Origin of the sequence: Rickettsia endosymbiont of Seladonia tumulorum (assembly GCF_964030815.1) — a bacterium.
Lineage (GTDB): Bacteria > Pseudomonadota > Alphaproteobacteria > Rickettsiales > Rickettsiaceae > Rickettsia.
In genome coordinates this window covers 630,343-1,484,098 of the sequence record NZ_OZ034963.1, presented here as the reverse complement: position 1 = coordinate 1,484,098, position 853,756 = coordinate 630,343, and the positions used below count along the sequence as shown (strand labels likewise).

Genomic DNA, 853,756 nt, shown 5'->3' with positions numbered 1-853,756 from the left:
ACTGTTACTAATAAAAATAATTATAATATATTCTTTATTTATTGTATATGTAAGTAGAATTATGTAGATTAAATGTTTTCTACATAGTTATCAACAAAATATATATTAAAAATATTCCTATAAAATAAGTAATTTTAATAATTATTCACATAAATTTGAGTTAAGTTTTTATAAGTGGATAACTAAGTGTAATAGCTCTTTATTACTTAGAAAAGGTGATATTTTCAAAGAAAAATGTTACTTATTCACAATTTTATCCACAAACTGTTTGTTTAAAGTGAACAATACAAGATTTACTTGATTTAATAAGGATTTTGGATATTTTTAAAAAATTTTTAATAAGAAAAATAATAAGTTATCAAAATTTTTATCCACATTAGTATGTGTAAAATATGACAAAGCTGATTATTCACCTAGTTTCAGACTCTTCTGTTCAAACTGCAAAGAGTGCAGCTCATTCTGCTCTTGCTCAATTTACTTCTTTAAAACCAAAATTGTATCATTGGCCAATGATTAGAAATTTAGAATTATTAAAAGAAGTACTGAGTAAGATAGAATCAAAGCATGGTATTGTCTTATACACGATTGCGGATCAAGAACTAAGGAAGACTCTGACAAAATTTTGTTATGAATTAAAAATTCCTTGTATTTCGGTAATAGGTAAAATTATCAAAGAAATGTCAGTTTTTTCAGGAATTGAGATAGAAAAAGAGCAAAATTATAATTATAAATTCAATAAAACTTATTTTGATACTCTTAATGCTATTGATTATGCTATAAGACATGATGATGGACAGCTGCTTAATGAGTTACAGTTTGCGGATATTGTGTTAATAGGTCCATCTAGAACTTCTAAGACCCCTACTTCGATATTTTTAGCATATAATGGGCTAAAGACGGCAAATATTCCTTATGTTTATAATTGCCCGTTCCCTGATTTTATAGAAAAAGATATAGATCAATTGGTAGTAGGGCTTGTAATTAATCCAAATAGATTAATAGAAATAAGAGAAACTAGGCTGAATTTGCTACAAATTAATGAAAATAGAAATTATACAGATTTTAATATAGTACAAAAAGAATGTTTAGAAGTTAAAAAAATTTGTGAACTAAGAAACTGGCCAGTAATAGATGTATCAACAAAATCAATAGAAGAAACAGCAGCTTTAATAATGCGGATATATTATAACAAAAAAATAAGTATAATAAATAAAAATTTTCATTATTTACAAGTATAATTTGGTAATTTATAATTTTACTTGTAAAAAATATAGAGGACATATGGCAAGCAATGTAACAGATAAATCTTTTGAAGAGGAAGTACTAAAATCAAATTTACCTGTATTAGTAGATTTTTGGGCTGAGTGGTGTGGTCCGTGCAGAATGTTAACCCCAATAATAGAGGAAATAAGTAAAGAGCTAGAGAATAAAGTAAAAGTACTTAAAATGAATATAGTAGATGATTCCGAAACACCTAGCAAACTTGGAATAAAAAGTATACCAACTTTGATTTTATTTAAAGATGGTGAACAATTAGATATAAAAGTAGGAATAAAGCAAAATAATCCAAAACAAGAAATTTTAGATTGGATAGAAAATAATATAAAATATTGATTTTATGTCTTTTAATCATTCTAAAGTATTTATAGAGATAAAAAACGCTTACGTTGAGGGCATAGATACCCATAAACGAGCACAAGGATTAAAGCATTTCTTTCTTAATAGAGGAACTTCTTTTTCTCCAAATATACCAATATTGAATAATATTAATTTTTCTTGCTATGAGGGAGAAAAAGTAGCCTTTATTGGTAGTAATGGCTCGGGAAAAAGTTCTCTTTTAAAAATGATTGCAGGAATTTATCCGCCAATAAAAGGAACAATAAGTGTTTGTGGTGATATTGCACCTATAATAGATATGAGTGCTGGGTTTGAGCAAGAACAAACAGGGCGTGATAACATCAAAATGTTGATGTTATATAATAATATGCTAGATAAATATAATAAAGAAGTAGAGCAGGAAATTATAGAATTTTCGGAATTAGGTAGCAAAATTGATTTACCTATAAAAAATTATAGTTCCGGAATGTTATCTCGAATTGCTTTTTCCATATCAATATTTCAACATCCACAAATACTATTACTTGATGAAATTTTTGCTGCAGGAGATAGTTATTTTATAAAAAAATCTTTAAATTTAATGAAAAATAAATTTAAAAATACACCTATTTCAATAATAGTAAGTCATCAAGAAGAACTTGTAAAAGATAATTGTAATAGATGTATTTTATTACGTGATGGTAGTATTGTTGCTGATGGTAAACCTTCAGAAATATTTAAAATTTACAATAGAGAAAAACATAAATGATAAAGTATTTTTTATCTAAAAAATATTGGGAAGCGGTAATATTATTAGTTAGAGCTTCTATAATTAAGCAAAACAAAGATTCATTTTTAGGATCTTTATGGAGTTTGATTCAACCATTTGTTAATATATTGGTAATTTCGTATTTTTTTGGCTTTTTATTGAATCAGCCAAGAGAGTTTTTGATAATGAATTTAGTTGGAGGAATTCCTTTATGGACTTTTCTAGTAACTAGCTTAACAACTTCTTCAAATTCTTTAGTAGTACGTGACCAAATAATAAAAAAAGTTAGAATTTCTAAGACTTTTTTCCCAGTTGCAGATAGTTTAGCACAGCTATACAATCTATTTTGCTCATTTTTGGCAATGTATGTTGCTTTTATTTTATTGTTTCCAGAAAAATTTTCATGGCAAATAATATTTATGCCAATATTAATTTTACCACTAATAATTTGTACAATTAGTGGATCTATTGCAATGGCTTTTCTAACGCCTTATATCCGCGATATTCCACAAATATTAAATGTTGTTTTAGGAGTCATTTATTGGAGTATACCTATAGTTTATCCATATTCATTAATCCCTGAAGCTCAAAGAGACTTCTTTGAACTTAACCCATTCTTTATAATTATAAGACCTGCACAATCATTAGTAATTAATGGGACATTACCGGACCCAATATCAATAGGTAAATCTATTATAGTAGCTTTTATTACTGTTTGTATAAGTTACTTAGTATATAAACGCTTTTCAAAAAGAGTTATTTATTACCTATGAAGCTTGGTTTTAATCTAGATTTTAAAAAATTAGATTTAACCGGTCTTAAAAAATTAGATCAAATATTTTTAGATTATCTCTTTAAAGCCAACAAATCGCTTTATGATAATATATTATTATTTAGATCTAATCCTTATTCTATTCTCTCTCAAGATTATTCCGAATTTTTATTAAATATATCTCCTTACTTAGATGATTTTCTAGCAGAATTATTTTGTATTTCAAACGAAGTTACAAGTTTGAGATTACAGCATAAAGATTTTGATATTATTTATGAGTGTAAAAGAAAATTTGTCCAGCGTTATGCCATCAAGAAATATTCACAAGAAAAAATAAAAGATATAGATTTTGAGGATATATATTTAAAATTAGCTGATTTAATAGGTAAAAATTTTACTTCTAGAGATTTCGCTAAACAAGTAATTATATGGCAACAAGCAGAAGAGAGTTTTGTAAAAGAATTAGATATAGCCGCACAATATGCTGCTTATAGGGTGTCATCTCGTGGCTTTATTGATGGTGTCATCCCGTGGCCCCGCCACGGGATCCAGAAAAAACAAATAGATTCCGCGATCAAGTCGCGGAATGACATCTTGTTTGATCTCCCACAAAAGCTAGACAAAGAAAACCTAATAGATGATAAAAAAATATCTAAATATCAAAAAAACGAAAGGTTAAATTTTGATTATACAGATTCCTTTTTAAATCTGGATGAAGCTTTAAACCACTCTCATTATTGTATTTATTGTCATAAACAGGATAAGGATAGTTGTTCTAGGGGAATAAATTTCATTCCTCAATCTCTTCATTGCGAGGAACGTAGCGACGAAGCAATCTCAGGAGTTCTTATGAGATTGCCACGCTCCTTTCAATCACTCGCAATGACAACCGGTTGCACCCTAAAACAAAAAATTTCCGAGATGAATTACGTTAAGGCTCAAGGCTTTAATTTAAGTGCTCTTGCGATTATTGTTATAGATAACCCAATGGTTGCGGCTACCGGTCATAGGATTTGTAATGATTGCTCAAAGGCTTGTATTTATCAAAAGCAAGATCCAGTAAATATACCGCTAATAGAGTCAAATATTTTAGAAGAAACGCTTAAGTTACCTTATGGCTTAGAGATATATCTACTTTTAACTCGTTGGAATCCGCTTAATATTTATAACCCGCTGCCAAAAGAATCTACTAACTATAATATTCTGGTTACAGGGCTTGGTCCAGCAGGTTTCAGTCTTAGTTATTATTTATTACGATCTGGTCATAATGTCACGGCTATTGATGGTTTAAAAATTACTCCTCTACCTTTTGATATTCATAAGCCAATAAAATTTTGGCATGAATATAAAAATAAATTATCTAAAAGAGTACCGAAAGGATTTGGCGGAGTAGCGGAGTATGGTATTACTGTTCGCTGGGATAAAAACAATCTTGATATATTAAGGCTAATATTAGAGCGAAATAATAAGTTTAAATATTATGATGGGGTGGCTTTAGATTTTAATATAACGAAAGAGCAAGCCTTTGATTTAGGTTTTGATCATATAGCTTTCTGTATTGGAGCTGGCAAGCCAAAAATTTTAGATATAGAGAATTTTGATGCTAAAGGTGTTAAAACAGCTTCGGACTTTTTAATGACTTTGCAAAGCGGTGGAGCGTTTTTAGAAAACTCTAATACTAATATGCTTATTAGAATGCCGATTGCGGTAATTGGTGGCGGTCTTACCTCCCTAGATGCAGCAATAGAAAGCTTATATTATTATAAAAAGCAGGTAGAGAGTTTTGTTAAAGATTACGAGTTTGCTGTTGCCAAATACGGCAAAGATTATACGGAAAAAGATTGGACTGAAGAAGATAAGGAAATAGCCGAGGAATTTATTGCTCATGCAAAATTATTTGAGAAAGCTAAGAATAATGAAGAGCTGAAAGAGGTTTTTAAGAAACTGGGCGGAGCTACTATTTATTATCGTGGGAAGCTGCAAGATTCGCCAGCATATAAATTAAATCATGAGGAGCTAATATATGCATTAGCATTAGGAGTTAATTTTGAAGAAAATATGCAGCCTTTGAGAATTAATAATGATAAATATGGGCATGTGGAGTCCGTGGAATTTGGGAATAGAGACCGTCATTGCGAGGAAATGCGTAGCATTGACGCGGCAATCTCGTTAAGTCAAACTCCTAAGATTGCCACGCAGCCAAAGGCTGCTCGCAATGACGTCAAAGCCAAAACCGTGATCATGGCAATTGGTATAGAAAACAATACCGAATTTGATGAAGATAAATATAGCTACTTTGGAGACTGCAATCCTAAATACTCAGGTAGTGTAGTTAAGGCACTTGCTAACAGCAAAGATGGCTATGAGGCTATTAATAAGAAGTTGGCAAATAATAACCCGAATTTTAAAGGTGATTATAAAAACTTTGTAAAACAGCTAGATGATTTGTTAATTAGCAAGGTTCACAAAATAAACATCTTAGGCGATAAAATTTTTGAGTTAGTAATTCACTCACCGCTTGCTGCTAGGAATTTTAAGCCAGGGCAGTTTTTCCGTTTACAAAATTATTCTAATGATATAACTAAATTAATAGAGCCTTTAGCCCTAAGCGTTGCGGATATTAATGTAGAAAGCGGTTTAATTAGTTTTATAATATATGATGTCGGTAAATCAACTAACTTATGTAAATTATTTTCTGAAGAGGAAAAAGTAGTTTTGATGGGACCAAGCGGGATGCCATTAGAGATACCAAATAATAAAAGAATAATAGTTATTGACACTGAACCGAATAATGTTTTAATTAAAACTCTAAAAGATAACAATAACGAAGTTATGTTTTTTACCTATCCTGAAATAAAAACACAAAAACTAACTTTAATAGATAGAGTAATAATTAATGCATCACCTGAAATAGCAGAAGAGTTAAAAAGTTTAAAAATATTCGGTGAAAGTGCAGAGATAATTGTTAGTGTTAATTCATCTATGCAATGCATGATGAAAGGAATTTGTGGTCAGTGTATACAAAAAGTTGAAGATGAAAGAAAATACATTTTTGCTTGTAGCTGCCAAAATCAAAAAGCAGAAATAGTTGATTTTGAAAGCTTAAAAATTCGTTTGCATCAGAATTCTTTGCAAGAGAAGATGAAGAAATTATAACTTGAATCTTCCTTTGGAAAAATTAAAACTGTTGGATTACGCTTGTGACAACTCCCCAGATATATGTACCATTTTCAATTTTGGTAGGTGGGAAATCTTTATTTTCAGGCATTAAGTAAGCTTCGTCGTTGATAAATTTTAAGCGTTTTACAGTAAATTCGTTATTAATAACAGCAATTACTATTTTATTATTAGTAGGGGGTAGAGATTTATCAACTATCAATAAATCATTTTCTCTAATACCGGTATCTATCATAGAATCACCGGTTACTTGAACAAAAAAAGTTGATTTAGGATGCTTAATTAAATGGCTATTCAAATCAAGGCTATTACTCATATATCCGTCAGCAGGCGACGGATAACCTGCCTGTACTTTTGTGTCAAATAACGGCAACTCACAAGCCTTTTCTACAGAACAAGAAAAAATTTCTTTAATTTGCATGTTAGAATATTCTATATAAATAAACTGAATTTTAACTTTTCTTTATAAGCAAGGCAAGCAAAAACTTTAGCAGTTATATTTTGCCATTGAATAGTTTTATTAAAAGTATTATTATTAGTACTAATTAAAGTAATTTAAAAGTATTATTATGAGTCATATAATTTGTTCTGATGTAGTTGCAAGTGTTTCTGAGCTCAAATCAAACCCTATGGGAACTGTACAAAGTGCTGGAGGAAAACCTCTTGCTATATTAAATCGTAATCAACCTGTTTTTTACTGTGTTCCTGCTGATTTATATGAAGTTATGATGGAAATGATTGATGATATTGAACTAGGCAAAATTATAGAGGAGCGTAAAAATGATAAAGAAATATCGGTAAATATTAATGACTTATGAATTAACCTTTTTAGAAACCGCTATAGTAAATTGACTTGAACACGGGACGTCGTTACTCGTCGCTCACCTATTATTATAGGCATCGCTCCTTGCGTCTAGTCCCGAATTCAATTGAATTCACTATAAAAAAAGAATGGAAAAAATTAGCTCCAGATATTCAAAAGCAATTTAAAACTAAATTACAAGAACGTCTTACAAATCCGCATATCCCTAAAAACAGGCTTAGTACTATGCCGAATTGTTATAAAATTAAACTTCGCACGGTGGGTTATAGACTAGTCTATAAAGTTATAGATACGAGGTTGGTAGTACAAGTTATAGCTATAGGACGACGTGATCAAAATACAGTTTATAAATTAGCACATAATCGTTTATCTTAAATAGAAATCTCTAGAGCAGATTATAATAAGTATTAATTGATTACCTTTAAATTTCTATTATTTAAACATTGTCTAAAAAATCTATTAATTGGTTCAGAATAAAATCTTGAAATCAAATATGAAATTAGCACAAATATGCTGATTATCTTTTATCTTATCTAATAAAACAACTATAGAAACCAAGGTAATTGTGCAGCAACCTGCTGCACAAATTCTAAATCTTTATACTCTTCAGCAAAACGCTTCATATACTTAAGATTTCTGCTACCAAATCCTTTAATTTATGTTATTCCCTCGAAAGTATATGGGTGTCATCCCGTGGCTTGACATCGAGCCTTAAGTTAACACCTTTTGCAGGATAAGAACCTGCAACAATGCCTAGCAATCCACAGGATGACGCTCATAAATCTGTTCTATCACGCCATCAAGACCCATTAAGAATGTGTAAACTTTTAGTTGGGGGAATTTTTCTTTGATTATCTTACGGGCTTTATTTAAAATTTCCGTATGTGCTTCGGTTTCTTTTTCTTTAGTGCTTAAACGTTCTTCAGCTATAAGCTTTTTATAAGTCCCACATTCACGATGATCAAGGAAAATAATTTGCTTGATGTTATGTAAGTCTTGTAGAATTTCTATAGTATCTTCTATAGTCTTTCCCCAATGGGTATATTTCTCATTAACAAGAGCAAGCGAGGCTCCAGGAAGTGATACCTTATCGAAATCATCCTCTAAACCTAATTGCTTCATTAACTTGTCTGTTTCATCTATCAATCTAAAATCTACGCAACTTATTAAAAGAGTTGAAGCTTCATTTAGCGTTTTTAAATGCTCTTTACTTACTTCTACTTTTATAATTTTTTTATCGGCAAGCATATTTAATGAACCTAAAAATTAAAAATATTTCTTACATGCTTTAAAGTAAGAATAACCAGTTATGATTGTTAAAAAAGCTGCAATCCATAAAATTATTTCTCCAACTAAATCAAGATAGATAATATTAGAACCTTTTGAGCCTAATACTAATATTGATAAAGCAAACATTTGTAAAAAGGTTTTAGTTTTTGCAAGTGTTGAGACAGGAACACTAACTTTAACTAATGCTAAAAATTCTCGAAGACCGCTAACTAAAAACTCTCTTGCCAATATCAATAAACAAGGAATTTCATCTACATCACTTTTCTTCAATAACATTATAATAACACAGCCGACTAATAATTTATCAGCAATAGGGTCGAGCATTTTACCAAAACTTGTAACCAAGTTATATTTTCTTGCAATATAACCATCAAAAAAATCCGTAATACTAGCTAGCACAAATAGTAAAGCTCCAAGTATGCGGGCAAGAGGGCTATTAACATAAAATGTTAGTATAATAACTGGAATTGCAGCTATTCGGGCAATCGTCAAATAGTTAGGTAAATTTTTATCAATTTTCATCAATTATATTATAAACACTCCATTTATTTATCTAGCTTATTAATATAATATTGCTGGATTATGGATAAAATATTGTTCCAAGACCAATATATTAAAAGACCTGCCGGAAAACTACTAAACATTACTAGGAAAACTAAAGGCATAAATTTCATTACTTGAGCTTGTACTGGATCAGCAGGCTCAGGACTCATTCTTTGTTGCAGGAACATAGTAATAGCCATTAAGATAGGCCATGCACCAACCATTAAGAACGAAGGTAGAGAAAACGGCAATAACCCAAATAAGTTAAAGATACTAGTAGGATCAGGAGCGGATAAGTCTTTAATCCAGCCATAAAATGGTGCTTGACGCATTTCAATAGTAACATAAAGCACTTTATAGATAGAGAAAAATACCGGTATTTGAACAATTATAGGCAAACAACCTGCTACGGGATTTACTTTTTCCTTTTTATATAAAGCCATAATTTCTTGATTTAAACGAGCTTTATCATCACCATATAAATTTTTTATCCTATTGATTTCAGGCTGTAAATTCTTCATTCTTTTCATTGAACGATAGGATTTATTAGCCAAAGTAAACATCAGTAACTTAATAATAACAGTAACTATTAAGATACTGATACCGAAATTACCAACATATTTATAAAAGAAGTTCATAGCATAGAAAACTGGCTTAGTAATTATATAAAACCAACCGAAATCTATAGCTCTATCAAATAATTTAATGTTATATTGTTTTTCGTATTTGTCTAGCAAATCTACTTTCTTTGCTCCTGCAAAAAGTCTTCCTTTAATAGAAAAATTCTCACCTGGCTTTACTATTTGTACAGGTGAAATAAAATCTACTTGATATCGCTCTACTTCTTGTTTAACTGCATAATTAAAGTTTGAACTATAATTACTTGATTTATCAGGAATTAAAGAAGTAAGCCAATATTTATCAGTAATTCCGATCCAATCAACTTTACTTGCGGAAAACTTCTCACTTTTTTTGTCCTTAATATCATCATATGAATATTCTTTTAGGTTTTCATCTATACACCCAATAGGACCTTGATGTAGTATATTTACGGCTTTTTCTACAGCAGTATATTTACGATTTATTAAGCCATAAGATTGCACAGGAAGTTCTTGATTGCTATTATTGACGATAGTTTGTTCTATAGTAAATAAATAATTTTCATCTACTGTAATAGCTACTAAAAATTTAACCCTATCCTCATTAACCCAAAATAAATTAACTGGTTTTTCAGGAGTTAATATTTCACTATCACTATTCCATATAGTTTCGTTATTAGGTAGCTTTACACTAGATAAGTTACTCACCCAACCTATTTCTGCAAAATACGCATCTTTAGTATCAGATGGTGAAAATAATACCACTTCAGGGCTATTTTCAGATAAATCTTGCTTATATTTTTTCAAAATTAAATCATCAAATCTAAGTCCTTTTAACGAAATAGAACCAGAAAGTGCATTCGAGTCTATTTTAATACGTGGTGCTTGACTTGCTTCTTGAACAATAACAGGTGTAGCCTCTAATTGTGCAGATTCTTTTTTCTTTAAATCTTTTGCTTTCTGCAACGCTATTTGTTGTTGCTGCTTTTGCTGCTGCGGTTTTACAATAAAATATTGCCAACCAAAAATTATACCTAAAGACAGTACAATGGCTGCTACAAGATTAACTATATTATTATTCATTAGTAAGTACTTAATTTTTTATATTTTAGAACTTTAAATTTTATAGGATTTAAATAAAATAATCAAGAACAATTGATGAGGATGTCATCCCGTGGCTTGGGAACTAGATCCAGCATAAAGTGAGAGAAATCGAGCTTTAATTTTTATTTGTATTTTTAATTACTGGATCCCGTGGACAAGCCACGGGATGACAAAATACCCTACAACTATACCGACATTTTGGAAGATTTTTAATTTAAATTCAGGCAATACGGAAATTATATGTTCAAAAATATCGGCTTGAACTTTTTCGTATCCTATTAAACTTGTTTCTTTAGGTAAGCCATTAACAGTTGGCTGAAGTTGTCTAACTAAAAAAGTAAACCCTTCAGTATAAATAGCAGGATTATTTTTTAGATATTCTTGAACATATAATTTAAATATTTTGATATTTGTTAGATCTTTTTCGTCTTTATCAAGAGTGATTTTATTGATTACATCTTTTGATAGATAAGGAGATTTTTTGAGATTTGTTAAAATAGTAGAATCACAAAAATTAATAGTTGCCATATTTATATTAAATTCTCTTTTTACTCTTCTTGCTCCTGCCTCATCGACTCCTTTATAATTTATAACGTTGGAGCTTAAAACACTAGAAGTAGGAATAGTTGAAATAGATTGATCAAAATTTCTAATTGTCACTACAGAAATAGTAATTTTTTCTACAGTCCCTTCGACTTCACCAATACGCACCCAGTCACCTATATTGATAATATCTTGACTGGTTAGTTGAAGACTTGCAATTAGCCCAAGCATAGTGTCTTTAAAATAGATACCAGCATAACAAATAACATTATTATTTCAGTACTTGATGTACGATATAAATCCATTAAATATTGCATATTTTACTTACCATATTATTATGTATGATTATAAATAAATTTTTATTATTCCTAAAAATTTTATTTTTATCAATAAATTTAACTAAAAAGAACAAAATAACTTTTTAACTATGACATTCCCGAATATTAATCCTATTATTTTCTCTATAGGACCGCTAGCCGTATCTTGGTACTCTCTTTCATATATAGTTGGAATTTTACTTGGCTGGTTTTATGCAAGTAAAATTATAGAAAAATTTCCTACAAAAATCACCAAGAAAAATTTAGAAGAGTTTGTTACTTACGTTATTATTGGGATAATAGTTGGAGGCAGACTCGGCTATATTCTATTATATAATCCTTATAAATATTTTTCAAATCCGATAGAGATTTTAAAAACATATGAGGGCGGAATGTCCTTTCACGGTGGTGCTATAGGAGTCATTATCACTGCTTATATATTTTGCAAACGACATAAACTTAATTTCTTAAGTCTTACCGATATTATTGCTCCAGTAGTCCCAATTGGTTTATTTTTCGGCAGAATTGCCAATTTTATTAATGGTGAGTTATATGGGCGTGTTACAAATTCATCTATTGGTGTAATTTTTCCAGATAGTGATTTAAACTTGCGTCATCCTAGTCAATTATACGAAGCTTTCTTTGAAGGGTTAGTGTTATTTTGTATTTTGGCTTATGCTGTATTTAAACGTAATACAATTAAAAAGCAAGGTTTAAACTCAGGTCTGTTTTTAATGTTTTATTCTCTTTTTAGAATAATTATTGAGATATTTAGAGAGCCGGATGTGCAAATCGGCTTTATTTTTGATAGTTTAACTATGGGGCAAATTTTATCGATGCCGCTGTTACTTTTAGGTAGTTATTTAATAATAAAGGCAGAATGTCGATCGATCACAAAATAAGGGAAATAATTGAGCAAAGTGGCTATATCACTTGTGATCGTCTTATGCAGGAAGTTTTACATGTAAGCCCAACTTCTTATTATAGGCAAACGAAATCCTTGGCAGAAGAAGGGGATTTTACTACCGCTCCTGAAGTTTCGCAGCTATTTGGCGAAATTATAGGCTTATGGTGTATAAAAGAATGGCAAAGAATTGGTAGTCCTAAAAATCTTAGCATAGTCGAGCTTGGTCCTGGCAGAGGGTTATTAATGCGGGACTTATTACGCACAGCAAAATTAGTTCCAGAATTTTATAACGCTTTATCGATCAACTTAATTGATATCAATGAAAATTTTATTGTTCAGCAAAAATCCAATCTACAAAACTTTGATTTACCGATTAATTGGTACGTATCTATAGAGGATATCCCCAAAAAACCCGCTCTAATAATAGCTAATGAGTTCTTTGATGCTATGCCGATAAAGCAATATATCAAAGTAAAAGAATCATGGTATGAAAGAATATTTGTAGTGCAGCCGGTAGATGGAAAAATCAAGTATGATAAAATAGCTGTTAGTAAACAATTACAAGAATATTTACAGAAGACACATTTAGATGCGAAAGACGGAGCAGTGTTTGAAGAGTCCTATAAATCTATAGAGATTATGAAATTTATATCCGAGCATATAAAAGAATTGGGCGGAAGCGGTCTTATAATAGATTACGGCTATGATATAAACCCGAATATTAGGACTAGATATCAATATAACTCAACCTTGCAAGCTATAAAAAATCATAAATATTGCCCAATAATTGAGAATTTAGGGGAGGCAGATTTATCAGCCCATGTAGATTTTTATGTACTCAAAACAGTAGCTCAAAATAGCAAGATAAATATAATAGATACAATCTTACAACATAATTTTTTAATAGAAAATGGGATTTTACTACGCAAGCAAACGCTGCAAAACAAACTTAATTCCGAGCAAGCAGAGCTAATAGAGAGACAAGTAAATAGGTTGATATCTCTGAAAGAAATGGGCGGGTTGTTTAAAGTATTGCAGGTGATGAAAACATTGCAGGTGATGAAAACGTCACCTACTGTGTCACCCCCGTAATCAAGCAGGCGTTGTTGCGTGGATCGAGAGTCGTCATTGCGAGCGAATGAAATGAGCGTGGCAATCCAGAAAAATAATAAAAAATGCTATAAATTAGCAATTTTTATACTTCCTTGCTTCGTCAATTACTTCGTAATTTCCTTAGCTCAGATGGAAAAACTGATCCACGCTGGCAATGCCGCCACGGGATGACAACCTACCCACCAATCCTTGCTGTACAAATCCTTTCAGTGATTTCTTTTAATTTTTCTATTCGCTCAATAAGATAAAGCAGCTGTTCTTTCGTGATCTTATAATTTTTATCATATCGTGCATCAACATAAGCTTTTTTTAACAACTCAAAACATTCTTTTTGTTCATGTGTTGCAATAGGAAAAACTTGTAATAACTCACTATCATAATTTTTTGCCATGCCACCTAATTCTTCTATATCGTGCAACTTAGGTTTATAATTAGAGAAAACTAATAAAATAGCACTGTATAAACTTTCGGTAGCTTGATGAAGCAAAAAAGCACTGATATTAAAAATTTCTTCTTCCAAAGCATTTTTAGAAGTTTTTAAAAAATATTTACCACTCTTAAACCACTCTTCAAAATAATCTTGAGCGATTTCTTTCATCTCACTCCAAGGTAAATCTTTAGCCTCGCTTAAAATATACTCACCACTGTCGTATAAAAGTATCCCTTCTTTTTTAAGATCGGTATAGAAATAACGTCCTTTTTCTAATTGTCTATTTATCTCTTCTATTGATTCTAAAATTATTGATATCCGTGAATCATAAGGGATAATTTGATCTTTTATTACACCTTTTCTTTTTAATCTTGTATATATTCTATCTTTTAGGTTTAAAGTAGCATGACCTTTATACTTACCTTTCTTTAAGATAATCAAAATATCCGTATCACTATGATAGCCGTTAGGTAGATCACGTACCCAATCGCCTCTAGCAAAAGAGCCGTACAGGATAATCATGGCGATTTTATCTTGGGCAAGCTCTAAAATCTGCTGCACTATAAAATCAAGCCTACCTCTAATATGCAAAGAGCGTTCAGGTAATACGGTTTTCATTTAAATCATGCCACTCTGGATTTTGAGATTCAATTAGATTTAACTTCCATTGTCTTTTATATTCTTTTAGTAATTTTTCACGACTAATTGCCGCTATAATATCATTATATTGTTCAAAATAAACTAATTTATTTGTGTTATATTTAGAAGAAAATCCTTTAACTATTTTATTTTTGTGCTCGTAAATACGTTTTATAATATTTGAGGTTATGCCAATATAAATGTACCATTACGCTGGCTTGCTAATATATATACATAATATTGTTTCATTATACTATTTAAATTAAAAGCTCGATTTATCTCGCTTTATGCTGGATCTAGTTAGCAAGCCACGGGATGACATCGATTTTATAGACTCAAGCCTACCTCTAATATGCAAAGAGCGTTCGGGTAATTCGGTCTTCATTTAATACCTATCTTTATCATCATACACCCCCCAGAGGTCTTTTTTAAGTACCCAACCAGTGTAATTTTTGCAGGTAATTTGGCAAAATTGTTCTTTGCATTTTTTTAAGCCACAGCGAACTTTAGGCATTAATTTTGCTATTACTCTACTCTCTATATTTGCATATTTAAGTAATTCGATCTCTTGATCAGCAATAATAATTACTGATCTTCTACCTGATAAGACGCTTGAATGTATCCAGCCACTTTCGCCATGAATATCACGTACTTGTCGCCACTGTTCATATTCGGCAATTATTTCTACTGGTTCACCTTTTTTAACAAAAACCCACTCTATTGCTGCTTTCGTAGTCGGACCGCTTCGTGCATTAACTTCATTAGATTTTATTGAAATAAATCTTGGAATGGGTAACTTTTTATTATCGGCATTAATTGTTGTTGATAGTATTATTGCAATTAAAGCAATGAGAATCTTAATCATTATACTCTACTTCCGATAAGCTATCCTCTTTCTTTGCTACTATATAATTACCAAGCCTAAATTGTACTTTTATTCTATTGATTTCTTGCTCGCTAATGCCTATGAATTTTAAAACAGTACCGCCAATTTGAAGGCCTGTTTCATAACTTTCAGGGATAATCGTGGTTGCTCCTAAATCATAGAACTCTCTGGAATTTTTAAGGCTTTTTAGCTTCACGATAACTTGCATATCAGGATAGTTAGCGGTAATTGTTTTAAGCGATTTCTTTATAGTTACTTGATTATTCATAGTAAGTATGATAGCAAGAGCCCTATCTGTACCAAGGGCTTTTAGAGTATCTGCCTGTGATACATCACCTTTAAAAACTGGAAAACCGTCTGTTAACCCTTCCTTAACTCTATCTTCGTCTAAATCTAATATTACATAGCTTGTTCCTTCAGCTTCTAAAACCCTTGCGACCATTTTACCGATATTACCAAGCCCCGCAATAATAATATGATTTGTTAAATCTCTTGTACCAAGCTCTATAATTTGCGTTGGGGTCTTGCCGAGACCTTTATCGACTTTTTCAGCAATTTTTCGTCCTAATGCTGCAAGTAGCGGTGTAAGTGCCATAGTAAAGGTAACAACAAGCAATAATATGTTAGCACTACTTTCTTCTAAAACACCACTTTCTTTACCTAAGCTAAATAATATGAAAGCAAATTCTCCGCCCTGCGATAATAAAAGCCCTGAATAAAAAGCAACACCTTTATTAAACCCAAATAAAATACAAAAAGCTGTTATTATTAAGGTTTTGATACCTATTAAAGCAATAGATAAAGTAAGGATATGAGATAGTTTTTCATACATTTCAAGTGTGTCGATATTCATACCGACAGTCATGAAGAATAGCCCTAAGAACAGACTCTTGAAAGGGTAAATACTTTCTTCAGCTTGTAGTCTAAATTCAGTTTCAGCAACTAATACTCCAGCAACAAAAGCTCCAAGTGCTAGCGATAAGCCGAAAGTTTCAGTAGCCCAAGCAGCAGAAAGCACTATTAACAAAGTCATTGAAATAGGTAGCTCATTAGCACTATTACTTTCGGAAGATATGAATGAAAATATTGGACGAAGTAAAACACGACCCGCAACAAATATAGTAAGTAAAGCAGCAATGGCTTTTAAAAACGCAATACCAAGTGCTGTCGCAAGAGAAGCCTGACTATTACCGCTAAGCAGTGGTACTATTACAAGCAATGGTACTACAGCCAAATCTTGAAGTAGCAGAATTGCTAAAGAAATTCTACCGATTTGTGTTGATTGGTTACGGTTTTCCTCAATGACCTGCATAACAAGGGCTGTAGATGAAAGTGCAAGTCCGCCTCCGGTAATAATAGCAGCACTACTATTGCCGTCTATAAGCACCATCGCACCGGCAATTACTATGGCGGTTGTTAGAACTTGTAAAGTACCAAGCCCAAAAACATACCGTCTCATAGCTTTTAATCGCTCGAAAGATAGCTCAAGCCCTATCGCAAATAATAGAAATACTACACCAAGTTCGCCAAGTAACTTAGTCTGGTCATATGTTACAATTTTTAAACCATGATCACCAATTGCAGCTCCAGCAATTAGATAGCCAAGTACCGGACTTAACTTAAATCGCTTAAGTATAGCCACGATAAAGACTGCAGTACCAAGTAAAATTATAACATTAATAAGTATGTGATCGTTCATTTAAAAATATTTATTTTTTCCAAATTTCTTCAAGTTTAAAATGTGTTCTTGCTTCAGGGTAAAAGATATTAACCAAAATAGTACCTGCATCTATTAGTACCCACTCTGATTTACCAAGCCCCTCTATATTAGTGCTTATACCGGCTTTATTTTTTAACTCTAATGCCACATATTCAGCTATTGCTCCAACATTCTTAGTTGACCTGCCGTTAGCAAATATAATATAATCAGTTATCTTATTTTTACCACTCAAGTCAATTACATCGATATCTTCTGCTTTCTTTTCATTTAGACATTCTAAAATAAATAATTTTAGTTCTTCGCTTTCTTTTTTCATGTTACTGTAATATATTATTTTAGTATTAATTATATTCGCAAGAATCATTATTATCAATAGAACTCTATAGATAATATAGTAATTAATAACGTATATATTATATAGGAATTAATAAAATAATGGCAATATCTGCAGAAGAATTAGAAAAAATACTTAAAAAATCTTTTCCAAATGGTGTAATTAAAATTACCGATTTAGTAGGTGATCAAGACCATTATGCATTAGAATTATCAGATATACAGTTTAAAGGACTTACTTTAATTAATCAACATAAACTAGTAAAAAATGCTCTATCTGAGGTATTAAATAAAAAACTCCATGCAATTACGATAAAAACCATTGCAATTTAATAATCAGTACTAAGAGGATTTTGTGGTGCTACTAGGGGGAATTGAACCCCCGACCTCTTCATTACCAATGAAGTGCTCTACCCCTGAGCTATAGTAGCTTAAGCTTTATAAATCTTTTTAGAAATGTTTATAGAGCTTAGAATTTTATTCCAAACTCTTTTTGTCACATATTTATTATTAAATCAAGAGAAATTTGGAATTTGTTATATTATTCCTCTACTATCCAAAGGCTTTACCACACATATCAACCTCTTTAAAAATATAGAATTCTTCAAAGTGAATAGCAGCATCTTCTGAATTTTTACTGTCCAAGATAGGCTTGTAAAAGAATAATGCTATCAATGCAAGAATGCAGCTTAAGATGATATAATAAACTGCAGAAGTAACTTGACCTGTTTTTTGTACTAGATACTCAAAAACAAGTGGAGTAGTGCCACCAAATATAGTTGTAGCGGTGTTATATGAAAGCGAGAGTGCAGTGTTACGTATTTCGGTAGGATAAAATTCTGCCTGCAAAGCTGGCTCAGGACCAATATAGCTAGCAGCAAGCACTGCGAGTATAAATTGTGAAATAATTACGCCGGTGAAATTACCTGTTTCAAAATTATTAAGTAAAAATGGAGTTGCTATAATAATCACTACAAGGTTAATTACAAAAATTTTCCTGCGACCTATAACATCGGATAAATAACCGCTAAGTAATGTTATAGCTATCATAATTACATAACATACGCTTGCTAGGCTGTTTACTTCATTTTCAATAAAGTTACGACTGATTTTTAAAAATGACACTAAATAAATTGCATGCAAATAGAATATTATCGAACCTGGAGCATTGATAAAAATCGAAATTAATATATCAAACCAATGCTTAGTAATAACTTTTTTTAGCGGCGAATTCTGTATCTTTTTCTGTTCTTTTAAATTTTTAAAATTTGGCGTTTCATGCGTATGGTTCTTAATATAAAAAGCTGCAAAAAGAATAAAGAAACCAAGTAAAAAAGGTATCCTCCAGCCGAAACTATCAAACTGTTCAGCGTTTAAGATATTCTTGACGATATAAGAAACAAAAGAACCAAGCAGTAAACCAGCACATATGCTAGACATTGAAATACTGCCAGTAAAACCTCGATGCTTTGGATAAGTATGCTCAATAACAAACGAGATAGAACCAGTTAAAGCTCCGCCCATTGACAGCCCTTGTAAGATTCTAACAACAATCATTGAAATAGTGGCAGTGATACCGATAGTATGGTAGGTCGGTAATATTCCAATTAATACAGTTGGGGCAGACATGCAGAATAAAGCACCAGTTAAGGCTGCTTTTCTGCCAAATTTGTCACCAATAACACCGAAAAATATGCCTCCAAGTGGTCTTGCCAAATACCCTATAGCAAAGACTAAAAAAGCCTGCAATAAAGAAGTATTAGCATCATCATTTGGGAAAAACTTAGTTCCGATTATCGGTGCAAAGTAACCGAATAGTACATAATCATACCATTCAAAAGTGTTGGCTATGCCGCTTGAAAATACTATTTTTTTTCGATTCATATTTTTTTGCTCATGGCTTTTTTTTCAGAATATATTATAAATAAAGTTGCTGGAATTATGATTACTGCCCCGTGCAATGTACTTTTGTCTGGAAACTCGTTAAATATGAAATATGCTGCTATTGCCGAAATCACAAGCTCTAAATATCTATAAGGAGCGGTAGCGGTAGCATCTACCATAGAAAAAGCTTTAAGTAGCAAAAATAATATTAAACTCCCGCTACTGCCTAAGATAAATAACAACGCTAATTCAAAAAGAGTTGGAGTAAGCCAGTAGTTAGCTGCAGCAGGTATCGATACCACAGCAGTTACTATTGCTGAGTAAAATAGCATACTAATCATTGACTCTTTTACCACAAATTTTTTGTTTATAATATCAAGCATAGCAAATGAAATAGCTGCTAAAACAAAATAGAGCATTTCGGGGTTAAAATCCTCGGCATGAGGTTTAAGCGTAATTACTAACCCAACGAATCCTACTATTGTCACTACCCATCTTTGCCAAATGATATTTTCATTAAGAAAAAATACGGCAAGTATTAAAGTAAATAGGGGGATAGAAAAACTTATAACAGTCGCAGTAGTAACAGGTGCAATACTTAAGCCGTAAGTCCACGAAGTCATACCAAAAAATAATAATAATCCCCTTAAAATATGAACAAAAGGACGACTTGTTTTTAAGGTATTTTTACCATAATAAGCAACGAAAGGTAATAAAACTATGCTACTGAAGAAAAAACGGAAAAAAGCTACTTCAAAACTGTGCAATCTAGTTCCTAAATATTTAGACATTACATCGTTAGCACTACTACTTACTAAACTAAGTAAGAACCAACCTATACCTATTGAATATGTTTTTAATGCATCATTCATTAATATACTCCAGTAATTTCTATAATTTTATTTAAATTTCTTGACTTTTGATATGAAAGAATCTTATCTTCTAAAAAATATAAATACATAACGATGAAAAGCTTATGTTATAATATAATAATGAATTTTAAGCAAGTAAAGGATTGTAACTATGATAAGAATGTCTAAAAGGTTAGGAGTAATTTTGTTTGTATCATGCATAAGCATTAATAGCTTTGCTAAAAGCATGGAAGCTGATGTAAATGCTGTACCGGAATATAATTATGATGATATTCCATATTATGAAAATGAAGGAAGTTTACTCGTTAAAATGCGTCTAAACGGAGTTTTTGCACATGCTAAGCAAAAAAACTTACCCGCTCCTACAGTTCCTCAGCCTCTTCCAATAGGTGAGTTTGTAAAAAATGGTTATGGTGGTGATATATCTACTACTATATTCTTCAACAATTATTTTGCTACTGAATTATCTTTAGGTTTTAATGTTTTACGTACTAAAAATTCAGTGCTTAGTAATGTATCCTATAACTATGGCGTTGGAGCAACACCTGGTAAAAGCAAGCCTCTTTACATGATCCCAGCAACAATTACAGGACAATTTCATATGGCACCTTTCGGTGGCATTAGACCTTATGTAGGGCTAGGTTATCATGGTTCATATATGATCACTCAATCTAGCGGTATTAAGATAAGAAACGGAAATGGTTTTGTAGGACAAATAGGTCTGGATTTCTATGCTAAAGATGACACAGTAATAAATTTAGACATAAAACAATATTATTTAAATCCTAAAATTGTATATAAGCCAAGTTTAGTAGGAAATAAAAATGTTACCTCTAGAACTAAGCTTAATCCTTTAGTAGTTTCTATAGGTATAGGATTTAGTTTTTAGTATAATCGTCATTGCGAGCGACTATAAGGAGCGTGGCAATCCAGAAAAAATAATAAAAAATGCTAATTTATAGCATTTTTTATACTTCCTTGCTTCGTCAATTACTTTGTAATTTCCTTAGCTCAGACGGAAAAACTGATCCACGCAGCAATGCCGCCACGGGATGACAGAGGATATAATTTACGCAAACATATAAATAAAACATATTAACCTATGTCCTTACAGATTATCCAATTATTATATCTCATAGCTGCTATTTGCTTTATTCTATCGCTCAAGTTTTTGTCATCACAGAAACAAGCACGTTTAGGCAGTACTATAGGTATTTTGGGGATGACAATAGCAGTCGGTGTTACTTTCTTTCTGCCTGATTTTGCCCATAAATTACCTATTATAGCTACTATATTAGTTGGGGGCATAATAGGCGGGGTAATTGCTCTTAAAATTTCTATGACGGCAATGCCGCAATTAGTTGCAGGCTTTCACTCTTTTGTTGGTCTTGCTGCGGTATTTGTATCTTATGCTACTGTACTTGCTCCTGAAAATTTTGCTATAGGTATTGCAGGAAGCTTGCCTATCAGTTCTTTGATAGAGATATCACTAGGTGTATCTATAGGTGCTTTAACTTTTAGCGGTTCAATTATTGCTTTTTTAAAGCTACAAGGCTTAATGAAAAGCAGCCCATTAAAATTTTATGGTCAGCAATATGTATGTTTAGTGACTACAATATTATTAGTCGCATTAATAGTGTTGTTTATTCGCTCAGAAAATATATTTCTATTTAACCTAATAATATTACTATCTTTGCTAATTGGGGTATTGCTTATAATACCGGTAGGCGGTGCTGATATGCCGGTGATAGTATCGATGTTAAATTCCTATTCAGGTTTTGCAGCTGCCGGTATAGGTTTTACCCTTAGTAATAGTTTGTTGATTATTACTGGAGCTTTAGTTGGTAGTAGCGGTGCTATACTTAGCTATATAATGTGTAAGGCAATGAATCGCTCCTTAATCAAAGTTATTTTTGGTGCATTTTTACCAGCTCCTAGTGGTGCTAGTAAAAATATAAATGATGATAAGGTAGCAAAAGCAAGCTGCCCTGAAGATGCAGCAAATTTATTGCGTAATGCATCATCTGTTATAATTGTTCCTGGTTATGGTATGGCAGTAGCTCAGTCTCAGCATATTATAAAAGAAATGGTCGATATATTAGAAGGGTTAGACATTAACGTACGTTTTGCTGTACATCCTGTAGCAGGTAGAATGCCAGGGCATATGAATGTGCTACTTGCTGAAGCTAATATTGATTATGAGAAAGTTTTAGAGCTTGAAGAGATTAATAGAGATTTTGCTACTACCGATATAGTTTTAGTTATTGGAGCAAACGACGTAACTAATCCAGCTGCTAAAAATGATCCAGATAGCCCGATTTATGGTATGCCTGTTTTAGATGTCGAAAAAGCTCGTAGCGTTTTGTTTATTAAACGTTCTATGGCTTCAGGATATGCTGGTATAGAAAATGAGTTATTTTATCACGACAATACCTTTATGTTATTTGGTGATGCTAAGAAAGTAGTTGAAGAAATTGTCAAGTTTCTAAATGAAGACTAGAATGTGTTACATAGATCGAAAAACGTCCTCGTGTCATCTAGTTGCTTGTCCACGAGATGACATAAATGAAGATTGACTTAAATAGCACAATTTGTTATAACCTTTCTTATTAAGCTAAAAAACAAATATCATGAATTCCCAAAAAATATTACCGCTACTTCCAAAAGCTACGGCTATGTGGTTAATTGAAAACACCTCATTAACTTTTAAGCAGATTGCTGATTTTTGTGGTATTCATGAACTTGAAATAAAAGGTATGGCAGATGGTGAAGTAGCACAATCTATTAAAGGGCTTGACCCGATTGCAAATGGTCAGCTAACTCTGGAGGAAATTGATCGTTGTAGCAAAGACCCTAAAAATGTCCTACAAATTTCTCATAGCCCTGCCTATGAATTAATGAAGAATCAGAAAAAACAGCGTGCTAAATATACACCAATTGCAAGACGCCAAGATAAACCTGATGCTATATACTGGTTACTACGTAATTATCCAGATATTCAAGATAATCAAGTAGTTAAGCTTATTGGTACTACTAAAACTACCATCGATGCTATTAGAACCCGCAGCCATTGGAATATGAAATCTATTCATCCACGTGACCCTGTATTACTTGGACTTTGTAGCCAAGTAGAACTAAATAAGGCAGTAGCGATGCTAGAATCCGCATCAAGCCAAAACAAAGAAACTAAAGACTCTTAAGACAAAAAACATCATTGTGAGAAGAAACTGAAAGTTCGACTAATTAATCTCAGGAATTCCACTTTATGAGATTGCCAAGTCGATTCTACGAATCTCCTCGGAATAAGGCATTGTCGCATGGATCGGCTAAAAAATACTAATATTATTAGTATTTTTTATTATTTTTTCTGGATTGCCACGCTCATTTCATTCGCGTAGCTCAGACGATTTGGTATCCACGCAACAATGCCTCGCAATGATGACTCTTGATCCACACGAGAAATGCCATCACACGACATCGAGCGTTTTTTCTAATCATCCACATCGGAAAATGCATCATTATCATTAAGCTCATCATCTAATTCTTGAGAAGATTGGTTATTTTCATCATTAGATTTGAAATTACCTAAATCTTTTTACTGTTTAAGGTTTTAACTGATTTTAAAGTCTCAACAGGGATAATAACTATTATGTTTTTATTTAATTCATCAAAATATTCTGTAGTTAAAGAATCTTTAAGCACTCCTGAATATTTATTGCTTTTGCTGCTTGCTATGAAATCCTCTAAAGATTTACTTTTATAATAATTTTCAGATGTAAAAATCATTGTTATAAAAAATATCACGGCTGAAATAGCAGCTCCTACTGCAAAACCGGCTAATAATCCCAAAAATCGATCAATGAAACCATTCCTCATAAATGAAATTATTGCTAGGAATTTATAGACGATAAAAATGCATAAGATTAAAGAAATAATATAGGATATAACCCCGCTACTTATTACTCTTACAACCTCATTATGTACGTATTTGCTTATTATTTGCGAAATATGTGGATATAAGAAATATGTTAACATTATCGAGGTAATAAAACCGAGTATTCTTGTCGAAAAACCTATTATCCCTTGGTATAATCCAAAAAACGAAAAAAGTGTGATAATAGAAAAAATAGTAATATCAAAAAATGTGATCATTATTGTTAACTTCTATTGAATAATTGAATTTAAATCTTATATACTTAATAAATAACTATTATAATACTAGTTTTATTATGAATGATAAGATCTTTTATAACCTATCCGGTAAAACACTAGTTTCAACACCTTATGTAATTACAAAAGGTATCTACCATAAATCCTTGATTTATATGTTATCACATACAGAAGAAGGTGCAATAGGATTAATGTTTAATCGTTTAGTAAATCATATAGATTTAAAATCATTTTTTAAAATAAAAAATGATGAAATAGTAAATCCTGTTATGGTGCCTATATATCTTGGCGGACCTGTAGAGCATGAAAAAGGATTCTTTTTACATTCCACAGATTATAATAAAAACTTATTATTAGATTTTCATAATGATTTAGCAGTAAGCTCTAATTTAGAAATTTCAGAAGATATAGCTTTCGGTAAAGGACCTAAAAACAGCTTATTAATTGTAGGATATACTGGGTGGAAAGCAGGGCAGCTTGAAAAAGAGCTAGAAGAAAATCTATGGCTAGTTATGGATTGTGATAAAGAATTTATTTTTGCTGATAATCCTGAAAATAAATGGCATAATGCATTAAAGCATTTAGGCATTGATGAGGCACATTTCTCTTCCCAAGTAGGAAGTGCTTAAGTCAGTGTTATTGCATGGATAACGAATCGTCATTGCGAGCAATTGAAAAATACTTTTCGATCCATATAACAAAAAAGTTACAGGATCACAGATCATAAGTATAACAACGCATTTTAGAATAAACATAAACAAAAAATGATTTCGATATTTAGCAAATTAAAGCAAGGTTTATCTAAGACCTCAGGTAAAATATCAGCAGGTATTAATAAGATATTTTATAAGAAAAAACTAGATGCAGAAACATTAGAGGAGCTGGAAGAGCTATTAATTTCAACTGACATGGGAAGTTTGGTAGCAGCTAAAATTATCGAAGATTTTAAATCGCTCAAATTCGATAAAGAAGTTGAAACTACCGAAATAAAAGAAACTCTAGCAAATCTTATTGAACAGCAATTATTAGAATCAGAAATTCCTTTCACTTTAAATGAAAATAAACTAAACGTGGTTTTAGTATGTGGTGTTAATGGTGCAGGTAAAACAACCACTATCGGTAAGCTTGCTGCAATGTATGGAATGCAGGGTAAAAAAGTAGCAGTTGCCGCATGTGATACGTTCAGAGCCGCCGCCGTAAATCAGTTAGATGGTTGGGTAACCAGAGCAAAAGCTTTGCTTATTACCGGCGAAGAGGCAGCAGATCCTGCAAGCGTTGCTTACAGAGCAGTAGAAGAGTCAATTAAGCAAAATATCGATATACTTTTTATTGACACAGCAGGCAGACTTCACAATAAAAAGAACTTGATGGATGAGCTTACTAAGATTGTGAAAGTTATCAAGAAAGTAGACGAGGACCTCCCTACTCATAGCGTTTTAGTGATAGATGCTATTACTGGACAAAATACCTATAACCAAGTGGAGCATTTTAACGAGGCTACTAATTTAACCGGTCTTATTGTAACCAAGCTTGACGGTAGTGCTAAAGCTGGCGTGATTGTCGGGATAGTGCAGAAATTTAATTTACCGATATATTTTATTGGTATAGGCGAACAGATAGAAGATTTGAAAATATTTAACCGACACGATTTTGCAAAAAGCTTAGTGGGGTTATGAGTTTAGGTGTCATCTAGTTGCTTGTCCACGGATCCAAAAAATAATAAAAGATACTAATTTTATTAGTGTTTTTAACTGGATCCCGCTACAAGCTCGCGGGATGACAACTGGAAAACTGATTCACGCAACAAAGCCGCCACGGGATGACAAAAGCTAATCCATGCAGACAATGCCTCCTCGCAATGACGAAAACCTTTACCTATCATTTTTAGGTAAGCCTAAGCAATAATGTTTAAGAAACTTTCCATCGCTACTAATTAAATATACAAAATTAGAGTGTTTTAGTTCATATTTACCGGTTTCTGTATCAAATGTTTTTGGCTCAAAAATACTTTGAATTCATTAGCAACCTGCGTAATATCATCTATTGTACCGGTTAAACCTATAAAATTATTATCTATATTTTCAAGATATTTTTTGAGTACTTCGCTTGTATCATTTATTGGATCTAGAGTAATAAATACTGTCTGCACTACGATATTTTCTTTTTGTAAAATCTTTATAATATCCTCTATCTTTTTCAATGCATTCTCATCATCTAACGAGTAAGTAACGCCAAAGTAAATTAGGCTTAGATGTCCTTTTAAATCTTTATCATTAAAAACTTTCCCTTTTTGATTCTTAAGAGCGAATTTGATGGCTTGAGAATTATTTTTATCGCTAACTTTCGTATTAATATAAATCTGAGATGGTTCAAACGAAGAGTAAAATAAATATAGATATATTATGCCAGTGATTACAGCTAAGGCTATGAAGATTTTTATTAGGTACATTTGGTTTTTATGTTTTTTCATACCCTGCCGAAATTAGTTAACGAAAATATATTATTAAAATTTATACATAATTAGAAATAACTACAATTATAAAGCTTATTAGTCTAGTAAATAAAGTAAAAATAATCATACATGCGTATAAATATTGCAATATTTGTTTAGTGTTATTTTTATCACATCAAATCTTTTTAGTTAAGATTTATTAATTAATTTATCTAAATTATTAAGCTAATCTAAAAGTTTAGATTTAATTAGAAAAAACAACTAAGTAATAGGTTAATTATGATCAATCATCCTAAACACCCTAAACATCCTAGATATATTGAGAGAAACAAATAAGCTCTACAAATAGCTCATCCCAAGAGTCTTTTAAAACTGTATTAAAAAGTGATGAGTTTTCATTCGTTGGTAAGCTAAATGATGCTATTAAAGACTTTTATCAAGATATAAAAAATAGTAAGATTTTAGATATAAATCAAATAAATAACATAGAAAATCTAAAAGCTTTTTTAAAATCTATTAAAGATGCTAAGATTCAAAATTTAAAGGATATTACAGATACATTAACAAACAATATTCATTGTATATCTTTTAAATCTTTAGATATGTCTAAGATCATACTTGATAGTATAAGTAACTTTAAAAAATTAGTAAGTTCGATTAGTGAGCAACAAGCTAAATCTCTTTGGACTTGTATTACAGCATTTAAATCTATTGATGAAAAAAGTTTTACTGAAGTAATATATAGTAAGCTACTACATAGCCAAATAGCACCTATGCAAGAACAGAGTGCTTATAATTCGTTAGGGGAGTTATTAATAGCAACGCATGGATCTATCGCTTTTCATAATAAACAAGATGAATTGTACAAAAATCAATTAGCTGAAATTTATTGTCAGCATGCACAAGTTGTAAGTATACCTTCTGCAATAGATTTATATAAAAAAGCTGCTGCACTAGATTCTGTTAAAGCAAATACAAAACTCGGTAACATATATTTACAGCAAAGAGAATATGCAAAAGCATTAGAATATTTAAGAAAAACTAAATGTATTGATGATGAGGAAAAAGCATTTAATGGATTAATCGATGATATGATGCATAACTCTCAGATAAATAATAGGAATTTAGCAGATGAGTATTTATTGCAGGCAGGATATTATAAAAAACACAGCAGAATAGATGATGCAACAAAAGCTTATCTTATTGCTATAGGTAAAATGGAAGGAATAGTTGAGCCTAAGGATTACTTAAAATTATCTGATATATATAGAAATCTAGCAAATACAGTTTTACCGAATAATAATAATAAAACAGAATATTTTATGCAAGCTACAGGATATAAGGAATTAGCAGAAAAATTTGATATTCCTCAAAATATAGAGCAAGATACATCTGTAGATTTCTCACGCCCTATTTACAATCCTAAGGATGTTTTACTAAGTGGTGACGATTCTGATTATTACTCAGACTCAGGTAATTAAAATATCTTAATATAATTTTTATAGACAAGTAAAAATGAGGTGATAGTATAAAATAAATATATTTAATTACAAATTAGATATGACTCAAGATTATCCAGCTGATGATACAAAAAAAATTGTTGAGCAAATAAAAGATGCTTTAATGGGTATTAGCGACTCGCTTGTACTTGAAAGCACAGAAGTAGAAGAGCTTTTTGAGGAGTTGAGCCAAAATGAAGATTTTGAATATGAGATAGAGCAGATACTTGCTATCTTAAATGAACAAACTATGGATTTAACTCAACTCCAATCACAAATTATTTTATTGATCCGCAAATATTTAGGTAAAACTAAAAATCTAAAGCTTAAAATGCTGAAGATGGATGAAAAACTTATCAGTAAAAATATTTCCGAAGTCAGTAACTATTTAATGCATCAACATTCCAAAATTGTTAGAGATGCTAATAAAAACCTTGCAAACCCGAAAGATAAATTACAAGGCTTAACTAAGCAGGCAAGAATAGACCTAAAGCGTTTGATCAAAAGTTTTGCTGTTTATCAGATTTATATGTTTATGAATCCGAAAAGGATAGCCGGTGAGACAAAATTAATGAACTTTGCCTATAATTTTATTAGAGGTGGAATGAAATTAGCCCAAAAATATGAGGGTGGAAAGCCAAGAGATATCAAATCATATTCCCCTAAACTTATTAAAAAGCTTGAAAGAGCTCGTGCCGGTTTTAAAAAAAGCGGCGGTATTTCAATTTAAATATTGTCTTCTTCTACAAAAGCCTTATAGTTTAATAAAATTAATTCAATTATTATGGAGAAAGCACTTTCAACTTAAATCATTCATGCGAACTTAATATTGAAAAATTAATAACTTGGATACATCTTGGTTGCGGCTCTGAAGAAAAACACCATGCTCAAGCTGTAGAAATTAATATAAAACTAATTTTCGCTACTCCTCCACTAGCTACTCAAACTGATAATATCGATGATACCATTTGCTATGCAGAAACTGTAAGACTGATACAAAAGATTTGTCAGGAGAATCGCTTTAATCTTATCGAATATTTAGCAGCCCGAATATATGATATTATTTATCATGATCTTATCAAAACTAAATCAGAAAAAGTTTTTTTAAAGGTAACTGTTACTAAATTAAAATCACCAGTTTCAGGAGTACATGGCGGGGTCTCTTTTTCTTACTCAGGGAAAAATAGTATATGATTTATATTTCTATAGGCAGTAATTCAGGCAACAGATTTTTAAATATTAGAAGAGCTCTAAATTTACTCAAAAGCTATGGTTTTGTACTACTTAGGCAATCTATTATTTTTGAGACGCAAGCTATTCTACCACCTAACGCAGATAGTAGTTGGGATAAGCCATATTTTAACATGGTGGTACAAGGTACTACTGCTTTATTGCCCAATGCATTGCTAACTGTGCTTAAAAAGATTGAACAGCAAATAGGCAGAAAAGACAATTATGATAAATGGTGTCCACGAGTTATTGATCTAGATATTTTACTTTGGGATAATTATTATATAGATTTACCAGATTTAAAAATACCTCATTCCCAATTATTAAATAGACCGTTTCTTATTCATCTTATTGCAAGCTTGAGCATAGAATGCCGTTATATTTGCCCTGATAATAACCTCTATAACGATAAAACTTTTGCAGAAATAGCCCATTTAATCGAAAATCAAGGGGTTATACGCTCACTTATTTTAAATCCTCAATTTGTTGGTATTTTAAATATTACTCCTGATTCTTTTTCTGATGGAGGTTTGAGTTTTCATAAGGAAGATGCCGTTAAGAATTTTGTACATTTAATGGATGCAGGATCTAGTATGATCGATCTTGGTGCTCAGTCAACACGTCCCTCTGCTTTTATGATTAGTGAGGATGAAGAATATACTAGGCTTGATAGTGTTCTTGAAGAGCTAAAAGGAGTTATAGAAAAAACAGAAGCCCTTATTAGTATCGATAGTTTTTCACCTGAAGTGATAAAACGAATTCTAAAAAAATATCCCGTTCATTGTATTAACTTAGTTAAAACTAATTTAGATAATGATACATTACGATTAATTGCAGATTATAATTGTAAAATTGTTATTATGCATTCGCTAACCGTTCCGCCACAAAAACAGCAATGTCTTGATTTTGATAAATCTCCGATTATTAGCTTAAATATATGGGCAGAGCAAGAAATAGTAAAATTAGAAAAATGTGGATTTGATAGAAAAGATATAATTTTTGATCCTGGTATAGGTTTTGGAAAGTCTGTTTACCAAAATTTACATATACTACAAAATATTCAAGAATTTAAAAAATTAGGATGTGAGATATTAGTTGGTCACTCAAGAAAATCTTATATTTCTGCTTTCTATAATTCTATCGCAAAAGAAAGAGATTTAGAAACAATAGCAATATCAAAATATTTAGCTGAAAATGTGGTCAACTATTTACGAGTGCATAATGTTGAAGATCATCAAAGATTTTTCGCAGCAAAGCAAATAGTTAAAACGTCAGTATAGGATAAAATTTTTTAAAGTCTTATCCTAAATTTAATTTGGAGGTTCTTATTATAAAAATTACCGGCATAATGGCATGCGATCCTACCGGAATAATAGGTCTGAAAGGTCAAATGCCTTGGTCTTACCCTAAAGAATTTGAGTATTTTTATCAAATAGTGAAAAATAATATTATAGTCATGGGGCATAAAACCTTTGACTCATTGCCTTCTAAAATCTTGCAAAACTGTATTTGTATTGTCTTTTCAAAAAATATACCTACTCAATTTTTCGATAATGGCGTGTTTTTTGTGAAATCTTTGGATGAGTTTTGGGAAGTGATAAAGCTTTTTAGCGATAAAAAAATTTTTATGGTTGGAGGTGCAGAAATAGCTACTTTTTTTCTAAAACAAAATCTTATCGATGAGTTTCTACTAACAAAGATAAATAAAGACTACGAAGGTGATACTTTTTTCCCTCTTGATCTTTTAGAGGGTTGGGATTCAATGATGATCGATAAAACAAACGATTATAAAATTTACAAATTTACTAAACATTAATAATAAAAGGAAGTAACGTGAAATTTTTAGAACAGCTCAATACAGATCTTAAACAATATAATCTTTTAAATCACCCATTTTATCAATTATGGAATATGGGAAAACTTAGTCATTCTACTTTACAAACTTATGCAAAAGAATATTATCATCATGTTGCAGCTTTTCCACGCTATATAAGTGCAATACATTCTAAATGTAGTGATATAGAAACTAGACAGATATTACTTGGTAATCTTATAGAAGAAGAACAAGGAGACGAAAATCATCCGGAATTATGGAAACGTTTTGCTGAAGGGTTAGGTTGTTCAAGAAGCAGTTTTACTTTAGAACCTGAACTAAACTCAACCAAAAAACTTGTTCAAGGTTATTTTAAATTAACAGAAAAATCTTTTGCTGAAGGTCTTGGTGCTCTTTATGCTTATGAGCGTCAAACTCCGGAAGTATCTGACTCCAAAATTCAAGGATTAAAAAAATTCTATGGAATTTCAGATTACAAAACATTACAATTTTTCACTGTTCATAGCGAAATTGATCAATGGCATACTCAAGAATGTGCAAACTTGATTGAGGATTTAGACGCAAAGGAACAAAAATTAACATATCAAGGAGCAATAGAAGGAGCAAAATTGCTATGGCAATTTCTTGATGGCATGAATATTGTATCTAAATAATTTAATTTTAAATGAAAAATATTTTCTTACATTCTTTAATAGTTGAGAATTATCGTAATTTCAAAAATCTCGAGCTAAAAACCGATAACATTCCAATAACTATTATTGGTGAAAATGGCAGTGGTAAAACTAATATCTTAGAAGCAATATCGCTTTTCTATCCAGGTAGAGGTTTAAGATCAGCAAGGCTTGCTGATATATGTAGAGAGTCAGAAGATCATTGCTCTGTTAGGGCTTTATTGCAAAGTAAGCTTGGGCTTGCAGAGTTTAGCACACAAATCAAACGCATATCCAATAGAAGAACAACCGAATATAATAATTCTAAGATCGCCAATAATGAGTTAAGTAAATTTACCAGTATGGTATGGCTTACTCCTCAAATGGAAGGGATTTTTACAAGTGGTACTAGTGATAGAAGAAAATTTTTTGACCGAATAGTTTATAATTTTGATCCAAAACATGCAGAATTAGTTAGTAAATATGAACATTATATGCAGGAGCGGAATAAAATTCTAGCTGAAGATATGTGGGATAATAATTGGCTTAAAACTATTGAAGAAAAAATGGCTGACACTTCAATCTACATTGCTAATAATCGTCTCAAAACTTTAGAGTTTATGCAGCAAGCAATTGATGAACTTGAAAACGAATTCCCAAAAGCTGAGTTATCAATTGATGGCATGGTAGAGCAGAAAATATTAAACGGCGAAGAAGATGTTGTTGGTTTTATTGCAGCAGAGCTTCATAAAACAAGAGATAAAGACAAATTACTTGGTCGCACCAGCTTTGGAGTCCATAAAAGTGATTTTTTGGTTAAGCATAAATATAAGAATATCTTGGCAAAATTTTGCTCTACTGGTGAGCAGAAAGCTATTTTAATTGCAATAATACTTGCCGAGATGAATTATGCTATAAAGTTAACTAAAACAGCTCCTATTTTGCTTTTAGATGAGGTATTTGTTCATTTAGATGATAGAAGACGAAACTATTTAACCGAATTTTTTATAAGCATCAATCTACAATTATGGGTCACAGCCACCGATTTAAAAGGAATAGAAGAGTTTGGAAATAAATCTCAGTTGATTAAATTATAGGCGTTGCCAGCATAGGTTAGTTTTACTCCTGTCACCCCGTGAATAAATCACAGGGTCTAGTTAAAAAATACTAATATTATTAGTATTTTTTATTGTTCTTCTGGATTCCGTGGTTAAGCAACTAGATGACTACCTTAGGGCGTTTTTCGATCCACGCTGGCAATGCCTACACGGGATGACCAAAGTGGAACTGATCTACCCAAGGAATGCCTCCTCGCAATGACGCAAAATACTGTTATGGAATTAGGACACTAATTGAAACTCAAATTTCAAGAGTTAAGCGATGTATCGGTTTATCTCTATTAACTAAAAAAATATCATCACAAAAACGTGAACAATTGTTATTACCATCGCTCAATACTTAATTTATACCGTTATTAACTTGACGGTGCCGAAATTAGGCTATATATGGAACAGAAAGGCAACAAATGCATATGAAATCACGAGAAGAGTTTCTAATCATGAGAAAAACATCTTGCTAAATACAGAATATAAGCAAAAATATGAAGAACAACAAAAGTTAAAAAATTTAACAGAAGCATACATTTAGATTTTAAATATCTGTAAGATTAAATCTTCGGGCTGTTGAAAAAGTCTACAATGATTTAAATATATTACAAAATATAAACTCTTAGTTTACGCTAAAATGCGTTTATTTAGTAAAATTTTAAGTTATTACATAGAAAGGATTAGGTATAAAGCACTTTTTCAACAGTCCGTCTTAACTTCTAAAGACCGATATTTTAGTTTTTTCTTAAGGACCATTAGATGAAAATAATTCTTATTATTCAAAATCCTACATTTAATTTATTTGAAAGTTTTTATAATGAAATTAAACAGGATAAATTCTTTGATGTACAATTTATACTTATCCCATGTGAAAATAAAAACTATGTATTCAATAATATCGAAGAGCTAGCTAATTATTTTGACGAAAGAAACATACCGTATGTAATGGGATATAACTCATGTTCAAAAGAGTATATAGATATTGAATCTTTTTCTCCTGATCTTGTTATATATCAAATTTTATACGATGACTATAGGCAATCCGAATTGTTTCATTCTACTCATGTTGCTCAGTACGCTCGCATTGCACATATTTCTTATGGTCTTAACATGATAAAACATACGGGTCTCTACAAGGGATTGTTAGAAAAAAATCCTTTTACAAAAGTAATGTGGAAAATTTTTGTAGAAAATCAATATATAGAAAAAGAAATCAATCAAAAAATGCCTGAAAAGGCAAAAGCTATAGGATACTTAAAATGTGAAAAATATTTACACAATTATGAAGATTTCCCAAAACGTTGGAGTCTTTCGAGAGAAAAATCTTTCAGAATAGTCTGGAAACCTAGATGGACAGGAACATCAGAGAGTTCTAATTTTTTAAAATATCTTGATTACTTTATTACTCTTGTTAAAACTGATAGTAATATTGACTTTGTATTTTATAGTCATCCATTGTTAGAATGGCAATTGGTCGAAAATACAAAAATTATGAAGCGTCATTCTTATAATATGCTTATTAAGGAATTATTGTGTTTAAAAAATTTTAGGATTGAAGATAGTGGAGATTTCTTAGATACTATAATGACTGCAGATTTGTACATAGGTGATTTTAGCTCTACTATGGCAGAGTTCTTTTTGACAGGAAGACCTATCATCTATACTCCTGTTAAAAGTTCTTTAAATGAAATTGGAAAAATGATGCAGCAAGGTATGTATACTGCGAATAATAAAGAAGAATTACATGGTTATATTATGAATATAAAAAATAAAAATGATCCTTTATCTTCCATTAGAAAGGATATTAAAAATATTGTAAGTTTGCCAGTTCAAAATAACCAATTTGCTCGCTATTTAGTAGATTATTTAAAAGGTAATCCTCCCCAAAAACAATCGATGGCACCGTCAAGTTAATAAAGGTATAAATTAAGTATTGAGCGAACGTAAGGGATGATATATAGAATAGCAGTAATAATTTATCTCTCAATTTTACCGTTGTACAAAGATTACTGGGTAATTATTCAGCTCCAAATTGTCATTTTACAGTGATGTTATTTTTGAGGGGTAGTCTTACTCCTATAACCCCGTGATTTATTCACGGGGTCCAGTTAAAAAATACTAATAAAATTAGTATTTTTTATTATTTTCTGGATACCGCAGGTACAAGCAACTAGATAACACCGAGTAGAGTAAATTATATAGCAACTTCAGCAAAACGTTATTAATTAATATCATGATGATCTTGCATATTGGTGTCTTCACCCATAGGTGGTACAAATTCAGCAACATCTGAAGTAGTTTGATTAGTTTCGCTTATTTCCAAACTTAGTGAGCTATTAAGTTCTCCTAATTGTTTAGTCAAGAATTCCAATTCTTTGTCAATATAATTACCCGAATCTGGTTTATTTAGTTTTAATAATACTCGCCGAGTAAAGTCTTGTATGAAACTTTCTCTTTTTGTTAATAAGTCATCTGTATTTATTTCACTAAACTGCCGTTCAATAATTTGACTATTAAACTGTGTAAATGCTTGTAAAAATATTTGTATATTTTGATGTTTAGCATTAGCCTCAGCATTATTAAAACATTCATTTGCCTCAATTTCTTGATGTAATTTAACTAATGAACAACCCTTATAAAAGTTATATAAGAAGATATTGTCAGCTTCCTTAGCATATTTTAAAGCTTCATCAAAAAAAGCTATAGATTCCTTATGATCATTTGTTTCTTCTGAATAATATAAAGCAAGACCTTTACAGTAATTAGCCTCGCCTGTTTTATTTAAATTGTCTAAAGCTTCTGCTTTTTCCCAATAAGCGTCTTGTAAACTGATCTTCTTTGGAGTTAAATATCCCTTGTCAGAAGTAATAAATTCGTCAAAATTTACAATAGCTTCTTCGTTTTTACCCATCCTTTTTAAAAGTTGTGCTTTATAATGATAAGTTTCAGTGACAATTCTATCGTTATCGCTCATATTTCTTTCATGAGTCATCAATTCATCATAAACTGCTATTGCTTTATCAAACTGTCCTGCTTCTTTTAAAATATTTGCTTTTTCCCAGTAAGCTACACATGAAAACTTATTATATTTTATGGCTTCATCAAGATTTTGCAAAGCTTCATCAATTGCTTTCAATTTTTCTAATAATAGAGCTTTATAACAATAAGCTTTTGCAAGAGATTTATTATAATAATCAAGTTGATTTTCAAACATCACTGTTGTACTTTCTGAAATTTGAAAATTATCTTTTTGTTTTATGGCTTTTATAGAATGCCATTGCTTTATCATATTGCTCTTCAATTTCAAAAACATTTCCTATAGCTAAAAATGGTTCAACATCAAAATTAAGATCAAAATGTGTTTTTCCACTCTCATACTTTACGTTTCCACATTCGAAAGCTTTCTTATAGGCAAACATTGCTGTTTGATAATCACCCTCATTAAATAATTTATGACCGGCTTGAAGATAGTGTTGTTCCTTAATTGCAACTTCTTTAAATCCTCGAGCATAAGGTGGCATATATTCATTTATTATGCTCAACATAGTTGCTACTACTTCACTATCATATGTATTTTCTAAACTTACTGATTCTTCCTTAATAATATTTGCTTCTTTTTCCTCTCTTAAATATTCTGCTCTTCTTTTTGCTTCTTGTGCTTCCATGATATTTTTTAATCTATCAACTTCTTCGTTAGTTAATTTCTTTTTCATAATTTTATCTAATTTTAATATATTGTGAGTGATAAAAATCTATTACTAACTATCGCAAGAAAAAGCAAGAAGTTTTTCTAATAATTCATCACTTCCCTATACAGAAATTCTTAAATATCTCGCCGAGGATTTCTTCAACATCAATAATGCCTGTAATAGCACCTATTCTACGCATAGTCATTCTGATATCTTCAGTTGCTAGAACTAAATCATTATCAAGGTTAAAATCTTTTAGATAGGCAAGAGCTTGCTTAAGGTGATGGCGATGGCGTTCATTTGTTATATAAGGCGTTTCAGTAAAACCTGCCATATTTTCAGCAATTTCTTCAATGTTTTTTAATATACTTGGTAAAGCTATATTGTTTTTAATTGAAACCTTTAAGCATCTATATTTATTTTCTATATTAAATATTCTATTTTCGGGAATAAGGTCAATTTTGTTTATTATTACAATAGTATTTTCATCAATCAAACCTGTTATATCTTCATTGACTGTAGAGTCTAAAGTCTCAGCATCGAACATCACAATTTTAATATCGGCTTTTTTTGCTGAATCTATTGCCCTCTTTATCCCCTCTTGTTCTATAACATCATTGCTTTCGCCTCTTATACCTGCTGTATCTTGCAAAATAATAGGGTATCCGCCTATATCCAAATGCCCCTCAATTATATCTCTAGTAGTACCTGCTATATTTGAGACAATTGCAATATCTCTTCGCATCAGGAAATTAAGTAGGCTAGACTTGCCAGCATTTGGTGGTCCTATAATTGCAAGCTTTAATCCACTTCGGAGCAACTCCCCTTTTCTGTTATCATTAAGATATTCGGATATTGTGTTTATAAGTGTTTTATGAGTATTTGTAACATCTTTTAATACACTTTCCGGTATATCTTCATCAGGAAAATCTATATATGCCTCAAGTAAAGATATAATCCGCAGCAATTGACTTCGCCAGCTATTATATAGCTCTTCAAGTGCTCCCCCTGCTTGCCTAATTGCCTGTTTATGTTGCATAATTGTTTCAGCATTAATTAAATCGGCAATGCCCTCTGCTGCAGTTAAATCGAATTTATTATTTAGAAAAGCTCTTTTAGTGAATTCCCCTGCTTCTGCCAAACGAACACTAGGTATATTCAGTAAAGCATTCGTAAGCATTATAGAGATGGCTTTACTACCGTGCGTATGAATTTCTACCACATCTTCGCCGGTAAAGCTATTAGGTGCTTTGAAATAAACAACCATAGCATTATCGATTAAGTCATTGCTTTCTGGGGAAGTAAGTTTTTGGTAATACATAAAGCGTGGTTTAAAATTAGATTTACCAGTTAGTAACTTTAAAACTTCTAAACTTTTAGCTCCAGAAACTCTAAAAACTGCTACCCCTGCTTTACCAAAGCTAGAGCTTTGTGCAAATATCGTTTCCATTTTTTTAATACTCCTAATATAAAACGATGTCACCTTAATAACTCTTCTACAAAGCTTTAAAGCAGAAGAGTATTGTTTATTAAATAATATATAATATAATAACAAATTAAATAAGCTATATTTACTTGAGAAAATCATGACGCCAAAAACACCTCTTTTAGATTCCGGTCGGTTAAACTGTCAAATACCAAACCATAAAGCTAAAATTTTAGAACTTAGCAAAAAACAGGAGTCAAATTCTTTATATGTCGAATTTATTGAAAAATTTTTAAGTTATATTCCTATTGATTATGATTTTGAGAATAAACAAAAACTATTTTTTGATTTTGCCGATGAAGCTTTTAACTTTTTTAAGTATAGAGAAAAAGGCGAGAGGAAAATATCAATAACAAATACTGTTATTGAAAACGATCCAGCAATAAATGTGTTAATATTGCTTGATAATAAACCGCATATTGTTGATTTTATCGTATGTCTTCTTAAGAATAAAGCACTGCAAACTAAATTTTTGCTGCATCCGGTAATAAAATGTACTCGTGATAGTAAAGGCAACCTAGAAAAAATACTAGAAAATTCAGCCGCAGAAAAAAAATCAGAATCTATATTACATTTAACAATCCTCGGAAATTTTGATGATAGTGCAGCTAATTTACTAACAAAAGCTATAAATGATAGGCTAGATGAGCTTGAGGAAAGCCATAATTCCTTGCCAAATATGCAGGCAAAGCTCCAAGATTTATCTAAAAATATAATCGATAATGAGAAACTGAATTCCGTAGAGGCTAAAGAATTTTTAAGTTGGTTACAAAATGATAATTTAATTTTATTAGGTACTATTGATTTTGAAGTAAATTCTACAAAATTAAGTAATAAGATTGGGACAACAAAAATATGGCAAGAAGTAAAAGATGAGATTGAAGACATTGTAAAATGTTCCGCTAGCCCATTATATCAAAACCAGCTAATAATACTTGGTAAAATAAATAGTGCCTCGTTTATTCATACAGATAATTTAATTGATTATATTTTAGTAAAGAAATTTGACTCTTTTGGTGAATATATTTCAGGAAGTATAATTTTTGGTATATATAACTCAAATATGTATTACCATTCAATAAGTAATATCCCAATTCTTAGGCAGAAATTTAACTTCGTAATAGGGAAAGCTGGTTTTGCATTGTCTGGTTATAATGCTGATAAGTTAAAAATTTTAATGGAGTCCTTACCTCGTGAAGCTTTAATTCAAATTGATCAAGGTGATTTATATTGCATGTGCTTACATATGCTTTCTAGTATGATGAGTAAGAAGCTTAAATTATTCATTCAATATGATTGGTCTAGTTCTTTTTTAAATATTATAATTTTCTTACCTAGAGAGCGTCTAACTTCTGAAATACATAACATGATAGATTGTTATTTAGCTGAGAAATTCGGCAGTAAAATCCTATCTAACTATATCACTGAAGTAGTAGGCAGCTTTTCTTATCTTTTTGTCACCCTTGAAGCACAAGATAAGCATAAAATAAATTTTGAAGCGGAAAAAATTCAGCAAGATTTAGATCGTATTTCTAGATGTTGGAGTGAAGATTTTTATTTGAAACTTTCTAAAAAATTTGGTGAATATCAAGCAGGAATTAATTTTAAATTATTTGATAATATTTTTCCTGCTGATTATAGGCAAAAATTTTCTCCTGAAATAGCTTTAACAGATATTGAATATTTAACTGAAGCAAGTAGGAATCAAAGACGCATGTTTAATTTGATTGCTACAGGTGAATCAGAATTTTATCTAAAAATATATAGTCCAGGAGTAAGTCTTGCTCTTTCTAATATATTACCACCAATAGAAAATTTAGGCTTTAGTGCAATCGACGAACAGAGCTTTGTAATTAAAGAAGTCGGTGAGATTAAAGAAAGCTGGATATATAATTTTATTTTAACTTCCGTAGTACCAGTAAAAGATAATATTCAAGAGCTAAAAATAAATGTTGAAGAAGCCTTAGACAAAATGGTTCTTGGCATGCTTGCTAATGACTCTTTAAGTAAATTAATAGTACTTGCCGGTTTTAACTGGAAGCAAGTTAAACTAGTCAAAGCTCTAACAAGATATTTACATCAAACAGGTTTTAGTTACGGCAAGGGTTATGTGCAATTGACACTTCTTAAACATCCTGAATATACGAAAAAATTAGTAAATCTATTTGATATAAAATTTAACCCTAAACATCTCGATCACGACTTCAAAGATATCAAAAAACAATTAAATGATTATTTATTAAAAGTTGAAGTAAGTAGTGAGGATAAAGTACTGCGTAGTATGCTTGGTATTCTTGAGGCTGTTACTAGAACAAATTACTATCAACCTAACAAACATTATTTTTCATTTAAGTTCGATTCCTCTAAAGTCCCCCATTTACCTCAACCGATCCCATTTGCTGAAATATTTGTTTATTCAAGAAGTTTTGAAGGAGTACATTTAAGAGGTGGTCCTGTATCACGTGGAGGACTTAGATGGTCAGATAGAGCAGAAGATTATAGATATGAAGTGCTTAGGCTTATGAAAGCACAAATGACTAAAAATTCTGTTATAGTACCTGTTGGTTCTAAGGGCGGTTTTTATCTTCACTTTACTGATGAGGGAATGAGTCGTGATGAATATATGGCAAAGGTCGTTGAGTGTTATAAGAATTTCCTTAGAGGTTTACTAGATATTACCGATAACATAGTTGATGGCAAGGTAGTACACCCTCAAGATATCATTATTTACGATAAGGAAGACCCATATTTAGTAGTTGCTGCCGATAAAGGAACAGCTTCATTTTCAGATTATGCTAATAGTGTTTCCAGAGAATATAATTATTGGCTTGATGACGCTTTTGCTTCAGGCGGTTCTGCCGGTTACGACCATAAGAAAATGGCTATTACCTCTAAAGGTGCTTGGATTTCAGTAACTAATCATTTCAAGACTTTAGGTATAGATGTACAGAAAGACCCTATCACTGTCACAGGGATAGGCGATATGTCTGGTGACGTGTTCGGTAATGGGATGCTTCGCTCGAAAGCTATTAAGCTAGTTGCTGCTTTTAACCATAAGCACATATTCATTGACCCAAGCCCTGATCCTTTAACAAGCTTTAATGAGCGTTTACGTCTATTTAATTTAAAAGGTTCTAACTGGTCTGATTATGATAGTAAGCTGATTTCTAAAGGCGGCGGGATATTTGAGCGTAGTAGCAAGTCGGTAAAATTATCACCGGAAATTAAAAAATTACTCGATGTAAATGATAGTGAAATATCACCTGAAGAGCTAATTAAAGCTATTTTAAAAGCTGAAGTTGATTTGCTATGGAATGGCGGTATAGGCACTTACATTAAAGCGAAAACAGAGAATCATTTAGAGATCGGCGATAAAGCGAACGATAATTTAAGATGTAATGGTGAAGAAATTAGAGCAAAGGTTGTTGCGGAAGGCGGAAATGTCGGTGTATCGCAACGAGGCAGAGTTGAGTATGCCAAAAAAGGTGGACGCATCAATACCGACTTTATTGATAATTCAGCAGGTGTTGATTGTTCTGACCATGAAGTAAATATTAAAGTTGCTTTTAGTAATTCTGTTGCTTCCGGTAAGGTTACTTTAGATGAGCGTAACAAGCTGTTAATTGATATGACAAAGCAAGTTGAAGAATTGGTTTTAGAGGATAATTATAAGCAAACCGAAGCAATAACGATTATGCAGTTATCGCCTACCTTAACAGTCAGTATATTCAGTCAGTTTATAGATATTTTAGAAGAAGAAAAAATATTAGTACGTGAGAATGAATTTTTACCAACTTCCGAAGAATTAAACAGAAGAGCCATAAACGGGGAAGTATTAACTCATCCTGAACTTTGCTTATTACTTTCATATAGTAAAAGATCGGCTTCTCATGAATTACGTAACTCAACCTTTTCTCATGATAAATATTTCGATTCTTATCTTGTAAATTATTTTCCTAAAATAATGCAAGAGAAGTTTCGTGAAGAAATTTTATCTCATCCTCTTAAGCATGAAATTATTAAAACTGTTGTAATAAATAAAATAGTTAATCAGCTTGGTGGACCACTTATTAGCATAACAAAACGTGAAACTGGTGCTCCTCTTTGCGACATAATAAGATCATATACTATTATTTGTGAAATTTTTGAACTTGATGATATATGGGAAAAGGTAAGCAATCTAGCTACTAATATCGATTATAACATTAAGATTGATATGTTTACTGAGATAACAAAATTAATGCGTCGTGGTATTTCTTGGGTTATCAAAAATTTAAAACATCCAATTAATATTAGTAAAACCATAGAAGAGTTTAAAAAACCTGCACAGAATCTAAGAGAAGTAGTAGGTAATTTACTAGCCGGAGAAGCAAAAATAAAGTTTGAAGAAAAGTTAAACTATTATGTAAGTAACGGAATAGACAAATCATTTGCTAAAGATATTCTTACCTTTGATAGTTTGATTTCGGTATTTGATATAATACATGTAACGAAACAAGTATCAGGTAATGATGAAGAAATGGCAAAAGCTTATTTTACAATCGGTAATATGTTTAGTTTAGACTGGTTACGTAAAACTTGTGATAGACAATTAAACGATTCATATTGGCGTCGTTTGGGTCTACAATCCTTAAAAGATGACTTATATGACAAACAACGTAGATTATTAATAAAAATTATTAATAAATCTCAAACAACTATTGATTTAGATTTATGGATTGATAATAATAAAAGTTTAATTAAGAATTTTCTTGATTTTATTAAAGAAATTAAATCTCAGGAAGTTATAGACTTAAATGTAATAATTTTAGTAAATAAAAAATTCGAAATATTTTTACAAAAACTTGAATAATTATGCCATCAATGCTTAAGCAGACCAGATTAGATTTGGGTAAAACCTTAAACCAAGTATCTCTAGATTTAAAAATTAGAAAAAAATATTTAATAGCTTTAGAAGAAGGGAAATTAGATGTTTTACCAGGGGAAGTATATGTAAAAGGTTACCTAAAATTATATTTAGATTACCTTAACATAATAGATCGTAATGCTGAGCAGTTAGAAACTAAAAAAAATAATGAACAAGAAAAATTATTAAGTAGAAATAAAAATAAAGCCTTAGTAAATTATAGATATAAGAAGCAGTTGATATTTATGTCTATTGTAATGTTATCTATTATTATAATAATTTATCCATTTATAGAGTTAGCTTAAAAAATGAATAATGAAATATTAATGAGCTTAATGCAACAAGTAGAGTATAGGCTTGATAATCTATTAAATGTGCTTGCAAATAATCAATATGAGATCCATAGATTACAAAATGAAAATAATCAACTAAGAAATGATTATGTAAGAATATTAGATCAGATTAACATTTATGTTAATGAACTTGAAGAAATAAAAAAATTACAAAAATAATTATGGCAATTGTTACGATAACATTAAATAATAAAAACTTTCAATTATATTGTAATAGTGGTGAAGAGGAAAAATTATTATTTTTAGCAAATAAATTAAATGAAAAAATAAGCGAAATCAAAGCAGTAAATCCTGCTGCATCATTTGATTTGTTGCTTGTTATAGCCCTACTTAATGCTCAATCCGAAATAACACATCTTGCTAATAAGATTGAGACCAATAGTCTTCAAAAAAATTCCCAAGACGAAGAAAAATTTGCAGAAACCGTATCCACTATAGCAGGTTATCTAGAAAACCTTGCACGCAAGATGGAAAAGTGATATATTAACGTTTGGCTGCTTGGTTCGTGAGCTTAATATTAGCCTAGGACTACCACTAACTTTAGGACATCGTCCCTGTCTAATACTCATTTAAGTTTAGATATATGAAGTCCACCTTTACATAAAGGTCTTTGAAGGATTTTAAGTAACGACTAAAGCGGTCATTTGTCATCCCGTGGCTTGACCACGGGATCCAGCATAAAGCGAGAAATCGAGCTTTTAATATTCGTATTCTTTTACTAGATCCCGTGAATAAATCACGGGATGACAGAAGTGAAGTTGCCATGGGATGACACCGAAAATAACATTACACCTCTAAAATGAAACAAAAAAAATCTGCTAATAAAGTGCTTGGTGCTTTTTTAGGTACCATCATTGAATATTACGACTATAGCCTATACGGATTTTCTGCTGCAATTATTGCTGAAAAATTCTTCTCCCCTGCTACGGATCAATTAACAAAACTTGTAAATGTTTTTGCTGTATATGCTGTTGCATATCTGTCAAAGCCTCTTGGAGCTTATATATTTGGGCGTATAGGTGATAAATATGGCAGAAAAAAAGCTCTTAGTTTCACGATTATTGGCATTATAATCCCTACCTTAATAATAGGGTTATTACCTGACTACTCTACCCTTGGAGTTTGGAGTACGATAATCCTTGTTTTATGCCGTTTTATGCAAGGCATATTTATTGCAGGTGAGTATGATGGTGCTGCAATTTACGTTATTGAACATTTAGGTCCAAAATACCAATTTACCGCTTCAGCTATCACTAGATGTACAGGAGTTATTGGATTATTATCGGGAATTGGGGTAACTAACTTCTTTAATGCACATATCTTTCCTGATTGGAGTTGGCGTATTCCATTTTTATTAAGCGTACCATTAGGGCTTGTAACTCTTTATTATCGTCAGAAATTCGATGAAACCCCTGAATTTAAAAAGGCTGGTAATAATAATTCTATTCAAAAATTTAATGTTTTGATCAGAAAACAATGGAAGAATATTTTGCCTCTCATATTTTTAGCAGGAGGTTTTGGGACAACATATCAAATTGCGATCATTTTCATGAAGCAATATTTACCGCTTGTGCTGCTTGCAACCGGCGTTATAATGAGTTCCTTTTCGGTATTAGTAGTATTATGCTTTGCTGTTTTTATGCCAATCGCCGGATTTATTGCCGATCGTATTCGTGTTAATATAGTATTAAAAACTGCCCTCATATCTACCATTATAGCAAGTATAATTTTTACGATAGCGGTAGAGTATCAAATGACTAATTTGGGGCTTTTTGCTAGCTTAATGCTAGCTGCTTCAGTTGCTCCGTTTAATGCTCTTGCTCATAGCGTGGTTATTAAATCTTTTGCAGTTAGAGAGCGTTATCGTGTCATAAGTTTTGGGCATACTATAGGCTCGATGCTAATGTCTGGTACTGCTAATTATGTATGTCTATTGGTAATAAAAAAATATAATTTTACCCTATTCCCTATTTTATATATTTGCATTTTCAGCGTACTAGCTTACTCTATGACTGGGTTATTTGATCGTAAAACAAAATGAAAAATCAATTAAGATTTCTTTTTAAACATCTCTAGCATTCTTTTTGTGACTATGAATCCGCCAAAGATATTGATAGATGCAAGCAGCGTTGCAAAAATCCCTAGCAAGCCAGAAAAACCAAAAGCACTACTACTTGCTGCTATCATAGAACTTAACACTATAATACCTGAAATAGCGTTAGTGATTGACATAAGTGGAGTGTGTAATGCTGGAGTTACTTTCCATACTACATAATAGCCTACAAAAGAAGCTAGTACAAAAACTGTTACAGCAAACACTAAAGGATCAATAGTAGAAGCTGCAACTTGCAAGCTGCCATCTATCACTAAATCTTTTAATTTATCTGATAGTTCTTGGGTATTTTGGGCAATTTCACTAGCTTGCTTAGCTATTATTGGTAATTGATTCATATTTTTTCTCTTAAAATGTTGTTTAACGTCGTGAGTTAAGCCTACTGTGTCATCCCGTGGAGGCATTGCCCACGTGGTCCAGTAAAATAATAAAAAATACAAATAAAAAAAGCTCGATTTATCTCGCTTTATGCTGGATCCCGTGGTCAAGCCACGGGATGACACAGATAAAGCCTATTTACCCAAACTTCTCGTTCACAATTTTGCCATCCTTAGTAACCAACATAGACTGCACTAACTCATCATCCATATTAAGTTTGCCGTCTTGGAGTGCATAATTTAAAAAATTATATAAATTCTTAGAATATAATTTTGAGCTATCAGTTGCAATTTTAGCAGCAAGGTTTGATAAGCCTATTATAGTAACGCCATGTTTAGTAATGATTTTATCGAGTTCCGAGCCTTCAACATTTCCACCCGTTGCGGTTGCTATATCAACAATAATCGATCCATGCTTCATTGATTTTAGCATTTTGTCTGTAACAAGCAAAGGTGCTTTTTTTCCAGGAATTTGTGCAGTAGTAATAACTATATCATAGTTTTTAATGATTTTTGCTAAAAACTCTTCTTGCTTGACTTTATAGCTTTCAGAGCTTTCCCCAGCATAACCTGATTTATCTTGTAGATCCTCTTGCAGTTTTGGCGAAACAAATTTAGCCCCTAAACTCTCTACTTGTTCCTTTGTTGCAGATCTTACATCGTATCCTGCAACGACGCTACCAAGTCTTTTTGCTGTTGCAATTGCTTGTAGCCCTGCAACACCGATACCAAGTATTAGAGTTTTACAAGGTGAAACAGTGCCTGCTGCTGTCATCATCATTGGAAAAGCTTTGGTATAATGATAGCTCGCTTCAATTACCGCTCTATATCCTACTAGGTTACTTTGTGAAGATAGAGCATCCATATTTTGAGCTTTGGTAATTCTTGGTACTAATTCCATTGCAAAGCTAGTAAGATTTTTTTTAGCTGCTGCTTTGATATATTCGTGATTCAAATAAGGCGATAGAAGCCCGATAATAACAGCCCCTTTTTTGGCAAATTCAAGCTCGCTATATTTATCGCTAACAGGCGATGGTTGAACCTTTAATATAATATCAGCATCAGAAATAATTTCGAGTGGTACAGCCGATATTTTAGCACCTACTGCTATATATTCTTTATCAAGAAAGCCAGCATAAACCCCTATATCTTTCTCGACAGTAACGGCAAAGCCTTTTTTAACCAAAAGGCTAGCTACTTCAGGCGTTATAGCAACTCGTGTTTCGTGCTTTACTTTTTCTCTTAAGGCAACAATTTTCATAAATACTATTTGTTTTAAGTATATAACTAAGGTATTTTAAACATAATTTACAATATAAAACAATGAAAATGAAAAAGATATTTTTTTTAATTATCGTTTATATTTTTACAAATTCGATTGCGGCATTTGGATCAGATGATAAAGCGGCTATTTTAGAGCTAAAAACATATTTGAGTACGATGAAATCGATTGCAGTAGATTTTACACAAGAAGATTCTAAAGGTAATATAACTCAAGGAAAATTATTGATCAGTAAGCCTTATAACTTCAGATGTAATTATTACCCTCCTTTCCCTATAATTATAGTAGGTACTAAAAATTTTGTATCAATGTATGATTATGATATGGAGCAAGTAAGCCGTATTGCTAGGGATGAAAATATATTTAATTTTTTACTTGAGGATAATGAAAATTTCGACAAAGATTTTGTAGTTGAATCATTTGTTAATGAAAAAGAGTTCTCAAGGATTAATATTTATCACAAAGTAACAGAACGACATAGTGAAATTACTTTAAATAAAGCTAATAAACAAATTGAGTTGCTTAAAATATTTGAGGATACTAATGTAGTAACCATTAAATTTGATAATATAGTCAAAGTACAAAAATTTGATGAAGATTTATTTAAGTTAAAAAATCCTGAAATATTTGGTCCACCTAATAGGTTAACAAAATCAGAAATAGAAAAAAAATATGTTGTTTCTTCTAGCTAAAAAGGTTATGTTAATTATGCTAGTAGTGGGCATCGTGCTTATTTAGTTGGTCAGGTCCGAGAGGAAGCAGCCAGAGTAGGATTCGCTGGGTCACTACTAGTAACAGTTTTCCGTCATTGCGAGAAAATTACGAAGTAATTGACGAAGCAATCTCGTAAAGCAGGAGTATAAAATTCCTGAGATTGCCACGCTCCTTGCAGTCGCTTGCAATGACGATAATTTCTAAAATTTAAATCGTGACCGATATAAATTCAAATAATCAATATATCCCTTTTGCTAGGAAATATCGTCCAAGTAGCTTTGCTGAGCTGCATGGGCAAGAGGTACTTGTAAAAGTCTTAAGTTATACTATCCTGAATAATCGCCTAGCTGGTGGGTATCTTTTAACAGGTATTAGGGGAGTCGGTAAAACTACATCCGCTCGTATTATTGCTAAAGCGGTAAACTGCTCTGCTTTAATTACTCAAGGTAATGATATTAAGACGTGTGAGCAATGTGTAAATTGCGTTAGTTTCAACAACCATAACCACTCTGACATAATTGAAATCGATGCGGCAAGTAAAACTAGCGTTGATGATATACGCAGAATTATAGAGTCAGCTGAGTATAAGCCGCTGCAAGGAAAGTATAAAATATTTATTATTGATGAAGTGCATATGCTTTCTAAAGGTGCTTTTAATGCACTTCTTAAGACTTTAGAGGAGCCGCCTCCACATGTGATATTTATTTTTGCAACAACCGAAGTGCAGAAAATCCCAGCAACGATTATTTCAAGATGCCAAAGATATGATTTAAAACGTCTTAGCTTTGAAGAAATTTTTAAGCTACTTGAGTATATAGTTAAAGAAGAAAGTCTAAAAACAGATATAGAAGCTTTAAGAGTAATAGCTTATAAATCAGATGGTTCTGCTCGTGATGCGGTATCTATTCTAGATCAGGCAGCTAGTTTATCCGCTAAATCTGATAGTATGATTACAAGACAAGCGATTAATCAGATGCTTGGGCTTGTCGACAATAATGTTATACTAGAATTTAGTGAGTATATAGTTAATAGAGATATCGCAAATAGTATTTCTCTAATAAATAAGCTTTATTCTTCTTCAGTTAATCTTGAAACATTTATAGAATCAGTATCAGAATTTATAGCTTATCTTAGTAAAGTAAAAATGTTGCCTAGCTATAGCATGCCGTTATATGAGTCATTTAATGATAGAATTAAAAATATTTTGAGTAAAATTAGTTTCCCGCATTTATCAATTTTATGGCAAATATATAGTAAAGGGGTAGCGGAAATCAAAATTTCCTATAATCAACTTATTGAAACTGAAATGTTGATTATAAAATCAATATATTCAGCCTCGTTACCATTGGATGATTCACCGAGTGATAATAGAGATTTAAAACAGCCATCTACTGAAGAAATAAAAAAAAAATTTGAAATTGTAGATTTTCTTAAGTATCTTTATGAAAATAATGAAATAGAAATATATTATTTCTTATTAAATAGCATAGAGCTTAAAAATTTTTATGATAATAAATTAGAAATTGTGAGTTCTGAGATAACAAGCAAAATAAAGAAACAAATAGAAAATTTATTGTTTGCTTTTAGTAATGAAAAAATCGAAATTATAATATTGAAAGAGCAGCAACAAACGACTCTAAAAAGTCAATTAACAGATAAAATTGAGTCAGGTGATGGTTTTAGTTTAATAAAAAAACACTTTCCTGATGCAAAAATTATGGATATTCTACTTAAAAATTAAAGGATAAAATTATGGTAAACTTTAATCAATTTTTAAAACAAGCTCAAACAATGCAGAAAAAAATGCAAGAAGCACAAGAGCAAATGGCAAATACTAGATATACTGGTAAAGCAGGAGGTGGGCTTGTAGAGATCATAGCAACCGGCAAAGGTGAAGTCGAAAAGGTTTCAATAGATGCATCCCTGCTAAAAGCAGAAGAAAAAGAGATGTTAGAAGATTTAATTAAAGTCGCCTTTAATGATGCAAAACAGAAATGTGATGCAGATTCACAAAATTCTATGTCAGGTGCTTTAAGCGGTATGAGTTTGCCACCAGGTTTTAAAATGCCTTTTTAATTTAAACTACTGGACGCCGTGGTCGAGCCACGGCATGACACCGAGGGCGTTTTCCGATCTATGCAACAATGCCGCCACGGTATGACACCGAACACGTTTTTCGAACTACGCAACAATGCCAAAGTAGTAGGCAAGAATAAAGCCTTTTGGAAAAACTTATCATGCTTTATTTTATCAGACATAATGCCATCTTGTAACTAATAGGAAAGCATTATATAAGATTTTCTATTATAAGTATATATCTAATAAAGAGTAGATAAGCGATTTATAAACTTAATAAATAATTATTGTAGTGTTTAATTAACGTCATATAGTTTTGTTGTTTAGCAATAACAGGATATGGAGCTATATAAATATTATTATTAGAAGATGAGATAGCTGTTGTAAGGTTGTTCACTATAGAGGGTATATCGTAATTATAAGCTACTAAACGCACAGAAGTAATATTATACTTTAAAATAAAATCTGAGGCTTTCTTAATATAATCGTCTTCCGACATTATTTTATTTGGAGCAAGTATCACTTGCTGTTCTAGAACGTTATTTTCTTTTAGTAGATTTTTTAGCTGATCGGAAGTTTCAATGCCGGTAATAAATAATATAGGTGCATATCCAGCTTTTAGTAAAGCAATTCCGGTTTCAATTTTGTGTCCTCCGCCAGCGAATACTATTATTGCATTAGCAGTATTACTACTTGGTTTATAAGAGTTTACCAGATATAAATAATAAACAAAACCGCTAGCCCAAATAGCAAATATTGTTAAAATTGTAAGGGCAATTTTTCGTATCATTTGAATATTTTAATAAATTCAGCTTGAAGAATTTTATCAAATTCAGTCATTTCAATATAAACTCCTAGTTGATTTAGAGATGTTACTAAAGAATTTTCAAGACCACAAGGAATAATTCCGTTGAACTTGCTTAAGTCTGTTGAAATATTTATGGCTATGCCATGATATGTAACCCATTTCCGTACTCTCACTCCTATCGCAGCAATTTTTGATGGAATATCATCATTTGTTTTTACCCAAATACCTACTTTATTTTTTATAATATATGCTTTTATTCCAAAAATATCTAGACTATTTATAATCCATTCTTCAAGCATTCTTACATATAGCTTTAAGTCTTTTGTACGATTCGGTAAGGCTAAATTAAGGATAGGGTAAATAACACGCTGTCCAGCTCCGTGAAAGGTAAACTTACCGCCACGACCAATATAAATAACAGGAATATTATTATGGTTTAATAATTCTTCCTGCTTATAATTAGTGCCGGCAGTATATACATCTAAATGCTCAACTAGATAGACTGCTTCCGGTGCTTCACCATCAATAACTTTGTTAACATAATCTTCCATTAACATTAAGCTATCTTGATAATCTATAGGAGTTGGTATAGTAATGAATTCCATTTTTAAGAAAGCTTTAATAACAGGTAATATTAATCAAATAACTATTTAAAGTACAGAACTATTTAATTAATAGGAGGCTTACCATAATGATTAGAACCAGAGGTACCCTTAATACATAATAACACTAACCATTGAAATATCGATATTAACCAAGAGAAAATAGATGTTGTTGTTGACATTTCCACTCCTCTTCGGATAGATCCATCTTGTATCATAAGATAAATTATTATAATCATACTGACACAATAAAAGAAAAAATAACTCCACCAACTTATATTGAAATCATGTAACCTTCTAACTATTACTGATATGCTAGGAAAGAAAGATACTAAGCCATAAATAGTTAATACTATAATAAAAATATTTGATAATGTAATTTTAATTAAAATCATGAGTAAGAACACTATAGAAAAATCAAAAATTAAAAAAGATAAATATTCTCTCCTATTAGCTCTGCCTTTAAATTGAAAGTATTTTTTTGTAAAACATCTAATAAATAAATGAAACATTAATATTACTCATTAAGTAAATTATTAACACCAACTAAACAACTGACATTATTCTACTCATAAACCATAACTTACCTGTTTTTTTGTCTCAAATTTTTCAATCCATAGGAGGCTTACCATAACGATTTGAGCCAGAAGTACCTTTTTTACATATAATGAATATAACTATAATAAGTACTATTATAGATAAAATTGAAACTATATTGTTTTTATCAGGTATCAGTCTCAATACAATAATGATTATAGTTAATAGTAAACCCCACCAACCACTTAAATTAATATCATGCATTCTTCTAACTGCTACTAATATGAAAGGGGAAAGAGAAGCTAATAAATAAGCACCTAAAAAAATTGCTGTAATTTTTAAGGCTGTAATTTTAATTAAAATCTTTAGTAGGAGTACCACCAAATGATTAAAAATTAAAAAAGATAAATATTCTTTTCTACTAGCTCTGCCTTTAAATTGAAAGTATTTTTTTGTAAAACATCTAATAAATAAATGAAACATTAATATTACTCATTAAGTAAGTTATTAACACCAACTAAACAACTGACATTATTCTACTCATAAAGCATAACTTACCTGTTTTTTTGTCTCAAATTTTTCAATCCATAGGAGGCTTACCATAACGATTTGAGCCAGATGTACCCTTAATAAATAAAAGCAACAGCCCTATAAGAGGGGAAAAAATAATACCCAGCAAAAACCAAAACCCTGATAAATTACAATCATGTAATCTTCGTACTGTCAAAGATGTATTTGCAAATAAGTATACAATTAGGACTATTCCAGCTATTAAAGTTAGAAAATCTGTTCTCCCATATTTTCTTTCAGCTAATAGTAAAGCTCCAACAATAATTATCTCAAAAAATATAAAAATAAAGTATTCTTTTATATTAGATCTACCTTTAAAATTAAATATTTTTTTAGTTATACTGTTAATAAAAATTTTTATCATTATTCCTCTAATAGATTATTAACGCCAATTAAACAATTGGCAAAATCCTCATCTCTCACACTAAAAATTATTTCTTCTGTCGTACAAACAAAAGCATAAGGCTTTTTCAAAGGATTAGCTATTTGTACTACAACATCTTTCATTATGGTACCCATATCTAATTCAGCTAAATCTACTGCTCTGCCTAATTTAGTATTGCATGTAATTCCACCCCATATAATATTTTTCAAGACATTAATGCCTCCTTTCTTACAATACTCTACAGTTTGATCATTGGTGAGCATTTCATTCGTAGTAATTCCATTATTTTTAGCTATATACAACATACCCTTCATAGTTTCTTTTAAAATTGCCTTAGAGACTTCTTTTGACTTAACAAGCGTAACTGCTATTGTCTGATTCACAGCCTTTAAAGCCTGAGCAATGTATCCATGACCGGCAGGAGTAATCTGATTACCAGAAACATCGAGAGCTTTTAAATGAGGATATCTTCCCCATTTAAGGGAGGTAGCTATGTACTCTGCACCATCATCACCGATAATATTGTTAGATAAATTCATAGTTACAATATATCTACCATTAGGAGCATCAAAATGGAAAGAATATAATATATTTTCTACCCCTGTAAAACTGATTTGATTTTTACTAAAATCTAATAAATCTAAATTCAACGCTTGATATTGTAACTTTTGAACTAATAAAAGTATATCACCATTTTGCAAATTGTTATTACTGAGATTTATTACTTTTTCAGGTACTAATCTTCCATGTTGAGGATTGTTAATTTTTTCCAATAGAGATTGGAACTGAGGTTTTGAAGTTAGCCTAGTATTTTTTGGAGAGTTATTTTCTGAAGCGTTAGTACTCACGGCGTATTTAGGTAAACTTGATATAAACGGGGCTGGTATTGAAGGAGTATAGTTAGAATTATTAGTTGTATGCCCTGCACTTGCCCAATTACTAGAACTTCTAATGCTTGGTGCTGGAGCTTTTATATTAAAATCCTTAGGAAGAGAGAAATCATAGCTATATGAAGAAGGAGGGCATATTACAATACAGGGAATACCATTAACAGGAGGACATGTAGTACCACATTTATATTTCATATATATTTTCCTTTTTATTTTTATAGTATATTAGTTGTGGTTATAACAACCACAGGTTATACTATTCAAACCAAAAAGCAATAGCAAGAAAAATAATGTAATTTTGGATGTATAGCTACTTTAAAAAAAGATTTTAATTTTGATATGATATGAGATTTGTTGGGTGGATCAGAGTAATCTTTTTTTCGTAAGCATAACCTTAGACAAATTTCTGATCCAGAATAAGACATATCTAAAACAATTAAAATACTAATTCTTCATATTTTATTGTTACAACTTCGTAGGATTTAACGCCGCCAGGGGTCATAACTTCCACAATATCACCTACTGATTTGCCAATTAAAGCTTTCGCTATAGGAGATGCAATAGAAACTCTTTTCTTAGTTATATCAGCTTCATATTCACCAACGATATGATACATAACTTCTTCTTCAGTTTCGTCATCTATTAACACGACAGTAGCACCAAATTTTATTCTATCACCTGACAATTTAGCAACATTTATAATTTCTGCTCTTGCTGTTATATCTTCCAGATGTTTAATACGAGCTTCTACGAATGCTTGTTTTTCACGTGCAGCTTCATATTCAGCATTTTCGGATAAATCGCCATGTGCTCGTGCTTCTGCTATATCTTCGCTAACTTTTTTACGCTCTACATGTTTTAAATGCTTAAGCTCATGTTCTAATTTTTCAAAGCCTTGGTCAGTGATAGGAAATTTTGCCATCATTTTGCCATCATATTGTTATTGTGTAAAATTGGTAATTTTAGTATGATATTATATCATCTTTATTATCTTTCGTATACCTAAAAATAAATTATTAACCTCATGAACATTGAAGATTTTGATTTTGAAAAAAAGCGTAAAGCTTTTCATTTATCTGCTATAATACTACCTTTAATATATATACTTATCTCAAGAACCTCTATTACTATACTATTATTTATAGTAACTGCTGCGACTTTGTATTTAGATATATCACGTCATAGTAGCATTAAAATTAGTGAGTTTGTAACTAAGTTTTTTACAAAAATTATGAGAGCAGATGAAAGTAATGGCTCTTTTGCCTTAAGTGGCTCTAGCTTTATGATGCTTGGTTTTTTCTTAACAGCTCTTCTTTTTCCTAAAAATTTGGCAATTTGTTCCTGGCTGATTTTAATTGTTTCTGACTGTCTAGCAGCTCTTGTTGGTACAAAAATAGGCAATAGTTTAAATAATGGTAAGTCTTTTGCAGGCTCTACAGCATTCTTGCTATCCGCAATTTTTATAAGTATATTAGTGTATTTTTACTTAGGATTTAATACTAGTTTTATTATTATTATTATAAGTTCTATAGCAACTACAGCAATTGAATTTTATTCAAAGGATTTGAAAGTTAATGATAATTTATCAATTCCGCTTACTTATTGTTTTTCTACAGCTATCCTTTCTTATATTATTTAAAACATGAAGCTTGCACCGGAATTTTATGAAGTTTTAAGAAATCGTATTAACATATCCGATGTAGTGCGTCAAAAGGTAGTTTTAACTAGAAAATCCGGTAATTATGTAGGTTTATGCCCTTTCCATCAAGAGAAAACCCCATCTTTTACAGTTAGTGATAGTAAAAGATTTTTTTATTGTTTTGGTTGTAAGGCATCAGGTGACGTTATAAAATTTACCTCCAATGTTAGCGGTTTATCTTATAGCGATTCTGCTATAAAATTAGCTACCGATTATGGTATAGAAATACCAAAATTAACCCAGAAGCAAAAAGAGTTTTATGAAGAATCAGACGAGATTTTAAATATTCTTGAACTTGCCAATAAGTTTTTTAAATCACAATTAACACCTGAAATATTAAACTATCTAAATGAAAGAAATATTACTAATGAGACAATAAAGGAATTTTCAATCGGTTTTGCACCTAGAGGTAACAAATTTGAGAAATTTTTTCATGATAAAAATATAACAAATGTGCAACTTGGAAAAGCAGGTCTTATAGGAAAAAGAGAAGATGGCGAAATATATAGCTTATTTTCAAATCGCATAACTATTCCTATCAGAAATATTTACAATAAAATAGTAGGCTTTGGGGGTAGAGTAATTGGGCAAGGTCTACCTAAATATTTGAATTCGCCGGAAACTGTAGTATTCCAAAAAAGCGAAACTCTTTATGGTGAGCATAAAGCCATAAGCAGTAGCTATAAAAAAAATTACTCGATTTTAGTAGAAGGTTATTTCGATGTTATTTCTCTGCATCAAGCAGGATTTAGTGAAGCAGTAGCAAGCCTTGGCACTAGTGTTACTGAAAATCATTTGCACAAATTATGGCGAGCAGGAGATGAAATTATATTATGTCTTGATGGAGATAATGCTGGAATAAAGGCAAGCGTTAGGACAATTAATTTAGCTTTGCCGCTTATTAATAGTGAAAAGAAAATTTCTTTTATTAGGCTACTTAGCGGGCTAGACCCTGATGATGCAGTAAATAAAAATGGTGCGGATTTTTTTACAAAGCTTATAGATACAAGGATAAGCTTATCGGAAATGATTTGGCAAATAGAATATGCTGGTAAAAATTTTAAAACAGCAGAAGATAAAGCTAATTTAGAAAAGAATTTAAAAGATTATTGCAGTAAAATATCTGATAGTAATTTAAGAGCTAGCTATTATAGGTTTTTTAAAGATCAAATATGGCAAAATTTAGTTACAAAACAGCAAAAGACTGTAGCTAAAAATGTAAACTTGCTGCCTCTTAGTAGCGGTTATTCAGAGCTTGAAATATTAGAGCATGCTTTTTGTGCTTTATTAATAAAATTCCCGCAAATATTACAAGAATTCGAAATTAAAGAATTTATATTAAATTTAAATTTTAGTAATAAACTACTTGAAGAATTCCGTAATTGGTACTTAAGTGAGATTATTGATAATGCTGTAGAGGCAGGTGAAATTGCCGCAATTGTGGAAAAAACTAGCTTTTTTGATATTTTTTTATTATTATCAGAAGCAGACAACTTATTCTTAGATATAGCATTTAATAAAGATAATGTTCGCTTAGATTTATTATGGCAATGGTTATACAAAAGATATTATCTATTAAATTTACAGCAAGAATATGCACATATTACAAAAGAATATGTTATAACTAACATTGATGATTATGAGAAAGTTTTGTTTTATAAAAAAGAAATCTTAAAGATTGCAAGTGAATTACAAGACTTAAATGAATCTTTTATTAATCATATTATTGATAATAGCAAATAACAAACTGTAGAAATCGTGATTTATGGCGGTTTCACAATAAAATATTATTATAACTTAATCAGCTTAATTCCATAGGTATTTAATGACAAATACAGATAATAATAATCTAAATAAAATAGATAGTTTACTAAAAAAAGCTAAATCTAAAAAAGGTTCGGTTACTTATAATGATATAAATAGAGCTCTTCCTGATGGGACATCTGTAGAAGAGATAGATAAAGTTATGTTTAGATTTTCCGAGGCGGAAGTAGATATTTTAGATACTAACGAGGATGACGCAATTAAGATTGATGACATGGAAATGGAAGAAGGTTTTAAAATATCCACCAATATTGATCATGAACCTGAAGATGAAACAGAGGAAGAAAATATAGGTACTACCGATGATCCGGTAAGGCTTTACCTGAAAGATATGGGAGGGATTGATCTACTTACTCGTGAAAACGAAGTTGAAATAGCAAAAAGAATTGAAGAAGGTCGCAAAACATTGATCGCTGCATTATGTAGAAGTCCTATTGCTATGGATAAGTTTAGAAAGTGGTATGCGGATTTAGTTAATGAGAATAATATGTTACTGCGTGATCTCATAGATCTAGAATCTAATATGATGCATGATGATGAGAATTCGGAAAGTGAAGACGATCATAATAGTGATCATGAAGAAGAAGAGCAGGATCACGATCACGATCATGAAGAAAATATCTTATCAATGTCTAAAGTAGAAACACAGATATTGCCTAATATTATAGAGCGGATGAAAAAAATCGCTTTTATTTGTGAGGAATTATTAATTGAAACTAAAAAATCTTTTGAAAAGTCTGCTGATCCAAAAATATTACAAAATAGTAAAAAATATAATGATAATTTAGAACTATTAATTAGCGAAGTTTCAGAAATACATTTTAATTCTAAAAGAACAGAAGAAATTTTATCTGAAATGTATGGGATAAATCGTGATTTAATAAATAAAGAAACAGCCTTCTTAAAGCTTGCTGAAAAATACGGAATAACTCGTCAGAACTTCTTAGATGAATATATAGGAGCCGTAATTAATGCAGCATGGAAAGAAAAAATGCTGAAAAATAAGAAAGCTGGTTGGAAAGAATTGCTCACTAAAGAATCGGATTATATAGATCAGATGATTGCTGAATTATCAGCGATAGAGATTAATACCGGTCTTCTAGTTAATGATTTTAAAAAGTTAGTAAATACTATCCAAAAAAGTGAGCGACAAACGTTGCAAGCGAAAAAAGATATGATAGAGGCGAATTTACGCTTAGTAATATCTATTGCTAAAAAATATGCTAATAGAGGCTTACAATTCTTAGACTTAATTCAAGAAGGTAACATAGGACTTATGAAAGCGGTTGATAAATTTGAATATCGCCGTGGTTATAAATTTTCTACTTATGCAACTTGGTGGATTAGACAAGCAATAACAAGAGCGATTGCCGATCAAGCAAGAACTATACGTATTCCTGTGCATATGATCGAAACAATTAATAAGATAATCAGAACTTCAAGACAAATGCTTAATGAGCTTGGTTATGAACCAACTCCAGCAGAAATAGCAGCAAGACTTTCTATGCCGATTGATAAGGTAAGAAAAGTTATGAAAATAGCTAAAGAGCCGATTAGCCTTGAAAATCCGGTAGGGGATGGTGATGATAATAGTTATTTAGGTGATTTTATTGAAGATAAAAACGCAGTAGCACCGATTGATGCGGCAATTCAATCAAATTTACGTGAAGTTACAACTAGAGTGCTTGCAACCCTTACGCCTCGTGAAGAAAGGGTGCTTAGAATGCGTTTTGGAATAGGTATGAATACTGATCATACGCTTGAAGAAGTAGGGCAGCAATTTAAAGTAACTAGAGAACGTATAAGACAAATTGAGTCAAAAGCCTTAAGAAAGTTACAACATCCTATCAGATCCAAAAAGCTTAATAGCTTTAGAAGCGGTGGAAAACGTGGTGATGGTAACCCTTCTGATTTGTTAGAGGCTTAAATCTAAACTGTTATCTAGTTGCTAGGTTGTTGTATAGCTTGGAAAATGTCCTGTATGTCATTCCCGCTTTCGTGGGGAGGCATTGTTGCGTAGATCATTTTCTCGTCATTGCGAGGAAAAACTGTAAGTTTTGACGAAGCAATCTCATCATTATTTCCTGAGATTGCCACGTCGCTTCGCTCCTCGCAATGACGACTCTCGATCCACGCGGGCAACGCCGCCGCGGGATGACAGAGGGGAAATTGATCCATGCGGGCAATACTTTGTGGGAATGACATAGAAGCCATGCAACGAGTAGATCTCACCACCGCATGATAATTGTAAAACTATGTATCGATATAAAATTAGTGTTGAATATCTAGGCGCGAATCTTGCGGGTTGGCAAAGACAATCGGGAGTAATGTCGGTACAGCAGATATTAGAAGAAGCGATCTATAAATTTTCTGGTGAGCAAGTAACATTATTCGGATCAGGTAGAACTGATGCTGGAGTTCATGCAATATGTCAAATAGCACACTTTGATCTCTCAAAATATTTTGAACCTTATAAAATTATCAGAGCCATTAATTATTTTACAAGACCATATATAGTAGGAGTGTGTAATTGTGAATTGGTAGACAATAATTTCCATGCACGTTTTTCCGCAATAGCACGTCATTATGTATATAGAATTCTTAATAGACCCTACCCATCAGTAATTGATTTTGATCGTGTTTGGTGGATTAGTGTGCCGTTAGATATTTCAGCTATGCAAAAAAGTAGCTTATATCTTTTAGGTAAACATAACTTTACTTCATTTAGAGCTAGCTCTTGTCAATCAAAATCTCCCATCAAAACCTTAACAAATCTTGATATTATAAAGGAAAATGAGGAAATAAAATTATATTTTTCTGCCCCCTCTTTTTTACATCACATGGTGCGTAATATAGTCGGTAGCCTAGTATTAGTCGGTAAAAATATTTGGCAAGCTGAACAAATGCAGCAAGTTTTAGAGGCAGCAGATAGAAAAGCTGCCGGTCCTACCGCCCCTGCTTGCGGTCTTTATTTCATAAAAGCAGATTATTAAATAGTTATTAATTTATTAATAATATATATTGACATGAACATTGAAACTATGTATAATGCCTTTACTAATAATTAATTAACTTATATTAAAGGAATTTTTATGAAAAATAAAGAACAAAATTTTACAAGTACAAGTATAGAGCCACTAATGATGATAGAAGATTTATTAGAAAGTATAGACATTTTTACGATGATAGAAGACACATTACCTGTAAAAAGTAGTAATAGTTTTTATAATACAGTTGTATATGGTTTTAATTATGCGTTAGAGGTAATAGCTCCTTTAGCAAAAAATATTTGCGAATATTTTGCTGGTACGAGTCAAAATATAGAAGATAATGTGCATGTTTCTGATATAGGCAATACACCTGAATTTTGGGACAGTTTCACCTCTTACTATATATAATTATCTACTCGTCATCCCGTAACCAAGTCTATAGTGCCAGATAGTTAGTTTTAAAAAAATGTTATATTTTATTCAGGTATAGGTGACCTTATATGTCGTTCCCGCAGAAGCAGGAATCTAGAAAAATAAACATAAAAGCAGCAAGCTTTTAAAATTAAAAGCTTAAGTATCTCGCTTTATGCTGGATTCCCGCTTCCGCAAGAATGACATAGAATAAAAACTGTCCGATAGTCCGGTATTATAGATTTGATCATGGGATCCAGAAATAATAAAAAATACAAACAACAAGGATTGCACCATTTTATGGCTGATGCATCCACCATACTACAAAAGGTTTCAACACCCCAAAATAGCTTTAACTACTTCAAACAAAAAAGTCAATCGGTTTCCTTTGTCATACCGTAGTGGTTTGCCTGCGTGGATCATTTCCCCTTGTTACCCCGTGGTCAAGCCACGGTATGACAACATGGACGTTTTTCGAGTCGTGCAACAAAGCCGATCTGTGGGATGCCAAGGAACAAACCATCTTCGTAATGACACCTAATAATACTCTTTACCAATCTCGATCTTCGGGCGACCGTTAGCTACTCGCCATTTATTAGTATCACGAAGCGATGGTGTGCAGCCGCAAAATTCTTGCTTATAAAAATGCTCCTCTTTAGCAATTTCATACATACGACTTGCTCCGCCGTCTTTACGCCAATTATAAGTCCAGTAAGTTATACCCTCATAATGTGATGCTGCTTTAACTCCCGATTCATTAATCTGGTTCATGTCTTTCCATCTGGAAATACCAAGCGAGCTACTAATGACTTTAAACCCATTTTCATGAGCGTATAAAGCCGTACGCTCAAAACGCATATCAAAGCACATAGAGCAGCGTTTGCCTCTTTCTGGCTCAAACTCTAAGCCTTTAGCACGTTTAAACCAGTTTTGCGGATCATAGTCAGCATCAATAAATTCGATATTATGCTTTTCGGCAAAACGTATATTTTCATTCTTACGCAATTCATATTCTTGCTTAGGATGAATATTAGGGTTATAAAAAAATAGCGTAAAATTAATACCGCTACTCATCATTTTTTCCATTAAAGGACCAACGCAAGGACCACAACAAGTATGTAATAATACTTTCTCTTCACCGCCAGGTACTTCAAAAACCTCACTCATATTAATTCACCAAATTCTTTTTATATGTCTCTTTATAAAATCTCAGGATTATAGAGGATACTAAAGCAAGTGCAATTAAATAATATGAGATTGCGTAATTGTCGCCGGTCATTTTCATTAATAACATTGCTACCATCGGAGCAGTACCGCCAAATATAGCAGCAGCAAGGTTATATGAAAGTGCAACACCGGTAAACCTTACGCTAGTTGGGAATATTTCTACTAGCACTGTCGGTATAGGTCCCATATAAACAGCAATAATTCCGGCAAATAATATTTGTGAGATGATTGCTAAAGCAAAATTCATTGATCCAAGGCAAATGAAAATAGGATAAACTAATAGAATTAGTAAAATAATACCGCATATTAGTACAGGACGACGCCCTACTCTATCTGAAATATAAGCCGATATTGGAAACACTACTATCATAACAACTAATATTACGCTACTTACAATAACGCTTTGTTGGTTAGTATATCCAAGAGTTTGCATAAAATTGCCGATAAAAACCGTCGAAGTATAAAAAGGTGCAGTTACAGTAATATAAAGTCCAAGTGCTACGATTAGCTCTTTTGGGTATTTTGTTAAGGTTTCCCGTAGAGGAAAACGTGCTAGCCTACCGCTCTCTTTAGCTTTCTTATATATAGGGCTTTCTGATAGATTCTTCCTAATATATAAACCTACCGAACTAATGAATAATCCAGCAATAAAAGGTATTCTCCATCCCCATTCAAATAACATATCAGCCGGCATAAAATACGAAAAACCAGCAGCGGTTATAAGCCCAAGTAGCATGCCCCCGCACATACTAACGAATGAGGCACTACCCGCAAGCCCTCTTTGCTCAAATGAAGCATGCTCAACTATATAAGAAATACAGCCGCTAAATTCACCGCCTAAGGAAAATCCTTGAATTAGTCTTATAATAGTTAGAATAATAGGTGCAGCAATCCCAATAGTTTTATATCCTGGGAGTAAACCTATTCCAGCAGTTGGCACTGCCATAGTTATAATGCCGACTACTAAAGCAATACGTCTACCGAATCTATCACCGATATTACCAAAAATGATACCTCCTAAAGGACGTACTATAAAACCTGCAGCAAATACTGCAAAAGTTAGAGTATCACGCATTTCAGAATCAGGGAAAAAATGCTGACCTATAATATAAGCAAATTGGGCATATAATGCATAATCATACCACTCTAAGGCATTGCCTACCATGCCTGATATTACTACTTTTTTCATTTAAAACTATTATATTAATATTAACAGGATAATAAGGTGAATATTTTATATTCTCAAGTAAAAATATATCTTAGATGAGTTTTAAAAAAGATTAAATAATAATTATGCTTTAAAGATGATTAAAAGTAGCTTTCAAATATTACTTGCATTAATAAATCTGATAATTATTATTTAGCTTTTATTTATTGGTTAATCTTAATGCAAAAATATATTATTTTATCAATAGTAGCCTCTTGCTTATTAATGAGCTGTAATTCAATTAATAATAAAAATTTGTCTCAAGGCAAAGAAGTTTTAACGTTATTCCCTTTAGAAAAATACGACCAAAACGTTTCTACTTGGTTAAATCCTAATGATCCTAATTATAATACTCCATTATTAGCTGTAGATACGCAGCAGAGACATTTTAAATTATTTTATGAGTATAAATATGGTAAATTATCTCCGTGGGATCAAAATTTTGTTAATTTAGTTCTGCATAAAACTTCTCCGGAAGATATAGTATCTATACAAGAAGAAATAGTGAGTAAATATAGCAATAGAGGTAAAAAAGCAGAAAATGATATAGGTTATGCTGAAAATTATCGTCCTTACTCACCTGCTTGGGCTGATCAAATTACTTATAATATGAATATAGCTCAATTCGCTAATTTAGATTATAACCCTAATAATAGAGCTATAGCTATTGATAATTTACATGCTAGAGCATTGCCAACAAATGATGTACATTTTTACAGCAATAAAATTGCTGGACAAGGATATCCTTTCGACAATCTTCAAGAAACTGCTATTTGGGCAGGAACACCTCTATATGTAGTTGGAACTACTATGGATAAAAATTGGTCTTTAGTAATAGCCCCTTCATCGTTTTTAACTTGGGTAGAAAGTAGGGGCATCGCTAAAGCATCAAGCAGGTTTATAGATAATTGGCAAAAAGCAGCTAAATTAAAGCTTGGTGCGATTACTCAAACAAATACAAATATTATAGATTTAAATGGCAGGTCTTTATTTACTGCTTATATAGGATCGGTATTTCCTATAGTAGATAGTAAAGATACCTCAAATAAAAAATTAATGATACCAGTAGTAGAAAATAATCGAGCTATTATTAAACATGTATCAGTACCTAATGAAAATGTTGAAGTTATGCCTTTAAGCTTTACTCAGCATAATATGGCAAACCTTATGAGTAGTTTAATAGGTAGACCTTATGGTTGGGGAAATATGTATTTTTATAATGATTGTTCTGCAGAATTAAAAAATCTTTTTACACCTTTTGGTATATGGCTACCTAGAAACTCAGGTGCTCAGGCAGAATTTATTAAGGAAAATTTTTATGCAGTTGATATGAGTGCTGCCACTCCGTTAGAAAGATTATCTTATCTAATTAAAAATGGAAAACCTTTTCTTACTATAATACATATTGAAGGACATGTATTTTTATATATAGGTAATTATCCCAACGTTCATAATAAAGAAAGTACCTTAATGGCTATGACCTATCAAAATATGTGGGGATTGCGTCCTAAAAACGAAAATAGTCGTATTGTGATTGGAGGCAGCTTGTTTTTGCCATTATTACTGGAGTATCCGGAAGTTCCTAAAGCTCAGTCGCTTGCTGATAAGAAACGTTTTGAAATATTATATTTAACTGATTAATTTATTTTATCTATGTTTTTCATGTCCTAGTTTCTTATCTAATTTGACGTTTAATTTAGTTGGTGTTGTTATTATGCTTTTTTGAATATTTTGTCTTTTTTCTTGAGATAATAAATTTTCATTATTATTGGATATTTTCGCTATAATCTGATTAATATTATTCTGCTCCAGTTTTATCGCTTTATCGTTATTTAAAATTAGTTCTCCAATTTTTTCACCAATTTTAGGGGCATATTTCACGGCAAAAATTGAAACAGGCAAAACTACAATAGAAAAAGCTGCTCCTGCTGTTGCAACGCTAATCGCTCCGACTAAAAGGGCACAAGCAGCACCGGCAATTTTCCCGGTAGTTTGTTTAAATAGATTACTTCTTCTTGTAAGTTCTGAAGATATTTCTAATACTTTACTAAATTCTTGTTGTATATAAACACTTATTTCGTTGGGAGTCTTATACTTATTTATGCCATATCTTAAAGACATACGGAATAATTTTACGTGCGATTGTGCATAATTAATTATTTCGTCGAAATTCTTTTCTTTTAAAAGAACTTTAAACACGTTTTTTATTTTTAATTTTTCTTCGCTACTTATTTTTTCAGCTCCAAAATACATTTCTACTAGATTTTCTGCTACGATATCCTGTGATTGTTCAGAAATATTTTGATTATTCTCATCTTCTGGAGTAATCAGAATTACAAATAATTTTAGAGCTAGAGAAAAACTATCATCATTAATAACACGTAGCCTTAAGTGATTTTTAAGCCTTGAAATACATACATTTATATATTTTTTAGCTTCAGGTTTTGAATTAAGTCTTACCGCATAATCTATAGCAAGCATATTTGCAAGAGTTGAGCAGGTAATTTCGGTAAGGTTATTAATAAAATTATTAATAATGTCTTTTTTAAATAAAGTAGTATCTATATTATTCATGTTGAAGATAATTCTCGTATATATAATATTAATTTGGCATAAATAAGGTTAGGAGGGTGAGCTACTGAAAGTTTGTAAATATTTTTAGGTGTTAATACTTCTTCATTTCGTACTCTTACAAATGATATAAGCGTGTTAGGCGGCATATAAGAATAGATTTCATGAAATATTTTTAGGAAAGTTATAAAATCCACAGCTGCATATTTTATATTTATACTATAATTATTTACACGAATATTTTCATTTTCGTTTGCCGGAATATTATTTTTAAAAAAGACTGAGTTTATTGATATATCTATAGGTTCTAGTAGATTATATTTATTGCTCAAACCTTTTATTTTAGGAATTAATTCTTGATAATTTAAGCAGGTTACTTTATTTGGTAAACTTAAATCGACATATTTCTTATAGGATTCTAAAATTTCTTCTTTAGAATTTTGCACGGAATAAAGCTTTAATACTTCTTCAGTTAAACTTTCTTGAGCTAATTGTTTATCAAGAATTGATTGTGCATATTCTTGCTGTAAACTTTTTATTACCCAAACAGTTAATGAAATAAAGAAAAAATATATAATAAATTGAAAGAATATAAGATTCTTTAAATACACAATATATTTTTGAAACATCTCTTTACCTTAAATAATTTAAGTTTTTTCGTCAATGATACTAACAAATAAAGGGATTTCTACTCTATTTGATATATCAATTATTTTATCCTTATATATAACGTAATCTATATACAAATGAGGTAATTTATTTTTTACGCTTGTCATATGATCATTAAGCATTTTGATTGACTCATCTACCGAGATACCTTGAGTATTATAATTAAGCAATAGTTTAATTAATAAGTGTCTTTTTGAAACCAGTAAAATATTATCTATATTTGTTAATTCCCATTTTATTTCTTTTACTTTAAAAGATGGATTAAGGGTAATAATAAGTTTTTCAAGTAGTTCAAATGGTAATGGTACTGGTGCTTCCAGTAATTTGTCTATTACGTATAAGTCAGCAAGGCTAGTAGTATTTTTAATATATGGATATTTATATTTTATATTATCATATTCTTGATTTGTGGCATAATATTTTTCATTAATAAAGTTAGTGTCTTTATAATTTATATCTGTACGATATTTCATAACACCAGCAGTAATTATTAGTATTGCAAGTAATGCAGCAGATAATTTAAATGTTAAGCTTCTTATAATAGTTAGCTTTTTTATTGATTTTAGATAACTATTAGAAGCAGGAAAATTTTTATGTTTGATAAGTAATTTACTGATATTTGTATCTATAAGTCGAGTATTCTCTAAATTTGGTTCGTTTAATATGTTATCAACTGGAACAAGGATTACACGATAATCTTCAAAGCTTATAGGCTCTAATAAAGATTTTAATTCTTCATCTACTATAAGAATAATGCAAACTTCTTTATTGAGATTATTGATATAGTTTTTAAATAATATAAAGCAGTCATTAATTTCCTGTTCTATAATACCTTGAACATAGCTAGCTGTCTTATCAAATTGATATTCAAAATTTCTAATGGTGATTATATTATTTTTATGTTTGATAATGAACTTTATACCGCTAGCTTGTGTTGCAAAAGCACAAATTTGAAAATAATTTGCAAATTTATTATTTTCTACATTTTGAACTATTTTATTGATAATAACTTGTAGTTCTAGCGTTAAAAAATACATTCCTTTAAAATTAAACAATCTATTTTCTATTACGCATGAAACTATATCGCTTAAAGGAGATGACATAATTAAAAGCGACCAAATCTCGCTTGGTTGAGAAGTAACCTCATAAACACAATGAGCTATAATATCTTCTTTTTCAAAATACCCTGCAATAAATTGTTCAATAGGATCTATCTTGACTATAGATTGCAATACTGGCAACTGATCATGACGCATCTTGCATTCAGTGTTATCAAGTAAAAAGTAAATATCGCTTTTGGAAAATTTATTAAAAAAATTCTTATATAAGCTTAAATCAATTTGCTCTTCTTCCTTATAAGGAATAAATAATTTATCTAATATTTTATCGCCAAGAAAAGCACTAAGAAAAATGCCTTTATTGCCTAATAAAACTACAATATTTTTTTTCAGTTTAAATAAGTCAAAAATATTTTTCATGAATATTTTTTATAAATTAAGTTTATTTTGATTATAATTCATTATATATAATTAATTTTTATACTTATCATAATATATATGTCTAAATTTACCACCGAAGAAATTAGAAGTAAATTCATATCTTACTTTAAAGCAAATAATCATACGCATGTAAGTAGCAGTCCGCTCATTCCTCATAACGATCCGAGCCTTATGTTTGTTAATTCTGGTATGGTACAGTTTAAAAATGTCTTTACTGGGCAAGAAAAAAGACCGTACGACAAAGCAGTAACCAGTCAAAAATCGCTACGGGCAGGCGGAAAACATAATGACCTTGAAAATGTTGGCTATACCGCAAGGCATCATACGTTTTTTGAGATGCTCGGTAATTTTTCTTTCGGTGATTATTTTAAAGAGCAGGCTATATATTATGCTTGGAATTTATTAACTAAAGAGTTTGAATTGCCTAAGGATAAGCTTTATGCAACAGTTTATCACACTGATGACGAAGCAGCTTCTTACTGGAAGAAAATAGCAGGGTTTTCGGATGACCGCATAATTAGAATTAAAACAAATAATAATTTTTGGTCAATGGGTGATCTAGGTCCATGCGGTCCGTGCTCAGAAATATTTTATGACCATGGTGAGCAAATATATGGTGGTTTACCTGGCACTAAAGATGAAGATGGTGACCGCTTTATCGAAATTTGGAATATGGTATTTATGCAATATGAACAGATTGATAAAGATACCAGAATAGATTTGCCGAAGAAGTCGATTGATACTGGAATGGGTCTTGAGCGTATGACAGCAGTGCTACAGCATGTTAATAATAATTATGATATAGATTTATTCCAAGAAATAATTAGTTTCACAGAGAATATATTAAAGGTGAAAGTAGAGGCAGAAGCAAAATTCTCATACCGTGTTATTGCTGATCACTTAAGAGCTTGTAGCTTTTTGATAGCTGATGGGGTAGTGCCGTCAAATGAGGGACGTGGTTACGTGCTACGCCGCATTATGAGAAGAGCTATGCGTCATGCTCATATACTCGGGTCAAAAGAGCCGCTAATGTATAAGTTACTGCCGAAACTTGTTGATTTAATGGGTAATACATACCCTGAGCTTAAACGAGCAGAAAGCTTTATAAGCAGTATATTGGAGCAGGAAGAAATTAGATTTAAAACTACTTTAGAGCGGGGTTTAAAATTACTTTCCGAAGAAACGGAAAACCTCAATGCAGGTGGTAGATTATCAGGTGAAGTAGCGTTTAAGTTATATGACACATATGGATTTCCTCTTGATTTAACCGAAGATATTTTAAAAAATCGTAATATTGCTGTTGATCATCAAGGATTCGAGCAGCAAATGCTTGAGCAAAAAGAGCGTGCTAGAAAATCTTGGCTTGGATCAGGTGAATCTAAAACCGATCAGCTATGGTTTGATATTAAAGCAAAATATGGCAGTACAGAGTTTTTAGGCTATAATCTTAACGAAGCTGATGGAAAAATAGTTGCTTTAATTAAAGATAATGCTTTAGTAAACGATATTAGCGAAATAGATACGCAATTTCTCTTAATAGCCAACCAAACGCCTTTTTATGGTGAGTCAGGTGGGCAGATGGGCGATATCGGAGTAATTAAAACCCAAAATTGTGAAATAGAAGTAGTCGATACTCTAAAATATCTAGGTTCTATCATAGTTCATAAATGTATATTGAAAAAAGGTAAGGTTACTACGAATGAAAATGCTAATTTTAGTATTGATGTTAAATATAGACAGAATTTAAGAATTCACCACTCGACAACGCATCTACTTCATGCGGTGTTGCATCAGGTACTTGGCAAGCATGTTACGCAAAAAGGATCACTCGTTGCTACTTCTTATTTGAGATTTGATATTAGCCACCCTAAAGCTTTAACTCCTGAAGAAATTATTTTAATTGAAGATAAGGTAAATGAGATTATTAGAGATAATCATGAAGTAGATACTACGCTTATGTCTACCGAAGATGCTGTAAAACAAGGAGCTATGGCATTATTTGGCGAGAAATACGATTCTGAAGTTAGAGTAGTTAAGATGGGCGAAACTTCGCTCGAGCTATGTGGCGGTACGCATGTTAGACATACCGGTGATATTGGTTGCTTTAAAATTACCAGCGAATCAGCTATTGCAGCAGGTATTCGTAGAATCGAAGCAGTTTGCGGTGAATTTGTAATTAAGCTAATTAGAGAAAAAGAGGGGTTACTTAAAAATATAGAAAATAGCCTAAAGACTAACAAAAATGAGCTTGTCAGTAAAGTTAACAATATTTTAGAACGTAATAAAGAGCTTGAAAAGGAGTTAGAAAAAACTTATTTAGCTAGTTTAGATTTAAGCGTCGAGCAGATTGAAAAACAAGCCGAAAAGATCAAGGAAATTAAGTTAATTTATCGTCATGTAGAAAATTTAGACAATAAAATTTTACGTCAAGCTGCTGAGAATTTAGCTAAAAAAGCAGAAGATTTAGTAGTGGTATATGTTGGAAATAATAGCTCTAAACTATCTATTACTGTTGCAATAAGTAAGGCTATAACAGATAGATTTAATGCAGGGTTCATTGCAAAAGAACTTTCGTTATTCTTAGGTGGTAGCGGTGGCGGCGGGCAGCCTTCCATTGCCCAAGCTGGTGGAAGTGATCTTGCCAAACTACCAAAAGTCAAAGACCAACTACAAAGCTTATTAGATATTTAATATAACTTTTAATTAAAAAGGCAATATTATTGTTGTACTATTAGTAGAAAATGTATATAGTGCGTTTATAGTTTTTTAACTTGAACTGGGGACAGTCAATTTTGCAAGTTTCGCCTGTGCTCACGTATTAAGTATACGTTCCGCAGTCTCACTTTTAAATTAACTATCCCGAGTCCAAGTTAATTCACTATATATTAATAGTCAGCAATTATAAGTGTCTAAAAAGCCTAAACACGACGAAATTATAAGAAGTGCGTTTGAAAACCCTTTAGTTTCTAAAGAGTTTTTTGAGATGCATTTACCTCCCCATATACAAAATTTGATTTCCTTTGAAAAGCTGAAAATGGAAAAAGACAGTTTTGTAGATAAAAGACTCAAAAAATCTATAGTAGATATTTTATTTTCTGCTAAGTTTGGAGATAGAAAAGGTTACTTATATCTGCTCTTAGAGCATCAAAGCTCGCCTAATCATAATATGGCTTTGAGGTTATTTCGGTATATGTTTAAAATTGCCGAATATCATAAAAAATCAACAAAAAGCAAAAAATTTCCTTTCATATATCCATTAATATTTTATAACGGTGTACAAAAATATAATGCTCCACGAAATCTATGGGAATTATTTGAGAATAGTGAACTTGTAAAATCTACATGGAGCGGTGATTATCAATTAATCAATGTACATGATATTCCGGACGAAAAATTGAAAGAAAAAGCATGGTCTGGGATTTTGCAATTTTTTATGAAGCATATTCATGAACGTGATTTATTAAAAAGGTGGGAAGAAGTAGCTGATCTTTTGCCTAAATTTGCTAAAATAGATATTGGTATTGAGCATATAGAACTAATTTTATGCTACACTTTGACCAGAATTAAACAAGATGATATAATAGAAGTAGAAAAACTACTTAAATCAAAATTAAATCCTAAAAAAAGAGAAAACGTTATGAAAAGTATAGCTCATCATTGGATGCAACAAGGTAGAGAAGAAGAAAAAGCTATTATGCTAAAGAAAATGCAAGAAGAAAAAGTTATGATGGCAAAGGAAATGATGAAAGAAGGGTTTTCTTTAGAGTCTGTTATAAAAATTACAAAATTGTCTAAAGAAGATTTAGAAAAATAAATATTATGAAAAGTATAGCACACCATTGGATGCAACAAGGCTAGTTAATGTTAAAATTTTTGTTAGTTTGAGTAAATAATGCATCTAGCGTGCCGTTTTTGACAATCTTTTTACATTGTTCATATAAATCAAAATCGTCATTTAATATATCGTCATAGTTTGTATATAAATAGTTAATAAACGCAATAGAATCTTTTAACGCTAACTGCACGGCTTTATTATCTTTATCGCAACTCTCTATAATTTCAGGGAGTAGAATATTTCTTGTCTTATCATAAATCATATTTCCTGCTTCTTGTACACAGGCTTGAAACTTTTGAACGAGGGAATTAGGTTGAGATATTTCTTTAGGATTTATTATTTCGTTTTTACGTGCGTGGGTTATAGTGATAGCTACTTTCTTAAAATAATCCTCTACATCCTGCATTCCGATTTTATGGCGAAGAATATCATTTATACTAATTATTTCATTCTTAAGCTTTCTATCTTGTCTTTTTTCTAACCAAACACAAATTATATCTTCTATTGTATCAGTTATAAAGTCTGCTATAGCTCCAACAAAAGGTAAATCTTTAATTACTGGATTGAAAAATTTTATTCCAAACAATATTATTCTTTCTCCTATAGTTTTTTTAATATTATTTTTAAAAAACTCAGTTTCTGCAATACCGCAAGCTTTTAAAATATTTTTTGTATTCCAAAAAAGTGCATTACAATAATTGTATAATTTAGGATTCTCTTCTTTTAATCTTTCAACTTCCCTATTAATTTCTGCTTTATTTATAATTCCGCCATCTTTTAATATATTCTCATGTGCATTTAATCGGATATTTACTTCAGTACCTAACAATTTAAAATTAGAGGTTTCTAACTCTACTTTCTCATTTTGGATTATTTCCATTATATCTTTAAACAAGTCTCTGCCCTCTTCATTTACTAGCTGCCATTCATTGAAGTTAAAATATTCAGCACTCTTAACAAAGCACTGAATAAATTTTTTGGATTCTATTTCTTTAAATATTTGTTTTATTGTTTCTTCATCAATTTCAGCGGGATAAATAGCTGCTACTTTCTCAAAATTATTATTATTAAACTTATATATTAGATGGTTTCCAAAAACGTTTCTTTTTTCTAATAATATTATGGCATTATCCTTAATATCTCTTACATAAGATAAAAGTGGTGCTTCGGTGGAAAGTTTTGCTTCTTCGTTTGTTATACTATTGACGTCCATAATATCACTCGCCGCTATCTTAAGTCCTAATCCTTTATTTAAAAATAACGGCTTATGCGTTTTATACTGCTCTGCTAACGGATCATCAGTTGCGGCAAGTAACATGGTAGCAAACTCCTCTAAGTTATCATTTTGAAATATTTCATAGCGTCTATCTTCAAAGATTATCTTGCCTGCTATTTTTTTGTGATCTTTATTAACTGCTACTGTAAAAGTAAAATGGTAGTTTTTTACACAGTTTAAAATAAACTGACTTTCTAGCTGATTTATAACCCCACTCTTTAATATAGTTTTACATATTTCCTTTAAAAATACTCGTGTTTCAGCTATATTCGGAAATTCCTTAAAACATCCATTAAACCACTCTATCACTTTAGGATTTTTTCTTTTTGCGTATTCCTGAGTGATATGGTCAGTTATTTTATGTAGGGTAGTTTTAAATACTGGATATGAATTTTTGTAAAGTTTTTGGTTTTCAGTTAAAATCGTTATTTTAAGTAATTCTGCAAAGTTTCTATAGCCTACTTTAATAAACGACATTTCGTTTGATATTTTAGCTAAACCCTGAGCAGCTATATGTTTGACATATCTATCATTTTTGGAATCACTTATTACTTCGCTTAAATCTGTAAATAATTTTTTTGTATGTTTTACTTTTTTAATCTCAATTAGAATTAAAATTGCTTCAGATTTAACATCAACATCAGGGTTATTACTTAGTTTTATTAATATTTTAGATGCTTCTTGTCCTATATTAGGATTTTCTTGCACCATCCAACCTAAACTTCTTAAAATTGTAAAATTAATATAATTGTTGAAATCGCTAATTTTATGGATTAGTAGCTTCAATAGTTCTAATCCATCTTGTGCTAAATTAGGATTTGCTTGTACTATCCAACCTAAGCTTGTTATAACTTCAGGTGTAACATTGTTTTTATGAACTACTTCTTCCAATAATATATCAAATATTTTCTGTGCCAAATTAGGTTTTATTTGTACTATGGAAGCTAAACTGCTAACAGCTTTAGACCTAACATATTTATTAGTGTAAGGATTTGTAATTAACTTTCTTAATATTGTAAATACTTTTTGTGCTAAAATTGGGGTCGTATTTACTAATCTTGCTAAACTTTCAACAACTGTAAATTGGATATAATCATTATAATTATTTAACAGTTTTTTTAGTGTATCAAATACCTTTGGCGTTATATCTGGTATTGTGTTCGTTAATTCAACTAAGCTCCAAGCGGCTGCAGATTTTACTCGAATTTCAGAATTTTCTAATAAATTTTTTAGCATATCAAATATTTTTGGTGTTATATCAGGTGTCGTATTTATTAATTCAGCTAAACTCCAAGCAGCTGCAGATTTTATTTCATTTCTATGATCGTTTATTAGTTCTTTTAATATATCAAATGTTTTGTGTACTAAATTAGGCATAGTATTTGCTAACTTAGCTAAACTCAAAGCTGCTCCGGATTTGATGTAAATATTAGAATCATTCAATAATTCTTTTAATATATTAAATGATTGTTGTTTATCTATTACACTTAATATTTTAGTTAAGGTTTTAGTAATATCATATATAATACCGTTATTAGGGCTATTAAATAAATTTCCTGACTCTAAGCTATGGGTATATTCAAATTTGTCATACTTACTAAAACTAGAATTATTGATTAAGAATTTGAAAGTTCTTATTGCTTCCTCTACTAAACTAGGTATCGCCTCTACTATTCGGGTTAAGTTTAAACCGGTTACAAAATCCTCATTGTAATTTCTAAGCAATTTTTGAAAGATTTTGATTATTTGTGGTTCTAGTTTAGGTATTGATTTTATTATTTCAATTAAACTCTCTAGAACTAAATAATTATCATTCAGTTTTTTAATATTTCCTCACTTAGATCAGGGACAATAATTATTATTTCAGCTAATATTATATTTACATATTCATTTAATGCCCATGTATTTAATGGTAGTATTTTGCTCAAGCTTTTTCGTATTACAGTCTCATCTATAGTCCCATCTAATATTTCTGCTAATTTCTGCAATACTAATTCCTGTAATTGTATATTTTCAATTACCAAAGAATTTATCAATCTTTCATAAACTTTAGTTTTGTTACCCCACTCAGTTCTATTTGATAGAGCCGCTATTATTTCTGCAGATGTTTTTAATTCTTGAAATGTAGCTTCTTTGCTTTGTAACTTCTCATTCACCACCTGAACAATCGATTCGGATAAATAACCGCTATCTATTATATGCTGTTCCCAGATTGTAATATCCTTTAATACAATATCATCTATTAAATTTTGGATTTGTTTTAAATATGGTATTCTATTGTTAAATTCGTCCTTGATTTTGCTTTGAGCTAATAAATGCATTAGTAATGCAATTTTCTTTTCAATCCCTAGCTCTAATATTCCGTTAACGTTGCAAGTTGCAGCTTCCCAAAATATTTCTATTAATTCTTTACTATCATCATTATTTGCTATTCCGGCTAAAAACTTTAAAGTCATTAGATATTTTGGTTCGTTTCTATGCTCACCTATAAAACTTGCTATTTTGCTTTTAGTATGATTATCTAATAACTGATTTTTTAGATAACGGGCGGCTAAAAATTCTTGAAAGGTTAAGTGAATAAATTGATAATTTTGTCCCTCTCTTCTTAATAATCCTTGTTCTATAACTTCGTCTATGTCTAATGTGTCTTTGTTGTTTTCTACTCGTTTATTTTCTACTAACTTCCCTGTTGTGCTAAGTGATTCATAAGCTATTTGTTCTAAAAAACTCATTATGTTTTTTAAATGATTATTAGCTTCTGTTTTACTCTTATATTTATGCTGGGTTTTTGCTAGATACCTATTATTAAGCCAGTCTATTATCCCGCCGTATAAACGACTTATATTAAAATCTTTATTACCATCTACCCGAAACTTATCCCTTACTTCTGGATCATTCCACATTAAACATATTAATGCCGTATTGATCGGTACTTCGCATATTTCTTTTATTTGATTGTTAACGGCTAAAAAACTTTTCAATTGCGTCCTAAGCTCTTGATCATGTTTAAAGCTTTTACTTACATATTTCTCTATCCCTTCGCTATCCCATCCCGTATTTTCTACCTTGCGTTCAAACTTATTGTTAATATTTTCTGTGATTGCATTAGGTCTAGAGCTCATTATTACGTTTTTATACTGAAATACTGCCTCCATAATATCTCGGTAATCACGATTATCTTGGGATAAAAATGCTACTTCATCGTAACCGTCAAGCAATAATAATACTCTATCTTTGTTGCTTATATTGATTATTTCGTGCGGTTCTATATTTTCTAAATTCAAGCAATAATGAATGAAACAGGCTAGTTTGTTTTGACGTAGCTCCTTAGCTTCGTATTCTCTACTCCAATTTTCATTTAACAATTCCTTTAACTTAATTCTAAAGACATAATCAAATTTATCATTCCATAAATTATCTTTGCCCCATTTATAAGATAGGTAGTGCATTAACGTAGTTTTGCCTATCCCTGCCCCACCTAGTAACAGCACTTTACCGACATCTGCTTGTATTCTGTTTATTGATTCGGCTATATTTTTTATTTCCGATTCACTTTTATTAGATATATTTCTATAAAGTAGATTCAGCTTATTTTCTTCCTCAATTAGTGGCTTAATTATATCATTAATTATTTCTTCTCTAACTCGATAATTCTTTTCAAGTAGCTCTCTTATCCTATTTTCTACATCTATAGCTTTAAAAATATCTTCTATTTCTACCGGTTTCTTTTCGCCGGTAACTTTATCATGTAATGCTGCTTTAGCTGAGTCATTATCTTCGCTAAGTAATATCTGTAATTTTATATAATACTCATCTAAAGATAGGGCTTTAATCTGCTCATCCTCTATTAGCTTCGGTAAAGTATCTTGGGAACTATATAGAGCTTTTAACACGTTAAAGACTTTGGTTTTTTCTTGCATATTTATTAAATCATTAAAAAAATCTTTAGAATTATATCAGATAAAAATGCAAGTTTAAATTGTAAAATCTTAAACTTATTCAAGTTTTATAAATTATTGAGATGTAATAGTTTAGTAATTCTAGTTTCTTAACCTACTTATGTTCGGTTTACAAAAACTATTGCATATTTTGGCTCTATAGTTTATTTTGATTAGCAAACTAATATGCTGAATTATTTATAAATAACGGATTATTACAAATGGCAACTACCATATTAAAAAATGAAGGGCTAGATTTTCATATTAAAATTTCAACTCCTTTAAGTGAAATAGATAATGATATTCAAAAAGAGCTGGTCGACTTAACAAAAAAGGTCAAAATAGCAGGTTTTAGAGCTGGTAAAGTACCTATTGCAATTGTTGAGAAAAAATATGGTGCTTCTGTCAGAAATGATATAATAGAAAAAAGAATTAATGATTCAGTAAATCATGTTATTAAGGAGCATAATTTAAATATTATCGGCAGACCAAAGATTGATGATTTACAAAACGAACCTAATAAGCCTTTAGAATTTACAATAAAAATGGAATTATTGCCTAAAATTGATATTCCAGATTTAAAGAAAATATCTATAAATCGTCCGAAATTAGAAGTAAGTCCTGATGATGTTGAAGAACAACTCAAAAAGCTTGCGGAAATGATGAAAAGTTATACCAAAGAAAGTAAAGCAAAAGCTAAAGATGGTGATCAAATTACCATGGATGCAGTTGGTTATGTTAAAGATGAAGCTTTTGAGGGTGGCAAACTTACAGATTTTAAAGTAGTTATTGGTAGCAATGCACTTATTCCTGGTTTTGAAAAGCAATTAATAGGTTCTAAAGCTGGTAGTGAAGTAGAAGTTAATGTAACTTTCCCTGAAAATTATCATGCTAAAGATTTAGCTGGTAAGGATGCTCGTTTTGTAGTCCAGGTTAAAGCTGTTCATACTGCAGAACCTACAGTCATTGATGATGAGTTTGCTAAAAAATTCCAAAGCAATAGCCTTGAAGAGCTACGCACTCACTTTACCAAAAAAATAGAAAATGAGTCGGAAGAAGCTATTTCTACTATTATGAAAATGAATTTATTTGATCAACTAGAAAAATTGTTAGATTTTGACGTGCCTGAATCTTTATTAGATCAAGAAAAAAATATCTTAAAGTCTGAAACTGACAAAAGCGAGCAAGATGATTCTGTATTCAAAGATAAATCACCAGAACAAGTAAAAGAATACTATGATAAATTAGCATTACGTCGTGTTAGAATTGGGTTAATGCTTGCAGAATATGCAAAAGATAAAAATTTACAAGTAGAGCCTGATGATCTTCGCAGAATTATTATGCAGCAAGCACGTAGCTTTCCTGGTCAAGAAAATATGTTGTTTGATTTTTATAAAAATAACCCTAGAGCTGTTGAGCAGCTTAAAGGACCTGCGTTAGAAGAAAAAGCGGTACAACATATTTTTGATAATGCAGTAAATCTCAAAGAGAAAAAATATAACAGAAAAGAATTAGAAAAATGGTTAGAAGGAATAATAATAGATTATGATAAAAGAATTCTTGATATTGACAGAGAAATATGTGAAGAATGGGGAGAATTAATAAGTATAGACGGTACTAATCCAATCGATACTTTAATAGCAGCACAAGCAAAACAACATAATATGATATTAGTTACTAGAAATACCAAGCATTATAATATGTTTAACATTAAAATATTCGATCCTTTTAATTGATCAAAATTTTCTTTCCCGATAACAATGCCTTATGAAAAAACTATCGTTTCAGCAAATTATACTAACCTTGCAGAATTATTGGCAGGATTATGGATGTGCGATTTTGCAACCTTACGATGCCCATGTTGGAGCTGGTACGTTTCACCCTGCAACAGTGCTTCGTTGTCTTGGTCCAAAGCCTTGGTCTGTCGCTTACGTACAGCCGTCAAGAAGACCTGGGGACAGCAGGTATGGCATGCATCCTAACAGAATGCAGCATTATTACCAGTTTCAAGTTATCTTAAAGCCCTCACCCGACAATATTCAGGAATTATACCTTAAAAGCTTAGAATGTTTAGGCATAGATTTAAAAGCTCATGATATTAGATTTGTCGAAGATGATTGGAAATCACCGACGCTAGGAGCGGCAGGGCTTGGATGGGAAGTATGGTGTGACGGTATGGAAGTGTCGCAGTTCACTTATATGCAGCAAATTGGCGGTATTGAATGTAAACCCGTTGCCGGTGAAATTACTTACGGTTTAGAGCGTCTTGCTTTATATATTCAAGGCATCGATGAGGTAAAAGAACTTGATTGGAATGGTCAAACAGGCGAAAAAGCTTTAAAGTATGGTGAAGTTGATTTTGAAGCTGAGTGGCAATTTTCAAAGTTTAATCTAGAGTTTGCCGATAGCGAAATGTTATTGCGTCATTTTAAAGATAGTGAAGAACAATGCGAGCGGCTAGTAGAAGCAAACTTGCCGTTACCTGCTTATGATTATTGTCTTAATGCAAGCCATTATTTTAACTTATTGAATTCACGTGGAATAATTAGCGTAACCGAGCGTGCTTCATATGTTTTAAGAGTGCGTCATTTAGCTAAAATTTGTTGTATGAAATGGTTGGAGATGAGCGGTGAGTGAATTATTATTAGAGCTATTTAGCGAAGAAATACCGGCTTTTATGCAAAAAGATGCAGAAGAGGGATATTTAAGCATTTTCACCAAAATTTTTGAAGAGAACGAAATATTTGCAAGGTTACAAGTATTTTCAGGACCTCGCAGGATAACGCTGTATGCTACACATTTGCCGAAAGTAATGTTACCAAAAGAAATAGAGATTAAAGGACCGAGTACAGAAGCACCGGAAGCTGCAATTAATGGCTTTTGTAAAGCTCATAATGTTAGCAAATTAGAGCTTTCAACTAAGTTAATTAATAATCAATTATATTATTTCTACATTAAAAAAGTAGCAGAAAGACAAATAAAAGAAATTTTACCTGAAATTATTGTAGAAGCTATTAATAAATATAGCTGGGCAAAATCTATGTTTTGGGGGAATTACAATATAAAATGGATTAGACCGCTACGAAATATTTTATGCATATTTGATGGCGAAATATTACCTCTGCAATTTGGGTATTTAGCCGCTAATAACATCACTTTTGGGCATCGCCTTACTGATAATAAAAAACTCGAAGTAACTGATTTTGAGGATTATAAAACTAAACTCACAGAAAATTATGTAATTTTAGAAAGATTAAAACGAGAAGAAATAATTAAAAACGGTTTATTAGAGCAAGCAAATACTCATAATTTAAACATAAAAGAAGATTTAAGATTAATTGAAGAAGTAGCAGGGCTTAGCGAATTTCCGGTAGTATTATGCGGAGCAATACCGCAAAAGTTTTTAGAGTTGCCCAAAGAAGTGCTAATTTCTTCAATGCGTACTCACCAGAAATATTTCTGTTTATTTGACAGATCAGAAAATTTTGCCCCATATTTCCTTTTCGTTAGTAACGGTAATTTTGCCAATAGCAAGCTAGTCGTACAAGGTAACGAGAAAGTATTATCGGCAAGGCTGTCCGATGCCTTATATTTCTACAAGCAAGATATAGCTAAAACTTTAGAAGCAAATTCAGAAAAGCTTGCAGCTGTAACATTTCACACAAAGCTTGGTAGTTTAAAGGAAAAAGTAGAGCGTATTACTAATATTTGTAAATATATCGATCCGAATAATAAATATTTAATTACCGCAGCTAAACTTTGTAAAAGTGATCTTGTTTCTGAAATGGTTGGAGAATTCCCCGAGCTGCAAGGTATTATGGGTTATTATTATGCAAAACATGAAAACCTAAATGAAGAAATAGCTGTAGCAATCAGAGATCATTATAAGCCGCAAGGTTTGAGTGATAGCGTACCGGTTGGTAATGTTGCTTTGCTTGCGATTGCGGATAAATTAGATAGTTTAGTAGGTTTAATGATAGCTGGTGAAGCCCCGACAGGTTCCGGTGATCCATATGCGTTAAGACGTCAGGTATTAGGCATAATAAGAATAATAATTGAGAATAAATTAGAGCTGAATTTAAATAGTTTAATTGATTTTTCTTTGAAATTATATTCATCTGATAAAGATAAGGATTTAATAATATCGTTTTTTGAGGAAAGAGCGAAATTTTATTTTAAAAATGAATATGATATTTCGCTAATTAATGCTGTTCTTGATTTAAATTTAGCAAATATAAAATTTAAGCTTGATGCGTTGAAAGAGTTTTTAGAAAAAGAAGACGGGAAGCAATTATTAAATGCTTATAAACGAGCAAGTAACATACTTGGAAGCCAAAATATTGATGGAGCTGTTGAGCCTAATCTATTTAGTACTCAACCTGAAAAGGAGTTATTTAAAGTAACTCAAAAGCTTTCACTACAAATTGTCGATAAGGATTATGATAAGGCATTAAATCTATTGCAGACTCTATTAACTCCGATTACTAGCTTTTTTGATAATGTACTTGTTAATGATAGTGACCAAAAAATTGCCAAAAATCGGTTGTTAATATTACAAGATGTTTGCAAATTATTTCATAAGATCGCTAAATTTAACCGCTTATGATAAAACAAGCAGTTCAATTTATAACCTCCGGTAAAGTCGTAGTTTTTCCGACCGAAACAGTATATGGAATAGGAGCGGATGCTACTAATCAAGAAGCATGTTTAAAAATCTTTCAATTTAAAAATCGTCCTGCTATCAACCCGCTTATTGTGCATGTCTCATCTATAGAGCAAGCAAAAGAAATAGGAGAGTTTAATTATATAGCCGGAAAAATAGCAGAAAAATTTTGGTCTGGTCCGTTATCTATAGTTGTTCCGTTAAAAGAAAATGCAAATATTGCAACGGCAGTTACGGCAGGACTTAAAACTATAGCAATTCGTATACCATCCCACCCATTAGCATTGGAACTTATTAAACAATCCGGAAAGTCAATAGCTGCTCCAAGTGCCAACCCTTCAAATTATATAAGCCCGACTAGGCTAGATCATGTTACAAAGCATTTTAATGATAATGAAGAAATTTTTATTCTAACAGACAAACATTATCAATCTAAATATGGATTAGAATCAACTATCGTCGATACTACAACTGATATACTTACTATTCTTAGAGAGGGGTTTATCACTGCTGAAGTGTTAGAAGCAGCACTTGATATTAAAATTGGTAAAGCATCAAAAAATATTAATATTAAAGCTCCAGGAATGCTTGAGAAACATTATTCCCCAATAGTGCCGATTAGATTAAATGCTACAAACTTAAATGATAAAGAAATTGGGTTAAATTTCGATGATAGCAATCTTAAAGGGGAATATTCATTAAACTTAAGCAGTAAAGGCGACCTTACAGAAGCAGCAGCCAATCTTTATGCATATTTGAGATTATTAGACGATTATGCTGCTGCTCATAATATAGAATATATAGCGGTTGCTCCCATACCTTCAATAAATATAGGTGTTGCTATCAACGATAGATTAAAACGTGCTGCAAATAACTAATTATTTCTTATCAGCATCTTTATTATCTTTTGCAGTATTATTATCTTTATTATCTTCGGTAGCCATGCTGGAGGAAGATAATCTTTGTTTATATTCTTGTTCTTTTGCTAAAAAATTTTGTGCTTCTTTAGAAAGCTTGTAATATAGTTCACGTTTCTTTTTATTAATGTTAACTATTTCTACCCTATATTTTTGTATTTCTTCACGTATTTCTGGTTTAATAGTGCCAGCATAGGCATAAAATTCATCTAGAATTTTTTGTGTTGTAATATCTGTTTTGGTATCTTTTTTTGAAGCATTAGATATAGTATCATCTGCAAAGCCTTTTGAGGTTAACAATAATATTGCAGAAATAGTAATAATTATGTTTCTTATCATATAAGCCTTATTAAAATTTTATCACATAAGTAGATCATGTTTAAATCTGATAGTCAATCAAAAGATATTTTTAAAATTTCATTTAATATTCAGTATAAGGATATAAATATATTTGAAGAATTTTTTACAGAAAAAGTAAGTGCCATTTCTGTTTATGAAGTAAAGTCAAAAACTTTAGAATCACAACCTAAAGATATTTGGTGCTTTGAAATTTATTGTGATAATCAAACAAATTTAGTTTCTTTAAAAAAAGAAGTACAGGAATTAGCAAAACTAAACAATATAGAAATCACTAGTGACATAATTAGTGAAGAGATAGAAGATAAAGATTGGGTAGCACTTTATCAAAACCAGTTAGCACCAATTCAAACAAATCGTTTCTTTATTTGCACAACATTACATCAAGATAAATGTCCCAAAGATAAAACACTTATATTAATTGAAGCTTCTAGAGCTTTTGGTACTGGTAATCATGAGACTACATTAGGATGTATAGAGGCTTTAGAATATCTTAAAGATATTAAAGCAAATAAAATTTTAGATATAGGTACTGGCAGTGGGATTCTTTCATTTATAGCTGAAAAATTATGGAATGAGGCAGAGATTTTAGCCTGTGATATTGATGATGCATCGGTAGAAATTGCAAAAGAAAATGCTAGCTTTAACAATTCTAATATAAAATTCTATCAAAATACCTCTGAAAATATTTTATAGGGTAACTATTATAATAGTAAGTTTGACTTAGTCATAAGTAATATTTTACCTTTAATTGAGTTATCTACCCAGATTAGCAATCTTATGAATAAAAATGGTTATTTAGTATTGTCAGGTTTTCTTGATAATCAATTGGAAGATGTTAGAGATGCTTATGAAAAAATAGGATTTGAGGTTAAAGAAATAATTTATAAAAATTCTTGGGTAATATTGATTGCAGCCTATTATAAATAATCATCATATTTGACTTTTCTAACATATTTTAGTATAATACTTATCTTTGAAACAAATAGAAAAATTTAATTTATGAGTACTACGAAAAGCGATAATTATATCTCGGAACTAAGAAAAGTAATTTGGCCTATTGAGAGGTATGAGAACAAAAAGTTTTTGCCAATGGCATTTATGATGTTTTGTATTTTACTAAATTACTCAACACTTCGTTCAATTAAAGACGGTTTTGTAGTAACTGATATAGGAGCTGAAGCAATAAGCTTCTTAAAAACTTATATAGTACTTCCTTCTGCGGTAATTGCTATGATAGTTTACGTTAAGCTATGTGATATTTTAAAGCAAGAAAACGTATTTTATGTAATTACTTCTTTTTTCCTAGCATATTTTGCATTATTTGCATTTGTTCTTTATCCTAACCCTGATTTAGTTCACCCTAATCCTGAAACTATAGAATCCTTAAGTTTAGCATATCCTAATTTTAAATGGTTTATAAGAATAGTTGGGAAATGGAGTTTTGCATCTTTCTATACTATGGCTGAGCTTTGGGGAACATTAATGCTAAGCTTACTATTTTGGCAATTTGCTAACCAAATTACTAAAACCGATGAAGCTAAGCGTTTTTATTCAATGTTTGGATTACTTGCTAATTTAGCATTACCTGTAACATCGCTAATTATTGGGTATTTTTTACATGAAAAAACTCAAATAGTAGCAGAGCATTTAAAGTTTACTCCATTATTTGTTATTATGATAATAAGTAGTTTGGCTGTAATACTTACATATAGATGGATGAATAAAAATGTTTTAACTGATCCTAAACTTTATGATCCAGCACTTGTAAAAGGGAAAAAGGCTAAAGCTAAGATGTCGTTAATAGAAAGCTTTAAAATGATATTTACTTCTAAATATGTAGGTTATATCGCATTATTACTTATTGCTTATGGTATTTCTGTAAATCTAGTTGAAGGTGTTTGGAAATCAAAGTTAAAAGAATTACACCCGACAAAAGAAGCTTATACTATGTATATGGGGCAGTTTCAAGCTTATCAAGGTTGGGTTGCTATAGCTTTTATGATTATAGGAAGTAATATTTTGAGGAAAGTATCTTGGTTAACTGCTGCGATGATTACGCCTTTAATGATGCTAATTACCGGTATTGCGTTTTTTGCGTTTATCTTTTTTGATAGTGTAATTGCTATGTATCTAACAGGTATTTTAGCATCAGGTCCTTTAGCACTTGCGGTTATGATCGGTACAATTCAAAATGTTTTAAGTAAAGGTGTAAAATATTCTCTATTTGATGCTACTAAAAATATGGCTTATATTCCACTTGATAAAGATTTACGAGTAAAAGGTCAAGCTGCTGTTGAAGTTATCGGTGGAAGATTTGGTAAATCAGGTGGTGCTATTATTCAATCTACATTTTTTATTATATTCCCGGCATTGGGGTTTGTTGAAGCAACCCCATATTTTGCTTCTATATTTTTTGTGATAGTAATATTATGGATATATGCCGTTAAGGGATTAAATAAAGAATATCAAGTTTTAGTAAATAATACTGAAAAATAGTATCAATATAAGAAAATAGGTTTTTAAGAGCTTATTTTCTTTGTAATTATAGGATTTATGATATGAGAAATACAAAATCTGAAATTAAAATTCCAAGAACACCATATGTCAAAAAATATAACAGTTGGCGAATAAGGATTTTGTATTCTATCATTATAGGTTATGCAACTTTTTATTTTTGTCGTCAAAATTTTAATATAGCAACGCCAGCTATTAGAGAATATTTTGATGTTACAAAAACTCAAATCGGTTGGATATTAACTGCTTCTTCCATAATGTATGGAGTTAGTAAATTTTGTAATGGATTTATCAGTGATAAGACTAATGCTCGGATATTTATGGTTCTGGGGCTTTTGTTCGTTGGTATTATCACTATTCTAATAGGCTTTTCAGATTCTTTATTCCTTATTGGTATTTTGTGGATAGCAAGTAATTGGTTTCAGTCAATGGGCTGGCCTCCTGCTACAAAAATGTTAACTCACTGGTTTGCTTCTAAAGAGCTAGGAACTAAATGGGCAATGGGAGCAACTTCTAACCAAATAGGTGGTGCTCTTGCTATGGTAAGCTGTGGTTACCTGATTGATAAGTTCGGTTGGAGAACTGCTTTTTTTGTACCTGGCGTGGTTGCTTGTGTAGTATCAATTTTTTTATATAATAGACTTCGCAATTCTCCCAAAGAAGTAGGTTTGTCTACAGTTGAAGAATATAAAAATTACCCTCCTGAATTAATAAGCGATTATGATAAACTGCCAACTGCCGAATTACTTAAAATAGTATTTTGCAATAAATTAATATGGTATGTTTGTTTAGCAAACATGTTTGTATATATAATACGTTTAGGGGTAATTTATTGGGCTCCTACATTTTTAAAAGATTTACGAGGTATAAGTCTCTTAAATGCTGGTTTACAAATAGGTTTATATGAAATGATAAGTATTCCAGGGGCGTTAATAGCAGGCTTTTTATCTGATAAATTATTTCAAGGAAGACGTGGTCCTGTAAGTACAATATGTATGCTAGCACTTAGTTTATTGCTAATCTTATTTTGGAAGCTTCCTATCCAAAGCGAGTTGCTAAGTATAGTAATTCTTTCTCTTGTTGGTTTTTTTGTCTCAGGTCCACAACTACTTGTAGGTATTGCCGCGGCTGATTTTAGTACTCGTCAAGCTGTTGGCACAGCTAATGGATTATCAGGGTTGTTTGGTTATTTAGGAGCAGCAATTGCAGGAGTCGGTGTTGGATGGATAAGTGATAATTATGGATGGGATGGGGTGTTTATATTTTTTAGTATTTCTGCTCTTTTAGGAAGTAGCTTATTCGCTTTAACATGGAATTTTTCAGCAAAGAAATAAATTTAATAATTATATAAATAGGTTAAAAATGACAATACAATATACTTTTTCAATGATTAAGCCTGATGCTATAAAAAGGAATAAAATAGGGCAAGTTAATACCTACTTAGAAAATGCGGGCTTAAAAATAGTAGCTCAGAAAATGACAACTTTAACTAAATATGAAGCAGAATGTTTTTATGATGAACATAGAGCAAGGCCATTTTTTGATAGTTTAGTTGAATATATTACTTCAGGTCCCGTAGTGCTTCAAGTTCTTAAAGGTATGGACGCTATAACTTTAAACCGTAAAGTTATGGGAGCAACTAATCCAGCAGAAGCTGAAGCTGGAACTATTAGAAAGGATATAGGTGAATCAATTGAAGCTAATAGTATTCACGGTTCTGATAGTGAAAATAGTGCAAAAAGAGAAATTAAGTTTTTCTTTAAAAAATCTGAAATTATAGAATAATTAATGCAAAAATATGACGTAATAGTGATAGGAGGTGGGCATGCTGGTGTTGAAGCTGCTGCTGCCTCTGCACGTCTTGGAGTTTCTACTCTATTAATTACGCCAAAACCCGAAAATTTGGGAGAAATGTCCTGTAATCCTGCAATTGGTGGAATTGCAAAAGGTACATTAGTTAAGGAAATTGATGCACTTGATGGATTAATGGGATATGTTATAGACCAAGCTGGTATACATTATAAAATGCTTAATGAAACTAGAGGACCAGCAGTTTGGGGGCCTAGGGCACAAGCCGATAGAAAGCTTTATAAAAAAGCAATGTATCAAATACTAACAAACTACCCAAATTTAGAAATACTATATGCAAAAGTAGAAGATATTGAAATTAAATCTTCAGAAATAAAAGCAGTCATCTTAAATAATGGTAGTAAAATACCGTGTCAAAAAATTATATTAACTACAGGTACATTTTTATCAGGGCTAATTCATATTGGATCAAAAAAAATCCCTGCTGGTAGAGTAGATGAAGAACCATCTTATGGATTATCAAATACCTTAAGAAGAATAGGTTTTAAACTCTCTCGATTAAAAACAGGAACCCCTCCAAGAATTGATGGGCGTACTATTGATTACAGTAAAGTAGAATCACAACCTGGAGATGAAGTGCCTAGACCTTTCTCAGAATTGACTGATAATGTAAATGTACCCCAAATAAATTGCTTTGTAACAAAAACTACTCCAGAAACGCATAATATTATCCGAGCAAATCTTGATAAATCCGCAATGTATTCTGGTCAAATAGAGGGAATAGGTCCACGTTATTGTCCTTCCATAGAAGATAAAATAGTTAGATTTAGTACAAAATCAGAGCATCGTATTTTTTTAGAGCCTGAAGGATTAGATGACCATACAATTTATCCAAACGGAATTTCTACTTCTTTACCTGAAGAAGTACAACATCGATTAATAAAAACTATCCCAGGCTTAGAGAATGCAATAATTTTACGTCCAGGTTATGCTATAGAGTATGATTACATTGATCCACGTGAAATAAGTAGTACACTGGAAACAAAAAAAATAACAGGTTTGTATTTTGCAGGTCAAATTAATGGTACTACAGGATATGAAGAAGCTGCAGGACAAGGTATAGTAGCAGGTATTAATGCCGCTTTAGCAGTAAAAAATCAACAGCCTTTTGTACTAACAAGAGCAAATAGTTATATTGGAGTAATGATAGATGATTTAACGTCGTTTGGAACGTTAGAGCCATATCGGATGTTTACTTCACGTTCAGAATATAGATTATCTATAAGAGCAGATAATGCTGATTTACGTTTGACAGAGATGGGAATAAGTATTGGTGTTATATCTGAAAAGCGTAAAGAAATATTTACAATAAAATGTAAAAATATAGAAAGTACAAAATCATTATTAAATACTTTATCTTTAACTACTAGTAAACTCGCTAAAATGGGGATACAAGTTGCACAGGATGGTACACATAAAACAGTGTTAGATTTATTTAAAATACCTAATTTTGATGTTGAACAAGCTATTAAAATTTTTCCTGTACTTAAAGATATAGATAATAATATTTTACAACTACTTTATATTGAAGCTAAATATGCTTCGTATTTAGCCAGGCAACATGCTGACATTAATTTATTCCAAAGCGAGGAAGCTTATCCAATTCCTAAAAATATTGACTATTTTACAATACCAAGTATATCATTAGAAATACAGGAAAAGCTTTCTTATCATAACCCTATTACTATTGCTGCGGCACGACAAATTTCCGGTGTTACTCCTGCTGCAATTACTGCTATTATAATTTATTTAAAAACTAAATATAATGATAGAAGTTCCACATGAAGTAATTGAAAAATTACAAATTTTTCAAGAATTAGTACAAAAGTGGAATAAAGCTATTAACCTTATATCAGAAAATAGTACGCAAAATTTTTGGAAACGTCATATATTAGATTCCTTGCAATTAATGCAGTATATTAACGATAAAGAAATACATTTAGTTGATATAGGAAGTGGAGCAGGTTTTCCAGGTATAATATTGTCTATCGCTGGAGTAGCAAAGACAAGTTTAATAGAAGCTGATTTACGTAAGTGCATCTTTTTAGAGAAAGCAGCAAAAATATCAAATAATAATATACAAATAATTAATCAAAGAATTGAAAAAACAGAAATAAGTTGTAATATATTAACCTGTAGAGCTTTTTCTAATTTAAATACAATATTTGATTGCACAAAAAATATCTCTGTGCAAAATAAATTTTTGCTTCCAAAAGGAAAAAGCTATTTATCTGAAATAAAAGAAGCTAGAAAAAAATGGTTATTTAAGTGTTTAATAAACCAAAGTATAACTTCAAAAGAAAGTAAAATTTTAGAAATTAGCGGCTTAACAAAAATAATATGACTGTAAAAGTAATTTCCGTAGTTAATCAAAAAGGAGGGGTAGCTAAAACTACTACCACTGTAAATTTAGCTACTGCTCTTGCAGCTATGGATAAAAAAGTTTTAGTAATAGATCTTGACCCTCAAGGTAATAGTAGTACTGGTTTTGGCGTTAGTCAACAACAACGAAAAAATACTATATATCAAGCATTAACAAATATAATCAAATTAAAAGATACAATAATCTCTACTAATATTCCAAATTTAGAAATAATAACCTCAAATACTAATTTATCTGCTGCTGAACTAGATTTAGTAAAATTAGAAGAACGAGAATATATTTTAATGAAGTTATTAGAAGAAATAAAAGTATTATATGATTATATAATTATTGACTGCCCACCTTCGTTAAATTTATTAACAATAAATGCTTTAGTTGCAGGCGATGAGGTATTAATTCCAATGCAATGTGATTTTTATTCTTTGGAAGGGTTAAGTCATTTGCTAAAGGCAGTTGAAATTGTAGAAAAAAGATTAAACCCTAAGATAAAGATTGCAGGTATATTATTTACAATGTATGATAGGCGTAATCGTTTAACTGAGCAAGTAGAAGAAGATGTAAGAAGTTGTTTAGGAGAATTAGTATTTAAAACTGTAATTCCTAGAAACATTAAATTATCTGAAGCTCCTTCATATGGAAAACCTGCTATTATATATGATTATAAATGTGCAGGAGCAGTGGCGTATATGGAACTTACAAAAGAAATTTTGGGAAGATATAATGAAAAATAAAGGGTTAGGTAGAGGCTTGTCTTCATTATTAGGTGAAGAGGTTATATCTACAGAAAAAGAAAGTTTAGAAATAGTACAAATTATAAATATTGATAGAATAAAACCAAATGAAAATCAGCCTAGAAAACATTTTGAATATGATAAAATAAAAGAATTATCAGATTCTATATTAAATAATGGTTTACTTCAGCCTATTATTATTGATAATAGTTTTCAAATTATAGCAGGTGAAAGACGCTGGCGTGCATGTAAATTAGCAAAGATTTCTGAGATACCGGTAATTATAAAAAATTTAGATGCTAAAGAGAGTATGGAAATAGCATTAATTGAGAATATACAAAGATCGGATTTAACAGTCATGGAAGAAGCTCGTGGCTTTAAATATTTAGTAGAAAATTTTAATTATACAGCAGAAAAATTAGCAGAAAGACTTGGTAAAAGCCGTAGTCATATAGCTAATTTACTAAGGCTCAATAATTTACCACAATCTATTCAAAATAAATTAGATGAAAATATACTTAGTATGGGACATGCTAGATGCTTAATAAATCATGAGCATGCAGAAGTAATAGCAAATTATGTTATAGACAATGATTTGAATGTGCGTCAAACAGAAGAGTTAGTAAGGCAATGGTCTCAAAATGAATATACGAAGTATCCTGATAATAATAGAATAGGAAAACAGCTTTTTAAAGAAAAAACAGAAGATAATGATTTACAAGCATTAGTAAAAATTTTGTCAGAAAAATTTAATATAAAAGTGACAATAGAAAATTATTCTTTAGGAGGAAAGTTAATATTCCATTATAAGGATTTAAAAGAATTAGATAAAATTTTGTTAGAGTTAAGTTAATACAAGGAAATAAATAATTTATGTCATCTCAATATATTTATGAAATAAATGGTTTAAGTAAAACTATAAACGGTAAGAAAATTTTAAAAGAAACAAATTTATCTTTTTTACCAAGTGCTAAAATTGGAATAATAGGACCAAATGGAGTAGGTAAATCTACTTTATTAAAAATTATGGCAGGTATAGATAAGGAATTTGATGGTAAAGCAATGGCAGCACTAAATATAAAAGTAGGCTATTTACCTCAAGAACCATATCTTAATCCAAATAAAAATGTATTTGATAATATTATGGAAGGCCTGCATGAGAAAAAAAAGCTTATCGATGAATTTAATGAAATAAGTAATAAGCTGGCTACTGAAATCACTGATGAAGAAATGAATCAACTTTTTGATAAGCAGGCAGAATTACAAGAAAAAATAGATAATTGTGATGCGTGGGATTTAGAGCGAGAAATAGAAATTGCAATGCTAGCATTGCGTTGCCCATCAAAAGAGGCAAATATTAATGAAATTTCTGGTGGAGAAAAAAGAAGAGTTGCTTTGTGTAAACTTCTTTTAGAAAAACCTGATATGTTATTACTTGATGAGCCGACAAATCATTTAGATGCAGAATCAGTTTCTTGGCTTGAGAACTATCTTAAAAAATATAAAGGTACTGTAATAGTTATTACACATGATCGCTATTTTTTAGATAATGTTACAGAATGGATATTAGAAATAGATAGAGGTCATTGTGTACCGTGGAAGTCTAATTATAGTTCGTGGTTGGAACAAAAACAAGAAAAATTGGCTCTAGAAAGTAAAGAAGAAGATGAGCGAAAAAAACAATTAAATCGTGAATTAGAATGGATTCGTCAAGCTCCAAAGGCTAGACAATCAAAAAGCAAAGCTCGTATTACAGCATATCAAGAGTTGTTAAACAAACAGCAGGAACAAAAAAGTGATCCTACTCAAATAATTGTACCTAATGGTCCACGTCTTGGTGATTTAGTTATTGAAGCAGAACATATAGCCAAAAAATACAATGATAAAACGCTCTTATCGGATTTTAGTTTTAAAGTTCCACGTGGAGCGATTGTAGGGATAATTGGACCAAATGGTGCAGGGAAAACTACATTATTTAATATTATTACAGGTAAAGTAAAACCTGATAAAGGCTCTATTAAAATTGGTTCAACAGTAAAATTAGGATATGTTGACCAATCGCGTGATCATTTAGATGGTAATAAAACTGTTTGGGAAGAAATTGCAGAAGGATTAGATGAATTACAGCTTGGTAGCAGAATAGTTAAAAGTAGAGCGTATTGTGCAGCTTTTAACTTTAGGGGAGGTGATCAGCAAAAAAAAGTTGGGCAACTTTCTGGAGGAGAGCGTAATAGGGTGCATTTAGCGAAGTTATTAAAAGAAGGAGCAAATGTTATATTATTAGATGAACCATCTAATGACTTAGATATTGATACGTTAAGAGCTCTTGAAGATGCAATTTTAGATTTTGCAGGTTGTGTATTAGTAATTAGTCATGACAGATGGTTTTTAGATAGGATAGCTACTCACATTATTGCATATGATATAAAAGGCAATGCCACTTGGTTTGAAGGAAATTATCAGGATTATCACGAGTATATGTTAAAAATAAATGGAGAAAATACTTTAAATCCAAAATATAAGCATAAAAAATTAATTTAAATATGTCACTAACACAAACATTAATAGTGTTATTTATAGGATTGTTTGTAATAAAACCTGATGATATTCCTATGCTTATCAATCAAATAAAAAAAATTAAATCTTATTTTAGTAATGTTGCTTCATCAGAAGTGGAACAATTAAATTTCTATATACAAAAAATTATTAGCATAGAGGGGTACTATGATGGTGACTATAATTTAGTTGCAATAAAAGAAAAGTATAATAAATTAATCAAATCAGTTATAAATAATGATTTAAATAATATCAATGAATAGTACATTTTTTGTTCATTTGATCTATTACTTAAAGCTACATTGCAAATAAGATAAAATTATTATATAATTCCTTAAAACAATACTAATGGTTATTTTATATTATGTTAGACATACTTCTTTTTGTACATATTACTATCGCAATATTATTAATTATAGTTATTCTAATGCAACGTAGTGGTTCAGATGGAATTAGCAGTATAAGCGGTGGGGGAAATATGGGAGTAATAAGTGCTAAGACAGCAAATAATTTTCTTACTAAAAGCACTGTAATACTTGCGTCATTATTTTTAATAAATGCAATAATACTTGCTAATCTTTCTTCTCAGAAGAAACCAGATTTAGTATCTAAAATCAATGAAATTGAAGAAAATCAAGTAGATAATAGTCTGCCTATAGCTAAATAAATTGTAATAAAAAATTATGCAAAAAATAATAAAGTTAAAAGATTTAAAAATAGGCAATGATCTACCTTTTACTCTGATTGCAGGACCTTGTCAAATTGAGGGGCTAGATCACGCTTTGTTTATGGCAGAAGAGCTTGTTAAATTAACTACTAAACTTAATATTCCATTTATATATAAGTCTTCTTTTGATAAAGCTAATAGAACTTCTATAAACGGTGCTAGAGGTCTTGGAATTGATAAAGGATTGGAAGTTTTAGCAGAAGTAAAAAGAGCATTTAACTGCCCTATAGTTACTGATGTTCATAGTGAAAATCAATGTGCTGAGGTAGCTAAAATAGTTGACATGTTACAAATCCCAGCGTTTTTGTGCAGACAAACAGATTTACTTCAGGCTGCAGCTGCAACCGGAAAAATAGTAAATGTTAAGAAAGGGCAGTTTCTAGCTCCTTGGGATATGAAAAATGTACACAAGAAGTTAGAATCATTTGGAGCAAAAGATATATTGTTAACTGAACGTGGTACATGTTTTGGTTATAATAATTTAGTATCAGATATGCGTGGTTTTGCAATAATGGCTGAGCTAAATACTCCTGTAATTTTTGATGCTACTCACTCCGTGCAGCAACCTGGTGGGCTTGGAGGAAGCACTGGAGGAGAGCGTAAATATGTAGAATTACTTGCAAAAGCTGCAGTTGCAGTAGGTGTTGCTGGTCTTTATATGGAAGTACATCAGGATCCGGATAATGCTCCAAGTGATGGTCCATGCATGATTAGGTTAGATAATTTAGAGCGTGTCCTTACAAAGCTCAAAAAATATGATGAAATTACTAAAGAAAAACAGTAATGATAACCTACAAAGAATTTGAGAATGTTGAGTTACGTTCAGGGACAATTACCAAAGTAGAAGAGTTTCCAAGAGCCAAAAAGCCGGCATTTAAAGTTTGGGCAGATTTTGGTGCAGAAATTGGAACTTTGCAAACATCCGCACAAATAACAAAACATTATACCTCTCAAGAATTAATAGGCAAATCCATAGTCGGCTGTGTAAATTTAGGAGAAAAGAATATAGCCGGCTTCTTGTCTCAGTTTTTATTAGTAGGATTTCCTGATTCTAATAATGATATATGTTTAGTTACAATTGAGCCTAAAGTACCTAACGGTCAAAAATTGTGTTGAAACCTAAAAATATTCTTAAATTAATCGGTTTCATTAGTATATTCTTATTTATTTTTGCTTTACAGTGGCAAAGTCCCAGGATAAATAATGAAATAGCGGAAAACATAGGAAACTGTTTATACAAAAGTAATTATAAAAATCTTGAGCTTAATTCTATAGAAAGAGATTTTAACATTTCCTATATCCCGAATGCTCCAAGAAATTGTTTAAACTCATCTTTCCCTATTATTCATATTAAGCTTAAGCAAGAGCATAATGCTTGGCTTCAGATTGTTCGCACTGATTCTTCAGATAAAAAATTACAAAAATTTATAGATACTAATGTAGAATTACATCCTTTTTATACTTTGGAGCAAGATTTCTACGATGCTCCTTTATGGTCTTATACAATTTTTTCTAAGCCTTTAACTTATTGGACTGCCCATACTTATGCAGTGAAAATAGATAATCAAAATAAAACTGTAAAAATTATTGGGGGAATTAAATGGGGATTTAGGTTAGCTTATTTTCCTATTAAACCTCAAATGATTCTACCCTCTAGCCTAGATACCAACGATTGGCAGATAGATATAGAAGTTTTTAAACAAGCGTTAGTTGGGTATAAAATAGATTAAATTCGTCTTATTTTTCAAGGACCGTTTAATGAAGAAATAAAGATAGGTACTATATATTTATAGGTATAATATGCAAGAGTTAGACCTAGAGCCGTACCAATAACTATAATACGAAATTTTGCAGGGCTAAAAATTAAAGCAACAATTCCAAGAACGATCGCTATTTTTACTATATCTGATGTCGTATAAGCTCTATTATTTATGGCATAAACATTAAAACTTATACTTAAAATCGTTAGTATAAATAATAAATTTTTAAACATATTATACCTCAATAGGACCGGTAGTTAAGCCATTTATGAACTGCTTTAAGTAAGGATTATTACTATTACGCATTTCATCTTTACTACCATACCACTTAATTTTTCCTTGATAAATCATAGCTATTTCTTTAGCTATTTTTTCGGCACTAATCATATCATGAGTTATAGTGATTGTAGTTGCCCCTAACTCCTCTTGGATTTTTATAATCAGCTCATTAATAACATTAGCCATTATAGGATCAAGCCCAGTTGTTGGCTCATCAAGAAATAAAATCGATGGAGTGCTACAAATTGCTCGTGCAAGTGCTACTCTTTTTTGCATACCTCCTGATAATTCTGATGGATATAGGTCAAGAATTCTAGGGGATAAACCTACTGAGTCAAGTTTTGCTCCTGCAAGATCGTTCTTCTCTTTTTTAGATAATTTGTTAGTATCAAAAGTAATATTATCACGTACATTTAAAGAATCAAAAAGAGCTCCGCCTTGGAATAAAAATCCGATATCTTTCATAATCTCAAATCTTTTTTTGCTTGAGATATTTTGAATTTCTGCACCATCAATAAAGATTTGACCTTGATCAGGTTTAATTAACCCTACTATATTTTTAATTAGGACTGACTTACCGCTACCTGAACCGCCTAAAATGACTAAAGAACTACCTTTTTTTACATCTAAATCTATTCCATCTAATACTTTATGACTATTGAAAGATTTATATAATGACCGAATTTTAATTTTTATTTCTTCTACACTCATATCTTTTTTATACTTTAAAAAATAATTCGGTTATTAAGTAGTTACTAATTAGGATTAAAATGGAAGAATTTACTACCGCAGAAGTAGTAGCTCGTCCAACACCTTTAGCTCCTTTACCTGAATAATAACCACTATAGCAGCTTATTATAGAAATAATAAAGCCGAAAACGCCAGCTTTAACAAGACCAGATATTACATCTATTGGCTCTAAATATTGAAAAGTGCTAGTCAAATAAGTGCTACTGTTAAAGTCAAGCTTATATACGCCAACTAAGTAACCTCCCATAACCCCGATTACATCGCCGATTAGAACTAGACAAGGCATAGTAATAATAGCTGCAATTACTCTTGGAAAAACGAGATATTTAATAGAATCAGTAGATAAGGTATATAAAGCATCTACTTGTTCTGTAACTCTCATAGTACCTATTTCCGCTGCAATTGATGCTCCTACTCTTCCTGCTACCATTAACCCCGCAAGCACTGGTCCGAGTTCCCTAGTTAAGGATAGCACCACTACAGTTGCGATAGAACTTTCAGCAGAAAAGCGAGAAAATCCTGTATAACTCTGTAATGCCAATACTGCCCCTGAGAAAAAGGTAGTCATGGCGACAACAGGTAAAGAATAAAAGCCGATAAATAATAATTGTTTGATAATTAAACTAAAATATAAAGGTGGTCTTATAATGCTAGTAATGGCAGCTAAGCTAAATATAGAAAATTTGCCGATACTTTGTGCTAGTCTTATGGTACGTTTACCAATAGAATTAGCTATATTTAATAACATCTGTATTATTCTTTTTATATTTTAAATTATTAAGGTTATTTTGCTGTCATCCTGTGGCATTGTCCGCATAGATCGAAAAGCACCCTAAGGTAGTCATGCCATGGACAAGCAACTAGATGACAATAAGGTTATAACATTATCAAGTATAAATTCTTTTATATCTATTACCAAGGCTAGTTAATATCTCATATCCTATAGTACCTATAATATCTGCTATTTTATCAGGAGTGCAATTATTTCCAATAATTTCTACTTCTTGTCCTAGAAAAATATCTGAAGGTGGTAGATCGGTAACATCAATATTGACTAAATCCATTGATATTCGTCCTATTATTGGGACGTTACGACTATTAATAAATACGGTACCTTGATTACTAAAATTACGACTAAACCCATCAGCATAGCCAAAAGGCAGAGTTGCAATTAAGCTATCACGCTTGGTTGTAAAAGTCATATTATAGCCGATACGACTCCCATATGTCAAATTTTGTAAGTGAATTATAGGTGCTTTTAAGGTTACAGGGTTTTGCATCGGATTCGGTTTGTTACTGCCTAAAGGATTTAAACCATATAAAGCAGCACCAGGTCTTACTAAATTAAAATGATAATCTTTCCCTAAAAATATACCGCCGGAGTTAGCAAGACTTGCTTTAGCATTTGGGAAATATTCCAAATAAGCTTTAAATTTGTTTAGTTGTTCTAAATTATAAGGGTTATCGCTATCCTCAGAAGCTGATAAGTGGCTTATGATATGTTCCACATTCAAACCCTTTAATAAATCACGATTATTAATTAGCTGTTCTATCTCATTATGGTTTAGCCCAAGGCGATTAATACCAGTATTAAAATGCAGGTAGCAAGATAGTAATTGATTTTTTAGACTACTAAATTTTTGCCAAATCTTGATTTGGTTTAAGTTATTTAAAACAGGCATTAAATTATATTCTATAAGTTCTAAAGCATCATGTTCAAATACGCCATTAAGAATAAGAATATTTACTTCGTTGCCTATAGCTTTACGCAAACTAATTCCCTCATTACTTGAGGCAACAAAAAAATATCGGCAATTTTCTTCTAGTAAGGTTTTAGAAATTTCTATTGCACCGAGTCCATAAGAGTTGGCTTTAACTGCCGCCCCGACCAGAGCATTTTCACAAATATTTTTTAATAAATGATAATTAGCTTTTATAGCTGACAAATTTATTTCAAGAGTGCATAAACTCATATTATATTTTTTAACTCTTTTACTAAGATAGGCAATATAGGTATTATATGAAATTTAGAAGATAAGTCATCTGTTTCTATAGTATCAGTAACAAAAATACGATCCAATAATGCGATATCATAATTTTTTGAAAGTACAGCATGCGTAATAAAAGCATTTACCGATAAAGCTCCATGCTGCTTTAAAAAATTAGCAGCTTTATAAATAGTTTCACCGCTATCTATAATATCATCAATTAATATACAATTTTTGCCCTCAACATTCCCTGTTATTTCTACCATATTGCAGCTATTATTAATATCTCTTTCTTTGGTTATATAGGCTAAATCTATGTTTAACAAGTTTCCAATGGTTTCTACCTTATTTGTGCTTCCTTTATCAGGGGCAACTATAATACAATTTTTATAATTTTGTAAAAATGGTAAATATAAGTTGATAGGTTTGACGTTAGAAATAGGGATGTTGAAAAGTTTTTCTATTTTATCAGAATGCAAATCGATGGTAATTAAGTGAGTTACTCCTAATTTTTCTAGAAAATTAGCTATTAATTGTGCTGGCATAGCAGCTTGATTTGATGCTTTATCCTGCCTTGCATAACCAAAATAAGGCATTACTAAAATTATTTTATTTGCTCCTGCTTTTTTTGCAGTATCTATAAGTAAAAATAGCTCAATTAAACGATCATTAACAGGTTTTGAAGTGGATTGTACTATGATGATATCTTCATTATGTAGCGGTTCTTGAATTTCTAATTTTATTTCTGAGTCACTAAAATAAGTGATTTTAGGTTCAATATATTTGATATTTAATGTTATAGCTAAACGAGTTGCAAGTAGCTTATTATTACTGCCGGCTATTATTTTCATACTAAGTTAGTTATATTATTAAATAATCCGCTATTCGGTTAGAAATATTGAATATAAAAGACGAAAAGCGGTTTCCACCTTTTATATTCAGATTTTAAATAAATAGCTAATATTATTATGAGATAGCTTCTATATGATAGCTAGGATCGGCATTACCTATTTCTAATACTCCGCCATTTTCGTAAACTTCACGCGTTAAATAATTATAATGCCCACTATTTACCGGTAGAACATATAATTCATTATGATAAGCAATTAGTGCAGGATAACTAGGATTATGACAAACTACAGGTTGGTTAGGTATAGCTAATTTTACTAATTTACCGCTTATATCATAGTTAACTTGAAGATAAGCAGTATCATCTGCACGTATTTTTTCACCATTAGGACAATTTAGCTCAAATTTTTCCCCTGGTAGTATGGTACTCGGAATAGTAAATGATTTATATTTTGTTACCTCAACAATTTTTTTACCATTAAATCTATATTTCAGCATAGTATTTATAGTATCTTCTTGTATTTCGCCATAATATTTATTTTGTTTATTAATAAGAGGTCTAATCTTATGGTCTTCAGTATTAACAGTATTACTAGTATTAGGTTTAATAATAACTTTGGTTTTATCTCCTGCATCTGTCACAACTTCTTCTGTTGTGCTAGTAGTTAATTTATAAGCACTTGTCAATAGCTCGCTAGCTGATCGACTCTTTTTAATTCCTTTTCCAATCCATTCTTTTACTTTTTCTCTTTTGGAAAATGTAGGGCTTTCTTGAGACTCAGTAAGTATAGGACCATATTCAGGAGCTTTTTCTATAATATTACCTTGGTTATCGGTATTTACAATTTCTACTTCTCCTTTATGTAATTTACGAGCATTTATTACCGTTTTACCTGCTATCTTTCCTCCTTCCACAGCCATTTTTCCACCTGCTATAGCAGCTTTTCCAGCGAATTTTGCTCCTTGATATGCTGCATAACATCCAATTACTATTAATGTCCCAAGTAGTTCTCCATCATTACTAGAAGAATTGCCGCCATTTCTTCTTTGTTTTTCATATTCTTGTTGTCTGTATGCTTCAGCATGAATAATTTTTCCTTGTTCCCACATTTCATCACTATTCATAAAATGCTCTCCTTTAAAATAATAAATTACTTGTAATTCAAGTAAAGCTATTTAATCATTTTACAATCAAAAGTCAAATATTATTTTTAGAAATTCTACTTTTGTTATATTTTATGGGAAAAATTTTGTAATTATTTGAAGATATTTATCAAGTATTTTCTGGTTTTCTTCAACAAATTTTAGTGAATTTTCTTGATAGTTTTTTAATTCTCTAGAATTATTAGGATCAAGCAAATATTCCAGCATATTTAATAACTCTTCACCGCTTTTAATTTGAATAGCTGCTTTACTTTGCAACACGCCTTTAGCAATATCAGTGTTTTTACTCATATCAGGACCAAAGATAATACAATTAGAGAAATGTGCCGCTTCTAAAATATTATGTCCGCCTTGTTTGAAAGAGCCGCCAATAAATGAAATTGATGCTATAGAGAAAAATAAACCCATTTCACCGAATCTATCAACTATATAAAGATCATCGGTTAAAATCGGTAAGTCATTTTGTGATTTGGCATTAGCTGATAAATCTTGTGCTATACAGTTATCAAGAATTGATTTAACTCGCTCGGGATGTCTTGGGATTAAGATAATATAACAATCTGTAACTTGTTTTTTTAAGTTTTTTATAATAGGTAAAATGATCTCCTCATCTTCCGGATGGGTGCTAGCAAATACGATAATTTGCTTATTTTTTAGATGTTCACTTAGCTTTACAAGCTCTTCTTGATTAACTGGAAGCTTTTCATTAGCAAATTTGATATTTCCTAAATTAGTTGTGTTTGATATTCTAAGCTCATTAAATTTCTGTAAATCACGCTCACTTTGCACAATAACTTCGCTAAAATTTTTAACAATGAGCTGAAAAAAGCCTTTTCTTTTCTTCCAAGATTTAAAGGATTTATCAGACATGCGGGCATTCACAAGCAATAATTTACACTGCTTTGCTGATTCATTAATAGTACCTGGCCATAATTCCGATTCTATGAAAATACCTAAATCAGGCTTCCAATTATTTAGAAAAATTTTGGTAAAAATAATATTATCTATCGGAAGCAATTGGTGAGTAGCTATTTTAGGTAATTTAGTGCTTAATATTTTAGCAGAAGATTGTGTCCAAGAAGTGACTAAAAAACGGACTTCAGGAAAATGTTTGCTTATATTATCAACTAAATTTAAAGCAATCATAGATTCGCCGACGCTAGCCGCATGAATCCAAATTAAAAATCCATTATCTTGCCTGTGTTTACCAATCGCAAAACGCTCCTTAACACGCTTTATGTCTTCTTTGCCTATTAATAAGCGAATGAAAATTATAACAAAATAAATAGGTAATAACAAAAAACTTAAAAAGTAATATAAACGCATCATTTTATTAAGTTCTCAGTTAAATTAACTAAATATTTTTCAAGATTCATATGATTTTGTACTTTATTGTCGGTCAGCTCTAAAGGTGACCCTATTATTACTTTAATCGTACCAAATGGCAAAGGGATTATCAACTTATCCCAGCTTTTTAATCTAAAACATCTAGAAGTAGTACTAACTACCGGAATTAATTTTTTATTGTATTTATAAGCAATTTCAGTAATTCCGCTATTTACTTTATATACAGGACCTTTAGGACCATCAGGCGTAATTATTACATTTGCACCTTGAGAAAGCTTTTCGATAATACTCCGTAATGCTCCAAGTGGATTTTTATTGCTAGAACCGACTATAACTTTGCAGCCAAATTTATCGACTAAATCATTTAAAATCTTACCGTCTAAATGGGGAGATATTAATGCGTAGATATCTGGCATTCCTTTAAACATAGCAGGACTTAATGCAAGCATATTATGCCAAAATGCAAAAATTACGCCTTGCTCATTTAAAAACTTTTCCTTATTGCCATTATCATAAAATATAAATTTTTGCTTTGAAGTAAAATAAACAAACCGCAAATACCAATATAGTAAAATAGTAATTAAACTAAGGACAAATTTATTACGTTTTAAAAATTTTTTAAAAGCTTTACGCATTAGTTTTTTTATTAGTTTAGTAGTTGTAACGTCATTGCGAGGAAAATTACAAAGTAATTTGACGAAGCAATCTCAGGAAGTTCGATAAGATTGCCGCGTCGATGTTACACATCTCCTCGCAATGACGCTATAGAATTACAAGCCTGCTCAATCCGCAAACAAGCCTCTTCCAGCTCTTCCATAGAAGTAGCATAGGAAATCCTGAAATATCCCTCTAAGCCAAAAGCAATACCAGGGACTACAGCGACTTTTGCTTCTTCAAGTAAATATTCACCGAAATCATTACTATTATTAATTACTTTTCCTGATTTAGTTTTAGCTCCAAAAATCTTATCACATTTAATAAATAAGTAAAAAGCCCCCTCAGGTTTATAGCATTCAAAATATTTCACTCTTTGTAAAATCGATAAAGCAAGATCACGTTTTTTCTCAAAATTTAAAGCATTTTGTGCAATATAGCCTTGCACGCCATTTAATGCCTCAACGGCTGCTGCTTGGCTTATTGAACACGGGTTTGAAGTACTTTGTGACTGAATAATAGTCATAGCTTTGATTAAAGCTTTCGAACCTGCACCATAACCTATACGCCAACCTGTCATAGAATATGCTTTTGATACGCCATTAACAGTAAATATCCGATCTTTTAAATCAGGTGCTATTTCTGCTAAAGTATAAAATTTAAAACCATCAAAAGTAATATGCTCATAAATATCATCAGACATGACGTTTACATGCGGATGCTTTCTTAGAATTTCAGCAATATTTTCTAACTCTGAATGGCTATAGCTTGCACCTGTTGGATTACTAGGCGAATTAATAATAAGCCATTTAGTTTTAGGTGTAATTAACTGCTCTAAAGCCTCACCGCTTAGTTTAAAGTTACTTTCAATACCACAATTTGCAAAAACCGGAGTACCTTCAGCAAGTAAAACCATATCTGGATAGGACACCCAATAAGGAGCAGGAATAATAACCTCATCGTCTTTATTTAAAGATGCCATAAATAAATTATATATAACTTGCTTGCCGCCGGTGCTAACTATTATTTCATCAAGATCATAATCTATATTATTTTCTCGTTTAAATTTAGCTTGTATTGCTTCTTTTAAAGCTGGTATCCCCTCAACGTTTGTATATTTAGTAAACCCATCTTTAATAGCTTTGATCGCCGCTTCTTTGATATTATCAGGCGTATCAAAATCAGGCTCACCTGCCCCAAGTGCAATAATATCAATGCCCGCTCTTTTAAGCTCAAGCGTTTTCCTAACAACTGCAAGAGTAGGGGACGGTTTTATAGCATTTAATCGCGTAGAAATAATTGACATAATATTAGTCCGTATTGATGAAAATGATAATATAGTAAGTTTTAAATTGTATACTCGTTTTATTTGAAAAATTGGCGGCGTTATCTTTTGCTGATAATCCTCACGTATGTTAAAAATACGCTGCGGTTATCAGCTTCAAGATCGATTCCTCTTTTCCCAATAAAACTTCGTCTACCCAACTCTTGATTTATTAGCAGCATATTCACAAGCTGATACTTGAAAAATTTTTACTTTTTATAATGAAATCTACAAGAGTATATTATAATTTCTATATCATCAATAGAGTATACTAATCTATGTTCATGAGTAATTCTTCGAGACCATAAATTAGTCATTGAGTATTTTAAAGGCTCTGGCTTACCTATACCACTAAATGGTGTTTCCTGAATATTTTTTACTAAGAGTTTAATCCGTTTATATTTTTTAATGTCATATTTTTTCCAATATTCTAAGTCCTTTGTTGCATTTAATGTCCATATAATTTTAGTCATCTAAATTAACTTCAACGAACTCCTTTCTTTTTGCTTGTTCAATGGATTCTTGCAGCCATTCAGCATTAGCTGGATTAGATAATAAATATAATGTTTCTTTTGTAGATTCATACTCTTCTTCTGTTATAATAATAAGATTTGTATGGTTTCTTCTTTTTACGAGATAAGGGATATGGTCACGTTCCACCGTATCAAAGACAGTGCTTAGATTCTTTCTAAATGAAGAACTACTAATTGATTTCATAAAATACCTATATTGTACATGTTTCATGTACACATTACTACAAATTTCACTGATTTACAAGTAAAACTAAGCATAAGAGTATTATTTTATTTTAAAATTTATAAAGATATGCTTTATTATATTAGATAATATTTAATTTAAAAATAGCTATGCTTAGTAAAATAAAGGATAAAATCAAACATTTTTGCTTAACGATAATAAATATACCAAATTTTATTAAAAACAAAATTCTAGAATTTAAAAAATATTTAAATGATTGTAAATATAAAATGAATCATTTAAGTGAAACCAATTATGAGCTTGGACTTGAACATTTATATAGAGGTAATTTAAACGATGCATTACTTAGATTTAAATTAGTCGATAACTTTTTTAGTCCTAATGATTCTAGAGTATATTACCAATTAGGTTGGACTTATTTTTTAAAAAATGACTATCCAAAAGCCATAAAATATTTAGAAAAATCAAATGAAAAATATAAAACAATTTTTGTAAATTTTTTGAAAAATTATAAAAATGCTACCGAAATACCTGTGGAAATTTGGGGAAAATACAGGGACTTAACTGCAAAAAATTATCCAAGTATTTTTAACAATGATAAAAATATTCATTTGCCTTATAGATTTGTGAATGAGAGCTTGAAGCAAATAACTGACCTGCCAGATGATTATTCTATCTTAGAGCTTGGTAGTAATATAGGACTTGTCGGATACGAATTAGAAAAGCGTTTTCCAGAAAGCTTTACTTTAACAGCTGTAGAAATTTCTAATTTAATGAATGATATTCAAGAAGAATATTATGCTAACCTTAAAATTTATGATCAGATATATAATGTTTCCATAAGTGAGTTTCTGAAACAAAATTCAAATAAATTTGATATTATTTTAAGCTTTTGTGGATTAACTTTTACTAGAGATCTTTCTACATATTTCAATGCAATATATTCATCGCTTAACAAAGATGGGTATTTTTCTTTTTGTTTACCTACTAATTCGGATACGCATTTTTCAATAAAACGTAAAGAATTTATTTTTAATTTAAATGAAATAAATAATATTTTACAAAAAAATAATTTCGTTATATTAACTTCTGAAGAAATAATACTAGCGGAAAATAATAAATACGGTATTATTATTTGTAAGAAAACTGAAAATAAATCATGAGAATACTAATTATACTTTCGATTATCCTATGTTCATTATTTGCAAAAGCTGATCTTGAATATGTAGATGATGACATATATAACTATAATGGTAGCAGTAATATTAATGGTTGCCGAGAAGTTTACGATCCATACGAAAAATTTAACCGTAAAATTTTTGCGTTTAACTCAGTATTAGATTATATATTCTTGCGTCCTTTAGCTGTTGGGTATAAAAACCTTACAAATGATTATATGAAAGCAAGGGTTAATAGTTTTGTTGGTAATATTGATATGCCACTTACTGCTGTAAATTATGGGCTTCAGCTAAATTATGATAAGACTATGAAAAGCGTATGGCGGTTTATTATTAACACTACGCTTGGCGTTGGTGGGTTATTTGATGTGGCTAGTAAAGTAGGGCTACCATCAGATCGTCAAACTTTTGGTAATACTCTTGCACATTATGGAGTAGGTCCAGGTCCTTATTTGGTGTTACCGATAATAGGTAGTACTAATGCAAGGGATATGACTGATCCAATATTTACTAATTATGCACTTAATCCTTTAATGTATTATACCCATAAAGATTTTGAATTAAGTGTTTTAGCAGTGAGTAAAATAAATGATAGATATAATGTATTATCATTTAGTGATTATGTTATGAAGAATTCGTTAGACCCTTATGCTACTATCAGATCGGCATTACACCAAGCTCGTGAAGCATCTGTTCAATATCCTAAAAACTTTAAATGCCCTAAACCTAAAAACGTAAATTCTAATTAAAAGAGGTTCTTATGCAAAAAATTATTACTAGCTTATTTTTATTGATTTTTACATTTTCTTCTTATGCAGACGATAATGCCCCCGCAGGTTTAAATGATTATGTTACTAACTTAGTAAATGAAGCTTCTACTACCTTAAATAATCCTAACCTATCCCAAGATGCAAAAGTTACCAAAGCACGTGAACTAATGCACAATAATCTAGATTTTGATTGGATGGCTAGGTATACATTAGGACGTAACGGGGTACAAACTTTATCTAAGGAACAAATCGCAAAGTTTACAGAAGTTTATTCTAAATATGTTACTAAAGCTTATACTGATCTAATAAAAGATTACAAAGGTGAAAAGCCTCAAGTAACAGGAGTGCGTGTTTTAAGCCCAAAAGATTCTATGGTTAGCATGAATATTAATAATAAAGGACAGGATATTAAAGTAGAATATTTAGTGCGTAAAATGGAAAATGGAAAATTCAAAGTTTCCGACGTTATTACAGAAGGTGTAAGTCTTATTGGTGCTCAACAACAAGATTTTACTTCGACTTTAAAAGACCAAGGTTTTGATGCTTTAGTGCAAAGCCTACAAAGCCGTTCATAAAAATTTGTCTATGCGTTCTTGCATAGATCAGTTTTTCCCTTGTCACCCCGTGGCGGCATTGTTGCGTAGATCGGAAAACGCCCTCGATGTCATGCCGTGGCTTGACCACGGCATCCAGAAAATAATAAAAAATACTAATTTTATTAGTATTTTTTACTATTTATAGAAATAATATTTGAAAATATAGCCTTTAAAAATTGGGGTGTTCTGCTTTCATTAATAGCTTTTTGGTGGTATTTGGTTATTATATAATTATCGTGTGGTTTTGAATAATTATCCTCATTAGTAATTTGGAAATTACTATTTTGTTTAATTAATTCTACTACTTCCTCAAAATAATTTTCAATATCAGAAGTAAAGATCAAGCTACCTTTATTTTTCAGCTTAGTCTGTAGAATCGTTAAGCGTTCTTTATTTAAAATACGTTTCTTTTTCTGCCTATTTTTTATCCAAGGATCAGGAAATAAAATATAAATTCCGTTTAAGCTATTATTTGGTAAATCATGTAATATAAAATCTAAATTATTGGGAAATAATAAGAAGTTTGTAATATTCTGCTCTTCTGCAAGTTTTAAAACATTCGCAACACCGTTTAGATATACCTCCACGCCGATAAAAAGCTTATCTGGATTCATCTTAGCTTGATTGATGAAATGCTCGCCCATGCCAAAGCCAATCTCGAGAAAAATTTGACGTTTTTCACTAATAAGCTTTTCTTTTGAAAATAAATATTTTGGCAGTTCGTTATCTAATAAATTTTGTTGTATTCCTGACAGGCTCTTCCCGATGCGTCTTGCATATGAGCGATTTAGCTGAATTAAAGATATTTCTATTACTCTATTATGAGATTGCAAATCTTGATGGATATTATCAATAACATAACCATGATCTAAAAAGATTTGGCTAACTTGATCTGCTTGTTTATATCCTATTTCTAATATAATTTTACCATTTTGCTTTAGAAATTTTTTAGCATTCTCTGCTATGATTTTATAGCTCAGCAAGCCCTCTTCTTCGGCAAATAAAGCAATAGATGGCTCATAATTTATTGTCTCAATTGCCATTTCAGGCTTTTCGTTTATAGATATATATGGCGGGTTGCTAACTATAAGATCAAATTTTTGTTTTCCAATATTCTCAAACCAATCGCTATGAATAATTTGCAAACGGTCCGTTACATCATGCTTTATGGCATTACTTTTTGTAACCTCTATCGCATCAGCACTTATATCAGTTGCGGTTATTTGACTATTCGGTAGTTCGAGTAATAAGCTGATAGAGATGCAACCGCTACCCGTACCGAGTTCGAGTATATGAAAATTGTCATTGCGAGAAGACGCTATAGGCGTCGACGAAGCAATCTCAGGAATTTTGCCTGAGATTGCCACGCTCATTTCATTCGCTCGCAATGACGGTTTGAATAAACCTATAACAGCATCCACCAAAATTTCCGTATCGTTTCTTGGAATTAATACGTGCTTATTAACGATAAACTCACGTGAGTAGAATTCTTTGTTCCCTAAAATATAGGCTATCGGCTCGTGCTTTAGTCTTCTTTCTAATGCTTTTTCGAAAGTTTCCATTTCTAGCTGGTTTAGTTGTTTTTCAGGATTAGCAAGCAGATATTCATATGATTTATTGATAGTATGCTGCAATAAAATTCGTGCTTCTAATTTTGGATTACTAACCCCAATTTGTTGTAATTTATAAGCTCCTTCGTTAAGAAACTCTTGTATAGAATATTGCATGGAAATTATTTTCTACCTAGATTTTTCATTTCTAAAATATCTTCTTCATTACCCAAAGGAGCTCGTTTTTTAAGTTCAATAAATTTGTGTAATGCATCAGTAGATATAACCACTTTCATATCCTCGGGCAAATCGCAAGAGAATTCCATAACTTCATTACTGGTTGGATGAGTAAAGCTTAAATACCAAGAGTGCAAAGCTTGGCGTTTGAAGTCTAGTAACTTTGCCTTTAGTTCAGGTGGAGCATGGTTAATTTTTCGGTCGTTATTGCCGTATGTTTGATCACCAACCACTGAATGCTTTAAATGGCTTAGCTGCACTCTAATCTGATGAGTTCTGCCGGTAGCAAGCTTACATTCTACCATACTAATGCTACCTCCATAAAATAGCTCTAGAGTTTTGTAGTAAGTTACGGCTTCTTTCCCACCATACTTCAATATCGTCATTTTTTGCCGATTGCTTCGACTGCGACCTATATTATTTTTAATCGTTCCCTCTAACGGATTAATTACTCCCCAAACTAAAGCCTTATATTTCCGTACGACCTGCCTTTGTTCAATCTGATTGGCAAGCAACATATGTGCTTTATTATTTTTAGCAACTACCATCAAGCCCGTCGTGTCCTTATCTAAACGATGCACTATTCCAGGTCTTTCTGATGAACCGATATCGGATAGGTTTTTTGTATGGTGGAGTAGGGCATTAACAAGCGTATCATCATGATGTCCTGCCCCTGGGTGGACAGTCATACCGGCAGCTTTGTTGATAACTATTAAATCTTCATCTTCATAAACTATATCAAGTTTTATGTCAGCTGCTTCTATTGTTAACTCTTCTGGTTCTTTGAAAGAGAATAATATAATATCATTCTCCTTGACCAAAATATCAGAATCGAGAATAATCACATTGTTAATTTGTACACAAGAACTTTTAATTGCTTTTTGAATCTGGTTGCGTGAGACATTTTCAAGAAGCTGAGATAAAGCTTTATCAAGCCTTAAGCCGCTTAGTTCAGTAGGTACAGAATATTCTAACATATTTAATTTATTTAATGAATAATACATTTAAATGGCTAAATGCAATTGGGGTTGAATATTATTGCTCAGAGCATCCGCCAAAATTAAAAGTAAGTGATAATATCAAACCGGTCGAAAAGCCACAAGCAAAACCTACGCCTCAAAAAGAAATCGGGTTTAATATGAACGATAAAACACATGATAATATAAGCCTTGCAAGATCACTTGCCGATAAAGCAAATAATATAGCAGAACTAAAAGAATATCTACTAAATTTTAATGGCTGTGAGCTGAAGAAGTTAGCGACTAATACTGTATTTGGTGATGGTAATCCGGCAGCTAAGATCATGTTAATAGGTGAAGCTCCTGGCAGTAATGAGGATTTAAAAGGTATACCATTTTGTGGTGAGAGCGGTAATTTACTTGATAACATGCTGCGTGCAATCGGGATTTCACGAAAAGATAATGCTTATATTACCAATACAGTGTTTTGGCGTCCTCCTGCTAATAGACAGCCGACTTTAGAGGAAGTAGATATTTGTAGACCTTTTGTTGAGAAACATATTGCTTTAGTTAACCCAAAACTCATTATTTTAGTTGGTAGCACTGCTGCAACTAGTCTACTTGGGAAAAATGCCGGTATTACTAAAATTAGACAAGAATATTATTTTTACACCAATAAATATCTAACCGCTCCTATCCAGACTACGGCAATTTTCCACCCCGCCTATTTACTCCGCCAACCTAGCCAAAAACGCACCTCTTGGTATGATTTGCTAAAGATCAAAGATTATCTTGAAAGTAAGAATTTGGTAACTGGTTAATTTTAGTTGCTTTATACTAATTGGTGTGTATATTCAACTTTTGATTATAGATGTGTCATCTAGTTGCTTGACCACGGGAGGCATTGCCCGCGTGGATGCCAAGTCGTCATTGCGAGGAGCGAAGCGACATGGCAATCTCAGGAAATAATGATGAGATTGCTTCGTCAAAACTTACAGTTTTTCCTCGCAATGACGAGAAAATGATCCACGCAGGCAATGCCACCACGGGGTGACAATAATAACAATAATAGTGTTAATATGACAAAAAACGATTTTATAAGTTATAAAGGTTATTTTGGGTCAGTGCATTTTAATGCTTCGGAAGAAATATTTTTTGGTAAAATAGAATTTATAAGAGATTTAGTAAGTTACGAAGCCTCAGATGCTAAAACTTTAATAAAATCATTTTATGAAGCCGTGGATAGTTATCTAGAAGATTGTAATATATTAGGTAAAGCTCCGGATAAACCTTTCAAAGGCAGTTTTAATGTTAGAATTGATCCTGAGTTACATAAAGAAGTAAGTTTATATGCTATGCAACATGGTGATAGTTTAAACGGAATAGTTAAAAAAGCTTTAAACGAATATATTAAGTGCCTAACTGCTTGCTTTATGACACTTCTAAGAAAAGTATAGATACGGTAATCTTAGGAAGTATTATAAGACTTCTGAGATTGCTTCGTCGCTATGCTCCTCGCAATGACGATCCTTAATACACACAACAAAGTAATGCTTGAATCCCATAAAGATAAAAATAATTTCTCATTTTCTTAAAGTAGGTTTATACTTCTAGTATACAAAAATATATTGAGGTATGGATATATGACCAGTGAAAACACTAATTCCGAATTTGCTGAATTAAAGATTAGAGATAAAATATTCAAATTACCCATACTGAAAGCAAGTATTGGGCAGGATGTAATTGATATTAGTAAAGTATATTCTGAAGCGGATTGCTTTACTTACGATCCGGGTTTTATGTCTACTGCTTCGTGTAGATCAACTATAACTTATATAGATGGTGATCAAGGGATTTTGCAGCATCGTGGTTATGATATAAAAGATTTAGCCGAAAAAAGCGATTTTTTAGAGGTGGCATATTTATTGATTTATGGGGAATTACCAAATAGTAAGCAGTATAATGATTTTACTAAAAAGGTTGCTCATCATGCGTTAGTTAATGAAAGATTACATTATTTATTCCAAACGTTTTGTAGCTCTTCGCATCCTATGGCTATTATGCTTGCGGCGGTTGGTTCTCTTTCGGCATTTTATCCTGATTTGCTGAATTTTTTTAAAGAAGCAGATTATGAACTTACAGCTATTAGAATGATAGCTAAAATACCAACTATTGTTGCAATGTCTTATAAATACTCTATAGGTCAGCCTTTTGTTTATCCCGATAATTCTTTAGATTTTACTGAAAATTTCTTGCATATGATGTTTGCCACACCTTGTGAAAAATATAAAGTAAATCCAGTAATAAAAAATGCCTTAAACAAGATATTTATTTTACATGCTGATCATGAGCAAAATGCTTCTACTTCAACAGTTAGAATTGCCGGCTCATCGGGAGCTAACCCTTTTGCTTGCGTCAGTACTGGTATTGCATCGCTTTGGGGACCTGCTCATGGCGGGGCTAATGAAGCAGTGATAAATATGCTGAAAGAAATAGGCAGTGTAGAGAATATACCCAAATATATAGCGAAGGCTAAAGATAAAAATGATAATTTTAGGCTAATGGGCTTTGGTCATCGTGTATATAAAAACTATGATCCGCGTGCTGCAGTGCTTAAAGAGACCTGCAAGGAGGTGTTAAAAGAATTAGGGCAGCTAGATAACAACCCATTACTACAAATAGCTATAGAGCTTGAAGCTATCGCTCTTAAAGATGAGTATTTTATTGAGAGAAAATTATATCCAAACGTTGATTTTTATTCGGGTATTATTTATAAAGCGATGGGTATACCCCCGCAGATGTTCACAGTGCTTTTTGCCACAGCAAGAACAGTAGGCTGGATGGCACAATGGAAAGAGATGCACGAAGACCCTGAGCAGAAAATCAGCAGACCAAGGCAGCTTTATACTGGTCAAGTTCATAGAGAATATAAGACTATTAAAGAGAGATAAATTTTGGTATAATGCGTTTTTAAACAGCGTATAGTCATTGCGAGCGAGCATCGCTTGCGTGGCAATCTTGTCCAACATCCTGAGATTGCTTCGTCGAATTACTTTGTAATTCTCCTCGCAATGACGTTGGAAACAAAAAAATAAGAGCATATGAATTTTATTGATGAAGTTAAGATATATATAAAAGGTGGGAATGGTGGCAATGGTTGCGTTAGTTTCCACCGTGAAAAATTTATTGACCGAGGTGGTCCTGATGGTGGTGACGGCGGACGTGGCGGTAGTATTATTTTTAGAAGCAATCACCATCTTAATACGCTAGTAAATTATAGATATAAGCAGCATTTTATTGCAGATAGTGGTGAAAATGGTAAAGGCTCAAATAAAAGCGGTAAATCGGGTAAATCTTTAACTCTTGATGTGCCGATCGGTACACAAATTTTTGCAGAAGATAGCGATATATTGCTGCATGATTTTACCGAAGATGATCAGACTTTTGAAATAATTAAAGGCGGAAATGGCGGTCTTGGTAATAGCCATTTCAAAACATCAGTCAATCAAGCACCAAGACATAGAACAGAGGGCGAAATTGCTGAAGAAATGTGGGTTCAGCTAAGCCTAAAGCTGCTTTCCGATGTTGGGCTTGTGGGTTTGCCTAATGCCGGTAAATCTACCTTTTTATCAGTAGTATCGGCAGCTAAACCTAAAATTGCCGATTATCCTTTCACTACTTTAGTGCCGAATCTTGGAGTAGTATATATTGATGATGAAGAGTTTGTTATAGCCGATATTCCAGGCTTAATAGAGGGAGCTAGTCAAGGTCATGGCTTGGGCGATAAATTCCTAAAGCATATTGAAAGATGTAACGTGCTGATTCATTTAATAGATGGCAGTAGCGAAGACGTTGTTGCTGATTATAATATAGTACGCACAGAACTTGAATCTTATTCAGATTATTTAAAAGATAAAACCCAAATTATTTGCCTTAATAAAATCGATGTTTTAACTGATGAGGAAATAAAAGAAAAAACAGCTCAGTTGCAAAAAATCACCGGTAAAGAAATTTTCCCTATCTCTACCTATACCAATACTGGTATCACAAAAATAATCAAACTAGCCCTTCAGACTATTAAGGATTAATTGTCATTGTGAGGAGACATTGCCCGCGTGGATCATTCTCCCCCTGTCATCCCGTGATTTATGAACTAGAGCCAGTTAAAAATACTAATAAAATTAGTATTTTTTATTATTTTCTGGATCTAGTTCCCAAGCCACGGGATGACAACAAACTTTCCTCGCAATGACATCCTTTTAATTCTTGTTGTAAATTTACTTATTTATGAAAATTTTTTAAGTAGTGTTAATATTTATTTATTCAACTTACAGATCAAAGATGATTTTATTTGTAATGAAATAAATATCATAGGTAAAATATTATGTGGTGGCTTAATAGTATAGTAGGAAGTCCTAAGCAAGAACATAAAACAGAAATAGAGAAAACAGTAAATAATATAGATGAATTTCCAGAATATTTTAATGATTTATTTAGCAAAGAAAAAAGTAAGGATGCTACAGCTCAGTCCAAGATAGAACATATTAATATTGGAAAAATATTAACCCCTAAATCAGAATCTTATAACCCTCCTGCATACAAAGAAGTTTTTGCTTATCTATTTAATAATTTCCGTAATAAGTTCAATGAAAAATTAGAAAAGCCAGCTGGTGCTATTGAAAAGTTTATTCCTGCTAAATCTTTTGAGTTTAGTTATAATTTTTCAAAAAAAGAAGATAGAGAATTTTTAGCAGATTGTTTAAGAAATGATATAACTATTGAAAAAATATTTTCTGGTATAATGATAAGATAAGGCATTTTTCTTTAGCAGATAATGAAAAAATAACTGCGTTTGGAATCAAAACTTTATTAAATATAAAAGAATATAATAAGGTATTACAAGAATTATTAGTTTATCTTCCAGGTCAATATGAAAATCTCATGGAGTTTCATTATACGGAAAATGCTGCAGATAAAATTGAAATAAAAACTAGTAGCGGCAAGGCGATAAATATTTTTGATAAAGAAGCCATAAATGCTTATTTAAAAAAATTACAAGAAAAAAATTTAGACTATACTATTGAAAATGAAAATTTACGAGTTAATACAACCCGTTCTGCGTTAGAAGAGCAAGTACGTAAGGATGCTGGGATACTTTTTAGGCTTATTACGGAAAGTTATAATGAAATTATCGGGAGAGGGAATTTAGATAAAGTATTGATGTTGTTTGGACTAGAAGAAGTTGGTAAAACAGTAATTGGGTGTCAATTAAGCGATTCTAAAACTGTAGAAAAATTTACAGTAACAGAATTAAATAAATTAAAACCTGTAGATTCTGAACATAATAAAAAGATAAGGCATAGCCAAATCATCGACAATAATCAAAATAACCCAGCTAATCAAAGCAGTCAAAATAATTTAGATAACCCAGCTAACCCAGATAATACAAATAAAGAAGATGATTATAAGCGTGTTAATAATTTTTTAAATAAAGATTTGGCAATAAATATTATGGAATGCTCTGGCATACATGGCGGGGTGATAAATCAAGTACAAGAAATTTTAGACTTATATTCTTATTGGCAAATAATTAAATTGGCAGCAAAAATTAAATTTGGAATAATTATCATAGATAACAGTTCGAAACCAATAATTACTGATACTATAAACGAATTTATCAAGTTTTTTAAAAATGAAACTAATGTATTAACTAAAGAAGTTCAAGAAAATCTCAATGATGCATTATTTTATATAGTAAATTTTGCAACTGATTGTGGAACAATAGAAAAAAAAGATAAGAAAGTTATAGAAATAAAAAAATATTTAGAAAACCTTATTAAGTACTCAAAAGATGCAGAGAAACTTGTAATATCCCAGTTAATTAAGTCTGTTCATTTATTCAAAAAAGCAACCTCTGAAGAACCATTTTCCGAATCACTGAATCTTAAGGATTTATTAGGAACAGATAAATGGTGGGGATTAAAAGAAGTATATATAAGTCCTATTTCGTATAAAAAAAGTGTAATAGAGTTACCAGAAGTTTTAGCTGAAATGATCAACTACAATATTGGGGTAGTAGGTAAAATTATCATAAAGTTTTTTAAAGCTAATAAAGAATTTATAGAGAATCCTATTTATTCGTTTTTCAGGCTTAATCTACAGCAAGAATTAGCTTCAGAAATGTTTTCCAAGCATTATGATTTGTTAAAAAGCTATCTACCAAAAACAATATTACCAGAAGCAATAAGCCCTATAGAAGTAGTTAATAAAAAAACTTTTTCAGCATTACAAGAAATAAAAGAATTGAAAGATGTTTATACTAACAACATTAATGAGCATTTTAAAATGATTTCTGCATTTCTGGAAATTATAAGGAAGTTTTATAATGTAAAAGGAACTACTAATGAAGAACAAAATCTTTTTCAAGAAAAATTAGGAAATTATGTATATTTTATAAAGCAGCAATTGGAAGCTCTATCATTCTGCAAAAAACTCTTCCCTCACTCCGCAATATTTGAACCACTTAAAAAAGTGGTTGATATTGCAGGAAAAATTTTAATTGAGGAAGATTTACTAAGTAAGGCTATCATAGATATAAAATTAGAACCTTATAAAGCTACTAATAGCACAGAAAATAATCAACAGCAATTTGATTATTATGAAGAAGTGCTAAGTTGGCTTAATGATTTTAGTGCAGGCAAATTTTCAAAAACAGAACAATATAGTGCTAATTTTACTGCTAATGAAATGAAAGCTAAATCGCATTATTTTTTAGGTATGTTATATGAAAATAATATTGGTCTTGCGGGCAGTATTAAGGTTGATGATAAATATTTAGGCATATCATATAAAAATAATAATTGGCTTGCTGCAAACGAGAAAAAGCTATATTCGCTTTTAGCAGTTAGAGAATATATCGAAGCTTTAAAAATAGAACTAAAAGAATATTGTGAAAATACAAAAGCTGAAAAAGATTATAGTTTTATGTATGGTTCTGGGGAGTGTAAAACTACTTTTTCTGTTATTTGTTCAAAGATAGGTAATTTACTTTTAAACTTAGGTAAATCTTACGATAGCACAAATCAAAGCGAGCACTCCATCCCTTTAATTTTGGAAGCCATAAAATATTTTATGATAAGCGTAAATGTGCGTTATATTGAAGAATGCGATAAAATTCTTACAGGAATTTTCAATAAACAACCAAGAGATATAAAAGATGATTTTCAAAAACAATTATGCAAATTTTTAGGAGAATATTTATTAAAATTAGGTTTATTCAGAAAAGCAGAGTATAAATTTCAAGAAGCCCAGGGGCTTACTAACGATAGTAAAGAGCAAATAGAACTAGAAGTAAAAATTAATGAAATTAGAGGAATGGGGTCAAATCTTTCTTTCCTGAAAGCTAAACGTGAGAAAGGTGAGTTCGAAGATCTTAGTATATTTAAAGAGAAAACCTTAGGAAAGTTATTTTTGGTAGGAACTAAGAAGTTGCTTAATAATACTACTAAGATACCTCAAGAAACGCAATATAAAGATCTGTATGATGAAATTGATCCACCACAACCACAAGCAGTGATTCAGCCAGAGCCACAACCGCAGCAGTCACAAGCACCAGAGCCATCAGCACCAAATCCACCAGGAAATGAGAATGTACCACCACTTAATCCAAACGAAGTTGTAGCTTTAGGAGATAATAACGAAATACAGAGTCACATAGCTTGAAAAACACCCTTTGTGTCATGCCGTGGGAACCTTGTTGCGTGGATCAGTTTTCCAGTTGTCATCTAGCTCACTTGTAGCGGAATCCAGTTAAAAATACTAATAAAATTAGTATTTTTTATTATTTTTTGGATGCCGTGGTCAAGCAACTAGATGACATTGAAAGTGCTTTTCGATCCACGCGGGCAATGTCCCCCGTGGCTTGGGAACTAGGTCCAGCTAAAAAATACTAATAATATATTTTAGCTATATTCTTTTACGTATAAATAAATATAACCCTATTGATAAAATAAAGAATATATTCAAGTAGCAAGCAGTAATAAAAGCTAAATTTTTTGAAGCAAAGTTTTGTAATGTAAAGTGAGCAGAAGTAGCTATTAATACTGATAAAGCAGCAAATAATATCGGCATGAAAGTTGTTTTTTTGCTGTAGGGATATTTTAAGAAAACTGCCAATGCTAAAAATGGTAATACAAAATTATATAAAGACCAGATGATTCGTTGGTGGGTTTCGGCAATTAATTTAATTTTTTTCATGGGATTTAAATCAACAGGAGGTTCAAGCAATTCTTCAATATAATATTCGTTTGCTTCCTTATTATGTGTTGTTCTTTGTGATATTAACGGATTATCATTTTGCAGCTTTATCATCAATGAATCAAAAGTTAGCTGCGTTATATTCCCATTTATGTCATATTCTTGCCTACTACCCTTACTAAGCTCAAAAATAGGATCATTCTCATACATATCAAGTATTCCGGAATTTGCAAATACTACAGATGGGTTATCAGCATTGCGGTTATCAAATATGATTACGCCTTTCATAACATTCCCTGCAGATTTTTTATCTATATAAACAGTAATATCTTTCGTTATTTTGTTAAAAGTTTTTTCCTCAATCATACTTGATATGTAGTTATTCTTTATAAAGCTTAAACGTGATTTTAAATTTATATGAGATAAAGGCATGACTGTAGAAGATATGTAGTAAGCAAGTAATGCGACTATCAATGCAACATATAAAGCAGGTAAGGCTAATTGTAGGTTACCTACTCCCGAAGTTTGTAATATAATTAATTGCCTCTCAATTTTTAGGTTATTATAAATATAAATTATTGTAATAACTGTTATGATGGGTAACAGAATAAATAGTAAGGTAGGCAGTACTAAAATTATTAAACTCAAGAAATCCATAACTTTTATACCTTTGTCAAATAAATATAAAAGCTTTAATACTTGAGTAATCCATACCAAGCTAGTCATTGAAAAAGTAATGACTATAAGCAGAGGTAGGATATTTTTTATAAAATATTTTCGATATAGTAACATATATACTTATTTTATTTGAAAATTGGTTGTGGTGTTATCCCCTGGTTTTTATGTCATTCCCGCATAGGCATAGTAGTGTCCGGAAAAAAATAAACGTTGTTATTATTAGGTTTTTTCGTCATTGCGAGGAAATTACGAAGTAATTGACGAAGCAATCCAGTAAAAAATGCTAACTTTATAACATTTTTTATTATTTTTTTCTGGATTGTCACGCTCCTTGCAGTCGCGTAGCTCAGACGATTTGGTATCCACGCAACAATACCTTGCGAGAAGCGTAGCGACGTAGCAATCTTATAAAGAAAAACTCCTGAGATTGCTTCGTCAAAACTTACAGTTTTTCCTCGCAATGACGAAGAATAAACCTGCCCACCCACTTTATTACATTATTTTTAAAAATTCGGTAAATTAGCTTACCAATTAATATTGTTATAAGCCCGGTGATAATACCATAAATTATATCGCTTGGATAGTGCATAGCAAGACTAATGCGAGATAGAGACACTAATATAATAACACAAATCATTAATATTTTAACTGGTAATTTTACATAATTCCAAATAAAATACGTTAATAAAACGCTAAGTGCTGCGTGACTACTTGGAAAACTCGATAAGCATCTTTCACTTGCAGTATTTAATATAGTGATAAAACTTCCCTCAGGTAGGCTACAATAAGGGCGTGGTAAATTAACAGTAAATTTAAGAGCAGTAAAGACCAAACCAAATACGCCATATACTATCCCGATTTCAACTAATTTATTATAATTATGCCAAAATTTATTTTGTCGCTCATTATCGTTTTTGATTTTCTTTAGTTGAATATAAAGATATATACAGTATAAAATATATATAATAGCAAAATTAGCGATATTAAAACAAAAAGAAAATATTCTTAAAAAATAGGCAAACAGCCCGATATTAGTAATTTTATTTAAGAATAAAAATATTTCTTGGTTTAAACCGCAAAAATTATAAAAAATTTCAAACATTATTTTATTAGTTTATGTTACAGGTGACAATACTGGGCTGCGGAGCATCTATAGGCGTACCGGTTATCGGATGCAGTTGCTCTGTATGTTTATCAGATTCAAAGTACAATAAAAGAACTAGATCAGCAATATATATCAACGATGAAAATAGTCAAATATTAGTTGATTTTGGCTTTGATATCAAAAATCAGTTAGTAAGAGAAAAGATAAATAAACTTGATTGTGCAGTATTAACGCATTATCATTCCGATCATGTTAACGGAATTGATGATTTACGAATATTTTCTTTTATGGAAAAAAAGGCATTAGAAATCTATACAGACGAGAATACAGCAGCAAATTTACATAAAAGTTTCGACTATTTATTTGGTTATAATTCATTTATGCAAGGTCCAGTTCTTGAAACTAAAAATATTGGTTTTTTTGATAAAATTAAGATTAACACAATTGAAATACAATTTTTTAGGCAAAATCATGGTCCTATCGATAGTTTAGGTTTATGGATAGGTGATTTTGTTTATTCGCCTGATGTTATTAATTTTCCGCCTGAGTCAGAGAAATTTTTGCAGAATATAAAAATATGGATTTTAGATTGTATGGATTATACTTCAAATAAAAACCATGCAGGGCTTGATAAAGTGTTAGAGTGGCGAGAGAAATATAAACCAGAGCAAATATTATTGACAAATATGCGTCATACTATAGATTATCACGAAATTATAAAAATACTTCCAGATAATGTTAAACCGCTTTATGACGGTTATAAGTTTAATATATGATTATTTTAGAAAAAGTTTGTAAGCGTTACGGCAAAAATTACGGCATTAAAAATATAGATTTAAGTTTTACTGCTAAAGAAACCACTGTAATAATTGGTCCGTCAGGAGGTGGTAAGACTACTTTACTACGTGTTTTAAATAATTTAGAAGAACCGACTAGTGGAACTTTGCTTGTAGACGGCAAAAAACTGCTGTCAAAAGATAGAAGAAAATTGCGGCTAAAGGTCGGGATGGTTTTTCAGAATTTTAACCTCTTTCCGCATTTAAGCGTAGGTGATAATCTGATTTATACACCGGTAAATGTTTTAAAAATTCCAAAAGATGAAGCTATATTAAAAGCAAAAGAACTACTTGAGAAATTTAGACTAAGTCAGAAATTTGACTCATATCCGGCAAATTTGTCCGGCGGGCAGAAGCAGCGTATTGCAATAGCAAGGGCTTTAATGATGAAGCCAGAAATTTTATTGTTCGATGAGCCAACATCGGCATTAGATCCTGAAAATATTAAGGATGTGATCGAGAATATTAATTTACTAAAAGAGCAAATGAGTATGGTGGTAGTAACCCATCACTTAAAATTTGCAAAACTGATAGCTGATCGTATTATTTTTATGGATCAAGGACAGATTTTAGCAAATCAGCCGGCACAAGAGTTTTTTAGCAAACCAGCTTCTCATAGGGCTAGGTTGTTTTTAGAGAATATCGGAGATTTTCTATAAAGAAGTGCATTTCTGCACCTCCTTATAGAAAAGAACAAATTAAAAAGTATCAAAAATAAAAGGCGGCTTCCACTTTTGATATTAATTGTTATACTTTCAATATGGACAGAAAATACATAAAACTTATATTTATAATTTGCAGTACTATATTTGTAACCGGCTTAGTATATAAATATATCAATCAGCACTATCCAAAGTTTTTCAAAGAGCCGCAAAATATCGGAAGTTTTTGTGCCTCATTACTAATATTATTTAGCATAATTTATAGCACTATAAGTCAAAATGAAATACGTAAATTTTGCTTGCAATTAGCAGCTTGGGCAGCAATTTTTTTAGTTATAATCATCGGCTATGCTTTTAGATTTGAACTAAATTATGCTTACCAAAGGGTAGCATCGGTGTTGATTCCATCATATAATTGGTCTACGGAAGCTGGCGAAATAATCATAGCTCGTAGCGGAGATGGACATTTTTATATTGATGCTGTTGTGAATAATGTTAAGATAAGCTTCATGATTGATACAGGGGCAAGTGATGTAGCTTTAACCAAAGAAGATGCTCAAAAATTAGGGTTTGATCTAACTCAGTTAAAATATACTAGAACCTATCTAACTGCTAATGGTGAGAATAAAGCCGCTCCTATAAAATTAGATAGTGTAATAATTAGGAAAAGAATTTAAGGATGTTAGTGGACATATCGGACTTGGTGATCTTGATGTTTCTCTTCTTGGTATGTCAGTACTTGAACGCTTTAAAGGTTTTAGAATTGATAAGGATCTACTAATTTTGAATTACTAGAATAAAGCTTATTTAAAGCCTATAATCCTCAAACTAATGGAATATGTGAACGATCCCACACCTTATAAGAATTACAAATTGATAGAGATAATTGACATTGAACATGAGAATATTAGTAACTGGAGCTAACGGTTTTATTGGATCATATATTACTGCTGCATTGTTAAAAAGTAATTATAAAGTAGTATGTGCCGTTAGAGATATTGAATCTACTAGAAAAAAATTCCCTACTGCAGAAATTATACATTGTGATTTTAATACAGATATTAGCTCCCAAGATTGGATAAATAAATTAGAGAAAATAGATATAGTAATTAATGTCTCAGGTGTGTTAACGTCTAGTCGTGCTAATAATATTGAAAATGTTCATATCAACGGTCCAAAAGCTCTATTTAAGGCGTGTACTCTTACTAACGTAAAAAGAATTATTCATATTTCAGCTCTTGGAATAGATGATGAAGAAAACACTGCTTATGCTTTAACTAAAAAAGCAATAGAAAGGTATTTACAAAAATTAGAAAATATAGATTGGGTAATTTTACAACCTTCTCTCATTTATGCGAGCGGTTGCTATGGCGGTACATCATTATTTAGGGTTTTAGCAGCATTACCGTATTTTATTCCTCTGATAGGTGACGGTTTACAACAATTTCAACCTATCCATATTGAAGATCTAGCGAAAGTAATCATTCATTGCGTAGAAAGAAAAGGAAAAATTTGTAGATTATTAAAAATAGTTGGACCTGATATAGTTACTATGAAAGACATCTTAATTGGATTTAGAAGATGGCTTGGAGTAGAACCTACAAGACTAATAAAAATTCCTTTAATATTCATTAAAATAGCCTCTAAATTAGGGGGTTTTTTCAAAATAGGACCTATTAATTCTACAGCGTATAATATGTTGCTTCAACCTAATATTGCTAATAAAAAAGATTTTATTGATTTTACTTCTATAATTCCTAGAAACTTGCAGCAAGGTCTTACAACAGAACCTTTAACCGTACAATCTATATGGCATGCTAGGCTTTATTTTCTAAAACCTATAATAAAAATTGCCTTAGGGTTATTTTGGATAATGACAGGAATTATTTCAAGTATTTTTGCTTATGATGCTAGCAAGCAAATTATAATATCACTGGGTTTTAATAAGCAAATAGCACCTTACATATTATATGGAAGCTGCTTTATGGATATTATTCTGGGAATTTTACTAATTATCAAGAATAAAATAAGCAGTATATGTAGTTTACAAATTTTACTAATATTATCTTATACTTCACTATTAACTTATCTTAAGCCAATATTATGGTTGGATCCTCTAGGTCCAATACTAAAAAATATTCCGATAATATTACTTACTTTAGTAATAATGGCTATAGAAAGAGATAAATAATGGCATATCTTTTTATAAAAACTATTCATATTATTAGCTCTACTATTTTATTTGGTACTGGCATTGGCACTGCTTTTTTTATGTGGTGGGCAAATAAAACTGGTGATTTGTACGCAAAAGCATATGCAGCTCGGACTACAGTTATTGCTGATTTTCTTTTTACTACTCCAACTGTGATAATTCAACCAGTTAGTGGCATAATATTAGTAAATATGCTTGGTCATAATTATTCGGAATTATGGCTTTTCTTAACTTATATAGGATATTTAATCGCCGGGATTTGTTGGCTTCCAGTTGTATGGATCCAAATTCAACTACGAAATATGGCAGTTGAGGCATTAAAACAGCAAGCTTCTTTACCAGAGAAATATTATAAATTATTTAAATTATGGTTTTACTTAGGATGGTCAGCATTTATTAGTTTGATTGTTATTTTCTTCTTAATGGTGTTTAAACCATTATAATAAAATTAACAATAAGCTTTATCAAAAGTATATTTATCCATTTTGTTATTTTAATCAAAAGCTTTAACATTATTCTTTTGATTCAGTTGAATCTGCTTTTTTTTCTTGCTCTTGTTCCTTTGAACTCTTCATTAAGTCCTTTGCCTTGCCTAATAATGATTCAGGATGGTCTAGTGCCTCTTTCGCTGTATCTAATATTTTTTGCGTTGTATTTATTAGATTTTTTGCCCCTTCTAATAATGATTCTTTCGAATTATTTTCTGATTCAGACATAATATTTCTCCTTTGTTAGTTTGTGTTATGATATTAACGAAATATTTTTTAAATTCTAGGTAGAAATATTAAATAGAGTTGGCAATTATAAAAAAATATTTAAATTGTGTTAAATAAGTGATGTATAATTTATACCTTGAATATAAATTATATAGCTAAACCTAGATAAAATGGTTATACCGTTAATCTGTCATTCCGTGGCTACGACCACGGAATCCAGTGCTTTTAAAGGCTTTTCTGGATCCCGTGATCAAGTCACGGGATGACATACATATCCTTTTTATTCCGCTTCGGCTATACATTCTTAAACTTCTCTATCATGCGAGTAACGGAGCGTTCTAATTCTACACCTAGTTGTGGATAATCAGAAAAACTAAACCACTTTAGTTCATGTGATTCATTGTTTTTTATAAAATTATCATTATCTATTGTTTTTAATAAAAAACGTATATCATAATGATAATGAGAGGGATCTTTAGGCGTTTGGGGGATATAATGAACGTCTATATCAAAAATATTATTACTTACTGCCTCAATCTCATTAATGCCTGATTCTTCTTGTGTTTCTCTAATTGCTTCAGCTAGTATATCATCACTCTCACAATGCCCACCAAGTTGAAGCCATTTATTAAGCTTTTTATGATGCATCAATAGAAACTTAGTTTGATCATGATTGAGTAGGAACGCAGAGGCAGTAAAATGCCCTGCAACGTCATTCAAAAAGCTTGATACAAGCGAATTTTTTGATATTCGCCTTTGCTCACGTACCTTTGTACGCTCCGCAGGCTCATCTTCAAATTCATCTTGTCTGAAGCTTTTTGAATTTAGCTGCATTTTTAAGTCACTTGTAACCAAATTTAAGTGCTTATCCAAAAACTCTAGCATTTTTTCTTTGGAAAGAATTTCTTCGGGGTGGATGCTGTTATAGTTTTGTAATAAAGATTTAAGATGATTTAGCACGTTTTAAACTGTTCTTAAGCGTAATCTTGACTTGCTTTAATGAGCGAGGATTTGCATCCGTTACTTCAATTTCAATATTTTCTGAAACATTTATTTTAGTACCCACCGCTGGAACATTCCCCATTTTTGTCAGCACTAAACCACCTATAGTATCAAACTCATCATCATCATCTTTTAGCTTTTCGCCGATTATCTCTTCAAGCACCTCTACTTCAACACGTGCATTTGAAATAATTGTTGAGTTATTGATGACCTTATAGTTATCATACTCTGATTTCTGATCATGCTCATCATCGATTCGCCCAACTAATGCTTCCATAACATCTTCAATCGTAACTAAGCCATCAGTACCGCCATACTCGTCAATAACTATAGCAATATGGGTTTTCTCACGACGCATTTTTGCAAGCAAATCTAATAGCTTCATAGAGGGAGCAGCGATTATATGCTTACGTATTAGCTTTTTTAAGCGAAAATTTTGTTTCGTAACTAATGCTTTAAATAGATCTTTGATGTGAATAAAACCAACTATATTATCCAAAGTACCATCATATATTAGAGTTCTGGTATGTGGAATTTTTACTTTAATAGATTCGTTTAATTCTTCTATATTTGTAGTAAGTTTTATTGCTGCAATATCAGAGCGTGGTACCATTATATCTTCAATGGTTTTGCCTTTTAATTTTAGCAAATTAGCTAAAATATTACGTTCATCTAAAGTCATTTTCTGACTATTAGTTTTTAAACGTTTTATAACGCTAAAGAAATCATCCGGTACTTTATTTGAAAATAAAGATTTTATCGGTGAGAATAATTTTCGTAAGTGAAAAATTGACTTATTATCGTGATTCTTTTTATTGTCATCTTCTTTTTTTGAAGATTTTAACATAAATTTTTTTATTTAGTTAATAAATAGGGCGAGGATATACCGAAATGTGCTAATATCTCGATTTCTAGATTTTCCATGATCTTTGTTTCTATGTCATTTTGATGATCGAACCCGATTAAGTGTAAAATACTATGTATTAAAAGATGAATAAAGTGATTCTCAAAAGTTTTTTGTTGCTCGTATGATTCATTATATATTACATCATAGCAAAATGCTATATCCCCTAAATTTTCAAGGATAATAGGCTGATTACTAGATACTACCTTGTTACCGCTAAAATGTAAATCTTGCCAATTTAATTCATTAGCAGGAAAAGAAAGAACGTTAGTTGCTTTTTCTATATTACGAAATTGCTTGTTTAAGGTCAATATTTCTTCGTTATTTGTCAGCAAAATCGATAGTTCGAATTGTTTTATTTCACTAAAATTTTCGAATTGCGATAAGGTTTTTTGAGTAATTTTTTTAATCAAAGCCTTATTTATTTGCTTATGCTCACGCCATTTGCTGTAGTTTTTTATAATCTCTACGTTTATCATTATTATATAATTTTTGTCGTCATTGCGAGGAAAATTACAAAGTAATTTGACGAAGCAATCTCAGGAACTTATACTGTTTTATGAGATTGCCACGTCAAGGCTTCGCCTTTCCTCGCAATGACGATGCCTATAATTTTCCTTTAACTTCTCAAAATCCTCGTCAGCATGGTATGAAGAGCGGGTTAGAGGGCTTGCTGAAACCATCAAAAATCCTTTTGTGCGTGCTACTCGCTCTAAATATTTAAACTCTTCAGGAGTAACATATTTTGCCACTTCTGCGTGATTCTTCGTAGGTTGCAAATACTGCCCAATAGTCAGGAAATCAACCTTTGCTTCCCTTAAATCATCCATAACTTGCACTACTTCGCTGATTTCTTCCCCAAGCCCTACCATCATACCGGATTTTGTAAAAACTTCCGGTGATAATTTCTTGATATTATGGAGTAAACTTAGAGAATTATAATATCTAGCTCCTGGTCTAATTGTCTTATATAAAGATGGGACAGTCTCAACATTATGGTTAAAAACATCAGGTTTTGCGTTCGCTATTATTTCAGCTGCTCCATCTTTTCTTAAAAAATCAGGGGTTAAAATCTCGATAGTAGTATTTGGTGAAGACTTACGAATTGCACTAATATACTCAGCAAAATGCGTAGCTCCGCCGTCCTCTAGATCGTCACGATCAACCGAAGTAATTACTACATGTTTAAGACCCAGCTTTTGTACTGCCTCCGCTAGTCTTTGCGGTTCATGCGGATCAAGTAAATCCGGTCTGCCAGTTTTAACGTTACAAAATCTGCAAGCTCTAGTACAAACCGAGCCGAGAATCATCACAGTTGCATGTTTCTTTGACCAGCATTCACCAATATTAGGGCAAGCAGCTTCCTCACATACAGTATTTAACTTGAGATTTTTTATTAAATCTTTTGTATTATAATATTCTGAAGAGTTAGGAGCTTTAACCTTAATCCAATCAGGTCTTTTAGACATCTTTCCAAATTCTACTTCTAGAGGTAATTTGGGCGTCAATCCGGTACTCGCATCCTCACGTACTTCTTTGTACGCTGCGGTGCTACGTTCCGTGTTTCCTGCAAATTCCTCTCTATAAGCGAATTTGGAAAGATGTCTATCTAAATTAGTCATAAAATGGAAATAATTTAATTAATTTTGTTACTTCGCTTAATACTTTCTGCTCGGCTTTGCTATTATCTTCGCTATTCTTTAAGCCATCTAAAATATCAGCTATTAAATGACCAACTAGCACAAAATCTTTTTCCTTAAATCCTCTAGTAGTGCAAGCTGGTGTGCCAAGTCTAATACCTGAAGTAATAAAAGGCGAAGTTTCATCAAAAGGAATAGCATTTTTATTGCAAGTAATACCTGCTCTATCTAAAGAATTAGCAGCAATTTTACCGGTAATGCCGTCTTTTCGTAGATCCACCAGCACAATATGATTATCAGTGCCACCTGTTAATATATCATATCCTCGTTCTTGCAAACTACCAGCTAAAGCCTTAGCATTACTTATAACTTGTTTTATATAGTGTTTATATTCCGGCTGCAAGCTTTCTAAAAATGCTACGGCTTTTGCTGCTATTATATGCATTAATGGACCACCTTGCAAACCCGGGAATAAAGCAGAATTTATTTTTTTGCCGATCTCTTCATCGTTAGACAAAATTAAGCCACCCCTTGGTCCTCTAAGTGTTTTGTGGGTAGTTGAGGTAACAATATGAGCGTGCGGAATAGGGCTTTCATGCTCACCTGCCGCAACTAACCCCGCAATATGAGCGATATCAGCCATAAGATATGCTCCTACTTTATCAGCTATTTCTCTGAATTTAGCAAAATCAAGATTGCGTGGGTAAGCTGAAAAACCAGCTATAAGCAATTTTGGCTTGTGTAGCTCTGCTAATCGCTGAACTTCATCATAATCAATTAAGTAAGTCTCTTTATCGACGCTATAAGAAACTGCATTAAACCACTTACCTGATATATTAGCAGTTGAGCCGTGTGTTAAATGTCCTCCGCTATCTAAAGACATACCAAGCACAGTATCACCAGGCTGCATTAAAGCAAGATATACAGCTTGATTTGCTTGCGAACCGGAATGAGGTTGCACGTTGGCATATTTACAGTTAAATAGCTTTTTTGCTCGCTCTATCGCCAAATTTTCGGCTTTATCTACTTCTTCACAGCCATTATAAAAACGCTTACCTGAATATCCTTCAGCATATTTATTAGTCAGCACTGAGCCTTGAGCTTCAAGCACCGCAGGGCTTACGAAATTCTCAGAGGCAATAAGCTCAATCACACTATTCTGACGAGCTTTCTCGTGCTTAATTATTTCGAAAATTTCTTTATCTATTTCTTGTAACTTGTTATTAAAAATGTTCATTATGCCTCATGTATTTTTTGGTTCTGTTGTTGAGATATATAGTCGTCATTGCGAGGAAAAATTGAAAATTTTGACGAAGCAATCTCATGCCAAAGTCCTGAGATTGCCACGCAGCCTACGGCTGCTCGCAATGACATCCATTTACAAAATTAACGGCAATCTCAATCCCTTTACCATCTATTGAATGGCTAAGTCTTGTTAATTTATGCCCGCTATGAGGTATATGATATTTGGATAAATAGTGCGAGGCGTTATACATTTCATTAACGCTTACTACCTCATCTAGCTCTCCATGAATCAAACATATAGGTGTGGTCTTATTATTAATCTCAGCAGGCGGAATTAATGCACCCGAAAAACCTACAGTACAATAAAACGGGTCTTTTTGAATGAGAGTTAAATATAACCCGATCATAGTACCTTGAGAAAATCCAATAATTATCGTATCTTTATTGGTTAAATTTAGCTCTTCTTGTTTTTGCTTTATGATATCTTCAAGCTTAGAAATATTTTTTACCAGAAGCTTAGATATAATATCAGAGTTACGATCTTGTAAACTAAACCATTGTCTGCCATATGGATCCATATCATAAGGCTCGATGCCATGCGGCGAAATAAAATGACAATCTGGTAAATCGTCTTTAATATATGGTACTAATCCTATTAAATCGTGACCGTCCGAACCGACACCATGTAGCAATACTACTAGCTTTTTTGCTGGTTGTTCTAAACTTGCTATTTCAGGATATTCAAAATTTTTGTTCATGATTCAAACCCGTCATACCGCGACTTGATCGCGGTATGACAATATTATTTCAGCATCTTCTCGAGTTCACCGCTATTATATAGTTCTGTTACGATGTCGCAGCCACCAACTAATTCGCCATTAACATATAATTGTGGGAATGTTGGCCAATCGCTAAAAATTTTTAAAGACTCACGCAATTCAGGGTCTGATAGAACATCAATATCACGAAATTCTGTTCCTAGCTTAGTCAAAATAGCAACTACTTTACCGGAAAACCCACACATAGGAGCTTCCTTAGTGCCTTTCATAAATAATACTACTTTATTATTTTTTATCTCATTTTCTATAAATTTAAAACTTTTATTTTCTAACATTAAAAACCTGATATGTTTAATTTTATTTGTAACATTATACACTATGCAAGCAGAAATAGTTAATAAAATCTTTGAAGTTTTTAGCAAGAATAATAAAAACCCAAAAACTGAGTTAGTTTATAAAAACGATTTTACCCTATTAGTAGCGGTAATATTATCAGCTCAAGCTACTGATGTGTCAGTGAATTTAGCGACTAAATCGCTGTTTGAAACTTATGATACACCAGAAAAAATTTTAGGGCTTGGTGAAGAGGGCTTAAAAAAATATATAAAATCTATTGGGCTATTTAATAGTAAAGCAAAAAATATCATCGCTTTATGTCAAATATTGATAAGCAATTATGATAGCAAAGTGCCAAATAATTTTGAAGAGTTAGTTAAACTGCCTGGTGTTGGAAGAAAAACTGCAAATGTTGTACTTAATTGTTTATTTGGCTTACCGACAATGGCAGTTGATACGCATGTATTTAGAGTAGCAAAAAGAATAGGGCTTGCTAAAGGTAACACTCCTGAAGCAGTTGAAAAGGAGCTACTGCAAATTATCGATGCAAAATGGCTAAGCCATGCTCATCACTGGCTAATTCTGCACGGCAGATATATTTGCAAGGCAAGAAAGCCCGACTGTGAAATCTGCCCTATCAAAAAATATTGTGAGTATTATAGATTAGCTGCTAAAATAATTTAGCAATTTGGGACATAGATAAAAACAGTTTATCAGGATTATCTAAAAATTCATTAAATCCATATTTTTTATAAAAGTTCCGTGCCTCTATATTTTTTGCTTCAACAATAACAGCAAAAGCTGCAATACCTGATTTGTAAGACTTATAAAGAGCATTCATTAAAAGTAACTTACCAATTTTGTTCTTTTGATATTTTAAATCAATAGCAAGTCTACCTATTAATATAGCAGGCAAATATGGGTAACAAGGTAACTTTTTTTTATAATCTTTTGATATTTCTTATACATCAATTCTGTTAGAAGATAGAGTATAATAACCTATTACTTCTTTTTGATCTTCTGTGCTACAAATATATACCGAAGTTAAATATCTTTTTAAATCTTGAGAAGCATATTTTCTTAAATAATCATTTAGTATATTTTCCCCACAATCAAAATTTTTATTAAAAGAAAATATTTTAAGTTCTGAAAGCAGTATCATTGTAGATTAGGTAATTTTAAGAATTCTTTTGCTGCTTTTTGTAATTCTTCACTTGGAGAAGAGTCGTTTATACAATTTTTAATTAAGTGTATTTTATCTTGTAATGTCAAATCGATTAATGTTTGCTGCTTAAAAGTTGCGTCTGCTTCTTTTTTAGCACTAGCAATGATAAAATTAGTTAAACTAGTACCTTGCATTTTTGCTGCTTTTGAAAATAAATTTTTTAACTCAGGGCTAATTCTAGCTTCTAATCGTGCTGAATGGTTGGTGTTACTATCACTAAATTCTTCTTTTATTTTAGCTTTCATAAATGACCTAAGAAACAATTTATACTTTTACAGTATACGGCAAATTGCCGTATTATTCAAGTGTATTTTAACTAAACCTATTATTCTTTGGGAAGCCCATAGGGGGTAGTTTACCGGTGCTACCTCGTTTACCTAAAAAGGCAATAATATTCTTCTCAAGTTTCACTTTCCCATTACTATTCCAGCTTAAGCCATCTGCCCTATTAAATATTTTAATATATAAAAGCTTTGCGTTTTTAAACTTTTGTAGCGTTACGCCTTGTCCTTTCTTCATTTCCGGTATTTCATCGATATTAAACACCAACAACTTGCGGCTTTCACCAATGCAAGCAACGCTATCGCCATTAACCGGTAAACAGGCTATACATGTATGACCATCTGGCACATTCATAATTTGTTTACCACTTTTTGTTTGAGCCATTACCTCGTTTGAATTAACCACAAAGCCTTTACCTATGCTGCTTGCAAGCAATAAAAGCTGATCTGGTTTATAGACTAAAATCTCAGTAATATCATTATTGCCTATATCTACAAGCAATTTTATAGACTCACCCGTGCCTTTGCCTTTAGAAATATTATCGGCAAGGAGGGTGAAAAATCTTCCTTCTGAGCTGATTATCAATATTTTATCGGTTGTGTAAGCCTCTAAAATAAACTTTTCTGCATCGCCCTCTTTATATTTAATACTAGATAAATCGTTATTATGACCTTTTAGCGAACGCACCCAGCCCATTTTCGAGCAGATAATAGTGATCGGTTCTTTAGTGATAAAAGCCGTTATGTCAACTACTTGATTCGTCAGCGTCACTTCTTCAAAACTAGTTCGCCTCGCTCCTATCGTAGTATTTAAGCCGAATTTAGCCTGCACAGCTTTTATTTCTTTTTTAACGACTTTCCATAGCTCTTTTGGATTATTTAAGATTTCTTCAAGTATTGCTTGTTGCTTTTGCAAATTACTATGTTCAGTTATAATTTCTTGCTCTTCAAGTTTACGAAGTGAACGTAGGCGAGTATTTAATATTGCCTCTACTTGAATTTCGGTTAGTTTAAAACGCTGCATCATTATCGCTTTCGGCTCATCCTCTTCACGGATAATTTTAATGATCTCATCAAGGTTCAGATAAGCTATTCGTAAACCCTCTAGGATTTCCAAACGATGCTTTATTTTGTTTAATAGATAAGTTGATCTACGAGTAATAATATTTTGTCTGTGGCTTAAAAACTCTTGCAGAACCTCTAAAATATTCATCACTTTCGGCACGTTATTACTACCGATGACATTCATATTTAGCTGGATACGGCTTTCAAGATTTGACAGCTTAAATAAGGACTCCATAACGATTTGCGGGTCACAGCTGCGATCTCTTGGCTCGATAACAAGCCTGATAATATCGGTTGACTCATCCCTGATATTGCTAACAAGCGGTATTTTTTTATCTTTTAGCAATATCGCAATTTGCTCTATAAGCTTTGACTTCTGAACTTGATAAGGTATTTCGGTTGCAACTATCTGATATACGCCATAATTTAGCTCTTCTTTTTCCCACCTAGCTCTTACCCTAAAGCTACCGCGTCCCGTCATATAGGCACTAGTGATAACATCGCTTTTATCGATAATTATACCGCCGGTTGGAAAATCAGGTCCTTTAATGAAATTCATCATGTCGCTAATTTCGGCTTTCGGATGATCGATTAAATGCACTAAAGCATCACAAAGCTCATGCAAATTATGCGGTGGAATATTAGTTGCCATACCGACCGCTATGCCCTCTGAGCCATTAGCAAGCAAGTTCGGAAAGCTTGCCGGCATTATAACTGGCTCTAAATCGGAATCGTCGTATGTTGGACGGAAATCTACCGTATCCTTGTCAATATCTTCCATAAGAAGCGTACATATTTCCGTCATACGTGATTCGGTGTAACGCATCGCAGCCGCATTATCGCCATCAATAGAGCCGAAATTACCTTGTCCGTCAATTAATGGATAGCGGAGGGAAAAATGTTGAGCAAGACGCACTAAAGTATCATATACTGCAACATCACCGTGTGGGTGATATTTACCGATTACGTCACCGACTACCCTTGCACATTTCTTATAGCCCGAATTCGGTTCAAGTCTTAGCTGCAACATTGCGTATAATAACCGACGATGTACAGGCTTTAACCCGTCACGTACGTCAGGAAGCGAGCGGGACATGATCGTTGACAGTGCATAAGCAAGATAACGCTCGGATAAAGCACTACCAAAGTCAATATTTTCTATTTTAGCTTCTTTCATAATTTATTTAATTTTTTTGTTGCATGACTCTTAAAATTTCATTGCGAGCGACTATAAGGAGCGTGGCAATCTCATAAGGGTTTCTGAAATTGCTTAGTCGCTATGCTCCTCGCAATGACAGGAGGAGTTCCCCAAAAATCTTCGTGCTTTATCCAATGTTTAGTTTCTTCCAATCTTTTATCTGCGAGTTTTGAAAAATACATATCTTCTTCAAGTGTAATTTCATCAAAATCTTCTTCCTCTGTTGTCATAAATTATTCTTACTAAATATTAAATAAAGAGTTGGGTAGACGAGTATACTACTTCAACACACAGCTTTGTTTATTCTGTGCCAGTTTCTTACAAACTGCTTTTGCTTGACTAAGGTTATCATAGTTACCAGCTAATATTAAATAGAAAAATTTTCCATCGTCACATTTAACTTTTTGAGTAGTGATAACAGCGTTTTTTAGGATTTTTGGAAATTTCTTTTTTATTCTCTCACCTTCATTTATTGCATCTGCTTCCGATTTTACTGAGCCAAGCTGCACTTTATAGCTATTTGAATTATTAGAACTTTTTATATTTTTATTGCTATCTGTACTTTCTTTATCACGTTTTATTATATTTAAACCTGTATCCTCTTTTTGTGAAGTATTATTTGGTTCTATTAAAGAAAGTAGATTTGATATGTCATCCGAAGAATCTATATCAAAAGGGTCATCATTTTGATTGCGTGAATTTATATTAACAGGCTTTTCAGGTTCAGGAAGAAGTTTTGCATTTTTAGGGTTGGTATTTTTAGAAATAAGGTTTTCGTATATAGTGCTATGCACCACAGACGGCATAATATCTTCTACTTTAGAGGGTTTTATTTTTGTAGGTAGTTCGTCTGCATAAATAGTAATTACCGGCTTGCTATCTTGATAATATTGATAAGCAAAATAAATAGCAGCAATACATATCAAAAACACCAAACATATTTTAGTAAAAATATTATTAATCATAATTAATTAGTAAATGATAAAGTAGGTACAGGTAGACGTCATTGCGAGCGACTGCAAGGAGCGTGGCAATCTCATAAAACCTCCTGAGATTGCTTCGTCTCTATGCTCCCCTCGCAATGACGATGGTATTACATCCTTTCCATCGGTTCTACGCCTATAACCTCAAGACCGCTAGCTATAATTTTCTGTATGGCTTTAGCAAGAGCAAGGCGTGCTGTTGTTAACTCTACATTATTTTCTATTATGAATCTATAATCGTTATTTTCCTTACCAAAGTTCCATAAAGCATGAAATTTTGAAGCTAGATTTATCAAATAAAATGCCACTCTATGTGGTTCAAAATATTTTGCTGCTGTTTCCAAAGTTTTTGTCCAGCTAGCTAAGAGCTTTATTATCTCAATCTCTTCTTCCGATGATAATAACGATAAATCATATGTGCCAGCTTCAAAGCTATTATAAGATTGCGGAATCGTTTCCATAGCTTTCGATAATATCGATAGCGTTCTAACATGTGCATATTGGATATAAAATATAGGATTTTCTTTAGATTGTTCTTTTACTTTTACTAGGTCAAAATCTAGCGTCTTATTATTTTCTCTTGTTAACATCATAAACCTTATAATGTCTTTGCCTACTTCATGATTTACGTCTTGCACGCTAGCGAAAGTTCCAAGACGTTTCGACATTTTAACCGGCACACCATTTTCAACAAAATTTACTAATTGGCAGATTTTAACATCAACTTTAACCTGCTCTTTGCCTAGAGCTTTAACAATCGCTTCAATTCTTTTGACATACCCGCTATGATCAGCACCAAGCACATAAATTAAGTGATTTGCTCCTCTATCTATTTTATCTTTTGCATATGCAAGATCGGAAGCGAAATATGTCCAACTTCCATCGGCTTTCCTTATAGGGCGATCTTGATCGTCACCGTATTTGGTAGACTTAAATAATTCTTGGGTTCTGTTTTCCCATTCTGCGTGGACTTTACCTTTGGGAGCAGGTACACTACCCTCATAAATTAACCCCATATCGGTTAGTAATTTAACAGTTTTTTCTATTTTACTATTATCGTGTAATGTCTGCTCGGAAAAAAATACATCGTGTTTAACGCCTAGCTCTTTTAAATCTTCTTTATTTAAATCTAGCATTTTTTGAATGGCAAAATTTTTAACTATTTTAAACCTTTTTGGCTCATCCATATTTAATAATTTATCACCGTATTCTTTAGCTAGGGCTTGCCCGACAGGAATTAGATATTCCCCTGGATATAACCCTTCAGTAATAGTAATTTTTTCGCCTAAAGCTTCCCTATAACGTAATATTACTGTGCTTACTAAATCATTTATTTGTGAACCGGCATCGTTAACATAATATTCTTTCGTAACAGGATATCCTACTTTTTTTAAGATATTTGCAAGCACATCTCCATATACTGCACCTCTTGCATGCCCTATATGCATTGGTCCGGTTGGATTAGCTGAAACATATTCGATATTGATATTTTTGTTTTTATCTATGTCAATTTCAAAAAATTTAGATTCGTTTTGTAAAATATCTTTAATTGCAGTGTGCCAGCTATCAGCTTTAATAGTAAAATTAATAAACCCGGGTCCGGCTATTTCTATACTTGCGATATATGGTAGTTCATTAAGAATTTCTTTGAATTTTAATGCAACTTCACGAGGAGGAACGTTTTCTTTGGCAGCAATAATCATTGCGATATTACTTGATAAATCGCCGTTAAAGCTATCTTTCGGAGTTTCAATACTAGCGTGATTTGCTATTTCAGAATTATTATATAACTGCGTACTTGCAGTAATTATATCGTGTTTTAGTTTGTTAAATATATTCATGATTAAGTTTTAAATATTATTAAAGTTCAGTGAACAAAGTTGGTTATACTCTTGAATAGCAAAGCGATCAGTCATACCGGCTATATAATCGGCAATAATTCTAGCTTTACTATTCAGATTGTTAGAATCTATTTGTATCTTCCAATTAACAGGCAGTAAATTAACATCTTCCATATAAACCTTAAATAAGCCTTGCACGATCTTAGTACATTTAAGGCTGATTGCAGTAATCCTATTACTTTTATAAACCCGCTCATGTAAAAACTTTTTAATCTCTTTAATACGCTCGTTAGTTTTTTCTGTAAAATCGACTATTTGATAATTTAGGTTACGTATTTCATCTATATGAGTAATTTTTTCTTTATTTATATTAGTCTTAGTTTGCCATAATAAATCGGTAATGAGTTCATGCATTAGCTTGCGTACTACTTCATAGATTAAGCAAGAGGAGCTTATATTTTTATATTTTGATTTAAGTTCAAAAACATGTTGGTCGATATATTTAAGCTCAGCAAGGTTATTAAAATCGATAATTTTAGCACCGATACTATCTTCCAAATCATGCGAAATATAGCTAATATCATCGGCGAGTGCTGCTATTTGAGCTTCAGCAGAAGCGTAAGTATTAAGCTCTAAATCATTTTGGCTATTATACTCTTCTATATACTCATTTACCTCGCCGCTTATAGGACCATTATGCTTTACTATCCCTTCTAAAACTTCCCAAGTAAGGTTTACTCCTCTATAAGCAGCATATCTTTTCTCAAGTAAAGTTAATATTTTCAGAGATTGAGCATTATGAGAAAAGCCGTTATGCTCTTTCATACACTCATTCAAAGCTCGCTCTCCCGCATGACCAAAAGGTGTATGACCAAGATCATGAGCAAGTGCTATGGTTTCGGTTAAATCACTTGAAAGATTTAAAGTGTTGGCAATCGAGCGAGCGACTGTTGAGACTTCTAAAGAATGAGTTAGCCTATTTCTATAATGATCGCCCTCATGGTTGATAAAAACCTGAGTTTTATACTGCAAACGCCTGAATGCGTTAGTATGGATAATACGATCACGATCACGCTCAAACTCGTTGCGGTAAGATGTCGGTATCTCTCTGTATAATCTTCCCCGACTTTTAAGCGGATCAGAAGCATATGAAGCTAGCATTGTTGTCCTTATCTCTATGTTATTTTATTGTGGTACTAGTGTTTCCTGCGTGGATCAGTTTTTCCGTCATTGCGAGGAAATTACGAAGTAATTGTACGTACGCAATCCAGTGAAAAATGCTAACTTATAGCATTTTTTATTATTTTCTCTGGATTGCCACGCTCATTTCATTCGCTCGCAATGACAACTCTCGATCCACGTTGGCAATGCCGCCACGGGATGACATCAAACATATTTCTTGAGCCATGCGGGCAAGACCAGTTCCTCGCAATGACGTTGAAGCTTAACCCACACAACAACGCTACCTTGAAAAAATATGAAATATTAGGTATATTATATAATTTATAAGATTTTTACAAGGTTATTTTAGTGACAATCACAATTACCGATAGAGCTTTTGAGCGGGTAAAGGAATTAATAGAGTTAGAAAAAGATAAGGATTTAGTGCTGCGAGTATCCGTTGATAGCGGTGGTTGCTCTGGGCTAATGTATAATTACGAACTAGTTTCCAAAGATACTATAGAAAAAGACGATTATGTTTTTACTAAACATAATGCTACTGTTATTATCGATCCTATTTCTCAAAAATTTATGTTAGATTGCACTCTTGATTTTATAGAAGAGCTAGGCAGTTCATATTTTAATGTTAGTAATCCGCAAGCTAAAGCAAAATGTGGCTGCAGCAATTCTTTTGCGGTGTAATGTTATCCAGTGGGTTGTTGTATAGATCAAGAATCGTCATTGCGAGGAGCGAAGCGACGTTGCAATCTTAGGAATTTTATACTACCTCATAAGATTGCCGCGTCGAAACTTGCAGTTTCTCCTCGCAATGACTTTTATTAGAACTTAAGTTTTGTACCAATCAGACCAACAGTACCTTTAGTTTTCTTGTTAGGAGCTTCAGGATAATATACTGGTTTACCTTTAGCTTGGAAATGTGAAATTTCTGCATATGGTAATAAACCTGGCATAATTTTATATTCTGTAGCTACAGTTATAGTATCCACAGTGTTCTTATATCTTGAAGATTTAAAATAGCTAAGGCTTGTTTTAATAGGACCTTGACCATAAGCGATAGCTCCGTTGTAATAATAAGTATTACGACCATTTTTATGGTATTCAGGAGTTGTTAAACTTTTTCCTAGATTGCCATAAGAAGCACCGCATGAGAAATTACCATATGTAAAAACTGCACCAAGATTATAAGCTTTTAAGTTAGATAGTTTATAAGGTTTTAATACAGTATATTCTTTACCTGTTCCTTTGGAACGAACAGCAAGGCGAGCAGGTTTACCATATTCACCGGTAACGGATAATTTTAAATCTGCATCTTCACCAAGTGCATGCTCATAAGTTAAACCACCAGATACTGAATCTGTAACATTTTGATTAATAGTAATAACTTCACTGTTTTCTACATTGTAACGCTTTATGCCAGTGTTAACTGTAGTAAGACCGGTAACTGAATTGTCAAATGCCACATTATTTATATTTTTATTACCACCTGTGTTAGCAGAATCAGGAGTATAAGATATACCGGCTTGAAAACCTTTCATTTTAGGGGTGTAGAAGCTAATCTTTCTAGCTGCCTCAGCTTTAACATTAAATTCATCAAAATTGTTAGAAAATGACTCTATATAAAAGCTAGGACTGGTATCAAAATCGGGTTTTAATTTTTCATATTGCATGTATTGACTACCAACGTTAATATATCTCCAATATCCACCTGTTCCAGCAGCTACTTGACCACCAGTAATACGAAGTTTATTACCTGCATCATAAGGAGAACCGAGTTCTACTTTACCGTAACTAGTTTCAATAAAGATGTGAGAACCATTATAAGATGTAGATGTTTTTGATCTTGTAGTAGGTTGTAATACTATTTTAACCCCACCTATTACATCATTTATAGTTTTAGTTATAGTAGCCGCAAATGCTGCCTCTGTATAAAACGCTGTTTTTTTCCTATTATCACTTAAATTTTCAAATTCACCTAAACGATTTTGATTCGAGAAACCACTTTCAAATAGATAAAAACCTTCTAATTTTATTTCAGAATCAGAACTAGAAATGACAGGAGTAGTACTTCCTGAGGCAAAACTGGTAGTAGATGCAAGACCAATAATACTTGCTAATAATAACTTTTTCACTTTAAAACCTCATATATTTGTGAAACTAATATGCTATAATTAAGGTTATTATGTTATAGCGGCTAAATTAATTTATGCTGAGTATAATATAATTTTTAAAACTTACAATAAATAAACATATTTTAATTTGTAATTATTTATTTATAGATGTATAATGTTGTATTATTACAACTTATGTTATTATAAGTGGTTCAAAGTTAAAGCAATTACAATTTTAAATAAACATAATTACTTTGTATTAAAAATAATTATCAGTTATATTTTATAGTTTAACTAAATAATAAATTTATTATGTCTATAATGTCGGATAAATGGATAAGGGAAGCTGTTATAAATCATAAAATGATTGAGCCTTTTGCAGAAAAGCAAGTAAGGGTTAAAGATTCAGAAAAAATTATTTCATATGGTTTATCTTCTTATGGTTATGATGCTAGAGTATCAAATGAGTTTAAAATATTTACAAATATAAACTCTACTATGGTTGATCCTAAAAATTTTGATAAATATAATTTAGTTGATAGAGAAGTAGATGTATGCATTATCCCACCCAATAGCTTTGCACTTGGAAGAACTGTGGAATATTTTAAAATACCACGTGACGTATTAGTTATTTGTGTTGGTAAATCTACTTATGCAAGGTGCGGTATAATAGTAAATGTTACGCCTCTAGAACCAGAATGGGAAGGGCATGTAACGCTAGAGTTTTCAAATACTACACCGCTGCCGGCTAAGATTTATGCAAATGAGGGGGCTTGTCAATTTTTATTTTTAAAAGGTGATCAAATTTGCGACTTATCTTATGCAGATCGTCAAGGAAAATATATGAAACAATTAGGTGTAACTTTGCCCTTAACATAATTGTTACTTTTTTTGTTGCAAGATACATGTAAATTATTTTATATAAAAGCATGTTAATTTTTACTTTAAGATAACATAAAGTATAATTTTTTATAATATATTTAATAACCATTTTTCTTAATAAAGGATTTTATGAGTACAATAAATACCGATGCAAACGAGGCAATGCCTCATATTTCTGTTAATGCACAATATATAAAAGATTTATCTCTTGAAAATCCTGATGCTCCATCTTCTTTGGCAGCTTTAGAACATAGACCTCAAATTGATTTGTCTCTTGATATAAATATCACTAATCTATCAGAAGAAAATTTTTATGAAGTCGAATTAAATATTGAAGCAGTAGCAAGAAATGAGAAATATAAATTATTTCAAGTAGAGCTAAAATATGCAGGTGTATTTAACTTAATTAATATTGCTCCTGAGCAACATCAAATTTTGCTATCAGTCCATTGTCCGGCAATGATATTTCCATTCGCTAGAAAAATTATAGCAAGTTGTACTCAAGATGCAGGATTTCAACCTTTAATGATTGATCCGATAGATTTTGGAGCTTTGTACCATAAGAAAATGTCTGAGCATCAGAACTAAGAACCTTTTAGTTATTAGGGAATCTTACCTTTTACTTAATTAATTGGCATGGTTTTTAAATCACAGATATACTTTAATAGTAAAAATTTTATCAATATAATTAAAAATTCTTTACTTACGTTGCTAATAAATGTATAAAGCACTAATAAAAAATTATAATTTAGTTAACAATAATTAACTGTAATTAAATTATAGCACGAACATAAAAATTGAATTTTAGGAGAAAATAAAATGAGAGTTTTATTAATTGAAGATGAACCAGAAATGGCTAATCTAATTGAGCTGACTTTAGCTTCAGAAGGAATAGTTTGCGATAAAGTTTCGGTTGGTTTAGAAGGTTTAAGATTAGGTAAACTTGGTAGGTATGATCTAATGATTTTAGATTTAATGTTACCTGATATTAATGGTTTCGAAATATTACTAAGATTGCGTGCAGCAAAAATAAAAACTCCTATCTTAATCTTATCTAGCTTAACTGATACAGATCAAAAGATTACTGGCTTTTCTTCAGGAGCTGATGACTACTTAACTAAACCATTTGTTAGAGAAGAGCTAATCGCTAGAATTAAAGCTATAGTTAGACGTTCTAAAGGGCATGCTGCATCAGTATTTAGATTTGATAAAGTCAGTGTAAATTTAGATACTAGAAGTGTTGAAATTGATGGTAAAAAAGTACATTTAACCAATAAAGAATATGCTATTTTAGAACTATTAATATTGCGTAGAGGAACAATTTTAACTAAAGAGATGTTCTTAAATCATTTATATAGTAGTCTTGATGAGCCTGAAATGAAGATCATCGATGTATTTATCTGTAAATTGCGTAAGAAATTAAGCGATGCTGCTGGTGGTAAAGACTATATAGATACCGTTTGGGGACGTGGTTATATGCTAAAAGAGTATGATGAGAATGGACATAAGGAAGCTTTAGCCCAAGGAGCATAGTGTCTTTTCATTTAGAAATAGGTGTTGTTATATGAATACTAAGTCGTCATTGCGAGCAGCTGTAGGCTGCGTGGCAATCTCATGAAGTAGTATAAAACTCCTGAGATTGCGGCATAAATGCTACGCATCTCCTCGCAATGACAAAAAAACTTTTCATTTACTTAATATATTATGACATTATCTAATTCCGCTCTTGGTAAAAAAAGTACTTATAAAGATACTTATGATCCAACCTTATTATTTAAAATCCCACGCATAGATAATCGTAAAGAATTAGGTCTAATTAATGATAAGCTTCCATTTTTTGGCATAGATATTTGGAATGCTTATGAGCTATCTTGGCTTGATAAAAAAGGTAAGCCTTGTGTTGCGATCTTTACTTTTTTTGTGCCAACAACTTCTTCTCATATTGTAGAATCTAAATCAGTAAAGTTATATCTTAATTCTTTTAATAATTTTGCTGTTGATTCCATCGATGAGTTAAAAAAAATTATTTTGCAGGATTTAAGTAATAATACACATGCTGAAGTAACAGGAGAAATATTTCCTATAAATACAAAAATAGAATTTGGTGAACCAAGCGGCATTAATATTGATGATTTAGATATAGAATGTAGTGATTATGGTCCACCTAATAATAGCTTGATTAAACATGAAGATGTTTTAGTAGAGGAAGAACTTAATTCTAATTTACTAAAATCAAACTGTTTAGTAACAGGGCAACCGGATTGGGGAACAATAATTATAAAATATAAAGGAAAAAAGTTAAAACACGATGCACTTCTAAAATATTTAATATCTTTTAGAAATTGTAATGAATTTGCCGAACAATGTGCAGAGCGTATTTTTACTGATATCAAAAATGCTATAAATCCTGAATTTCTTTCTATATATATAATATACACAAGACGAGGTGGAATTGATATTTGCCCATATCGTTCTACTGATTCAAACTATACTCTACCGAGTTCTAAAAGACTAATTAGGCAGTGATATAATAGTACCGGACAGTTTTTATTCTATGTCATTCCCGCTTCTGCGGGAAAGCATTGCCCGTATGGATCGAAAAGTGTCCTAAGGTAGTCATCCCGTGGCGGCATTGTTGCGTGGATACCAAATCGTCTGAGCTACGCGACTGCAAGGAGCGTGGCAATCCAGAAAAAAATAATAAAAAATGTTATAAAGTTAGCATTTTTCACTGGATTGCGTACGTACAATTACTTCGTAATTTCCTCGCAATGACGACTCTCAATCCATGCAACAAAGCCTACTGTGGCTTAGGAACTAGATCCAGAAAATAATAAAAAATACTAATTTTATTAGTATTTTTAACTGGCTCTAGTTCATAAATCACGGGATGACAATTGGGAAACCGATCTATGAGGGCAAGCCTTAAGCGGGAATGACATAGAATAATATACCAATGATACCGGGTAATTACTTCCAAATTCGCTTGTATCGACCTTTATGGAATGCTATACTTTATCCATTAAATTCTTAGCTATGTCAGTTTCTGAGAGATTATTATTTTTGGTTGAGTGAAAATATTCTGAAACAAGTTTAACGACTTCATCAGAAAATTCATCTTGTAATTCTTTACTTGCTAATAATTTTTGGCTTTCAATTAATTTAATAGTTTCAACTTTCTTATGCTCTAAAAATTCTTCAATTTCTTTAGTTTTTTCTTGAACTATTTTTTCTGTGATTTCGTTATTTTCTTTTGTCATTTGAAGTTGCAAAGCTTCTAAATTTTTTATTTGCTCTTCAGTTTGTTCAAATAATAATTTTGCATCATCTTTTAATTTTTCAGCTTTTAGAACTCTCTCTTGTACTTCTAAAACTTTCGTATCCAAAGATTTTAAAATTGCTTTTTTTGCTGGTCTATAAATTAAATACACAAAAATTATAAAACTAATAGCAAGCCAAAAGCTTTCATCTAGAAAATGCATTATTATTGTATTTTTATATTTTTTAGTAAATTTATATCTGCTTTAGTGCCAGTGATTTTTTCGATAATACTAGCAGCAAGTATTATAGTCGCATCTACTTTACTAGTTCTAAATTTTTCTGCAACTAATTTTATATCTTTAATATTTTGATTTATCAGCTTTCGTAGGTTTTGTTCTAAATTAGTTTTTTTAATCAAAAATTCTGCCTCTAAAGAATCTATTTTTTCTTTTTTTAACCTATCTATTTCAGTACTTATTCTTGTTATTTCTTCATTATAGTATTTATTTAACTTTTCGATTTCTAAAGCTAATTCATCGGCTTTTGCAATATTATCTTGAATATTGGATTGTCTATTATTTAAAACTCTTTCAATTTTAGGAACTATAAATTTGTAGACAAAAATATATAATAAGCTAAAAGTAACTATTAGCCAAAAAATTTGTGAATAATATGTATTAATATCAAATTGAGGCATATTATTTAAAAGCAAATTTTAGGAAAAGATAAGTAGCATTGCGATTACAAAAGAAAACAGCCCCATTGCTTCAGCAAGACCTGCACCAATAAGTGCCATTCTCTGAAGCTGTTCGGTAGCTGAAGGATTTCTAGCTATTGAATTAAGTAGTGAACTAAATATATTACTGACGCCTAAAGCTGCACCAAGCATTCCAATAGCCATACAACCAACACCGATGAACTTTAAAGAAACCATATCCATAAAAAAACTCAACTTTAATTAATTAAAAAACTCTAGTGTAAATTAACTGCATCATTAAGATATACACAAGATAAAATAGTAAAAATATAAGCCTGAAGAATTGCAACAAAGATTTCAAACCCAATTAATATAACCATAAGAGGTATTGGTAGAAATTTCAAGTAAATCATCAATGTTACAACAAAGCTAGCAATTACTTTTAATAAAATATGACCTGCCATCATATTTGCCGCAAGCCTTAAGGATAAACTAGCCGGTCTTGCTAGATATGTAAATAATTCAATTATGATCATTAGTGGGGCAAGCCATAGAGGCGTACCGTGGGGCAAGAAAAGTGATAAGAAACGCATACCGTGCTTTACAAAGCCAACTATAGTCACCATTAAAAATACTAGAATTGCTAAAGCGAAAGTAATAATGATATGGCTGGTAATAGTAAACCCGTAAGGTATCATGCCAAATAAATTACAAAATAAAATAAAAACAAATAGAGTGAAAATTACAGGAACAAACTTGCGTCCTTTACTGCCTACATTCTGATTTAGCATATCAGTTACAAGGTTATAGATTATTTCGCCACTTATTTGTAACCTTGATGGTACTAACCTAGGATTTGAAAAAGCCAAGTAAAAATAAGTTAAAGCTAAAACACTAGCAAGTAGCATATAGGCAGCTGAATTAGTAAAGCTAATATCGAAATCCATAACTTTAATTTCTATCAGCTTTTTTATATCAAATTGTACTAAAGGATTATGAAGCATTTTGTTATTTCTTACTGATTAGCCTTTGCCTGACTATATTAAATCCTGCTATAATTCCGATTATAGTAAATATAATAATAAATAAAGGTTTAGAATGAAAGAATTTATCAGTTAATAAACCAATAACAAACCCTACCATTGTTCCCGAAACTAAGTCTATAGCTATAGTAAACGGACTTATTTCCTGTTGCAAGTTAGAATTAGGAGTTTTATCAATTTTTAACTGATTAATTCTTGTCTTAATATCTTTTAATTTATCATTATCCACTATAAATCTATTTTATTTTTTGATTCTTCTATGGCTTTATCTATTGCTGCTGAAATACTGTTTATGCTATAATTCTCAGTTTGTACTCCGTTAACAAAGAAAGAAGGAGTTCCTATAAATTTTGGTGCTTTTGTTATAAAATTAGTATTAGCAATTAAGGTTTCAGTAATTTTATCATCGCTCAAACATTTTTTATATTCTTCTGGAGTAACGCCGCCAAGCTGACCTATATCAGTTAATAACTCTCTATATTTATTGCTAACTGACCATTTATCTTGCTGCTTTAACATAATATCATGAAACAGCATAAAGCTATTTATATCACCTTTGCAACGTGCTAAAATAGAAGCATCTAAATCTTGTTTAGTAGCAATAAATTCTCTAGTAACATATGCTATTTTATTAGTATCTATATATTTTTGCTTAAGTTCAGGAAAAATTGTAGAGTGATAATAAGCACAATGTGGGCAAGTAGGAGAGAAATATTCAACTACAACTATTTTAGAGTCTTTATTCCCAAGAACCATATCATTTTCATCTATCTTAAAAGTAACCTTAAAAGTTTTTACTTCAGGCTTTTGCTCTATTTGTTCTTGCACAGCCGGAGTTATTGTTTCGGTTGTTTGATTGTTGTTTTCATCTGAAGTTGAAACATGAGCTGGAGTTATGGATTCAGATGATTCTTGCTCTACTACTTTCTCTTCTGAGCAACCACTCAAAAGCAATAGAAATATTAACGTAATAAAACTATTTCGCATAATTTAACCCTTTATAATATTGATTTAACAATACAATAAGGTTTTATTTACTTTATTTCAATAGTAAATAAATTTGCTATATAAAATTATCTGCTTTATCATTTAAGCAAAATGTGTTATGCTAGACAGGATAATAGTCTAACATTGGATTCTTAAGCACTAAGAATTACTACGGAGGAATTAATAATGGTAAATATAGCACAATCCGAAGACAAAACAGAACAACAAAAATCTGAGTTTAAAATAGGACAAAGAATTGTTTATCCTGCACATGGAGTAGGTGAAATTACAAATATAGAGAACCATACTATCGCAGGTACTGAGATAAAGGTATATGTAATCTCTTTCCCTCAAGATAAAATGACTCTAAAAGTACCAGTTAGTAGAGCTACAGTTGTAGGACTTAGAGCAGTTGCGAGCAAAAAAGATCTAGATTTAATATATTCTACCCTTCAAGGCAAGCCAAAACAGGGTAATAGAATGTGGAGTAGAAGAGCTCAAGAATATGAAGGAAAGATTAATTCAGGTAATATTGTGGCAGTTGCTGAGGTATTACGTGACTTACATAAAAATGTCGATAATGACCGTTCTTATAGTGAAAGAACTCTTTATGAAGCAGCTCTAAATAGACTTGCAGGTGAACTTGCTATTCTTGAGAACATAGATTCATCTGAAGCTATTAACAAGTTAGTGGAAGTATTACGCGAAAAATTGGTGGCATAGTATACCTTTGATACTTCAAGATTTGGTAAGTCAAATTTTGGGATTCGTCTTTGCTCACGTATTAATATACGCCTAGCTTGACTCACCACTTATTTGACTACCAACTTTTGAAGTATCTGCGGTATATTCGATAAAATTGGCGTCGTCGTTTTATAAGTACTGCGGTACTCATGCCTTAAGTAACGGTTTCATTCCTCGTTTTATAAACGATAGTACCGGATAGTTATTTCGAATGACATAGTAGCCATATAATAACATTAATTTTTCCTCGCAATGACGAAAAAACAATCTGATCTCGATTTGTGTAAGAAAAGCTTTTCAAAGAGTAGCTATTTCAAACAATCATTATCTATTCTTGCAAATGTTAAATAATCAAGTCATATTAAATAGTGAAGAAGAAACAAAAAATTTTGCTAGAGCTTTTGCTGCAACCTTAAAGCCTAATAATATTGTGTTATTAAATGGTGATCTTGGAGTAGGTAAAACATTTTTTTGTCGTGAAATTATTAAACATTTCTGTAGTGAAAACACCTCAATTATAAGCCCAACCTTTAACTTATTACAAACATATAAAGCACCTCATTTTACTATCTATCATTATGATCTTTATCGCCTAAAATCACCTGAAGAAATTTATGAATTAGGGCTTGAAGAGGCATTAAGCGGTAATTTAACCTTAATAGAATGGTCTAAAATTATTAAACACCTCCTACCTATGCCTTTAATTGAAGTAAATCTAGAACTATTAGATGATAATAAACGTTTATGTAATATATACCTTTGATACTTCAAGATTTGATACATCAAATTTCGAGATCCGTAGTAGCCACGTACTTCTGTACACTGTGCAGGCTTACCGCTTATTTGACTTCTAGCTTTTGAAGTATTGCAGTATGATCATTTATACGGTATCAAATTTTATTTATTTCTTACAATTTATTCAGATGTAGGTGACCTTATATGTCATTCTTAGCAACGGTGCAGTAGTGTCCGGAAAAATTGGAGTATTATTAAAACCGTCATTGCGAGCGGTCGTAGACCGCGTGGCAATCCAGAAAAATAGTAAAAAATAACTAATTTTAGCATTTTTTACTGGATTGCTTCGTCAATTACTTCGTAATTTCCTCGCAATGACGACTCTCAATCCACGCAACAATGCCACGCGGGAATGACATAGAATAAAAACTGTCCGGTACTATTGGCTTGACCAAGGTATCTTATATTACGGACTGTGACTTAAGATCCCGCGATCAAGTCGTGGGATGACATTTTAAGGCTTCTGGCTCTAGTTCATAAATCACGGGATGACAGGGGAAAATGATCTATGCTGGCAATATTTTCTCGCAATGATGATTTTAATAATATTACAATTTTATCCGGACACTATCGTACTTCTGCGGGAATGTCATTGTAAGTATTTTTCGATTCGTACAACAAAAACAGGTGCTGCATGACAAAGGTAAGTATACTAGCCTTTCATTACAGCGGCTACTTCATCGGCGAAGTTTTTTTCTTCCTGCTCTATACCCTCACCAAGTTCATATCTGATAAATTTAGTAATTTGAATTTCTGCACCAAGTTCTTTAGAAGCATTTTTGATTACTTCAGCAACAGTTAGTTTATTATCAAATAAGAAATTTTGCTGTAATAGCACAACTTCAGCAAAGAATTTACGAATTCTGCCTTCTACCATTTTTTCGATAATATTGTCAGGCTTACCTTCTTCTTTTGACTTCTCAAAGAATACTTTTCTCTCACGTTCTACAAGGGCTTGATCTAAACCAGAATCATCTATACTTTGTGGATTATTTCCTGCCACGTGAACAGCGATTTGCTTAGCTAAAGCTTCTAGTTTTGCCGTATCTTTTGCACTTGATTGTAGACCTACCAATACAGAAATTTTACCTAAGTTTGGTGCAACTTCATTATGTACATAAGAGCCAATCGCTCCTTCAGATACTTTTAGTACTTCCATGCGGCGTAGTGTTAAGTTTTCACCTATTGTAGCAATATTTTCTACAACGTCTTCTTCTACTGATTTGCCGTTTGGCATTTTAGCTGCTTTTAGTTCTTCTACATCTTTAACATTTATTGCAAGGTTAGCAATATTTATAACTAGATCTTGGAACTGCTCATTTCTTGCGACAAAATCGGTTTCAGAATTTATTTCAACGACAACTCCAGTTAATCCATCAACTTTAGCAGCTGTTAAACCTTCAGCAGCAACGCGTCCGGCTTTCTTTGCAGCAGTAGCAAGACCTTTTTTACGCAAAAAGTCAACAGCTTCTTCAAGATTGCCTTTAGTCTCGATTAAGGCTTTTTTACAATCCATCATTCCAGCACCAGTTTTTTCTCTGAGCTCTCTAACGTCACTAGCACTTATATTTACTTCACTCATACTTTATCTATCTCCATTTAATTATGCATTTTAAAAAGATGTCTAATTTTTGTCTTCATCAGCATCACTTAATGCTTGCTCAAATTCTGTATTTGCTTCTTCATTGATATTTTTTGTTTTAGAGAACTTTTTAGCTTGTTTCAATTTAGAAACATTTTTAGGAGCTAAATTTTTATCGCCATGTTCTTGGATGCTGCCTAAATCGACTCCTGATGCTTTCATTGATTCTTCTAAACCTTGTAGTGCAGCATCAGCAAATAAACTACAATAAAACCTAATTGATCTTATTGCGTCATCATTACCTGGAATTGGATAATCTATATGATCAGGGTTAGAATTAGTATCTACAACAGCCACGATAGGTATATCAAGTCTTACAGCTTCGCTAATCGCAATATGTTCTTTATTAGTGTCGATAATTACTATTAAATCTGGCTTAGAATGTAGTTCTCTAATTCCAGCAAGTGATAGAAGTAATTTATCTTTCTTGCGGTTCATATCAAGTATTTCTTTCTTAGTATAACCGATGCAAGCTTCTTCATTTTCTAAAGTTTGTTCTAATTTATTTAATTTCTCTATAGAACCTGAAATAGTTTTCCAGTTAGTTAGCATTCCGCCAAGCCATCTATGATTTACATAGTATTGTCCGCATTTTTCAGCATATTCTGCTATAATATCGCTTGCTTGTATTTTTGTACTTACAAATAATACTTTGCCATCATTTTTTACAGTTTCATATATTGCATTTAAAGCAACATTCATTAAAGCTGCTGTTTGTCTTAAATCAATTATATGTACCTCATCACGCTCACCATATATATAAGGTGCCATTTTAGGATTCCAACGTGAAGTCTTATGACCAAAATGCACGCCGGCATCTAATAAATCTTTAACATTAACTGGTGGTATTTTTGACATTTATTTCTCCTGATTATTGTTAGTTTATACCTCCGTAAAATTATTTTGTCATCCCGCGTGCTTGTAGCGGGATCTTGTATCACAGGCTATGTCCTAAGATCCCGCTACAAGCACGCGGGATGACATGCATGAACTAACATTTATCTTACGTGTGAATTTGCTTAAAAATATAAGCCTACAAATTATATACTTATATTCCGTAATTTACAAGTCCTTATTCTTTCCTCCATATAGTAGTGCCGTTTGGCTTATCTTCTAAAATTATTTTTTCATTTAATAATTTGTTACGAATTTGATCAGCTAATCCCCAATTTTTTTGCTTTTTTGCTTCTAAGCGTTCATTAATAAGATTATTTATATAATTTTCGTCTACATTTTTATTAAACCATTCATGTGGTGTTTCGTTCATTAATCCAATAAAATTAGCACAAGCAATAAGATTAGAGGCATTAAATTGCTTTTCTTCTTCGGTATTAGCTGTAAAAATGGCTTTGGCATAGTCGTTAATTATTTTAATAGCAAGCGGACTATTCATATCGTCAAGCAAGCTTTGCATAAAGTCGTTAGGCAGAGTATCTATTTTTTGTATATTTATATTTTGAATAGCTCTATACCAATAATCTAGAGTTTTTTTAGCATCCTCTATAGCCTTGTCGTTATAATCAAGAGGACGTCTATAATGGGCGGTTAATAAAAATAATCTTACTATTTCGCCTTTAATTTGTTTATCCATTAAATCCCTGACAGTAATAAAATTACCAAGAGATTTACTCATTTTTTCGCCGTTAACTGTTAAAAAGCCATTGTGAACCCAGTATTTTGCATAAGTGGAGTTCGAAAAAGCACATTTACTTTGTGCAATCTCGTTAGTATGATGTGGAAATATTAAATCAGCACCGCCGCCATGAATATCAAAATTTTTGCCTAAATATTTATAGCTCATTGCTGAACATTCAATATGCCAGCCGGGACGTCCTAGTCCCCATGGGCTTTTGAAGTTCATACGTACATCTTCATCTGGTTTTGCTGGTTTCCATAAAACAAAATCCTGTGGATGCTTTTTAGTTTTGCTATTTTCTACCCGTACACTCTCAAACATATCTTCTAATTTTTGGTTAGATAGTTCTGTATAATTAGGAGCTAATAAAACATCAAAATAAACATGATCATCTGCAATATATGCATGCCCAGATTTAATTAGCTTTTCTATTATTTCGATCATTACATCAATATGCTGCGTAGCCTTTGGTTCTATAGTAGGTGGTAAACAAAATAGATATTTCATATTCGTATGAAATTCTTTTGTAACTTTGTCTGTTAACTCGTTAATGCTAATACCTAAGTTTGCTGCTCTCTCAATTATCTTATCATCTACATCGGTAATATTCCGTACATATTTTACAGATTTAGCCTCAAATATATCTACAAGTATGCGATAAAGTAAGTCATATACCACTACCGATCTACTATTGCCAATATGTGGGTTATCATAAACAGTCGGACCGCATACATACATTTTTACATTAGTCTGATCTTCAGGTTCAAATAGTTCTTTGTTTTGGGTGAGGGTGTTAAATAAGTATATTTGCATAAGGTTTGGTTTATTTACAAAAAGTTAGATTTCCTCATATTATGAGGCTTTTTAGCCATAGTATAATTAAAAAATCCAATAGTTAATAGAAATTAATAATTTCTATTGACTCTAATTAACAAAAATTATATATTGCCACTCGTTTAAGTTAATATTAATGAGATAAATCTAATGAGTTTGAGATATAAGCTAAAATCTACATTGTTAAAATACTCTTTCGTTGTTGCCATATCAATAAATTTATTGGCAATTAATTCAGGAATATTATTGCTTACTTTAAATAATAAAGCAGAAGCTGCACCACCGCCGCCGCCACCTCCACCACCGCCGCCGCCACCAAAAACACCACCTGTTGATCCTAAATCAGCAGCAAAAGATATTAATGCTGAATTAGGTGCAACATTTGATCCTTATGATACACTTAAAAAAAATAGGAAAAAAATAAAAAATAAAAAAGATAATTCTGATTTAGAAGCCTTTTTAAATTTGAATGTAATAACACAGATGTCTAAGCTATTTTCTATTGTTCTTACTCAACACACTGATAATGATGAATTACGTACAAGGTTTTTTAAAGATATTGTAAGGAATAATAAATTGTCTCCTACAGAAAAATTTAATTTGGCAAACCAAATTGCGGCTAATAATGGAATATATGAGAAAGATGATAAAGGTAACATTATAATTGATAATACAAACTTAAATAATAATATAATAGGTTCTACATCTTATATTTCTAATTTTAATCCAAATTATAGATATATAATTTTGTATAGTACGCCAACAGAGATTTTAGAAAAAGATCTCACCTCTGAAATTATCGATATTGCTAAAGGTTTTGAAAAAGATTCTAAAGGAAATTCTTATAGGAAGTTTGATGCAACAAAACTTAAGCAATTAGAACAAGAAAGAGTTTATAGTTTAATAAAATCAGAAGCTGAATCACTAATAAAATCAGCTTATGGTAATAATATAGATTATATTGACTATTATGATAATAATATAAGTAATAATAGTTATGAAAAATATTTTACAAAATATGAAAAAGACGTAATAACTAACGCTTTAGGTCATAAACGTGCCTATGAAGAAAAAAAAGAAGTATATAAAATTGAGGTAGATAAACTAGATAGATCGATCTTAAGTGAAGAAGAATATATTAAAAAGTGTGAAGAAATACTTGAAAAAATTGGAGAAAGTAGTTGGGCCACTTATCAAGTTTCTAAACCTGGTAGTAGCAGTAAAATAAGCTATGAAGAGTACGAAAAACTAGTGACAAATGAAGCAAAAAAACGAGCCGTAATCGCAAAATTTTTAATAGAAGATAATAATAAAATAAACGGAAAAAGACTAAAAATAGTAAAGGAAGATGGTTCTAAAGAATATGTAGATAATGCAGAATTTAATTTAATAATGGCTGAAAATAATTGGGATTTTACACCGGCAAATATACCACTTTCTCAAGTAATGAGGGCTGCAAGTAATTTATCTGAAAATGAAAGAATAAAAAAATTATTAGCTCGAATTGAATTTTTAGAAAATAATACTAATAACCTAGATATAATTAATGAGCTTGAAGATGCAAAAAGACAATTAGATGAATTAAAAAGTAAAAAAATTACTGGATTATTTGCTTTAAATAATAATGGTGAAAATGCATCAATATCTTTTGATCAAAATTTGATAGATATACTTAAAATTTTAAAAGAGGTCCCAGATTTTGTTAGTATAATAAGAGCACATCCCGATTTGTTTCCAACTATATTTAATGATCCTGATACTCTAGCATTTTTAGAGAAATGTTCACCAGAAGATTATGAGAATATAATAATAGAGTTAAGTTTATTAGATTCAAAATCTCAAGACCTAGAATCTTTAATTGTAAAAAAGCAAATATCTGAAGAAGTTACTTTGCATAATCAAGTAGCTTCTATTACTAATAAACCTATTCATATGGGTATTCATGGTAGATTGTTGTTGCCTACTGCTGCGATTACTGGCGGTGATGAAGAGGACGCAATAAATAGAGGAGTATGGATCAGTGGTTTATATGGAGTAAGCAATCAAAAAGCATGGAGAAGCATACCGAAATATCAAGGACACACTAGCGGTGTAACTATCGGTATGGACACAGAGCTTAGTAATAGCTCTGACGTAATAGGTATAGCTTATTCAAGAATTGAGTCGCATTTTAAATATAATAAGAAGTTTGCTAAGACCGCACTTAATGGGCATTTACTTAGTATTTATGGTTTAAAAGAATTACCGAAAAATTTTTCATTGCAAGCTATAGCATCTGTTGGTCATAATTATATTAAAAATAAAGCTACAACTGCTAATAATATTATTGGTAAATATCAAAATAATAACTTTAATTTTGAAGCATTATTAAATTATAAATATCGTACAAATTATAATTTATACTTAATACCAAATATTGGATTAAAATACGATTATTCAAGAAGTAGTGGTTATAAAGGAAATAATTTTGTACAAAAATTAATGATTCAAAAGAAGTCAAATCGACTATTAACAACTAGTTTAGGCGGTAAGATAGAATTTAAATCGATAAAGGTTTTAAATGATATAACGCTGGTGCCGAGCTTGTATGGGAGTATAGAAAATCATTTTTATAATAAAGATACAAAAGTTAATGCTAAGGCAATTTTAAATAATCAAATAATAGAAGAGAAGATTATTATATCAAAACAGCCTAAATTTGCTTATAATATTGGAGGTAATGTTCTTTTGACGAAGAAGAATATAAATGTAATATTTGAGTATAATCATTACACCCATAAAAAATATAAAAGCCATCAAGGGTTAGTGAAGTTAAAAGTTAATTTGTAGAACAAAATAGATAAAGAGATAAGGCTTTATTCTCTTTATCTATTTGAATTTAAGTAAGTAATATTAGTAATTACTTCTTGACAGTATACAAGTATTACTTTATATTTTTTATCTATTATATAAGTTAAAGTTTGATAGGTTAAGCTTATGTCTCGTAAATGTGAACTCACTGGAGTGGGTGTTTTATATGGCAATAATGTATCGCATTCACAGCGTAAAACTAGAAGGCGTTTTGAGCCTAATTTAAGATCGGTTAAGTTTATAAGTGATATAACAACCGCAGAATATAGATTATCAGTTAGTGCTAGATGTATAAGTTCAGTTGAAAAAGCTGGCGGTTTTGATGCGTATATGTTAAAAGCTAATAATGATGCTTTATCCACTACAGCTAAAGCTATTAAGAAAAAAATAATTCAGACTAAGGTGGCAAAATCATTATGAAAAATGGGATACATCCAGACTATAAAAAGTTTTTAATTAAAGTTGGAAGTGATGTTTTTGAAACAATGTCAACTCATCCTGCAGGTGAGATTTTAATGGATGTTGATTTTAGAAAACACCCAGCATGGAATAAAGATATTGGAAATGTAGTAAATCAGTCTAACAAAAGCGTTAGTGATTTTAATAAAAGATTTTCCGGTCTTTCTTTCGGTAGTCAAAAAAAGGAAGCTAGTTAATTTCTATAATCGGGTGTAGGCATTTCCGCATAGATCAAGAACGTTTCCAGTGTGTCATCACGTTGGCGGCTTTTTTGTGTGGATCGAGAGTCGTCATTGCGAGTGAATGAAATGAGCATGGCAATCCAGAAAATAATAAAAAATACTAATTTTATTAGTATTTTTAATTGGATCCCGTGAATAAATCACGGGATGACAGGGGGAGAATGATCCACGTAACACACATTACTATGGGGTAAAAACTTACTCTAATCATTTATGTCGCTAATCTTTGTTTATAATATTAATAAACAAAGTCATCAAATTTCTTTATTGCGGGGTGGAGCAGCTCGGTAGCTCGTCAGGCTCATAACCTGAAGGTCGTTGGTTCAAATCCAGCCCCCGCTACCATATATTTTATTTTAATTTTTTTATTGTTGCCTTGTAAATGAAGTTCTCGTGTGGATCGAGAGTCGTCATTGCGAGCGAACTTAAGTAGAGGGCGGCATCTCATGAAGTAATACAACATTCTTAAGATTGCTTCGTCGAAACTTACAGTTTCTTCTCGCAATGACGAAAAAACTGATCCACGAGGGTAATTTTGCTACAGGATGACACAGGACGTATAATATACAGGTTACAAAATTATGACTGATGAAAAAGTAATTAATAAAAAATTAGTAGGTGATAATAAGCTTTTTCGTCATCAAGCTAAATTTGTAGCTGGTGCTATGGATATAAAGCAACTTCCTAATTTTGCATTACCGCAAATTGCTTTTGTTGGTAAATCAAATGTCGGCAAATCAAGTCTAATAAATACTATATGTAATAACAAAAAACTTGCTAAAGTTTCTAATACCCCAGGGCGTACTAGGCAGATTAATTTCTTTAATCTTGTAGATAAACTTATAATAGTTGACCTACCAGGTTATGGTTTTGCAGAAGTTCCAAATCAAGTTAAAGATCAGTGGGAAATATTAATTAATCATTACTTACGCAAGAGTGATAATCTAAAATTAGTTAACTTATTGATAGATTCAAGAAGGGGAATTAAAGAGAACGATAAAAAAGTAGCGGAGTTATTACTTGCAAATAAGCGAGATTTCCAAATTATTTTTACAAAATCCGATAAAGTTACGGATCGTAAAAACCTTAACCTAGAAGCACAGAATTTTCTTGCAACTTTAAACTACTCATATAATCTTATTTATGTAAGTAGTAGGAGTAAAGAAGGTGCAAGAGAACTTAAAACTAGTTTGGCAAAATGCATCAAACTTGAAAAGTAAAGAAATAGATAATATTTCTGAATTAGGCGACATTACTATAATTAGGGATATAATCACATGTAGTAACGAGCTTAGAAATCAAGCGATAGTTCTAAAGTTACCAATCAATATTATTAACTATGTTTGCAAATAAAAATATAAATTTATATTAATAATTTTTAAGTTTATGTTTATTATTGAATAAAAAATATAAAAGAGGAAAAGTATATGGCAGGAACATTAGCAACCGATCTTTTATTCGTAGGGCTAACTAGACCACCCATGATATTTGGTGTGAGTATTAAATTTGCAGCATTAAATATGATCATGACTATGATAGTATTTATTTGGAATAACGGCATTATGATTTTATTCATCGCAGCAGGTCTACATTTAATAGCCTATATTATATGCTTTAAAGAGCCACGATTTATAGAGTTGTATATGAATAAAATGTCAAGGACTAGCCAATGTCCTAATAAATTTTATTATGGGGCAAATTCATACGGAATTTGAATTTGATATCATTCCTATTAGGGATTAGCCTATTGTGTGGATTATATGTCATTCCCGCTTAAGGCTTTGCCCGCGTGGATCGATTTTTCCCCTGTCATCCCGTGATTTATTCACGGGATCCAGTTAAAAATACTAATAAAATTAGTATTTTTTATTATTTTCTGGATACCGTGGACAAGCCACGGCATGACTACCTTAGGGTGCTTTTCGATCCAGGCGGGCAAAGCCTTAAGCGGGAATGACATTATAAGAACCAAAAATCAAAATAGTTAAGTTGAGTTACACAATGAAGTTATTTAGAACTAGAGCAGCTAATGAATTAAGAGCTAAACAAGATAGACCTACTTCGCATTTTATCCCTTATAAATGTCATTGGGATAGTAATACCATTTTAACTAAAGATAATTCGCTTCTACAAGTTATTAAAATAAATGGCTTTTCTTTTGAAACAGCCGATGATGAAGATTTAGATATTAAAAAGAATATAAGGAATGCCTTACTTAAAAACATGGCTTCAGGAAATATTGTTGTATATTTCCATACTATCAGAAGACGTAAAGCAGTAATATTTGACGATACTGAATTTACTTATGATCCTACTGTAAAAGTACCAAACGATTTTATTACGTATCTTGGAGCAGAATGGCGTAAAAAACACGCAGGTGCTAGATCGTTTTTTAATGAATTATATGTCAGTATTTTATACAAACCTGATACTGGTGGTGCAGCTATAGTTGAGTATTTTTTAAAGAAGCTTAGACAAAAATCTAATAAAAATGTTTGGGAAAATGACATGAAAGAGATGAAAGAAAATCTCCAAGAAATGTCAAACAGAATAGTTAATACATTTAGAAGTTATGGAGCTAGGATTCTTGGAGTTCGTAAAACTCCTACAGGTAATTATTGTGAAATGTTAGAATTTCTTTCATCTTTAGTTAATTGTGGCGACTCGCCAGGTCCAGTAGCATTGCCACGTAGTACTATAGATGAATATTTACCAACACATCGCTTGTTTTTTGATTCACGTACTATTGAGGCAAGAAGTTCGATTGGAACTAAATATGCTGGAATAATAAGTATTCTTGAATATGGATCTAATACTTCGGCAGGGATTTTTGATGGATTTTTGCAAATGCCTTTTGAGTTCGTAATGACTCAGAGTTTTATATTTGCTAACAGAACTGTAGCAATTGGTAAAATGCAATTACAGCAAAATAGAATGATACAAGCAGGTGATAAAGCTACTTCACAAATTGCTGAAATATCAACAGCACTTGATATGGCAACTAGTGGTGATATTGGCTTTGGAGAACATCATCTATCACTTTTATGTTCTGCAAATAGTATTAAAGCTTTAGAAGATATATTATCAATGGCATCTGTTGAGCTTTCTAACTCAGGAATTCAGCCTGTTAGAGAAAAAATTAATATGGAGCCTAGCTATTGGGGACAGTTGCCGGGAAATATGGAGTATATAGTTCGTACATCCACCATAAATACCCTTAATATGGCTAGTTTTGCCTCTCAACATAACTACCCTATTGGAAAGGTGAGAGATAACCATTGGGGCGAATATGTCACAGTGCTAGATACAACTTCAGGTACTCCGTTCTATTTTAATTTCCATGTAAGAGATGTTGGGCATACTTTAATCATAGGTCCGACTGGTGCCGGTAAAACTGTTCTTATGAATTTCTTATGTGCTGAAGCACAAAAATTCAAACCACGTATGTTCTTTTTTGATAAAGATCGTGGTGCTGAAATATTTATCAGAGCTTTAAACGGTGTTTATACAGTTATAGATCCAGGTTTAAAATGTAACTTTAACCCATTGCAGCTTGAAGATACTAGTGAAAATAGAACGTTTATTCTAGAGTGGTTAAGGGTGCTTGTAACTTCTAATGGTGAGAGTATAACAGCACAAGATAATAAAATATTATCGCAAGCAGTGAGTGGTAATTTTAGACTAGAAAAAAAAGATAGGCGGCTTAGTAATGTAGTAGCGTTTCTTGGAATCGATACACCAGATAGTCTAGCAAGTAGAATTGCGATGTGGGTTGGAAATGGTTCTCACGCTAAAGTATTTGATAATGAAGTAGATGATATTGATTTGCAAAAAGCTAGAGTGTTTGGCTTTGATATGACTGAATTACTTAAAGACCCAATAACCCTTGCTCCGGTATTGTTGTATATTTTCCATCGCATAAATATTTCTTTGGATGGGCAAAAAACTATGATAGTACTTGATGAGGCTTGGGCTTTAATAGATAATCCAGTATTTGCTCCTAAAATCAAAGATTGGTTAAAAGTGTTGAGAAAACTAAATGCTTTTGTTATATTTGCTACTCAAAGCGTAGAAGATGCAGCAAAAAGTAGAATTAGTAATACGTTAATTCAGCAGACGGCTACGCAAATTTTCCTACCTAACCTTAAAGCTACCGATATTTATCGTAGTGCTTTTATGTTAAGTCAGAGAGAATATATTTTGATTAAAACTACCGACCCTACGACGCGTTACTTTTTGGTAAAACAAGGAGTAGACGCAGTAGTTGCTAAAGTGAATTTAGACGGTATGAATAATATAATTAGTGTTTTATCGGGTAGAGTGGAAACTGTTATACTACTCGATCAAATTAGGGAAAAATACGGGAATGATCCGGAAAAATGGTTGCCTATATTCTATGAAGCAGTTAAGACATTGTAGATTTAATGGATTATGGTTACTGGTTGTTGTAAGCCTAAAAAATCGTCTGAGCTACGCGACTGCAAGGAGCGTGGTAATCCAAAAAAATAATAAAAAATGCTATAAGTTAGCATTTTTTACTGCATTGCTTCGTCAAAATTTTCAATTTTTCCTCGCAATGACGTTTATCACACACGAGGCAAGTAGCTAGTCATGAAATTATTTCCTCGTACTTTACTTAAAATTTTAGTAGTCAGTTTTATCCTCAATTTTGGGGTTACAAGCAAGTCATATGCCGATGATACCCTTGATACTATTGTTAATACACTACAGAATTTAACTTGTGAAACACAAGGAGTCGGTGACTTATTACGTACCGAATTTTCTCAAACTTGCATTGTCGCTCCCTTTTTTACTTTTGCTATAATGAATCTTGTATCTCCTGTTTTATACATGAATACATTCTTAAAGCTTAGAATAAATGACAATGAATTATTTGGTACAAAATTTCCGGGAGGGCAATGTACGCGTGAAAACAGAGCTGACCCTGACCCTAAAAAACTTGAATTAACTTTTGGTTTATGTAGTAATGCAAAACTTACAGTAGTTAGAGCAAAAGCAGTTGTAGAATCAGCACTTGCTATTGCTAAAGCTGTATTAACCGGTACTGATCCATGGGATGATATAAAGGAAGCTTGGAAAAATAAGAAAGAAGATTATTATAATATATATACCCAAAAGCCTGAAGATAGCGGTACAATGTGGGATATGGGGGTGCCGATTTTTTGGAAAGTTGTTCAAGATAATGATCGTATATGTGTCGGAACATATGGTTTTACAGGTATAGTACCGGTGGGATGTAAATATATAAAAGAGCCATTTCCAAAATCTATGTATAATAGCTTTATGGATGTAAACGATACAGATTTTATTGACGATCCTAATAATAAAGCTGTTGATCCTTTAGCATTGGTTTCTTGTAGTGCAGCAGGTGGGGGGTGCTATCAAAAAGCTTATAACGCTTCAAGAACTGCAGTAGTTATGACTTCTCCGCTCATAGAATGCATAAGACAAATGATTGCAAGGCTATTAATCAGTCAAGATGTATGTAGCTTTGATGATGTAAACTCAGTAGTTAATTCAGCTTCAAGGCAGACTAGTGCTTTATTCCAGTTTCAAGTAGGAATGTATAGAATAGTTACGGCTTTCTTAACTTTATATGTTATGCTTTTTGGTGCTAAAATACTTCTTGCAGGTCAAGTTCCTCCAAAAAATGAGTATATAAACTTTATATTAAAAATAATATTTGTAACTTATTTTTCAATAGGATTGAACATAACGCCAGGTAGTACTTCCCCTTATGACCGTATGGATGGGATGATTCAATGGGCATTTCCTTTCTTGCTTAATGGTATAAACGGATTAGCAAGTTGGGTTATGAATGCTGCACCATCTGGGTTATGCAAATTTAATGGTCCGGATATTTCATATGACAATAGTGTTGCATATATTGCCTTATGGGATGCTTTAGATTGTCGGGTAGCCCATTATTTGGGGCTAGATATGTTATCTACACTATTAGTTGAGAATACTTATAGAAGCCATAATTTTGCAAATTTTGACTTTTTTAGCTTTAGTGCTCCTCCATATATCTACCTACTAATACCCGCTATAATATCTGGTAATATGATGCTAGTATCTCTAGCTCTTGCCTATCCGTTGCTTGTGATCTCAGTGGCTGCCTTTATGGTTAATGCCACTGTTATGTGCATGGTATCTATAGTAATACTTGGTATTTTAGCACCTCTTTTCGTACCGATGTTTTTATTTGATTATACACGAAATTATTTTGATAGCTGGGTTAAGCTAATGATTTCGTTTTTACTTCAGCCTATGGTAGTAGTTACTTTTATGATTACTATGTTTGCGGTTTATGATTTTGGTTTTTACGGAAAATGCCAATATGAAAGTAAATTGATTCATAATAGTGTAGAGGGTGCCTTACAGAGACAAACTTTTAAAAGGGATGTTTTAGTATTTTTTGTTGATAATGATTGGACAAAATATAGTAAAGAAGATGCAGAAAGTTGTCAAAATAGCTTAGGCTATATGTTAAATAATCCGATTTCAACAGCTTTTAACTTTGCCAAAGACAGTGTAGAACAAATAGTTAGTAGTAAACCAAACCAGACTTGCGATCCAAAGGCAGCCGATGCAGATACTAAATGTAATCCAAAACCTGGAGATAGTAGTACAAGTAGTTTCCTCTCTAAATTCCAGTTTTTATCAGGAGTAATTTTAGGTCCGGGAATGTTCTTTGTTTCTCCTAAATTACTTTTTGAGAAGATTAAAGATATTTTACTTGCTCTAGTTACAGCCTGTTTTACCTTATATTTAATGTATAATTTTAGCAGCCAGCTAGCTAATTTTGCAGCAGATATGACGGAAGGGGTAGCTCTTAGCAGCGTTGCCATAAAACCGCAAGCGATATTTAAAGCCGCAATGGCAGGGCTTGCTGCTGCAGGTGCTGCAACCAAAGGTCTTGACCAATTCGCTACCAAAGGTGGTGGCGGTGGTGATTTACTCAGCACTAAAGGTGGAAGAGCCGGTGATTTAGTAAAAGGTAGCGGCGGTGGTGGTGGTAGTGAAGGAGGTGATTCTTTCACATCAGGTGGTCTTAGAGAACCGTCTAGTACGGCTGCAACTCCATCTTCTGCACTAAGTTCTGTTGGTAAAAGTGTAGGCGGCACAGCAACACCAAGTAGTGCTTCTGAAGAAATGCTTGATACTAGCTTTAGCAATAGAAAACCTATAGAAGCACCTGTGTCTCAACCAACGACAGTTTCAACGCAAATTGATACTGCTATTAAAACTGAGCCACCGAAAGTAAGTGCAGCAGAAGTTGTAAGAAGTACTGCAGAAGATAAGCTTGAAGATTTATCAAGTAAGCTTAATGTTACAAAAGAAATTAAAGAAGCTGTGCCTGAATCTCAGAAAGAAGAACAAAAAGAGCCAAGAGTAAAACATACTACTGAGGTGGAACCGGAACTTAATTTAGATGAAAACCTTGGAGTTACACGTACTATCAGAGGGTTTGATAAGGACAGAAAATTTACCGAACAAGAAAGTCACGAATTAAAGATAGGTGAGGCAGGATACGTAAAGCAAGAGATGAGAAATGCTCAAATTCGTGATAGAAGAGCAGCATTTGAGAAAGAAACGGAAGAATTATATCGTAGTGGGGGTGGTAGAGCAAAAGATAAAGCAACCGAGCGAAATGATGGAACGATTGAAAATAGAAGCAAGAAAATAGATAGCGGTTCCGATGAAAATCCATAATATTATAAAAATTATTATTGTCGTTTGTTTGGAAGGTTTTGCTTTAACTAGTTTTGCCGGCTTTGGAGATTCTTGTGCCTCGTTGCCAACTACTACAGATGGGTATTTAGAATCTGATACGGCATATGGTTACATAATTCGTAGTATTGATATGAAAGCACCCGGAGGGAATTGTGATGCAAACAAGCCGGGTATAACTTTTTGCTTTAAGAATAAAGATGGTAGTAGTGACCCTTGTACTATGTATACTTTAAATCAAGGTGATTCTAAAAAAATTAGCGATTTAAGCAAGGATAATAATCCTGATCTTGGTGCAAATCCTATATTAAAAAATATAGTCTTAACAGTGCAAACATGGCAAAATGATATATGTTTGCTTATGCCAACGTCAAGAGGACCAATGCCGGTGGCATGTAAAGCATTAAGTAATACTCCTGCTCCTCCCACTGTTGATCCTGGCTGTAATAATATAGGGCAAAGTTGCTATACTGGAGCAAATTATAGTCAATCATTAATTAACTTTTCCGGTCTTGCTGTCCAGTGTTTAAAAGAAACTCTTGATAAAATATTTTTTGTAGGAAATAGTTGCGGTTCACAAAGTCAAAGTTCTGAAATAACTAATCTTACTGCTTTCCCTACCTTTCAAGGATATTTAAAAAATGCTATTGGTGCTGCTCTGATTCTGTACGTAATGTTTTTTGCATTTAATATGGTGCTTAATAAAGAATATGGCAACCCAGATAAAATAGCCCTTTTTATAATAAAACTTTTATTTGTTACTTATTTTTCTATAGGGCTTGGTCCTCTGAATTTTAATAGCAGTCAGCCAACTCAAGAGAATGGTATGTTAAAATACGGGTTACCTCTCTTAACAGGAATAGCACCGGAATTTGCACAAATTATTTTTAATGCTGCGGGTTCAAAAGGATTATGCGTATTTGATACTTCAAAATACCAAAGTGGGTATCAATTTTATGCTTTATGGGATTCTATAGATTGCCGTATAGGTTATTATCTTGGTTTAGATTTGCTTTATAATATAGATAAAAATGGCATATTGAGCAGTTTTGCAAGAGGTGATGGTGGTAATAGTAGCGGCAGTATACCTATACCAAATCTCGGAACTCCTGATAAAAACAGTCCAAATGCTTTAACTTCAGTAGGGTCTTTAAGGTTTTTTACTGTTATGTTTGGTTTCTTTATGGCAGGAAACGTCATTATTCTTATAAGTGGTTTAGTATTTGCGGTAATATTCCTTTCTATACTTTTATATTTTATCACACATTATTTAGTTTGTATGATTACTATTTATGTGATGACATATGTTTCGCCAATATTTATTCCTATGATGTTATTTAATCGTACAAAGGGTTATTTCGATGGATGGTTGAAAGTATCATTGTCATGTGCATTACAACCAGCTGTAGTAGCAGGCTTTATAGCTTTATTAATTACCATGTATGATTCAGCGATATTTAAAAATTGTGAGTTCTTAAGGTATGATTACGAAAAAAATAATGTAAAATTTAGTACTTTTGAACTAAGGTTGCCAGCTAGTAGTGCAGAGGTGTGTCAAGAAAGCTTTGGATATAAAATGCTAAATTATTATGCTGGTAAAGGTTGGGAAGAACATTTAGTCATACTTTTCCCTATAAAATCAATTGCTAAAGATGTTGTGTCCATTCTTGCTGAGCTGTTGTGCGTTTTGGTATTTTCGGTAATTTTCTATTATTTCTCTAAATCGATAAGTCAATTTGCTGCTGATTTAACTAATGGTCCAAAAATGGATGCGGTAACAGCAAGCCCAACTAAAATTGTTGATTTAGTAAAACAAGGAGCAGCTTTTATTAAGGATGCCGCACAAGCAACGCAAGGTAAACCTCCGGGTGGTGGTGATATGCCAGGCGATGGAGGAAGTAAACGGTCAGAAGGACAAAAAGGTGATGATTCATTTATCTCAAGCGGAGGAAATAGCAGCGGAGATTCACTATCATCGAGTGGAGGTAAATAAGGTAATATGCAAAGTAGCTTAATAAAAATTTTAGGTGTGCTTGCTATAGTAGCAACCCTTGTTTGCTTCGTTTTTGCAGCCCTTGGAATGATAGGAGCAGTAAGCGTTGGTAATGGTTGTTATATGAGGTATGCTCCAGGTGGTAAAGGAGGGTCAGATTCTATAACTAGTACAATTACTCTTAACGCTAATGCTAATTATGTTAATACCTCTACAATGTTACCAGATGGTACTATGCAGCTTACTCCTGATCCTGCTCATTATGGTGAGTGGTTAAATACCCAAGTAGAAGTAAAAGATAAGCAAGCAGTATCATTACAAGTAGTTGGTCAGATTAGTTTATGTCTTGCTTATGTGCCGAAAGATAATTTGCAATTTACTGAAAGTACAAGACCAGGTAAGTCTAATTTAGACGATAATGGCAAGATGATTCCTATTCCTCGTGTTACAGATGTTAATAAACCGCCGCTTTCCTTGATAATGGATGCAAAAAATAATGAGTGGCGTAATATTACTGAAATGTATGCTAATGATAGAATATTAGTTTCGGTGACGCCTAATTATTCTCCTGGGGCAGGTGGGACAGTAGGGGTTACGGATGCTTTTAAAGGCACTAATGTTACGGCTGATTGCTCAGAAAATAAAACTACCTATAGCCCAATTTGTGGAAGATACTCTATTTACTCAGGACCATATGTAAATGCTTGTGAATTAAAGCAAAATTATTGGCAAGGTAATAAAAAGCAAAAATGTCCAAATGGTTGCGTTTGGGGAACGATAGATTGGTGTTACACGGCCCCCTCAGCTTGGTGTACTTATTATTATGTATGCGATTCCTTACCGGCTTGGATAAATAATTATGGAACAATGCCGGAACCTTATAAGGATGATGGCACTTTTACTTTTAGTTGGGCAAGTAATTCTGGGGGTATATTTATTGATTATGCTAATCTTCAATGTTCTAATAATGTTAATATTCCGCCAAACGGCAAATGTCCTGATAGTGTAGATGATCGTAGTCCTAAAGATAAAGATTATATAGGCGGAGCTGGGTGTACTTCAGGTGTATGTAATGGAGGGGAATTTCAATCACAACGAAGATTTTGGTATACGTCAGATGGTAATGGTGGTAAGGGTCCAACAGGCTTAATATGGCAAATAAGTAATACAAGTAACGTAGATTCAACCCTACCTTCCACCTTACAATTTGCTCAATTTGTAACAGCTTCAGATCAGCCTACCGAATATGGTAATGAATATAAAGTAATATATAATATACCATTTAATAGTAATACTGATAAAGGCTATTTACAGTATAGGCTCTGGTGTCCTACTTCTCAGGATGCAAGTAAAAATACTGGTGGTTATGTTATGAACATCAAACAAACTAAATGCTATAGAGAAAATGGCAATAGTTTAACTGATGTTTTTAATAATCGTGGTCAGGTACAATATTTAGTAGTACCAAGTGCAGAAAATCCAAATACTAGCGGTAAGAATTATTCGCCTGAAGCTGCTATAGTAGATAGTAAGGGTAAAGCTAATTTTAATGCAGCTGGTGAAGGGTATATATGGATGAGAGTTCTAAACGATCAGAATGATTATAAAGATAGTGAGGGTAGTTATAAAGTACATTTTTCAACTTCTCAGTCAGTAGGAAGCTTTACTATTAAAGTAATGAATCCTCTACTTCAGTTATTTAAAGGTAAAGTTAAAGGGGCTGCTGAGTCTATTTTCCGAAATATAGTATGTTATGGAGGGGATACGTCTTCTTGTACTAACTTTTTTAATTATATTAAAGCACTTCTAATTCTTTATGTTATGGTTTACGGGGCAATGTTTTTACTGGGCTTTGCAAAAATAAACCAAAAAGATTTAGTAGTTAGAATAGTAAAAATAGGTATTGTTAGTGGACTTATGAATGGCAATACGTTTGAGTTTTTTAATAATTATCTATTTGACACTATTGCTAACTTTTCCGATGAAATTATTTCTAATATGAGCGGATATAGCTTATTTACTTCCACTAATGCGGTTTCAAATCCTTTCATGTTTTTAGATGCCGTAATGAGTAGAATATTGTTTAGCCAAACATTTATGGCACAATTACTTGCATTATTATCTTTAGGTCTTAGCGGTATTATATATTTTATAATTGCTGTTATTGCAGTAATGATTGTAATTATAACGGCATTTAGAGCAGCTGCCGTTTATATTATGGCATTTATGGCAACTTGTATACTAATTGGTATAGCACCTATATTTATTAGCTTCTTATTATTTGATTTTACTAGGTATTTATTTGATAATTGGGTTAGATTCACAATTAGATATATGATTGAGCCGGTTGTTTTAATGGCTGGTATTATCGTGCTGACTCAATTATTTACGATATATTTAGATTTTGTTTTAGGTTATAGCGTTTGTTGGAAATGTGCACTACCTATAAAAATTCCATTTATCGGTACTATTTTACCGGTTGCATTACTTAATGTACCAATCTTTTGTATAAACTGGTTTGCACCTTGGGGCATGGATTATATGTCGGGTATGATGGGTGTGAATATGCAAAATATAGTTGCATTAGTTATTATAGCTTATGGTATGTATGGTTATGTTGAGTTTTCCGGTAATATGGTGGCAAGACTGACAAGTGCGGCTGGTCCTTCAGCTACTAGTATGGGTGGAGCAATGTCAGGTGCTGCAGAGCAGGGAGCATTGAGCCAAGTAGGTATGGATGAAAAAACAAGAAAAGGTATTACTGGTAGAGCAAAAGAACGATTAAAGCAACGTAATGAAACTTTAAAGCAAGCTGAGAAAACTAGAAAAAATGCACCAAAAGAAGAGCCGTCTAAAGCGGAAATACCAAAATAAAAAATTATGAAAATTATTAAAAGTTTAATTTTATTAGTTTTATTTATGGCGTCGCCTGCCAAAGGTGATGACTTTACTTGGATGTCAAGTGGGCTTAGCAGTCTTAAAAGCATTTTTGGTTGTTTAGAAGTACCTACATTTACAAGTTTCCAAGAGGGTAAAATAGGTATTAGTTTATCGACTGCTGGAGATTGGCAATCAACTGGTAGTGTAGTTGACAAAGGTAAGCTGCTTAAGATTAAATGGTCTACTGCAGGTCTTACCCCAGAGCCTCGAAAATATCTAGTATTATATAGAATTGACCCAAGGTTTAGTGTTCCGCAAGTCTTTATAAAAACTTATAATTACAAAAACTCACAGTTTGAAGTTGCAGGATTCCCAGGTTTTAGTACAGCAAATGATGGTGTTATACCTCCTGATAAAAACCTTGATGCATTATCATTTACTAAGATGAATAATTATGTTAACTACTTTAATTATGCTAATGGTAATCCAAAAATTCAGGTTAATGTTGGTGATATAGTAAATATTAGTCTAGCTGATAAAGATGATTTTTTTAATCCAAGTACATCAAAAACTCCAAGCACCTTAAATAATATACTAGCTAAAGAACTCGATAGTTCTGTATTTGCCGCTTCTGCTCTTTACACTGAAAGCAATCTTGGTAATTTTGAAAATAGGATAGTTTACTCAAGTGCAGAGCAAGTTTGTAATATTATAGATGCCCAAAGAGCAACTTTATGTACTGGTACAGGTTCGGCTACAAAATATACTAATGTTAGTAATGGTGCATTAGTTGGTAAGCCAATGGCTGTAACTACACTACAAAATTTTATGAGCATGATTAACTCTTGCCCTGCTAATTCTAATTTAAATGCTAACCCTTCTTGTTATTATGATCAAGGTAGAGGAATGGTTATTAAAATAGGTGGACAAGTTATTAAAAATCGTGATCAAAGTTTTGTTAATAATGATAATACACAGAATGGTTTTATGTATTATCAAGCAACTAGCGGTGGTGCTATGGATTTTAGTAGCGATTGGCAGCCTACCGGTATGTTTAATAATTCTTTTTCAATGAGTGATTGGAGTAGAAATTTTTCTAATTATACTGATTTTGCAACTTATATAACTAATGGTAATTGGGCAACTAATTTTTTATATTTTGGTCGTTATGCAATGATTGTTGAGATAGGTAACGGTACAAACACCATCAGCCCAGGTGATCAACAAAATATAACTTTAGAGTATTTAATAACAGCTGATGGTACATTACCTAGTTCATCTACTCCCGGCACTACAGTCGGTTATGATTTTTCAGGTGATGCACCACAAGATGGATATTTATGGTTAAGAGTAAAAAATCCTAATAGTAATATACAGGGAACAATTAGTGTAGATTATGCTAATTATACTGGTACAACTTGGTTTTCAAATATAGTTTATAATGGGGCAATTAAACCTATTACAGATCAATTTAGAACTTATAGCGAGGATTTTTATTTTAAGTTAGTTGCAAATTCTGCAATACAAAATATAGCTAAAACCGCATTAACGCTTTACGTTACTATATTTGGTTTAATGTTTGTTTTGGGGGCTTTGAAATTAACTGCTGTAGAAGTAGTAACTCGTATATTTAAAATAACTATAGTAGCTATTTTACTTAGACCTGAAAGCTGGAGTTTCTTTAATAACAATTTCTTTAGTGCATTTATTAATGGTATAGATTTCTTTGCAACGAATGTTGTAGGTGCTACAAGCTCTAAATCTAATATTTTTGGTTTTATTGATCCTATATTTGATAAATATACTAATGGTAGGATTTGGGGATTACTGTTTATTCAGCTATTGCAAATACATAATGGTTTAGCATTTATTGCTATTATAACCATTTACTCACTTATTACTTATTTTAGAGCAGTACTTGAAGTAATTATAGGTTATGTTATAGCCTTTATAGGCTTGACAGTTATGATTTCATTAGCACCATTTTTTATAATATTAATGTTGTTTGAAAAAACAAAAACTATGTTTGATAGTTGGATATCAATTCTATTTAGCTATGTAGTGCAGCCAACGATATTATTGGTTTTCTTTTTATTAATAGATCAAATTTTATCAGAACAGCTATTAAAAGTAATTGTTAGAGCTTGCTGGGATACGCTCATACCGATTAAAATAGGGCTTGATTTGTCAAACCTTGGTATTCCGTTAAATTTTTCTTTTACTTTACCGTTTTTACCAGGAATACCTTTTTTTGTTCCACAAGTTCCAGATATTACTAGTTCTAATATTTTAACAAATGACACTAATACATTTTTAGTATTGTTCACTACAGCTTTATTATTTTATTCATATTGTCTAATGTCATATGGTTTAGTAAGTTTTGTAACTATAGTTGTTGGTATGTTAACGCAGGTTACTCCTGCACGAATAGAAGGTAATTATCAAGCTCCTTCTAATCCTACAGAATCTATTATGAAAGATATAGGTTCAGTAGCAGCCCCAATTAAGAAAGCTGCCCTTGCTCCAGCACGGGTTTTTAAAGATAAGGTAATTGATCAGAATTATGAAGCTAGAAAGCCGCAAGGTGGTGGGGAGCATACAGGTAAGTTTTTTCAAAATCGTAATGATGCGAAACCTGAGCAGACGGAAAGGAACGATTAGTGTCATTGCAAGGAGCCGTAGGCGACGTGGCAATCTTATGAAATATTTAAGAATCCTAAGATTGCTTCGTCAAAACTTGTAGTTTCTCCTCGCAATGATGTTGAAATTTAAAATAATAAAATTTTTATGGATTCCGTGGACAAGCCACGGAATGACAAATCGATTTAAAATGAACAGAAATATTTTTATTACATTATTAATATCGTTATTAGCACTGTCGGGGTGTACTGGGGATACTTGTATCGATCCGGATGATTTCGGTTTTATAAAATTTAATATTTCTTCTAGATATGATCCATCTGAAGTTACTTCAAGACAAGAGGGGGACCAGGTAGCACCATGGCGGGATAGTGCTTATAAAGTAAATGGTTATCCTTTAACAATTATGGTAAGACCTTGGGATTATATGTCTGGGGACAAGAATACTTCAGGGATGTTATCAGCATGGTGTCCATGGTATGGGCAGCAGAATAATTTTACTACCTTAGCTGAGTTTTGTGTTAGACTGCGACCATGTCAATTTACTGACGGTAAGATGTGTCCAACTCCTACGCCAAGAGATGCACCTATTAATAATGCTCCTTGTATACTTACAAACGGGGTAGGGCTTTATTTTTTAATTGCTGATAAAGGTTCTAATCCTAATATGTCGCCAGATTCACAGCGTAGCCCGAAAGGCATAACGCAGCATTTAGGTGAACCAGTTACAAGCCAAGGTTATGAATTTTATAGTATTAGCAGTACTGGAAAGTTTTTACAAGCCGGTGGTATAAATTACCAATATGGTTGTACTAGCTTACCTTGCGATCAAGCTTCAAATTATGCTCAATCTCCTCTATATTTTAAAATTTTAGACAAATTTTATGATGATAATAGTGGACAATATAGGGTAGTAATAAAATCCGGAGTCAGCGATACAAGACCTGATCCCCTACAATTTTTAACAAATTTAATAAAGAATGAGTTATTTGGTACTAGCGATAAAGATCCTGGAATTGTAAGACAAACTTATCAGCAAATAATTGAAACACCTGGCTATAGATTAAGTGTTTCGGCTCTTTTAACTCTTTATATAATGTTTACTGGATTTTCCTTTTTAATAGGAAACATAAACATGACTCATGTTGAGCTGGTAGTTAGAATACTAAAAGTCAGTGTAGTTTCAATATTATTAAGTACAAGTAAAGCTTGGACATTTTTCCATGATTATTTATTTGTATTTTTTGTTGAAGGGCTAGCACAGATATTACAGATAGTACAAGATGCTTCAACAGGTCAAAGTTTACTAAATCTTCTTATTTCCCCGCAAACTTTATCTAAGCTATTTTCTTTATTATTTGTAGACCCACTTGGGTTTATTTATATCATATTATATTTAATAGCTCTGTATTTTATTTTCTTACTTATATTCAAAGCTACAATTATTTATCTTACGGCACTAATAACTATTGGTATGATTATAACAATGGCACCGATATTTATTTGTTTCATGTTATTTAATATAACTAGATCATTATTTGAAAATTGGTTAAGGCAATTAATATCATATGCTATACAACCTATAATTTTATTTGTCGGTATTGCTTTTATCGGAATGATTATTAAAACGGAAATACAATCGACATTAGGTTTTGCTGTCTGTAAGAAAGATTTTCCCGATTTAGGACCTATAAATCAAATTTTTGGTAGTTTTACAGAAGATTTAGATTCAAGTATTGGTAATTCGATATTTTATTGGTGGTTTCCGGTACCAATGAAAGGAGGAATTGAGAATTTCACTCAAGCAGATATATTAGTTCCTGAAGATTATACCAAAAATGATGGTACTAAGTGTTTGGCATATCAATGTATAGATAAACGTTATATTCAATTACCGTTTTTAGACTTAGTTAAAGATGCAAATAGAATTAGTAATTTTATAAATGGTAAATTCGTCCAGCTTGATGGCTTGTTATTGATATTTGTTTCTATTTATTTGCTTAGTAAATTTAATGATACTGCTATATCGACGGCTAGTTTTATTGCGGGTACTTCGGGTAATTTAACATCGATACAGGCTGTTAACCAGCAATCTTACGATTCTATCATGAAGCAGGTCAATAGACCGATAAATTATGCAACAGGAGTTATTAGTAAGCCGATAAACCGAATGCAAGAGCAAACGAATATGTTTTTTGCTGAAAAATATCAAGGGCTTATGATGGGTAGGCTTGAAAATAAAGCCCTCAGTTCTTCAGCTAACAAAGCGGTGCAAAATGAAGTTAAAAGAAATTATGGTATAGACTATAAAGACGTTAATATGCAAGCTGGAGCAGATTATAAAAACGGCATTTCTAAATTGCTAGATAATAAAGCGTTTTTACCGAAAGGTGGTGATTTGGATGTGAAAAAACTAGCAACTATGAATTTTGCACGGCTTCGAGATGAATTTGCCAAAAATAAATATGGTGCAAAAAATTATAGCTCTTTAACTAGTGAACAAAAACTAGAGCTTGATAAATTCATGAAATCCGATTTAGGTGAGAAAGGTAAATCAGCAAAAAGCTTACGTGAGCTTGCAAGTGATGCAAACTTTACTAGAGATTATCAAAGTGCTTATAAATATGCTCATAAAGAAATGTCAGGAAGAGGAGTTGGGCTATTTGGTAAAAATATAGGAGTGCTTAGAAACTGGCAAGAAATGGAAAATCGCGTAAAAACTAAACGTGAATTAAAAGAACAAAAACGTGTAGCTATAGGTGAGAAAATATATGCCGGCTATACAGGATTAAAAAGAGAAGCTCTTACTGCAATAGTTGGTAAAGATTTACGTGATAAATATGAGGGTAATCTAACTAGTGCCGAGTGGCATGACTTTGACTATAACGATCCACAGCTTAGAACTTATAGCGAAAGTCTAAAAGATAAAGAAAGAGCACGAGAAGTCAAAGAGCTTCAAATGCAGATTAATAAAGAAACGCTTGCTGTTCAAGAAGATATATTATCGCCTGAATATTTAGCAAGATTAAAAAGACCAAGTGATGTAGAATATTATCAGGAATTAGGTCAAAGAAGGCTTATTCATGAAGTGCGTGATAGATTATCTGAAGGAAGTGATCCAGTGATAATGGGTGATAGATTTATGCAAGAAAAAGCTACCGATGATCAAATGCGGACTATGATAGATAATGCTCATCAAAAACATGCAGAATTTATAGATCAAGATCGATATACTCGTCGTCAAGAGCATTACGATATTATGCATGAAAAAGCTCAAGAAAATATCGACAGAACTTATAAAGAGATTAAAGATCATTTCAAAAGAGAGGATATTAAGCTTGAGGAAATGCCAGCTTTAATAGCACAATATGAAAGAGAGAAACCAATAGAATCTTTTGATAGTAAGACAGAGCCTTCTCTAGATAAAAGGATTGAAGAAGCAGTTAGTAACTTTAATATCAACGCTAAAAATTATGAATATAGTGCATCGGTGCTTAATAATATAGAAGAAAGAAAACAGGCTATTACTGATGAAGTAAATGCTCAAATTGATCGAATTAATAAATATAGAGAAAATGCTAAAATGCCGAAATACCAGAAACCGGTAGAGAATTCAGGAAGAAAGCTCAGAAAATTAGAAGACCATTTGAGAAATATGAAGTAAAAAACCGTCACCCCGTGGCGGCATTGCCCGCGTGGATACTAAGTCGTCATTGCGAGCGAATGAAATGAGCGTGGCAATCCAGAAAAAATAATAAAAAATGCTATAAATTAGCATTTTTTTACTGGATTGCTTCGTCAATTACTTCGTAATTTCCTCGCAATGACGGCAAAACTGATCCACACGGGCAATACCATCACTGGCTGACACCGAAAGCGTTTTCGGTTCTTGTCATCCCATAGCTATTACCAATTTCTATGGTTTACCAAATATTGAAGTATCAAAGGTATAATTATATTTCTTCTAAGCTCCATCTAGCTTTAGGACAGAAATTTAAAGGCGTAAATAACCCATTATTATAACGCTCAAGCCCAGCATAAGCAATCATCGCAGCATTATCCGTACATAGCGTTGTGGGCGGATAAATAAGCTTATAGCCATGTATTTTGGTACGATTACTTAATATTTCTTGCAAATATTTATTAGCGGCTACTCCGCCGGCTATTACTATATTTCTATTAAAATCATTTGTTATTCGTTCATAAACTTTAATAGCTTCTAGTGTTTTGCTGCTTAAAATTTCCCCTATTGTAAACTGAAAGCTTGCTGCTATATCGTTAATTATAATATCGTTAATCTCTTGTAAGCTCATTATTAGAGTACGCACTGCCGTTTTAAGCCCTGAGAAAGACATATTACAATTACCGCTATTAATAATCGGTTTTGGGAGTTTATATTTATAAGGATCGCCCAGCTTTGCCCTTTTTTCGATTTTAGGACCACCTGGGAAAGGCAAGTCAAGCATCTTAGCCACTTTATCAAAAGCCTCACCTACTGCATCGTCTATAGTACTACCAAGAATTTTGTATTTTCCAAGCCCAAGTACTGCGACAAATTGACAATGCCCACCGGAAGCTAATAAAAGCAAATATGGATATGGGATATTATCGGTTAATCTTGCAGTTAATGCGTGTCCTTCTAAATGATTTACTGCAATAAAGGGCTTATTTAAAACGCTAGAAAGAGACTTTGCAAACATTGAGCCGACTATAACGCCGCCAATTAAACCAGGTCCTGAAGTTGCTGCTATTGCCGTAATTTCATCTAAGCTAGTATTGTTCTCAAGTAAAGCCTGCTTCATAGCTTTTTCGAGATTAGCTAAATGAGAACGTGCGGCTATTTCCGGCACTACTCCTTTATAGTCCGCATGTTCTGTATTTTGTGATATGACTATATTCGATAAGATTTCCCTATCTTCAGTTATTATAGAAACACTAGTATCATCACAACTTGATTCAATTCCTAAAATTTTTTTCATCTTGGCTTCACTCTTGTCATCCCGTGGACAAGCCACGGGATGACATCAAGATTTTTTACAATCTTCACAGTATAAAACTACGCAATAAAATCAAAATCTTTACCTAAGGCAATATACTCTCTAATACGGCTCATTAGGTTCTGAAAATATGTAAGATTATGCCAAGTCATTAGCATCGCTCCGAGTATTTCGCCTATTCTAACCAAATGATGCAAGTAGGCTTTGCTATAATTTTGACAAGCAGGGCAAAGGCAATCAGTTTCCAAAGGCTCGTTATCTTCAGCATATTTACTATTGCGGATATTTACCGTGCCATATTTTGTGAAAGCCTGACCATTACGACCTGACCTAGTCGGGATTACGCAGTCAAACATATCTACCCCTCTGCTGACTGCTCCAATAATATCAGCAGGCTTTCCTACCCCCATCAAATATCTAGGTTTATTTTGCGGTAGGAAATCAGGGGCATAATCCAGAACTTTAAACATAAGCTCTTGTCCCTCTCCAACTGCAAGACCGCCTATAGCATACCCTTCAAAATTAAGCTCTATTAAATCTTTAGCCGATTGCTTGCATAACTCTTCGTAAGTGCTACCTTGAATAATACCAAACTGTGCATAACCATCTCGTTTAACAAATGCTTCTCTTGATCTATATGCCCATCTAGTTGTGAGCTGCATAGAGGTTTTTGCTTCTTCAAACGTTGCAGGGTAAGGAGTACATTCATCAAAAGCCATAGTAATAGTACTGCCGAGTAAATGCTGTATTTCGGTAGAACGTTCAGGTGTCAGCAAATATTTATCACCATTAATATGCGAGTTAAAACTTACTCCCTCTTCCGTTATCTTACGCAACTTCGATAGAGACATTACTTGATAACCACCGGAATCGGTTAGTATTGGCTTATCCCAATTTATGAATTTATGCAAACCACCAAGGCGTGCGATACGCTCAGCACTTGGTTGTAGCATTAAGTGGTAGGTGTTACCGAGCAGAATATCAGCCCCTGTTTCGCCTACCGATTCAGGCAGCATTGCTTTAACAGTTCCTCTTGTTCCGACCGGCATAAAAGCAGGAGTACGAATATTGCCGTGAGCAGTAGTAATAATCCCGCTTCTTGCTTTTTTATGTTGATGATTGATATTAAAGGAAAATTTTGACACTAATAACTGCCTTTTTATTTAAAGTATTAAAGACAGCATTTTAGCATAATATAGATTACAGATAAAGATTTATTGCCTGCGTGGCTTGTTTTTCCCTTATTACAAGGAAAAATTAATGTTGTTGTATGGTCCAGTTCAACCCTTGTCATGCCATGACGGCATTGCCCTAGTGGATCATTTTTTCCGTCTGAGCTAAGGAAATTACAAAGTAATTGTACGTACACAATCCAGCTAAAAAATGCTAACTTATAGCATTTTTTATTATTTTTCCTGGATTGCCACATTCGCTTCGCTCATTCGCAATGACAGCTTGGCATTCACGCAACAACGCCATCACTGGATAGAATCGATTCATGCCACAACGCTTCCTCGCAATAAGCAATGCAGAGTAACAGGAAAATACTTATACGCAAATAGCGAGTGATCTAACAAGCTCAATTATTATTTTTCTAACATCTGGATTCTGTATTTTAGTAAACGCTCTAGTTAATGATAAAATTTCTCTCTCTAAAGTTCTAGTTAAGTCTTCTCTACTAAAAGGAATGTTATATTCATAATCTTCGTCTTCTTCAGCCACATTATTTAAAAGATGCTCATCTATTTCATTAGATAAATATTCAATTTCATTATCAAAAATATTATCGTCAGTATTTAACCTTTCTTCTTCAGAAATAGAAGCGTTGAAAAAATGCTTTAACGGCGTATTTAAAATTTTTGCTAAAACATATAATCTACTTACTGGTATAGTACTTATTCCCTCTTCATATTTTTTTATTTGAATAGCACTAATGTCTAAAGTTTCGCCGAGTTCTTTTTGACTAAGACCTATTGCAATACGACGTTGCTTTAAGCGTTCACTTGCGATTTTATCTATGTGTTTTATTGTATTCATAATTAATAATAGGCTTAATATTAAAAATTGGTTATTGCAAAGTATATTCAACTTTAAATATACATTATACACATAGCACGTATTTAATCAAGCAACTTTATTAAAATTTAATACAATTAAACTAATCCCTTGAGTTAATAAGCTTTTTATCTAATAAATAGTTAACTAAAAATATAAAAAATACGATTAGCAGAATAGTAATATTTCCGAATTTCGAAAAAATTGTGGGAGAATCTAGTTTTTTAGGAATTAAACCATCAATATAATTTGTTTCATTTAAATCTAATTTTTTTATTACCCTACCAAGAGGATCTATTATTGCAGAAATACCATTATTTGCTACTCTAACCATCGGTAAACCATTTTCTACAGCTCTACTTTTGCTAATATGAAAATGTTGATATGGTCCGCTAGATTTTCCATACCATGCATCATTTGTAACGTTAATTATTACACCAGCTGTTTCATTATTTGTTCGGACAAAATCAGGGAAAATAGATTCGTAGCAAATCAAAGGTTTTATTTTTAGGTCATATTTATCAAGATAGACAAGCCCGCCATTTCCTTCAGTATAATCAATAAAACCATGAGTTAGCTTTTTAAAAGGTAGTATTTTTTTAAATGGCATATATTCACCAAAAGGCACTAGATGAGATTTATGATATTCAAATAATTTATTGCCGTTCTTTTCAAGAGCATACATAGCAGTATAAAGTTCAAAATCCTCTCCCCGTTTTTTATTATCTGATATCCCACCTGTAATTAAAGTAGCATCTACCGAATTTAGTAGCCCTAACAACTCTGATTTAACCACAGGTATATCATAAGGTACTACTAAAGCTGCCTCCGACCAAATAACTAAGTCAATTGATTTAGGCTCGCTGACGATGTCACTCGTCGCTCTCCTATTACCTATAGGCTTCGCTCCTTGCTCCTTGTATCCAAGCCCAACTGAATTGACTATAGATTCTGAATTTTTCGATAAATTAATATGCAATATTAAATTATGCCAAAATTCTTCCTCATTCCATTTATCGGTTTGAGGGATTGATGGTTGCACTAAACGGACTTTTATATCAGTAAAATTTGTAGGATAATTATATAGCCTTACACTGCCATAAGTAATTATCACGGCTAGGGTTATGCTTGAAGTCAGTAATAAAACTTTTAGCTGATCAAATTGTTTAGTAAAAAACGGATAACAAGAAGTGGAAATATAGATTACTATAAAACTAAGCCCATATATTCCAATTATATTTAAAGGTTGGATTAAAATATCTGAGAATGAAAAAGCATAACCTATTAAATTCCAAGGAAGACCGGTAAATATCCACGATCTTACCCACTCAAATAACACCCAATATAAGCAAAATATAAAATGATAATATTTGTTATTTCTAACAAAAAAACTAAACACACAACTTGCAGATACGAAAAAAGCTAAAATTATAGGTAAGCCAAATAATGCGAAAGGAATAGCCCACCAGAAATCTGATATATAAACGCTAACACCGATGCTAATCCAATATATGCCACTTAAAAAATGCCCAAAACCGAATATATATCCAAGCTTTGCTGCCTCTTGCCAGTCTTTAGATTTTTGTACTAAATAACACAGATAAGATAAGGTTAATAATGCAGGTAATAGAAAAGTCGGAGCAAAAACCAAGCCGCTTAATAGACCTAATAATAAACAGCTAATCTTCGGTTTATACATTTTTTTATCAAAATTATTTTATTTACAAAATAATACATCATGCTATCATCCAGGCAAGTTATATTTAGCATTGCTGGTATGGATCATTTCCCCCTGTCACCCCGTGGCTTGACCACGGGGTCCAGCTAAAAAATACTAATAATATTAGTATTTTTTATTGTTTTTCTGGATCTAGTTCTCAAGCCACGGAATGACGGTGTGGGATTTTCAATCTACGCAAGCAATGCCATCTCATTTTATATTTATTTAGGAGCGTGTTTAATGACTACAGGATTATTACAGGGGAAAAGGGGTATAATTACCGGTATTGCAAATAATATGTCTATATCATGGGCGATAGCACAGCTCGCACGCAAACATGGTGCTGAACTTTGCTTTACTTATCAATCAGAAATCTTAGAAAAAAGAGTTAAACCTCTTGCTGAAGAAGTTGGTTGCAATTTTGTTAGCGAGCTTGATGTTACAAATCCAAAGTCAATTACTGATTTATTCGCTGAAGTAAAAGAAAAATGGGGAAGTTTTGACTTCTTACTGCACGGCATGGCTTTTTCCGATAGAAATGAACTTAAAGGACGTTATATAGATACTAGCCTTGGCAATTTCAATAATAGTTTGCATATATCATGCTACTCTTTAGTTGAGCTTGCAAGAGAAGCTGAAAAGTTGATGAATGATGGCGGTAGTATAGTAACATTAAGCTATTACGGTGCTGAGAAAGTTATACCAAATTATAACGTTATGGGCGTAGCTAAAGCGGCATTAGAGGCGAGTGTTAGATATTTAGCAAATGATATGGGTGAAAATAATATCCGTGTAAATGCTATTTCAGCAGGTCCTATTAAAACTCTTTCAGGTAGCGTTATTGGTGACTTTAATACTATGCTTAAATCTCATGCGGCAACTGCTCCGCTAAGACGCAATACTCTTCAGCGAGACGTGGCAGGAGCGGCGGTATATTTATTTAGCCAACTTGCATCCGGTGTTACAGGCGAAATTCATTATGTAGATTGCGGCTATAATGTTATGGGTAGCAATAAGATAGTGGGTTAGTTGCCACTCCATGGTGGCGTGGATTAAGAATTGTCATTGCGAGGATAAACTGTAAGTTTTGTACGTGTGCAATCTCAGGATGTTTGATGAGATTGCCACATCGTTTCGTTCCTCGCAATAACGTTTTTTGGCTCACATGGAATAAGAAAGAACTACTCTATAGCTTTTTCGATATTAACTATTATTGCAGGGGATTTATTAATTTCTTGTTTAAGAGTTTTTCGTATCGTAGATTTTATTTTTTCTTCTATCTGTTCCTTAGATAAAGCTTTTTTAGCTTGGCTCTGCTGAGTTTTAATAAGCTCTGCGATGTCATTTTTAATTATATTAATCAATTGCATATCTTCATTTGCGTCAAGTAAACCTGGCATAGATAATATGGGTTTTGCGGCAAGCAAGCCTTTTTGATCAATTACAATCGAGGCTATTACTATACCAGACTCACGCATACGTCTTCTAGCTTTAAAAATAGGTGATTCTACAGGGAGCAAATAGTTACCATCAACAGCTAAATAACCGCTTTCAACTTTTGCAATCACTTTAGCATTATTAGGTTCAAGTAGCACCACGCTACCATTCTCAACTTCCACTGCATTAGGTATGCCGTTTTTCTTAGCAAGTTTAACATGCTCATGAATATGTACTGGCTCACCATGTACAGGTATACAAATATTTGGTCTAATTAAAGAATACATTTTTTGTAGCTCATCAACAGAAGGGTGACCTGATACATGCACGAAATGATCACGTTCGGTAATAACTTCCACACCACTTTTAACAAATATATTAAATAGCCTAAATATTTTCTTTTCATTACCAGGAATAATTTTTGAAGAAAAAATCATAGTATCTTTAGGAGCAAGCTTTATTGACTGGTGAGAGTTAGAGGCTAGTTTTGCAGTAGCAGCTAGCGGCTCACCTTGACAACCAGTAGCAATTATTAATAGCTCTTCTCTTCTGAATCTACTAACATCACGTTCACTAATTAAAGGTGCAATATCTTTAAAATAACCGCTTTCTTCGGCTACAAGCTTAATGCGGTGCAAGCTTCTACCAGTTAGGGCTACTTTTCTACCTGCAAGTTGAGCAGCATGAATTATGGTATCAAGGCGGGCTAGATTAGAAGCAAAAGTTGAAACTACTACCATTTGCGGGCAGCCAGCTATAATATCTATTAAACTTTTTCTAACATCCCCCTCAGAACCGGAGCTTCCTTTATTAAAGACGTTGGTAGAATCACAAACTAACGCAAGTACTCCCTCGTCCCCGTAAGATTTTAAAAGCTCTTCATCGGCTTTTTTGCCTAGCACCGGATCGTTATCAAATTTCCAATCTCCTGTATGTAAAATATTACCGGCTTCCGTGCGGATCATAATTGCTTGCATCTCAGGTGCTGAGTGAGTTAATGGTACCATTTCCAGCGAAAAAGGAGATAAATCTATTTTACCTCCTGCTTTTACTTCATGAATTTTAATATTTTTAGCAAAATCATATTCGCTTAAACGAATTTTTAAAAAATTTGCTGTGAAAGTAGTAGTATAAATAGGACATTTGAGGCTATTCCATAGATATTGTACTCCGCCCAAATGATCTTCATGAGCATGAGTTATGATCATTCCGACTATATCTTTTTTATGTTTTTCAATGAAACTGCTATCTGCAATCATCATATCAACGCCTGGTAAATAATCATCAGCAAAACCGCTACCACAATCAATAATTAGCCATTTACCTTTATAATGATACAGATTAAAATTCATACCTATTTCGTTAGAACCACCAAGAGGTATAAATAGTAAATCATTTTTATGATTTTTGATATTGAATGACGACATATTAATTTCTATAATTATTATACTTATATATTTATCCTTATAACTTATTATTGCTTAAGCGTCTATCTTTAAAAAAGAAATTCACAATGAATATGAATAAAATAGCATTAGTTTATAACCAAAATTCTAAATCTTCAGATAATATAGAGGAAATAAAAAAACTTTATACTTATTGTGACGTAGAAGATGCGGACGTAATCATGGTAGCTGGAGGGGACGGGGAGTTATTGCATAATATACATCGTTATATGCATTTAAACATACCTTTTTATGGTGTTAATTTAGGCAGTCTCGGCTTTCTGATGAATCCTTTGGATATTAAAAATATACTAAAAAATATTCAAGAAAGTACTGCTTCTACTCTTAATCCTCTTTTAATGCAGGCTGAAGAAGTAGATGGTCAAATACATAAAGCTCTTGCGATTAATGAAGTATCAATATTTCGTAAAACTAATCAAGCAGCTAAATTTAAAATTGAAGTAAACGGCGTAGAGCGAATGAGTGAGCTAGTAGCAGATGGAGCTTTAGTTGCAACACCGGCAGGTAGTAGTGCCTATAATTTATCTGCTGGTGGTCATATTCTCCCTCTAGAGTCGAATATGCTATGCCTAACCCCTATATGTTCATTTAGACCGCGTAGATGGTATGGGGCATTATTGCCGTCTTCAGCTTCCATTAAATTTGAAATACTTAATACAAATAAAAGACCAGTAAACGCCACTGCTGATTTTCAAGAATTTAGTAATATAAAATCAGTTACTATTAAATCGACTAACGATAAATCTATCAAATTGCTCTTTAATAAGAATCATACTTTAGAAGATCGTATTATTAAAGAACAGTTCGGTGGATAGACTCGTTTTATTTGAAAAATTGGCTATCTGTATTAGACACCTAATAATTCTAACTCATGCTGAGTTGCTTCAGTATAGCTTATAGGCGGTTCTTCATTTGGTAAACCAGTATTATAACGTGTATTAAATACTTGAACAGCTTGAGCAGTGAATTTATCGAATATGCCAGTAGACTGTACTCCATAACCATATGCTTGTAAATTTCCTTGTAAAGCTTCAACCTCTGCTCCTGAGTCACCAGATGTTAATAATTTTTTACTTTTTTGTTCATCTGTAGTTTCAAAATATTTTCCAAAATCAGAATCTGCCAAATCTTTCCAAGGGAAAAATTTGCCTGGAGCTATATGATTATTAACCTCTCTATTTACAGTTATTTCACCCAAACCAACTAAATTTGCTTTTAGATCTATTTCTGGATATCTTTCTTGTATATCAGTAAGAAGATTTTTTAATTGAGAAATTTGTATAGTGGAAAATTCACTTTTTGCATCGTTAATAAGCATTATACCAATGCCAAAATCATTGACACTATCTGTTCCTTTCCAGCTACTTTTACCTGCAAAAAAAGTTTTATCAGTTAAATCATTATGATATTGATACTGTTTTCCATCTTGATCGATAATATAATGTACGCTTGTGCCGTTTTTTTGTAGTGCGTTAATAGTTTGCTCTAAATTATTGCAGACAGAATAAGTAATTACTACGGTTGTAGGTTTTACTCCTTCTGGTCGTGGAGCCATAAATTTACTTTTATTTGAATTGCTTATACCATTGTTATTTAGCATAATGTCCCTCATATTTTTTTAATAAAAGTCCAAACTTGAACTGTATAAATTATTAACATTCTTTAACTTTTCAGTCAAGTTACTTTAGAGCTTATTAAAAAATATTAATAAAATCTTTACAAAAAAATAAATTACTATATACTATGCGTTCAAAAAATTTTAATGTAAAAAAATATGGAAGGAAAAATAAATTCTTTTAGACTTATTCAAGAAAAAGATTTTTTATGTTTACCTAATCAAGATAATAAAGCTCAAATATTCAAAAGCAATTTGCAAAATAAATTTATAGAATTATATAAATGTATGTTAAAAGAAATTGATTTTAAAGATTATTTGAGAATAATCCAAAACTTAAATGCTCCAGAATTAGCTTTAGAATTTGCTAATTTAGCTATTACAAGAATAGCTAATAAAAAAAATAATCTTCTAAAATGTTTATTAGAAAATTACCCTTATGAAAAACTTAAAAACCATAAATTGTTTATAGATTATGAAATTAGTGAAGATGGTTCATATTTAGAACATAAATTTTCTAAATCAGTTATATTTTTTGAATATAAATCTTTTTCTAATTCTTCTTGCTTACAAGATAAAATTTTTAACAACTTTCTTGCTAAAAAAAGCAGTTTTTATTTAGCCGCTATAGAACAAAATATTCAATTAATGGAAGCAGTATCTGTAGATATATTCAAGACGGGACATATAGTTTTAAATTTATTAAATACTATAGATCAAGAGAAATATAAAACAGCGTTTCATTTTATTATAGAAATTGTACATTTTATAAAACCTGAATTTCAATTTGATATTATTAAACAATTAGCAGATACAATAGCAGAAGATTTTAATGTTCTAGCCACTCTTACTAACGTATTACTTGAGTTTGAAAAAGATGAAGAGATAATAACATTACTTGAACCTAAATTATTAACTATAAAAAATAATGTGATACCGGAAGAGGAGGGCATTATTTTTTGCCGTTTTAATTTATCATTAGCATATTTTAATGTAGGAAATTTGTCATTAGCTGAAAAACAACTTTTACATTTTTTAAAAACCGAACCTGACGATAAAGATGCTCTCTATAACTTATTTAATATTTATTTAACACAACAAAAATTAGACAAGGCTAAGGATTTAACAAAAAATTCCCCAAAAGATTTAAAAATTTTAATGGAGATGAGTTTAGATTTAGCTGAGATTAGTGCTATAAAACTAAATTCAATTAATCAGGATGAATTACCTGCGACAAGCAAAAGTCAATTTCGTTGTTTTGAATATATTGCTAAATTTAATAGCTATAATGATTCTGAAAGAGACTCAAATTATGAAAACTTGAAAGAAGAATTAATTGAGATTGATAAGGTTATTGATTACGCAGTATTATCGTTTACAACTGCTATTTATACCAAACAATATGAATTAGCAGCACAATTTGCCAAAAAAATACCTAAAAATATAATAACTCCATATATAGAAAAAACTAGGTTTTTATTAACTCCTGTCGAATATATAAGCGAAGTTCATATAGAAGAACTAAGAAGTAAGTTTGATTTATCACAAGAAGATGCTATAGATTTAGTGATTCAGGTCAGTAGCTGTTTAGTCGCAGATGAACAATATAAATTAGCCTTAGAAAAAATTGAAGAAATATTACTGCTTGAACCTCAAAACTATAGTGCTATAGAGATTGGTCTTAGTGCTGCTGAATTAATTAACAATCAAGAAAAAATCCAAGAATATAGTGTATTATTACATGAAAAATATGAAAAAGACTTCATTAATGATATACAAAATACTCATAAATATTATCGATCAATAAAAGAGCTTAATTTACGTCATGCTATTAATAATACAAATAGTAATGTTAGTAAGTGGCTAATTAAAGAAGGAGAGATTAATAAAAACGATGCTATTTCTTTAGGTAAATATAAAGGACTTGATTGTTATGGAAGAATTAGCACAGATATAAAATGCGATAGTACTCAATATAATGAATTTATCAATGCGTTAGAAAAAGGCATAATTTACAAACAGCAGGGAAATAATGGAGTTAAATTTCTCAAGGAAAATGCTGTTGAAATCAAAATTAATGGCGGTAATCGTTTATATACAAATATATTAAATACTAATCCCCAAGGTGAGTTATTAATAAATTTTGATCACTTTGGTAATCATAAAGATGTAATAAAGTTTGTTGGAGAGCATAATTTAGAATTTCATGAAGCTTTTGAACTTACTCAAAAGGTTGCCTTAGGTTGATAGCAGCAGATAAAGTTCCCTCGTCTAGATAATCAAGTTCACCACCGATAGGTATGCCGCTAGCGAGGCGAGAGATTTTTGCGGGATGGTCTTTTAGATATTCTGTAATAAAATAAGCAGTAGTTTGCCCCTCTAAAGTAGAGTTAGTTGCGATAATGACTTCTTTAATATTTTCCTTAAAGCATCTGTCAAGTAGTTCCGGTAACCTCAAGATACTAGGGTTCTGTCTGCTAGCTGCTGATAAATTATGACCAAGCACGTGATATAATCCTTTGAAATTACCACTACGCTCCATTGCCCATAATTCAGCAACAGTTTCAACTATTGCAATAACTGATTTATCTCGATATTCAGATGTGCAGATACCGCAAATATTTTCAGTATCCATATTACCACAGACCTGACATTTTACTATTTTCTTATCTATTTCTGTAAGATTATTGATAAGAGTTTTTAGCCTTACATCCTTGTCTTGCAGTAAATATAATACTATACGTCTTGCTGATCTGCTACCAAGTCCAGGAAGCTTAGAAAATAGGTAAATTAGCTGGTCTATCTCGTTATTATTATCGTTCATATTAAGCCTTTATTACGACAGTTCCAGCTATTTTATCATGTAATGCTTGTTTTTGAGAAGAGAAAAGTATAAAGAAAATACCGATCGGAAATGTCATATATCCAAGGAATCGTTTAATTAACTGTTTAAGGGTCGGACGGTTAAAGTCGTTTGCATCTACTATTTTCATACGCATAAATATTTTGCCAATGGTTGCTCCTTTATAATACCAAAAACCTATAAAATATGAACCTATCACTGTTAAATTAATTAGTAAAATTGAAACATTAAATAAAATGTATTTATTAAAATTTCCTGCTTTAAGATATTCATAAAATTCTTGACTCATAACAGATTTAAGCACCTCGCTTTGATTATGCAAGTCAATATTATAGCTCTGGAAATAATCACGGTAGAAAAAAACCATTAGATAAAAGAAACAAAATTGTAAAATTGGGATTGCTATGAAAGCAAATAACGATAAATCAAGTGCCGTAGAAAAAATACGTGCTATAAAATCTGGGTATATAATTTGTTTTTTCATTGCTGATTACTATTTTTTGATGTTTAATTATAAATAATTTAAAAACATTACAGTATTTATGGAACAATTTGAAGCATTTAGTTTATTATTTGTTGATAGTTTTGTCTCAAACTTATTCATCGGTTTTCAGCGTGAATTAATTTTTCATTCTATGAAAATGTTTGGTAACTATAGTTACCCTATAATGTTTATAGTAGCTACTTGTGCTTCTCTTGGTGGTAATATAGTTAATTATATTTTTGGTAAATGTGCTTTAAATATTTTCTACTCTTCTAAAAATGAACAAAATATCTTAAGGCATAAAAATTTAGCACAACTTTTTTATAAATATGAGATATTTATACTTCTTCTGATGGCGTTTCCTTTTTGGGGAAGCTTTATTTCCTTATTTTCTGGTTTTTTTAAAACAAAATTTTCAAAATTTTTGGGGCTTGGTTGTTTAGCAAAAGCCTGCTATTATATTGCAGAACTATATATATTATAAAATAGCCATGAAAAAATTAACTTCAGAAAATTCTCATAGACAGCAAAAAGTAGCAAGTATAATAAATGAAGCATTAATTGAGATTTTACATCGTGGTAAAATGCTTGATCCTAGACTTTACGATTGTCCTCTTACGATAACAAAAATTATAGTTACTGCCGATTTAAAAATAGCCAATTGCTATTTTCTACCTTTTAACACTAAACTAACGCCTCAAGAAATTACCGAAAGCCTAAATAATTCCAAAAATGCTATCAGAAATTTTGTAACAGGCAAGATAAATATGAAATACTCACCCGATATAAGATTTCATTACGATCACGGATTTGACAATGCCTTAAAGGTAGAGCAACTACTAAAGGATACTAATAATATATAATTGTTAAAAATGGGATATATTTTAGATAGGCACAGGTGCTAGGGGATAAACTCAATCATTGAAAACAATAATTATCCACTGCATTAAGTAAAAATACTTAGTGCAGCAGTCCCCTAGCATAAAGTATGCACTAAAGGCTTAATAAGCTGTTTTGCAATAATGGAGTTTAAACATCATTCACGTTTTACATACTATCAACAGTAATTAAAATAATCAAGTGCTTTTAGTTACTTTTTAGTATTTTTTTAAACTATAAGTATACCCATATTATTTCTTAATGTTTTTACATTTTTAGTATAAAAATCTATTAATTTTTATAAAAAATAAAGCCTTATTTCCATAAATAACTTTCAAAGATTGTTTTTTTGTATTAAAATGAAAAGATAATCTTTTAGAGTAAGTAGAATGTCTCCTCAAATAATCGAGCTATTAATTTTTGCTGGTATTGCTTTTTTTATTATTAATAAGCTAATTACGACGCTTGGTGCTACTTCGGATGATGATCCAGCAAAACAAAAATCTTATTTTGGTGAACCAGTTATTAAAGATGTAACAAACAGTTCTAATAAATCATATGAAGAAGAAAAAGATCTACCAACCGCACAAGATATTAAAACTTTTAAAAATTTGATAGTAGAACAGAATATAACGGCAGTTGTAGATGGTATGGAAACAGTGCATAAACGTCTTAATACATTTCAACCTATTAAATTTATAAACAACGCTAAAATCGCTTTCCAAATGATTATAGAAGCTGCTTATAAAAACCAAACAGAAGAACTTGCTGAATTAGTTGATAAAAGATTTTTAGAAGAATTTGAAAAAATATCTGCTTCTTATGGTAATTTTTTCGACTCAACGGCTTTAAACGCTAAATATTCTGAAATTTATACATTTGGCAACAACATATTTATTAAATTACTATTCCAAGGTAAAAACGTAGTTGACAAAATAGAGGAACTAAAAGAAGAATGGACATTTACCCGTAATGCTAATACCAAGGAAGTAGATTGGTTTTTAAGCAATATTGAAAAAGTGTAGTTTTTGCCGTCATTGCGAGGAGATGCAACGCATCGACGTGGCAATCTCAGGAGTCCTGCTTCATAAGATTGCCACGCTCATTTCATTCGCTCGCAATGACGATTTGGTATCCACGCAACATATAAATAACAATAATAAACTATTAGTAATGAACAAATTATTCTATATTATAGGCACTATACTAATAATAGGTGTCTTTTTTATGTTTCAAAATAAATCTACAATAATAGGTGATGATAACCAAATAATCCCTCGTAAAGTTCTGTTCGGTAATCCTGACAAGGCAAGAGTGTCATTAACCCATGACGGTAAATATATCTTATATATTGCACCAAAAGACGGCGTGCTAAATATTTGGTTAGCCCCAAGTGATGATATTAGTAAGGCAGAGGCAATAACGCATGATAAAGGTCGTGGTATATGGTCTTATGCTAAAGCTTATAACAATAAAAATATTTTATACACTCAAGATTTTAACGGCGATGAAAATGACCGAATTTATAGTTATAATATAGAAACAAAAGAGACAAAGTTACTTACTCCGGAAAAGGGAGTAAAGGCTGGGCTAGTTGGACTAAGCTACAAAAAGCCAAATGAAATATTAATAGATTCAAATGAGCGTAATCCTGAATATTTTGATATTTATAAATTAAATCTAGATACTTTAGAAAAAGAACTGATTTATCAAAATGATAAATTTACCAATTTTGTAACAGATGAAAATTTAAATTTAAGATTTGGTAGTTTATTAGATAAAGATGGTGCTGTTGAATATTACGAATTAAAAGACGGCAAGCCTCAGCTATTTACCAAAATATCAATGGAAGATTCGTTTAATACCGCTATACTTGGTTTTGATACTAGTGGTGAAACTTTATATATGCTAGAGGGGCGTGATCGTAATACTTCAGCCCTTAAAGCTATAAATTTAGCTACCAATAGTTCAGAAATATTAGCAGAAGATTCAAAAGCTGATATTGGTTTATTTGCTGTACATCCTACCAAACAAACACCGCAAGCAGTATCAATAAATTACGATATGGTATCATACAAAATATTAGATAAAGATATTGAAGATGATATCAAATATTTGCAAAATCTTGATCGTGGTGATTTGATTATTAATAGTCGAACACTTGATGATAAAACTTGGATCATAGCTTATAATAGTGATAATTCACCAGTGAAATATTATAAATATGATCGCACTAATAAAAAAGCTGAGTTTTTATTTACTAACCGTAAAGAATTAGAGCAATATAAACTTGCTAAAATGATACCGGTAATTATTAAGTCACGTGATGGTTTTGATTTGGTTAGTTATATTACTTTCCCAAATGATATGAAACTTGATGAAAATAATATTCCTGATAAAAAAGTTCCGCTAATAATTAATGTTCACGGTGGTCCATGGGCACGTGATAGTTGGGGGTACGATCCGGAGCATCAATGGCTTGCTAATCGTGGCTATGCAGTTTTAAGTATTAATTATCGTGGTTCTACTGGCTTTGGTAAAGATTTTCTTAATGCTGGAAATTTAGAATATGCCGGTAAAATGCATACTGATTTAATTGATGGTGTAAATTGGGCTATTAATAATAATATAGCAGAAGCTGATAAAATAGGGATTATGGGTGGAAGTTACGGCGGTTATACAACGCTAGTTGGTCTTACTATGACACCTGATGTGTTTGCTTGCGGAGTTGATGTTGTTGGTATGTCTAATTTATTAACTCATGTACAAACTAAAGCCCCATATTTGACTCCATTATTAAGTATATATAAAACACGTATAGGTCCTTGGGATACTGAAGAGGAAAAAGAGTTTTTAAGACAAAGATCACCGATTAATTTTGTTGATAATATCAAAAAGCCTTTATTCATAGCCCAAGGAGCTCATGATGTGAGAGTCGTGCAAGCAGAATCCGATCAAATCGTAAATGCTATGAAAGCAAAGCACATACCGGTAGTTTATGCACTCTATAAAGATGAAGGCCACGGCTTTGCAAAACCTAGTAATAGAATATCATATTACGCTCTTGCCGAACAATTTTTAGCTAAAATCTTAAAAGGACGTGCTGAAGAAATTGGCGATGATCTAAAAAATGCTAATTTAATTTTGAATGATCAAGAGAATCTAAACGGAGCGGAAGCAGAGAAGATAATAGGTAAGGCAGTTGGAGAGTAATACGGCTACGTCATTGCGAGGAAAAACTGTAAGTTTTGACGAAGCAATCTCAGGAGTTTTGCTTCACAAGATTGCCACGTCGCTTCGCTCCTCGCAATGACTCTCCCCAAGCCATGCAATGACCTTATAACATAAATAGAGTACCATTATGCTACTTACGAATACTGAAAATTCTTATGGGTTGATTGCTAAACTTTTCCACTGGATTATGAGTATTATGGTTATATTAATGCTTATTGCTGGTTTTTTAATGGATGATTACATAGAGCCGCCTTTAAAATGGCAAATATTTGGCTTACATGAAGCAACCGGAGTGCTAATTTTAACTCTAGTTATATTAAGGCTTTTATGGAGATTTTATAATACTACTGTCTTACTACCTGCTGATTTACCAAACTGGCAAAAGAAAGTTGCCACCATTAACATAAATCTCTTATATCTTTTAATGATATTAATGCCGATAAGCGGCTTTCTTATGACCATTTTGTCAAATCATCATATAGATTTTTACGGCTTGTTTACTATACAATCTTTTACCCAAGATTTACAATTCGCCAAAATCTGCAAAAAAATCCACCAAAAAGCAGCTTTATTATTTACTGCTCTGATTATTCTTCATATACTAGCTGCGTTTTATCATCATTTTATTAGAAAGGATAATGTACTTAAGAGGATGTGGAATAGTTAATTTAATCATAAATTTATTGACATATATACAAAACTATGTTTTATATAAGTAAGATTACATAACTTACTATATTAGTATTATGAGCAAAAGTGCTAGAGTAATAGTTTCTTCAAAAGGGCAAGTAGTTATACCTAAATATATAAGAAATAAGCTTGGTTTGCATTCAGGTTCTGAAGTAATTATTAATTACAAGAAAAACGAAACATTAGAATTGCTTCCTATAAAAAAGGATATTTTTAGTTTTTTTGGTAAAGGTAAACACAAAGCTAAAAATGGTCCAACTGACGTAGATGAAGCTATTAGTATTGCGGTTATCGAAAATGATAGGGATTGACACTAATATTTTAACTCGTACTTTCCTTGAAGATGATGAAGTACAGGCTAAGACTGCTCAAAATTTTCTGAAAAATCATGTTAATCATAAAATCTTTATTTCCTCATATGCAATACTTGAATTTGCATGGGTGTTAAAAGTAAAAAAGTTTACACGCCAAGAAATTTATGATGCAATTATAAATCTTATTGATAATTCTGGTTTTATTATCGGACATCAAGATATAATAATATCGGCAGCTGAAAAATATATAAAAGGTAAAGCAGATTTTGCTGATTATATGATTATTTCCGAAGGAGAGACAAATAGCGTTAATAACTTTGTTAGTTTTGATAAAGAGATAGTACAAGAAATTAAAAGTGCATCTTATCCTTAAGTAGAAATTTAAATTAATAACAATAATAAAATAAATTATTTATGAATATTCACGAATATCAAGCAAAAGAGATTTTAAGAAAATACGGTGTGCCTACTTCAACTGGGGTAGTGATTACGAAAACCGAAAGTATTAATGCAGCGATTGATGAGCTAAATACAAAGGTTTATGTAGTTAAGGCACAAATACATGCTGGTGGTAGAGGTAAAGCCGGCGGTGTTAAGGTTGTTAAGAGTAAAGAGGAAGCAAAAAAAGTTGCTCATGATATGTTCGGTATTAATTTAGTCACACACCAAACAGGACCACAAGGTCAGAAAGTAAATCGTCTTTATATTGAATCAGGTTGTGATATTTTAAAGGAATATTATTTTAGTGTCATATTTGATAGATCAGCTAGCTGCATTACCTTTATAGCTTCTACGGAAGGCGGTGTTGATATTGAAGAAGTTGCAGAAAAAACTCCTGAAAAAATCATCAAATTTTCAGTTGATCCAGCTACCGGCTTGCAAAATTTCCATGCTCAAGGAATAGCATATGAATTAGGTTTTAAAGACCATCAAGTAAAGCAAATGAAAGAAATAGTAAAAGCAACTTACAAAGCTTTTATTGAAACAGATGCAGCACAAATTGAGATTAATCCGTTAATTGTGAATAAAGAGGGCAATTTATTAGCGTTAGATGCAAAATTTACCTTTGATGATAATGGTCTATTTAAGCATCCTGAAATTATGGCACTGCGTGATCAAGATGAAGAAGATCCGCTAGAAACAAGAGCAGCTGATGCTGGTCTTAGCTATGTGAAAATGGATGGCAGTATCGGCTGTATGGTAAATGGTGCAGGGCTTGCTATGGCAACAATGGATATTATTAAGCTTTATGGTGCAACACCTGCAAACTTCTTGGACGTTGGCGGCGGAGCTGATCGTGAACGTGTGAAAGAGGCCTTAAAAATAATTTTATCTGATAAAGAAGTAAAAGGTATTTTAGTTAATATTTTCGGTGGTATCATGCGTTGCGATATTATAGCAGAAGGAATTATCGCAGCCGCAAAAGATATAGGTATAAAAGTGCCGCTAGTAGTCCGCTTAGCTGGTACAAATGTTGAAAAAGGTAAAGAGATTTTATCTAATTCAGGTTTAGAAATAATACCGGCTCATGATTTGGCTGATGCGGCTAGTAAGATAGTTGAGGCTATCAGGTAATAATGTCATCCCGTGGCTTGTCCACGGGATCCAGTAATAAAAAATACAAAAAGGTCAATTTTTGCGGTCATTGCGAGCGACTAAAAGGAACGTGGCAATCTCAGGAGTTATTTTCTGTTTCATAAGATTGCCACGTCGCTTCGCTCCTCGCAATGACGATTGTACAAAAACAAATTTAAAAATAATAAGTAGTTATCAAAGATGGCAATATTAGTTAATAAAAAAACCAAAGTAATCTGTCAGGGTTTTACGGGTTCACAAGGTACTTTCCACTCCGAGCAAGCAATAGCTTATGGTACTAAAATGGTCGGTGGGGTGACACCAGGTAAAGGCGGTAAAACTCACCTAGACTTACCGATATATAACACTGTGCATGAAGCAAAAGCCAAAACCGGCGCTAATGCTAGCGTTATTTATGTACCACCTCCCTTTGCAGCCGATTCAATATTAGAAGCAATTGATGCTGGAATTGAAATAGTCGTATGTATTACGGAAGGAATTCCGGTGCTTGATATGGTCAGAGTAAAACGTGCTTTAGTCGGTTCTAAAACAAGATTAATCGGTCCTAACTGCCCAGGCATTATAACACCTGATGAATGTAAAATAGGTATCATGCCAGGACATATTCATAGAAAAGGTTCTATAGGTATTGTTTCAAGATCAGGTACTTTAACTTATGAAGCAGTAGCACAAACAACAGCTGTAGGGCTTGGTCAATCTACATGTGTCGGTATTGGGGGCGATCCCGTTAATGGCACTAATTTTGTAGATTGCATTGATATGTTTTTACAAGATGACGAAACAAAAGCAATTATTATGATTGGTGAAATTGGTGGTGACGCAGAAGAAAATGCAGCTGATTTTATCAAGCATTCAAAAATCAAAAAACCTATAGTAAGCTTTATAGCAGGTATTACTGCCCCTCCAGGTAAAAGAATGGGACATGCTGGTGCTATTATTGCTGGCGGAAAAGGTAGTGCTGAAGATAAGCTCGAAGCTCTACAAAGTGCCGGCGTAACTATTACAAGATCACCTGCGGATATCGGCAAAACTATGCTGGATTTACTGAATGGTTAGGCGTTATCGTCAGCTCTTATGTCATTCCTAGCTGCGGCAGGAATCCAGTAACTTTAGTGTCGCCTCGTAGGGGTATTGTTGCGTGGATCGAAAAACGTCCTAAGGTAGTCATCCCGTGGCTTGACCACGGGATCCAGCATAAAGCGAGATAAATCGAGCTTTTTATTTGTATTTTTTCTGGATCTAGTTCCCAAGCCACGGTATGACACCGAGAGCGTTTTTCGATCCATGCAATAACTCCGCCACGGGATGACAGATATTAGCCCCCTCCAAATAAAAAAATAAAAATCATGAACAGGTTTAAAAATATTGCGGTATATGGAGGGGGGAGTTTCGGCACAAGCCTTGCAGCCATTGCAGCTAGGGTTTGCGAGGATGTTACCTTATTTTTGCGTAATGAAGAAATAGCAAAGGAAATAATAGATAAGAAAACTAACACGAAATATTTAGGTAATATCAAACTACTTTCTAATCTACAAGCTACCACTAATCTAGATAAAATTAAAGATTTTGAGCTAATTATTATTGCAGTGCCGTCTTACGCTTTTGATGAGGCAATAAAATTATTAAAAACTCATATCTCAAACGATAATATTCTTTTAATTACCACAAAAGGTTTTGCACGTAATCCTACTGAATTGTTTTCTGATAGGCTTAAAACTTTATTACCAAATAACCCTATAGCATTTTTATCTGGTCCGAATTTAGCAAAAGAGCTAGCAAAGGGGTTACTTGCTTCTGTAACTATTGCAAGCTTAGATATAGATTTGGCAAATAAAATATCTTATAATCTATCTTCAGAAGCTTTCATTACTAGTACTACTAATGACGTTATAACATTACAAGTAGCAGGAGCTTTAAAAAATATTTTTGCCATTAAAAGCGGGATTGATATGGCAAAAGAGCAGGGCGAAAATGCAAGAGCAACCCTAATCGTATCTGCCTTAAAAGAAATAGCGATATTGTCCAAAGCTTTAGGTGGCTTGAAAAATGATGTAAATATTTTGCTAGAAGCTGGTGTAGTTGGTGATTTAGTGCTAACTTGCTACTCGATGGACTCACGTAATACAAAATTTGGTTATGAGTTTGGCATAAGTAAAGACAAACAGAAATTTTTACAAGAATATACAGAGCTAGTAGAGGGAAGAGAGGCGATAAAGTTCGTTTTGGAGTTGATAGAGAGATATGGTTTGGATATGCCGATTGTCTCTTCTTTAAGTAATGTCATTAAGTAGGTTTTCTGTGTAAAGATTATTAGATTTCATGGCGGGATCACGGAGGACATTGTTGCGTGGATCATTCTCCCCCTGTCATCCCGTGATTTATTCACGGGATCCAGTTAAAAATACTAATAAAATTAGTATTTTTTATTATTTTCTGGATACCGAGGATATTGATATTTCTAGTTGTTTTTCTGGATCCCGTGGTCAAGCCACGGGATGACAGAGCAGGCTTCGCCCATCCTCACAATGACGAAAAGTTGCCACACGCACCATCCCCGCCGTATCCCAACATCTTATATCTACTGTGGCTTGAATACTACTTATAAATACCCCATTAAAAAACTTCTTCAATTTTCTCTTTATTAATTGGTCTATATATTATTTAATTAAATTAGTTACTAATTATTAAGGGTTTTGTATGAAGAAGCAACACATAATAAATAAGACGTTTTTAGACGCAATCTTAGCCAAAAAATTAGGTACTTCCTATACCCCTCCGAAAGAAATTAACGACCCTGATTTTGATGAAGCAGCCAAACATTTTATTAATTTGCTAGTTAGAGCGGATGGTTTCAAGCCTGTCAAAACAGCAGTAGTTCGTCCTATTGACAAAGAGTCATTACTTGGGGCAGTTAGAGCGGCACAATTTGGTGTAATAACGCCTGTTTTGATTGGACCGCAGCATAAAATTGAGGCAGTGGCAAAAGTTAATAATGTCGACCTTGCTAATTATCAGGTTATTAATGTTGAGCATAGTCACGATGCAGCAAAAAAAGCTGTAGAGCTTGCAAAGAAAAGAGAAGTTGCTGCCATTATGAAAGGATCGCTACATACTGACGAGCTTATGTCAGCGGTAGTTCATAAAGAAAACGGCTTACGTACCGAACGCCGAATAAGCCATGCTTTCTTAATGGCAGTGGCAACTTTCCCTAAACCTTTTATCATTACCGATGCTGCTATTAATATCCGCCCTACCTTAGAGGACAAGCGTGATATAGTGCAGAATGCTATAGATTTAATGCATATCCTAAAAGAAGATAAGCAGGTTAGAGTTGCAGTATTATCGGCTGTTGAGACTGTTACTTCCGCAATCCCCACTACTCTTGATGCAGCTAGCCTATCTAAGATGGCAGATCGTGGACAAATCACCAATGCTATAGTGGATGGTCCTCTTGCTTTTGACAATGCTATATCTTTATTTGCAGCAGAGGCGAAAGGTATTAGCTCATCTGTTTCAGGGAATGCTGATATATTAGTGGTGCCGGATCTTGAGTCGTGTAATATGCTTGCAAAGCAGCTTAAATATTTAGGTCAAGCAGTTATGGCTGGTATCGTACTTGGAGCTAAAGTGCCGATTATTTTAACCAGCAGATCCGACCCTATGGATATGCGTGTGATTTCTTGTGTACTTGCTTCGTTTATTTATAACCATTCTAAAGCTAAGTTGCATGTACAAATGAAAGGTAGTTAGCATGAAAGATGTTATTTTAATAGCTAATGCCGGTTCGTCTAGTCTAAAAATTTCCGTTTTTGAAACTAAAGATACGAAAATAAAAGATAAAATTTATAATATTTTTTTAGAAAAAAATGATACTAAAATAGTATTTCATATAAATAAGAAGCAGGAATCTATTACTGAAATTAATGGCGATGCTATTTCAGCGATGATTGAGCTTTTTGAAAGTTGGTGGAGAAATCAGAAAGATTTACATTTGATTGCTACCGGTCATAGAATTGTCCATGGAGGAAAAAATTTCAATAAACCCGTTCTTATTGATCATAAAATTAGTGAAGATTTAAAAGCGTTAATCCCTTTAAGCCCTTTGCATCAACCATATAATTTAAAAGTATTAGATTTATTCCTCCAAAAATACAAAGCAGTCCATCATATAGCTTGTTTTGATACATCATTTCACTTTACCAACCCACCAATCGCAAAAGCTTTCGGCTTACCAAAAAAATATTATGATAAAGGGGTTATTCGTTATGGTTTCCACGGCTTATCATATAAATATGTTAGCAGCCATTTTAAAGAAATGACCCAAAAAGATTTACCTGAAAAAACTATCATAGCTCATTTAGGAAGCGGTAGTAGTTTATGTGCAATCAAAAATGGTATAAGTCTAGCTAGTTCTATGGGTTTTAGCGTACTTGATGGAGTGATGATGGGAACTAGAACAGGTAGCCTTGATCCTGGAGTTGTGCTATATCTTTTGGATCATGAAAAAATGACCACCGCAGAAATAACCGATTTACTATATAAAAAATCTGGATTGCTCGGCATATCGGGCGAAAGTTCCGATATGCGTACTTTGCTTGCAAGTAATAATCCTGATGCTAAGTTTGCGGCTGCTCTAGAGGGGCTTGATTGCTTAATCTTTACTGCCGGTGTCGGTCAGAATTCCGCTATAATACGTGACATGATTAGCGATAAACTTTTATGGCTCGGTATTAAAATAGATGATGCAAAAAATCAAAAAAACGAGTATATAATAAGTACAGAAAACAGTAAGGTTAAAGTTTTCGCCTTACCTACAAATGAAGAATTGATCATCGCAGAAGAAGTAATGAGATTTTTATAGTACATTATATAAATTTTTTAACTTTTTTGTAATATATCATAACTATTAACTTTCTTTAAAATCTAAGATATGCAACTATAGGTATATTTCAACTTATATTTTTGGAGGAAGTTATGGTAGAAAAATTTGATGCAAAAAAAGCCGGAAAAATAATAAAAAATATTAAAAATGAAAAGGTAAATCCATTTTTTAATAAAACAACAGGTAGTAAAACATACACATCTTCAGAACAAAAATCTACAATACCAAATGCACTTAAGAACAAAGCAAAAAAAGGTTATGAACAAGCATTAAAAATAGAAGCAAAGGCAAAAGACGCTGGTGTTAAACTAGACAAAGATGCAATGAGACGCTTAAATAAAATAAAAGATCGATATACACAAGCTACCAAAAAAGATAATTTTAATAAGCATCAAAGCGATCAAGCTTATGCAAAAAATCAGCAAGCCCATAAGGATTTTGTTAGTGGAAAAACAGCAGCTGCTCAAAAGCAGAGAAGAGACGATTATCGTGGAAGATAAAGCATAATTCATTTGCATTTGTTAGCACTATAGACTAAACTAATTACCAATGTCTATATTACACTCTACTATCTTAACTGTTTTTCCTGAAATGTTTCCTGGTACTTTAGGGCATTCTTTGGCTGGGCAAGCTCTGCAAAAAAATATTTGGTCGTATGACGTTATCAATATCCATGATTTCGGTTTAACCAAGCATAAAAATGTTGATGATGAAGCTTATGGCGGCGGCGATGGGCTAATAATGCGTCCTGATGTGCTGGGTGATGCCATAGATCATGCCTTATCTTTAAATCCAGGAGCTAAAATTTATTACCCCTCACCTCGCGGTAAAGTCTTTACACAAGGCTTTGCTAAAAAGATGTTACAGGATACAAATATTATATTCTTGTGTGGACGTTACGAAGGGATTGACGAACGTGTAATTGAAGAGTATAATATAACCGAAATTAGTGTAGGCGACTACATTTTATCCGGCGGGGAAATACCCACTCTCACCATTCTTGATTGCTTAATTAGGCTACTGCCTGGGGTTTTAATGAACCAGAATACCCTTTCTTCTGAGTCTTTTGAGAAAGATGGAGAATTTGAGGGAGGGCTTGAATGCGGCTTATATACAAGACCTGAAGTTTGGCGTAACCGAAAAGTACCGAGTGTTTTATTATCCGGTAATCATAAATTGATTAATGAATGGAAAAAAGAACAGTCGCTTATGATTACAAAATTACGTCGTCCGGAATTATTAAAAGATTTAAGAGACAAGGAAAGGAGTTAACAAATGAATATTATTGATCGCTTTGAACAGGAAAACATTTCAAAGCTTATTGAAAATAAAAAAATTCCTGATTTTAAAGCTGGTGATACAGTTAAAGTTACCGTAAAAATAGTTGATAGATCAGTTGAGAAAGATGGTAAAGAAAAGCTGACTGAAAGATTCCAAGCTTATGAAGGTGTGGTTATTGCTAAAAGAAATCGTGGCATTACCTCTTCGTTTTTAGTGCGTAAAATTAGCCATGGTGAAGGTGTTGAGAGACGCTTCATGACTTATTCACCAGTAGTACATGCTATTGATGTAGTAAAATATGGTGTAGTTCGTCGTGCTAAACTTTACTATTTAAGAGAAAGAAGCGGTAAATCGGCAAGAATCAAAGAAAGACATATGCATATTGCTAAAAAGCCTAAAGCTAAAGTAGCTGAGGCTGTTTAATCTTAATAGTCATTCCTGCCTGAGGCTTTATTGATGACTTAGAGGTCATTCCCGTGAAGGCTTTGCCCGCGTGGATCATTTTCCCTTGTAATCCCGTGATTTATGAACTAGAGCTAGTTAAAAATACTAATAAAATTAGTATTTCTTATTATTTTCTGGATCTAGTTCCCAAGCAACTAGATGACACCGATCATGTTTTTCGATCTACGCAACAATGCTTTCCCGCGGAAGCGAGAATCCAGCATAAAGCGAGATACCTAAGCTTTTAATTTTAAAAACTTGCTGCTTTTATGTTTATTTTTCTGGATTCCCGCTTCTAGCTAAGAATGACATATAAGGTCACCTACCCCTGAATAAAATATAACATTTTTTTAATAACTGTCCGGTACTATTAACAACAACACGCCGTGGCTTGGGGTCTAGTTCCAGCTAAAAAATGCTAATTTATAGCATTTTTTATTATTTTTTCTGGATTGCCAAGCTCTCTTCAACCGCATAACCCATGATGTGTTTTTTTAAATTGTACGGTACTAATTATTAATCAAGAATTTTGCAATAAAATTGCTTGATTACCTTTGTCTGTTCTTTGATGTTTTTGTTCTATTATTAGGGGTGTTAGACGGTTGCAAATTGCCAAGTCTATTGATAGCTTGGCTATGCTGTTGTACTTTTTTTGCTCCGGCAGCTGCTATTGATCTAGTAACTTTAGCAGTTTCTAAGAAGATTTGTTGTGGAGTTTGTAACTGATCAATTTGACTATAATGATTTTTAAGAAATTCTTTTTTTACCTTTTCATCAACACCCTTTAAATCAACATATGATTTATATAATTCTTTCAATTGTGCTTTAGATTCTGCCATTTGCTTATCAGAGGATTTTTTAGAAAGCGATTTGATAGAATCGGTAAAAATATTACCTATCTTTTTAAGAGTATTAATAGCGGGTGTTGTTATTTTCTTTATTCCATCATAAATTTTACTTAAAGTATTAGCGATAATGTCTAATAATTTTGGTTCTTGTTCTTTAGATATATCAGGTGTATTTGCTATTATATCTCTCATATCGTATAGTTTAGTAGTAAAATCCATTAAAGGTATTTTTGCTTCCTTTTCATTTATTTGTTTAACTGCTTTACTAGCCATTTTAGCTTGCGTATCTAAACTATCAGCAATAATTGATTTAGTCTGACGAAAAGTTAAATTTTTTGGTTTATTTATTACAGGCTTCTTAGGTCTGTCTTCTTTTAATCTTTTCAGCCTATCACCCAATTCTTGATTAGGTCTATCATTAAGCTCTTTACTTTTCTTCTCTAATTTAATTTCAGATTCTATTTGCTCTATTAACTTCTCTGCTTCACTGCTAGGCTTTTTGGATGGCACGTAAGGCTTATCTTGCAACTTAGCAAGTCTTGCTTCTAATTCTTCCAATGATGGAATATTATCTCTATCTTGTAATTTTCTTAATCTTGATTCTAGATCTGATATATCAAATGAAGCCATAAATTACCTAATAAATTTTAATGTCTCTGACATACTAGCATATTATATATAATGTAGTCAATTCCTATACATATAAAATTATTAGTAGAACTCAATATAATTTTTGGTATTAAGGGTATATGTCAGATTTTAATGATGATCAATGTTGCTACCAGCTATTTTAACACTACTATCTTCGATTGGGTTATTAGTTTTACCTAATAACTCAAAATTACTCCCCTCTAGACTATCCGCTATTCTTGCTAGTTTGAAGAAATTATTATTTACAAAATTATCTGCTCTTGTAATAAGCTCGTTAAAAGTAAATTTTTCGTTTGTTAAAAATATTTCTAAAGCATATTTAGTCATAATATATTAGGTAGACGAAGCTCAATTTGGAAAAGAGCAAGGCGTCTTGAAGCTGATAACCGCAGCGTATTTAACATACGTGAGGATTATCAGCAAAAGACAACGACGCCAATTTTTCAAATTCAGCAAGTATACTTATCCAGCACGTCAGACATGATTTTGTGGGCGATGGGAGCAGCAGCTTTACTTCCGCCACCTCCATGATCGACAAAAACAGTAATGGAGTAGCGAGGGTTATGATAAGGAGCAAAGCCTATAAATAAAGCATGATTACGTCGCTCCCAAGCAATCGAATCACGGCTAAGATCATCGTTAGCATTTGCTTTTCCTTGCACTTGAGAAGTGCCTGTTTTACCGGCAAGTTGTCTATCTTCCCCGAGTATCCTATTATAATAAGCAGTACCACCCGCAACATTCACTGCATTATACAAGCTTTCCTGCACTATTTTAATATTTTCAGGGTTAATATCAATATTATGATATTCTAGATCATTTTTCGCTATTCTTGGTGTATATAATTTACCCGTACTTGCAATAGCTGTAATAAACCTTGCAAGCTGGATGGGGGTAACACCTAAATAACCTTGTCCGATTGCTAAATTAAAAGTATCACCTATTGACCAAGGAAGCTTTAGTTTTTTCTTTTTCCATTCCTTTGATGGTACGAAGCCTGAACTTTCAGGGGCTAAATCAATACCGGTTTTTGAGCCTAGTCCAAATTTTCTAGCAACCTCAAGAATTTTGTCAGGTCCTACTATCCTAGAGATCTCATACATGTAAGTATTACAGGAATGCTTAAGGGCAGATGACATATCAAGAGTGCCGTGACCAGTATGTTTCCAGCATCTAAAGCTATTAGTACCAAGTACAGAAGTACCGCTGCAAAAAAAAGTCTTGTTTGGCTTAATGCCCGCTTCTAATGCTGCAAGTATGGTAATTATTTTAAAAACAGAACCAGGCGGATAAGAATTCTGCACTACTTTATTGATTAGAGGCTTATAAGGATCGTTAGTTAGACTTTGCCAATAACTCTCGGATAATTTGCTAAAATTATTTGATTCAAACGCAGGTGAGGAAGTACAAATTAATACATTGCCGTTTTCAGTATCCATAACTATTGCAGAAGAGCCTTGTGGATTTAGGTATTCTTGTATTTTTTGTTGAAGATTTACATCGATATTTAAATGAATATCATTGCCTGATTTACTAGAAACGCCAGAAATCTCTCTTATTTGTTTACCATAAGCATTAACTTCAACTTTTTTATAACCGAACTCCCCTCGCAATTTATCATCATAATATTTTTCGATCCCAGATTTACCTATATTAAAATCACTTAAATTATATACGTTCAATCCTTGTTTTTCTTGTTCATTTATCTGCCCAAGATAACCGATTAGGTGAGAAGTCACATTTGAAAAAGGATAGGATCTTAAATATCCTATATCGATAAATATATTAGTTAATTTATGTTTCTGCTCTTCAATTAAAGATACTTGTTGCCAATCAAGTTGATCGAGTATCATCAAAGGCACGTGACGGCTAGATTTCTTAATTTTTTGCTGGATATAATTATATTTTTCTTCGGATAAGTTTAAAACTTTACTAACTATTTCTAGCTCATCTTTATAATTATTATTAACGCTTCGATCTATTAATAGCTGATAGCATGGCTTATTAGTGGCTAGAATATTATTTTCCAAATCGTAAATTCTACCTCTGCTGGGCGGTAGCACAACAAAATTAATACGGTTTTTATCTGATAACGTCTTATATTCCTCGCTTTTGATAAGTTGCAGATAAAACATCCGCATTCCAAGTAAAGATAAAAGCCCAAGTTTACTTGCTCCAATTATAAAAGCACGACGTGAGATTAGCTCATTATGTAATATTTTTTTGTTTAGCATGCTTTTTAAAATAACTTAGAGGAGAGTCAAATATAAGACGAATTAAATTATAAGAAAATATAGTTGTTAAATATTGAAATAAAATTGCTAAATATCCATCTATTTCTAACTTTTTCATTGTTACAAGTAAATATTTAAAGTTCAAGATAAATAAACAGTAAACACAAAATACGATGAAATTTACTAAATAATTTTTTACCGCAAAAAATTTTGAAGATAATTTCAAAATTATATAGGCTGATAAAAAAACTAAGGAATTTGTCCCAATAGGCATAGAATTTATTTGATCAAGCAGTAATCCTATCAAAAATATTCCGAGCATATTTAAGGAATATAAAGTCATAAAATAATAAATAAATATGATTTCTATTGCAGGAAAAATTCTGCTCTTAATACCAATTTTGTAAGCAAATTCAGGAAATAATATTATAAAAAAACATAATAACGCAAACAGCAATCTAAATACTATTTGTACAGTGTTGTTTATTATTTCTTGTTTTATTTTAAACATGTTAATAAATTTAATTTTGTAACTTCCAATCCGTTATTGCGAAATAGTATTGTTGCGTAGACCCAAAAACATCCTCGATGTCATCCTGCGTAAAGGTTACGTAAATCGTTGACAAGAATTTAAGAAAGCAAAAAGGAGTTTGTCCATCTAAAGATTGATGATTACGTATTTCATTATAATAAATTAAATACTAAAATAAGTCATCCTTTATTGTTTGCCAAAACCTTGCCATTTTTTCATTAGTTTAAGGTTTATATGATCTTGTATAACTGTGCGTCTAATAATATCCTCTCAAATGGATGGTTCTTAGGGAACGTAAATTCCGCTCCATTATCACTTAGTATTCTTGTAAATTCTATATTATAATTCTTTTTTATTACATTAAATATTTTCATATTTGCAAACATTATACTCAAGCTCTTTATATTTTCTACTACTTCTGGCATTGCCAGCGTGGATCATTCTCCCACCTGTCATCCCGTGGCTTGCTAACTAGATCCAGTAATATTTAATGTTATCTCATGATTTATTTATGGATGATCCAGAAAAACAACTAGAAATATCAATATACTCGGTATCCAGAAAATAATAAAAAATACTAATTTTATTAGTATTTTTAACTGGATCCCGTGGTCAAGCCAATAGTACCGGACAGTTTTATTATTATAAGGATATTAAATGTCTTCCAAATCGTCATTGCGAGGAGCGAAGCTTTGTTGCAATCTCAGGAAATAATGATGAGATTGCTTCGTCAAAACTTATAGTTTTTCCTCGCAATGACGGGGCTTTTTTAATAACTGTCCGGTACTATAGGACAAGCCACGGGATGACTACCTTAGGGCGTTTTTCGATCCACGCTGGCAATGCCGCCACGGCATGACAATTAATGTAAAAGCCACGGGAGGCTTTGTTGCCTGGATACTAAGTCGTCATTGCGAGCGAATGAATGAGCGTGGCAATCTAGAAAAGATAATAAAAATGCTATGCATTTTACTGGATTGCTTCGTCAAAACTTACAGTTTTTCCTCGCAATGACGTGAGTGTATAAAAAAAGAGCCTTTAGGAAACTAAAGACTCTCTTTTCTTGGATTTAGGGATTTAAAGATGTAAAAAATTACATATCAAATCTTAGACCAGCCATTAAGTTACTACCTCTATAGCGTGTTCCACCAAATCTTGCTGACTCACCATTCTTAGTAACAGCTTTAGTTTTTGTTTTACCGTAATCTCTCCAGCTATAAACTAGCTCAGCTTTTACGCCTTGAGCAACTTCAAATGAAGTACCTAAAGATAGTTGATAAGCAAAATTTGTTTTATTTTTAACATTTACTTTACCACTTTTAGTAGCAGCGATAGCAGGATCAGCGTATGCATATGAAATTTTTTCTTTCACCATTGCAGCACCAATACCAGCACCAGCAAAAACTTTAAACATATTTAAATCAACTACATCAACATAACCATTTAATAAGAAGCTTACAATATTAGGTCTGTGTTTTACTGAAACTCTATCACCCTTTTTATCATTTGCTGATTTTTTTAAATGATTACTTGTTACTAAACCAACTGTAAAATCAGTTCTTAGATTATCCATGATATAGTAACCTGCACCGATTTCGCCAGTAAAGCCAGTGTTAGACTTCATTTTTATTCCTGTAGGCTTATCTTTTTGGCTATCAAAAATCACAGCACCAGCATTTACTTTTAGATACCATAGATTTTCCATAGCTGATGCTGGCATTGATGAATTCATAGCTGAATCAGTCATAGGGGCATTCATCACAACTCCTTCGCAAGGATCAGTAGCAGCAAATATTGCAGCTGAAGATAAAATAGCTGTACTTGCAGCTGTTATTAAAAGTAATTTTTTCATATTATTAATATTCCTTAAATTATTTGTTAGTTATTAAAATTAAATTTTAGATAAGATTATTACCTAAATCTAATGAAAAATAGTTCCAAGTAATAGAAAAGTTATTTTAATTACTTGAAACTATTAAATATCGCTTATTATTTGATTATATATCAAATCTTAAACCTACAGTTAGGTTATGGCTTTGATAACGTGTTCCTTTAACTTGCACATTTTGTCCTGCTGGATTTTTTACAGTCCCGCCTTTTGCCTTACCATCACTTATCCAGCTATAAGCTAACTCTGCTTTAACTCCATCAGAAATTTGTGAAGAAGCACCTAAAGTTAGTTTGTAAGCAAGGTTAGTTGTGTTTTTGCTTGAATAAGAATTAGAAACAGTAACATTATTAATATTTTGAGAATATGAAACTTTTTCTTTCAGCATTGTAGCACCGATACCAGCACCAGCAAAAACATCAAACATCTCAAAATTAGATAGATCTACGTAACCATTAATAAGTAAACGTGTGATATTAGGCTTGTGGCTTGATGAACGATTAGTTCCATTGACATTGCCAGACTTCTTTAATTTACCACTGAATGTAGTACCTAAAGTTAAGTCAGCTCTGAAATTTTCTGCAATATAGTTACCAACACCAATATCACCAGTAAAAGCTGTATTAGATTTTAATTTAAGACCAGTTTGGCTATCCTTTTCTTTATTGAACATTGCCGCACCAGCATCTACTCTTAAATACCAGCTATCATTCCCGCAATCAGCGAATGAAAGGGCTGAAGATAAAACTGTTGCACTTGTAGCAGCTATTAAAAGTAATTTTTTCATTTTTAGTACCTCAATAATTTGAATTAATTAATAAAAAGCTATCTTTAGGGCTGGTATAACATACTATTATTAATAGTGCTACATTAATATATAAATTTAATAGATTAAAGCAAAAACTTTAGATAAGTTTGTGACAAAATAGACACAAATAGATAATTAGTCCTTTTATACACCAATATATTTATTAAATTTATCTTTTTCATCTTTGAATTTATCAGCATCTGGTAGTGCGGGCTTTTTCTTAGTAATGACTTGCCATTTCTCATGTTCTATAAAGTGTTTTGCTCGCTCTACCCATTCAATCAATTCTGGTGTTTCAGGTTTTATTGCATCTATTGGGCAGTCAGGCACGCATACCCCGCAATCTATACATTCATCCGGATTGATGACTAACATAAATTCACCCTCATAAAAACAATCTACCGGACATACTTCAACACAATCAGTATATTTACATTTCACGCATTCATCAGTTACAACGTAGGTCATTTTTTTATCGGTTTTTAATTTTGTTGATTAATATAGAGGTTCTTAAAAATAATATTAACAAAAAATATAATATAAAACTTACAAACATTATCATTAAAGGTTTTAGCATTGATGAGTGAATAGTTGGTGAGCCTAATCTTAAAACACTAGCTGGCTGGTGCAGGCTATACCAGAGATTTACCGAAAATTTTATTATTGGTATGTTAATAAGCCCAATAAGGGCAATAATAGAAGCAGGGTTCTGGGCTTTTCTTATATCTTCTGCACTATTAACTATTATAATGTAACTTAAATATAGTAGGAATAATATTAACATTGAAGTAAGCCGAGCATCCCATACCCACCATACTCCCCATATAGGCTTTCCCCATATGCTGCCTGTTACTAAGCTAATTAAGGTGAAAGTAGCCCCGATATAGCTAGCAGCTACCGCAAGCAAATATGACATAGTAGTTTTCCATACTAAATAGCTGAAGCTACAGGCTGCCATAAAGACATAAATAGCGAGTGCCATCCAAGAGGCAGGCACATGAACATACATAATACGTACGAATTCGCCTTGTTGATAGTCAGGCGGGGAAACTACTAGCCCTAAGTAAAGACCAATAGCCGATGTTAGAAAAGTCAATATTGCCAATATAGGAATTACTATTTTTGACAATTTATCAAAATAATGAGGGTTTAGTAATTTAAACATAATGCATTTCTGCTAAAAAGTAATTTATTTGGGTTAACTCCGCCCTTGCCACCCCGCCGTGCGGGTCAAAAGTCGTCATTGCGAGCGACTGTAAGGAGCGTGGCAATCTCGTAAAATAGCACAGGGCTTCATGAGATTGCCGCGTCGAAACTGTGTTTCTCCTCGCAATGACAGAAGACTGATCCACCCAATCAAGCAACTAGATGACACTAAGGCATTTATAGAATATAGCAGAGATTAAAAAAAAGAGGAGTAAAATTCTTAAATTGAAATCAGGAGCTTAATTCATTATTATATTATCATTTATCTTTAATTCTCATACAAAATGACCAAGAAAAATACTTTACTGCTTATAGACGGATACGGATTTGTTTTCAGAGCATATTATGCACAACAGCCTTTAACTTCCCCAAAAGGTGAGCCTGTAGGAGCTCTTTATGGCTTCACCTCAATGCTGCTAAAGCTACTTAACGACTTTAAGCCGAAACATGCAGCAGTAGTGTTTGACAGCGGCGGTAAAAATTTCCGTCATGAAATTTATCCTGAATATAAAGCTAATCGTCCACCACCGCCTGAGGATTTGATCGCACAATTGCCATTAGTGCGTGATGTTGCAAGAAATTTAAACTTCCCAATTTTAGAAAAAAATGGCTTTGAAGCTGATGATATTATAGCAACTTTTGCAGCTAAAACCGCTTCTATTGGAGAAGAAGTAGTGGTCATATCTTCCGATAAAGATCTATTGCAGTTAATGAATGACAATGTAAAAATATATGATCCGCTAAAAGCCAAATATATTACAGAAGATAATGTTGTTGAAAAATTCGGCGTTACTTCTGATAAGTTACGTGAGGTGATGGCTTTAATCGGTGATAAATCTGATAATATCCCTGGTGTGCCGTCAATAGGACCAAAAACCGCAAGCAGCCTTATTACCCAGTTTGGTACAGTTGAGAATATCTTTAATTCCCTAGAGCAAGTTTCAAGCATAAAACAACGTGAGACGCTACAAAACTCAAAGGAAGCTGCTCTAATTTCATGGCAGTTAATTGGGCTGGATTATAATGTTGACATGGATTTCAAGCTAGATGCTTTGGAATGGTCGCCACCTGATCATAATAAATTAACAGAGTTTCTACACGAATATGGCTTTAAATCTTTATATAAAAGAGCAGAGAATTTATTTGACATTAAAATTAGTGAACATAAAGAAGTAATAGAAGAAAAAGCCGTAGAGATAAAAGAAATCAGTAATAAAGCTGAGCTTGAAGCTTTCGCTGAAAAGGCTAAAAAAGCAGGGATATTTGGCATATATTTGTTGCAGAATAAAGGAGCTAATATTGCATTTATTTTATCCCTAAAAAATCAAGCTTATATTATTAAAATCTCAAATGGGACCAATGATCTTTTTTCTTACAATTCTAAGGCTGATAATGAATGGTTTACAGATATTATTTTTAATTTACTAACTGACCAGTCAATAAAGAAAATCACTTATTCACTAAAATCTCTGCTGAAATTTTATGCTAGTAGGGCAGAGCAAATTAAAGCAATTGAAGATTTAGAGCTAATGAATTATGCACTATCCGCAGGTCTGCCGCAAAAGAATTTATTTGAAGCGTTAGAAATAGAAGAGGCAGCAAAAATAGTAGCTAATTTTACCGATCTTTATCAGCAAACTATTTTAGAGCTTAAAAAAGATAACAAGGCTTTTAGAATTTATAAAGAAATCGATTTACCTGTTTGTTTTGTGATAGATAAAATGGAAAAAGCCGGCATAAAGGTGGATGCAAATTATTTGAATCAATTATCTAGTGAATTTGGAACAGAAATATTAAAGCTTGAGGAAGAAATTTTTGCTTTAAGTGGTACGAAGTTTAATATTGGTTCACCAAAACAATTAGGTGAAATTTTATTTGAAAAGATGCAATTACCATTCGGTAAAACTTCTGCTAAAGCAAATTCCTATTCAACAGGGGCTGATATACTCGAAAAGCTTAGCGAGCAAGGTTATCCTATCGCTGATTTATTGCTAAGATGGCGTCAGCTTACCAAGCTAAAAAATACTTATACTGATAGTCTGCCAAAGCAAATAGATAATATAACCCGCCGGATTCATACCACTTTTTTGCAAACTTCCACTACTACAGGACGGCTTAGCTCACAAGAGCCTAATTTGCAAAATGTACCTATTAGGTCGGGGGAGGGGAATAAAATCAGGCAAGCTTTTATTGCAGAGCAAGGCTATAAATTAATATCAGCGGATTACTCGCAAATAGAACTTAGAATATTAAGCCATATCGCAGATATAAAGGCTTTAAAACAAGCATTTATTAATAAAGATGATATACATACTCAAACTGCTTGTCAGATCTTCAATTTACAAAAAGAGGAGTTAACTAGCGAACATAGACGTAAAGCAAAAGCTATAAATTTTGGTATTATTTACGGGATAAGTGCGTTTGGGCTTGCAAAGCAGCTAAATGTTAGTAATAGTGAAGCTGCTGAATATATCAAAAAATATTTTGCTGAATATAAAGGCGTGCAGGAATATATGGAAGCGACTAAAAGCTTTGCTCAAGCAAATGGATATGTTACTGATTTCTTCGGACGTAAATGTTTTGTGCCGCTAATTAATGATAAAAGACTCAAGCAATTTGCCGAGCGTGCCGCTATTAATGCCCCAATTCAAGGGACTAATGCCGATATAATCAAAATAGCGATGACCCTACTTGATAGAGAAATAGAGAAGCGTAAACTTAAAACTAGATTAGTGTTGCAAATTCACGATGAGCTATTATTTGAAGCACCAATAGATGAAGTAGAAACGATAATGCCGATTATCAAACAAATTATGGAGAATTCTACCAATATGGATGTACCAATTATTACCGAAATTAGAGCTGGTAATAATTGGATGGAAATACATTAGATATAGTAATCCAGTTTTTCGTCATTGTGAGGAGAAACTGTAAGTTTTGTACGTGTGCAATCTCAGGATATTTGGTGAGATTGCCTCCGCCCTCTGCTTCGCATCTCCTCGCAATGACAAAAAGACTATCCATGTTTAATTTTAGCTTGTGCGGTGGCGATTCGTGCGATTGGAATACGATAAGGGGAGCAGGAAACATAATCTAAATTCATTCTGTGAAAAAATTCTATAGAAGCAGGGTGTCCAGCATGCTCGCCACAAGCACCCAGCTTTAAGCTAGGGTTGCTGCTTTTTCCTTGTTTTATAGCAATCTCAATTAATTCTCCTACTCCTTCTTCATCTAGCGTAGTAAATGGATCGGACTCGAAGATTCTTTCTTCTAAGTAATAAGGTAAGAAAGAGGCTATATCATCTCTGGAAATTCCATATGTAGTTTGGGTTAAATCATTAGTACCGAAGCTAAAATAATCAACTTCTTCAGCTATCTTTTTACTGTTAAGTGCTGCTCTTGGTAACTCAATCATAGTACCTAAACTAAAAGAAAATTTATGCTCATAACGCTCTTCTAGCTCATGAATCATTTCATAAATATCACCTTTAAGCTTCTTGATTTCATTAACATTACTAATTAAAGGAATCATTAATTCTAATTTACACTCAATATTTTCTTCTTTATGGAGCTCAAAAATAGCTGTAAAGATTGCTTCCACTTGCATCTGATAAATTTCTGGTGAGCAGATACCAAGTCTACAACCACGATGACCAAGCATAGGGTTTACCTCATGCATAGCGTGCAGACGTTGATTAATCATCGATAATGGCAAATTTAAACTACTTGCTAGATTTTTCTTATCTTCCTCAGTTGTAGGTAAAAACTCATGCAATGGTGGATCAAGTAATCTAATATTTACCGGTTTATCGCCCATCACTCTAAATAAAGCTTTAAAATCCTGTGTTTGAAGAGGTAGTAATTTCTGCACAGCAAGCTTTCTTCTATCTATATCAGGGGCAATAATCATTTCCCGTACTAGAGGAATTTTGTTTTTATCAAAGAACATATGTTCACTACGGCATAAACCAATGCCTTTAGCACCAAATTTTACTGATACTAAAGCATCACTTACTGTTTCGGCATTGGTGCGAATTTTTAGTTCACTTGTCTCATCTGCCCATTCTAAAATTAGTTTTGATTCTTCACTAAAAGTAGGTTGAATTAATGGCACTGCTCCTAAAAAAACTTTACCTGTACCGCCGTCAATTGTGATAATGTCGCCTTGTTTAAGTACCAGATCGCCAGCTGTTAATGTTTGTTTTTTCTCATCTATTACTAAATTATTAGTTCCACAAACGCATGGCTTGCCCATACCTCTTGCTACAACCGCAGCATGTGAAGTCATACCACCTCGTATTGTTAAAATACCTGAGGAAACATGCATGCCGTTAATGTCTTCAGGACTAGTATCGTGCCTTACTAAAATCACTTTATGGTGATGTGATAGTTTTTCAGCATCATAAGGTGAAAATACGATAATACCAGTTGCGGCACCTGGGGAGGCAGGTAATCCATCTGCAATAGATGTAAGACCTTTGCTATAATCTATACGAGTATGCAATAATTGGTTTAACGACTCAGGATCGATTCGCATTAAAGCTTGTTCTTTAGAGATCAGCTTTTCTTCCACCATTTGTACAGCAATTTTTATAGCAGCAATGGCAGTTCTTTTAGCTGTACGAGTTTGTAATATATAAAGCTTGCTGTTTTCTATAGTAAACTCTATATCTTGCATATCTAGATAATGCTTCTCTAAAGTTTCAGAAATTTTTGATAATTCATCAAAAACTTTCGGCATTGTTGCTTTCATGGAATTTGAGTCATCAGAAATAATAGGCAAAGGTGTTCTAGTGCCTGATACTATATCTTCCCCTTGAGCATTTATCAAAAATTCACCAAAAAGCTTTTTTTCACCTGTAGAGGGTGATCTAGTAAAAATAACTCCTGTTGCTGAAGTTTTGCTTAAATTACCAAAAACCATAGATTGTATATTGATAGCAGTGCCAAAGCTTTCGGAAATATTGTTGATTTTTCTATATATAACTGCTCTGTTACTCATCCAAGAATTAAGTACCGCTTTAATTGCCGATTCTAACTGTTCGTAAGGATCGATTATTAACTTTTCTGCATATTTTACATGTAATTTTTTAAAGTCTTCAATGATTTTTTCTAATAATTCTGGCGTAACATCGCTATCTCTATAAATATCGGCTTGAATCTTATGTCTTTCATAAATTTGTTCAAATAAATCACTTGGTATGGATAAAACAGTTGCTCCATACATTTCTAGAAATCTTTTATAGCTATCAAAGGCAAATCTTTTGTCCTTGCATACTTCTCCAAGAGCTGCACAAACTTCATCGTTCATTCCAAGGTTAAGTATGGTGTCCATCATACCAGGCATTGAAACAATAGAGCCTGATCTTACCGATAATAATAAAGGATTTTTGGTGCTTCCAAAAACTTTGCCGGTGGTGGCTTCAAGTTTTTCTACAGCTGTTCTTAGTTCATTTCTAAAATTTTTAGGAAAGCTATTATCATGAGTATAAAAATAGTTACAAAGTTCAGTAGTGATAGTAAAGCCGTCAGGTATAGGTAATTTTAAGTTAGACATTTCAGCAAGCCCAGCTCCTTTATTACCAAGTATATCTTTCATACTAGCGTTTCCATCGCTACCGTTACTACCAAAATAGTAAATTAATTTTTTCATATATATATAAAATTTGCTAATAATTATTGATGGTATTTGGAACTTAAACCCTATTTATACATTATGCTAATAATAGTGGCAACGTTAAATTATTGTTAATAGTAAATATTGACTAATTTGTGAAAATTTAGCATAATCTAAATAGGTCGTGTAGTTGCGTGATTTTTAAAAAATTACGAGGAAAGTCCGGACTCTATAGAGGTATGGTGCCGGGTAACGCCCGGCGGAGTAATATTACTTTAGGGAAAGTGCCGCAGAAAATAAACCGCCGTAATATATTCTATATTACGGTAAGGGTGAAAAGGTGTGGTAAGAGCACACCGGTAAGTTGGTAACAAGTTACGCATGGTAAACCCCACCAAGAGCAAAATCAAATAGGCGTTACAGAGCTTTTATAAGCTCCCGGGTATCTCTAACCGGTTTGTAATGCGGGTAGATTGCTTGAGGTAAACGATAACGTTTATCCTAGATAAATAACTACAACGAGCTATTTATAGTTCGTACAGAATCCGGCTTATAGACCTTATTCTGTCATCCTGTGGCTTGTCCACGGGATCCAGTTAAAAATTATGAAATAATTTTTTCGCTATATTAAAAGCTCAATTTATCTCGCTTTATGCTGGATCCCGTGGTCAAGCCACGGGATGACACTAAGAACATAAATATATATGTTAAACCCCTAATGAAAAAATTATATCATTATCCTATTTGTCCCATCTCAAGACAAGCTCGTGTCTTTTTAAAAGAATTAGATATACAATTTACTACAATTAAAGAAGATTATTGGCAGTTTAATAAAGAATTTCTGAAAATAAACCCTGCCGGAACATTGCCTGTTTTAGAGGAACAATATGGCTTATCTGTAGTTGGTATTTATCCTTTGGTAGAATATCTTCATAGCAAATATCCAAATTTTAATTTTTTAGATGAGGATGTAGATGTTTGTTGTGAAATCAGGCGATTATTCTTTTGGTTTAATGATAAATTTTATCGTGAAGTTACAAAAGTTATTATCGATGAAAAAGTTATAAGATCAATCGCTAAAATGAGTAGCCCGAGAACTGAATTTTTACGTGCTGCAAAAAATAACCTAAATTATCACCTAGAATATATGACTAGCTTACTTGAGAAAAGAAGTTATATAGTTTCAGACTCCCTAACTATTGCCGATATTGCAGCAGCTTGTCATTTATCCGTACTTGATTATTTTAGTGAAATTTATTGGGATAAATGGATTGTTATTAAACATTGGTATTCGCTAATTAAATCAAGACCCGCTTTTAGATTATTATTGCAAGATAGAATCCCAGGCTTTACTCCACCAAGCTATTATACAGATTTAGATTTCTAAAAGCTCATACCAGCTATAAATATACAGTATTATGGATAATAAGAAAAAACAAGAAAAGGAACTGAATGCAGAATCCATCAAAATATTAGAAGAATCAGTTAATGGCTTAAACATAAATGAATATTCTTCTTATCAAGAAATGTATAAAAAGCTTGATTTAGATTCTGTGGAAGAAAACTAAAATAATTATTTTCATTTGTTGACAACGAGCCTATATCATTATATTTAGTTACTTACTTAAAAATAAAATATGAGATAGCTTATGCAACTTAGTTCGATCTCTTTTCCATTATTAAAAAGGCAAACAATAGAAATAGCGTTAGGGATAGCATTGCTTGCGATTTGTTCGCAAATAATAATACCTATGAAGCCGATATTTATTTCATTGCAAACCGTTGCAGTTATGTTTATCGGGCTTACATATAATAAGACCACTGCCCCTTTAACGATATTATCTTATATAACTCTTGGAGTAGTAGGAATGCCTATATTTGGAGAATTTTCCAGTGGCTTACGAATATTATTCGGTCCTACCGCTGGATATCTAGCAGGCTTTATAATTGCTGTATACGTTATGGCAAGCTTAAAAGATAAAATTTTTATTAATAATAAGCTATTAAATCAAATTACCTTATGTTTGATCGGTAATATTATCATTATGAGTTTAGGCTGGATGTGGCTTGCTAAAATGATAGGAGCAAGCGGTGCATTTTACGGCGGTGTATTACCCTTTATAATACCTGGTATAATTAAATCAGCTTTATTAATTGGGCTTATTAACGTGGTAAAACCAAAAGTCAAATATACTAGTTGAACTTGAAAAATTAGCTATTATATGTCATTCCCGCTTAAGGCTTGCTTGCGTGGATCATTCTCTCCCTGTCATCCCGTGGCTTGTCTGGCGTTGCTGCATGGATACCAAATCGTCATTGCGAGGAGCGTAGCGACATGGCAATCCAGAAAAAATAACAAAAAATGCTAATTTATAGCATTTTTTAACTAGATTGCGTACGTACAATTACTTGGTAATTTCCTCGCAATGACGGAAAAACCAATCCATGCAATAATAAGATTTTTTAAATCTTTTTCTATCTTGAGCTTTTAAAGTCTTATATAACTCTATTATTCATAAAAAAATCAAAAAAATGTTCATGCCGCATTTTCCAGTACCAAAACCAAACTGGAAAAACCAAATTAAATATGACCTTGAAAATATAAATAGCCTTTTAAAAGCTTTAGGTAATCCTCATTTAAAGCTCCCTCCTGTAATACATATAGCAGGTACGAATGGTAAAGGCTCAAGCAGTGCTATGCTAAAAAGCATTTTTGCGACCGCCGGCTATAAAGTACATTGCTATACTTCCCCGCATTTATTAGAGTTTAACGAGCGAATTGTAGTAGCAGGTGAGAAAATCTCAGATAATGAATTATGGCAAGTTTGTGAACATGTAAGGGTAGTAAGTGAGAAATTTAATATTGAACCTAGTTTTTTTGAAGGAACGACAGCTGCCGCTTTTCTAGCATTTGCGAATAATAAAGCTGATATATTAATTTTAGAAACAGGACTCGGCGGTAGATTTGATGCAACAAATGTAATAGATCAGCCGTTAATTACGTTAATTACCCCCATTTCATATGATCATATGCATGTGCTAGGGTCAACCTTGCAGCTAATAGCTTTTGAAAAAGCTGGCATTATGAAGCAGGGCACGCCTTGTGTTATAAGCGTACAAGTTCCCGAAGTTCATGAAATATTATTTGCAAAAGCAGAAAATTTAGCAGCCCCCACCTTTTGTTATGAATATGATTTCGGTATACAAAAAACGGATAACGGATTTATTTACTCATCACGAAATTTTACACATGAATTTCCTACTCCCTCTTTAGTTGGTGATCATCAGTTGATCAATGCAGCCAGTGTTATTGCACTAATAAGTCTTATTAATAAACAATTTAATATTAATAATGAGGCTATTGCTAAGGGTCTACAAAATACTATTTGGTCTGCTAGAATCGAGAAAATTGATCCGCAAAAATATTCCAGATTAATAGGTGATAACGTACAAATTTGGGTGGATGGAGCTCATAATAATAGTGGAGCCCAAGCCTTAACAGCGTGGATTCGTGATAATTTAAAATCACCGATATATTTAATACTCGGTATGACTAAAAACCGCAATATAGAAGAGTTTTGTGCTTACTTCAAAGGTTTGATAACTAAAGGTTATGGTATTAAAGTTTTATCTGAAACATTAAGCTATAATGCTGAGATAATAGCCTTAGAGGCAAGCAAAACCGGTATTGATTTTGCTGCTAGTGAAAGTCTTGAAGAAGCAATTATGGACATAAAAAAAATAAATGGCGATAATAAAGCAAATATCATAATAACCGGATCGCTTTTCTTAGCGGCTGATTTTTATAAACTGCTATCTACTCATTGATCTATTATTTATACATAGCTGTACTTATCATTTTGGTATTTCTCTACACCAATCCATTAAATAAGACTTACAAAATCAGATTGACTTATTTGAAGTTTTGTTGATAAACAATTACCAAAATCCTATTTGGGTTTATTTCGCTCTATTATTTTTGGTACTTTATCCTACCTCAAATTAATTAAAATTTTCATCTATGATGAGAATGATTTTGCTCTAGATATAAAAGCCTTAAAAAGTAATGAAAATTATTTCTGGTCTTATAAAATCAATTATTTAAAAAAGCTGATCAATGTAGGAAAATAAAATGATTATTGCACATAGCATTAATTTATGTTACTATTAGCTCAAGGTCGTTAACTGCGTAGCGGGTAACGACCGCTATCAACGCTGGTTATTTAGGTAAAACTACTAATCCATACCCATCATAAATTCCCTTATCATTTTTTCTGAATTTTTGTTTAATAATTTGAAAATCTTCCTGAACCTTTTTACCGATTATATAACGCCCTATAGGCGATACTACTAAATCTGCCAATTGTAATCCTGCAATATTATTTTTTTTATTCTCTAACTTGAAGTCACAAATACGTTTTTTTAAATATTTTGCTTTAAAATGTCTTGTACCCTGTATTTTTAAATTTTCCCAAGCTATTTTTAATTGATTATCTAAAACAATATTACGACTTTCAGCAACTACTACGCCTTGATTCCCTTTTGATAATTCATAACCAAAACGTTCTAATAATATATTCAAGCTCAAAATATATGGATCAAGTGCAGCAAAGCCATAACTATCTAAATGCTTATTTTTATGAATTACACAAGCAACTACTTTATATTGCAGCCTATTCATTAAGTTATTCAATTCTTGATAAAAAAACTCTCTAAAATCTTTATCTTTGAGACATAAAAATTTGTTTTTATTACGGCATATTTCTGCAGTATGCAATATAATATCTGTAGTACCAAAAACTTTTTGCTTAAATTTATTCATTTCATATATTAATTCATTATCAGCATAATTTTTTTCTATAATTACACCTCCAAGTACAAAAATAGGATACGAAGGGTCAATCTTTGTAAGATTGTGATCACCTGACTCGTCAATAAATAATATATGCATTAATTACTACCTTATAAACCAAAAAAGTTATTACATGTTATTCGCCTATTAGCTATAAATTCTACTTTATTTTCATCCTTAAGTTTATATAAATTGTCTATATTTACAACTTGGCAGTAGTTTTGTAAAGCTAATTTTCATCTATGATTAGAATGATTTTGCTCTAGATATAAAAGTCTTAAAAAGTAATGAAAATTATTTCTGGTCTTATAAAATCAATTACTTTAAAAAGCTAATTAATGGGGAGTGATTAAGAAGTGGTGGCCATGGTCGGAATCGAACCAACGACACAAGGATTTTCAGTCCTTTGCTCTACCAACTGAGCTACATGGCCAAATATACTCGTTTTATTTGAAAAATTGGCTCTGCAAAGCTCTAGGAACTCACATGCTCACCTATTAAGTATAGGCTCCGCGTGTTCGCCCCTTGTTTTACATTCCAATTCTCCAAATCATTTGAGTATGTACTCGTTTTATCTAGAAAAGTAATCTAATCCTTATAATAGATTAATTGGCTTTTGTCTATTCTTAATTTACTAGTATTAGACAAAAATAAGAAATTATAGTATAATGCGTAATTATTTATATAGCATTTTCTATGATAAAAATTGGTAATATTGAACTTTCTTCAAACGTAATCCTTGCTCCGATGTCTGGTGTAACGGATTTAGAATTTAGAAGATTAGTGAAAAGATTCGGAGCAGGGCTTGTGGTGTCGGAAATGATTGCAAGCAGAGCAATGATTGTAGAATCTAGGCAATCACTGCAAAAATGTTCTATTATGCAAGACGATGCAACAAGTGCCTGCGTGCAGCTTGCCGGTTGTGAGCCGAACGTTATAGCTGAAGCTGCTAAGATGAACGAGGATATGGGAGCAAAGATTATTGATCTGAATTTTGGCTGTCCGGCGAAAAAAGTTGTAAACGGCTATTCAGGTTCGGCTTTGATGAGGGATGAGGGGCTTGCAGCTAAAATTTTTGAAGCAGCGGTTAAAGCAGTAAAAATTCCTGTAACTGTCAAAATGCGTATGGGCTGGGACGATCAGACAAAAAACGCTCCAACTCTAGCTAAAATTGCAGAAAGATCAGGAATTCAAATGGTGACAGTTCACGGTAGAACCAGATGCCAATTTTATTCAGGTAAAGCCGATTGGGAGTTTATCAAAAACGTTAAAGAGGCAGTAAAAATTCCGGTTATAGCTAACGGCGATATCACTAATTTTGCCAAAGCTAAAGAAGCATTAGAGAAATCCGGTGCGGACGGGGTTATGGTCGGTAGAGGGGCATATGGCAAACCTTGGCTTATTTCACAAATTGACCACTACCTTAAAACAGGCGAGGAAAAACCGGCACCATCTATAGAGAGTCAGCTAGATATAGTGCTTGAGCATTATCAGACTATCGTTGATTATTATGGCGAATCTGCAGGTGTACCTATCGCTCGTAAACATATGGGTTGGTATAGTAGCGGGCTGCCTAACTCGGCAGAATTTAGGGGAGCTGTTAATTTAATGAATGATCCAATAGCAGTAAAAGATAAGATTGTGGAGTTTTATACAAGCGTTATAAATAGAGAGTAATGAGAAAAGTTTTAAGTTTTATTTTTATAATATTGTTTTTTAATTCGAGCTATGCAAATGAAAGGATAGTTGACTATAAATCGGTCTTTTTGCCTGTAATCACTAGCGATAAAGAAACAAAAATTGCTATACGTTCGTACTTAACTAATTCTAAAAAATATTTTGTTTTAGTCGATCCAAATTCCTTTAAAACTGCTCTAATTCCGCAAGACCAAGTGGAGTTACCTAGAAATGAAGCAGAAAAACAAAATCTGCTAAAAAAATTAGGTAATACTCCTTATATCAAAGCTTTAAATAAATATACAAAGCCACCTTATGTGCAGCAAAATTATGGTGCTACTCATTCAATGTATGAGGTGAAAGGACAATTTCTTACAATTGATATGTGTCCTTCTTCTAAAAGCTTTGAGGAAGAATTTTTTAACAAACTTGTTGAGCTATCTGTTAAGTTAAATAAACCTATTCCAATTGCTATATGCGTTTCAGGTTTATGGATTAACAAACATGAGAAAGAATTTTTATGGTTAGTGCAGCAGCAAGAAAAAGGTCATTTACAAATTACTTGGGTTAATCATTCATTTAGCCACCCGTATTTCAAGGATAAACCTCTTGAGAATAATTTTCTTCTCTCTAATAAAGAAAATTTTGAAATAGAGGTTCTTGAAGCAGGGAAAGTATTAGTTGGCCATAATATTGCTCCGTCACCTTTCTTTCGTTTTCCCGGTTTAGTTTCAGATCAAACATTAATAGAAAAGCTAAAAGATTTTGGATTTATTCCGCTCGGAAGCGATGCTTGGCTTGCAAAAGGTGAAAAAGTTCAAGATGGTTCTTTTATCTTAGTGCATGGTAACAGCAACGAAAAAGCCGGAATAAAATTAATTATGCCAATGTTACCAGGTCTCAAATTATTACCTCTTGAAAAGGCATTTCTCTTGGCGAACTAAAAAGATTAGCGTTGTCCACATGGGTCAGAAAGCATGTTCGGTGTCATGCCGTGGCGGTATTGCCCGCGTGGATCGAAAAACGCCCACGGTGTCATCTAGTTGCTTGGGAACTAGATCCAGTTAAAAATATCAATAAATATTGATATTTTTAGTTGTTTTTTTGGATTTAATTCCCAAGCTACGGCAGGACTACCTTAGGGTATTTTTCATTCCACAAATAGCTATTAGTGGCTGTCTGCTACGTTTCCTAATGATACCATTTCATCTGAAGTATGAGTATCATGACCGGAGTTAGAAAAATTATTTAATCCATGATCTCCTGATGTATGCATAGGGGAATCAGAAGAAGTAATAATTGGAGACTTTGAATCATGTTGTAATGTATCTTGTAACGTATGTAAAATTTGTTGACTAATATTTGAACTTAATTCGTGTTGTTGATTTATAATTCCCTTTAATTCGTTTAATATTTGCAATATGTCTGGAGTATTTTTTAAAGTATTATTAAATTTCTCTAATAACTTAACAAGTAGATCGTAGTTTAATTCTGAATTCGTATTGTCTTCTATTTCTTCATATCTCTCTTCACTTTTTGATAATTCCTTAAGGCTTTGTATCAGTGTTGGTATGAATTTTTTTATTTGGTAAGTATTATTGCTTGTTTCTAATAATAGATTTTCTTCATCATGATTTATCTTATTTTTCCCTTTATACCAATCTATTCCACGCTTAATCCCATATCCTAGTAATCCCCCTAATACTATTCCTCCTGCTAAGGTAGTAATAATATAAGCAGCTGTATAGCCACCATCATTTGTATCATCGTTAGGAGTTCCTGCAGTTGTAGGAGGAGTTGTAGTGTCTGGAACGGAAACACCTAACATATGTAGAAACTTTTTTCCCGCTTCATATGCATCATTTGAAGTAATATTAAGATGATTTTTAATATCCCAACCCTTATCAATAGGTGACTCTGTAGTCGTTGTTGTTGTAGTTGTGGTGGTGGTAGGTATCAAGCTTATTAAATAATCTTTAAATTGTTGAAGTGCATTATTAGCTGTTTCAGGGCTACAATCTTCTAAACCTAAATAAGAAATAGTACCATTTGAAGATAATCTAGTATCCATTACCTCATAAAGTTCGTCTAAAACAGTAGCTGTATCATTTTGAGAAACAGTTGCAGCTTGATTTAAAATAACATGATTTTGACCATCTTCATTAATAAGACCCGCTATTTCATGTATTGCATTTCTATTACCACAATTCTTAAATACTGTTGTTAAACTTGCTCCTTCTTGCTTACTATCCTTATAAATCTGCGGTAAATCACATGATAAAATATTAGCGGAATAACCTTCTCTGAATTCTCCATCATCATTTGTTGTATAAACAGACAGAAATGTTTTGCTGGCTATTTGAGAAATTGCATATTTCATATTATTACCTAAATTACTGGTAATTTCGGTTAAACCTACAGGCATAACACATTTAAAAACTTTAGGTATATACATAATTTATTCTCCAATTTAAGTTAAAAACCATAAAATACGGTCCTTTACTAAAGGATATTAATATGTAAGTCAAGAAAAAGTTAAAATAATTTAATGCTAAAAACACTTGAAAGTAATTTTATTAGTTTTAATATTCTGCCAAATACAGTATGCTTATATATGATATAAGTTTTTTTGGTTGTTCGTACAAAAAGCTATTCTCTATATATTTTTTCTAGAGACTAATAATAAAACAGGAGAAAAATAACATGACTTATTGTGATAAATCTAATCAAACTTCCTATCCTTTTGTGCTACCTAATTTACCTTATGACAAAGAAAGTTTTAAACCACATTTTACTGCTGAAACTTTTGAGTACCATCATGGTAAACACCATAATGCTTACGTGCAGAATTTAAATAATTTGCTAAAAGATAAAGAAGAACTACAAAAAAAGAATTTAGAAGAAATTATAGACTGGTCATCGCAAAATCAAAATATTGCAATTTTTAATAATGCTGCACAGGTTTGGAATCATACATTTTTTTGGCATTCAATAAAGCCGAATGGTGGAGGAAAGCCAAGTGGTAAAATATTAAAGCAAATTAATGACGATTTTGGTAGTTTTGAAGAGTTTTGTGAACAGTTTAAAGCAGAAGCAACGGGGCAGTTCGGTAGTGGCTGGGCTTGGCTTGTATATCATAATAACAGATTACAGATTGTAAAAACTGCAAATGCTGGTACGCCTATAGCAAATGGTATGCAACCGCTTCTTGCATGTGATGTTTGGGAGCATGCTTATTATATTGATTATCGTAACAAACGTCCTGATTACGTTGACATTTTTATTAAGCATATGATCAATTGGGAATTTGTAGAAAATAATTTAACTAAATGAATATAAATTATGGCAGAAATAGAAAACTTTAAAAAAAATCGAAATTTTATTAAACCTATTGTTGATTTAAAGGAAGTTCAAGAAGAGCAAGTCAAATATATAGATGATCTAAAAGAAGTTCAAGAAACTCCAATTAGAAATATAGAAGATTCTAAAGAAGCTCTTATAGAATATGTAGCTTTTAGTGGTGGTGGGGCTAAAGGGGCTATATATTCAGGTGCTTATGCTGCACTAAAAAAAGCTGATCTTTTAGATAATGTAAAAGCTGTTGCAGGCTCATCAGCCGGTGCTATAACTGCAGCAATAGTGGCATTTGGTACACCAGCTGAGCGATTTGAAGAAATATCTAAAACTACTAATTTACAGGATTTACTAGGACAAAAAGGGTTTTCTGCTGGTGTTCTACAGTTAAATAAAGATGGTAAACCTTTATATAATTTGCTTGATAAAACTATAAAAGATAATGTAGGTGATTTTTTACAAAGACCAGATATTCTAAATGTCAAAGATGATAAAGATTTAGATGAGTTAAGAGAAAGACATAAAAGCGGTGGTAAAATATATTTTAGAGATTTAGCATTACTTCGAAAATATGATCCTGTTAACTATAAAGATTTAGTGGTTACGGCTGTTGAGAAAGATGCAGGTGTGCTAACTATTTTTAGCAGCCTTGATACGCCTGATGTTGAAGTTGCTTTAGCATGCCGTGCTTCTGCTTCTATCCCACTTGTTTTTGAACCAGTAGAAATTAATGGCAAAAAATATGTTGATGGTGGTTATTTGGATAACGTACCGACAAAATATTTTAAAGATAATGAGCCAGAATTTGATGTAAAAGAAATAACGAATGATACAGATGAGATTATATTAGCTAAAAAGCAAGGTAGAACTCTTTCTATGGCTTTTGGTGTTGGCATGGAAGCGGATGCAAATATTGCGATATATAGTGCTAGAGAATTTAAAAGTCCAGGTGAAATTGTAAAATTTTTAGCTGACGTATTATTTAAAATGATTGCAAAAATAGGTGGAAAATTTAAATATACCGACACTCTAAAAGAAACAAATGAGCAGCTACGTGAAAATGCTTTAAATACTGTTGTTTTAGATACCCAAGGAATTGATACTCTTGATTTTAAAGATGCCCAAAAATATGCTAACTATCTACATATTAAAGGATATTGCCAAACTATAGAATATACTAATAATCATGGGCTTGCTAAAGAAAAAGATAAAACGCTTGAACATCAGAAATTTCTATTAAATGTTTATGAAGTTTATGACAACAAGAATTTAAATAAAACCTTTGGAACCAAATTATTAGAAATGTTTATTCCGTCAAAGGAAAATAATGATTCCAAATGGCAACAAGGAGTCGTTGAAAACCATGATGATAAAGCAAAAATACTATTATCATTTTGTAATGTTAATGCTTTAACTAAAGAAAATTTACAACCACTTCTTACAGAATATGTAATAGCAGCTGCAACTAGCCGTAATGGTACATTAAAAGACAATACAAATTCAGTAAAAGCTTTATTCCATGTATTGAATGATCCGAGTACTTCTAATGAAGTAAAAGAAAGTTTTATAGAGGTGTTTTCTATAGATAAAAGTAAAGATACAAGATTTAATAAAACTAAAACTTATGATGAAAATATTGCTAAGTTCAAATTTACTAAAGATGATTTAGAATCGTTTATAACTAAAAATAAAAGCAATGCAATAAAGGTTCAAAATAAATATGCTCCACCTAAGCATAGGCAGCATGGGTAAACATATTGCTATTTATCTTTTTCTAAGATATTAATAGGGTCATCAAACTCTTTTAAATTTAAAGCTTTACTATCAAAGCTTATAGTAGAATCACATCCAGATATTTTATTAATTTTACCCAATAAAATATCTGAAAAGTCAGTGTTATATTTTTCATAATCATTGAGAGAGAGCCATAATATTTCAGCTTGCTCAAATGTAAATTCCGCAGTAGATAATATAATTCTTACTACTGAAATAATTTCTTTTTTAGAGTATTTATAGCCTCTTTCTAAAACCCAAATAAGTTCACAGATTACTATATTATTAATAAATATTGATCCTGTTTGATGCTCATATTGGGCTATGAATCTATTCACTATATTTGCCTGCTTTTCATCATCTTGCGTTAAATATCTAACTAAAATATTAGTATCAACTCCTATCATATCGACCTCTAATAATTTCATTCATTTCATCACAATTTATAGCTTTTTTAGGCTTAGGCAGAATACCTTTTAACTTGTGTACTGAATTATTAATTGGGACAAGAGCTATGTAATTATCTTGGATAATAAACTCAAGTTTAATACCTGAGGTTAAATTTAGCTGTTCTCTTATAAAATTGGGTATAGTTAACTGCCCCTTACTGGTAAGTGTAGAATAATAATTTTTCATAATTACCTTACTTTAAATATAAATTCTTACTTAACATAATAAAGTAAGGAAAAGAATTATTCAATTAAATTATTATTTATTTTGTTAATAAAAAAATTGTTTACTAACTTATTAATGTTATTTATAACTAATTAATATTAACATAATCTAAAGATTATTCATGGAATTACACCCACCTATCGATTCCAAATATGATTATAAAATCAATAATACAACCTCTAAAATTCTAAAAACATTCTTCTAATCTTAAAGCCATTAAAACCAGATAATGATCCAAGTGTTAATGTTGAAACTTTGGGTGCTGCACAGAATGACTCAGAGTTATTAAATTCTGACTAATTTATATTATGGAGTTTTTTGTTGTGTGGATCATTTACCCCTGTCATCCCGTGATTTATTCACGGGATCCAGTTAAAAATACTAATAAAATTAGTATTTTTTATTATTTTCTGGATACCGTGGACAAGCCACGGTATGACACCGAGGGCGTTTTTTTATCCACGCAACAATGCCACCACGGGATAACAATACAAAACTTTAAATAAGTCAATCTGATTTGTAAACTTTGTATGATAATTTGCAAAATGTCATTGCAAGAAAAATTAAATAAATCTAAAGATCAAAATAATTTATTTGTTATTAGTTAATATATATAGTATTATAGGTATATTAAGTATAATACGTAAAACTATATGAATATATCTGCAACTGAATTAAATAAGAATCCTGGAAAAATTATTGATCAAGCATTAAGAGAGCCAATAGTCATTAACAAACAAGGTAGACCTACTGTTGTTTTAGTAGATTATGAATATTTTACTAAACTTGAAGATGATTATTGGGGAAAGGCAGCAAAAAATATTACAGAACAACCGGAGTGGCTATCAGCAAAAGAATCAGAAAAATTTCTTAGAAGCTAATCCATGAGAGAAATAGTTTTAGAAAAAAGAGTAATAAAAACGTTAGAGCGTTACCCTGAAAAGCATCAGCGTCAAATAAAAAATAAAATTCTGTCTTTAATGGAAAATCCAATACCGAATGATAGTAAATTATTAGTAAGTTATCCTCATTTTCATAGATGCGATATCGGAGAATATAGAATAATTTACAGCTTTAATGAAAGTACGATTTACGTCATATTAGTTGGCAAACGTAATGACTCTGAAGTGTATAAGTTATTAAAAAATATTTTCTGAAAATAAAATCTTTATAAGTCTTACACTTTTTATTTATGGCGGTTAGCAAATCATATTTATTTGCTTCCACCATTTAAGTTATACTCTTCAATCACTCCCAATTAATCAATTTTTTAAAGTAATTGATTTTATATGACCAGAAATAATTTTCATTACTTTTTAAGGCTTTTATATCTAAAGCAAAATCATTTTCATCATAGATAAAAATTTTAATTAACTTGAGATATGATAAAGTACCGAGGATAATAGAGCGGAATAAACCTAAGAAAGATTTTAGCAATTATTTATCAATTATAAGTATAATTTTATTGCATGGCGATTTAAATAAACTACGAATTAAAGTATAATAAGCATAGGATTTATAAGGTTTTTTAGCTAGAATAAATTCTATCATTAAATCCCTATCTATCCCATCTGGATAGATTTCTCGCAATAATTCTTCGCTTTTAATAATAAAATCTAAATATGGCTCGATAAGGGTTATTCTTTTTTCTACACTATTATTCATGGCGGTTTAATCTCCTTTAAACTTAAATTATTCAAGTTGATCACCAAGAAACTAAATATCTCAATGGTGATCAGGGGATTGACAAACCGCTAACAAGAACAGCCATGATAACCTTTAAGCTTAAAATAATATTTAATTCTAAGCTCTGAACATGCGTTACCATCCCCCCGATCCTATGATTGAGGGTTACATCAATTAATGGTAGATGAAGCCACTTGTTAGTTAAGGGATGTCAAGCCCTGAAACAGCCCTAGCTGTTCCAAAAAGATTCTAAGCAAAACTTCAAATAAGTCAATCTGATTATTGATTAATCTTCAAAAATTATTATTTATTTTAAATTAAATATCTATTGTTTTTTTAAAACCCATCGTTATAATTCACTCATGTTTTTATTAACTTTAACTAAATTATAAAAATGAATATAAAAAGCTTTATATTAAGATTTTTTATTATCATATTTATTAGCATACATAATTTTACAGCATTGGGACAAAAAAGCCTACATTATGCTTTTATAACGACTCCTCTATTTGGCTATGTAAATCCTACCCTTGAAATTGTGCAAGCCTTAATTAAGTCAGGACATAAAGTTACTTACTTCAATGTTCCAGCTTATCAAAAACAAATAGAGAATTCAGGAGCAGTTTTTATACCATATCAAGGAACTGCGGCTTCAAATTTTGTAAAAGATGTAAGTTCTAAAACTATTGAATTGAATATATTATATACACAACTTGATAATATTCTTACAGAGGTAGAACCTGCCATCATAGAATTTTTTAATAAAAATGAAATTAATATAGTGATATATGATCAATTTGCGGTATGGGGGAAAGTTATAGCAGAAAAATATCATATTCCTGCTGTGTGTTCTAACCCCATGTTACTAGCTAAGCCTGAAGAATGGACAAAGTCACCTAATGTTATCCCTAGTGATAATAAAAATTTCCCATTTAATTATATGATAAGTAATCTTAGCTGTAGTAATGCTGATGAGATTATAGCTTATACTTCTTCTGAATTACAACCTGAATTTAGTAATCAAGAAAATATAATTTTTTTCGGTAAAAGATTTATTGATAAGCCTATAAGTGAAGCAGTGTTAAAAGATAACTCTTTAATTTATATCTCTTTAGGTACAGTAAATACTAATTTTGATTTATTTAATCAATTAATAGAATTTTTTAAAAATACATCTTATAAAGTTATAATTTCTGTAGGTAATAATGAAGAAATGTATAAAGAATTATCTTCAAAAAAATCTAGAAATATAGAGATTCATAAATTTGTTGATCAAACAAAAATTTTATCAGAGGCAGCTATATTTTTCACACATGTAGGTGCTAATAGTTTATATGAATCAATAAATGCTACTGTTCCAATAATAATGATTCCTCAAGCTGATGAACAAAATCTTAATGCTTGTAGAGCTAAGGAATTGCAATTAGGTTATATTCTGCAATCAGAAAATATTTCTAAGCAAGCAATACAAGATGCTTTTAATGATATGCGAAGTAACTGGAGTAAGTATAAAGAAAATATGCGTAAGTTAAGGGAAACTTTTGTAGATTCTGAGGATGCAAATGCATTAGCTTCAGATTTATCTCATTTGGTTACTATCGAAAATAGCGAAAGTCAGAGCGTTGCTAAATAGTTTTGGTCAATTTCTGCTTTGTTGCATGGCTTGGAAAATGCCCTATATGTCATTCCTGCTTAAGTCATTGCCTGCGTAGATCAAAAGCACCCTCGATGTTATCCCGTGGCTTGTTCATGGGATCCAGTCAATAAAAAGCATGAACATATTAAATTTCTCAAATTAAAAGCTCGATTACTCTTGCTTTTTTCTGGATTGCCACGCTCCTTTTAGTCCGCTCGCAATGACGATTTGGTATCCACGCAACAATGCCGCCACGGGATGACAATACAAAACTTCTTGCAAATGTTGTTGCATAATAAAGCTATCGCTTATATACTTTACGGGATAAATTAAATCCGTTAAAATTCTGCATGGTAAATAGTAATTTTTATAGAAATCTGGGACCAAGAAAGCTAACGGCAATTGCAGATTTCCTACAAGATTTTATAGAAGCTCCTAAAATTCATGAAGATGTAGCTATTCATGATATTAAAATTTTACAAGAAGCCTCTTCTAATGATATTAGCTTTTTGAGCAATATTAAATATTCTCAATTTTTAAAAAATACTAAAGCTGCAGCTTGTATCGTGCCAAAAGACTTTACTGGAGAAGTAAATCCCAATACTGTTTTATTGCGTGCTGAAAATTCATATTTTGCTTACGGCAAGCTAATAGATTTTTTCTATGCTCCGGTAAAATCGTATACTGCTAAAATAATGAAATCAGCTTATGTTGCAGAATCAGCAACTATAGGTAAAAATTGTTATATAGGTCATAATGCAGTTATTGAGGATAATGTTGTTATAGGCGATAATAGCATAATAGAAGCAGGCAGCTTTATAGGGACAGGAGTGGTTATTGGCAGAAATGCTAGAATCGAATCTAATGTATCAATAAATTATTCTGTTATAGGGGATGATGTTGTAATACTTTCAGGAGCAAAAATCGGACAAGACGGGTTCGGCTTTTCTACTGAAAAAGGTATGCATCATAAAATATTTCATACTGGAATTGTTAAAATCGGTAATAATGTTGAAATCGGTGCTAACACTACTATCGATAGGGGATCGCTGCAAGATACTATTATAGAAGATTTATGCCGTATAGATAATTTAGTGCAGATCGGGCATAGCGTCAAAATAGGTAAAGGCTCTATTATTGTAGCACAAGCAGGCATAGCTGGAAGTAGTGTAATCGGTAAATATTGTGCTCTTGGAGGGCAAGTGGGAGTCGCCGGACATTTAAATATAGGTGATGGAGCTCAGGTAGCAGCACAAGGCGGTGTAGCACAAAATATAGAAGCGGGTAAAATTGTTGGCGGTAGTCCAGCTGTACCTGTTATGGATTGGCATAGGCAATCTATTATTATGAAACAATTAATAAATAAGAGATCTAAATAAATGACTATCGATATTACCGAAATTATGGATTTGATACCTCATCGTTATCCGTTTTTATTAGTGGACAAAGTAGTTGAAATTGATCCTAATAAATCAATAACTGGCATTAAAAATGTTACTGTTAATGAGCCGCAATTTACAGGACATTTTCCGGCAAGACCTGTCATGCCTGGAGTTTTAATGGTTGAAGCTATGGCACAGCTTGCAGCTATATTAGTTGCTAAATCTCTCGGCTCTACTAAAAATAAAGAAGTATTTTTAATGGCTATCGAGAACTCAAAATTTCGCAAAGTTGTCCAGCCAGGGGATACAATGCATATTCATGCTACTATTGATCAGCAAAGAGCTAATGTATGGAAGTTTTCAAGTACGGTTAAAGTTGATGGTGAAATGGCAGCGGAGAGTAAATTTACCGCAATGATCAAAGATAAATCTTAAGGGTATACTCGATCAACTTGAAAAATTGGCTACGTCGCTTCTCATTTTTGATCCTCACGTTACTCGCGTGTACGCTGCGGTCAAAAATTCCGAGGCTTCTTGCTCTTTTCCAAGTTGATTCTCGTCTACCCCTTATATATTTGGAGTATAAATAGTGTCAAGTTCTAATACACAACCGGTAATCCATCCAACTAGTATAATTGCTGAAGGTGCAAAACTTGGTAAGAACGTAAAAGTTGGTCCATATTGTATTATTGGTCCAGAAGTAATACTGCATGATAATGTAGAACTAAAGTCTCACGTAGTTATTGAGGGGATTACTGAAATCGGGGAAAGTACAGTAATTTATCCGTTTGCGTCTATTGGTCAACCTCCGCAAATCTTAAAATATAATAATGAGCGGTCAAATACGATAATCGGTTCTAACAATATTATTAGAGAATATGTTACAGTGCAGGCAGGAAGCCAAGGCGGCGGAATGATTACAAGCATAGGAAATAACAATTTATTTATGGTTGGCGTTCATATCGGTCATGATTGCAAAATCGGTAATAATGTAGTGTTTGCTAATTATGTAAGCCTAGCTGGGCATATAGAAGTGGAAGACTATGTCATAATTGGCGGCTTATCTGCTGTTCATCAATATGCAAGAATCGGGAAATACGCAATGATTGGCGGTTTATCACCAGTTGGAGCTGATGTAATCCCTTTTGGTCTTGCAAGCGGCAAACGTGCAGTACTTGAGGGGCTAAACTTAATCGGCATGAATAGGAAAGGGTTTGATAAAGCAGAGTCTTTAAATGCTTTAAAAATAGTTCAGGAAATCTTTTTAGGTGAGGGTAATTTCGCTGATCGAATCAAGCAAGCTCAAGAGAAATATAAAAACAATTCTATAGTAATGCAAATTATCGATTTCCTTGAGCAGGGTAGTAACAGATCATTTTGTTCTTTTGAAAAAACAATGTCATTACGAGGAGAGCTACAAAGTAATTTGACGAAGCAACCCAATTAAAAAATCCTAAAATTAGCACTTTTTAAATATTTTTGTCATTACTATGCTCTTTAATATAGTAAGTCTATTAATACAAAAAAGCTTAACAAAAGAATTGTTAAGCCTTTTTTCTTTAAACAATAAAAATCTAGTCTTATTTATTATTCTAAATCAAGATTATTTTCTAATTCACCTATTATCTCTATAGATGTTTTAGAAAAGTTTATTAGATTATATGGATTATTAAAGTCTATTTTGCCTAAACTTAGCTCTAATGTACTTGCTCTTTCTGAAAAAATGATATTATTGTTTGGTTGATTTGTATTATGCGAATTAAGATAAAGGTTTGTAATAGTAGTATTTTGTTCAAGTGCATCGCTCAAATGAAGTATAGAAATATCTAAATTTCCAGATCCTGTTTCATTAAAGGTTTGATAGAATTTGATATAAACTTGCTGTTAAAGTCTTGATCAAAATCTAAAATATGCTCGATTTGATAACTAATTACCCCAGGATTTGTTTCGCTTTTTTGACTATCAATAATCTCTTTTTGACTTTTTATAGTGTCACTTAATTTTTGCTCAAGCTTTTTTTGATAATTTTCAACGATTTTATTTTTTTCTACTTCTGAGCTATTAAACCATTTAAGAGCAATTTCTTCCTCCTCATTTTCAGACTTACAATTTTTAATTCGGTCTATTTTATCAGTAATTTCTGAAATAGTTTCATCAATAAATTTAATATTAAGAAAATATATTTGATTTAAAAGTTCAGCGGTAGTTTTTTCTAAATTTACTGATTCCACTTTATTGGATAATTTCCATTTAATATATTCTCTGAAATTTGCCTTAAGGTCTATAAATTCATCTATATATTTTAGAATTAGAAATAGTTTTGGGTAATATATAGCTTTTTGAATTAATATTAAATTTAATATATTTAAAAACTTCTTTTTGTGTTTGGTAGTCAAATAAAAATTTTTGCTGTATAGATTCTGCAATAATTTGGATAACGCTATCTCTAAAATTAACTGCTTCTAATTCAATACTTATATCTGTCATCTTAAAAATCTTAATTTAAATTAACTTTTGTAGCGACAAAAATATATTAATAGTTAACTTATGTCAATAATGTTATAATTTAAATTATAGATATTATAAGGATGAATTAACAAAAATAAAGCTAGGGATTTAAAATAAGTAGTAGAATTTTAAATCCCTAAAGTATCTCTATATAACTCAAGCATAGCGTCCTGTTCAGCTAGCTTATCTTTATCAAGTTTTTTTAGCTTTAAAACAGTTTTCATCGCTTTAACATCAAATCCGTGTGAAGAAGCATCTTGAAAAATATCCTTAATTTCTTCAGATAGATCAGCTTTTTCTTGCTCTAACCGCTCTATTTTGCTTAAATATTGCTCTAATTGTTCTTTTACTACTACTTCAGACATAAAAAATTATTTAACCTTTTTAAATTTACTATATAATACAAATATCATTCTTATTCAATAAAATATTAATAATGCAAATTTATCCTTTGAGGCTTTTGCCTAATAAAATCGATTTTGATTTTATGAATTTTAAAAAAGTCAGTTACACTTTCTCAATTATTTTATCACTCATTAGCTTTATTTGGATTGGTATGTACAAATTTAATTTCGGTATTGATTTTGCCGGAGGTATAGTTATAGAAGTAAGGCTTGACCAAACGCCAGATTTACCAAAAATGCGTCAAGTTTTAGGTGAGCTTGGAATTGGTGAAGTAGTGCTGCAAAACTTTGGTAGTGAGCGTGACTTATCGATTAGATTTGGTAGTAGTAGCGAAGATAATTTAATGAAAAATATTGAGCTAATAAAGACAGCTTTACAAAATAATTTTCCTTATAATTTTGAATATCGTAAGGTGGATTTTGTTGGTCCGCAGGTCGGTAGGCAGCTAATTGAGGCAGGTACTATGGCAATGCTATTTTCGTTTGCGGCGATTATGGTTTATATTTGGGTGCGTTTTGAATGGTATTTTGGGCTTGGTATACTTATTGCTTTAGTGCATGATGTTATATTAGCACTTGGATTTATGAGTATAACAAAACTTGATTTTAACTTAAGCACCATTGCGGCAGTGTTAACTATCATAGGATATTCTGTTAATGATTCGGTAGTGATATATGATAGGATCAGGGAAAATTTACGTAAATATCATAAAAAAGGCATCACAGAAATCATAAATTTAAGTATTAATGAAACTCTATCTAGAACAATTTTAACAGTAGTGACTACTCTACTTGCTAATTTGGCACTTGTTCTTTTTGGTGGTGAAGCGATTCGTAGTTTTAGCGTACTTGTATTTTTTGGAATAATAGCAGGGACTTATTCGTCTATTTTTATTTCCGCTCCGATACTTACGATATTTGCCAATAGAAAATTTGAGAAAAAGTAAAAAAGCGTCATTGCGAGCGACTGTAAGGAGCGTGGCAATCTCATGAGATAGTACATGATTCCTAAGATTGCCGCGTCGCTCCGCTCCTCGCAATGACACAACAAGAGTAATTTATGCTGAAAAAAGAAGATAGAATTTTTACTAATTTACATGGTGAGCAAAGCCATGATTTGAAATCTAGCAAGAAGCGTGGTGATTGGGATAATACTAAAGCTTTGCTTAATAAAGGCAAAGAATGGATTATTGAAGAAGTTAAGAAATCGGGACTTAGAGGACGAGGAGGTGCAGGATTTTCTACCGGCACTAAATGGTCGTTTATGCCTAAAGAATCAAAAAAGCCATCTTATCTAGTAGTTAATGCTGATGAATCTGAACCCGGCACTTGCAAAGATCGAGATATATTAAGATATGAACCACATAAGTTAATAGAGGGGTGTTTGCTCGCCAGTTTTGCCATAGGAGCAAATAGCTGTTATATTTATATTAGAGGGGAGTTTTACAACGAAGCTTCCAATATTCAGCGTGCGTTAGATGAAGCATATAAAGATGGTTTGATAGGAAAAAATGCTTGCGGTTCAGGCTTTAATTGTGATATTTATTTGCATCGTGGAGCTGGAGCTTATATTTGCGGCGAAGAAACAGCCCTGTTTGAAAGCTTAGAAGGTAAAAAAGGTATGCCGAGGCTAAAGCCGCCTTTTCCGGCAGGCTTCGGATTATATGGCTGTCCAACCACTATAAATAATGTTGAATCTATTGCGGTAGTACCAACTATTTTAAGGCGAGGGGCTAGTTGGTTTGCATCGATCGGTAAGCCAAATAATACCGGTACTAAGATTTTTTGTATATCAGGTCATGTTAATAAGCCTTGTAATGTTGAAGAGGCAATGGGGATTCCTTTAAAAGAAATCATTGAGAAATATGCGGGCGGTGTTCGTGGTGGTTGGGATAACCTTAAAGCCATAATACCAGGTGGCTCTTCTGTTCCTCTGCTTCCTAAGTCTCTATGCGAAACTGCCGATATGGATTTTGATAGCTTAAAGGCAGCAGGTTCTAGTTTAGGTACTGGCGGGATTATTGTTATGGATAAATCAACTGATATTATTTATGCAATAGCACGTCTTAGTAAGTTCTATATGCACGAGTCTTGCGGTCAGTGTACGCCGTGCCGTGAGGGTACAAGCTGGATGTGGCGTGTTATGATGCGGCTCGTTAAAGGTGATGCCAAAAAATCCGAGATAGATCAGCTTCTTGAAGTTACAAAGGAAATAGAGGGGCATACTATTTGTGCTTTAGGTGATGCTGCCGCTTGGCCAATTCAGGGGCTTATACGTCATTTCAGAAGCGAGATTGAAGAAAGAATGCAATAGCCTTTATGTCATGTGTAGGGGCATAGGTGTTAACTTAAAGAGTATTATTGTTGCATGGGTCGAAAAACGCGTTCGGTGTCATCCCGTGGCTTGACCACGGGATCCAGAAAAAGAAGCCTAAATACAACAAGTTTTTAAAGCTAAAAGCTCGATTTTATCTCGCTTTATGCTGGATCCCGTGGTCAAGCCACGGGATGACACCGGTACTTAAGTTGATGCCCTAAGGATGACATACGAGCATTAATAACACAGCAAATAAATATAACTAAAAAAAACTTTATGCAAACAAATACTGAATCAAACAATAATAAAACAACTGCTCAAGAATGGAAATCTTTTATTTTAGTAGTAGTTGTTGCACTAATGATTAGAATATTAATAATAGAATCTTTTGTGGTTCCAACTGGGTCAATGAAAGCTACTATACTTGAAAATGATCGGATTTTTGGTACAAAATATAGTTATGGATATAGTAATTATTCTTTATCTTTTTTTGACTTTATTCATTTATTTAAGGGGCGAATATTTGCTCGCACGCCAGAGCGTGGCGATATCATAATTTTTCGTCCTCCTCACGAAATGAATACTAGATATATAAAGCGTTTGATAGGGCTTCCCGGGGATAAAGTGCAATTAATTGATGATGTAATATACATTAACGATGAAAAAATAGAGCGTATAGAGTCAGGAACTTATGTTAGTGAAGAGGGAAGAAAATATTTAAAATTTAAAGAAACATTGCCAAATGGCAAAACATATTTTTCTTATAAGCTTGCTCCTGTTTTAGGAATTATGTCTAACGATAAATATGGTAATACAGATGCTTTTTATGTACCGGAAGGGGAATATTTCTTTATAGGTGATAATAGAGATCAGTCAAATGATAGTAGGATTGATTTAGGTTTTGTGCCGTTTGAGAATTTTATTGCCAAAGCACAATTTATTTGGTTTTCAACAAAAATAACATGGTGGGATAGTGATATAGGGGTTGTTAATCTGATATTAAAGTTAAAGCCTTGGGTAGAGTCTATTAGGTTTAATAGGATATTTAGAAATCTATACAGCATAGAGGATTGATGGAGTCATTTAAGGAGTTAGAAAAATTACTAGATTATAGTTTTAAGAATAAGGCACTTTTAACAGAAGCCTTAAGTCATCCCTCTTTAAGACAGCATCATGAATATAAGGCTAATAAAGATTATGAGCGGTTGGAATTTCTAGGTGATGCAGTATTAAATTTAATTATCACAGAAATTTTATTTAATAATTTTAAAGAATATAACGAAGGAAACTTAGCTAAAATTAGATCATATTTAGTTTGTAAGGAAACAATTTGTGTAGTAGGAGCTAAGCTTGGTTTAAAAAATTATATTATTATGACTCATGGCGAAGAAATAGCCGGCGGGCGTGATAATCCTAATAATATTGAAAATGTTACGGAAGCTTTAATCGCAGCTATATATCTCGATAGTGATATTACTACAATTCATAATATTATAGGGAAATTATGGGCTGAATTTATAAAAGTCAAAGATTTAACAGATTATGACCCTAAAACCGCCTTACAAGAATGGGCACAAAGCAAAGATCATCATATCCCGATATATCGACTTATTAAAAGAGAGGGCGTAGCTCACTTATCAACCTTTACAGTATCAGTAAAAATAAACGGCTACGAGCAAACAGGTAAGGGACACTCTATAAAAGAAGCTGAAAAAAACGCCGCAAGAAGTTTATTGCATAGGCTTAAAAATGATTAAACAAAAAACAGTCTCAGTTTGTATTATCGGCAGACCAAATAGTGGCAAGTCCACTTTGCTAAATAGAATAATTGGCGAAAAGCTTTCGATAGTTACCCCCAAAGTTCAAACAACTAGGTCAATTATTACCGGCATTATTACCCTAAAAGATACGCAAGTGATCTTATATGATACGCCAGGGATATTTGAGCCGAAAGGGACTTTAGAAAAGGCAATGGTTAGATGTGCTTGGTCTAGCCTGCATAGTGCCGATATTGTCATGTTAATTATTGATAGCTTAAAGCCATTAGATAGCATAACGCATGATATTTTAAATAAGCTTTGCTCACTTAATATTGTCCCAGTAATTTTATTAAACAAAATAGATATTGAGTCAAAATATCTAAACGACATTAAAACTTTCTTAACAGAGCAATATCCTGACAGCTTACTTTTTCCTATTTCTGCTATATCGGGTGAGAATGTTAATAAGCTAATTGAATATATAACAAGTAAAGCAAAAATCGCTCCTTGGCTTTATGAAGAGGATGACATAACCGATTTGCCGATGCGTTTTATCGCCGCAGAAATTACGAGAGAACAGTTATTTTTAGGGTTGCAGCAAGAACTGCCTTATAAGCTAACTGTGCAAACCGAAAAATGGGAAGAGCTTGAAGATAAATCCGTAAAGATTAATCAGGTTATAGTAGTTTCAAGAGAAAGCTACAAAACTATAATACTCGGTAAAAATGGCTCAAAAATCAAAGAACTCGGAATGAAATCTCGCAAACAGATGGAACAGTTTTTTGGCTTCCCCGTGCATTTGTTTTTATTCGTCAAAGTGCGTGAGTTATGGGAAGATAATTCTGATTATTATCAACATATGAAAATATGAGGAATTCAAACGTCATTGCGAGGAGAGGCAATGCATCGACGCGGCAATCTCTGGAATCTTGTTTTTCTCATAAGAGTGCCACGCTCTTTTTAGTCGCGACGTTGTTACATGGCTCGAAAAACGCCCTCGGTGTCATACCGTGACTTGGGAACTAGATCCAGAAAAACAACTAAAAATATCAATGTTATTGATATTTTTAACTGGATCCCGTGAATAAATCACGGGATGACAGAGGAAAAATCGAGCCATGCAACAAAGCCTTTAGTCGCTCGCAATGACATTTTGAGAAAAATAATAATAAACTAAAAACAACAATGATAGTACTTGGGATTGATCCAGCACTTGGGAGTTTGGGATGGGCGGTGGTTGCAAAAGAGTCGGCAAAACTGAAATACTTAGCTAGCGGTACGATAAAAACAACTAGTAAAGATGAAATACATCATAGGCTTAGCTATATCAATAGTATATTAGAAAAAGTGATATTAGAATATAAGCCGAATATGGCAGCGATTGAAGAAACGTTTGTTAATACTAATAGCGTAACTTCGTTAAAGCTTGGCTATGCTAGAGGTGCTATAATGTCGCTGATTGGTAGATATGGTTTAGATATGCGAGAATTCAAACCTAACACGATAAAAAAAACTGTCACAGGATATGGTCATGCCGAAAAGGATCAGATTTTGCATATGATTAAGTTACTTCTGCCTGGCACTTCCCAAATTACTAACTCAGATGAAGCTGATGCTGTAGCAATCGCTTATACCTGTTTAGTTACGAAAAATTACTGAAATGAAGCCTATAATAATATTAGTCGCACCGCAAATGGGTGAGAATATCGGTGCTACCGCAAGAGCCATGAAGAATTTTGGCTTAGATGAGCTTAGAATAATAACCCCAAGAGATGGTTGGCCAAACGAACAAGCCCGCAATAATGCAGTTGGAGCAGTAAATATTATAGATGATGCAAAAATTTATAATAGCTTAGAGGAATGTATTAAAGACCTCGAATATTTATATGCGACTACTTGCATCAAGCGAGCGATGAATAAAGATTATGTATTTTCACAAAATTTGACTACCGATTATCCGAATTCTGCAAAAGTCGGGATAATGTTTGGGCGGGAAAATAATGGGCTTAGTAATGAAGAAATATCGCTTGCCAATAAGATTATCACTATTAATACTACAGAATTTAGCTCGCTAAACATCGCACAAGCAGTTATTATTGTATGTTATGAATTATTTCGTAATTCTGCATCAAGAGAAGATATTTATAATATTCAAAAACTTGCTACTAAAGAAGAAATAGATCATTTCCTAACAAATTTATTCGGAAAATTAGACAAAGCCGGATTCTTTAAAGCCCCTGACAAGAAACACTCCATGCAGCAAAATATTACCAATATATTTATGCGTATCAATAACCTTTCCACCCCTGAAGTCCAAACTTTACAAGGTATTATAAAGTCACTGAATCAATAATACTTAGCAACTTCTTAAATTCAGGAGTATAATTTTTGATATGTTCATAAATTTCATCGGCAAGCTTCTTATTATAGGTGTGTGAGGTCATATTACGATCAAGAAGCATGTGAATCCATAAATCTTCATCATTTATAATGCCCACTGCGTAAGCTTCTTTAATGACTTCTTTGGGATAATTAAGAACTATACCCATTTGAGCAAAATACTCTTTTAAAAATTTCCAAGCAAGTTCAAAAGTAAATTCAAATCTTTGAATTGTTGCGTCTATATAAGCACGATCTTCTGTGATTGGTTTTAAATAAATAGCTTCAAGTGCTATAAAAGCTTTACGAAAGTTTTCAAGTTTTGTTTTAAGTTTAATATTTATTTTTAACATATAAAATCTTTTTATTTCTTATTATATTTTCATAAAGCTCACGGCTTATTTTCGTGTTATCGAACCTGACACAATCTATTTTTAAAAGCGTATCAGCATCATTTATAATATCTACAACTTTTAACCATTCTTGATCTGTAATATTAGGGCAAATGATAGCAAGATCAATATCGGAACGCTCGTTGTTATCGCCTCTAGCACGAGAACCAAAAAGCCATATTTCTTCGATAAATGGTAAAGATTTTAGCTTTTTGATAAATATGTAGGATTGTATATCTTTATTCATTTAATTACCAGCTTTTATATTAAAGGTTTAATAATCTCAGCAACTCTTTCAGCTTCATCTAAAGGTGGATAGCTATACTCTTCTAATTTCGTTACAGACTCATCAAACATTTTTGCTATTTTCAGCTCAACCAGTTTTTTTACAAAAATTTTGTGCTTTGCAGAATTAAAATTTGAAGGGCAGAATATATAAAGAGGTTTGCCGCTTGAAGCTGCCTCGCTGCACATTGATATAGAATCGGCTGTAGAGATTATATATTTTGCTTTAGCGAGCATAGCGATATATGGGTTAAACCCTGTATCAGTAGTTGGATCATATATAATTGTTGAAATCGGCATGTTATTTTTAATAATTGATTTTACTGTGTCAGGTGTGCGTCTGCTAAAACTAATGAAAAAAGGAGTTTTTTGATTATCATATATTCTTTTTAACAATGAAGAAAAATGAATAGCTTCTTTTTCGGTAAAATTAAATTTTTTATTATTCCCGCCAATTATTATGGCAATAAATTCTTTAAGCTTAGGATAATGTTTTTGTAGTTCTGCCTCTGCTGTAGCAAATTTAGCAGTTACGTTATTGATAGCTCCGTTTATTGGGATGATGAAATCGTCATTGCGAGGAAATGCATAGCATTGACGAAGCAATCTAGTGAAAAAGTCCTGAGATTGCCACGCTCCTTGCAGTCGCTCGCAATGATCTTGATCATGATAAGGCAAGATCACCGCCTCAAACACTTCATAAGATAAATTAGGTTGCATTATTTGAATCAGTTTAATTTCTTTTTTTAACTTGTTTTTTAAATAAAATGCTAAAGCTGCCGTTCTTCTTCCAGCAGTAATAATTATGCTAGGCAAAGGTTTCGCCGTAATATCTTGTAATATCTCTTTTTTTATATGAATAGGATAATATTTAAGTAAAAAATTCGGCAACTTGGCTAAGCAATTATATTCAAGCCTAATGACTGTATATTCTTCTGCTAATTTTTCAGCAAGTGCAATTGCTTGGTGGTTATTTCCCGTTCTACTATCTGTAAACACCCAGATCATAAATATTCCTTTAAAGGTAATGTTAGTAAGTCGGTAAGCGGGAGTGATTTATCGCAAGCATAGGCTATTTTTGACATAACAGGAATTTGGGCTATTAAAGGTATGTTATATTTTTGTGATAAATGACTTCCACTATTACCATCAAATAAATCGCTCATATTCTCGATTATTCCGAGTATCAGTAAATTTAATTTTTGATATAAATCTATCGAGCGTACGACATCTATTTCCGACATTTTTTGCGGAGTAGTAACGATTACCACGCCGTTTAAATGATAATTCTCCAGCATACTTAAATGAATGTCCCCTGTCCCTGGTGGCATATCAATAATTAAATAATCAAGGCTATCCCATTTTGTCACTGATAATAATTGATAAATAGTTTTACTAGCCATAGGACCACGCCAAATAATTGCGGAATAATCTTTAACGAAGAAGCCTATAGATATTACTTCGATATTTTTTGCTCTTACCGGTATTATTCGCCCATTGACTGTTTGCGGCACTTCATTAATACCAAATATATGGGGAATTGAAGGTCCATAAATATCAGCATCAACTATGCCAACTCGGTAATTCTCTAAACTTAATTGCTGAGCAATAAGAGCTGAAATAGTAGATTTGCCGACTCCTCCTTTACCTGAAGCGACTAGGATAATCTTTTTAACATTCTCTACAAAATGTTTGGGTTTTTGAGGTTTTTTTTCCACTATTCTACTTTCAGTAAAAACAATAGTTATTTTACCTATGCCGACTATTTCATTAAGCTTTTTAATTGCTTCATTCTTTATTTCTTCTGCTTCTAATTTGTCAATGCCTGATATATCTATTGAAAAACCAACATTATTATGTTTAATTATAATATTTGATATAACTTGTTTTAAAAAAGTACCGTCTTTAAAAGCAATATTATGCAGTTTATCGATAATTTGGTTTTGGTGTAAATCAGCCATAATTAAATTTCCTTTTTAAGTCTGCTATAAGTTCGCAACTTGACGTTAAATACTATAATATATATAATCACTAAATCTTCAAATTTCAAAATTAATATAAAAAGCAAATGCTTAGTAAAAAATATATCCCAATTTTCAAAAAATCTCCGTGGAAAGATTTTGATAACGATAAAGATGATAACATATTCACAAGACCAAGAAAAAATCAATTTAATTTCAGTACAAAAACAATAATTTTAGTTGCTCTAGCATCTTTTGTTTTGTGGCTTGCCTCAGGTATTTATGAAGTAAAAGAGGGTGAAGAAGCGGCTGTAACAAGGTTTGGACGTTTTGTTCGTAAAGGTTACGCTGGTCTTAATTATCGTTTACCTGCTCCATTTGAAAAAGAAATAGTCGAGAAAGTTAAACAATCAAGACGAATTGAGATTGGATATCGTACAAATAATTCTGTGCGTAGTGGTGGTGATACCAAAAATATTGCCGGTGAAAGTATTATGTTAACTGGTGATGAGAATATTGTTGCTTTAAATTGTGACGTAATGTGGCATATTAGTAATCTTGAGGATTTTATGTTTAACGTACAAAAGCCTGAAGAAACAGTTAAGTCAACAGTAGAAAGTGCCGTTAGAGAAGTGATAGGGAACACGCCTATTTCTTGGGTATTATCTGATCAGAAGCAGGAAATTACTCATAAAATAGAAACATTAGCACAAAAAATTCTAGATAGTTATAACGTTGGAGTAATGATTGAAAAGGTGCAATTATTAAAAGCTGAGCCACCTGCTGAGGTAATAGATGCTTATAGAGATGTGCAAACTTCAAAAGCAGATAAAGAAAAAGAAATAAATCAAGCTCAAGCCTATAATAATAAAGTATTACCGGAAGCTAGAGGGGCAGCAGCTAGAATTATAGAAGAAGCAGAAGCCTATAGAGAGGAAATAATATCAAAGGCCGAAGGAGATAGCCAAAGATTTAGTGCAATTTATAACCAATATGCTGCAAATAAGCAAGTAACTAGAGACAGGCTATATTTAGAAGTAGCTGAAGAAGTATTAAGTGGTTCAAGTAAGACTATTATTAATAATGCTCTATTACCGCATATGTCTATTAAGTGATGATGTAGTGTCATCCAGTCATTGCGAGGAAATTACGAAGTAATTAACGAAGCAATCTCAGGAGTATCGCATTGTTTCATGAGATTGCCACGTCGATTCTACGAATCTCCTCGCAATGACGAAGCTAATTAAACAATAAAAAATGTTAAATTAAATGCAAAAGATTTACTATATAATTTTTACGGTTATTTTTGGGCTGATATTAATTTCTAGCTCACTATTTTCAGTTGATCAACGTCACTCTGCTGTAGTATTCCAATTTGGTGAAGCAGTAAGAACCATAGAAAAACCTGGACTACATATTAAAGTTCCGTTAATTCAAAATGTTGAATTTTTTGATAAGCGTCTTTTAGATGTTGAAGTTGAAGCAAAAGAGTTAACGGCTGCTGATGGTAAAAGAGTTATTGTTGATGCTTATGCTAAGTTTCAAATTAATAATCCTGTAATGTTTTATAAAACTGTTCATGATTATCAGGGAGTCAAAATTAGGCTGACTCGTAACCTTGAATCTTCAATGCGGAAAGTAATAGGTAAGATTTCACTAAGTAGTTTATTATCGCAAGAGCGTAGTAATGTAATGCTTAATATTTTAAATCAAGTAGACGGCGAAGCTAAAAGCTTCGGTATTGATGTGGTTGATGTTAGAATTCTAAGAGCTGACTTACCAAAGGAAAATAGTGCGGCTATTTATCGTCGTATGCAAACTGCTCGTGAAAAAGAAGCGACACAAATTAGGGCAGAAGGGCAAGAAGAAAGTGTTCGTATTCGCTCAAAAGCCGATAAGGAAAGTAAGATAATACTTGCTAAAGCTTACAAAGATGCCCAAATTATCAAAGGTGATGGTGACGAGAAAGCGGCTAAAATATATAATTCTGCTTATTCTGCCGATCCGGAATTTTACAAATTTTATAAGTCGCTTTTAGTATATAAAAATTCTTTAAAGAAAGAAGATACTAATTTTATCATTTCGCCCGATGCTGAAGTTTTAAAATATCTTAATTTAGCTAAGTAGTATATGAATCTGAAAATATTTTTTGTTATAATAATTTTAATATTTAATAACAATGTTTTAGCGAAAGAAAATAATAAATCTTCAAAAGCAATAGATTTGGAGGAGGAAAGTGAGTTTACTGAAATAAATTCCATACCTCTAAAAGTAAATAATGCATCACGTTATAGTTTTGCTGATATAGTTGAGCCTTTAATCCCTGCTGTTGTTAATATTTCTACTATAGAATATGTTAATAGTAAGGCAGAAGCTGCAGAAAAAGATCCTTTACAAGAAAAAAAACCTCTGGATTTCATTAATGATTTTCTAGAACGTCTTAACATACCTCTTAACCTTGAAGAAGTTGACCCTACTCCAAAAGCGATGCCGCTCGGTTCTGGCTTTATTATTGAACCTAATGGTTTGATAGTTACAAATTATCACGTGATTGCTAATGTTAGTAAAATTAATGTAAAATTAGCTGATAACACTGAATTACCAGCTAAACTAATAGGTAGTGATACTAAAACTGATTTAGCTCTTTTAAAAATAGATGTTGAGGAACCGCTGCCTTTCGTCGAATTTGGTGATTCAAATGATGCAAGAGTAGGGGACTGGGTTATTGCAATCGGTAATCCTTTCGGTAATCTTGGTGGTACTGTTACTGCGGGTATTATTTCTTCAAAAGGACGGGATATTGATATTGACACTAACAATATAGTCGATAATTTTATCCAAACAGATGCGGCAATTAATAACGGCAATTCTGGTGGTCCTATGTTTAATCTGGATCAAAAAGTAATTGGTGTAAATACGGCAATTTTTTCACCGCTTGGCACTAATATAGGTATTGGTTTTGCTATTCCTTCAAATACTGCAAAGCCTATAATTGAGCGTCTTAAAAAAGATGGTAAAATAAATAGAGGTCGTCTTGGTGTAACAATACAAGATTTGACCGAAGAAATATCAGAAGGATTAGGGCTAAAAGACACTAATGGTGTGTTGGTTGCTAAAATCCAAAAAGATGATCCAGGTGATAAAGCAGGCATCAAAACAGGTGATATAATATTAGAATTTGCAGGGCAGACAGTTAAAAATACTAAAAGATTACGTGTAATTGTTGCTGATATTCCTGTCGATCAAGAAGTGAAAGTAAAAGTATTAAGAGACGGAGAAACAATAGAACTACCAATAAAAATGACTTCAGATAATGAGGAAGTTAAACAAGAAGCTGTAGAAGAAAATATAGAAAAAGTTACCAAGAAAGAAGATAATGGCACGTCTATTGTAAAAAGTAATATCACTTTTAGTAACTTGACTGAGGAGTTAAAGCAAAAATTTGCTATATCTGATGATAAGGTAGGATTAGTTATTACGAATGTTGATGAAGAAGATAGTAGCTTTAGAGTTGGTGATTTAGTAAGTAATGTTAACCAAGAAAGCATAAGCGATATAAATAAACTAGAAGAATTATATGAAAATGCTAAAAAATTTGATTGAGAGAGGTGATAGTAGTATGTTCGTGCCATTATCGGTTACTAATTAAGTATCATGTCGTGGCGGTGTTATCTGCGTGGATACCAAATACGTTATTGCGAGCGACTGTAAGGAGCGTGGCAATCTTAGGAGATTTTTATGAGATTGCCACGTCGCTTTGCTCCTCGCAATGACAATAAAAACAACCAATACCATAATTTATGAGTGAAAAAATTGCAATTTTAAGTGCATATAGTTTTGTAAATATAGAAGAGCCGGAAAGCTTAATACCGAAACTATTATTTGTCGGTAAAAGAAAATATGTTAAAGGTACTATCTTATTATCGAAAGAGGGTTTTAATGGTTCTTTTTCAGGTTCATATGAAAGTGTAAATCTTGTACTTGAGGAATTAAAAAAACTAACTAATGCGAAAGACGTGAATGTTAAAATAAATTACAGTGAAATACATCCTTTTCAAAAGTTAAAAGTCAGGCTTAAAAAAGAAATCGTTGCGATGAATGTTGACAATTTAAATGTTAATCTGTTTAAAGGCGAGTATATAGAGACAAAAGATTGGGATGAATTCATTACGAAACAAGATGTTATAGTAGTGGATACACGTAACGACTATGAAGTGGAAGTCGGTACATTTAAATCGGCAATTAATCCTTATACTGAAACATTTAAACAATTTCCGGCATGGGCTGAGCAAAATGCTGAATTACTTAAAGGTAAGAAAATTGCAATGTTCTGTACCGGCGGCATACGTTGTGAGAAATCTACTAGCTTACTGAAAAGTATGGGACATGAAGAGGTATATCACTTAAAAGGTGGTATATTGCAATATCTAGAAGATACACAAAATAAGAATAATTTATGGCAAGGTGAGTGCTTTGTTTTTGATGATAGAAGAGCGGTGGCGGATGATCTAGCACCTGCTGAAGGGTACTGGCTCGAGAGAAAGTAATACTCGCTTTATTTGGAAAATTGGCTACGTTGTTTTTTGCTTTTAATCCTCACGTACTATATGTACGCTGCGGTTAAAAGCTTCAAAACGCCTTGCTCTTTTCCAAATAAAGCTTCGTCTTAAAAGTATAATACAAACCAATAATATAATATGACTAAGACCAAACAAGAAATTTATAATAAGCGTCCGATTTCGCCGCATTTAACTATATATAAGCCGCAAATAAGTTCTACCTTATCGATTTTGCATCGTATGACAGGGGTAGCTTTATTTTTTGCAGTTTCAATTTTGGCATGGTGGTTTATTCTCAGTAAATTTAATAGTAATTATATACAGCTAGCTAATTGTTGTTGCATTATAAAAATATGTTTGATCCTAACTAGCTTTGCTTGGTTTTATCATTTATGTAACGGCATCAGGCATTTATTTTGGGATATTGGATTAGGCTTTTCTATAAAAGCAGTTAATTTAACAGGCTGGAGCGTGGTTATTTGTTCTGTCTTATTTACGATATTGTTGTGGGTGTAGTAATATTATTTGTCATCTCATGGTTTGCTGGTGTTGTTGATGGGGCTTGTCATCCCGTGGCTTGTCCACGGGATCCAGCCTAAAGCGAGATAAATCGAGCTTTTAATTTTAAGAAGTTATTGCGTTTATATTTTTACTGGATCCCGTGGACAAGCCACGGGATGACACCGAGGGCGTTTTTTGGATCCCGCTACAAGCTCGCGGGATGACATACTTAATAACAAAAAAAATGTGTTTAGAGAAAATTAATGACATATGATTTTAGAGCAGAGATTGTAAAAGCAAAAAATACTGGTTCTGCTAAAAGTGGTTCACATCATTGGTTGCTACAAAGAATTACCGCTATTATATTAGTGTTGTGTTCTTTATGGTTACTATATTTTACGCTAGCCCATAAAAACAGTGATGTAAATATTATTATTTGGGAACTGAAAAGACCTATTAATTTAATACCTTTATTAATCGCAGTAATTACTTCTTTATATCATGCCATGCTTGGAATGCAGGTAGTAATAGAGGATTATATAAGCTGCAACAAGTTACGGAATACATTAATTATAGCAGTGAAGCTATTTAGTATTCTAACTATCATAGCTTTTATAGTAGCTGTGTTTTATAAAGGATAATTAATAAATGTGTCATGCCGTGGCTTGACCACGGCATCCAGAAAATAATAAAAAATACTAATATTATTAGTATTTTTAGCTGGACCCCGTGGACAAGCCACGGGGTGACAATAGTGGAAGAAACCCATACAAACATTTAAAAATAGAAAATTAACTTAATGACCAAATCGTATAATATAATTCATCATAAATTTGACGTAATAGTCGTAGGTGCAGGCGGGGCAGGTTTACGTGCTGCGTTCGGTATGGCTAAAGAGGGTCTTAATACGGCTTGTATATCAAAGCTTTTTCCTACTCGTAGCCATACTGTTGCAGCACAAGGCGGTATTAGTGCAGCTCTTGGTAATATGGGAGCGGATGATTGGCGTTGGCATATGTATGATACAGTTAAAGGTTCTGATTGGTTAGGTGATCAGGATGCAATCGAATATATGTGCAAGAATGCTCCGGATGCGATTTTAGAGCTTGAGCATTACGGCGTACCTTTTTCAAGAACCGAAGAGGGAAAAATTTATCAGCGTCCTTTTGGCGGTATGACTACCGAGTACGGCAAAGGCAAGGCAGCACAACGTACATGTGCAGCAGCAGATCGTACTGGACATGCTATACTTCATACTTTATATCAACAATCATTAAAGCATAAAGTACAGTTTTTTATCGAATATTTCGCTATTGATTTATTAATGGAAGATGGTGAATGTAGAGGGGTAGTTGCATGGAATTTAGATGATGGTAGTCTGCATTGTTTCAGAGCACATAATGTAGTACTTGCAACGGGCGGATATGGGCGTGCTTATTTTTCAGCAACTTCGGCTCATACTTGCACGGGTGACGGGGGTGGTATGGCGATTAGAGCAGGCTTGCCGCTGCAAGATATGGAGTTTGTCCAGTTCCATCCGACCGGAATATATTCAGCTGGTTGTCTTATAACAGAGGGAGCTAGAGGTGAGGGTGGTTATCTTGTTAACGCTAATGGTGAGCGTTTCATGGAACGTTATGCACCGGCTGCAAAGGATTTAGCCTCAAGGGATGTGGTTTCAAGAGCGATGACTATCGAAATCCGTGAGGGACGAGGAGTTGGAGAGCATAAAGATCATGTATTCCTGCATTTAAATCATTTATCACCTGAAATTTTACATAGTCGTTTACCTGGTATTTCTGAAACAGCTAAAATTTTTGCTGGTGTTGATGTAACCAAAGAGCCGATACCAGTACTTCCTACAGTGCATTATAATATGGGCGGAATACCTACTAATTATCATGGTCAGGTAATAATTAAAGACGGCAAAAACCATAATAGCGTAGTAAAAGGTCTTATGTCGATCGGTGAAGCTGCTTGTGTATCGGTGCATGGTGCTAATCGTCTAGGATCAAATTCTTTGCTTGATTTAGTAGTATTTGGCAGAAGTGCAGCACTAAAAGCAGCTGAGCTTATTAAGCCAGCAAGTCCGCATAAGCCTATATCAGAAGAATCACTTGAAAAAATTATTAGTAGATTTGATAAAATTCGTCATAGTAGTGGTAATATTTCGGTTGCAGATTTAAGGCTCAAAATGCAACGAACTATGCAAAGTCATGCTTCAGTATTTAGAACTCAAGAAGTGCTAGATGAGGGGGCAGAAATGATTAGCGAGATAAGAAGCGGTTATAAAGATATAAAAATTAATGATAAATCTTTAATTTGGAACAGCGATTTAGTTGAAGCCTTGGAGCTAGATAACTTACTTGATCAAGCTTTAGTAACTGTATATTCAGCAGCTGCAAGAAAAGAAAGCAGAGGAGCACATGCAAGAGAAGATTATCCCGATCGTAATGATAAAGATTGGATGCAGCACACTCTTAGCGGGGTTGATGAATCCGGCAAGGTGGTGCTTGATTACAAACCTGTTACTTTAACTACTTTGAGTGATGAAGTGAAAGCAATTCCACCGGCGAAAAGGGTGTATTAAAAAATTGTCATTGCGAGGAAAAACTGTAAGTTTTGACGAAGCAATCTCATGAAGTAGTATAAAATTCCTGAGATTGCCACGTCGCTCCGCTTCTCGCAATGACAATTTAGTATCTACACTGGCAAACTAATAACACAAAAAACATGCTTGAATATTTAATAAAATTTTCTCCAAAAATTCTTTTTATCGTAGAAGGGACTTTGGTTACTTTGAAATATAGCGTTATTGCTGTTATATTTGGTCTAGTTATAGGAATATTGCTAGCACTATGTAAGGTAAATAAAAATCGTGCGTTAAGACTTTTTGCAGATTTTTATACTTCTATTTTTAGAGGTACGCCTTTATTAATCCAATTAAGTATTATATATTTTGCCTCACCTTATATAGGTATTAAATTTACTGTATTTATGGCAGGTGCTATTTCTTTTTCTCTTAATTCAGGTGCTTATGTTTCGGAAGTAATAAGAGCAGGAATTAATGCAGTTGATAAAGGGCAGTTTGAGGCGGCAGAAGCTCTTGCTATCCCCAAATTTTTGATTATGAAAGATATAATTTTGCCACAAGCAATTAAAAATATTTTTCCATCGCTAACCAATGAGCTTATCAATTTAATCAAAGAGTCAGCCATTATTTCAATGTTTGGAGAAATGGACTTGATGAAAAGAGCACAAATTGTATCGCTTGAGACGTATAATTATTTTTTCCCCATGATTGTTGCCGCTTGTTGTTACTATATTTTAGTGATGCTAATAAGTTTTATAGCAAGAATAATAGAGAAAAAACTAATTGTTAGTTAAAACATACTTGCTTTTATGGAAAAAGTAATTATAATTTAAATTTAGTGTAATTTAATTTGACAGTGTAAATATATTATTTGCATTTGTAAAATCATTTAAAATTCAAAGGGCAAAAGTAGTTTTTGCCCTTTAATCATCGTATATGTAAGTTTTTTTGGAGTGTTTTTTTAATGCCAACATATAATCAATTAGTACGTTTTGGAAGAAAATCAAAAGTTCGTAAAACTAAATCTCCTGCGTTAGAGGCTAATCCTTTTAAAAGTGGAGTTTGTTTAGTAGTAAAAACTGTTACTCCTAAAAAGCCTAACTCAGCTCTTCGTAAAGTAGCAACTGTACGTTTAAGTAATAAAAGAACAGTAAATGTTTATATTCCTGGTGAAAAGCATAGTGTGAAAGAGCACGATAGAGTATTAGTAAGAGGCGGGCAGGTTCCTGATCTTCCAGGGGTAAAATATCACGTGGTACTCGGTGCTTATGATATTGCCGGAGTTAAAGGGCGTAAACAAGGTCGTTCACGTTATGGTGCTCCTCGTAAACAAGTTGTAGCTACAAAAAAATAATTATTAGTTAGAGAGAAAAAGTCAAATGTCACGTCGTCACGCCGCAGAAAAGCGAGTAATTTTACCTGATATGAAGTATAACAGTGTTTTACTTTCTAGGTTTATCAATAATATTATGAAAGAGGGAAAAAAAGCTCTCGCAGAAAAAATAGTTTATTCTGCTTTCGATAAAATTGAAAAGAAACATAAAGCTGATCCGTATCAGACTTTCAATAATGCTATGAATAATGTAAAGCCATATTTGGAAGTAACTTCTGTAAGAGTAGGTGGAGCTAATTATCAAGTTCCAACTCCGGTTGATGAAAGAAGAGGCTATGCTCTTGCATCTCGTTGGATTATTACAGCGGCAACAAAACGTTCTGAAAAAATGATGATTGATAAACTCGCTGAAGAATTATTTGAAGCTTCAAATAATAGAGGTGTTGCTATTAAGAAGAAAGAAGACACCCATAAAATGGCTGAAGCTAATAAAGCTTTCTCACACTTTAGCCCTAAAAAAACAAAGCAGGGTAACTAAATATGAGTAAAAAGCTTGAAAATATCCGTAATATCGGTATATGTGCTCATATTGATGCAGGTAAAACTACTACTACAGAACGTATTCTATATTATACAGGTAAATCCCATAAAATAGGTGAAGTTCATGAGGGCGGTGCTACCATGGACTGGATGGAGCAGGAGCAAGAACGTGGTATAACAATTACCTCGGCTGCTACTACTTGTAGATGGCAAGATAAACAAATTAATATTATTGATACTCCTGGACACGTTGACTTTACTATCGAAGTAGAGCGTTCTTTACGTGTTCTTGATGGTGCTGTTGCAGTATTTGACGGCGTTGCAGGTGTTGAACCTCAATCTGAAACAGTATGGAGACAAGCTGATAAATATAATGTTCCTAGAATGTGTTTTGTCAATAAAATGGACAGAATGGGAGCGGATTTTTATAGATGCGTTGACATGATCAAGGATCGTTTAGGAGCAAAACCTTTAGTTATTCAGCTTCCAATAGGTATTGAAGAAAATTTCAAAGGAGTTGTTGATCTTGTTAAAATGCAAGCAATAGTTTGGAAAGACGAGTCTTTAGGTGCTGAGTATTCTTATCAAGAAATTCCTGATGATCTGAAAGTAAAAGCAGAAGAATATCGTGCTAATTTGCTTGATATGGTTGTTGAACTAGACGATAAAATCATGGAAAAATATTTGTCTGGTGAAGAAGTAACTGAAGAAGAGATTAAAAAATTAATTAGAAAAGGTACTATTACGGCAGCTTTTTATCCAGTTTTATGTGGTAGTGCATTTAAAAATAAAGGCGTACAGCCTCTACTTGATGCTGTAGTAGATTATTTACCATCACCTATTGATATTGCTACAGTAAAGGGCGTTGAAGTTAGTACAGGTGAAGAAAAAGATTTCCCTATTTCTGTTTCTGAGCCATTTTCTGCCTTAGCATTTAAAATTATGAATGATCCGTTTGTTGGTTCATTAACTTTTATTAGAGTGTATTCAGGTAAGATTACTTCCGGGACAACTGTTATTAATACTGTAAAGAATAAAAGAGAGAAAATAGGTAGAATGCTATTAATGCATGCTAATAACCGTGAGGATGTAAAAGAAGCATCAGCAGGTGATATAGTAGCATTAGCAGGGCTTAAAGATACCACTACTGGTGATACATTATCAGATGAAGATAAAAAAGTAATTCTAGAAAGAATGGAATTCCCTGAGCCAGTTATTGAGCTTGCGGTAGAGCCTAAATCAAAGGTCGATCAAGAAAAAATGGGACTAGCTCTTTCTAGTTTAGCAGCTGAAGATCCTTCATTTAGAACTTCAACTGATCAAGAAACAGGGCAAACTGTTATTAAAGGAATGGGTGAGCTTCATTTAGAGATCATCATCGATCGTATGAGAAGAGAGTTTAAAGTTGAAGCAAATATTGGAGCTCCTCAAGTTGCATATCGTGAAACAATTACTAAAGCTTGCGAAATTGATTATACCCATAAAAAGCAATCAGGTGGTGCAGGTCAATTTGCACGTGTAAAAATTATTTTTGAACCTCTAAAAGATGTAAAAGATCTAAAAGAAGAAGATAAAAATAAGAGCTTTATTTTTGAAAGTAAAATTGTTGGTGGTGCTGTACCTAAAGAATATATTCCTGGTGTAGAAAAAGGATTAAATAACATTAGGGAAACAGGCGTAATTGCAGGTTATCCGATGATCGATTTTAAAGCTACATTAATTGATGGTGCTTTCCATGATGTAGATTCTAGTGTACTTGCGTTTGAAATTGCAGCAAAAGCAGCATTTAGAGAGGGGATGCCTAAAGGTAATCCTAAATTACTTGAACCTATTATGAAAGTTGAGGTGATTACACCAGATGAGTATATGGGTGATGTTATTGGTGATCTAAATAGTCGTAGAGGACAAGTTCAAGGTATGGAGCCAAGAGGTAATGCTCAAGTGATCAAGGCATATGTTCCTTTAGCTGAAATGTTTGGTTATGTTAATACGCTTAGATCTTTATCGCAAGGTAGAGCTCAGTATAGTATGGTATTTAATCATTATGATCAAGTGCCAACTCAAGTTGCAGATACTATTAAAGCTAAAAAATAATATTTATTATTAGCTTAAAATTAAAAATATTATATTTAAATAAAAAGGTTTCCAATAAATTTTGTTGATTTTTTATTTAAAATATGATAGGAGTGTAGCTCAATTGGTAGAGCGCCGGTCTCCAAAACCGGAGGTTGCGGGTTCGATGCCTGTCGCTCCTGCCATTACAAGTAATAGGGTTTTTACTATAAAATAACTTATAAATATGTTTAAAGAATATAAAATATACAAGTTTTTTGAACAAGTTAAACAAGAAGCTTATAAAGTAGTTTGGCCCACTAAAAAAGAGTTAACTGCTTCGACTTTAGTAGTCATATTAGCGGTTTTTGTTTTTAGCCTAATTTGTTTAGTGCTCGATTATGGTATACATAATATAATACAAATTTTACTTAACATCGGTAAATAAGTTATCAAGGAATAAATTGTGGCAGAACAAAATATAGATGATATATTGTCAAATTCTGAAAAAGATACAAAAAAGTGGTATGTTATACATACTGCATCAGGAGCAGAAAATCGTATAAAACGAGTGATGCTTGAGAGAATTAGCAAGCAAAAAATGTCAGATTTTTTTGATGATATATTAGTACCGGTTTTTGGTGTTTCCGAAGTTAAACGCGGTAAAAACGTCAAGGTAGAAAAAAAATTAATGCCTAGTTATATTCTAATAAAAATGAATATGACAGATAAATCTTGGCATTTAGTAAAAAATATACCAGGAGTAACAGGCTTTTTAGGTAGTAAAACTACTCCAAAAGCTCTTACGGAAAGCGAAATACAGAATATTAGATTAGAAACCGAAGCTAAAGAAGCAAAAGATGCGAAATTATACGAGGTCGGCGAAATAGTGACTGTTACAGAAGGACCTTTTGAAACCTTTACAGGTACTGTAGAAGAAGTAGACCAAGAAAAAGCTAGATTAAAAGTTTCAGTATCAATATTTGGCAAAGCAACTCCGATAGAGTTGAGCTTTACCCAAGTAAAGAAAAACGACTAATGTAAATAAATGAATAGAATTATTATTTGATTATCTTTAAAGATAAAAAAATTTAAGGCTATGATTAAGAGAGAAAAGAAGGATATTCGTAAATGGCACAAAAAAAAATAGAAGGTCATATTAACTTTTATGTAAAGGCTGGTGAAGCTACCCCTGCTCCTCCTATAGGGTCAACGCTTGGACAAAGAAAAGTTAATATCATGGAATTTTGTAAAGCTTTTAATGCTGTTACACAAGGTATTGAAAAAGGGACGCCTCTTCCAACTGTTATTACTATATATGCAGATAAGAGTTTTACTTTTATAGTTAAAACACCGCCGGCATCTCATCTTATAAAGAAATATGCTAAAGTCACCAAAGGATCTGGGGCTACTAAAAAGGAAGCTGTGGTAGGTAAAATCACTATGGATGATTGCCGTGAGATTGCAAAGTTAAAAATGCCTGATTTAAATACAAAAGATATTAAAGCTGCAACAAAGATTATTTGTGGTAGTGCAGCATCCATGGGAATTGAAGTTGTAGGGAATTAATTATTATGTCAAATAACAAAGATGTTGCTATAAAATCTAGCGGCGGTAAGAAAATAAGAGAAGCACGCGTTAAAGTAAGATCGGATAGTTTATATAATTTAACAACTGCGGTTGAGAGATTAAAATCCGCTTCTTATGTTAAATTTGATCCAACCTTAGAAATAGTTATGAAGCTTGGAATTGATCCAAGACATTCTGATCAAATGGTACGTGGTGTAGTGAATTTACCAGCAGGAACAGGTAAGACTGTAAGAGTTGCCGTTATTTGTAAAGAGGAAAGAGAAGAAGAAGCTAAAGCTGCTGGTGCAGATTTAGTAGGCTCAAGCAATATTATTGATGAAATTAAAGCTGGTAAGATCAATTTCGATGTATGTATAGCTACTCCCGATATGATGGCAGCTATAGGTTCAGTTGCAAGAATTTTAGGACCAAAAGGTTTAATGCCGAATCCTAAACTCGGGACTGTGACATTAGATATTAAGGGTGCTGTTAAGAATGCTAAAAGCGGTCAAGTAGAATATAGAGCAGAAAAAGCAGGTATAATTCACGCAGGTCTTGGAAAATTATCTTTTCCAGATCAAGATTTATTAAAAAATTTGAAAGCGTTTATTGATGCAGTAGTTAAAGCAAAACCTACTGGAGTGAAAGGAAGTTATTTAAAAGCAATATATTTATCTTCTACTATGGGTGCATCAGTACAAATAGATTTAGCTAGTATAGCATAATACATTTGAGTCTATATTTTTTAGCTATCTAACTTATTGATTTATGCAAAGTCTAATATATATTAAACTTATTTGTACTAAATTTTATAAATATAGCTTAAAGTAAAACTTCAAATATTAATCTAAATTTTTGTAAGTAGACTAATAAAGTATAAAAAAATAGCTATCTTAATAAATAATAAGTTATTAAGAAAAATATAGAAACATCTCAAGTGTTGTAACAAGGAGAATTAATAGAGTGTTAAGATCAGAAAAACCGGAAGTTGTAGAAGAAATAGCAAGTATTTATAAAGATTCACCATCTGTAATCGTTGCTCATTATCACGGATTAACTGTTAGTGAAGTCAATTCACTTAGGGAGTCTCTTAAGTCTAAGGATGCAGGTTTTAAAGTTGTAAAAAATACTTTAGCAAAAATAGCAGCAAATAAAGCAGGTCTTGATGATATCGTAAGCTTATTTTCGGGTCCTACCGCTATTGTTTATTCTAAAGAACCGGTTGAAATGGCAAAGTTAGTAGTTAATTTTGCTAAAAGCAATGAAAATCTTAAGATTGTTGGCGGTATAGTCGATAAACAAGTATTAAATGAACATTCAATAAAAGAACTTTCTAAGTTACCTTCATTAAATGAGCTTAGAAGTAAAATTGTTGGGTTATTACAAGCTCCGGCTACTAAGATTGCAGGCGTTTTACAAGCACCGTCTTCAAGCTTAGCCAGGGTAGTACAAGCAAATGCTAGTAAAAATTAATTCAGATAATAATATATAAAAGTAAAAAGGAAAAAATTATGGCAGATTTAGCTAAAATTGAAGAACAATTATCATCTTTAACATTAATGCAAGCAGCTGAGCTTGTAAAAATGTTAGAAGAAAAATGGGGTGTATCTGCAGCAGCACCTGTAGCTGTAGCAGCTGCCGCCGCTCCTGCTGCTGAAGCAGCTGCTGAAAAAACTAATTTTGAAGTAGTTTTAGCTGCTAGTGGTGATAAAAAAGTGGAAGTAATTAAAGTTGTAAAAGAAATTACAGGTCTTGGTTTAATTGAAGCTAAAAAATTAGTTGATGAAGCTCCAAAGCCAATTAAGAGTAATGTGAAAAAAGCAGAAGCAGAAGAAATTAAAAGCAAATTAGAAGCTGCTGGAGCAAAAGTAGAATTAAAGTAATTTTATTTTTATAATAAATTTTTTACGTTAATATAAAATTTAAAATTGCTTATTAGAATTTTTAAAAGCCTTATTTTAGTAGTTAAATTTAAATAAGGCTTTTAGCTATTTTGTTAATGAATTACTTTTTTATAAAGTGATTTGTTAGTAATTTCTAGTAGTTAACGCTAAGTTAAAAATTACCATTAAAAATTTTTATCAAAATTATCTTCATTTAACAAAAATTTTAGTTAATGTAGTTAAGTTATGAAACTGTAAAACCGTATTTACGTTAATAACTTAAACTCTAAGCATTAAAAATTAAAAGTTAATGATGCAGATTTAAGATAAGAATTTAATCTTAAATTCGACTAAAAAGATTAGGACTCTAGTAAGACTTGTCCTTAATTATAAGTGAAGATTTACCGTAAGTTATATTAAAAAGATTTACAGTATAAAAATGATAGCAAAAGCCACCTTAAGCTATTATTTTCCTTGTTTTTCCAGTATTAAGACAAGATTTTATAAAATCTTATCATAATGCTTGCGTTAATAAAGTTTAATAATAAGTCTATTTAAGTTTCTTTAACTATTAACTTCAATGTTGATAGTTAATTTTTTATCAGTCAGGAGATTATATGGTTTCATTAAGGGATAATATTGAAGTACAACCCTTGTCACATAATAAAAGAGTAAGAAAAAATTTTGGTCATATAAATTTAGTAGCAGATATACCGAATTTAATTGAGATTCAAAAAAATTCATATGAAAAAAATTTTCTACAGCTAGATACAAAAGATTCCGAAAGAAAAAATAAAGGCTTACAATCTATATTAAATTCAATTTTTCCTATCTCTGATCCTTCTAATATTGCTAACTTAGAATTCGTTAAACATGAATTTGATACTCCAAAATATGATGTAGAGGAATGCACTCAAAGAAGCTTAAGTTATGATTCTTCTCTTAAGGTAACCTTAAGGTTAAGTATTTGGGATATAGACGAAGATACTGGTAGCCGAGAGATTAAAGGTATCAAAGAACAACAAGTATATATGGGTAACATCCCATTAATGACTAAAAATGGTACTTTTATTATTAATGGTACAGAAAGGGTAGTTGTATCGCAAATGCATCGCTCACCTGGGGTGTTTTTCTATCATGATGAGGGCAAAGTTCACTCTTCTAGAAAACTTTTATATTCTGCACGTGTTATTCCATATAGAGGATCATGGCTTGATTTAGAGTTTGATACTAAAGATATTATTTATTTTAGAATAGATAGAAAAAGAAAACTTTATGCTACTACTTTGCTTAAAGCAATAGGCATGAGCACAGAGGAAATTATAAAATTTTATTATGATTCAGTAAATTATAAAGTGGTTAAAAATAAGGGATGGGCAGTTAAATTTATGCCTAGCCATATTACTGCACATAGATTAACAAGTGATTTAATAGATGCTGATACAGGAAATGTTTTACTTAAAGCAGGACAAAAAATTACTCCTCGTTTAGCTAAAAAATATGCTGGGGAAGGGCTTAATAATATTTTAGTATCTCATGAAGCTTTAATTGGTAAATATTTATCTGAGGATTTAAAAGATCCTGAAAGCGGTGAAGTATTAGCAAAAATCGGCGAAATGGTTACTGTTGAGTTACTTAGTGTAATTAGTGATCTGAAAATTAAAAATATTAGCGTACTAGTAATTAATCCTCAATCCGGTCCATATATAAGAAATACTTTATTTTCTGATAAAAACCAGGATCGTGAATCAGCATTATTTGATATTTTTAGAGTATTAAGACCTGGCGAACCTGCTAATATTGAAGCTGCTGAAAGTTTATTTTATAATTTATTCTTTGACCCTGAAAGATATGATCTTTCAGAAGTAGGTCGAATAAAAATGAATTCAAGGTTAGAACTAAATATCTCTGATGAAACTACTGTTTTAACTACAGATGATATAAAAAATATATTAAGAGTTTTAGTAGAGCTTAAAGATGGCAAAGGGATTATAGACGATATTGATCACTTAGGTAACAGAAGAGTTAGATCGGTTGGTGAATTGATAGAAAATCAATTCAGAATAGGTCTTGTCCGGATGGAAAAGTCAGTGGTTGAAAGAATGTCGGCAGGTGATATTGATACAGTAATGCCTCACGATTTAGTGAATTCTAAAATTTTGGTTTCAGTAATAAAGGAATTTTTCAGCACTTCGCAATTATCCCAATTTATGGATCAAACAAATCCATTGTCTGAAATAACTCATAAAAGAAGATTATCAGCATTAGGTCCTGGTGGTCTTAGTCGTGATAGAGCAGGTTTTGAAGTGCGTGACGTGCACCCAACTCACTATGGTCGTATTTGTCCTATTGAAACACCTGAAGGTCAAAATATCGGACTAATTAACTCTATGGCAACTTATGCTAGAATAAATAAGCATGGTTTCATAGAAAGCCCATATAGAAAAGTCAAAGACGGACATGTAACCGATGAAGTAGTATATCTTTCAGCTATTGAAGAAGGGAAGTATAAGATCGGTCAAGCAAATTCTAAGGTTGATAAAGATGGAGTATTGCAGGGCGAATTTATTAATTGCCGAGTTGAAGGTGGCAATTTTGTAATGGTAGAGCCACATGAAGTAGACTTCATTGATGTAACGCCTATGCAGGTTGTATCTGTTGCAGCTTCTCTTATACCGTTCTTAGAAAATGATGATGCTAACCGTGCTTTGATGGGATCAAACATGCAAAGGCAAGCGGTTCCTTTAATTAAAACCGATGCACCTTTTGTAGGTACAGGAGTTGAGGGAGTGGTAGCAAAAGATTCTGGAGCATCTGTACTTGCATTAAATGATGGTATAGTTGAACAAGTAGATTCAAATAGAATTGTAATTAGAGCTATTGGTCAAAAAACCGAAAGTGCCCCTTCAGTTGATATTTATAACTTATTAAAATTCCAAAAATCTAACCATAATACTTGTATCAATCAAAAGCCTTTAGTTAAGGTTGGTCATTATGTTAAGAAGAATGATATTATAGCTGATGGACCTAGTACCGATAATGGTGAAATTGCTTTAGGCAGAAATGTTTTAGTCGCTTTCTTGCCTTGGAATGGATACAATTTTGAAGATTCAATTCTAATATCAGAACGAATAGTAAAAGAAGATGTCTTTACTTCTGTTCATATTGAAGAGTTTGAAGTAATAGCAAGAGATACTCGCCTTGGTCCGGAAGAAATTACTCGTGATATACCGAACGTAAGCGAGGAAGCTCTGCGTCATTTAGATGAAGTCGGAATAATTTACGTAGGTGCAGAAGTAAAAGCAGGAGATATTTTAGTAGGGAAAGTAACGCCGAAAAGTGAATCACCTATTACTCCTGAGGAAAAATTACTGAGAGCTATTTTTGGAGAAAAAGCTTTTGATGTGAAAGATTCATCGCTGCATGTTCCTTCCGGGGTTAGCGGAACGGTAGTAGAAGTAAGAGTATTCTCTCGTCGAGGTGTTGAAAAAGATCAGCGTGCTATTGCTATTGAAAAACAACAAATTGAGAAATTAGCAAAAGACCGTGATGATGAATTAGAAATTATCGAGCATTTTGTATTTAGTTGGCTTGAGAAGCTTTTAGTAGGACAGATAAGTATTAATGGTCCTAAGACAGTAAAGACTGGGCAAACTATTACAAGCGAAATATTAAAAGGTTTATCTAAAGGACAACTTTGGCAGTTTACTGTTGAAGATGCAAATGTAATGAACGAAATAGAACAGCTAAAAGGTCATTATGATGGCAAAAAAGAAGCTCTTAATAAAAGGTTCGCTACTAAGGTAGAAAAATTACAAAGCGGAGATGATTTACCTCAAGGTGCTTTAAAAGTTGTAAAAGTATTTATTGCAACTAAGCATAAATTACAACCTGGTGATAAGATGGCAGGAAGACACGGAAATAAAGGTGTTATTTCACGTATTGTGCCAGAAGAGGATATGCCATTCTTAGAAGATGGGACGGTAGTTGATATTGTTCTCAATCCTTTAGGTCTTCCTTCTCGTATGAATATAGGGCAGGTGCTTGAAACTCATCTTGGTTGGGCATCAGTGAATCTAGCAAAAAAAATAGCAGGGTTAGTAGAAGAACATAAAACTAAACATGCAAGTATTGAGAAGATTAAGAAGTTTTTAATCGAGCTATATGGTGAGAATATTAATTATATACTTGAAAAATCTGACGAAGAAATTATTGCATTCTGTAATGAAGCTGCTAAGGGAGTATATTTTGCAACTCCAGTATTTGATGGTGCAAAGGTTGAAGACGTTAAGGATATGCTAAGGCTTGCAGGTCAAGATCTTTCAGGGCAAGTAAAGCTAATTGATGGTAGAACTGGTGAGTATTTTGATCGCCTAGTAACTGTAGGGCAGAAATATTTATTAAAGCTACATCACTTAGTAGATAATAAAATTCACTCTCGTTCTATAGGTCCTTATAGTTTAGTGACTCAGCAACCTCTTGGAGGAAAATCGTATTTTGGTGGTCAGCGTTTTGGGGAAATGGAATGCTGGGCATTACAAGCATATGGGGCTGCTTATACTTTACAAGAAATGTTAACTGTTAAATCAGATGACGTAAATGGTAGAATTAAGATTTATGACTCTATAGTGCGTGGTGAAAATAATTTTGAATCTGGTATTCCTGAATCATTTAACGTGATGATAAAAGAATTTAGATCTTTATGTCTTAATGTAAAACTTGAAGTGACATCTTAAGAATCATTAAATAAAACTATTAAAATTTTCTTTTAGGAGGAGTATATAATGCTGCTCTTGAAAGAAAAGAAGTATACTCACACAACGACTCTAATAAAGAAGTATAATGCAGATACTTCAAAATTTGGGAGCAAATAAGCGGTGAGGCGTAGAAAATTACGTGAGCACAAGCCCTCAAATCTTGAAGCATCAAAGGTATATAAGAGCAATTTTAAGGAAAAAGTATTTATGAGTGTAGTAAATTTTTACGGACAATTAAGTAATACTCAACAATTTGATCAGATAAGAATTAATATAGCAAGTCCAGAACAAGTACGTTCATGGTCTTTTGGTGAAGTAATAAAACCTGAAACTATTAATTATCGTACTTTTAAACCTGAAAAAGATGGTTTATTTTGTGCAAGAATTTTTGGTCCAGTAAAAGATTATGAATGTCTTTGCGGTAAGTATAAGCGAATGAAAAATCGTGGTATTACTTGTGAAAAGTGCGGTGTTGAGGTTACTGTTTCTAGAGTAAGACGTGAAAGAATGGGGCATATTGAACTTGCTGCTCCCGTTGCTCATATTTGGTTTCTAAAATCTCTTCCTTCAAGAATTAGTACGCTTCTTGATATGACGATGCGAGATATAGAAAAAATTCTATATTTTGAAAATTATGTTGTAGTTGATCCTGGATTATCTATTCTACAAAAAGGCGAGCTTTTAACTGAAGAAGAACTGCAAAAAGCAAAGGATAAATACGGGGAAGATGCGTTTACTGCGTCTATTGGTGCAGAAGTAGTACAACAAATGCTAAAAGAGCTTGATTTCCCAACATTAAAGCAAGAGCTATACGAAGAACTACAAAATACGACTTCAGAAGTAAAAAAGAAAAAGTTAGTAAAGCGTTTAAAATTAGTAGAAGACTTTTTAGAATCTAAAAATAAGCCAGAATGGATGATTATGAACGTATTGCCGGTCATGCCTCCTGAACTTAGACCGCTTGTTATGTTAGATGGCGGAAGATTTGCTACTTCAGATCTTAATGAACTTTATAGAAGAGTAATTAATAGAAATAATCGTTTAAAGAAGCTTATAGAGTCAAAAGCACCTTATATAATTGTTAGAAATGAAAAAAGAATGCTGCAAGAAGCAGTAGATGCGTTATTTGATAACGGACGCCGTGGTAGAGCAGCAAAAAATGCTAATAAGCGTCCGTTTAAGTCATTAAGCGATATGCTAAAAGGTAAGCAAGGTCGTTTCCGTCAAAACTTACTTGGTAAAAGGGTGGACTACTCAGGACGTTCAGTTATCGTAGTAGGACCTGAGCTTAAACTTCATCAGTGTGGTTTACCTAAAAAAATGGCTCTAGAATTGTTTAAGCCGTTCATTTATTCAAAACTTGAATTATATGGTATTGCTACAACTATTAAAGCAGCTAAAAGAATGGTTGAGGCTGAAAAGCCTGAAGTTTGGGATGTGCTTGAGGAAGTCATAAGAGAACACCCTGTATTACTTAACAGAGCTCCGACATTGCACCGTTTAGGTATTCAGGCATTTGAGCCGTTATTAATTGAAGGTAAAGCAATACAGCTTCACCCGCTTGTTTGTGCTGCTTTTAATGCGGACTTTGACGGGGACCAAATGGCTGTACATATTCCTTTATCGATTGAAGCCCAGCTTGAAGCTAGGGTATTTATGATGTCTACTAATAATATCTTAAGTCCTGCTAATGGACGTCCTATTATTGTACCAGATAAAGATATAGTACTCGGCTTATATTATTTAACGCTTGCTTTTGATCATGAGGTAGGTGAGGGTATGATGTTCTCAGACTTAACTGAAATGGAGCATGCTTTATATAACAAATTTATAACGATTCATACTAAGATAAAATATCGTCGTAATCAGTTAAATGCTGAGGGTAAAATAGTTCCTGTTATAGTTGATACTACTTATGGAAGATTAATGGTTGGTGAGTTGTTGCCTTCTAATCCTAATATAGAATATAAGTTTATTAATAAGCCTTTAACTAAAAAGGATATATCTCTAGTAATAGATTTAGTCTATCGTCACTGCGGTCAAAAAGCTACAGTAATTTTTGCTGATCAGTTGATGAAACTTGGTTTCAAATATGCTTGTTCTTCAGGCATTTCTTTTGGTATGGATGATATGGTTGTACCAAAATCTAAAATTGTTCATATCGATGAAACACAGCTTGAGATTAAGGAATTTGAGCAGCAATATTCAAATGGTTTAATTACTTACGGCGAAAAATATAACAAGGTAATTGATGCATGGTCAAGATGTACTGATAGAGTAGCTAATGACATGATGAAAGAAATTGCTAAGCCACCTGTTAGTGATGATTCAAATCAACAGAAGATAAACTCTATATATATGATGGCTATTTCAGGTGCTAGAGGGTCTTTCCAGCAGATTAAACAGCTTGGTGGTATGCGTGGACTTATGACTAAATCAAATGGTCAAATTATACCAACACCTATTATCGCTAACTTTAAGGAAGGATTAACAGTATTTGAATGCTTTAACTCTGCTAACGGAATGCGTAAAGGACAAATAGATACAGCTTTAAAAACCGCAAGCTCAGGTTACTTAACAAGAAAATTAGTGGATGTTGCACAAGATTGTATTATTACTGAAAAAGATTGTAACACCGATAAGGGTATTGAAGTAAAGAGTATTATAGAAGGTGGTGAAGTAATAGTGCCTTTAGCTGAAATGATTTTAGGTCGTACGGCAGCTATTAATATATATCATCCGGTGACTAATGATTTAATTCTCACCAAAGGTGAATTAATTAATGAGTCTAAATTAGAGCAAATCGAGTCTGCAGGTTTAGATAGAATTATGATTAAGTCAGTACTAACCTGTGAAAGTTCCACCGGTATATGTGCTATATGTTATGGTAGAGATCTTGCTACTGGTTCGTTAGTTTCCGAAGGGGAAGCTATAGGGGTGATCGCTGCTCAATCTATCGGTGAGCCAGGTACACAGCTTACAATGAGAACTTTCCATATCGGAGGAGCAGCAACGAAAGGAGCAGAAGTATCTTCTGTAGAAGCTTCATATGATGCAAAAGTAAAAATTCTTAGCCGTAACGTGGTTATTAATTCCGAAGAACGCAAAATTGTTATGAGCCATAACTGTGAGTTATTATTACTTGATAATAACGGCAATGAAAAAGCTCGTAGTAAAATCCCATATGGTGCAAGATTACTTGTTGATGAGGGCGATATGGTTACTAAGACGCAAAAGCTTGCAGAATGGGATCCATATACCATACCTATTATTACTGAAAAATCTGGTAAGGTATTATTCAAAGATATGGTTGAGGGGATTTCGGTTCGTGATGTAACTGATGAAGCAACTGGTATTCCAAGCAAAGTTATCATCGAATCAAAACAATATTCACGTGGAGCCGAACTAAGACCACGAATCCAGCTTCTTGACGCTAAGGGTGAAATTATCATGTTATCAAATGGTTTAGAAGCAAGATATTATTTACCAGTTGGAGCGGTTTTAAGTGTAGAAGATGGGGTACAAATATCAGTAGGTGATATAATTGCACGTATTCCTAAAGAGTCAACTACTACTAAGGATATTACTGGTGGTTTACCAAGAGTAGCTGAGCTTTTCGAAGCAAGACGTCCAAAAGATCATGCAGTGATTGCTGAGATAGATGGGAGAGTAGAGTTTGGTAAAGATTATAAATCTAAGAGACGTATTATTATACACCCAGTTGATGGTTCAATGGGTCTTGAGTATATGGTACCGAAAGGTAAGCATGTTGTGGTTAATGAGGGAGACTTTGTTAAGAAAGGTGACTTATTAATTGATGGTAATCCAGTACTTCAGGATATTTTAAAAGTGATGGGTGTAGAGCTTCTTGCAAGCTATATTGTTAAAGAGGTTCAAGCTGTTTATCGTCTACAAGGGGTAAAAATTGATGATAAGCACATAGAAGTAATTATTCGTCAGATGTTACAGAAAGTAGAAATAACAGACTCAGGCGGTACTACATTATTAGTAGGCGAGAAGATAGATCGACGTGAATTTGATGAAATAAATGAAAAAGCAATTAAGAATGGTTTAAGACCTGCTGATGCTCAGTTAATATTACAAGGTATTACTAAGTCTTCTCTGCAAACTAGATCATTTATATCTGCTGCATCATTCCAAGAAACTACTAGGGTTTTAACTGAAGCTGCTATTGCTGGTAAGGTTGATAAGCTACGAGGACTGAAAGAGAATGTTATAGTTGGGCGTTTAGTACCTGCAGGAACAGGTTTCTTTATGGATAAAATGCGTAAAGTAGCAGCAAAACTTGACGAAGAAAATGCTTAAGGTTAAAAAGCAATCTCATAGTGATATTCCTGAGATTGCTTCGTCAAAATTCAGCTATTAATTAAAAAAGATATAGAGTCTTGTTATACTGACTAAAGATAGTATTATCCGCTTTTTTCTCAACGGATAATACTAAAGTTATTAATTATTTCCCCTTTTCCACACCTGGTTTACAGAATAATTTTCCTAAACATAAAAATGAATATATCCCACAAAAACCAATAATTATATAAAGTAACTTAACAATAATTGGAAATGAACCGAATAAAAGTGTTACTAGGTTAAAATTGAATAATCCAATTAGCCCCCAATTTATAGCACCTATAGAAGATAGTAAATGTATAGTAGTGATAAGTGGATTACTAGAAGTATTTATTAGCATATTTTGCTCTCCATATTATTGATGTTTAAGTAAATCTAGACTTCAAAACAATTTACCATATAATTATAATTTCCTATTTTTAGATAGATGTCCATTTAAATTTTTATATTTGTAAAATTATTTTACAAGTTATTAATTTTTCTTAAATGTTTGGTATATTACAGGGATAACAAAAATTGTAAATATAGTACCAATGCTTAAGCCACCAACTATTACAAGACCAATAGAATTACGGGCAGCAGCTCCCGCACCTGTTGCAAAAATTAGTGGTATACTACCTACGACAGCAGCAAGTGTAGTCATTAAAATTGGTCGCAGGCGAAGAGTACAAGCTTCTATTATAGCATTTCTAATATTTGCTCCTTTTTCCCTTAGTTGGTTAGCAAATTCTACTATCATAATAGAGTTCTTAGTGATTAGCCCAATTAAAGTAATAAGCCCGATATTACTATACATATTAAGGCTGTTACCTGAAATCCAAAGAGTAAGCACCCCACCGGTTATTGAAAAAGGTACAGCAAGCAATATTAATAACGGATCAACAAAGCTTTCAAATTGTGCTGCAAGCACCAAATAAATGAATATGAGAGCAAAGCCAAATGTCATAAGCATATTACTATCTGCTTCTTTCATTTGTTTAATTTCTCCGATATATTCGAGTATAGTGTTACTCGAATCAAGTAAGTTAGCTGCTATTTTATTAATTTCGTTAATCGCATCTTCAATTTTGCTATCAGGGCTAAGGTCGGAAGAGATGGTAACAGATTTTGAGTTGTTATAATGGCTATATGATTTTACGGATATTTTTTCTGTGATATTAGCTATTGATTCAAGGGGCAACATATTATTATTCTTTGTCAGTATTAGAATTTTACTAAAATCACTAATGCTACTACGATCTTTTTGATTAAATTGCAGAATTACTTCATATAAATCGTTCCCCATTCTAAAATCACCTACTTGTTGACCTGCCAGCAAATATTGCACTGTTTTACCAATATTTGCCATATTCATTCCATATAAATAAGCTTTATCACGATTAATTTCGATAGCAATAGTTGGCATTGCTGATTGTAGGTTCCTATTAACGTTAGAAAAAATCAGGTTTGCTTTCATTATATCTATAAATTGCTGCGATATTTTATCTAGATCATCATACTCAAGATTTGTTTGAATAGTAAATTCGATAGGGCTACCTCCGCCACTACTGACCATTGAGCGAGGATCCATAGCAAAAACTTGCATACCTACTATCTCGGAGAACTGCTTATTCAGCATATTCTTAATTGTTTCTTGCGATCTAGAACGCTGCTTCCAATCTTTTAATGGTACGAAAGAAAAGACATTATCACTACCGCCTGCTCCTATTACCATTAAGTAACCTGCTATATCTTTGTAATTAGCAAGGATTTTCTCGGCTTCTATTACTATTTCGGTGGAATGCTCTAAGCTGGATCCTTCCGGTCCTTTAAAAGATAATTGTAAGAACCCATCATCTTCTTGAGGTATAAAGGTTTTTTGCACAAACTTAAAACTGATTATTAATACCACAAACGACGCAGCAATAATTAGGACAAATTTCTTTTTATTATCAAAAGTTAGGTTTAGGTAATGAATATATCTATCCTGTATTAATTGTAAAAGCTCATTAAATTTAACTAAAAATTTAAGAGTCGGAGCGTTATGCTTAGTAATCATACGGCTTGACATCATGGGTGTTAAGGTTAAGGCTACAAACCCCGAAAATAAAACGCAGAATGCTAAAGTCCATGCGAATTCTATGAATAATTTCCCAACAAACCCATCTATAAATCCAACAGGTAAAAATACAGCAGCAAGTGTAATAGTCATTGCAATAATTGCGAACCCTATTTCTTTAGATGCGAGCAATGCCGCCTCCATAGGTTTATGACCCATTTCATTGTATCTAAATATATTTTCAAGCATAACTATTGCATCATCTACCACAAGCCCGATTGCAAGGATCATGGCAAGTAGCGTAAAGATATTGATAGAAAACCCCATAGCATACATTACGCTGAAAGTACCTATTAACGATACAGGAATAGTAACAAATGGAATTAGGGTAATTTTAGCAGAGGCAATAAATAAATATGTTACTAAAATCACTAATATTAAAGCTTCAAAAATGGTTTGAAATACTGCATAAATTGAAGCTCTAACAGGTTTTGCTCCATCATACGCAATATTTAAGCTTATTCCTTTAGGAAGTGACTCTTTTACTTTTTCAATCTCTTTTGTAACATCATTTGATAAATCTATAACGTTAGCTTTAGATTCTTTGATAAGCCCAAGAGCAATAGAATTTTTCCCATTATACCTAAATAATACTTCACTATCTGGAGCAGTTAAATATACTTTAGCTATATCTTGTAGTTTGATTATACTATTATCTTGGACTTTTATTATAATATTGCCAAATTCTTCCGGTTTAGATAAAGAACCTTCAAGAGTTACTATAAAATTATTTACTCCCGTTTTAATGTTACCAGCAGGATAATCTTTATTCTGCTCTCTTATGGCAACCTCAATATCTAATAAAGAAATTTTATGTTGATATAATTTTTTAGGATCAGGCTCTATTCTCATTATATATTCATTGCCGCCATAAATTTGTGACTGTCCTACGCTTTCTAGTTTATCTAAAGGAGTTTGCAAATAATCTTCAACAATTTTTGTTAACTCTAAATCATTATATTGTTCACTTTCAACGCTTATAAAAAGACTTGGAAAGCTATCAGCATCAAGCTTTGCAACTGAAGGTGCTTTCATATCCTGTGGAAACATATAAGTTATATCTGATATTTTAGAGCGTACATCGTTTAATGCTACTTCAATATCTGTAGATAATAAGAAAGATAAAGTAATACTACTTTGCCCAGTACTACTTTGTGAGGTTATATAATCTAGATTTTTAACTGTTTTTAAAGCCTTTTCTATTCGGGTTGTGATTTCTTTTTCCATATATAAAGCATCAGCACCAGCATAAAAAGCATTGACGTTTATAATAGGAATTGAAATATCTGGCGTACCTCTAATTTGTAGCTTAGTGAAAAAAATTGTTCCAAGAACTAAAATAACTAAACTTAAAACAGTTGCAAATACCGGACGTTTTATGCAAATTTCAGATAATAACATTTGATTTGATGTTCTCTTTGATATATTTATTGTAAATTTTTACTTGAATTATTTAATTATATCCAGCTTTAAAAGCATAACTGATGTAAAATGGCTACATTTTTTTATCAATTATACAATTATATATATCTTTAAAATTTTATAAATAACGGATATTTGCAGTAAACTAAGAGTTTGTTATAATTAAATAACCTAGTTAAAAAATAAAAAAATATATTGATGTGCATTATTGCTAGTTGTATATATTGTACTACGACAGTAATGTATTAACCCATTAAATAGAGAGTTGATTTTTTATGAGTACACAACCTAAAAAAATGAATAAGACAGAATTTATTGCTTTTATGACTGAGCATGGTCACCACCATAAACATCAGGGGCATAAATCATTTACAAAAGCTGATGCAGAAAAGGCACTTAATTGGGTGCTTGAATCTATAATTTCTGCTACTAAACATCAACATAGTGTTAATATCACAGGTTTTGGTTCGTTTGGAATACAAAGCAGAAAATCAAGAGAAGGTCGTAATCCAAAAACAGGAGCAAAAATGACTATACCTGCTTATAAGCAACCTGTATTTAAAGCTGGAAGTAAACTTAAAGAAGCTTGTAATAATAAGTAACTTATATTTTTTCCCTATAGTACCGCAGTTAAGCCTGAGGTACAGTCGTGGGACTGTTAGCAGTCCTATAGCTTTAGTAGTATAATTATGCTTCAAGAATCATGGCATTAAAGGAAGCCTTAACTATATAGTTTATATGATAATTGAGCATCTAGAATTTAGTTTAAAACATAAAAAGCTACATAATAGCTGGCTTATTGAAGCAGAAAATATAGAGCAAGCTTTAAAAGATATAGAGAAATTTATATGTTCAAAGCTTTTAAAGAATAGTATTCCTCTTGAAAATAATCCAGATTATCATCTTATTGCTAGAGAAGTTTCTGCTACGTCTAATGCTAAGAATATCTCTATCGAGCAAATAAGAAAATTACAGGAGTTCTTAAGTAAAACCTCTGCAATTTCAGGCTGTAAGGTTGCCGTAATTTATTCGGCAGATCTTATGAATCTGAATGCTGCAAATTCATGTTTAAAGATTTTAGAAGACACCCCTAAAAATAGTTATATATTTCTAATTACTTCAAGAGCTTCAAGTATAATTTCTACCATCAGATCTAGATGTTTTAAAATTAGTACTAAATCGTCTGAAAGAATTTCTGAAGAAGAATTATATTATAAATTTATTCAGCCTATAGCAGATAATGAAAACTTAAATTCTAAATTAGAGTTTATTAAGCAATTTAATGCTAAAGATAGAGAGTTATGGTTAGATTTTACTGATAATATACTCTTATTAATGAATAGAATTCTAAAAAAATCTTCAAATATTGATGTTGAGTTTTCTGATTTAGAAAATAAAATATTTCATGCATTACCGAATCGTAACCTTTCTTATCTAATTCAAAAATTTGCTGACATAAAAAAGCTAATATATAATACAATCGATTATGATTTAGATTTAAAAGCTAGTTATATATTAGTGATGAGTGAGTTTTCTTAAGAAGATCATTCATCAAAGATGGAGTTACTAAGTACAGTGTTACCTATTACTTCTATATATTTAATATCATCTGTAGTAACTTCAATTGATACTTTAAAATTCCTAGTACAACTAATAATATCCGAGGTATTATTGTTAAGTAATTCACATATTAATAATACTGTATCTTGAACAGCTAGCTTTGCTATTTGATCGTTTATAGATTTAGGATTAGATTCGGGATTTATTATTTTTTTCAAATTTTTAATAAGTTTTCTTTACTTAGTTATTTGCAAGTTCTTTAGATTCTTGTTTTTTGGTAATTTCAGCAATTTAATATTTTTGTAAATTTTTATCTCATTTTAAGACATTTTTGCATAATATTGCTTTAATTTATAAGGTTTTTTAAAATATATATTTTTTAGCATAAAACTAATATGTTGTATAAAAGTCACAAATATTGTTGTTGCTAAAATGCAAAGAGAGAAATATATTAGACAAAGACTTTATTTAATTATTTATCTTTATGTTTAAAACTTTAACACAAAATTTAACGAAGATTTTTGATCGGCTAGTAAGCTCAGGGCTTTTAACTGAAGAGCAAATAGATGCTGCTTTAAGAGATATAAGAGTTGCTCTTTTAGAGTCGGATGTTGCTCTGCCTGTAATAAAAAATTTCGTAGCAGAAGTTAAACAAAAAGCCTTAGGACAGGAAGTTATCAAATCCGTTTCACCCGGGCAGATGATAATTAAAATTATTCATGAAGAGATGATAAATATTTTATCCTCTAGTGAAGATGAGATAAAACTAAATTTAAATGCAAAACCGCCGGTAAATCTTTTAATGGTAGGCTTGCAAGGTAGCGGTAAAACTACAGCAAGTGGTAAGCTAGCGTTGCGTCTTAAAAATCAGAATAAAAAAGTTTTATTAGTCTCTCTTGATACTTATAGACCGGCAGCACAAGAGCAGCTAGAAATACTTGCAAATTCGGTAAAAATTAATTCACTGCCGATTATTAAAGGTGAAAAGCCTCTTGATATAGTTAAAAGAGCAATGGCTGAAGCCAGATTATCGGCATATGATGTAGTTATTTATGATACTGCCGGAAGAACGCAAATTGATCAAGAAATGATGAATGAGGCGATAGCTATTAAGAAGCTAGTAGAGCCAACCGAAACGTTGTTAGTAATCGACAGCATGACAGGGCAAGATGCGGTAGTTACGGCTAGTAGCTTTAATGAGCAGCTAGAAATTTCAGGATTAATTTTGTCAAGAATTGATGGTGACTCTAAGGGTGGTGCGGTATTAAGCGTAAAATATATTACGCAAAGACCAATTAAGTTTTTAAGCAGTGGCGAGAAACTAACCGATTTAGAAGAGTTCGATGCTAAACGTATAGCGTCTAGAATACTTGATATGGGGGATATTATCTCTTTCGTTGAAAAAGCAGCAAGTATAGTAGATAGAGAACAAGCAGAAAAAACAGCAGCTAAATTAAAAAAAGGTAAGTTTGATTTAAATGATTACCTGCAACAAATGAAAAGTATAAAAAAGATGGGTGGTTTTGGTAGTATACTTAGTATGCTTCCTGGTAGCGGTAAGATTATGGATCAGATAGATCAATCGAAGTTAAACAGTAAAATAATCGAGCATCAAGAAGCAATCATTTTATCTATGACCCCAAAGGAAAGAAGAAATCCCGATATTATTAATGCTTCTCGCAGAAAACGTATAGCTTTGGGTGCTGGAACTACAGTACAGAAAGTAAATATTCTATTAAAACAATTCAAGCAAATAAGTGACATGATGAAAAAAGCAAGCAACATGAATCCTAAAAACTTGCTTCGCAGTGGACTTGGAAAGTTGTTTTCCTAAAAGCAAATCACCACTTTTAATTAAAAAAATAATATTATTATACTATTAGTAGAAATACATATAATTCCTTTTATATTAACAGTGTATCAATAATTAAGTGTCTACAAAGCCTAAGCACGACGAAATTATCCGAAGTGCGTTTGAGAATCCAATAGTTGCCAAAGAATTTTTTGAGATGCACTTATACTCGATGAACTTCAAAAATTGGCGTTGTCGTTCTATAAGATCTGCGGTACTCACGTATTAAGTAACTGCTTCCGTTCCTCGCCTTATAAACTCCTAGCTCTTTTTCAAATAAAACGAGTATACAGCTGATCTTTTGCCTAAATTCGCTAAAATTGATATCGGTATTGATCATATAGAACTAATTTTATACTACACTTTGACCAAGATTAAGCAAAGTGATATAATAGAAGTAGAAAAACTACTTAAATCAAAATTAAATCCTAAAAAAAGAGAAAACGTTATGAAAAGTATAGCTCACCACTGGATGCAACAAGGTAAAGAAGAAGCAAGAGAAGAAGCAAAAGCTATTATGGCAGAGAAAATGCAGGAAGAGAAGATTGCTATAGCTAGAAATTTAATTAAAGCAGGTCTAAAAATTGATTTAATTGCTACCTCAACTGGTTTAAATGAAGACGAAATCAAAAAACTTAAATAAGCCAATCGTCAAAATTAAATCCTAAAAAAAGAGAGAACATTATGGGAAGCATAACTCATCATTGGATACAACAAGGTAGAAAAGAAGAAAAAATTATTATGGCAAAAGAAATGATGAAAGAAAGACTTACCTTAGAGTCGGTTATAAAAATTACGAAATTATCTAAAGCAGAAATTGAGTAGTTAAAGTAAGTTATATTTATGAAAGAAGTTAAGGCGAATGATTTAAGCATATATATTCATTGGTCTTTTTGTTTGTCTAAATGTCCTTATTGTGATTTTAATTCCCATATAGCGAATAGTATAGATGATGATAATTGGCTTAAATCTTATGAGAAAGAAATAGAATATTTTAAAGATATTATTCAAAATAAATATATAAAATCTATTTTTTTCGGCGGAGGCACTCCTTCTTTGATGAATCCTAAAATTGTTGAGGGAATAATAAATAAAATTAGTGAACTCGCAAGAATAGATAAGCAAACTGAAATAACACTAGAGGCTAACCCAACTTCATTTGAGACAGAAAAATTTAAGGCGTTTAAAGCCGCCGGTATTAATCGTGTTTCGATTGGAGTACAATCTTTAAGAGAGGATGACTTAAAAAAGCTTGGCAGAACTCATGATTCATTGCAGGCTATTAAAACGATTGAATCCGCTAATAAAATTTTTTCTAGAGTTTCGTTTGATCTGATATATGCTCGTAGCGGTCAGGAATTAAAAGATTGGCAGCAAGAACTAAAGCAAGCAATGGAACTTGTTACGGGGCATATTTCTCTTTATCAGCTTACCATTGAAAAAGGTACACCGTTTTATAAGTTGTTTCATGATGGTAATTTGATCCTTCCAAGTTCTGATATAGCAGCTGAAATGTATGAGTGGACGAATGATTATCTAGAATCTCAAAATTATTTTAGATATGAAATATCTAATTATGCTAGAAAAGGACAAGAATGTGTGCATAATTTAACCTATTGGAATTATAATGATTATTTAGGTATAGGTCCTGGTGCTCACAGTAGAATAATTGAAAATCCTAGTTCAGTATCGGCAATTATGATGTGGCATAAGCCGGAAAAATGGTTAGAAGCAGTTAATAATAAAAATAATGGTATTCAAACTAATTCTAAGTTAACCAAGCAAGAGATAATTGAAGAAATTTTGATGATGGGATTACGCCTTAAAAATGGCATAAATATTTCTGCATTGGAGCAGAAAATAGATGCAAAATTAGAGAATATTTTAGATATTAGCAGCCTTAACCACTATCAAGAATTAGATTTAATTAGGTTAGATGAAAATATCTATCTAACCTATAAGGGTTTAATGCTGCATAGTTATATAGTTCCAAGGCTTTTACAAATCTGAAATAGAGAGTATACTCGTTTTATTTGAAAAATTGGCTATGTAGTCTTTGCAAATCCTCAGATGCTCACGTACTTATTGTATGCTCCGCTCCTCGTCTTACAGACTCCATGCTCTTTTCCAAATTGATACTATCGTCTATCCAACTCTTCATTTATTAGATGTATACCTTTAATACTTCAAGATTTAGCAAGCCAAATTTCGGGATTCGTCTTTGCTCACGTAGTCTATCTACGTTCCGCAGACTCACCGCTTATTTGACTTACCAACTTTTGAAGTATTTGCGGTATATACTAACTCTGTACTCTCCTTATTTTCTTAGTTAATCGTTAAGTTGCTTTTCTATCCATTTTTTATGTTTTTGTTCATCCTTAAAACCCTGTTCTAAAACCTTTTCTGCATCATGCCATTTATCAGCATGATTATTTAGCCTTTCATAAGCAGTGTTAGTATCTTCTTCATTTGAAAGCATAGCATGTAATATAGCTCTATCGCCAATCTGTGTAGCAAGTACTACTTTGCCTTTTGTTAGCCATTGTTTACTGCTAGGACCATTTACTTTTTCTTCTTTATGTTTTAATAACAGTTCATTTAATTCTTTTACATGTCTTTCGTGATCTTCCTTAAACCTTTGTAATTGTATTTTATAATTCTCATCGGTAATTCTATTAATGGTCATATGCTTCTATAGCATCATAATCAAGTTCAATCAGTTCCTTTATTGCATCTACAAAATTATTTTGGATTCCTACTAAAGTTGTCATTTTATCCTCCTTAATTATTTTATTGCAACTATAAGGTTACGCCTTAATATTTTTCAAGTCAAGGTTAAAAAACAACAGTTAAACAAAATTTTTATATGTAAATAAAAAATAGTTTTTATTTAATAATAATAACGATTTATAATTATTTATTTTTATAATATTTTTAGATATCAACTCCTTAACAATTCATTAATACTAACTTTAGCTCTCGTATTTTTATCAACCTGTTTTACGATAACAGCACAATAAAGTCCTGGTTTATCTGTTTCTTTATTAGGTAATACTCCTGGCACTACTACAGAGTAGGGAGGTACTCTACCATAGATAATCTCACCACTATCTCTATAAACTATTTTTGTAGAAGCTCCGATAAAGACACCCATACTAACTACCGCTCCTTCTTCTACTATAACCCCTTCAGCAATTTCCGATCTTGCCCCAATAAAACAATTATCTTCAATAATAACAGGCTTTGCTTGAAGTGGTTCAAGCACGCCACCGATTCCAGTACCGCCTGAAATATGGCAATTTTTACCGATTTGAGCACATGAACCAATAGTAGCCCATGTATCAATCATTGTTCCCTCATCTATATAAGCACCGATATTGATAAAAGACGGCATAATGACAACATTTTTAGCAATATATGTGCCGGTTCTAACAAACGATCCTGGGACTTTGCGTATGCCGGCTTCTTTAAACTTGTCAAGCTCAGCATCAAAAGGAAATTTAGGGGCAACTTTGTCATACCAACTATTATAATTATTATTATAAAGCTGTGATTCAGTCGTCATAAAATATAAAAGAATTGCTTTTTTTACCCATTCAGTAACTTGCCAACTATTTTCTTGTCTTTCACAAACACGAATAGTACCTTTATTTAGGCTTTCTATAACATCGTGCAGTATTTTTTTTAATGCTGAAAGTTTTACGGAGTCTTGTAATAGCTTGTCCTTTATTTGCCAAGCTTCTTCAATTTCTTTGATATATGGGAGCATAATTTTTAACTGTTATATTGCTAAAAATCATAAATAACTTTATCATGAAGTCAAATATAAAAAAATTTACTATGTATATTAGTTGTCCTAATTGTCAAACAAAATTTATTGTCTCAAATAATCAAATAGGTATTAACGGACGACGTGTTAAATGCTCTAAATGTAGGCATATCTGGTATCAAAAATTAGATTATAATACCAGTAAATTAAGTGATTTTGATGAAGATAAATTCGAAGCCGTTAAAACACCTGTTAAAAATGGATATGGTAATCAATTTTCTGCAAACGTACCAGTGATTTTGCCATATATTCCACCTAAGCGAAAATATAACGTCTTTCCATTCTTGTGGACTAGCTTTATAATTTTTTGTTTAGCTATATTACTGCTAGATAGCTTTAAATCCTTGAGCAAGTATGATCAGCTAAAAATAGAGGAAATTAAATTAGGAAGTTCGCATAATGCTGGTACTATAAAAATGTTTTATAAAATATCTAATAACTCTGATTATTTAATATCTAATCCTTTAATTAAAGTTAGGGCGATGGATCATAATAATAGAGTTCTGGATGAATATGTATCTATTACAAAGCTCAAAGCAAAAATCCCTCCAAAGCAAGATACGTATGTAGAAATGGAAATCAAAGGGCTTCCAGCTGCTGCAAAATATATCGATGTTACTGTGGGAAATAAGCTTGGGTTGTTATTAGAATAGATTTGTCATTGCGAGGAAAAATTGAAAATTTTGTACGCGTGCAATCCAGTAAAATGCATAGCATTTTTATTATTTTTTCTGGTTTCCCACCACAAAGGAATGACACCGAATGCTTTTAACTAAATTTACTTGAGCAAGGGCTGCTACGGCTGCTGTTTCAGCTCGTAAAATATTCTTCCTAAACTTATAGAATGTGCGTTCTTATACGACGCAAGCAAAGCAATCTCGTCATTAGTAAATCCGCCTTATGGTCCAATCACAATCGAAATATCAGTAATATCTTTGTTAGAAGATTTAAGCTTTAATATAGAATTTTCTTCTTTTTCATGCTCGTTTGCATATAACACAAAATTATTATTCTTTTTTAGATAATTTTGTATAGAAATAGCAGGCTCTATTACCGGAGGATTTAATCGCTCAGATTGTTCAGTTGCTTCAATAACGCATTTTGTCAAACGCTCAATATTTACTGATCTAAATTGACATCTTTCAGTAATTAGAGGAACAATTTTAGTTACACCAAGCTGCGTAGCCATATTTATTGCAAGCATTAACTTATCTTGTTTTATTATAGACATAGCAAGCGTTAATGAAGATTCAGCACAAGGTTTTCTCAAGCATTCTTGAATTGTAATAGCAAGGTTATTCCTATCTAATTTAGCAATCTGTGCAAGGAATTCTCCATCCGTGCAATTAAAAATTTGAAATTGATCATTTACCTTAAGACGTAATACAGTTTTAATATAATGAGTGTGATCACTTCCTAATTCTAACTTGATATTTTCAGCTAGATGGTTATTAATATAGATACGATTAAATTTCATAAATTGATATCATGGATAATAAAAAAGATAATATATTAGAAGAAGAAAATTTGCCAAAGGAAAAAGAAATGCCAAAGGAAATCGGTGGGGCTAAAGGTCTAGAGCCAACAAGATATGGTGATTGGCAGCATAAGGGTAAAGTAACAGATTTTTAGTTGGACTTAAGGTCAGTAAGCAACTAGGACATTGCTTGTGTGGGTTAATTTTTCCGTCATTGCGAGGAAATTACGAAGTAATTGACGAAGCAATCTCATGAGTCAAATATTGCTTTATGAGATTGCCACGCTCCTTACAGTCGCTCGCAATGACGATTTGGTATCCACGCAAGTAATGTCGCCATGGGGGAAGATTATCAGCAAAAGACAATGTCAAATAAAATGAGTATATATTAATCTCTTCTGTTGCCTAAAAATCTCATTAGATATAAGAAAAGATTTATGAAGTCTAGATATAATGTAAAAGCTGCCATAATAGAAAGCTTTTGTCCTGTTTCATCATTTCCTGCCATGTAATACATAGATTTAATTTTTTGAGTATCCCAAGCAATTAAACCCATAAATACAACTATTCCTATGAGAGAAGTAGCAAAAGAAAGACCTGAACTTTTTAGGAACATATTAACTAATGAAGCAATTATAAGACCTATAAGACCCATTGCACAAAATGAACCCATAGATGTTAAATCTCTACTTGTGCTATAGCCATATAGACTCATTGCTCCAAAAACAGAAGCACAAATAAAGAAAGTACGAGCTATTGACTCACCAGTATAGACAAGAGCTAAATATGCAAGAGACATACCTGTTAAAGCGGCATAAACCCAAAATAATATTTGTGCTGTTTGCAAGTTCATACGCCCAAATCCCATAAAGAAATATAAAGCGATGCCAAGAGGAGCAAACATTATAAGCGTTCCAAAACCTGTTTGAAACATTAAATTATATAAAGGTTCAACTGATATAGTTGTTACCGCAGCTATGCCGGTTAGTAATAATGCTAAAGCCATATAATTATATACTTTAAGCATATATTTTCTTAGACCTTCATCAAAAGTTTTGTTTTTAGATGATGAAGCTGTCAAAGTTTTTGTATAATCGATCATAAGAAACCTTAAGATTATGTTTATATAGTATAAATATAGTCCTTTAAATGGGCTTTTTCAAGTGATAATTAATTAAATTTTTATAAAAATCGAGCATAGAATATAAACCAGCTTGTTTATCTTGTAGCCAGATTGCCGCCCTTATTACCCCATCGGCAAAAGAATTCTTGTTAAGAGCTTCATGCTTCAAAGTGATAGTTTCATCATCGCCTAAGAAAAATATTTCATGAGTGCCGTGTACATTACCACCACGAAGCGAAGAAATACCAATTTCATTATTTCTTCTTGTTTTATTACCTCGGTTAAATGTTATATCTAGTTCTTTTTCAGCTGTAATCATTTCAGCAAGCATAATAGCAGTGCCTGAAGGAGCATCTTTTTTAGCACGATGATGAGCTTCTAAAATCTCGATATCGTAATCATCCAATATTTTTGTTGCTTCTTTTGCTAAATAACCGAGTAAATTAGCACCTATACTCATATTTGCAGAATATAAAATAGGTAAGGTTTTTGCTGCTTTTTCTAAAAGTTTAAACTGTGAGGAAGTAAGACCGGTAGTTCCAATTACTAATTTGGTATCATATTTTAAAGCACTATCAACCAATTTTTCTAATATTTCAGGAGTAGAGAAATCAATAACTATGTCAGAATTTTTACATAAATCATTTAGCTCATGTAAATCACGGGTGCTATTAAATTTTGCTGAAATTTTACAATTTTTAAAGTTATCTATTCTCTCTAAAATAGTTCTACCCATTTTACCGGTAGCACCGCTAAGACATATATTTATAATCATATTAATTTTATGTAAGATTTATGATGATATATTAAAGGTTTTGAGTCGTTTTTAATAGCAGTATTTATTACTTTACCAATAAATATAACATGATCACCGCCATCATAGGTGGCATGTTTTAGGCATTCTATATGACAAATAGCTCCATTTATTAAAGGACAAGAAGTAGCAGGTCCAAGTTCATAGGAAATTGCTGCAAGTTTATCGGTATGTGATTTTGCAAAATGTTCTGAAATATCAACTTGATTGTCTGCTAAAATACTAATGGCAAATTTACTACTGTTTTCAAAACCTTTTATGCTAAAAGAATTTTTATTGAGACAAAATAATATTAATGGAGGTTTTAAAGATACAGAGGTGAAAGAACTAGCAGTAAAGCCAAAAAACTTATTATTTAAATTAGTAGTTATGATTGTCACTCCGGCAGGGAAACAGCTCATAGCATCTTTAAATTGATTTTCTGTTACTGTCCCAGCCATTTCTTCATAATTTTATTGATAGTACCATCTTTTTTCAATGAATCTATTGCTTCATTAATTTCTTTAATTAACCCTGAATGTTTAGACAAGCCTAAAGCAAATTCCGAAGAAAATTCCTCTAAAGTATAACTTGCTAAATTTGGATTTGCTTCTTGTAACTTTTTATTTTGAAACTCTTCGGAAATAATAACATCTACGACTTTAGCTTTTAATTCTTCAACTAACATTAAACTATTTGCTAAGGAATGAACTTTAATATTCATTGTTTTAGAAAGCTCTTCAGCTTTTTTTTCTAATACACTACCTAATTGCACACCAATTATTTTGTTATCTAAATCACCAATACTTTGTACATTGTCCTCTAACCTGTATAATACAGCAAATTTTGCTGTAGCATAATTATCGGAAAAGCTGATATATTCCGCACGTTCTGGTGTTACTGAAAGTTCTGCAACTGCAATATCGATATTTTCGCTTACCAAAGCTGCAAGTAAGCCATTAAAGTCAAAGTTTTTTATAATGACTCTTTTATTTAAACGCTCGCCTATTGCGTTGATAATATCTATATCAATCCCAACAATTTCACCATTTTGAATAAATTCATAGGGTGGATTGTCTGCTGAAGTTCCAACGATTAAAGTTGCTTCTTGCTCTTTTTTTTCACAAGAAATTAATAATAAAGATAATAAAAGTACTTTAAGAAAATTCATAAAAAGTAATATTTTAATTTGAATGTTTTTTATCGTGTATCCTGTCATTGCGAGGAGCGTAGCGACGAAGCAATCTCAGAAAGTCTCATGAGATTGCCGCGCTCCTTTTAGTCGCTCGCAATGACGCTAACCAAGCTTATCCTTCAACAGCTCATTCACAAGCCCAGGGTTTGCCTTACCGCCGGTTTTTTTCATTACTTGACCAACGAAAAAGCCGAATAATTTATCCTTACCGCCTCTATATCCTTCAACCGAATCAGGGTTTTCGCTGATTACTTCGTCAATTACAGCATTTAGTACATTAGAGTCTGAAACTTGTACTAAGCCTTGTTCTTCTACAATTTTATCAGCTGCTTTACCGGTTTCAAACATAATTTCGAAAACAGTCTTAGCAATTTTACCGGATATGGTATTATCTTCTATCAATTTAATTAATTTTGCAAAATCGTTAGGCGTAATTTTACACTCGCTTATTTCGGTCGAAGCTTTATTAAGCTGTCCAAACAATTCATTAATTAACCAGTTAGCAAGCAGTTTAGGATCACATTTATTTGCTGCTTCTTCGAAATATTTAGCAGCCGACTCATCAGCTACGATTACTTCAGCATCATATTTGCTTAAACCGAATTTGGTTATATATTTATCTATTTTCTGATCCGGTAGCTCAGGCAAGCTTGCTTTTAATTCATTTATCAGCTCATCAGAAAGAATAACCGGCAATAAATCAGGATCAGGGAAATAGCGATAATCAGCTGCTTCTTCTTTCGAACGCATAGTTCTTGTCTCACCGCTATCAGCATTAAATAAACGTGTTTCCTGAATTACAGATTCACCATTTTCAATCAAATCTACTTGCCTTTTAGCTTCAAACTCTATAGCTCTGACAATATTACGTATTGAGTTGATATTCTTAATTTCGCATCTCGTCCCAAGCGGCTCTCCCTTGCGTCTTACCGACACATTAGCATCACAACGCATAGAACCTTTTTCCATATCCCCATCACAGCTACCAACATAACGAAGCAAGCTTCTGAGCTTCTTAACAAACTCTGCTGCTTCATCGGGTGAAGATATATCAGGTTCAGTTACGATTTCCATAAGTCCAATACCTGCACGGTTTAAATCTATAAAGCTATAATGCGGTGATTGATCATGCATAGACTTGCCAGCATCTTGCTCTAAATGCAGGCGATTAATACGGATAGTTTTCAGCTCACCAGTACTTGTTGGTATTTCCATAGTACCATCCTGCACTATCGGATAATAAAACTGAGAGATCTGGTAACCTTGCGGCAGATCAGCGTAAAAATAATTTTTACGGTCAAATACCGAATATTTATTTACCTTTGCCTTAAGTCCAAGACCTGTTTTAATCGCTTGATGAACACAATACTCATTAAGCACTGGTAGCATACCTGGCATTGCCGCATCAACGTAAGATACTTGTGAATTTGGGCTTGCTGCAAATGTTGTACCGCTGCCTGAAAAAAGCTTAGATTTTGAGGAAATTTGAGCATGAATTTCAAGCCCAATTACATATTCCCATTTTCCGCTACTACCTTCAATATATGCCATAATTAAAATCCTTTCGGCTCAAATTTAATATGTTTAACACCTGACTCTATAGCAGATGCTACTCTTAAAACATTATATTCGTCTAATTGCTTACCTATAACTTGCATACCAAGCGGTAGCCCTCTGTTTGATAAGCCTGCCGGTACTGAAACACAAGGCAGCCCTGCCAAACTTGCAGGAATGGTAAATAGATCATTTAAATACATAATAGTTGGATCATTTTGTTTTTCACCGATTCTAAATGCTTCTGTTGGAGCAGATGGCAGTAAAATAGCATCTACTTTTGCAAAAGCATTATTAAAATCATCAGCAACAAGCCTACGCACTTTTTGTGCTTTTAAATAATATGCATCCATAAAGCTAGAAGAAAGTACATATGTCCCGATCATGATACGGCGTTTTACTTCATCACCAAAACCGGACGATCTCGTTATTTCATACATCTCGTCTAGGCTCATATTTTCTTTCTCTACTCTAAGCCCGTATCTTACGCCGTCATATCTAGATAAGTTTGAAGAGGCTTCAGCAGGTGCTATAACATAATAAACAGCAACGCCATATTTAGCATGCGGCAGAGAAATATCGATTATTTCAGCACCGGCATTTTTAAGCAGCTCTATAGTAGAGTGCCACATCTTCATAATATCAGGTTCGATAATTCCGCCCTCTCCAAGACTTAGAGGTACGCCTATTTTCATGCCTTTTATAGAACTTCCGATAGCAGGTTGTAATTGCGGTACTTCTGCCTTAATAGAAGTAGAATCTCTTTCGTCAAAACCCATCATTGCTTCAAGCATAATAGTGCTATCTAAAACGCTTCTAGTAAATATACCAGCTTGATCAAGAGAGCTTGCAAACGATACCATACCATATCTTGAGCAGCGTCCATATGTAGGCTTGAACCCAACTAAACCGGTAAAGCTTGCTGGCTGACGCACCGAACCGCCTGTATCACTACCAAGAACAGCGGTAGCCATAAAGCCGCTTACTGCCGCAGCTGATCCGCCCGAGGAACCACCTGGAACTAAATCGGCATTATCGTCGTTTGCTTTCAATGGGCTAATTACATTACCAAAACAGCTAGTAATATTTGCTGATCCCATAGCGAACTCGTCCATATTAGTTTTGCCGAGCATCACGCCGCCTTTATTAAAAATATTCTGCGTAACACCTGACTCGTAATTAGGAATAAACTCTCTTAATATATTAGAACAAGCAGTGGTTCTAATCCCTTTTGTACAAAAAAGATCTTTAGCAGCGAAAGGTATTCCCTCAAGAGTTCTCGGCTGATTCTTGGCATAATTTTGATCAGCTGCTTCTGCTTGCTTTAAAGCTAAATCAAAAGTCTCTGTAACATAAGCATTTAGGTTTTTATGTTTTTCTATTTGCTTAATATGAGCATTAACTAATTCTTTGCTGGTAAATTCTTTATTTTTTAAGCCTTTTAGGCTATCTGCTACACTTAACTTATTTAATTCCGTCATATTATTCAACAACCTTTGGAGTAATAAAATATTTCACTTCTTTAGCAAGCTGCCGGCTAGCACCTTGAACATTATCAAATAATTCATTTGAATGGTCTTTGCTTGTAACTTCATCAGGTCGCATTCTTGCTTGCATATCACAAACAGAAGTTAAAGGCTTAACATCGGTGCAATCTATTTCATTTAGAATATCGATCATATCCATTATAGAGCTAAGCCTGCTAGAGAATTCCTCTACCTTATCTTCCTCAAATTTAAGCCTTGCAAGCTTTGCTATTTTTTTTACTTCTTCTTTTGTAATCATAATTTATTTTGTTTTCTTATATTTTAGTCTCTAATTCTCATTTAATAATTAGGGTAGGCGAAGATCAACTTCAAAAAGAGCAAGGAATCCACAAGTGCAAGGAACGGAACGTAGATAAACTACGTGAGTACCGCAGTACTTGTAGGATGACGTAGCCAATTTTTGAAGTTCATCGGACTACACAGTCATTATTTCTTGCTCTTTCTGCTTTATCGCCGAATCAACTTTGCTACTATATTCATCAGTTAGTTTTTGTACCTGTTCTGCTAAACTATGATGTTCATCTTTTGCTATAATATTATCTTTTTCCATTTTTTTAAGTTCTTCATTGCCGTCTCTTCTAATATTACGCAATGAAATTTTAGTATCTTCACCATATTTATGAGCAAGTTTTGCAAGTTCTTTACGTCTTTCTTCCGTTAAAGCTGGTATAGGTAGTCTAATTAATTGCCCATCTGATGATAGAGTTAAACCAAGATTTGCTACTGTAATTGCTTTTTCTACTGATGATACTATAGATTTATCCCAGACCTGCACGTTAATTGTTCGTGCATCTGGAGTTGTCAGAGAGGCAACTTGTGAGAGTGGCATTCTATCGCCATAAGCTTCTACAGTTACGCTATCAAGTAAATTAACTGAAGCTCTACCAGTACGAAGCCCTTTAAGCTCATGATCTAAAACTTTTAAAGCCTTATCCATTTTTTCTTGTAAATTTTTCTTAAGAGTTACTTTATCCATAATTTTTCATCCATATGTTATTATATAAGTTGTGGTATTATCGTCATTGCGAGGATATGCATAGTAGAGGGCGGAGGCAGTCTCGGGACGCTTGATAAGATTGCCGCGTCGCTTCGCTCCTCGCAATGACGTTTTCCAGTTAATTCTTACGAGCAATATACTACTCTTCGATTGTAGTATATTCCCCTTGATCTTGAACTACCTTAGCAATGTTACCTTTTTCTTTTATTGAAAATACCCTTATAGGTAGCTTATTTTCTCTTGCAACTGCTATAGCTGCTAAATCCATAACTTGCAGGTTGTTAGTTATAACATTTTTATAGTTAATAGTGAAATATTTTTTAGCATTCGGATTTTTTTTCGGATCAGAATCATATACCCCATCAACTTGCGTTGCTTTTAGCAAAACATCGCAATTCATTTCTATTGCACGTAGTACTGCTGCACTATCGGTTGTACAAAACGGATTACCAGTGCCACCGGCAAAAATTACTACTCGACCTTTTTCCATATGTCTTTTAGCTCTGCGACGAATATATGGCTCGCATACGCTCATCATTGGAATAGCCGATAGAACTCTTGTATAGATGTCTAGGCTTTCCATAACATTTTGCAGTGTTAAAGCATTAATAACAGTTGCGAGCATACCTATATAATCGGCTGATGCTCGATCCATACCAACTAATGCTGCATTAATCCCGCGATAAATATTTCCGCCGCCAACTACGATGGCAACTTCTACTCCTAAATCAATAAGTTCTTTAATGTCTCCAGCAATCTTTTTTATTGTGTCATATTCATGACCAAATTGCTTATCACCCATTAAAGCTTCACCTGAAACTTTCAACAAAACCCGTTTATATTTTAAATTTGATGTCATATCCTCAAAATTCTTTTAATTTTTTTAATCATTTTACCATTGTGTAAATCATCAATCGATGATTTATCGAGTGCATGCACTAATAACATATTATTATTTATATCTAATGTCACTGTACCAGGGGTTAAAGTAATTGAGTTACTATATATTATTTCACCGATATCTTTTAATCCTTCTGCATCAACCCATTCAAAAACTGGTTCTACAACTATATTTCTTTGCCAAATTATTTTAATAACTGAAAAAGCTGACTTGCATATTTCCCAAAATAACCAAGGAAAATATAATATAATTGAAATTTTAGTGGGCATTGGTGTTTCCTGATAGCTTGATATTTGAAGTGAAAGGAATTAGCAGCATTATAAGTATAAATAATAACGCTATCATATTAAATATATTATTTATTGCAATTACAAATGCATCCGTATTTATTTTATTAGCCAATAATAAATATGAGGCTTTTTCTGGATTAAATACTTTTCCGCTTAATAATGCGGTGTATGAATCTAATTGCTCCATTGCCATTATAGAAGTGGAGGGGATGTTTTCCGATAGATATTGCATAAAAATTTTAGTATCATTAGTTAGTATAGTACTAATTACTGCTAGTCCTACCGCTCCTCCAAGGTTACGAGTGAGGTTATAAAGACCGCTTGCATTCCCTACTTTTTCCCTTGGCATATTACCAAGAGCAATATTATTAGTTGGTATGAAGCAAAACATTAAAGAAAGCCCTCTGACAAATTGCGGTAATACAAATTCGGCAAATTTAGAATCAGGTGTTAGAAAGCTATTTAAATGACATCCAAGTGCAAAGCCTCCAAGCCCTATAATCAGCATTAGCCGTAAATCTACGCCCGCTCCTAGCATTCTTCCAGCTAGTGGTGCTGATAAAAATTGTGCTATTCCCGTTACCATCATAGTAGCACCGATCTGCAACGTATCATAACCTGCTATGGTAAATAAGAATAATGGTAATATATATACTGCTCCATATAATCCTATACCCATAACAAAAGAGTAGAGACAGCCAAACGTAAAATCTTTATAGAGAAATGTTTTTAAATCTAAAATCGGGTTTATAAAAGTTAATTCTCTGATTATTAGCAAAATAAATCCTAAAGCTACCGCAATACTTAAAAATAATATTAAATTATCCTCCAGCCAGCCTTTTTTATTACCTTCTTCTAAAACATATTGTAGTAAACCAAGAGTCAAGACCATAATTGCTATACCAAGGAAATCAAAATTTTTCAATAAGTTATAATTTGGTTTATCAAAATGCCCATATAAAAAAACTACGCTACATACAAAAATACCAGGTATAACATTCAACAAAAACATAAAATGCCATGATAAAATTTCTGTAATATATCCTCCAAGTGTTGGACCTAAAGTTGGTGCTACTGTTACAACAAGCCCAATTAATATAGTAATTTTAGGGCGTTGTGATGGTGGAAAAATTATAAAAACAGTACTAAAAACTGTTGGTATCATAGCACCGCCAAAAAATCCTTGTAACGCTCTAAAGATAATCATTGATTCAATATTCGTTGCAAGTGAGCATAATACGCTCATAATCGTAAAGCCAAGAGCTGCAACAAAGTAAGAAATTCTAGTGGAAAGTAATCTTGCTAAGAATCCCGTAATCGGAATTATGATAACTTCAGCTATTAAATAAGATGTTTGAACCCAAGAAAGCTCATCACTTGAAGCCGCAAGTCCTGCTGCTATTACGGATAGTGAGCTTGCAACAATTTGGATGTCAAGCACTGACATAAACATACCAACAACCATACCAAAAAAAGCAAATAATTGTTGCTTAGAAAGAGGAGGGGTAGCTTGAGAATTATCGTTTGACATAATTAAATAATATAGTTTAACTAAATTATATTATAAATTATCATTAACGCATAAGGAATTTTCAAAAATTTACTTTAAAAATTAAATTAACTAGTGACATGATAATATACTGCGGATACTTCAAAAGTATATATTGATTTAGATTTCTTTTGATTCTATTAATGGAACTTCTATCCATACACCATCATCAAAATCATCTTCATCATCCCACTCATCAGTAAAATTTCTATCTATAAGAAATGTATTAAATATTTCGGTTGTTTCATTTACTTGTCTAAAAATATTTTTTAAATTTACGTCTATATTTTTTCCAACCCCAAGAAAATTTTTTCTTATAAAATTCACAAAAATATTCTCCTTATTATCTATATTTAGGTGCCTTTAAAGTAAGAGCTTAAATTACTAAGGCATAAAAAAATAGTAAGTAATTAAGTTGAGATGAATTTTGATGTATAGATATTCTGTTTTTCTATATTCTCGTAACAAAATGCAATATATTGATACCTAGAGTATATTTAGGTATGATTATCTTCTTGCCTTTTTTAAAAGACATATGATATGTTCTAACAACATTATTTTAGTTAAAATAATGATACTAGCTTTTACTTATTAAATTTATAGCTAGTTTAAAACTTATCTAAATTGATTATAGTTTAGCAATAATGTTTCTCAATTACATACATGTAATTATAATAACCACTTTTAAAATAAAATATCAACTATAATATTTCTTTAGTTTTAATTTGTTATAAAAATACAACTATAATTTGAAACTCATGTCAGATACAGTATTGCAAAAGAATTTATATAAATTCATAAAGGAACGTAATATTCAAATTACAGAACTTGAGAGAAAGGCAGAGCTAAAGAAAAATAGTGTTTATAACATTATTAAAGGTATATCTAGAAAACCTTCCGCAGAGATTCTACAAACAATAGCTGATACTTTAGGTGTTTCAATTAAGGATTTATATAATCCTAATATTAAAGTTAATGATTACCTTGGTCAATATTATTATATCTTATTTCAAAAAATCTTGCCTGAGATAATAAAAACAATAAAAAAATTAAATCTAGTAGTTTCTGAAACAGAATTTTCTTAAACCTTAAATGAAGTATTTAATTACTACCGTCCTACACCTGATGAATCTATTGATAATAAAATTATTGAATGGATATTACATCAGCGTGTCCAAGAAAAATATTCAATATGATATTTAGTTTTTATTGTTTAAATATTTAGTGAAATCTAATATCTTCCCTGTATTTAAATTAGAGTTATTTAATGGAGGATACACTATTTCTATTAAGTGTGAGCCATCATGCGAGAAGATATTATATTTAAATTTATGTTCATTTAACGATTTAAATATCTTGTAACAATTTAAAATAAAAAGATCTGTATATTCTTCTATTATAATATCAGATAATTTAATCATTTTCTTTTCATCTAATGAAAAACAATCGTTAGTAATAGTAATTTTATCTTGGTTAAAATCTATCTTAATTATTTGAGGAATATTGCTTTGCCTATCTATAAATTTTACCAAATTAAATACCAAGCTAAATATTAATTGATAAAAAACTTCAAGAGAACAGTTAATTTCAATCTCTTTTATATTGTTAGTAGTTCTAATACCAATTTTAGCAAAATAAGGAGCGAAATATCCTTGTAATAGCTTGATTAAATTTTCAATATTAATTTTAGTAAGGGATAAATCAGTTAAGTTTATAGGAAAAAGTTGATTCTTAAATGGAAAATCATTTGGATTGTATGTATCTCCTAATTCTTGTTTTAAATATATTTCTGTTAATTTTTTTATAAAGAGCTTTCTTAATTCATGATCGGCTTTATTATTATTTATCAATGCTGTATTTATTTCAGTTTCTTCATATATTTCTTGATGTAAAATTCTAAAATTCTGTTGTATGGTATTGTATATTTTAAAATATATAGAGACTAATATTGAAAGAGTTAAAAATGAGCTGATACTATAAATTAACATATTTCTTCGTAATAAATATGCTCCATCTAAATAAAATTGTGAGTCTTTCTTAATACCCAATTTTAAATTTAAAATACCATTTGCTTCTACAAGTTTACTTTCAGTTAAATATTGATCTATATTTATTCTTTCGGAAAAGATATCATGATTATTTAAGCTTAATTTATAAATTATAAAAGGAGGAAATATTTTATTTATGATTTCTTTTAAGTTGTGTAAATTAAATATGTATTCTTCTTTTTTATTTCTTACTCTTATAGAATTGGCACTTACTGTAATTAAATTCACAGTAGTTTTAGATTTAGGAATAACTTCAAAACCTTTAAATAAGAAGAATTCTTTATTTGGTATGGAGCTATTAAGAGCATTTTCTAGATCTTGTGTAAGTAAGCTTGATATACTACTCGCATAAGCTTTGAGTAATTCCTTATATTCTTTTTTTTGATAATATATTAAACAATAATAAACTGAAATATTAAAAATAAGAAAAATCAAAAATGCTATAATACAAGAAACTATCTTAATAATAGTATGTTTCACTAAATACCTTTATCTATTTTAGAGTAGTGTTGTTGCGAGCGGCTAAAAAGAACGGGGCAATTTATAAAAAACGCTTGATATCATTAGCTCACTTGTTGTAGCGGTCTCTTTTAGGATTGTCCGCATGGATCATTTTCTTACCCTGTGGCTTGGGAACTAGGTCCAGCTGAAAAATACTAATATTATTAGTATTTTTATTATTTTTCTGGATGCCTTAGGTACAAGAAATTAGATGACTACCTTAGGGTGCTTTTCGATCCACACGGGCAATGCCCTCTATATTAGGATGCAGCTTATGGCACAAGATACCATAAATAGATAACATATTATAGTTGACTGGATTGTCACACTCATTTCGTTTGTCAAGCTCAGGAAAATTAGGTATCCATGCCACAATGTTGTTATGGTATGACGCAGTTGTTCTACTAATCCACACAATAGAGCCATAGTTAGAAATGAGAAATCTACCTTTTCAACAAAGCCGACTAAATCCTTTAATGATAAAGGAAAAACCGAAATCATATAATAATGCATCCATTTTAGGGAAAAATTTTATAGTTTTTCTATCAAAAGTCAATTTTTAAATATAAATTTGTATAAAAAAGTTTAATTACATGCTTTATTTTGCTACTATTATGATATTAATATAATAAAAACAAAACTTCGTCATCTACTTTTCATTTATTAGGATTATATTATTATTCTTGTGCAGGGATTGTTTCGTGGATCAAAAAACGCCCTAAGGTAGTCATCTAGTTGCTTGTACCTAAGGCATCCAGAAAAACAACTTTTAATATTAATAATTTTAGTATTTTAAGCTGGATTCTGCGATCAAGTCGCAGGATGACACAGGAAAAATTGATCTACGCAACAAAGCCATTTGTACAATTATCTAAATAGTCGGCATTACTAACTAAGTATACCTTTAATACTTCAAGATTTGGTAAATACTCAGATAGAACTTCAAAAATTGGTGACAATGTTCTATAAGTACGCAGGTAGCCACGTATTAAGTAACTGCTGCCGCTCCTCGTCTTATGAACCGATTACTCTTTTTGAAGCTGATCTTCGTATAAGCCAAATTTCGGGATTCGTCTGTGCTCACGTAGTTTATCTACTGCTTGTGCAGACTCACCGCTTGTTTGACTTACCAACTTTTGAAGTATTCGCGGTATATAGATATCGTCATAAGCTACACGACTGTAAGGAGCGTGGCAATCTAGGGAAAATAATAAAAATGCTATGCATTTTACTAGATTGCTTCGTCAAAACTTATAGTTTTTCCTCGCAATGACGATTCTATATTTAGTTAGTAATACCAAATAGTTTAATTATTTAAATTATGGCAATTGAGCTTTAGTATTTCTATACTTTTTGGATGCTGCTCTCCGAATTTTTTTATTTGATGATCACGAAAGTTTTTATAGAAAGATCTAAGAGGTACATGGCAGCTTGCTTTAGCAGCGTTTAAGTACATAATACTTATCTCGTCTACATTTTTCATATTTTCTCCATAGTTATTCCAATATATATTTTCTGCTGTGCTATAAGCTTCTACTGCTTCATCATTTTTATTAAGGCTAGCTAGTGCATTACCTTCAGCAACAAATGCTTTAGCCAAGCTTGTATCCGGTGATGTAATAATTTCCTTATTAGGTCTATTTGTATCGCTAATAAAAATTGTTTTAGCTTTTTCTGCATATTCTAGTGCTTCTTTAGCATTTCCAAGACCAAGTTTTGCTTTTGAAATTTGAGTAAAAACACGCCCAAATATTAGATGATTTTCTTTCTTAACTAACTTATTCATATCATATATTTGTTGTGCTTGAGAATAAGCTTCTTCATATTTACCAAGGTTATTTAATATATCTGCTTTAATAAGATATATATTGCTTAGAAATACATCTTGAGGATTTATTCCATTCTCTACAGCTGTATTTATAGTATTATTAATTTGTTCTAGTGCGTCATCATATTTACCTTGCATGGCGAACAATCTAGCTCTTGCAGAATATAAAGTTATAATATCGGCTTTATCAACCAACCCACCGTTAAACATATCCTCCATAATTTGAATATTATTTTTTGCTTCTTCAAGCTGACCGAGTTCAATATATGCCAGTGCCAAAGTATAATTTATATTACATCGGTAAGAATTATATCCTTGAATATCCTCATAAACTTTTTTAGCTCTTATATCATATTCAATTGATTTATGATGGTTTCCAAGATGCCTATAATATCCACCTATAAGACTTAAATATGAGGCATAATCGCATTTTTGATCATTATCCATTTTTGATAATTTAAAATTACCTTTACTATCATTTTCATTAAACCAATCTACTAATTTTTGAGCACTATATAAATCTAAAGAATTTATATATTGTGTTATCAAATTTATTTTTAGTCCTAAAATTACATTTATGGGTATATCATATTTTTCTGCATTTTTTGTGATTATATCTATGTTACCTAATACTGTTTTAGCGTTTCTAAAAATACGTGCCTTTACCACGCTTGAAGGTACAGAACTTATATAGTTAGTAACGACCTGGTCAATAGATTCTTTATTGTTAGTATATCCATTAATTTTTAGTATTTTCTCAGCTATGACATCATGCATTTCAAATGTGGGATTATCTTCATTTGGCTCAATATTAGTGATTAAAGCAAATTTGGAAATATTATAAATGTCGTCATCTAAATGATCCTTATCCGAAGTGATACAATTTAAAAATTCTTTTGAAAAACTTTGATTGTTAATTAAAGCTATTTCATTTAGTAATTTTCGAGCAGAAGGGCTTAACACTTTAATAGCAAGTCTAATATTTAGCTCAATTTTATCATTAGCTCCTTGTATTTGCTTCTTATATTCATTTAAACTTAAACCCTGTACCTGATTTAATATTTGTGATCCTTAAACCATAAGAATTGGATATCCTTTAAATTCTTGGGCTAAAAATTCTATCGATTCCGGGTTATTACTTTCTAAAATATTTTCTACAAGCATTTTAGATTCTTTTTCCTCAAAAGCAGTAATTTTTACGATATTTGGTAATAATTCACTGTCCTGTGAACAAAATATAATATTGCCATTATGTTCCCAATTAATAAAATCTGCTATTTTTTTATTCTCGCCTACTTTTAAATTATCAAACACTAATAACCATTTATCTTTACTAGCTAGATAAGTCATTAATTCCTTTCTTACCATACTAATATTATCTGAAATGATTGCAGAATTTGCTTGAGCATTAATAACTTTAGCAAGCTTCATTAACTGTCCATCAATATCTAAATTACAATCTATAAACCAAATAAGATCATAATCAGCCTTATTATCATAAGCGTACATCCTAGCAACCTGAGTTTTACCCATACCACTCACACCTAATATGCCCGATTGTTTATATTTGATTAAGTTACTTTTGATCTTTTTTATTTGTAATGTATGATCTATAAAATAGCTAACAGGTGTAACAAGATTAGATATTTGTTCTCTTGCGAATATATTCTTACTCATTAAGAGTATGATAGTCAGTAATATATATTTTTTCATAATCTTTGCTAATTCTAATTTTTAGATGTAAATATTTAGGGTTTTTTCGATCAAAAGTCAATAAAATTTTATTACGATACAAAATTAATGCTGCAACTTTTAATTTTCAACTAGATTATCTTGACTAAATCATAATAACATGCTCTTATTTCAAGTATAATCAAACTAAATAATAAAATTAATTTGATTTATTAAGAAAAATTTATTATACTATTAATTTTTATTAACATATTCATTGATCAAGATGGAAAATCCAACACAAAAATTTATATCTTTTTCAGAACATAAAGCTGATATAGAGCGTATAAAACAAGCAATAGAAGAAGGCTGGGCAATAGTAAAACTAGTGCCTAATAAGGGACGTTTCATTGGTCTTTTGGAAAAAATTTCACATGCAGAAGATGATGAAACCGTATATATCCCGCCGAGAAAAAAAATATTAGTTAATTAATATTTTTTCTATTGAAGTTTATATTATCATTTCCTTTTATTCTTTTCTTTTAAAAAGAGTATAAAATTGCTATTTTAAAAGAAAAGAACTACATAATGCCATCATTTGAACAAACAAAAATCTTACCTTATAAACCTCAGGAATTATTTAATTTAGTTTGGGATATAAAATCTTATCCTAAATTTCTACCTTGGTGTGTAGCTAGCAGAGTTATTTCAGAAAATAGTGAAGAAATCGTCGCAGATCTTGTGATTCAGTTAAAAGGTTTTTCAGAAAGTTATCGTTCTCATGTTACTAATAAAATAATAGATGATAAAGAATATTTCATTAATACCTTGGCTATTTCGGGTCCTTTTAAGTATTTAAACAGTACTTGACAATTTACTTCTCATCCTATAGGGACTGAGCTAAAATTTTTTATTGATTTCGAAATGAAGTCTAGAATGCTTGAGAAATTAGTTGGTAGCTATTTTATTAAAATAACCGAAAAAACGATTATAGCTTTTGAGGAAAGGGCGAGAGGAATTATTAAGTAAGGTAAAGAAACTTTAATTTTACCTTACTTAATTGATAGAAAACTTATAATACAGCTTCTATAGCATTTCCTGATAATTGCACGTCGGTACTATAAACATTATCATAAGCAAAAGTTACAGCTGCGGCTGCTCCATTTACTGCACATAAAGTACCTTCATAAACTGTAGATCCTGCGTCATATAATGCTTTTTTATGCACTCTACTACATTTTCAGAATTAGCAGCTACTGTAACTGCTACAGTACCTACCATACTAGCTGTAGGATGGAAAAATATTGTACTAGCAAGACTTTTTACTATTACCTTTGCAAATTCTGGTAAAGCAAACCCAAAGGCATATCCTGTCATTACTGATCCAGATATTTCTTTAAAAGTAATAAGACCTAAAAGAATTTGTGGTAAAGTTTTTACGGCGTAACTTGCTGCTTCAGCAGAATGCTGACTACAATTTATAGCTGATTCTTGAGTATTATCAAGGTGCGTTTTACTATTACTAGCAAAATAATTAAACATTTTAGAAAACATTAACTTTCTCCATTGTTAAGTTGAATTACCATATTTTATGGTTTCTAGAGCTTAAGTAAAAACTACCATAAAGCATAAGTAAATAAATGTCAACCATTTAGTTAAATATTATTAATAATTCATTTCTTATTTAGAGCAACTAGGTAAATTTCTGTTGATTCTTTGCGGCTGGATGATGGTTTAAAATGTTTGACAGTAGAGAATTCACGTTTCACTTTGTTTAAAAGCTCATTTTCAGCCCCACCACGAAAGATTTTAGCAATAAAATGACCGGAAGGGTTTAAGACTTTTAAAGCAAACTCAAAAGCTTGCTCGCATAAAAGCAGAGTTCTTATATGATCGGTAGCTTTGTGACCTATAGTATTTGATGCCATATCACTCAATACTATATCAGCCTTGCCTTTTAAAGCTTGTATAATCAATTCTTCAGTATCTTTTTCAAAGAAATCTTTTTGAAAAGACTCTACTCCAGGAATTGGTTCGATTTCAAGTAAATCGACTGAAATTATTTTATTTTTTAAATTACCATCCGTAGCTTTAATGAGCTTAGAAGCTACTTGACTCCATCCCCCTGGGGCTGCCCCTAAATCAACTACTTTCATATTTGGGGTGAAAATTTTAAATTTTTCATGAATCTCAAGGAGTTTATATGCAGCTCTTGATCTAAAGCCTTCAATACGTGCTTTTGCAACATAAGGATCATTTAACTGACGCCTTAGCCAGTTACTAGAAGAAACAGTGCGTTTTTTAGAAGTCTTAACTCTAACAAACTTATTTCTATAACCACTTAAATTATTTGTCATAAAATCTTTTATTTTCGTGTGCTATTTTATCTAATATAGAATTAACAAAGCCTATTTCGTGATCATTTAGCATATCATTTGCTATATCTGTGTATTCATTAATTATTACTTTAGTAGGTATATCTGGAAAAAATAATAATTCACATATACCACTGCGTAATAAAGCCTGTAGCAAAATAGGTATGTGATTTTGGTTTTTATCATTTACCAGATGATTACTTATAATTTCATCTATTTTATCAATATTTTCAAATACCAACTTTACCAACATTTTAAAATGGCTTATAGTTAGTGATATTTTTATGGGTGAATCAGTCATAGAAGTATCGTTGCGATAAAAAGAAAGTACATTTTCTATTATATCATCTATATTATCATTGTTCCGTAACATATGTTGATATATAGCTTGTATTGCTGCAATACGTGCAATCGACTTCTTATTGATTTTATTTGAACTCATAAAAAGAAATAAAGTTTTAAATTTAGTATACTATACTTTAAAACTACTTATTTGTATACTCGTTTAATTTGAAAAATTGGCTACATCGTTCTATAAATACTGCGGTACTCACGTATTTAAGTATACGCTCCGTGTCTCGCACTTATGGACTGATTACTTTTTTCAAATTAAACTTCGTCTACCTACATATTAATAATAAAAAAATTATGTTATCTATAGTCGGATTTATTATAACAATTAGTATCTTAGTGTTTATCCACGAGCTAGGGCATTATGCAGTTGCAAGATTCTTTAATGTAAAAATCGAAGAATTTTCGATAGGTTTCGGCAAAGAATTAATCGGTATTACAGACTCAAAAGGGGTTAGGTGGAAAATTTGTTTATTGCCGCTTGGGGGATATGTTAAGATTTATGGTTATGATCGAAACATTATGGATAAAGCACAAGAAATAAATGAAAAAGTAGCGTTTTATGCTAAATCCTGTTTTGAGCGTTTTTTAATAGTTGTAGCAGGACCTTTAATTAATTATTTACTTGCCATAATAATATTTGCTGGATTTTATTTTTGTCTTGGTAAAATAGAAGTTCAGCCTGTAATAGGGGAGGTAATAGCTGAATCACCAGCAGAAAAAGCTAATTTGCGAGAGGGTGATAGAATTGTTAAAGTTAATAATAAATTAGTTAAAGATTTTAGTGATGTACAAAAAGAAATACTAATTAATGGTTTAAATTCTTCTACTTTATTAATAGAGCGAAAAGGTGAAGAATTTACTGTTAGTATAATGCCTGAAGAAGTAGTTGTAGAAAGAGCTAGAAAAATACTGCGTATTGGTATTATGGCTAAAAATGAACCTGTTCATACTAAAATAGGGATATTATCAAGTTTATCGGAAGCAATATTTGATACTATAGATGTATCGGCGGTAACTTTAAAAGCAGCATCACAAATGATTGTAGGAAAGCGATCAGTAAGTGAAATAGGTGGACCGGTAGCTATTGCAAAAGAATCAGGAAGAACTTTAGAGCATAGTATAGAGATGTATTTACTATTTATAGCAATGCTTTCAGTAAATTTAGGACTACTTAATCTGTTACCTATACCGGTACTTGATGGTGGTCATTTATTATTCATATTATATGAAGCAGTTACAGGTAAATTACCGAATATTAAAGCTAGAAATATTTTATTACAAATAGGTATAATGATAATAATTTTCCTTACTGTAATTTCTTTTTCTAACGATATAAAAAATTTATTCTCTTAAGTGGGTAGATTTACTTGCTCTAGTTAATATTATTTACTATAGTGTACGTTTAACGCAAAAATTTTAAATAAATCTTATAAGAAGGTTTTAGGTGATAATCAGGTCAATTATTAAATTAGCAATTTTAACAGTAACAATTTTTTATTATAACATTTCCTTAGCAGATTCAGTTATTCGTAAAATAACTATAGAAGGTAATCATAGAATTGAACGCTCTACTATTGAGAGCTATTTAAAGCTAAAACCTGGTGAAAGCTATAATAGTTTAAAAGAAGACGAAGCAATAAAACGCTTATATGCTACTTCACTTTTTAGAAACATCAAAATGGATATGTCAAGCGATGGTAATTTAATTGTTAACGTTACTGAAACTCCATTTATAAGTAGCGTAGTATTTAGAGGTAACTCTAAAATAAAAGCTAATATGCTATCTAAAGAGATTTATACAATGGCAGGTGAGTCTTTAAGCCAAGCTAAAATTGAATTAGATGTAAAAAAAATATCAGAAATCTATAAACGTAGCGGTCGTTTTGCTACTATAGTAACACCTAAAATTGAAGATTTAGAAAATAACAGAGTTAAGGTTATTTTTGATATCGCAGAAGGACCAAAAACCGGTATTAAATATATTTATTTTAGTGGTAATGAAAATTATAGCGATTCAGAGCTTAAATCTATTGTTTTAACTAAAGAATCTCGTTGGTTTCGTTTCTTAGATAGTAATGATACTTATGAACCTGATCGTATTGAATATGATAAAGAATTATTAAAAGAATTCTATCAATCAGTTGGTTTTGCAGATTTTAGAGTAATTTCGGTATCAGCTGAGTTAAATAATACTAAAGAATATTTCGTTCTTACATATTCTCTTGAAGAGGGTGAAAAATATAATTTCGGTAATGTTACAATAGAAAACAAATTAACCAATATTGATATAACTCCTGTTAATAAAATTGTCAATATTAAGCAAGGTAGTGTTTTCAATATGAAAACAGTTGAAAATATTGCTGATAAAATTGGAGAATATTTTACAGCAGTAGGCTATCCAGCAGTGAATGTTTATCCTGATATTGTAAAAAACCCTGATCATACAATTAATATTAAATTTATTATAGAAAAAGCCGATAAGGTTTATATTAATAAAATTAATATTATTAATAATCTTAAAACTGAAGATCATGTTATAAGAAGAGAGTTTAAATCTGAAGAAGATGATATACTTAACCGTTCTTATATTGAAAAAGGAGAGCGTAATCTTAGAAACTTAGATTATTTTGAGAAGATAGGAATTACTTTTGCTCAAGCAAAAACCAAGGATAAATATGACTTAAATGTTGAGGTTGATGAAAAATCTACTTCTTCTGTCGGTTTTGATTTAGGGTATAACACCACAGGTGGGGTATTTGGACGCTTCTCTTTCTTAGAGCGTAACTTAGTAGGTACAGGTAAAATACTCAATGCTGGTGTGCAAGTAAGTAAAAATACTACTAGCTATTATGGTGGTATTACTGACCCACATTTCTTAGATCGTGATTTATCCCTAGGTGTAAGCGGATTTATAAATAAAAGTGGTCGTGGTCAGAGTGTACTTTCCAACACAGATCAAAATTATAGACAGCATTCTGTAGGTGGTAAAACTTCCTTAGGTTATGAAATTAAAGAAGATTTAAGCCACGAAATAGATTATTTAATTAAACGTGATACCTTGAGTGCTCCATCTCCATCAAGCTCAATATTTTTACAGGAGCAAATGGGTAAGTTTATTACTTCTGCTATTGGTCACACTATTGCTTATGATCAAAGAGATAGTAAAATTATTGCGAAGAATGGTTATTTAGTAAGTATTAGTCAAGAATATGCGGGTATTGGAGGTGATAATAAATATCTGAAACATGAAGTTGATGGTAAATATTATAAATATTTCATACAAAATAAGCTTACTTTAAAACTATCTGCTTCTGGAGGTGATATTGCAGCACTTGGTGGACGAGTTATTAGAATTTCAGATCGCTTTAATTTAGGTGATTATAGCTTAAGAGGTTTTGCTAGCGGTGGTGTTGGACCGCGTGAAAAAGTTACTAATGAAGGTTTAGGCGGTAAAAGATATTATACATTTTCTACTGAACTTAACTTCCCAACTCCAGTACCTGAAGAATTTAACCTCACTGGTTCGGTATTTATGGATTTAGGAAGCTTATGGGGAGTAGGCTTAGATAAAGTAAAATATCAAAGTCCAAATGGTATCTATAATGATAAGTCACTTAGGGCTTCAGTTGGTTTCGGATTTATTTGGGTAACACGCTTTGCACCAATTAGAATGGACTGGGGTTTTGCGGTTAAAAAGAAGAAATACGACGATACGCAGCATTTCCACTTAAGGTTTTCTACGCATCTTTAGTGGTATTGTAATCTAGTTTACTTCAGGCTTTATTGTATAGCTTGAAAAAAGTGTAAAATGTCATCCTAACGTAGTCGTTGTACTTGCGTGAAGTAGTTTTTCCTTGTCATCCCGTGGCGGCGTTGTTGCGTAGATCGGAAAAAGCCCTCGGTGTCATCTAGTTGCTTGACCACAGCATCCAGTTAAAAATATTAATAATATTGATATTTTTAGTTGTTTTTCTGTATCTAGTTCCCAAGCAACTAGATGACTACCTTAGGACGTTTTTCGATCCACGCAAGCAAATCCTCATGCGGGAATGACATCGAAGCAATCTAGTAAAATGCATAGCATTTTTATTATTTTTCCTGGATTGCCACGCTCCTTGTAGTTGCATAGCTTATGACGATATCTATACTTGGTTAGTAATACCAAAAAATTAAATTAATTTCCTAGTACTTCCACAATAATACTTTCAAAATAATTTTCTTATTTTAAATTCTTGCCGATGTAGCTCAGCTGGTAGAGCGGCGCATTCGTAATGCGTAGGTCTGGGGTTCAAATCCCCACATTGGCACCGTTAAACACAAGATGAATTATTAACAATCCTACATAATTAAACTCAATTGGATTTGGCAACATGCATTAATACAAACGCTTATAACTAATAGGCAAACTGGCGAACAACTAGCTACCTGCTCTCAATTCAGGATATACTGCTAATAAATGAAAAGTTGGGTAGACGAAGTTTTATTTGGAAAAGGGCATGGAGTCTGTAAGCCGAGGAGCGGAGCGTACAAAGGTACGTGAGCATCTGAGGGTTACAAAGACGACATAGCCAATTTTTCAAATAAAACGAGTATACTATAGTCGGTTCAATTTGATGATTTAATAGAACTAATTAATTCCATTATCTCATTCCTTTCAAAAAGGTTGCTTATGTTATTTAAGTTATTATCTATATTAATTTTATCAAAAGCTTTGTAATGCTCTTGCAAAAGTAAATTTTCTAAATAATTAGTAAGCGAATCGGCAAATTTTTGATTATTATAAGTTTTTTTTTGCTTTTTAAAATCTTCTAATGATACTAGGTTGTCCTTAGAATCATTCGCATGGATAATATTACTCTGATCGGATTGAGTAAAATAATTATAAATTCTTTGTATTTTATCAGTATATTGGTAATTAAGCATATAATCAATTTTACTATAAAGATACATTGATCTTAAAAACATTAGATTTTGATATTCTGGAATTTTAGGATAGAGATATTCACCTTTCCAATGAGTCCATAAATTAGATGAAAAAAAACCTAAAACATATCCTCCGGCATAACGTAAATTATCAAACTCTATATCATCTTCTTCAAATAAAGAAGACAAAGCTTTTGAAAATGAGTCAACCATCTCTTTTATTATAGTTTGAGTATCAATTTTAATAGAAATATTAGGATATTTCTTAGTTACTTCTTTTTGAAAAACTTTAAAAGTAGGAAGTGCTACTTTTTTAATTTTAAAAATTAAGGAAGAGTTATAGATTAATTTTGAATATTCTTCTTTTTTTCTTTGCATGATTGAATCTAATCTAAAATGTTATTATGGGACTGTGAAAAAAATAATTTAAAATCTAATTACTTACCCAATCGCCCTTATCGTTTTTATGATATTTCTTTTCCACAGCTGACCATGCTACTTTATGTGCAACGGTTTCTCTAGAATCGTTATCCCGTCTTTTTTCAGGAGATTTATATTGTTCAAATGCATGGTTAAAAGCTTCACGATAAATATCTTGAGCGTGCTTTGGAAGATGATTTTTGACTGAATCGGGTAGGTCGGTATTGTTTTTGTAAGGCATAAAAACCTCTGATATATAGTATTGTTTGGTGTCATTCTAGCGTGAGGTTTGCCCATGTGGATTAGTTTTTCCGTCTGAGCTAAGGAAATTACGAAGTAATTGACGAAGCAAGGAAGTAAAAAAATGCTAACTTATAGTATTTTTTATTATTTTCTCTGGATTGCCACACTCACTTCGTTCGTTCGCAATGACGTTTTTTGAGCCATGCAACAAGACCAGCATCAAGCGGGAATGGAATGACATATAAGATATCTTATAACATCAAAGGTTTTATTTCTAGAAAAAAGTTAAACTTAATTTTATGACCATAAACTTTTCATTTTGTTAAAAAAGCTGCCATCATTTTCTTTTTCATTTACGGATTCTTTTCTCAATTCTTCTAATAATTCTTTTTGTCTTTTTGATAAATTTTTAGGCACTTCAACATGCACATGTGCAAGCATATCGCCTCTAATAGTTGACCTTATTTTAGACATACCTTTGCCGCGTAATCTTAGCTGATCACCGTTTTGTGTTCCTGCTGGGATGGTTAGATTTACTTTGCCGCCTTCAATTACCGGCACCGCTACTTCTCCGCCAAGGGCAGCATTTACAAAACTAATAGGTAGTTTGCAATGTAAATTTGCTCCATCTACCTTATAAATATCATGAGGTTTTATTGCGATATCAACATATAAATCGCCATTATTGCCGCCTCTAATACCTGCTTCACCTTCGCCTGGATGTCTTATTCGAGTGTCATTTTCAACACCTGCGGGAATATTTACAGATAAATTTCGCTGCTTGTGGTAACGCCCCAAGCCGTGGCATTTTTTACAAGGGTTCTTGATAATTTGACCATTACCTTGACATTTATGACAAGTTTGTTCAATCATAAAAAAGCCTTGCTGAACTCTAGTTGCACCTACGCCGCCACAAGCATCGCAAGTAGTTGCAGTTTCCCCTTTTTCAGAGCCGCTACCATGACAAGTATCGCATTTTACTTCACTGGAAAAACTGATATTTTTCTCTACGCCATGAAATGCTTCTTCTAAATTAATAGTAAGATTATATTTTAAATCAGAGCCTCTAACCTTACTTGAAGTTGGCTTTCTTCTGCCACCACCGCCCATAAAGTCGCTAAAGAAATCACCAAATATATCGTTGATATCAGCACCGAAAGGATGACCGCCCTGACTGCCAGCTCCGCCTCTTGCTTGTTGATTTTGGAAAGCATCATGTCCAAATCGGTCATAAGCTGCTCTTTTCTGTTCGTCTTTTAAAACTTCATAAGCGGCATTGATTTCTTTAAATTTTTTCTCGGCGTTTGTATCACCAGCTGCGGCATTATCAGGGTGATATTGTTTGGCTAACTTGTGATAGGCTTTTTTAAGATCAGCACTGCTTGCTGTTTTGCTAACTCCAAGGATTTGATAATAATCTTGTGACATGAAATTATATTATATGGTTGTTTAGGGCTATGTATAACTAATAAAACGTCATTGCGAGGAAATTACAAAGTAATTGACGAAGCAATCTCAGGATGTTTAATGAGATTGCAACAAAGCTACGCTCCTCGCAATGACGTTCTACTTTACTTCTTCTCTACATCTTCAAAGTCTGCGTCTACTACTTTTTCGTTGCTAGCAGTATTTTCTTCAGAAGCACTACCAGCAGCACCAGCATCGCTTTGTGCTTTATACATCGCTTCGCCGATTTTCATACTAGCAGCGGTTAAGCTTTCGGTTTTTTCTTTAATTAATGCAGCATCTTCTGAATCTAAAACAGCTTTTAAAGCAGATAAAGCATCTTCTACCGCTCCTTTATCTTCAGACGATAATTTATCGCTATAATCTGTTAAGGTTTTTTCAGTAGAATAAATTAAGCTATCAGCAGCATTTTTTGCTTCAATAAGCTCTTTACGTTTTTTATCCTCATCGGCATTTTTCTCAGCATCTTTAACCATTTGCTCGATTTCCGCATCGCTAAGACCGCCGGAAGCCTGTATTGTTACTCTTTGCTCTTTACCGCTAGCTTTATCTTTAGCCGAAACATGGACTATGCCGTTTGCATCAATATCAAAAGTCACTTCTATTTGCGGCACGCCACGTGGAGCAGGAGGGATTCCTTCTAGATTAAACTGACCAAGCATTTTATTATCTTTTGCCATTTCACGCTCACCTTGGAATACCCTAATAGTTACTGCATGCTGATTATCATCGGCAGTAGAAAATACTTGGCTTTTCTTACTTGGGATTGTGGTGTTACGATCGATTAATCTTGTAAATACGCCGCCTAAAGTTTCAATACCAAGAGATAGAGGTGTAACGTCTAATAATAATATATCAGTTACTTCTTTGTTTAATACTCCGCCTTGGATCGCTGCACCAAGAGCTACAACCTCATCAGGATTCACGCCTTTATGTGGAGCACGCCCGAAGAATTTTTCCACCGCTTCTTGTACTTTCGGCATTCTAGTCATACCACCAACTAGCACTACTTCTTGAATATCGGCAGCTTTTAAGCCTGCATCCTTTAAAGCTTTGCGGCAAGGTTCTATGGTTTTCTCAATTAAATCATCGACTAATTTTTCAAGTTCTGCTCTAGTAAATTTAATATTTAAATGTTTTGGACCGCTACTATCAGCTGTGATATAAGGCAAATTAATATCAGTAGTTAATGCAGATGACAATTCTTTTTTAGCTTTCTCAGCTGCTTCTTTTAAACGCTGAAGTGCAAGTGGATCGTTACGTAAATCAATCCCACTTTCTTTTTTGAATGTATTTATTAAATGCTCTAATACTCTTGTATCAAAATCTTCACCACCAAGGAATGTATCGCCGTTAGTTGATTTTACTTCAAAAACACCATCACCAATTTCAAGGATTGAAACGTCGAATGTTCCACCACCAAGATCATAAACCGCAATAGTTTTGCTTGCTGATTTATCAAAACCATAAGCAAGAGCTGCCGCAGTTGGTTCGTTGATTATTCGAAGTACTTCAAGCCCAGCGATTTTACCAGCATCTTTTGTTGCTTGACGCTGTGCATCATTAAAATAAGCAGGCACAGTAATAACTGCTTGTGTTACTTTTTCACCTAAATAATTTTCAGCTGTTTCTTTCATTTTTTGTAAAATGAAAGCACTAATTTGGCTAGGTGAATGTTTTTTCCCTTCAACTTCAACCCATGCATCACCATTATCAGCTTTAACTATATTATATGGCACTATTTCTTGATCTTTTTTAACCATTGGATCGGTAAAATTTCTACCGATTAATCTTTTTACTGCATATACAGTATTACGTGGGTTAGTTACAGCCTGTCTTTTAGCGGACTGCCCAACTAACTTTTCACCATTTGCGAAAGCTATAATCGACGGCGTAGTTCTCTCACCTTCAGAGTTTTCTATTACTTTTGGCTCCTTACCTTCCATCACTGCAACGCAAGAGTTGGTAGTTCCAAGATCTATACCTATTACTTTTCCCATAAATCCTCTATTAATTTTTTATTTTGTTTATTGCTTTTTATTTGATATAGTGCTGATCTAATGATTTTACAAGAGGTGGGAATGAAAAAATTATTAATTTTACCAAAAATTTTATTTATCGTTAATCTATTTTTATTAAATAATATAGTTTTAGCGTCGTCGGAAATAAGTAGTACTATATTTGAAAAAGCTAAGAAAGCGATTGTAACGATTGATACTAGAATTGCTGTATCAGCTTATGAAGATACAAATAGCTGGACAGGAACCGGATTTATTAATGATAAGAAAAATGGTTATATAATTACTAACACTCACGTTATTGGGCTTAGTGCAATCGGTACTTATTTTGTTACCTTTTATAATGGTGAGCAAGCTGAGGCAAAATTAATATATTATGATATTTGGCAAGATTATGCCGTTTTAAAAGTGGTTAGTAACGATATACCGGAGTCGGCAATGGAAATACCATTTTCTAGCGAATCTCCGAAATTAAATCAGAAAGTTTTTGTAGTCGGTAACACCGAAGCACAAGGTTTTTCTTTCCATACAGGTTATTTATCTGATCTATATAATATTGATGGTATGATGCCGCAAGGTACTTATATAATTAATTTAAATATTACTGGTGGTGCTAGTGGCTCACCAGTGCTTAATGATAAAATTGAGGCTATAGGCGTATTATATGGTGGTGGTAAGACCCACTCTTTAGCGTTGCACGGCGATTATGTAATCCGCACTTTAGAAAGCTTAAAGAATAATAAAGAACCGATAAGACAGCATATGGGAATAATAAGCGATCTATATTCATTAAATAAAGCTGTTAGACATAATAATTTCCCTAAAGAAGAAATGGATAAATATATAAAGAAATTTCCCGATAGTAGAAATAGAGTTATAAGCGTTAAGACGGTTTTAGCCGGTTCGCCTGCTGAAAAAGTCTTGAAAGCCGGTGATATTATTTGGGCTATTAATGATAAAGAGCTAGGTGGTAATTTAGCGATGTTTGATAGAGAAATGGACAATTCTAAAAACGCCGTTACGAAACTTGTTATATTCCGTGATGGGAAAAAGCTTGAGCAAACAGTAAATCTATATAACGTCAATAATAATAAAATCAGTAGAATGGTAAATTTTGGCGGTGCTATATTTTTTGAAGTAGATGATTATTTTAGTAATAAATCAGGCATTCCACTTAAATCCCTAGCTATAGCTTCTGTTCAGTCCGGTAGTAGTTTTAGCTCTATACCAACATTTTTTACTAAAGACTATAAAAATGTTTACAGACTACAAATTTTTGAGATGAAAGATTTAAAGCTAAATAATCTTGATGATTTAATAAAGCTTATGCCGAATATTACTAAAGATAAATTTATAACTATAAGGTTTAAAAATTACCAACCATATTATGCTCATTTTGGTTACAATGAAATTATTTCGTCTCATGATGAAATGAGTGCAGACATAACTTTAGATTCCATAGACACTAAGCCGTATATACTTAAATATAATAATGTTTCTCATGAATGGAATACAGAAAATATAAAGCTTCAGTAACTAATTTAGTTGTGATAAATTAACAATCGTTAATCAATTAAATAATATCAAATTCAACTCTGGTTATTGTGTTGTTTCTTCTAAATTTATAAACTTTAAATTACTAAGAATTTAATTTTTATCAATTTAGGAGAAATGATGACTAAATATATAACTAACTTAAACATACCCCCCAATAGTAATATAAATGATATCTATAATTCAATTACTCCTAGAAAAGAAGAAGCAATTATAGAATCTTTAATTTTACAAGAAAAATTTCAGCCATTAGATTTACAATTTCTTAAAACAGCAAGTCTTCTTAAAAAAGAAAATTCTGAAAGTTCTAACATGCTAAAACACTATGTTACTAGTTATGATAAAGAAATCATTGAAAATATTTTTCGTTAAGCACATGATAATGGCGAAAAGGATTTAGTAGCAAAGATGTTGGAAATAGAACCTAAATTAGTAAGATTTTGCCAAAAACAAGAACTCGAATTAGTAGGAGATGACCAACCCCCGCAAGATCAAGTTTAAAAAAGCCTAAACCATTATAATTTATTATTTTAAGCTCTAATTATTATAATTTAGGAAAAAAAATGAAGAAGCAAAAAAAACAATTATCCGTACCTAGTTTAGATTTAAGTGTTACAAAAAAAAGCAAATCAGAAGATTTACCACCTCCACCTAATTCTGAAGAAGATAGAATAACTACACCTACTTCAGCACCAATTCTTTCAGATTGTAAAGAATTAGATTTAAAAGATTGTGAAAATTTAAATAAAAATGAATTAAAAAAATATTTTAAGTCTATCAATGAACATAATCAAAGTATTTTTTGTCAAGCAGTAGAACAAAATAAGAAAGAATTAGTAAAAGATATATTGGCAATAAATTCTGATTTAATAGACGTAAAAACTAAATTAGAGGGACATAATATTCTGCATAAAGCTCTTGCTGGTATAGTAGATGCAGAAATGGTAAAAATATTATTGGAAAATGAACCTTATTTAGTAGAAAGAATAGACAATCAAAGTCTAAATCCTTATATGTTCGGTGAAATATATGGTTTTGGCATAGAAGCTCAAAATGAACAAAATAGTAAAATTAAAAAAGTAATAAAACGTTATGAGAAAAAAGTTGCTAGCGGTAAAGTACCTATTAGAGAATCAAAATCATTATTTATTAAAGATACTAAAGAAACTCCAGATAGTTTAAAGTTTTTGCAATATTTATATGATAAAGGAAATGAAGAAAATTTAAAATTTTATATAGCTGTTAATTTAAAACAGAATAAAGATGTTTTTCATCAAGCAGTGATGTCAAATAAAAAAAAGTTAGTAAAAACAATATTAAATTATGATCCTGAATATATAGATTATACTAATTCGGAAGGTCATAATGTACTGCATATAGCACTTAAAAATAAAGCAAAAGCAGATGCAGAAATGATAGAAATATTACTGCAATGTAAACCTAAACTAATAACAGAAAAGAATAAGGAAAATTTGACTCCTCTTATGTTTGGAGAAAAATATGGCTTTAGTAAAGTGCTATCAAAGAAAGAAATTAGTAAAATAAAAGTAATACTGAATGACTATGGGAGAGATGCTATTAGTTATAATTCGTATTTGTCTGATTCGCCTAATGAAAAAATGGTAGATTGTGAGGACGAATTACTAGGGAATAATAAAATAGATGATTTAGGAGGGATTAATGGGACAGCAATATAACATAAATAATAGTGATGATGGGATAACAGTTGAAAATACGTTACAATTTTTTAAAGATAAACTGTATCTTTGTAAGCATTATATATGCTCTATGACCAAGAATAGTAGGGATAAATTAAAGTATAGTGAGAAATTAATATTAGATAAGGTATTAAGTTTAGCAATTAAAAATGAAGAGTATGTATTACTTGATGAAATGATAAAACTAGTACCTGATTTAGAAAATTATATGTATAAAAAAGGTTTTATGGATGATAATAATTATTATGTCCTGCCTATGGGAGTGGATAGCTGATATGTTGAAGTTCGGCTAAGGTAAATCGTGGTTGTTCGTATATCATTCCTGTGAGAACAGGAATGATATACGTAGATTTATAATTCGGTGACTGGCATTTCGCCTAAATTTTCAACTTGATAAAATTTTGTTTCATATCCGTCATGAGATTCAGTTCGTATTAAATTTTCTGGCTGCTTCATTGCCTCTTTTACTAACTTTACTCTCTCCGAAATAAAATCTATATTAGTTGCTGTTTGTAGAGGAAAATCTTGTATTACTTCTACTTTTTTACCTCCGCTAGCAGCAGTTATTTTAATTATTTCACTATTTGCTTCATATGCATAATTTTGAATTTCATCAAAATATATGAGCTTACCATCAGCGTCAAAGCCCATTAATTGTTGTGCTTTCAATAATTCTTGTTTTGCTGTTACTACTAACTTTGCTGTTTCTTTTGGTAATGACGGTAGCTCAAATTTATTTGTTGAATTTTTTGTTTCAAATAATTTTTCGTATTGAAATTTATAATTTACTAGCTTTATTTCATCATTTGGTTTAGTAAGATTTTTAATAGCCTTAAAAAGCCATTTTCCTGTTGTGTTAAAGGTTTTTACCATATTATTATGATCTTAAGTGCATATGTTTCTCTAAATTTATTTCGAGTCGGCAATATACAAATCTTGTTTAAGTATGTCAACATAAATTAATAAATCTTATATTAAATATTAATAAAAAGTAATTATCATAATTTCCTTTCACAAAAGCAAAATAAACTGATATTAATATAAAAAGATGTTAGGGGATTATTTGTTATCCTGGAGCAGAGTTGCCCGTGAATTGGGAATCGTCATTGTGAGGAGAGGCAATGCCGAGGGCAGAGGCAATCTCAGGAATATTATACTACCTCATGAGATTGCCACGCTCATTTCATTCGCTCGTAATGACACTTATAATCCAACCAGCATCTTATAATCAAAAAAAGTCTAAAAAATTATGCGTTATTTATTTATTGTTTTCCTACTCGTATTTGTAAATGGTTGTAATTTAAAACCTGTTTATAATACAGAATATAGTAATAGTGAGGTAGTTAAAAATTTAGAATCTATTGAGGTAGAGCCTATTAAAACAATAGAAGGGTCTGAATTTTATCACCGATTAACAAGTATCTTGCCACAAAAAACAAAAGCAAAATATATTCTTAAGGCAGAATTAGCAGGAGCTACTACGCCTGCTACCATAGAAAAAAACTCGAATGTTTTAAGGGAGTATATTAATCAGTTAGTCAAATATCAATTAGTTGATATAGAAAGCCAAAAAATATTAATCAAAGAAAAATTTTATCAATCAACATCATATAATTCTATTTTTACCCCTTATGCTTCAAGTGTTGAGAGAGATGAAACAGGAATAGACCTTGCCTATGCGGCAGCTGAAGAAATTCGCAGCAGACTAATTTTATACTTTACTCGAAATAATAATTTATGAAATTCTATTTTTTGCAAATTAATCGTTTATTTGAATTAATAGCCAGTGGTAAGGTTAAGGCTCTATTATTATATGGTCCTGATAAAGGTTATATAGATAAAATTTACCGTCACTTAGTGAAAAAGTTTAACATGCTGCAAACTTCTATAGAATATAGTGACCTTAATATTTCTTCTTTAGAGATATTACTTAATTCGCCTAATTTCTTCAATCAGAAAGAATTAATTAGAATTAAAGGTGTGGGAAATTCAATTGATAAGAATTTAAAAGTAATTCTAAATGATAATTATATTAATTTTCCTGTATTTATTGGTGAAGATATTACCTCAAGCAGCAGCTTTAGAAAATTTTTTGAAACTGAAGAATCACTAGCTTCGCTTGCTTGTTATCATGATGATGAAGCAAAAATTGAGAAGATAGTTTTAGAAAAATTAGCTAAATGTAATAAAATTATAGATAGGGAAGCACTCATTTATTTAAAAAATCATTTAAAAGGGGATCATGAGTTAGTTTCCAACGAGATAAATAAGTTGATATATTTTGTGCATGATAAACAAGAAGTTACCTTAAATGACATTAAAGAGGTGCTAAGTAGTGAGATCATAGCTAATGGTAGCGATTTAGCAATGTACTTTTCACAAAAAAATTACGTCAGTTTTTTAAAAGAACTAGATATATTAAAAAAGCAAAATATAAATGAAGTGCTGATGATTAGAGCCTTAATAAGGCATTATCTAAATTTATATATAGTGTTGTCGAAAGTAAAAAATGGGGAGCGTGTTGATTCTGCAATAAAATCGCTATCACCGCCTATTTTTTATCAGTATATTAATGATTTTACCAAAATAGCAAATAGCCTTAGTCTAGCTGAGTGCTTGAAGACTTTAAGAATATTGCAACAAGCGGAAGTGGATTATAAATTAAATCCTGCTGGGTTTGATCTTTTACAAAAAATCGTTGATGTCATCCCTGCTTTTAGCTACGAATGACATTAAAGGAATATATCATTATGCCAAGACCTGATTTTTCTGATCCTGATAAACAAATTCAAGAGATAATTAGAGTTAACCATGCTGGTGAGTATGGAGCAAAAAGGATTTATCAAGGACAGTTAAAGTATACTAAATCTCAAAATGACTATGTATTAATTAAAGAGATGCTAGAGCAAGAAGAAGTGCATCTAAATTATTTTGAGAAAAAATTATTAGAGAAGAAAGTAAGACCTACTGCCTTATTATCTTTTTGGCATCATTATGGATTTTTACTTGGGGCTGTATCTTCTAAAATTGGTACAAAAACAGCAATGTTAGTTACGGAGAGTGTAGAAGAAGTAATAGAGAAGCATTATGCACAGCAAATAAATTATTTGGAAAATAAAAACATTGAACCAGAATTATTAGATAATATTGTAAAATTTCGGTTAGATGAGATTGAACATAAAGACACGGCTATAATAAATGATAGCGAGCAAGCAATATTTGCGAAAGCAACAAGTAGTGTAGTAAAAGCGATTTGTAGAATTGCTATTAAACTAAGCAAAAAGATTTAATCCTCAATGCTATCATATCCAAGAAGTTCTGAATATATATTTTCTATGTCTTGGGTAGGCTGTTTATACAACTCTGCTTGTTCAAAATATTTCTTACTTTCTTCAATATTCCCAAGTTTTTTATAGCAATACCCAATCTTAGAGAGAGCTTCTTTCATATCGCAGCAATAGTTATCGCTACCAAAAAATTTAATTATTTCAATTTCTTGTAGAGTTAAGCCTAAAATTACGTTAGCATCTTCATCAGTATATGACTCTAAATTGCTTAAATCGTGTTTTTTACTTTTCATGTATTAGGAATTAAGAAAAAATAGGGTGCCAGGGGTTAAGCTCCGTTGTTACAATATAACAACCTCCATTATACTTCATGATTTTACTCACTTATAATAACAGACCCCTGGCATAAACTTGACTTATAAGTTTTTGACAGATTGGTCTTGCAACAATGGAGCTTAAACATCATTAGCGTTTCATATATTAGTTGAATAATATAAATAGTCAAGAGGTTTTAGTTGTTATATTGATAAAAAATGTAATTTTCAGTTAATAAGTACTATTTTTTATATTTTTTGGGTGATATTTTGTAGTAAAATTTGCTTTTAAATAAATAATAATTTATATTTACATGTGTAATCAGAAATAAAAAAATAAAAATGAATAACTCTCATCCTAATACTAAATCTCATTTATTTCATATAGTTGATCCAAGCCCTTGGCCTATTTTAACTTCATTTGCTTTACTTATTTTAGTTGCGGGTGGCGTTTCATTTATGCATAGCTATAAATTTAACCATTACATACTAGCTTTTGGAGTTATTTCAGTAGCTTATTGCTTATATTCTTGGTGGAGAGATGTAATAAAAGAGGGAATAATAGATCATAGTCATACCGAGCCTGTTAGACATGGTCTAAGAATTGGGATGGCTTTATTTATTTTAACTGAAATAATGTTTTTTGGAGTATTTTTTGCATCTTTCTTTAAATCAAGTTTATCACCTGTTGGTCTTTTAGATGGTGTATGGGTAATAAAACAAGGCGTATGGCCGCCACCTAACATTAAAGTTTTTGATCCATTTGATATTCCTTTTATTAATACTTTAATATTACTTTTATCTGGTACTACTGTTACTTGGGCTCATTATGCCTTAGAAGAACGTAATCAAAAAGATTGTGTAACGGCTCTTGGTCTTACTATAATTCTTGGAATATTCTTCACTTGTATGCAAGCATATGAATATTACCATGCTGCTTTTAAATTTACTGATGGTATATATCCGTCTAATTTTTATTTAGCAACTGGCTTTCATGGTGCACATGTAATTATAGGTACTATATTTTTAATAGTATGCTATTTCAGGGCGAGAAGAGGTGACTTTGCTATTAAAAATAATGGGCATTTAGGATTTGAATTTGCAGCATGGTATTGGCATTTTGTTGATGTAGTATGGTTATTTTTATTTACTTTTGTATATATATTTGGTAGTTAGTCATAGACTATAGACCATAATATGTGATTATAATGTTACTTAAAACAAGTATTTTTGCAATATTTTGGTATATTAATCTAAATTACATATATTTATAGGTTGATTTATATGTAAATAGAATATACATTAATCTTTAAATAACTAATCATAATTGAGGTAAAAAATATGAATTTGCGTAAATTAAATGAAGAATTAATTGATTACAACATGTCGCTACGTCTATTATTTATGGTACTTGGTTTAGCTATTATAACAATGTCCATGGATAGTTTAGCTACAGGTAGCGTTGGTGATCCAGTAGGTGCGGCATTATGTAATGTAATTTTAATATTTAGAGGTAATACAGCAAGAGGTATAGCTGTTGTTGGTATAATCGTGTTAGGTATTCAAACACTTAGAGGAAAACTACAATGGGAAGTAGCTTTAGTTATAGTTGCGGCAATTATAATATTATTTAAAGCTCCAGACATAGTATCTATGGTATCAGGTAGTACTGGTAATGCTAATTGTGGTACCACCAGCGTTACTTCGTAATTGTTAACATTTAAGTTCTAAAGATAAAGTACTCATAAGATTTGCTCTTATGGGTACTTTTTCTTTTTTTAAGATTTAAAAGCTCAAACATTATAAATTCTAGTTTCTATTAAAATAATAAAAACCCTTATCAAAAACACACAAAACCTAGCAAAAATATATAAGTTTACAAAATTTTAGAAATTGAATTCTTGAAATCCTTTAAACCTATATGTATATTTAGGTATTAACTGAATTTAAGTTCTTATGAAATTAGCAAAAATATTAAGTGCCCTTTTATGCCTAGGGCTAATTCTAAACGGATGTAAAAGCAAAAAAAGTAACGATGATTTAGTTACTCCTATTTCTACTCTTTATAATGAGGGTGTTACTCTGCTTGAGAAAAAGAAGTATAAAAATGCTGCTGAAGAATTTGGAAAAATATTTTATCAGCATCCGGGTAATGAATTTACGCCGCAAGCAGAGTTGATGCAGGCTTACTCATTATTCCTTGCTGCTCAATATGAAGAGGCAGTTGATGTACTCGATATTTTCATTAATCTACATCCTGCAAATGTTGATATTGCTTATGCATATTACCTTAAAGCTCTTTCATATTATATGCTAATTTCTGATGTGAATCATGATCAATCTAGAACTTTCTTGGCTAAAGATAGTTTTGAAGATCTAATTACAAAATTCCCAAATACTAAATATGCTATTGATTCCTCTTTAAAAATTGATTTAGTAAATGATCATTTAGCTGGTAAAGAGTTAACAATTGGTAGATTCTATTTAAAGAAAAAGAATCCAATGGCAGCAATTAATCGATTTGAAGAAGTAGTCGAAAATTATCAAACTACCTCTCATTGCGTAGAAGCTTTATATCGTTTGACAGAAAGCTATATGATGCTTGGATTACCGGATGAGGCAATGAAATATGCTTCGGTTCTTGGTCATAACTATCCAGATAGTAAATGGTATAGCTATGCTTATAAATTAATTAAAGGATACAATATTGGTAAATAAATAGTATGTATACGAAGATCAATTTCAAAAAGAGCAAGGAATCCACAAGACGAGGAACGGAGCGTATATTAATACGTGAGTACCGGAGTACTTGTAGGACGACGAAGCCAATTTTTGAAATTCATCGAGTAGACTATGTTTCATAGTCTTTCAGTTAGAAACTTTATCCTGATAGACGAGTTAGAAATCGAATTTATTAATGGTTTATGCGTTATTACCGGCGAAACCGGTGCCGGTAAGTCTATTTTACTTGATGCTATTTTATTTTGTTTAGGCTATAAAACTTCAAGTGCCGGTATAATAAAGCATGGAAAAGATTATGCAGCCGTTAATATAGTCTTTTCATTAAATGATGAAATAAAAAATTTCCTAACTCAAAATTTTATTGAATTAGAAGAATCACTGTTTATAAAATGCGTCCAAAAAGCAGAGGGACGCAAAAATTTCTTTATCAATAATCAAGTAGTTAATAAAGCTATTATGCAACAATTAGCTACTTATTTATTTGAACTTCACGGACAAAACAATAATATTTCCCTTTTAGAAATCAATACGCAGCGTGATATTTTAGATAATTTTGGAGATCTTTTAGAACTTCGTATGCAGCTTGCCAAGTGTTATCAAGCGTGGCAGAATATCCGTAATGAAATAGCCGAAATAGCACTTAAACAAAATTCTATAGAACAAGAAATTGATTATTTAAACTTCGTAACCGAAGAGCTGACTAAGCTTAATGTTCAAATAGGTGAAGAAGAGCAGCTAACAAATATACGAAAAGATTTGCAAAATAAAGATAAGGATTTGCAGCTAATCAAAGATATTCTAGAGCAGGTTAATAATCCTGAAATAAATAGCTCAATTAGTAAAGCGGAGAAACTATTAGCAAAGCAAAGTCAAAATGAAGAATTCGTAAATATTTCGACAAATCTTGAAGAAGCTTATAATAATTTGGAAGAGGCGAGACAAAATTTATCGAATCTTCTAGAAAATTTTAACAAGTTAGATTATAACCTTGAAGAAATAGAAGAAAGATTATTTGCAATAAAAGCGATTAGTCGGAAATATAATGTTTCTGCTGACACACTTAAGACATTTTTAGAGGAATCTTTAAATCAGCTAAATAGCTTGAAAGGGAAAATAGCAAATCAAGCAGAATTGCAAGTGCAAGAAGCAAAATTAAGTACAGAATATTATAAGCTTGGTAAGGATTTATCGGGCAAACGTCTTGCGGCAGCAAAGCGTTTAGAAGAGGTGCTGCACTATGAATTAAAGCAATTAAAAATGGAAAAAGCTACTTTTCATGTTAATATAGCAGAAAGAAAAGAAGCGGCAGCATATGGCATAGATGATATAGTTTTTAAAGCTTCCACCAACCCGGGGATGTCTCCAGAGGCAATTAATAAAATCGCTTCGGGCGGTGAATTATCAAGATTTATGCTTGCTTTAAAAACTTCCTTATTTAATAAAATGGTTAAACCTGCTATTATATTCGATGAAATAGATGTGGGAATTGGCGGTGAGGTTGCAGATAAAGTTGGTGAAAGGCTCAAAAAGCTTAGCTCAGCTACGCAAGTGATAGTTATAACGCACCAGCCTCAAGTAGCGGGAAAAGCAGATTTGCATATAAAAATTGAGAAAATGCAATTAGAAAAAGAAACAAAGGTAACAGTAAAAGCTTTAAATTTAGCCGAAAGACAGCAGGAACTTGCCCGCATGATTTCAGGCAAAACAATTACTGAGGCAAGCTTAAAGGCGGCTAAGGAACTACTGCGTTCATGACAAACGTCATTGCGAGGAGAATTACAAAGTAATTTGACGAAGCAATCTCAGGAGTTTTTTTATTGCTTCATTCGCTCGCAATGACAAAAAACAAGGAATATATGAACAATTACAAAAAACTAGAAAATGAACTTTCAACCATCTCAAATTTTGAAAATATCTTAAGCATATTATATTGGGATATAGCGGTAAATATGCCTATAGGATCAGGGGAAAGTAGGACAAACGAGATGGTATCTTTAACTTCGCTAGTTCATTCTCTGGTTAAATCCCCGTTGCTTAAAGAGTTAGTTAGCAGAGCAAAGGAAGAGGCAAAAAATCTTGATGAATGGCAGAATGCTAATATAAGAGAAATTGAGCGGAAGATATTAGATGCAAATTGTATCGATGAGGAGCTACAAAAGAGATTAGTAGCTGCAACTACTAAATCTGAACTTGTTTGGCGAAAAGTGAGAAAGACTAATGATTATAATTTATTTAAGCCTCATTTGCAGAAAGTTTTAGATTATACAAGAGAAGTTGCTAAAGTACGTGCAGGTGTATTTAATTGCAGTCCTTACGATGCATTAATTGATATGTATGATCCAAGTAGAACAAGCAGCGAGATTAAAAAAGTTTTTTCATATGTTAAAGAAAATCTTTCTGAGCTTATTGGTAAGGTTTTAGAAAAGCAGAAAAGTCAAAAAGAACTGGTAAAAAGTACTGAATTAAGCCCTGAAATACAAAAAAATATCGGCAAGCGTATAATGGAAATTATGCAGTTTGATGGGAGCAGAGGGCGGCTTGATGAATCTACTCATCCTTTTTGCGGTGGAACACCAAATGATATACGCTTAACTACCAGATATGATAAAGATAATTTCATAAGCGGCTTAATGGGGATTATTCACGAAACTGGACATGCTTTATATGAGCAGAACTTACCAGAAATGTACAAGGGGGGGCAGCCGGTCGGACGTGCTAAAGGCATGGCTTTTCACGAAAGTCAGTCTTTATTTATGGAGATGCAAGTAGGTAGGTCAAGAGAGTTTACGGAGTTTTTAGCAAAATTACTTCGTGATGAATTTAACCTTAAGTCGGAAGAATATTCGGCAGATAATTTATATAGGGCAATTACGAAAGTTGAGCCGGATTTTATCAGAGTTAACGCTGATGAGGTAACTTACCCAATGCATGTAATATTGCGTTTTGAAATAGAAGAATTGCTTATTAGCGGTGAATTAAATCTTGATGAATTGCCAAATTTTTGGGATAGTAAGATGCAGGAATATTTAGGAATAAAACCTAGAAGTTTTAGCGAAGGATGTTTGCAAGATATTCATTGGTCTAGCGGATGGTTCGGTTACTTTCCAGCTTACACAAACGGGGCAATTATTGCATCAATGGTAATGAAGAAAGTAAAAGAGATAAACAAAAACGTAAAAGATGATATTTTAAAAGGTGACTTTAGTAACTTAAATAATTATTTGAATAAAAATTTCAGAAGTTTCGGTTCACTAAAAAATTCGCCTGATTTGCTAAAAAGTGCTAGCGGTGAGGAGAATATAAATCCTGAAGTGTTTATTAAGTACTTGGAAGAGAAGTATTTGTAATAAATGAGGTGTCATGCCGTGGCGGCATTGTTGCGTGGATTAGTTTTTCCGTCATTGCGAGGAAATTACGAGGTAATTGACGAAGCAATCTAGTAAAAAAAATGCTAACTTATAGCATTTTTTATTATTTTTTCTGGATTGCCACGCTCATTTCATTCGCTCGCAATGACGACTTAGTATTCACGCAACGATGCCTATGTGGAAATGACATAGAACATCTACTCGCAATGACGTTAAAAAATTAAATTATCATAAAAATAATATGGAAGAAAATTTAAAAAAGACAGGTTTTTTATTCGGTGGGAACGCTGTTTTTATTGAAGAACTATATAAACAATATTTAGAAAATCCTGCTTCAGTTGATCAAACTTGGCAAGAGTTTTTTGTAGGCGTTAAGGATAGCAATCAGCTTCTTAATAAAAGTACTGCTAAAATAATTTTAAAAGCCGTTGCCGCAGAAGAGTCCAAAACTTCAGAAAATCCTACATCCACCCCAAATAATTTTAATGTCGGTGCGATGATAAAAAATTGTCGTAAATATGCCCATTATCTTGCAAAGCTAGACCCTCTAGGGCTTGAAGTTACTAAAACTAAAGAGGATTTAAAGCTTGGTATAGAGAATTTTGGTTTTACAAATGATCAGCTTGGTAAAGTAATAGAGCATAAATTTTTAGATAAAACGTATAGCTTAGGTGAGTTGGTTAATTTTCTTGATAAAACTTATGCAGGTTCTATTGGAACTGAATTTGAGCAGGTAGAAAATGAAGAGGAAAAAAATTGGTTATATTCTAAATTAGAATCAGGTGTTATTTCATTTTCCTCGGAAGAAAAGAAAAATATCCTAAATGACTTAGTGGAAGTAGAAGGATTTGAGCAATATCTACATACAAAATTCCCAGGGGCTAAGCGTTTCTCGGTAGAGGGCGGTGATGCTTCCATAGTTGCCATGAATAAAGCTATTGATTTATCTCTGCATCAAGGTGTGGAAGAGATCGTCATAGGAATGGCTCATCGTGGAAGATTAAACACGCTAACTAAAGTAGTCGGTAAACCTTATAGAGCGGTTATCGCAGGCTTTATAAGTGGTAGCGTATTCCCTGACGAGCTAAATGTTTCAGGTGACGTAAAATATCATTTAGGCTATTCATCGGACAGGGTCATAGGTGATAAGAAGATACATTTGTCGCTAGCTGATAACCCGTCACATTTAGAAGCTGTAAACCCAATAGTTGCAGGTAAAGTAAGAGCAAAACAGGACATACTTAAAGATCCTAAACGCAGTAAAGTCAAAGCTATTTTAGTCCATGGTGATGCTGCTTTTTGCGGTCAAGGAGTTGTGGTAGAAAGCTTATCTATGTCACCCCTAGCTGCTTATAATATTGGTGGAGTTCTACATTTCGTAATTAACAACCAACTAGGTTTTACAGCGAATGCTGCCGATACCAGAGCCAGCAGATATTCTACAGAATTTGCAAAAATAATAGCAGCACCGATTTTGCATGTTAATGGTGATGATATAGAAGCAGTCTTAAAAGCTACAAATATTGCGGTGGAATATAGGCAGAAATTCGGTAAAGATGTTATTGTGGAAATCATTTGCTACCGAAAATATGGGCATAATGAGGGTGATGAGCCGATGTATACACAAGGTAAAATGTATAACATCATCAAGAGTAAGCTAACGCCTGGAAATATTTATGCAAATGAGCTAGTGAAAAATGGCGTAATCGATAATAATTATTTTGCTAAATTAAAAGAACAGTTTAAAGCAAAACTGGATAAGGAATATGAGCAGGCTAAAAATTATAAGGCAGAGGCTCATTTCTTAGGTGGTTTATGGCAAGGTATTACCCGCACTCGCACACAAGCAGCAGTAACTGGGGTAGATAAAAAGACTTTGCAAAATCTAGGGATTAAGCTATGCGAAATGCCGAAAAATTTTGCTGTTAATCCAAAATTGGTTAAGTTATTTGATGCTAGAAAAGTTGCTTTAACAGCAGATCAGCCTATTGACTGGGCAACAGCTGAGCAGCTCGCTTTTGCAAGCCTGCTTACATCCGGTACTAATATAAGATTAACAGGGCAAGACTGCGGACGTGGTACTTTCTCACATCGTCATTCAGTGTTACATAGCCAAGTTGATGATACTACCTATATACCTTTAAATAACTTGTCCAAAGAGCAAGCAACATATGAAGTAGCAGATAGTAATTTATCCGAATATGCTGTGCTTGGTTTTGAATATGGTTATTCACTCGCAAACCCAAAAAATCTAGTTTTATGGGAAGCTCAATTTGGTGATTTTGCTAACGGAGCTCAGATTATTTTCGATCAATTCATTTCAAGCAGTGAAACAAAATGGCTTCGCATGAGCGGACTAGTAGTTTTACTACCGCATGGCTTTGAGGGTCAAGGACCGGAACATAGTTCAGCAAGGCTTGAGAGATTCCTGCAGCTAGCAGCAGAGGATAATATGTATATTACATATCCTACTACGCCTGCTTCAATTTTCCATCTGCTTCGTCGTCAAATAATTGATAATGTTAGAAAACCATTGATCGTGATGTCGCCGAAATCCTTGTTGCGTCATAAGAATGTGGTTTCTAAACTTGATGAATTAGGTGGTAATACTACTTTTTCGCCGGTTTTAGATGAAGTAAATAAACTGGAAGCAAGCAATGTTACTAAAGTAATTTTATGCAGTGGTAAGGTATATTATGATTTATTCGAAATGCGTGGCAGTAATAGTAATATAGCAATTATTAGGCTTGAACAATTATACCCATTTGAAAAAAAGGTTGTAGTAGAGCTGTTAAAAAAATATAATAAAGCAAGTGAATTTATTTGGTGTCAGGAAGAGCCAATGAATATGGGAGCTTGGAGATATATAACCTCTCACCTAAATAATGCTTTAAAAGAAGCAGGAATTAATAATGAATTCAAATATATAGGTAGAGAAGAATCAGCATCTCCAGCAGTTGGCTCATTACAAGCACATAATAAGCAACAAGAAGAAATACTAAAAAAAGCATTAAATTAAGAGATAGCTTTGAAATTTGGTGTCATTCCGTGGCGATTTTACCAGTGTGTATCAGTTTTACCGTCATTGCGAGGAAATTACGAAGTAATTGACGAAGCAATCTAGTAAAAAAGTCCTGAGATTGCCACGTTCCTTGCAGTCACTCGCAATGACGACATTGAAGCCACGCACCAAAGTCATAAACTATATAATAATTTAGGATAAAAATAAGGAAACAAATATGGGTGTTAAAATTATAGTGCCGTCTCTCGGTGAATCGGTAACAGAAGCTACTATTGCCAAATGGTATAAGAAAGAGGGCGACGCTGTTAAAACCGATGAATTATTATTGGAAATTGAAACTGAGAAAGTAACATTAGAAGTTAATTCCCCGTGCAATGGTACTATAGGTAAAATAATAAAAGCTGACGGAGCAAATGTTGCAGTTGGTGAAGAAATAGGCGATATAAATGAGGGGGAAGCTGTAGCAACAAATAGTAACGAAGCAGCAAAACCTCAAACAGCTTCCCAGCCTGTTCCAGAAAAAGTACCAGAAAAGCCAGCAGTTGCTAATAATACCCTTGCTCCATCTGTGCAGAAATTAGTTACTGAAAATAAGCTTGATCCAAATAATATAAAAGGAACAGGCAAAGATGGTAGAATTACCAAAGGCGATGTATTAGAGACTATGAACGCTCCTATTCCTGCCACTACTCCTACCACTTCTTCAGCTAAAACTAGTGAAGAAAGAGTAGAGCGTGTGCGTATGTCACGTTTGCGTAAAACCATTGCACAGCGTTTAAAAGACTCGCAAAATACAGCTGCTATTTTGACTACCTTTAATGAAATTGATATGTCAAAAGTGATAGCTCTGCGTGGTAAGTATAAAGATGAGTTTGAGAAAAAGCACGGCGTAAAGCTTGGCTTTATGTCATTCTTTGTTAGAGCAACTATCGAAGCGTTAAAGCTTATTCCGTCAGTAAATGCTGAGATAGATGGTGATGATTTAGTATATAAAAATTATTACGATATAGGTGTAGCAGTTGGAACAGAGCAAGGTCTTGTCGTACCGGTTGTTAGAGATGCTGACAAAATGGGATTTGCTGATATTGAAAAGACAATAGGGGGACTCGCTAAAAAAGCAAGAGATGGTAAGCTTTCTATGGCTGATTTATCAGGTGGCACATTCTCGATTTCTAATGGTGGTGTATATGGTTCGCTTTTATCTACTCCTATTATTAATCCGCCTCAATCTGGTATTTTAGGACTACATAAAACTGAGGAAAGAGTAGTGGCTATAGATGGTAAAATTGAAATACGTCCGATGATGTATATAGCTCTATCATACGATCACCGCATAATTGATGGAAAGGAAGCTGTTTCATTCTTAGTAAAAATTAAAGAGCTAATAGAAAGTCCTGAAAAGCTACTGCTAAACTTATAGTTTGCTTGGAGTTATAATTAATGATAAAATGTACTCGTCGTATTGAGTTCGATGCAGGGCATAGAATTATCGGTCATAAAAATAAATGTCAATATCTGCACGGTCATCGTTATGTTCTCGAGATAACTATAGCAGCAAAAAATACTGATGAACTTGGTATGGTAGTGGATTTTGGCTTGATTAAAGATTTAGCTAAAGGCTGGGTTGATAAAAATTTTGACCATAGCCTAATCTTGCATCAGGATGATAAAGAAATCAGGCAGAAAATTGAAAGTCACACAGGTCAGAAAGTATATTATTTAAAGAATAATCCGACGGCAGAAAATATTGCTCTGCATTTAAAAAATGAGATTTTCCCTAAGCTTTTTGAAAGTCAAAAATTCTTTGTTACTAGCATAAAACTATTCGAGACACCTAATTGCTTTGTTGAGGTCTAAGCATGCAGGATTATGCCTTGATCTTAACTACGACTAATGATTTACAAATTGCTGAAAAAATAGCCTTTCTATTATTAGAGCTAGATCTTGCTGCTTGCATACAAATTGATGATGTGAAAAGTTACTTTAAATGGGAAAAAAAAGTAAACTTTGAAAAAGAATACAGAATTATAATTAAAGCAAAATCTTCTAATTATAAAAAGATTGAAAATAAAATCCTTGAAGTTCATAATTATGAATTACCACAAATAATAAAAATAAATATTGACTGCGGTCTTCAAAAATACTTAGAATGGATTAATCAAAATAGCAAGTAAACCTATGGTTGAATAATTTAAATCGAAAAATAAAGTAAGTATACGTGGAGTAAAAAATGAAATTATGGCAAAAAGTTACCTTAGGTCTAATCTTCGGTATTATATTCGGTATTTACCTACCGCAATATGTTGATTATATTAAGCCAGTCGGTGACATATTTTTACGTTTGATAAAAATGATCATTGCACCACTAATTTTCTTTAGCTTGGTTTCAGGCATTACTAGTATGAATGATACTTCTGCACTTGGCAGGGTAGGCATGAAAGCGGTAGTAGCCTTTTTAGGAACTACTTTTTTTGCTACGGTTTTTGGTCTTGCTGTTGCTGCAATATTGAAACCTGGCGTAGGCATGCATATAGATTTTTCTCCTTCTGGCTCTGGCAAGGTTGAGAGAACATCCTTTAATATAATAGATTTCTTTGTAAATATAGTACCTGATAATGCTGTCGGTGCTTTTGCAAATGGTGATGTTTTGCAAGTAGTATTTTTTGCCGTCTTTGTTGGTATTACCTTAAATAAAATGAAAGCAGCAGCAGAACCTATTACTGATTTAGTACATTTAATGTCAAAATTAGTACTAAAAATGATATCTTTTGTTATTCAATTATCACCTTATGGTGCTTTTGCTTTAACAGCTTGGATTATAGGCACGCAAGGTATAGAAGTAATGATAAGCCTTTCAAAGCTTGTTATAGCAGTTGTTGTGGCAATGACATTTCAATATCTAGTATTCGGTTTGCTTATATATATATTTTGTCGTGTATCTCCTATACCTTTTTATAAGAAAAGCTTTGAGTATCAAATACTTGCTTTTTCTACCTCAAGTAGCAAAGCAACTCTTTCAACTACTATGCAAGTTTGTCGTGAGAAACTTGGGATCTCAGAGTCTAGTACCTCGTTTGTATTGCCGATAGGTGCTTCAATTAATATGGATGGGTTTGCTATAAATTTATCGCTTACTACTATCTTTTTTGCTCAAATGATGGGCGTAACGCTTGCTCCGCATGATTATTTAGTGATTATCTTAACCTCAACCCTTGGCTCAATTGGCGGTGCTGGTATTCCTGGAGCTTCGTTAATCATGCTGCCTATGGTGCTTTCATCTGTACATTTACCGATTGAGGGTGTAGCAATTATTGCCGGAATAGATAGAATTCTTGATATGTTACGCACTACCATTAATATAACAGGTGATGCAACAATTACTATGCTTGTTGATAATAGCGAAGGGACATTAGATAAAGAGGTTTACTTGTCATAAATTTAGCTCAATTCTAATGCTGCCTCTTCTAAAGTTTTTAGTTGATCACGAAGTTTTGCTGCTTGTTCAAATTCAAGATTGCTTGCAGCTTTAAGTATTTCTTTTCTTAGTTTATCAATATGAGCTTTTAGCTTAGCTGGATTTTCAAATAAATTATGCGTTTGTTTTTTATCAAGCTTACTATCTACTTTCTCAAGCTCTGCTAAAGCATGGATAGTACGGTTGATGGTTTTTGGAATTATGCCATATTTTTCGTTATGTTCTTGCTGAATTGTCCGTCTACGCATCGTTTCGCTAATAGCTTTGTCAATGGACTTAGTCATTTTATCGGCATAGAGAATAACTCTTCCCTCGCTATTTCTTGCAGCTCTACCAATTGTTTGTATCAGCGATACTTCCGAATGCAAAAACCCTTCTTTGTCAGCATCAAGTATGGCAACTAAACCGCATTCGGGAATGTCTAAACCCTCACGTAGCAAGTTAATTCCGACTAAAATATCAATTGTTCCTTGCCTTAAATCCCTTAATATTTCGATACGCTCTAATGTATGAACGTTAGAATGCAAATAAGAGGTTTTATATTTAAGTTCCTGTAAATAATTGGTTAAATCTTCTGCCATTTTTTTGGTAAGAGTTGTAACTAACACACGGAAACCTTTGGCAATCGTGCTTTGGATTTCGCCTACTAAATCCTCAACCTGATTAGTAGCAGGCTTAATAATACATTCTGGATCAAGCAGCCCAGTAGGTCTAATTATTAACTCTACAACTTCGCCGCCAGTTTCATTTAACTCAAAAGGTGATGGAGTTGCTGATACGAAAACAGTTTGCGGTCTAAAATTCTCCCATTCTTCAAATTTTAGTGGTCTGTTATCAAGAGCTGACGGTAGACGAAATCCATGCTCTACCAGCACTTCTTTCCTTGCTCTATCACCGTTATACATAGCTCTAATTTGCGGTACGGATACGTGGCTTTCATCAACAAATAATAACGCATCTTTTGGGAGATATTCAAATAAAGTGGGTGGTGGCTCTCCAGCTTTACGACCTGTGAAAAAGCGGGAGTAATTTTCTACACCTTTACAGCTGCCTGTTTCGGTTAGCATTTCAAGATCGTATTGAGTGCGTTGATTGATCCTTTGTGTTTCCAGTAATTTGTCTTGCGATTTTAAGAATGCAATACGTTTTTGCAATTCCTCTTCAATTTCCGATATTGCTTTATTTACTGTTTCTTTTGGCATTACGAAATGAGAATTACCATATATTATAGCTTTATCAAGTTTAGCAAGCTTTTCACCGGTTAGCGGATCGAATTCGTGAATATACTCAAGTTCGTTACCGAAAAATGACAAACGCCAAGCCTTATCGCTATAGTGTGATGGAAAAACATCAACATTATCCCCCTTAACCCGAAAGCAACCACGTTCAAAACCAATATCATTACGCTCATATTGTAAATTCACTAAATCATTAAGTAGCTTATCACGAGGGTAGCTTTTACCAGGCTCTAAATTGACTGTCATTTGATAGTATAAATCCGGCGAACCAAGACCATAAATGCAAGAAACAGAGGACACGACTATAACATCACGTCGCTCTAATAACGATCTTGTAGCTGAGTGCCTCATTAAGTCAATCTGCTCGTTAATTGAGGAGTCTTTTTCTATAAAAACATCGGTTTTCGGGATATAAGCTTCTGGTTGGTAATAATCATAATATGAGACAAAATATTCAACTGCATTTTTGGGAAAAATCGATTTCATTTCGGAATAAATTTGTGCAGCTAGTGTTTTATTATGTGCCATAATAAGCGTCGGTCGGTTGGTTCTTTCTATGATATTTGCCATAGTAAAGGTTTTACCTGAGCCTGTAATACCAAGTAACATCTGCGAACGCTTTTTGTTGTTTAAGCCTTTGATAATTTCATCAATTGCTTTTGGCTGATCACCCGCTGGTTTATAATCTGATATAATAGAAAAGTTACTCATCGCTTTTTTCTTGCTTTAATAATTATAGTTTAAGATAATATATTAAAATTAAATAAAAGAGTACAACATTATGAATAAAGCTATATTACACGCTATTATTATTTATACCCTTGCTGGTTGTCCCTATTGCATGAAAGCTAAAGCACTACTTGATAAAAAAGAAGTTGCTTATGAAGAAATCGAAGTTCAAAACTCTCAAGATCCAAACGTAGCAGAATTAAGAAAGAAGTTAAATAATCCTGATAGATTAACATTTCCGCAGATATTTATAGATAATATGCATATAGGTGGTTGTGATGATTTATATGATCTTGACAAAGAGGGAAGATTAGATAAGTTGCTAGAAGGACAGCCGAAGAAAGATTCAGCTGCTGCCGGTGCTTAAAACCTATCGTCATTGCGAGGAGAGGCGTAGCGTCGACTCTACTGCACCGATCATTTATGTCATTCCCGCGTAGGCGGGAATCCAGAAAAATAAACATAAAAGCAGCAAGTTTCTAAAGCTAAAAGCTCGCTTTGTCTCGCTTTATGCTGGATCCCCGCCTTTAGCTATGGATGACATTGTACTTGCTTTTTAAGCCATGCAACAAAGCCTGTAGGCGGGAATCCAGAAAAAAATAAAACTATAGCAATAAAAATGTATTGGGTATATATATTGTGTTCCGATCGCAATGGTACTTTATATATTGGTGTTACTAATAATATATTGCGTCGTGCTTATGAACATAAGCAAAAAGTGATTAAAAGATTTACATCAAAATATAATATTATAAAACTTGTTTATACAGAAGAATTTGCTGATATCAAAGAAGCTCTTGCTAGAGAAAAAGCTTTAAAAAAATGGAATCGTAGCTGGAAAATAAAATTGATAGAAAGTATTAATCCTAAATGGAACGATTTAGGCGAATGTATTTCTGGATTCCCGCCTACGCGGGAATGACATAAAAGTCATGAAACACTGCTGGACAAGCTCGCGAGATGACAAGAACAAAACTAATCCACGTAACAATACATCAAACAATGCCTAATCAAAATCAACATAAAAATTCATTCTATTCACTTCTGCCTTATTTATGGTCGAAAGAGTTTAACATACGCTTGCGGATTGTTACTTCGCTTATTTGTTTGTTGCTTGCTAAAGTAATAAATATTTTCGTACCAATAGTTTATAAATACGTAATAGATGGCTTGAATAAAAATCTAGCCATTTCGGTTATTATCGGCATGATTATGGTATATGGTGGGACTAAAATATTTGTTCAGATATTTAATGAGTTACGCAATATTATTTTCTCTAAAGTAGGGCATCAGGCAACTAGGCTTATTGCTCTTAATGTCTTTAAACATATGCATAATTTAAGCATGCGTTTTCATATTACACGAAAAACCGGCGGCTTAAGTAGGTCAATAGAGCGTGGCACTAAAGGCATAGAAGCGGTGCTGCGTTATTCACTATTTAATATTCTTCCGACAAGTGTAGAAATCATACTTGTAAGCGGGATATTATGGTATGTATATGGCATTTGGTTTTCTTTCACTATTTTAGTAACCATGTCAATTTACGTTCTGTACACTTTTCTAATTAGTACCTGGCGGATTTCGTTTGCACGAGAGATGAATCAAAGCGACAATACCGCAAATAATAGGGCAATCGATAGCCTGCTGAATTTTGAGACTGTTAAATATTTTAGTAATGAGGAATATGAAGCCTCTAAATTTAATGAGGCACTACAAATTTATGAAAAATCAGCAACGAAGACAACTAATAGCCTATCCATTTTAAATATAGGGCAGGATGTTATAATATCCCTTGGGCTTGTCGCTCTTATGATACTATCGGCGACTAAAATAAATCAAGGTAAAATGACTGTCGGCGATTTAATCATGGTTAATACTTATCTTTTCCAGCTATCAATCCCACTTTCAATACTTGGATTTGCTTATAGGGAAATTAAGAATGCCTTAGTTGGTATGGAAGATATGTTTAATCTTTTAGACATACCAGAAGAAGTAGAGGATGCTAAAGACGCTAAAGAGCTTACTATATTAAAAGGCGAAGTCGCTTTTAAAGAGGTGAATTTTGCTTATAATCAAGAACGTCCAATTTTACATAATATCAGCTTTACTATAGATAGTGGTAAGACGCTTGCGATAGTCGGGAGTAGCGGGGCCGGTAAGTCAACCATCTCACGTTTGCTTTTTAGGTTTTATGATATTAATAGTGGCAGTATTACTATAGACGGGCAGGACATAAGAAAGGTCACGCAAAGCTCGCTTCGCAAAGCTATTGGAATCGTGCCGCAAGATACTGTCTTGTTCAATGATACGATATATTACAATATCGCTTATGGTGATAATTCGGCTAGCTATGATGAGGTTATAGCTGCTTCAAAGAACGCCCATATTCATGAGTTTATTACTAGCCTGCCGGAGGGGTATGAAACCCAAGTAGGTGAGCGTGGTTTAAAGCTTTCAGGCGGCGAGAAACAACGCATTGCCATAGCAAGGACGTTACTCAAAAATCCATCTATATATGTGTTTGATGAAGCAACAAGCTCACTTGATACTAAAACTGAAAAGCTAATTCAGGCAAGTCTTAAAGAAATATCAGAGCATTATACCACCTTAATTATTGCTCATCGTTTATCAACAATAATCGACGCTGATGAGATTATTGTTTTAGATAATGGCTATATAGTCGAGCGTGGCAACCATAAAACCTTGCTGAAACAAAAAGGCTATTATGCAGAACTATGGTATAAACAGCAGGAAGAAGAGCTAAATAATAACTAATACTGTCATCCCGTGACTTGATCGCGGGATCCAGCTTAAAATACTAAAATTATTAGTATTAAAAGTTGTTTTTCTGGATACCGTGGACAAGCCACGGGATGACAGGAGAAAATGATCCACGCAGGCAAAGCCTCACGCAGGAATGACATAAAGGGTGCAACAACCTAGTTCCCAAGCCACAGTATGACAGAAGCAGAAATTACATTCAACCTATAAACTTATTGACTTTTTAATAGTCATATATAGAATCGTAACCGGAATAGTTAATGCTATTCTGGGACTTCAAAAATCCAAACTTAAGATGGACAGTATCAACCATAAAATGATACAAACCTCGGCTTCTATGGTCGGGGTGATAATAGTCATGTTCAAGGTTTAAGGTGTAAACCTTAAACCTAAAAGCTATTATGACTGATCTTAGGCAGTTTTTTGAACGCCCCGACCACCAAAATTATATAGTTTGGTGGTTTTAATTAATCGGGAGTCATCAAATGTCAAATCAAAACAGAAAATCTACTTATGAGATCGTATTAGACTTTACTGAAAAAGAAGTAAATAAGCTAAGAGACGAAATTGCATATTTATTAGAAAACCCCGCAACAGAAGAAGATATTGAAAGAATAGAACAACGTTTAGAGGAACTTGAAAAAATGCTTTATAGTGTTGTATAGTTATTGTTATGTCATCCTTGCTTAAGGTTTGTTTGTATAGGTCGAAAAGCATCCTCGGTGTCATTCCCGTGGCGGCTTTGTTGCGTGGATCGAGGGGCGTCATTGCGAGCGACTGTAAGGAGCGTGGCAATCCAGAAAAAATAATAAAAATGCTAAAAGTTAGCATTTTTCAACTGGATTGCTTCGTCAAAACTTACAGTTTTTCCTCGCAATGACGACTCTCGATCCATGTGGCAAATCTTACAAATCCTTACAATGACGTATTTTTATATAGGCTATCACCTTGTCCCTTAAAATTAAGTTATTCCTTATTACAATAATCAGCAGTATAATATTATACTTTGCTATTCCTCCTACTCCTCTGCTTGAAAAGGTGAGTTTCTCGCAAAGAGTATTTGATAGAAATGGCGAATTAATGCGTATCTCGCTTTCTAAAGATGATAAATATCGGATATTTACTCCGCTTGGTGAAGTACCGCAAAGCTTTATAGAAGCAGTTTTATTATATGAGGATAAGCATTTTTATAAACATTTCGGTATTAATCCCAGCTCTTTAATCAAAGCTTTTTACTCTACTTATCTAAAAAATAATCGTAAAATAGGCGGCTCTACTATAACAATGCAGGTAGCTCGTCTAAAATATGGGATAAATTCCTCTACTACTTTTTGGTAAAATTTATCAAATTATCAAAGCTATTCATATAGAATTACATTATTCAAAAGATGAGATTTTAACGGCTTATCTAAATTTAGTACCTTATGGTGGTAATATTGAAGGGATATCGGCGAGTAGCTATATTTATTTTAATCGTGACCTAAAAAGTTTAAACTTAATTGATATATTAAGTTTAGCTGTTATCCCGCAAAATCCGCTGAAACGAGGTGGTAATAATCTAAATATTTTAGAGATGCAAAAATATTTATTTACTAAATGGCTAGAAACTCATCCGCAAGATATTATTTATAAAGAATTGATAAATTTACCTATTAAGTTTAGTCAAAGTAAAAACCTACCTTTTATTGCACCACATTTTACTTTAGATATATTAGCAAATAATGATAGTCCAGTAATTTATACCACTATTGATAAAAGCCTACAGACTATTTTAGAAAAGCAGGTGCAGCTATATGTTAATGATCAGAAAAAATACGGCATAAATAATGCTGCTGTTATGCTTGTTGATTTTACCACAATGGAGGTGCTTGCAAGTGTTGGCTCTAGCAATTTTTTTAATAACGATATTTGCGGGCAGATTAATGGTGTTAAAAGCTCTCGGTCTCCTGGTTCTAGCTTAAAGCCTTTTGTATATGCACTTAGTTTTGATCAATCATTAATACACCCATTAACCTTGCTAAAAGATACTCCTACTTACTATGATAATTATAAACCAGAAAATTTTGATAGTAGATTTGCTGGTGGTTTAAGTGCTAGAGAGTCATTAATAAAAAGCCGTAATGTACCCGTTATATTCCTAGCATCTAAATTAAAGAATCCGAATTTTTATGAATTCTTACAACAAACTAAAATCAGTAACTTAAGAAAACCTGAAACTTATGGCTTGTCTATAGTACTTGGCACTGTAGAAGTTACGCTTGAAGAACTTATTACTCTTTATGCTATGCTGGCTAATTTGGGGGTTTACGAGCCAGTTAGGAAAGTGCTATCCGAGGCTACGTCATTGCGAGGAGAGGCAAAGCCTCGACGCGGCAATCTAGAACAAGTTAACTTAGAAAATAGATTGCCACGCTCCGAGCAAATGCTCGCAATGACTTTATCACCTGAAGCAAGTTACTTAACGCTTGATATTATCAAAGATACTACAAGACCGCTTAATTATAATACAAAAATAAATATACCGGTTTATTGGAAAACGGGAACTTCCAGCTCGTTTAGAGATGGGGTTAGTGTTGGAATATTTGGGAAATATGTACTTGCTGTTTGGGTTGGAGATTTTAAAGGTCAAACTCATGGATCATTTACTGGTAATGGTTCTGCTGCACCTTTATTTTTTAATATTATAGAATCAATAATTGATCCAAATAAAGACAAAGATTTAATAGTTGCCAAGATAAATGATTTAAATATTACTAAGGTAAAAGTTTGTGCTGATACGGGTGATCTTGATAATGATATGTGTCCGGTAAAAACCGAGACCTTATTTATTAAAGGTAAATCGCCGATAAAACAATCAGGCATTTATAGAAAAATGTTGATAGATTTAAAAACTGGTATGCCGGCTTGTAATTTTATCGAAGGACAGACAGAATATAAAATCGTAAATTTATGGCCAACTGATGTATTATCGGTTTACCAAAAAGCCGGTATACATATATTACCAAAGCCTGTGCCAGCGAATTATTGTAATAGTTTGATAAATTGGTATCATCAGAAACCTAAAATTACGCATCCGTTAAAAAATTCCATATACTCAATCAAAAATAGTGATAATATAATTTTAAACGCAATTGGTGATAATAAAACTAATAATATTTTCTGGTTTGTTAATAATGAACTAATAGCAGTTGCTAAGCCAAATGAAGCAGTAAAGTGGAAAGCAAAAATTGGCGAGTTTGTTATTAGAGCCATTAATGATAGTGGTCAAAGTGATAGCGTAAAAATTTATATCAAATATTAAATGGTAACTTCAATGTCAAAAACAATAGAAGTCATAATAGAAAGCGAAAGTGAGGATGAAGAAGAGTATTTTGAACCTTTATCAGATGATGTTCATAATTTTAATTTTTTAAAAGAACAAGCTTTAAAGCTTCTTCCTGAAGTTAATTATTTACTTAAAAAAGCAGGTAAAGAAAATGTTATAGTAATAGGACCGTCTGATAGTGGTAGGGTTGATGTTTTAAAAACTCTAGCTAATGAAAATTCTGAACAATTCAGTTCGCAATATGCATCAAACATAAATTTACCAAAAGGTTTAAAAGTTAATGATAAAGTACTTTGGGAATGTTCTAATAAAATAAAGACTAATACAACTGATAAAGAGTCTATTCTTCAAGCACTAGTTAATAGATTTTTCTTAAAAAATATATTGCAAAATTCAGATAAAGTAGGGTTTATTGTAGTAGCACCACAAAAAACAACAGTTAATGAAACTGTTGAGAACTTTATTGCAATTATAGACGATTTTATAGATATATTCCATGAAGCAAATCGTGAAAATTTAAAAGAAAATGTTACATTCGTAGTAACAAAATTTAATAAAAATACCCAAGAATCATTTGTACAATTATTAGAAAATCAAGAAGTTATATTAGAATATTTTCCGCAATTATTTGAAGATTTATATTATTTATATGCTTCTAACACACAAAATGAAGAGATAACTTTAAAATTAGAAAATATTAACAACAGTGAGAAAAAAATAAATATAAAGAAATTAAATTCACTTTTTACAATAGATCATGATAATGCAGCTCATTTACAATTAGTACAAAATTTATATGATAGTAGAGAGTCAAATATATCTAGAATATATGATGTTATTAGATTAATTTTTACGGAAAAAGGCTTTAATATATATACAACGCTTGATTGCTCAAAATTTTGTGATCCGTTTAAGTATAGTAATTTTATTCAACCATTTTCCAAAAAATTAAATTATCCAGCTTTGGAAACAAATCCATCTCATTTTCCAGGATTACAGCAATTATTTGAACTTGAAGAAGTTTTAAATCAACAAGATAATGATAAACTACCGACAGGGCTTAAAGTTTTAAGTATTTTAAAAAAATTTGTTAATGATAAAGCAATACATGATAAAATGGAGGATTATTATTATGTATTAGATCAGCAAATTAGAGAAGTACTATTTTTCAAAGAAGCATTAAATTCTAATAAATCTTATAAATTAGAAATCTGTAAGTCATTTATAAAAGATAATTATCTTTCTTCCATAAAAAATATTCAGCCTCAAGATAATAAACCTATAGAATATTATAGAGAAGCCATAAAATGGCTGAATAGATATAATGAACCTAAAGAAATTGAAAAAACTAAAGCTACATGTTACTTAAAAATCGCTAATCTTCTTAGTAAAGCAGAAAATTATGAGGAAGCATTGGTTAATTATCATTATGCTCTTAAATATAATGAGAATTGTAAAACAATATATAATGAAATGGCTGATATATTACATAAATTAGGAAAAAAACAAGCATCTGTTGAATTTTATAAACCCAATAACAAGTTTTTTCACATATTAAAAACCTTAGATAGTATTTCAAATGATGATATTGATAATGTAACTCCATATCGTCAAAAAGGAGATTATCTAATTTCTCAAAAACAAGATGAAGAGGCTGCATATCAATATATTTTAGCCCTGAGCGTAGAGTCTACGCCTTGTAAAAAACAGAATATGTTATTTAAGGTAGTAAGTGCCTTAGAGGGAACTTTAAGTGTCGAACCAAATCCTACATATATTTCTGTAGATATGAGAGAAAAATATATGCCAGAAGTAATAGGTAAGTATCCTGAAATAATATAGTATATACGCAGCTAGTATAAGCTTCAAGATCGATTCCTCTTTTCCAAATAAAACTTGTCTACCAATTCTTTATTTGTCAGAAGTATACCATAATTCAACGTGTTTTACTATAATACCAATTTAGAATAAGATTCTACAAAAAATCTTATTCTAAACAATGCGTTATATTTATTATATTTTGTTATTAGCTTCCTTAGATTCTGCTTCTTGTTGTAATTTATACTCTGCTGCTTTTTCTTCTACATAGCTGAAAAAGAAATAACAGAAAGTTAAAAAACTGGTTAAAATTATTGCAAAAGTTAATAATATTAGTTTAAGCTCTTTTTTTGAATTTTCAGACTTTAATCGTTTTTCTTCTTCTTCATCAAACTGATACTCAGACGTTAAAATTTGCTCTTCTTCTGTATTGTTCATATGCTAATCCTTTAGTAATTTAGTTTAAACGATCATGAAAAAGCTATAGCAAGAATTAAAATAAGTCAATAATTTTAATTTTCGGTTGTATTTTTACCTAAGAATATAGCTCTCTCAATTTGTCTACGTTTAACAAGACCTTTCAATTTTTTACCTTTAACATGAATCCATTTAAGGAATTCATCGGCAGCTTCTAGATACTTATTTTGGTTGAGTTTTTTAAGCAATGTAGAATTTTTAAATGCTGTGCTACCACAATTGAAGATGAAAGAAATTAATGCTACTTGTTGATTAATGTTTAAAGAACTGTGGCAGTATTTATATAAAACACAATTTACTTCTGCTATATCTGCATTAAGTAATTTTTCAGCATCTTCTAGGGTTATTTTATTATCTAAATATGACATTTCATGAGGTTTTATTACATGACCATAACCAATTGTTTTAAGTCCTGCTGGGCAATAATAAGGAGTTAGTTGTAGAGATTCAAATTGTTTAATTAAGACTTTAGCAAGTTGTAGGGCAAGCATTGAAGTAATATTTTTAATTAATCATCGATGATGATAATCAAAAAAATAGTGTTAACTAAGTTTTCTAACTTAAAAAGCTAAAACGTGGCACTTGATATCTATCTACAGCGACTGATTCGTTAAAAATTGTTTAGCGTTCGCTATAATGTTTATATATTCATATTCCTACTTGTATTTTGTTGTTTGATAAGTATAACTATACTATTAGTTGTATTCAATATATGAAATTATGATAACAAAAAATATACAATATTATGATAATAATGCACAGTCGTTTTATGATAAAACGATTAATCTAGATTTATCTGATAGCTATAAAGAGTTTATTAGTTATTTACCTGAGAAAGCTCATATTCTAGATGCAGGGTGCGGAGCAGGGCGTGATACAAAATATTTTCTAAGTCAAAATTATCAAGTAACTGCTTTTGATGGCTCAAGCGAAATGGTAAAATTAGCTTCAAAAGCAACTGGAATTGATATTCTGCATTTAAGTTTTCAGGATATGGATTTTGAAAATATATTTGATGGAGTTTTGGCTCAAGCCTCGTTACTCCATGTTCCTTATAGTGAAACAAAAGATATTTATAAAAAAATTCACCGTGCATTAAAACCAGATGGAATTTTTTATGCTTGTTATACTCATGGGGATGATTTAGTGCAAGCTGATGACCGAGATTTTTATAATATGAATGAAGATATAGTAAAGCCTTATTTTGATGGACTTTTTGATATAATTAAAATGTGGACAAGCGAAGACGGTAGAATCTCCGCAAGTAAAGATAAATTATGGTTCAATTTTATAGTGAGGAAAATATACCTTTAATATTTCTTATATTTTCCTTAACTTAAGTTTAACCATAACTTAAGAGCATTATCCAATTTAATCATCTCATTAGATGATAATTTTCCAATTTTTCTGTCAATTTTTTCAGACTTAATAGTAACGATTTTATCAATCATAATTTGAGATTCTGAAATAAGACCTGTTAGCTTTGAAGGTATTAATGAAAGGCGAAATAATGGAGCTTCTAACAAATATGTTGTTATAGGGCAGATTGTTATACTTGCATGAGTTTCATTAAATAAATCAGATTGAACAATAACTGCAAGTCTTGGCTTACCATAATCACCACTTAATACACAAATTATAATATCTCCCTTTTCCATTAAAAAGTCCAATTTGTTTGATCGCTATTTGTTTCCTATAAATCATTATCAGACTTTTCCATTTTACTAACTAACAAAGATTGCTGTTTAGCTTCTTCAGCTAGGCTTGAATTTTCTAATTGTTTAAGATACATAAGTATTGCTTCAGTAATTAACCAGTTTTTACCACGATGTAAATCATGAGCTGCTTTTTCTAGTTTTTTATTTAAACTTAATTCTAAACGTATACTGGTTGTAATACTTTTTGCCATGTTACTACTATTTTATAATATTAGCTTTATTGTAACACAATGTATTACAAATTGCATTATATTTTTCATATTATTCAATTTTCCTTAAAGCCATACTAAAATATACCCCGTCACCGAGATTTACGCTACGGAAATCAAAAGACTCAAAATCTATTGGGGGTAGGGGGTTTGAATGACTGCTTTTTATGTCTAATAAATTATTCTTTTCAGCATATTCTTTGAAAGTCATATTTGGAGGTAATTTTTTGCTAGTATCTTCAAAACTAAAATACCTAACTTCATAATTAACACTGTTAATAGTTACTTTCGAGCTGCAAATTTCAGGATGAGCAGAAGAAGAGGAGGTAGAATTTGCTATTTGCGGCATCACGTCTAACAGCTCTTTTAATTTTAAATTTCCTTCAGTGCCATACATTGCAGCTGATAAAATTAGAAGAATAAATAAACCCAGGAAATATTTTTTAAACATAATCTTATTTTTTTTAAATATATTAACTTATAAATGAAAGGAATATGTTTTGTCAAGAGTAGTAGAAATATATTCTACAATTAATGTTTACTATTTTGTAATATATCTTTTAACTTGCTATAAAAATCATTATTAATATATAGGCTTTCATGCCATTATAAAAATATCTAAATAGGTCTATGTTTTGCCTTAATAGTTCTAATCCCATCAATAATATATTAATATATAGAAATAAGTATCTTTTCAATTAAAAGTAGAATAATATAAAAATTTATGATATAAAGCTATTCTAGAAATAATTTTCTCTAGACTTTAAGTCGTATTTATGCGACAATATAATCACCTATTTTTTCTTATCATGCAAAAAACTAAACAAGTACAATTTTTTATCACAAAAAACGGTAAATCTTATATTAAAAATTAGTTAGAAAAGTTAGATATCAAAACATACAGTAGAGTTATTAATAGATTAGTTCGTTTAGAATATGGAATTTATGGTGATTATAAAAATATACAAGGAAAATTATATGAGCTAAGATTTTTCTTTGGCAGGGGTTATAGAATATATTTTACTGAAAAAAATAACGAAATTATACTTTTGTTAAATGCAGGTGATAAAGATACACAAAGTAAAGATATTAAAAAAGCCTTAGAAATAATGGAAGAGATTTATAAATAAAGGGTTTAGATGGAAAAATTTACAGATTATTTAAAAGAAAAATTACAAAATGAAGAAACATTGGTAGCTTATATTAATGAGGCTTTAGAGCAATATTCTCTAGACCATAATAAGGAGTTATTTCTTGTTACTTTAAAAGAAGCTATTATAGCAAAAGGAGGAGTCGCCAAAATATCTAGAGAGGCTCATATAAATAGGCAGCATTTATATAAAATGTTATCTAGTAAAGGAAACCCAAGTTTTGATAATGTTGGAACTTTATTGAGTGTTTTGGGATTACAATTGAAAGTAGAGGTCTGCACACTTTAAATGTAATATTCCCAAATATCTAAATTAGTAACTTTAACAAGCCTTAGAAAATAGATAGTAATATTTTTTTTATGCAACAAGCGGCATAAATTTAAGGGGAATATTGCCTTTTAGATTATATCTAATTTCTTTAATAATTTTTCTTCGTCTATTTCATTAAATTTTTTTGCCATTTTTACTAATTCTTGCTCGTTTGTTAAATTGGCATTTCTAACTAAATATTTTTTGATATTTTTATATTTTGCTGATTCTACTGAATTCCATGTCAAATTAAGAAAAATAAGAGTTGTATTTGCTTTTAAAGCTTTCTCAATCTCGCTTGCTCCTGTTTTATCTATATCGTTATTCCCAAGGTCAAGACCAATAAGAGTTTTATTAAGCTTAAGCAGTTTCGCAAGCTCTATAGCTCCGTCTGTACTTATATTATTACCAAACAAATCGAGCTGGATAATATTATTATCGCTTGCTAGCAATTTAGAGATTTCTTTAACATCTTTATCAGTTAATATTTTTTTCGAAAGATTAAGAATATCACCGCCTTTTTTTAAATTTATTGCTTCTTCTGTAAAATCTTTTTCTTCTAAAAACTTTATTAAATTATCCATATATTTTGAGTTATATTATTATATTTACATCTTTTTTGTTATTAATTTAAATTTTAAATTGCATCCGTTAAATTCCTATTCTTGAAGCTATTATAGCTATTTATATTGTATTTGCAATGATATTAATATAATTTTTTCTACTTTTGGTTTACAGTTGAATAGAATATCAAAAATTATAAATTATCTTATAAATAGTGAGATAAAACAGGAAACTAAAAAAGACTTACAAATAAAGAATTTAGGGGGAAGTTTACAAGTTAAAAGTGGAGATCTTCTATATACTTTAATATGTGGTACCCGCGGCCGGACTTGAACCGGCAAGAGCTTACGCTCCACGGATTTTAAGTCCGTTATGTCTACCATTCCATCACGCGGGCAATTAAAAATACAATACTGTATTTTGCTAAGTGGACAGATTAATGAAAAAAAGAAAAAAAAGCAAGCACTTTTATTTATTAATTACATAATAATAAAAGTCTAATGTAGGCAAATCAAATTCTGCCTATAATATATTAACTAAAATAGTGACAAAATAGTAATAATATGATATAATTAACCTTAGAAAGTAATACTTTCTTTTGCATGTTATTGACAAATGCCGCAAGGTAAGATAGTTTTGCATAGTGAATTTTTTATTAAGCATAATTTAAATTCCAATAAGCAATTTCTATCTAAAAAGGTTTTTATGACTACAAATATAGTAGGTAAAGTTAAATGGTTTAATCCGACGAAAAATTTTGGATTTATTGAACAGGAAAATGGCGGCAAAGATGTGTTTGTACACAGATCTGCCGTAGATGCAGCAGGTCTTGCAGGTCTTAACGAAGGACAAGATGTAATTTTTGATCTTGAAGACAAGAATGGTAAAATTTCTGCAGTTAACCTCAGAATTAAATAAATATATTTGTACCAAAAACAGCTATCCAAAGTTTTCAAATTTTGGATAGCCTCGTCACCTTTTACAACAAAATATTAGATATTTTGTTTTGTCTTATAATAACCTTATACATGTCTTAAGCATTGGAATGGTTTAATGCTTAAAAGTAAAAAAATATCATAATTATGGTAATATTAACAAATAATTTTAAAGCTAATTAAAATCTTTATTTGCTGTAAATTATAAGATTTTTTTGAAATAGGTTCGCTATTACTTCGAATCAATTAAGGCTATTTTGTTAATATGCTATAGATAATTTAATGGCTGCTATTAGTGTATTCTTATAATACAAAAATAGTAAAGTCATTATTTTTTGCTGTGAGTTATTTTTATACAATCAATAATGTGCATATTTTAACTTAAACTTTATTGGATTATATAATGAAAAATTTTAATTTACCTGAAGAATTAACTACTACGCTTGAAGCGATGAAGATAACAGAGCCAACCGAAATACAAAAGCAATCGATTCCGGTTGCTATTGCAGGTTCTGATATACTTGCTTCTAGCCAAACTGGTTCAGGCAAGACTTTAGCTTACTTGTTACCAGTAATTAATGCATTTATTAAAGATAAAACTACTACTTTAATATTAGTACCGACAAGAGAGCTTGCAACACAAATCTGTTCTACCTTAAATAAAGTAACTACATCTTTCAAAATAAATAATGCAGTTTTGATAGGTGGTGAACCTATGCCTAAGCAATTTACGCAATTAAAGAAAAATCCTAAAGTAATTATAGGAACTCCTGGGCGTATTATTGATCATTTAAATCGTGGAAGCTTAAAAATTGATCGTATAGGTATAACTGTGCTTGACGAAATGGATAGAATGCTAGACATGGGCATGAAAGAGCAGTTAGAAGAAATCAATAAATTCTTGCCCGAAAAAAGACAAGTTTTAATGTTTTCTGCTACTATGCCAAAACATATTATTTCTCTTTCACAAAAATATTTAAATAATCCTGTACGTATTACAGTTGGTGCTACTAATAAAGCAGCAGCAGAAATAAAACAAGAGTCAGTACATATTACAGATAAAGAAAAATTTACTGAATTAAATAAGCAGCTTGGTGATAGAGAGGGATCGGTAATTATTTTTGTAAAAACAAAACGTTCTGCTGATCAATTAGCTAAAATGTTAAGATATGAAAATCATAAAGCAGAAGCTATACATGGCGATTTAAGTCAGCGTCAACGTGATAGAGTAATTTTATCATTCCGTAAGTCAAACCATAGAATAATGGTAGCAACTGATGTGGCTGCTCGTGGGCTTGATATTCCGCATACTCAACACGTAATTAATTATGATTTACCGATGTGTCCGGAAGATTACCTGCACAGAATAGGTAGAACTGGTAGAGCTGGTGCTAAAGGTAATGCATTATCATTTATTTCACCTGATGATGTTGTTAGATGGCGTGCTATTGATCGTTTAATAAATCAAGGCGAATCTACTCCTAGAGAAAGCTTTAGAAGTAACAAAAATAATCGTAAAAGATCATTTGGTAATAATAGAAGAGGCGATAACTCTAATAAAAGATTCGGTGCTGGCAATAAAAGAAGTTCTGAGAGTAATAGTAATAATTACAGTCAAAAAAGAAGTAAAGTATCTTAAGAGGAAAGTATGTCATCCCGCGACTTGTTTGCGGGATCTTGCAGACCATGAGATGCTGTGATCAAGGAATGAGCATGACGTTTCCAATCAATGCAATGGCACATAATTATAGGAGGATAAATTCATAATTTCTAATTTTTCACGATTACAAAATATATATAGTATTTTATTTATATTATTTATTTCGCTCCCTGGTGGTTTAATTTATTTACTTACCGGTTCGACGCTTTCTTTTTGGCTTCGAGAATCCGGTTTTGATAAAATTACCATCGGTCTTTTTAGTCTGGTTAACTTCATTCACATATTTAAATTTCTATGGGGACCGCTACTTGAAAAAATAAGCTTTATACCCTCAAATAGTCGTGGATATAAATATTGTTTAATCTTTTCACTGCTTAGCTGTATTTGTTGCGTATATATTCTAACTGGCTTTAATCTCACTACTAATTTTATATCTTTCTCTTTGTGTTTGATAATTCTGGCATTTTTTTCCTCTATTTATGACATGCTTTTACAATCTTCCCAAATGCTACTTATTAATAATAAAAATTGGGGAATAAGTGAGGCAGCTTGCACTAGTGGGTTCAGAATCGGCATACTCATATCAGGTTCTGGTGCATTATATTTATCAACTATCATATCTTGGCAAGAAGTTTATCGTGTAATGGCGATTTTATGTGTACCATCATTATTACTAATTATTTTCTATCCGCTAAAGTTTAAAGAAAAAATAGCCGTTAATGATTTTGATAGATTTTGGCACGCTTTTTATGATTTTATCAAAAAACCTAAATGGCTAATAATTGTTGGCTTTATGCTTCTATATCGCTTGCAGGATAACTTTCTTTCGGTTATGCCAAATATGTTTTATCTTGATATCGGCTATACGAAAAAAGATTTAGCTCTTGGATATAAGGCTTTTGGTATGTGTGCTACTATAGCTGGAGGATTTATAGGTGGTTTTCTATCCGAAAATATGAATATGCTTATATCTTTAGAAGAGTATTAGTTTATCATGCTTTATCTAGTATAACTTTTTTATTGCTCTATTCTTATAGTCAAACTATTACAACTCTTTATATAGCAGTGTTTCTTCAGGAATTTACCAAAGGGTTAACTATGTCGCCGTTTTTTTCTTACCAATTAAGATGTTGTAGCTCTAAATATTGCATAACGCAGTTCGCCTTGATTACTTCTATTGCTTATATTAGCACTGTATTGTTTGGTAGTATTTCCGGTTACGCCGCTACTTATTTAGGTTGGGGATACTTTTTTGCTATTGCAGGCTTCTGCTTTATACCGGCATATATTCTAATCAGATATTTACCTAGAGTATAACTTTGTTAAAAATTCTTTTTTTGCTTTTCTACTAGGGTATAAAGTTTTAAGGAAAATAGTACCGTCATCTTCTTTTACATAAGGTACTACATATACTTGATCAGTTATTCTAACATAGAAAATTTTTTGTCCCTTATATTTAGCTTGATTATAATGTAATCTAATTCCTAACAGGTTACCGTCATTAAGTGACTGAATTATCTCGTCAAAGCCTATATTCCGCTCAAGTAATAATTTAGCATTTTTTTCATGATTATATCTAAATTTGGGCATAGTATTTTAGAGTTTAGTAGCGTCTGAGTGAATTAGCATGTTAAGATAAGTTTGATAAGGCAAGCCGTGCTTAGAAGCTTTGATTTTTATTGCTTCGATATCATGTTCTGCAACCCTAATAGTAATAGATCGCTTGTTATTAAGATGTGCCTTTGCAGCTTTTCGAAGCAAAGCTATTTCATTTTTATCATCAAATTTTTGATGCTTTTCAAAATTATCTTCAATATCTTGTTCGTAAGAATCTAATTTACTGCTCATATATTTACCCTACTTATATATATTATCATTTTATATTATGTAAATACTTTGTCAATACTTAAAATTTATTGCTCACATATTATATTGTAAAAATAGCCCTAGTAAGTTATAATAACAAGCAAATTTATTAAAGTAATTTTACTATGTTTATTCAAACTGAAGATACCCCAAATCCTGATGCGATAAAGTTTTTTCCTGGACAGGAAATAAGTACTCAGCCTATATTTTTTAGTGAGCGTGCTGAAGTAAAAGGAAAAAGCAAACTTGCAGAATCGCTATTTAATATCAATAATGTTAAATCAATATTTTTTGGTAGTGATTTTATAACTGTTACTAAAGAAGCTGAAAGTGATTGGCAAGTGATAAAGCCAGAAGTTTTAATGGTTATTATGGATCATTTCGTTGCGGGCTTTCCAGTATTTGAAGAAAGTGCTAAAGTAGATGATGTAAACCTTGAGGGGTTTTCAGACATAGAGAAGCAAATTATCGAGATTATTGAGACAAGAGTTCGTCCCTCTGTTGCACAAGATGGAGGTGATATAATTTATAAAGGTTTTGAAAATGGTGTAGTAAAGTTAGCATTACGTGGTGCATGTCTTGGCTGCCCTAGCTCTACTATTACCTTAAAAAACGGTATTGAATCGATGCTGAAACATTTCGTACCGGAAGTTATAGAAGTTGAAGCTGTTGAAGAGGAGTAAATTTAGTTTTATCTATTCTTCTTTTGCGTCATTAATTGTATCATCTTGACTCCAAATAACGTACTGTAACTTAACATCTTTTGGAGCATAAACTACGATAGGTAATTTGCTGTTATACCTTATAAATGCTTTATCACCCAAATATACATTTACAGGCTGCATAGTTGCTTTTACACACCCGGGCATCCCATTAATGTAGTAATAGGATGGTCACCAACTTGATCTATTACGTAATAATTATATCCCCATCCATCTAAAGTTTTTTCCTCTAGCTTACCGCCAAACCTCATATTATTACAATCTTTCATTGCCTCTTTTGTAGCTTGTAATTTTACTTTTAAATTTTCCTCATTAGACTTGTTAGGTAAATGAATTACATAACGTTTTTGATCGCTGAGAGGTTCAGGGTAGGGTACAATATCCTTTAGTGATCTATTATTATCGGCTAATAAATTAATGCTGAAAAAACATAATATAAAGAATAGTGCAATTTTATTTGTCATGGTTAGTACCTCAATCTATGATGTCAAAAGTATGCTGATAAATTTCATTAATTGGGAGACCTATAGCATTAATATCAAATTTAAGTGACGGTTCAACTTTACTGCTTGCATTATGAATTCTAAAATTAATACTGAAACCCCGATTAAACACTATAGTTTTAGAATAAATTCCTCCATTTTTAGTATTTATAGTATTAATACAACTAGGATAGTTAGTTTTTTTAGTGCTAAGGGTATTATTAAAATTATATGCTTGAATAATAGTTTTATTTGAGTTGTAAGATATTATTTTATAAAAATCATATCGTCCTATTAAATAAGATACTAAATCTTTACAAACATTTCTAGTTTTTTCTTCATTAATAGAGCAAAGCCTTATGATCTCATTAGACCAAGCGTTAAGTATAGGCCAATAATATTTGTCAACCTTATCAGGTAAATCTTCCCATAAAGCAGTCTTATTTGAAAAAGTTCTAATTTGCCTTAAATCTTCAAACAACGGCTTTATAATTTTCCAATATTCAGTACTACATCCATTATCATCAAGACCCCATCTTTTTACAAAGTCAATTGAACCAGAAAGTCTAGAATGCTTTAATGCTTGATGGTTTGTTTTACAAGATATTCCTATAGTAATATTTTTAGCTTTAATCAGAATATCTCTAACATCTCCTTTTGCTCCCGCTGAACCATTATTAAATTCAATTATTCCACCATATTCAATTGTTAAAGACTTTGTTTCTTTTTTATAATGTGATCAATAGATATTTGAGCTGCTTTGATAAACTCTAATTGTTTTTTAAAGCTAATGGAATTATAAGCTTTTTGAGCGACATTTGAAGCAGTATCATTTTTAATTGTAAATCCTGTTAATTTAGATATTTCAGATATAACTGCCCATTCAAAGGCTAATCCATTATTAGTTTGTATTGACATCAATTATATATAATTATTTAAAGTAAATAATTATATTACAAAGATAATACAAAAATACAACTCAAAGTTTAATCGTTTCTAATAGTAACTAAATCTTTTTTTATTGCTTTAGCTATATGATATGCAAGTTCAACCGGAACAGCATTGCCTATCATCTTATAACCATCTTTAATATTAGTATAAATAAATTTATAATCATCAGGGAATGTTTGGATTCTTGCACATTCACGTATGGTCAAACGACGATATTTATGTTCTTGTCCTTTAACAAATTCTCGTTTTTCTTGACCGGCAATTTTAATCATTTTTGGTGCTTGTGGATGAAAAGGAATATGTCTATAAGTAGCAAGAATTGTAAAAGATTGCTCGTCCCAATTTCTAATACGGTTTCTTGACATAAAAATAGGAGAGTAACCTAGTTCTAAAAATTCATGATTATCTATTGTATTAACCGCTCCAATTTCTAAATGAGCTAAATCACCTATAGCTTGATCTAACGTAATTTTAGTTTTTAGAGTTTCGGGAAATTGAAATTTTTTATTTAATGATTGATGATAACCAACAATAAAAACTCGTTCCCGATCTTGTGGTACTCCATAATCACTTGCTTTTAATAATTTCCAGCTTATTTCATACCCTTCTTTTTGGAACATTTCTATTATATTCATAAAAGATTTTATATTTCTTGAATGAATTATGCCGTGAACATTTTCTGCCACAAAGAATTTAGGTCTTGTATGACGGATGACTATAATTTGTTCATGAAATAACATGCCTCTGGGATCTTGTAATCCACGTTTTGCTCCTGCTTCTGACCATGATTGACAAGGTGGACCACCGATCACTCCTGTGATTTTATTAGGTATTTCTTGGTTTGGTACATTTAAAATAGAACGTTTGTCAAGTTGAGTATCAGGAAAATAGTTTTGATAAGACGGAGTAATAGTTTTATCATATTCATTTGCCCAAATAGTTTTAAAGCCAGCTTTTTTAAAGCCTATATCCATCCCACCCGCACCTGCAAATAATGAAATTAATGTAAAATTAGATGTACCTTTCATTCCAATTAGTTTTAGTTTTAATCCCTTTTCTTTCTTAGGAAAGCTGGTATATCGTGAATGTCAGATTCTTTAGTCTCTTCATCGGACATACCAACTACAACATTTTTTCGTTCCGGGATTTGATTATTATTCTGTGTTCGCAGAGATCCCCACATCCTTACAAAGAAAGATGATTTAGGAGTTTCTCCAACATCATTAGTAAGACTTACCCTTGGTTCCATATCATCGTTGGTTGGATTAGGATTTTGGTCTAGAGAGTCAGCAATTTCTGCTTCGTCGTTACTATAGCTGTTAAAATTAGGAATTTCTTCAATATGAACAGGTTGATCTCCTTGAGTAGATTGAGCTCTAAGTTTTGTATCCTCATCTTCTTCGGTAGATAAATCGGTAGCACTAGAATTAACAGGTTTATAAAGTGGTATTTTATCTGCATCAATGCCTGTTGCAACAACTGAAACTCTAATAATCCCTTTTAGCTCAGGATTAAATGTTGAACCAAAAATAATATTAGCATCTTTATTATTTACTTCTTCTCTAATTCTATTAGCAGCGTTATCGACTTCAAATAAAGTCATATCTGGTCCGCCTGTAATATTAATTAATACACCTCTAGCACCGCACATTGAACTATGATCAAGTAATGGATTAGAGATTGCAGATTCTGCTGCTTTAGTAGCTCTATCTTCACCACTAGCCTCGCCTGTACCCATCATAGCTTTGCCCATTTCACTCATAACAGCTTTAATATCAGCAAAGTCAAGGTTGATAAGACCTGGCATAATCATTAAATCCGTGACACCTCTGACCCCTGCGTGCAGTACATCATCTGCCATTTTAAAAGCATCAGCAAAAGTAGTTTGCTCGTTGGCAATACGAAATAAGTTTTGATTTGGTATCACGATTAAAGTATCAACAAATTGTTGTAAATCTATAATTCCTTTATCGGCAGTTTTCATACGATGCCCGCCCTCAAAATGAAAAGGCTTAGTTACTACTCCAACTGTTAAAATTCCAAGTTCCTTAGCAATTCGTGCAATAACTGGTGCAGAGCCAGTACCAGTACCGCCGCCCATACCTGCCGTAATAAACACCATGTTACTATTTTCTAGATAATTGCGAATTTCGTTTTCTGATTCTTGTGCAGCTGCTGCTCCAACTTCAGGGGCAGCTCCAGCACCAAGACCTCTAGTTGTGGAGACGCCCAGCTGTATTTTGTTTTCACAGCGAGAATATTCTAATGATTGTGCATCAGTATTAGCTACTACAAAATTAGCTCCTTGTAGGTTAGCACCAATCATATTATTTACTGCATTACTACCTGCACCCCCAACGCCAAAAACTGTAATACGCGGTTTTAATATTATATTTTCTGGTGCTTTTATGTTTATTAAAGCCATGATAATCGTTTATTTATATTATTATGATTTAAGTATAATAGAAGATTTAGAAATTTCCATAATCTTTTAAGAAAATTTATGAATGCTACCAGTCAAGATTAGTTTTTGCAGCAAGTTCTATCGCTTGTTCTATAGTAAAATCTTGACCTAAAGGAAAAACAGCATAAGGATTTTCTATATTTCCGTTAAATCCTAGTTCTCCTAAAACTAAAGCTGATGCATCACAAGAAAAATCACTAGCCTCACCTTTTACGCTATTCGCAGCATCGTTAAGGGCGAGATTTGTAGGCCATTGATACCATATTGTAGTATGTGGGTTATATAATTCTTTAAAACCTGAAACGCCATATTTTTCAATTTGCTTAGCTATTTTCAAGGCATTTTCGTCTTGTGCTTCAATTTTGGGCTTAAGTGTTTCGAGAGTATTGCTTGCTCTTTCAAGTGGATGCTTGTGATATTCATTAAATGTATCAACTACTTTATTGTGCAAATCACATATTGCTTCATAATCTTTCTTGACCTTATCATTTTCATCAAAACGCTTAATATTTATATCAATCCATCTATCAGGTCCGGTAACTACTATTTCATTCTTAAAATTTAATGTGATATTTTTTGTGTTATAAGCTATATCTGCTAATTTAGCGGAGATTTTTGGTAAATCCAGAAAGTTATATACACCATGGTACAATGTAACATGGCATTTATTATGTTTATGCTCAAGACCTTGCGGTCCTAGTTGTTTAGCAAGTTTTGTATTTATATCTGTAAATTTTTGTGCTACTTCAGAGCTTGGTAAGATAGCTATCGCATATTCAACATAAGGATCTGTCATTAATTAACTCCATATAACATTATATCTTTAATGTAATAGGTTTTATTTAGATTAGCAACTTTTGTTTGAAATGTTTAATGGTGGAACACCATTATGATGTTATTGTGTGGATCGAAAGTCGTCTTCAATTTAGCGTTGTTGTATGGCTTGAAAAATACCCACTATGTCATTCCAGAGTGAGTCTTGCTTGCGTGGATACCAAATCGTCTGAGCTACGCGACTGCAAGGAGCGTGACAATCCAGAAAAAATAATAAAAAATGTTATAAAGTTAGCATTTTTTTACTTCCTTGCTTCGTCAATTACTTCGTAATTTCCTCGCAATGACGACTCTCGATCCACGCAACAATGCCTGCCGTGGCTTGGGAACTAGGTCCAGAAAAATAACTAAAAATATCAATATTATTGATATTTTTAACTGGATCCCGTGAATAAATCACGGGATGACAGGGCTGTAATGCCGACTCTCGATCCATAAAAAAGATAACCATTATTGTAGTATATTCTGAGTTTTTTTAATTCATCTTCTACTTTCGTCTCTAAGTTCTTTTATAGTATATAGTGCTAGTGTTTTATCTTTATTAAATTCCATTATTTGTTCAACTATATCTTCTGTTTTTATTTTGGGTTTTTTAGTTATTGGTGAAAGTACAGCAACCGGTGTATTATGCTTACAAATAGTAATTTGTTCTCTTCCTTTTATATTTCTAGTAAATGAAAAGTTAATAGACGAAGTTTTATTTGAAAAAGAGCTAGGAGTCTGTAGACTGAGGAACGGAGTGTACAAAAGTACATGAGTACCGAAAGGGCTACAAAGACGACTCAGCCAATTTTTCAAATAAAACGAGTATACACGTTGTATTAGATTAGAAAAATGTGTTTTTGCTTCTAACAGATTAATTTGATTAGATAAATTTTGCTTCATATAAGTGATATTATAAATAGACTAGCTTATACTAGCCTATTTATGATACCTTGTAAAGAGAAATTAATGTTGTTTATACAATCTAAGATTGTCTAACCATTTTTTCAGGTACTACTATTTTGTTAAATTCTTCTTCCGATAAAAGATTAAGTTTTTTTGCGGCTTCTTTTAAAGTAATTTCGTGCTTATGAGCTTCTTTAGCAATTTTGGCGGCATTATCATAGCCAATATGCGGATTAAGAGCGGTGACAAGCATTAAAGATTTATCACGTAAATCGTTAATACGGGTTATATTAGGCTCTATCCCGTCCACACAGTGAGTGACAAAGCTATTTGCGGCATCCGATAGTAGCTCGATAGATTGCAAAATATTATATATTATTACTGGTTTAAAGACGTTAAGTTCAAGATGTCCGTTTGAGCCGGCAATAGTAACTGTAACATGATTTCCCATAACTTGAGTGCAAACCATTGTTAAAGCTTCGACTTGTGTAGGGTTTACCTTACCTGGCATAATTGAAGAACCAGGCTCATTTTCTGGTAAATGCAACTCACCAAGACCACATCTTGGACCTGATCCGAGCAATCTTATATCATTGGCTATTTTCATCAAACTAACGGCTATAGTATTAAGAGTGCCAGAAAATTCTACAAGTGCATCATGGCTAGCCAAGCTTTCAAATTTATTAGGTGCTGTTTTAAAAGGTTGTTTTGTAAATTCTGCTACTTTTTCAGCAAATTTTATATCGAATCCTTTACGTGAATTGATGCCTGTTCCAACTGCTGTTCCTCCTTGGGCAAGTAGATAAACTTTTTTTAATGCGTCTTCTATTCTTTCTAAAGCATATTCTATTTGTGTAATATATCCGGAAAATTCTTGCTTAAGTGTTAGAGGAGTTGCGTCTTGTAAATGGGTGCGTCCAATTTTTATAATGCTGTCCCAATCTTTCGATTTATCTTGTAAAGCTGTGAGTAAATTATTTAAAGCCGGTATTAGCTTTTCTTTAGTTGCAAGCACGGTTGCTATATGCATAGCCGTTGGGAATGAATCATTTGATGATTGTCCTTTATTGACATGATCATTAGGATGTACAGGAGATTTACCACCTTTCATGCCGGTTAACTCCTCATTTGCAATAGAGGCGATTACCTCATTCATATTCATATTTGTTTGCGTTCCAGAGCCTGTTTGCCAAACTACTAAAGGAAAATTATTGCTAAATTCACCATTCAAAATTCTGCTTGCAGCTTTATCTATACTTTCAGCTATTTTAGGTTCTAGATCACCAAATTCGAGGTTAACTTTTGCAGCACATTTTTTTAATATAGCAAGGGAGCGGATTAGAATTTCTGGCATTTTTTGTTTGCCTATTTTGAAATTTTCTAATGATCTTTGTGTTTGTGCTCCCCAATAAAATTTGTCTTCTATTTGAATTTCCCCAAAAGAGTCGCTTTCTGTTCTATAGTTTGTCATAAATCGTTAAATGTTATATAATTATTTATTTTATTCATAAAATGATCACTGATGGCATTTAAATCTAATTGCTCGGATAATTTAGCAAAACTATAGTATAATTTGTCTTTAATGGAAGCTTTTTTTAAATTTTTGGCAATAAAACCGATTGTGTTTTCTATCATGATTAAAACTATAAAATTTTTGCCAATTTTCGTCATGTGCTTGTTCGGGTGATTGAGGGTAATCTGTATGTAACGGTTTAGCAATTACTGCTTTGCCTTGATATACTTCAAATAGTGTATCACTAATTAATTTTTCATGTTTTAAATTATTAATTACTTTGTCGAGAAAATTACTTAGAACAATATTTGTAATTTCTCTTTCTTTATACTCATCTAAGAATATATTAAGTTGCTTTTCAAAGCTCTTAATAATTTGTTTGTTTTGTAATATATTTTGTGACATAACGCTACCGATTAGAACTAAATTAATAATAGTAACGTGATAGAATAAATCTTATCTAATACTGAAAAAATAAAGAACAATGATAACGCAAATAGTAGTTTACGTTATCATTTTAATAAACATATATTTAAGTAGACTAAATATTTATAAGGAAGTAAATAAAAAACAATATTTGATTTGTTAAAAATATTTCAACTTTGTTAATGATCCCATAGTGAGTGAAAAATTATAGAAGCGGCATTTGATACATTAAGGCTTTCTACTTTATCAGAAATAGGAATTTTGGCTAAATGATCACAATTTTCTTGAACCAATCTTCGCATGCCTTTATCTTCCGAGCCGAATATTAAAGCTATTTTATCTGAAATTAATTTATCGGTAAAATAATCATTGGCTTCCCCAGTTAGCCCTATAACCCAAAAACCATGTTTTTTTAGGTAATTTATACAAGAGTTTAGATTGGTTACTTTAATAATTTTTATTAATTCTAAAGTTCCACAAGCTGCTTTAGCTATAGTGCCATTTTCATTAGGTGAATTATCTAGTGGTAAGATTATAGCATCTATATTAAAAGCTGCTGCACTTCGAATAATTGCCCCAATATTTTGTGGATCAGTTATTTGATCAAGAATTGCAATCTTACATTTTGGATTTTTTATGTTGATATCTTCTATATTATAGGAAAAAATTGGCTTAACTTTAGCAGCTATTCCTTGATGGGTTTGGTTTTCTAACAATTTAGATAAAACATCATTATTAACAATTTTATAAGGCTTGGAGCTTATTAATTTTTTATTTGTATCAAAGATCATTTGAGTGCATAAAATATCCTCAATTTGACGTTTTGGATTGTTAAGAGCTGAAAATACAGGATGTTTGCCATAAATATAGTAGTAATTTTTAGAATCCAGCTTTTTATTTTGCATGTTATTGAAAACCTTTGGTAATTTGTTCTTGACAGAAACTACTATTTATTATAGAAAGTTACAACTAAATAAATGTGCAAGCTGCTATTTGTTTATTTGATGATTCGGCGAGAAGTTTTATTAAGTCCTAATACTAATTTATATTGTCTTTTAAAGTGAATTAGTCTATTTAATACAGTAAAGTTCTTTAGGAGGGGTGGTCGAGTGGTCAATGGCAGCAGACTGTAAATCTGCCCGCGTAAGCGTTCGAAGGTTCGAATCCTTCTCCCTCCACCACTTGAATGGTTCAGGGAAGCATATCATTTTTTAAACTTATCATTTTATATTATAAATTATATTTAAAAATAAAATATAATCGTGTATAATTGTAAGTCTGAATAAAATTGGTGTTAGTTGCGGGTGTAGCTCAATGGTAGAGTTCCAGCCTTCCAAGCTGGCTGTGTGGGTTCGATTCCCATCACCCGCTCCATTAAATATAGTGGTGACAAATAAATTTAGCAAAAAACGCACTTTAAATTAACTTGTATTAAACTTAAAAAATTGTAAGAGAGTAAAAATATGGCAAAAGCAAAGTTTGAAAGAACCAAACCGCATGTTAATATCGGTACTATCGGTCACGTGGATCATGGGAAAACTTCTTTGACAGCAGCAATAACAATGGTGCTTGGAAAAGATAATAAAGATATCAAAGTTAAAAAATATGATGAAATTGATGCCGCTCCTGAGGAAAAGGAAAGAGGTATAACAATATCAACTGCTCACGTAGAATATGAGACTAAGAGTAGGCACTATGCACACGTAGACTGCCCAGGACATGCTGACTATGTAAAGAACATGATCACAGGTGCTGCTCAAATGGACGGTGCTATACTAGTTGTTTCTGCTGCTGATGGTCCAATGCCACAAACTAGAGAACATATATTATTAGCAAAGCAAGTTGGCGTACCTAAAATGGTAGTGTTCTTAAACAAAGTTGATATGGTTGATGATCCTGATCTACTAGAATTAGTAGAAATGGAAGTAAGAGAATTATTATCAAAATATGATTTCCCTGGTGATGAGATACCAATAATTAGAGGTTCTGCTCTTCAAGCTTTAGAAGGAAAGCCTGAAGGTGAGAAAGCTATTCATGAATTAATGGATGCAGTAGATAGTTATATACCACAACCTACTAGAGAAACTGAAAAGCCTTTCTTAATGCCTATCGAGGATGTGTTCTCTATTTCAGGAAGAGGAACAGTTGTAACAGGTAGAATTGAAGCTGGTAAAGTTAAAGTGGGTGAAGCTGTTGAAATAGTTGGAATAAAAGCAACTCAAACTTCTACATGTACCGGTGTTGAAATGTTTAGAAAGCTTCTTGATAGTGGCAAGGCTGGGGATAATGTTGGTATATTATTACGTGGTATAGATAGAGAAGCTGTACAAAGAGGACAAGTTCTTGCAAAACCTGGTAGTATAACACCTCACGATGAATTTGAAGCTGAAGTATACGTGCTTAGTAAAGATGAAGGTGGACGTCATACTCCATTTACCAATAACTATCGTCCACAATTCTATTTTAGAACAACAGACGTTACAGGTACAATAGAATTACCGGCTGATAAACAAATGGTTATGCCTGGTGATAATGCTACTTTCAAAGTTAAGTTAATTTCTCCTATTGCTATGCAGCAAGGTTTAAAATTCTCGATTCGTGAAGGTGGTAGAACAGTAGGTGCTGGTGTAGTTTCTAAAGTAATTAATTAGTCTATTTATGTTTTAAGATGTAAAAACATCTTGCTGTTTATAATTAAGGTTTGTTAAATGAAAAATAAAATCAAAATTCGTTTAAAGTCATTTGATCATCGTAGTCTTGATCAGGCTACTAAAGAGATAGTTAGTGCTGTTAAAAGAACATTTGCTAATATTAGTGGTCCTATTCCTTTACCTAGAAAAATTCAAAGATTTACCGTAAATAGATCTCCCCACGTCCATATAAAATCAAGGGAGCAATACGAAATTAGAACACAAAAAAGATTATTGGTTATAGATGATCCAAATCCAGCAGTTGTTGACGCTTTAAGTAAAGTTGATTTAACAGCAGGTGTTGATGTAGTGATTGAATTAGAGAGTGGGGAGTAATGAGAACCGGAATAATTGCTCAAAAAGTTGGGATGACTAGTGTTTTTAATAATAATGGGAAGAGAGTTCCATTAACACTAGTGAAAGTTGATGATTGCCAAGTAGTAGGACATAAAATTGCTGAAAAACATGGTTATAATGCTTTAGTTATAGGAATAAAAGATAAAAAAATATCTAGAGTAACTAAGCCTATGAAGCAAGTTTTTGCTAATGCTAAAGTGTCTCCTAAAACTAAATTAAAAGAATTTAGAATCTCTGAAGATAACTTTATCGATATAGCAGCAAGTTTAGAAGTAGATCATTTTACGGTAGGACAATTTATAGATGTAACAGCTACTACTATAGGTAAAGGATTTGCTGGTAGTATGAAGAGACATAATTTTAGAGGGCTTGAAGCTTCTCACGGTGTTTCAATATCACATCGTTCACACGGTTCTACTGGTCAAAGACAAGATCCAGGAAAAGTCTTTAAAGGTAAAAAAATGGCTGGACATATGGGGTGTAGTCAAGTTACTATCCAAAATTTAAAAATATTTGCAATCGATAAAGAGCAAGGGCTTATTATGATTCAGGGAAGTATACCGGGACATAAAGGTTCATATATTTCAATAAAAGATGCAATAAAAAAGATTTCAATAACTGCATAAAAATAACTATTTGTATAAAAGATTTTATATAAGACTGTATAGGTTGAAAAAAAATGAAAACTAAAATGTTAAATCTTGCTAATGAAGAAGTTGGTGAGATTAGTTTAAACGAAGATATATTTGCTGTAGAGTTTATTAGGGATGATATAATAAAGCAAGTTGTTGATTGGCAACGAGCTAAAGCAATGTCTGGTACACATAAAACTAAAACTGTATCAGAAGTATCCGGTACTACAAAAAAACCTTTTAAGCAAAAAGGTACAGGGAATGCAAGACAAGGTTCTTTAAGATCTGTACAGATGCGTGGAGGTGGTGTAATTCATGGTCCTGTAGTACGTAGCCATGCAACTAAATTACCTAAAAAAGTACGAAAACTTGGTTTAATTCATGCTTTATCCGAAAAATTTTCTGAAGGAAAATTACTAGTCATAGATTCTTTAAAATTAGAAACGCCTAAAACCTCTAATCTTGTTAATATATTAAATAAGTTTCAAGGTAAAAGCTTCTTTGTAATAGATGGCAATGAAGTGGATGTTAATTTTTCTTTAGCAGCACAAAATATTTATAATACAGTAGTTGTTCCGCAAATAGGTGCAAATGTCTATGACATAATAAGACACGAATATGTATTGTTATCACAAGAAGCAGTGAATGTTTTAGAAGAGAGGTTAAAATGAGTTCTTATAAATATTACGATTTAATTAGAAGACCTGTTATTACAGAAAAAACTACGCTTCTTTCAGAACAAAATAAATACACTTTTTATGTAGATAAACTTGCTGAGAAGCTTGTCGTTAAAAAAGCCATAGAAGAAATATTTAAAGTAAAAGTAAAAAAAGTAAATATCTTAAATGTCAAAGGTAAGAAAAAGAGATTTAAGGGAGTTATCGGACGTCAAGTTGATAGAAAAAAAGCTGTGGTAACATTAGAAAAAGATCATAATATTGATTTTGCCGGAGGAATTAAATAAATGGCTTTAAAAAGTTTTAATCCAATTACCCCTTCTTTGAGAGAGTTAGTTCAAGTTGATAGAACTAGTTTATGGAAAGGTAGACCTTTTAAGGCTCTAACTAAAGGGATATCTAAAACAGGTGGAAGAAATAATCAGGGTAGAATCACTTCTTGGCAAAGAGGTGGAGGTCATAAAAGACTATATCGTGTTATTGACTTTAAAAGAAATAAATTAGATATTTCTGCTATAGTTGAAAGAATAGAATATGATCCTAACAGAACTGCTTTTATTGCTTTAATTAAATATGAAGATGGTGAGCATGCTTATATTCTAGCTCCACAAAAATTAGTAGTAGGAGATAAGATAATATCAAGCAAAGATGCAGATATAAAAATTGGTAATTGTTTGCCTTTAAGATATATCCCTATCGGTACTACTTTACATAATGTTGAAATGAAAGTTGGTAAAGGTAGTCAAATTGCAAGATCAGCAGGTACGTCGGTAGATTTAGTAGGTAAAGATTCAGGATATGCACAAATTAAATTAAAGTCAGGTGAATTTAGATTAGTACCTTTAGATTGTATGGCTACGATAGGTACAGTATCTAATCCTGATCAAAAAAATATTAACTTAGGTAAAGCTGGTAGAAATAGATGGCTTGGTTGGAGACCTCATGTAAGAGGTGTGGCAATGAACCCTGTAGATCACCCGCATGGTGGTGGTGAGGGTAAAACCTCTGGTGGGCGTCATCCAGTTACTCCTTGGGGATTCCCGACGAAAGGTAAAAAGACGCGTAAAAATAAGCGTACTTCTAAGTTTATTATAAAGAAAAGAAAATAAATTTTTAAATTAATTAGGTATTAATTATGGCACGTTCGGTGTGGAAAGGGCCTTTCGTAGATGGTTATTTAATAAAAAAAGTTCAAAAATTAATGGAATCTGGTAAGTCAGAAATGATTAAAACCTGGTCTAGAAGATCAACCATTTTGCCTATTTTTGTTGGTTTTACGTTTTCTGTTCACAATGGAAATAAATTTATTCCAGTTTCTGTAAATGAAGAAATGGTTGGTAGAAAACTAGGGGAATTCTCTCCTACTAGAACATTTCATGGGCATGGAGCAGATAAAAAAGTTAAAAGAAAATAAAATCATATGGTACAGGAAAACAAAAATTTTGCCACGGCAAAAGCTAAATCAATTAGAGTTAGTCCAAGGAAATTAAACTTAGTTGCAGCTTTCATTAGAAACATGAAAGTTTCTGAAGCATTAGTGCAATTAACTTTTTCGCCAAAAAGAATTTCAAAAGTTGTAAAAGCTTGTCTGCAATCTGCTGTAGCAAATGCTGAAAATAATCTAGGTTTAGATATAGATAGATTAGTTATAACTAACGCAACAGTAGGCAAGGCTTTAGTAATGAAAAGAGTTATGCCAAGAGCAAAAGGAAGAGCTACTAGAATAAATAAGTTTTTTAGTAATCTTTATATAACTGTTACAGAAAAAGAGGATAATTAAGATGGGGCAGAAAGTTTGTGCACATGGTTTTAGGGTTGGACCGACTTTAATTAAAGGTTGGGATTCTGTATTTTATGCAGAAAAGCAGTATAAAACTCTTTTTATACAAGATTTAAAGATTAGAGAATTAGTTAATAAAAGTTTTACTCAAGCTCAAGTTAGCAGAATTTTAATTGAACGCCCTTCTAACAAAAGTATTATTATCAATATTAATGCAAAAAAACCGAATATAATTATCGGTAAAAACGGTAGTGAAATTGATAAGCTAAAAAAAGCCATTGAAAAAATGACTTCTTTAAGTGAAGTTTATATAAATATTCATGAAGTTAGAAAGTTTAATATAGATGCAGCTATAGTAGCTCAGACAATAGCATCGCAGCTTGAAAAAAGAGTATCCTTTAGAAAAGCAATGAAGACAGCAATTCAAGCTTCATTTAAACAAGGTGGACAAGGCATAAGAGTTAGTTGCTCAGGACGTCTTGGTGGAGCTGAGATTGCTAGAACAGAATGGTATATAGAAGGGAGAATGCCATTGCATACTTTAAGAGCAGATATTGATTATTCGACTGCAGAAGCTATAACTACTTATGGGGTTATAGGAGTTAAAGTTTGGATTTACAAAGGCGAGTATACCGAAAATAAAAGATATAATTAATTTTTAAGTATTAAAATGTTAGCTCCAAAAAAACAAAAATTTAGAAAAGCTCATAAAGGTAGAGTTGTTTCAAAATCAAAAGCAGGTACAACACTTGCCTTTGGATCATTTGGTTTAAAATCTATAGATGGTTGGCGTGTTACTGCTAGACAAATAGAAGCAGGAAGAAAAGCGGCTACTAGATGTATGAAACGTCAAGGAAGATTATGGATACGAATCTTTCCTGATCTTCCGGTTTCTAAGAAGCCTGCTGAAGTAAGAATGGGTAAAGGTAAAGGAAATCCTGAATTTTTTGCAGTAAGGGTATCACCTGGAAGAATTATGTTTGAAATTGAAGGGGTTGAGGAAGATGTTGCAGTTAAAGCTTTAGAGCTTGCAAGTGCAAAATTACCTGTTAGAACAAGGATAGTGAGGCGTTATGAATGATTTAAAATCATTAAGAAGTGAATTAACAAGTAAAACAATTGAAGATCTTTTTAAGCATCTTAATCTTTTAAAAAAAGAACTATTTAATTTAAGATTTCAGCAAACTTTGGGTGAATTAAAAAATACTAGTAGGTTTTCATTAGTTAAAAAGTCTATAGCACGTATTAAAACTGAATTAACAAAAAGATCTAGTAGTGGAGAGTAATTAAAATGCCTAAAAGAGTCCTACAAGGAGTAGTTATAAGTTCAAAAGCTGATAAAACAGTTACAGTAAAAGTAGAAAGAAGATTTAAGCATCCTATTTATAAAAAATTTATAAAAGTATCTAAAAAATACGCAGCTCATGATCCAAATAACAAGTTTCAAGAAGGCGATAAAGTTAATATAATTGAAAGTCGTCCTATTTCAAAAACTAAAATATGGGTAGTAATAAATGAAGAGTAAAGGTTTTATCCTTTGACTTTATTGGGAAAATTGTTTATTTTGTCTTTCGTGAATAAAATTGGAAGTGATATATGATTCAAATGCAAAGCATTTTGGAAGTGGCAGATAATTCCGGTGCCAAAAAAGTTATGTGTATTAAAGTTCTAGGTGGCTCCCATCATATGGTAGCAAAGCTAGGCGATGTTATAGTTGTATCTATTAAGGAAGCTATACCTGGTGGTAAAGTAAAAAAAGGTGACGTTTATAAAGGCGTTATTGTCCGCACAAAAACAGGGGTTGTAAGAGCTGACGGTAGTACAATAAAGTTTGACAAAAACGCATTAGTGCTTTTAAACAAACAAGATGAGCCTATAGGTACTAGGGTTTTTGGTCCTGTGACAAGAGAACTTAGAGCAAAAAAATATGTTAGAATTATGTCGCTCGCAGAGGAAGTGTTATAAATGATAAAATTAAAAGTAAAAAAGGGTAATGAAGTTATTATTATTACTGGAAAATACAAAGGGAAAAAAGGAAAAATATTAAAGGTTTTTCCTGAGCAAAATAAAATAGTTGTTTCAGGAATAAATTTAGTTAAAAAACATACTAAACCTACCCAAGTAAGCGAAGGCGGCATAATAACTAAAGAATTACCTATAGATATTTCAAATGTTGCACATGTTGATCCTAAAACTGGTAATCCTACTAAGGTAGCTTTTAAATTTTTAGAAGATGGTTCTAAAGTTAGAATAGCAAAAAAATCCGGAGAAATTATTGGTAAGGAAGGCAAATAATGTTAAGATTTAAAGAACTATATCAAAAGGAAATTATTAGCAATTTGCAAAAGGAATTTTCTTATAAAAATAAACATGAAATTCCAGCTATTGAAAAAATTGTTATAAATATGGGTGTAGGGGAAGCAATAGCTGATTCAAAAGTGATTGATAAAGCAGTAAATGATTTAACTTTAATCTCTGGTCAAAAACCTTTTGTAACTTCAGCAAGAAAATCTATTGCAACATTTAAGTTACGTGATGGTATGAAAATAGGTTGCAAAGTTACTTTACGTAAAGATAGAATGTATGATTTCTTAGAAAGGTTAGTAATTGTTGCATTACCTCGTGTTAAAGAGTTTCGTGGTTTTTCTTACAAAAGTTTTGATGGTAAAGGTAATTTTACTTTTGGACTAAAAGAACAGATAGTTTTTCCTGAGATTAATTACGATAAAATTGACACTATAAGAGGAATGGATATTACAATCGTTACATCTGCTAAAACAGATAAAGAAGGTAAATCCTTGTTATCAGGATTCAATTTACCTTTTTATAATTAAGTTTAAGGTATATAATGGCAAAAGTAAGTTCTATAAAGAAGAATGAAAAAAGAAAAAAATTATCACAAAGCTTACATAATAAGCGTGAGAAATTAAAAAATAAAATTTACGATAAGAATATTTCATTAGAAGAGCGTTTTTCTTTGGTAATGTCATTAGCACAATTATCTAGAAATTCATCAGTCACTAGAATTAGAAATAGATGTGAGCTTACAGGTAGACCAAGAGGGGTTATAAGAAAATTTGGCATATCAAGAAATAAACTCAGAGAATTAAGTGGCAGAGGTTTAGTTCCAGGGATAATTAAGTCAAGTTGGTAAAAATAATAGGTGAATAAATATGTCAATGACAGATAATGTAGCAGATATGTTAACTAGAATTAGAAATGCTTATAAAAGCAAACTAATAAATGTTTCTTTTCCTAGTTCTAAAATTAAAACTTCAATTTTAGAAGTGCTACAAAAAGAAGGTTATATAAAAAATTATACAAGTACTCCAAAAGATAACATTAGCTATACTGAGGTAACCTTAAAATATTCTGCTAATGGTGATGCTTCTATATGCGAGATTCATAGAGTGTCAAAGCCAGGAAAAAGGGTGTATTCTGCAATTAAGGACTTAAAAGGATACTATAATAATATGGGAATATATATTCTATCTACTCCTTATGGTGTTATGTCTGATAGAGAAGCTCATATTAAAAATGTTGGCGGTGAAGTAATTTGTAAAGTATTTTAAGGTAAAAAAATGTCACGCGTTGGAAAGTTACCGATTATTATACCTGAAGGTGTAAAAGTCGGGTTAAATGATTTAGAAGTAAAAATATCAGGACCTAAAGGTGAGTTATCAAAAAGCTTTAAAGGTAGCATAGGAATTTCATTAGCAGAAAATAAGCTTTTAGTAAAGCCATTATCTTCAAGTAAAAGTGCACGTGCTATGTGGGGTACAGCTAGAAGCATAATATCAAATATGGTTACCGGAGTTAAAGAAGGCTTTAAGTTAAAGCTTGAAATTAATGGCGTAGGGTATAGGGCAATGATGAAAGGTAAGTATTTAAATCTAATGCTTGCTAAAAGTCATAATACAAAAATTGAAATACCTTCACATATTAAAGTTGAAGTACCTAAGCAGAATATAATTATTCTTGAGGGTACAGATAAAGAAAAATTAGGGCAATTTGCTTCAATTATTATAAAACAAAGACCACCTGAACCTTATAAAGGAAAAGGAATTAAATTTGAAGATCAATTTATACCACGCAAAGAAGGTAAGAAAAATTAATTTAAGAGTTAAATATGCGTAGTGCTAAGCTAAAATTTGAAAAGAGAAGAAGTAGAATAAGACATAAAATAGCTAAAACAGCTAATAGAGCTAGATTGTCAATATTTAAATCAGGTAGACATATTTATGCACAGATTATTGATGATACTAAATCAGTAACAATTGCTTCTGCTTCAACTTTAGACGAAAAGATTAAAAAAATAAAAAAATCTCATTGTAATGTTGAAAATGCTACAAAAATAGGTGAATTAATAGCTGAGAAAGCTGTATCTTGTGGTGTAGAAGAGGTAGTATTTGATAGAAGTGGATATAAGTATCATGGTGTTGTAAAAGCTCTTGCTGATGCTGCTAGAAAAAAAATAAGATTTTAGTTTAAGGTTTAAAATATGTCTAAAGTTAGAAAAAACGAAGAAGCTTTAAGTGAAGTTTTAGTTGATGTAAATAGAGTTACAAAAGTAGTAAAAGGTGGTAGAAGATTTGCTTTTTCTGCTTATGTAGTAGTCGGTGATAAAGCTGGAAGAGTTGGAGCAGGTCACGGTAAAGCAAAAGAAGTAAATGAAGCAAGAGAAAAAGCAAAACAAGCTGCTAAAAAGAAAATGATGAAAGTATCTTTATATCAAAATAGAACAATTCATCACGATGTTATAGGCAGAAGTGGAGCAGCTAAGGTGGTCTTAAGAAGAGCTAAAGCAGGTACAGGCGTTATAGCAGGGGGGTCTATGAGAGCAATTTTTGATTCTTTAGGTGTTCATGATATTGTTGCTAAGTCGATAGGCTCAACAAATGTTTATACAATGATAGCTGCAACGTTTGATGCATTAAAAAAACTTTCGTCCCCAAAATCTATTGCTGCAAGAAGAGATAAAAAAATGAATGAAATTTTTATAAAATCTTCTGATATCCAAGTTAATGAATAATATTTTAAGGTAAGATGTATACGCTATGAATAATAAAAATTTAATTAATGATGTAAAAGTTACTCAAGTTAAAAGCAGTATAGGTCGTAAATATGATCAAAAATTAACATTAATTGGGCTTGGTTTAAATAAAATTAATAAATCTGTTGTTCTTAAAAATACTGATTCAGTTCAAGGTATGCTCAAAAAAGTAGGGCATTTATTAAAAATAGAAAATGTGTAATTAGAGTTTTTCAATGAAATTAAATGAATTATATAATAATATAGGTGCTAAAAAAAATAAGAAAAGAGTAGCACGTGGTATTGGTAGTGGAAAAGGAAAAACTGCTGGAAGAGGTGTTAAAGGTCAAAAATCTAGAGCAGGTGTTGCAATAAAAGGCTTTGAAGGTGGTCAAACTCCAATGATTAAGAGGCTGCCTAAGAGGGGCTTTAATTGTATCTCATCTAAAAAATATAATATTATTAATATTTATAATATTGAAGCAGCAATAGCAGAAGAGCGTTTAAATGCTAATGATGTTATTAATAAGGAAAAATTAATAGAAATTGGTTTAATTAATAAAAGTAATAAAAAGTTAGTAAAATTGTTATCTATTTGCAGTGATGATTTCAATTATCCTTTATCGTTTAAATTAGATTCTTATTCTTCTAAAGCTAAAGAAATAGTTGAAAAAGCAGGCGGAAAATTATTATAATTTATGAACCAAAATTTCTCTAAAAAATCTAGCAATGATTTAATTAATCGTATTATTTTTACTATTTTTGTTCTTATAATATGCAGATTTGGTTCGTTTATACCTATTGCAGGTATAGATGCTATTGCTTTAGGTAGTATTGCTGAAAAAAATCAGTCAGGGATACTTGGTATGTTTAATATGCTGTCAGGTGGTTCACTAGGCAGAATGTCCATTTTTGCTTTAGCGATTATGCCATATATAACAGCATCAATAATTATCCAGCTAATGTCTGTAGCATATAAGCCTTTAGAAAATTTGAAAAAAGAAGGAGAAGCGGGTAAAAGGAAAATAAATCAATTATCTAGATATTTAACAGTCTTGCTTGCTTCACTTCAAGCTTATGGTGTTGCAGTAAGTTTAGAGTCAATTGTAACAAATACTGGACCTGTAGTAATTATACCAGGGCTTTTCTTTAAAATTACAACAGTAATTACTTTAGTGGTAGGTACGATGCTACTAATGTGGTTAGGTGAACAAATTACACAACGTGGTATAGGTAATGGTACATCTTTAATTATATTTATAGGTATAATTTCCGGTGTGCCTAGTGCTATTATTAGTATGTTTGAACTATCAAGAAAAGGTGCATTATCACCTTTAGTTGCAATTGCTGTTTGTGCAGGAGTAGTTGTATTAATATCTGTAATAATTTTCTTTGAGAAAGCACAAAGAAAATTATTGGTTCAGTATCCTAAAAGGCAAGTAGGAAATAAAATTTATGGTGGTGATTCAACATATATGCCACTTAAGTTAAATACTTCTGGGGTAATTCCTCCGATATTCGCTAGTTCAATTTTATTATTCCCGGCTACACTGGCTAATTTTTCAAGTAGTAATTCTGAAATAATGAATATGCTTACTTATTATTTGGGTCACGGGAAGCCTATATATATATTATTGTATGTAGCATTGATAATGTTTTTTAGCTTTTTTTATACCGCAATAGTATTTAATTCTGAAGAAACTGCTAATAATTTAAGAAAATACGGTGCTTATATTCCTGGTAAAAGACCAGGAAAAAATACATCTGAATATTTTGATTATATACTTACTAGGCTTACGGTTGTAGGTGGTATATATCTAAGTATAATATGTATAATACCTGAGTTATTAATGAATAAATATGTTATTTCTCTTTCTTTAGGTGGTACAAGTTTTTTAATTGTAGTAAATGTAGTACTTGATACGTTGACTCAAATTCAAACTTACTTATTTAGTAGTAAATATGAAAGTTTAATGAAAAAAGTAAAATTAAAAATGAGTTAGAAGTGATAATAATTTTTTTAGGTCCTCCCGGTGCTGGAAAAGGAACTCAAGGAAAAAAAATAGCTGAAAAAATTCATTTACCACATATAGCAATTGGCGATATATTTAGATCAATTATTAAAACATCAAGTAAGGATGCTGAAGTAATTAATAGTTATGTTGAGCAAGGAAAGCTTATCCCTGATGAAATAGTTAATCATATAATTAAAAATTTTTTATCATCTTCTGATTATAAAAAAGGTTATATATTAGATGGATATCCTCGTAATTTAGAACAAGCTAAGTTTTTTGAATCATTTGTTACAGAAAAAATAAAAGTAATATATTTAAATGTTTCAGATGAATTACTAATTAAAAGAATTTTAGGCAGATATAGTTGTAAAAATTGCGGAAAAATATATAATGATTATTTTTTAAAGCCTAAGATTGATAAAATATGTGATGTTTGTAAATCAAGCGTATTCGAATATAGAAAAGATGATAATGAAGAAGTAATAAAAGAAAGAATTAATATATTTAAGACTGAAACTTATCCATTAATACAGCATTATAAAAACAATGATGATTTTTATATGATTGATGGAAATAAAAATGAAGAGCAAATAGAAGATCATATAGAGAAAGTACTAAAAATAAATTGACTTTAGTAAAGATTTTTATATTATTTTCTAGTTACCAGTAAAATTTTGGAGAATATTTGTGGCAAGAATTGCGAGTGTTAACATTCCCGATAATAAACGTTTAGTAGTAAGCTTGACTTATATTTATGGTCTTGGGACTACTATGGCAAAAACAATTTGTAAAAAAGCAAAAATATTAGAAGATAAGAAAGTTAAAGATCTTACTGATCAAGAACTAATAAGCTTACGTAATATTATCGAAAATGAATATAAAGTTGAAGGTGATTTAAGAAGAGAAGTAACGCTTAATATTAAAAAGAAAAAAGATATTAGAAGTTATCAAGGGCTTAGACATATACGTAAGCTACCTGTAAGAGGTCAGAATACTCATTCTAATGCTAGAACTAGAAAAGGTAAAGCTGTTGCAATAGCCGGAAAGAAAAAAGCTGTAAAATAATAGTTAAAGTAGAGTATAAACATAATGAATCAGACGGTTAAAGCTAAAAAAAAGAAAAAAACTATCACACTAGGTGTGGTACATATTAGAGCATCGTTTAATAATACTATTGTAACATTTACTGATGTTCAGGGTAATGCAATATCTTCTGCATCAGCCGGAGCTAATGGGTTTAAGGGAGCAAAAAAAGCTACACCTTATGCAGCTCAGATAACAATTGATAAAGCAGCTGAAAAAGCAAAAGAATACGGTCTAAAAACTATTTCTATTAGAATTGGAGGACCTGGTGCTCAGCGTGAATCTGCAATGAGAGCTTTATTTGGGCAAAATTTTGTAGTTACATCAATTTTAGATGTATCATCAATTGCTCATAATGGAGTAAAAGCACCAAAAAGAAGAAGAGTATAAGAAGCATAGGTATTAAATGTTATCGTTAAGTAAAAACTGGAACGCTTTAATAAAAACAGATAAAGTATCTTATGAGAGCTTCCCTGAGACTAATAATAAATCTAAGATTATAGTTGAGCCTTTAGAAAGGGGATTTGGTTTGACTCTAGGTAATGCTATGAGAAGAGTTTTACTTTCTTCTCTACAAGGAGCAGCGGTTACCTCTATAAAAATTCCTGGAATAGAGCATGAATTTTCTTCTATACCAGGTGTAAAAGAGGATATATCAGAGATAATTTTGAATGTTAAAGGCATAGAAATCAAAATGCACGTTGCAGAAAAACGTGTTATAAGATTAAAAGCAACAGGACCTGGTGCTATAACGGCTGGTATGATTGAAGCCGGACATGACGTAGAAATATTAAATCCTGATCATGTAATTTGCAATTTAGCTAAGAATAAACAATTTGAAATGGAATTAACTTGCAAAGTTGGTAAGGGGTACACACTTAGTACAAACAATAATGAGGATAATAACTTACCGATTGGTGAAATAGCTATAGATGCTTTATTTAATCCTGTAAAAAGTGTTACTTATAAAGTAGAAAATACAAGGATAGGTCAGGTCACTGACTATGATAAGTTAATTATGTTTGTTGAAACTAATGGTGATATATTACCTGAAATGGCGGTAGGCTTAGCTGCTCGTATTTTGCAAGAACAGCTTCAATTATTTATTTCTTTTGAAGAACAAGAAGAAGATAAACAAGTTAAAACAGATGCATTACCATTTTCTCCTTATCTACTTAAACGAGTTGGTGAATTGGAATTATCAGTTAGATCAGCAAATTGTTTAAAAAATGATAATATAATTTATATAGGTGATTTGGTAAAAAGAACTGAAGCTGATATGCTAAGAACTCCAAATTTTGGTAGAAAGTCCCTAAATGAGATTAAGGAAATACTTGCAAAATTTGGTTTGAGATTTGGTATGGAGGTACCAGATTGGCCGCCAGAAAATATACATGAATTATCTAAACGTTACGAAGATTCTTATAATTAAGGACAATAGAGATGCGACATAAAATTAAAGGTAGAAAATTAAATGTAACAAGTAGCCATAGAAAAGCAATGCTTGCTAATATGGCAGTATCACTTGTTACTCATGAGCAAATAAAAACTACTTTGCCAAAAGCTAAAGAATTAAGACCTTATATCGAAGTTCTAGTTACTAAGGCTAAGGATAATAACTTAGCAGCAAGAAGAAATATTCTATCAAAAATAAAAGATAAAAAAGCAATCGAGAAGCTTATAGATGTTTTAGGTGTTAGATACAAAGATAGACCAGGTGGATATACTAGAATAGTAAAAGCCGGATTTCGCTATGGTGATTTAGCTCCAATCGCATATATTGAATTTGTAGATAGAGATATTAATGCTAAAGGAAATATACCTCAAGATAATAGCAAAGAAGATATTAAAAGTAATAAAGGGACTAAATAATGGCTAATCATTCTTCAGCAAAGAAAGCTGCAAGACAAACAGTAAAAAAAACCTTAGTTAATAAAAGAAGAGCTAGTGCAATAAAAACTTTTGTGAAAAAGGTTTTACATGAAATTAATCAAGGTAATAAAGAAGAAGCTAACTCAGCTTTAGTAATTGCACAATCTAAGATAATGCAAGGTGTGAAAAAAAATATAATTAAGTTAAATACTGCATCAAGAAAAATCAGTAAATTATCAAAAAAAATAAAAACTATGAACTAAATTTAAATCATAAAAATAATTATATTATTTTTTAATTTTAGTTTTTATTTAATAAATTTATTCTTCATTGTATTTTATCTAATTAACTTTAAGTTAATAATATAGGGCGATTAGCTCAGTTGGTAGAGCATCTCGTTTACACCGAGAGGGTCGGCAGTTCGAGTCTGTCATCGCCCACCATATTATAATCAGCTTTCTAACACATCCTTACCTTATATATATTTTTTATATGCTGGCTTTATGCTGGTTTTCCCTCAATAAAATGGAGGAACTATGAATAAAATAGTTGTTCCTTTTTCTTTATCAGAGTCTTCCAACGATACAATTTTTTACGATATAGTAGGGAATTTTATACCGCCTGAATGGAAAAGTTTTAAGTAAAACCGCAAGGCAAATTTTATCACTTGTGGTTTCACGAATGCCTACATAGAAGATAAAGCTGAAGAAATAAATAGTAATGGTATAAGTTTATCAAATTAATTACAGGAAACTTATTATTTCTTTGAAAAGATATTATATCTTTCTTAGCGTCGTGTGAGACAGTGTTTAGTAGAGCTTGAGAAAAGTGGCTATTAAAGTTGCTTTAATTAATATGACTGAACAATCTACTAAGTATCGTAATATTTTAAGTATTAAGCTTGTAAAAAATTTTGTACCCTACCCGAAAAAATTTCAATAATACCGGACAGTTATAAAAAAAATGTTATATTTTATTCAGGTGTAGGTGACCTTATATATCATTCTTAGCAACGGCGGGAATCTAGAAAATAAACATAAAAGCAGCAAGTTTTTAAAATTAAAAGCTTAGGTATCTCGCTTTATGCTGAGGATTCCCGCTTCTGCGGGAAGAATTTGTTGCGTGGATCGGTTTTTCCGTCTGAGCTAAGGAAATTACGAAGTAATTGTACGTACGCAATCCAGCTAAAAAATGCTAATTTATAGCATTTTTTATTGTTTTTCTTGGATTGCCGCACTCGCTTCGCTCATTCGCAATGACGATTTGGTATCCATGCAATAAAGCCTCCGCGGGAATAACATTAGAGTCATGCAACAACGCCGGCTTGTCCGTGGGATCTTGTGTCACAGACTGTATCCTAAGATCCCGCAATCGAGTTGCGGGATGACATAGAATAAAAACTGTCCGGTACTATTAAAAAATTTCACCTACACAATATAATAGATAATAATAAATCTAGATATGAAGAAGCTGATTTTGAAAATGATATTTTTAATAAAGAAAATTTAAGTAACGAAAATATCAACGATTTGGGTAACACGCTAATTTCTAAAAGTAAAAATGAAAGTTTAGAGCCAAAGGTAATAAATCATGCTAATTCTTCAGGTGTTATGAAGAAACAGAAGAATTTTACCCATTGATCGAGGAAGATGTCAAATGGCTAAAATCAAGGTCAGGTTGTGATTTTAACTTAAGATTTATGAATAAATTATTATTAAAACTTACTTATAACAAGCCTAATAATCGTTTAGCACAAAAGAAAAATTGTTAAATTATATGGCTAAAGCTTTAATAAATGAAAAACGTGACACTGTTACGGCTAATAGTGAAGATTTTAGCTTTGAATATGACCATAAAACAGAAAAAATAGAAATATATTTTAACAACGATAAATTAATTGTAAAACAAGAGCAAGAAGTAAGTGTTGAAAGTTACATTGAAACGGCACTAATTGGATTTGACGATATATGGCATAAAGTTAGGGAGTATTTAATATATTTTTGTGATAAAATGGTTGATATAGCTTGGTTTAGTAGGCTAGAATTAGTGACAAAGGACTAGATAAATAATAAAATTTTTCTTAAACCAAAAATGGCGTTTATAGGTAGTAGAATTACCGCCGACTATTTTTTCACTTAAGGAAAGTTTAACTATAGCTATAAATTGATTAAAGTTTGAAGTTTAATATAAATACAATTATTAGTTGCATCGCTAGTTTTTAATAAAAATTCTTTTTGTTAATTATTATTTTGTTAGTCATATTAAGGTATATAAGCTAGTTTATTTTTGCCACACAAAGTTTAAAAAATATTTATTATTGCAATTTCTCACTTTTAATTTTAAGTAGAAACTGTTATAAAAAATTCTTTAATAAATTTAAATGTAACTTTTATGGAAGATTTAAGCCGTTGGAAAGAAAAGTTTGAAAGCTGTGTTTATGCTAAAAAACTACTTGATAAACTCGAATATTTAAATACCAGAGTGAATAACCCTATAGATATCCTCGAAGTCAAAAAGGGTATTTATTATGCCCGAAAGTATCATGGCTTACAAATGCGTAAGTCAGGTGATCCTTATTATTCTCACCCAATCGAAGTGGCAATTATGCTTGCAGAGTTTACAGCAATGGAAGTACCTAAGCTTTACAATGCTGTAATGATACAAGCAGCACTACTTCATGATACTATTGAAGATACAGAACTTACGAAAGAAATGATTGCTGAAATCTTTGGGGAAGAAGTTGCACGACACGTTGAGGGCTTAACCAGAGTTAAACTTGATGGTAAAATTACAGCCGCAGAAAGCTTAAACTTATTAGTTAAACAAAAAAGATACGATACAGCATTAATAAAACTTTTTGATCGTATCCATAATCTACAAACTCTTGGAGCAAAATCACCTGAAAAAATTAAAAAAATTATAACAGAAAGTTTAAATGTATTTATAACAATTAGTATGCACTTAGAAATACCTACACTAGTACAGAAATTAATCCAACTATGCTATACACATTTATCAATACAAAACCAACAAAAAGAATTATTTATAGAGGATAATTCCCAGCTTCTTTTTCTACCTTTTCAAAATGAGATAAACCAATTGCAAAACCAGTTGCTACTAAAGCAAAAACAATAAATAGTCCCCAATAATTTAAAAACATAGTTAAATAAACAAGACCAAAGGACACTACTACATACATTATAGCTCTTGATAAAGCATATGTAAGAGTAGCTGAAGTAAAGCGTTTAAAAACTGGAAAATGTTTATAAAAAATTGGAGCCGCAGGCATACTATCTGAGACAAATAAAATAACTATGCTCTGTAGGATAAACAATTCGGTAGGGCTTGTCATATGACTTAAAAAATAAGGAATAGCTACTGTAAAGATTATGAATGCCCAAAATTTTACTTTTAAGATTTTTAATGGGTAAACCCAATAGCTTAAAAATGTTAATATTATAAAGCCACATAAATTTACTAATGAAATAAAGAAATTATGATTAATAACCTGTGCTGGGGTATAATTAAAAACACGCTCTAATACTTCACCACAATAAACATATATAAAGTAAAACATTACTGGTCAACAACATTCTATTAAAAAATATGCTAGAAAATTTTTGTTTAAAAGTTTAGCACTTATTATAGGATTATTTTTTATAATAGATAAATCTTGATTTGCAATTTCTAAGGTTTTTTTTAATTGACGTTTAGCGTCTGCAAATTCTGGAGTTTCTCGAAGACTCTTTCTAGCTGTTGTACCTACAAGTGCTATTGCCGCTCCTATCCAAAAAACGGCACGCCAACTAAAACCTTGAGAAGTTACTAATGATGCAACCCCAAGTGCCGTAGTTCCTCCTAATGTTGCAAATACTGATACTACTGCAACAGCTACGTATCTAATTGGCGGAGAAGATGAAATATATGATATCTCTTACTAATTCCTAAAAATAATCAAATCTAACTTTAGCTGTATAGTGGATGTTATTTGGGCAGGCTTTGTTGCGTGGATCAAAAAACGCCTTGGGTCATGCCGTGGCTTGGAAACTAGATCCAGAAAATAATAAAAAATACTAATTTTATTAGTATTTTTAACTGGATCCCGCTACAAGCTCGCGGGATGACAACTAGAAAATTGATCTACGCAGGCAAGCCTTACGGGCTTTGTTGTATGGCTCAATTTTCCCGTCATTGCGAGGAAAAACTGTAAGTTTTGACTAAGCAATCCAGTTTAAAAATGCTATAAATTAGCATTTTTTATTATTTTTTCTAGATTGCTGCACTCACTTCGTTCATTCGCAATGACGTTTCCCGAGTCATGCAACAAAGCTGAACAAACAACTAGATAACATGGAATCTACATAATCCCAGCTAGGTTAGGTATTTTATAAAAGTTCAACCAAAAATTGAAAAAGCATAATTATGCCAAGTCCATCAAAACAATCTCAACAACCACTAAAAGTTTTAAAAAAATATTTTAAAGATTACAAAGATTTAAAAATAAATACCATGCTAAGTCAAGCTATGGAAATACTTAAAGATAATATATATAGACTAGCTACTAGCCCAAATCCAGAAATTAATAATAATATATCTCCGGAACATTTAGAACATATAAAAGCTTTAAATCAATTAGCAATAATTGCTACCACTAGACCCTATAGTGCTGTACTCGAATATACTGATAAAGGTAATTCAAAAATATTAATTTCTCCATCTGATAAAATTGATGAAAAGAATTTCAAAGAATCTTATAAATTATTTTCGAATTATCATGAAGATCCTAATCCGACTAGTAAATATAATTTATATGAACATTTATATAAGACAAAGCATCCATATATAAATAAATTACTAAATGATTATAAAAGATTTTTCATTGCCAGTAATGAGGATGATGTAAAAATCAAAGAGGTTCAAGAACTAATAGATAAATTTGTGTTATCTCAAACCTTAGATGATACAGATATATTAGATAGATTCAAAAAATTTGTAATATGGTGTGATAACGATAGAAATATATTTACTCCTACTGAATATACAAAAAAATTAGTACAAAAATATGATGTTAATAAGGACATTAAAATATTACCAAGTACTAAGAACCTTCCGCATGTTGAAATGTATGGGATATCTTAGATAACAAAAACTATAAAAAATAAATCATCAGAAATATTAAAAATAAATATAGGTTTAGCACCTAATAATATGTATACACCTTCTACTTGTGCGGGGTGTACTGCAGAAATTGAAGCAATATATCATGATAAAGTGCAAGCTTTTGTTTATGCTACCAGCCCATATAATTTACCTGTAGAAAAGAAGTATAAATTATCCGATAACGTATTAAATAGTAAAAATCCTAAAGTATGGAAATCTATATTAGAGTCTAAATATCTAAATGAATTACAAGAACGGGTAGATTATTTTATAAAAGAATTAGCTCCATTACCGGAAGCTGAGGACTTATTAAATAAATTAAGTGATTTTAAAAAAGATATAGGCGAAGCAATTGAAGGGGCTATTGATGCCTATAATGAATTACACCCAAAAGATATAGACTCACTTACTGATTCTCTTGAAAAAATAACAACTAAGACAGTTGCAGCTTGTGGTAGCAAACAAAAACGTTCTGTTGACCCTTGTAAAAACGTTAAACCTCTATATCAACCCTTACCTGATAATGAACATATTATTAATCAGTATTTAGATTATGCTTTTATAGTAGCAACCAAGCAAGGTCGTAACTTAAAATATATGACAAATCTTAGTAAGCTGCTAGATGAAACAAAAGAAAACTATAGTAAGGTTGAGCAAAGAAAACTTGATTTATTATTAAGAAAAGCCTCTAATTTTAGAAAGAAATATATAGATGACAATAGTTTAAAAGCAATAAGTAAAAAGGATTTCCCTAAACAATTACCTGCATTATACAGTAATGGAGAGCATACTATATTATTGTTTAAAGAAAATAATCAATATAAATTATATAGCAAATCCATAAATTATAATGAAATATTTACGCTTAAGGCTGATCTAACATATCCGGAATTAAGTAGTTTTATTGAACAATTCTTTTCAGTTAATAGTATTAATCCTCACTATAATTGTTATGTATTAACAAAGCCTTTACCCGAAAATGCAATTAATCAATTAAAGCTAAAGCCCCATCAAATTAGCACAGATTATCAAGAGTTATTGAAAGGTAAAGTGCCAGGTATAAAAAACTTTTCAGAAAAAGAAATTTTAGATTTATCAGGCTATAATTTCCAAAATAAAGATATAAAAAAATTAACAAAGATAAATCTTAATAAAGTTAAAACACTTATCCTTGATAATAACAACATAGGAATAAATGGTCTTGAAGCAATATTATATTCAGGGAATTTTCCGAATTTAAAAGAATTAAGTATTCGTAATAATAAATTGGATATTAAAGATGCCTCATCATTAATCAATTTAAATAAATTACCTATCTTAGATATAAGCCAAAATAAATTTAGCTTACAAGCAATTGAACAATTTTCTTTATTAGAAAATTCCAAAATACAAATAGTAACAGGGAAAGACTATGATCAATTAAAATATCAAATAGGGCAGTATGGTGGGTATGATAAATATTTAGAAAGCGTACATATTCAAGAAATTATGCCTAATATGCATAGTAAGCAGTATGGAAAGGCTTTAGGAAATAAATTATTAAATGCAGCAGGTCATATACAATTAATAAACTCTCTGCATAGTATTAGCCAAACATGCGTCCAAGATGATGCAACTAAAGAATGTATGTTGGGTTTGGCGGGATTTAGCTACTCATTCTTATCGCAACCTATAGAAAATATAGCAATTAAATATACTGTTAAATCCCTAAACAATGCTGGTAATATTGCAAGTAAATTCAGCCGTTTCAAATCTATAAAACCGGAATTTATAATTAAAGTAGGAGCAGGAAAATATGCTGTAAAATTTGCAAAAGGTGCTGCTGGTGCTATAGCAGGAGTATTTGATATTGTAGATATAACCCTAGCATCAGTAAAATTAAACGAGTGTCTATCAACAATAGATAATAAATGTAGTGATAAAGAAATAAGAGACTCTATAGCTTCCATAACTTTTTCATCTATATCTTTTATAAGTGGTATAGTTTTTATTGCTAATCCTATCGCAGGTATTGTAGTCGGTACTGTATTAATGATTGGGCAGGGTATATATAACGGTGTTAGTAATATTATAGAATATGAAGAAAAGTACGACACAACTCATAATGAAAATTGGAGTATTTTTTGGCGTAGTTTTTTATCATATCCAATGCATAAGGATATAACAGAATTAGCTGCTCGTAAAGAATATATAGATAAATTGACAGAGCAAGCATTCGCAAATTTCCGAGCTTTATCCAATAATACTGATATCGTAGCTTATGGATTTGGGTTAGGTGAAATATTTTTAGAGACAGTTAAAGTTAAAAAAACTGTTACACCAGGACCGCTTGTTAAACCAAATCTTATAAGCAAAAATTATAGAGAGGTAGAAGTTGAAGAAACAAATACTAAGCTTTGTTCTTCTTCCTCCGTAATTGATATGAGTAAACCTCATAATAAAAAATATAGCTTATCGAGATTCTTACCTAAAAAGCTTCCACAAACTGATATTATTTGTTTACCAAAGAAAACAAACAATAATTATGAATATTCAGAAGAAAGTAATAATTCAGAAGATAGTAAATATTATTGTGAAAATGCTGTAGTAATTCAGTCGCAAGCAAATAGTTTTTCTAAAAACCCAAGCATTATTTATGATTTAGGATATATAAACTCAGGCTATATTATCGGTAGTAATAAGTGGAATAATATTTTTTATATTCATGAAAGTAATAGTGCATTAAGAGGTGGTGAAAATATTACTAATCATTTTGTTTTTTTAGGAAAAAATTTTACAGGTAGAATTAAATTTGCATATAACTCAACTAATATTATAGATACCTCGAAATTGTCAAATGAAGATATTAAAATTTCTTGGAATTCTACAGTACCGATATCCGGCTTGATGAATATAAGGTTTGCTAATGAAAAATCTACAATATGGGCAGAACAAATAGATGAAAAGATAAAAATAAATATATATGGAAGTAGAAATAATACTGATACTGTTATTTGTAATACTGAAGACGTAGCTTCAAAATCCAAACTTCAAAGTCCTATATTAGTTAATACAGGCGGTGCTAATAATCCATTTTATCCTGATAAAATAAAGAATTGTAATGATGTTGTAGTTTATCCAAATACTAACGTTTCAGGAGAGGTGGGAAAATATCTTTTTTATATTAAAACTAACGGATTTGGTAATTATAATACAAAATCAGAAATTGATGTAAAAGGAAATGTAACAGTTACGTTTCCTGATATCGTATTATTATAAAGATTGTCAGAAAATCTATTATTCTAAGGAAGATGATATCTTATATTTTGATATCAGTCCTTGGAGCAGTAATAAGGTTTTTACTTTAAAACTTAAAAATTATCAAAATAATAATTATATATTATTCGATAAATATGGTACTCATGTTGTTCCTAAATTATCTGATAATGAAATAGTTAATCGTTTTGAGTTAAATGCACGTTATCCAAATCAAGATGATAAGCGTATAGTGCAAGAATTACAAAATCTATCACAATACCAAAAATATTTAAAGAAAATTACTAGCTCTAAGGAAGGGTATAAAATTCTAACAGTAATGGAAATACCGTTTTTCTCTCCTGATATAGAAGATTATAACAAAATATTACAGCTTGATAGTGATAATAAGAAGAATATAATTTTAGGTTCTGACGGGAAAGATATTATAAGTTTAAACAAGCAGGTAATTTACGTTCAGGGTAATGAGAAAGGCGATATATATATAGCAGAATTTTTATTATGGTATTCTAAATTTTATATTAATAACAAAGCAACCGACCAAGAATTAGATGTGCTGTATATACCTTATAGTATAAGTAGTATGGAAATAGCTAATATAAGCAATAGTTTAAAATTAAAAATAACAAATCAAGAGAAAAATAGTATTAAGATTGTTGATGTTTTAGACTATTTTAAAGGAGCAGAATATCAGCATTTAATGTTATTAGATGAAGAATATAACGGATTTATTCCATTTAATACTCCAAAAACAGGGTTAATATTAGCCCCTTTCTATAGAGCAAGTAATACTAAAAACGTATTTTTAGTATCATCCGATACAAAATTAGCAGTTATTGAAGACACTAATTATGAAATATATCGTAAAGATTATGATTTAATATTTTTAACTACTAATAAAATTATCGATTTACAAGCAAGTATAGTGTTAAAAGATTTTTACTCTGACCATAAATCATGGAAAAATTTTAAGCTCTATAAATATAACAAAGCTATAGATTATAAAAACCTAAATAGTTCTGATATATTTACAGTATATAATTTTGATTTTACTCATGATGAGGAAATATTTCATAATATAGAAGATATATATACTGATTCGCATCCAACTCCAGAAGAGAATAAAAAAATTGGAATAGTGAGATTCTGGAATATTAACCCAAAAGATATAACAGTTGAGAGACAAAGTGAAGATATGGTTTTAAAACATGTAAATGGTTACGAACTTATTATATCAAAAGTATATTCCGACACTTATGCCTCACATATTGATATATTTGAATTTTGGGGATTAGAAGGGTTATTAGAACCAATAATTATTTATCATAATAGCGATTATTCGTTCCAATTTCAATTATTACAAGCTGGAATGATGTATGAGGCATATATAAATATAAATAAGCTTGGTAATAAAGCAAATTGTTTAGATATAAATGAATTAAAATATTTAATAGCATTAGAAAATATTAAAGATGTTTCTACTGCTAAAGCTTTAGGTTTTGCTTCGTTATTAGAGCAAATGCAATATTTACAAAATTATAATCTCATTCCAAATGATCTAATAAAATTAAAAGATTGTATTAATGATAAATTATTAAGCCAATATAAATTTATCTTACATGAAAGCTTATCGCTTAAACCTATCTCTAAAGAAAAAGTAGCAGAATATAGAGAAGTTATAGAACAAATTCCATTCAGCTCTACATCTGTAATGGAATTCATAGATAACCTAATTCAAGAAGTAGATAATACTATACCTCAAACTGCACACCATATAAGACACAATAATTACCATAAAACAGAATTTAATATAGATGAAGCTAGTTATCATGCAGAATTTTTAACCTCAGCTGCTAGTAGAAGTACCTCGTTTATTAATAATATAATAGGATCGATAAGAGAAGGGATAAATAGTATTGCCAATATTTACGAGTCCGAGCAACAGCCTCAAAATAATATTTTTGTTGGTGAAAAATATGTATCACTTAATGAGAACAATATAGCCTCTTTATCTAATTCTTTTATTATGCCAGAAGATAATGGTTGGAAGCAATATAATTTTTATCAAGGATGTCCTGATGTAGATAGCCCTTTTAAGCAGCATATAGTAAGCAATATTGATGGGCAAAATGAAGTAAATATGGTTATTCGTAGTCATAGCTTTGGTAAGTGTGCTAATGTTTATCATAATACGCATATTAAAGAATTACCTATTTGGGCTAGAGTTTGTAAAAAACCCAAAAATTTAGCGGAAATATTATCTTTGCCTTATGATAGCAATAAGCATATTAATGTATTAAATCAAAATGCTAGTACTGTAATACAAATAGGTAATAGTTGCGAAATAATAAAAAATACGTTTGGCTTTTTAGGTAACGATAACCCAAGCCTAAAAGTTATTATACCTATTACTGGTACAGTAGTTTATGTAGCTTCACTACTTCCGTCGGTTAACTTATATAATTTACCTATTCATTTAATTCCATCTATTATTTCTTCTATTAAAGATTATATGGAAGATAAGAGTAGTATGAATAGAGCTATTACTGCCGGTAAAGTAGCTATAGTAGGTTTAGCTGCTGTTAACCCCTTAACCCAGCTTGCTTTTTCTGCTTATACTATAGGTAGTGCCATATATTCTAAACTGCCTAAGGATTCCGGTACAAAGCTTACAATTGCTAGTGGTGGAGCAGTAGCTATAATAACTAGCGATATATCTTCCATAGTTGATGTAAGTAAGGAAATAGTAGATATAAATAAAGGGCTTAATAATTTACAATTTATTTCCACAACTTTAAATACTTGTAAAATGGTATTTCCATATCTTAAATCTTTGTATAATAAAATTACCAAAACTGATAATGTATCAGAAGATTTATGGGCTGATGGGCTTTGTAATTTAATCAAAAATATACAAAAGTTTCCGCTATCTTCACAAGATCAAAATTCTTTAAATGAAATATCAAAAAATCTTCCTACTGAATTGCCGGAAATAAAAACTACATGGACGGAATTATTAGAGATAAAGAGTAAATATGAAGAGCATCAATATGATAAACCAGAATTTTTAGGGGATTGTGGTATATATCAATAATATTTCTAATCGAATAGCGGATTATGTAATAATTCGCTATTCGCATTTAGGTTCTGTACACTTTTGTAATTGATTTTCTATTTTGAGGTATTTTTTAGCGAAAATTAATAAGATTTTTGATAGGATGTTATTCATATTTCAAAAAAATCTTAAATTTGCAGCAAAAAATAACCAAAATTAAATCTTTTTATAAAGGTGTACAGAGCCTAGTAAGGTTTACAATTTATTCAAGAAAATTATTTGTCTTGTGAACTAAGCTCTTTCATTTTTTTGCTTTCAGGTAATAAATAGTTTTCTGTTGAAATCACTTTCTTACCGGTTTTATTTTCCAAAGCAACTCTAGCGTTTTTAGCTATACCTCCACCTATCTTACTTGCAGCCTTATTTTCTTCCATCCCTGTTGCATTATTAGATTCGGCTATTTGACGGGTAGATAACTCAGCAAGAGCAGTAAAAATTAATTCTGCCTCATTCATGTGATCACGTAAATTTTGATTTTTTAAACTTTTTATATTCTTATGCTCTTTAACACTTATATCTGCCCACTCTTGATGAATAATATTAGTTAATATTGCAAATTCATTCTCTTTTGTTACCTCATGATTTTTCCAGTAATCAGTTAATTTGTTACGTGTTTCCTGACCCATCATACGTTGCTGAATCCACTTTTCACTACGACCATGTCGTTTCCAATTTTCCCTCGCTCTATCAACAGATTTTTCTGGATCAGAGATCTCTTGAATTCTTTCGTAACCTACTTTAGCAAGCCATCTTTTGAATGGTTCTGCTTTTGGCGAAGGAATAGATTGTATAATACGCAGTAATGATTCGGTATTTGCACAATCTGTTAGCCTCATTTTGCCATCAGGTGCTTTCAATTTCAACTCGTGACAAAATGTCACGACTTCGCTTTTTTCTTCAATTAGCCTCTGTTTAAGCTTACGCCAATATGCACCGGCATCAGCACTATCAGTTAATGCTCCCACTACATCAATTACAGAAAACCACCATTCGTTATTATGTAAAATTCTTCTAATATTTTTATCTTTAAAAGCTACTAACTTATTAAGTTCATCGTTATTATTCATTGCATTTCATATTAATTTTTTTGAATTATAAATATTCTAAATAAATTTTACAACTAATATTAAAAATAAAAATAGTAATAATAAAAAACAACTAATGGTTTTTAGTAAAATATAAGAAAAATAATAAAACTTAATTGTTAATTGACTTTTTTAAGGAGTTAAGTATAAATTGTAATTGAAATAGCTATAAGGCTATTTTGGGATTTAGCAATCTCTTGTAACGTGGTGGGTATCTACCATTAAATGATACTATCCTCGGCTTTATTACGGTCGGGGTGTCAATAGCTATGTCCAGGGTTTAAAGTGTATACTTTAAACCTAAAGGCTATTGTAAACTGTCGTTACGGTTTTGCTAACTCCCCGGCCACCAAAGGTTTATTCGTTGGTGGTTTATTAATCGGGAGTCCATCAAATGTCAAATCAAAATCAAAAAAACATTCGTAATATTACTTTAGAATTCATTGAAAAAGAAGTAAATATTCTAAAAGATGAAGTTGCGTATTTATTAGAAAATCCTACAGCAGAAAAAAATTTTGAAAAAATAGAACAACGTTTAGAGGAATTAGAGAGAATATTTTACAAAACTTTTTGATATTTTTTACTATAGTAAAAGAAGAGAGTAGCCATGAATAATAGCTTTAAGTTGCTTTAAAAATAGAATTTTGCTAATCTTGATAATAAAATTTGTTACTTAAGGTTATGATTACCACATATTTAAAAGAAAATAATGCTATAGTAAAAAAAGAAGAGTATATTGTTAATGAATCAACTTTATGGATTGATTTATTTAATATTACAAATGAAGAAAGAGAAGAGATAAAGAATTCATTAAATATAGATATATCAACATTAAAAGATATATCACAAATTGAAATTTCAGAAAGATTATATACGGAAAATGATGCGTTATATTTAACTATTACAGAACTTATTAATAAAGAGAAGAAATTTCCAGAAACACATTCTATAGTATTTATCTTACATAAATCTTATTTAATAACTGTTCGTTATGTAGAGTTAACCTCTTTCAATGATTGTATTAATAAATTTGCTAAACAGTTGAATTATAAATATACAGCAGAGCATATGTTTTTTATGTTACTTCGTAATATGGTAACAGGCTTATCAAATGTTGTGCAATCTGTTAGTATGGATATTGATGATTATGGGCGTTTAATACTTGATAATAATTTAAATGATTTACGAATAGATCATAAAAGAATACTAAAAAAAATAGGACAGAAAGGTGATTTACTTTCAAAAAGTCGTGAATGTTTGTTTTCCCTTACTATGGTTATTCAATATATCTTAAAATCTCCGCAAATAAGTCAAAATAAAGCGTCTAAAGATTTGTTAGATACTTTACTTCGTGATGTGGATTCAATAATTAACTTTTCACAATTTATATCTAGTGAGATTGCAAGAACTTTAGACGCAGCGTTAGGTATGATTGCTATTGAGCAGAATAATATGGTTAAGCTTTTCTCATTAGTGACTATATTTTTCTTGCCACCTACTTTAATAGCCAGTATTTACGGCATGAATTTCACTGTGATGCCTGAGCTTCAATCGCCTTACGGCTACCCTATAGCCTTGTTTTTAATGGTCATATCTATAGCCGTTACCTATAAATATTTTAAGAAGAAAAAGTGGTTATAAAAAATAATATTTGTGACCATTATAACGAGTATGTTGATTTGGTCATGACTATTATAATATGCTCGTTATAATAGTCAAACTAAACTCTCATATATTCGTTAAGTTAGTATGCCCATTTACTTGAGCGTTCATAACCAATCCAAAGCCCATCAACATTGATGCCATCATTGTACCGCCATAAGAAATAAATGGCAGTGGCACTCCTACTACAGGTACTAATCCCATGACCATAGCCATATTGATAAATACGTGACTAAATAGCGTGGCAGTTATACCTATGACCATTAATTTGCTAAAAACAGTGCGGCAATTGACGCCAATTAATAAGGAAAGAGTTATAAGTGAGAAATATAACACAAGTAAAAACATACCGCCTAAAAAGCCGAACTCTTCGGCAAAAGTGGCAAAAATAAAATCGGTTTGATGTTCAGGCAAGAAATCTAAATGACTTTGACTACCTTGATTTAATCCAAGCCCAAAAAAGCCCCCTGAGCCTATAGCGATTTTAGATTGTATAATATTATAGCTAGCTCCTAGCGGATCACGTTCCGGATCTAAAAAAACCATCACACGTTTTTTTTGGTAATCATACAACATATTCCAAGCGATAGGTAAGCTAACAAGGGCTGTAACTCCAAGTATTATAAAATATTTTATTCTAAAACCTACTGCAAAAAATATAATGCTAGAGACAATTAAAGTAATCATACCTGTACCAAGATCCGGTTCTCTAATTATTAAAAAAGCTGGAACTAATACTCCTATAATTGGTATAATTACTTTATGAAGTTTACTTAGATCATCCACTGTTAGTGAGTGAAAATATCGGGCTAACATCAATACTATGGCAATTTTTATCGGCTCGGAAGGTTGAAGCTTTACTATCCCAATATCTATCCATCTTTTTCCGCCCATTGCTGTTGAGCCAAAAAGCTCTACGGCAACTAATAAAGCGAGTACGCAAAAATAGAAAATATAAGATAATCTAAAGATAATCCGTAAATCAATTAAAGCAATGATTATAGCTATAGGCATGAATATACAAAAATTCACAATTTGTTTAAGTGCCCAAGGTTGCAGATTGCTATTTGCAGCAGAATAAAGAACAATAAACCCAATAGAACAAATTAGGCTAATGAGTAGGATTAAAGTAAGTGGTAATCTTTTTATTTGTTCAAAATAATTTTTATGCATCATTTCCTAGTATCAAAATATTATGTTCATACATAAAATAAGGTAAATTATAAAGTAATTATGTATATCATAAATAATAATTTTGTTATCAACTAGTCCAAGTTCAATTGATTCAGGGTATTTAGAATGTAAAGATCCTATAATTTTATCTTTAAAATTACAATTTTTTGTATTTAATTTATATAAGATAGAAAAACCTGCTTTATTTAAAATAAAAGGACTAGCATTATTAGATAATAATTCTTCTATAAAAAAGAAATTATTTTTACATATTGCATAATGTAAAGCAGTATTACCTTTATTATCTTGGATATTAACATCAATACCATATTCAAACAAAGTTTTTAAAATGCTATAATTGTTGCTTTTATAAAAAGAACCATTGATAGTGGTAAATTTAAGCTTATTTATTGTTTTAGCAAGATAATGTAGAACAGTAAAGCCAGTATTGTCTTGAATATTAACATTTACTTTTTCGATTTTAAGTATATAGCAAGTTATAAGAGGATTTAAATTTATTACTGCCCAATGTAATGCTGTTCTTCCAAATTCATCTTGCAAATTTGGGTTAATTATATTGGTTGTGTCATCTAATATTCTTATTATAGCTAAATTATTATTAGCTCTAGCAGATAGTAATAAATCTTTACTAAGTTTATCGTCAAACATGTTTAACCCTATATAGTGTCATGCCATGGTGGTGGTGTGGATCAGTTTTTCCGTCATTGCGAGGAAATTACGAAGTAATTGACGAAGCAATCCAGTTAAAAAATGCTAATTTATAGCATTTTTTATTATTTTTTCTGGATTGCCACGCTCATTTCATTCGCTCGCAATGATGACTCTCGATCTACGCGGGCAATGCCTCCGCGGGAATGACATAAATCCTACTAAACCCCTACATTAAACATCTTAAAAATAAATACTAACTCTTCAGCTGTTTCTTTAAGATAGTCGAAACGACCGGCAGAACCTTTATGCCCCGTATCCATATTTGTTTTTAACAATAAGGGGTTATTATCAGTTTTGTACTCACGTAATTTTGCTACCCATTTTGCCGGTTCCCAATACCCTACACGTGGGTCTGATATACCGCAAGTAACAAATAGAGCAGGGTAGCTTTGCGGTTTCACGTTATCATAAGGCGAATAGGATTTGATATAGTCAAAATATTCTTTTTCCTTTGGATTACCCCATTCATTATATTCTAAAAGAGTTAATGGCAGAGTCTCATCAAGCATGGTATTAAGGACATCGACAAATGGCACGTGTGCGACGGCTACTTTATAGAGTTCAGGTTTTTCATTAAGAACATAGCCGATTAACATACCGCCGGCACTACCACCCATTATTACTATATTATTCGCACTTGTATATTTTTCTTTAATTAAAGTTTCTGAGCAAACTATAAAATCTTCAAAAGTTCTTTTTTTATTTAAGAATTTAGCAGCCTTATACCAATCATGCCCAAGATCATCGCCACCTCTAATATAAGCAACTGCGTAAACAAAACCGCGATCGCTAAGTGTTACTGCCATATTTCTAAAGTTTACCGGCATTGCGATACCATAAGCTCCATAACCCATTAAATATAAAGGATTTGAGCCGTCTTTTTTGAATAGAGATTTTTTATAAAAGAGGGTGATGGGAATTTTAACGCCCTCATTATCTGCAAATATTCGTTCTACTTTATACTCATCAGGATTAAAGCCGGATGGTATTTGCTGCTCTTTCAATATCGTTAGCTTATCGCTATCAAAATCGTAATTGTAAGTGGTACTCGGTCTTGCAAGAGAAGAGTAGTTTAAGCGTATATCGTCTTCATCGAAATTAGTAGAATAGCCGTTTGTTTGGAAGCTTTCGTCGGGGAAAGCAACAATTTTCTCTAAAGAGTCGCTAAATCGTTTTATTTTGACAAGTGGTAAGCCATTATCACGATAATTTAAAATAAGATAATTTTCTGTTATATCAAAATCTTTCAAATATTTATCTTGCTCTTCCTTAATATAATCATTATGCCAATCATCATTTTGGAAGTTATCTACCGGAACTTTGACTATACGGAAGTTTTTAGCTTTATAATTAGTTTTGATATAAAAATAATCCCCATGATGAGCTACGTCATAAAATATATGACTCTCTAGAGGTCGTACTAATTTTGGCGTAAAACTCTCATCATGCATAGAAATAGCATAAATTTCATTTTCATTATGATCGCCTGAATTGATAAATAAATATTTGCGGCTACTAGATTTCTCACCGCTAACAAAGTGAGCGGAGTTCTTTACTTCAAATATAAGCTTGTCGTTTGTTGCGTCCTCGCCTAAACGATGAAACATTACTTTATCCCAGCGTTGATTTTCATTAATAGTAATATAGAAAAAGCCGTTTAATTTCTCATGCCAGATTATAGTAGGGGCTACTTCTTTGACTATATCAGCTAAATATTTTTGTTCTTTAAGATCATATATTTTGATGTCATATTTTTCGCTGCCGGTGAAATTAACACTATAAGCCATTAAATTTTGATCAGGTGACATTGCAACTTCACCAACATCAGTAAAGCCGGTATTTAAAAGATTAACATCTAATATTATTTCTTCACGGGCATCCATATTTTGATGTTTTCGGCAATATATTGGATAGTTTTTATTTGCTTCTACTCGATGGTAATAGTAATAATCATTTTTCTTAGTGTATGTGGATGTATCATCTAGCTTAATCCGTCCTTTTAATTCTTCAAAAATCTTTTCCTTATCATTTTGTAAATCGGCAAAAAAATGCTCAGTATATTCATTCTCAGCTTTTAAATGATCTAGAATTTTATTATCTTGTACATCTGACCATTTAGGATCACGTAGCCAATGGTAATAATCATTGTTATGGTTTTGTTTGTCAGCAATTGGTGGTTTCATATGTCAAATTTGTTTGTTATGGATTGGTTTTTTCGTCATTGCGAGAAGAAACTGTAAGTTTCGACGAAGCAATCTCGTTATTATTTCCTGAGATTGCCACGCTCCTTTGCAGTCGCTCGCAATGACGACTACAGTACTAAAATCAAGCTAATTAATATCAATACTATAATAAATATAGCAGTTTGACCATTATGCCAAGCAGATATTTTACTTAAAGTATCTTGCCAGAAAGCTTTAAAATTGAAATATTCATCTTCCTCTATTTCATCACTTTTTGCTTCTTTATATTTGGTGATACAGAAGTAAATAATTTTTTGTATATAGCGGTATAAATCAAGGTTAATATTTTTTGTTAAAATACGTGGTGATGAGCGGAGTAGCAAAGCTAAGAATAGTGCAATTAAGATAATTGATAAGCTATTACTTACACCAGAAATTTGAACAGGGTAAAATGTGCATATTACTAGAGTGATAAGGCAGGAAGAGAGGTATAGTAAATAAACTGGCGTCATTGCGAGGAAAAACTGTAAGTTTTGACGAAGCAATCTCAGGATAATAAAATGAGATTGCCACGCTCCTTGTAGTCGCTCGCAATGACGTGTTACCTCTTTATTACTCACTTGCAATAATGCTAATACCCCCTCAAAAACCAAGCCAAATAATATAGTGCAGGTTGCTATTTTAAAGAAAATCATAATGTAGTTTTCGTTTAAAGCATTTGCTAGTTCTAATTTTATATAAGAAGAATTAATAGGAAGTATAGAGCCATATATTAATATGGTAAGTACAAATCCAATTAATAAAATAGGATTATATTTAGTAGTTTTAAGGTCTCGATAATTTTTAATGTTGTTTGAATCTTCTATAATAGCAAAATATAAAGCAAATACCCCGTTATATAATATATGCATGAATATAAAAATCGGAATAAGATATAATATTCTAGGAGAGTTTATCCCTATGGCCGTTAAAATAAAACCAAGCTGTGAAACGGTGAGGTAACATATTAGCCTTCTGAGGTTTTTTTCTATTAAAGCAAATATTAAACCATAGATTATCATAGCTAGACCGAAAAACTTAAGTGTCTCAAGACCGCTAAATAATTTAAATATGGTGATTAATGCAATTTTAGTAGTGAAGCTAAGTAGGTAAATCATACCGCTACTTGAAGCTTTAGGATAACAATTAACTACCCACCCATTGAAGAAAATAATTGAGGCATTTATTAAGCAGCCTGCAAGTATTAATATTGCCGATAATTCAGAATTATATATTGCTGTTGTTAATGGAGTAAAAGCTACATTAGCTGTTTTATCAATTAACAAGCTCATGCCAACTAGAATTAATCCGCTGCTAAATAAATGGGTTAGGAAATATTGCCTAGTATGTTTTACACTACGACTTCCTATAAAAATAATTATGCAGGCAAAAATTGTCATAAATTCTAACGAAATTATCATAGAGATAAAATCGCCTGAAAATAAGCAAATGAGAGATGAAAGGCAATATAAACTACCAATTAAACTTTCAAGTTTTCTATTTTGAGAAATCGCATATAAATTTGCAATAGCGGTGATTAATAAAAATGCTACCGCTATTAATTGGTTTTGCGTGCTAAAGTCGAACACTAGCTCAAAATTAGCAAGAAAAAATGATAGTTTAGTGTTTTGAAACATTTTAATCTTTAAGTGCTGATGTCATTTTGTATGATTCCTATGTCATTCTTGTGTTAGGTTTGCGTACATAGATTAAAAAGCATCGTTGGTGTCATCCCGTGGCTTGTCCACGGGATCCAGTAAAAAATACAAATATAAAAGCTCGATTTATCTCGCTTTATTCTGGATCTAGTTCCCAAGCCACGGGATGACACTGATACTTAAGTTGGCACCTATATGCTTTTGCAACGATGACATAAAATTATTTTTTGATATTTTGTCTTGTACTTTTTCTTATTTCATTAACATCTTTTATATAATCATCAATATCATCGGCATCTAATATAGGTGCATGTTCAAAAAGCTCTTTCAAAGTTTTTTTAGGTTTATCAATTGGATGAGCAGGAGTAATCCTTGCCACAATATTATTACCTTTTTGAATATCAAAGCTTTCGCCTTTATAATAAACACGGTTAATAATATCGGAAAATGAACGTACAACTTCTGTTGCTCTAACAATCTGTGCCATATCTATATCCTAATAAAATTATCATACTTTATGTATTATACTATTTTATGTAATGTATGTAAATTATATTATGTCATCTAGTTGCTTGTCCACGGTAGTAAGTAAAAACAACTTTCGATACTAATAATTTTAGTACCTTAAGCTGGATCCCGCGATCAAGTCGCGGGATGACAGAGGAAAAATCGATCCACGCGGGCAATGCCCCCACGGGACGACAGTATGAGTATATTAATCACTAAAGCTTTGGTTGATATTTTTCCTAGCACTTCTTATATCTTTTAAGCGTTCATGGACTTTTTCGAAGACTTGTTTAGGAAGAATAGAAGTATTGATTTGTAAAAATTCGTCATCTTTTAGCTTGATAGAGAAAGAGGGTTCTTGAAATTCTGGTCCATCGATTTCTCTAGCAATCTTTATATAATAACCGATAATATGGCTGTTATAATAATCGCTTTTACTGATCATTTTTTTAGCTATCTTATTAATATTCATATCAGTTTTAGCAGTATAAGTAACAGTTAGTGCAATACCGAGCATTAGACGCTGTCTATGGCTAAAGGGAATATCTGAAGACAGAATAAATTCTGAAACGAAATTAGCTCTAAGTGTTTTATCGATATTTTTGTTATACTGAGCAAGCATTATAGCTAGCTCGACTGTTATTAGAGTAGTATCATCTGGATTAATGAGAAGATATTTTACAGCTTCAATATATTGATCGATTTTACATATATTTCTATCAAATTTTACTAATCTCTTAACTCGCTCATAAATAATATCTTTTTCTTTTTCATTATCCGGTAGTGAATCAAACCTCACCCCTTCTTTTAAGCCATAATTTGAGATGATAATTTTTTCTGGAGAAAATACTTTAATCATCGCCTTTATTACTAAAACAGCGTTATAATTAATCGCTTTTTGTTCATAATAGCTAAGCTTTAACTTATCGATTTGTGATAATTTTTCCAAATATAACTCAAATTCTACACGGCTTATTTCAAAGTTATGTAAATTTTTAAGAGGGTAATTAATAGACTCCATATATATTCGGCTCATTAAACGTAATGCACCACCGATTAAATATAGATTAGGATAATGCTCAAGACCAAATTCTTTTTCAATTAATTCAGTAATAAGCCCAAGATTATCAAAATTATTATTAGCAATAATCCGCGTGCCAAGCGGTAGCGATTTTAATTTACCAACTTTTTTATCTGCAATTTGTGCAAGCTCTAAACTGCCGCCACCAAGATCAGCTACAATACCTGAAGCATCGCTAATTCCTGAAATTAAACCGGCAGCGGTTAAATAAGCTTCACGTTCACCTGAGATAATCTCAACTTCAATATTGAATTTCTTTTCGATTATTGCTTTAAATTCTTCTGCTTTTGGGTGTCCCCTGAGTATAGCTGTTGCAACGCATCTGATATTAGTAACAGAAAGCTTAGTAAAAATATGAGTGAGATATTGTAGAGATAAATATGTTTGATGTTTTATATCTAAATTATCTAAATTGAGTAGATTGGTTAGGTAATTTTTGAATTTATAATTAAAAATTTCAGGAGCTCCAAGCTCATCGGTTTCATAAACTACAGCTCTTAAAGCATTTGAACCGATATCAATAATAGCTGAACGCATCTTCGTATATACTTCTTTTCTTTTAAGAGTAGAATTATACTCAAATCATTTGGGTATATATTACTCACTGTTTTCTGGAGCAACAGCAGCCTCTTCTGTCTTATTAGAAGTTTCGTTATTATTTGCTCGCGGATCAAAAGGTACTTGAGTAGGTACAAAAGTCGGCGGTAATAATCTACTGGTAAAAAACTTATCCTCAAAATATTTAATCTTACGAGATTTTATCGGAGGAAAAGACTCTATTAAAACAATCTGCTCGTTTCTTGGTAACTGTATTACTTCTTGAGGTAAAAGTAAAGCCCTTTGAACTTGAGAAACATTTTGTGTTCTAGTAGAAATATTAAGATCAAAAAATATAGGTTTGCTGAATGATCTTTGTTCTACAGTTTTATTACCTACTAATTGTGATATTAAATTTGCGGTTTCATAGTTATTAGCAGCAAAGGTAATACGATATGTTGAGTTAGATAAGAAAGAGTTCATACCCGCATCTTCATATGTTCCTTTTAGCTGCTGTGTATCTTGAATAATTAAGAATAAACGAACTCTATAACCCCTGAAATAAGCAATACCTGCTTTGAACGTATCCATCTTACCAAGTGTTGGGAACTCATCAAGTAAGAACATCACGCCATAAGGTTCTTCTTTTAAATCAGGCATTTTTCGGCTTAAAAACTCTGTAGCTTGCTGATAAAATACCTGCATTAATTTCTGCAAACGTTGTATATTATCAGGAGTAAGACCTACATATACAGTTGTTTTTATTTTCTTGAATTCTTGCACGTTAAAGTCAGAAGAAGCAGTAGCAGAGTCAATTAATGGGTTTGCCCATAACTCAAGTGATGAGTTCATGGTTGATATAACACCTGAACGCTCTTTATCGGCTTTTTGTAGGAAAGCTGCAATATTCATATATGCAACAGGGTGAATTATCCCGCCCAAAGTATCAAGCACGACCGCTAGATTATAGACTACGTCATCACTTCTCATGGTACGCACCACTTCACCAAAGGATTTGGTTTTAACAGGATCGGCTATTAAATATAAAGTTACGCCCAAGAATAAGCTTCGTGCTTCATTATTCCAGAAATCCTTTTCAGGCATAATAAGGTTTGAAATTTTTTGTACGTCATCAACCATTTGTCCAGGCTTAGTACTAACCCAGTCAATCGGATTATAGCAGTGAGTAATACCATCTGGGTTAGATGGTTCCCATACAAAGACTTTCTGACCTTGTTTCTCACGCCAACCGCTCGTTAAGCCATGGTTTTCAAGTTTTATGTCATGAACAACTACTGAATCAGACCAAAATAATAGGTTAGGTATAACAAAGCCCACACCTTTACCAGAACCGGTAGGAGCAAATAATAAGGCGTGCTGGAATCCATCAGCAACAAAATAACCACCACTATCAACTCCGATTAGCATACCTTTTTTAGCTCTAAGACCAGCCGATTCAACATCTGCAGGACTTGCCCATCTGGCATCACCATAGACTTTTTCGGGTTGCTCAAAAAATTGTAGCGATTTGATTCTCTCAAAGTTCTTAATGTAAAATATTATAACGACAAGAGCAGGACCAAGAAGTGAAGCAAGTAGCTTTAATTTTAAATAGTTATAATCAGAGATTTTTAATTGTCCCCAAACGCTAACAAGCCAATAAGCCCATTTATAAGCAATATTTATAGCAGTTACATCTACTCCAAGAGTCCCAATTTCATTGGTAAAGATTGCAACAAATGCACCACTTATCCATAAGGTACTAAAAATAACAACCGGATGAATTATAGCATGACCGAATATATTTCTAGTGACTTTGAGTATGTTATGCCATTCCATTTAGTAATCCTTGATTTTTATTTTTTATGTCATTGCGAGCGACTAAAAGGAGCGTGGCAATCTCAGGAGTATTGTACTGTTTTATGAGATTGCCGCGTCGATGCTATGCATCTCCTCGCAATGACGCTCTCACTACACCATTCCTTCGGCGTTTTTATTCTTTTTATAATATACTTCCGATACATATCTTTTACCGCCGCTGCCACGTTTTAATTGTACTACAATATCTACAACTGTTAAAATATATTTTTTTACTTCTTCAGGTGGCATACCAAGATCAGCTTGCATAACCATCAATTTTAGTTGTTCAATTGCCATAGCAGGACTATCAGCGTGAAGTGTAGATATAGAACCTGGGTGACCAGTATTAATAGCTCGCAAGAAACTAAAAGCTTCTTTACCTCGAAGCTCACCAACTATAATTCTATCAGGTCTTAAACGCAAACACGCTTCTATTAGATCTTGAGTAGTAACGTTTGCTCGTCCTTGTCCACCTTTAGAAGCAAGCAAATGAACTCTATTAGGGTGACTAGATAATACAACCTCACGAGCATCTTCTACTGTAATTAATCTTTCCAATTGAGGTATTTCAGTAAGTGCTGCATTAGTGAAAGTAGTTTTACCTGTTGAAGTACCGCCGCTAATTATAATATTTTTCTTTGAAATAACTGCGTGTTTAATGAATTCTTTTATCTTTTTTTCAGCTAAATATCCGTTTAGAATTATTTCATCTTGATCTACTAAACTTTCTGTTGCGGTTTCATCAAAAGCTCCCATTTTAGCGTATTCATCTAGAGTTAGATTCATACCGCTTGGCTTTCTTATAGAATAAATGATTTGCCCTATTTCACAAGCAGGTGGAAATACTATTTGAATACGATAACCATTTGGAAGTGTGGCTGAAAGTAAAGGTTTTTCTTCTGAAATCATTTGTTCAGTAGATTGAGCAACTAAACGTCCAAGCGAAAGTAAATGTTCCGCGTCAAGCTCTGGTAATTGTTTAGAATATATATCTCCTTTCTTCTCAACCCATGCTTCTCCAGGTTTATTAACCATAATCTCGTTAATACCATCTTCAGCAAATAATTCTTTAAACGGTAATAAAAAGGTTTCTAAGGCAGCGAATGCATCACTCATTTTACTACCTTTGATTTTGTTAAAACAGTAGCAGGGAATTTATAATCCTTATTAACGTATATCTTAATCGGAGTACCTTGATTAATCGTTGTAGTAGGTTTAAATTGCTGCTGAGTTATCATATTTTGTACAGTATTAGTAATATCTGTAAAAGCTTGCGTAGAAGCTTGTTGTGCCTGAGTTGGATTTGATGCTATAGAAGTACTAGTAAGCAAGCTTGAAGCAGCTGTATTAACCGCTTGTACTAATGTAGCTAGCCTCTGTTCAGGTGTATTTGCCGAAGAAGCATCTTGGGCAGTTGTACAGGCTTGTGTCATTGTAGTATAGGCAGTAGATGTTTTATCAGTAATAGCAGCTAAAACATTTGTACAAATTGTAACTATTCTTGTATTTAGATCCAAACTAGTATTTTGGGAAATTGTTTGAGCAGTATTTAATAACTGAGTAGCAATAGCACTATTAGTAGCAGCAGCTTGTGAGTTTATAGGCGGAGGTACTAATTTATCGAGAACCTTGGCAATTCCTATATTGAAAGCAGACTGTAATACTGAGTTAGCAAACTGCTCCTTATATTTATTATCTACTCTTCCTTGTACCCCTGGTCTTCCTAAATTATCAACTGCAGGCGAATCAAATGCTATAGTATAGCCATTAGTTAAGTCTATTCTATCCCATATTACAGAAACTCTGCCATAGCTATCTGCTGAAGTTGAAGTTGCATATTTACCAAATACTTTCGATCCTTTCGGTATTAATATTATTTTATCTTTCTCAGAATATACATCTCTACTAATAATAGCTCTTATTTCGCCACCAAGATCGCTATTTATAGCTGTTTCAAGTACTGCCTCAATTAATTTACCACGCCCTAAGATTAAAGACATGTCACCACGATCTTTAAATACTGCATCCGCAGCAACTTGTTCAGCTGTCTTCTTAGGTTCTACGCCGCTAACTAGCACAATAGATGATGTTCTTTTTGCTTGTTTACGCTTCTTTTCCTCATCACTTTCAACTAAAGGTCCGTTTGTTGAAGGTAACGAAATAGGCGGAGCTGGAAGTGTTTTTGACTTATCCGTTTCTACTGGGGTAGTTGGAGGTAAAACTGGTGGTACTTCCACTACCGGAGGGGTAGGTGGAGGTGGTGTCGGTGTCTCAAGCTTTGGTGGATCCGGTAATTTAGGTATTTCAGGTACGTTATCTGAATTATCTTCAACAGGTTTAACAATATTGCTAGGTATATTAGTGTTTTGAATTTCTTCTTTTTTAGGAGCAAAGAAAAGAGAATAAAAAATATATATAAGAATACCGCAAATTACAACTACGATAGCGATACTTTTATTAAAACTCACTGAAACTTTTGATAATTCTTTTTGAACTTCAGGTGTATCCGCTCCTGATAAAGAACTGTTATTGTTTTGCTCTTCGGCCATATTTAAATTATATTATAGTTTGTTGTTATTAAGTGGCAATCTCAGGAGTTTGCTTTATGAGATTGCCGCACTCCTTGCAGTCGCTCGCAATGACGTAAACTATACTAGTATCTTGCCATGTAATTATTGCTTGTTCTATTCTTAGAATAGTCAAATTTAATTACATATACTAACTCTTTCTCATGACCTTCCATTAACTCAACAGAAGAAATATCAAATTCATATGTTCTTTTGTTAGTTATGATAGTCATGTTAGTACGAATATATTTTTCAAGAGGTTTTATAAATAAACGATTACCAATAGGAGTTAGTTTCCACGCATAGGCGTCTCCAAGGATGATATTTTGAACTTCTTCATTTTTAGCAAATTCTATATGTGCTTGAAAACCGAAATGCAGTGTTAATAAATAAACTTCATTAGGATTATATATATATGTTTGTATCCTATTATCCCTAGTTATAGATAAATCATCCAAATAATTATTACTGATATTACTACATGGATCATTTTCTAAAAGTGGGCAGTCAGCATTAGCTATTAAGCCACTTAAATATATAAAAATTAAAAAACAAAATCTAACTATTATCATCGTCTACCCTATATCCGTTAACTTGAAATCCTACAGGATTTATATCAAGTTCTGAATCTGTTAATTGCATTGGTACGTAAGCATAACTTACTACTGCTATTTTATTATAAACTGTTTGATTTCCTGTTGCTTCATTTACGGAAAATCTAACTATATATTTGTCTGAGGCAATTTTTGACCATGACTTTACTACTAAATAAGTCGTATTATTTTCCTGATACTTTAAACTTGGATCGTTGTTTTTATCTCTTATATACCCAAGATGACCATAAAAAACATTACTCGTTGAAAGTAATCTTATAGTAGTGCGTGCCAAGGTAGTGAAATCAACAAAATTATATGTTTCTCTTGCATTTATATATTTTTTTATAAAATATCTTGTAAGAGATTCATCTGCAGTAAGCACTGGTGATGAAATAGGTTCTACTACTGATGCACGACCGGTAGTATCATCAAGCTGAATGACAAAAGGATCAATTTGTTTAGATTTTACCACAAAAGCTATTACTAAAGTAGATATTACCATAAAAATTGATAATATTATTAGTAATATTATTAATAAGTTACGTTGAACAATCAGCTTATCAGCACGTTCTTCATACCAATTTTGAGTTATCTTTAGCGGATTTGCTTGGTTTTGCTCGCTCTTTGCATCATTTTGTGCTTTATCACTTGATTTAAAGAAGCCGAATATATTATCTAACATACTTCTATTGTTATATTAAACGGTTACTAGCGAAATAAGTGTCATTGATATATTTATGCTATATCTATTATAGAATTAACCGGTCTTCTTACACAAGGATTCATACTTAACTCTGCTTCATCATTAATTTCAGCTGCAACACACGGGCTTTTAATTTCGTAAGGTGCTGAGGGTGTACATGATAATAATTGTGAAAGCATAATTAATAATACCCCAAACTTGAATAATTTTAACATCTTAAATATATAATAGTGGTTTATTTTATTACTTGTTTAAATTAGCTTAGTATATAATTGTTCACAAGCATTTTTTACAAAAATTTATTTTAAGTGTAAAAAAATATTAAAAAGATTGTAAACAGTGTTATATAACAATAATATTGATACAATATTATTACCATCAATAATTATTATTGTATAATTTAAATTTATAAATTATTTATTTTAATTTTAAAATTAAGTAGTATTTTGGTATTGTAGCAACAATATAAAGTTATTTTATAACTTAAATAATCTTAAATTAACAAATGATAATTATATTAAAATAATTATGCTAAGGTTATGGGGATAAAAATACTCATCAATTACTAAATAATTATGGATCCAGTACTTAGTGCCGTACAAGAATATGTTAAATCCGGCGAATATTTTAGTGATGCAAGAAAATGGTACAGCTTTAAATATGTAGTGCCGTTAAGTAGTAGGTCTCTTTTACTTTTAGCATGTGCAACATTTACGTTATTACTTACTATTATTTGTATAAATATTGATGTATTATTACCTATAAAAGAAAAAATAAGTTACTTGATAAAATCTGGTACCGAAAAACAAGCTACTATTACTAACACTAAAGAATCTGCATTGCGTGACCCTTATGGTTCTGTTGCTAATATTATGCTCAAAAATTACGTACTACAGCGAGAGGAATATAATTATGATTTATTAAAACAACAATTTGTTTTTATTAAAAATAGTTCTACAAGTATTGTTTATATGCAATTTGCTAATTTTATGAATATTGATAACCCGCTATCACCGGTTATGCGATATCAAAAATTATATAGGCGTTCAATTAATATAACATCAATTCAAAATATAAATAATAATGAAGTAGCTGTTACTTTTGAGTCATTAGCTAAAAATAGTGCAGGGGAAGTTTTAGAAAATATGTTATGGGAAGCAAAAATAGGTTATATAATGGATTCTATCGGTGCAAATCTTCCGCCTAATGCTCCATTTAATTTTACTGTTACCAGTTATAAGCTAAAATTATTAAAAGATAAAAACCAGAAATAATATGAAGCGATTAATAATATTTTTTACAATAATATTTTTTACATTAAATATATTTGCTATTAGAGAGTCAAGACCTTTGGGGCAAGATTCTCGTTTAAGAGTTATGGTTTATAACCCTGATGATGTTTTTAAATTTACAGGATATTACGGCTATCAAGCAAGTATAGAACTTGCAAGAGATGAAGAAATAGTGAGTATCTCTATGGGTGATACTACTTCTTGGCAAATAGTACCTGCAGGTCATAGGATTTTTATTAAACCGATGGAACAGGATGCCACTACTAATATGACTTTAATTACTAATAAACGAACATATTTCTTTGAACTATACGCTGCTGAGACTCTTGATATGCGTGATCCAGAAATGGTTTTTAACGTAAAATTTCTTTATCCAGATGATGACAATGATAATGCTGGTGGTCACATGCAAACTTATATTGCCTCTTCGGCAAGCCCTGATCTTAATCATCCAGAAAAATATAACTTTAACTATTATATTAGCGGTAGTGAAGAAATAGCTCCTATCAAAATTTTTGACGATGGCGAATTCACCTATCTACAATTTAGAGATAAAAATTCTGAAATTCCTGGTATTTTTGCTGTAGATGATTCAATGCGTGAGTCTTTAGTAAATTATCGTCTCGCTCCAGATAACCCTAATTTAGTTATTCTTGAACAAGTATTCCCAAAACTTGCTGTGCGTAAAGGTAAAAAGATTACTTGTATATTCAATGAATCTTTTAGAGCATACTGATACTCGATGAACTTGAAAAATTGGCTGCGTCGTCTTTGTAAGTCCTCGGCTGCTCACGTATTAAGTATACGCTCCGCACCTCGGCTTACAGTCTCCTTGCTCTTTTTCAAGTTGATCTTCGTATTATCCTTCACTTAACTATATACATATGTCCCATTTAATATATTTTTTTGCTTTAATATTACTGACTTCGGGTTTATTTATAATGCTTACAAGTCATAATTATATTCATAAAATTATAGGTCTTGGGGTTTTTCAAAGTTCAGTATTAGTTTTTTATTTAGCTTTGGGTAAAGTTAAAACAGGTATTGTACCTATTATGCAAGAAAGCGTCACTACCTACACCAGCCCGTTGCCTCATGTATTGATGCTAACAGCTATAGTAGTGGGTTTTGCAACACTTAGCGTAGCTCTAAGTTTCATATATCAAATTTATAAACACTTTGGTACAATATCAGAAAACGAAATTAGTTTTGATAAATAGATATATTTCTAGTATGTTATTTGTAACCACCTGTCATCCCGCGACTTGATCGCGGGATCCAGCTTAAAGTACTAAAATTATTAGTATCAAAAGTTGTTTTTACTTACTACCGTGGACAAGCCACAGGATGACACCGATTTGAATAAAAACCCATGATCCTAGCCAACCATTTCCCAATCTTACAGATTTTATTCCCATTTGCAGGGGCATTACTTGCGACAATATTTTTTCGTTTTATTTTATTAACTCGAATCATTACTATCTGCTGTGTTTTAACAAGTTTTATAATTAGTATTTACGGGTATTTTATTGTAAAAAATACTGAAATTTCTTATGTGATGGGAGGATGGGCTTCCTCTATCGGGATTGAGTATTATTTAAACTCTTTGAATCAAGCTATTATTATTTACCTTAATTCGGTTTTATTATTCTTTCTAATTTTTTGCTACAATATCACTAACCAAACTATCCTAAAATATATTAACATTAGTAGAAGAACTTTATTTTACGCCATATTACTGTTTGCTCATATGGGTTATTTAGGAATGGTTAGTACTAATGATTTCTTTAATTTATATGTATTTATAGAGATTTCAGCACTTAGTAGCTACGTTCTGATAGCTAGCGGTGGTAACCATAAATCCTTAATAGGTGCTCTTGATTATTTAATAATGGGTAGTATTGGGGCAACTTTAATTCTTATAGCCATAGGCTTTCTGCTAAGCATTACAGGTAGTTTAAATATGTTGGATGTAGCTGGATTTTTACAAAAATATTCTAATTCAAATATTGTAACTTTATCTATAGGATTTTTCTTAATAGGGGTTATTTTAAAAACTGCTTTTTTCCCTATGCATTTTTGGATGATGAGAGCTTATAGCAGCACCGCTTCAGTGATTCTAGTATATTTGGCAGAAATTTCGACTATAATAGGTGTATATATAATATATAAATTTACCTATCTCATTATAAATTATGAAACGATTAAACTAGCAATTAACAATTTTATAAGACCTATTGCTTTATTGACGCTTATTATAGTCCCGTATTTTGCTTATAAGTCTGAGAGTTTTAAGAAAATTATAGTATATTCGTGTATTACTCAAATAGGCTATGTATTTTTGTTATATGTTACCGATAGCGGTATGAAAATTTTGCCATGCTTATTGATTATAGATAGCATAAATAAAATAGCTCTTTTTCTAATTGCTGCTTATAAAGAAGCATATTCGAAAAAACCGAACCAAGTTTTAGTAATAATAGCTGTAATTTGTAGCAGCGGCTTGCCAATTAGCCCATTATTTTTTGTTAAGGTAAGTATTCTAGAATTATTTTTAAAGCAAAATCTATTATTAGATTTTATAATAATTTTACTAAGCTCGGTAGGATCATTATTCTATCACTATAAAATGGTGAAACTTTTATTTTTGCAAAAGCAAGAATCAACTTAAGAAAAGAAAAAGCTTTTGATGTTATTACTTGTATAAGCCGAGAGGTATCTTCGGTGTCATCCCGTGGTCAAGCCGCGGGAGACATTGTTGCGTGGATCGAAAGTCGTCTGAGCTACGCGAATGAAATGAGCGTGGCAATCTAGAAAAAATAATAAAAAATACTATAAATTAGCATTTTTTAGCTGGATTGCTTCGTCAATTACTTCGTAATTTCCTTAGCTTAGACGGAAAAACCGATCCACGCAGGCAATGCCGCCACGGGATGACACTGAGGATGCTTTTCGAGGTACGTAACAACGCCGAAAAAGCTAACTAGATGACACAATAAAATCCTGAGATTGCTGCGTCGTGGCTTTGCCACTCCTCGCAATGGTGTTGATAACTAATAAAAACATAATAACATGCTAGCACAATTTACCACTCCGAATCTTTTGATTCTATCAACTTTACTAGTTGGTATGCTGAATTTAACTAGTCCGTTTGTGACTAAAGAAGATAGTTTTACACGTAATTTTTTACTTATTGCTATCGGGATTTTTTTCTTTAGTAATATTCTAATTATTGATTGGATATTTTTAAAAGGCGTAAGAGCAGGGTTTAAGTTCCATATATTCGGTAATTATTTTATAGGTTTTCATCTCGAACCTTTAGGGCTGATCTTCTTAAGTTTGATTAGCTTTTTATGGATTTGCTCGCTGCTTTATACTCCGAAATATCTTGCTATTAATAATATAGAAAACTCTTCAAGGTTTTTATTCTTCTTTAATCTAACTATTCTTATCGGCGTTTTAATTGCCCTATCTAGCAATTTATTTACGATGTTTATTTGTTATGAGCTTTTAACAATTTCTACGGCTTTTTTAATAGGGCATACTAAAAATAACATAGTGCTTACGGGATTATATAAATATTTAAAAATTTTGATGATCACCGGAATTATGTTATTTTTGCCGGCTATTATAATCATTTATGCTAAAATCGGTAATGGGGATTTCGGAAGTAAAGGGCTAATGCTAGAGCATTTTTCTAAAAATCAGTCTATTCTTTTATTGCTAATGTTTATTTTCGGTATTGCAAAGACAGCGATTTTTCCAGTACATACATGGCTTCCCGCAGCAATGGTTGCACATTATCCTGTCAGTAGTTTACTGCATGCAGTGATAGTAGTAAAAACCGGCTTATTTTGTATTTATAAAATTTTAGTATATATATTTGGCTTATCATACTTACAAGAAATATTTGAAGCATTTAACTGGCTGATTTTTATTCCGATAGTCAGCATTTTTTATAGTACATTTAAAGCTTTTGGAACGGATAATATTAAGAAAATACTTGCTTATTCCACTATGAATCAATTAAGTATAGCATTGCTTAGTGCTTTTATGCTAACGCCTAAGTCCTTAGCCGTTGCAACTCTACATTTAGTATCGCATTCTTTTACAAAGATTTGTTTATTTTATAGTATGGGGAGTATTTATAGCCTAAAGAAAGCCAATCAAGTGCAGGATTTAGCAGGTACTTCAAAAGAATTCCCATTGATTTCTTTTATGATATTAATATCGTCATTATCACTAATCGGTATTCCGATATTAAGCGGCTTCATAAGTAAATTCTCAATTTTATTGGCAGCAGCCGAACAGAATCAGTTTATCGTGATGGCTGTTATAATAATTAGTAGTATATTCTCAAGCCTGTATCTTATCAAAATATTAGGATTTATTTACAAACCTTCTTCGACTGAAACCTCAAATATAGCAAAACAGCTTCCGCAGCTTATGCAAATAAGTATCATGATCTGCTGTGCTGCTGTGATATTCTTTTACTTCATCCAAATTCTAATCAAGAAGTTTTTAGGATATATTTAAATTTATACTTTTCTGTACAAAAGTGTTGCATCGCCGTAGCTAAAAAAACGCATTTGTTCTTTTATGGCGTATTTATATAGTTCGTGCATTTCTTTAAAGCCAGCAAAAGCACAAACTAGCATAAATAAAGTAGATTTTGGGAAATGAAAATTAGTAAGCAACATGTCGACTATTTGAAATTTAAATCCTGGAGTTATAAAGATATCGGTTTCAAACTCGCCAGAATTTAAATTGCCATTTATAGCAGAGCTTTCAAGAGTTCTAAGGCTTGTAGTGCCGACTGCTATAATACGTCTTTTTTCTTGTTTAGCCTTATTTATAATTGCAGCGGTTTCAGGAGTAATAGAGCAATATTCCGTATGCATTTTATGCTCGTTAATATTCTCGGTTTTAACTGGCATAAAAGTTCCTGCTCCGACATGTAGAGTTACAAACGCCACTTGCACCCCTTTTTCTTTAAGCTTATTTATTATATCGTTTGTGAAATGTAAGCCTGCCGTTGGTGCAGCAACCGAACCTTGAATATTGCTATAAACTGTTTGATAACGTTCATCGTCGAGTTTATTGTCATTGCGAGGCATCCTTTGGGACGCCGTGGCAATCTCAGGATTTTGTAACGAGATTGCCGTGTCAGGACTGTGTCTTTCCTCGCAATGACGTTGAGCTAGCGATTTTTGAAATGGTCTCTTAATATAAAGTGGTAATGGCATTTCGCCATATTTATCTAAAAACTCAAACACCGAAATATTAGCAAGTTCAAATTTAATTTTAATCTCACCCATTTCGAGCTTTTCGGTGATAATTATTTTATGATCATCAAAATAAAACTCATCGCCTATCTTTAGCTTACGTGCAGGTTTTGCAAAAGCTGACCAATAGTCGATTGATTTAAGTTTGCCTAGATCGTCGTTCGTCACTATATCCTTAAGTTTTTGATTTAAGTTTATGGTGATGTTTTTGTCTAAATTTAACTTGGCTTTGATCACTTTACTGTTATTAAAAACTAATAGATCCCCTTCTTTTAAATAATCAATAATATTGTAAAATTTGGTCTTGACATATTGCTGTGTAGAAGCAATTAATAAATTTGACTCATCACGTTTGCTTACTGGGTTTTGAGCGATTAGCTCTAAAGGTAAGTCAAAGTCAAAATCGGATAATTTCATGAGATTTGTATTAAAGATTTAGAAAAATTATCATTTATTTGTTAAGAAAGAACAGATTAAAGTAAATAAACTTTAGTGTGGTGGAGGCAAGTAGTACGATTTGCTAACCACCACGGATAAAAAACAGTATATAAATGAAGCTTTTTTTATGCAACAAAATTTACAAGCAGGATGAATTTAAGGGGACAAATTGTCCTTGTCCGTTTTTCAGCCAAACATACTATCTGCTCCAAGGACATTAGTATCATCATTTATATTTTGTTGTTCTATTAATTCCTCAAGCTCTTCTTTTATGCCCATAAATTTTGACGTTGTAAACTTATTATTTAAAAGCTTGTGTATATCAGTTATTATTTGGTCTCGGTCGATTGTCCTAATAAGGAGAGGAGTTTTTTGTATTATGTATTTTATAGTATCTTCTATTATAGATTTATCTTTTATGTTAGCATTATTAGCTATTTTATCATTTAACTTATCTACTAACTTTTGAAAATTACTATGTTCTTCCAATAAATTCTTATTTCTCTGTAAATATTTCTCAATTATAATTTGACTTTGTTGATCCATATTATTTTGTTCTAAATCTATACGCATAATAGTAGTACTTTCTTTTAAAGCTTCAATAATTGCGTTTATTCCTACAGTCCCTATATAATTCGCATTAAGGCAAAGATGCGTAAGAGTCTTAAGTTGTAAAACTTCGGCTAATACTGATATTTTTTGATTACCTAAATCACACCCGCTAAAATCAAGTTTCTTTAGTTGTGTACTTGCTTTTAGAGCTTCAGTAATAATTTTTATACTTTGGTCACTTATAGTGCTGCCCATAAAATCGATAGCGGTAATTGTCTTGATAACTTTTAATTTATCTGCAACCAATTTAGCAAAATCATCTGTTATTATTTGATAACAAAGACTGACAGAGGTAGGATCATGAAAAAATTTATTTACTGTTTCAGCAAGTTCGTTATTTTTTGAAAGTATTTGTTTTTGCTGTTCCTCATATTTCTTTTCTACCTCCTTTTCTGTATTTAAGTTCTGTGCTTTTTTCTCTGCTATAGTTTTATTTCTTTGTAAATATTCATTAATTGTTTCTAATATTGTCTTACTTATATTGTTTCCTGAAAGGTCAAGATGAGTTAGAGAGTCATTATCTTTAAGTGCTTCAGCGATAAACTTTGCCCCGCTATTGCTTATATTGTTATTTGAAAAATAAAGTTCAGTTAAAGAGTTATTACCTTTAAGTGCTTCAGCGATGAACTTTGCTCCAGTGTTGCCTATTTTGTTTCCTCCAAGGAACAGCATAGTTAAATGGTTATTAGCTTTAAGGGCAGCAGCTAATTCTTTTGCTCCAGAATCGTCTATTTGGTTCTTATGAAGATTAAGCATAGTACCATGATTTCTTAAGTTATCTGCTTTTTGCTTTAAATCCTCTTTTTTCTAGAAATTCTATTAACTTTTCATGTGAGGTTTTTGCTGCTGATACTTCTTGTGGAGTTTGAAACTGTCCTTTAAACATACTTATATCCTTATCAAATTCTATAATTTTTAATATTTTGTTAAAAATGAGCTATGGGAAGAATCTAGATAAAAAGATTTAAGAATGCAATAGAAATTTAACTAAAGATACAAATTAATAACTTAGAGTAACTAGGAAAATATAGGTATTAGTAAGGAATAAAGGGAAATAATAGAAAGTTTTAATAACTAGTAACAATTACCACTTACAATTATAACAGAATATTTAAGAATTTTTATTAAGATGTAAATATAGAAAGTATTTTAGGCAGAGCTAATAATAACCGTTTCTGTAGTTGCTTCGCTCAAAAACAATGACCGCTCCATTTGTCGACGTTTCACCAAGCCTTGCAGCTTCACACCGCCTTTAGCTTTTACCCACCTTAGCAGCTCATCGGCGGCGTTTGAGTATTCGCCTCGGTTAGGCGTTGTTGCGTGGATCAGTTTTTCTCGTCATTGCGAGGAAAAACTGTAAGTTTTGACGAAGCAATCTCAGGAGTTTTCCCTCATGAGATTGCCACGTCGCTACGCTCCTCGCAATGACGATTTGACATCCACGCAACAACGCCTACCGTGGTTTGGGAACTAGATCCAGAAAATAATAAAAAATACTAATTTATTAGTATTTTTAACTGACTCTAGTTCATAAATCAATAGTACCGGACAGTTATTAAAAAGACCCCGTTATTGCGAGGAAAAACTATAAGTTTTGACGAAGCAATCTCAGGAGTTTTTCCTCATGAGATTGCCACGTCGCTACGCTCCTCGCAATGATGACTTGGATCCATTTAACATACTTATAATAATAATAACTGTCCGGTATTATAGGTCAAGCCACGGGATGACATCGAGGGTGCTATTCGATCCATGCGGGCAATGCCTCCCGTGATTTATTCACGGGATTCAAAAAAACAACTTTTAATACTAATAATTTTAATATTTTTAACTGGATCCCGTGAATAAATCACGGGATGACAGGAGAAAATGATCCACGCGGGCAATGTCGTCAGCGGCACATTGTAATATTGATAGATTTAGTATTTGCTAACCTAACGCTAAAACATGAAAAGCTTGATTATAGCTTGTGTTCGCCGTTCGATGTGTTTGTTGAAATAATAAAAAATGATGAATGGTGGAGGCAAAGGGAATCGAACCCTTGACCCTCTGCGTGCAAAGCAGATGCTCTACCCCTGAGCTATGCCCCCAATATGTGACTTATTATATAAGTTACTGAAGTGGAATTGTTATATTTGTAAGTAATTAAATCAAACTAAGCTAAATTTTTGACTAAGTTCCAAGGTAGCACTTGCCCATTATTTCCTAATACCAAATCTCCAGAAGATTTAATTTCGGCAGCTAAAAAAGAAGAACCTTGTTGAGGAATATATTTTGATGGTATAATCTCTTCGCCTTTATAAAAATGTACTTTAGCTGATTCCCTAGCGGTTGGGTTGTTTTTAGAAGCAGTTTTTGCTTTAGACATAGCTTAATAATTTTTTAACTTAAATTAGATTTTGTAGAATATAATTTTTTTTTGCCGGATTGTCAATAGTTGCTTAACTTAAAAGATATATTATTTTGAAATTAGACTGCATCATTGCGAGGAAATTAAAAATTTTTTATTATTTTCTGGATCCCGTGGACAAGCCACGGGATGACATATAATTACTTTTTGGCTTCGTTATTTGCAGCTGGAGGTAACATAATTTTTAAATCAGCTTTAGCTTCTAAATCGCTAATATATTTTTTTAGTATTTCTGCTGCTAATACATTATCGATAGTCATTTTAGCTTCTTCTTTAGTTGGGATAGGTACAGGTTTTTTCTCAAGAACCTTAATGATATGCCAACCATAGTCAGTTTTCACTGGTGTTGAAACTTCGTTTACTTTTAAAGCAAAGGCTTTGTTTTCAAACTCAGGTACTAACTGCCCTGGTTGATTTAATAAAATGTAACCGATTACACCACCATTTGTAGCTGAAGCTTTATCAAGAGAAGATTCTCCTGCAAGTTTAGCAAAATCTGCACCTTTGTTTAATTTATTTTTTAAATCATTAGCTTCTTTTTCAGATTTAACTAAAATATGAGCAACTTTTATTTGTTCTTTACCTTTTAAGCTAGTTACATATTTATTATATTCCTCATCAAACATCTTATCAGTAAGATTAGATTTTACATAATTTTCTAATAATTCTTTTTGAGCTAATTGATTTTTTGCATTTTCAAGCTTTTCTTGGAATTCTTTAGAAGAGGTGATGTTTGACTTCTCAACTTCTTTCTTTAATAAAATATTATTAACATAAATTCGTATCAATTTATCTTGATCCTGTGGTGGAAAATCGTCAAAATTTTTGATAGTTTCACCTGAAGGAAGATTAAGTTGTGGTTTGAATTCTTTCATTATCTGTGATTCCCTTACTTCACCACCTGTGTAAGTAGCAACTACTCTGTCTGAGTTATCTGCAAAAGCTATACTAGAAAGTATACTAACGGATAAAAGTACAATTGATAGTTTTTTCATTATTTATGACTCATAATTTGTTAAATATAAGTTTAAATCCTATAAAAATAATAAATACCCGTCAACAGCTATTTTATAATATTTATTTATTAATAATTATTTACGGATTATTCTGCAACAGGGATGCTTGAAATAAATATATAACTAATTGATAATTTTATAAAATAGCCTATATTTATATGTACAAAAATATATTTAAGGATTTTGATGTTTTCTATATTGAAAAAAATTTTTGGTACGGCAAATGATCGTACGATAAAAAAACTATTTTCTGACATTGCAAAAATTAATTCACTTGAACCCGCAATTCAAAAATTATCAGATGAAGAATTAAAAAATAAAACTATAGAATTTAAGAAAAAACTTAAAAATGGTGCTACTTTAGATGATATAGCATATGAAGCATTTGCGGTAGTTAGAGAGGCTTCTAGAAGAGTATATGGAATGCGTCATTTTGATGTGCAGCTTATAGGTGGTTTGGTATTACATAGAGGAATGATTACCGAAATGCGTACAGGGGAGGGTAAGACCTTAGTTGCAACACTTCCAGCATATTTAAACGCTTTAGCTGAGAAAGGTGTACATGTCGTAACAGTTAATGATTATCTTGTTAGCCGTGATTCCGCTTCCATGGGCAAGATTTATAATTTTTTAGGTTTATCAGTTGGGTGTATTGTTGCTGGTATGCCAGATGAAGCTAAGCGAGAAGCTTATAATTCTGATATTACATATGCCACAAATAACGAGCTTGGCTTTGATTACCTAAGAGATAATATGAAATATAGCTTGCAGGAGCGAGTACTTCGTCCTTTTAACTTTGCTATTATCGATGAAGTAGATTCGATTTTAATAGATGAAGCAAGAACTCCATTGGTTATTTCTGGTCCAGTTAATGATAATTCAGAATTATATGGTAAAGTCGATAAGCTTGTACGCATGCTTAATGTAAGTGATTTTGAAAAAGATGAAAAATTAAAAACTATCAATTTAACGGAAAGCGGTATTAGTCATGTAGAATCGCTTTTAAGTCAAGCAAATATTATAAAGCCTGAGTCTGGTTTATATGACTTTGAAAATTTAAGCTTAGTGCATTACGTTAATCAAGCCCTTAGAGCTCACAACATGTTTACAATCGATGTAGATTATTTAGTACGTGATGGTAAAGTAATGATCATAGATGAGTTTACAGGACGTGTAATGGAAGGGCGTAGATATTCTGAAGGGCTACATCAAGCGTTAGAAGCAAAAGAAAACGTAAAAATCCAAAATGAAAACCAAACGCTTGCATCTATTACTTTCCAAAATTATTTCCGTAATTACCCTAAATTATCAGGCATGACTGGTACAGCTATGACCGAAGCACCAGAGCTAAAAGACATATATAATCTTGATGTAGTAGCAGTACCGACTCATAATAAAGTTACAAGACGTGATCTTGATGACGAAATTTATGGAAGCAAAAAAGAAAAATATGATGCTATTTTAAAGCTAATTAAAGATTGTCATGATCGTGGTCAGCCGGTGCTTGTCGGTACTGTAAGTATTGAAAAGTCGGAAGAAATTTCCAATGTTCTAAATAAAAACAAAATACCTCATAAAGTATTAAATGCTAAATTCCACGAGCAGGAAGCATTTATTATCGCCCAAGCAGGTAGATTTAAAGCAGTAACAATTGCAACTAATATGGCAGGACGAGGCACTGATATTATGCTTGGCGGTAATCCTGAAATGCTGATAGAGCAGATAGATAGAAAATCTTTAACTAATGCTGCTTATAAAGAAAAAGTAAATGAGATAAAAGCTCAAATAGCTGAAGAGAAAAAGCAAGTAATTGCAGCAGGTGGGTTATTTGTAATAGGTACAGAACGGCACGAAAGTCGTAGGATAGATAATCAGCTGCGTGGTAGATCGGGCAGACAAGGTGACCCAGGTAATACTAAATTTTTCCTATCACTTGATGATGATTTAATGCGTATTTTTGCCTCAGAACGTATTTCAGGAGTGCTTCGGACGCTTGGCTTAAAAGATGGTGAGGCGATACATCACCCAATGATTAGCCGATCACTTGAGAAAGCTCAGCAAAAAGTTGAGGGGCATAACTATGAAATACGTAAAAATTTATTACGCTTTGATGATGTAATGAATGATCAACGTAAAATAATATACGAACAAAGAACTGAAATTATTAAATCTAAAGATAGTTATGACTTCTTAAGTAGTACTACTGAGGAATTAGTTAAAAAAATAGTGCTAACTTTTATGCCAGCAGGCTCTTATAGAGAAGATTGGGATATAGAGAATTTAAGCGTAGAACTACACCGCACCTTTGCTATAAAGCTTGATCAAAATCTAATAAGCAAAAATGATGTAACAGAAGAAGAAGTTACAAAAATTGTTATTCAAACAGCGGATAGTATATATAAGTCTAAGGAGGAAGCTTATAGTCCTGACTTAATGCATAATGCTGTAAAATATATTTTATTAACTACTCTTGATCAAGTTTGGAAAGATCACTTGCATAGCTTAGATCACTTAAGACAAGGTATATCTCTTAGAGCTTATGCCCAAAAAGATCCTTTGAGCGAATATAAAAGAGAGGCATTTAACTTATTTGAGCATATGCTTAATAATTTAAAAGAACTCTTTATTCAAACAGTCTACCACTTCCATATTGACTTAAAGCATATTCAGAAAGAAGATATATCGCTTGAAAATAAAAAGCTGCAAAATAATATGCATGAAAGCCGTGAAGATCCGGCATTTAGTAAGTATAATGCAGGTAGTAACTTAGAAACTGATCTTAGACCTGTCATATCACGCATTAACCCAGAGGATAGAGACCCTAAAAATCCTACAAGCTGGGGCAAAGTATCTAGAAATGAGCTATGTCCTTGTGGCTCAGGTAAGAAATATAAATATTGCCACGGACTAAACGAGTAGGAAATTAAACACTTCTATCTAAGCAGGCTTTGCCTGTGTGAATCATTCTCCCTCCTGTCATCCCGTGATTTATTCACGGGATCCAGCTTTTAATACTAAAATTATTAGTATTGAAAGTTGTTTTTACTTTTTTCTATCTACACAAGCAAGCCTTAAGCGGGGATGATATAGAATAATAACTATCCGGTACTATTGAATAAATCACGGGATGACAGAGAAAAAATAAAAAATATTGATAGTGAAATAAAAATAGTATAAAGCATTAAGTAATACTTTATACTTTACTTATGAAATATGATTTTTTAGATAAAAAAAAGAAGAGATTAGATGCCTTACGTCCATTAAGTTCTGAATTAGCTAAAAATTTAGAAGAATGGTTTAGGGTAGAGTTAACCTATACAAGTAATGCTATTGAGGGGAATACTTTATCTCGCAAAGAGACTGCTATAATTATTGAAAATGGTTTAACTGTAGGAGGTAATGAATTTAATCTTAATTATGGAAGAATATCCTCCCGCAATTATAAGACCTCAAGAACGATTGCCATATATTACCTCTTTAGAAACTGCTCAACTCGGTGGTTCAAAAGAAAAATATCAGAAAATTATTTATAACGCAGTTAATCGTTCACTTGATATTTATTTAAAAGCGGTAACAGGGAAAGAGCCAACAGATATTAGAAAATCTGAAAAATTAATGAAGATCGGAGAATTAGCGAGTGCTATAGGAGAAAACGTTTCTACAATTCGTTTTTGGACTAAGGTAGGGTTGCTTGAAGTTGCTGATATTACTGCTTCAAATTATCAACTTTATTCTATGGAAGCATTTGAGCAAGGCAAGAAAATTCAAAAATTAAAAAAACAACGCTTAACTATAAATGAAATAAAAAATAAACTATAAAAATGTCAAATAAATTTAAATTGAGGGTTGACTAATTAATAATTTTATCTATAGTTTACTTATCTAATAGTATTTGAACTCTACTATTAATATAAACTAACTCCAAGTATACGCTTTATGCTGGGAATCTGCTATTATAATTATTTTTAAAATAAGAAGTATAGCGGAAGTCGTTATATTAATGGCTGAGCTTAATTCCCAGCACCTTATTCCTATTGTTTATTATACTTTTTATTTTAAATAACTTAGAGTTATTGTTATGAAGACAAAAGTACTCATAAATACTTCTACATCTCAGTATATATATGAGATACTTTTATAATAGAAAAAGACAATTTACAATATATTACTACTAGCTTTTATTAGCTCTTTGAATAAAACTAGGTCTATGCCATTATCATTGACATATTCAGGATGCCACTGTACGCCGATAAGAAATTTATGACTTGTTGATTCTATTGCTTCTATAATCCCGTCTTCTGCTTTTGCTGATATAATAAGATTATTACCAATTTGTTTAATGGCTTGATGGTGAGTTGAGTTAACCATTGTGTCCAGCTTATTATTTGCCATTCTAGCAAGCTTAGTATTCGGCTTTATACTAATTGAATGCGAGACTATATCTTTAGGATGAGGCTGGGTATGGTTTATGATAATAGGCTGTTTTGTCTCTTCGATATAATCCGGAATATGCTTAATAAGAGTGCCACCTAAAACAACATTTATTAGTTGCATTCCTCGGCATATTCCTAAAACAGGTATATTTTTTTCTAACGATTTCTTTAAAATCAATATTTCAAAATTATCACGCTCTTCATTAGAAATTACTACATCTTCAGCATATTCAGGTTCATAAAATTTAGGGTGTATATCTTCATCACCGCCAGGTAATATAACACCATCAATAAAATCCATGAGATGATCTATTGTTTCAGCTTGGTATGGCAGTAACATAGGGACGCCGCCGGCTTCGATTATTGCATCGGTATAATTCTTACGTAATGCATACCAAGGAAAGGCGGCATAAGTATATTTTTCACAATTTTGAGCTAAATCAGGAGTAATTCCTATTATTGGTTTTCTATTCATGTTTTTCATATAGAAATAATAAAATTAAGTTTCTGATCATGTAATTCAGCAGGAAAGTTATCTATAACTTGTTCTTTTAAACAAACACCAACAGTTAATATATCTTTATTATTATTTATGTATCGATCAAAATGTCCTTTACCATAACCAAGTCTGTAGCCATCTTTACTAAATGCCAGACCTGGGACAATTATCAATTCTGGTTCATAGAAATCATTATTTATCGGTTCTAAAGTTTTAAAACTCCCTAAAACTAATTCATCATTATAATTATAAGCACAATATTTTATTTCATTATTTATAATTTTAGGCAGAAAAAATTTTATTTCATGATGAATATTTAATAGTTCAAGCAGGTTTATTTCATATTTTAGTGGATAATATATTCCAACATGCTTTACTTTTAACTGTTTTAATAAATTACTGACTTGATTTAGTAAAGAAGTTTTTGTTAAATCAGAATTTATTTTATCTATATTTTTCGTTAAAAGCTCCTTGAAATGCAAACGTGATTCTTGTTTATTCATTATGACTTTACTACTTGTGTATCAAATACTAAATCATGAAGCATTTTTTCGTCTTCCCTAAATATCATCATAATAACGCTTATTATAAAAAGTATACCAGTTAAATTAATCACATAAAAAGCGACAAATCTAATAAATGCTTCACTACCTTTAAGAGTAGTTCCATCTTGATGAACTACTTTTAAATCTAGTAATTTTTTCCCAATAGAGGCTTGTATTTTTGAAGATTCTAGGTAAGAAAAGTAAAATCCTGAAATAATAAAAAATAAAGCAATTTCTATCATCGTGTCTTTTACAAATGCTATAGTCAATGATAGCAATATTCCAATTATAATTTTATCAATCAAGAAAGCAAATAATCTTCTGAGAATCATAAATTATTCCTCAATATGCGGTGGTGTTTCAAATGTATGAAATGGTGGAGGAGAGGTAAGTGTCCACTCTAGTGTATCAGCTCCATCACCCCAAGGGTTATTTGGGCAGTTTTTGCCGTATTTTAATGTATAGAAAACGATAAACACAAAATAAAGAGCAGCCGCCATAGAAATTCCTGCTCCTATCGATGAAACCATATTCCAGCCGGCAAAAGCTTCAGGGTAGTCTGGTATTCTTCTTGGCATACCTGCAAGTCCTAAGAAATGTTGCGGGAAGAAAGTTAAATTAACACCGACGAAAGTAATCCAGAAATGGATTTTGCCTAAGATCTCGGGATATTGCTTGCCTGATATTTTACCGAACCAGTAATAAAAGCCGGCAAATGCAGTGAATAAAGCACCGAGTGACATCGTATAATGGAAATGTGCCACAACATAATATGTATCGTGCAGAACTCTATCAAGTGCCGAGTTTGATAAGATTATGCCAGTTACGCCGCCGATCGTGAATAATATAATAAATCCTATAGAGAATAGCATAGGTGTTGGGAAAGTAAGTGAGCCACCCCACATAGTTGCGATCCAGCTAAATATTTTGATACCTGTTGGAATTGCGATAATCATTGTTCCGGCAGTAAAATATATAAGGGCGTTGTAAGAAAGCCCAACTGTAAACATATGGTGAGCCCATACAATAAACCCGACAAAGCCGATTATTACCATAGCTCCGACCATGCCTTGATAGCCAAATATTGGTTTACGTGAGAAAGTAGAGATAACTTGGCTTACAATACCAAAACCTGGAAGTATTACGATATATACTTCAGGGTGACCAAAAAACCAAAATAAGTGCTGAAATAATACTGGATCACCACCACCATCAGTTTTAAAGAAAGTAGTACCGAAATTACGATCGGTAAGTAGCATGGTAATAGCTCCACCGAGCACTGGCATAGCTAAAATTATCAAGAATGCAGTAACTAAAATAGACCAGACAAATAACGGCATTTTGAATAGTCCCATCCCGGGTGCTCTCATATTAAAGATAGTAACGATTAAGTTGATTGAGCCAAGTATTGATGAAAGCCCTGTTAAATGCAGACTGAAAATAGCCATATCAACCGCTGCTCCTGGATGTCCGCTTATACTACTTAAAGGAGGGTAGAGCGTCCAGCCTGTTCCTGGTCCGCCGTCAACAAACGCTGATCCCATAAGTAAAATGAAAGCCAGAACTAGCAGCCAGAAACTGATATTGTTGAGGCGTGGGAATGCCATATCGGGAGCACCTATTAGTAAAGGTACAAAGTAATTACCGAAACCACCGAACAAAGCCGGCATGATCATAAAGAACACCATAATCACCGCATGTGCAGTAATCAGTACATTATATAGCTGGAAATCATGATTTAAGAAAGTTCCGCCTGGCATTGCAAGTTCTAGCCTAAACAGCAGCGAAAACAACCCGCCGACAATTCCGGCAAATATGGCAAATATGATATACATAATGCCGATATCCTTGTGATTAGTAGAAAACAGCCACCTCTTCCAGCCGTGCGGAGTGTGGTGATCATCGTGGTTTAGATCGTTAGTAGTTATATCCATAATTGTTATTCTGTTTGTGTTAATATATTTTTTTAGTTACCATGATTCATTACCTAAGGCATCTTCGCTTTTTTAAATGTAATTATTTGTCATTCTGGTTTTGTTGCATGGCTTTGATGTCATTCCCGCGTAGATCGGTTTTTCCGTCTGAGCTAAGGAAATTACGAAGTAATTGACGAAGCAATCCAACTAAAAAATGCTAATTTATAGTATTTTTTATTATTTTTTCTGGATTGCCACGCTCATTTCATTCGTGTAGCTCAGACGACTTTCGATCCACACAACAATGCCACGCGGGAATGACATATAAAGTGTTTTTCGATCCATACAACAAAACCGGACAAGCCACGGTATGACATCAGGATAAAAACATAATTAATTAGCTGCCAATTTTGAATTCTCACCGTTTGCGGCAACTTTATTCTTACTCGCAACCCAATTATCGAAATCTTCTTTGCTTACTACCTCTATAGCAATCGGCATGAAGCCGTGATTGATTCCGCAAAGCTCGGAACACTGCCCGTAATATACACCTTTTTTGGCGACTCTTGTCCATGTTTCATTTACTCTTCCGGGTACGGCATCTATTTTAAAACCAAGAGACGGAACAGCAAAGCTATGTATTACGTCACCGGCTGTAATTAAAAATCTAACTGTAGCATTCTCGGGTATTACTATTCTATTATCAACATCTAATAATCTTTTTTGGTCAGGTTTTAGATTTTCATCTGAGATCATAACACTATCAAATTCTATATCATTATGATCAGGATATATATAATGCCAATACCATTGGTAGCCTACTACTTTAATAGTTAAATCCGCTTCCGGTATTTTTTCGGCATGACGCAATATTCTAAAAGATGGCACGGCAATAATAACTAAAATTATTATAGGTATTACAGTCCAAATTATTTCTATTAAAATGTTATGCGAAAATTTTGCCGGTACTGGATTATTTCTTGCGTTAAATTTAATACATACAAAAACTAATAATCCTGCAACAAACAAAACTATGGCAGTAGAGATATAAAGTAAGAAATCGTGGAATTTATGTAACTCCTCCATGATCGGGCTTGCAGGTGGCTGAAATCCAATTTGCCAAGGCAAAGGCTCAGAAGCAAAGCAAAAGCTACTAAATAAAACTAAGCCAATTAAAGTAATAACATTCTTCATAAAGTACATAATACAAGTTATTTTTATATTAATATAAATGGATATGTATTTTAATTAAAGCAAAAATCGATAAATAAAATAAATTTTATATGCTATTAATGATGTTTGAGGTGGAAAATGTACCTATATCAGGGTGTTGTATTAAATCTATAACTTCTATTACTTGAGCGTTTATTAATTTAGCTTGAGTTTGTTTATTCGTTAATTGAGGATCATATTTTGTTACAGCAATTACAGAGGGGCAAATATTTTGCACTAATAATGCGTAATCGTTAAAACCTTTTAACTCGGGTAACATAAGTACTTTATCAACAAATGTAAGGGAGCTTAAAATTTTTGCTCGTTGTAGTTGATTATGAATAGGTTTACGCTTTTTATATTTAATTATTGTTTCATCAGTTTCTAAAGCAACGATTAAATATTTACCTTGCTTTTTAGCTTCATGCAAAAACTCCAGGTGACCATAATGTAACACATCAAAGCAACCTCCTACCAAAACTATTTTGCTATTTGGTAAACATTTTTTATTTGAAGAAATATTCTCATAATATTCTATTTTTGATGGTTTAACATCTTGATTATTAAATGAACAAGAAGTGAAGTTTGTAAGAATTAATAAAAATAGGAATAATCTAAACATAATTTTAATTATTAAAAATTAAAGAAAATTAACTTTAATAACACAAAAAATATAAAATAAAAACAAAAAGTATTTTGAATAAAACGATTTAAAACTAAATTATTTTATAATTTTTTATTGTAATTTGTATTTATATAGTTCATATTAATAATAACGAAACCAAGATAACTTCTAAGTAATCAATGAAAAACGACACGCTATCTTACGATTTTGATGATGTATTATCAGTTCCTTATCTTAGTGCACGATTCAAAAAAGTTCTTACCTCTGTTTCCCTATTACTATTTATAGCATTAGTGATGTTTGTCTCTTTTGCTGTTAATAACTATGTAAATGATACGTTATCTATAACATTAGTACATCCTGAAGCTGAAGAAATTCAAGAAGCAATTTCATTTAAAGAAGTAACAGTTAAAAAAGGCGATACTATAAATTCTATTCTGAGCGGTCAAAATATCCCAAGAAATGATATAGAAAAAATATTAAGCTTAATAAAAGAAAATAAATTATTGCCATCGCTTAAAATAGGGCAGCAAATTACTTTTGAATATGAAACAAAAATTACCGAAAATGATAATGAGGATTTAACTTCTGAAACAGTATTTCTTAATAAGATTATTTTAGCTATAGATAAACTTAAGACTATTGAAATAATAAGAGAGAATGATAATTTTAAAATTGCAGAAATTATCGTGCCTTTAACAAAAACAGTGGCTAAGTCATCTGTAAATATCGAGTCAAACTTTATGTCTGCTCTTAAGAAGCTTGGTTTGTCAAACAATAATATAATAGAGCTGATTAATGCTTATGCTTATCAAATTGATTTTCAGCGTCAAATAAAAAGTGGTGATACTGCGACTGTTATAACAGAAAAATACGTGACGGAAGATGGTAAATTTTCCCATCACGGTAAGATTTTATATGTCTCGTTAAATCTTTCAGGAAAAGAATATAATATTTATCGCTATTCACATGATAATAATGTAAATAATCATGCATTTTTTTCTGAAGATGGTAAAAGTGTAAAAAGAAGTTTGCTTAGAACTCCTTTAAAAGTTATAAAAGTTTCTTCACAATATGGTATTAGGAAGCACCCTATACTTGGTTATACCAAAATGCATAAAGGGGTTGATTTTGCAGCACCGACTGGAACACCTATATATTCGGCGGGTAATGGTGTTATTACTGAAATAGGTTGGAAATCAGGTTATGGGAAATTTATCCAGATAAAACATAGCGGTACGTTATCTACTGCCTATGCTCACGCATCAAATTTTGCTAAAGGTTTAAAAGTAGGAAGCCTAGTAAAACAAGGCGATATTATAGCATATGTTGGAAGCACCGGTAGAGCTACAGGACCGCATTTACATTATGAAGTTAAAATTGATGGTAAACATGTTAATCCTATGTCCGTTAAAACAACACCAGGTGTAGAATTAAGCGGAAAAAAATTAGAAAAATTCAAGCAGTTTAAGAAAGAAGTTAAAACCTTGAATGTTAAGCTTGATAAAGATTTGCAGGCTAATAAAGTAGCTGAAGTTTCGGTGTAATGTGTTAGGCGTGTGTCATTTCATGGTAGTCGTCATTGCGAGGAGCATAGCGACGAAGCAATCTCAGGAGTTATATTCTATTTCATGAGATTGCCACGTCGATGCTATGCATCTCCTCGCAATGACGCCCCTCCTTTATTCCCTTATAAAAATCCCTAAATAATTATGATTCTATCATTTAAAAAACTATATCTAACATTTGCTCGTAGTAGCCGTATTATAATAACATTAGTGATTATTGATCAATTGACTAAATGGTGGTTTATCAATAATCTAAGATGGAAGCCTGGCTTAACCTTAAAGGTCACATCTTTTTTAAATATGGTTTATACTTGGAATTATGGTATTAGCTTCGGTTTAATGCGTGATTATTATCAATATAGTAATATCGTGTTTTTAATAACAAATACGATTATTGTTTGTTATTTATATTATTTAATGATGAGTTCCAAAACCATAGGAGGCTTTGCTGGTTATAGCTTTGTAATTGGTGGTGCTATCGGTAATTTAATTGATAGATCATTTCGAGGAGCAGTTTTTGATTTTATATATTTCCATTATCAAGATTATAGCTTTCCAGTATTTAATCTAGCTGACTGTTTTATTACACTTGGAGTAATTATCTTAGTAGAAGATTATTATAGTGCTAAAAAAAATATTGAAGAAAAAGCTAAAGAGAATTATGATAAAGCCCAAATTGAGGCTATGGCTGAAAAGATTCGTAATGCTCCACAAGGCGATAACGATAAAATATAATCTAAATAATCTATAAGGTATTAAAGTGAGAAAAGTTTTTTTATTATTTACTGTTTTATTAATTACTTCTGCATGTAATAAAAAATTAAAAGAAACTGTAGGAATATCAACAGCTGGTCCTAATGAGTATCAAGTTCAGCGTAGTAAGGCTTTAGAAGTACCGCCTCATTATTATTTACCTGTTCCAACTAACAATCAAGCAGTTTATAATAATGTTAATGATCAGGTCAACCTTAATGAGGGTGAGCAAGCATTAATGCAGGACATTAAATAGGTATACTCAATCGTCATTGCGAGGAGATGCATAAGCATCGACGCGGCAATCTCATAAAGTAGTACATATGATTCCTAAGATTGCCACGCAGTCTACGACTGCTCGCAATGACATTTTCTATACAATCCCTTAAAATTAACTCATGACTATCCATAAAAGACAAAATATAGGTGTTTTTGGGCTTGGTAAAACTGGTATTTCGGTTTACGAAGAGTTGCAAGACAAATGTAATATAATTGCCTATGATGATCTAGAAGCAAATAGGGATAAGTTTGAGGAATTATTCGGTAAAAATTATATTATTCCCATATCTGATATAAAATGGCAAAATTTAGATAAAATTGTATTAAGTCCTGGAATTCCTCTAACACACGAGATAGTCAAAATCGCAAAAAATTTTAATATCCCGATCACTTCCGACATAGATTTATTTTTCGAAAAATCTAAAGGTTTAAACCTCCTAGCTGTGACCGGTACAAACGGCAAAAGTACTACCACTGCTTTAATTAGTCATATCTTAAGTGATAATGGTTTAGATTATCCATTAGCTGGTAATATCGGTGTTCCGGTTTTGCAAGCTAAAGCAAGTAAGGATGGGTATGTGCTTGAGTTATCTTCCTTTCAGCTAGATTTAGTAAAAACTTTTGCTGCTAAAATAGCAGTGCTTCTTAATATTACTCCCGATCATTTAGATAGGCATGAAAATATGGAAGGTTATATTACAGCAAAATCTAAAATTTTTGATCGAATGGATAAAGATAGTTACGGGATAATTAATATTGATAATGATTATTGCCATGAAATTTTTACAAATCTACAACAAAAACATCATATTAAATTAATCCCTTTTTCAGTTACCAAAATTCTTGAAAAAGGTATATCAATAGTTAATGATATAATTACCGATAATTTCTTTGAGCATATTAGTTTTAAACTAATGTCTAATAAGAGTCTGCAAGGAATTCATAACAGCGAGAATATTGCAGCAAGCTATGCAGTTGCTAGAATAATAGGTCTTGAGCCTGTAAAAATTATCGAATCTATAAGTAGTTTTCAAGGACTGCCGCATAGGATGCAATATCTAGGTAGTATAGATGTTATAAATTTCTATAATGATAGTAAAGCAACGAATGCTATAGCTGCCGTGCAATCAATTAAAGCTCTTGATAATATTTATTGGCTTGCAGGTGGTATTGCTAAAGAGGGGGGTATTGAGGAAATAAAACCTTATTTTAGTAAAATCAAAAAAGCTTATTTTTATGGGCAAGCTAAAGAAATGTTTGCAAATACTGCCAAAGATGTAATAGATTTTGTTATATGTGATGATCTTAAACAGGCTTTTGAACTTGCTTATAAAGATGCTTGCAAGGATAACCAGAAAGAAAAGAATATTTTACTTGCACCTTGTTGCAGTTCATACGATCAGTTTAAGAACTTTGAGGAGCGTGGTGAGTTGTTTATTAGATTGTATAATACTCTTATTTGTGCCTATGACAAAAATGCCTTATTAAAAAAATTAATTAGTTAAGTATTAATTTGTTAATATAATTTAATATTAAAATTATGTAATATATTAATAAGCAAGTTAATAATTTTATTAGCTTGTGATCTTAAAAGAACTATTTAAAAATTAAAAAAGAGGTTTTTTATGTTAGGATTTATTACAGCATTTTTTACGATTGAGAGTAGTAATACAAAAAATGATAAATCAATAAAAGGGAAAATAAAAAACGATGAAGCAATAGTAGACACATTCTTAAACATGAGTCTAGAAAGTATAGAAAAGGCTTTCCCAAAGCCTTTCTCTTCTAGTACGCATGTAGAAAAAAAAGTAAATGTTGATGAAAATGATAACGGTATTTTTTCAACATTTTATAATACAGCAGTAAAATATGTATTGGATTTAGTAGCTCCAGTAGTACAATCGGTAGTACAATATGCTCGTGATTATATTGAAGGTGATTATAACAAATATACTCAAGATTGTAGTGTGCAAGGATGTTATAAACAAAATCATGACTCTGAAAACTATCTTGGTGAAAACTATTATGCTGAATTGACAGGAACTACAATAATTCTTATGCACAATAACTAAATTGTTCTACAAAAGCATTGTTTTATGCGGATACCTAATCGTCATTGCGAGGAGAGGTCTCGATTTGGTAATCTTATGAAAATGTCTTATAAGATTGCTGAATCGCTATGTTCTTGGCAATGACGTTTTATTATTTAACTGGATTACTCCGTAATTTTCTAGTAATGATGTTAAAACTGATCAATACAACAGCATAAATAGAAATTACATAACTACAATATGAATAACGAAATATCGAATAATTTTATAAAATTATGGTGGCGTAGTACCGATCGCCAAATAGTTATTTCTTTAGTTATTTTATTTGCTTTTAGCTTAATGCTTGTGACTACTTCAGGTTCAGCAGTAGCAAGTAGAATAGGGCTGGAAGAAAATTATTTTGCATCTAGGCAAGTATTTTATCTAACAGCTGCCTCAGCTTTTATATTGTTATTTTCACGCTTTAATAAGAAATGGTTAAAGCGTTTTGCCATATTGGGTTTTATAGCTAGTATAGTTTTATTAATTGCTGTTAAATTCTTTGGTTACGAAGTGAAAGGAGCAACTAGGTGGATTAATATTGCCGGCTTATCTATTCAGCCTTCAGAGTTTATTAAGCCATTTTTTGCAGTTGTTACGGGCTGGATATTATCGTTAAAATTTAATGATGATTTCCCAAGCTTTACAGTTTGCTCGATACTTTATTTTATTGTTGCTATTCTCTTAATCATTCAACCGGATTTTGGAATGCTTGTGATGATTACGGCAGTTTTTGGTATTCAGCTTTTTATTGCTGGTATGCCAATATTTTGGATTGTTCTAGCTGGTTTTTTAGGAATGATAGGAGTAACTGTTGCGTATTTTTGGTTGCCACACGTTACGCAAAGGATTAACTCATTTCTAGATCCTGATAGTAGTGAGAATTATCAAGTTAGCAAGTCACTGAAAGCTTTTGAACATGGTGGTTTATATGGTAAAGGACCGGGGGAGGGGGCAGTAAAACAGGTTCTACCTGATTCGCACACTGATTTTATTTTTGCCGTTGCTGGGGAAGAATTTGGAGCTATTATTTGCCTTATAGTTATAGGTGTATTTGCGTTTATAGTACTTAGAAGTCTTGCTAAGCTATTAAATGAGCAAGATAAATTCGTCCAATTTGCTGCTAGCGGTATTGTTGCACAATTAGGGCTTCAGGCAATAATTAATATAGGTGTAACTTTGCATTTACTGCCTACTAAGGGCATGACGCTGCCTTTTATTAGCTATGGCGGCTCTTCAACGCTTGCAATTGCTATAGCTACTGGTATGCTTCTTGGCTTTACTAAATACCGAACGCCGCTTGATTCGTACAAGATAAATAAAATAGAAATATGAAAAAGATAGTTTTAGTGGCAGGTGGAACAGGCGGTCATTTTTTTCCAGCAGTTGCTCTTGGGGAGGAGTTAATAAAAAGAAAATATGAAGTTCATTTTATTACGGATTTAAGGTGTGAGAAGTATATAAATCATGATACGGGATTAATTTTTCATGTTATAGATTTAAAACGACCAAAAAATATTTTATTATTCTTGCCGTTATTATCGCTTGCTATTTTTAAAGCTATTAAATTGTTATTTAGCCTTTCTCCCTCTGCTGTAGTAGGATTTGGTGGTTATCCGGTTGTTGCTTCAATGTTTGCAGCAATTTTTCTAAGAGTGCCGATTGTAATTCATGAGCAGAATTCTTATCTTGGAAAGGTTAATAAATTTTTTGCAAATTTTGCTAAGAAAATAGCAATTTCTTATAAAAATACTAAAAACTTGCCTGTAGTTGTAAAGAATAGAACAGTAGTTACTGGGGGGATAGTTAGAAAGAATATTAGAGGCTTGGATTCGGTGGTCAAGCGACGGAATGACAAAGACCGTACCTTTAAAATTTTTATCTTTGGCGGCAGTCAAGGAGCTAAATTATTTTCAGAGTTAATACCTGAAAGCATCAAAGCTTTAATGCAAAAGCAGCCAAATCTTAAACTGCATATAACTCAGCAAGCAGCACTTGAGGATCAAGTAAAAATAAAAAATATATACTCAAATTTAAATATTACTTACGAATTAGCTGAATTTTTTGATAATATGGCAAATCAGTATAAAAATGCTGATTTAGTAATTTCAAGAGCTGGAGCATCTACTATAGAAGAGCTAACTTATATAGGGTTGCCAGCAATTTTTATTCCGCTGCCAAGTGCTGCCGATAATCATCAATATCATAATGCAAAATTATTAGAAGATGAGAAATGTGGTTGGTGCATGAAGCAAGATGATATATCAAGCGAAAAATTAGCCGAAAAAATGTTTGAGTTAATAAGTAATCTGAAGATATTAGAAAATACCTCGAAAAATCTATTAAAAAGAAGAAAAGAGGGTCATAAGTTGCTAAGTAACCTAATAGAAGAGCTAATTTAAACAATATAAGCTCTTTATTCTTGCAAGTTTGATTATTATGTGGCATTAATCATAATAGACTTTTTCATATGGCTTGTTTTTAAAGATAATTTGTCAAGTTATATAAATAAATCTAATTGAAGTTTTGGAATAATATATGTTGAAAAAAATTATAATATTATTTTTAGGTGTTTTTGTGCTGTCAGGTTGTACTGATAGCTTTAGAGGTTACTTCCAAAAATCCGCAAATAATAGGTTAGTTGATAGTAAAGGTTTTAAAGGTGGTAAAAGAAAACCTTTATATAATAATAAATATATTAGTTTAGCTAAAAAGAATATAGTTGAAGATAATCTTGACGATCCAGAGGATGACGATGACGATTATGATAACCCTTTAAGAGGAGAGCAAATTGATCCCGTCAAAAGAAATCGTGAGATATACCTTAAAATGATTAGACGAGATATGGAAAAATATAAAGCTGAATCAGGTGAATCTTCAGACGATGATGATATGATTTTAAGTAAAGCTAATAAGAAAGTTAGAAAGGACAATACCGATAAAGAAAGAAAAATGCAAGAAGAGCTAGACCAGATAAAGGCAATGCTAAGAGAAACTAAGCGTGATATATCAAAATATACTTGCCCAAATGCAACAGCAAATCAAAATTATGTGCCTCCAGTTTCAAACTACGAACCTGTAGCACCAGTTAAAAATAATAAACCTTATAATAATAACTCTAAGGTAAAGCAAAAATTTATCCGTGAGGATGATGATTATAGTAGCAATGCTTGCTCTATTTAACTTTTCATCTCTGTCACCTCGTGGTGGCATTGCCTGCGTGGTTTCAATATCATTCCTGCGAAAGCAGGAATCCAGTATAAAGCGAGAAAAATCGAGCTTTTAATTTTAAAATTTGCTATATTTAGGCTTTTTAAGTACTGGATCCCGTGGACAAGCCACGGGATGACACTGTTGAAAAAGAAGTAAATAAGCTAAAAGACGAAATCGCACATTTATTAGAAAATCCCACAACAGAAGAAGATATTGAAAAAATAGAACAGCGTTTAGAGGAATTAGAGAGAATATTTTACGAAACTTGTTGATGGTTGTCGCATTGCGGTGTGGATCAATTTTCTCGTCATTGCGAGAAGAAACTGAAAGTTTCGACGAAGCAATCTCAGGAGTTCTTAGTACTGTTTCATGAGATTGCCACGCTCATTTCATTCGCTCGCAATGACGGAAAAGATCACTATTTCACAAATACCAAATCATTATTTAATGAATCCTTAGAGCTATATTTATAATCTAGATATGAAAATTCTTTAAGTAATTCAGGGGAGTCGATTAGATTATTTGCAATAAATTTCACCATATTTCCACGAGCTTTTTTAGCATTTATCCCAATAGTTGCTAACTTACCATTTCTATTTTCTTTAAAATGAATATTAATTATAGGATATTTTAACTTATCCTGATTTATTACAGATGAATATTCTTGCGATGCAAGATTAAGCAAATATTTATGTTTATGATGCTCAAGCCTCTGATTAATATAATTTGTAATCTCATCTTGCCAAAATTTGCTCAAATCATTTATCTCATTTAACTTTGTTGCCATTTCAAGCCTATAAGGTTTGATAACATCGAGCGGCTTTAAAGCTCCATATAACCCTGATATGATAAGCAAATGCGATTGTAAAAAATTTACTGCATCTTCGCTTAAATTTTCTGATTGTATATTATTAAAAACATCACCCGCATAAGCAAAAATAGCTGCTTTGCTGTCTTGCTTCTCAAAATTCTGAAATCTTTCTTTATTTAAATGTGCCAATTTCTCGCTTATACCCATAGTTTTAGATAGCTGAGCTTCAGAATAATTTTTAACTATAGCAAGTAGTTGATTTGTTATTTTGGGAAAAGTAGGGGAGGTTAGCTCCCCTTTAAAAGCTATCGGCTCAAAATTAAGAGTTTTAGCAGATGAAATAATAGTAAGCATTTAACGAACAGGAGGGTTTGGCACTGTTGAAACAGTACTAGCAATATTTCTATTAGTATCATTAACTGTTCTCATGATAGCATAGCTTGGATCACCATCAGCTTGCATTACTTCTTTTGACTTGGTGTTTTTTTGATTAGAACAGCTAGTTAAAGTCAAAGCAGCAAATAAAATTACTAAATATTTCATAATAAAATCCTTTTTATAAATTTCTCATTTAAGATAATGGCTTATGATAACTATGTCAAGCCACAACCAAGGACCAGCTATTGACAAAATATTAAAATGCTGCTAGTAATTACAATACAAAATAATATGTTAAATTATTTATGATATCTTTGAAAGTTATTAGTTTAATACAAAATTGGCGTTGGCGTAGATAATATTTTTACGTTATGGGTGTATTATGCCCACTGCTCAATTATTAAATTATAACTTATACAGGATATTAAAATGTCATTCCTTAATATTTTCTTAAGAGTCTTCTCTCTTTTATTTTCATTATTTTTCACTTTATCAGTTTATGCGACTCAAAAAAACATCGCTGTTATTGTCCCGCTTGAACATGCAGCAATGACTCAAATCGTAGCAGGAATTGAAGAATCGTTGAAAGCTATAGATGCAAAAATTACAGTAAAAAATGCCCATGCTGATTCTAATATTTTACTTGCTATCATAAAGCAGCTTAAAGATCAAGATATTGACGTAATAATTCCAATCGGTACATCTGCTTGTCAAACTGTAATTTCACATATCCCTAATAAACCGATTGTTTGTGCGGCAGCTAAGATTGATAATAAAAATCTTCCCTTGGTTACTGGTGTTAATGATGAAATAAAAATTACCAGTATCATTAGCAAGTTACCATTTTTACGGAACATTACCTTAATTTATAGCAGCAGCGAAAAAGTTATTTCAGAAGTAGAAGCAACAAAAAGCTATGCGAAGAAAAATAATATTTCGTTAAACTTTAAAATGGTACAAAACTTAAATGACTTATCGGTAGCTGTAAAGAATGCTCCCGAAAATACACAATGCTTTGTGATTTTAAAAGATCATTTAATAGTTAGCGGTATAAATATTTTAAAACAAGAAGCATTTAAACGAAATATTCCTATTATTGCCTCGGATGAAGGGTCGGTAATTAGCGGAGCAACCATCGCGGTAGGGGTGCAAGAAAAAGATATAGGCTTAAAAGCAGGTGAACAAGCAAAGCAGATTCTGCAAGGAACAGCACCTAAGAATATCCCTTTTCAAAATATGGATGAGCTAACTTTATTTGTTAATCTTAAATCCTTTATCAAACAAAAAATTCTTACCAAGGAAAATTTAGCTGCTCTTCCTTTTAACAGAAAAGAGTTGGAAGAGTAATATAATGAATCTTTTAGTTACTGCTCTTGAGCAATCTTTGATAATGTTGCCGCTTATTTTAGGAATGTATATCAGTTACAGGATTTTGAAAATTACCGATTTAACTGTAGATGGAACATATGTATTAGGTGCGGCAGTGTTTACTAAATTTCTTTCATTTGGACTATTTTCGGCATTAATACTTGTCGTAATAGCAGGGAGTGTTATTGGTGTTATAGTAAGCTTTATGCAGAAAAATAACCGTGTTAATAGCCTTATAGCGGGAATACTTGCCAGCTTTATGCTTTATTCGGTTAATTTGCAGATTATGCAATGTCCTAACATATCGACACTAGGTATGCCAAGCTTACTCAATATATTTAATGCTGAAAATTGGTTATTACCTTTGAGCATGTTGAATATTATTGTGATATTTGCAATAATAATTTTATTAAAAGGGCAACTAGGTCTAATGCTTAGAGCATTTGGGTTTAATAAAGATTTACTTGCTATTTTAGGAAAGCCTGCCGAATTCTATCGTACGCTTGGGCTTAGCATAAGTAACGCACTTGCTGCATTAACTGGTACTATATCAGCACAAGTAAATGGTTTTGCCGATATTAATATGGGTTTTGGGGTAGCACTTGTTGGTATCGGTGCAATAGTTATAGGGCGACATATCCTAATTCGCAATAACAGCTTTGATACTTTTAAAGAAATATTTTCCTGTTTTATAGGTATATTATTTTACTTTATCACTTTAAGTATTTTACTCCGCATCGGTATTGATCCTATAAACCTTAAGCTTATCTTAGGAATGGTGCTATTTATTTCTCTTCGTTCTGTGAAAAGAGAGGCTGTATGAAACCTTATTTATATGCCGAGAAAGTGCAGTTTAAAGTAAAAGAGCGTAATGAGCCGATAATATCGGAAACTACTTTAAATATTGCCTAAGAAGAGTTTGTTGTAGTGCTTGGAACTAACGGCAGCGGTAAATCTACTTTAACAAAAATTCTAGCAGGTTATTTAAAGCCGACTAGCGGGCAGGTGTTTTTAGATCAAGTACGAATTGATAAATTACCGCAATCGCAAAAAGCTAATATGTTAATAACTATAACCCAAAAAGCAGAAGATAGATTATTTTCGGAGTTAACTTTAGAAGAAAATATTACTTTATGGGAAAGCCGCTTTCCAGCAAATGAGCGTAAAACAGATGTGGAAGTATTAGAGCTTATCGGTTTATCGAAATCTAAGCGTTTTTTGTCACGTCTAACGCAGCCGCTTAGTAATTTTTCCGGTGGGGAGAAACAACTTATATTGCTCGCACTAGCTATTTCTCATCCACCTAAAATATTATTTTTAGATGAACATACTGCAAGCCTTGACCCTAAAGCTTCGCATGAGGTAATGAAAAAAACGGCAGAGATTATTGATGAACATAAAATAACTGCCGTAATGATCACACATAATTTGGAAGATGCTGTAAATTACGGAAAAAGACTTGTGGTTTTAGATAATGGTAAGGTAGCACAAGACTACCTAAAACCACCGGCTTTTTCTATGAAAGAATTGAAAAAGATGTTAGGGTAAAATATAACAACTATTCTCCTGTGTTTGGGTCTAGAAAATCTGGAGCATGCCTACCAAGAAGTTTTCTAAATGCTTCTTCAGGTTTTATTTCAACTAGGTCTATTTCTTTGTATTCAGTAAGAAGGGATGTTATGGTATTATAAAGACTTTTTTGTGCTTCTAATTCATTTTTTAAAGCTTCTCTTTCTATTGCAAGTTGTTTTTCTTTAGCTTCGACTTCTCTTAAGCTTTCGTTAGCTTTTCTTAATTCAATATCTGCTAAGGCAAGTTGTGTTGTAAGAACAGCATTTTCTGCCAATGAATAAATTAGAGCTGCATAATCATGTGCTTTTTGCTCATCTTGAGTTAATTGACTGGATGGGTTTTGATTCATAATAATTACTTTAAAAAATAATTCTAAATTTAAAATAGATCAAATCTAGTATTATTGCAATTAATATCAGTAAATACAGCTTCATAATGAAGACTCTTTAGGATAAAGCCAAACAATTAACAATCCGATTAAAAGACCGAGATTTAAAAGTAAATTGTATTCCGTCATGGAAATCCCTAAAAGCTTAATTGCCGGTTTGGTGCAGGAAGTTATTGGCTGTGAATAAAGCATCTGTCTAATATGCTCAATAGATAAGCCTTTTGGGAAGCGGATCATAGATGAACAAAGACTGCTTGGCTGAACTATTCCTCGCTCTACCATACTATGATAGGTTGATAATATGCATGAACTAAGTAGTGTTAAAAAAATAAATACTAAAGTGTATTTACTTAATTGCCTGATAATTAAAGCAGTTAGACAAATTTTTATTAATGTTAGATAAGGGAATCTTTCGTAAACGCATAAAGGGCAGGGGGCATAATGCAATATATACTCAGCAAAATAAGCTGTAGCAAGAGCTGTGACAGAAATCGCAATTAAGCCTATATGCAGCATTTTATAGCTGTCTTTTCTTATGTAGTTTATAATGGTATTAAATGGCATATTTTTATTTTATAGTTTTTGTATTGTCAAACAGTGCCATCCTGTGGAGGCATTGCACACTTGTCATCCCGTGGACAAGCCACGGGATGACACCGAGGACGTTTTTCGATCTACGCAACAATGCTACCCGGGAAGAACATAAGAGTTATTCAACAAACCATTGTTGGGAGCAACAATTAAATTTTACAATTAATTAAATATAGTATATTGTCACTGATAATTAATTACAAGTATAAGAAAAATAAATGTCGGAAATTTTGGAAAATGCAATCAAATCAAAAGCTTGGCCTTTTGAAGAAGCTAAAAAAATACTAGATAGCTTAAACGGCAAAACTCCTGAAAAAGGTTATGTACTGTTTGAAACAGGCTATGGTCCATCAGGACTACCGCATATTGGGACTTTTGGCGAGAATGCTCGTATGGTAATGGTACAGAAAGCATTTGAACAATTATCAGATATAAAGACTAAGCTGATCTGCTTTTCTGATGATATGGATGGCTTGCGTAAAGTACCAAGCAATATCCCAAATCCTGAAATGGTAGCCGGATATATGGATATGCCGTTAACCTCTATCCCTGATCCTTTCGGTGAATGTGAGAGCTATGGGCATTATATGAATGCAAAATTCTGCTCATTCCTTGATAAATTTGGCTTTAAGTATGAATTTTATAGCAGCACCGAGTGCTATAAAGCCGGTATGTTTGATGAAATGCTGATCAAAGTACTTGAGAAATATGACGAGATAATGGAGCTGATGCTACCGACTTTTAGAGAAGAGCGGAAAGCTACCTATTCACCTTTTATGCCCATTTGTCCGAAAACTGGCAAGGTACTGCAAGTACCTATACATAAATGGGATGCAAAACTTGGTACAATAACTTATAAAGATGAAAACGGGAATGATATAGAAGTACCTGTAACAAAAGGTCATTGTAAATTGCAGTGGAAGCCGGATTTCGGTATGCGTTGGGCAGCTTTAAAAGTTGATTATGAAATGTACGGGAAAGACCATTTAGCAAATGGTAGACTTTACTCTGAGATTTGCCGAATCTTAGGTGGAAAGCCGCCGGTACAATTATGTTATGAGCTGTTCTTAGACGAAAATGGTGAAAAAATATCGAAATCAAAAGGCAATAGTATTAGCGTTGATGATTGGCTTAAATATGCACCTGTTGAAAGTATGGCATTGTTTATGTACCAAAATCCTACTAGGGCTAAAAGGTTATTTTTCGATTTAATTCCTAAAAATGTTGATGAATATATTACCTTTAATCAAAAATATCATTTAGAAGAAGATAGATCAAAACGTTTTGCAAATCCGGTTTATCATATTCATCATGGAAATGTGCCTAAAATTGAGACTTTTGGTATTACTTACTCGCTGTTATTAAATCTAACTTCGGTGTGTAATCCATCCGATAAATCAGTACTTTGGGGTTTTATTAGCAGATATGAACCAAAAGCGACACCAAATAATAGTCCATATCTTGACCACTTAGCAGAATTTGCTATAAGATATTATAATGATTTTGTTAAAGCACATAAATCATATTTAGCTCCGTCTGAAAAGCATAAAGCTATTTTGCAAGATATTTTAGATATGTTAAAAAGCTTGCCTGAGCAGATAGAAGCGGAAAGTATTCAAAAAGGAATTTATGATATCGGCATGAAAGCAGGGTATGAAAATTTGCGTGATTATTTCAAAGATTTATACCAAATATTACTTGGGCAAAGCGATGGTCCAAGACTTGGTACTTTCATAAAGCTTTATGGTATAAATGAAACTATGAAGTTGATTGAGGAAAAGTTGTAAAGGGTAATTTTTGTCATACCGCGACTTGATCGCGGTATCTAAAAACTAACTTATAAAGATACCGCGATCAAGTCGCGGTATGACATCAAAAATGAATGAATAATATTTTTTGCAGTACGTTGCCGATTTTTTTAATTACCTTACTTGGTAGTATTATAAAAAATAAATGGCTAACTTCAGAAGAATTTTGGCGTGGTATTGAGAAATTATCCTATTTTGTATTGTTTCCTGCAATGCTTTTTAACTATATCTCTACAGCTGATTTAAGTGTTGCTTCAATAATCAAACTAGTAATCGCTCTTATTATTTCTACACTTCTTATTACGTTAGGTCTAATAATTTATCAAAGAAAATATAATATTGATAAAATAGAATTCACTTCTATTTTTCAAGGATCGATTCGCTATAATAGCTACATTTTTTTTGGAGCAGCGAGTCCCTTACTTGGTCCTAGTGGTCTTTCTATTGTTGCCGTTATTTCTTCTTATATGATTATCATCACCAATATTTTATCGGTAATGATTTTTGCATATTACGTTCCAGATAAATCTGTCACTACCACCATTAGAACAAGTTTAGTTTTAATGATCAAGCTAATCATACGCAACCCGCTTATTATTGTCAGCCTAGTAGGGTTTGTTTTTAATTATTCAAATCTTGAACTACATTTAGGTCTTAAAAAAACTTTAGATAGTTTATCTAATGCTGCTTTAGCAATTGGTATGTTAAATGTTGGGGCAGGGCTTAATTTTACTATTAGACAAGAGCTTTTACATAGCATAGTATTTACGAGCTTTGTTAAGTTAATCGCTTTTCCGTTAGTGAGTGTAGTAGTGCTATGGATGATGTCAATTAGCGGGATAGATAGATCGGTAGGTATATTATATAGCTCACTGCCATGTGCAAGCACTGCTTATGTTTTATCACGCCAGCTCGGCGGCAATCCTGATTCGATGGCATCGATTATAACATTTACAACTTTCTTCTCGGTAGTGACTATATCAATTATTATGTATTTAGTAGGGTAATTAGTAATTCAACGTCATTGCGAGGAGCGTAGCGACGAAGCAATCTCAGGAGTCCTTACGAGATTGCTTCGTCGAAACTGCGTTTCTCCTCGCAATGACGAAAAGCCAAAAAACACAATAACAAAACAGGAATATCTAAAAAATGGACGAAATGAACAAAATAAATTACACTGAAGCACTTGAGTATCACCAAAAAGATAAACCAGGTAAAATTGCTATTTCTGCGACTAAGCCGCTTGTTACGCAGCATGATTTATCGCTGGCTTATTCTCCTGGTGTTGCGGCTCCTTGTCTTGAGATTGCTAAAAGTACTGATGAAATGTATAAATACACCGCACGTGGGAATCTGGTTGCTGTGATTTCTAATGGTACTGCGGTGCTTGGTCTTGGTAATTTAGGAGCTGCTGCCTCAAAGCCAGTTATGGAGGGTAAAGCGGTACTTTTTAAAAATTTTGCCGATATTGATGCAATCGACTTAGAAGTTGATACTAATGATCCGGAAGAGTTTATTAATGCTGTAAAATATCTTGGTTATAGCTTTGGCGGAATTAATCTTGAAGATATTAAAGCTCCTGAGTGTTTTGTTATTGAAGAGAAGCTGAAATCTTTAATGGATATACCAGTATTTCATGATGATCAGCACGGAACGGCAATTATCACAGCAGCAGGGCTAATAAATGCTGCTTATATTACTAACCGTAAGCTAGAGAATTTAAAAATAGTAGTTAATGGTGCGGGTGCTGCCGCTATTGCTTGTATTGATCTATTGATTGCTCTTGGAGCGGATAAATCAAAAATTATTTTATGCGATACTAAAGGTGTTATCTATCAGGGTCGCATAGATGGTATGAATAAATGGAAAGAGACTTATGCAAATAGCACGCAGCTTAGAACTTTAGAAGAAGCATTAAAAGATGCGGATGTATTTATAGGATTATCCGTAAAAGGTGCAGTAACTAAAGAGATGGTTAGCAAAATGGCAAATAATCCAATTATTTTTGCTATGGCTAACCCTGATCCGGAAATTACGCCTGAAGAGATAAAGCAAGTTCGTAATGATGCGATTATAGCAACAGGTAGATCTGATTATAATAATCAGATTAACAATGTTATGGGTTTTCCTTATATTTTTAGGGGAGCATTAGACGTTAGAGCTAAAACCATTAATACAGAAATGAAAATAGCAGCAGCAAAAGCTATAGCAGAACTCGCTCGCAAGCCTGTGCCGGAGGAAGTATATAAGGCATATGCCGGACGTAAGATGATTTTCGGTAATGAATATATTATCCCTGTTCCATTTGATCCCCGTTTAATTACAGTAGTGCCGATAGCGGTAGCTAAAGCAGCAATAGATAGCGATGTTGCTAAAGTTTCTGATTTCAATCTCAATAAATATAAAAAAGAATTAGAAAGTAGACTAAACCCTACCTCTAACTATATGAATTTCTTATCTGAAAAAATCCATAATGCACCTCTAAAACGTATTATTTTTGCCGAAGGGGAAGAAGAAGAAGTAATTGTTGCGGCAATAATGATGCGGGATGAGAAATATGGGAATCCTATTTTAGTCGGTCGCATTGAGAGAATTGAAGCAAAATTAAAGCAATTAGGGCAGAATATTAGCTTAGATGGTATTACCATAATGAACGCTGCTTTAACTTATAAGCTTGAAATATATATTGATTATTTATATAAAAGGTTGCAACGCAAAGGTTATTTATACCGAGATTGTGCTAAGCTCGTTAAAACCGATAAGAATATTTTTGCTGCTTGTATGCTTGCTTGTGGAGATGGTGATGCACTTTTAACAGGGGTGACAAAAAGCTATGTTGATAGTTTAGAAGATATATTAAAAGTTATTTCACGAAAGCCTAATCGTAGAATCTTAGGTTATTCTATCATGATTGCAAAAGACAATAATATTATTATTTCTGATAATTGCATTACTGAATATCCAAATAGTCACGAGCTTGCAGAAATAGCAGCTCAGACAGCAGAAATAGCTAAAGATATGGGAATTGTCCCACGTGTTGCACTTCTTTCATTTTCAAGCTTTGGCAATTCTTCTAAGGAAAAAACAGCTCGTATTCGTGAAGCAGTAAATATATTAGATAATTTTAGTGAAGATAAAGCAAAGCTTAATGATATGGATGTAGATTTTGAATATGATGGCGAAATGTCGGTTAAAGTTGCTTTAGATTCTAACTTACGTAAATTATATAAGTTTTGTAGGTTGTCTGGTCCTGCTAACGTCCTTATTATGCCAGGTTTAAACTCTGCTGCTATCTCTACTGAATTATTGCAAGAGTTTTCTTCAAATAGTTTCATAGGTCCTATAACAAATGGTTTTGAAAAGCCTGTTCAAATCCTGCAAGCCACGCTATCAGCAAGTGAAATACTAAAAATAGCAACTTTTGCTTGTGTTGAGTCTATAAAATAGCTATATTAAAGATTAATAATAATTAACTTATGAGAGATAGTTATGGACCCCCTAATAAAAAGAGAAGTAATAAGTTCATTTAATGATAAACCTAAAGATGGAATCAGTAAGATTAAAGAATGGTGTGCTAGTAATAATAAAGATTTTGCAGAAGAGACAGCTAAGTTTTTTCGTGAGGAAAAAAATAATTTAGATTTAGTAGCTGTTGGGGATTATCTTGGAACAGATGGAGAAGATAATAAAAAAGTATTGGATAGTTTTGTTAAACAATTTGATTTTAAAGATAAAAATTATTTGAAAAGTTTAAGAGAGTTTTTAAAGGCTTTTAAATTACCAGGTGAGGCTCAAAAAATAGATAGATTGGTTGAAAGTTTTGCCTCTAAATATCATGAGCAAAATACTACTACTGACATAAATCATGCAGACGCAGCTTTTATATCAGCTTACGCTACTGTAGGTCTTAATACTAATCTTCATAATCCTAGCGTAAAAGATAAATGGACAATTGATCAGTTTAAGGATCAACTAAAAGGTTTAAATACAGAAAGTAAATTGCAAGGAATTAAGAGTGGTAAAAATTTTAGCAATGAGTTCTTAGAAAATATCTATAATGGAATAAAGGCAGAGCCTTTTGAAGCAAATTTTATAGAAACTGCTACTGGTTATGAAATAGCCGGTATAAGTTTACAAAATGATAAAACTTTTAAAAAACTAGATGATTTTTTAACAGCAAAAACAGATATAAACAAAGTTTTTTCTAATCTAGGAAATAATGTAACTGCCGAGCATAAACAACCAAAAACATGGCTTAATAAGTTTACAGGTTATGAGGGTAGTGTATCAGTTAAAGCAGGTAATGCAGAGGTAGAAATACAAGTTTATAAGCCAAATATTTTGTCAAAATGGTTTTTAGGAGAAAAAAGTAAGCTTATGATTCAGCCTAAAGGGGGATCAGAGCAATCTTTAAAATTAGCAGCTCAAATTGCAGCAAGTTTTGACACTAAAGTAACCTCTATTAAAGCAACATATGATTATCTAAAACAGGACTTAGAAAATTATTATAAAAACCCTGAACAAGAACTAAGAAAAGCAAATTCAGTGGTAGATCTTCATAATCAAATAAAAGAAACTACTGCAAAAGTACAACAAGTTGATCCAGAAATACCTGACACTAAAAGCATTCCTTTAGCCTCTGAAACAAATTTTCAAGATCTCAAAGAAGCAGAGATAGGCATTCAGCCAGCAAAAACTCAACCAATAGAAGAGCTAAATCAACCAGTAAAAAAGCCAAAATTTAATTCGTTTGCAGAAGAGTTAGCTTGGAAAAATGCACAAAAAAAGCAAGCTATTAATGCTCCAGTAACTAAAAACGAAGAACCTAAAGCACAAATAGATAATCACAAAAAATGTTTAGAGGAATTAAAGCAAAAACAGGAAGAGCTAGAAAATAAAAAGAAAGAGCTTGAAGAAAAAAAAGCTAATTCTAATATTACTAAAGAAGAAAAATGGAGAATTGTCGCTGAATTAGAAGGAGTTACTAAGCATCTTGAAAGCATAAAAAAAGAACATAATACTATAAATACTGCTGAAGAAAGAGAGAAACAATTTAATAAAAGCTCACAATCTTCGGCTTTAAAAGGTGAGCCTACTGCAGCTGATAAGCAGCAACAAGCTGCTATGGAATTAATCAGGCTTAGAAAAGAGCAAAGATTACAAGAAGAAGCTGCTAGTAAGGCTATAATCGCTAATAATCCAGCTACACAACCTATAAAACCTGGTGTTATACCGCCTCCACCACCACCACCTCCGGGGAAAGGTGTTCCTATTCCTCCGCCACCGCCACCTCCAATGCCGGGACAAGGCGTTCCTATTCCGCCACCTCCACCACCTCCAGGTGGGGTTGGTCCAAAACCATCTCCAATGTTTGCTATTCCACCGAAATTGCAAGAAACATTAAAAACTATACACACATCTCAAGATGGGAATAAGCAGCAAGGAAATAATAATTTTCAAGACGATCTAAGAAAAACTCTAGCAATGAGAAATAGCCCAACACGTTAGATATAAATGTTGTGCTAAAAATCTTAGGTTTTAAAACAACATTTTGATAGTTAGTGATAAAGGTGAAAGATTGTTATCCCGTGGCTTGTTCAATAGTACTGGACAGTTATTATTCTATGTCATTCCCGCGGAAGCGGGAATCCAGCATAAAGCGAGATAAATCGAGCTTTTATATTCTAAAAAATTGCTGTATTTAGATTTTTTTCTTGGATTCCCGCTTTCGCGGGAATGACATATAAGGTCACTTACACCTGAATAAAATATAACATTTTTTTTAAACTGTCCGGTACTATTGGACAAGCTCACGGGATGATACCGAAAGTATTTTTTGATTTACGCAATAAGGCTTTTATATTATTCCCACAAAGGCATTGCCTGCGTGGATCGAGAATCGTCATTGCGAGTGAATGAAATGAGCGTGGCAATCCAGAAAAAAATAATAAAAAATGTTATAAAGTTAGCATTTTTTTACTTCCTTGCTTCGTCAATTACTTCGTAATTTCCTTAGCTCAGACGGAAAAACCGATCTATGCAGGGGCAAGCCTTAAGCGGGAATGACATAGAATAAAAACTGTCTGGTACTATTGTTCTACTCTCATGCCTGTCACAAAATTCAGTGTATTATTTTTTTGAATTGTAAAAATCTAAAATTGCTTTGCTCAATTCATGATTTAATACTGAAAAGTCTGCCGTATTAAAGCCCTTTCTTGGAATAATTATCATCGCAAGCTTTTTGAGATTAGAATTATTACAAATAAGCCTAATAAGATGTTTTATACGTCTTTTAATTTTATTACGTACTACAGCTTTTTTATTTAGCTTTTTGCTAACTTTTATTCCTAGGAAGATATTATATTTTGATTCAAGAAAGATTTTTGGGATGTTCTTTGCTATCACCAAAATAAAATATTTTTCATAAAATTTTTTGCCAAGCTTATTTATAAGCTCAAATTCCTTTTGATTTTTTAAAGAGGTGATAAACAATTGAATAGGTCAGATTAGTATTTATGCGGATAGTTTTTTTCTGCCTTTAGCACGACGGTTTCTTAAAATTGCTCTTCCAGAGGGAGTAGCCATTCTAGCTCTAAAACCATGTCTTCTTTTTCTTACTAAATTACTAGGTTGAAATGTACGCTTCATAATATTTATACCAAACGAAAATTAATTATTTATAATGAAATAAATGTCATTGCGAGAAAAATTACAAGGTAATTTGACGAAGCAATCCAGTATTGTATATGGATTGCCACAGCAACGAAGTGGCTTCGCAATGACGTTGTCTATATTAAATATGTGCCTTTGCTTGTTCTACGATACTTGCAAATCCTTCATTGTTATTTACAGCAAGTTCTGCAAGGACTTTACGATCTATGTCGATTTGAGCTTTTTTAAGAGCCCCCATAAATTGAGAATATACTAAACCATGCTCTCTTACCGCTGCATTTATTCTTTGAATCCACAGACCTCTGAAATCACGCTTACGATTTCTGCGATCTCTGTAAGCATATTGTAGTCCTTTTTCTACTTTCTCAATAGCTACTCTAAAGCAAGTACTAGCTCTACCCCTATAACCTTTTGCAAGTTTGAGGATTTTTTTATGTCGATTTTTGGAAATTTTTCCTGATTTTGCACGTGTCATTTTTTAGCTCCTTAATTAATTTGTACCATATGGAAGAAAATATTTTTTGATGTTATATCCATCTTGATCACAAAGTATCGTAGTTCCACGTAAGTTACGAATTTGAGCTTTAGTACGACGACGCATAAAATGTTTTTTACCTGCTTGAGATGCAACCACTTTACCACTAGCAGTAAGTTTAAAACGCTTTTTTACAGCAGATTTTGTTTTTAATTTAGGCATGATTTTCCTTTAATTTGGTATTTATAAGACATTTACCGGTAATATTTAGGCATACCAAAGCCACGTTACCGATTGAAAGCTAAATAATAGTTTCTTTTATAATTTATTGCAAGACGTTTTTTGTAATTTATTACTATATGTTATTTATACTAAAATTAGTAACTTTAACTATATTGTTATTTATGCTATAATAGTAATCATTAACGTTTTTAATTGCAAAATAATGTTTGGGCAAAATCCTAAAAGAGGAATATTAAAAGGTGACGGGACGCAATTACAAGTGCAATCTATTTTTAAAACTATTCAAGGTGAGGGAATATTTGTAGGTGTTCCTGCCATATTCATCAGGTTTGGAGGATATAACCTTGCGTGCGATTTTTGTGATACAGAATTTGAAAATTTCGAAACAATCAAAATAGATGATATTTTATCTAAGGTTAGCCTACTTACTTTAAATTCTAAAAACAAGCAATCAGTTAAGTTAGTAGTGATAACGGGTGGTGAGCCGATGCGTCAACCTATAGAATTATTGTGCCAAAAATTATTAGAACAAGATTTTAAGGTGCAGATAGAAACTAACGGCACGTTATATAGTTCTTTGCCGGATAAAGTATCTATAATATGCTCGCCTAAAGCAGGTAAAAACGGCTATAGCAAAATCAGAGAAGATTTATTGCCTAAAATTAGTGCTGTAAAATTTATCATTGCTAAGAATATTTTAGAGTATAGCTTAATACCTGAAATAGGACAAACTGCTTACAATATACCGGTTTTTGTTCAGCCTATGGATCAAAATGATCAAAAACTTAACAAAGAAAATAACGAATTAGCGGTAAAATTAGCTTTAGAGAGTGGTGCTAGGTTGTCAGTACAAACTCATAAATTTATAGGCATAGAGTAATTACAAATATATCTTGAATTTTAGATTAATTAGTACTATTATAACCTTTTTATAAAGTTTAAAGTGTTGAAATAATGAGTGAAATATTAGAACTTGAAGCAAAGTCTCGCAATGAATTTGGTACGGGTGCAGCAAGAGCATTAAGAAGAGAGGGGCGTGTTCCTGCTATTATTTATGGTGCAAAGAAAACCCCAGTTAGTATTTCTTTAGAAGAAAAAGAAATAACAAAATATTATAGAAAGCCAGCTTTCATATCTCAGCTAATTAGTTTAAAAATCGATGGTAAGCAATATAAAGTGCTGCCGAAAGCTGTAGAATTACATCCTGTTACAGATATAGTACGTCACGTTGATTTTGTTTTTTTAGAAGATAAAACCCAAAAAATGGAAGTTCCTGTAGTATATGAAGGGAAAGAAAGAGCATTAGGCGTTAAAAGAGGCGGATATTTCAATATAGTAAAAAGAAGAGTTACTTTATTATGTGATGTTAATAATATTCCAAGAAACGTAACTATTGACGTTACTAATATGCCGATTGCTACTTCATTAAAATCTTCAAAAGTAAAACTACCAGAAGGTTGTAGCTTTACTACAAAGAAAGAATTTGTGCTTGCAACTATAATAGGACGTAGAGGAGCAAAAACTGAAGCTGAAAGCGAGCAACCAGCTGAAGCAGCGAAGTAAAATAATTTTTATTGCTAACTAAAAGCGTTGTTGTATGGCTCGGAAAATGCCTTGTATGTCATTCCCGCGGAGGCGGGAATCTAGAAAAAAGTCTGTCATACCGCGGCTTGACTGCGGTATCTCAGGACACATTCTATGGCACAAGATCCCGTGATCAAGTCACGGGATGACAATATAATTGACTGGATTCCCGCCGTTGCTGGGAATGACATTGGAGGAGTCATGCAATAAGACCGGCTCCAAGGTATCCAGTTAAAAATACTAATAAAATTAGTATTTTTTATTATTTTCTGGATCTAGTTCCCAAGCAACTAGATGACTACCTTAGGGTGCTTTTGAACCCACGCGGGGTAAGCCTTAAGCGGAAATGACCACATAGGAGTAAGATTCGCACAAGAACAAAATACGCACATCCTAATTCTATTTCAAATCATATATATCTTTAAAATTTTCCATATTAAACGAGTATAATATTATGATGCTTATTATTGGTCTTGGTAATCCAGGTAAAGAGTATGAGCATACAAGGCATAATATTGGCTTTATTGCTTTAGAAAATATAGCAAAACAATATGATGCATCATTTAGCGTAAAGAAAAAATTTCATTGCGAAATTGCTGAAAGTACTAATAGTGGGCAGAAGCTAATATTCATAAAACCTACTACTTACATGAATTTATCGGGTAAGTCGGTGATAGCAGTAAAAACATATTATAATATTCCTCTTGAAAAAATCTTTGTTATTCATGATGATATTGATTTAGAATTGGGTAAAATAAAGTTTAAAACTGGTGGTGGAAATGGTGGACATAACGGTTTAAAGTCCATTGATGGAATTATAGGAAATAATTATAACCGTATTAGAATTGGTGTTGGTAGACCGCAAAACAGTCAGGATGTAGCTGATTATGTGCTAAATAACTTTCCTAAATCTGAATATGTACTAGCAGAGCAGGCTATAGATAAAATAACCGATAACTTTAATTTAATATTAGAGAATAAACTAGAAGAGTTTAAGAGTAAAATGGTTTAAGTATTTTGATTGTCATTGCGAGGAGATGCGTAGCATCGATGCAGCAATCTCATGAAATAGTGTTCGGTGTCATCCCGTGGCAGCGTTGTTGCATGGATCGATTTTCCAGTTGTCATCCCGCGACTTGATCGCGGGATCCAGTTAAAAATACTAATAAAATTAGTATTTTTTATTATTTTCTGGATACCATGGACAAGCCATGGTATGACACCGAGGATGCTTTTCGATCCACGCAACAGTGCCGCCACGGGATGACAATGTGAAGTTAAAAATATCCAATTAGCTAAAAATGAATAAAAAGATAAATTATGACCCAAGATTTTGAAATTATATATGCCGAAGAAATGGATAAAGCCTATTCAGCTATAATTTGGGATGCTTTTAATAAAGATGCACGAGAGAAAAAAGGCTTAATAGGAGATTTACAATCCTTTTCATTTTCTTTGTTAGATCAAGATAAAAATTTTATTGCAGGGGTCGGTGGTGTGAGTTTGTGGGGTAGTTTGTACATTACTTCATTACTTGTGGATAAAAATCATAGAAATCAAAATTACGGAAGTTTATTGATAAAAAAAGCTGAAGAATTGGCACGTGAACGTGGTTGTACTTTTATTGTTTTATCGACTATGGATTTTCAGGCTAAACCATTTTATGAAAAATTAGGATATAAACTTGAATTCACAAGACATGGCTATGAAAAAGATTCAGTTTCATATCATTTAAGGAAAGATTTATAATATAAAAATATTTCTCTACTATTTGACCCGTTTAACGAACAGCTTCCGGTACTTATAGAAAAAATTAGCTATTCAATTAATGAGACTAATAATCAATTACTATCACCAAAATTAGTAAACCCGACTTGTTTAGCAAGTTCTATATGGCAAGATGTTTGGAGTGTTAGCGGTGCTACTCCCGAGAACTGTCTTTATACTTTTGTAGAGCTTTTTATATTTAAATATCTTAGTGATCTTGGTATTTTAAAATCTAGAAATAGCTTTTATTCTTTAATGGAAATGTACGCAACAGATACTCATGATGAAGTATTAATTTTCTATGTTGATAATATAAGAAAAAAAATAAAGGAATTATTTCCATATAATCCACTAGATAATACAACTATAATTAACGGTTCAATATTTGTAAGTAAAGATCAGAAAGCTGTTGCAGGTTATAGTACCGTGTTTTTCAAAGTACTTGATAAATTCAATAAATATGGTCGGCTTGAACATATTGATTACGATTTTAAAAGTAAATTATTTGAGAGCTTTTTAAAAGAAAGTATTAGCAAAAAAAACTGGGGTCAATTTTTTACTCCAATGAAAGTAGTTCGGGCAATAGAAATGATTACTCGTGATGAAATTAAAGAGGGAGCAGTTATATGCGATCCTGCTTGCGGCGTTGGAAAGTTTTTGTTAGAGCCTATAAAAGGTAAATTAGATCGTTTTTATCAAGTTGAAGATGACAAAATAATCTCTAGGATAACTATTCATGGTTTTGATAAAGGGTTTGATAAAGACGAGCAAAAAACAATTATACTTGCAAAAGCTAATATGCTAATTTATTTTAGTGAAATTATAAAAAATTATCCAAATCATACGAAGAAATTTGCAGAATTATTTAATTCTACATTTACTCTTAAGACAAATTCAATTTTAGGGACATTAAACGATCCTGTTGAAGATGTATATGATCTAATCCTTACAAACCCTCCATATGTTACTAGTGGTAGCAGCAACTTAAAGGAAGAAATACAAAAAGATAGTGCTTTAAAAAAATATTATAAGGTTAATGCTATAGGTGTTGAAGGGCTATTTATGGAATGGATAGTTAGAGCTTTAAAGCCGAATGGCAAAGCTTTTATTATTGTTCCCGACGGTATATTTAATCGTCAGAATGGTACAAACCTAAGAGCACTATTACGTCAAGAGTGTTTTATTGATGGAATAATATCGCTGCCGTTAAATACATTTTTTACCACAAACAAAAAGACATATATATTATGTATAACTAAAAAGACTAATAAATCAGATATTCAAAGTGATCCGGTTTTTACTTATTTGGTGAGCGAAATTGGTGAAAGTCATGATGTTTATCGTTTTGATATTGAGCAAAATGATCTTATAGAAGCTACTACACTCTATAATTTTTTTAAAGGTGATAAAAAAGCATTTAAAGCTATTAATACTGATATGCGGTGTAAAATAGTTCCAATAGAAAAATTTGAGCCAAATGTTCATTGGGCTATTGATAGATGGTGGAATAAAGAAGAGAAAATTGCATTAGGAATTGAAAAAGAAAATAAAACAGTAGATGTTTTGGAATTTAGTTTACTAATGTCAGATATGGCTAATACTTTTGAAAATTTTAGTAAGATTCTTAAAGAAATTGGAGAAAAAAAACTTTAAAGTAGACAAACAATTTTTAAAGTTCAAGTTAAATGAATTATTTCATATAAAGAGTGGAAATTCAAAGCTTACAAAAAGATATCTTGATAAAAACAAAGGAGAATATCCTGTTTACTCATCAAATACAAAAAAAGTTGGGATATTCGGTATGATAGATTCATTTGATTATGACACAGAGTGTATTCAAATCACCACAAACGGGGTTTATGCCGGAACAGTATTTTATCGCGAGAAACACAAATTTAATATTAATTCAGATGCAAGGTTATTGATAAGAAAAAATAATAATTTAGATTATCGTTATCTAACAATATTAGTAAAAAATATATTAGCGGAACAAAATTTTAATTGGGAAAATAAACCGACTATTGGCAAAATATCAGACCTTGAATTAGCTATACCTGTTGATGGTGGGGTATTTGATTTAGAGACTCAACAACATGTTGTTGAACAACATAATATTGTTGCTGAACTTGAAAAAAATAAAGGAATATGAACAAATTTTAAAAGAAATAAACGTAATACAAAATAACTTCAATATAGTCCAAAGTAAAGATGTTAAAATTGGAGATTTTTTTACAATACAAAAAGGTTTATCAAAATATACCAAGAGTTACGGACAATTATATAAGGGTGAATATCCTGTTTATTCTGCTTCAAATTTAGCACCGCTCACTTATATCAATAATTATGATTATAACGGAAAATATCTTACTTGGACAACGACCGGGTTTGCAGGGTATATCAAGATCATAGAAGGAAATTTTTCAATCAATGGAAATAGAGGAGTATTAATTTCAAAAAATAATAAAATAGATATCGATTTTGTTAAGTATAGCTTAGAACCTATTTTAAGAGATTTAGCTAAAGGTAGAAAAGGTGAAAGAGGAGAAGATGAATTTACTGAGGTTTCTACTTCAATCGTTGAAAACGCAATAATTTCGATTCCTATAACTTCAACCGGTGAATTTGATATTGAAAAACAACAAGAAATAGCAACAACATATAGAAAAGTTGAAGATACAAAAAAATTAATACAACAAGAACTAAAAAAAATACAAGAATACTCATTAATAATATAATTAACATCACAATAAAAAAGATTTATGACATTAAAATTAGGAATTGTGGGTTTGCCGAATGTCGGTAAGTCAACGTTATTTAATGCTTTAACGGCAAGCGTGGCAGCTGAAGCTGCTAATTATCCGTTTTGTACGATTGAGCCAAATAGTGCCGTTGTTTCAGTACCTGATGAGCGTTTACAAAAGCTTGCCGCACTTGTAGGAAGTAAAAAAATTATTCCATCTTATATCGAATTTGTCGATATTGCAGGTCTTGTTAAAGGTGCAAGCAAAGGGGAGGGGCTTGGTAATAAGTTCTTATCAAACATTAGAGAAGTAGACGCAATATTGCACGTATTACGTTGTTTTGAGGATGAAGACGTAACGCACGTACATAATAAAGTTGATCCGATTCATGACCTTGAAATAATTGAGATGGAGTTAATACTTGCCGATATAGAATCGGTGGAAAAGCGACTTGTTACAAGCGAAAAACGTTTGAAATCAGGTGATAAGACTTTAGCAGAGCAAATAGAGCTATTAAAAGAGGTTCATAAAGTATTAGCCGATGGTAAACCTGCAAGAGTGCTAAATAAAACTTTAGGAACTGATAATCTAAAGCAGTTACAGCTACTTACTTCTAAGCCTGTTCTATATGTATGTAATGTACTTGAAAAGGATGCAGCAAGTGGTAACGAGTTTACAAAATTAGTAGCAGAACAAGCAAAAAAAGAAGAAGCTAAAAGCGTTATTATTTCCTCAAAAATAGAAGCAGATATTGCTTTGCTTGAAGATGAGGAAGAGAAGAAAGAATTCCTAAATAGCATTGACCTTGAAGAAACAGGCTTAAGTCAAGTAATTAAAGAAGGGTATAATCTCTTAAATCTGAAAAGCTTTTTTACGATTGGTCCTAAAGAAGCACATAGCTGGACTTTTAAAGATGGTACGCTTGCCCCTGGTGCTGCAGGTATTATTCATACCGACTTTGAAAAAGGTTTTATTAGAGCGGAAGTAATAGGTTACGCAGATTATATAAATCTCGGTAGCGAAGCAAAAGCCAAAGAAGTGGGAAAAGTGCGACTAGAGGGTAAAGAATACAAAATGCAGGATGGGGATATAGTACATTTTAGGTTTAATGTATAAATACTTAAAGTATTATTTGCTCTACTTGAAAAATTGACGTTATCATCTTTGTAACTCGTTGGATGCTCACATATTAAGTAACTGCTGCCGCTCTTGGTCTTACAGACTCATAGCTTTTTTCCAATCTGAACTAATTAATTATTATATGGGATATGGTAAAAGAAGTATTAAGTAAGGAAAATATTAAATTTCATCAAATGTTTCCGTTAATAGACGATGATTATATTTGGCGTACTGAAGAAGAAGAGAAAGCATATCATACAAAGGTTAGAAAGAAATATAATGTTCGTTGTATTTCGGTTTTTGATCATTGGCTTACTGATGAAGAGTATGATGAACTAATAATATGGTATCAAAAGAAATTTAAATTTAAGGAAGATAAAGAAAAATATTATTATTATGAGCAATCATTTATAAAATTTTATTTATATCTATTCAATAACACAAAAGTTTATGCACGTTTTGATAGAATATTTGCATCATTTGATTCACAAGAAGAATATTTGTCTCATGTTCTGTTAAGCGTAAGAGAGCGATTATTTTTAAAAATTGTTTTACCTGAGTATCATGCTATTATTGACGGTGGTCATGATTTAACTGATATATTAAAAGTTAAGAAAAACTATCCTGAAGGGTTAGAAGCAATAAGCAAAATAGTAAAAGATCATAGACTTTTTATTTTAGATTAAATTAATAATTGAAAATTTATTTAAACTGATTTATTTTTAATTTTTTAGATTAGGTATTTTATGTTTACAAAGTTTTCACTCATATTAATTATAATGTTTTTTGGTATAGTTTCCTACGCTAATCCTAAACCTATAGGACTTGAATTAAATAAAACAACCTTAGAAGAGGTGAAAGAAAAATATAAAGTTATAAGGATGGAAGCTAATAAGTGGAATGGTACTAACTATTATATAGATACTAAAGATATTGATTTTAAAAATGTTTCAAGTGCTTTAATAATATGTAATGATAATAATATAGTGCAAGCTGTAATTTTAGTAATGGATAAAAACAATTTTAATGAATTGTTAGGTATGTTATCAGAAAAATATACATTGAAAGAAAAAAATATACCTTTTGTGGGTAATAAATCAGCAGTTTTTATTGATGGTAACTGTACTATTATTTTAGACTCTCCTCATCTTAATTTTAATATGGATTTAACTTATATAACTAATGAGTTTTATAGTAAATATCTAGATAAATTACAGCACGAAAAACAGCTTGAAAAAGAAAAAGAAAGATTTACTTTAAATAATATTGAAAATTTTTTACAAGTGTTTATTTTTCTTAAATTATTTAGCATATTAGAATATAATAGCACTTATGAAAATTATTGCGAAGATTCCAGCATGGATGCTTTTATGCTTATTCACGTTATCACCCATAACGGAAACAATCTATACTTCAGGGCTACCAAGTATCACTGAATATTTTAACACTGATGGTAGTACTACTCAAATCACATCTAGCCTATATTATTTAGGTTTTGCTCTTGGCATATTAACGCTTGGCAGATTATCCGATATTTATGGCAGAAGACCGGTTGTTTTATTTGGGCTTTGTATTTACGCTATATCTTCCATTATTAGCATTTTTGCACCTAACATAGAAACATTAATGTTAGCCCGTTTTGTGCAGGCTTTCGGCGTAAGTGTTGGTTCAGTTATCGGGCAGGCTATGGCTCGTGATTCTTATCAAGGTTCAGAATTATCATATGTTTATGCTAGCCTATCTCCATGGCTTTTATTTATCCCTTCTTTGGGTTCATCTATGGGGGGGTATATTATAGAATATTCAAGTTGGCATTACACTTTTGTATTCTTCAGTCTTACAGGTACAGTATTATTAATTTTATATTATAAAATTTTACCTGAAACGAATCCTTATATAAATTTTTCGCAAACTAGCAAATATTTTAAAGTTTTAAAAGTAGTTATCAGAGATAAAAGCTTATGGTTATATGCTTTTATTATTGGAGCATTTAACGGTATATATTATGGTTTTTATATAGAAGCTCCTTTTATTTTCATTGATAAAATGAAAGTTGCCCCATCATTTTACGGTAAATTGGCATTCTTGTTATCTTTTGCTGGTATTTTTGGCGGATTTTTAGGAGGATATTTAATAAAAAAACGTCATGTACATGATCAAAAAGTAATGATTTTAGGGCTTATTTTTAGTGTAATAGGCTGTAGCTTGCTCGTAATTGATGCTCTAATATTACAGGATAAAGAGGTAGATCAAAACATAGCGGTTATTATGATATTTGCACCTATGATGCTACATATGGTCGGGCATAATTTACTGATTCCTATGACTCTTCGTTATGCTTTAGAAGATTATGCTAAGGTAACAGGCACAGCAGGTTCTGTATTTGGTGCAATATATTATGTACTAATCGCAGCCGTAACTTTTTTAGTCTCTAAATTACACAGTGATACAATAGGTAATTTTGCTTTATTGTTCTTAGTTTTAAGTGTTAGCTCTGCTGCTGCGTTTTATTATATTTTAATTTTGTATAAGAAAAAATTGACATGAGCCGCTGTATGTCCTACAATAGCGGATGTAATAAATAAAAATAGGCAGTATTATGAATACCGTAGATATCAGATTACGCATTGCAGAAGACACAAAAATAGAAGCTGAGCAAATATTTAAGCAAATGGGTATTACTATGTCGGAAGCCATGAGAATATTCTTAAATCAATGTATAAATAGCGGCGGACTGCCTTTCAAACCGCATGTTAAGATTCCAAATAAGGAGACTTTGAAAGCTTTTGAAGACGGGGATAATAAAATTGGTTTAACTGTTTCAAAAAATACAAAAGAAATGTTTGATAAGTTAGGTATATAGATTGTGCTTGAACCGATATATACAAAGCCTTTTGAAAAAGATATAAGAATTATGAAAAAAAGAGGCAAAAACTTAGAAAAGTTAAAAAATATTATAGAGTTGTTATCCAATAAAGTTTCTTTACCAATAAAATATAAAGATCATAATTTAGTTGGCAATTTTATCGGTAGAAGAGAATGTCATATAGAGGCTGATTGGTTATTAATTTATAAAATTGATGAAGATTCTATTATTTTTTACCGGACAGGGACTCATTCTGATTTATTTTAAATACAAAGAAAACTAAAGAATAAGCTAGAAACTTATTCTTTAGTTTTATTATCTAGATAAAGCCTGTTTTTTAACGCTCTACCTTTGTTGAGATTGTTTAGCGTTTCGTTCTCTTCTAGTTAAAACTTTTTTACTTCTAGTACTAACATCGCTAGCCCATCCTGAATCAGTCCCGCTATCACTATTACTTCTTTCGCTATCGCTAGATGCTGTTGCTGATTTTATTTTATCTAGAGTAGCTTTCATAAGATCAGATATTTCTTTATTACCATCTTTATTTTCAGGTATGGTTTTGTTAAGCTTAGGTATAGGTTTACCATCTGCGTCATATTCAACTTTTTTAAGGTTAAATCCTCCCTGTATTTGTTTCATTAAATTTGTAGTATCTACTGCTGGGCGAGGCTGGTTAGTTTCTTTAGCCTTTTGAGGTGTTGATGTAGCGATATTATTACCAACGGGAGGAGGTGGTGGTGGCGGAACATTACCTGTAGGCATAGGTGGTGGAGGCGGTGGTGTAAAAGTTTTTTCTTCAGTTACAGGAGGTGTTGTAGATATAGCATTGTTAGGCAATACAACAGCAGTTGGTTTAGTTTCAGCAGATTGCAATTGAGCAGCACTCGCTTGTTCAGTTATATTATTCGTATCTTTTACGTTTATATGCTTTTGAAGATTTTCTCTTATATCCTCTAATCTTTTACTATCTGGTAATTTTGAAATTATATTTTCAATATCTTGCTTTTTATTACTAACTAGTTCAAAAAACTTATTATTAGCTTTATGTAATTTTTCTTCTATATTTATAATAGTTTTAGTATTGTTTTCTTTATTTTTTGCTAAAACTTGCTCACTATTATTGACAAAAATATTTTTGATTTTTTGCCAGAAATTATTTAATTTTTCAAGTTTAGTAAAAGGTACCTCCTCTCTAATTTCAGCAACTTGTTTTTGTATTTTTTTGAGTTCTTCAATATTAGAATTTTCAGTCAATAAATTTAGGAAATTTTGCTGGATGACTTTTAAATCGTTATGCTGATTTTCTAATTCTTCTGCATTAGGGAAATGCAAAGGTTTAGACATAGGTAATTGAGCAAATTTTTGTGGGTTAGCTGCATATTCATTATTGAATAAATTGCTAAGCCTTTCACGTTGATCTTTAGATAAGTCCTTTTTTGCTAAATTCTCAAAATTCTTTCTAAGTTCTTTTTGTAACTCTTGTTTTAAAGGACCGGACTTATCTGCTATAGATAATATAGTATTGTCTATACGCTTTAATAATTTATTGTTTTGTTCTATAGCGTCTTTAGCTAATTGTTCCTCACTTTTTACAAAAACATATTTTATATTAGAGACTGTATTTATAAGTTTTTTAAACCAAGAAAGAGATTTAATATGCTCTTTTTTTAGTTCTTTAACTTCTTTCTGTATTTCAATAAAGCCTTGTAACTTTTGATTATGTTCGCATAGCTCATTTAGGTTACTTAGTACTTTATCTAATGCTTCTTTTTCTTGATTTAAGTGATGATCAAGCTCAGTTATCTTTGCCATATAAACTCATTATAATTTAATGAGACATTATAATGAGTTTAAACCTTGAAATCAAATAAAAATTAATGTTTTTTAATACATTAGCGGCATAAGTATTAACGTAATTTAAGAGATGATAATCCAATAAGGACAAATATGAGAGAGATAATCCAGAATCTTATTACGACTTTTGATTCTGCCCAGCCGCTTTTTTCAAAATGATGATGCAATGGTGCCATTTTAAATATTCGCTTTCCTTTGGTAGCTTTAAAGTAATATACCTGCATAATCACCGATATTGTTTCAATAACAAATAATCCGCCAACAATGCCTAAAACTATTTCATGTTTAGTAATAACGCTGATAATTCCAAGTACACCGCCAAGGCTTAAGCTGCCAGTATCGCCCATAAAAACTTCAGCTGGTTGTGCGTTAAACCATAAAAATCCAAGACAGCTACCTACTATACTTGCACAAAAAATCGTTAATTCTCCAGTATTTGGTAGGTAAGTTAGTTGTAGATAATTTGAGTAAATTAAATTTCCGACTAGGTAGCTTATTAAAGCAAAAGAACCGGCAGTTAAGGCAATAGGAACTGTTGCGAGTCCATCAAGTCCATCAGTGAGGTTAACAGCATTAGAAGCACCGACTATAACGAATATGGCAAAGAATATATATAAATAACCAAGGTCCATACTTAAACTTTTAAAAAATGGCACGTTAAGCATATGACTAGGGCTATCAATTGTATATTCTAGTAAAATACATACTATTAAGCTAATGATACCTTGAAGTAAGAGTTTACTTTTTCCCTTTACGCCATAATGGTTATTTTTAGTTACTTTTGCATAATCATCAAGAAAACCGATAATACCGAAGCTAATAAAACCAAATAATGTAATCCAAATATATTTATTGGTTAAATCGGCAAGCAATAAGGTAGAAAAACAGCTGGATAATATAATCATAATACCGCCCATAGTAGGAGTGCCGGCTTTTGCTTGATGTGATTCAGGACCATCTAAACGTATCGGTTGACCATATTTTTGAAGAGCTTGTAAAAACTTTATTAGCCTTGGACCGATAAGAAAACTAAGACTAAGAGTAACTAGAACGGCAAGCCCGCTACGAAAAGTTATATAATGAAATAAGTTAGCTATATGTGAATTATGAATGTAAGGTAGTAAGAGGTTGTATAACATATTTTAGTTTAAATTTAAAAGTATAAGTTAGTTTAATTTACTTTAGTGTAATAATCAATAATCTTGTCAAGTTTTATTCCTCTAGAACCTTTTATCAAAATAAGCTCATCATTTTTGAATAAATCATTTGTAGATGTAATTAATTCATCAACGTTTTCAAAATATGCTTTAGTTATTTTTTCAGGTAATGAATCATAAATATATTTAGTATTTGCACCTACCAAAAAAATCTTAGAACAGCCTGAATCTAATATATAAGGTACTAGCTCTTTATGTAGTCTTTCTGAATTCTGCCCAAGCTCCAGCATCTCGCCTATTATAGCGGTTTTATTTGTGGCAGGCATTTGCTTTAAATATTCTAAGGCAGCCTTCATTGACGTAGGGCTTGCATTATAATAATCACAAATAATGCTGCTATTTCCTATGTTAATAATTTTGCCTCTGCCTTTTGTTAACCGAATATCACCTAAATAGCTAACAGCTTTATTTAAATCTTGATTAAGCAAAAATATAATCAATAATACACCAGCATAATTTTCAGCAAAGTGCTTAGGTATAAAGGGTATAGTAGTCTCTATAATCGCGTCATATATCTTATATTTTAAATGAACTTGCTCACCTAAAACCTCATATAAAATTAACTCAGCTGAGGATGATTTACCAAAATTGTGTATATTTTCTATAGATAATTTTTTTAATATAGATAAGATTTTATCATAACAATTAGTACCTGAATTAATAACGGCAATTTCATCTTTGTCAAAGCTCTCAAAAATTTCGCATTTAGCTTCAGCAATATCTTCAAGTGAGTTAAAAAACTCCAAATGTGCTTCTGAAATATTAGTGATCATAGCAATATTTGGTTTTAATATTTGAACTAGCTCCCGTATCTCACCTTTATGGTTCATACCGAGTTCAAAAATAGCAAATTCTGTATTATCCGGCATCGAAGCAAGATTGATAAGTAACCCTAAATGATTATTGAAATTACCTCGGCTGGCAAAAGTTAGTGCGTTGTGTTCTAATAAAGTCTTTAATGCTTCTTTAGTTGAAGTTTTACCAACACTACCGGTTATAGCAATAAATTTGGCGTTTGAATTTTTTCTTTTATACAAAGCCAGCTGCTCTAGGGCTTTTAGGCAATTGTCTACTAGGATAATCTTACTTGGGTCAGATATATCTACTTGCTTACTAACTATTACTGCGGATGCTCCTTGATTAATGGCATCCTGAACATAATCGTGACCATCTTTATTGCCTTGAAGTGCTATAAATAAATCACCTTTTTTAACATCTTTAGAGTTAAATTGTATTTCGTTAGCGATAATAGATTGCGATATTGATGCTCTTAAGGCATCGCTTAAAGTTTTAGAATTCCAAATCATGTGTTTTTGTTGTTGTGCGTGTTTATCGTCATTGCGATAAGGCATTGTTGCGTGGATCGGTTTTTCCGTCATTGCGAGGAAATTACGAAGTAATTGACGAAGCAATCCAGCTAAAAAATGCTAATTTATAGTATTTTTTATTATTTTTTCTGGATTGCCACGCTCATTTCATTCGCTCGCAATGACGACTCTTGATCCACGCAACAATGCCTTGCGAGGAGTATAGCGACGAAGCAATCTCAGGAGTCTTATCTGATTTATGAGATTGCCACGTCGATGCTATGCATCTCCTCGCAATGACATTAGTTTTCCTGCCACCTCGGCGTCATCAAACTCTATCTTCTCATCACCTATAATTTGATAATTTTCATGTCCTTTGCCGGCGATTAGTAAAATATTATCTTCTTTTAAATTATTTATCCCGTATTTAATAGCTTCTTTTCTGTCAGCTATTTCTATGTAGTTTGTTGTTGCTATCCCGCTAATAATTTCTTGTCTGATAGCTTTTGGGTCTTCATGGCGTGGGTTGTCATCGGTCACAATAACATTATCTGCTATTGAGGCTGCTATTTTTCCCATAATCTTTCTTTTGGTAGTATCACGATTACCGCCACAGCCAAAAATTACACTTAATTTACTACCTCGCACTTTAATATTTTTTAGCTCAGTTAAAGCTTTTTCAAGAGCATCGGGAGTGTGGGCATAATCAATGAATATATTAGCATCTTCTATTCGTTCCATTCGTCCTTTTACGGCTTTAACTTTAGTTAAAGCACTTATAACTTTACTAAAATCAAAACTGGTATAATAAACACTAAGTCCAGCTATTAATAAATTACTAGCCTGAAAGCTGCCTATTATAGTTGTATTAAAAGCATAATTTGACTCCTTATAATCAAAGAAAATAATTTGATTATATAAAGAATGAGTAAGTTCAGTAATTTTTATGTTATCTTTCTTAGAAACTTTTTTCCCAACGCATAAATATTTTATCTTATGCTTATCTAAATAGTCTTTAATAAACTCTATTTCTTCTATATCAGAATTTAATATTGCAATGCTATCTTCTGATAAATGATCGGTAAATAACTTTAATTTAGCAAGCAAATAATTTTCTTTTGTGTGATGATAGTCAAGGTGGTCTTGGCTGAAACTGGTGAAACATGCAATATTTACCTTTAAATCACCAAGCCTTTGTTGATCTAAGCCATGGCTTGAAGCTTCAAATGCTAAATAATCTATCCCATTTTCAGCTAGCTTATGAGCGATTTTTCGAAAGCTTAAATAGTCAGTTGTAGTTAGCCCGCCTATAGATTCATTAAAATTATCGATGCCAAAAACTTCTACGCCTATTGTGCCTATAGATGCTGCTTTTTGTCCAAGTAACGAATATATTTGAGCTATATATGATACTACCGAGCTTTTGCCGTTAGTACCAGTTACGGCTATCATAGTCTTAGGTTTTTTAGGATAGAAGAGTTCTATAGCTTCATATAAAGTTTCTTTAATGGCTTCTACAAAGATTACTTTATTTGTAGTATTTTTTTTATCATCAGTAATAACTAATGCTGCCCCTTTATCTAAAGCATCTGCAATAAAATCATTACCATTTTTAATGGTAAAAAAGGCATCATTTGCCTTAATAGTTTTAGAATTATTTGATAAACCTTTTACGTTATGCTTTTCAAATAAAAAATGAAGTTGTTTTAATGTTATATGTTCCATAAATAAATACTTTGAACTAAATTTTGGCTTCATTATATAACAACTAAAAAATATGTTGTACTTTTTTTGATTCATTTTTTTATAGTTAAAAAATATTAACTATAATGTATTAATCAATCGTGTTATCTCTTAATTTTTATTGACAATCACTTAACCTTAATTTATATAACCATACTTCATGATAATTAAGTTTGCAAAAATTAGCTTAATTATTATGAATTTAATTAATATAAAAAAAGAGTTAACGAATGAATTTTAAATGCCTTGTTCCTTTATTTTCCAAAACAATTTTAACAAAAATCAACGATTTAGTAGTAGGGACACATAGTTTAGCCAATGAAACTTTTTCATCATTTTATAATTCTGAGCATCAAGATGGGATAATTATGAAAACTACTAAATGCGTTATAGATTATACTTATAAATTTTTAAATAATCATCCTTCAGTTAAACCTTGTGAAAATCCTGCTACAATTGTAGGTATGATGGATGAAAATTTATTATTAGAGCCTAAAGAAATATTAAATGGCACAACAAATATTTTTGGTAAAGAATATAATATTGCCGATAACAGTGAATCATATAGTACGCTAACTTTAAATGATGTAGTTGAGTTTTTAGGGCTTGAAGATTGTTCAATTGAATCGGTAACAAACGCTCTGTAGCAATGGGCTATTTCTCAAATTCCTACCACCACAACTATTACTACTGAATTACCGACAACAACGGAAAATTTTTCAACCATGAGTTATTTTGATAATAATGAAAGTAATTGTCTAACTCCAGGAAACATTTTAATTGCTACCGGAATAGGAATAGCCGGTATAACAATAGGGGGAATGTTAGGATATTTTGTAGGGAAATACCAAAAGCAGAAAAATGTAATTAAGGATTATAAAAATATAAATTCTCAGCTTAAAGGTGAAAATTTAGAGTTACAACAAGATTATACTACTTTATTAGTAACCAAGGAACAAAATTATGCCGGTAATTGTGAGCCAACACTAATAACACCATATGCTGTAACAAACATAGTAGTGCAGAATGATGAAATACCATTAACAGGTATAAATCAAACTGGAACACCAGATTATGAAATTATGCCGTAAGTAAATAATAATAATATAGTTTTACTGCTTTTTCATTACTAATTTTATAAAAAAAGTAAAAATAAGATAGAAGGCAGTTTTTTGTCTTCTATCTTTCAAGTTATAGAAAACAGTTTAAACCTCCGATAAATTCCACAACAACTGATTCGCCTCAGCAATTATATTCTTACCTACTAATTTCTTGATAAATACTAATTTATTATCAGGTTTAATTTTTGCGTTAGCAGTATAGGTACTGACGAATTTTAGAATCTTATCAGCCATATCAGCGTTTTTATAAAATTTAATTACAAAACCGTTATCGCCTGAATCTAGATTTTCAATGTTCAACTTAAAGCATAATAATTTTATTTTAACAATATCAAGTAAATTATTAAATTCAGTTGGCAGGCTGCCAAATCTATCTATCATTTCGTCTTTAAATTTTTCTACTTCTAAATCATCGTTTAGATTACCTATTCTTCTATATAAACCAAGCTTTAGAACTGAATCCGATACATAATTATCAGGAATAAAGACCGATAAACCTAAATTAATAGTCGGGATGAAAGGCTGTTCACCGCTTATTGGCTCATCTTTAAAAATAGCTATCTGTTCTTCCAGCATTTCTTGGTAAAGCTCTGTTCCAACTTCTCTAATTTGTCCTGATTGCTCTTCACCGATTAAATTACCAAAACCTCGTAAATCCATATCATGACTTGCGATAGTAAAGCCTGAACCGAGAGCACAGCTATTCTGGATTATCTCTAAACGTCTTAAGCTATGTGGCGTCATTTTCTTATGACTTGGCAGCGTTAAGTAGGCATAACCTCGCATCTTACCTCGTCCAATTCTACCCCGTAACTGATATAATTGACTCAAGCCCAGCATATCGGCTTTATGGATAATCATAGTATTAGCGTCTTGTATGTCAATTCCTGACTCTATTATAGTTGTTGAGATTAATATATCGAATTTGCTGGCATAAAATTCGCTCATAATCTCATCAATTTTATTCGGTGACATTTTACCATGTGCTACTTTATAGCTTAATTCAGGGACTATTTGCTTTAACTGCTTTTCGATATCTTCTATATCATTAATTCTTGGAACGACAAAAAAGCTTTTACCGCCCCTAAAATGCTCACGCAGTAATGCATCCCTGATAATAACAGGATCAAACGGCATAACAGAGGTGCGGACTTCCAGCCTATTTAGCGGAGGTGTTGCGATAATGCTTAGCTCTTTTAAGCCGGTCATCGACATTTGTAAGGTGCGAGGTATTGGAGTCGCAGACATTGCAAGCACATGGGTAGAAGATTTTAGCGATTTAAGGAATTCCTTTTGGCCAACGCCGAAATGCTGTTCTTCATCTATAATTAATAGTTTAAGGTTACAAAATTTAGTAACTTTATGTAGTAAAGAATGCGTACCTATTATTATATTTATCTTACCGCTTTCAAGTTCCGATCTTACAATCTTTGCTTCTTTGGAGCTAACAACACTAGATAATTGCTTGATATTTAAGCCAAAATCTTTAAATCTTTCGGTAAATCTTGCAAAATGTTGGCTGCATAGAATAGTAGTTGGTACGACAACCGCCACTTGCGGTGAATTTTCGTTTAGGGATTTAGCAACCATAAAGGCAGCACGCATTGCTACTTCAGTTTTACCAAAGCCAACATCTCCGCATATTAGCCTATCCATTAGCATGCCATTGCTTAAATCTTCTCTAATATCATTTATTGCATTTAATTGATCTTCAGTTTCGGTAAAAGGAAATTTAGCACAAAATTTATCATATTCTTCAAGGTCAAATTCAATAGCAGCAGTGGTATTAAGTTTTCTCTTGGCAGCTATTTGCATTAAATGCAAGGCAATTTCCTTAATACGGTTTTTAAGCTTAGCTTTATTTTTTTGCCATGAGACGCTTCCGAGCTTATCAAGCTGGGCAACATCACTGCCATATTTCTTTATTACCTCAATATTTTCAACGGGTATATATAGCTTATCATTACCGGCATAGAGAATCTTTAAGAAATCATGAAGCTTGCCTTTAATTTCTAAAGCTTCAAGCTTTAAGAACTGCCCTATACCATGATCTTTATGGACTATTAGTTCTCCCTCGGCTAAATGATCAAGCTCAAGTAAAATATTTTTGAGTTTCTTATTAGTGTTTGTAGTGATAACTTTTTCTTCTAATAGCTCGCTAGCTGCAATAAATAAATATTCAGGAGTAGACAAGCTTTGATTTAAGGGTAATATGGCAATATTTATTGCACCAAGATTTGCTTCTTCCAAATACTCTACTTGATTATAATTATATTCATAATTTCCGATTATACTTTTAACTCTTTCAAAGCTACTTAAAACGCTTGAGCCTATAATAATTTTCTTACGAGAATTAGCTTTGATAACTTCAAACAGCTTATCAAAAACAGTTTTCTTTTCTACAAAGCTTGCAGCTGCTATATTTTCAACTATGCTAGCCTGTTCGGAATTTTCATAACTAATTAGGATATTATTTTCCTGCTCAAGTAATTCTATAGCTTCAAGAGAAGTAAAATATAGCTGGGAGGGTGAAAGAGTAGGGTAAAAGCTGTTAAATTTAAGCTTATTGGCATCTAGCCTTGCTTTGTAAAAATCATTATAGCTATGCTCAAATTCTAAAATAGCCTGCTTTGTTAGATTATCAAAGATAATGACCGGCTTATTAAGATAATCTATTAAACCGGAATAGTCATCATAAAATAAAGGTAGTAACTGCTCATAACCTGAGAACTTTCTTCCGCCGGTTATTGCTTCATAGGTATGGTTAACTCCAAAATTACGCAGGTAATTATCTTTAAAATTACTGATTGTTTCAGAATTTAAAACTATCTAATTTGCTGGACTAATAATTAGTTCATTACAAGATTTAGTTGAGATTTGGGTATCAATATCAAATTGTTTACTCGACATAATCCCAGCTAAAATTAATTCTATAGCCTTTAGATTCAGGTAATATTAAGTCAACAATCTCGCCTCTAACTGCAAATTCTCCAACATCAACAGTGCTTGCATTCCTCGTAAAGCTATTTTCTACCAAAAACTTACTTAACTCATTTGCACTCAGCTTCATTTTAGGAAATAATTTTAGATAATATTTAGCAAAGAATTCTCTAGGCGGTAATTTATTCAATAAATTCGTTGCTTGAGTAATGACTAATTTATTTCCTTTATTGGTCGTAAGTTTGGTTAATGTTTCGGCTCGCTTAGATAGTATATTGCAATTTGGTGACGTATGGTCATAAGGAATTGTATCATAGCTCGGAAAATAATATATATTTTCGCTCGGTAAAAAAATAAAGCCTGCTTGTATAATTGCAACGCCTCTTCTTCATTACTTGTAACTAAAATGAAATCTTGCTTAGAATTCTTTATAAAGCTATCAATTGTGAAGAAAGATTTAGCAGCTTGTGGAAATTTTTGTTGTAACATGTATGATGGGAAATTATATTTTTATTATTTTGCGTAATTGCTCCATTATTTCGGCATCTAAATTAGAAGGAACGGAAGATTTATTAGTAATCCAATTATAAAGATCATTGTCATTTTGATCAAGTATTAAAGTATAGCTTAAAAGTTTTTCTTCCGCCATGAAAGGTAGATAAAGACTAGCAAAATTGCCTAATATATAATCCATTTCTTTGCAGCCACGATTTTTACTACGATAAAAAAGTTTCTTTTGTAAAGAGTTTTTATTTAATTTATTCATGTTATAAAATCTTGCAAAATTTTTTTATGATAATATTATTAAAACTATCAGAGACTAAGAATATTTTAAAAATATTTAAGGTTTTACGAAAGCTATACTATCTTAATAAATTCATCTTCGCATGAATAAAATCCAATAGTTTAAACATTTTTATTATATATAACAGCAATATATAGGCAAAATATGTTAGTTCAAAATATCTGTTCTAAAGAAGCTTATAATATGCTGGTTTCAAATAATAATACTTTTCTTGTTGATGTTAGAACAGAAGAAGAATGGAAACATGTGGGTGTTCCGAGTTTGAGTAATAAAAATAATGTAATCTTTTTAAGCTGGCAGCTATCACCTTTTATGGAGCTGAATAGAGATTTTGAAGATAGATTTTTATCTATTATTGATGATAAAATGTCTAACATTATATTTTTTTTATGCAGATCAGGGCATAGATCATTAATGGCAGCAAATTTTATGGCTAATATAGGTTATAAAAATTGTTATAATATTATTGATGGTTTCGAAGGAAATCTTCAAAATAAAGGCTGGAAACAAAATAACTTACCGTGGCAGTTTTAAGTGAATACTAATCAAATAATTTTAACAAATCAAAATGATAATAGTGTAAATGTCTGGAGTAACGTAACCCAAGACCTTTATAACTATTACGGTGAGGCTTTATATAATAGCTGGTTTAGTAAGGTCAATTTTATAGAATCTTCACTAAATACTGTTATCCTTTGTGCTCCTACTAATTTTATTAGAGATTGGATAAAATCTAAATATTCTGTCGTTATATTGCAATTATTTCAGCATTATAATAATGCTATTAAAACAGTAGAAATAATTACTAAAGAATTGCCGGCATCTAATCAAGCAACTCTTGAGTTGCCTACTAAAACTTTTGCCGATATTGGTAGTAGCGAGCTTAATTCAGAAAATATTTTCTCAACACTTGATATACGTTTTACTTTCGATAATTTTGTTGTTGGTGCTCCAAATGAGCTTGCTTATGCTGCTGCAAGAGCAGTAGCTGAATCTTCAAGTGCAGTTTCCGAATCTAATCCTCTTTTCCTATATGGTGGGGTAGGGCTTGGTAAAACCCATTTAATGCATGCAATTGGTTGGTACATAAAACAGAATAATCCAAGCCGTAAGGTTATATACATGTCGGCAGAAAAATTTATGTACCAATTTGTTAAGGCTTTGCGTAACAAAGAAGTAATGTCTTTTAAAGAGAAATTTCGCTCAGTTGATGTATTAATGATTGATGATATTCAATTTATTTGTGGTAAAGATAGTACGCAGGAAGAGTTCTTCCATACGTTCAATACGCTGATTGATAATAACCGTCAGATGGTTATTTCTTGCGATAGGTCGCCTTCCGATTTAGATGATATTGAAGACCGAATTAAATCCCGTTTAGGGTGGGGTTTAGTGGCAGACGTTCATAGCACTACTTATGAGTTACGTCTTGGTATTTTAGAGTCTAAAATTGAGCAGATGAACGTTAAAGTTCCAAAAGATGTAATTGATTTTTTAGCTTCTAAGATTGTTTCAAATGTAAGAGAGCTTGAGGGAGCGTTAAATAAGGTTATTGCCTACTCTAACTTTACTGCAAAAGAAATAACACTCGAAAATACACAAAATATTTTAAGAGATTTGCTCCGTTCTAATGAAAGGATAATTACAGTTGAAGATATTCAGAAAAAAGTAGCTAATCGTTACAATATTAAATTATCTGATATGTCATCGCCAAGAAGAATGCGTGCTATTGCAAGACCGCGTCAGATAGCTATGTATTTAAGTAAAATCCTTACCCCTAAAAGTCTAGTCGATATAGGTAAAAAATTCGGTAAAAAAGACCACACAACAGTTATGCATGCCATCAAAAAAGTAGAAGAGCTACTAGAAAGTGACTTAGAATTACGCGAAGAAATTAACCTAATGATGAAAATCTTGCAGAATTAGCTTATGTGTCATTGCGAGGAGAGACAAAGTCTTGACGTGGCAATCTCATGAAGTAATATTAAGACTCTATTAAAGGCAAATATAATAATGCGGTGATTATATCAGAAGAAGAATATGAAGGGTTGCAAGAAACTCTAGCTATTTATTCTGTGCCTGGATTAGTTGAGAAAATTCTTAAAGCTAGTAAAGAACCGTTAGAAGACTGCATTACTCATGAAGAATTTTGGAAAAAATAAAATCTTTGCAAAACTTTCTGGGAAGTACGATATTAAAAGAACCATAGAGAATTATGGTTATGGGGAAGGGTGGGCGTATTTTTTAGAAATTAATCCTAACGAATTACTATATAAGGAAGAGCTGAGCTTTAATTATTATGGCTGTGATAATCAAATATTTGCAGTAAAAGAATATAAATATATTCTGGAAAATAATAATATCATCAAATATTTTACTACTCCAGAGAATAGCTTGTTTTATCAGTTAGATTTCATCAATAATATATACTCAAATGATTTGAAGAACTGGAATGTAAAACAAGGGATAAGCACACATAGCCCATGCTTAATAGGCAAGCATGTAAGTTCCCCGAAGTTTTGCAGAGCCAATTCTTCAGAGCAGAAGAGTATAAAGGCTGTAGGTAGACATTTATGCGGTAAAGACCACTATAATGCTACCTATATATTTCTAAATCCTGATTCCTTTATTCTTAATTACCAAGTCCTAGGACCAGAAAAAAATTATAATATTAATAGTAGTTTTACAAGGATATAGAGCTGCTATCTTCCCCCATTATCTTATAATATTCTTTTATTGCATCATCTAAACTTGAATCATAATTTTCTTCATTATGAGTTTTTAAAAGTTTGTTATTAATATTTTCAGTACTAACTAGTTTTCTTTTAATAGGAGGTATTGAAAATTTTAATTTATCTCCGGATTGAGAAAATATAGAATTAGAGTTATTTATTTTGGCTGTAATATCTTTTAATACTTCTTTATTTTTAAGTTCTTCTACTGTTTTTACATTTGTGATATATTCAGGTGCATCAATATTGTACCATTCTTTTATCTTCGCACATAAAATTTGTAAAATCTCAGGGATAATTTTCTTGATATCCTTTTTTAAATCTGCTTGGACTTTGACTAAAAAAGAGTCAAGCTTAGGTAATATTTTTTGGAATTCAAAAAATGTATTTTCTATCAAATCTTTAACTTTCTTTGAAAATATGGTTTTTTTTAATAGTGCTTCTTTAAATAATAGTAAATATTGTTCTGGTCGACTGCCAAAATGAGGAATTAAATTATGTAGATTTTCCTCTAATACTTTTATTAAATTAGCAGGATAATTTTTTAGCTTCCCTATAGAACCTAAGAATGCTTGTATTTCTTGTAGCTTTATTGAATCTATTTCTTTCTCTTGAAGAACTTTTTTTGTATATATTAGATTAAATATTTGAGTTACATTATATGTGTCATAATCCATAAAATAACTGTTTGGAAGTTCAAGAGGATAAGAATACGCTATACCTCTTGCTTGTGAGACTGCTGTATGAGTAGCCATAGGAAAAAAATCTGTTTTTAGATATTTGCTATCTTGTGCAACAAGCTCAAGGAATATAGGAGCAGTAAATAATGTTGCATTATTTCTTTGCATCTCAATTATAAATAATAAATGAGTTAGTTGTTCAGCAAAATTATTTAGTTTTTTAGGTAATTCTATTAAATTATCATGCTCTTTATTTTGAACAACTTCAAAAATACGTTTTATTATGTTTTTTTTGTATGGTTCATTATTTGATATTTCTTGAAAAATTTCTTTATAAGTTCCAAATCCAAACTTTTCTGTTTGTACACGTTACTTGTTTTATAATGCAATATATGAATATCTGTAAAAACTTCTAATTGAGAATTTGAAATTTTATAAACAGTAGATGAGTTATAATTGTTTGCTTCTTGTATTTTTATATATTTTAATGTGTTTTTAATATTCCTAGTATTGAGTTTTGAATAAGATAAAATTTCCCCTACATTATTGAAAGTTGAATTGATTTCTAATGGATTTTTAAATAATGGTTTTAAATTAATTGTAGAATTTTGCAATTCTTTAAGTAAAATTTCTCTCACATTAGCGATGGTAATTGTATCTTTTAAAATAAAAGTTTGTGGTAATTTTAAATTTCTATCAAATATAAAGTTAAATAAGTCAATATAATCATCATCTATTATAGGATTTTCTTTATTATAATTAATAAATAACTGATTTAGTTGCTTGTTAAAAACAGTTTTTATATCATCTAGTATTTTATTATATTTTTCAGTACTTAAACTTAATTTTGTAGCTTTAATGTTTTGATAAGTATTATTAATTATTGAGCTTTTAAATAATCTATCAGCTAAATTATGTAGTATTAGTCCTAGTTTAGTTTTAAATTCATCAGCATTATTTATATGCTTAAAATTTAATATATTACCTAATAAATAATTATGATAATCTACCTGCTTAATTTTAGTAACTACTTGATTTTCTCTTTCTTCTCCTGAACTTGAGCTATCTATATATATTTTTTTCATAAATACTAATTATTTTCTTCAATGTAATTTAAAGCTTTACATGATCCTAAGAAACTAACAGCAAAATCTTCATAATTATGTTGAATTGCTACTGGTTCTATAAATTTTAAATTAAGTTCCTGTCCATCAATTCCTGTAATACCTAAAACGCAATCAATTAGGGCAACAGCAGTAATAACATCTTTTTTTGCCATACATTCCAAAATTTTACCTTGGATATAATGAACAATATTTTGTTTTTGATCAGGTATAGTAAAAAACTCCAGCACCTTTTTTACACTAGGTTTTATTGAATTAACTTTCTTTCCTACCTCTCTAGGATCATACTCAATCATAATTTCTACCCTTAGTTTTTTAAATATCCATCAAGTATAGTTTACTAATAGTTGTAACTTTATTTAACAAGTTAAAATATACTAAGTATTCAAATAGCAATAAGTTGACAATTATTAACTTTTATTATATATTACTGCACAATTAAACTTTGGGGTTATTGTGATGGCAGAGATAATAGATGGCGTAAAAACTAATGATAATGGAATAGATCTCTTATTATTAGAAGGAGGAGGTGTAAAAGGGGATATAGAAGTAGTAATATTAAACAATATAGAGCAATTAACTGGTAAGCCCACATGTGAATTATTTCCCGTTAGAGGAGGTACTAGTGTTGGTGGACTTATTGCTATTTTGTCTGGAATACCTGATCCTAATGATTCTCATAAACCATTACTTACTATGCAAGAGGTTGTGGATTTATTTGAAAAAATGGCTCAAGATATTTTTCCGCAGGAATTAACTTTTAGGAAAGTATGGAGCTTAAACGGCTTATTAAGTTACAAATTTTCTCCAGAACCTTTAATAAAATTATTAAAAGAATATTGTAAGGATTACACTTTAAAAGATTTAATCGGAGATGTTATAGTTACAGGCTATGACCTTGATAATAAAGAAAATCCGCTTATTACTTTTTCTACAATAGATGCTAGGAAAAGTGACGATAATAATTATTTACTATCTGATATAATTCAAGGAATAACTGCTGCACCAGGATTTTTTCCTAGTAAATCATTAAGCAATGTAACTAACACTAAACATCATACGATTATTGATGGAGGAGTGTATGCTAATGATCCGGCTTTAATGACATGGAAATTATTGGAGGAAAATAATTATAAAATTGATAATGCTATGTATCTATCATTAAAAGAAGAATCAAATGATGAGTACCAAACTATTTGTTGTGGTGGAGGAATAATAGAGTTATTAAAAAACAATATAACAGGTAAAATTTTAGATGCAACGCAATTATCTGATGAAATGATCACACAAAAAATTTTTGGTGATAAACTAATAGAAATAGCTACCTATATTCCAGAAGAGCATTCTGGAATGAGTAATTCAAGCACTGAAAATCTTCAAGTACTTAAAGAGCTAGCAAACAAATCTATTCATGAAAGCTCTAATTTTAAGAATATAAATTATAATGAAAATTTTAAAGAAATTGTTGATAGGGTGGTCGTTAATTATAATAAAAATAACCCCGATAATAAAATTGTTGAGAATGATTATTATAAAGAATTATTTTCTAATGTTTTTGATAGGAATAATATTGTGGATGAGGGATTTGAAGAGGATAAGAATATAGAAGTTGTAAAAGCTAAACCCGAAAAACAAGTTTTAGATTTAGAAGATGAAGGTTTTGAAGATGATATAGAATATGAAAAAGCTGAACTATTAACAGGTGTAAAGAAATTTTTTGAGGAATTTAGTGAAAAAAATCCAGACCTAAAAGAAGATATAGAGCAGTTTTTACAAAAGGCTGAAAGCTATACATTAGAAGAAGTAAAAGAACGAGTTGTTAATTTTGAACAAGCAAGTTTAAAATGGCAAGAAGAGCAAGCTAAAGACGATATGTTAAGTAGTTGTGCTAAAGAAGCTTTAAAAGAAGATATTGAACTCGAAGGTGAAGAGCATACTGATGATGCCCTAGGTTATAATGAAATCATGGTGTAATATACTATCTTTATAGTACTAGACAGTTAAACATTGTTATTGTGAAAATGTTACGTAATAGCCAGCAAAGCAATCTAGTACCTTATATGTCATTCGAAGCAACGGCGGGAATCTAGGAAAAAAAGTCTAAATACAGCAATTTTTTAGAATATAAAAGCTTAGGTATCTCGCTTTATGCTGGATTCCCGCCGTTGCTACAGTAGTGTCCGGAGAAAAAATAAACGTTGTTATTATTAGGTTTTTTCGTCATTGCGAGAAGAATTACAAAGTAATAAGGGCGAAGCAAGGAAGTAAAAAAATGCTAAAATTAGTTATTTTTTACTATTTTTCTGGATTGCCACGCGGTCTACGACCGCTCGCAATGACGGTTTTAATAATACTCCAATTTTCTCCGGACACTACTGTGCCGTTGCTAAGAATGGCATAGAATAAATCACGGGATGACAGTGGAAACTGATCCACGCGGGCAATGCCACTATAGGATAACACGCAGAAGATATTTTTCGATCTATGCAACAACCCCACCTAAATGACAAAGATATAAAAACAATAGGTAGACAAAGTTTAATTTGAAAAAGAGCGAGGAATCCGCAAGACAAAGAACGGCGGTAGTTACTTAATATAGTTCGTACCGCAGTACTTGTAGTTTTTTTAAGTTAAACAAGCATGATATTAACGAGAATATAGCTCGACTACTAAATGAACTTCAGGAGTGAAAGGATATCTAACGTCGGAAATCGTTGGGACTCTTAGATATTTACCACTTAGTGAATCTACATCAAATGATACATAATCAGGTGTTGTTTGACCTTGCTTTGAAACTGATTCTTGAATGATGCCCATTTGTCTTGAAGCTTCTTTGATCTCTATAACATCACCTTCTTTAAGACGCATACTTGCTATATCAGCTTTCTTACCGTTTACTTTAATATGACCGTGTGATATTAATTGTCTAGAAGAGAAAATAGTTGGTGCAATATTCATTCTGTAAACTATAGAGTCAAGCCTACTTTCAAGTAATCCGATGAAGTTCTCACCAGTATTACCTTTCATTTTTTGAGCAAATCCAAAGATATTTCTAAATTGCTTTTCAGTGATACGACCGTAATGGCATTTTATTCTTTGTTTAGCTTTTAAATGTAACCCATAATCGGAGGTTTTAACCATGGTATTGCGTCCATGCTGACCTGGGCGATAATTTCGGGTATTAAATGCATCTTTACCATCACCCCATAAGCTAACACCAAGTCTTCTACTAGCTTTATATTTAGAACGTACGATTTTTGTCACTGAAAATATCCTTAACTTTTAAATTATAATTACAAAAAAATATATACATTTCTTACATTAAAGTCAATCGTTGATTTTTACCTTAAAACTTTTTATATTTAGTAAAAAAACTTTTATATGAATTCTTTAACAAAATCAATAAGTTTAGATAAAGTTAGTTATCCTCAAAGTACAGTTAAAGACTATATTTTACTAATGAAACCACGTGTAATGTCATTGGTTGTTTTTACTGGCTTTTCTGGAATGTGGCTTGCTCCTAATTCTCTGCATCCTTTCATTAGTGTAATTGCTTTAATCTGTATAGCGATAGGTGCAGGTAGTGCTGGAGCGATTAATATGTGGTATGATAGGGATATTGATGCCTTGATGAAACGTACACAAAAAAGACCGATAATAAGAGGTGCTATAGAAGCTGACGAAGCGTTATCATTCGGATTGATAATGGCATTCTTTTCAGTATTTTTTATGGCATTATGCGTAAATTTCCTATCAGCATTATTATTATTATTTACTATTTTTTATTATATTTGCATTTATACTATGTGGTTAAAGCGTAGTTCTATCCAAAATATTGTTATTGGTGGAGCTGCTGGAGCTCTCCCTCCTGTAATAGGTTATGCTTCTGTAAGTGGCAGCGTGTCTTTGGATTCTATTATATTGTTCCTAATTATCTTTATTTGGACGCCGCCTCATTCTTGGGCTTTGGCTTTATTTTGTAACGATGATTATAAAAACTGTAAAGTGCCTATGATGCCTGCGATAAAAGGAGCTTTATATACTAAGAAGCAAATTCTAATTTACAGCATACTTTTATTTTTGACTTCTCTTATGCCTTTTTTTATAGGTATGAGTAATATTATATATTTAGTAATTGCTGTGGTACTTGGTTTAGTGTTTTTATATTATTCTATATCATTATTTTATGATAATGCTGATAATAAGCAGGCAAAAAGATTTTTTGCTTATTCGATATTTTATTTGTTCCTCATATTTCTACTTTTAGATTTTTGTCATACATAGTTTTAAACTACCTTGACAAACCTAATCACAAAATAGTTACTTTTTATTAACAAGCCTATATAATGCCCTTTTAAAATCATTTTTTATAAGGACATTAATGGTTAATACAAGAAAATTTACAAATGAAGAACAAAAAATATTAGAAAATTTTGTAAAAAGTAATCAAGTCATAGAGTTGATCAATGATAAAATTTATGATACTGAAAAATGTAGGCAGTAGGTAAATGAAAATTCAAAAATTAATGATGCTCTAAGTAAATATCTAAATTTCAAAACAAAATATTCATTAGATTATAAAGATAAATTCTTGTGGCTATTATCCGATATAATAAATTGTCAGTCAGATGAAAAAGCTAGCCCATATCATAAACAAATTAATAATTCTGCAAATCTTAAAAATCTTTTGATATTATTAGGAATATGTGCAGAAATTAACGAGATTCAAAATATAATAAGTGACGATCTTATAAAAAATAATAAATACTTAGAAGAAATAGCAAAAATGTGCTTGGATCATTACTCTCTGGAGAAAAAGAACTTCATACCTTCAAATAGACTTAATTCAATCTTAAAAGAAATTAACAAATATAATAATAATTTCACAAGTAATTTATATAATGATTCAGAGATTGAAGAAGATATAGATGATCTAATATCTTACATTGAAGAGAAAAAAATACCTTACGATTTCATAGAATTAGAAGAAGAAAAATTTGAAAATAGAGGTATAAAACGAAAATACGAAGAAGATAAGATGAGAATAACAACGATAATGATGAGTATCCCACAAAAAAATTAGTTAAAGATGAAAAAATATGTTATCCTGCTACAATATTACCATTTAATTTAGAATGTATCGGTGAATCAATACCTAGTTCAGATTCTGAATAAAATCTAAGTTATTTAATATACTGCTATATTCTATTTTAGTTGTGTGAATTTTAATAATGTCCTTTACAACTTTCTATTATAATAATTTTAGTTTCTTTATTGAAAGAATAAACTAATCTATGCTCTTGATCTATTCTTCGAGACCAAAAACCACTTAACTCATACTTTAAAGGTTCAGGCTTTCCTATACCGGTACAAGGTGTTGACATAATACTATCTATTAAAAGATGTATTCGTTTAGTCATTTTTTTATTAGTGTACTTCCAAAATTCTAACTGTGTTAAAGCTTCATCAGACCAAACAACTTTCAAAATTTTTACCTTCTTGTTTCTGTTTTGCTTTTAAAAGTTGTTCTGTAATATCTTCAGCAGGTACACCGCTATCATAATTCATCCACCACTGATCTTCTGCATTTTCTATTTGTTCAAGATCTTCCTTATTAATCAATAAAATATAATCTTTAATATTATTAATTATATTAACTTTAAAAAATTCCTGTATTTTTTCTTTGGTCATAGTATGATTTATACTTTCTATAGCTTCAAGCCAAATAGAATGCCGGTGTGTTAAATTACGTAAATAGCTTGCCGTATGTTCGCCATATATAGAATATATTTTATAAATTAAGTTTTTTTGCTGTTGTGTGTAAATATCAAAGTCCATTTCACCGGGGGCGGCAATTGGACCATCTTGTAAATTACCGAACGGTATACGTAATTTTGGTACTACTGGTCCATGTTTCCATGCTTCAATCTCTTCTTCAAAAAAAGGTTTATTAAATAAAGAGAGATGAACACCTTGAGCAAAATATATTAGTTTTTGAAGCTTTAGCTGAGTTATAGTATCTCCTGCTTCTCTATCTACTAGAACTAAGAAATAATTAGCTACGTCAAAACAACTAATGGTTTTTTCTGTTTGTTTGTTATTCATAATTATAAATAATTATACTTATCTTTTAACTTTATAACATAAATGTATAATAAATACTACAAATCAAAACAGTTTCTTTAATCCTTTTTGCAGCAGTTTATTAACAGGATCGGTAGGTTGTTGGTTTTGCGGTTGCTCTGTATTATTCTGTTCATTACTACTATCTTCCTTTTTCTTTCTTAAACCTAAAGCATCTTTTATAATATTTTCAGGTTTCTTTTCACCACTTTTTAGGTCTTTAAGGACGCTGCTAAATACATTTTTTACTAAATATGTTTGAAGAGCTTCTATATCTAATTTATGTTGCGGATTATTTATAGAACCATAAAATTTGACCCCTAGAGGAGGAAAATTATTGATAGTGACGCTTGCCCCAACATCTAGCATATATTGCGGTAGGTTGATTTGACCATGAGCATTGGCTTTAGCCGGGCTAGCATCTAAATGACATTCAGTTAGTCGTACCATGCCACGCTCTATATTGCCGGTTGCTACTAAATTGGAAAAGGATGTAGTACCGCCACTAAAAGATCCATTAATAAGGCGTAGAACTCCTTCGGTATTTTTAGCATTATTTATCGCATCCACAATGCGGTTTAAATCAAATCCGCTAATTTTTCCATTACTACTATTTACGTTAAATTGTCCATTTAAATTATTAACATAAGTATAAACGCTATTACCAGTAGAATTAAGTTCGGTGGTAAAATTTAATCGTCCATCGATTATTTTTATTTTACCACTTTGTGGAGTTAAGCTTTTAACATAAGCATTTTTTAAATCAATTTTAATCGTTGCATTTTGATCTTTTCCTGAGCTTACATAACCGTTTGCGTTAAGATCGCCACCATAAATATTTGCACTAACTGAAGTAATATTTAGCTTACCTCCGGTAATAGCTAATTTTGCTTTAAAATTATTTATTACCAATGAATCATTGGTTAGTTTATCTATATTTGCTGATAGCTGTCCCTCGATTGTATTTAAAAAGCTTAAATCAATAGGACTATTTGACCAAGGAGTGCTACTTTTAGGAGCATTAGCAGACGCTTAACCTGTATTATTTGCAACAGGATTAGAAGTAGATGTAGGTGCAGGAGCAGGGCTGCCTGAGGTAATTTTTTCTAAGTTAATTAATGGGCTGTATATATTAAGGTTAAAATTAGTTTTTTGAGAAGCTAAATTAACATCGCCTTTAATTGCTATATTAGTATTAAAGGCTGATATTTTATCATTTATCTGTAATGTATCTTTAGTTTTTTGCACTTCCCCATTTAATTGTAATGTTCCAATACGATTTAGATTATTGACTCCAAGCAAAGCCATAAATGACTCAAAATTATTAATTTTTAAATTATGAATAGCAGATATGTCTTGCTTCAGATTTTTCAGGGTTACATCGCCTGATAAATTACTATTTCCAGCAATTAAATTGATATTATGTAAAATTAGGGCTTGTGAATTATAGACTACATTGGAAATAAGAGAAATTTTTTGGTTAATAATAGGAGGTAATTTATCAGTTTTTATTTTCAGAGCGTTAAGTAAAGGTTTTAGATTATCTGCTGCTATTTTAATATTACCATTGAAAATACTTGCCTTATCTAAATTAGAGCTAATATCACCAATGATATTACCCGGGTTTGCAATAATATTTGCCTTTAAACTACTATGTTCTATATCATAATTTGCGTTTGCCAGTAATTCTATATTAGTATAGTTAAGCCTTGCATCTTTTAAATTTAGATTTTTGCTATCTGCAATTATGGATGCTGTTAACTCATAATCATTTTGTAAATCACTTGGCAGCCCTAGAGTTTTAGTATTACCTTTAATATTTGCAAGACCTATGAAAGAATTATTTTCACTATCGAGCTTTCCCTCAATTTTAATTTTTTCGTCCGCAATATTGATATTTGCACTTAATGGTATTACTTTTCCAATTTCTTCAATATTACCATCTATATAAATTTTTTGCTCTAGAGCCTCTAATGCTAAAGTAAAATCTATTGGACCTTTAGTACTTTTAACGTGAGTATCTAAATTAATATTGTTAAATATTTTTTCATTACCATTATCTCTATATATAATTTTACCATCTGATATCTTGAAGTGATTGATAAGAATAGGAAGTTCTAACTCAGTTTTGGCATTAGAAGCTGTAGGTATAGGAGCATCTTGATTTATTTCAGTTTTATTTTTAGGCGTGGAAAACTCCCAATTTTTTTGTCCATTATTTAAAACTTCAAGATTTATAACGGGCTTTTGTAGCTCTACAGATGCTACTTCAATTGTTCCTCTAAAAAGTGGTAGAAGCTTAAGTGAGGCTTTAGCGTTTTCAACAGATACTAAATAAGGCTCTTTTGTTTTATCTATTAAAGATAATTTAACTTCCGGTAAGGATATTGCAGGATTTGGTAGTAAAGATAATTTTATATCGCCATTAATAGTTAAATCTCTATTTATCGTTTCTTTGACTTTACTTATTATTATCCCTTTATAATTGTTCAAAGGGATAAAGAAAGGAATAATAATTAACAATAATATTATACTGATAAATATAATAAGTGAGTATTTCAAAGTTTTATTCATATGATTTAACCTTTCTTAAAGCTATATTTAATTAATCGGTATTTCTTTTGCGTCCTGCTCTTTAACCTCTATGCGTGGCAAGGTAATAGTAAGTATACCGTTTTTTAGACTTGAAGAAATATTTTTTTGATCTACATCCTCATATAAAGATATTACATAATTAAAGTTCTTATTCATATAATTATTTGAATCATCAGCTTTATTTTCGTCTTCAATGTTTCCTTTAACGAATAATTTATTACCATTTACTTTAATTTTGATATGATCTTTATCAAAGCCAGGTACTTCCATAATAATAATATATTGTTTGTCTTTAGTAATAAATTTGCTCTTAATGCTACTCGATTCATAAAAAGGTAACTTATTTTTAAATAGGTTATCAATATTTGTAATCTGGTTATCTAGTAATTCTATTGCTTGATGTAAGGAAGTTGTATGATTAGAGTTATATGCTTGGTTTTGATTTGCTAATGTAGCATTACTAGATAAGATGACAGCTGCTATAGCTGGGATGTAAGCTTTAATTTTCATAATACTAACCTTGTATACTCGATGAACTTCAAAAATTGGCTACGTCGTTCTATAAGTACTGCGGTACTCACGTATTAAGTATACGCTCCGCTCCTCGTCTTATGAACTCCTTGCTCTTTTTGAAGTTGATCTTCGTCTACTAAATTTTTATTTATTAAAATTCAAGTCTTATATTTATATAGTTTGTTGAAAGTACGTTGACCAAAATAGAAGCTAATAATACCTGCAAAGATGGTTTGATCATCAATAGTCCATAATATATCTAAATATTGTACTAGTAGGGCAGAGCTTTTTAATGATTTATATTGAACGTATTTAACTATTCCATACATAGCAAAAAAACTATAAGCAAGCACCGGTCTTACCGAGCCGTTTAAGGCATCAACCCAACTAACTCCAGATTTATAAGTAGAATAAAGGGCATGCTGTTCTGCCATTTCTTGTGATATTGTAAGCTCGGTAAAAGTTTTAGATTGGTTAAGTTTGTTATTAGTAATTTGGCGATCTAAAATATCTATCTCATGCCTTTTGTCGTTTATATCTTTATAAATTTTCAAAATCTCAGGAATTATAGAACTAATAAAACCTGTTATCGCTGCAAGTAAAGTAATCATAAATATACCTTTGATATTTCAAGGTTTGGTAAGTCAAATTTCGGGATTCGTTGTGGCTTTGTTGCGTAGATCGGAAAACGTCCTCGGTGTCATCCCGTGGCTTGTCCACGGGATGACAGGGGGAAGTTGCCCACACAACAAATCCTTCGTTTGTGCACACGTAATTCCCATATGTTAAATTTAATATAGCAAGATATATATTTTGCACTAAGTGTTCATAATAATTAGTAAAATATTGTTAAATATAATAAACTTTAATTATTAACTTAAAGTAATAATATTATGCCTGATTCACCAAGCGAAATAACAAAAGGTTATGTTAACGAAGATGTATTAGAACGAATAGTTAAAGGAGAACCGACGAAAGAAGATGTGGCTACTTTAAGCAGTAGTTTTGAGAGTAATCCAAAAGAGAGAACAGAGTTTGTTAAGAATTTAGGAGATAATTTAACTCCTAATGCATTACATAAGTTAAACTCTATGGTAATGCAGCAAGCCGATAGATTATCACAAGAAACTGATCCGAATTTTCAATGCCGAATTGCTGAAACTAAAATTTTTCAAGAATTATTACAGTTAGAAGCAGAAAAAACGGGCATGAAAGCGGAATTTGATAAAGAGGGCAATTTCATACCTCCTAAATTATCTTCTGCTATTGAAGACCATTATGCTACTTTAGCAGATAAAGGAGGTTTCTATGATAAGCGTTCCGGTTTATCGTCAGATCCTAAAGAAACTAGGATAGCTAAATCAGTAGGTTTTATGCTTGATGCTCTACTTGCAAGAAATACTGAACATTACAAAAATTTACCTCCTCAAGAACAATATGGCTTAGAAGATAAGTTAAGAGATATAAGAGTAAATAAATTAAATGATAAAACTTCTGCCCCGCCTCAACATAAAACTGATAAAGAGATGGGAATTAATGAAACAAAACTTACTGATAAAGAAGCTCAAGAAAAAATCTCTAAAATCGGTAAACCATTTTCTAAATTTTTAACAAATAATATAGTTGATGCTACATTAAAAAATCTAGAAAGCGAAAATTTTAAACTAGACGAAGAACATAAAACCAAAATCACTGCGGCATTGTCTGAATCTTTAGAAAAGATTTCATTCTCAGAATTATCAACAAATAAAACGGAAATAATAAATAATCTAACTAAAGACTTAAAAGAAAAGCAGACTATGATTTCAAAAGCTGCTCATGCTTTGCCCGGCAAATCTTCTTATCATATTTCCACCGAAAATGTTAAAAAGATTGCTAATAATATTGGTGAAAAATATCAAGAAAATAAACCACCTGAAAGTGCTATCATCAAATCTACACCTCCTGTTACTTCTAAAAATGAAGAGCAGAGCAATAGTAAAAAGAAAAGTTTTATCAAAGAAAAAGTATCCCATATGAAAGATACTTTTGGTAAAGCAGTAATTGCAACAAAAAATATTAATCAACTTCGTACTACTTTGTCTAAATCTGTAAAGGTGAATAAAGATCAAGATAGAGGAAGATAGTTATGTCATTTCCGTCATTGCGAGGAAATTATGAAGTAATTGACGAAGCAATCCAGTAAAAAATGCTAACTTTATAACATTTTTTATTATTTTTTCTGGATTGCCACGCTTATTTTATTCGCGTAGCTCAGACGATTTGGTATCCACGCAAGCAAGTCTTGCGAGGAGCGTAGCTTTGTTGCAATCTCATGAAGTAAGATTCATGAGATTGCTTCGTCGGTTATTACATAACCTCCTCGCAATGACATTATCCACTATTTCAAATTAGACCAGATGCGGTTTTTGGCAATATAGAAGAATATAGTAAACGCTACTAAAAACATCATAACTTTAAGCCCCATAGATTTACGATGTTCCATTTCCGGTTCAGCTGCCCATTGTAAAAATACTGCAACATCGTGGCTCATTTGCTCAACACTTGCATTAGTGCCGTCCATATAAGTCACCTGCCCATCTATTAGAGGAGGGGGCATTGCTATCTGACCGCCTGGGAAATACGGATTATAGTGAGCACCATTCATTAGCTTGAATCCTGTAGGCGGTTCAGCATAACCGGTAAGTAGTGAATATACATAATTCGCTCCATCATGACGAGCTTTAATTATCAATGATAAATCGGGCGGATGAGCACCGTTATTAGCCGCTCTTGCTGCCTGCTCATTTGGATAAGGCGATACAAAACGATCAGATGGAAGAGCAGGGCGATCAAACATCTCACCATCATCATTCGGACCATCCTTTACTGTATAATTTTTAGCAATTTCTTTGATCTCTTCTTCAGAAAAGTCAATATCCCTAAGATTACGATAATATAGATTGCTTAAGCTGTGGCAAACGCTACATACTTCTTTATAAACCTGAAAACCTCTTTGTGCGGCTTCACGATCAACACTGCCACGCAAGCCCTCAAAGTGCCATTTCATTTTTTTTGGATGTAACGCTTCCTCATTGGCTAAGCTTAAAGCAGAAATTAATATTATAATGATAGAAGTGAGTAGTTTAGTTTTCATATGATTTTTTTGAATTGTCATTGCGAGGAGATGCATAGCATCGACGTGGCAATCTCAGGAATTTATTATTATTTAATAAGATTGTCATATTGAGGTTTTGTCTTTTCTCACAATAATATTTTTATTTATAGAATAATTTCATTATATAAATCATCCCAGTTTGTATTTATTTGTTCTATTAATTTAATCTTTTTATCTCTTGAACCAGCCTTAATTTGTTTTTCTTTATTTATTGCCGAATCCATAGTTTGATGAAGCTCATAAAATACTAATATTTTACAATTATATTTTTTACTAAAACCTTTAATATTTTCGTTTTTATGTTGGTATATTCTTTTTATAAGATTAGAGGTTACACCGGTATAAAGTATACCATTTTTTTTATTAGTAGTTATATATACAGCTGGTTGTTTCATAAATTTGTATAATACAAAATGTCGTGAGTTATGCCTCCTGAGATTGCCACGTCGATGCGTTACATCTCCTCGCAATGACGTTTTCCAATTTCCTGAGGTTGCCACGCTCCTTACAGTCGCTCGCAATGACAATTATCTGATCTCTTTCATAACTCTACAACTCCTCCGGTAGTGGTAGTGGTTTCTCATATTTACCAATCAATGGCAAAGCTACTAAAAAATGGAAGAAATAGTAGCATGCAGCGAATCTACTGATAGTAATATACGGCTCTTCTGCAGGTTGCCCGCCCAAATAACCAAGTAATAAGCAATCTGCCATAAATATCCAAAAAGCAATACGATATATTGGTCTATAGTTGGCACTTCTTACCTTTGAAGTATCTAGCCAAGGTAATAAAAACAGTACAAATATACTGCCGAACATTAATAGCACGCCACCGAGTTTAGACGGCACAGCACGTAAGATCGCATAAAATGGCAAGAAATACCATTCAGGAACAATATGAGCAGGGGTAACTAATGGATTTGCAGGTATATAATTATCTGGATGACCTAAATAATTTGGTTCATAAAAAATAAAATAAGCAAATATTATGAAATAAACCCCGAAACCAACAAAATCCTTAATCGTATAATAAGGATGAAATGGAATCGTATCTTTAGGACCTTTAACATCAATACCTTTCGGATTATTTGAGCCATGTTGATGCAATGCTACTAGATGTAGCATTACAAGAGCAACGATAACAAAAGGCAATAAATAATGCAGTGAAAAGAATCTGTTTAATGTTGGATTATCCACCGAAAAACCACCCCACAACCATGTAACTATAGACTTACCTACAAGCGGAATAGCTGAGAATAGATTAGTAATAACTGTTGCACCCCAATAGCTCATCTGTCCCCAAGGTAGTACATAACCCATAAAAGCAGTAGCCATCATGGTTAGGAAAATAATTATACCGATATGCCACAGTAGTTCTCTTGGTGCTTTATACGAGCCATAATATAGTCCTCTTGCTATATGTAAATATACGGCTGCAAAAAACATTGAGGCACCAACAGCATGAGTATAACGCAGTAACCAGCCATAATTAACGTTACGCATGATTTTTTCAACGCTATCAAAAGCATGATCAACATGCGGCGTATAATGCATAGCAAGTATTATACCGGTAATTATCTGAATTACTAACGCAATGCCGGCAATAGAGCCTAGATTCCACAAATAACTAAGGTTTTTTGGGGTTTGATAATGGCTAAAATGCTTTAGAAAAGAGAAGACCGGAAGACGGTAATCTATCCACTCTATAATAGCATTATTCTTTTCAGTTTTTGGGGTAATGTTGTCGCTCATAGGTAATTACCCGATTCTAATTTTTTTGTCGCTAATAAAAGTGTAGGGCGGTACTGCTAAATTTAAAGGAGCAGGACCTCTTCTTACTCTACCTGATGAATCATATTGTGAACCATGGCACGGGCAGAACCAGCCGCCATAATCGCCTTGATTTGCAAGTGGTACGCAACCTAAATGTGTACAGATACCAATTGTTACTAACCAATTAGCATGCCCAGCTTTTACACGGTTTTGATCTTCTTCAGGATCAATAAGCTCTGACATTTTTACAGCCCGTGCTTCAGCAATTTTATCTGGAGTACGATTAGTAATGAATACCGGTTTTCCTTGCCATTTAACTGTAACTGTTTGACCTACAGCAATATTTGATAAATCAACTTCAATTGATGATAAGGCAAGAACGTCGGCTGAAGGGTTTAAAGAATCAATAAGAGGCCAAAGTGTACAAGCAGCTCCAACCGCTGCAACGCTACTAGCCGTTAGGACCATAAAATCACGACGAGAGGTTTGTTTTGTATTGTTATTAGTATCTTCAGTATCTGACATATTTAGTTTGTATTCGTATTATTACTGTTGTCATAAGGATTTACTACCGGAGTAGTAGGTTCAGGGATAGTACCATCTCCTTCACCACCATCTTCAGGCTTTTTAATAAGCCTTTCTACACCTTGCTGTAATTCTTCTTCTCCTGTACCTTCTTTAACCTCATATTTTCCTGGATCACCTAAGCAATTCCAAAAGTTGACTAAGTGATCCCAGTCAGGACCAAGTTTTACAGTACAATTTTGAGCAATAGCTTTACTAGTGTCTAATATCTCAACTGTTGTTCTGCCAAAATAGTCTATAAAGCCGATTTTCTCAAGCCCTTTTACTACATAAAATAATACTATTAATGATGCAACAGCTATCATTATATACCATTTAGTAATAATGCCCCATAAGAAAACGCCCATAGGGTTAGCTGCAATTAACCTTCGTAAAGCTTGCCACATATTATTTTCTCAAAAAAATTTATTATCTTATCTTATACTATTCTGCTAGTAAAAATAAAGAAAATAATCATGTTATGCTGTAAATATTTCTGATTAAATATGAACTTAAGACAAATGAAATAGGTAAAATTACTAAATTAATACCTATCATAATGAAAATTAATTGTAAATTATTGTCTTGTAGTACTAACCCTGTCATTATAATGCTGGGAATTAGCAAAGGCATAATAAATATGCCGATAAAATTAGCATTAACCCTAAAATAGCTTTGCATGCTACCCGATAATACTACTAAACTGCTTGATAAAATTATTACAAGCCAGACGTTGAAAAAGAAAAATATTATTTCTAGCAAGGTTTGGCTGAAAAAAATATAAATAATAGGTAATGTTAAAATTATCCCTATCGTACTACTTATAAATATCGCAAAAAATTTAGCTAGCACTATTTTAGTTGGATTAACTATAGATAACATTAATTCTAAGCTTCCATCTTCTAAGTCAGACTTAAATATAATAGAAGAAAAACCAATCAATGAAATTAACAAACAAATTACCGAAAAGATTAAGCCGAATTTCTTAATATCTTCATGGCTGTTAATTAAAGTAGTGCTAATAATACAAAATAGAAAAAATATCATCAGATATTTAATCATATTATTAATACGATTCTGCACTATAAATTCACGTTTGATTAGTAAAAACAAGCTATTCACAATTGTTAAATGAGTTGTAAATTGAGTACATAATAGCAGAAACTGTTAAGCCTATGCCTATCTCTACAGCAAATATTCCTATATGTTGAGCAGTTAGACTATCGTTAACAAAGTTTGCTAGAGAATAATAGTTTAAGTAATTATCGTTAAAAAATAGCGATATCACACCAGTAAATCCGTATATCATAACACCTAAAGCAGCAATAATTATTAGAGTATTCAACGAAAAATATCGATTTAATTTTTGGTTACCATATACTAGATCATAAGCAATAAGAGAGGAGGCAAATATAACGCCAGCTTGGAAACCACCACCAGGTGATGCTTCTCCATTAAGCTGAATATATAAGCTATATAGGATTATATAAGGTACTATAAAAATAGAGATGTTTTTTGTTATTTTTGTCATCCCGTAGGCTTGCTGACATTGTTGTATGGTTTTGATGTCATTCCCGCGTAGATCGTTTACCCCTGTCACCCCGTGGCTTGTCCACGGGGTCCAGTTAAAAACTAGCAGCACAGAAATTCCGGCAATTAAAATTACACTAGTTTCACCTAAGGTATCGTACCCACGATAGCTAGCTAAAATGGCTGCTACAAAAGATGGTATTCCAATATCCTTACTAGTATTTTCTACATAATATTTAGTTAGGTGTGTGTGGAGCAAGGCATGTTCATCTCCATAATCTGGTAGTTCAAGCCCCATGTAAGTAAGAGTTACTACAAACAATAAACATATTAAGCTTGCCGAAATAATTCTAGTTCTTTGGATTATTTTTAAATTAGAGGGTAATTTTCGTAATAAATTTAGATATACGCAGGTTGATAGACACGCTCCAAGGGCTACTTCAGTCATTGCAACATCCGGTGCATCCATTAGTAAATAAGATACACCAATTAATAAGCTAAATGCTGAGCTATATATTACTGCTTCCAATAAATCTTTAGCAATAATGATTTTAATTGATATTATAACCAGTAAAAAAACAATAAAATTAAGTAAGTAATTACTGAGATCAAAATTTAAAAGCATAAATATTTTCTTATTTTTTCTTAGCTTCTTGTTTTTGTAAAAATGACCTTGAAAGTAGTGACCCTTTACCAAGAGCGTGAGTTGCTACCGGATTTAATAAGAAAATTAATATAGCAGCTAGAAGTAGCTTAAAACAACTAAAAAGATTTCCTGCAAGGCATGCAAAGCCTATTAAGCAAATCGGTACTCCAAAGCTTTCAATAACACTTGCAGCGTGCAATTTTGTATAAAAATCAGGGAAACGAAAAAAACCGATAATACCTGAAAATATAGCAAACAGCCCAATAATTACCAATAATATTCCGATGTAAGATAATATCATATTTTTATTTTAAATAGGAGAAAGCAGCATTGTTATGTGGATTGAAAAGCATATTATGTCATTCTTGTTTAAGGCTTGCTTGCGTGGATACCAAATCGTCATTGCGAATGAGCGAAGCGAGTGTGGCAATCTAGGAAATAATGATGAGATTGCTTCGTCATTGCGAGAAGAATTACAAAGTAATAAGGGCGAAGCAAGGAAGTAAAAAATGCTAAAATTAGTTATTTTTTACTATTTTTCTGGATTGCCACGCGGTCTACGACTGCTCGCAATGATGGTTTTAATAATACTCCAATTTTCTCCGGACACTACTACGCCTCCGCGGGAATGACATTGGAGCTATGCAACAACATCGGACAAGCCATGGTATGATCCCGAAGACGTTTTGCAACAAAGCCTTTGCGAAAATAACGTATTAGTCGTCATAACACAGTCAGAAAACTATTTCTCTCTGAATGCCTTAAATGCTGTATCGATTACAGGATCAAGGAGATATCTAAGCAATGTTCTAGTTCCAGTAACGATCTGTACTTCGGCTTGCATACCAGGATGTAATTCTAGATTTTTTATTTTGGCAATTCTGTTGAATTCATCCATGTCAATCTCTACTCTAGCAATATAGTAATTATCTTGCTGTCCGGGATGCTGTCTTTCATCTTGAACAATATCCGGTGATACACTGACCACTTTACCGGTAAATGTTGGAGTAGTACGTGATTTAAAAGCACTAAAGCGTATTTTTGCAACTAGTCCTTCATGCACTGAATCTATATTTTTTTGTGATACCTTTGCTTCTATAATTAGTGGATCGTTAGTAGGTGAAATCTCCATAATAGGTTGTCCGGTACCTATATAACCACCAATTGTATGATATTTTAGATTATTAATTATACCATCAACAGGTGATTTGATTACTATCCGATTAAGTGAATCAGTTAAAGAGTTATATTTTTCTTTAAGAGAAGCTGTTTGTACTTGTGCATCACGAAGCTCTGTTAAAGTCTTTTCAGTATATTTATTTTGTAGGTTTATAATGCTAATTTGAGATTCAGTAATAGCGTGGTGTGTTCCTGCTATTTCCGTGTCAGTCGTTGCAACGTCACTTTTTGCACTAGCAACTCTTGCTTCTTGTTCTAACAAATCCTTTTTTTGCACAAAGCCTTTATTTTGTAGAGTTCTTAAAGCCTTTAAACGTTCTTGGTAAACTTCGGCTGTTTTAGTTGCAGCTACTTTTCGTGCCTCCAAGCCTTCAATCTTCTTTTCAAGCTGAGAAATACGTTGCTGTAAAGCATCTTTTTCTGAATTATATACTTCTTTTTTTGATCTAAATAAATTTTCTTGAGTGTGTATTATCTTAGCGACTTCCGGTAAATTAATATCTTGCATTAAAAAATCAGAAAATTCGATTTGCTCTAGATTATCACGCTCAGCAATTAAACGATTTTCAGTAGCCAGAGCAGTACGATATTGACCTAAAGTGCTCTCATGCTCGCTTTTTATTCGTGTTTCTTCAAGCTCTATTAGCTTATCACCTGCTTTAACTTTATCACCTTGTTTCACATAAATAGCTTTGATTATTCCACCTTCATTGTGCTGGATTGTCTTCTTATTAGTGCTTGGCATTAATATTCCAACTGCTACAGCTCCACTATCAAGCGGTGCAACAGCCATCCAAACACCACCGATTAATACTAAGAAAATAATAACATAAATACCAAAAAGTATAGGTGATCTTGCAGCTTGTGCGACATTATTACGATCTTTATCAGTTTTTTTAGTAGTAAAATTAACAAATCTATCAAGTTTAAGCAGTAAAAATTCTATTACTTGTGAAGTCTTTTTTAATGTGCTATTTATTAAAGCTTTACGTTTAGAGCTTTGACCTTTAAGGCTTAGTGAATTTTCTCTCAAGGACAGTAATTGCTTTAACTGCTCCGGTGTAATTTGAGGTTTATTATTTTTTAAGTCCTGCATAATATTTAATCATTCATTATTATTTTTTGTCGTTGCGAGGAGCGTAGCAACATGGCAACCTCGTTAAGATAAACTCCTGAAATTGCGTACGTACAAAACTTACAGTTTTTCCTCGCAATGATGATTTTGCACTATGTTATTATTAATATGAATTGTGCCGCCCTTTAGAGTTTTAAAGTGGTTTTGAATTTCATCCGGCGTTCCGTGAACTGCAACAGCTCCATCCTGTAATATTAAGATTTTGTCAACAACTGATAATACAGAAGGTCTATGTGAAATTACAACGACTGATATTCCTTTTAGTTTTGCTTGTTTTAAAGCACTAGCAAGTGCTACTTCACCAGCTTCATCTAAATTAGCATTAGGTTCATCTAAAATTACCAGCTTTGGATCACCATAAAATGCTCTAGCAAGCCCAATACGTTGCCTTTGTCCTCCTGATAAATTAGAGCCGGCAGGACCTATATCTGAATCATAACCGTCAGGAAACCTTAATATCATTTCATGAGCACCAGCTAGTTTGGCTGCTTCAATAACTTTTTGTGGATTAGCATTGTCTTCCATTCTAGCAATATTTTGCTTGATGCTACCACTGAAAAGCTCTATTCCTTGAGGCAAATAACCGACATGTCTGCCAAAATCTTCTCTATTCCAACGATAAATTTCAGCCTCATCTAAACGTACCGAGCCTGAGGATTCTCGCCATACACCAACTATGATTTTAGCTAAAGTTGACTTTCCGGTTGCTGATGGTCCGATAATTGCTAAAATTTCACCTGGTTGTACCGCAAAACTAACACCTTTTAAAATATATTTTGGTGTGGGTGGTTGTGGCATATGTTTTGGAACAGGGTGGGCATAGTAAATATTTTCTACAGTTAAATGCCCCTCGACGTTTGGAATTGGCATTGCTTCGTCACGAGAAGCATAAGTATTAAATAGGTTGTTGATATTTTTGAATGATTTAGTAGCTCCACTCATGCTTTTCCATAACTCAATAGCGTTATCAAAAGGAGCAAGTGCTCTACCAACTATAATAGAGCTCATAATCATATTACCAGGTGTCATTGATGCCCCATGAGTTTCTACAACAAGATAAGCACCAACGCCAGTAACTGCCATTTGCATTATGTTACGGATAAACCTTGAAAAGTTAGAAATGACGCCATTACGATAGCTAGCGGTTGATTGTTTATCAAGTGCTGCTAAGTTAAATTTATGCCAATTTTTTGTAACATTTTTCATCATCCCCATTGCTTCGACTACTTCGGCATTTCTATTAGCAATATCGGCTTGCGTCATACCTTTAATCGAGAATTCTGTAGCTTCACCTAAGGTTTTGTTAGTAGCAGCTGCATTAAAGAAAGCTGTTGAAACAATGAGTATAGCACCGAAAATTGTAATAAAACCAATATATGGATGTATTGAGAAAATAACAGCAATATATATGATACTCCAAGGTGCATCAAATAAGGTATTAATTCCGGTACTTGTTAGGAATGTTTTAACGGATTGAAAATCACGTAATAGCTGGCTAGAACCCATATTTACACGTGTTGCTGCTGCTGAAATTGAGGAAGCAAAAATCACCGGTGCTACTGTTCTATCAAGCCATTCTCCCACTTTTATAAGAGTAAAAGAACGAGCAATTTGCAGTAAACCGTAAACAAAATAAATATAAGCAATTATTATCGATAAATATAACAATGTGTATAAATTACCACTACCAAGCACCCTATCTAAAACTTGTAGTGAATAAAGGGGGGTAATTAACATTAATAAATTAATTACAAAGGCAAACCAAAAAACTATCCAGAAAGCTGTTCGGCACTCTCCAAGTGCTATCATCAAAGGATTTTTTTTATTTAAGACAGTGTTTTTATTATCCATATTAATTATTTTATAAATAAGTTTTAATTAATTCTTCAGCAATTTGAACGCTATTTAAAGCAGCTCCTTTACGTAAATTATCGCATGTAATCCATAAATTTATGGCGTTCTCTTTACTTGCATCATCCCTAATGCGTGAGACATATACAGCGTCTTCGCCTACTACTTCAGTAGGTGAGATATATGCTAAATCTTTAGTTTGTGAAATCGTAACAACCCCGTCAGCATCTTCTAGTATTTCCTCAACTTCTTTAGCATCCACTTTACTACTAAATTCTATATTAACGGATATAGAATGACCAACAAATACAGGTACTCGTACAGAAGTTACGCTAACTTTAAGATGATCACCAATAATTTTCTGTAGCTCTAAAGCAATTTTTGACTCTTCGCTTGTATAACCATCTTTATTTAAATCACCTATGTGAGGAAATAAATTGAATGCAATTTGTTTTGGAAATATGTTGGGGCTTTTTTCTTCAAAGATATACTTAGATTTTGTTTGATCATAAAGTTCATCCATTCCTGCTTTACCTGCTCCGGATACTGATTGATAAGTAGATATTACAACTCTTTTTATACTTATTTCATTATCTAGCGGTTTAAGTACAACTGCAAGAGGAATCGCAATGCAGTTAGGATTCGATATAATATTTTTAGTGGCAAAGTCTTTAAGTGTTGATAAATTAGCCTCAGGTACAATTAAAGGTATATCTTCACTTAGTCTAAAAAAAGAAGATTTATCAATAACCACACAATTTTTAGCAATAGCATTTGGTATATACTTTTTTGATACTTCCGAACCTGCTGAAAAAAATGCAATATCTATTTCCTCAAAATCTAGATCGTCTAAGCTACTTATTTGTAATACTTGCTCGTCAAAGCTAACTTTTTTTCCAATAGAATTATTTGAAGCAATAGCATAAATTTTGTTAATAGGAAAATTGCGTTCTGCTAGAATATTTAAGGTTTCACGACTGACATTTCCGGTAGCACCGATAACAGCAATATTATATTTCTTGGTCATTTTTATTTAATTAATCCAATAAGTTTTTCACCACCAATAATATGAAAATGGAAATGAAAAATAGTTTGTCCGGACTTCTCGCCTTTATTGGTGATTAAGCGATATCCGTCTTTATCTAGTCCTGCTTTATTTGCTATATCAGAAACCTTAGCAAAAAAATGCTTTATTTCTTCTACTGAAGCTTTAGAAATAAAATCGGCGTAATCGATATATTCATTTTTAGGTATAACAATAATATGTACTGGTGCGACCGGTGCTATATCTTTAAATGCTAAAACCTGCTCGTCTTCATAAATTACTTCTGCCGGTAAATTTTTATTGATAATTTTTGCAAAAATATTTTCTTTATTGTACATAATTATTACGCTCTAAAAATTTTAATTCAGCTTCTACTTGCGAACCCGCAACTACTATATCTTTAAGCGTAAAATCATTTCTTTTTAAATGATTTTCTCTAATATCGGCAGCAAAAAAACCGAATATTAACATGACAATTAGCTTTAATGCAAGTGTTAACTCATATATATTAATTGCCATTGCTACTATATTAAGTGCTACAGCTATAATAACAGGTAACCACATTTTATGGTATAATGCCCAGAATACACTTAAAAGTGCTGCTGTCCATGAAAAACTTTCTTTAATGACAATAAAATTATTATTTTTTTGTGCAGGGTTAATGTATATTGCGTATATATTCATTATTTAAACCTTGAAAATTCAAAAAAAGATAATTAACTATAACTGGATTACTCAAGTAATAATTAACATTATTTAATTATTATAAATAATTGAATATATTACTTAATCAGCAAATTAATATCAATAAATTTTACATTATGTCAGATAATTTAGCCTTACATGGCACTACAATACTTTGTTTAAAAAAGAACGAAGAAATAATTATAGCAGCAGATGGACAAGTTTCACACGGCAATACAGTATTAAAATCTACTGCTCGAAAATTACGAACTATAGCTAATAATAAAATTATTGCAGGTTTTGCTGGTTCTACTGCTGACGGGCTCGCTTTATTTGAAAAGTTAGAAGTAAAAATAGAGCAACATAAGCATAATTTGCTTAGAAGTGCGGTTGAGCTTGCAAAAGATTGGCGTAGCAACAAATATTTACGTCGTTTAGAAGCAATGATGATTGTGGCTGATCGCAATCATATACTAATTTTAACTGGTAACGGTGATGTTGTTGAGCCAGAGAATAATGTTGCAGCAATAGGCTCAGGTGGTCTATTCGCCTTATCCGCAGCACGTGCTTTAATGTCTTACGATAATCCTCTAACTGCTGAAGAAATTGCTTTAAAATCTATGAATATAGCAGCAGATCTTTGTGTATTTTCTAATCATAATATTATAACGGAAAAAGTTGTATGAAATCTACTAAAACTACTAATATTAATAAAAAAGACCCTATGGGGCTTACACCTTCTCAAATAGTTAACGAGCTTAACAGATTTATCGTAGGTCAAGAAAAGGCTAAAAAAGCCGTTGCTATTGCCCTTAGAAATCGTGGTCGTCGTAAAAGAGTAGAGGGAAACTTACGTAACGAAATAGTACCAAAAAATATCTTAATGATAGGTTCAACGGGAGTCGGTAAAACTGAAATTGCAAGAAGGCTTGCTAAACTTACTAATTCTCCTTTTTATAAAATAGAAGCAACAAAGTTCACCGAGGTTGGCTATGTAGGGCGTGACGTAGAATCAATAATTCGTGATTTAGTAGAAATAGCTGTTAATACTCAAAAAACGATAGCTAAAACGGAAGTAGATATTAATGCACGTGAGAAAGCAATCGAGAGAGTATTAGATAGTTTAGTAGGTAAGACTTCAAGTAGTGAGACGAGAGAAAAGTTTCAAGAAAAAATCTTAAGTGGCGAGCTTGATGATACAGAAATTGAAATTAGTGTAGCTGATACAGCTCCTGTAGGCGGAGGTAGCTTTGAAATACCCGGCATGCCTGGGGCATCTATGGGAGTGCTTAATCTTGGTGATATGATAGGAAGAGCTTTTGGAACGACTAAAACTAAAACAAAAAAAATGTTAGTTAAAGAAGCGATGAGTATAATTTTATCAGAAGAGTCTGAAAAATTAATTGATCAAGAAAAAATAATCCAGCAGGCAATTAATTTAGTTGAAAATGATGGAATAGTCTTTATTGATGAAATTGATAAGATTGCCTCAGTAGCTAATTCTGGAGCAAAGAATTCAGAAATAAGTAGAGAGGGCGTGCAGAGGGATTTACTACCTTTGATTGAGGGGGCAACAGTTAATACAAAATATGGTCCTGTTAAAACAGATCATATATTATTTATTGCTTCAGGAGCTTTCCATATAGCAAAACCCTCAGATTTATTACCTGAATTGCAAGGAAGATTACCTATTAGAGTAGAGTTGAATTCATTAACTAAAGAGGATATGATAAAGATACTACTTGAGCCTGAAACTAGTTTAATAAAGCAATATTCGGCTTTAATAGGTACTGAGAAAGTAGAACTTGAATTTACGAATTCCGCTATAGAGAAAATTGCAGATTACGCTACTACAGTTAATCTAGAAATCGAAGATATAGGAGCAAGAAGATTGCATACTATACTTGAGAATTTACTTGAAGATATAAGCTTTAGAGCTAGTGAAATGCAAGGTGAAAAAATATCTATAGATGATAAATTTGTAGAAAATCAATTATCAAAAATACTAACTAATCTTGACTTAGCAAAGTTTGTTCTGTAGTATGCTTTTCCAACCAAAAGTATTACTATTAAAAAATGATAATTCATATAGCAAGTCTTACATTCAACGGGATTGATATCACTGATGTTGATGTGCAGGTACAAATATCGCCTGGTATACCTGCCTTTACCATAGTAGGACTTGCTGACAAAACTATTGCTGAGTCAAAAGAGCGAGTTAAAGCAGCTTTATCTTCTATAGGGCTTGCATTACCCACCAAAAAAATTTTGATAAATTTAGCTCCAGCAGATTTAGTAAAAGAGGGTAGTCATTTCGACCTTGCAATTGCTTGTGCAATACTTACTGCTATGAATATTTTGCCAGAAACTGAAATAGCAGAATATCTAATAATAGGTGAGTTATCTTTAGATGGGTCGATATTGCCGGTAAATGGTGCATTGCCTGTGGCAATTGGTGCTACTGCTAGGAATAAGGGGCTGATTTGCTCAAATAAAAACTCATCTGAAGTTGCTTGGTCAGGTAATGATAATATACTTGTAGCAGGTAATTTAATTGAGCTAGTAAATCATTTCAAAGGATCGCAAGTTCTAAGTCCTCCAGAAGCTATCGTCCAAGACGAGCCGGTAAATTACCCTGATTTTAAAGATGTAAGAGGACAAAATATAGCTAAAAGAGCTTTAGAAATTGCTGCATCAGGTGGTCATAATTTATTAATGTTTGGTCCTCCTGGAACAGGAAAATCAAGGCTTGCAAGCTGCTTGCCTGGGATACTGCCTAAAATGTCGGTGAAAGAGATTTTAGAATGTAGCATGGTAACAAGTATTGCTGGGAAGTTTTTGGATGGTAAGCTTACTAGGATAAGACCATTTAGAACCCCTCATCATTCATGTTCACTTGCTGCTATGGTTGGTGGTGGTGTTGGAAAAAAGGTAAGACCAGGGGAGATTACACTTGCTCATAACGGAGTATTATTTTTAGACGAACTGCCTGAATTTCCTCAGCATGTTATTGAATCTTTAAGGCAACCTATCGAAAATGGTGAGATACTAATTTCAAGATCAAATGCCCATATAAAATATCCAGCAAATTTTCAACTAATAGCAGCTATGAATCCTTGTAAATGTGGCTATTTGGGTGATTCTTACAAAGAATGTGTTAAAGCCCCAAAATGTGGTGATGATTATAAAATGAAAATTTCCGGTCCTATTATGGATAGATTTGATTTGCATATAGAAGTACCTAATATCAATATTTATAATTATGATTTAACAAATGAAAGTTCTGAAGAAAAATCAGAAGATATTGCTAAAAGGATAGAAAAGGTACGTATAATCCAAGAAAGAAGATATGAGGGTTATAATATTAAAACAAATAATAGATTGGATGGTCAATTGTTGATAGATTATGCAATGCCTGTAGATGAGGGTAAAGATTTACTAAATGAAGCTGCAAGTAAGTTTCGTTTATCGATGCGGGCTTACAACCGAATACTTAGGGTAGCACGTACTATAGCTGACCTTGAAGATGAAGATAAAGTTTTAAGAATGCATATTGCTGAAGCTTTAAGCTATCGTAAAATGGAGTATTGATAAATGCATAACTGGAATTTTATGCGGTTTATGGTATGATAATAAATAATATAGAAGGTAATAATTAATATGTCTGAAGTTAATCCTCGTGTAGATTTAGCATTTAAAAAAATCTTTGGAGTAGAAGAGAACAAGGATTTACTAATATCGCTTGTTAATTCGATAGTAGGCAAGGAAGATCAAATTGTAGAGGTGACACTGCTTAATCCGTATAATCCGAAAAATTTTAAAGCAGATAAACTTTCTGTACTTGATATTAAAGCACAAAGTGAAAGCGGTAAAATATTTAACGTTGAAATACAAGTAACGGATGAAGCGGATTATGATCAAAGAGCCTTATATTATTGGGCAAAAATGTATACGCAACAATTAAAAGAGGGAGATGATTACTCAAAGTTAAATAAAACGATAGATATTCATATTCTTAATTTTACAAGTATTACGGACACAGATAAATATCATAATATTTTTATGATATAGAATTACATACGATAGAGCTTAATAAGTTTGCCAAGGGTGCTAAAGAAGACATATCGGATATAGTAGAAAAAGTTAAAAATGCTTTAGATATGTGGCTAGCTTTTTTAACACGTCATGATTTGCTTAATAAGGACAACCTTCCTAAAGAGCTAGATAATAAAGATTTAAAAAAAGCGTTAACAGTACTTGAGATAATAAACTTTACTAAAGAAGAAAGAGAAGAATATGAAGACTGCTTAAAGTGGCTTAGAATTGAAACTAATACTCTTAAAAAAGCTGAGGCTAGGGGTGAGGCACGAGGTGAAGCTAGAAGAAATGTTGAGATAGCAAAGAACTTACTACTTGATGGTATAAATATAAATACAATAATGAGAACTACAGGGTTAATTATAGAGGAAATTGAAAAACTAAAAATAGAAATTGAGGACCTTAAGAAATAATTTAGAACTTTTAAACAAAATGAAAAAAATTTACTTCATAGCAGGTGAGGCATCAGGGGATTTTGCTGGTGGTCGAATAATTCGGAATCTGAAAAAAGATAAAAAATTAAAGATTATCGGAATAGGAGGACGAAATATGGAAGAAGCTGGCAATTTTGAAAGCTTGTTTCCGATATCTGAAATAAATTTGATGGGCTTTTTTGAAGTAATACCTCATATTTTTAGGATAAAAAAATTAATCAATAAAACAGTTGAAGATATAATAAATAATAAACCCGATATATTAATTACCATTGATTCGCCAGGGTTTACTTATCGCGTGGCAGCTAAGGTAAGAGAGCGTTTGCCAGAACTTAAGATGATTCATATTGTTGCACCATCAGTTTGGGCTTATAAAGAGGGCAGGGCAGCAAAATATGCAAAAATCTATAATTGCTTGTTTGCCTTATTGCCTTTTGAGCCACCATATTTTACTAAAGTTGGGCTTGATTGTAGGTATATAGGTCACCCAATAATGGAGCAGGAATTTTATAGTGATAAGGCAGCTTTAAGACAAGAGCTTGAAATAGATGAGGATACAAAAGTTTTATGCGTTACTCTTGGAAGTAGAAAAGGGGAAATCTTAAGGCATCTACCAATTTTTATCCCCGCTATTGAAAAAGTTTATGATGACCATAAAAACCTTATGGTGATATTTCCGCTTGCAAATCCTGATCATGAAAGAATAATAAAGCCTTTTTTAGAAAAGGTTAGGTTTAATTATATATTCTCATATGAAAGATTGAAAAGCTATGCTGTATCTGACTTAGCATTAGCCAAATCGGGTACTAATACTTTAGAGATAGCAGCGTCCGGTACTCCTATGATTGTAGCATACAAAGTTAATATTTTTAGTTTTATTATTATTAGGTTATTGATAAAAATCAAATATGTTACTTTGATTAATATAATAGGGAATAGAGAAATAATTCCGGAATTTATTCAATTTAATTGTGAAGCTAATCTTATTAGTGATAAATTAAAAGAATTATTGTTAAATCCTCAGGAAGTTGATAAGCAAATAACGGAAAGTCACAAGATTTTACAGGAGTTAGGTTTTAAATCAAATATATATCCGTCTTATTTAGCTACAAAAATTATTAGACAAGAATTCTTAAAATAAATTTGTTAAAAGAGAAAGGTTTTTGCTTGAACCGCTCCAAAGCATTTTTTGCGTCATGAAAAACATTAATACTAATATAACAATAAAATATATTTCTATACTTTTTTGCATAGTATTAATCTGTTTCATTAAAGCTTTTAAATCATGCGAAATTTTCTTTTGTTCTTCAATAGTGTCAGAACGCATTGTCATTAAGAAGCCTGAAATGCTTCCTAATTTATTATGCAAAGATTTTAGCTTATCGCTTTCGTTATTTTTTGGATCGTTGTCTTGATCTTGTGTCATACTATATAATGCCTATTATTAAGATCAGTATATATACCTTTTATACTTCAAGATTTGGTAAGCCAAATTTCGAGGTTCGCCTGTGCTTACGTACTTTTGTATTGCTTGTACAGGCTCACTACTTATTTGACTTCCATCTTTTTAAGTATCTACAGTATACCTTTGATATTTCAAAGGTTGGTAAGCTAAATTTGGGGGTTCATAATTTCTAAAATGGAGTGATATTTACTATATTCAATATAATCCAAATATTTCAGTGCTAAATTTTAAAACTCTTGATCTATTTTACAAGCAGTATATAATTATTAGCAAATATATGATCTTAACCAAACTTTAAGTTATTTCTACTACATGTTATTTTAAATGTCAAGAAAAAACCATATTTCATGGTAATATTATTATTTTCTAAGTTTTATAAAAAATGTTAAAAAATATACTAAAAATCAAGTTTTTTTTAGCCACATTATCTTTAATTATATTTATTACCATATTAAACTTCGGTGTATTTTATATTTTTGTACCGGGTAATTTAGCTCAAACTAAGACAATAATTATCGAACCTAAATTATCCATAAATCAAATAGTTACAAAACTTTATTCCAATAAAGTAATAAAATATCCAGAAGTTTTTAATATAATTGCTAAAATTTACTCTATAAAAAATCCTCTTAAAAGTGGTGAATATATTTTCACGCATAATATTTCGCCTCTGCAAACTTTAAGAGTTTTAGCAAGCGGCAAGTCTATAATACATAAAATAATAGTGCCTGAGGGTACTGTAGTTCAGGAAGTTGTAAAAAAAATTAACGAAGAAACACGTTTAGTAGGTGAGATAAAGGGAGTTATACCGGAAGGATTTCTAATGCCATCAACTTATTTTTTCTCATATGGTGATCAAAAAGAGCGAATAATCAATCAGATGAGAAATCTAATGTCTAATAACTTAGATAAAGTGATGATAGATCTCTCGCCTGATTCTCCATTAAAAACTAGACTTGATATATTAACGCTTGCTTCTATAGTAGAAAAAGAAGCGGGTTCTGATGCAGAGAAGCCTATTATTGCCGCAGTATTTCTTAATCGTTTAAAGAAGAATATGAAGCTGCAAGCTGATCCTACTAATATATATGCTTTAACGGAAGGGAAATTTAAGCTAGCAAGAGCTTTAACTAAAAAAGATTTATTGCAAGAATTGCCGAATAATACTTATTATATTAAAGGATTGCCGCCAGGACCAATTTCCTGTCCCTCATTAAAATCTCTAGAAGCAGTTGTAAAACCTGCTAAAACAGATGCATTATTTTTTGTAGTTGATGGAAAAGGTGGGCATAATTTTTCTAATAACCTTAATGATCATAATAGATTTGTTGAGATGTATAGAAAAAGCATGATTAAAGTACCCGTAATAGATCCAGAGAAAACCAAAGAAAATTATGAATGATAGTGAATTTAGTAAAATAGCTGAAACAGTAATTGCACATATAGCAGACAGGATTGAAGAACAAGATCAGGACATAGATGTAGACCTACAAAGCGATATATTAAGTATTGATACAACTAACGGTATATATGTAATAAATAAACAAAGTGCAGTCAAGGAAATTTGGTTATCATCCCCAATTAGCGGACCTTATCATTTTTTCTATGAACAAGAAAAATGGAGAAATAGAGCAGGGCTAGAGCTAATGAGTATTTTAACTGACGAGCTTGGAATTGATTTTTAAAAAGTTAGCTAGATTTACATAAACTTAAACCCTTGTCAATGACATCAGAATCTATATTTAGACAGTCAAGAATTGAATGAAAAACATAATCATGGCTAATTTCATTATTGGCATAATTTTTAATTGATGCTACTGATTCAGGATGCTTTTGCTCAAATTCTCTAGGATATCTTGCGGTGTAATTCCAGTGACTGCCGGATGTATGAACTACTATAAATTGTTTACTTGAATTTGAAATTATTTCTTGTACAAAGGGAAGCATTTTCCCATCATGATCATTTAAAGAAAATAAAGCAGAGCCCCCTGGTACTATAGTAAAATTAACATCATTATAGATAGTACCTAAGTCAAAATTTGCAAAATTTCTCATTAAAGTTTGCGTACCAATCCAAGTAGTATTAAATCCTATACTAGTCAAAACTGATAAAAAACTATTTTCAAGTTTATTATCTTCAATTTTACTTGCAGGATAACGTGAAAGTAATGAGGGTATAGAAATATAAGTTAAGTTTGATGCAGATTTAGCTTTAAAGGAAGTAAGATTTTCGATATTTTTCAATCGAGGTGTTGTATCACACATATAACCATTAATACCGAAATGATCAAATCTTGCTGACTCTCCTATGACTAAAACACCAATAATATCATTATCAGAATTATCTACGAAATTATACTGCTTACTGATATCTATTTGAGCATAATTTTTACCTCCTAGGCTTCCAGCAAAATTAAGATAAGTATTATGTAAATACTGAACAGGAAAGTAATTTTTTAATATTTTAAAAGATGGAGTAATGATATTATATAAAAAGATAAGTAAACACGCTGCGGATAATAATTTTGTGACAAAAGATTTAGTATCAGAAGTGGCAAAAGATTTGAGTGTGTAAAGACAAGTAAATAAGCTAAAAATCATCCATATTATTAATTTAATACTTGTAAGTTCATAAACTTCATTTAAATCTGTTGAGAAAAAACTACCAATTACTTGCTTAGTAGGAGTTATTTTAAAGAAATAAATATAATAGCTAGCTATTGCAGAAGTGATAAATAAAAAGCATGAACCAATTTTTAATGCTAATCTATGTACGCTAAGACCAAAAAATGCTATAAAAGAAAATATATAAACATAGCAGAAATCTTTTGATAGTTCTAATATTCCTCTAAAGATTGTTGCTTTATAATAATCAAATTTATAAATTAATATTGCACTATTGAATAATAAGCAGTAAATAAAGGCTAAAATTGCCGATAATTTAATTAATTTGATATCTAAATGTTTCTGAATATTTTTTAGCATATAATACAATAATTATGTAAATTTTGTACACACAACCTATCATGATCATAAATAATCTTCAAGAATTTTATCGGCTTTTATTACCGAATGCACCTCTTATCTCTATTGATTACGGCAGCAAAAAAATAGGTGTTGCTATATCTAATCAAGAACGTAATATAGCCATGCCGCTAAATATTATCACTGAAGCAAGTAAAAAAGCGATCATAGCTTCTTTACTTGAGAAAATTGAACAATATAAAGCTTGCGGTATTGTAATAGGCTTGCCGATTGATATGAGCGGAATGCAGACAGAGCAATCAGCTATAGTAATAAAATTTGCCGAAGAATTGACAAAATCTATAAATTTGCCTATATATCTACAAGACGAACGACTCACTACAAAAGCCGCAAACAATTTTCTAAAATCATTCGGTATTAAACGAAAAGAGCGTAATAATAATGATGACGCAGTAGCAGCTAGTATGATCTTAGAAACAGTCCTTAATTCTATTAACAAACTTTAGGTTCGAGTCCTCTAGGGCTTGCCCTAGAGGACTATTTGCTAACCTAGAAAATGTGAATTTATTTTTGGAACAATTAATATTACTGTATAAATAATTTTTATGGAAGATTTAAACTGCTGGAAAGAAAAATTTAAAATTTGTGAATATGCTAAAAAACTTCTTGATAAAATTGAGGATTTAAACGCCAAAGTAAAAAACCCTATAGATCTTGATGAAGTCAAAAAAGGTATTTATTACGCTCGTAAATATCATGGTTTGCAAATGCGTCAATCAGGTGACCCGTACTATTCCCATCCTATTGAAGTAACTATAATGCTTGCAGAGTTTGTAGCGTATGATGCTCCAAAGCTTTACAATGCTATTATGTTACAAGCAGCATTGCTTCATGATACTATTGAAGATACGGAACTTACTGAAGAAATGATTACCAAGATTTTTGGTACAGAAGTTGCAAGGCATGTAGAAGGTCTAACCAGAGTTAAACCTACTGGAAAAATAAGTGCCGAAGAAAGCCTTAATTTACTCATCAAACAAAAAAGATATGACACTGTACTTATAAAACTATTTGATCGTATTCATAACATACAAACCTTAGAATCTAAGTCCCCTGAAAAAGCCTATAAGATAATTAAAGAAACGCTAAAGAAATTTTTACTTTCTGCTATACATTTAGAATGTTATGAAATTGAAGAAAAGTTCAGTAATATATGTGATAAATTTCTAAATAATTATAAATTGTAATTTACAAATAACCAGCTTTCTTTTCCAATTTCTGAAAATGATTAAGACCAAACATACAAGTCACAAGTAATGGTACCATAACAATAAATAACCCATACTGACCAAAATATTTAGTTAGATATATAATCCCGAATGAAGTAATTACATACATTAAAGCTCTAGAAATAGCATATATCATGCTGCTATAGGTAAAGCGTTTAAAAACTGGAAAATGTCTAAAGAATATAGAAACCGCCGGAACAGTATCAAAAGAGCATGATATTATGCATATTTGAATTAAAAGAAGTTGTATAGGTGTAGTCACATTTCCTAAAAGATATGGGGAAGATAAAATAAATATAAATAATAATACTAATTTTACTCTAAGAATTTTTAAAGGATATATTTTATAACTTAAGAAACATATAAAAGATAAAGTAGCCAAATGAAACATTGAGATAATAAAATTATGATGGATCACCTGAGAAGCACTATATCCAAATGAGTTCTTTAATACTTCACCGCAAGTAATATATAATAGAAACATATAGGTCAGGCACAGCTCATTATAAAGAAATATATTGTTGTCTTTCTACTAGGTTTTTGATTAAAAATTTCATCATGTTTTAGTTCTTTTGTGTCTAAATTGATCTTTTCATATCTTCGTAAAAGTCTAGCACTTGCATCTACAAAGTCAGGTGTTTCTCTAAGCTTGGTTCTAGCATAACCACCTATGACTGCGATAGCTGCACCTATCCAAAAAGCAATACGCCAATTCAATCCATGTGTGGTAACTAAAGAAGCTACAGCAAGTGCTGCTGTAGTTCCAATTACTGACGCTACAGCAATAAAAGAAACTAAAGGATATTGAACAGGTGGCTTTGTAATTTCAGTTAAATACAGCTCTGCACCTACTATCTCGCCTACGGATGCCATACCTTGGACTGCACGGCAAACTGTGATTAGTACAGCAGCGAAATAACCTATTTGCTCGTAAGTAGGAGCATTAGCCATCACTACACATGATAAAGCCATTAAGGTAGTTGTCATAATAACAGTGGACTTTCTACCTAATTTATCACCAATTCTTCCGAAGATATATGCTCCTAATGGTCTAAATATAAAGGTAGAGCAAAAAGTAAAAGCAGATAGAAGAGAAGTAACACTAGGCTCATATTTAGGGAAAAATAGTTCATTTAATAATACTGCTAAATGAACATATAGCATTAAGTCAAAATATTCTAAAAAGGTGGCAGTAGATAAAATACCAGCAGCTTCTTTTTGCTCTCTGGTCAAAGTTGTTTGTTCTTTTGCGTAACCCAGCATAATTTTCCTACAAAATAAATTGTAAAAAAGGCTATACTGTTTTATATAAAAGTCAATAAAGAATTTTATTTAGTAGTTAAAAAAAGTTAAGTATGAGTTTAAAGTTCTTTTATTTAAATCAATATCTTCTATTTCACCACTTTTGCGGTTTTTAAGTTCGACAATATTATTTGCAGCTTTTTTAGGACCAATTATTATTTGGTAAGGTGAGCCGATAAGATCGTGCGTTGCAAATTTACTTCCGGCTCTTACGTCAGTGTCATCGTATAACACCTCAATATTTTGAGTAAGTAGCTCATTATAAACTCTTTCTGCAAGCTCTAAGCATTTGCTATCATGAATATTTAAGTTGATTAATGAAATTTTAAAAGGTGCAACAGCGGTAGGCCATATAATACCTTTTGCATCACTATTTGCTTCTATGATAGCTGCAACTAGCCTTGAAATACCTATGCCGTATGAACTCATTTCTATCGGTGTTAATTTGCCATGCTCATCATTAATAAGGGCATTCATGTTAACGGAGTATTTTGTGCCAATATAGAAAATATGCCCAACTTCTATACCTTTGCTACTAGTTATTTCTTTATCAGAAGATAATTTACTTGCATCGTGTTTCTCTTCAGCAGCTGCATACCAGCTTTTTATTTCTTCAATATCAATATCTATATTATCTTTCAGCGTCTTAAATCTTTTATCATAATAAATAGTACTTTCACCGGTTTCGGCAATAATATGAAACTCATGGCTTAATTTTCCGCCTATCGGACCATTATCGGCAATAACCGGAATAGCGAATACGCCTAAATCTCTGAAAGTATTAATATAAGCCTTATACATCTGATTGTAAGTCTTAACTGCACTTTCTTCATCAATATCAAAAGAATAAGCATCTTTCATGAGAAATTCTCGACCTCTCATAACACCAAAGCGTGGTCTAATTTCATCACGAAACTTCCATTGAATATGGTAAAGATTTTTTGGCAAATCTTTATATAATTTAATATTATTACGAAAAATATCCGTAACCATATCTTCGTTAGTTGGACCAAATAACAAAGTATTATCATGACGATCTTGAAACTTTAGCATCTCTTTGCCGTAATTGTCAAAGCGTCCGGATTCTACCCATAAATGAGCCGGTTGAATGCAAGGCATTAAGACTTCTAGACATCCTGCTTTATCCATATTTGAGCGTACAATATTCTCAATATTTTTAAGTACTTTTAAGCCGAGTGGTAACCAGCTATAAATACCTGCGGCTTGCTGCCTAATCATTCCACTTCTAAGCATTAGCTTATGAGAAGTTATTTGGGCTTCACTTGGGTCTTCTTTTAAAACAGGTAAGAAATATTTGGATAGTAACATATTATTTTTTCGAAGTAAGGTTTAAGAATTCATGACGATATTTTTGCTGTTCGGCGAATATTCCCGTATAATGCATAGTGTTCATGATGCTGTTATCTTGCATTACACCACGCATTGACATACAGCTATGTAAAGCTGATATTTTAACTGCAACGCCAAGTGGCTTTAAATTTTCCTGTACGCTTTCAGCTATTTGTACTGTCATTTTTTCTTGAATTTGTAATCTCTTAGCAAAAGCATTTACTATTCTAGCAAGCTTACTTATGCCAACAATACAATTATCTGGAATATAAGCTATATGTACTGTACCGCTAAAAGGTAACATATGATGTTCACAAAAAGAGGTAAATTTTATGCCCTCTAATGAGATAAAATCTTGAAAATTACCGGTATCACTAAATTTTGTTTCTAATATTTCCTCAATATTTTTGTCATATCCTGAAAATATTTCTTCATAACTTTTGATTACTCTATCGGGAGTTTTAAATAATCCTTCACGATTGGGATCCTCACCGATAAATCTTAGTAATGTTCTTACTGCTTCTTTTGCTTCTTCTTTTGTCGGTTTTTTAATCGTCATAATTTTGTTTATTTTTCAAAAAAATTGTTTTACCACAAATAAACACAAACATCAAGCCACCTACTATAGCAATAAGCCCGCCGCCGCCCATCATACCCATTAGTAGCTTAGCAGATAACGGCATTACAGTATTAGGATCTTTACGCATAACGCCATAACCACCGGCAAAAGCAAGCCCGAGTATATGCAGGATTTGCCCAAAAGTGAGTAGGTAGAGTGTAAAGTTCATAATATTGTCATTGCGAGGAGATTTAAAAAATCGACGAAGCAATCTCAGGATACTTGACAAGATTGCTTCGTCGCTACGCTCCTCGCAATGACGCTTAACACCCAAATAACAATACCCCATGCACGCAATACTTATTCCCACAATAGAGCCATGATAATGTGCAGGGATCACTACATTTATGCCTGATATATTCATGGCTATCAAACCACCAAGTAGGAATAGGGTAATGGAGCAGAGTAGGGTGGATTTGATGATATTGTCATTGCGAGGAAATTGCAAAGCAATTGACGAAGCAATCTCAGCAAACACCCTGAGATTGCCACGCTCCTTATAGTCGCTCGCAATGACGCTACAGTGACATAACGATTCAACTACTATACCACCTACACACAAAACAGGTGCTATTCCGCCTAAATATTTCATATGGTTGGTATAAAATTCTTTAAAGTTACCATCGATAATATCGTAAGAGATATGCCCCCAAATAATAAGAGTACTGAAAACAAAATTTAAATATAGCAAGAATAGATAGAATTTTTGGAATTTTGATTCTTTGCCTATTAGCTTTTCAAATAACATAATCCAAATAAACATTGCTATTTGAGTATAAATAAATTGCAATAAATGACCGCCGCTCCAAAAAAGCAACTCATAATAAAATTCTATTTCGATAGGAATAATTTGGATAACATTTTGTAAATCACTATAAGAACACCAGAAACAAACCCAACTCAAGATATACATTATTATAGTCGATAGAATAGTGAAGTTAACTAAATTACTCCAGTTTGCCCAATCAAATAAATATAGAATATTTATAGCGTATAATAGCAAAGTAATACCGAATAAGCTAAGACCTAAGACGAATATTATATTCTCAAGCATCGGTATATAATTATTCATGACCGGATTATGTCCAGCTATAGGGGAAATGGCTATAAGGATGGTAGCAAAAAAAGCGAGTTTTGGATAGAGGCGGAACGCGTCATTGCGAGCGACTAAAAGGAGCGTGGCAATCTCAGGATGTTTGACAAGATTGCCACGTCGCTTCGCTCCTCGCAATGACGTTTCACTACCCCAAACACTTGCTGTAATAGATAGTAGCCAAATTAATACCGATAAATCAACGTGAATAATTAATGCAGATTTGAAAATATGAGGATTGGGAAAAAAGCTAGCAAGTTGCGGCGTGCGAAGTACTACCAGAACAACCGAATATAAACCAGCAAACCCTAAAGATATTATACCAAGCTTAAGCCAAGCTAAGGTTAAATTATTGCTTTGTAAACTAGTATAATTGGAATTCATGATAGAATAATAATTAATTAAAATTTATTGCTTGTAAAAGATGAAAATTATATTTTAAAGTTATGAAATCAAAAAAGCATAGTTATGTTCAATTTCTTACAATCGAATTATGAGTTATTTTTAATATCAATCTATACATTTTTAATCATATTAACAATAAGACATTTTATTAAAAATAAATATCTAATAGTTTTGTGTCATTTGGTCACATTTTTAACATTTTTTGTTATGTCTATTGGCGGAGGAAGTGTAGAAAATGACGCATATAAGCGATATGAAGAATTTGTTTTGTTAGAACAGAATAAGCAATTAGAAAATGCTAAAAAAAATCCTGATCAATTTGATCCAATGTTTCAAATTGATCTTAGGCAATTCAAAGATCCAGATGAATTCAAAAAATATCTGCTAGAGATAGATGATTCTGTAGATAAAAGTGAGGCTATGATGTTAGGATGGATTTTCGCATTTCTATATGAAATTTCTAAAATTTGTGCTTTCTTACTTGTTTTAGTTTTCCGGAAAAACTGTATGAATAAATTTTTAAGCAGATATGTTAGGCGGAACGGTTAAATATTCTTCTTTCCACAACTCATTATAAAGGATAGGGTCGATATTACCGCCGGATATTAGCACAAGCAGCTTTTTAGGAGTTGTTTGTGTTTTTAACCAGTTTACCACTGAAGCCATATTTATACTACTTGATGGCTCGCATATTACTTTCAGCAAATGGGTAAGCCAAGCCGTCCAATAATATATTTCATATTCTTCAGCTAAATAAAAATGATCAAGTTTTTTTAAATACTCAAAAGTACGAGCCGAAACACTAAGAGTTTTAAGACCGTCTGCAATGGTACTAGGTGAATCCTTAAACCTAAATATATCATTATTCTTAACTGATAAATAAGCATCATTAGCCGATAGTGGTTCTGAACCTATCAATAAACTAGTTGGTGATATTAATTCTTTTGCAAGGTAGGAGCCTGAGATCAGTCCGCCACCACCGCAAGAGGCAAAAATAGCATCAGGGCTAAATCCAAGCTGTTGCAAAGCCTCATAACATAACGTACCAGCTCCCGCTATCGTAGAATCGCTATCGGATGGGTGCATATAGTAAAAGCCTTGCATTTCGTCTAGTTTTGCTTTTTCTTCCGCTTCTTGCCGAGTATCGGTATATATAACTTCCCCGCCATAATGAATTACTGCTTGCTGTTTTACACGAGAAGTATTTAACGGCAAATAAATTCTTGCTTTAATACCAAGTATCTTACCGGCATAAGCAAGTCCGATTCCATGATTACCTGTGCTATAACCAACTATTTTTTTAGGTAGTTTTTCTTGCTCTTTTAATTCTAATAAATGATTTAATACGCCTCTTACTTTAAATGCACCAGTTTTTTGCAGTGATTCAACCTTAAAAAAAACCTCATGTCCCAGCATCTCGTTTAAGCTTTCGGAATGAACCATAGGAGTTAAATGCAGATATTGTTTAATCCTGTTATGTGCAGTTGCTACATTTTTAGGATTTTGAAGTAATAAATTCATAAATAATAATTAATAATGGTAGCTTGAAATAGTCTTAATACTATATTATATAATTAATACCCGTCAAATTTCAAAGGTTTTAATTGATGAATAAAAAATCACTGCCATTAATGGCACTGCGAGATATAGTAGTATTTCCTGGTGTAATTGCTCCTGTATTTGTAGGTAGGCAAAAATCCCTGCATGCTCTCTCTAATACTACAATTTCTGAAGAAGATAATAGTAAGTACATTTTAGTAACATTGCAGAAAAAATTCGATCAAGAAAACCCAAATAAAAACGAGCTTTACGATGTTGGTATACTTGCTAAGGTTATTCAAATAGTAAAATTACCTAACACTACCGCAAAAATTTTAGTGGAGGCGATAGCAAGAGTAAAGATAAGTAATATTAAAGGTGATGAAGCATTCGAAGCAAATTACGAAATTATCCCTGATGAAGAAATATTCGATGCTAATAATATGCGGTCATTAGTTGATAATGCTGTGCAATTATTTGCTAAATATGCAGGTAGTGATAAAAAAATCAATGCAGAAATTATTGAAACTATAAATAAAGAAATAAGTGAGACTACTAATTTTATAAATATCATAAATATTTTAGCTTCACATCTGATTACTTCGCTTGAAGAAAAACAACGCTTACTTGAGGAAACAAGTCCTTTTAAGCGTATCAGTACAATTATTAACATCCTTACATCCAATATAGTTAATTCAGAAACCGAACAAGCTTTGCAACAAAGGGTGAAAAAGCAAATAGAGAAAACCCAGCGTGATTATTATTTGCACGAGCAGATGAAAGCAATTCAGAAAGAGCTTGATGAAGATAAATCAGATCTTGCTGAATTTGATAAAAAAATTAAAGCTGCAAAACTGTCAAAAGAAGCTAGAGAAAAAGCTGAAGCAGAACTTAAAAAACTCCGCACTATGAACCAGATGTCAGCAGAATCCGGAGTAACACGTAATTATCTTGAGACGTTACTTAGCCTGCCTTGGGGTAAATATGATAATAGTAAAATTGATATTAACCAAGCTGAAAAAATCCTAAATCGTGATCATTTTGGTCTAGAGAAAGTTAAAGAGCGAATAATAGAATATTTAGCAGTATTACAGCGTTCCAGTAAAATTAGAGGTCCTATATTATGCTTAATCAGTCCTCCTGGCGTTGGTAAAACATCTTTAATAAAATCTATTGCCGAGGGGATGGGTAGAAAATATACCAAATTTGCCTTAGGCGGTGTTCGAGATGAGGCTGAAATTAGAGGGCATAGAAAAACTTATCTTGGCTCAATGCCTGGTAAAATCCTTACTCAGCTTAAGAAAGTTAAGACAAGTAACCCTGTTATGTTACTTGATGAAATAGATAAAATGGGTTCGGACTTTAGAGGTGATCCTGCATCAGCATTGCTTGAGGTGTTAGATCCTGAACAAAATAGCCATTTTGTCGATCATTATCTAGAAGTGGAATATGATTTATCAAATGTAATATTTATTGCGACTGCTAACTCTTATAATTTACCTAGAGCTTTAATCGATAGAATGGAAATTATCAATATTTCCAGTTATGTAGAAGAAGAAAAAATTCAAATTGCTAAGAATTATTTAGTTCCTAAGCAGTTTAAGATGCATAAAATTAAAAAGGATGAGATTACTATCTCCGATGACGCTATTTTAGATTTAATTAGATATTATACTAAAGAGTCAGGTGTAAGGTCATTAGAGCGTGAAATAGGAGCATTAACCAGAAAAGCATTAAAGCAAATTCTAGCTGATAAAAAAGTTAAGCATATTTCTGTAGATAGCAATAATCTAGAAGAGTTTTTAGGTGCTAAAAAATATAATTTTGGTCTTGCTGAAAAAAATGATCAAATAGGTAGTACTACTGGGCTTGCTTATACGGAGGTAGATGGGGAGCTTTTAACTATTGAAGCGTTATCATTCCCGGGAAAAGGTGAAATCAAAACTACCGGAAAACTCGGTGATGTAATGAAAGAATCAGCAATGGCTGCATATAGCTGTTTTAGAAGTAGAGCGGCTGATTTCGGCTTAAAATATGAAGATTATAAAGATTTTGATGTTCATATCCACGTTCCTGCTGGTGCTATTCCAAAAGATGGTCCGTCTGCTGGTTGTGCTTTGTTTACCACCATTGTTTCGTTGATGACTAAAATACCGGTACGCCGCACTGTTGCTATGACCGGTGAGGTTACTTTACGAGGCAATGTTCTACCGATTGGCGGTCTTAAGGAAAAGCTGCTAGTAGCAAGTAGGGGAGGGATTAAGACAGTACTAATTCCGGAAGAAAATGTCAAAGATTTGAGAGACATACCACCGAATATAAAAAGTAGTCTAGAAATTATCCCTGTTTCAAATATTGATCAGGTACTAGAACATGCATTGACGAAGAAGCCTTAGAATACTAGTTATCACAGCGTTATTTCTGTCATCTAGCTCACTTGTAGTGGGATTCACTAGAACAACTGTCATTCCATTGCGGCTTTATTGCGTAGATCAGTTTTCCAGTTCTCATCCCGCGAGCTTGTAGCGGGATCCAGTTAAAAATACTAATAAAATTAGTATTTTTTATTATTTTTTGGATCTCGTGGTCAAGCCACGGGATGACAGAATGACTATCACAAATAATATCTATCATCAGCATAAATATCATATTTAATTAAAGTTACTTTAAGTTAAGAATTTATCATAAAAATTAAAGTCTATAATTTTTGTAAAAAATAATAAATTAAAACGCTTGACATATTTTTTTAGAGGAGTATCTTGTGGCTGTAGGTTGTTTATCAGCTTACGTTAACTTACTAATAGTGTTCAACATATTTTTAACATAAGGAGGTTATTATGACCATTCATAAAAACAATCATCACAGTAAAAATGAAGAAAAACACAATAATAATTTATCGCATGCAGCAGCAGTAATGCGTAGCAAGGATTCTTCTCCGGAAGAGCGAAGTAAGGCTGCTTCTACCATGGGTCATAAAGGAGGGGGGCATGGCAGTAGTCATGGTTCTCATAGTTCCCATAAAAACCATCGATAATTTATTATAAAATTAGTGTAGTTATGGTTTCTCCTTTAGTTTCTCTAAAGGAGAAACTTTTACCATATCATCTTTTAGAAAACAGACTTCCATGTATGGATCGATTTTTCCGTTAGTGTAAGAAAATTACGGAGTATCCTTGAAAGAAATAAATTATACCTCTATAATTAATATAATCATTAAATTCAAGGCTATATAATCGTGACTGATAATAATTCTTCTAATTTAGTACCGGTAAATATCGAAGATGAGATGAAAGTATCTTATCTTGACTATGCTATGAGCGTCATAGTAAGTAGGGCAATACCGGATGTTCGAGATGGCTTAAAGCCGGTACATCGCCGTATCATCTACTCAATGCATGAAGCTGGCAACCATGCAAACAGAGCTTACAGAAAATCCGCTAGAATAGTCGGTGACGTGATGGGTAAATACCATCCGCACGGGGATAGTGCTATTTACGATTCGTTAGTGCGTATGGCTCAAGATTTTTCGCTGCGTCTACCGCTTGTTGATGGGCAGGGTAATTTCGGCTCATTGGATGGTGACGCTGCGGCGGCAATGAGGTATACCGAATCACGTATGGCAAAAGTAGCCCATAAACTGATTGAGGATATTGATAAAGAAACTGTTAGCTTTAACCCAAACTATGATGGTTCTGAAGAAGAGCCTTCAGTGCTGCCTTCTATGTTCCCGAACTTACTAGTAAACGGAAGTGGTGGTATTGCGGTTGGTATGGCAACTAATATTCCGCCTCATAATCTTGGTGAAGTTATCGATGCTTGTTGTTTATATGTAGATAATAATGATATAGAAATTTTAGACCTTTTAGAAGTTGTTAAAGGTCCTGATTTCCCTACAAGCGGGATCATTCTAGGTGTTAATGGTATTAAATCAGCCTATTTAACAGGTAGGGGGAGCATCGCTATAAGAGGGCGAGCTGAGATTGAGAATTTAGGTAACGGACGTCAAGCAATTATTATTACCGAAATACCTTACATGGTAAATAAAGCAAGGCTTGTTGAAAAGATTGCCGAAATGGTTAAGGAAAAACGTATTGAGGGTATAAGCGATTTACGTGATGAGTCGAATAAAAACGGTATAAGAATTTATATTGAGCTGAAGAAAGATATTGTAGCTGAAGTAGTTTTAAACCAAATATATTCCTGTACGCAGCTTCAAACTAGCTTTGGCGTTATAATGCTTGCTCTAAAAGATGGCTTGCCTAAGGTAATGAATTTAAAAGAAGTAATAGCGGCTTTCGTTAGCTTTAGGGAAGTAGTTATCACTAACCGCACTATATATTTACTTAATAAAGCAAGAGATAAAGCTCATATTTTACTGGGGCTAACTATCGCTGTTAGCAATATCGACGAAATAATCCGTATTATAAAAGCTGCAAGCGATCCGAATGCTGCTAAGCAAGAATTAATGGCACGCAGTTGGGATGCGTTAAATATTCTGCCGCTTGTGAAGTTAGTTGATGATAAGGCAATGTTGAATGAAGAGGGTAAATGTAGCTTTACCGAAGCCCAAGCAAAGGCAATTTTAGAGATGAGATTGCAACGCTTAACCGCCATGGAAAAGAATAAGTTAGAGGAAGATTTAAAGAACCTTGCCACTGAGATTACTGAATATTTAAATATTTTAGGTTCACGTGAGAGGTTACTTGAAATTTTAAAAGAAGAGTTAATTAAGGTTAAAGAAGAGTTTGCAACTCCTCGTCTTACCTCGATTGAATTTGGTGAGTTTGACCAAGATATAGAAGATTTAATCCAGCGTGAAGAAATGGTAGTAACTGTAACGCTGGGCGGTTATATAAAGCGTGTGCCTCTAAGTAGTTATAGAGCTCAAAAACGAGGTGGTAAGGGTAGGTCAGGGCTTTCAATGCGTGATGAGGATATTACCACGCAAGTTTTTGTTGGTAGTACTCATACGCCAATGTTATTCTTCTCGAATATCGGGCAGGTTTATAGCTTAAAGCTATATAAGCTTCCTTTAAGTAATCCGCAAGGGAAAGGTAGACCTATGGTTAATATCTTGCCGCTTAAAGGTGATGAGCATATTACCAATATTATGCCGCTGCCTGAAAATCAAGATGAGTGGGATAATCTAAATATTATGTTTGCGACCGCTAAAGGTAATATTAGAAGAAGTGATTTATTAGATTTCAAAAAGATTCAGTCAAACGGTAAGATTGCAATTAGGCTTGATGAAGATGACAAGTTAATAGATGTAAAACCTTGTAAAGAGGATGAGCATATTTTACTAGCAACCAAATCGGGTAAAGCTCTAAGATTCCCTGTTGAGTCGTTGCGTGTGATTAAGAGCCGTACTTCCGACGGAGTGCGTGGTATGAGACTTGCCGAAGACGATTCAGTGATTTCTATGACTGTCTTGAGAGGTATCAAAGCTACACGTGAGGAGCGAGACGCTTATTTATCCGTATCATGGGAGAAGAGACTTGAGATCGCTAAAGGGGAAGAGTTTAATTCTGAAGAATTAGGCGTGGATTTGACTGCTGAATCTATTTTAGAAATGGCAAATTCCGAAGAGTTTATTTTAACAGTAACCGAAAACGGCTTTGGTAAAAGAAGCTCGGCTTATGGTTATAGGATTACTGACCGCGGTGGTAGCGGTATAATCAATATGGATATTAACGACAAAACCGGTTTAGTAGTTGGCGTTATGCCTGTTAAAATGGATGATGAGCTAATGCTTATCACCAATAGCGGTAAATTAATCCGTTGTAAACTCGAAACAGTACGTATTACAGGACGTAATACTAGTGGTGTCACTTTATTTAGGTTAGATGACGGGGAAAAAGTTGTATCTGCTTCTCTAATTGCTGAAAGCTCTGATGATAATGAAGAAGACGGCGAGTTTGAAGAGGAAGTGGTAGTAGAGGGGAGTGAATAAAACGTTATTGCCGTCATTGCGATTGACTAAAAGGAGCGTGGCAATCTCATGAAAGTGTCCAGAGATTGCTTCGTCGCTATGCTCCTCGCAAGGCATTGCCCGCGTGGATCAGTTTTTCCGTCATTGCGAGGAAATTACGAAGTAATTGACAAAGCAATCCAGTAAAAAATGCTAACTTATAGCATTTTTTATTATTTTTCTGGATTGCCACGCTCCTTGCAGTCGCGTAGCTCATGACGATTTGGTATCCACGTAACAATGCCTCTTCGCAATGACGATGTCTATACTTATTTAGTACTACCAATTTTAGGATACAACCTTAGCAATTTAAATTGTATTTTTTGCTTACGTTACTTCTATAAAATACTATAATATTCAATAACATACTCCTCCTATATTTTTTTATTTTATATAATATAAAAAATTTTTATTGACTTTTAGTAGAAAAAGTATAAACCTCTTCGTTACAAAAATCTATTTCCTAAATTTAATTTAAAATTTAAAACCTAAATTAAGGTTTTAATAGATTTCGTAGTGATTATGAGTATCATTTTTGGTTTATGTATTTCAATATTTTAAAATCCATATATAAAACGGAAAGAATTAATTTGTCTACAATTATTTCCGCTGGAGTTGGTTATATAGTTATTATATTAGTACTTTTTAATTATTATGACCAAAAAATAAAAGATGCAAAATTATTATTTTTAAATAACAATTATAATTTAATATTAGAAACTGGTTTAAATAAGTTTCAAACATTAGCTTTTAGATTAAATACTAATTTACAGTCTACTAATATCTCATCAAATAATAATTATATTAGAATTTGTAAAAATGAAAATTGTGTAAATTATAGTTTATATAAGCTGCAATCACTATTAGAGAGGTCTATACCTAATTTTAATAATGTGAAGATAGAACAAAATAATAATTTAATTTATTCAAATGCTATTTTTGAAAATTATGAAATGGATAAAATATATTATTTAAATCAAGATAATAAATTGATAATAAGAACCAGTATTAATAATGATTATTGGAATAAGATAATAAAAGATATTAAAAAACCTTTATGGTTTATGATCACTTTTTTATCGCTTACCTTTATCGCTGTATATTATATATATCAAGCTTTATCAAAAAAAATTGAGAAAGAATATAAGAATAAATATGAGACCGCTGTTAAAGAGTGCGAAAAGCTATGGATGACAAAATTATGGGATACAGAGTTTAAAAAAACTACAGATGTTGAAATTAATTATTTATTTAATCAAGAAGCAGCAAAAACAACATTATTAAATGAAAAAGATTCGCTAGATAAACAAGATAAAAAATTAAAAAGATCATATTTAGAAAAAGATTTATATTGTTCTATCGCTTTATATAACTCCTCTAATAAAGAGGAAATAGATGTAAGAAAGTTAATTAAAGTTTTTACTAATAGATTTGATAAAGAAGATGAAAACATTTCTTTTAGTATAACTTGTCTTGAAAAACAAATATACTTTTCTTCTACTGCAGCATTTTATCAAGTGATATATAGTATGATAAATTATCTTTTCTTTATTATTAAAAAGCAATTTTATAATAATAAACATCACATAAATTTATTCATAAGTAATGTTGCAGGTAAGGTATCATTTAGTTTTAGTTATAGTGGAGTACCGCTAGAAAAGGAAAAGGATTTATTCGCAGTATCAAGTGAATTTACGAAATCACATGCTAATCCATTTATCCTTAGCATAGAACAAATATTTAAGATACTAAAGTCAAACGGATTTAATTGTAAAGTAAGTTATGATAAGACAAATCTTATAGAAATAAATGAAAAAGCAATTAAAAAAAATAAAATAGCAAATGAAGATAATATCATTTATTTAGCTGGTTGGGATAAAGAAGAATCAGACTAAATATTTAAAATTACTTCGTTAACAGTCATATATAATTAGTAAAGAAATTAAGCTCTTTCTTGATTAGTTGATTAAAATTATTTGACATTAAATATAAGTTACATTGACAACCAAAATCAAGGAAAAGAAATGAAAAATTTATTACTATTATTCATAATATCCATCATTCCTTCAAATTTATTCGCTCAAGCCAAAGTAAATAATATAATTGCACCGGTCAGCTATTTTATAAATCATCTTGAGCAACTAAATCAGATAAAAACTAATCTAGGAAAATATAGACAAACGAGTATTGTAGGCATTAGCAGAATGGGCAAAACTCAGCTAGCTAGAATGTATACTTATGCAAATAAAGGTAATTATAATTTAATTTGGTTTATTGATTCCAATTTAAATATTAATGATGAACTTTTAAAGTTAGCAAAAGCTATTAACAAAGCTGAAGGGAAAATTTTAATCGCAGAAGAAGCAGCTAATGTAAAAAAAGAGTTGATGGAATATCTGGGGCAGAATGATAAATGGTTGTTAATATTTGATAATTTAAAAGTAGGTGAGAATAAAAAAATACAAGATTTTATTAATTGGGAACATAATGGCAATATCATATTTTGTTCACAAGATAGTGATAGAATGCCTTATATAGTAAAAGCTGTACCATTTGAAAAGCCCGAAACTATTAAGCTTGCAAATATTATTTTATTGGACAAAGATAATAATTTAGTAGAATTTCTAGTGCAAGAATTTAAAGGTTATCCAGTATTAATAGTACAAGGTGCTCAAATATTAAATAATGTACCGGGATTAGATAAAGAAGAATATAAAAATAAAATACAAAAATCTAATGATAAAATAAGTTTTAATCTATCGCTCGTAACAGAACAATTAAAACCATCTACAAGACAACTTCTAAATATAAATAGCATTACTCAATAACCAAAGTTTTTCTAAGGACTTACTTAGAATTATTACCGATAATAAAGATAATCGCAATGATGATATTTTCGAGCTATCAAAATTTGCTTTAATAACAAATATAGATGCTAGAGAAGATAATCCAGTTTTTGAGATGCATGATGTTATTGTTCAAAAAGTATTAGAAAAAAATAGTGCAAATAATAGTAAATATTTAGAAGATGTGGTTACTAAGTTTGTTGAGTCTGTGCCGAAAAGTGTAACAAAAGCATTTATGTATAGAAATGCTAAAACAGTACCAGAAAATATTGAAATAATATTAAAAAACGCAGAAAGCTATAATATAAATTTACATAAATTGACTGCAATAAAATTACAGCAATTAGTTCAATACGATAATTCTTATAATTTAATTGGTTCTAGTAAATTAGTTAATTGGTTTGAAGATAATGACGAGAAAGGGAAATATAGATTATGGTTAATGAATAATGAAGAAAAGCGAGTATATGCCGGTTATTTAAATATAACAGGATGGTATTACTTAAAATCTTATAATTATAAAAAAGCTGTAGAATATTTTACTAAGTCTAAAGAAATATATAAAGATATTAAGGGATATGAAGCGTATAAAGCGAATGTAACTTATGGGTTAGCACAAGTATATCTTACAATAGGAAATGTGCAGGAAGCTCAAGAAAATATACAAATTTTAAAACAGCAATTGGATAACAAAGTAATTGATAATGCTGATAAATCAATGCTATATATTGCTGAAACAAAATTATTTTTTATAGAAGGAAAATATAATGAAGCATTAAAGCAGATTAATAATTCTATAGAAAATAGTATGTCTAATGGATTGTCACCTAATGCTTTATTGCTTACTGGTAGATATATGATAAAAGCTGAAACATTAAATAGCCTTGGTAAATATCAAGAAGCTCTTAATCAAGTAGAGCAAATATATAATATGCAAAAAAATGTTCAAAAAGAAACTAATGAAATATTTGGCAAAATATATTCTCAAAAAGCAATAGCATTATTTGGTTTAGGTGAAAAAGATAAAGCTTTAGAATATGCAAATAAGGCATTAGAGATCTTTAAGAATAATGATAAAAATTTTATGAGTAGAAGAATGCCTGATGTATTCAACCCTGCAATAGCCATTACATGCACAATAAGAGGGGATATATTATTTGCGAGCGGTAAGCTTGAGGAAGCTTTAGATAGCTATATGGATGCACGAGGTATATATTTTAATGTTTATAGAAGAAATTATAAGAATGTAGCACAAGTAAGCGAAGTAAATCTTAAAGGAGCAAAGGTTGCGTGTAAAAGAAAAGACACGCTTAACTATAAATTTTTTGCTAAACCACAAATCATAGATTTTGGAGCGGAGCATCCTGATTCAATTGAAATGCTTGAATACTGTAAAACTTATGGTATGGGTTTAATTAGTAACAAAGCTTATATAGATAAATCTAAAAAATAATAAGTTACTATATTTGTAAGGTTTAATGTGTGAGCGTTTACGGTGTTATAATTTTAAGCATCATAAATTTAAAAAAACGTGAATGTTCACAAGCCAATAATTTGCTATTTTAAAGCAGGGCAATGGTCAGGTTGTTTATAGATAATTTCCTTTCTATCACATTGAGTTTGGCCAGGTTCACAGCGGCTTGGGTCTAGATATATAATTGCTTGATAAGTAACGCCATAATGTCTGTCATATCCTTCTTCTGGGATACAATCACTTTCATTATCTATTAAAGAAAATACTCCCTCTCCTATGAAGAAAGGTTCGTGCTGAAGTACATATTCACCGTACCATTGAAATTCAAAAGGTATTAAAAAAATAAGGGTTGCAAAATTATATCCTTTATTTTTAATAAAATTTTTCATTCTATTAATAGCATCGGAACTAAAAAACTGATGTGTAGTAACAAAAATATAATTCTCATCAATTTTATTGCCCCCAAAGAACTGTTTCATAAAAGTTAATGAATCGTGCCAAGTTAATTTAGTATCTATTGCTATACCTTGATTACGCTTACAGCTCATGGTAGGAAAATACATTTTATACTTCTTATCTGATTCTATTTTTTCCGAAGTTTTTTTTAAAGCCCAAGTTTTAATTGTATCACCATGAAATAAAACAGATTTATCAAATTTTTTAGTAAAGTAAGTATCTGAATCTATAGTTATATAATTTTTTGCTATCCCTAAAGTACCAAAACATAATTTACAAACTTGTTGTGTCCAATTGCCTTGAATTGTCACATCAGGCTCGCCACATTTTTCTAACACTTCATTTTCTGTCATAAAATTAGGCATTCGTTGTATAGTACCTTTATTTTTAAGATCAACAAAAGCGTTTTTGAATAAGTCAAGTTCATCCTTACCGACTACAACATAAAATGGTGTATTTTCAGCATCGACAAAATATTTTTCAAATGATTCATATAGATGTAAGCTTCTATTTAAATCTCTAGTAAAAGATTTATTTAGTACCGCAAAATCATATTGGTATTTATATTTTTCTTGTACAATATTATTAAAATTATAGTGCTTATAATATTTTTTTGTATAAAAAGCTAGAAAAATGACTAATGCTATAAAAAATATAGCACATATAAATTTTTTTTGTTTTTCATACATTTACTTTTTAAGTTTTTCATCTAACAATTGTAATATTTTAGTACGTAATTTATCTTTTACTACCGACCAATCCTTACTTGGATCTATCAACAGGTTTTTATTCCAAATGTCACAATATAATGAATCATCATTATCTACTTTTTTAATATAATCAACTAAATCATCTTCCGTATTAAAATCGCCTGCATAAATTATAGCATCCTTATTTATATCTTGTAATACCGCAGTTTTATCACCATAATATATTGGTATAGCACCGGCGAAATATGCTTGAAATAGCTTTTCAGTCATATACCCATTATGTGTTTGATTTTCATAAGCAATAACAAATTTACAATTAGATAACCACTCCATAGTTTCGCTAATTTCTAGATTTCTACCAATATTATTTAAATGTCTTCCACCACTAAGAACTTTTTTATTATAAGAAGAAGATAATTTATGAAATAAATGATCCCTTGCCTTAACTCCATCTAAAGGGTTATTAGTACGTGTATCATTTGTATATCCATTACTAACGAGAAAACAAGCAAAGTTCTTTTTATTAGGATTACAAGTTCCATTAGTTAGTCTCGTGTTGCTGTTTGCTACTAATTTATCAGCCCAAAGTCCACTTAAATAATAATATGGTAATCTAAAATACCTTGGATCATCTATATAATCAAATCCGAGAGTTAAATCATAATCTTTTAAATCTGGTAAAATTGCTTCTGCCGTATAATACATTTTTATAGCTTTTTCATTAGGCTTCATCGGAGCATTGCCATATACACCATCAATTATTAGGTCATATTTTTCACTACTTTTTTCAGCATTAACGACTATTACTTCATATTTTTCATTTAATATATCATAAATAGGGGATATAATTCCTGATCCTGGGTAGCTATTAAGTAATTTTACTTTTAATATGGGTTTATTAACAGTAGCGTTTTTTGCTCCGAAAGACTCCATACCAAATCCTATGGTCAGTAATAATATTATTGCTAACTTCTTCATTTTATATCCATTTATATTTAATTAATAAACTTTAACCAATCCTATTAAAAAACTCTTTAATTTTTTTTGTACATAATATAGCCTCTTCTTCAGTCAAATGAGGTCCTATTGGTAAACTAAGAATTTCTGAGCTAATTTTTTCAGTTAATTCAAAAGAACCAACTTTTAAATTCATATTTTGATAAGCAGGTTGTAAGTATATTGGGGTAGGGTAGTGAATTATAACTTGTACCCCCTGACTAACAAGATAATCTTTTAATTGATCTCGTTTTTTAGTCATTATAGGAAATATATGCCATACATTACCGTCATCATATTGAGGTAAAACTATATCATTAATATTTAATTCTTGTAAATAAATTTTAGCAATTCTTTGTCTTTTTTTATTCCATTCATTAAGATATCTTAATTTAATAGAAAGTATTCCTGCTTGCAAATCATCTAATCTACTGTTTTTGCCAATTATTTCATGACTATAGCGTACTTTACTTCCGTAATTACGTAGTAGTTTTAGTGTATCAGCAATTTTATCATCATTTGTTGATATACATCCACCATCACCAAAACAACCTAGATTTTTACCTGGATAAAAACTAAAACCATTGCAATCTCCGAATGATCCAGCTTTTTTTCCGCTAACTAAATCTATAGCTCCATGTGCTTGAGCAGCATCTTCTATAATTTTCAGATTATATTTTTTTGCTATAGCTAAAATTAGCTGCATATCACATACACGCCCATATAAATGAACCGGCATAATTGCACGTGTTTTACTTGTTATAGCATGCTCAATTTTTGAAGGGTCTAATAAATAAGTATCTTTGTAAACTTCAACTGGAACAGGTACTGCTCCAATTTCGGAAACAGCAAGCCATGAAGCTATAAAAGTATGGGCAGGCACTATTACCTCATCGCCAGCACCTATGCCTAGTGCCTTAAGGCTTAAAACTAATGCATCAAGACCGTTTGCTACGCCAATTACATGCTTTACTCCTAAGTAACTTGCAAATTCTTGTTCGAATTTTTCTAAACGATTTCCCAAAAGATATGAAGCATCGTTATTTACATCTTGCCATAATTTATCTGCTTCTTGTTTAATTTCAGTGTAAGCACTTTTTAAGTCTAAAAATTTGATTTCCATAATTTAAATTCTTCGTATGATCTAATATAATCGCTTTCTTGGTAGTTTTCTGAAGCACAGATAATTACTTGAGGATTATTTTTTATATTTGTTATTTCCCGCCATAAAGGTTTTAGAATGTATAAACCTTTATTCGGTGCATCAAGAGTAATGGTTGTTTTATACTCTCCATCATCTAAAACGAAATCTACCGAGCCATGAGTACAAAAAATAAATTGTTTTAAATTTTTATGTGCATGCCCGCCGCGATCTTTTTTTAAATTATAAAGCCAGTAAACACGATGTATAGGAAAATCTAAAATTTGTCCTAGCTCAACAAAGGATAAGCTCCCTCTATCGTCATCAAAACGTGGAATTTCAATTAATTTATAACTGTGATTCATAATAATTAATATACCATTCTACAGTTAATCTTAATGAATCCATAAAAGAAAATTTAGAAGACCAATTTAATTCTGAGCATAGTTTTGTATTATTGATAGCATACCTGAAATCGTGACTCGCTCTATCTGTTACATATGTTATTTGTTTTGCATAAGGTGTAGAATTAGGGTTAGGTCTTAATTCATCCAAAATATTACAAATTTTATTAGCAAGTTCTAAATTAGTTTGTTCGTTACGTGTACCTATATTGTAGTTTTCACCTACCACGCCTTTATGGAAAATAAGGTCTAAAGCAGAGCAATGATCCTCTACATACAACCAATCTCTAATATTTTTTCCATTACCATAAATTGGGATTGGCTCACTATTTAAGGCTTTTCTAATAATAGTAGGAATTAATTTTTCATTATGTTGCCTTGGTCCATAATTGTTTGAACAATTGCTAATTATTGTCGGTAAATTATATGAGTGAAAGTAACTTCTAACTAAAAAGTCACTAGAAGCTTTAGAAGCACTATAAGGGGAATTTGGAGCATAAGGAGAATTTTCAGAGAAATAACCTGTATCACCTAAGCTACCATATACTTCATCAGTAGAAATATGTAAAAATCTGGAGTTTATATTATCTTGTGATAACCAGTGATTTCTTGCAGATTCTAGTAAGTTGAAAGTACCTTGTATATTAGTTTCTATAAAAATTCTTGGATTAGCTAATGAATTATCTACATGCGATTCTGCTGCTAAATGAATTACATCGGATATATTATATTCTTTAAATAAATTTTCTATTAAGTCGATTTGGCAAATATTGCCATGAATAAATTTATAATTTTGTTTATTGCTAATATGATCAAGGCGTTTGATATCAGCAGCATAAGTTAAGGCGTCTAAGTTAATAATATAGTAATTATTATATTTATTTAAAAAATATTCTACTAAATGGCTACCAATAAATCCGGCACCTCCTGTAATTAAAATAACTTTATCCATTTTTATTTTCTCTGCATTTTTAAAGATTTTATTTTTGTGTATTTAAAATAGAAAAGCTAGGGTGAGAATAAATATTTTTTAAATATTTACAATAATCGGAATTAGGGCTAAGTTCAGCTAGTTTTAGCAACATTTCTGCATCTATATATTTACAATTATATGCTACCTCTTCTAAACAGGCAATTTTTAATCCTTGTCTTTTTTCGATAGTAGCAATAAAATTCGATGCCTCGAGTAAACTATCATATGTACCTGTATCTAACCAAGCTACGCCACGTCCAAATACTTCTATATTTAAGTTATTTTCCTCTAAATAAGCTTGAAGAACTGATGTAATTTCTAATTCCCCACGCTTTGAAGGTTTAACTGCTTTTGCTTTTTTAATTACTGAATTATCAAAAAAGTATAAACCGGTTATAGCATAATTTGATTTAGGGTTTTGAGGTTTTTCTTCAATACTTGATACTTTACAGCTAGGAAAAGAAATCTCAGCAATCCCATATCTTTCTGGATCTTTAACATAATAACCAAAAATTTTCGCTCCTTCTTGTAAAGATCTAGCATTTTGTAATATTGATACTAGTCCTTGACCATAAAAAATGTTATCCCCAAGAATTAAGCAAACATTAGAATCTCCTATAAAATCTTCACCTATTATAAAAGCATCCGCAAGACCTTTAGGAGTATCTTGTATAGCATACTGAATATTAATGCCTAAATGACTACCATCATTTAATAGATCTTGATATAAAGAAAGAAATACACTGTTAGTAATAATTAGGATTTCCTTGATTCCAGAAAGCATTAATACTGAAATAGGATAATAAATCATCGGTTTATCATAAACCGTTAAGAGCTGCTTTGATAAAGATTTTGTAGCAGGGTAAAGCCTAGTAGCAGAACCGCCTGCTAAAATTATACCTTTCATAAACTATTTAATAAGTTGTTGTGGATAAAATTATTAGTATCTTATACATTAAATATGTACTAACTACAAGCCTTAGTTTTGTATAGAATTTACATATTTGCTTAATAAATCTATATCAATACTATAATCTGAATGCATAGGTGATATGATTTGAGTATTGGTATGAGCTCCTATCAAAAATTTTAAATCCATTTCTAGGCTCATAGCTAAAGAATGAAATACTCGGAAATTCGCTTCTTGTACGTTACTACTTAAAATTAATATTTTACAATCTTTAGGAGCGAAAATTAAATTAACCATACCCGCACCCGTAGGACCGATAATAACTTGTGCCATTGAGAATAATTCAATTTGTGCCTGGGCTGATAAAAAATCTGGGTAAACAATTTCAAATCCTTGAGTAATCAAGAAATTTTCAATTTCTTCACTATTGAGTAATTTTCTATATGTAGCTCTTTTTCTTGATATATAAAGTTTACGAAATGCCTTTTTAGGGTTATTAAATTGTTTAGATATTACCTTTTTTACAAACTGTATTGCTTTGGGAGCAACCACTACTGCATTTGAATAATCAGGTGCATTAACATTATCTTTAATTAAGGATAATGGGGAGGGATAATATAACTTTTTTACTAAATATCCGTTTTTTTTTTCAAGCTTTATTAAATCTCTATTATCCAAATTGAACATTTTTAGGAGTTCTAATGATTGAGGATAATGATCTTCGTCAATTAATAATGGTATTTTTTTGTCTAATCCTTGAATTAAACTAAGCCTTGGTAAACATTCTACAATCCAATGATAGTAGTTTTTGGAATGATCTTTAACAAGATGAATACCGCTATCAATAACTTGGGGATTTTTTATTATTTCAAATGACAAGTTTTTTTCATTAATCTTATTTACAATACCTATAGATTTAATATGGTAAACATATTTTTTAAGATAGAAGTCGCTTTCTTCGCCATAAATAATATACTGATCATTATTATCAAGACCATCATATAAAGCTGTATTATTACTTAATATTAGATCTGTACCCCCGATTACAATTGCATTATTTATTTCTGCAAGATAAGTATCTGGTAATTTTATTGTGCAATTATATTTTTCTGATACATGAAAATCATTATTTATTACTTTAGGTTTAGTTAATTTTAATGTTTTGTTAGTATCAAAAAATTTTATTTTGTGAGATAATAATTTACATCCTTCAGAGACAGAATAATAATTAAAAATGTCTTTTAAAGGGCTTTTAAAAATTACATCCTGAGTTTCTTGAGTGTTTGTATTTAAATCATGAGATTTTTGAATACTTAGACCTGCATATTTAATTTTAAGGATGGTTCTCAAAGAAGCTAAATTTTCTCTAAATATTTGTTTTTTAGGGTTTAACCAAATTGCAATTGAAATTAAACATTTTGAAGCACAAAATATAGCGTAGCGTAACAAATATAAAATTTTATTAACAGCAGATAATATTCTAGGTTCAATTTTAACAGTTAAGGAAGCACTTTTTATGCCTAACCCATTTAAAATATTAGCTAGCTTATATTTTGTTGTGTCTAAATTGGCTAGAATCTTTTTTAAGATAATCATAAATTACAAGATTTAAAGTAATAATTTGTATATATCAAATAACTTAGAGAGTTAAAAGTAAAGCAAGGAACTAAAATATGAATTCCTTGAAGTTTTGTAGAACTAATTCTTTAAATTAATAATGAGTATACAGTCAAAATGAATTTGAGATTAGGCAAGAGGAGTAATACCTATAACTAATTAGCTTAGCAACAAAATTACATGTTCAAAATATATATCAACTAATTAGTTCCTAATAAAGCGTTTATTATATTATTTTCTTGCATAATTGTAAATATCAAAATATTTTTATTTGAAATTAAAATAATTATTTTTTCAAATCCCTATGCCCCAAATAAGCTTTATAAAACCCAAACAAATTATTGGCAATCACCTAATATTACGTGATGTAGAGGTAGAAGATAGTTCGTTTATTTTAAACCTAAGAACTGATACTACTAAATCTAAATATCTCTCTTCAACCTCTAACGATTTATTACAACAAATTGAATGGATTAAAAAATATAAGCAAGATAATTCCCAATTATATTTTTTAATCCAAGATCAAAATTTAGAGCAAGTTGGAACAGTACGACTTTATGATGCTCAAGAAGATTCATTTTGTTGGGGATCATGGATTTTAAAGGCTAATACACCAAGTGGCTACTCTATTGAGTCAGCTTTAATCATATATAGTTATGCACTTAGCCTAGGTTTTACTAAGGCTCACTTTGATGTAAGAAAAGAAAATGAATCTGTTTGGAGATTTCATGAAAGATTTGGAGCTATTAAAGTAGATGAAACAGACAAAGATTATTTTTTTACAATATCCTTTGAAGCAATAAAAAATTCTTTAGAAAGATATTCTAAATATTTACCAAAAAATATAAATATTATTTTATAAGCAGGGAATCTTTTGAAAAAATATTTGATAATATTTTTGCTTTTTCAACAGCTAAACTATGAGGAATAAAGGGTTTTTTAGGTTGGCGGATAGGGTGGGATTCGAACCCACGGTACGGTTGCCCGTACGCCAGTTTTCAAGACTAGTGCCTTAAACCGCTCGGCCACCTATCCAAGAAGATTCATAGCAAAAAATATAGCATAATTCAAGAAAAATCGTAAAAAATCTTTACTATGCTCGTTTAATTTAAAAAAATTGATGGCAAGGTCTTATTAAATCAGCATTGTTGTGTGGAGCGGTTTTTTCGTCATTGCGAGGAGATGCTAGCATCGACGCGGCAATCTCATAAAACAGTATAAAATTCCTGAGATTGCTTCGTCAATTACTCCGTAATTTCCTCGCAATGACGATTTGGTATCTCTCAAAATCTACTTCATATCACGAAGCCAAATTGTTCTTTTAACTCATTTACAGTTTCAGACGCTCTAATTCTTGCTTTCTCTGCACCTTGGTGAAGTATTTTGAGTAAATATTCCTGATCATTCATTAACTCTAAATATTTATCACGCATCGGTTGCAGATTTATAATAATAATTTCTGCTAAATCTTCTTTAAATTTTGCAAAGCCTTGATTCTCATAATTCTGAATTATATTCTCAAGTTTTTCTTCTGATAAGCTTGTATAGATGTCTAATAAATTACTAATCTCTGGTCTTGCTTCTTTATCATAACTAACAAAACTTAAATGATCTGTTTTGGCTTTTTTAATTTTTTGATGAATAAGATCATTATCATCTTTTAAATTAATACGAGAAAAATCTGAAGAATCGGATTTGCTCATTTTTTTACTGCCATCTCTAAGACTCATAATTCTTGTTCCTGAGCCACCAATTAAAACATCAGGTACTTTTAAAATTTCCTTATTAAACTTCCTATTAATTACGCCGGCGATATCTCTAGTTAGTTCCAAATGCTGCTTTTGGTCCTCACCAACAGGCACTATATCGGCCTTATATATCAGTATATCAGCAGCCATAAGTACCGGATAGGAAAAAAGCCCAAGGCATGCTTTTTCTTGGTCCTTTCCAGCCTTATCCTTAAACTGCGTCATGCGTTTTAACCAGCCGAGCGGTGTTACGCAATTCAGCAACCAAGCAAGTTCAGCATGTTCTTTTACCATACTCTGAGCAAAAATTGTGACTTTATTAGGGTCAAGGCCTGCTGCTAAATAAATCGCAAGTGTCTCTATAACCGATCTTTTAAGTTCACTAGGTGCTATATCAACAGTAATAGAATGCAGATCAGCCAAAAAGAAAAAACAATTATATTCTTCCTGCATTTTAACCCAGTTTCGAATCGAGCCTAAATAGTTACCAAGATGCAAAGAACCAGTAGCTTGCACACCTGAAAGAACAGTTTTTTTCATTTTATACCTTTATTATTGTATTCATTAACAAATATATGTATATATACCAAATTAATATTTAATTTTTACTATATGCTTTGGCGTTTAAGAATTTTATCATTTTACGGATTATTATCGTTATTTACTTTTATCTTTTTTCTTATATGTTACATACCCGTAACGTTTTTCAATGTCAACTATCAAATAAGATATAGGATCGCTGTTATCTTTTCTTATACTTTTGTGTGGCTTGCAAAAATTTGTTGTGGTTTGAAATATGAGGTAGAGGGGCTTGAGAAATTACCTAAAACCATTTCAATAGTTGTATCTAACCATCAATCCTTTTGGGATCAGATGTTTATGCAGCTTATTATCCCTAAACATTCGTGGGTATTAAAACGTGAGCTATTTAATATACCGCTACTTGGTTGGGGACTTCGTATGGTTAAGCCGATTGCAGTAAATCGTGGCACTAATAGTTCAGTTGCCCAAATTTTAAGAGAGGGTGAGGAAAAAATCAAGGAAGGTTTATGGTTAATAATATTTCCTGAATCAACAAAAGTTCCGCCTGATCGAACAGTAAAATTTAAGCCAAGTGCTGTAAAGCTTGCTTCTATTACTAAAGTGCCGATAGTAATGATGGCACATAATGCCGGCTTATTTTGGCCTAGAGGCTTTTGGTTTAAACAGCCTGGAACTATAAAGGTAAAAATTATTGGAGTAATAGAAAGGGAAGAGGTAGAACAGACCGAGGTGCGGATTCTTAATGATAAGATTGAAGAGATAATTAATAGTGAAAAGCAAAAATTATTAAATTAATACTTACTCGAATAGCAAATTACTAATGTAATTTGTTATTTGTATTAAATTAGTCTTGGATTAAGAAATAATTAGTATTATCATACAATTACCAACTATTCTTATGGAGGTATTATGAATAATACAACAGCATTAAAATTAATTGCAGTGATCGATAGTAAGCAAATGATGCTTTACGATGCTCAAGGAGTTAAAATTACTAATAATAAGCCTTTAAAGTTACCTTTAGATTTGGAAGAGCATCACCACCATAGAGAAAAAAGACAGAGTTTATACCAAAATAAATCTACGCCTGCTTCATTGTTTGAGCCTCATACTTCTTTAAAAGATATAGAACACAAAGAAGCAGCAAAAAGCGTTATAAAACATTTAGAAAAAGCAGTAGGTCAAGATCAGGCTAAATATAAAGAACTAATTATAGTTGCTGAACCGCAAATGCTTGGTTGCGTTCGTCATGAGCTTAAAAATGGTCTGAAAAAGATGATTACTAAGGAAATAGCGAAAGATTTAGTGCAGCATAATGCTGAGGCAGTCGAAAGGGCAGTATTCTCTTGATGAGTTGTTATTGCGAGGAAGCATTGCCTATGTAAATAAAAGAATGTTGTTATCCCGTGGTCAAGCCACGGGATGACAGAGTGATAAAGTTTCCGTTCGCAATGACGCAAAGTTTATTAACAAAAACAAATTAAATATTACAAATAATTATGTCGCGAATTTATTTTAACGGTCCTGAGGGGCGAATCGAAGGAATATATGTAAAAGCAGAAGCATATAATGCTCCTGTTGCATTGGTTCTTCATCCCCATCCTTTGCATGGCGGTGATATGAATAATACAGTAGTGTATAACGCCTATAAAGTTTTATCTGAGCATGGCTATACAGTTCTACGTATTAACTTCAGAGGAGTAGGGCATTCAGAGGGTAACTTTAATAATGGGGTGGGTGAGGTTATAGATGCCGGAACAGCACTTGATTGGTTACAGCAGAATAATCCAAACGCTCAGTCTAATTTAGTATTAGGGTTTTCATTCGGTGCATGGATAGCTATGCAACTTGTGATGAGACGCCCTGAAATAAATAACTTTATTGCTATTTCGCCTCCGGTAAATAAATATGATTTTTCATTCCTTTCGCCTTGCCCTATTCCAGGATTTGTACTACAAGGTGATAGTGATAGTATAGTTTCAGCTGAAGCAGTAAAAGATTTAGCAAGTAAGTTATCTAAACAACAAGCTCATATTAAGGTTGGATGTAAAATTATTAGCGGTGCTGACCATTTCTTCCGTTATAAAATGGAAGAATTCTCTAAAGCAATAGGGGATTATTTAAAAACATTAGATCATGATTATCCGCAAAGTAGCAATAATGTAAACGAAGAATCGAAGAGCCAGAAGAAGTTGTTTTTGTATTAAATGGATGTCATTGCGAGCCACTGAAAGTGGCGTGGCAATCTCATGAAGTAAAACTCCTAAGATTGCTTCGTTGGTTATTACATAACTTTCTCGCAATGACAGAAAAACCAAGCCATGCGACAGCAAGAGAACCCAATCAAGACATTAAACATTTATTATCATCCAAAGTTTGTTACAGTTACTGAATCCTGCTCTTCCTCCAATATCTCAAAAGATGATAACGTTAAATCAGGATATTCAAATTTACAAAAATGCCATTCTTCTTTGAACTGCTTATTACAATCCCTAACGATTTTTTTTTAATATCTTCCCCTATACATCTAAAATTAGAATAGTAAAATAAGGTATTAGAAGTAATAATAATAGCTAGATCTTCTAACTGTTTATCAAAATATTTAGTATTAGTGATAAGTTGCAAAGGGATATCATTACATATTTCATATTCAAGTTTTCGACCCAGCAAGATAATGTAATCACTAAAGACTAAATCCGGCAAAATACCATAAATAGTACCTTTAGAATAAAGTTGTGCAAGCGGCAAAATAGCTTTTTCTTCGCCAAGCAGCATAGCACAGGTTAGATTTTCAACTGCCGACTCAAATAATAAATTTATCGTTTTTTCAGCATAAGAATCCCAAATTGTCTCAAAAATAGATAATATCTCAACTTGTCGCAGACCTTTTTCAAGTAACTGATTTTTAGGCATTAAATAAAAAATTTCTTTATTATTTATTTCTACGATTTTCAAAATATATCCTATTTATTACATTATTAAACAAGTACATCCTTGTTTTCCTAATACTGGAGTTCCATCATCATCATTTTCGATATTTATTGTGTTTCGTGGTTCTTGTGTATTAACAAGTTGTTCATGATAATAATTATTGCCTCTTAATACTAAAGTTTTTTCTTCAACCTTTTTAGTAGTAGCAGAGTTATAATTTACTTCGCTTTGTGTTTTTGGTATATTAGTAGGTTTGTTGCTTGTTAATACTGAATTTGTTTCTTCATCTTTTTCAACTTTAATATTATAATCTATTGTACTTTTTGTTTTTTTTATATTATTAGTTTTTTTATTTTTGAAATCTTTTATATCGCTTTGAGTAGCTCGCCTTACTGTATTAGATGGTTGGTGTGTGGTACTAGGTAAAGGAGCTGAAATTGTGGGAATAATAGTTGATTCTGAACTATTAAATATGTCTTTTAAATCAGTATTGTTTAAATGTATATTAATGTCACATTCTGCATTGTGCTTCGTTGTATCATTAATACCTGCTCGGTATACATACTTGTTATTGGAAATAGAATTAGCACAAACTGTAACTAATTTTTGTAAGTAATCTGTTAAAATATCTTCTCCTTTATAATCGCTATTAGAGCATTTTTTAGATTCAAAATGCTTTCCTATCGCAAGTATAAAGTCTCCATAAATAATATTTTTTTCAACCAACCAGCCATTATAATAAAATTGAGCTAAGTACCAAGCGGCATTTTCTTGACCACAAACTAAAGCTTCTTTTAATTTTACATATATTTTGGATATAATATATTTATTATCTTGTGTTATTTTTAATGTACAATCTTTTGATTGAGTAAGAGGTAATTTTATATTTTCAGAATAATATTTTAATGCTTCTTGTAATATGTCTAAAGAAGTAGGAAAAAATTTTGGTTCAAATATATTTTTTAATTCAGAATTTTCTAAATTTCTTTTAAAATTAGATTCGGCATTTTTCCTTATTTCGTCAGTAATAATACTATTTGTGTCTAATTGATATTGATTTTTAGTATTTTTAATAGCTTTAGCACAATCTTTGGCTAAATCTTTCCTTTAAATCCATTATTTGCACATCTTATAGAACCAAGCTTTATTCCTATTGCAATAATAAAATTGCCTATCGTACAATCTTTTTCAAATAACCAACCATTATAATAGAATTGAGCTAGATACCAAGCTGCTTTTGCTTCGCCATAAACGAATATTTCTTTTAATCTTCTATATAGTTCAATTAGAACTGCTTCATTATTTTGTGTTATTTCTAAATCCTTTGATGTTCTAAGAGGTATTTCAATATATTCATCATAATCGCTTAATGCCTTTTTTATTATTTCGTAAAGATGAGGTAATTTTTCTTTCATCGTTTTCATTCCTTTTTTAAGATATAGTGCAAAGTACTGCACCATCTAGTAAGTCTAGATTTTCTCCCATTAATTTTGTTGATTTGTCATTAAATATTTGTTTTTTCACTACCCCAGAAGCAGTATCGTTATTTAATATAGTGAATGCACTTAATAGCTCTTGCTCTTTTTCTTCTTTTTCCAGTTCTATTTTTTAAAATACTTCCTCCCTACCATCAAAAACGCTTATATTAGTAATTAAGCGACCTTCAGGAGGTAAAGGATTATTAAAATCTCTTATAATGGTTTGTATATTAGCAAGAATTAAGTACTCAGGAACAGAAATTTTATCCCAGCTTTTGGATGCAATATTAATTATTCCTGTTTCTATAAAAGCTAGCTCTTTAAGATCAGAATCACTGACTATTCCAAAATTCTTTAAATATATGGAATTTGTCCTATTTATATGATCTGTATATTTTGTTATAGTACTCAGCATTTTTATTAAATTACTTGCATATTGATTGTCGATTCCTAAATAATTTTTATTATAAAATGCATTCAAATATGCACAAGCATCTTTACTTCCTAAAAGCATAGCTCCTTGAAAATATAGTATGGCTTTAAAATAAGTTTCTTTAGCTGCATTAAAATTCTTTTCTTTATCTGGAGTTAGATCTCTCTCTTGTGGAAATTCTATGTTTATAGCTTCTTGATAGAATTTTTTTCCTTCTTCGTATAGATAATCATGTGTCATATATACATTTTTATAAACTTTAGGAGGTTTCTTTTTTGTCATATTGAATACGATTTTATATACTAAAGAAATGATTGATAATTTCTAAAAGGTTTGGATAGCCGCTAAGATTAACTTCCTCGTTGTTGTTTTGTGTGTCATAAACTATCGTTATTGATATATCTTTTTCTGCATCGCAATAGATCTCATGTAATTTATTATTTTTATAAAAAGTAATAGTCGGCTTTATCTTTGGTTTATGATCATCAATTATAAAATCTAAAGTTTTTTTATCAGCACAATTTAAAACTGTACCTGTAATTTCTTTTATTGAATTAAAATACTGTTTCTCTGATATTGCTTCAAAAGATTTGAGGTAATAATTAATAATCTCATCATTTGTTTCAGGATTATCAACTAATTTTTTATTACTAAAATATTCTCGTGTTCTGCAAATAGCATCGTAGGAAATATTTATCTCGCTTTCGTTTGTCGTAGGTGGGTTAAATATTAAATTCATTTGCTCACATTCGGCAATTTCAAATTTCGGACCTAATAAAACTAAATCATCGCGGAATATTTTTTTTTCCAAATCATTATTCTGAGAGTCAGGGTATTTTGTAAATATAAAATCATATAATTGAATTAACTCATAAGCTGCATTATCACAACCTGTGAATAAAGCATATTTAAAATATTTTTCTGCATGCTCTGACATGGCTTTTAGTTTTTTAATATCATCAATACTAGGAGTTGGGCTAAAGTTCAGTTTTTTTATTTTACTAAATTGCTCATTAGCCTTATTCATAAATATTTGTGAAATAGGGTTAGGGTTATTGTTTTGAGGCATATGTTATTACTTTTTAATTTAAGGGCTTAAGCTTTTATTGTCATTGAGAGGAGGTATTACCAACGTGAATCATTCTCCCCCTGTCATCCCGCGACTTGATCGCGGGATCCAAATACTAATAAAATTAGCATTTTTTATTATTTTTTCTGGATTGCCACGCTCATTTCATTCGCTCGCAATGACGACTTAGTACCCACGCAGACAATGCCTTGCAAGGAACACATGAGATTGCTGCGTTGAAACTTGCAGTTTCTTCCCGCAATGACGGAAAAATAATTAACAATAATTAAATTTACAATTTAAATTTAGTAATATTTTTGCTAAAAGGAAAGTTCAGCAGTAGAAAAAGAGAGTATTTTTTTGGAAGGTAGTTGCAATATTATTCTACCTATGGAATCGATACCTTGAAAAGTGCCTGTAACAATGTCATTTTGATATTTAACACTAATATTTTCATGTAACTTATAAGCATGTTTCAGCCATGCTTCTCTAATAAATGAAAAGCCTTCTTGCTCCCAAATTTGATAATATTTTTCAAAATTTTCTATTAATATTTCAAGTAAAGCTTGAGGGGTGATAACGGGAAGTTCTTCAGCTACTAAGCTAGTAGTGGGCTGGTCGATATTTATTGGGTGATAAGTAATATTAATACCAACACCGATAATAAGATAATAAGCATCTTCTACTTTAACCGATTCAAGAAGTATACCGGATATTTTTTTACCCCCTACTAAAACATCATTTGGCCATTTTAATTGGATTTTTTTAAGAACTAGGGGCGTCATCCCGCGTGCTTGTATAGGAATCCCATTTATTTTCTGGATACCGTGGTCAAGCCACGGTATGACATGTACCACACTATCATAAGCCGCTAGGGCTGTAACGAAAGACAATTGCGGTAGTAATTCAAGCTCTTTATTTGGCTTAATTAGTAAACTAGCATGTAAATTGCCGGAAGTAGATTGCCAGTTTTTACCGCTTATGCCACGTCCTTCGGTTTGAGATTTAGCAAGTATGATATAATCTCTATCAGGTTTATTATTTTTAGCTATTCTAATGGCTTCAAGGTTTGTGCTATCTAATTCATCAAAAACAAATAGCTTATATCTACCTAAATTCATTTAAACCTAAGATGAAATAATGAAAGATCCGAAGAGTAAAAACCCTATTACTACAAAATTAATTAATAATAACCCGTAGGAAATAGGTATTTTTGTTGGATTAGGTTTTTCAGCAAAATACATCGTTTTAATTATTTTAAGATAGTAAAAAGCCGCAATGACGCTAGTAAAGATACCAAAATAAGCAAGCAAAAACTCTTCTTGGGTAATTGCTTGGTAAAAGAGGTAGTATTTTCCAAGAAAGCCAGCAAGCGGCGGGATACCTATCATAGAAAACATAATTATACAAATTGCAGCAGCTATAGCTTTATGGTTTCCTGCAATTCCTTGTATGCTTTCAAAATTGGCTTTGTCTGTTTGGTTTCCGAGTAACATAATCAGGCAAGTAAAGAACCCTATACTTGCGGCTGCATATATCAACATATAGAGCATAGCAGCTTTATTGCCATCTTCAGTACGCAGCAATACGCCGATTAATACATAACCGATATTTAGAATGGTACTATATGCCATTAATCTTTTTAAGGAAGTTTGACGAATAGCACCAAGAGCACCAAATATCATAGATAATAAAGCAATTATTTTTATCAGATTATAGCTAATAGGGTGATAGTTTTTGATAATTAAATTTTCGATATTTAATAAAATGGCAACAGCTCCAATTTTTGAAGCCGCTGTAAAATAAGTAACTGAAGCGATAGGTGATCCCTCATATACATCTGGTACCCAAAAATGCAAGGGGGCACTTGAAAGCTTAAAGAAAATACTGCTTAAAAATAATACTACACCAATTACTAAACCTAAATTTACCGAAGAGCTATCATTTAGCTTATAAAATATATCTGAAAATTGTAAGCTTCCGCCAAATCCATATATAAAAGAAATACCAAATAATGATAAGCAGCTAACTAAACTGCCTAATATAAAATATTTTAATGCTCCCTCTGATGATTTAATATCGCTCAATTTAAAACCAGCAAGTATATAAGAAGTTAGAGCAGTAAGCTCCATAGCACAGAAAAGTAATAAAAAATTCTGTGCTGAAATTGCCACAAAAATCCCAACTGTAGATAATAATATCAAAGTTATAAATTCAAATTTTAGTGGTTCACCGCTACGCACCGAATAATCTCGGTAAATTATCATAGATATTATAGTAAATATCAATATGATAGCCTTATAATTAGCAATATTTGCATTAGTAGTAAACATTACATAATCTAGGTATAATATACTTTCAGAGTAAGAATATTTTAAAATAACGAAAATTGTTAATATGGTAAGTAAAATAGTTATATTAGCAACAATTCTATTTTTACCTTGCAGCATTACGGCAAAGAATTGGCTTAAAAGTGCCGTTAAAGTTAAAGTTATTTCAGGAAGTAGCATATAAAATTAATATTGTTTATCGAAATATAAATATTAGTAAATAAATAATTTTTTATCAATAAACTTATATATAAATTAGACTTTAATACACTAAAAATTTGCAATTTTCTATAATAATACGCTATATTACTGCTGTTTATGTATAAAAGTTTAATAAAATAATGTATCTGTTATCATATATATTAGGAGGATTGAATACATTACTCCGCCAGTTACGTCTATCAATTAGCTCTATAGAGTTCTATAAAGATGTATATCAAAAATATCATGGTTATGGAATAAGATATTTATTTATCGTATCTTTTATTCCAGCAATAATTTATTGTATCTTTATATTAAATTATCTAATAACCTTGAAAGACAGCTTTAACGGAATAAAACAGACAAAAACGACAGATAATATTGAGTATATCATCAATCAATTACCGGAAATGCAATATGCTAATTCACGGATTCTTGTAAAAGATGAAGAACCTATTTATTTATATAATAAAAATAATGATAAAGTAGCTGTTATTGATACAAAAAATCAGGTTTCAATTAGAGAAAAAAGCAAGATACCTTTTGTAATTGAGGCAGATAAACTTACGATAAATTTTGCAATAGATAACACTAAAAAAAGCTTCCCTCGTACCATTAATTACTCAAGTTTATTCGATCAAAGTCAGATGACTTTAACTCCTGAAATAATAAAAAAATATTTTGCTGATAATTTAATGCATTTACCAAATTTATTTATTTATCTTGGTATGCCAGCTATTATATTATTTTGGTTTGTAACATTCTTTTTAGAAAGAAGTATTATAATATTATTAGTATGTGTTGCATTCAAATTATTATTCAATAAAGTCTCAGTACAAGATGCTACAAGATTAGTAATGTTTTCAAGCGGAGTGCCGATATTACTGCAGCCAGTTGTTCCTTTTGTACCGGTATTAGGTACAATATTACAAATACTTCAAATATTTACTACTTGTCTATTATTTATTGCTATTTGGCAAGTCAATAAAAATAGGAAGTTTTCGAGTTACTTGTAAAAACTCTTCTTCGTTAGAATAGTCTAAAGTTATTTTTTCTTTTATCTGATGTTTAAACCATGTGATTTGTCTTTTAGCATACCTGCGTGTTCGTGTTTGAGCTAAGTTTAAAGCCTCACCCAAAGTTAGTTTGTTTTCTAGATAAGCCAAAATTTCTTTTATGCCTACAGCTTTTAAATTTAGATAATCAGGATTGAATTGTTTTTTGATTAAAGCAATTTCGTCTATTGCACCATCTTTAAATATATTAGCTAAACGTTCATCACATATTTTATATAAAAATTTTCTCTCAGGGTTTAAGAAGATAATTTTAAAATTAAATTCAGATAAAATTTGTTCTTTTGGCAAAGTTTGGAAAGAGAAAATAGACTTGCCGGTTTGCAGTACTACTTCATAAGCTCTAATTAGCCTTTGAGTGTCTGATTGATTAATTTTAGATGAAGCTAGTGGATCAAGCTTTGTAAGCCTATTATGTAGCTCTATATTGCCTATTTCGTTATGTAGCTTTCTTACTTGTTGCCTTAAATCATCAGATATATCAGGAATATTATTATATCCAAAAACTAAGGAGTTAATATATAATCCCGTACCACCTATTAATATAGGAAGCTTACCGCTAGTAGTTACCTGATTTATTTTTTCGGCAGCAAGCTTTAAATATTTTACTACCGAAAAATCTTCAGTAATAGGCAAGAAGTTATATAAATGATAAGGAATTTCGCTTTTATAGCTTTCCGGAGGGGAGGCGGTAATAATTGGAATTTCTTTATAAACCTGCATTGAGTCAATATTTATTATTTCCCCGTCGCAAGCTTTGGCAAGTGCATGACCTAGATAAGATTTTCCACTAGCAGTAGGACCACATAAGATAATTATTTCTTTTTTTTGCACTTAAATATTAAGTCCGTACTTGCTTAATAATTGATTAATCATCGTTTTTAGCTCTTCTAATTTTTTAGCATTACTTGATTCAGCTCTTGCAATAATGGCAGATTCAGTATTAGAACTACGCAATAACCACCAACCATCTTCTGTGTTTACTCTTACTCCATCAATATCATTAAACTCTATTTTATCCTTTAGTAATTTTTCTTTGATTTCTTCAATAATTTGTAATTTTAATTCAGAAGAAACAAAAATTTTAACTTCCGGCGTGCTATAGCTTTTCGGTAGCTCATCTATTATTTCGTCTAAAGTTTTGCTTGATCTAGTCAGTAAATCCAAAAATCTTAATGCTGCATAGATTGCATCGTCAAAACCGAAATATTTATCAGCAAAGAATATATGCCCGCTCATCTCACCGGCTAGTAAAACCTTTGACTCAGCCATTTTACTTTTAATAAAGGGATGACCAGTTCGCCATATTATAGCTTGCCCACCATATGATTTGATTCTATCGGCTATAAGCTGGCTAGCTTTTACATCAAGTATTATAGTAGCATTTGGGTTTTCTTTTAAAATATCCTCGGCAAAAATACATAAAATTTGATCACCAAATAACATCTTACCGCTTGAGCTTACAATGCCTATTCTATCGCCATCGCCATCAAAAGCTATACCAAGGTCACAATTTTGTTCTTTAACTAGTTTAATTAATTCTTGTAAATTATCGACTTTAGTAGGATCAGGGTGATGACTTGGAAAATTTCCATCAATTTTACTATTGATGATAATGTTTTCATTATTTAAACGATTTTTTAACTCTTCAACAATATTTCCGGTTGCTCCGTTACCAGGATCCCAAGCTACTTTTAGGCTGGAATTTACTATTATTTTTTCTAGAATACGATTTAGGTATTTTGATTGTATGTCATTCCCGCCCTCACTGTTATTTCCGCCTTTCCTGTCATTCCCGCGAAAGCGGGAATCCATATTCATATTAAGCTGGATTCCTGCTTCCACAGGAATGACATTGAAGTCAGTATTTAAAATCTCTGTTAATAAATCCTGTATTTGAGAACCAAAAAAAGATTTGCCATGTTGTATTATTTTAAAGCCGTTATCATCACGAGGGTTATGTGAACCGGTAACCATAATACTACCAGCTGGGGTAAATTTTTTATCGGCAAAATATAGAACTGGACTTGGGACAACGCCAATATTTATAACCTCAGCTCCTCCATTAACCAATCCTATTTCTAGGAGTTTGTAAAGAGCAGGGGAGCTAAGGCGACCATCCATACCGACGCAGATCTTATTATTGCCATCCTTTATAGTCATCTTTGCAAAGCAAAAACCAACCTTATAAGCTACTTCTACTGTTAAATCGGTAAGGCTATTACCTCTTATGTCATAAGCCCTAAAAATGTCTTTGTTAATGTTCATGAAGACCTTATTATATTGTTTGGTGTTATCCTGTGGCTTGTACCCGTATTGTTGCGTGGCTCAATTTTACCCCTGCCATCCCGTGACTTGGGAACTAGATCCAGCATAAAGCGAGATAAATCGAGTTTTTTTTTATTTGTATATTTTACTGGATCCCGTGGACAAGCCACGGGATGACATTATAGCTTAAAGGCTAAAGCTTTCGCCCAGATAAACCTCTTTAACTTTCTTGCTATTTGCTATTTCTTTGCTACTTCCTTCCAATAACACTTTCCCCTCGAAAATAACATATGCTCGGTCAACTATATCTAAAGTATCACGCACGTTATGATCAGTAATTAGAATACCGATATTGAATTCACGCAAGTAAGTAATTAGATTTTTGATATCGGAAATAGCCAGCGGATCAATACCGGCAAGTGGTTCATCAAGCATGATAAATTTTGGCTCTATTGCAAGCGATCTTGCAATCTCAAGCCTGCGTCTTTCACCGCCTGATAAGCTAGCAGCCGATAGATCCTTTAAATGTATTATAGAAAATTTTTCTAGTAAATTATGAGTTTTTTGTTCAATTATTTCTTTATCATTTTCAGATATTTCAATTATAGCTTTAATATTATCTTCAACCGATAAGCCGCGAAAAATTGAAGGTTCTTGAAGAAGGTAACCAATACCTAGCCTTGCTCTTAAATAAATCGGCAAATTAGTTATATTAATATCATTTAATAATAACTGTCCGGAATCTGCTTTCATTAAGCCAATAATGATGTTAAAACAAGTTGTTTTACCAGCCCCGTTTGGACCAAATAGACCAACTATTTCGCCTTGTTTGACATTAAGAGATATATCACTTAATATGGTTCTCTTTTTATAGGATTTTGATATATTTTTAACTTGTAAGCTGTCCATTTAATTTATTTTCTTACTATTTTTATTAATAATATCCACATAATAAATAAGTTTATTAGTTTTTAAAATATTATTATTACGTTCTAATACGACATTACCAAGTAAAATAAGTTGTCTATTATCTAAAAAATATTTTCCTGAATCTGCTAATAATAACTCATTATTAATTTTTTTCTCAACACTCAATTTAGTTGGAACAACTATATAATCAATGGTTTGTTTATTATCTACTGTTTTATAAAAAATATATAATTCTTCAGTTCTAAGTATTGCATTATCAAAATAAACAACTACATTTCCAAGGTATTCTGCCTTTTGTTTAACTCTATTAATGATTAAAGTATCAGATGTGATATGTAAGTTTGAAATATCTTTATCATCAGCATATGTTGAGATACTAATAGTAAAGAATATTATAAGTTTAATAATCCGATAGATCAATAGTTGTGTAGACATTGCCTTTAAAAATTATAATATTATTGTCGTCTTGCGTGTTAAAACTATCTGAAGTAATAGTAGAGTTTTTATGAAATAATGTAGCAGGAGAATTGCTAATTATACTTTTATTTATTAAATCAATTCTTGCATCATTAGTGTCAAATATCATATCTTCAAAATAAAATTTTACATCATTTTTTAAATCTAATATATGCGACTCTTCGTTTAAAAACCCTTCTTTTGCATAAACAGTAACTGATTGGTTTTGATTTACGTTATATATGCCGTTTATTATATCTAATTTATACTTGTTATCCGAATCTTTTATAGCTTGCTCAGCTTTAACTAAATAGCTATTTAAATTTTTATCTACCCCCTCAAAAACTGAATCTTTTAATATAATATTATATTTTAAATCAAGATTTTTTTCTGGAGCTTTTTCTACAATATTAGTATTATTTTCTTCGGTAGGGTAGCTACTTTTAACTAATATATATCCTGCATATAAAATTCCAAGTGTAATTAGGAAATAAGTAAATTTCCAAAATTTTTTCCGTCTTTTATAAGAAGAGGGCATATACTAATTGACTCCTGCTCGCAATAAATCATGTATATGAGTAATGCCTATAATGATATTATTGTCAACAATGGGTAAATTAGTAATATTTTTAGCTTTCATTAAATCTAAAACTTCTTTTGCAAATATTTCAGATGAAATATATACAGGATTTTTAGTCATAATATCTGAGGCTGTTTTTAAATGAATTTGATCGTTAATATGACGACGTAAATCACCATCTGTTATAACCCCTACTAAATTCTTAGCTTTATCTATTACTAAGGTACAACCTAAGCGTTTTTTATTCATAACAATTATAGTTTCAGCAAAAGGTGTATCTTCATGCACTAAAGGTATTTGGTCACCGCTACGCATTAAATGTTTAATTTCTGTCAAATTAGCCCCTATGCTACCGCCTGGATGATATGACTTGAAATCATCCTTAGTAAAACCTTTTACTTCATGTATGACAGTCATTAATGCATCGCCAAGTGATAGCATTATTAAAGATGAAACTGTAGGAGCTCCAATTATTGAGGCTTCTGAATATTCAGGCACTATAAGTAAGAAATCACTATTTGCAGCTAAAGTAGAATTTTTATTCATTGTCATTACGGCAATTTTTACAGAAAAATCTTTGCAATATTTAATGATGTTAAATAATTCTTTAGTTTCACCGGAATTAGAAAGCATAATTACTAAATCATCTTTAGTAATCATCCCAAGATCCCCATGGCTTGCTTCCGCTGGATGTATATAAAAAGCTGGCATACCAGTTGAAGAAAAGCTTGCGGCTATTTTCTTTGCAATATAACCACTTTTACCTATACCAGTTAAAATTACTCTTCCTTTAAAAGATAGTAAAAACTCTACAATTCGGTTGAAATCTTCAGGGATATATTCAGATAGCTTTTTTAAAGCACTAGCTTCACTAGAAATTACTCTTTTAGCAATATTCTGGTAATTGTTTATAGGGTTCATTGCTTTTATAGTTGTTTTATAAAAATCGTCATTGCGAGGAAAAACTGTAAGTTTTGTACGTGTGCAATCTTAGGAGACAGATACTACTTCCTGAGATTGCCGCACTCTCTACGTTCGCTCGCAATGACGGTTATTATCAATTAAAATATTTACGTTCTGTAACTACTTCAGTCGTTTCAGCATTATTATCTTCGTTCCAAGCTCTTTTTTTACCATTTTCCCGTTTTTCAGGTTCTTGGTGTTCTTTAGGACTATTTTTTGGTTTTGGGCTTGCTGAAGATTTATCTTTCTCAGCATTTTTAATAGTTAGTTTTGCTTTACCTTTATTATCGAACCCGATAAGCTTAACTTTTACTATATCGCCTTGCTTTAAAATGCTGCTAACTGATTCGATTCTTTCTTCGGCAATTTCGCTAATATGAACAAAACCATCTTTATTGCCTAGATAATTAACAAAAGCACCAGAATCTAATATTTTCATCACTGTGCCGTTAAATACTTCACCTATTTCAGGTTCAATAGCAATAGCCTTAACTTTATCTAAAGCAACTTTTAGCTTATCCTTATCCGGAGCATAAATAGAAACTGTGCCATCATCGCTTATATCAATTTTAGCACCGCTAGTTTCGCAAATTTCCTTTATTACTTTACCACCAGGACCGATAATATCTCTGATCTTATCCTTATCAACTTTTAAAGTAGTAGTAGATGGAGCGTTTTTGCTCATCTCATTATTTGGTTTACTAATAACTTTATTCATTTGCTCAAGTATATGCAAACGTCCTGCTCGTGCTTGCTCTAAAGCTATTTTCATTATGTCAAAATTTACACCAGATATTTTAATATCCATTTGTAAAGCTGTGATACCTTCGCTAGTACCTGCAACTTTAAAGTCCATATCGCCAAAATAATCTTCATCGCCAAGAATATCAGATAATACCGCAAATTTTTCTTTTTCTTTAACAAGCCCCATAGCAATACCTGCTACTGGTGCTTTTATTGGAACACCAGCATACATTAAAGCAAGTGAGCTACCGCAAACTGTTGCCATTGAAGAAGAGCCATTAGATTCGGTAGTTTCTGCAACTACTCTAATAGAATAAGGGAACTGTGTTTTAGTAGGTAATACCGGATTAACAGCACGCCAAGCGAGTTTACCATGCCCAACTTCACGTCTTCCTGGAGCTTTCATCGGCATTGCTTCATTAACAGAGTAAGGTGGGAAGATATAATTAAGCATAAAGCGTTCTTTATATTCACCCTCAAGGCTATCAATTATTTGTTCATCTAAGCTAGTTCCAAATGTGCTACTTACCAAGCTCTGTGTTTCGCCTCTAGTAAATAAAGCTGAGCCGTGAGCACAAGGTAATAATCCAACTTCACAAGTAATTTGTCTTATATCTGTTGTAGTACGTCCATCTATACGTTTATTTTTTTGTAAAATATTACCACGTAATACATCTGATTCAACAGATTTTAAAGCTGATTCGATTTGGTAATTATTATATTTTTTACTTTCTATATCATCTGCAAAATGCTTAAGTACTTTTTCAGGTATTAGTTCTAAATTAGTACTACGTTCTTGTTTAGATTTAATCGCAAAAGTTTGCTCAATTTCTTTTGCAAATAATTTTTTAATTTCATTCTTTAATTCAGCAGGATATAAATCTTGCATTTCAAGCTTTGGTTTTTTAGCTTCAGCTGCAAGTTCTTTAATAATATTTACTACTGGCTGGAAACTATCAAAGCCAAATTTTACAGCAGCAAGCATTTGCTCTTCAGAAAGTAAATGTGCTTCTGACTCAACCATCATTACAGAGTCGTTTGTTCCTGCAACAACTAAATCAAGCTGGCTTGTCTTTAATAAGTCAAGTGTTGGGTTTAAAACGAATTCCCCGTTTATTAAGCCTACTTTACTTGCAGCAACTATTTCTAGATAAGGTGCAGGTGAAAGGCTAAGTGCAGCGGAAGCACCGATAATAGCAAGTATATCAACTGGTGTTTCAGGATCATATGAAAGAACAGTGCAGGTAACAAATGTTTCATTAACAAAAGCAGGGTGGAACAATGGTCTGATCGGTCTATCTATCAGACGTGATACTAAAACTTCCCGATCTGATGCTTTGCCCTCACGCTTAAAAAAGCCGCCTGGTATTTTACCAGCAGCATATGCCATTTCTCTGTAATTAATTGTTAGAGGAAAAAAGCCAATACCTTCTTTTGCTTTGGCAGCAGTTACTGCTGTACATAGTAGTACAGAATTACCCATTTTAACGGTAACTGCTCCATCAGCTTGGCGAGCTATCTTGCCGGTACTCAGTTCAAGAGTTTTTCCGCCCCATTCAACTGTTTTAATTATCTCATTAAACATCTATATATATCTCTTAATTTGTATTTTAGTGTTTTGCGTCATTGCGAGGAGAAACTGTAAGTTTCGACGCGGCAATCTTAAGAATCTTATGCTTTTTCATGAGATTGCCACGCTCATTTCATTCACTTAGCTCAGACGCTTTGGTATCCACGCATGGATGACATAAATTTACTTAATTTTTCTAATACCGAGCTTACTTATTAAATCTAAATACTCGCTTACATTTTTTTTCTTTATATAATTAAGTAATCTACGGCGGCGTCCGACTAAGATTAATAACCCTCTTCTTGAGGTATGATCTTTATGGTTAGATTTGAAATGCTCAGTTAAATTATTGATCCGCTCAGTTAAAATAGCACATTGTACTGCACTTGAGCCTGTATCATTATCATTTATAGCATAATTTTTAATTAATTCTTGTTTACGTTCTTGTGTAATCGACATCGATAATTTCTCCTTATTAGTCTATTGCGTTAAATTAAATACTCGTAAAGAATGGAAGCAATTCTTATTTAAGCTACCAATTGCAAGCAAAGCACCTTTATAGCGAACCCACATAAAATCTACGTTTTTATCATAATCAAATAGGCATTTTTGACCATATTTAATTTTTTGTGCTTGCTCGTCGTTAGCATCAAGAACCAGGATGTCGTCCAGTATTGCTTCTATCTTTATATTTTTTTCCTCAAGGGAAAGTTTGGTAATATCATTAGAAGAGTCAATTCGAATAGAATTTTCTTCTTTAAATATTCCAACTTGAGTACGGCGTAATTCTATCACAAATCCTAAACTTTGCAAGGACAATGCCAAATCTTCTGCTAAAGTCCTTATATAAGTACCTTTTGAGCATTCAGCGTAGTAAATAGCAGTAGCATTTTGTTCATCGTAATCAAGACATTTTAGATCATAAATTGTTATATTACGTGGTTTTAGTTCTACTTCTTTACCATCTCGTGCTAATTTATATGCTCGTACTCCATTAACTTTAAGAGCAGAAAAAGCAGGGGGGGTTTGTGTTATAGTACCAATAAATTTAGAGCATATGGCATAGGCACTTTCTTTCGATGGTATAAAATCTGTTGTGGCTATTACTTTGCCGGCATAGTCACCGCTATCGGTTTGCTTACCAAATTTTACGGTAAAAATATAGGTTTTTTTAGCGTCAATCAGCATTTGCACTAATTTTGTAGCTTCACCTATAGCAAGAGGCAGTACTCCTTCTGCCTCGACATCTAAAGTGCCGCTATGTCCTATCTTAACTTTACCAAGTACTTTTTTTATTATACTAACAAGTTTAGCCGAGCTTATTCCTTTAGGCTTATAAACATTTAACCAATAACTATTCATACATTATTTTTCTGAAATGAAGAATTATATACGAAGATCAACTTGGAAAAGAGTAATCGGTCTGTAAGCCGAGGACCGAAGCGTATCACTTAATACGTGAGGACCGGAGGACTTGCAAAGATAACGTAGCCAATTTTTCAAGTTCAACGAGTATATACTTGACGTGGGTTTAAAAAATCTATAATATATAATTCTAGCCAATTAGGTTAGACAGAAATCAATGACAATTAACCAAAATAATTCAAACCATACTTTTTCAAGTCATAATTTAGATAATTCCCCTCGTAAAATCAACAAGTTAATAAATAAATTTTCAGACTATATTTGGCCAATAAAACGCCAAGAGCTTTCTAAGTTTTTATTCATTACTTTGTTAATGTTTTGTATTTTATTTATTCAAAATTTAATCAGAGCATTAAAAGATAGTATAGTTACTACGATGATTGGAGCGGAAACAATTTCCTTTCTAAAGTTCTGGGGAGTTATGCCTTGTGCTTTTTTAATGACGGCTATTTATGTAAAGCTTGTTAATAGAATGAAAGCAGAAAATATATTTTATCTGATCATTTCAATATTTTTAGCATTTTTTGCCCTCTTTGCTTATGTTATTTTCCCAAATCACGAGATATTACATTTAAGTCCAACTACTGCTCAAAATTTAATTACAAGTCTGCCAAACTTAAAATGGTTTATTTTGCTTTTATCGAAATGGAGTTTTTCTCTATTTTATATAATAGCTGAATTATGGCCAAATGTAGCTTTTGCACTACTTTTTTGGCAATTTGTAAATAATATAACTACTGTTGAAGAATCGAAAAGATTTTATCCTTTATTTGGATTACTTAGCCAAACAGGGATTTATTTAGCAGGACAGTTTTTAGAAAATTTAAGTCATATTAATGAGTATGTAGCCGCAAAATTTTCACTACAGGCATCTTTTCATACTCTTTCCGTGCAGATTATATTAACTATAGTATTGATTCTAGGGATAGTAGGTATTAAAACTTTTTGGTTGCTAAATCACAAAGTGCTAGATAAAGAACATATGGCATTGTTGCGTTTTAAGGCAAAGAAAAAAACCATGACAATTGCCGAAAGCTTTCAGATGATCCTTTCTTCCAGACATATTAGATTAATTGCAACTTTACTTATTTGTTATGGTATTGCTATAAATTTAGTGGAAGGACCTTGGAAAGCAGCAGCTACTAAAATATACAAAACCCCGACTGAATATGTTGCATTTATCGGTAATTATTTAAGTTATACGGGAGCGTTTACTATTCTTTTTGTTGTACTTGGCTCAAATATAGTTAGAAAACTCGGTTGGTTTACGGCAGCTATTATTACTCCTATAATAGTTTTTACTACAGGTATATTATTTTTTACTGTTAATAATTTTGAAAACTCTGCTGGTTTGATAGTAGCAAGTATTATCTTAACTGATCCGGCTTTAATTGCTATAACTATCGGTGCTATTCAAAATGTACTCAGTAAATCAAGTAAATATACCTTATTTGATTCAACAAAAGAGATGGCTTATGTGCCGTTAGATAAAGAAATAAAGATAAAAGGAAAAGCTGCTGCTGATGTGCTTGGTACAAAACTTGGAAAATCAGGAAGTGCATTTTTACAATCTTTAGTTTTTATTATTTTACCTTCTGCAAGTTATCAATCTATTTCCGTATGTTTAATGTTTATATTTATAATCACTTGTTTAATATGGTTTTGGGCAGTAAAAGAATTAAACAAAGAATATAAAAAATCTGTTAAACTTTCTCAATAAAAAACAATTTTTTTCTTGCTATTACTAGCAAACTATTATTAGAATTAATGTAATTTAAAATATAGCCTGGAGGTTTTATGAGTAAAGATCCTAATGTAGAAGAAATTATAAAGGAGTTTGATCCAATAGCAAATAAAGAGTTCACTGAAGCAGAAAAGCAAGAACAAACAAGACAGGAGCAAGAGTTGTTTGAGTCTGAGGGAGATAGTATTTTTTTTAGTAGTACTGATACTACACCTGCTACTGCCACTTCAACATCTTCGCTTTCGGCTAGTGCTTTAGCAGGAGGTATATCAGGAGATGGCTTTATAGATCCAATAACTGAAGCTATTCGAAAAGAAATTCTGGAAAAGCAGCGTGATTTAATAAGAAATCAGTTACTAAAAGAAAATGCAGAAAATCCTGATCTGAAACCTAATTTTGAAAATGACGAAAAATTTAGAGATTTTTTAAGAACTTTGAATGAAGATCCAAATAAAAGAGAATTATACGATAAAGCTTTAGAAAATCCTGATCTTAAAAAGGGATTAGAAAATATAGAAATAGCAGGCTATAAGAATGTTCATGCATCACATAGTGCAGAAGTTTATCGTGAAAATAAAATTAAAGAAGAACAAGAAGAGTTATTAAGAAATTATCTTAATAATGATCCTGCTTACTCAGAAGAAGCAAAAGATAAAGAAAAATTCAGACAATTTCTAGCAAACCTTAATGCAGAGGAAAGACAAGGCTTATATGATAAAGCTTTATCTAACGAGCAGTTTAAAGGGCAATATGAAAACATTAGACAAGAATATGCCAATAAATATGTTGGTGGATTTAGGTCAATGCAATGGGAAAATCAAATAAGTGCAGGTGATCTTAGATCAACAGTAATTAAAAATGATGCTGGTGAAGAAATTTGTACGTTAGCCGAAAAAACTCATAAAACTGCCCCGATGACTGTCTATAAGCAGGATGGTACTCCAGTTACAGTTAATTCATATAGAACGATAGACTTTCCTACAGACCTTGAGGGCAAAAGTGGTACGATGCATTTATCGCTTGTTGCACAAAATAAAGAGGGTAAATCTAATAATGCACTCCGTTTTACTGCTCACTATGAAGCAGATCCGCATCCTGATGGTACTCCTAAACTCAAAGAAATAAGCTCACCGCAACCTATAAAATTTATGGGAAAAGATGAAAATGCAGTAGGTTATATAGAGCATGGTGGAGAAATTTATACGCTGCCTGTAACACGAAGCAAATATGAAGCCATGATGAAAGAGGTTGCAGTAAATAAAGGGCAGGGCGTTGATGTCTCACAAACTATAGACCAAGATATTTATAGAGTTCAAGGAGGTGAAAAATCTGTATCTTCACAACAAATAGATCCAGCAAATGAAAAGCCTATTGAAACTAAAAATACAGCGATACCTGAACCTCAATCGGGGATAGCTTCCAATCAAGTGCCTCCTATAACACCTTTTAGTTCAGGGCAAAAGCCTGGGGTTTCACAAATACCACAACCACAACAAGTTGAGATTTCGCAGCCACAACCACAATCACAAGATATAGTTGATGCAGCAACAGGCTTATCGCAAGCTATGCAGAATTTATTAAATCAGTTAAATAAAGATTTAAAAAATGAAAATGAGCCAGCTGGTTTAATCGGTGAGGTAGCAGAGAAAATCTTAGGAGAGAAAGAAGCAAGCGTCGACCAAAAACAAGCAGGAATTAATACTTTAGCTGAAAATGTATTAGGTAATAAAGAGCTTCCTGAAGAGGTAAGGATAGAGGGTTTAGGTAAAATATTAGACACAATAAATAATGATAATGTTTTATCAGAACCAGAAAAAGCAAAATTGCTTGGAGGAATAACATCTGTTGCTCTAGATCAAGATAGTTTAAGTCAAGCTGCTAAAAAACAAATAGTAGAAAAGATAACTGACTCTGCTTTAGAGCTTAATACCTCAGATGTAAGATTGCATGCTATTAATGGCATAACTGATGCTGTATTAGATAGTAACCTGAATAAAGACGAAAAAGGAGAGATATTTGAAGTAATAAGCAATGTAATAGAAGCTTCTAAGCATGATGCTCAAGAAAAAAGTCAATTAAAAAGTGATGTACTAGATAAAGCTAGAGAAGCAGGAATTCTAAGTCCAGAGCAGCAACAATTAATGCAGCAAAATTTAGATAAAATTAAAGAAAAGCAAGCAGCAGAAGAAACAATAAAGAAAGTACAGGGTATTTTATATGATCCTTTATCTGATGCTGTAAAAAAGACGGATGCAATAAAAACTATCACTACAGATGTTTTAGATGGTCCAGCTAAAGCGGAAATAAAAGGTGAAATAGTTGAAGGTATTACAAAAGAAGTTGCTCAAAGTCCTTTAAGTATTAAGGATAAAGTAGGTATTATTGAGGTTGTGGGTGAAGCTATAGCTAGTCATAAAGACATGTCTATACCAGAGAAAGCTACTATTGCTTCATTTGCAGAAGATGGAATTGTAAAAAGCACAGCTGAGCTGAAAGATAAAGAACTAATAACCAAGGGCTTGATAGATGGAATTCATAAGGGTATAGGAAATGAAAGTCCTGAAATAACTCAAGGTGTTGTTAAAAGCATTAAAGCTAATGCTGTACCTGAAGAAAGATCTGCTCTTGAAAATATAGCAAACGAAGCAATATTAGAAAGGGAAATGCAGAATTTAACTCAAGGGTTAAAAGGACAAAATCTAGAACAAGATAAACCAGAGAAAGATATAGTTAAAGCTGCAAGAGAAACAATGGAGGCTTTGGGAAATCTTAATAAAGCTGCTGAGCCTGGATTTGAAAAAGGACCTGTTGATGATACATCAAAACAACAAACAGAAAAACCTATAATATCTGAACAAGAAAAAGTTGTACAAGAAACTTCAAATATGTTAAGCGATGTATCTAATTTTGTAAGTAACAAAGTTGATAAACTACGTAATATTCTTTCTGCCAGTGGTAGTAACTTTAAAACTAATGAAGAAAAGAAAGCTGAATCAGAAAAGCAAGCTAAAGATTTAACTGAAAAGTTTAATGAAAAATCTTCTACTAAAGATCAGTTAGATTTCATACAGGCTAATTTAATTGATAATAAAGATTTATCTAAAGATGCTCGTTTAAAAGCTATAGATAATTTATTACAAGAACAGGTGGAAAAAAGAGGGGCAGCTGTTTCAGGACAATCTCAAGATAAAACAGAAGATGTAAGAACTTTATCAGGAAAGTCTGAATTAAAAACTGTAAGTAAAGATGAACCGGATATTGAAAGAGCTAAAATGGTTGTAGGAAAAGATAAAGTTAATATTAAGGATAATGTCCAAATTATGGCAAAATTGACGGATGCAAAAAATGCTATACAGTTAGAAAATCCTACAATATCCAATGTCAAAGCTCCTAATGGCACTAAAAAAGGACAATCATTTCCATGATGTAAATTTATTAACGTTTGTGTATGGGTTGCCTCTGTGAATTGATTTTTCCGTCATTGCGAGCGAATGAAATGAGCGTGGCAATCCAGAAAAGATAATAAAAAATGCTATAAATTAGCATTTTTTAGCTGGATTGCTTCGTCAATTACTTCGTAATTTCCTCGCAATGACATTATCATTCATCCCTCTTATAATTTAAAATGGCATAATCCTTAGTTATAGCGGGAAAGAAATCTTTGTTGAAAGGTAATAATTCGGTTGTTTTATCTAAAAATTCTACTTCTATTATATCACCAGCACCAAAATTGAGGATATTTTTAATTTTACCGATTTCAGTATGGTTACTGTCTAATACTGATAAATTATTTAAATCGGTTATATAAAACTCGTCTTCTTTTAGTTTTGGCAAACTTGAACGTAAACAAAATAATTTATAGCCTTTTAAATTTTCTGCTTCATTGCGAGTAGATATATCATTAAATTGGCAAATTAATTCACCTTTAGAATTTTGTTTAATTAGATTAATATTTACTTTCTCACCTGATTCGTTTACTAATTCCCTTTCAGTTATTTTTATAGCAGGATCGGTAAAAGATCTTAAAATTACATGTCCTTTAATCCCATGACATGATTTTATTACACCGACTAGAATTAAATTTTCTAAGGAATTCATTAATTTACCTTTAAATTTTGCTAGTTATATATAATAATATATTTAAATAATTTTTTATAGATATGATAAAAAAAATAATTGCTGGCATAATAATTTCTTGCTCCTTATTACTATTTCTTTTTTTTGGTGCATTGTCTCTAGTTAATTATAATTCTGTTGCGAGTAATTTCACTAATCGCTTAGGAATTGCCAATGAGAATATCGGAAAAATAAAAATAAATAAATTCCCAATACCTTATTTAGCCATTGAATCAATAAAGGAAGAGGGAAAAGTAGATTTAGAAGAAGTTAAAGTCTATTTCTCAGTCTGGTCACTTATAAAACTTAGCCCTCAAATTAGTAGGTTAGAAATATTAGACGCTAAGATCTATGCAGATTCTAAGATGCTCAATATTTATAATAATGAAGAGCTAATAGATAAGTTTTTTAAATATAAACTGCAAAATATAAATCTTAATATTACAAACCTCAATATTATTAATAAACAAGATTATTCCATTTTAAATTTTTCTAATTGTTCATTAAAAAAGGAAAATTTAGCATCTAATTATATATTTAAAACTACAAATAACGAGTTAGGCATAATTTCAGGCTCAATTAATAAGAGTGAGAATATAGTAAAGTTTAGCTTTGATATTGATAATAAAGATTATAATTTTAAATTGTCGCAAGTTTATAAGGATTCTAAACTTGATAGCGGTAATGGTGAATATAATATCAAAAACCTAGCGTTAGCAATGTATAACATACTACCGGATTTAAGCCATATTTTAAATAAGCTGAATCAAACAAGTGTAGTAAATGTTAAGTTTAACATTTTAAATTCAGAAGATGCAGTAGAGCTAAAAGATATAGTTGTAGAATCACCATTTATTACGGGGGGTGGTGCTATTAACATTGCTAAAAATGATAATACTACTGGTACTGTTAATTTAAATTTTTCTAAAATAGATTTAAATTCAATAGTTTCTTCAAATGCTCCGGTAACATTTAATACTGCTCCATCGAATATTAGATTTATTTTTGCTGATAAGTTGCTTAAAATCAATATTGTAATTGATGAAGTAATTTTAAGTAATAATAATACATTAGAGAAAGTAACGTTTACTTCTAGCTTATCAAAAGGTACTTTAAAAATAGATGAATGTTTAGGAAGTATTAAACCAGATGGTGAGTTCAAGCTTCTAGGTAATGTAACGCAGAATTCTATTAGAAGTATGTTTGATGGACAAATATATTTAAAGCATAACGATTTTAATTCGTTACTAAATATATTAGGATTTGCTGATATCACAGTTAAAGATGCTATACCATTTACTCTATCGTCTGAGTTAAAACTAACCTTAATAGATTTATTTTTTAAAGATTTATTGCTAAAAACAGATAATTTAAGTTTATCAGGGAATTTTTCTGGTAAATTTATTGCTCAAACACCTCATTTAAATGCTACACTTAGTATATCTTCGCTTGATTTAACAAAAAATAGTTATCCAGTAATTTCACCTTTTATCGAATTTGTGCAAGGCTTGACTAAGGATATGAAGAGCCTAGATTATCCAAGTAAATTTATCCCAATTAGAACAAATCCTTATACAATTAATTTAGATATTTTAGTAGATGGTGTTAAATATAATGATCAAATCTTTGATAAGATGAATCTACTTGCTAAAATTTCACCAGCTAGTGTAAAAATTAGTAATCTAGATTTAAAAACAAATAATAGCTACTTATCAACTAGCTGGAATTTGGATGCTTCTAGCGTATTACCATCTCTAACTGTCGAAATTAAAGATGGTAGTTTAAGTACTGATTTATTATCACCTGCAAAGTTACTTGATTTAAGAAATAAATTAGTAAATGATTATAGTTTAGATAAAGTTACGTTACAAATATATGGTAATTTATCTAGCTTGTCGCAAAATGATTTAGTACTAAAAAATGTTAAATTCTATGCAGTAAATAATAATAATTTACTACAATTCAATAATATTGAAGCAGAACTATTAGGTGGTAAATTGCAAGGTAGTGGTAATATTTTGTTAGATCCTTACTCTCTTAATTTTGTATATGCATTAAATACTATAGATTTAGATAAGGCTTCAGCACTCTTACCTAAAATATTTGCTGCTTCAGAAGGTGAAATAAGTATTAGCGGTAGTTTTTCCACTAACGGCAATACTCTGCAAAATCAACTATATAACCTTACTAGTAAATCACAATTTGCTATAAATGTTATCACGGTTAATAACTTTAATATTGATTCTTTCATACAGAAAATTAATAATTATGATTATAATGCATCGAATCTTGATAAAGATATAAATAGTGCTATAACGACAGGACAACAAAGAATTACGGGTATAAGTGGTAATATTGACTTACAAAAAGGCATTGCTCTTTTAAAAGATATAAATTTTGTCACGCAATATAGTACAGGGGCTGCATCTTTCGCAGTTAATATATATAATTTTGATATGGATTCATCTAATATTCTATCTTTTTATATTCCGTCTAGCCTTGTTAAATCTGATCCAAAAAATACTAGTTCTAATGCAGATAAAAGTATTTTAAGCAATCTTAGTTTGAAAATACAAGGAAATATGTTTGCTCCTAAAAAGACCTTTAATAGTAGTGAATTAAAAAAATTGCTAATACCTCAGCAAACAACTACAGAAGAAACTAATTTAGTTAACCATTAAAAATAAAAACACATGACTACCAATAAAAATTTAGACGAAAATATTAGTTTTGAAGAAGCTTTAAGCGAACTTGAAGAAATTGTAAAAAAAATAGATAACGGGCAAGAGACTTTAGAAGCGGCAGTTAATAGTTTTGAGCGTGGTATTTTGCTTAAAAATCACTGTGAAAAGAAACTTAAAGAAGCCCGTTTGAAGATTGAGAAAATTACTAAGCTTGCCGATTCTACAATAACCTTGGAGGAAGTGGAGGTCTAAATAAAGGATGATTTATTATGCATAATAGTTTTCTTATAAGGCTTGTCCGGTGTTGTTGCATGACTCCTATGTCATTCCCGCGAAAGTGCAGTAGTGTCCGGAGAAAATTGGAGTATTATTAAAACCGTCATTGCGAGCGGTCGTAGACCGCGTGGCAATCCAGAAAAATAGTAAAAAATAACTAATTTTAGCATTTTTTTACTTCCTTGCTTCGCCCTTATTACTTTGTAATTCTTCTCGCAATGACGAAAAAACCTAATAATAATAACGTTTATTTTTTCTCCGGACACTACTGTGCAAAAGCGGGAATCTAGGAAAAAAGTCTAAATACAGTAAATTTTTTAAAATAAAAGCTCGATTTATCTCGCTTTATGCTGGATTCCCGCTTTTGCGGGAATGACATTGTATAGCAGCTAATTATTTAAAATGATACAAACATAAATATTATTCTATGCCTGAACAGATAATTGATTTTATTTATAACATTCCTAATATTGTCTTATTTCTTATAATCAACATTATTTTAATGGGGTTTTGCAGTATATGCTTATATCTCTCTAAATATATCATCCCAACTAATTTCCAAAGAGAAGAATTAGGCAGCCTTGGAGGATTTTTATCAGGTGTAGTAGGAAGCATGTATGCAGTATCAACCGGTTTTGTATTAATATATCTGCTTGGTAATTTTAATAAAGCTCAAGAAGTAGTGGCAACCGAATCTACAATATTAATGAGGCTTGCAGATAGTGTTAGTTGGCTTCCCCACGAGATGAAGCCTGCAATTTATGCAGATATTAAAAATTATGCACAAGATGTAGTAGGGCGTGAATGGCAGTTAATGAGGGATGGTAAAAAAATCGGTCATGAAGCACTTAGTTTTCTGCAAGATATTACTAGTCGTCTTAAAGATTATAAAGTAAATGATCAGATGCAATTATTTATTAAAAAAGAAATAGTTAAAGAGATCAAAGAGCTTTATACCATCAGGTATAATAGGATTAAAATGTCTTATTTTTCCTTAAATGTTCAATATTGGGTAGTCGTATTTATTATGACTACTATTAACCTAATTTTTGTTTGTATGCTTGGGATTAGGGTCTACTTGCATAAAATTTCAGTCATGTTAGTTTGTATAACCTCCGGTTCTATGATTTTCTTATTATTTATATTAGATAAACCTTTCCGTGGTCCTTTCGCGGTTAATCAATATGATCTTAATAAGGCTATTACATATATTGAACGTTTGGAGTAAAGTGTTTTTTGTCGTCATTGCGAGGAGATGCGTAGCATCGCCGTGGCAATCTCGTTAAGCATCCTGAGATTGCGTACGTACAAAACTTGCAGTTTCTTCTTGCAATGACGTTTTCTAATTTTCAAAGCAAAGCACATGCATATATATAAAAACAATTTTCATAGAGGCTCGTTTAACATTTGGGATCTATGTATAATATTGATTATATGCGGGATTATATTTGCAATAGGTAAGGGGCTGCATGAAATGGATTCATCCATTGTGGCTATTGCAAAAAACGAAATATATTTAGATCCAATCCATTTATTAGAATATACGCTGCAAACTACATTACGAATGTTTATAGCGATTATTATTTCGCTGATAACTGCTATAATATACGGGACTATTGCCGCAAAATATAAAACAGCAGAAAATATTTTAATACCAATATTAGATATCTTTCAATCTGTACCGATATTAGGCTTTTTAACATTTACTGTTACATGGTTTGTATCAATATTTCCAAATAGTAGTTTAGGTATAGAATGTGCGGTAATATTTGCTACATTTACTAACCAAGTGCCTAATATAGCCTTTAGCTTTTACCAATCACTTAAAACTATCCCGAATGATTTAGTCGAAGCAAGTAATATATTTAAACTTTCACCGCTGAAAAAATTTTTAAAGCTTGAATTGCCTTTTGCCACACAAGGGCTAATTTGGAATAGCATGATGTCGATGTCTGGTGGTTGGTTTTTTCTCGTAGCATCAGAGACTGTAGTAATAGGCGGGAATACAATTAGTGTACCTGGTATTGGTTCGTATATAGCTAAAGCGATATATGAGAAAGATATAATTTCTATAATCTATTCTGTAATCACTATGTTTATAGTAATTATATTATATGATCAAATTATATTTCGTCCGTTAATTGTGTGGGCAGATAAATTTCGTTATGAGAATATAGTAAAAGCTTGTACACCTAAATCCATGGTTGTGGATTTATTTAAAAAGACAAATTTTATCACCATAATATATAGCAAAAATTATCTCTATTATATTCATACCATGTAATTTTTTTATTAATAATATAACCAAAATTATCTCAAATCTTTTATCTAAGCTCTATATTATTTTTATAAAACCAATACCAAATTTACTTATAGCTATCCTATGGTATGGGTGTTTAGCTTGTTTAGCAATATATGCTGCAAATAAATGCTATGGCTTTGCTAAAACAGCAATTAGTTTATCGGAGTTTTTATTAGTAATAAAATTAGGCTTTTTTACTCTACTAAGAGTAATTGCTATGGTCATTTTAGCTATTATTATATGGGTACCTATCGGTGTATTTATCGGATTAAATAGTAGCTATACCGCAAAAATGATGCCTGTAATACAGATTGCTTCAGCATTTCCTGCTAATTTTTTATTTCCTTTCGTGGTTATTTTTATTTCGCACTATAATCTCAATCCCAACATAGCTTTGAGTTTTCTTATGATACTTGGCACTCAATGGTATATTCTCTTTAATGTTATAGCTGGAACTTCGGCATTTCCTGCTGATTTAAAAGAATCAGCTAATATATTTCGTGTTAAAGGATGGCTATGGTGGAAAAATATTATATTACCTGGAATTTTCCCTCATATAGTTACTGGCGTTATAACAGCTTATGGAGGAGCTTGGAATGCAAGTATAGTAGCAGAAATAGTATCTTGGGGAAATGTGCGTATTTCTGCAATTGGTCTTGGTTCGTATATTACAAATGCTAGTGATTACAGCCGAGTAGCTATTGGGGTAGTGGTAATGTCTCTATATGTTATAGTTATAAGCCGTTTGGTATGGCGTCCGTTATATAATTTGTCGGTAAGTAAGAGTAAGTTAAGTTAGATGTTGTTTTATACCACGTCATTGCGAGGAGTGAAGCGACGTGGCAATCTCAGGATGCTTAATGAGATTGCTTCGTCGAAACTTTCAGTTTCTTCTCGCAATGACGATTTTGAAGTTACCTAATTAATAGAAATAATCCTATGACCAATAAAGAAATATTGATTTTAAAGGAAATAAATAAAAGTTTTATTGCTCCGTCAGGTAATGAAGTTAAAATTTTGGACAATATTAATTTTACTCTTTATGAAAAAGAAATTGTTGGGTTGCTTGGTAAATCTGGTTCAGGTAAATCTACTTTACTGCGGATATTATCGGCATTAGTACCCCCTACAAGTGAGGAAGTAATATTTAATAGCAAAAAAATTGAAGAACCAATAGAGGAAATTTCTATGGTATTTCAAAATTTTGCTCTTTTCCCGTGGCTTACAGTACTTGAAAATATTGAACTTGGCTTAAAAGCAAAAAATTTACCATCAGACGAAGTAAGAAAAAAAGCCATGAACGCTTTAAATATAATAGGGCTTAGCGGATATGAACATAATTACCCAAAAGAAATTTCAGGAGGTATGAAACAGCGTGTAGGGATTGCAAGATCGCTTGCAGTTGAACCTGAGATTTTACTTATGGATGAAGCGTTTTCTGCTTTGGATATTTTAACCGGTCAAGCATTAAAAACAGATTTATTAGATTTATGGTCAGAAAAAACTATATCATTAAAATCTATATTATTAGTAACGCATAATATAGAAGAAGCCATATTTTTATGTGATAGAGTTATGGTATTATCTTCAAATCCCGGTAAGATTATAGCAGAAATCCCTATTACTTTGCCGCATCCACGTGATCGTTTGAGTAAAGAATTCACTTGTCTTGTAAATAGAATTTACGATTTGATGAAGATTAATTTAAAATCTAACAGTGCTGATATTATGTCGATTCATGCTGCCGAGCCTTATAATATGGAACGAATGATGGAAATTTTGATATCTAAGCCATATAGCGGTCAGGCTAGCCTTGCTACCTTAGCTAAGTCGTTAAATATATCATCTGATAATTTCTTTAGCATTTTAGGAGCTTTGCAACTTTTTCAGTTTATTGAAATCCAAAATAGTGATGTACATATTACCGGAGCGGGTAGGGTGTTCCTTGATGGGGATGCAGAAGAAAGAAGAAAAATCTTTGGTAGACATTTGATTGAATATATTCCCGTAGCTGCTTCTATTAGGCGTATTTTACAAGAATCTAAAAGCCAAATGAAAAAGCAAACTCTTATTAGTCACTTAAGAAAGGAATATAAGAATGAAGAGCTTACAAATATATTAAATACTGTAATAGAGTGGGGACGTTACGGAAATCTATTTATTTACAATAACATAACGCAAATATTTAACTTAATATAGCTTCAACTGTTTCAGGATTTAAACTTAGTCTTTTATACGTATTTACTTAAGCTTATAACGTGTGGCTTTTCCTTGACCAATAGATTTTAAACGTTTTAAATCAACTAATTTTTTTATAATAGACTCAACTGTTCTTTCTGGAAAATTTAATGCACTTACAGCATCTTTTCGACTAAACTCTTTATTTTCTTTGTTAATCCAATTCCATAATAATAATTGTTTTTCCGATAATAAATACTCTATATTATCCTCTTTAATTATTTGTAAAGCTTTAGTGCTTTGTAATTTAACTACATTTAAGAAAAACTTTAACCAAGCTGTAATATCCTCTGCTTCCTTTTTCCAATGACTTTGTGTTTTATTAAGTGCCTTATAATAATCTACTTTATTTTCTTCAATAATACGCTCATGAGAGACGATTTGAGTAAATAAATAACCATGTTTTAAAAGTAATAAATTTGTTAATAATCTACTTGTCCGCCCATTACCATCTTGAAATGGATGAATTGCTAAATACTCAAAAATAAAATTAGCAATAAGTATGAGTGGATGTTTAGCTTTATCTTTAACAGCTAAATTATACCAATCTATTAGCTCTTGCATTTCTTTTTTAACTAAATATGGTGGTGTCGGTTCAAATATCACACCCACTATATTACCATCATGGTCTTTTGCTTCTACACGATTTGATGCAAATTTATAATTACCTTTATGACGTATATCTTTATCGCTATAAATTAACATATCATTATGTAGTTTTAATATAAATGACTTTGTAATATGTATTTCATCATAATTATTAAAAATCAATTCAAGGCATTGTAAGTATCCTGCTATTTCCTGCTCATCACGTGTTTTAAATTTTTGAACATCTAAATTTTTATAAAGATTTTCTACTTGATTATCGGTAAGTTTATTTCCTTCAATACGGTTAGAAGAACCTGTAGAGGTTATAATTACACAGCGAGTCAAACGCTCTATTGTTTGAGGCAAAAGTTGCTTAGTAATTTGCCAACTATTTTTTACGCCCTCGACTTCAGAAATTATTGCATATATTTCTTCAACTGTTTCAGGATTTAAACTTAGTCTTTTATGAATACGAAAATTTTGCAGGCTCATTTATAATCTCACATAGCTACTATGTGAGATTATGTGAGGAAGTCAATATTAATCTATAAATTTACTTTAATTTTTAAAGAACCTTGGTTAGCAATATATTTCTTTGCAAGAGATAGGTTATATCTAATACCTAGTTCTAACATATTATATCTAGTTGAAACACCACAACCTACATTATAAAGAATTTTTGCTGGTTTAAATCCAATTGTTGTAAGCAGCTCGTCATTTCCATCAAGATATGCGTTGATATTAGGTGATTTATGGTTAAAGTTATAATTTATAAAGCCATGTAACTCAGGTTTTAGTATTATATTTTCTACAAGGAAATTAGTTGTACCTTTTAATCCAATTATCCCCTCAAATTTATTATATGAATTTCTTCTAACTGATAAATTTTGGAAAGTAGTATTGTTTTCGTTATAGCTGCTATTTTTAAATGTAGCATAACGAATTCCAAGCATAGGAGTTAGAGTTGTAAGGTTAGAGTTAGGTATAATATAATTATAACCTCCAAGTAATTCACCACTATAAAAACTATTGGTAAATTGTCCTATAGCAGTTTGATTACCTGTAGAAGTAATACGTTTTTCCTTATTTTTTATTCTACTTGTACCATACGAACCTATAAACTCAGCAAATAAGTTATTTTGTAGCCAGTTATAAAGCCCGTAAACAGAGAATATATTACTTGTAGCTTTAGTTTTATCACCAGCTTTAGTATTCTTGTGGCGTAATTTACTCTCTGCTCTAGTATAAGCAGCACCAAGTACTATAGAATTATCGAACGCATAATCAATCCCTATTATACCACCGCCAGTGTTGGATTTATAACCACTTGCACCATTTTTAGATTTTTGCGTTGCGATGCCATAGAATGGTACACCCCAAACGCCAGTACCGATATTATCTTCATCACAAGCAGCAGTTGCGGCTTGAGTTCTATTAATAGTACGTCTTCTACCGCTAGTATTATTATTTTTAAGAGTTGAATTTGGTTCATTTAGTCCGCTTAATCCAGTTTCGTCTCCTAATTCTTCTAATCGTCCAAAAATTCCTTCTGAGGTTAAATTATCCATGTTTATAGCAACATCGGTTAATATATTTTGGAGTTCCATATTAGTAAATTCTCCGACTCCTTCACTAACTTCTGTAATATTTACTCTATGACCTAAACGATCTAACGTTTCAATCATGGTATTTGTAGGCATAGCTTCTAGATCTTTCTTTAATTGAGCAGCACTACTAGTAGTGTCAGAATCCTTAACATTATTAGCTAATTGTGTTGCTATACCGCTAGCTACAGGATTGGTTATAGGATTTATTACAGATGGATCAAAACCGCCAGAGCCATTACCTCCATCTCCACCGTTACCGCCATCACCTCCATCTCCGCCGTCACCACCGTCACCGCCATCTACATCATCTGCAACTAATGCAAATCCAGTACCATCACTAACCCAATTTTTCCATTTATTTCCTGTATCGCTAGAATTAATAGTTACGTCGCTGTTAGGATAAGGAGAGAAAGTTGCTCCCTCATTAAGAGTAACTATTTGATGCTTATCACCTTTTGTAATTTTAGTTGTATCTGATCTGGATACTACATTGATTATTATTTTATTTATGTTGGACATATCATAACTTGAATCCTGATCAACTAATATATGTCCACCTGTTTTTAATGTCGTATCAAAATATGTGATAATATTTAATGTGCCATTATGTGTAACATTTCCCGTATGTTTTAATTCATAATTTGCTAAATCTAAAATGGCATCTGTTACGTTTAGGTCACCCTCCAGCACTGAGTTAGCTGTTAAAATTAATTTTGCTTTATCAGCTATTAAAGTACCTGCTTGTATATTTTTCTCAAGTATAACAGATGTGTTAGGTGAAAATTCTAATCGTTGTACATTTTTAACTTCTTCTTTGAACCAAACATTTTGATCAAATTTTATAGTACCGCCATTATTAATTGGGGCATTTACTAAAACAGCGTCTTTGAATTCTGCAGACGAAGTAGAATCTGCAAAATTAAAATTACTTGCCGCAACATCGGTTAAATAAGTAAATAATTGAAGTGAACGAGGTAGCGGTGTACCATCTACTATGGCGTTAGGGAGGTTTAAAGTCTTAGGATTTGTATTATTAGTTCCACGATCAAAATTAACAGTTTTACCTGCATCAATATTAACATTGCCAGCATATAGATCACCTTTGATAGTATTATTACCACTAAACTGAACGCTTGCTAAACTTTTACCGCTGCTACCTAAATCATAACTACTAGCACCATCAATATTAAGTTTTACATTACCCTGTCCGTTATTAGCAGTAGTTACGCCTGAATAGAACTTATCAGTATTAATATTGACTAAGCCATTGCCTAGTAACTCTATTGATTTTAATTTATTAGTATCAGTACCTATTGCACCATTTGCTGTAAAGTCGGTTACTGCTATTGTATGAGTATTATTTCCTGCTGTAGTAACGTTTGTAACATTACTTGCTGCATTTAAAGTTAAAGTTGCTGGGTTGTTTGCATTAGAAAAGTTAATGTTTTGAGCATTTAAACCACCTGAAATTATAGCATCGCTATTTGCTACTTCTATAGTATTAAGAGAATTATTAGCCCCAATAGTAGATGTTATATTAATAGGTGCTGGGTTATTTAATTTTAAAGTACCGCTATTAGCATTATCGCTAGAAATATCAGTAGCAGTTAAATTATTCTTAACCTCTATAGTAGCACCATTTAATAGAATAACCTTGCCACTGTTAACAGTGTTGCCAAAACTTACACTACCTGCTTGCACTGTAATATTACCGACTACCGCACTTGAACCTATGCTGCCGCTAACACTACCACCATTTGTAAAGACTAGATTTACAGCCTGACCGCCGCTTGTGTTAATGCCTACAGTTAAATTAGTGCCTGCTGCAAAAGTTATATTATTATTTCCGTTACCTTGAATTTCACCGATAGAGTAATTACCGCCAGCAGTTAAAGATACATCACCTGCTCCAGCTTTTAGCATAGCTATATTAGTAATTAAATCGGTAACTTGTCCTGCACCTAGGAAAGTTAATGTACCATTCTGAATACCAGTGCTTGCTACAGTTCCATTAATATTTACCCCATCAGCAAGATTTATTGTGCCTGCATTACCTTGAAAATCTACCTTGCCGTTTATATTACCTGTTGCTGAATAAATTGTACCTTTTGTGAAATACACATCAGCATTTACTTCTCCTAATTCTATTGTATTAACACCAAGCGATATCTTCTCAACAAATATACCGACATTTAAATCTATAGTACCATTACCAGTGCTGATAAAATCTAATTCTTTTAACCTTTGACCATTAACGCCAAGTGTATAATTAGCATTACCACCATTATCAATTGTTAACTTATTATTTCCGGTTGTTAGTTGTACTTTACCAAACTGATCACCGCCTGGACTTAAAATTCCTGTTAAAGTGATGGTTCTATCAGTAGTATTTGAACTATTTTGAAGATTTAAAGCAGAATCTGGATTAGCAAATGTCATTTTCGCACTATTTAAAGCAAAATCTTTACTTTCTGCATCTAAGCCGTAAGTAGCTGCTCCATTTGCTCCTGCTTCACCTATAATTATATTTTGAATTAAAGCTGATGTTAGGCTTTGATCAGTAAGATTTGCTCCAGCTTTAATATTTAACTTATTGGCATTATGAACGTCTAAATTATCACTAATTGTAACGTTACCAATAATATTTAAAGCAGTAAGTGCATTACCATCTGTGCCAAGTGTTGCTCCATTTTGACCACTTACTGTTAATTTTGCAGTACTACCATCTAAAGAGACGGTACCACCGCCACCGGTAAATCCTGCTAAGCTAGCGGCAAATTTAGTAGTTTGTTCTACTGGAGCAGATATTACTAATTCTGAATTTGCATTGTTAAAGTTAATACTACTATTTGCTACACTTAGAAGAGTAACATTAGGATTATTTTCTTTAATAGTAAAAATTTGTGAGGCTAAATTGTTTCCTATATTAATTGTTTTAAGCGTACCTATATTGGTAGCCGTTAATGTAGTTAAAACATTTAATACGCCATTATTGCCATTTATAATAGCATCTAGGATATATTGACCATTACCGCTAAATTCTAAAATACCGCCATTTGTTTTAAAATCAAGATTAGGCGTTGTTAGATTTCCGCTAAGCTGAATTCTTCCACCATTTATAAAATTGATATTTTCAGCAAATACATTATTTTTCAGAACTACCTTTGATGTATTATCACCTTGTATATTTATAGTAGCTGGGCTATTTTCGGCATCAGTACCTATATTTTGAGCTACTCTACCATTATAGGTAAAATTTAAAGTACCAGCTACACTGCCAGTGCTTGTTACAATTCCCTCTATACTAAAGCCGTCACCTAAAGTAAATGTTCCACCTTTACCTTTGAAATCTACCCCACCTGTAAAATTCCCTGTAGATGTTAATTTCCTGCTCCATCATAAAATGCATTAACTGTTGTAGCCCCTGCTATTGTGGCATCTGCCCCAGCATTAACTGTTAAGGTTGTTGCATTTACATTACCGCCTATAGTATCAATGCCATTAAATACGATTTCAGCTAAACTATTACCTGTTACTCCACCTGTAATTGTTCCATCTTTTTCGAATATTAATTGACCATTTCCGGCATCTGCTTCATTTGTTATGCTGCCATCAAAATTAATCCTATCTAGTAACGTTAGTGCAGATGTATTATCTGTTAAGGTTATAATTTGTGAATATATACCACCGCCAAGGCTACTATCTCCTGCACCAACTTTTACTTGTGCAAGTGCTGCACCGTTTTCACCTATTCCATCTGTAACACTACTACCTGCTCCAAGTGTTAATACCCCTTTTCCATCATTACTTGTTTTTACTGAACCTGTTACTTTTACTCCGTTACCTAAAGTTAGAGCCGAATTTTGATCAGTTAATAATACAGGTGCAAATACATCAGCTAAGAAAGTAACAAGATTTGCTCCGATATTTACAAGCTTTAGGCTAGCTTTGTCAGTACCTATAGTGCCTGTAACATTACCACCATTTATTGTTAGCATTCCTTGGTTAGGGGCAGATGTTGTAACTGAATTGATTGTGCCATTTACAACTAAAATACCATTTGCACCAAATGCTATATTACTGTCTAATTGTAGATTTAAAGGCTGAGTAAATGTTACTTGACCTGTGCTATTCATACTTAAGAGTTTTGTAAACACATTATTATCAATTGTGATACTTCCAGGATTCCCGGGAGTTCCAATAGTACTAACTATGAATTCTTTCAGATGATGGTCATTATCTTGACCTATGGTAAATGGACCACCATTATTTGTTATTGTTAAATCCTGCCCAGCAGTACTTACTCTTACTATCCCGTAACCATCCTGAGTCGATGAAGGATTGAGATTATTATTTAAAGTAAATGTTCTAGCATCTGTATTACTGCTATTTACTAAAGCTAGCTGTGAATCCGCTCCTTCAAATATTATTTGTCTGTTATTTGCTAATAAATCTATATTACCACTTACAGCATTTACAGCATCAATTGTATAAGTGGTTTTATCTTTAATTCTTATTTCATCAATATTACCGGCATTAGGATCTTGAATTGTAAAGTCAGCATTAACGACTATTGTGCCGTTAGCAGCATTTGCTACAAGCCCTATTGTAGATGGTGCATTTATGATAATTGTACCACCATTTGCATTACCTGCGTTAAAGGTTACAGTTCCTGCTGTTAAACCAGTATTAACGTTAATTGTTCCTGATGGATTAGTGCTATTTGTATAGGTAATATTTGTGATACTACTGTTGATGCTGGTGTTAACAGTGTCACTTAAATTAAGATTTGTACCCGCACCACCGCTAAACTCTAATGTATTTAAGCCAGTTATTGCTCCGTTAATAGAGCCATTTCCTAAAGTAATTACTGTAGCATTATTACCATTAGTTATTGTTCCTGTAAGCTTGCTACCATCACCTAAAGTAAATGTTCCGTTATTATCATTATAATTTACATTACCTGTAAGCCCACCAGTAGCTGTTACACTGCTGTTTCCTGCATTATATCCTAAATCACCGGTCATAAGACCAGTAACAATTGCACTAGCTCCATCATTAGCGACAACAAAATTTGTAGAATTTACAGTGGAATCAAGTTTTATGTTTGCACCATTAAAATTAATAGTGGTAGCATTTGTAATAGCTCCTGTAATTTCGTTATTACCTGCAAGATTTATAATTGTTGACAGGACACCCTGCGAATCTATAGTCCCTGTTATCTTTTTTCCATCTGCTATGTTCAACACAAAATTATTAGTACCATTACTAACATTTTGAATTGCACCTGTAATATTATTATTTATAGCTATGGTAAAATTAGGATTTTGATCAACATCACGCTTAAACAGGATATTTGTTGCATTAATTGCTCCGTTTAGAACAATATTAGTACTAAATTCATTCCCGTTTATAATATTGAAATTTGCAATATGGTTAGTTCCACCTACAGTACCATCAATTATAGCAGCTGTTCCAGCGTTATCTCCATTATGGCTTATAGTAACTGAACCATATGCTCCTCCTACATCTAGATTGTCAAAATTTGCTGTTAAGGTCTGACCAGCATTAGAATATACAGAGAAATTACCACCATTTTTATTAAAATTTACACCACCGTTAATACCGCCTTGAGCAAATAAGGTAGCATCTGCATTATAGTTTAATGTTCCGGTAATTAAGCCAGCAACAACAACATTTGCTTTTGCATTTGCTAAATTAATGTTAGTTGCATTAACAATTCCGCCAAAATTTATATTACCACTGCCATTAATACTTACCAAACTTAAAGAGTTAGTCCCTCCGATATCTTTAGTAATAGTTACACCGGTTCCTATATTTAATTTACCATTACCAGCAGTTCCGGTATTGTCGATACTGCCTGAAAGATTTATACCATCATTAATTGTTATTGTAGAATTTTTACCAGCAAAATCTATAGAAGTAATTATTTGATTACCGCTACCAGCAATAGTTGCATTTACATTGTCAGCAGTGAATTTAACAGGTGCGAATACGTTAGATGAGAAAGTAACAGGATTCGTTCCGATATTTACTGCTAATAAAGAATTAGTCGCATCACCTATGGCACCTGCAACATTCCCACTATTTATTGTTAATGTTCCTTGGTTAGGGGCATTCGTTATAATCGCACCAGTTACGCCGTTTACGACGAGTGTCCCATTTGCTTTATAAATAACCTGACCATTTGTTCCTAAATTTAAAGGTTGGTTAAACGTTACTTGGTTAGTGTTATTTACAGTTAATAAGCTTGTAAATATTGCAGGATTAATTATGATATTACCACTGCCATCAACTATGAATTCTTTCAGACGATGTGTAGGATCTTGACCTATGGTAAACGCACCGTTATTGGCTATAGTTAACCCATTAGTTGTTGAGCTTACTCTTACTATGCCGTAAATATCTTGAGTAGTAGAAGGAATTAGATTAGCAAATAGCGTAAATTTATGATCAGCATTACCAGTATTTACTAGATCAAGCTCTGAGTTTTTTCCTAGAAAATTTATCTTCGCACCATTATTTAACAAATCTACATCACCGTTTTTAGCATCTATCGTGTAAATGGTGTTATCTGCTATATCAACTTCATTTATTGTTCCAAAGCTTGGATCATTAGCAATTAAATTAACATTTAGATCTAAAATTCCTTTATTTCCATTTTTAATTGATCCTAAAAAGTTGAGTTGTTCCAGCCGCTTGGTTTATTACTAATTTTCCGCCTTGACTACCAAATGTTATAATATTTTGAGGATTGTTAGTTGGAGTCATAATAAGAGTAGCAGCAGAACTATCGCTACCTATTGTTATATTTTTTACAATAACAATAGTATTTTCCATAGTTGTTGTTCCACTATTAATATTAAGAATAGCATTAGTACCATTTTTAAAATTTCTTAAGGTAGCATCACCATTTACGTTTAGAACGCCATTTTGGTTATTAAAATCAATATTAGTTAAAGAATTTTGAATGTTTAATGTACCTGACTGATTATATAATACATTGCTTGTTATTTGCCCTTGAGCGGTAATATTAGCACCAGCATTATTAATATTAAAACTAGTTGCATTAATTGTACCACCTAAAGTTACGTTTCCGTTAGCAGCTATATTTACTGCTAATAAAGAATTAGTCGCATCACCTATAGCACCTGTAATATTACCACTATTTATTGTTAATGTCCCTTGGTTAGGGGCATTCGTTATAATCGCACCAGTTACGCCGTTTACGACGAGTGTCCCATTTGCTTTATAAATAACCTGACCATTTGTTCCTAAATTTAAAGGTTGGTTAAACGTTACTTGGTTAGTGTTATTTACAGTTAATAAGCTTGTAAATACTGTAGGAGCGATTGTGATATTACCGCCACCATCAACTATAAAATTCTGCAAACGATGTGTAGCATCTTGACCTATGGTAAACGCACCGTTATTGGCTATAGTTAACCCATTAGTTGTTGAGCTTACTCTTACTACGCTGTAAATATCTTGAGTAGTAGAAGGAATTAGATTAGCAAATAGCATAAATTTATGATCAGCATTACCGGTATTTACTAGATCAAGCTCTGAGTTTTTTCCTAGGAAATTTATCTTCGCACCATTATTTAACAAATCTACATCACCGTTTTTAGCATCTATCGTGTAAATGGTGTTATCTGCTATATCAATTTCATTTACTGAACCAGCACTTGGATCATTAATTGTTAAATTAGCGTTTAACTGTATTGTCCCTTTTATACCATTTAATATTGATCCGTTAATAGTACTTGCTGCACCAATAATTAAAGTACCACCCGCTGCGTTATTATTGTTAAAAGTAAGACCACTAAGGGTTAATTTACCACTTGCATTGACAGTTCCAGAAGCAGCAGCATTTGCAAAAACCAGAGTATTTATTATAGCATCACCTTGTAAATTAAGTGTTTTGCCTGTACCACCATTACATTGTAATAAATTTAAATTATTAATAGTTCCGGTAATAGTACCACCTACAGCATTTAATGTACCTTTTATCCCACCGGTACTATTTATACTACCGGTAATTTTCATACCGTCAGCTAAAGTAAATGTCCCAGCTTGGTTTTTAAAATCTATATTACCTACTATACCTGCATTAACCGTAAAATTACCTCCTTGCGTATAATTTAGTGGACCAGTAACTAAACCTGTTGCAGTAACATTTGCTCCTGCGTTTGCTAAATTAATAGCATTTGCTTTAACAATCCCACCAAAATTTATGTTACCACTGCCGTTAATACTTACCAAACTTAAAGAGTTAGTCCCTCCGATATCTTTAGTAATAGTTACGCCATTTCCTAAATTTAATGTGCCGTTTGTGCTACCTGTACTGTCTATAGTAGTATTAATAGTTAAGTTATCATTAATCTGTAAAGTAGAATTTTTACCGGCAAAATCCATGGTGGTAAATGTTTGGTTACCAACACCGGTAATAGTAGCCGTTGCATTATCAGCGATAAATTTAAGAGGACCAAAATTAGGATTAAGACCTATCGTTGCATTAAGTGGACCTATTTGTGTATTCTGGCTCACTTCTACACCACCAAAAATAAGACCGCTAACTAGTGTATTTATTCCGCCAATTTGAGCATTCGCTTTATCTGCTGATATTTTAGGGGTTAATCCTGGTAAATTTGCTACTATTTGAATAGTAGCTCCATTAGTAAATAATCCTCCTATTAGACCTGCACCGCTACTTAAACTTACGTTATTTCCAGTAGTTAAAATTGATGTAGCTTCTACATTAAAGCTTGAAATCAGAGATCCATATAATGATGCTGTTGCTAAAAATCCTTTTAATATTTTAAACTTATTCTTCATATCTCAAATCTTACCCAATTAATTTTTTAATAAAACTCTTCATAGAATGTAATTAATACTAAAATGTAAAAATTTATTAAGAATTCTATATCTTAATTACTTAAATTTATTAACTTTTATTTACAAATATTAAATATTATTAATGAAATGAGGTTTTTTTACAACACAGATTTTAAGGTAATTTAAGATTTAAAATATCAGATAAGACAGTAATTTTTATTTGTAGTAAATTCAGATGGATCTAAGGATAGATTTAAGGGTAGAGAATATAATAATAAGGTTAGAAGTATGTAATAATATCTTGGGTTTGTAAGGATTGACTATTTTTTAAAAAAGATGCTTTAAATTATAATTTTTTAAGAAATTATCTATGATCATTTTATCCTTTTCATCTATTTTTGAAGTTTCAAATGTTATTTGATTATTAGGTAGTTTATTTAATTGTATTAGTAGGTTAACTAATTTATTTAATATTTCTGCAATATTTTTGGTATCAGCTAGATTATTTTCACTTTTATTTAAAGTAAGGGACTCTAGCTCATCTTCAAGCAAAAGAATAAGCTTAGTAGTGAAATTATATAAATTATTTAAAGTATCTGTAGTATCTTTGATCATAAACTATCCCCATCTTTTATTTTAGGAAGCCCAACAAATGCTCTTTTTTCGTTTAGAGTCATGAAATTAGCATTAGCAATTTTAGCCCAAAGATTTTCACGTTTTTCGGTTAAGGCGGATATACTATCAGAATCAAAATCAATGGTAATTTCTTCATTAAACAGATAAGAAAACCAATTACTTATATTATCAGCAATTTTATCAAGTAACGGAATTAAGGTTTCTTCCCATAAAGCAAGACGTGCTTCTTACATATTGCTATAGGTATTATCGCCGTTAATACCAAGTAATTGAGGCGGCACTCCAAATGCTAGGGCTATCTCTCTTGCGGCAGCATTCTTAGACTGAATAAAATCCATATCTTTTGGGTTGATACTCATTTCCTGCCAACCAAGCCCACCCTCAAGCAATAAAGGCTTACCGGCATTATTGTTACCGGTAAATTTTTCTGATAATTGTGCTTGTAATCTTTCAAATTGTTCATCGCTAAGGTAGCCATTACTATCTTTAACTATTAACGCTCCAGATGGTCTAGCACCATTTTGTAATAATGAATGATTCCAGTAAGAAGATTGTTGATGTAAATCAATAGGAAGTGAAGCGGCCTCTAAAGATGATAAGCCGTAATGGTAATTGGTAGGGTGATAATTTTTTAAATGCAAAACCCTGCTTATTTTAGAAATAGGATCTATTCTATATAATTTATTACCGCTTGCACTTTGATATTTATATGCAACCAAAATATTTTTGTCTAATACTGCTTCAGTTGCACTAGCCGGTAGTAAATAAATCTCTTTAGGTCTAAAGTCTGATGTCGATAAAATATAACTATTACCAAACAATAACATACTAGATATTAATTCACTGAAAAAATCAGCTCCAGCTTTTTCAGGATTTGGTCTTTTGAGTAAATTATTTAAGGGATGATTTGTGATTACTTCACCACTTTTACTTTTTAGTACTTTCCAAGGAACATGTCCAGCTGATTGAGCAATTAGGTTGACACATCTATAGACTATAACATTTTCACGATAAGCATCGATCCCCACTCTAACTTTCTTTATATTACCATAAGCAAGGTCATTTAGCTCAATAAAATGCTGGGATTTAGTAACATTACTACCCCAAAACTTTTTCCAATAATTTTTTACCATATATTCCCTATATCGGTTATTTGCAGAGAGTATATAATAGTTTGCTTAAGCAACTAATAGGGGATTAATAAAAAGGATGACTTGACATAAATTGTATTACAAATTATATTATATTAATGTAACTATAATTGTAATACTTAAAGCATATCATATGTCCGCACTTACTGTAAGATTACCCGATGACTTAGCAGAAGAAGTAACTAAGAGGGCTAGAAAACTTCATATTTCACGTAGTCAGTATATTAGAAAATCTATTGAAAACATGAATAAAAGCTTATATGAGCAAGAACGGCAAGAGAAGTTATTTGCAGCTAGTATGCGTACTCGCACAGAAAGTATAAAAATAAATTCTGAATTTTCTAATATTGAACATGACCCTGAAAATTAATCTCGGAGAAATTTGGCTTGCCGATTTGAATCCTAAAGTTGGTAGTGAGCCTGGCAAAACGAGACCTGTACTAATTATTCAAGATCAAGTATTATTAGATGCGAGTCATCCGTCTACTTTAATCATCCCCTTGACAACTAATTTGATAGATGATGCTTTTCCTTTACGAATCCGTATTAAAGCTCATAATAAATTAGAAAAAGATTCGGACCTGTTAATAGACCAAATACGTAGCATAGATAATAAACGTTTAATTTTAGGACCTCTAACTAGTTGTAATCCTACCACTATGCAAATAATTTATAAAGCAGTATTAGAAGTTATAGGAGTTAAAATATAAGAGTCTGTGGGGGAAAGCGCTTATTTGACTTCCAAATTTTAAAGTATTTGCGATACAGTGCCACGATATTTTTGAGAGAATCTAAAAGAGTATATATTATTACATTTTGAGGTTGTTTTTGAGGTAATTAATTCCCATCTTATTTCTTTAAAATAATTAATAATACAATAAACTTATTCCTCAAAATCTTCTAAACTAACGCCATGTTTTGTTTTATTCCATTTAAACGGACAGAAGATAATTTCAAAAACTGCTTTATATGAGGCTATAGTATGTAATATGAAATAGCCAGCCCACAAAACTAACGCTATTAAATCCTGAAACTTTATTTTTCCAAATTTTAAAGAATTTTTTAATATATAAATAACAGTTCCGTATAAATATAAGAGGGAAAAAATACTATTAACCAGCCATACATAATCAATTATAGGGTTTTTATTTATAATAATGGAAAATATTATAAAAGGTAAGCACCAGAAATTATAAGTTGATAGCCCAATGAAAATATAAATAGTTATCATTTGTAACAAAGTAAGTTTTTTATACTTATCTTTTTGTGCTATAAACACAAAAAATGTTTGCAAAAAACCTTTGATCCAACGTGATCTTTGATTTAACCAATTACCTAAACTATTTGGTGCTTCTTCTAAAGTATATGAGTCAAGAATGGCTACCTTATAATTTTGCGAGTAAATTCTTAACCCAATTTCAGCATCTTCGGTTACGTTATGAGCATCCCAGCCACCCAACCTACGTAATATATCTGCTTTAAAATGATTGCTCGTACCGCCAAGTGGGGTAGGGAGCTTGAGCAAACTTAACCCTTTTAAAATATATTCAAACCATAAGCTATATTCTAGATTAAACATTTTAGTTAAAACATTTTCGTTTTTATTATAAAAATTGAGCTTGGCTTGCAGACAAATAAAATCGGGTGCTAAACTCTTAAACATTGCTAAAGCCTTAAGTAGTTGATCTGGTTCAGGTTTATCTTCAGCATCGTAAACAACTACATATTCACCTCGTGAATATTCTAAAGCATAATTAAGGGCTTTTGGTTTAGTTTTGGGGAAGCTTTGGGGTACTAGTATCACGTGAAAATATGCAGGTAAATTATATAATGCCATTTCTTTAATCATTAAATAATCATCATCTTCGATAATTATTTTGACATCTAGTTTACTATCAGGGTAATTAATTAATGAAATATTTTTGATTATTGATCTTAATTTGCTTAACTCTTTATATAATGGCACTAAAATTGTATAAATCGGTAGCTCTTCTATACTGTTTCACGTCTGTTTTATTTCTAATGGCTTATAGTCTCTGGTTGCTTTTACAAATAAGAGCGATTTTAAAACATTTTGTACAAAGTAGCTTATATTATTAGTAATATGAAATAAAACCGGCAAATAAATTAATATTACTATAAACACAACAAAAAATATTATTACCTTATTTGCATAATTAATATTTTTAGCAGTAATTGTTCCAACTTTAAATTCAAGATCATATTTAGCTTTAATACTATTTAAGTGAGCAAAGTTCTGCTCTAATTACTTATAAAAATAATATTTCTTGATTAGGGCTATAGAAGAAAAGTTATTCTTTTCATCAAATAATAATTTTAAATTATTTATGGCAGTAATTTTATTTCCTGCTTTATCTTCATAAACAAAATATCCCTGCATTACATATTCTTGAGCATTAGAATAATTATAAATTTTAATAGAAGAAATATTATTTATTATTGGTAGTATCTTATTTTCATAAAGCATATCAATTATTAATTCATTGTCGATTACATCCTTTTTGATAATAGTATTTAAGTCAGCTAACTGCTTTCTATCTTTAATTAGTTGCAAAATTTTATCTTCATCTATACATCTAACCATGCTGAAAAGCTTATACCTGATATTTTATATTTTTTGTTTGAAAGGCTGCGATCCCAAAAATAACCTATTTGAGTTGTTAATGAACTTTTGTTTTCTTTTCCAAAGTTAATTATTTTTGCAACCCCTAATTGCTCATAAACAGAGTTATCATATATAGAGCCGTAATTTTTTCTAGTGTGATATTTTGTAAAACTTGTAAGCATTATTCCGTTGCTAAATTTAATGCCCTCACAAATAGAGAAATTATAATACATCTTCTTATAACCAGTATTATTTATAGAATGTCCAAAGCTAATTGCATTTTGGCTAAATATAGTAACGGAATGGATATTTTTAGACATTCCTGTTAATAAAGATATTTCTCCTAAAAAACTCTCTTTCTGCTTTTTATTACTAACCATCAGGATTTTAGGTTGAGCTGAAATAACAAAATCATGATCACCAAATAATTTAAACTTGTAATAAATAGCAGCTTCTAGGCTTGTATTTTTTTTATTTATAAATTTATCGTTTTTATGTAAGAAATTCATACCTATATTTTGGTTATCGGTTATGCCATACTCTATACAGATATTTGCAAACTGCTCATCCTGATAGGATAATAACTTCAGTATTTTCTGCTCTAATTTTTTTATTTGCCGTAGAATTTTTGCTTGAAGATTAGGTTGATTTTTTACTTCTTCAAGATGTTGCCTAAGATATATTATTCTATTGTTTATATGTAAAACAGTTTCCTCTCTTTGCTTTTTTTCTGTTTTTGAGATTTTATTAGTTTTATTTCCTCCTACAATATATCTATATCTACCTTGCTCTAACAGCCATGCGGAAGCATGTGCCGTGTTAATATCAAAAACAATTATAATAAATATGAGGCAGCAATATAGCCTTAATATCATAGCCGCTTAAATTTAAAAAATGCATTATAATAACAATTATAAGTTGAGTAAAGTGTTAAATGAAAAATTTAATAAAATTTTTTGATTGAAATATTATATAACTTATTGTAGTAATAATTTATATAAGACTAAATTAACTTAAAGAGGAAAATATGCGTGATCAAAAAATTGAAAGTACAAAACTTAATTCCGGCACAACAAATTATTTTGAAAGTAATTTTTCAGAAACGTTTAGTGGAATGATAACAATTGCATCTGATACAAAAGTTGTATTTAAAAGTCTAAATAAAGTCAATAAATTAGTATTAGGAGCACGCAGCAGTGCTGAAATAACTGATCTTAATAAAGTATTTAAAAATGATGAAGATATAGAAGTTGTATTATCAGGTGATGAGATTAGTTCAGATAATGAATCTATTTAAATATGATCGTAGAAGTTTAATATTTTAAAAATACGCTATCTGAGTAATAAAAACTTATTTTATAACTCAAAATATGCTATAATATGAGTTATAAAATAAATATTTATAGCTCATGATATGGAATTGGCAGCATAAAGATTGGTCTAATTTTAAATATGATCAGAAAAATATTTCTGATTTGGAAAAACGTTTTATCAATAATAGCGGTGTTCTTTTAGGGGCAACTAAACATCTTTCGAAATCAGATAAAGATAATTTAGTTGTTATGCTTGCAAGTGATGAAGCGTTAAATAGTTCTGAAATTGAGGGTGAATATTTAAATAGAGACAGCTTGCAATCCTCTATAAAGCGTTATTTTAATATAGCAAGGGATAATAGAAAAGCTTCGCCTGCGGAAAATGGTATCTCAGAATTGCTTGCCGATATGTATTATTCATATGATCAGCCTTTAAACCATGACTGTTTATTTCGTTGGCATGAAATGTTAATGAACGGTAGAAAAGATTTAGATGCTATAGGAAAATATCGCATCCACCTAGAGCCAATGCAGGTAGTTTCAGGCAAATATTATGAGCCAATAGTACATTTTGAAGCACCGCCATCTGATATTGTACCAAAAGAAATGGATAGATTTATAGAATGGTATAATAATATTACGGATTCTATTACTCCACTTACTAAAGCTGCTATTGCCCATCTTTATTTTGAGTCTATACATCCGTTTGAAGATGGTAATGGAAGAATAGGTAGAGTTATCACTATAAAAATGCTATGTCAAAATATAGGAAAACCAATATTAATAGCTTTGTCTCACGTAATAAATCAGGAAAAAAAGTTATATTATAATGATCTAGAAAATAACAATAAAAGTTTAGAAATTACTGACTGGATATTATACTTTGTTAAAACGATAATTAAAGCTCAGGATTATACTTTACTTAATATTGAGTTTTTAATAAATAAAACAAAATTTTATGATAAATTTAAGAATGCATTAAACACAAGACAGGAAAAAGTAATTAAAAGAATTTTTGAAGAGGGGGTAGAGGGCTTTAAAGGTGGTTTGAGTGCTAAAAATTATCTAAACATCACCAAAACCTCTAAAGCCACTGCTACAAGAGATCTACAAGAATTGGTAGAGATGCAGGCATTTATTAAAACCGGCGAACTTAAAGCTACAAGGTATTATATTAATTTAGAAAATTAGAGTAAGATTAACTTTATTGTGTGCCTAAATTAAGAAGAAGTATCTTCATCTATATATTATTCTTTATTTATATTATTCAAAAACTTTTCTTTTTAATCTTTACTAAGAAAAGATAATAAGTTATCCTTTCTTAAGGTATATCTCTTAAGAAAGGATAGAATATGAATAAACGCATAGGTAAATACATCATTCAAAAAGTATCAGGTGAGTCATATAAGGCTTATATACCACCTGAACCTCCTATAGATTTAGTAAAATTATATACTCACCTTGAAAAAGCTACCTTAGCACTTGCAGAGTTAAACATAACCTGTAAATCTATCCCTAATACTTCGTTATTTATTTATATGTATGTCCGCAAGGAAGCATTGCTCTCAAGCCAAATTGAAGGTACACAAAGCTCTTTTTCAGACTTAATGTTATTTGAGCATAATCAAAAACCTGAAATATCCATAGAAGATGTGGAAGAAGTATCTAATTATGTAAAAGCTATAATGTATGGTTTAGAAAGGTTAAAAGATGGTTTTCCTTTTTCCTTAAGATTATTGCGGGAAATCCATAATATATTACTTTCTGGAGGGCGTGGCTCTAAAAAATTGCCAGGAGAATTTAGGCGTTCTCAGAACTGGATTGGTGGCACAAGACCAGGCAATGCGTTATTTGTTCCTCCTCCTGTAAATTATTTAAATGATTGCCTGTCTCATTTTGAAAATTTTTTGCATGATAATAGCCTGCCGGTTCTTATTAAAGACGGTATTGCTCATGTTCAATTTGAAACAATTCATCCATTTTTAGATGGTAATGGACGTTTAGGACGATTACTAATTACATTGTTGCTTTGTCATAATGAAATACTTAATGCCCCAATTCTATATTTGAGCCTTTACTTAAAACAAAATCGTCATATTTATTATGAGCTACTTCAAGAAGTCAGGATCCATGGTAATTGGGAAACTTGGCTGGAGTTTTTTTTAGAAGGCATTCATAAATCTGCAATGCAGGCAATCCAAACAACCAATCTTATTAATCAATTATTTGAAGAAGATATTACCCAGATAGAAAAAGCAGGGCGAGCAAGATTTGTTTGTAAGCAAGTTTTAGAATATATGAAATTATTGCCGCAAGTAAATGTATCTATGCTTGCTAAGGGGCTAGATATAACTGCACCTACGGCAAGGCATGCTCTTGAATTAATGAGAAAACTTAATATTTTAGAAGAAATAAGCGGTAAAAAACGCGACAAAATATACGTGTATCGTAAATATTTAAATATTCTTGAAGAGGGTGCTGAGCCTTTTACTATTACCTCCTATTAATCTTATTTGTCACTATACCTAACATAAATATAAAACAGCTTACCATCGTTCCTATAAATACTCCCCTGAGGTTAAAATATTGTAGAGATAAGGAATAATGTTCCCAAAATAGAAAAGTTGCTGCTCCGCTTATTGATGATAAAACCATTATTTGTGTTGGTACTCTAATGCTAAAAAGCGTTGTTACTAGCGGTACTAATATTACAGGTCCCCAAAAGCCAGTAAAAAATACTACTAAATCTATTACGTTACTGAATTTTAAGGCAGCAATTATAGCAAGGCTTCCTGTTGCTACGTTAATAATTCGGGCAATTAATAATAGTTTTTGCTCATTTTTTACCTTTAGAATTGGGTTAATTATGTCTTTAACAATAGCTATGGAAGTAACGTTTAAGTCAGAGTCGGCAGTAGACATAACAGCAGCAAGCAGCCCGCTTATGACTAAGCCTTGAATTAAAGGCGGGATTATTTGATTGATCAGATAAGGTAATACTAAGCTTGATGGTTGCTCTGGATAAAGTTTATAAGCAATTAATCCGTTTAAAGTAACACAAATTAAAAAGAATAAATATATAACCGATTTTGTATATATTGCTTTAGTCGTTTGAGTAGGGTTTTTATTAATCAAAGCTCTTTGAATAAAGGTAGGGTATAGATTCATTACGCTAAAGCTTAAAGCAGCAGCGATTATATAAGAAAATAAGTTAGATGGATTAGTTTCAACAATCAAATCGCCTATAGGATTTATAGAACCAATTTTGTTTAGTCCTATAAAAGTGACAACAGGTATCGCAATTATCATAGCAAAAAATTGCAGTAAATTAGTAAAAACAATAGATTGCAGCCCACCTATTGTAGTGTATATAAGTACTATACTATAGCTTAAAATTACTCCCTCAATATAATTTATTTCTAAGATATATTGAAAAATATAACCGCTGACGCTTATTTGAGCTGCTAAAAATCCAACCGATACAATTACAGAGCTAACCCCGCCAATAAAGCGACCTAGATTGCCATAATATATACTCATTATATCGCCTATGCTTTCTGCCCCATGATGTTTTGCAATTAGTGGCACTACATAAATAGCGATTATGATATCTATCGGGATAGTAAGTATTAAAGCGTAAGCATAATATGCATGTCCTAAAAAAGTTTTTTCTGTAATACCAAAAGTAGTAGCTCCTCCTACAGAACTTGCAAATATAGTAGCTATTAATAGCAGTTTGCTATTCTGAACCTTACTCTCTACATTGGCATAATTTTTAAAGCTACTGTTTTTAGCTCGGTAATAAACACCTACGGCTAAAATTGATATCAGATATAAGAATATGATAATATTATCGATAGGTATTTTAAGCATTATAAGATTTCTGAATTAAAATGAATTATTAATATATCTTATTTATCACAACATAAGAATAAAAAACTCACTAACAATTATTAACTAATTAATAGATATTAATATTTTTTAGCTGGACCTAGTTCCCAAGCCACGGGGGTGACAGGGGGAAATGATCCCCGCAAGCAAGCCTTAAGCGGGGATGACATCGGAGCCATGCAACAAGACCAGTTTCTCCTCGCAATAACGTTTTATAGCATCAAAAAATTCAATGCGTAAAGATATCAACTTCATCCCAGCCGACTAAATCTAAATTGGCTCTGGTTGGTAGAAATTTAAAGATGTCTTGAGCAAGTTCAAATCTATTTTCTTTAACTAACATTGCTATTAAATGCTCTCTTAACTTATGCAAATAAAGCACATCTTTAGCAGCATATTCTTGTTGGTCAGAAGATAGATTATCAGCACCCCAATAAGAAGATTGTTGTTGTTTGGAAATATTTACTCCTAACAATTCTCTACATATATCCTTAAGCCCATGGCTTTCAGTATAAGTTCTAACTAGCTTTGAAGATATTTTAGTACAAAAGATATTCTCTAAATCAACTCCCAAATATTTTTTTATCGCTGCTAAATCAAACCTTGCGAAATGAAATATCTTGCAACGTTCTTTATCACTTAGTAAATTTTTTAGGTTAGGAGCATTATAGTTTTGATCTAGAAAATGCACAAGGTGAGCATCACCATTTCCGTTACTAAACTGCAATAGACAAAGTTTATCTCTATATAAATTTAATCCCATCGTTTCGGTATCTATTGCTAAATCACCTTCAAGTTCAAAATCATCTGGTAAATCGTTTTGGTAAAGCGTAATAGTCATAATATATTCTTCAGTTAAATTTTAATTTCTGTGATGAGCCTATGGTTTGCTATTGGTGTTAAAAACTTGTTCGCTTGGAGCTGCTATACCTAAAACTTTGCGTGCTTGTTCATCTAGCATATCCTTATCTAACGATTCGGTTCTAAGTAATTTAACATTATGTTCAAGCTCTACTCGTTCAGCTCGCAATAATTTCAATTCATCATAGGCTTTTTCAAGTTGTCTATTTACTTTTAAATATGCAATAACTCCTTTATTGCCGTAAATGCAGTGAAAAACAAAATATCCTAGCAGCAATGCTAGAAAAATATTTAAAATTATTTTTTTTGTATGATTATTTGAAAGTATTGAATTAAAAATACTCATAAATATAATCCATTTATAAAAAATAATATTGGGGCAGTTAAAATTATACTGTCAAATCTATCTAACACTCCCCCATGACCAGGTATAATATCGCCGCTATCCTTAATATTAAACTTTCGTTTAAAATATGAAATAAATAAATCACTTAGCTGAGCTATTAAAGCTAGCATACAACTAATTATAAACAGATAAATCCTATTTGAGAAATAGTAATTTTCAATGTAAAAACTTGGTATAAAACTAATTAAGGTTGCAACTAAACCTGCCGATAATATTCCTGTAATTAAGCCGCTCCAAGTTTTTTTAGGGCTGATTTTTGGAGCAAGTTTTGCACCGCCCAAGGTTTTGCCTCCAATCATCGCAAATGTATCTACCGACCAAATTATGCAAAAATAAAGCATAATAAGCCAGTTATTTATGGGATTGCTACTTAAGGATATTAACAAGCTTATGGGAATTGGGATAATAATTAACCCTATTATTAGATACATAATAGAGGAGTGGGTCATATCATACCATTCGCTAAGCATTCCTATAGCTACTAATATCATTAAAACATAGAATAAAGGTTTAAGCCATAATATGGCTACCACAAATGATGGTACTAATATTATACCAGACAGTATTCTTAAATATAAATTTGATTTTTGTTTATCTTTTGCCAAATGTTCTTTTCCTTTTTGAATAATCATCTATAGCGTTTATTATGTCTTCTTTATTAAAATCAGGCCAATATTTTTGAGAAAAATATAGTTCAGCATAAGCTGCTTGCCAAAGTAAGAAATTACTAATCCGAAAAACACCGCCAGGTCTTATTAATAAATCTACATCAGGCATTTCCGGATCATATAACGCATTTTGTATATCGCTCTCAAGAATTTCTGTTTTACCGCTTGGGATAATCTTAGTGCAAGCGTCTGTTATTTCTTGACGACTACCATAGCTAAAAGCTATACAAAGAGTTAATTTATTATTATCTTTCGTTAATTCTATAGCATTATTTATTTGTTTTTGCAATGAGTCGCTTAATAAATTAAGCCTACCTATTACTTTTATTTTAATGCCATTTCTATGTAAATTATCTAGCTCTTTTTTTAAATAAATGTTTAATAACTTCATTAAAAAAGATATTTCTGTAGTTGAGCGTTGCCAGTTTTCGGAAGAGAAAGTATATAGCGTAACATATGGTATTTTAAGGTTAATAAATTCCGGTAATAATTCATGTACTTTATCAGCTCCGGCTCTATGTCCTTCAGATTTAGGTAAGTCATGCGTAGCTGCCCAGCGTGCATTACCATCCATTATTATTGCTAAATGTTTTATGTTAGTCATTATTAAATATATATTTTTGGTTCTTTTTAACGTCATTGTGAGCCACTGAAAGTAGCGTGGCAATCTTATCAGAATGTCCTGAGATTGCATCAAAGCTCTGCTTTCACAAGGCATTATTGCGTAGATCGGTTTTTCCGTCTGAGCTAAGGAAATTACGAAGTAATTGACGAAGCAATCCAGCTAAAAAATGCTAATTTATAGTATTTTTTATTATTTTTTCTGGATTGCCACGCTCATTTCATTCGCGTAGCTCAGACGACTTTCGATCCACGCAGGCAATCCCTCCTCGCAATAACGACTATACCAATTTTTAGAGTTCTATCTTAGTATATACAGGAATTTCTACTCTAACCGACAACCCACCTAAATCCTTACTATCTTCTAGATAAAGAAATCCGTTATGATCCTTTACTATCTCACGAGTAATAGCAAGTCCGAGACCTACATTACTTGAATTATCTAACTGCCTTGCTTTATCCGATCTATAAAATGGCTTTAATACTAAAGGTTTTTCTGCATTATCTATGCCGCTGCCATTATCTTCAATGATTATTGATAAGTTAGATGAGTTAGCATTTAACGAAATTCTAACTTTAGTACCATATTTTATAGCGTTACTAATTAAATTAGACAAGGCTCTTTCAAAAGAATGTGGTTTAATTCGAAGTTTCACTCCATCTAATTTAGTAGGGTTTATAAACTTTATATCTATATGTGACCATTTATTTAAAAAAGATTTAATCCAGGATAAAATAAAAATTTCTTTAAATTGTTCTGCACTTTCGCCTCTTGCAAAATCTAGATAGGAGTTTATCATTTGCTGCATAGTTAATATATCTTGCTTTAGACCGTCAGTTTCTTCATTTTCATCCATTAATTCAAGTTGTAATTTCATGCGTGTTAGAGGAGTTCTTAAATCATGAGAAATCATAGCAAGCATGGTAGTTCTTTTGATAATTTGCTTTTCTATACGAGATTTCATTTTTAAAAAAGCAAGCCCTGCTTTTCTTATTTCTAAAGCACCTGTAGGCTTAAAATTCTTACTTTTTAAGATACCTCGACCGAATTCATCCATGCTATCTGCAAGAGCAACTATTGATTTAATTTGATTCTTAGAGAAAATAATAGAGATGGAAAGTAATATAATAGTTAAAAATATAATCCATAGAACAAAAATATATACTGTTGGGTTAAGTAAAAGTTTGGCTGGAAAAGAAATATTTAATACCTCGTTATTTAGCTCTAATAATACTTGAATTCTATTTTCCTTAGTTAAGTTAATTATATTTTTTTCATGAATTTTTGTATTTAAAATATTTTTAAATATAGTTAAGGGTTCGTTTAACTTAGGCTGTTTTGCTAATAGTTTCTTATTAGGCTCAAATTGATAAGATAAATTGAGATAATTTTCTGATAATTGTGTTATTTCTTTTGGATTATCTTTATGCTCTTTAATTAAAGATTCTATTTCATTGATAATAATGGTGCTAGTATAATATGAAACATTATACCAATGACGATCATAAAACAAAAATATAGCAACTAGCTGTCCTATCAGAATCGGCATAATTATGATAAGCATAAATCTTAGGAATAAAGTCCTAGGTAATAATTTAGATATAAAGTGCATATCCCTCATTACGCACGGTTTTTAAATATTTCGGTTCTTTAGGATTATCTTCTAGCTTATTTCTTATTCTGGTAATTTGTACGTCAATAGAACGTTCACTAAGACCTCCCATAATTTTTGAAAGCTCAAGGCGGCTAATAGAAGTGCCAAGACGTTCTATAAATATTTCAAGTAATTTTTGCTCAGTAGAGCTAAGCGGAATTATCTGATCATTTTTAGTAAATTCTTTAGTATTATAATTATAAAAATTATTGCCAAATTTGGTTATATTTTTTTCTTTTTTGGGATTGTTATAATTATTGATCAAGTTATTTATACGCAATAATAATTCTCGTGGTTCAAAGGGTTTAATAACATAATCTGATGCACCGGCTTCAAGACCTTTAACACGGTCATCAGCTTCCGATAAAGCAGTTAACATTACTATTGGTATATTATTGCCAGCGTCCCTAATGGTAGTAGCAAAATCAAGCCCTGTAATGCTTGGTAACATGACGTCTAAAATAATCAAATCGTAATTAGAAGTTTTTAACAAATCCTTTGCCTCTATAGCTGATACAGCCGTTGATACTAAAAACTCATTTTTATTTAAAAATTGCTTTAAAAGTGCTAATATTCTGGTATCATCATCAACAATTAGGATATGTGCCTTATATTCTTGCATATAAATATGATGTAATTTTTAAAAATTTTTCCGTCATTGCGAGGAGCATAGCGACGAAGCAATCTTAGGAGTTTGCTTTATGAGATTGCCACGCTCCTTGCAGTCGCTCGCAATGCATTTTTACTCTAGTACAAATAACAATTAATAACAATGACAAAAAATTTAGAAAATAATCTTTGGTATATTTGGATTAATGGTGAGTTAGTTCCTTATGAACTTGCTACAGTGCATGTTTTAACTCATAGTTTGCATTACTCAGGATCAGTATTTGAGGGTGAGCGGGCTTATAATGGGAAAGTTTTTAAACTTAAAGAACATACTGAAAGATTGGTTAAATCAGCAGAAGTTTTAGGATTGAAAGTACTTTATAGTGTAGAAGAAATTATAAAAGCTCATGAATTATTAATAGAGAAAAACAAGATTCAGGATGCATATATAAGACCACTTGTTTGGTGTGGGAGTGAGTCTTTAAATATTATTAACCCTAAATTGTCGACTAACGTTTTGATTGCGGCTGTTCCCTCTATGTCACGAGCATTTACCGCTGGAGTTAATTTGCATGTAAGCAGATGGCGTAAAGCTGCACCTAATATGATGCCAGTGCAATCTAAATCCGCTGCTCATTATAACATGGCAATAACAAGCAAGAAAGAGGCTAAAGACCTTGGCTATGATGATGCATTATTACTTGATTATGAGGGGTATATTGCGGAATGTACTACAACAAATATTTTCTTTGTTAAAGATAATGTGCTATATACTCCAGTTGCTGATAGATTTTTAGATGGTATAACAAGACAAACTATTATTGAAATTGCAAAAAATTTAGGGCTAGAAGTAAAAGAAGAGCGTCTAAGATTAGAACAGATAGAAGATTTTACCAGCTGTTTTGCTACAGGTACGGCAATTGAGGTGCAAAATATTAATTCTATAGATCTTGGTAATAAGAAAGTTACTTTTAATGATCATAAAATTGCGAATATTTTAAAAGAAGAGTATGGTAAAATTGTGAGGGGATAAAAAACATCATTGCAAGGAGCATCGCTTGTGTGGCAATCTTATGAGATAGTCCTCGGTGTCATCCCGTGGCTTGGGAACTAGATCCAGAAAAACAATAAAAAAATACTAACATAATGAATAATATATTTAAAGGTTTGATTACGGCAATAATAACGCCGTTTAAAAATAATAAACTAGATTTAGATGCCTTAGAAAAGATTTTAGAATATCAAATAAATGCTGAAGTGAATGCCGTAGTAATAGCAGGTTCAACAGGTGAGGGGAGTAGTTTAAGCTTTGAAGAGTATAAATTATTATTGCAGACAGCTAAGGATATTATAAATAAGCGTATTCCTATAATTAGCGGATGTTCTTCAAATGATACCGCTTATGCAATAGAGCTTGCGGCTGAATCTACAAAAATTGGAGTTGACGGCTTTATGATTAGCCCGCCGTCATATTTGAAGCCTACTCAAAGCGGGATCTATAAACATTTTGAAGCAATACATGAAGCTAGTAATTTACCGATTATGCTATATTCAGTTCCGGGTAGAACTGGGGTTGACTTTACCGATGAAGTGATATTTAAACTCGCTAAATTACCTCGTATTTTAGCTTTAAAAGATGCGGGGATAGATTTAGAAAGACCGCTTAGAATTAAAGCTATAGTTAAAAAAGAATTTAATCTATTATGCGGTAATGATGATTTAAGTCTTGCTTTTAATGCTCAAGGCGGAGTAGGGTGCGTATCCGTAGCTTCTAACGTTGCACCTAAATTATGCAAAGAGCTTCAAGAGAAATGGTATAACAATGATGTTAAAGGAGCTTTAGAGATTCATCAAAAATTATTACCTTTATATAAAGCATTATTTGTAGAATCAAACCCAATCCCAGTTAAGTATGCTATGCATTATTTAGGATTCTGCACAAACGAAATTCGTTTGCCTTTAACTGAAGCAACAAATACGACCAAAACACAAATTGAGGAAATTATAACATCCTTATCTATAAAAGTATGACGGAATATAAGAAAATTATTGCACAAAATAAAAAAGCTCTCTTTAATTACTTTATTGAGGAAAGACTAGAAGCAGGTATTGTATTAAAGGGTAGTGAAGTTCAATCATTGCGTCAAGGTAAAGCATCTATAGAAGAGAGTCATGCAGCTGATACGGGAAATGAGGTATTTTTGTATAATTGTCATATTGCAGAATATGAAAAAGCAAATAGGTTCAATCATTCTACTAGAAGACCACGTAAATTATTATTGCATAAGAAAGAAATAAATAAAATTATCGGTAAAACTAAAATAAAAGGTTATACTCTAGTTGCCTTGTCTATGTATTTTAATAAAAAGAACAAAATAAAAATTGAGCTTGGCATTGCTAAAGGTAAAAAATTACACGATAAAAGAGAATCGATTAAAGAAAAAGATTGGAAGAGAGATCAGAGTAGATTGATCAGACAGAAGTAAAGGTTAAGGTATGGTTGTCACCCCGTGATTTATTCACGGGGTCCAGAAAAAAATATGTAATATTTTTTATTGTTTTTCTGGATCCCGTGGCGGGGCCACGGGATGACACAGTAGGAGTTACATTTCCTCGCAATGACATACACAAGCCCGAAACAAAATAAAATTAATTTTAAAGGTTATTTATGCAGCATATTATTGGAAAGATATTAGTTATATTTGTAGTAATTATAGGAGTTTTATTTATTTTTAAAACTATAAAAACTTCTTCTACAAAACCTGTTTCCATAGAAGTTAAACAAAATGAAGAGCCAAAGCAATGTGAAGAAGAAAGAGTTAAGAAGATTATTGAAGAATATTTGCTTAATACTCCTGAAATAATAATACAATCAATAGAAAATCTACAAAAGCGTAAAGTACAAGAAAGTGAAACCAAAGTTAATAGCTATATTAAGGATAACAAATTAGATATCGAGAATAGCCAAAATTTTCCTATCATAGGTAATAAAGACGGTGATATAACTATAGTTGCTTTTTATGATTATTCTTGTTCCTACTGTAAAAAAGGTGATGTTTCTTTAAATGAGTTATTACAAAATGATCCAGAAGTGAAAATTTTGTTAAGACCATTACCTATCCTTGGTGATGCTTCTGATTATTTAGCAAAAATAGCTTTAGCGGTTTATAAAATTAACCCTAGTAAATTTAAAGCTGTTCATAGTGAATTAATGAAGATAAGAAATGTTTCTAAAGAAACTGTCGAAGAATTATTAGCTAAAAATGACTTAAATATTACGGAAGTTGAAGAAATAGCTGACAGCTCTGAGGTAAGAGATCTAATCGCTCAAAATATGCAAATAGCTAGAAATCTTAAAATTCAGGGTGTGCCTGCATATGTAATTAATGCTAGATTAATTCCAGGATCAGTAGATTTTCCTCAATTATTAAGCATAGTCAAAGAAATTAGAGATAATAAGGATTCCTAATTAAGCCTTGTGGGTCAAAGTCGTCATTGCGAGGAGATGCAAATATAATTTTCTCGCCATGACGGAAAAGCTGATCCACTTTTATTAATATTATAGTCAATTTTCAAATTAAACTTCGTCTACCAACTTTTCATTTATTAGCAGTATATACTTGACAATATGCTTTTAGATTGTTAATATCCTTTTACATATATTAAAGCTTTATAAAGCTAACAAATAAAATTAATTCTTCAAGCCACAAGAATAAATCTAAAAATCTAGTTTGATTCCAATTTAAAACAAACGTAATATTTCCTCTACATTTAAGGAATTAAATTTTTCATTCATGTCAACTATAATCTATTATAATAAAAATAATGAGTATAACTAATAAAGAATCCCCAGAACAACTAAATAACCCTGAATTTAATAATCATTATGCAGAAAACGGCAATATAATTAATTTAAAAGAATTAAAACGTAAATTGCCTGAAGAATTGCAAGCTCAAGCAGAAGAGCTAAAAATTGAAAATGTTAGTTCTTTGCGTAAACAAGAATTAGTTTTTGCAATTTTAAAGAAATCTGTAGAGCAGGGGGGTTCAATAGTAGGTGAGGGTGTACTTGAAGTTTTGCCTGACGGGTTTGGCTTTTTGCGTTCTCCGGAAGTAAATTATTTAGCAGGACCTGATGATATTTATATTTCTCCAAGCCAAATTCGTCGCTTTGGGCTTCGTACTGGTGATACTGTGGAAGGACGAATCAGAGCTCCGAAAGAAGGTGAGCGTTATTTTGCTCTACTTAAGGTAAATAAAGTGAATTTTGAAGATCCCTCTAAGGCTTATCACCGCGTCAATTTTGATAATCTCACTCCTTTATATCCTGATGAAAAATTAGGCTTAGAGCTTGAAGATAACAGCAAAGATTTTAGTACACGTGTTATCGAGCTAGTCGCTCCTATGGGTAAAGGACAGCGTGCTTTAATAGTTGCACCACCCCGTACTGGTAAAACCGTGTTACTACAAAATATCGCTCATGCTATTACTACCAATAACCCGGAAGTATTTTTAATTGTGTTGTTAATAGATGAGAGACCTGAAGAGGTAACAGATATGCAACGTTCCGTGCGAGGGGAGGTTGTTAGTTCTACTTTTGATGAACCGGCCAGTAGACACGTACAGCTTGCGGAAATGGTCATTGAAAAAGCAAAGCGTTTAGTAGAACATAAAAAAGACGTAGTAATTTTAGTTGATGCTATAACTCGTCTTGCTCGTGCTTATAATACTGTAGTGCCATCATCAGGTAAGGTATTAACTGGCGGTGTTGATGCTAACGCACTTCAGCGTCCAAAAAGATTTTTTGGTGCTGCAAGAAATATTGAGAATGGTGGTTCACTTACTATAATTGGTACAGCTCTAATTGAAACAGGCTCACGTATGGATGAGGTGATTTTTGAAGAGTTCAAAGGTACAGGTAACTCTGAAATAGTATTAGATCGTAAGATTGCCGATAAACGTATTTATCCGGCGATTGATATAACTAGATCAGGAACTAGAAAAGAAGATTTATTAGTTGATAAAATAGTGCTAAATAAAATGTGGGTTCTTCGCCGCATCATCGACCCAATGGGTAGCAGTGAAGCAATAGAATTCTTGCTTAAAAAGCTAGAACATACTAAAACTAATAGTGAGTTTTTTGAGATGATGAAAAGCCCAGCAGAACGTAAGTAAGTTGTGGGGTCATCCCGTGGTGGCATTGCCCGCATGGATCAAAAAACGTCCTAAGTGTCATCCCGTGGCTTGACCACGTGATCCAGAAAAATAACTAAAAATATCAATAATATTGATATTTTTAACTGGACCCCGTGAATAAATCACGGGGTGACACAGCAAGTTTTGCCTCTCCTCACAATGACGAAAAACTAAAAAATATATTGCAAAATGAATATAACACCTGATTATTTAATTGAAAGAAAACAAATAAAATCTCGTTTATTAGTTTGGAAGTTAATAGCAATTATTTTAATTGGTGTTTCATTCTTCTTAATTTGTAAAGATTTTGTTCCAACGGAAGTTTTAGCCAATAATAATGATGATTATATAGCTTCGGTATTAATTGACGACATAATACTTGAAGATGAGAAGCGTGATAAAAAGCTTAAGAAAATTGTTGATGATTCTCATATTAAAGCCTTAATAGTTAATGTAAATTCTCCAGGCGGTACAGTAGTAGGATCAGAAAAAATTTATAATATTCTACTTAAAATATCAGAAAAAAAGCCGGTAGTTATAGTTATGGGAACGATGGCAGCAAGTGGTGGTTATTTAATCTCTCTTGCTGGTGATTACATCATTAGCCATAATGGAACTATAACTGGTTCAATTGGGGTAATATTGCAGACTGCTGAGGTAACTGACCTTGCACAAAAACTTGGCATTACTTTTCTTAATTTTAAATCAGGTGAGCTTAAGGCTGCTCCAAACCCTACTGAAAAACTTACTGAAAATGTAAGGGTAGCGATTATGGAAAATATCGAAGACACTTACAATTTTTTTATTGAACTTGTTGCTGAAAGACGTAAAATTCCTATAGATGAAGTCAAAAAACTTGCTGATGGCAGAATATATTCAGGACGTCAGGCTGTAAAACTAAAGCTTGTAGATAATATAGGTAATGAGGATACAGCTTTAAAATGGTTGCAAGATGAGAAAAAAATCGATGCTAAATTAACGGTTAAGGACTATCAATTAAAACCAAAACCTAAATTAGTGGAAATGATGCTTGAAGATTTCGACAGTTTAGTACCTAGTTTTTTCAAAAATAGTTTTAATGGAATTAAGGCGATTTCTAATCATGGCTACTAAAATTGATTTGATAAATAAAATACATAAGCAGCTGGATTATCTTTCTAAAGAAGATGTTAGTGATTCTGTGAATTTAATCCTTAATTATTTAAGTAATTCTCTTAAAGAACAAAACCGTATCGAAATCAGAAATTTCGGTAACTTTTCTATCCGCACACGAAAATTCCCAGAAAGTGATAAATTTTATAATACAATTTATTACAGAATGCCTAAAAATTTCCTTAAAGACTAAAGTTATTACTTTACAAATTTTAATTTAACGTTAGTTTATGGCTAATTAAAATTAAGATATATACAAATTGTGAAGTGGTCTAAATATACTTTCTTAGAAAAACTTAAAATAATAAAAAGTAAAATAACGCATAATAATATTATATGCGTAGCTCTTCATACTTATGATTTAGAGCTTTTTGAAAAAATACTGATAACAGAAAAGGTTAAAGATATTAATATGCTGTTCCTTGCTCGTTACGGATTATGTAAAGGCGATAAATATTATACTTTTTTACAAAAACTATATAATTACTTAGACGAAAATAATGTTACTTTAGATAAACAAAAAAAAGAATCTTTAGACTACGTATTAAAATATATAGAAATGTTTGATCCTTTAAAATTCACTAAAAATGAACAATTACAACCTCGTTATAACGATGAAGACACGTTAGAGTATTATGAGAATGCTTCTAAAAATCTAGATAAAAATAATATAAACCATACTGATAAAATTGGAGAGTCTTCTGAACTAAACTATGCAGAGTTGGATTGGACAAGTTAAAACTTATTTTTCAAAATACTATCATTACAATAATGCAACTATCCTACATAATTTATAAAATTTAAGAAAATTTAATACTCGCTTGAGTTTGCTTTGAACTATCAACTGTCAAGGGGTAAATCTAAAATAATTATAAATATTTATGTTGAATAAACTCTTATTCTAGTGTCTACTTAAGAAAAAGTTTTATACTTAATTAGCTTCTACCAACCCCATTAGTACTTATAATGAGCACAGCAAAAAAAACTAAATTTCAAATAAATATCAATAATAATTATAACGATTTACTTACACCTTTTGGTAAGGCAATTTTGCGAGATCGATACCTTATGAAAGGCGAAGATTTTCAAGATTTATTTGCTCGTGTTTCTAGTTACTATGCTGAAAATAAAGAGCATGCTCAGAAGCTATATGAGTATATGAGCAAAATGTGGTTTATGCCTGCAACACCGATTTTAAGTAATGGTGGCACTGATAGGGGATTACCTATCTCTTGTTTCTTAAACGAGACCGATGATAGTTTAGATGATATAGTAAATTTATGGACGGAAAATGTTTGGCTTGCTTCACGCGGTGGCGGAATAGGAAGTTATTGGGGTAATGTTAGATCTATTAACGAAGCAATTCACAATAAGGGACATTCATCAGGCATTATACCTTTTATTAAGGTAATGGATTCTATGACCCTTGCTATTTCTCAAGGATCGATTAGACGAGGCTCATCAGCTGTATATCTACCTATTGATCATCCTGAAATCGAAGAATTTATTGACATAAGACGCCCGACAGGCGGGGACGTTAACCGAAAATCTCTTAATATTCATCACGGTATTGCCATAACTGATAAATTTATGCAAGCTGTTGAAAATAATACAGACTTCGAGCTTATTAGTCCTGCTACCAAAAAAGTTGTAACTAAAGTTAGAGCAAGAGATTTATGGGTTAAGCTGCTCACTACCAGAATAGAAACTGGTGAGCCTTATCTGTTATTTATTGATAGTGTTAATAAGTCAATACCTAAGCATCATAAAAAGTTAGGCTTGCATGTTAAGATGTCTAACCTTTGTAGTGAAATTACATTGCCAACCGGTATCGATCATTTAGGCAAATCAAGAACTGCCGTTTGTTGTCTTTCTTCTTTAAATTTAGAATATTATGAAGAATGGAAAGACGATAAAGAATTTATACCAACCATTATGTTATTTCTTGATAATGTTTTAGAAGATTTCATCAATAAAGCACCTGATACTATGGCAAGAGCTAAATACTCAGCTTTTCGTGAGCGAAGCGTTGGACTTGGCGTTATGGGATTCCACTCATTCTTACAAATGAAAAAAGTACCGATAGAATCGGTTATGGCAAAGGTTTGGAATAAAAAAATATTTGAATATGTATCTAAGGAAGTAGAAGAAGCATCTGTTAAAATTGGTAAAGAGAAAGGGGCTTGTCCTGATGCATTGGATGCAGAAAGCAATGAGCGTTTTAGTAACAAAACAGCAATAGCTCCTACTGCTTCAATTTCAGTAATAGCAGGAAATGCATCACCAGGGATAGAGCCATTTGCTGCTAATAGTTTCGTACAGAAAACCCTAACTGGTTCTTTTAATGTACGTAATAAGCATTTAGAAAGGTTATTAGAGGAAAAAGGATTTAATAATGATCAAGTTTGGTCTTCAATTAGTACTCACGAAGGATCAGTGCAGCATCTAACATTCTTAACTGAAGAAGAAAAGCAAGTCTTTAAAACAGCTTATGAAATTGATCAAAATTGGTTGATAGAGCTAGCAGCAGATCGTACTCCTTATATTACTCAAGCACAATCTTTAAATGTCTTTCTACCCGGTAATGTTAGCAAAAAATATCTAAATGATATTCATTTTAAAGCTTGGAAAAAAGGAGTGAAAAGTTTATATTATTGTAGATCAACATCAATTCAGCGGGCAGATAAAGTTTCGCACGATGTTTTAAAGGCAGATTTTAAAGATTTAGAAAAACAAAATGACGAGCTAGCTGAAGCTAATAAATACGAAGAATGCCTAGCTTGCCAGTAATATAATAGTACCGGACAGTTTTAAAAAATACCTCATTTTATTTAGGTATAGGTGACCTTATATGTCATTCCCGCGTAGATCGAAAAACGCCCTCGGTGTCATGCCGTGGCTTGACCACGGCATCCAGAAAATAATAAAAAATACTAATGTTATTAGTATTTTTTAGCTGGATCCCGTGAATAAATCACGGGATGACAGGGAAAAATGATCCACGCGGGGCAAGCCTTAAGCGGGAATGACATAAAGTAGAAACTGTTCTATACTATTCAATAATATACTAGGAGAACTTCGTATAGTTACTGTTAATATAAAAAAATAAATTAAAAAGAAAGCATATGTCATTACTTGATGCAAGTCCGATTTATAAGCCATTTTCATATCCGTGGGCATATGAAGCTTGGCACACTCAACAAAAAATTCATTGGTTGCCGGAAGAAGTACCGCTTGCTGATGATGTTAAAGATTGGAAATATAATTTAACCCCAGGTGAGAAGCATTTATTAACGCAAATATTTCGCTTTTTTACACAAGCTGATATTGAAGTAAATAATTGCTATATGAAGCATTATTCAAGAGTATTTAAGCCGACTGAAGTGTTAATGATGCTGTCTGCTTTTTCTAATATGGAAACAGTGCATATTGCAGCATACTCACATTTGCTTGATACTGTAGGAATGCCTGAAGTAGAATATTCTGCGTTTCTTAAATATAAGGAAATGAAAGATAAATATGATTATATGCAACAATTTGGGGTTGCTACTAACGAGGATATAGCAACTACGCTTGCAGTATTTGGAGCTTTTACAGAAGGATTACAGCTATTTGCATCTTTTGCTATTATGCTTAATTTTCCACGTTTTAATAAAATGAAAGGTATGGGGCAGATTATTGCTTGGTCAGTGCGTGATGAAACGCTGCATACTAATTCTATTATTACACTCTTTAAAACTTTCGTTAGAGAAAATCCTGAAGTCTGGACAGAAAATTTACGTAGTCGTATCTATAAAGCTTGTACAACTATTGTACATTTTGAAGATGCGTTTATTGCTCTTGCTTTTGAAGTAGGGGGAATTGAAGGGCTAACGGCTGATGAGGTAAGATTATATATTAGATATATCGCTGACAGACGTTTATTTCAGCTAGGGCTAAAAGATATTTATATGGTAAAAAATAACCCTCTGCCATGGCTTGATGAAATGCTAAACGGGGTTGAGCATACAAACTTCTTTGAAAATAGAGCAACCGAATATTCAAAAGCAGCAACTACCGGCTCATGGGAAGAAGTATTCGCTGATATGGATAGGAAGTCAGCTATATAATTAGGCATAGTCATTATTAATTTTAAAAAAATAGTTGTTTTTATTTTAGTTTTTAGGGATAAAAATTCTACTAAAAATTTACTGTACAAAAATTAATTAAATTTATTATAACTTTATTTTGTAGTATAAATCCATATTACTATTTTAGACAGTTTATTTTTGGTGCTGCTATATCCTGTTTTTTTGTACTGGTTATCGGTAAATCATCTTTTGAAATAATCATACCGGCTATTATTTATCCATTTCTCTATCCATATTCACGATTTGCATATGAGACAATAATAGATTTTATAAGGGGTAATAATGTAATAACAGGTGACAAGATTATTGAAAATGATAAGGTGATAATAGTAGTTAATAAGATCATCGTAAATGATTATAACACTAAAATGCTGGGCGATATAATATGGCTGTTTTTTAAAGTTATAGGTATGGTACTTTGTTTTCTTTTGTCTCCTTTCATGATACCTATAGGGTTGGTATTATTATATTTTCTACAAAGAAAAAGTACAGAAATAGAATAAGAAAGGGCTAATTTGTACGAATCGGTGGCATCCCTGCTTAAGGCTTGCGTGGATCAGTTCCACCACGGTCATCTCGTGGCTTGTCCAGCGTTGTTGCATTGCATGGCTCAGGAAAAGCTTTTAATTTTAAAATCTTGCTATTTTAAAACTTTTAATTACTGGATTCCCGCCTTCGCGGGAATAACATATTATGCTAGACATAAAAAGAAAACAAGACCATATCGAAATTAATCTTACAAAGAATGTTGAATCTGGCTTAAGTAGCGGATTTGAGTCAGTTCAATTTGTGCATAATGCCTTACCGGAAATCAATTATAGTAGTATAGATACAACTACTACTTTCTTAAATAAAATCTTACAAGCACCTATTCTAATTTCTAGCATGACAGGCGGAACACCTAGGGCAAGAGATATTAATTGTAGATTAGCTGCTGCTGCTCAAAAAGCAGGTATCGCTATGGGGCTTGGCTCTATGCGTACATTACTTACAGAACCAAGTACTTTAGATACATTTACAGTGCGAAATAATGCTCCTGATATAGTATTACTTGCTAATATTGGTGCGGTGCAACTCAATTATGGTGTAACACCAAAGCAATGCCAATATTTAGTAGATAGCGTTAAAGCTGATGCCTTAATTTTACATCTGAACGTGTTACAGGAATTAACTCAGCCGGAAGGTGATAAAAATTGGGAAAATCTTTTACCGAAAATAAAAGAAGTCGTAAATTATCTTTCTGTTCCTGTAATTATCAAGGAAGTAGGGTTTGGCTTATCTAAAAAAACAGCCAAGCAATTTATAGATATAGGAGTTAAGATTCTTGATGTTGCAGGAAGTGGTGGAACATCGTGGAGTCAGGTAGAAGCTTACCGTGCTACAAATTCATTACAAAATCGTATAGCTAATAGTTTTATCAATTGGGGAATTCCGACGCTAGATTCCCTTAAAATGGTGCGAGAAGCTTCAAAGGATATTTCGGTTATTGCAAGTGGCGGCTTAAAGTCAGGTATTGACGGGGCTAAAGCTATTCGCATGGGAGCGGATATTTTTGGTCTTGCTGGTCCATTTTTAAAAGCAGCTGATGTTTCAGAAAATCTAGTATCTGAAGAGATACAGCTAATAATAGAACAGCTCAAAATTACTATGATGTGTACAGGATCGCATAATTTGGAAGAGTTGAAAAAGGTTGAATTATTGTAATTGTCACCAACTATGTCATTCTTGCGTGAGGCTTGTCCCGTATGGATCATTTTTTCCCTGTCATCCCGCGACTTGATCGCGGGATCCAGCTTAAAATACTAAAATTATTAGTATTTTTTATTGTTTTTCTGGATGCCGTAGTCAAGCCGATAGTACCGGACAGTTTTTATTATATGTCATTCCTGCAAAAGCACAGTAGTGTCCGGAGAAAAAATAAACGTTGTTATTATTAGGTTTTTTCGTCATTGCGAGAAGAATTACAAAGTAATAAGGGCGAAGCAAGGAAGTAAAAAAATGCTAAAATTAGTTATTTTTTACTATTTTTCTGGATTGCCACGCGGTCTACGACCGCTCGCAATGACGGTTTTAATAATACTCCAATTTTCTCCGGACACTACTGTGCTTTTGCGGGAATGACATACAATGTCACCTACATCTGAATAAAATATAACATTTTTTTAATGATTGTCCGATACTATGGGTCAAGCAACTAGATGACACCGAGGCATTTTTCGATCCACGCAACAAAGCTTTTTCGGGAATGACATAGGAGTCATGCAACAAAGACTGCATCTTTCCCGTAATGATATTTCTACAACTCTAAATAAGATTTTAGTGCCAAAATTAATATCTCATCTTTTTTGGTATCTAAGTCTTTTGTTAATTCTTCATAAACTTGTTCGTCTGATAGGGTAGTGAATTTTTTAAAGAGCTTTACTATTTCTAGAGACGGCATAATTTGAAAAGCATCTTTCAATATTTTAATCTTTTTCTTATCATTCAGATTATTATTTGAATTCAAATAAAGTTCTAGCAAAGGGATATTTACAAAATTGGTGTTTATAGCTGACTCTAAATATTCTGCATCATTTGCCAGCAAATAGTAATCAGCAATTTTTAAATTGTCTGAAATAGGTATGGCTTTATGAAGTTTGGCAATTTTATTTGTGATAAAAGTAAATTTAGACCATAAAGCAAGTTGCCCGTAACAATAAGCTAAAGTAACTAAATTATCTGCATCATATTCATTTAAATTATAAGCTTTAATAGCATAATTCTCAGCTTCTTGATAAAGTCCTTTATCGTAATAAAGTCTGGCTAAATTTTTATTGCTATAAAAAGCAAATTCTTTTGATTTAGAAATATTTTGCAAATAAGCGATTTTCTTATCTACATCCTCTTCTGTTTCGGCTAAAATTAAGTTATGAAATTCTTTTAAATTTTCACAAGATGAATTCTTGCGGGCAATAGAGCCTGCTTTAGCTTTATTACCAGTAATATATTTTGCAAAAGCTAGAACTAATGAATATCTATCATTATTGATTTTACAATTACTAAAAACATTATGTATCTTAATTGGTAAATCTATAATTAATATCAAAAATCTTATTATGATAAAACCAAGTACTATTAATAGAATTAAGCTAATTAGACTAAAGAAAAAAGTAGTTTCAATATTATAATTATATAAACTAATGAAAACCTTTGAATCAAAGCTTTGCGTTAAGGTAAAGCCAAAATAAAGAAGAAAAAGAGCAGCACATATTAATAATAATCTAAACATCTTTATTTATAAACTCCTGCATAAATTTTTCTGAATAAAGAAAATTAATTAGATATTTTAATTTTTCTAGGATCAAGGATTTATCTTGTTCTTTTATAGTTATATTAGAAGGCTTTTTCTCGATTTTAACAAATTTTTCAAGCCATTTATGATTTAATGGGAAAATTACTTCTACTCTTTCAGATTTAGAAATAAGGTAATTATTATTATATTCTTCTAAGTTTGCTAAAATATTTTTTATTTCCTGAGGTAGCAGCAGAGATTTTAATACTGTTAATTCTTTACTATATTCCTGATCTTGCAAAAAATTATATGTTAGTAGATTTGCATTTAGCAGATAATTAATATAATCAGGTGAATATATTTTTTGCTGAGGCTTAGGTTTTTGTTCTAATGCAGCAGTAGGAGCTTCGGGAAATTTTAAGGAATCTATATAATTAAAAAATGTTTTAGTAGATAGCAAAGGTGCTTCTTCTTTTACTTCTGTAATATTTGTTTCAATCTCCTCTGGGGTATCAAGAGTTTGACTTAAGTTTTTATTTTCGCTTTTACATAATTTTAAAATATCGCTCCTATTGTTATAAAGTGTAAAGGAAGATAAAGTAAATATTACTATCGCTATGAGAAAGATGTTCCGGCTTTTAAATAAACTATTGAATTTTTGCATTTTCAAATAATAATTTGATTAAATCATTAGGATTTTGGTCATCACAATAAACCACATTTTTAAAAAAAGGTCTAACTATATTTGCAACTTTTGAACTTATAGCTATAACTAAACTATTTTGTAAATATTCTAATAAATTATTTTCATTCAATAATTTTAACAGAGTCTTAGCACTATTTTGAGAATAAACTAAAATAAAATCAACAGAATTTTTAAGTTCTTTTACAACAGATAACGGAAGCTCATTTAAATATTCTACATTATAAATAATATAACGTTTTATTTTATCAGGCAAATCTTTAGTGATTTCATTTGAAGATAGATATATAGCTTGTTCATACAAATCATCCGGAAAATGCTGCATCAAATCATCGACGTTTTTACCGGCATAGGCTATTTTAAAGCCTTTATTTATTAATATCTCTCTTGATTTATCACCCACCACCCAAATGTTATGATTTAATTCATATTCAGCAATAATTGTGGCGGCATATTTGCTAGTTATTATTATATTTGAGTAGTTTTTTAAAATATTAGCATCAAAATCTAAAGTTTTATACTTAATTATAGGGCAATTAATATAATGAAAATATTTACCTATTTCCTGGGTAGTTTCTAAATTAGCTTCTAAGCTTCTAGTTAATAAAACCGACTTCATATAATATTTGTATTCCTATATAAAGAGCTACTGCCCAAATTATAATAGCTGCTATTTTATTAACTATAGCTAAAATTGTGCTACTTTTATTCAGCTTTCTAATATTATAACCAGCAAAACCTAAAGAGAAAAACCATAACCAAGATACAAGCACGCAAGTTAAAGTAAATATAGTTTTTATAAGTCCCTGATATTTTAAGGCACTTGTACCTATTACTACTATTGTATCCATAATTGCATGTGGATTTAATATTGATACTGATATAGCAAATAGAATCTGTTTTTTAGCTGAAAGTGCGTTCGAGTTATTAGTAAGATCAAGAGGTGGCTGATTCCAAGTATTATATCCCATATATAATAAAAAAATAAATCCCAAGACAAATATAGCAAGTTTTAGGGTAGGGATTTCAAAAATTATTAAAGACAAACCAAAAACGGCAGAGCAGATAAGAATAGTATCGCATATAGAAGCTGATATTATACTAGGTAAAACTTTTTGAAATTTTTGATGTGTAGCTCCTTGATTGAATATAAAAATATTCTGCACTCCTAAAGGTACAATTAAGCCAAGTGCTAATAATATTGCATGAAAAAATGCATTTAATATTTCGCTCATTTTAAATTAACCAATTTATCCAAGATTTTATAGTAATTACTGTTTGTGGTAAATATAGAAGTGCTATTCCCCAAATTGTTATAGCTCCTACCTTATTAAGTATTTTTAAAATTATAGCCCCTTTACTTAGTTTTCTAATATTATAACCAATTATTGATAATAACAAAAACCATAGATAGATAGGTATAAGTATGTATATTACTTTAGTATTATAATCTCGATATTTATAAAGAACTGTATTTAGCATATCTAAAATAAAAGGATTGAATATTGATAATACTAATATATATATAGGTTCTAAAAATAGTTTTTGAATAGAAACCGATTCAGGGATGTTTGTTGAATTAAAGTATGATTGATGCCACGTATTATAGCCCATATATATGAAAAAAATAAATCCAACTACAAAAATAGGTATTGCTATAAACCATAGCATATAAATAAACAAGAACTCAGTATTAAAGATAATTATGTATATGATAATGCTATAAGTTATACAACCAGCGATCATACTAGGTAAAGCTTTTTTAAAGCTACAATATTTTGCACTTTGATTTAATATAAAAATACTTTGTATAATCGAAGATGAAAGTAAAATTATTACATGTGAGAAAATAGTTAAAATATCATTCATTGTTGTAATTTATTTTTTATTTTTAATAATACTAGTAAAGATGGAATAGTTATAATAGTAGTAAATAAAAAGAAATTTTGCCAGCCAAAATTTACTACTATATAACCTGAAATTATTGGAAAAATTGATCTAGAAATACCCATCATTGATGAAAAGAATGAATATTGTGTAGCACGAAACTTGCCTTGACATAATGATGAGATAAAAGCAATGTAAGCTGTCATCGTCATGCCGCCCGTAATACTTTCTGCTCCTATTGTAATAAATAATAGTGTGGGATTTTTTCCGTATATTTTAAGAATAATAAATAATATATGAGCTAAAGCATGAATAATACCAAATAGTAGTATGCTATCTAATATATTCTTTTTCTTCATAATAAAACCGCCGAGTAATCCACCAACGATAGCACCCATAACTCCCCAAAACTTCCCGACACTTGCTATTTCAAAAGCATCATAATTTAAATGAAGTAAAAACGGGTTGATCATGACATTAATAAAATTGTCGGGTAGTCTATATAATATTAGGAAGACTAATATGAGGATAATAAAAGAGATAGAGCCTATCGGTTTCAGAATATTCCTTATAAAAGCAAAAGTACTTTCATTATTATTATTCGTGGTTTGCTCTATATATTTATTTTGATTAAATCTGCAATATTTTACACCAACTATAAGTAAAATAAGATAAATAAATATTAAAATTGCAAAAATTTTATATATTTCGTTGAACGTTAAATATATAGATAAATATATAGCTCCTGAGTTTGCGAGGAGCATACCGAATCGGTAACCAAATATATATATTCCTGAGGCAAAACCAAGAGATTCCTTATTAACTATTTCTGTCCTAAAAGCACTTAATATAGTATCTTGCATAGAGCTAAAAAATGAAATAATCAATGAGATAGAGGCAAATAATAATAAATTATCAAAAGGATTTAAAAAGCTTAAAATATATACAAAAAATACTAGGGCTATGGAAGTTAAGCAAATCCAAGATAATCTATGACCAAAAATTTTGTCTAAATATTTAATCTTTAAACTATCGAAAATTGGGGCAAATAAAAAATTGATAGAATAGGGCAAAGTTATAAGTGATAGTAAACCTATCGTTTGCAAAGCTATATTCTCTTTAGCAAGCCAATAATTTAATGTATTACCGGTAATCATTATATTAAAGCCGCTAATAAGTCCAAATAACCAAATAATAGATAAACTGCGTGACATATTGTTTTAATTGTTATAAATAACGCCTAGAATTATAAATAATAAATGAAAATAGCTAAATAATCTAATATAATTATTGCGAGTTTTCTTATTAATTGATAAATTCTTTTAAACTAATTAGTTATAAATTTAAATGTTTAAAAAAAGGTCTAAAAAAAATATTTTTGCTACCATTAAAATTCCTCTATTGCTTCTTCTAATTTTAATAATGTTTATAGTTGTTATAGGATTTTTCACGAGTAATCATAAAATGCATTCAGAAAATTATTGTATTAGGGATATCTCTACCTATAGCTATCAAAAGCTTTATAGTATTGTGCGTGAAGATCTATTCAACTTTGACTCAGCACTTGAGCAGTTAAAAGATAAGCCGCTAAGCGTTAAAGATAAGGTAAAATTAGAAAAAATTTGTACTTTTAAAATAGAAGATGGAAAGGTACGTTTAGAAGTCGCAAAAGGTTATGATTGTTTGCTACAGCTATATTCGGGTGAGGATGCTACTTTAGTAGAGCAATATAAAGCAATTAAGAATGGTAGTTATGGTCTTGATACTTTATATACTAAAAATGCTGCGATTAATTTAGCAAAATTAATAATTTCAGGTTATGAAAAAGAAGTAAAAGAACATTTGAATATAAAAAATGATTCTGACTTAATAAAATATTTTAGCGGTTATACAAAAGATGAAATTCCTGCTCTAAAAAGTCTAATTTCTCTTAATATAGCTGAGCTTACAGCAAGATGTTTGTATAGGCTTAGCATGATTCACCTACTTGGTAGACCATCACTTAATGAGCAGGATATAAAGCTTGATTATAAGCTTGCCATAGAGGAAATACAAAATGTAATTAAGTTAACCGGTATTAAACAAGATAATACACTAGATATAGCATTAATTATTAATGATAAGTTTGTTCGGCACGCTGCAACAGTTATTGCTTCAAGTTTAATAAATAGTGATCTAGATAGTTTTTATAAGTTTCATATTGTGATGAATCCAAACGATTCGCTTACAGAAGAATCAATGGAAAAATTAGCTTCCATGAAACATATAAGGGACTATTCTATAGATTTTGTTCCTTTTCCTGAAAATGTATTAGACTTAAATTTAGCTAATAAAAAAATAGAATTTTCGGAGATGTGGCCTCCTTTAGTAATGTATAGGTTATATTTTGATCAAGTCTTTCCAAATTTAGAGTCTATATTATATCTGGATGCAGACATTATTGTGTTGCGTGATTTAAATTCTTTCAAAAAGCTAGATATGTCAAACTATATAGTTGCTGGTAGTATGGATACGGCTCTTACTTATTGTACTTTAAAAGTAGAAGAAGAATGTAATAGGAAAATAAATAATTTTTATAAAAATAGCGGTATAGTATTTTTAAATCTACAAAATATGCGTGAAAAGCAAGCAAAGAATATGGTTTTAGATGCAATGCATAATTCAAAATGTAGTTTTGCTTATCCTGATCAAGATTTATTAAATATTGCTTTTCATAATTACATATATCCATTATCTATGAGATGGAATTTTTATACCTATTTTATAGATAGAGATACTTATTTTTCATATTTCATTATGCATTATGCTGGTAAAAAGAAACCATGGAATAATGAGGAAATAAAATGGACAAAAGATATTTTAGAAAAGTATCAAGAAATTGAAAAATATTATTGGCGATATAGAGAGTTTAGTCCTTGGGGCAGTAAAGATTTTAATTGACTTTAATGAGTAAGAGATTTAAAAGTTTATATTCTATGAATATTTAAAAAGATTCATAGAATTTAATTTTTATGCAAGGTTACAATATAAATGTTGCCGCCCAAAACCTTTTTTGAGAAAGTTAAGGAAATAATTTGGCCAATAGAAAGAAAGGAATTAAAGCTTTTCATACCTATGGCATTAATGATGCTATGTATTCTTTTCAATTTCGGAGCATTGCGTTCTATAAAGGATAGCTTAGTAGTACCCTCTATGGGAGCAGAGATTATTAGCTTTTTAAAATTATGGCTAGTATTACCCTCATGCGTGATCTTTACAATACTTTACGTTAAGCTCAGTAATAAATTCAATTTCGAATATGTTTTTTACATTATAGTTGGTAGCTTTCTATTATTTTTCTTATTTTTTGCTTATATTATTTATCCGAATCAGGAAGCTTATCATCCTAATGATGAAATAATAAGTAGCTTGATAACATCTTACCCTAACTTCAAATGGTTTATTAAAATAGCCAGTAAATGGAGCTATGGGCTTATGTATATCTTTGCAGAGTTATGGAGTGCTGTAGTTATAAACTTAATGTTTTGGCAGTTTGCTAACCATATTTTTGATACTAATAAAGCAAAGAGATTTTATCCAGTCCTTGGGATGGTTGGTAATATGGGACTAATACTTGCAGGTAGTGTACTCGTGTTTTTCTCAGGTAATAAAATAATAGATCCGGAATTATTACCAAATTCTTTCGATGCATCAGTTAATTTAACCTCTCAAACAACAGAGATGCTACAACCTATTATGTCAATAATTGTTGCAGCGGGTGTTATCTCTATGCTGCTATTTAGAGTAATAAATAAATTTATTTTGACTGATTCTATAAATGTTTTAGATTCAAAGAAAGTTAAGGCTAAAACAAAAACCAAACTTTCAGTTTTGGAAAGTATTAAGCTAGTAATTAACTCAAAATATATAGGTCGTATTGCCTTATTAATAATCTGTTATGGGTTATTAATTAATATCGTAGAAGGACCTTGGAAAGCAAAAGTAAAAGAACTATATCCAAATACTATAGATTATGTTCATTTTATGGGTAGGTTTAATATCTTGATGGGCATATCATGCGTTACTTTCATGATAATAGGCAGCAACATCCTTAGAAGACTAGGTTGGTTTGTCTCTGCATTATTGACACCTATTATGCTATCTATAACCGGTTTAATGTTTTTTATTTTCATAATTTTTATCGAAGAAATAGGTTCATGTTTTGGTAATTTTAACCTTTTATATGCCGCAATAATTGTTGGAGCAATTCAAAATATCCTGAGTAAATCCTCTAAATACTCACTCTTTGATTCAACAAAAGAAATGGCATATATCCCGTTATCGCTTGAACTTAGAACTAAGGGTAAAGCTGCTGTAGAAGTAATAGGTACAAAATTTGGTAAATCACTCGGTGCATTTATTCAGTCCTTAATATTTATAATTATTCCTACTGCTACTTTTGACTCTATAATAATATATCTATTAATAATTTTTATAGTTATGATTAGCTTATGGATTTGGGATGTTGTAAAATTGAATAAGGAATATACTGAGTTGTGTAAGTGATGCATCACATCATTGCGAGGAGCGTAGTGACGAAGCAATCTTAGGAGACTTATACTGCTGCTTAATGAGATTGCCACGTCGAGGCTTCGCCTCTCCTCGCAATGACGAGACACACAATAATAATCATATGAAAAAAACTTTAAAAATAATATTTTTTGTATCTATTCTTGCTGTATTAACTTATAGCATATTGTGGTTTGCAATCCTATTTTCCTTATCAAATTCTATAAATCAAAAATATTCTGATACCTATCTTAATATCGATGATTCTCAGCAATATTTTGTTAAATTTTCTAAAGCTAAGCCTTATGGTTTTCCTTTTAAATTTGGTATTTCAATTATTAATTGGCAAGAAGAAAGTGTTAATAGAAAAATCGAATTTAACTCACCTATAAATATTGGTTATGATTTATTAAAGCAGCAAATATTTATAGATTTTTCAGGAGAGGCAGTTGGCAGATTTAAACCAATTGAGAGAGGCTTTGGAGTAAAATTTTATAATGATAATTGTATATTATCCGCAAAAATGCCTTTAAGTTTTAGATTATTTAAAATTATAAAAGAGAAGAAGGATTTTTTTGAAATAGTAAATTTTATAGAAGATGTTAAATTTACTTTAAATAAAGCAGAAATTTTTGATTTAGTAGATAATAAAAAGCTATATGAAGAGGGTCATACTCTATTTACTTTAATATTTGATAAGAGTAAGTATTATACAAGTAAACAGGATTTTCTTGATAATATACCACAAAAATTAGAAATTAATTATGACACTGAAATAATACAAAGTGATCTTGAAGATAGAATAATTCCGGCAGGGTTGTTATTATATAGATTAGCTTGGCATAATAACTTTAAATTTTCAGCTAATTTTTTAGTTACTGCGGGTAACCCAAATTTTAAGGACTTTGCCAAAGATTTAACAATTAAAATTACTAATGCACAAATAAATAGTAATAGTTTTGAAAATAACATTAATTTACTATATAAAGGTAAGTTGGATGGTTTAGGTAATAATAATGTTAATCTTTTGATAGATTCAAAATTTAAGCTAAAGCAAGACTCTATAACAAATTTCTTAAGTTTTATAAGAAAATATTATGACAGGCAAAACTATCTGCTGACAATTTCAGATAATGAGTCATATAAAAATTTAAACTCTAAACTAAGCTATATTTTAGATAATAGTCAGCAGTTTGATTTTAGTATCTTGGAAAACCGAGAATATGATTTTAAATTAAATGCTAGTTTATTTACTGAGTTAAATAAGTTAACTAGAGCTAAAATAAATGCTCTAAGTTTGTATTCAAATAGAACAGGATTTAATATAACAAACGAAACATTAGTAAATATATTTAAAGATTCTTATAGTAAGGGTGATATCATAGCTAATAATTATCCTAAAATAATGGAAGTGCTAAGCTCTTATATATACAAAAATCTTTCGGAAGAAAGTAAAGAAATCTATAAAAATGCTTTTATATCTTTTTTTAAAACTATTTCCGATCATCCAAATTCTTCTAACTTAATTGATGTTAGTTTTGAATATAATTTTGATTTATCAGATTTAAATAAAACTAAAATAGGTACTATAGATGATATAAATAAAATTCTACCTTTATATTATTTGTCTTTATACCAAGCAGCAGTAAAGGAAGTTAAAGCAGGTGATAATTTAAAAGAAAAAATCATGGAGCTAATACCGGATTTTAAAGAACATAAAAAAATACTAGAAAAATGTATGCTACCAGGGTTTCAAGATATTAATGAAACTATGTGGCAAGAGATTACAAAATAATGGATATTATAGTAAAAATACAGCAAGATTTAAAAGATGAAGTAACACAGTTAAATAACTTGATTATTAGCTGTTTAAAAAGTGATGAAGAGTTAATAGAGAAAGTCGGTAAATATTTACTGGAAGCAGGTGGCAAACGAATTCGTCCTCTATTAACTATCATAACTGCTAAAATGTTTGATTATAATGGTGATAGCCATATAAAGCTTGCTAGTGCCGTGGAATTTATTCATACAGCAACATTACTTCATGACGATGTAGTAGATGACAGTACACTCCGAAGATTTAAGCCAACTGCTAACGTTATTTGGGGAAGTAAAACAAGTATTTTAGTCGGTGATTTTCTTTTTAGCCAATCATTTAAGTTAATGGTAGCTTCCGGTTCTATTAAAGCCATGAATGTTTTAGCAAAAGCTTCAGCGATAATTTCAGAAGGTGAGGTAGTGCAGCTAGTTAAGCTAAACGAGCGTCGTCTTATAAATATAGAAGAATATCAGCAAATTGTTAAATCCAAAACAGCCGAATTATTTGGTGCTTCTTGCTCTGTTGGAGCTATCATAGCAAATCAGAGTGATGATATTTCTAAAGATATGGAAGAGTTTGGAAGATTACTTGGCACTATATTTCAGGTTATAGATGATCTGCTTGATTATCTCGGTAATGATAAGCAGGTAGGAAAAAATATCGGTGATGATTTTTTAGAGGGGAAAGTTACACTACCGCTAATTTTCTTATATGACAAATTAGAGAAAGATGACAAAGCCCATCTTAAAAATATGATAAAGTCAGATAATCGTACTAAGGAAGAATTTGTACAAATATGTGATTTGATGGTAAAGCATAAAATTAGTAAGGATATTATAAATCATCTGAATAGCTTGGAAAATGAAGCTATTAGCTTGCTTAACAAAATCCCCGTTCAAAATATTTATAAAGAATATTTATTTTCTATTATTAGGTTTATTTTGGACAGATCGTATTAGACTGTGTCATTGCGAGCGAACAAAGTGAGCGTGGCAATCTCATGAAATTTAGACTCCTGAGATTGCCACGTCGGCTTCGCCTCCTCGCAATGACACCTAACCCCCAACCCACAATAATATCTCTAGTAATTTTTAAAATTTCAATATAAGATAAAAAAGAAAATAAAAAAGGTGTTAATATGGAATATGCATTATTAATTTTTAGTATCATAGCTATTTTGGTTATAATCCAAATGGTTAAAGTTGTGCCTCAGCAACAAGCTTGGGTAGTAGAGAAATTAGGGAAGTTTGATAAGGTGCTGCAACCTGGATTGAATCTATTAATTCCAGTAATTCAAAGAGTAGCATATAAACATACGTTGAAAGAAGAAGCGATAGATGTTACTGCACAAACTGCTATTTCAAACGATAACGTAACATTATCTATTGATGGTGTTTTATATGTAAAAATCATTGATCCGATGGCAGCTTCTTACGGTGTTAATAATCCTTACTACGCTATAACTCAGCTTGCACAAACTACTATGCGTTCGGAAATTGGTAAATTACCGTTAGATAGAACTTTTGAAGAACGTGAAACTTTAAACGTTGCTATTGTTGCAGCCATTAACCAAGCAGCGATAAATTGGGGCATACAATGTATGCGTTATGAGATCAAGGATATCCAGCCACCGCAATCTATTCTGAAAGCTATGGAGTTGCAAGTAGCAGCGGAACGTCAAAAACGTGCACAAATTCTAGAGTCTGAGGGTAACAGACAAGCAAAGATTAACCATGCGGAAGGGGAAAAAGCACAGATCGTTTTAAATTCAGAAGCTTCATATACTGATCAAGTTAATAGAGCAAAAGGTGAATCGGAGGCGATTGGTTTAGTTGCAACAGCTACAGCTAAAAGTATTGAGACTATAGCATCAGCGATGCAGAAAACTGGTGGTAGTGAGGCGGTATCTCTTAAAATAGCCGAGCAGTATATTAATGCATTCGGTAATTTAGCTAAAGACACTAATACAGTAATTTTACCTGCAAATCTTTCAGAGCCAAGTAGTTTTATTACTCAAACTCTAGGTATATTTAACCAATTAAAAACTTCTTCAGAAAAGAAAGAAAGTAAATAAAATTTGTGAAGATTTATTGTTGTAATAATAATTAGTTTTATATATCATAATCAGGTTGTTAACTAAAAAGGTAAGAATATGCTAAAAAATGAGAATGTTTGTGAAGATATGAAAGTATTTGTTGGCAAACCTGCTCCAGATTTTACAGCTACAGCAATTATGCCTAATAATAATGTAGAAGGTGAATTTACTCTTAGCCGTTATGCTAAAGGACATAAAATTATATTGTTCTTTTACCCGTTAGATTTTACTTTTGTATGTCCATCGGAAATTATAGCATTTCATAATAAACTTGGTGAGTTTACTGAAAGAAATACTAAAGTAGTGTCAGTTAGTGTTGATTCACATTTTAGCCATTTAGCTTGGAAAAATACTCCTCATAGCAAAGGTGGGCTTGGACGAGTTCAATTCCCAATGGTTTCTGATCTTAAAAAAGAAATTTCTTCAATGTATAACGTGCTTAATGATGGTGGTATTTCACTACGTGGTACTTTTCTAATAGATGAAGATTTTGTAGTACGTCATATGTTAGTTAATGATTTGCCAATCGGTCGTGATATTAATTATACCTTGAAAGTAATAGATGCATTAGCTCATAATCAAAAACATGGTGAAGTTTGCCCAGCAGGTTGGCATAAAGGTGAGGAAGCTATTACTCCATCGCATGAGGGTATCGCACATTACTTAAGCTCACATGCAGAGAAATTATAGTATACTATATTAATTATCCCCGTCATTGCGAGGAGCGAAGCTTTGTTGCAATCTCATAAAACATCCTGAGATTGCCACGCTCCTTTTAGTCGCTCGCAATGACGTTCATCAAGTACTTTACCTAATGCTAAAAGAACTATTTTCTGCTCCTACTTCTAAAATATCTTATGATCTTGAAACAATTAATATTTTACGGCTTATTAGGAGTGAAAATGTAGGACCTAAAACTTTCTATAGCTTAATAAAGTTATTTGGTGATGCAGCAACTAGCATAGAAAATATTGGGGATTTTTCACTAAGGGGTGGAAAATCAAAGCCGATTAAGATTTTTAGTAAAAGTGATGCTGAGAAAGAATTAGAACTGCTTAAAAAAAATAATGCTAAACTTATCACATATAAATCTCTAGAATATTCACGATTATTATTTGAAATTTATGATCCCCCGCCGGTATTAAGCTATAAAGGTAATATAGATTTACTAAATCATCATAAATGTATTGCGATAGTTGGAGCTAGAAACGCCTCAGCAAATGGGAGAAGCTTTGCTCATAAAATTGCTGCCGAGTTAACAGAAGAGGGGTATGTAACTGTTTCAGGCTTAGCAAGAGGAATAGATAGCAGTGTGCATCAAGCAGCAACTTCTAAAACTATTGGAGTTATTGCTGGTGGTATTGATCATATATATCCACCAGAAAACAAAAAATTATTTGAAAATTTAGCAGAAGAGGGATTAATAATAGCTGAATTACCTGTAGGATCTACGCCACTTGGTAAGCATTTCCCGCAACGTAATAGAATAATATCTAGTCTTGCTCTTGCTACAGTAGTAATAGAAGCGAGCCTAAAATCTGGCTCTTTAATTACTGCAAGATTTGCTCTTGAACAAAACAGAGAAATTTTTGCCGTGCCAGGTTTTCCTTTAGATCCAAGATGTCAAGGTACAAATAAACTTATTAGACAAGGTGCATATTTAGTAGAATCGGTTAATGATATTGTAGCTAATTTGCCGCAATATGAAGAATTTATCAAGAAAGATGAAAGCTTATTTAAAGATTTTGCTGAGTTAGATGCTAATTTTAAACCACTAAATACAATGCAGATAAAAGAACCATCAGAAAAAGAGCGTGCTGCTGTTATAGAATTATTATCTGCGGTACCTATAGATTTTGATTATTTGCAAAAAATGACGGAATTACCGCTGCCTATTATATATACAATAATATTAGAATTAGAGCTTGCTGGTAAAGCAATGTGACACCCCAGCAATAAAATATCATTAATTTATACTGCTGATAAGTAAAAATAGTTGTTTTTATAATAAAATTATACAAATTAGATAAGTATATAATAAATAATAATAATTGATGAAATTAGTAATAGTAGAATCGCCAGCAAAGGCAAAAACAATAAATAAATATTTAGGTGATGAATTTAAAGTTATTGCCTCATTTGGTCATATTAGAGATCTTCCATCTAAAAAAGGTTCTGTAATACCTGATGAAAATTTTTCAATGAAATATGATATTTCAGAGAAAGCAGGTAAATATGTGGATGCAATAATTAAAGATGCAAAAAAAGCTGAGTCAGTATATCTTGCAACCGATCCAGATCGTGAGGGTGAATCCATCTCATGGCATATTGCAGAAGTAATTAAAGAAAAAAATAAAGTCAAATCCGATGATTTTTTTAAGCGAGTAGCGTTTAACGAAATTACCAAAAAAGCAATTACTCATGCTATAGAAAATCCAAGAAAACTTGACAATAATTTAGTAAATGCTCAGCAAGCACGAAGAGCTTTAGACTATTTAGTTGGCTTTACACTTTCACCTCTCTTATGGCGTAAGCTTCCTGGGTGTAAATCAGCGGGGCGTGTACAGTCTGTAGCACTTCGTTTAATATGTGAACGTGAAGATGAGATAGAGCGGTTTAAGTCGGAAGAATATTGGGATATTAGCCTTAAAATGCTAAATAGTAATAATGAGCTATTTACCGCTAAATTAACCCATATAAACGACCAAAAGCTAGAAAAGTTTTCGATTACTAATAATAAAGAAGCAAAAGATTTAACTGAAAAGCTTAAATCTCAAAATTTTCATGTCGATAAGATAGAAAAGAAACAGCAAAAACGTCAACCACAACCGCCTTTCATTACTTCATCCCTGCAACAAGAAGCTGCACGAAAATTAGGTTTTAGTGCTAAAAAGACCATGCAAATAGCTCAAAAATTGTATGAGGGTGTAGATATCGGTAAGGAAACTATCGGGCTTATTACTTATATGAGAACTGATGGCGTTACCTTATCAAACGATGCGGTAGATGAAATACGTAAATTAATAAATAAGGATTATGGCGATAAATATTTACCAAGCAGTCCTCGTATTTATAAATCGAAAGTAAAAAACGCTCAAGAAGCTCATGAAGCTATAAGACCGACAAATATTAACTATATCCCTAATGATTTAAAGGAAAAGCTAGAGAAAGATTATTATAAGCTTTATGAATTAATTTGGAAAAGGACTATAGCCTGCCAAATGGAAAATGTCATAATGGATTTAGTAAATGCAACTTTAGCTTCAGAAAATAAGGAATATTTGGCAAGAGCGAACGGATCAACTATAGCTTTTGATGGGTTTTATAAAGTCTATCGCGAAAGTATAGACGATGAGGCTGAAGAAGAAGATAAGATGCTGCCGCCTTTAAAAGAACAAGAGCATTTGAAAACTAAAGAGATTGTTCCAAATCAGCATTTCACCGAACCACCGCCACGATATTCAGAAGCTAGCTTAGTGAAAAAGCTTGAAGAGCTTGGAATTGGTCGTCCATCAACTTATGCTACTATTTTATCAGTTTTACAAGATCGTAAATATGTGACGTTAGAGAAAAAGCGTTTTATGCCTGAAGAGCTAGGGCGTTTGGTAACAGTGTTTTTAGTTGGTTTCTTCAAAAAATATGTTGAATATGATTTTACAGCAGGGCTTGAAAATGAGCTAGATGAAATAGCTGCTGGCAGACTTGAATGGAAATCTGCTTTAGGTAATTTTTGGAATGGCTTTAACCACAATATAGAATCTGTAAGTAAGCAAAACATTACAGAAATTATTAGCTATGTACAGCAAGCTCTTGATTATCATATATTTGGAGAAAATAAAGACTCTAAAGTTTGTCCCTCATGCAAAACTGGTGAGCTAAGCTTAAAGCTTGGTAAATTTGGGGCATTTTTAGCGTGCAGTAATTACCCTGAATGTAATTTTAGAAAATCTATTGTTAGTGGTAATGATAATAATGAAGCTGATGGGGAGGCTAAAGATATTGTTAATGAAAACAAAGTTTTAGGCAAGGATAAAGAGGGAGTAGAAATATATTTGAAAAAAGGACCTTATGGACCTTATGTCCAATATGGTGAGCAAGTTGATAGCAAAATAAAGCCAAAACGTTCACCTTTACCTGCTGGTTTAAATCAAAATGATATCACTCTTGATATGGCATTAAAGCTTTTGAGTTTACCGCTTAAAATCGGTAATCATAAAGAGAGTGGTGAAGAAGTTTTAGTCGGGTATGGTAAGTTTGGTCCATATATAAAATATATAGGTAAATTTATTTCGATACCTAAAAAATATGATTTCTTAAATTTAAGTTTAGATGATGCAATGAAGTTAATTGAAGAAAAACTAAGTGCAATTGCTGCTAAACAACCAAATCCTCTAAATATGGATGAGGTAACTAATCTTGTCGATAAAAAGATAAAAGTTAAAAAGACGAAAAAATAAGTAAAAATGACAAAAGTTATAACACGATTTGCTCCATCACCGACAGGTATGTTACATGTCGGTAATATAAGAGCAGCACTACTTAATTGGCTATATGCGAAGAAGCATGATGGACAGTTTATTTTAAGATTTGACGATACGGATCTAGAGCGTAGCAAACAAGAATATAAAGACGCTATTAGAGCAGACTTGAAGTTTTTAAACCTTAATTGGGATCAAACATTTAATCAATTAAGTCGTTTAAGTAGATATGATGAGATCAAAAAACTATTATTGGATAAAAAAAGATTATATGCCTGTTATGAAACGCCGGAAGAGCTTGAACTAAAGCGTAAATTTCAGCTTTCTAAAGGGTTGCCTCCTATTTATGATCGAGCAGCCCTAAATCTAACAGAAGATCAGATACAAAAATATATAGAACAAGGACGAAAGCCGCATTATAGATTTTTAGTAAATCATGAGCCGATTACTTGGCATGATATGATCAAAGGCGAAGTTAAGTATGAGGGCAAAGCTTTGAGTGACCCGATAGTAATAAGGGCAGATGGAAGCATGACTTATATGTTATGCTCAGTTATTGACGATGTTGATTATGAAATCACTCATATTATTAGAGGTGAAGATCATGTTAGTAATACTGCGATTCAAATTCAGATGTTTGAAGCTTTAGATAAGTCTCCACCAACTTTTGGACATCTAAGCTTAATTATTAATAAGGATGAAAAAATTTCAAAAAGAGTAGGGGGGTTTGAGATTGCAACCCTAAGAGAAGAAGTGGGATTAGAAGCGATGGCAATTGCTAGCTTCTTTAGTTTACTTGGATCATCAGCGCAAATTATCCCTCATAAAAAGATGGATGAGTTAGTAAAACATTTTGAGATAAGTAGTTTTTCTAAAAGCCCAACTATTTACCAGCCGGAAGATCTAGAAAGATTAAATCATAAATTATTAATAAGTCTAGAATTTAACGAGGTAAAAGATCGTCTTAAAGAAATAGATGCTGAATATATTGATGAAAATTTTTGGCTATCAGTAAGACCTAACTTAAAAAAATTATTTGATGCAAAAGATTGGTGGGAGATTTGTCATAAAACTCCAAACATAAAAGATTTGAATTTAGATAAAGAATATCTAAAACAAGCAGCAGAGTTATTACCTGAAGAAGAAATTACCATCGAGACGTGGGGGATATGGACTAAAAAACTCGCAGCAATAACAAATCGAAAAGGAAAAGAGTTGTTTTTACCATTGCGTCTTGCTTTAACTGGTAAGGAATCAGGACCGGAAATATCGAAGGTGCTACCTTTGATAAAAAGGGAAGAGATAGTTAGAAGGTTGACTAATTGTCATCCCATCACTCATTAATGTCACCCCGTGGCTTGACCACGGGGTCTTTTGTCACGGACTGTGTCCTAAGATCCCGCGATCAAGTCGCGGGATGACATTTAAAGTTTATTAATGGATACCATGGACAAGCCACGGGATGACAATTCACAAAACCTATTGTAACGATATACTATTTATGTTAGAAACGATGCGGAAATTAAAGTAAATTTAATTATGAAAATATTGATTTTAGGTGCAACCGGCATGCTTGGTAATAGCATGTTTAGGTTTTTGAGTACTGACAAAAATCTTGATGTTTATGCGACAAGTCGGAGCAACTCAGCTCGTTCTTATTTTTCTAAAGAGTTAGCAGATAAAATAATTCCAAATGTAGATGTTGAGAATAACGATTCGTTAGTTGAAGTATTAAATAAAGTAAAGCCTAATGTAGTAATAAATTGTATAGGGCTGGTAAAACAGCTTGCTGATGCAAATGATCCTTTAAAAGCACTACCCATTAATAGTTTACTGCCGCATAGGCTTGCAAGGTTATGTGAACTTATTAATGCACGTTTTATTCATATTAGCACTGATTGTGTATTTTCAGGAAAAAAAGGTAATTACAAAGAAAGTGATTTTCCGGATTGTTATGATTTATATGGTCGTTCTAAGTTTCTTGGTGAGGTGGATTATTCACATGCTATTACGCTTCGTACTTCAATTATAGGTCACGAACTTTCAGGAAATAGAAGCTTGACTAACTGGTTTTTAAGTTCAGAAAGGTCAGTAAAAGGGTTTAAAAAAGCTATATATTCAGGTTTTCCCACTGTAGAGCTTGCAAGAATAATAAAGGATTTTGTGCTACCTAATAAAGAACTGCATGGTCTTTATCATGTCGCATCAAAGCCAATTAATAAGTTAGAATTATTAAAGCTAATAGCAGAAATATATAATAAAAAAATCGATGTTATTCCATCAGATGAGTTAGTAATAGATCGCTCGCTAGACGCTATGCGTTTTAATGAGATAACAGGTTATAATCCTCCTGAGTGGAGGGAACTTGTGAAGCGTATGTGTGAATTTAAGTAAGCCGTCATTGCGAGGAGTGAAGCGACGAAGCAATCTCAGGAATTTTGCACTACTTCATGAGATTGCCACGCAGCCTTTGACTGCTCGCAATGACGATTCGGTATCTACGCATCTCCTCGCAATGACGTCTAATGACACCAAAATAAATTAATAAAATAGGTATTTATAGATAATGTTTGTGGATAAAACTTTGTTGATTACCGGAGGTACCGGTTCATTTGGTAATGCGGTGCTTTCTCGTTTTCTAAAAAGCGATATTATTAACGATATTAAAGAAATTAGAATTTTTAGTAGGGATGAAAAAAAGCAAGAAGATATGCGTATTGCTTTAAATAACCCAAAACTCAAATTCTATATCGGGGATGTGCGTAATTACAATAGCATTGATGACGCAATGAGAGGTGTAGATTACGTATTTCATGCTGCTGCTTTAAAGCAAGTTCCAACTTGTGAATTTTATCCGATGGAAGCAATAAATACGAATATTTTAGGTGCTGAAAATGTTTTAAGAGCCGCTACTAACAATAAAGTTGCAAAAGTTATAGTACTTAGCACTGATAAAGCCGTATATCCAATTAATGCAATGGGTTTATCTAAAGCGTTAATGGAAAAGCTAACAGTAGCAAAAGCACGTATGAATGTGAAAGATAAAACAGTGTTTTGTGTTACTAGATATGGTAATGTTATGGCATCAAGAGGGTCGGTAATTCCTTTATTTATTAATCAAATTAAGCAAAATAAGGATTTAACTATTACAGAGCCTTCAATGACGCGTTTTTTAATGTCGTTAGTTGATTCTGTAGATTTAGTTTTATATGCGTTTGAGCATGGTCGCCAAGGTGATATTTTTGTACAAAAATCTCCGGCTAGTACTATTGAAATACTCGCAAAAGGGTTACAAGCAATATTTAACAGTAAAAATAAAATACGTTTTATCGGCACACGTCATGGTGAAAAACATTATGAATCTTTAGTATCATCGGAAGAAATGGCGAAAGCCGAGGATTTAGGTAATTACTACCGCATTCCTATGGATGGACGTGATCTTAATTATGCAAAGTACTTTGTTGAGGGTGAAAAGAAAGTAGCACTTTTAGAGGATTATACCTCACATAATACAAAACGTTTAAATCTAGAAGAAGTCAAAGAGTTGTTACTAAATCTTGATTATATTCAAGAGGAGCTAAAAAATGCTTAAGGTAATGACTATTGTCGGTACTCGTCCTGAGCTTATTAAGCTGTGTTGTGTGATCTCTGAGTTTGATAAACATACCAAACATATTCTAGTTCATACCGGTCAAAATTATGCATACGAATTAAATCAGGTTTTTTTTGATGATATGGGAATCAGAAAACCAGATTATTTTTTAGAGGTTGCAGCAGATAATACAGCAAAATCTATAGGACTTGTTATTGAAAAAGTAGATGAAGTTCTTGAAAAAGAAAAACCTGATGCTGTGCTATTTTACGGTGATACTAATTCTTGTCTTTCTGCAATTGCTGCTAAACGTCGTAAGATTCCAATTTTTCATATGGAAGCAGGAAATCGCTGCTTTGACCAAAGAGTACCAGAAGAAATAAACCGCAAAATCATTGATCACATTAGCGATGTTAATATTACATTAACCGAGCATGCAAGACGTTATTTAATTGCTGAAGGGCTACCGGCTGAGCTTACCTTTAAATCAGGTTCACATATGCCAGAAGTACTTGACTGCTTCATGCCTAAAATATTAAAGTCAGATATTCTAGATAAATTATCACTCACACCAAAACAATATTTCTTAATTAGTTCGCATCGTGAAGAAAATGTAGATGTCAAAAATAATTTAAAAGAATTACTACATAGTCTACAAATGCTTATTAAAGAGTATAATTTCCCGATAATTTTTTCTACGCATCCGAGAACTAAAAAAAGACTTGAAGATTTAGAAGGGTTTAAAGAGCTTGGAGATAAAATAAGATTTTTACGGGCTTTTAGTTTTACTGATTATGTAAAATTACAAATGAATGCTTTTTGTATTTTATCCGATAGTGGTACTATCACTGAAGAGGCATCAATACTTAATCTGCCGGCTTTAAATATTAGAGAGGCTCACGAACGTCCTGAAGGAATGGATGTCGGCACGTTAATTATGTCCGGTTTTAAGGCTGAGCGGGTATTACAAGCGGTAAAGACTATTACTGAAGAACATGATAACAATAAACGTTCGCCAGCTATAGTGCCTGATTATAATGAAGCAGGGCTTGTATCTAAGAAGATATTACGTATAGTTTTAAGTTATGTAGATTATATTAACCGCACAGTATGGCATAAGTAAATTGTATTGTGAGAGTGGTGTCATCTAGTTGCTTGTACCTTAGGTATCCAGAAAATAAATAAAAATACTAATATCATTAGTATTTTTAACTGGACCCCGTGAACAAGTCACGGGGTGACAATAGTGCAAGTGATCCATGCAAGAATAACATAACATTCAAGTAAAATAATAGGTGTAGTAATGAATACTAAAAGATTTTCACAGCAACAAATGAAAAATTTTGCAGAAGAAAGCATAAAAAAAATAATAAATGCAGCAAAAGAAAAAGAGTATTTTTTATCGCCTTTTAAACATTTAGTAATTGATAATTTCTTATCCTTAGAACTCGCTAAAAGCTGTTTAGACGATTTTCCGAATCCTAAAGAAAAGCAATGGGATATAGCGAATGATAAAGATATAGAAATTAAACAAAGATCAACTTGGAAATCTGAATTTGATATACCAGATGGCATTGTTGATACAATACGTTTATTTAATTCATCGGATATGCTTTATGCACTTGCAGAGCTTTTTGAAATTCCGAAACTTATTCCTGATCCTTATTTTACTGGTGGTGGGCTTAATATAACAATGCCTGGTGGTTTGTTAGATGTGCATGTTGATGGAAATTATCATGATGCAACAGGTCTTAATCGTCGTATGAATGTTATTTTATATTTAAATCCTAACTGGCAAAAAGGGTGGGGTGGAGAATTTGGTATATATGATGAAAATGGTGATAAATGTGTAAAAAGAGTAGAGCCGCTTTTTAATCGTTTAGTTGCCTTTGATACTCATGATAAAAGTTATCATGGTCTTCCTGATCCATTAAATTTTCCTGAAGGTGAATATCGTAAATCTATTATACTAAAGCTCCACGTGATGAAGCTAATGATATTATAAAAGAGCCACATAGAGCTTTATGGAAAAAGCATGATTTTACTGATAAAGATAGAAATCTTACTAGAAAATATTATTAACTTTACAGCAAGTTTAAAATGAAGATATTACAAGTAAATGGTTATGAATCACCAGGAAGTCGTTTTCATGGTTTAGCTATTACACCTCTTTTAAAAGAATATGGCATAGATTCCAAACATCTGATTTGGAAAAGAGATACCAATAACCCTGAGGTGTTATCTTTTAGCAAAAAAGATCATATAATAAATAACTTTTTGTATGTAGCAGAAAATATTTTATCGTTGCAATCAATTTTATATCGTAATGCTTTACAAATGATAAAGATGCCTGAGTTTCAAGAAGCTGATCTTATACATCTTCATATTATTCATTCTCGGTTTTTTAGCATAAATCACCTACCTGAAATAACTAGGTTAAAACCAACAGTTTGGACTTTGCACGATCCTTGGGCAATGACAGGACGTTGCGTTTATCCAATGGGTTGCACTGGATGGGAAAAAAATTGTGGTGTTTGCCCTGACCTTAAAACCCCATTTCCAATGAGAGTAGATAATAGTAGATCTTTATTTGATAACAAACGAAAAATCTATGAAAAATCCAATTTTAATTTAATTGTAGCATCAAAATGGATGAAGAATATGGTTGATACTTCACCTTTATTTGATAAAGAAGTTAAGGTTCATCATTTACCTTTCGGTTTGGATTTAAAATTTTTCTCTCCTGATCATACTAAAAAAGCAAGAGAGTGTTTTAATATTAGCGATGATAAGATAGTGATTTGTTTCCGCTCGGAAGATACTCCTTTTAAGGGTTACCGCTATATTATGGATGCGTTAGAAAAGTTGGAAACTACAAAATCTATATGTCTATTAACAGTTGGTAGACATAATTTGTTAGAACGATTTAGAGGAAGATTTGAAATAATAGAACATGGCTGGACTAATGATGATGTTTTACTCCGAGATGTTGTAGCTGCTTCTGATATTTTCTTGATGCCCTCCGTTGCAGAAGCATTCGGCGTTATGGCAATAGAAGCAATGGCATGCGGTAAGCCAATAATAGTTTTTGATGAAACATCATTACCTGAGGTAACTTTTGCCCCTGACATTGGTATTTCTGTTCCAATGCGTGATAGTAACGCTTTATCAAATGCAATAAAACATTTAGTTGACAGTCGAGAAGAGCGTTTAGAACGAGGTAGTAAAGGAAGAAAGGCAGCTGAGTTACACTATAATCAAGATATGCATATAAAAAATTTAGTAGATATTTATAAGGAAGCTCTGAATAAATGAAGATTTTACTTTTAACTGATATACCTCCTTGTGATAATTATACTGCAGGGTTGGTATTAAAACCTTTAGTAAAATTTCTACCTTTAGATCAAATTGTTATATGTACAGTTTCACATTCGTCTTTAGAATTTAAAATACCAGAAGAATTAGATAAGATTCCTCATTTAAAATTATTCAAACCTAGCGAATCAGTTACAAGATTTAAAGGAAAGAAAATAAAAACTTTAATTTCTTATGGTATTGAGCTACTTCGTGCCTTAAAAGTAAAATATTTTTTACTTCCTAAGATTATTAATTTTGCCAAAAAACATAAAGTTGATACTATATGGATTATATTGCAAGGTCAAACTATAGTTAGGCTAGCACGTCCTTTAGCTAAAAAACTCTCAGTTCCTTTATATACGCAGGTATGGGATCATTTTGAATGGTGGTTACGCAGTCATTATATTGATAAATATACCAGCAAAAGACTCTTAGAAGAATTTGATGAAGTACTCAAATATAGTACTTGTTGTGCTACCGCCTCTTGGGGGATGTCTAAGGAGTATGAAGCTAAATATAATATACCAACTATACCGATAATTGCTAGTTTACCTAAAGAATTAGTTAAACCTCCTGCTACTGCTTCACATGAAGATAGAGATGTTTTTATAATTGCAATAGCAGGGCAGTTATATGCTCAAGATGCATGGATGAGTTTTATTAATGCGTTAAATGAGGCTAATTGGATAATAGGGGAAAAGCGTATTTTAGTCCGTATTATTGGACGTTCTGAAGTTTCTACACAAAAATCGGAAAATTTTGAATATTTAGGATGGCGTCCGCAAGAGGAAGCTATCACTTTATTATCAGATTCAGATCTTTTATATCTTCCATATTGGTTTTCAGAAGAATTTTATAAAGAATCATCTACTAGTTTTCCAGGAAAATTAGTTACATATTTTGCAGCCGGTAGACCAGTTTTTTGTCATGCTCCTGACTATTCCTCCCCAAGTAAATATATAGCAAACAATAATGCAGGGTATTTATGTAATTCATTAGATACGGCAAAAATATTAAATATTTTAGAAAAAGCTGTAACTGATACTAGTTCTTATAATATTTTTACTAAAAATGGATATAATTGCTTCTTACAAGATTTTACATTAGAGCGTATGAAAGAAAATTTTTTTAAATTTTTAAATATGAAAGGTAGTAAATGACGATGAAAATAGATAATAACCGTATTGTTTGGGTAGATTTAGTAAAAACTCTAGCTATTGTTATGGTGGTATTACTTCATTCTATAGCTCCATCATTCTATAAATATTCATCTATCCCTTTTTCTAAAAGTTTTATTTTATCTAATTTTATTGATTCTTTTTGTAGAGTAGCTGTTCCTTTATTTATATTAACTTCAGGTTTTTTAGCACTTAAAGGTAATATATCTATAGAAAAATTATGGTATAAAATCAAAAGATTATTAATTCCATTAATATTTTGGAGCACCTTATATAAATATTGGATTTCTTATAATACTAGCGAGACATTTAATATTTTTTCTGCGTTAAATAGTATCTTTCGTAAGCCTGCAATGTATCATTTAGGCTTTGTTTATTATATGCTTGGAGTTTATTTACTATTTCCAATTCTTGCTTTAATTGTTAACGAAATGCTTAAAAGTAAAAAATTTGCTTGTTATTTTCTAGTATTATGGTTTGCAATTAATTCTGTTAATTACTATTATTTATTTTCGATAATAAAGTGGATGGCAATTAATAATTTTTTTAGTTATTCTGGTTATGCAGTTTTAGGGGCGTATTTAATAAGGAAAAATATTGGGTTAAAGTTTTCTCGCTATTATTGGTTAATTTTATATTTGCTAGTAAGTAGTGTTACGTTTATTATAACTTGGATTTTAAATGTAAATTCTGTTAATCCTGATGAGAAAGCTTATTGGTATTTATCTCCGAACGTTGTTATAGCAGCTATAGGGATGTTTTTAGCATTGCAAAATATTAATATACCAGTAAAGTATAATATATTACTAAAATGTATTTCTGAGAATTGTTTTGTTATTTTCTTTGTGCATGTATGGATATTAGTTAAATTAGAAAGTAAAATGATAAGTTTCTCGAGCTTTAATCCAACAAACTATCCAATATTTGGTAGTATAGTTTTAGCAGTTATTACTTTTATAGCTAGTTTGCTAATTAGTATAGTAATTAGAAAAATTCCTCATTCTCAAAAATTAGTTGGATGAAAAATACATATTTCCCGTTAGTTTCCATTATTATTCCGGTATATAATGGGGCAAATTATATGCGTGAAGCAATAGATAGTGCTTTAGCTCAAACATATAAAAATATTGAAATTATAGTCGTTAATGATGGCTCAAAAGATAATGGGAAAACGGAAGAAATAGCATTATCATATGGTGATCAAATACGTTATTTTTCTAAAGAAAATGGTGGATGTGCTTCGGCTTTAAATGTCGGCATAAAAAATATAAAAGGTGAGTATTTTTCTTGGCTTAGTCATGATGATCTATATTATCCTAGTAAAATTGAACATCAAATTAATATATTAAATAAATTAGATAACAAAGATACCATAATTTATGGTGGTTATGAGCTAATTGATGAAAAATCCCGTTCTTTACGTTTTATAAAACCTGATGAGAAATATCCAAAAGAAAAATTAAATATATCATTATTTGCTCTTTTACGTGGATTAGCATATGGTTGTACTTTATTAATACCGACTATATATTTTCAAAAAATTGGGTTATTTGATGAGTCACTAAAACATACTCAGGATTATGATTTATTTTTTAAGATTTTTCGAATAGCAACAATTCATTTCGATTCTCAAATTCTTGTAAAATGTCGTCAACATCCAAATCAAAGTAGTCGTATCGTTCCTAACCAGTTAGAAGAATGTGAAGTGTTATGGACGGGTTTTTTAAAAGAATTAACAGAGCAAGAAATGCTGACCATGGGTGGTGGCTCAATAGCAGCGTTTCTATTCGATACTATAAATTTTTTAAAATACAGTACTCCCTATAAAAAATCAGAACAATTAGCTTTAGAGATGGTAAATAAATATTTAAATAATACAAAAGTTACCGTGATTATTCCTCTATATAATAGAATAAATTGGACTATAGAGGCTATAGAAAGTGTGCTTATTCAAACTCATAGAAATTTTGAAGTGCTAGTAATAGATGATGGATCAACTGATGATGTATCAAAATTGATTGAAACCTGTAAAAAAGATGAAAGAATACAATATTTTCGTAGAGAAAATAAAGGCGTTAGTTCAGCTCGTAATTTTGGAATTGAAAAAGCTACCGGAGAATATATTGCTTTTCTTGATTCGGATGATTTATTTATGCCGGATAAAATAGAAACTCAATTAAGGTATATGGCAGAAAATGATAAATCATTTTCTCATACTTCTTATCAAAAAGTAGATGAGCAACTAAAATATCTTTCTTCTGAGGATTCAGGTACTTTTTCTGGACAATGTTTTCCCCAGATTATTAATTACTGTCCAATAGCAGTGCCGACAGTTATGGCTAAAACTTCTGTATTTAGACAAAATTTATTTCCTGAAAATATTAGAAATGGTGAAGATTTTTGTGTATGGATTTCTATTGCAAGTAAGGATCTGATAGGTGGTATTAATAAAGAATTATCACAAGTAAGAATAACTAGTACTAATACTTTGTCAAATCCTAGAAAACATGCAGAAAGTTTAATAAACACAGCATCTTATATTATTAGTCATCCTTATTTAAATAAATATAGCTCCCTAACTGTTGGTTTATTATCAAAAGCTATAACCAAATTAAAATCATTAAAAGAAGATGATGTTACAAAGAGCGACTCTAGTGGTATAAAAAAAATACTATTAGGTTTTTCTAATATACCAAGTTTAATTAGGTTAGCCATTTATTCTATAAAATATAATGGAATGCATGCAACTATATCTAGAATAAGTATATGGCTTAAAAGAAGCAGATCTAAGTAATTTACTCATTAAGTATTTTTACTTTTGCACCATCGCTTATTTGAGGCATGCCCTCTGTAACGATTATATCGCTGTCTTTGATGTTATCGGAAATAATCTCGATTAAGCCATTGGTTCGTAAACCAGTTTTTACATATAGTTGTTTTGCTATATCACCATCTATTTTATAGACAAAATTACCTTGATTATTACGTTGTATAGATTTTTCTGGTACAGCTAAATTTTCATGCGGGTTGATTATCAACTTAACATCTACATAGCTATTATGTAAAATATTTGTATTATTTGGTAAGGCAATTTTAGCGGTTATAGTACCATTATTTGATAAATAGTGTGAGATAGCAAAAACCTCACTATGGATTTTGCCATTAACTATTGCTTTTGTGCCGGCAAAGACCTTGCCGCTTAAAGATTCTGGTAATTCAATAATAACACTTTGTGATTTATCAGCTCCTGTAATACTAAAAAGATAATCACCTATTTTTACTTCATCACCAACCATAGGTTTTATCACACCTATTTTACCATTAAAAGGAGCGGTAATTATCATGTCATTGTAGGTTTTAAGAGCTATTGTATAATTAAATTTAGCCTCTTCAAGCTCGCTTTTCGATTTTTTATGTTCTTGGCTACTTACATATTTCTTTGCAAATAAAGCCTCTTTTCTATTATACTCTTCCTGCTTTGTATTTAATAAAGCCTCGGCTTTTGATTTAGTAGTTTCCGCTACATCTCTATCTATAACTAGTAATATATCACCTTTTTTAACTATTTGTCCTTGCATAGCTGAAATTTTTTCAACAGTACCAGCAGCATTAGCATAATAATCACGGCTATTATTATTTTGGCATCGTCCTACAATATTGAAGACTTCATAAAGCTCAGCTGTTTCTGCTTTAGTAACTTTTACTCCTGTAATTTTTTCTTCTATTTTTTTACTTGCAATAGTAGAAAGCGAAAAAAATAGGACAAAAAGGATGATAAGTTTTGTAGGCATAATTAATATTATTTATTTAATTTTTTAAGTTCGTGATCCGTTAACCATTTATATTCTTTTTCTAGAATCTCAAATCTAATTTTTTCTAGTTGTTCGTTAAGATCAGGTTCAGGAACTATTGCAGAACCCATAAACTCAAATCCTTGGTAATTAATTTTTAGTTTACTACATGTCTTTTGTAATGATAATAAATTTTCTTCTATATCATCTATAAATATTATTGATTTCGGAGAATAATTTGTTTTTTGCAACACATATTCAAGCACAGCTCCCTTATCATATTCTGCGGTGTAAATTATCCCATCTTTTAAAATAGGATCACCATAACCGGCATTAAAATCTTTTATTACTACTTCGTCATTTAAAGGTGATAATTCTTGAAGATTCAATTTTAATGAAGTTAGTTCTCGTACTCTCCACTCTATCATATCTTCAATTACGCCAAATTTACTGGTAGGAAGCTTTGTAAGACCCATTGCTGGAATATTTTTTTCTTTAAGTAAAGCAAATATGGTTAAAATATCGTCATTCACAAACCTAGCTTTGCGGTCCTTTAGAACTACGCTCATTAATAATTCGCATTCTTTACGAGAGAGCCTTTTTTCAATGTCATTTACTAATATTTTGCGGTAATCATGCGTTAATCTAGATTCATCTGAATCCATCACTATTACTTCATCAACATCAAAAAGCACTAGATAAGTTCCATCTGCTTTTTCTATTGCTTTTATAACTTCTTTAAAATCGTGAATTTTATTTATTTTACTAAACATATTTATTATTTTCTTTATTTAATTTTTTGTAATTAGCATTATTGTATGTATTAGCTTTTCCGTCATTGCGAGTAAAAACTATAAGTTTTGTACGTTCGCAATCTCAGGAGTCCTGCTTTACGAGATTGTCACGCTCCTTATAGTCGCTCGCAATGACATGGATCAATTCCTCTAAAGAATTTGTCATAACCTTTAAGTCCTCTTCTCTAGATAGGTTATGTTTTGCATCTTTAACTAATTTCAGTATTATCTGTTTACTTGTTATTTTTTCTAACAGCTTAAGAGAAATATCATAAGGTACATCTTCATCTAACATGCCATGGATTAAATGTACCGGAATATTTATATCAATTTTGTTCTTTGTCAATAGTAAATGCTTTCTTGCATCTTCTATTAATTTATAGCTAATAGGATATCTATGTTCACAACTTCTACCTGATATTTCTAGCACACTTTCTTTTTGTATTCTAGATTGATCTGTTGGCGATAGATTGTGCCAAATATCTTCCGTAAAATCAGCCGCAGGGGCTAAACAGATAAGTCCTTTAACTTTATTTGGAAACTTTAAAGCTGCAAGAAGTGCAAGCCATCCTCCCATGCTTGAGCCGACTATTATGGCTTGATCATCAATTAATTCATCTAAAACTAGAGTTACTCCTTCTAACCAACTACTAATAGTTTGATCTGTAAATTGTCCTGTAGCATAACCGTGACCAAAATTATCAAAAATAGTAAAATTATAATTGTTTTTTTTACAATAATCTATTAAATAGAGAGCTTTAGATGAATGCATACCTGACATTAAGCCGTGTAAAAAAGTTACAGGTGGAATATTTGTATTAACAATTCTATAATTATTATAGACAACAAATTTGTCTTGTGTTCTAGTATAAAGCTTGTGCATTTTAAATAATTATTTAAACAGATGAAATTATAATGCCTTCATTAAATTCAAGTAAACGATACAATAAATATACTATTTTGCAAGTAGTTCCTGCTTTAGTTTCAGGAGGAGTTGAGAGAGGGACTATAGAAGTTGCAAAATATCTTAAAGTTCTTGGTCATACTCCGATTATAATTTCAGCTGGCGGTGCTTTAGTTAAAGAGTTAGATAATGAGGATATACTACATATTCAAATGAATAGTAGTAGTAAAAACCCTTTTGTAATTCTAAGTAATGCTAGGTTAATAGCTGAAATAATCAAAAAATATAAGGTTGATATAGTTCATACAAGGTCAAGAGCTCCGGCATGGAGTTCATATCTAGCAGCAAAATGGACGAATACTAAGTTTTTAACAACCTTTCATGGTATTTATAACGCTCCTAATGATTTAAAGAAATATTATAATAGTATAATGTTAAAGGGAGAGAAAGTTATTGCCGTATCCAATTTTGTGAAGCAGCATTTACTTAAAAATTATAATGTTGATGAAAGTAAAATAGTGGTAATTGAGCGTGGTGTAAATTGTGATTATTTCGATCCAGCAAATTTAACACCAGAAAGGCTTAAAAAATGTCGTGATAAATATGATGCTCCAGATAATGTACCAATAATATCAATGCCCTCGAGAATGACTAACTGGAAAGGGCATCTTGTTTTAGTAGAGGCATTAAGCAAATTAAAGCACAGAAACTTTTATTGTTTAATGGTCGGTGATTTATCAAGACATCCTAGTTTTACTAATAGAGTAAAAGAACTTATCGCAAATTTAAAACTTCAAAATAAAATTCAAATTTTTGGTAATGATTCTGATATCATAAATCTATATGGTATTTCTGACATTATTGTTTCTGCTTCGATTGAGCCTGAAGCCTTTGGGCGTACTATCATTGAAGGGCAGGCGATGGAAAAGCTTGTTATTGCCACTAATATTGGTGGAGCTACTGAAACAATAAATGATAATGTAACAGGTTTTCACGTAAAGCCGAATGATGCTGAAGATTTAGCTCAAAAAATTGATCATTGCTTATCTATTCTAAATACTGAAGAAGCTAAGAAAATTCAAACTGCCGCAAGACATACTGTAATTAATGACTTCTCTCTTGATTTAATGCTCCGAAAAAATCTTGAAGTTTATAAAGAAGTTTTAAAAAACTCCCATAATTCAAAAACGATGCCATAAATTTAAGATTTTCTAATAAAATCACTTATTCCTCGTTCTCTATAATTGATAAAGCAATTAATAATCTCTCTTTTTCTTCTATATTTTTATTTTACCCTTGCATTAAAGCGATTAGGCAGCTATTTTTATTTTATTGTTTTTTTAAACTTAAAGGAAATAATTTATGTCGACAAATGGGCAAGACAGTAACGCAAATAATAATGATACAATAGAGATACAAGAAACTGAAGTTGTACCTGTAGAGACTACGAATTCTTTACAATCGGGGTTAACAAGCTTAATACCGATGGTTTTAATTTTTGCTGTTTTTTATTTCTTACTATTACGTCCGCAAGAAAAACGTCGTAAAGAAAGAGAGAAGTTAGTAAGCGAAGTTAAAAAGGGTGAAGAAGTTCTAACAAATAGCGGTATTTACGGGATCGTTACTAAAGTTAGCGAAAGTGAACCTAATATTGAAGTTGAGATAGCAAAAGATGTACGTATTAAAGTTTTAAAAAGTGCTATTGTTGATATAACTAGCCGTTCTAAAGATGTAGCAGTTAAAAAGGAAGACAGTAAAAATAATAAAAAAGATAAGAAGGTAAGCGGTGCAAAATCTTCCTAAGTGGAAAATTTTCCTTTCAATTATATGTACGATTTTTGCAGTTATTTGTGCTTTACCGAATTTTACACAGGTAAAGTCCAAATATCTGCCTCATGATTCAGTAAATTTAGGGCTTGACCTTAGGGGTGGGGCCCATTTATTGCTTGATGTTGATTTCGATACTTATCTCAATGACACTATGGAAAATTTAGCCGATACTTTACGTAAAAGCTTCCGTGAAGATAAAATTGGTTATAAAAATCTATTGGTTAAGCAGAATAATATTCAGTTAGAGCTGAGATCACAGGAAGAATTAAAGCCATTAAAGAAAATAATTAGCAAAATTGATCCTGAGATTAATGTTGAAGCAAATGATAATAGAATAAAGCTTTCCTATAGCGAATCTAGATTAAGTGAGCTACTTAATAAAGTAGTCGATCAATCTATTGAGATTATCAGAATGCGAGTTGATAGTACCGGCACTAAAGAGCCTATACTACAAAAACAAGGTGATAGAAATATATTATTACAAGTTCCTGGTGAAGAAGATCCAACCTATTTAAAAAATATCTTAGGTAAAACTGCTAAGCTAACTTTTCACTTGGTTGATGAAAATGCCAATGTTGAAGAAGCAGTAAAAGGTCATGTGCCTATGGGTTCAATGCTTGTTCAAGGGGATAGAATGGGTTATTTAGTTGTAAAGAAAAAAGCTATTTTAGGTGGTGATTCATTAACAACTGCCGCAGCCTCTTTTGATCAGAATTCACAAGCAGTTGTATCATTTTCTTTTAATAGTTTGGGTAGTAAATTATTTGGTGAAGTTACTAAAAATAATGTTGGAAAGCATCTTGCTATAGTTTTAGATAATAAGCTACTTAGTGCTCCAACAATAAATCAACCAATTATGGGTGGTAGCGGTATAATCTCAGGTGATTTTACTGTTGAATCGGCAAATGAACTTGCGTTATTATTACGTGCCGGCTCACTGCCTGCACCGCTTAAGATTATTGAAGAAAGAAGTATAGGACCGAATCTTGGAGCTGATTCTATAGAATCGGGAAAAAAGGCAGGGATAATTGGTTTTGCAGCAGTTTGTATATTTATGGTCTGGTCTTATGGCTTGCTTGGTTTATTTGCAAATATAGCTTTAAGTCTTGCTATGCTATATGTTTTAGCATTATTGTCGCTTTTCCAAGCTACCTTAACTCTGCCAGGGATTGCTGGGATAATACTTACTATGGGTATGGCTGTTGACGCTAATGTATTGATTTACGAGCGAATAAAGGAAGAGCTAAATAAAGGAACTTCCAACCTTTATGCTATTAAAACCGGTTTTGAGTCAGCCTTTGCTACTATTTTGGATTCTAACCTTACTACTCTGATTGTTGCTTTTCTACTTTATATATTTGGAGTTGGAGCAATAAAAGGATTTGCTGTAGCATTAACAATCGGGATTATATCATCGATGTTTTCAGCAATTATTATTACTAAATTACTAATAGATATTTGGGTAAAATATTTTAAACCTAAAAAACTAGGTCTTGTATAAGATTTGGGGATATAAAAAATGCAATCAAATGTTATAAAAATTATTATTGGAGTTAGTCTATTAATAGGCGTTGGAGCATTATATTTATTATTATCTTTAAAGACTCCAGATAAGCCTCTTGCTGGTCAGGTAAATATTTATGAAGATAACGCAGAAATCGGTGGTGACTTTGAATTAATAGATCAAAATGGTGAAATATTTAGTAGTGATGAATTAAAAGGTAAATTAAGCCTTATATATTTCGGATTTACTAGCTGCCCTGATATATGCCCAACTTCTTTAAATAAAATAACAAAAGCGGTGGAAATTTTAAGCGAAAATAAGATAGATATAGTACCGGTTTTTATTACTATTGATCCAAGCCGCGATACTCCAGCAGTATTAAAGGAATATTTAAAACATTTTCATCCTAAATTTATTGGACTTACAGGTAATGAGAAGCAAATAAGAGAAGTAGCAGATAAGTTTAAGGTTTATTATGCTAAGGCTGCTAGTGAAAATGATAATGACCAAGATTACATGTTAGATCATTCTTCTTTTACTTATCTAATGGATAAAAATGGAAAATATCTAAAGCATTTTTATTTAGATTCTGCTCCTAGCGAAATTATGGAATTTTTAAAAAGTAACTGATGAATAATTATTTGTTAGTAGCATATATATTTACCTTTTTAAGTCTGGGAGTATTGTTAGTTAGTAGCTTTATAAGTTATAAGAAAGAGAAGAAAAATACTGATGCAAAAAGGAGCAAAAAATAGGTTAATAACTATCATTATTTGCTTTTGTTCAGCAGTAATCGGAGTTAGTATAATACTTTATAATTTAGAAAAAAGTATAGTATTTTTCGTGCCACCATCAAAAATTAATGAAGTAGAGCAGGGGAAAGAGCTAAGAGTCGGCGGGCTAGTTAAAGTAGATTCAATAAATAAAATTGCAGCTGATAAAATAAGTTTTGTTATCACAGACAATATTAAAGACTTAGAAATATTATATCAAGGAGTGCTGCCTGCCTTATTTCGTGAGAATCAGGGTATTATCGCTATCGGTAGATTATCGAATGGCAAGTTTATAGCAAGGGAGCTGCTAGCAAAGCATGATGAGAATTACCGACCTCCGAATACTGTCATTCCCGCAGAAGCGGGAATCTAGAAAAAAATCTGTCATACCGCGGCTTGACCGCGGTATCTCAGGACACATTCTATGGCACAAGATCCCGTGATCAAGTTACGGGATGACAATATAATTGACTGAATTCCCACTTTTGCGGGAATGATAAATGAGCTATTCAATAACATAAAACAATTATAACCAAAAAAATAAAACATGTTCATAGATAAAATTAAAGCAAAAGCAAATAACGACGAAATAAATGTAATCATTGAAATACCGATGAATAGCGGTCCGATTAAGTATGAATTCGATAAAGAATCAGGAGCGGTTTTTGTTGATCGTTTCATGCAAACCACAATGAGTTACCCATGTAATTACGGTTTTATTCCGCATACTCTTTCTAATGATGGTGATCCAGTAGATGTACTTGTTGTATCGCATCATCCAGTAGTGCCTGGCTCAGTAATTAAGTGTCGAGCTGTTGGGGTATTGATGATGGAAGATGAATCGGGTTTTGATGAGAAAATTATTGCAGTTCCAACCTCTAAGCTTGATATTACCTTTGATCATATCAAGGAATTAGATGATGTATGTGAGATGCTTAAGAAACGTATAGTTCATTTCTTCGAGCATTATAAAGATTTAGAAAAAGGTAAATGGGTTAAAGTTACCGGCTGGGAAAGTAAATCCAAAGCTGATAGCCTGATTAATGAGGGAGTAGAGAGAGCTAAGAATTAGTTTTATGTCATTCCTGCCAAGGTGCATGGGTGTCATCCCGCGGCAGCATTGCCCGCGTGGATCATTTTCCCCTGTCATCCCGTGATTTATTCACGGGATCCAGTTAAAAATACTAATAAAATTAGTATTTTTAATTATTTTCTGGATCTAGTTCCCAAGCCACGGTATGACACCGATCACGTTTCTCGCTTTATACTGGATTCCGTGGTCAAGCAACTGGATGACAGAGGAAAAATTGATTCACCCAGGCAACATCTTTTCGCAATGACGTGCTTATGAAAACAATAAAATTATAAACTAGTGACATTATTCAGATCAGGGATTGTAGTAGCATTCTTCACGTTAATTTCTCGCATATTTGGGCTTGTGCGTGAGCAATTTATTGCATCATTATTTGGCTCTACTCAAATGGGTGATAGCATTAATGTTGCCTTTAAATTACCAAATCTATTTAGAAGAATTTTTGCCGAGGGAGCATTATCAAACGTCTTTATCCCTATTTATAATGAAAAAATGCTGATTTCTAAGAAAGCAGCAGGTAGATTTTCTGGTGAGGTCTTTACGCTTTTACTACTCTCATTAATAGTTATAATAGTATTGATGCAAATATTTATGCCGCAATTAATGCTGTTTATAGCTCCTGGTTTTCACGGTAAAAAAGAGAAATTTGAGCTTACAGTATTCTTATGCCGAATTACTATACCTTACTTAATATTTGTATCACTTACAGCTTTATTAGGGGGGATTTTAAACTCGGTAAAACGCTTTGCTGCTTTTGCTTTTTCACCTGTTATCTTAAGCGTATGCGTAATAGTCTGTACATTAATGTTAGATAATTATACAGAGTCTACCATTTCAATCAGCTTATCTTTAATAATTGCCGGAATATTACAAGTCTCTTTTATGTTTGTTTGCGTTAAAAGAGCGGATTTAAGCTTTCCATTTATTTTTAAGCCAAATGATCCAGATGTAAAAAAGCTTTTAATTAATATGGGACCGGCGACCATTAGCTCAGGCGTACAGCAATTAAACCTTTTTATCTCTCAATCTATTGCTAGCTTTATTGAGGGAGCTATCTCCATACTATCTTATGCGGACCGAATTTATCAATTTCCTCTATCAATAATAGGTACTAGCTTTTCAACTATTTTATTGCCTGAATTATCAAAAATATATAAATCAAATGATATAGTAGCTGCCACGAAAGTGCAGAATAATGCAATTAGAATGGGGTTATTTTTATCGCTGCCTGCGACTTTTGGAATTATAATTTTATCGCATCCTATTATTAACGTGATTTACGAAAGAGGCGTTTTTACTTCTCTTGATACTACAAATACGGCTGAGGCTATTTCTGCGTTTGCTTTAGGGCTGCCTGCTTTTATTTTGGCAAAAATTCTAACCCCAATTTTTTATGCTAATAGTGACACTAAAACACCTCTGAAAATAACTCTATTTTCAATAATAATTAATACCAGCATGAATTTATTATTGATGGATTCTTTAAAGCATATCGGTATTGCAGTTGGTACTTCTATTGCAGCTTGGTATAATTTAGGTTTATTATATAGCTATACTAAAAAGCAGAATATGCTACATATAGAACAGGATATAAAATCTTTTTGTATTAAAGTTTTATTATGCTGCACAATTATGTCTATTATGATTGGCTCAATAAAACATTATTTCTTAGAATATTTTTATTCGGAATATTTGCTGATTAAAGTTTTTGCATTAGGAGGTACTATTACAATTGGCATTATAGTCTTTTTTAGTGTAGCTTATTTATTAAAAGTAGTTAAGCATGTTAGAAAGTAGTAAAAATAAATCAAATTATCAAGATTTGCTAAAAACTCTAGCAATCATAGCCATGATCATTGATCATATAGGTTTGTATCTATATCCTGACCTTATTATTTTGCGAATAATTGGTCGTACTGCTATGCCAGTTTTTTGCTTTTTTGCTGGCTATAATTTTCATGATAAGCCAAAATTGCGAATAATAATATGGGGTATTTTACTACAAATTTACACTACAATATTATTCAAGCAGTTTATCACCACAAATATTTTAATCTCTATTTATTTAGGGCAGTGCTATATTTATTGTTTTCGTAAGTCGCTAACTCGTTTCTTCTATAGCGGCTACTGCCATGTTATTATAATGATAATATTATGGTATATAAGTTGGGCTATCATTGATTATGGTACGATTGTAATTGCAATTATGATACTTGGATTTATTGCAAAACATGAACCCAAAAGCCTAAAACTTTGTTGTTTTGTAACAATTCTTATTACTTTAGTACATTCAGCTCTGTTCGTGCTTACTATTTCTTTTAGTGATCTTAATTTCTCAAATTTTGATTTAGTTTTAGATATTATATTATTAACAGCTACATATATATTAATGATCATAAGTAATTATTCAAAAAGAATATTTATAAATTTAAAATGGATCAGCAGAAATGTTATATATATATATTGTGTGCAAATTATTATTTTGCAGTTTATATTTGTCTATAGCTACACATATGGTTTTAAAAATTGGTAAATAAAAATTAACAATTTTGGTGGCATTTATTTTCTATTGATATTAGTATATTTGAGCAACTAATTAATATTAACAACGATGAATGTAATAGATCGTTTAATTTTAGATAATGAAAAATATAAAGAAAGATTTAAACAAAATAAGTTATTTAAAATTAAATTAGAAAGTGACGCACAAAAAAATAAATTTCTTGATTACTTCTAAATCTAGTCAAATGAATTTCAAAAAATGGTACTTGCAAGGGTAGTATTTTCAGAACATAAAAAATTTACAAAACTTGCTTGGGAACATTTACTTGATGAATTCGGTCACAATATAGAACTCTCAAAAGATAGAAAAAATAATACAGAAGTGGAAGATCCTATCTTTGAGGCACTTGGTTCTTGGTTTACTTTAAAAATGATGACACTTGGTGATAGTGAGCGAGCGGTGCTTGTGCATATGATAATAGAATCGTGTGCTACTATATTTTATGAGAAATTAGGCTCAATATTTTTAAGTTGTAAAAAAGCAGAAAAGCACTTTAAAACCCACCTGCACCTTGACCCCGAGCATGAACAAATGGGAGTAGATTTATTAAAACAGTTAAATGTTAATGATCTTTTACTGCTTAATATTCAGAAAAAAGGCTGGGACATGATTGAGGCTCTATTCACTAGACTTGCAGATATTGTAGATGGTTGACTGTTTTCCCGTCATTGCAAGGAGAAATTGTTGCGTGGATCATTTTCCCCTGTCATCTCGTGATTTATTCACGGGATCCAGCTAAAAAATACTAATGAAATTAGTATTTTTTATTATTTTCTGGATGCCGTGGTCAAGCCACGGCATGACACCGAGGCGTTTTCCGATCTACGCAACAATGCCTTGCGAGGAGCGAAGCTTTGCTACAATCTAATATTAAATTCTGAGATTGCCACGTCGATACTTCGTATCTCCTCGCAATGACAACTTGTTATCCATGCGACAAAACCGGTTTTTTCTCGCAATGACGTCATTCAACTTAAATACTCATCTTGCTAAATTCTGTTCTATCTATTTTAATCGCTTAGAATTATTAGTTTAAAAAAAATAAAATTGTTAAATAAAGAAATCAATATATAATACTAAAAAAATTTTAGGTAAAAAAATGAGTTTAAAATCCACTTTTCTTGATACGCCTCTTGGTTCGATGCTTGCTATTAGTGATGAAGAGAAACTTTATTTGCTTGATTTTGCTGAAAGTAAAGGCTTAGAGCGTAAAATTAAAATGCTTAAAGTTAAGACTAAATTGTCTGTTATTGATGGCAATACCAAACCTATTTCATCAGTTGAAAAAGAACTTAAGTCATATTTTGACGGCAATTTACAAAAATTTAATACATCTTTACGCCTTGTAGGAAGCGAGTTTCAGAAATTAGTATGGGAAAAGCTAATGAATGTGCCATATGGCGAAACAAGGAGCTACTTTACACAAGCTAAGGCAGTGGGTAAAGAAACTGCTTATAGAGCTGTTGCAAATGCTAACGGAGCAAATAGATTTGCTATAATTATTCCATGCCACCGCATTATTAATAATAATGGCGAGCTTGGCGGATATGGTTCAGGATTACATCACAAAAAATGGCTTATTGAACATGAAAGAAAATTTATAAGAAATTAGAAATATTTTACTTAATTCGGCGACTATTCCGGTAGAACGTTTAACAATCTTTTTTAAGACTAAAGAAGGGCAGTATGGTGAGCATGATAGATTTATAGGCGTGACTGTACCGACTTTACGTAAAATAGCTAAAACTTATTATAATTTAAGTAAGGATGATTTAGGTGGGCTTATTAAATCAAGATTTAATGAAGAAAGACTTTTAGCATTAGTTATCCTTATCAATCAATATCAAAAAGCTTCTGATAATGATAAGAAATTTTTTTATGAATTCTATATAGATAATATAAAATATGTTAATAATTGGAACTTGGTTGATGCTTCAGCTCATTATATTATCGGAGCTTATTTATGGGATAAAGATAAGGAATATCTTTTTAAATTAGCAAAATCTGAAAATCTTTGGGAAAGAAGAATAGCAATGGTTGCAACTTGGTATTTTATTCGCAAAAATGAACTCAATTTAACTTTTAAAATAGCACAATTATTACTGAACGATAAGCACGATTTAATTCATAAAGCGGTAGGGTGGATGCTACGTGAAGCAGGAAAAAAGGACGAAAAGCAGCTGATAGATTTTCTAAATCAACATATATCGCAAATGCCTAGAACTACATTGCGTTATGCGATTGAGAGATTTCCTAAAGAAACACGCAGGCATTATATTCTAAAAAACTAGATTTATATAAAATTTATGCTAGTATTTTATAAAACTATTAAAAGGTGTTAATTATGATAAAAACTTTATTGGCTGGTTTTATAGCTTTTGCTAGTATAACAAGCTATGCTAGCCCTAATACTCAGCCAGCCCAAAATACTAACCCTACAGATTCATCTGTTACTTTATCTACGTTAAATGCAGCAGGAGCTGTACAATTTGCACAACCTTGGGTAAGACCTACAACAAATGTTAATAATGTACTAAGCAATTCTGCTATGTATTTTACATTAGTAAATACTAGACCGGCTAGCTATAATATAGTTAATATATCTTCAGATCAAATAGGTAGAATAGAGATGCACCAAACAGTTACCGACAGTAATGGTGTTAGTCAAATGGTGAAAGTAGATTATCCATTTTTAATTTCTGGTAATCTTAACGTTGGCTTTGTACCTGGAGGTATGCATATAATGCTTTATGATATAAGGAAAGATCTAAAAGTTGGTGACACAGTTGATATAACTTTTTTCTTTGATGATAATAGTGTAAAAATTGTTACTGCTCAAGTGGCAAGTAATAACCCGTATCCTCAACAGTAAAAGAAAATTTTAATAGCCCGTCATTGCGAGTAGGCATTGCCCGCGTGGATCAGTTTCTCCTCATTGCGAGGAAAAACTGTAAGTTTTGACAAAGCAATCTCATCATTATTTCCTGAGATTGCCACGTCGCTTTGCTCCTCGCAATGACGACTCTCGATCTACGCAAGCAAGCCTTAAGCGAGAATGACATAGAATAATAACTTTTCGGTGCTATTCTATTTTATGCATATAGCTATTGCATAGTTGTATTAGCTCTTCTTTGTATCTTGGTTTTAGTAAATGTCTACTTTTTAGGTTTAGATTTTTAAAATCTTGTTCAGTTAAAGGTAGATATTTACACAACTTCATTAAGTCTTCATCTGAAATGAAATGTTTTCGTGGAATATTTATAGTTTGGGCTTTTTCTTCACGATAGGCTGCAAGCATTTGTATTTTAGTATTAAAATCTTTAATCTCAATTCTAAATTTTACTTTTTTCCAAGCATCTTCGGGTTTTACCTCATAGTTTTTAATATTAAATAAAAACTGAAGCATGGATTGATATTGATTTGTTAAATTATTATCCAAAATTATCTTATTTAGCTGTTTATATATTTTGTCCAAATATTCAACATCTAAAAATGCGTAATTCAGCATATCTTCAGTAATAGGGCGTTTTAACCAGTTAGATTTTTGATGTGTTTTATCAATATTGATTTTGAAAAGTTTATAACAAAGATCATCATAGCTTAGTTGACTACCAAAACCGCAAATATTTGCCGCAATTTGTACATCAAAAATATTAGAAGGTAGAGTTTTAAACAAATTATAGAAAATTTCAAAATCTTCACGAGGTGCATGAAATATTTTAATAATATTATTATCTATAAGTAGCTTGTTAAAGACATTTAAATCTAGGTTATTTATTGCATCAATTATTATGCTGCAACCCTCTGCTTTTACTTGGATTATACTAAGTTTAGCATAATAGGTATAACGACGTTCAAATTCTGTATCTATACTCAACCATTTTTTGGTGGATAATTCCCTACAAAACTCTTCTAATACTTTTTGACTATTAATAATTTGCATAAATGAAGCTATTTACAAAGCTCCAATAATTTTTAGAAAAAGATTGGTATGAGATAAAGATAATACTACTTCAAGACCAATTAATATAATAATAATCCACTCAAGTTTAGTAGAATGTTTATAATTAAGGTCATTTGAAAGGATATCGAGCAACTCATGAATCATATTGAGGCGATGATTCATTATATTTTGCCTTATTTCTATGTCTTGAAATTCTGCCGTCATAAGATATAGGGGTTCATAGCTAGGACGACGCCAAAAAAATTCAGGAGTATCGAATATATCACTATGTAAGCTGATTGAATAGCGTTCACTAAATAATATTCCTATTTGTTGTAATATCTCTTTTTTAGATAGAGAGACACTACCGGTTCTAGCTAATTCCTGTTGTATAGGAGTGGTTTGAGATATCAAATTACTTACAGATTGCTCAAGAACGCTAAGCTTAACAGATTGAGCAAGTGCATGAGAAATAGATAGCTTAACAAAAACCGATTTATCAGTTAAAATTATTTTGTTTTTTTCTTCGTCAATAAAAGTTTTTTCGTGTTCTTCATTATATTCAAAATAAATATAATCGGATACAGGTTCAGCAAGTCTATTTATCGTTACTAAATCAGTATCATTTAAAATTACTTTTTCCTGAATTTCGTCACCACCCCAAATAGTTACACAACCAAATGGAAAGAAAAATATATCTATATAATCAGAATCTTTATTTATTTCTTTCCGAATATATAAAACATCATCAAAATGTTGAGGTTCAAGCCCTATCTTTTTTAAATTAGTAACTAGATCACTCATCTTATATTCAGAAGAAACGCAGTAAGATGAACATCTCATAATTATTTAAGTTTAATTTACATAAATTTAAAGTATAGTAGTGTGGAGCATAGAAAGTCAATAATATTATAATTATGTACGAAATATTAAACAATAGAGAGGTTATTAAAATAGCGGGTTCGGATTCGTTAAAGTTCCTGCAAAACCTTACAACTAATGATATCAATAAGAGTAATTATTGTTATACTTATTTACTTAATAATCAAGGTAGATATTTATTTGATTTCTTTGTATATATACATAACCTTGAAGAAATTTATATTGATATTGATGAGAAAAGTAAAACTGCCTTAATAGATCACTTAAATTTTTATAAGTTCCGCTCTAAAATAGAAATAGTAGATTGTAAAGATGAGTATAAAATTGCTTATTTTCATCAAGAATTAAATATGGATTCGTTAGTCACAGCTCGTGATCCTCGATATAATTTATTAGGATTTCGTTCTATAATAAACAGAGCTATAAGTCATTCCAACAAAAGCGGGAATCTAAGTAAAAAATTATATTTAAATGATAAATATAATTTTGCCATAGTAGACGGAGTAGATGATTTGGCTTCAGGTGAGTCAATTCCAGTTATTTATGGTGCTGAAGAATTAAACGCTATTAGCTATGATAAAGGTTGTTATGTAGGTCAAGAAGTTATATCAAGAGCTAAATATCAAGGTGTTATAAGAAGAAAAATATACAAAATTATAGCTGAGGAAGATTTATCATTTTTAGTTAAAAATGAGGAAATAATTACGACTAAGGACAAAATTGGGATAATATGTTCCAGCTATCAAAATAAAGCTATAGCTTTAGTTAAAGAAGAGAAATATCTTGCTAGTAAGGAAGAAGATATTACTGTGAGGGGGATTAAGATAGGCTTGTCTCTTGCTCCTTGGTATGGTTAAGATTAAAAACGTCATTGCGAGGAGAGGCAACGCATCGACGAAGCAATCTCAGGAGTCCTGCTTCATAAGATTGCCACGCTCATTTCATTCGCTCGCAATGACATAATAATAAAAATCAAAATATATGAATAATAATTCTCCAAAAATATCAATAGTTTTGCCAGTTTATAACAGAGAGAAGTTATTGCCGAAAGCTATTGAGAGCTGTCTTAATCAAACATTTAAAGATTTTGAGCTTATTATAATCGATGATTGCTCTAAAGATAAAAGCTTTGAAATAGCAAAGGAATATGCAAAGCAGGATCAGCGTATTAAAGTAATAAGAAATGAGCCTAATAAAAAATTGCCAGCTAGTCTTAATATTGCTTTTAAAGAGGCTAAAGGGCAGTATTTTACTTGGACTTCCGATGATAATTTTCTGCACGAAGATGCTTTAGCAAGAATGAATAATGTTTTAGATAATTCACCGGATATAGGGCTTGTTTATACCGATTATACTTTAATTGATGAGCAGGGCAAAATAGGGGCAAGGCTCTATCAAGAATCTCCGGAATTTTTGCCTATTCGTGATTGTGTTGGAGCATGCTTTTTATACAGAGCAGATATAGCAAAGAGAGTAGGTGGATATAACGAAAACATGCATTTAGTTGATGATTATGAATATTGGCTTCGGTTTGGGCTTGTTACGAAATTTGCTCATATACCAGAGTCGTTATATTTTTATATGGTGCATAATCAGAGCCTAACAACTGAACGTAAAGCAGAAGCCCAAAAAGCTAAAAAAGCTTTAAAGGAATTATTTAAGGATAAATATATTATTCCCAATAAGATTAAGCCTATAGATGATTTATATAGCTGGTTTATTGAGGATAAAAATTTAAATTCTTATCTCAAATTATTAAAAATAATAATTTGTAATCCTATCATTACCCTTTCTTATATTCTAAAAAACCTTAAAAGAATTAGATAAATTTTTATTGATAAAAGGGTATTATTGGGTATTATGTTATTCACTGTCATCCCGTGGCTTGTCCGGCTTTATTGCATGGATCAGTTCCACCATTGTCATCCCGCGACTTGATCGCGGGATCCAGTTTAAAATACTAATAATATTAGTATTTTTATTTATTTTCTGGATGCCGTGGTCAAGCCACGGCATGACATCGAGCAGGCTTTTCAAGCCCTCCAACAAACTGGACTAAATAAGTATATTATATGCCAAATCAAGACTTCTTACATTCATTAAATGAGCAGCAACAAAAAGCAGTTCTTCATACCGAAGGACCGCTTCTTTTGCTTGCAGGGGCAGGAACTGGTAAGACGAAAGTACTAACCTCAAGAATTGCAAATATTATTCATCAAAATTTAGCATCCCCTCAAAATATTTTAGCTGTTACTTTTACGAATAAAGCAGCAAAAGAGATGCAGGAAAGAGTCCATAATTTGGTTAGCTCTTACGGTCTTAACATTGGTACTTTCCACTCAATGGCAGCAAGGATATTGCGTGATCAAATAGAGCATTTAAATCTTGGTTTAAATAGCAGATTCACTATTATTAATCAAGATGATCAACTAAGATTGATTAAGGATATAGTAAAGCTCAAAAATATTGATACTAAAAAATATGCTCCTAAATTAATACATATCGTAATCTCACGTTGGAAAGATCAAGGTTTATTGCCAAATAAGCTTTCAAGCTCTGATACTAATTTACCGCTGCAACGTGTAGCAAAACTTGTTTATGAAGAATATCAGCAAAATTTACTGATCTCTAACGTAGTGGATTTTGGGGATTTACTGCTTTATAATAATGAGCTTTTCATTAAAAACCCTGAGATATTAAAATATTATCAAGAAAAATATCGTTATATTTTAATTGATGAGTATCAAGATACTAATGTCGTGCAATATTTGTGGGCAAGAATGCTTGCGAGCTTAAGTAAAAATATCTGTTGTGTTGGTGATGATGATCAGTCTATTTATGGTTGGCGTGGTGCAGAAGTTGGTAATATATTACGTTTTGAAAAGGATTTTTTAAACGCCACAATTATTAAATTGGAACAGAATTATAGATCAACTCTGCCAATTCTTGCGGCTGCTTCAAATGTTATTAATAACAATAAAAATCGTCATGGCAAAACCTTATGGACTGATAAGGAAAGCGGCGAAAAGATCAAAATTATATCTTGCTGGAATGATAAAGAAGAAGCAAGATATATTGCCTCCGAAATAGCTAGGTTAGTGCGAGAGGGAAGGTATAGTGCAGGAAATATTGCTATATTAGTGCGAGCAGGGTTTCAAACTAGAAGATTTGAAGAAGCCTTTATAAATAGTGCTATGCCTTATAAAATTATCGGCGGTTTGCGGTTCTATGAACGTATGGAAATAAGAGACGTGCTTGCTTATATCCGTATTGCCTTAAACCAGAATGATAATTTAGCATTAGAGCGTATTATTAACGTACCGAAAAGAGCAATAGGAGCAGCTACTTTAAATAAAATTAAAACGTATGCTATAGAAAAAAATATCTCTAATTTCGCTGCTATTAAAGAAATGCTAGAAAATGGTGAGATAAAAACAAAATCCTATGAAACTTTAAAAGATTTAGTTACCAAAATTAGCAATTGGCATGAAAGATTTAGCTTTGATGCTCCAATAAATGTAACTAAAGCAATACTCGATGATTCCGGATATTTAGAAATGCTTCAGGAAGAGAAAACTGAAGAAGCTTTAGGCAGGATCGAGAATATCAACGAAATGCTAAGAGCTATTGCTGAGTTTAACGATATTCATGATTTTATTGAGCATTCTAGCTTAGTTATGGAAAATGAAGTTTTAGAAACCAATTATGGTGGTTCTGTAACAATAATGACACTACACGGTGCTAAGGGTCTTGAATTTGATGTAGTATTTTTGCCAGGTTGGGAAGAGGGGGTGTTTCCGTCTCAAAGATCTTTAGATGAAGAGGGTGAAAAAGGTTTGGAAGAAGAACGCCGCATTGCTTATGTTGGTATTACTAGAGCTAAAAAAGAGCTTTATATTACCCATGCTGAAAGCCGTAAAATATTCTACGAAATAGTCAGATCATACCCATCAAGGTTCTTAGCTGAAATCCCAGAGGAAATTATTATCCGCACATCTTCTATAAAAAAATATGATTCTTTTTACAAATTTTAACTATTTTTTTTTCTAGAATTTAAAATTAATTTGGCATTTTTTCTATTATGTTTATTATTATTTAAAATAAATTAAAAAAGGAATAATATGATAGAGAATTTAAAAGCTGATGATAGAGTTCAGGAAATGGAAGATATAATTGATATTCAAGAAAAGGATTTAAATATTGATGATCAAGCTCAGCAATTACCAAAGAAAGATATAGCTGATGAAAAAATTAATGAGATTGAAGAAGCAAAAAATTTAAAATTAGTACCTAAAGATCTTTCTTTTTTTGATCAACCGCTTCAATATGTACAAAATTTTGGTGGAGCGTTAGATTTAGGTTATGACCTTATAAGGTCCTATCTTAAAGAAGAGAGAATTCAAAATCTTGTTGATAGTATAAATGAAAATGCAAAACAAAATGCTGCAATAAAGCAAAATAGAGATAAAATTAAACTTTATGCTGCAAAAATTTAAGGTAATTTAAAAGGATTTAGGGTAAGTTTAGATTTAGAATCAATGAAACCTGTACTAAATGAATTTAATGATCAAGATATAAATACTTTAACAAATGCAATTAATGAATCATTAGTTGAAGTGAGTAATAATAAGATTCCCGCAGAGATATATACTGAAAAACTACTAGAAGCAGTTATAGAAAAATTACCTAATTCTTTATCACAACAAAAATTGTAACAATGTAAGGAATTTATTCATAGTGGGAAAAAAAATAAAAAAACATATACAGAATCGGAAATGGATAGAAAAGAAATTTCTAAAGCAGCAGAAGAAACTGACAGAAAGATTAGATAAAAATACTCAAGAAAGTAAAATGTTAGAGCCTATGGTTAGGCTTTTTGCTCCTTTATATGAGAGTACCAATGAAAAACTTATTGAAAAAACAGGAACAATTTTAAAGAATTTAGATTCTGCTTATCTAACTGACAATAGTCCTAGAATAGTCTCGGAGCTAAAAGAAATTAATGACAAAGGTACTTCTCTCTGGGAAAAGTTTAAATCAATTTTTACAGGTAAAGATTATTTAGAGGAAAGATTAGAACAATCAGTAAATAAATATGCAGCGTTAAGTGATGAATATGTAAAAAAAGAAATTGATAATAAAATCTTTTCAAATGCTTTAACAAACGAACAAATTGCTGCCGGCTTAACAAAATTAATGAATAAAACTGTTGAGCCGAAAGAAGTTAATAATCCTAATCTTAATTTAGTTGAAATAAGAAAAGCAAATCCTGAAATATTTGATAAATTATTATTTGCCAACCAATCTCAAACATCTTCAAAAGACAAACCTGCTATTCATCAAGAGAATCAGAAAGTAAGAACAAGAGGACCTGGTCTTTAATTAGCCTTCTTTCCAAGCTGTGAAGATTTCTAAAAATACCTTAAAATGGGATATGTATTAGAAATCTTCATAGAACCTATCTTAGTTATTTTACATCGTTAATTTTTTAAATATTTCTATCAAAAGATAAAAAAGTTGCAAATTATGGAATTTTGATATCTAATATATCAAATGTTTTAATAATAGGTAACATATGGCTATAAAGTTACAAGAAGCACAGCATGAGGTTAGGAGTAAAGATAAAAAAATGATTTAATACAATTATTAAGAAAAGACTTAAAAGAAACAAAAAACTATTTAGTACAAGGGTTAATTAACGAGGGATTTAAAAAAAAAGAAATTAATGTAAATGATCCTGATGTAAAAAAAACAATTCAAAATCTAATATATTCTGATCCTGATGACCCTAAAAATATATCTTCTGATCCTAGTAAAAAAAATGATGTTAAAAGTATTATTGCAACTATAAAAAATAACAACAAACAAATAGCAAAATGGGAAAAAGAAGGGTACAATCCTCAAGCTTTTAAAGAAATTAAGGAAGAAATGGAAAAGCTTCCTAAGCAGTTAGAAGCAGAATTATCAAGCCAAAAAAATGTAGATAATCTTGTAAATGAGCGTGTAAAAAACCGTATATTTATGTACGCTAATTTTGCTAAAGAAAACCAACCAATATTTAAAGATGAAAAAGACGCTCTTATAGGTAAAATAAATAAATATGTAGAAATATCGCAAGATACAGTTTCGGCTTTGCTAAAAAATGAAAAATTATTAGACCCATTAGTGCGGCAAATTGCTAAAAATGCTAGCGATTTTTTTGGTAAAGACGTTAAAAATGTATGCGTTTTAGATGAGAAAAAGTTGACTGATGAAAATATCCTTAAATTTACTTATGAAACTAATCATGCTATTAAGTCGTTTGAATCAGTACAAAAAGGGATTAATAACTTAGATGTTGCAAAAAATAAGCAGGTCACAGAAACATTATTATCTAAATTAGATACAGATTATATAACTAAATATAATAACACAATAATCAATGAGTTACAGGCAGTTAGTAATAAAGGCACTTCTTTTTTAGAAAAAATACAAGCAGTTTTTACAGGAAAAGATTATTTGAGAGAAAAATTAGAGAATGTCTTAGATACTCATATTAAGGCAAATAACAAGCATATAGATAATAAAATTACTACTCTTTCAAAAGGTTTAAAAAATAATGAATTTGTTACAGGTTTAAAGCATTTTATAGATGAAAATACAAAAAAAATATTAGACAACTCTAAACTTCGAAATGTAAATCTCAATGAAATACATAATAATAAAGCTGCTTTAGTAGAGCTTAGAAAAATTAACCCGTACAGATTTGATCAAACAGTGTTTGAAGACTCAAAACGGCTTGCTTTAAAGTCTAAACCTCACAATATCAAAATTGAATCACCTATAGCTACGCCTAATTTTTCTAATAAAAAAAGTCAAACAATAGTTAGATAAATATTATTATCGTGCTAAGCTTTTAGGCGTATTTGATCGTAATAATGCTGGTTGTGACTGTTTTATATTAGATTGTTCATTTTTTATATTCTGTCCTATTTTTTTTGCAGAATTAAATGCTATTTTATACTTTATTAGATCTATTACGTTATTAATAACTAATTTTAGTACTTCAAAAACTTTATTGTGATCTAAAGTCTTGTTTGTTTCTGATAATTTTCTTGCTGATTCTTCATTGTCTTTACTAAATATAGCTATAGAATTAGAGATAATAGTTTGAGTTGTAGATTTATGCTTGTGAAGTACAGTAATTAATTCTTGAATTGTAGGAAATATTTCTGATTTTATTAAAGGGCTAGATAAAATTTTAGCTACATTTAAATATTTATTTGTTTCTTCTTTATCTAATTGTTTTATTTGTTCTATATCAGATGCTGCAATTAATTTTTCTTTAAAATCACTAAATATAATAGGTTTTAATGCTTCATGTAATTTATTTGTATCAGTTTCATTTTCTAAGATTTTACCTATAAGTTTTGAAATAATAGGGGTAGCATCTTGTAATATATCTAAATTACTAACGTTTTTTAAAAAAGTTTGCTTTATCGTATTATTCGATTTTATATTTGTTGTTATAATTTCGGCTAAAAGATTGCCTATCTTATCATCTTGACTTAAAAATACTCCTAAATCTTTTAATATTGGAGTAACATTTATTTTATTAAATAATTGTTGAATATGATCTTTTGAGTTGGTCTTTAAAGTGAATTTTACAGCTAAATTAGCAATAGTCATAAAATTTTTAGGATCATCAAAGCATTTATCTAATATTTGATGAATAAGAGGAGTTAATGCTCGAGTAACTTTTTTGTCATTTTTAAGAGCAAAGTTCAAGGCATTGGGCAAAATTTTAGAAATTGTTGTTTTAATTACTTCTTTATTCTTTTCTAAAAATGCTACACTATCAGGATCTTCTATTAATTTTAGTAAAAAGCTTTGATTCTCTAACTTACTTTTCTCATCTTTATTTAAAAATATTTCTTCTATTTTTTTTATATCATTTACTAAACTAGGTATTGTTTTCAACGTTGAAATAGCTAATTTCGGATTTTTAAATATAAATTTAACACCTTTATACCCAGCTTTTAGTTTTTTATCTTCTGCTAAAGCTTTGAATATTTTATCTAGGTCATTATTTTTTTGTAAAGCTTTCTCTGATATTTTAAAGAGCTTTTGTTTTAACTTTTCATAATCATAAGTTTTGTCTTTCTTATTTTTACCTTTAGTCGTTTTATCTTCCGGAAGATTTATTATTGTTTCAGTAGGAATATTATCTTTAACTTTTTCCTTTTTGTTAATTTTAAATATATTCTTCAGCTTCTTTTTCATACATATTCTTCTATTAAAATTCTAAATCTAAAACCCTAATTAGAATAAATATCTAACGCTATAATATTTTCGTGTATCCTTACTACTGGTTGACTATTAACTAACATATTAAACTATTAAGATTTATTAACCATATTGTAATAAAGCTATAGTATATTGTCAATGTTTAAATAATCTTAATGCTTACAGCTACTTCCATGAACATGAGGAGGGTGCATTTTTATATATTTCAGCATTTTTTTAAACAAAGTGTCGCGTTTTAGTTTAGATAAGTGATCTAAAAAAACTTTGCCATTTAAATAATCTACTTCATGCTGAATTACTGTTGCTAAAAAATCTTGTGCTTCTAGCTCTTGTTTATTCCCTTGATAATCAAAGTAATTTATTTTTATTGCTTTTGATCTGGTAATAGGTGCTTCTATTCCTGGAAATGATAAAGATCTTTCCATAAATGTTTGTTTGTCACTTGAGAAATAAGTTATTTCCGGATTGATAAAAATAATAGGTGATGATTTGTTATTCTCATGTAAATCAACTACCGCTATACGCTTTAATATACCGACCATATTAGCACCAAGCCCTACCGCCCTTTCTATCTGCATAGTATTAAGCATTTTATCTACAATAATGCGAATATTATCATCAACGACTTCTATATGTTCTGCTTGCTTCTTAAAGATATCGTTTGGAGCGTAAACTATTTGATAGTAAGATTTTTCTTGGTTCATAATACTAATTTTTAATTATAATTGTTGATAATATATTTTGATTATAAGGTTCTTGCAAGTGATAAGAGCGTCTTTTGCTAGGGTATTTTGCTGGGTTTGCATAAGTATCCTCTGTAATCCTTTTAATATTTTTAACTCCTGTTTGCTTAAGCTGTAATTCTACAAATCCTGGTAAATCAAACATATAATGATTTTCTTTTTTTGAATTTATGAAGAATTGTTTGTTATTAATATCTTTATCTAAAAAAGCTTTATAATATTCTACATCAACTTCATATGATCCTTGAGCTATAGCAGGACCTATTAGTGCAGCCAAATTTTTTGCACCTTTTTCTATCATCTTATTAACTATGTTATGGATAATACCGTTTATAGCACCTTTCCATCCTGCATGTGCTGCTCCAATTATTTTACCATCACCGCTTGCAAGTAACACTGGTACACAATCTGCAGTTTGCACTGCTAGAACTAAATTTTTTCTAGTAGTAATACTGCCATCAGCTTCAGGTATGATAATAGAATTATTATCTGCATCAATAATATCTATACCGTGAACTTGATTTAAAATTAGAATATCTTCTGCTTTAAAATAATCAGTTATGGCTTTTTTGTTTCTTATTATTTCTATTTCATCTATAGAATTATTTTTTTTTACATATCTATGACTAGAATCCTTGAATGTTCCGTCAAAAATTTTATAATATACTAGTCCGTTTATTAGTGCTTCCATGCAAATATCCTATAATAATTTTATTAATACCTTATCTAATAACCTACAAAAAAAGAAACAGCTAGAAAAAATCATTTTCCAATTTCATAAAGATTATAATTTAATACCTATTATTGGGGTAGAGATAGAGTTTTACTTAAGCCCTAATATTGATATATCTAAATTTGAAATACTTGCAAGAAAATATTTAACGAAGTTTAAAATTTCTAAAATAAAAAAAGAAAAGGGTAATAATCAATTCGAAATAGATCTTCCTCCATCCTATGATTTAGTAAATTATGCAAAAATGATACTTAAAGTTAAAAATACTTTAACAAAAATAGCTGAATATTTAAATGGTCATACGGATTTTTCTCCTAAACCTTTTTTAAATGATTATGGAAATAGTATGCATTTCCATATAAGTTTTGATATAGAATCTGGCGATTATATAATTTTAGCAGCACAAGGTTTATGCCATTATATGCTAGATACTCTACTTGCTTTTATGCCTGGTAGTATTGATTATTTACGCCTTGACAAAGATTTTATGGCACCAACTCATGTATCTTATGGAGGAAATAACAGAAGTGTAGCTATTCGAACTCCAAATGTTGTTCCTAAACGTTTAGAACATCGCTTATCTTCTCCTGAAACTGATCCTTATATAGCAATTTTTACTATTTTAAAGTCTATATTATTATCTTTAAAATTTCCAAATTCAATTAAAAAAACAGAAAAGATTTACGGAAATGCTTTTGATCCGCAATATAATTTAACACCATTACCAACGTCAGCTCAGGAAAGTTTTAAGCTATTTAAGCCAGAGTTTTTTAGATAAAATTTTTTACCAAAGATGTATATAATTATCAATCTTCACGAAACCTAAATTAGAAGCTATAACTTTTTATATACTTATTTATTAGAGCTATAAATATTAGTAAGTTCTACGTAATTTCTTACATTATCTTGCATCTCTTCTAGCTCTTGATCTGTTAAATATCTAACGAATTTTGCAGGGCGACCCATCCATAATTCTTTAGATTTAATTATTTTTTTAGGAGGTACAAGGCTTCCTGCAGCAACAAAAGCATATTCTTCTATTACTGCATAGTCCATTATTGTGCTACTCATACCAATAAAGGCATTATTGCAGATAATACAAGCATGAATAAGCGATAAATGACCAATAGTTATGTTATTGCCTATTTCTATAGGACCATTAAACCTTGAAGTATGAATTACGCTGCCGTCTTGTACGTTAGTATTATCCCCTATCTTTATTGATTCAACATCTCCTCTTAAAACAGTATTAAACCAAATGCTTGATTTACTTCCAATTTTAACATCCCCTATTATAGAACTACTTGGAGCAATATAGGCTGTTTTATCAATGTTAGGTTTAATTCCTTTATAGGGGATAATAATCATTAATTATAATCTACCCAAGAAATATTACCATCTTTACGATAATACACTATATTTATACGATTATTATTAACGTTCTTGAATACTACTGCTGGTAAATTTTCTAAATCCATTTTCATTACTGCTTCTTTTACTGATAGCTTTAATATTTCTACAGGTTTTTCAGCAATAATTATTGGATAATTAGCATCATTTGTATCATTAGTATTTTCTTGATCTTGAGGACTAATAATATATTTAGTACCTTCAGAATCGATTTCAGATATTTTTACTTTACCTGTGTGATGATTTTTTAGTTTTGATTTATATTTTCTAAGCTGCTTTTCGAGTTTTGCCATAGCTTTGTCAAATGCTACATATATGTCATTGCAGCTCTCGTTACTCTTAACGATATTATGCTTACCTGAACCATATTTTGCTATAATATCGCATTTAAAATTTATTCCTTCTTTTGAATAATGTATATCTGCACTTATTATATCAGAAAAATATTTTGTTAGAACTTGGTTAACTCTTTCTTTTGAATATTCTTGTAAATTATTACCAATAGAAATATGTTGTCCTGAAACTGAAATAATCATAAATAACCTTATAGCTTAAAATTAGAACTATAACTATAACGTAAATATTAGTTATTAGTATGTATAGATGTTAACTAGTAACATCTATACAATTAATTTATATTTAGCGTAATTTCAAGCTTTTATTACAAAATAAATCTCCTTCATAGGTAACTGATTTATTTTGTTGTAGTCTAATTAAGCCTTTAGTGATTTTTCTTACTAAAGAGGGTTCTATCCCTGCTTCAAAACATATGGTAATAAAATCTTCATTATCTATAAAAATCCATTTTTTAGCTGCATCTTCTGCTTTTTTAGCTTCTTTTTTTGGGGAAGTATTAGTTGAATCAATTATTGCTTGCATAATAATAGCGAGCCTAAGTGCAATATCAGGTAAAGGATTATAAAATTTTAAGCGTTCAAAAGGGGTAGCTAATTTAATAACGGATGGTTTTGTCATATTATACTCTTAATTATTGATTAATAAAAATAAGATTCCTTAATATAAGCGAACCGGCTTATATGCTGCCCTTATTAAGAAAATCTTAAAAAAGTATAATAATTTTTAAGAGTTCAACTAAGGATGGAAAAAGAGATTACTGATGATTGTTTTAGATTTTATTATAATACTGACTCATATAGCTCAATTAGTTTAGATTTTCTGCCTGTCATGCAGAAAGTCGCGGGTTCGAGTCCCGTCATTCTTGCCTTATTTTAAGGGTTTTTAGTATTTTGTAAGTTATTTAAATATTTCATATGCTGTATATATGCTCCAAAAAAATGAAAATAAACTATTTTATCCTTGCACGATCGAAAGAATTGTTATATATAATTTGTTATCCCTTAAAGGGGGGTGTAGCTCAGTTGGTTAGAGCGTCTGCCTGTCACGCAGAAGGTCGCGGGTTCGAGTCCCGTCACTCTCGCCAACATCCTATAAGACTTTAAGTTTTTTCTAACTTCTTTATCTAAAACAGCTTAATATTAAGTTAAACAGTTACATATATTAAAATTATTTAAGTAATTTTAATCAAATTTATTTGCAGTTTGTAATATTATAGTGGATTATTATAATACAGGTTTTGATTAGTCATTGCGAGGAGTGGCAAAGCCGAGGGCGGAGGCAATCTTATTAAACATCCTGAGATTGCATCAAAGCTATGCTTCTCGCAATGACGTTTTTCAACAAGCCCTTTAAATACATAGCAAATTAATTATGATTAATATCTTTCTAATTATCATTTCTTTATTTATTTCTTTAATAACCTATCTATTTATCAGAAAAACGGATATTTTCACTAAGCTATTAATTCTAAACAGTTTAACTAGTGTGGTGAGTTTATTTATTTGCTGCTTGGGTTTTTATCTAGGCAATAGCTCATATTTAGATATAGCAATTATTTATTTTTTATTGAGCTTTATAGCAACAAATGGTTATTTAAAATATTTTGTATATGAATCAGATAAAAACAAAGCAGATTGATAAAGTTATTTTGGGATGTGGTTTGAGTGGTATGCTAACCGCTCTTGCTTTTGCCAAAAAAGGTATAGAAACTACTATATTTGAAAGTAAGGCTGTTAAAAGTCCTAGTTTTTTTAACGATATTAGAACAACAGCTTTGACGCCGGCTTCTAAGGATTTTTTATCTTCCATTGATATGTGGCAAGAGCTGGAAGAGTTTGTAAGCCACATGAAAGATGTTTATGTAGTTGATAATAAAGCTCCTGAGATATTGGAACTAAAAAATGATAGTTCTTTAGGGTATGTAGTTCAGAATAACGATTTTAAGAAAATATTATTATCAAAAGTAATTGGTAATCCACTGATAACATTAGTTGATAATAAAGAATATCAAAAAGTTATGAGTCATAACGAATACTCTATTATTAAGTTTAATAACGAAACCTACGTTAAATGTAATTTATTAATTGTATGTGATGGAGCAAATTCAAAGATTAGATCACATTATTTTGCGAATGAAATAGAAAAGCCATATCAAACAGCTTTAGTATTTAATATTAAGCATGAAAAACCACATGAGAATTGTGCTATGGAGCATTTTCTGCCCTTAGGACCTTTTGCATTATTGCCGATGAAAGATCAACATAGTTCTTCTGTAATATGGTCAACTTCTTCTGACCAAGCTGCTTTAATTATGCAGCTGCCTATTGAAGAGGTTAGATTCTTAACGCAAAGAAATGCTGGTAATTCACTTGGGAAAATCACTATTGATAGTGAAGTAAGAGGTTTTTCTCTCAAAGCTCGTATAGCAAATAGGTATTTTCATAATAAAATAATACTTATTGCCGATAGTGCTCATATTGTGCATCCATTAGCCGGTCAAGGACTTAATCAAGGTATAAAGGATATTGAATCCTTAATTATTATAGTAAGTAATAATTTACCGCTATCAGAATACCAAAAATCAAGACAAGCAGATAATTTTATCATGTATAAGCTAACTGATGAGCTTAATAATATTTTCTCAAATCATTCAAAAAGTTTAAGGCATTTAAGACAAATAGGGTTTAAAGTGATAAATAACTTTAAGCCTATTAAAAATCTGATTACTAGCTACGCAATCGGTAAAAGGTAAAATATACTCGATGAACTTGAAAAATTGGCTACGTCGTCTTATAAGATCTGTGGTGCTCACGTATTAAGTATACGCTCCGCTCCGAGGGCTTTAGACTCCTTGCTCTTTTCCAAGTTGATCTTCGTATACCCAACTTTTCATTTATTATATGTATATTTTTTATTGTTTCAATTCTTAATGTTAAGGATGTAAATTTATGAGTAAGGAGAGTTTAAAATCGTCGATTAATACGCTTGAAGAGGGAGTAAAAAGTGCAGAAGAAAGTAATAAACTTAAACCTTCTATAAATACGCCTGAAGGGGTTAATGTACAAAATCCTGAACCTGTACAAGAGCAGGAACAACCAGCACCCTCAAATCCCCAAGAAGAGAAAAAAACAAGAAAAATATTAAAGGATGATCCTAAACTTAAAGGCACAAGAATGGCACAAGCTGGAGCTGCAGCTACTGCACTTGCAGGAGCTACTGCTGAGGCAGGATATCATGTAACTGCCGGGGTGGTTAAAGGAGTAGGTAAAATTGCTGCACATGATATTGTCGGCGGTGTTGAGCATATAGTAGAAGGAGTAGCTAAAGGCGGGTCTAAAGTAGCAACAGCTGTTTCAAAAGCAGCTGATCCACTCGATAAAGCTCGAAAAGGTGGAAAAATTAAGGAAGAAGGACAGCATAGCCCTGGCTTATATGATAAAGCTCTTAATAAAATTAGAACTAGTGTGCCTGGTGGTAATACAATAGCAGATGGTTTAGATAAAACGTATAAGGTAATATCAAGCAAAGGTACTAAAAGAATTCTTAAAGTAGGCGGTGCTATTAGTTCAGTAGCATTAAATCCAACACCTATAGGTGTAGAGAATAAATAATCAAACATTAAAAGAATTTTTAGATACACCTAATATAGATAAGCTAAACCAGATACAGCTTGAAGCGGCATTTGCTACAAAGCAAAAAGAAGTAGGAGCAAGAGATGAGTTTAAAGAACCTCCTGAGAAAACTGGTTTTCAAAAAGTTAAATCGGCAGTAAAAGCTGGAGCTAGTTATTTTGTTGAAGCACAATTTGGGGAATAAAAGAAGCGTTTAGCAAAGAAAATAAACAAACTCAAGTTTCAGTAATTCCAAATGCCACTAATAAAGTACAAAAGCCCGAAATAAGTAAAGCACAAGAGCAAGCACAACAACAAGTTCATAATATGCAAGAGAACCTTACACATGGTAAAATTAGCGGCTATAGTAATAGTGTAACACCGCCACAACAAACACAAAATGCTTCTAAACATCATGAATCTTTTGTGGGGCGTTAATTGTTAGTAAAGGCTTATAATTATTTAATAAATTATATTTTACCGCAAAGATGCCTAAGCTGCTTAGAAATATTAAGTAGTAGTGGTGAGTTTTGTGGAGATTGTTGGCAGAAATTAGAATTTATAGCAAAACCTTATTGCAATATATGTGGTCAGAGATTTAGCGTAAAAATCTTAGATAATGCAGTTTGTGGACGTTGTTATAGCAAAAAGCCTAATTATAATCTCGCTCGCAGTCTATTTAAATTTAATGAATATAGCAAAAAAGTAGTTCATCAATTTAAATATCAAGATAAAACGATATTTGCTAAAACTTTCGCAAAGCTTTTATGTAATAGATATTTAGAAGATATAAAAGATGTTGATTTAATCATAGCTGTGCCGATGAATAGGTTTAAAAGGTTACTGCGGATGTATAACCCGCCTCATATTCTTGCAGAAGAAATAGCAAAAATTATGAACCTTACAGTAAAAGCCGATATATTGATTAAGTCAAAATGGACAAAAGCCCAAACTTTTTTATCAAAAAGGCAACGTAAAAACAACATAAGTGGTAGTATCAAATTTAACACAAAACATAATATTATAGGAAAAAAAATTTTATTAGTGGATGACGTAATTACTACGGGTGTTACTATAAATGAATGTAGTAAAATATTGCGAGCAGCAGAAGCAAAAGAGGTTAAAGTGGTGAGTGTGGCAATGACTTAGACACAATAATGTCATACCGCGACTTGATCGCGGTATCTTAGGACGCAATCTGTGACACGAGACCCCGCGATCAAGTCGCGGGGTGACAAAATTACTGGATCCCGTGGACAAGCCACGGGATGACACATTTAATAAAACCAATAGGAGTAGTTTATGCAAAATGAAATAAAAAAGGTTTGTGTTATAGGTTCGGGGGTGATGGGGTCAGGGATCGCTGCTTTGATTGCTAATTCATCTCATCAAGTTGTATTGCTTGATATTGCTGATAAAAATTCAGATGACCCAAATAAAATAGTAAAGAATGCTATAGAAAATTTGCATAAACAAAAACCGCCTCCTTTAACTTTTCCTGATAAAGCGGAATTAATTACTATCGGTAATTTAGAGCATAATTTAGATCTGATTAAGGAATGTGATTTAGTAATTGAAGTTATTGTTGAGAAATTAGAAATCAAACACCAATTATATAACAAAATTATTCCTTATCTTAAAAAAGATGCAATTATAGCCTCTAACACTTCTACTCTGCCGCTTAAGAGGCTAAAAGAAAACTTACCAGATGATATTAAATCTCGGTTTGTCATTACGCATTTCTTCAACCCGCCAAGATATATGGAGCTTCTTGAGCTAATCATCGATCCAATAGTAAAATCTGAAATAATAGACAGAGTTTTAGGCTTTTTAACGAAAACGCTCGGTAAGACTATAGTAAAATGTAACGACACGCCTGGTTTTATTGCCAATAGAGTAGGGTGCTTTTTACTTGAGTTAGTAGCTAGAAAAGCAATAGCTGAAAAGCTTGATTTTGTGATGATAGATAAGATTTTTACTTCATGTTTAGGGTTGCCAAGTACTGGAATTTTTGGGCTATATGACCTAATTGGTCATGATGTGATGAAGCTAATTTCTAGCTCGTTACTTGCCAGTCTGCCTAACAATGATGCCTATCATAAAATATATGTGAATACACCTTCGCTAGATAAGATGATAGAACAAAAATTAATAGGACGTAAAGGGGGAGGTGGTTTTTATCGCTTATCAGTAACAAATGGTAAAAAAACTAAGGAAGTTATAAATATAGATAATTTATCTTATAAGCCTGCCCAGAAAACGGATATTTCATTTAATAATCTTGATGAGCTGCTTGCTAGTAATTCGGTTTATGGCAAGTTTTTTAATGAGATTATTACAGAATTTTATCTTTATTTAGCAAGTTTAGTGCCATCTGTTACCGATAATATTTATGATATTGATGCGGCTATGAAACTTGGCTATAGCTGGAAATATGGACCATTCGAGTTGCTAACTTCACAAACTAAAAATAGCTGGGATTTAATAGTGAAAAATGCAAATTCAATTCCGCCATATTTAGCAAATAAAGAATATCAAAAAATCGATAAACAGAAATTTAATGCCCATAAAGATATCTTAAAAGAAAGTAAAATAGTTTTAGAAAATGATTCGGCAAAGCTGTTAGATTATAAAGAAAATCTAGTTTTTGTTATTACTACGAAAATGAATTGTCTAAATCATGATGTGTTCTATTTACTTCAAGAATCAGCAACAAAAGCATAAGAGCAGGGGAAGCATCTATATATCTACCCGCAAGGTAATAATTTCTCAGCTGGGGCAGATTTAAAGCTGCTGCTTTCTTATATTGAAGATGAAAATTTCCACGACTTAGAGAATTTACTGAAAGTAGGGCAGCAAACTATGCTGCATTTAAAATATTCTGCGGCTCACATTATTAGTGCTGCGAAAGGTGTAGCACTTGGCGGTGGGTGTGAAATATTACTGCATTCAAGCCATATTGTTGCAAATGCGGATTTAAATTCCGGGCTTGTGGAGTTTGGTGTTAGTTTAGTTCCAGGTTGGGGCGGAATTACTGAAATGTTTGTAAGAAGCAAAGGTGATAAAGCTAAATTAATTAGAAATATCAGAAATATTTTAGAACAAAATAAATCAAGTTCAGCGGATTATTTTAAAGCAGATTATAGTGTAGAAAATATTTCTATAAATATGAATAAGCATTATATTTTAGAAGAAGCACTGGCGTTAAAATTACCTAAGAAAATAGTGCCAGCTCCTCATAAGCTTACTTTGCCAAAAATAGACCTAGCGAAAGAAATAGATACATCAAAATATGATGATTTGCAAAATAAAGTGCTTACCAAGTTCCAGAATATTATAGATAAGCATAATGAAACAAATGAAGAAGAATTAATGGAATATGAACGAGAAATATTTTTAGAACTCGCTAAAGATTCTAAGACAATAGAGAAGCTGAAAGTGATTATTTAGAAATATTTTGTCATTGTGAGGAGGTTATTTTAATAACCGACGCAGCAATCTCATAAAGCAATATAAAACTCCTGAGATTGCTTCGTCAATTACTTCGTAATTTCCTCGCAATGATGAGTCCGATACTACAAAATATTTTACCTGCTCATACCTGTAGATTTTTGATTAGATGCTGATTTAATATTTTGTGCATGTGAAATTGTACGAGCAATACGAACGTTTGATGCAATTAATTTTATTATCGGTTCTTCTTTTTTAATATTTTGTCCTTCTTCAGTTTGGAAAAATTGTTTCTTGTAATCTTTATCTGGATATTTAAAAAATTCTTTTGGGGTTAAATATTTTAATTTCTTTTCTTCCTTATCAAACTTAATAAGGCTACGTCCATCTGTATAATCTTCTATTTTTTTTGTTGATTCACCTGGTCCCCAACGTAAAGAATCATAAATCGCTCCATCTGCTGTTGTTGCTCCACTGCCTAAAATACTTGCTGTTTCCCCAAGTTCTTTTATATTGTTTAACTTGCGTATTGATAATATCCTTGCCACAGTAGAATCAGTAAAAATTTTACCACGTATTTCACCGGAATTTAAATCATGTTCTAAATAGTAAGATGCATTACGCTCAAATTTATCAAGCTGATTTAGGTCAGCTCCTTTATCCTGCAATAATTTAATGGTTTCTACTATTTGCTGATTTTTAGGCGGTGAAACTAATCCTAGCTGCATTGTTAATACAGTTAATACTGTAAAACCATATTGATCTGTACCATTAGGATCAGCTCCCTCATTTAATAACTTTTGTACTAATTCATATTGTTCATGTTTTGCTGCTAAAGTTAATGAAGTATTTATATAACAATTTGTTCTAACTGAATTTTTAGTTGGGTCATTATATCTATAATTAATAAATTCTAAGAATTCTTCATTAGTAAGCTTTTCACGTGCATCCTCAATTAATAACTCAGCTATTTTATATTTTTTTGCTGCTATAGCGATAAGTAAACAATTATTGCCAGGAGGATCTTGAAAATCATGATTTATTGAGTTAAAGTCATCCGAATAAATTTCTTTATAACATTCTCCTTTTTTATCTTTTGACAAAACTTTTTTTATTTCTTCGATTCCTGATGGATCATTAGATGAGAGGCTAATTTGTTCTCTAAGCTTAGACATATGGGTGTTTTTTTTAATTAATCCTAACTGTCAAATTAGCGGATAAATAAATTTTGTCAATTTAAATGAAAGAATATTAACTAAGTAGTTATATTACATGGTTTTTATTTTCAGGGAATTCGGTATTTTCCGATAGCCAATCTCTATTATAAGTATTCTCATTACAAACTAGCATAATAAAGATACCATCGTTTTTTAGAACTCGTACAATTTCTTTAGCAATCTTTGTTAGCTCCTCTTTGCTTGCTACCTCCATCATAACCCAGCTAGAAAAAACTAAATTGAATGTATTATCTTCTGCCGGAATATTACCGCTTTTTATTAGATTATATGTTCCTACAGGGTCATTAGAGCTTGCTATTTTTATCATCTCTTCATTAATATCGACTCCGGTAACATCTAACCCTAAAGACTTCAAAAAAATAGTAGACTTACCTGCACCGCAACCATAATCTAATACTTTATTACCTGTAATATGATTTTTTATTATATTTGGAATATCACGAAATGCTAAATATCCTGTTCCGCTTAGGTCTAATTTAGAATAAGCTTGAGCATATAAAGTGGCTTGATGCCGATAATCTATAAGGGTCATAATAATATATTAATAAGTTTAACACATTATATCTTGTAGTTTATCATTATCAACTATTTCTATTGTTGGTTATGAATTTGGATACATCTTTTGTAATTAATAACTATCTAGAGTTAGTACCTAGTAATAATTGAGCCATTTCATGAGCCGTAAATTCTTGTTGTTTATGGCTTTCAAGTGTTTTTATAACTTTAAATTTATCAAATATTTTATCAGTATTATCAATATAACAATATTTAGTCCAACATCCATTTTCTATTATTTTGATTTTTGGCTCTATTTTTTGTATGGTCATACATAATGAATCTACTTCTTTATGTAAAAGTATAGCTATTTCTTCCTTTGATAGTTTATAATCGCTTATTTGCACTTTTTGCTCTGCTTCTTCAGGGTACATATTAATAATTGAAGTTGCAATCTGTGAATTAGTAAATTCTTTGTTTAAATTATCTCTAAGGAATTTGATAACTATAGATTTAAGGTCAAATTCTTTATGTATTGTAGATTCATAGTTAGCAATTTTATCAATATAATAATATTTAGGTTGGTACTCATCGGTTATTTTAATTTTCGGTTCTTTCTTTTGTAAAGCCGTACGAAAATTTGAATTAAATTCATTTTGTATAAGTTTAATAACAAATTTCTTTCTAATTGCTTTATCGGTAATACCAAGTAATATTTTATTTTTACTCATTTGCTCTTTTCGTATAATCTCTTCAGGATATGTGTTTCCAAGCCATGCTGCAATTTCATGACCGGTAAATTTTTTCCCTGGATTATCTCTAAGAAGTTTAACAATCGCATTTGTACGATTAAAATTAAGCATATTTGTAATTATGTTTATTTAAATAAAAGTTTATTTTGTTATTATAGTTTTTTGGTTATTTTAACTGATATATGCAAATTCTTATTTGATTTACTTTTTTTCTTTTTTGTTTTGTTAGCCTTGTTTTTTGAATTAGGTTTAAGAGGCTCAATAAACGCAGTTTTAAGGTTAAAAGAAAACATATTTAATAATTTTATTTAAATGGATTAAATTTTTTGTAAAATAATTAATACTCAATATACTTTTTAAAGTCAAGCAGAAAAAAATAAATATATTTTGTGTTAATTTAGAAAAAAGTAAAAAAGTAGAAGTATATGCAAAATCTTCTTCTTAAAAGCTATATACACTCCATAAATATCGGATATTTAAGTAGTATATTTCTAATATATCTAAATGTAAATTACTTCTTGGTAGCTATAGTTATATGCAAGCTTACTTTATAACCTTTAAAGCTTAGTTGTGGGGGTAATTGATATTTTTTTCTTAGAGAAATCAAGGAGGGTGAACTAACTTTTAAAACGTAATATTGTTTATTTCCTGTTTGCGTTTTTGCTAATTCTTCTATTTCAAAGGAGTGTATTACATTAATGTCTTGGTCATTTATGACTACTTCTTCATTAGGATAAATTATAGTAATATGAGTACCTATATCACATTGTTCACTGAAATAATCAGGTTTTTGCAAATCTTCATGCTCTGCAATTAAAGGATATAATTTATGAATAAAATCATTACTGGTTTTCAAATAAGTATAGTTTTTTTCTTGCAAAACTACCCCTTCATTTTTTAAAGTTTTAGCAACTTTTATCAATTCCGGATTATCTATCTTTTAAAAAATTAACTCATTTTTATGCATATTATAATTCTAATAAATGAAGAGTAAAAGGCATTGTTGGATAATTCTTATCTCATTCCCGCTTAAGGCTTGCTTGCGTGGATCGAGAGTCGTCATTGCGAGCGACTCTCGATCCACGCAAGCAAGCCTTAAGCAGGAATGACATACAAGGCATTTTCCAAGTTATCACTGATTACGCCAAGCCGATCAAGCAATAAGGTTTAAATATATCTCATCATTTAACTCTTTTGTAGAAGATAATTCTATGTTTAATGCAGCAAATATCTGCACTAAGGCGGTAGATAAGTCGTTGATCATTTCATCGGTATGTGCGGGAGTTGGGATAATTCGGAGGCGTTCGGTTCCTCTTGGTACTGTTGGAAAATTGATGTGTTGAACGTAAATACCATACTCATTAAGCAGCATATTAGAAGCTTTGGCAGCCTTAATAGGATCACCAATAATTATCGGCACTATATGGCTTTCATTTTTAAGATAAGGGATGTTAAAGCGGTCAAAAGAGCTTTTAAGCTTGCTAACCACCTGCTGATGTGTTTTTCGTTCTTGATTAGATTCTTTTAAATGCCTAATACTATGTGTTGCAGCGGTAGAAATTACCGGTGGCAGTGAGGTAGTAAAAATGAAGCCGGAAGCTGTTAATCTGATAGTATCAATTAGGCTATGGTTTGCGGTGATATAACCACCGATAGTACCGTATGCTTTGGCAAGCGTTCCTTGGATAATGTCGATTTCATCGCTACAATCAAGAAGCTCAGCAATACCAGCACCGGTTTTGCCATATAAACCTACTGTGTGGACTTCATCAATAAAGGTTAAAGCATTATATTTTTTAGCTAAATTGATTATATCTTTAACAGGAGAAAAGAAGCCGTCCATGGAATAAGCCGACTCAAAAACGATTATTTTCGGTCTATTAACATCAACTGATTGGAGCAGCTCTTCTAAATGCTTAACGTCTAAATGTCTGTATATGTGCTTTTCGGCTTTAGAACCGGTAATGCCGGCAATGATCGAGGCGTGATTTAGCTCATCGGAAAAAAAGACAAGATCAGGCATAATTTTAGCAAGTGTTGCAAGGGTTGTGTCATTTGCAACAAAGCCGGAAGTAAAGACTAAGGAGGCTTCTTTGTTATGCAAGCTTGCCAGCTCCTGCTCAAGCTCAAGAATAGCTACATTATTACCGCCGATATTTCTTGTTCCGCCTGAACCAACGCCATATTTTAGCAATGCATCTATGGAAGCTTGCACTACTTTTGGATGCTTGCTCATACCCAAATAGTCATTGATACACCACATGACTATTTGTTTATCATCGCACATAGCGAAAGGAAAATTATCGGCTTGCCTTTTTAAGGCTTTAAATTCCCGATATCTTCCTTCATTTTTAATTTTATCTATATGATCGCTAAATATAGTATCGTAATAAGACATTAAACCTATTATCTTATTTGAAAAATTTTTATGTATCCCGTCATTGCGAGCGACTAAAAGGAGCGTGGCAATCTCGTTTTATAATCCTGAGATTGCTTCGTCAAAATTTTCAATTTTTCCTCGCAATGACGTTAACCTATTCGCAACCATTCTACATTAAAACTAATTAAGTTAAAAGCTATAATATAGCTTTTTGTACAATATCATTAAGTCTTTTTGAGAAAGCCCCTGTATCTGCTACCGGTTCACCCTCTAAAATACAAGCTTGATCAAATATTAACTTAACTAGCTCCTCGTTATTTTTATTATTCGCTTTTAAGTCATTAAATATTTTTTCTATGATCTTATTTTTGGGATTCAGCTCTAGATTTTTAGCGGATGCAGCAGCTATTTGCTTCTGCTCGATCAAAAATCGCTCCATACGAATATCCATAGCAGCTTCACTAACAGCAAGACAAGCAGGGCTTGAAGTCAGTTTTTTAGATATCTTAACATCTTTAACTAAACTCCCTAAAATCTCTTTAAAGTAATCAGTTAATGATTTATATTCATCATCAGATTTTTTATCATCCTTATTTTTTTCTTCTGGTGATGAAGTAGCTTGATCTACATCAATATCGCTTCTTGTAGCTGACTTAATTGCATGTCCTTTATATTCGCTATTAACATTTACCCAAAAATCATCAACAGTATCGGTAAATAATAACACATCGATATTTTTACTTAATAACCCCTCTATTTGTGGGCTTGAAAGTAGTTTGTCAGGATTATCACCACTTAAATAATATATAGTATTCTGCCCATCTTTAAAGCCTTTTATATATTCATCAAGGCTAATCATTTTATTATGCAAGGCACTTCTAAATATACATACTTCTAATAACTTTTCATGATCTGTTGTAGCCTCACATAACCCTTCCTTTAAAGCTCCACCAAAATTAGCCCAAAAGTTATTATATTCATCCATAGCCTCTTCTTTCTTTTTCTTAAGTTCTCCTAGCACTCTTTTAGTAATAGCGTTTTTGATTTTCTCAAGTATGTTATTATGTTGCAACGATTCACGGCTTATATTCAGCGGTAAATCCTCTGAATCTACCACTCCTCGTAAAAACCTTAGATATGATGGGATTAAATCAATATTCTCATCAGAAATAAATACTCTTTTTATGTATAATTTTACTCGTCTTTTGCGATCAGGATGGAATAAATCATAAGTTTTGCTTGATGGGATAAATAGCAGATTTGTAAACTCTATAGCTCCTTCATTTTTATTATGCATAGTAACCCAAGGATCATCCACCACATAAGATAAGCTTTTATAGAATTCTTTATATTGCTCTTCGGTAATTTCTGATTTTGATCTTGTCCATAATGCTGATGCAGAATTTAGTTGTATTTCGTTATTATCCCCCTCATCAAAGAAATATATTGGCACAGCTATATGATCGGAATAGCTTTTAACTATATGTTTTAATCTAAAATGATCAAGGAAACTATCTTCTTCCTTTTTAATGTGTAGAGCGATTTCCGTTCCTCTGCTAAATTCTCTATCTGAGCTTGATACAATATATTCGCCTTCGCCTTCCGATTCCCAAACATATACTTTATCTTCGCCAGCTTTTCTTGAAGTTACAGTGACCTTATCAGCTACCATAAAGCTTGAGTAAAAACCAACGCCAAACTGACCAATTAGCATATTATCTTTTTTAGAATCACCTGAGAGATTCTTAAGGAAATTTGCCGTACCCGATCTTGCAATAGTGCCTAGATTCTCGATTAAATCCTCTTTATTCATACCGATTCCGTTATCACGGATGATAACCTGACCATTATTTTTATCGACTTTAACAGTAATTTTAAAGTTAGAGTCACCGGCTACTAATTCAGCTTCACTTTGGGATAGATAACGCAGCTTATCACAAGCATCAGAGGCATTAGAAATCAATTCCCGCATAAAAATCTCTTTATTACTATAAAGAGAGTGAATCATTAAATTTAAAATCTTACCGACTTCGGCATCAAATTTCTTTTTTTCTTGTTTCATTACTTAAATCCAATTTAAAATTCTTGTTTTAGTTTTGTTGTATTTAATGTCATCCCGCGACTTGATCGCGGGATCTTATGACTCAGTTTGTGATACAAGACCCCGTGATCAAGTCACGACGGGGTGACACCAATGTAACAAAACTTTATTCATTTAATATAGGATTTTAAAATCAAATTTAAATACTCTTCATCAATATTTTTTATTAAAATTGTCTTTAAGCTGTTAGTATGTCCTTTAGTAATTTCTAAATTACTCCGCAATAACTGCCATTCTTTTGCCAAAAAATTTATGATCTCTTCGTTAGCTTTGCCTTGTTGTGCATGTGCTTTTATAGATAATTTTAGATGGGGGATATCGTTAATTATAATAAATTCTTTGATAGCATTATTCTTAGCAGCTGCTTTAACTTTTATATTTAAATATGCTGTTTTTAATAAAGAATTATAGATAAAAAAGTTCATGGTAAATAACGTAACAGTTGAAAATTATAAAATTTAATTTATAATGCCTTGTGAAAATTCAACTAAATCTATTTATGAGTTCTACAAACAAATATCAAGCACTTATCACTCAGTTACAAAAAAACGATCCTAATTTTGTATATCTTGACCTTAAAGATATAGATTTAACAATATTGCAGCTAGAAGAAATAGCAAGTAAAATCCAAAATAATGATTTTATCGGTAATGTAAGCTGGGGAAAAATGCCTAATTCTTCCAGTGATTTTATACAGAAGATAGAAAATAAAATAATTTTAAACAATCAGAATTACAAGCAGCACCCTAGCGATTTTATTCATGGGTTACTTAGTTTGCATTCTTATATAGATTCTAAAACACAAGAAAAAGTAACTCTTGAAAAAGCAAAATATAATCAATATTTAGAAGATTGGAAGATATTTAAAATATTTAGCGAGTCTAAAATAGGCAGATATTACGCCGTAGCATATGTAAACGACAAGACCAAACAAATAGTATTTGCTCATCGAGGCATTACATTTGAGGGGTGGGATTTGCTAAAACCGGACTCACCGCTTAAGACCCATTTAAAAAGTATTTTAGGCGGGCAGATAGTAGCACAACAAGCAGCAGCATATCAGACTACGCAGGAAATCACCGAATATGCTAAAAAGCATGACTATAATCTATCTTTTACGGGTTATTCTTTAGGTGCATGGTTTGCAGAATTAAGCTTATATTTTGCTCATCAAGATTTTAACTATTACAAAGGAAAAGCTATAACGTTCGATAGTCCTGGCTCTGCAAAAGTTATAGGTAGTTTTAAACCTAATATAATTAGTCATAAAACTCATTTTGATATAAGAAATTTAGACATAACTACTTATCTATCTGCTCCGAATTTTGTAAATACTAGTAACTCTCATATTCATAAGGCATATAGATTATTTCCTGAAATTACGGCTACCGAGTATAGCAGTAAAATAATAAATACCTTGAATAAAGCCATCCCAATTAAAAATTATATTTCTTTACTATCATTAAGTAGCGACTTACTTACTTCAATGCTGGATGCCTTTGATCCCGAAACCGGTAGACCTATAAAATATGAACAGATAATAGATTGGCCTTGTATCAAATATGAACCTAAAGACAATACGTTAGGAGATAAGTTATTTTATTTTGTGCCTGTTAATAACACAATTAAAGATTTGGCAAGCGATCTAGCAGATAGAGGCATAACGGCAACGACATTAGGAAGTTTTCTTGAGGTAATTAATCAATTTGTCAGCGGTAATGTCGCAATTGAGCAAATTTTAGAAGTTTACAAGCATTTAGAAAACCCTGAACAACTAAAGGGAAAGAATCAATTTGAGCTTTCTTACCAAGGTCATTACCGCTCGCAGGAAGTAAATTTGTCTGAAGATGTAGCTAATATAAATGATAAAAGAAACGGTGATTGGTATTTATGCCAACTAGCAGAACTAAACCTTGAAGTAAAAGAGATACCAAACTTAGCTAGAAAGCAATTAAAGATTATAAAAGAACAATATGAGATAGAACATAAAAATGACAAAGATTATATATTTATAAAATCATCTAATATTAAGGTGGATGATTTAAGGGAGCAAATTTTAAGATTAGTTGAAGTGAGTCATGAGGCAAAAAAAATATTGAAAGATCGTAATGTTTATTCTGCCGGTTATATAGGGAGTGTAAACAGTAATTTACCTATTTTATCAATTCATAACCTTATTCATCGTGAAGAAGCATTTAAACAAATCGATAATGCTTTAAGTAAAAACTCATATGTAGCAATTAGTGCTTTTGCCGGAACGGGCAAAACTACTCTAGCTAAGGATTACGGTCGTAAACAAAGAGACGAAGCAAAGAAAATAGTACGCTTTATTAATGCTGATTCTGCCTATAAAATTAATGAAGCATATAGGCAACTTGCTAAAGAGCTTGCCATTTATATAACAGATAAAAAAGAGGGAGAGATAATAAGATTAGTCTGTAATAAAATTGCAAATTTAAATTCAAATACATTATTTATTTTTGATAATGTCGAAGCATATAAAGATATTGAACTTTATATTAACGGTATAATGAATATACCCAAAGATAAAGTACAAACCATAATTACTACTAAAAATAATAAGCTAAGTGATGATATAACAAATATTGAATTAAAACCTTTTAATATAAAAACAGCAATAACATATTTAGAAAATTCCTTAGGAAATAGGTTTAATAATGAAGACATTAACGATTTAATAGAAGAGTTAGGCAATAAAGATGAAGTATTGCCATATAGTTTGTCCAAAGCGGTAGCATATTTTAAAAAAAATAAATTACTTAAAGTAAAAGATTATCTTAATTTTCTACGTAATAATAAAGATGAACAACCTGAGACAATACTGCTATTAGAAATATTAGAAAAATCACCAGTAGCCTGGCAGATGTTACAATATTCAGCATATTTAGACCCTGACTTTATAAGTATAGATATTTTCAAAAAACTATTTCTAGTGAGTGAAGAAAAATTACAAGAACCTATAAAAAGATTAGAAGAATTATCGTTAATGAATCTAATACGCCAAGATGAACAAGCAGGTTTACAATTACATGGATTAGTACAGTTTGCAGTAAAAAGATATGCAGATAGACATAAAGAGCATGCAATAGATAAAAAAGAAGTTTTTGTAAGATTAATAGAAGTACTAGATAATTTATTTCCGTCAGTAACAAATGAACCAAGCAAAGATTGGGAAAATGCTAAATTAATTTATCCTCATGTAATAAAAATATTAAATATACATAAACTTAGCAAAGCAAGCTTATATAAAAAAGTGGGGTATTATAATGATCATATATTATGTAAATTTAAAGAATCATTAGAATATCACGAGGAAGCTTTAAAGAGATATAGGGTACTGTATTCAGGTAATCATCCTTATATTGTTATTTCTCTCAAAAATATTGGTATAGCTTATCAAAAATTAGGACAGTTTTCAAAAGCACTAGAATATTTGGAGGAAGCCTTGAAGATAAGGCAAGCATTATATCAAGCTGATCATCCCGATATTGCAAATTCTCTTAATAATGTGGGCTTAGTTTATAAGGATTTGGACAATATTTCTAAAGGGCTAGAATATTTTAAAAAAGCCTTAGAGATGAAACAAAAATTATATCAAATTGATCATCCTACAATTATTACCTCCCTTAATAATGTAAATACAGTTTATGATAAATTAAACCATATCTCTAAAGAACTAAGATATAAAGAAGAAGCGTTTAGGATGATAAAAATATTATACAAAGGAAATCATCATTATATTATTCTTTCTTTTATTGATATTGGAACAGTATATAGAAAATTGGGAGACATAAGCAAAGCAAAAGAACTTCATAAACAAGCTTATTTAATGTATGTACAAACTTTAGGCTTAAAACATTCCCATACTAAAAACTTAGAAAGTTATATTAAAATAATCGCACCGAAGTTTATCCGAAATAACGAGACTAGGGAGTTTATATTACAACGGGGGGATTTTGAGGAAATTACTTTAGAAGTTAAACAAAAAATACAAAAAAAAGTTTTAAATAAAATATATACTAATGCTGCTAAAGGTAAATGGAGTACAGGAAAATTTAGATTTTTAGGTATTTGGGGAGCAGCGAGTTATTTATGCGATAAATATTTAGCAAAGCAATTAAGGGATTTATCGAGTGCTAAAAATATAGAAACTGCTAAAATGCTGTGTTTTGAAGCGATTTGTTTAGGAGCTATTAATCATCCTAATAAAGATTTTATTTGTGCTGTGGAATTTACCAAAGCCTATCCTGAACTAACACAAAAAATAACAACCGAACATCCGGAATATTTCATTGATGGCTCAATATTACGAGCATGCATTAATGACGAAGCAATTTTAAACAAATTGCTTCAGCCTTTAAATTCTAATAGTTAAAAGCAATTTTTTAAGCAAATTTATGATATTCTAAACTACAACCAATTAGGAAATTTTTTACTTCATCATGATTACCATTATGATCAAAATTTAATAATAGCTCTTCTTCTTGATTTTCGTATACTTCATTAGTATATATACGCTCATCACCATCTATTTTAATCTCAAAAGCTTTTTTAAGGAATTTAACACCATTTTGAGCAATTTTTTTAAATATTAATCCTTTTTCTTCTAAGGTTTTTTTGAAAATATTAAATTTAGATGAGCCAACTTTAGATTCAAGCTTTTCTGAAATAATCCCATAACAATTTTTTCCTTTAAACTTACCGATAAATTTAGCTTTTTCAGTAGTAATTACTTCTTCATTTTCAAGTTTCCAATAACCTGAAGGCGTTTTAGTAATTTCTTCTTTCAAAAGAAGAAGATCATGTTTCTTTTTTGTTTGATAATATTCATGAATTTTTTTTGCATCAAATTGCTCAACAAATTGATCTATATTATCTATTTGCTCATCAATTGAAGAAAAATTTTCAATAATTTCTTCTTTTTTCTCTTCACTTAATTGTACTGCATGCTCTTTAGCTTGTTCTTTGTTCCCATCAAGTAAATTAGTAGTAAACTTAACTTCGTTATAAATTTCGTCACTAAGTTTACCTGTTTCTTTTAAAGTCTCAATTGTTTTAATGACACTCGGTTGATGCCCTTTTTCTGCTATTAGAGAATTACAAACTATATTAAAAATATTGTTTGCATCATCCGTATTAGTATATTTTTCTTCTATTGATAATATTGAATTCGGATCGAGTAATGCTTTAAGTCTTACTAGATTAGGAAATGTCTTAAAAAAACCTTTAGGCATTTCTTTTAATATTTCTAAAGCTAATTCATTTTGCTTTGGGTAAAGCACAAAAGAAAGTTTATTTAATTTTGTTGAAGTAATAAGTTTTTTTACTTCATCAGATATTTTTTTATGATTTTTATTTTTTTCAATATCTGAATAATTGTTATATTTACTTATATATTTGTAACATTTATAACTATCTAAAAAATTAGGTGGTAAAGTTTTTTTATTAATCGATTCCAGACTTTTTTTATTAATTGTGTAGGCATTTAAAGATAAGCTGTAATGATCCTGACTATTTTTATTTAAATTAGGAAATAATTTTTCTGCTTCCTCTATTTTATTAATAGCTCTATATATACACCATAAACTACACATTATATCTTCATTATTAGGTAGCCCTTTTAAAGCATTTAAAAACCATTCTTCTGCTTTTTTAAACTTTCCTAATTCTGCATAAGCATCTGCTAAATTATGCATGCACCGATATGCCTCAATTTCGGTTGAAGTAGAATGTAATAATTTGTATTTAAGTAATTTTACTGCTTCTTCATGAAGACCATTCTCAATTAGTATATTAGAAGTATAAAATAGGGATTGAAAACTTTCCTTTAAGTGTTCTTTTAAAATCTCAATTACTTTAAGTTGAAATTGTGGTTTTAATGCCTGAATTGCACTAGAAATTATTTGAAGAAGTTTTTGATATTTTTGCTGATCTTCTGCTAAAAATAAAGTTAATGTTTCATATGAGTCTTTTAGTAAATCTTTGGCAGTATTTGAAACATTATTAAGGCTATTATTTACTATACTTGCATACAAAGCCTCACTTATAGCTGTAATACTTATAAGTTTATCAACAGATTCGCTTGCTTTTTCTTCGATAATTCTACATTCAAACTTAGAGTTTAAGGCACTTATCGTATATTTTAGTTTTTTAGGATCTGCTGTTTTTTGTATTTTGTAATTACGAAATAATTTATGATTGCTATATTCTGAATAGTCAAATTTCCAGAATACTACTCCCATCATTTCTTGTATAAACTCTTCTTTTATATTTCTCTCTTCAGATTTTTTTAACGAAGCTACATGATTAACACAAAAAAGAATTATTTCACCTATATAATCTAAATTATCTAGATATTCTATAATTCTAGGATAATATTTTATTTTTTGCTGTAGCGAATTACTAAGTTCTTCCCTTTGAATTAAAGATATTTCCGAAACAATTTTATCTGTAGGAAAAAAAGTGATTTTATTACTCTTATCTTGCAAGTTATTATCATATACTTTCTTCATAAAATCCTAAATTATTAATCAATATTTAATTTTTTAAAAAGTATTATATTAATTATTTATTAAAAAGTAAAGAAATATTTATTTTAAGAAAGCTATTATAAGTTTGCTTTATTTTGAAAATTAATTTCCATAGGCGATAAATTACCAACTTTAAAATATATATTCATATCTTTTAATTTAGAAGCTACCGGAATAATATTAAAATTCTTCTCAAGTAAAATAAAATTTTCATTAGTTTGATGGGTAGAAATAAACTCTTGCGTCATAAACTCACCTCTGATCATTTCACTTATTTGATATGTATTAGTATCTAGCTTTTCCCATTGCTTAAACTTTATAATTTCTTGCCCAAAAGCTGCTAAATTCCAATCATTAATAACCAATTCTTCAAAATTTTTACAGTTAATAATGATAGAATCAGCAGTAAAATTAACTACACTACCAATAAAAGTTTGTTTTGTTAAATTTGCTATTTTAGCATAATTATTGCCATCAATTGAAACATAAAGAAATTCGTTAATATTACTTTGTAAGTAAACGGCTAAATATGGTTGATCATTGTTTTCTACTATATTAAAAGGTAGATCAAAAATAACACATTTCGTTTCTACATTTGAGGATTTTTCAAATCCTGATAAGATATTTGCAGCAGGTAAGTAATAGGAAGAAAAATTATCTATAACGCCTGTAATATAAGAGGTTAGGGCAGATAATTTCATATTTATTATTCTAATTTGGTATTTAGATTTTTTGTAATGAAGTATTAAGAAATCACCAGGTTTAAACTCATGAAAAATTGTTGGTACTAAAAACTTGATCACTTTACTTTCGATGGAAGCATTTTTTAAAATTAATCTGCCTATATTTTCTATTTCTGACAGTGATAAAATAATAGGAATTTTAACGTTAAGTTTAGGGCTATTTGAAATGGTCTCATTATTTACATAAGCATAGCAATCATCATAATTATTAAATCTATCAATAAAATTGATATTTAGTTTGTTGATGATATTTTCTTCAGGTATTTCTGTTTGCTTTATATAGCTGTTATCAGATAGTTTTATTAAAGCTTTTTCGTTTATATATTCTAATTTTCCGCTGCCTCGCTTTAAAAATTTTATTTTTTCACATTCATTCGCAATTATGTCAAAGAAATAGAATATTCTTAAGGAGTTAATAACATCTACAGCAGATAAAACCTTATTTAAAATAAAACCGTCTACTATTTCATCAATGGTAGAAATATCGATGCTTTGTATATCAATCCTGCATCTATTAGATAATTCAAGTATTATTTCAGCAAGGCTACAAGTGCCAAGTTTACCGTTAACCCAATGTCCCTTTTCCCATAAATGATTGTCGCTCCAAATATTACCATGTGGCCAAGCGGGGTAGGGGCGTGCATCCCATATCCATAAGAACATCTCTTCTATATATTCTTGTGTTTGCCAATATTCTATAAACCCTTTAATAGCTATGCGTTGTGCTAAAAAATCTGTGCCTGTTGAGGAGTATTTAGGAGCACCGCCATCCGTACATTTAGGATCAAAAAACACATTAGGTTGATTGGAAGCTTTATCTATCGATGGAAAACCAAATTCAGTGAACCAAATTTTTTTCATTTTTGGTTGCCACGCTGTTTTATTTCCATCAGGATTATAGTGATGATTTTCCCACCAATATGCTACATTCTTCCAAGCATAAGCAGCCGATAAAGCTTGTTTATTACCGCTGCCATCTAAGTAATAATCATACCCCTCACCGCTATGGCAACCTTTGATAATATCTTCTTTTGTAATTCTAGAGCTTAAAGAACTAGTTAAAGGGAAATAAGCATCTATCCCGACGAAGTCAATGTAAGAAGAGGCAAATAGCGGGTCTAGATTATACCATCCACCACTAGTATGATGATATTCCGACCAATCGGCTGCGTAAGTAACCTGTACCTTATTGCCTACTATTTCTTTTACTAAACGAGCAAGGTTGCATAGTTCATTAACTGCTGGAAAGTTATTTGCTGAGTCTCTTATAGAAGTGATGCCAATTAGTTCCGAGCCGATTATAAAGGCATCTGCATAATCTTTAACTAAACGTGCATAATGAAGAATAAAATTGTTATAACCATCAATTTTATGAAAAAAATTACTTACTGCCTCCGCAGAACCGCTAACATGCCCACGCCAAGGTTTACCGGGTAAATCCATAAAAAACATCGGATAAAACATAATTTTTAAATTACGTTTTTTTAGCTCTTTGAGGTAACGCACTAAGCTAGCCACTACCACCATAGTTAGGGCTTTCATATTCATCCTTAGATATAATTTTAGCATTTTCTCTATTATACCGACCAACTTGCCAAGTAGATGAGTATGAGGTTAAGGGGTCGTTAAATTCTATAGCAGGTTTTATACTACAATAGTTTATATCAAGATTATCGCCAAACCAAGAAACTACTGGTGCTACCCATTTTATATTAGGGCAGGTGGTTTGTAGTTGATTAAGGCTATATACGCTATCAGCAATGTTATAATGATTATGTGTATTAATAGCCTCATGATTCACAACACCACCAAAAAAGCTTTCTTGGGTTTTATACTGAATCTCTGTATCATAGACAAATTCCCCAGACCCTGGAATCATGCTTATACTACTAATTAAATTTTCGACTTTTGTATAATTATTTGGTAGATGAATATTAGGCTTTCTAGTTACTTCAAATGAGAAATTCGGAATAATATTGTCAAAATCTTCTAAAGGTAGTTCTTCAAATACTGCATAGCTAAGAGATCTAAAAGCAGGAGTTTTATTTTTACCTAAGCATTTTTCAATTAAAGGATCTGGTAATTGTTCTTCTGATCCTTTATATAATCTAAACTTATATTTATTTAATTTTATAATTTCATCATTTGCCCATACCCTTTTAATTTCAATGATCTCACCCTCACAAATACCAACGGCAAAAGAAAAGAAATAGCTATATTCCGTAGAAGTCATAGTAGATTTTACGTTATGAAAATAAGGAAAATATTCTTTATGACGGGTGCTATTTGCTATTTCTTTGACTTTATCCGCCCAAATTATTTTTCCGCTAACTTTTGTAGTGCCAAAAACCAAAGGGATAGGTTCACCATAATTTGCTGTAACATACTTAAAACTTTTTTTGAAGTTTTTAATATAATCATATTCTTCTGGTTCATGATTTAGTTGATCTAAATACTCACCAAGCATTTTACCAGCAAATCTTCCTATGCTTGAAAATATACCATCTCCAAATGCATTTCCGATAGCACCACCGAATGAGCTAAAAAAACTTCCAAACATATTTACCATATTATAGTTTAATATGGATTGATATTAGCATTACAATGTGCTAACACTAAGATATGCTTTTTAGTTTAGTGTCATCCCGTGGCGGCATTGCCTGCGTGGATCAGTTTTACCGTCATTGCGAGGAAATTACGAAGTAATTGACGAAGCAATCCAGTAAAAAATGCTAACTTATAGCATTTTTTACTATTTTTTCTGGATTGCCACGCTCCTTGCAGTCGCTCGCAATGACGATTTGGTATCCACACAGGCAAAGCCGCCACGGGGCGACAATGTATTATATTGGAGTATATTAATGTTTAAAAAATATATATTTATCTTATTACTACTTGTCACATCTATAGTTAAAGCAGAAAATATAGAAGTAAATAATTTAGATAAAATAAAACAAGATTTTGAAGAAAATTATAATAAAAATTATTTGCCGCAAGATTTACTAGTGGTAATAGACTTGGATAAGGTATTATTTAAGCCATTATTATCTTTAGGTGAGCAAATCGATAAAGATGTTTATGCTAAACTAGCACCTACTTTGCAAAAGATGAATAAAAACCCTAAAAATATTTATATCGATCAGTTAATTTTAACAAGTGATAAATATAAAAAGGAATTACTAGATTCTAATTTTCCGAATTTTGTAAGTGATATCAGCAATAAAAATATTCCTATAATAGCCGTAAATGGAGGTTTTACAGGTAATTTTAATAATATACCTAAATTTGAAATATGGATTGCTGATTATTTAAAAAAGAATTTTAACATCGATTTTTCAAATAGCTTCCCTAAAAATAATTATATTATTTTTAATAATTTAAAAAGTTTTTCCAATACTTATCCGGTATTTTATAAAGGCATATTGACCAGCAATAATATATCGGGTGCTGAACTAATGATTAATTTTTTTGTTCAAATGAATTTTATGCCTAAGGTACTTATAATGGTTAGCGGTAGTACAGAGCTATTAAGTTCAATGGAAGCACAGCTGGCTAATTATAGTTCTTCTATTTTATTTATTGGATATTATTATAATAATCAAGATACTAAGGATAATAATACAAATTATAATGTAATTATTAATGACTTGACTAATCAATTGAATAATATAAAAAGAAATAACCCACCTTTAAAAACTAATAATGCAAAAAGTAAAAACCCTTATGATCAAAGTAAATAAAATTTTACTCCATTTATTACTTTATTTAATTGTACCAACTTCAAGCTATGGTCAAATAATTCCTACTTATTCTGTAAATTCTGTAACAATGAAAGATTTGTTACCCAAAATAGACCAAGATAGCCTTGTTTTAATAAATATAGATAATACTATTATAACGCCCAAATCAAAATTTTTTCGCTATAACGATAATCCTTATGTAAATTTTACCAAAAACTTATATAGTCTTGCAGTAAATGATTCATCAGTAAATAATTCTATAGCACAATTAATGCAACAACGCCAAATGATGCTTGTAGAAAAAGGTTGGGTGGATTTTATTAATCAAATGAAAAAGCAAGGTGCAACAGTTTTAGGGCTTCAAGAAATAACTACCCCATGTAATTTGATTGAAAATTATGAAGGATGGTTGTATACCTTACTTTATGGATTAGGTATTAATTTTACTAGTAAAGTTAATGATAAAGATGTATTTAGATTTGATCCAACTGATGCAAACACACCTATTTTTTATTTAGGAATAATATTTACCGGAAATACTAATAAAGTAAAATCACTTATTGAATTTTTAAAAATTATACCAAAAGAGCCTAGCAAAATCATAGTATTTGCAAATAATAAACAAGATTTAAAAGATATGGATTCTTATTTAAGAAATGTTGATATAGAATATTATGGAATTGAATATTTGGGATGGCAACAATTACAAGGATCACCTGATCTAGAAGTCGCCAAATTGCAGCAATCAACTCTTCTAAATACAGGACAGTGGTTGGAGGATGATGTAGCTGCAAAAATGTTAAATAAATAGTATGAATAATAATTTAATAAATACTTTAAAAGATTTGATTATCGATACCGGTAAAATTGCTTTAGATATAAAAAAATCAGGAATATTAATTGATACTAAGTCAGATGGCTCGGTAGTTACCAATGCAGATAAAGAAATCAGTAAAATAATCTATCAAAATCTGCAAGACTTAACTCCAGAAATAAATATAGTGTGTGAAGAACAGCCACTGCCAATACTTAACAGTAACACTTTTTGGTTAATTGATCCAATTGATGGAACACGAAGTTATGTAAACGGCAAAAGCACCTATACTATAAATATAGGTCTAATTAAAAATGGTGTACCGACTATTGGCTTGATATATCAACCTGAGACAGATAAATTATATTATACTGATGAAAAAAATCAGTTAAAAATCGAACAACATTCCAAAGAAATTCCTATCATTCATAAACAAAAAGAACTAAACGCTGTCATAGGTTTTTATCATTCAAATAAAGCAACTAAAGAATTCTTAAGTAAATATTCCTTTAATAAAATAGACGCAATAGGTAGCTCAATTAAATTATGTTTAATTGCTGAGGGTAGTGTGGATATTTGTCCTAAATTCGGTCAAACTATGGAATGGGATATAGCAGCAGGTCATGCTTTAATTAAAGCTGGTGGTGGTAATATTCTAGATCTAGATGGCAAAGAAATTACCTATGGTAAAGAAAACTTTGCTAATCCTAATTTTCTTGCATGCAGCAAATATTGGCTGGAGAATGTTGTTCCTGGTAAGGCTTAGAAAAAGCATATCTTTATGTCATGCCTGCGTGGATCATTTTCCCCTGTCATCCCGTGATTTATGAACTAGAGCCAGAAAAACAATAAAAATACAAATATTTAAATGAAAACCGAATTACCTGAACGCTCTTTACATATTAGGGGCAGGCTAAATTTTATAAAATCGATGTCATGCCGTGGCTTGACCACGGCATCTAAAAAATAATAAAAAATACTAATTTTATTAGTATTTTTAACTGGATCCCGCGATCAAGTCGCGGGATGACAACTGGAAAACTGATTCACGCAACAATGCCGCCACGGGATGACACCGAGGGTGTTTTTCGATCTACTGCGAGCAAAGCTTTGCTGCAATCTCATGAAGTAAGTCTATAACTCCTGAGATTGCTTCGTCGGTTATTGCATAACCTTCTCGCAATGACGTGAGACAAAAGTCAAAAGTTTAATTAGCAAACTGCAATAACCTGACCTATTAAGTTAGCTTCTTCTTGCTGAATATGATAGTTGGCTAAATCCTTATAGCTATATCCTTGTTCAGTTAGTAATGTAAAAGACTCAGTAAGCGGATCTAAGATAACTTTTTCATGCTTAATAACTACATAATCATTACCTGTGCTTTTAATTTTATCTAGTTTAGGATCTGGTTTTAGCATTACTTGACCATTTACCTTTTTCCAATCTATTACTTCAAAAGTATTTTGATTGCTAGTTGCATCAGCAAAATTTACTAACCTATGATTACTAATAGCATGTACTACTTTGTTGATTCCTAAGTAATCTGCACATGTATTAGCTACTTCACCAACTTTAGTTGTAAGATAATCTGTCCATCCCAATATGCCAGCTGATTTAGCTGACTGCTCTATTGTAGTAGCAAGTTTAGGAAGGGCTACAATATTTATTTTAGTTGCTAACTGAGGATTAGCAGTGTTAATAAAATTATGCTTGACATTATAAACTTCGCAATGTTTTGCTAGCTCTTCTATCGAAGTTACTACTTCCCCTGAAAAATCTTTATTTTTTATGGCGTTTTCTACTACTTTTTTTGAACCAGGATTATCAAAAGTAACAGATTTTTCAAATTTTAATCCTCTAGAGTGAATTTCTATTCCAGTTAAATCTGAAACTATTGCTCCAAGAGAGTGACCACTAGTACTAAATTTGTAGTCTATTACATCTTCTTGTCCACCAGCTTGCTCTAAAATTTTAGTAACAAATGCCTTAACTGGTAACATTTTATTAGGAAGACGACCAAAAGTAATACGTGCATCGTCGATTAAATCGTATTTTTCTGTAATTATAGTACCGGAACTAGAAATATGAATTTCTTTGGTATTACGATTAATAAAAGCTACTGCTTTGTATCCATATTGGTTAGTATTTTTATCATCAACAGAAGTAGCTAATACCTCCCAACCTGAATTTGTGAGGTTTTTTTCTGTATCTTTATACTCCTCTGTTCCAAGTGTACGAGCTAAACTTACACCTTTATGTGCAAGAGCATCCGCAGACAAATCTACTATATGAAAACTACCTGTAAGAGATTCTGAATCCTTAATTAAGTTTGAAGATTTTAAATTATCGCTCATATTTTGTCTCAAATTAAATAATCTGTATTATAAGCATATTAACTAATGATGTCAACAATGTTTTTGCTAAATAATTAACTAAATGCTAATTTATTAATATTCTAGCTTTGACTTTAATGTCAAAAATCTATATGACGCTTATTAAATAATTAAATTTTTAATAAAATAAATAGTTTTTTATGAGTGATACTAAAGAGTAGTAATAAATTTAAATGATAGTAACGAAGATATATTAGCTTTCATAGGTGATACAGTATCAGATATGTCTGGTGGTACTAAAGCAATGTTTACATTATTAAAATCAATAGATAACTTTAATGATATATTCTCAGATCAAGAAGTTATTGTTGAAGATTTTTATCCTAGCACACATAGCAATGATATTTTCACAACAGCTTATAACATTATAGGATCTGTTTGTGATTATGTATGTAGTTATTTCTGGGGTAGTAAATAATTAGGTGTACTAAATGCCGTGATTAAGTCACGGCATAACTTTATCTATTTCGCAGTACCCGACAACTAAGATCACCTTCCGAGCATTCTAGTATATTTTTAAGTTCTTCAATGCGGACTTTGGTTTTACCTGCTAAACACATACTTAATATCATTGGAAATACAGTACCCTCGCGGACCTGAAAGCTTCCGAATTCACAATCGGCATCACGCAATTTAATCCATAAATTTTGGGATTTTTTTAATAAATTAGTTTCTTCTTCTGAAGTGTATTTTAATATTTCTCGATAAAGTTGATTTAATTCTTTATCAGCTTTTTTAAAATCTTCGTTAGCACAATAATTCATATCAAATTGTGTATATGCATTATCACAATCAATTTTAGAATCAGATGCATAAGTTAAATAATTAAAAAATATTAAATATAAAATGATTATTTTTCTCATGATTTTATTTCTATATTAAATTATACCATCTACAGGTTTTTCATTCTTTTAAATACCTCTAGTATGGTTTGCAGGTTTTACCTTAGGTTTTTCATTAGATTTATTTGTTAGTTTAGATTTCTGTTGTGCTTGCGTTCCAATTAGTTTTGCTTCGTTAGCTAGTTTTTCAAATTTCTCTTTTAAATTTTTGGTGTTACCTTGTTGAAGTTTTTGAGAATTGTTAGATGAGATACGCTTACTTTGTTCTTTAGAATCAATCTCTTTAGTTTTAGCTAAATTTTCAAATTTATTTATTAATTGCTTATGAGTTTCTTGCCTGCTTGCAGCATAATTATCATGTTCATTGGATGGTGCCGATACTGCATTTTTACGCTGATTACGTTCGGTTTGAGGGTCTTTAGATTGTGTATGCTGAGCATGTTTTTCTACAAACTCTCTGCGTCCTTCCGTCCAATATTTTTTTATTTTGCTAGGATTATTTCCTTCAAAATTTTGTATTCTATCTTTTACGCTAGTAGAAGCTGTAGGTATATTACGCTTATCTTTAGAAGATTGTATAGCATTAGCCTTTTCTTCAAATAATTTTACCTTATCTTGTACCGCACCTGTCTGCTTTAATTCAAATATGTAATCATCTACAGCCGTTTTTAATCGGTCTAAAACATTTCCTGAACCGTAAGATTTTTGAAAAGCAGCAGGCATTCCACTATCGTCCCATTCTAACTCGTTATCAAATACTATATCTGAACTCAAATTTTTATGGTTTGAGGGATATGTTCTTTCCTCATCACGTGGATCAGTTAATTTATAATAATTTTTATTTAATATACGAGGGTTGCGTATATTTTCTTTTCTATTATGTTCTTTGACTTCTTCAAATATATTTAAAGTTTTATAAATATTATCTATTTCTTCTTGTGTTAATTTCTCATTTTTTAATTCTTTCTGATGAATAGATTTTTGTAATGTTTCTATTGTCGTCAATTTATCTTGTGTAGTGCCGGAGTTCAAAATTTCGTTTTGTATATCCTTTAATACTTTATTTAAATTTTCTGTAGACATTTTAGCCTCTTCACCTATTAGTTAAATATTTAATTCATATAAGAAAGTAATATCATTTATATAAAACTATCAATAATTAATATTATACTAATTTTAATATTTATTATATATGTTGTATTTATATTATTCAATAAAAAAACATTTTTCTTAAAAGTAATGAAATATTCAGAAATATAGGCGAAAAGCAGCTAAAATTTAATTTTTTTATATTTTTTCCATAACAAATATTAAAAATATTTAACTAATTGTTTAAATTAAGAATTAGATTACTTCAACGCTTCAATCAACTTTTTAACTCCGTCTACTGACTTATCAAATAAAGCTTGCTCATCGGTAGTTAGTTGCAGCTCGATTACTTTTTCTACGCCATTTTTGCCTATAATAATTGGCACACCGGCATATAAATCTTTTACGCCATATTCACCTTGCAAGTAAGCAGCACAGGTTAGAATTTGTCGTTTATCTTGTAAATAAGATTCAAGCATTTCTACAGCAGAAGCAGCAGGGGCATAATAAGCTGATCCTGTTTTAAGTAGTGCCACGATTTCGCCACCGCCATTTCTAGTGCGATCAATTATTTTTTCGATACGCTCGTTGGTTGATAACCCCATCTTTACTAAGTCAGGTATAGGCACGCCTTTCACAGTAGAATATCTAGCAAGCGGTACCATAGCATCACCATGACCGCCAAGAACTATACTGCTAACGCTATTAGTTGACACTTTAAACTCCTCAGCAAGAAAAAGGTTAAATCTTGAGGAATCAAGTACGCCAGCCATACCAATGACTTTATTATGTGGCAAGCCGCTTTCTTTCAGCATCACGTAAACCATAACATCTAGCGGGTTGGTAATTACTATTACAAAAGCATTAGGAGCGTATTTTTTAACATTTTCTGCAACGCTTTTCATAATACCGGTATTGACGCTAATTAAATCATCTCTACTCATGCCAGGTTTTCTAGGCAAACCAGCAGTGATAATTATAGCATCAGAATCTTTTATATCTGCATAATTATTTGTACCTTTGATCTTGATATCAGAGCCTGCTAGAGTATTTGCTTGCATTATATCTAGAGCTTTGCCTTGTGGAATCCCTTCAGCCACATCAAATAATACTATATCACCTAAGTTTTTAAGACTGATTAAATGAGCAAGCGTTCCACCTATATTACCGCTTCCTATTAATGAGATTTTTGGATTTTTTTTCATTATGTCCTCATACGTTTGAATATACGTATCTAATATATTATAAATTATAAATATGTTCAAGAAAAAAGGTTTTTTAAAAGAAATACATTTTTACATAATGTCATTCCTGCGTAAGCATTGTTGTGTGGATCGAAAAGCATCCTAAGGTAGTCATACTGTAGCTTGGGAATTAGATCCAGAAAATAATAAAAAATACTAATTTTATTAGTATTTTTAACTGGAACCCGTGAATAAATCACGGGATGACATGGATTGGAGTTTTCTTTTAGCTGCTTCTAGATATAGGAAGATAATAGGAGTGATGTAGAGAGTTAGTAATTGTGAAGTAAGAAGCCCGCCAACTACTGCAAGTCCTAGTGATCTTCTTTCTGCTCCTGTGCTACCAATCCCAAGAGCTATCGGCATAGCACCCATTAATGCCGCTAAGGTTGTCATCATTATAGGTCTAAATCTTATAGTGCAAGCCTCTAAAATCGCATCTTTGGAACTTTTATTGCTAGTACGTTCAAGCTCTAAGGCAAAGTCGATAATCATAATAGCATTTTTCTTAACGATACCGATTAACATAATAAGCCCGACAAAGCCGTACATATCAATTAAATATTAGCAAGGTAAGTAATGCACCAAACACGGCAGTTGGCAGCCCTGAAAGAATCGTTACCGGATGCACGAAACTTTCATAAAGCATGCCGAGAATGATATAGATAACTATAACAGCAAGACCTAGTAATAGTCCAAGGTCAGAGAAAGAGGACTGAAACGCTTGTGCTGTTCCTTGAAAACTTCCCGTAATCGTTGCTGGCATTTGCAGCTCTCTTATCGCCTCATTAACTTTCGGAACGGCATCACTGATAGAATAACCATCTTGCAGATTAAACGATACTGTCACTGAAGGTAATTGACCAAAATGTGAAATACTTAAAGGACCAACACTATTAACAATTTTAGCAAGAGTAGTTAGAGGGACTAAAGTGTTATTTACAGAATTAATATTAACTAAGGATAACATTGATGAATCAGTTTAATATTTAGGATCTAACTCTAAAATAATATCATATTGGGCAGTAGGGGTATATAAAGTTGAAATCTGCTCAGCCCCATAAGCAGCATATAAAACATTTTGTATTTGCTCAACCGATATACCTAGCTTTGCTGCTTTATACCTATCAATCTGTACTAAAGTTTGCGGCTGTGACATTTGTAAATCCGAAGTTACGTCTAAAAATCCAGGCGTAGCTGCAAGTTTTGCCTGTAATTTTGGGGAAAAACCAAATAACTCATCCTGATCGAGTCCTTGCAGAGTATATTGATACTGACTTTTTGTTGCCTGCCTGCCAATAGTAATAGTTGGCACATTTTGGATATATACCTTTAAGCCAACTAAATGATTTAGTTTTGAGCGTAACTGGTCAATTACCTCGTCTGCACCTACTCGTTGGTTACGTGGTTTTAGGCTGATAAAAATTGTACCTTGATTAACTGATGAATTTCTGCCTGATACACCAACTGCCGAAAAAAACGACTCTATATTAGGGTTTTTAAGTAATACGTCACTTACTTGTTGTTGTTCTTTCACCATTGCATCAAAGGAAATAGTTTGAGCAGCTTCAGTAAATATTAAGATTTGTCCAGTATTGGAATCAGGCATAAAGCCTTTACGCACTAATCCAAAAAGATAGGCTGTTGCAATAATCACTAGCAAAAATACAAACATAGTAGTTTTAGAATACTCGGCTACTATCTCAAGGCTATTACTATATTTTTGTTTGATATATTCAAAAGCTTTTTCAGTAAGGGGAATTTTGTCATTGCGAGCAGCCATAGGCTGCGTGGCAATCTTGTTTTTTTGTCCTGAGATTGCTTTGTCGCTTTGCTCCTCGCAATGACGTTTTTTTTCCTCATCTTTCAAAAACACATTACATAACATTGGGGTAACAGTGATTGAAATAACCCCTGAAAGCAGGATAGCAGTGGTAATTACAACAGCGAGTTCGTGCAGTAATTTCCCTAAAATACCGCTCATAAATAATATTGGAATGAGTACCGCAGTTAATGACAAAGTCATTGAAACAATAGTAAATCCAATTTCCTTAGTTCCATTAATACAAGCTTGAATCTTATTTTCACCTGCCTCTATATGCATTGTGATATTCTCAAGCACTACTATTGCATCGTCTACCACAAACCCCATCGCAAGTGTTAGAGCCATCAAAGACATATTATCTATACTAAATCCGAAGAGATACATAAAAGCAAAAGTGCCAACTATAGAAGGGTAGGGCGATAGTTGGGATAATCACCGATCTAAAATTATGTAAGAAAAGAAATATTGCAAGTACCACTAATATTAAAGCTAAGATCATCGTAAAATTAGCATCATTTACCGATTCTCTGATAGAAATTGATCTATCAAACATGATATTTATATTAACTCCTTCAGGGATTTGTCTACGAAGTAAAGGCAATACTTCTTTTATGCCATCTACTATCTCAATAGTATTAGTATCGGGTTGTTTTTGAATAGCAAGAATTATCCCCGGCTTATCTCTATACCATGTTGCTATTTTGTTATTAGCAACGCTATCGATAGCTTTCCCAATATTTTTAAGAAAAAGCGGGCTGCCATTACGATAAGTTAGTATTAAATCATTATATTCTTTAGCATTTTGTAGCTGCCCGGGAGCTTGAATGCTTGAGTAAATATCCTTGCCGTATAAAGCTCCAGTTGGTAAATTAACGTTACTGCTACTGATTATATTAGATACCTGATCAAGCCCTATATTATTTGCTGCCATTTTAACAGGATCAACCTGCACACGTACCGCATATTGCTGTGAGCCATATACTTGTACTTGTGCAACGCCCGGTAACATCGATAAACGTTCAGCCATAATAGTTTCAGCGTAATAATCGACAGTATATAAGGGTAGAGTATCTGACGTTAGAGATATGTAGAATATTGGGGCATCAGCCGGATTTACTTTGCGATATGATGGGGGAGTTGGTAAGTCATTCGGTAATTGTTTAGCAGCAGATGATATAGCAGCTTGTACGTCCTGTGCTGCGGCATCTATATCCCTACTTAAATCAAACTGCAAAGTAATTTGAGTACTACCGGCACTATTAACCGAACTCATTGAATCAATATTGGATATTGTCGAGAACTGCTTTTCAAGCGGCAAGGCTACGGATGAAGCCATGGTAGTTGGGTCAGCACCGGGCAAGCTTACCGATACTTGAATTGTCGGGAAATCAATATCAGGTAGTACGCTTACTGGCAGTAATCTATAGCCAAATATTCCAAATAGCAAAATAGTTGCCATGAATAAAGTAGCAAGCACCGGACGTTTTATAAATATTTCTGAAATACCCAATTATTCCTCTTTTTTATAAAATTATACTAGAGTGTCATTGCGAGGAGCGAAGCGACGTGGCAATCTCATGAAGCATCCTGAGATTGCTTCGTCGAAACTTGCAGTTTCTCCTCGCAATGACGATAATGGAACACCTAATCGCTTTCTTTAATTACGACTTCCGTATTGTTATTTAATCTTAACTGTCCATTGGTGACTACTATCTCTCCCTCTTCTACACCACTTTTAATAACAACAAAATCATCATTAGAAAAAGCTATTTCTACATTTTTAATTACTGCTTTATTATTTTTATCAACAATAAATACATACGGTCCTTGATCATTGGTTTGTATTGCTTTAGATGGAACTACCAAAGCATCTTTTTCCGTATAGACACTTAAGGAAACACGGACAAATTGACCAGGGCATAATATTTCATCTTTATTGGGTAGGGTTGCTTTAAGTTTGATAGTACCGCTATTAGAGTCAATTGTATTGTCAATGAATACAATCTCTCCATCTGTGACTTCTTGACCATTTGAAGTTTTAACTATTAATGATAAATCAGAATTTTTTTGAGATTTATTGATTTTATTTAAATGCTCTTCCGGTACAGGAAAACTAACATAAATAGGCGAGATAGTGTTAATAGTTACTAAAGTAGTTAAGCCTGCTTGTGCTAGATTTCCTATATCTACATTACTTTCGCTAAGTTTGCCGTCAAAAGGTGCTACTATTTTTGAATATTCAATTTGTAAATTTGCATCAGCAATAACAGCCTTATCACGTTCAACAGCAGCTTTAAGCACGTTCATATTAGTAAGCATCTGTAAATATTGCTCTTCAGAAACAGCATTTTCTTTATATAAATTTCTATATCGTGCTTCTTCTTTAATAGCATTTTCAAGGTTATATGTATCACTTAATAAACTTGCTTCTGCTTGTTGTAATTGATTTTGAAATGGACGAGGATCAATTTCATATAATAAATCATCTGCTTTTACTTCCTGCCCATCATCAAAATTTACACTTAATATTTGTCCAGTAACTTGTAACTTAATATCTGCAGTTTGATAAGTTTCGGCATTACCCGCAAGCTCTATAATATATGGTGCATCTTTTCTAATAACTTTTGTTACTTCAACCGGTGCTGCGATATTGCTTAAGTTATTTTTTTTGTTCCGATGTATCACTAACCAAATTAATAATATTACAAGTAGTACTACTAATATCGTTAATACCAAATTCCGCATTATTATTTTAAGCATTGTTTTATTTGCCTCAATATCTACTTTATGTACTTGTAGACGAATTTTTATTTGGAAAAGAGCAAGGCACTTTGAAGCTTATAACCGCAGCGTATATATAATACGTGAGGATTATAAGCGAAAAGTAACGCCGCCAATTTTTCAAATAAAACGAGTCTACCACTCTCCACCCAACGCATGGAATACATTAACCATACTACTTAACTGTGAAAGCTTGATAGAAACTCCATCTATTTCGTTCTGTAACATATTCTGTTTAGCGGTAAGTACTGTTAAATAATCTATATTACCATGTTTATAACGCTGATTTGCCAATTTAAACACGGATGTTAAAGCTGTTTCATTTTGTCGCCAGATACGAAAATTATCACTCGCTGTTTGCTGAGCTGATAAAGCATCTATAACCTCTCCAAAGGCTGTACGCACAGTTGCTTTATACATAGCTATGTATTGTTGTTTAGTACTTTCCGCAATCTCTACATTAGCTTTAGTTTTACCGAAATCAAAGATAGGACCAGCTATAGTACCACCTATTTGCCAAGTCTCAGCTGAGCTACCAAATAGAGTATTTAACTTATTACTGCCAAAACCTAATAAACCTGTTAAAGAAATTTGTGGGAAATAAGAGGCTTTTACTGCTCTTAAATTGCTATCAGCCGCAAATAAATTCTGCTCTGCTGCCTTAATATCCGGTCTTTGCTCTAAAAGTTCTGACGGCAATATTGATGGTAATACGGGCGGGGTAGGGAAATAGTCTATAGGTTTATCACGATAAACTAAGCCGTTTACTATATTTTCAGGGGAACAACCTAGTAAAATCTTTAAAGCTGTTTCTTGCCCTTGTCTCTCTTGCACTAAGGGCGGAAGCGAAGAGTTGGTAAGAGCAAGCTCGGAAGCAGCTTCACTAACTGATATTAAATCGCCTACACCAAGATCGTATAGCTTTTGAGTAAGCTTATAGATTTCGGTTTGAGTTTCTATTAGTCGCTTGGTTAGATATATTTGTTTATCTAATGCCAGAATATTAAAATAGCTGATAGCAACATTACTTATAACGGTTAGCCGTACTGCTTCCTTGCTATATTCGCTTGCTAGTAAAGTTCTACGGGCTGACTCACTAGCATTAGCAGCTAGCCCCCATAAATCTATTTCGTAATTAAGTACGCTACCAAGCCCAAAATTATTAGAAATTTTTGGCTGATTTGGTTGTTTTAATTGTTTACTGGTTTTTGTGCGGTTTACGCTACCTTGTAAATTAATCTGTGGAAATCTATAAGAATTAACAAGGTTATATTGAGCTGTTGCTATCGCTATATTACTCATTGCAAGTTCAATATCAGAGTTATTAGCTAAAGATTCCTCAATTAAGTTATTAAGTACCAAATCGTTAAATTGTAACCACCATTTAGAAATCTGGTTATTTTGAGGTGTTAATGAATAATTATTCCAACTATTAGGTAATGGTAGGTTAGGGGGGTTATCATGTGTTGCTTTACAGCTGCATAGTAGTAGAAGTGATAGAATTATAATATTTTTGTAAAATGACGTAGCCAATTTTTGAAGTTTAACGAGTATATACATTAAAATAAATTAATATTACTTTAATTTTAATTATGATTCTTTAAACTATTATGTCAATATACTGCAATCTTTTTTCAACTAACTATTTTTAAAGCATGTAATAATGTTACTAACTTCTCTGAAATAACTTTAATATTATAGGTTTGAGTTAGTTTTAGATAAGCTTTTTGGGAAAGTTCTTTTGCTTTTTGTGGGTGGTCTATTAGATACGCAATTTTTTCGGCTAAATCTTCTGCTGATCCGGCTTTGCAAATTAGCCCGTCTTGCATATGTTTTAAGATTTCGCTAGGACCTTCGGTACCTGTACTAACTATAGGCAGACTATTTTCCATTGCCTCAAGTACTATGATGCCAAACGGTTCATGTAGCGATGGGAGGCAAAAAATATTAATTTGTTCAAAAAATTTATCTTTATCATTAACCCATCCTATAAATAATATTTTATTTTGTAAATTAAGTTTATTTACTAAAGCAGTTATGTTATCTTGTTCCTCTCCATTACCACCTATAACTGCTTGAATTTCATAATTTTTATCCTGTAAAATTTTGATACTATTGATAAAAACATCAACACCTTTTTTAGCTACGAACCTTGCTAATACGCCAATTACCACCGGTTTTTTATATGATTTATTAGGAGTAAATTTTTTGGTGATATTTATCATATTTGGCAGGATAAATATTTTAGATTCAGAAAATTTATTTTTTAATAAATGCTCTTTCATATGATGCGTTAGGGCAATAACAAAATCGCATTTAAGTAGTCCCTTTAGGCTATAGTTATGAGCAATTCCAATTAATCTAATATTAGATGTTTTAGCAAGTTTACTAAAATTTATTGCTCTATTGCCATGAGCTATAATAATATCAGGCTTAGTTTTATAGATTATATATTTAAGAATAAGAACTGAAATTAAATCAAAAGGTAATAAATTAGGGAGCTTAAAGCTTTTAGATATAAACGAATTTATTTTTGCTTTATAGGAGGTAATATTTATTACCTCAATATTCTGCATTTTAAGAGCTGTGTTATAGTCTAAAAAAGCTTGTTGTATACCGCCAAGGTCATGACTTAGCATAATATTAAGTATCTTCATTTTTACTTTAATTCCTCAATTTCTTCTTTGCTAAGTTTAGTATATTTTATAATTCTTTCTAAAGGCTCATTATTAGCTAGCATTTCTTTAGCAATATTTATAGCTTTACCATATCCCCCTCTAGCTTCAGCATCCATAATTTTCTGCTCTTCTACAGCTAAGTTATCCATTTTAGTTTTTACCATTTTCTCATAGGTGTTGAGATCTTCTTCAGACCAACTAGCTTGATCTAAAGCGTAAAAAGCTTTTTTCATGATAAGATCATGACCTATTAAATGCTCCATTTCTTCTAATGTACTTTGATGTGCATGTTTAAAGAAATATACCCATTTTTCTTGAAGATTCTCTAATTGGTCTAGTTCTTTATTAAACTTTTCTAGCTCTATAAAAATAAAGTAAAAGTCTTGTAAATCATTCTCATAAGTTTTAGTATCAAGTAGCCTATGGTTTGATCTCCAGTCCTCTTTATTTGGGAATAGGATAAAATCGGCAATGGCTAGGAATATGACGCCTTTTAGCTTGGCATATACTGCCATTTTTTTGTGATGTTCATCCTCTTTGATTATTTGCCTTGAATAGGCTTTTGCAGCATAAAGTTGGGCTCTTTTTTCAAAACCTGGATGTTTACTTATCTGCATCTCTACAATAAATTGCGTGCCGTTTTCATCTTTGCACAATACGTCAACAATAGATTGTCTATAAACTGCAATATCAGGGTCTTGATTGGTTTTTAAAAAAGTAACTTCTTTAATTTTTTCTTCCCCTGTATAACCTAAAATGTCATTTAAGAAATGGATAAGTATGTCCTTATTCTTTTCAGTGCCGAAAATTTTTAAAAAGGCATAATTATTTTTAGGATCTAAGAAACGTGAAAGTAGCATTTGAAATCTATTTTTATATATAATAACTTCATTATAGCAAATTCCAAGAAATTTGCTATAATACAATCTTAAATATTAGAATTACATTATGAGTAGTAAGATTAACTTTGTAAAAATGCATGGTCTTGGTAATGATTTCGTTATTATTAACAAGAAAGATTTAACTGGTACATACGATTTATCACAACTGGCAAAGAGTATGGCAGAACGTCATTTAGGTATTGGATGCGATCAATTTATTATCTACGAAGAGCAAAATGATTCTTATGAAATGATTATCTATAATATTGATGGTTCTAGTGCTAAATTATGCGGTAATGCTACAAGATGTTTAGCAAAATTGATCTATCTTGATACAGGTAAAAAAGATATTACTGTAGTAGTGGGTAATAAGAAATTACTGTGTAATATTATCGATGAAAATAATATTAGTGTTAATGTAGGCGGGGTTAGTTTTAATGAATCTTGGATGCCAAGTCGTGATAAGATTTGGGAGTTTGCTGAGCGTTATATGATTGATTTAAAGGAAACTATTTGTGTTGATGTCGGTAATCCGCATTTGGTTATTTTTAGTAAGCTAGAGCTGCAAGATCAAAAAATTGTCGGTGAGAAATTACAGGATAAAGATTTGTTTATAGACGGCGTTAACGTTAATTTTGCTGAGGTTAAAGATAATAAAATTTACTTGTCGGTTTGGGAGCGTGGAGCAGGGCTAACGCTTGCTTGTGGTAGTGGAGCTTGCGGTAGCTTTGCTGCTGGTTTAAAGCTCGGTTTTATTCACTCACCATGTGAGGTGGTATTTAAACATGGTAGCCTTATTATGAAAGAAGAAAATAGTAATATAATAATGCAAGGACCGGCTACGATGGTAGCTCAAGGGGTATATTATTGTGAGTAATCTAAAGCAAGAAATAGTAACATTTGGTTGCCGCCTTAATATTTATGAAAGTGAGATAATAAGAAAAAATCTTGCAGCTTCAGGGCTTGATAATGTTGCAGTATTTAATACTTGTGCAGTAACTAAATCTGCTGAGAAACAAGCACGAGGAGCTATTCGTGCAGCTAAAAAAAATAATCCTGATTTTAAAATTATCGTCACTGGTTGTAGTGCTCAAACTAATCCTAAAATGTATGGCGATATGCCGGAAGTTAACAAGGTTATAGGTAACGAAGAAAAGCTGCTGCCAAGTCACTACCAAATTAATGATGAAAAAATAGTCGTTAACGATATAATGTCAGTAAAAGAGACCGCAAACCATCTAATTAGTAGTTTTGATGGCAAATCTCGGGCTTTTATTCAAGTGCAAAATGGTTGCGATCATAATTGTACTTTTTGTATAATTCCCTATGGTAGAGGTAGAAGCAGGTCAACAGCGATCGGAGCTATAGCTGAGCAGGTGAAACATTTAGTATTAAATGGCTTTAAGGAAGTTGTTTTTACTGGTGTTGATGCTACAGCTTATGGTAGTGATTTACCAGGAAGCCCAACTTTTGCCCAGATGATTAAGCGTGTTTTGAATCTAGTGCCTGAGTTAAAAAGGCTGCGGCTATCTTCGATAGATGTAGCCGAAATAGATGACGAGCTTTTTGAGCTTTTAGCCTATAATGAAAGGATAATGCCCCATTTTCATATTAGTTTACAAGCAGGTGACGATATGATATTAAAGCGGATGAAAAGACGGCATAATAGAGCTGAAATAATCGAGTTTTGTAACAGGCTGCAAGCAATTAGACCTGAAGTATCTTTTGGAGCTGATATTATAGCAGGTTTCCCGACAGAAACGCCTGAAATGTTTGAAAATACTAGGAAGTTAATTGCGGAAGCTGAGCTGCAATATTTACATGTTTTCCCATATTCTGAGCGTGAGGGAACACCGGCGGCTCGTATGCCCCAAGTACCGAAAGCTATTAGAAAAGAAAGAGCTGAAATTCTAAGACAAGAAGGGCAGATACAATTAGCTGAGTTTTTCAAGAAGCATATAGGGCAGAAAGTAGAATTGTTGGTAGAGAATAATAACATCGCCCACACTGAGAATTTTATACCGGTAAAGCTAGACGAACCACTAGAAATAGGGCAGATATTTAAAGCAAAGCTGGTGGGTGTGGAAGATGGGTGTATGAAATGTATACTCGTTTAATTTGAAAAATTGGCTACGTCGTCCTATAAGTACTGCGGTGCTCACGTATTAAGTATACGCTCCGCTCCTTGTCTTATGGACTCCTTGCTCTTTTCCAAATTAAACTTCGTCTACTCGTGCAAAAAATTAAAAAGCAAGTAAGAAAATCATGGATAATATAGAAACAATATTAAGGCTGGCTAAAGAGAAGATTTTGTTAGTTCAAAGTCTAAAAATTTTACAAGAATATAAAGTAGAGTTTTTAGGTAAAAACGGCATAGTTACTAATGAGCTTAAAAAATTAGGTTCTTTAAGTGAGCAGGATCGTAAAGAATTTGGCTTAAAAATCAATAAGTTAAAAGAAGAAATACAGAATATAATAAAAGCCAAAGAAGAAATTCTGGAAGAAGAGGAATTAAACCTTAAGCTCTCTAGCGATAAAATTGATTTAAGCTTACCAGCAAGAAGATATAAGCAAGGTTCAATTCATCCAATAACTCAGTGTATGGAGGAATTAATCCAAGTATTTGCTAAGTTTGGTTTTTCGATAGAAAGCGGTCCGAATATTGATAATGATTTTCATAATTTTACTGCTCTTAATTTTGAGGATGACCATCCTGCAAGGCAAATGCATGATACTTTTTATTTAAAAGGTCAGGAAAATGATAAGCCTATGTTACTTCGTACTCATACCTCCACAGTGCAGATTAGGGCTATGAAAAACGGCAAACCGCCTTTTAGATTTATAGCACCAGGTAGGACTTATAGATCGGATTCTGACATGACTCATACGCCGATGTTTCACCAAATAGAGGGGCTTGTTATTGATAAAGATATTAATATGGGACATTTAAAATATGTCATCACGGAATTTATAAGATGCTTTTTTGAAAACTCGAGTATTGAACTACGTTTTAGACCAAGCTTTTTCCCATTTACTGAACCTTCAGCCGAAGTTGATATCCGGATGAGTAAAACCGATAAATGGCTTGAAGTTTTAGGATGCGGAATGGTTCACCCAAACGTACTTAAAAATGTCGGCATTGATAGTATCCAGTATCAAGGCTTTGCTTTTGGTCTTGGGGTAGAGCGTTTTGCGATGTTGAAATATAATATTAAAGATTTAAGACAATTTTTTGAAGGTGATGTGCGTTGGCTGAAACATTATAGCTTCTCAAGCTTTGATATACCAAATTTAGCAGGAGGGCTTACGAAATGAAATTTACCTTATCATGGTTAAAACAGTTTTTAGATACATCAGCTTCGGTTACTGAAATTGCCCAAAGCCTAACTGCTATTGGGCTTGAAGTAGAAGAAATAATTGACAAAGCGGCAGATCTACAAAAGTTTGAAGTAGCATATATAGTAAGCACTAAACCTCATCCATCAGCCGATAAATTAAAGATTTGTGAAGTTGAAACCAAGAACGGCAATTTGCAAATAGTTTGCGGTGCTAGCAACGCTAGAGCCGGTATTAAAGTAGTGCTAGCTAATATCGGTGTTGAAATTCCCAATGGCAAATTCAAGATTAAGGAATCTAACATTAGAGGGGAAAAAAGTTGCGGTATGCTTTGTTCTGAAGAGGAATTATTGCTTGCTTTTGAATCCGAGGGCATTATGGAGTTACCTAAAGATGCCGTAATCGGTAAGTCTTTTACTAAATGTTACGGCTTAGATGATCCGGTATTTGTTATTAATGTCACTCCTAATCGTGGGGATGCTTTGGGGGTTTACGGCATCGCAAGAGATTTGGCAGCTAAGGGAATAGGAACACTTAAAGAGTTAGAAATTCCCAAAGTGAAAAGTACATTTAGCTCTAAAATAAAGCTTAATATAAAAGATAAAGAAGCTTGCCCGTTATTTACGTTCAGAGAAATACGAAATTTAAAAAATAAACCAAGTCCTGACTGGCTTCAGAAATTGCTTAAAAATATTGGTGTAAAGCCTATATCAAGCATAGTTGATGTGACAAATTATATGTCCTATAGCTTCGGTCAGCCAATGCATGCTTATGATGCGGATAAGTTAAGGGGGGATGTTAGTGTAAGTCGTCATTGCGAGGAGCATAGCTTTGATGCAATCTCAGGACAACAAAACGAGATTGCCGCGGCTGCTTTGCAGCCTCGCAATGACGCATTCCACGCCCTGAACGATAAAAAATATCTACTTAATGAAAATGATCTAGTTGTAAAAGATGAAAATGGCGTGCAAGCTTTAGCTGGTATCATTGGCGGACTTAGTAGTAGCTGTGATAGTAATACAACTAATATCTTACTAGAAGCTGCTTGTTTTAATGCTAAGATGGTTGCAGCGAGCGGTAGGCGACTACAAATTGATACTGATTCCAGATGTCGCTTTGAGCGTAATATTGATAGAAACTTTACCGAAAAAGCTTTAAATATAGCAACTGATCTTATTTTATCAATATGTGATGGTGGTGAAGTATCAGAAATAGTAATATCTGGGGAAAAAGAACCAGCAAAGAAAACGTTGGATTTTCCAGTAGATTATCTAGAAAAAATCACCGGAATTAAATTAAATATCAATGAGATAGAGGTAATTTTAAATAAACTTGGATTTGTAACTGATGTCAAAAATGAAGTGATAAAAGTAACTCCTCCGTCTTGGCGTCATGATATAAATATTTTAGAAGATTTAGTAGAAGAAATAACCCGTGTTTATGGTTATGATAAGATAGAGAGCATAAAACTACCGGAATTAGAGCAGGATAATAGCCGCTTAAGAGATCATAAAAGGATATCTAGTTTTAAAAGGATACTTGCAAGCAAAGGTTATGATGAGGTAGTTACCAACTCGTTTATGAATAGCAAGGACGCTAAATTATTTACTGAGCTAAAAGATGAGCTATTTTTGCTGAATCCTATAAGCGTTGAGGATGATTATATGCGTCCTACTATCGTGCCGAATTTACTTGATATAGTTCGAAAAAATCTTGCACGTTCTATAAAAGATATGGCTTTTTTTGAAGTCGGTCCAAATTTCTTAGATTTGAATAACGAAGCGACTTATTTAACAGCAATTTTAACCGGTTCATATAATAATAAAAACCCTCATTCGATGGGGCGTAGCTATGATATTTTTGACCTTAAAAGTGATCTAGAAACTGTTTTTGATTATGCCGGTTTATCTATAGAGAAGTGTATTGTATCAAATCATGCTACACCTTTATATTATCATCCGACTAGATCGGTAAATTTAGCCTTGGGGAAAAATTTATTAGGTCACTTTGGGCAGATACATCCTAAAATATTAAAGCATTATGATATTAAAGAGGAAGTATTTGCGTTTGAATTAAATATAACGAATTTACCTATATCTAAAGCTAAATTCGGCAAGAGGGATGAATTTATAATATCCGATTATCAAGCTAATTTTAGAGATTATGCATTTGTTGTTGACGAAAATCAACCAGTTGGTGAAATAATGTCATACATAAATAATTTTAATAAAAAGCTTGTCAAATCAGTTATATTATTTGATATTTATAGCGGTGATAAATTACCTAAAGGTAAAAAATCTATTGCAATTAGAGTAGGGCTTCAAGCTGATGATCGCACTTTAAATGAAGATGATTTAAATTCATTCAGCAAAGATTTAATTGCCAATATTGAGCAGAAATTTCAAGGAACATTAAGAGTGTATACGTAGATAGAACTTCAAAAATTGGCTACGTCGTATTATAAGATCTGCGGTGCTCACGTATTATATATACGCTCCGCTCCTCGCTTTATATACTTCTTGCTCTTTTTGAAGTTGATCTTCGTCTACCAATTCTTTTATTTATTCGGAGTATAATAATATGTTAAAGGTAATAGTTGAGACAAAAACATTAGTTCAAGCACTCGGTTTTGCAAGTTCTGTTGTTGAAAAACGTAATGTAATATCCGAGCTTGCAAATATTAAACTATCGGCAAAGAACGGGCTGTTAGAGCTTAGCTCTACCAATATGGACTTATATTTAAGCCAAAAAATAGGAGTGCAGGTAGTAAGTGAGGGTGAGCTTACTGTCTCCACTAAAACTTTAAATGATATAGTTAGAAAGCTTCCTGATTCAGAGCTTACCTTAACTGATTTAGGTACTACAGGGCTTGAAATAACAGGAAAAAATTGTCGTTTTAATCTATTTACTCTGCCGGTAGAGTCTTTTCCTGTGATGGATAATATTAATCCGGAAGCTAGCTTTAAAATTTCTTGTGCTGATTTTGCTAAAATAATCGAATCAACGAAATTTTCGGTTTCTTTAGATGAGACTCGATATAATCTAAACGGCATTTATTTGCATGTAAAAGATAGCGAGTTTTATGCTGCAAGTACCGATGGGCATAGACTTTCTGTTTCATCTGTAGCGTTAGCTGAAAAAATAGAGGATTTTGGTGTTATATTACCGCAGAAGAGTGCTGAAGAGATTTTAAAGATAGTAAAAGATTCTAAAAATGCAAATGCAGATATAGAAATACTTTTAAGTAGTAACAAAATTAAGTTCATATGCAATGAAAATGTTATTATGCTATCAAAACTAATTGATGGTACTTTCCCTGATTACAGTAGCTTTATTCCAGAAAATAGCAGCTCAAAACTAGTAATTAACCGCAAAATATTTGCCGATACTATCGAGCGAATAGCAATAATAACAGTTGAAAAGTTCAGAGCTGTGAAACTATCACTATCTACCGAAGCTTTAGAGATCAGTGCAATAGGGGAAGCACGAGGAAATGCAAAAGAAGTTATTAATTCTTCAAAAGAGACAGAAAATCTTTATGAGTATAGTGGTGAAACTAATTTAGATATAGGCTTCAATCCGCAATATTTAGAAGACGTTCTAAAAGCTATAAAATCAGATTTAGTAGAGCTATATTTCTCAAGCGTTTCAGCTCCTGTACTCATTAAATTCCCTGAAAGCCCTAAGGATATATTTGTAGTTATGCCCGTCAAAGTATAGTGTAGTCGTTTAATTTGAAAAATTGGCTTCAGCTATTTTATAAAGCCCTATACAAGCGAATTTTGCAGGATTCGCCTTTGCTCACGTACTAAGATGTACGTTGTGCAGGCTCACCTTAAAATTCATCTTGTCTAGAACTTTTAAAATACGCTGATCATTTTCTTTTGCTGATAATCCTCACGTACTAGTATATACGCTGCGGTTATCAACTTCAAGACCGATTCCTCTTTTCTAAATTAAACTTCGTCTACCTTTTCCTTATCATCTAGTTGTTTTTCTGGATCTAGTTCCCAAGCCACGGGATGCTTTGCCTGCGTGGATCGAAAAACGTCCTCGGGGTCATCTAGTTGCTTGGGAACTAGATCCAGAAAATAATAAAAAATACTAATTTTATATTTTTTAGTGAACGCTTAGGCGATATTACTACCGATTCTAAAGGGGATGCTATTTTTACACTGAATCTTGAAAAATATTATAATGCTACTTTTAATTTGACACTTTCAGTAGATGGATTTGAGCCTGATTCAGGAAGAAGTGTAAATGCAAATAAATCCATCATAGTTTCACCGCTAGATTACATAATAGGCTTTAAAAGTGATAGTGATTTAAAATATATCAAAAGAGGAACTACTTCAAAAATAGAGTTCATTGCTATATCAAATAAAGCAGATAAAGTAGCAGTTCCTGATTTGAGTCTTACTTTAAAGAAAATTAATCATGTAAATAATTTAGTTGCTGATGGTGGGGGTAATTATTCCTATAAATCAGTTCCTATTGAGACGAATATATCTTCTGATAAAATCGATATTACAGCAGAAGACGGCTTTGTTTATAATATATCTACTAAAGAAGCAGGCGATTACGTTATTTATTTAACAGATAAAGATGGAACTATATTCGCTCAAAGCGAGTTTTCGGTAATAGGTGAGGGCAATGTTACGGCTAACCTAACTGAAAAGGCTAATTTAACAGTTAATCTTGATCAAGATTCTTATGAAGCTGGTGATACGATTCTTTTAAATATTATTACTCCTTATACAGGATATGGATTAATTACTATTGAAACTGATAAGATGCATAATTTTACTTGGTTTAAAACAGATGAAAATAACACTATTCAGGAAATCAAAATACCTAATGACTTTGAAGGCAAAGGATATGTAAACGTACAATTCGTTAGGGATCTAGACGCTAAAGAAATATTTATGTCGCCATTTAGTTATGCAGTAGTACCTTTCACCTCTGATGTACATAAACATAATCAAGAAATTGAACTAGCACTTCCTACAAAGATAAAATCAGGTGAGAAACTAACAATTAATTATAGTACTAAAAATCCTGGTAAAATTGTAATATTTGCCGTTGATGAAGGAATATTATCGTTTGCTGGTTATTAAACACCTGATCCACTTAATTATTTTATAGGTAATAGAGCCCTTGAGGTAACCACATCACAAATTATGGATTTAATATTGCCAGAAAGCTCATTTTTAATGAAAGCTATGGCAGCACCTCCAGGTGATTATGCTATGGATATTAGCAGAAACCTTAATCCATTTAAAAGAAAAGATCAGCCTCCCGTAGTATTCTGGTCAGGAATTTTAGATGCAGATCTTGATAAAAGAGAAATTAAATTTGATATTCCAAGCTACTTTAACGGCACTTTAAGAGTTATGGCAGTATCAGCAAGTCTTGAAGCTGCTGGAGCTTTCAAATCTGATGTTTTAGTACAATCAGATATTATTATTACTCCAAACTTACCTTTATTTGTAGCTCCAGATGATGAATTTACAGTACCGGTAACAATATTTAATAATTTAAAAGATTCAAGAAACGCTCAAGTTTTTGTAAATATTGAGACAAGCAATGGGCTTAAAATCCTAGAATATCCTAATGAAATACAGATTGATGAAAATAAAGAAGCTACTATTAATGTTAAATTAAAAGCAACAGATAAGCTTGGTTCGGCTGACTTCAAGGTTACAGCTTCTATAAATCACCTTAAACCTGATATTATCTCTTTGGCTGTAGTACATAGCTCTGAAATTACCACAACAACTAGCGTACGTCCGCCTATGCCTAACGTTACAACAGTTGATACTGGCTTTGCTGCTGGTAATAATATTACTTTAAAAATCGCAAGAGATTTATATCCGGAATTTGCTAAATTACAAATTTCTGCTTCTAAATCACCGCTTGCTATTATTTCTGGTTTTAGAGATTTCTTAAATAATTATCCTTATGGCTGCACTGAGCAATTAATAAGCCAAAATTTTGCTAATGTTTTATTATATGATCAGCAAAATCTAGTTACCATACTACAAACAGATCGTAAGAAAATGGATGAGTCATTATCTAAAGCTTTTCAAATGCTATCAGAACGTCAAAATTATGATGGTGGGTTTAAATATTGGAATAATGTTAGCGATAATTCTGATCCATTCATTTCTGTTTATGCTATGCATTTTTTAACCGAAGCAGCTAGTAAATATTTAGCCGTTCCTAGCGATACATTCAATCAAGGTATATATTATTTAGAGAATATGGCGAATAGGTCTATTAGTTCCTTAAATGAAGCCAGAGAAAAAGCCTATGCCGTTTATATTTTGACTAGAAATAATGTGATTACCACAAGCTATATCGCAAATATCTTAAAATATTTAGAAGAATATCAACAAGATAAATGGCATAGTGATTTAACTGCTGTTTATTTAGCTGCTAGCTATAAAATGCTACAAATGAATGAAGAAGCAAATAAATTATTAGATAAGTTTACGTTAGATAAATCTACAATATTAAAAACAGATTATCTATATTATAGTCCGCTAATAAAATATAGTGAGTATTTATATCTGATCTCTTTACATTTCCCTGAAAGACTAAAAAGCTTTGATCAGAAAGTTGTAGAGGATATAGCAAATTTTGCTAAAGATAATTATAATACTCTATCAGCAAGCTACGCAATTATGGCAAGTATTACTTATGCTGATAAAATAAATAACGCAGATGAAAATACTATTAAAGTAAATTATTCTAACCAAGAAGTTGTTTTAGAAAATAACAAAATAATGCAAGCTAGTTTCCTAATAAATGAAGCTAAAGAAGTTAATTTAACTTCAACAAATAATGGCTTTTTCTATCAGCTTTTAACTTCAGGGTATGATAAAGTTTTAAAAGAAAATAAAGAGATTGTAAAAGGTATAGAGATAACTAAAAAATATCTGGATGAGAATAATAAAGAGATAAATAAAGTAAAATTAGGTGATAATGTCACAGTAAAAATTACTATGCGTTCTAATAGTACTAATGCCTTAAATAATATGGTGATCCTTGATTTATTACCAGCAGGCTTTGAGCTTTTACCAGATAATAATATAAATATTTTAGAACTTGATAAACAGGCAATGATTTGGAGACCGATATATACAAATCGACGTGATGATAGAATAATGATTTTTGGCACTATTCCTAACCATGAAATGACTTATCAATATAAAATTAAAGCCATCAATAAAGGAATATTTACACTTCCTGCTATTTATAGTGAATCTATGTATGACCCTAAAACTTACTATAGAGGAGTTATAGGTAGTATTATTATAGAATAATTAAATTATTAATAATTGCTAATAATTATCATCTAAGGTTATTAAAAATAATTAACCCCCATCCTTGACTTTTTTCAATAATTACCATATTTTATGGTAATTATCATATTTAGTGATAACAATTGAATTAAAATAAGGAATTAAAAATGCTGGTTACATTTGAAAATATAGAACAAATTTATAAATTACTAACTACTACTGATTTAAGTACTTTAACAATAAGTACAGAAAACCTTAAAATTTTATTAGCATATAACCAGTTATTAGATGATACAGAATATAATGAAGAAAACCGAAAGCAACTAAAGAAATTACTACAAGATAATTTCAATGAAATAAACTCAAGTAAAGTAGCTGAAACAATAAATGACCACAGAGCCAAATTCACAGGTAATATAGATGAACACTTGCACGAAGCAAGGCTAGATTGCATTAATTATTTACTTCCTAAAATATATGAATTGTCTGAAGCCCCTGAGATAAAAGCAGCATTAAAGGATAGATCTCTACCTTTAGATAATATAGATGAAAAATTATATGAAGAAATACTACCACACATTAATGAGTTACTTCCTAAAATATGTAATTCGCATGAAATATCTCAAATAAAAAAATTATTTAATAAGGAACCTCTACTTTCAAAGGACATAGATCAAAGCTTATACGAGGAAATACTGCCATATACTAAGTTACTTTCTAAAATGTACAATGTAGATGAAGCAGTATTAGCTAAACGACTAGCAACTTATTTTTCAAATATAGAGGAAGTTAAAGGATATTTAGAAACAGTAAATTATACAAATTCTGACACTATATTATGGAGTTTTCAAGACGAGCAAAAGCCAGATTCTTCTAATAACACTAAACCTATTATTGCTTTAAGTTATAATGCAGAAGTAGGAGGGGATACAGCAGAGGAAGCCAAAGAACGTATAATGGAACAAGACGGGAATGTTATATATATAGATTATAGAAAGATTGTGCCATTAAACACTAAAACTTAATCTATAGAAAAGATTTTAGAAGCTGGAAAAGCAAAAGAAATGCTTCAGAACGTTGATGGTCTGATAATTCCTGGTAATGAAGCAGCAGTTTATCCTGAATTATTTGATAGTAAAGAAAATTTTGGTGAAACTGATAAAGAACGCTCAATAGCAGAAAGTATATTGATAGATGTTGCTATACAAAAAGGTATACCAATAACAGGAATATGCGGTGGGCATCAACTTATAAATGTATATTTTGGAGGTAAATTAGCTAATGTTGATGAGCTAGATTATTCAAAAGTTAGGATTGATAAAGATTTAGAATTAGCCCGTATTACTAAAAATTCATCTATTGTTGAAGATTTAGAATCAGCCCATCTACCACCTCAAAAATTTTGGGCTTCTCATAAACAAATAGTAAAAAAAATTGGTAATTTAAACTTTATAAATCCAGTTGCAATGATAGAAAATGAAATAGTGGCAACTGAATCAGAGTTTGGAGCCCCAATTAAAACTTTTCAGTTCCATCCAGAAATATTATCTGAACAAAGTGAAATAGAATTAGAACGAAATAAAAAAATATTTAAAATATTTGTTGAGACTTGTAATAATTACCGAAATAAAAAAATAAATTTAGGAGAAATAAAGCAAGACATAGAAATAATTACTGAACCCCAAGATGATAACCATGAAAATGAAATATCAGTTGAAAACCTTAAGGATTTTAGAAATTCTATCAAGGAAATTTCTTCTAAAATTTCTACTAATAAATATTCTACTTTCGAAGAAATAGAAACAAATAATAAACGATTACAGCAAATTATCATCAGTAAAAAAATTAATCGTGATTTAAATGAAAAGGAAATAGCATTAATTAATTTAGGTGTAACTGCTAAACAATTTATAGAGCAAGATGATGATTTAATCTCGACATTATGTAATAATTTCTATGGGCTAAAAAGCTTAATAAAATTAGGATTTACCTTAGAAGAAATATTTAATAAGGATATTGAAGAACAAACGTTCCTGGTTCAAAATGGCTACAATGTAAAAACCTTAATAGACTTAGGAATTTCTTTAGAAACATTATTTAGTAAGGATACTGAAGAACAAAAATTCCTGATTCAATATGCTTTTAATATAAAATACTTAACAGAATTAGGATTTACTTTAGAAGAAATATTTAGTAAGGATACTGAAGAGCAAAAGTTCCTAATTCAAAACGGATATAATGTAAAAACCTTAGTAGAATTAGGGATTTCTTTAGAAACACTATTTAGTAAGGATACTGAAGAGCAAAAGTTCCTAATTCAAAACGGATATAATGTAAAAACCTTAACAGAATTAGGATTTACTTTAGAAGAAATATTTAGTAAGGATACTGAAGAGCAAAAGTTCCTAATTCAAAACGGATATAATGTAAAAACCTTAGTAGAATTAGGGATTTCTTTAGAAACACTATTTAGTAAGGATACTGAAGAGCAAAAGTTCCTAATTCAAAACGGATATAATGTAAAAACCTTAGTAGAATTAGAGATTTCTTTAGAAACATTATTTAGTAAAGATATAGAAGAACAAAAGTTCTTTATTCAAAATGGCTATAATATAAAAACCTTAACAGAGTTAGGTATTTCTTTAGAAACATTATTTAGTAAAGATATAGAAGAACAAAAGTTCCTGATTCAATATGGCTATAATGTAAAAACCTTAGTAGAATTAGGAATTTCTTTAGAAACATTATTTAGTAAAGATATAGAAGAACAAAAGTTCTTTATTCAATATGGTAACAATATAAAACTCTTAACAGAGTTAGGAATTTCTCTAGAAACATTATTTAGTAAGGATACTGAAGAGCAAAAGTTCTTTATTCAAAATGGCTATAATATAAAAACCTTAACAGAGTTAGGAATTTCTTTGTATTCTTACCTTTTATAGGTATAACATTACCTAGCATACATACTCAATTTAAAATTATAGTTACCAAATATAATATGCCAATTATTTAAATAAGTTGCATAAAATCGTTTTTTTAAGTATACTTTTCTTCTTTTAATTTAAACTTTTTTTATGTCACAAAAATTAGGATTTTGGGCAGTTTTTGCATTAGTTACCGGTAGTCAAATCGGTACTAGTGTTTTTATACTTCCTTTGAGTTTAGCACCTTACGGTATATATAGCATATGGGGATGGGTGCTTTCGCTATTCGGTGCTATGAGCATCGCACTTGTATTTTCATATCTATGTGCAAAATTTCCTAAGACAGGCGGCCCGCATGTTTATATTCGTGAAAGCTTTGGCGAAAAAGCCGCCTTTTTTGTTGGCTGGACTTATTGGGTTATATCATTTATTAGCACTAGTATAGTTGTAATCTCTGCTATAGGTTATCTCACTCCTTTCTTCAAATCACAAGCAATATTAGATTTAATATTACAGATAATATTACTAGCTGCCATTATGATCTTGAATTTAAAAGGTCCTGAAGTGGCAGGTAAAGCAGAATTTTATTTAACATTATTAAAATTCGTACCTTTATTAATAGTGGGAGTATGTGCGTTATCACATTTTAACATAGATAATATAGCTATTGCTGAGGAAGTAGAGAATTTAAGCGTTCCAACCATTATGGGTAGGGTAGCACTGCTTACTTTCTGGGGATTTATTGGGGTAGAGTGTGCAACAACTACGGCAGGCTCAGTAAAAAATCCTTCTAAGACTATCCCGAGGGCTATAATGCTTGGAACTTTCTGCGTTGCCGTGCTATATCTTATTAATAGTATCGGTATAATGGGTTTAATTCCTGCCTCAGAGCTAATTGTTTCAAAAGCTCCTTATACTAATGCCGCAGCTTTATTATTTGGCGGTAAATGGTCTAGTGTGATTTCTGTTATTGCTTCTATTATTTGCATTGGCACGCTTAATGCCTGGGTACTAACTAGTGGGCAGATTGCTTTAGGGCTTGCCGAAGATGGTTTATTGCCAAAATTTTTTGCTAAGAAAAATAGTAATAATGCACCAGTGTGGGGAATCATTGTAAGTTGCCTTGGCATCGTGCCGTTATTAGTATTTACAGCGAATGATAATTTTGCTGAGCAGATTACCAAAATAATAGATTTCTCGGCAATAGCGTTTTTATTCGTTTATTTAATTTGTAGCTTAGCGTTTTTAAAAGTAATTCTTAGTTCAAAGAAAAATTTTTCTTATTATTATTTATTGATTGCCATAATATCAATCGTTTTTTGTGCTTGGGTTATTTATGAAACACCTATTAAAACATTAATCATAGCTAGTGCTTTTACTATAGCCGGCATTCCTTTATATTATTTATGGTATAAAGGTAGAAAATAGCTTTTTGGTGAGGGCAATGCCATGACTTGTCATATTGTCGTATGGCTTCGATATCATTCCCAGTAACGGCAGAATCCAGTTCTTTTATTGTCATACCGTGATTTACTCTATAGTACCGGACAGTTTTTATTTATGTCATTCCCGCTTTTAGCTAGGAATGACATAAATAAGTTAATATTTTAGAGTTTTTTTAATATATTACGTTACAGTAAAAATTCCTATTGACTTTTATATAAAAAGGTATTAAATTTTTTATAAAGAATTTTATGCTAGACTACGCAAAAGAACAAAGAAATTTAACAAGAGAACAAAAAGAAGACATAGGCTTACTATCTATCGGTACATTTCTAGAATATTTTGACCTAATGCTATATGTACATATGGCTGTACTTTTAAATGAATTATTTTATCCAAAAGCTGATGCACATGTTGCGGCTCTTTATACTGCTGCTGCTTTTTGCTCAACTTATTTACTAAGACCTGTTGGAGCTTTAATATTTGGATGGATAGGCGATAATATAGGAAGAAAAAGTACTGTGGTAATAACTACTGCTTTAATGTCTATTTCATGTGTTGCTATGGCTACTTTTCCTACTTATGCACAGATTGGTACAAGTGCTGCATGGGTAATAACAATATGCCGGATTATTCAAGGCATGTCTTCTATGGGGGAAGTAATAGGAGCGGAACTTATATATAACTGAGATAACAAAACCACCAATACAATATCCAGCCGTTGCAATAGTTACTATTTTTTCAAGCTTAGGAGGATTTATTGCTTTAGGTATTGCTGATCTAGCTATAAATGGGAGTTTTAACTGGCGTATAGCTTTTTGGATGGGAGCAGTTATAGCTATTATAGGAGCAATTGCTCGAACTCATCTACGCGAAACGCCAGAATTTGTTGATGCAAAACGTCAATTAAAAAAATCTCTTGAATTAGCATCGCATAAAATTGATATAAATACCGAAAAATTAGAAAATAATTTAGCATGGAAAGAAAAAGTTAAACAAAAAAATTCCTTAGCCCTTTTTCTGATACAATGTGCATGGTCTATATGTTTTTATATAATTTATTTTCATTGTGGAAATGTACTAAAAACTAATTTTAATTTTACTTCAGAAGAAGTTATTCATCAAAATTTTATTGTCTCAATATTTCAAGTTTTAGGTTTTGCATTATGGACTTATTTAAGTTGTTATGTATACCCTTTGACACTTCTAAAGTATAAAGTAGTAATATTTACTCTCATTGCTCTTATTCTTCCTTATTCCTTAAGTACTATAACGACTTCTTCTGGAGTATTAATAATGCAAATATTACTTGTAATGTTTTCTTTAACCTACTCTTCAGCCATGCCTATTTTTTATAAACATTTTCCTGTATTTAAACGTTTTACTTATGCAAGTTTTATATATGCTTTATCACGAGCTTTCATATATGCTATTACTTCATTTGGATTAATTTATCTTACAAAATATTTCGGGCACTTAGGAATAATTGTTGTAACTATTCCTGTAGTTATAGGGTTTATTTGGGGAGTTTTGCATTTTGAAAAATTAGAAAAAGAAACAGGTAATTATTCTATTAAAACACTCTATAATTTTGGTTTTCAGAAAGCACAATAGATAAATTTTGATAACATATATTGGTTAAATATTTTGTTATCTGAGGCATTTCTAGATACATGCTAAAAGATGTAAAACTTATTAAACTTTCTTCTATAATATTTTTAGCTTTCTCAGGTGATTTTGCACCTAAGGTTTGTAAGTTATGTATTCTATCAAATAATTTTATTAATACTGTATCATATCTTTTTTGTTTAACTAATATATTTAAACTTTCTTCTGCACTAATCTTGCCGTAAGGTTTAATACGAGTTTAAGCCCTCTACATGCTTTGCTACTTCTTGGTTAAAGATTTCAGCAATCATTTCTTCCGTAAGTTTTGTATCTTCAATAGTATCATGAAGTAGGGCTGCTTGTAGCATTACAGCAATGTAAAGCTTAGGTACTTCCATTGCTGTAAATTCTGCAAGCATAATCGCCACTTCAATCGGATGAGAATAATAAGGATCACCTGACTTACGCATTTGTAAGCCATGATACTTTCGGGCATAATAAATACCCTTTTTGACTTCGGAAATAGCAATAGGGTTATTTACTTTGGTATTTAGATATTCAAGTTTATCAAGTAGTTTTTTAGCATAAACACAGCTTTCAAACTTTTCTTTCCAACGGCTTAAATCTTCCATAAAAGTTATATCTTTAAATTAATTATTTTTATTTGCTTCTGCTTCTTGTTGTAATTTATACTCTGCCGCTTTTTCTTCCATATAGTTGAAAAAGAAATAACAGAAAATTATAAAACTAGTCAAAAGAATTGCGAAAGTTATTAATATTACTTTCAGTTCTTTTTTTGAATTTTCGGCTTTTAATCGTTTTTCTTCCTCTTCATCGAACTCAAACTCAGGCATTAAAGTTTGTTCTTCTTCGTTATTTTTCATATATTAACTCTTTTAAATTATTCTTATGTTTAATGGCGGAGCTTAAATATTAATTTAGTTTAATTAAAACAAGTTATAGAAATAATTAAACTAAGTCAACAATTTTAATTGTTAGTTGTAAAATAGCATAGGTAATAGTACCGATTAAACTACTTAAGGCTTTTTCAGCTTTAATTGAAAGCTCTGCCTTATCTGCCCCTCGCTTTTAAACCGAAGCTTTTGAGTATGTAGATTATTATTGTTTTTGTTAGGATTTTGTTGTTGTAGATATTGCTCATAAGCTCTAATACAACGAGCTAAATCATAACTACCATTAATAGTAAAATGTTAGATTTAAATAGCTGCTGAACCCGACTAGTAGTTAAACCTAGTGCTTTAGATATATCAGCTACTGTACAGTTAGTAAAATTCATTATTGCAATTAATAATTTAATATTTTACTAAATATTTGAAACAATATATATTGTATTATTTGCTGACATAATATTTTTATGAACCCATTTAAGTTAATTTATAAATTTTGTTCCTATCCTCAGATTAAATTTTGGTTACAGGTGCTTCATGCAGTAATAGGATTGTACCTCACATTATACGCTTTGGCTTTTGCTAGGTATGAATTTACTCTTTTTTCTATAGATAATAAAGTTGTAAATTTAGTAACACTTGCAGAAGGACAAAACGTAAATTTGTATTAGAAAGAATACCATCTTTTCAAAAGATAAAAGTTCCTACAGAACCTTATATTTAGTATTATCAAATCACTTATACCAGCTTATGACGATATCAATTTTGATCTTTGGAAAGAATTAAGTATTTTAGTCGCTTACTATAAAAATGATTTAAAAAGCCTTACCTTAAATGGTATAAACTTAAGTGGGATGGGTAAATTATATTATGATATAAGTTTTAAAAACTCTTACTTTGAAAAAGTAAGCTTCATTAAAGCAGTTTTAAATTTTAATGATTTTCAATATAGCAAATTTATTGACACAGAGTTTCGTGGTGCAGATCTTAGAGAAAGTAATTTATGTGGAGCAAAACTGTACCAAACCTCATATTTCGATACGGATTTTAGTTACACTAATTTAATAGGAGTAGATTTATCTAATATAATAGTATTACCTCATACAATTGAATCAGTTGTTCACTTAGAAAATGCTTATTATAATTCTCAAACCATTAAAATGACTTCTGAATTTGAAATTTTTAATTTTTTAGCTTTACATTTTCCTACTTGTATAGATTTTACAATTGAGGGTTTTCCACCTACAAAATTCCCTCAGGGTTTTGATCCTGAAATATATGGTATGATTGATATGTCTAAACCTAAAAACCTTCTAAAGCCATTCAATAAAAGGCAATAAAATATTTCGCTTTTTGCTCTTAATGGTCAACTCAAAATCCTTATGCTTATAAGCATTCTACGCTCTCAATGCTCAAAACGAAGCGAAATGGTTATAAAATTTCTATCGCTAGGAGGGTAAGTTACCCGCAGCCAAAAAGTCTAGGAAGTACCTTGAGTTATAATGGTATAGATGATAAGCTTTCTAAAAAGCTTTTAGACTTTATAAACATAACGACAAATGCGTATAAAATTTTTAAAGGTTCGACAATTCAATAGATTATATAATGCAAAATTTACTAAAACTGAAATATCAGGCAATTTACAAACAGAAAATATTTAAATTTATAATATTTTCAACGATTTTTAAAATCAACTCAACTACTAAAAGTTTTATAAACAACGAAAAAAGCATCTTTTATGAGAAATTATCTTTTCCTACAATAAATTCTATTATGCAGTAAAATTTACAAGCAGCATAGAAATTTAAAGGGTGGAGCAAGCTACTCGCCTTATATCACCGTTTCTTAAACTATTTGCTTGCTGCTTTAATCCTTGGATAGATGATAAGCTTTCTAAAAAGCTCTTAGACTTCATAAATATAACAACAAATGCGTATGAAACTTTTAAAGGTTTGAAAATGGACGAAAAAAGAGAATTTTTAAATTTTGTATTTTCACACCTAAGTTTGAGGGGCAGAAAACTTGATTATTCTCTGGCTTTTCCGTTCGATAAACTACAAGAAATAGCTAATTGTCCCACGTGGCGGGGCGTAGTGGACAATTTCAGAACCACGATAGACATAAAATTACTGATTATTCAAACGCTTACAGTCTATTACTAAAGCTCTGTAACCTGATATTGTAAATCCATATTTTTACCACAAAAAGCTAGAGAAAGTTTAATGATCTTTTTGACGTGAGAATGTTCTTTAACCTTTACATCATATTGCTTATCTATAATCTGTTTTAATCCCATTTGGACTACCTAGGCTAAATCTTCTGTATTTTTGGCAATCTTGTACTCAATAATGATGGCATTATCTTCCCTGCCAGCTTTAGGAATCATAATAATATCAGCTCTGCCACTACCTGACTCCTGTTCACTGGTTATGATGTAGCTAGAAGATAACATGTTAACAAGTCCTAGCATAAAACCACTATAAAATAACTCGGCTTTTTTATTTCCTGTTTGATGGAAACTGGTAGAATTTTGTAACAAATCTTGCAATCGTTCTTCAAATTCCTCTAAGCGGTAGGCAGGTAATAAACTAGCAAGAGGAAAATACAGAGAAGTATCAACTTGTAACTTATTACTAACCCATTGTAATAATCTGCTTTCATATATAAATTTTACTTCTTCATTAGGCACAGATAATTCGTAAATATTTTTTGCCGACTCTATAACAGTTGGATTTAAGTAACCGCTAAATAGCAATAGGCTGAATAATCCTGATCGTGAGTTAATATCATTGAAACTTATTTGTTTAGTAATCGAGGAAACAATAATTTTACCGCTAGCAAGTTGTTGCAAGTCTTCTTGCATTTCATCTGACAATAATGCCTTATCAACTAAACCAGTCCCACCACTATCTAACCAGTAATGATCAAGCTCGCCATTACGAGCAAGACATTGCATAATTGACCACGGATTATATATAACCTCGTCACCAAATGTATAACCATTATACCAATTCTTAATTTCTTCAGGATTGGTTTTAGTGGGGACAACAGTTAATAATGCATCAACTTCTGTTTGTGTAAAGCCATAAAATTTAGCAAATTTTTTATCAAGTAAAGTATATTCACTAACATTATTCAAATCAGAAAACAAATTAGCTTTAGCAACTCGTAATATGCCAGTTATTACTCCTTTTTCTACACAAGTATTACCTTTTAGGCTGCTGCCAAACATGCCACGAAATAATTCAAGAACTTGTTCAAACTCTTTTGATTTATCACTAAATTTAATATAGGCACTATTAATCGGTGTATCATACTCATCAATCAATATATAAACTTTTTGATTAAAATGTTTATATAATAGTTCGCTTAAAAAGCCTAGACTATCTTTAAGATATTCTTTATCAAATTTTCCTGTAAAATATCGGTTTAATTTTTCCTTTTGTACGTCATCCAGTAAATTTGTATCTTTTGCTATATAATGCTTTAAATAACGATGTTTTCCAAATAACTTAGTAACTTGATTCTTTATTCCGCTCTCAACGTCTTGGTAATTGCTACCCTTTACATCTTTAAAACTTATAGAAATAACTGGAAATTGACCTTGACGTTTCATGCTCCTTACTACATCCGCAATTTTTAAAGGCTGTAATTCTTTGTTTTCATCAAAGCCTAAATCTACTATACCGCCAGTAAAGAGTTTATGATTTACCCTCTTTTCTTGAGGTAAAGGCTTACCTCTCTCATCCACCTCTATTTCAAAGAACTTCTTGATCATATCCATGTTCAAGCTTTTACCCCAACGTCTTGGTCGAGTTATAAGTATTACGCTGCCACTATCTTCAATAATCTCTTTAACTAGTAAACTTTTATCAACAAAAATATCACTATTGAACAATAGACTTTTAAAATCATCGTCTCCGACTCTCATTTTAGGTATTACTATATTTTCAGATGTTAATTCGCTTTCTTTATTCATTATATTATTCCAAATAGTTTCATTCTATGAGATTTAGTTGGGCAGTAATTATTCTCCTTGCCAATAAAGATCAACACACTGCTAATATTTAAGGCTAGTATTAAAATGATGTTAAAATTTTATCTAGAATTTATAGACTGTGGATTATTATAAAGTGTAATTAACTGAAATACAATTTATATAACCCAATCACAACCAATCAATCCAACATCTTGTGCTTGCTCACGTTCTTGTCCTTGCATTTGATCCAAATCTTGGGTTTGATACGCAGTATAGGGTACTACTTCACTGTCTTTTTCATCTTTTAAATTCGTATATTCTTGTTTTGTCTTTGTCTGATCAAATTTTACCTTATCTAAGAACTCTTGAATTATTGCAATTTGTTGATTATGTAGCTCTTCATATAAACTTATCACAGACGGCAGGCTTTCTTGTACAATAAGTTCTTGATATGACTTAGGCTATTAAACTAATAGCTTCATTGATTATTCTGCCATTTAGATAAAATAATTGATTGCAAGATAATGACGATTCTCTATGATTTATTAATTCACTTGTTAAATTAGATATTCCTTCTGCTATTAAGATATAACCAACTTGTTTCATGATAAGAGATAAAAAAGGAAACTCTTCTGCAGTTTTAAGTAAAGATAAACCATTATATACTTGTTTCGTTATATTCTCAATAGTTTCGTCAGTTAGTTCTTGTACGGTATTCAACCCATATATATTACCTAAACCGATATGCTCTAATTCCGCTATTTCAACACTAGTAATCACTTCTTTGTTAGAGTCAATTTTCTGAAAATATTTAGATTCGGAGCTTCTACTCTTAATTATCAAGTCCCCTGTTGCACTGCTAAGCTTCTTGATAAGCTCATCTATATTGTCTTGCTGAATCTTTAAACATACTAATTTAGAGTATAAATGTTTTAATAACAAGTTCCTTTGTAGTAACTCTTCTTGATAAGATTTTTTATTTCCACTATGAGTAGTCTCCTCTTTTATTGCTTCTCTTGCCATTGGCACAATAGCTCCTTCTTGTTCAAGAAATAACATTTTAGCTAATTGCTCCATTTGTTCAACCTGATCTATTTGTTTTTGTTGATTATGACAATATTTTGTAAGCAACCATATTATATTATATGGTATCTTATCGCCTAAAGGGTCATCATATAATATGCTAATATGATCATTATCTTTTAATATATAGATTGTTATAATGTCATCTATATCCTCTGTGTTTTGATCATTATTGTTCTTGTTATAGTAGTGCATACAAATAGGTTTATTATTGATATCGTTTTGATATTTATTTAGAAGTTCTGCTAGCTCTATTATACCATGTATCTTATGAACAACTTCTTGATCATATTCTTTTGACTTAAGGTGGAAATAGTCTGTATCTGTAGCTCTATAGACTATTGAAGCTTTTAGGCTAGTGTGGTTTAACATATCTTGATTACTATCCTTAGAAGATTCAGGTAATAATATTAGATCAAAATCATTATTGATTTTAAAAAATTCTCTTAGATAATTAATTTCTTTCTCTAAAGGTTTTTTTGCCCTTTCAAGGCACTCTCTAGCGATATCTTTATAATTTGCAGGGTGTATTGATGATTCTGGCTCTTTAATAATGAATGTTCCTTGAGATATAGCAGTAAATATTGAGGTGAACTTTTTTATTAGATGCCAGCTACGTTCTATCTCCACTTCAAAGAGTATTATATCAGCACTAGGTAATATTTCTGTGCTACCGCTTAGAAAAATAGCCTGTTTTAATGCATCTTCAGCTTTAGATAATTTATTATTGCGTAAATTATTTTTCTGTACTAAATACTCGGCTTGTTTTATCCTATGATAAGGATTGTGAATGATTCTCTCTGCTTCTGCTATACTACCATTAGTTTCTATTCCATCTTGATAGACCTTTTGCCCCTTTATCAAGATTTTTGCTTCTTCTGTGAATTTTACAAATACTTGCTCTGCTATAGCTTTGAGAGAAGAATGTTGTTCTGACTTTAGCTTTTTTTCTTGAGTAATTGTTTCTAATTCAGGTAAATTGTTGGCTTTAAGCTCTTGTCGTTCCAACCAAAAAGCCCAATATTCTTTTAGGTCTTCTAGTACAAAATGAAATCCTTCAATATGTTTATTCTTTTCTCGTAACTCTTGATACAAATTAGAAAAACAATGAAATAATTTATCCTGAAGATCAAGTTCTACTACTTTATCTAAAATATTCTGCACTCTTAATTTTTCTACTTCATTTCTAAACTCTTTTACTTCATGAATCTTAATATCTTCCAGTGGTTTTGTTATACCTAAACTTCTAATCTCACTTTCTCTAATAATTAATTGTCCACTGCCGGTGCTACCTTGTCTAGCTGTTCGACCAAATGCTTGATCTTCTACTCTTTGGTTAGATGGCAGAAAAGTAATGCAAACATGTAATCCACCATATTGATTCAGCTCTTCGACTGTCTCTAAATCTGTTCCTCTACCAGCTATATTGGTCGCTATAATTACATCTCTAGAACTTACCCTATCCTTGGTAATTTTTGCGTCATCTTCATCAACATAAGTTTTAATTGTATTAATAGCATTTTTATCTAAGCTTTTAAATAATTCTAAGCTTTGTTTTATTATTTTAACATCTTGAATAGTTTCACAAATAACCAGCACTGCTCTACTTAGATTAATTTGTTCTAATATTCCAAGTATAATGCTATCAAGCCAATTACTATCTTATATATTTCAGATAACAAAGACTCCTCAGCATTTGAGCCTAAAGTACCTGTCATACCAAATATTTTACTACCATATTTCTTAATATCAACATTCGCTGACAACCATTCCTCTAAACTAGACCAATTTATTAATGATCTTAATTTATATAATTTATTATTGTGGTTTAATTCTTCGGTCAGTTTGTAACCAAAAAGCTGTCCTTGTCTTTGCAACTTTGTTATATTTTCTATCGGCATTAATCAGATAATCCTTAAGTTTTTTGCCAATATTATAGCTTTTTCTTATGGATTCTCTATATATTTTTATCTGCTAAGCATATTATATATTATCCTTCTAGACTTTTGACGGGGAGACTATCTATTCACGACCCCCGGCAGAAAATCAATCACTAGTGTATTTTTCTTTAAAAAATACACCTTGGAGGTGTAAAAATCACAGTCTTATGTTTTAAAAAATTGTATTAAATTACTTTAATAGTTAAATTTCTGCCGGGGTCGTGAATAGATACTAACATTTACTACCCGAATCATACAAATTCAATAGTTTGGTTTATTAGGTAATTTTAAATGTTTCCATTGTAAGCCTTGGATTATTATAGGTTCTGCCTATTTATTACTAAAATACTATTTTGTCTAATCTAACCGAATACCAATGTATCAAGGTAACTAACTGCTTTGAGCCAACACATTTATGTAAATCTCCAACCATATCAGAGTTATAAAGAGATCATTTCTAACCTCTTTATTATGATTAATGATGATCAATAGTATCGCTGGTAGCTCCCATTGTACTAACTGGAGCTTCTTCATAATGTACAATTTGAAGAGCAGTATCTATTGTTTTAATTTGGCTAACATCATACTTTATATCCTTTAGTGTTTGATATTTAGTATTGAGTAACTCACCAAGCTTTTGATGCATAGTTTTATCCTGATCCAAGTATTTTTTAGATTCTATTATAGCACCTGCAAGGACTCGACATTCATTGGCTTTTAATTTAGGATAATTTGGATGATCTTTAAATTCTTTATCAAACTTTTCATTATCTATTGCGTTAATAAGTGTAGATAACCTATCAAATTTGTCTCGTTCAATATATTCAGAAATTAGTAATTTTTCTGCTTCATAAAAAGCAATTTTCCTAGGAGCATCAACATTGGGATTCTCGTTTATTAAACTTTCTTCTACCCATTCTGTTACAGATTTCATATCGTCATCTTGAATTTTTGTAACTAAAAATTCAGTATACCCTGCTTGCAAAGTCCTGTGTGAAACATTTTTATACATATAACATTATCCTCTATTAAATTATTATAACTAAATCTCATTCTAGTAATTATATCACTTTTGTATTAGTTAGACATCATAAATTGCATCTATAGGTTTTGATACATCACCTAATAATACATCTTCAAAATACCTAGAACATTCATTTTGGACATTAATCATCCATGCATCATCCAATTGTATCATTCCCTCTGCTTCATACTTTACTTTTACTAACTCACAAAAAGCTTGTAGTATTGGAGTTCCTTTACATTGTGATTCATTAAATATACATTCAACTTTTAACGCATCAAACGGTAAAAGAGAAATAATAACATGATTAACAACCTTGTCTTTTAGTATCCCTTTAGTTTTTTCATTACTCATTTCCGAACGAAATACTGCATCATCATTATAACCTCTTGCACCATTAACCTCTAACTTTCGATATTGAATACCATCCTGAACAGAATATTCAGCTTGCCTCTGTCCACCAGCTGAAGTATAAACTTTTATTATGTCTGTATCATCATGTTGTTTGGGTGCTAATACTTTGTTTTCTAATGGTTTAAAATCAAACACAGAATATAGATGTTTTGCTACATGATATTGAAAAATATCTACTAAATTTTTTTCAATGTCAATATCTTCATTATATTTGTCTTTACACTTAAGATTTTGGTCATTTACCTTAAAATTATATTTCTCGTTATATTCTTTTTGATATTCTAAATCTTTTTTTTCTGTCTTACGTGATACTTCTGATAATTTATGATGCATTAATAAGTTTATAATCTTTAATACTTCTACTACCTTTCTTACTATGGAACCTTCATTATCAACAATTCTAATACATGAGTCATATTGTAATGTATTTCCCTGAGTTATCTCATTATGAGATATTACTTCATATTTCTGTTGTTCTAACTTTAATTTTGCAGCTTGTTTTGCATCCTCTGGAGTGTTATATACACGAATTTCCTCTTTCAAAGAATTTCCCTCTTCAGGAAAAGCAGCATATTTCTCCTGATTAAATAAAGTTAATATTATCCTTGCAATTCCTTCACAAACTATGGTTATAGTGTTAGCATTTTGTGAATCTAATATTCCTTCAGTGAGATATTTTATACCATAAGTAATATATTTTTCAAATTTAGTACTAAAATCTGCTTCAGCTTTATCTTTTTCAGCTTGCGAGAAATCATCACATTTCTTGAATTGTTCTATAAGTGCATCATTGTATATTAAGTGATATTCATTACTGGTAGTAGATAATTTAAATGCTTCAGATCCCTCATCTTGTAATGTACTATTAGAACTTAGTTTAGAATATTGAGCATTTGTTAAGCAGATACCTTTTTTATTTTTGAGTAGCGGTTTAGTAGCTTCTACTAAATTGGTTACATATGATTTATAACCATCATGCCCTTCTGATATATCAATTTTTGTTTTAATAGCTGCTGCTATAAAAGCATATGGTGTCACATGGCGCATTTGCTTTGTTGAACTTCCTAATACTTTTGGACGCCCCACTATTGTAGTTTGATTATCACATGGATTAGTAGGATCGTCATTAATTACAATATCTACTAATACATCTTGGCTCATATTTATTTTAAATAACTTTTCTATAAAGTTGCGAATATACCATTTTTGTTGTTTTATGACTGGAGTACTCGGTTCTACAATTCCACCCATAGAATCATCTATAATTTGCCGTACTTCTTGTATTTTGCTTGATATACTTTCTTTTAACTCATCACTGTCTATATTTTCATATTGATTATTTAATATATCAATTAATTCTTGATTATGTTGTGTATTTGTAGTTAAAAACTCTTTTTTGTCAATAAAAGCATCTGCTAGTACTTTACATTCAAATGTTCTTAATTTTTCATTAGCAGGACTATTTACTGCATCAAGTAACAGTTTTATTTTTTCTATATCATTTCTGATAATGTATTCAGTAAACACTGTCTTTTGTGCTTCAAAAAAAGCTGCTTTTATATCTTGAGTAATCCTTAGGCTTGGGGGTTGATTAAGCAAATTATTGCCAATCCAAGTTGTAATAACTTCTTTCTTATCTTCATCTAATGCATCAGATATAAACTTAATAAACCCTTCTACTGCTGCTGTAAATTTCATAATAAACCTAATCTATATTTATAATTTATTCTATGGCTATATGCATAGCACTTTTTATGAAAAATCTAAATTATCTTGCCTATAAGTATCACCTGATACACTTAAATTTTCATCTAACTTATCTATAAGTTCTATATTAAATTGACGTTCTAAGTCATTATACCATACTTGATCTAAAATATTCGGGGAGCTGTAATCAGCCTTTAGTAACTTACAAAAAGAGTTAAATATTTGCTTTATTGGTGATAACCCCTGTTGGTTAACATCCTCTTCAAGTGTAACATTAGAATTCAATGATGAGAAAGGAGCTAACATCAGAGAAATATGACTAATAACTTGTTGTGTTAATGGTTCTTTTGCTGGTATAGCGGTAGCTGATTTTTGAATGGAATATTGTTCACTTAATTGTTCGCTATTAGAAGTGTAAACTTTAACTATTCCTGTCCTATCACCCTTTTGTTTAGGTGCAAACATTTTTTCTGTTCCTAACGATCTAAAGTTAAATATTAGATATAAATGTTTTGCTGCATGACAATGAAAAATTTGATTACAATTATTTTCAGTAAGTGGATCCTCATAATCAGTGTAATTATCTAAACTATTATCCTTATATGTAAATGTGTTAATTTTAAAATTATACTTATTATACTTATTTAACAATAAGCTTATTTTATCTGACTCTATACTACTTACATTAAGTACAATACCCTTTATTAAGGAGTCTATTATATCTAATGCTTCTACTGTGTTTTGTACTATTTGTTCTTTAACATCTATAATTCTAATATGTGGTTCTTTCTTAGTACCTTGGTATTTAAATTTATTCCCTTCAATTCTATCAACAATTTCTTTATGAGATACAACTTCATAAGGTACTGTATCATCCAGTTTTGCTCCTTTCATGTGTTGGTATAGGCGTATCTCCTTAAATAACATATTATCCTTTGTAGAAAAATATACTTCTTCCTGTTGACTAAGTGTAGTTAATATAAACTTTGCTATAAGTTCACAAGTTGTTTCAAGAATGTAATAATCATCAAGTATCATTTTTTGAAAACCACTGAGTACATATTTAATATATCTCTGAAATTCAGTAGTATAATCTCTTTTTGATTCATCAACATTGTACTCTGACAAATTTATCTCATGACTCTCCAATTGCTCAATTAAGTCTTCATTAGTAATTAGATATTTTATTTTTTTCGTACTATCTCTCTTTGTAGTAATAACCTTGATATTAAAAAAGTCTTCTTGCCTATTTAGTTTTTGACTATCATATTGTTCTTGTGTCAGACATCTACCTTGTATTTGGTCTGATATGGCTAATATATACTTTATAAAATTGTCTACTGTATAATTTTTACCTATTGATACATCTAACACTTTAATTCCAAGAGCCTGTTTTAAAAACAACAATGGAGTTACATAATGCATTTGTTCAATCGAACTACCAATAATCTTGGAACGACATACTGTTACATGGTGATTACCATCCTTATCATTAATTACAATATCTGCAAATATTTCTTTACTTATTTCCACTCCAAATAGCTTACTTGAAAGTTCCTTAACATGAAATTTTTGCATCGCTTCTTCATTTGCATTAAAATATTCTCTTGTAGGAGCATACTGCTGATTTTGAATATTAGATGTGTAATATTCAGCATGTGAAAAATGCATGCCCTCGTGAAATATAATAGCCTCTTCTTTTGTCCCCCAAAGTTCAAGATTTGCTTGATACTGTCCTAATAGTTCCTTGTCTGGGGGATAAACTAAACTATATATTTTGCCATGATTATCTTTACGATAAAATGTAATTTTAATATTTGCTAAAGATGCCAGAATAGGAATTTCTTCAGTAAAGACATAATAATTATTACTACTAATAGCGCCTAAATAGTATTGATATAGATTTTCATTTTCACAAAATGAATTTACAATAGATTGTTGAGATTGAACATCTGTTCCAGCATTATCTCTCCTTTCTCTTGTTTGATCAGCTAACTCTTTAATTTGCTCTGATCTATTAGTTAGATATTCTGGGTTGTTTATGAAAGCAGTAAATATTGTCTTTAACTGATCTTTCAGTTTATTTGGCATTTTTGGATCTTGTAAAGAATTAAATTGACTCAAGAAATTATGCCATTCTTTCCTCATTGTATCAGCGTGCTTGGTTTCATAAGGATTAGGGCTATCTTTATCACCAAATACTGCATGGAAAAAACAATTACCGTCACCTTTTGTTTGATGCCACTTAACTTTTACCGCATTATGTACGTTTGACATGTAACCCCACTCCTATAATTTCAGATCAATCTTTAGTCTTACCTAGGAGTCTGTCGGAGAATAGAAATATTTTGCAGAAAATAAAAAAATTGACCGTACTCCCCTACGGCTTATTTTTCAAATTTGATCATTAATTAGGGTAAATTCGCTATTCTCCGAAAGACTCCTAGGTAACAGAATAAAATGTCAGCTACCTTCATTAATTGATATTATTATATAAATATAAAAATTCTTTAATGGTTTATTCTACTAATTCCTAAATCTTAATGCAACAACTTATTTTATATATTTTTAACCACAATACCATATATAGCTTTTCAGCTGTTAGTCTATAAGAATTTTCTTTGACATATTCAAATATTATAAGTTTTGATTTTTACATTTACGGACAGAGTGTTAAAACCCCTTGCTGTCATTATCTTCCATCCACCTATCACTCTACCCAACCTTCTGCCTAAGGCCTGCCAAGGAGAGATGTTGCTGTCTATATGAGGTTTAGCAAACAAAATAAGCTTGAAGTTTACGAATGAGGTTATAGCGGTTACAGCTCAAATTCCGATAGGCGCACTTGGGCAAACTAGGTAAACCTAGTTTGCCTGCGCTCAAAGATTCATTGGTGATTGCTATTACCCAAAAACTTACAGCTTATAGCGGTAATAGCAATGGCAATATATCACTGTAATAAATCAGAAGTACGAAGAAGCAAAGGACAAAATGCAGTTGCAGCAAGTAGCTATATTTCAAGAAGTAAATTGCAGTTTTTTACAACTGACCGTAAAACAGGAGAAAAACGTACTGTTACCTATAATTTTAGCAGCAAGAAAGGACTTGTTCATAGCGTAATTCTAGCCCCGGATGATGCTCCTAGTTGGGTATATGATAGACAAGAATTATGGAATAGAGCAGAAAGTAGTGAAACAAGAAAAAATGCTGAGACTGCTAGAAAGCTGACCATAGCCTTACCAAAAGAATTAACTCAACAACAGAATACTGAACTTACCGAACACTTTGCTTCTGAGTGCCTAGTTAGTCATGGCATGATAGCAGATATAAACATTCATTATGACAATCCAAATAATCCTCATGCCCACATTCAGATGACTACTGGAAAACTACTACATTTAGAAAATGGCGAAGTAATTTTTGGTGAAAAAGGACGTGATTGGGGAAGAAGAAATTTTTTATATTATTATCGAGAAAATGTAGCCTATTTCATCAATCAATATTTAGAAAAATATGGTCATTTAGCTAAGGTATCACATTTATCGCATAAAGCAAGAGGAATTGATTTAATACCGACTATCCATGAAGGAACAGCACATTATATACAAGACTCAAAATTAAGGTTAATAAATGAACAAATACTAAAAGAAAATGCTGCCAAGATTAGAGAAGATATAGAATTAGTTTTTCAGAAATTATCGATTAATAAGCCAGTTTTTACTAGAGAAGAAATTGCTATAGTAAGTTTTATAGGGAATATTTTGGTTTATTTGTTGGGATGAATTATAAAAAGTACTGCCAAATCAAAAATTAGATTAACGGTAAGTAACATTTAATTTAACTGATTTGGCTGTAGGTTACAGTGGTTATTTTTCCACTGTCTCTTATTTGCAGCTTCTTTGGTTTTTTAAGAAAAATATTTGATTTTACTTTCCAATTCGCTTTACTCCTCTTCTAATATGGAATAGGTGTGGTGTTGATAGCACTTAATATGTTTAAGTTTGTTGTTAAGTTAGTAAGTGCCATCTAGTTAACTAACAAGTACAGAGGTTAGAATAAAACGCAAATTTTACCAAAAAATCATTGATAGAGGAAAACCTCTATACTTTTGGGAGTTAGCTAGTTTATCATTTTTTAAAGCCATTGCCACCCATCTTACTTGCCCACCACAATAGGGACGAAGCTAGCAGCAATGTTAATAAGAACAGATTACCAAATATCACCTCGAGTCCAAATTTTACAATAACTTCAACTAATCCACCTTTACCTGCAGCAATTATATATTCATTAATTTCTCGCTGCTTTTTCCTCTCTAAAACATCCTCTACTAATTGAACGGTAAAATTATGGTCATACTTTAAACCTGATTCACCATATTTTTGCTCAAACTCTTCCTTGGTTAATTTGTTATTGTAAGTTTCGAAATATTTAGCAATATCCCGTAACTCAGGTTCAATAATATGTTTTGGGTTAAAAGCTCGCCATAGACTTGAACTATCTGCATAAGCTTGTCGGCAAGCTGCCCGCCAGACATCTAGTTTACTGCTGCCTAACAAATCCAAGACACTATTAGTTCTAAAACTCGGTATTAAGATAGAATAGTAAAGTGATTGATTATTTGCGTAGTAACGTGATTGGTCATTTGAGTATACTTCCTCATTTTGAAACTTTATTTCTTGAGGATAAGTTTTTTTGAATACTTTCTCTCTTAATAACTCCTTTTTTAATCTAGGACTTTGTTCTTTGGTATTAGGATACTCATTTAATGATTGATTCGATTCTTGAAATGGACGCATTACTATGTGTAATTTTTGCTGAGTACTTGCTGAATTCTGGATTGGAGAATATAACTCTAGCATTGATCCCATAGTGAGTTTTAATGATGGGCTTTTATTCTCATATGCCCCTAATTCAATTGTAAAGTATGAATCATTGCTAGATTGATTTATATTTAAAATAATAGTTATATTAGTACTTGTATTAGGACTTATCACTTTTGGTAGTAATATAGATTTACCAGTTTTGGCACTCGGTAGGTTACTACCCTCAGCTTTACAGGTACTAATTAATATTAATTGTGCTAATAAAATATTTAATAATGATATTATCCTTGAGTTCATATGTAATTTCCTCATTGATGAATTAAGATTTTATAAATAACCTGGGGAAGCTTTAGGCTTCTGTGATAGTATCTCTTATTTCATCAAGATTTTTAATCATTTTTTATAAGTAATTCTTAGTTAGTCCAGCAATGCTAAATTGAATTGAGATCAGAGGAATATGTTGGTAAATACAGAGAGTACATCCCTTTCTTTCAATACTTCCTTGATTTTAATAGCTAAATTAGGCACTGACTTAATAATAATTTTAGTCACTGTCTCTAGTTCAACACTGCTATAATAAATTTTACAAAAAAATCACTAATAGTGGAAAAAACCGCTGTACTTCTAGGATTAATGAGGATATGTGTGAAGATAACACTACGTGGGGTGGTGTTAAGCACCGAGGTTAGAAGCAACAATCATCAAATTTTTAAATCTAACCTCAGTGTCTATTTTTCAAACACAAAAAACAGGGGTCGATTGTATGACGAGCAATGTCAAAAATCAACAACAAAATGATTCAACAAATGAAAAAATAAATAATATCACTAATATTGCTGCACAAATACTTGGAGAAGTTTTGCAGAGCAATAATATAACTTATATAGAACTTATCGAAGTTCATATAGGTTTAGAAGGAATGGAAATACTTGGTAAAGTTTTAGAACATAATAAGCTTATAACCGCAATACGTCTTTGCAACAACGATATTGACCTTGAGGAACTAAGTCTGCTTATCAAACTGTTAGAGAATAATCATAGTTTGATTAATATAGATATTGAATATAACAATATTGGGGTTCAAGGACTAATTATACTAGATGAATTTCTAGAAAATAATAAAACCATAAAGCAAATAAGTCTTAGAGGCAATGATATTGGTGATGAGGGAGCGGATATACTGGCAGACCTTCTAACAAATAATGAAATTATAAAGCAAGTGGATATCTGTAGCAATAATATTAGTGATAAAGGAGCAATCATACTAGCAAGACTTCTAAAGAATAATAACACTATAAAGACAATATGTCTCAATAATAATATTATTAGTGATGTTGGGATTGTCCAGCTTGTTAAAGCTTTGGAAACTAACAGAACCATCAGCCAAATAAACCTCAGCTATAATAATATTACTGACAATGGAGCAATAGCACTGATAGGACTTCTAGAGTCTAATAATAAAATTACAAGCAAAATAATAATAGATTTCACAGATTTTGAGAATGCAAATATTAGTTATCAAGTAGAAGAGCTGTTAATTGAGACTCTAGAAAGTCACAACAAAAAACTGGAGGTATAATTTTAAAAATATTTATCTTTTTTTAAATAGTAAATATATTGATGTGGTTAAAAAGCTATCTATTACACCAAAAAAGATTATATTTTGCTTGCAACAATATCACGGTACTCAAATAAAAGCCTAAATGTTATAGAAAAGATTTCTTGTATATAGGTGAATTTGCAAAATTCTTTTTGCAATATCTGTGCCTATTGTATAATCTGCATTATAGATAGCTGCATTACAAATATATGAAAACTGTTTTACCTGAACGCTCCCTGATAATTCAAGAAAGACTTGATAATATTGTCAGAGAGATTCTGAATGTATCAAAGCACAAGATTGTGATGATTATTTTATTTGGCTCGTATGCAAGGGGCGATTGGGTACAAGATGAGTATAAAAAAGGTCACATTACCTACAGTTATCAAAGTGACCTTGATATTATGTTGGTGATGAAGAAAGGTAAATATGCCGGTCTTGCTGGCTTATCCATAGAAGATAAAATAGAAAAAAGGCTAGAAAGAAAATCATTAAGAAGTCCTTTTGAGTTATGGGTAACTTTGGTGCTAGAATCAATCAAGACGGTAAATAGTCAGTTAGAGAAGGGGCATTATTTCTTTTCTGATATAAAAAAAGAAGGAATTCTTTTATATGATAGTGGTGAGTTTCAGCTGGCGGAAGCTAAAAACTTACCATGGGAAGAAAGAAGACAAATAGCTAAAGAAGATTATAAATACTGGTTTGGAAAAGGCAAAAGTTTTTTTATTGATTGTAAATATCCATTAAAAAGGGAAGATTTTAGTAAAAGTGCTTTTGAGTTACACCAAGCTACCGAAAGTTTTTATAATGCTATCCTGTTAGTTTTTTCTGGCTATAAGCCAAAGTTACACGACATCAGAAAATTAGGTAGTATAGCCGGAAATTACAACGAAGAATTATGGCAAATATTTCCTCATTCCAGCATTGAACAAAGGCAATGTTTTAGATTACTTGAACAGGCTTATATTGAAGCTCGCTATAACAAAGATTATAAGATAACTAAAGAACAGCTACTTTACCTTATCGATAGAGTTAAAAAATTAAAAACAGTGACGGAAAAAATTTGCTTGGAAAGGATTAATAAAGAGGTAATTTAAGCTCCTTAATATAGACAAAGTAAGTCCATAAACGCAATGACCTATAAGTTTGAGGTATTGGAACGTGTAGTAGTGTTGTTATGAACTATTATAACAATTTTTGTGGTGTTGAATTACTAGTATATTAATTGCTGTATCTACTATTTGATAAATCACTCTATAATCACCAATTCTGAGGGAGCGGCAACCTTTGAGGCTATGTTTTAAAGGTTTACCAAATTTTATTGGATCAGATAATAACTTTTTTTCAATGGTTATCTTGATTAAAGATTTGACTGGTGTAGAAAGCTTAGGGATATCCTTGTGTATAACTTGATCTGAATAGAGAAGATTATACATTATTTCCAAGTGTCCGTATGACTAATCCATTCCCTAGTATTACCTATCCTTTCATCTGCTAATTTAGCTAATATTTTGTCCTCTTGGAGTTCTAGACTAGTTATAATAAGGTCTTTTGCTACTTTAGATAGGGATTCATTGTTGATTTTAGCAAGACCTGCAATTTCATCAAATATTTTCTCGTCTAAAGACACTAATAATCGTTTAGCTGCCATAAGATCACTACAACTTATTTGTTATGACTCAATTGTATCATATCTGATACAGAATATCAATAAGGTGATCGATGTAAACAGTGGCATTTGGTTAAGTTTTTAACTTATCTATTTTAAAGCAAACTCATAATAAATCAAAAAGACCCATATTTAGACTTAGAGCGTAATAATTCAAAAACTAGGTTCCCTATCATAATGATACTAAAAAGCCGTGTAATAGCCTTAAAATAATAAATAGGGGTATCTATGATAAACCACTTGATAAAGTTACTACTGCTACGAGTTAAAACAATTATTTTTACAATAACCAAAAATTATTAATGCTAAAGAAATGTTAAACTTGGCTCTAATACTGAGGTTACTTGGATAATTTAATGCAAACTCAACTTGACTCATCCAGTATTTAATCTATCTCTGAATGCATAATACTTTTATCAAAGGGAAAAATATGACAGACAAAGCAACAAAATCAATAATTTTAGTTCGTGTTTCAACAAGGGAGCAAGAAGAAGGGTATTCAATTGAAGCTCAAAAATATAGATTAGTAGAAAAGCCATAGAGAAACAATTGCTATAGTTGCTGATAAAGTAGATCGAGTACAAAGAAGAATCTCAGAAATTTCATTACTAGAAGAACCAATAAAAGCTGGTAAAATAGAATTACACTTTAGAACAGAAGGTTATGTAATAAACAAAGATTCTCAATCCCATGCAAGGCTAATGTGGGGGATGAACGTATTAATGGCACAATCTTACGTTGATAGTTTAAGTGATAACGTTAAAAGGAGTCTAGATCATAAATTACGTAAAGGACAATGGATAGGTCCAGCACCCCTTGGTTATCTAAATAGCAGAGACGCAAGTGGCAATAGTATAATAATTCTTGATCAGTCTAGAGCTTTTATTATCAAAAAACTATTTGAAGAATATGCGAGCGGGGTCTATACTCTTAGGTCTATGGTAAACATGGCTAAAGAATTAGGCTTAAGAAGTAAAAAGAATTGTCACCTAAATAAAACTGTTATACATCGTTTAATACAACAACCATTTTATTACGGTGAAATGAGAGTAAAAGGAGAGATGTGGTCACATGGTTATCAACCTATTATAACAAGAGAGATTTTTATGGCATGTAAAGATGTACGTTTAGGCTGGAAGAAGAAGCCATTCAAATATGGTGGGAAAGATTTTCTCTTTAGAGGATTAATCACCTGTGCTGTAACTGGCAAAATGGTAACATCTGAAATTCATAGTAAAACATATCCAAACGGTAAAGTGGATGAATGGACATATTTAGCTACTTGGGATCCACAGAACTTAGACAAGAAAATATATATAAGGGAAGATGAGGTTTTAAAGCAAATAGAAGAGGTTTTTAAAAGAATAGGTATAAGAGACCCGGAAATGCTAAAAGAGACCCTTGCATATCTAAGAAACACTAATGAGCTAAAAAAAGCTGAACATGACCAAGCAACAGCTTCATTAAAGAAAGAACATACCGAAAATGAAAATAGATTAAATTCATTAATAGATTTGCGACTCAATGGAGAACTTAGCACAGAAGAATTTCAAAGAAAAAAACAACAATTAAAAGATCGCCAATATGAAATTGATCGTTTACTGAAAACTTATGATGAAGCAGACGATAAATTTACTGATACCGCTACAACGCTAATAACTCTAGCATCTGAAGCCTATGAAACTTTTAAAGGTTCTGAAATGCCTCAAAAACGTAAAATGATAAATTTCGTATTTCAGAACCTCAAACTGAGGGGCAAAAAACTTGAGACCTCTCTACGTTTTCCGTTCGATATTTTTGAAAAAACGACAACTTGTACCGAATGGCGGAGAGAGAGGGATTCGAACCCTCGATACGGTATGACCCGTATAACGGTTTAGCAAACCGCCGCCTTCGGCCACTCGGCCATCTCTCCATTTATGCAGAACTATTTTATATCAGCTAATTAAAAGAATTTCCAGAGTTATTTTTTCATTTGTATATTTTTTTAAGCATAAAAGTCTTCTCCTAATAATTTACAGTATTTACTAGATTCAAAAGTAATTCCATCAGGATAACACCAATTAATGGGTATATTATCATTTTTAGCTAAACTATCTATTAATTTAATTCTATATCAATTTCTGTATCCAATAAAATTTTTAGATCCTCTTCATCATAAAATGTACTAGCAATATACAATGTACAATCATTTATCTTGCTATAGCCAATACAAAGAAATTGATTTATAAAATATAGTAATTTAACAAATTCATTTAGTTTAAAATTAAAAAGTAGTAAATTACGCCCTTTATCTATAAGAGTGTTTGACTCTGGAAGGCTATAATCTTTAAATAAAAAATAATGAGTTTCACATTCTTTAATTGGTGGCTGCAAAACTTTTTCTATGAGTATTAGATCTTTTCCATGAAAATCATCCTGTTTTATTTGATATTCAAATTTCGGTATACTAATGTTTAATATATCAGACTTTAAAAGATATAATTTTAATATCTCTTTTATGGCTTGTACTCTACTTAATTTTAGATCTGGCAAATCTAATATGTGAATATTTTTTAATAGGAAATTAACCTCTGCTGAATTCTTAAATAAAGATTTTGATAATTTTATTATATTTTCTTTATTCGGTTGCAGAGGATAATCTTCTATTAAAAAATTATATAAATTAGCAAAAAACCTAATTTGCAGTTTCATAAGCTTGTAGAAATAGTTTCATCTCTTCTACATTACTTATATTACTTAATTTAAATGGATAGTTGATTTTTCTAAGCATATTTGTTAGCACATTTCCTGCTCCTATTTCTACTATATGGGTGATATCTAGTGTGTTAAATAGCTCTAAAGTTTCACGCCATCTAACTCGTCCGCATATTTGTAAAACCAGATTTTGCTTGATTTCTAAGGGGTCTAACGTAGGTTTTGCGGTATAATTTTGAATTACTGGTATTAGAGGTTTATTAATTACTCTATTATCAAGAGCTATTCGCATTTTCTCCTCTGCCGGCTTCATTAAACTACAGTGAAACGGAGCACTAACTTTTAGCTTTATTGCTTTATAGCCTGCTTCTTTAATAAGGTTAATAGCATAATCGATAGCATCTGCTTTACCACTAATTACAATTTGTCCTTCGATATTATCATTTGCTATTTCACATAAACTTTCTTTTGCTATTGTCTCAAGCTCATCTATGGATATACCGATACAAGCAGCCATAGCACCAAAATTAGCAGGGCAGGCTTCTTGCATGGAGCTGCTGCGTATATGCAGTAATTTCGCTGCCGTCTCAATGCTAATACTTTCAGCAGCACATAGAGCAGAGTATTCACCTAAGGAATGACCGGCAACATAATCACAAAGCTGAACTATATTTTTATTAGTCTCGGCTTTTATGGTATTTATTATCGCCATAGATACAGCCATTAATGCTGGCTGTGCATTAGTAGTTAATGTTAATTCTTCCGAAGTAGAATTAAAAATTATATCAGTAAGTTTTCGTTTTAGTGCTTCATCGATTGTTTGGAACGTTTCTTTTGCGGATTTAAAATTATCGTAAAAATCCTTGCCCATGCCAATGGCTTGCGACCCTTGACCTGGAAAGATAAAGGCTGTTTTCATATATTATATTATTGTTAAGATTGAGTTTATTAATAAATGTTATGAATTTTTTCTGAAATAGTCAAATTATTTTAATATCTTAAGTAAACTTTTTCAATTATTGCGTTAAGCTAAAATTTTATATGATTATTAACTATTAGTAGAAAATATAGTTTGATTATTTTCAGCTTAATTATATAATAAATGCATCATAAGTAAATGGTATTGTTCAATGTCACCCCGTGGCGGTATTATTGCGTGGGTTATTTTCCCGTCATTGCGAGGAGCAAAGCTTTGCTGCAATCTTGTGAAACTTCCTGAGATTGCTTCGTCGGAACTTTCAGTTTCTTCTCGCAATGACAACTTTTATTATATACAACAAAACCTCAAATAAATAGGGAGTTAGGTATGAGGTTAAGTAAAGAATTTTTAGACTTTCTAATAAAGCTTCCTAAGGATCATAGAGAATTTAAAGATTATTTTGCAAAGGAAGAAAAAAATATTCAGCTTTTTAAAAATATTAGTGATAAAAATCAGCTAATTGAAGAACTTACATACTCAGGACATTACAGCCAAATAAAAGAAAGCATTCAAGAAATAGAAGCATATTTATTAGGGCAATATTATTAAATTTTTAATTAGTTTAATAAGATATTTAAGTGCAAAAGTAAATTAATACGTAGATCTATATGAAGTTACAATCAAAAATTCAATTTTTTCAAGCTGTCCTTAAAAAACCCGAACTAATTAAAAAATTTGGGAAACCTGCAAATAAAGAATATAATAAATATTTTGAGCCGATAAGGGTGGGAACAAATGCATTATTAGGATATTTATGCAACTTAATAAAAGAAGTTAGGGATATAGGTAATAGTAATGATTTATATATAACATACGGATGTATCGGGGTATAAAAGGAAATATCAGGTTCATATGAAATTACAAGAGAAATTTAAGTTATTAGAGCCTACAGCTTTCGGTCCATGGCTTGCTGCATTTAAAAAACTTTTTTTGTCGGAAGAATTAGCTCAAGATATAGAACAAATTCAACCGGATGAGCTAAAAGAATATAATACAAAGATTAGTGAGCTTAAAGATGAAAGAACGAAACTTAATTATGAGCTAATACCTACAAATGAAATAAGCAAAGAAATTGCTCAATTAGAAAAAAAAGCAAAAAATGTTCCCTGTAAAGCATTACTTATTCTATCAAACAAGGTGATAGAGGTTAATGATAATGTAGTAGCTACCGGCGGGGATGTACGAAGAGTGGATAAATATAAAGCAAATATTAATTTATCATTTAATGAAATTTGTAATAAGCAAATGGAAGATTTTTATAAGCTTGTTACACAACTCCCAGAAAATTGTAACGAATGGAATAATTATCTTCTGAAATTAGAAAAGGATAAAGGTTATAACCCAGCTGAGGCTGTCAAAAAGGTAGTTGATATAAATAGATTGGTTAAAAAGTTTGAGCAATCTTCAAATAAAGAATATCATAATAATTTCAAATTAGTAGAAGAAGGAACAAATAAATTATTAGATTATATTGATCATTTACCTTAAGAAGTGCCACTTACCGGTCAAGAAGAATCGCATATTATAGCACATATGTAATATTTAAATAGGGCTGTAAATTATGTCAGATTTTATAACTGATACGAAATTATACGAAATAGCGATTGCTAATAAACAGCATGTAGAAGATAGACGTGACGAGATAAATAATTACTATATTTCTTTATTTGCGGCTCTTGTTGCATCTATGCCATTTATTGAAAAAATCACTACGAACGTTGCCGAGTGCAATACTAATTATATTACAAAACTTTCACTCATTATTTTAGCATTAATAGGTTTAATACTTGCTATTACATGGGCATCAAATTTAAAACATACTGTATCTTATTTAAAGAGCCTTGATAAAATAATAATAGATTTGGAGCAGAAATACAATAAGCCGTTTATAACAAATATTGTAAGGGATTTAGAGCGTAGTAAAACCCTGCAAAGAGTCACTAAACATCAGTTAGTTATACCTTACACTTTTATATCAATTTTTTCTTTAATTATCATATATTCAGTAATTCAAATAATTTAGGTTGAAATTAAAATATATTTTAAATTAGATGATATAAGAGTTATTTCACGAAAAGAGTTAGCAAAAGATGAAGAGCTAAGATTTTTATTTAAAGATAAACTAGAGAAGCTTGCTACCGAATTTCTATCAGAAGCTAAAAAAGACATAGAAGCACTGCATGAAATATTATGCGATGAAGATGCAAATAGTAAAAAAGAACATAGATTATACGTATATATGCTATCTGACCAAGCCAAAAAGCAAGATACCCAAAATCTTATTTATGTAAAATCTCCTTATAAATTTAGTAAAAATGAGCTTGAAACATTAGATATCTATGTCCATCTTGCCCAATTACTTAATACTAACGCAGAGTAGAGTAGGGGGGTTACCTACCATACAAACATTGATATTTAACGCAAAATATGCTAAAGTAATATTATAAAATTTAGCCAAAATAGCGATAATTAATATGTATAAAGTTAATCCAAGAGTAGATTTAGCATTTAAAAAAATTTTTGGAGTAGAATAGAATAAGGATTTATTGATATCGCTTATTAATTCTATAGTTAGTGAAAAAGATCAAGTAAAAGACGTAACGCTTCTTAATCCATATAATCCAAAGAATTTTTTAAATGATAAACTTTCTGTTTTAGATATTAAAGCCAAAGGTGAAAGCGGCAAAATGTTTAATATCGAAATACAGATAACGGATGAAGCTGATTATGATAAGCGAGCTTTGTACTATTGGGCAAAATTATATGCAGGGCAATTAAAAGAAGGTTCTAGATATTCAGAATTAAACAAGACTATAGGAATTCATATACTTAATTTTAACGGTATTATAAATATTGATAAATATCATAATATATTTCAGTTAAAAGAAGACGAGAGTGGTATTAAATATTTTAAAGATATGGAGCTGCATACGATAGAACTTAATAAGTTTGCAGATAAAGTTAAAGCGGAATTATCCGACATAGTAAAGAAAGTAAAGAATGCATTAGATATATGGGTTGCATTTCTAACACGTAATGACCTGTTAAATAAAGATAAACTTCCAAAAGAACTAAATAGTAAAGAGCTAAAGAAAGCATTAAATGTGCTTGAAGTAATAAATTTAAGCGATGAAGAAAGAGAAGATACGAGAATCGCTTGAATTGGCTTAGAATTGAAGCTAGTACCGTTAAAAGAGCCGAGGAAAGAGGAAGAGAAGAAAGAAATATAGAAATAGCAAAAAGAATGTTAATTAAAAAAAGATCCGTAGAAGAAATTCATGAAATTACTGAATTATCTATAGAGGAAATAGGGAAACTAAAAGCAGAAATAAAGGCTTAAGTTACTCTAATTATATGATTACTTTTCATCAATTCTTTTCTTAACTATGTTATAATTCTTCATTAGATAATTAAATTCTGCACCATAAATAAATATCATATTAATAATATAGAAAAATATTAGTGTAACTATTATACTACCAAGAGATCCATACATTAAATTTAGCTGGTTATAATAAACTATATAAGTTGAAAGTAAGTAACCGCTTATTACCCATAATATTACTGTTAATAAAGCTCCTGGAAATACATCTATAAAGTTTAGTTTTACATTAGGTAGTATATAATATAAAGAGGAGGCTCCTAGAAATAGTAAAACTAAGATTAAAACATATCTTATAAAATTTAAAATATTTTTATATTGTTCTATAGTTTCTAATAATACTGGAATTTTTGTGAAAACTATTGGAATAAATACTAAAAGAAACATAGTGAAAGTAATTAAAATACTAATTACAAGGAATTGTAAAATACTAAGTAATCGTCTTCTTATATAAGGGGGAGGGGACTTAATCTCATATACACGATTTAGAATGGTTCTTAAGCATTCTACAAAGGAAGAAGCGGTCCAAACACTACCTACAACAGCAAGATTCATTAAACTCTGCGGCGGTACACTTAATAATTCTTTTATTCTTTTTTCGATCGATTCCGTTGCTCGCTCTGGCATACTTTCTAAAAAAATTTGTATAAAATTTTGCCCAAGTTCTGAAGCCCCTAAAAAGCTTGTTAGAGCTAGTAAAAATACTAAGAATGGAAAAATAGATAAAAGTACCATGAATGACATATATCCGGAATGTTCGACTCCATCATGCTCTATTGTTTTAAATAATGCAACATAAAGACAATTAAATATTTTTTTCATTAAAATCAATTTCCAAAATTAGTTAAAATGTTACTTGTATAAAAAAAGATTAGAAACATTAAATAAGAATATTTTTTATTTCAATAATATTAAAGTTTATAATTAATTATTATTTACTAAATAATTACAAAAAACTTAAAAAATGTTATTTTTTAGTTGTATATGATATTGAAATGTGTTATTATTTCCACTAATAATTGTATAAGTTTAATATTATATAATTATTAATAACTATAGTATAGTAGTTATTGAAATAATTATAAATATATAAAATAACCAAGGAGAAGAGAATGGCTAGAAAAAATGATATAATACAAAAAATCGATAGTTTTATAGGAAAGAAAATCTATTCCTTAAGGCTAGCAAAAGGATTATCTCGTCAACAACTTGCAGAAGTAATTGACGTTACCCATCAGCAATTACAAAAATACGAAAGAGCGATTAATAGAATTTCCGTAGGAAGACTCGTATTAATTGCCGAAGCATTAGATAGAAACATTGATTATTTCTTTGAAGGATTAGAAGAGGCAAATAAGCCACAACCTGTGCATACTCAACATCAACGTATGTGTATTGAAGTTTCAAGAAATTTCATGAAAATTCAAAGTACAGATGAGCAACAAGCTGTTAATAATCTAGTAAAATGTTTAGCTGGAAAAGATAAATTAAAAACATAAGGATAAGAGTTTTCAATCTTATCCTTTTTCCATCTTTCAAACCTTGCAAAAATAATAGGCGTTGGTTCAAAAATTTATTATGGTTATTTTCCATAATATAGATTATAGAACAATCTTATTAATTCTTTTGATTTATTTCTTTCTAAATATTTTTCAATTTTTTCAGAAACATAATCAATATATCCCTATCTATTAGCTCATTGTCCCTAAGATCAAGGTTAGTTATAGAATTATGTAAATAAGTAATTTAGAAATTAGTTGGCTGGGACGGGAGGATTCGAACCTCCGGATGACGATACCAAAAACCGTTGCCTTACCACTTGGCGACGTCCCAATGTATGAATTTGCTGTGTTGATGTCATTCCCGCATAGGCAAGAATCCAGAAAAATAATAAAAAATACTAGTACTAGTATTTTTACTGGATCCCGTGGACAAGCCACGGGATGACACCGATGTTTGATTATAGACTTTATACCAATAAATAGTAGAAACGTCAATTACAATAATAGCTATAAAAATAATAATAATGTTTTATATAAGATATCAAGATTTGCTCCCGTAATGATATTTTTAGGAAATTTGGCTTTAGCTAGAGCAATATGCCCTTTAAGCACCTGCGTATAACGCTTTTTCTGCTCATCAGTAGCAGTACCTATTGTAATTGTTCTTGTTATATCAGTAGTAGCACCCTTATATTGACCGCCTGAATCGATAAGCAATATCCCCTGCTCTTCAATCTTCTTAGCGGTTTTAGCATCAGCTCTATAATGAATGATTGCACTATTTTCCCTAAAGCCACAAATAGCCGGAAAACTATCTGAAACATAGCCCTCCTGCTTTGCTCTATATTCGGTAAGTTTTAGACCGAGAGTATATTCGTTTAATATTTTGTCATAGCTCACAGTCGTAGACTGCGTGGCAATCTCCTCATATTTTCCTGAGATTGCTTCGTCAACTATGAAAATCTATAGATACAACTTTTTAGGAGTGATTATCACTTTAGCAAACATTAGAGGCGTATAAGCAACATCGCTAGCCCGCATATTTAATAGCCAGCATATAGAAGAGCTATCTAGCGGTATCTATTTTTCTGGATTCCGTAACCTGTCATACCTAAACTTGGTGTAATATAGATGTCATTACTTGTATGATAATTATATCCTAAAGACACGCACATTTTTACCTCTTATAACACTTTCTGCATAAGATATAGTACCATCTACAAACCAATTATAATTTGGTATATTATATGAACCATATAATGAGAACATATTAGTTCTGGCTTTGTCTACATTACCTGCATTTTGATTTTGCGGCTTTATGCTTGTATAAGCGTTAGTATACGCTAAACCAAGAAGTAGATTATCGTTTATTAAGGTATCAACACCTATAGTATTACTATGCCCTTTTGTTTTATAACCACTAAAATATTCTGCTGTCTTATTACTTGTTTTATCTTTACTGTGACTAATTGATGCCCTAGCCCATACGCCATGTTGCCATGTATCACCAACAACATCATCATCACCTGCTGCTACTACTAAAGGTCCATTACTTAACCTGCTATGTATCGCACTCATTGCAGAATTATGGGTATCTGTTAATGCATGTCTTAAAGCTGCACGTATAATTTCGCTATTTCGCTCTTTTGGACGATCAGTTAACTTAGAAAAAGCTTCTTTTACTTGCTGCTCCTCAATTAATTCATCAAGACTATTTCCAAATTTTTCTGCATCACTACCTGGTAATGCTTTTCTTAATTGCTCGACAAATTTTTTATCTTTAGACGAATTAAAAACTTCCTCTTTATCTTTATCTTCATCTTCAAAATACTCTCTATTTTCTTGAGTGTAGTATTCTCTATCTTCTTGAATAACATCTTCTCTATTTCCTTTAGTAACGATACCTGCATGTTTGTTACGAAGCATTTGAGCATCTGTTATATTAGAAAGTAATGCTCTTGCTGATTCTAATGTCAATTCATCACCGTTCATTTCTGCTAAAACTACAAGATCTTCAGCAGTAAACGCTCCACAAGAAGTGCCATCACTTTGTTGATGTACTTGTAAATCACGTATTGGTATATCACCCAATTCAACTTTCATTAGTCCTATTATTTTTTCAAGTAATGTTTTAGGATCAGGATTATATCGATTACCTGCAGGATCGTTGTAATATAATGTAGCAGCCCCTGATTTATCTTTACGTATTATTGCCGCAGTCCAATGTCCAACAACATTACCTTTCTCATCTTTACTATTGCCATAAAAATTAGGTATTAAAACTTTTATATCTTGCACTGGAATACCTTGATTGGCAATCTTTTCAATATTGTCAATACAAGACTGAGCCATAAAATCTTTTGTAGGATCATCTTCAAGCTCCGAAATTGGCGGTACGATGTGTATACTTGGATTGTTGCCCACACGATTCTCTAACACTTTAAGAATATCATCCTCTTCATATAAATGGCTAAGATCAACTACCTTTGTAGGTAAAGCAGAAAATGACATGCTACTAGTTAGTAACATTAAAGCAAGAGTACAGCGATTTAGTTTATTAAACATATTAATCTCTCTAATAATTGATTTATTTTTAGTTATGCGTACTATACACTTTGTATTTGTGAACCTAGTTTGAAGGACGAAAACCTTGATTACTCTCTGGCTTTTTCATTTGATAAACTGCAAGAAATAGTAGACTGTAGGTACTGGCTCCCCGGGCCGGACTCGAACCAGCGACCGAACGGTTAACAGCCGTTTGCTCTACCACTGAGCTACCGAGGAACATTAGAAGCATCTGGAAAATTCAGATAATTCCTTATAACAAATCTTTTTGTTAACGTCTAGCCTTTTCTTTCAATAAAATAAAAAAAGTTATAAAAATACGGCTAGACATGTTTTAATTTAACCTAACTATGGCTTTGCTTTTACTTTTGCATAATTTTTTTAGCTTTAGAAGCATCTTTCTGATGAGCAGTTTTTGATTTTGAATCTTGCTTAGTTGTCTCTATCGCTTTTAGCTTTGTTGGTTTTAAAATCTCTTCTTTTAAATGCTTAATTGCTTTTAGATCTTCTTCATTTAAATCTAATAAATTTGGTTTTTCTTTAGCTTTAGCTTTTTCTTTAGTTGGTGCTTTAACCTTTTTTATCTCAACTTCTTTTGAAAAATCTATTAAATCTTTTTCGTTATTAATTTCTTCATTTAAGCTTTTTATAGTTTTTATTAAGTGTTTTTTTGCACTAGGTCTAATCCCTAGAGTTTCTAGAATTCTGTTTAAAGTAGAACTAACTTTGTCTCGTAATTTAAGTTTCTTTCCTCCTATTTTTCCTTCTTCACTTTTAAGAATTTTTTCAAAGTAATTAGGATGTTCTTTCATTAACGATTTTAATTCTTGCTCTTTTATTTCAAAATAAGGGTAATCGTATTTTTTGGAAATTACATTAGTTAACTTTATTTCAAGACCATATTCTTTCAAAGACTCCTGTCTTTTTAGCATCACATCTAATAAGCTATCTTTAACCTGCTGCGGGGTTATTTTTTCAGATTTATTAAATCGTCCTGGCATAGCCTGCTTAGCAAAACCTGCTATTGCTTCGTCGCTATAATATTTAGTTAATTCATCAAAACTTTCATTAATAGTTTTAGTTAAATTGATTTTGGAAGCCGCAATTAAACTATCACCAAGTTCAGGACTTCTTCTTAATTTAGACGGAAATTCTCTAAAGTGATTAGTAGGACCAAAGCCAGGTAAATGCCTCATTCTTGAATGAGAATAAATTTGATTTGTTAATTTATCAAAACTACCAGCAAAATCAATTCTTACTAATTTAGGTAAAATTTTTGGATTTTTCTCATCTCTAATAACCCCTATATTTCCGACATGTATATCAAAATCACCAATCAACAAACTTGTCGGCATGATATTTTCAAAATTTTGATATTTAACTTCTTTAAAAGCATTTTCTAAAGTTCTAAATAATTTATTCCGGGCTCCCATAAAAAGTGGTTTGCCCCCATCTTTTCTAAACCAAGAACTTGGTTTAGTTTCAGCAGACATATGTTTATCCATATCCACATACATATCACTACTGTAATTCTTAAAGAATTCAGATTTAACATATATTTGCGAATCACTATTTTTAGATTTGCTAAAACCATCTGGAGCAATTAAACTAACTTCAGCACCATTACCAGGGCTTATTGCTGCAAAAAATTTAGACCCTAAAAATTCAGCTATATTTTTTGATGATGAAGCTTCTTGTTTTATCATTGCAGTAATGTTACTATCCGCACTTTGATATACTCCACCGTACTCCCCTGCTTCATTAGCACCACCACTTTTAGGCTTTAAAAATTTCCAATCTTTAAAAGCTGATTTTTTATCTAAACTTAATTCAGGCTCTAAAGACTCAATTACATTTTTTAATACTGGTTTCTTGCTTGTAGCCATTTTTACCTCTCTAAAAATAATTTATTTCTTAAATATACCGCAGATACTTCAAAAGTTGGTAAGTCAAGTAAGCGGTGAGTCTGCGGAACGTAGATAAACTACGTGAGCAAAGACGAATCCCACAATTTGGCTTATACGAAGATCAACTTCAAAAAGAGTAATCGGTTCATAAGACGAGGAGCGGCAGCAGTTACTTAATACGTGGCTACCTGCGTACTTATAGAACATTGTCACCAATTTTTGAAGTTCTATCTGAGTATTTACCGAATCTTGAAGTATCAAAGGTATAGTTCAGCTGCTTCAAGAGCTGCATAAGTAAATATGCCGCTTGCCCCTGCTCTTTTAAAACTAATTAATGATTCTAATAAACCTTTTTCGAAATCTATAGCTCCGGCATTTGCTGCAAATTTTAACATGGCATATTCTGCAGTAATTTGATAAGCAAAGATTTTAGTATTAAAGTTATTAGCTGCTTCACGAATAACATCTAAAAACATCATACCGGGCTTAACCATGACCATATCAGCTCCCTCTGCTATATCATGTTCAATCTCAAGCATTGCTTCTTTAATATTTCGTATGTCCAATTGATAACTTGCCTTATCTAAATAAATTTTCTTAGTACTACCGACTGCATCACGATATAAACCGTAAAAACTTGAAGCATATTTTGCAGCATAAGCAAGTATCCCTACATTAACAAAACTTTCTTCATCAAGATATTCTCTTATAGCCATAATCCTACCGTCCATCATATCAGAAGGAGCAACAATATCAACACCAGCTTTTGCAAGAGTTAAAGCTTGGTTACATAACGCTTTTACCGATCTATCATTATCCACTTCGCCGTTATGTATTACGCCATCATGCCCGTGCGTAGTATAAGGATCAAGTGCAACATCACATATTATTCCAATATCAATACCAGCATTTTTAATACTTCTTATAGTACGGCACATTAAATTATCTAGATTATAAGCTTCGTCACCATTCTCGTTTTTTAAACTTTGATCAATACACGGAAATAGTGCTATAGCTTTGATACCAAGATCAGCTGCTTTTCTTGCCGTTTCTATCACCTGATCTATAGACAAGCGATATATATCTGGCAAAGTTTTAATTTCTTGCCGCTGATTATGCCCTTCTACAACAAATAAAGGTAATACCAAATCTTCTACTCTAAGAGTAGTTTCAGCAACTAAATCACGAAGCCAAGCAGCTTTTCTATTTCTTCTAAGTCTAATAAGTGGGTACATGGTATATCTCATCATTAAAATTAACTAATAGTATCTAAATAGTAAACATATTCAACAAAAAAATATATTTTATTGAGGTTTATTATGCATAAAGATACAAAACTACTAGATGAAATTAAGAATATTAAATCCAAATTAAAATCTGGAAAGCCTGCCGTTGCTCCAAAACCCACCCCAAAACAGATAAAAGCTTGGGAAGAAACTCATAAATCACATCTAAATTCAGATACTAAAAATTCTTCTATACCAGTTCCACCTCCTATGCCTGATTATGTATTATTACAAACGTCTAAAACCCCTTCTGTTTCTACGCTACCAAATATAAAATTTAATACTATTAACCAAGCAAAGTTTTTAAAAGCTATAGAGGATTATGATCTTGATAAAATTAAAGAATTAATTAGTTCGAATACTATAAAAATAGATAGTTTCGGCAAACGTGGAAAGCTTGGTAAAACTCCTTTACAATATGCTATTATAAATGATAAACCAGAGTTAGCAAAATTGCTAATTGATGCTGGAGCAAATATAAATGTTAAAACTCAAAATGGGAGAAACTTATTTGAATTAGCTATGTATAATTCAGCAAGCGATCAAACATTTGAGTTGCTGCTAAAAACAAATATAAATATTAATTCTATGGATTTACGTGCTTTATCACGTTTACATAATAAATTATTTTCAATCTTATTGAAACCCGAAAATGATATTAATACTACTATAGGAAAATTTAATAGAACATTATTACATCAGGCTGCTGAACGAAATAACATTAAAAAAGCACAAATATTAATTAACCACAATATTAATGTTGAAGCTCAAGATATAACTGGTGAAACTGCATTACATATGCTAAAAACATCAAAAATGGCAAAAATTTTATTAAAAGCCGGTTCAAATACAGAAGCTCAAAATAAACTAGGACGCACTCCTTTACATAATGCAATTCTTCAAGCTAATAAACGTCAAGTCAATATTAAAAATATCCATAATATAGTACTAAAATTGATAAAAAGTGGAGCTAATCCTAATGCTGTCGATTACTATGGTTTTACTCCTCTTGAATATGCTATTCGTATTAACGATTCTAAAATATTTAAATTGCTAATAAAAAATAATGCTAAATTTAAAAAAAATAGATATGAGCTATTCTGTCAAGCTTTAGAAAGCGGTAACCTTACTGCAACAAAATATTTATTTAAAAAAGAATTTTTAAATAATATAAATGATAAAAATGGACAAAATTATTTATATTATATTGCTACTGGAGGGAATAAAGAAGTACTAGAATATTTAGTAAAGAAAAATCATGATAATGGTAAAAAGATATTAACTCAATTTGTTGATAAACAACGCAATACCCCAATACATACAGCAGCTCAAAATGGTCAATTTGAAATAATAAAAAATTTTCAAAAGCTTGGTTTTGATATCAATGCTAGAAATGCAGATGGTGAAACAGTTTTACATATTTTAGCAAGAGCACAAAATGGGGAAATGATCAAAGAACTAATAAAGTTAGGAGCTGATATAAATATTAAGAATAAGATTGGTAAGACTGCATTAGATAAGGTAGAAGAAGATTTTAAGGGCATTAGCAAAAAAATAAGCAATAAACAGCTACAAGAATTGTTTGAAGAGTCAAATATAATAGCAAGAACCGGACGTATTGAAGACGAGACTAAATACTTATATCAATATCGTCAAGACGGATATTATAAAAATATTGAACGTGAAGGTAATAGAGGAAGAAGTGCCACCCTTCTCGTACCCGATGTAAATATATCTCTATTTTTTACAGGTATAGGTTTGTTATATAATGCAAATGATTCTACCATTAGGCATTTTATGCCGCATGATTTTTGGACCGATAATGCACGTAGAACAGAAGATTTTTTTAATATGAGGCTTGATAATAAAAAATTTGTTCAAACCCACTCAAAAGAAAAATTTCTAAAAACATATAAAAATTTTTTAAAAGATAATCCTCAAAAAGATTATAACGAAATAATAGCTAATTTATATCCTAAAGGACTTATCGGTATAGCTTTACAAAATGATGATCTTGAGCATAAATTATATGCTTTGGAAGCAAAATATTATGTTTCTGAAAAATATAATATGGATTTACCTATGACTATAGTAAAAAATAAGAAATTAATACCTTGGAATCCTACTATATCAGAAATTAAAGAATTATTAGCAAAAACAAATGTTGAGAACCATCCTAAATATGGTTTTACTTATAAAGGCGAAGAATTAATTTCCTTAAATAAAAATGAAGTAACATATAATGAAGTAAAAAAATTTTTTGATGATATAGATAGTAATAATACAGAAAATTATTTAATTTAGTTAATAATCGTTTACAAAATGATAATTTAAGTACTATTGATGACTTAAAAGATTTTATAATTCATAAAGAAGATATAAAAAATTTATTTGTTGAACTTGAAGAAAAAGATAAGGTAATTATTAATGAAAATTCTAAAAAGTTAAATAAACAAGAATTAGAAGATAAAGTACTAACAGCTTTATCAACTATGCAAAGCCTACGTTCTGAAAAAGACAATTTTCCTCAACTTGAAAATTACAAGTCTATAGAAGATATTTTATCGAAAGAATTAGCCGAAGAAAAAAGAATCCCTAGTATAATAAATAACCTTAAAGAATTATTACAAGCTGATATAATAGAAATGCTAAAACAAAATCAAAATTATAAAGAGTTTAAAGAAAAAGTAAATAATATTATAAATACAGACAGTAAAAAAGAACTTCCATTATTAAAACAAAAATTAAGAGATTTAGAAGAGTGGTGTGATAAAAATATAAATACTGATAAAACTCATATATTGAGAAATTTTGGCAAGGTAGTAAAACATGCAATACTAGCTATTTTAAATGCAGGTAATAAAAAAACCTTTGAGCGAGAAAAAAAGAAATGTTATAAAGCATACTCCTTCTGATTCCATTAGGTTTATACCGAATAAAAACCATATGTCTAGGGAACAAGATAAGAGTAAATAAAAATTATAAATTAATGAAATGAAACAAAAAATTTATAAATTAAAATCAAATACATTATCTCGTTTTTTAATTGGAATAGCATGTAGAAATCAAAATGATTCGATTGCTGGTCTATTTGTAAATACTGATCCATATGATTCGATAATGTGTCGTGAAACTGAATTTCAAGCAAAAAAAATTGAACTATTAATCAATCAAGGTTATGAAAATGAAATATTAAAAATAGCTAATGTTTATCAGCAAAAACAAAATCTATCAATATTTCAATCTGTTCAAGAAATAGTAAAATATATAAAAAGCTTGAAAGAAGATGAAGCCTCAAAATTTACAAGAATAAGTGGTCTAGATAAATTAAGTCCTAAAGGTTGGCATGAAGGAGAAAAGCATAATATAATGGCTAACATTCAAAGAGATTTTATTAAAAATGGAGGCAAAAGAGGCAAAGAATATGCAATTACAGCACTTGCATTATATAATTTAGAAATAGCAATAATTGAAAGTAGCAAGACTGATAGTTACTGGGGTGTAAAAGCAGAATATGTTAGTAAAATAGGAAAAGGAGCAAATGAATTAGGAACAATTCATACTATAATAGGCAAAGAATTAAAAGAAGCAGCTAAAGATATTAGTACAGGAAAATTTATATATAATGGAATAGAATTAGATTTAAAGCTAGTAGAAAAAAGACAAAAAGAAATTGAGAAAGCAAGATCAGATGAAAAACTAAATATAATGAATATTAAATATAACCATGATAAATTCAATACCATTGAAATTTTCCCAATAAAAAAGTATAGAAATAGAACTCAACAACAAACTCAATATTATAATACAAATTCCACTTCTTTAGCACCCAATTATACTTCTAAAAATAAAGCACATATACGATAACAATAGTCAAAAATTATTATATTAGATTATTTTAAACTTTGAGCATAAACCAATAGATTTAAACTTTTGCTATTTCTATTAGCTGATTTGTAAAAAAATAGTTAAATATTTTATAGTAAAAATATCGCACCACAAAAAGAAATTTTTATATTTTAATAAAATAGATTTGAAAACTATAAACTATTAGTAGTTATATTTTAATATGGTTAAATTTATTTAGGATATTTATTATGGGTATAATACAAGATATAACAAACATATTTAAAACAAAACCTAAAAAGGAGCAAGATAAAGCAGCTGTAGATAGACGAGAAAAACAAGATGCTCTACATAAGGCTTTTAGTGATATTCAACAACAGAGATTACATGGCATAATTTCCACACTTAAGGAACTATCAACGAATGAAGAAATAAAAGCTAATTTAAAGCAAACTAGACATCATAAAGAATTTGAAGAAAAAGTAACTGATATTATTGAAACTTACAACAGGAAATTAGATCATATAGATCCTAGTATAAAAGAATCTCAAAAATTAACTGTTTTGCCTATAGTAGAAGCAAAGCTAAAAGAACTAGATAAATGGTGTGAAGAACCTACAAAAACAGATAAAACTCTTATTTGGAAAAATATTGGTAATGTTATAAAGCACAGTTTAAAAGCTATCAAAAATATAGGTAATAAAGGATATACTGACGAAATTGAGAAAGTGCGTTATTATATGAAAGCAGTAAAAAATGCTAAACAAAATACCAAAGAAGCTAAAGAAGAAGTACGAGGTGCTACCAAACCTTTAACAGCTAAATCTACAACAAAAAAACTTCTAGAAAGTAAGCTCCAACCTAAAAAAACTAAGTCTAAAAGCAAAACTAAACAAAGAGGTTAGTAAAAACTTTTTGGGTCGATATCTATTTTTATATGACAAAAAGAAGGGATTTTAATCAGCTCTAACCAAAATTTTAAATATTTTTGCAGATTAAATTTTTTATCAGCAATAATAAGTATTCGAAAGCGATATTTACCAGCAAGTTTTGACATTAACGAGCTTGCTGGTCCTAAAATTTTCACCTGTGCTTCTGGAGCAATTCGTACCATGTTCTTAGCAACCTCTAAAATTTTATGCTCATTTGTGCCGGATAAAATTACTGATGCCATTTTTGAGAATGGCGGCATATCGGCAGCTTTCCGTACTTCCAATTCATTGACAAAAAAGTTATCTTCCCGCTCATCTTTAATATAACTAAAAATAATATTATCAGGATAATAGCTTTGTAAATATACCATACCTTTAGAATTTCCACGCCCTGCTCTACCCCCTACTTGATGAAGCAACTGAAAAGCCCTCTCACTTGATCTAAGATCAGCATGATTACTCCCAAGATCGGCATCGACTACTCCAACTAAAGTAAGATTTGGAAAATGATAACCTTTTGTTATCATTTGCGTTCCTATTAATATATCAATTTCTAGATTTTCCATTTGATGTAGAAGCTGAGCTATTTTTTCTGGATTTTTAACATGATCCTTACTTATCACAGCAATTTTACTATTTGGAAAAAGTGTTTTTGCCTCTTCCTCTATCCTTTCTATTCCAGGTCCGCAAATAGCTAGAGATTCATCTTCTAAGCATTCAGGGCAAGAGTTAAAAATCTTACTTTGATAACCACAATGATGACATTCAAGCTTTTTAGAGTTTTTATGCACTACCATCCAACTAGAGCAATATTTACAAGTAAATCTATGACCGCAAGATTTACATAGCATTAAAGGGGCATAGCCTCTTCTATTAAGGAATAAAAGCGTTTGCTCTTTATTTTCTAGATTATTCTTGATGGCTTTTATTAGAATATTAGACAAGTAACAATTTTTAGGTAGCTCTTCCTTTGTCATGTCAATCATTTCAATATTCGGTAAAACAGCGTTTTTATATCTACTACTTAAGTTAATTAAACTATATTTTCCTATATTGGCATTATACATTGTCTCAATAGAGGGCGTTGCCGAACATAAAACTATTTGTGCTTTATCAAACGTACTTCTAACTATAGCAGTATCTCTTGCATTATATAACACACCATCATCTTGCTTATAAGAATCGTCATGCTCTTCATCAATAACTATTAACCCAAGGTTTTTAAAAGGCAAAAACAAGCTACTCCTAGCCCCAATTACTATCTTAACTTTATCCTCTAATATACCTCTTAAAATCATTTTCTTTTGAGCTTTTGTAACGCTCGAATTCCATATTATAGGATCAAACCCAAAACGCTCCTTAAAACGATTAATAATTTGCGTGCTTAGTGCTATTTCTGGAAGCATCACAAGTGCTCGCTTACCTTTTGCTAAATATTCTGCTATTAGATGAAAATAAACTTCTGTTTTACCTGAACCAGTAACACCTTTAATAAGAATTGGTTTATTACTATTGTTTAACATTTGTAACGCCTGTTTTTGCTCTTCTGATAAATCAGGCAACGTAAAATTATTATTTATTTTCTGTTCTTTAACTTTAATTGGCTTTTCGGCTATATCTACTGGTAATACTAATTTAGCTATGCTACCAAGCTCAGCCATGTAGTAATTACTCATCCATTTAATTAAGTCTAAAACTTCTGAAGTTATAGTTAAATTTAGTGGTACTTTTTCTTTTATGGTTTTTAGCTTCTTTACTTCAGGAATATTAGCAAATTCCCATACTATGCCGGTTAATTCCTTATTTCTAAAAGGCACTATAACAAGATCACCTATATTTAATGATAAATCTTCAGGGATTAAGTAATCTAGAGGAAATAATTTTACTGCTGGTAATAATATCTTCGCTATTTGCATATATAATTTGTTTTATATAATTTTTTTTATTATATACTAAACTAATAAATTATAAAAACATCGATGAAAAAAATTATCATAGCAATTTCTGGAGCTTCAGGGGCAATATATGGTATTCGTTTACTTGAAGTATTAAAAGAACAGAATATCGAGACTCATCTAATTATTTCAGATGGAGCCGCTCTTACTATAAAAGCTGAAACTGAATATTCTATAGAAAAAGTAAAAGCTCTTGCAAATTATCATTATAGTAATAAAGCTATAGGAGCTGCTATTGCAAGCGGTTCGTTTAAAACTTCTGGCATGATAATAGCACCATGCAGTATGAGGACTTTGGCTAGCGTTGCTCATGCAATGGAAGATAATTTAATTACCAGAGCAGCAGGAGTAGTATTAAAGGATAAAAGAAAGCTCGTTTTAATGACTCGCGAAACACCTTTGCATACAGGACATATAAAGAATATGTTAAAAGTAGCAAATTATGGCGGAATTATAGCACCACCAATGCCAGCTTTTTATAGCAAACCTAAAGAAATAGATGATATAGTAAACCACTCTATCGCTAGAGTCTTAGACCTTTTCGATATCGAAACTAATCTGATTAAAAGATGGAGTGGGCTGTGAATAATAAAAAATCAATTTTGTTATTAAAATCTGCACTAAAAAAAGCTCGAAATACTATTAATAAATACTATTCTCAAGAAGAAAGTTTAGTAGATAAATTAATTACTGAACGCAGAAATGAAGCAAAAAATGAAGAATATAAAACATCTAGTTTGTAATAATATCATGCTTTCTATGTCATTCCCGCGTGTCATTGTTGCGTAAACCGAGAATCGTCTGAGCTAAGCGACTGCAAGGAGCATGGCAATCTAGAAAAAATAATAAAAAATGCTAATTTATAGCATTTTTTAACTGGATTGCTTCGTCAAAACTTACAGTTTTTCCTCGCAATGACGGAAAAATTGAGCTATGCAACAACGCCGCTTTTAGCTAAGATGACGTAGAATTCCTAATATAAAATAACAATTTCTTATAACAATTCAATTATTAAAAAAACAACAATGGCACGTAATAAAACAAACAACGATAAAAATATAGCTAACGATGAAGCAAATACTGTATTAGCAAGAGTTTTACCTTCAAATACTCAGGCAGAACAGATGCTTATTGGGGCAATTTTAACCAATAATGAATTGCTAAACTATGTATCAGAATTTTTACGCAGTGAGCATTTTTTTGAACTTATTCACCAAAAAATCTATAACGGAATTGAAGTAATTACCGAAAAAGGTTTAATCGCTACCCCTATAACATTACGTAGTATGCTAGCAAATGATGAGCTTTTTGCTGAAATGGAGGGAGCTGAATATTTAGCAAAATTAGTCACTATGTCAATGATGGTAATTAATCCTATTGACTATGGTAAAATAATATATGATTTAGCAATAAAACGTTATTTAATAAATATCGGTGAAGAAGTAGTAAACGACGCATATAATTCTTCTTTAGAGTTTGAAGCAAAAGAACAAATTGAACGAGCCGAATCTAAGCTTTATGATTTAGCTAGTGAAGGGATAAATGAAAAAAGCTTTACCAAAATTGCTATACCTATTTCAGAGTCGATTGCCAGCATAAATAGAGCAATGAAAAATAACGATCATGTGATAGGTATATCTACTGGCTTAATTGATTTAGATAGTAAACTGTTTGGTTTTCATAATTCTGATCTTGTAATTCTTGCAGGACGTCCTGCGATGGGTAAAACAGCCTTTGCTTTAAATTTAGCTTTAAATGCTTGCAATAATATGCTTATTAAAAATAAGCGTGATAATCAAGAAGTACAATCTGTGGGATTTTTCTCTCTAGAAATGTCCTCCGAGCAGCTTACAACACGTTTGCTTTCAATAAGTGCAGGAATTGACTCTACTACTCTTCGTACGGGAATGATTAATGAAGCAAATTATAATCGTCTTCGCAAAGAAGCCATAGCTTTATCAGAATTATCATTTTTTATTGACGATACTCCTGCCTTAACTATTTCAGCTATAAGAACACGTGCTAGAAGAATGAAACGCAAGCATAATTTAGGTATATTATTTGTCGATTATTTACAGTTAATTAGAGGTGTAAGTAAATCCGATAATAGGGTTAATGAAGTTTCAGAAATCACCCAAGGTTTAAAAGCCATAGCCAAAGAATTAAATATTCCTGTCATTGCATTATCTCAGCTATCAAGAGCCGTAGAGCTTCGGGAGGATAAAAGACCTATGCTATCCGATCTTAGAGAATCAGGAAGTATTGAACAAGATGCCGATATAGTTATGTTTATTTACCGAGAAGAATATTATCTAAGCAGAAAAGAGCCTGCAGCAAGCGACCCTAAACATGCTGAAAAATATGCTGAATGGCAAGATAATATGAGTAAAGCACATAATATTACCGATATTATAATTGCAAAACACCGTAGCGGTCCTGTTGGAAATGTTCAACTTTTCTATGACAGTCAATATTCTAAATTTGTTAATCTAGAAACAAAATATCCAGTGCATCCGAGATAATAGTTGTATAAAACTCAGGGTTATCTAGTGCTTGACCGAGCTATATATACTGCTAATAAATGAAGAGTTGGATAGACGAAGTTTTATTTGGAAAAGAGCAAGGCGGCTTGAAGCTGATAACCGCAGCGTATACTTAATACGTGAGGATTATCAGCAAAAGACAACGTAGCCAATTTTTCAAATAAAACGAGTATACTTATAAAATACCAATAATCGTATTAGTAAGTTCATATCCCATAATAAATATTCCGATAATTACTGATATAACAATTAAATATTTCTTTTTTAGTTCAGGATAATAAAAATTTTTTATTTTTGCTTTATATAATAAGTAAGCAGGCAATAAAATTGCAATTATTACCAATATCATACCGGCGAACCAAAAGCATTAGGAATTAGTATTGTTACAATATAAGCTGGTAATATAGTAGTAGAAGCAGCTATTATATCACGAATCATTGAATTACACTGTAGGTTTGAAAAACTTACTTTAAGAGAATCACATAGACCTACACCTACACCAATTACTGAGGTAGCTATAGCTAAAGTAGAAATTATCCACACTAGCAATTGTACGGACTGCCATTTTGCTATACTGCTTAATTCTTTAACTAACTCTCCTACTTCAACATTGCCTACAACCATCTGTTGATAAAATACCGGATTTTCATGATGTATTACAGTAAGAACGCTACATGTCCAAATTATATATACTATTGCTGGAATTAAAGTACCAAATAAGAATGCTAATTTTAATGTTCTAGCATTTTTATTACAGTAATTAGTTAAAGTATGAAAAATTACTTGGAAACCAAAAGAAGTAAAAACTACAGGCGTTATTTCACTCCATACTAATATTTCTTTATACCTTGATGAAAATAATGGTAAATTGTACCATTTAATCATAGCAATAAGTCCTATAATTAAAATTGCTATTACTATAAGTATGCTAATAAATAACAAACGATTTATATAATCTATTAACTTTAACGGTAGCAATAATACTAAAATAGATATAACAGCATACCATGCTCCTATATAAACTATACTTATATCTAAGGATAATAAGTTTTGTATTATTGACGAACCTCCATATATAAAAACTGCCAGTAAAGCGTATGAAAGAATCTTAAGATTTACCATACCGATAATTTCAGCAATACGTCCTGAAAAATATCTTCCAAGTCTTCCTAATGCTAAACCTTTACCGGCTTGAAGGTTAAGTTCTAAATTAATTAAGGAAGTATAATACATTAGAAACCAAATTATAAACATTAATATTATACTAGGTATTAAACCTATTTTTGCTAATACCATAGGCAGGGCTATCATACCGCTACCTATACAAGTACCTGCAATTAATAAAATTGAACCGATAAGTTTTTCCATATTTTTAATTAAGGCTTATAATTAAGAAGAATTATATATAGACTAGTTGAAATTTAGAAGCAATAATATTCGCAAGAATAATAATGAGAAAAATAAAAAATTTTCATGGATGGCTTTTATAGTACTAAAACAAGCGAAGACTGCATAACAATCTCATAATTCAATACAAAAATTCCTAAGATTGCCTCGTTAATTACTACGTAATTTTCTTGCAATGACGATTTTGAAGACTAACTACGCATGACTCATTTTTTTATCACTATTTTTGGCTTAGGTTTTGCTTTTACTTTATTGTTATAAGCAAGTGTGACTTTAGGCTTGGCAGATGCTACGTTAAAGTGCTGATCTAATAATCCGATCATTTTCTGATCACGAGATCCAGCACTTCTACCGCCTGTAACAACTGCGATTAATGATTTACCGTTTCTTGAGGCAGTAGTAACTAAATTATAACCAGATGGATTAGTAAAACCTGTTTTTAGACCTTCAGCTCCTCGATAGTTTTTAGTAATATTATTATGTCCATTTCTTGTATTACCGCGAAATACAAAACTTGTTTTGGAAAATAACGGATAATATTTAGGATAGTTTTTCTTAATTGCTAAAGCAAGCTTAGCCATATCTCTTGCGGTGGTTTGCTGCAACGGGTCATGCAAGCCTGAAGCATTCTTGAAATAAGTATTTTTCATCCCAAGTTGTTTAGCTTTGACATTCATTGCATGAGCAAAAGCTTTTTCTGAGCCTTTAAGGTTTTCAGCAGCAACCACAGCAGCATCATTAGCAGAAGTTATAATTAACCCATTAATAGCATCTCTGACTGTTATAGTTTCGCCTGCTTTTAAACCTAGCTTACAAGGAGGCATTTTTGCCGCTTTTTCTGATACGGTTAGCTTTTTATTTAATGATAGTTTACCTGTCTCAATTGACTCAAACATTAAATATAGCGTCATTAATTTAGTTAAAGAGGCGGGATACATCCGAACTTGTGAATTATGAGCATGCAAAACCTCACCATTTTTTTCATTAAGTACTAAACTAGTTTGAACGGGAATAGGAACTTTAGAAGAATTTTTTACAGCCTTTTTTGCTTCACTTACTTGGGTAAGTAAAGAAATGATAACAAAAATGTAAGGCAATAAAATTTTTCTAAACATCTTATATAGATAAAATATTATTAGAGTTTGGTCAAGATGAAATTATAACTTTACCGTCATTGCGAGGAGATGCGTAGCAGAGGGCGGAGGCAATCTTATGAAGCAGCATAGAACCCCTGAGATTGCCACGCTCATTTAATTCGCATAGCTTATGACGCCAAAACTTACTATATATTAACCTTTTTATTAAGATACATTAATATAAATAAAGCAGGCAAGGCTAAAATGATAGTGAAGATGAAAAAGCCATTCCAGCCTAGCATATTTACAAGTTTACCAGCATAAATAGTGACAGTATTGTTACATAAACTGCTCGCAGCGGTAAAAAGTGCATATTGCGTTGCTAAGTATTTTTTATTACATAAATAGCTTATATATCCGACCAAAGCAGTAGTACCCATAGCGGCAGCAAAATTTTCTATTTACTGCTATTTCTGATTTAGTATAACCAAGTTCTATATAAAAAGGCGATGCAATAGATAAAAGCATCGAATCACCAAGTTTAAAAAATATTACAGCAAACAAAATAGTTATAGCAAATTCTCTTTTAAAAAAATCTTTAAAAGGACTAATTACTGTATGAATCCAAGAAGCGATAGAAGTAAATTTTATCTTCTCTCTTACTAATTCTTTTTCCTTTACTGTTATTATAAAAATAGTAGAGACGGCAAATATTATACCTATAACAAAGAAAGTTAATTGCCAGTTATCGTTAGTTATTTCAGCAAAATATAAAGCCCAGCCACCTGTAATCAACATACCAATTCTATAACCGAATACCGCTGTTGCACTAGCTATGCCTTGGGTTTCTTCTTCAAACTTATCAATACGAAGAGCATCAACAGCAATATCAAATGTGCTTGATAAAAACCCTAAAGCTATGGTTAGAAAATATAAAGCAGTTAAAGAAGCAGCAGGGTTTTCTCTTCCCATAACTATCAATACTAAAGCCATCAAACTGCTACATAATATGAGCCAACCTTTTCTATGTCCCCATTTGCTTAAAAAAGGCACTTTAAAATTATCAATCAGAGGAGACCAAAATACTTTTAAGGAATAAGATAATTTCGCTATTCCAAAAGTAGTGATAACAGCAATATCCACACCTGACTCTTTTAACCAAACCGAAATAGTAGTAAAAATTACAGCCAGCGGCATCCCACTAACTATTCCTAAGATTAATATTTCGAATAAGCGGTAGTCTTTAAATATTCTGGTGATAAGCATGTTAGTTGTTTTTATTTATGGTTAGTACAGTAGTGTCATACCGCGGCTTGACCGCGGTATCTATTTATTATAAACTGTGTCCTGAGATCCCGCTACAAGCTCACGGAATAACATTAGAAACAGTTTCTTCCCTCAGCTCTTTATTATACAAAGCATAATATTCACCCTTATTATCAAGCAGCTGCTTGTGGTTTCCTTGTTCACAAACCGCACCGTTTTTCATCACAATTATATTATCAAGGTCAGTAATGCTACTTAAGCGATGGGTAATAATTAAAGTAGTTTTTCCTTTGCGTAATTTCTTTAGAGATTCTAGAATTTTCTGCTCAGAAGATTGATCTAAGCTGCTTGTTGCTTCATCCCAAATTAGAATAGGTGCATCTTTTAAGAAAGCTCTGGCAATCGATAAACGTTGACGCTGACCCCCTGAAAGAGTTGTCCCTTGCACACCTATTTGTGTATCATAACCATTTGGTAGCTGCATGATAAACTCATGTGCATCAGCATATTGTGCTGCCTTAATTATTTCTTCCTGTGTAGCATTAGGTTGACTATATGCTATATTCTCGGCAACGCTAGTATCAAATAAATGCGTATCTTGTGTAACTAAAGCAATTTGGCTGCGTAGAGAAGTAAGCTTAATATCTTTAATATCATGAGTATTAATTAAAATTCTTCCTTCTGTGGGATCATAAAAACGTGCTAATAAATTGCTGAGTGAAGTTTTACCACTACCAGAACGCCCAACAAACGTAATCATTTTATTAGGTTTTAACTTTAAATCTATATGTTTTATAGCTACCTTACTTTCAAAACTTAAAGCTAATTTCTCAAAAGTAATTTGTGCATCAGATAAATCGATTTCCTTAGAATTACTATGATCTTTAATTAAAGGTTCGGTATCTAAAACACTAAACACCCTTTTAGCTGCTGCAATCCCCTCTTGTAGGTTAATATTCAATGATACTAAACTTTTAAATGGTCTATAAGCTGCAGCAAAAGAAGCTAAAAAAGCAAATAATGCACCTGGAGTAGTCTTTCCATCAAGTACCAAACTACCTCCATACCATACCATACCACCAACTGCAAGACCGCTTAACCCCTCCATAATAGGTGAAACTAACGCATCTAATTTAGATGTTTTTTTATAATATTCTAAAATATTGTTAATAATCAATGCTGCTCTTTTACTTTCTATTTTTTCGCCGACAAAAGATTTAATAATTTTAATTGATTGAAAGGCTTCATCAAGTTTAGAGGTATAATGCCCAAGCTCCTCTTGTGATCGTGCAAATATTCTCCTTATCCTTCTACCCATCTTTTGTACCGGATAAACAGCAAGCGGAAAAACAAGGAAAACCACACAAGATAATAGCGGTTCTAAATTAAACATCGTTATTATTAAACATACTACAGTTAGAAAATGTTTAGCACATCCGACGAGTAAATTAGAAACAGCACCACGCATTAAAGAAATATCGTTAGTAAAGCGGGATATAAGACGCCCTGAAGATTGCTTTTGAATAAAAGAAATATCGGCAAATAACAAATGCTCATACATTTTTATCTGCAAATCGTTTAATACTCTCTGCCCGACAAATTTTATTAGATAATTCTGATAATATTCCGAAATTCCTTTGACAAAGAAAGTTACGATAAGCACTATCGGCATTATAACAAGCATTCTTCTATCATGCGTTAAAAAAATCTTATCAATAATAGGTCTAACCGCATGTACTATAATTGCCGTACAAATTGCTGCGACAGCCATACAAAATATTGCTACATATATCTTAGTTGCATAAGGTTTAATATGATTTTTTATCAACCTTTTAATTATATAAAAAGCTTGGTAGTCATTATCTAAATTATTGTTCATTGTCGTTAAAAATATTAAATTGGTAAGTAGAGCTAGTTGGCAGTGGAATTTTTAAATGCTCAAAAGCAGCAGCTGTTATCACCCTGCCCCGTGGTGTTCTTTGTAGTAAACCTATCTGTATTAGATAAGGCTCTATGGTTTCCTCAAGTGCATCACGCTGCTCGGAAAGAGCGGCGGCAATTGTCTTAATCCCGACAGGTCCACCATTATAATTATCTGCTATAAATTTGAGATAACGATAATCATTGCTATCAAGCCCAATAATATCAACCTCCAAGCGGTTTAAACCAAAATTAGCTATTTCTTTATCTATTTCTAACTGATTGTTAACCGCCGCGAAATCTCTTATACGGCGTAGCAACCTTAAGGCGATTCTTGGCGTTCCTCTACTTCTTCTTGCTATTTCTTCTGAACCTGAATCAGTCAAATCAATATCAAGCAATTTACTTGCTCTGTTTAAAACCTTTTTCAGCTCTTCGGTATTATAGAAATTCAAACGCATAGGAATACCAAACCTATCACGCAAGGGGTTACTAAGCAAACCAAGACGGGTAGTAGCACCTATAAGCGTAAATTGTGGTAGGTTTATTTTTACCGATCTTGCAGCAGGACCTTCTCCAATAATTATATCAAGCTCAAAATCTTCCATAGCCGGATATAAAACCTCTTCAACCGAAGTATTTAAACGATGAATCTCATCAATAAATAATACATCATTTTTTTCAAGGTTGGTGAGAATAGCAGCTAAATCTGCTGCTTTAAGTATGGCAGGACCGGAAGTAGATTTGAAATTACCACCTATCTCATTAGAAATAATCTTGGCAAGCGTAGTCTTACCAAGCCCAGGCGGACCGTAAAATAAAGTATGATCAAGATGCTCGCCACGTGATTTAGCTGCCCTAATAAATACAGAAAGGTTTTCCTTAATCTGTTGCTGTCCAACAAATTCTTGCAAATATGACGGTCTTAGCGGCAACTCTTGATCATTCTGATTTTTTTCAGGAGATAATATATTAGTCATATTTTAAATATATATAATGACTAATAATAGCGGAAAAATAGTTTTTTGCTATATCTTAATTTATAAATTTTAGCCTAAAACAGTCCATTCTTCTTCTGTCGACGAATCTTCAGCTAGAAATACCCAGTCTATACTTATTGGATGAATGAATACTATATCTGAAAATTTTAGATACGAGGCTATATGTCCTATTACCTCTACAGGAAAATAGCCTGTTCCTGAATTTTTTGCGACACCGATCATTTCAAAAAAATGTTCTTTAATACATTTATCTGCATTTTGGGTTATATTATCTAAATCACTATAGCTTATTCTTAATTCTTCTAAATAATCTTTAATATTTAGGTTATGATATAATTGTAAATATTTATAAGTTTTATTATCAGGCAAAATTTTTTTACTTGTATAAAAATCTTTTAATACAGGTATTATTTCCTTTGCTGCCTCTTTTGCTATTTCTTTTGATATTTCACTATTTTCTTCAATTGAACAATTAATAATATTTTTGCCACTCTTCATCGAGGCTAGCAATTTTGCTGTTGATTCTTCACTTGTTTTTCCACATAAAGTAAAACTTAAAGATATAATTTCATTATTTCTTTCTAAAAAAGAAGCTATAGCTTCTACTCCTACACCATCAAAATAAGTGTCCGACATATCTAAAGTATAAATAGGATAATTTTTGGAAATTTTTTCTTTTATTATTGGAAGTAGTTTTATTATCTCTTCTTGACCAAATAAAATATTTAATATAAGCGAATTAACATTACTAGTCTCAAGAAAACAAGTGATTTTGGGTATTAATGATAAATCGAAAAAAAAATTTATAAAATTTAAATGAGGAAGATATAAAACTTTTAAATTAGGTTTGCAACAAATAATATCTATAAAGGAAAAAAATTGTACGGGGGCTACTCTAGCATTACCTAAATTAATTTCTTGAAGAGAATTATTTACTTTAAAAGCTTCTAAAAGAATTCCAAACTTTTCGTAACCTATATAATCTACAAACTCACTATCTATGTTAATGCCGGTAATATGACACTGAGGATTCTTTAAAAATTCAGCCAGTAATTCCGGACATTTATTAATTGCAAATAAACCTATAAATACTAAATTTTTAATTTCAGCATCTTTTAAGATATTAAATAAACTAATTAAATTATCTTCTGAACCCCAAACACTATGTTGATAATTTAAATATAAAGTAGAAGAATCATAATCCAATGCTTCAAGAATTTCAGTAGCATTTATATTACTCAGAAAAATTTTTAGCTTTGACATATTATATATTAACTAATCAACTAAAAATTACTGTTATGATTCTTTAGTGCGGTTCTGATTAATTCATCGATAGAGATTTCAGGATTTTTGGTAATAATTTCTTGTACGGTATTTTGTGCTTCAAATCTTGAGAATCCCATATTTATTAAAGCTTTTATCACGTCACTACTTGCTACCGGCGTGATGCCCTTAATTCCAATAACAGCAGATGAGCTTGATATTTTTGCCACTTTATCGCTCAATTCACGTACTATACGTTCGGCTAGTTTAGCTCCCACTCCTGAGATTGCTTTAAAAATATTCTTGTCTTCATTATTAATAGCAATTTGTATATCAGTAGGCGTAAGGGCTGACAAAATAGACAAAGCCATCCTTGTGCCTATACCATTTACGGATTGCAGCAAGTTAAAAAAGCTTTGTTCTTCTAAACTCAAAAAACCATATAAATGAATGTGATCTTCTCTAACATGAGTCTCGATAAATAGTTTATAAGACTCTCCTTCTGAAAGTTTGCTTAAAGTTTTAGCGGAAGCAAAAACTCGATACCCCACCCCGTTTACATCAATTATGACGTAATCATCATAGCTTGAGTCGATTCTACCGCTTAATTTACCAATCATATTATTTTTTCTTACTATATATTAAAACTAACGTTGGTAAAGCGGTAATAATAGCAGCTAAAATATAATGAATAACAAGTGGTCTATCCACCATATGACACTGCCCATCATCTGGAATCGTCTGAGCCAAAACCATATAGGCAACTATTATTGTTACTGCTATATATAGAAAAGCAAAAAATAAGTATTTCATAAATTTTTTCATATTGATCCTTTATAAATAATATTACACCGAGTATACCTTAGATATTTTATCGACAAATTACATTATAATAGTATCATATGATACTATCATGGTATAGAAAGAAATATATTTTATGTCCAATTCAGCTTTTTTGATTGCGTTTTTTGTATCTATAATTCGTTACTACGATTATGCATTATTTGGCTTATCAGCTCACATTTTAGCACAAAATTTTTTACCTAGAAGTACGCATGAAATACAGCTACTTGGCTTTTTTGCACTACTTAGTGCGGCTGTTGTGATCCGTCCTTTAGGCTCTATAATTTTCGGCTTTATCGGTGATAGATACGGACGCACTAAATCCATCAAAATATCAATGTTTATCAGCAGCATTTCTACCTTGCTAATCGCTGTTACCCCTTCCTTTGATAAAATAGGTATTCTTGCTACAATTATGCTTACATTTTGTCGGATGATTTTCCTTGCAAGTTTAGCTGGCGAAGTTGACGGCATAAAAGTTTATGTGGCAGAAAAAACAAAAAATAACCGAAAAAATTTAGGGCTAGGAGTAGTTGCAAGCTGCACTCAAATAGGAGCATTACTTGCTGCTATGGCTTATTATTGTGCGACTAACCTTAATATTTATTATTTGTGGCGAATTAATTTCCTGATCGGTGCTATATTTGGATTATTTGCTATTTTAATGAGAGATTATTTCAAAGAAAGCAACGAATTTTTACATCATAAAAATAAACAATCTGATAATATTCCTATCTTTCAATCTCTAAAAAACTCTAAAAAGTCTTTTATTTTGGCACTACTAATAAATGGTACAATCGGCGGTATATACCATTTTTTAGTATATTTCTTGGGAGTATTTTTAGCAAAAATAGCTTTTATAAACCCTATAGAAACTGAGTTTATGAACATAAGCCTAATTATTACTTACGGGATAGCGGCTATTTTCGCAGGAATGCTTGCTGATAAAATAAATCCTTTAAAACAAATTATATTTGCCTTGCTACTTAGTCTTGTCACAGCTTTTACTATGCAAACTTTATTATATCAGCAAATATTTACTGTTATATGTCCTATTATACTAATTGGGCTTGCCGCATTTTACGCTGTTCCGCTACAAATTATCGTCCAGTCTTTATTTAAAACAGCTGTTAGAATGAGGCTTTATAGCTTATCTCACTCACTTGGTGGTATTATATTATCCTCAAGCACGCCTTTCTTCAGTATGCTACTATGGCAAAACTTTAAATCATTATGGGTAACATTTAGCTTCTTTACTTTCCTACTTATAATACTAACCGGTGCGGTGTTAGCTTTACGCAAAACTATTACACTCTAAAGGATTTGCCGCAACCGCAATCGTTTTTTCTAGAAAATTACTATAGTTATGGATGTGCTATAATTGTTAGAATGGTAATATTATCTTTTTTAGGTCCATAGTGCCAAAAAATCCTATAAGCCGCAGGAGTATTATTCTCAGCATAAGCTTCAAATATTTCTTCTCCGTTATCGCCTTTAGTAGATTTATATTTATGAGTATTTAAATGACGCGGATTTGTTTGTAAATATGCTAATGTTTTTCTTACTGCTTTTAAACGCTTTTCTAAACTTTTATTATTTTCAAGTTCTTCCAAATCTTTACTAGCCTGAATAGTAAAAAGAATTTTAAAGGTCATCATTTAAATATTTACTGAAGTCTTCTATATATTTTACTTGCCCCTTAGCTGACTCTTTAATCCCATTATTTAGCTGTTCTAAAGCTTTTTTATTATTAAATAGCCAACTTTCTTTTAAAGGGATTTCGGTATAGGGCTCTAAAATAATTTGTCCCTTTTTACTATTAATAATAACATGGAAGCTACTTACTCCTTTAGCGAGTTTACCAAGTGTTATCCTTCCTTTCGTATCAGGCTTTAATATACATGCTTGTGTCATATAAATTAATATTCTTTTTTATAACTTATATAATAATACATAGTGGGTAATTAATCAAGTGGGATTATACGCTAAAAGACTTACCGCAACCACAATTAGCTTTTTCGTTAGGATTGGTAAAAGTGAATTGGGATTTGAATTTAGTTTCTACATAATCCATTTCAGAGCCTAATATATACATCAATGCTTTTGGATCGATTAGGATTCGCACGCCTTTTTCTTCAACTACCTCATCAAATTGGTTTTTATTATCGGCATATTCAACATAATAAGTTTGACCAGCACAACCGCCTGACTTAACCCCTACTCTAATTCCATATGTAGGTTTATTACGTTTTTCTATCAGCAATTGCACTTGTTTTGCAGCCGAATCAGTTAATGAAATAACGTTTTTCTTCATGTTCTAGGAGTCTTTTTTATTTTCTTTTTTAAGCTTGTAATCAGCTATAGCTGCTTTTATAGCATCTTCAGCAAGAAGTGAACAATGAAGTTTTACCGGTGGCAATGATAATTCTTTTGCAATTTCAGTGTTTTTAATCTCTTCAGCATCGTCTATTGATCTACCTTTTACCCATTCTGTTACTAAAGAACTTGAGGCAATAGCTGAACCACAGCCAAATGTTTTAAATTTTGCATCCGTAATAATGCCGTTATCGTCAACCTCGATTTGTAACTTCATCACGTCACCGCATGCTGGAGCTCCGACTAAGCCCGTACCGACATTTTTTTTCTCTTTATCAAGCGATCCGACATTACGAGGATTCTCATAATGATCTATTACTTTTTTGCTATAAGCCATTGTTATTCTCTAAAATTTTGTTTTAATTGTTTCAACGTCATTGCGAGGAAAAACTACAAGTTTTGACGAAGCAATCTTAGGATATTTGACAAGATTGCCGCGTCGCTTCGCTCCTCGCAATGACGATTTTCAATGCACAGCCCATTTAATTTTCTTTAGATCAATCCCCTCTTGCATTATTTCCCAAAGCGGGCTTAAGTCCCGTAGCTTATTGATTTTTGAGCATATTAACTTTACTGCATAATCTATTTCCTGCTCAGTAGTGAATCTACCTATGCCAAATCTAATCGAAGTATGAGCAAGTTCCTCATCAACTCCCATAGAACGTAACACGTAAGATGGTTCAAGCGAGGCTGAAGTACAAGCCGAACCAGAAGAAACAGCTAAATCTTTAATAGCAAGGATAATTGATTCTCCCTCGACACCTGCAAAGCTTAAATTCAAGTTGCCTTTATATCTTTGATCTTTATCACCATTTAGGTAAACTTCCGAAATTTGACTATTTATAGCACCTAAAAACTTATCAAATAAGTGATTTACATGCTTAGTATCTTTTTCCATCTCATTATAAGCGATATTAGCAGCCGTGCCAAGCCCTACTATTAGTGGGGTTGGCAGCGTACCGGAACGCATACCACGCTCTTGACCACCACCATTTATTAGCGGAGTAATACGCACACGAGGTTTTTTTCTAACATACAAAGCACCTATGCCTTTTGGACCATAAATTTTATGCCCTGAGATACTTGCAAGGTCAATATTGCACTCATTAACATCAATTGGAACTTTACCAAACCCTTGAGCAATATCAGAATGAAAGAAAATACCTTTCTCACGACAAATTTTTCCAATTTCCTTTAAGGGCTGAATCACACCTATTTCGTTATTCACCGCCATAACTGATACAAGCATAGTCTGATCGGTTATAGCATTTTTTAAAACCTCTAAATCGATTATTCCGTTAGGTTTGATTGGTAAGTAGGTGACTTTTACCACTTCCTGCTCTAAATGCCTGCAAGCATCAAGGACGCATTTATGTTCACTAACTACTGTAATAATATGGTTCTTTTTATTGCCATAGAATTTTGCTATACCTTTTATAGCAAGGTTATTGGACTCAGTCGCACCGGATGTAAAGATTATTTCCTTAGCCTCAGCCCCTATTAGCTTTGCAATATTACCTCTTGCCTCTTCTACAGCGTTTTCAGCTTCCCAACCAAAAGAATGACTACGTGAATGAGGATTGCCAAATTTGGTAGTAAAATATGGCAACATCGCTTCCATCACACGTGGATCTAGCGGGGTCGTTGCCTGATAATCCATATATATCGGCAGGATTAAATTGTTTAATTGTGTGTTCATATAATTGTGAGTATTAAAAATTTGTTTTTTATTTTTGTGTCATACCGTGGCGGCATTGCCAGCGTGGATCGGTTTTTCTGTCATTGCGAGAAGAATTACATAGTAATTCGACGAAGCAATCCAGTTAAAAAATGCTAATTTATAGCATTTTTTATTATTTTTTCTGGATTGCCGCGCTCACTTCATTCGCTCGCAATGACGGTTTAATGACATCCATATATCTCTCTAAAAGCCATCATAAATGCCTTTATATCATAAATTGTATTATTATGCCCAAACGATACCCTAATAGATGATTTTACTTCTTCTTCATCTAGCCCCATATTAGTTAGCACATGCGATTTAGATATTTTACCTGATGAGCAAGCAGAGCCAGAACTAACACAAATATAACGCAAATCAAAACCGATCAGTTTTGTCTGAGCGTCTGTACCTGGCACAGTAAACAAGGTAGTATTAGGTAATCTCTTTGCGTTTTCGCTAATAATATTTACGCCTTGATACTTCTTTAGTTTTTTCTCTAAAACTTCTTGTAAGCTTTTGAGTTTTACATGGTTCTCTACGATATTTTCTTTCATTAATTCAGCTGCTAAGCCGAATCCTGCAATTGCTAAAACATTTTCAGTGCCTGAACGTACTGACTTTTCCTGTCCACCTCCTATAATTATTGGAGTAAGCGGAAAGCGAGAAGTAGAGATTAAAGCAGCACCACCTAGTCCACCTCCTATTTTATGCCCTGAAATTGTAGCAAAATCTAACCCTAACTCTTTGATATTTGTTGGTATTTTACCAAAACTTTGTACTAAATCGCTATGAAATTTTGTCTCATATTTTTTAGCCATTTCACTTATTTTAGCTATATCTTGTAGCACTCCGCTTTCATTATTAGCCATCATTACAGAAACTAACTTCTTAGAAGCCATACTTTGGGCTAATAGCTTCTCCAAATGTTCAAGATCAACTACCCCTTGCTTATCAACTCTAATAATTTTAATATTCGGAGCATGCTTTATATGGTTATAGATCGATAAATGTTCAATAGCAGAAATGAAAATATCACCATCATAAAAATTTTTCATTATTAAATTATTACTTTCAGTTCCTGAAGAAGTAAAAGTAATATCATATTCTCTAGATGATATTACTAAAGCTGCTGCTATTTGAGAGCGTGCTGTTTCTATAATATTCTTAGCAAACCTACCTGAGCTATGAGCAGATGAAGAATTAAGCTCCTTATCCATCAAGCTTATTACATATTCCTTAACCTTTGGTGCAATAGAAGTAGTAGAGTTATGATCTAAATATATCATATATTTAAATTCAGGTTTAAAGCATCTTTAACCGAAATATTTTCAAAATAATTTCTAATGTGCTTACCAAGCCCTTTCCATAATTTATGCGAATTACATTTTATTGTACTCGAGGCACAATTTTTTATCGACTTTTTATAACAGCCGGTCATTATGAAGTTCTCATTTACAGCATCCATAATATTAGAAATTTTTATTTCTTCTAATTTTCCTATTAAAATATATCCTCCGTTTGGTCCTCTAATAGCCTTAACTAAATTGGCTTTTTTAAGTTTAGAAAATATTTGCTCTAAATAATTAAGTGATATATTTTGTTTTAAAGAAATTTCATTCAAAGTTATAGGCTCATCACCTACATTTGAAGCCATCTCTAATATCGCCATTACGGCATACCTACCTTTTGTCGTTAGCATCATGGGATTATTTACCAATAAATATTGGCATTACAATAGAATGTCCTAGTAAATTAGTCAAGTATTATATAGATATTATTATCTTTGTTTTTCTTGCGTATTTTTATTATGTATAATAGGAGTATTGGAGGGAGGACTTAATTTATGACTAGTGCTTATAACTATTTGTTCAGTTAAATTTGAAGTCATATTCTTTGCTTCAGCTAAAGTATTTGAATGAAAATTATTTTTAAATTCAGCTTTTAAATTATCTTTTAATTCGTTATTGAAAATCTCTTTTGGGAGATAAATCCCACCAGTAGCAAGACCAGCCCACGTATATTTAGATTTAGCGTTTAAAGTATTTGCAATATTGTTTATCAGCTTTTCTTGATTTTTAGGTTTTGAAAAATGATCTACAATGTTTGGATTTTCTTTAATATGCTCAGAAATTACTTGTTTTAAGGTCTGATTAATCATATGAAAATCTTCTCCCCTATTATCCCCTTTATCAAATAGCTTTTGTGAAACTTGTTCACTTAGCATATTTGCTAATAGTCCTGCCTTTATATCTTGTTTATTTACTAAATTTTCATATAAAGAATTTAGAACTTGCAAAGGAGAATTTGTATAATCTGAAGCATGTTTGTATTGATTTGTTTTAGGGGTAGAAACATCGCCTACACTACTAATAGGTTTTGAACTTAATTTTTCTACAATATAATTCTCAAATTCCGGATTTTCTTTACATAATGTTTTTACTTCGTTGGCAAATTCTTTTTTATTAGGCAAGTTTTGCTTACTTTCTGATTTGGCTTGTAAAAATATTTTATCAACTGCTTGATCAATAAGAATATTTTTGTCTGTAATTTTATCTTCTACCGGTTGTGTTACACCACTAAACATATTTGTTACTGCTTGAGTTACATAGTCTAACCCTACCTTAACTCCTACTTTTGCGAATATTCCTTTATTATCATTTAAATATTGCTGAATTTCAGGACTATCTTTAGTTAAAGTAAATAGCTCTTTTGCAATTCCCGTATAGTCACCTTTAATAAAACTACCAAAAACTTTTTGTAATGACTCAGGCTTATCAAGCAATAAAGGCATCACTTTGCTAAGCTTTACAACATCTTCGGTTTGTAGACCATAATTTTCAAGCTGTTTTTTAATATCACCGCTACCTTTTGCATCTACTTCAACTATACCTTTGAATAAATTATCAAATAAGCCATCTTTACTTTGTTGCACTAACGTATCTTTTAACTTAAATGATGGATCATTAAGAGCTGAGATTAAACTATTTGTCACGCTCATATAATCGCCTTTATTTACATCTGACATAATATCATGTGCCATTTCAGGCTTTGACATCATTTCCCCGACTATATTAAGCATTTGCTTATCAAAATTATAGTCTTTGGTCATTTTTTGCAAATCAGGATTATTTTCAATAATGCCTAAAGCTGCATTTGGTAAAAATTCTTTATTATTGGCAAAAAAATCTCTTAATTCTTTATTGTCTTTAGTCATTTCTAAAGTTTTTTCAATAGCTATCATTACTCCTTGATTTGGATCATTAAGAGTATCAAACACTTCTTTCATTTTGGGGATTTGGTTTAGCAAACTAGGTAGAGTACTTAAAACTTCGGGGTCAATTCTATAACTCTCAAAATACTCTTTTAATTCAGGTTTAGCTTGCTGTTTAGCATCTGCTACAAAGCTATTTAGTACTGTCTGTTTTTCAGGACTTAGCTTATTAAATTCCTTTAAAGAAGTGAAGCTATCTATATTTTCAGCAACTTCTTGCTTTAAAGCAGGATTTTTATCAAAGATTTTTTGCACTTCTGCATAGCTTTGCTTACTTTCCGGTTTTTGTAATATATCATCAAAACTTTTGACATAATCGCTTGGTAATATTTCAGTTGCCCCGATTTTTATATAGCTTGTAATATCTTTTCCTTTTTCATTAAAAAACTTTTCGAAGTTTTTATCTTTAGTAAGCATATCTAAAGTGTTAGAAGTTACTTTGTTCCAATCAGGTTCTTCTTTCTTTACTTCAATTGCAACTTCTTTGAGCTGATGAAGCACATTATCATTTTTAAAACTTTCTTTTAATATATCCAAACCTTTCTGATCTAAGAAATTACCTTCTTGAAATTCTTTAAATCCAGCTTTAGCAAAGTATTTGCCCTATTTTAGGTAAATTACTGGCATTCTTTTTTAAAAACTCCCATATTGGTTTTTCCTCGAGAAGTGATTTTTGAAATTCCAGATCAAGATACGTATCAGAAGATCTTGCAAGTTTAACAAGGTTATAAGTATTTACAGGATTAGTTAAAGCAAATTTTGCTCCAAGTAAGATTGTTTTAAAACTTAACCCATTTGAAGAGGATAAATCTTTAATTGCACTATTAACTAACTTGTTAGCCTTAGAGGAAGATAAAGTTTTTTCTAAACTTTTCCGTAACTTATCGCTACGCTTGGATGTATCTGCTGTTGCCATATAAATAATTATTCTTTATTAAAATAAATTACTAATGTCTATTAAATATAGTCAATTGCACGCTAAAAACAATAGAAAAGTTTACATTTAAACTTTTGATCTTTATTATATGACATCTAAATTACAATTAATGCTAGAAATAAAATGATTATTATACCAATATTAAGTTTTCTTGGCTTTTCATGCTTTTTCTCAAAATATTTCAAAGTAAAATTAAACCATGCGATACCTATAACAATTAGCATATTAATCACGATTCTATATTGCTGTGCTATACTAAATCTGTTAATGGCTGCTACCTATTTACTTTACTTCATCGGTATATTATTAGTATACTCGTTTTATTTGAAAAATTGGCATAAATTTTCTTATGAATCTCTCTTTTTTACTTTATTGATCCTTGCTTTTTTTCTCTATACCAGAGAAGCATCACTGCACGCTTATGATGATTTTTCTCATTGGGGAATATTTACTAAAGAACTATTATATTCAGGAGTTTTTGAAAACCAAACTTCACTTACCTCTATTATTTCTACGCATGCACATTATCCAAGAGGTGCCGCTGTTTATCATTACTTTATGTTAATGCTTTCAGGTTATTCCGATGGAAATGTGCTATTTGCTCATTTCTTACTACATTTAATGTTCTTAGCTCCTTTAGCCTCCAATAAGAAAATTTTGCAAACCGGTTTACTATTTTCTGCTATACTTTGTGCGGTAGTATTATATACAACAGGGCTTCGCTCTATATATAATGATAGTACTATAGGGCTAATGTTCGGGGCTATTCTTGCTATTTATATCCTTGAAGAAGATAAGAAAAAAGCTTTAAAGCTCATTATACCTATCGCTATATTACTTCCTTTATTTAGAGAAATTGGAGCGTGGCTAGCAAGTTTCGCTTCTATAATTCTTATATTACACTATACAGTTTTTGATAAAAAACCTAAAACATCACATGATTATATTACCTATGTAATTTTATTAACTTTACCAATATTGTACAATCTTATCTTGATGGATTATTTTAGGAATACTCACGATTTCTTAGATAGAAAAGAGCATAGTTTTAGTAATTTAATATATATTGTAGAAAATTTTAATGAACAGCATAAATTATTATTACTAAATTATGGTAAGTTTCTTTTAAAATTTTTAGTAAAAGAAGGAAGTTTAGTTGTATATACTATTTGTTTTATTGCTTGGTATGGAATTCGTAAATATAAACCGAAACTGTTAGCAGAATATAAATTTTTTCTAATAGCTACATTTATTTGCGGTATAATTTTTGCTTTATGGCGACTATATCTATATTTCTTTACTTTTAGCTATGAAGAAGCAATTAGAGGAGCCTCGTTACTTCGATATCTTGGTTGTTACGTTCTAGGCATAGGTATGATTGCTGCTGCATATGTAAAAAGTAGTATTTTCTTAAATGAAAAACAGAGTAGAAAAGAATTATTTGTTCTTATATTATTATTATCTGTTTTTTCATTTTCAGTAGTAAAAAATATTCTAAGAATCAAGCACTTAAGTTTAGAACAAAAGAATTTCATAGAGCAAACAACAAATATTAAAAAATTGCTAGAACAAAGAAATGAAGTTACATTTAATTTTAGTAATAAAAAAGATAATCTACAATGTCATATATTGAATTATAATTTAGCACCATATTTAAATAAAAAACATTTATAAGAATGTTTACAAACTCCTAAAGGAGCGGTTATAGATATAGAAAGAGAAAATATATATATACCTTTTTTATAAATATCCTCTGTGTCATCTAGTTGCTTGTCTAGTCTTGTGACATGGCTCGGAAAACACCCTAAGGTAGTCATCTAGTTGCTTGTACCTAAGGCATCCAGAAAATAATAAAAAATACTAACTCATGAATGATATAAAATATAACCTAGCAGCTGCTTATAAAATAATGGCATATTTGTCGATGGATGACCATACCTATACCCATCTATCTGCAAGACCTAAAGATGCTGATTTTTATTATATTTACCCTTTCGGGCTTAGATTTGAAGAAGTAACAGAACATAATTTCCTAAAAGTTAGTTTAGATGGCAGAATTTTAGAGGGAGAGGAATATCAATATAATAAGACTGGCTACTTTATTCACGGAAGTATTTATCGAACACGTCCTGATATTTCAGCTATTTTTCATTATCACACTCCAGCAAGTATTGCAGTCTCTGCTTTAAAATGCGGATTACTGCCGATCAGCCAATGGGCGTTACATTTTTACAACAGAATTTCTTATCATGAATATAATTCTTTGATATTAGATGCCGATAAACAAAGCGATAGGCTAGTTGATGACCTCAAAAATTATGTGATGTTACTTCGTAACCATGGCGTTATTACTTGCGGGAGAACAATACATGAAGCTATGTTTTATGCTTATCATTTGGAACAAGCTTGCAAAACACAATGTTTACTAAATTCAGCTAATAAACAAGATCTTATAATACCATCCGAAGAAATATGTAAACAAACTGTAAAAGATTTATTATCATTTGAAGAAGATCTAGGCAAACGTGACTGGGATGCTTGGTTAAGAGTTATAAAAAAATAAATGTTGCAAATAATAGCATTGGTATGTTATAATTTACAACATGATAAATAGACATATAACATCATTTGTAAAACAATCTTTAAAAGATTTTTCTGCCGTTCTTATCATTGGAGCTAGGCAAGTTGGTAAGTCTACATTAGTAAAGCAATTGTGTGATGAGGGAATTTTTAAATCCTATATCACTTTAGATGATATTTCGCAATTAGAAGCAGCAACCGCAGACCCTCACGGATTTATAAAAAACGCAAGCTATCCTCTTGCTATTGATGAAATTCAAAGAGCTCCCGATCTTTTAAAAGCTATAAAAAAATCAATAGATGAAGATAAGAAACCAGGGCGTTTTCTTTTAACCGGATCAGCTAATATTTTTTCTTACCCCGGAATATCTGAAAGTCTAGCGGGACGCATTGATGTAATACATCTTGAGGGGTTAAGTTTAGGAGAAATTTTAAATCAAAATAATCCCTCTTCTTTTATATCAGATATTTTTTCCGGCAGCACTATCCATGAATTAAAGGATAAATGGACTGAAGAGCTAAAACATAAACCGGAAATAAATACTCAATTTCTCAATGAATATATTTTTTATGGTGGATTTCCAGAAATCGCACTAAAAAAGCAAAAAAGATTTCGTGAACGTTGGTTCTCTTCTTATCAATCAGCTTATATTGAACGAGATGTACGAAATATAAATAAATTTTTGGATGTCGTTTCTTTTGCTAAGCTTTTTCGTCTGATTGGTTTACAAAGCAGTAATTTATTAAATCAAAAGAATTTAGGTAACGAGATAGGATTAGACCAGAGAACAATATCAAGATATTTAGAGATTTTAGAAACAACTTTTCAGGTAAATCAGTTAACACCTTGGTTTAGTAATACCCGTAAAAGATTAATTAAAACTTCCAAGATTTATATGAATGATTCAGGTTATGCATCATATTTACATGGCATAACAACTCCTGATCTATTACCAAAAAGTCCTTATTACGGAGCAATATTTGAAACATGGTTATGGGCAGAATTAAGGAAGTTATTAACTTTAACTACGGGAATAGAACAAACGTTTTATCGCACACATTTAGGAAAAGAAGTTGATTTTCTTCTACATAAAGGTGATATATTTTGTGGTTTAGAGTGTAAAAGTACGGAAACTATTCAAAGTCAACATTTTGCAGGACTGAAAGATTTATCCGAAGCACTAACCTCGCGAATTATGCATGGCATTATACTTTATAACGGCAATGAAATAATTAGCTTTTCTGACAAATTCCTTGCCGTACCCTTAAGATATATAATTTGAATATGTAATAATTTGTAATATAATATAACTTGCACCATTCAGCATTGAATATTAATATTTTAAGTATATATTATTAGTATTTATAAATGCAGCAAGTTACATTATCAAAGCCCGTAAGCTGTTACGGAATAGGTGTTCACTCTGGGAAACGTACTCAGTTAACTATTGAGCCTGCTAAAGAAAATACAGGTATTATTTTCATAAGAACAGATATATCTTCAGAAAATAATTATATTGAAGCAAAATATTTTAACGTTTCTGACACTTTACTTTCTACTACTATAAGCAATAGCAATAAAATACAAGTCTCAACAATTGAACATATAATGGCTGCATTATGGGGATGCGGAATTGATAATGCTGTTATCAAAATAGATGGTCCTGAAGTTCCTATAATGGATGGCAGTAGCAAACCTTTTGTCTTTATGATTGAGTGTGCTGGGAAAAAGCTACAAAATGCTCCTAAAAAATATTTAAAAATTTTGAAAGAAGTAACAGCTACTCATAAAGATTGCGAGTTAACTTGTACACCTTCTGATCATATGAAAATAGATTTGACTATTGATTTTAATAGTAAAGCTATAGGAAGACAAAATTTAGTCTTTTCAAAGCAAGAATCTTTTAATAATAATATTGCTGATGCTCGTACTTTTGGCTTTACAAAAGATGGTGATTATTTACAGAGTAAGGGACTTGCTCTAGGTGTTTCATTCGAGAATACAATAGCTATAGATGATCAAGATAAAGTCTTAAATCCTGATGGATTACGTTATCAAGATGAATTTGTGCGTCATAAATTATTAGACCTATTTGGCGATTTATATACTTCTGGTAATAACATTATAAGCTCGATTAATGGCTATAAAACTAGTCATGCTCTTAATAACGAGTTATTACAACGAATATTTAGTGATAATACCTCACATAAATTTGTTACTGCTAGCGAGATATAGCAGATCTTCTTCTTTTATTCATAACATTTGCTAAGTTACTATATTCTTGAGCTTTATTAGGCTTCTCATAGAATGGATTCATTACTCTTCCAATATCTTTGGCATAACTTTCTTTTTCAATATTTAATGATACTTTATTTTTATTACAAAAATCATTAAACCCATTATTTCTTATTTCACCAATAAATGTATTTCTTATTTCATGAAATTTCTCTCTCTTATCATTATCTTTCATCTTCCAATAATTCTTATCAGTGATTAACTTCTTTAACACCGCTGTTTGCAGAATTTGTTCTTTAGTGTATTTTTCTAGTTGATCTAAATTTTTATAATCTGGCGTGTCGTGCTTTTTACATTCTTCATTTATGTTTAACTTAAATATTGTTTTTATTCCTTTTTTTTCTTTTTCACTAAGTCCACCAGTAATTAACGAAACAGAAGTCATTATGCCATAACCTGTCGCTTTTAAAATTCCAAGTACATTACCGCTTGCTCCTTGAATAATAGCAGTAGATATAGCAGCTATATTATTTGAAAATACTATACCAATACTTTTAAGATTTTTGCTACTTATTTTATATTTATCACTATTAAAATCTTTTTCTTTTTTAGGTGGTGTAAATAATTCACTTTTTAGACTATCTTTTAACCTAGGTTCTAACGATAATATATAATCTTGCTGGGCTTTAGCATTTCTATTTTGTACTAATAAATTATTTTCTTTATGAAGTTTACACAAATTTCGTATTTTAACAGTTTCATTTATAGCCTGAATTCCTACACCTACCGCAGTAATAGCAGCTACTGTTATAACTATAGGCGACACAGGTGTAAAAAGCCCTGAAACCGCAATTACTGCACCTGTTAACGAAATAGCATAATTTAAGGAATTACTAAGTAATATTTTACCGACTTTGCTTTGAGTAAATTTATCCCATTTATTTTTAAAGAACTCAATTATTTTAAATGTCTTCCCTAAAAATTTACCAACTTTGCTATTTTTAAATTTACCCCATACATTTCCAAAAAACTGAGCTATTTTAGATTTTTTTTCCAAAGGCTTTTCTAAAATTTTCTTTTCAGATTCTTGTTGATAAGTTTTATCAAAATTACTTTTTAGTTTTTCTATTTCCAAATCATCAAAAGAAAAATTTTTTTTAATATTTTTTTCTTTATTCATTGAATTAATCGACTCTATAGTTTAAATTATAAAAAATTAAAAGATTTCATTATCATATTATAACATTTTATATGAACGGAAAAGAAATAAATAAAATTGTTGCAGCTATATTGTTTGCAAGTTTAATTGCCATGATGGTTGGATTTATTGCAAATATATTATATAAACCGGTTTTAGAACCAAAACATCGAGGTTATAGTATTGCAGTGCAAGAAGTTTCAGAAGCACCTACCACGCAAGCACAAGCCCCAATCAACATACCGGAATTGATGAAAACAGCAAATGCTGATAATGGTCGTGAAATAGCTAAAAAATGTTTAATGTGCCACTCTCTTGATAAAGATGGTCCAAATAAGATAGGACCTCATTTATGGGATGTAGCAGGTCGTCCTAAAGCAAGCATAACGGATTATAAATATTCCCCTGCTCTATCAGCTCTTGGAGGTAGTTGGGATGATGATAGTTTATTTGCTTTCTTACATAAACCAAGTAGCTATGCTCCTGGTACTAAAATGTCTTTTGCCGGTATATCAAAACCGCAAGACATCGCAGATGTTATATTATTTTTAAAAACTTATGTTCATGATAAGTAATTTCTTTTCTTTCAAAAATAGTATTTCATACTCTTTTTGAAAGAATAATTAGAATAATGAGTATATAAGATGGAAAGCGGTTCCCATCTTATATACAAATAAATTTATTTTTTGTTTGTAATAAAATGCTCAATTTTCATTTTATTTTGGAGTATATCTCAGTGACTGAATTATGGTTAATAATCGGGGTAATTTGTATAATTGCAGAATTTTTTGCAATTCCAAATATTGGGTTCTTATTTTTTGGATTTGGAGCATTGTCAAACGCTCTTATAATTTATCATTATCCTCTAATTAACTTAACAAATCAAATAACACTTTTTGGTTTATTATCCCTTATATGGTTTTGTATATTATATTATCCTCTCAAAAAATATGTATATAGCAAAACTACTTCTAATGAAAACTATTCCGATATGATAGGTAAAGAAGCTGAAGTTTATAGCGATGTAATTTCAGAAGAAAACCTTGGGCAAGTAAAATGGTCTGGTGTCATTATGAATGCTTACCTTGTACCAAACGAGAAAGCTAAATCAGGAGATAAAGTATATATTACCAAGGTTAAAGGTAATATATTAATCTGCTCTAAACACAGACCTAAATAGTAATCTAATAAAAAACAATACTTAAGGATTGCCGCATAGATCGAGGATCGTCATTGCGAGGAAATACAAAGTAATTGACGAAACAATCCAGTAAAATGCATAGCATTTTTTATTATTTTTCTCGATGCCGTGGCTTGACCAATAGTACCGGACAGTTATTATTGATAGTGTTAGTAAGCAAAGAAATATTAAATATTCTCTCTTAGCCAATCGAAAACTTTGTTAATCCAGCTGCTATTTTCATCAAGTTTCATATGGGAAAATTCTTTTTGCTGTTTTAGAGCATGAATTTTTAGCATACCTATAACTGCCGAATAAGCAGCTGGATTATAATCTTCAGTAAAGCCATCAATAAGCTCTGGCTTACCTATTCTAGTTTGCTTCTCAAAAACTTTACTTGAAAGCTCCTTTAAACCTCTAAGCTGCGATCCGCCTCCAGTAATAACAGTGCGGTACACTGATATTTGTCCTTTTATTGCCTTATCATATTCAGATTTTACCATTAATAATATCTCTTCTGCTCTTGCTTTTATTACTTCAGCAAGTTTATAAACCGTTACTGCTCCTGCAGGGCTATGGTGAGCATCAACATTAAAATCCTCCATATTAATAATACTGTCTTTATCAAAAGAGGATAAAATTGCGTTACCATATAAAATTTTTAATTTTTCAGCCGTAGCAAGATCAGTACCGAAAACTTTTGCAATATCAGAGCTAATATGAAAACTACCTATATTTACGTGTCCTGTATATATCAATTTACCGGCAAAGAAAATACCAAAAGAAGTGGTTTTATCACCTATATCTATAATTAGTGAACCGAGGTTTTTTTCATCATTTGTAAGACAGCTGATTGCAGAAGCATAAATCGCTAGAGTAATATTGGTAACTTCAATATGGCATTTGGCAAAACACTGCACGATATTTGATAGCATATTTGACTCAGCTGCAATAACATGTAATTCACAACCAAGTTCTTTTCCATACATACCTACAGGGTTTTCAACCCTATTATTATCAAGAATAAACTCAAGAGGAAAGTAATGAATAATTTCTTGATCCTTAAATTTAAACTCCTGTAATGCTTTTTGTAAAAGCTTTTTTATATCTTGCTCGGTTATAGTTGCTGTACTAATTTTAATAGTATAATTTATATAATAAGATTTAGTAGCAGCTCCTGATAGCGATAATATAACTTTCTTGATATTTTTATTACAATCTTTTTCTAACGCATAAATTGCTGAAATAATACTACTTTCAGCATTTTTTAAGTCTGTTATAACCCCTGATTTTATGCCTTTAGAATGATGTAAATTTTGACTTGCTACCTTAATCTCACCTTTTTTACTAATATAGGCAGCAATGGCAGCAATTTTACTACTGCCAAAATCAAGTGCTACAAAATTCGATATTTTCTCTTTCATTTTTTATGTTTGTTGTAATTCCAAAAACGTCATTGCGAGGAGCATAGCGACGAAGCAATCTAGTTAAATGTCCTGAGCTTGCTTTCGCCCTCTGCTATGCATCTCCTCGCAATGACGAATCTAATTAATACTTCTCTATATAATATTTATTCTTGTCCCTCAAATCTAACTGTTTATAGTTTTGATTAAATAGTTTATTTGCTTTATTGAGTGCATCTATATATTTTAAGGCTTCTTCAAAATTCTTTGCCGGTAATTTAATATTTATTCCACCCTTAAGATTTAAATCCCACCTTCTATCCCCACATCTAATAGCAGATGAAGTTTTATTTATTAATGCCGGATATTTTTGTAGCTCATTTACTAGCTTGCTAGCATATATATTTGCCCCCTCTCCTACAACATGTAATAAATGAGGAAAAGGCTCTATGTTCTTACTGATTTCATAACCCTCTTCATCAATTAAGAAGAGTTGGTTATTGATCTGCCAAATGGCAATATGTTCTCTTTCAAACAGTTTTATATATATTGTGTTTGGTAATCTTCTTGAAACATATACTTCCTTAATCCATCTATTATTCTTTAAATTATTCCTAATTTCATCTAAATTAAGAGCAAAAATAGAACTACCTTTTTTAGCATTTAAAACTTTTAATATTGTAGGTTCATCAACATTTTGTTGTCCCTCAATTATTACATTCTCAAGTTTAAAGCCAAATTCTGTAGTTGTTTGATATATATTTGTTTTTAAATAGCTTTTTAACGAAGCAAAATATTTTGTGAAAGCAAACAAACATATAAAGATAATTAAAACGATTTTAAGTATTAATATTGTTTTCTTATAGATTAATCCTAACTTCCGACGCAATGAAATGTTATTGTTTTTTTTAGCGGTATTTTTTTTATTTGAGCTTGTTTTTTTTCTCATGATTCAAAGCTTGCCGTCTTTAAAATTTCTTCAATTAAATTAACAAAATCTATACCATGATAAGCAGCTATTTCAGGAACTATAGATAAAGGAGTCATACCAGGATGCGTATTTATTTCTAAAGCATATAACTTATTTGTTCTTTCTTCTAAAATAAATTCAGCTCTAGCTACCCCTTTGCAGTTCATTGTTTTAAAAATTTTTTCTGACTCTTTAAGTAGCTTATCATATATATCGGTAGGCAAAGGAGCAGGACATAGATGCTCGGCAAATCCTTCAGTATATTTAGTTTCATAATCATAGAAACGATTTTTTAATAGCTTAATTTCTAAAGCTCCCAAGGCTTTGCCATTTAATATTGCTACTTGTAATTCACGCCCTTTTATATATTTCTCTATTATTACCTCATCACCATAAGGAAAATCATAGTTAGCAAAGTTAAAATCATCTTCCTCAAATATTACCTCAACACCAATACTTGAGCCTTGTGTAAGCGGCTTAATCACGTATGGGCGTTTTATAGGATCAGTTTTAACATTATCACCTTTACTTATGACAATACTTTCTGCCATATTAATATTGTTAGTCAAAAACCAGCTTCTAGAATGTACTTTATCAAAAGCAAGGCTTGATGCTAAAACCCCGCTATGAGTATAAGGAATTCGCATAATATTAAGAAGTCCAGGCAGGCAACCATCTTCACCATATGTGCCATGCAGACAATTAAAAACAATATCAGGCTTTATTTCATGCAGCTTAACAGCAATATCAGCTCCCATATCTATAAAAGTAACTTTATAGCCTGCTTCTATTAAAGCTTTGCCTACCCCTTCAGCTGATATTAGCGACACTTCACGTTCAGCAGACATACCGCCCGCTACTAACGCTATATGCTTCTTGCCTCTATCGCTTAATATTTTGATTTCTGAGCTTTCAACCCAATGTGTTTGATATTTATGCATATTTTCATTTTTTGTTACTAGGTAAACGTCATTGCGAGGAGCATAGCGACGAAGCAATCTCGGAACATTCTTATAAGATTGCCACGCCACTTTCAGTGGCTCGCAATGACGAAGTTAGAATTTCCCAACTCTCTTTATCTCCCAATTTAATTTAATCCCACTATCTTCAAATACTTTCTGCTGGACGAAATTACCAAGATCTTCTAAGTCCTTAGCGGTAGCATTTCCATTATTTATCATAAAGTTACAGTGAAGTTCTGAGATAGAAGCATCGCCTATTCTATAGCCTCTAAGTCCTGCTTTGTCAATAAGTTGCCACGATTTAAATCCTTCCGGATTTGCAAAAGTACTGCCGCCAGTACGCTCCTTAATAGGCTGAGTAGATGATCTTGCAGCATTTATTTCATTCATCCGTGCTAATATTTCTTCACTATTGCCTTTGGTAATTTCAAAAACAGCTTTAAGAATAATTAAATCCTTTGGTAAATTATTACCACGATATTTAAAGTCTATTTCTTCATTTGTAAATGTTAGAAAGTTTCCTGCAAAGTCGATTGCTTCAATCCTAACTAAAATATCTTTAAACTCACAACCATAAGCTCCGGCATTCATCGCAACGCCGCCGCCAATAGTGCCAGGAATGCCGACTAAAAACTCAAAGCCGCTAATAGCATTTACCTGACAAAATTTAGCTAAACTAAAATTAAGGCAACTGCTGCCGACTATTAAATGACCATCATCCGTAAAATCGATATTGCTAAAATTTTGACCAAGCTTTATAACGACTCCCTCTATACCGCCATCTCGTATAATAATATTCGAACCAGCACCAAAAGTAGTTATGGGTAATTTTTGTTTATTTTGTACTAAGAAGCTTGCTAAATCTTCGTTATCTATAGGCTTAAAAAATATTTCAGCATTACCGCCTACTTTAAACCATGTTAAATGTTTTAAGTTATAATCTTTCCTATATTCACCTTTTACTATAGGGAGATTCATGACAAATTACCAAATTTTTGTGGTAATTCATTAGCAAAGTTTGAAATATTACCTGCTCCCATCATAACAATCATATCACCAGGGGATGCTTTATTCATTATAACTTCTACAGTGTCATCTAATTTTGCTAAGAAATTCGCTTGATTATGATATTTGAGCTTAATAATGTTATCAATTAAACTTTGCCCGCTAATACCCTCTATAGGGCTTTCACCTGCCGCATATACATCTGTAATATAAAGTAAATCCGCATCATTAAAGCAACGCATAAAATCCTCGAATAAATGCTGCATTCTCGAATATCTATGTGGCTGGAAAATAGCAATAACCTTACCATGTTGTTTATTAGCTATATTTTTGGCAGTAGATAATGTTGCCTTAATTTCTTCAGGGTGATGAGCATAGTCATCAATAACCGAAGCTTGATTATATTCAGCTACTTTAGTAAATCTTCTTTTTACTCCTTTAAAGCTATTAAAGCCGTTTTTAATAGCCTTAATACCGAAATCTAACTCCACCCCTACACTGATTGCGGCTAAACTATTTAAAATATTATGCCTTCCTGGGGTTGGAATAGTAATTTTCTCTATAATTGTAACACCACTTACATTTGGCAAACTAATTTTTACATCAAAGGTAGATGAAGTAATATCTGTACTAATATTAAATGCGATAATATGAGCATCATCGGAATCAATACCATAAGTGATAACTTTCCGCTCGGTAATATTATTTACTAACTCACATACTATTTTATGGTCAATACAACAAACAGCAAAACCATAAAAAGGTAAATTTGTGATAAAACTCCTAAAGGCATTAATTAGCGTATCAAAATCTTTGTAATAATCTAAATGTTCTGGATCAATATTAGTTATTATTGCAATGGTCGACGGAATACTTATAAAAGTTGCATCTGACTCATCAGCTTCAGCAATTAAATAATTACTTGAACCGAGATAGGCATTTGTGGATCTATTATTAATAATACCACCATTAATGACTGTAGGGTGTAAACCAGCTGCCTCAAATAAGCAAGCAACTAAAGAAGTGGTAGTAGTCTTACCATGTGAACCAGATACCGCTACCGAGCATTTTAACCTCATAAGTTCAGCAAGCATTTCTGCACGTCTGATAATTGGGATTTTACGCTCCAAAGCTTCTTTTACTTCCGGATTATTTCGATTAATTGCCGAAGAAACAACAACATATGAGACATTTGTAATATTTTGTGGTGTATGACCAACAAATATTTTAATGCCATATGCTTCTAAACGTTTGGTATTATAATTTTCTGATAAATCAGAACCTTGCACCTTATAACCAAGATTATGTAATATCTCAGCAATTCCGCTCATTCCAACGCCGCCAATGCCAATAAAATGTATAGTTTCTAAAGTTTGATTAGTTTTTTTTAATTCAAGTAACAGCATTTAAGTTAATTTTTAAAATTGAGTTGTGCATATATGGTTTTAGGGGTTTTGTCAAGTACTATAAAACGTCATTGCGAGAAGATGCATAGCATCGCCGAAGCAATCTCAGAATGTTAATACTAGATTGCCGCGTCGAAACTGCGTTTCTCCTCGCAATGACACTACTCCGCCCTATCAAATTTTGCTTCGGAGTAGTAATTGCCTTGCAAGCCGCCTACTTTTAGATCTATTAAAAACTTAGCTATTTCACCGTTTTCGACAAATTCAGCTACTGTTTCAATATTTAAATCTTCTGAGATTTTAATTAATCTTTCGACAAAATATCTACTTTGTACATCACTTGTAATACTAAGGACATATTTGCCATCAATTTTTATAATATCAATAGGCAAGCTTTGAAGTTGTTTAAAGGATGTAAAGCCTGAGCCGAAATCATCTAAAGCAAATTTACAACCAAATTTACGTAACTTATTGATAAATACGTTTATTTTATTATAATTCTCGTTAAAAGAAGTTTCAGTAATTTCGACAATTAAACGATCTCGAACATCATAAGTTTTTAATAAACTTTCTGCTATCTCCCATAAAGCTTCATCAGTCGTACCAATATTTGAAATATTAACAGATAGCATTAAATTAGGATTGTTTACAAGCTCGTGAATACTCATCTCTAAAACGATCTGATCAATTATAAAAATTAATCCTTTATTTTCAGCAATGGGAATTATAGGACCGACAGAAATATAAACACCATTCTCATCCGGTATTCGAAGTAGACATTCATAATAATGTACTTTCAAAGTCTTGCGATCAATTATAGGCTGATAAGCAAATCGCATAGTTTTTTTAGCTAAAGCTTGTCTAAGCAAATTGAGTTGTAAATTAGACTTTTTTATATTCTCTAAATCATGATCATCAGAGTTATATTCACGATAATAATAATTATTATTCTGTGAAAGTAACATATTTAGTGTTTTCTCAATCTCTTCTGCATTAGCACTTACTTTTGGGAACTCACTACTCGCAATACAACAATTTATATAGATTTCCGGTCGCTCCTCATTTATATAAAGCTGGGAAGATAAATATAATTTTCTAGCAAAACTTTTAATTAGATCAGAATCGGTAATATCTAGTACAAATAATATTATGTCTTTTTTTGTTTTTCTAAATTTTAGAGGAATATCAAGCTCCTTGCTTACATTTTCAATAATTTTTTCTAAATCCTGAATTATGAAATTCTTATTTGGTTCTATGAATGCAATTTCATCATAATTCAATAATTTACAAGCAAAACATACTCCCATCCCTATTTTATCCATTTCAGCTTGTAAAACTTTATATTCTGTGATTAATTCTGACATTGCCATTTTGATAATAAAATTATATATTCTAAGAATACTAAGGTATTTTTTCTATAAATAAAATAAAAATATGAGCAGAATAGACAGGATAACTAAAAGCTTAAGTGTCTTAAAACCACATTTTTGCGAAATAATAGACGAAAGTCATAAACATGCTAGTCATTATGATGGAATTCACAGCCATATTAAAATAAAAATTTCGGCAGAAATTTTACAAGGCAAAAGCCTAATTGCCAATCATCGCACTATTAATAACCTACTTGCCGATGAATTCCAAAATGGCTTGCATGCTCTATCACTTGAGGTATTTTAAATGAAAACAAATGATTTATTAAAAGTAGCGACAGGTGCTAGCAGCGTCTTACATAAAGCAATAAATAATATAAAAGATAAAAGTTGCGACGTGATTGAGGATAAAATACTTAAAGGTAATTATGTTACTAGGGAAGAATTTGAAAAATTACAAACCCTAGTAATAAAATTGAAGAAAGAAATAACGGATATGAAAAGATAATTATACTCCTAATAAATGAAAAGTTGGGTAGACGAAGTTTTATTTGAAAAAGAACATGTGGTCTGTAAGCCGAAGAGCGGAACGTATACTTAATGATAGTACCGGACAGTTTTTATTATGTGTCATTCCCGCGGAAGTGCAGTAGTGTCCGGAAAAAAATAAACGTTGTTATTATTAGGTTTTTTCGTCATTGCGAGAAGAATTACAAAGTAATTCGACGAAGCAAGGAAGTAAAAAAATGCTAAAATTAGTTATTTTTTACTATTTTTCTGGATTGCCACGCGGTCTACGACCGCTCGCAATGACGGTTTTAATAATACTCCAATTTTCTCCGGATACTACTGCACGGAAGCGGGAATCCAGCATAAAGCAAGATACCTAAGCTTTTAATTTTAAAAACTTGCTGCTTTTATATTTATTTTTCTGGATTCCCGCCTCTAGCTAAGAATGACATATAAGGTCACCTATACCTGAATAAAATATAACATTTTTTTAAAACTGTCCGGTACTATTCATAGCTAATTTTTGAAGTTCATCGAGTAGACATCTTTTGATCAGTTCTAATATATACAACTACTGACATACCTGGGATTAAATTAGCAACAGGGGCATCAAAATCAATTAAAACAGGTACACGCTGCACTATTTTAGTAAAATTACCGGTAGCGTTGTCAGGTGGGATTAAGGTAAATTTAGAACCGGTAGCAGGGGAAATATTACGAATTTTTCCATAAAATGTTTTTTTAGGAATAGCATCAAATTGGATTTTTACTTTCATGCCTGGCTGAAATTTCTTAATTTGTGTTTCCTTAAAATTAGCCTGAATATACATTGAATTATCTTGTACTATAGAGAATAAAGCTCTACCGGGCGTTATATAATTTCCTACTTCTAAACTACTATTACCAAATACACCAGATACCGCAGCAATAAGCTTAGTGTTCTGCAAGCTCCGTAAGATAATTTTTTTATTTGCTTCTAATTCTTTTAGCTTTTCTTGTTCTGCTGCTTTTTCAAGCCCAAGTAGCTGTAAGTTTTGCTTAGAGATATCTATATCTAGCTGTGCTTGTTTATAATCAGTTTTTGCTTTTTGATAAGCATTTTTAGAATCGTCCAACGCTTTAATACTGGCAAATTTTGCCTTATTTAACTCTTGTACTCTAGTAAAATCAGTTGAAACAATATTAAAACTTGTTGCGGCAAGTTTTAGTTTTTCGCCTGACTGTTCTAATTGGTTCTGCCCTATAGATATTTTTTGATCAATAATCTCTATATTTTTTTCTGAAGCTCCAATAGACGCCTCAAGTGCTGCAAGCTTGGCTTTATAGTCTCTATCATCGATTTCGCCGATTAAATCGCCTTTACTAACTTTTGTATTATTAGTCACTAATAGATTAGTTAAAACCCCATTAATTTCAGCACTAACATCTGAAATATCAGCATCAATATAAGCATTATCTGTTGATTCTGTATTTACCCAAACATAAATTTTATAACCTAAATAAGTTATTACTATAAGGGCTATAATGAGGATATATTTAGCAAATGGGTGATTTCTATATTTTTGAATATTTTGTTTTAATACATCAAGCATAATTAATTGTTATTAAATTTATGTTTTAAGAAATAACAAAACGGGATAGAAAGAATATATATAACTGCAATAAATGGCAGTGCATACCATGGATATATTATAAGATTTATGATAACAACAGCAAATAAAATCATTGCAAGCGATAAATATTCAGGCTTGATACTTAGATTTTTTGTTGAAATTGTAGGAAGTCTGCTAGCAAGGAGAAAAGCTATTATAGCTAAATATATATTAATTGTTATAGTATGAATACGAACATTTATATTTAATAATGTACCGATTTCAAAATCTATCATTACAGGAACTAAGGCAAGTAAAGCACCGCAAGGGGCAGGTACACCTGTAAAGAAATGCTCAGGTTTTTTATCTTGTTTTGGCTGATAAATACCAACATTAAACCTAGCAAGACGTAGAGCCATACATACTATGAATAGTAACATTACTGCTGAAGAAAATACTTTATACTCATATTGCTGGAAAGACCATAAATATATTAAATAAGCAGGTGCTATACCGAAATTAGCAAAATCACATAAAGAATCAAGTTCAGCACCAAAGGGGCTAGTAGCATTTAGCATCCTTGCAATTCTTCCATCAATGCCATCAATAATTGCTGCTACTATAATGCAATATACGGCAATTTCCCATTTACTATCTAATGCAAATTTCACTGAACTCATACCAGTTACTAAGCCAAGCAGAGTTACAAAGTTTGGTATTAATTTTATTATAGGTACAGGTTTAGATATTATAGTTTTACGAATTTTTAACAATGCAGATACTCAAGAAAATATGGTTTATGATATTATAACGTCATTGCGAGCGAGCGGAGCGAGTGCGGCAATCTCATAAAGTAGAATTCCTGAGATTGCCTTCGCCCTAGGCTTTGCCACTCCTCGCAATGACGGTTGCTTCTACTTTCTTTCAAACTGTAATTCAGCTGTCTTTTTGCGTCCAAAATCTGCAATAATAGTTTCGCCACCAATAGCAGTTTGTCCTTTACTTACTAATAAAGCAGTTTTTAGTGGTAGATATACATCAACTCTACTACCGAAACGAATTATACCATATCGCTCGCCTGCTTTAACTTCATTACTTTCCTCTAAATCACAAACTATACGTCTTGCTATTAATCCTGCAATTTGAACAAAAGCAATTTTTTGCCCTTGCTCTGTTTCCATTAATACAGATTGATGTTCGTTATAAACACTTGCTTTATCAAGAGAAGCATTAAAAAACTTTCCAGGGTTATAATGCAATGCTAAAATTTTACCATTTGCCGGAATTCTATTCACATGCACGTTAAAGATATTTAGGAAAATACTAACTCTAATCATTTCGACATCACCAAGCCCTAGCTCTGCCGGTGGTAAGGCTTCTTTGATTTCTTGAATTACCCCATCCGCAGGGCTTATTACCAAATCATTACCTATCGGTACGAAACGATCGGGATTCCGGAAAAAATAAATACACCAAGCAGTAGCAATAAATCCCATACAACCAAGCTTCTCGTTGAAAGAAGCAAGTAAGAAGCTTACTAATGCAAAACTAGCAATAAATATGTAACCTTCACGGTGAATAATTTTAAATAAGTCGTTATATTGTTTCATTTTAATCTCTATAGTTATTATTTTTTCTGAATTGCCACGCTCATTTCATTTGCGTAGCTCAGATGACTTGGTATCCACGCAAGCAATGCTGCCACGGGATGACATTGAGTACCCACAAGCTGATAATTTATGCTTGTTCTGCTTTATTATCTTCATCATCATTATCCTCTCTTTCTGTCTCATCTTCATCGTTACTTGTGGTTTGAGCTTCTTGAGCAGTACCAAGAGCATAAACACACAAATCTTCAAACGATACATTATTTTTTTTCGAAAGATCATATAGCTGTTTTACTGCATCCATAACAGCATCAGGAATAGTACCGCCTCTCTCATCTGATAACCATTTTGATTGGAACTGCAATGGGTGATGTCCATCTTGCGGTGTACCTATATAAATGGTAAATTTAGACTTTTGTCCTCCAAAATCGCAATCAATGTCAAACTTTTTCATAATACACTTACAGATACAATTAACATGCTTAATTATTATATCTTAATGCTAAAAATGCAAATTTAAAATAATGTTTTGCTTAAGATTTTTTTAATTCTCTAGTAATGTAACGATTTGAATATATAAATTTATCACTAGAATCTACAACTATACCACCTGCTTCTTTAATAAAAAGATCAAAAGAATAATATAGCGTAAAATTTAATAATGGTAAATATATTAAGTCAGCCTTACCTGATGCTAAAAGCATCGCTGCATAACAAGAAGAACCAAAAGTTCTACTGTTATTAATCTCTTGAAAATTATTGTTTTTTAAATCTTCAATAATTGTTAGACAATTTTCCAAATTATCATTATCAGAAACCCTTAACCTTAAACCTTTATGATTAGAGCCTAAATCATTTTTTTCTACCCAAGCCCCTCTACCCCTTTCAGCGTAATATACCTCATTAAGAACCGGAAAATATATAACAGTAGAAACAGGCGTTAGAACATCTTGATTTTGCTTCAAACAAGTTATTGATACAGCAAAAAAAGGAAGACTTCTAGCAAAATTATTTGGACTATCTATAGGATTGACTAAAAAAACAGTTTCATAATTATTGTTGGGATCAAATTGATCTTCAGGAAAAAATAAATATTTCGTATGTTTTTGTAATTCTTCACATAATAAAGTTTTTAATCTTAAATAAGATCGCTTACAAAACTCTTCATTTCTAATAGGATTTTTTTGAAGCATTTCAAGCTCTAAAAAATCTCTATGTACAAACTTAACTGCTTTACGCAGTGAATTAATTAACAAATTAGTTATAGGTTGCATTTAGTAATTATAATATTAGTATTTTTATTTATTTTTCTAGATACCGTGGTCAAGCCACGGTATGACAATGTTACTTAGACCTTTCAACATAGGTTAGATCCTCAGTCTTAACAACAATTTTTTCGCCTATCTCTAAATATTGAGGTACTTTTACCTTAACACCATTTGCAAGGATTGCTGGCTTGTACGAAGCGGTTGCGGTTGCTCCTTTTATTACTGGATCAGTTTCAATAATTTCTAATATAACTGTTGCAGGGAGTTCAATACTTAGAGGTTTTTCATTATAAAATTCGACTTTAACAATCATATTTTCAGTTAAAAAAGGTAATTTTTCATCTAAAATTTCTTTGTTTACACTTATTTGCTCAAAAGTCTGATTATCCATCAATACTATATTATTATCTTCAAAATATAAAAATTGACAGTCTTTTTGTTCAAGTTCAGCTTTTTCTAAATGATCTGAAGAACTAAATCTTTCGTTACGCTTTGTACCAGTTTTTAGATTTTTCATCTCAACTTGCACATAAGCACCGCCTTTTCCAGGCTGAGTATGCTCAGGTTGTTTGCTTACCACCCATAAATCGTTATTATAAACTAATATATTGCCTGTTCTAATTGAATTCGCTGAAATTTTCATATATTATTACACTTAAACTTACTTTAAAAAAATATAAATATACAAATTATTTCCTTTAAAAACAAGAATTTAATCTTATGAGTGCAAACATATTAATAGTAGACGATATAGAAACGAATATTAAATTACTAGAAGCAAAGCTTTTAAATGAGTATTATACTGTTTTTAAAGCGAGCAGCGGCAAAGAAGCATTAAACATTTTAAAAAAAGAAAAAGTAGATATAGTACTTCTTGATGTTATGATGCCTGAGATGGATGGATTTGAAGTATGTAAAAAAATTAAATCTGATCCTGAAACTACCCACATACCGGTAGTAATGGTAACTGCTCTTTCTGATGTTGATGATCGTGTTAAAGGGCTAGAGGCTGGTGCAGATGAGTTTTTGACAAAGCCAATTAATGATAATGCTCTTTTTATAAGAATTAAATCATTATCAAGAATGAAAAGCTTAATTGATGAGTTAAAAATTCGTAATAGTACTAATGCATTACTTGGTGGTATTAATGTTGAAATACATGATGATTTTGCAGATAAGAAAATATTGCTAATTAACGATGATGTAGTACAAGCTAAAAACATAAAACAAATGTTGCTTAAAATTACATCTAACGTAAAAGTAATAAGTAATTCTGAAGAGACAGATACTATAAATGAATATAAACCTGATCTTATAGTAATTAGTAGTACTCTTGAAAATGAAGATCCTTTAAGAGTAGGAGCTATTTTAAGAGGCAAACCGGAAATAAGTGGAGTAATATTAATTTTACAAATTTATGAAGATGAAAACGGAAACGAAAATCAAATGCAATTAGTTATGAAAGGATTTGAGCTTGGCATTAATGATTATTTTGTTTATCCTATTGATGAAAGTGAGCTAGCTGCAAGAATTAAAACCCAGCTAAGACGCAAACAATATCAAGATAATTTACGTAACGATTTAGAACAAAGCGTAAATTTAGCAGCTAAAGACGGATTAACAGGTTTATTTAATCGCCGTTATTTTGATGTACACATTAAGCAAATGGTCGAAAAGGCTAATAAAGAAGGCATGAAATTATATTTGCTTATGTGTGATATCGATAATTTTAAGCATGTAAATGATACTTATGGACATCAAGCAGGAGATAAAGTTTTAATAACCACTTCTCGTATTTTAAAAAATACCTTTAGAGTAACTGATTTAATAGCAAGATTTGGTGGCGAAGAATTTACTATACTTTTAAATGATATAAATATTGACCAAGCAATATATACAGCAGAGCAAGTTAGAGTTAAAATAGAAAGCATGAACTTTCAAATAGACGAGCAAGAAGAACCTTTAAAAAAGACTGTGTCTATAGGAGTTACAGAGTATAAAAAAGGTGAGTCAATTGAAGAATTTATTGAACGCTCGGACAAAGCTATGTATGAAGCTAAAACAACTGGTAAAAATAAAGTTGTAAAACTATAATTATGAATAAAACTTCTAAAAAACATCTAGCATTACCTTATAGACCAGGCGTTGGTATGATGATATTAAACGCCGATAATAAAATATTTGTTGGTAAGCGAATAGATACTAAAATCTCTGCATGGCAAATGCCGCAAGGTGGAATAGTACCTGGCGAAACCCCAAGTATTGCAGCTATGCGTGAAATGTTAGAAGAAATAGGAAGCAGCAAAGGATATATAATTGCCGAAAGTAAATGCTGGTATAGTTACGATGTACCAAGTTTTTTAATTCCTAAATTATGGGACGGTAATTTTCGCGGACAGAAACAACGCTGGTTTTTAATTAGATTCACCGGCACTAATGAAGATATTAATATAAACACTCTTAATCCAGAATTTGACGAATGGCGTTGGGCATCACTTGATGAATTACTATCAATTATTATTCCATTCAAACGTAAGCTTTATCAAGCAGTAGTTAAAGAATTTGAATCATTAATACAATAGACATTGCAAACAATTAAAAGCGTTGTTGCACAGCACGATTTTCCTCCCATCATCCCGTGGTTTATACGACATTGTTACGTGGATACCAAATCGTCATTGCGAGCGAATGAAATGAGCGTGGCAATGACGGAAAAATTGATCCACGCAACAACGCCAGTTTTTCCTTACAATGATCTTTCGAAATTATGGCTGGGTTAAAGTTACAGTAATAGTATCTTGATAATTACCAACATTAGCAAGAGGTTGAGCAGGCAGGCTTGCATATATAGTATAATTTCTAGTAACCGGTCCAAGGGCAAGCAAATAGCTATCTTGAATTGTTACTGTACTACTTGTTCCATTACCAAGTATTTGACTATGAGCAGCATCTTTATATAAATTATAGGTTAGCTTATTACTGCCGTTAAGCATATTTCTCGGATTATAAATATTTGCTGAACCGGTACTAAATTTTAAGGTATAGCTCACAATTAATGAAATTAAAGCACTACAAGTGACTGAAGCCGTAACTGAAGTAGTTTTGCTAGACGACGTACTAACATTACCAAATCCCACAGTTGGTACAGATACGCTACACGTTGCCATGGTTTGACCTGATAAAGCTAAACTAATTAAACACACTGCAACCAAATATCTTATTCGCATACTATCTCACCTAAATCAATTATCGGATCATTTAAATCTTTATTAACGGGTAAACTAAAATGGCAACATTTACTATTTTCTACATTTTCATTACAGATAGAACCATTTAATACTTCAAGATTTTTTATATCATTTATATAAACTTTTCCATTGTAACCAACAAATAATTGCTCATCTACTCCTTCAATAGTGACAGTGCTATCAAGAGGCATGAAATGTTTATTGCTATCAAATACTGTCATTTCCACACTTCTAACAATTTTAATACCAAAGTCTAATTTTACTGCCGATTTCGTTTTTGGTGCAATATTTAATGCAATATCGGAAAACTCTGCATTAAGAGGTAGTTTTTCATCATCTAATCTTATTTCAGATGGAATATAAGGGGTTACGTTTGGAATAAGTATTTTACCTTTATCATCTGTATAACCAACTAGTTGATTATTATTGTACACTCCAACATCTTTCATATCGCTTACCTTAACTAAGGCAATACCTCCGGTAATTGGTCTTGTCATATAATAATTCTTATCAATAGAGACCACGCTACCTTGAATATTGAACTGTTTAGTTGTTGATGCATCATTTTTATACAAATAGAGTCCATATCATTATGTTCACCATTACGATTAACTTGTACATTATAATTTGTAGATTTAGCTTTAATTTAAGTTAGCACTATACCCCCAGCCCATATTTGAGCTAATCGGTGATGAAAAGCCAAGCTGTTTGATATGGTAATTATTTTGATATGAATATTTAAATTAAAGGAAAGATAAGCAAAATTACCTGTATGCCTATTCTTTAAATCTGTACCTATAGTAAAGTTTAAGACGCCTCTTTTGGTAATATTTTTTTGGTAAGTTACTGATATAATATTTGATCTTTTATTTTTGAGTGTACCTTTTATAGCATAAGTTAAAAAATTTACGCTTATATTACCAATATCGCCATCACCGTAACTTGCTGAGATTTGATATCTTAAATTTGAATAAGTTTTATTAGGATAGTTATACACGTCTCTATAATTTTTATTATTCCAATCTAAATTACTATTAAAATCAAAATATTCTGATTCATAAGTATATCCGCAGTTAACTCTTTGAGAATGTCCAAAGTTTTTGATATTACTTGCTAATGAAATTCCAGCAACTCCATAATTACCAATTTTAAAATTACTGGTTGTACCAACAGTTCCATTATTTTTCAAAAATTCAAAATGTCCACCACTTGTTAAATAATCATTTATACCAAGCATATAATCAGTATTAAGAATTAAATATTTATAATCATTACTCTTAATAGTAAAATTTTGCCTTTGAAAACCTGTTTCATACGAAAAATCAGAAAGTCCAGGACGTAGTAAGCTCGGTGCTGCATAATAAGGAATGGTAATTGTTTCGATTTTACCAGTTATATCCTGCGTTTTAACTATTAAATCCCCCCTACCCGTAATAACCGGAATATTGCTTATATCAAAATCGCCCATTCTAGCTTTTGCATTATATAGGAATATTATTCGAAAATAATTCAACACTACTAGGAAGCTCTGATTTTCCCCTGAAATCAAGTAAAGGATAAATGATTAAATTTGGTCGCACAGAAAAATTAGTAGCATATTGAATTCCAGCAAATCTAGTTGAATTAGACCAAATAGCCGGTTTTGTAAAACTATCACCCACTCGCCAATTGGTCATTTTATTTTCATTTTCATATGTCCAATTAGTTTCTAAACGAGTGAACTTATTATAGTTTTTTTGAGCACTCCTTACTTTGGAAAAATTTGAATTAACGGCTTTGCTTTGAAATAAAAAGCTATAACTATATACGCCGTTTTCAGTGGCATAATCCAATTCCTCTACCCCTGCTAGATAATTACTATGATCATCTTGAGTAAGGGTAAGATTATAATTGAAATATGCTCCATTAATTAGCTTATTGTCAACTTCCTTAATAGGTATATCAGTAGCATTAAATGATTGACCTTGCATTTTTTCGGTAGGAAAAATAATATCTAAATCTAAATTTTCATGATTTAAACTATATTTAGTGCCTGTTAATAAATCTAAATTAACATATTGTATATCATGATAAGTCACTAAGCCTTGTTTTAGATATTCTTCCTGCACGTTAAAATGCTCAATATCTTCAAGGGGGATTAGATAATTCCCTTGTTTATTTTGCATAATTGTCGGGAATATATCCGTCTCTACATAATTTACTTTTAATGAAACAATTAATTCACTATCATCTGTAATTTCTGCATAGCTTAATGAATTAAATAATACCTATAAATAATGATATTATTTTATATAAAAAGCACATGGCTTTGATTTATTAAATTAAAAAATTTTTAGCTGGAAATTGTTATGGGTACGTTAAATTCGACAATAAAATCTACTGTTGAAGTGATAGTATTATCTATTTTTATTTTATGTGCTAATTCTTTTACAGAAATTCTATAAGCATTTTCTGCTGTGGAAACATTTTTTTTATCCTTTACAGCAATCGTGATTATCTGGATTTTACCACCCTGTACAGGGAACATTAAAGGTGTTGCTATCAAATCTTTTTTTTCTTTATATTCTTCTTTGCCGTTTTCATATTCTCTTTTTAATACTGTTAACTGAAAACTTCTTTCCATTAGATCATTATTTTGTAATTTTATGGTTGCTATTTTATCATTTTTATTAATATTTATTTTTACCGGCATAATAGTAAAATTAGCAGCAGAGGATAGATTTGAAAATAATACCAGTGAAAATATCACTAAATTAAAATATTTTTTTAACATATAACCTTATAATTATTAAGTTTAGATATTTATGGGATTGTTATGCTTGCTGCAATTTGATCGCTATAATTATCTACCGGTACAGTAGTCTGACCTGATGGTATACGACCATAAACAGTATAGGTTTGAGCAAGACCAGTACCTGCTCCTGGTGGTGAATCACTATTATTTGCGTTATTTCCCCAAATAACAGTTCTAGCAGAATCAGAATAGAGAAAATACTGAAGTAAATTACTAGCACTTGCAGCACCTTTCATCTTACGAGTACTAGTAGAGCTACTGTTTTGACCCGAATCTAATTTTACATGATAACCTGTGCCAGCAGTACAAGTTACGGTAATAACGGATGTTTTATCGCTATTATTTTGAGAGGTATAGGGATCAAAACTTAAATTAGTTGCTGCAATTGAGCAATAAGGCTGAACTGTTGCAGTAACTGAAAAATTTACAGAAGTAGCAAAAATTTTATTGCTGTTTAATATTAAAATACTAACAACAATAATATTACGTAGGACCTTAAGGTTATTCTTCATAAATATCCTGTATTAAATTAAAAATAATTAATTTCTATTATTAATCTTTTACAAATCTTAACGATTTTACAAGGATAGTTTAAAAAACAATTACATTTTAAATGATTTTTATGATATTTTTCTCACAGAGTTTTTAAAGGAATAAACTTGTTTTATTTTATATCTATTTTTATTATTAATTAAAAAAATAATATTATTGTTGTACTATTAGTAGAAAATGTATATAGTGCGTTTTATATTAGTCAAAATTAAACTCCAAAAAAAGAGAAAACGTTATGAAAAGTATAGCTCACCATTGGATGCAACAAGGTAGAGAAGAAGAAAAAGCTATTATGGCAAAGAAAATACAAAAAGAAAAAGTGATTATGGCAAAGAAGATGCTAAAAGAAGGTATATCATTAGATTCTGTTATAAAAATTACCAAATTATCTAAAGAAGATTTAGAAAAATAAATATTATGAAAAGTATAGCTTACCACTGGATGCAACAAGGAAAAGCAGAAGCAAGAGAAGAAGAAAAAGCTACTATGGTAAAAAAAATGCTAGAAAAGAATAAACCTTTGGGTGGAATAATATATTTTACAGGTTTAACCAAAGAAGAAGTTGAGAAGTTAATGTAAGATATAAGAAAAAGATTTAAAAGCCAAAATGATACAAGTAATTATGACTAGATAAAAATATAATTGACTATTACATCTGACCATTATTATATAAAGATAATTTTACTTTTTGTGCGATATAAAATGTCTACTAAAATAGCAATCAGTTACTTTAAATCTCATTGTCTTGAAATAATAGATAAATTACAAACCGATAAAGAATCTATTATAATTACTAAAAGAGATAAAGCTGTAGCTCAAATATTACCTATGGATAATAAAAAAATCTCATTATTTGGTATGCTAAAAAATAAAGCTGAGATAAAGGGTAATATATTAGAACCAATAGAAGAAAAATGGAACGTGGAACATGAATAATACTTTAGTATTAGATACACATGTTCTACTGTGGTCATTATTACAACCTAAAGAATTATCAGATGATATAAAACATAAGATTAATCTAGCTCAAGAAAATTCACAATTATTTTTAAGTTCTATTTCTTTATGGGAAATAGCCATGCTTAGTTTTAAAAAGCGTATTAATATCTATGAACCTATAAAAGATTTTCTGAACTCTATAACAGATATTAATGGATTAGCTATTAAAGATATTTCTTCAGAGATTGCAGCAGAAAGCATTTCCCTTATGGATGATTTTCATGGCGATCCAGCCGATAGAATTATTGTAGCAACAGCAAAATGTCTTGGGGCTACATTACTTACTAGAGATCAAAAAATTCTTACTTGGGCTAAGTTAGGGCATATTAAATCAATATCTATTTAAACATTGTAATTAATAACAATTGATTATTTCCCTAATATCCAATAAAATCCTGTTTTAAAATCAAATATAAAATAATAATGCACAATACTGATGTTTTAATAATAGGTGCAGGACCTAGTGGGTTATTTGCCATTTTTCAAGCAGGAATGTTAGGAATGAAGTGCCATTTAATCGATGCACAAGAGGTTATAGGTGGTCAGTGTATTACACTTTATCCTGAAAAGCCTATTTACGATATACCAGCCTACCCTAAAATTGCCGCAGCAGAGCTAATAAAACAACTGGAATTACAAGCAGCTCCGTTTAATCCGGTTTATCACTTAAACCAACAAGCGGTAGAATTAAAAAAAGAAGGTGAATTTTTTGAAGTAAAAACCTCAAAAGATATTGTTATTAAAAGCAAAGTAATCATTATTGCAGCTGGATCTGGCTCATTTGGTCCTAATAAGCCTCCTCTTGCAAATATTGAAGAATTTGAGAATGAATCAGTTTTTTACTTTATTAATAACCGCAGTAAGTTTACAGGTAAAAATATAGTTATAGCAGGTGGCGGTGATTCTGCTGTTGATTGGGCTATTTCTCTTTCTGAAATTGCTAATAAAATATATCTAGTTCACAGACGTGATAAATTTAGAGCAGCAAATGAGAGTTTAAGACAATTAAAAGATATAGCAGAAAGTGGAAAAATTGAGTTAGTTACCGGCTATCAACTAGATTCATTAGATGGAAATAATAGCAAACTTCAAACTGTTATAGTTAGAGACTTACAAAATAACACACGAAAGCTAGATGCTAATATATTATTACCGTTTTTTGGTTTAAAGCAGGAGTTAGGTAATTTAGTAAATTGGGGACTTGATATAAAACTTCATCATATTGAAGTTGATCCTGTACATTACCAAACTAATATTTCAGGTATATATGCTATTGGTGACGTTGCTCATTATAGCGGTAAGCTTAAACTAATTCTTACCGGTTTTGCTGAAGCAGCAAGCAGCCTTCATCACGCTTATGGTAAAGTATTTGATGGCAAAGCTTTACATTTTGAGTACTCAACCACCAAATTCGGAGAAGCAAATAAGAGTGAATAACGTAATTGACGGTAAAGCTTTAGCAAGTGAAATATTAAATGAGTTAAAGCATGAAATTCAAAAACTTAAAGACAAAACAGGAGAATCACCAAAACTAGCAATAGTCTTAGTTGGTGACAATCCTGCAAGTATTATTTATGTCAAAAATAAAATAAAACATGCCAATAAAATAGGTATTGATACGCTGTTATTAAATCTTCCTATTACTATAAAAACAGAAGATTTAATAGCAAAAATCAGTGAATTAAATCTTGATCAAAATGTTTCAGGAATCATAGTTCAGCTTCCTTTACCCGACTCTATAGATAAAAATAAAATCTTATCTGCTATCTCGCCTTCTAAAGATGTTGATGGTTTTCATCCTTTAAATGTTGGTTATTTACATAGCGGGATTGATAACGGATTTGTACCCTGCACTGCTCTTGGCTGCCTTGAAGTAATTAAGAAACATGAACCAAATTTAAGCGGTAAAAATGCCGTAATTGTTGGCCGCTCAAATATCGTTGGCAAACCTTTGAGTGCATTACTCTTAAAAGAGGATTGCAGTGTAACTATTTGCCACTCTAAATCACAGAATTTAAGTTCTATTACCTCCAAAGCCGATATTGTTGTTGCAGCTATCGGCTCACCTCTAAAATTAACTTCTGAATATTTTAAGCCAAATGCGATAGTAATTGACGTAGGAATTAATAGAATCGGCGGTAATAAAATTATTGGCGACGTCGATTTTGAAAATGTTAAATCTAAAGTCAAATATATTACCCCTGTCCCGGGCGGCATCGGACCTATGACTATTGCTTTTTTGCTCAAAAACACAGTGCAAGCATTTAAGATATGTATCTAAGTACATTTTTTATTCTATGTTGTTCCCGTGGCGGCATTGTTGCGTGGATCGAAAAACGCCCTCGGTGTCATCTAGTTGCTTGTACCTGCGGCATCCAGAAAATAATAAAAAATACTAATTTTATTAGTATTTTTTAGCTGGATCCCGTGGACAAGCCTATAGTACCGGACAATTATTAAAAAAATGTTATATTTTATTCAGATGTAGGTGACTTTGTATGTCATTCCCACGAAAGTGCAGTAGTGTCCGGAGAAAATTGGAGTATTATTAAAACCGTCATTGCGAGCGGTCGTAGACCGCGTGGCAATGACGAAAAAACCCAATAATAACAACGTTTATTTTTTTCCGGACACTACTGTGCCTACGCAGGAATGACATAGAATAATAACTGTCCGATACTATAGAATAAATCACGGGATGACAGGAGGGAATGATCCACGCAGCAATGCATACAAGACTTAAGAATCGTCATTGCGAGAAGAAACTTTAAGTTTCGGCGAAGCAATCTCAGGGGGCTTAACGAGATTGCTTTCGCCCTCTTCTACAAATCTCCTCGTAATGACGACTAAGCTTTATCTCATTCTAATATCCCTCAATGGTAACACCTAAAACTTTTGAATCATTATCTATCTTAAAATGTTCTATTTCTTTTAGAAATTTTTCTTCCAAGGTTGCAATATTATATTTGGTAATTTCATTAGCTGGAAGAAATTTTAAATATTTATTTACTGTTTCTATAAGTTCAGTTATTTCATTTATATCTTTTACAAGAGCTTGCAGGTTATTATTTGCATTTCTTGCATCATCAGTTATTTCCTCCGTATTGGCTGTTTTTTTAGTGACAATATTATTAAGTTTATTAATGTTAGTTGATATACCCCCTAACATTGTTTTTATTGAAGAGCTCTCCTTATTACTTATTTCACAATTTAGCTTATTTATTAATTCTTCAAATGTTGCAATTTTTGCTGATAATACTTGTTTACCAATAACCTCTTGTGCTTTTAATTGCTCTTTTAATTGATTATGTTCTATCTTCTGCTGCTCTATCACTCTTTTGACTTTTATCTCCACACCAAAAATATCTTTTTTGGTAAAATTATTTAAGAGTGGTTTTATAAGATTTTCTATTTCTCTTTTATCTTCGCTGCAACTAATAGAATTAGCAGCATCCCATATATTATCCGCAGCTTCTTTTATTTGCTCCTGATCTATAGCTATTTTCTTAATTTTATCATTTAATTTATCTTTAAGTTTTTGAAAACTTATTTCACATAATAAATTACATATATCTTTAAATTTTTTATTTTCAGCTAAACTTAATGCCGTATCACCCCTATTATTAACTTGATTGATAGCTTCATATGTCATTTTAAAAGCAAGCCTTTCACAAACTGTATATAACCCCTTATTAGCAACCGACATTAAAATTGTGTAGCCATTATCACTAGCTTTGTTAAATTCTTTGGGGTCTATTTCGTTAATATATCTAAGTGCTTTTTCTTCATTTTGTTCTTTTATTGCGTTTATAAAATTTTCATATGGTCCGTACCATAATTCTATCATTGTTTGAACAAGTGTTTTAACCATAACTATTTCTTTATTAAAAATTGGTAATAATTAAGGTTATAAAAATAAGTTTGAAAATGCAACAGAAATTTAATTAATGATTTACATTAATTACTTAAGAAAGCAGTTTTATATATTGTTTTCATGTTTTTGATAATTAAACTTTAGATTGGCGATATTATAATTTATTTTATCTTATTGCGTAACCTTTTTGTGTTTTATTTGCAATAATATTAATATAAGATTTTCTACTTAGAATTTAAGCTTAAATAAAGTATTAAAAATTTATAGATTTTTTTATGAAATTTGTTATAAGGATTTAAAACAAACTAGCTTATACATATGCTAAGGATAGAAAAAGCTGAAGATGCAGAAGTATTTATGGGTGCAATTGTAGCACTTAAGCCTAAAAGCTTTTATTATGGCAAAAACAGAGACAATATATTTAATAATGAATTTGTATTTGGACTATTGGGTGATAGATTTTTTCCTCATATAATGGGTGGTAAATATCTATGTTTATACTTATTTCAAATGGGCAAAACTACAAATGAAAATATTTATTTAAATTCAGATAAGCTAGAATTAAATGAAGCAGGTTACCTAGATATGAGATTTGCTAATTTAAAAGAAATAAAAACCTTGAGGCATTTAGTAGATTTTAATTATATAATATTAAATAGCTTTAATAAAACTTATACTATTTACATGTTAAATAACATTTTAACCTATGACCCTGATATTAACTTATTAGATATAAACTATAATAAAGATACTCTCGATATAACCTTAGACTGGCATAATTATAAAGAAAAAGAAAATACTAAAATATTAGGTTTTGTGGACATTTCTAATTGATTCTCATTGCAACTATAAATTAACTTCTATATTATTCCATAATATATTGATTGTTTTAAGCTCTTAAATTATTTATATGCGGATTAATTATTTGATAAGAGTATTGCTATGTATAAACAAATTTTAAAAAACATCGAAAATAAGATAGAAAGTAATAATATGACTCTTAAAACTTTAGAGGGGTTAAAAAAATATTTGGATTTGAAAACGCTAAGCGTGAGGGACTTAGCAACGTTCTTTTAGAGCTTTATAGTATTCACACAGGATTATTACATAAAGCTGATAATAAGTATGAACAAGATTCAGAAGCCCAACTAAAATTATCTGTTATAAACACTTTGATAGGGGATATTAATAATTTCCTTGATAATCACCCTGAATAATAAACTGTTACAATGTTTTAAGTACTTAGGTTCTTATATCTTTAAAGTGTGATAGGATGGAAATTATAAAGTTATATTAGGAATATAACGCTTAAATATCAGATTTATCCGGAATACATTCATGATTTTTAAAGTAGTTCGAAAATTGCAGAAAAAAGGAATTTAGTAAACCTAGTATTCTTTAACTTTTCTTTAAATACCAAAAAGCTTGATTTTAAGCTATGTTTGACGTTTGATGTGTTATAAAAAAATACCAAGAACTGGAGAATGGTGGGTTTGAGAAGACTTGAACTTCCGACCTCACGCTTATCAGGCGTGTGCTCTAACCAGCTGAGCTACAAACCCATAGTTAATTAATATTTTTGGTGTTTTGCTGTTTATCTTTTTACCTATTACTTATTAGGTTTTTCTCACAATTGTCACCAAATAGGGCTGAATTAACTATAGAATGCGAAGTTAGGATAAGAAATTATTTTAACTTCGGTAAAACGGTTAAATAATATGGTGAGCTCGCCGGGATTCGAACCCGGGACCCTTTGATTAAAAGTCAAATGCTCTACCAACTGAGCTACGAGCTCTTAAATATATTTATATACTCGCTTTATTTGAAAAATTGGCGACAATGTTCTATAAGTACTGCGGTACGAAACTATATTAAGTATACGCTTCGTTCCTCGTCTTATGAACTCCTTGCTCTTTTCCAAATAAAACTTCGTCTATATTACTTTTTAAATTTATACGTTAAAGTTTTATACTTAGTATAATAAATAATATTTAAAATTATGTTTTACTTTATCGCTGAAAAAGGCTAATCTGTCAACAATTATTTTCGGATTTAATTTAAATAAGGTAAATTCATGAAGCATCAAGACGTTGCTATAATCATCCCTTCCCGTCTTAGCTCAACTAGACTTACACGTAAACCTCTACAGCTAATCGGCACATCTACTCTAATCGAACGTGTATTTAAACAAGTAAATCAAACTAATCTTGAACATATTTATGTTGCGACTGATTCACAGGAGATAGCAAGCGTAATTGAAAAGCTCGGAGGGAAAGTTATATTTACCGATAGTAATATTCCAACTGGTACTGATCGTACTTATGAAGCTTTTAAGTTAATTCCAAATAATCAAAATATTAATTATATAGTTAATGTGCAAGGTGATATGCCTTTCATTGAACCGGAATCAATTTTAAAAGTAATAGAAGATTTAAAAAATAGCAAATATGATATTGTAACTCCTGTAGTAAAAGTAGAGAAAGATTCAGTAGAAGCTGCAAGTAATGTTACTGTAGCTATTGACTCTCAGGGAAAAGCCATATATTTTTCACGTAGTCTTATTCCAAATGGCGCGGAAGAATTTTTATATCACGTGGGGATGTACGGATTTCGTAAAAGTGCTTTGGAAAAATTTGTGGCTCTTGAACCAACATTTTTAGAGAAAACAGAACGCTTAGAGCAATTACGACTTCTTGAAAATGGCATGACAATCGGCACATGTTTAGTTAATAATGTCCCTATTTCGGTTGATACACCTGAAGATTTAAGTAAAGCAGTAAAATTTTATGAAAAGAATCAATTAGTTTAAAGAATGGTGCGTTTTATCTTTATTACAGGCGGAGTAGTTTCATCTTTAGGTAAAGGTCTAACTGCCGCCTCTCTTGCAATGCTTTTGCAAGCAAAAGGTTTTAAAGTTTGTTTACGGAAACTAGATCCTTATTTAAATGTCGACCCTGGAACAATGAATCCTCATCAACATGGTGAAGTATATGTTACCGATGACGGGGCTGAAACTGATCTTGATCTTGGGCATTATGAGCGTTTTACAGGGGTGCCTGCTTGTAAGTTTGATAATATCACAACAGGTGCTGTATACTCAAAACTACTTAAGGAGGAAAGATTAGGAAATTATACCGGTCTTACTGTACAGGTTATTCCACATGTTACAAATATAATAAAAGATTTTATACTTTCTAATACCAAAGGTTTTGATTTTGTACTTTGCGAAATAGGCGGTACAGTAGGTGATATTGAAGGGTTGCCTTTTTTTGAAGCTATAAGACAAATCGGAAATGAATTAAAAAGCAAACAATGTTTATTTATTCATCTAACTTTATTACCATATGTTAAAACTGCTCGTGAGCTAAAAACTAAACCTACTCAACATTCTGTAAAAGAACTCCGCACTATCGGTATTTCGCCGAATATTTTAGTGTGCCGAGCAGAACGCAAAATTGCTAAAAGCGAAATAGAAAAAATAGCTCTATTTTGTAATATAGACTCTGAGTATGTTATTCCGGCAATAGATCAGAAAAATATATATTTAGTACCTCTTGCTTACCATGATTATGGGCTTGACAATAAAGTATTAAAATTTTTTAATCTTACTATTGCACCTTCTAAATTAAATAGATGGCATGAGATAATTGAAAGATTAAAAGAATCTCATTCAAAAGTACGAATCGCTATTATAGCTAAATATCATAAATTAAAAGATGCTTATAAATCAGTAATCGAAGCTCTTGACCATGCTGGCATATATCATAAATATAAAGTTAATTTAGTATGGATAAATGCAGAAAATGTAACCAATGAAAATATTTCTAAAAAATTATTAGGTGTTGACGGAATATTAGTTCCAGGTGGATTTGGTGAGCGAGCAACAGAAGGAAAGATCTTAGCAGTAAATTATGCTCGAACTAATAATATACCTTTTTTTGGCATATGTCTTGGGATGCAGCTTGCTGCTATTGAAATAGCTTGTAATTTAGTAGGTCTTAAAGATGCTGTAACGGAAGAGTTTAAAACAGCTGGTACAAAAATTATTGAAAGAATAAGCAAAAATGATGAGGATTTTAATCCATCAGATATCACAATAGAAAATGTAAAAAAGACTATGCGTCTTGGTTCTTATACATGTAATTTAGTATCGGATAGTATTACTGCTAATGCATATGGAGAACTTAAAATAAGTGAACGACATCGTCATAGATACAAATTCAACAATGATTTTCAAGATATTTTTGAAAAAAATGGCGTAAAGTTTAGCGGATTTTCAGAAGATAAAAAGATTGTGGAAGCAATTGAATTACCAAAATTATTATGGTTTGTGGGAGTACAATTTCATCCGGAGTTTAAATCAAAACCTTTTGAAGCTCATCCTTTATTTATTGGATTTGTTGAAGCAGCGATTAAATATAACAATATACTATGACCTTATTTAAAAATCTTGACATAATTTTTATTATAGTCTAGGTTGCATTAGAGTTCTTTAACACTCTATAAAATAAGCTCATAGGTAAATTAATGAACGCCGTGAATTCTAACTTCACCTTTTGGAATAGAGCAAGAAATAGTAAATTTAGGCATATAGTTTGGCCGATTAGATCATATGAATTAACCAAATTCATACCTATGGCTTTATTAATGTTTTTTATTTTACTTAATCAGAACTTAGTTCGCAGTATTAAGGATAGTTTTGTTGTTACTTTAATTAGTACGGAGGTACTTAGTTTTATCAAGCTTTGGGGTGAAATGCCAATGGGTGTTTTATTCGTTATTCTCTATTTTAAACTCTGTAATATAATGACCACGGAACAGGTTTTTAGAATAATTACCGGTACTTTTTTGCTTTTTTTCGCTATTTTCGGTTTTGTTCTATTTCCATATAGAGAATTTTTTCATCCTGATCCTGAATTAGTCAAACATTACATAACATTACTTCCACATTTAAAATGGTTTATAATAATTTGGGGACAATGGAGCTTAGTATTATTTTATATAATGGGCGAGTTATGGCCTGTAATAGTTTTTACTCTCTTATATTGGCAGCTAGCAAATAAAATTACTAAGGTCGAAGAAGCACCTAGGTTTTACTCATTTTTTACTTTATTTGGACAAACCAATCTACTAATTTCCGGAACAATAATTATCTATTTTGCTAAAAGCGAACATTTCCTATTGCCATTATTTTCTCATTTAAGCGACACCAATGAAATTCTTTTAAAATCATTTGTTAGCGTTATTTTAGTCTCAGGATTAATTTGTTTAGCTCTGCATAAATTTATCGATAAAAAAATTGTAGAAGCCGATAAAAACATCAAATTTAAAAATCAAAGAACAGATATATTAAAATTAAGCTTAATTGAAAGTACAAAAATAATATTAACTTCTAAATATCTTGGTTTTATTTGTATTCTTTTAATCTCTTATTCGATGAGCATTAGCTTAATTGAAGGATTATGGATGTCCAAAGTAAAACAACTATATCCTGATACAAAAGATTTTATTTCATATCACGGTAAGGTATTTTTTTGGACAGGGGTACTTACTTTAGTTAGTGCATTTTTAGGAAGCAGTTTAATTAGATTATGCGGTTGGTTCTGGGGAGCAATTATTACACCTATTATGATGTTTGGAGCGGGCGTGATGTTTTTCTCCTTTACAGTGTTCGAAAATCACTTAAAAAATATTATAGATACGCTGGGTTATAGCTCACCGCTTATTGTAATAGTTTTTATTGGCGGTTTGTGGCATGTGCTTGCTAAATCAGTAAAATACTCACTTTTTGACGCTACTAAAGAAATGGTGTATATTCCGCTAGATAGCGAAATGAAAACCAAAGGTAAAGCTGCCGTTGATGTTATGGGAACTAAGATCGGTAAATCGATAGGTGCTATTATTCAATTCGTATCCTTTAGCATCTTCCCAAATGCTGTGCATAATGATATAGCAGGCTTATTAATGTTCAGTTTTATTATAGTATGTTTAATATGGCTATATGGCGTAAAAGTCTTAGCAGAATATTATAACAAGCTAGTAAAACGTTAAAAACATTTTCATTCTGTTGCATGGATTAAAAAGCACCATCAGTGTCATCCCGTGGCGGCATTACCTGCGTGGATCATTCTCCCCCCTGTCATCCCGTGAATAAATCACGGGATCCAGTTAAAAATACTAATAAAATTAGTATTCTTTTTATTTTCTGGATCTAGTTCCCAAGCAACTAGATGAATACCTTAGGGCGTTTTTCGATCCACGCAACAATACTTTCCCGCGGAAGCGGGAATCCAGGAAAAAAAGTCTAAATACAGCAATTTTTTAGAATATAAAAGCTCGATTTATGCTGGATTCCCGCCGTTGCTACAGTAGTGTCCGGAGAAAATTGGAGTATTATTAAAACCGTCATTGCGAGCGGTCGTAGACCGCGTGGCAATCCAGAAAAATAGTAAAAAATAACTAATTTTAGCATTTTTTTACTTCCTTGCTTCGTCGAATTACTTTGTAATTCTTCTCGCAATGACGAAAAAACCTAATAATAACAACGTTTATTTTTTTCCGGACACTACTGCACCTCCGCAGGAATGACATAGAATAAAAACTGTCCAATACTATTATAATACATACATGCAAAAAACATATTATAAATAATACGATGTCAAATTTTCATAAAGAAGGTTCTATAGTTTTTTGGAAATGGTACGGAAAAAAGCTCAAGGGTACAGTTCAAAAAGTTTATTATGATCCTATAATTAAAAAGATTAAGGATAAAGAAATTAAACGTAACGCTAGTGAGCAAAATCCAGCTTATTATATTAAAGGAGATAATGACAAACACGTCTTAAAATTACATTCTGAACTAATTAATATATAAATTTCATAATTATGAACAAAAAAATATCAAATCTTAATATGATTGATAATAAATAAATTAAAAATCATCGTAAACTGCCTAAACTTGCTTTAGCTGTCATTCTTAGCTTTTATTCATGCTATTATTAAACTTAATTCTTATTGACTTATATTATGGATGTTGGTACAGCATGTTTCAAAAAGGTCTAGACAAGATGAATTTAAAGGTGAGCCTGCACAGCGTAGATAAACTACGTGAGCACAGGCAAATCCTACAAAATTCGCTTGTATCGACCTTTATGGAATGTGCTGTACTTATAAAATAATTTTCTCAATAACTACAAAAGCTACACAAATGGGGTAATCATCAGAGAGGGAAAGATGGATATTAAAAGGAGGAAGTTTTTGAGTATAAACTGAATCTATCTTTACTATTGGCTTGCCTAATTCATCATTAAGCACCGTGACATCTTTAAAATTAATACCACGCCCTATACCAACACCGAAAGCTTTACTAATTGCTTCTTTAGCAGCAAAACGCTTTGCCAAAAAAGTAGCATGACTTTCTTTCTTTAGCAAAGCAAATTTTTTTAATTCTTCGGTATTTAAAATTCTTTTAGGAAAAATTTCTGGATATAATTTTATTATCTTTTCAATTCTAGGAATCTGTACTATATCCGTACCAACACCTATAATCATTTATTTATCTTCAAAGTCTTCACCGGTTTCTTCAGTAAAAATTTGATCGTCTAAATCAGAATAATCTTCTCCAATATAAACTTCTGGTAAATATTCAAATTTTTCTTCTAAATCTTCTGATTCGTCTTGTTTAACAATAGGCTCTATTCTACTTCTTGTACGTAGGCTATTAATAAAATCTTGTTCTAACTGAGCTACTGATACTTTTCCAGAAGCAATTCTGCGTAATGCGATAACCGGAGGTTTATCACGCTTTTCTTTCTTGCTTTGATTAGTTTCTACTTTATAGTTTAATAACTTAGCATATCTAGTTGCATAAATAACTAGCTGAAACCTATCAGTTATAACTTTACTACAATCTTCTGTTGTAATTCTTGCCATTATTCTCTCCGTTAAAATAATAAATTTTTTATGTTATTAAGTTCTTGTGTCATTTAGTTGCTTGTACCTGCGGCATCCAGTAATAAAAATACAATTTTTCAAGCCATGCAACAACCTAAGCATAAGTCACGGCATTACATTAACCTATAACAATAAATAATTTGTATTATACTCTTTTTATATCCGCACCGCAATTATTTAATTTCTTCTCTAAATTTTGAAATCCGCGATCTAAATGATATATACGGTGCAATACTGTTTCACTATCAGTACTTAGACCTGCTAGTATCAGCGATACCGAAGCTCTAAGGTCACTTGCCATAACTTCCGCACCTTTTAAGCTTTTAACGCCTTGTACTATTGCTTGATTACCCCGTACTGTTATATCCGCACCCATTCTACATAATTCAGGTACGTGCATAAAACGATTTTCAAAAATATTTTCAGTAATTATTGAAGAACCTTGGCTAATAGTCATAAGACTCATAAATTGTGCTTGTAAATCTGTAGCAAAGCCTGGATATGGATTAGTTTCTAAATTTACGGCATTTAACTTATCTGCATAAGTTACCTGCACTCCATTATCTATAGGCATAACTTTTATACCTGTTTCAATGAGTTTTAAAGCAATATTTTCTATGATATGATAATCAATGCCGTAAAGTTTTAAATCACCTTTAGTAATAGCTGCGGCAAACATATAAGTCCCTGCCTCTATACGATCAGGTAGAACTCTGTAACTTGCTTCACTTAAAGAATCTTTGCCGTTTATTCTTATTTTGCTTGTACCAATTCCGGAAATATCTGCACCCATCTTATTAAGACAGTTACATAAATCCACTATTTCAGGCTCTCTAGCACAGTTAAATAGCAATGTTTCACCATCTGCTAGAACAGCTGCAAGTACGGCATTGATAGTAGCTCCAACCGAAATTTTATCAAAAATGAAATGAGTACCTTTTAAACGCCCTGCCGTTGAAGCGTTAATATAACCATCTTCAATTGTAATTTCAGCTCCCATAGCCTTTAAAACTGCAATATGCAGATCTACTTGTCTAGCTCCAATGGCACAACCACCAGGTAGAGATACTTTTGCTTTACCATAACGGCTAAGCAGAGGACCAAGCACCCAAATAGATGCTCTCATCTTACGAACTATCTCGTAATCTGCCGTTAAGTTGTTGATATTTGCAGCATTAATTACTAATTCGAACTCATTTTCATGTTCTATTATTTCAATGCCTGCTCCATGACTTTTTAGTAATTCTTTCATAGTACTAACATCCGTTAATTTTGGAACATTAGTAATATGTAGTTTATCAGTCAGTATAGAAGCTGCCATAATAGGAAGCACAGCGTTTTTAGCACCGCTAATATTGATAATACCTTTGAGAGGTTTACCGCCGTGAATAATTAATTTTTGCATAAATATTTATAATGTCATTCCCGCGGAGGCAGGAGTCCAGTCAATTATATTGTCATCCCGTGACTTGATCACGGGATCTTGTGCCATAGAATGTGTCCTGAGATACTGCGGTCAAGCCGCGGTATGACAGACTTTTTTCTGGATTCCCGCCTCCGCGGGAATGACATAGTAAACCGCAAGAAAAATATACATATTCTTAACATGAAGAGTAAGTAGACGAAGTTTTATTTGGAAAAGAGCAAGGCGTCTTGAAGCTGATAACCGCAGCGTATACTTAATACGTGAGGATTATCAGCAAAAGACAACGTAGCCAACTTTTCAAATAAAACGAGTATACTATACGTCCAGGTTTACAACGTTCAATGCATTCGATTGTATGAACTGCCTACGAGGTTCGACTACATCACCCATTAGCGTGGAGAATATACCTTCAGCTTCATCGATTTCTGCAACTCTTACTTGCAATAAAGTTCTTATTTCAGGGTTAAGGGTAGTATCCCATAACTGATCTGAATTCATCTCACCGAGTCCTTTAAAGCGTTGAACGCTGATGCCTTTTTTTCCGCAATCTATAATAGTATTTAGCAATATGCTAGGAGTTAAAATATCAAATTCTTGGTTTTTTACTACTAGCTTTAATTGCTTATTAAATATATCAAAAATTGTTAGAGCAAGTTTTGATATATTTATAAATTCGAATGATTCTAACTGCTCTCTTAGCAAAATTTTACGCTCTTTTAAGCCTCTACTAAAACGGAAAAATTCTATTTTATTTTCATGTTTTAAAACTTCCCAATCTGTTTTATCGGGTGATTGCTCTAAACTATTTAATGCATTTAAAGCTTTTTTAAGTCTTGAATCACTTTCATCATTAAATATTTTATTGTTAAGTAGATCATTAATTGCCAAAATTTCAGTGATAGAGCGGTTAAATTTTTTGCTAGCATGATCAAGTAAGCTATTGAACTTTATGACTTTACTCATTAGTTCTTCTAGATTTTCGTTTGCCAGCTGCTCTTTATTATCTAAAGTTAAAGTAGCATCGCTAATTGCTGATTTTACTAAATAATCTTGCAGTGCTTGCTCATTTTTTAAGTAAAGCTCACTTGCTCCTTTCTTTACCTTATAAAGAGGTGGCTGTGCTATGTATAAATATCCCTTATTTATTAGCTCTGGCATATGGCGGTAAAAGAACGTAAGTAATAAAGTTCTAATATGTGACCCGTCAACGTCAGCATCAGTCATAATAATAACTTTATGATATCTTAGTTTTTCAAGAGAGAATTCTCGGTTATCAACACCTGTTCCAAGAGCTGTAATTAATGTACCAATTTGATCCGAGCCAAGCATTTTATCAAACCTTGCACGTTCAACGTTTAGGATTTTACCACGCAGAGGCAATATAGCTTGAATTTTGCTATCCCTACCCTGCTTTGCTGTACCACCCGCTGAGTCTCCCTCTACTATAAATAATTCAGAAACTGCCGGATCTTTGGCATGACAATCTGCAAGCTTACCTGGCAAGTTCGATACTTCTAATACTGATTTTCTTCTAGTTAATTCTCTTGCTTTTCTAGCAGCTTCACGAGCATTAGCTGCCTCCATAATTTTGTTTATAATGAGCTTTGCGTCGGCTGGATGTTCTTCAAACCACTCAAGAACTTTCGTATAAACAGCATTTTCAACAATCGGTCTTACTTCAGAACTTACCAGCTTATCTTTAGTTTGGGAGGAAAATTTAGGATCAGGCACTTTAACAGAAAGTACGCAGCATAACCCTTCCCTAGTATCTTCTCCACTAAAAGCATTTTTCGCTTTTTTATTAAGACCGGTATTTTCAAGATAAGCGGTAATAACACGTGTTATCCCTGATTTAAATGCACTAAGGTGAGTTCCGCCATCACGTTGTCTAATATTATTGGTAAAACACAATATATTCTCATGATAAGAATCATTCCAATGCATAGCAAGCTCAAGGCTTATACCAGATTCAGTATTATCTGCATTAACTACGATACATGAATGAACAGCGTGTTTTGCACGATCTAAATATTTTACGTAAGCTTCAATTCCGCCTGTATAATAAAATTCTACTTCTTTTACCTCTTCAAATCTATTATCTGTTAGTAAAATCTTTACTCCAGAATTTAGGAAAGCAAGCTCACGAAGACGATGTTCTATTATATTGAAATCGAATTCTATATTAGTAAAGGTTTCTACTGATGGGAAGAAAGTAACTTCTGTACCTTTTTTGTCTACATTTTCTTTAATAACTGCAAGCGGTGCTTCTGTTATCCCGTTATTAAATCTAATAAGATGCTCTGTATTATTACGCCAAATACGTAGCTCAAGCCAATCAGAAAGAGCATTTACGACCGACACACCAACACCGTGCAAACCACCAGAAACCTTATAAGAATTCTGATCAAACTTACCACCGGCATGTAGCTGCGTCATAATTACTTCAGCTGCCGATATACCTTCTTCCTCATGAATCTCAACAGGTATACCTCGCCCATTATCAGATACGGTTACCGAGCCGTTTTTATTTAAAACGACTCTTACTAAATCACAATAACCGGCTAATGCTTCATCGATAGCATTATCGACTACCTCATAAATCATATGATGTAAACCAGATCCGTCACCGACATCACCGATATACATTCCTGGTCTTTTTCTTACAGCTTCAAGACCCTTTAAAACCTTAATAGAATCAGCACCATATGATGATTCATTCAACTTTTCTTCAAATTCCGACATATTATATTATTAAGATAAATAAAAAGCTAGTAGACGAAGTTTTATTTGGAAAAGAGCAAGGCGGCTTGAAGCTGATAACCGCAGCGTATACTTAATACGTGAGGATTATCAGCAAAAGACAACGTAGCCAATTTTTCAAATAAAACGAGTATACTTTTATTTGTTGCTAGAGACAATAAAAATAACTATAACGGAACTTATCAGATTAGTAAATGTAAATATGATGAGATAACAATGGATAAATTAAAGTTAAAAAATATTTTTGATGTGATGGATGATTATGACGTATTTTTGTTTGATCTTTGGGGCGTAATAGTCGAAGGCGGTCACACCTACCCTAATGTTGTGCAGAATATTAATAAAATTATTGAGCAGAAAAAAGTATATTTTGTTACTAATGCTCCACGAAATATTTTCTCTCTACATCAGACACTCAAATCTTGGGGATTAAATGCTAAGCCAGAAATGATTATTAGCTCTGGTGAAGTAGCTGTACAGATGATTTTAGAGAGTAAAGAGCGTTTTGGTATTGAAAAGCCGATAATATATCATTTAGGTCATCTAGAAAATGATATCATAAACGGCATACAGTGCCCTATCACTGATGATATTCAAAAAGCTAATATTCTCCTAATGACAATTTATAGAGATGAAAGTAAAAATTTAGATTTAAACGAATTTGATGAGCTATTTAAAATTGTCGTAGAACGCAAGATAGTCAATATTTGTGCTAATCCTGACCTTGGGATAAATCAACACGGAATTTATAGATATTGTAGCGGTTATTATGCTCAGAAAATAATACAGCTAGGCGGTAAAGTAATCTATAGCGGTAAACCTTACGAAGAGATATATAGCAAAGTTTTACAAGAATGTCCTAGTGTAACTAAGAATCGTATATTAATGATAGGCGATACTTTTTATACTGATATACTTGCAGCTAATTGGCTTGGCATAGATTCAGGTTTAGTTTTAACAGGTAATTCTAGAGATTATCACCTCGAGTTTGATAATATTGATGATAAGCTATCTAATTTAAGAAAAGCAGCTGAAAAACAATCGGTTATGCCAAGTTTTGTAGTAAGTTTGTCTTGATGACGTCATTGCGAGCGAGCAAAGCGAGTGCGGCAATCTCGTAAAATAGTATGATACTCCTGAGATTGCCAAGTCGATTCTGCGAATCTCCTCGCAATGACGGTCATAACAAATACTATTGATGTTATACTAATAATCTGTTATATAAGAAGCTTTAAGCGGTCGTGGCGAAATTGGTAGACGCGCAGCATTGAGGGTGCTGTTCTGTAAAAAGATTGGAAGTTCAAGTCTTCTCGACCGCACCATATCATTGACTTTTAAATTTACTTTAACTTCTCAATTTCTTCTTTTTTTAAATCAGTGTATTTTATAATTTTTGCTATAGGTTCTTTATCTATTAGCATCTTTTTAGCTATAGTAAATTTTTCTTTTTTTAATTTAGCTTCTAACTTTATTTTACTTTTGGCTCTTTCTTTTTCAATACCTTGTTGCTCCCAGTGATGTGCTAAACTTCCCATAATATTTGCTCCTAATTTAGGATTTAAATGTGATTTAAGTATTTTTTCTAATTCTATTTTATCATCTTCTTTTATTTTAGTCAAAGTATACGATATAGCTGATTTTATATGATCGACTCCACTATTAGAGTCAGCAAACACCGATAAAGTATCGGCTAGTTGTTTCCATCTTGGTAATAAATCAGGCTCATTTATATATTTCATTAGAATTTGTAAAGGAGCAAGCCAAGATCTTTCTTTTAATTGTTCATCAGGAATATCAAACAAGTTGATTAGTTGATAATCGTTGCTCCAAGTTTCTTTTACCAACTCGCTATTTTCAAATAAATCCCACAAATTTAAAGGAGCAGTATATTTTTTATGATCATTTGAATATACTAACGGATATATAAAAGGAAACTTTTTAGAATCGGGATGCGAATTTAAGTGTCTTTCAGCAATATTTAACATATATTTAAACAGGCGAAAAGCCATAAGAGGGTCGGAACTACTTTGGTGTTCACACAAAATGTATATATAACCATCTCTATTATTAATTTTAGCAGAATATAAAACATCTGTAATAGTTTCTTTTAAGCTTGGCTCTATAAAACTATCATTTTTCAATTTCAAAGTAGAGGGTAAGAATAAAACTTTTATTTCAGTTGGTAAATATTCCTCAAAGAATTCTTTAGCTATTAATGGATTTGCTAAAGCTTGCTGAAAAAACTTATCATGCTCTTTTCTATCTGACATAATTTTATTATTGTAACTAATAAGGGAGCATTATACAAGCTTTTCTATTATAAGTATATATCTAATAAATTTAAAGAGTAGATAAACGAGGTTCTATTATTGAGCATAGTTAAAAAACTATTGCTTATTTTTGTTCTGTAATTTATATTGATTAACAAATCGTACACCATTCTACGTCAAACCTAGCTAACCAGTAAATAATTATAATTAAATAAGTCTGCAAGCCAGACTATTATAGTCAATTCAGTTGAATTTTGTGACAGGCGTGAGGGTAGAGCTTATAATAATAGGCAAGACGACGAACAACCTGCTACATGCGTTCAAATCAATTGACTATAGGTAAGGGATTATGCCTAATTTCAGTATGTTCAAAAGCATATTACCTGATCATCATGATCAATTTGCTGAAATTTTTGATCAAATTAATGATTTATTAGAAGATCATAATTATAATGCTGCGGCTAGTAGGCTTGCAGAACTTCATTATGCTGATTTAGCTGATTTCTTAGATAATTTAAGTCCTAAAATCTACAAAATAATCATTCCACTACTACAAGACAAAATCAAACCTGAAACTTTAGTTTCACTAAATGCTTACAGCAAACCTTTAATAATAGAAACTCTTGGCATAAAAAAATCAGCAGAATTAATTGATAAGCTAGATATAGAAGATGCTATTGAAGTTGTAATTGACTTAGATGATGATATTAAAGATTTAATATTAAGCAATCTTTCTAAAGAAAAAAAACATCAAATCACTATTGGGTGTACATATCCAGAAAATACAGTAGGAAGGGTAATAGAGCGAGACTTTGTTAATCTTCAAGAAAATTGGACTGTTAAAGAGTCGTTAAATTTTATAAAAACTGTCAAAAATGACTTCCACGCTGCTATTGTTACAGACAATAAACTGCGTCCTATCGGTATCATCTCGCTTAGTACTTTAATTAAGCATGAAAAAAATGAATTGGTGAAAAATTTAATGAGTAAAGATTTTAAACTGGCTGATAGTTTCACCGATTTAAATGAACTTAGTTTCATTTTTAAACAATATGCTTTAACTATAGTACCAGTAGTCAATAAAAATGGTAAATTAATTGGTAGCGTATCTATTGACAATATAATCTATATTATTGAAGAACAAGCCGAAAAGGATATATTATCGCTAAGCGGTGTGCATACACAAGATACTTTCTTTAACTTCTTTTACACTGTAAAACATCGTTTTCCATGGTTATTTGTTAATCTGATTACCGCTTGCATGACTTCGCTTATTATTAATCATTTTAATGATACTATTGCAAAGCTTGTAACACTTGCAGCTACTATGCCTATTGTAGCCTCTATGGGCGGCAATGCAGGTACGCAAGTTATGACAGTTACGGTTAGAGCACTTGCCAATAAAGATATTCATTATAGTAACGTAAGTAAAATAATCTTGAAAGAAATAGCCGTATCGGGTTTTAACGGCTTTGTGCTAGCAATCATCGGTGCAGGACTTAGCTTTGTGATGCTGATGGACCTTAATCTTAGCGTAATTTTTGCTATTGCTGTAATCTTAAACTTTCTGGTAGCAGGGTTATTTGGCTCTGCTATTCCGATATTACTGCACTATTTCGATATTGACCCAGCTGCTGGCTCTGGCGTCTTTCTGACTACCCTAACCGATGCTTTAGGTTTTCTCACCTTTTTAAGTCTTGCTCACGTCTTTCTGGTATAGCATAAATAAAAAGCTCTAGATTTTAGGCAGGGGAGGATTTGCTTTTGTTTTAGATTTAGTTTGTTTAATTTTCGACGGCAATACTGGATTTTTTAATTTCTTCAATTCTTTAAAATTTTCCTTTAATTCTTTTAGGTTTTTCTGCTTATCTTTATCAACTGAAGATATTACTGCACCTGATTTATGTAGCTGCTTTGAAAGCTGCTCTAACTGCTTTCTTACTTCTGGTTTCATAGTAAAGTAACAAATTTTACTACCTATTACTTCTTTTATATTTTTAAGGTTTTCTTTTGAAATCTTATAATATTTTATACCGCAATAATTAACTATTTTTGACCATACAGATCTTTTTTGATAAAGCTCTTGATGGATTATATCTACTAACTTTTTTTTGTTAGAAGTTAGTAATTCAATTGAAAATTCTTCTAAAAATCTAGATATACGTCTCTTAATTTTCTCTCGTTGTTGACCTTCAATAGCTATTTTTTTATTTTGCTCTAACTTTCCTATTGATGTTTCAATTATTGAAGATATTTCAGCTTCTTTTTCTTCATTTTTTTTATTCTCGTATTTTTCTTGAGTATTAGAATGCTTTTCTATATATGCTGCTAATTTTTTCTCTACCAAATTTTGAACATATTTGCCGTTAGGGTTTCGTATGTCACTTTCTGCGATCAGTTTATCCATATCAGATAACTTCTCATATTCTTTTATTTCTCGAAAAAGAGGAGCATATAGCAGAAAATTAATACTTTGAGCAATCCTACTATCTATTGAGTCTTTGGAATCCCTTTGGGGATAAAATTTTTGTTTGAGAACGAAATAATGGTTTAATATTTCTTGAGGTATATTTTTGATATTAAGAGGCTGTAGTTCTAACTTGGAGTTAAGTTCGGCTTTCATACCATGACGTTTTGCCTCTAATAATAATAATTCTCCCCAAATTTTATTATCAGTAGTACGACAAACAAAATTCGGGTCATTAACCGGCATTAGCTCGCTTGCATGTTCCATTACTGCCCTATTTAATTTATGTAACTGATTATTTTTAAGATTTGTATTTATAATAGATATAAAAGCTTCTCTCTGCTTTTGCTTACTTGCAGTACTAAAGGCTTGCTGTATTTTTTCTAAAACTTTTAAATCAAAATTCTCATTTTCTAATTCTTCAATAACTAAATCTGCTAGATTTTTATTTGTAATAGAATTTTGATTCTTCTTTGATTCTTTTAACATATATGGTAATAACTTAATGACACAATTATATTAAATATGTAATAAACTAATTACCATGAATTTTTACTGACTATATCACTAAAATTTTAGGATAGTAGCTCGTAGGTCATAATTCTGTTTCAATAGTTCCTAAAACTTTTACTGTAATTATTTCATCATCTAATTTACTATACATTACTGATTCTAAAATATCTGAAGATGCTAAATTACTAATATAAATACTATCTATATCATTTAATACTTTATTAACTACTATTACTCTAGTATCTTTATTGTCTGGATATCCTAATTCTAATGAATTATCTAATTTGCGTTTAAATATAGGCAACTTAAATACTTTATTTAGATCATGCTCATTAATATATTTACTTATAAATAAACACATTGTACTTTCTGCTAAGCTCTGTTTAACATAATGATTTTCTAACTCATCTTTACTTTCATCTTTTAAATTTTTTTGATATAAATTATATATTTTTTTCTGAGTTTCATCATCTTTAAACTTTTTCAAATAAAAATTATTAACTAATAGTTTATAAAGCTGCAATATTGAATTAGGAAAATTAATTGTTAGATCTCCTTCTTCATTAAATTCAGCGGTAAAATTATTTCTTATTGCCTCTAAATAAAGTAAGTTACGTAATATAGAATCATCTGATTTGCGTAGAAAAAAACTTAGATCTTCAGAAACAGATAAACCCACAGCATGCTCCATTATTTTTTCGTTAAGACTATGTAACCTTTCATCAGATATTTTACTTTCTAAATTCAATAGAAATAATTGTTTTATATGTTTCGGTAAATTTGATAGTTTTTGTAGTTCTTGTAAATCTTCTAACGTAATTTTCTTGCTTTTACTATTATAAATTATATGTTCTGCAATATAATTTATATCATACTCATTATCATCACTCTCAACTGTTATACAAAAAAATTTAGTAAATTTCATTTATCCTCCTTGAATATCAAAAAAGCGTATTATGCATAGTTAGTAAATATTAGCAAGAATTTTATACAATAATTAAAATATTTTAATTTTTACTGAGGGGATGATGTAACAATGCTTTTTTAAGATGGTTGGTTTGAAGATGAGTGTAAATTTGAGTAGTAGAGATATCAGCATGACCTAATAGCTCTTGAATAACACGTAAATCCGCTCCGCCCTCAAGCAAATGGCTTGCAAAGCTATGACGCAATACGTGCGGGGAAATATGCTCAGGATTAAGCCCAGCGTAAAGAGCAGCCGATTTTAAGAGGATAGCAAAATTTTGCCTAGTCATGTAACCGGCAGCAGATGAAGAAGGGAATAAGTAAATAAGATTTTTTGGTTTTGTTTTATTTACAAAGTTATCTCTAACTGCTAAATATTTAACAAGACTATTAATAGCCGGCTCATTTATTACTATAATTCTTTCTTTATTACCTTTACCAAGTACGGAAAATATTTTTTTTACCTCTCTTGACACTTTATTACTTAAAATATCGCTGAGTTTAAGGCTAACAAGCTCTGAGACTCTAAGACCGCTAGCATACAGCAAGTGGATCATTGCATTAAGCCGGATACCTTCAGGTGAAGTATCTTGCGAGCAATATTCAAGCAATGATTTAATATCATCTATAGATAATATTTCAGGAAGTTTATTTTGATATTTTGGTAAATCTATATTTAGTAAAGGATTTAAGTTAGTATGGTTTTCACTAATTAAAAATTCATAATAACTTTTTATAGTTGATATTTTTCGGTTAATAGAACGAGCTTGCAAACCATTTTCTGCTAGATACTCAACCCAATTTCTAATATTGTCAGTAGTAATATTTAATTCTGATAATTTTTGCTTGGCAAGATAATTATGAAAATCTAATAAATCACGCTTATAACTAAGTATGGAATTTTTTGATAATGCTCGCTCAGCGAGTAACATTTCTAGGAATTGTGAAATAAATTCCATAAAATTTTTAATTTTAGATGGAGGCTAGGGTCGGAATCGAACCGACGAATAGAGGATTTGCAGTCCACGGCATTACCACTTTGCTACCCAGCCAGTATAATCGCAGTAATACTAACAATATTCAGAGAAAAAAGCAAATAAATTTTATATAACTCGTCATTGCGAGCCACTGAAAGTGGCGTGGCAATCTTATGAGAATGTCCTGGGATTGCATCAAAGCTACACTCCTCGCAATGACAATCAGTTATACAAACTCGCTAATCTGCGATTTTGCAAATAGTTTAATTTGGAAATCAATAAACTCTGCATTACCATTTGCACCTATTTCAGCAAACTTATTAGCTTTAAGTAACAGGTCATAATCTCTTGCTAAATCAGCAAAGAAAAAATCCATCTCACCGCTTTGCTTTACACCTAAAATCTCACCACTACCACGAAGTTTTAAGTCCTGCTCGGCAATATAAAATCCGTCATTAGTTTGTTTCATTATCTCAAATCTACCACGCCCAACTTTACCAAGTCTTTTAGGATTATATAGCAATATACAATATGATTGTAAACTACCACGCCCTACTCTACCTCTCAGCTGATGGAGCTGAGCAAGTCCAAACCTTTCGGCATTCTCAATAATAATTAATGTTGCTTCAGGCACATCTATCCCAACCTCGATAACAGTTGTTGCAACTAATATCTTAATTTCTCCATCCTTAAATTGCTTCATTACAGCATCTTTTTGCTCATTTTTCATCTTACCATGAATAATACCGCTGCATCCTGCATAAATATTCTCAATCGAATTAAAACGATTCATTACATCCATTAATAGTCTATCTTCTTCCTCTGATGTCATCCCGTGGCTTGTCCACGGGATCCAGTCAAAATTATTAGCATTATCAGTTGTTTTTTGGATATTGCGGTCGAGCCGCGGTATGACATCGGAGGTTTTTGCCTGCTCTATCAATGGACATATCCAATATATTCGCTCGCCTGCAACAAGCTTCTTATTTATCGCTTCTATAATATGTTCGATTTTATTGATAGACATGGTGTTTGTTGCAATAGGCAGACGATTTTTGGGCTTTCCTTGAAGCTTAGATATAGTCATATCCCCAAACATAGTAAGAGCAAGACTTCTTGGAATCGGTGTTGCGGTCATAACTTCTACCTAAAACATCGGGATTTTTACCTTTACTTATTAGATCAAGTCTTTGCTGCACGCCAAATCTATGCTGCTCATCTATCACTATATAACCGAGCTTCTTAAAATTTACTTTTTCTTGAAATAAAGCGTGAGTGCCAATTAATATATCAATTTCACCATTTTCAAGCTGCATCATAATATTTTTTCTAGCCGAGCCAAGTATTTTACCGGTAAGTAATCCAATTTTTATATCGGTATTTTTCAAAGCTCTAATAAAAAACTCATAATGCTGATTGGCAAGTAAGTCAGTCGGTGCCATTAAGGTTGATTGAAACCCCACAACTGCTACATTCGTCATGGTAAGCAGGGCTACTAAAGTTTTACCTGATCCAACATCACCTTGTAATAATCTCATCATCTCAATGCCGCTAGCCTGATCTTTCTCTATCTCTTCTATTACTTGCTGCTGATAAAAAGTTAACTCAAACCCAAGACTATTTAGTATATTAGCTTGAACCTGCTCCGCTTTAGGGTAAATATTACCATGCTTTCCTACTATTTGCGTACGTGCCTTAAAAAGAGATATCTGATTGGCGATGAGTTCTTTAGCGGCTAAGGATTTTTTATGTACATCGTCATTGCGAAGCCCCTTTAGGGGCTGCGGCAATCCAGAAATTAATGATTTTACATCACTAGATTGCCGCGTCGGCATAAATGCCTCCTCGCAATGACGAAGAACATGCACCCCTTTCAAGCTCTCTAGCACTTCATCCAAATATTCCTTTACCTCTTTATCCTGCACATTCTTACATTTCTCTTCAAACATATCTATTACTTTTATGATATATGAATATAATTGCTTGTTACTAATTAAGTATGTCAAAGAATAAATAGGTTCTAGTTCCTTTGTAAGCTTAGGATTAACGATAAATTCAGGATGAGAAATTTGTAAGTGATGATCAAAAAATTGTACCTTACCACTAATAATATGCTTCGTTCCAACTTTCAGCTTATTAAAAATAAATGGGGGTGGTTTATGAAAAAATACTAATAGCAACGAGCCTGTATCATTACTTGCTGTAATTCTTAACGGCTGATGGCTTTTATTCGGTAGATTAACGCTTTCAATTATTACTTCTACTTGAATTAAATCTCCTTCTTTAACCTCTGTTAGATTAGGTGATAATGTTTTTGTTTGATAAGAAACAGGAGAATAAAATAGCAAATCACGAATATTACTAATACCAAGCCTTTTAAGGGCAGCTGCAGTATCTTCACGAATATTAATAAAAGCTTTGATGGGGGAAAATAAAAATTTCTCTAAAATAGTTAGCATATATAATTATATATCATTATTTAATATTATGATTATATATACCTCTTAAGAATAATAAAAATAATTATTTAATTTGTACCAGAGATGAAAAGCGGTTTTCATCTCTGGTACTCATTATTTTAAGGCTTATAAATCCAGTTTTAGACCCGCTCTAACTATAGCTGAAGATTTTAAAGGCATACCCTCTATAAATCCTGCTGTTTTATAACCACCTGAACCAACTATTTTAAATGTATCATTTAAACTAAGTTCAAAATTAACAGCTCCAAAGCCACCTTTTTTACATTTTTCCTTTAAAGGAGTAGCAGTTAGCATTTTAGGCTGATTCCAATAAGCAGCTTCTAAACCTAAAGAAATAAAATCAAATTTTGCTAAGTTATTTGCTTTAAATCCAACGCCATAAGACTTAAATTTTTGATTTTTTCCGTAGTTAATATTAAGTTGGATATATTTATCGTCAATAACAAAATGATTAACTAAACCACGCTCTAAACCATATGGAGCAAGTATAGCTCTGGTAGCTGGTAAATATTTTACTCTTCCTAAATTAATCATTGGAATATTATCAAGATTAGTATTCATTACAAATGAATAAGCAGAATAGAATAAAAATGGATCAATTAAATCTAAATAAGCATAAGAACGCATTTTGCTTTTGGTAATATAATTATTACCATATATACTATTCATCAGTTTTGTATAAGCATTAATATCGTTGCCCTTTTTATCAGTTTCATTAAAATTAGTGTCAAAAATATAAGTTGCTTGATCTAACCTTGCTATAAAATAACCTATACCATAAGTAGGGTTAATTTTATTACTGCTCATATATCTATCTTTAATATTTTCAGATAATAGATAACTTGCTTGCATTCCTCCAACATCTATAGCTGCTTTTTTATGAACCTGTAAAGAATCAAAATCTTTTGCCTTATTATTGAGTGAATCCATCGAAAGGATTAACTTTATACTTTGTTACTTTTAAGTCAAACTCTCTCATTCTAGCACCATGCCCACCTATTTCATGATTAGCAACCATAAGTTACTACATAACTATATCCTTTTTTGGATGAGGTATTATCTATGCTTGATGCATTTGCTGCTACTGACAAAATGCATGTAGCAAAGGCTAAACTTAATTTACTTATTTTCATAATTATTAATATTTGTTAATTTATCAGAAAGGCATTATATATAATATTTATAAAATTAACAAGTAAATTTTTTAATAAGTTAAAGTTGTTAATATTCTTGACTTATTGTGAAAATCCCCATAATTTCTTAATAGTAAGTATTAAATAATAAAAAATTTATGAACAAAATCTATCCTTCAACTGAAGCAGCCCTTGAAGGATTACTTTATGACAGCATGACTATCATGTCAGGCGGATTCGGTCTATGCGGTATCCCTGAAAATCTAATCAATGCCCTACTTAAGAGCAACGTCCAAAATTTAACGATTATCAGCAATAATTGCGGTGTTGATAATTTCGGTCTTGGTTTACTTCTTCAAACTAAACAAATCAAAAAAATGATCTCTTCTTATGTAGGGGAAAATAAAATTTTTGAGCAGCAATATCTTGATAAAGTATTAGAGCTTGAATTAAACCCACAAGGAACTCTTGCCGAGCGAATTAGAGCTGCTTGTGCTGGGATTCCCGCTTTCTATACTAAAACCGGTATAGGTACGATCGTAGAAGAGAATAAAGAAACTAAAGAATTTAACGGCGAAAAATATATAATGGAGACAGCATTACAGGCTGATCTTGCTATTATTAAAGGCTATAAAGCTGATAAAAGCGGTAATGTTATTTATAATAAAACCGCTAGAAATTTCAACGCTGTAATGGCAGGTGCGGCAAAAGTCACTGTTTGTGAAGTAGAAGAAATAGTTGAAGTTGGTGAACTTAATCCTGATGATATTCACACTCCTAATATTTTTGTGCAGAGGCTAATAGTCGGTGAAAAATACGAAAAACGCATTGAGCAACTAACAACAAGAGCAAAATAAATGGCTTGGAGCAAAGAACAAATTTATCAAATAACAGCAGAGCTTGAACTTACGGACGGCTTATATGTTAATCTTGGCATAGGTATGCCAACTAACGTGGCAAACTATATCCCTAAAGGCATAACTATAACGCTTCATAGCGAAAACGGTATGCTTGGGATGGGACCTTTTCCTTATGTAGGTGATGAAGATCCTGACTTAATTAATGCCGGCAAGCAGACTATAACGGCTTTGCCAGAAAGTAGTTATTTTGACAGTAGTTTTTCTTTCGGGATGATTAGAGGTGGGCATATTGATCTGACTATTTTAGGAGCTATGCAAGTTTCAGAAAAAGGCGACCTTGCTAATTGGACTATTCCAGGTAAGATGGTTAAAGGTATGGGCGGAGCTATGGATTTGGTCGCCAACACCAAACGAGTAGTTGTTATAATGGAACATAATGCCAAAGATGGCGGTGCTAAATTATTAAAAGAATGTAACTTTCCTTTAACAGGTGCTAAAGTAGTTAATAGAGTAATTACCGACCTTAGAATTTTTGATATTGATAAAGATAAGATGATACTCTCTAAAAAAGCCGAAGACGTTACTGTTGAAGAAATAAAATCCAAAACAGAAGCTGAATTTATAGTGAATTTGTAAGGAGTTCTCGTCATTGCGAGCGACTGCAAGGAGCGTGGCAATCTCATTTTATTATCCTGAGATTGCATCAAAGCTACGCTCCTCGCAGGGCATTGTTGTGTGGATCAAGAGTCGTCATTGCGAGCAAATGAAATGAGCGTGGCAATCCAGAAAAAATAATAAAAAATGCTATAAATTAGCATTTTTTAACTAGATTGCTTCGTCAATTACTTCGTAATTTCCTCGCAATGACGGAAAAACTGATCTACGCAACAAAGCCTCCTCGCAATGACGATTTAGTTGTAACACTTAAAGGAGAATAGAATGGTTAAAGTAGCTATCGTATATTATAGCGGATATGGTCATACTGTTAAAGTAGCCGAAGAAATAAATAAAAGCGTAAAAGAAGCAGGAGCAGAAACCTCCTTAATTCAAATAAGCAAAGACAAACCTGATAATGTAGATTGGAGTTTGTTAGATAATGCAGATGCTATTATTTTTGGAGCTCCAACTTATATGGGTAGTTTAGCTGGTCCTTTTAAAACATTTATGGACTCTACTTCAATAAAATGGAAAGACAAAATAGCAGCAGGCTTTACTAATTCTGCTTCTTATTCAGGCGATAAGCTTTGTAGTATTCAACAGTTATTTCATTTTGCAATGCAGCATTGTATGATTTGGGTTGGACAAGCTGAATCTGCCCCACAATTTGCCGATCATGAGATGCCTGACCATGGTAAAACTAACCGATTAGGTAGCTGGTCCGGTCTTATGACACAATCAAATCATAAATCCGCCCCTAATATTGCCCCTACAAAAGGTGATTTACTAACTGCTAATTTATTTGGAAAAAGAATAGTCGAAGTGACCAAGAGATTGAAAGGTAGTTAAAAATCTTTGTTGTGATCGAAAAGCACCTAGGGCGTTGTCATCCCGTGGCGGCTTTGTTGCGTGGATCGATTTTTCCTCTGTCATCCCGTGCGCTTGTAGCGGGATCCAGCTTAAAGTACTAAAATTATTAGTATCAAAAGTTGTTTTTCTGGATACCGTGGACAAGCTACGGTATGACACCTTAGGTGCTTTTCGATCCACGCAACAATGCCTCCCGTGGCCCCGCCACGGGATCCAGTTAAAAATATGCAATATTCTTAACTATTTTTACTGGATTGCTTCATCGAAACTTTTAGTTTCTTCTCGCAATGACGATAAGGAAATAATACGTTTCTCATAATCGCTGAGCTTAAAGAGCAATTATAAGATTACTATATTGTTATTATACGTTATACTCAAGTGCAAGCATACCATTACCAACTAATTCTAGTGCATTATTTTCTATTACAGATGCTATATTAGATACTTCGCTGTGGCTTGGTAAATTTTCGTAAACAAGATTACATATTCCTGCTACTCCGTTTGCTATACCTGCAGTATTTTCGTATACGAAATGTGCTGCTTCTAAACCTGTAAATGCTGCATTCTTTACAGTTTCGTATGCATTTTCTGGTGAAGTTAAAATTGCTGCTGTAACAAAAGTTGCCATAACAGCTGTTGGGTGATGGTAAATTGCCCCAGCAACACCTGCTACTAATCCACTTAAAACTTTCGGCATAGCAAAACCAAAAGCATGACCGGTCATTACTTCACCAGCAAATTCTTTATAAGCACAAAGCCCAAGTACACCTTGAAACATTGCTTTACCACCATAAGTAGCTGCTAAACCAGCGTACATACCACAATTTACTGCAGCTTGACCAGCATTTGCAAAATGTTCTGAAGCACTAGAGAAGTAGTTGTATGTTGTTTCAGAGATTTTAACACCGGTATATTTAGATGTTATATTTGGCATAATTTTTCCTCTTTTAAAGATAAATATGTTTGTTAATTAGGTCTAACTTTTAGTTAATAAGTTAATTATTAGTTAATTTATTTCGGCTAAAAATTATAAACTCGCTTCAACGAGTTATTCTTCTTCTTGAATACATTATACACAAAATATCGTACTATGTCAAGCAGGAATATTAATTTTTTAATAAATAGTTAATGTTACTTATATTTATAGGGATTATTAGACAAAACTTGAATAGTTATTGCGAAGAAATTATAAAATAATTAACGAAGCAACCTCAGGCATTTTATATTGTTTTATAAGATTGCCGACTTTCTTACAGAAGTTTGTAGTCATTTAAGTTATCTAGATCTTTCATCTTGTTTACTTTTATTAGATATAGATTTATTAGGAGTAGTAGGTACTGAAATAGAGCTTGATGTGTTTATCATACTTCCTCTATTCATAGCTTTTTGCATTTCTTTTGTTTTAGCAAAACTCCTTGTTGGATTGCTTAAAACTTGTTTAATATCAGCACTTTGAGAACTTTTTTCTCTATTCATGGATTTTTGCATTTCTTTTGTTTTGGCAAAATTACTTGTTGGGCTGTTTAAAACTTGCTTAATATTAGCACTTTGAGAACTTGGACTTTGAACACTAGGAGTTTGAGAGCTAATAATGCTAGAAAGTCTCTTATTCAATATTTCATCTATTTTATTGTTTAGATATACTTCTTGATCTTTTCCGGTAACCATGGTGTAAATTTTTTCAGCAAATCCAAGTTTGATTTTACTTGTTTCATTTATCGTATTTACCAATGTATCTTTATGCTGGGTTAAATTTTTGGTATCTAATTTAGATAAAGCTTTTTCAAATTGCTCAAGCTGAGTATCGGTAAGATCAGGATTTTGTGCCTTAACGTTATCCATTAATTTTTCTGTCGCTATTAACTTATCATTGGCTTTTTCAAGTTTATCATTTAATGAGTTTTTAAAATTTGCTATATTTTCTGGAGTTAGTTTGGAATTATCTAAAGTGGTTATTTCATAATCATAACCATCTTGATTAAAATTAAATTTAGGATTACCAAAAGCTTTTTCTACTTCAGGTCTAATTATTTGATATGTTAATTTTGATCTAAGTTGTTCATTACCTTTCATGATTTTTTCATAAAGCTCTTCAGGTATTTTTACTTCATTAGATATTTGATTAGTAAGTATTTTATTGGCTTCTTTATCTAATGGTATATATTGATCATTTTTCAATTCTTTAAAATCCAAAGATTCATTTATAATTTCATATTCAACACGATTTTTTACTGCTGCCTTCACTTTTTCATTAGTTGAAAACTTTTCTCTAAATTCTTTATCATAATTATTTATTCTTTCTTTTATTGCAGGAAATTCTTCAAAATCTTTTCCATCAGAAACCGCTGGAAGAACGCTTTTTTCTACTAAATACTCCCTCAAATCTGTTAAAGTTGCTTTAAGGCTTATTACCGCATTTACCCCTCCAGTTTTACTTTGCTGATTCTTTTCCGTTTCTATTGTTGCGTTTAATTCCTTTTGAAACTCTTCATCCTTTACGTCGATTGGTTTTTTGTTAGCTTTAACTTTATTTGCAAATTGAGCTGCTGCAAAATTTTCTAAATTTTTTATATCTTTTTCAACATATTCTAATCTTTCTAAGATAATTTTTTCTTTTTGTTCCTTAGTAAGTGTATTTCCTTTTCCATCACTATCTTTTGACATATCAAAATTCCTTATTAAGTTTATTTAATTAAATCATTATTTAAAAATGCTAACAAGTTAATTAAAATTAATTTAGGTTAAAGTATATTATAAATATAAAATTATTACCTAAATGACACTCTTGAATATTGACAATTTACTTAATATATACCAAACTGCGTGGTTTAATGGCTTTTGAAATTAATAATATGACTTTTATAGAAGAATTTATAAATAAAGGATATTTCCACCAATGTACCGATTTAGAGCGGTTAACCAGTATAACAAAAGAAAGTAAGATCGCAGCTTATATCGGCTTTGACTGCACTGCAACATCGCTACATATTGGTAGTTTAATGCAGATAATGATATTGCGACTACTTCAAAAGCATGGGCATAAGCCAATAGTGATTATTGGCGGTGGTACGAGTAAAATCGGTGATCCTACTTGGAAAGATGAGGCACGTAAAATTTTAAGCAAGGAAGATATAGCTAAAAATGCGGAAGGCATCAAAAAATCTCTGTCTAAATTCATCAAGTTCGGTGACGGTGAAAGTGATGCTATTATGCTCGATAATGCGGAGTGGTTAGACTCACTTCATTATCTAGATTTCCTAAGAGATTTTGGCAGCCATTTCTCGGTAAACCGTATGCTTACTATGGATTCGGTAAAGCTTAGACTAGAGCGGGAGCAGCATTTGAGCTTTTTAGAATTTAACTATATGTTGCTGCAAGCCTATGATTTTTACTATTTAAGCAAACATTATAATTGTAGTCTGCAACTTGGTGGTAGTGATCAATGGGGTAATATCGTAATGGGGGCGGATTTAACTCGCAAAATAAGTAGCAAAGAAGTGTTTGGTATGACAACGCCGTTACTTACAACTGCTTCAGGTGCTAAAATGGGTAAGACGGCTGCAGGTGCTGTATGGCTTAATGAAGATCTGCTAAGCCCTTATGATTATTACCAATATTGGCGTAACTGTGAAGATGCTGACGTGGTTAGATTTGCTAAATTATATAGTGAGCTAACAAGTGAAGAGCTTACAGCATTTGAAAATTTAGCAAGTACGGATATTAATGCCGCTAAAAAGCAGCTTGCTTATGAATTGACTAAACTTTGTCATGGAGAGCAAGAAGCCAATACCGCTTTAGAGACTTCAGTAAAAATATTTGAACAAGGACAAATTGACGAAAATTTAACCACCATAGTTCTAGAGCCGGAAATGTTACAAGCAGGCATTACTGCGTTTGAACTATTTCATGAAGCTGGGCTTGCTACCTCTAAATCTGAAGCACGTAAGCTTATAAGAGGAAAAGGAGCTAAAGTAAATGATCAGCTTATAGAAGACGAGAATATGATAATTAATACTACTTTCTTACTTGATAATAAGGTTATTAAACTCTCTGCCGGTAAAAAAAGACATATATTAGTTAAGGTTTAGAAAAAGGTCATTCTCGCATAGATTGAGAGTCATCATTACGAGGAAATTACGAAGTAATTGATGAAGCAATCTCAGGATGTTTAATGAGATTGCCACGCTCCTTACAGTCGCGTAGCTCATGACGATTTGGTATCCATGCAATAAAGCCTATGCAGAAATGATATATGGCTCTAGTTAGCAAGCAACTAGATGGCACTTTACATAACTATACTTTCATGTCCCATTAAATGCATCACATCTTCAGCAGTAACTTCAGATAACCCAGAATATACCATACCCTCAGGCATAGCTAATTTTTTATTTCCAGAAGAAAAGGATATTTTACAAATATCATAACAGCTTATTATTCTATCATTAACAACCATATCTTCTAATGATTCAACTTTAGTATATGATATATACTTATCCGTCATATCCTGTGTTTTTATATTTGGTTTTTAAAACTTCTAACAAATGTGAATAACTAAACTTATCCTTAAAATTAAATATAATCATATCCCCTTTCTCATTATTTAATAAAAAGTTAATTATTTAATATAGTATCAATTTTTTAATTAATAATCAAATATAATTTTGAAAAATATTTCAAAACTTAACAATAATTATATCAATACTTAATAATAATATAAGTTGCAAAAATACACTACTATTCTACTAAAATTAAATTCAACTATTAATTTATTTTGATGATGCATCAAATAATCTTATTATCAATTTTATTTAAAAAACAATTAATAATTATGAAAGATAAACAAAATGAAGCCTGGGAAGTTACAGGAGTTGATACACTTAGCAAGGCAAAAGATTTAAGTAATGAAAAAACAGATACAGAAATTCCTACTATTATTAAAAATTCAGAAAATTCCGCTAGAACAACTGCTGAACATATAATACTAACAGGTACAAATGATTTAACAAGTGTAGCTAGCTTACCGGCAACACGTATAGCTAAATATGCTTCTCTTGCTATTATAAACACTAACCTGCAAATAGAAAAAGAAGCGGATTTAAAACCTACTTTTGAAAAATTACATCCCTACATATTAGAATATAGTAACAGCAAGGAATTTGAAGAAAAGGTAAATAAGGTAACTATAGACTCAAAATCTCAAGCCGAAGCTTTAGCTTCTAAAGTTATTAATAATACCGATACAACAACATTAAATAAAGAAGAACTAGACGCAAAAAATTTATATGAAACTATAAACACAAATTATTCCAAATTACCTAAAGAATCACACTCAAAATCACCAGAACAATATTTGGAAAAAATATTATTTGATAAAACTAGAATGAAAGCTTTAGAAGATACAATAATATCTGATCTAGAACCAAAATTAGTAAAAGAAGCAGAAAGTCAAGGATTTAAAAAATTAACTGAACATTCAAAAGATAGAACTACTTATTGTTTTTATGGGGCACCAGCATCCGGAAAAGGGACATCTGTAGCAATGCGTAGATCAGAAGCAATCAAGGGGAAGGAAAAAATTGGGCTGATATAGTAAAAATTAACACTGATAGTCATAGAGATTTTATAGATGATAGCTCACCTACTAGTAAAATTGAGAATAGATCAGCTCTTAATCATGCAGAAGCAGGATTTATTTCTAATATGTCATATCGTTTATATGAGAAAAAAGTTAACGACAATAAAGCTCCTGATATGCTAGTTGATACTATAATGCCTAATCAATATATACTTGATATGGCAGTTAAAAATGGAGGAAAAACTTTAATTGATGTTATCTCAATTCCGACAGAAAAATGTGTAGAAAGAGCATATGAACGAGGAAAAGAAGAACAACGATTTGTACCAACTGATTATATTATCAATGCAAATATTAATGTCCCAAAGAATTTTCATGATATTATGTCTAAGAATATTGGAAAAGATATTGAATATAAAATAGTAGACAATGATGTGGAAAGAGGTAAAAAACCGATATTAATAGAACAAGGTAATCTTAAAGAAAAAACAGTAGAGATACACGATAAAACTAGGTTAGATGAATTTTTACGTAAACAAAACTTAAATCCTAAAGCACAAAACCCACAGGAATTATATAGCGAAGATTATCATAAAAAAACTCCGACTTATAAATTTAATGATAGTAATTTAGGTATAAAAGTAAGCTATACAAAAGTTACAGATGAAGCTCAAATGATTGGATCACAGTTAGGGAATCAATTACAATCTAATAACTCTAATCCATTGCCAAATACTAATAAAAATGTTATAATAAAGAAAAATAATCAAATATGTAGGTAATAATATGTCCAAGAAACCAAACAATAAAGATAACAACTTTTTATCACCTGAAGAACTTGCTTTTGCTGAAGAATATGATAAGCATCATGATAATACTGTTGTACATACTAATGATGATGCACAAGCTTGGGCAAAAAAATTGTTAGGTGAGTCTAATAACACTACTACTAATAACCCTACAGACAAAGCTTAATAGCTTAATTTTTATGCAAGGCATTAAAGATCATTTTCGCAAGTGATTTACTAATGCCTTTTACTTTAGAAAGCTCATCTAGCGTCGCATCTGATACTGCTTTATATGAACCAAAATAATGCAGTAATGCCTTTTTACGTGTATCCCCTATTCCCTCTATTTCATCAAGGCTTGAGACTTTTATAGCACGTGACCTACTAAGTCTATGATTCTTTATTGCAAAATTATGAGCTTCATCCCGTAGGATTTGTAAATATTTCATGAGCGGTAAATTCTTGTTCAAGGTAAATACTTCTCTACCTACCATATGAAACTGCTCAAGACCAGCATTTCTATCAGGACCTTTTGACATACAAACAAACGGAATATCCATTTGAAGCTTGTTCATCACTTCTTTAACAATTCCTAAATGTCCTTTCCCCCCATCAATAATCATCAAGCTTGGCAACCTATGCGGCTCTTGTTTTAATCGTGTAAGCCTTCTGGTAAGGACTTGTCTTAGCATTTCATAGTCATCACCTACAGCGTCATACCGTGGCTTGTCCACGGTATCCAAAAAACAACTAACACCATCATTGTTTGTTGATTTACTGGATCCCGTGATCGAGTCACGGGATGACAACGAAAAAACCCGATATTCTTTTTTATCAAAACCGGATTTACCAGCAACTATCATAACCCCGACGGCAAACTTACCTTGAATATGGCTATTATCGTAAACCTCAATTCTCTCAGGAATTTCAGGAAGATTAAATAACTCTTTAACCTCAAACATAAGTTCTTGATTTTTAGTAAATTTCTTTAAATATTGCTCAAGTGAAAATAAAGCATTTTCCTCAGCATTTTGAACTAATTTAAGCTTACCGCCGCTAGCAGGAATTGTAATGCTAAGCTTAGCAAAATCATTAATACTCCTAATCGCTTCTATGATATTATCTTTATCATCAATTTCGTGATTGATAATAATTTCCGGAGGCACTTGTTGCTTTTGATAAAATTGCAGTAAAAAATGCCTTAACACTTCTTCTTTAGTACTATTTTCAGTAGAAGTAGGGAAATACGGAATATTACCGCAAGCTTGCCCTATTCTATATAAAAATACCTCTACGCAATAATGCCCATTCTTTTCTACAATAGCAATTATATCTGCATCTTTAACAATATCCGTAATACCAGCTTTAAGCTGTACATAACTCAATGCCTTAATACGATCTCTGATGTCTGCCGCTTCTTCAAAACGCATCTGCTCGCTTAACTCTTCCATTTTCTTCGATAGATTTTCTTGGAGTTCTTTACTGCGTCCTTGCAAGAAATCTTTAACCTGCCCTACTAGCTCTGCATAATCCTTTTTATTAATCTTACCAACACATGGAGCATAACAACGCTTGATTTCATATTGTAGGCAAGGACGAGTACGTGAATTGAAGTAATTATCTGTGCAGGAACGTAGTTTAAAGATTTTTTGTAGTTCTGATAAAGTAGTGTTAACTTCGGTTGCTGAAGCAAACGGACCAAAAAACTTCCCATCATTTAAGGCTCTGCCTCGGTATTTTAGCAATTGCGGGAAATCATGATCTAAACGTAATTTGATGAAAGGGAAAGATTTATCGTCTTTAAGAAGAATATTGAATTTCGGTTGAAATTTTTTGATTAGCTGAGCTTCTAAAAGCAGTGCTTCGACTTCAGAATTAGTAATGCTATACTCTAACGAGCAAGTATTTGCAACCATCCGAAGCGTTTTAGTATCTAAATCTGTTTTAATGTAATTAGTAAGACGCTTTTTTAGGTTTTTAGCTTTACCGACATAAATGACTTGTTTATTAGCGTCAAACATCCGATAGACCCCTGAACGCTCAGGGATATCTATAAGCTTGGACTTAATTAACTCATTTCCGGTAAGTTCCATAGTCATATATTATATGTCATTCCCGTGTAGGCTTGCCCGCGTGGATCAAAAACACTCTTGGTGTCATCTAATTGCTTGATCACAGTATCCAAAAAATAATAAAAAATACTAATATTATTAGTATTTTTTTACTAGATTGCTTCGTCGAAACTTACAGTTTCTTCTCGCAATGACGGGAACTAAGTTATAACTGTTTTTTCTCTTGAATCAGCTCAAATACCTCGACTGTATCGCCCTCTCTGATATCTTCGTAATTCTCAAATGCGATACCACACTCATAGCCTTCTCTGACTTCTTTAACTTCTTCTTTAAAGCGTTTTAAAGTTTTCAGCTTACCCTCATGAATTACTATATTATCACGTAATAAGCGTACTCCTGCTCCTTTCTTAATAATACCTCTAGTGACATAAGAACCAGCGATTTTACCAATCTTGGTAATGTTAAATATCTGCCTAATTTCTACTGATCCAATATATTGTTCTCTGATAATCGGATCAAGCATTCCGCTCATAATTGCTTTCACGTCATCTAATAGATCGTATATTATGCTGTAATATCTAATTTCAACTTTTTCTTTCTCTGCAGCAGTTTTTGCGTTTGCACCTGCTCTAACATTAAAACCAACAATGATAGCTGAAGAAGCATGAGCAAGTGATACATCCGATTCTGTTATAGGACCTACACCACTGTGAAGAATGCGGAGCTTAACTTCATCATTTGGTAATTTTAATAAACTACCAGCAATAGCTTCAACTGACCCGTGAACATCACCTTTAATAATTAAAGGTAATTCTTTAATTTTACTACTACCAGAAGCTTTTAAGAATAAATCTTCTAGACTTGAACGTGGTGCTATAGATATTTTCTTTTCTTTAGCAACTCGCTCCCTATATTCTGCTATGTCTTTTGCTTGCTTTTCAGTTTGTACTACGTTAAACATATAACCGGCATGAGGAACATGACTCAAGCCCTGAATTTCTATTGGAACGGATGGGGTAGCTTCTAAAACTTCTATTCCTTTATCGTTGGTCATTTTTTTGACTTTACCATACGCAGTTCCAGCTATTATAATATCGCCACTTTTTAAAGTACCACGCTGAACTAGCATGGTTGTTAACGCACCTCTTCCTTTTTCGATTTTTGATTCGATCACGACACCGCTAGCTGATCCGAATGGACTTGCTTTTAAATTTTGCATTTCTGCAATTAATAAAATAGCTTCTTCAAGCTTGTCTAAATTAATTTTTTTAAGTGCCGAGATCGGAATAACCATAACATCACCACCAGCTTCCTCGCCGATAATTTCATACATATAGAGTTCGTTTTTTACACGCTCAATATCAATATCAGGCTTATCTATCTTATTAATGGCAACTATTATAGGAACATTTGCTGCTTTTGCATGGTTAATCGCTTCAACAGTTTGCGGCTTAATTCCGTCATCTGCTGCAACTACTATGATAACTATATCAGTGACACCTGCCCCTCTTGAACGCATTTCTGAGAAAGCTTCATGACCAGGAGTATCAATAAATGTAATAGCTCTACCATCAGCAAGCGTTACTCTATAAGCACCGATATGCTGGGTAATTCCCCCTGTCTCACCGGATGCTACATCTGTAGATTTCAGAGCATCAAGTAGAGAAGTTTTTCCGTGGTCAACATGCCCCATAACTGTAACAACTGGTGCACGTGATCTTAAATCTTCTTCTTTATCATTGGTAATTAAGATATTTTCAACATCCGATTCTTGGACTCTTTTGACAGCATGACCTAGATGTGTGGCTACTAATTCTGCAGTATCTGCATCAATTGTTTGACTAGCATTAACAAGGATGCCAAGCTTCATTAACTCTTTAATAACATCAGATACACGCTCAGACATTGCATTTGCAAAATCACCAACACCAATAACTTCAGGTAGCGTTATTTCTCTATATACTTTTTCAGGGGCTTGTACTAATGATTTACGCTTTTCTTTTTCTCTTGCTCTTTTTATAGAAGCAAGACTTCTAGTTCTAGTTCTATTGTCGTTTTCATCGTCACCAACCATATTAAAGAGGTCAGTCTTTTTAAACTTTCTTGATTCTTCAACTTTAGGTTTTGGTACAATCACCTTATTTTCGGTTACTTTATCTACATCTTTTTCCGATTCTATACCATAACGAGTTCTAGTTCCTACTAACGGAGATTTTACAAAAATATCCTCTTTCTTTTTAGGAGTTTGAAGTGCAGACTCCTCAGTATCTTTTACTTCTTCTATTTTTGTCTCTTCTTTAACTTTGTTAGTATCGCTGCTTTCTTCTTGCTCAACTTCTATAGGATCTTCTTGTGAAGCAATAGATTGATTAATACTTGCAAGTTTACTTAAAGTACTTATTTGTGGATTATCATTTAATTTTGATTGTTCTGCAGCTTTTTTTAGAATAGATAAGCGTCTGTTAAATTCTTCACTACCACTACTTGAACCAGTTTCTAAACTACCTTTCTCTTTATTTAATGAAAGGGTAGTAGTAGAACCACTAGAGCTTTTTCTAACCTCTACTAATGTTTTCGACTTAGCATTAACAAAATTTTGAGTACTCGCAAGAGAGTCAAAAGACTTGTTAAGTGACAATTTCGTATTGCTAAGTGTCAACTTTTTGGGTTTGTTTTCCTGGTTATCCGTCATATTTAAACCTTTGTGTTTAGTAATAGAACCCTTTGCTAGAGTAATATGGTGCCTTAACTGGAGACCGTCATTGCGAGGAGCGTAGCGACAAAGCAATCTCAGGACATTCTCACGAGATTGCCACGCCACTTTCAGTGGCTCGCAATGACAAATATGACACCAAAATTTTTTTATTCTTCTTTTAGCTCGCTATGTTGTTTAGCCGTCTTAATTAATAATTTAATATTTTCATCTGTTATATTAGAATTTGGAGCTAAATTTTTAAATTCATTTACGCTCATTTCACCTAAATCTTCTATGGTCTTAATACCATATTCAGCAAATTTTAGTATTAATTCAGGTTGTATTTCTAATATGTCTATTAATTCTTGTTCGACTCCAAGCTCTTCAAGTTCTTTAACAATCTTTTCATTTTTGAGATTAACATAATTAATAGCTCTATTTCTAATCTCTACAGCAAGCTCCTCTTCAAAACCTTCAATATTCATTAAAGCATTAACATCACTATTTGCAATTTGTTCTACTGTATTAAATCCACTAACTGATAAAAGCTGCCCGATTACTTCTTCAACGTCTAAAGCTTCCATAAATAATTCTGTAGAAGTTACGAACTCTTCATTTCTTCGTTTTGACTCTTGCTCTTCAGTCATTATATCGATATTCCATCCTGTAAGTTTAGCAGCAAGTCTTACATTTTGTCCTCTTCTACCTATTGCAAGGCTTTGATTCTCTTGTGAAACTACTACCTCTACTTTTCTTTTATCTTCATCAATAAGAATTTTTAAAATTTCAGCAGGTGCAAGAGCATTGATTATAAACTGTGCAACATCCCTATTCCATAATATTATATCAATTTTTTCTCCATTTAGCTCATTTGTTATAGCTTTTACCCTATTGCCTCTAATACCAACACATGAACCTATCGGGTCTACACTACTATCTGAAGCAAATACAGCTATTTTGGCTTTTGAACCGGCATCACGTGCTACTGCTTTTATTTCGATCATTCCCTCATAAATTTCTGTAACTTCTAACTCAAATAGTTTAGCAAGCATCCTATCATCTGCTCTAGATAAAAAGATTTGTGGACCTTTTGTTTCGTGTCTTACATCTTGTACATATGCTTTAACACGATCACCAACTTTAAAATTTTCACCTTTAATCTGTTGTTCTCTCTTTATTATTGCCTCAGCACGGTTAAGGTCAACTATTATATCACCATATTCTATTCTTTTGACAACACCATTTATAACTTCACCTTTTCTATCTTTGAAATCATGATATTGTTTTTCACGCTCTGCTTCTATAACACGTTGTGTTATGACTTGTTTTGCGGCTTGAGCTGCTACTCTCGCATGATCAATAGAAGGCAAATATTCATATATTTCACCATCAATTTTAGCTTCAGGATCTTTTTGTAAAGCTTCGGTAAGTGAAATTTGTGTTAAATAATCTTCTACATTTTCTACTACTTTAAGCACTCTTAAAAGATTTATTTCACCTGTCTTTCTATTTATTTGTGCTTTGATATTATATTCATTGCCATATTTTTTTCGCCCTGCTACTTGCACTGCTTGTTCTACAGTTGATATCAAAACTTCTTTTGATATTCCTTTCTCACGAGCTACAGAATCTATAATTTGTAAAATTTCTATGTTACCTATATTAGACATATATTACATTACCTTGTATTACTTTTATTCTCAGAACCTAATAATTTTTTAAACATTTCTTCTGTTAAAACTAGGTTAGCACTTTTAATTAAATCGTAATTAATTATTACTTCTTGGTTTTCCCATTTTAAATATACTTTATCGTCTTTAGCCTCAATTATCGTACCTTGATAACGGCTTCTACCATTTAACAACTCTTTAAGCTTAATTTTAACTTCTCGTCCTACAAATCTTTTATAATTTTCAAATTTTACTAATGGACGTTCAACACCACTTGATGAAACCTCTAAATAATATGCCTCTTCTATCAAATCTTCAACATCTAAAATAGCCGAAATAGTATTGCTTGCTTTAGTGCAATCTTCTACCGTTACTTTTTGATCATCAAGCCTATCTATTAATATCTCGACTACTTTAGAGCTTAGACCTTTAACACGTACAAGCACTACTTCAAACCCCATATCTTTTAAGGTTTCTTGTATCAAATCTGTTATTTGTTGTTCAATAGTTTGCATTCTTTGGCTTTTATAACAAAAAAGGCGGGATAACCCACCTTTTTTTAATTCCAATATTGTATCCCTTAAAAAGGCAGAATACACTAGTTCATATATATAAGCAATATTTATTTAACAATAAAAAGAACTATATGTTTAATGAAACGGACAGACACCTATTAATGCTGAATCAAGAATTTCTGGTATCGAACCGAATCCCTCTACATGAATATTAACGTCTTCAACACCCCATCCCTTTAATGTCTGCTGTATAGCAGTACTAAAAGAGCTAGAAGTACAAACTTCATAATGGCTATCATAATTTTCTAAAATATCGCTTAAAGATTCTTTAGTCATTCTACCACTATAATGAGTATAATGTTTATGATGAGAAACATTAATATTATATGATTTTGCAACATTAATTACTTCATCTAATTATCACTATTTTCACTTTTAGTAGAATGAATAACATGGATGGATTGTGGGAACGGAATATCCTTTTTATTTATTATAGAAATAGAATGGCTTTCTCCTGATCCACTACTAATAAGGACAAGGTCTTTTGTAGTTTCTATATCTGACTCAATATATGAGGGCTGCACTTTTACTAGCTGATTTTTATCATTAAATAGGTAATTTGTTACAGTTCCATTAGGATTTTTCTTTATCAAACATTCATAATAATGCCCCTCATTATCATGACCAGTTTTCATAACTGTAAATTCACTATACTTGCTTCCCACTTTAATAGTAATAATTTGTCCGTGTTTATGAGGTGTTACTTCCTGCTCATTCTGTCTATAAAATTTTATTTTTGCTGTATCTCCATCAGCGTTTTTCATTTCGATTTTTATTTTATGCTCTTCAAAATTTTCTATTTTGTATTCTTTCAACTCATTATATTGCTTTTCTTCAGTTTTTACAAAATATGCTCCTACTTCATTTAATATTTCTTTTACTAGCTCATTACCATTTCCTACATTTAATATAAGCTTTTCAGCAACGGGTGGATATAGATGTGCAGGAATATTACGCCCTACATGTATGCCAACAATTTTTGCTATCGCTTCATTAAATTTATTATCATTATCTAAAGCTGATTGTATAACTTCTGAAATATTTACTTCATCTGTTTCATTATATGAATCTAAAACTTTTAAAATAGCATTTCCAGTAAGGTTTAAAAAATTTTTCATTAAATTTGGTTGCGTTCCTTTTTCTGGTTCTTTCAAATTGAAGCTACTACTATTAAAATATTCATCTACCACAACTTTATAATTAGCTACCAAACTCCCATAAAAATTTAATGATTTAGTAATATCAAAATTTTTGAATAACTTAGCAGCATCTTTTATTTCTTTTGCTGTAATTACTTTAGACATAGTCACTCCTTGTTTACAATTATTAATATGTTATAATATGTATTTCAAATACATATTATAACATATAGACTTATATAAATGTTTTTTTGTATATTCAAGATAAAAAATAAAATTTTTATGCAGTTAACAAGTTTTACAGATTATGGATTACGTAGTCTTATATATCTTGCATCTAAACAGGAGAAAATTTGTAGTATAAAAGAAATAGCAGAATACTATAATATTTCGCTTAATCATTTAGTAAAGGTAATACACAAATTAGCACAATTAGGATATATAACTAGTAGTAAAGGAAAAGGAGGTGGAATTAGATTAGCATCTAACCCCTCTTCTATAAAACTTGGAGATATAATAGAGAAGTTAGAGCCTAATATGGATATAGTAGAGTGTTTTAATAAGGATACTAATCAATGTAGAATCACTAATTCGTGCCAATTTAAACATTTTATTAAGGAGGCAAGCAATGCATTTATAAAAACACTTAATAATTATACATTAGAGGATGCAATTAATAATAAATTGATTTAAAGTGTCTTTTTTCTCTGCCCTACTATTAAAAATTCTTTATTTCCTTTAGCTCCAAGTATCGGGCTTTCTACAATACCGAATATCTCAAAATTATGTTCTTCTTCAAGCCAAGCTTTAATTTTATTGCACACTTTTTGATGGAGTAACGGATTTTTAATAATTCCCCCCTCCTCTACCTCCTGCTTTTCGACTTCAAATTGCGGCTTAATTAGAGCTATAAGCAAACAATTTTTCTTAGCTAAAGCAAATGAAGCAGGCAGAATAGTGGTTAAGCTAATAAAGCTTGCATCACAAACTATCAAATCAGGCTGAGTAGTTATTTGTTTTTCGGTTAAATATCGTGCATTAGTTTTCTCAAGTACTATAATTTGTGGATTGTCACGCAATCTATGATGCAGCTCACCATAACCAACATCTACAGCAAAAACTAACTTTGCACCTTGCTCCAATAAAACTTCCGTAAAACCGCCAGTACTGCTTCCAAGATCAATGCAAACCATACCGCTAGGGTTAATCTTGAAATGATCTAAAGCCTTAATTAACTTTAATGCTCCTCTTGAAACATAATTATGCTTCGGCAATTTTACCTTAATATCCTTATCATTTACATTAACTTGAGTTCCGGCTTTGGTTAATTGCTCATGTTTATTATGCACTTTACCCTGCATAATTAGACTTTGTGCTATTTGGATACTTGGGGCAAAACCTTTTTGCAGTAAAAATTCATCAAGTCTTATTTTAGTCATTGTAAATTGAGTAATACTTGATTTTGTAGTTTAAACAATTCTGAAACACCAGCTTTTGCAAGTTTTAATATTTCTAAAAATTGCTCTTCAGAAAAAGGTTCTTTCTCTGCCGTTCCTTGAATTTCAATTAAGTTTCCATTACCTGCAAACACAAAATTACTATCTACTTCAGCGTCACTATCTTCTAAATAATCCAAATCTAATATAGGTTGACCTTTATATATACCGCAAGAAACGGCAGCAACTTGGTTAATTAATGGATTTACTTTCAGAATTCTTTTCTTCATTAATGATCTAATAGCTAAATGCAAAGCTACATAACTCCCTGTTATAGCGGCAGTTCTAGTACCTCCATCGGCATTAATCACATCACAATCTATGGTAATTTGTCGCTCACCAAGTTTTTGTAAGTCAATTATCGAACGCATCGCCCTCCCAATTAAACGCTGTATTTCTTGCGTTCTACCTGACTGCTTACCTTGCACCGCTTCCCTTTTATTACGCTGAGCTGTAGAACCCGGGAGCATGCTATATTCTGCGGTAATCCATCCTCTGTTCTGGTTACGTAAAAATGGCGGTACTGTCGTATCATAACTTGCACTACACATAACATGAGTGTTACCTATTTTAATAAGACATGAGCCTTCTGCGTTAATAAGAGGAGATAATTCTAATGAAATAGGACGTAATTGATTGCTTTTTCTGCCTGACTGCCTCATAATATAATATTTATACCTCTAATAGATGAAGAATAGATAGACAAAGTTTTATTTGGAAAAGATTTTAAATAAAACAAGTATACCCCATTGAAAATTTTAGATTTTTTATTATATCTTATACTATAAGTAAATCAATAATAGTTATACGATGACGGACAATAATATAGAAAACAAAGAAGAAGCAATAAATAATATTGCTGAAGAGGTAGAAAATACTGAAACTAATTCAGAAATAGCAGACTTAAAAGCCCAAATAGAAGAGCTAAAAGATAAGCTAATTAGAGCAAGTGCTGAAATAGATAATACAAGAAAGCGTTTAGAAAAAGCACGTGATGATGCAAGAGATTATGCGATTACTACATTTGCTAAAGAACTTTTAAACGTTAGCGATAATCTATCTAGAGCATTAGAGCATAAACCACTAGATGCTTCAGTAGAAGTAACGAATATTATTGCTGGTGTTCAGATGACTAAAGATGAACTAGATAAAGTATTTCATAAGCATCATATAGAAGAAATAAAGCCAGAAATAGGATCATCATTTGATTATAATTTGCATAATGCAATTTCTCAAATAGAGCATCCTGATCATAAACCTAATAGTGTTATTAATATAATGCAAGTTGGTTATAAAATTAAAGATAGGTTATTAAGACCTGCGACTGTTCAAGTAACAAAAAAGTAGATATACTAGATGAACTTGAAAAATTGGATACGTCGTCTTATAAGATCTGCGGTGCTCACGTATTAAGTAACTGCTGCCGCTCCTTGCCTTATAGACCGATTACTCTTTTCCAAGTTGATCTTCGTATACACAACTCTTCATTTATTAGGAGTATATATATGAATAAAAGCGCTATATTTTGGCTTCTTTTTATAGGAATTTTTATAAGCGGTTTTATGCTAATTTCAGAAGCAATAAGACCATTTTTTATTGCTTTTATAATTTCTTATTTACTACAACCTGCTATAGAATTTGTTGCGTCAAAATTTAAACTATCAAATAAAATTTCATCTATTGTAGTTTACTTGATATTTTTAAGTATATTTTTTACTGCACTTACTCTTTTAGTACCGGTAATTTATGGGCAGGTTTCTACTTTTGTTAATAATATCCCTAAATATAAGGATTATTTTCAAGCAGAAATATTACCGCCTATAATGACAAAAATTTATGCTGTAGAACCTAATATCGCTGATAAGATACGGGATTCTTTAAGTAATTTCATAAATAGTATATTCACTATACTTGGCAGCCTTGCTAATAATTTTTGGCACTATACTCTCATTACAATTAATATATTTGTCTTGTTTTTACTTATACCTATAATATTATTTTATTTCTTACGTGATTGGATGAGAATTATCGAAAATATGAAATCATTATTACCGCTAAAAAGCAGGCATAAAATCCTTGGAATATTATCCTCTATCAATAGCCTGCTTGCTGCTTATATAAGAGGTCAGCTAAATATCTGTTTAATGTTATCGATTTATTATAGCATCTCATTTAGTGTAATAGGCATTGATCTTGCTCTTTTACTTGGAATCTTAACAGGTTTTTTAGTTATTATTCCTTTTATCGGCACTTTTATCTCTTTTCTTCTAACTCTAACTGTCGGATATTTAACCTTTGGTGCAACCACAAAACTGTTTTATATAATAGTGGTCTATTTAATCGGAAATATTTGTGAGTCATATATTCTAACACCTAAAATTATTGGTGATAAAATAGGTTTACATCCTCTTTGGATTATATTCTCAATTTTTGCCTGCGGTAGCTTATTCGGCTTTATTGGAATATTTTTCGCTATACCAATAGCCGGCGTCACGAAGATTTTACTTTTTAATATAATTAAATTCTATAAATCTAGTAGATTTTACCGCTTGGAGGGGTAAGTATTTTAATTGTCATTTTTATTAGATAAATTAAGTAATTTTTGATCAAAAGTAAGTAACGGTATATTTAAAAACTTTGCTTTAGCTAACAATATACAATCAACTATATGAATGTTATGCCTACTGTAATATTCTAAAGCAGCTAAATAATATTCCTTTTCACAATGAATGCCTTTATAGGCAAGTAAGCCTGATAAATTAGTAAATATCTCACTACGTGAAACTTTATAAACAGAAGATAAAACAAATACTATTTCAGTAAATGTGGTTTGCTCTAATATTAAAATAATTTGTCCTGTTTTGACTTTTTCAAATATTTCTTTTGCTTTATCAAACATATTTTGATCATTAGCAACTAAATATCTTACAATAAAATTTGTATCACATATATATTTCATATTATTTTCTTACGTTTTCTCTCCAAGCTTTATCTCTCATCTCTTCAAAAGAAGCTTCTGTATTTTTTTTATATTTTGCAAAAACACCTCCTACATCTAAAACAGGAGATAAGATAACCTGATGATTATCATTAACTTCTACAGCAATAACAGTGCTACTTAGAATATCTCTGGCTTTTTTTGGTAAAACGATTTGTCCTTTAGAGGTAATGGTTAAAGTATTGATATACATGTTAATAACTTATAATTATTTGATATGACTTACTATATAATATTATTATACCAAACTTAATAAATAAGAAAAACTAAAAAAGTAATATTAATCAAATATTTTTACACTGACGATTATTACTTATATATTTGTTGCTATTTTTTTGTTGCTATTTTTTCCAAGTACTCATATCAAATTTAATAAAACCCCTTATAGAAAAAAGGCTCAAATAAACTAATGGTGTGCAGCAGATGGTAAAAAATAATTTCCATATTTGCTTGACAGGAAAGATATTAAACATTGCCATAAAACTAATCACGATAGTAGTATCGATAAATAATGAGATACAAGTACTAACATTACTTCTTAACCACAAATATTTTCCTTTAGTTAATTTGCGTATCCATAAATATAAATTAACATCAATTGCTTGAGCAATATAACATGCGATAATAGATGCAAGGAATGCTACACTATAATAACTAAATACTTTATTAAATGTTTCATCATTGATTTTTGACCAATTAGTAGCCGGCAAATAACTTACAAACATTATAATTATAGTAACTAGGACATTCATACATATTGCTAATCTAATACAAAAATTAGCTTTTTCTTTTCCATATAGCTCAGTAATTATATCAGTAATTAAAAATGTTAAAGGGTATAATATTGCTCCTGCTGATAACTCAAACTTATAAAACGGTATTTGTAACATAACAAATTTTTGATATATTAAGTTACCAAGTATTATAAGAGTAGAGAATATTATACAAAGCCCTATATAAATTTTTTCGCTATTTGTCATAGTTAGCTATTTATCTCTCTGCTATTATCTATTATTATAAATCGGTGTCATCCCGTGGCTTGACCACGGGAGGCATTGTTGCGTGGATCAGTTTTTCCGTCATTGCGAGGAAATTACGAAGTAATTGACGAAGCAATCCAGTTAAAAAATGCTAATTTATAGCATTTTTTATTATTTTTTCTGGATTGCCACGCTCATTTCATTCGCTCGCAATGACGACTCTCGATCTACGCAACAAAGCCTTAAGCGGGGATGACATTACAATAAACTAAACTGTTATAATAAATAATTTACAAAATAATGACAAACACTAAATATTACCCAGAAGTTAGCTCAAATGCTGATTTTGCTACCATAGAAAAAGAAATATTAAAATTTTGGCAAGATAATAATATATTCCAAAAATCTATTGATATTAGAGAGGGCGATGCTGAGTTTATCTTTTACGATGGTCCGCCTTTTGCTAATGGGTTACCGCATTATGGGCACTTACTAACTGGCTTTATTAAAGACGTATATGCTAGATATCAAACGGTTAGAGGTAAGAAAGTAGAGCGTCGTTTCGGTTGGGATTGTCACGGACTACCTGCTGAAATGCAATCTGAAAAGGAACTCGGTATTTCAGGGCGTCTTGCTATTACTAATTTCGGGATAGAAAAGTTTAACTCTCATTGTAGAGATTCGGTAATGAAATATGCCGGTGAGTGGGAGCAATATGTAACACGTCAAGCAAGATGGGTGGATTTTAAGAATTCTTATAAAACAATGGATAAGAATTTTATGGAATCTGTGCTTTGGGCATTCAAAGAGTTATATAATAAAGGATTATTGTACGAATCTATGAGGGTTATGCCATATTCTTGGGCATGCGAAACTCCGCTTTCTAACTTTGAAACAAGACTTGATAATTCATATAGAGAGCGAGCAGATAAAGCTGTAACAGTTAGTTTTGTACTGAACGACAAAATACCTCATGGTGATTATAAGGAGTATCGTGTTTTAGCTTGGACGACTACCCCTTGGACATTGCCGTCAAATCTAGCCTTAGCAGTTGGCAGTGATATTAATTATGCGTTAGTTCCTAAAGGCGATGTCTGTTATATCATAGCTGCCTCATCTGTTTCTAAATACGCTAAAGAATTAGAGCTAAAAGGCGATGAGCAATTCACGATAATTAAAGGCTCAGAGCTTCAAGGATTAAGCTATAAGCCGCTATTTGACTATTTCAAAAATCATCCGAATAGCTTTAGGATATTTGCCGGCGATTTTGTTGTTGAGGGAGACGGCACAGGAGTAGTACATATGGCTCCTGGGTTTGGTGAAGATGACCAAATACTTTGTGAATCGAAAGGCATAAAGCTCGTTTGCCCCGTGGATAATAGTGGTAAGTTCACCAAAGAAATACCTGATTTAGAGGGCTTACAAGTATTTGATGCAAACGATAAAATAATAATCAAGCTGAAAGAGCAAGGGAATTGGCTAAAAACCGAGCAATATATTCACAATTATCCGCATTGCTGGCGAACCGATACGCCTCTTATATACAAGGCTGTTCCGTCATGGTACGTAAAAGTTACCGAATTTAAAGACAGAATGGTAGAGCTAAATCAGCAAATTAATTGGATACCGACGCATGTTAAAGATAATTTATTCGGTAAATGGCTTGAGAATGCTAGAGATTGGTCAATAAGCCGTAATAGATTCTGGGGAACACCTTTGCCGGTATGGAAGTCTGACGATCCAAAATATCCACGCATAGATGTTTACGGCTCTATAGAAGAGCTAGAAACAGATTTTGGTGTTAAAATTACTGATTTACATCGTCCATTTATTGATGAGTTAACGCGGACCAATCCCGACGATCCAACCGGTAAATCAACAATGCGTAGAATAGAAGACGTATTTGACTGTTGGTTTGAAAGCGGCTCGATGCCTTACGGGCAAGCACACTACCCTTTTGAAAATAAGCAGTGGTTTGAGGATCACTTTCCGGCAGATTTCATAGTTGAATATTCCGCACAAACACGTGGCTGGTTCTATACTTTAATGGTGTTATCTACTGCCCTATTCGATCGTCCACCATTTTTAAATTGTATATGCCACGGGGTGATTTTAGATGCTACGGGTCAAAAGCTTTCAAAGCGTCTAAATAACTATGCCGATCCGCTGGAGCTATTCGATAAATATGGCTCAGATGCCTTAAGGGTAACAATGCTTTCTTCCAATGTTGTTAAAGGGCAAGAGCTACTGATTGATAAAGACGACAAAATGGTATTTGATACGCTTCGTTTGTTTATCAAGCCTATCTGGAATGCTTACCATTTCTTCACGATGTATGCTAATGCCGATCATATTAAAGGCGAGCAGGAGTTTAACTCGGACAATGTGCTTGATATATATATATTATCCAAGCTCAAAATAGCGGTAGAAAAGATTAAAGAAAGTTTAGACAATTTTGATACTCAAATAGCTTATCATGCTGTTTCAGAATTTTTTGAAGTGCTAAATAACTGGTATATTAGACGAAGCAGAGCTAGGTTTTGGAAAAGCGAAAAAGATCTAGACAAGCAAAATGCTTATAACACGCTATATACGTGCTTGGAGACTATGTCCATTGCGATGTCATCACTCGTGCCACTTATCTCGGAAGCGATATATTTGGGGCTAACGAATAGGGTCATACCGCGACTTGATCGCGGTATCTCAGGAGAAAAAGCTATGGCTCAAGATCCCGTGGTCAAGCCACGGGATGACAAGTCAATAGTGGCTCGCAATGACATAAAAAGTGTCCATCTTTGCAACTATCCTGATCTTTCAAAATTTGAAATAAACAGCGAGCTAGTGGATACTATGGATACTGTACTAGATATTTGCAGTCATAGCCTATTCATCAGAAGTAGCGAAAACGCACGTGTAAGACAACCACTTAGCAGTATAACTATTATTAGCAAAAATAACGATAAACTAAAAGATTTTGAAGATTTAATTAAAGATGAAATTAATGTTAAATCAGTAATTTATCGTGATGATTTAGAAAATTATGCAGTTAAAAAATTATCGATTAATTTCCCGCTACTCGGTAAGCGTCTGCCAGCTAAAATGAAAGATATTATAGCTGCCTCTAAAAAGAACGAGTGGGAAGTAACCTCTGACGGCTTGAGGATCTGTAATGAGACCTTAAATAGCGATGAATATAAACTAATCTTAGAACCTCATTCGCATATTAAAGGGGCTAGCAGCTTTGCCCATAATAGCAGTCTGCTAATACTTGATTTAGAGCTGACCTCTGAGTTAATAGACGAAGGAATAGCTAGAGATATTGTGCGGTCTATACAACAAGCTCGAAAAAATGCCGATTTTGCTATAACAGATAGGATTTTGATTGATATAAATTTGCCTAGAATAACTGATATTTACGGTGAGTTTATTAAAGAGCAAACCTTAAGTGAATTTGCTAAAGATTTTATTCCTGATCATATTAGTGAAATCGAGCTAGAAAACCACAAACTACAACTAAAGATTAAGAAAGTAAACTAATAGTTAATTCTTTGATATTTAGTTAATATTTTATATTGATAATTTACCTTAATTACTTTATAGTACGCCCGCTATAAATTAATTAAGGTAAATTATCATGAAAAAATCCTCCTCTTTAGCTCTAGGAAATTTTTTTAAAACTAAAAAACAAATTTTAAAAGCCGATATTCAAAAACTTATAAAAACCAATCAAATCAACTATGTTGATCCTAAACATGGAACAGCATTAAATAGAGCGATTAAGCTAAAAGATGAAAAAATAATAACAGAGTTATTAGCAAAAAAAGTTGATATAAATGAAGCTATTTATTTTGCAATAGGTCATGAATATACCCTAGAAGAAATTAAAACATTAATTTCCTTATCTTCATCAGAACTTCCTGATGAGTATCTTTATAAAGCAGTTCATAAAGGTCGTTTAGATTTAGTTCAATATTTTATTGAAGAAAAAAATTTTGATGTTAATACTACAATTAATAATCCTTTACATGGAGGGGCTATATTAAGTATTGCCACCATGCAAGAACATATTGACGTAATAAATTATCTCCTAAAAAATGGTGCTATCGCATCTCAAGGTGTTATATCTGCAATACTAAAAGGTAATGTAGAAATTTTAGAAAAGCTATTCAAATATGGTGCAACAGCTCACGATGGTTATTCAGAAGATCTTGTTGCTTTATTAGTAAATGCTGCGATTCCAGCCAATGATCCTACTTATTCCGACAGTTCATTTTCTGAAACAAAAAAAGACTTATCTAATTATGTAGAAACACTTAAATTTTTATTAGAGCATGGCGGTAATCCTAATGCTGAAATTCTAGAAAGAGGTAAAGTAGTTTTTATAGCATTATTTGCACATATAGCTGAGCCAAAAAATGATACATATAAAGCTATATGCAAACTATTAATTCAATATGAAGCTGATACTTCAAAATTTAAAAGTTATACAGAAGCTATAAATAAACTGAAAGAAGAGATAATAGAAGATATGAAAGTAATTAATAAAAGTGATTTTAAAGATGAGGGGTATATTTCGGATTCTGCTGAAACTAATCAACCATCTAAAAAAGGTTCTAAATTAGTGGATACTTCTTCTAAATCTGTATTCTTTTCTCTTGAAGAAATTATTGAGAAAAATCCTACTACTTTAGGTGGGGACGTTGAAGATATAGTTTAATGTTATTTTTATGGGATATTGACTATAAATATTGTACTAGAAAATACCAAGATGGAACGGTAGTAATAGAAGATGAAAACCGTAATATAATTAAAACTTATAAGGAATGATAAAAATTTAGCAAGTGTCATAGAAGTTAGAGATATTAATCCTTTTAAATAAACATCATCACATGTAGGGATATAATGCTATAGCGGCTGGGGTGAGTGGATTTGCGTCTGGAGTGGTGATAAGAGCTGCAAATAATGGTGGGAATATTTTAAAGGGAGTAAAGGAATCTACTAGCAAAAAGGCTTTAAGATCGCTAGGCAAGGATATGCTAGCAGCTGGTGTTATAACGGGAGTAATGAACGGCACAGGTTTTGGGGATGTAGCAGAGAAAGCAAAAGATGTAGGCGTAACTGGTCGTAATCAGGCAATCTTTGAGAGAATGATGCTGCGAACCGGTGTTAATACAGCGATTAAGGGCGGCAGTCTTCGTGATAATTTCATGGGTGAGGTGCTGCGTGGGGCTTTAGCAGTCGGTCAAGGCTATATCGGGGACATAGGACAGCGATATGGTCTAAGTGAAGAAAGAGCAGCCAAAGTAATGATGCATTCGGCACTTGGTGGGACGTACGCCTTAGCGAGCAAGGGTAATGTTGCTATAGGTATGCTCGCTGGTGGTATGGGTGAGGCTTTAAGCGGTCTTACCTCTTCCCCAGCTCATAAGTTTTCTGGCACTGGCGAAAGCGGCACTGGCTTATCTAATTGGAACGACACTATAGTCGCAGCTACCGCGATGCTCGCCGGTGCATCCGCCTCCGACATGCAAATGGCAACTAGCATCTCCTCTTCGGTGGTGGAGTATAATGCTGCTCTGCATTTATTCCAGCAACAAGCATTAATGACGCAAGCTTTATTGTCTACCTCCACAGCTGTAATTGGTGACAGAGAAAAAGTTGATGCCGAGCCATTATTGCCGGATATTTCTTTGCCTAGTATTTCCGATGTTCCAATAGTTCTTTCGAATATGTTCAATAGTTTAGCAGAGAAACTAAACTCATTAGGAATTATTGATAACGAAACCGCTTCTTCTGCCAAAATCGGAACTATTATATCTCTACTTGCTACTAATAATTTACAAATTGGAGCAGATAGTGCTATTTTAGAGAAAAGTAAGCATGGTAATAAGGGAAATAATAATAGTAAAGCCAATCCTCAATCTCAAGAAAAGGCTGTTGCTGCTTCTGGCTCAATGAAACCTGACTTCGAACCGGACAAAGATAAGAATCAGAAAGAAAAACAATTAGCTAAGGATGGAAAAAAATATGAAATTAAAGATAATAATGTTACTGGTCGTAAAGTTCTTGAAAGCCTTGATAAAACTGCAAGAGAATTTGTATCAGAACATAGAAAAGGAAGTATTAGAGAAGAATTTCCAGGAGAATATTGGGATAAAACATTAAGAGAAATTTTAAATGATGCAAATAATAGAGTAGACGCAGCAAGAACTGCTAAAAAATTATTAATAAAAAAAGATTTTTTAAAATGATAGAAAAAAACCAATTAGTAATAAGATTCATAGATATAATTAATAAGGAGTTTGGTGATGATACTTTTTCTGTAGTAGATGATTGGGACGATTTTAATTCTATTGGGTTTAAAAGAAATAATAAATTAATTTACATTTGTATTTATGATAAGGATGATTACTTTTATGAATGTGAGGTATTATCTAATGTTTCTGATAAACCAGCTCAAGCTGTAGGTCGTGCTAGTGTAAACACAAAAAAGGAACTAGTAGAAATAATGAGTAAATTTTTCGAAATAGAGAGAAAAAATTCTAACAAAAAACTTTAAAATCAAAACCATCTTATTTTTATTTTCTACTAATAGTTTACAAACTGGATCAGATAATGCTATTTTAGAGAATAGTAAATATTTGATTTAGGAAAGTGATGCACCGAATAGTTAATTTAATAAAATTAATACTTAATAAAAAGCTAAAATTAATATTAAAAAGTCTTTTTCAAAGAATGCTAGTTATAAATCTAGGCAAAGCGGCTGTAAAGACAACAGAAAGGCTAACAGAAAACATTGTTAATAGTTATAGTAAATGTGATGCTAATCTTGAGTATTTAGAAAACGAGTTCAAAGAAATAGAAAATATTTTTAATGATATTATGAGGAACTTAGGGCTTAAACAGAATCCTAAATATCTTGCAGTAAATGATAATTCTAAACGTGCGAGACTAAAACTAATCGAAACTCCGCAAATACCAAAGAAGTAGGTTTTTGGTTAAGGTCTGCTTGGGTGAGTATGTTGGAGGCAAGGCAGGGCAAGCAGAATGTAAATATTGGTGAGATAAAGAGAGAAAGTAAGAACTGGGATCGTAAGACACGTACATTAACCCCTCAAGCTCAAGTGGTAATAGGGACAGCAGTAACGGCAGCAACCGCCGGAGTAGGTAGTACGATTGGTGCAGGTGTTGCAGGAGGTATAGGAGCTGGAGGTGCAGTTGGAGCAGGCGTAAGTAGTGCTATAGCGGCTGGGGTGAGTGGATTTGCGTCTGGAGTGGTGATAGGAGCTGCAAATAATGGTGGGAATATTTTAAAGGGAGTAAAGGAATCTACTAGCAAAAAGGCTTTAAGATCGCTAGGCAAGGATATGCTAGCGGCTGGTGTTACGACTGGGATAATGAACGGTACTGGCTTTGGTAATGTGGCGGAGAAGGCAAGGCTTGGCGGGGTGGTTGGTCGTAATCAGGCGATCTTTGAGAGGAGGATGCTGCGAACCGGTGTTAAACTAAATACAGAAAATAATAAAAAATACTAATATAAAAAGCTTAGGTTATCTCGCTTTATGCTGAATCCCGTGAATAAATCACGGGATGACGAAGAAAAAACTACTATTCATCCCCTATTTTTAATGCTGCGATGAATGCAGATTGTGGGATTTCGATATTGCCGTACTGCCTCATTCTCTTCTTACCGGCTTTTTGCTTCTCGAGCAGCTTACGTTTACGAGTTATATCACCGCCGTAACATTTGGATAAAACATCTTTACGCAATGCCTTAATAGTCTCACGGGCAATAATACGGCTGCCAATACTTGCTTGAATTGCAATATCGATCTGCTGTCTCGGTATCAAATCCTTTAGCCTTATGCATAACGCCCTCCCCCGCTGCTCAGCACGTGAGCGATGTACGATTGTCGATAACGCATCAACTACCTCGCTGTTAACCAGAATCCCAAGCTTCACAAGTTCAGACGGCTCGTATGTATCCATTTGCCATTCAAAACTTGCATAACCTTTTGAGCAACTTTTTAACCGATCGTAAAAATCATATACTATCTCATTTAGTGGCAATTTATATACTACTTTTGCCCTATTTGCTATATAGTTGTGATCTAACTGAATTCCTCTTTTTTCAGTGCAAAGCGATAATACCGCACCTAAAAACTCATCAGGTACCATTATAGTTGCTTTAATCCAAGGTTCTTCCATTGAGTCGATTTTTTGCAGATCAGGTAAATCAGCTGGATTGTGAATCTCTAGCACTTCACCCTCACGCATATGAATTTTATACACCACGCTTGGAGCGGTAGTAATTAAATCTAGATCAAACTCTCTACTTAAACGTTCCTGTATGATCTCTAAATGTAGCAACCCTAAAAAACCACACCTAAAACCAACTCCTAAAGCTGATGAGCTTTCCATTTCATACTCAAAGCTAGCATCATTAAGGCGAAGTTTTGCCAGCGAATCCTTTAAATGCTCAAACTCGCTACTATCTGTCGGATAAAGCCCGCAGAATACTACCGGCAAGTTTGGTTTAAAACCTGGCAGAGCTTGCTCACAAGGCTTCTTCTCATCGGTAATAGTATCTCCAACCTTACAATCTGCTACCTGCTTTATAGAAGCAGTGAAAAAGCCGATTTCCCCTGCATGCAGAACATCCGAAATATGTTTTTTGGGAGTAAAATATCCAACATTCTCTATTGTATAAACCGAATTCGTTGCCATCATTTTGACTTTCATATTCTTACGTAACGATCCATCAATAACACGCACTAAAATAACTACACCAAGATAAGGGTCATACCAACTATCAACAAGCAATGCTTTTAAAATATCTGTATTACTTTCTTTCGGTGGAGGTAATTTATTTACGATTGCTTCTAAAACTAAGTCAATACCTATACCACTTTTGGCAGAAATCAGTACTGCCTCACTTGCATCAATCCCAATTATGTCCTCTATTTGTTGTTTTACCTGCTCAGGTTCTGACGCCGGAAGATCAATCTTATTCAGTACTGGCACTATTTCATGATTATTCTCAATTGCCTGATAAACATTGGCAAGAGTTTGTGCCTCTACCCCTTGCGTACTATCAACCACTAACAACGACCCCTCACACGCTGCAAGCGATCTACTAACCTCATAAGCGAAATCGACATGCCCAGGGGTATCCATCAAATTTAAGTAGTAAGTATTGCCGTCTTTAGCCTTATATACAAGCCGCACTGTTTGGGCTTTGATTGTTATGCCCCGCTCTTTTTCGATATCCATTGAATCTAGTACTTGCTGGCTCATTTCTCTTGCCTGCAAGCCACCGCAATATTCAATTAACCGGTCAGCCAAAGTAGATTTGCCGTGATCGATATGAGCTATTATTGAGAAGTTCCTTATATATTTTTGATTATTCATAATTATTGTGATATAATTTGCGTTTTATCATCTCCGTCATTGCGAGGAGAGGCGAAGCCTTGACGTGGCAATCTCATGAAAATATCCTGAGATTGCTTTGTCAAAACTTATAGTTTTTCCTCGCAATGACGTCTATAGTCACGATAATATAACAAAACCAAAATATATAACAGGAAAAAATAATGCGAGCGGAAATAGAGAATTACGTTAAGAAAATTGAGCAGTCTTTAGAACTGCTTCGGAGGTCACTTTGACGTCGAAACGTCAGCAACTAGACTAGCAGAGTTAGAGGAGTTAGCGGCAAGTCCCGATCTATGGAATGATCAAGCTAATGCTCAAAAATTACTACGAGAAAAAAGCAATCTAGAAGAACAATTAGGAGCTTATAATAAAATTAAGTCTAATCTAAAAGATGCATTAGAGCTTGAAGAAATGGCTGAAGCTGAAAATGATCTTGAGATAATGCAGCAAGTTGAGAAAGATTTACAAAATTTAAGCACTATTGCCGCAAAATTTGAAACTGAGTGTTTGTTTTCAGGCGAAGCAGATAGTAATAACTGCTTTTTAGAAATAAATGCCGGAGCGGGAGGAACAGAAAGTCACGATTGGGCGTCTATTATGATGCGTATGTATTTACGTTTTGCCGAAAGATTAGGCTTCAAAACTGAGATCATTAATATGATTAATGGCGAAGAAGCAGGCATAAAATCATGCACGATTAGGATAATCGGTAAGCGTGCTTATGGCTGGCTTAAAACTGAAGCAGGAGTGCATAGGTTGGTGCGTATTTCTCCTTTTAATGCGGCAGGCAAACGTATGACCAGCTTTGCAAGTAGCTGGGTATATCCGGAAATTGACGACAATATAGCAATTACAATTGACGATAAAGATTTAAGAATCGATACTTTTAGAGCATCGGGAGCGGGAGGACAACATGTTAATACTACCGATTCAGCGGTACGTATCACCCATATACCTACCGACACGGTTACACAATGCCAAAGCGACAGATCGCAACATAAAAATAAAGCTCAAGCTATGAAAATGCTACAAGCTAAACTCTATGAGCTTGAAATGCAAAAACGTACCGATAGTGTTAACGAGCAGAATGCCGCCAAGACGGATAATAGTTGGGGGCATCAAATTAGATCATATGTGTTGCAGCCCTATCAAATGGTAAAAGATCTACGCACTGATTATGAAACTTCTGACACTAAGGGCGTACTTGATGGCGATCTCGAAGAATTTGTCTCAGCAAGCTTAGCTATGAATGCGGGTGGTAGGAGATAAAATGGATCAATTTTTCCGTCATTGCGAGGAGATGCGTAGCATCGACGCGGCAATCCAGTTAAAAATACTAATATTATTTTTTCTGGATTGCTTCGTCAATTACTCCGTAATTTCCTTAGCTCAGACGGAAAATAGTAATACCAGTTACCAAAAGTTATTTTGCTTGATAT

800 protein-coding genes, 20 tRNA genes, 2 other RNA genes and 46 pseudogenes are annotated in these 853,756 nt (G+C 31.7%); 459 read left to right on the top strand and 409 right to left on the bottom strand.

The window, feature by feature from the left end:
- Window positions 1-392: 392 nt before the first annotated feature.
- The 5 genes and pseudogenes from AAHF54_RS07425 (at window position 393) to AAHF54_RS07405 (ending at window position 6,293) form a co-directional block, all read left to right on the top strand.
- Window positions 393-1,213: pseudogene (locus AAHF54_RS07425) on the top strand (pyruvate, water dikinase regulatory protein).
- A 68-nt stretch (window positions 1,214-1,281) separates the two neighbouring features.
- Window positions 1,282-1,614: a thioredoxin gene (trxA, locus tag AAHF54_RS07420; RefSeq protein ID WP_341788601.1), complete on the top strand. Its 333-nt coding sequence runs from the start codon at window positions 1,282-1,284 to the stop codon at window positions 1,612-1,614.
- Between the two features lie 4 nt (window positions 1,615-1,618).
- The gene (locus AAHF54_RS07415) at window positions 1,619-2,365 is read left to right on the top strand and encodes an ABC transporter ATP-binding protein (protein WP_341788600.1); all 747 of its coding nucleotides are present in this window, start codon (window positions 1,619-1,621) and stop codon (window positions 2,363-2,365) included.
- The gene (locus AAHF54_RS07410; RefSeq protein ID WP_341788599.1) at window positions 2,362-3,138 is read left to right on the top strand and encodes an ABC transporter permease; all 777 of its coding nucleotides are present in this window, start codon (window positions 2,362-2,364) and stop codon (window positions 3,136-3,138) included. The genes AAHF54_RS07415 and AAHF54_RS07410 overlap by 4 nt, the downstream gene beginning before the upstream one ends.
- On the top strand, window positions 3,135-6,293 hold the full coding sequence (locus AAHF54_RS07405) for an FAD-dependent oxidoreductase (protein ID WP_342170009.1): 3,159 nt from the start codon (window positions 3,135-3,137) through the stop codon (window positions 6,291-6,293). Before AAHF54_RS07410 ends, AAHF54_RS07405 begins: the two co-directional genes overlap by 4 nt.
- Before the next feature lie 22 nt (window positions 6,294-6,315).
- Here the strand turns inward: AAHF54_RS07405 and AAHF54_RS07400 are convergent, their stop codons facing one another.
- Window positions 6,316-6,735, bottom strand: coding sequence for a translesion error-prone DNA polymerase V autoproteolytic subunit (locus AAHF54_RS07400; protein WP_341788597.1), 420 nt, complete (start codon window positions 6,733-6,735; stop codon window positions 6,316-6,318).
- Window positions 6,736-6,883: 148 nt separating this feature from the next.
- Here AAHF54_RS07400 and AAHF54_RS07395 point away from each other — a divergent pair, with 148 nt between their 5' ends.
- Window positions 6,884-7,132: a type II toxin-antitoxin system Phd/YefM family antitoxin gene (locus AAHF54_RS07395; RefSeq protein ID WP_341788596.1), complete on the top strand. Its 249-nt coding sequence runs from the start codon at window positions 6,884-6,886 to the stop codon at window positions 7,130-7,132.
- Between the two features lie 35 nt (window positions 7,133-7,167).
- The gene (locus AAHF54_RS07390; protein ID WP_341788595.1) at window positions 7,168-7,512 is read left to right on the top strand and encodes a type II toxin-antitoxin system RelE/ParE family toxin; all 345 of its coding nucleotides are present in this window, start codon (window positions 7,168-7,170) and stop codon (window positions 7,510-7,512) included.
- A 170-nt stretch (window positions 7,513-7,682) separates the two neighbouring features.
- Here the strand turns inward: AAHF54_RS07390 and AAHF54_RS07385 are convergent, their stop codons facing one another.
- The 5 genes and pseudogenes from AAHF54_RS07385 to AAHF54_RS07365 all read right to left on the bottom strand — a co-directional run.
- Window positions 7,683-7,760 carry a hypothetical protein gene (locus tag AAHF54_RS07385; RefSeq protein ID WP_342170244.1) on the bottom strand — a complete coding sequence of 26 codons (78 nt, stop codon included), beginning with the start codon at window positions 7,758-7,760 and terminating at the stop codon, window positions 7,683-7,685.
- A 130-nt stretch (window positions 7,761-7,890) separates the two neighbouring features.
- Window positions 7,891-8,388, bottom strand: a pseudogene (locus AAHF54_RS07380) (carbonic anhydrase); the annotation flags it as partial.
- A gap of 15 nt (window positions 8,389-8,403) precedes the next feature.
- The gene (gene pgsA, locus AAHF54_RS07375; RefSeq protein ID WP_341788593.1) at window positions 8,404-8,949 is read right to left on the bottom strand and encodes a CDP-diacylglycerol--glycerol-3-phosphate 3-phosphatidyltransferase; all 546 of its coding nucleotides are present in this window, start codon (window positions 8,947-8,949) and stop codon (window positions 8,404-8,406) included.
- 23 nt (window positions 8,950-8,972) lie between these two features.
- Complete coding sequence (gene yidC / locus AAHF54_RS07370; RefSeq protein ID WP_341788592.1) at window positions 8,973-10,652, bottom strand: membrane protein insertase YidC; 1,680 nt, start codon at window positions 10,650-10,652, stop codon at window positions 8,973-8,975.
- Between the two features lie 159 nt (window positions 10,653-10,811).
- Window positions 10,812-11,459, bottom strand: a pseudogene (locus AAHF54_RS07365) (mechanosensitive ion channel domain-containing protein); the annotation flags it as partial.
- Window positions 11,460-11,643: 184 nt separating this feature from the next.
- Between AAHF54_RS07365 and lgt the strand changes: the two are divergent.
- Window positions 11,644-12,435, top strand: a complete 792-nt coding sequence (gene lgt, locus AAHF54_RS07360; protein ID WP_342170008.1) for a prolipoprotein diacylglyceryl transferase — start codon at window positions 11,644-11,646, stop codon at window positions 12,433-12,435.
- Window positions 12,414-13,532 (top strand): class I SAM-dependent methyltransferase, encoded by a 1,119-nt coding sequence (locus tag AAHF54_RS07355; RefSeq protein ID WP_342170007.1) that lies wholly within the window; start codon window positions 12,414-12,416, stop codon window positions 13,530-13,532. The genes lgt and AAHF54_RS07355 overlap by 22 nt, the downstream gene beginning before the upstream one ends.
- Window positions 13,533-13,728: 196 nt before the next feature.
- Here the strand turns inward: AAHF54_RS07355 and AAHF54_RS07350 are convergent, their stop codons facing one another.
- From AAHF54_RS07350 to rsfS, 5 genes and pseudogenes are all read right to left on the bottom strand, one after another.
- Window positions 13,729-14,601, bottom strand: a complete 873-nt coding sequence (locus AAHF54_RS07350; RefSeq protein WP_341788589.1) for a HEPN domain-containing protein — start codon at window positions 14,599-14,601, stop codon at window positions 13,729-13,731.
- A pseudogene (locus AAHF54_RS07345) lies at window positions 14,582-14,871 on the bottom strand (GIY-YIG nuclease family protein). The gene AAHF54_RS07350 and the pseudogene AAHF54_RS07345 overlap by 20 nt, the downstream one beginning before the upstream one ends.
- Window positions 14,872-15,007: 136 nt before the next feature.
- Window positions 15,008-15,487 carry an SH3 domain-containing protein gene (locus AAHF54_RS07340; RefSeq protein ID WP_342170006.1) on the bottom strand — a complete coding sequence of 160 codons (480 nt, stop codon included), beginning with the start codon at window positions 15,485-15,487 and terminating at the stop codon, window positions 15,008-15,010.
- Window positions 15,480-17,207, bottom strand: a complete 1,728-nt coding sequence (locus AAHF54_RS07335; protein WP_342170005.1) for a monovalent cation:proton antiporter-2 (CPA2) family protein — start codon at window positions 17,205-17,207, stop codon at window positions 15,480-15,482. The genes AAHF54_RS07340 and AAHF54_RS07335 overlap by 8 nt, the downstream gene beginning before the upstream one ends.
- A gap of 10 nt (window positions 17,208-17,217) precedes the next feature.
- On the bottom strand, window positions 17,218-17,544 hold the full coding sequence (gene rsfS, locus AAHF54_RS07330) for a ribosome silencing factor (RefSeq protein ID WP_341788586.1): 327 nt from the start codon (window positions 17,542-17,544) through the stop codon (window positions 17,218-17,220).
- Between the two features lie 119 nt (window positions 17,545-17,663).
- Between rsfS and AAHF54_RS07325 the strand changes: the two genes are divergently transcribed.
- Window positions 17,664-17,894 (top strand): BolA/IbaG family iron-sulfur metabolism protein, encoded by a 231-nt coding sequence (locus AAHF54_RS07325; protein WP_016948072.1) that lies wholly within the window; start codon window positions 17,664-17,666, stop codon window positions 17,892-17,894.
- A 23-nt stretch (window positions 17,895-17,917) separates the two neighbouring features.
- Here the strand turns inward: AAHF54_RS07325 and AAHF54_RS07320 are convergent.
- The 3 genes from AAHF54_RS07320 to AAHF54_RS07310 all read right to left on the bottom strand — a co-directional run bounded on the left by AAHF54_RS07320 (window position 17,918) and on the right by AAHF54_RS07310 (window position 20,317).
- Window positions 17,918-17,992: transfer RNA gene (locus AAHF54_RS07320), tRNA-Thr, on the bottom strand.
- A gap of 121 nt (window positions 17,993-18,113) precedes the next feature.
- Complete coding sequence (locus AAHF54_RS07315) at window positions 18,114-19,445, bottom strand: MFS transporter (RefSeq protein WP_342170004.1); 1,332 nt, start codon at window positions 19,443-19,445, stop codon at window positions 18,114-18,116.
- Window positions 19,442-20,317 (bottom strand): DMT family transporter, encoded by an 876-nt coding sequence (locus tag AAHF54_RS07310; protein WP_341794669.1) that lies wholly within the window; start codon window positions 20,315-20,317, stop codon window positions 19,442-19,444. The genes AAHF54_RS07315 and AAHF54_RS07310 overlap by 4 nt, the downstream gene beginning before the upstream one ends.
- Before the next feature lie 151 nt (window positions 20,318-20,468).
- Here AAHF54_RS07310 and AAHF54_RS07305 point away from each other — a divergent pair, with 151 nt between their 5' ends.
- The 3 genes from AAHF54_RS07305 to AAHF54_RS07295 all read left to right on the top strand — a co-directional run bounded on the left by AAHF54_RS07305 (window position 20,469) and on the right by AAHF54_RS07295 (window position 23,517).
- Window positions 20,469-21,206: an OmpW family outer membrane protein gene (locus AAHF54_RS07305; protein ID WP_341788583.1), complete on the top strand. Its 738-nt coding sequence runs from the start codon at window positions 20,469-20,471 to the stop codon at window positions 21,204-21,206.
- A 213-nt stretch (window positions 21,207-21,419) separates the two neighbouring features.
- Complete coding sequence (locus tag AAHF54_RS07300) at window positions 21,420-22,817, top strand: NAD(P)(+) transhydrogenase (Re/Si-specific) subunit beta (protein WP_341788582.1); 1,398 nt, start codon at window positions 21,420-21,422, stop codon at window positions 22,815-22,817.
- A 130-nt stretch (window positions 22,818-22,947) separates the two neighbouring features.
- Entirely contained in the window at window positions 22,948-23,517 is a 570-nt protein-coding gene (locus AAHF54_RS07295; protein ID WP_341788581.1) for a cell cycle transcriptional regulator TrcR, read from the top strand.
- A gap of 290 nt (window positions 23,518-23,807) precedes the next feature.
- Here the strand turns inward: AAHF54_RS07295 and AAHF54_RS07290 are convergent.
- A pseudogene (locus AAHF54_RS07290) lies at window positions 23,808-24,469 on the bottom strand (CvpA family protein).
- 77 nt (window positions 24,470-24,546) lie between these two features.
- Here AAHF54_RS07290 and AAHF54_RS07285 point away from each other — a divergent pair.
- Window positions 24,547-25,116: a YqgE/AlgH family protein gene (locus AAHF54_RS07285; protein ID WP_011476723.1), complete on the top strand. Its 570-nt coding sequence runs from the start codon at window positions 24,547-24,549 to the stop codon at window positions 25,114-25,116.
- A 135-nt stretch (window positions 25,117-25,251) separates the two neighbouring features.
- The gene (gene ftsY, locus AAHF54_RS07280; RefSeq protein WP_342170003.1) at window positions 25,252-26,163 is read left to right on the top strand and encodes a signal recognition particle-docking protein FtsY; all 912 of its coding nucleotides are present in this window, start codon (window positions 25,252-25,254) and stop codon (window positions 26,161-26,163) included.
- Window positions 26,164-26,358: 195 nt separating this feature from the next.
- Here ftsY and AAHF54_RS07275 read toward each other — a convergent pair.
- A pseudogene (locus AAHF54_RS07275) lies at window positions 26,359-26,957 on the bottom strand (SCO family protein).
- Window positions 26,958-27,541: 584 nt separating this feature from the next.
- Here AAHF54_RS07275 and AAHF54_RS07270 point away from each other — a divergent pair.
- The 8 genes from AAHF54_RS07270 (at window position 27,542) to AAHF54_RS07235 (ending at window position 35,172) form a co-directional block, all read left to right on the top strand.
- Window positions 27,542-28,420 carry a hypothetical protein gene (locus tag AAHF54_RS07270; RefSeq protein WP_342170002.1) on the top strand — a complete coding sequence of 293 codons (879 nt, stop codon included), beginning with the start codon at window positions 27,542-27,544 and terminating at the stop codon, window positions 28,418-28,420.
- Between the two features lie 79 nt (window positions 28,421-28,499).
- The gene (locus AAHF54_RS07265; RefSeq protein WP_342170001.1) at window positions 28,500-29,168 is read left to right on the top strand and encodes a DUF5394 family protein; all 669 of its coding nucleotides are present in this window, start codon (window positions 28,500-28,502) and stop codon (window positions 29,166-29,168) included.
- Between the two features lie 98 nt (window positions 29,169-29,266).
- Complete coding sequence (locus AAHF54_RS07260) at window positions 29,267-29,632, top strand: dihydroneopterin aldolase (RefSeq protein WP_341789247.1); 366 nt, start codon at window positions 29,267-29,269, stop codon at window positions 29,630-29,632.
- Window positions 29,629-30,948 carry a dihydropteroate synthase gene (gene folP / locus AAHF54_RS07255; RefSeq protein ID WP_341788576.1) on the top strand — a complete coding sequence of 440 codons (1,320 nt, stop codon included), beginning with the start codon at window positions 29,629-29,631 and terminating at the stop codon, window positions 30,946-30,948. The genes AAHF54_RS07260 and folP overlap by 4 nt, the downstream gene beginning before the upstream one ends.
- Window positions 30,949-31,016: 68 nt before the next feature.
- Complete coding sequence (locus AAHF54_RS07250; RefSeq protein WP_341788575.1) at window positions 31,017-31,484, top strand: dihydrofolate reductase; 468 nt, start codon at window positions 31,017-31,019, stop codon at window positions 31,482-31,484.
- Between the two features lie 17 nt (window positions 31,485-31,501).
- The gene (locus AAHF54_RS07245) at window positions 31,502-32,155 is read left to right on the top strand and encodes a CADD family putative folate metabolism protein (protein WP_341788574.1); all 654 of its coding nucleotides are present in this window, start codon (window positions 31,502-31,504) and stop codon (window positions 32,153-32,155) included.
- Between the two features lie 11 nt (window positions 32,156-32,166).
- Window positions 32,167-33,249: a DNA replication/repair protein RecF gene (gene recF, locus AAHF54_RS07240; RefSeq protein WP_341788573.1), complete on the top strand. Its 1,083-nt coding sequence runs from the start codon at window positions 32,167-32,169 to the stop codon at window positions 33,247-33,249.
- Window positions 33,250-34,017: 768 nt separating this feature from the next.
- On the top strand, window positions 34,018-35,172 hold the full coding sequence (locus AAHF54_RS07235; RefSeq protein ID WP_341788572.1) for a hypothetical protein: 1,155 nt from the start codon (window positions 34,018-34,020) through the stop codon (window positions 35,170-35,172).
- 307 nt (window positions 35,173-35,479) lie between these two features.
- Here AAHF54_RS07235 and AAHF54_RS07230 read toward each other — a convergent pair whose 3' ends face one another.
- From AAHF54_RS07230 to mnmE, 3 genes are all read right to left on the bottom strand, one after another.
- Entirely contained in the window at window positions 35,480-36,547 is a 1,068-nt protein-coding gene (locus tag AAHF54_RS07230; protein ID WP_341788571.1) for a hypothetical protein, read from the bottom strand.
- Window positions 36,501-36,971 carry a hypothetical protein gene (locus tag AAHF54_RS07225; protein WP_341788570.1) on the bottom strand — a complete coding sequence of 157 codons (471 nt, stop codon included), beginning with the start codon at window positions 36,969-36,971 and terminating at the stop codon, window positions 36,501-36,503. The genes AAHF54_RS07230 and AAHF54_RS07225 overlap by 47 nt, the downstream gene beginning before the upstream one ends.
- Before the next feature lie 88 nt (window positions 36,972-37,059).
- Entirely contained in the window at window positions 37,060-38,397 is a 1,338-nt protein-coding gene (mnmE, locus tag AAHF54_RS07220) for a tRNA uridine-5-carboxymethylaminomethyl(34) synthesis GTPase MnmE (RefSeq protein ID WP_341788569.1), read from the bottom strand.
- Between the two features lie 136 nt (window positions 38,398-38,533).
- On the opposite strand from mnmE, the gene AAHF54_RS07215 reads away from it, so the two are divergent.
- From AAHF54_RS07215 to AAHF54_RS07195, 5 genes are all read left to right on the top strand, one after another.
- Window positions 38,534-43,285: an NAD-glutamate dehydrogenase gene (locus AAHF54_RS07215; protein ID WP_342170000.1), complete on the top strand. Its 4,752-nt coding sequence runs from the start codon at window positions 38,534-38,536 to the stop codon at window positions 43,283-43,285.
- A 2-nt stretch (window positions 43,286-43,287) separates the two neighbouring features.
- A complete protein-coding gene (locus AAHF54_RS07210; RefSeq protein WP_342169999.1) occupies window positions 43,288-43,644 on the top strand; it encodes a helix-turn-helix domain-containing protein in 357 nt (118 codons plus the stop codon).
- A gap of 3 nt (window positions 43,645-43,647) precedes the next feature.
- Window positions 43,648-43,851 carry a hypothetical protein gene (locus AAHF54_RS07205; RefSeq protein WP_012151542.1) on the top strand — a complete coding sequence of 68 codons (204 nt, stop codon included), beginning with the start codon at window positions 43,648-43,650 and terminating at the stop codon, window positions 43,849-43,851.
- 2 nt (window positions 43,852-43,853) lie between these two features.
- Window positions 43,854-44,171, top strand: a complete 318-nt coding sequence (locus AAHF54_RS07200) for a cell division protein ZapA (protein ID WP_341788566.1) — start codon at window positions 43,854-43,856, stop codon at window positions 44,169-44,171.
- A gap of 320 nt (window positions 44,172-44,491) precedes the next feature.
- On the top strand, window positions 44,492-45,733 hold the full coding sequence (locus tag AAHF54_RS07195) for an MFS transporter (RefSeq protein ID WP_342169998.1): 1,242 nt from the start codon (window positions 44,492-44,494) through the stop codon (window positions 45,731-45,733).
- Between the two features lie 8 nt (window positions 45,734-45,741).
- Here the strand turns inward: AAHF54_RS07195 and AAHF54_RS07190 are convergent, their stop codons facing one another.
- Entirely contained in the window at window positions 45,742-46,143 is a 402-nt protein-coding gene (locus AAHF54_RS07190) for an NAD(P) transhydrogenase subunit alpha (protein WP_341788564.1), read from the bottom strand.
- Window positions 46,144-46,321: 178 nt separating this feature from the next.
- Complete coding sequence (locus tag AAHF54_RS07185) at window positions 46,322-47,443, bottom strand: NAD(P) transhydrogenase subunit alpha (RefSeq protein WP_341788563.1); 1,122 nt, start codon at window positions 47,441-47,443, stop codon at window positions 46,322-46,324.
- 68 nt (window positions 47,444-47,511) lie between these two features.
- Here AAHF54_RS07185 and AAHF54_RS07180 point away from each other — a divergent pair, with 68 nt between their 5' ends.
- The 4 genes from AAHF54_RS07180 (at window position 47,512) to AAHF54_RS07165 (ending at window position 50,254) form a co-directional block, all read left to right on the top strand.
- The gene (locus tag AAHF54_RS07180; RefSeq protein ID WP_341795212.1) at window positions 47,512-48,156 is read left to right on the top strand and encodes an outer-membrane lipoprotein carrier protein LolA; all 645 of its coding nucleotides are present in this window, start codon (window positions 47,512-47,514) and stop codon (window positions 48,154-48,156) included.
- Window positions 48,157-48,170: 14 nt separating this feature from the next.
- An RNA gene (ffs, locus tag AAHF54_RS07175) (signal recognition particle sRNA small type) lies at window positions 48,171-48,264 on the top strand.
- 128 nt (window positions 48,265-48,392) lie between these two features.
- Window positions 48,393-49,919, top strand: coding sequence for a DNA polymerase III subunit gamma/tau (gene dnaX / locus AAHF54_RS07170; RefSeq protein ID WP_341794640.1), 1,527 nt, complete (start codon window positions 48,393-48,395; stop codon window positions 49,917-49,919).
- An 11-nt stretch (window positions 49,920-49,930) separates the two neighbouring features.
- On the top strand, window positions 49,931-50,254 hold the full coding sequence (locus tag AAHF54_RS07165; RefSeq protein ID WP_016948420.1) for a YbaB/EbfC family nucleoid-associated protein: 324 nt from the start codon (window positions 49,931-49,933) through the stop codon (window positions 50,252-50,254).
- Between the two features lie 265 nt (window positions 50,255-50,519).
- On the opposite strand, the gene AAHF54_RS07160 is transcribed toward AAHF54_RS07165, so the two are convergent.
- The 7 genes from AAHF54_RS07160 to greA form a co-directional block, all read right to left on the bottom strand.
- Entirely contained in the window at window positions 50,520-51,044 is a 525-nt protein-coding gene (locus AAHF54_RS07160) for a YdcF family protein (RefSeq protein ID WP_342169997.1), read from the bottom strand.
- On the bottom strand, window positions 51,041-51,667 hold the full coding sequence (lipB, locus tag AAHF54_RS07155; RefSeq protein WP_341788560.1) for a lipoyl(octanoyl) transferase LipB: 627 nt from the start codon (window positions 51,665-51,667) through the stop codon (window positions 51,041-51,043). Before lipB ends, AAHF54_RS07160 begins: the two co-directional genes overlap by 4 nt.
- Before the next feature lie 62 nt (window positions 51,668-51,729).
- The gene (locus tag AAHF54_RS07150; RefSeq protein ID WP_341788559.1) at window positions 51,730-52,176 is read right to left on the bottom strand and encodes a DUF805 domain-containing protein; all 447 of its coding nucleotides are present in this window, start codon (window positions 52,174-52,176) and stop codon (window positions 51,730-51,732) included.
- 97 nt (window positions 52,177-52,273) lie between these two features.
- On the bottom strand, window positions 52,274-52,684 hold the full coding sequence (locus AAHF54_RS07145; RefSeq protein ID WP_341788558.1) for a DUF805 domain-containing protein: 411 nt from the start codon (window positions 52,682-52,684) through the stop codon (window positions 52,274-52,276).
- Window positions 52,685-52,781: 97 nt separating this feature from the next.
- On the bottom strand, window positions 52,782-53,135 hold the full coding sequence (locus tag AAHF54_RS07140; RefSeq protein ID WP_341788557.1) for a DUF805 domain-containing protein: 354 nt from the start codon (window positions 53,133-53,135) through the stop codon (window positions 52,782-52,784).
- Window positions 53,135-54,241: a hypothetical protein gene (locus AAHF54_RS07135; RefSeq protein WP_341788556.1), complete on the bottom strand. Its 1,107-nt coding sequence runs from the start codon at window positions 54,239-54,241 to the stop codon at window positions 53,135-53,137. The genes AAHF54_RS07140 and AAHF54_RS07135 overlap by 1 nt, the downstream gene beginning before the upstream one ends.
- Window positions 54,242-54,482: 241 nt before the next feature.
- A complete protein-coding gene (gene greA / locus AAHF54_RS07130) occupies window positions 54,483-54,971 on the bottom strand; it encodes a transcription elongation factor GreA (RefSeq protein WP_341788555.1) in 489 nt (162 codons plus the stop codon).
- Window positions 54,972-55,070: 99 nt separating this feature from the next.
- Here greA and AAHF54_RS07125 point away from each other — a divergent pair, with 99 nt between their 5' ends.
- From AAHF54_RS07125 to AAHF54_RS07105, 5 genes are all read left to right on the top strand, one after another.
- Window positions 55,071-55,685 (top strand): diacylglycerol/polyprenol kinase family protein, encoded by a 615-nt coding sequence (locus tag AAHF54_RS07125; protein WP_341788554.1) that lies wholly within the window; start codon window positions 55,071-55,073, stop codon window positions 55,683-55,685.
- A gap of 3 nt (window positions 55,686-55,688) precedes the next feature.
- Window positions 55,689-57,488 carry a DNA primase gene (dnaG, locus tag AAHF54_RS07120; protein ID WP_341794645.1) on the top strand — a complete coding sequence of 600 codons (1,800 nt, stop codon included), beginning with the start codon at window positions 55,689-55,691 and terminating at the stop codon, window positions 57,486-57,488.
- Window positions 57,489-57,570: 82 nt separating this feature from the next.
- Window positions 57,571-59,496: an RNA polymerase sigma factor RpoD gene (gene rpoD, locus AAHF54_RS07115; RefSeq protein WP_342169996.1), complete on the top strand. Its 1,926-nt coding sequence runs from the start codon at window positions 57,571-57,573 to the stop codon at window positions 59,494-59,496.
- A gap of 328 nt (window positions 59,497-59,824) precedes the next feature.
- Complete coding sequence (truA, locus tag AAHF54_RS07110) at window positions 59,825-60,562, top strand: tRNA pseudouridine(38-40) synthase TruA (protein ID WP_342169995.1); 738 nt, start codon at window positions 59,825-59,827, stop codon at window positions 60,560-60,562.
- A 99-nt stretch (window positions 60,563-60,661) separates the two neighbouring features.
- Complete coding sequence (locus AAHF54_RS07105; RefSeq protein WP_341788550.1) at window positions 60,662-60,967, top strand: hypothetical protein; 306 nt, start codon at window positions 60,662-60,664, stop codon at window positions 60,965-60,967.
- Window positions 60,968-61,507: 540 nt separating this feature from the next.
- Here the strand turns inward: AAHF54_RS07105 and AAHF54_RS07100 are convergent.
- On the bottom strand, window positions 61,508-62,137 hold the full coding sequence (locus AAHF54_RS07100) for an epoxyqueuosine reductase QueH (RefSeq protein WP_341788549.1): 630 nt from the start codon (window positions 62,135-62,137) through the stop codon (window positions 61,508-61,510).
- A 1-nt stretch (window position 62,138) separates the two neighbouring features.
- Window positions 62,139-63,386 (bottom strand): metabolite/H+ symporter, encoded by a 1,248-nt coding sequence (locus AAHF54_RS07095; protein WP_342169994.1) that lies wholly within the window; start codon window positions 63,384-63,386, stop codon window positions 62,139-62,141.
- Window positions 63,387-63,584: 198 nt separating this feature from the next.
- On the opposite strand from AAHF54_RS07095, the gene AAHF54_RS07090 reads away from it, so the two are divergent.
- A complete protein-coding gene (locus AAHF54_RS07090) occupies window positions 63,585-65,045 on the top strand; it encodes an SH3 domain-containing protein (protein WP_342169993.1) in 1,461 nt (486 codons plus the stop codon).
- A gap of 6 nt (window positions 65,046-65,051) precedes the next feature.
- Here the strand turns inward: AAHF54_RS07090 and AAHF54_RS07085 are convergent, their stop codons facing one another.
- The 3 genes from AAHF54_RS07085 to AAHF54_RS07075 are packed head-to-tail and all read right to left on the bottom strand — an operon-like array spanning window position 65,052 to window position 68,122.
- Window positions 65,052-65,978, bottom strand: coding sequence for an RP853 family protein (locus AAHF54_RS07085; RefSeq protein ID WP_410525912.1), 927 nt, complete (start codon window positions 65,976-65,978; stop codon window positions 65,052-65,054).
- Window positions 65,975-66,604 carry a hypothetical protein gene (locus AAHF54_RS07080; protein WP_341788546.1) on the bottom strand — a complete coding sequence of 210 codons (630 nt, stop codon included), beginning with the start codon at window positions 66,602-66,604 and terminating at the stop codon, window positions 65,975-65,977. The genes AAHF54_RS07085 and AAHF54_RS07080 overlap by 4 nt, the downstream gene beginning before the upstream one ends.
- Before the next feature lie 18 nt (window positions 66,605-66,622).
- Window positions 66,623-68,122, bottom strand: a complete 1,500-nt coding sequence (locus AAHF54_RS07075; RefSeq protein WP_341788545.1) for a hypothetical protein — start codon at window positions 68,120-68,122, stop codon at window positions 66,623-66,625.
- A 78-nt stretch (window positions 68,123-68,200) separates the two neighbouring features.
- Between AAHF54_RS07075 and alaS the strand changes: the two genes are divergently transcribed.
- Window positions 68,201-70,834, top strand: coding sequence for an alanine--tRNA ligase (gene alaS, locus AAHF54_RS07070; protein ID WP_342169992.1), 2,634 nt, complete (start codon window positions 68,201-68,203; stop codon window positions 70,832-70,834).
- 214 nt (window positions 70,835-71,048) lie between these two features.
- Window positions 71,049-71,957 (top strand): Rpn family recombination-promoting nuclease/putative transposase, encoded by a 909-nt coding sequence (locus AAHF54_RS07065; protein ID WP_341788543.1) that lies wholly within the window; start codon window positions 71,049-71,051, stop codon window positions 71,955-71,957.
- A 40-nt stretch (window positions 71,958-71,997) separates the two neighbouring features.
- Here AAHF54_RS07065 and AAHF54_RS07060 read toward each other — a convergent pair whose 3' ends face one another.
- Window positions 71,998-74,979 carry a HEAT repeat domain-containing protein gene (locus tag AAHF54_RS07060; protein WP_341788541.1) on the bottom strand — a complete coding sequence of 994 codons (2,982 nt, stop codon included), beginning with the start codon at window positions 74,977-74,979 and terminating at the stop codon, window positions 71,998-72,000.
- Window positions 74,980-75,068: 89 nt separating this feature from the next.
- Window positions 75,069-77,174 carry an NACHT domain-containing protein gene (locus AAHF54_RS07055; RefSeq protein WP_342169991.1) on the bottom strand — a complete coding sequence of 702 codons (2,106 nt, stop codon included), beginning with the start codon at window positions 77,172-77,174 and terminating at the stop codon, window positions 75,069-75,071.
- Window positions 77,175-77,413: 239 nt separating this feature from the next.
- On the opposite strand from AAHF54_RS07055, the gene tig reads away from it, so the two are divergent.
- The 4 genes from tig to AAHF54_RS07035 are packed head-to-tail and all read left to right on the top strand — an operon-like array spanning window position 77,414 to window position 82,733.
- The gene (gene tig, locus AAHF54_RS07050) at window positions 77,414-78,928 is read left to right on the top strand and encodes a trigger factor (RefSeq protein WP_342169990.1); all 1,515 of its coding nucleotides are present in this window, start codon (window positions 77,414-77,416) and stop codon (window positions 78,926-78,928) included.
- Window positions 78,929-78,959: 31 nt separating this feature from the next.
- The gene (locus tag AAHF54_RS07045; protein ID WP_342169989.1) at window positions 78,960-79,829 is read left to right on the top strand and encodes a glycine--tRNA ligase subunit alpha; all 870 of its coding nucleotides are present in this window, start codon (window positions 78,960-78,962) and stop codon (window positions 79,827-79,829) included.
- A complete protein-coding gene (gene glyS / locus AAHF54_RS07040) occupies window positions 79,822-81,798 on the top strand; it encodes a glycine--tRNA ligase subunit beta (protein ID WP_342169988.1) in 1,977 nt (658 codons plus the stop codon). Before AAHF54_RS07045 ends, glyS begins: the two co-directional genes overlap by 8 nt.
- On the top strand, window positions 81,795-82,733 hold the full coding sequence (locus tag AAHF54_RS07035) for an L-threonylcarbamoyladenylate synthase (RefSeq protein ID WP_341788534.1): 939 nt from the start codon (window positions 81,795-81,797) through the stop codon (window positions 82,731-82,733). The genes glyS and AAHF54_RS07035 overlap by 4 nt, the downstream gene beginning before the upstream one ends.
- Here the strand turns inward: AAHF54_RS07035 and AAHF54_RS07030 are convergent, their stop codons facing one another.
- The gene (locus AAHF54_RS07030) at window positions 82,734-83,111 is read right to left on the bottom strand and encodes a hypothetical protein (RefSeq protein WP_342169987.1); all 378 of its coding nucleotides are present in this window, start codon (window positions 83,109-83,111) and stop codon (window positions 82,734-82,736) included. It lies immediately after the preceding gene.
- Window positions 83,112-83,147: 36 nt separating this feature from the next.
- Here AAHF54_RS07030 and AAHF54_RS07025 point away from each other — a divergent pair.
- The 14 genes and pseudogenes from AAHF54_RS07025 to AAHF54_RS06960 all read left to right on the top strand — a co-directional run bounded on the left by AAHF54_RS07025 (window position 83,148) and on the right by AAHF54_RS06960 (window position 95,642).
- A pseudogene (locus AAHF54_RS07025) lies at window positions 83,148-84,059 on the top strand (50S ribosomal protein L11 methyltransferase).
- Window positions 84,060-84,131: 72 nt separating this feature from the next.
- Entirely contained in the window at window positions 84,132-85,628 is a 1,497-nt protein-coding gene (gene tlc1 / locus AAHF54_RS07020) for an ATP/ADP exchange transporter Tlc1 (RefSeq protein ID WP_341788531.1), read from the top strand.
- A gap of 62 nt (window positions 85,629-85,690) precedes the next feature.
- On the top strand, window positions 85,691-86,980 hold the full coding sequence (locus AAHF54_RS07015) for an MFS transporter (RefSeq protein ID WP_341788530.1): 1,290 nt from the start codon (window positions 85,691-85,693) through the stop codon (window positions 86,978-86,980).
- Between the two features lie 28 nt (window positions 86,981-87,008).
- A complete protein-coding gene (ndk, locus tag AAHF54_RS07010; protein ID WP_341788529.1) occupies window positions 87,009-87,431 on the top strand; it encodes a nucleoside-diphosphate kinase in 423 nt (140 codons plus the stop codon).
- A 3-nt stretch (window positions 87,432-87,434) separates the two neighbouring features.
- Entirely contained in the window at window positions 87,435-89,300 is a 1,866-nt protein-coding gene (gene mnmG, locus AAHF54_RS07005; RefSeq protein WP_342169986.1) for a tRNA uridine-5-carboxymethylaminomethyl(34) synthesis enzyme MnmG, read from the top strand.
- On the top strand, window positions 89,281-89,859 hold the full coding sequence (gene rsmG, locus AAHF54_RS07000; protein ID WP_341788527.1) for a 16S rRNA (guanine(527)-N(7))-methyltransferase RsmG: 579 nt from the start codon (window positions 89,281-89,283) through the stop codon (window positions 89,857-89,859). The genes mnmG and rsmG overlap by 20 nt, the downstream gene beginning before the upstream one ends.
- Complete coding sequence (locus AAHF54_RS06995; RefSeq protein WP_341788526.1) at window positions 89,856-90,629, top strand: ParA family protein; 774 nt, start codon at window positions 89,856-89,858, stop codon at window positions 90,627-90,629. Before rsmG ends, AAHF54_RS06995 begins: the two co-directional genes overlap by 4 nt.
- Window positions 90,616-91,482: a ParB/RepB/Spo0J family partition protein gene (locus AAHF54_RS06990; RefSeq protein WP_341789244.1), complete on the top strand. Its 867-nt coding sequence runs from the start codon at window positions 90,616-90,618 to the stop codon at window positions 91,480-91,482. The genes AAHF54_RS06995 and AAHF54_RS06990 overlap by 14 nt, the downstream gene beginning before the upstream one ends.
- Before the next feature lie 20 nt (window positions 91,483-91,502).
- Window positions 91,503-93,170 (top strand): energy-dependent translational throttle protein EttA, encoded by a 1,668-nt coding sequence (ettA, locus tag AAHF54_RS06985; RefSeq protein WP_341794556.1) that lies wholly within the window; start codon window positions 91,503-91,505, stop codon window positions 93,168-93,170.
- Window positions 93,171-93,172: 2 nt separating this feature from the next.
- The gene (locus AAHF54_RS06980) at window positions 93,173-93,448 is read left to right on the top strand and encodes a DUF2672 domain-containing protein (protein WP_341794557.1); all 276 of its coding nucleotides are present in this window, start codon (window positions 93,173-93,175) and stop codon (window positions 93,446-93,448) included.
- A gap of 101 nt (window positions 93,449-93,549) precedes the next feature.
- Window positions 93,550-93,852, top strand: coding sequence for a preprotein translocase subunit SecG (secG, locus tag AAHF54_RS06975; RefSeq protein ID WP_011477996.1), 303 nt, complete (start codon window positions 93,550-93,552; stop codon window positions 93,850-93,852).
- Between the two features lie 16 nt (window positions 93,853-93,868).
- Window positions 93,869-94,696 carry a 3-deoxy-8-phosphooctulonate synthase gene (kdsA, locus tag AAHF54_RS06970; protein WP_341788523.1) on the top strand — a complete coding sequence of 276 codons (828 nt, stop codon included), beginning with the start codon at window positions 93,869-93,871 and terminating at the stop codon, window positions 94,694-94,696.
- Window positions 94,696-95,028, top strand: a complete 333-nt coding sequence (locus tag AAHF54_RS06965) for a tRNA-binding protein (RefSeq protein ID WP_341788522.1) — start codon at window positions 94,696-94,698, stop codon at window positions 95,026-95,028. Before kdsA ends, AAHF54_RS06965 begins: the two co-directional genes overlap by 1 nt.
- On the top strand, window positions 95,022-95,642 hold the full coding sequence (locus AAHF54_RS06960; protein ID WP_341788521.1) for a hypothetical protein: 621 nt from the start codon (window positions 95,022-95,024) through the stop codon (window positions 95,640-95,642). The genes AAHF54_RS06965 and AAHF54_RS06960 overlap by 7 nt, the downstream gene beginning before the upstream one ends.
- A 14-nt stretch (window positions 95,643-95,656) precedes the next feature.
- On the opposite strand, the gene AAHF54_RS06955 is transcribed toward AAHF54_RS06960, so the two are convergent.
- The 11 genes from AAHF54_RS06955 to AAHF54_RS06905 all read right to left on the bottom strand — a co-directional run bounded on the left by AAHF54_RS06955 (window position 95,657) and on the right by AAHF54_RS06905 (window position 104,771).
- The gene (locus tag AAHF54_RS06955) at window positions 95,657-95,905 is read right to left on the bottom strand and encodes a DUF5510 family protein (RefSeq protein WP_011477992.1); all 249 of its coding nucleotides are present in this window, start codon (window positions 95,903-95,905) and stop codon (window positions 95,657-95,659) included.
- A gap of 1 nt (window position 95,906) precedes the next feature.
- On the bottom strand, window positions 95,907-96,662 hold the full coding sequence (locus AAHF54_RS06950) for an ABC transporter ATP-binding protein (protein WP_341788520.1): 756 nt from the start codon (window positions 96,660-96,662) through the stop codon (window positions 95,907-95,909).
- Window positions 96,663-96,669: 7 nt separating this feature from the next.
- Window positions 96,670-97,449 (bottom strand): ABC transporter permease, encoded by a 780-nt coding sequence (locus AAHF54_RS06945; RefSeq protein WP_341791884.1) that lies wholly within the window; start codon window positions 97,447-97,449, stop codon window positions 96,670-96,672.
- Between the two features lie 139 nt (window positions 97,450-97,588).
- Window positions 97,589-98,674, bottom strand: coding sequence for an alanine racemase (locus AAHF54_RS06940; RefSeq protein WP_341788518.1), 1,086 nt, complete (start codon window positions 98,672-98,674; stop codon window positions 97,589-97,591).
- Window positions 98,671-99,540, bottom strand: coding sequence for a ribose-phosphate pyrophosphokinase (locus AAHF54_RS06935; protein WP_341788517.1), 870 nt, complete (start codon window positions 99,538-99,540; stop codon window positions 98,671-98,673). The genes AAHF54_RS06940 and AAHF54_RS06935 overlap by 4 nt, the downstream gene beginning before the upstream one ends.
- Before the next feature lie 115 nt (window positions 99,541-99,655).
- Entirely contained in the window at window positions 99,656-100,663 is a 1,008-nt protein-coding gene (locus AAHF54_RS06930) for a hypothetical protein (protein ID WP_342169985.1), read from the bottom strand.
- Window positions 100,664-100,774: 111 nt separating this feature from the next.
- Window positions 100,775-102,031 (bottom strand): lipid IV(A) 3-deoxy-D-manno-octulosonic acid transferase, encoded by a 1,257-nt coding sequence (gene waaA / locus AAHF54_RS06925; RefSeq protein ID WP_342169984.1) that lies wholly within the window; start codon window positions 102,029-102,031, stop codon window positions 100,775-100,777.
- On the bottom strand, window positions 102,028-102,684 hold the full coding sequence (locus AAHF54_RS06920) for a lysophospholipid acyltransferase family protein (protein WP_341788514.1): 657 nt from the start codon (window positions 102,682-102,684) through the stop codon (window positions 102,028-102,030). The genes waaA and AAHF54_RS06920 overlap by 4 nt, the downstream gene beginning before the upstream one ends.
- A 104-nt stretch (window positions 102,685-102,788) precedes the next feature.
- Window positions 102,789-104,009, bottom strand: coding sequence for a pyridoxal phosphate-dependent aminotransferase (locus AAHF54_RS06915; RefSeq protein WP_341788513.1), 1,221 nt, complete (start codon window positions 104,007-104,009; stop codon window positions 102,789-102,791).
- A 227-nt stretch (window positions 104,010-104,236) separates the two neighbouring features.
- Window positions 104,237-104,500: a Txe/YoeB family addiction module toxin gene (locus AAHF54_RS06910; RefSeq protein WP_341788512.1), complete on the bottom strand. Its 264-nt coding sequence runs from the start codon at window positions 104,498-104,500 to the stop codon at window positions 104,237-104,239.
- Window positions 104,493-104,771, bottom strand: coding sequence for a type II toxin-antitoxin system Phd/YefM family antitoxin (locus tag AAHF54_RS06905; RefSeq protein ID WP_341788511.1), 279 nt, complete (start codon window positions 104,769-104,771; stop codon window positions 104,493-104,495). The genes AAHF54_RS06910 and AAHF54_RS06905 overlap by 8 nt, the downstream gene beginning before the upstream one ends.
- Window positions 104,772-104,893: 122 nt before the next feature.
- On the opposite strand from AAHF54_RS06905, the gene AAHF54_RS06900 reads away from it, so the two are divergent.
- The 3 genes from AAHF54_RS06900 to AAHF54_RS06890 are packed head-to-tail and all read left to right on the top strand — an operon-like array spanning window position 104,894 to window position 107,267.
- Entirely contained in the window at window positions 104,894-105,907 is a 1,014-nt protein-coding gene (locus AAHF54_RS06900; RefSeq protein ID WP_342169983.1) for a methyltransferase domain-containing protein, read from the top strand.
- The gene (locus tag AAHF54_RS06895) at window positions 105,904-106,671 is read left to right on the top strand and encodes a VacJ family lipoprotein (protein ID WP_341794568.1); all 768 of its coding nucleotides are present in this window, start codon (window positions 105,904-105,906) and stop codon (window positions 106,669-106,671) included. The genes AAHF54_RS06900 and AAHF54_RS06895 overlap by 4 nt, the downstream gene beginning before the upstream one ends.
- 11 nt (window positions 106,672-106,682) lie before the next feature.
- Window positions 106,683-107,267, top strand: coding sequence for a phospholipid-binding protein MlaC (locus AAHF54_RS06890; RefSeq protein ID WP_341788508.1), 585 nt, complete (start codon window positions 106,683-106,685; stop codon window positions 107,265-107,267).
- Window positions 107,268-107,410: 143 nt separating this feature from the next.
- Here the strand turns inward: AAHF54_RS06890 and trmB are convergent, their stop codons facing one another.
- Window positions 107,411-109,015, bottom strand: a complete 1,605-nt coding sequence (gene trmB / locus AAHF54_RS06885) for a bifunctional peptide chain release factor N(5)-glutamine methyltransferase PrmC/tRNA (guanosine(46)-N7)-methyltransferase TrmB (protein WP_341788507.1) — start codon at window positions 109,013-109,015, stop codon at window positions 107,411-107,413.
- Between the two features lie 5 nt (window positions 109,016-109,020).
- On the bottom strand, window positions 109,021-110,052 hold the full coding sequence (locus AAHF54_RS06880; RefSeq protein WP_341788506.1) for an RluA family pseudouridine synthase: 1,032 nt from the start codon (window positions 110,050-110,052) through the stop codon (window positions 109,021-109,023).
- A gap of 14 nt (window positions 110,053-110,066) precedes the next feature.
- Between AAHF54_RS06880 and AAHF54_RS06875 the strand changes: the two genes are divergently transcribed.
- The 8 genes from AAHF54_RS06875 to AAHF54_RS06840 all read left to right on the top strand — a co-directional run bounded on the left by AAHF54_RS06875 (window position 110,067) and on the right by AAHF54_RS06840 (window position 117,756).
- Window positions 110,067-110,855 carry a uracil-DNA glycosylase family protein gene (locus AAHF54_RS06875; protein WP_342169982.1) on the top strand — a complete coding sequence of 263 codons (789 nt, stop codon included), beginning with the start codon at window positions 110,067-110,069 and terminating at the stop codon, window positions 110,853-110,855.
- Between the two features lie 95 nt (window positions 110,856-110,950).
- Window positions 110,951-111,088 (top strand): hypothetical protein, encoded by a 138-nt coding sequence (locus tag AAHF54_RS06870; RefSeq protein ID WP_341788504.1) that lies wholly within the window; start codon window positions 110,951-110,953, stop codon window positions 111,086-111,088.
- 25 nt (window positions 111,089-111,113) lie between these two features.
- Complete coding sequence (locus AAHF54_RS06865; protein ID WP_341788503.1) at window positions 111,114-111,491, top strand: type II toxin-antitoxin system HicB family antitoxin; 378 nt, start codon at window positions 111,114-111,116, stop codon at window positions 111,489-111,491.
- 186 nt (window positions 111,492-111,677) lie between these two features.
- Window positions 111,678-112,985: a citrate synthase gene (locus tag AAHF54_RS06860; protein WP_342169981.1), complete on the top strand. Its 1,308-nt coding sequence runs from the start codon at window positions 111,678-111,680 to the stop codon at window positions 112,983-112,985.
- 150 nt (window positions 112,986-113,135) lie between these two features.
- The gene (gene obgE / locus AAHF54_RS06855) at window positions 113,136-114,122 is read left to right on the top strand and encodes a GTPase ObgE (protein ID WP_341794574.1); all 987 of its coding nucleotides are present in this window, start codon (window positions 113,136-113,138) and stop codon (window positions 114,120-114,122) included.
- Between the two features lie 138 nt (window positions 114,123-114,260).
- Window positions 114,261-114,440, top strand: coding sequence for a hypothetical protein (locus AAHF54_RS06850; protein ID WP_341794575.1), 180 nt, complete (start codon window positions 114,261-114,263; stop codon window positions 114,438-114,440).
- The gene (locus AAHF54_RS06845) at window positions 114,419-114,847 is read left to right on the top strand and encodes a hypothetical protein (protein WP_342169980.1); all 429 of its coding nucleotides are present in this window, start codon (window positions 114,419-114,421) and stop codon (window positions 114,845-114,847) included. The genes AAHF54_RS06850 and AAHF54_RS06845 overlap by 22 nt, the downstream gene beginning before the upstream one ends.
- A gap of 128 nt (window positions 114,848-114,975) precedes the next feature.
- Window positions 114,976-117,756 (top strand): hypothetical protein, encoded by a 2,781-nt coding sequence (locus AAHF54_RS06840; RefSeq protein WP_342169978.1) that lies wholly within the window; start codon window positions 114,976-114,978, stop codon window positions 117,754-117,756.
- 243 nt (window positions 117,757-117,999) lie between these two features.
- Here the strand turns inward: AAHF54_RS06840 and AAHF54_RS06835 are convergent, their stop codons facing one another.
- Together AAHF54_RS06835 and AAHF54_RS06830 are read right to left on the bottom strand one after the other, a co-directional pair.
- Window positions 118,000-119,082, bottom strand: coding sequence for an LptF/LptG family permease (locus AAHF54_RS06835; protein WP_342169977.1), 1,083 nt, complete (start codon window positions 119,080-119,082; stop codon window positions 118,000-118,002).
- A 328-nt stretch (window positions 119,083-119,410) separates the two neighbouring features.
- Window positions 119,411-120,070: a phosphatase PAP2 family protein gene (locus AAHF54_RS06830; protein ID WP_342169976.1), complete on the bottom strand. Its 660-nt coding sequence runs from the start codon at window positions 120,068-120,070 to the stop codon at window positions 119,411-119,413.
- Between the two features lie 14 nt (window positions 120,071-120,084).
- Here AAHF54_RS06830 and AAHF54_RS06825 point away from each other — a divergent pair, with 14 nt between their 5' ends.
- From AAHF54_RS06825 to AAHF54_RS06805, 5 genes and pseudogenes are all read left to right on the top strand, one after another.
- Window positions 120,085-120,849 (top strand): MBL fold metallo-hydrolase, encoded by a 765-nt coding sequence (locus tag AAHF54_RS06825; RefSeq protein WP_342169975.1) that lies wholly within the window; start codon window positions 120,085-120,087, stop codon window positions 120,847-120,849.
- The gene (locus AAHF54_RS06820) at window positions 120,846-121,568 is read left to right on the top strand and encodes an amino acid ABC transporter ATP-binding protein (protein ID WP_341788495.1); all 723 of its coding nucleotides are present in this window, start codon (window positions 120,846-120,848) and stop codon (window positions 121,566-121,568) included. The genes AAHF54_RS06825 and AAHF54_RS06820 overlap by 4 nt, the downstream gene beginning before the upstream one ends.
- Window positions 121,569-121,669: 101 nt before the next feature.
- Window positions 121,670-122,366: pseudogene (locus tag AAHF54_RS06815) on the top strand (TIGR02281 family clan AA aspartic protease).
- Window positions 122,367-122,469: 103 nt separating this feature from the next.
- Window positions 122,470-123,762 (top strand): NAD(P)H-binding protein, encoded by a 1,293-nt coding sequence (locus AAHF54_RS06810; RefSeq protein ID WP_342169974.1) that lies wholly within the window; start codon window positions 122,470-122,472, stop codon window positions 123,760-123,762.
- Window positions 123,762-124,226 carry a DUF2269 domain-containing protein gene (locus AAHF54_RS06805; protein WP_342169973.1) on the top strand — a complete coding sequence of 155 codons (465 nt, stop codon included), beginning with the start codon at window positions 123,762-123,764 and terminating at the stop codon, window positions 124,224-124,226. The genes AAHF54_RS06810 and AAHF54_RS06805 overlap by 1 nt, the downstream gene beginning before the upstream one ends.
- A 69-nt stretch (window positions 124,227-124,295) precedes the next feature.
- Here the strand turns inward: AAHF54_RS06805 and AAHF54_RS06800 are convergent, their stop codons facing one another.
- From AAHF54_RS06800 to grxD, 8 genes are all read right to left on the bottom strand, one after another.
- Complete coding sequence (locus AAHF54_RS06800) at window positions 124,296-124,499, bottom strand: hypothetical protein (protein ID WP_341788492.1); 204 nt, start codon at window positions 124,497-124,499, stop codon at window positions 124,296-124,298.
- A 294-nt stretch (window positions 124,500-124,793) separates the two neighbouring features.
- Window positions 124,794-125,459, bottom strand: coding sequence for a palindromic element RPE3 domain-containing protein (locus AAHF54_RS06795; protein WP_341788491.1), 666 nt, complete (start codon window positions 125,457-125,459; stop codon window positions 124,794-124,796).
- The gene (gene tlyC / locus AAHF54_RS06790; RefSeq protein ID WP_341788490.1) at window positions 125,443-126,348 is read right to left on the bottom strand and encodes a hemolysin C; all 906 of its coding nucleotides are present in this window, start codon (window positions 126,346-126,348) and stop codon (window positions 125,443-125,445) included. The genes AAHF54_RS06795 and tlyC overlap by 17 nt, the downstream gene beginning before the upstream one ends.
- Before the next feature lie 8 nt (window positions 126,349-126,356).
- On the bottom strand, window positions 126,357-126,884 hold the full coding sequence (ybeY, locus tag AAHF54_RS06785; protein ID WP_342169972.1) for an rRNA maturation RNase YbeY: 528 nt from the start codon (window positions 126,882-126,884) through the stop codon (window positions 126,357-126,359).
- 78 nt (window positions 126,885-126,962) lie between these two features.
- The gene (gene lipA / locus AAHF54_RS06780) at window positions 126,963-127,874 is read right to left on the bottom strand and encodes a lipoyl synthase (RefSeq protein ID WP_410525921.1); all 912 of its coding nucleotides are present in this window, start codon (window positions 127,872-127,874) and stop codon (window positions 126,963-126,965) included.
- A 145-nt stretch (window positions 127,875-128,019) separates the two neighbouring features.
- Entirely contained in the window at window positions 128,020-129,282 is a 1,263-nt protein-coding gene (glyA, locus tag AAHF54_RS06775; protein WP_341788487.1) for a serine hydroxymethyltransferase, read from the bottom strand.
- Window positions 129,283-129,397: 115 nt separating this feature from the next.
- On the bottom strand, window positions 129,398-130,048 hold the full coding sequence (locus AAHF54_RS06770) for a dienelactone hydrolase family protein (RefSeq protein ID WP_342169971.1): 651 nt from the start codon (window positions 130,046-130,048) through the stop codon (window positions 129,398-129,400).
- Window positions 130,049-130,092: 44 nt separating this feature from the next.
- Complete coding sequence (gene grxD, locus AAHF54_RS06765) at window positions 130,093-130,404, bottom strand: Grx4 family monothiol glutaredoxin (RefSeq protein ID WP_341788485.1); 312 nt, start codon at window positions 130,402-130,404, stop codon at window positions 130,093-130,095.
- Window positions 130,405-130,447: 43 nt separating this feature from the next.
- Between grxD and nth the strand changes: the two genes are divergently transcribed.
- Window positions 130,448-131,089 (top strand): endonuclease III, encoded by a 642-nt coding sequence (gene nth, locus AAHF54_RS06760; protein ID WP_341788484.1) that lies wholly within the window; start codon window positions 130,448-130,450, stop codon window positions 131,087-131,089.
- Here the strand turns inward: nth and AAHF54_RS06755 are convergent.
- The 8 genes from AAHF54_RS06755 to AAHF54_RS06720 form a co-directional block, all read right to left on the bottom strand.
- Window positions 131,076-131,321, bottom strand: coding sequence for a GNAT family N-acetyltransferase (locus tag AAHF54_RS06755; RefSeq protein ID WP_341788483.1), 246 nt, complete (start codon window positions 131,319-131,321; stop codon window positions 131,076-131,078). The genes nth and AAHF54_RS06755 overlap by 14 nt on opposite strands.
- A gap of 45 nt (window positions 131,322-131,366) precedes the next feature.
- Window positions 131,367-131,567 carry a hypothetical protein gene (locus AAHF54_RS06750; protein ID WP_341788482.1) on the bottom strand — a complete coding sequence of 67 codons (201 nt, stop codon included), beginning with the start codon at window positions 131,565-131,567 and terminating at the stop codon, window positions 131,367-131,369.
- A complete protein-coding gene (locus AAHF54_RS06745; RefSeq protein ID WP_341794606.1) occupies window positions 131,564-131,875 on the bottom strand; it encodes a DUF1778 domain-containing protein in 312 nt (103 codons plus the stop codon). Before AAHF54_RS06745 ends, AAHF54_RS06750 begins: the two co-directional genes overlap by 4 nt.
- A 67-nt stretch (window positions 131,876-131,942) precedes the next feature.
- Entirely contained in the window at window positions 131,943-134,153 is a 2,211-nt protein-coding gene (gene parC / locus AAHF54_RS06740) for a DNA topoisomerase IV subunit A (RefSeq protein ID WP_342169970.1), read from the bottom strand.
- Window positions 134,154-134,224: 71 nt separating this feature from the next.
- The gene (locus tag AAHF54_RS06735) at window positions 134,225-134,404 is read right to left on the bottom strand and encodes a hypothetical protein (protein ID WP_341788479.1); all 180 of its coding nucleotides are present in this window, start codon (window positions 134,402-134,404) and stop codon (window positions 134,225-134,227) included.
- Window positions 134,405-134,452: 48 nt separating this feature from the next.
- Window positions 134,453-135,139: an SPOR domain-containing protein gene (locus AAHF54_RS06730; RefSeq protein ID WP_341788478.1), complete on the bottom strand. Its 687-nt coding sequence runs from the start codon at window positions 135,137-135,139 to the stop codon at window positions 134,453-134,455.
- 128 nt (window positions 135,140-135,267) lie between these two features.
- Window positions 135,268-136,998 (bottom strand): arginine--tRNA ligase, encoded by a 1,731-nt coding sequence (gene argS / locus AAHF54_RS06725; protein WP_341788477.1) that lies wholly within the window; start codon window positions 136,996-136,998, stop codon window positions 135,268-135,270.
- A 9-nt stretch (window positions 136,999-137,007) separates the two neighbouring features.
- A complete protein-coding gene (locus tag AAHF54_RS06720; protein ID WP_341788476.1) occupies window positions 137,008-138,159 on the bottom strand; it encodes a deoxyguanosinetriphosphate triphosphohydrolase in 1,152 nt (383 codons plus the stop codon).
- A 369-nt stretch (window positions 138,160-138,528) separates the two neighbouring features.
- Here AAHF54_RS06720 and AAHF54_RS06715 point away from each other — a divergent pair, with 369 nt between their 5' ends.
- On the top strand, window positions 138,529-138,861 hold the full coding sequence (locus tag AAHF54_RS06715; RefSeq protein ID WP_342169969.1) for an iron-sulfur cluster assembly accessory protein: 333 nt from the start codon (window positions 138,529-138,531) through the stop codon (window positions 138,859-138,861).
- Window positions 138,862-138,998: 137 nt separating this feature from the next.
- Here the strand turns inward: AAHF54_RS06715 and AAHF54_RS06710 are convergent, their stop codons facing one another.
- Window positions 138,999-140,309 carry a porin gene (locus AAHF54_RS06710; RefSeq protein WP_342169968.1) on the bottom strand — a complete coding sequence of 437 codons (1,311 nt, stop codon included), beginning with the start codon at window positions 140,307-140,309 and terminating at the stop codon, window positions 138,999-139,001.
- A 291-nt stretch (window positions 140,310-140,600) separates the two neighbouring features.
- Between AAHF54_RS06710 and dcd the strand changes: the two genes are divergently transcribed.
- From dcd to queF, 4 genes are all read left to right on the top strand, one after another.
- The gene (gene dcd / locus AAHF54_RS06705) at window positions 140,601-141,167 is read left to right on the top strand and encodes a dCTP deaminase (RefSeq protein WP_011477948.1); all 567 of its coding nucleotides are present in this window, start codon (window positions 140,601-140,603) and stop codon (window positions 141,165-141,167) included.
- 132 nt (window positions 141,168-141,299) lie between these two features.
- Window positions 141,300-141,758 carry a protein-export chaperone SecB gene (gene secB / locus AAHF54_RS06700; RefSeq protein WP_011477947.1) on the top strand — a complete coding sequence of 153 codons (459 nt, stop codon included), beginning with the start codon at window positions 141,300-141,302 and terminating at the stop codon, window positions 141,756-141,758.
- Between the two features lie 231 nt (window positions 141,759-141,989).
- Window positions 141,990-142,703, top strand: coding sequence for a response regulator transcription factor CtrA (gene ctrA, locus AAHF54_RS06695; protein ID WP_011477946.1), 714 nt, complete (start codon window positions 141,990-141,992; stop codon window positions 142,701-142,703).
- A 171-nt stretch (window positions 142,704-142,874) separates the two neighbouring features.
- The gene (queF, locus tag AAHF54_RS06690) at window positions 142,875-143,696 is read left to right on the top strand and encodes an NADPH-dependent 7-cyano-7-deazaguanine reductase QueF (protein WP_341794597.1); all 822 of its coding nucleotides are present in this window, start codon (window positions 142,875-142,877) and stop codon (window positions 143,694-143,696) included.
- A 482-nt stretch (window positions 143,697-144,178) separates the two neighbouring features.
- Here queF and AAHF54_RS06685 read toward each other — a convergent pair whose 3' ends face one another.
- The 6 genes from AAHF54_RS06685 to AAHF54_RS06660 are packed head-to-tail and all read right to left on the bottom strand — an operon-like array spanning window position 144,179 to window position 147,158.
- Entirely contained in the window at window positions 144,179-144,652 is a 474-nt protein-coding gene (locus tag AAHF54_RS06685) for a F0F1 ATP synthase subunit B (RefSeq protein WP_016948594.1), read from the bottom strand.
- A 2-nt stretch (window positions 144,653-144,654) separates the two neighbouring features.
- The gene (locus AAHF54_RS06680) at window positions 144,655-145,128 is read right to left on the bottom strand and encodes an ATP F0F1 synthase subunit B' (RefSeq protein ID WP_341794596.1); all 474 of its coding nucleotides are present in this window, start codon (window positions 145,126-145,128) and stop codon (window positions 144,655-144,657) included.
- A gap of 18 nt (window positions 145,129-145,146) precedes the next feature.
- Window positions 145,147-145,371 carry a F0F1 ATP synthase subunit C gene (locus AAHF54_RS06675; protein WP_011477942.1) on the bottom strand — a complete coding sequence of 75 codons (225 nt, stop codon included), beginning with the start codon at window positions 145,369-145,371 and terminating at the stop codon, window positions 145,147-145,149.
- Between the two features lie 32 nt (window positions 145,372-145,403).
- Window positions 145,404-146,132, bottom strand: a complete 729-nt coding sequence (locus AAHF54_RS06670; RefSeq protein WP_341788471.1) for a F0F1 ATP synthase subunit A — start codon at window positions 146,130-146,132, stop codon at window positions 145,404-145,406.
- A 4-nt stretch (window positions 146,133-146,136) separates the two neighbouring features.
- Entirely contained in the window at window positions 146,137-146,400 is a 264-nt protein-coding gene (locus tag AAHF54_RS06665) for an AtpZ/AtpI family protein (RefSeq protein ID WP_341788470.1), read from the bottom strand.
- Complete coding sequence (locus AAHF54_RS06660; protein ID WP_342169967.1) at window positions 146,400-147,158, bottom strand: DsbA family protein; 759 nt, start codon at window positions 147,156-147,158, stop codon at window positions 146,400-146,402. Before AAHF54_RS06660 ends, AAHF54_RS06665 begins: the two co-directional genes overlap by 1 nt.
- Before the next feature lie 186 nt (window positions 147,159-147,344).
- Between AAHF54_RS06660 and AAHF54_RS06655 the strand changes: the two genes are divergently transcribed.
- Entirely contained in the window at window positions 147,345-147,881 is a 537-nt protein-coding gene (locus tag AAHF54_RS06655; protein WP_341788468.1) for a CarD family transcriptional regulator, read from the top strand.
- Here the strand turns inward: AAHF54_RS06655 and AAHF54_RS06650 are convergent.
- Window positions 147,881-148,010, bottom strand: a pseudogene (locus AAHF54_RS06650) (palindromic element RPE5 domain-containing protein); the annotation flags it as partial. The gene AAHF54_RS06655 and the pseudogene AAHF54_RS06650 sit on opposite strands and share 1 nt — an antisense overlap.
- Window positions 148,011-148,242: 232 nt before the next feature.
- Here AAHF54_RS06650 and tsaE point away from each other — a divergent pair.
- Window positions 148,243-148,665: a tRNA (adenosine(37)-N6)-threonylcarbamoyltransferase complex ATPase subunit type 1 TsaE gene (tsaE, locus tag AAHF54_RS06645; RefSeq protein WP_341788467.1), complete on the top strand. Its 423-nt coding sequence runs from the start codon at window positions 148,243-148,245 to the stop codon at window positions 148,663-148,665.
- Between the two features lie 684 nt (window positions 148,666-149,349).
- Here tsaE and tsf read toward each other — a convergent pair.
- The 3 genes from tsf to cysS form a co-directional block, all read right to left on the bottom strand.
- Window positions 149,350-150,279, bottom strand: a complete 930-nt coding sequence (gene tsf, locus AAHF54_RS06640) for a translation elongation factor Ts (RefSeq protein ID WP_342169966.1) — start codon at window positions 150,277-150,279, stop codon at window positions 149,350-149,352.
- Between the two features lie 42 nt (window positions 150,280-150,321).
- Window positions 150,322-151,197: a 30S ribosomal protein S2 gene (gene rpsB / locus AAHF54_RS06635; protein WP_011477933.1), complete on the bottom strand. Its 876-nt coding sequence runs from the start codon at window positions 151,195-151,197 to the stop codon at window positions 150,322-150,324.
- 214 nt (window positions 151,198-151,411) lie between these two features.
- Complete coding sequence (cysS, locus tag AAHF54_RS06630; RefSeq protein WP_341788465.1) at window positions 151,412-152,788, bottom strand: cysteine--tRNA ligase; 1,377 nt, start codon at window positions 152,786-152,788, stop codon at window positions 151,412-151,414.
- Window positions 152,789-152,959: 171 nt separating this feature from the next.
- Between cysS and AAHF54_RS06625 the strand changes: the two genes are divergently transcribed.
- The 13 genes and pseudogenes from AAHF54_RS06625 (at window position 152,960) to AAHF54_RS06565 (ending at window position 175,292) form a co-directional block, all read left to right on the top strand.
- Complete coding sequence (locus tag AAHF54_RS06625; protein ID WP_342169965.1) at window positions 152,960-155,638, top strand: autotransporter outer membrane beta-barrel domain-containing protein; 2,679 nt, start codon at window positions 152,960-152,962, stop codon at window positions 155,636-155,638.
- 147 nt (window positions 155,639-155,785) lie between these two features.
- Complete coding sequence (gene rpmB / locus AAHF54_RS06620; protein ID WP_341788463.1) at window positions 155,786-156,079, top strand: 50S ribosomal protein L28; 294 nt, start codon at window positions 155,786-155,788, stop codon at window positions 156,077-156,079.
- Complete coding sequence (gene rpmE, locus AAHF54_RS06615; protein ID WP_016948660.1) at window positions 156,076-156,315, top strand: 50S ribosomal protein L31; 240 nt, start codon at window positions 156,076-156,078, stop codon at window positions 156,313-156,315. Before rpmB ends, rpmE begins: the two co-directional genes overlap by 4 nt.
- Window positions 156,316-156,628: 313 nt before the next feature.
- A tRNA-Met gene (locus AAHF54_RS06610) sits at window positions 156,629-156,705 on the top strand.
- A 236-nt stretch (window positions 156,706-156,941) separates the two neighbouring features.
- Entirely contained in the window at window positions 156,942-157,580 is a 639-nt protein-coding gene (yihA, locus tag AAHF54_RS06605) for a ribosome biogenesis GTP-binding protein YihA/YsxC (protein ID WP_341788462.1), read from the top strand.
- A pseudogene (locus AAHF54_RS06600) lies at window positions 157,528-157,695 on the top strand (acetylglutamate kinase); the annotation flags it as partial. The gene yihA and the pseudogene AAHF54_RS06600, both read left to right, overlap by 53 nt.
- Before the next feature lie 92 nt (window positions 157,696-157,787).
- On the top strand, window positions 157,788-158,075 hold the full coding sequence (locus tag AAHF54_RS06595; RefSeq protein ID WP_011477926.1) for a type IV secretion system protein VirB3: 288 nt from the start codon (window positions 157,788-157,790) through the stop codon (window positions 158,073-158,075).
- 286 nt (window positions 158,076-158,361) lie between these two features.
- Complete coding sequence (locus AAHF54_RS06590; protein WP_342169964.1) at window positions 158,362-160,779, top strand: VirB4 family type IV secretion/conjugal transfer ATPase; 2,418 nt, start codon at window positions 158,362-158,364, stop codon at window positions 160,777-160,779.
- Between the two features lie 192 nt (window positions 160,780-160,971).
- Window positions 160,972-164,097 carry a type IV secretion system protein gene (locus AAHF54_RS06585; RefSeq protein ID WP_341788460.1) on the top strand — a complete coding sequence of 1,042 codons (3,126 nt, stop codon included), beginning with the start codon at window positions 160,972-160,974 and terminating at the stop codon, window positions 164,095-164,097.
- The gene (locus AAHF54_RS06580; protein WP_341794588.1) at window positions 164,084-166,108 is read left to right on the top strand and encodes a type IV secretion system protein; all 2,025 of its coding nucleotides are present in this window, start codon (window positions 164,084-164,086) and stop codon (window positions 166,106-166,108) included. The genes AAHF54_RS06585 and AAHF54_RS06580 overlap by 14 nt, the downstream gene beginning before the upstream one ends.
- A gap of 6 nt (window positions 166,109-166,114) precedes the next feature.
- Window positions 166,115-168,982 (top strand): type IV secretion system protein, encoded by a 2,868-nt coding sequence (locus AAHF54_RS06575; protein WP_342169963.1) that lies wholly within the window; start codon window positions 166,115-166,117, stop codon window positions 168,980-168,982.
- 6 nt (window positions 168,983-168,988) lie between these two features.
- The gene (locus AAHF54_RS06570; RefSeq protein ID WP_342169962.1) at window positions 168,989-171,649 is read left to right on the top strand and encodes a type IV secretion system protein; all 2,661 of its coding nucleotides are present in this window, start codon (window positions 168,989-168,991) and stop codon (window positions 171,647-171,649) included.
- 169 nt (window positions 171,650-171,818) lie between these two features.
- Window positions 171,819-175,292 (top strand): type IV secretion system protein, encoded by a 3,474-nt coding sequence (locus tag AAHF54_RS06565; RefSeq protein WP_342169961.1) that lies wholly within the window; start codon window positions 171,819-171,821, stop codon window positions 175,290-175,292.
- Between the two features lie 289 nt (window positions 175,293-175,581).
- Here AAHF54_RS06565 and tsaD read toward each other — a convergent pair whose 3' ends face one another.
- The 4 genes from tsaD to lnt form a co-directional block, all read right to left on the bottom strand.
- Window positions 175,582-176,607: a tRNA (adenosine(37)-N6)-threonylcarbamoyltransferase complex transferase subunit TsaD gene (gene tsaD, locus AAHF54_RS06560; protein WP_342169960.1), complete on the bottom strand. Its 1,026-nt coding sequence runs from the start codon at window positions 176,605-176,607 to the stop codon at window positions 175,582-175,584.
- Window positions 176,608-176,684: 77 nt separating this feature from the next.
- Window positions 176,685-177,770 (bottom strand): tRNA guanosine(34) transglycosylase Tgt, encoded by a 1,086-nt coding sequence (gene tgt / locus AAHF54_RS06555; protein WP_342169959.1) that lies wholly within the window; start codon window positions 177,768-177,770, stop codon window positions 176,685-176,687.
- Between the two features lie 403 nt (window positions 177,771-178,173).
- Window positions 178,174-178,662 (bottom strand): helix-turn-helix transcriptional regulator, encoded by a 489-nt coding sequence (locus tag AAHF54_RS06550; RefSeq protein ID WP_341788453.1) that lies wholly within the window; start codon window positions 178,660-178,662, stop codon window positions 178,174-178,176.
- Window positions 178,663-178,783: 121 nt separating this feature from the next.
- On the bottom strand, window positions 178,784-180,379 hold the full coding sequence (lnt, locus tag AAHF54_RS06545) for an apolipoprotein N-acyltransferase (RefSeq protein WP_341788452.1): 1,596 nt from the start codon (window positions 180,377-180,379) through the stop codon (window positions 178,784-178,786).
- Between the two features lie 261 nt (window positions 180,380-180,640).
- Between lnt and fabI the strand changes: the two genes are divergently transcribed.
- A complete protein-coding gene (fabI, locus tag AAHF54_RS06540) occupies window positions 180,641-181,429 on the top strand; it encodes an enoyl-ACP reductase FabI (protein WP_341788451.1) in 789 nt (262 codons plus the stop codon).
- Window positions 181,430-181,581: 152 nt separating this feature from the next.
- Here the strand turns inward: fabI and AAHF54_RS06535 are convergent, their stop codons facing one another.
- Window positions 181,582-183,264, bottom strand: a complete 1,683-nt coding sequence (locus tag AAHF54_RS06535; RefSeq protein WP_341788450.1) for a ribonuclease J — start codon at window positions 183,262-183,264, stop codon at window positions 181,582-181,584.
- A gap of 86 nt (window positions 183,265-183,350) precedes the next feature.
- On the opposite strand from AAHF54_RS06535, the gene AAHF54_RS06530 reads away from it, so the two are divergent.
- Entirely contained in the window at window positions 183,351-184,118 is a 768-nt protein-coding gene (locus AAHF54_RS06530) for an NAD kinase (RefSeq protein WP_341788449.1), read from the top strand.
- 32 nt (window positions 184,119-184,150) lie between these two features.
- On the opposite strand, the gene AAHF54_RS06525 is transcribed toward AAHF54_RS06530, so the two are convergent.
- The gene (locus AAHF54_RS06525) at window positions 184,151-184,903 is read right to left on the bottom strand and encodes an N-acetylmuramoyl-L-alanine amidase (RefSeq protein ID WP_341788448.1); all 753 of its coding nucleotides are present in this window, start codon (window positions 184,901-184,903) and stop codon (window positions 184,151-184,153) included.
- A 174-nt stretch (window positions 184,904-185,077) separates the two neighbouring features.
- Between AAHF54_RS06525 and AAHF54_RS06520 the strand changes: the two genes are divergently transcribed.
- Complete coding sequence (locus AAHF54_RS06520; protein WP_342169958.1) at window positions 185,078-187,165, top strand: hypothetical protein; 2,088 nt, start codon at window positions 185,078-185,080, stop codon at window positions 187,163-187,165.
- On the opposite strand, the gene recR is transcribed toward AAHF54_RS06520, so the two are convergent.
- The gene (recR, locus tag AAHF54_RS06515; protein ID WP_011477894.1) at window positions 187,140-187,742 is read right to left on the bottom strand and encodes a recombination mediator RecR; all 603 of its coding nucleotides are present in this window, start codon (window positions 187,740-187,742) and stop codon (window positions 187,140-187,142) included. The two genes, AAHF54_RS06520 and recR, sit on opposite strands and share 26 nt — an antisense overlap.
- A gap of 1 nt (window position 187,743) precedes the next feature.
- On the bottom strand, window positions 187,744-188,265 hold the full coding sequence (locus AAHF54_RS06510; protein WP_011477893.1) for an RDD family protein: 522 nt from the start codon (window positions 188,263-188,265) through the stop codon (window positions 187,744-187,746).
- A gap of 58 nt (window positions 188,266-188,323) precedes the next feature.
- On the opposite strand from AAHF54_RS06510, the gene AAHF54_RS06505 reads away from it, so the two are divergent.
- From AAHF54_RS06505 to rplS, 15 genes are all read left to right on the top strand, one after another.
- Complete coding sequence (locus AAHF54_RS06505) at window positions 188,324-188,749, top strand: YqaA family protein (protein ID WP_341788446.1); 426 nt, start codon at window positions 188,324-188,326, stop codon at window positions 188,747-188,749.
- Between the two features lie 7 nt (window positions 188,750-188,756).
- Window positions 188,757-189,128 (top strand): 30S ribosome-binding factor RbfA, encoded by a 372-nt coding sequence (gene rbfA, locus AAHF54_RS06500; protein ID WP_011477891.1) that lies wholly within the window; start codon window positions 188,757-188,759, stop codon window positions 189,126-189,128.
- 405 nt (window positions 189,129-189,533) lie between these two features.
- Complete coding sequence (locus tag AAHF54_RS06495) at window positions 189,534-190,169, top strand: Tim44 domain-containing protein (protein WP_341788445.1); 636 nt, start codon at window positions 189,534-189,536, stop codon at window positions 190,167-190,169.
- A 148-nt stretch (window positions 190,170-190,317) separates the two neighbouring features.
- Window positions 190,318-192,357 (top strand): S9 family peptidase, encoded by a 2,040-nt coding sequence (locus AAHF54_RS06490; RefSeq protein ID WP_342169957.1) that lies wholly within the window; start codon window positions 190,318-190,320, stop codon window positions 192,355-192,357.
- Between the two features lie 148 nt (window positions 192,358-192,505).
- Window positions 192,506-193,045, top strand: coding sequence for a cytochrome b (locus AAHF54_RS06485; RefSeq protein ID WP_341788443.1), 540 nt, complete (start codon window positions 192,506-192,508; stop codon window positions 193,043-193,045).
- Between the two features lie 79 nt (window positions 193,046-193,124).
- Window positions 193,125-193,379 carry an AbrB/MazE/SpoVT family DNA-binding domain-containing protein gene (locus AAHF54_RS06480; RefSeq protein ID WP_341788442.1) on the top strand — a complete coding sequence of 85 codons (255 nt, stop codon included), beginning with the start codon at window positions 193,125-193,127 and terminating at the stop codon, window positions 193,377-193,379.
- The gene (locus AAHF54_RS06475; RefSeq protein WP_341788441.1) at window positions 193,366-193,755 is read left to right on the top strand and encodes a type II toxin-antitoxin system VapC family toxin; all 390 of its coding nucleotides are present in this window, start codon (window positions 193,366-193,368) and stop codon (window positions 193,753-193,755) included. The genes AAHF54_RS06480 and AAHF54_RS06475 overlap by 14 nt, the downstream gene beginning before the upstream one ends.
- Before the next feature lie 41 nt (window positions 193,756-193,796).
- Window positions 193,797-194,957: an ADP-forming succinate--CoA ligase subunit beta gene (gene sucC, locus AAHF54_RS06470; protein WP_341788440.1), complete on the top strand. Its 1,161-nt coding sequence runs from the start codon at window positions 193,797-193,799 to the stop codon at window positions 194,955-194,957.
- Window positions 194,958-195,158: 201 nt separating this feature from the next.
- Complete coding sequence (sucD, locus tag AAHF54_RS06465) at window positions 195,159-196,034, top strand: succinate--CoA ligase subunit alpha (RefSeq protein WP_341788439.1); 876 nt, start codon at window positions 195,159-195,161, stop codon at window positions 196,032-196,034.
- Window positions 196,035-196,324: 290 nt separating this feature from the next.
- Entirely contained in the window at window positions 196,325-197,269 is a 945-nt protein-coding gene (locus tag AAHF54_RS06455) for an NAD(P)H-dependent glycerol-3-phosphate dehydrogenase (RefSeq protein ID WP_341788437.1), read from the top strand.
- A 406-nt stretch (window positions 197,270-197,675) separates the two neighbouring features.
- Window positions 197,676-198,728, top strand: coding sequence for a phosphate acetyltransferase (locus AAHF54_RS06450; RefSeq protein ID WP_341788436.1), 1,053 nt, complete (start codon window positions 197,676-197,678; stop codon window positions 198,726-198,728).
- Window position 198,729: 1 nt separating this feature from the next.
- Window positions 198,730-199,839, top strand: coding sequence for an acetate/propionate family kinase (locus tag AAHF54_RS06445; RefSeq protein WP_341788435.1), 1,110 nt, complete (start codon window positions 198,730-198,732; stop codon window positions 199,837-199,839).
- A gap of 113 nt (window positions 199,840-199,952) precedes the next feature.
- Entirely contained in the window at window positions 199,953-200,360 is a 408-nt protein-coding gene (locus AAHF54_RS06440; protein ID WP_341788434.1) for a hypothetical protein, read from the top strand.
- Window positions 200,361-200,409: 49 nt separating this feature from the next.
- Complete coding sequence (gene trmD, locus AAHF54_RS06435; protein WP_342169956.1) at window positions 200,410-201,132, top strand: tRNA (guanosine(37)-N1)-methyltransferase TrmD; 723 nt, start codon at window positions 200,410-200,412, stop codon at window positions 201,130-201,132.
- Between the two features lie 3 nt (window positions 201,133-201,135).
- Window positions 201,136-201,564, top strand: coding sequence for a 50S ribosomal protein L19 (gene rplS, locus AAHF54_RS06430; RefSeq protein WP_011477875.1), 429 nt, complete (start codon window positions 201,136-201,138; stop codon window positions 201,562-201,564).
- A gap of 569 nt (window positions 201,565-202,133) precedes the next feature.
- Here rplS and AAHF54_RS06425 read toward each other — a convergent pair.
- The 8 genes from AAHF54_RS06425 to AAHF54_RS06390 all read right to left on the bottom strand — a co-directional run bounded on the left by AAHF54_RS06425 (window position 202,134) and on the right by AAHF54_RS06390 (window position 209,711).
- Window positions 202,134-203,063 (bottom strand): hypothetical protein, encoded by a 930-nt coding sequence (locus AAHF54_RS06425; protein ID WP_341788432.1) that lies wholly within the window; start codon window positions 203,061-203,063, stop codon window positions 202,134-202,136.
- A gap of 129 nt (window positions 203,064-203,192) precedes the next feature.
- Window positions 203,193-203,411, bottom strand: a complete 219-nt coding sequence (locus tag AAHF54_RS06420) for a hypothetical protein (RefSeq protein ID WP_341788431.1) — start codon at window positions 203,409-203,411, stop codon at window positions 203,193-203,195.
- 122 nt (window positions 203,412-203,533) lie between these two features.
- A complete protein-coding gene (gene mrdA / locus AAHF54_RS06415) occupies window positions 203,534-205,318 on the bottom strand; it encodes a penicillin-binding protein 2 (RefSeq protein WP_341788430.1) in 1,785 nt (594 codons plus the stop codon).
- Window positions 205,293-205,829, bottom strand: coding sequence for a hypothetical protein (locus AAHF54_RS06410; protein ID WP_341788429.1), 537 nt, complete (start codon window positions 205,827-205,829; stop codon window positions 205,293-205,295). Before AAHF54_RS06410 ends, mrdA begins: the two co-directional genes overlap by 26 nt.
- Window positions 205,830-206,943: 1,114 nt before the next feature.
- Window positions 206,944-207,702 carry an outer membrane protein gene (locus AAHF54_RS06405; RefSeq protein WP_341788428.1) on the bottom strand — a complete coding sequence of 253 codons (759 nt, stop codon included), beginning with the start codon at window positions 207,700-207,702 and terminating at the stop codon, window positions 206,944-206,946.
- Window positions 207,703-207,847: 145 nt separating this feature from the next.
- Complete coding sequence (locus AAHF54_RS06400) at window positions 207,848-208,525, bottom strand: outer membrane protein (protein WP_342169955.1); 678 nt, start codon at window positions 208,523-208,525, stop codon at window positions 207,848-207,850.
- A gap of 165 nt (window positions 208,526-208,690) precedes the next feature.
- On the bottom strand, window positions 208,691-209,014 hold the full coding sequence (gene fdxA / locus AAHF54_RS06395; protein WP_011477924.1) for a ferredoxin FdxA: 324 nt from the start codon (window positions 209,012-209,014) through the stop codon (window positions 208,691-208,693).
- A gap of 4 nt (window positions 209,015-209,018) precedes the next feature.
- Entirely contained in the window at window positions 209,019-209,711 is a 693-nt protein-coding gene (locus AAHF54_RS06390; RefSeq protein WP_341788426.1) for a heme ABC transporter permease, read from the bottom strand.
- 325 nt (window positions 209,712-210,036) lie between these two features.
- Here AAHF54_RS06390 and polA point away from each other — a divergent pair, with 325 nt between their 5' ends.
- The gene (gene polA / locus AAHF54_RS06385; protein ID WP_342169954.1) at window positions 210,037-212,643 is read left to right on the top strand and encodes a DNA polymerase I; all 2,607 of its coding nucleotides are present in this window, start codon (window positions 210,037-210,039) and stop codon (window positions 212,641-212,643) included.
- 125 nt (window positions 212,644-212,768) lie between these two features.
- Here the strand turns inward: polA and ppdK are convergent, their stop codons facing one another.
- Window positions 212,769-215,405 carry a pyruvate, phosphate dikinase gene (gene ppdK, locus AAHF54_RS06380; RefSeq protein WP_342169953.1) on the bottom strand — a complete coding sequence of 879 codons (2,637 nt, stop codon included), beginning with the start codon at window positions 215,403-215,405 and terminating at the stop codon, window positions 212,769-212,771.
- Window positions 215,406-215,543: 138 nt separating this feature from the next.
- Here ppdK and rnpB point away from each other — a divergent pair.
- The 6 genes from rnpB (at window position 215,544) to AAHF54_RS06350 (ending at window position 219,500) form a co-directional block, all read left to right on the top strand.
- Window positions 215,544-215,938: RNase P RNA component class A (gene rnpB, locus AAHF54_RS06375), an RNA gene on the top strand.
- Between the two features lie 149 nt (window positions 215,939-216,087).
- Window positions 216,088-216,756 carry a glutathione S-transferase family protein gene (locus AAHF54_RS06370; RefSeq protein ID WP_342169952.1) on the top strand — a complete coding sequence of 223 codons (669 nt, stop codon included), beginning with the start codon at window positions 216,088-216,090 and terminating at the stop codon, window positions 216,754-216,756.
- A 31-nt stretch (window positions 216,757-216,787) separates the two neighbouring features.
- Window positions 216,788-216,937 (top strand): hypothetical protein, encoded by a 150-nt coding sequence (locus AAHF54_RS06365; protein WP_341788422.1) that lies wholly within the window; start codon window positions 216,788-216,790, stop codon window positions 216,935-216,937.
- An 81-nt stretch (window positions 216,938-217,018) separates the two neighbouring features.
- Complete coding sequence (locus AAHF54_RS06360) at window positions 217,019-217,570, top strand: biotin transporter BioY (protein WP_341788421.1); 552 nt, start codon at window positions 217,019-217,021, stop codon at window positions 217,568-217,570.
- A gap of 331 nt (window positions 217,571-217,901) precedes the next feature.
- Window positions 217,902-219,197, top strand: coding sequence for a folylpolyglutamate synthase/dihydrofolate synthase family protein (locus AAHF54_RS06355; protein ID WP_341788420.1), 1,296 nt, complete (start codon window positions 217,902-217,904; stop codon window positions 219,195-219,197).
- A gap of 126 nt (window positions 219,198-219,323) precedes the next feature.
- Window positions 219,324-219,500, top strand: a complete 177-nt coding sequence (locus AAHF54_RS06350; RefSeq protein WP_342169951.1) for a hypothetical protein — start codon at window positions 219,324-219,326, stop codon at window positions 219,498-219,500.
- A gap of 88 nt (window positions 219,501-219,588) precedes the next feature.
- Here AAHF54_RS06350 and AAHF54_RS06345 read toward each other — a convergent pair whose 3' ends face one another.
- Both AAHF54_RS06345 and AAHF54_RS06340 read right to left on the bottom strand, forming a co-directional pair.
- The gene (locus AAHF54_RS06345) at window positions 219,589-220,320 is read right to left on the bottom strand and encodes a DUF3800 domain-containing protein (protein WP_341788419.1); all 732 of its coding nucleotides are present in this window, start codon (window positions 220,318-220,320) and stop codon (window positions 219,589-219,591) included.
- Between the two features lie 258 nt (window positions 220,321-220,578).
- Window positions 220,579-220,654, bottom strand: a tRNA-Phe gene (locus AAHF54_RS06340).
- 263 nt (window positions 220,655-220,917) lie between these two features.
- On the opposite strand from AAHF54_RS06340, the gene dusB reads away from it, so the two are divergent.
- Both dusB and AAHF54_RS06330 read left to right on the top strand, forming a co-directional pair.
- A complete protein-coding gene (gene dusB / locus AAHF54_RS06335) occupies window positions 220,918-221,898 on the top strand; it encodes a tRNA dihydrouridine synthase DusB (RefSeq protein WP_341788418.1) in 981 nt (326 codons plus the stop codon).
- Window positions 221,898-222,842 (top strand): hypothetical protein, encoded by a 945-nt coding sequence (locus AAHF54_RS06330; RefSeq protein ID WP_341788417.1) that lies wholly within the window; start codon window positions 221,898-221,900, stop codon window positions 222,840-222,842. The genes dusB and AAHF54_RS06330 overlap by 1 nt, the downstream gene beginning before the upstream one ends.
- Before the next feature lie 224 nt (window positions 222,843-223,066).
- Here the strand turns inward: AAHF54_RS06330 and AAHF54_RS06325 are convergent, their stop codons facing one another.
- On the bottom strand, window positions 223,067-224,353 hold the full coding sequence (locus AAHF54_RS06325) for a DUF5460 family protein (protein WP_341794495.1): 1,287 nt from the start codon (window positions 224,351-224,353) through the stop codon (window positions 223,067-223,069).
- A gap of 248 nt (window positions 224,354-224,601) precedes the next feature.
- Here AAHF54_RS06325 and AAHF54_RS06320 point away from each other — a divergent pair, with 248 nt between their 5' ends.
- Both AAHF54_RS06320 and AAHF54_RS06315 read left to right on the top strand, forming a co-directional pair.
- On the top strand, window positions 224,602-225,231 hold the full coding sequence (locus AAHF54_RS06320; RefSeq protein ID WP_341788415.1) for a superoxide dismutase: 630 nt from the start codon (window positions 224,602-224,604) through the stop codon (window positions 225,229-225,231).
- 9 nt (window positions 225,232-225,240) lie between these two features.
- Window positions 225,241-227,004, top strand: a complete 1,764-nt coding sequence (locus AAHF54_RS06315; protein WP_341788414.1) for a patatin-like phospholipase family protein — start codon at window positions 225,241-225,243, stop codon at window positions 227,002-227,004.
- Between the two features lie 8 nt (window positions 227,005-227,012).
- Here the strand turns inward: AAHF54_RS06315 and AAHF54_RS06310 are convergent, their stop codons facing one another.
- Together AAHF54_RS06310 and AAHF54_RS06305 are read right to left on the bottom strand one after the other, a co-directional pair.
- On the bottom strand, window positions 227,013-227,432 hold the full coding sequence (locus AAHF54_RS06310; RefSeq protein WP_342169950.1) for a type II toxin-antitoxin system VapC family toxin: 420 nt from the start codon (window positions 227,430-227,432) through the stop codon (window positions 227,013-227,015).
- Entirely contained in the window at window positions 227,419-227,661 is a 243-nt protein-coding gene (locus AAHF54_RS06305) for an AbrB/MazE/SpoVT family DNA-binding domain-containing protein (protein ID WP_341788412.1), read from the bottom strand. The genes AAHF54_RS06310 and AAHF54_RS06305 overlap by 14 nt, the downstream gene beginning before the upstream one ends.
- Window positions 227,662-228,353: 692 nt before the next feature.
- Between AAHF54_RS06305 and AAHF54_RS06295 the strand changes: the two genes are divergently transcribed.
- Window positions 228,354-228,581, top strand: a complete 228-nt coding sequence (locus AAHF54_RS06295; protein WP_341788411.1) for a type II toxin-antitoxin system Phd/YefM family antitoxin — start codon at window positions 228,354-228,356, stop codon at window positions 228,579-228,581.
- 3 nt (window positions 228,582-228,584) lie between these two features.
- Complete coding sequence (locus AAHF54_RS06290; protein WP_341794492.1) at window positions 228,585-228,857, top strand: type II toxin-antitoxin system RelE/ParE family toxin; 273 nt, start codon at window positions 228,585-228,587, stop codon at window positions 228,855-228,857.
- A gap of 91 nt (window positions 228,858-228,948) precedes the next feature.
- On the opposite strand, the gene AAHF54_RS06285 is transcribed toward AAHF54_RS06290, so the two are convergent.
- Together AAHF54_RS06285 and AAHF54_RS06280 are read right to left on the bottom strand one after the other, a co-directional pair.
- A complete protein-coding gene (locus tag AAHF54_RS06285) occupies window positions 228,949-229,137 on the bottom strand; it encodes a hypothetical protein (RefSeq protein WP_342169949.1) in 189 nt (62 codons plus the stop codon).
- Window positions 229,138-229,365, bottom strand: a complete 228-nt coding sequence (locus AAHF54_RS06280; RefSeq protein ID WP_342169948.1) for a hypothetical protein — start codon at window positions 229,363-229,365, stop codon at window positions 229,138-229,140.
- Between the two features lie 415 nt (window positions 229,366-229,780).
- Between AAHF54_RS06280 and AAHF54_RS06275 the strand changes: the two genes are divergently transcribed.
- The 4 genes from AAHF54_RS06275 to lpxA all read left to right on the top strand — a co-directional run bounded on the left by AAHF54_RS06275 (window position 229,781) and on the right by lpxA (window position 233,851).
- Window positions 229,781-231,019, top strand: a complete 1,239-nt coding sequence (locus tag AAHF54_RS06275; protein ID WP_342169947.1) for a glycosyltransferase — start codon at window positions 229,781-229,783, stop codon at window positions 231,017-231,019.
- A 353-nt stretch (window positions 231,020-231,372) separates the two neighbouring features.
- Window positions 231,373-232,401 (top strand): UDP-3-O-(3-hydroxymyristoyl)glucosamine N-acyltransferase, encoded by a 1,029-nt coding sequence (lpxD, locus tag AAHF54_RS06270; protein WP_341788407.1) that lies wholly within the window; start codon window positions 231,373-231,375, stop codon window positions 232,399-232,401.
- Entirely contained in the window at window positions 232,402-232,839 is a 438-nt protein-coding gene (gene fabZ / locus AAHF54_RS06265; RefSeq protein WP_011477847.1) for a 3-hydroxyacyl-ACP dehydratase FabZ, read from the top strand.
- A 181-nt stretch (window positions 232,840-233,020) separates the two neighbouring features.
- Window positions 233,021-233,851: an acyl-ACP--UDP-N-acetylglucosamine O-acyltransferase gene (lpxA, locus tag AAHF54_RS06260; RefSeq protein ID WP_410526062.1), complete on the top strand. Its 831-nt coding sequence runs from the start codon at window positions 233,021-233,023 to the stop codon at window positions 233,849-233,851.
- A gap of 140 nt (window positions 233,852-233,991) precedes the next feature.
- Here lpxA and AAHF54_RS06255 read toward each other — a convergent pair whose 3' ends face one another.
- The 4 genes from AAHF54_RS06255 to AAHF54_RS06240 form a co-directional block, all read right to left on the bottom strand.
- On the bottom strand, window positions 233,992-234,213 hold the full coding sequence (locus AAHF54_RS06255; protein ID WP_341788405.1) for a hypothetical protein: 222 nt from the start codon (window positions 234,211-234,213) through the stop codon (window positions 233,992-233,994).
- A 17-nt stretch (window positions 234,214-234,230) separates the two neighbouring features.
- Window positions 234,231-234,635: a hypothetical protein gene (locus AAHF54_RS06250; protein WP_341788404.1), complete on the bottom strand. Its 405-nt coding sequence runs from the start codon at window positions 234,633-234,635 to the stop codon at window positions 234,231-234,233.
- A 58-nt stretch (window positions 234,636-234,693) separates the two neighbouring features.
- Window positions 234,694-234,891, bottom strand: coding sequence for a hypothetical protein (locus AAHF54_RS06245; RefSeq protein ID WP_341788403.1), 198 nt, complete (start codon window positions 234,889-234,891; stop codon window positions 234,694-234,696).
- Window positions 234,892-235,040: 149 nt separating this feature from the next.
- Window positions 235,041-235,277: a DUF2312 domain-containing protein gene (locus AAHF54_RS06240; protein WP_011477844.1), complete on the bottom strand. Its 237-nt coding sequence runs from the start codon at window positions 235,275-235,277 to the stop codon at window positions 235,041-235,043.
- A gap of 71 nt (window positions 235,278-235,348) precedes the next feature.
- Between AAHF54_RS06240 and secF the strand changes: the two genes are divergently transcribed.
- The 7 genes from secF (at window position 235,349) to AAHF54_RS06205 (ending at window position 241,746) form a co-directional block, all read left to right on the top strand.
- Window positions 235,349-236,263, top strand: a complete 915-nt coding sequence (gene secF / locus AAHF54_RS06235; protein WP_341788402.1) for a protein translocase subunit SecF — start codon at window positions 235,349-235,351, stop codon at window positions 236,261-236,263.
- A gap of 113 nt (window positions 236,264-236,376) precedes the next feature.
- A complete protein-coding gene (gene nuoF / locus AAHF54_RS06230) occupies window positions 236,377-237,630 on the top strand; it encodes an NADH-quinone oxidoreductase subunit NuoF (protein WP_341788401.1) in 1,254 nt (417 codons plus the stop codon).
- A gap of 279 nt (window positions 237,631-237,909) precedes the next feature.
- Window positions 237,910-238,707, top strand: a complete 798-nt coding sequence (lepB, locus tag AAHF54_RS06225) for a signal peptidase I (RefSeq protein ID WP_342169946.1) — start codon at window positions 237,910-237,912, stop codon at window positions 238,705-238,707.
- Window positions 238,707-239,390 (top strand): ribonuclease III, encoded by a 684-nt coding sequence (rnc, locus tag AAHF54_RS06220; RefSeq protein WP_341788399.1) that lies wholly within the window; start codon window positions 238,707-238,709, stop codon window positions 239,388-239,390. The genes lepB and rnc overlap by 1 nt, the downstream gene beginning before the upstream one ends.
- Window positions 239,383-240,264 carry a GTPase Era gene (era, locus tag AAHF54_RS06215; RefSeq protein ID WP_342169945.1) on the top strand — a complete coding sequence of 294 codons (882 nt, stop codon included), beginning with the start codon at window positions 239,383-239,385 and terminating at the stop codon, window positions 240,262-240,264. The genes rnc and era overlap by 8 nt, the downstream gene beginning before the upstream one ends.
- A 314-nt stretch (window positions 240,265-240,578) precedes the next feature.
- The gene (ruvC, locus tag AAHF54_RS06210; RefSeq protein WP_341788397.1) at window positions 240,579-241,052 is read left to right on the top strand and encodes a crossover junction endodeoxyribonuclease RuvC; all 474 of its coding nucleotides are present in this window, start codon (window positions 240,579-240,581) and stop codon (window positions 241,050-241,052) included.
- Window position 241,053: 1 nt separating this feature from the next.
- Entirely contained in the window at window positions 241,054-241,746 is a 693-nt protein-coding gene (locus tag AAHF54_RS06205) for an RNA methyltransferase (RefSeq protein WP_341788396.1), read from the top strand.
- Here the strand turns inward: AAHF54_RS06205 and AAHF54_RS06200 are convergent.
- From AAHF54_RS06200 to AAHF54_RS06185, 4 genes and pseudogenes are all read right to left on the bottom strand, one after another.
- Window positions 241,724-242,125 (bottom strand): HI0074 family nucleotidyltransferase substrate-binding subunit, encoded by a 402-nt coding sequence (locus AAHF54_RS06200; RefSeq protein ID WP_341788395.1) that lies wholly within the window; start codon window positions 242,123-242,125, stop codon window positions 241,724-241,726. The two genes, AAHF54_RS06205 and AAHF54_RS06200, sit on opposite strands and share 23 nt — an antisense overlap.
- On the bottom strand, window positions 242,106-242,411 hold the full coding sequence (locus AAHF54_RS06195; RefSeq protein ID WP_341788394.1) for a nucleotidyltransferase domain-containing protein: 306 nt from the start codon (window positions 242,409-242,411) through the stop codon (window positions 242,106-242,108). The genes AAHF54_RS06200 and AAHF54_RS06195 overlap by 20 nt, the downstream gene beginning before the upstream one ends.
- Before the next feature lie 4 nt (window positions 242,412-242,415).
- Window positions 242,416-243,457: pseudogene (locus AAHF54_RS06190) on the bottom strand (mitochondrial fission ELM1 family protein).
- The gene (locus AAHF54_RS06185; RefSeq protein WP_342169944.1) at window positions 243,454-244,410 is read right to left on the bottom strand and encodes an Mrp/NBP35 family ATP-binding protein; all 957 of its coding nucleotides are present in this window, start codon (window positions 244,408-244,410) and stop codon (window positions 243,454-243,456) included. The pseudogene AAHF54_RS06190 and the gene AAHF54_RS06185 overlap by 4 nt, the downstream one beginning before the upstream one ends.
- Before the next feature lie 107 nt (window positions 244,411-244,517).
- Here AAHF54_RS06185 and hflK point away from each other — a divergent pair, with 107 nt between their 5' ends.
- The 21 genes and pseudogenes from hflK (at window position 244,518) to rpoC (ending at window position 268,523) form a co-directional block, all read left to right on the top strand.
- Window positions 244,518-245,525, top strand: a complete 1,008-nt coding sequence (hflK, locus tag AAHF54_RS06180; protein ID WP_341788391.1) for an FtsH protease activity modulator HflK — start codon at window positions 244,518-244,520, stop codon at window positions 245,523-245,525.
- A gap of 154 nt (window positions 245,526-245,679) precedes the next feature.
- Window positions 245,680-246,537: a protease modulator HflC gene (gene hflC, locus AAHF54_RS06175; RefSeq protein WP_342169943.1), complete on the top strand. Its 858-nt coding sequence runs from the start codon at window positions 245,680-245,682 to the stop codon at window positions 246,535-246,537.
- Between the two features lie 3 nt (window positions 246,538-246,540).
- Window positions 246,541-248,059: pseudogene (locus AAHF54_RS06170) on the top strand (Do family serine endopeptidase).
- Between the two features lie 151 nt (window positions 248,060-248,210).
- Window positions 248,211-248,957 carry a rhodanese domain-containing protein gene (locus tag AAHF54_RS06165; protein ID WP_341788389.1) on the top strand — a complete coding sequence of 249 codons (747 nt, stop codon included), beginning with the start codon at window positions 248,211-248,213 and terminating at the stop codon, window positions 248,955-248,957.
- 150 nt (window positions 248,958-249,107) lie between these two features.
- On the top strand, window positions 249,108-249,485 hold the full coding sequence (gene sdhC / locus AAHF54_RS06160; protein ID WP_341788388.1) for a succinate dehydrogenase, cytochrome b556 subunit: 378 nt from the start codon (window positions 249,108-249,110) through the stop codon (window positions 249,483-249,485).
- A 248-nt stretch (window positions 249,486-249,733) separates the two neighbouring features.
- Window positions 249,734-250,111 (top strand): succinate dehydrogenase, hydrophobic membrane anchor protein, encoded by a 378-nt coding sequence (gene sdhD / locus AAHF54_RS06155; RefSeq protein WP_341788387.1) that lies wholly within the window; start codon window positions 249,734-249,736, stop codon window positions 250,109-250,111.
- Window positions 250,112-250,125: 14 nt separating this feature from the next.
- On the top strand, window positions 250,126-250,251 hold the full coding sequence (locus AAHF54_RS06150) for a hypothetical protein (RefSeq protein ID WP_342169942.1): 126 nt from the start codon (window positions 250,126-250,128) through the stop codon (window positions 250,249-250,251).
- 18 nt (window positions 250,252-250,269) lie between these two features.
- Window positions 250,270-252,060 (top strand): succinate dehydrogenase flavoprotein subunit, encoded by a 1,791-nt coding sequence (gene sdhA, locus AAHF54_RS06145; protein WP_342169941.1) that lies wholly within the window; start codon window positions 250,270-250,272, stop codon window positions 252,058-252,060.
- A 143-nt stretch (window positions 252,061-252,203) separates the two neighbouring features.
- A complete protein-coding gene (locus AAHF54_RS06140) occupies window positions 252,204-252,857 on the top strand; it encodes an amino acid ABC transporter permease (RefSeq protein ID WP_341788385.1) in 654 nt (217 codons plus the stop codon).
- A 170-nt stretch (window positions 252,858-253,027) separates the two neighbouring features.
- Complete coding sequence (gene rpsL, locus AAHF54_RS06135) at window positions 253,028-253,417, top strand: 30S ribosomal protein S12 (RefSeq protein ID WP_341788384.1); 390 nt, start codon at window positions 253,028-253,030, stop codon at window positions 253,415-253,417.
- 25 nt (window positions 253,418-253,442) lie between these two features.
- Complete coding sequence (gene rpsG / locus AAHF54_RS06130) at window positions 253,443-253,934, top strand: 30S ribosomal protein S7 (protein WP_341788383.1); 492 nt, start codon at window positions 253,443-253,445, stop codon at window positions 253,932-253,934.
- Window positions 253,935-253,936: 2 nt separating this feature from the next.
- A complete protein-coding gene (gene fusA / locus AAHF54_RS06125) occupies window positions 253,937-256,030 on the top strand; it encodes an elongation factor G (protein ID WP_342169940.1) in 2,094 nt (697 codons plus the stop codon).
- Between the two features lie 88 nt (window positions 256,031-256,118).
- Window positions 256,119-256,194: transfer RNA gene (locus tag AAHF54_RS06120), tRNA-Trp, on the top strand.
- Window positions 256,195-256,235: 41 nt separating this feature from the next.
- Window positions 256,236-256,436 carry a preprotein translocase subunit SecE gene (gene secE / locus AAHF54_RS06115; protein WP_341788381.1) on the top strand — a complete coding sequence of 67 codons (201 nt, stop codon included), beginning with the start codon at window positions 256,236-256,238 and terminating at the stop codon, window positions 256,434-256,436.
- Between the two features lie 18 nt (window positions 256,437-256,454).
- Window positions 256,455-257,027, top strand: coding sequence for a transcription termination/antitermination protein NusG (gene nusG / locus AAHF54_RS06110; RefSeq protein ID WP_341788380.1), 573 nt, complete (start codon window positions 256,455-256,457; stop codon window positions 257,025-257,027).
- 92 nt (window positions 257,028-257,119) lie between these two features.
- Entirely contained in the window at window positions 257,120-257,557 is a 438-nt protein-coding gene (gene rplK / locus AAHF54_RS06105; RefSeq protein WP_341788379.1) for a 50S ribosomal protein L11, read from the top strand.
- 5 nt (window positions 257,558-257,562) lie between these two features.
- Window positions 257,563-258,282: a 50S ribosomal protein L1 gene (gene rplA, locus AAHF54_RS06100; protein WP_341788378.1), complete on the top strand. Its 720-nt coding sequence runs from the start codon at window positions 257,563-257,565 to the stop codon at window positions 258,280-258,282.
- Between the two features lie 238 nt (window positions 258,283-258,520).
- Window positions 258,521-259,030 (top strand): 50S ribosomal protein L10, encoded by a 510-nt coding sequence (gene rplJ / locus AAHF54_RS06095; protein WP_341788377.1) that lies wholly within the window; start codon window positions 258,521-258,523, stop codon window positions 259,028-259,030.
- A gap of 38 nt (window positions 259,031-259,068) precedes the next feature.
- A complete protein-coding gene (gene rplL, locus AAHF54_RS06090) occupies window positions 259,069-259,440 on the top strand; it encodes a 50S ribosomal protein L7/L12 (protein ID WP_342169939.1) in 372 nt (123 codons plus the stop codon).
- A gap of 617 nt (window positions 259,441-260,057) precedes the next feature.
- A complete protein-coding gene (gene rpoB, locus AAHF54_RS06085; protein WP_341788375.1) occupies window positions 260,058-264,176 on the top strand; it encodes a DNA-directed RNA polymerase subunit beta in 4,119 nt (1,372 codons plus the stop codon).
- A gap of 228 nt (window positions 264,177-264,404) precedes the next feature.
- Complete coding sequence (rpoC, locus tag AAHF54_RS06080) at window positions 264,405-268,523, top strand: DNA-directed RNA polymerase subunit beta' (protein ID WP_341788374.1); 4,119 nt, start codon at window positions 264,405-264,407, stop codon at window positions 268,521-268,523.
- Window positions 268,524-268,668: 145 nt separating this feature from the next.
- On the opposite strand, the gene AAHF54_RS06075 is transcribed toward rpoC, so the two are convergent.
- Window positions 268,669-268,905, bottom strand: a complete 237-nt coding sequence (locus AAHF54_RS06075; protein WP_016947643.1) for a DUF378 domain-containing protein — start codon at window positions 268,903-268,905, stop codon at window positions 268,669-268,671.
- 132 nt (window positions 268,906-269,037) lie between these two features.
- Window positions 269,038-272,064 (bottom strand): efflux RND transporter permease subunit, encoded by a 3,027-nt coding sequence (locus AAHF54_RS06070; protein WP_342169938.1) that lies wholly within the window; start codon window positions 272,062-272,064, stop codon window positions 269,038-269,040.
- A 317-nt stretch (window positions 272,065-272,381) separates the two neighbouring features.
- Between AAHF54_RS06070 and AAHF54_RS06065 the strand changes: the two genes are divergently transcribed.
- Window positions 272,382-272,687: an HU family DNA-binding protein gene (locus AAHF54_RS06065; protein WP_179852190.1), complete on the top strand. Its 306-nt coding sequence runs from the start codon at window positions 272,382-272,384 to the stop codon at window positions 272,685-272,687.
- 136 nt (window positions 272,688-272,823) lie between these two features.
- Window positions 272,824-273,624 carry a DNA polymerase III subunit delta' gene (locus AAHF54_RS06060; RefSeq protein ID WP_341788371.1) on the top strand — a complete coding sequence of 267 codons (801 nt, stop codon included), beginning with the start codon at window positions 272,824-272,826 and terminating at the stop codon, window positions 273,622-273,624.
- A gap of 5 nt (window positions 273,625-273,629) precedes the next feature.
- Here the strand turns inward: AAHF54_RS06060 and AAHF54_RS06055 are convergent, their stop codons facing one another.
- Entirely contained in the window at window positions 273,630-273,863 is a 234-nt protein-coding gene (locus AAHF54_RS06055; protein WP_341788370.1) for a hypothetical protein, read from the bottom strand.
- A 266-nt stretch (window positions 273,864-274,129) separates the two neighbouring features.
- Here AAHF54_RS06055 and ffh point away from each other — a divergent pair, with 266 nt between their 5' ends.
- The 4 genes from ffh (at window position 274,130) to hemW (ending at window position 277,507) form a co-directional block, all read left to right on the top strand.
- Complete coding sequence (gene ffh, locus AAHF54_RS06050; RefSeq protein WP_342169937.1) at window positions 274,130-275,479, top strand: signal recognition particle protein; 1,350 nt, start codon at window positions 274,130-274,132, stop codon at window positions 275,477-275,479.
- 319 nt (window positions 275,480-275,798) lie between these two features.
- Window positions 275,799-276,140, top strand: a complete 342-nt coding sequence (locus tag AAHF54_RS06045) for a transposase (RefSeq protein ID WP_341788368.1) — start codon at window positions 275,799-275,801, stop codon at window positions 276,138-276,140.
- Between the two features lie 41 nt (window positions 276,141-276,181).
- Entirely contained in the window at window positions 276,182-276,322 is a 141-nt protein-coding gene (locus AAHF54_RS06040) for a hypothetical protein (protein WP_341788367.1), read from the top strand.
- Between the two features lie 18 nt (window positions 276,323-276,340).
- The gene (gene hemW, locus AAHF54_RS06035; protein WP_341788366.1) at window positions 276,341-277,507 is read left to right on the top strand and encodes a radical SAM family heme chaperone HemW; all 1,167 of its coding nucleotides are present in this window, start codon (window positions 276,341-276,343) and stop codon (window positions 277,505-277,507) included.
- 319 nt (window positions 277,508-277,826) lie between these two features.
- On the opposite strand, the gene AAHF54_RS06030 is transcribed toward hemW, so the two are convergent.
- Together AAHF54_RS06030 and dapD are read right to left on the bottom strand one after the other, a co-directional pair.
- Window positions 277,827-278,183, bottom strand: coding sequence for a ferritin-like domain-containing protein (locus tag AAHF54_RS06030; RefSeq protein ID WP_341788365.1), 357 nt, complete (start codon window positions 278,181-278,183; stop codon window positions 277,827-277,829).
- Between the two features lie 255 nt (window positions 278,184-278,438).
- Window positions 278,439-279,266 (bottom strand): 2,3,4,5-tetrahydropyridine-2,6-dicarboxylate N-succinyltransferase, encoded by an 828-nt coding sequence (dapD, locus tag AAHF54_RS06025; protein ID WP_342169936.1) that lies wholly within the window; start codon window positions 279,264-279,266, stop codon window positions 278,439-278,441.
- 71 nt (window positions 279,267-279,337) lie between these two features.
- Between dapD and AAHF54_RS06020 the strand changes: the two genes are divergently transcribed.
- Entirely contained in the window at window positions 279,338-279,979 is a 642-nt protein-coding gene (locus tag AAHF54_RS06020) for an MJ0042-type zinc finger domain-containing protein (RefSeq protein ID WP_342170243.1), read from the top strand.
- A 69-nt stretch (window positions 279,980-280,048) separates the two neighbouring features.
- Here AAHF54_RS06020 and AAHF54_RS06015 read toward each other — a convergent pair.
- Window positions 280,049-280,803: pseudogene (locus tag AAHF54_RS06015) on the bottom strand (16S rRNA (uracil(1498)-N(3))-methyltransferase).
- Between the two features lie 29 nt (window positions 280,804-280,832).
- Between AAHF54_RS06015 and AAHF54_RS06010 the strand changes: the two are divergent.
- Window positions 280,833-280,958, top strand: a pseudogene (locus AAHF54_RS06010) (DUF1674 domain-containing protein); the annotation flags it as partial.
- A gap of 233 nt (window positions 280,959-281,191) precedes the next feature.
- Here the strand turns inward: AAHF54_RS06010 and AAHF54_RS06005 are convergent.
- The 12 genes from AAHF54_RS06005 to AAHF54_RS05950 form a co-directional block, all read right to left on the bottom strand.
- Window positions 281,192-281,905 (bottom strand): Bax inhibitor-1/YccA family protein, encoded by a 714-nt coding sequence (locus AAHF54_RS06005; protein WP_341788363.1) that lies wholly within the window; start codon window positions 281,903-281,905, stop codon window positions 281,192-281,194.
- A gap of 43 nt (window positions 281,906-281,948) precedes the next feature.
- Complete coding sequence (gene dapB / locus AAHF54_RS06000; protein ID WP_342170242.1) at window positions 281,949-282,698, bottom strand: 4-hydroxy-tetrahydrodipicolinate reductase; 750 nt, start codon at window positions 282,696-282,698, stop codon at window positions 281,949-281,951.
- Window positions 282,698-283,180, bottom strand: coding sequence for a flavin reductase family protein (locus tag AAHF54_RS05995; RefSeq protein ID WP_341788362.1), 483 nt, complete (start codon window positions 283,178-283,180; stop codon window positions 282,698-282,700). The genes dapB and AAHF54_RS05995 overlap by 1 nt, the downstream gene beginning before the upstream one ends.
- Entirely contained in the window at window positions 283,165-283,890 is a 726-nt protein-coding gene (locus AAHF54_RS05990; protein ID WP_341788361.1) for an ABC transporter substrate-binding protein, read from the bottom strand. Before AAHF54_RS05990 ends, AAHF54_RS05995 begins: the two co-directional genes overlap by 16 nt.
- 126 nt (window positions 283,891-284,016) lie before the next feature.
- Window positions 284,017-285,465, bottom strand: coding sequence for an Asp-tRNA(Asn)/Glu-tRNA(Gln) amidotransferase subunit GatB (gene gatB / locus AAHF54_RS05985; protein WP_342169935.1), 1,449 nt, complete (start codon window positions 285,463-285,465; stop codon window positions 284,017-284,019).
- 2 nt (window positions 285,466-285,467) lie between these two features.
- The gene (gatA, locus tag AAHF54_RS05980; protein WP_341788359.1) at window positions 285,468-286,949 is read right to left on the bottom strand and encodes an Asp-tRNA(Asn)/Glu-tRNA(Gln) amidotransferase subunit GatA; all 1,482 of its coding nucleotides are present in this window, start codon (window positions 286,947-286,949) and stop codon (window positions 285,468-285,470) included.
- A gap of 1 nt (window position 286,950) precedes the next feature.
- A complete protein-coding gene (gene gatC / locus AAHF54_RS05975; RefSeq protein WP_341788358.1) occupies window positions 286,951-287,253 on the bottom strand; it encodes an Asp-tRNA(Asn)/Glu-tRNA(Gln) amidotransferase subunit GatC in 303 nt (100 codons plus the stop codon).
- Between the two features lie 177 nt (window positions 287,254-287,430).
- Window positions 287,431-287,991, bottom strand: coding sequence for a ribosome recycling factor (frr, locus tag AAHF54_RS05970; RefSeq protein WP_342169934.1), 561 nt, complete (start codon window positions 287,989-287,991; stop codon window positions 287,431-287,433).
- A gap of 160 nt (window positions 287,992-288,151) precedes the next feature.
- The gene (gene pyrH, locus AAHF54_RS05965) at window positions 288,152-288,871 is read right to left on the bottom strand and encodes a UMP kinase (protein WP_341788356.1); all 720 of its coding nucleotides are present in this window, start codon (window positions 288,869-288,871) and stop codon (window positions 288,152-288,154) included.
- Window positions 288,868-289,182, bottom strand: a complete 315-nt coding sequence (locus AAHF54_RS05960; protein ID WP_341788355.1) for a monovalent cation/H+ antiporter subunit E — start codon at window positions 289,180-289,182, stop codon at window positions 288,868-288,870. The genes pyrH and AAHF54_RS05960 overlap by 4 nt, the downstream gene beginning before the upstream one ends.
- A complete protein-coding gene (locus tag AAHF54_RS05955) occupies window positions 289,172-290,734 on the bottom strand; it encodes a DHA2 family efflux MFS transporter permease subunit (protein WP_342169933.1) in 1,563 nt (520 codons plus the stop codon). The genes AAHF54_RS05960 and AAHF54_RS05955 overlap by 11 nt, the downstream gene beginning before the upstream one ends.
- A gap of 138 nt (window positions 290,735-290,872) precedes the next feature.
- Complete coding sequence (locus tag AAHF54_RS05950; RefSeq protein WP_341788353.1) at window positions 290,873-291,079, bottom strand: hypothetical protein; 207 nt, start codon at window positions 291,077-291,079, stop codon at window positions 290,873-290,875.
- A 431-nt stretch (window positions 291,080-291,510) separates the two neighbouring features.
- On the opposite strand from AAHF54_RS05950, the gene AAHF54_RS05945 reads away from it, so the two are divergent.
- Complete coding sequence (locus AAHF54_RS05945; protein WP_342169932.1) at window positions 291,511-291,837, top strand: helix-turn-helix transcriptional regulator; 327 nt, start codon at window positions 291,511-291,513, stop codon at window positions 291,835-291,837.
- A 114-nt stretch (window positions 291,838-291,951) separates the two neighbouring features.
- On the opposite strand, the gene AAHF54_RS05940 is transcribed toward AAHF54_RS05945, so the two are convergent.
- The 3 genes from AAHF54_RS05940 to AAHF54_RS05930 all read right to left on the bottom strand — a co-directional run bounded on the left by AAHF54_RS05940 (window position 291,952) and on the right by AAHF54_RS05930 (window position 296,842).
- Entirely contained in the window at window positions 291,952-293,280 is a 1,329-nt protein-coding gene (locus AAHF54_RS05940; protein ID WP_342169931.1) for a hypothetical protein, read from the bottom strand.
- Between the two features lie 1,327 nt (window positions 293,281-294,607).
- The gene (locus AAHF54_RS05935) at window positions 294,608-296,092 is read right to left on the bottom strand and encodes a tetratricopeptide repeat protein (RefSeq protein WP_341788350.1); all 1,485 of its coding nucleotides are present in this window, start codon (window positions 296,090-296,092) and stop codon (window positions 294,608-294,610) included.
- 108 nt (window positions 296,093-296,200) lie between these two features.
- Window positions 296,201-296,842, bottom strand: coding sequence for a hypothetical protein (locus AAHF54_RS05930; protein WP_341788349.1), 642 nt, complete (start codon window positions 296,840-296,842; stop codon window positions 296,201-296,203).
- 244 nt (window positions 296,843-297,086) lie between these two features.
- On the opposite strand from AAHF54_RS05930, the gene AAHF54_RS05925 reads away from it, so the two are divergent.
- Both AAHF54_RS05925 and AAHF54_RS05920 read left to right on the top strand, forming a co-directional pair.
- Window positions 297,087-297,293 (top strand): DUF2674 domain-containing protein, encoded by a 207-nt coding sequence (locus AAHF54_RS05925; RefSeq protein ID WP_011477782.1) that lies wholly within the window; start codon window positions 297,087-297,089, stop codon window positions 297,291-297,293.
- 95 nt (window positions 297,294-297,388) lie between these two features.
- Window positions 297,389-297,829, top strand: a pseudogene (locus AAHF54_RS05920) (type II toxin-antitoxin system RatA family toxin).
- Between the two features lie 135 nt (window positions 297,830-297,964).
- On the opposite strand, the gene AAHF54_RS05915 reads toward AAHF54_RS05920, so the two are convergent.
- From AAHF54_RS05915 to nusB, 3 genes are all read right to left on the bottom strand, one after another.
- Window positions 297,965-298,354 carry a hypothetical protein gene (locus AAHF54_RS05915; RefSeq protein WP_342169930.1) on the bottom strand — a complete coding sequence of 130 codons (390 nt, stop codon included), beginning with the start codon at window positions 298,352-298,354 and terminating at the stop codon, window positions 297,965-297,967.
- A gap of 119 nt (window positions 298,355-298,473) precedes the next feature.
- Window positions 298,474-299,157 carry an RlmE family RNA methyltransferase gene (locus AAHF54_RS05910; RefSeq protein WP_341794506.1) on the bottom strand — a complete coding sequence of 228 codons (684 nt, stop codon included), beginning with the start codon at window positions 299,155-299,157 and terminating at the stop codon, window positions 298,474-298,476.
- A complete protein-coding gene (gene nusB, locus AAHF54_RS05905) occupies window positions 299,147-299,617 on the bottom strand; it encodes a transcription antitermination factor NusB (RefSeq protein ID WP_011477778.1) in 471 nt (156 codons plus the stop codon). The genes AAHF54_RS05910 and nusB overlap by 11 nt, the downstream gene beginning before the upstream one ends.
- 206 nt (window positions 299,618-299,823) lie before the next feature.
- On the opposite strand from nusB, the gene rseP reads away from it, so the two are divergent.
- The 3 genes from rseP to AAHF54_RS05890 all read left to right on the top strand — a co-directional run bounded on the left by rseP (window position 299,824) and on the right by AAHF54_RS05890 (window position 303,836).
- The gene (rseP, locus tag AAHF54_RS05900) at window positions 299,824-300,882 is read left to right on the top strand and encodes an RIP metalloprotease RseP (protein WP_342169929.1); all 1,059 of its coding nucleotides are present in this window, start codon (window positions 299,824-299,826) and stop codon (window positions 300,880-300,882) included.
- Between the two features lie 91 nt (window positions 300,883-300,973).
- Window positions 300,974-303,280: an outer membrane protein assembly factor BamA gene (gene bamA / locus AAHF54_RS05895; protein ID WP_342169928.1), complete on the top strand. Its 2,307-nt coding sequence runs from the start codon at window positions 300,974-300,976 to the stop codon at window positions 303,278-303,280.
- Window positions 303,281-303,763: 483 nt separating this feature from the next.
- Window positions 303,764-303,836 (top strand) — tRNA-Thr (locus AAHF54_RS05890).
- 298 nt (window positions 303,837-304,134) lie between these two features.
- Here AAHF54_RS05890 and AAHF54_RS05885 read toward each other — a convergent pair.
- From AAHF54_RS05885 to dnaK, 4 genes are all read right to left on the bottom strand, one after another.
- Window positions 304,135-304,830, bottom strand: coding sequence for a hypothetical protein (locus AAHF54_RS05885; protein ID WP_341788344.1), 696 nt, complete (start codon window positions 304,828-304,830; stop codon window positions 304,135-304,137).
- 55 nt (window positions 304,831-304,885) lie between these two features.
- Window positions 304,886-305,113, bottom strand: a complete 228-nt coding sequence (locus tag AAHF54_RS05880) for a ChaB family protein (RefSeq protein WP_341788343.1) — start codon at window positions 305,111-305,113, stop codon at window positions 304,886-304,888.
- A 299-nt stretch (window positions 305,114-305,412) separates the two neighbouring features.
- Window positions 305,413-306,543: a molecular chaperone DnaJ gene (gene dnaJ, locus AAHF54_RS05875; protein ID WP_341788342.1), complete on the bottom strand. Its 1,131-nt coding sequence runs from the start codon at window positions 306,541-306,543 to the stop codon at window positions 305,413-305,415.
- A 143-nt stretch (window positions 306,544-306,686) separates the two neighbouring features.
- Window positions 306,687-308,582 carry a molecular chaperone DnaK gene (gene dnaK / locus AAHF54_RS05870; RefSeq protein ID WP_341788341.1) on the bottom strand — a complete coding sequence of 632 codons (1,896 nt, stop codon included), beginning with the start codon at window positions 308,580-308,582 and terminating at the stop codon, window positions 306,687-306,689.
- A 60-nt stretch (window positions 308,583-308,642) separates the two neighbouring features.
- Here dnaK and AAHF54_RS05865 point away from each other — a divergent pair, with 60 nt between their 5' ends.
- The 4 genes from AAHF54_RS05865 to AAHF54_RS05850 all read left to right on the top strand — a co-directional run bounded on the left by AAHF54_RS05865 (window position 308,643) and on the right by AAHF54_RS05850 (window position 312,146).
- On the top strand, window positions 308,643-310,136 hold the full coding sequence (locus tag AAHF54_RS05865) for a S1C family serine protease (RefSeq protein ID WP_341794510.1): 1,494 nt from the start codon (window positions 308,643-308,645) through the stop codon (window positions 310,134-310,136).
- A gap of 135 nt (window positions 310,137-310,271) precedes the next feature.
- Window positions 310,272-310,526: a hypothetical protein gene (locus tag AAHF54_RS05860; protein ID WP_341794511.1), complete on the top strand. Its 255-nt coding sequence runs from the start codon at window positions 310,272-310,274 to the stop codon at window positions 310,524-310,526.
- Between the two features lie 191 nt (window positions 310,527-310,717).
- Window positions 310,718-311,851, top strand: coding sequence for an ankyrin repeat domain-containing protein (locus tag AAHF54_RS05855; protein ID WP_341788338.1), 1,134 nt, complete (start codon window positions 310,718-310,720; stop codon window positions 311,849-311,851).
- Window positions 311,835-312,146 carry a hypothetical protein gene (locus AAHF54_RS05850; RefSeq protein WP_341788337.1) on the top strand — a complete coding sequence of 104 codons (312 nt, stop codon included), beginning with the start codon at window positions 311,835-311,837 and terminating at the stop codon, window positions 312,144-312,146. The genes AAHF54_RS05855 and AAHF54_RS05850 overlap by 17 nt, the downstream gene beginning before the upstream one ends.
- Before the next feature lie 77 nt (window positions 312,147-312,223).
- Here the strand turns inward: AAHF54_RS05850 and AAHF54_RS05845 are convergent, their stop codons facing one another.
- Complete coding sequence (locus tag AAHF54_RS05845) at window positions 312,224-312,745, bottom strand: hypothetical protein (RefSeq protein ID WP_341788336.1); 522 nt, start codon at window positions 312,743-312,745, stop codon at window positions 312,224-312,226.
- 376 nt (window positions 312,746-313,121) lie between these two features.
- Here AAHF54_RS05845 and AAHF54_RS05840 point away from each other — a divergent pair, with 376 nt between their 5' ends.
- Genes AAHF54_RS05840 through AAHF54_RS05830 form a run of 3 tightly spaced genes read left to right on the top strand, consistent with a single transcriptional unit; the run spans window position 313,122 to window position 315,162 of the window.
- Window positions 313,122-313,613 carry a hypothetical protein gene (locus AAHF54_RS05840; protein ID WP_341788335.1) on the top strand — a complete coding sequence of 164 codons (492 nt, stop codon included), beginning with the start codon at window positions 313,122-313,124 and terminating at the stop codon, window positions 313,611-313,613.
- Window positions 313,610-314,602, top strand: coding sequence for a DNA polymerase III subunit delta (gene holA / locus AAHF54_RS05835; RefSeq protein WP_341788334.1), 993 nt, complete (start codon window positions 313,610-313,612; stop codon window positions 314,600-314,602). The genes AAHF54_RS05840 and holA overlap by 4 nt, the downstream gene beginning before the upstream one ends.
- A gap of 20 nt (window positions 314,603-314,622) precedes the next feature.
- On the top strand, window positions 314,623-315,162 hold the full coding sequence (locus tag AAHF54_RS05830) for a demethoxyubiquinone hydroxylase family protein (RefSeq protein ID WP_341789241.1): 540 nt from the start codon (window positions 314,623-314,625) through the stop codon (window positions 315,160-315,162).
- On the opposite strand, the gene AAHF54_RS05825 is transcribed toward AAHF54_RS05830, so the two are convergent.
- Window positions 315,159-315,452, bottom strand: coding sequence for a tetratricopeptide repeat protein (locus AAHF54_RS05825; RefSeq protein ID WP_341788333.1), 294 nt, complete (start codon window positions 315,450-315,452; stop codon window positions 315,159-315,161). The two genes, AAHF54_RS05830 and AAHF54_RS05825, sit on opposite strands and share 4 nt — an antisense overlap.
- Before the next feature lie 363 nt (window positions 315,453-315,815).
- Between AAHF54_RS05825 and AAHF54_RS05820 the strand changes: the two genes are divergently transcribed.
- From AAHF54_RS05820 to AAHF54_RS05775, 10 genes are all read left to right on the top strand, one after another.
- The gene (locus AAHF54_RS05820) at window positions 315,816-316,649 is read left to right on the top strand and encodes a cytochrome c oxidase subunit 3 (RefSeq protein WP_342169927.1); all 834 of its coding nucleotides are present in this window, start codon (window positions 315,816-315,818) and stop codon (window positions 316,647-316,649) included.
- Window positions 316,650-316,814: 165 nt separating this feature from the next.
- A complete protein-coding gene (locus tag AAHF54_RS05815) occupies window positions 316,815-317,183 on the top strand; it encodes a TrbC/VirB2 family protein (RefSeq protein WP_341788331.1) in 369 nt (122 codons plus the stop codon).
- A 246-nt stretch (window positions 317,184-317,429) separates the two neighbouring features.
- Window positions 317,430-318,191, top strand: a complete 762-nt coding sequence (locus AAHF54_RS05810) for an outer membrane protein assembly factor BamD (protein WP_341788330.1) — start codon at window positions 317,430-317,432, stop codon at window positions 318,189-318,191.
- A gap of 135 nt (window positions 318,192-318,326) precedes the next feature.
- Window positions 318,327-319,970: a DNA repair protein RecN gene (gene recN / locus AAHF54_RS05805; RefSeq protein ID WP_341788329.1), complete on the top strand. Its 1,644-nt coding sequence runs from the start codon at window positions 318,327-318,329 to the stop codon at window positions 319,968-319,970.
- Window positions 319,971-320,071: 101 nt separating this feature from the next.
- Window positions 320,072-321,562, top strand: a complete 1,491-nt coding sequence (locus AAHF54_RS05800) for a carboxypeptidase M32 (RefSeq protein ID WP_341788328.1) — start codon at window positions 320,072-320,074, stop codon at window positions 321,560-321,562.
- A 262-nt stretch (window positions 321,563-321,824) separates the two neighbouring features.
- Complete coding sequence (locus AAHF54_RS05795; protein WP_342169926.1) at window positions 321,825-324,602, top strand: 2-oxoglutarate dehydrogenase E1 component; 2,778 nt, start codon at window positions 321,825-321,827, stop codon at window positions 324,600-324,602.
- 220 nt (window positions 324,603-324,822) lie between these two features.
- Window positions 324,823-326,025 carry a 2-oxoglutarate dehydrogenase complex dihydrolipoyllysine-residue succinyltransferase gene (odhB, locus tag AAHF54_RS05790; protein WP_341788326.1) on the top strand — a complete coding sequence of 401 codons (1,203 nt, stop codon included), beginning with the start codon at window positions 324,823-324,825 and terminating at the stop codon, window positions 326,023-326,025.
- Window positions 326,026-326,045: 20 nt separating this feature from the next.
- The gene (locus tag AAHF54_RS05785; RefSeq protein WP_342169925.1) at window positions 326,046-326,462 is read left to right on the top strand and encodes a 6-pyruvoyl tetrahydropterin synthase family protein; all 417 of its coding nucleotides are present in this window, start codon (window positions 326,046-326,048) and stop codon (window positions 326,460-326,462) included.
- 2 nt (window positions 326,463-326,464) lie between these two features.
- The gene (gene cutA / locus AAHF54_RS05780; RefSeq protein ID WP_341788324.1) at window positions 326,465-326,779 is read left to right on the top strand and encodes a divalent-cation tolerance protein CutA; all 315 of its coding nucleotides are present in this window, start codon (window positions 326,465-326,467) and stop codon (window positions 326,777-326,779) included.
- A 56-nt stretch (window positions 326,780-326,835) separates the two neighbouring features.
- Window positions 326,836-328,041 carry a dicarboxylate/amino acid:cation symporter gene (locus tag AAHF54_RS05775; RefSeq protein WP_341788323.1) on the top strand — a complete coding sequence of 402 codons (1,206 nt, stop codon included), beginning with the start codon at window positions 326,836-326,838 and terminating at the stop codon, window positions 328,039-328,041.
- A 2-nt stretch (window positions 328,042-328,043) separates the two neighbouring features.
- Here AAHF54_RS05775 and uvrB read toward each other — a convergent pair whose 3' ends face one another.
- Window positions 328,044-330,029, bottom strand: coding sequence for an excinuclease ABC subunit UvrB (gene uvrB, locus AAHF54_RS05770; protein WP_342169924.1), 1,986 nt, complete (start codon window positions 330,027-330,029; stop codon window positions 328,044-328,046).
- A 70-nt stretch (window positions 330,030-330,099) separates the two neighbouring features.
- Between uvrB and grxC the strand changes: the two genes are divergently transcribed.
- The 7 genes from grxC to AAHF54_RS05740 all read left to right on the top strand — a co-directional run bounded on the left by grxC (window position 330,100) and on the right by AAHF54_RS05740 (window position 337,995).
- The gene (gene grxC / locus AAHF54_RS05765) at window positions 330,100-330,414 is read left to right on the top strand and encodes a glutaredoxin 3 (RefSeq protein WP_341788321.1); all 315 of its coding nucleotides are present in this window, start codon (window positions 330,100-330,102) and stop codon (window positions 330,412-330,414) included.
- A gap of 252 nt (window positions 330,415-330,666) precedes the next feature.
- Entirely contained in the window at window positions 330,667-330,969 is a 303-nt protein-coding gene (locus tag AAHF54_RS05760; RefSeq protein ID WP_341788320.1) for a GIY-YIG nuclease family protein, read from the top strand.
- A gap of 80 nt (window positions 330,970-331,049) precedes the next feature.
- Window positions 331,050-332,822 (top strand): ABC transporter ATP-binding protein/permease, encoded by a 1,773-nt coding sequence (locus AAHF54_RS05755; RefSeq protein ID WP_341789240.1) that lies wholly within the window; start codon window positions 331,050-331,052, stop codon window positions 332,820-332,822.
- 491 nt (window positions 332,823-333,313) lie between these two features.
- Window positions 333,314-333,493 carry a hypothetical protein gene (locus AAHF54_RS05750; protein WP_342169923.1) on the top strand — a complete coding sequence of 60 codons (180 nt, stop codon included), beginning with the start codon at window positions 333,314-333,316 and terminating at the stop codon, window positions 333,491-333,493.
- A 283-nt stretch (window positions 333,494-333,776) separates the two neighbouring features.
- On the top strand, window positions 333,777-334,166 hold the full coding sequence (locus AAHF54_RS07505) for a transglycosylase domain-containing protein (protein WP_410525911.1): 390 nt from the start codon (window positions 333,777-333,779) through the stop codon (window positions 334,164-334,166).
- The gene (gene pbpC / locus AAHF54_RS05745; protein WP_410526177.1) at window positions 334,144-336,129 is read left to right on the top strand and encodes a penicillin-binding protein 1C; all 1,986 of its coding nucleotides are present in this window, start codon (window positions 334,144-334,146) and stop codon (window positions 336,127-336,129) included. Before AAHF54_RS07505 ends, pbpC begins: the two co-directional genes overlap by 23 nt.
- A gap of 12 nt (window positions 336,130-336,141) precedes the next feature.
- Window positions 336,142-337,995 (top strand): hypothetical protein, encoded by a 1,854-nt coding sequence (locus AAHF54_RS05740; RefSeq protein WP_342169922.1) that lies wholly within the window; start codon window positions 336,142-336,144, stop codon window positions 337,993-337,995.
- A gap of 171 nt (window positions 337,996-338,166) precedes the next feature.
- Here AAHF54_RS05740 and AAHF54_RS05735 read toward each other — a convergent pair whose 3' ends face one another.
- Window positions 338,167-338,409 carry a hypothetical protein gene (locus AAHF54_RS05735; RefSeq protein WP_016948363.1) on the bottom strand — a complete coding sequence of 81 codons (243 nt, stop codon included), beginning with the start codon at window positions 338,407-338,409 and terminating at the stop codon, window positions 338,167-338,169.
- A gap of 74 nt (window positions 338,410-338,483) precedes the next feature.
- Window positions 338,484-338,939 (bottom strand): lysozyme, encoded by a 456-nt coding sequence (locus AAHF54_RS05730; RefSeq protein ID WP_342169921.1) that lies wholly within the window; start codon window positions 338,937-338,939, stop codon window positions 338,484-338,486.
- Window positions 338,940-339,168: 229 nt separating this feature from the next.
- Here AAHF54_RS05730 and AAHF54_RS05725 point away from each other — a divergent pair, with 229 nt between their 5' ends.
- Entirely contained in the window at window positions 339,169-339,762 is a 594-nt protein-coding gene (locus AAHF54_RS05725) for a class I SAM-dependent methyltransferase (RefSeq protein WP_341788315.1), read from the top strand.
- 17 nt (window positions 339,763-339,779) lie between these two features.
- Here the strand turns inward: AAHF54_RS05725 and AAHF54_RS05720 are convergent, their stop codons facing one another.
- The 3 genes from AAHF54_RS05720 to AAHF54_RS05710 form a co-directional block, all read right to left on the bottom strand.
- Entirely contained in the window at window positions 339,780-340,106 is a 327-nt protein-coding gene (locus AAHF54_RS05720; protein WP_341788314.1) for a type II toxin-antitoxin system PemK/MazF family toxin, read from the bottom strand.
- Window positions 340,107-340,141: 35 nt separating this feature from the next.
- Window positions 340,142-340,357 carry a ribbon-helix-helix protein, CopG family gene (locus AAHF54_RS05715; protein WP_342169920.1) on the bottom strand — a complete coding sequence of 72 codons (216 nt, stop codon included), beginning with the start codon at window positions 340,355-340,357 and terminating at the stop codon, window positions 340,142-340,144.
- A gap of 70 nt (window positions 340,358-340,427) precedes the next feature.
- Window positions 340,428-340,826 carry a hypothetical protein gene (locus AAHF54_RS05710; RefSeq protein ID WP_341788312.1) on the bottom strand — a complete coding sequence of 133 codons (399 nt, stop codon included), beginning with the start codon at window positions 340,824-340,826 and terminating at the stop codon, window positions 340,428-340,430.
- Between the two features lie 439 nt (window positions 340,827-341,265).
- Between AAHF54_RS05710 and AAHF54_RS05705 the strand changes: the two genes are divergently transcribed.
- Together AAHF54_RS05705 and AAHF54_RS05700 are read left to right on the top strand one after the other, a co-directional pair.
- Window positions 341,266-341,505 (top strand): type II toxin-antitoxin system RelE/ParE family toxin, encoded by a 240-nt coding sequence (locus AAHF54_RS05705; RefSeq protein ID WP_341789239.1) that lies wholly within the window; start codon window positions 341,266-341,268, stop codon window positions 341,503-341,505.
- 9 nt (window positions 341,506-341,514) lie between these two features.
- A complete protein-coding gene (locus AAHF54_RS05700; RefSeq protein WP_341788311.1) occupies window positions 341,515-341,814 on the top strand; it encodes a transcriptional regulator in 300 nt (99 codons plus the stop codon).
- 110 nt (window positions 341,815-341,924) lie between these two features.
- Here AAHF54_RS05700 and AAHF54_RS05695 read toward each other — a convergent pair whose 3' ends face one another.
- A complete protein-coding gene (locus AAHF54_RS05695) occupies window positions 341,925-342,419 on the bottom strand; it encodes a hypothetical protein (protein WP_341788310.1) in 495 nt (164 codons plus the stop codon).
- Between the two features lie 291 nt (window positions 342,420-342,710).
- Window positions 342,711-342,796, bottom strand: a tRNA-Leu gene (locus tag AAHF54_RS05690).
- Between the two features lie 308 nt (window positions 342,797-343,104).
- Here AAHF54_RS05690 and AAHF54_RS05685 point away from each other — a divergent pair.
- The 3 genes and pseudogenes from AAHF54_RS05685 (at window position 343,105) to AAHF54_RS05675 (ending at window position 346,311) form a co-directional block, all read left to right on the top strand.
- A complete protein-coding gene (locus AAHF54_RS05685) occupies window positions 343,105-343,317 on the top strand; it encodes a cold-shock protein (RefSeq protein ID WP_016948370.1) in 213 nt (70 codons plus the stop codon).
- A gap of 420 nt (window positions 343,318-343,737) precedes the next feature.
- The gene (locus AAHF54_RS05680; RefSeq protein ID WP_342169919.1) at window positions 343,738-344,973 is read left to right on the top strand and encodes a DEAD/DEAH box helicase; all 1,236 of its coding nucleotides are present in this window, start codon (window positions 343,738-343,740) and stop codon (window positions 344,971-344,973) included.
- A 124-nt stretch (window positions 344,974-345,097) separates the two neighbouring features.
- Window positions 345,098-346,311 (top strand): annotated as a pseudogene (locus AAHF54_RS05675) (MFS transporter).
- Here the strand turns inward: AAHF54_RS05675 and AAHF54_RS05670 are convergent.
- Window positions 346,297-346,584, bottom strand: a complete 288-nt coding sequence (locus AAHF54_RS05670) for a hypothetical protein (protein ID WP_341788308.1) — start codon at window positions 346,582-346,584, stop codon at window positions 346,297-346,299. The pseudogene AAHF54_RS05675 and the gene AAHF54_RS05670 overlap by 15 nt on opposite strands.
- Window positions 346,585-346,590: 6 nt before the next feature.
- Window positions 346,591-346,842 (bottom strand): CopG family antitoxin, encoded by a 252-nt coding sequence (locus AAHF54_RS05665; protein WP_016947847.1) that lies wholly within the window; start codon window positions 346,840-346,842, stop codon window positions 346,591-346,593.
- 143 nt (window positions 346,843-346,985) lie between these two features.
- On the opposite strand from AAHF54_RS05665, the gene AAHF54_RS05660 reads away from it, so the two are divergent.
- On the top strand, window positions 346,986-347,543 hold the full coding sequence (locus AAHF54_RS05660; protein ID WP_341788307.1) for a NifU family protein: 558 nt from the start codon (window positions 346,986-346,988) through the stop codon (window positions 347,541-347,543).
- A 12-nt stretch (window positions 347,544-347,555) separates the two neighbouring features.
- Here the strand turns inward: AAHF54_RS05660 and AAHF54_RS05655 are convergent, their stop codons facing one another.
- The 13 genes and pseudogenes from AAHF54_RS05655 to rlmB all read right to left on the bottom strand — a co-directional run bounded on the left by AAHF54_RS05655 (window position 347,556) and on the right by rlmB (window position 356,045).
- Complete coding sequence (locus tag AAHF54_RS05655; RefSeq protein WP_342169918.1) at window positions 347,556-347,729, bottom strand: ecotin family protein; 174 nt, start codon at window positions 347,727-347,729, stop codon at window positions 347,556-347,558.
- Window positions 347,714-348,046, bottom strand: coding sequence for an ecotin family protein (locus AAHF54_RS05650; protein ID WP_341788305.1), 333 nt, complete (start codon window positions 348,044-348,046; stop codon window positions 347,714-347,716). Before AAHF54_RS05650 ends, AAHF54_RS05655 begins: the two co-directional genes overlap by 16 nt.
- A 10-nt stretch (window positions 348,047-348,056) precedes the next feature.
- Window positions 348,057-348,698 (bottom strand): HaeIII family restriction endonuclease, encoded by a 642-nt coding sequence (locus AAHF54_RS05645; RefSeq protein WP_341789238.1) that lies wholly within the window; start codon window positions 348,696-348,698, stop codon window positions 348,057-348,059.
- 74 nt (window positions 348,699-348,772) lie between these two features.
- Entirely contained in the window at window positions 348,773-348,982 is a 210-nt protein-coding gene (locus AAHF54_RS05640) for a hypothetical protein (RefSeq protein ID WP_341788304.1), read from the bottom strand.
- 68 nt (window positions 348,983-349,050) lie between these two features.
- Entirely contained in the window at window positions 349,051-350,043 is a 993-nt protein-coding gene (locus AAHF54_RS05635; RefSeq protein ID WP_342169917.1) for a DNA cytosine methyltransferase, read from the bottom strand.
- 17 nt (window positions 350,044-350,060) lie between these two features.
- Window positions 350,061-350,204 (bottom strand): annotated as a pseudogene (locus AAHF54_RS07500) (cell division protein FtsZ); the annotation flags it as partial.
- 239 nt (window positions 350,205-350,443) lie between these two features.
- Window positions 350,444-351,440: pseudogene (gene ftsZ / locus AAHF54_RS05630) on the bottom strand (cell division protein FtsZ); the annotation flags it as partial.
- 85 nt (window positions 351,441-351,525) lie between these two features.
- Complete coding sequence (locus AAHF54_RS05625; protein WP_342169916.1) at window positions 351,526-352,275, bottom strand: hypothetical protein; 750 nt, start codon at window positions 352,273-352,275, stop codon at window positions 351,526-351,528.
- A gap of 518 nt (window positions 352,276-352,793) precedes the next feature.
- Window positions 352,794-352,973, bottom strand: a pseudogene (locus tag AAHF54_RS05620) (type II toxin-antitoxin system Phd/YefM family antitoxin); the annotation flags it as partial.
- Window positions 352,974-353,123: 150 nt separating this feature from the next.
- Window positions 353,124-353,198, bottom strand: a pseudogene (locus AAHF54_RS05615) (type II toxin-antitoxin system Phd/YefM family antitoxin); the annotation flags it as partial.
- A gap of 82 nt (window positions 353,199-353,280) precedes the next feature.
- Window positions 353,281-354,672, bottom strand: a complete 1,392-nt coding sequence (fumC, locus tag AAHF54_RS05610) for a class II fumarate hydratase (protein ID WP_341788300.1) — start codon at window positions 354,670-354,672, stop codon at window positions 353,281-353,283.
- Window positions 354,669-355,119: pseudogene (locus AAHF54_RS05605) on the bottom strand (hypothetical protein). Before AAHF54_RS05605 ends, fumC begins: the two are co-directional and overlap by 4 nt.
- 200 nt (window positions 355,120-355,319) lie before the next feature.
- Window positions 355,320-356,045, bottom strand: a complete 726-nt coding sequence (gene rlmB / locus AAHF54_RS05600; RefSeq protein ID WP_341788299.1) for a 23S rRNA (guanosine(2251)-2'-O)-methyltransferase RlmB — start codon at window positions 356,043-356,045, stop codon at window positions 355,320-355,322.
- Between the two features lie 190 nt (window positions 356,046-356,235).
- On the opposite strand from rlmB, the gene AAHF54_RS05595 reads away from it, so the two are divergent.
- The 34 genes from AAHF54_RS05595 to AAHF54_RS05430 all read left to right on the top strand — a co-directional run bounded on the left by AAHF54_RS05595 (window position 356,236) and on the right by AAHF54_RS05430 (window position 374,413).
- Window positions 356,236-356,321, top strand: a tRNA-Tyr gene (locus AAHF54_RS05595).
- Between the two features lie 119 nt (window positions 356,322-356,440).
- Window positions 356,441-356,514: transfer RNA gene (locus AAHF54_RS05590), tRNA-Gly, on the top strand.
- 89 nt (window positions 356,515-356,603) lie between these two features.
- On the top strand, window positions 356,604-357,791 hold the full coding sequence (gene tuf, locus AAHF54_RS05585; RefSeq protein WP_342169915.1) for an elongation factor Tu: 1,188 nt from the start codon (window positions 356,604-356,606) through the stop codon (window positions 357,789-357,791).
- A gap of 57 nt (window positions 357,792-357,848) precedes the next feature.
- Window positions 357,849-358,166 carry a 30S ribosomal protein S10 gene (gene rpsJ, locus AAHF54_RS05580; RefSeq protein ID WP_341788297.1) on the top strand — a complete coding sequence of 106 codons (318 nt, stop codon included), beginning with the start codon at window positions 357,849-357,851 and terminating at the stop codon, window positions 358,164-358,166.
- Window positions 358,166-358,813: a 50S ribosomal protein L3 gene (rplC, locus tag AAHF54_RS05575; protein ID WP_342169914.1), complete on the top strand. Its 648-nt coding sequence runs from the start codon at window positions 358,166-358,168 to the stop codon at window positions 358,811-358,813. The genes rpsJ and rplC overlap by 1 nt, the downstream gene beginning before the upstream one ends.
- A 53-nt stretch (window positions 358,814-358,866) precedes the next feature.
- Entirely contained in the window at window positions 358,867-359,490 is a 624-nt protein-coding gene (rplD, locus tag AAHF54_RS05570; RefSeq protein WP_341788296.1) for a 50S ribosomal protein L4, read from the top strand.
- Window positions 359,487-359,783, top strand: coding sequence for a 50S ribosomal protein L23 (rplW, locus tag AAHF54_RS05565; protein WP_341788295.1), 297 nt, complete (start codon window positions 359,487-359,489; stop codon window positions 359,781-359,783). Before rplD ends, rplW begins: the two co-directional genes overlap by 4 nt.
- The gene (gene rplB, locus AAHF54_RS05560) at window positions 359,784-360,605 is read left to right on the top strand and encodes a 50S ribosomal protein L2 (RefSeq protein WP_341788294.1); all 822 of its coding nucleotides are present in this window, start codon (window positions 359,784-359,786) and stop codon (window positions 360,603-360,605) included.
- A gap of 26 nt (window positions 360,606-360,631) precedes the next feature.
- A complete protein-coding gene (gene rpsS / locus AAHF54_RS05555) occupies window positions 360,632-360,910 on the top strand; it encodes a 30S ribosomal protein S19 (protein WP_011477717.1) in 279 nt (92 codons plus the stop codon).
- Between the two features lie 6 nt (window positions 360,911-360,916).
- On the top strand, window positions 360,917-361,276 hold the full coding sequence (gene rplV, locus AAHF54_RS05550; protein ID WP_011477716.1) for a 50S ribosomal protein L22: 360 nt from the start codon (window positions 360,917-360,919) through the stop codon (window positions 361,274-361,276).
- Between the two features lies 1 nt (window position 361,277).
- Window positions 361,278-361,931: a 30S ribosomal protein S3 gene (gene rpsC / locus AAHF54_RS05545; RefSeq protein WP_011477715.1), complete on the top strand. Its 654-nt coding sequence runs from the start codon at window positions 361,278-361,280 to the stop codon at window positions 361,929-361,931.
- 15 nt (window positions 361,932-361,946) lie between these two features.
- Window positions 361,947-362,357 (top strand): 50S ribosomal protein L16, encoded by a 411-nt coding sequence (gene rplP / locus AAHF54_RS05540; RefSeq protein WP_341788292.1) that lies wholly within the window; start codon window positions 361,947-361,949, stop codon window positions 362,355-362,357.
- Entirely contained in the window at window positions 362,350-362,562 is a 213-nt protein-coding gene (gene rpmC, locus AAHF54_RS05535; RefSeq protein WP_341788291.1) for a 50S ribosomal protein L29, read from the top strand. The genes rplP and rpmC overlap by 8 nt, the downstream gene beginning before the upstream one ends.
- Before the next feature lie 5 nt (window positions 362,563-362,567).
- Window positions 362,568-362,801, top strand: coding sequence for a 30S ribosomal protein S17 (gene rpsQ, locus AAHF54_RS05530; RefSeq protein WP_341788290.1), 234 nt, complete (start codon window positions 362,568-362,570; stop codon window positions 362,799-362,801).
- A 71-nt stretch (window positions 362,802-362,872) separates the two neighbouring features.
- Window positions 362,873-363,241 (top strand): 50S ribosomal protein L14, encoded by a 369-nt coding sequence (gene rplN, locus AAHF54_RS05525; RefSeq protein ID WP_011477711.1) that lies wholly within the window; start codon window positions 362,873-362,875, stop codon window positions 363,239-363,241.
- Window positions 363,242-363,571: a 50S ribosomal protein L24 gene (gene rplX, locus AAHF54_RS05520; RefSeq protein WP_341788289.1), complete on the top strand. Its 330-nt coding sequence runs from the start codon at window positions 363,242-363,244 to the stop codon at window positions 363,569-363,571.
- On the top strand, window positions 363,571-364,110 hold the full coding sequence (rplE, locus tag AAHF54_RS05515; protein WP_016948267.1) for a 50S ribosomal protein L5: 540 nt from the start codon (window positions 363,571-363,573) through the stop codon (window positions 364,108-364,110). Before rplX ends, rplE begins: the two co-directional genes overlap by 1 nt.
- Before the next feature lie 14 nt (window positions 364,111-364,124).
- Window positions 364,125-364,430: a 30S ribosomal protein S14 gene (rpsN, locus tag AAHF54_RS05510; RefSeq protein ID WP_341794455.1), complete on the top strand. Its 306-nt coding sequence runs from the start codon at window positions 364,125-364,127 to the stop codon at window positions 364,428-364,430.
- Window positions 364,431-364,449: 19 nt separating this feature from the next.
- Complete coding sequence (rpsH, locus tag AAHF54_RS05505; RefSeq protein ID WP_011477707.1) at window positions 364,450-364,848, top strand: 30S ribosomal protein S8; 399 nt, start codon at window positions 364,450-364,452, stop codon at window positions 364,846-364,848.
- 9 nt (window positions 364,849-364,857) lie between these two features.
- On the top strand, window positions 364,858-365,391 hold the full coding sequence (gene rplF, locus AAHF54_RS05500; RefSeq protein WP_341794453.1) for a 50S ribosomal protein L6: 534 nt from the start codon (window positions 364,858-364,860) through the stop codon (window positions 365,389-365,391).
- Window positions 365,392-365,405: 14 nt separating this feature from the next.
- Window positions 365,406-365,762, top strand: coding sequence for a 50S ribosomal protein L18 (gene rplR, locus AAHF54_RS05495; protein WP_341788286.1), 357 nt, complete (start codon window positions 365,406-365,408; stop codon window positions 365,760-365,762).
- Between the two features lie 15 nt (window positions 365,763-365,777).
- Window positions 365,778-366,308 carry a 30S ribosomal protein S5 gene (gene rpsE, locus AAHF54_RS05490; protein ID WP_011477704.1) on the top strand — a complete coding sequence of 177 codons (531 nt, stop codon included), beginning with the start codon at window positions 365,778-365,780 and terminating at the stop codon, window positions 366,306-366,308.
- Window positions 366,309-366,333: 25 nt separating this feature from the next.
- Entirely contained in the window at window positions 366,334-366,531 is a 198-nt protein-coding gene (rpmD, locus tag AAHF54_RS05485) for a 50S ribosomal protein L30 (protein ID WP_341788285.1), read from the top strand.
- Between the two features lie 13 nt (window positions 366,532-366,544).
- A complete protein-coding gene (gene rplO, locus AAHF54_RS05480) occupies window positions 366,545-367,003 on the top strand; it encodes a 50S ribosomal protein L15 (protein ID WP_341788284.1) in 459 nt (152 codons plus the stop codon).
- A gap of 3 nt (window positions 367,004-367,006) precedes the next feature.
- Window positions 367,007-368,311: a preprotein translocase subunit SecY gene (gene secY, locus AAHF54_RS05475; RefSeq protein WP_341794452.1), complete on the top strand. Its 1,305-nt coding sequence runs from the start codon at window positions 367,007-367,009 to the stop codon at window positions 368,309-368,311.
- A gap of 2 nt (window positions 368,312-368,313) precedes the next feature.
- On the top strand, window positions 368,314-368,952 hold the full coding sequence (locus AAHF54_RS05470; protein ID WP_342169913.1) for an adenylate kinase: 639 nt from the start codon (window positions 368,314-368,316) through the stop codon (window positions 368,950-368,952).
- Window positions 368,953-369,010: 58 nt separating this feature from the next.
- Window positions 369,011-369,388 carry a 30S ribosomal protein S13 gene (gene rpsM, locus AAHF54_RS05465; protein WP_011477699.1) on the top strand — a complete coding sequence of 126 codons (378 nt, stop codon included), beginning with the start codon at window positions 369,011-369,013 and terminating at the stop codon, window positions 369,386-369,388.
- 24 nt (window positions 369,389-369,412) lie between these two features.
- Complete coding sequence (gene rpsK / locus AAHF54_RS05460) at window positions 369,413-369,796, top strand: 30S ribosomal protein S11 (RefSeq protein ID WP_011477698.1); 384 nt, start codon at window positions 369,413-369,415, stop codon at window positions 369,794-369,796.
- A gap of 16 nt (window positions 369,797-369,812) precedes the next feature.
- Entirely contained in the window at window positions 369,813-370,838 is a 1,026-nt protein-coding gene (locus AAHF54_RS05455; RefSeq protein WP_342169912.1) for a DNA-directed RNA polymerase subunit alpha, read from the top strand.
- 11 nt (window positions 370,839-370,849) lie between these two features.
- Complete coding sequence (rplQ, locus tag AAHF54_RS05450; RefSeq protein WP_011477696.1) at window positions 370,850-371,278, top strand: 50S ribosomal protein L17; 429 nt, start codon at window positions 370,850-370,852, stop codon at window positions 371,276-371,278.
- Entirely contained in the window at window positions 371,278-371,541 is a 264-nt protein-coding gene (gene rpsT / locus AAHF54_RS05445) for a 30S ribosomal protein S20 (RefSeq protein ID WP_011477695.1), read from the top strand. Before rplQ ends, rpsT begins: the two co-directional genes overlap by 1 nt.
- Before the next feature lie 104 nt (window positions 371,542-371,645).
- Window positions 371,646-371,721 (top strand) — tRNA-Val (locus tag AAHF54_RS05440).
- 1,333 nt (window positions 371,722-373,054) lie between these two features.
- Window positions 373,055-373,339 (top strand): hypothetical protein, encoded by a 285-nt coding sequence (locus tag AAHF54_RS05435; RefSeq protein WP_341788279.1) that lies wholly within the window; start codon window positions 373,055-373,057, stop codon window positions 373,337-373,339.
- Window positions 373,340-373,669: 330 nt separating this feature from the next.
- On the top strand, window positions 373,670-374,413 hold the full coding sequence (locus tag AAHF54_RS05430) for an HD domain-containing protein (RefSeq protein WP_341788278.1): 744 nt from the start codon (window positions 373,670-373,672) through the stop codon (window positions 374,411-374,413).
- On the opposite strand, the gene AAHF54_RS05425 is transcribed toward AAHF54_RS05430, so the two are convergent.
- Both AAHF54_RS05425 and AAHF54_RS07495 read right to left on the bottom strand, forming a co-directional pair.
- On the bottom strand, window positions 374,322-374,855 hold the full coding sequence (locus tag AAHF54_RS05425; protein ID WP_342169911.1) for a hypothetical protein: 534 nt from the start codon (window positions 374,853-374,855) through the stop codon (window positions 374,322-374,324). The two genes, AAHF54_RS05430 and AAHF54_RS05425, sit on opposite strands and share 92 nt — an antisense overlap.
- A gap of 6 nt (window positions 374,856-374,861) precedes the next feature.
- A complete protein-coding gene (locus AAHF54_RS07495; protein WP_410526176.1) occupies window positions 374,862-375,182 on the bottom strand; it encodes an MFS transporter in 321 nt (106 codons plus the stop codon).
- Between the two features lie 518 nt (window positions 375,183-375,700).
- Between AAHF54_RS07495 and AAHF54_RS05420 the strand changes: the two genes are divergently transcribed.
- The 3 genes from AAHF54_RS05420 to AAHF54_RS05410 all read left to right on the top strand — a co-directional run bounded on the left by AAHF54_RS05420 (window position 375,701) and on the right by AAHF54_RS05410 (window position 382,787).
- Window positions 375,701-376,417 (top strand): hypothetical protein, encoded by a 717-nt coding sequence (locus AAHF54_RS05420; protein WP_341788276.1) that lies wholly within the window; start codon window positions 375,701-375,703, stop codon window positions 376,415-376,417.
- A 69-nt stretch (window positions 376,418-376,486) separates the two neighbouring features.
- Window positions 376,487-379,696: a leucine-rich repeat domain-containing protein gene (locus tag AAHF54_RS05415; RefSeq protein ID WP_342169910.1), complete on the top strand. Its 3,210-nt coding sequence runs from the start codon at window positions 376,487-376,489 to the stop codon at window positions 379,694-379,696.
- A gap of 229 nt (window positions 379,697-379,925) precedes the next feature.
- The gene (locus AAHF54_RS05410; RefSeq protein ID WP_342169909.1) at window positions 379,926-382,787 is read left to right on the top strand and encodes a hypothetical protein; all 2,862 of its coding nucleotides are present in this window, start codon (window positions 379,926-379,928) and stop codon (window positions 382,785-382,787) included.
- A gap of 236 nt (window positions 382,788-383,023) precedes the next feature.
- Here the strand turns inward: AAHF54_RS05410 and AAHF54_RS05405 are convergent, their stop codons facing one another.
- Window positions 383,024-383,875 (bottom strand): Bro-N domain-containing protein, encoded by an 852-nt coding sequence (locus AAHF54_RS05405; RefSeq protein WP_341788271.1) that lies wholly within the window; start codon window positions 383,873-383,875, stop codon window positions 383,024-383,026.
- A 412-nt stretch (window positions 383,876-384,287) separates the two neighbouring features.
- Between AAHF54_RS05405 and AAHF54_RS05400 the strand changes: the two genes are divergently transcribed.
- Both AAHF54_RS05400 and AAHF54_RS05395 read left to right on the top strand, forming a co-directional pair.
- The gene (locus AAHF54_RS05400; protein WP_341788270.1) at window positions 384,288-384,467 is read left to right on the top strand and encodes a hypothetical protein; all 180 of its coding nucleotides are present in this window, start codon (window positions 384,288-384,290) and stop codon (window positions 384,465-384,467) included.
- 107 nt (window positions 384,468-384,574) lie between these two features.
- The gene (locus AAHF54_RS05395) at window positions 384,575-385,534 is read left to right on the top strand and encodes a magnesium transporter CorA family protein (RefSeq protein ID WP_342169908.1); all 960 of its coding nucleotides are present in this window, start codon (window positions 384,575-384,577) and stop codon (window positions 385,532-385,534) included.
- Window positions 385,535-385,621: 87 nt separating this feature from the next.
- Here the strand turns inward: AAHF54_RS05395 and rodA are convergent, their stop codons facing one another.
- From rodA to AAHF54_RS05335, 12 genes and pseudogenes are all read right to left on the bottom strand, one after another.
- A complete protein-coding gene (gene rodA, locus AAHF54_RS05390; RefSeq protein ID WP_016948032.1) occupies window positions 385,622-386,728 on the bottom strand; it encodes a rod shape-determining protein RodA in 1,107 nt (368 codons plus the stop codon).
- Window positions 386,721-387,397 (bottom strand): annotated as a pseudogene (locus AAHF54_RS05385) (ankyrin repeat domain-containing protein). The gene rodA and the pseudogene AAHF54_RS05385 overlap by 8 nt, the downstream one beginning before the upstream one ends.
- Before the next feature lie 221 nt (window positions 387,398-387,618).
- Window positions 387,619-389,643 (bottom strand): S9 family peptidase, encoded by a 2,025-nt coding sequence (locus AAHF54_RS05380; protein WP_341788268.1) that lies wholly within the window; start codon window positions 389,641-389,643, stop codon window positions 387,619-387,621.
- A 128-nt stretch (window positions 389,644-389,771) separates the two neighbouring features.
- Window positions 389,772-391,319, bottom strand: coding sequence for a proton-conducting transporter membrane subunit (locus AAHF54_RS05375; protein ID WP_342169907.1), 1,548 nt, complete (start codon window positions 391,317-391,319; stop codon window positions 389,772-389,774).
- Window positions 391,320-391,560: 241 nt separating this feature from the next.
- Window positions 391,561-391,827: an antitoxin gene (locus tag AAHF54_RS05370; RefSeq protein WP_341788266.1), complete on the bottom strand. Its 267-nt coding sequence runs from the start codon at window positions 391,825-391,827 to the stop codon at window positions 391,561-391,563.
- Between the two features lie 228 nt (window positions 391,828-392,055).
- Window positions 392,056-393,465, bottom strand: a complete 1,410-nt coding sequence (locus tag AAHF54_RS05365; RefSeq protein WP_341788265.1) for a Ppx/GppA phosphatase family protein — start codon at window positions 393,463-393,465, stop codon at window positions 392,056-392,058.
- 60 nt (window positions 393,466-393,525) lie between these two features.
- Window positions 393,526-395,304 (bottom strand): type IV secretory system conjugative DNA transfer family protein, encoded by a 1,779-nt coding sequence (locus tag AAHF54_RS05360; protein WP_341788264.1) that lies wholly within the window; start codon window positions 395,302-395,304, stop codon window positions 393,526-393,528.
- Between the two features lie 132 nt (window positions 395,305-395,436).
- On the bottom strand, window positions 395,437-396,441 hold the full coding sequence (gene virB11, locus AAHF54_RS05355) for a P-type DNA transfer ATPase VirB11 (RefSeq protein WP_012151688.1): 1,005 nt from the start codon (window positions 396,439-396,441) through the stop codon (window positions 395,437-395,439).
- Window positions 396,438-397,874 carry a TrbI/VirB10 family protein gene (locus AAHF54_RS05350; RefSeq protein WP_342169906.1) on the bottom strand — a complete coding sequence of 479 codons (1,437 nt, stop codon included), beginning with the start codon at window positions 397,872-397,874 and terminating at the stop codon, window positions 396,438-396,440. Before AAHF54_RS05350 ends, virB11 begins: the two co-directional genes overlap by 4 nt.
- A gap of 104 nt (window positions 397,875-397,978) precedes the next feature.
- The gene (locus AAHF54_RS05345) at window positions 397,979-398,464 is read right to left on the bottom strand and encodes a TrbG/VirB9 family P-type conjugative transfer protein (protein WP_011477674.1); all 486 of its coding nucleotides are present in this window, start codon (window positions 398,462-398,464) and stop codon (window positions 397,979-397,981) included.
- Window positions 398,451-399,170 (bottom strand): virB8 family protein, encoded by a 720-nt coding sequence (locus AAHF54_RS05340; RefSeq protein WP_341788261.1) that lies wholly within the window; start codon window positions 399,168-399,170, stop codon window positions 398,451-398,453. Before AAHF54_RS05340 ends, AAHF54_RS05345 begins: the two co-directional genes overlap by 14 nt.
- 53 nt (window positions 399,171-399,223) lie before the next feature.
- Window positions 399,224-399,406: a DUF2706 domain-containing protein gene (locus tag AAHF54_RS05335; protein ID WP_016948043.1), complete on the bottom strand. Its 183-nt coding sequence runs from the start codon at window positions 399,404-399,406 to the stop codon at window positions 399,224-399,226.
- 360 nt (window positions 399,407-399,766) lie between these two features.
- Here AAHF54_RS05335 and AAHF54_RS05330 point away from each other — a divergent pair, with 360 nt between their 5' ends.
- The gene (locus tag AAHF54_RS05330) at window positions 399,767-400,465 is read left to right on the top strand and encodes a VirB8/TrbF family protein (protein ID WP_342169905.1); all 699 of its coding nucleotides are present in this window, start codon (window positions 399,767-399,769) and stop codon (window positions 400,463-400,465) included.
- A 1-nt stretch (window position 400,466) separates the two neighbouring features.
- Window positions 400,467-401,219: a P-type conjugative transfer protein VirB9 gene (gene virB9, locus AAHF54_RS05325; protein WP_342169904.1), complete on the top strand. Its 753-nt coding sequence runs from the start codon at window positions 400,467-400,469 to the stop codon at window positions 401,217-401,219.
- On the opposite strand, the pseudogene AAHF54_RS07490 reads toward virB9, so the two are convergent.
- Window positions 401,206-401,329: pseudogene (locus AAHF54_RS07490) on the bottom strand (palindromic element RPE5 domain-containing protein). The gene virB9 and the pseudogene AAHF54_RS07490 sit on opposite strands and share 14 nt — an antisense overlap.
- A gap of 38 nt (window positions 401,330-401,367) precedes the next feature.
- On the opposite strand from AAHF54_RS07490, the gene AAHF54_RS05315 reads away from it, so the two are divergent.
- The 3 genes from AAHF54_RS05315 (at window position 401,368) to AAHF54_RS05305 (ending at window position 405,019) form a co-directional block, all read left to right on the top strand.
- Window positions 401,368-401,703, top strand: a complete 336-nt coding sequence (locus AAHF54_RS05315) for a Na+/H+ antiporter subunit C (protein WP_341788258.1) — start codon at window positions 401,368-401,370, stop codon at window positions 401,701-401,703.
- Window positions 401,704-401,855: 152 nt separating this feature from the next.
- Window positions 401,856-403,154: a proton-conducting transporter membrane subunit gene (locus AAHF54_RS05310; protein WP_341788257.1), complete on the top strand. Its 1,299-nt coding sequence runs from the start codon at window positions 401,856-401,858 to the stop codon at window positions 403,152-403,154.
- 401 nt (window positions 403,155-403,555) lie between these two features.
- Window positions 403,556-405,019, top strand: coding sequence for a proton-conducting transporter membrane subunit (locus tag AAHF54_RS05305; protein WP_341788256.1), 1,464 nt, complete (start codon window positions 403,556-403,558; stop codon window positions 405,017-405,019).
- Between the two features lie 2 nt (window positions 405,020-405,021).
- On the opposite strand, the gene queA is transcribed toward AAHF54_RS05305, so the two are convergent.
- The 7 genes and pseudogenes from queA to AAHF54_RS05280 all read right to left on the bottom strand — a co-directional run bounded on the left by queA (window position 405,022) and on the right by AAHF54_RS05280 (window position 410,223).
- Window positions 405,022-406,185 carry a tRNA preQ1(34) S-adenosylmethionine ribosyltransferase-isomerase QueA gene (gene queA, locus AAHF54_RS05300; protein ID WP_342169903.1) on the bottom strand — a complete coding sequence of 388 codons (1,164 nt, stop codon included), beginning with the start codon at window positions 406,183-406,185 and terminating at the stop codon, window positions 405,022-405,024.
- A gap of 207 nt (window positions 406,186-406,392) precedes the next feature.
- Window positions 406,393-407,574: a ribonuclease inhibitor gene (locus AAHF54_RS05295; RefSeq protein ID WP_342169902.1), complete on the bottom strand. Its 1,182-nt coding sequence runs from the start codon at window positions 407,572-407,574 to the stop codon at window positions 406,393-406,395.
- Window positions 407,575-407,967: 393 nt separating this feature from the next.
- Complete coding sequence (locus tag AAHF54_RS07485) at window positions 407,968-408,093, bottom strand: lysozyme (protein ID WP_410525918.1); 126 nt, start codon at window positions 408,091-408,093, stop codon at window positions 407,968-407,970.
- A 49-nt stretch (window positions 408,094-408,142) separates the two neighbouring features.
- Window positions 408,143-408,269 (bottom strand): annotated as a pseudogene (locus tag AAHF54_RS07480) (polysaccharide polymerase); the annotation flags it as partial.
- Window positions 408,270-408,833: 564 nt separating this feature from the next.
- Window positions 408,834-408,908, bottom strand: a tRNA-Ala gene (locus AAHF54_RS05290).
- A 65-nt stretch (window positions 408,909-408,973) separates the two neighbouring features.
- Entirely contained in the window at window positions 408,974-409,186 is a 213-nt protein-coding gene (locus AAHF54_RS05285; protein WP_011477565.1) for a hypothetical protein, read from the bottom strand.
- Between the two features lie 182 nt (window positions 409,187-409,368).
- A complete protein-coding gene (locus tag AAHF54_RS05280) occupies window positions 409,369-410,223 on the bottom strand; it encodes a peptidylprolyl isomerase (protein WP_342169901.1) in 855 nt (284 codons plus the stop codon).
- A 207-nt stretch (window positions 410,224-410,430) separates the two neighbouring features.
- Between AAHF54_RS05280 and secA the strand changes: the two genes are divergently transcribed.
- Window positions 410,431-413,163 (top strand): preprotein translocase subunit SecA, encoded by a 2,733-nt coding sequence (gene secA, locus AAHF54_RS05275; protein ID WP_342169900.1) that lies wholly within the window; start codon window positions 410,431-410,433, stop codon window positions 413,161-413,163.
- Window positions 413,164-413,643: 480 nt separating this feature from the next.
- Window positions 413,644-414,063 carry a MerR family transcriptional regulator gene (locus AAHF54_RS05270; RefSeq protein ID WP_342169899.1) on the top strand — a complete coding sequence of 140 codons (420 nt, stop codon included), beginning with the start codon at window positions 413,644-413,646 and terminating at the stop codon, window positions 414,061-414,063.
- A gap of 336 nt (window positions 414,064-414,399) precedes the next feature.
- Here the strand turns inward: AAHF54_RS05270 and AAHF54_RS05265 are convergent, their stop codons facing one another.
- The 6 genes from AAHF54_RS05265 to AAHF54_RS05240 form a co-directional block, all read right to left on the bottom strand.
- On the bottom strand, window positions 414,400-415,152 hold the full coding sequence (locus tag AAHF54_RS05265) for a gamma-glutamyl-gamma-aminobutyrate hydrolase family protein (RefSeq protein WP_341788249.1): 753 nt from the start codon (window positions 415,150-415,152) through the stop codon (window positions 414,400-414,402).
- A gap of 5 nt (window positions 415,153-415,157) precedes the next feature.
- Window positions 415,158-415,679, bottom strand: a complete 522-nt coding sequence (locus AAHF54_RS05260; protein ID WP_341788248.1) for a 5-formyltetrahydrofolate cyclo-ligase — start codon at window positions 415,677-415,679, stop codon at window positions 415,158-415,160.
- Window positions 415,679-416,053 carry an RDD family protein gene (locus tag AAHF54_RS05255; protein WP_342169898.1) on the bottom strand — a complete coding sequence of 125 codons (375 nt, stop codon included), beginning with the start codon at window positions 416,051-416,053 and terminating at the stop codon, window positions 415,679-415,681. Before AAHF54_RS05255 ends, AAHF54_RS05260 begins: the two co-directional genes overlap by 1 nt.
- A 3-nt stretch (window positions 416,054-416,056) precedes the next feature.
- Window positions 416,057-417,655: a cytochrome c oxidase subunit I gene (gene ctaD / locus AAHF54_RS05250; protein WP_341788246.1), complete on the bottom strand. Its 1,599-nt coding sequence runs from the start codon at window positions 417,653-417,655 to the stop codon at window positions 416,057-416,059.
- A 375-nt stretch (window positions 417,656-418,030) separates the two neighbouring features.
- Complete coding sequence (coxB, locus tag AAHF54_RS05245) at window positions 418,031-418,840, bottom strand: cytochrome c oxidase subunit II (RefSeq protein ID WP_341788245.1); 810 nt, start codon at window positions 418,838-418,840, stop codon at window positions 418,031-418,033.
- Window positions 418,841-418,916: 76 nt separating this feature from the next.
- Window positions 418,917-419,471: an adenylyltransferase/cytidyltransferase family protein gene (locus tag AAHF54_RS05240; RefSeq protein ID WP_341788244.1), complete on the bottom strand. Its 555-nt coding sequence runs from the start codon at window positions 419,469-419,471 to the stop codon at window positions 418,917-418,919.
- Window positions 419,472-419,653: 182 nt separating this feature from the next.
- On the opposite strand from AAHF54_RS05240, the gene AAHF54_RS05235 reads away from it, so the two are divergent.
- The 9 genes from AAHF54_RS05235 (at window position 419,654) to AAHF54_RS05195 (ending at window position 427,649) form a co-directional block, all read left to right on the top strand.
- The gene (locus AAHF54_RS05235) at window positions 419,654-421,021 is read left to right on the top strand and encodes a M23 family metallopeptidase (protein ID WP_341788243.1); all 1,368 of its coding nucleotides are present in this window, start codon (window positions 419,654-419,656) and stop codon (window positions 421,019-421,021) included.
- 165 nt (window positions 421,022-421,186) lie between these two features.
- A complete protein-coding gene (gene lspA / locus AAHF54_RS05230; RefSeq protein WP_341794945.1) occupies window positions 421,187-421,777 on the top strand; it encodes a signal peptidase II in 591 nt (196 codons plus the stop codon).
- Between the two features lie 25 nt (window positions 421,778-421,802).
- On the top strand, window positions 421,803-422,051 hold the full coding sequence (locus AAHF54_RS05225) for a DUF3035 domain-containing protein (protein ID WP_341788241.1): 249 nt from the start codon (window positions 421,803-421,805) through the stop codon (window positions 422,049-422,051).
- A 142-nt stretch (window positions 422,052-422,193) separates the two neighbouring features.
- Entirely contained in the window at window positions 422,194-423,579 is a 1,386-nt protein-coding gene (murD, locus tag AAHF54_RS05220; RefSeq protein ID WP_341794944.1) for a UDP-N-acetylmuramoyl-L-alanine--D-glutamate ligase, read from the top strand.
- 120 nt (window positions 423,580-423,699) lie between these two features.
- Window positions 423,700-424,146, top strand: coding sequence for a hypothetical protein (locus tag AAHF54_RS05215; protein ID WP_341788239.1), 447 nt, complete (start codon window positions 423,700-423,702; stop codon window positions 424,144-424,146).
- A 219-nt stretch (window positions 424,147-424,365) separates the two neighbouring features.
- On the top strand, window positions 424,366-425,499 hold the full coding sequence (ftsW, locus tag AAHF54_RS05210; RefSeq protein ID WP_341788238.1) for a putative lipid II flippase FtsW: 1,134 nt from the start codon (window positions 424,366-424,368) through the stop codon (window positions 425,497-425,499).
- Entirely contained in the window at window positions 425,496-426,566 is a 1,071-nt protein-coding gene (gene murG / locus AAHF54_RS05205) for an undecaprenyldiphospho-muramoylpentapeptide beta-N-acetylglucosaminyltransferase (RefSeq protein ID WP_341788237.1), read from the top strand. Before ftsW ends, murG begins: the two co-directional genes overlap by 4 nt.
- A gap of 136 nt (window positions 426,567-426,702) precedes the next feature.
- On the top strand, window positions 426,703-427,347 hold the full coding sequence (locus AAHF54_RS05200; protein ID WP_341788236.1) for a hypothetical protein: 645 nt from the start codon (window positions 426,703-426,705) through the stop codon (window positions 427,345-427,347).
- 146 nt (window positions 427,348-427,493) lie between these two features.
- On the top strand, window positions 427,494-427,649 hold the full coding sequence (locus AAHF54_RS05195; protein ID WP_341788235.1) for a hypothetical protein: 156 nt from the start codon (window positions 427,494-427,496) through the stop codon (window positions 427,647-427,649).
- Window positions 427,650-427,795: 146 nt separating this feature from the next.
- Here the strand turns inward: AAHF54_RS05195 and AAHF54_RS05190 are convergent, their stop codons facing one another.
- Window positions 427,796-428,542, bottom strand: a complete 747-nt coding sequence (locus AAHF54_RS05190) for a YaaA family protein (protein WP_342169897.1) — start codon at window positions 428,540-428,542, stop codon at window positions 427,796-427,798.
- Window positions 428,543-428,734, bottom strand: a complete 192-nt coding sequence (locus AAHF54_RS05185) for a hypothetical protein (protein WP_341789235.1) — start codon at window positions 428,732-428,734, stop codon at window positions 428,543-428,545. It abuts the gene before it with no gap.
- 261 nt (window positions 428,735-428,995) lie between these two features.
- Here AAHF54_RS05185 and AAHF54_RS05180 point away from each other — a divergent pair, with 261 nt between their 5' ends.
- The 3 genes and pseudogenes from AAHF54_RS05180 (at window position 428,996) to AAHF54_RS05170 (ending at window position 431,482) form a co-directional block, all read left to right on the top strand.
- The gene (locus tag AAHF54_RS05180) at window positions 428,996-429,913 is read left to right on the top strand and encodes an ABC transporter substrate binding protein (RefSeq protein WP_341788233.1); all 918 of its coding nucleotides are present in this window, start codon (window positions 428,996-428,998) and stop codon (window positions 429,911-429,913) included.
- A 4-nt stretch (window positions 429,914-429,917) separates the two neighbouring features.
- Entirely contained in the window at window positions 429,918-430,757 is an 840-nt protein-coding gene (locus AAHF54_RS05175; RefSeq protein ID WP_341788232.1) for an ABC transporter permease subunit, read from the top strand.
- Window positions 430,754-431,482, top strand: a pseudogene (locus tag AAHF54_RS05170) (ATP-binding cassette domain-containing protein). The gene AAHF54_RS05175 and the pseudogene AAHF54_RS05170 overlap by 4 nt, the downstream one beginning before the upstream one ends.
- Before the next feature lie 10 nt (window positions 431,483-431,492).
- Here AAHF54_RS05170 and AAHF54_RS05165 read toward each other — a convergent pair.
- Window positions 431,493-431,855, bottom strand: a complete 363-nt coding sequence (locus AAHF54_RS05165) for a hypothetical protein (protein WP_341788230.1) — start codon at window positions 431,853-431,855, stop codon at window positions 431,493-431,495.
- A gap of 81 nt (window positions 431,856-431,936) precedes the next feature.
- Window positions 431,937-432,458 carry a disulfide bond formation protein B gene (locus tag AAHF54_RS05160; RefSeq protein WP_341788229.1) on the bottom strand — a complete coding sequence of 174 codons (522 nt, stop codon included), beginning with the start codon at window positions 432,456-432,458 and terminating at the stop codon, window positions 431,937-431,939.
- Between the two features lie 245 nt (window positions 432,459-432,703).
- Here AAHF54_RS05160 and AAHF54_RS05155 point away from each other — a divergent pair, with 245 nt between their 5' ends.
- From AAHF54_RS05155 to ralF, 4 genes are all read left to right on the top strand, one after another.
- A complete protein-coding gene (locus AAHF54_RS05155; protein ID WP_342169896.1) occupies window positions 432,704-434,272 on the top strand; it encodes a lysine--tRNA ligase in 1,569 nt (522 codons plus the stop codon).
- 95 nt (window positions 434,273-434,367) lie between these two features.
- A complete protein-coding gene (locus tag AAHF54_RS05150) occupies window positions 434,368-435,300 on the top strand; it encodes an AEC family transporter (protein WP_341788227.1) in 933 nt (310 codons plus the stop codon).
- A gap of 142 nt (window positions 435,301-435,442) precedes the next feature.
- Entirely contained in the window at window positions 435,443-437,740 is a 2,298-nt protein-coding gene (locus AAHF54_RS05145) for an NADP-dependent malic enzyme (protein WP_341788226.1), read from the top strand.
- 42 nt (window positions 437,741-437,782) lie between these two features.
- Window positions 437,783-439,801: a T4SS guanine nucleotide exchange effector RalF gene (gene ralF / locus AAHF54_RS05140; protein ID WP_341788225.1), complete on the top strand. Its 2,019-nt coding sequence runs from the start codon at window positions 437,783-437,785 to the stop codon at window positions 439,799-439,801.
- 621 nt (window positions 439,802-440,422) lie between these two features.
- Here the strand turns inward: ralF and rnpA are convergent.
- From rnpA to rpmI, 4 genes are all read right to left on the bottom strand, one after another.
- Window positions 440,423-440,785 (bottom strand): ribonuclease P protein component, encoded by a 363-nt coding sequence (gene rnpA / locus AAHF54_RS05135; RefSeq protein WP_342169895.1) that lies wholly within the window; start codon window positions 440,783-440,785, stop codon window positions 440,423-440,425.
- Window positions 440,786-440,806: 21 nt separating this feature from the next.
- On the bottom strand, window positions 440,807-440,941 hold the full coding sequence (gene rpmH, locus AAHF54_RS05130) for a 50S ribosomal protein L34 (protein ID WP_016947702.1): 135 nt from the start codon (window positions 440,939-440,941) through the stop codon (window positions 440,807-440,809).
- A 145-nt stretch (window positions 440,942-441,086) separates the two neighbouring features.
- On the bottom strand, window positions 441,087-441,440 hold the full coding sequence (rplT, locus tag AAHF54_RS05125) for a 50S ribosomal protein L20 (RefSeq protein ID WP_341788223.1): 354 nt from the start codon (window positions 441,438-441,440) through the stop codon (window positions 441,087-441,089).
- Window positions 441,441-441,455: 15 nt separating this feature from the next.
- Window positions 441,456-441,662 carry a 50S ribosomal protein L35 gene (rpmI, locus tag AAHF54_RS05120; RefSeq protein WP_011477530.1) on the bottom strand — a complete coding sequence of 69 codons (207 nt, stop codon included), beginning with the start codon at window positions 441,660-441,662 and terminating at the stop codon, window positions 441,456-441,458.
- 223 nt (window positions 441,663-441,885) lie between these two features.
- Between rpmI and AAHF54_RS05115 the strand changes: the two genes are divergently transcribed.
- The 13 genes from AAHF54_RS05115 (at window position 441,886) to AAHF54_RS05055 (ending at window position 452,027) form a co-directional block, all read left to right on the top strand.
- Window positions 441,886-442,563 carry a 7-carboxy-7-deazaguanine synthase QueE gene (locus AAHF54_RS05115; protein WP_342169894.1) on the top strand — a complete coding sequence of 226 codons (678 nt, stop codon included), beginning with the start codon at window positions 441,886-441,888 and terminating at the stop codon, window positions 442,561-442,563.
- A gap of 74 nt (window positions 442,564-442,637) precedes the next feature.
- Entirely contained in the window at window positions 442,638-443,246 is a 609-nt protein-coding gene (locus AAHF54_RS05110) for a 50S ribosomal protein L25/general stress protein Ctc (protein ID WP_341788221.1), read from the top strand.
- A 475-nt stretch (window positions 443,247-443,721) separates the two neighbouring features.
- Entirely contained in the window at window positions 443,722-444,279 is a 558-nt protein-coding gene (pth, locus tag AAHF54_RS05105; RefSeq protein WP_341788220.1) for an aminoacyl-tRNA hydrolase, read from the top strand.
- Window positions 444,280-444,587: 308 nt separating this feature from the next.
- Window positions 444,588-445,016, top strand: a complete 429-nt coding sequence (locus AAHF54_RS05100; RefSeq protein ID WP_341788219.1) for a GNAT family N-acetyltransferase — start codon at window positions 444,588-444,590, stop codon at window positions 445,014-445,016.
- 279 nt (window positions 445,017-445,295) lie between these two features.
- Window positions 445,296-446,687, top strand: a complete 1,392-nt coding sequence (locus AAHF54_RS05095) for a class I SAM-dependent DNA methyltransferase (RefSeq protein WP_342169893.1) — start codon at window positions 445,296-445,298, stop codon at window positions 446,685-446,687.
- Complete coding sequence (locus tag AAHF54_RS05090; protein ID WP_342169892.1) at window positions 446,668-447,183, top strand: restriction endonuclease subunit S; 516 nt, start codon at window positions 446,668-446,670, stop codon at window positions 447,181-447,183. The genes AAHF54_RS05095 and AAHF54_RS05090 overlap by 20 nt, the downstream gene beginning before the upstream one ends.
- On the top strand, window positions 447,161-447,769 hold the full coding sequence (locus AAHF54_RS05085; protein WP_342169891.1) for a restriction endonuclease subunit S: 609 nt from the start codon (window positions 447,161-447,163) through the stop codon (window positions 447,767-447,769). Before AAHF54_RS05090 ends, AAHF54_RS05085 begins: the two co-directional genes overlap by 23 nt.
- 24 nt (window positions 447,770-447,793) lie before the next feature.
- Window positions 447,794-448,891 (top strand): redox-regulated ATPase YchF, encoded by a 1,098-nt coding sequence (ychF, locus tag AAHF54_RS05080; RefSeq protein ID WP_341788216.1) that lies wholly within the window; start codon window positions 447,794-447,796, stop codon window positions 448,889-448,891.
- Between the two features lie 152 nt (window positions 448,892-449,043).
- A complete protein-coding gene (locus AAHF54_RS05075; RefSeq protein WP_341788215.1) occupies window positions 449,044-449,580 on the top strand; it encodes a hypothetical protein in 537 nt (178 codons plus the stop codon).
- 60 nt (window positions 449,581-449,640) lie between these two features.
- Window positions 449,641-450,330 (top strand): hypothetical protein, encoded by a 690-nt coding sequence (locus AAHF54_RS05070; RefSeq protein WP_341788214.1) that lies wholly within the window; start codon window positions 449,641-449,643, stop codon window positions 450,328-450,330.
- Window positions 450,227-451,441: a Bcr/CflA family efflux MFS transporter gene (locus tag AAHF54_RS05065; protein ID WP_342169890.1), complete on the top strand. Its 1,215-nt coding sequence runs from the start codon at window positions 450,227-450,229 to the stop codon at window positions 451,439-451,441. The genes AAHF54_RS05070 and AAHF54_RS05065 overlap by 104 nt, the downstream gene beginning before the upstream one ends.
- Before the next feature lie 52 nt (window positions 451,442-451,493).
- Complete coding sequence (locus tag AAHF54_RS05060; protein ID WP_342169889.1) at window positions 451,494-451,757, top strand: type II toxin-antitoxin system RelB/DinJ family antitoxin; 264 nt, start codon at window positions 451,494-451,496, stop codon at window positions 451,755-451,757.
- Window positions 451,758-451,760: 3 nt separating this feature from the next.
- Window positions 451,761-452,027 carry a type II toxin-antitoxin system YafQ family toxin gene (locus AAHF54_RS05055; protein WP_341788211.1) on the top strand — a complete coding sequence of 89 codons (267 nt, stop codon included), beginning with the start codon at window positions 451,761-451,763 and terminating at the stop codon, window positions 452,025-452,027.
- Window positions 452,028-452,105: 78 nt separating this feature from the next.
- Here AAHF54_RS05055 and AAHF54_RS05050 read toward each other — a convergent pair whose 3' ends face one another.
- The 4 genes from AAHF54_RS05050 to AAHF54_RS05035 all read right to left on the bottom strand — a co-directional run bounded on the left by AAHF54_RS05050 (window position 452,106) and on the right by AAHF54_RS05035 (window position 457,863).
- The gene (locus tag AAHF54_RS05050) at window positions 452,106-453,572 is read right to left on the bottom strand and encodes an Arp2/3 complex-activating protein rickA (RefSeq protein ID WP_342169888.1); all 1,467 of its coding nucleotides are present in this window, start codon (window positions 453,570-453,572) and stop codon (window positions 452,106-452,108) included.
- 95 nt (window positions 453,573-453,667) lie between these two features.
- Window positions 453,668-454,753, bottom strand: coding sequence for a phospho-N-acetylmuramoyl-pentapeptide-transferase (gene mraY / locus AAHF54_RS05045; protein ID WP_341788209.1), 1,086 nt, complete (start codon window positions 454,751-454,753; stop codon window positions 453,668-453,670).
- A gap of 32 nt (window positions 454,754-454,785) precedes the next feature.
- On the bottom strand, window positions 454,786-456,138 hold the full coding sequence (locus tag AAHF54_RS05040) for a UDP-N-acetylmuramoyl-tripeptide--D-alanyl-D-alanine ligase (RefSeq protein ID WP_341789232.1): 1,353 nt from the start codon (window positions 456,136-456,138) through the stop codon (window positions 454,786-454,788).
- A gap of 279 nt (window positions 456,139-456,417) precedes the next feature.
- Window positions 456,418-457,863 carry a UDP-N-acetylmuramoyl-L-alanyl-D-glutamate--2,6-diaminopimelate ligase gene (locus tag AAHF54_RS05035; RefSeq protein WP_341788208.1) on the bottom strand — a complete coding sequence of 482 codons (1,446 nt, stop codon included), beginning with the start codon at window positions 457,861-457,863 and terminating at the stop codon, window positions 456,418-456,420.
- Between the two features lie 248 nt (window positions 457,864-458,111).
- Between AAHF54_RS05035 and AAHF54_RS05030 the strand changes: the two genes are divergently transcribed.
- A complete protein-coding gene (locus AAHF54_RS05030; protein WP_342169887.1) occupies window positions 458,112-458,528 on the top strand; it encodes a hypothetical protein in 417 nt (138 codons plus the stop codon).
- Between the two features lie 78 nt (window positions 458,529-458,606).
- Window positions 458,607-458,972 carry a hypothetical protein gene (locus AAHF54_RS05025; RefSeq protein ID WP_342169886.1) on the top strand — a complete coding sequence of 122 codons (366 nt, stop codon included), beginning with the start codon at window positions 458,607-458,609 and terminating at the stop codon, window positions 458,970-458,972.
- Between the two features lie 114 nt (window positions 458,973-459,086).
- Here the strand turns inward: AAHF54_RS05025 and mfd are convergent.
- Together mfd and AAHF54_RS05015 are read right to left on the bottom strand one after the other, a co-directional pair.
- A pseudogene (gene mfd / locus AAHF54_RS05020) lies at window positions 459,087-462,431 on the bottom strand (transcription-repair coupling factor).
- 13 nt (window positions 462,432-462,444) lie between these two features.
- Window positions 462,445-462,708 (bottom strand): succinate dehydrogenase assembly factor 2, encoded by a 264-nt coding sequence (locus AAHF54_RS05015; RefSeq protein WP_341794344.1) that lies wholly within the window; start codon window positions 462,706-462,708, stop codon window positions 462,445-462,447.
- A 183-nt stretch (window positions 462,709-462,891) separates the two neighbouring features.
- Between AAHF54_RS05015 and AAHF54_RS05010 the strand changes: the two genes are divergently transcribed.
- From AAHF54_RS05010 to AAHF54_RS04995, 4 genes are all read left to right on the top strand, one after another.
- Window positions 462,892-463,281, top strand: a complete 390-nt coding sequence (locus AAHF54_RS05010; protein ID WP_341788205.1) for a rhodanese-like domain-containing protein — start codon at window positions 462,892-462,894, stop codon at window positions 463,279-463,281.
- Window positions 463,282-464,673: a chromosomal replication initiator protein DnaA gene (gene dnaA / locus AAHF54_RS05005; RefSeq protein ID WP_341788204.1), complete on the top strand. Its 1,392-nt coding sequence runs from the start codon at window positions 463,282-463,284 to the stop codon at window positions 464,671-464,673.
- Between the two features lie 92 nt (window positions 464,674-464,765).
- A complete protein-coding gene (locus AAHF54_RS05000) occupies window positions 464,766-464,909 on the top strand; it encodes a hypothetical protein (RefSeq protein WP_341788203.1) in 144 nt (47 codons plus the stop codon).
- On the top strand, window positions 464,887-465,444 hold the full coding sequence (locus AAHF54_RS04995) for a DUF6314 family protein (RefSeq protein ID WP_342169885.1): 558 nt from the start codon (window positions 464,887-464,889) through the stop codon (window positions 465,442-465,444). The genes AAHF54_RS05000 and AAHF54_RS04995 overlap by 23 nt, the downstream gene beginning before the upstream one ends.
- Here the strand turns inward: AAHF54_RS04995 and AAHF54_RS04990 are convergent.
- The 3 genes from AAHF54_RS04990 to AAHF54_RS04980 form a co-directional block, all read right to left on the bottom strand.
- Window positions 465,431-466,327 (bottom strand): hypothetical protein, encoded by an 897-nt coding sequence (locus AAHF54_RS04990; RefSeq protein ID WP_342169884.1) that lies wholly within the window; start codon window positions 466,325-466,327, stop codon window positions 465,431-465,433. The two genes, AAHF54_RS04995 and AAHF54_RS04990, sit on opposite strands and share 14 nt — an antisense overlap.
- Window positions 466,328-466,440: 113 nt before the next feature.
- Window positions 466,441-467,244, bottom strand: coding sequence for a hypothetical protein (locus tag AAHF54_RS04985; protein WP_341788200.1), 804 nt, complete (start codon window positions 467,242-467,244; stop codon window positions 466,441-466,443).
- A 5-nt stretch (window positions 467,245-467,249) separates the two neighbouring features.
- Entirely contained in the window at window positions 467,250-467,579 is a 330-nt protein-coding gene (locus tag AAHF54_RS04980) for a hypothetical protein (protein ID WP_341788199.1), read from the bottom strand.
- 163 nt (window positions 467,580-467,742) lie between these two features.
- On the opposite strand from AAHF54_RS04980, the gene AAHF54_RS04975 reads away from it, so the two are divergent.
- On the top strand, window positions 467,743-469,257 hold the full coding sequence (locus AAHF54_RS04975; protein ID WP_342169883.1) for a patatin-like phospholipase family protein: 1,515 nt from the start codon (window positions 467,743-467,745) through the stop codon (window positions 469,255-469,257).
- A 672-nt stretch (window positions 469,258-469,929) separates the two neighbouring features.
- On the opposite strand, the gene rpsD is transcribed toward AAHF54_RS04975, so the two are convergent.
- Window positions 469,930-470,547, bottom strand: a complete 618-nt coding sequence (gene rpsD / locus AAHF54_RS04970; RefSeq protein ID WP_011477507.1) for a 30S ribosomal protein S4 — start codon at window positions 470,545-470,547, stop codon at window positions 469,930-469,932.
- Between the two features lie 117 nt (window positions 470,548-470,664).
- Between rpsD and cyoE the strand changes: the two genes are divergently transcribed.
- The 3 genes from cyoE (at window position 470,665) to AAHF54_RS04955 (ending at window position 472,366) form a co-directional block, all read left to right on the top strand.
- A complete protein-coding gene (gene cyoE, locus AAHF54_RS04965) occupies window positions 470,665-471,567 on the top strand; it encodes a heme o synthase (protein ID WP_341788197.1) in 903 nt (300 codons plus the stop codon).
- Window positions 471,568-471,664: 97 nt separating this feature from the next.
- The gene (locus AAHF54_RS04960; RefSeq protein ID WP_342169882.1) at window positions 471,665-471,787 is read left to right on the top strand and encodes a hypothetical protein; all 123 of its coding nucleotides are present in this window, start codon (window positions 471,665-471,667) and stop codon (window positions 471,785-471,787) included.
- Between the two features lie 87 nt (window positions 471,788-471,874).
- Complete coding sequence (locus tag AAHF54_RS04955; protein WP_342169881.1) at window positions 471,875-472,366, top strand: hypothetical protein; 492 nt, start codon at window positions 471,875-471,877, stop codon at window positions 472,364-472,366.
- A 142-nt stretch (window positions 472,367-472,508) separates the two neighbouring features.
- Here the strand turns inward: AAHF54_RS04955 and AAHF54_RS04950 are convergent, their stop codons facing one another.
- From AAHF54_RS04950 to AAHF54_RS04930, 5 genes and pseudogenes are all read right to left on the bottom strand, one after another.
- Window positions 472,509-472,772 carry a Txe/YoeB family addiction module toxin gene (locus AAHF54_RS04950; RefSeq protein WP_342170241.1) on the bottom strand — a complete coding sequence of 88 codons (264 nt, stop codon included), beginning with the start codon at window positions 472,770-472,772 and terminating at the stop codon, window positions 472,509-472,511.
- Window positions 472,750-473,388, bottom strand: coding sequence for a Panacea domain-containing protein (locus tag AAHF54_RS04945; RefSeq protein WP_341788194.1), 639 nt, complete (start codon window positions 473,386-473,388; stop codon window positions 472,750-472,752). Before AAHF54_RS04945 ends, AAHF54_RS04950 begins: the two co-directional genes overlap by 23 nt.
- Window positions 473,389-473,451: 63 nt before the next feature.
- Window positions 473,452-475,980, bottom strand: a pseudogene (locus tag AAHF54_RS04940) (AsmA family protein).
- A 27-nt stretch (window positions 475,981-476,007) separates the two neighbouring features.
- Window positions 476,008-476,505: an Hsp20/alpha crystallin family protein gene (locus AAHF54_RS04935; RefSeq protein ID WP_341789231.1), complete on the bottom strand. Its 498-nt coding sequence runs from the start codon at window positions 476,503-476,505 to the stop codon at window positions 476,008-476,010.
- Between the two features lie 167 nt (window positions 476,506-476,672).
- Window positions 476,673-477,125 carry a hypothetical protein gene (locus AAHF54_RS04930; protein ID WP_341795223.1) on the bottom strand — a complete coding sequence of 151 codons (453 nt, stop codon included), beginning with the start codon at window positions 477,123-477,125 and terminating at the stop codon, window positions 476,673-476,675.
- Between the two features lie 282 nt (window positions 477,126-477,407).
- On the opposite strand from AAHF54_RS04930, the gene AAHF54_RS04925 reads away from it, so the two are divergent.
- On the top strand, window positions 477,408-478,640 hold the full coding sequence (locus tag AAHF54_RS04925) for a DUF5410 family protein (RefSeq protein WP_341788192.1): 1,233 nt from the start codon (window positions 477,408-477,410) through the stop codon (window positions 478,638-478,640).
- A 254-nt stretch (window positions 478,641-478,894) separates the two neighbouring features.
- Here AAHF54_RS04925 and AAHF54_RS04920 read toward each other — a convergent pair whose 3' ends face one another.
- The 8 genes from AAHF54_RS04920 to AAHF54_RS04885 all read right to left on the bottom strand — a co-directional run bounded on the left by AAHF54_RS04920 (window position 478,895) and on the right by AAHF54_RS04885 (window position 484,485).
- Complete coding sequence (locus AAHF54_RS04920) at window positions 478,895-479,650, bottom strand: cytochrome c1 (RefSeq protein ID WP_342169880.1); 756 nt, start codon at window positions 479,648-479,650, stop codon at window positions 478,895-478,897.
- Between the two features lie 125 nt (window positions 479,651-479,775).
- Window positions 479,776-480,066 carry a GIY-YIG nuclease family protein gene (locus tag AAHF54_RS04915; RefSeq protein ID WP_341788190.1) on the bottom strand — a complete coding sequence of 97 codons (291 nt, stop codon included), beginning with the start codon at window positions 480,064-480,066 and terminating at the stop codon, window positions 479,776-479,778.
- Between the two features lie 154 nt (window positions 480,067-480,220).
- Complete coding sequence (locus AAHF54_RS04910) at window positions 480,221-481,423, bottom strand: cytochrome b/b6 (RefSeq protein WP_341788189.1); 1,203 nt, start codon at window positions 481,421-481,423, stop codon at window positions 480,221-480,223.
- A gap of 6 nt (window positions 481,424-481,429) precedes the next feature.
- Window positions 481,430-481,969, bottom strand: a complete 540-nt coding sequence (gene petA / locus AAHF54_RS04905) for a ubiquinol-cytochrome c reductase iron-sulfur subunit (RefSeq protein ID WP_341788188.1) — start codon at window positions 481,967-481,969, stop codon at window positions 481,430-481,432.
- 2 nt (window positions 481,970-481,971) lie between these two features.
- Window positions 481,972-482,415 (bottom strand): DUF2670 domain-containing protein, encoded by a 444-nt coding sequence (locus AAHF54_RS04900; RefSeq protein ID WP_342169879.1) that lies wholly within the window; start codon window positions 482,413-482,415, stop codon window positions 481,972-481,974.
- 67 nt (window positions 482,416-482,482) lie between these two features.
- A complete protein-coding gene (locus tag AAHF54_RS04895; protein ID WP_342169878.1) occupies window positions 482,483-483,130 on the bottom strand; it encodes a heme exporter protein CcmB in 648 nt (215 codons plus the stop codon).
- Window positions 483,123-484,163, bottom strand: a complete 1,041-nt coding sequence (locus AAHF54_RS04890) for a DUF4040 domain-containing protein (RefSeq protein ID WP_342169877.1) — start codon at window positions 484,161-484,163, stop codon at window positions 483,123-483,125. The genes AAHF54_RS04895 and AAHF54_RS04890 overlap by 8 nt, the downstream gene beginning before the upstream one ends.
- Before the next feature lie 10 nt (window positions 484,164-484,173).
- Window positions 484,174-484,485, bottom strand: coding sequence for a Na+/H+ antiporter subunit G (locus AAHF54_RS04885; protein WP_016947696.1), 312 nt, complete (start codon window positions 484,483-484,485; stop codon window positions 484,174-484,176).
- Between the two features lie 34 nt (window positions 484,486-484,519).
- On the opposite strand from AAHF54_RS04885, the gene AAHF54_RS04880 reads away from it, so the two are divergent.
- Window positions 484,520-484,690, top strand: coding sequence for a hypothetical protein (locus tag AAHF54_RS04880; RefSeq protein ID WP_342169876.1), 171 nt, complete (start codon window positions 484,520-484,522; stop codon window positions 484,688-484,690).
- 236 nt (window positions 484,691-484,926) lie between these two features.
- On the opposite strand, the gene AAHF54_RS04875 is transcribed toward AAHF54_RS04880, so the two are convergent.
- From AAHF54_RS04875 to AAHF54_RS04855, 5 genes are all read right to left on the bottom strand, one after another.
- Complete coding sequence (locus AAHF54_RS04875) at window positions 484,927-486,459, bottom strand: HlyD family type I secretion periplasmic adaptor subunit (RefSeq protein WP_341788183.1); 1,533 nt, start codon at window positions 486,457-486,459, stop codon at window positions 484,927-484,929.
- Between the two features lie 99 nt (window positions 486,460-486,558).
- Window positions 486,559-488,349: a type I secretion system permease/ATPase gene (locus AAHF54_RS04870; protein ID WP_342169875.1), complete on the bottom strand. Its 1,791-nt coding sequence runs from the start codon at window positions 488,347-488,349 to the stop codon at window positions 486,559-486,561.
- A 10-nt stretch (window positions 488,350-488,359) separates the two neighbouring features.
- A complete protein-coding gene (gene asd, locus AAHF54_RS04865) occupies window positions 488,360-489,376 on the bottom strand; it encodes an aspartate-semialdehyde dehydrogenase (protein ID WP_341788181.1) in 1,017 nt (338 codons plus the stop codon).
- Window positions 489,377-489,378: 2 nt separating this feature from the next.
- Window positions 489,379-489,732: an HIT domain-containing protein gene (locus AAHF54_RS04860; protein WP_016948007.1), complete on the bottom strand. Its 354-nt coding sequence runs from the start codon at window positions 489,730-489,732 to the stop codon at window positions 489,379-489,381.
- Window positions 489,722-490,078, bottom strand: a complete 357-nt coding sequence (locus AAHF54_RS04855; protein ID WP_342169874.1) for a DUF2628 domain-containing protein — start codon at window positions 490,076-490,078, stop codon at window positions 489,722-489,724. Before AAHF54_RS04855 ends, AAHF54_RS04860 begins: the two co-directional genes overlap by 11 nt.
- 137 nt (window positions 490,079-490,215) lie before the next feature.
- On the opposite strand from AAHF54_RS04855, the gene hslV reads away from it, so the two are divergent.
- The 6 genes from hslV (at window position 490,216) to lpxB (ending at window position 495,751) form a co-directional block, all read left to right on the top strand.
- Window positions 490,216-490,764: an ATP-dependent protease subunit HslV gene (hslV, locus tag AAHF54_RS04850; protein WP_342169873.1), complete on the top strand. Its 549-nt coding sequence runs from the start codon at window positions 490,216-490,218 to the stop codon at window positions 490,762-490,764.
- On the top strand, window positions 490,761-492,119 hold the full coding sequence (hslU, locus tag AAHF54_RS04845; RefSeq protein WP_342169872.1) for an ATP-dependent protease ATPase subunit HslU: 1,359 nt from the start codon (window positions 490,761-490,763) through the stop codon (window positions 492,117-492,119). The genes hslV and hslU overlap by 4 nt, the downstream gene beginning before the upstream one ends.
- 35 nt (window positions 492,120-492,154) lie before the next feature.
- Window positions 492,155-493,669 (top strand): YifB family Mg chelatase-like AAA ATPase, encoded by a 1,515-nt coding sequence (locus AAHF54_RS04840; RefSeq protein ID WP_342169871.1) that lies wholly within the window; start codon window positions 492,155-492,157, stop codon window positions 493,667-493,669.
- 69 nt (window positions 493,670-493,738) lie between these two features.
- Window positions 493,739-494,149 carry an Rpn family recombination-promoting nuclease/putative transposase gene (locus AAHF54_RS04835; protein ID WP_342169870.1) on the top strand — a complete coding sequence of 137 codons (411 nt, stop codon included), beginning with the start codon at window positions 493,739-493,741 and terminating at the stop codon, window positions 494,147-494,149.
- A complete protein-coding gene (locus AAHF54_RS04830) occupies window positions 494,146-494,589 on the top strand; it encodes a PD-(D/E)XK nuclease family transposase (RefSeq protein WP_342170240.1) in 444 nt (147 codons plus the stop codon). The genes AAHF54_RS04835 and AAHF54_RS04830 overlap by 4 nt, the downstream gene beginning before the upstream one ends.
- A gap of 19 nt (window positions 494,590-494,608) precedes the next feature.
- On the top strand, window positions 494,609-495,751 hold the full coding sequence (lpxB, locus tag AAHF54_RS04825) for a lipid-A-disaccharide synthase (RefSeq protein WP_341794322.1): 1,143 nt from the start codon (window positions 494,609-494,611) through the stop codon (window positions 495,749-495,751).
- Here lpxB and AAHF54_RS04820 read toward each other — a convergent pair.
- The gene (locus tag AAHF54_RS04820; protein WP_011477479.1) at window positions 495,743-496,036 is read right to left on the bottom strand and encodes a hypothetical protein; all 294 of its coding nucleotides are present in this window, start codon (window positions 496,034-496,036) and stop codon (window positions 495,743-495,745) included. The two genes, lpxB and AAHF54_RS04820, sit on opposite strands and share 9 nt — an antisense overlap.
- A gap of 421 nt (window positions 496,037-496,457) precedes the next feature.
- Between AAHF54_RS04820 and mltG the strand changes: the two genes are divergently transcribed.
- Both mltG and cyaY read left to right on the top strand, forming a co-directional pair.
- A complete protein-coding gene (gene mltG / locus AAHF54_RS04815) occupies window positions 496,458-497,477 on the top strand; it encodes an endolytic transglycosylase MltG (RefSeq protein ID WP_342169869.1) in 1,020 nt (339 codons plus the stop codon).
- Complete coding sequence (gene cyaY, locus AAHF54_RS04810) at window positions 497,470-497,760, top strand: iron donor protein CyaY (protein ID WP_342169868.1); 291 nt, start codon at window positions 497,470-497,472, stop codon at window positions 497,758-497,760. The genes mltG and cyaY overlap by 8 nt, the downstream gene beginning before the upstream one ends.
- A gap of 4 nt (window positions 497,761-497,764) precedes the next feature.
- Here cyaY and AAHF54_RS04805 read toward each other — a convergent pair whose 3' ends face one another.
- Window positions 497,765-499,060 (bottom strand): sulfatase-like hydrolase/transferase, encoded by a 1,296-nt coding sequence (locus AAHF54_RS04805; protein ID WP_341788173.1) that lies wholly within the window; start codon window positions 499,058-499,060, stop codon window positions 497,765-497,767.
- 41 nt (window positions 499,061-499,101) lie between these two features.
- Here AAHF54_RS04805 and ruvX point away from each other — a divergent pair, with 41 nt between their 5' ends.
- Together ruvX and AAHF54_RS04795 are read left to right on the top strand one after the other, a co-directional pair.
- A complete protein-coding gene (ruvX, locus tag AAHF54_RS04800) occupies window positions 499,102-499,566 on the top strand; it encodes a Holliday junction resolvase RuvX (RefSeq protein ID WP_341795169.1) in 465 nt (154 codons plus the stop codon).
- A 99-nt stretch (window positions 499,567-499,665) separates the two neighbouring features.
- Entirely contained in the window at window positions 499,666-500,307 is a 642-nt protein-coding gene (locus AAHF54_RS04795; RefSeq protein WP_342169867.1) for an HD domain-containing protein, read from the top strand.
- A gap of 1 nt (window position 500,308) precedes the next feature.
- Here AAHF54_RS04795 and AAHF54_RS04790 read toward each other — a convergent pair.
- From AAHF54_RS04790 to AAHF54_RS07470, 5 genes and pseudogenes are all read right to left on the bottom strand, one after another.
- A pseudogene (locus AAHF54_RS04790) lies at window positions 500,309-501,612 on the bottom strand (MFS transporter).
- 69 nt (window positions 501,613-501,681) lie between these two features.
- Window positions 501,682-502,980: a proline--tRNA ligase gene (proS, locus tag AAHF54_RS04785; protein WP_342169866.1), complete on the bottom strand. Its 1,299-nt coding sequence runs from the start codon at window positions 502,978-502,980 to the stop codon at window positions 501,682-501,684.
- A gap of 1 nt (window position 502,981) precedes the next feature.
- Window positions 502,982-503,560 (bottom strand): GTP cyclohydrolase I FolE, encoded by a 579-nt coding sequence (gene folE, locus AAHF54_RS04780; RefSeq protein WP_341788171.1) that lies wholly within the window; start codon window positions 503,558-503,560, stop codon window positions 502,982-502,984.
- A pseudogene (locus AAHF54_RS07475) lies at window positions 503,550-503,834 on the bottom strand (hypothetical protein); the annotation flags it as partial. The pseudogene AAHF54_RS07475 and the gene folE, both read right to left, overlap by 11 nt.
- Window positions 503,835-504,148: 314 nt before the next feature.
- Window positions 504,149-505,097 (bottom strand): annotated as a pseudogene (locus AAHF54_RS07470) (hypothetical protein); the annotation flags it as partial.
- A 201-nt stretch (window positions 505,098-505,298) separates the two neighbouring features.
- Here AAHF54_RS07470 and AAHF54_RS04770 point away from each other — a divergent pair.
- Window positions 505,299-505,667 (top strand): hypothetical protein, encoded by a 369-nt coding sequence (locus AAHF54_RS04770; protein ID WP_341794996.1) that lies wholly within the window; start codon window positions 505,299-505,301, stop codon window positions 505,665-505,667.
- On the opposite strand, the gene AAHF54_RS04765 is transcribed toward AAHF54_RS04770, so the two are convergent.
- Window positions 505,638-506,639, bottom strand: a complete 1,002-nt coding sequence (locus AAHF54_RS04765; protein WP_341788168.1) for a serine/threonine dehydratase — start codon at window positions 506,637-506,639, stop codon at window positions 505,638-505,640. The genes AAHF54_RS04770 and AAHF54_RS04765 overlap by 30 nt on opposite strands.
- An 86-nt stretch (window positions 506,640-506,725) precedes the next feature.
- Between AAHF54_RS04765 and lon the strand changes: the two genes are divergently transcribed.
- The 6 genes from lon to AAHF54_RS04735 all read left to right on the top strand — a co-directional run bounded on the left by lon (window position 506,726) and on the right by AAHF54_RS04735 (window position 516,928).
- The gene (gene lon, locus AAHF54_RS04760; protein ID WP_342169864.1) at window positions 506,726-509,053 is read left to right on the top strand and encodes an endopeptidase La; all 2,328 of its coding nucleotides are present in this window, start codon (window positions 506,726-506,728) and stop codon (window positions 509,051-509,053) included.
- Between the two features lie 441 nt (window positions 509,054-509,494).
- Window positions 509,495-509,692 (top strand): hypothetical protein, encoded by a 198-nt coding sequence (locus tag AAHF54_RS04755; protein ID WP_341788166.1) that lies wholly within the window; start codon window positions 509,495-509,497, stop codon window positions 509,690-509,692.
- Window positions 509,693-509,893: 201 nt separating this feature from the next.
- Complete coding sequence (gene gyrA / locus AAHF54_RS04750; protein WP_342169863.1) at window positions 509,894-512,611, top strand: DNA topoisomerase (ATP-hydrolyzing) subunit A; 2,718 nt, start codon at window positions 509,894-509,896, stop codon at window positions 512,609-512,611.
- A gap of 608 nt (window positions 512,612-513,219) precedes the next feature.
- Window positions 513,220-514,524 carry a hypothetical protein gene (locus tag AAHF54_RS04745; protein WP_341788164.1) on the top strand — a complete coding sequence of 435 codons (1,305 nt, stop codon included), beginning with the start codon at window positions 513,220-513,222 and terminating at the stop codon, window positions 514,522-514,524.
- 129 nt (window positions 514,525-514,653) lie between these two features.
- Window positions 514,654-515,457 (top strand): hypothetical protein, encoded by an 804-nt coding sequence (locus AAHF54_RS04740; protein ID WP_342169862.1) that lies wholly within the window; start codon window positions 514,654-514,656, stop codon window positions 515,455-515,457.
- A gap of 133 nt (window positions 515,458-515,590) precedes the next feature.
- Window positions 515,591-516,928: a tetratricopeptide repeat protein gene (locus AAHF54_RS04735; protein ID WP_342169861.1), complete on the top strand. Its 1,338-nt coding sequence runs from the start codon at window positions 515,591-515,593 to the stop codon at window positions 516,926-516,928.
- A gap of 104 nt (window positions 516,929-517,032) precedes the next feature.
- Here AAHF54_RS04735 and AAHF54_RS04730 read toward each other — a convergent pair whose 3' ends face one another.
- From AAHF54_RS04730 to AAHF54_RS04700, 7 genes are all read right to left on the bottom strand, one after another.
- Window positions 517,033-518,094: a DUF6492 family protein gene (locus AAHF54_RS04730; protein ID WP_342169860.1), complete on the bottom strand. Its 1,062-nt coding sequence runs from the start codon at window positions 518,092-518,094 to the stop codon at window positions 517,033-517,035.
- Window positions 518,095-519,093, bottom strand: a complete 999-nt coding sequence (locus AAHF54_RS04725; RefSeq protein WP_341788160.1) for a glycosyltransferase family 10 domain-containing protein — start codon at window positions 519,091-519,093, stop codon at window positions 518,095-518,097.
- Window positions 519,094-519,124: 31 nt separating this feature from the next.
- Window positions 519,125-520,234 (bottom strand): DegT/DnrJ/EryC1/StrS family aminotransferase, encoded by a 1,110-nt coding sequence (locus AAHF54_RS04720; RefSeq protein WP_341795044.1) that lies wholly within the window; start codon window positions 520,232-520,234, stop codon window positions 519,125-519,127.
- Window positions 520,216-520,617, bottom strand: a complete 402-nt coding sequence (locus AAHF54_RS04715; protein ID WP_068041640.1) for a sugar 3,4-ketoisomerase — start codon at window positions 520,615-520,617, stop codon at window positions 520,216-520,218. Before AAHF54_RS04715 ends, AAHF54_RS04720 begins: the two co-directional genes overlap by 19 nt.
- Complete coding sequence (gene rfbB, locus AAHF54_RS04710; RefSeq protein WP_341788157.1) at window positions 520,601-521,608, bottom strand: dTDP-glucose 4,6-dehydratase; 1,008 nt, start codon at window positions 521,606-521,608, stop codon at window positions 520,601-520,603. The genes AAHF54_RS04715 and rfbB overlap by 17 nt, the downstream gene beginning before the upstream one ends.
- A 28-nt stretch (window positions 521,609-521,636) precedes the next feature.
- Window positions 521,637-522,536: a glucose-1-phosphate thymidylyltransferase RfbA gene (gene rfbA / locus AAHF54_RS04705; RefSeq protein WP_068041646.1), complete on the bottom strand. Its 900-nt coding sequence runs from the start codon at window positions 522,534-522,536 to the stop codon at window positions 521,637-521,639.
- A gap of 72 nt (window positions 522,537-522,608) precedes the next feature.
- A complete protein-coding gene (locus AAHF54_RS04700; protein ID WP_342169859.1) occupies window positions 522,609-524,135 on the bottom strand; it encodes a glycosyltransferase family 61 protein in 1,527 nt (508 codons plus the stop codon).
- Between the two features lie 325 nt (window positions 524,136-524,460).
- Here AAHF54_RS04700 and AAHF54_RS04695 point away from each other — a divergent pair, with 325 nt between their 5' ends.
- Complete coding sequence (locus tag AAHF54_RS04695; RefSeq protein WP_341788155.1) at window positions 524,461-525,018, top strand: GNAT family N-acetyltransferase; 558 nt, start codon at window positions 524,461-524,463, stop codon at window positions 525,016-525,018.
- A gap of 83 nt (window positions 525,019-525,101) precedes the next feature.
- Here AAHF54_RS04695 and AAHF54_RS04690 read toward each other — a convergent pair.
- Both AAHF54_RS04690 and trpS read right to left on the bottom strand, forming a co-directional pair.
- A tRNA-Ser gene (locus tag AAHF54_RS04690) sits at window positions 525,102-525,191 on the bottom strand.
- Between the two features lie 260 nt (window positions 525,192-525,451).
- The gene (trpS, locus tag AAHF54_RS04685) at window positions 525,452-526,444 is read right to left on the bottom strand and encodes a tryptophan--tRNA ligase (RefSeq protein WP_342169858.1); all 993 of its coding nucleotides are present in this window, start codon (window positions 526,442-526,444) and stop codon (window positions 525,452-525,454) included.
- Between the two features lie 72 nt (window positions 526,445-526,516).
- Between trpS and AAHF54_RS04680 the strand changes: the two genes are divergently transcribed.
- The 3 genes from AAHF54_RS04680 to AAHF54_RS04670 all read left to right on the top strand — a co-directional run bounded on the left by AAHF54_RS04680 (window position 526,517) and on the right by AAHF54_RS04670 (window position 528,654).
- Window positions 526,517-527,242, top strand: a complete 726-nt coding sequence (locus AAHF54_RS04680) for a lysophospholipid acyltransferase family protein (protein WP_341788153.1) — start codon at window positions 526,517-526,519, stop codon at window positions 527,240-527,242.
- 114 nt (window positions 527,243-527,356) lie between these two features.
- Window positions 527,357-527,797, top strand: coding sequence for a host attachment protein (locus AAHF54_RS04675; protein WP_341788152.1), 441 nt, complete (start codon window positions 527,357-527,359; stop codon window positions 527,795-527,797).
- A gap of 149 nt (window positions 527,798-527,946) precedes the next feature.
- Window positions 527,947-528,654: an alpha/beta hydrolase gene (locus AAHF54_RS04670; RefSeq protein WP_342169857.1), complete on the top strand. Its 708-nt coding sequence runs from the start codon at window positions 527,947-527,949 to the stop codon at window positions 528,652-528,654.
- Between the two features lie 223 nt (window positions 528,655-528,877).
- Here AAHF54_RS04670 and AAHF54_RS04665 read toward each other — a convergent pair whose 3' ends face one another.
- From AAHF54_RS04665 to nuoN, 7 genes are all read right to left on the bottom strand, one after another.
- Window positions 528,878-529,402: a hypothetical protein gene (locus AAHF54_RS04665; protein WP_341788150.1), complete on the bottom strand. Its 525-nt coding sequence runs from the start codon at window positions 529,400-529,402 to the stop codon at window positions 528,878-528,880.
- A 15-nt stretch (window positions 529,403-529,417) separates the two neighbouring features.
- Window positions 529,418-530,104, bottom strand: coding sequence for a hypothetical protein (locus tag AAHF54_RS04660; RefSeq protein WP_342169856.1), 687 nt, complete (start codon window positions 530,102-530,104; stop codon window positions 529,418-529,420).
- A 368-nt stretch (window positions 530,105-530,472) separates the two neighbouring features.
- On the bottom strand, window positions 530,473-530,793 hold the full coding sequence (locus AAHF54_RS04655; protein WP_342169855.1) for a hypothetical protein: 321 nt from the start codon (window positions 530,791-530,793) through the stop codon (window positions 530,473-530,475).
- A 193-nt stretch (window positions 530,794-530,986) separates the two neighbouring features.
- Window positions 530,987-531,571 carry a hypothetical protein gene (locus AAHF54_RS04650; protein WP_342169854.1) on the bottom strand — a complete coding sequence of 195 codons (585 nt, stop codon included), beginning with the start codon at window positions 531,569-531,571 and terminating at the stop codon, window positions 530,987-530,989.
- A 13-nt stretch (window positions 531,572-531,584) separates the two neighbouring features.
- Window positions 531,585-532,358, bottom strand: coding sequence for a hypothetical protein (locus tag AAHF54_RS04645; protein ID WP_341788147.1), 774 nt, complete (start codon window positions 532,356-532,358; stop codon window positions 531,585-531,587).
- 320 nt (window positions 532,359-532,678) lie between these two features.
- Window positions 532,679-533,479 (bottom strand): biotin--[acetyl-CoA-carboxylase] ligase, encoded by an 801-nt coding sequence (locus AAHF54_RS04640; protein WP_341788146.1) that lies wholly within the window; start codon window positions 533,477-533,479, stop codon window positions 532,679-532,681.
- Between the two features lie 6 nt (window positions 533,480-533,485).
- A complete protein-coding gene (gene nuoN / locus AAHF54_RS04635; RefSeq protein WP_342169853.1) occupies window positions 533,486-534,868 on the bottom strand; it encodes an NADH-quinone oxidoreductase subunit NuoN in 1,383 nt (460 codons plus the stop codon).
- Between the two features lie 161 nt (window positions 534,869-535,029).
- On the opposite strand from nuoN, the gene AAHF54_RS04630 reads away from it, so the two are divergent.
- Window positions 535,030-535,905, top strand: a complete 876-nt coding sequence (locus tag AAHF54_RS04630) for a DUF1189 family protein (RefSeq protein WP_011477448.1) — start codon at window positions 535,030-535,032, stop codon at window positions 535,903-535,905.
- On the opposite strand, the gene miaA is transcribed toward AAHF54_RS04630, so the two are convergent.
- The 9 genes from miaA to truB form a co-directional block, all read right to left on the bottom strand.
- On the bottom strand, window positions 535,849-536,796 hold the full coding sequence (miaA, locus tag AAHF54_RS04625) for a tRNA (adenosine(37)-N6)-dimethylallyltransferase MiaA (RefSeq protein ID WP_341788143.1): 948 nt from the start codon (window positions 536,794-536,796) through the stop codon (window positions 535,849-535,851). The two genes, AAHF54_RS04630 and miaA, sit on opposite strands and share 57 nt — an antisense overlap.
- The gene (locus AAHF54_RS04620) at window positions 536,797-538,230 is read right to left on the bottom strand and encodes a phosphomannomutase/phosphoglucomutase (RefSeq protein ID WP_342169852.1); all 1,434 of its coding nucleotides are present in this window, start codon (window positions 538,228-538,230) and stop codon (window positions 536,797-536,799) included. It abuts the gene before it with no gap.
- 186 nt (window positions 538,231-538,416) lie between these two features.
- A complete protein-coding gene (gene lptB / locus AAHF54_RS04615) occupies window positions 538,417-539,139 on the bottom strand; it encodes an LPS export ABC transporter ATP-binding protein (RefSeq protein WP_341788141.1) in 723 nt (240 codons plus the stop codon).
- Complete coding sequence (locus AAHF54_RS04610; protein WP_342169851.1) at window positions 539,140-539,595, bottom strand: LptA/OstA family protein; 456 nt, start codon at window positions 539,593-539,595, stop codon at window positions 539,140-539,142. It lies immediately after the preceding gene.
- Complete coding sequence (lptC, locus tag AAHF54_RS04605) at window positions 539,561-540,154, bottom strand: LPS export ABC transporter periplasmic protein LptC (RefSeq protein WP_341788139.1); 594 nt, start codon at window positions 540,152-540,154, stop codon at window positions 539,561-539,563. Before lptC ends, AAHF54_RS04610 begins: the two co-directional genes overlap by 35 nt.
- Before the next feature lie 3 nt (window positions 540,155-540,157).
- Window positions 540,158-541,117, bottom strand: coding sequence for a KpsF/GutQ family sugar-phosphate isomerase (locus AAHF54_RS04600; protein WP_342169850.1), 960 nt, complete (start codon window positions 541,115-541,117; stop codon window positions 540,158-540,160).
- A gap of 136 nt (window positions 541,118-541,253) precedes the next feature.
- On the bottom strand, window positions 541,254-543,488 hold the full coding sequence (gene pnp / locus AAHF54_RS04595; protein WP_341788137.1) for a polyribonucleotide nucleotidyltransferase: 2,235 nt from the start codon (window positions 543,486-543,488) through the stop codon (window positions 541,254-541,256).
- 168 nt (window positions 543,489-543,656) lie between these two features.
- On the bottom strand, window positions 543,657-543,932 hold the full coding sequence (rpsO, locus tag AAHF54_RS04590; RefSeq protein WP_011477440.1) for a 30S ribosomal protein S15: 276 nt from the start codon (window positions 543,930-543,932) through the stop codon (window positions 543,657-543,659).
- Window positions 543,933-543,953: 21 nt separating this feature from the next.
- Complete coding sequence (gene truB, locus AAHF54_RS04585; RefSeq protein WP_341788136.1) at window positions 543,954-544,835, bottom strand: tRNA pseudouridine(55) synthase TruB; 882 nt, start codon at window positions 544,833-544,835, stop codon at window positions 543,954-543,956.
- A 220-nt stretch (window positions 544,836-545,055) separates the two neighbouring features.
- On the opposite strand from truB, the gene tlc4 reads away from it, so the two are divergent.
- The gene (gene tlc4 / locus AAHF54_RS04575; protein WP_341795115.1) at window positions 545,056-546,618 is read left to right on the top strand and encodes an NTP/NDP exchange transporter Tlc4; all 1,563 of its coding nucleotides are present in this window, start codon (window positions 545,056-545,058) and stop codon (window positions 546,616-546,618) included.
- Between the two features lie 77 nt (window positions 546,619-546,695).
- Entirely contained in the window at window positions 546,696-550,067 is a 3,372-nt protein-coding gene (locus AAHF54_RS04570; RefSeq protein WP_342169849.1) for a Sca4 family spreading effector, read from the top strand.
- Between the two features lie 175 nt (window positions 550,068-550,242).
- Here AAHF54_RS04570 and rimM read toward each other — a convergent pair whose 3' ends face one another.
- Complete coding sequence (gene rimM / locus AAHF54_RS04565) at window positions 550,243-550,740, bottom strand: ribosome maturation factor RimM (protein WP_341788133.1); 498 nt, start codon at window positions 550,738-550,740, stop codon at window positions 550,243-550,245.
- A gap of 62 nt (window positions 550,741-550,802) precedes the next feature.
- Here rimM and AAHF54_RS04560 point away from each other — a divergent pair, with 62 nt between their 5' ends.
- The 6 genes from AAHF54_RS04560 (at window position 550,803) to AAHF54_RS04535 (ending at window position 558,219) form a co-directional block, all read left to right on the top strand.
- Complete coding sequence (locus AAHF54_RS04560) at window positions 550,803-553,439, top strand: AsmA-like C-terminal region-containing protein (RefSeq protein WP_341788132.1); 2,637 nt, start codon at window positions 550,803-550,805, stop codon at window positions 553,437-553,439.
- A gap of 12 nt (window positions 553,440-553,451) precedes the next feature.
- Window positions 553,452-553,694, top strand: a complete 243-nt coding sequence (locus AAHF54_RS04555; RefSeq protein WP_011477434.1) for an exodeoxyribonuclease VII small subunit — start codon at window positions 553,452-553,454, stop codon at window positions 553,692-553,694.
- Window positions 553,695-554,220: 526 nt separating this feature from the next.
- On the top strand, window positions 554,221-554,946 hold the full coding sequence (locus AAHF54_RS04550; protein WP_341789228.1) for a DUF4239 domain-containing protein: 726 nt from the start codon (window positions 554,221-554,223) through the stop codon (window positions 554,944-554,946).
- Window positions 554,947-555,081: 135 nt separating this feature from the next.
- Window positions 555,082-556,002, top strand: a complete 921-nt coding sequence (locus AAHF54_RS04545) for an ABC transporter permease subunit (protein WP_342169848.1) — start codon at window positions 555,082-555,084, stop codon at window positions 556,000-556,002.
- A gap of 235 nt (window positions 556,003-556,237) precedes the next feature.
- Complete coding sequence (locus AAHF54_RS04540) at window positions 556,238-556,819, top strand: ABC transporter permease subunit (RefSeq protein WP_341788128.1); 582 nt, start codon at window positions 556,238-556,240, stop codon at window positions 556,817-556,819.
- A 140-nt stretch (window positions 556,820-556,959) separates the two neighbouring features.
- Window positions 556,960-558,219, top strand: a complete 1,260-nt coding sequence (locus tag AAHF54_RS04535; protein ID WP_342169847.1) for a nitrate/sulfonate/bicarbonate ABC transporter ATP-binding protein — start codon at window positions 556,960-556,962, stop codon at window positions 558,217-558,219.
- Between the two features lie 42 nt (window positions 558,220-558,261).
- Here the strand turns inward: AAHF54_RS04535 and AAHF54_RS04530 are convergent, their stop codons facing one another.
- The 6 genes and pseudogenes from AAHF54_RS04530 to AAHF54_RS04505 all read right to left on the bottom strand — a co-directional run bounded on the left by AAHF54_RS04530 (window position 558,262) and on the right by AAHF54_RS04505 (window position 571,081).
- Window positions 558,262-559,338 (bottom strand): Fic family protein, encoded by a 1,077-nt coding sequence (locus AAHF54_RS04530; protein WP_342169846.1) that lies wholly within the window; start codon window positions 559,336-559,338, stop codon window positions 558,262-558,264.
- A 53-nt stretch (window positions 559,339-559,391) separates the two neighbouring features.
- Window positions 559,392-562,952 (bottom strand): annotated as a pseudogene (locus AAHF54_RS04525) (autotransporter domain-containing protein); the annotation flags it as partial.
- A gap of 881 nt (window positions 562,953-563,833) precedes the next feature.
- A complete protein-coding gene (locus tag AAHF54_RS04520) occupies window positions 563,834-567,004 on the bottom strand; it encodes a hypothetical protein (protein WP_342169844.1) in 3,171 nt (1,056 codons plus the stop codon).
- Between the two features lie 133 nt (window positions 567,005-567,137).
- Window positions 567,138-569,312 (bottom strand): hypothetical protein, encoded by a 2,175-nt coding sequence (locus AAHF54_RS04515; RefSeq protein WP_342169843.1) that lies wholly within the window; start codon window positions 569,310-569,312, stop codon window positions 567,138-567,140.
- Between the two features lie 327 nt (window positions 569,313-569,639).
- Window positions 569,640-569,927, bottom strand: a complete 288-nt coding sequence (locus AAHF54_RS04510) for a hypothetical protein (protein WP_341788119.1) — start codon at window positions 569,925-569,927, stop codon at window positions 569,640-569,642.
- Window positions 569,924-571,081: pseudogene (locus AAHF54_RS04505) on the bottom strand (phage portal protein). The gene AAHF54_RS04510 and the pseudogene AAHF54_RS04505 overlap by 4 nt, the downstream one beginning before the upstream one ends.
- A 151-nt stretch (window positions 571,082-571,232) precedes the next feature.
- Between AAHF54_RS04505 and AAHF54_RS04500 the strand changes: the two are divergent.
- Both AAHF54_RS04500 and AAHF54_RS04495 read left to right on the top strand, forming a co-directional pair.
- Entirely contained in the window at window positions 571,233-571,469 is a 237-nt protein-coding gene (locus AAHF54_RS04500) for a ribbon-helix-helix protein, CopG family (protein WP_341788118.1), read from the top strand.
- On the top strand, window positions 571,453-571,809 hold the full coding sequence (locus AAHF54_RS04495) for a type II toxin-antitoxin system PemK/MazF family toxin (RefSeq protein WP_341788117.1): 357 nt from the start codon (window positions 571,453-571,455) through the stop codon (window positions 571,807-571,809). The genes AAHF54_RS04500 and AAHF54_RS04495 overlap by 17 nt, the downstream gene beginning before the upstream one ends.
- Before the next feature lie 173 nt (window positions 571,810-571,982).
- Here AAHF54_RS04495 and AAHF54_RS04490 read toward each other — a convergent pair whose 3' ends face one another.
- The 3 genes from AAHF54_RS04490 to AAHF54_RS04480 form a co-directional block, all read right to left on the bottom strand.
- On the bottom strand, window positions 571,983-573,065 hold the full coding sequence (locus AAHF54_RS04490; protein WP_341788116.1) for a glycosyltransferase family 2 protein: 1,083 nt from the start codon (window positions 573,063-573,065) through the stop codon (window positions 571,983-571,985).
- Between the two features lie 300 nt (window positions 573,066-573,365).
- The gene (locus AAHF54_RS04485) at window positions 573,366-573,704 is read right to left on the bottom strand and encodes a hypothetical protein (RefSeq protein ID WP_342169842.1); all 339 of its coding nucleotides are present in this window, start codon (window positions 573,702-573,704) and stop codon (window positions 573,366-573,368) included.
- On the bottom strand, window positions 573,689-574,234 hold the full coding sequence (locus tag AAHF54_RS04480) for a hypothetical protein (protein WP_341789227.1): 546 nt from the start codon (window positions 574,232-574,234) through the stop codon (window positions 573,689-573,691). Before AAHF54_RS04480 ends, AAHF54_RS04485 begins: the two co-directional genes overlap by 16 nt.
- Window positions 574,235-574,752: 518 nt before the next feature.
- Here AAHF54_RS04480 and AAHF54_RS04475 point away from each other — a divergent pair.
- The 3 genes from AAHF54_RS04475 to AAHF54_RS04465 all read left to right on the top strand — a co-directional run bounded on the left by AAHF54_RS04475 (window position 574,753) and on the right by AAHF54_RS04465 (window position 577,545).
- Window positions 574,753-575,022 (top strand): hypothetical protein, encoded by a 270-nt coding sequence (locus tag AAHF54_RS04475; protein WP_341788114.1) that lies wholly within the window; start codon window positions 574,753-574,755, stop codon window positions 575,020-575,022.
- 112 nt (window positions 575,023-575,134) lie between these two features.
- Window positions 575,135-576,229: a Fic family protein gene (locus AAHF54_RS04470; RefSeq protein WP_341788113.1), complete on the top strand. Its 1,095-nt coding sequence runs from the start codon at window positions 575,135-575,137 to the stop codon at window positions 576,227-576,229.
- Between the two features lie 161 nt (window positions 576,230-576,390).
- On the top strand, window positions 576,391-577,545 hold the full coding sequence (locus tag AAHF54_RS04465; RefSeq protein WP_342169841.1) for a Fic family protein: 1,155 nt from the start codon (window positions 576,391-576,393) through the stop codon (window positions 577,543-577,545).
- Here AAHF54_RS04465 and AAHF54_RS04460 read toward each other — a convergent pair.
- The 7 genes from AAHF54_RS04460 to AAHF54_RS04430 all read right to left on the bottom strand — a co-directional run bounded on the left by AAHF54_RS04460 (window position 577,532) and on the right by AAHF54_RS04430 (window position 583,762).
- Complete coding sequence (locus AAHF54_RS04460; protein ID WP_341788111.1) at window positions 577,532-578,911, bottom strand: sodium:solute symporter family protein; 1,380 nt, start codon at window positions 578,909-578,911, stop codon at window positions 577,532-577,534. The two genes, AAHF54_RS04465 and AAHF54_RS04460, sit on opposite strands and share 14 nt — an antisense overlap.
- A gap of 247 nt (window positions 578,912-579,158) precedes the next feature.
- Window positions 579,159-579,770, bottom strand: coding sequence for a ribonuclease D (locus tag AAHF54_RS04455; RefSeq protein WP_341788110.1), 612 nt, complete (start codon window positions 579,768-579,770; stop codon window positions 579,159-579,161).
- Window positions 579,771-579,809: 39 nt separating this feature from the next.
- A complete protein-coding gene (locus tag AAHF54_RS04450) occupies window positions 579,810-580,136 on the bottom strand; it encodes a septum formation initiator family protein (protein WP_341788109.1) in 327 nt (108 codons plus the stop codon).
- On the bottom strand, window positions 580,133-580,828 hold the full coding sequence (locus tag AAHF54_RS04445; protein WP_341788108.1) for a phosphatidate cytidylyltransferase: 696 nt from the start codon (window positions 580,826-580,828) through the stop codon (window positions 580,133-580,135). Before AAHF54_RS04445 ends, AAHF54_RS04450 begins: the two co-directional genes overlap by 4 nt.
- Window positions 580,788-581,468 (bottom strand): polyprenyl diphosphate synthase, encoded by a 681-nt coding sequence (gene uppS / locus AAHF54_RS04440; protein WP_342169840.1) that lies wholly within the window; start codon window positions 581,466-581,468, stop codon window positions 580,788-580,790. The genes AAHF54_RS04445 and uppS overlap by 41 nt, the downstream gene beginning before the upstream one ends.
- A gap of 310 nt (window positions 581,469-581,778) precedes the next feature.
- Entirely contained in the window at window positions 581,779-583,098 is a 1,320-nt protein-coding gene (locus tag AAHF54_RS04435; protein WP_341789226.1) for a sensor histidine kinase, read from the bottom strand.
- The gene (locus tag AAHF54_RS04430; protein WP_011477410.1) at window positions 583,082-583,762 is read right to left on the bottom strand and encodes a response regulator transcription factor; all 681 of its coding nucleotides are present in this window, start codon (window positions 583,760-583,762) and stop codon (window positions 583,082-583,084) included. The genes AAHF54_RS04435 and AAHF54_RS04430 overlap by 17 nt, the downstream gene beginning before the upstream one ends.
- A gap of 144 nt (window positions 583,763-583,906) precedes the next feature.
- Here AAHF54_RS04430 and AAHF54_RS04425 point away from each other — a divergent pair, with 144 nt between their 5' ends.
- From AAHF54_RS04425 to fni, 12 genes are all read left to right on the top strand, one after another.
- Complete coding sequence (locus AAHF54_RS04425; RefSeq protein ID WP_342170238.1) at window positions 583,907-584,782, top strand: branched-chain amino acid transaminase; 876 nt, start codon at window positions 583,907-583,909, stop codon at window positions 584,780-584,782.
- Window positions 584,783-584,895: 113 nt separating this feature from the next.
- A complete protein-coding gene (dapA, locus tag AAHF54_RS04420; RefSeq protein WP_341788106.1) occupies window positions 584,896-585,780 on the top strand; it encodes a 4-hydroxy-tetrahydrodipicolinate synthase in 885 nt (294 codons plus the stop codon).
- Entirely contained in the window at window positions 585,777-586,235 is a 459-nt protein-coding gene (smpB, locus tag AAHF54_RS04415; RefSeq protein ID WP_341788105.1) for an SsrA-binding protein SmpB, read from the top strand. Before dapA ends, smpB begins: the two co-directional genes overlap by 4 nt.
- A 182-nt stretch (window positions 586,236-586,417) precedes the next feature.
- Window positions 586,418-587,218, top strand: a complete 801-nt coding sequence (locus tag AAHF54_RS04410) for a DsbA family protein (RefSeq protein WP_341788104.1) — start codon at window positions 586,418-586,420, stop codon at window positions 587,216-587,218.
- A gap of 356 nt (window positions 587,219-587,574) precedes the next feature.
- Window positions 587,575-588,924 (top strand): transcription termination factor Rho, encoded by a 1,350-nt coding sequence (rho, locus tag AAHF54_RS04405; RefSeq protein ID WP_016948430.1) that lies wholly within the window; start codon window positions 587,575-587,577, stop codon window positions 588,922-588,924.
- Window positions 588,925-589,134: 210 nt separating this feature from the next.
- A complete protein-coding gene (gene sppA, locus AAHF54_RS04400) occupies window positions 589,135-590,058 on the top strand; it encodes a signal peptide peptidase SppA (protein WP_341795055.1) in 924 nt (307 codons plus the stop codon).
- On the top strand, window positions 590,048-590,290 hold the full coding sequence (locus tag AAHF54_RS04395; RefSeq protein ID WP_341795056.1) for an HU family DNA-binding protein: 243 nt from the start codon (window positions 590,048-590,050) through the stop codon (window positions 590,288-590,290). The genes sppA and AAHF54_RS04395 overlap by 11 nt, the downstream gene beginning before the upstream one ends.
- A 69-nt stretch (window positions 590,291-590,359) precedes the next feature.
- Window positions 590,360-590,836 (top strand): hypothetical protein, encoded by a 477-nt coding sequence (locus tag AAHF54_RS04390; RefSeq protein ID WP_342169839.1) that lies wholly within the window; start codon window positions 590,360-590,362, stop codon window positions 590,834-590,836.
- 227 nt (window positions 590,837-591,063) lie between these two features.
- Window positions 591,064-592,887, top strand: a complete 1,824-nt coding sequence (locus AAHF54_RS04385) for a ribonucleoside-diphosphate reductase subunit alpha (RefSeq protein WP_341788099.1) — start codon at window positions 591,064-591,066, stop codon at window positions 592,885-592,887.
- Window positions 592,888-593,222: 335 nt separating this feature from the next.
- Window positions 593,223-594,206, top strand: coding sequence for a ribonucleotide-diphosphate reductase subunit beta (locus AAHF54_RS04380; RefSeq protein WP_341788098.1), 984 nt, complete (start codon window positions 593,223-593,225; stop codon window positions 594,204-594,206).
- Between the two features lie 341 nt (window positions 594,207-594,547).
- The gene (locus AAHF54_RS04375; protein WP_341788097.1) at window positions 594,548-594,730 is read left to right on the top strand and encodes a hypothetical protein; all 183 of its coding nucleotides are present in this window, start codon (window positions 594,548-594,550) and stop codon (window positions 594,728-594,730) included.
- Window positions 594,731-594,920: 190 nt separating this feature from the next.
- The gene (gene fni / locus AAHF54_RS04370; RefSeq protein ID WP_341788096.1) at window positions 594,921-595,931 is read left to right on the top strand and encodes a type 2 isopentenyl-diphosphate Delta-isomerase; all 1,011 of its coding nucleotides are present in this window, start codon (window positions 594,921-594,923) and stop codon (window positions 595,929-595,931) included.
- 592 nt (window positions 595,932-596,523) lie between these two features.
- Here the strand turns inward: fni and AAHF54_RS04365 are convergent.
- The 6 genes from AAHF54_RS04365 to AAHF54_RS04340 are packed head-to-tail and all read right to left on the bottom strand — an operon-like array spanning window position 596,524 to window position 601,302.
- The gene (locus tag AAHF54_RS04365) at window positions 596,524-597,495 is read right to left on the bottom strand and encodes a tetratricopeptide repeat protein (protein ID WP_341788095.1); all 972 of its coding nucleotides are present in this window, start codon (window positions 597,493-597,495) and stop codon (window positions 596,524-596,526) included.
- A complete protein-coding gene (locus AAHF54_RS04360; RefSeq protein ID WP_342169838.1) occupies window positions 597,488-598,162 on the bottom strand; it encodes a hypothetical protein in 675 nt (224 codons plus the stop codon). The genes AAHF54_RS04365 and AAHF54_RS04360 overlap by 8 nt, the downstream gene beginning before the upstream one ends.
- Window positions 598,146-598,820, bottom strand: coding sequence for a uroporphyrinogen-III synthase (locus tag AAHF54_RS04355; RefSeq protein ID WP_341788093.1), 675 nt, complete (start codon window positions 598,818-598,820; stop codon window positions 598,146-598,148). Before AAHF54_RS04355 ends, AAHF54_RS04360 begins: the two co-directional genes overlap by 17 nt.
- On the bottom strand, window positions 598,798-599,436 hold the full coding sequence (locus tag AAHF54_RS04350) for a LysE/ArgO family amino acid transporter (protein WP_341788092.1): 639 nt from the start codon (window positions 599,434-599,436) through the stop codon (window positions 598,798-598,800). Before AAHF54_RS04350 ends, AAHF54_RS04355 begins: the two co-directional genes overlap by 23 nt.
- A gap of 1 nt (window position 599,437) precedes the next feature.
- Window positions 599,438-600,070, bottom strand: coding sequence for a hypothetical protein (locus tag AAHF54_RS04345; RefSeq protein WP_341788091.1), 633 nt, complete (start codon window positions 600,068-600,070; stop codon window positions 599,438-599,440).
- Window positions 600,067-601,302: an AmpG family muropeptide MFS transporter gene (locus AAHF54_RS04340; RefSeq protein ID WP_341788090.1), complete on the bottom strand. Its 1,236-nt coding sequence runs from the start codon at window positions 601,300-601,302 to the stop codon at window positions 600,067-600,069. The genes AAHF54_RS04345 and AAHF54_RS04340 overlap by 4 nt, the downstream gene beginning before the upstream one ends.
- A 133-nt stretch (window positions 601,303-601,435) precedes the next feature.
- Between AAHF54_RS04340 and AAHF54_RS04335 the strand changes: the two genes are divergently transcribed.
- The 17 genes from AAHF54_RS04335 to AAHF54_RS04255 all read left to right on the top strand — a co-directional run bounded on the left by AAHF54_RS04335 (window position 601,436) and on the right by AAHF54_RS04255 (window position 623,949).
- Window positions 601,436-603,028, top strand: coding sequence for a glycosyltransferase family 8 protein (locus tag AAHF54_RS04335; protein ID WP_342169837.1), 1,593 nt, complete (start codon window positions 601,436-601,438; stop codon window positions 603,026-603,028).
- Between the two features lie 90 nt (window positions 603,029-603,118).
- The gene (tlc3, locus tag AAHF54_RS04330) at window positions 603,119-604,633 is read left to right on the top strand and encodes a nucleotide exchange transporter Tlc3 (RefSeq protein ID WP_341788089.1); all 1,515 of its coding nucleotides are present in this window, start codon (window positions 603,119-603,121) and stop codon (window positions 604,631-604,633) included.
- Window positions 604,634-604,760: 127 nt separating this feature from the next.
- A complete protein-coding gene (locus AAHF54_RS04325; protein WP_341788088.1) occupies window positions 604,761-606,431 on the top strand; it encodes a hypothetical protein in 1,671 nt (556 codons plus the stop codon).
- Complete coding sequence (locus AAHF54_RS04320) at window positions 606,431-607,414, top strand: polyprenyl synthetase family protein (protein ID WP_341788087.1); 984 nt, start codon at window positions 606,431-606,433, stop codon at window positions 607,412-607,414. The genes AAHF54_RS04325 and AAHF54_RS04320 overlap by 1 nt, the downstream gene beginning before the upstream one ends.
- Before the next feature lie 179 nt (window positions 607,415-607,593).
- Window positions 607,594-608,529 (top strand): stomatin-like protein, encoded by a 936-nt coding sequence (locus tag AAHF54_RS04315; RefSeq protein ID WP_341795065.1) that lies wholly within the window; start codon window positions 607,594-607,596, stop codon window positions 608,527-608,529.
- A gap of 108 nt (window positions 608,530-608,637) precedes the next feature.
- Window positions 608,638-609,240, top strand: coding sequence for a peroxiredoxin (locus tag AAHF54_RS04310; RefSeq protein WP_341789224.1), 603 nt, complete (start codon window positions 608,638-608,640; stop codon window positions 609,238-609,240).
- Between the two features lie 124 nt (window positions 609,241-609,364).
- On the top strand, window positions 609,365-610,495 hold the full coding sequence (dprA, locus tag AAHF54_RS04305) for a DNA-processing protein DprA (protein ID WP_341788086.1): 1,131 nt from the start codon (window positions 609,365-609,367) through the stop codon (window positions 610,493-610,495).
- Between the two features lie 109 nt (window positions 610,496-610,604).
- Window positions 610,605-613,007, top strand: a complete 2,403-nt coding sequence (gene topA / locus AAHF54_RS04300) for a type I DNA topoisomerase (protein ID WP_342169836.1) — start codon at window positions 610,605-610,607, stop codon at window positions 613,005-613,007.
- Window positions 613,008-613,013: 6 nt separating this feature from the next.
- Window positions 613,014-614,372: a glutamate--tRNA ligase gene (gltX, locus tag AAHF54_RS04295; RefSeq protein WP_341788084.1), complete on the top strand. Its 1,359-nt coding sequence runs from the start codon at window positions 613,014-613,016 to the stop codon at window positions 614,370-614,372.
- A 195-nt stretch (window positions 614,373-614,567) separates the two neighbouring features.
- On the top strand, window positions 614,568-615,422 hold the full coding sequence (locus tag AAHF54_RS04290) for an SDR family oxidoreductase (RefSeq protein ID WP_341788083.1): 855 nt from the start codon (window positions 614,568-614,570) through the stop codon (window positions 615,420-615,422).
- A 172-nt stretch (window positions 615,423-615,594) separates the two neighbouring features.
- A complete protein-coding gene (locus AAHF54_RS04285; protein ID WP_341788082.1) occupies window positions 615,595-616,620 on the top strand; it encodes a polysaccharide biosynthesis protein in 1,026 nt (341 codons plus the stop codon).
- Window positions 616,613-617,743, top strand: a complete 1,131-nt coding sequence (wecB, locus tag AAHF54_RS04280) for a non-hydrolyzing UDP-N-acetylglucosamine 2-epimerase (protein WP_341788081.1) — start codon at window positions 616,613-616,615, stop codon at window positions 617,741-617,743. Before AAHF54_RS04285 ends, wecB begins: the two co-directional genes overlap by 8 nt.
- Window positions 617,744-617,923: 180 nt before the next feature.
- Window positions 617,924-618,625, top strand: coding sequence for a 2OG-Fe(II) oxygenase (locus AAHF54_RS04275; RefSeq protein WP_341788080.1), 702 nt, complete (start codon window positions 617,924-617,926; stop codon window positions 618,623-618,625).
- Window positions 618,626-618,720: 95 nt separating this feature from the next.
- Window positions 618,721-619,935 (top strand): glycosyltransferase family 4 protein, encoded by a 1,215-nt coding sequence (locus AAHF54_RS04270; RefSeq protein WP_341788079.1) that lies wholly within the window; start codon window positions 618,721-618,723, stop codon window positions 619,933-619,935.
- Window positions 619,932-621,137 carry a glycosyltransferase gene (locus AAHF54_RS04265; RefSeq protein ID WP_342169835.1) on the top strand — a complete coding sequence of 402 codons (1,206 nt, stop codon included), beginning with the start codon at window positions 619,932-619,934 and terminating at the stop codon, window positions 621,135-621,137. Before AAHF54_RS04270 ends, AAHF54_RS04265 begins: the two co-directional genes overlap by 4 nt.
- A complete protein-coding gene (locus AAHF54_RS04260) occupies window positions 621,134-622,177 on the top strand; it encodes an acyltransferase (protein ID WP_342169834.1) in 1,044 nt (347 codons plus the stop codon). Before AAHF54_RS04265 ends, AAHF54_RS04260 begins: the two co-directional genes overlap by 4 nt.
- Complete coding sequence (locus tag AAHF54_RS04255; RefSeq protein WP_341788076.1) at window positions 622,174-623,949, top strand: glycosyltransferase family 2 protein; 1,776 nt, start codon at window positions 622,174-622,176, stop codon at window positions 623,947-623,949. Before AAHF54_RS04260 ends, AAHF54_RS04255 begins: the two co-directional genes overlap by 4 nt.
- A 1-nt stretch (window position 623,950) precedes the next feature.
- Here AAHF54_RS04255 and AAHF54_RS04250 read toward each other — a convergent pair whose 3' ends face one another.
- The 3 genes from AAHF54_RS04250 to AAHF54_RS04240 form a co-directional block, all read right to left on the bottom strand.
- Window positions 623,951-624,949, bottom strand: coding sequence for an efflux RND transporter periplasmic adaptor subunit (locus tag AAHF54_RS04250; protein WP_341789223.1), 999 nt, complete (start codon window positions 624,947-624,949; stop codon window positions 623,951-623,953).
- Between the two features lie 5 nt (window positions 624,950-624,954).
- Window positions 624,955-625,719: a DUF2608 domain-containing protein gene (locus AAHF54_RS04245; protein ID WP_342169833.1), complete on the bottom strand. Its 765-nt coding sequence runs from the start codon at window positions 625,717-625,719 to the stop codon at window positions 624,955-624,957.
- A 103-nt stretch (window positions 625,720-625,822) separates the two neighbouring features.
- The gene (locus AAHF54_RS04240; RefSeq protein WP_341788074.1) at window positions 625,823-626,623 is read right to left on the bottom strand and encodes an alpha/beta hydrolase; all 801 of its coding nucleotides are present in this window, start codon (window positions 626,621-626,623) and stop codon (window positions 625,823-625,825) included.
- A 32-nt stretch (window positions 626,624-626,655) separates the two neighbouring features.
- On the opposite strand from AAHF54_RS04240, the gene AAHF54_RS04235 reads away from it, so the two are divergent.
- From AAHF54_RS04235 to AAHF54_RS04175, 12 genes and pseudogenes are all read left to right on the top strand, one after another.
- Complete coding sequence (locus tag AAHF54_RS04235; RefSeq protein ID WP_341788073.1) at window positions 626,656-627,843, top strand: glycosyltransferase family 4 protein; 1,188 nt, start codon at window positions 626,656-626,658, stop codon at window positions 627,841-627,843.
- Between the two features lie 163 nt (window positions 627,844-628,006).
- On the top strand, window positions 628,007-628,447 hold the full coding sequence (yajC, locus tag AAHF54_RS04230) for a preprotein translocase subunit YajC (protein WP_045798885.1): 441 nt from the start codon (window positions 628,007-628,009) through the stop codon (window positions 628,445-628,447).
- Complete coding sequence (gene secD / locus AAHF54_RS04225) at window positions 628,431-629,975, top strand: protein translocase subunit SecD (RefSeq protein ID WP_342169832.1); 1,545 nt, start codon at window positions 628,431-628,433, stop codon at window positions 629,973-629,975. Before yajC ends, secD begins: the two co-directional genes overlap by 17 nt.
- Window positions 629,976-629,993: 18 nt before the next feature.
- Complete coding sequence (locus AAHF54_RS04220) at window positions 629,994-630,608, top strand: SCO family protein (protein ID WP_016948170.1); 615 nt, start codon at window positions 629,994-629,996, stop codon at window positions 630,606-630,608.
- A 102-nt stretch (window positions 630,609-630,710) separates the two neighbouring features.
- Window positions 630,711-631,124: a cytochrome c maturation protein CcmE gene (ccmE, locus tag AAHF54_RS04215; RefSeq protein ID WP_341788071.1), complete on the top strand. Its 414-nt coding sequence runs from the start codon at window positions 630,711-630,713 to the stop codon at window positions 631,122-631,124.
- Between the two features lie 174 nt (window positions 631,125-631,298).
- Window positions 631,299-631,823 (top strand): inorganic diphosphatase, encoded by a 525-nt coding sequence (ppa, locus tag AAHF54_RS04210; protein ID WP_341788070.1) that lies wholly within the window; start codon window positions 631,299-631,301, stop codon window positions 631,821-631,823.
- Between the two features lie 300 nt (window positions 631,824-632,123).
- On the top strand, window positions 632,124-633,641 hold the full coding sequence (gene murJ, locus AAHF54_RS04200) for a murein biosynthesis integral membrane protein MurJ (RefSeq protein ID WP_341788068.1): 1,518 nt from the start codon (window positions 632,124-632,126) through the stop codon (window positions 633,639-633,641).
- Entirely contained in the window at window positions 633,628-634,377 is a 750-nt protein-coding gene (locus AAHF54_RS04195) for a TraX family protein (protein WP_342169831.1), read from the top strand. Before murJ ends, AAHF54_RS04195 begins: the two co-directional genes overlap by 14 nt.
- Window positions 634,378-634,455: 78 nt before the next feature.
- Window positions 634,456-635,061 (top strand): annotated as a pseudogene (locus AAHF54_RS04190) (hypothetical protein).
- A 445-nt stretch (window positions 635,062-635,506) separates the two neighbouring features.
- A complete protein-coding gene (locus tag AAHF54_RS04185; RefSeq protein WP_342169830.1) occupies window positions 635,507-636,019 on the top strand; it encodes a methylated-DNA--[protein]-cysteine S-methyltransferase in 513 nt (170 codons plus the stop codon).
- A 100-nt stretch (window positions 636,020-636,119) separates the two neighbouring features.
- Window positions 636,120-636,698, top strand: a complete 579-nt coding sequence (locus AAHF54_RS04180; RefSeq protein ID WP_341788066.1) for a DNA alkylation repair protein — start codon at window positions 636,120-636,122, stop codon at window positions 636,696-636,698.
- Between the two features lie 53 nt (window positions 636,699-636,751).
- The gene (locus AAHF54_RS04175) at window positions 636,752-637,279 is read left to right on the top strand and encodes a copper chaperone PCu(A)C (RefSeq protein WP_341788065.1); all 528 of its coding nucleotides are present in this window, start codon (window positions 636,752-636,754) and stop codon (window positions 637,277-637,279) included.
- 210 nt (window positions 637,280-637,489) lie between these two features.
- On the opposite strand, the gene AAHF54_RS04170 is transcribed toward AAHF54_RS04175, so the two are convergent.
- A complete protein-coding gene (locus AAHF54_RS04170; RefSeq protein ID WP_341788064.1) occupies window positions 637,490-638,350 on the bottom strand; it encodes a ribonuclease D in 861 nt (286 codons plus the stop codon).
- 12 nt (window positions 638,351-638,362) lie between these two features.
- Window positions 638,363-639,154, bottom strand: a complete 792-nt coding sequence (locus AAHF54_RS04165) for an RMD1 family protein (protein WP_341788063.1) — start codon at window positions 639,152-639,154, stop codon at window positions 638,363-638,365.
- A 113-nt stretch (window positions 639,155-639,267) separates the two neighbouring features.
- Here AAHF54_RS04165 and AAHF54_RS04160 point away from each other — a divergent pair, with 113 nt between their 5' ends.
- The 7 genes from AAHF54_RS04160 to AAHF54_RS04130 all read left to right on the top strand — a co-directional run bounded on the left by AAHF54_RS04160 (window position 639,268) and on the right by AAHF54_RS04130 (window position 646,105).
- Window positions 639,268-640,089 (top strand): folate-binding protein, encoded by an 822-nt coding sequence (locus tag AAHF54_RS04160; RefSeq protein ID WP_341788062.1) that lies wholly within the window; start codon window positions 639,268-639,270, stop codon window positions 640,087-640,089.
- Between the two features lie 124 nt (window positions 640,090-640,213).
- Complete coding sequence (locus AAHF54_RS04155) at window positions 640,214-641,059, top strand: glycosyltransferase (protein WP_341788061.1); 846 nt, start codon at window positions 640,214-640,216, stop codon at window positions 641,057-641,059.
- A 245-nt stretch (window positions 641,060-641,304) separates the two neighbouring features.
- Window positions 641,305-643,266, top strand: coding sequence for a DNA helicase PcrA (gene pcrA, locus AAHF54_RS04150; protein ID WP_342169829.1), 1,962 nt, complete (start codon window positions 641,305-641,307; stop codon window positions 643,264-643,266).
- A gap of 87 nt (window positions 643,267-643,353) precedes the next feature.
- Window positions 643,354-643,728 (top strand): hypothetical protein, encoded by a 375-nt coding sequence (locus AAHF54_RS04145; protein WP_342169828.1) that lies wholly within the window; start codon window positions 643,354-643,356, stop codon window positions 643,726-643,728.
- A 42-nt stretch (window positions 643,729-643,770) separates the two neighbouring features.
- The gene (locus AAHF54_RS04140; protein WP_341788058.1) at window positions 643,771-643,947 is read left to right on the top strand and encodes a hypothetical protein; all 177 of its coding nucleotides are present in this window, start codon (window positions 643,771-643,773) and stop codon (window positions 643,945-643,947) included.
- A gap of 22 nt (window positions 643,948-643,969) precedes the next feature.
- A complete protein-coding gene (locus AAHF54_RS04135) occupies window positions 643,970-644,614 on the top strand; it encodes a hypothetical protein (RefSeq protein ID WP_342169827.1) in 645 nt (214 codons plus the stop codon).
- 546 nt (window positions 644,615-645,160) lie between these two features.
- Complete coding sequence (locus AAHF54_RS04130) at window positions 645,161-646,105, top strand: hypothetical protein (protein ID WP_342169826.1); 945 nt, start codon at window positions 645,161-645,163, stop codon at window positions 646,103-646,105.
- A gap of 6 nt (window positions 646,106-646,111) precedes the next feature.
- On the opposite strand, the gene AAHF54_RS04125 is transcribed toward AAHF54_RS04130, so the two are convergent.
- The 3 genes from AAHF54_RS04125 to pgeF form a co-directional block, all read right to left on the bottom strand.
- Window positions 646,112-647,494: a hypothetical protein gene (locus AAHF54_RS04125; protein WP_342169825.1), complete on the bottom strand. Its 1,383-nt coding sequence runs from the start codon at window positions 647,492-647,494 to the stop codon at window positions 646,112-646,114.
- A gap of 176 nt (window positions 647,495-647,670) precedes the next feature.
- Entirely contained in the window at window positions 647,671-648,222 is a 552-nt protein-coding gene (gene def / locus AAHF54_RS04120; RefSeq protein WP_341795096.1) for a peptide deformylase, read from the bottom strand.
- 4 nt (window positions 648,223-648,226) lie between these two features.
- Window positions 648,227-648,952 (bottom strand): peptidoglycan editing factor PgeF, encoded by a 726-nt coding sequence (gene pgeF, locus AAHF54_RS04115; protein ID WP_342169824.1) that lies wholly within the window; start codon window positions 648,950-648,952, stop codon window positions 648,227-648,229.
- On the opposite strand from pgeF, the gene AAHF54_RS04110 reads away from it, so the two are divergent.
- Window positions 648,951-649,772 (top strand): glutamine synthetase, encoded by an 822-nt coding sequence (locus AAHF54_RS04110; protein WP_342169823.1) that lies wholly within the window; start codon window positions 648,951-648,953, stop codon window positions 649,770-649,772. The two genes, pgeF and AAHF54_RS04110, sit on opposite strands and share 2 nt — an antisense overlap.
- A gap of 74 nt (window positions 649,773-649,846) precedes the next feature.
- Here the strand turns inward: AAHF54_RS04110 and AAHF54_RS04105 are convergent, their stop codons facing one another.
- The 3 genes from AAHF54_RS04105 to AAHF54_RS04095 form a co-directional block, all read right to left on the bottom strand.
- The gene (locus AAHF54_RS04105; protein ID WP_342169822.1) at window positions 649,847-650,362 is read right to left on the bottom strand and encodes a gamma carbonic anhydrase family protein; all 516 of its coding nucleotides are present in this window, start codon (window positions 650,360-650,362) and stop codon (window positions 649,847-649,849) included.
- Window positions 650,362-650,940, bottom strand: coding sequence for a ribosome hibernation-promoting factor, HPF/YfiA family (hpf, locus tag AAHF54_RS04100; RefSeq protein ID WP_341788051.1), 579 nt, complete (start codon window positions 650,938-650,940; stop codon window positions 650,362-650,364). Before hpf ends, AAHF54_RS04105 begins: the two co-directional genes overlap by 1 nt.
- Before the next feature lie 103 nt (window positions 650,941-651,043).
- Window positions 651,044-651,379 (bottom strand): hypothetical protein, encoded by a 336-nt coding sequence (locus tag AAHF54_RS04095; RefSeq protein WP_342169821.1) that lies wholly within the window; start codon window positions 651,377-651,379, stop codon window positions 651,044-651,046.
- Window positions 651,380-651,559: 180 nt separating this feature from the next.
- Between AAHF54_RS04095 and AAHF54_RS04090 the strand changes: the two genes are divergently transcribed.
- The 7 genes and pseudogenes from AAHF54_RS04090 to AAHF54_RS04060 all read left to right on the top strand — a co-directional run bounded on the left by AAHF54_RS04090 (window position 651,560) and on the right by AAHF54_RS04060 (window position 657,822).
- A tRNA-Asp gene (locus AAHF54_RS04090) sits at window positions 651,560-651,619 on the top strand.
- A 149-nt stretch (window positions 651,620-651,768) separates the two neighbouring features.
- A tRNA-Asp gene (locus AAHF54_RS04085) sits at window positions 651,769-651,845 on the top strand.
- A 287-nt stretch (window positions 651,846-652,132) separates the two neighbouring features.
- Entirely contained in the window at window positions 652,133-652,399 is a 267-nt protein-coding gene (locus AAHF54_RS04080) for a monovalent cation/H+ antiporter complex subunit F (RefSeq protein WP_341788049.1), read from the top strand.
- Window positions 652,371-653,513, top strand: a complete 1,143-nt coding sequence (gene ubiH, locus AAHF54_RS04075) for a 2-octaprenyl-6-methoxyphenyl hydroxylase (RefSeq protein WP_341788048.1) — start codon at window positions 652,371-652,373, stop codon at window positions 653,511-653,513. The genes AAHF54_RS04080 and ubiH overlap by 29 nt, the downstream gene beginning before the upstream one ends.
- A 196-nt stretch (window positions 653,514-653,709) precedes the next feature.
- Window positions 653,710-654,372, top strand: a complete 663-nt coding sequence (locus AAHF54_RS04070) for a hypothetical protein (protein ID WP_342170251.1) — start codon at window positions 653,710-653,712, stop codon at window positions 654,370-654,372.
- A gap of 438 nt (window positions 654,373-654,810) precedes the next feature.
- Window positions 654,811-655,521 (top strand): ComF family protein, encoded by a 711-nt coding sequence (locus AAHF54_RS04065; protein WP_341788047.1) that lies wholly within the window; start codon window positions 654,811-654,813, stop codon window positions 655,519-655,521.
- A 153-nt stretch (window positions 655,522-655,674) separates the two neighbouring features.
- Window positions 655,675-657,822: pseudogene (locus AAHF54_RS04060) on the top strand (3-hydroxyacyl-CoA dehydrogenase/enoyl-CoA hydratase family protein).
- A 137-nt stretch (window positions 657,823-657,959) separates the two neighbouring features.
- On the opposite strand, the gene AAHF54_RS04055 reads toward AAHF54_RS04060, so the two are convergent.
- The 8 genes from AAHF54_RS04055 to AAHF54_RS04020 form a co-directional block, all read right to left on the bottom strand.
- Window positions 657,960-658,997 carry a hypothetical protein gene (locus tag AAHF54_RS04055; protein WP_342169820.1) on the bottom strand — a complete coding sequence of 346 codons (1,038 nt, stop codon included), beginning with the start codon at window positions 658,995-658,997 and terminating at the stop codon, window positions 657,960-657,962.
- A gap of 88 nt (window positions 658,998-659,085) precedes the next feature.
- Window positions 659,086-659,592: a class I SAM-dependent methyltransferase gene (locus AAHF54_RS04050; protein WP_341794298.1), complete on the bottom strand. Its 507-nt coding sequence runs from the start codon at window positions 659,590-659,592 to the stop codon at window positions 659,086-659,088.
- Between the two features lie 103 nt (window positions 659,593-659,695).
- Window positions 659,696-660,418 carry a hypothetical protein gene (locus AAHF54_RS04045; protein ID WP_341788043.1) on the bottom strand — a complete coding sequence of 241 codons (723 nt, stop codon included), beginning with the start codon at window positions 660,416-660,418 and terminating at the stop codon, window positions 659,696-659,698.
- A 41-nt stretch (window positions 660,419-660,459) separates the two neighbouring features.
- Window positions 660,460-660,600: a hypothetical protein gene (locus AAHF54_RS04040; RefSeq protein WP_341788042.1), complete on the bottom strand. Its 141-nt coding sequence runs from the start codon at window positions 660,598-660,600 to the stop codon at window positions 660,460-660,462.
- A 218-nt stretch (window positions 660,601-660,818) separates the two neighbouring features.
- Window positions 660,819-661,229, bottom strand: coding sequence for a hypothetical protein (locus AAHF54_RS04035; protein ID WP_342169819.1), 411 nt, complete (start codon window positions 661,227-661,229; stop codon window positions 660,819-660,821).
- Window positions 661,230-661,460: 231 nt separating this feature from the next.
- A complete protein-coding gene (hemA, locus tag AAHF54_RS04030) occupies window positions 661,461-662,705 on the bottom strand; it encodes a 5-aminolevulinate synthase (RefSeq protein WP_341788040.1) in 1,245 nt (414 codons plus the stop codon).
- A gap of 178 nt (window positions 662,706-662,883) precedes the next feature.
- Window positions 662,884-664,749, bottom strand: a complete 1,866-nt coding sequence (htpG, locus tag AAHF54_RS04025; RefSeq protein WP_341788039.1) for a molecular chaperone HtpG — start codon at window positions 664,747-664,749, stop codon at window positions 662,884-662,886.
- Window positions 664,750-664,898: 149 nt separating this feature from the next.
- Complete coding sequence (locus tag AAHF54_RS04020; protein WP_341788038.1) at window positions 664,899-665,213, bottom strand: DUF167 domain-containing protein; 315 nt, start codon at window positions 665,211-665,213, stop codon at window positions 664,899-664,901.
- A gap of 74 nt (window positions 665,214-665,287) precedes the next feature.
- Between AAHF54_RS04020 and AAHF54_RS04015 the strand changes: the two genes are divergently transcribed.
- A complete protein-coding gene (locus AAHF54_RS04015; protein ID WP_342169818.1) occupies window positions 665,288-669,184 on the top strand; it encodes a tetratricopeptide repeat protein in 3,897 nt (1,298 codons plus the stop codon).
- 10 nt (window positions 669,185-669,194) lie between these two features.
- On the opposite strand, the gene AAHF54_RS04010 is transcribed toward AAHF54_RS04015, so the two are convergent.
- The 3 genes from AAHF54_RS04010 to AAHF54_RS04000 form a co-directional block, all read right to left on the bottom strand.
- On the bottom strand, window positions 669,195-671,321 hold the full coding sequence (locus AAHF54_RS04010) for a tetratricopeptide repeat protein (protein ID WP_341788036.1): 2,127 nt from the start codon (window positions 671,319-671,321) through the stop codon (window positions 669,195-669,197).
- 95 nt (window positions 671,322-671,416) lie between these two features.
- On the bottom strand, window positions 671,417-673,624 hold the full coding sequence (locus tag AAHF54_RS04005; protein ID WP_342169817.1) for a glycoside hydrolase TIM-barrel-like domain-containing protein: 2,208 nt from the start codon (window positions 673,622-673,624) through the stop codon (window positions 671,417-671,419).
- Complete coding sequence (locus tag AAHF54_RS04000) at window positions 673,593-674,642, bottom strand: hypothetical protein (RefSeq protein ID WP_342169816.1); 1,050 nt, start codon at window positions 674,640-674,642, stop codon at window positions 673,593-673,595. The genes AAHF54_RS04005 and AAHF54_RS04000 overlap by 32 nt, the downstream gene beginning before the upstream one ends.
- Before the next feature lie 301 nt (window positions 674,643-674,943).
- Between AAHF54_RS04000 and AAHF54_RS03995 the strand changes: the two genes are divergently transcribed.
- The 3 genes from AAHF54_RS03995 to AAHF54_RS03985 are packed head-to-tail and all read left to right on the top strand — an operon-like array spanning window position 674,944 to window position 677,402.
- Window positions 674,944-675,822: a DUF2608 domain-containing protein gene (locus tag AAHF54_RS03995; RefSeq protein WP_341788032.1), complete on the top strand. Its 879-nt coding sequence runs from the start codon at window positions 674,944-674,946 to the stop codon at window positions 675,820-675,822.
- Window positions 675,785-676,633: a DUF2608 domain-containing protein gene (locus AAHF54_RS03990; RefSeq protein WP_342169815.1), complete on the top strand. Its 849-nt coding sequence runs from the start codon at window positions 675,785-675,787 to the stop codon at window positions 676,631-676,633. Before AAHF54_RS03995 ends, AAHF54_RS03990 begins: the two co-directional genes overlap by 38 nt.
- 1 nt (window position 676,634) lies before the next feature.
- Entirely contained in the window at window positions 676,635-677,402 is a 768-nt protein-coding gene (locus AAHF54_RS03985; protein WP_341788030.1) for a 3'(2'),5'-bisphosphate nucleotidase CysQ, read from the top strand.
- 445 nt (window positions 677,403-677,847) lie between these two features.
- Here the strand turns inward: AAHF54_RS03985 and AAHF54_RS03980 are convergent, their stop codons facing one another.
- Window positions 677,848-678,990 carry a hypothetical protein gene (locus tag AAHF54_RS03980; RefSeq protein WP_341788029.1) on the bottom strand — a complete coding sequence of 381 codons (1,143 nt, stop codon included), beginning with the start codon at window positions 678,988-678,990 and terminating at the stop codon, window positions 677,848-677,850.
- A 262-nt stretch (window positions 678,991-679,252) separates the two neighbouring features.
- On the opposite strand from AAHF54_RS03980, the gene AAHF54_RS03975 reads away from it, so the two are divergent.
- A complete protein-coding gene (locus AAHF54_RS03975; RefSeq protein ID WP_341788028.1) occupies window positions 679,253-679,447 on the top strand; it encodes a hypothetical protein in 195 nt (64 codons plus the stop codon).
- 40 nt (window positions 679,448-679,487) lie between these two features.
- On the opposite strand, the gene AAHF54_RS03970 is transcribed toward AAHF54_RS03975, so the two are convergent.
- The 9 genes and pseudogenes from AAHF54_RS03970 to AAHF54_RS03930 form a co-directional block, all read right to left on the bottom strand.
- Window positions 679,488-679,892, bottom strand: a complete 405-nt coding sequence (locus AAHF54_RS03970) for a lysozyme inhibitor LprI family protein (protein WP_341788027.1) — start codon at window positions 679,890-679,892, stop codon at window positions 679,488-679,490.
- 48 nt (window positions 679,893-679,940) lie between these two features.
- The gene (locus tag AAHF54_RS03965; protein WP_341788026.1) at window positions 679,941-680,954 is read right to left on the bottom strand and encodes a hypothetical protein; all 1,014 of its coding nucleotides are present in this window, start codon (window positions 680,952-680,954) and stop codon (window positions 679,941-679,943) included.
- A gap of 266 nt (window positions 680,955-681,220) precedes the next feature.
- Window positions 681,221-682,165 carry a malate dehydrogenase gene (gene mdh / locus AAHF54_RS03960; protein WP_341788024.1) on the bottom strand — a complete coding sequence of 315 codons (945 nt, stop codon included), beginning with the start codon at window positions 682,163-682,165 and terminating at the stop codon, window positions 681,221-681,223.
- A gap of 213 nt (window positions 682,166-682,378) precedes the next feature.
- Window positions 682,379-682,732, bottom strand: coding sequence for an efflux RND transporter permease subunit (locus AAHF54_RS03955; protein ID WP_341788023.1), 354 nt, complete (start codon window positions 682,730-682,732; stop codon window positions 682,379-682,381).
- 25 nt (window positions 682,733-682,757) lie between these two features.
- Window positions 682,758-685,488 (bottom strand): annotated as a pseudogene (locus AAHF54_RS03950) (efflux RND transporter permease subunit).
- A gap of 185 nt (window positions 685,489-685,673) precedes the next feature.
- Window positions 685,674-686,789: an efflux RND transporter periplasmic adaptor subunit gene (locus AAHF54_RS03945; protein WP_342169814.1), complete on the bottom strand. Its 1,116-nt coding sequence runs from the start codon at window positions 686,787-686,789 to the stop codon at window positions 685,674-685,676.
- Window positions 686,790-686,945: 156 nt separating this feature from the next.
- Window positions 686,946-688,370: a TolC family protein gene (locus AAHF54_RS03940; protein WP_342169813.1), complete on the bottom strand. Its 1,425-nt coding sequence runs from the start codon at window positions 688,368-688,370 to the stop codon at window positions 686,946-686,948.
- A 74-nt stretch (window positions 688,371-688,444) separates the two neighbouring features.
- Window positions 688,445-689,467 carry a glycosyltransferase family 4 protein gene (locus AAHF54_RS03935; RefSeq protein WP_341788020.1) on the bottom strand — a complete coding sequence of 341 codons (1,023 nt, stop codon included), beginning with the start codon at window positions 689,465-689,467 and terminating at the stop codon, window positions 688,445-688,447.
- A gap of 2 nt (window positions 689,468-689,469) precedes the next feature.
- Window positions 689,470-690,348 (bottom strand): Rpn family recombination-promoting nuclease/putative transposase, encoded by an 879-nt coding sequence (locus AAHF54_RS03930; RefSeq protein WP_342169812.1) that lies wholly within the window; start codon window positions 690,346-690,348, stop codon window positions 689,470-689,472.
- A gap of 88 nt (window positions 690,349-690,436) precedes the next feature.
- Between AAHF54_RS03930 and dapF the strand changes: the two genes are divergently transcribed.
- The 10 genes and pseudogenes from dapF (at window position 690,437) to AAHF54_RS03880 (ending at window position 706,993) form a co-directional block, all read left to right on the top strand.
- Window positions 690,437-691,246 (top strand): diaminopimelate epimerase, encoded by an 810-nt coding sequence (gene dapF, locus AAHF54_RS03925; protein WP_341788018.1) that lies wholly within the window; start codon window positions 690,437-690,439, stop codon window positions 691,244-691,246.
- The gene (gene mtaB, locus AAHF54_RS03920) at window positions 691,236-692,486 is read left to right on the top strand and encodes a tRNA (N(6)-L-threonylcarbamoyladenosine(37)-C(2))-methylthiotransferase MtaB (RefSeq protein ID WP_342170237.1); all 1,251 of its coding nucleotides are present in this window, start codon (window positions 691,236-691,238) and stop codon (window positions 692,484-692,486) included. Before dapF ends, mtaB begins: the two co-directional genes overlap by 11 nt.
- A gap of 148 nt (window positions 692,487-692,634) precedes the next feature.
- On the top strand, window positions 692,635-693,684 hold the full coding sequence (gene pheS / locus AAHF54_RS03915) for a phenylalanine--tRNA ligase subunit alpha (protein ID WP_341788016.1): 1,050 nt from the start codon (window positions 692,635-692,637) through the stop codon (window positions 693,682-693,684).
- The gene (gene pheT, locus AAHF54_RS03910) at window positions 693,681-696,134 is read left to right on the top strand and encodes a phenylalanine--tRNA ligase subunit beta (RefSeq protein ID WP_342169811.1); all 2,454 of its coding nucleotides are present in this window, start codon (window positions 693,681-693,683) and stop codon (window positions 696,132-696,134) included. Before pheS ends, pheT begins: the two co-directional genes overlap by 4 nt.
- A gap of 151 nt (window positions 696,135-696,285) precedes the next feature.
- A complete protein-coding gene (gene dnaN, locus AAHF54_RS03905; RefSeq protein WP_341788014.1) occupies window positions 696,286-697,425 on the top strand; it encodes a DNA polymerase III subunit beta in 1,140 nt (379 codons plus the stop codon).
- Window positions 697,426-697,820: 395 nt separating this feature from the next.
- Window positions 697,821-701,033, top strand: a pseudogene (locus AAHF54_RS03900) (alpha-2-macroglobulin family protein); the annotation flags it as partial.
- Window positions 701,034-701,179: 146 nt separating this feature from the next.
- Window positions 701,180-702,037, top strand: coding sequence for a hypothetical protein (locus AAHF54_RS03895; RefSeq protein ID WP_342169810.1), 858 nt, complete (start codon window positions 701,180-701,182; stop codon window positions 702,035-702,037).
- A 39-nt stretch (window positions 702,038-702,076) separates the two neighbouring features.
- Window positions 702,077-703,954 carry a gamma-glutamyl-gamma-aminobutyrate hydrolase family protein gene (locus tag AAHF54_RS03890; RefSeq protein WP_342169809.1) on the top strand — a complete coding sequence of 626 codons (1,878 nt, stop codon included), beginning with the start codon at window positions 702,077-702,079 and terminating at the stop codon, window positions 703,952-703,954.
- Between the two features lie 132 nt (window positions 703,955-704,086).
- A complete protein-coding gene (locus AAHF54_RS03885) occupies window positions 704,087-705,364 on the top strand; it encodes an APC family permease (protein WP_341794270.1) in 1,278 nt (425 codons plus the stop codon).
- A gap of 266 nt (window positions 705,365-705,630) precedes the next feature.
- Window positions 705,631-706,993: pseudogene (locus tag AAHF54_RS03880) on the top strand (MFS transporter).
- On the opposite strand, the pseudogene AAHF54_RS03875 reads toward AAHF54_RS03880, so the two are convergent.
- Both AAHF54_RS03875 and AAHF54_RS03870 read right to left on the bottom strand, forming a co-directional pair.
- Window positions 706,953-707,619 (bottom strand): annotated as a pseudogene (locus AAHF54_RS03875) (HD domain-containing protein). The pseudogenes AAHF54_RS03880 and AAHF54_RS03875 sit on opposite strands and share 41 nt — an antisense overlap.
- Before the next feature lie 18 nt (window positions 707,620-707,637).
- A complete protein-coding gene (locus tag AAHF54_RS03870) occupies window positions 707,638-707,871 on the bottom strand; it encodes a hypothetical protein (protein ID WP_341788006.1) in 234 nt (77 codons plus the stop codon).
- An 878-nt stretch (window positions 707,872-708,749) separates the two neighbouring features.
- On the opposite strand from AAHF54_RS03870, the gene AAHF54_RS03865 reads away from it, so the two are divergent.
- Entirely contained in the window at window positions 708,750-709,235 is a 486-nt protein-coding gene (locus AAHF54_RS03865) for a pentapeptide repeat-containing protein (protein ID WP_342169808.1), read from the top strand.
- Window positions 709,236-710,053: 818 nt separating this feature from the next.
- On the opposite strand, the gene AAHF54_RS03860 is transcribed toward AAHF54_RS03865, so the two are convergent.
- The 8 genes from AAHF54_RS03860 to AAHF54_RS03825 form a co-directional block, all read right to left on the bottom strand.
- The gene (locus AAHF54_RS03860; protein ID WP_342169807.1) at window positions 710,054-710,191 is read right to left on the bottom strand and encodes a hypothetical protein; all 138 of its coding nucleotides are present in this window, start codon (window positions 710,189-710,191) and stop codon (window positions 710,054-710,056) included.
- 9 nt (window positions 710,192-710,200) lie between these two features.
- Window positions 710,201-711,874, bottom strand: a complete 1,674-nt coding sequence (locus AAHF54_RS03855; RefSeq protein WP_342169806.1) for an AAA family ATPase — start codon at window positions 711,872-711,874, stop codon at window positions 710,201-710,203.
- A 176-nt stretch (window positions 711,875-712,050) separates the two neighbouring features.
- Complete coding sequence (locus AAHF54_RS03850; protein ID WP_342169805.1) at window positions 712,051-712,290, bottom strand: hypothetical protein; 240 nt, start codon at window positions 712,288-712,290, stop codon at window positions 712,051-712,053.
- Between the two features lie 40 nt (window positions 712,291-712,330).
- Complete coding sequence (locus AAHF54_RS03845) at window positions 712,331-714,556, bottom strand: hypothetical protein (RefSeq protein ID WP_342169804.1); 2,226 nt, start codon at window positions 714,554-714,556, stop codon at window positions 712,331-712,333.
- Window positions 714,557-714,579: 23 nt separating this feature from the next.
- Entirely contained in the window at window positions 714,580-714,858 is a 279-nt protein-coding gene (locus AAHF54_RS03840) for a hypothetical protein (protein ID WP_342169803.1), read from the bottom strand.
- Window positions 714,859-715,372: 514 nt separating this feature from the next.
- Entirely contained in the window at window positions 715,373-715,882 is a 510-nt protein-coding gene (locus AAHF54_RS03835) for a hypothetical protein (RefSeq protein ID WP_342169802.1), read from the bottom strand.
- A 96-nt stretch (window positions 715,883-715,978) separates the two neighbouring features.
- Window positions 715,979-718,033, bottom strand: a complete 2,055-nt coding sequence (locus AAHF54_RS03830; RefSeq protein WP_341788001.1) for a hypothetical protein — start codon at window positions 718,031-718,033, stop codon at window positions 715,979-715,981.
- A gap of 54 nt (window positions 718,034-718,087) precedes the next feature.
- A complete protein-coding gene (locus AAHF54_RS03825; protein WP_342169801.1) occupies window positions 718,088-720,319 on the bottom strand; it encodes a hypothetical protein in 2,232 nt (743 codons plus the stop codon).
- Between the two features lie 662 nt (window positions 720,320-720,981).
- On the opposite strand from AAHF54_RS03825, the gene AAHF54_RS03820 reads away from it, so the two are divergent.
- Window positions 720,982-721,824, top strand: coding sequence for a MobA/MobL family protein (locus AAHF54_RS03820; protein WP_341787999.1), 843 nt, complete (start codon window positions 720,982-720,984; stop codon window positions 721,822-721,824).
- Window positions 721,825-722,169: 345 nt separating this feature from the next.
- Here AAHF54_RS03820 and AAHF54_RS03815 read toward each other — a convergent pair whose 3' ends face one another.
- Window positions 722,170-723,162 (bottom strand): hypothetical protein, encoded by a 993-nt coding sequence (locus AAHF54_RS03815; protein ID WP_341787997.1) that lies wholly within the window; start codon window positions 723,160-723,162, stop codon window positions 722,170-722,172.
- Between the two features lie 466 nt (window positions 723,163-723,628).
- Between AAHF54_RS03815 and AAHF54_RS03810 the strand changes: the two genes are divergently transcribed.
- Both AAHF54_RS03810 and AAHF54_RS03805 read left to right on the top strand, forming a co-directional pair.
- Window positions 723,629-724,444, top strand: a complete 816-nt coding sequence (locus AAHF54_RS03810; RefSeq protein ID WP_341787996.1) for a hypothetical protein — start codon at window positions 723,629-723,631, stop codon at window positions 724,442-724,444.
- A gap of 230 nt (window positions 724,445-724,674) precedes the next feature.
- Window positions 724,675-725,562, top strand: a complete 888-nt coding sequence (locus tag AAHF54_RS03805; protein WP_342169800.1) for a HEPN domain-containing protein — start codon at window positions 724,675-724,677, stop codon at window positions 725,560-725,562.
- A 78-nt stretch (window positions 725,563-725,640) separates the two neighbouring features.
- On the opposite strand, the gene AAHF54_RS03800 is transcribed toward AAHF54_RS03805, so the two are convergent.
- Both AAHF54_RS03800 and AAHF54_RS03795 read right to left on the bottom strand, forming a co-directional pair.
- The gene (locus AAHF54_RS03800) at window positions 725,641-725,901 is read right to left on the bottom strand and encodes a type II toxin-antitoxin system RelE/ParE family toxin (RefSeq protein ID WP_341787994.1); all 261 of its coding nucleotides are present in this window, start codon (window positions 725,899-725,901) and stop codon (window positions 725,641-725,643) included.
- A complete protein-coding gene (locus tag AAHF54_RS03795; RefSeq protein ID WP_341761650.1) occupies window positions 725,901-726,116 on the bottom strand; it encodes a hypothetical protein in 216 nt (71 codons plus the stop codon). The genes AAHF54_RS03800 and AAHF54_RS03795 overlap by 1 nt, the downstream gene beginning before the upstream one ends.
- A gap of 719 nt (window positions 726,117-726,835) precedes the next feature.
- Here AAHF54_RS03795 and AAHF54_RS07465 point away from each other — a divergent pair.
- Window positions 726,836-727,195: pseudogene (locus tag AAHF54_RS07465) on the top strand (recombinase family protein); the annotation flags it as partial.
- A 762-nt stretch (window positions 727,196-727,957) separates the two neighbouring features.
- On the opposite strand, the gene AAHF54_RS03790 reads toward AAHF54_RS07465, so the two are convergent.
- From AAHF54_RS03790 to AAHF54_RS03775, 4 genes are all read right to left on the bottom strand, one after another.
- Window positions 727,958-728,049, bottom strand: a tRNA-Ser gene (locus AAHF54_RS03790).
- 185 nt (window positions 728,050-728,234) lie between these two features.
- Window positions 728,235-728,828 (bottom strand): hypothetical protein, encoded by a 594-nt coding sequence (locus AAHF54_RS03785; protein WP_342169795.1) that lies wholly within the window; start codon window positions 728,826-728,828, stop codon window positions 728,235-728,237.
- On the bottom strand, window positions 728,812-729,750 hold the full coding sequence (gene fabD / locus AAHF54_RS03780; protein WP_342169793.1) for an ACP S-malonyltransferase: 939 nt from the start codon (window positions 729,748-729,750) through the stop codon (window positions 728,812-728,814). Before fabD ends, AAHF54_RS03785 begins: the two co-directional genes overlap by 17 nt.
- A 168-nt stretch (window positions 729,751-729,918) precedes the next feature.
- A complete protein-coding gene (locus tag AAHF54_RS03775; RefSeq protein WP_342169791.1) occupies window positions 729,919-730,086 on the bottom strand; it encodes a hypothetical protein in 168 nt (55 codons plus the stop codon).
- A 51-nt stretch (window positions 730,087-730,137) separates the two neighbouring features.
- On the opposite strand from AAHF54_RS03775, the gene AAHF54_RS03770 reads away from it, so the two are divergent.
- The 4 genes from AAHF54_RS03770 (at window position 730,138) to AAHF54_RS03755 (ending at window position 731,833) form a co-directional block, all read left to right on the top strand.
- Window positions 730,138-730,359, top strand: coding sequence for a hypothetical protein (locus AAHF54_RS03770; protein ID WP_341787989.1), 222 nt, complete (start codon window positions 730,138-730,140; stop codon window positions 730,357-730,359).
- Between the two features lie 59 nt (window positions 730,360-730,418).
- Window positions 730,419-730,643 (top strand): hypothetical protein, encoded by a 225-nt coding sequence (locus AAHF54_RS03765; RefSeq protein WP_341794278.1) that lies wholly within the window; start codon window positions 730,419-730,421, stop codon window positions 730,641-730,643.
- A 19-nt stretch (window positions 730,644-730,662) separates the two neighbouring features.
- Window positions 730,663-731,298 carry a hypothetical protein gene (locus AAHF54_RS03760; protein WP_341787988.1) on the top strand — a complete coding sequence of 212 codons (636 nt, stop codon included), beginning with the start codon at window positions 730,663-730,665 and terminating at the stop codon, window positions 731,296-731,298.
- A 73-nt stretch (window positions 731,299-731,371) separates the two neighbouring features.
- On the top strand, window positions 731,372-731,833 hold the full coding sequence (locus tag AAHF54_RS03755) for a hypothetical protein (RefSeq protein WP_342169789.1): 462 nt from the start codon (window positions 731,372-731,374) through the stop codon (window positions 731,831-731,833).
- On the opposite strand, the gene AAHF54_RS03750 is transcribed toward AAHF54_RS03755, so the two are convergent.
- Window positions 731,830-731,979 (bottom strand): hypothetical protein, encoded by a 150-nt coding sequence (locus tag AAHF54_RS03750; protein WP_342169787.1) that lies wholly within the window; start codon window positions 731,977-731,979, stop codon window positions 731,830-731,832. The two genes, AAHF54_RS03755 and AAHF54_RS03750, sit on opposite strands and share 4 nt — an antisense overlap.
- A gap of 70 nt (window positions 731,980-732,049) precedes the next feature.
- Here AAHF54_RS03750 and AAHF54_RS03745 point away from each other — a divergent pair, with 70 nt between their 5' ends.
- The 3 genes from AAHF54_RS03745 (at window position 732,050) to AAHF54_RS03735 (ending at window position 733,150) form a co-directional block, all read left to right on the top strand.
- Window positions 732,050-732,190, top strand: a complete 141-nt coding sequence (locus AAHF54_RS03745; RefSeq protein WP_341787986.1) for a hypothetical protein — start codon at window positions 732,050-732,052, stop codon at window positions 732,188-732,190.
- 166 nt (window positions 732,191-732,356) lie between these two features.
- Window positions 732,357-732,971 (top strand): Rpn family recombination-promoting nuclease/putative transposase, encoded by a 615-nt coding sequence (locus tag AAHF54_RS03740; protein WP_341787985.1) that lies wholly within the window; start codon window positions 732,357-732,359, stop codon window positions 732,969-732,971.
- Window positions 732,968-733,150: a hypothetical protein gene (locus AAHF54_RS03735; RefSeq protein ID WP_341787984.1), complete on the top strand. Its 183-nt coding sequence runs from the start codon at window positions 732,968-732,970 to the stop codon at window positions 733,148-733,150. The genes AAHF54_RS03740 and AAHF54_RS03735 overlap by 4 nt, the downstream gene beginning before the upstream one ends.
- An 18-nt stretch (window positions 733,151-733,168) precedes the next feature.
- Here the strand turns inward: AAHF54_RS03735 and AAHF54_RS03730 are convergent, their stop codons facing one another.
- Window positions 733,169-734,014 (bottom strand): YihY/virulence factor BrkB family protein, encoded by an 846-nt coding sequence (locus AAHF54_RS03730; protein WP_068042189.1) that lies wholly within the window; start codon window positions 734,012-734,014, stop codon window positions 733,169-733,171.
- Between the two features lie 290 nt (window positions 734,015-734,304).
- Here AAHF54_RS03730 and AAHF54_RS03725 point away from each other — a divergent pair, with 290 nt between their 5' ends.
- Window positions 734,305-734,691 (top strand): helix-turn-helix transcriptional regulator, encoded by a 387-nt coding sequence (locus AAHF54_RS03725; RefSeq protein ID WP_342169783.1) that lies wholly within the window; start codon window positions 734,305-734,307, stop codon window positions 734,689-734,691.
- A gap of 259 nt (window positions 734,692-734,950) precedes the next feature.
- Here AAHF54_RS03725 and AAHF54_RS03720 read toward each other — a convergent pair.
- The 6 genes and pseudogenes from AAHF54_RS03720 to hemB all read right to left on the bottom strand — a co-directional run bounded on the left by AAHF54_RS03720 (window position 734,951) and on the right by hemB (window position 740,401).
- Window positions 734,951-735,025: transfer RNA gene (locus AAHF54_RS03720), tRNA-Gln, on the bottom strand.
- A 188-nt stretch (window positions 735,026-735,213) separates the two neighbouring features.
- Window positions 735,214-735,768: pseudogene (locus AAHF54_RS03715) on the bottom strand (M24 family metallopeptidase); the annotation flags it as partial.
- A gap of 78 nt (window positions 735,769-735,846) precedes the next feature.
- Entirely contained in the window at window positions 735,847-737,259 is a 1,413-nt protein-coding gene (locus tag AAHF54_RS03710) for an autotransporter outer membrane beta-barrel domain-containing protein (RefSeq protein WP_342169782.1), read from the bottom strand.
- Window positions 737,260-737,403: 144 nt separating this feature from the next.
- Window positions 737,404-737,478: transfer RNA gene (locus AAHF54_RS03705), tRNA-Asn, on the bottom strand.
- A 143-nt stretch (window positions 737,479-737,621) separates the two neighbouring features.
- Entirely contained in the window at window positions 737,622-739,145 is a 1,524-nt protein-coding gene (locus tag AAHF54_RS03700; RefSeq protein ID WP_342169780.1) for a hypothetical protein, read from the bottom strand.
- A gap of 278 nt (window positions 739,146-739,423) precedes the next feature.
- Entirely contained in the window at window positions 739,424-740,401 is a 978-nt protein-coding gene (gene hemB / locus AAHF54_RS03695) for a porphobilinogen synthase (RefSeq protein WP_341787979.1), read from the bottom strand.
- Window positions 740,402-740,485: 84 nt separating this feature from the next.
- Here hemB and AAHF54_RS03690 point away from each other — a divergent pair, with 84 nt between their 5' ends.
- From AAHF54_RS03690 to AAHF54_RS03675, 4 genes are all read left to right on the top strand, one after another.
- Complete coding sequence (locus AAHF54_RS03690) at window positions 740,486-742,756, top strand: ankyrin repeat domain-containing protein (protein WP_342170230.1); 2,271 nt, start codon at window positions 740,486-740,488, stop codon at window positions 742,754-742,756.
- Between the two features lie 188 nt (window positions 742,757-742,944).
- A complete protein-coding gene (locus tag AAHF54_RS03685; protein ID WP_342170228.1) occupies window positions 742,945-743,367 on the top strand; it encodes a hypothetical protein in 423 nt (140 codons plus the stop codon).
- Window positions 743,368-743,446: 79 nt separating this feature from the next.
- Window positions 743,447-744,319 carry a hypothetical protein gene (locus AAHF54_RS03680; protein WP_342170227.1) on the top strand — a complete coding sequence of 291 codons (873 nt, stop codon included), beginning with the start codon at window positions 743,447-743,449 and terminating at the stop codon, window positions 744,317-744,319.
- Window positions 744,320-744,549: 230 nt separating this feature from the next.
- Window positions 744,550-745,203 carry a hypothetical protein gene (locus AAHF54_RS03675; protein ID WP_341787975.1) on the top strand — a complete coding sequence of 218 codons (654 nt, stop codon included), beginning with the start codon at window positions 744,550-744,552 and terminating at the stop codon, window positions 745,201-745,203.
- Here AAHF54_RS03675 and AAHF54_RS03670 read toward each other — a convergent pair.
- Window positions 745,200-747,146, bottom strand: coding sequence for a primosomal protein N' (locus AAHF54_RS03670; RefSeq protein ID WP_341787974.1), 1,947 nt, complete (start codon window positions 747,144-747,146; stop codon window positions 745,200-745,202). The two genes, AAHF54_RS03675 and AAHF54_RS03670, sit on opposite strands and share 4 nt — an antisense overlap.
- A 63-nt stretch (window positions 747,147-747,209) precedes the next feature.
- Between AAHF54_RS03670 and AAHF54_RS03665 the strand changes: the two genes are divergently transcribed.
- From AAHF54_RS03665 to AAHF54_RS03655, 3 genes are all read left to right on the top strand, one after another.
- Window positions 747,210-747,770 carry a UbiX family flavin prenyltransferase gene (locus AAHF54_RS03665; protein WP_341789200.1) on the top strand — a complete coding sequence of 187 codons (561 nt, stop codon included), beginning with the start codon at window positions 747,210-747,212 and terminating at the stop codon, window positions 747,768-747,770.
- Window positions 747,771-747,787: 17 nt separating this feature from the next.
- Window positions 747,788-747,928, top strand: coding sequence for a hypothetical protein (locus AAHF54_RS03660; RefSeq protein ID WP_341789272.1), 141 nt, complete (start codon window positions 747,788-747,790; stop codon window positions 747,926-747,928).
- A gap of 282 nt (window positions 747,929-748,210) precedes the next feature.
- The gene (locus AAHF54_RS03655; protein ID WP_341789199.1) at window positions 748,211-749,707 is read left to right on the top strand and encodes a replicative DNA helicase; all 1,497 of its coding nucleotides are present in this window, start codon (window positions 748,211-748,213) and stop codon (window positions 749,705-749,707) included.
- Between the two features lie 196 nt (window positions 749,708-749,903).
- Here AAHF54_RS03655 and AAHF54_RS03650 read toward each other — a convergent pair whose 3' ends face one another.
- From AAHF54_RS03650 to AAHF54_RS03610, 9 genes and pseudogenes are all read right to left on the bottom strand, one after another.
- Entirely contained in the window at window positions 749,904-750,077 is a 174-nt protein-coding gene (locus tag AAHF54_RS03650; protein WP_341789198.1) for a hypothetical protein, read from the bottom strand.
- A complete protein-coding gene (locus AAHF54_RS03645; RefSeq protein ID WP_341789197.1) occupies window positions 750,074-751,096 on the bottom strand; it encodes an aromatic amino acid transport family protein in 1,023 nt (340 codons plus the stop codon). Before AAHF54_RS03645 ends, AAHF54_RS03650 begins: the two co-directional genes overlap by 4 nt.
- A 245-nt stretch (window positions 751,097-751,341) precedes the next feature.
- Window positions 751,342-752,250, bottom strand: coding sequence for a D-alanyl-D-alanine carboxypeptidase family protein (locus AAHF54_RS03640; protein ID WP_342170226.1), 909 nt, complete (start codon window positions 752,248-752,250; stop codon window positions 751,342-751,344).
- A gap of 167 nt (window positions 752,251-752,417) precedes the next feature.
- Window positions 752,418-753,477: pseudogene (locus AAHF54_RS03635) on the bottom strand (MFS transporter).
- Between the two features lie 100 nt (window positions 753,478-753,577).
- A complete protein-coding gene (locus AAHF54_RS03630) occupies window positions 753,578-755,356 on the bottom strand; it encodes an ABC transporter ATP-binding protein (protein ID WP_342170224.1) in 1,779 nt (592 codons plus the stop codon).
- On the bottom strand, window positions 755,346-756,377 hold the full coding sequence (gene ruvB, locus AAHF54_RS03625) for a Holliday junction branch migration DNA helicase RuvB (RefSeq protein WP_342170223.1): 1,032 nt from the start codon (window positions 756,375-756,377) through the stop codon (window positions 755,346-755,348). Before ruvB ends, AAHF54_RS03630 begins: the two co-directional genes overlap by 11 nt.
- A 69-nt stretch (window positions 756,378-756,446) precedes the next feature.
- Window positions 756,447-757,661, bottom strand: a complete 1,215-nt coding sequence (locus AAHF54_RS03620) for a hypothetical protein (protein WP_341789192.1) — start codon at window positions 757,659-757,661, stop codon at window positions 756,447-756,449.
- A gap of 20 nt (window positions 757,662-757,681) precedes the next feature.
- A complete protein-coding gene (gene ruvA, locus AAHF54_RS03615) occupies window positions 757,682-758,281 on the bottom strand; it encodes a Holliday junction branch migration protein RuvA (RefSeq protein WP_342170222.1) in 600 nt (199 codons plus the stop codon).
- Between the two features lies 1 nt (window position 758,282).
- The gene (locus AAHF54_RS03610; RefSeq protein WP_341789190.1) at window positions 758,283-758,486 is read right to left on the bottom strand and encodes a Holliday junction ATP-dependent DNA helicase RuvA; all 204 of its coding nucleotides are present in this window, start codon (window positions 758,484-758,486) and stop codon (window positions 758,283-758,285) included.
- A 112-nt stretch (window positions 758,487-758,598) separates the two neighbouring features.
- Here AAHF54_RS03610 and AAHF54_RS03605 point away from each other — a divergent pair, with 112 nt between their 5' ends.
- A complete protein-coding gene (locus AAHF54_RS03605) occupies window positions 758,599-759,822 on the top strand; it encodes an MFS transporter (RefSeq protein WP_341789189.1) in 1,224 nt (407 codons plus the stop codon).
- Window positions 759,823-759,868: 46 nt separating this feature from the next.
- Here the strand turns inward: AAHF54_RS03605 and AAHF54_RS03600 are convergent, their stop codons facing one another.
- The 8 genes and pseudogenes from AAHF54_RS03600 to AAHF54_RS03565 all read right to left on the bottom strand — a co-directional run bounded on the left by AAHF54_RS03600 (window position 759,869) and on the right by AAHF54_RS03565 (window position 766,790).
- A complete protein-coding gene (locus AAHF54_RS03600) occupies window positions 759,869-760,162 on the bottom strand; it encodes a hypothetical protein (protein WP_341795221.1) in 294 nt (97 codons plus the stop codon).
- Entirely contained in the window at window positions 760,149-760,418 is a 270-nt protein-coding gene (locus tag AAHF54_RS03595; protein WP_341789188.1) for a hypothetical protein, read from the bottom strand. The genes AAHF54_RS03600 and AAHF54_RS03595 overlap by 14 nt, the downstream gene beginning before the upstream one ends.
- Before the next feature lie 64 nt (window positions 760,419-760,482).
- Window positions 760,483-760,818, bottom strand: coding sequence for an iron-sulfur cluster assembly accessory protein (locus tag AAHF54_RS03590; RefSeq protein ID WP_341789187.1), 336 nt, complete (start codon window positions 760,816-760,818; stop codon window positions 760,483-760,485).
- A gap of 3 nt (window positions 760,819-760,821) precedes the next feature.
- Window positions 760,822-761,217: a Fe-S cluster assembly scaffold IscU gene (gene iscU, locus AAHF54_RS03585; RefSeq protein ID WP_011477608.1), complete on the bottom strand. Its 396-nt coding sequence runs from the start codon at window positions 761,215-761,217 to the stop codon at window positions 760,822-760,824.
- Between the two features lie 129 nt (window positions 761,218-761,346).
- Complete coding sequence (locus tag AAHF54_RS03580; RefSeq protein WP_342170221.1) at window positions 761,347-762,579, bottom strand: IscS subfamily cysteine desulfurase; 1,233 nt, start codon at window positions 762,577-762,579, stop codon at window positions 761,347-761,349.
- Window positions 762,580-762,782: 203 nt separating this feature from the next.
- Window positions 762,783-763,889: a cysteine desulfurase family protein gene (locus AAHF54_RS03575; RefSeq protein ID WP_341794226.1), complete on the bottom strand. Its 1,107-nt coding sequence runs from the start codon at window positions 763,887-763,889 to the stop codon at window positions 762,783-762,785.
- Window positions 763,886-764,305 (bottom strand): Rrf2 family transcriptional regulator, encoded by a 420-nt coding sequence (locus tag AAHF54_RS03570; protein WP_341789184.1) that lies wholly within the window; start codon window positions 764,303-764,305, stop codon window positions 763,886-763,888. The genes AAHF54_RS03575 and AAHF54_RS03570 overlap by 4 nt, the downstream gene beginning before the upstream one ends.
- A 75-nt stretch (window positions 764,306-764,380) precedes the next feature.
- Window positions 764,381-766,790, bottom strand: a pseudogene (locus AAHF54_RS03565) (hypothetical protein).
- 144 nt (window positions 766,791-766,934) lie between these two features.
- On the opposite strand from AAHF54_RS03565, the pseudogene AAHF54_RS03560 reads away from it, so the two are divergent.
- The 4 genes and pseudogenes from AAHF54_RS03560 to lpxC all read left to right on the top strand — a co-directional run bounded on the left by AAHF54_RS03560 (window position 766,935) and on the right by lpxC (window position 771,627).
- A pseudogene (locus AAHF54_RS03560) lies at window positions 766,935-768,557 on the top strand (hypothetical protein).
- Between the two features lie 121 nt (window positions 768,558-768,678).
- On the top strand, window positions 768,679-769,374 hold the full coding sequence (locus AAHF54_RS03555; RefSeq protein ID WP_341789181.1) for a class II aldolase/adducin family protein: 696 nt from the start codon (window positions 768,679-768,681) through the stop codon (window positions 769,372-769,374).
- Window positions 769,375-769,414: 40 nt separating this feature from the next.
- Entirely contained in the window at window positions 769,415-770,674 is a 1,260-nt protein-coding gene (locus AAHF54_RS03550) for an ATP-binding protein (protein ID WP_341789180.1), read from the top strand.
- An 86-nt stretch (window positions 770,675-770,760) separates the two neighbouring features.
- Window positions 770,761-771,627: a UDP-3-O-acyl-N-acetylglucosamine deacetylase gene (gene lpxC / locus AAHF54_RS03545; RefSeq protein WP_341789179.1), complete on the top strand. Its 867-nt coding sequence runs from the start codon at window positions 770,761-770,763 to the stop codon at window positions 771,625-771,627.
- On the opposite strand, the gene AAHF54_RS03540 is transcribed toward lpxC, so the two are convergent.
- On the bottom strand, window positions 771,614-772,807 hold the full coding sequence (locus AAHF54_RS03540; RefSeq protein ID WP_341789178.1) for a hypothetical protein: 1,194 nt from the start codon (window positions 772,805-772,807) through the stop codon (window positions 771,614-771,616). The two genes, lpxC and AAHF54_RS03540, sit on opposite strands and share 14 nt — an antisense overlap.
- A gap of 71 nt (window positions 772,808-772,878) precedes the next feature.
- Here AAHF54_RS03540 and AAHF54_RS03535 point away from each other — a divergent pair, with 71 nt between their 5' ends.
- Entirely contained in the window at window positions 772,879-773,400 is a 522-nt protein-coding gene (locus tag AAHF54_RS03535; protein WP_341789177.1) for a cytochrome c family protein, read from the top strand.
- A 125-nt stretch (window positions 773,401-773,525) separates the two neighbouring features.
- Window positions 773,526-774,005, top strand: coding sequence for an NfeD family protein (locus AAHF54_RS03530; RefSeq protein WP_341789176.1), 480 nt, complete (start codon window positions 773,526-773,528; stop codon window positions 774,003-774,005).
- Window positions 774,006-774,193: 188 nt separating this feature from the next.
- Here AAHF54_RS03530 and ftsA read toward each other — a convergent pair whose 3' ends face one another.
- From ftsA to AAHF54_RS03500, 6 genes are all read right to left on the bottom strand, one after another.
- Window positions 774,194-775,429 carry a cell division protein FtsA gene (gene ftsA, locus AAHF54_RS03525; RefSeq protein ID WP_341789175.1) on the bottom strand — a complete coding sequence of 412 codons (1,236 nt, stop codon included), beginning with the start codon at window positions 775,427-775,429 and terminating at the stop codon, window positions 774,194-774,196.
- A gap of 124 nt (window positions 775,430-775,553) precedes the next feature.
- Window positions 775,554-776,357, bottom strand: a complete 804-nt coding sequence (locus tag AAHF54_RS03520; protein ID WP_341789174.1) for a cell division protein FtsQ/DivIB — start codon at window positions 776,355-776,357, stop codon at window positions 775,554-775,556.
- The gene (locus AAHF54_RS03515) at window positions 776,354-777,319 is read right to left on the bottom strand and encodes a D-alanine--D-alanine ligase (RefSeq protein ID WP_342170220.1); all 966 of its coding nucleotides are present in this window, start codon (window positions 777,317-777,319) and stop codon (window positions 776,354-776,356) included. The genes AAHF54_RS03520 and AAHF54_RS03515 overlap by 4 nt, the downstream gene beginning before the upstream one ends.
- A 114-nt stretch (window positions 777,320-777,433) precedes the next feature.
- Complete coding sequence (gene murB / locus AAHF54_RS03510; RefSeq protein WP_342170219.1) at window positions 777,434-778,318, bottom strand: UDP-N-acetylmuramate dehydrogenase; 885 nt, start codon at window positions 778,316-778,318, stop codon at window positions 777,434-777,436.
- Window positions 778,315-779,751, bottom strand: a complete 1,437-nt coding sequence (gene murC / locus AAHF54_RS03505; protein WP_342170218.1) for a UDP-N-acetylmuramate--L-alanine ligase — start codon at window positions 779,749-779,751, stop codon at window positions 778,315-778,317. Before murC ends, murB begins: the two co-directional genes overlap by 4 nt.
- A gap of 161 nt (window positions 779,752-779,912) precedes the next feature.
- A complete protein-coding gene (locus tag AAHF54_RS03500; protein ID WP_342170236.1) occupies window positions 779,913-781,130 on the bottom strand; it encodes an EAL domain-containing protein in 1,218 nt (405 codons plus the stop codon).
- 55 nt (window positions 781,131-781,185) lie between these two features.
- Here AAHF54_RS03500 and AAHF54_RS03495 point away from each other — a divergent pair, with 55 nt between their 5' ends.
- Window positions 781,186-781,428, top strand: coding sequence for a BolA family transcriptional regulator (locus AAHF54_RS03495; protein WP_341789170.1), 243 nt, complete (start codon window positions 781,186-781,188; stop codon window positions 781,426-781,428).
- Entirely contained in the window at window positions 781,429-781,629 is a 201-nt protein-coding gene (locus tag AAHF54_RS03490; RefSeq protein WP_341789169.1) for a hypothetical protein, read from the top strand. It abuts the gene before it with no gap.
- Window positions 781,630-782,161: 532 nt separating this feature from the next.
- Here the strand turns inward: AAHF54_RS03490 and AAHF54_RS03485 are convergent.
- From AAHF54_RS03485 to efp, 6 genes are all read right to left on the bottom strand, one after another.
- Window positions 782,162-783,223 carry an HlyD family secretion protein gene (locus AAHF54_RS03485; protein WP_341789168.1) on the bottom strand — a complete coding sequence of 354 codons (1,062 nt, stop codon included), beginning with the start codon at window positions 783,221-783,223 and terminating at the stop codon, window positions 782,162-782,164.
- A 2-nt stretch (window positions 783,224-783,225) separates the two neighbouring features.
- Window positions 783,226-783,996 carry a CDP-diacylglycerol--serine O-phosphatidyltransferase gene (gene pssA / locus AAHF54_RS03480; protein WP_011477629.1) on the bottom strand — a complete coding sequence of 257 codons (771 nt, stop codon included), beginning with the start codon at window positions 783,994-783,996 and terminating at the stop codon, window positions 783,226-783,228.
- Between the two features lie 141 nt (window positions 783,997-784,137).
- Entirely contained in the window at window positions 784,138-784,833 is a 696-nt protein-coding gene (locus AAHF54_RS03475) for a phosphatidylserine decarboxylase (RefSeq protein ID WP_341789167.1), read from the bottom strand.
- Window positions 784,834-784,960: 127 nt separating this feature from the next.
- A complete protein-coding gene (locus tag AAHF54_RS03470) occupies window positions 784,961-785,284 on the bottom strand; it encodes a DUF2610 domain-containing protein (protein ID WP_016948351.1) in 324 nt (107 codons plus the stop codon).
- A gap of 79 nt (window positions 785,285-785,363) precedes the next feature.
- The gene (locus AAHF54_RS03465) at window positions 785,364-786,104 is read right to left on the bottom strand and encodes an inositol monophosphatase (protein WP_341789166.1); all 741 of its coding nucleotides are present in this window, start codon (window positions 786,102-786,104) and stop codon (window positions 785,364-785,366) included.
- Between the two features lie 70 nt (window positions 786,105-786,174).
- Entirely contained in the window at window positions 786,175-786,741 is a 567-nt protein-coding gene (gene efp / locus AAHF54_RS03460) for an elongation factor P (protein WP_341789165.1), read from the bottom strand.
- 77 nt (window positions 786,742-786,818) lie between these two features.
- Here efp and AAHF54_RS03455 point away from each other — a divergent pair, with 77 nt between their 5' ends.
- Window positions 786,819-788,192: a PleD family two-component system response regulator gene (locus tag AAHF54_RS03455; protein ID WP_341789164.1), complete on the top strand. Its 1,374-nt coding sequence runs from the start codon at window positions 786,819-786,821 to the stop codon at window positions 788,190-788,192.
- A gap of 2 nt (window positions 788,193-788,194) precedes the next feature.
- A complete protein-coding gene (locus AAHF54_RS03450) occupies window positions 788,195-788,680 on the top strand; it encodes an RNA pyrophosphohydrolase (RefSeq protein ID WP_011477635.1) in 486 nt (161 codons plus the stop codon).
- A gap of 183 nt (window positions 788,681-788,863) precedes the next feature.
- Here the strand turns inward: AAHF54_RS03450 and AAHF54_RS03445 are convergent, their stop codons facing one another.
- From AAHF54_RS03445 to AAHF54_RS03420, 6 genes are all read right to left on the bottom strand, one after another.
- The gene (locus tag AAHF54_RS03445; RefSeq protein WP_410526053.1) at window positions 788,864-789,325 is read right to left on the bottom strand and encodes a spore coat protein U domain-containing protein; all 462 of its coding nucleotides are present in this window, start codon (window positions 789,323-789,325) and stop codon (window positions 788,864-788,866) included.
- Window positions 789,316-789,921, bottom strand: coding sequence for a fimbria/pilus outer membrane usher protein (locus tag AAHF54_RS03440; protein WP_341789162.1), 606 nt, complete (start codon window positions 789,919-789,921; stop codon window positions 789,316-789,318). The genes AAHF54_RS03445 and AAHF54_RS03440 overlap by 10 nt, the downstream gene beginning before the upstream one ends.
- A 71-nt stretch (window positions 789,922-789,992) precedes the next feature.
- Window positions 789,993-790,814, bottom strand: coding sequence for a hypothetical protein (locus tag AAHF54_RS03435; RefSeq protein ID WP_342170217.1), 822 nt, complete (start codon window positions 790,812-790,814; stop codon window positions 789,993-789,995).
- Between the two features lie 13 nt (window positions 790,815-790,827).
- Window positions 790,828-791,511, bottom strand: coding sequence for a hypothetical protein (locus AAHF54_RS03430; protein WP_342170216.1), 684 nt, complete (start codon window positions 791,509-791,511; stop codon window positions 790,828-790,830).
- 167 nt (window positions 791,512-791,678) lie between these two features.
- Complete coding sequence (locus AAHF54_RS03425) at window positions 791,679-792,119, bottom strand: molecular chaperone (RefSeq protein ID WP_341789160.1); 441 nt, start codon at window positions 792,117-792,119, stop codon at window positions 791,679-791,681.
- 29 nt (window positions 792,120-792,148) lie between these two features.
- On the bottom strand, window positions 792,149-792,652 hold the full coding sequence (locus tag AAHF54_RS03420; RefSeq protein WP_341789159.1) for a spore coat U domain-containing protein: 504 nt from the start codon (window positions 792,650-792,652) through the stop codon (window positions 792,149-792,151).
- A 275-nt stretch (window positions 792,653-792,927) separates the two neighbouring features.
- Between AAHF54_RS03420 and AAHF54_RS03415 the strand changes: the two genes are divergently transcribed.
- The 6 genes from AAHF54_RS03415 (at window position 792,928) to folD (ending at window position 795,972) form a co-directional block, all read left to right on the top strand.
- A complete protein-coding gene (locus tag AAHF54_RS03415; protein WP_341789158.1) occupies window positions 792,928-793,104 on the top strand; it encodes a transposase in 177 nt (58 codons plus the stop codon).
- 5 nt (window positions 793,105-793,109) lie between these two features.
- Window positions 793,110-793,271 carry a hypothetical protein gene (locus AAHF54_RS03410; protein ID WP_341789157.1) on the top strand — a complete coding sequence of 54 codons (162 nt, stop codon included), beginning with the start codon at window positions 793,110-793,112 and terminating at the stop codon, window positions 793,269-793,271.
- 123 nt (window positions 793,272-793,394) lie between these two features.
- Window positions 793,395-793,628: a type II toxin-antitoxin system Phd/YefM family antitoxin gene (locus AAHF54_RS03405; RefSeq protein ID WP_341789156.1), complete on the top strand. Its 234-nt coding sequence runs from the start codon at window positions 793,395-793,397 to the stop codon at window positions 793,626-793,628.
- A complete protein-coding gene (locus AAHF54_RS03400) occupies window positions 793,621-794,037 on the top strand; it encodes a type II toxin-antitoxin system VapC family toxin (RefSeq protein WP_341789155.1) in 417 nt (138 codons plus the stop codon). The genes AAHF54_RS03405 and AAHF54_RS03400 overlap by 8 nt, the downstream gene beginning before the upstream one ends.
- 77 nt (window positions 794,038-794,114) lie before the next feature.
- A complete protein-coding gene (locus tag AAHF54_RS03395; protein ID WP_341789154.1) occupies window positions 794,115-795,128 on the top strand; it encodes an NAD(P)/FAD-dependent oxidoreductase in 1,014 nt (337 codons plus the stop codon).
- Window positions 795,121-795,972, top strand: coding sequence for a bifunctional methylenetetrahydrofolate dehydrogenase/methenyltetrahydrofolate cyclohydrolase FolD (folD, locus tag AAHF54_RS03390; RefSeq protein ID WP_342170215.1), 852 nt, complete (start codon window positions 795,121-795,123; stop codon window positions 795,970-795,972). The genes AAHF54_RS03395 and folD overlap by 8 nt, the downstream gene beginning before the upstream one ends.
- A 582-nt stretch (window positions 795,973-796,554) precedes the next feature.
- On the opposite strand, the gene AAHF54_RS03385 is transcribed toward folD, so the two are convergent.
- Window positions 796,555-797,562 (bottom strand): hypothetical protein, encoded by a 1,008-nt coding sequence (locus AAHF54_RS03385; RefSeq protein ID WP_341789152.1) that lies wholly within the window; start codon window positions 797,560-797,562, stop codon window positions 796,555-796,557.
- 321 nt (window positions 797,563-797,883) lie between these two features.
- Here AAHF54_RS03385 and AAHF54_RS03380 point away from each other — a divergent pair, with 321 nt between their 5' ends.
- Window positions 797,884-798,399: a hypothetical protein gene (locus AAHF54_RS03380; RefSeq protein ID WP_341789151.1), complete on the top strand. Its 516-nt coding sequence runs from the start codon at window positions 797,884-797,886 to the stop codon at window positions 798,397-798,399.
- 651 nt (window positions 798,400-799,050) lie between these two features.
- On the opposite strand, the gene AAHF54_RS03375 is transcribed toward AAHF54_RS03380, so the two are convergent.
- Window positions 799,051-799,127: transfer RNA gene (locus AAHF54_RS03375), tRNA-Ile, on the bottom strand.
- Between the two features lie 157 nt (window positions 799,128-799,284).
- Window positions 799,285-799,360: transfer RNA gene (locus AAHF54_RS03370), tRNA-Lys, on the bottom strand.
- A gap of 279 nt (window positions 799,361-799,639) precedes the next feature.
- On the opposite strand from AAHF54_RS03370, the gene AAHF54_RS03365 reads away from it, so the two are divergent.
- The 4 genes from AAHF54_RS03365 to AAHF54_RS03350 all read left to right on the top strand — a co-directional run bounded on the left by AAHF54_RS03365 (window position 799,640) and on the right by AAHF54_RS03350 (window position 804,439).
- Complete coding sequence (locus AAHF54_RS03365) at window positions 799,640-800,374, top strand: 3-deoxy-manno-octulosonate cytidylyltransferase (protein ID WP_341789150.1); 735 nt, start codon at window positions 799,640-799,642, stop codon at window positions 800,372-800,374.
- 3 nt (window positions 800,375-800,377) lie between these two features.
- A complete protein-coding gene (locus AAHF54_RS03360; protein WP_342170214.1) occupies window positions 800,378-802,000 on the top strand; it encodes a CTP synthase in 1,623 nt (540 codons plus the stop codon).
- Between the two features lie 92 nt (window positions 802,001-802,092).
- Window positions 802,093-803,616, top strand: a complete 1,524-nt coding sequence (tlc2, locus tag AAHF54_RS03355) for a nucleotide exchange transporter Tlc2 (RefSeq protein WP_341789148.1) — start codon at window positions 802,093-802,095, stop codon at window positions 803,614-803,616.
- 604 nt (window positions 803,617-804,220) lie between these two features.
- Window positions 804,221-804,439 (top strand): DUF2945 domain-containing protein, encoded by a 219-nt coding sequence (locus tag AAHF54_RS03350; protein WP_341789147.1) that lies wholly within the window; start codon window positions 804,221-804,223, stop codon window positions 804,437-804,439.
- 293 nt (window positions 804,440-804,732) lie between these two features.
- Here AAHF54_RS03350 and acpS read toward each other — a convergent pair whose 3' ends face one another.
- The 4 genes from acpS to gyrB all read right to left on the bottom strand — a co-directional run bounded on the left by acpS (window position 804,733) and on the right by gyrB (window position 809,686).
- Entirely contained in the window at window positions 804,733-805,116 is a 384-nt protein-coding gene (gene acpS, locus AAHF54_RS03345) for a holo-ACP synthase (protein ID WP_341794255.1), read from the bottom strand.
- Window positions 805,117-805,497, bottom strand: coding sequence for a DNA-directed RNA polymerase subunit omega (rpoZ, locus tag AAHF54_RS03340; protein ID WP_342170213.1), 381 nt, complete (start codon window positions 805,495-805,497; stop codon window positions 805,117-805,119).
- Window positions 805,498-805,663: 166 nt separating this feature from the next.
- On the bottom strand, window positions 805,664-806,923 hold the full coding sequence (murA, locus tag AAHF54_RS03335) for a UDP-N-acetylglucosamine 1-carboxyvinyltransferase (RefSeq protein WP_341789144.1): 1,260 nt from the start codon (window positions 806,921-806,923) through the stop codon (window positions 805,664-805,666).
- A 336-nt stretch (window positions 806,924-807,259) separates the two neighbouring features.
- Window positions 807,260-809,686, bottom strand: coding sequence for a DNA topoisomerase (ATP-hydrolyzing) subunit B (gyrB, locus tag AAHF54_RS03330; protein ID WP_342170212.1), 2,427 nt, complete (start codon window positions 809,684-809,686; stop codon window positions 807,260-807,262).
- Window positions 809,687-809,920: 234 nt separating this feature from the next.
- On the opposite strand from gyrB, the gene AAHF54_RS03325 reads away from it, so the two are divergent.
- Window positions 809,921-810,781: a TIGR01459 family HAD-type hydrolase gene (locus AAHF54_RS03325; protein ID WP_342170211.1), complete on the top strand. Its 861-nt coding sequence runs from the start codon at window positions 809,921-809,923 to the stop codon at window positions 810,779-810,781.
- A gap of 158 nt (window positions 810,782-810,939) precedes the next feature.
- A tRNA-Leu gene (locus AAHF54_RS03320) sits at window positions 810,940-811,026 on the top strand.
- An 18-nt stretch (window positions 811,027-811,044) separates the two neighbouring features.
- Here AAHF54_RS03320 and AAHF54_RS03315 read toward each other — a convergent pair.
- Window positions 811,045-811,974, bottom strand: a complete 930-nt coding sequence (locus AAHF54_RS03315) for an Rpn family recombination-promoting nuclease/putative transposase (protein ID WP_341789141.1) — start codon at window positions 811,972-811,974, stop codon at window positions 811,045-811,047.
- A 349-nt stretch (window positions 811,975-812,323) separates the two neighbouring features.
- Between AAHF54_RS03315 and mgtE the strand changes: the two genes are divergently transcribed.
- The gene (gene mgtE / locus AAHF54_RS03310; protein ID WP_341789140.1) at window positions 812,324-813,694 is read left to right on the top strand and encodes a magnesium transporter; all 1,371 of its coding nucleotides are present in this window, start codon (window positions 812,324-812,326) and stop codon (window positions 813,692-813,694) included.
- A gap of 15 nt (window positions 813,695-813,709) precedes the next feature.
- Here the strand turns inward: mgtE and AAHF54_RS03305 are convergent, their stop codons facing one another.
- The 8 genes and pseudogenes from AAHF54_RS03305 to AAHF54_RS03275 all read right to left on the bottom strand — a co-directional run bounded on the left by AAHF54_RS03305 (window position 813,710) and on the right by AAHF54_RS03275 (window position 820,510).
- Window positions 813,710-814,930, bottom strand: coding sequence for a DUF5410 family protein (locus tag AAHF54_RS03305; protein ID WP_342170210.1), 1,221 nt, complete (start codon window positions 814,928-814,930; stop codon window positions 813,710-813,712).
- Window positions 814,931-815,036: 106 nt separating this feature from the next.
- Window positions 815,037-815,879: a DUF5410 family protein gene (locus AAHF54_RS03300; protein ID WP_341789138.1), complete on the bottom strand. Its 843-nt coding sequence runs from the start codon at window positions 815,877-815,879 to the stop codon at window positions 815,037-815,039.
- An 82-nt stretch (window positions 815,880-815,961) separates the two neighbouring features.
- On the bottom strand, window positions 815,962-816,879 hold the full coding sequence (gene xerD, locus AAHF54_RS03295) for a site-specific tyrosine recombinase XerD (RefSeq protein WP_341789137.1): 918 nt from the start codon (window positions 816,877-816,879) through the stop codon (window positions 815,962-815,964).
- Between the two features lie 18 nt (window positions 816,880-816,897).
- A tRNA-Cys gene (locus tag AAHF54_RS03290) sits at window positions 816,898-816,972 on the bottom strand.
- A gap of 151 nt (window positions 816,973-817,123) precedes the next feature.
- Window positions 817,124-818,645 (bottom strand): annotated as a pseudogene (locus AAHF54_RS03285) (ATP-dependent DNA helicase RecG); the annotation flags it as partial.
- Between the two features lie 111 nt (window positions 818,646-818,756).
- Window positions 818,757-819,356: pseudogene (locus AAHF54_RS07460) on the bottom strand (ATP-dependent DNA helicase RecG); the annotation flags it as partial.
- Window positions 819,357-819,482: 126 nt separating this feature from the next.
- On the bottom strand, window positions 819,483-820,307 hold the full coding sequence (locus tag AAHF54_RS03280; protein ID WP_341789135.1) for a hypothetical protein: 825 nt from the start codon (window positions 820,305-820,307) through the stop codon (window positions 819,483-819,485).
- A 77-nt stretch (window positions 820,308-820,384) separates the two neighbouring features.
- Window positions 820,385-820,510, bottom strand: a complete 126-nt coding sequence (locus AAHF54_RS03275) for a hypothetical protein (RefSeq protein WP_341789134.1) — start codon at window positions 820,508-820,510, stop codon at window positions 820,385-820,387.
- Window positions 820,511-820,668: 158 nt separating this feature from the next.
- On the opposite strand from AAHF54_RS03275, the gene AAHF54_RS03270 reads away from it, so the two are divergent.
- The 4 genes and pseudogenes from AAHF54_RS03270 to AAHF54_RS03255 all read left to right on the top strand — a co-directional run bounded on the left by AAHF54_RS03270 (window position 820,669) and on the right by AAHF54_RS03255 (window position 822,876).
- The gene (locus AAHF54_RS03270; protein WP_342170209.1) at window positions 820,669-821,367 is read left to right on the top strand and encodes a CoA transferase subunit A; all 699 of its coding nucleotides are present in this window, start codon (window positions 820,669-820,671) and stop codon (window positions 821,365-821,367) included.
- Entirely contained in the window at window positions 821,368-822,006 is a 639-nt protein-coding gene (locus AAHF54_RS03265) for a 3-oxoacid CoA-transferase subunit B (RefSeq protein ID WP_342170208.1), read from the top strand. It abuts the gene before it with no gap.
- A 303-nt stretch (window positions 822,007-822,309) separates the two neighbouring features.
- Window positions 822,310-822,615, top strand: a pseudogene (locus tag AAHF54_RS03260) (flavodoxin family protein); the annotation flags it as partial.
- 42 nt (window positions 822,616-822,657) lie between these two features.
- Window positions 822,658-822,876, top strand: a complete 219-nt coding sequence (locus AAHF54_RS03255) for a transcriptional regulator (RefSeq protein WP_341789219.1) — start codon at window positions 822,658-822,660, stop codon at window positions 822,874-822,876.
- Between the two features lie 382 nt (window positions 822,877-823,258).
- On the opposite strand, the gene AAHF54_RS03250 is transcribed toward AAHF54_RS03255, so the two are convergent.
- Both AAHF54_RS03250 and AAHF54_RS03245 read right to left on the bottom strand, forming a co-directional pair.
- A complete protein-coding gene (locus tag AAHF54_RS03250; protein ID WP_341789132.1) occupies window positions 823,259-823,831 on the bottom strand; it encodes a hypothetical protein in 573 nt (190 codons plus the stop codon).
- A gap of 341 nt (window positions 823,832-824,172) precedes the next feature.
- Window positions 824,173-825,561, bottom strand: coding sequence for a hypothetical protein (locus AAHF54_RS03245; RefSeq protein WP_342170207.1), 1,389 nt, complete (start codon window positions 825,559-825,561; stop codon window positions 824,173-824,175).
- A 188-nt stretch (window positions 825,562-825,749) separates the two neighbouring features.
- Here AAHF54_RS03245 and tyrS point away from each other — a divergent pair, with 188 nt between their 5' ends.
- The gene (gene tyrS / locus AAHF54_RS03240; protein WP_342170235.1) at window positions 825,750-826,985 is read left to right on the top strand and encodes a tyrosine--tRNA ligase; all 1,236 of its coding nucleotides are present in this window, start codon (window positions 825,750-825,752) and stop codon (window positions 826,983-826,985) included.
- Between the two features lie 197 nt (window positions 826,986-827,182).
- Here tyrS and AAHF54_RS03235 read toward each other — a convergent pair whose 3' ends face one another.
- Window positions 827,183-827,398, bottom strand: coding sequence for a hypothetical protein (locus AAHF54_RS03235; RefSeq protein ID WP_341795021.1), 216 nt, complete (start codon window positions 827,396-827,398; stop codon window positions 827,183-827,185).
- Between the two features lie 327 nt (window positions 827,399-827,725).
- Between AAHF54_RS03235 and AAHF54_RS03230 the strand changes: the two genes are divergently transcribed.
- From AAHF54_RS03230 to AAHF54_RS03220, 3 genes are all read left to right on the top strand, one after another.
- Window positions 827,726-828,487, top strand: a complete 762-nt coding sequence (locus tag AAHF54_RS03230; RefSeq protein ID WP_341789128.1) for a hypothetical protein — start codon at window positions 827,726-827,728, stop codon at window positions 828,485-828,487.
- 110 nt (window positions 828,488-828,597) lie between these two features.
- Window positions 828,598-829,254 carry a hypothetical protein gene (locus tag AAHF54_RS03225; RefSeq protein ID WP_342170206.1) on the top strand — a complete coding sequence of 219 codons (657 nt, stop codon included), beginning with the start codon at window positions 828,598-828,600 and terminating at the stop codon, window positions 829,252-829,254.
- Between the two features lie 4 nt (window positions 829,255-829,258).
- On the top strand, window positions 829,259-829,447 hold the full coding sequence (locus AAHF54_RS03220) for a hypothetical protein (RefSeq protein WP_341789126.1): 189 nt from the start codon (window positions 829,259-829,261) through the stop codon (window positions 829,445-829,447).
- Between the two features lie 4 nt (window positions 829,448-829,451).
- Here the strand turns inward: AAHF54_RS03220 and uvrC are convergent, their stop codons facing one another.
- The 6 genes from uvrC to AAHF54_RS03190 form a co-directional block, all read right to left on the bottom strand.
- The gene (gene uvrC / locus AAHF54_RS03215) at window positions 829,452-831,359 is read right to left on the bottom strand and encodes an excinuclease ABC subunit UvrC (protein ID WP_342170205.1); all 1,908 of its coding nucleotides are present in this window, start codon (window positions 831,357-831,359) and stop codon (window positions 829,452-829,454) included.
- Between the two features lie 178 nt (window positions 831,360-831,537).
- The gene (infB, locus tag AAHF54_RS03210) at window positions 831,538-834,024 is read right to left on the bottom strand and encodes a translation initiation factor IF-2 (protein ID WP_342170204.1); all 2,487 of its coding nucleotides are present in this window, start codon (window positions 834,022-834,024) and stop codon (window positions 831,538-831,540) included.
- Window positions 834,025-834,194: 170 nt separating this feature from the next.
- A complete protein-coding gene (gene nusA / locus AAHF54_RS03205) occupies window positions 834,195-835,697 on the bottom strand; it encodes a transcription termination factor NusA (protein WP_342170203.1) in 1,503 nt (500 codons plus the stop codon).
- An 8-nt stretch (window positions 835,698-835,705) separates the two neighbouring features.
- A complete protein-coding gene (gene rimP, locus AAHF54_RS03200) occupies window positions 835,706-836,212 on the bottom strand; it encodes a ribosome maturation factor RimP (protein WP_341789218.1) in 507 nt (168 codons plus the stop codon).
- A gap of 135 nt (window positions 836,213-836,347) precedes the next feature.
- Entirely contained in the window at window positions 836,348-836,548 is a 201-nt protein-coding gene (locus tag AAHF54_RS03195; protein WP_341795012.1) for a hypothetical protein, read from the bottom strand.
- A 77-nt stretch (window positions 836,549-836,625) separates the two neighbouring features.
- Complete coding sequence (locus AAHF54_RS03190; RefSeq protein ID WP_342170202.1) at window positions 836,626-837,576, bottom strand: hypothetical protein; 951 nt, start codon at window positions 837,574-837,576, stop codon at window positions 836,626-836,628.
- Between the two features lie 117 nt (window positions 837,577-837,693).
- Here AAHF54_RS03190 and AAHF54_RS03185 point away from each other — a divergent pair, with 117 nt between their 5' ends.
- Window positions 837,694-838,104, top strand: coding sequence for an Rrf2 family transcriptional regulator (locus tag AAHF54_RS03185; RefSeq protein ID WP_341789121.1), 411 nt, complete (start codon window positions 837,694-837,696; stop codon window positions 838,102-838,104).
- Here AAHF54_RS03185 and AAHF54_RS03180 read toward each other — a convergent pair.
- Both AAHF54_RS03180 and rph read right to left on the bottom strand, forming a co-directional pair.
- Window positions 838,101-838,850, bottom strand: coding sequence for a TlyA family RNA methyltransferase (locus AAHF54_RS03180; protein WP_341789120.1), 750 nt, complete (start codon window positions 838,848-838,850; stop codon window positions 838,101-838,103). The genes AAHF54_RS03185 and AAHF54_RS03180 overlap by 4 nt on opposite strands.
- The gene (gene rph / locus AAHF54_RS03175) at window positions 838,847-839,569 is read right to left on the bottom strand and encodes a ribonuclease PH (RefSeq protein ID WP_342170201.1); all 723 of its coding nucleotides are present in this window, start codon (window positions 839,567-839,569) and stop codon (window positions 838,847-838,849) included. The genes AAHF54_RS03180 and rph overlap by 4 nt, the downstream gene beginning before the upstream one ends.
- Window positions 839,570-839,717: 148 nt before the next feature.
- Here rph and grpE point away from each other — a divergent pair, with 148 nt between their 5' ends.
- Window positions 839,718-840,254, top strand: coding sequence for a nucleotide exchange factor GrpE (gene grpE, locus AAHF54_RS03170; RefSeq protein WP_342170200.1), 537 nt, complete (start codon window positions 839,718-839,720; stop codon window positions 840,252-840,254).
- A 158-nt stretch (window positions 840,255-840,412) separates the two neighbouring features.
- A complete protein-coding gene (locus AAHF54_RS03165; protein ID WP_342170199.1) occupies window positions 840,413-841,468 on the top strand; it encodes an AI-2E family transporter in 1,056 nt (351 codons plus the stop codon).
- Window positions 841,469-841,473: 5 nt separating this feature from the next.
- Here AAHF54_RS03165 and AAHF54_RS03160 read toward each other — a convergent pair whose 3' ends face one another.
- The 3 genes from AAHF54_RS03160 to AAHF54_RS03150 form a co-directional block, all read right to left on the bottom strand.
- On the bottom strand, window positions 841,474-841,866 hold the full coding sequence (locus tag AAHF54_RS03160) for a PIN domain-containing protein (RefSeq protein ID WP_342170198.1): 393 nt from the start codon (window positions 841,864-841,866) through the stop codon (window positions 841,474-841,476).
- Window position 841,867: 1 nt separating this feature from the next.
- Window positions 841,868-842,098, bottom strand: coding sequence for an AbrB/MazE/SpoVT family DNA-binding domain-containing protein (locus AAHF54_RS03155; protein WP_341789115.1), 231 nt, complete (start codon window positions 842,096-842,098; stop codon window positions 841,868-841,870).
- A 148-nt stretch (window positions 842,099-842,246) separates the two neighbouring features.
- A complete protein-coding gene (locus AAHF54_RS03150) occupies window positions 842,247-842,885 on the bottom strand; it encodes a queuosine precursor transporter (RefSeq protein WP_342170197.1) in 639 nt (212 codons plus the stop codon).
- Between the two features lie 300 nt (window positions 842,886-843,185).
- Between AAHF54_RS03150 and ileS the strand changes: the two genes are divergently transcribed.
- The 6 genes from ileS to AAHF54_RS03120 all read left to right on the top strand — a co-directional run bounded on the left by ileS (window position 843,186) and on the right by AAHF54_RS03120 (window position 850,420).
- Window positions 843,186-846,422, top strand: a complete 3,237-nt coding sequence (gene ileS / locus AAHF54_RS03145) for an isoleucine--tRNA ligase (protein ID WP_342170196.1) — start codon at window positions 843,186-843,188, stop codon at window positions 846,420-846,422.
- 97 nt (window positions 846,423-846,519) lie between these two features.
- Window positions 846,520-847,602, top strand: coding sequence for an ankyrin repeat domain-containing protein (locus AAHF54_RS03140; RefSeq protein ID WP_341789112.1), 1,083 nt, complete (start codon window positions 846,520-846,522; stop codon window positions 847,600-847,602).
- 202 nt (window positions 847,603-847,804) lie between these two features.
- The gene (locus tag AAHF54_RS03135) at window positions 847,805-849,136 is read left to right on the top strand and encodes a DUF637 domain-containing protein (protein WP_341789111.1); all 1,332 of its coding nucleotides are present in this window, start codon (window positions 847,805-847,807) and stop codon (window positions 849,134-849,136) included.
- Complete coding sequence (locus AAHF54_RS03130) at window positions 849,133-849,444, top strand: hypothetical protein (protein WP_341789110.1); 312 nt, start codon at window positions 849,133-849,135, stop codon at window positions 849,442-849,444. The genes AAHF54_RS03135 and AAHF54_RS03130 overlap by 4 nt, the downstream gene beginning before the upstream one ends.
- Window positions 849,445-849,542: 98 nt before the next feature.
- Window positions 849,543-849,875, top strand: coding sequence for a hypothetical protein (locus AAHF54_RS03125; RefSeq protein WP_341789109.1), 333 nt, complete (start codon window positions 849,543-849,545; stop codon window positions 849,873-849,875).
- Window positions 849,876-849,904: 29 nt separating this feature from the next.
- Window positions 849,905-850,420 (top strand): DUF637 domain-containing protein, encoded by a 516-nt coding sequence (locus AAHF54_RS03120; protein WP_341795186.1) that lies wholly within the window; start codon window positions 849,905-849,907, stop codon window positions 850,418-850,420.
- Window positions 850,421-850,493: 73 nt separating this feature from the next.
- On the opposite strand, the gene lepA is transcribed toward AAHF54_RS03120, so the two are convergent.
- Complete coding sequence (gene lepA, locus AAHF54_RS03115) at window positions 850,494-852,296, bottom strand: translation elongation factor 4 (protein WP_341789107.1); 1,803 nt, start codon at window positions 852,294-852,296, stop codon at window positions 850,494-850,496.
- Between the two features lie 182 nt (window positions 852,297-852,478).
- On the opposite strand from lepA, the gene prfB reads away from it, so the two are divergent.
- Window positions 852,479-853,586 (top strand): peptide chain release factor 2 gene (gene prfB, locus AAHF54_RS03110; protein WP_342170195.1). Its coding sequence is split into 2 segments (ribosomal slippage): window positions 852,479-852,547 and window positions 852,549-853,586, totalling 1,107 coding nucleotides; the frame shifts between segments, so codons are not numbered across the junction.
- The last annotated feature ends 170 nt before the right edge of the window (window positions 853,587-853,756 follow it).

Coding starts and splice junctions, on each gene's coding strand:
- trxA (WP_341788601.1), top strand. CDS start 1,282: ATGGCAAGCAATGTAACAGATAAATCTTTTGAAGAGGAAGTACTAAAA.
- AAHF54_RS07415 (WP_341788600.1), top strand. CDS start 1,619: ATGTCTTTTAATCATTCTAAAGTATTTATAGAGATAAAAAACGCTTAC.
- AAHF54_RS07410 (WP_341788599.1), top strand. CDS start 2,362: ATGATAAAGTATTTTTTATCTAAAAAATATTGGGAAGCGGTAATATTA.
- AAHF54_RS07405 (WP_342170009.1), top strand. CDS start 3,135: ATGAAGCTTGGTTTTAATCTAGATTTTAAAAAATTAGATTTAACCGGT.
- AAHF54_RS07400 (WP_341788597.1), bottom strand. CDS start 6,735: ATGCAAATTAAAGAAATTTTTTCTTGTTCTGTAGAAAAGGCTTGTGAG.
- AAHF54_RS07395 (WP_341788596.1), top strand. CDS start 6,884: ATGAGTCATATAATTTGTTCTGATGTAGTTGCAAGTGTTTCTGAGCTC.
- AAHF54_RS07385 (WP_342170244.1), bottom strand. CDS start 7,760: ATGAAGCGTTTTGCTGAAGAGTATAAAGATTTAGAATTTGTGCAGCAG.
- pgsA (WP_341788593.1), bottom strand. CDS start 8,949: ATGAAAATTGATAAAAATTTACCTAACTATTTGACGATTGCCCGAATA.
- yidC (WP_341788592.1), bottom strand. CDS start 10,652: ATGAATAATAATATAGTTAATCTTGTAGCAGCCATTGTACTGTCTTTA.
- lgt (WP_342170008.1), top strand. CDS start 11,644: ATGACATTCCCGAATATTAATCCTATTATTTTCTCTATAGGACCGCTA.
- AAHF54_RS07355 (WP_342170007.1), top strand. CDS start 12,414: ATGTCGATCGATCACAAAATAAGGGAAATAATTGAGCAAAGTGGCTAT.
- AAHF54_RS07350 (WP_341788589.1), bottom strand. CDS start 14,601: ATGAAAACCGTATTACCTGAACGCTCTTTGCATATTAGAGGTAGGCTT.
- AAHF54_RS07340 (WP_342170006.1), bottom strand. CDS start 15,487: ATGATTAAGATTCTCATTGCTTTAATTGCAATAATACTATCAACAACA.
- AAHF54_RS07335 (WP_342170005.1), bottom strand. CDS start 17,207: ATGAACGATCACATACTTATTAATGTTATAATTTTACTTGGTACTGCA.
- rsfS (WP_341788586.1), bottom strand. CDS start 17,544: ATGAAAAAAGAAAGCGAAGAACTAAAATTATTTATTTTAGAATGTCTA.
- AAHF54_RS07325 (WP_016948072.1), top strand. CDS start 17,664: ATGGCAATATCTGCAGAAGAATTAGAAAAAATACTTAAAAAATCTTTT.
- AAHF54_RS07315 (WP_342170004.1), bottom strand. CDS start 19,445: ATGAATCGAAAAAAAATAGTATTTTCAAGCGGCATAGCCAACACTTTT.
- AAHF54_RS07310 (WP_341794669.1), bottom strand. CDS start 20,317: ATGAATGATGCATTAAAAACATATTCAATAGGTATAGGTTGGTTCTTA.
- AAHF54_RS07305 (WP_341788583.1), top strand. CDS start 20,469: ATGATAAGAATGTCTAAAAGGTTAGGAGTAATTTTGTTTGTATCATGC.
- AAHF54_RS07300 (WP_341788582.1), top strand. CDS start 21,420: ATGTCCTTACAGATTATCCAATTATTATATCTCATAGCTGCTATTTGC.
- AAHF54_RS07295 (WP_341788581.1), top strand. CDS start 22,948: ATGAATTCCCAAAAAATATTACCGCTACTTCCAAAAGCTACGGCTATG.
- AAHF54_RS07285 (WP_011476723.1), top strand. CDS start 24,547: ATGAATGATAAGATCTTTTATAACCTATCCGGTAAAACACTAGTTTCA.
- ftsY (WP_342170003.1), top strand. CDS start 25,252: ATGATTTCGATATTTAGCAAATTAAAGCAAGGTTTATCTAAGACCTCA.
- AAHF54_RS07270 (WP_342170002.1), top strand. CDS start 27,542: ATGTCTAAGATCATACTTGATAGTATAAGTAACTTTAAAAAATTAGTA.
- AAHF54_RS07265 (WP_342170001.1), top strand. CDS start 28,500: ATGACTCAAGATTATCCAGCTGATGATACAAAAAAAATTGTTGAGCAA.
- folP (WP_341788576.1), top strand. CDS start 29,629: ATGATTTATATTTCTATAGGCAGTAATTCAGGCAACAGATTTTTAAAT.
- AAHF54_RS07250 (WP_341788575.1), top strand. CDS start 31,017: ATGGCATGCGATCCTACCGGAATAATAGGTCTGAAAGGTCAAATGCCT.
- recF (WP_341788573.1), top strand. CDS start 32,167: ATGAAAAATATTTTCTTACATTCTTTAATAGTTGAGAATTATCGTAAT.
- AAHF54_RS07235 (WP_341788572.1), top strand. CDS start 34,018: ATGAAAATAATTCTTATTATTCAAAATCCTACATTTAATTTATTTGAA.
- AAHF54_RS07230 (WP_341788571.1), bottom strand. CDS start 36,547: ATGATAAAGCAATGGCATTCTATAAAAGCCATAAAACAAAAAGATAAT.
- AAHF54_RS07225 (WP_341788570.1), bottom strand. CDS start 36,971: ATGAAAAAGAAATTAACTAACGAAGAAGTTGATAGATTAAAAAATATC.
- mnmE (WP_341788569.1), bottom strand. CDS start 38,397: ATGGAAACGATATTTGCACAAAGCTCTAGCTTTGGTAAAGCAGGGGTA.
- AAHF54_RS07215 (WP_342170000.1), top strand. CDS start 38,534: ATGACGCCAAAAACACCTCTTTTAGATTCCGGTCGGTTAAACTGTCAA.
- AAHF54_RS07210 (WP_342169999.1), top strand. CDS start 43,288: ATGCCATCAATGCTTAAGCAGACCAGATTAGATTTGGGTAAAACCTTA.
- AAHF54_RS07205 (WP_012151542.1), top strand. CDS start 43,648: ATGAATAATGAAATATTAATGAGCTTAATGCAACAAGTAGAGTATAGG.
- AAHF54_RS07200 (WP_341788566.1), top strand. CDS start 43,854: ATGGCAATTGTTACGATAACATTAAATAATAAAAACTTTCAATTATAT.
- AAHF54_RS07195 (WP_342169998.1), top strand. CDS start 44,492: ATGAAACAAAAAAAATCTGCTAATAAAGTGCTTGGTGCTTTTTTAGGT.
- AAHF54_RS07190 (WP_341788564.1), bottom strand. CDS start 46,143: ATGAATCAATTACCAATAATAGCTAAGCAAGCTAGTGAAATTGCCCAA.
- AAHF54_RS07185 (WP_341788563.1), bottom strand. CDS start 47,443: ATGAAAATTGTTGCCTTAAGAGAAAAAGTAAAGCACGAAACACGAGTT.
- AAHF54_RS07180 (WP_341795212.1), top strand. CDS start 47,512: ATGAAAAAGATATTTTTTTTAATTATCGTTTATATTTTTACAAATTCG.
- AAHF54_RS07165 (WP_016948420.1), top strand. CDS start 49,931: ATGGTAAACTTTAATCAATTTTTAAAACAAGCTCAAACAATGCAGAAA.
- AAHF54_RS07160 (WP_342169997.1), bottom strand. CDS start 51,044: ATGATACGAAAAATTGCCCTTACAATTTTAACAATATTTGCTATTTGG.
- lipB (WP_341788560.1), bottom strand. CDS start 51,667: ATGGAATTCATTACTATACCAACTCCTATAGATTATCAAGATAGCTTA.
- AAHF54_RS07150 (WP_341788559.1), bottom strand. CDS start 52,176: ATGTTTCATTTATTTATTAGATGTTTTACAAAAAAATACTTTCAATTT.
- AAHF54_RS07145 (WP_341788558.1), bottom strand. CDS start 52,684: ATGTTTCATTTATTTATTAGATGTTTTACAAAAAAATACTTTCAATTT.
- AAHF54_RS07140 (WP_341788557.1), bottom strand. CDS start 53,135: ATGATAAAAATTTTTATTAACAGTATAACTAAAAAAATATTTAATTTT.
- AAHF54_RS07135 (WP_341788556.1), bottom strand. CDS start 54,241: ATGAAATATAAATGTGGTACTACATGTCCTCCTGTTAATGGTATTCCC.
- greA (WP_341788555.1), bottom strand. CDS start 54,971: ATGATGGCAAAATTTCCTATCACTGACCAAGGCTTTGAAAAATTAGAA.
- AAHF54_RS07125 (WP_341788554.1), top strand. CDS start 55,071: ATGAACATTGAAGATTTTGATTTTGAAAAAAAGCGTAAAGCTTTTCAT.
- dnaG (WP_341794645.1), top strand. CDS start 55,689: ATGAAGCTTGCACCGGAATTTTATGAAGTTTTAAGAAATCGTATTAAC.
- rpoD (WP_342169996.1), top strand. CDS start 57,571: ATGACAAATACAGATAATAATAATCTAAATAAAATAGATAGTTTACTA.
- truA (WP_342169995.1), top strand. CDS start 59,825: ATGTATCGATATAAAATTAGTGTTGAATATCTAGGCGCGAATCTTGCG.
- AAHF54_RS07105 (WP_341788550.1), top strand. CDS start 60,662: ATGAAAAATAAAGAACAAAATTTTACAAGTACAAGTATAGAGCCACTA.
- AAHF54_RS07100 (WP_341788549.1), bottom strand. CDS start 62,137: ATGAGTGAGGTTTTTGAAGTACCTGGCGGTGAAGAGAAAGTATTATTA.
- AAHF54_RS07095 (WP_342169994.1), bottom strand. CDS start 63,386: ATGAAAAAAGTAGTAATATCAGGCATGGTAGGCAATGCCTTAGAGTGG.
- AAHF54_RS07090 (WP_342169993.1), top strand. CDS start 63,585: ATGCAAAAATATATTATTTTATCAATAGTAGCCTCTTGCTTATTAATG.
- AAHF54_RS07085 (WP_410525912.1), bottom strand. CDS start 65,978: ATGAATAATATAGATACTACTTTATTTAAAAAAGACATTATTAATAAT.
- AAHF54_RS07080 (WP_341788546.1), bottom strand. CDS start 66,604: ATGTTTCAAAAATATATTGTGTATTTAAAGAATCTTATATTCTTTCAA.
- AAHF54_RS07075 (WP_341788545.1), bottom strand. CDS start 68,122: ATGAAAAATATTTTTGACTTATTTAAACTGAAAAAAAATATTGTAGTT.
- alaS (WP_342169992.1), top strand. CDS start 68,201: ATGTCTAAATTTACCACCGAAGAAATTAGAAGTAAATTCATATCTTAC.
- AAHF54_RS07055 (WP_342169991.1), bottom strand. CDS start 77,174: ATGCAAGAAAAAACCAAAGTCTTTAACGTGTTAAAAGCTCTATATAGT.
- tig (WP_342169990.1), top strand. CDS start 77,414: ATGGCAACTACCATATTAAAAAATGAAGGGCTAGATTTTCATATTAAA.
- AAHF54_RS07045 (WP_342169989.1), top strand. CDS start 78,960: ATGAAAAAACTATCGTTTCAGCAAATTATACTAACCTTGCAGAATTAT.
- AAHF54_RS07035 (WP_341788534.1), top strand. CDS start 81,795: ATGATAAAACAAGCAGTTCAATTTATAACCTCCGGTAAAGTCGTAGTT.
- AAHF54_RS07030 (WP_342169987.1), bottom strand. CDS start 83,111: ATGATAAGAAACATAATTATTACTATTTCTGCAATATTATTGTTAACC.
- tlc1 (WP_341788531.1), top strand. CDS start 84,132: ATGAGTACTACGAAAAGCGATAATTATATCTCGGAACTAAGAAAAGTA.
- AAHF54_RS07015 (WP_341788530.1), top strand. CDS start 85,691: ATGAGAAATACAAAATCTGAAATTAAAATTCCAAGAACACCATATGTC.
- ndk (WP_341788529.1), top strand. CDS start 87,009: ATGACAATACAATATACTTTTTCAATGATTAAGCCTGATGCTATAAAA.
- mnmG (WP_342169986.1), top strand. CDS start 87,435: ATGCAAAAATATGACGTAATAGTGATAGGAGGTGGGCATGCTGGTGTT.
- rsmG (WP_341788527.1), top strand. CDS start 89,281: ATGATAGAAGTTCCACATGAAGTAATTGAAAAATTACAAATTTTTCAA.
- AAHF54_RS06995 (WP_341788526.1), top strand. CDS start 89,856: ATGACTGTAAAAGTAATTTCCGTAGTTAATCAAAAAGGAGGGGTAGCT.
- ettA (WP_341794556.1), top strand. CDS start 91,503: ATGTCATCTCAATATATTTATGAAATAAATGGTTTAAGTAAAACTATA.
- AAHF54_RS06980 (WP_341794557.1), top strand. CDS start 93,173: ATGTCACTAACACAAACATTAATAGTGTTATTTATAGGATTGTTTGTA.
- secG (WP_011477996.1), top strand. CDS start 93,550: ATGTTAGACATACTTCTTTTTGTACATATTACTATCGCAATATTATTA.
- kdsA (WP_341788523.1), top strand. CDS start 93,869: ATGCAAAAAATAATAAAGTTAAAAGATTTAAAAATAGGCAATGATCTA.
- AAHF54_RS06965 (WP_341788522.1), top strand. CDS start 94,696: ATGATAACCTACAAAGAATTTGAGAATGTTGAGTTACGTTCAGGGACA.
- AAHF54_RS06955 (WP_011477992.1), bottom strand. CDS start 95,905: ATGTTTAAAAATTTATTATTTATACTAACGATTTTAAGTATAAGTTTT.
- AAHF54_RS06950 (WP_341788520.1), bottom strand. CDS start 96,662: ATGAGTGTAGAAGAAATAAAAATTAAAATTCGGTCATTATATAAATCT.
- AAHF54_RS06945 (WP_341791884.1), bottom strand. CDS start 97,449: ATGTTATTAAATATAGCTAATTCTATTGGTAAACGTACCATAAGACTA.
- AAHF54_RS06940 (WP_341788518.1), bottom strand. CDS start 98,674: ATGAGTTTATGCACTCTTGAAATAAATTTGTCAGCTATAAAAGCTAAT.
- AAHF54_RS06935 (WP_341788517.1), bottom strand. CDS start 99,540: ATGAAAATAATAGCCGGCAGTAATAATAAGCTACTTGCAACTCGTTTA.
- AAHF54_RS06930 (WP_342169985.1), bottom strand. CDS start 100,663: ATGAATAGTGATGAAATGTGGGAACAAGGAAAAATTATTCATGCTGAA.
- waaA (WP_342169984.1), bottom strand. CDS start 102,031: ATGATGCGTTTATATTACTTTTTAAGTTTTTTGTTATTACCTATTTAT.
- AAHF54_RS06920 (WP_341788514.1), bottom strand. CDS start 102,684: ATGCGTAAAGCTTTTAAAAAATTTTTAAAACGTAATAAATTTGTCCTT.
- AAHF54_RS06915 (WP_341788513.1), bottom strand. CDS start 104,009: ATGTCAATTATTTCTACGCGATTAAATGCTATAAAACCGTCCCCTACT.
- AAHF54_RS06910 (WP_341788512.1), bottom strand. CDS start 104,500: ATGACTAAAATTATATGGACATTAAATGCAACAAAGGACTTAGAATAT.
- AAHF54_RS06905 (WP_341788511.1), bottom strand. CDS start 104,771: ATGAAACATGTACAATATAGGTATTTTATGAAATCAATTAGTAGTTCT.
- AAHF54_RS06900 (WP_342169983.1), top strand. CDS start 104,894: ATGCTTAGTAAAATAAAGGATAAAATCAAACATTTTTGCTTAACGATA.
- AAHF54_RS06895 (WP_341794568.1), top strand. CDS start 105,904: ATGAGAATACTAATTATACTTTCGATTATCCTATGTTCATTATTTGCA.
- AAHF54_RS06890 (WP_341788508.1), top strand. CDS start 106,683: ATGCAAAAAATTATTACTAGCTTATTTTTATTGATTTTTACATTTTCT.
- trmB (WP_341788507.1), bottom strand. CDS start 109,015: ATGCAATATTCTATACAAGAGTTTCTTAACGAAGGAGCTTATAAATTA.
- AAHF54_RS06880 (WP_341788506.1), bottom strand. CDS start 110,052: ATGTTAGAATATTCTGTACCTACTGAACTAAGCGGCTTAAGGCTTGAT.
- AAHF54_RS06875 (WP_342169982.1), top strand. CDS start 110,067: ATGAATAATACATTTAAATGGCTAAATGCAATTGGGGTTGAATATTAT.
- AAHF54_RS06870 (WP_341788504.1), top strand. CDS start 110,951: ATGCCAAGTCGTCATTGCGAGGAGCGAAGCGACATGGCAATCTCAGGA.
- AAHF54_RS06865 (WP_341788503.1), top strand. CDS start 111,114: ATGACAAAAAACGATTTTATAAGTTATAAAGGTTATTTTGGGTCAGTG.
- AAHF54_RS06860 (WP_342169981.1), top strand. CDS start 111,678: ATGACCAGTGAAAACACTAATTCCGAATTTGCTGAATTAAAGATTAGA.
- obgE (WP_341794574.1), top strand. CDS start 113,136: ATGAATTTTATTGATGAAGTTAAGATATATATAAAAGGTGGGAATGGT.
- AAHF54_RS06850 (WP_341794575.1), top strand. CDS start 114,261: ATGACAACAAACTTTCCTCGCAATGACATCCTTTTAATTCTTGTTGTA.
- AAHF54_RS06845 (WP_342169980.1), top strand. CDS start 114,419: ATGTGGTGGCTTAATAGTATAGTAGGAAGTCCTAAGCAAGAACATAAA.
- AAHF54_RS06840 (WP_342169978.1), top strand. CDS start 114,976: ATGGAGTTTCATTATACGGAAAATGCTGCAGATAAAATTGAAATAAAA.
- AAHF54_RS06835 (WP_342169977.1), bottom strand. CDS start 119,082: ATGTTACTATATCGAAAATATTTTATAAAAAATATCCTACCTCTGCTT.
- AAHF54_RS06830 (WP_342169976.1), bottom strand. CDS start 120,070: ATGTTTGAAATTTTTTATAATTTTTGCGGTTTAAACCAAGAAATATTT.
- AAHF54_RS06825 (WP_342169975.1), top strand. CDS start 120,085: ATGTTACAGGTGACAATACTGGGCTGCGGAGCATCTATAGGCGTACCG.
- AAHF54_RS06820 (WP_341788495.1), top strand. CDS start 120,846: ATGATTATTTTAGAAAAAGTTTGTAAGCGTTACGGCAAAAATTACGGC.
- AAHF54_RS06810 (WP_342169974.1), top strand. CDS start 122,470: ATGAGAATATTAGTAACTGGAGCTAACGGTTTTATTGGATCATATATT.
- AAHF54_RS06805 (WP_342169973.1), top strand. CDS start 123,762: ATGGCATATCTTTTTATAAAAACTATTCATATTATTAGCTCTACTATT.
- AAHF54_RS06800 (WP_341788492.1), bottom strand. CDS start 124,499: ATGTCTGAATCAGAAAATAATTCGAAAGAATCATTATTAGAAGGGGCA.
- tlyC (WP_341788490.1), bottom strand. CDS start 126,348: ATGTTAAAATCTTCAAAAAAAGAAGATGACAATAAAAAGAATCACGAT.
- ybeY (WP_342169972.1), bottom strand. CDS start 126,884: ATGATAAACGTAGAGATTATAAAAAACTACAGCAAATGGCGTGAGCAT.
- lipA (WP_410525921.1), bottom strand. CDS start 127,874: ATGTCTAAAAGACCTGATTGGATTAAGGTTAAAGCTCCTAACTCTTCA.
- glyA (WP_341788487.1), bottom strand. CDS start 129,282: ATGAACATTTTTAATAACAAGTTACAAGAAATAGATAAAGAAATTTTC.
- AAHF54_RS06770 (WP_342169971.1), bottom strand. CDS start 130,048: ATGAACAAAAATTTTGAATATCCTGAAATAGCAAGTTTAGAACAACCA.
- grxD (WP_341788485.1), bottom strand. CDS start 130,404: ATGTTAGAAAATAAAAGTTTTAAATTTATAGAAAATGAGATAAAAAAT.
- nth (WP_341788484.1), top strand. CDS start 130,448: ATGCAAGCAGAAATAGTTAATAAAATCTTTGAAGTTTTTAGCAAGAAT.
- AAHF54_RS06750 (WP_341788482.1), bottom strand. CDS start 131,567: ATGATACTGCTTTCAGAACTTAAAATATTTTCTTTTAATAAAAATTTT.
- AAHF54_RS06745 (WP_341794606.1), bottom strand. CDS start 131,875: ATGAAAGCTAAAATAAAAGAAGAATTTAGTGATAGTAACACCAACCAT.
- parC (WP_342169970.1), bottom strand. CDS start 134,153: ATGAAAGAAGCTAAAATAGAAAATATTGACTTTGGTAGTGCTTTATCC.
- AAHF54_RS06735 (WP_341788479.1), bottom strand. CDS start 134,404: ATGACAACAGAGGAAGAAGATTTTGATGAAATTACACTTGAAGAAGAT.
- AAHF54_RS06730 (WP_341788478.1), bottom strand. CDS start 135,139: ATGATTAATAATATTTTTACTAAAATATGTTTGGTGTTTTTGATATGT.
- argS (WP_341788477.1), bottom strand. CDS start 136,998: ATGAATATATTTAACAAACTAAAACACGATATAATTACTGCAAGTACG.
- AAHF54_RS06720 (WP_341788476.1), bottom strand. CDS start 138,159: ATGCTAGCTTCATATGCTTCTGATCCGCTTAAAAGTCGGGGAAGATTA.
- dcd (WP_011477948.1), top strand. CDS start 140,601: ATGTCTATAATGTCGGATAAATGGATAAGGGAAGCTGTTATAAATCAT.
- secB (WP_011477947.1), top strand. CDS start 141,300: ATGAGTACAATAAATACCGATGCAAACGAGGCAATGCCTCATATTTCT.
- ctrA (WP_011477946.1), top strand. CDS start 141,990: ATGAGAGTTTTATTAATTGAAGATGAACCAGAAATGGCTAATCTAATT.
- queF (WP_341794597.1), top strand. CDS start 142,875: ATGACATTATCTAATTCCGCTCTTGGTAAAAAAAGTACTTATAAAGAT.
- AAHF54_RS06685 (WP_016948594.1), bottom strand. CDS start 144,652: ATGCATTTTCTAGATGAAAGCTTTTGGCTTGCTATTAGTTTTATAATT.
- AAHF54_RS06680 (WP_341794596.1), bottom strand. CDS start 145,128: ATGCCTCAATTTGATATTAATACATATTATTCACAAATTTTTTGGCTA.
- AAHF54_RS06675 (WP_011477942.1), bottom strand. CDS start 145,371: ATGGATATGGTTTCTTTAAAGTTCATCGGTGTTGGTTGTATGGCTATT.
- AAHF54_RS06670 (WP_341788471.1), bottom strand. CDS start 146,132: ATGCTTCATAATCCTTTAGTACAATTTGATATAAAAAAGCTGATAGAA.
- AAHF54_RS06660 (WP_342169967.1), bottom strand. CDS start 147,158: ATGCGAAATAGTTTTATTACGTTAATATTTCTATTGCTTTTGAGTGGT.
- AAHF54_RS06655 (WP_341788468.1), top strand. CDS start 147,345: ATGGTAAATATAGCACAATCCGAAGACAAAACAGAACAACAAAAATCT.
- tsaE (WP_341788467.1), top strand. CDS start 148,243: ATGTTAAATAATCAAGTCATATTAAATAGTGAAGAAGAAACAAAAAAT.
- tsf (WP_342169966.1), bottom strand. CDS start 150,279: ATGAGTGAAGTAAATATAAGTGCTAGTGACGTTAGAGAGCTCAGAGAA.
- rpsB (WP_011477933.1), bottom strand. CDS start 151,197: ATGTCAAAAATACCACCAGTTAATGTTAAAGATTTATTAGATGCCGGC.
- cysS (WP_341788465.1), bottom strand. CDS start 152,788: ATGCAAATATACTTATTTAACACCCTCACCCAAAACAAAGAACTATTT.
- AAHF54_RS06625 (WP_342169965.1), top strand. CDS start 152,960: ATGAGTTTGAGATATAAGCTAAAATCTACATTGTTAAAATACTCTTTC.
- rpmB (WP_341788463.1), top strand. CDS start 155,786: ATGTCTCGTAAATGTGAACTCACTGGAGTGGGTGTTTTATATGGCAAT.
- rpmE (WP_016948660.1), top strand. CDS start 156,076: ATGAAAAATGGGATACATCCAGACTATAAAAAGTTTTTAATTAAAGTT.
- yihA (WP_341788462.1), top strand. CDS start 156,942: ATGACTGATGAAAAAGTAATTAATAAAAAATTAGTAGGTGATAATAAG.
- AAHF54_RS06595 (WP_011477926.1), top strand. CDS start 157,788: ATGGCAGGAACATTAGCAACCGATCTTTTATTCGTAGGGCTAACTAGA.
- AAHF54_RS06590 (WP_342169964.1), top strand. CDS start 158,362: ATGAAGTTATTTAGAACTAGAGCAGCTAATGAATTAAGAGCTAAACAA.
- AAHF54_RS06585 (WP_341788460.1), top strand. CDS start 160,972: ATGAAATTATTTCCTCGTACTTTACTTAAAATTTTAGTAGTCAGTTTT.
- AAHF54_RS06580 (WP_341794588.1), top strand. CDS start 164,084: ATGAAAATCCATAATATTATAAAAATTATTATTGTCGTTTGTTTGGAA.
- AAHF54_RS06575 (WP_342169963.1), top strand. CDS start 166,115: ATGCAAAGTAGCTTAATAAAAATTTTAGGTGTGCTTGCTATAGTAGCA.
- AAHF54_RS06570 (WP_342169962.1), top strand. CDS start 168,989: ATGAAAATTATTAAAAGTTTAATTTTATTAGTTTTATTTATGGCGTCG.
- AAHF54_RS06565 (WP_342169961.1), top strand. CDS start 171,819: ATGAACAGAAATATTTTTATTACATTATTAATATCGTTATTAGCACTG.
- tsaD (WP_342169960.1), bottom strand. CDS start 176,607: ATGAAAAAAATTTTAGGAATTGAATCAAGTTGTGATGATACTAGTGTT.
- AAHF54_RS06550 (WP_341788453.1), bottom strand. CDS start 178,662: ATGAATACAATAAAACACATAGATAAAATCGCAAGTGAACGCTTAAAG.
- lnt (WP_341788452.1), bottom strand. CDS start 180,379: ATGTATAAACCGAAGATTAGCTGTTTATTATTAGGTCTATTAAGCGGC.
- fabI (WP_341788451.1), top strand. CDS start 180,641: ATGACTACAGGATTATTACAGGGGAAAAGGGGTATAATTACCGGTATT.
- AAHF54_RS06535 (WP_341788450.1), bottom strand. CDS start 183,264: ATGTCGTCATTCAATATCAAAAATCATAAAAATGATTTACTATTTATA.
- AAHF54_RS06530 (WP_341788449.1), top strand. CDS start 183,351: ATGAATATGAATAAAATAGCATTAGTTTATAACCAAAATTCTAAATCT.
- AAHF54_RS06525 (WP_341788448.1), bottom strand. CDS start 184,903: ATGCTAAATAACAATGGTATAAGCAATTCAAATAAAAGTAAATTTATG.
- AAHF54_RS06520 (WP_342169958.1), top strand. CDS start 185,078: ATGGAAGGAAAAATAAATTCTTTTAGACTTATTCAAGAAAAAGATTTT.
- recR (WP_011477894.1), bottom strand. CDS start 187,742: ATGAACGATAATAATAACGAGATAGACCAGCTAATTTACCTATTTTCT.
- AAHF54_RS06510 (WP_011477893.1), bottom strand. CDS start 188,265: ATGAAAAAACAAATTATATACCCAGATTTTATAGCACGTATTTTTTCT.
- AAHF54_RS06505 (WP_341788446.1), top strand. CDS start 188,324: ATGGAACAATTTGAAGCATTTAGTTTATTATTTGTTGATAGTTTTGTC.
- rbfA (WP_011477891.1), top strand. CDS start 188,757: ATGAAAAAATTAACTTCAGAAAATTCTCATAGACAGCAAAAAGTAGCA.
- AAHF54_RS06495 (WP_341788445.1), top strand. CDS start 189,534: ATGTCTCCTCAAATAATCGAGCTATTAATTTTTGCTGGTATTGCTTTT.
- AAHF54_RS06490 (WP_342169957.1), top strand. CDS start 190,318: ATGAACAAATTATTCTATATTATAGGCACTATACTAATAATAGGTGTC.
- AAHF54_RS06485 (WP_341788443.1), top strand. CDS start 192,506: ATGCTACTTACGAATACTGAAAATTCTTATGGGTTGATTGCTAAACTT.
- AAHF54_RS06480 (WP_341788442.1), top strand. CDS start 193,125: ATGAGCAAAAGTGCTAGAGTAATAGTTTCTTCAAAAGGGCAAGTAGTT.
- AAHF54_RS06475 (WP_341788441.1), top strand. CDS start 193,366: ATGATAGGGATTGACACTAATATTTTAACTCGTACTTTCCTTGAAGAT.
- sucC (WP_341788440.1), top strand. CDS start 193,797: ATGAATATTCACGAATATCAAGCAAAAGAGATTTTAAGAAAATACGGT.
- sucD (WP_341788439.1), top strand. CDS start 195,159: ATGGCAATATTAGTTAATAAAAAAACCAAAGTAATCTGTCAGGGTTTT.
- AAHF54_RS06455 (WP_341788437.1), top strand. CDS start 196,325: ATGAACAGGTTTAAAAATATTGCGGTATATGGAGGGGGGAGTTTCGGC.
- AAHF54_RS06450 (WP_341788436.1), top strand. CDS start 197,676: ATGAAGAAGCAACACATAATAAATAAGACGTTTTTAGACGCAATCTTA.
- AAHF54_RS06445 (WP_341788435.1), top strand. CDS start 198,730: ATGAAAGATGTTATTTTAATAGCTAATGCCGGTTCGTCTAGTCTAAAA.
- AAHF54_RS06440 (WP_341788434.1), top strand. CDS start 199,953: ATGGTAGAAAAATTTGATGCAAAAAAAGCCGGAAAAATAATAAAAAAT.
- trmD (WP_342169956.1), top strand. CDS start 200,410: ATGTCTATATTACACTCTACTATCTTAACTGTTTTTCCTGAAATGTTT.
- rplS (WP_011477875.1), top strand. CDS start 201,136: ATGAATATTATTGATCGCTTTGAACAGGAAAACATTTCAAAGCTTATT.
- AAHF54_RS06425 (WP_341788432.1), bottom strand. CDS start 203,063: ATGGCTTCATTTGATATATCAGATCTAGAATCAAGATTAAGAAAATTA.
- AAHF54_RS06420 (WP_341788431.1), bottom strand. CDS start 203,411: ATGACTAAATATGCTTTAGAAATATTTTTAACAAACGAAAAATTTACT.
- mrdA (WP_341788430.1), bottom strand. CDS start 205,318: ATGCTAAACAAAAAAATATTACATAATGAGCTAATCTCACGTCGTGCT.
- AAHF54_RS06410 (WP_341788429.1), bottom strand. CDS start 205,829: ATGTTTAAAATAAAACAAGAAATAATAAACAACACTGTACAAATAGTA.
- AAHF54_RS06405 (WP_341788428.1), bottom strand. CDS start 207,702: ATGAAAAAATTACTTTTAATAACAGCTGCAAGTACAGCTATTTTATCT.
- AAHF54_RS06400 (WP_342169955.1), bottom strand. CDS start 208,525: ATGAAAAAATTACTTTTAATAGCTGCTACAAGTGCAACAGTTTTATCT.
- fdxA (WP_011477924.1), bottom strand. CDS start 209,014: ATGACCTACGTTGTAACTGATGAATGCGTGAAATGTAAATATACTGAT.
- AAHF54_RS06390 (WP_341788426.1), bottom strand. CDS start 209,711: ATGTTTAAATTACTAAACCCTCATTATTTTGATAAATTGTCAAAAATA.
- polA (WP_342169954.1), top strand. CDS start 210,037: ATGACCAAGAAAAATACTTTACTGCTTATAGACGGATACGGATTTGTT.
- ppdK (WP_342169953.1), bottom strand. CDS start 215,405: ATGAAAAAATTAATTTACTATTTTGGTAGTAACGGTAGCGATGGAAAC.
- AAHF54_RS06370 (WP_342169952.1), top strand. CDS start 216,088: ATGAAAAAATTATATCATTATCCTATTTGTCCCATCTCAAGACAAGCT.
- AAHF54_RS06365 (WP_341788422.1), top strand. CDS start 216,788: ATGGATAATAAGAAAAAACAAGAAAAGGAACTGAATGCAGAATCCATC.
- AAHF54_RS06360 (WP_341788421.1), top strand. CDS start 217,019: ATGCAACTTAGTTCGATCTCTTTTCCATTATTAAAAAGGCAAACAATA.
- AAHF54_RS06355 (WP_341788420.1), top strand. CDS start 217,902: ATGTTCATGCCGCATTTTCCAGTACCAAAACCAAACTGGAAAAACCAA.
- AAHF54_RS06345 (WP_341788419.1), bottom strand. CDS start 220,320: ATGCATATATTATTTATTGACGAGTCAGGTGATCACAATCTTACAAAG.
- dusB (WP_341788418.1), top strand. CDS start 220,918: ATGATAAAAATTGGTAATATTGAACTTTCTTCAAACGTAATCCTTGCT.
- AAHF54_RS06330 (WP_341788417.1), top strand. CDS start 221,898: ATGAGAAAAGTTTTAAGTTTTATTTTTATAATATTGTTTTTTAATTCG.
- AAHF54_RS06325 (WP_341794495.1), bottom strand. CDS start 224,353: ATGTATATACCTAAAGTTTTTAAATGTGTTATGCCTGTAGGTTTAACC.
- AAHF54_RS06320 (WP_341788415.1), top strand. CDS start 224,602: ATGACTTATTGTGATAAATCTAATCAAACTTCCTATCCTTTTGTGCTA.
- AAHF54_RS06315 (WP_341788414.1), top strand. CDS start 225,241: ATGGCAGAAATAGAAAACTTTAAAAAAAATCGAAATTTTATTAAACCT.
- AAHF54_RS06310 (WP_342169950.1), bottom strand. CDS start 227,432: ATGATAGGAGTTGATACTAATATTTTAGTTAGATATTTAACGCAAGAT.
- AAHF54_RS06305 (WP_341788412.1), bottom strand. CDS start 227,661: ATGAAAAATTATTATTCTACACTTACCAGTAAGGGGCAGTTAACTATA.
- AAHF54_RS06295 (WP_341788411.1), top strand. CDS start 228,354: ATGAATATATCTGCAACTGAATTAAATAAGAATCCTGGAAAAATTATT.
- AAHF54_RS06290 (WP_341794492.1), top strand. CDS start 228,585: ATGAGAGAAATAGTTTTAGAAAAAAGAGTAATAAAAACGTTAGAGCGT.
- AAHF54_RS06280 (WP_342169948.1), bottom strand. CDS start 229,365: ATGAATAATAGTGTAGAAAAAAGAATAACCCTTATCGAGCCATATTTA.
- AAHF54_RS06275 (WP_342169947.1), top strand. CDS start 229,781: ATGAATATAAAAAGCTTTATATTAAGATTTTTTATTATCATATTTATT.
- lpxD (WP_341788407.1), top strand. CDS start 231,373: ATGGTAAATAGTAATTTTTATAGAAATCTGGGACCAAGAAAGCTAACG.
- fabZ (WP_011477847.1), top strand. CDS start 232,402: ATGACTATCGATATTACCGAAATTATGGATTTGATACCTCATCGTTAT.
- AAHF54_RS06245 (WP_341788403.1), bottom strand. CDS start 234,891: ATGACAGATATAAGTATTGAATTAGAAGCAGTTAATTTTAGAGATAGC.
- AAHF54_RS06240 (WP_011477844.1), bottom strand. CDS start 235,277: ATGTCTGAAGTAGTAGTAAAAGAACAATTAGAGCAATATTTAAGCAAA.
- secF (WP_341788402.1), top strand. CDS start 235,349: ATGCAAATTTATCCTTTGAGGCTTTTGCCTAATAAAATCGATTTTGAT.
- nuoF (WP_341788401.1), top strand. CDS start 236,377: ATGCTGAAAAAAGAAGATAGAATTTTTACTAATTTACATGGTGAGCAA.
- lepB (WP_342169946.1), top strand. CDS start 237,910: ATGCAAACAAATACTGAATCAAACAATAATAAAACAACTGCTCAAGAA.
- rnc (WP_341788399.1), top strand. CDS start 238,707: ATGGAGTCATTTAAGGAGTTAGAAAAATTACTAGATTATAGTTTTAAG.
- era (WP_342169945.1), top strand. CDS start 239,383: ATGATTAAACAAAAAACAGTCTCAGTTTGTATTATCGGCAGACCAAAT.
- ruvC (WP_341788397.1), top strand. CDS start 240,579: ATGATAGTACTTGGGATTGATCCAGCACTTGGGAGTTTGGGATGGGCG.
- AAHF54_RS06205 (WP_341788396.1), top strand. CDS start 241,054: ATGAAGCCTATAATAATATTAGTCGCACCGCAAATGGGTGAGAATATC.
- AAHF54_RS06200 (WP_341788395.1), bottom strand. CDS start 242,125: ATGTTAAAAATAAATATTAAACTTAAAACAAAACTTGAAAACTTTCGT.
- AAHF54_RS06195 (WP_341788394.1), bottom strand. CDS start 242,411: ATGAATAAAGATATACAATCCTACATATTTATCAAAAAGCTAAAATCT.
- AAHF54_RS06185 (WP_342169944.1), bottom strand. CDS start 244,410: ATGGCTGATTTACACCAAAACCAAATTATCGATAAACTGCATAATATT.
- hflK (WP_341788391.1), top strand. CDS start 244,518: ATGCTTAGTAAAAAATATATCCCAATTTTCAAAAAATCTCCGTGGAAA.
- hflC (WP_342169943.1), top strand. CDS start 245,680: ATGCAAAAGATTTACTATATAATTTTTACGGTTATTTTTGGGCTGATA.
- AAHF54_RS06165 (WP_341788389.1), top strand. CDS start 248,211: ATGAGTGAAAAAATTGCAATTTTAAGTGCATATAGTTTTGTAAATATA.
- sdhC (WP_341788388.1), top strand. CDS start 249,108: ATGACTAAGACCAAACAAGAAATTTATAATAAGCGTCCGATTTCGCCG.
- sdhD (WP_341788387.1), top strand. CDS start 249,734: ATGACATATGATTTTAGAGCAGAGATTGTAAAAGCAAAAAATACTGGT.
- AAHF54_RS06150 (WP_342169942.1), top strand. CDS start 250,126: ATGCCGTGGCTTGACCACGGCATCCAGAAAATAATAAAAAATACTAAT.
- sdhA (WP_342169941.1), top strand. CDS start 250,270: ATGACCAAATCGTATAATATAATTCATCATAAATTTGACGTAATAGTC.
- AAHF54_RS06140 (WP_341788385.1), top strand. CDS start 252,204: ATGCTTGAATATTTAATAAAATTTTCTCCAAAAATTCTTTTTATCGTA.
- rpsL (WP_341788384.1), top strand. CDS start 253,028: ATGCCAACATATAATCAATTAGTACGTTTTGGAAGAAAATCAAAAGTT.
- rpsG (WP_341788383.1), top strand. CDS start 253,443: ATGTCACGTCGTCACGCCGCAGAAAAGCGAGTAATTTTACCTGATATG.
- fusA (WP_342169940.1), top strand. CDS start 253,937: ATGAGTAAAAAGCTTGAAAATATCCGTAATATCGGTATATGTGCTCAT.
- secE (WP_341788381.1), top strand. CDS start 256,236: ATGTTTAAAGAATATAAAATATACAAGTTTTTTGAACAAGTTAAACAA.
- rplK (WP_341788379.1), top strand. CDS start 257,120: ATGGCACAAAAAAAAATAGAAGGTCATATTAACTTTTATGTAAAGGCT.
- rplA (WP_341788378.1), top strand. CDS start 257,563: ATGTCAAATAACAAAGATGTTGCTATAAAATCTAGCGGCGGTAAGAAA.
- rplL (WP_342169939.1), top strand. CDS start 259,069: ATGGCAGATTTAGCTAAAATTGAAGAACAATTATCATCTTTAACATTA.
- rpoB (WP_341788375.1), top strand. CDS start 260,058: ATGGTTTCATTAAGGGATAATATTGAAGTACAACCCTTGTCACATAAT.
- rpoC (WP_341788374.1), top strand. CDS start 264,405: ATGAGTGTAGTAAATTTTTACGGACAATTAAGTAATACTCAACAATTT.
- AAHF54_RS06075 (WP_016947643.1), bottom strand. CDS start 268,905: ATGCTAATAAATACTTCTAGTAATCCACTTATCACTACTATACATTTA.
- AAHF54_RS06070 (WP_342169938.1), bottom strand. CDS start 272,064: ATGTTATTATCTGAAATTTGCATAAAACGTCCGGTATTTGCAACTGTT.
- AAHF54_RS06065 (WP_179852190.1), top strand. CDS start 272,382: ATGAATAAGACAGAATTTATTGCTTTTATGACTGAGCATGGTCACCAC.
- AAHF54_RS06060 (WP_341788371.1), top strand. CDS start 272,824: ATGATAATTGAGCATCTAGAATTTAGTTTAAAACATAAAAAGCTACAT.
- ffh (WP_342169937.1), top strand. CDS start 274,130: ATGTTTAAAACTTTAACACAAAATTTAACGAAGATTTTTGATCGGCTA.
- AAHF54_RS06040 (WP_341788367.1), top strand. CDS start 276,182: ATGGGAAGCATAACTCATCATTGGATACAACAAGGTAGAAAAGAAGAA.
- hemW (WP_341788366.1), top strand. CDS start 276,341: ATGAAAGAAGTTAAGGCGAATGATTTAAGCATATATATTCATTGGTCT.
- AAHF54_RS06030 (WP_341788365.1), bottom strand. CDS start 278,183: ATGACCATTAATAGAATTACCGATGAGAATTATAAAATACAATTACAA.
- dapD (WP_342169936.1), bottom strand. CDS start 279,266: ATGCTCCCATATATCAAAGAAATTGAAGAAGCTTGGCAAATAAAGGAC.
- AAHF54_RS06020 (WP_342170243.1), top strand. CDS start 279,338: ATGTATATTAGTTGTCCTAATTGTCAAACAAAATTTATTGTCTCAAAT.
- AAHF54_RS06005 (WP_341788363.1), bottom strand. CDS start 281,905: ATGATCGATTATACAAAAACTTTGACAGCTTCATCATCTAAAAACAAA.
- AAHF54_RS05995 (WP_341788362.1), bottom strand. CDS start 283,180: ATGGCTGGGACAGTAACAGAAAATCAATTTAAAGATGCTATGAGCTGT.
- AAHF54_RS05990 (WP_341788361.1), bottom strand. CDS start 283,890: ATGAATTTTCTTAAAGTACTTTTATTATCTTTATTATTAATTTCTTGT.
- gatB (WP_342169935.1), bottom strand. CDS start 285,465: ATGGCATATATTGAAGGTAGTAGCGGAAAATGGGAATATGTAATTGGG.
- gatA (WP_341788359.1), bottom strand. CDS start 286,949: ATGACGGAATTAAATAAGTTAAGTGTAGCAGATAGCCTAAAAGGCTTA.
- gatC (WP_341788358.1), bottom strand. CDS start 287,253: ATGATTACAAAAGAAGAAGTAAAAAAAATAGCAAAGCTTGCAAGGCTT.
- frr (WP_342169934.1), bottom strand. CDS start 287,991: ATGGATAAAGTAACTCTTAAGAAAAATTTACAAGAAAAAATGGATAAG.
- pyrH (WP_341788356.1), bottom strand. CDS start 288,871: ATGACATCAAATTTAAAATATAAACGGGTTTTGTTGAAAGTTTCAGGT.
- AAHF54_RS05960 (WP_341788355.1), bottom strand. CDS start 289,182: ATGCCCACTAAAATTTCAATTATATTATATTTTCCTTGGTTATTTTGG.
- AAHF54_RS05955 (WP_342169933.1), bottom strand. CDS start 290,734: ATGTCAAACGATAATTCTCAAGCTACCCCTCCTCTTTCTAAGCAACAA.
- AAHF54_RS05945 (WP_342169932.1), top strand. CDS start 291,511: ATGTCAGATACAGTATTGCAAAAGAATTTATATAAATTCATAAAGGAA.
- AAHF54_RS05930 (WP_341788349.1), bottom strand. CDS start 296,842: ATGAAAAAATATATATTACTGACTATCATACTCTTAATGAGTAAGAAT.
- AAHF54_RS05925 (WP_011477782.1), top strand. CDS start 297,087: ATGGAAAATCCAACACAAAAATTTATATCTTTTTCAGAACATAAAGCT.
- AAHF54_RS05915 (WP_342169930.1), bottom strand. CDS start 298,354: ATGTTTTCTAAAATGTTTAATTATTTTGCTAGTAATAGTAAAACGCAC.
- AAHF54_RS05910 (WP_341794506.1), bottom strand. CDS start 299,157: ATGACAAATAATTTAAGTGGTTATAGAAATAAGTTTGTTAGAGTTAAG.
- nusB (WP_011477778.1), bottom strand. CDS start 299,617: ATGAGTTCAAATAAAATCAATAAGAAGTCGATTGCACGTATTGCAGCA.
- rseP (WP_342169929.1), top strand. CDS start 299,824: ATGTTATCTATAGTCGGATTTATTATAACAATTAGTATCTTAGTGTTT.
- AAHF54_RS05885 (WP_341788344.1), bottom strand. CDS start 304,830: ATGCAAAGAAAAAAAGAAGAATATTCAAAATTAATCTATAACTCTTCC.
- AAHF54_RS05880 (WP_341788343.1), bottom strand. CDS start 305,113: ATGCCTTACAAAAACAATACCGACCTACCCGATTCAGTCAAAAATCAT.
- dnaJ (WP_341788342.1), bottom strand. CDS start 306,543: ATGTCACAAGATTATTATCAAATCCTTGGAGTTAGCAAAACAGCAAGC.
- dnaK (WP_341788341.1), bottom strand. CDS start 308,582: ATGGGAAAAGTAATAGGTATAGATCTTGGAACTACCAACTCTTGCGTT.
- AAHF54_RS05865 (WP_341794510.1), top strand. CDS start 308,643: ATGATTTTACAAGAGGTGGGAATGAAAAAATTATTAATTTTACCAAAA.
- AAHF54_RS05860 (WP_341794511.1), top strand. CDS start 310,272: ATGATGACTAAATATATAACTAACTTAAACATACCCCCCAATAGTAAT.
- AAHF54_RS05855 (WP_341788338.1), top strand. CDS start 310,718: ATGAAGAAGCAAAAAAAACAATTATCCGTACCTAGTTTAGATTTAAGT.
- AAHF54_RS05850 (WP_341788337.1), top strand. CDS start 311,835: ATGGGACAGCAATATAACATAAATAATAGTGATGATGGGATAACAGTT.
- AAHF54_RS05845 (WP_341788336.1), bottom strand. CDS start 312,745: ATGGTAAAAACCTTTAACACAACAGGAAAATGGCTTTTTAAGGCTATT.
- AAHF54_RS05840 (WP_341788335.1), top strand. CDS start 313,122: ATGCGTTATTTATTTATTGTTTTCCTACTCGTATTTGTAAATGGTTGT.
- holA (WP_341788334.1), top strand. CDS start 313,610: ATGAAATTCTATTTTTTGCAAATTAATCGTTTATTTGAATTAATAGCC.
- AAHF54_RS05830 (WP_341789241.1), top strand. CDS start 314,623: ATGCCAAGACCTGATTTTTCTGATCCTGATAAACAAATTCAAGAGATA.
- AAHF54_RS05825 (WP_341788333.1), bottom strand. CDS start 315,452: ATGAAAAGTAAAAAACACGATTTAAGCAATTTAGAGTCATATACTGAT.
- AAHF54_RS05820 (WP_342169927.1), top strand. CDS start 315,816: ATGAATAACTCTCATCCTAATACTAAATCTCATTTATTTCATATAGTT.
- AAHF54_RS05815 (WP_341788331.1), top strand. CDS start 316,815: ATGAATTTGCGTAAATTAAATGAAGAATTAATTGATTACAACATGTCG.
- AAHF54_RS05810 (WP_341788330.1), top strand. CDS start 317,430: ATGAAATTAGCAAAAATATTAAGTGCCCTTTTATGCCTAGGGCTAATT.
- recN (WP_341788329.1), top strand. CDS start 318,327: ATGTTTCATAGTCTTTCAGTTAGAAACTTTATCCTGATAGACGAGTTA.
- AAHF54_RS05800 (WP_341788328.1), top strand. CDS start 320,072: ATGAACAATTACAAAAAACTAGAAAATGAACTTTCAACCATCTCAAAT.
- AAHF54_RS05795 (WP_342169926.1), top strand. CDS start 321,825: ATGGAAGAAAATTTAAAAAAGACAGGTTTTTTATTCGGTGGGAACGCT.
- odhB (WP_341788326.1), top strand. CDS start 324,823: ATGGGTGTTAAAATTATAGTGCCGTCTCTCGGTGAATCGGTAACAGAA.
- AAHF54_RS05785 (WP_342169925.1), top strand. CDS start 326,046: ATGATAAAATGTACTCGTCGTATTGAGTTCGATGCAGGGCATAGAATT.
- cutA (WP_341788324.1), top strand. CDS start 326,465: ATGCAGGATTATGCCTTGATCTTAACTACGACTAATGATTTACAAATT.
- AAHF54_RS05775 (WP_341788323.1), top strand. CDS start 326,836: ATGAAATTATGGCAAAAAGTTACCTTAGGTCTAATCTTCGGTATTATA.
- uvrB (WP_342169924.1), bottom strand. CDS start 330,029: ATGAGTAACTTTTCTATTATATCAGATTATAAACCAGCGGGTGATCAG.
- grxC (WP_341788321.1), top strand. CDS start 330,100: ATGAATAAAGCTATATTACACGCTATTATTATTTATACCCTTGCTGGT.
- AAHF54_RS05760 (WP_341788320.1), top strand. CDS start 330,667: ATGTATTGGGTATATATATTGTGTTCCGATCGCAATGGTACTTTATAT.
- AAHF54_RS05755 (WP_341789240.1), top strand. CDS start 331,050: ATGCCTAATCAAAATCAACATAAAAATTCATTCTATTCACTTCTGCCT.
- AAHF54_RS05750 (WP_342169923.1), top strand. CDS start 333,314: ATGTCAAATCAAAACAGAAAATCTACTTATGAGATCGTATTAGACTTT.
- AAHF54_RS05740 (WP_342169922.1), top strand. CDS start 336,142: ATGTCAAAAACAATAGAAGTCATAATAGAAAGCGAAAGTGAGGATGAA.
- AAHF54_RS05735 (WP_016948363.1), bottom strand. CDS start 338,409: ATGAACAATACAGAAGAAGAGCAAATTTTAACGTCTGAGTATCAGTTT.
- AAHF54_RS05730 (WP_342169921.1), bottom strand. CDS start 338,939: ATGCTTGCCCTACAACTTGCTAAAGTCTTAATTAAACAATTTGAATCT.
- AAHF54_RS05725 (WP_341788315.1), top strand. CDS start 339,169: ATGATAACAAAAAATATACAATATTATGATAATAATGCACAGTCGTTT.
- AAHF54_RS05720 (WP_341788314.1), bottom strand. CDS start 340,106: ATGGAAAAGGGAGATATTATAATTTGTGTATTAAGTGGTGATTATGGT.
- AAHF54_RS05715 (WP_342169920.1), bottom strand. CDS start 340,357: ATGGCAAAAAGTATTACAACCAGTATACGTTTAGAATTAAGTTTAAAT.
- AAHF54_RS05710 (WP_341788312.1), bottom strand. CDS start 340,826: ATGTTTAAAAAATATTTCCTGGGTTTATTTATTCTTCTAATTTTATCA.
- AAHF54_RS05700 (WP_341788311.1), top strand. CDS start 341,515: ATGGAAAAATTTACAGATTATTTAAAAGAAAAATTACAAAATGAAGAA.
- AAHF54_RS05695 (WP_341788310.1), bottom strand. CDS start 342,419: ATGGATAATTTAATAAAGTTTTTAGAAGAAAAAGATTTTACAGAAGAA.
- AAHF54_RS05685 (WP_016948370.1), top strand. CDS start 343,105: ATGACTACAAATATAGTAGGTAAAGTTAAATGGTTTAATCCGACGAAA.
- AAHF54_RS05680 (WP_342169919.1), top strand. CDS start 343,738: ATGAAAAATTTTAATTTACCTGAAGAATTAACTACTACGCTTGAAGCG.
- AAHF54_RS05670 (WP_341788308.1), bottom strand. CDS start 346,584: ATGCCCAAATTTAGATATAATCATGAAAAAAATGCTAAATTATTACTT.
- AAHF54_RS05665 (WP_016947847.1), bottom strand. CDS start 346,842: ATGAGCAGTAAATTAGATTCTTACGAACAAGATATTGAAGATAATTTT.
- AAHF54_RS05660 (WP_341788307.1), top strand. CDS start 346,986: ATGTTTATTCAAACTGAAGATACCCCAAATCCTGATGCGATAAAGTTT.
- AAHF54_RS05655 (WP_342169918.1), bottom strand. CDS start 347,729: ATGCCCGGGTGTGTAAAAGCAACTATGCAGCCTGTAAATGTATATTTG.
- AAHF54_RS05650 (WP_341788305.1), bottom strand. CDS start 348,046: ATGACAAATAAAATTGCACTATTCTTTATATTATGTTTTTTCAGCATT.
- AAHF54_RS05640 (WP_341788304.1), bottom strand. CDS start 348,982: ATGTCAATACAAACTAATAATGGATTAGCCTTTGAATGGGCAGTTATA.
- AAHF54_RS05635 (WP_342169917.1), bottom strand. CDS start 350,043: ATGAAAGGTACATCTAATTTTACATTAATTTCATTATTTGCAGGTGCG.
- AAHF54_RS05625 (WP_342169916.1), bottom strand. CDS start 352,275: ATGACAGATCCTTATGTTGAATATGCGATAGCTATCTTACCAAGCTCT.
- fumC (WP_341788300.1), bottom strand. CDS start 354,672: ATGACAAACTATAGAACAGAAAGCGACTCTTTTGGGGAAATTCAAATA.
- rlmB (WP_341788299.1), bottom strand. CDS start 356,045: ATGCAAAATAAAAAGCTGGATTCTAAAAATTACTACTATATTTATGGC.
- tuf (WP_342169915.1), top strand. CDS start 356,604: ATGGCAAAAGCAAAGTTTGAAAGAACCAAACCGCATGTTAATATCGGT.
- rpsJ (WP_341788297.1), top strand. CDS start 357,849: ATGAAAAATAAAATCAAAATTCGTTTAAAGTCATTTGATCATCGTAGT.
- rplC (WP_342169914.1), top strand. CDS start 358,166: ATGAGAACCGGAATAATTGCTCAAAAAGTTGGGATGACTAGTGTTTTT.
- rplD (WP_341788296.1), top strand. CDS start 358,867: ATGAAAACTAAAATGTTAAATCTTGCTAATGAAGAAGTTGGTGAGATT.
- rplW (WP_341788295.1), top strand. CDS start 359,487: ATGAGTTCTTATAAATATTACGATTTAATTAGAAGACCTGTTATTACA.
- rplB (WP_341788294.1), top strand. CDS start 359,784: ATGGCTTTAAAAAGTTTTAATCCAATTACCCCTTCTTTGAGAGAGTTA.
- rpsS (WP_011477717.1), top strand. CDS start 360,632: ATGGCACGTTCGGTGTGGAAAGGGCCTTTCGTAGATGGTTATTTAATA.
- rplV (WP_011477716.1), top strand. CDS start 360,917: ATGGTACAGGAAAACAAAAATTTTGCCACGGCAAAAGCTAAATCAATT.
- rpsC (WP_011477715.1), top strand. CDS start 361,278: ATGGGGCAGAAAGTTTGTGCACATGGTTTTAGGGTTGGACCGACTTTA.
- rplP (WP_341788292.1), top strand. CDS start 361,947: ATGTTAGCTCCAAAAAAACAAAAATTTAGAAAAGCTCATAAAGGTAGA.
- rpmC (WP_341788291.1), top strand. CDS start 362,350: ATGAATGATTTAAAATCATTAAGAAGTGAATTAACAAGTAAAACAATT.
- rpsQ (WP_341788290.1), top strand. CDS start 362,568: ATGCCTAAAAGAGTCCTACAAGGAGTAGTTATAAGTTCAAAAGCTGAT.
- rplN (WP_011477711.1), top strand. CDS start 362,873: ATGATTCAAATGCAAAGCATTTTGGAAGTGGCAGATAATTCCGGTGCC.
- rplX (WP_341788289.1), top strand. CDS start 363,242: ATGATAAAATTAAAAGTAAAAAAGGGTAATGAAGTTATTATTATTACT.
- rplE (WP_016948267.1), top strand. CDS start 363,571: ATGTTAAGATTTAAAGAACTATATCAAAAGGAAATTATTAGCAATTTG.
- rpsN (WP_341794455.1), top strand. CDS start 364,125: ATGGCAAAAGTAAGTTCTATAAAGAAGAATGAAAAAAGAAAAAAATTA.
- rpsH (WP_011477707.1), top strand. CDS start 364,450: ATGTCAATGACAGATAATGTAGCAGATATGTTAACTAGAATTAGAAAT.
- rplF (WP_341794453.1), top strand. CDS start 364,858: ATGTCACGCGTTGGAAAGTTACCGATTATTATACCTGAAGGTGTAAAA.
- rplR (WP_341788286.1), top strand. CDS start 365,406: ATGCGTAGTGCTAAGCTAAAATTTGAAAAGAGAAGAAGTAGAATAAGA.
- rpsE (WP_011477704.1), top strand. CDS start 365,778: ATGTCTAAAGTTAGAAAAAACGAAGAAGCTTTAAGTGAAGTTTTAGTT.
- rpmD (WP_341788285.1), top strand. CDS start 366,334: ATGAATAATAAAAATTTAATTAATGATGTAAAAGTTACTCAAGTTAAA.
- rplO (WP_341788284.1), top strand. CDS start 366,545: ATGAAATTAAATGAATTATATAATAATATAGGTGCTAAAAAAAATAAG.
- secY (WP_341794452.1), top strand. CDS start 367,007: ATGAACCAAAATTTCTCTAAAAAATCTAGCAATGATTTAATTAATCGT.
- rpsK (WP_011477698.1), top strand. CDS start 369,413: ATGAATCAGACGGTTAAAGCTAAAAAAAAGAAAAAAACTATCACACTA.
- AAHF54_RS05455 (WP_342169912.1), top strand. CDS start 369,813: ATGTTATCGTTAAGTAAAAACTGGAACGCTTTAATAAAAACAGATAAA.
- rplQ (WP_011477696.1), top strand. CDS start 370,850: ATGCGACATAAAATTAAAGGTAGAAAATTAAATGTAACAAGTAGCCAT.
- rpsT (WP_011477695.1), top strand. CDS start 371,278: ATGGCTAATCATTCTTCAGCAAAGAAAGCTGCAAGACAAACAGTAAAA.
- AAHF54_RS05435 (WP_341788279.1), top strand. CDS start 373,055: ATGGCTAAAGCTTTAATAAATGAAAAACGTGACACTGTTACGGCTAAT.
- AAHF54_RS05430 (WP_341788278.1), top strand. CDS start 373,670: ATGGAAGATTTAAGCCGTTGGAAAGAAAAGTTTGAAAGCTGTGTTTAT.
- AAHF54_RS05425 (WP_342169911.1), bottom strand. CDS start 374,855: ATGTTTTACTTTATATATGTTTATTGTGGTGAAGTATTAGAGCGTGTT.
- AAHF54_RS05420 (WP_341788276.1), top strand. CDS start 375,701: ATGCCAAGTCCATCAAAACAATCTCAACAACCACTAAAAGTTTTAAAA.
- AAHF54_RS05415 (WP_342169910.1), top strand. CDS start 376,487: ATGTATACACCTTCTACTTGTGCGGGGTGTACTGCAGAAATTGAAGCA.
- AAHF54_RS05405 (WP_341788271.1), bottom strand. CDS start 383,875: ATGAATAATAACGATGAACTTAATAAGTTAGTAGCTTTTAAAGATAAA.
- AAHF54_RS05400 (WP_341788270.1), top strand. CDS start 384,288: ATGTCAAATCAAAATCAAAAAAACATTCGTAATATTACTTTAGAATTC.
- AAHF54_RS05395 (WP_342169908.1), top strand. CDS start 384,575: ATGATTACCACATATTTAAAAGAAAATAATGCTATAGTAAAAAAAGAA.
- rodA (WP_016948032.1), bottom strand. CDS start 386,728: ATGCATAAAAATTATTTTGAACAAATAAAAAGATTACCACTTACTTTA.
- AAHF54_RS05380 (WP_341788268.1), bottom strand. CDS start 389,643: ATGAAACCACCAATTGCTGACAAACAAAACCATAACAATGATTATTAC.
- AAHF54_RS05375 (WP_342169907.1), bottom strand. CDS start 391,319: ATGTTTCAAAACACTAAACTATCATTTTTTCTTGCTAATTTTGAGCTA.
- AAHF54_RS05370 (WP_341788266.1), bottom strand. CDS start 391,827: ATGGCACAGATTGTTAGAGCAACAGAAGTTGTACGTTCATTTTCCGAT.
- AAHF54_RS05365 (WP_341788265.1), bottom strand. CDS start 393,465: ATGCGTTCAGCTATTATTGATATCGGTTCAAATGCTTTAAGAGCTGTA.
- AAHF54_RS05360 (WP_341788264.1), bottom strand. CDS start 395,304: ATGGAATGGCATAACATACTCAAAGTCACTAGAAATATATTCGGTCAT.
- virB11 (WP_012151688.1), bottom strand. CDS start 396,441: ATGAGTGATGCATTCGCTGCCTTAGAAACCTTTTTATTACCGTTTAAA.
- AAHF54_RS05350 (WP_342169906.1), bottom strand. CDS start 397,874: ATGGCCGAAGAGCAAAACAATAACAGTTCTTTATCAGGAGCGGATACA.
- AAHF54_RS05345 (WP_011477674.1), bottom strand. CDS start 398,464: ATGATAATAGTTAGATTTTGTTTTTTAATTTTTATATATTTAAGTGGC.
- AAHF54_RS05340 (WP_341788261.1), bottom strand. CDS start 399,170: ATGTTAGATAATATATTCGGCTTCTTTAAATCAAGTGATAAAGCACAA.
- AAHF54_RS05335 (WP_016948043.1), bottom strand. CDS start 399,406: ATGTTAAAATTATTCAAGTTTGGGGTATTATTAATTATGCTTTCACAA.
- AAHF54_RS05330 (WP_342169905.1), top strand. CDS start 399,767: ATGGATCCAGTACTTAGTGCCGTACAAGAATATGTTAAATCCGGCGAA.
- virB9 (WP_342169904.1), top strand. CDS start 400,467: ATGAAGCGATTAATAATATTTTTTACAATAATATTTTTTACATTAAAT.
- AAHF54_RS05315 (WP_341788258.1), top strand. CDS start 401,368: ATGTCCCATTTAATATATTTTTTTGCTTTAATATTACTGACTTCGGGT.
- AAHF54_RS05310 (WP_341788257.1), top strand. CDS start 401,856: ATGATCCTAGCCAACCATTTCCCAATCTTACAGATTTTATTCCCATTT.
- AAHF54_RS05305 (WP_341788256.1), top strand. CDS start 403,556: ATGCTAGCACAATTTACCACTCCGAATCTTTTGATTCTATCAACTTTA.
- queA (WP_342169903.1), bottom strand. CDS start 406,185: ATGAAATTATCCGATTTTGACTTTGACTTACCTTTAGAGCTAATCGCT.
- AAHF54_RS05295 (WP_342169902.1), bottom strand. CDS start 407,574: ATGCTTAATCTTCATAAGAACCAAATAGACGATTCTGGAGCAAAAGAA.
- AAHF54_RS05285 (WP_011477565.1), bottom strand. CDS start 409,186: ATGTCTAAAGCAAAAACTGCTTCTAAAAACAACCCAACCGCTAGGGAA.
- AAHF54_RS05280 (WP_342169901.1), bottom strand. CDS start 410,223: ATGAAAAAACTATCAATTGTACTTTTATCCGTTAGTATACTTTCTAGT.
- secA (WP_342169900.1), top strand. CDS start 410,431: ATGTTTTCTATATTGAAAAAAATTTTTGGTACGGCAAATGATCGTACG.
- AAHF54_RS05270 (WP_342169899.1), top strand. CDS start 413,644: ATGAATTTAATCTTAATTATGGAAGAATATCCTCCCGCAATTATAAGA.
- AAHF54_RS05265 (WP_341788249.1), bottom strand. CDS start 415,152: ATGAATAGAAAACCAATAATAGGAATTACTCCTGATTTAGCTCAAAAT.
- AAHF54_RS05260 (WP_341788248.1), bottom strand. CDS start 415,679: ATGAATAAACAAGAATCACGTTTGCATTTCAAGGAGCTTTTAACGAAA.
- AAHF54_RS05255 (WP_342169898.1), bottom strand. CDS start 416,053: ATGATTCTCAGAAGATTATTTGCTTTCTTGATTGATAAAATTATAATT.
- ctaD (WP_341788246.1), bottom strand. CDS start 417,655: ATGGATATAACTACTAACGATCTAAACCACGATGATCACCACACTCCG.
- coxB (WP_341788245.1), bottom strand. CDS start 418,840: ATGTACTTTATGAAGAATGTTATTACTTTAATTGGCTTAGTTTTATTT.
- AAHF54_RS05240 (WP_341788244.1), bottom strand. CDS start 419,471: ATGTTTAGATTATTCCTATTTTTATTAATTCTTACAAACTTCACTTCT.
- AAHF54_RS05235 (WP_341788243.1), top strand. CDS start 419,654: ATGAAAAACGACACGCTATCTTACGATTTTGATGATGTATTATCAGTT.
- lspA (WP_341794945.1), top strand. CDS start 421,187: ATGATTCTATCATTTAAAAAACTATATCTAACATTTGCTCGTAGTAGC.
- murD (WP_341794944.1), top strand. CDS start 422,194: ATGACTATCCATAAAAGACAAAATATAGGTGTTTTTGGGCTTGGTAAA.
- AAHF54_RS05215 (WP_341788239.1), top strand. CDS start 423,700: ATGTTAGGATTTATTACAGCATTTTTTACGATTGAGAGTAGTAATACA.
- ftsW (WP_341788238.1), top strand. CDS start 424,366: ATGAATAACGAAATATCGAATAATTTTATAAAATTATGGTGGCGTAGT.
- murG (WP_341788237.1), top strand. CDS start 425,496: ATGAAAAAGATAGTTTTAGTGGCAGGTGGAACAGGCGGTCATTTTTTT.
- AAHF54_RS05200 (WP_341788236.1), top strand. CDS start 426,703: ATGTTGAAAAAAATTATAATATTATTTTTAGGTGTTTTTGTGCTGTCA.
- AAHF54_RS05190 (WP_342169897.1), bottom strand. CDS start 428,542: ATGCTTACTATTATTTCATCTGCTAAAACTCTTAATTTTGAGCCGATA.
- AAHF54_RS05180 (WP_341788233.1), top strand. CDS start 428,996: ATGTCATTCCTTAATATTTTCTTAAGAGTCTTCTCTCTTTTATTTTCA.
- AAHF54_RS05175 (WP_341788232.1), top strand. CDS start 429,918: ATGAATCTTTTAGTTACTGCTCTTGAGCAATCTTTGATAATGTTGCCG.
- AAHF54_RS05165 (WP_341788230.1), bottom strand. CDS start 431,855: ATGAATCAAAACCCATCCAGTCAATTAACTCAAGATGAGCAAAAAGCA.
- AAHF54_RS05160 (WP_341788229.1), bottom strand. CDS start 432,458: ATGCCATTTAATACCATTATAAACTACATAAGAAAAGACAGCTATAAA.
- AAHF54_RS05155 (WP_342169896.1), top strand. CDS start 432,704: ATGTCGGAAATTTTGGAAAATGCAATCAAATCAAAAGCTTGGCCTTTT.
- AAHF54_RS05150 (WP_341788227.1), top strand. CDS start 434,368: ATGAATAATATTTTTTGCAGTACGTTGCCGATTTTTTTAATTACCTTA.
- AAHF54_RS05145 (WP_341788226.1), top strand. CDS start 435,443: ATGGACGAAATGAACAAAATAAATTACACTGAAGCACTTGAGTATCAC.
- ralF (WP_341788225.1), top strand. CDS start 437,783: ATGGACCCCCTAATAAAAAGAGAAGTAATAAGTTCATTTAATGATAAA.
- rpmH (WP_016947702.1), bottom strand. CDS start 440,941: ATGAAGCGTACATTTCAACCTAGTAATTTAGTAAGAAAAAGAAGACAT.
- rplT (WP_341788223.1), bottom strand. CDS start 441,440: ATGACACGTGCAAAATCAGGAAAAATTTCCAAAAATCGACATAAAAAA.
- rpmI (WP_011477530.1), bottom strand. CDS start 441,662: ATGCCTAAATTAAAAACAAAATCTGCTGTAAAAAAGCGTTTTAAACTT.
- AAHF54_RS05115 (WP_342169894.1), top strand. CDS start 441,886: ATGTTTGGGCAAAATCCTAAAAGAGGAATATTAAAAGGTGACGGGACG.
- AAHF54_RS05110 (WP_341788221.1), top strand. CDS start 442,638: ATGAGTGAAATATTAGAACTTGAAGCAAAGTCTCGCAATGAATTTGGT.
- pth (WP_341788220.1), top strand. CDS start 443,722: ATGATGCTTATTATTGGTCTTGGTAATCCAGGTAAAGAGTATGAGCAT.
- AAHF54_RS05100 (WP_341788219.1), top strand. CDS start 444,588: ATGACCCAAGATTTTGAAATTATATATGCCGAAGAAATGGATAAAGCC.
- AAHF54_RS05095 (WP_342169893.1), top strand. CDS start 445,296: ATGTACGCAACAGATACTCATGATGAAGTATTAATTTTCTATGTTGAT.
- ychF (WP_341788216.1), top strand. CDS start 447,794: ATGACATTAAAATTAGGAATTGTGGGTTTGCCGAATGTCGGTAAGTCA.
- AAHF54_RS05075 (WP_341788215.1), top strand. CDS start 449,044: ATGGTAAAAGAAGTATTAAGTAAGGAAAATATTAAATTTCATCAAATG.
- AAHF54_RS05070 (WP_341788214.1), top strand. CDS start 449,641: ATGTTTACAAAGTTTTCACTCATATTAATTATAATGTTTTTTGGTATA.
- AAHF54_RS05065 (WP_342169890.1), top strand. CDS start 450,227: ATGAAAATTATTGCGAAGATTCCAGCATGGATGCTTTTATGCTTATTC.
- AAHF54_RS05060 (WP_342169889.1), top strand. CDS start 451,494: ATGAATACCGTAGATATCAGATTACGCATTGCAGAAGACACAAAAATA.
- AAHF54_RS05050 (WP_342169888.1), bottom strand. CDS start 453,572: ATGGCAAAGATAACTGAGCTTGATCATCACTTAAATCAAGAAAAAGAA.
- mraY (WP_341788209.1), bottom strand. CDS start 454,753: ATGTTATACAACCTCTTACTACCTTACATTCATAATTCACATATAGCT.
- AAHF54_RS05040 (WP_341789232.1), bottom strand. CDS start 456,138: ATGATTTGGAATTCTAAAACTTTAAGCGATGCCTTAAGAGCATCAATA.
- AAHF54_RS05035 (WP_341788208.1), bottom strand. CDS start 457,863: ATGGAACATATAACATTAAAACAACTTCATTTTTTATTTGAAAAGCAT.
- AAHF54_RS05030 (WP_342169887.1), top strand. CDS start 458,112: ATGAATTTTAAATGCCTTGTTCCTTTATTTTCCAAAACAATTTTAACA.
- AAHF54_RS05025 (WP_342169886.1), top strand. CDS start 458,607: ATGAGTTATTTTGATAATAATGAAAGTAATTGTCTAACTCCAGGAAAC.
- AAHF54_RS05015 (WP_341794344.1), bottom strand. CDS start 462,708: ATGAATAAATTAAATAAAAACTCTTTACAAAAGAAACTTTTTTATCGT.
- AAHF54_RS05010 (WP_341788205.1), top strand. CDS start 462,892: ATGTTAGTTCAAAATATCTGTTCTAAAGAAGCTTATAATATGCTGGTT.
- AAHF54_RS04995 (WP_342169885.1), top strand. CDS start 464,887: ATGAAGAATTTTGGAAAAAATAAAATCTTTGCAAAACTTTCTGGGAAG.
- AAHF54_RS04990 (WP_342169884.1), bottom strand. CDS start 466,327: ATGCAAAGAAATAATGCAACATTATTTACTGCTCCTATATTCCTTGAG.
- AAHF54_RS04985 (WP_341788200.1), bottom strand. CDS start 467,244: ATGAAAAAAATATATATAGATAGCTCAAGTTCAGGAGAAGAAAGAGAA.
- AAHF54_RS04980 (WP_341788199.1), bottom strand. CDS start 467,579: ATGATTGAGTATGATCCTAGAGAGGTAGGAAAGAAAGTTAATTCAATA.
- AAHF54_RS04975 (WP_342169883.1), top strand. CDS start 467,743: ATGGCAGAGATAATAGATGGCGTAAAAACTAATGATAATGGAATAGAT.
- cyoE (WP_341788197.1), top strand. CDS start 470,665: ATGAATTCTTTAACAAAATCAATAAGTTTAGATAAAGTTAGTTATCCT.
- AAHF54_RS04960 (WP_342169882.1), top strand. CDS start 471,665: ATGGTTAATACAAGAAAATTTACAAATGAAGAACAAAAAATATTAGAA.
- AAHF54_RS04945 (WP_341788194.1), bottom strand. CDS start 473,388: ATGAATAACAAACAAACAGAAAAAACCATTAGTTGTTTTGACGTAGCT.
- AAHF54_RS04930 (WP_341795223.1), bottom strand. CDS start 477,125: ATGATTACTTTACTTGCAGCGATAACAGGTTTTATTAGTTCTATAATT.
- AAHF54_RS04925 (WP_341788192.1), top strand. CDS start 477,408: ATGCCTGATTCACCAAGCGAAATAACAAAAGGTTATGTTAACGAAGAT.
- AAHF54_RS04920 (WP_342169880.1), bottom strand. CDS start 479,650: ATGAAAACTAAACTACTCACTTCTATCATTATAATATTAATTTCTGCT.
- AAHF54_RS04915 (WP_341788190.1), bottom strand. CDS start 480,066: ATGAAACAACCAGCTGTATATATAACTACTAATAAAAAAAATGGTATA.
- AAHF54_RS04910 (WP_341788189.1), bottom strand. CDS start 481,423: ATGAGCGACAACATTACCCCAAAAACTGAAAAGAATAATGCTATTATA.
- petA (WP_341788188.1), bottom strand. CDS start 481,969: ATGTCAGATACTGAAGATACTAATAACAATACAAAACAAACCTCTCGT.
- AAHF54_RS04900 (WP_342169879.1), bottom strand. CDS start 482,415: ATGTGGCAAGCTTTACGAAGGTTAATTGCAGCTAACCCTATGGGCGTT.
- AAHF54_RS04890 (WP_342169877.1), bottom strand. CDS start 484,163: ATGCTTTTAAATTTTGATCTCAGTAATTACTTACTTAATTTTATTGTT.
- AAHF54_RS04885 (WP_016947696.1), bottom strand. CDS start 484,485: ATGATATTATCTTACATCGGAATATTATTGGTAATTATTGGGCTGTTT.
- AAHF54_RS04880 (WP_342169876.1), top strand. CDS start 484,520: ATGTGGATTGAAAAGCATATTATGTCATTCTTGTTTAAGGCTTGCTTG.
- AAHF54_RS04875 (WP_341788183.1), bottom strand. CDS start 486,459: ATGCAGGACTTAAAAAATAATAAACCTCAAATTACACCGGAGCAGTTA.
- AAHF54_RS04870 (WP_342169875.1), bottom strand. CDS start 488,349: ATGGATAATAAAAACACTGTCTTAAATAAAAAAAATCCTTTGATGATA.
- asd (WP_341788181.1), bottom strand. CDS start 489,376: ATGACCAAGAAATATAATATTGCTGTTATCGGTGCTACCGGAAATGTC.
- AAHF54_RS04860 (WP_016948007.1), bottom strand. CDS start 489,732: ATGTACAATAAAGAAAATATTTTTGCAAAAATTATCAATAAAAATTTA.
- AAHF54_RS04855 (WP_342169874.1), bottom strand. CDS start 490,078: ATGAATATATACGCAATATACATTAACCCTGCACAAAAAAATAATAAT.
- hslV (WP_342169873.1), top strand. CDS start 490,216: ATGTCAGATAATTTAGCCTTACATGGCACTACAATACTTTGTTTAAAA.
- hslU (WP_342169872.1), top strand. CDS start 490,761: ATGAAATCTACTAAAACTACTAATATTAATAAAAAAGACCCTATGGGG.
- AAHF54_RS04840 (WP_342169871.1), top strand. CDS start 492,155: ATGATAATTCATATAGCAAGTCTTACATTCAACGGGATTGATATCACT.
- AAHF54_RS04835 (WP_342169870.1), top strand. CDS start 493,739: ATGTCTGAAGTTAATCCTCGTGTAGATTTAGCATTTAAAAAAATCTTT.
- lpxB (WP_341794322.1), top strand. CDS start 494,609: ATGAAAAAAATTTACTTCATAGCAGGTGAGGCATCAGGGGATTTTGCT.
- AAHF54_RS04820 (WP_011477479.1), bottom strand. CDS start 496,036: ATGACACAAGATCAAGACAACGATCCAAAAAATAACGAAAGCGATAAG.
- mltG (WP_342169869.1), top strand. CDS start 496,458: ATGTTAAAAAATATACTAAAAATCAAGTTTTTTTTAGCCACATTATCT.
- cyaY (WP_342169868.1), top strand. CDS start 497,470: ATGAATGATAGTGAATTTAGTAAAATAGCTGAAACAGTAATTGCACAT.
- AAHF54_RS04805 (WP_341788173.1), bottom strand. CDS start 499,060: ATGCTAAAAAATATTCAGAAACATTTAGATATCAAATTAATTAAATTA.
- ruvX (WP_341795169.1), top strand. CDS start 499,102: ATGATCATAAATAATCTTCAAGAATTTTATCGGCTTTTATTACCGAAT.
- AAHF54_RS04795 (WP_342169867.1), top strand. CDS start 499,666: ATGGAAGATTTAAACTGCTGGAAAGAAAAATTTAAAATTTGTGAATAT.
- proS (WP_342169866.1), bottom strand. CDS start 502,980: ATGTTACTATCCAAATATTTCTTACCTGTTTTAAAAGAAGACCCAAGT.
- folE (WP_341788171.1), bottom strand. CDS start 503,560: ATGACGATTAAAAAACCGACAAAAGAAGAAGCAAAAGAAGCAGTAAGA.
- AAHF54_RS04765 (WP_341788168.1), bottom strand. CDS start 506,639: ATGAATTTATTACTTCAAAATCCTAAAAATGTAGCAACTGCACATAAC.
- lon (WP_342169864.1), top strand. CDS start 506,726: ATGAATAAAAAATCACTGCCATTAATGGCACTGCGAGATATAGTAGTA.
- AAHF54_RS04755 (WP_341788166.1), top strand. CDS start 509,495: ATGACCATTCATAAAAACAATCATCACAGTAAAAATGAAGAAAAACAC.
- AAHF54_RS04740 (WP_342169862.1), top strand. CDS start 514,654: ATGAAAAATTTATTACTATTATTCATAATATCCATCATTCCTTCAAAT.
- AAHF54_RS04735 (WP_342169861.1), top strand. CDS start 515,591: ATGCATGATGTTATTGTTCAAAAAGTATTAGAAAAAAATAGTGCAAAT.
- AAHF54_RS04730 (WP_342169860.1), bottom strand. CDS start 518,094: ATGTATGAAAAACAAAAAAAATTTATATGTGCTATATTTTTTATAGCA.
- AAHF54_RS04725 (WP_341788160.1), bottom strand. CDS start 519,093: ATGAAGAAGTTAGCAATAATATTATTACTGACCATAGGATTTGGTATG.
- AAHF54_RS04720 (WP_341795044.1), bottom strand. CDS start 520,234: ATGGAAATCAAATTTTTAGACTTAAAAAGTGCTTACACTGAAATTAAA.
- AAHF54_RS04715 (WP_068041640.1), bottom strand. CDS start 520,617: ATGAATCACAGTTATAAATTAATTGAAATTCCACGTTTTGATGACGAT.
- rfbB (WP_341788157.1), bottom strand. CDS start 521,608: ATGGATAAAGTTATTTTAATTACAGGAGGTGCCGGATTTATTGGTAGC.
- rfbA (WP_068041646.1), bottom strand. CDS start 522,536: ATGAAAGGTATAATTTTAGCAGGCGGTTCTGCTACTAGGCTTTACCCT.
- AAHF54_RS04700 (WP_342169859.1), bottom strand. CDS start 524,135: ATGATTATCTTAAAAAAGATTCTAGCCAATTTAGACACAACAAAATAT.
- AAHF54_RS04695 (WP_341788155.1), top strand. CDS start 524,461: ATGCCCCAAATAAGCTTTATAAAACCCAAACAAATTATTGGCAATCAC.
- trpS (WP_342169858.1), bottom strand. CDS start 526,444: ATGAAAAAAACTGTTCTTTCAGGTGTGCAAGCTACTGGTTCTTTGCAT.
- AAHF54_RS04680 (WP_341788153.1), top strand. CDS start 526,517: ATGCTTTGGCGTTTAAGAATTTTATCATTTTACGGATTATTATCGTTA.
- AAHF54_RS04675 (WP_341788152.1), top strand. CDS start 527,357: ATGAATAATACAACAGCATTAAAATTAATTGCAGTGATCGATAGTAAG.
- AAHF54_RS04670 (WP_342169857.1), top strand. CDS start 527,947: ATGTCGCGAATTTATTTTAACGGTCCTGAGGGGCGAATCGAAGGAATA.
- AAHF54_RS04655 (WP_342169855.1), bottom strand. CDS start 530,793: ATGAAAGAAAAATTACCTCATCTTTACGAAATAATAAAAAAGGCATTA.
- AAHF54_RS04650 (WP_342169854.1), bottom strand. CDS start 531,571: ATGACAAAAAAGAAACCTCCTAAAGTTTATAAAAATGTATATATGACA.
- AAHF54_RS04645 (WP_341788147.1), bottom strand. CDS start 532,358: ATGCCTCAAAACAATAACCCTAACCCTATTTCACAAATATTTATGAAT.
- AAHF54_RS04640 (WP_341788146.1), bottom strand. CDS start 533,479: ATGAATTTAGGTAGATATAAGCTATTTGTTTTTGATGAATTAGATAGC.
- nuoN (WP_342169853.1), bottom strand. CDS start 534,868: ATGCTACTTCCTGAAATAACTTTAACTTTAACGGCACTTTTAAGCCAA.
- AAHF54_RS04630 (WP_011477448.1), top strand. CDS start 535,030: ATGTATCTGTTATCATATATATTAGGAGGATTGAATACATTACTCCGC.
- AAHF54_RS04620 (WP_342169852.1), bottom strand. CDS start 538,230: ATGAACATTAACAAAGACATTTTTAGGGCTTATGACATAAGAGGTAAT.
- lptB (WP_341788141.1), bottom strand. CDS start 539,139: ATGGACAGCTTACAAGTTAAAAATATATCAAAATCCTATAAAAAGAGA.
- AAHF54_RS04610 (WP_342169851.1), bottom strand. CDS start 539,595: ATGTCTACACAACTATTGATCTATCGGATTATTAAACTTATAATATTC.
- lptC (WP_341788139.1), bottom strand. CDS start 540,154: ATGCCCTCTTCTTATAAAAGACGGAAAAAATTTTGGAAATTTACTTAT.
- AAHF54_RS04600 (WP_342169850.1), bottom strand. CDS start 541,117: ATGAACCCTATAAACAATTACCAGAATATTGCTAAAAGAGTAATTTCT.
- pnp (WP_341788137.1), bottom strand. CDS start 543,488: ATGTTTAATGAGATAATTAAAACAGTTGAATGGGGCGGAAAAACTCTT.
- rpsO (WP_011477440.1), bottom strand. CDS start 543,932: ATGTCGATTACACAAGAACGTAAACAAGAATTAATTAAAAATTATGCT.
- truB (WP_341788136.1), bottom strand. CDS start 544,835: ATGAATAGTTATTGGTTAAATGTTTATAAGCCTAAAGGAATAAGCTCG.
- tlc4 (WP_341795115.1), top strand. CDS start 545,056: ATGACAATTAACCAAAATAATTCAAACCATACTTTTTCAAGTCATAAT.
- AAHF54_RS04570 (WP_342169849.1), top strand. CDS start 546,696: ATGAGTAAAGATCCTAATGTAGAAGAAATTATAAAGGAGTTTGATCCA.
- rimM (WP_341788133.1), bottom strand. CDS start 550,740: ATGAATTCCTTAGAAAATTTAATTCTAGTCGGTGTAATAAAATCATGT.
- AAHF54_RS04560 (WP_341788132.1), top strand. CDS start 550,803: ATGATAAAAAAAATAATTGCTGGCATAATAATTTCTTGCTCCTTATTA.
- AAHF54_RS04555 (WP_011477434.1), top strand. CDS start 553,452: ATGACTACCAATAAAAATTTAGACGAAAATATTAGTTTTGAAGAAGCT.
- AAHF54_RS04550 (WP_341789228.1), top strand. CDS start 554,221: ATGGGGTTTTGCAGTATATGCTTATATCTCTCTAAATATATCATCCCA.
- AAHF54_RS04545 (WP_342169848.1), top strand. CDS start 555,082: ATGCATATATATAAAAACAATTTTCATAGAGGCTCGTTTAACATTTGG.
- AAHF54_RS04540 (WP_341788128.1), top strand. CDS start 556,238: ATGGTCATTTTAGCTATTATTATATGGGTACCTATCGGTGTATTTATC.
- AAHF54_RS04535 (WP_342169847.1), top strand. CDS start 556,960: ATGACCAATAAAGAAATATTGATTTTAAAGGAAATAAATAAAAGTTTT.
- AAHF54_RS04530 (WP_342169846.1), bottom strand. CDS start 559,338: ATGAGCCTGCAAAATTTTCGTATTCATAAAAGACTAAGTTTAAATCCT.
- AAHF54_RS04515 (WP_342169843.1), bottom strand. CDS start 569,312: ATGAAGAATAAGTTTAAAATATTAAAAGGATTTTTAGCAACAGCATCA.
- AAHF54_RS04510 (WP_341788119.1), bottom strand. CDS start 569,927: ATGATCAAAGATACTACAGATACTTTAAATAATTTATATAATTTCACT.
- AAHF54_RS04500 (WP_341788118.1), top strand. CDS start 571,233: ATGTCCGCACTTACTGTAAGATTACCCGATGACTTAGCAGAAGAAGTA.
- AAHF54_RS04495 (WP_341788117.1), top strand. CDS start 571,453: ATGACCCTGAAAATTAATCTCGGAGAAATTTGGCTTGCCGATTTGAAT.
- AAHF54_RS04485 (WP_342169842.1), bottom strand. CDS start 573,704: ATGGTTAGATGTATAGATGAAGATAAAATTTTGCAACTAATTAAAGAT.
- AAHF54_RS04480 (WP_341789227.1), bottom strand. CDS start 574,234: ATGAATTTCTTACATAAAAACGATAAATTTATAAATAAAAAAAATACA.
- AAHF54_RS04475 (WP_341788114.1), top strand. CDS start 574,753: ATGCGTGATCAAAAAATTGAAAGTACAAAACTTAATTCCGGCACAACA.
- AAHF54_RS04470 (WP_341788113.1), top strand. CDS start 575,135: ATGATATGGAATTGGCAGCATAAAGATTGGTCTAATTTTAAATATGAT.
- AAHF54_RS04465 (WP_342169841.1), top strand. CDS start 576,391: ATGAATAAACGCATAGGTAAATACATCATTCAAAAAGTATCAGGTGAG.
- AAHF54_RS04460 (WP_341788111.1), bottom strand. CDS start 578,911: ATGCTTAAAATACCTATCGATAATATTATCATATTCTTATATCTGATA.
- AAHF54_RS04455 (WP_341788110.1), bottom strand. CDS start 579,770: ATGACTATTACGCTTTACCAAAACGATTTACCAGATGATTTTGAACTT.
- AAHF54_RS04450 (WP_341788109.1), bottom strand. CDS start 580,136: ATGAGTATTTTTAATTCAATACTTTCAAATAATCATACAAAAAAAATA.
- AAHF54_RS04445 (WP_341788108.1), bottom strand. CDS start 580,828: ATGATTATTCAAAAAGGAAAAGAACATTTGGCAAAAGATAAACAAAAA.
- uppS (WP_342169840.1), bottom strand. CDS start 581,468: ATGACTAACATAAAACATTTAGCAATAATAATGGATGGTAATGCACGC.
- AAHF54_RS04435 (WP_341789226.1), bottom strand. CDS start 583,098: ATGCACTTTATATCTAAATTATTACCTAGGACTTTATTCCTAAGATTT.
- AAHF54_RS04430 (WP_011477410.1), bottom strand. CDS start 583,762: ATGCAAGAATATAAGGCACATATCCTAATTGTTGATGATGATACCAGA.
- dapA (WP_341788106.1), top strand. CDS start 584,896: ATGAATAATATATTTAAAGGTTTGATTACGGCAATAATAACGCCGTTT.
- smpB (WP_341788105.1), top strand. CDS start 585,777: ATGACGGAATATAAGAAAATTATTGCACAAAATAAAAAAGCTCTCTTT.
- AAHF54_RS04410 (WP_341788104.1), top strand. CDS start 586,418: ATGCAGCATATTATTGGAAAGATATTAGTTATATTTGTAGTAATTATA.
- rho (WP_016948430.1), top strand. CDS start 587,575: ATGAGTATAACTAATAAAGAATCCCCAGAACAACTAAATAACCCTGAA.
- sppA (WP_341795055.1), top strand. CDS start 589,135: ATGAATATAACACCTGATTATTTAATTGAAAGAAAACAAATAAAATCT.
- AAHF54_RS04395 (WP_341795056.1), top strand. CDS start 590,048: ATGGCTACTAAAATTGATTTGATAAATAAAATACATAAGCAGCTGGAT.
- AAHF54_RS04385 (WP_341788099.1), top strand. CDS start 591,064: ATGAGCACAGCAAAAAAAACTAAATTTCAAATAAATATCAATAATAAT.
- AAHF54_RS04380 (WP_341788098.1), top strand. CDS start 593,223: ATGTCATTACTTGATGCAAGTCCGATTTATAAGCCATTTTCATATCCG.
- fni (WP_341788096.1), top strand. CDS start 594,921: ATGCTAGACATAAAAAGAAAACAAGACCATATCGAAATTAATCTTACA.
- AAHF54_RS04365 (WP_341788095.1), bottom strand. CDS start 597,495: ATGTTTAGATTATTATTAATATGTGCTGCTCTTTTTCTTCTTTATTTT.
- AAHF54_RS04360 (WP_342169838.1), bottom strand. CDS start 598,162: ATGCAAAAATTCAATAGTTTATTTAAAAGCCGGAACATCTTTCTCATA.
- AAHF54_RS04355 (WP_341788093.1), bottom strand. CDS start 598,820: ATGAAGTCGGTTTTATTAACTAGAAGCTTAGAAGCTAATTTAGAAACT.
- AAHF54_RS04350 (WP_341788092.1), bottom strand. CDS start 599,436: ATGAGCGAAATATTAAATGCATTTTTTCATGCAATATTATTAGCACTT.
- AAHF54_RS04345 (WP_341788091.1), bottom strand. CDS start 600,070: ATGAATGATATTTTAACTATTTTCTCACATGTAATAATTTTACTTTCA.
- AAHF54_RS04340 (WP_341788090.1), bottom strand. CDS start 601,302: ATGTCACGCAGTTTATCTATTATTTGGTTATTTGGACTTATTAGCGGC.
- AAHF54_RS04335 (WP_342169837.1), top strand. CDS start 601,436: ATGTTTAAAAAAAGGTCTAAAAAAAATATTTTTGCTACCATTAAAATT.
- tlc3 (WP_341788089.1), top strand. CDS start 603,119: ATGTTGCCGCCCAAAACCTTTTTTGAGAAAGTTAAGGAAATAATTTGG.
- AAHF54_RS04325 (WP_341788088.1), top strand. CDS start 604,761: ATGAAAAAAACTTTAAAAATAATATTTTTTGTATCTATTCTTGCTGTA.
- AAHF54_RS04320 (WP_341788087.1), top strand. CDS start 606,431: ATGGATATTATAGTAAAAATACAGCAAGATTTAAAAGATGAAGTAACA.
- AAHF54_RS04315 (WP_341795065.1), top strand. CDS start 607,594: ATGGAATATGCATTATTAATTTTTAGTATCATAGCTATTTTGGTTATA.
- AAHF54_RS04310 (WP_341789224.1), top strand. CDS start 608,638: ATGAAAGTATTTGTTGGCAAACCTGCTCCAGATTTTACAGCTACAGCA.
- dprA (WP_341788086.1), top strand. CDS start 609,365: ATGCTAAAAGAACTATTTTCTGCTCCTACTTCTAAAATATCTTATGAT.
- topA (WP_342169836.1), top strand. CDS start 610,605: ATGAAATTAGTAATAGTAGAATCGCCAGCAAAGGCAAAAACAATAAAT.
- gltX (WP_341788084.1), top strand. CDS start 613,014: ATGACAAAAGTTATAACACGATTTGCTCCATCACCGACAGGTATGTTA.
- AAHF54_RS04290 (WP_341788083.1), top strand. CDS start 614,568: ATGAAAATATTGATTTTAGGTGCAACCGGCATGCTTGGTAATAGCATG.
- AAHF54_RS04285 (WP_341788082.1), top strand. CDS start 615,595: ATGTTTGTGGATAAAACTTTGTTGATTACCGGAGGTACCGGTTCATTT.
- wecB (WP_341788081.1), top strand. CDS start 616,613: ATGCTTAAGGTAATGACTATTGTCGGTACTCGTCCTGAGCTTATTAAG.
- AAHF54_RS04275 (WP_341788080.1), top strand. CDS start 617,924: ATGAATACTAAAAGATTTTCACAGCAACAAATGAAAAATTTTGCAGAA.
- AAHF54_RS04270 (WP_341788079.1), top strand. CDS start 618,721: ATGAAGATATTACAAGTAAATGGTTATGAATCACCAGGAAGTCGTTTT.
- AAHF54_RS04265 (WP_342169835.1), top strand. CDS start 619,932: ATGAAGATTTTACTTTTAACTGATATACCTCCTTGTGATAATTATACT.
- AAHF54_RS04260 (WP_342169834.1), top strand. CDS start 621,134: ATGACGATGAAAATAGATAATAACCGTATTGTTTGGGTAGATTTAGTA.
- AAHF54_RS04255 (WP_341788076.1), top strand. CDS start 622,174: ATGAAAAATACATATTTCCCGTTAGTTTCCATTATTATTCCGGTATAT.
- AAHF54_RS04245 (WP_342169833.1), bottom strand. CDS start 625,719: ATGTTTAGTAAAATAAATAAAATTCACGATTTTAAAGAAGTTATAAAA.
- AAHF54_RS04240 (WP_341788074.1), bottom strand. CDS start 626,623: ATGCACAAGCTTTATACTAGAACACAAGACAAATTTGTTGTCTATAAT.
- AAHF54_RS04235 (WP_341788073.1), top strand. CDS start 626,656: ATGCCTTCATTAAATTCAAGTAAACGATACAATAAATATACTATTTTG.
- yajC (WP_045798885.1), top strand. CDS start 628,007: ATGTCGACAAATGGGCAAGACAGTAACGCAAATAATAATGATACAATA.
- AAHF54_RS04220 (WP_016948170.1), top strand. CDS start 629,994: ATGCAATCAAATGTTATAAAAATTATTATTGGAGTTAGTCTATTAATA.
- ccmE (WP_341788071.1), top strand. CDS start 630,711: ATGCAAAAAGGAGCAAAAAATAGGTTAATAACTATCATTATTTGCTTT.
- ppa (WP_341788070.1), top strand. CDS start 631,299: ATGTTCATAGATAAAATTAAAGCAAAAGCAAATAACGACGAAATAAAT.
- AAHF54_RS04195 (WP_342169831.1), top strand. CDS start 633,628: ATGTTAGAAAGTAGTAAAAATAAATCAAATTATCAAGATTTGCTAAAA.
- AAHF54_RS04185 (WP_342169830.1), top strand. CDS start 635,507: ATGAGTTTAAAATCCACTTTTCTTGATACGCCTCTTGGTTCGATGCTT.
- AAHF54_RS04175 (WP_341788065.1), top strand. CDS start 636,752: ATGATAAAAACTTTATTGGCTGGTTTTATAGCTTTTGCTAGTATAACA.
- AAHF54_RS04170 (WP_341788064.1), bottom strand. CDS start 638,350: ATGCAAATTATTAATAGTCAAAAAGTATTAGAAGAGTTTTGTAGGGAA.
- AAHF54_RS04165 (WP_341788063.1), bottom strand. CDS start 639,154: ATGAGTGATCTAGTTACTAATTTAAAAAAGATAGGGCTTGAACCTCAA.
- AAHF54_RS04160 (WP_341788062.1), top strand. CDS start 639,268: ATGTACGAAATATTAAACAATAGAGAGGTTATTAAAATAGCGGGTTCG.
- AAHF54_RS04155 (WP_341788061.1), top strand. CDS start 640,214: ATGAATAATAATTCTCCAAAAATATCAATAGTTTTGCCAGTTTATAAC.
- pcrA (WP_342169829.1), top strand. CDS start 641,305: ATGCCAAATCAAGACTTCTTACATTCATTAAATGAGCAGCAACAAAAA.
- AAHF54_RS04145 (WP_342169828.1), top strand. CDS start 643,354: ATGATAGAGAATTTAAAAGCTGATGATAGAGTTCAGGAAATGGAAGAT.
- AAHF54_RS04140 (WP_341788058.1), top strand. CDS start 643,771: ATGAAACCTGTACTAAATGAATTTAATGATCAAGATATAAATACTTTA.
- AAHF54_RS04130 (WP_342169826.1), top strand. CDS start 645,161: ATGGAAAAGCTTCCTAAGCAGTTAGAAGCAGAATTATCAAGCCAAAAA.
- AAHF54_RS04125 (WP_342169825.1), bottom strand. CDS start 647,494: ATGAAAAAGAAGCTGAAGAATATATTTAAAATTAACAAAAAGGAAAAA.
- def (WP_341795096.1), bottom strand. CDS start 648,222: ATGAACCAAGAAAAATCTTACTATCAAATAGTTTACGCTCCAAACGAT.
- AAHF54_RS04110 (WP_342169823.1), top strand. CDS start 648,951: ATGCAAATATCCTATAATAATTTTATTAATACCTTATCTAATAACCTA.
- pgeF (WP_342169824.1), bottom strand. CDS start 648,952: ATGGAAGCACTAATAAACGGACTAGTATATTATAAAATTTTTGACGGA.
- AAHF54_RS04105 (WP_342169822.1), bottom strand. CDS start 650,362: ATGATTATTATCCCCTATAAAGGAATTAAACCTAACATTGATAAAACA.
- hpf (WP_341788051.1), bottom strand. CDS start 650,940: ATGATTATTTCAGTTTCAGGACAACATATTTCTATTGGTAATAATTTA.
- AAHF54_RS04095 (WP_342169821.1), bottom strand. CDS start 651,379: ATGACAAAACCATCCGTTATTAAATTAGCTACCCCTTTTGAACGCTTA.
- AAHF54_RS04080 (WP_341788049.1), top strand. CDS start 652,133: ATGATTAATATCTTTCTAATTATCATTTCTTTATTTATTTCTTTAATA.
- ubiH (WP_341788048.1), top strand. CDS start 652,371: ATGAATCAGATAAAAACAAAGCAGATTGATAAAGTTATTTTGGGATGT.
- AAHF54_RS04070 (WP_342170251.1), top strand. CDS start 653,710: ATGAGTAAGGAGAGTTTAAAATCGTCGATTAATACGCTTGAAGAGGGA.
- AAHF54_RS04055 (WP_342169820.1), bottom strand. CDS start 658,997: ATGTCTAAGCTTAGAGAACAAATTAGCCTCTCATCTAATGATCCATCA.
- AAHF54_RS04050 (WP_341794298.1), bottom strand. CDS start 659,592: ATGACCCTTATAGATTATCGGCATCAAGCCACTTTATATGCTCAAGCT.
- AAHF54_RS04045 (WP_341788043.1), bottom strand. CDS start 660,418: ATGCTTAATTTTAATCGTACAAATGCGATTGTTAAACTTCTTAGAGAT.
- AAHF54_RS04040 (WP_341788042.1), bottom strand. CDS start 660,600: ATGTTTTCTTTTAACCTTAAAACTGCGTTTATTGAGCCTCTTAAACCT.
- hemA (WP_341788040.1), bottom strand. CDS start 662,705: ATGTCTTATTACGATACTATATTTAGCGATCATATAGATAAAATTAAA.
- htpG (WP_341788039.1), bottom strand. CDS start 664,749: ATGAAACAAGAAAAAAAGAAATTTGATGCCGAAGTCGGTAAGATTTTA.
- AAHF54_RS04020 (WP_341788038.1), bottom strand. CDS start 665,213: ATGAACTTTTTTATCTATAATTCTTTATTAAAAACAGCATATTTAAAT.
- AAHF54_RS04015 (WP_342169818.1), top strand. CDS start 665,288: ATGAGTTCTACAAACAAATATCAAGCACTTATCACTCAGTTACAAAAA.
- AAHF54_RS04010 (WP_341788036.1), bottom strand. CDS start 671,321: ATGAAGAAAGTATATGATAATAACTTGCAAGATAAGAGTAATAAAATC.
- AAHF54_RS04005 (WP_342169817.1), bottom strand. CDS start 673,624: ATGAAAGCCCTAACTATGGTGGTAGTGGCTAGCTTAGTGCGTTACCTC.
- AAHF54_RS04000 (WP_342169816.1), bottom strand. CDS start 674,642: ATGTTTGGAAGTTTTTTTAGCTCATTCGGTGGTGCTATCGGAAATGCA.
- AAHF54_RS03995 (WP_341788032.1), top strand. CDS start 674,944: ATGTTTAAAAAATATATATTTATCTTATTACTACTTGTCACATCTATA.
- AAHF54_RS03990 (WP_342169815.1), top strand. CDS start 675,785: ATGCAAAAAGTAAAAACCCTTATGATCAAAGTAAATAAAATTTTACTC.
- AAHF54_RS03985 (WP_341788030.1), top strand. CDS start 676,635: ATGAATAATAATTTAATAAATACTTTAAAAGATTTGATTATCGATACC.
- AAHF54_RS03980 (WP_341788029.1), bottom strand. CDS start 678,990: ATGAGCGATAATTTAAAATCTTCAAACTTAATTAAGGATTCAGAATCT.
- AAHF54_RS03975 (WP_341788028.1), top strand. CDS start 679,253: ATGTCTGGTGGTACTAAAGCAATGTTTACATTATTAAAATCAATAGAT.
- AAHF54_RS03970 (WP_341788027.1), bottom strand. CDS start 679,892: ATGAGAAAAATAATCATTTTATATTTAATATTTTTTAATTATTTAACT.
- AAHF54_RS03965 (WP_341788026.1), bottom strand. CDS start 680,954: ATGTCTACAGAAAATTTAAATAAAGTATTAAAGGATATACAAAACGAA.
- mdh (WP_341788024.1), bottom strand. CDS start 682,165: ATGAAAAAAAATCCAAAAATCTCATTAATAGGAAGCGGTAATATAGGT.
- AAHF54_RS03955 (WP_341788023.1), bottom strand. CDS start 682,732: ATGTTAATCGGTATCGTTAAGAAAAATGCTATTATGATTATCGACTTT.
- AAHF54_RS03945 (WP_342169814.1), bottom strand. CDS start 686,789: ATGCTTAAAATAATAATGCGGAATTTGGTATTAACGATATTAGTAGTA.
- AAHF54_RS03940 (WP_342169813.1), bottom strand. CDS start 688,370: ATGTATATACTCGTTAAACTTCAAAAATTGGCTACGTCATTTTACAAA.
- AAHF54_RS03935 (WP_341788020.1), bottom strand. CDS start 689,467: ATGAAGATACTTAATATTATGCTAAGTCATGACCTTGGCGGTATACAA.
- AAHF54_RS03930 (WP_342169812.1), bottom strand. CDS start 690,348: ATGCTACTTTCACGTTTCTTAGATCCTAAAAATAATTATGCCTTTTTA.
- dapF (WP_341788018.1), top strand. CDS start 690,437: ATGAGTAGTAAGATTAACTTTGTAAAAATGCATGGTCTTGGTAATGAT.
- pheS (WP_341788016.1), top strand. CDS start 692,635: ATGGATAATATAGAAACAATATTAAGGCTGGCTAAAGAGAAGATTTTG.
- pheT (WP_342169811.1), top strand. CDS start 693,681: ATGAAATTTACCTTATCATGGTTAAAACAGTTTTTAGATACATCAGCT.
- dnaN (WP_341788014.1), top strand. CDS start 696,286: ATGTTAAAGGTAATAGTTGAGACAAAAACATTAGTTCAAGCACTCGGT.
- AAHF54_RS03895 (WP_342169810.1), top strand. CDS start 701,180: ATGCTGGTTACATTTGAAAATATAGAACAAATTTATAAATTACTAACT.
- AAHF54_RS03890 (WP_342169809.1), top strand. CDS start 702,077: ATGCTTCAGAACGTTGATGGTCTGATAATTCCTGGTAATGAAGCAGCA.
- AAHF54_RS03885 (WP_341794270.1), top strand. CDS start 704,087: ATGTCACAAAAATTAGGATTTTGGGCAGTTTTTGCATTAGTTACCGGT.
- AAHF54_RS03870 (WP_341788006.1), bottom strand. CDS start 707,871: ATGAAAAATAACGAAGAAGAACAAACTTTAATGCCTGAGTTTGAGTTC.
- AAHF54_RS03865 (WP_342169808.1), top strand. CDS start 708,750: ATGGGTAAATTATATTATGATATAAGTTTTAAAAACTCTTACTTTGAA.
- AAHF54_RS03860 (WP_342169807.1), bottom strand. CDS start 710,191: ATGGGATTAAAACAGATTATAGATAAGCAATATGATGTAAAGGTTAAA.
- AAHF54_RS03855 (WP_342169806.1), bottom strand. CDS start 711,874: ATGAATAAAGAAAGCGAATTAACATCTGAAAATATAGTAATACCTAAA.
- AAHF54_RS03840 (WP_342169803.1), bottom strand. CDS start 714,858: ATGCCGATAGAAAATATAACAAAGTTGCAAAGACAAGGACAGCTTTTT.
- AAHF54_RS03830 (WP_341788001.1), bottom strand. CDS start 718,033: ATGAAATTTACAGCAGCAGTAGAAGGGTTTATTAAGTTTATATCTGAT.
- AAHF54_RS03825 (WP_342169801.1), bottom strand. CDS start 720,319: ATGTCAAACGTACATAATGCGGTAAAAGTTAAGTGGCATCAAACAAAA.
- AAHF54_RS03820 (WP_341787999.1), top strand. CDS start 720,982: ATGGCAATATATCACTGTAATAAATCAGAAGTACGAAGAAGCAAAGGA.
- AAHF54_RS03815 (WP_341787997.1), bottom strand. CDS start 723,162: ATGAACTCAAGGATAATATCATTATTAAATATTTTATTAGCACAATTA.
- AAHF54_RS03810 (WP_341787996.1), top strand. CDS start 723,629: ATGACGAGCAATGTCAAAAATCAACAACAAAATGATTCAACAAATGAA.
- AAHF54_RS03805 (WP_342169800.1), top strand. CDS start 724,675: ATGAAAACTGTTTTACCTGAACGCTCCCTGATAATTCAAGAAAGACTT.
- AAHF54_RS03800 (WP_341787994.1), bottom strand. CDS start 725,901: ATGTATAATCTTCTCTATTCAGATCAAGTTATACACAAGGATATCCCT.
- AAHF54_RS03795 (WP_341761650.1), bottom strand. CDS start 726,116: ATGGCAGCTAAACGATTATTAGTGTCTTTAGACGAGAAAATATTTGAT.
- AAHF54_RS03785 (WP_342169795.1), bottom strand. CDS start 728,828: ATGAAACTGCAAATTAGGTTTTTTGCTAATTTATATAATTTTTTAATA.
- fabD (WP_342169793.1), bottom strand. CDS start 729,750: ATGAAAACAGCCTTTATCTTTCCAGGTCAAGGGTCGCAAGCCATTGGC.
- AAHF54_RS03770 (WP_341787989.1), top strand. CDS start 730,138: ATGAGGTTAAGTAAAGAATTTTTAGACTTTCTAATAAAGCTTCCTAAG.
- AAHF54_RS03765 (WP_341794278.1), top strand. CDS start 730,419: ATGAAGTTACAATCAAAAATTCAATTTTTTCAAGCTGTCCTTAAAAAA.
- AAHF54_RS03760 (WP_341787988.1), top strand. CDS start 730,663: ATGAAATTACAAGAGAAATTTAAGTTATTAGAGCCTACAGCTTTCGGT.
- AAHF54_RS03755 (WP_342169789.1), top strand. CDS start 731,372: ATGTCAGATTTTATAACTGATACGAAATTATACGAAATAGCGATTGCT.
- AAHF54_RS03750 (WP_342169787.1), bottom strand. CDS start 731,979: ATGTCTTTTTTAGCTTCTGATAGAAATTCGGTAGCAAGCTTCTCTAGT.
- AAHF54_RS03745 (WP_341787986.1), top strand. CDS start 732,050: ATGCTATCTGACCAAGCCAAAAAGCAAGATACCCAAAATCTTATTTAT.
- AAHF54_RS03730 (WP_068042189.1), bottom strand. CDS start 734,014: ATGAAAAAAATATTTAATTGTCTTTATGTTGCATTATTTAAAACAATA.
- AAHF54_RS03725 (WP_342169783.1), top strand. CDS start 734,305: ATGGCTAGAAAAAATGATATAATACAAAAAATCGATAGTTTTATAGGA.
- AAHF54_RS03710 (WP_342169782.1), bottom strand. CDS start 737,259: ATGTTTAATAAACTAAATCGCTGTACTCTTGCTTTAATGTTACTAACT.
- AAHF54_RS03700 (WP_342169780.1), bottom strand. CDS start 739,145: ATGGCTACAAGCAAGAAACCAGTATTAAAAAATGTAATTGAGTCTTTA.
- hemB (WP_341787979.1), bottom strand. CDS start 740,401: ATGTACCCACTTATTAGACTTAGAAGAAATAGAAAAGCTGCTTGGCTT.
- AAHF54_RS03690 (WP_342170230.1), top strand. CDS start 740,486: ATGCATAAAGATACAAAACTACTAGATGAAATTAAGAATATTAAATCC.
- AAHF54_RS03685 (WP_342170228.1), top strand. CDS start 742,945: ATGCAAAGCCTACGTTCTGAAAAAGACAATTTTCCTCAACTTGAAAAT.
- AAHF54_RS03680 (WP_342170227.1), top strand. CDS start 743,447: ATGAAACAAAAAATTTATAAATTAAAATCAAATACATTATCTCGTTTT.
- AAHF54_RS03675 (WP_341787975.1), top strand. CDS start 744,550: ATGGGTATAATACAAGATATAACAAACATATTTAAAACAAAACCTAAA.
- AAHF54_RS03670 (WP_341787974.1), bottom strand. CDS start 747,146: ATGCAAATAGCGAAGATATTATTACCAGCAGTAAAATTATTTCCTCTA.
- AAHF54_RS03665 (WP_341789200.1), top strand. CDS start 747,210: ATGAAAAAAATTATCATAGCAATTTCTGGAGCTTCAGGGGCAATATAT.
- AAHF54_RS03655 (WP_341789199.1), top strand. CDS start 748,211: ATGGCACGTAATAAAACAAACAACGATAAAAATATAGCTAACGATGAA.
- AAHF54_RS03650 (WP_341789198.1), bottom strand. CDS start 750,077: ATGATATTGGTAATAATTGCAATTTTATTGCCTGCTTACTTATTATAT.
- AAHF54_RS03645 (WP_341789197.1), bottom strand. CDS start 751,096: ATGGAAAAACTTATCGGTTCAATTTTATTAATTGCAGGTACTTGTATA.
- AAHF54_RS03640 (WP_342170226.1), bottom strand. CDS start 752,250: ATGTTTAGAAAAATTTTATTGCCTTACATTTTTGTTATCATTTCTTTA.
- AAHF54_RS03630 (WP_342170224.1), bottom strand. CDS start 755,356: ATGAACAATAATTTAGATAATGACTACCAAGCTTTTTATATAATTAAA.
- ruvB (WP_342170223.1), bottom strand. CDS start 756,377: ATGACTAATATATTATCTCCTGAAAAAAATCAGAATGATCAAGAGTTG.
- AAHF54_RS03620 (WP_341789192.1), bottom strand. CDS start 757,661: ATGTCAAAGCTAAAAATTTTTCTGAGTAATATAAATGCTACTGAAATT.
- ruvA (WP_342170222.1), bottom strand. CDS start 758,281: ATGATTGGTAAATTAAGCGGTAGAATCGACTCAAGCTATGATGATTAC.
- AAHF54_RS03610 (WP_341789190.1), bottom strand. CDS start 758,486: ATGAAAAAATTTATGAAATACTTATTTTTTGCTTTTCTATATATAGCA.
- AAHF54_RS03605 (WP_341789189.1), top strand. CDS start 758,599: ATGTCCAATTCAGCTTTTTTGATTGCGTTTTTTGTATCTATAATTCGT.
- AAHF54_RS03600 (WP_341795221.1), bottom strand. CDS start 760,162: ATGATGACCTTTAAAATTCTTTTTACTATTCAGGCTAGTAAAGATTTG.
- AAHF54_RS03595 (WP_341789188.1), bottom strand. CDS start 760,418: ATGACACAAGCATGTATATTAAAGCCTGATACGAAAGGAAGGATAACA.
- AAHF54_RS03590 (WP_341789187.1), bottom strand. CDS start 760,818: ATGAAGAAAAACGTTATTTCATTAACTGATTCGGCTGCAAAACAAGTG.
- iscU (WP_011477608.1), bottom strand. CDS start 761,217: ATGGCTTATAGCAAAAAAGTAATAGATCATTATGAGAATCCTCGTAAT.
- AAHF54_RS03580 (WP_342170221.1), bottom strand. CDS start 762,579: ATGAACACACAATTAAACAATTTAATCCTGCCGATATATATGGATTAT.
- AAHF54_RS03575 (WP_341794226.1), bottom strand. CDS start 763,889: ATGATATATTTAGATCATAACTCTACTACTTCTATTGCACCAAAGGTT.
- AAHF54_RS03570 (WP_341789184.1), bottom strand. CDS start 764,305: ATGATGCTAACGACAAAAGGTAGGTATGCCGTAATGGCGATATTAGAG.
- AAHF54_RS03555 (WP_341789181.1), top strand. CDS start 768,679: ATGAATGATATAAAATATAACCTAGCAGCTGCTTATAAAATAATGGCA.
- AAHF54_RS03550 (WP_341789180.1), top strand. CDS start 769,415: ATGATAAATAGACATATAACATCATTTGTAAAACAATCTTTAAAAGAT.
- lpxC (WP_341789179.1), top strand. CDS start 770,761: ATGCAGCAAGTTACATTATCAAAGCCCGTAAGCTGTTACGGAATAGGT.
- AAHF54_RS03540 (WP_341789178.1), bottom strand. CDS start 772,807: ATGAATAAAGAAAAAAATATTAAAAAAAATTTTTCTTTTGATGATTTG.
- AAHF54_RS03535 (WP_341789177.1), top strand. CDS start 772,879: ATGAACGGAAAAGAAATAAATAAAATTGTTGCAGCTATATTGTTTGCA.
- AAHF54_RS03530 (WP_341789176.1), top strand. CDS start 773,526: ATGCTCAATTTTCATTTTATTTTGGAGTATATCTCAGTGACTGAATTA.
- ftsA (WP_341789175.1), bottom strand. CDS start 775,429: ATGAAAGAGAAAATATCGAATTTTGTAGCACTTGATTTTGGCAGTAGT.
- AAHF54_RS03520 (WP_341789174.1), bottom strand. CDS start 776,357: ATGAGAAAAAAAACAAGCTCAAATAAAAAAAATACCGCTAAAAAAAAC.
- AAHF54_RS03515 (WP_342170220.1), bottom strand. CDS start 777,319: ATGCATAAATATCAAACACATTGGGTTGAAAGCTCAGAAATCAAAATA.
- murB (WP_342170219.1), bottom strand. CDS start 778,318: ATGAATCTCCCTATAGTAAAAGGTGAATATAGGAAAGATTATAACTTA.
- murC (WP_342170218.1), bottom strand. CDS start 779,751: ATGCTGTTACTTGAATTAAAAAAAACTAATCAAACTTTAGAAACTATA.
- AAHF54_RS03495 (WP_341789170.1), top strand. CDS start 781,186: ATGAGCAGAATAGACAGGATAACTAAAAGCTTAAGTGTCTTAAAACCA.
- AAHF54_RS03490 (WP_341789169.1), top strand. CDS start 781,429: ATGAAAACAAATGATTTATTAAAAGTAGCGACAGGTGCTAGCAGCGTC.
- AAHF54_RS03485 (WP_341789168.1), bottom strand. CDS start 783,223: ATGCTTGATGTATTAAAACAAAATATTCAAAAATATAGAAATCACCCA.
- AAHF54_RS03475 (WP_341789167.1), bottom strand. CDS start 784,833: ATGAAACAATATAACGACTTATTTAAAATTATTCACCGTGAAGGTTAC.
- AAHF54_RS03470 (WP_016948351.1), bottom strand. CDS start 785,284: ATGAAAAAGTTTGACATTGATTGCGATTTTGGAGGACAAAAGTCTAAA.
- AAHF54_RS03465 (WP_341789166.1), bottom strand. CDS start 786,104: ATGCAACCTATAACTAATTTGTTAATTAATTCACTGCGTAAAGCAGTT.
- efp (WP_341789165.1), bottom strand. CDS start 786,741: ATGAAAATTTCAGCGAATTCAATTAGAACAGGCAATATATTAGTTTAT.
- AAHF54_RS03455 (WP_341789164.1), top strand. CDS start 786,819: ATGAGTGCAAACATATTAATAGTAGACGATATAGAAACGAATATTAAA.
- AAHF54_RS03450 (WP_011477635.1), top strand. CDS start 788,195: ATGAATAAAACTTCTAAAAAACATCTAGCATTACCTTATAGACCAGGC.
- AAHF54_RS03445 (WP_410526053.1), bottom strand. CDS start 789,325: ATGCGAATAAGATATTTGGTTGCAGTGTGTTTAATTAGTTTAGCTTTA.
- AAHF54_RS03435 (WP_342170217.1), bottom strand. CDS start 790,814: ATGGGCGATTTTGATATAAGCAATATTCCGGTTATTACGGGTAGGGGG.
- AAHF54_RS03430 (WP_342170216.1), bottom strand. CDS start 791,511: ATGCAAAATAAACAAGGGAATTATCTAATCCCCCTTGAAGATATTGAG.
- AAHF54_RS03425 (WP_341789160.1), bottom strand. CDS start 792,119: ATGTTAAAAAAATATTTTAATTTAGTGATATTTTCACTGGTATTATTT.
- AAHF54_RS03420 (WP_341789159.1), bottom strand. CDS start 792,652: ATGAAGAATAACCTTAAGGTCCTACGTAATATTATTGTTGTTAGTATT.
- AAHF54_RS03415 (WP_341789158.1), top strand. CDS start 792,928: ATGAAAAGTATAGCTCACCATTGGATGCAACAAGGTAGAGAAGAAGAA.
- AAHF54_RS03410 (WP_341789157.1), top strand. CDS start 793,110: ATGAAAAGTATAGCTTACCACTGGATGCAACAAGGAAAAGCAGAAGCA.
- AAHF54_RS03405 (WP_341789156.1), top strand. CDS start 793,395: ATGTCTACTAAAATAGCAATCAGTTACTTTAAATCTCATTGTCTTGAA.
- AAHF54_RS03400 (WP_341789155.1), top strand. CDS start 793,621: ATGAATAATACTTTAGTATTAGATACACATGTTCTACTGTGGTCATTA.
- AAHF54_RS03395 (WP_341789154.1), top strand. CDS start 794,115: ATGCACAATACTGATGTTTTAATAATAGGTGCAGGACCTAGTGGGTTA.
- AAHF54_RS03385 (WP_341789152.1), bottom strand. CDS start 797,562: ATGGTTAAAACACTTGTTCAAACAATGATAGAATTATGGTACGGACCA.
- AAHF54_RS03380 (WP_341789151.1), top strand. CDS start 797,884: ATGCTAAGGATAGAAAAAGCTGAAGATGCAGAAGTATTTATGGGTGCA.
- AAHF54_RS03365 (WP_341789150.1), top strand. CDS start 799,640: ATGAAGCATCAAGACGTTGCTATAATCATCCCTTCCCGTCTTAGCTCA.
- AAHF54_RS03360 (WP_342170214.1), top strand. CDS start 800,378: ATGGTGCGTTTTATCTTTATTACAGGCGGAGTAGTTTCATCTTTAGGT.
- tlc2 (WP_341789148.1), top strand. CDS start 802,093: ATGAACGCCGTGAATTCTAACTTCACCTTTTGGAATAGAGCAAGAAAT.
- AAHF54_RS03350 (WP_341789147.1), top strand. CDS start 804,221: ATGTCAAATTTTCATAAAGAAGGTTCTATAGTTTTTTGGAAATGGTAC.
- acpS (WP_341794255.1), bottom strand. CDS start 805,116: ATGATTATAGGTGTTGGTACGGATATAGTACAGATTCCTAGAATTGAA.
- rpoZ (WP_342170213.1), bottom strand. CDS start 805,497: ATGGCAAGAATTACAACAGAAGATTGTAGTAAAGTTATAACTGATAGG.
- murA (WP_341789144.1), bottom strand. CDS start 806,923: ATGCAAAAATTAATTATTCACGGCGGTAAACCTCTCAAAGGTATTATC.
- gyrB (WP_342170212.1), bottom strand. CDS start 809,686: ATGTCGGAATTTGAAGAAAAGTTGAATGAATCATCATATGGTGCTGAT.
- AAHF54_RS03325 (WP_342170211.1), top strand. CDS start 809,921: ATGGATAAATTAAAGTTAAAAAATATTTTTGATGTGATGGATGATTAT.
- AAHF54_RS03315 (WP_341789141.1), bottom strand. CDS start 811,974: ATGTCAGATAGAAAAGAGCATGATAAGTTTTTTCAGCAAGCTTTAGCA.
- mgtE (WP_341789140.1), top strand. CDS start 812,324: ATGCCTAATTTCAGTATGTTCAAAAGCATATTACCTGATCATCATGAT.
- AAHF54_RS03305 (WP_342170210.1), bottom strand. CDS start 814,930: ATGTTAAAAGAATCAAAGAAGAATCAAAATTCTATTACAAATAAAAAT.
- AAHF54_RS03300 (WP_341789138.1), bottom strand. CDS start 815,879: ATGAAATTTACTAAATTTTTTTGTATAACAGTTGAGAGTGATGATAAT.
- xerD (WP_341789137.1), bottom strand. CDS start 816,879: ATGGAATTTATTTCACAATTCCTAGAAATGTTACTCGCTGAGCGAGCA.
- AAHF54_RS03280 (WP_341789135.1), bottom strand. CDS start 820,307: ATGGATTCACTCAATAATAAGGCAAAAGATTTTGATTCTTTACAGGTT.
- AAHF54_RS03275 (WP_341789134.1), bottom strand. CDS start 820,510: ATGAAAATAAGTAAATTAAGTTTAGCCTTTGCTACATGCATTTTGTCA.
- AAHF54_RS03270 (WP_342170209.1), top strand. CDS start 820,669: ATGAACAAAATCTATCCTTCAACTGAAGCAGCCCTTGAAGGATTACTT.
- AAHF54_RS03265 (WP_342170208.1), top strand. CDS start 821,368: ATGGCTTGGAGCAAAGAACAAATTTATCAAATAACAGCAGAGCTTGAA.
- AAHF54_RS03255 (WP_341789219.1), top strand. CDS start 822,658: ATGATTTGGGTTGGACAAGCTGAATCTGCCCCACAATTTGCCGATCAT.
- AAHF54_RS03250 (WP_341789132.1), bottom strand. CDS start 823,831: ATGCCAAATATAACATCTAAATATACCGGTGTTAAAATCTCTGAAACA.
- AAHF54_RS03245 (WP_342170207.1), bottom strand. CDS start 825,561: ATGTCAAAAGATAGTGATGGAAAAGGAAATACACTTACTAAGGAACAA.
- tyrS (WP_342170235.1), top strand. CDS start 825,750: ATGACTTTTATAGAAGAATTTATAAATAAAGGATATTTCCACCAATGT.
- AAHF54_RS03235 (WP_341795021.1), bottom strand. CDS start 827,398: ATGACGGATAAGTATATATCATATACTAAAGTTGAATCATTAGAAGAT.
- AAHF54_RS03230 (WP_341789128.1), top strand. CDS start 827,726: ATGAAAGATAAACAAAATGAAGCCTGGGAAGTTACAGGAGTTGATACA.
- AAHF54_RS03225 (WP_342170206.1), top strand. CDS start 828,598: ATGTCATATCGTTTATATGAGAAAAAAGTTAACGACAATAAAGCTCCT.
- AAHF54_RS03220 (WP_341789126.1), top strand. CDS start 829,259: ATGTCCAAGAAACCAAACAATAAAGATAACAACTTTTTATCACCTGAA.
- uvrC (WP_342170205.1), bottom strand. CDS start 831,359: ATGACTATGGAACTTACCGGAAATGAGTTAATTAAGTCCAAGCTTATA.
- infB (WP_342170204.1), bottom strand. CDS start 834,024: ATGACGGATAACCAGGAAAACAAACCCAAAAAGTTGACACTTAGCAAT.
- nusA (WP_342170203.1), bottom strand. CDS start 835,697: ATGTCTAATATAGGTAACATAGAAATTTTACAAATTATAGATTCTGTA.
- rimP (WP_341789218.1), bottom strand. CDS start 836,212: ATGCAAACTATTGAACAACAAATAACAGATTTGATACAAGAAACCTTA.
- AAHF54_RS03195 (WP_341795012.1), bottom strand. CDS start 836,548: ATGACTAAAGAATCTTTAAGCGATATTTTAGAAAATTATGATAGCCAT.
- AAHF54_RS03190 (WP_342170202.1), bottom strand. CDS start 837,576: ATGTCTAAAGTAATTACAGCAAAAGAAATAAAAGATGCTGCTAAGTTA.
- AAHF54_RS03185 (WP_341789121.1), top strand. CDS start 837,694: ATGCAGTTAACAAGTTTTACAGATTATGGATTACGTAGTCTTATATAT.
- AAHF54_RS03180 (WP_341789120.1), bottom strand. CDS start 838,850: ATGACTAAAATAAGACTTGATGAATTTTTACTGCAAAAAGGTTTTGCC.
- rph (WP_342170201.1), bottom strand. CDS start 839,569: ATGAGGCAGTCAGGCAGAAAAAGCAATCAATTACGTCCTATTTCATTA.
- grpE (WP_342170200.1), top strand. CDS start 839,718: ATGACGGACAATAATATAGAAAACAAAGAAGAAGCAATAAATAATATT.
- AAHF54_RS03165 (WP_342170199.1), top strand. CDS start 840,413: ATGAATAAAAGCGCTATATTTTGGCTTCTTTTTATAGGAATTTTTATA.
- AAHF54_RS03160 (WP_342170198.1), bottom strand. CDS start 841,866: ATGAAATATATATGTGATACAAATTTTATTGTAAGATATTTAGTTGCT.
- AAHF54_RS03155 (WP_341789115.1), bottom strand. CDS start 842,098: ATGTATATCAATACTTTAACCATTACCTCTAAAGGACAAATCGTTTTA.
- AAHF54_RS03150 (WP_342170197.1), bottom strand. CDS start 842,885: ATGACAAATAGCGAAAAAATTTATATAGGGCTTTGTATAATATTCTCT.
- ileS (WP_342170196.1), top strand. CDS start 843,186: ATGACAAACACTAAATATTACCCAGAAGTTAGCTCAAATGCTGATTTT.
- AAHF54_RS03140 (WP_341789112.1), top strand. CDS start 846,520: ATGAAAAAATCCTCCTCTTTAGCTCTAGGAAATTTTTTTAAAACTAAA.
- AAHF54_RS03130 (WP_341789110.1), top strand. CDS start 849,133: ATGATAGAAAAAAACCAATTAGTAATAAGATTCATAGATATAATTAAT.
- AAHF54_RS03125 (WP_341789109.1), top strand. CDS start 849,543: ATGCACCGAATAGTTAATTTAATAAAATTAATACTTAATAAAAAGCTA.
- AAHF54_RS03120 (WP_341795186.1), top strand. CDS start 849,905: ATGTTGGAGGCAAGGCAGGGCAAGCAGAATGTAAATATTGGTGAGATA.
- lepA (WP_341789107.1), bottom strand. CDS start 852,296: ATGAATAATCAAAAATATATAAGGAACTTCTCAATAATAGCTCATATC.